Here is a 922,746-nt window from a genome sequence, read left to right as displayed (position 1 = left end):
TCTTTTACAATAGGTATTGTTTCTTACGTCACGAATCGGTTCCCCTACTTTTGGACATCCACGATTCACCTAACCTCTGACTTCCGCTGATGCAACACGTTTGTTCTACCTCTACCGACCTAGTTTTTGCTGGTTTTCATGCCCTCGCTGACCCTCTCCGTACTCACGTTTTAGAGCTACTCCGCCACCGAGAACTCTGTGTGGGTGAGTTATGTGAGTCTCTAGATATCAATCAGTCTAAGCTCTCGTTCCATTTAAAAGTCTTGAAGGATGCTGAATTAGTCCATACCCGTCATGAGGGACGCTGGATCTATTACAGCCTTAATTTGGCTCAGTTTGTTGTTTTAGAGCAATATTTGGCTGAATATCGTCGAAACTCAGAAATCATGCCCCCTCGAATGTACGCCTCTCCCACTAATCCATAGATATTTTCCAGACACAACACTAGTTCTGATGGGAATAGATCAAGCATGACTCAGTCAGCTCACGGTACGTTGCACATAGAGTGGCTGACTACTTCTACTTTTATCGTAATTCTGCGTAATTGACTCTCGAAGTGTTGATCGCCCAGCAAAAACAGTTCGCACCGATCAGGCCGATCCCTTGATTGTTTATGTCTCAGATTCACGACCCATTCAACCGCCAGCGGCAAGCCAAACGGGTCGTGGCACAGCCTTAGGGAGACAGCTGGGCTTTGGTTTTCTCCGTCCTCGCCTTTGCCTGTTGCAGGGTTTGGCTGCGTTCTACCAGTTGCATAAAGGCAGTCCGATAGCCTTGGGAATCCTTCCCTTTGGCTTGCTCTGCTAGATCCAACACCTGGTTAAAGGTTGAGTCTCCTTTATATTCTGAATCCCGCAAGACCATGCCATACATAGCCACGGCGGCTGAAAATTTGAGGTTGTCGGTTGCAGCTTGAATCGAACGAGTCTGATCTGCGATCGCAGTACTGATCAGCTTACTCTTACTGCCCGTGGGCTGCTTGTACCGCAGCTTTAGGTTCATTAGATCTGAACTACTGCTGCTGGAAGTTGGTTTTTGGAACTTCAGCGGATCAATATCAGGCAGTTCGACATTGCTGGTCACCCCTGTAGGTACGACCTCGTAGAGGGCCGTAATGGTGTGACCGGAACCTATCTCACCAGCATCTTTGCGATCGTCGTTGAAATCCTGATCCCGCAGCAGGCGATTTTCATAACCAATCAGGCGATAGGCTTGGACTTTTTCAGGGTTGAATTCCACCTGAATTTTGACGTCCTTGGCAATGGTGAATAGGGTTCCTCGCAGATCGTTGACGAGCACTTTCTGGGCTTCTAGCAGCGTATCGATATAGGCATAGTTACCATTGCCTTTGTTCGCCAGTAACTCCATTTTGTTGTCTTTATAGTTGCCCGTGCCGTAGCCTAAGACCGTCAGAAATACGCCCCGATCTCGCTTTTGCTCAATCAGACGCTCTAGCTCTGCATCGCTGGATTGGCCGACATTAAAGTCACCATCTGTCGCTAGAATCACTCGATTATTGCCGTTTTTCAGGAAGTGGCGTTCGGCCATATCGTAGGCCATCTTAATTCCGGCTGCACCCGCAGTGGAGCCACCTGCCTCTAGGCGATCGATAGCATTCATAATGGTGGCTTTTTGCGTACCTGGTGTGGACGGTAAGACAATGCCAGCCCGTCCGGCATAGACGACTAAACTGACCCGATCTTGGGGCTTGAGTTGATGGACGAGTAAGCAAAGAGATTTTTTAACTAAGGCTAGTTTATTGGGGCGTTTCATAGACCCTGACACATCAATCAAAAACACCAAATTACTGGGTTGTTCTTGTTCTAGTTCCTTGCCTTTGAGGCCAATCTGCACGAGCTTATGCTGGCTATTCCAAGGGGCAGTCGCCACCTCAGTACTCACAGAGAAAGGCTGATCGCCTTTGGGAGACGCGTAGTCGTAATCAAAGTAGTTAATCAGTTCTTCTAGACGCACGGCATCTTTGGGCGGGAGTTGGCCTCGGCTAATAAAGCGTCGTACATTGCTGTAGGAAGCTGTATCTACATCAATAGAGAAAGTGGATAAGGGCGTGCGCTGAGGCAAAAAGAAGGGGTTTTCGTTGATGTGCTTATAGTCTTCGGTGTTGAATGTGCCGGGTAAGTGACGGCGATCTTTATCCTGAAATCGAGGTTTAGGAGCTGGAGCAGCAATGCTGGTGGGCGGTGCAATCGACTTGGCACGTCCGATTTGGTCACGGCTAAGTTTGGATTGGGCAGCGACTTCATTCGCTAGGGCTGGAGCAGGCTGCGCCCCTGTAAGGGCAGGGGGGCGGCCAGTCGGTCGAGGACGTCGGGATGAAAATCCAAACCGTCGATCCCCCGGCTTACGGGGTTGATCCACTTGGCTGAGCTCTGTAGCATAGTCTTGCTGTAAGCGTTTGAGAAGAGTCGCATCTGCGGAACTCAAAGCCTGACCCTGTAAACGCTCTAAGCTACGAGCCAGTTGGATCAGACTTTGGGCAAACTCGGCCCGGGATAGCCCTAACTCAATTTCTACAGGGGTGCGTCCCAGATACTGTTCATAGAGCTTGCGCAATGCCTCGACATCTTTATGGGCTGGCAGCAGCAATGACTCAGCATTGCAACCCTTGATTCTAGTTTGGGGTTGTGATTTTGCTTGGGCAATATTGAGTGGCTGGCATGCACTCATCGTCACCAGTAAGGCGGCGGATAGTGCACCCGACCGCTGCCAATTAAATTGCTTCATTGCATCCTTCTCCTCAATTCCAAGGGGTTCCAGCATAAGTCTGGAGTGATTTCATCCTAGTCGCTGAATTTAGGATGACCCGCCTCGTTTCCAAAATTGAAATGGCTCAGCATGTTACTGTCCAACTTTGAAATGCAAATGAACTCGTCTGGGATACTGCAACCACAAATCCCAGGCCAGCATAGAACTGGACATTTTTATAACGTTGGTCAAAGTCTTAGCAGATGATGCAAGCTGGCCCGATATTCATCGAATTTGGTTTTGAAGGTATTTCGTCACCCTATATCTCTCCAGACCAAATATGGGATCTGTTGGAAACCCTCACAAACTACAAACCGTCAAAAAGGGACCAGGTTTTTAATTCCAACCTTTGCTTGACACCTCTAGTCAGGCCTTAATTCTAGTGAGCACAGGATTAAAAATGAGTGCTTTACTCTGTCGACAAAAGGATATTCATATAGTTCATAAGATGTCAAAAAAGATTGACCAATCATTGAACCAAATCGACACCAAGTCCCAGCAATTAAAGTCGATTACTCTTTAGAGAAGAGCAATCATAATGGATTCATGGTTAAATCTAAACCTGTTAAAAAAAACAAGTGTAGACTCATGATACTTTATAGTACTTTAAAACTTATATTTTTATCTCAACTTAATTCGACTACCAGCCTACAAAAGCCTTTAAGCAATGAATACAAAGAATATTTTAGCTGAGTTATTCTAGAAATAATCACTAATCAAAAAGATACAAGAAAATAATATTAATTATTTAGTTTGACGCAAAAAATAGTGTGTTTAAAAATTAAGCATGTCTTCTATTCACTACATCTTCACATACTAATAATAGCTTATCAATGTTGACTATCTAAACATAACAACATGGCGATCTTAAATCGAGACAAATTTGACCAGAAGATTTTGAGTCTGGTTAATCAGGAACGATCTAAAGCCGGGTTGAATGCCTTAACTTTAAGTCAGAAATTAGATCAAGCAGCGGATGGACACTCCACCCGCATGGCGGCTGGTGATTTTTTCAGCCATACTGATCCGCAAACTGGAACGAGTGCAGGAGATCGGATTGAAGCTGCTGGATACACAGGTTGGTCGACATGGGGTGAAAATATTGCTGCAGGGCAGACTACGCCTGAAGCTGTCTTTCAGGGATGGATGCGCAGTTCAGGACATCGCGCGAATATCCTCAACTCAAGCTTTACCCATATGGGAGTGGGGTACCACTCTTTGAATAATGATACGGGAAGCGTCAATTATTCTCGTTATTGGACTCAAGTATTTGGTGCTGGTGCTGATCCAGGCAACTATGTCGCTCAAACAGATGGTCAAACCAATCCTGTGGCAAACAACCCACCTTCTGCAAACACTGCTACTGCAGGTAATGATCTGCTCAAGGGGACGATCAAACCCGACAAGATAGCGGGTTTGGGAGGAAATGACACGATCAAAGGAGCGAATGGAGCCGATACTTTATCTGGAGGTAGTGGTTTCGATTCTATCTACGGCCAAGCTGGGAATGATCTCCTGAGTGGAGGCGGGGGCAATGATCGGCTGAAGGGAGAATTAGGAAACGATCTGATTAGGGGGGGAAGCGGAAACGATTACCTCGAAGGAGGAGCAGGAAAGGACCGGCTTTTTGGAGAGATTGGCAAGGATCGACTTCGAGGTGGAAGTAACCGGGATACTCTGGATGGCGCTCAAGGTAATGATTCTCTTTATGGCGATGGTGATAATGATCTGTTGCTAGGTAAAGATGGTAATGATCGCCTATATGGGGGCTCAGGACAAGATAAATTAGTCGGTCATAAAGGGAATGACACTATGTTTGGCGGCTTGGGAAATGACTCCCTCTATGGAGGAGATGGTCGGGATGTCTTGACTGGAATTGGTAGCAATTCCAGTGCTTCTAAATCTCAGAAAGATAAACTCAAAGGTGGATCGGGTGGCGATTTGTATATCCTAGGTAACCAATCCCAATCGTTTTATGATGACGGAAGAAATAACACCCTAGGAAAGGGAGATTACGCCCATATCGAAGGATATAAGGTTGCCGAAGGGGATCGCATCCTTTTGCATGGATCTGCCAGTGAGTATAGTTTGGGTTCATCGCCAACAGGCACTCCCTCTGGGCAGGCTATTTTCCTTAAAACACCTGGTATTGATGAACTGGTTGCGGTTGTCAGTGGCTCAAGTAATTTGAATTTGAACGGCTCAGGCTTTAATTACACTGCTTGAGTTTTAGCTCATTTGATAGGGAATACAGCTTGATGACTGACTGAAGTTCAAGCTGTATTCTCCATATCATCTGCATCCCAAGTAGTCTGTCAGATACAGAGGTAGCTCAGCCTATCAGAATCTGCAATATCAACGTTACCTAGTTTTGGCGATAGTTCCAGTTGTCAAAAACGGACACATCCATTGTTTCTGAATCTATTCCGCACAACCCAGATTGATGGTTTTCGTCAAGCTAGGTCCCGTAGTCAGACCAGGCTGAATAAGAGTTGCGGTTAACTGCACTTCGGAATAGCACCGATACTCCGCTAAAAACGGAAACGAATAACTAAACTGATCATTGGCATTGATGGCAATAGATCGTGATTGCACCTGATTCCAAGCTGGGACAGGTCCCGTAGCAGACGTATTATAGCCTTTGGCGTTGATAGCAAGCACTAAATTGGTTCCGGGCTGAGTTTCTTGGGTACCCGGTTTAACTTTGACCGAAATCAGTAAGTCCATTCCTAATCCGTAGGGATTCCAGGGCTGATTCAGGGGAACAAGCTGGTTCTTCAGCCGATTAAAAAGTTGCACATCGATGGCCTGGAGGACTGCATATGCGGAGGTTGGGCCTTGGGGAGTGGGAGCTGCTGAAGTCTGTGCAGGCACATCCGTCGTGGAGGGGGAAGATGCACTGGGAAAGACATCAGAAACCGTGTCTTCTCCCTGTAGGGGGGGGAGTGCATTACTATCGACGGGAGTTCCTGTCGAAGGGCTGGTGGTTGGAGGTGGGGCCACTAAAGGCTTTTCTAGCTCAGAAATGGCGAATTTGCCGACTATTTTATCGATGAGTGTGCCTCTTGAGGCTTCGCCATCGGAAACGAAGTCTCCATCAGTATCAATCAATACTGCGCCGACGGTAAATACACATTGCAGCTCCAGTCGATCGATGTCTTTGCGGGCCCGATATTGAATGTCTCCTCCGAGAGAACCGCATTCATTTTGACTTGTGCGTACGGGATCCGGGAAACGAGTTTTTAAGGGCTCGGTATAGCGAGATCGACGGGGCAGAGGCGGCAAAAACTGAGCTTCATCGCCTGGATACGGGAGAACATCGCGAGATAAACCATAGCGATCGCCTTTTTTGACTTCGGTGTCCCAACAGGCCACATTGACCTGTCGCCCACCCCGAGTGTTTTTGAATACATGAAGAGACAGAATGCGATCGCGGGTGCAATTCAGCTTCGCGGTCGGCCATTGGGTACGGAGAGTTTGCAAAAGCTGATCACAGGTTTGCTCAGTACCGCAATCTCCTTTAACGGTAGAGGATACAGCTGAATCAACGGTAGGTTCTGTAGGAGAGGAAGACTGAGCTAATATGGGTTGCCAAGGTGCCATCGCAAGTCCTAATCCCAACCCCAGCCAATGAAAAGTCTGCATAGTCTGTCCTTCCTGTGAGCAATATGTCCAGATGTGCCCGTATCGTAGATATCGTCTACGAATGACCTATTATTGTTCCGTAATTTACAGGGTTCAGGAACGATTACTCAATAAGTTTTGATAGGGCTAAATAAATTGGGTTAGTGTCCATCCCCTTCATAACGTCATAAACCGAATGGAAGCCACCCGATCCTGACGTGAATGACCTCATCTTCATCCATCAACACCACCTAAAGCGCGACAATATTGACAGCCCCCTCATCGATCACCCGAAAGACTACCCCTGATGATTTCATCGAGATAGCACAAAAAACACCTTCAGAGTTCTGTGCGTGAGTCCAGATACTTCCACCTAACTACTCTCATTAGAGTGCTACCGACTAGGATTCAATCGGTAATCTTTCAACTGTTTGAGATATTGTTCCGCTTTTTTGCTTTCAGTAATGTCACGGCAAACAGCCACCATACTCCCATAGTCTGTAAGCGTTAAAGAAATCTCCTGAGCAAAAGTAGACCCGTCTTTTCTAGTAGCCGTTGCTTCTCCAAACCATGAACCTATTTGCTTCATCTGGGGGAATATCTCGCCCTCAAAACGTTGGTTCTCCTGAGTGGAATATAAATTGGTCCAAGGTTGACCCACTAGCTCGACCGGATCTACATAACCAAATAATGTGAGGTAGCCTTGATTGACATAGAGATAGGCCCCTTCTTGCACAATCGCAATACCATCGATGACGGCCTCTATTGCAGCCAGTTGCTGATTGATAATAACTTCAGCATCCCGGCGTTCTTTGCGATTATGGGCTTCTCTAACCTCACGCTGAACCGCCTCTGACAATCGGACGAGATTATCTTTCATCAAATAATCGTGGGCACCCGCTTTCATCATCTCCACAGCGAATTCTTCACCGATGGCTCCTGAGACCACAATGAACGGTATGTCCAGCTCTGATTGTTGAACCATTTCCAGAGCTGCTGGTGCATCAAAGCCTGGCAAATGGTAATCCGCAATGATCACGTCCCAAGCGTGTTCCCTAAGCAAAGTCCGAAGAGACTCCGCAGACTGCACTCGTTGCCAATGAAGGCGAAGACCACCAGATTTTAATGTGCGAATAACCAATAGCGCATCATCTTCAGAATCTTCAATAAGAAGAACATTAAGCGGTTCATTCCTAGTCATAGACCTTCTGTTTTCAATAATGTCTCGTTGTTTCGAACCCGATACTACATCAACTGGAATCCTGCATTCATCAGTTGATGAACGAATAGCTATTAGCCTTAGAGTGATTGTTTTGAATGCCCACATCTTTGCTAGATGAACTTAGGCATTTTGCAGACAACCATCCAGTTTGTTTATCCACTCGGATAGAGTTCAATATCTTTAATCTAAGAACCTTAAAGTACAACAGCATAAAGCTGTCCAGTGGATCAGAGATACATAAAACATTCCATTTTTCTGTATCATTTTGCGTAATCAGCATAGAGGCGGCTAAACTACTCTGTTTCCATGTTCGTATCATGAAGATCATTATTCACTAACTAAATCAGACCAATCACGACTGTTATTCTATAACATCTTCTTAACGCTTGACATAGGAGAAAAGCAGCAAAAAATATTTACATTTTCTAATAGCAGCTTGATATCATAAATATTCCTTTATCAGATAGATCTTTTTAAGCTATTTTATCTCTAGCAAGAGAAATCAATCCAGCCTCTGATTGCGTAGGATAAATACAAGAAAGCAATATGATTAAAGACATTTAATAATTAAACTTTGTGCCATAACAAGCCGAAAATTCTTAACGGCTGATACCTATCGCTATTTCTAAGAGATGGACAAGTGATTAAGCTTAAATCTACCAATAAAGATAGATATAATTAGAATAAATCAGAAAATCAATAGTATATAGCGACTAAAGAGTAAATATACCTAAAAAATTTACTTAATAAAGATTATAAAGCTGGATTTAGTTTACTTACTATTGTCAAAATCAAACAAAATGAGGTATTTACCTATGGAGATCCATCAATAACTAGACTTAGAATTCAATCTATCGAATAAGTATTCTAGTAATATCTTCATACTCATTTAGCAAGAATATTGAAAATCTTTAAAAGATAAAATATATATACAATCTTGTTGACTACCCTCTCTTGTAAATATACTAAAATGGCTTTTCAGTACATAGTCTTAAGCACATCAATATCAATATTATTGGCTTACTGACTTGAGTTGCATTTGGGGGATATAAACGCTCAATCATGGAAAAACAGACTGCTAAAAGATCTGGATTTCAGGAAGAGCAAACCTGGCAAAAAGCCATCCTAGATAGTGCTGACTTCACGATCATTGCAACAGATACCCAAGGTATTATCCAAACCTGTAATGCCGGAGCACTCAAGCAACTGGGCTATACTGCCGAAGAGATCATCGGCAAAGTCACCCCAGCCATCATTCATGATCCTCAGGAAATTGAACAAAGAGCCCAGCAGCTCTCTCAGGAACTAGGCTACGTCATCCAACCTGGTTTTGAAGTTTTCACGACCAAAGCCCGATTAGGCATGCCTGATGAAAACCTTTGGACCTATATCCGCAAGGATCAAAGCCGCTTTCCTGCTCGCTTATCTGTGACTGCCTTATATGATGAGGCCGGAAATTTGACGGGCTTTTTGGGTATGGCCAAGGACATCACAGAACAACAGCAAGTTGAACAATCTCTCCGAGCAAGTGAAGCCCGATTTGCTAAAGCTTTTGAGCATGCAGCGATTGGGATGGCCCTCGTCTCACCAGAAGGTCGTTGGCTAAAAGTCAATGCGTCGGTTTGCAATATCACAGGCTACTCTGAATCAGAATTACTGGCCCTCACCTTCCAGAACATCACCCATCCCGAGGACCTAGACGTTGACTTGGAGACGATAAACCAACTGCTAGCCGGTGAGATTGACCACTGCCACTTAGAAAAACGATATATCCACAAACAAGGCCATGAGGTATGGATCTCCCTCAGTGTTTCGCTGGTGTCTCAGGAGGATGGTAGTCCTCTCCATTTCGTTGCTCAGATCCAAGACATCAGTCAGCGGAAACAAGCTGAGGCAGACCTAAAGCACTTAAATCTTGGCCTAGAGCAACTCGTTCATGAACGGACAAATCAACTGGAAAAAGCATTCGCAAAATTGAAAATTTCGGAAGCGAGCTACCAGGATCTTTATGAAAATGCTCCAGATATGTATGTATCTGTAGACGCCCACACTAGTAAGATTTTGCAATGCAATCAAACCTTATGTGATGTATTAGATTTAGGTAAAAATGAACTGATAGATCGGTCAATATTTGATGTTTATCATCCAGATTGTCACTCCCAAGTAGAATTCGCATTTCAGACTTTTGTCGCCACAGGGGAGGTTCAGGATGCTCAGCTACAACTCCAACGCAAAGATGGCAGCAAGTTAGACGTTAGCCTCAATGTCCGAGCCGTCCGAGATGAGGCTGGGAATGTCTTATATAGCCGTTCGAGCTGGCGAGATATTACCGATCGAAAACGGCTGGAAGCCCAGTTGCAGCAGGTCAATACAGAGTTAGAACAGCGTGTTCAAAAACGGACTAAAGAACTACGGATTACCAATCAATCCCTCAGGCAGAGTCAGGAACAACTAGAGTTCGCATTAGAGGCTTCTGGAGACGGTTGGTGGGATTGGCGGATCCTCTCGGGAGATATGTATTGGAGCCCACTCTTTTATCAGATGTTGGGGTTTGAGGATGGAGAAATGCCAGCCTCGTATGAAACTTGGGAGCGCTTGGTCCATCCTGAAGATCTGCCTTGGGTGATCGATCTGCTCAAAGCCCATTTGCAAGATCGTTCAGTGCCCTATGTCTTTGATTACCGAGTGCTCGCTAAATCAGGACAATGGAAATGGATTGCCGCGATGGGAAAGGTTGTGGAATGGGATGCCCAGGGCCAACCTCTGCGCATGGCTGGGATGCACCATGATATTAGTGAGCGCAAACAAGCTGAAGCTGAACGACTGCAAGCAGAGAACATTCGCAAAGAACTCACGTTATTAGAGCAGATTCTCGATGATGTTCTTGCAGGATATTGGGATTGGGATATTCCGAGGCATCATGAATACCTCAGCCCTGGATTTAAACGAATGTTGGGCTATCAGGATCACGAATTGCCAAATACCCCTGAAAGCAGGCAGAGCCTAATCTTTTCAGAAGACTTGCCGGTGATGTTGGAGTGTCTGGACAACCATTTCCAGAGTCGAGGTGAAACGCCTTTCTATCATGAAGGTCGATACCGTCATAAAGATGGTTCAACGGTATGGATCATTAGTTCTGGGCAAGTGATCGAGTGGAATGCAGTCGGACAGCCCCTGAGGATGATTGGCTGTCATGTAGACCTCAGTGATCGCATACTAGCTGAAGAACAAAGCAGGCAGTATGCAGCCCAACTAGAAGCTTCTAACCGAGAATTGGAAGCGTTTGCCTATTCTGTTTCTCATGACTTACGAGCCCCCCTCCGAGCCATTGATGGCTTTAGTCGCGCGCTCCTCGAAGATTATGAGGATCTCTTTAATGATGAAGCGAATGACTACTTCGATCGCATTCGGAATAATGTGACTCGCATGAGTCAACTAATCGATGGCTTACTCGATTTATCACGGGTCTCCCGCTCACAAATTCACTATACTTCCGTCAACCTCAGTACTTTGGCGCAAGAGGTAATAGACCAACTGCAAGCAGCAGAACCAGAACGGCAAGTGAATGTTCAGATTATGCCGGATGAGGCTATCTCTGCTGATGCCACATTGATGCGAGTTATCCTCACAAATCTACTCCAGAATGCCTGGAAGTTTACCCATCACCATGCCACTGCTCATATTGAGTTTGGCTTGGGTAATCACAAGGGTGAACTGACCTACTTTGTCCGAGATGATGGAGCAGGATTTGATATGACTTATGCTCAGAAGCTTTTTGGTGTTTTCCAGCGGTTACATAGTACCCATGAATTCCCAGGAACTGGGATTGGACTCGCCTCGGTGCAACGGGCTGTTCATCGTCATGGCGGAACCGTTTGGGCAGAAGCCGCTCCAGAGCAAGGTGCTACTTTTTACTTCACCGTTCCCAGTTCACATTCTCACTATAGGAATAAAGATCATGGTCCTACCTCGTCCCATCTTGTTAGTGGAGGATAATCCAGATGACGAGCAGCTTACGCTACGGGCTTTGAAACGGAGCAAGGTAACCAATCCAATTATCATTGCCCGAGATGGCGCAGAAGCTTTGGAGGTCCTCTTTGCGGCGGATCCGCTGCCAAGTCTAATATTGCTGGATTTAAAGTTACCCAAAATTGATGGGTTAGAGGTATTGCAACGCATTCGTTCCGACCAGCGTATGGAACTTTTACCTGTGGTAATTCTTACCTCTTCTAGCGAACAACGGGACATTATTGAAAGCTATCAACTCAAGGCCAATAGCTATGTGCGCAAGCCTGTAGACTTTGAGCAATTTACCGATGCTGTATCCCAGTTAGGGTTGTATTGGTTGCTAATCAATGAGACGTTACCGAAAGATTTATGACGGTGGGTGAGTCTCTCCAGGTTCTTCTCATTGAAGATTCAGAAGATGATGCGCTCTTAGCCATTCGCGCCTTAAAATCCAGTCATCTTCGTCTCGATTGGCAACGAGTGCAAACGGTTGAGTCTTTTTGTGCTCTGCTAAAGGATCAGACTTGGGATGTGATCATTGCGGATTATCATTTGCCAGGCTTTGATGCGCCTGCAGCCCTGGAAATGGTTCAAAAATCTGATCTTGATATTCCTTTTATTGTTATTTCGGGAGCTATCGGTGAAGCGGCAGCCGTAGAAATGATGAAAGCGGGGGCCCACGATTACTTCATGAAGGATAATCTGACCCGATTGGCTGAGGCCATTCGGCGTGAAGTTCGAGATGCCAAAGTTCGTCAGGAGCATCGCGATGCTGAGGTTATTTTAAAGCAACAACAGGCTGCAATAGAAGCCGTCATTGATGGCATTGCAATTGTGAAAGCGGGCACCTATCTCTATCTGAATCATGCTTACCTTGAGCTATTTGGCTATGAAGATTCGACTGAACTAGTGGGTAAATCCTGGCACTCTTTATATATTGCTGAAGACGTAAAGCGGCTTGAGAACGAGATATTTCCCTTATTAGCCCAGGAACAGTCATGGCGAGGAGAGGCGATAGCCATTCGAAAAGATGGGTCTACCTTTGCTCAAGAAATTTCTTTGACCCTCACAGAGGATGGGACGATAGTTTCTGTTTGCCGCGATATCACTCAGCGCAAACAGACGGAACAGCAACTGAAGCAGTTAAATGCTGATCTCCTTTTTTCGAATCAAGAACTGGGACAATTTGCCTATGTCGCCTCCCACGACTTACAAGAGCCATTGCGCAAGATTAGGAGTTTTGCTGAATTACTCTCCGAACGATATCAAGATCAATTGGATGATGTAGCCGATCGATATATCAGCTACATCACCAATGGGGCCATCCGCTTGCAAGGGTTGATTGATGATCTATTGAGCTATTCTCGGGTCAGTCAAGCTGAGTTTAATGTCCAGGAAACCAATCTTGAGGTCCTCTTACAGCAAGTGACATCGGATTTAGAAACGCTGATAGAGACCAGAGGTGTGATTATTTCAATGGATCCTTTGCCTACTGTTTTGGCGAATCCCATACAAATACAACAGCTCTTTCAGAACCTGCTTTCTAACGCTATTAAATATTGCCAAGCTGAGGTTCCTAAAATTCATATTGGCATCACTCAAGCACATGGGACTTGGACAATCGCCATTAAAGACAATGGCATTGGCATTGATCCTCAATTTTCTGAGCGGATTTTTGTGATTTTCCAGCGTTTACACAATCGAAATACGTACACGGGCACAGGGATTGGTTTGGCTATTTGCAAGAAAATTATTGAACGACATGGGGGACAAATTTGGGTGGACTCACAAGAAGGTCAAGGGTCAACCTTTTTCTTTTCTTTGCCTAGTAGTTGTGATATTTGACCCCATCAATGCCATCGAAACGGCCATTTCCCATGATCTAATTCAGTACTGATGTCATCGCCTTTTGGATGCTTACTGAGCATGGCGTTGGAAATAAGAATGGGGTTTGAAATCCATATTCTTGGCCACGAGTATGGTGGGAAATGCTTGCAATGACTGGTTGTAGGCTTGGACGGCTTGGTTGTAGCGCATACGTTCGGTGGCGATGCGATTTTCAGTCCCAGCAATTTCGTACTGGAGGTTGATAAATAATTCGCTGGACTGGAGAGAGGGATTGCGAGTGGCGATGGTTTGGAAGTTTGCGATGGCCGCAGGCCGGTCGGAGACTATCGCATCCTGCATCGCCCCATTTGCCGCTTGTTGCTGCGCCATCGTCTCTGCCTGGGAAAGCCCAGCTCCTGTATCATTTCCTTCTCAGTGCTGGCGTAGGACTGGGCCATCTGGGTGAGTTGGGGAATGAGATCGGCACGGCGCTGGAGTTGGTTTTCGACCTGTGCCCATTTGCCCTCAACCGTGGACTTAGCAGCGTTGAGATGGTTGTAGGTCCCTCCGAACCACAGTGTTCCGAGTAGGGTTACGGTAGTTGCGATCGCACCTCCCAACTTCAGTTGTTGCCGCCGCTTTACCTGGAGTTGTTTGGCTTCTGCTTCCTCCTGCTGTAGTTGCTGATACGCCTTCTGAATCAGCTCGGGCGGGATGTTGGCTTCAGAACCTGCATCCATCATCTGTTCGAGAGAAAAATCATCTGCCCCGGTTTCTTGGAGATAGAGCTGGCCTGCTTTTTCTCAAACAATCAGCACCCAGTCTTCAAGAATGATGTTGTTGGAATTCATAATCACTCAAGGTAAGGCTTTTCAGCAAAATCTAGATAAAAGATGGTCACTATAACTGATTCATTAATTGAGTGAACTCAGAGGGAGTATTCGTGTGGGATTCAGAGGTCTGATCACAGCAAACACATCGACTTGTAATTAGCGTTTCCCCATCAGTGAACCATCTTGGACGTCGAAGAACCTGAATCGTTTGACGCACAACATAGGCCTCACATTCACTACAATGTCCAAACTTTTCGGATTTCACAACTTCGTGAAATAGACGAATGTTGAAGTCGCTCTCTGGGTGAACAAAGCTATAGCAAGCGCCATTTTATTCAGGACATAATAAACTAGAGATACTGTTATGTCTTTCAATGGATGCCTAAAATCTACAGCTACGATTTACGTTGCAAAGTGATCGATGCTATTGAACTTGATGGCATGCCTCCCTCAGAAGCGAGTGACACCTTTCATATCAGTCGTAACACCATTAATCTATGGCAACGTCTCAAAGCAGAAACAGGTGATCTTCATCCCATCCCTAGACAACACCTTGGCCATAGCCACAAAATCACAGACTGGGACAAGTTTCGAGCTTTTGCTCAAGAACATCGCTATAAAACCCAAGCTCAGATGGCCGAGTTGTGGGAGGGGCAAATCAGTGAGCGTACTATTTCAAGAGCGCTGAAGAATATTGGATTTACTCGAAAAAAAAGACCTATGGCTACCGCCAACGTGATGAGCACAAACGGGCTGAGTTCGTCCAAAAGTTAACAACAGTAGACCCAGACGATATTGTCTATGCTGACGAGTCAGGGATGGACAATCGAGATGAGTATGACTATGGCTATGGTCCCAAAGGTGAGCGGGTCTATGCTTTAAAGTCTGGTAGCAGAAGTGGACGAGTCAATATGATTGCAGCTTTGAGAGGAAAGCAGCTCATGGCCCCGTTCACGATTGAAGGGGCTTGCAATCGCACCGTATTTGAAATTTGGCTTGAGACTTGTTTGATACCGATGCTCAAACCGGGGCAGAAGTTAGTCATTGATAATGCCACCTTCCATAAGGGAGGGCGAATTGAGCAACTGGTAGAAGCCGCAGGATGTGAAGTGTGGTACTTGCCACCCTATTCTCCTGATTTGAATAAGATTGAACGGTCGTGGGCTTGGATTAAAAGTCGAATTAGACACCAATTAGAGCACTTCGGTTCACTTAGAGAAGCAATGGAACATGTGTTGTACCTAGCGTCCTAATTAGAGTGGCGAATGCTATACACGTTGGACATTCCCAACCCACATAGCGAGTACTTTTAAGCATTTTGGCTGCTGTTTCTGCTGGTTTTAGATAGCTATCTACGGTTTTAGAATCTAGACATTGCATCAAACCATGGCAGGACTGGCACCGTACCTCCGTGTAACGAGTAAGCGATCGCAACAGGAGTAACGTCCCCGCCCAAGCACCACCAAAAGCAGTGATGAGGTAGAAAATTAATTCAGTCTCAAAACCAGGAACTTTGAAGACCCGTGCCACAATCAGCACTAAAGTAAAAGCGACCAAACTACTGCGAAACAGCCCACGAAAAAGAAGCATAGCTTCGCTTCCCCTGGGGGCTTTGTGTTTCATGCAGTACCAAAGTTCATACCCCAACCAAACCCCAAGCCAGCACAGCAAAAATCCTTGGAATTGAATCATTTGGACTGGATGGACAAAAGACCACGTCACCCCTACCGCTGAATATAGACCCAAAAAAATCCACCAACTTTGAATGAGTGGGTTAGTAAAGTGCATTCCCTTGTAGATGGAGGTCGGTTGTTCTGGATAAACTGATGCATAGCCTGTAAGTAACCAATACGTTATCGATCCCCACATCAGCCACAATCTACTACCTTGCTTGAATAAGGTTGTCCGACCCACTGGAGACAGCTGTAGAACTTGACTTTTACGGAATAGACTTATCAACACAACCGCTGAAGTCATGACCAATACAGCAATAGCAATACTCGACAGAACTGCAGTGATCAAGAACCAAGCCATATCCCGTATCGCTATCTCCATCTCCAGCATGGAAGGATCGGGTAGGTACGATAGGGGTGTTCCGTAGTCTTCTAATGTCGTTTCTTGCGGATGTTTTTGGATCTCGTTTTCAAGAATCTGAAGTACTATCTCGGTGCCATTGACAATACCCTCATCAAATTCACGCTGCTCTAAGTAGGGATTGATCTGGGTCTGAATAATGTTGTCCACCCTTGCATCAGGGAGGATGAACTGTACCCCTTCTCCTCTTTTAATTTCTGCACGAAGATCATCCTTAGATATCAGCAATAAAACGCCGTTGTTGAACCTATGCTTACCAATTTCCCACGTTTCAAAAAGCGATGCTGCAAACTCCTCTAACGAAGCTGAGGGCTTTATATCCGGCACTGTTACCACTATCACTTCAAAGCTGTGCTTGGCCTTGGCAACAATGATTTGGTTCAGCTTTGCTTCACTCTCCTGACTGAGGATATCCGCACTATCCATAACCCAATGGTTGTCCTGGCGTGGATTAGGTACTTCAGATACGGAAATGGCCCGACTCGGTGTTAGGGAAGATATCGAAAGAAATAGGCTGAAACTCAACGCCAAGATGAATGTCAGCGGCGAACGTTCTCGCTTTTTTAGTCTGGTGAGAAACATATTTAGATTCAGCTTAGGTTTGGACTAAGGCTTTGGTACAGTCATCACTAGAGATATCTAGTGTTCCCAAAAGGACACTTGGCAGGATGAACAGTTATCCTTTTGCGCCATAACCCACCACAATTCATCCCCAAAAGTGATAGGGAATGTGTAGTCAGTCTGAGGGGGCGACATGAAGGCTACAACCCAGCACAGACAAGCTCCATCGCTCTCATCCCCCGTTGATACTCAGGTAGCTTATTGGGAGAGAGTTTCATTAGCTCATCCACCAATCGAGCCAGAACTCCATCCCCGTTATGGCCCACAGATGAGCAGATAGTCCGACTCGGAATGCACTATGACGCTTGTTCGGTGAAGTGGTGGATTCGGGTCTAGTAATATAGCGCTGTAGTCCTTTTTGCTTGAGATTTTGCCCTTGCAGTGCCGCACTGGTATAGGCAATGGCAATCACAATAACGATAGCCACCAACCGTTCTTGCATGGCTTGAGAGCCTTCGAGACAATAGCCTCCTTGCTTGAAGTCCCGAAACATTTCTTCGATAGAGAAGCGTTTTTGGTAGCTGACGATAGCACTATTGAGGTCACAGAAGTTGGTGAGAATAAACCATGCTTCATCAGGTGCAAAGCCCTGATACCGTCGTTTCCACTTGGCTGCTACATTGAAAGTTCCAAAGCCTTTAGCCTGAGTGACGCGCACATCATTGAGAAATAGCTTTTGACCTGGGACAAGGCCAAACTGTTGGAGTTGTTGAGTAAACTGCTGGGCCAGAGCCACTTCGGTATTGCGCTTGAGTCGCAGACAAAAGTAGACCTTCTGTTGGCCTAACCACTGCCCCAGCTTGACGGAACAAAACTCTCGGTCACCGAGGATGACCAGACGATAGGCTGATAAATGGCGGATAACTTTGCTTAAAACAGCGGTTTGCTCGTCATAATTGCTGCTGCCCTTTTTGCAGAGGGCTTCACACCATACGGGAATAGCGCGATGTTGCCAGACCACGCTGACCATCAATAGATTAATCACTCCCCAACTCGTACGGTCGATGACGACATAAAGCTGGGAGCCTTGAGGATACTGCTGGCTCAGCCACAGCTTAACCAGCGGTAGCCAAAGCGTTTCAAGCTCAAGGGTCGGTAAGGATAAGAACCGTTGGATTTTTTTCGGCGACTGTCAAAAAGAATCGGCAGTGGCAGCCCTTCTGCTAGCGTCTCGATTTTGACGCAGCGAAGTGTTTGTAATAGATGAACGAGGATCTCTAGGAGAAGATACTGGGCAGGAGACAGTTGACGGCGTAAATGAGGTTGGTATAGTGGCAATATCATTGTCAATAAGGTGAGCTGGAGATACATCATTTGCAGCCCATCTTTTTTCTTATCTATCGGGTTATTGCACGAATAGCAAGAGGTTTACGGCGCATGTCGCCCCTTCAGGTAGTCAGTGCAAACAGCAGAGAATGCTAACGTGAACTTCAAAAGTCGAAACTGATTCAGAAGAGGACAGTTACCAGCTCTCTCCAGCTCCTCCGCCACCACTGCTGCCCCCACCAAAGTCACTCCCTCCGCTACTACCACCATAGTCGCTGCTGCTATAGCTACTGCCACTGCTGTAGCTACTGCTACTATGAGAGTGAGATGAACGATAACCGATCTTGCTCCATTTATCGCTATACCGGTGAGTGATCAATGGGAAATGTTCTGAAAACATATGCACAGTTGATGGACCACAGGTGAGACATTGCCAGCCTTCATGGCATTCGAATCGGTTCGAAAACAAGGATGCTTCCAGATTGTGTCGAAGACAGTCTTCATCAATCCATTGCATCGCATCACCACAAGACTGACACTGGCATATCGTCTTCTTTTGGGATAACAATCTCATTGACCGTAGTGCACCCGCACAAGCATATAGAAACGGCAGTATCAGCAAGATAGAAAGAAAAGGATAAATAAAGAGAATCCCACCTATCATCATCAAAAGCCACGCATTGATGAACACCGTGCCACTTGGAGGCAGCAATCTCATGCCCCGGAGTACACAGGGAAAAAAGCTTAGGAACGGTAGCATAAGAACTCTAGGAATAGAAGGATTGATTAAGCCTATAAAAAAGAAGCCCCCACCTATAAATAGGAAAATAAACACATTCAACATGAATAAGTCATAGCTAGCTTTTGTGCTGCTTACATCACGCCTAAAACAGCACCACAGCTCATACATTAACCAACCCCATGTAAAGAATGCGAAGATGAGCCACCAAACTACTTCGAAAGCCATGGAATCAGCCATTAGCAGCAGTCCAGCTGATACGCCATAGCAAGCCCACCAAGTTTTAAATACCGTGATTGAATTCAGGGCAACACCATGCTGGATGGGGCGTTGTCTACAGTCGTCTAAGGATAATTTCCGAAGATTTTTAATCCAGAGAGACACCCATATATGAGAGGCCAAAGTGGTACGCCCCCTAGGAGAAATCCGATAGACTTGCGTCTTTCTTTGATTCACATATTTCAATATCCCCATCACAGTAACGACCACAACTGTAATAACAGCCAAATAGCCTACTCTCTTTGTTAGCGATGTTGATGGTTGCAAGCTCTCTTCTGGCAAGGGCGCTTGAGATGCAATCGTTCCACCTTCTAGAAGCTGGATAATCGCCTGAGTTCCATTAACGATACCTGCATCAAAATTGCCTTGCTTAAAGCGAGGAGTGACCTGGGTACGGAGAATGTTGCCCACCTTCGCATCAGGAAGAATGGATTCTAGGCCGTACCCTGTCTCGATTTCTGTACGACGTTCATACTTCGAGACCAGAAATAAGATACCGTTGTCTACGCCTTTTTTCCCAATCCCCCAAGTGTTAAATAGCTCTGTCGCAAACGCTTTGGGGGATGCGGAAGGTTTAGTATCGGGAACCGTCACCACTGCAATTTCAGCACCATTCTTTTTTTCCAATGCCGTAATCATCTGATTGAGCTTTGCTTCGCTGTCAGGACTAAGCAAATCGGCCATATCCGTCACCCAATTGTTGTCCTGGCGAGGATTAGGGACTTCAGATACGGGAATGGCCCGACTTGGAGCCAGTGAGGATAAAAATAGTAGCAGGCCGCATACCAAAGTAAAAAGGGATATCAGCAGTTGATGTCTACGACGTTTTATACGATTGAGCAGCATATTTCTCTCAAAATAGAGTCTTGATCAGACCTTTAAACAGTTATGTCTGGATATTCCTATCACTCCCCAAACGAGCCCCGTCATTCTGAACATCTACTCACCCTTACCCAACATCTCTAGCCTCTCTTCAAAACCTTCCGTTGTTCGCACCGCCCCAACTTCCAATACAACTGGACAGAATTTTTGTATCAAGGTGGCTATTCAAGGGATTACCTAAAGACTTTCCATAGGATTTTAGCGATATAGGCCCAAATTACAGCCCCTAACATCAGCAGCACGATCTGGAAAAAAGAAATCGAGTCTTCGCTTTTATTCTCAAGAATTTGGATCATGGCCTGAGCGCCATTGACAACACCGGCATCAAAATTATCTTGCTCTAACTGAGGAGTGATCTGAGTCTGAATAATGTTATCTACCTGTTCATAAGTCAGGTCAGACCGTAAACCAGATCCCTTTTCTATGGCTACACGACCTTCCTTTTTAGAGGCCAATAACATAACGCCGTTATTTTGCCCTCTCTTACCCAATTTCCAAGTGGTGAAAAGCGCCTGAGCCAACTCTTCGGTGGCCCCCAAAGGATGTACCTCCGGCACAGTCACCACTACCATCTCGATCCCGTTCTTGGCTTCCAAGGCCGAGATCATCTGATTGAGCTTAGTTTCACTCTCAAGGCTGAGGATGTCCCCTTTATCCATAACCCAATTATTGTCTTGACGTGGATTAGGGATATCAGCCCAATGAATGGCCTGACTCGGAGCCAGGAACGCTAGCGATAGCAACAGGCTGAATCCCACACCCAAAAGAAAAGTCAGTGGAGAACGGCAGCAATATTCTCGTCTTTCTACCATAGAGATTGAGTTTTTAAGGAATTGCAGAAGAAGCATCTGATCACTAATGCTCGAATACCCCTAGAGTTCCCCAGACTCAATCCATCATTCGGCAAAATTAGGTGGGAATTGTCAGATTAGTCGCCCCACTTTAGCCAAAACCCTTCGGCAGTATCAACAAGGTGGGATTGAAGGGCTGAAACCCCTTGAATACAAAGGCCAACCGAGTCGGTAAACCTAGTATGTAGCAATGTTCCTGCAGTAGTCTAACTCTTGTTTACTGAGTGATGAACAACCTAAAAAGGTGGTCAAGGCATCGACCTCAATAAACACCCCCCGATCAAGCCCCACAACCGTTTGAATGAAGGTCATCGAGAATATGGTTAATCATGTCGATAAAAATCTGGGGTACTGTGTTGCCCGATGTTTTGGATATGCGATCGCAAGTCTATATTTAACCGCCATCCCCATAGGTGAGCCATCTGCAGCAGCCACCCCTAAATTGGTTCAGCAGAATGTTTCCCTGGCCCAACCCTTTCAAGATCTAAAGGTCAATGGCTCAATTCTGATTTACGACCTCAAACAGAATCGCACCTATCAGCACAATCCGACTCGCAATACTCAGCCGTTTTTGCCTGCGTCTACCTTTAAAATCCTCAACTCCCTGATTGCGTTAGAGACAGGGGTGATTGCCAATGAGCTGGCGATTTTGACCTGGGATGGGGTGGAACGCAGTATCCCCACCTGGAATCGAGATCTCAACCTGCACACGGCTTTTAAAGTGTCGGGGGTCTGGTTTTATCAGGTGTTAGCTCGCCGTATTGGCTTTCAGCGGATGCAGCAGTGGGTGACTAAAGTCGGCTATGGTAACCAATCCATTGGAAAGGCCGATGAGATTGATGCCTTTTGGCTGACGGGAGATTTACGGATTTCACCGGCCGAACAGATTCAGTTTCTCCAGCGTTTGTATCGCAATGAACTGCCCTTTTCAGAATCTGCGATCGCAACGGTGAAAGAGATCATGGTTGTGGAGCAAACCCCTGAGTACACCATCCGGGCGAAGACGGGTTGGGCTCTCAAACCCAGCATTGGCTGGTATGTCGGTTATGTAGAACAGAATGACAATGTCTATTTCTTTGCCACCAATGTAGACATCGGTGATCAAAAAGATTTACCCGCTCGGGCAGAAGTAACCCGTCGCAGTTTGAAAGCTTTAAATCTGCTGTAGCTTTTTATCCTCGCCCAGTCTCGAACACATGTCAGCCCTTTCCCCAAAGCTTTACTTGGAAAAGTGAAATCGCCTCTGAATGGGTTTTCGGTAGACCGCAAATAGCAGCAGTGAACTTATAACCAATAAGTGAATCTGGAAGGCGGCATTAGCGATGTTCCACACGGGAATTGAGGGCAGAACCAATAACACGCTGAGGAGACTGGCAAAAAACATAGCGCCTGTCTCGGTGTTTGGATATTTCCAGGTTTTAATTAACGTCGGGAAAGAGGCAAAAATATCCCCGACAATGGCACAAAGAATCGCGAGTTGCGGAGATGCGATCGCAGCCCATACAATCACCGCTAACAGTGAGAACACGCCACAGCTCAAGTCAAAGACCCCCATTTTCCAGTAGCTGCGTTTATTGGCAAATGAGGCGAAAAAGATCAGGAGTGGCAGTAAACCAGCTATAAAAATGCGAAGGGTTGCCCAACTGTTAGCTCCTGCTGAGAGTGCGGCTGCAGTACTAATCAGGGGGGACAAGGCCCACATGGACCAAGACACCCGGTTCGGCTTGGTTTTACCAGACAAAGTGTCGCGAACATAGGCGAAGGCACCAGCTGTACTAATCAGTACACTGAGGATAACGAGCCAATGGATCAGCGGCAAACCTAGCATTCAGCAATGCTAGCTTAACCCGTTAAATTCTTTCAAACTGCATGATGAGTCAACGCAACGATTGGTGTGGAGTTCCACTGGACTACCTACAGGAATGGGATCGAATATTCATAGCGTCAAAAGATAGTCTGAACCTGTCAGCGCCATGTCCTATTTGTAAAGCCGTTGCCCTGCATCGTTGGTATCAAGTTGGGCAACCCAAGCTCCAAACGGTTGGAGGTAATACCTTTGTTGCTACGGGAGGATTATGGGAGTGGTGTAGTAGCTGTCGCAGTTTTGAACACTTATCTGCTTTAGTCCCAGAGTGGTGGGCCTGTGATTTAAAGGTTGATGAAGCAGCACTAACCGCTAAACCCACAGCAATTGAAGAAGCGATGAAAGCCCAAGGGTATCGTTTGGATTCTGAGTAGAGTCTGGTGAAGTGTCGATCCCCCACACGGAAGATAGAACCTTTAGTGCAGGCCACGCTCATTGGAGTTTGACGATAGGAGAGTGTAGGTCTTAGCCTACACAGTGAGCGTTAGCTTATTTTGAACTCCGATGAGATGCTATGGGTGAATAACATTCACCTGCTCTCACATTGAGACAGAAGCAATTGATCAAAGATTACCCAGGCATTGCAAAAAATGTTAAGCAACCGCCGACAGGGTCAGTCACCACAAATTCTTTTGGTCCCCAGGGTTTGACGGCCAGTTTTTCTTGGACAATGCTTTCGTCTTTAGCTTCATATTCAGCAAACAGTTGGTCAATATCGTTGACCTGAATGCGTAAGCTAGTGGGACTACCCAAATTTTGGTAGCTGTTTTTGCATAGATAGATAACCGACATATCCCGTTGGACCACAGCGAGTCTGAGGGGATCTCCTTCTCGGTGGATGACCTTGAATCCGAGCTTTTGTTCGTAGAATGCGATCGCAGGCTCCAAATCCTCTCCAGCGGGAACCAGGGGATGGATTGGGCCTAAGGTTGGGGACGAACTCATCAGGGATTACCTCACCGAAATCTAGGACTATGGAAATCAACGCAGATTAAGTATTATTGCTTAGCTTTTGCAATTCGCAGCATCGATCTCTTAAACATGATAGAACGATGAACATGCTTAGTTTTAACGCTCTTCTTGACTTCTCCCGATGCAACTGTGTTGGCATTTGTGCATCCCTAGTCCCCATCAATATTTTGTCCACAGCCTTAAGCGTTTATAAGGTGAGCCGAGGCCATTCGCCTCGATCCATTCACATCAGTATTGGATTCTCTAGCTTGGCAGCAGTCTTGTTAGCGCTTCACGATCTGTCTTGGCTCATCATCGGTGTGATTATGGCTCCCACCTATATTCTGTTCACCATCGCCATGGTGTGCCTAGGCTTTAATGCTTGGGCAGGCTGCCATCCTCGCAGCATGAGACAGACCGTCTTGACCATCCTTGGATACGGTCAGCGAGGGTTGGCGATGCTGTGGCCTCGGTCTCAAGCAGACTACTGAAGCTCGATCCCATCCCCCTCAATTCCACTGTAGATATCCGGTGATACCAATCCCAACCAGGGATCAGAACTCGGTGTTAGAAATAACTCGGCATAGACCTTTTCATTCAGTTGTGAAATCGATTCTGTTTGGTTTCTCTCCACAAACCATTGATGCAGGCGCGAATGCAGTAGATACTCGTTGCGGACCGTATCGATAGCCATCGCTTGCTCAAAGCTTTGTACCGTTTTGGCCAACTGCTCAGGGGAACGGTAGGCGTTGTTCTTGCTCTGCATTAGCACTTTGCTATTCTGATCCAGCCGTGCTCGATCGGCCTGGAAGGCCGCCAATTTCCCCCAGGTCTGAGGTTGAGTGGCTTCGCTGAGTTGGGTGCGATTTTGGTTTGCCAAAATAGAGAGATTCATAGACGAAGACACTAAGGGAATCTCCACCAGGGACTTGGTGATGGCGATGGGGGCAGCATCCACTGCCGTCGGTGTCGTGCCATCTGGCAGCTTTCTCAGGACCGGAACATCTTTGATTCCCGCTGTTTGTAGATCTTGAACCCAATCGGCTTGAATCGTTTCCAGTCGCTGTTGATGATAGGTTTGCAGGGCCTGTTGGCGGTCTTGCCCTGTCAGGGTTGCAGTTTGCTGCCATAGAGTGTCAGCTTGCTGTAATTGCTGCAGGAAGGCTTGGGGACCATAGAGGCCAGGTAAGGCTTCTAGGGGGCGACCTTCGGCATCCAGCACATAGTGGATGCTGTTGCCCGTGACGGTGCGCTTGAGTTGGCGACCATCTCCAAAATCGATGGTCATAACCGGGGCAGGGCGGACAGACTCCCAATGCAGCACAAACCGTTCGCGCAAATATTGGGAAACCTCGGCATTGGGATACAGCGCCACCCGGAAGAATCGGCTATTGGCACAGCTCAGTTCTTCATCCAAATTTCCCAATAACCGCAAGGACAATATGGGTTTGTTGCTGGTCTTGGCTTCTGCTTGAGCTTTGGCAAAATTCCTATGCCAATAGAGCTGGGATGCATGGCAGTCTCGCTGCTGGCAGAGGGCATCGAGCTGTTTCCTTAGGGATGGAGCAGGCAGTTCAGCCGTAGATTTCAATTCCTGGGCATGGTCTTTTAAAAAACGGTGTAGTCCGGCCGGACCTTGCGCCCTCAGTTTGGCAACACCAGGATGTTTAGGAGCGTTTGCAGTCTCGTCCTGCTGCAAAACCGATACAGAACTATTGGGGGATAGCAGACTGGGCAGATGCTGATTGTACCCCTAGCAAGATCCCAATACAGACCCATACACCCTGAACTTGTAGACGCATAAATGGTGGACTCCAATGCCCGACTCTCAGCCCTATCTTGGCATGTTCGTTCTCAGACGTCATGAGTGGGATCACTTCAACAGTGGAGATGGTCTGATCTGGGTTTGCGATCGCAAACCCGTATCAGACCCTAAGCCGCCTCAAAAAACATCAGATGTTGTTGGGGCAATAGATTCTTAGTTTCTTGCCACACTAAGCCCACGTTTAGCATCTCTTTGCGGACCTGCTTTTGCGTCATTTTGTGCAACGGCTTGATCATTACCAGCGGGTTTTCAGCTCGATACTCCGCTAATACCACTCTGCCTCCTGGCTTCAGGGCTTTAACAATGCCGGTCATCATTTCATTGGGAAAGGCAAACTCGTGATAGGCATCCACCATCAGTACTAAATCGACACTCTTTTCAGGTAGGTTAGGGTTCTGTTCGGCCCCTAAAACTGCCTCTAAATTATCAATTTGGCGTTCTTCCTTGAAATAGTTGAGGATTTCCACCATTTCTGGCTGGAGATCTACAGCTAGGACCTTGCCTTCCGGGAGTAGGGGCGTCATCCGAAAACTCATGTAACCTGTCCCAGCCCCAATATCAGCCACCACATCTGTAGAGCTTAAGTTGAGGGCTTCCACTAAGCGTCGAGGCTGTTCACTGCTGGCCCGCCCCGATCGCTCTAGCCATCCAGCTCCTTGATGGCCCATGACTTGGGCAATTTCTCGCCCCATATAGACTTTATTAATTCCATCTAGGCTATATCCCGACTTCTCTTGGTAAATGGCGGGATCAGTATAAGCAACGCCTGCTAGAGCCTCTGCATAGTGGCTCGTTGGACTCCACAGGACACTACCGATTACCCATAGCCCTGCCAACACTGTTACGAGGCGAGAGATGCGATATCGCCTTGTAGAAGGTGAAAGGACGTGAGAAAAAACGCTAGTTTTCACTGCCATATGGTCTCCCAAATATCTGGTGCGGATACTGTCTCTAGCCTAGCGTGGCGAAGATAAAGCTGTCTGTGAGTCTCGATTATGATCAAATTCTTACTACAAGAGTAAATTGCGATCTTCAAGTATTTTAATTTCTAGACAGAAAGAAAGGGATATATTTATTCGCTAATTTCTCTGTTTGATGGGGCATTTGGGCGAATCGGTCTTTATAATTAATGGGTATTAACAGGTGAGCTTTATATCTAACCATTGAGGAACTGTTTGATACCTAGTCTGGGTGTTATTCCACTATTTTTAGTCAGTAACAGCCAAGACTACAGACATCTTGAAGACGTCTAATCTAGCAGTAAACGATTGGTTATACTCTGCATTATTTTCCCTTAAGTGATTGCTGTGAATCGGAAAAGTTCGGTGTCATCACTAAGTTGAGGTTTGTCTTTGCTATCTCTGCAGGCTGAACTTTTGGGGGCTTGTCTAATTTGCAGCGGTTTCGGAAGCTAACACTCTGGTTGTATCAACGGATAGCGCTAATCCTAGTGCTACTGCTCTGCATTGGGACGGGGGTTGCCCTCTCTGGCACCTTTGAATTGTCGGCAGATTTAGTGGATGCCCAAGCGCTTCAACATGCACGGGTCTCTGTGAATACGGTCAAGGAAGCGTGGCTCCTTTACAGCCAGTCTGTGGTGGGGCGTTTGGACGATGTAGACAGTGTGACGGCAAGTCCTGAGTACCATCAAATAACGGGTGGCATCCCAGTACCCGCAACTTTTACGATTGAATTAGGAGAGCGGGTCAGCCAATCGGAAAGCGGTCTATCCTTTCGCTTATTTAGTGACTATCCTTTTCCCAATCGTCAAGGATCAGGGGGGCCCCAAAATGTCTTTGAACAGAAGGCTCTGAAGTATTTACAGCAAGATCCGACTGGCTTCTACTACCAAAAAGCGAAGGAGAAGGATCACCTCTTGTTTCGCTATGCCGAAGCGGTCCAAATGGAACCGAGCTGTGTGAAATGTCATAACACTTGGCCGGGTAGTCCTAAAACGGATTGGCAGGTGGGTGATGTGCGCGGGGTTATAGAAATCACGCAGCCCATTGATGCCTTTGTTGCCCAGGCTCAAGAAGGATTAAAGAGTATCTGGACCACGTTGATTGTAATTGGTTGTCTGGCAGTCACAAGTCTCATCCTGGTGATTAGTTATTTACAAAATAGCAATCAAATTTTGCAATCTAAGGTCGAGGCCAAGACCGCTGCCTTGAATCGCCTTGCCCATCTGGATGGCTTGACTGAACTAGCTAATCGGCGGTGTTTTGATCAGGTGTTGGAGCAAGAATGGCGGCGGATGCAGCGCCAACAGAGACCTTTGGCCCTAATTATGTGTGATGCCGATTATTTCAAGCTTTTTAATGATGCCTATGGCCATCAAGCGGGGGATCACTGCCTCCAAAAAATTGCCCGTGCGATTAATGCCAATGTCAGGCGGACGGGGGACTTAGCGACTCGGTATGGGGGAGAAGAGTTTGCGGTCATCATGCCCAATACCGATCATAAGCAGGCTTGTCTGGTGGCGGAGAAAATCCAGCGGGCCATGGTCGATCTGCAGATTGAGCATTTGCAGTCGGAGGTGGCCGATCACGTCACCTTGAGTATTGGCGTTGCTAGTACCGTTCCCCAACCGATTTATCACCCGACTAACTTGGTGGCGGTTGCGGATGCAGCTCTCTATGAGGCCAAGGTCAATGGCCGCAATCAAATTATTGTGAAACTCCCTGAGACAGTAGAAAGTCGGCGAGCTTAGCTCCTGAGACTCACCTTGAACTGTTTTTCTAGAGCGTCACGTACCTTTTGGTGGATGGGGTTGACCTCTTCGTCTGTGAGGGTGCGATCGCAGGCCTGATACAGCAATCGAAATGCCAAACTCCGCTGCCCTTCCGGCACATGTTCACCCTGATATTCATCAAACAGCTCAATGGCTGTCAACAGAGACTGCTTCCGGCCACCTGCGGCCTTGCGAATGACTTTTTCAATCTCCGCAACGGTGACATCCGTAGGAATAAAGAATGCCAAATCGCGATCGGCAGCTGGATAGGTGGAATAGGTGGAGAACAGGGTTGACTTGGTTTGTAGTCGGGCCAGCTGTTCTAGCAGCAGATCTAAATTCAGTTCAAACACATAGACTGTTGGCAAATCCCGGTCCTGCTGCACCTGAGGATGAATTTGGCCAAAATAGCCTAACTTCGCTCCCTGGGAGAGCAGGGCGGCCGTTCGCCCAGGATGTAACCGTTCATCAGGGCAATCTGACTGAAATGTCACAGACAATCCCAACTGGTTCAGCACTCGCTCCAGTAAGCCCTTGGCTTCGAACCAAGTCATGGCATAGTCCTGATTTGCGGTGCGCATCCATTTGCCTTGGGCAGGGTCGCCCCCTAGGATGCCTGCAATGGCCCGAGCTTCTTTCAGCTTTTCACCGTCTTTCCAGAACACTTGACCGACTTCAAAGCCATTTAAGGCTCCATTACCCTGTTCCCAATTCCGCTGGCAGGCATTGAGCAGGCTAGTGAGCATTTCTGTGCGCAGAGCGGAGAACTCTACTAGCAATGGATTTACTACCACCACCTGCTCGTCACCTTCAGGCTTTACCCAGGAATAATGGATCAACTCCGTGAGACCCACCGCTCGGAAGGCTTCTCTAAGTTTACGGGCCAAAGTATCCTGGCTGGATAGGCTTCCTAACTCGGTTTTAGCAGGTAAGGTTTCACAGAAATTGTCGTAGCCATACAGTCGAGCAATTTCCTCCACCAAGTCGATTTCCCGTTCGATATCACTATGGCGATGAGGCGGCACTGTGACAGTCCAAGTCTCAGATCGATCGGTCGGGGTGGTATCAAAACTAAGGGATTTGAGGATTGGTAAAATGTCTGTGTCAGTTAAGTCAGTAGGCTCACCTTGCTTGCCTTTGACTTTACCCAACACATGATTGACTCGATCCAGACGCAGCTCAATCGACCGTTCTAGGGATTTGCGATGGTCGGCTCGCTGTTGGGCCACCACCTTGGCTCCTGTCAGATCTACCAATAATTGCAGGGCATGTAAGCAGGCGGTTTCTAGCTGAGATTCATTCACCCCACGTTCATAGCGGGCAGAGGCTTCACTTCGCAAGCCTTGACTACGGGCTGAGCGCCGAATAACCAGAGAGTTGAATAGGGCAGCTTCAAGAACCAAGCGGGTGCTAGTGTCTTTAACTTCCGTATCTTCTCCTCCCATAACGCCCCCTAAGGCCACAGGCTGATCATTAGCGGTAATCACCAGGGTTTGTTCTTGCAGCTCACGCTTTTGGCTATCCAGGGTCGTAAGCGTTTCACCTGCTTTAGCTAGACGGACACTCAAAGTTAGGGGCTGTTTCTTCCCTAAAGCGTCGAGGGCATCAGCATCAAAGGCATGGAGGGGCTGTCCCCACTCCAGCAAAATATAGTTGGTAATATCCACCACGTTATTAATCGGGCGAGTGCCAGCGGCAATCAGTCTCTGCTGCAGCCAGTCTGGAGAAGGGGCGATGGTGACGCCTTCTAGAACAGTGGCGATATAGGCAGGGCAGGCTTCAGAGTCAGGCAATTCCACTGTGACATCGTTGCCCGACGGAATATCTAGTTTGGGCGTGGTCGGCAGTTTTAGGTTTGCCCCCGTCAGCGCCGTAACTTCACGGGCGACCCCGACCATGCTCAGGGCATCAGCACGGTTAGCAGTGGAGGTCAGATCTAAGATGACGTCATCCAGTCCCAAGAGGGGACGGACATCCCCTCCAACTGCCACGCCATCCGCGTCAAAGCTATGGATGCCGTCAATCTCGCTTTCTAAACCCAGTTCGGTAAGGGAGCAAATCATGCCCGCAGAGGGCACGCCTCGGAGTTTGGCTTTTTTGATTTTTAAATCGGGTGTGGGTAAGTAGGTGCCCAAGGTAGCGACGGGCACAAATAACCCTGCTTTGACATTGGGGGCACCGCAGACAATTTGAGATGGTTCTGCTTCACCAATATCAACGGTGCAAACCCGCAGTTTATCGGCATTGGGATGGGACTCACAGGTTAGAACTTTTCCCACCACAACGCCATCCGCCCAAGTGCGTAAATCTTCAATATCCTCGACTTCAAAACCAGCTAGAGTCAGTTGTTCTGCCAGGTCTTCGGGTGACAGATCGATATCGACTAGGTCCTTAAGCCAATTGAGAGAGATACGCATAGATTTGGTGCTATTTGGATAAGATTGAGGTAGTTCAGATCAAGGCCCAGTCAAGTGTATGAACTGTGATGATCGACTGCGAAGCAAAAAAATAAGCTGATTGAAATCAACATCGTAGAGATTTCATCAGCATGACGTTTTGTCACAGTCTCTATTGTGCGGTAATCGAATCACAGAGTGCAAACATTCTTCTATCTCAGGGCATAGTTCTTGGTAAGGAGTACCTTGTGATGCTGACTCTCTAACTTCCGATGATAAGGCGAAGCCGATGTTGCGAAGGTTAATGGGCTAACCTCTGTTGAGATGTGATTCTTGTCTCAATTTATCTGAATGAGAAAACCTCAACTTCTAAATTTATAGGTGTAAGAAGCAGAATTTATAGGTATGAAGAATCAGCAATAGATGCAGCTTCAATTCATCATGTTGAAGCCCCATCTCTGCAAGAGAGAGCACCTATGCGGGCAACCTGATGTTATGTCAGCTAACAACGTTATGTTTGAGCATTCCCATCGCCAGGCCGGAGATCTAATCGCGGAACGATACCGTCTCCTTTCCGTGCTCGGCAAGGGAGGGGCTGGCATTACTTATGCCGCAGAAGACATCTATTCTCACCAAGAATTTGCCCTCAAAGAACTATCCCTAAAGGGAATGGGAGATTGGAAGCAGCTCGAACTGTTTGAGCGAGAAGCCAAAGTTTTATCCCAACTGGATCATCCAGCCATCCCCAACTACATCGACTATTTTCAAACCGATACTGAAGAAGATCGGTGGTTCTATATTGTTCAGGAATTAGCACCCGGAAAATCCCTGGCAGACTTGGTAAAAGATGGGTGGCGGGCTAGCCCAGCTGAAGTGCGTCAGCTGGCCTTACAGATTTTGGATATTCTGAAGTACTTGCATGAGCTAACGCCACCGATTATTCATCGAGATATTAAGCCGCAAAATATTATCCGCAGCGAAGACGGTCAGATTTACCTGGTAGACTTCGGCGCAGTCCAAAATGTTTATCAAAATACGATGGTGGGTAGTACTGTCGTCGGTACCTATGGCTATATGGCCCCCGAACATTTCCGGGGAAAAGCGGTTCCTGCTACGGACTTATATTCTCTTGGAGCAACATTGCTATTTCTGCTTACCCACAGCTCCCCTGCGGATTTGCCCCAAAAGCGGCTGAAGATTGACTTTCGCTCTGCTGTCCAGCTCAAACCGGACTTTGCCGATTGGCTCGATCAAATGCTGGAACCTGCCGTGGAAGATCGGTTGGCCTCCGCCCAGGATGCGATTGATATGCTTACAGCTCCTCCCCGCCGTTCGCCCCCCTCAGCGATAGCCCAACCCAGCTCCAAAGACCTGCGTCGGCAACCGATGGGTAGTAAAGTCACCCTAAAACGTACCAGGACTGACCTAAAAGTTGATATTCCCCCCATCGGATTGCGAGGAGAAACGGCTGGGATTGGGTGTTTTGCAGTATTTTGGAACGGGTTTATTTTTGTGTGGACTGCAGGAGCAATTGCGGCTGGCGCTCCTTTTATATTTCCCTTATTTTCTATTCCGTTTTGGATTGTCGGTCTCGGTATGGCAGGAGCGACTATCTTTGGCATGGCAGGACGCACCCATTTGGAGATTAATCCTCAAACCTTTGAATTAATCTGGCAAGTAAAGTCTTTGGGATTTCGATACCGTCGTAGTGGCCGTACTGAAGATATTGAAGGGATTAAGCTAACGGTTGCCTATACCAGTAATGATCGCCCTGTGAAAGGTTGCACCCTTTTGGAAGGCGTCAACACTCACAAATTTGGGACTATGCTTAGCCCCAGTGAAAAAGGGTGGTTGGTGGAGGAAATTGGTGACTTTTTGATGTCGCAGCAACGCTGAACGGTTGATTGAATCACAGCCGATTGCTCTAGATCCCCCTTCTATTGTTGGGAACAAGACACAATAGAAGCATTACGTTCCCAACTTAGCGCTTCATGATCACACAGAACTCACACCAGATTGGCGACCTTATCGCTGCACGATATCGGGTGCGTTCCGTTTTAGGGCAAGGCAGCACTGGCTGTACTTTTGCCGTGGAAGATGTTCATACTCATCAGAAGTATGCGGTTAAGGCATTATCGCTCAAGGGAATGCAAGATTGGAAGCAGCTAGAACTATTTGAGCGAGAAGCAAAGGTTCTATCGCAACTCGATCATCCAAACATCCCCAACTACATTGACTACTTCCAAACCGATAGCGAGGTAGATCGGTGTTTCTATATCGTTCAAGAGCTGGTATCAGGTAAATCCCTGGCAGATTGGGTGGAACACGGACGAAGTTTTAGTCAAGCTAAAGTCCGAAGATTAGCTTTGAAAGTTTTGGATATTTTAAAGTACTTACACGAGTTAACACCACCAATTATTCACCGTGATATAAAGCCGCAAAACATTATCCTCAGTAACAATGGCCAAATTTACTTGGTGGATTTTGGGGCAGTCCAAAATGTATATCGGAATACAATGTTGGGTAGTACGGTTGTCGGTACTTATGGTTATATGGCACCAGAGCAGTTCCAAGGAAAAGTTGTGCCTGCTACCGACTTATATTCTTTGGGAGCAACACTTCTGTTTCTGCTTGCCTACTGTTCCCCTGTTGACATACCTCGGAAACGACTGAAGATTGATTTTCGTTCTGTGATTCAGCTTGATTCTAAGTTTGCAGATTGGCTTGATCTGATGTTAGAGCCCAATTTAGAAGATCGATTTGACTCTGCTCAAGCGGCACTTGACACTTGGGCAGAGTCAAATCGACGAGCACAATTATTATCTGCTCCAGCAGCGATTGATAATCTTTTTGAACCCCCACAACGAACACAACCATTACTAACGCAAGCTTCCATCCCTCGTCAGCAGCCAATGCACAGTAAGGTTAAGCTACAACTTACAGCAACCCACCTTGCTGTTGAAATTCCTCCCCCAGGTTTGAATCCAGATACCATTAGCTTGGGCTGTTTGTCTCTATTGTTGAATGGATTGAGTCTTGGCTGGGCGGTAGGTGCTATAGCTATGGGTGGTTCTTTCATACTTCCCTTATTGTCAATCCCATTTGTGACAATGGGCATCGTGATGCTAGGAACCACAATCTATAGGGCAACGGGATACACTCATTTGGTTATGAATCCCCAATCCTTTGAATTAGTTTGGCATGTGAAGTTATTAGGACTTCGATATCGTCGTATCGGCCGAACAAAAGATATCAAAACCATTAAACTGACAACAGCTTATACCAGTAATAATCGTCCTATTAAATGCTGCACTTTGCTGGAATACGCCAACTCACACAAATTTGGCACTATGCTCAGTCCCCGAGAAAAATCATGGCTTGTTGCAGAAATTGGTGACTTCTTAACATCACAGCAACAGTATACTGCAGACGACTTGTGACTTAACATAGTAGCGGAGAGATTTGGCACACTGGGAGTATCCCCCCACCTACTCTCTTACTTGCATGATTAAAATTGATTTCACCGCAGAGGAAATCCAACACCTCAACTACGAACGCTATCATCATCCTCACCCACGGGTGCAGCGACGGATGGAAGTGCTCTACTTGAAAAGTCAGGGTCTTCCCCATGCCCAGATTTGTCAGCTTTGTCAGATTAGTCGTCCGACCTTAGCTAAAACCCTTCGTCAGTATCAACAAGGCGGAATTGAAGGACTGAAGACCCTGGAATACAAAGGTCAACCTAGTTCACTCAATGCTCATAGCGATAGTGTGAGAGCCTACTTTGAGCACCACCCGCCCCGCACCAGTGCAGAAGCCCAAGCAGTCATTGAACAATTGACAGGCATTAAGCGTTCTCCAACCCAGATCAAAGCCTTCCTCAAGCGCATTGGTTGTCGCTATCGAAAAGTGGGGTATGTGCCGGGAAAGTCGAGTCTGCCCGAGAAAATTGAGGAGCAAGAGCAGTTTCGACAAACTCGCCTTGAACCCTTATTAGAGGAAGCTCAACGCCAAGAGCGTCTTGTCTTTTTTGTGGATGCTGCTCATTTTGTTCACCGGGCTTATCTGGGGTTTCTCTGGTGCCTTCGTCGGATCTTCATCCCGTCTCCTTCTGGCCGTCAACGATTCAATGTTCTGGGTGCACTCAACGCTGTCACCAAAGAAGTCACCAGTATCACCAACCACACCTACATCAACTCTCATAGCATGTGTCTGTTGCTAGCCAAGCTGGCACTACTCGACCCAGTCATACCCATCAGCGTCATTTTAGACAATGCCCGATATCAAAAATGCCAGCTGGTGACTGACTTTGCTGAGATCGTCGATATTGAGTTAGTCTATTTGCCCTCCTATTCACCCCATTTGAATTTGATTGAGCGGCTTTGGCGCTTTGTGCGCAAGGAATGTCTCTACTCGAAGTATTATGCCGATTTTCACTCTTTCAAAGGGGCCATTCAACATTGCATTGATCAATGCAATGGAGAGCACAAGGCGAAACTAACAAGCCTTCTATCACTCAAGTTTCAGTCTTTTAAAGAAGTTAATATCTTAGCCGTCTAGAGTATAAATTTGAAACTTATGCTGGCTCTAGTTTAATAATTTTCATCAGTGACGATGGATATGAGTCAGCCAGAATAATAAGAAACTTCTTAATCTATTTCATGTTTGAGTATCTACCTCACCAAGCTGGGGATCTAATCGCAGAACGATTTTGTCTAATCTCTGTGTTGGGCCAAGGTGGTTCTGCCATCACTTACACCGCTAAGGATCTTGATACTCATCAACTGGTTGCAATAAAACAAATGTCTTTAATGGGCATGGAGAACTGGAAGCAATTGGAATTATTTGAGCGGGAGGCAAAAGTCTTATCTCAACTGGATCACCCGGCTATTCCTAATTACATTGATTACTGTCAAACAGATACAGCAGGGGATCAATATTTTTATATTATCCAAGAGCTAGCGCCAGGCAAATCCTTGGCCAAATGGATCGACCAAGGCTGGCAAGCTAGCCCAGATGAAGTAAAAAAGATAGCTTTGCAAGTCCTCGATATATTGAATTACATACACGCATCAACACCTCCAATCATTCATCGAGATATTAAACCCCAAAATATTATTCGGAATGATGATGGTCAGGTTTATCTAGTTGATTTTGGGGCTGTTCAAAATGTCTATCACAATTCGATGATGGGTAGCACTTTTGTAGGCACCTATGGTTATATGGCTCCTGAACATTTTCTAGGGAAGGCTGTCCCGGCAACCGACCTCTATTCTTTGGGGGCAACATTGCTGTTTCTGCTTACACATTGCTCTCCTGTTGATTTACCTAGAAACGGCCTGAAAATTGGGTTTCGCTCAGTGATAAAGCTCGAACCCGCCTTTGCCAATTGGTTGACTTTAATGCTAGAGCCAGCATTAGAGGATCGTTTTTCGTCAGCTCAGGATGCGATTTCAGTACTATTTCCGATAAAAGTTATACGACGACCGTCTCGGGCTGGTGTTGAACCACAAAGAATTTATCAACCACCTGGCAGCAGGATCCAATTGCATAAGACGAGTACCTCAGTAACAGTTCATATGCCACCCTTTGACTGGAACTGGGAAGCTATTGCACGAAAGTGTCTAAAACTGTGGTTCAACTTATTAATCCTACTTTGCTTATTAGCAGGAGTTGAACTGATGATGTCTCCGCTTATCTTGGGGATTGTATCCATCATTGGCGGGATGGTGTGGACGGGGATGTTAACTTCTACGGTTTTTTCGATTACTGGACATACTCACCTCGAGATTGACTCTAAGAGTTTTCGAGTCATCTGGCAAATAAAGCATCCAAGTGTAAAACATGTTCGTAAAGGGTTTACAGCAGATTTGATAGCGATTACGTGGCCAACCACCTCAAGAGGTAAAGCTAAATACTGCATGCTTGTCACAAAAGATTATCAATATAACTTTGGGATGCAGCTTACTCCTACTGAAAGGGCCTGGTTAGTTGAAGAAATAGGGGCTTTCTTAAATTTGCAGCAACAGTAAACAGTGCGTCAAGAAACTGCCAATTGCTCTAGATCACCCACCTATTGTTTGGGGCAAGCCAGAATGGAATTATGACATTTCCGCCCCATCCATTTATGCTGGAGCAGTCTTTTTATCAGATAGGTGACCGGATTGCAGAACGGTACCATGTACAATCCGTTCTAGGCCAAGGGGGATCGTGTGTAACCTATGCTGTGGAGGATATCCACACGCAGCAGCAGTTTGCCCTCAAGGCTCTGTCTCTCAAGGGCATTCACGACTGGAAACAGCTAGAACTATTCGAGCGGGAAGCTAAAGTTCTCTCGCAACTTGATCATCCAGCCATCCCTCAGTACATCGACTACTTCCAAACAGATACAGAGGGAAATCGGTGGTTTTACATTGTTCAAGCATTGGCTCCAGGCCAATCCCTAGCCGACCTGGTGAGAGAAGGATGGCGGGCCAGTCCCACAGAAGTCCGTCAGATGGCCTTGCAGATTCTAGATATTTTGAAGTATTTGCATGGCTTAACCCCGCCGATTATTCACCGCGATATTAAACCGCAAAATATTATCCGTAATGGCGACGGCCAGTTCTATTTAGTCGATTTTGGGGCAGTGCAAAATGTCTACTACAACACGATGATGGGCAGTACTGTTGTGGGCACCTATGGCTATATGGCTCCTGAACATTTCCAAGGTAAGGCTGTCCCTGCGACGGATCTCTATTCTCTGGGGGCAACGCTACTGGCGCTGCTCACCCATTGTTCTCCTGCTGAATTGCCCCGGAAACGTCTGAAAATTGATTTTCGTGCAGCCGTGAGGCTTGACCCTGCTTTTGCCGACTGGCTAGATCATATGCTGGAGCCTGCGGTAGAGGATCGGTTTGTTTCGGCTCAGGCTGCGATCGCAGCCCTAATACGGCCAAGCATGACCCAAAAATACTCGCTCGCTAGTGGTACAGCACAGGCTATTGCTCAGCCTATGGACAGCACTATTAAATGGCATCAAACAGAGGCTTCCCTGACCGTTCATATCCCACCCGTTGGCTGGCACTGGGAAACGCTGAAACAAGAGTGTCTTCAACTTTGGGTTAATGTCTGCATTCTTGTGGTTTTTTTAGTGGCTTTCAAAGCTGCCATGCCCCCCCTGATCTTTGGAGTGGCCGCCTGTCTCGGCGGGATGATTGGGATTGGACTACTCAATTCTGTGTTCTTCGCTATTGCGGGGCATACTCGTCTCAAAATCGATCCTAAGCAGTTTCGTTTATCCTGGCAGGTCTATTTGCCTGGCCTACAATGGTCTCGCAGAGGCCGGACTGCCGATTTGATCGGAATCAAGTTAACCACGACTTCTAAGAGTAAAGTCAAATATTGCACGCTCTTTACTCAAGATCATCAATATAGGTTTGGCACACATCTCAGTTCCCATGATCAAGCCTGGTTAGTCGAGGCAGTGGGGCATTTTTTGAGGCCATAACTATCCTGAGCTGGCTCTTTATGAACAGCAGATTGTCCTAGATCACCCACTGCGTATTTGGGGCAAGACACGATGAAGACAGCACGTATTCTTCAAGGCAACTCATGCATCACCGAAACTCACACCCTATTGGCGATCTGATTGCAGAACGGTATTTTGGGCAATCTGTGTTGGGGAAGGGGAGCAGTGGTATTGCCGTTGAAGATGTTCATACTCGTCAGCAGTATGCCCTGAGAGGTATTCAGGACTGGAAACAGCTTGAACTTTTTGAAAGGAAAGCCCAGGTCTTATCGCAGCTCGATCATCCCGCATGGCAAGTTCCGCATTCCTGCTGATGCAGATCTTCTAGATAACGCTACCCTAGAGATCACGCGAGGAGCATTTCTGCTATTCATTCTTTATGACCTCCGGTTTTCCCAATCCTTACGCCTTTGAGCATTCTGATCCAGAGACCTTAGAAGCTGAGCTGGACCAGACCATCCAAGATTTTGAGCAAATGCAGGCAGAACTGGGGTATCAGCAGGCCCATTCCGCCCTAGAAACCTTAGTGGAGAAACTCGATCTCTCTCCCCGAGAACGAGCAGGCTTGGAAACCGAAATTAACTCCCTGCAATCCATGCTCGACAAGCTGGAAAAACAGGTGGTGCACATCGCCGTGTTTGGCATGGTCAGTCGAGGGAAATCGTCTCTCTTGAATGCTTTGTTGGGACAGTCCATTTTTGCTACCGGGCCGGTGCATGGAGTCACCCAACAGAGTCAGCAGGCTAGCTGGTTTGTGGATCAAAAATCCGGTGAAGATGCGATTCGGGTGTCGTTGCAAGGGGTGGGGCAGTCCCGGATTGAGCTGATTGATACCCCCGGCATCGATGAAGTCGATGGTGAGGTGCGGGAACGACTGGCCCGCCAAATTGCCCAGCAGGCGGATTTGATTTTGTTTGTGATTGCTGGGGATATGACCAAGGTCGAGTTTGAGGCTCTATCGGAGCTGCGGCAGGCCAGTAAACCGATCCTACTGGTGTTCAATAAAGTGGACCAATATCCCGAAGCCGATCGCAACGCTATTTACGAAAAAATTCGAGACGAGCGGGTGAGGGAGCTGCTGTCCGCCGATGAGATTGTCATGGCCTCGGCGGCCCCACTGATGGCCCAAGCGATTCAATATCCTGATGGTCGCTTGGGGGCAGAACTCGTCCCAGGACCGCCCCAAGTTCAGGATCTGAAGTTAAAAATATTGGAAGTGCTAGAGCGGGAAGGTAAATCCCTGGTGGCTCTGAACACCATGCTCTATGCCGATGATATTAATGAGCAGCTGATTGAGCGGAAGATGCGGATCCGCGATCGCAGTGCGAATCAGATCATTTGGCGCGGGGTAATGGCTAAAGCAATCGCCATTGCCCTCAATCCCGTCACCGTTGTGGATGTGATCAGCAGTGCCGCCATCGACATTGCCATGATCCTGACCCTCTCTAAGCTTTACGGCATTTCCATGACCCAAAAAGGGGCCGTGGATTTACTGCGCAAAATTGCCTTAACCATGGGCGGCGTTGGGGCTACGGAACTCCTCACCACCCTGGGACTAAGTTCCCTCAAAGGGCTACTCAGTCTAGCGGCTCCGGCAACGGGGGGAGCCTCCCTGTTGCCCTATGTTTCTGTTGCCATCTCCCAAGCAGCTGTAGCGGGCGTCTCTTCCTATGGGATTGGTGAAGTTACCAAACGGTACCTGATCAATGGGGCATCCTGGGGACCCAATGGCCCCAAAACCGTGGTCAACGAGATTCTCTCTTCTCTAGATCAGGCCACTATTTTGAACCGCATCAAAACCGAGCTGCAGGAAAAATTAGATCCTACCGATGACGGTACTGCAGTGGAAGAGAGCTAACACTTATTCTGGGGTGGTGGCAGTATCTGCTCCCGTGATATCGATGGTGTCATTGACTTGGAGTTTGCCCTGGTCATCAATACTCCAAATGTCATAACTCCCGGTGACATCGCCCTGAGGGTTCAGATCGACCGTGCCACTGGCTCCCTGGTAGTTGATGGCTTTACCGTCCCGTAACAGGGCCAAGGCTTCACAGACATCTGTTACTTCTTCCCCAGGTGCATTGGCGACCTCGGGTAACTGCTCTCGAATCCCCGTTCCTGTGGTCTCCTTAGCGGCCTCAGCAGCCAGAACCAGTAGGGCTGTCGCATCCCAAGTATTAGGGTCAAAGACGCCGGGCTCGCGCTTAAAAGCCTCTTGATAGCGTTTCTGGAAGGCAGCTAATGCCGGGCCACCTGCACTGGGAGCCGTTCCCAACATCCCGGCCACTAGATATTTCCCTTGGTCATTTTTCCCCACTAAATCGGCAAGGCTAGCCTCTTTCATGCCGTCAGTGGTAATCAATGCCGTTTTCCCCTCTAGAAACCCGAGTTCTTGGGCAGACTTGAGGATTAAACTGCCTGTCTCGGGATAGGACACTAGTAGTACCGCATCGGGCTGCCCTTTAAATACCTGATTTACTTCTGTATCAAAGGTGGAGGTATTCGGATCGTAGAAAGTGGGCCGAGCTTCATTGACCACCGTCCCCCCTACTGCTTTAAAGGCGGGGATAAAGGCAGAAACTAAGCCATTCCCATAGTCATTATTGATGGCCAAAATAGCGATGGACTTAAACCCTTTTTGTTTCGCTAGTTGGGCGAGAGCCTGACTTTGAAAGGTGTCAGGGGGTGCCGTTCGGGCCCAAAATCCTTTGAATTCGCCTTTTTCAGCCCGTTCAGTAAAAAACAGGGCTTGTACTAGCGGGAGAGATTTGCACCACTTGACGCCGTACTGCAATAGGAATCGCGGCGCTGGATGAGGCGCTAGAGGCAGCTCCCACTACCCCCACCACTCCATCGGCTTCAACGAGTTTGGTCATGGCTTGGGTACCTTGGGCCGGATCCGTTTGGGTGTCCGCACTGATTAAGGTAACGGGTTTGCCCAATACCCCATCACAGGCATTCACCGTCTTCACTAGTAGATCAGCCGTGTCTTGCATGGGAGTGCCATATTGCGCCAAGTCGCCGGTAATGGGGAGTAGCGTTCCTAGTTTGAGGCCGTCTCCTGTTGAGGTCGGGGAGGAGAGTTGACACCCTGCAATGACATAGCAAAGACCTAAAGCCGCCCCAGAAACTAGACGTTGACGAAGCATAACCAATCTCCCTAATACCGAATATCAGCAATGAATTGATGGGACCCGAAAAATCCAATAACCAGCTTAGTAGACTCACTTCCGCTTCTTCTAGTCCTGCTACAAAGCTTTAATTTACCCAGGCGGGACGAGAGCTTTTGGGAGCCCTCTCGGTGCAAATTTGATCCCATTCACCATATATTCACTGGGACTTTGTATCGTGATACACAGTTTTTTACTGGGATATCCCACGGAGGATCAGCATGAAAATGAAAGCGATTGCCGCTATTAGTCTGGGCATGTGTTTGCTTTTACCCACCGCCTCGACCTTGGCTCAATCTGAGTCTGATTCTATGCCCATCAGTCCGACCCCTGATGGTTCGATGACACCGGAAGCGCCCCCCGAGGCAGCGCCCCCTATCGAGACCGAAGCCGCTCCTCCCGAAGAAAGCATCACTCCTGAGAGTGCTTCTCCCTCTGAAGGTGCCGAGCCAGATGCCAATATTGGGGGTGCTGAAGATGGCGCTAAGTTGGTGACCTGTGGCCCCAATGGTGCAGCGAGTGTTGCCATGTCTGTTCGCCCAGGTTGTCATCAGTTGAAGGTCAATTCTCCTCCTGGAGTCAAGTAAGCCCTCATGATTATCAGAGTCAAGCCGATTGTTTGAGACTCTGATAATCTTTGCCTATCATTCACGTTTTCTTCACAAAGTTAGAGAACTCTCTCTGGCCTTTGAGTGCAAACCGATAGCATGATTGTTTTCAAGGCTCTGGTGTTTATGTGAGCTATCTTTACTGAACAAAGGTCTAATCTTTCGGCCACGAGACTATACCTTTGTTCAGTAAAGAAAAAACTTATTCTTTGATTTTTAATGATTACTTTTTTTTACTGCTAAAAAAGCGACGGACTTTGATCGAATGGGTTTAAGTAGCTTGGTAGACTCAGCATTCGAGCAAAGCATCATTCAATATATCAATCTCGCTACAGCAGATTTCATTTACAAAAATAAATAATTTGCAGTCCTTATTCTTGCATAATGCAAATTGATGAGTGGTTTCTGAGTTTTCTAAGAAAACTCTAATTTTTTTCCCTTAGAAATTTTTGCTAGGCTAGGAAAAGTGAATCAAAGGTTTGAGTAATAACCAGGCCATCGCTTATCCCCATGTCGATCTGTGAAGAGGCGATGCCTAAATTCATTTTATAAAGACCAAGGGGTATGACTATGAACGTCCAAGACATCCACCAGTATTTCAAAAATCCGCCACCCGTCTACATTACTAAGGAAGTAGCTGTCTGCTATATCCTGACGGTTCTGCTGGAAGAAGGAGATTCCTATGGCACGGCTCTCCTGAAGCATATTCGAGCAAATCACCCTCCGTATCGAATTTCTGACACGGTGCTGTATGCTGCCCTTAATTTCCTCATTGATGAGGAGATGTTGAGTGGGTACTGGCAAAATGAGTCTGGCCGAGGTCGACCTCGACGGATGTACCAAGTGGCCGAGGGACGAGAAAAGGATGCTCAGAACCTGTCCCAACTGTGGCTAAAGTTTTTGGGTAAGGATCCCGCCTTGACGGAGTCTTTAGTGTTGACTTAAACGTCTTTAGACCTTTAATTGAATGACCTTACGGCTGGAACTATACCTTGGTTCCAGCCGTCTTAATATCAACGTGGGATTTGAAGATTTCATTCGCCCGAGACATAACTTGACAGACGAGTGATCGGTGTTAAGGTTTAACTCTGCTATGTGCATACTCATGGCATAAGAGCATGGGTTTGAGGTCACGAATATCGGGTTTGTTTGAACTCACGCACATCTAAATTTTGAGCAATTAGAGAGGAGCTATGAAAGGATTAATTCGCTGGGGTCTGATAGTTAGCCTGGCCGGAGGTGGCTTTGTCGGTACCTCTCTAGTGCAGCAAGAAGCTGCGATCGCAATTCCCGAAGCGGAAGCGGTTAAGCGCCTTGAAACGGTTCCTACTTTTGCAGTAACAGACGCAAAAGGGTCACCTGTTCTTGCAGCTGTCCCGAACCCGAAAGATAAGACCAAAAAGATCCAAGTGGCGACCTTTTTTATGAGCCAAACGGATGCTCAAAATTTGGTCAACAACTTAAAGGCTAACAAGCCAGAAATTGGTAAGTCCGCCCGCGTGACTCTGATTTCTCTGCGAGATGCCTACGAAATCACGAAGAAGAATAAGGATAAGCAGGATGAATTGGTGTTCCAATTTATCCCGAATAAAGAGCAAGTCGATCTTGCCAAGGCCATCCTGAAGCAGGAAGGCCAGGATGTGAAGCAGTTTCAGGGCGTCCCCATGTTCTTCGCCATTGGCGGCAAAGAAAAGGGATTATTGACGATTGAGCAGGGTAAAGAGAAGATCATCCCCTTCTATTTTCGCAAGCAAGATTTGCAGGGCATGATCGACCAGCTCAAGAAGCAAAATAACCCCCTAAGTGGCACCACCAAAATTCAGGTGACGTCCTTGGATCGCCTGGTAGGCTCTTTGTTCAAGTCTGAAGATGCTACCGCCAAACAAATTGTGCTGATTCCGTCCCGAGATGCCTTAGAGTATGCTGTTCAGCAGCAGAAGAAAAATGGCGCTCAGCCCCAGAAGCCTAGTGCAACCCCAGCGGCAACCCCTAAAAAGTAACGCCTTCCAGGTCTCGGGTCAGAGACTTTGGCAATGGTATCAACACGCGATCGCAGATCTGTCTCCAGGGCAGGGGCGATCGCGTGTTGATTTAAAGCAGGAACTGGACTGGCTTTTGTTAGAAGTCTCGGATCTAGAACCTATCGATTTGAAGCTAGCACCATCAGAGACCCGGATCATGCAGGTGTCTTTGGCAGAATTACAGCAGCTTTGGCAGCAGCGACTAGCAGAAAATATTCCTGTCCAACATCTAACGGGAACCTCCCATTGGCGGCAGTTTCATCTGCAGGTATCAAAGGATGTCCTGATTCCTCGCCCAGAAACGGAATTGCTGATTGACTTGGCTGTAGATGCAGCTCAAAACTCTGCTCGTCTAGAACAGACCCATTTATGGGCCGATCTGGGTACCGGAAGTGGGGCCATTTCATTAGGGTTGGCGACGGCTTTTTCCCAAGGGACAGTGCATGCCGTGGACTGTAGTCAGGCAGCCCTAGCGGTTGCCCAAGGCAATAGCCAGACCTATGGCTTAGACCAGCAAATTCACTTTCATTTAGGCCAGTGGTTTGAACCTTTAGGAGGGCTTGAAGGTCAGTTTTCTGGGATTGTCAGTAATCCACCCTATATCCCGACGGACGTTTTACCGACCCTGCAGCCTGAAGTGTTTGACCATGAGCCCCATCTAGCTTTGGATGGAGGCAGGGATGGATTAGATGCAGTGCGGGAGATAGTTGCGATCGCACCCCAATACCTACAGCCCGGTGGCGTCTTACTCCTGGAGATGATGTGTGGCCAAGATGAAGCTGTCAAAACACTCCTCACGACGCAAGGCCAGTACGAACAGATCCAAATTCATCCAGATTTAGCGGGTATTCCTCGATTTGCCCAAGCCTATCGAATATAAGTTACGGTTCGAATACAGATATTTGTGACAACCATGACCATTCTGGAGCGCCTTCAATCAGACTACGACCGCTTCCCCGAGAACCAGTCTTTTGACTTATATGCAGAGGATGTTTACTTCAAAGATCCCCTCAACCAGTTTCGCGGCGTTGCCAAGTATCAGGAAATGATTGGCTTTATTCAGAAGTGGTTTATCAATACCCGCATGGAAGTTCATGGCATTGACCAGCAGGACAATGAAATACTCACCCGCTGGACCTTATATTGGCAAGCTCCCTTTCCCTGGAAACCCCAGATGGCCATTACAGGCCGCAGCGAACTGAAGCTCAACGAAGCCGGTTTAGTCTGTAGCCATATTGACTATTGGGATTGTTCGCGTTTCTCGGTGTTTAAACAACTGTTTTTCCCAGTTGCATCGTCTACCGTGTAAATAGGCGGTTAGCGAGGTGGGGTATGGAAGTCGGTTTACCGAAGGAAATTAAGGATCAAGAATTTCGCGTTGGTTTGAGTCCTGCTAGTGTTCAATCTTTAGGACAGCAAGGTCACTCAGTCTTTGTCGAAACGCAGGCTGGCATAGGTGCTGGCTTTCCAGATAGTGACTATCTGCAGGCTGGGGCCAAAATAGTGGCCACAGCCGATCAGGCTTGGAACCGTGAGTTAGTGGTCAAGGTAAAAGAACCCTTACCCGCAGAGTATGGCTTACTGCAGTCGGGACAACTTCTGTTTACCTATCTGCATTTGGCCGCGAATCGCACATTAACCGAGCAGTTAATGAAGGCCAACGTGAGTGCCATCGCCTATGAAACCGTAGAAGTGACCTTGCCAGATCGCATTTCTTTGCCCTTACTGACGCCCATGAGTGTGATCGCGGGTCGCCTCTCCATCCAGTTTGGGGCTCACTTTCTTGAGCGGCAGCAAGGGGGACGAGGCGTTTTGCTAGGGGGAATTCCAGGAGTTAAACCCGGCCAAGTGGTTATTCTTGGTGGAGGGGTTGTGGGCACAGAAGCGGCTCGCATCGCCGTTGGCATGGGGGCTCAAGTGACGATTTTAGATATTAATGTAGAGCGGCTTTCTTATCTTGAAACTCTCTTTGGCTCTCGGGTAGAGTTGCTGTACAGCAGTTCCCGGCATCTAGAGCAGGTATTACCCACTGCTGATCTATTGGTCGGTGCGGTTCTTGTACCCGGCAAACGGGCTCCTATCTTGGTGTCTCGTGGATTAGTTCAGAAAATGGTTGCAGGTTCGGTAATTGTGGATGTAGCGGTGGATCAGGGGGGCTGCATCGAAACCCTACACACCACTTCCCATACCGATCCAGTCTATGAAGCCGAAGGGGTACTTCATTATGGGGTTCCCAATATGCCGGGGGCAGTGCCATGGACGGCGACCCAAGCCTTGAATCATAGTACGTTCCCATTTGTGGCCAAACTTGCCAACCAGGGCTTAAAGGCCCTAGAACAAGACGTAGCCTTGCAGAAGGGATTGAATGTATACCAACACCGTTTGGTTCACCCTGCAGTCCAGCAAGTGTTCCCGGACTTGGTCGCCTAAATCAGCTCTGGGAGAGCAGCTCAAGGGTATGCTGAAGGGGACGTCTTGAGTGGTTGGGCGCGAACCTATGTCCCATTCTGGTGAATTAAATCCTGAGTCTGATCTGGTCTTAGTGGTAGGAGCCACAGGAGGTGTGGGGCAGTTGACGGTGGGAGAACTCCTGGCCCAAAACATCAAGGTGCGCATTCTTGCCCGCAATGCCGACAAAGCCCGACAGATGTTTGCCGATCAAGTTGAGATTGTGGTGGGCGATACCCGAAAGGCCGACACATTACCAGCAGCGATGCCCGGTGTGACCCATATTATTTCCTGCACTGGCAGCACTGCCTTTCCCTCAGCCCGGTGGGAATTTCGAGAAGTTTCAACTCGGTGGGAATGGTTTAAGCGATATGCCAAGCCGAGCTATTGTCGAGCGCAAGCGGATAACAGCCCTGAAAAGGTGGATGCCGTGGGGGGGCAAAATCTGGTGGATGCTGCTCCCCAGGATTTAAAGCGGTTTCTGCTCGTCTCTGCTTGTGGCATTGAGCGCAAAGATAAACTGCCTTTCAGTATTCTCAATACCTTTGGCGTGTTGGATGCCAAGCTGGTGGGCGAAACAGCACTCCGTCAGTCAGGCTTGCCCTATACGATTGTGCGTCCGGGTCGACTAATCGATGGTCCCTATACCTCCTACGATTTGAATACGCTGCTGAAAGCCAAAACGGAAAGTCAGTTAGGTATTGTCGTTGGCACGGGAGATCAGCTCTCAGGAGAAACCAGTCGGATTGATTTGGCGACTGCCTGTGTCGCCTGTTTACAGAATTCCCACACAGTTGGCAAGGTTTTTGAAATAATGAGTGAGGGGGCTCGACCTAGCACCATTGATTGGAACACTCTATTTTCGGAACTGATCTAGCCCCAACAATGCAGCGTTTCGCTCAATTCTTTTCGAGGCAACCTCCTCTCACCCATAACATCTTGAGTATCGGGTTTCGAGGAGCTGGGAAAACCGTTTTTCTAGCAGGGAGCTATACCTCTCTCCACTTCAATCGTAAAAAAGCCCGATTACATCAAGAATGGCTGGACTGCCAAGACGCTGAGTCTCACGAGAAGATGAATCAGCTTTTGAACTTCATCACCCAGTCACGTCAGTATCCACCGCCAACGTTAAAAGCGACTGATTTTAACTTCAGCGTTAAGACTCGAACCCTATGCGGTGTCAAAACGCGCTGCCATTTGCACTGGTGGGATATACCAGGGGAATTTTGCCAGCCCAATAATACCGATTTCCAATTGTTGCTCTTTAGTTCCCATGCCTGCTGCTTGCTGATTGATGCCCCGGCTTTCGTCAATGATCGTCCCTACCAACAGAAAGTGAAATCGGTGCTTCACCAATTGGCGCAATTCCTTCCTCAATCCCAAGCGAATCGTCCCAATTATCCGTTGGCAGTCATTCTGACTAAGTTTGATTTGTTGCAAACGGAGCTGAGTCGGGGACAGCTTAAGCAGCAGCTTCAACCGTTCGTCCAGGATTTACGCAGTCATCAGATTAACTCTCATGGGTTCACCTCTGCGATTCCGCTGATTTCTTTCGGAGCCAGTGTGACCTTGCATCCCCAAGGTACGGGTGCTCCTTTCCGCTGGCTGATTTCAGAATTGAAAAAAACTGAACAGTCATGATGGTGGGGCATATTGAAAATGAGGCTCAATTCGCGTCAGCTAAATCTCCAGGACTGAATACGGGTATTTGGAGAGGTCTGGGCACTGGACCTGTTCTGAGCTATGGAGGAATGCTGAGTTTCTGGTTTACCCAGTCGCTTCCATCTCCATAATGCAATCTTGAATTTGCGGATGCATGTCTTTCAAACTGGCATGATATCGACGCCCATGGCCCGGTAAAATCCACTCGAAATTGTAATTTAAAAGTTTTTTTCATGGATTGAATTTGCTCATCCCAGGAATACCAACAGTAGCGTCGGAACCCCACCAAACGATTGGCCCCTGCCGACCAAGCCAAATGGTCCCCTGTAAACAAAAAATTCTTGTGCAGCAACACGGTATGGCCTTGACTATGGCCTGGCACCGGAATAATCAGTAGGTCTGGGGCCAAGGTATAAGGGGCGGTTCCCTCAAGTGTTAATTCCACATCTTGGGTTTCTGTGGAAATATCATCCTGGTGCAAGATTCTAGTGCAGCCAAAATGCGATTGAAACTGAGCATGGTCCGCTACATCATCCTGATGGGTGAGATACATATACTTGATGCCCCCCATCGCTTCTAGTTGTTTCACCAGGGGCGGTGTAAATTGGGGCGAGTCAACCAAGACATTGCCGTCATCCCGCTGAATAAAATAGCTGGTGGCCCCAAAGGATTTCTCAGAATGGTAGCCACAGTGGTAGACATTCTCAGTGACTAAGATAGGTAGGCTTTGTTGCACCTGGCGAATCTCAGTGGGTTTCTCAACGGTACCAATTGAGGCTGTCGGACAAGATAATAAAGCTTGCAAGGCATGGAGCCGTTCTTTTTCTTGAGTGGGCTGGGCAAACACGGCTGACTGACTGCCGTCCCGATGAAAAATTTCGGGAGCCATCCATCGGCAAGTATCACAGTCAATACAGGTACTATCGACGTACACATCTCCCGTAACATTTTGCGATCGCATCTTCTGTATCTGAGCCATGATTAAAACCTCTGGAAACGCCGCCTGCCTCTAGCCTAGCGTGAGCCTCAGGTCTTCAGCTGCAGTGGTAGGCTGTAACCGTCCGTGACTTCCCCTCTCCTCCTATGCGCACCATTGCCGATATCAACGACAAAATCGAAGAGGGTAAAGCCGTTGTCTGGACGGTAGAAGAACTGAAAGCCAAAGTGGCTGACCTGGGGATTACCCAAGCGGCGAAAGCCGTGGATGTAATTACCACGGGCACCTTTGAACCGATGGAATCCTCTGGGGCCATTCTCAACCTGGGACATACAGATCCACCGATCAAAATTCGCCAATGTTGGCTGGATGGGGTGGCGGCCTATTCTGGATTTGGGGGCGGTGGACCTGTACTTAGGCGCTTCCCAAGCCCCAGATCGCAAGCAGCCTTCAGAATTAATGGAAGGGGAAGATATTCAAATGCAAGGGGGCGGTCATGTCATCGAAGACTTGATCGCGGGCAAAGCGGTTCATCTACGGGCACTAGGGCAAATGACCGATTGCTATCCCCGGGCCACTCTAGACACGATGATTACTAAGGAGACCATTAATCAGTTTTATCTGTTCAATCCCCGCAATCTCTACCAAAATTTTATTGTGGGGGTGAATGGTGGCGATCATCTGCTTTATACCTATCTGGGGCCTCTACAACCGCGCCTGGGGAATGCCATCTACTCCAATCCAGGGGCCTTATCTCCTTTACTGAATGATCCGAACTTGCGGCTCATCGGCGTCGGGACTCGAATTTTCTTAGGTGGGGGAGTGGGCTATGTCACTTGGGAAGGAACCCAGCATTTTCCATTACAAAAGCGATTGCCAAATGATACGCCCATTGGGCCAGCGGCGACCCTGGCACTGATTGGAGACGCCAAACAGATGGAGTCGCGATGGGTGCGGGGCTGTTATTTCAAGCAGTATGGTCCGTCTTTGATGTTGGGGGTCGGCATTCCCTTACCCGTGATTGATGAAGAAGTGGTCCGCCGTTGTGCGGTCACGGATGAGGACTTAGTCGCCCCCATTATCGATTTTTCGATTCCTCGTCGCGTGCGGCCGACCTTTGGTTTAGTCAGCTATGCTCAGCTGAAATCTGGAACTATTAAAGTCGAGAGCACCAAGGTTCGTTCGGCCCCGTTAGCCAGTATGGCCCTGGCTCGTCAGGTGGCGCTGGAACTGAAGCAGTGGATAGAGTTGGGGACGTTTACTTTGACTGAACCAGTGGCGTCTATTGCTTGCGATCGCACCTTCGTTCCCCAGGATGCTTGGGGGTCACAAATTAGCCTGGAATAACCTCATGCCCTTTGATCTCGCTAGAAGTTTTAGTCAGTAACCTGGCCAAAATTAGGAATACTTTTATTGTTCAAACAACGAATACTTGTTGTTTGCAGTTTGTGCAACTTTTAGCCAATATTTTCTTCAGCAAGTTAAAAAAAACAGGGTATTCACAACAACTGAATTCAGCAAAATTTAGCATAAATAACATCTCAAGCTTTGGTCATAAATAAGGCAATAGGGTTGAATGATTGACTCGAATTGCCAGCGTCAACAACCTATCGGTGCAAGGGAATAACACAGTGAGCGGACCTTCAACAGAATCTCAAACCTGGCCATCTTTTCCCAAAGCGATCTTATCGGTCAGTCGTAAAGAGCATTATCACCAGCCCCTGGGTTTAACGATTTTGTCTAGGAAGGATGAAGGAGTACAAGTAGACCCCAGCAGTTCAGCCTTTCTGGAACCTCAATATTGGCAAAGCCATTCCCCCCAGTCTGACGTTCCTGGGCCTCTCCCCACAACCTTGAAGGGCCATGTGTTTGTGATTGGCACGGCTGCCTCCTTTGATTCCCACAAAATTAAAGATACTGAAATTTATTTACCCACCCAAGGTGGTTGGCAACATATCTATTCTGGCGATGGCATGATCTATCGCTTAGATTTTCATAGCTCAGTTCATTCAACCATCACATCAGAGAACCCCCACCCCGAGCAGCCTTGTGCCACCACTCAGCAACCGGGATGGGCCCATTTAGCGACTCGCCTGATCAAAACCCCTGATTACTACGCAGACTGGGCTTTGGAGTCCAACCCCAAATATCTAGAGCAGTGGTCAGACTATCAGCAGCTTACGTTCCGGGATGCAGCCCTAACGCGTCTATCGATGGGATTGGGAGGCCGCAATTATCTCAATACTGCCTGGTTACCCTTAAAGCCAAAACAGAATGATAGCGAGCGATTGCTGGTGACTTGGGATGCCGGACGGCCCTACGAAGTCGACCCCTGTTCCTTAGGATTGGTTGCTCCCGTCGGCCTCAATAAAGATTGGAAGCCAATTTTTGATATGCCAGCGGTTTCAAGGCCCCTGCAAAAGGTTTTTGGGTTTCCGATTTTGTCCCAGGTGTTTCCCATGATTCTGTCATCGGCTCATCCCGTGTATGACGACCATGAAGATGCCGTTTATATGGTCAACGGCACTAAATCCATGGGCAGCATGATGCAAGTCACGAAACTGCAGCCCTATTTCCTCAAAGGGCTTTTGGAATTCTTAAATAAGCTAGAGGGGGAAGATCCCAATACCCCGCGAACGTCTTTCTTTGACTATGTTGTGCTGGCGTTAGTCAATGTCATGCTTTGGCTCCTAGGGATTCTGCTGGCTATTTTAAGTTTCTGGGAGGTTGGAGGAACCGATCGGCTCTTCCTCTATCGATGGCAGGGGGAGCAAACAGAGATTGATAAATCAGATCAATGGGAAGTGGTGACGGAAAAGGGGCATTCAATTCCCATCTATCAGTCCGTTCATCAAATGTCTTTGACGAAAGACTACATCGTTATTTCCGATTCCAGCTTTAAATTTGTGGTGGCCGATGTACTGCCCAGCCTTATTAATCCCCAAAATTTTGCGAAAAACCTACGCAGGGTTGTGAGCTTCGTTGCCCGTCCCAGACAAACAGTGACCGAAAACCCTGAGTCCAATTCTACCTCGACTGACTCACCCGATCAAAGTCCAGATCAGATCAAAAAAGGAATAAAAAGGGACTTACGCCAGGATTTTCAAGATTTATTTTCATTCCTCAACTATGCCCAAACTCCTTATACCGATGTGTACGTTATTGCCCGGACTGACCTAGAGTCTACTGATTCCAGCCCAGGGGGCAACAAAGTGAAGGCCAAGCATTTTCGTCTTCAACCAGAAACCGCCCATTTTCTGGCGAGTTATGAAAATCCAGCTAACCAAGTGGTTCTCCATGTAGGCCATATTAAAGGTCTCGATCCAGCCGAATTTGTCAACAAAATTGACGAGGCGGTGTGTCACTATTCTCAAACAGCCAACTCAGGGCAACCTTGCCCGGAAGATATCAATCAAATCCTGCAGCAGCGATCCGGTGTTTTAGCCAACAGTATGGCTCCGAATCAGTTAGGAACTTGGACCTTAGATATGGCAACGGGACAATCCGAAAAAGCCATTATTGAAGACGACGATAAGTTTCAGCTGCTGGCCTTCTTTGCCTTCAATGAAAAGACAGCCAACCACTTGACAGATGTATATTGGAATTGCGGCGGTGCCTGGCCCAACCACCACACCCTTAACCATCTCGATCTATACAAAGACCAAATAGACCCTCAGGTACTCGATCAACAAATTAACCGGATTGCTAAGGAAGGTAGACCGGCCAATCTACTGCGAGTCAGTCAAACTTCCCCTCTAGACGGACAGGCCTCTACTCCTCCTCAACTCAAGGTTGAAGACTATTACGCCTTTCCGCCAGGCTACTATGCCAGCTCTCCTCAGTTTGTGCCCAGAGAGGATGGTCTGCCTAGTTCTACCCACGGTTACATTGTCTGCGTGGTGGTTGCAACGGATTATTTGCAAACAGACCATGCCACTCATGCCAAGCTAAGTGAGCTATGGATCTTTGATGCTGCCCATCTGAGTCAAGGGCCGCTGTATCGACTGAATCACCCGGAGTTAAATATTGGGCCAACCCTACATACGGCCTGGCTGAGTAAGCTTGAATCCCCCCCCTCGCGGACGGACTATGACGTTCGGGAAGATTACAAAGGGGTACTCGATCAAATGGAACCTGAAAACCTAAAAACTCGCATCCAGGATCTATTTGAACAGGAGGTGTTCCCTCAGGTTATGCATGACAGTGCAGATGCGAGTGCGAAGCAAACCTTTAAGATGAGAATCTTTGATACCACCGAAGTATCTACGGCTGTCTATCACGGCGTGGAACAATATGCGACTGCCTGTGGATATCATGATCCGATTGTGATCCGAGCCGAGGAAAATACTTTGGTTCAGGATGTTCAATATCAAGATACGGATCAACTCTCCTCCCTACAGTTCGCTGAAATCATGCAAGCGGGTGTTGATTTGTATCGCGGTCACCGGCCCCATCAGCAGGGCGATGAAACAACACCACTACTCCACCAAAGTGCAAAGGCCCTTGCGGCTTTGTTAAAAATCATTGCTGCTGTAGAAAATGGGGTTCTTTTGCTGGGCCAACTGATCATTATCAAATCTAGCAATCTAGAAAGTCCCCCCCAGACCTATATAAAAGTGGTGTCGGAAGAGTTGAAACAGACTCTGGCGAAGACCCCTGAGCTTTTGGATAGTTCTCAAGCGATGGTCAACTTTCTCTATAATCGAGCAGAATTACCCGATGCCATTGCTTAGGCTGGGTCAAATTAGTGGGCCACCTGTAAGAGGATCACACTGGTGACACCTTCAATCTCTTGATAAGTTAGTGGGTGACTTAATTTCTTACCTGCTCCATTTAATACACGTTTTTCTTGTTAACTCTGGCTCGAACTAATCACAATCAAGCTTTGCTGTGGGCATGTACCAGTGTTCTCGGGTGGATGGGCCTAATGTCTTCTGCCTCAGCCCAAATTCGCCCTGATGCAACTTTGCCGATCAATTCAGAAGTTCGCTCAGAGGGAGCAATACAGCGAATCCTGGGAGGGACTCAGGCGGGACAGAACTTATTTCATAGTTTTCGGCAGTTTGATCTTCCTACTGGCACGACAGCTTATTTTGATCAGAATCCTGCTCTGACTAATATCTTTGCCCGGATTACGGGAGGACAGGCATCGACGTTAGATGGTGTGCTTCGAGCCAATGGAGCCACTAATTTATTCTTGATTAACCCTAGGGGGATCTTGTTTGGCCCCAATGCTCAACTGAATGTGGGGGGCTCTTTTTTAGCCACGACGGCCAATAGTGTCCTGTTCTCGAATGGCAATATTTTTAGCGCAACCCCCACAGCCCAGTCTGCACCGTTGCTATCCATTAACCGGCCCCTTGGACTAGCATTCAATCAACAGCCGGGGACGATTACGGTTCAGTCTGACCTCAACGTTCAGCCGGGGCAGACCTTGAGCCTGTTAGGGGGCGATGTCAATGTCAGGGGCAATCTAACTGCTCCAGGGGGGCGGATTGACTTGGGTGCCGTTGATGCGAATCAACAGGTGCAGTTGAACCCTTCATCTAGGGGATTAAACTACAGCGGTGTCCAACGCTTTCAAGATATTCGCGTTGACAATTTAGCCACGGTCGACACGAGTGGTCCTGGGGGTGGCGTGATTAATGTTCAAGGCGATCGCATCACCCTGGCTGAGGGAGGACGATTGCAATCCGTTACCTTGGGGGAGATTGATGGTGGTGGTATTACAGTTAATGCTGCAACTTCTTTAGAGGTCTTGGGAAATCTTTCACTGAATAGTCCGATCGATCCCCTTATTGCCCAAAGAGGCTTTTTTCTACCCCAAACAACGACTATTCTCTCAACCACAATAGGGACGGGTCAGGCCAGTGCGATTGAAATTAATACTGGCACGTTACGGGTTACTGATGGCGCTAAGATCACCGCCGCCACCGATGGATTAGGCCCCGGTGGGAACCTTACCATTACTGCAGCTCGTTCTATTGATGTCGGAGGGGAAACGATCCTCTTGGGATTCCTTCCGGAAGTGGTTCCCTTTACTGAACCTGTGACTCGAAATTTCCTCATTGACCAGACCAGTACCAGTCAAATTAATGCTCGGAGTGCATTTATTCCCAACAGTGGCCCCAGTGGCAATATCACCATTAATACGGGCGATCTAACCTTACGGGATGGCGCAAATCTGACGGCGGGATCAAACTTTGGACCCGGCGGTATGATTACCCTCAATGCAACCAGCACCGTTGAAATTGTAGGGTCTAGTAAAAGCGGATTTTCAACGAGTAATGTGTCTACAGCATCTATTAGCTCGAACAATGCTTTAGATACCATTATTCGAGCTAATAAACTGATTATCCGTGATGGCGGTGTGATTACGGCCAGTACTTTTGGCTTAGGGCAAGCGGGAGATATCCAAATTAGCACGACTCACTCCGTTGAAGTTCTGGGGATAAGTCGATCGGGTCTGATTGCTAGTCAAATTAATGCGGGTACCTTCGGCGCTGGTGATTCTGGTGATATCACAATTGATACAGGTAAGTTAAGGATTAAGGATGGGGGGAATCATTCAACTAAGTAGTGTGGCTCAGGGCCAGACCGGCTCCTTGAAAGTAACAGCTAACTCAGTTTTTCTAGAGAATCAAAGTCAGATTAGTAGTAATGCGGTGGCGAGTCCCGCAGGCAATCTCAATATCGATACCAATCTATTGCTCCTAAACAATGGCAGTAACATTACTACCAATGCTTTTGGGCTGGATGCCGGTGGCAATATCAGCCTCAATGCTGATGTTATTGTGGCGCTCCCTTTAGACGGCGACAGCAATATTACTGCAAATGCATTCAATGGACCGGGAGGGCAAATCACCATTACGACTCAGGGTCTTTTTGGGATTGCGGTGAGTGAAAGCAATACTGATCTCAATGAGATTACGGCGATTTCTCAAAACAATCCTCAGCTCAATGGCATAGTGGATCTCAACACCCCGGATGCCGATCCCAGTGAAAACCTGGCGGAACAACCCGATGATGTCGAGTCTCCTCAACCCATTGCTCGAGGATGTCAAACTCGGCAATTTGCGAATCAAAGTCGCTTTAAACGCTTAGGGCGGGGTGGTTTACCCATTAGCCCCCATAGCTCTCTCTCTTCCTTAGCGGTATGGCAAGACCTGCGGACAGATCCAGAGCCTTTATCTCAAGTCATTCCCCCCTCCGAACTAACCGCGACTTTACCCACCGATACTCCAGTACAGGAGATTACGGAAGCTCAAGGTTGGCAGCAGGATGACCAGGGACGCACCGTGTTAACAACGCAGCGCCAAGGCCCATCACATTATGCGTTCCAACCCTCTGCTCCCAATTGCTAACTTCGGACAGCATCCACGGGGCCAGCGGAAACGATGACCACTCGGTCAGGATGGATAAACGCTTCAATGGCCTGATTGATCTCAGCCATGGTTACAGCGCCTATTCTTTGGGGCAGGTGACGGATGTCTTCGATGGGTAAGCCCAGGACTTCATTCATCAAAAACCGTTGGGCCAAAATATCGGGATCAGACAGATCAACAGGGTAACTGTTGAGGATAGATCGCTGGGCCGTTTCTAACTCGGACTGAGTAATCCCTTCTGCTTTCACTTGTTTGAGTAAGGCTAGGGTACTGGAAATAGCCGTTTGGGTATCTTCGGGTGATGTTTGCATCTGTACGGCAAAGGGACCTGCATGGAGACCGGCGGCAAAGTAGCTATAGATGCCGTAGGTGAGTCCTTGGCGATCGCGAATTTCAGTCCCTAAACGACTCGATAGGGTATCGCCCCCAATAATCTGGTTCAGCAGCATGGCTGCATAGTAGAGGGAATGGTGGCGTTCAATACCGGGATAGCCCATATAGGTCACCACTTGAGTCTTGCCCGGTAGAGGAGCGTTGACCCGCTGAATCGTTTGAGGTAGCTGGGGTTCGGGGAAGTCTAGCTGGGTGGAGTCCTGGGACTGTTGCCATTGGCCTAGGGTGTGGTTGAGTTGCGATCGCAACTCCGCTACCTCAAAATCTCCCACCAAAGTCAAAATCATATTGTCGGGGTGATAATGCTGTTCATAGAACCGCAAAATTCCTTCTCGACTGATGTTCTTCAGACTATTGGCCGTGGGGAACCCATGAAAGGGGTGGTCTTGGGTATAGATTTTTTGTTGAAAGGTCCGTCGAGCTAACGCTCCCGGATCATCTAGTTCGAGCTGCAAGTGGGTGAGCATCCGCTGACGAGATAATTCCAACTGCTGCTGGGGGAAGGTCGCGTTCTGCAAGACATCCCCTAAAGTCTCTAACACCACGAGAAGATCAGGAGACAAGGCATATCCAGACACATCGACGCCTTCTCGCAGGGAGAGAAAATCTAAACTTGCCCCACGATCTTCCAAGACTTTGGCAATGGCTAGATCATCTTTGCTAGTGGTGCCGCTCATCAAATTATCTGCCGTCATGGTGGCAACTCCACCTAATGTCAGATAATCCCACTCATTACCCGCCCGAATATGCCCACTGAGTGTAACTGTGGGCGTACTGTGGTCCTCCAGCAACAGCACCGTCAAACCATTGTCTAAAACCCACCGCTCGGGTAAAGATTGGGTATCTGAGCCAGCGGAGGTCGCCAAGTCAGGCAGATATTTTGCCACCTGAGCCGGATCGACCGGTTCGCTAGGGGTAAAGTTTTCGGCCGTTTGGGTTGCAGGGATGCCTGCCGTCATGGGCTGCTCTTCCAATTGCGTGGGCTCAAATAAGCCGACGGTTCTTTGGATGGGGGTGAGATAGGTTTGAGCGACTCGCTGCACATCTGCAGGCGTCACCGCTTCAATCCCACTCAGGTAGCGATCGCTAAAGCAGTGATCGTTGGTGACAACTTGGTTATAGGCCAACTGGCTAGCCTGATTCTCGATTTCGCGATTACTAAGAATAAAGCCGGCCTTGACTTGAGTTTTGGCCCGTTCCAGCTCCTCAGTCGTAATGGGCTGGCTACGCAGCTGCTCCAGGGTTGCCTCTACCACCTGATCAATTTCTGATAGCTCACCTACCGCTGCGGTCACCGAAATGTTGTACCACCCCCCATCCATTAGGGAGGCAACATAGGCATGGGCATTGGTGGCTAAGCCAGATTCAATTAAAGCTGGATAAAACCGTGAATTGCGCCCAGCCGACAGGATCGAATCCAAAATCTCTAAGGCCGGAATATCAGGATGCTGGGCATCAGGAATAGGATAGACCGCATCCAGCAGAGGGGCACTGCCGGGTTCTTTCAGCACAATCGGCGCTGAGGGGGCAGCTTGAGTGACCACTGGCATCGGTGCAGGTGCCGTTGCGACAGGACTGCTTGGAATCTGACCAAAGTAGGTCTGAATTTGCTCTAGAACAGTGCCTTCGTCAAAATCCCCCCGTGATCACCAACGTGGCATTACTCGGCTGATAATAGGTCTGGTAATACTCCTGCACTTGGGCCAGGGTAAACTTCTCAACATCGGACTTGTTGCCCCCGACCGATAATCCATAATTAGAATCTGGAAAAGCCTGCTGCATCACGGCCTTACTAAGGCGATAGTCGGGACTGTTCTCGTAGCCTTGCAACTCTGAAATGACCACTCGTTTTTCACTGGCTAGATGCTCGGCGGTTAGGGCCACGTTCTGCATCCGATCGGCTTCCAGGATCAGCAACGTTTCTAATTTGTCGCTACCCACGGTGCCGTAATAGGCGGTCATATCATAGCTGGTAAAAGCATTGGAGGCACTCCCCAGGGCACTAAAGAGCTTGCCAAATTGGACTGGGCGGGATTGAGTCCCCTTAAACATCAGATGTTCTAACTGGTGGGTAATGCCATTGAGTCCTGAGGCTTCGTTGCGTGAACCGACCCGATACCACACTTGCACACTGACAACCGGTGCAGTATGCACTTCCTTCAGTAAGATTGTTAAGCCATTTTCGAAGATTATTTTGTTGACGTCTTTAGTCAACACATTTCGTAAATCGGGGGTACTAGAAATAGTCACGTTGGTAGATATCAAATGGGTCAACAGAGGATAAGCCGCATATTCCTCAGATCTTAGTATCGCTCAGATCTTAGTATCGCTCACCTCCTACCCCTGTGGTTGAAGGGAAAAATCTGAGGTCTTGGTCTATGCCCTGACAGCACATAATGGCCATCACACTTTCGCCAGACTCGTCAGACCACCTCATCCCAAAGGGAATTATCATGACAAGAACATCAGGTTGTTTCGCTAAGAGCCATACATGACCATTAACCCAAGGCCTGAGGAGCAGTAATGGACTTCAATCAACTGTTGCTGTGGATGGTTTATGTATCCTGCATTAGCTTATTAATTGTTGGCTTTAAACGAGGTAAGGCTGCTAGAGGTTGGCTCCTGGTCGCTATATTTCTCCTGGGATTAACGGTCTTACTCCAGCAAGTCTTACCGAATTATGTTGGGTTCATCAGTGGTGCCATCTGGTTCCTCATGATATTGATCCCTCAACGAGGATCAGTCCGGATCAATCAACTCACCTGGCAGCATCGATTTCGATCCGCACGTCGATGGGCTCAAGTCCTCCGACTGTTGCATCCTATGGATAGTTTTTGGCAATGGCCCCGCTATCTCTATGCCATGGAGCTCGCTCAAGCAGGTCAACTCCCTGAGGCTGAAGCCAAACTGCTCCCGTTCAGCCAATCCAAGTCACTGATGAGTATGGTTGCTCGCTGCCAAATTTCTCGCTTTCATGGAGATTGGCAGGAAATCCTGGACTGGATGACCCAGGAGACTCCCAAAGCTACGGTCATGAGCAGCACTTCCCTGATGGCGACCTACCTGATGGCCCTAGGAGAAACGAATCGCCTCAATGAGATGATCCTAGAGCTAGAGCGGTTTCAGCCTCAACTTGCTAATGCTGCCAGCAAATATTACTGGGATTTCAGTCGCCTGATTGTGTTTGCCTTCTGTGGGCAGCCAGAGCTGGTGGTGCGTTTGTTCAAGGGTCCCCTGGCTAACATCGCGAACTCTGCACAACAATTTTGGTCGGCAACCGCAGTAATGGCAGCCGGTGAACCAGAGGTTGCTAAACCAGAGTTCGATCAACTCATTGCCAGTGGCAATTGTCTATATGCCAACACGTTACTCAAGCGTAGTCCCCAGGCCAACGTTGATCATGACTTAGATGATCATTCACGCCATCAGTTAAAGGCGTGGGGAGATGCCTTATTCGTAGAATTACCAGATCGGGAACGACAAAAAATCCAGTTCTGGCGATCGCCGATCACTCAAGGTTTGATTACCATTAATCTCGCCTTTTTTATGGCCGAGATCGTTGTAGGAAGTAGTGCAAATGGTCTCAATTTTGGTACAGATACCGTTGCTTTGTATACCTTAGGGGCACTTATCCCAACAGAAGTGGTCGCAGGGGACTGGTGGCGACTTTTGGCGGCAGCTTTTCTGCACTTTGGCATTGAACATCTGAGCCTCAATATGTTTGGGTTAGCGCTGCTTGGTCCGTTTGTGGAGAAAATGTTGGGAACGTGGCGCTTTTTAGTCTCATATTTGATTACAGCCATTGGCTCAATGCTGGCATTAACCCTGTTGACGGTTACTGGTATTTTTGTCACCCCGGCAGCAGTGGGGGCATCTGGAGCAATTATGGGATTAATTGGGACTGAAGCTGCGATTCAGATGCGCATCATCCGACAACAATCTTCTAAAGTGGCAGCGACTCGCTTAAGGTTGATTGGTCTATTTGTAGTGATACAAATGATCTTTGATGCAATAACCCCTCAAGTGAGTTTTATCGGCCATGCTTCTGGTTTAGTGATTGGATTTGGGGTGGGATGCTTACTGAAGCTGAAATACCAGACATCTGTTGTTAAGCCAACAGCACTGAAATCTTCATAAACCTAGTGGTTCCTCAATAGCAATGCCAGTTTTCAGAAAGGGATCTCTATTGTTTTGGTGCTGATTATCATGTTTTGCTGCATGGACTTGCCGTTTAGCCTTATCAGTGTCTAGATTCAGAGCACTAGGGTATGACGAGGTCACTTATGCGGAAACTGAAGTACTATATTGCATCCACGATTGACGGCTTTATTGCCCATGAAGATGGCTCCTTTGATGGCTTTTTGATGGAAGGAGACCATGTCTCAGATTATTTAACGGCCTTACAGCAGTTTGATGCCGTGTTGATGGGACGAAAAACTTATGACGTGGGGGTCAAAGAGGGAGTAACCAATCCCTACCCGCACATGCAGCAGTTTGTGATTTCTCGAACGTTACAAACGAGTCCCGACGAAGCCGTGACCGTTGTCGCTGATGAACTGAATGACTTAGTTCGTAATCTTAAAGCCGAATCCGGTCAAGACATCTATCTCTGTGGGGGTGGAGAGTTGGCAACAACGCTTTTAGCAGCCAAGCAAATCGATGAAATTATTCTCAAAGTTAATCCGGTACTGTTTGGCACCGGAATTCCTTTATTTGCAGGGGGACAAAACCCTGTCCCTACCACTCGTCTACAACTATCGGATCACAATATCTATAGCAATGGTCTAGTGTTGTTGTTCTACACCGTCCTTTACGAACCAGCGAGTTGAGAGACGGCTGCTTAGCATAGAGGATCACGCGGTGAAATCCTGGTCTAAGTTTCCTTCGTACTGCACGGTGTTAAGACCCAGATTTCTCATGAGTGCGTGCCAAAGGGACCAATTTGTATTAAGTTTTGTCAAAGGGGCTCTTGGCTCTCGCTTTACTCTAGAAATTTTATTTAGAAACTGAGAAGATATGTTCCGGATTCGCACCGCCATTTTATGTACGCTTTTAGCATTGTTTTTATTACTGCCTTTACCTGCTCATGCCGCCAGTTCTGCAGCCACTCGTGCGATTGATGATGCAGACATTGTCACGCAAGATTTTTCGGGGCAAGACTTACGAGAGGCTGAATTCAGTAATAATCAATTGGCGGGTGCTAATTTTAGCGAGACCGACCTCACAGCTGTCGTTTTCAATGGGGTTGACTTGACGGGTGCCAATCTAAAGAACGCTGATATGACGGGTGGTATGGCCTATCTGAGCAGTTTTGCAGAAGCTGATCTTAGCGGAGCTATCTTGACGGAAGCCATGCTATTGCAGTCTAGTCTTCGCGATGCCACCGTCACCGGTGCTGACTTTAGTTTTGCCATCGTTGACAAGGACCAAGTCAAAATCCTCTGCGAGACTGCTAGTGGCGTTAATCCTGTTACAGGTATTGATACTCGCGATTCTTTGGGTTGTCCCTAACGGAAGTAGAGAATGTCTATTCCTTGCTGACTCAGGTCTTGATAAAGATTAAAACCTGAGTCAGCAAGGAATTATGTCTGTAGCCTCTCTCTTCTTCAAAATGGCTGCAGATATTTTTGGATGTAAAGGTTTCCTCATCATGGCAAGAGGTTATTCTGGAAATTTTTTGTCTAGGTCATAGCGTAGGGTTAACGGATCAACCATGAAGGTCGTTCACCATCGCCTCAAGAAATAACTCGCTACAATATTTGTCTCAACAAGCCTATTCCGCAATTTTTGTTCGGACTGAACTTGATCCCAGACAGTAACTGATTCATTACTTGAACCCATTCCTAGCGCTAGAACTGTTAAATGATGGGCATTTAGTTTGAACTGGCAGCATAGGCCAGTTGAGAAAATTGGCATAGAAGTGTCAACTACCATTTACACAACAATCTACAAAGCAGAACAAAGAATTTATAAGACAAGTTAAAGAATGTCGCCCAATTTTGGGGATCAAGCTTAGGATCCGATCAGATTAGTATGTCCTCTTATAGGTGAACCCATCCAATTGTTAGTGTTAGGTCCATTTAGTAGAGCTTTGCGCTGATTACGCTTCAATTCCTTGGCACAATTTCCAAAATTCGTTGTTCACGCCTCACTCTCGTTTCATATTTCGATCACTCTCGTAGCTGCAGTTTTTTGCTGTGGCGATGTAGCTAAACCGCTCTCAGGATAATTATTGGAGGGCATTGATCATCTCCGTGAGCCGTTGAATTTCTCCTCAAGTTTTGAAAACTTCATATCCCTCACCTCTGTTTTTAAGGAGGTCAGGAACACCTTAATTTCTAGTTTCCGTTGAAGACTTACCACCGCAAGGAGCATTCATGACTGTTGCCGACAAGAAATTAGCGAACGCTGATAATACCCAAGAACCAAAAACAGGCCTAAAAATCGGCATCCCGAAAGAAGTCTTTTCAGGCGAGCGCAGAGTAGCAGCGACCCCTGATACTGCAAAAACTCTGCAAAAAATGGGTTTTGAGGTCTTAATTGAATCTAAAGCAGGCGCTGATGCCACATTTTCCGATCAGGTTTATGAAAAGGCTGGCTGCCAAGTCATAGCAGATGCAGCTCAACTGTGGGAAACAGCCGATATCATTCTCAAGGTGCGGGCACCGCAGATGCACCCCACTCTCAACTGCCATGAATCAGAACTACTCCATGAAGGCAAAACCTTAATCAGTTTTATTTGGCCTGCTCAAAACGAAGACTTGTTGAAGCAGCTGGCTGAGCGCAAGGCCAATGTCTTGGCGATGGATGCGATCCCTCGGATTAGCCGCGCCCAGAAAATGGATGCCCTTAGCTCTATGGCCAATATTGCGGGCTATCGAGCTGTGGTGGAATCGGCCAACAACTTTGGTCGCTTTTTTACCGGACAAATCACTGCTGCCGGTAAAGTTCCTCCTGCAAAAGTCATGGTGATTGGAGCTGGCGTTGCCGGTCTTGCTGCCATTGGTGCAGCCCGAGGTTTGGGTGCTATTGTTCGAGCCTTTGATACTCGCCCTGTCGTGAAAGAGCAGGTGCAAAGCATGGGTGCTGAATTCCTAGAGCTGGAGTTCGAAGAAGATGGGGCCGGAGCCGGAGGCTACGCCAAAACCATGAGCCCTGAGTTTATTGCGGCTGAAATGGCTCTGTTTTCTGAGCAGGCCCAAGAGGTCGATATTATTATCACCACTGCCTTGATCCCAGGCAAAAAAGCTCCCTTGCTAATCACCAAGGATATGGTGGAGAGCATGAAGGAAGGTTCTGTGGTTGTCGATATGGCAGCAGAGCAGGGCGGTAACTGCGAAGTGACCCGACCGAATGAAGTTTATCAACATCATGGCGTTACGATTGTTGGCTTGACGGACTTACCCAGCCGCATGGCCAACCAATCCAGTCAGCTCTATGGCAACAACCTTTGCCATCTGCTCAAGGATATGGGCGGTGCAGAAGACTACAAAATTGACTTTGAAGATGAAGTGGTCCGGGGCGCTACAGTCTTGCAAGAGGGCAAAATTACTTGGCCTCCTCCACAAGTCAGCCAGCCTTCTCCCAAGCCTGCAGCTGAGACTAAGCAGCCTGCAATGCCTACTGAGCCTGAAGTAAAGGAGAAATCCGTTATTGGTCAGTGGTTACCGTTAATTGCGGTCGGTGCGGCTTTGTTCGGAATTGGTTTCACGGCTCCTCCTTCCTTTTTGACTCACTTTACGGTCTTTGTATTGGCTTGCTTTGTGGGTTGGCAGGTGATTTGGAATGTGGCTCCCGCCTTGCATACCCCTTTGATGAGTGTCACTAACGCCATTAGCGGCATCATTATTCTGGGCGGTATGCTGCAAATCTCGGGTCCTTTGGGATCACCGACCACAATACTGGGTGCGATCGCAATCCTAGTTGGCACCATCAACATCGCCGGGGGCTTCCTTGTTTCCCAGCGCATGCTGCAAATGTTCCGTAAATAATCTCTTGTCTTTTAAGTCAATCAATACCCTGCCGTCCTCAACTGGATAGGGCTGCAGGGATCTATCTTTTTAGGAGTCAACTATGACCAATAGCCTTGTCACCGTGGCTTACATCGCGGCAAGTGCATTATTCATCCTTAGCTTGGCAGGCCTGTCGAATCAGGAAACCGCACGCAAAGGAAACATTTACGGCATTTTGGGCATGGTAATTGCCCTCGGAGCTACGGCCCTTGGAGCCGAAGTCACTAACTACGCCACTTTAGCGGCAGTGATTGTTCCCGGTGCCATTATTGGAGCTATTGTGGCTTCTCGGGTGGCTATGACCTCCATGCCAGAATTGGTCGCGATTTTGCATAGTTTTGTGGGATTGGCTGCTGTTCTGGTCGGTATTGCCAACTACCTCCAACCGGAGTCTGGTTTAACCGGATCCGAAGAAGCCATCCACAGCATCGAAATTTATTTAGGAGTATTCATTGGTGCGATTACCTTTACCGGGTCGATTGTTGCCTTTGCTAAACTTCGAGCCATTATTGGCAGCAAGCCTTTGATGTTGCCTGCCCGCCATTTTCTCAACATTGGCATGCTAGTGGGATCGGTAATTTTGGGTGCTCAATTTATGGGTGCACCTGGCACGGCTGGTTTACAGCCATTGCTGATCATGACTGGGATCGCCAGTTTACTGGGTATTCATTTAGTTGCTGCCATTGGTGGTGCCGACATGCCTGTGGTTATCTCTATGCTCAATAGCTATTCTGGCTGGGCTGCTGCTGCCGCTGGCTTTATGCTCGGCAACGACCTGTTGATTATCACCGGTGCTCTAGTGGGCAGTAGTGGTGCCATCCTCAGCTACATCATGTGTAAAGCCATGAACCGAGGATTCTTCAGCGTTATTCTGGGTGGTTTTGGTGCAGCTCCTAAAAGCGGCGGCTCCAAGTCAGCAGATGGTCCCGTGGGTGAAGCGACCTCAACCACTGTTGATGACACCGTAGAATTGCTCAAAAATGCCAAGAACGTGATTATTGCTCCAGGCTATGGCATGGCCGTGGCTCAGGCTCAACATCCCGTTGCCCAAATCACTAAGATCCTGCGAGATCGGGGTACGAATGTCCGATTTGGTATTCATCCTGTTGCAGGTCGGTTACCTGGACATATGAATGTCCTATTGGCAGAAGCCAACGTTCCCTACGATATCGTTCTGGAAATGGACGAAATCAATGATGACTTTGCCGAAACGGATCTCGTGCTGGTGATTGGTGCTAACGATACGGTGAATCCCAGCGCTCTCAGTGATCCTGAGAGTCCCATTGCAGGCATGCCAGTGCTAGAAGTCTGGAATGCCGAGAACGTCGTGGTGATGAAGCGGGGCATGTCCAGTGGTTATGCAGGGGTCGATAATCCCTTGTTCTACAATGACAACACCGAAATGTTGTTTGGAGATGCTCGTCAAAACGTCGATGCCATCTTAGGGCAGCTCGCAGCTGCAAAGACTAAGACAGCTGTCGCCGCATAATTGCTCTGACTCATTATTCTGCGTAAAGTAGAGAATGCCTGTTTTTATTAGGTGTTCTCTACTTTTTTTATGGATAAATTCCTACTTTTGGCCCAAAATCCCAAAGCAAAGAAGGTGAACTTTCTGGATAAAAATACCGTCTACACTGTTAACTAATATCCTCTGAATCTCTCACTAGTCCTATGCTTCCCAGCCTCCTCAAGGACCGTTGGTTCTTCAATCGACGTAGGTTTGTTCCTTCATTCCTACTTTCACTCAGTTTAGCAATGGGACTAGGGTTGATGGCGTCTAAGCCCGCTACTAGCCAAACTCTACGTCAGAAAGTCAATTTTGCGAATTCAGATATTAATGCTTTCTGGAAAGAAGCGTTTCGGCAAATGGGTCGCAAATGGTATCGTCCCAAATCTTACACCTACTACCGAGCGGTACGAACGGCCTGTGGGGTCTCTGGCGCCTTTAATGCCCTCTACTGTCCCCGAGATCATGGCATTTATCTCAACATTCCGTTTCTCGTGCGTGCCGACAAGCGCTGGGGAGATTTTGCTGCCATTACGATCATGGCCCATGAATATGGTCATGCGGTTCAGCGTCAACTAGGCCTGAGTCGGCTCAATCGCTACCTATATCAAGAGGAGCTTCAGGCAGACTGCTTTGCAGGGGTCTATGCTCAATATGCCAATCGCAAAGGCTTGCTCGATGCCAACGATGCCGAGGAAGGATATTATCAGTCCTACTCCAGTGGCCATACCCAATTTAATCCCAATACCCATGGGACTCGGGCTCAGCGGGCTCAAGCTTTTCGCACGGGGTATAGAAACGGGTTCAGGAGTTGCTTAAGATATACCGTGGTGAAGTTTAGACGTTAGTCTATTCTTTTCCTCCATTCCTTACCTACTTCCTGCTCTTGTGACGCAACCTGATACCCTTGCTCAACTGCTAACAGCTGTTTCAACAGGTGAGGTCAGCCCAGAGCTGGCCTTGCAAAAGCTGAAATATCTGGCCTACGAACCCGTGGGTGATTTTGCCAAAATCGATCATCACCGAACGCTGCGAACAGGTTTCCCTGAGGTGATTTGGGGGCCAGGCAAAACCCCTGAGCAAATTATCGAAATTTTCAAAACTATGCAGGCCCAGGCCGACTGTGTAATCGCCACACGGATTGAATCTGAGGTCTTTGCCCAGTTGCAGCCAGCATTGCCCCAGCTGCAGTATTTTGATAAAGCCAGAATTTGTTCCACAACCCTACTACCAGAAACCTCGAAACATCCGGGTCGGATTGGGATTGTATCCGCAGGAACCTCTGATCAATCCGTTGCCGAAGAAGCGGCTGTAGTCGCCTCTCTTTGGGGATTTGCGGTTACCCGATTTTGGGATGTGGGGGTGGCTGGGATTCATCGGTTGCTGAGTTGCCGAGATGCGATCGCATCTATGGATGTCCTGATCGTGGTGGCAGGTATGGAAGGGGCTTTAGCCAGTGTGGTGGCGGGTTTAGTAGATTGTCCTGTTATTGCGGTTCCCACTAGCATTGGTTATGGGGCTAGTTTTAATGGCCTTGCCCCCCTACTGACCATGCTGAATTCCTGTGCCCCTGGAATTGGTGTGGTCAATATTGATAATGGATTTGGTGCTGCAATGTTAGCAGGCCAGATTCTGAGGACAGCTGTCAAAATGCAGGTATCAGAGTCTGAACAGACTGATGCCAAGTGACCTGACTGATTGGCTGAGGCTATCGGTCCGTGACTCTAATCCACTATTTTTGATGTTTTACTTCAATTACAGTGTGGACGTTCCCTCGGGGTAGAAAGTCACCCTTCACCCTGATCTCTAGGGGATCGCAGGCATTCACAATATCATCCAAGATTTGGTTCACTGATTCCTCATGGGAAATATAGCGATCGCGATAGCTATTGATATAGAGCTTCAACGCTTTTAGCTCTACGACGCGTTGATCTGGAACATAGGTGAGATGAATAGTGGCGAAGTCAGGATATCCAGAAAAAGGACATTTGCAGGTAAATTCTGGCAGCGTAATGTGAATGTCATAACGACGCCCTATACGAGGGTTAGGAAACGTAATTAGGGCTCCTTCTGCAATTTGGCGTTCCCCATATTTGGATTCTGAAGTCTCTTGTACAGACTGTGGGCTGGGGTCAGAAGTAGGATTTCGGGAGGGAGATTGGCTCATGAGATTCGGTAGCAAGTGTGGGTCACCCCAATGCTATTTAAGAAGGTTACAGTTAGAAACGACTAAACTTGTTATAGCGTAGACGGTGGCAGCAAAGCAGCAAGAAACCCATGAATATGCTTTTCTCAAAGTTCTTTCAAGTATTATGCGCCTTTCCTAGGCCAATACAGCGGTCTGATTGGCTTAAAAGAATCCTATCGACTGTGTTGGTTGTGGGCTTAACCCTAGGGTCCATACTGCCCGCCCAGGCGGAAGTGGCTCCTGCTAGCCCTGCTGCCAAAATTCTCACCAGTGCAACCACCGGAGCCCCCCATAACTTCATTTCAGATGTAGTGCAGAAGGTGGGGGATACAGTCGTCAGAATTGATACGGAACGCACCGTAGTTCGTCCTGCCTCCGATCCCTTTTTCGATGATCCCTTTTTACGAGATTTCTTTGGCCCCGAAGGTTATCCCCGCAGTCCCCGAGAAGATCGGCTCCGGGGGCAAGGATCAGGATTTATTATTGAGAGTTCCGGCATTATCCTCACCAATGCTCATGTGGTCAGCAAAGCTGATACCGTTTCCGTCACCCTCAAGGATGGCCGAATTTTCGAAGGCGATGTCCGTGGCGTTGATGAGGTCTCTGACTTAGCGGTCGTCAAGCTAAAAGGAGTCAAAGATCCTTTACCGGTGGCGCCTTTAGGGAATTCAGATCAATCCCAAGTTGGAGATTGGGCCATTGCTGTAGGAAACCCTGTTGGCTTGGACAACACCGTTACCCTAGGCATTATCAGCACCTTACACCGCACTAGTGCAGAGGTAGGTATTCCTGGTAAGCGACTAGACTTTATCCAAACTGATGCCGCCATTAATCCAGGCAACTCCGGTGGTCCTTTGCTGAGCGATGCCGGTGAAGTGATTGGTATCAATACCGCCATTCGTGCCGATGCCATGGGTATTGGGTTTGCGATTCCCATCAATAAAGCCAAAAGCCTCAAAGACCAGCTCGTTCGGGGTGAGAAAATTGCTTATCCCTACGTCGGTGTCCAAATGACGACCCTTACCCCTGAGCAGGCCCAGGAAAACAATAAAGATCCCAACTCTCCCTTTATCTTGCCTGAAATTGATGGTGCCCTGGTGATGAAAGTCTTCCCTGATACACCGGCTGCGAAAGCTGGAATTCGCTGGGGTGATGTGATTGTGTCTGTAGATGGTCAGTCCATTAAAAGTGCTAACGATATGCAGTCATTTGTTGAAAATACGAAGGTGGGACAAAACCTGCAGCTCATCCTCAAGCGCGGTGAACGGACTCAGCAGATTGCTGTGCAGACGGCAGCCCTGGAAAATGCGGCTTAGATGAGAGTCTCTTCATCTCGCCCTCCCCTTTGGTTTTGGATAGGAATTAGTTGCGTTTGGGTCTTTGCCTTAGCCTTTCGGTTTTGGGGATTAGAACGGTTTAATACCCTTGTGTTTGATGAGGTCTACTTTGCCAAGTTTGGCCATAACTACCTCACCCAAACGGAATTTTTTGATGCTCATCCTCCCTTAGGTAAATATTTAATTGCCCTGGGCATTGCCCTCAAGGGATTTAACACCTGGGGATTTCGATGGATGAATGCCCTGATTGGGGCGACGATCCCATTGATTCTGTCGGGGATTGCCTATCAACTCTGCAAACGGCCGAGCTATGCCTTGATCACGGCAGCATTAGCTAGTCTAGATGGCCTGCTCTTGGTGGAATCCCGATATGCCCTGCTCAATGTCCACATCCTATTTTTTGGCTTGTTGGCCCACTGGTTGGTCTTAATCTCTCTCAACCATCAGGGGCATCAGCGTAATGGGTGGTTGGCAGCGGCGGGCGCTAGTTTTGGGGCAACGATCGCCGTTAAATGGAATGGATTAGGGTTTCTACTCGGTCTTTATCTACTGTGGTTAGTCGCGAAAGCCGGTCAGGCATGGTTTGGATCTTCGGATAGCCCAAAGCGACGGTTACCGATTCAAAGATTGTCAGAGTTATCCTGGCTGCAGTTGTTTGTATATCTACCTGGGATCGCACTATTCGTCTACAGTATTTTCTGGATTCCCCATTTAGCTCAAAACCCTGACTTTAACCTTTGGCAGGTTCACAAAGAAATCTTTGGCTACCATCGGCAGGTTGGGGGTGACGAGGTTCATCCCTATTGCTCAGCTTGGTACACCTGGCCTTTACTGCTCAAGCCGATTAGTTATTTTTATCAAGTCACCCAGAGTACTCTGGAACCCTTGCCGGTGACGGGGCCTCCCTTGCCTCAGAACGCAGTTAAATGGATTTATAGTGTGTATGCGATTGGCAATCCCCTGCTCTGGTGGGCGAGCACTATCGCTATCTTGGCCCTCTTGGTTTGGGGCGGATGGCAAATTTGGAATAGCATAGCTCAACGCCATCCAGAAGATCATGATGCGGCTAACCTTTCCGGGGAACAGGTCTGGCTACCTTGCTACGTTGGCGTGAATTATTTGGCTAATTTTTTGCCCTGGGTAGGGGTCAGTCGCTGTACGTTTTTGTACCACTATATGCCCGCATCAATGTTTACCAGTCTCGCTCTGGCATGGTATATAGATGGTTGGCTGCGGGCATCAGACAGGTGGATGCGACAGCTAGCAGTAGCTTTACTAGTGCTTAGCCTAGTCAGCTTTATAATCTGTTTACCTATTTTCTTAGGACTACCCATATCGCCAATGATATGGCGGATTTTGAGAGTTAGAGGTTAAGTCGATTGACTCGTTAGGGCTTCCGGCTCCAATTTGACTTCTTCAATGGCTCCGGGCTCTCCCATGAATTGGGCTGGCTTTTTATTGACTGCCATCATAACGCCGCCTGCATTACCGGCCTTAATCACCAGCTGTTTTTTGGCGACAACGGTTTTATTGGTCCCTGGAGATAGGATGCCCTCGTAACTGACTTCGCCATCGACAATAATCTCCATCCAGGAAGCCTCTTTGATAGTGAGGTCAACTCGAACGGTCTCAGGATTGGTGGCGGTGGGATCAGCAACGGGTTTTGCCGAGGTATCCTTAGGTGCTTGTGATTCATCCTTGGACTGTGCCGATTCCGATTCGGCGTTGATGGCACCTGCAGTATCCGGTGAATCGCCAGCCGAGGTGATCGCTGAAGGATTGGTGAGGTAGGACAACCCGACCCCTGCGGACATAATCAGGGCGATATAAAGGACGTATAAGTGAACAGGGCGTAAGCCACCTCTCAGTCCACCAATTCGTCTTTTTCGCTTCTTAGTCTTTGTTTCTGTTTCTAGCTGATCGTGACTTAAGTTGCCAGTATAGACGTCAGCTAAATTGGACCCATTTAAGCCCACGCTATCCCCGAAACGACGAATAAACCCACGGGTATAAATGGCTTCCGGTAGACTATCCACCCGGCCTTCTTCAATGGCGGATAGCAGACGTGTCGGAATCATTGTTTTTCCAGAAATCTCTTCTAAGGAGGTGTCCTGGGCCTGGCGGGCTTCACGCAATCGATTGCCTATCTCTGACAGCTTTTGCGTCAAATCTGGCTCAACTTCGAGCGGATTCATAGGGAGAACTCCTTCTTGGGCTTATACTGCTCCTAACTTTGATCAAACGCCGCAAATTCTTCATTTCTGAAGCTGTTAGCGACCGATGGCGTCCCTGGGGTAATAGTTTACCTGATGGTGAGCGCAAGGATATTGAACCAATCTGGCTTCGATGCAATGCACGCACCGGATAGCCCAGTAGTTCAGCAATTCGTCGAATTTGGCGATTCCTCCCTTCCTGTAGAATAACCTCTATACAAATGGAATTGGTATGGCTTTGGTAAGGTTTTAGGATTTCAACTTGTGCAGGTAAGGTTTTTCTGTCATCTAGCTGAATCCCTTGACGCCATCGAGCAAGGATTTCAGGGGGTGGACATCCCTCTAACCAAACTTGATATGTTTTAGCAATGTGGAATCGCGGGTGAGTGAGGGCAAAGGTGAGTTGTCCGTCATTGGTTAAAAGCAACGCCCCTGTAGATGCAACATCCAATCGTCCGACGGGATGCAGACCTTGACCCTGTTGATAGGTTTTAGGCAGCAGGTCCAACACCGTGGGCCGATTTTGAGGATCTTTACAGGTGGACACAACTCCTTTGGGTTTATTCACCAGTAAATAGAGCTGTTGAGGGCGATTGGTGGGATTGAGGATCTTGCCGTTGAGGGAAATTTGGTCTTGGTCAGGATCGGCTTTTTGACCTAATTCTGCTGTGTGTCCGTTGAGCTGAACCTGCCCCGCTGAGATTAATTGTTCTGCCTGACGGCGTGAGGCAACGCCCCATTGAGATAACAATTTTTGTAGCCGGACTTCCATAAATTGCTGAGGATTGACACCCCAATTCTAACGACTAGAAATGGAGGTAGCCATATTGTGAGACATAAAGACAGAATCATATCTTTATTTATTATTTTAGAAAATATAATTAGCTTCATCCTTACTATTGAGCGTGGATCTGCTCATTTTTTTCTCTAGCAATAAGTTATGAGGATGGCGATTCTGAATGAGCTGAGCAATGGCTTGGACAATAATGCGGTGCTCTTGAATCTGAATGCGACGATGCAAACAAGCAGGGGTGTCCTCTGCATAGACCGGAACGGCGGCTTGGATCAGAATGGGACCACTATCCACTTCTAATCGGACGATATGAACGGTGCAACCTGAAATTTTGACCTGATGCTCAATGGCCTGCTCAATGGCCCGTATCCCTGGAAAACTCGGTAAGAGGCTGGGGTGAATATTGATGATGCGATCAGGGAAGGCATCAATCAGTACTGAGGTGACTCGGCGCATCCACCCTACCATCACTACCCATTCCACCTCTGCTTCTCGCAGATGGTCAACGATCTGTTGGTCAAAGACTTCCCGCTCGGGGAAATGGCGATGATTGATGAGATGGGTCGATATCTGGTGTTCTTGGGCCCGCTGGGCAACTGGGGCCTCGGGATTGTTATAAATGACGACCTGGATTTGGGCTGCAAGATGATGTTGAGCAATGGCATCTGCGATCGCAACAAAGTTACTCCCGGTTCCCGAGGCCATAATCCCTAGTTTTAGGGGTGGGGGCGAAGATATGTTCTTTAGCGATACCTCACCAGGAGAGACCAGAGCCGGAGACACAGATTCTGAAGCAGAAAAACTCATAGGGTTGGAGAAGCCAGGGTCAGTGCCTGTCTGGAATACTGCGGGAATGCCCTGAACATTGTAGGCAAAATCGGTTCAGAATCAAGTTTTGGTGTGACGCCATCGGTGTAACAAGGCAGGCAAATCAAGCTTGAGGTTTTTGCGAGAATGAGTGGCTGTATCCTCAGATAAATAGCTTTGAGACAGAGCTGCGATCGCATCATCTAATTTTGCAGGCAGGGGTAGGTCAGGACCTTTGCGATCCGCCAACAAATGTTCAAGAAGTTGCTTCATCTGAGCAACGGTTTGCTCTGCGGTAAAGGAGCGATCTTTCCAGTGCTGGACGGCCGTTTCATACTCACTGGCCTGCTGGGCCTGGTGCAAAATTTGCTCCTGCATTTCCGCCACTTGCTGCTCTAATTCCTCAGAGCGCTTTTGGAAAGATTGGGCCTGTTCTGCAAATTCCTGGGTGGAATGTTGGAACTGGGCTTGCACAATCGATTGATTAGACAGCTGGGTCTCCAAGTCAGCGATTGTATTTTGGGCTTTTAAGAGGCTAGAACTTAAGCTTTGAATCGCTTGATTTTTATGGGAATCAGACTTACCCGCATTTTGCAAAGACTTAATAATATCTTGCTGAGTGGTATGGCTTTCCCGGGCTTGCTGCAGCTGCACTTCTAAGGTTTGGATATCCGCTTCACATTCCCGCAGCTGCGTCCGCAGCCGCTCCGCCGTGGTTTGGGCAATGATCCGCTGTTGGGTTTCATGCACCGCTGTTTTTTGGGAAGACTGGATTTGCAATGACAGCCGTTCGGCTTGATCTTGTAACCGTTCTAATGCAGTCCGTTCTTCCGCAAACTGGTCTTGGAGTTTAGACCGTTCTGCTTCTTGGAAGCGAAGGCTAGTATCTTTATCCGACAAACGATTGGTTAAGTCGATCTTGGCTTGCCGTAAGTTTTCCAGCTCTTGCTGGATTTGCTCACGGTTTGTGAGCTGATCTTGCAGGGTGATGACCGCCTGTTGCTGAATATGAGAGAACTCTTCCGTCGTGGCCAATTGCTCTTCCAAAAACGCTTGATCCATTAATTTGGACTTCAGTTCGTCAATATATAGCTGGCACTGTTCTAGGGCTTGTTCTAAAAGCTGAATTCTTTGCTGAGGACTAGTGGCGTCTTGTTCGTGATCAGTAGAGGATGTAGTGGTATTATCCTCCAATTCAGCCGGGGAAATCTCAAGGGACATCTCTGACAGCTCCTGCGGCATAACGATGGACTCTTCTACTCCCACAGCAGTTTGGGACTGTGAGTCACCTTCAGTTGCACCCTGATTCCCCCAATTGATTTCCAGTTGCTCTGCCAACGTCAGGCTCCCACAAGTTGACCATTGCTTGGTGCAATTCAATGTGGTTCAGTTTAACAGGCGACCTGTAAAGCTTTCGATAAGCTCAGCCTTTTTTAAAAATACTGAGGCGTCATCCCTTTGAAGGTTAGAGAGCTTTCTGTTCATTGAGGGACCAGCGATGTTCTACGGTCCGGTCAGACTGGTTACATCGATCCTCTAAGGTTTTTTGATAAGCCAAGGCTTTGCGCAGGGAGACAACCACTTGTTTCGCCTGATTATATTCTCCAGATGCCGGGTTTAAAGACGGCAAGGTCTGCCGCTCTAGAATCTGGAGCAAAAGCTCATAATGAATATGTGAAGGCAGTGGAACTATCCCCATAACCGACCTGTATTATTGATTAGGTAAAACGGGTAACTGTTAAATAGTGATGCTAGCCAGCAGCTCACGATGATCAAATCATCTCCAGCGGACCAAATTGTCTGAATAGATTTAGGAAAAAAGAGCAGAAATTTTAGCTTGCATTTGTTCTGTTTCACTATGGGTAAGGACATCGCCCGTTTCTTTTACTAAGGATTCCCCAATTAAGACCGCACCTGCCCCTGCCTGCTTGACTTGGGCCAGATCTGCTGAGGTATGTAACCCTGATTCACTCACCACTAGAATATTTTGGTTTTGAAGTGCAGCTCTCTGCTGGGCTAATAATTGGCAGGTGACCTGTAAATCCACCGTAAACGTTTCTAAATCCCGGTTATTAATACCGATCAGCTCAACTCCAGGAACCTTCATAACTCGCTCTAGCTCTGGGAGGGTATGTACCTCAACTAAGGCCGTCATCCCCAGCGATTTAATGATTTTCAGAAAATAAGTGAGGTCTTGATCGCTCAAAATTGCGGCAATCAGTAAGACTGCATCGGCTCCCCGAGACCGAGCTAAATAAATTTGATAGGGATAGATCACAAATTCTTTGCAAAGCAAGGGAATGCCGACTGTTTCGCGAATTTGCTGCAAATAATCAAAGCTGCCTTGAAAAAATTCGGAATCTGTTAAGACGGATAGACAAGAGGCTCCTGCCGCTTCATAGGCCTGAGCAATGGCGACTGGATCGAAGTTTTCTCGCAGGACGCCTTTGCTAGGCGATGCTTTTTTGACTTCAGCAATCAGAGCGGGTTGAGTCTTGCCGTCTTTTAGCGCTTCAATGAAAGATAGAGGTGGTTCACAGGTGGCAACTTGCTTGCGCAAATCTAGGAGAGAGACAGATTCTCGCATCTGCTCCACCTCCGTTTCTTTGAACCAAACAATCTTCTCTAAGATATTGCGAGGTTCATTTTCGGGGGTTTTAACTTTGTATTGCAGCTCTTGAATACTAATGGCCACACTGGGGGGACGACGGCGAATTTGCATGGAGACCAAAAACAGCTAGGGTCCAACAATTATAACGATTTAAGCGCCCCCTTATTGTTCAAGAGCTTCCAGTGGAACAGATTGTGATCAAGGAGCGAAGCCTGAAGCTGCTCGCTTGAACGCCTCATCTATCACTTCCGAAATGGTGGGATGCGTATGCACCAAATGGGCTAAGCTCTGGACCGGCTGTCCTTGAGCAACCGCATTAGAGACTTCATGAATCAGATCAGCGGCATGGAGGCCAATGATATGCCCCCCCAAAATCTCCCCTGTATCTTCTCGGTAGATTAATTTTGCGAGGCCATCCGCCTCACTTTCGGCGAGAGCTTTGGAATTAGCTTTGAAATAGGATCGCACCGTTTTAATTTTGAAGCCTTCAGTTTTGGCCAACTCTTTGGCTTGGGGTTCTGTTAAACCCACAAAACTGATTTCTGGGTGAGTGAAAGCAGCGGCCGGAATACTGCGATAATCGACATCCCGAGGGCGATCGCATATATTCTCGACGACCACAATTCCTTGGGCAGATGCGGCATGGGCGAGCATCATTTTGCCTGTTGCATCACCAATGGCATAGACATGGGGCACCACTTCCCCTTGGCTCAATACCTGCATCTGATCGTTCACCGGGATAAAGCCCCGTCGATCCGTATCCACACTGATGGCCTCTAAACCCAGATTCTTGGTGGCTGGGATCCGCCCAGTTGCAACCAAGCAAGCATCCACTTCCAAGACCTCTACCACTTCTTTGGTCTTGACGTCCGCCAGCTCAATCACCACAGGGGAGCCGGGCGTCACTTTCTTGGCCAGTCGACCGGCATGGGTTTCAATATCGCGCGGATCAATTAAAACGCGTTTAGCAATCTTGGCAATGTCGGGGTCAAAGGTGGGCATTAACGTATCGAGGGCTTCGATAATCGTTACTTCACTGCCCAGGGCGGTATAGACATCGGAAAATTCTAAGCCGATATAGCCACTGCCAATAATAGCCACCCAATCCGGGAGCCAGGACAAGCGAATGGCATCGTCACTGGTAAAGACAGTTCGGCCATCAATTTCAATTCCTGGGGGAACCCAAGGCACGGAACCACTGGCAACGATAATGTCACGAGCGGTAATGGTCTGTTCGCCTGCATCCGACTTGACGACCACTTTTTGGTTGCCCATGACTTTGCCCCAGCCCTGAATAATCTCGACTTTGAGGCGAGTGAGGCTATTGGTGAGGTTGCCCCGAATGGTATCCACGAGGTTATCGGCATGGGCCGCAATTTGGCCGCGGTCAAAGTTGACCTGACCTAGCTGAATTCCTAAGGATTGCAGATGATGTTGATCGCGCAGCTCACGCACACGCCCAGAAGCTGCCAACAAGGCTTTGGAGGGAATGCAGCCCCGATTCACACAGGTGCCTCCCATATCTGCAGCTTCAATAATGGCGGTTTTGAGGCCACAGTCTACCGCATGCAAAGCCGCACCATGACCGCCAACACCAGCGCCAATAATTACCAGGTCATAGTCAAATTGTTGGGTCACGTTGCTCTCCAGCTCAGGAATCAATTAGACGGGTTAGATGCAGAATCATCTAATCTTCTCTATTGTTCACTGGAGCCGGGGCTTTAAGCAAGCAGGTGGGCTAGGGCTTATGGGGTTAAAATCTGCAAACGTCGGTCAATTTTACAGGTGCGGGTTTGATCCGCAATGGCGGCAAACAGGGCATGTGCTTTCTTGAAATCCGCAATTGCAGACTGGCGATTGCCATTCAGGACTTGGGCACTGGCCCGATTGAAATAAGCCCGAGCATGGTCAGGATCTTGTTTCAGAATTTCGGAGTATTCCATAATCGCCCCCTGAAAATCACCCAGGGCAAAGTGGGCATTGCCTTTACCCAAATAGATTTCTAGAACATCTGTTTTTAAATGTAGGGCAGCCTGAAAATCGCTCAGGGCAGCTTGCTTGTCCCCCAATTGCAGGTAAGCATTGCCTCGATTGTGAAGGGCAGAGGCATTATTGGGAGTGTCTTCCAGGATGGCATTGAAGGATGCGATCGCATTTTGTAACCGCATTTCCTGGGTGGAGTCCAAACCTTGCTGGAATTGTTGATTCGGTTCGGTCACCGACAAAAATTCCGCATTCAAATAACTGAAGTCTAGGGGTCGGATAGCGGGCTTTGTGGCCGTTGATCGGATGGGTGCTGAGGGAGAACGAGGTGCCGTTGCCTGGATATTAGCCGTGGCAGTCGCCAATGGTCGAGTAGACCGTTGTTCCATGGCTAGGGGCAAAAACTCACCCTCAAAGAGTAGGTACCTTAGGCAAGTCATGAGTCCCAAATACAGCATCCATACCCCTAAAAAAGGCTGGTTGCTATACCAGATCAGACCTAAAGCAATCGCACCACCACCGGCAATATAAGCTCCATAGACATCATGGCCTGCCAGGGGATGTTGCTTTCTGGTCCACTCCCACTGCAGTCCCCTAAAAATATAGCCACCATTGAGAGGTACGAGAGGGACCAGGGAAAACATTGCCAGGACAAAGTTAAATTCCTTGACGTGATTCAAGGAAATGATCGCCGTCCCCCCCCAGTTAAGGGATAAATTGCCGAGCAAATTGAGGCATGCATACAAAATAAAGTTCACCAGGGTTCCAGCGAAGTAAACCTCCAGCATTTGCAGGGGATGGGCAAAGGTTTGCTCGGTTTTGGCCACAGCACCCAGCCCCCGAATATAAACCCCTTGGACCGGGATTTGATAATGCTTCGCTGCCAAAGCTCGACTCATCTCATGGATAAAGATAGAGATAGGGAGGGCAAAGCCAACGATGATACCAATGGCTTGGCCTAGTTCGGGGTGAAAGGCTTGACTCATCCGAGCCAAATAAATCGACCCCATAGCAATCGAGATCAAGCAGGTGAAATCTGCATAAAGGGGGATACCTGCAATTGCTCCAATTCGCCAGGGGTGAATGAAGATTTGCAGGATTTTTGGCATGTTCACACTGAGATAGACAAGTCAATAAAGCAGCGATACGCTAGATGCGATCGCTGAAGGGTATGTATAGATATCATGGGCTCAAGCTAAGGTAATCGATCGCTTGATTCAGAACCAGACTGACCTAATTGGCCGTAACCGCAAACTTTTGTTCAAATTCTTGGCGGTCAGCACAAATCTTGAAGATTTGGTCCATTTTGGTCAATTCAAAAATAATGCGCACCTGATCATTCAGGGAGCATAGAAACATTTCGCCACCTCCAGCTCGAACCGCTTTGAGCGTTGCGACTAAAGCGCCAATCGCCGAGCTGTTCATGAAGGTAACGTCCTGCAAATCTACGAGGATGGTTTTCACGCCTTCGGCCATCACATCCGTGATTTCGCGGCGCAATTGATTTGCACTGATTCCATCTAGTAGTTCTGTGGGTTGGACAACTTTATGGCTCATCTCTTATGAACTCCTCGTTCAGTTCTGTGTGGATTTGGTTAGGGATTGGGCAAACTGGATAGACCGACCAGTCGCCCGAAATCAGGCGTTGTATACTCAGAATTCCCCATTCTTGAACCAAGGAAACATCCTGGTCCTAAATTTCAAAGCCCTGGGCCGATATTGTGGCAATGCTAATGATTGAAAGCTAGGCTTGAGACTGATTTGAGTCGGTAATTCGCAAGCGATATATTGCCGAAAATGACTCGTAATATCTTTTCTAAAAGAATGAAGAGTTGCTGAGTAAATGATTTGTAAACTAGGCTTGAAGAGACAGAATTCATTTACCTACTCTGAAGGTAAATCAAGTGCCCCCCACAAATGCTAAAAGATACGCCAGCATGAACCAACAATTAGGCCAACGCAGATGGGTCAGACAGCTCTCCGCACTAGTGGTGGGTGTTGTACTGTCCCAGTCTCTACCGGTATTGGCTGAGTCTAAAGACGAAAACGTATCCTACAGCGATTTTATTGAGCATGTCGAGGCTCGTAGGATAAAGACTGCCAAGATCTACGAAAAACAACGGATCGCCGAATTCAAGCTCAAAGACCAACCCGAAGATGCTGAGTTTTCTAAAGTCCTTCTGTTTGATAAGGATCCAGAGTTATTCAGCGTCCTCCGTGAGAATAAGGTTGACTTTGAACAAGTTCCTGATCCAGGGGAAAACCCCCTGTTGGGCATCTTGTCTCAATTTCTCCTCTTTATCTTCATTATTTTTCTGTTTCTTGTTTTTTTACGGCGAACAGCAGGATCTAGCAGTGGTCCAGGCCAGATTCTTAACTTTGGTAAGTCCAAAGCGCGTTTTCAGATGGAATCTGAAACCGGCGTTACCTTTGTGGATGTAGCAGGGATTGAGGAAGCCAAAGAAGAACTCCAGGAAGTTGTGACCTTCTTGAAACAGCCCGAACGATTTACGGCTGTGGGGGCTCGCATTCCTAGGGGCGTGCTGCTGATTGGCCCTCCTGGAACTGGTAAAACATTGTTAGCCAAGGCGATTTCTGGAGAAGCAGGTGTGCCTTTCTTCAGTATTTCTGGCTCCGAGTTTGTGGAGATGTTTGTTGGGGTAGGCGCTTCTCGGGTGCGCGACCTGTTCAAAAAAGCGAAAGAGAATGCTCCCTGTTTAGTCTTTATCGATGAAATTGATGCGGTCGGTCGACAGCGAGGCGCTGGTATCGGTGGTGGCAATGATGAACGGGAACAGACCCTCAACCAGCTGCTTACAGAAATGGATGGTTTTGAAGGGAATACTGGCATTATTGTTATTGCTGCCACGAACCGTCCAGATATTCTCGATACCGCTCTTCTACGTCCCGGTCGCTTTGATCGTCAAGTCACCGTGGATTTGCCGGCGTTTAAGGGCCGACTCGGCATTTTAGAAGTCCATAGCCGGGAGAAGAAAATGTCTCCTCAGGTTTCCCTAGAAGCGATTGCTCGCCGTACCCCTGGTTTCTCAGGGGCGGCGTTGGCGAACCTCCTTAATGAAGCTGCTATCTTAACGGCTCGGCGTCGGAAGGATGCCATCACAGAGTTGGAAGTGGATGATGCCATCGATCGGATCACCATTGGTTTGAAAATGGCTCCCCATTTAGACGGTAAAAAGAAATGGCTGATTGCCTATCATGAAGTAGGTCATGCCTTATTAGAAACCCTCTTAAAAGATGCCGATCCACTGAATAAAGTGACGATCTTGCCTCGCTCAGGGGGAATAGGTGGCTTCTCCCAACCGATTTATAACGAAGAAAGGATCGATAGTGGTCTATATACCCGGGCATGGCTCCTCGATCAAATCACCATTTTGCTGGGGGGGCGTGCCTCTGAGGTAGAAGTATTTGGCGAAGCCGAAGTCACCATCGGTGCCAGTAGCGATATTAAGCAAGTGGCGAGTTTGACCCGGGAAATGGTCACTCAGCTGGGGATGTCTGACCTGGGCTATGTGGCCCTTGAAAGCGGCGGTGGTGGAGAGGTCTTTTTAGGTGGGGACTGGGGCAATCGCGCTGAGTATTCCCAGGAGATGGCGGTACAAATTGACCGACAAGTACGGGACATTGTTATGTACTGCTATGAAAAATCTCGACGAATGCTACGGGAAAATCGTAGTTTAGTCGACAAGCTAGTGGAAGTGTTGCTGGAACGAGAAACCCTCGAAGGAGATGAATTCCGACAAATCGTAGTGGATTATGGTCAGTCGGTGGATAAGAAGCCTATTCTGCCAGAGCCATTGCCGTCATTACCCATCTTGTCCTAACCGATACCGGGATGTTAAGGAGTGTGAGTTCTCGCTCTGCTTATCTGTTGGTGGCTCATGGAAGTCGCGATCCACGATCGCAAGCTTCGCTGCATCAATTGGGTGAAGGAGTAAAACAAGCCCTGCAGTTGCAGTGTGATCAGCCTCCATGGGTGAAGACAGCCACCTTGGAATTTGGCTCTGTCCCCCTGAAACAGCAAATTTGTAATTGGGGACAACAGCTGCAGCAGATTGACCAAATCGTGATTTTGCCGCTATTTCTGTTGCCAGGTACCCATGTCAGAGTGGATATTCCTGATGTGGTGACCACAGTGCGACAGTTTTTGCCTAAGTCTCTAGGGATTGAGGTGCGATCGCACCTGGGTAGCCACCCAAAACTCTTCCAAATCCTACGGGCAACTATGTCTGCTACCGACGTAGATCGCTGGATTTTGCTCTCCCATGGCAGCCGATATCCAGGGGGTAACCAACCGATTGAGGCCTTGGCAGAACAACTGAATGCTGCCCCCGCCTACTGGTCAGTGCCCCCCAGTTTGCGACAAACAGTAACTCAATTGGCGACTCAACCAGGGTTAAAAGTGGCCATCAAACCCTATTTTTTGTTTACAGGCAGTATCATAGACACCATTTCCCAGGAAGTGAATCAGCTAAAATGTGATTTTAAGCACATTAACTTAACTTTTTCTTCACCTTTAGAGCCCAGTGCTCATCTCGTTCATTTAATTCAAGATTTGATCACTGCCTGATGGTTTTGCCATCTTTTTCAGGTTGTCTATGACCGTTGATTTTTCCCCGTCGCCAGTCCATTTTTCTGGGAAAGTATACCTTGTCGGAGCAGGTCCCGGTGACCCCGGTCTACTGACTCTCAAAGGTAAGACGCTTCTAGAATGTGCTGATGTGGTGATCTATGACGCCCTTGTTAGCCCAGAAATTCTGGCGATGATTGGTGAGCAAGCCGAGAAGATTCATGCTGGCAAACGTCGTGGACAACATTCTCTTTTGCAAGCTGAAACCACCCAGTTATTGATTGACAAGGCCCAGACTCATGCCGTAGTCGTGCGACTCAAGGGTGGGGACCCCTTTGTCTTTGGCCGAGGGGGAGAAGAAATGGAAGATTTAATCCAGGCAGGGGTTTCTGTGGAAATCATTCCCGGAATTACGGCTGGTATTGCAGCGCCTGCCTATGCAGGTATTCCGGTCACCCATCGAAACTATAGTTCCTCCGTCACCTTTGTGACCGGCCATGAACCGATCGACAAATATCGGCCTCGGGTCAATTGGCGAGCCATGGCTGAGGCGTCCGAAACCCTGGTGATTTATATGGGCGTGCATAACCTGCCCCATATTTTGTCTGAACTTGAACTCGCTGGAAAAGATCCCGATACCCCCATTGCCTTAGTTCGTTGGGGGACTCGCCCCGATCAAGAGGAATTAGTGGGAACCTTAGCAACCATCGTCAGCCAAATGGAAGCGACGCAATTTGAAGCCCCTGCCGTGGCAGTGATCGGAAATGTGGTGAATCTTCACCCCTTACTGGCAGAGAGTCGTCCAAAGGTAATTCCTAGGCAGTAGAGTATTAAACGACCGCTATGTTAAGGCTGCTGTCGTGACTACTGATATTGCTCAACGGATTATTGTGCCTTTGGATGTGCCTTCAGAGGCAGATGCGATCGCATTGATCGATCAAATTCCCCAGGTGCAATTTTGGAAAGTGGGCTTAGAGCTGTTTGTTAGTTGTGGCCCCAGTATCCTAGAGCAGCTTAAACAGCGCCAGAAACGGATTTTCCTCGATCTTAAATTCCACGATATTCCCAATACGGTGGCCGGTGCTTGTCGAGCGGCGGCGGCCTATGGGGTGGATCTACTCACGATTCATGCCACGGCGGGTCGTCCTGCCCTATCGGCTGCGCAACAGGCTCTACAAGAAGGAGTCCAAGCTGCCCAAACGCCTCCCCCTAAATTGATTGCCATTACAGTTTTGACTAGTCTCTCGCTGCGAGAGTTAGCCTTAGACTTAAAAATACCTCTAGAACTGCCAGAGTATGCCTTGCAAATGGGGCTGCTGGCTCAAGAGTCAGGACTGAATGGGATCGTCTGTTCTCCCCATGAAGCGGAGCAAATGCGACAGGTCTGTGGGGATGAATTTCTGATTGTTTGCCCAGGCGTGCGTCCCCAGGGATCAGCAACAGGCGATCAAAAACGGGCCATGACGCCAACAGCAGCCATCCAAGCAGGGGCCAACTATTTGGTCATTGGGCGCCCGATCACGACGGCTGCTGATCCTCAACAAGCTTTTCAAACGATCTGCGCTGATTTAGCTGACGCTTGACAGTGGAGACAGTTGGCTTCTGTGTTTTCTGACTGCCAATAGTCGTCATTGCCAATAAGGGTTTCCAACTTACGCTGGATGTTCTGTCTGAGTGCAGTACGAAAGTGGGTGTACTAAACATGAGTGCGAGTGTCGATGCCCATGTCTTGTGATTTAGGGAGCCCGTAATTTCACAACGATGACCTACAGCTTAAGGATTTTAGACTTACCCGAAAGTGATCGCCCTCGTGAACGTCTTATTGCCCAAGGTGCTAAATATTTAACCCATGCCGAGTTACTCGCCATACTACTAGGGACAGGCCAAGGACCTGGCAAACTGTCTGCGGTAGGCTTGGGACAACATGTTCTGCATCATTTCAGCGAACATCAGCAAGATCCACTGACGGTTCTGCGAGATGTGAATGCGTCTGAACTCACCCATATTGAAGGGATTGGTCCAGCGAAAGCGACTACTATTTTAGCCGCAATCGAGTTGGGGAGAAGGATTTGCCAAGCTCGTCCTCCGGAATTAACCGTGATTGATGATCCGGCAGTGGCTGCTGCAGCCTTAGCCGGTGAGTTAATGTGGCAATCTCAAGAACGATTTGCGGTGCTTCTATTAGATGTCAAGCATCGATTACTGGGGACACAAGTAGTGAGTATTGGCACTGCGACGGAAACCCTAGCCCATCCTCGGGATATCTTTCGAGAAATTATTCGGAAGGGAGCAACCCGAGCCATTGTGGCCCATAACCATCCTTCTGGTCAGACCGATCCCAGCCCTGAAGATCTCGAACTGACGCAGCAGTTACTCTCAGGCGCACAAATTTTAGGCTTACCTCTATTGGATCATCTCATTCTGGGTAATGGTGACTTTACCAGCCTTCGCCAAACGACATCTCTCTGGAACGATTGTCCTCAAGAGCTATAGTTCTATTTTCTGCTCAAGTCATAGACTTAAATACCCTCAATTCTCAAGGCACAAAGTCTTTAGAGAATAGGGCAGCCTTGTACGATATGATGATTGAGGGTCACTACTGGCTTGACTATAGACTATTAATTGAACAGAAGGATAAGACGCAGTGATTAGAGTAGCGATCAACGGGTTCGGGAGAATTGGACGAAATTTTATGCGTTGCTGGCTTTTACGGCCTAACAGCAACATCGAGATTGTCGGATTAAATGATACTTCTGACCCCAAAACAAATGCCCACCTGTTGACCTATGACTCCATGCTGGGTCGTTTAGACGCAGACATTAAAGCCGTCGACAACACGATTGTTGCGAATGGCAATGTCATCAAATGTGTTTCTGATCGTAACCCTGCTAACTTGCCTTGGAAAGAGTGGGGCATCGATCTTGTTATTGAATCTACGGGTGTGTTTGTCACCAAAGAAGGGGCTGGCAAGCATATTGAAGCGGGTGCTAAAAAAGTACTGATTACAGCACCTGGTAAAGGTGGTGTTGGCATGTATGTGGTTGGAGTGAACCACGAAGATTATGATCCCAGCGAGCCAATTCTCAGTAATGCTAGCTGTACAACCAACTGTTTGGCTCCTATTGTAAAAGTCTTGCATGAGCAGTTTGGTATTGTTCATGGCTTGATGACCACCACTCACAGCTATACCGGAGACCAGCGTATCCTTGACGCAAGCCACCGGGATCTCCGCCGTGCTCGTGCTGCTGCAGTCAATATTGTTCCGACTTCTACAGGTGCTGCTAAAGCGGTAGGAACTGTTATTCCTGCTCTTGCAGGCAAGCTTAACGGTATTGCGTTGCGAGTCCCCACTCCTAACGTTTCAGTCTGTGACTTCGTCGCACAGACTGAAAAGCCAGCAATTGCCGAATCGGTAAACGAAGTGATTAAGCAGGCTTCTGAAGGCGCTATGAAAGGTATCATTGCCTTCAACGAAGAACCCTTAGTATCTGGTGACTTCAAAGGACATGATTGCTCCTCTATCGTGGATGCTTCCCTCACTATGGGAATGGGTGGCAACATGATTAAGGTTGTGGCCTGGTACGACAACGAGTGGGGTTACAGTCAGCGTGTGCTCGACTTAGCTGAGTATGTTGCCCAGAAGTGGTAAATTTTTCTCTAGCTTCTTAACGCCAGAGTAAAGTGATTCAAATTAAAACCCCTCACCGCTTGATAAGGTGAGGGGTTTTTCTCTGCTACAGATCTAGAACATTTTGCTGTGAAACATAAGCCTATGATGATTTCTTATGAGCCCATCCGGCTAGCTGTTGTCAGTGACCGCTTTTTGGGCTCAATGGTGGCTGTCAACGCTTCATTTAAGGGGGCACAACCAAAACGCTGTTCCAAAATGTTCATCACTTCCCGCCCAAAATCGTTGGGATTTTGCTTCCAAGCTTCTAGACAAACTTCTCCAAACACCGATCCCATGGGCTCAGGGTTCCAAAGTAACTTCTTGGCTGTCCAAGGCATTAAGCTCATAGGGTTATAGCCAGGCTTCAAAATATTATTATCGAAGGCATATTCTTCTAAATGGGTATGAGGTTGCAGGCCGATAAAGAAAATGGCTGGTTCTACCTTATCTGTGCCAAAAATCTTTTCTAATTCTCGATGATAGGCAATGGTCTGGCGAATGGTTTCTGGACGCTCATCGATGACATTGAAGGAGTAGTTGACAGAGACTAAATCGTTGAAGCCAGCAGTTCTCAGATCTCGACAGTTTTGCAGCACTGTTCGTAAGTTATATCCCATTCGCATCTTGCGAACGAGTTCTTGGGATCCACTAGTGATCCCAATCTCAAAATAATTCATCCCTGTTTTGACCATCAGATCACAGAGTTCTGGAGTGAGATTGTCAGCACGAATATAGGCAGCCCAATGAATATCCGTTAAACCTGCATCTAGGATTTTTTGCAGCAACTCAATGGCATCAGGAATATAGCGGCGGGCTGGGATAAATTGAGCGTCGGTAAACCAGAAGTTACGAATGCCACGATTGTAGAGCTGCTGCATTTCAGCAACGACTTCTTCAGCAGGATTGACTCGGACTCGCTTGCCTTCAATGACGGTGTAGACGCAATAGCAACAGTTGTGGGGGCATCCTCGCTTGGTCTGAACCCCCACGTAGAAGTCTTGAGACTCAAAATAATATTCAAAATCAGGCCAAATGTTAGCAATGTAAGGGTAATCGCAGGCCGTTTTATCGATCTCGGTGGGCCATTCATGGATCATGCGATCCCTAGGTGCTTTCTCTCCGACTACATAGCACCGTTCATCTCGAAATTCTTGCCCCGTCAGTAGCTTCTCTAATAGAACCTCTCCCTCGCCCACGGATACAATGCTCCCTTCCGGCAGCTGAGTTCCTAACTGTTCATAAAAAACGCTGACTGCACCACCTCCAACCACGGTTTGAGCCCCAGAATGATATCGCTGTGCTCGCTTGAGTCCCCGTTTAATGAGGCCTGAATTTCTCCATAGCTCTGCATAGTAAGCAATGAATACCCTTAATCCACCAAAAGCACCTTTTAACTTTGTCCAAGAGTTTTTGCCGTAGTAAAGCTCAAAGGCGTGTTGTAACGGATTGCCACCTCTGCCACCTACAGGAGCATAAATTTGGATGTCTCGCCAGGAAAAAACAAGAAGATCAGGCTGGAAGTCATCAATGCAGCTATCCAATGCTGGCTTAAAGTCGAGGGGGGGCACGGTGCCCAAATCAAAGATGCGTTGCTCGACATGAGGCAAGCACTTGTGAATATGGTCGGCAAGGTAAACAACCCCAATTGGGAAAATGGGATTACAAGGTAGGCGAATGTAAAGGATGCGGGGATTGTTCATCACGCCTTGCAAGAACGGTAAGGTATGAGGTGGTTAACACCTGAGTCATATATCTTAATCATAGTACTGAGTTGTCCTTGAGTGTTTATCTAGGCCGATGCCTTTTCATGGACTCACTCACCGATCCCAAGATTTTTCGTTAGGATAGTTTGGATTGATCCCAACTTAACTGGCAGTCATCAATTCTAAAGAAAAAAGTAAAGATAATAGCTTTTTTTGAAGAAGTTAATCAATTAAGTAACGATATTTACAGCGACTTGGGATCGATGAATGTTAGCTTAGGATTGCGTTAAATACCCCATAAAAAAATACCCATAAAATTACCCTTTTCCGTGAGTTGCCATGCCACAAGTCATCGATCCCGTCCCTCCAAACGATTCAGATCTCATTGTTTGTTGCTACATTAATTCAACTAATAAGATCCAAGTTGCTCGGATCACGAATATCCCTAACTGGTATTTTGAGCGTGTTGTGTTTCCTGGGCAGCGATTAATGTTTGAGTCTGTACCTGAGGCTCACCTGGAGATTCATACTGGGATGATGGCAAGTGCGATCTTGTCAGATACCATTCCTTGTTATCGGCTTCGTTTACACCAAAGCGTGAGTGCTTCTAAACAGTTTTTACAGAGTGGAGATGAAGCGGTTGAAACTTCCGCACCTTCTAGCATGCGTGGCGTTCCTGAAGCAGCTAAGGTGTCCTAACTTTATTCCAGCCTAATTCAGTGGCTACAACGCTACTCAATTGCATAAATAGACTTTAGGGGGTGAGTTGAGCTCACCCCTTTCTGCTGTCTATAATTTTGTGCGGTCTAAATTATTGAGGCAAATGACTCTATTTATTGTCGATGTTCATTTCCTCAAGAACCTATTCATTGTTGTGGGGATCTTGGGAGGAGCTGCGATCTCAGATTGGTTGATAGGCCGCTGGATGCAGGGGCGTTTGAGAATTTCCCCCAAGAAAGGTCGATCGATTTACCCTCTTTTGCAACGGTGTTTGCTGTTTAGCTTAAGACTCGGGATTTGGTTAGTCGCCTTCTATAATATCTTGACGCTCATCCCTGCCCTCCAAACAATCAGGCAGTTGTTTGTGAGTGGTCTGGCAGCTTTTCCTGATAAGTTCTGGGGAGCGTTGAACACCCCTTTTACTGATGTAGGTGACCGAAAAAATCCAATTTCTTTGTTGACCCTCATAATCTTTGTCTCCATAACCGTTTTGGTCTTTGTTGGAGCTAGGTTATGTGGTCAGTGGCTTAAGAAGAGCATTCTTCCCCAGACTCGCATGGAGCGGGGAGCACAAGCAGCAATTTCTACCATCATCAGCTATACCTTTGGGTTGATTGGTTTTATCATTCTTCTCCAATCTGTAGGAATAGATTTGAGTTCATTAGCTGTTATTGCTGGTGTTTTGGGTCTAGGTTTAGGTTTTGGCTTGCAGGAGTTGGCCAGTAACTTCGTGAGTGGTTTGACCCTATTACTGGAGCAGCAAATACGGGTTGGAGATTTTGTAGAAGTGGATGGTTTGTTAGGAACGATTGAACGGATTTCTATTCGCTCGACGATTGTTCGGACTCAAGATCGGCTGTTTGTTGTGGTTCCAAATCAACGGTTTTTCGCGAAGAACGTCATCAACTGGACCTACCAAACTCCCGAAAGTCGCTTACATATTCCTGTGAGTGTTGCCTATGGTACCGATACCGTTTTAGTTACGGAAGCTTTATTGATTGCGGCACGGTCAGAGTCACGGGTCTTAAAGTACCCTCCCCGCAGGTATGGTTCAAATCTTTTGGAGATGATGCATATAAGTTTGAATTATTAGCGTGGATTAACCAGCCCTGTGATTTTGAACCCATCAAGAGTTCTCTAAATTTTTTGATTGAACAAGAGTTAAATCGGAAGAACATCCAAATCCCTTTCCCCCAAAGAGAGCTGTGGTTGAAGAATCCTGAAGTGTTGGCTCAGGCATTACAACCTAATCTGGAGTCTGCTGCTCCGCTACCAACGGTTGTTGCTAGCGGGGAGGGTCTCAAACCAAAGACGGGGATTAAAGTCACTAAGAACAGCACATTACGCGTCTTACTCCGCAAGGTCAGCTATTTTGAAAATTGTACGAATGCCCAATTGAGAGTGTTAATTGAACAAGGGTATCGACAGTTCTATGGGCCTGATCAAATTATTTTTCGGGAAAATGAATCAGGAGAATCTTTCTACGTTATCTTGTCAGGCCAAGTTGAAGTCTTTTCTCAAAAACTCAACCGCCAAATTGCCACCTTAGGAGTTGGCGACTTTTTTGGTGAGATTTCTTTGTTGACCGGAGCGCCACGAACGGCAACTATGCGGGTCCTTGAGGCGACTACATTGTTTGTGGTGGATCGGCAGGCGTTACAAAAACTCCTACAGAATTACAAAGCCTTAGCTGAAGAGATTGCGAAGTCTCTTTCTCAGAGACAGCAAGTGCTAGAGGAATTAGGCTTGGCGCAGATTAGTCCGTCAGACATGATAGAGGATGATCCCTTTATCTGGATTCGTCGCCGTATTCAGACCTTGTTTGGGATCTAAACATACATCTAATGGGAGAAATCGTCTGTTGGTTATGGTCGATTAGGTTGGAATCAGGCATTGAGAGGCTTGTAAGTCTGCGATCGTTTCATTCCCGGTACAAAAGAGTACTGTTTCTAGTTCAGCGATGAGCATTTCCATGAGAGTGTGTAACGCCGCTTCTGATTCATGGGCAGCTTGCAAGAAAGGGTAAGCCATTCCTGCTATATCAGCTCCTAAAGCTAGTGCTTTGGCGGCATCTAGGCCATTACGTAGTCCGCCAGAGGCAATCAGTGGGATCTTAGAATTGGCTTGATGAATGGATGCAACACATTCTGCGGTGGGTAAACCCCAATCTGAGAAGGTTTGGCCGAGTCGGCGCTGACGGTTATCTTCCGCTCGTTCACCCTCGACTTTGGCCCAAGAAGTCCCGCCAGCACCGGCTACATCAATAGCGGCTACACCGACTTCTATTAACTGCATGGCCAACGGTGCGGAAATACCATTGCCGACTTCTTTGACGATGACAGGAACGGGGAGTTGTTTGCAGAGTTCACCAATTTGGGTGAAGAGGTCGCGAAAGTTGGTATCGCCTCGACTTTGGATGCATTCTTGTAAGGGGTTGAGGTGCAGGATCAGGGCATCGGCTTCTAATAGATCAATGCTGCGGCGGCAGGCATCTAGGTTGTAGCCATAGTTCAGTTGGACTGCCCCTAGGTTGGCAAATAGAGGAATGTCTGGTGCATAGGATCGAACGGCAAATGTGTCTGCAACTTGTGGATGTTCGACTGCAACCCGCTGTGAACCGACACCCATGGCAATCTTGAATTCCTGAGCAACGATGGCTAAGCGCTGATTAATAGTTTTGGCTAGATCAGTCCCCCCGGTCATGGACGAGATGAGCAGCGGTGCTCCCAGAGACTTACTTAAAAATGTCGTGGATAACTGAATATCTTCCAGCGCTAACTCTGGTAAACAGCAATGCTGGAAGCGGTACCGTTCAAAGCCAGTGGTGATTGATTTGCACTGGACCTTGTCATCTAAACAGATGCGGAGATGGTCGGCCTTGCGGGTTTTGATGGCCTCATCAGAATTGGGAGAAGTAGAAGTCACTCGCATGGAAAAGAGATAAGACATCAACCGGGCAGAACCAATCGTTGGCTTTGTGACCGGAAGCTCTCTTAATTATGCAAAATTCTGTTGGCTTGGCTGGGATTTCAATCGTTTGGAATTTTGTCTGCGTACCGTTAGCTGTTGGCAGAGTATGGTTCAGGGCTGCTTGAAAACAGTGATTTGGCAGTACTATTTTGAATCCGAGAAAGCTATTGGGAACGGATGAATAGCATTTGGTTACCTCCTTTCTGTAGTTCATAACCAACCGTTTCAATAGAAGCGACATATCCCCAATCCTGACAAGCTTGAATAACAGGTTGGATGTACGGAGAGGGTTCCAGCATTAGAGTTAGCAAAGGGAAAATGCGCACTTCAGTGCTGATTCTCAACAGCTCTCGAATTGAAGCTAGATGAAAAGCGACATCATATTGCTTGGAATACAAGAAGAGAAAATGGGAGCACAGTGCTAGTTCAAAGGTTTGATCGGGAAATGGCAGGGTGGGTAATGCTGCGGTCTGATACCGACCTTGTTGTTTGCCTGACTCATAATCTTTCAGGAAGAGTTGCATGGCTTGAATGCGATTGTAACGAAGGTCTTCGGGAGACGAATGATAGGACCACACCCAATCTTGAGGCGTTGCCTTGACCTGATCAATGATGTCATCTAGGACGGTTTCAAACCTTTGCTGAATGTCTGCACCACTCAATTCATAAATGGGATCAACAGACGTAATTTGGCTTCCCAAGGGAGTGGATTCAGCATTAAAACTCGCAGGACCATCTCCAGCTCCCAGAATTGAACAGTCTAAATCAATTGCCGTGAGATTAAACATTTTGATGTATTCATCCTGAGATCGCCCAAAGGGAACCACAGAATCTAGCTGCATTGCCATAAAGATGAACCTACTGACAGATATTGAAGGGTGATAGTGTAGTCATAATACTTCAACATATTACAAAGTAGTACACTGAGAAGCCTATCTTCATTTCCAATGCCTGTAGAATCAGCAACAGCATTTATGCCCCTCTATAGATAAAGTTGGCAAGAATAAGTTGAGTTCAAACCCTAGACGGCATCGGAGAGGAGCTGGTATTTTGACCGTGTAAGAACTGGGCTTGTAAAGGTTTCAGGACAGGGCAAGGAGGCTGATTATCCAATTTGGTTTGGCGCTGCCAGTCAAACCAGTTCCAATTGTAGGGGGCTTGTTTGGCCGCAGACATCCACAACAATCGCTTGGCCCGGGTCATGGCGACATAAAGTAGACGAAATTCTTCTGCACTTTTAAGATCACTGGCTCGTTGCCAAGCCTTTTCCATATTCGGTAGCGGAAACTGCTGGTGGACGTGAGCTCGGATTTGAGCCCGGGCTACTTCTGCCAAACTAAAAGGTCCAAGGAATTGGCTAGCGGCGGGAATTCTCAATTCTCCTGGAATAATGCGGGCATGTAGAAACGGCAGAAACACAAAATCCCAATCCAGCCCCTTGGCTTTGTGCATGGTAATGATTGTGAGTTGGTGTGGCCGTAGATATTGGGATTCAATATCCTCAACATCCACGGGATCGAATCGCTCGGCACTGATCAGTTCTTGCAAAATGGGCAAGGTTGTTGTCATTGAGGGTGCCCCTGGCGTTTGCTGAGCTAGCCGTGCTGCTAATTTATCGGCAGTGGCTAGCTCGGCAGGGTTATATTTTAGGGATAGGGCTAGAAAAGAAATCAGTCGATAATGGGGCAATTCCCACCGCGATCGCAATAACTTACAGCAAAAACTACGGGCTTCCTGTATCTTCTCCGACCGGGGTGGATCAAGGGGACCTGGATAGAGAAAGGTCTCGGGCTGACTGGCTAAAAGATGGACTTCTTGGGCCGGTATCAGTTGCCGATCAACAAAAATTTGCAGGGCTGCTTTGAGGGTGTTGGGAGAATGGGGACGGGCCAAAAACTGCAAAATGGTCAGCATCTCAAAGGGGACTTGAGTCTGCCGGCTACCGCCTCCAACATCGAGGATGTCAATACCATGGGCAGCTAGAGTCACCGTTTGATCCGGGTGGTTGAGACACTCGGCTAAAAAGTTCCCTTGTTTGTTCTCTCTGACGAGGATGGCTGCATTGGCTTCTGGATGATCGGTCAGGAGTTGGCATACGCGCTGACCCATTAAATCAGCAGTTTGGTAAACATCTTCAGGTGTGTATATCTCTAGTCCTCGTCCTTCGTGAGCTGGATTGGCGTTCGCTTGAGGATCGTGGTTGGCAACTGTTTGAATGGCTTGGGGTTGAAAAGGCTGCTCTTGTCCTGCTAGCTGAGACTGATTAATCCAGTCCAGCATAAAGTTTGCGGCTTCAATAATAATGGCAGAACTGCGTCCGGCTTGAGTCATCGTTGCTAATCGATTTTGTACCTGACTTTGCCGACAAAAATCGCGAAAGAAAATCGGGTCAGCTGGGGTAAAAGTGGAGTTGATGGCTTGGTTAGGATCGCCAACGCGGACTAAATTAGGGGCTGCTTTGGAAGCCTCTTGGCTGGCTAATCCGTCCAGTAAACGGAACTGTAATGGGGTTGAATCCTGGGCTTCGTCCTCGAAGACAGCAAAGACTTGTTTTTGCCAGACTTGGCGAGCGCTCGGATTATCGAGTACCTGCAGAGCGGCCAGGATCATGTCGTCATAATCAATCAGCTGATGAGATTGGAGCAGTCGTTGGTATCGCTCGTAGAGACCGGCTGCGATCGCAAGTACCGATATCTCATCTTGTACCTGTTCTGCTAAGGCGTAGAGCTGTTGGGGGCTAAGTCCAGAACTTTTGGCTTCGCGAATTGCGATCGCAGCCAGCTCCGGCAAACAATCGGATCGCAATACCGATTGCCGACGTAACCGCTCCGTTTCTTCTCCATCGAAGGCCCCTCGAACTAGCAACTCTTGGTATATCTGGGGATAATCCGCCACCCATTGTTCAACGCATTGTCTCAACAAGCGATGGTGGCGGTTAGGGGTAATCAGGGTGACTTGTTCTAAATGAATGCCTGACAGTTGGGGATGACGTGAAGCAATATTGAGGGCTAAACCATGCAAGGTTTGCACAGTAAATCCACCTAGGGGCAGCTGCAATGCGCGTAGATGTTTACGGACCTGTTGTTTGAGGTGTGCCGCTGCTGAGCGGGTGAAGGTGACAATCACGAGCTGTTGCGCTCGATTAAGGTTTTGACGTGCCAGGGTAATGGCTGCAGCCACAGCCATGCCATAGGATTTGCCGGCTCCCGGCACAGCAGAAATGGCAAGGGGCCCTGCTTGCCAATCTGCTAATTCTTGCTGACCCGGCCTCAAAGATGCTCGTAATTCTGCGATTCGCTGTTCTAAATCTGTTGCCAAGAGGGTATGAACTACTGTACTTGAGGGTAGTATATCAACCGACGATTTCTTAACCCGCAAGATTATGGCGACAAAGGAGGCGATATGCCGTTTTGACGAAGGGTCTATCCTGCGTTCTGATCAGCTTTTGCCAATTCCAACAATTGAGGGATGGTCACAAGTTTATACCCCTGCTGTCTGAGACGAGTAATGATATGGGGCAGGGCTTGGATCATCAGCTGGCGATTATCGCCACCATCATGCATCAATACAATCCCTCCAGGTGAAGCATTATTGAGGACGTTGTTGATGGCTTTATCAACCGTGCCTTTATAGGTATCGTCCACCGTCCACATCAAAGTGACATGTTTTTGGGAACGGGCATGGGCGACTAGACCGTTGCGGAGATACCCCCCGGGTGGCCGAAACAGTTTGGTTTTAAAGCCGATTTGCTTTTCTATCTCTGCAGCCGTCCGCTTAATTTCCTGTTGGGCTAAAGCGGGGGAGTGGTAATGATATCCATGGCTCCAGCTATGGTTGCCAATGGCATGGCCTTCCTTCGCGACTCGCTTAAGTAAGTGCGGAAATCGGGTGATATTGCTGCCAACCACAAAAAATGTGGCTTCTACCTGATGCTCTTTCAGAATATCTAGCATTTTGGCCGTTGTTTTGGGCCAAGGGCCGTCATCGAAGGTGAGGGCGATCACTTTTTGGTCCGAGGGCAGTTTGACCTCATCAATTGTCAGTCCTTGAAACTGAGTTGGGGGCTGATAATGGCGACGTTGTTTACGATCCAGGTCATCTACCGTTTTTAAGGCGAGATGAAATCCTGACTCAGAATCAGCGATTAACGTATTTCCTTCCAAGGCATTGATATCTTCCGGTATGCCACCAATGGAAACCTGATTCAACGTTGCTTGAAGGACGAATGAACTCACCCCCAAGCATAGGCAAGCCGACGCCAACCATACATACTGCCGGTTGACGACACGGGCTCTTAAATTTTTCCCAAACATTACTTAATTAACCGCAAACCCTTAGATAAAGCCAAACCATAGGTAAATCGTCAGTTAGAACTCGACCGGTAACGACTGGAAGTTCAATGGGGCTGGCGTTCCACCCTCAAATCCATGTTTCCCTAAACCGCTCCGTAAATGACGTCCCTATTTTTTTCTTGATATAAAAAATTGGAAAACCTCGCATCCATCCTAGCGAGTCACATTTAGGGCCGCTAGCACTGGTCTAAGATCTTCACTGTTCCTTAAGAATGAACAGCACAGCAGAATAGTTCTAGAATGTGGAGCTGGAATCCTTAAAGAATGTAACTCTCTTTGTTTAGAGCGGGAACGAATACCAGTAGGATGTCTCTCAACGTGTAAATATTGACCCTACTGCTAGGCCACTTGGCATACAGGCTGATGCTACTAGACGATCTATGACCTATTCTTCTTCCTTGTCACGCTTTAGTTCCTTGGATGTGTTTCGAGGGATCGCCATTGCCGGCATGCTTTTGGTCAATCAGTCAGGTTTAGTCAAAGACGCTTATCCTCAACTCCTCCATGCAGATTGGCATGGTTGGACCCTGGCAGATTTGGTGTTTCCTTTTTTCTTATTTGTCTTGGGTGCGTCGATGGCTTTTTCCATGGCCAGACACACGGCTTCTTTGACTCAACCCAAACGGGCTGTCTACCTCAAAATCCTGCGCCGCAGTGCGATTCTGTTCGGTTTGGGGCTATTTCTCAACGGATTTTGGTCCTATAACTTCAGTACGTTGCGGGTGATGGGGATTCTGCAGCGGATTAGTCTGACCTATTTAGCCTCGGCATTCGTGATCTTAAAGCTGCCCCGTAAGAGCCAATGGGTCATGACTGGACTGCTGTTAGTGGGGTATTGGCTGGCACTCTCGTTTATCCCGGTGCCAGAATTTGGGGCGGGCAACCTGACTCGCACGGGTAATTTTGGGGCCTATATTGACCGCTTGATTATTGGGACGTCTCACTTATATGTGGGAGATCAGTTTAATTCCATGGGTGATCCAGAAGGATTATTCAGTACGTTGCCTGCGATCGCAACTGTGCTACTCGGCTATTTCGCTGGAGACTGGATTCGTAAACGGGGCAGTGGCCTCAAAATTAAAACTAGTCGTCAAAGCCTGGCCCTCGCCTCCTATGGCTTGATCAGTACTGGCTTGGGATTGTTATGGAGTCTTTGGTTCCCCATCAACAAAAAGCTGTGGACGAGCTCCTATGTGCTATTCACCGTCGGAATTTCGCTTATTCTGCTAGCGGTTTGCTATGAACTGATCGAAGTCCGACGGATTCGTCTTTGGAGTAAGCCTTTTGAGGTGTTAGGTCTCAATTCCTTGGCGGTGTTTGTTGCTTCAGTGTTGATGATTAAAGTCTTAGTCCTCACCAAATTGGGGTCCGGGGATGATGCCGTCAATGCCTTTACATGGTTATTTCAAAATCTATTCTTGACTTGGACCAGTCCGGACTTTGGGTCTTTCTTATTTGCTTTTCTCACCCTCTGTTTCTGGTGGATCGTGGCTTATGTCCTTTATCGACAACAGTGGTTCTTCAAGATCTAAACACAGAATCCATTGTCTCAGAAGTTAATCCCTGAGAGCAATTCATCTGCTTGTTGTATCAGCGTCCTTCCCTCTGCAACTGAATGGGGAGTGACAGGATTTGAACGTCAAAAACTTGAATTATGACCCCTTATAAAGCCCTCATATGGGGGTTGTCAGATTTGCTCATATAGATGGGTACGCTTTGTCAGAACTCTGACTAGGATCGCCGTTAACACTAGAAAAACGGTGAATGGTCGGGGCAAGCGGCGTTCGCTAGCTTGCAAAAGATTTCTAGCTACTGACAAGTTCTTCTGATACTTATGACCGGATTCAATCCATCTCACTCCATCGACAGTGCGCCTGTTGCGGCGCCAGAGACGTCCAGGCAGGTCACCCTGTTTACCGCGACTTGTTTGGTGATTGCCAACATGATTGGGATTGGGGTTTTCACCAGTCTCGGATTTCAAGTCGCAGGTATTCAATCAGGATTTTCATTGCTGCTTCTGTGGTTAGCAGGGGGCGTCTATGCCCTTTGTGGTGCCCTTGCTTATGGGGAACTGGGTGCATCCATGCCTCGCTCTGGCGGTGAATACCATTTCCTCTCTCAGATTTACCATCCGGTCATCGGTTTCTTGTCCGGTTGGGTCTCCGTCACTGTTGGATTTGCTGCGCCTATTGCCCTGATGGCTATTGCTCTAGGCACCTATTTTGCCAAAGTATTTCCTTCGGCAGATCCCACCATTATTGGCTTGGTTGTTGTTCTCCTCGTGACCTTGATTCACTCCCAGAATCTCAAGCTAGGTAGCTCTTTTCAGCAGATTTTTACCCTGCTCAAAATCCTCCTGATTTTGTTTCTGGTCGTGGCCGGTTTTACTTTAGGAACTGGCCAAGAGATTAGCTTTGCTCCCACCAATGCCGATTTCTCCCAAATTATGAGTGCCCCCTTTGCCATTTCCTTGGTATATGTCACCTATTCTTACTCAGGCTGGAATTCAGCGGTTTACTTAGCTAGCGAAGTCAAATCCCCAGAGAAGAATCTACCTCGCTCTCTTTTGCTGGGGACCGCCATCGTTATGGTTTTATATCTGCTGATCAACTTTATTTTTCTCTATACCACTCCCATCGATTTGATGGCTGGGAAGCTAGAAGTCGGCTATATCGCTGCCGATCAAATCTTTAAGGGCAATCCCATTTTGGGGTTTCCAGGAGCCGAGTTGATGGCACTGTTTATCTCTTTGGGGCTAGTTTCATCCATTAGCTCAATGGTTTGGGCTGGTCCGAGGGTGACTCAATCTATTGGCGAAGATATTCCTTTCTTCCAGATCTTGGCCAAGAAAAACCGCAGTGGCGTTCCCTACTATGCCCTCTTACTCCAACTGGCGATCGTGATTGCCTTGGTGATTATGAAGCAGTTTGAAACGGTATTGGCCTACTTGGAATTTACGCTGATCCTGTCTTCTTTTTTGACCGTGTTAGGTGTGTTTGTGTCTCGCTTCCGATTCCCAGACTTACCCCGCCCTTACAAAACCTGGGGCTATCCCATTACTCCTTTAATTTTCCTCGCTATGAGTGTATGGGTTCTGGTGTTTTTACTTCAACAAAAACCGATGGAATCCTTGGCAGGCCTAGGAACGATTCTTTTAGGTCTCCCGCTCTATTTCATTGCCTCTAAGCAGAAACTTGCATAGACATCTAACCATTATGAAAAATATGCGCTTATCTCTACTCTTAACGGCAGCTCTCCTGTTGGGCGGAGGACTCCAATCCTGCGATTCCTCTAATCAGTCCACTACTTCGGCGAAAACAGAGACCGCCTCAGCCCCTTCCTCCTCCCCCCGAAGGCTCCCCCGAAGGCTCCCCCGGTTCCACGCCTACTACGCCTCAAATTGATGAAGTCAAAGCAGCCCGTTGGACAGATATCTCTAAGCTATTAGCCGGGATGAAGGTGGGTGAGGACAGTGAATTTAGTGAGGTACAAAAACGACCGACTTGGGTAAGTCACCATAGTTTTTTAGAAGATGCCTTTGGCAAGCTAGAAGATCAACAGTTGTCTAAGGTCCGTCAATGGGCGGCCACCGAAATTGCTGATTTGCATCGCTCCACCCAACCCTTGTTTTATCCCTTTAGTGGGCCAGATATTCTCTACGCCAACACATTTTTCCCCAAGGCCGAAGAATATGTTTTGATTGCCCTAGAACCCGTGGGGCCGCTACCTGATTTTTCCCAGCTATCCCCAGAACAGCAAAATTTGAAGCTTTTAGAAGCGAAGAATTCGTTATTTGCCATCCTGCAATATAGTTTCTTCCGCACCAACGATATGAAGGTGGATCTGCAGAAGCAAGGGGTGCTGCCAGTTCTATTGGTATTTCTCGCTCGGACCAATAACCGAGTGTTGGATGTGGAATACATCGGCATTGATAGCAGTGGGACGGTTCAATCCACGAATGAGAAGGCTAAGGGGATGGTTCCCGGAGTGAAGGTGACGTTCACCGCTGCTGATGAGGATAAGCCTCGGACCCTGTACTATTTTTCGACGGATCTCTCGGATGATGGTCTCAAGAAAACCCCTCAGTTGGCCCAGTTTGTCGATAATCTAGATCAGCCCAATACTTATCTGAAAGCAGCCTCTTATTTGATGCACTATGACTCAACCTTCAAACAAATTCGAGAGTTAACCTTGGCGAAGGCCACGAATTTGTTACAGGACGATTCAGGAATGCCAGTGCGAGTGTTTGATGACAACCAATGGAATCTAACCTTTTACGGTAATTACACCGCACCCCGGGCACCCTTTACAGCGGAAGAATACCAAACGGATCTCAATCAGATTTATCAGAAAAATGCCAAGATTCAGCGGCTCAATTTTGGTATCGGCTATAACTTTGGGCCGAATGAATCCAACTTGATGTTGGCTAAAGTGAAACGCTAATCCGGTTCAAATTACCTCTGTTTAAAGTTATCCCTGATGCTTGGCTGAAACACTAGGTACTCAGGGATAAGCTGTTCAGCAGATGCCAATGACTCAGCGGGTCTTTAGCCTATTTCCCAGAATACTGATATATCCCATGATGATGGGCATATAGCTTGTTCTCTCTCCCTATCATGAGTGTTTGCTTGATGGATGCAGGTCAACTCTATCCTTCAGTCTTCAATACTCCCTGCAATCCACTCTCTTTGAGGATCGCTGTTGTAGCCGCAATTCCTTGAGGACAAAGACTGATTCAGTCATCGATAAAATTGCTATCGTAGATATTCACCACATTTCATTCCTGCACCTATGAGCCTTAACTTTGCATACCTTGCAGGTGGTAAATTACACCTCAAATTAGGCGAGAGCCCCGTCCGTACAATTGATAGCCAATTTGGGCTAGATGTACAAGACCGGACCCTAAAAAGTCAGCGGCGAAATGCTTGGAAGGATAAAAATCCCATGGCAGGAATGATCCCCCAAGCCTTCTTGCAACAAATGGAAGCAATGGGTGAAGCCAAACTTCCCGTCGCCATTCGATCCGTGAGTCCCTGCAGTCCAGGTCAACTGCTCTATACCCTGGCCGTGGGAGATGTGACCGGCGTGTTTACCCTAGATGCTACGGAAGATAAAGAACAGCGTTTGTTTCATAATTCCGATTTTGCAGTTCAGCATTTGAACGTTCATCCCCAAAAAAGTGAGTTTGCCTGTACCGTCATGCATAAAGATGGTTCAGCGAATATCGCAGTGATGCCAATTGATGGAGCCAGACCCAAAGAGATAACGGTAGGAGATTCGATTGATCTAGCACCGCAATGGCTGCCCGGGGATCAAAAAGTACTGGTCTTTCAATCTGCCGGTATTGCCCGAAACTCAGAGGGGTTTGTCTTAGAGCAAAGCCCTTTTACGATTGAAAAATTAGATTTTCAGTCAGGAGAAATGACGACAGTCGCAGAGAGTGACAAATTTGACCTGCTAGCTCCCAAAATGGCTGCGGATAGCTCGCTGTACTATATTCGACGTCCGTATCAAACCCGTCAACGTCGATTGAATATCTTGACACTACTCAAAGATATTCTCCTGATGCCCTTTCGATTAATTCAGGCAATTTATGAATGGCTGAATGTATTTACCCAAGCCTATACGGGGAAACCATTAGTAAAACCTGGTCAACCCAAAATACAAGCTAAGCAAGACTTGTTAATCTGGGGCAATGTCATCAATACAGAAGCCGAAGCAGAGAAAAATCGCCGGTTTGGCGATGAAGACTCACCGGCTCTAGTGCCCCGATCTTGGCAGCTCGTATGTCAGCGCCCAGATGGCGAGGTCCAGGTCATAGGAGATGGGGTCATCTCCTATGACCTTGATGCTAACGGTGGTGTTGTTTATACCAATGGCAGTGCTATTTACGCGACCCAGCCCGGAGGGGTACCAAAACGGCTATTGCGAGATCGCCCCATTGAACAAGTGGTGCTGGTTGCAGATCAGTAGGGGCTATGCCAACTGGAATTCTTTTAAAGCGGGCACAAAGTTGTTGTTTTCATGGCTGGGGCGACTGAGCTTGATCAAGGCGAATCGTTGCAGGGGACTTAAGCTTTTCCACTGTTTGAGGCTAATAGTGGCCTTGAAAGACTTGGCTTTTTCCACTAAATCAGATGGGATCTTAGTCTCATCTAGCCAAGGCGGATTTTCATCAACAGGCACCTCACCAGCTTCTGTTTCTGAATACATAAAGATCAAATCTTGGAGAAATTCTCGATAGTCTTCGATTTCATCTTCTGAGGAACAAGGCTGGAAGGCGAATTGTTCTCGCTCATCTTCGCTAAACTGATTCCATTGGGCGAGCTTCAGCTTGATTCCACAGGTGTCAAGCTTGAAACGGACAATCATGGGAATACAGCGTAAATCGTCTATAAATTCCTGTTCAAACTGGAAAAAGAGGCTATCTTCGGCTGGAAAATCTGGTGGAGTGGACATGGTACTAAACCTCAGGTGGGATTAAATCGTTGGGAGCGTTGCAATTCCATAACATTGTTTGGGATTGGGCATTTGTTGTAATCTTCTGGGCTGGAAGACTGGATAACCAATGCTGAAAAGATTGCCCCCCTTGCTGGATGAAGGATTGCAATGATGAACGGCTTTGATGATGGTAGAAACCGCAAAGGGGTTCCCATTGATCAGGCTGATGGGGCACTAGGGCTAAGGCTTGGGTATTCGGCAATAAGGTTAACCATTCCCTGAGAATATCTGAACGGAGGAGCGGCAAGTCACATGCTAGCAGAAGTACCCAAGTCGTTTGGAGTTGATTCAATCCTGCTAATAATGCAACTAAGGGACCTCTATCGGGCTGGTGTTCCTGCAAGACGATACAGGATGATGGTATGACGTGCTGATAGCGTTCAGGCCAGGGTGTTAGTACATAAACGAGATCGCAGCACTGTAGGGCAGCTTGACAGGCCCGCTGGAGCATAGGTATGCCTTGCCAGCAGAGCAATGCTTTATCAGTCCCCATGCGTCTACTTCGTCCCCCTGCCAAGACTAAGCCGGCAACATAACTGTTTTGAGTGAGTGACGTTGGCTGATTCATGGGAGCTTGAGTAAGGCGGAGGAAAATCGATGATGAACGGGAGAAATATTTCTCCAGGCGTTATTAACTTACAGGTCTGCTAGAAACGTTTGGACTTGTTCAAGGGTTTGTTTTGCTGTTCCATTCACTAATAAATTCTCGGCTGCTTGCAGCCCTTCATTCAAGGTGGAGCTGATCCCCACATGCCAAAGATAGAAGCCCGCATTCCACAAGACGGCAGACATCAGTTCGCAGGCTTGACCATTTAAGACGGCATGGAGTTGTTCTAGCAATTCCTCGGTGGAGGTGTAGGGAATTTCAGGACCCCCGAGGTCATACTCTCGAGCCGAGAGGATTAAGCGCTGCCAGGTCGGCTCTGATGCCGGCTGATTGAGACCCAGTATTGCTTTGCGATCGCGGGGCAAATCACAACTCCCTTCCAACCCTTTCACCGTTGTGAAATGGTCCGTTCCTCTCAGGGCCAACGCCTCTCGCATCATATTTTCCGTGGGGGGATGGACAAATCCTGCAATCAGATGGTGTTTCCCTAGGTAGGGCTGCCAGAGCAACTCTGTGGTAGCCAGAGGAGGACGCTTCCCGACTTGATCCCTAAACTCTACTAGGCCTTGGGCTAAAGGAAACTGCTCCGGTAAATAGACAAATCCGAGGCCACATTCCGATAGAACCTGATGGATTTGAGCGAGGGAGCGATGGGACCAATCCACCCCTAATCCCTGCCAAAGATCAACCAACGGCACCCCATATTTTGTGGGCATCCGATCGCCGCCATGAAGCAGCACAGGACAGCCGGATGCGGCCAAGATCAAGGCAGTAATGGGTAAGACGGGAGCCGTGCGCGAGCGCCCATCATAGGGAACGCTAAACACAATGACTGGAGAGGGCGCAGATACAGCTGACAGCTCTGGACCTAGATGTTCATAGGCATCCAAAAAACCAGCCAACTCAATTCCCGTGGGTCGTTTAATCCGGTGAGCAATTAAAAAAGCCCCAATTTGAGCAGGAGTGGCTTCTTGCCGCAACATCATTTCCAGGGCGGTTTGGGCTTCGACTCTGCTTAAATCTTTACTGGTATGCCTCCCACTACCTACTTTCTTTAAAAGTTCTCGAAAAATCTGACTCATGGCTATTTACTTTGCCAACTCTAGAATCAAGGGGTTCCTTGATACTGTGTAGCAATTAACCCACATCTCCTCTGATGGGCCTTATGGAATATTGGAGATGAATGAATCATGAACCAAACGTCGAAAATTAGCAATAGGTGGAATTAACAAGCGGTCCTGAGTGGTCACCATCACGACTTCGCGGGTCAGATTTAATTGTGGATTCATATCCTTGGCTTCTGGTGCTGCCAAGTCTCGAATCGCTAGGGAGGGATCATGGAGAGAATCCACTAAGGCCCCCCTAGGCAATAGGGAAATCATTTCTCCTTGGCGGATGACACCTCGAAATGCATCTAGGGTATTGAGTTCAAGGACTGCTTTCAGATCCAATCCTTGACTTTTGAACTGATCCTGGACCAGACGTTGCATCCCATACCCATCTTTGAACATGACTTGAGGGAACTTGGCCAACTCAGGCCAAGGCACAACGGCATGGAAGGCCAAAGGATGTTCTGAAGACATCAGCACTTGAATGGGCTCGTTGTACAGCCAGTCCACCACATTTTCGGATCGACTGGTGAGTAGAGGATTATTCATCACAATAGCCAAGTCGACCAAACCATCTTGAAGTACTTTTAAGGATCGATCACTTCCCAAGGATGTGACCCGCAATTGAACTTCTGGGTAAAGCTGACAAAACTTCTGGAGAACCGGTGGTAAATAATGGGCGCAGACAGAATGAATCGCTGCAACGCATAGTTCAGGCTGCTTACCAGCGCGGAGGTCATTGATCTCCTGGGTGGCATCTTGCCATTCGGTCAAAATTTTACGGACATGAGGGAGTAGCTGATCCCCTGCCAAGGTGAGTTTGCTTTGAGCACCTCGATGCAATAGGGGTAACCCTAATTCAGATTCCAGTCCTTGAATTTGCCGACTCACGGTTGATTGGGTTACCCCACATTTTTTGGCCGCTTGTTGGAAACTCCCAGTTTGGGCTACGGATAAGAATGATTGCAGTTGCTCGAGCCGCATGAAGTGTAGCCTAGATTACAGTCATGAAAGCACAGTAACGAATTTGGTCCGGCTATTCGGTAAGAAGCGATACAACTTCGTTATTGTTTTTAGCGAAAGTGAATTCCCACAGGGCCTCAGACATCCTTAATAAGCGAACGGATACAGTCATCGAGGCTTGCCACGGGGGCATCGTGGTAGGTGTTGTTGATTGGAGCAGTAACCTGTGCCAACTGCTGTTGAAGATATAGACTGAACGTATTTGTTTCATGCCGTGAGAATGATGGCTAAAGATATTAGATAGCGCAATCGTCCACAATCAGCCGGGCAAGGGTTCTATTTCTCAGTCCTAGTAATGCGTCACCCAAGCCCTTACACTTAATAGTGCATTAACTTTAATCGGAACTTAGATAAAACTACCGTGCGAAAAATTGCGATCGCAGGCAACTGGAAAATGCACAAAACCCAGGCAGAAGCCCTGGAGTTTTTGCAAGCCTTTCTTCCCCTGCTACAAGATACCCCTGAAGATCGAGATGTGATTCTCTGTGCACCTTTCACCACACTGACAGCCCTCTCCAAAAACTTACATGGCAGTCGGGTGCAAGTCGGGGCGCAAAATATCCACTGGGAAGACACAGGCGCTTTTACCGGCGAAATCTCCGGGCCAATGCTGCTAGAAACTGGGGTGCGATATGTCGTCGTTGGCCACAGTGAACGTCGCCAGTTCTTTGGTGAAACGGATGCCACCGTTAATCAGCGACTCAAGGCTGCTCAAGGTCATCGTCTCACTCCCATTCTATGTGTGGGTGAATCAAAGGCTCAGCGAGATGCCAATGAGACGGAAGCCGTTATCTTTGAACAGCTTGAAAAAGGTCTGGTGGGTGTCGATCAAAAGAACTTGATTATTGCCTACGAACCCATTTGGGCCATTGGTACAGGGGATACCTGTGAAAGTAGTGAAGCGAATCGGGTGATTGGTTTGATCCGCTCTCGTTTAACAAACCCCGATGTCACCATTCAATATGGTGGGTCTGTTAAGCCAGATAATGTGGATGAAATTATGGCCCAGCCAGAGATAGACGGTGCCCTAGTTGGTGGTGCTAGTCTAGCGGGAGACGGTTTCGCACGAGTCGTTAATTATCAGTCATGATTAAGTTTTGGAGGGCAATTCCATGCCCTCCAACTCCGCTTGTAGATATCTAAAAAAACGTGCTGCCTGAGCATCTAAGATACCAACAATTTGAGACTAAATCGCTAGACTAAGGGTATGGCTAAGAAAACCATCCGAGCGACTCTTCTCAAGCTGGGAGCAGGGCTAGTTGTGATCACTGTCCTGACTACTATTGTTGTGGGGCCTTCCCTGACGGTTCAGGGAGTTCCTGTTGGGATTATTCTCAAGTTCTTGCAGGATGGGCAAGCTCGGGAGGCTTATTTTTCTGACGATAAGCAGGGTTTACATACTCGTCTACAAGAACTGGACGTTGAAGAAGAAATTAAAGCGTTCTACCGACCGCAAATTCCAAATGAAGTCAAGCTAGATCAACATATCCATCAGATCTTTTATGACACCGCAGGGTATGTGGGGAAAGCCTATCGAGTGAATGCTCAAAACACCCTGGTATTAATTGACCGCCAGTTTGAGCAATGGTATCCCTTGGCGTATCAAGCCGGTGTGGTGGTTGATAGTGTCTATGAAGATAATATCCACTATGTTGTGGGGCCAGATGGCATCACGGCTCCTTATAAACAAGTGGCGCAGCTATTTCCCATTCCCACCCTTAAGCAATTAATCAAATTGAAATCAGAACAATCTCTGTCGAAGGGGAAAGCGCGTTAACCCTGATTACCTTGGTTTATCTGGCATGAGCCCAGCGTCTGCTCAAAAAACCTACTACAGTTGTTCTTCTAGTTTTTGCTTATTCCATAGGGTTTGGTAGAGCCCTGGCTTTTGGACGAGATGAGTGTGAGTTCCTATTTGGACAATTTCGCCTTGATCCATCACAAAGATCTGATCTGCGATCGCAGCTGCTGATAATTGATGAGAAATAAACACAACGGTCTTTCGCTGAGTGTCGCTTGATAAGTTATTCAGGATTTCAGTGGCCGTTTGATTATCCACACTGGACAAGGCATCATCCAAAATGAGGATAGGGGCATCCACTAATAACGCTCGCGATAGTGCTGTACGCTGACGTTGCCCTCCAGATAGCGTAATACCCCGCTCTCCCACAATAGTTTTATATCGCTGGGGGAAGTTCAACACCTCATCATGGATTTGAGCTTGCTTGGCCACATATTCCACGTCTGATGCATCGCTGAGGGGATTGCCATAGCGAATATTATTTTTGAGACTCGTACTGAATAGGAAACTATCTTGGGGCACATAGGCAATAGCATTTCTAAGGTCGCGCAGATGCACTTGGGTCACATCATGGCCATCAACGAAGAGTTGCCCTGACGAAATGTCTAATAAACGGGGTAAAGCGTTAGCCAGTGTTGATTTTCCCGAGCCAACGGGGCCCACAATCGCAACTGTTTCTCCTGGTTGAATTTGGAAACAGACCTGTTTTAACGAAGGGACGGCAGCACCTGGGTAGGTAAAAGTGAGATTTTCTGCAATTAATTTGCCTTGAACTTTCTCTTGCTCTAATCGTTGGGATTGGTCTGTATTTTGAATGTGAGGTTCTACCCCCAGAATGGTTTCAATGCGATCAATACTGACTTCACCCCGTTGATAGGCAGTAATGGTGAACCCTAAAAGGGCTGTGGGGAAAATGAGTTGCTCAACATATAGCAGCAAGGCTACAAAATCACCGACACTAATACCACCGGACGGAATTGAACGACTCCCAAAAGCCAGCAGCACTAGTAGGCTAATACTCGCCATTCCCCCCAAAACAGGGAACAGAATATTCCGGGTCTTGGCTAGCTTCAGATTGGCAGTTAATAACGCTTGATTCAGATGTTGAAATTCTGACTGTTCATTGGTTTCTTGGGCATAAATTTTAATTAAAGAGATGCCACTCATATCTTCCTGGACCAGCTCACTCATATTGGAGAGAGCCTGTTGCACGGCTAATTGCTCACTGCGTAGACGATGGCTAAAAAATTGAACTAACAGCATTATGAGGGGATACACTGCGATAGCAGTTAGACTCAATACCGGATCGATGGCCAGCATGACTGGCAATCGTAGGGCATAGGCGAATAAGGTGTTGGCCAAGCTAAGGACCGCAAAGCCTACTAAACGACGAATATTATCCACATCGCTAGTGGCACGATTAATCAGGTCACCTGCGGTATTCTCGGCGAAGTAAGAAGGCTCTAAAGACAGTAGGTGCTCAAAAATTCGCTGTTTGAGATCGAATTCGACTTGTCGGCCTGTCCCAAATAACAAAATCCGAGAGGCCATGCGGAAACACCACATGATTGAGGCTAGGCCAGCAATGACTAAAATGTTGTGGAGGATAGGACCAAAACTAAAGGCGATCTCTAAGTCATCAATGGCATTGCGGATGAGCAGCGGTAAGTAGGTTCCTAAACTGTTGACAATGAACAGCGCCAAAATGCCCAAAAAGACGCTGCGCCAATGGGGTTGAAGATATTGAACTAACTTGTGTAGTCGAGAATACTTACCGGTTGTCTTAGCCATTGCTTCAGTCTAACCTTGCCCGTCTTTTCCTTCACAAAAGGCCTGCTATTTCACAGCCTTAAGACTTCTATAAGATTGAATCAGTAGGGTTGCAATATTCTCCAAGAAGAAGTGTATCCTGAGTCAATCTTGAGATTAGACGGAACTGGGCACTTACTGGAGTAGTCATTAGATCGAAGGTCGGACTCAAAGTCATCCAAAAAGGGTTGTAATTGTGTCATTTGGTCAGCAGTTTGGCCCAAAGACATTGACAGACGCTAGGCATGACGCTATAAGGGAGTTCATGTTTTCTTTATTGTTATTCGTGATTAGACCGTTGCCGGTTGGGCAAGTTGGGGTCATTTGCAAAGGAGTTCCGCAATGAAACGCAACCGCTGGTTATCTGCCGTTGGTGCAAGTGTCGTTGGATTAAATGTGGTAGCAGCTATAGGGCCAAAGGCTATAGGTAATCAGCCGCCTCAAGTTGCAGTAGGTACCTCTATCTGGCGCAATGGCTCCTTCCCGGTGGAGAATTTTCAGGGATATACCTCTCCGTTTGGCTATCGTTCGTCTCCGACAGGAGGCTATTCAACCGAATTTCATACAGGCCTCGATTTTGCAGCTCCCAATGGGAGCTACATTCGCAACTGGTGGTCTGGGCGAGTGATCAGAGTTTCAGGCAAGACAGCTTGTGGCACTTCTGTTCGCGTCCAGTCTGGGTCTTGGATTCATGTCTATTGCCACATGAAAGGCTATGTTGCCAGAGATAGCAGAGGGCCATATATCGTCGATGGTGGATTGCGTATTCGACAAGGACAAACCGTAAAAGCTGGCCAACGCATTGGTCGGGTTGGAATGACCGGACGTACTACGGGCCCCCACCTTCACTGGACCCTTAAATATCAAGGCAAGCTGGTCGATCCAGCCGCAGTACTACGGGCGATGCACCGTGCTCAGCGCGGTTCAATTAGCCAAAAATTATAGTGAATATCATCTCAAATTAATCAGTTCAGAATGACCACTTAATTCGAACTGCTTAAACAAATTGTCGAGCAGAAATACGTATTTCTGCTCGACAATTTGTTTACTTTTCTAGGCGCACAACATACCATTGCAAAAATTCACCAGGTCCCAGATCTAGCTCACAAGCAGTTGAGGCCAGATGTTTGGCTTGTTCTGGAATGGTTGACATCCCTTGAAGATCTGGAGGAAGGTCGTCCTGCTGTGTCGATAAAACAGACTCTAGTTTGACGATCAGTTCTGCTGCCGTTAGAAATTTTTCTGGCTGGTTGGTTTCCAGCACAACGTACATATCATCATCGCCATACATTAGGGAATCTGGCATTTGACTTACCCTGAAACCGTAACTTGCTTGCGGAGCGATCTAGATCGGCGCTTAGCTGTATCGTTCTTTGGATCTCGGGATAATACCTCATCATAGGTGTCTAACGCCTGGCGCATAAGCTTTTTCCGCTCATAGGCATGGGCCAGATTGTTCATTGCCACTAGGTAATCAGTTTTACACTTCAGGGCTTCTTTATAATTCCGAATGGCTAAATCAAATTGTTCTTGGCCGAAGTAGGCATAGCCTAGAGCGTTATATAACGGAGCTAAGGGTTCGATGGTCGGATTGCTTTCTGAAACCTCAGCATCGTCTTCTTCTGAAGGAAGGGTGCCAACCTCATCTTCAGCGGCCTTCAGCGCCTTTTTGAGTTGGGTCACAGCTTGGACGAAAAGCTTTTTCTGCAAATAGATACTACCTAGCTCGAAATATTCTTCGACCGTACCGATATCTTTTTTGAATTTGCTTTCTAGCTTGGAAATGGTGAGTTCATTCTTGCGTGTTCTTAAAACTTGGCGAAACACAAACCACCCTGCGAAGCAGAGTAAGACCAAGAAAAGTGTCAAATAGAGGGTTGCTAAAGAATTATCCATTGTCGTTTGCTTTCAACAGTTCCTTGATACATTCTTGATATTCTTACAGCCTATCAAACTCACTAATCATCTTGTACCAGTGAAGAGGTGTGGGTTACCGAGTGATTGATACGTTGAGTTTTTCTGATCTAAGACAGACCTGATGAGGTCTTGATTCGCAGTAGTTTTCCTCGGCTGGATATAGCCATGAGAATATCGATGCCAAATTTTGTAACATTGGCATTTGAAGAAGGTTGTAATAAAGAGCAATCTGAGTCTACAAACCCAATTGAGTTAAGTGAGGCAGAAAGTCTTCCCATGAAAGCCCCTGCTGTAAATATTGTGGATGGGCTGGATCGTAAGGGCCTTGTAACCGGTCAATGGAGAGAATGGTGGCATCCTCAGGCAAGATAGGAGTATCGACATCAAAAGCTGTCGGTCGCATCAGTGAACTAGAAAAACCCCTAAAAATAGCGATCTCATCCGGTTCACCTGCAACCTCCGCTTTAACAATCAATACTTCTTGAGGACATTGAAGGGTATATTGCTCTAACCTATCCCCGATTGCCATGGCTCAACGTGCTTAAGAATGTAATGAATCGATTAGTAACCTGTGGCTGAACGGCCTTGCTTCGATAAGCGGAATAGCAAAAAATAGCCGAAGTAAAATCCATAGAGAATCAATGAGAGGGTGGCTAAGATGTTAATCCGACTGACACCAGAGCTAGCATGAACCATCGATGCAACCCCATAGGCAGGTTCTAACCAAACCTGACATTGATCCGCTGCGATCGCAGTTTTAGACCCCGCACACCCTAGAGAGGGGACTAATGCTGCAGCAGAAATAAGGCAAAAAAGAGACGTAGCCCATCGCCACGAGGTCAAGGCTAGTTTTAACTTGCCACGACGATCATCGATTTCTTCATTAAGATCCACCCAAAACCAGAGACTGACTGGAACCAGAAGCAGAGCGAGAAAGAGTGTCACAAAGCTGAGGGGGACTTGGGCCATCATCAAATACATGGTGATGAGCAATAAACTGGCGACTCGCCAGTAGATGACCAAAAGCCGGCTAATGGGTTGGGCATTTTCAATAATGGCCCACACCAATAAACCTAAGGGGAAAAACACTAAAAAGACGAGCGCCAGTCGGCAATCTGTCCATACTAGCGTTCGTAACATTTCAATGGACATAAAGTTCTCAAACGTTGGTTCAGCATATCTACTCTACCCAGAATTGGCCCCTTAAAAGTCAATCTGCAGTGGGGGCTAGGATGAGGTAACGGGTTGGTAGGTCCACAGTTCTTCAATTTGCTCTTCGATTTCAGTGGTTAGGGATGTAAAAAATACACCTTCTTCGGCATCAGGATGGTGGGTCAACCAAACCCCGCGCATAATAACTTCAATATCGTGGCTGATGAAGTCTGACGGTACTACCGATTCTGGAGATGAGTCTGAGAGAGACTCCTGGGTGCTTAAAGAGACGGCATCACAATGCCCTTGAGTAAGTTCAAAGGCCAAAGCTCTGACTTCAGGAATCTCAGAAGGCACAATCAGGGATACAAAGCTAGGTTCCATATGGATAGGTTGGGCAGATCGCATGGCTAAGACAACACGCCGATTGATAACGTCTTCAATCGGATCAGCGACGGATTCTAAAATAGTGCCTTGCTTGCCATAGTTAAATTTCAACATGTCCCACAGCCCCCGCTAAATTGATGACCTAACTCCCTGAAAACTGACTATTATTAAGAACTAGTTCTAAAATCTTGACTGGATTAAACTCAGCATATAGACGCTTTTGACATTCACTTGTAGCCTAATGCGGTAATCAGGTCAAATATACTACAATCGTAGTACAATTTGTCTACGTTGTTTAGTTTATTTAGAGGAACTGTAAATGTCTATCACTCATTCCGTCCCTACCACTGAGATGCAAGTCACCAGTATTCGGTTGGAGCGAGAATTGAAGGATAAACTTAAAAACCTCTCTGGCCATCAGGGCTATCAAGCGCTAATTCGCGATATTCTTTGGAACTATGTTCAGCAAAAATCGGGGGACTTTACCCCTACCGTTGAACTGTCACAAATCTCTGCATCATTTCCCGCTATCGCTCAGGCAGACACCCGTTGTGCTTTAACGGGCAGAGCGATTCGCTCTCAAGAGTCTATCCAACTGGGATTAACAACAGAAGGGGTACTGATTCCCCTCAGTTCAGGTAGCCTGTCAGCATAAGGTTTTGCGTAATGATTGCGTTCAGAATGGGATTGAGTTAGACCTTGCGATCACTCTAAAAAAAGTCTGGAGATTCTGACGATTTATAAACTTAACGCACAGAATAAGGGGGCTATCTGGGCACGCTTGAGATAGAGAGCAACTTTTCCAAAGTGTGCACGTCTACCCAACTCAAATGACGCCCTTGATGTGGGCGTTGAGGTGCAAGTTATGAATAATCGTAGAAAAGGGTGGGACCGATGGCAGATTCCCATGACAGCGTTGCTGCTGATGGTGGGGATGGGCGGTAAGGGGCCTGCTGTGAATGCCAATCCGGCTAATTTTGCCAGTCTCAGTTTATCGCCTGGATTCAGTTCCAAAACTGTAAAAGGCTATGCAAAAGGAGCCATTGCGCTTCATCGAGTTGTGGGGGAGCGAGATATGCAGAGAAATATGTGCTTGGGGTATGGCTCTCCTAGTCCAGATCATGTGCTGGTTTTGACGAAAAAGGTGAACAAGCTACGTTTGCAAGTCAATAGCAGACGAGACACAACCCTACTGATTAAAGGACCCAAAAATCGCCTCTATTGCCTGGATGACTCGGCTCAAGGGAAAGATGCGGGTTGGATTGCGGATCAACTTCCTGCAGGAAAGTATTCAATTTGGGTGGGTGCTTTTGAAAGAGGGCAACAATTTCGCTATACCGTTACTGTGGATGAGCCCTAAGCTACGTTAACTTTCTCCACTCCAAGGTTTTCTAAATTTACGTTCATTCGGTTGTGGTCAGGATCAGCCGATAGGGACAATCCATCTTTTTGAGGGGCAGAGATGCATTTTATTCATGCCGTAAATGCAATTAACGCATTTATGACCCTTGTCGATCGATAACTTTGATAGATTCACTACAATTTAGGCCAGTCGATTCAGACTAAATAGGGTCAGGTTCCCTATTGGCTGAAGTTTGCATGGTCTCAAAATTTATCCGCTTTTTGGGTTCAATTAAGTTAGCTGTACCCGTATTAGTTGCGATCGCAAGTATCTTGGTTTGGGCCACGTTCTATGAGAGCAAAGTTGGCTCCCTTGTGGTTCAACAGCAAATTTATAAAAGTCCCTGGTTTGGAGCCTTGATGTTCCTGCTGGCAGTCAATTTGGGCATCTCTACCCTGTCCCGCTATCCCTGGCGAGGAGCCCGGAAAGTCGGTTTTGCCCTCACCCACTTAGGGCTGATTGTGCTGATTGCGGGATCTGCGGCAGTGATTCATCTCGGTGTGGAAGGACTATTACTAGTCCGCACGGATCAGCCTGCTAACCATCTGGTGCGGGTTGAGGGTGAGTTACTGGAAGTGATGGATGACCAAGGTCAAGTGCAACAGGCGGCGGTGATGGTAACGCCTGAGCGAGTTATTTCTCCCACTCAATTTGTTGGGCTGACGTTGTTGGACTACAACGAGAATTCGATCGAAACAGTTGAGTACCGAGAAGGTGATGCCCAGGATGAGCCAGCAATACGCTTGGTATTGAGTAGCGATCGCATGGGCCAAACCTTCGAACAATGGCTATCCCCCGCTGCTGACAGAATTGATTTGGGGCCTGCCCAACTGGAGCTTTGGCAAGCTGCAGATAAGAGCAACCTCCAACAGCTTTTGGCAGATCCCACTCAAGCTCAATCCAGGCCATCTGGAACCCTACAGATACAGTTGGGAAAAATAAATACCACTTTTGCCATTGATGAGTTGCGTCGTCATGATGGGAGTTTAGATGATGCAACGATACATCTAGTCAATGCCTGGCCAGACTTTCGGTTGGATGATCACAATCAGCCCATCACTGCGTCCCAGGACTGGCGTAATCCAGCCGTTGAAGTGGAACTAGTCCAGGCGGATCACCGAGAACACTGGTATGTGTTTGCCCAAACGGGATTAGACCCCATCTTAGTGGGAGATGCTGAGCAATTTGATCTGAGCTTGAGCTATCAAGTGCCACCTCCCTCTGCCACGGACTATTTTCGGGTCGTTGTGGCTAATCAACAGCTCTATTATGCAGCTCGGTCTTCCCAAGAATTTTCCTCAGGCCCCTTGGCCATGGATCAAATCATTCAACCCGGCTGGGCAGATTTTCAAATCGCCCTGGCAGACTGGCTTCCCCATGCTGAGATAATTCAAGAGCGTTTCTCGGCTCCACCTGGAGTAGAGGGGGTTCCGGCGTTGCAGGTTGCGACTGCAGATGGGCATCGGCAGTGGCTGCCCTGGGGAGAATCAGCGCTGATTACAGATGGTTCCCATGCATTGATGACAGCGTTTGGTCCCCGGATGATGGCTTTACCCTTCGGGATTGGTTTGGATGACTTTATCGTTGAGCGGAATGAAGGCAGCGAATCGGTGGCCATGTGGACCAGTCAGATTCGCCTCGAAAATTTAGAGGGGGGAGAAACCCAACAACGCTCGGTCTGGATGAACCACCCCACCTGGTACCAAGGGTGGAAAATTGCTCAAGCCTCATGGAATCCTGGGGATTTGAACCAGTCCACTCTGCAAATTAAACGCGAACCGATATGGGTGACCGCGTTGACTTGGAGTGGTGCCTTATTAACGGTAGTGGGCATTGGCGTCATGTTTTATGGCCCCACCCTGTGGAAAAAGCGGGCAAAACCCGTCCCTACAGCCATACCGGAAGACTCTGCTCAGCCAGTTGTGGCTGATCCAGCACCCATTTCACTTGCGACTCAGGATGGATAATGAATCAATTGAAATTTTTATGGGGACTTTGTCTCGCTTGTGCGTTGATGGTCACCCCTATTAGTCAATGGCAGCCGACTACCCAAACGGCGGTTGATACGATGGCTGTTCAGCTGGATGGGCGAAAGAAGCCGTTAGATACAGTGGCCAGAGAAACAGTAGCGACGCTTCATGGTTCAGAGCGCTATCAGCTATTGAGTGGTGAGGTTTTAGATGCCCCTCAAATCTATTGGTCTCTCTGGCAGAACAGTCGGGATTGGAATGATGAACCCTTTATTTTAGTCAACTATCGTCCCCTCAAAGCCGAAATAGGGTTGCCCGTAGAGCAAAAGCATTTTAGTTTCTCTACCCTAGTCAATTCTGATTTGGCCCGTATCTTGCAACAAGCGCATACCAAGCAGCTGCAAGAACAGCCACTGACAAGGGATGAACGTGAAGCTTTCACCCTCGAAGATCGACTGAATTTAATGTTGGATACGGTGGGTAATCAAACGTTGCCCCTCGTTCCCCATCCGCGAGATATCAAAGGCACTTGGGTAGGGGTTGCGGAGGCGCAGCAGCTGTATTCTTCTGAGATAGCGACCCACATTCAAGCCCAGTTTGAGCAACTCAACCAGCAATATCAAGGCAATGGTGATGATTTAAGTGCTTTGGGGGAGCCTGCAGCTTCATTGCAACGGTCCTTAGCAGACTTGAGTTCTGGGATTTACCCAGATCAAGCAACCCTGCACCGGGAAGTGTTTTTCAATCACTTCCATCCCTTTGGTAAAGCTTGGAAACTATATGGGATAGCATTTCTCATACTCCTCATCAGCCAACTCATTCCGAACTTCGATTTCTATTGGAGCGGTATGGGAACGTTTCTTGGAGGCATCTTGGTTCAGGCCTTTGGTTTCGGTCTGCGCATGCAAATTGCGGGCCGTCCTCCCGTCACCAATATGTATGAGTCAGTGGTGTGGGTTGGATTTGGAATTGCTGCCTTAGCCTTTTGTTTTGAACTACAGACCCGAGCCCGCTCCTACTTATTGGCGGCAGCTCCCCTGGCAGTCGTTTGTCTATTGCTGGCGGATAGTTTACCTGCGGTGCTAGATCCCAGTATTGCCCCCTTAGTGCCTGTCCTCCGAGATAACTTCTGGTTGAGTATCCATGTGCCCACAATTACCCTCAGCTATGCCAGCTTCGCTTTGGCAATGGGACTGGGGCATCTAACGCTCATTCAGTATTGGCGGCGACCTGAAGGCACGACCATGGCAATCTCCTTATCTCGCCTCAATACCCGGGTGATTCAAGTGGGTATTTTGCTGCTCACCACGGGCATTATTTTGGGCGGTATCTGGGCCCATTTTTCCTGGGGACGGTTTTGGGGCTGGGATCCGAAAGAGACTTGGGCTTTAATTGCTTTGCTCTGCTATTTAGCTCCTGTGCATGGCCGGTTGGCCGGTTGGTTAGGTTATTTTGGCATGAGTGTTGCGAGTGTCTTGGCCTTTAATGCTGTGCTGATGGCTTGGTATGGGGTCAATTTTGTCTTGGGAACCGGACTACATAGCTATGGGTTTGTCACAGGTGGCTCTGAACTGCTGATTGCCAGCATTGTTGGCTTAGATACCTTGTTCGTTCTAGCAACGATTCTTCGCTATCGTTCTCAACATCATACTGATGCCTCTATTCCAGTACCTGAGGTGCAGACGGTTGATGCATAGCTGGATTGGGCAGCCCCACTTATACATACCTATGGGGAAATAAAGCGATGGCCGTTCTCACACCTGAAGAGGTACAAACAAAAGTCCAACAAGGTATTTCTTTGCAAGGGGCAGAGCTCAGTAATATCAATTTACAAGGGTGCTGCCTGGATGAAGGCCACTTTCCGCAAGCCTATTTGCGCGTGGCTAATTTATCCGGAGCGTCCTGTAATCGAGCCGATTTTACTGAAGCCATCCTGATCTTTTCGATCCTTACAGGAATTAGCTTACAAGACGCCCTACTCACCGAGGCCCAACTCACATCCGCCCGGCTGGACTCGGCTAATTTGATGGGAATTCATGGGGTGAAGTTAAAGCTCCATGGTGCTTGTTTGGATCAGGCGAATGTAGCTACAGCCATATTAGAGGCAGTCGATTTGGCAGAGGCAAAAGGCCACTATGCCTCTTTTCGAGATGCCATTTTGATCAAGGCGGATTTATCCCAGAGTGACTTTAAGGGTGCTAACTTCAGTCGGGCTAAGCTCAATGATGCCAATCTGAGTCAGGCCCAGTTTCCAGAAGCCATCTTTGCCCATGCCCGCTTGGAGCGTTCTCAGTTTGTGAAATCCGATTTGCAACAGGCTGATTTTAAGGGGGCTGATCTAATCGGTAGCAACTTTGATCAAGCCAATCTCAAGGAAGCACAATTGCAGGAGGCCAGTTTAGATCATGTGTCCTTGATCCGGGGCTGTATGAGTGCAACCCATCTTGAGCAGGCCTCCCTGTATAGCGCTAATTTGGAACAGGCTGATTTAACCGGTGCCATCGTCACCAATACAGATTTTCGGGATGCCAATCTAGAAAAGACTCAACTGCACAAGGTAGATTTCTCTAACAGCATTGTGTCAGGTGCTATCTTCACCGATGCCCACGGTTTAACAAGTGAGCAAAAGCAACTACTTCGAAAACGAGGTGCGTTAAATATCCCTAGTTAATGTAGCTTTTTATACGATTAACAGAAACCATCTGTGAAGTTCTTGAAATGTGCACTTTGGTATGCATTAAATGCATTGATTCAATGCGTATTTTAGCTGTTAAAAAGCTTTAATTGTATTAATTGATACGACCTAAGGAATCATTATTTTTTTAACTTAGAATGCATATTTTGCAATAGCAGGTAAATTTTGTTTATGACTGCCTGAAAGTTAATGTTATAGCCTGAGACTCATTATTCTTGAAGATCACAGATAAAGCGATATTGATAGTTTTTGAGCATAAATTGAGATAGCGACCGTAGGAAGCTAATATCATCTTTAATTCATGATGTCTTTAGGGTGATAAGACCTCTGATTGAGTTAATTCACACTTGCAAACTATGATCAAGAGTCTTTGTTTGGCTTAGAGCTTCTATGTTGAACTTCTTCTTTTTTGTGAGAATGTTCGCTTCAGATTATTCAGTTTCTAAGTGCTCAACTGAGGGCCCAAAATAAATCTAGAAGACAATTTTTTGTATTTTCCTCTAGTGCCTGAACTTTACATTTTTGATAGGTACATCTATGGCCTTACAAGTCGAACTGCTTGAAAGCAGCTTTGAGAAAGTTAAACCTCAAGCTAATGAATTTGTTTCAAGCTTTTATCACAATTTATTCACAGACTATCCAGCGGCTCAACCCCTCTTTGAGGGGACCGATATGGAGAAACAAGGCGGTAAGCTCTTGCAATCCTTGGTGTTGGTTATTGAAAATCTACGTAAACCGGATGCTTTGAGTAACGCCCTCCAAGGTCTGGGAGCCCGACATGTGAAATATGGGGCCTTACCTGAGCATTACCCATTGGTGGGGTCAACCTTGCTCAAGACCTTTGAACAATATCTGGGGGACGCATGGACTGAGGAGGTTCAATCCGCCTGGGTAGATGCCTATGGTGCTATCACCACGATCATGCTGGACGGTGCAGATTATTCAGAAGCAGAAGTGCAACTCGATCCAGAAGCTGCCACGCCACCTGCTGATTCAGGCTCTCCGTTGCAAGTTGAGCTATTGGAAAATAGCTTTGCCCAAGTGAAGCCAGTCGCTACTGAGTTTGCCGATCGCTTCTACGACAACTTATTCACGGATTATCCCGCTGCCAAACCTTTATTTGCGAACACGGACATCAAACAACAAAGCAAAAAGCTCCTACAATCCCTGGTTTTGGTTGTGGAAAACCTGCGCAAGCCAGAGGTGTTGGGAGATGCCCTGCAAGGGCTAGGGGCCCGACATGTCCAATATGGGGCCTTGCCCGAGCATTATCCGTTGGTCGGCAATACCCTCCTCAAAACCTTTGAACAATTTCTCGGATCTGCCTGGACGGATGACATCAAACAGGCTTGGATTGATGCCTATGGAGCCATCTCCACGATTATGTTGGATGGTGCTGATTACTCGGAAACAGCGTTAGATCTCAATTCTGCTCAACCTGCACAGCCCAGCCTTATTTCTAGTGAAGTCAGTGAAGTTGTGGAGAGTGATCGCCCAACAGGATTGCTATTAGGTCTGGCGGGCGGCGGCATTATTGCGGTCATTATTGCCATTCTGTTGGTCTAAATTCTCTAGGGCAGTTGTAGTGGCCAAGACGCAAAAATCTTTTTTCAGCTTTTCGACTCTATTCAATGTCAGAAATACCGTAATTTTGCTGTGTTTAATCTTAATGGGGTGGTTAGGGGCAGCTTTTGCCCTAGACCACAAGACAATCTTTTTACCGGGTGTAACCTCTAATGGCCACATCCTGTTTGAAGCCTCTTGTGCTTCATGCCATGAAGGTTTTAAACCCGTGACGAATGAAACCTGTATGCGCTGTCATGAGGCGGAAATGGCAACGGATGCCCATGGACCCAAGAAGTTCCGTGATCTGCGCTGGGCTGCTGAATTAGAGAAATTAGAGGTTCTAACCTGCACAACTTGCCATAACGAACATGTGCATATGTTTGATCGGGGGGTACATCTGAAGCCTGATCTTTGCATGATTTGCCATGAAGGCATTATCCAAGGGGAACTGGCGAGTCACAAAGACTTCTCTCCTGATGGATGCTGGACAGCCGGTTGCCACAATTACCATGACCACCGCACCATCTCAACGGGGTTCTTGCGCCAAAATATGGGCCAGGCGGACATGTTGCCCAAACCTGCGTTACCCGAACGTAGCTTTAAGCCTGAACTTAAAACCCCTCCTCAACCGGATTTGGGGAAAGAGTTTGTGGGAGGGCGAGCATGAAGCAGGTCGTCCTAGGAGGGTTGCTAGCGCTACTGCTATGGAGTGGCTTGACGGCCCCCGTTGCTGCAGTTGACAACGCTCAGCTCCAAGCCATTAATCAAAGCTGGTCAAAAAGTGCCCATGCCTTAGCTGAGGTGAACTGTTCGAGCTGTCACCAACCTCAGTCCGCTAAGCAGGTGATTCAGCAACCGACCTATGAAAGCTGTCGCTCCTGCCATGAGGGACAGGTGGATACCTTTTTGCTCGGTAAGCATGGCATTCGTCTACTGGAAGGGCAACCTGCCCTAACACCAGCTTTGGCTCACCTGCCGATGCAGGCGGCTGTCCATGATAAGCAAATGAACTGTAACGCTTGCCATGATGCTCATTCTGTCAAAACTCTACCGGCCTCGGTCGATTCTTGTCTGACGTGCCATAAAGACAACCACTCGCTGAATTACAAAAACTCCCGGCATGCTCAGTTGCTGCAAGAAGAGGGGGTACTCCCCCGTCCTTCAACGGTTTCAACCACTTGTGCCACATGCCATCTGCCGCGACAAACATCGGAGTCGGGGACGGTGATGGTCAACCACAACAATACCTATACGTTACTGCCCCGCGATCGCATGGTGAAGGAAGTCTGTATGAATTGCCACGGCATGGAATTTGCCTACAACAGCATGTTTGACGATGACTTAGTGGAATCGAATTTTGCCCGACCGCCTACCTTATCCCTGGACACCCTGAAGATGGTGCGTACTCTAGAAACCCAACGGTCGGGTAATGCCACTTCGAAGTAATCCAGTCCCTATCTAACGAATCAGATTTATGTCATTGAGAGGAGACACAAGATGAACTTGACCCGAAAATGGGTGCGCCAATTGCGCACAAGAACCTTTGCTTTCTTTGCCCTAGCTGCAGCGATTTGTTTCACTGCTGTGGCCTGTAGTGGAGGTGCGGAATCCCAGGCAACTGGCGGGGTAAAACCCGAATTGGTTGCCGATTATATCCATACGGCTTTAGCCTCTGACCGGACAGCCTATACCAAGCATGTCGTTAACCGAGCCAAGAAATTGGAGGGGAATGCGAAGGATAAAGGCGTTCTGGATATAGAAGCTACCGAAGGTTGGGAAACCAGTAATGGTATTCCCTTGCCTGCTCAAATGTTTCGTCTCGGGTCTGAAATTGCATCCGAATCAGATACTGCTTTTACCTACAACCTAATTTCAACTTGGTATATTAACGACGCTCAAGGTCCTAAAAATGACTTTGAGAAAAAAGCAATCCAGGAAGTTGAGAAAACTGGAGAACCTTTCAAGGAGTTCCAAGAAGTGGGAGGTAAGAAATATTTCTCTGCCCTCTATCCAGACAAGGCAGTAGCTGAAGCGTGTGTCACTTGTCATAACACCCATCCCATCCACAAAGAACGGTATCCCGATAAGGTCTTCAAGATGGATGACGTCATGGGTGGCATCATGATCAACATTCCCTTGGATGGTGCCTAGATTTTGGCTCTAAGCCAATGTAATTGTTTATAACACTCTGTGGGGGAAGGGGATTGCGCCATCAGTCAATCCCCTAGAGCATTTTTTCAAAAGTCGTGGGACGAACTGATGGTTCGAATTCCTATCATCTTTTTTGAGCTATGAAGCCCAAATTTTCCACTCTGATTATTCTGACATTGGTTGTAGCAGCCATTTTGACCCCTTTTGCCTTGAGTGGGGTGTATATTCCGTTGCTGCGCGATCGCAACTTCAATACCCTGATCATTCTGCAAACCGATCTGTATAAGCTGATCACCGGGTTTATTGTTCTAGCTCTAGTCTTCTTTGAACTGATGCTAGCGTTGCGCAAGCGAGGGCGGCGGTGGAAAATTGCGGTACCGGGCTCTATTCTGTTGTGGCGCAGCTTGCATATTTTTGTCGGTGTAGCCCTAGTCGCCACCGTTTTACTCCATACGGGTGGAGCGATTGGCGATAATTTTAATGCAATATTTCTCTGGGTTTTCTTTGGAGTAGCCCTATCTGCCTTAATGGGCGTGGTTGCAGAAACGGGGATTCTAGAGTCCTCACAGAAATATTTCGGGTTGGTCCCTCAAAGCTGGCAGGGTTTGGCCAAGCGCTTGCCAACAGTCTCCAAGGGGCCCCTCATTCGCAAATTGCGTTCGATCTGGTTATCAACCCACATCATCCTGGTCAGCATGTTTACTGTCATGCTTGGGTTTCACATTTTTTTGGCCTTTTACTTTCAATAACTCAACCAGTAGTCAAGATCAAAAAAGAGGGCTTTACCGCCCTCTTTTTTGATCTATTAGGCTTGGACCTTAGTAGTCAAAGTCTCCGCCCATGCCAGCGCCAGCGGGAGCATTGTCCTTCGGCTCAGGCTTATCAGAAATAATGCACTCAGTAGTGAGAACCATACCAGCAATAGAAGCGGCATTTTGCAGTGCTGACCGGGTCACCTTTGCAGGGTCGACAATGCCAGCGGCAAACATATCTGTGAACTCATTTACTGAAGCGTCGAAGCCGACATTGAACTCTTTCTCGCGAACTCGCTCAGCGATAACGGCACCATTTTGACCTGCATTTTCAGCAATGCGCTTTAAAGGGGCTGTTAAGGCACGCTCTACGATAGTGGCTCCAATCAGCTCTTCACCAGTCAGGTTATCCGCTGCCCAACTTGCGAGCTGAGGACCTAGGTGAGCCAAGGTGGTACCGCCACCGGGCACAATCCCTTCTTCAACAGCTGCTTTAGTAGAGTTGATGGCATCTTCTAGGCGAAGCTTCCGATCCTTCATTTCAGTTTCGGTTGCAGCACCCACTTTAATGACAGCAACACCACCGGCTAATTTAGCCAAGCGCTCTTGTAGCTTCTCTTTATCGTAGGAAGACTCAGTCTCATCCATTTGACGACGAATCTGCTCACAGCGAGCTTGAACGTCGGTTTCATTCCCTTCAGCCACTAAAGTTGTAGTGTCCTTAGTGATGGTGATTCGACGAGCTTGTCCCATCATTTCTAGCTTGGCAGCTTCTAGTTTGAGGCCAGCATCTTCAGTAATCACTTGACCACCGGTCAAGACAGCAATGTCTTCCAGCATGGCTTTACGGCGATCGCCGAAACCCGGTGCTTTCACAGCTGCTACATTCAAAACGCCGCGTAAACGGTTGACGACGAGGGTAGCTAAGGCTTCTTTCTCAATATCCTCAGCAATTACCAACAAAGGCTTACCCGCCCGAGCTGCTTGCTCAAGCACAGGCACTAAATCCTGCACAAGGGTAATTTTCTTGTCGGTCAGTAGAATATAAGGCTCGTCAAGAACGGCCTCCATTCGTTCTGTATCAGTAGCAAAGTAAGGAGAAATATAGCCTTTCTCAAAGCGCATCCCTTCGGTGACCTCCAGTTCGGTGGTCATGGATTTGCCTTCTTCCAAAGAAATGACGCCTTCCTTGCCCACTTTATCCATGGCGCTAGAAATCATTTCACCGACTTCATCGTCGTTGCCAGCGGAAATAGTAGCGACTTGTGCAATTGCCTTGGAATCTTCAACAGGGCGAGCGTTCTCAGCGATTTTCTCCACGAGAAAGCCAGACGCTTTTTCAATTCCGCGCTTAAGAGAAATAGCGTTAGCGCCAGCTACGACGTTACGCATCCCTTCTTTAACCATGGCATGAGCTAGAACAGTAGCTGTTGTTGTGCCATCTCCAGCTGCATCGTTGGTTTTGGACGCAGCCTGACGAATCAGGGCAACACCTGTGTTCTCAATGTTGTCTTCAAGCTCAATTTCTTTCGCGATGGTGACGCCGTCATTGACGATCTGGGGGGCACCAAATTTCTTCTCTAGAACAACATTGCGACCTTTTGGGCCTAATGTCACCGCTACAGATTCACATAGAATGTCCATCCCTTTTTCAAGGGCGCGACGGGCATTCTCGTTATAAATAATGCGTTTAGCCATGGAAGCTCAACCTCAAACTTAAAGGAGTAACAGCGAAGTTCGATAAAATAAAATTGCCCATTTAATATGGGCAGAACGAGTCAAGTGACGGGGTTACGTTTAGTTGACAATCGCCAAAATATCTTTCTCAGAGAGCAATACAAACTCTTCACCGCCGAGCTTGACGTCTGTACCGGCATACTTGGAATACAGAACTTTGTCGCCTTCTTTTACATCCAAGGCTTGGCGAGAACCGTCATCACCCCGCTTGCCTGGGCCAACAGCAGTGATTTCGCCGACTTGAGGCTTCTCTTTAGCCGCATCGGGCAAGATAATGCCACCCGCAGTCTGCTCTTCTGCAGCACTGACTTTAACGAATACGCGATCGCCTAAAGGCTTAACTGTAGAGACGCTTAAGGAAATAGCTGCCATACTGGCTCCTCCAAACTGGATAATGATTACTGGGATTTAGCACTCTCGACTCCCGAGTGCTAATCTATCTGAGGTGATTGGCCAAATTCAATCTTTTAGCTGTACGGGTTCCCGAACTTAAGGGTGCGAGTCGCTGCAGAACCCATACCAAGAGGCGTTCAAGATTAATGATCTCGGGTAACTAATTCAACGCCATCACGCTGATCCGTAACATCTAGATAGACGTTGACCAGTTCTTCTCGTGCAGTGGGCAATACCTTGCCTGTAAAGTCAGGGTGAATCGGCAGCTCTCGATGGCCCCGATCAATCAGTACAAGCAATTGAGTCAGGGTGGGTCGGCCATAGTCATGAACGGCATTGAGGGCGGCTCGTATCGTTCGACCACTGTAAATGACATCATCAACCAGTAGAACGGTTTTCTGAGAGAGGTCTGTGGGTAAGTCAGTTTTCCCAGGAGTTCTGACAGTAATTTGGTCTAAATCATCGCGGTAAAAGGTAATATCTAGGCTACCAACCGGGACTTTGATATTCTCTAATAGCTCTATTTGCTGGGCTAAGGCACTGGCTAAAGGAACCCCCCGTGTGGGGATGCCAAGCAGTACTAGCTGATCGAGAGTGCCTACCCGTTCAATCACTTCTGATGCTAATCGCGTAATTGTACGGCGCAATTCTTGAGCAGACAGAATTTTAACAATATTAGAGGACATGGATATAGAATCCGCGCAGTATCATCACGTTGAGGGCCTCATTGTGATGGAGAATAGTTATAGTACTGCGTTGATTTTACGCATTTTTGCGGAAGCGAACATGCCTAAAACTTGATATTCCTAGATTAAGTGCACAAACTTGTTGTCCTTTACCCTTTGAGTTGCTATGGTACCCAGCTATGACATAGCCAATAGCTACAAAAACATTATGGAAATTCTGGTTGATGAAGCAATCGATCAGCAAACTTGTGATTGGTCCTTAGAAGAGGCTCAACAGATCAACCGGATTGAGGTGGCAGCCCATGCCCTCAATCACTTGCCTCCTCTCTATGCGTCTAGTCAAGAAGGGGTGGCTCTCCAGTATGAGCGAGCTCAACGGGATCATCAGGATGAAATTACAGCAGCGGTTAGCGATGCTTTGGCAGCAATTAAGCAAATTCCTTGGAAAGGGTCTACCCCTTTTGATGTTCGCTAAAGAGAGTGATTTCTGATAGTGGCTCGTGGCTAAAAACTGAGCTTTGCGATTAGATCAAGACTGCTTTGGTACTTGTAGAAGAGATTGGGCATGTTCTAATGCGTGTTGCACCTGAGTAAATCCTGTGCCACCAAAGCTATTTCGAACTGCAACGACTTGTCGCGGTGAAATCGCTGCATAAATATCGTTTGCGAATTGAGGGTGAAACTGCTGCCATTCCTCTATTGTTAAGTCTTTCAGTAGTTTTCCTTGGGAGAGGCAAGCTTTCACCACAGCGCCAACGATATTGTAAGCTTCCCGAAAAGGCACCCCTTTTTTTGACAAATAGTCTGCGACATCTGTAGCATTGGAAAAATCTTCACCCACCGCAGATTCCAGGCGTGGGGTTTGAAATTCTAGTCCTTCAGCCACCAAAATAGTCATGGCTTCTAAACAAGCCTTAATGGTGGTTACACCATCAAAAATGGCTTCTTTATCTTCTTGCAAATCCTTGTTGTAGGCCAAGGGCAGTCCTTTCATCACAACCAGTAAGCTCTGCAAATGCCCAAAGACACGCCCTGATTTACCCCGAACTAATTCGGGAACATCAGGATTCTTCTTTTGGGGCATAATGCTGGAGCCTGTGGCACAGCTATCCTTTAGTTTTATGAATCCAAACTCTTCCGAGGCCCAAAAGATAACTTCTTCGGATAAGCGGCTGAGATGCACCATGATTAGGCTGGCAGCGCAGAGAAACTCAATGGCAAAATCGCGATCGCTGACGCCATCCAAACTATTTCGATAGAGATCGACAAACCCTAGCTTGTCGGCGGTGTATTGGCGGTCGATGGGGAAAGGGGTTCCGGCTAGGGCCCCTGAACCTAAAGGAGAAACATTCACTCGCTGATCAATTTCACTGAGACGCTGCCAATCTCGTTCAGCCATCTCAAAGTAGGCCAGCAAGTGATGGGCTAGGCTGACGGGTTGAGCCCGTTGTAAATGGGTATATCCAGGAATGAGCGTTTGTACATGATCTGCGGCTAAGCTAACGAGTGCTTGTTGCCAGGTCCGAATCAACGTCTGAATTTGCAGAATTTGATCATGCAGATAGAGGCGAATATCGGTGCCAACTTGGTCATTTCGAGAACGCCCCGTATGGAGTTTTTTGCCAGTGTCTCCAATCAGTTCAATTAAGCGGTTTTCGACAGCAAAGTGGACATCTTCGGCATCAATGCCTGGTCGAAATTGGCCTTGACGATATTCTTGGCGAATGGCCTCTAACCCTTGATCAATGGCATCGGCTTCCCCTTGGGAAATAATGTCTGTGTGAGCCAACATTTGAACATGAGCTTGTGACCCGGTTAGATCATATTCAACTAAGGCAATATCGAAATGAATGCTGGCATTAAAAGCTGCAATCACAGGATTTAAGGCAGATTCAAACCGTTGACTCCAAACTTTGGAGTCAGGGGAGTCGGAACCATTCGCGGGAGGTGTGGAAGAGGATGCCAATGTATGAAGTCCGAAGTAACAGAGGTTCAGTGGGCTTTAGTAGGATGTAATGCTGCGAAACACGTAGCCAACAATAAAACCGATGATCAGAGCCCACACCTGTCCCGATTGGATAAAGTTATCCCACATAGATTGGAAAGAAGAACCGAGATTATCTTCAAATTGTTGAGCAATCCAGAGGTTGTGGTTGAACAAATTCAGGCTGGACTGAAGGAGAGAGAGGTTCATCTGCGTTGATCCTTCAAGGAATATCTTCATCTGTTATGAAAGCATGCCCAGAGGGTAACAGGAACTGTAGATGTTATGAAGATTTCTGCAAAGCAGAAGTATGAAAGAGGGATGGGTTGGCGCTACCCCTTCAAGCCGCTCCCAGCTTCAGAAGGGACGATATACCGTTGCATAATCAGGAAAAACAATAAGACTGGGGCAACTGAAATAACTGAGCCAGCGGCGATTAGTCGCCAATTCAGCCCAAATGCACTAAAAAGATTGGAGACTGCGAGGGGAAGGGTGTAATACTCGGGCTGATCCAGAATGATCAATGGCCATAGGAATTCTCCCCAAGAGCCAATAAAAACAAAGATCGCCAGGGTAACCAGGGCTGGTCTGACCGATGGCAGCATAATATGCCACCAAATTCCTAGCTCTGTACAGCCATCGATGCGGGCAGCTTCTTCTAATTCTTTGGGGACGCCTTGGAAGGCCTGCCGGAGCAGAAAGATGCCAAACGCAGATGCGATCGCAGGAAAGATCACACCCAGATAGGTATTTTTGAGCCCTAACTCAACGGCTAAGACGTAAAGCGGGATCATCACAATTTGAAAAGGAATCATAATTGTGGAGACAACCACCGCAAAAATCAAATCCTTACCCTTAAAATCCAGTCTAGCCAGGGGGTAAGCGGCAAGAGAGCTGAACAAAACGTTGAGGGTAACGGTGAGAGATGAAACGAATAGGCTATTGAGAAAATACTGACCAAAGGGCTGTTGTTGCCAAACAGAGACAAAATTATGCCACGTGGGGTGGACTGGGAATAACTGCTTTAAGAAGAAAGCAATATTCTCCAGGGGAGATAGAGATACATCTCTTGACGCTGCAACAGGGAAAATATTGTCTTCCTGACCTTTGAATGCCGTACTGACCAGCCATAACAGAGGTAGTAACATGGCCAAGGCAATGACACCAAGGAGTACATAGGTGACTCCTCGTGATAACCATTTCCAATATCGATCTTGCTTTAGCACCATTGGGCTATTGGCTTAATTAATCCCATTATCCTACCAGCGTCTCTTAAGCGGTCGCTGATCTCGAAGTAAAAGACGCCTTAATAAAGATAAATAGCTAAGCGCACATCAATGGTGCTGGTGCAGTCTTGAAAATAAGTACAAGTCTAATTGCCGTAACTCTGAAATAGATTTGAGCAATTAGGTCCTATTCTTCATCTTCAGTAATCTGTTTTAAATGGATATGCTTTCGTCCAAGAGAAATTTCAAACTCATCGCCAGGAGCCAATTCCATCTGTTTGGTATAGGCAGCCCCAATCAGCAAATTTCCATTGGATTGAACGCTGATTCGGTAGCTGGCGTTGCGACCGCCTCGACCATTGCCATTTTGGCTTTTGCCATCTAATTCTACGCCTTCAGCATCGATCAAAGCATTGAGGAATTTCATCATGCTAATGCGTTCTGACCCATCCTCATTCAGGGTAAAGTAACCGCATTCTTTCGCTTTTTCTTCACGACTTAGGTCTTCAAGTTGTTTGACCTTCTCAACCAAGGCTTGTCCGCTTAAAGGCGTCTTACCTTGTTTTTGCTTTTTAGCCATGAGTTTATCAATCCTATTCTGCAATATCACCTGTTGAGACAAGCATAATATATGCTGCTTCTTGTCATCAATAAAGCATAGAGGGAATCGCAAAAGGTTGTTTAGACCCAATCCACAGTTTTCCCATTTACTTGAATGAGATGCAGTAATGAGTACTAAAAAATTTAGGAAGAGTGTGAGAATAGCAGTCTTGGTGAGTTTTATGAGGAAAATAAATGATATTTTGGATGGAAAATCAGGAAAACTCTATTCTTCGGATGACATAGGATTTTATCAATCTCTAAGTCTGTGATCCTTTGCCTCTATAAGCTTAAAATCTCACTATTGAAGAATGAAGAGTGAAATTTCTGTATTAACAAAATAGTAATAAACTCTATAGTCTGTCACGTACATCGACCTAATCTGAATGGATAAGTGTTGACGGGTATTTGATTATTTAGGAGTATGTCGAGGTGCGATATACTGTCCATCGTGGAACTAATGATTATCTGTAGTTCAGATGCTACCGACTATTATGTATAGTTCCAAGAAAGCCGATTAAAACTGCTGTCGTAAATCTCAGCTCATCCACTGCCCAAAATAGGTGAGATGTCTAGCCCATAAACTGAGATTGAGTATTGGGTTTAGAGCTTTTGCCATTAGTCAAAACGATAGGTAAATCTGAAGGGTAATTTTCTGGGGATAAATAAAAATATCTGCAGGAATAAAAAATGCTCTTGAGCAAAAGTGTATCCAATATCCAAGGGTAGAGCGGAACTTGAGCAGGCGATTATTGAACGCTAAAGCTGGGTGTTGATCAGCGGCTACAGCCTTATAACCATTGACCCCCACGGAAACGCCAACGGGGGAAAATGAGGCGCATCAAACTTTGTGAGGTAATAAAGACGGCTATCCAGACAAAGCTGTAGTGAACAATAAACCAGCCCAAGTGCCAGACATCTGTGCCTGGTAATTTAATTTCAGCAACATCGCTGAGCAAAATAATAAACAGTCCTTCCCATAACGCTGCTATCCATTGCAGTGCTGCTGGCCAATCTTGGTCCCAGCGGAAGTTCTGGATCTGGATGTAAAGGTAGTCCCAGCCTAAACCAAAGATAACTATATATTGTAGCAACCAAAAATAACCAGAGCCTTCAGGATTGCCGAAAAAACCGCTGCAAAATAAAAGGGTAATGACAAGGCCCACGGTTTCCATGAGTAGAATACGGGTTTGCCAGCGTCCGAGCAGAGTGGGGGTCATGGTTGGAAATCGTTAAGGAGTTTTGTTCTGAGCCCATTTCAGCCATTGTAAAAATGAGCTGATACCATTGAGCCGACGGAGATTGGGGGCACGGGCTGCAACTAAGCCATCAAGGGCTTGTAGGGCGGTGTACTGTAATCCTAAAAAGCTGTCCACTGCAGCATAGGGTCCCCCGAATGTAATGGCACCTGCCCCATACATGCGACCATTTTGGTTGCGCATTTCTAGGAGTTCAAAGTCATTGGTGACAGCCAAGCGTCCTGCTGGGTTCAAGGGTAAATTATAGTGGGTGACCAAATCATTGAGTAGCGGACTGGCTTTGACTTTGCTATCTAGACCTGTGGCATCAATGATGAAGTCAGCCTCCAGCTGGATTTCACCCCGGGGTCCTTTTTCTTGGATATAGGTCGTGGGGCGAGATTGGGCATTGGGCACGACTCGGGTGACTTCACCAAAGGTGATTTGATACCATCCCTGATCGAGTCCTGTCTGGACCAAGTCTTTCCAGTCCTGGCGATCTGCCGTGGTGGTGCCCCCCCAATCCGCTAGGAAATTGGTGCGTTGGTCAGGGGTGGCTTGTTCTAGCTCTTCTCGCAACGTACCTCCCCAACAGGCTTTAGGCCAATTAAAGGGCTGGAATTCAAAATGATTGTCAACGGATCTTTGAGCTTTACGAAATCGGTTGCCTTTGGGTTTAGGGGATCGCATTAAGTGCAAAATCGAAATATTGGCATTGCGCTGACGAGCCTCGTGGAGCCTTTGAATAATGCGAGAGGCGACAATTCCCCGCCCCCGCAGAACGACCGTTCCTCCCTGGCGTTCTAGGGTTTCATAAACATGGTTATGGTCTTCGTAGGCATTGACAACGGATTTAAAGTCTCGGGTTTGTTCTCGATAGGCTTTGAGATCGGGTAAAAATTGTAAAACGGGATAACCGGTGGCCAGATGGACATGACGAGCAACAACAAAGGCTGTTTGTTTGCGACCAGGAGAATAGGCAATGGCATAGCGGCCATCGTTGGTCTTCCGAATGGCTCGGACTCGCCCAAACCGATACATTTGGGGCCAGCCAATCCGAACTGCTTCCCGATCAATGGAGGCGAATACATTGCCTGCCCTGGGGGTATAGGTTTGGATAAAAGTGGGTTCAGCAAAGACCTGCCACAAGTATTGCAATGCAGGATTGAGTTTACCTTTATTAAACTCATGCCAAGCTTCTCGTAAGGCATAGCCCGGCCATCCCCAGATGTTGTCAGGACAGGAATCCGAGTTGGACCTTAGACGTTCATGGGGGGGGATTTGGGAGTTGAGGCAGAGCCGTTGGTAACGAGCATAGGGGCGCTCTTCGATGCCGAGGGCCCGAATTTGCTGGGGCGCTGCACCCGAAATTCGCAGAAAATTTACCCAGATGAAGCTGCCTAACCCTGCGCCCACGGCTAAGTAGTCGATCTCTTCTACGAGGAGCTGGGTGGCATATAGATCTTGAACGACAACCTGATTGGCTTGGAAGGCAGGGGGTAAAACGTTGACCGGCGTAGCTGCAACAGGCGCAGCCGGAACAGGAGAATCTGGCTCGGGGACCTGGATAATGGATTGCTCGCTGGCTTCGGCGGTGGGTAAACCTGTGCCGTCCAGGGTAAACATCAAGGTGATTTCGTAGGGACCAATTTTGAGTAGGTCGCCATTGCTGACATTGCAGCTCGGTTGGAGGACGCCGTTGACCCAGGTGCCGTTACTACTGTTTTGGTCGGTGACGCGAATATGGCCTTGGACCCATTCAATGACGGTGTGATAACGAGAGACTTGGCTGCTATTGAGGACGATTCGAGCCACCCGCTGATGGTTGAGTTCTGCGGGCATTTGAGCGAATTCGCGACCAAAGGCAATCGGACAGGTTAACAGTGGGGTTCGTTGTTCACCTGTAACTGGATCTTGCCAGTTCAACCGTACTTGTCCAGGAATGGTGCTCATTCTTCACCGCCCCTATGGTTTGCCAATAAAAACGGTGTTGGATGTGGCCATGGAATGGCCACACATGGGACAGTCCTGTTTGATCGCATCATTACTATAGGCAGCGACGTGGTGACATTGGGGACATTGCAACCCATAAGCTGCCGTTGAAGGGGGACCACTTTTGGGGAAAGCGGGTGGCGCTGCAGGAGGCGTAATGGTCATAGCTGTGATTTGAAGCTCTACCCGCCCTAGCTTGATCCGACTCCCGGCTCGCACGGGTAAGTCTCCTTGTTTAAGCAAGGTGCCATCTACCAGGGGGGGATTTTGTTGGCGCAGGTTGCGAATAAAAAACTGTTGAGCTTGGGGTTGAAAGAAAATTTCTACATGTAGCCCAGAAACGGAACGCTCTTGAAAAACGATGTCGCACAGGGCGGGGTCACGACCTAGGCGAATTTTGCCCAGCTGTTTGCTGGGTTGTTGATCCCGTAAAACTTGGATTTTGGTTTGGCCGAATTCTGACCATTGGAGTGTTAATTCACTCATGGATGCCGCCAGCTCGTAAAGTCTGAATCAAATGCAGAAGCAATCTTCCCTATTAATAGTCAGGATCTTGCCTACAGCAGGAGAAGGTACCAATTGTTTTAAGGACTCTGTCAATCCTTACCTTCCCCTCAGCATACCCGTGCTGCCGTGACAATCATCACCGCGATCGCAGTCTGCTACAGGCTATAGATGGCTGAATAGAGGGCATTCTTAGGATTGCAGCAATATCCTAATCCTGCTAAGAAATAAGACAGGCTCCTAGTCCAAGACAGCAATACCTTAAGCGCCAACATGAGAATTAATCAGCAGTGGACCAATCTATGGTGAATGATCGGCAGAGTGGTTTACTCAGACTTATTTCGGCTCAGTCTAATGCTGACGTAGCTCAGTCCTGTTATTCCCTATCTGAAACGGGGGAAACGGCGATCGGGCGAACGGCAGACTGCCAAGTGATCATTGATTCCAATCTTTTTGGTGGAGTTTCACGCCGTCATGCGATCGTTAAACCGACGGGCTCTCGGACGCCTCAAGGTGCTCCGATTTGGCAAGTTTGCGATCTCAATAGTGCGAATGGCACCTATGTGAATGGTCAACGAATTCAGGGGTGTCAAACCTTGAATGTGGGTGATCGGGTGATGTTGAGCCACAACGGCCCTGAATTCCTATTTGAGCATCGAGCCACCCAGCTCTTGGATCAGTTCGCCGCAACGGGCTCTCCTGCTCCTATATCTACACAGCCGTCTTATCCCCCCTTCTAAGCCACCCCAGCCGTCTTATCCCCCCTCAACCACCGGTATATCCCCCCTCAGCCAACACCGGGGGGCTGTCTCTAACCAGGTGACCGTAAGTCAGCTGTTTCCCATCGTTTCAGCGCGCAAAGATCTCTTGGGTAAGGGGTATTTAATCCCTGGCATTCTCACTGTAATGATGGTGGTGTTGCTATTTATCTTTGCGAGCAACCCACCTATCTTTAATTTGCTCTTGGCCTTGTATCTAGGGGGTGGCGGGTTTTATTTCATTTATCGATTGTGCGGTAAAGCCAAGCCCTGGTGGGTGTTGTTCCTCAGTACCCTGTTCACAATGGTGATCCTGGTAACGCCGATCTTGAGTCTGTTTATTCTGGTCTTTCGGGGAATTTTGCCCGGAAATGTTCAAGATGCGTCTCCTGATTTTATTTCCCAACTGATTAGTCACTTCTTTGGCGCAGGTTTAATGGAGGAGTTGCTCAAGGCCCTGCCTATTTTTGGATTCTTCTATTTGGGATCGCAATTACGCCCCCCGAGTCGCCAAAAAGTTGGGGTTTGGGAGCCCTTGGATGGCATTTTGATTGGTGCAGCGTCGGCCCTTGGATTTACATTGCTGGAGACCTTAGGACAATATGTTCCTGGTATTGCCCAGCAGGTTGCGCAATCGTCTTCGAATGAGTTTGCTGGGGCCTTAGCTGCAGTTCAGCTTTTGATTCCCAGAATCTTAGGATCGGTGGCTGGTCATATGGCCTACAGCGGTATTTTTGGCTATTTTATTGGGCTAAGTATTCTCAAGCCAGCCCAGCGATGGCAGATCCTAGGAATTGGCTATCTGGTGTCTTCTGGGATTCATGCCTTTTGGAATGCCTCAGGGAGTTTGGCTCGGAACTTTGGAGAATTGGCGGCTGTTTTAGCACTGATGACGGTGGGGGTTCTAGCCTATGTCTTTTTGACCGCAGCGATTTTGAAGGCACGCCAGTTATCACCAACGCGATCGCAAAATTTTGCCACCCGTATCGCTCCACCGAATTAATAGGTATGAAAACCTCACAATTAACAGGTGTGATGTCCTTAAACTAGGCCGATTTCCCGTAGTCGTTCTTGCAGGTACTGTCGGGCTGTTTTGTCTTCTGCAAGTACCACCTCGGGTCGAGGATGGAGAAACAGGGGCATGGATAATCGGGACTGGTGCCGTGCTGGACCGTCAGGGTTAACGACGCGATGAGTAGTGGAGCGGTAAAAGCCTTGGCTCGCCAGCTGCAGCATATCGCCAACATTGACGACGATATCGCCGCGATCGCACACTACGGATTGCCACTGACCCTCTGCATCCAACAGCTCTAAACCCATCGCCGTTGCAGCTGGCAGCAGCGTGATCAGGTTGATATCTTCATGGGCAGCAGCGCGAACAGCTCCTGGAGGAATGTCATCGGGTAAAGGTGGATAGTGCAGCAGGCGAAACAGTGTTTCCTTACTCTCAGTGATCATGGCACTTAAGGGTTCTGTAAAGCCAGAGCGAATGTTGGGTGGAGCCTGGATTTCTACCCACTCCAGTAGCTTTGTTGCCAAGTGCCGGAGTTGGTTAAATAAGTCCCAAGTGGCATCACTCATGCCCTGGGGGAGAGGATGGCTTTCATAGATATGAAAGAACTCTTTCAGGTCTGGGGTGGTATGGCCCTTGGCTTGCTCCGTCTGAAATGGAAAGTAGCCCGATTGGATTTTCGGGTCAAAGGTATATTGAGCTTTCTCTTCATGATTGAAAAAAGTCTGCCAATCTTGATACGTGCGCTCTACTAAGGAATCAGCAATTGGACTATGGCGGAGAACGGCAAACCCAGATTGTTGCAGAGACTGGGCAAACTGTTGTGGCGCATCAGCAGATTGATAGTCCAGGGTGGGCAAAGGGGAAATCATAGGGGCGATCCATGGGCAGCAAGCAAGGCAGTGCCATAGGCGGCTTGTTGATGCTGAGCGGCATAACAAGGGACCTGAAGATGGCGTTGACGAATAGTTTGCCAGACCGTGTTTTGGGCACCCCCGCCAGCAGTATAAACTGCCTTCAAGGGAGGCGCACCATGAGTTTCTAATAGATGATATCCTTGGGCTTCGATGCGAGCCATGCTGTCTAGTAAACCCTGCAAAAACTCCACAGGATCCTCTGGGCGAGGGGTGAGCTGTGGCTCCAGAAGGGGATCATTAATGGGAAATCGTTCTCCAGGCTTAAGCAGTGGGTAGTAGTTCAAGGGACTAGGCTGGCTGGGGTCAATGTGCTGGCTGAGTTCAATGAGTTCTGGGGTGGAGAAAAAAGATTGAAGTACAGCTCCACCCGTATTGGATGCACCGCCCACCAGCCAGTAATCTCCGAGGCGATGACTATAGATGCCGTAGTTGGCCAGATCGATCCGGGTAGGACTCAATAGCTTGAGGACAAGGGTAGAGCCAAGGGACGTGACGGCCATCCCTGGTTGAGTCGCTCCGCTGGCAATAAAGGCGGCAACGCTATCTGTGGTGCCTGCACAAATTTGACACTCCGAGGGGATGCCAAACTGACGGGCAAGACGAGGTTGAATGGGGCCAATGGGTGCGCCGGGTCTGATGACTTGAGGCAGCAAAGGCAGAAGCTGGCTGAGGGGTGGCTGGTGGAACCAGTCGGGATACGCTGCGATGCGGCCTATGTCCTGCGGACAGCAAGCAACGGTCATCGCAGGATCGTATCCTAGTTTCAAACTATTGTGATCATCACTGAGTCCTGGGCGGCCATGCAATAAGAAGGCTAACCAATCAGCCTGATGCATCAGATAGCGAACTGAGGTCATATCCACGGTGCGGCTCATACCCAGCAGTTTTGCCAAGCTAGAACTAGCACTGAGTACAGGATGACCCGCAGGAGCCAAGCTGGTGAGCAGTTCTAAACTAGCTGGATCGCAGGTGTCGTTATACATCTGCGGTGGATAGAGAGGGATGCCGTTCTCATCGCAGAGCAAAATGGTGGAGGAAGTACCGTTAATGGCGATGGCTTGTAGATGCGATCGCACGTCTGCCGGGATCTCACCGATTAATTCCCATAGGGCATGTTGCCAGCAGTCTATACGCTCCTTTGGGGATAGCCCCGGAAACGTACAACTAGCTTCTGCCAGGACTTGGTTCTGTTGATCAATGACAATTGCTCGGGTCCCTGATGTGCCAAAGTCAATCCCTAAGGAATATTCCATTACTTCCCCGTTGTCTGGATTAACATCTAGCCCTCTTGACTAGCATCCGGTTCGTTCGTATCGATTGTGGGATCAGACTTTTGTGAGGTGGAGATCGCTTCTGTCAACTGTCTGGTTTGCCGATGGGATAACATTCCGAGCAAAACCGGAGATTGTTTACCTTCCCCTTTTTTATTTTCAGAATACCGTTGAACCTCAAGTACAACTTCTCCCTGGTGGCACCCAGGACATTGGCGTTGATCCACTTCTAAATAGGGAATGGTTGCTGCTCTAGGTTGAATATGAGTTGCAGCTTGGACGATCTGATCGGCCTCTAAAACTTTGAGGAAAACCTCGGACTGTTCATCTGCAACCGTGCCCATCCTTTGGCCCTGGCCGTACCACTGATCGCAGGTTTCGCAAAAAGGATCTTTAGCGGCAGACTTTGCCATGATCACACTAATGGCTTCAATAATCGCTAACTCAATCAGCCAATAGATCCAGGTAAATGTTTCATTCAGAGGAATGCCATCACTACTGCTACCTGCACGACCGATGCTGAGACCCTGTTTGGCTGAAAATTTGAGATACCCCACAAAGCCAGATGATCCGGTTTCTTCCTGAAAAAAAGTGTCCATCAGAGCGTTCATATCCGCTGAGTCAAGATCTTGACCCAGCTCAGCCTCAATCTCTTTAGCAAAGGACTGTCGAGTCAAGAAATATTCACCCCCGTGATAGGCCCCATAGGTGATTAAGCCGGTCAGGACCCCGAAGAAGAGACCGACTAGGGGACTGCGAACTTTGCCTTTCTTAATGGCGACAGTCGTGGCACTGCCACTGGTAAACCCCATCAGGGCTGGGAAGATCAACAACAAATAAATCCAACGAGCGATCAATGCGATCCCACCGCCTACGACTGCGCCTCCCAGAGTTGATAAGGCCAGTAACCATATCCATCCTGTCCCAGGCACTTTGTTGCTAGGTCGATATGGTTTCATAAGTGCGCCCCTTGCCCGATGGCTGATGAATGGGTCGATTGTACTGCTGTGCACCTCAAGTTGGGGATTTTTGGGTAGCCAGGACTGTATCGTGCGGCTATGGATAGTAATGCGGAAGGAAAACCATAGAAAAATGGATGAATTAGACAGAGTGATCCATAATGTGTTCGAAAGTGAGAGGTTTATCACTTCTCCTTAGATGGCTGAGCCTCAGCGTTCTGCGCCGGGAAAAGCCACGTTTTCCATTCTATTCGTGAACCCAGTGCTGTGAAATTCAACAATCGCCCCAATCGTTGTATTGAAGTTTCAGGTAAGACCTGTTGGATTAGTCGAGATGTGACGGTGTTAGGCGTTATCTTTTTTGTGATTGGAGAGACGGCGTATATCCCTTTGGGATTAAGAGGGGACCAAATGCCGACAGAGCCGGGAAAATGGGGACTGCCGGGTGGTTATCTTGACTATGATGAAACCGCAGGAGAAGCGATTGTTCGGGAAATATGGGAAGAAATCGGACTCAATATCCCCCAGCTTCAGAGCCAATACTCTTTTCAGGGGTCTTTGGATCAGCCCTACTATGTGGGGTCTCGTCCCTTACGGCTGCAAAATGTGTCCCTGCGGTTTCCGATGATGTTTTTCTTGGAAAATACGACTCAACTGCCGTCGTTACAACCTCAAGTTGCCGTCGATGAAGTGGCTGAAACTCGTTGGTATGAATTGGAAGAGGCCATCAATATGCAGTTGGCGTTTAACCATAACGGCATTATGAAGCACTGCTTAGAAAGCTACTACAAAGATATTTGGTCTCCTGCCCTTCTCTCTTCCTGATGGGACAGTCCCCTAGCCACGGCTTTCTGCTAAAGCATAGAGGCGGAATACAGACTGAAAGAGGGCCCAAACGGTTAAATGTTCAGGGACTTTTTGTTCCGTCCATTGGTTGGGTTGGCAGTAGAGAAATGGAATTAGCGATCGCAACTGCACTACATCACATTCAATAAATCGCAATCCCACAAAAAACGGTCCAGAATCGCTATTTTGTTTCCAACGAATTTCAACTTTTAACTCCGTTTTTAAGCCCGGAATCCTCAGTAGACCTAATTTATCGGCGGGCGGTTGTTTCCATTTCCGGTTCAAGCGAACGGCAGCTCCTCCTTCCGAAATATTGATGCTCCGTCCTAACAACCATTCCCCATTGATTTGGAGTTCGCAGGGAGACTGACGGTCAAACCGAGAATGCTGCCGCTGAGGCACATCGATATTAACCAGAACGCAAATGTACAGGAGGATGAGGTTATAGGTGGTCCAAACAATGTTGATTTTGAGGCTATCTGGATTGGCCGTACTCCAAGGGGCATAAAAAATGCGCATGCCCAAACCGAATAAGGACAGCACAATCAGGACCACTAGGGGCAATAGCAAATGCCAATTGATATGTAAACGATTAGCCGCAATGCCCTTAGGGGTCACTTTAAAAGCTTTGCCAAAGGGATTTCTCAGGGTTTGAATGACCGTCAGCATCATGGGAATGCAGAGGATGGTTTCATAAACATCGGACCAAAATGCCGACCGCCGTCCCTCTGTCATCCAAGAGAAAGAGATGGCATTACAGACAAAATAGGGCAGGTAGAAAAAGAGGACCCCATCAATCGTTGCTCGCAGAGGAGCTAGCTCAAACAGTAGGTAGGACAGGGGCATCACCAAAAAGATGAACCGGGGGACAGAAAGGCACCAGTACAGTAATCCCAGGGAATGGGAGACTCGCTGCAATAGGTTCAATCCGGGAATGGTGAAGACATTGGCGGGGCAAAACATGGATTGTAAGGTTCCCTGGCCCCACCGTAAACGCTGGTCAATATAAGCCCCCATATTTTCAGGCGACATGCCAGCTGAAAGGGCTTCATTGAGATATTTAATCTTGTAGCCCAAGGACTGCAACTTCAAAGAGGTAAAGAAGTCTTCCGTGATACTTTCTGTGGGAATACCGCCAATCTCAGCGAGTGCCGTCCGCCGGATCACAAAGGAAGACCCGCAGCAAATAACGGAGTTGGTGACATCCCGACTGGGTTGGATATAGCGAAAGAACAGGGCTTGCTCGTTAGTGAGCACCTCTTGTAGTCCCAAATTAACCCCAATGGGGTCTTCGTTATAAAAGTTCTGGGGGGTTTGTAATAACGCGACTTTCTCATCTTGGAAGAATCCGACTGTGCGGGTCAAGAAGTTGGTGGTGGGGATAAAATCAGCATCAAAAACAACGATTAAATCGCCGTCTGTTTTTGCGATCGCATGATTGAGATTCCCTGCCTTTGCATGGTCATTATTGGGACGGATAACGTAGTTGCAGTCCAGCTCTTGAGCCAGTTCGCGAATATGGGGACGTCGCAGATCATCCAAAAGATAGACCCGCTTGTGGTCATACTTCATGGCCTGACAGCCAATAATGGTGCGTCGGAGGACGTCAGGTGGCTCATTATAGGTGGGAATTAAAACGTCTACCCAGGGCTGATACGCGCCGCTGATGACAGCTTGGGACAGGCGATCGGCTTCAGGACTGCGATCAATGCTGGGAATAGTTTGCAGCATAAAGGCTGCCGTGTTAGTGAAAGCCATTAACTCCATGACAAACAGCAAAATGCTGAGGGTGCCATTGAGGGGATCGGACAAATTTAAGGTGTTAAATAGCCGCCACAGCTCATACCGTACACCTAGTCCCACTAACAAAATGGAAATGGTGGCACGGCTCCACAACAGAGGTTGGGGACTAATGGTTTTGAGACAAAAAACAAAGGTGCCGCCGATAGCCGTTGGCAATAGTAACCGATCCAGACGATTGGCTTCAGGGGTAAACACTGCCTGCATCTGTCGCCAAAATGTAGCTAAGTCAGCTAGGATCAACCGTTCTTGAAACTGGCTCCACAGCCAAAAGCCTCCTAGGATAATTACTAAGCACCAGACAATCCGTTCCAGCCAATCGATATCAGTCCGTTTAAGCATGGATGGCCTTAGCGAGAGACGACAACTTCGACACTGCGGCCGACACTACAGAACCGTTCAGGCTTCAGGTCCTCAGAAGCCAGCATGATTCGCACAGCAACGGCGCGTTTAACTAATTCTGGAGGCGGCAGAGCAACGTCTTGTCCGGTGACCACTCGACCTACCCCGGAGCGAATAGATTGGATGCGACCTTCAATTTGATCTTGCTGGCCATCGGTGAGTAGCCGGACATTCACCGCAGAGCCTATTTGCAGGCTTCGGACATCTTCTTCAGCCATAAAGGCATCAACCCAGACCTGTTTGCAATCCAGTAGCTTAATGAGGGCGTCACCACTATCTACATGTTGTCCTAGAGCGCCACTGCGCCGTTCTACGGACCACACCACGCTATCCGTGGGGACCGTAATAGGTGCATTTTGCTTGAGGGTGAGCTGTTGGGAAATATGAGCGATTTTAAGATTATCTTGTTCAATTTGGGTGCGTAGGACCTGGACTTGTTCTTCTAAATCAGCAATCTCGGTCCGCAGTTCTCGGTCCCGAATATCGGGCAAACTAAAAGTCTGGGAGCCACTTAGTTGTAAACCGTTTGAACTGGCAGCCTGCTCTGCGCGAGATTGACTCAGATCGGCTTGGCGATTCCGCACCACCTCATTGGCCCGTTGGGCTGCAGTAATGGCTTGGTCTGCTCGATCTCGGGATACCGCCCCTGCTTTGACTAAGGAGCCGTACCGCTCAGCTTGTACATTCGCCAGCTTGGCTGCATGTTGGGCATCCCGTAGCTGGGCTTCTTGTAGTCTGATTTGCTGAGTATGAAAGGTGGCTTGGTAGTTCTGCTGTAACACTAACTTTTGTGAGAATTCAGCTAGGAGTTGTCGTCGGTTGGCAATTTTTTGTTGTAGGAGTCGCAGTTGAGATTGGTTTAATCGCAACTGCGACTGAAGTTGTTGACGATTGACTTCTATTTCGGGAGTACGCACATTTTGGACTTGTCCAATTTGAGTGCCAGCAGTTAAGGTTTCCCCTGGCATTAAATTGTTGAGGGTTAACTGACCTTGCATCGGAGAATGCAGGGACAAGATAGGGGCATTGATATAGGCTTGGTGGCTAACCACTGAGGTTTGGCTACGCCACAGGTAAGACCCTAAAATTGCCAGAACCCCAATCCCAGTCCCTAGGCGCAAGAATTTAAAGACGGTTTGCCTAGAAGGCAAAGATAAAGGCTTAGATGGTGTGGGAGCTTCTTTCTCTTTGTCTAATTGGTAAGTTGGATCATTATTGGGGAAATTCTCGATACCAGAAGTCATTACTAGCGAACTCTAAGCCATCAGTCTTACAACTATCTTGGCTTGTAATTTTTATGTTTTCTTCAGTAATCGCACTGAATATTTTAGTGTCTTAATGTTCGATTTTGTGAATGTATTTAAGGTGAATTACCTCAGTTATATAATGGTATTTCAGTGCAAATACTTATGGTGGTTTTTCACTAGATATGTTTATTTTTGCAAGTAGATTTATATTTAAAAGTGTATATACTCTAGACGGCTAAGATATTAACTTCTTTAAAAGACTAAAACTTGAGTGATAGAAGGCTTGTTAGTTTCGCCTTGTGCTCTCCATTGCATTGATCAATGCAATGTTGAATGGCCCCTTTGAAAGAGTGAAAATCGGCATAATACTTCGAGTAGAGACATTCCTTGCGCACAAAGCGCCAAAGCCGCTCAATCAAATTCAAATGGGGTGAATAGGAGGGCAAATAGACTAACTCAATATCGACGATCTCAGCAAAGTCAGTCACCAGCTGGCATTTTTTGATATCGGGCATTGTCTAAAATGACGCTGATGGGTATGACTGGGTCGAGTAGTGCCAGCTTGGCTAGCAACAGACACATGCTATGAGAGTTGATGTAGGTGTGGTTGGTGATACTGGTGACTTCTTTGGTGACAGCGTTGAGTGCACCCAGAACATTGAATCGTTGACGGCCAGAAGGAGACGGGATGAAGATCCGACGAAGGCACCAGAGAAACCCCAGATAAGCCCGGTGAACAAAATGAGCAGCATCCACAAAAAAGACAAGACGCTCTTGGCGTTGAGCTTCCTCTAATAAGGGTTCAAGGCGAGTTTGTCGAAACTGCTCTTGCTCCTCAATTTTCTCGGGCAGACTCGACTTTCCCGGCACATACCCCACTTTTCGATAGCGACAACCAATGCGCTTGAGGAAGGCTTTGATCTGGGTTGGAGAACGCTTAATGCCTGTCAATTGTTCAATGACTGCTTGGGCTTCTGCACTGGTGCGGGGCGGGTGGTGCTCAAAGTAGGCTCTCACACTATCGCTATGAGCATTGAGTGAACTAGGTTGACCTTTGTATTCCAGGGTCTTCAGTCCTTCAATTCCGCCTTGTTGATACTGACGAAGGGTTTTAGCTAAGGTCGGACGACTAATCTGACAAAGCTGACAAATCTGGGCATGGGGAAGACCCTGACTTTTCAAGTAGAGCACTTCCATCCGTCGCTGCACCCGTGGGTGAGGATGATGATAGCGTTCGTAGTTGAGGTGTTGGATTTCCTCTGCGGTGAAATCAATTTTAATCATGCAAGTAAGAGAGTAGGTGGGGGATACTCCCAGTGTGCCAAATCTCTCCGCTACTATGTTAAGTCACAAGTCGTCTGCAGTATATGAAGTTTTTATGTAAGCCAATATACATATTTTTTGAATTAATAAATTAACTTAAATTCTTATCAATTGCAAACTTCAATCCATGCGCTGCAATACATATGATTATTTTTCTTGGTATTTATTAAATTGTTCAACTATTTTTTGGGATTCATTTAATATAGTTTATTTTGCTATTTTAATTAATCTACAAATAATCTACATCAAATAATTGTAGTTAGTTTATTATGCTGCTTATGATAATTTTCTAGATAGCCTATGTATGCTCAATATTTGATTTAGGGTTGTAGAACAACGGTAATGTGTTCAAGATGTCTAACTTAATGATTTTCTAGAAATTGGGTGAATTCACTCAGAAAAAGTTATCTTGTTTAAGTTTTGGTAGCCAAGATTCATCTGTCAGTCTGAACGAATAAAACCTCTCAAAACCCATTAGATATTGCGCAGTGATTCCTCAATGCATAATGATTCTTTGATATGGGAATGCTGAACTGACTTACCCACAAAATCTTTGGATTAACCAGCTAAATCAGACTCAGAGTTTGGACTAGAAACAGAGAGATAAAGTGTGTAAGCTTGGCACCAGTTGTAATCTGTGGGAAAAGCTATGTCGGCACCAACCGCGACGCTCCTCATTTCCTGTCCTGATCAAAAGGGGTTAGTGGCGAAAATCGCCCACTTTATTGCAATTCACCACGGCAACATCATCCATGCCGATCACCATACGGATTTCACCCATCAGTTGTTTCTCAGTCGCTTGGAGTGGAGTTTAGAGGGGTTTCAGTTATCGCGATCGCAAATCGGTACCCAATTCTCTGAACTGGCAGAATCCTTACAGGCCAACTGGCAGCTACACTTTTCCGACCGTAAGCCTCGCATGTCTATTTGGGTCAGCAAGCAGGATCATTGCCTATTGGATTTACTGTGGCGACAGCAGGCTGGCGATCTCCCCGTCGAGATTCCCCTAATCATCAGCAACCATGACACCCTGCAACCGATTGCCGAACAATTCAACATCGACTTTTACCACTTACCCATCAACAAAGAGAGTAAAGCTCGGCAGGAGAAACAGCAGCTCGCCTTACTCAAGCAATACAAAATTGACTTGGTGGTCCTGGCCAAGTACATGCAAATCCTTAGCCCTCAATTTATCGCCGCCTTCTCTGCCACCATCAATATCCACCACTCCTTCCTGCCTGCCTTTCCAGGGGCCAACCCCTACCAGAGAGCCTATAAGCGGGGTGTCAAAATTATTGGTGCCACAGCCCACTACGTCACTGAAGATTTGGACGAAGGCCCCATCATTGAACAAGAAGTGGTGCGGGTTAGCCACCGGGATTCTAGTGACGAATTTATCCGTAAGGGTAAAGATGTAGAACGTTCAGTGTTGGCCAGAGCAGTTCGTCTTCACCTGCAGAACCGGGTCTTGGTCTATAACCATCGCACCGTCGTTTTTGATTGAGCCCGTTTTCTTCGGTTAGGATTGAGTTCGGTTGATACCGAATTGCCTTGTCTTTGGATCTTATCGCGGCTGTTACTGCTGATAAACCAGAGAATAATGATGAATACCCAACGCGATCTCGCTTGGAGACGACGACAGCGAGCCGTCAAGATTCGGCATCGCCAAACCCGTCATCTGAGTGGTCAAACTGTGAATCGCGGCCGTTTTGCAAAAGTCAAAGGCTACCCATCCTATGGAGAGCCTACCCAGGCAAGACCTAGCAAAGCCTGGAGGCTACTATATTGGCGTTCCAGAAAGCTAAAACGAGCAGCGCAACTTGGGTTTGACTATCCCCGTAAACCCTGGCGAGACTTGCTTTTAGAGATAGAAGACGTTTGATAACATCACAAAGATGCTGAAGATATTGTTTGTCTGTAGTCGTAACCAGTGGCGCAGCCCAACCGCAGAGCAAGTCTGGAAAAATCATTCAGGCTTGCAGGTGCGATCCGCAGGTACCAGTCCCAAGGCTAAACGGACCCTTTCGATGGCCGATATTCGTTGGGCCGATGTGATCTTAGTGATGGAGAAGAAGCATAAAAATCGAATTCTGGCTCAATATAAGCAATGGGCTGACCATACCCCCATTCATATTCTGGATATCCCAGATGATTATCAGTACATGGACCCAGACTTAGTCGAGCATCTCCAAGATGTAGTGCCTGGGTATGTAGAGGAGGGACTTAGGGCGAACTCCAGTGATGCTCAGTTTACATAAACTCTCTACGTGTGATAATTTTAATGTCTACGGACGCATAGCTCAGTTGGTTAGAGCACCACGTTGACATCGTGGGGGTCTCCCGTTCGAGTCGGGATGTGTCCATTCGTTACCATTTTCTGGTCAGGGTGGTTGGGGGGCTCAATGGTTTCTGCGAAAGAAGAAGATTCACTGACCGCACGAATCATTGAATTAATTTCCCACAAGCCCCAGACCTTAGTCTCTTTAATTGGCCAAACCCATTCAACCTCTGGGAAGGTGAGTTGGATTTGTCAGAACTTGCGGGGCAAAGGCATTATCGATTTGGATCGAGACGGGGTTTTTTATCTATCTGAAGTGAGTCCCGATGCTTCTGGGCAAAATGGAGTTCCTCAAGTTTCTGCTGACAATGCCCAGCACCTTTCATAGGTGATTATTTGCTATCACTAAGGCGAGGCACACTGCGTTTATAAGTCCTGTGCGCTGAAATCTCTAATCCTCATTACTTTGATGAAAATCACCCAAATTCAAACTCTGCCTGACGAAATTGTTCGCCATAATGCTGCCATCTCTAAAAAGGTGATGTTGAGATCGGGGGATATTCCTCAACTGACTCAATTTTCGCAAGCTCGTTTCCCTGCAGGTCAAATGGCCAAAGCGCATTCCCATCCAGATATGTATGAAGTGTTTTTTGTGGAAGCCGGAACGGGGCAGATGCAGATTGAAGGAATGGCTCATCCCTTAACACCGGGTATTTGTATCACGGTAGAACCCCATGAAGTACATGAGGTGGTGAATACAGGGCAAGAAGACCTGGTATTAACCTATTTTGGTCTGCAGGCAGCTGGAGTTTAATGGCATGGGGGCGTTGATTTATCGGGTTTGAGCATGTCCTCAAGGTCTCTAACGCCCTGGCCCAGGGAAAGTGTTGGCCCATAATGGGTGGCTAGCATTTAGACTAGTGAAACCTATTCATTCATTGGAATACATCCGAAATGCAAGAAGAAACTGAACGCGAACGTCTGGCCAAACGCCAAAGAAATCGGAGTAAAAGAGTGATGGCTTTAAGCTCTGTGGAATTTAAGCCTGTGGAGCGAGACCTAGATCGCAAACGCTTAGAGCAACAAGACAATGCTCGTGAAATGCGTCGTTTAGATGCGTTAGAACGAAATCAGGACTAGATGTCTTTTGGGGTGCCTATTTCCCTGTCATCCACCGACGTCTGAAACCTAGCTTTAGCCACCCACAAATTTAACTGGATAACCCTGTTTTTTTGAGGTAGTCTGCGAGCTTTTGGCGATGATCGCCTTGGACCTCAATTTCTTTGTCTTTGAGGGTGCCACCTGCACCGCATTGGGCTTTGAGCTTTTTGGTTAAATCTGCAAGCGTTGCTGATTGGCTTTGAAATCCACTGATAATCGTTACGGTTTTGCCTTTACGACCCTTGCGGGAAACCTGGATTTTTAATGTCTGTTGAGCGGGGGGGTGGGTCGGGACGCGACGTTGGGTCGGGCGCTTGAGCATTGCCAAATTCACTGTACACTTGGCGATCGGATTGAGGACGCTGTTTCTTACCCATAGAACCTGTCTTTCCACATTGAACCTTCACTACCCCTCGGAATCTGCCCTAACCCCTTTCCATAATTAAGATAAAATTGGAGTCCGATGATACCATTATTGACTTCGATTTATGAGCCAGGGCACCCTATTTGATAAAGTTTGGGATTTACATACCGTAGATGTACTCCCCTCTGGCCAGACCCAGTTATTTATTGGCCTCCATCTTATCCATGAAGTGACGAGTCCTCAAGCCTTTACGATGCTGCAAGATCGGGGGCTAAAGGTGTTGTACCCACAGCGAACGGTGGCAACGGTCGATCACATTGTACCGACGGAAAATCAGGCGCGTCCCTTTGCCGATGTGCTGGCAGAAGAAATGATGCAGGCCTTGGAGCAGAGCTGCCAAGACCATGGTATTACCTTTCATAATATTGGTTCTGGCAAACAGGGCATTGTGCATGTCATTGCGCCAGAGCAAGGTTTAACGCAACCGGGTATGACGATTGCCTGTGGTGATAGCCATACTTCGACCCATGGGGCTTTTGGTGCGATCGCATTTGGTATTGGAACGAGTCAGGTGCGAGATGTGCTCGCTTCCCAGACCCTCGCCCTCGCCAAGCTCAAGGTGCGCAAAGTGGAAGTCAACGGTACTTTGCCGCCTGGCGTGTATGCCAAAGATGTGATTTTGCACATCATTCGGACCCTTGGCGTGAAAGGGGGCGTGGGCTATGCCTATGAATTTGCCGGAACCACGTTTGAGCAAATGAGTATGGATGAGCGGATGACCGTCTGCAATATGTCCATCGAAGGGGGAGCGCGCTGTGGCTATATCAATCCTGACGCCATTACCTTTGAGTATCTCAAGGGGCGGGAAGCCTCCCCTAAAGGTGCAGATTGGGACCGAGCGGTGGAGTGGTGGCAGAGTATTCGCAGTGATACAGATGCAGTGTATGACGATGTGATCGTTTTTGATGCCCAGGATATCTCACCCACTGTCACCTGGGGTATTACGCCGGGTCAGGGCATTGGCATTGATGAGTCGATTCCTGGTCTCGACCACTTTACGGATACCGATCAGCCCATTGCCTCTGAAGCCTACAAATATATGGATTTGCAGCCGGGGCAACCGATTCAAGGGACTAAGGTGGATGTTTGTTTTATTGGCAGTTGTACCAATGGCAGAATCAGTGACCTTCGCGAGGCTGCCCAGTTTGCCCAAGGCCACCAGGTTGCAACAGGGGTAAAAGCATTTGTGGTGCCAGGGTCAGAGCAAGTCAAACAGCAGGCCGAATCTGAAGGGTTACATCATATTTTTGAAAAAGCTGGATTTGAATGGCGAGAGCCGGGATGTTCCATGTGTTTGGCCATGAATCCCGATAAGCTTCAAGGGCGCCAGCTGAGTGCTTCTTCCTCTAATCGGAATTTCAAAGGACGGCAGGGGTCAGCCTCTGGACGAACCTTGCTGATGAGTCCGGCCATGGTAGTGGCCGCTGCCATCAAAGGAGAGGTTGCGGATGTCCGCCAAATCTCTAAGGCTAGCTCATAATCTGGTCTGATCAGAATCCTGCCTTTGAATTTTAGAGCGGTGTGATTGCGCGAGACATTTTGAGATAAAACACCCACGACTCAGAAGCTGATCAGACGTCTGGTTCATGGGTGTTGAGCGAGAATCAAAGGTGCAGAGTATTTTGGGTGTGCCGATCGCTTAGAAATGTTAGCGACGACGGCGACTGCGCTTCTGGGCTTTTCTTTGAGCTTTGAGTTCTTCTAATTTCTGTGCTTGCTCGGGTGTCAGCTCAGCTTTGATATCGTTGTACATTTGCTGACGCAATTCTTTTCGTTGCTGGCGAAGGGCTTGGAGTTGGTCTTTATTGGCACCACCGTCACGCAGTGTTTTCGCCTCTTGGCGTAAGGTTTTCATCTTGGGGCGATAGGAGTCACGAATAGATTTGATTTGAGTGACTTGGATATCCGTTAAGCCTAGGGTCTGCTTAAATTGTGCAGCCCGCTTTTCCCGCTTGGCAGCCCGTTCTTCTGGACTCAGCTTTTGGCGTTGTGCCAGCACAGTGGATGGGTTTTGGTCGGGCTGGGCTTGAGAGGGTTGCCCCATGTTGACTAGGCCAACTGTTGGTAAAAGAACTGCTGCGATTAAAAGTGAAGAACGGAACTTCATAAGATGGTGTGGCTCCTGACTGGATGAGGTTTGTTTCTTGTTTCCAGCCTATTCAATCCCTTGGGGGTGATACCAGGATCTAAAGACTTAACTCTTGCGAGATAGGGTACTAATTTTGCTTGGGTATAAAGGACTATTCCCCTGTACTCAAGCTAATCCTTAAAGCTAACTTGAGGGTCAAGATTAAACGGCATAAGAAGACCTGATGAGTTCAACAACCCACTTATAGCATTCGCCACTCTAATTAGGACGCTAGGTACAACACATGTTCCATTGCTTCTCTAAGTGAACCGAAGTGCTCTAATTGGTGTCTAATTCGACTTTTAATCCAAGCCCACGACCGTTCAATCTTATTCAAATCAGGAGAATAGGGTGGCAAGTACCACACTTCACATCCTGCGGCTTCTACCAGTTGCTCAATTCGCCCTCCCTTATGGAAGGTGGCATTATCAATGACTAACTTCTGCCCCGGTTTGAGCATCGGTATCAAACAAGTCTCAAGCCAAATTTCAAATACGGTGCGATTGCAAGCCCCTTCAATCGTGAACGGGGCCATGAGCTGCTTTCCTCTCAAAGCTGCAATCATATTGACTCGTCCACTTCTGCTACCAGACTTTAAAGCATAGACCCGCTCACCTTTGGGACCATAGCCATAGTCATACTCATCTCGATTGTCCATCCCTGACTCGTCAGCATAGACGATATCGTCTGGGTCTACTGTTGTTAACTTTTGGACGAACTCAGCCCGTTTGTGCTCATCACGTTGGCGGTAGCCATAGGTCTTTTTTTTCGAGTAAATCCAATATTCTTCAGCGCTCTTGAAATAGTACGCTCACTGATTTGCCCCTCCCACAACTCGGCCATCTGAGCTTGGGTTTTATAGCGATGTTCTTGAGCAAAAGCTCGAAACTTGTCCCAGTCTGTGATTTTGTGGCTATGGCCAAGGTGTTGTCTAGGGATGGGATGAAGATCACCTGTTTCTGCTTTGAGACGTTGCCATAGATTAATGGTGTTACGACTGATATGAAAGGTGTCACTCGCTTCTGAGGGAGGCATGCCATCAAGTTCAATAGCATCGATCACTTTGCAACGTAAATCGTAGCTGTAGATTTTAGGCATCCATTGAAAGACATAACAGTATCTCTAGTTTATTATGTCCTGAATAAAATGGCGCTTGCTATAGTTATCGAGGAGGATGACCCTCAATATGAGGTGACTGCCATGCCATTGTTCATTGGGGTCTGTTATCCCCACAGGTGAGGAGGATTACAAGCATTGGCATCAGAAGCAATCCACTTTCCAGGACTAGCAGAATCCACTACAGTGAAGGTCATTGGCCGAATTGATAGTGGATTAATTGACCGTGTTTGCATTGCCAAGCCCACCTAGTTCCATTACCGCTCAACTCTTGCTGGTGGGAATATGGCTAGGAATTGTGATCGGAAGTGCTGAACTCCTGAAGCGACTGATCACTACTGATCCTGAAATCACCCGTAAAGTAGTGCATATTGGCACAGGCAATGTCATTTTGTTGGCTTGGTGGCTGGATGTGCCCACTTGGGTTGGTATTGCAGCTTCGGTCATTTTTAGCATTGTTACTCTGCTCTCCTACCGTTACCCCATTTTGTCTAGTGTGAGTGGCGTAGGGCGAAAAAGTTTAGGGACCTTTTTCTATGCCTTGAGCATCGGCATCCTGATTGCTTGGTTTTGGCCCTTAAAGCTGCCTCAATATGCTGCCATTGGTATTTTGACTATGACTTGGGGTGATGGCTTGGCGGCTCTAATTGGCCAGCGATTTGGCCGACATCCCTACCAAGTCTGGGGAATGAAAAAGAGTTGGGAAGGCTCTTTGAGTATGGCAGTCGTCAGCTGTCTGATCATCTATGGGATTTTGTGGATCACCCAGGGCAATATTATGGCAACTTGGGTGAGTGCTGTTGCTATTTCCGTGATTGTTTCTACCCTAGAAGCCTTTTCCAAATGGGGAGTTGACAACCTGACAGTGCCTATTGCCAGTGCGGCCTTGGGCTTTGTTTTTAATGAGTTTTGGCTAACATAGACCTAGCAACAGAGGACAAAGCATGGGACAGTTTGCACAATCATGGGCCGCGAAGTGGTTCTTCTTCTTTCTCTCTGGTGCCATTGCGGTCTATATCCTCCGCGGTCTAGAAGTAATAACCTTTTTCCCTGGCTTTGTGATTTGGGGCTTGGTTCTGCTAGCTATCCTTGCTGGTCTCCTAGCTGCTTTAGAGAACCTGCGCTGAGTTCTTCCTCCATCTCCTTTGCTAGGTTGATGGAGGAAAGCAAGTCCAGCGCCGTTGTAGAAGGCTAGAGGTATCGCAGGGACTCTCTAAATATCGAGTTCAGTCAGATTGAGCCGGGGACCATGAGTTTCAATGAACTCTCGGCGAGGAGCGACGCGATCCCCCATCAGGATGGTGAAAATCCGATCGGCTTCAGCGGCATCCTCAATGTCAATTTGCTTGAGAGTGCGGGTTTCGGGATTCATGGTGGTATCCCAGAGCTGGGTTGGCATCATTTCCCCTAAGCCCTTAAACCGCTGAATGGTGTAGTTGGCATTGGCCGGAAACTCAGTCCGAATCAGGTTCTGAAGTTCGCGTTCGCTATAGCAGTAGTAGTGAGATCGTCCTCGCTCAACCTTATAGAGCGGTGGACAGGCAATATAGATATAGCCTTGGTCAATTAGATCTCGCTGATAGCGGTAGAAAAAGGTGAGTAGCAAGGTCCGAATGTGGGCCCCATCTACGTCTGCGTCAGTCATCAGAATAATTCGATGATACCGGAGTTGGGAGACATCAAATTCTTCGCCTTTAATACCGAGCCCAAGGGCCGTAATCAAAGACTGAATCTCATTATTTTTATAGATCTTGGCATCATCAGTTTTTTCGATGTTGAGGATCTTACCCCGTAGCGGCAAGATGGCCTGGAATCCGCGATCTCGTCCTTGCTTCGCACTCCCTCCCGCAGAATCCCCTCCACAATGTAGATCTCGGATGTACTGGGGTCACGGGAACTACAGTCTGCTAGCTTGCCCGGCAACGTCGAGGATTCCAATACCGACTTGCGGCGCACCAGTTCTCTAGCCCGTCGAGCAGCCTCAGCAGCATTAAAGGCTTGGAGGGCCTTTTCGATCACCGCATCAGCCACAGTGGGATGAAAGTCTAAATATTCAGTGAGAACTTCACCCACTAAAGAATCAACAATCCCTCGGACTTCTGTGTTGCCCAGCTTGGTTTTCGTTTGACCTTCAAATTCTGGGTCAGGGACTTTGACCGAGATAACGGCGGTTAGCCCCTCGCGAATATGCTCACCGCCCAGATTGGAATCCCCATCTTTGAGCTTGCCTCGCTTACGGGATAAAGAATTCATGGTCCGCGTGAGCACTGTTTTTAGGCCTTCTAAGTGGGTGCCCCCATCCACGGTCCGGATATTATTAGCAAATCCGAGAAGGTTGTCAGAATAGGCATCTCGGCACCATTGCAGGGCAACTTCTACCGTGACATTATTGCGCTCACCTTCAACATAGATACATTCTTCATGAATGGGCTCTTTTTCCCGGTTCATGTAATCAACATATTCTTTAATACCGCCATCGTAGCGATAGGCCTCTACCTTGGGTTCGTCTGTGCCCAAGAGTTCTAAGCGATTGTCTTGAAAGGTAATTTCTACCCCTGCATTCAGGTAGGCCAATTCCCGCAGACGACTGGCGACGGTTTTGTAGTCAAATTCGGTGGTAACGGTGAAAATCTGAGTATCTGGTAAAAAGGTAATCGCGGTCCCGGACTGTTTCCGATCCGTGTCTTCAACGACCAACTCTGTCTTCGGAATGCCACGCTCAAACCGTTGGGTATGAACTTTGCCGTTGCGCCATACTTTCGCTTCTACCCATTCTGATAGGGCATTAACGACAGAGATACCAACCCCATGTAATCCTCCTGAGACTTTATAACTGTCGCTATCAAATTTACCCCCAGCATGGAGGATGGTCATCACCGTTTCTAGGGCTGTTTTGCCAGTGGTGGGATGCAAATCTGTGGGGATGCCCCGACCATCGTCGGTCACTCTGACAGAGCCATCTGCATTGAGATAGATATGAATATGCTTACAGTGTCCAGCAAGAGCTTCATCGACAGAGTTGTCCACCACCTCGTACACTAAGTGATGCAATCCCCTGGGGCCAGTGCTGCCGATATACATCCCAGGGCGTTTCCGAACGGGTTCCAACCCTTCCAGGACTTGAATCTGATCTGCACTATAGTTTGTGGCCATTTAATGAAGCGCTCCTATAAGCGACTTAAAGCTATGTTGGTTTGGGTAAATACAAAAAACCCCCCAAATTCTATCACAAATGCCTTTTAAGCGATTTTAGACCTGTCTTAAGGGCTATTTACATTGGGGTTGCATTATTAATTCTTTAGGATTCAGTGGCAATGACGCCAGGGTTAATTGTAGTTTGTGGGCCAACGGCCACGGGAAAATCCTCTCTGGCACTGGCTTTGGCTCAACGTTTAGGTGCACCCATTCTAAGTGCTGACTCCCGGCAAGTCTATCGAGGGTTTGATATTGGTACCGCCAAACCTTCTGTAACAGATCAAGAACAAGTCCCTCACTATCTGATCGATATCTGTGATCCCACCGAGACTTTGACGGTTGCCGACTATCAACAACAGGCCCAAGCTTTAATTTCTAAATTTCATGCTCAAGGCCAAACGCCGCTGATGGTGGGAGGAACTGGACTCTATATTCGAGCCATTGTCGATGGGCTAAAAATGCCGCGAGTGCCGCCGCAATTGGAGTTGCGATCGCAACTCCAATCCCAAGGCCAATCCCAGATCTACCAATGGCTCCAGCAAGTTGATCCGCAAGCTGCCCAAAAAATCCATGCCCATGACCAAGTCCGCACCTTAAGGGCATTGGAAGTTTTTTACACCACAGGTACCCCCCTATCCGCCCAGCAAGGCAAAAATCCGCCGTCCTATCCCATTTTGCAGATTGGTTTGGATATTAGTGATCTGGATCAGCACACCGCCATCATTCAGCAGCGTACTGCCGCTATGTTGGAACAGGGCTGGCTGGCTGAAGTACAGGAACTCATTGAACACTATGGGGCCAAACTCCCCCTCTTAGAAACCTTGGGATATCAAGAAATGAAGGCCTATCTGCACCAGCAAACTTCCCTAGAAGAGGCAACAACCCAAACTATTCTTCATACTCGTCAGTTCGCCAAGCGTCAACGTACCTGGTTTCGGGCGAATTCTGCCATTCATTGGTTTGATGCTACGAATTCTGACCTACTTTCTCTAATTTGGGATAATATTCAAGGTCAATCTTGGCTGTAGCGAATAAACTCCAGCCATCACCCCCAAAATTTGACTGACCTTTGTTAAAATAGCTGGGTTGTTTTGGCACAGTACCTCTTTGAGCCAGTCTCTCGATTTACCTCAGGTTGGCGACCCCAAAGCTGACGAGTTTCTACAAGAACTAGCAGCGATTCAACAGACCAGTTCCAAGCGCATTGCTATTTTGGGTTCTCGCCACGTTCCCCTCATGCATCAGCACATCATTGAAATGATGAGCTATGCATTAGCCCTTTCTGGAAACCGCCTCCTCACATCGGGTGCGATTGGCACCAATGCTGCTGCGATTCGAGGTGCTATGCGAGCAGATCCAAAGCTATTGACGGTTGTTTTGCCCCAAAGCATGACGGAGCAGCCCCCTGAGTCCCAACGGTTGTTGGAGAAGGTGATGCACCTGGTGGAAAAGCCAGAACATGACAACCTGTCTCTGGCAGAAGCCAGCGCCATCTGTAACCAGGAAATCGTGGCTCGATGTGATCAGCTTATTTGCTTCGCCTTTCATGACAGCCACACCTTACTGAAGACCTGTCAGGAAGCTGAAGAGCTACGTAAGCTAGTAACTCTATTCTATTTTGATTAGTGCTATGCCTGGGAGGTCGAAGGCCGCTCAGGTAAATCGAGAGAGCTAATATCCTCTCCAGTCCCCTCTCTCTCATTGGCCGCAAACATGCGCTCTCGCTTTTGCCGCATCTTTTCCAGGTTGGCAATGCTTTCTGCTCGTTTCTGTCTTAGACGTTCCAAATTGGCAACGCTTTCTGCCCGTTTTTGTCGCAGTTCCTCTAAGTTGGCAGTCGTCTGCACCCGCTTTTCCGCTGTCGGCTCTAGGTTAATCGAGTCATTTGTGTTGGATGGGACTGATTCTGGAGGAGTAGCTAGCTCTGGAGCGGTATCTGTGAAAGATTGTGGCAGGGGGAAGATCAGCCGCCTTGGGTAGCTGAACGACAGGCTCAGCTTGAGCGTTAGCTGAGACCGGTGCAATGGGCTCTGAGGCGAGGGGTTGGGCTGCTGCAGGAGCTGTCTCTATTTTAAGGGTGGCCTGGGGGGGGGGTAGTGGCTGCTGTTGGGGTTGCCGGGGATTCTGCTGATGCTGTTTGCGATTGATTGGGCTCTTCTGCTTCAGCTATGACTTGCCAACCCGAATGCTGATTGATGGCTTGACTGAACTGATCAAAAATTTGAAAACAATGATTATTACTTTGTAGTGGTAATTCTTCATTCTTAACCACAACATCCATATTTGTGACGTTGCTGGTAGCCCTGGTGCTGTCGACTAAAACTTCAATGGTAACGAGTTTGGCAAAGGGGACCTTGCCCGGTTTCTCGCGGGCAATGATGCAGTCCTCTTTAGAGAAAAGCGCTTCTAAATCACAACTCTCCAACACAGCCTTCAATTGTGTAAGACAGTTGCTCAAAGATAATGCAACTGATAGGGAACGAGTATATCGAGCCATGGCAATTCGAAGGATGGGACACTAATGAAAGAAGTTCACACTATAATACCCAATCTGCCTCAGGATTGTGGGAAAAGCACACTCATCAGTATCAGATCTAGAGGTCAAGCCTCAAACCAAAATACTGGCATCCTTCTGTATTTAGGAGAATGGGCTTCTAAGACATGTAAACACGGCAATAAGGGCAATAAACTCACACCAACAACTAATAATCTATCGATAGAGATAAGGATTAAGTCTATGGGTAGAGTATCTGCTATTTTGGGACGAATATTGTATTTTTCATCTGTATTTTTTATTTCTTTGCGGCAAAATTAAAAGCCAGCCTATTTCTGAAGGCTATTCTAGCTAAGCATTGCTAGATTTATTAAGTTCTATAAATAGAGAAAGAAAACCGATATGTCTAGCCAATTTCACTAACCGCACTCGTATCAGAACCTGCTCTCTAGTGAAGTGGATAATTGTTAAGGTAGCCTCTCTTCTTCTAGTAATAAGTGCTGATTGTCCCATTCTCAACATTTGTAACACCCAAAGTGGGTATTATCGAACATTAATCTTGAAATCTTAGGGAGACTGACTCAAAATCGGGACGTAGCTGTCAATAATCTCTTGGCGGCGGAAACATTCGACACTATGGTCATTCACCATGCCCGTGGCCTGCATGTGGGCATAACAGATCGTTGAGCCAAAAAACTTAAAGCCTCGTTTGCGAAGGTCCTTGCTCATGGCGTCGGATTCTGGACTAGTGGTGGGCCAGGTATCGGATGCACTAAAGGTATTGACGATGGGCTGTCCGCCCACAAAACGCCAGCTATAGCTAGCAAAGCTACCAAACTCTGCCTGAATCTGTAAAAAGACGCGAGCGTTGCCAATAATGGCCTCTATCTTTTTGCGGTTGCGAATAATGCCCGCATTGCCCATTAGGGTCTCTATTTTGGCTGCATCGTAGTGGGCAATCTGTTGGGGATTGAACTGATCAAAGGCAGCTCGGTAATTTTCGCGTTTACGAAGGACGGTATACCAGCTCAAGCCTGCTTGAGAAGACTCCAGGATTAGATGCTCAAACAAATGCGGATCGTCATAGACGGGAATGCCCCACTCCTGATCGTGATACTGGACATAATCGGGTTTGCCCAGGTCGACCCAGGAACAGCGGCATATCTGATCGGCAGGAGTCACTGGCATTACCTCATGGTCAGGATGCTACGGATTATGGCATAGGTAGCCAAAGCGCTGTCATGTCTCAATCACGGTGTTTTCTCTAGGATGGTATCGAGGGGGGGAATCACAGGCCGTCGACTGTATCTTTTCAGGGTGAGTTCACAACATTCTCATGTTTGCAGCTCAGTATTATTCTGAGGGCATGTTTCGTCTGCTTGTTGTAATTCGTTATGAGGTTGGTCTATGAATTTTAAATTTGCACTCTGGCCAGCAGTGTTAGTGCTGGGAATGAGTTTAAGTATCGGCTGTACAGATCCTTCGACCTCTAGCTCTGAATCTGGGGCTGAACAGAGCCAAACCAACACTAAGCCTGCCGTTTTTTCTGCGGATGGTGCGGCAATTCGAGGATATGATCCGGTGGCTTACTTTACGGATGGCGCTCCAGTAAAAGGAAAAGGAGAATTCTCCCATGACTGGCAGGGGGCCACTTGGCAGTTTGCCAGTGCTGAAAATCGGGATTCTTTTGCCAGCAATCCTGAAAAGTATGCGCCCCAGTATGGGGGCTATTGTGCTTGGGCTGTGAAGAAAGGCACCACTGCCTCTATCGATCCTCAGGCCTGGAAAATTGTAGATGGCAAACTGTATCTTAATTACAGTCTTGATGTTCAGAAGCAGTGGGAAGGGGATATTCCAGGGAATATTGCTGAAGCTGACAAAAATTGGCCGGATGTCTTGGCACGATAAATGGGCTGGTGGTTTAGGAGAGAGCTGATCTCTAGGTTCTGCCTTCACCAAACTTGGGGAGAAAGTGGGCTTCTTTGGGCTGTATTGGTTCTAGGCTAACGGTGGAAAGCGAGGTTGCCACCATTGATGCCAGTCTTCCCATGGGTTTGTTAATGCCTTAGATGGATCAACTGAGGGGGCATCTCCTGAGGTTGAGAAGGTCATTCGGGTCCATAGACAGCGATTGTCATGGAGGGGGGCTTGGCCCAGAATCCAGCCCAGGAAACGCCCGGATCGCCAATCGTAAAGGGTGCGATTGCGCTTGAATTGATCGCTAGTGACGGTACTGGTTCCCCGAGGATTGATGCAGGCATTCAGCTGGCTTTCGGGGCCTTGAGTGAAGAGGCTGAATGCCCCCACGCCTTCTGCTGATTGAAGTACCGTGCCTAAACTGCCTGTCTGATGTTTAATCAGGGCTTTCAGATCACCATTGGTCTGGGCGAGATAACGCATTTCAACTTGGAGATCGGCGTTGTCTTGACGATAGTGATACCGTTGTCCAGACAATATCTCTCCAGGGATGTCTTGGGAGTCAGGGGTTTGATCCGGGGTGAGGGGCTGACTATCAGCGAAGGTCCAATCTGCGAGGGGTATCACCTGGGGAAACGGATAGGGAGCGACTTGGGGGATTTGGGGTTGGAAGGATGAGATCGCAACCCCCAATACCAAAACCGTTATCCCCCAAACGACCCCCAGTGGGTTTCGCTTAAACCATCTGATCACGATAAAGACCTCCCGTGGCGAGTGGGCAAACTGAGGAGCAGCAGCCCAAGCAGCAATACGGCCAACAGGGAAAATAGGAGCGACCCATCGCCTTGATGCCAGTAGTGCAATGTGTCCGGTTGACTAGAGAGAATTGCCAGCAGGGCAACGCGGCAACCATTGGCAAAGAAGCCAATCATAATTGCCCCCAGCAAGATCAGATATTTCTGGCGGCCCTGCACCGCAGACAGAATCACATATATCCAGGCCAAGCCCAGAAGCTGGGTAATCGACCGTACCCCAGAACAACCGTTATAGACTTCAATGGCACCCCCCGGCAGGGCAATGGTAAAGCCCTGTTGATGGACGGCAAAGCCCATCAGTCGCAGCAGCGTTGTGGACAACTGCGTGGTCCAGGTGGTGAAATCGAGCAGGTAGAGCAGCTCCCAAGGCATAGCAAAGAAGCCTAAGAGATAGAGTGCCCCTTGGTATTGAGCCAATCCCTGGAGACCGGAAGCCAAGAGGCTCAGACTCACCAGCACTAGCAGGGGATAGAGTCGCAGGAAGTAGTCGGATTCAAAGGTATGGAGCCCTCGATAGACCACGGCTGCCAGCAACAGCAGCCCACCCCCGGTGGATCGATGTTCGTGCAGCGATAAAGTATGGCGCTGCGTGTAAAGCTGCATGGCAGTGGCGGCCCAAAAAATACTGCTGGCCGGTAAGAGATAGGGATATTGACTTCGACGGACTAAGAGAAGATGGAGCAAGATTTGGGTTATACCCATAGCGATCAGCCAAGTCTTGGTCCCTTTGTGGGGCTGAGCCAGGATCATGACTGCCTCCGGGTAGGCAACCATTTCAAGCCATGCTTTTTGGCCATAACCAGGAAGATGCCGAATAGGGCAATCAGATAACCGAGAATTTCACTGGGTTCCGGGGTGGCATGGGCCGCCGGATTGGTCAGTTTCATGCCTTCCGGTAGATCGACGGGCACCCGCTGTTTGAGGTTGGGGTTGTTGGGGTCAACGCGAATCTCTTCCGTGACGGCGACAAAGGCGGTGTATTTGGAGAGCAGGCGATAGGCAAGGGCGGTATGGGTGACCTGCTTAACCGCTGGGTCCGTTTCTCGGCCATACATCTGATTCATTAGGCTTTTGATCCGGTTCCGGCCCCAGAGTTGGGCAATCGCCTCATTACCCGAGGCATCAAACTTCACATCTAATAGCTGCTCATAGGATTTCCCTCCTGCCATTCGGCCCGTAATTTTTAGCTTGCCAGACTGGCTATCCTGCTTGCGTCCGTGGAGGACGAGGGGCTGATTGGCAAACAGATCAGGGACTCGCTGGGGATAAATATCTGGACCTTTGCCAGGCCCCACCCAGGAGACTTCGATATCCGTTAAGACGGGCTTGTTAATGGTTTTGACGAACTTAGCAGCCACCTTCTCTGCTGAGTCTTTGGGGGCGACGACTTCGACCGATCCTCGACCGACTTCTGCCAGCCGATCCAGCAAGAACCGATTGGTAGAATAACCCACGCCAAAGGGATAAATTCGATTCCCCGGCTTCAGGCGATCGCGGACGGCAGCAATGATGGTTTCATCATCGCCAATCAGGCCATCCGTAAGCAGAACCACACTGCGCAAGCGGCCATCTGGGGCAGGGGGAAAGGCGGCAACGGTATTGATGCCATTCATCAGCTCTGTGCCCCCATCGGCATTTAGCTTCTTAATGTATTCCAGAGCTTTTTTACGATTGGCTGGCGTATTGGCTAGGGGCTTTTGAGACAGTTTGGAGGTGGTATTGGAGAAGTTGATGATGCTGAAGGTATCGTTGGGATTGAGCTTGTCCAAGAACTGGGTCATCAGCTTTTTGGATTGGACAATGGGTGGCCCACTCTGAGACCCGGAGGTATCCATTAGGAACACCACATCCTTGGGGACAATCTCATTCGACTTATATTTGAGGGCTGGAATTAAATAGGTGGCAAAGTGACCGCCTCGTTGATCAGACTGAGTCAGGAGGGTGGCCTGGGTCTGCTTGTTGGCAACCTGATAACGCAGAATCAGGTCTTTGTTGGGGATGGTGGTTTGATTCGCTAACTTAACCTGGGTTTGTTGGCCTTTTTGGCTAGTGAGAATGGGATGGGAGGGCGATCGTAAATTCCGTATTGGAACCCCCGCATCTAAATTGACGGTGATACTGATATCGTTGCCAGACCGCTGCTTCGGAGGCAGCACGGGAGGCGTAATCTTGGCGGCATCGGCGACCCGAGTGGTATTGCCTGCTGCATCAATCTGAGCCCCAGGAATATAGCGAGGCCCAACCACGGTAGGAAAGACAAACTCGTAATCGCCCCCCTCGAACTCCAGGCTGTTGGTGTAGCGAATCACCACTTCAATGGTTTCCCCTGGCACGATATTGGCGAGGGATTGGGAAAATAAATTGGCCCGCTCTTGCTCCAGTAGGGCAGCGGTTTTGCCTTCTTGCTTGGCTGTTTCATAGATTTGCTTGGCTTCTTGCCGCTCTTTGATGACGCCGCGAATAATCCGATTGCCAATCCGAATTTCCATATCGTCAACGGCAGCATCTTCGGGGAGTGGAAACTGATAGATTGCTTCCAAAGGCCGGTCATAGGGATTAGTAAAGGTTTGCTTGACCTCTACCCGTGATAGGTTGCCGGAGATATCGGCTTCTACATCCGTTCGTTTGAGGGGAAAGGATAGTTTCTTGCCATCCACTTCGGCAAAAAGCCCCCCGGTGGGACTATCCGCTTTGCGGTCTATCTCTTGTTGGGGTTGAGACAGCTTGGGAGACTGGGCGTGGGATTTAGATTCGAACCGCAGCACATTCGAACTGACAAATACGGTTCCTGCGACCATGCCGGAGAGCAATAGCAGGGTAGAAATGGGTTGATGCCAAGAACCCGGTTGTTGACTGGGATGGGACATGTGAGACTCCTTACACCAAATGCAATTGACCCCATTCTGGTCAAGGTACAAGGAAGAACCAAGGGGAATTAATTGGGTGTTGTAGCGGAGTGCGATCGCAAATTATTGGAATTTATAGGTTTTAATTGGGAAGTGGGTTCCGTCATCAACAACATCGCCAAAAATTGGGTATGGAGAACGACGCAGACTTCAGTTGGCTAGTGGCTCGGGACTTTGCCAATCAACTGATATTTACAGCGACCGCCAAACACCTCAGCGATTTGGAAGTTCAGGTATTGCAAGGTTCTTGGAACCATCAAACCTACGAGCAAATGGCGGAGCAGCTTCACTATGGGTCTGCTTATCTCAACCGGGATATTGGTAATCCTTTGTGGAAGCACTTGGGAAAAGCACTAAACGAGAAGGTCAGTAAAACCAATTTCAAAGAGGCATTGCGACGGGCTTGGGAACAGCAGGCCCACTCTCCACCTGCCGTAACTTCGAGTCCAGCTCCAAACATTGAAGGTCCTATTTCGCCAGATTCTCCCTTTTATTTGGAGCGGGCGGGCGTCGAACAGCTAGGCTGCCAGACTTTGCTCAAACCAGGTGCGTTGCTGCGAATTAAAGCGCCTCAACTGATGGGTAAAACCTCGTTGCTCTATCACTTGATGGACTTTGCCCAACAGCAAGCCTATCCCACGGTTTATATCGATATGGGGAGTGTCGATAAGTCTGTTTTGGCGAGTTTAGAGAAGCTACTCAAGTGGCTCTGCGCTATGACTAGTCGCCAACTCCATCTGCCCAATCAACTTGCGGAACTCTGGGACTCAGAGATTTTTGGCAGTAATGATAATTGCACGGCCTATTTTGAAGATCATGTATTCCCAGAAGTGCAAGGGCCGTTTGTCTTGGGGCTAGATAATGTCGATCGTCTGTTCCCCTTTCAAGACATCATTGAAGACTTTTTTGGTATGTTGCGGAGCTGGCATGAGAAGGGACGCATTTCTCATCAATGGCAACAATTACGGCTAATTTTGGTCCATTCGACGGAAGCGTATATCCCACTGGATTATCATCAATCTCCTTTTAATACGGGTGTTCCTATTGGTCTCTCGGAGTTTACTGCCAACCAAATCCAACATCTGGCTCAACTCCATCAGGTGTCTCTAGCTGAGCATGAACTATCAAAACTAATGGCAATGATTGGGGGGCACCCCTATTTGGTTCGGGTGGCGTTATCTGCCCTTAGTACGCGGGAACTTACGTTTGAACAGCTTGTGCAAACGGCTGCTAGTGATGAGGGGATTTATAGTGCTCATCTATTACACCACTGGGTAACGTTGCAACAAACGCCTGATCTGATGCAGGCTTTTCAAGGTGTGCTAACGGCTACGGCATCCCTTAATCCCGTGCAAGCCTATAAGCTCCACAGTATGGGATTAACCAAACGAGAGAATAATCAAATTATTCCCCGTAATGACCTTTATGAGTCTTATTTTCAAAGAATATATCCGAGATAAAATTCCTACCAAGAATTGTTTGGAACTTGTGTGGAAACAGGGTTGACTTTGTATACGGTTCTAGCTGCCATGCTCAAACGAATATGGACTGGACGACCTCAATCGTAATTTAGGGACACTCCAAACTTTCGCGAGTGGAGACACCTGTCACAGGATTAACACCATCGGCATATTCGCACATCATCGAGACCTGATCTCGGTCTAAAAAAGCATAAGAAAAATCAGCCCCAGTAATGGTGGCTTCATAAAAACGACTGCTGGTGAGCATGGCATCCGTAAAGATGGCATTTGTTAAATCCGCTTCATTAAAGAGAACGCGATCTGCGAAAGCCTCTGTTAAGTCCGCACCCGCTAAGTTAGATCGCTGAAAGGTCGCCATCGTCAAGATAGTACCTTTAAGATTGGCACCTTCTAAGTTCGCTTTCAGCAAAATAGCACCAGCTAAAGAAGCCCCTTCAAAATTTTTATTCGCGAAATCTTCATAACGCAGGTCCGCAAAGGTAAAGTTTTGGGCACCGTTCTCTGCCCAAGTGGGTTGGCTATTGAGTACAAAGGAGGAGCCAACGATCCAAATAACTGCGAAAACAACTGAAATAGCGCGTAACCAAGGCTTGATTCTTGGATTCATCAATTTATATCAGACCAAATTTTTCCGTTCACTCCTTATTTTCGCATTTGTTCGGAGTAGTGGTTAGGTAGAACAGTCGATATCGTATCTAACAGTGCAGTATCGTGAGGGATTACGCAGACTGATGGCATATGGTTTCAAGCATAGTGCAGCCGCTTTCCTATCAATCATTCAATGATTGAGGGCAAGGTCATTTCAGTATTCACGGCAGATCATACATACCTCTATGGTGGAATCGCTCTCATTTAGATGCTAAGACAATAACTATGGAATGGACAGCAGGCTTTTATGATTGGCTCCTTGTATGAATACCAAGTGGGAGGGAGTCTGCCTGCTGATGCACCTTCCTATGTGACTCGATCTGCTGATCAGGAATTATATGAACAATTAAGGGCAGGAGAGTTCTGCTATGTCCTCAATTCCCGGCAGATGGGGAAATCCAGTCTGCGGGTGCAGGTGATGCAGCAGCTTCAAGCTGAAGGTATTGCCTGTGCTGCCATTGAACTCACCCAAATTGGTAGCCAGCAAATTACGCCAGACCAGTGGTATGCCGGACTCATTCGCAGTTTAGTTAGCAGCTTTCAGTTAAGCGATCGCTTTAATTTACGGCAGTGGTGGCGAGACCAAGCGCTGCTATCTCCAGTGCAGCGTTTCCATACGTTTATCGAAACCATCCTATTGGTGGAATGTACGGGCAAGCTAGTCATTTTTATCGATGAAATTGATAGCGTTCTGCGGTTGCCCTTTAAAGATGATTTTTTTGCGGTGCTGCGGGCCTGCTACAACCATCGCACGGATAATGGGGCTTATCAGCGGTTAGCGTTTGTCTTGTTGGGAGTTGCCACCCCTTCGCGGTTAATACAGGACAAGCAGCGTACCCCCTTCAATTTGGGACATGCCATTGAGTTAAAGGGCTTTCAAGTAGCAGAAGCCCAGCCTTTAGTAGCAGGACTCACTTCCCAGACACCGCAGGCCCAAGCTGTTTTACAAGCTGTACTGTCTTGGACGGGAGGACAGCCGTTTCTGACGCAAAAAATCTGTCAGATGATTGCCCAGTCAGCGGCTCAACTGCCGACTCAGTCTGCAGAGATAGAGCAGTGGGTAACGCAGTTTATTCAGGACAAACTGCTCGCCAATTGGGAGGCTCAGGATGAACCTGAGCATTTGAGAACGATCCGCGATCGCATCCTCAGTAACGAACAATACGCCAGCAAAGTGCTCGATCTCTATCAGCGAATTTTGCAGCAAGGCTCCATTAAGGCAGATGCCAGCCCAGCCCAAGTCGAGCTGCGTTTGTCGGGGCTGGTTGTCAATCGATTAGAGAAACTGGTTGTCGCCAATCGAATCTATGCCCAGATTTTTGATTCAGACTGGGTGGAGGATGTGGTGGCTAGTTTGCGGCCATCCTTCTATGCCTCCGCCCTCCGCCAGTGGCAACAAAGCCAAGCCAAATTTCTATCAGGTGAACAATTACAGGCTGCACAGCAATGGTCGATTGGGAAACAGCTTAGTGATGAAGACTATCGTTATTTAGCGGCCTGTCAGCAAGCAGAAGCCGATGCCATCCTAGCTCAGGCCCAGCGACGGGCCAGACGAACGGTGTTGACGGGGTTGATTGCTTTGGTGGGAATTGCCGTATCAGCAGTTGCGATCGCATTCTGGGCCAGCACCTCCATTCGCAAAGCCCAAGAAGTCACCGCCATCGAGCGAGATGCTCGACAAGCCTTGCAGCAAGCCGAATTCAAGCAACTAGAAGCTCTGCTCTTAGCCTTAAAAACAGCCCGCAAAATGCAGGACTGGGGCGATCGATCAGAGGCCTCCACCTTTCCCACCCTGACTCCACTCCTAGCTCTGCAGCAGATCTTGGAAGATATGCGGGAGCAAAATCAGATTCGAGGGCATCAGCGGGGGGTGACCAGAGTGCGTTTTACCCCGGATGGCCAACGCTTAATCACCGCTTCCCAAGACCAGGAAGTACGGCTCTGGGATTTGGAAGGCAACTTGCTGGCAAAAATGGTGGGGCATCGCTCAGGGGTAACGGATGCTTGTCAGAGCGGCACAACCCTAGTCACAACGGCAGCAGATCGTACCGCTCGGTTATGGGATTTACAGGGTAAACCCCTGGCAACGTTACCTCACCCCCAGCCCGTTAACGCTGTTAGCTGTCCACCCACCACAGAGGGAGTGATTGCCACCGCCACTAATGACGGCCAGGTTTGGCTATGGGACTCCAACGGTCAGTCCCTAGCCAATTTTCGTCCTCACCCTTCTGCCATTACGGCTCTTCAGTTCAGTCCTGATGGTCAATCCCTAGCCTCTGCTTCCTTTGATCAGACCGTCGAAATTTCCAATCTCCAAGGCCAGCGAATTTTAAAGATTCCTGTAGGGCATGGACCGGTTCGCAGTCTCCACTGGCGGCCTGATGGTCAAGCTCTAGCCACTGGCTCCTATGATGGCTACCTGCATCTGTGGAGTCGCCAAGGCAAATTAATCCGCAGTTGGAATGGCCATCGTACCCAGGTGTTTAGCGTCGTTTTCAGTGCCGATGGCAAACAACTGGCCTCCGCCGCCGCGGATCGCCTGATCCACATTTGGGACTCGGAAGGGGAGCGATTAGAAACCCTAAAAGGTCACCAAGACTGGGTGAGAAGCGTGCAGTTTAGTCCCGATGGCAAATGGCTAGTCTCTGGTTCCGAAGACTACACCACCCGTTTATGGAATTTGCGCCAGAAAGGTCCTGTACAGATCCTCAAACATGCTCGCCCCGTTCTCAGCCTCAGTTTTATGTCCCCAGATCCAGCCATGGTGACGGCTGGCGGCGATCAGTTTATTCGCATATGGGATAAGTCAGGGGAAGAACGGCTGCGCATAGATGCCCATGCCGGCCGAATTTGGGATATTACTCAAAAGGGAGAGTATTTGGCCACTGCATCTGGTGATCGCACGGCTCGTGTCTGGTCGAAGACTGGAGACTTAATCACTGAATTGCGAGGGCATCAGTCGGAAGTATTTGGCGTCAGTATTGATCCAACTGCCCAGCGCATCGCCACAGCTTCTAAAGATGGTACCGCCCGACTGTGGGATTGGCAGGGGCAGCCTTTAGCGATCTTGCGTGGTCACCGCAGTCCCGTTTGGAGCGTTACCTTTAGTCCTACGGATCCGATTGTAGCGACGGCCTCTGCGGACCAAACGGTCCGTCTCTGGTCGCTAGCGGGCCAGACCACTGCCATCTTAGAAGGACATCAAGGCCGAGTATGGACGGTGCAGTTTAGTCCCGACGGGAAATCCTTGGCCACAGCGTCTGATGATGGCACGGCAAGGCTATGGGATTTGGAGGGGCAATCTCTCGCCAAGTTTGAAGGGCATCGAGGGGCGGTTCGTGGCGTCCGTTTTAGTCCTGATGGTCAATCTTTAGCGACAGTTTCCGAAGATGGCACCTTACGATTATGGGAATTACAGGGCCGTCAACTGGCGGAATTTAAGCATGGCAACAGCCGTTTGTTTGACCTCAGCTTTAGTGCCGATGGCCAGTTTGTGGCCACGGCATCAGAGAATCGAGGCGTAAAGGTTTGGGCAATTGAAGCCTTGAGTTTAGACAAACTGTTGACCAGAAGTTGTGAGTGGTTGCAGCTCTATCTCAATAACCCCACAGCCAATTTGCTCGATCAAGAACGTCAGCTATGCACGCCCAGCGAATCTGTCAGGAATGATTAACCCAATCTCTTGAAATGGCCACTCTTCCTTGCTGTTTCTGATTTTTGTTGCTTTGCACAACAAGTCCAGCTATTTTGAGAAGACATCATTTGTGAGCTGATAACACGAACAGCAAGCAGCTAACCCCCCATTACATCCGTTGAAGATGACTCAGGACAACTCATTCTCCTTAGCTGCTCTAGACATAATGAGTACGCAGTCCATCATCTTAATCGCAGAGCATGATCGGGCAACCAGCGATACTATGGCCCAATGTCTAGAGAAGGATGGTCATCTAGTGATTACAGCCTCTAATGGGGAAGAGTGTCTAGACGCTTATAAAAACATGATGCCTAATCTTGTGCTGCTAGATGCCATGATGCCCAAAATGAACGGGTTTGAATGTTGCCAACAACTTCTAAAATTAGCGGGTAGTGCTAATACCCTCATCCTAATGATCACGGGATTGGATGAGGAAGCATCTGTGAATTTGGCTTTTGAGAGTGGCGCATCTGACTTCATTACTAAACCTATTCGCTGGCCTATTCTGAAGCAGAGTGTGCGTATCCATCTTGAAAATAACCAACTGAAGACACAACTAAAAGAGGCGCATCAAAAACTGATCCAACTTTCCTCGGCAGATGAATTAAGGCAGCTGACCAAGCGGCAATTTTTTCTAAAGCAAATCCAAGTTGAATGGCTACGGATGGTAAGAGAGGAATCTCATTTATCATTGATGATTTGTGATATCGATGGCTTCGAAACTTACAATGATACCGATGGCCATATACAAGGCGATCAGTGCCTATCCCAAGTCGCTAGTGCCATCAGTCAATGTCTAAAGCGTCCGGCTGATCTTACGGCCCGATATGGTGGAGGGAAAATTGCAGTCCTTCTCCCTAGTACGTCTTTAGAGGGTGCTATTCATATAGCTGAGAAAATTCGAGGGTCTGTCGCCGCTCTGGCTATTCCCCATCAATCTACTTCCTTCTCTGATATCGTCACCATCAGCTTGGGAATTGCTAGTGTGCTTCCTTGTACTCAATTGATAGGGGCTGGAAGCTTTTACCAGTCCGCAGATAAAGCCTTGTATCGAGCCAAGGCTGAAGGTGGTGATCGGGTGGTGGTGGGTACTCCACTAGATTGATGCTGCTATATCTTGCCGATCTTCTCCAACACCCCCTTCACTATCCCGTCATACCAATTTGTATAGCTCCTCGACTCCAGGTGGAAGACCGAATGGAAGATGACGGGTTGGGTGTTCAAAATCAGTGCCCTATTTTTAATCGACTGGCAACGATCAATCTTGCAGGGAAAGGACGACAATACCTAGCCTTTGCTCGGTTTCGACTCTTCGATGTGTTTCAGTTGCTTGCTCCATCGAGTAGAACATCAGGTGTCCCATATCGTTCGTACACAATGGCTTTCATGGGTTTCATCTGATTACTATGATCAGAGGTAAAAGTCAGCTTTTTTCTTGACAATAGACTTTCAATATATGAAAAGAAATCTTGGAAGATGACATGGAAAAGCTCTAGATTTATGTTTCATATTATTAACCTCTTTATTTTTATTTAAGGAGTTTAAGAGGCTTATGAATAAAGGGTTTGAAAGGCTGAGTTTTTTTGCCTGATCAAAATGATCCTTATTTGGGAATAACTGAGATTGGAAATACACCCTCTTTGGGCTATACCAAACGGTTACAAAAGCTTTCACTCCCCTGCAAGAAATTGCAGGGGATTTTTATCTTTTCATTGATTGCAAGGGTGTTAATTAAACACAGTGAGGCCAAGGCTTTTAGGCGTAGATCTACTCATTCATGTTGCGGTAGGTAGCAACGGCGGAAGGAGAGATTTGGTTCAGATAGCGGAAAATCCAATACTTGAACACTGTATCCAGCATGACCGGAAAAGTGGCAATAAACATATTGATGAAATTGCGATCCTGGGGCAGGCCAAAATGACCCAGAACACTTTCAACAATCACTTCCCAGCCGTGAGGAGAGTGAAATCCGACGAATACATCTGTAAATAGAATGATGATAAAGGCTTTAGCACTGTCACTCAGCCCATAAATAATCTCATCGAAAAAAGATTTGAGAATCGCAATCTTTTGACGATTGAGCAAAAAGTAGATCGCTAAAGCAATCAGCGAAAATAAATCTGAGATGGCATTTTTTAAAGGTTGCCGTAAATCCCACTGATATTCTTCTTTAAGATCGGCCGCTTTGGCTTTGAGTTGGGATTGAATCTCGGCAGGGGAAAGAGAGATGGGACTGGTTAAACTTTCAAATTTGAGTCGTTCTTCAAAACGGGATAACTCAGTCAGGACCTCATTTTCAATTTCAGGATTAATCCGAATTTCAATTTGTTCTGGGCCTTTTAATTTATCTACAAAGGGACCAATGACCAAGTTTTTGGACACTTGCTGGGTGAGCAAGGGGACAATCATTAACCCTAAGACAAAGCTGACAGCGGCCCTGGTCCGCACCCTAGAATTGCGAAAGTCATTGAGGATGTCGTCTTCAGTCCCTGGATCCGGGTTTAATTCTTTGCGGAAGCGGGTGGCTGTACGCAGAATTGACCGGGGAATAAAGCTACTGCTGTCTAACTTGGAAGGGTCATCGGAAATGTCATCTGAGGTGAATTCCGATTCATACAGAGAGTTCTGAACCGACTGAATGGGAAGTGGCTGAGGAGCATTTTTCTTACTCTCTGAGCCAGGTTTCTGGGTAGAAGGTTTAGACCCTTTAGTGGCTGCAGCCGCTGCTTCTCGTTGAATGGAAGCCGACCGGTACCGTTTCAGCACGGCATCGATAAACGCTAATTTGTCTAATGTGCCTTGAGCATCGACGGAGGGCGAGACGAGTTCTGAACTGTACTCCTCAGAGGCGACATCGTACTCATCGGTGAAATCAGTGGTGTCTGGAGTGTCTACAGGGGTGGGAGCTGGGGGGGGGGATGCTGGGGGGGCTTGAGCTTGTCGGCGACTTCGACCACTAGGGAGCTGGACTTGAACTCTCGTAAGCGGGTTTGGATAAATTGGAGATTCTTTTGGACTTCTGTCTGAAAATAGTTGGTCATCACACTTTCCGTTCGGATGCGGAGCGGAACGGGCTGACCTTTAAAATGCTTTTTCTCGATTTCTTCGATGGCGCGAGCTGCTTCATAGGCACCGTCTAAAGCTCGCTGGGGAGTCTCCCGATACCATTGCTCAACAAATTTAAGCGAACGCCTAAATGGGTTTGGTGAAGAAGAACTCATGATTGCCCTACTCGATGCTGCAATCTGGGGGTATGGGTCATGGGGGCATGATGTCCTGAGACGTTATGTAAGCAAAACCTACCAGAATTAAGACATAACCTCATAATAGGTATGTCGTATAGTAGCAAATTTGTTTCTCGCTGACTTCTGTTCCTATTTGGATATCGGGTCCGGTTCGTAGCGGTAAGACCACCGCGCTGATTCAGCATCTAGTGGACTGGTCTAATCAGTCTCCTGCAATCGGAGGAGAGACCGCTCAGCCTGCAGTAAAAACGGCCCTAGTTTTTGCCGTGAATGCCGATAATCGCCAGGTATTGATGCCTGGGATTGCCCAAGCCACTACGGGCAAAATCATCGTCCAATCCACGACCCCCCTGGGCTTCTTCGAAAATGAGGTCATGCTGTTTTGGCCTCTGGTGATCAAAGCTTTGGGATTACAGGCCCAATTCCCGCTCCGCCTGCGCCCGGAAACAGAACAAGAGCTAGCCGCCCAGTTTTGGCACACAGCGCCTTGGGAGGAACTGCAAGAGCTAGAAAATATGTCTCCGGATCGGTGGGTACGACGAATCTTGGATTTACTCCAGCTTGCCGCTTTTGGCGGTATTGCCTTAGAGGACTTACCTCGCCGCTTGGAGGATGGCTTAGGGGAGCTGAAGTGTGACAGGGCTTTAACTGAAACCATTGCCCAAATGTTGATGGATTGGCGGGATTGGTGTTTGCAGCAGGGCTTGCTTACCTATGGCATTCTCACGGCTTTGTATTGGCGCTATTTGTTACCCGATCCGGCCTATCAAGACCATTTGTTACAGCGATATCAAGGCGTGTTTGCGGATGATGTGGATAGCTATCCTGCCATTGCCCGAGACATCTTTCAGGTATGGCTGAATCATGGAGAGCTGGGCGTCTTTAGTTTTAATCCCAATGGTTCGATTCGTTTGGGGTTAGGGGCCGATCCTGAATGTTTAGCCGGGCTAAAGGATGTCTGCCAACTGCAAACTTTACATCAGGATTTTACGCTTTCTTTAGGAGCTGTTCTAGGCCATAACATCGTCGCCTTTGTGAGTGGAGAAACCTTTGAGTTACCGGAACCGCTGACTTGTTTGCAGACGAGTTCCCGCGCTCAGCTTTTACGTCAAACTGCCGATCAAATTATTGAAGCGATTGAGTCTGGGCAGACTCAGCCAGAAGAGATTGCTGTGATTGGTCCCGGTCTCGATACGATTGCCCGCTACACCCTGATTGAAATTCTGACGGCCAAAGGGATTCCCGTTGAATCCCTCAAGGATCAGCGCCCCCTCAATAGCTCTGCTATTATCCGGGCCTTGTTGACCCTTTTAACCCTGGTCTATCCTGGTTTGGGCCGCCTTGTCGATGCAGAGCAGATTGCCGAAATGCTGGTTGTACTCACCCATCAGCGGTCTCCTTCCCTAGCTAGTGCGGCTGGCATTATCGATCCTGTGCGTGCCGGGTTATTAGCTGATTATTGCTTTCAACCTCATCCCGATCATCCACAACTGCTGCCCATCCAGACCTTCCCCCGGTGGGACCGTTTGGGACATCAGGCCACCACAGCCTACAACAACCTGCTGAGTTGGCTTGATCAACAACAAAAAGGCTCAACGACGCCACAGCCCTATCTCACCCTAAATCCCGTGTTTATTTTGGATCGCGCCATCCAGGAATTTTTGGCCCCCCATGCCCTCAGTTACGATCAGCTCTCGGTGTTGCGGGAGCTGATGGAGACGGCTCAGCATTATTGGCAGGTGGACAAGCGCTTGCGGCAGACCCAAACTCGCCATCCTCCTCTGCCAGAAACCGTCGGTCAGTTTATTCAGCTCCTGCGGCAAGGCACCCTAACGGCCAATCCCTTTCCAGTGAATCCCAATGGCCAACCCCGACGGGCCGTGATGCTGGCAACGACATTTCAGTATCGGATGGCGCGGCAGGTCCATCGCTGGCATTTTTGGTTAGATGCGGGTTCGGCCCTGTGGCATGGCGGTGGAGCCGTGATTCTTTGGGGTGCGCCTTTTTGTCTGCGTGACTGGTCTGGGGAACCTCTAACGGTCGAAGAGGAAATGAATAATGACCAGGCTCAGTTGCGGCGACTGTTGTTAGATTTATTGAGCCGAGTCACGGAAAAGGTGTTTCTCTGTCATAGTGACTTATCTGTTAGTGGACAAGAACAGGTGGGGCCCTTGTTACCTTTGGTTGATGCGTCCACTCCCCTAGTGGATAATGACTCACAAGTTCAGAGGGAACAGGTGGATGAAGCCAATCCTGACGTTGTTAAGGTCTAAAAGTCTCCGGTCTTCGGTGCAGCTATGCTTGGCTGCCCTTGGTTTCATGGGGTGGGTAGAACCTGCAAAAAGTGAGTTCCACAAGATACCCGTGACGTCAGTAGAGTCCTGTTCTGTGCCCTTGGCAGGAGCAGAGGATATCTCCTATTCCTGTCGCCTGTACCGCGATGCCAATGCTAAACTGCCGGTGTGGGAAACGGCCTTGGGATTTGAGTTTGGTCGTTTAAATTATCGGCAATGGCAGCAGTTGGTAACCACCTACGCGACTTGGCATAATCGGCGAAATTTAGCGTATTACGATCGCGATCGCAACTACAATCTCATGGACTTCATGCCCCCGGCCATACAGGCTTGGAACCGACACCGGTTTCACGAACAAGACCTTACGCCTGCCAGCCCCCCGACAAAACTCGCTGCCAACTGTTGGGGCACCCTCTACGAAATCTTGCGGTTGGCAAAGCAAGACAATCCACCCGCCCCCCACCCTATTTGTGACCGATAGGCACCCCATGTTGCAAACATTGCGGCAGGGGTCCATGAAGATCCAGGCCACCCCTCAACCAGGAGACATTGTGTTGGTGTACCACCAGCATGGCAACCGCACCTATCTAGACCATGTTGCCCTAGCGATAGATCAGCAGCTTTATTTTGAAAAAGCAGGAGCTGGTAATGATGTTCCCTATCGTTTGATTGATCGTCAGGCCCTTGAACAGATATGGAACCCAGATATTTACACGTTTGAGTACCGCCGCCCTTACGCACATCAACAATGGCACTCCCCAGAGCAAATCTTCGGGAAGGAAGGAAATCAATTTATCGTCCATGGAGACTCCTTAGCCCAGTCGAGTCCTAGGGAGAACCTCTCTCAGTCTTTGCCGGGGCCCATGACCTATTTTGCGATGAAGCAACTTCCTGCCTTGGTCAAAGTACAGGGACGATTTCGCTTGTCACCAACAGCCTATGATCCTCAAGGGCTGGCGGCAGATGACAACACCAGTGAGTTCTGAATTAGATCTGTTGATTATAAAAAGAGCAACAACAACAGAAAAATACAGACGAATGCCCATAGCATCTCAGGTTCAAGTTTAAATCCATGAGGCGATGAGGATTGGCTAGGGGGAAGAGTAAATCTAAGGGAGGATGAGGTCACGGATTTTTTCATAAACAAACAAGGTACCGAAACGCCCAGTGCATCAATCTTGGTCTTTTGGACTGAGACATAGCCTTGGCTTTGATAGAGCGCGACAGCGGTTAGGGAAGAGAAGACTTCAATAGTCGGCCGCTGTTCAGCCAGAGCTCGACGTTCAAAATACTGCAGTAACTGCGTGGCAATTCCTTGACGAGTGTGATCTGGATGCACATAAATCCCTAAAATTTTGGTGCTACAGAGGCTAAAGGCAATGAAACCAACCAGATAATGATCTTTCTGTGCCATATAGATCAGCTCCTGTTGGCCTCGCCATTCATGTTGAGATTGGACAATGGCATCTACTTGGGCAGGGCTGTAATCTCTGCTGCATAGCCTTTGGATTGCTTGTTGCTGGATATCGAGAACCTGCTCCATGTCTGCAGGGCGAGCCAACCGAATATTGAGATTCATCAAAATGGACGGGAGAAAAGTCGGTCTCCTTCTAGAATTCCCGCATTGAGGCAATTCTAGGTCAACAATTGACCGATCTGAAGTCTGATGGAACCTGTAGGCTGATTCTTGGAAATAGGGAATATTACAGTATGGAGAATGGTGTTGAGCATTCAACACCATTCTTTGATGATTTCGTTGCCGCGAGATTGACCTAACATCCTCTAAGAGAGTGAGATGCATGCCCCGTTCAAAAGACCAATTTTTGGTATTTGGTTCTCCCGCCATTGAAGAGGCAGAGATGCAAGAAGTCATGGCCAGCATGAAAACGGGTTGGTTAGGTACCGGCCCTAAGGTGATGCGGTTTGAACAAGATTTTTGCACCTATAAAAGTAGCAAACATGCGATCGCAGTCAACTCTTGCACCGCTGCCCTGCACCTCAGTATGTTGGCAGCCTGTCTTCAACCTGGCGATGAAGTGATCACCACGCCGTTAACCTTCTGTGCCACGGCGAATGCCATTATTCATGCGGGGGGTGTCCCGGTCTTGGCAGATGTCGATCCGGTCACCCTGAATATCGATCCGGTTCAGGTCGAAGCCAAAATTACCGATCGAACCAAAGCCATTATTCCCGTCCATTTTGCGGGTCGTCCCTGCAATATGACTGCCCTCTGCGAGTTAGCCCAGCGATATAGCCTGGTGCTGATTGAAGACTGTGCCCATGCCATCGAAACGGAATATCAAGGGCGCAAAGCTGGTACCTTTGGTAGCTTTGGCTGCTTTAGTTTCTATGTCACAAAAAACATCACCACGGGGGAAGGGGGCATGATTCTCACCCAAACCCAGGAAGATGCGGATCGAATTAAAGTGTTGGCCCTCCATGGCATGAGCCAGGATGCTTGGAAGCGCTTTAGTGATGATGGCTATAACCATTACCAAGTGGTGGAAGCGGGGTTTAAGTACAACATGATGGATATTCAGGCCGCCATTGGCATCCATCAGCTGCAGCGGGTGACTCCTTATTGGCATAGACGGCAGCAAATCTGGCGGCAGTACAATCATGCCTTTGCCGATCTGCCCCTGACCCTTCCTGCGTCTCCAGAGCCCAATACTATTCATGGGTATCACCTCTACACCCTCCTCATTGATGAAAGCCAGACGGGGATTAGCCGTGACCAGTTCTTGGTCGCCATGCATCGTCAACATATTGGCACTGGCGTTCACTATTTGAGTCTGCCGGAGCATCCCTACTATCAACAACGGTTTGGCTGGCAACCTCAGGATTATCCCCATGCCACCCGCATTGGTCGGCAAACCGTTAGCATTCCGTTGTCCGCTAAATTGCTAGACCAAGACGTTGAGGATGTTGTGGCAGCAGTCCATCAAAGTCTAGATGCCTCTGCCATCGCGGCCTGATTCTGCTCTTTTTACAGCGTTCTGTCTGTCATGCGTATCGTCTTTTTAATTCCAGATTTAAAGCAAGGGTGGTTCTGGGAAACCCTGGAAGCGACCCTATCGCGAAAGCCTAGGTTAGCCAATTGGTCCCTACGGCGATGGTTATATGTGACTGAAGTCTATGGCGGCACGATGAATATCATGCGGCATTGTTGGGTGGCCCGCCAATGTGGCGCTGATGCAGTTCTGGCGACCATGAGTGGCCAAAATAACTATGGGGATGTATTTGGGGTGAAGCGCCCATTGCCCTTTATGGCCTGGAAGGATCGACAGCCTGATGATATTTGCCTAGTGCCCGATTACGCCACCCAGTTGATTAAGGATGTAGACGGAGTTGCGATCGCATATGAACAATCTCCCCTCCAAACCAAAACCGATTTCGACTATCGCAGCGATCGCGTCCTACTCTGGACCGACTCAGACTTAATGCAGGGGGTTTGCGCTCAGACCTATCCAGGCAAACCGGCAGAAATCGTTCCCAATATTGTAGATAAAGAACTGTTTCCCTTTATTCCCCAAGCCCAGCGAGAAGAGGGCTTGATCTTCGCCTTTCCCCGTAAAGGTAAGGCGTTTATCCTAGAAACCCAAGCCCTTTATCAGCAGCAAGGTGGGAGTTTTTGGCGATTTGAACTGATTGATGGCATCTCCCTGCAGGCCCTAACTCAGCAGTTCCGACGTCCCCAAGCCTTCCTAGCCTCGGCTAATTTTGAGGGCTGTGCCTTACCACCTCAAGAGGCCATGGCAGCGGGAATCGTTGTGGTCGGTAAAACGGCACGGGGGGCCAACTTCTGTATGGAACAGGGCAAAACCGCCCTCACCGGAGAAACCCCTGAAGAAGTGGTGCAGTGCCTCTTCCAGCTGGAAGAGGAGACCTTAAGAAATACCCTGGCCCACAATGGCTATGACTATATCAGCCAATATTTCCCAGAAGGGAAACCCGCCCAATTCTGGCAGCAGAAGCTAGAACACTTTGCCGCTCATCTTGAAACCTAGCATCGCTACTTTAGGGAATGGGTCTGAGGGGGCGACATGAAGGCTACAACCCAGCACAGACAAGCTCCATCGCTCTCATCCCCCGTTGATACTCAGGTAGCTTATTGGGAGAGAGTTTCATTAGCTCATCCACCAATCGAGCCAGAACTCCATCCCCCGTTATGGCCCACAGATGAGCAGATAGTCCGACTCGGAATGCACTATGACGCTTGTTCGGTGAAGTGGTGGATTCGGGTCTAGTAATATAGCGCTGTAGTCCTTTTTGCTTGAGATTTTGCCCTTGTAGTGCCGCACTGGTATAGGCAATGGCAATCACAATAACGATAGCCACCAACCGTTCTTGCATGGCTTGAGAGCCTTCGAGACAATAGCCTCCTTGCTTGAAGTCCCGAAACATTTCTTCGATAGAGAAGCGTTTTTGGTAGCTGACGATAGCACTATTGAGGTCACAGAAGTTGGTGAGAATAAACCATGCTTCATCAGGTGCAAAGCCCTGATACCGTCGTTTCCACTTGGCTGCCACATTGAAAGTTCCAAAGCCTTTAGCCTGAGTGACGCGCACATCATTGAGAAATAGCTTTTGACCTGGGACAAGGCCAAACTGTTGGAGTTGTTGAGTAAACTGCTGGGCCAGAGCCACTTCGGTATTGCGCTTGAGTCGCAGACAAAAGTAGACCTTCTGTTGGCCTAACCACTGCCCCAGCTTGACGGAACAAAACTCTCGGTCACCGAGGATGACCAGACGATAGGCTGATAAATGGCGGATAACTGTGCTTAAAACAGCGGTTTGCTCGTCATAGTTGCTGCTGCCCTTTTTGCAGAGGGCTTCACACCATACGGGAATAGCGCGATGTTGCCAGACCACGCTGACCATCAATAGATTAATCACTCCCCAACTCGTACGGTCGATGACGACATAAAGCTGGGAGCCTTGAGGATACTGCTGGCTCAGCCACAGCTTAACCAGCGGTAGCCAAAGCGTTTCAAGCTCAAGGGTCGGTAAGGATAAGAACCGTTGGATTTTTTTCGGCGACTGTCAAAAAGAATCGGCAGTGGCAGCCCTTCTGCTAGCGTCTCGATTTTGACGCAGCGAAGTGTTTGTAATAGATGAACGAGGATCTCTAGGAGAAGATACTGGGCAGGAGACAGTTGACGGCGTAAATGAGGTTGGTATAGTGGCAATATCATTGTCAATAAGGTGAGCTGGAGATACATCATTTGCAGCCCATCTTTTTTCTTGTCTATCGGGTTATTGCACGAATAGCAAGAGGTTTACGGCGCATGTCGCCCCTTCAGGGAATGGGTAACATAGCGTTTTGTGCCATTGATGCATGGAAAATTTTTTCACTTTCCGTAGAGTAAACTCCGAGACACATTCCTTATAAAAAGCCCATAAAGCCAAAGTTCTCGTTTATAGTGCCAAGAGCAACCTGTGTTCTCCCATGTCACCCTTTCCCCTCGACCGTTTTGATCTGAATGCTCAGGATATTCAAGACTGGTATGTCAACAAGACCCTTAATGATCCCCATCGACTAGCGATTCAGGCGCTACAGTCTCAACGCATTTGCGTCATGGGTGGCTGTGGGCAAGTGGGTTCCCATCTGGTGACCAAGCTCTATGAATTTGGCTATCCCTTGGATCGTTTGACCATCAACGATAACCTACGTCTGGGTAAACGGGAAAATTTACCGGCCATCCTCAGGGACCAAGTCGATACCCGCTGCCACAAAGACTATGCCCTGAATCCCATTACTCAGCCAGACATTGTCATCTTTGTGGGAGGACGGTCCAGTGTGCCTCACTTTCATACGTTGGAAGAGGTCTTGGATGAAGTTGATAGCTGGAAAACGATCCTGGAATGGTGTGTTGCAGAAAACATCCGTCTGATTTTTGCCTCGACGAGCAGTCTATGTAAAAAACGTCCGTCCCTGGAAGACCAACGGGTGTGGCCGGCCTCTCTCTATGAAACCGCCAAGCTGATGATGGAAGATATGGCCATCCAGCAAGCCCTATGCAACAACCTAGTCGTTCAAATCTGTCGATTCTTCTCCATCTATGGGGTAACAGAGCAGCATAAAGGAAATTTTGGCAATCTGTATACGCAGATTTTGTGGCATAGCTTAGAACAGACCCCCTTTGAACTCTGGGGGCGTCAAGGTCAGTTTTCCCCTGGGGAACAGACCCGAGATACTATTTTTGCTGCGGAAGTGTCCCGCGCCTTACTGTATTTACTGACACTGCCCCAGCCTCGTCCCCAGATCAATAACATCTCAGAATTGGTCTACAACATTGGCCAAGGACAACCTACTGCTATTCGCACCATGATTGGCCAAATCGAGGCCTTGTTACCCTCAGACTGCCAGCCGATCATCGTTGAATCCGAGGTGCCGGCAGAGATTCAAAACTATGTTGTCCATACCTGGGGCAACCCTCATAAACTCTTAGGGACCGATTTTAGTCCTCAATTTACCGAACATCCCGATAACCTCAAATTCATTACCTATGCGCTGTTGAGTAATATGGATTGGTATTGGTCCATTGTCGAGCAGCTACGGAAACGGTCCTTAGCGAGCGTGGTCTAGCCCTACCTGCTGCAAGACAAGAGACATCAAAGGGGAATGCTGAAAGGGAGCTGACCACCGCTGAGGAAATATGACACACTCAGAACAGTGGACTCAAGCCAGATGTTACTGAGGCTTTGACGATGAACGTGTTTGATGATGTAAGCCGCTTTCTTGAAAAACAGCTCGAAGAGTTTCTCCGAGCCCATCCACACCTGGAATTACAGGTTCTTGCCGACAATATCCGAGAACAAGAAGTCAAAACAGCTAAATTGCTGACTGACCTGCAAGCAGAAGAAAAACGCCAACAGGACGCTATTTTAGCCACTGCCAACGAGATTCAGCGCTGGCATGAGCGCGTTAAAAAAGCCGAGCGGGCTGGACGACAGGATCTTGCCACTGCCGCCAAAGAGCGAGAAGCCTCATTGCTCAGTCAAGGAAACCAGCAGTGGGGCCAAATGGAGGTGACCAAAACTCGTCTCCAGCAAACCCAGACGTTGCTAGAAAAAATTCAGATTCGCCAAAAAGAGGTGAAGGAAAAAATTAAGCAAATGCCTCGGAAGCCTCAACCCAGCCCATCGTCAAAACAACCGCCCGATCCCTCAAAAGGCTGGTATAAGCGGGTCTCCTTGAGCGATCCTGATCCCTTAGAAGAGCAATTTAAGAACTGGGAACGGGATGCCGAATTTGAAGAATTAAAGCGGGATATGGGACGCTAAGGAGATAAGAGCCGCTAGGTATACACTGCTTAAAGAATATAGCTATTTTGAGGATTGGATATGTTGCCTAGACTGTTATTGCTGATGAGTTGTACCTGCTGTTTGTCTTTAGGAGCGGTTCCCCATCTAGCCATGGCGGAATCTGACTCTGAGAATTCGACTGAACAGGCTGACGAACAAGGGCTAGTTCAGGTCGAAAGCCAGCATTCAGTGGCCGCCACTGCCGATCGGCTGGTTCAGGTTTTAAAGAACAAAGGCATGACAGTCTTTACCCGGATTGATCATGCTGCGGGGGCTCAATCTGTAGGGCAATCCCTGCCACCTACGGAAGTAGTGGTGTTTGGTAATCCTAAGGTGGGCACGCCGCTGATGCAATGTAGTCCCACCGTGGCCATTGATTTACCCCAAAAGGCTCTGATTCGAGAAGATAAAACGGGCAAAGTCTGGCTGTCCTATAACAACCCCCAATATTTGGCACAGCGTCATCAGGTAGAGGGCTGTGATGCAGTGTTGACCAAAATTGAGCAAGCGCTGGCTAAGTTTGCCCAGGCGGCAACCCAGGAGTGATATGTACCAAAAATCCTGAACACAAGAATTGCCCGTAGCAGTCAAATCAGCGCTACGGGCAATGGGTCGTTCAAGATAGAGGCAGTTGCCTTAACCGAACAGATTCTCGAGCAAGAACTGTTCCGTTTCTTCTTCTGGGGAGGGAGACCCGGCAATGAGGTCGTGAATCTCTTGGCTCAACTCTCGGGCTTTTTCGTACTGAGTCAAGTCTCCTTGATCAAAGTAGAACTTAGCAGCTGTACGCAAATCATCTACAGCATGCTGCTTATGACCAAATTCAGATTTCAACAGTCCACGTTCGTAGTAGGCATTCGCGAAGGTCGGCTCTAAGCGGATGGCCTGGGAGAAATCTTCCATGGCTACGCGCTGATCCTCCAGTCGCTGGAGACGCTTACGGGTCAGACCTCGCTCAAAGAAATGAGTCGCAACGTTCGGATTGGCTGAAATGGTTTGAGTTAGGGCATCAATCTCTCGCAGGATATCGACGAGTTCTTCAACCCCTTCTGTCTGGGCCGCTAGATATTGGGCACTGCTCTTTTGATCTTCTACCTGACTTCCTAAGTCTGTGGCCGAAGATTGCAACTTTGCGATCGCAGCTTGCATCGCCTGAAACTGAGTCGATAGCTCATCCATTTGGGTTTGAGTGGCTTGGCTTTGCTCGCTCAAGGTGATGACCGTTGATTCCCCTTGCTTATGGTTGTTTTGTAGGGATGCAATAGTCGACTCTAGTTTCTCAGTCTGAGTATTGAGGGTGGCAATGGTTTGTACCGTTTGAGTATCCTGCTTGGTGAGATGCTCAATCTGAGACTGTACCCCTTCACTCGCCTGCTTCATCGGGTCCAGTTGAGCCTGGAAATCAGCTTGGTTTTGTTGGAGCAGATGGGCCATTTCCATACGTTGTTGATCTTGGAACGCGCCCATTTGACGTCGGCGATTAGCCAGACCTAGAGTGGCTGATAGGGCCAATGGGATAGAAGCTGCAGAAGCTACGGCGATTTGTTGAAGCATGATAGCGAGAACTGAACCACCGATGGCGGTTACAACCGCAACTGGTTCAGCAAGATCAAGCCAATTGGAGTCACTGTTACTCCCAGGTGTATTTTGTGAGGCTGACATAATTTCTAGAAATCCTAAAAACTCTCAATAATGGTTCCGTAATGATTAATTCAATAAGGCCTGATTGAGGCGGAGCGCAGGCATCATTAACTCTGCTTCTTCTTCCGATAAATGGTCTTTTAAGACCCCCGGCATCTCTTGCCAAGTTAGGGTAGAGGCCTGCTCATCCTTGACGGCATGCACAATGGTTCTCTGCCAGAGTAGGAGATCATCTCGCAGCCAATCCAAATCGTTAAACAGCATGGCCGAGGCGGCATGACGCAATGTATTTCTGCGATCGCGTCGGCAAGTGTCGGAATAATCTTGAGACCCTTTATGGAAAACCTGTGGATCCGCAGCCGTTAACACCTCGTCCGCTTGATCCATAATGGCGTCTTCGTCATCCCTAATCTTTTCATAGGCGCTAATGCGGTCGCGCACGGATTGAAAATAGGATTTCAGAAAGGCTAGATCTGCCTCGGTGGCATACCGGCCATCTGCTTCAATGTTCAGTCGCTTCAATTGTGACAGCATATTATTTCCCCCAGATAAAATCTGTTGTTATACAAGTTGTGAATTGGCTAAGTGAGTGGATACATCACTACGAGTTTCTTCCAGCTGACTGATCATGGACCGGGTAATCAGCTTTCCAGCTTCGACTAAGACACGACCATCAATAGGATGAAGGATATTTTCTTCCGTTCGACGTCCGATCAGGCTATCGATGTCACTGACATCACTGAGATACATACCGGTAGGGAGTTCGACAACCACCCCTTCTCCCATGACCTTACTTTGGCAAGCGAGGCGAGAATTCAGTTTGCAGGTGGTGATTGCCCCCAATGTTCGCTGTTCGCGGCGACTCAAGGGAGATAAATGCTCCATGCCGTCTTTAATGAAAATATGGCAGGTTGCACACATCCCCCGTCCTCCACATTCATGGAGGACTTTCAACTCGTTCTTAAGCAATGCTGACAGCAAGTTATCGTTGGTCGGCACGCTTGTTTCTTGACCAATCGGATCCAACCTAACTATTTTGGCCATTGCTCACTTCTCCAAAATGGAATATTCATCAACTGCATCAACATGGCCCTACCCTGCAGCTTGGCTATCACATAACCGAGCCAGGATGGTGTCATGGTCCTGTGCTTCCTTGACCCAATCTTCAGCGACTTTCATGCGCTCAGGCAATCCAAAGATGAAATGATTGCAGTCGGCTTGCATCGACTCACAGGATGTTTGCACTCCGTCCAACTCTCGCCCGGTTAGTTGGCTAAAAAAAGTACTGAGCAACCCCATTTCTACAAAGCAAGAGGGTTTATCTCCTGTTTCTCGTGCTTGAGCGAAAGCAGAATTCTGGGTGGTGATCACCAAAAAACCTTGGTGATGGTGGCTAAAATCAAAATCGATTAGGCCCCAGCCGTAGGTTTTCCAACATTCCTTGAAGGACTGTAAGAATTCCACCATTTCCATCTCAGCCAGGGTTTTGCCGTAGTAGTCGCTGACTTCTGAGGCAAAACGGCGGTAAAAATTCTTGCCCCACCAACGACCACATTGCTTCAGAACTAAATCAGCAGCGGGACCGACCTCATGCTCTAAGCTACTGTATAAAGATCTGAGTAGGGTATCAGGCAGGGCAATGAGCCGAGATCCTTCTCGGTTCTCGATCAGCCCTAGTTCGGTATCTCCTTGCACATAGACCTCTGGTGCAAAGAAATTACCGGGGATGTGGTTTTGACCAATTAATTCTTCAACAGCAATCATATTTTTTCCTCTGGTCATTAACTCAACATTGCTAATTCGGGGCTGCTTTGGCCTACCAGAGTGTTATTTGCCTCTTGGAGGAAAGGCTCTAGTAGTGCAAGTTGATCCTGGGATAAAACGGCATCTAAACTCAGGTGCAACAGCTCACTCATCTTCTGGTGAAGGGGGGTAAATTCACTTCCACCCACCACATCCTTGAGCCAGCTCAGTTGGCTGGTGAGGGTTTGGGGCTGATCCGTGAGCATGGCCATGGCGCTATAGCGTAACAGCGACATCCAGTGGGTAAACACTTTCTCTTGATCAGATTGGGAATTGGAGAAGGTCTCATTGTTTAACTGATCGGCAATGGCCTGAAAAATAATCAGTTCCTGATCTCGTAGGGTTTCATAAAGGGCTAGTCGATCTTGCAGGGCATCGACCTGCTGTTTGAAACCGTTCATTTCTGGGGTTTGTAAATAATGATCCTCTGCGGCTCGCAGATAATCTTCAAAGTTTGATTGCATGGTAATCCTCAAAACATATCCGAGAAGTCATTTAGATTCAGATCATCCTCAATCGTGATCGAGGATGATGGGGGAATGCTGGGCATCGCCGCAATATTAGGTTGCCCCTCCCAGGTGAAATGCTGAAAAAACGCCTGCACACTTAAACGAGTAGAGAAGGATGGAGCGGCCGCTACAATCGCTGGTTTCTCTACCGGGCGTCCTGTCCAATTGAATTGACTAAAAAATGTCTGTACCGTCTGACGTTGCCATGCAATAGACTCACTTGCTTCAGGGATAGGGTCAGCTTGGGGAATCGGTTGTCCTGACCAGTTATATCCTTCTAGAAATTCACGAACCGTTAGATATTTCCAACTAGTCACGATAGGTATTCCCCACCATGAAGCTTGGTTTCAATATCTCGGGCTGTAGCGCCTTCGTTTTGCCAAAATGTGGCAGCATCAATACGATCTTTTTTGCCCAGCAAGAATTTGCAGTAGGTTTCACCCATGGCATAGCATTGGGTTTCGATACAGCTGAGTTCTTTATTCACCAGGTGAGAGAAGAAGCCAGCGAATAAGCCTGCATAAATATGGCAGACAGGCTTGCCGACATCTCCCAGGGTGCGGGCAACGGCAGAATCGAAAATATTGATAAACATGAAACCGTTTTGCTGATTGTCTAGATCAACTTCCCAATTCCCCCAGCCCTGGCTAGTAAAGGGCCACCACCAAGCTTCTAAGGCAAGAGAGGGACGGCATTTACGTAGAGATTGTTGGAACTGAGCTTCAAACCAATTTTGGAAAAAGACTGCATCTTGCTTGCCCCACTCTTGGCCGATGTTGTACATCACAACCGTTGAAGCGCTACCGACTTCCTGTTCTAAACCTTCGATCAAGGCCACAATAAAATCTTCACTCGCCAGAATATTGCGAGATTCATGCCAATCGTCGATTGTGCCTTTTGCATGATTAAAGGTAAAGAAATCCTCAAAGCGATAGTGATTTAGCTTGTGAGGGTACGATTGCTTGAATGAACGACCAGTGTTACCTACAGGCATACTGGCAGCGGTTTCAGCTGGTGTAAAAACCATTGAGACTAACCCTTTTTTATGTAATTTCAATGACGAATGGGCATTCGTTACTTAGCAAAGGCTCAAATGGACCTAAGACTGATAAGCCAACAAATGTCCTCTGGAATCGCGAATCGCGAACCGTGCAGAGAACTTTGTCTATCTAAAGAATGCCCTTTTTGAAGTGCGATTCTACTAATCAGGCAGATTTAATGATGAAGATATTGTCTGTAAAAAATAAGAGTTTGTCAGAATACTCATGAGCAGTGGATGCAAAGCATCACTCACTGAATCTGGAAGGTACTTTAAGACAAAATTTATAGTCTAAGAACTCTTTAATATAAACAGTAAAACAATATTTTGCTTAAGAATAATATTTATTAGGATTACATATCTTCTGATGAGACTAAATCGGTGAAATTACGGATTTGCAGTCTTTTTATTCTATTTCAGTAGGAATTTTAACTTCGTAAATCAGCGAAATAATCCTGCTTTTAAGCATTTTGACCTTAAAGCAATTTTTTCTTCTGCTAAAGGTTGTTTGAGTGTCTGATCAATCTCAGAGAATGTGTAACCTAAATATAGGAGCTTCACCTTAGAATCAACTTCTTTGACCTTATTTGCGCAGTAAAGGTTCGATTGTGCCTACCAAGATCTCACCCATGACCAATTACTATATACGGAAGCTCTATCGTCAGAAAGATCCGTATTTGTCCCAAGTAGAGGATATGGGCGATGATTTTTCCACCTTTATGGATCTCGAGCAGGTTCTAAAGAGCCTTTATAGTGGCGGTGAAATTGATCTGATGATCCGGCAGTTAGATACCCTCGTTCAGTATCATCAGGGGTTGACTGCACAATCGTTTACTCCCGAACCTCAACTAAAAGAAGTTGAACAGCGCATTTTTGCCATTTTGGGAGAATCCCAAACTCCGAACCAGACGGCGAGTGTCCCGTTACCTGAGCCTGCCGTTAGTCCGCCTCAACCCACCGTTACTGCCGATGCGTTGCTGCAAATCTTGAATCAACTACAAGAAAGTAGCACCACCTTTTTAGGTGCGGCCATCACGACTAATTATTTGCAAGCGGCACGTCCCCAAAATGACTGGTTTGAACAGTTTCAAATTCAGCGATCGCAACCCGTTACCTTCTCTGCAGATTCGTCCGAGTCTCTCGATGACCAGCAGAAAGAGCTGGCCCAGAAGTGGGTCAAAGGGTTTGTCAAATCCTGTTCTCAAGTGATCACCAAATTCCCTGAGATTGTCGATCTGTCCCAATTATTAGGGCAGCTCTAACCTATCCTCGGCATCTACCCGAGCTTGAGGCTCGTCTTTCGGTTGTAAGAAAGCGTAAAGTAGAGTTAATTCTTTCGCTTTTGAAACCGGCAAGGACGCCCTGTGAGTCATCCAGATTATCTTGAACGCATCCTGACAGCGCGGGTCTACGATGTGGCACAGGAAAGTCCACTGGAATTGGCTCCCCGCCTTTCTGACCGCTTGCAGAACCGTATTCTCCTGAAACGAGAAGATATGCAGTCGGTATTTTCTTTTAAGTTGCGGGGGGCCTATAACAAAATGGCCCAACTCCCCTCCGATCAGCTTCACCAAGGGGTAATTGCTGCTTCTGCGGGCAACCATGCCCAGGGGGTAGCGTTAGGAGCACGACAATTAGGCACAACGGCTCTGATTGTGATGCCAGTAACCACGCCCAATGTCAAAGTTGACGCCGTGAAAGCACGGGGCGGCCAGGTGGTGCTCTATGGGGATACCTACGACGATGCCTATGTCCATGCCCGCCAGCTCTCAGAAGAAAAGGGGCTAACGTTTATCCATCCCTTTGATGACCCGGATGTGATTGCGGGCCAAGGCACCATCGGCATGGAAATTTTGCGCCAATACCAAAAGCCGATCCATGCCATTTTTATTGCCATTGGGGGAGGGGGGTTAATTTCGGGGATTGCGGCCTATATCAAGCGGTTGCGTCCCGAGATTCGGATTATTGGGGTAGAACCGGTGGATGCGGCGGCTATGCATCAATCGTTACAGGTAGGTAAGCGAGTGCGCCTCTCCCATGTGGGGTTATTTGCCGATGGCGTGGCGGTCCGCGAAGTAGGCAAAGAAACGTTCCGTCTCTGCCAAGAGTATGTAGATGAGGTCGTCTTAGTAAATACAGACGATACCTGTGCCGCCATTAAGGATGTCTTTGAAGACACCCGCTCTATCCTGGAACCTGCAGGCGCTTTAGCACTGGCAGGAGCAAAAGCCTATATTGAGCGGGAGCAACTCCAGGACCAAACCCTGGTGGCCTTAGCCTGCGGCGCTAATATGAACTTTGATCGGCTGCGATTTGTAGCAGAACGGGCCGAGTTAGGAGAACGGCGAGAAGCTATTTTTGCAGTCACAATTCCGGAGGAGCGGGGTAGCTTTCGCAAGTTTTGTGCCTGTCTAGGCAACCATAATTTGACAGAGTTCAATTACCGAATTGCCGATCGCCAGGAAGCCCATATTTTTATTGGTGTGCAAATTCAGAACCGAGCTGATGCGGCTCAGATCGCTCAAGCTTTGGAAGCACAAGGGTTTAAAACCTTGGACCTCACCGATGACGAATTAGCAAAGCTACACCTGCGACATATGGTGGGGGGCCGTTCGCCCATGGCTGGCAATGAACTGCTCTATCGATTTGAATTTCCGGAACGCCCTGGTGCCCTCACCAAGTTTTTAGGCTGCATGAGTCCTGATTGGAATATTAGCCTGTTTCACTATCGGAATAATGGTGCGGATTATGGGCGCATTGTGGTGGGAACCCAGGTGCCCCCTGATGAAATGAATGAATGGCAATCCTTCTTGGATACCTTGGGCTATCCCTATTCTGATGAAAGTCAAAACCCTGCCTACCAGCTTTTTCTGGGATAAATTATGATTACAGGCTTCATGGTGCTACTTCTCTACGAGCTTTTGGGAGAAGTGATGGTTCTGCTGCTTAATTTACCGACGCCAGGGCCGGTTGTGGGGATGTTCTTGCTGTTGCTGACGTTGATCCTGCTGGGCAAAATTCCGGAAGATGTGGAGAACGCAGCAACGACCTTATTGAGCCATTTGTCGTTGCTATTTGTGCCTGCAGGGGTGGGAGTGATGGTTCACTTTCAGCGCATTCGCAGTGAAGGATGGGCCATTCTGGCAGCACTATTGGTGAGTACGGTGGTGACGTTAATGGTCTCGGCCTTGACGATGCAGATCACGAGTAAGGTGTTGACTCTGAGGAGACGCTCCGATGCCTAAGTCAAACTTGACGGAAATATGGGTGTACTTAGCCGCCTCACCCTTGTTGGGATTGAGTATTACCCTGGCGGCCTATCAACTGGCCTATGGGATCTATCGGTGGGGAAAAGGGCATCCGTTGTTGAACCCGGTGGCCATTGCGGTGGGATTGCTAATTGGGTTGTTATCCCTAACGAAGACGTCTTACTTCACCTATTTTGAGGGGGCTCAGTTTGTTCACTTTTTGCTGGGGCCAGCGACGGTATCCCTAGCCATTCCCCTATACAAACAATTGGCAAAATTACGACGACTATGGTTGCCAGTAACTTTGACCTTAGTAGTGGGGATTAGTGCCGCAGCGCTGAGTGCGATCGCAACTGCCGCATTGCTAGGTGCAACCCCGCAAACTCTTCTGTCCCTAGCACCCAAATCCGTTACGGCCCCCGTGGCCATGGGCATTACCGAAAAAGTCGGGGGCCTTCCGTCTTTAACAGCCGTGTTGGTGGTGATGACGGGCATTATTGGCGCAACTTTGGGCACTCCTATCTTTCGCTGGTTGGGGATCCGGGATGATAGCGTCCGGGGGGATTGCCATGGGGATCACATCCCACGGCATTGGCACAGCTCGGGCTTTTCAGATTAGTGGGGAAATGGGAGCATTTTCGGGGTTAGGGATGGCCTTGTCGGCCTTTGTGTCTGCTGCCCTATTACCCTGGCTGTTACGAATGTTAAATCTGGGAGCTTAAAACGATGCAAAATTTACACCTCTACTTTTTACACCTCTGACAATTCCCTAGATTTCACGCCATCTTTACCCTGAAGCGGTTGTTTTGGGCGATTATCCATATTACTCATAAACAAAATTTATGCAGTATCCGCCTCAGAACGTAAAGGTTTATGTATCAACTTTTGTGTTTGTTGTTACATTACGATAGAAAATGTGAGGAATGTTACATTTGCCTGCTGCACAACTGGGAACGCGCAGTTTGGTTTCCTCGAAATGAGATACAACGTGACTGATTCTGTTGAAGCTAGCGATTTGCTAGCTTTTTTTATTGCTGACGCTATTTCAGCTTTCTAGTTAAAACCTTGAGTCCCCGAGCATATTGAGAATCGGATTGTGGAGGTAAAACTTGACCCGGCTCTGGCTTGAAAGGCTTGCCGTCCTCACTTTTGACAAAGACATTAGGTTTGATGCCAAGCTGGTTAATGTTTTTGCCATTGGGCGTATAGTATTTGGCGACCGTGACCACCAATCCAGACCCATCTTCTAGACTTTTCAACACTTGAACAACCCCTTTACCAAAGGTGGGGGTGCCCACGAGCTGAGCCCGCTTGTGATCTTGGAGGGCGGCAGCCAACACTTCACTGGCGCTGGCAGATTTTTCATCTACCAAAATTACTAGGGGCTTGTTAGTAAGGACTGGTCCATAAGCGATAAAATTTTGTTTCTTGCCCTTTTCATCCACACTGGAAATTAAGCGGTCTTTCCCCATCCACATGCGGGCAATGTCGATACTGGCATCAAAGACGCCGCCAGGATTTTGACGCAGATCGAGGACATACCCTTTGACGTTTCGCTTTTCTAAATCCGTCAGAGCTGTTTTCATGGCTTTGGCTGATTGGGTAGTGAAAACAGGCATCCGAATATAGCCGACCTTCCCCTTTGGTGTTTCTTGCACTTCGTAGACTAATGGATTGACGTCAATTTTTTCCCGCACCAGCTGATGGCGAGAAAACTCTTTGCCTCTGCGAATCTGAACGGTAACCTTACTTCCCACGGCTCCAATGATGTATTCGCTGGCCTGACGAGGATTAATCTCTGAGGTCGGGGTGCCATTAATACTGACCACAATATCTTGGGGCTGAATGCCAGCCACAGCGGCAGGAGAGTCAGCGACGGTCTCGATCACCTGCCATTCTCGCGTTAAGGGATCAAGGGAAACCGTGACGCCAACGCCAATAAACCCGCCTGAGACATTGTCGACGAGATCCTTGATGCCATCCGGGGTGAGGAAGCGGGTGTAAGGATCTTGCAGCTTCCGCACCATTTTGCTGACGGCGACGTAGGCGTCCTGTTTGGAGGTGTAGGAGCGACTTAAATAGTCTTGGCGCACTTCCTGCCAGTCCTGCTGATTGAAGGTGCGGTCAACATATTCTTCCTGAACGATTTGCCAGGCTTGATCCACCAGCGCTTTGTGGCTGTTTTCTAGCTTGGCTTCGGCGGTGGATAGAGTCAGGATTGGAGTTGCGATCGCAACTCCTACCATCCGCAACACTTGCACATGAACCTTAGACATAGGAGACCTTTCACTGGGGGACTCGATGGCACCTTTGTACATGGGACCATGCACAAAGATCCAGTTGACGATCATTAGGGGGCTAAAGGTCCCTTGCGCCAGCGGGTTTTTTCATACCAGGCAGCCACTTCCGGCATCCACTGCTGAAATTGGGTAAACATCAACTCCGTCATGACCCGGGTTTCCATTTGGACATCGTACTTACCGCGAATATCTAATAGGTGCATGAGGGATCGGGCATTGGCACTCATCACCCAATGCTGGCGAACATCAAAAGGAATCAGTCCCCGGGCATGCTCTTCTGCCAATCCCTGCTCAATCCGCTCGGCATAGCGCTGACAGGCTTGGCGACACCAGTCCAAATCTTGTTGTCGTTGCTCCAGGGTATAGTCATACTTTTTACCTTGGCGATTCGTATAGGTGTCCACGGGGCGCAAGTAGAAAACATCTTCTAGTTCTTGCTTGTCTGCAATCACATCTAAAATTCGCTGTCCCGTGTACCGAAAGGACTGAACATCGAAAGAAACATTCCGATGGGTCCGCATTTGCTGCATGGTGCTGTGGGGGAAATAGCCAAAGTTGAGCACGATTTGAGGATGCTCAAGGGGGCCATAATGACCGCGATTGCCCTGGAGAAGATTTCTAATCACTAACTCTCCGCATTTCGCTTCTTCTGGCCATTGCTCCCGATCAGTCGCGACCAACTGTTCGGCATAGTCCTGATGCATGGCAGCATAGGTAATCTGTTGGGGATTGGGGGTTTGGGAAATGACCTCAACCGTAAACCGTTCGTCCATAATGTGATGCTACTTCCAGTAAACTCACCCAAAAGTGGATTGCTAAATCCTTTTGGTTAGATGTTGGTGCAGTGTCATCTTAAGTCCAGAAAATAGAGACATTTCCTTGATCCGTTTTTCTTAAGGAAAGCATCATCATTGAAGTTCTTGGAGACCTTGAGTATGATTCTCCTAAGGTAAGTGGGCAAAAACGATGCGCTTTAACAATAATCCAAGGGTAGTTTTGGGTGGAATGCTGACAGCAAGCGTCGTTTGTCTACAAACACAGGTTGCTTTTAGTTTGCCATCTAGCCAAATTGGCAAAAGTGCTAAGAATTTTACGGTTCTAATTGCTAGCGATTATCCAGGGTCTGGGGTAATCATCAACAAGAAGGATAAAACCTATACGGTTTTGACGGCTGAGCATGTCGTTAGACATTCGGACTTTGAATATCATATTGTCACCCAGGATGGGAAAAAACATCCGGTGAAATATCAAACCGTTAAGAAGTTTCCTGGGGTTGATTTGGCGGTGGTGACCTTTACCAGTGACAAAGACTATAACAGTGCCAAGCTAGCTAAGGCCGAGGAAGCGGGAATTGGCTCAATTGTCTATACCGCTGGCTATCCTGATCCAGGCCAAGCCATTGAAAATCGTATTTTTCAATTTACCGACGGAAAAGTGTCCGGCGTCAATCCTAAAGCGAAAGATGGATATTCCCTGATTTATACCAACATTACCCGTAAAGGGATGAGTGGTGGTCCTGTCCTCAATACCAACGGAGAATTAGTGGGGATTCATGGCCGAGCAGAAACGGATGTCCAAGGTGACGTTCAGGTTAAAGCAGGGCTAAACCTAGGAATCCCCATCAAAACTTTCTTATCCATAGCCCCCAAAGTTGGGATAAAACTGGATTTTAAGACTCCACCCAATTCAACAGCTAAGTCACCGTCACCAGTTGTTAATCCTGCTATCCCACCAGTTTCTCCACCTGGCTTTCAGCCAACGTCTAGTCCCACACCTGCGACCCCTAGACGTCCTAGGCGACCCAAACCCATTCGTCCCAAGGCCAATGATGGGTCCTCTCCTGTATGTGCGGGTAGTTCCTGTTAATCCCTTCTAAACAATTGACTAAGTCTTTTTGATTTCGCTTTATACATTTGATAGTTCTGAGAATAATGACCTACAAAAAGAATTTATTTATTGGTTTCACTTCAATTAGTTTGGTGTTTGCAGGTAACTCATTAATTCTTGAACCAGCATTAGCTGATAAAGATGATGCCATCTTTGAAGATAATCTCACTACAACTCAGGGGGGTGCAGTGGGGGTGGCAAGAAACTCCCTATCAAAAAAAACAGTGGATATTAGAGAGAGTTTAGTGGACACGCAACTGGGTAAAGTTACTGCGGATCGCCACATTGATGGCTCAGATTTGGATGGAAAAATCTTTGGACGTTCAAGTCGTCCTGCGCCTGGACGGAGTGCGTTTATCTCTTTATGGGGCAGTAAGATTGAAGGCTGTTTTGTTGAGATGATTATTCAACATGCTCCTGCCCAAGGCCGCGTGGATCCAACTGCAATCATCCCGACACTGTTAGAAGTAGGAGTTGGGGGGCAGTTGCTACAGTTACCACCCCAATCATCAGCAAAGCCTGAAGTCTATTCCCAAGATTATAGTTACACCAGTTTTTTTGGTAAAAACACCACCAGTGGGACTTGGTATATGACACGGAATCTATTTAGCGTTGACTCAGGAATTGCTAGCATTTTGTCTCAAGCCCCCATTAAAGAAACTCGGGTTCGGCTTACCCTTTCCAATGGAGCCAAAGTTCTGATTCCTCTGGATAAGAAGACGGTCAAAAATTGGAAAACAGCCTATAGCTATAATCCAACTTGCAAAAATCTTGATGCCGATCCAGCTCCTGCTGCAACTAAAGAACCCACCTCTGCTCAATAATCAGACTTCCCTGCCAAAATATTCAATTTCATCCTGATGTTTTCTAATGCTTGTCTTAGTTAGGCAGTTTCTCTGATTCAACCTGCATAATCACATGAGCATAAGACTTCCTTTCTTATTCGCTGAATAATAATGAAAACTAAAGCCTCTTATTCTCTAACGCCTATTGTATTTAGTGCTATTGCAACAGTCGTTATGATGCCCTTTCAAAGGGCACAGGCATTACAAGCTACAGAAGTCAGTGCTATTGCCGAATCTATCACTGTTCGTATAGATGGCCAGAATCCAGGGTCAGGCGTGATTATCAAGCATCAAGGCGATGTCTATACTGTTTTGACAGCAGCTCATGTTGTGGAAACTGAGGATGAATATGACGTAGTTACCCCGGATGGGCAACTGCATCCATTGGAATATGGTCGAGTTAAAAAATTGGCCGATGTAGATTTAGCACTTGTAGAATTTACAAGTACTAAATCTTATAAAACTGTTGAGTTGGGTGATTCCGCCAAGATTAAGTCTGGAGAATTAATCTATGTATCCGGCTTTCCCCATCCCACTATCGCAATTACAGAATCTATTTGGACGTTTTCTGAAGGTAAAGTTACGGCAAATGCCAAACGACCTTTAGCCGATGGCTATGCTTTGGTCTATAGCAATGACACATTGCCTGGCATGAGTGGGGGTGCCGTCTTGGATACAGAAGGCCATTTAATCGGTATTCATGGACGCGCTGACTCTGAGCAACAAGTCAAACGAACAGAAACGGTGCATGTAAAAACGGGATTTAATTTAGGGATTCCAGTCAACACTTTTCTGAGTTTAGCTGAAATAAGTAGTCCCGATCTGGGGTTTGTAGGCAAGCCACCTGAACCAGCAAGTGCTGCATTAACAGTGGATGATTTGTTTTTATTAGCAAGTAACAAGTCCAAAAAAGGCGATTACCAAGGCGCAATTTCAGATTACGATAAAGCTATTTCTCTAGATCCCAAACTTTCAGATGCTTACGTCAATAGGGGGAATGCTTATTATTCTTTAAAGCAATATTCCCAAGCGATTTCAGATTACGATAAAGCTATTTCTCTAGATCCTAAAGATGTAGTTGCACGTGGTAATCGAGGGCGTGCTTATACTGATTTAAAGCAATATTCCCAAGCGATTTTAGATTACGATAAAGCTATTTCTCTAGATCCTCAGGATGCAATGGCATACAAGAATCGAGGAGATACCTATACTGCATTGCATCAATATTCCCAAGCAATTTTAGATTACGATAAATCTATTTCTCTTGATCCTAACTATATTACTAATGCTTACTACCATCGAGGAATTGTCTACAATATTTTAAAACAATATCCTCAAGCAATTTCAGATTTCAATAACGCTATTGCAAGTAATCCTGACTTAACTAAAGAGCCATTCTTTTATTTCGATCGAGGAGTTGCCTATTTGGGTGAAAAAAAATATCTTCAAGCAGTTACAGATTGGGATGAATCCATTTCCCTAGATCCCAAATTTGTAGACGCATATAACAACCGAGGATATGCTTACTCCTTATTAAAGAAATATTCTCAAGCAATTTCAGATTATGACAAAGCTATTTCCCTATCGCCTCAGAAGCCATTAGTTTATATCAATAGAGGAAATGCTTACTACGCAATAGGGAATAAAGAACTCACTAGAGAGAATTACCTGAAAGCGGCTCAACTTTATAAACAACAGAACAAGCTTGAGTTATACCAAAAAACCATGCAAGACCTGCAGAAAATCTGATTCTAAGAGGACGTTATTTCTGAGTTAATCACCTCCGGTTTTACTGGAGGCTTGGAAGAATCCTTGAAAGGAAATTTTCATCACTGCTCATAAACTCTCACGGTTGTAGTTGACGGTATCACATCCCTACAACACGCTGTTTTTAACCTGAAGTTGAATAGTTTGACAAAGAATTGTGGGATTGAAATCACCTGAATTTATTGGATGAGGCTGTGATCACGGTAAAGGTTGAAACCAACAAGCCCTCCGGTTTTACCGAAGGGCTTGAAGAGGATAGTTATTCAATTCGTTAGATTTAGCTAATTGATCCCAATCCCATATGTTCTATCTTCAGACGAGTCAATGCAGATAAAGAGTGAAGGATCAATTCCTCAAACTCACATAAAATTTCCCAATACCTCAGCAATCGCACTTTGGACGAAAACCTCTGGTTCTTCCTTTGAAAGTAACTGTAGGTATTCCTTAATCTCTTGATCTCGATTCTGGTCGTGTATGAAGGTAGCAAAATGGCTAAGCTGTCGAACAGCAATAAGGCGTGTTAAAGGGTCGAGAGCCGTTAGACTTTTTATCCAATAATCAATTTGGCTCGGGGTTAGCTGCCGCTTGTCTTGCTTTAATATCTGCATGAGGAATAACCCCAATATAGTCAGCAGTATCAAGACTTGTAGAAGGATGGTAAATGCCAGCCCAAAGCTCTTCGTATCTCGCCATATCAGTAACGTTGAATAACTAAATACTAGGGAAAGTAGGCCACATCCAATCGAAAGTATGGTGGAGGAATGATGTCCTGAGAGCCATTGAAAAATCCCTGGCCAGATTCTTTGATCTGAATGAAATTTCTGGATAAGCAGTGCTGTCCCTAAACCAACGGATAGGGCAACCAGTAGCATCCCATTCCACACCATGAGGCAGAATGCACCAGTTAAGGCAATAAACCAAACGCCTAATCTCTGCCGATCAGCTCCTTGAGACCAACGATGACCAAACTGTTTCAATCGAGCCAACACACTCGCCGTCACATCTGACCAGAATGTGTGTCGAACCGGTGAAATCACATGGTCGGCAAACCAATGCCAAATATTTTGAGGGAGAGATGAAACCTTGGTCATGGATTTGACCTAATTCAGTCGTTACAAAATGGTAGTGGGATGCTGAGGAGCTTAAATAACCCAACACAAGTCCCAACATGAGTTTAACCTACCATTTCCCATAACTTCGACGCAGTTCCTGATTATCAAAACTGTATCGACCAGGGCCGTTCTGAGCTAGGAGCAAAAGTCCACCGATTAAACTCACATTTTTCAAAAACTGGATTTGTTCCATTTGCTCGGCAAAGTTGATATGAAACATCAGAGTGGCGGGCACTAAAAAGACAATCAATGCGATCGCACCCCAGCGCGCCTTAAAACCAAATAAAACCGAAAGCCCACCACCAAGCAGTAATAGAATTGCTCCAATGGCCATAACTAGGGCTAAACCAGAGGGCAGGCCTTTACTAGAGATTGCCTGTTGGGTTCCTGCAAAATTGAAGCAGTGAGCAAGGCCGGAACGGATAAAAACTGCCGATAGAAAACCTCTAGCAACTAGAGGCAATAGCCGATCAATCATGGCTGATTTCTCACTACTGAGTGACTCACTTTAACCTTATGCAAATTTGGGTATTCGTCAACTGCAGAATTAACCGAAGCGTTTCCATTCACAAAACTATAATGGGGAATGAATTAATCGCTTGAGCTTGCCTGTGACTCCTTCTGACCTAGAAACAGCACCCTCCAAAGCCCCAACGGATGCCGACATCCAGCCAGATGCGAATCTGAATGACGTGGAAATGTCATTGTTTGAGCATTTAGAGGAGCTACGTTTTCGAATTTTTTATGCGCTGATCGCAGTTGCGATTGGAATTGTCGGTTGCTTCTTCAAGGTCAACTTAATCGTCAAGGTATTAGAGCGTCCAGCTCAAGGGGTTAAATTTTTACAACTTGCCCCTGGAGAATACTTCTTTGTCTCCCTCAAGGTCGCTGCCTATAGTGGCATCCTGGTGGCTAGCCCGTTCATCCTGTATCAAATTATTCAGTTTGTGTTGCCAGGATTAACTCGCTCGGAGAGACGACTACTCGGACCGATTGTCCTCGGCTCCTCCGTTCTCTTTTTTGTGGGAATTTTCTTTGCCTATGTGGCTCTCATCCCAGCAGCCCTCAATTTCTTCATCCAATATGGTGCGGACGTAGTTGAGCAGCTTTGGTCGATTGATCGCTACTTTGAATTCGTCTTGCTGCTGCTGTTCAGTACAGGGATTGCTTTCCAGATTCCCGTTATCCAGCTTTTATTAGGCCTAACGGGGATTGTTTCCAGCCGCCAGATGTTGTCGGGATGGCGATACGTTATTCTCGGCGCTGCCATTCTGGGTGCCGTACTGACCCCATCGACGGATCCCCTGACCCAAAGCTTGCTGGGAGGCGCTGTTGTGGGCCTCTATTTTGGCGGTATTGGTTTGGTCATACTAACGGGCCATTAGCCTGACCTAAAACTTTTCTAGCAGCCACTCAGAGGTTCTCCCACCCAGTTCTAGGGGGATGCTAACAGCTTTCCCTAGACGAGGACGTTGTTTAGTGGCTTGAATATATTCTTCGACTTGCTGGACTGCATCCCACCCGCGGATGTAGGTTGCGATCGCACCTAAATGTTCAAAATATTCTGGTTCCGACATGGGAAATGAGGCTTGCTCTAGATAGCGCCACATGACCTGGACAAAGATTTTCCCTTGGGTGCGGCGCAATTGAATATCGTAGGACCGCCCCCACTTATTGATCAGGAGTTGATGCAGTTCTTCGCCGGTCATTCGCCTTTATCCCATGTGTGTGAAGTCTCTATTCTGTCGTGTCCTGTTCAGGAGAAGCAAGCTTACAAAGAAGGTAGATTCTGGGATTAGCCGCAACGAATTTACATTTCGTATGAAATACGGGCTCATCAAGTGTGATAATAATGTCAAGAAATGTTATGACACCTGATGGTGATTTGCAACATGTCTTTAACTCAGCCATTCATCGCAGATGCACGTTGAGTAAGGAATACACCATTCCGAGCATGAGCAATTCCATAGGGTCAGGCTCTAATGCTGTCCATTACATCCGTAACATCACCGTAAATCATGGCTCAAGTCTCTGGATCTTCTGACGTCCCCGATATGGGACGGCGTCAATTTATGAATTTGCTGACCTTTGGTGCAATTACCGGCACCGCCTTAGGTGGGTTATATCCTGTCGTCAGGTACTTTATTCCTCCTGCTAGTGGAGGAACTGGGGGCGGGCTTACTGCCAAAGACGCCCTAGGTAACGATGTCGTGGTCAGTGAGTTTTTGGCAGAACATAGCCCAGGTGACCGCACCTTAACCCAAGGTTTCAAGGGAGATCCAACCTACGTTGTTGTCACAGATAGCAATGAGATCGCAGACTATGGTTTGAATGCGGTCTGCACTCACTTGGGTTGTGTTGTTCCCTGGAATGCAGGCCAGAATAAATATATTTGCCCTTGTCATGGGTCCCAATATGACTCGACCGGCAAGGTGGTTCGGGGTCCTGCACCGCTCTCTTTGGCCCTCGTTCATGCGGATGATGTAGATGGCAAGTTGGTATTTACGACTTGGACAGAAACGGATTTCCGCACAGACAAAGATCCTTGGTGGACCTAAGTCTCGTCGAACGTCCAAGCTTAATGCATCCCTTCTACCCCTCCACATCTTGTCAGGTTTATATCAATAGACTAATGAAGCAAAGCCTTTTATCTGTCTTAACGAAAAAGAGCCTCCGCCTCTTGGCTGCGCTCTTCCTTGTCGTCACTAGCGCCTTTTCTCTGCCTCAAGCTGCTCAGGCTTTCCCGATCTATGCTCAACAGGCCTACGATAGCCCTAGAGAAGCAAATGGTCGCATTGTCTGTGCTAACTGCCACCTTGCATCCAAGCCCACACAAGTGGAAGTTCCTCAGGCTGTGTTACCCAACACAGTATTTGAAGCCGTTGTCAAAATCCCCTATAACACTGATGCCCAGCAAGTCCTAGGTAGCGGTGATCTAGGACCTTTGAATGTTGGTGCAGTGCTGATGCTGCCTGATGGGTTCCAAATTGCCCCCGATGATCGTATTCCTGAAAAGATGAAGGAAGAGATCGCCGGTGTCAGTTTCCAGAAGTACAAGCCTGATACCGATAACGTGATCGTTGTGGGTCCCATATCAGGGGCTGATCATCAGGAAATTATCTTCCCTGTTCTTTCCCCTGACCCTGCAACGGATCCCGATATTCACTTTGGTAAGTACTCTGTTTATGCTGCGGGTAACCGTGGACGTGGTCAGATTTATCCTACAGGTGACAAGACTAACGTCAATGCGGTCGCTGCTTCCACTGCCGGTATTGTTAGCAGTGTGAGCGAGGATTCCGTTACTATCACCACTAATGATGGTCAGACTGTGACTGAGGCGATTCCCGCCGGTTTAGAAGTTGTGGTAGCTGAAGGGCAAGCCGTTGCTGATGGTGCTCCCCTAAGTTCTGACCCCAACGTGGGTGGCTTTGGTCAAAAAGACACTGAAATTGTACTGCAGAGCGGCACTCGGATTAAGTGGCTAATGGCCTTCTTCTCTGCCATTATGCTGTCCCAGACACTGCTCGTTCTGAAGAAGAAGCAGGTCGAGAAAGTACAAGCTGCCGAAATGAATTTCTAGCACATTGCTCAATTCGTTTCTTTGAAAAAAGCAGGATTTCCTTTTATAGGGAATCCTGCTTTTTTAGTGCTTGCAATGGGAGCATCCCTGGTAAAAAGCAGCCCACTCCCCTGATAATCGCTGCTCGCGAGCTGATGTCTCCTATTCTGTGTTGAGCTGGACTCAACTTCACTAGATCAGTACAAGCCCTTCGACTTAAGTAGAATTCCTCTTGCTCATACTTAGTGGCACGATTCTACTGAACTTGAACGGTTGCAAGTGATGAACACAAAACGGTGGTGGTGGATTTCTTCAGGAACTTCAATCTTCTTTATTTTTCTGATTGCCTTGATGTGGTTTCGGATTGATCATTCGTATCAGCCCAACTTAGAGCAGCTTGCAAAGGAAGCGGAGATCATCCCTCACCTAAAAAAACGTGGGTTATCTCTGAAGAAATCTGAGGCGATTCCCACGGGGATCTTTTTGCAATCACTTAAGTTTAACAATGCCACTGAAGTAAATATTACGGGCTATATTTGGCAGAAATATAATAAGTCGGTCTTTGCTGATATTCCTGCAGGTCAGAATATACCCGTGGGATTTATCTTGCCAGAAGCTGTTGATTCGGGTGAGAATCTGGGACCCCAACAAGCCTATCGGCGTTCCATTAACGATAAGGAGGAAGTGATTGGTTGGTATTTTGAATCCACCCTGAAACAGCGATTTAATTATCAAAAAATATCCGTTAGACCATAAAACAGTCTGGCTTCGCATTTGGGGTAAAGACTTTGGCCGGAGTAATGTTTTGGTCCCCGACCTCCAGGCTTATGAGTCCACTCAACCGGGCGATGCCTTTGGGTTTGATAAAAGTATTGTTTTGGGTGATTGGAAAGTCGAAGAGACGTTTTTTGATTTCAAAAAACCACGATATGACATGAATTTTGGCTTGGGTAAACCCCTGTCAGAAACCCCAGAGCTCTATTTCAATATTGTACTTAGACGAGAATTTCTGGGAGCCTTCATTGTCAACCTAGTCCCACTGCTCATTTCAGCTATTTTGCTGTTTGCTACGTTGCTTACCATCACCGCAAGGGAAGGACAAGCAGATATTTTTGGCTTCAATACCTCTGGCGTGTTGGGGGTCTGTTCAGCACTATTTTTCGTTGTACTGATTGCCCATATTCAGATCCGGCAGGAGTTCCCAGGCTCTGGGATCATTTACATAGAGTATTTCTATCTAGCCATGTATACCGCTTTACTCGGGGTAGCAGTGGATGCCTACTTATTTACTCATGATAAGTATTCCAGTCAATTCAAGTTCATTTCCTATGAAGACAACATCATTCCCAAACTGATTTTTTGGCCGACATTATTGGGGGCTTCAACTTTTTATTCATTTCTGATTCTGAAGCCCTTTCATCCCTACGAGACCTACGTGCCTGAGTCTGAAACAACCCATATTCTACCTCCGTCAGAGCGGCCTTTGGTTACATTAGATGCTGAAGTTGTGGAGTTTACGCCTGAACACATCTCAAAGGTAATGTTGACTGATTCTAGCCCTCAACCGCAAGGGCAGAGTTTTTACTCGTTTTCTAGAGACTGACCCTCAAGCTGTTCTTGGGCATAGACATTAAGAAGTGGCTCTCTTTCCCTTGTTTGGAGAAGAGAGCCACTTAGGAAGAGCCTTGACTATACCCGTAGTTCTCCCGTTTCTTGTAGGGTATGGAGTCGATGGTAAATGCCACCCTGGTGCAGAAGCTGATCATGGTTCCCCACCTCTGCGATCTGGCCTTGATCCAGGACAACAATTTGATCTGCCTCCCGGACGGTGCTGAGGCGGTGAGCAATAATGAGCAGCGTTCGTGTTCCGAGAAGAGACCGCATGGCAAGCTGAATCGTGCGTTCTGATTCGTAGTCCAGGCTGGAGGTCGCTTCGTCAAAGATGAGGACATCTGGATCGACAATCAAGGCCCGAGCGATACCCAGTCGCTGGCGTTGCCCGCCTGATAGTCTTACCCCTCGCTCTCCCACAACGGTGGCATAGCCTTGGGGAAGCTGATGGACAAATTCCCCGACCTTGGCAATGGCACAGGCGGATTGAACTTGCTCAAAACTGACGGTGGGATTCCCATAGGTGAGATTTTCGAGAATGGTGCCGTTAAAAATATCGACATCTTGATGAACAATGGCTAATCGGCGGCGATATCGAGTCACATCCAGCGATCGGATATCTTGACCATCCATGAGGATCTGCCCAGCATGGGGTTCGAAATAGCGAAAGAGGAGTTTGACTAAGGTGGATTTCCCTGACCCTGATCGGCCTACAAGGGCAACGGTCTGGCACGGCTTGATGGTCAGATTGATATCTTGTAGTACGGGTTGATTCGGATCGTAGCCAAAGCTGAGGTGTTGCAACTCTAGGTTGCCAGAGAACCGATAAGGATTTTGGTGGACTGGCTCTAAACTGAGACTTGATGCATCTGCACCATCAGGTTGCTGCATAAATTCGTGCAACCGCAACATGGAAGCATAGCGACGAGCAAAGATTTCAGCCACCATACTTAGGGGCTCGATTTCGGCATAGGCCATGCTGGATACAGTCAGAGTGGTGACAAAGTGACCCAGGGAAATATCGCCCCGTACCGTTGCCATCAGGGTGAGGGTAAGGACACCGAACACACAGGCTTGAACGATGGTTCGTTGCCAAGTTGCCAGCTTTACATAGCCCTTATGAATTCGAAAGAGGACCACCTGCATTTCTCGATCGAGCCGCTGCTGTTGACGCTCTAATTCGGCAGCTTCGGTGGCAAATGCTTTGACAGTTTTGATATTGGTGATGATCTCGGAGGTGCGACTCTCGGTATTTTCGATATAGCGATCGAGAATCTCTTCCCGCTTAATCAGCAAGCGTAAGTCCCAAAGGCTAAAGGTGAAAATGACGATAAAGGAGATTAGGAAAATAATGGCGATGGGCCATGCAATCAAACCAATGATGATAAAAATCCCCAGCACTCGCATGAGCTTGGGAATAAACTGTCCAGCAATTTCGGGATAGGTCCAGGTGTGGTTCGTTACACCCCTAGCAACCCGACCTGCAATCCGACCTGGATTATTTTCATCGTAGAAATCCAGGGGGAGGGTAAGGATTTTTTTGAGGACTTGCCGAGTGCGATCGCGTTTTGCCCTCAACGGTATCGCCCAGTGAAACCAGCTCCCAATCCAGGGCTGAATCGGTGCTCGAACGACAGTCACCAGAAAGATCATGCCCAGCAAAGTCCACAGAGACAAGGAACGGCCTAGGGGTATGCGGGTTATTGCAGAGATCTGACTAATGAAGGCTTGCAAAGGAGCATCTAAAGGTTCCCGAGACAGAACGTTGAGAATTTGACCAATGGCATAGGGGACTACCAGGTCAATAATTTCAAACAGGCTAGCTGCTGCAATGCTGAGCAGAGAGATTCCCCAGTATTGCCGATAGTATCGAACAATATCTTTATAAGTAGCCATGAGTTGGAAACTAATCCTGCTGTGTAGATATCTTTAGGCAGGCTCTCATTGTATGCTACAACATAATACAAAAATCTGTATAGCCATTTCCATGATCGCAAGTTTGCGATCAGTCCTAAACTGAGGGGGTGATGAATCATCAGAATTATGACCTGCAAATATCACTTCAATTAGTCATTCCCTGTTTGCTGAATGATGAAAGTCAAACTTAATTGAGTATTTGCGTCTGCCATGATCGGATTAGGTTGGATAATTTGAGTAACTATAAGCGAGAGAGAAGGCATTTCTCCAAAACTTTCTTCCCTATTCTAATTATCTGCAAAGGTAGATAACAATAATCGAGAATTCTTTATTGCACTCTAAATCTCTAAATTTATTTTATTCTAGTTAAAGAATTATAGATTAATCTCTCAACTTTAATTGCCTACCCTTTTTTTAAGAGTTTGTTAGAAGTTTGGATCAGAACAAAACCACGAATTTGGATCATTGTAGTAATGATAACCAGCTTTAATTAGATTTTCTTTCTGAAATTTACTTTTGCAATAATCATCCAATGTTAGGCCCAGATATTCTGGTGGAACTTGCAATCCAGGCTTATTTAATTCTTCTTCTTTTTTTTGGCATAAGCTTGTATTTACATTTCCATCGATATACAGGATAGACATTAGTTTCAGTGCTATCTTGAAACACAAGTCCGTGTGATTTAATTAGATGTACTTTGGGATCATATTTCCCTGTCCTTTCAAATTCTGGTACATATACTTTAGAGTCATTACATATAGATTCCAATGCACCTCTATCTATAGATTTCTCATTAATAGATTCCACAAAACTATTATTTACTACTTGATATGTAATGTTATATTTTCGATGTATTAGATCATTTTCTGAAGTCTTTGGATTTGCATCTTTCATGAAATATTTACATAAGAACAAGTCTCTTTTAACTGGATCAAACCCTTTCTCTGAAGTAAATTCCGGAATGTCTGTTGAGTCAATTTTATTCTGAGAGGCCACTACTTTTTTGGATTTTTCACAAAGAGTATCGGCATCAATAACTTTTGAGTTAGACTTATCTAAAACCGAGAGCCCAGTAGCAGTAGCGAGGGATGCAACAAGCATGTTTCCCAATATAGGTTTTATTCTTAAAAAATCAAGAACTTTAGTGCTGCTAATAAATTTAAAAAATAATCTTCCTATTATTATATAGAGTTGTTTTGTGTCATCTAAGCTATTATTGATCTTATTTTGTTTTTTTTGTTTCTGGAGACATAATAGGATTACCTTGGATTTATCTACAGTGATTTTATGACATAGACATTATTTTACTGTCACAAATAAATAGATTAAAACAGAACAATTTAGCAAGGAAGAGCGAGCGATCATTGACACAGGTATTCCAGAGGTCTTTCTTCTCGTCAACATGCGCTATTAAAAATGGACTGGGATGTTGATACTATTTTTATGATCAAGCTAAAATACGAGCCTTATCAATTATTCGTCTATTCCTCACTCTCCATTTTTTCCTTAATTCACAAGATTAGTGAAGTGTATGTTACCTTCCCAGATGTATGGATTTTGAACTTAAATAATCAATGCATAAGTAAGTTTCTTTTCACTTCTCTAGCAATCACCTGAAATTCCTTCAGAAGGAAATAGGGTTATCTAAGAATTTTCTAAGATACGATAGCCGTGCCTTCAGTCCTTCTAGCCTTAATCCCTTGAGGTGGAAGTGTCTCTAAAGTTATTTGAGAGTTTCCAGACCAGGAGTACATAGATTTCGTTTATCCTGAACAATAGGTCGAGCCGTTGTTGTGAGACGAGCTGCGACCCATCAATCCAGAGATCGAATTATGAAAAGAAGAGCCTTACTGAAGGTAGGAACAGTAGTTATGGGAACAACAGGGTTTTCGAGTCTTTTACCCAAGTGGTTATCTGGCAAGGCAATGGCTGCCGAAGTATTTGAAGTCACTAAAACGGAAGAAGAGTGGCGTCAGGCTCTCACTCCTGAGCAGTTCCATGTTCTGCGAGAAAAAGGAACGGAACGTCCTCGTAGCAGCCCTTTAGATAAGGAATATGGCAAGGGTATCTTTAACTGCGCAGGGTGTGATTTACCGCTGTTTACATCTGAGACTAAGTTTGACAGTGGAACCGGCTGGCCCAGCTTTTATGCACCTATTAAAGAAGCGGTAGACACTTCAACGGATTATCTTCTGGTTCTTCCCCGAACTGAAGTGCATTGTCATCGTTGTGGTGGACATCTAGGTCATGTTTTTAATGATGGTCCTAGGCCGACTGGAAAACGCTACTGTATGAACGGCGTATCGCTAAAGTTTGTTCCTGGAGAATCGATTTAAATCTCAGATACTTTCAAATTTCTGAGACAAAATTTGGAGTTACCATTCTTGCGTACGTCGATCCTCATAAATACTTTGTACGACTAACAAGTTTTCAGCACTTTTGAATCGAGGTGGGGTACATTCTCCGTTGCTTGCAACGAAGAACAGGAATCACAACCCAACTCTACGGATTAGGAGTGAAACATCTTCCATACCCCGTCTGCTTGCAGCGGGGTAGTTGATTTAGGCATTATTTAGTTAGCCCCTGCACAAAGCACTCAGGACAGGGCATGATTGATATACGTATCAATCAAGTTGTTCCTTTAGATCTATGGTTGCGTCTCTTAGCGGTGCTCAAATCCGGCAAACCTTCCTCGACTTCTATGCCGCCAAAGGCCACAAAATCTTACCCAGTGCCTCCTTGGTGCCCGAAGATCCGACCGTTCTGCTCACCATTGCCGGAATGTTGCCCTTCAAACCCATCTTCTTAGGACAACGAGAAGCTGAAGTACCCAGAGCTACCACCTCCCAGAAATGTATTCGCACCAACGACATTGAGAATGTCGGCAAAACTGCCCGCCACCATACCTACTTTGAAATGCTGGGCAACTTCAGCTTTGGGGATTACTTCAAAGAACAAGCCATTGCTTGGGCTTGGGAACTGTCCACAGAAGTTTATAAACTTCCCCCCGAGCGCATCGTGCCTAGTGTGTTTGAGGAAGATGATGAAGCCTTTGCGATCTGGCGGGACAAGATTGGTATTCCCGAACATCGGATTCAGCGTATGGGAGCTGACGATAACTTCTGGGCTTCGGGGTCAACTGGGCCTTGTGGTCCCTGTTCGGAGTTGTACTATGACTTTCACCCAGAGAAAGGGGATGAGAACATCGATCTAGAGGATGACACCCGGTTTATTGAGTACTACAACCTGGTGTTTATGGAGTACAACCGGGATAGTGACGGCAAACTCACCTCCCTCAAAAATAAGAACATTGATACGGGCATGGGTCTAGAGCGGATGGCCCAGATTTTGCAAGGAGTGCCGAATAATTACGAGACGGATTTGATCTTTCCGATTATTGAAACCGCTGCCAAAATTCCTGGCATTCAATATAAAAAGACCAACGCTAAAAACAAGACTTCATTAAAGGTGATTGGCGATCATGTGCGGTCCGTGGTCCAGATGATTGCGGATGGAATTACTGCCTCTAATGTCGGGCGAGGATATATATTACGAAGACTGATTCGCCGAGTGGTTCGCCATGGGCAACTGATTGGCATTGACGGAGCATTTATTACCCAAGTGGCTGAAACGGCGATTGCTTCTCTGGAAGTTGCCTATCCTGAAGTCCGAGAACGGGAAAAAATTATCAAGCCAGAGTTAGAGCGGGAAGAAGCCCAATTCCTGAAGACCCTGAATCGGGGTGAGAAACTCTTGGCTGAAATGATGGCTAAAAAGCCCAAGCAAATTTCAGGTAAAGATGCCTTTGACCTTTATGACACCTACGGTTTTCCCCTGGAGCTAACTCAAGAAATTGCAGCAGAGCAGGGACTGACGGTAGACGAAAAAGGCTTTGCCAAAGCGATGAAAGAACAACAAGATCGCGGTCGCAGTGCCCATAAAACCATCGACTTAACAGTACAAAGCGCCCTGGAACAACTCGCCACCACCGTTCACCCCACAGACTTCTTGGGCTATACCGATTTCTCGGCTCCGGCTAAAGTCGTAGCCCTGCTCGTCAATGGAGAATCTGTTAAACAGGCTAAAGCCGGGACTGAGGTCCAAATTGCCCTTGACCAAACCCCCTTCTATGCTGAATCTGGGGGACAGATTGGCGATCGTGGCTACCTCAACGGCAAAGATGTCGTGGTGCGGATTGAAGATGTTCAGAAAGAGTCGAATATTTTCATTCACTATGGCCGCATTGAGCGGGGCACCTTGAAAACCGGAGCCTCCCTCACCGCCCAAATTGACTTGGCCTGCCGTCGCCAAGTTCAAGCCCATCACACCGCTACCCATTTGCTGCAAGCTGCCCTCAAGACTATTGTCGATGAGTCCATTGGCCAAGCCGGATCATTAGTCTCCTTTGATCGGTTGCGTTTTGACTTTAACTACACTCAGCCCGTTACGTCTGCCCAGATTCAAGAAATCGAAACCCAAATCAATACTTGGATTGCGGAAGCCCATGGTACGGAAACAGAGGTGATGCCTATTGCCGATGCTAAGGCCAAGGGAGCTGTGGCCATGTTTGGGGAAAAGTATGGAGCCGAAGTGCGGGTTATGGATGTTCCTGGTGTCTCCATGGAACTCTGCGGAGGTACCCATGTGGGCAATACCTCTGAAATTGGCCTGTTCAAAATTGTGACGGAGGCCGGGGTGGCCTCAGGCGTGCGCCGAATTGAGGCCATTGCTGGACCTGCGGTTCTAGAGTATTTGAATATCCGAGATGCCGTGGTCCGGGATTTGAGCGATCGGTTTAAGGCGAAGCCAGAAGAGCTGCCTGAAAGAATTACCACTCTCCAATCAGACCTCAAAACCACCCAGAAACAGCTCGATGCCTTGAAAGCTGAATTAGCCTTGGCGAAGTCAGAGCAGCTTCTGGATCAGGCACAACCCGCAGGTGCAGTGAAAGTCATTGTTTCCCAACTAGAAGGGGTTGATCCAGAATCCTTAAAAACCGCAGCAGAACGGCTACTCCAAAAACTAGGTGAAGGGGCTGTTGTTTTAGGGTCTGTGCCTGCTGAAGGCAAAGTGAGTTTAGTGGCTGCCTTTAGTCCCAAGGTGATTGAACAGGGGTTGCAGGCAGGGAAGTTTGTGGGTGCGATCGCAAAACAATGCGGTGGTGGCGGCGGCGGTCGCCCCAACCTGGCCCAGGCGGGCGGACGGGATCCAAGCAAGTTAGCGGATGCTTTGAATGATGCTCAAAAGCAGCTTATGGCTCAGTTGAAATAAGTGTAAAGCTGATCATTCCATCAGTTTGTTGTTTCAGATGACCGATTCCCATGTCCCCCTGAACAGGGAGACGGGGCCTGAGATTGCTCCTGTGGCTTATCTATCACTGCTCGTGTGCCTGAACAGAGAGAGGCTCTCAGAGCTGTGTTGCTCTGATTTGCAAACACCTGATAGCGCTCTCCCTTTTGAAAATTAACACCGCAAGCTGCACTATTAGACGCACTCTCAACCGTCATTTGCTTAGAGACAGATCCCTTGTGATCTGCTTCCACTTCAAAGGTCCATTGCACCCAGGTGCGACCGCCAAAAGGCTGAGTCTTGACGGTCTTCATTTTTTGATCAATAACCCGTCCTGTAAATACAACATCCGCTCGTTCCATCTGTTCTGCTGGTGTGCTTTGGATACAGCTACAGGCCCAAGCTACTTGAGGTTGTAGAAATGGAATGAGGCCGATGGGTGTGAATAAACAGGCCAGCAGTGTTTTTCTGAACATGGGGTTAAACGTCCTGGGCTCTATCAGTTAACCGGGATGCTCGCCAACAGATCTATAGCAGAGAGTCCCTACTCTTTTTGACCCGAATGAGTGACCGGTGTTCCATGGACAAGCTTGAGAGACTGAGGAATTTGGAGCCCTAAGAAAATGGCCCGACTTCCCATAAAGAGGGCTAGCGCTAACCAGAGCAGGTGAACTTGCTGCCAATACCAAGCGGCTATCGCTAAAGGAAGGAACCCAAACAACGTGGCGATTAATACGGAATGGCGGAGATGTCTACCCGCTGTTAGACCCAGAAAATAACCATCTAACAAATATGCGATCGCACCGAAACCCAATACGGGCAGCAGCCAAATCACATACTGCTTGACCTGGGTCAAAACCTCTTGATGATTTGTGAGCAAACTAAATAATGGTTGAGGAAACAGATAGAACGCTAAGGCAAAACTAACTCCTAAGCCTACGCTCGTATAACCGGATAAGGTCAGTAGTTGCTGTAAACGTTGAGGCTGATTTTGTTGGCTGAGGACTCCCGTTACACTTTCCATCGCAAACGCGATGCCATCAATAAAGTAAGACGCAAGGGTGACCACCTGTAATAGCAAGGTATTAGTAGACAAGATCTCTGTGCCTAGGTCAGAGCTTAAGTTGGTAAATACGGCAAAAGTAGAAATCAGGGCAAAGGTCCGCACCAAGATGTCACGATTGAAGGTCAAGGTTTGCCGGAGGGCTTTCCCTTGACTCATCTGGGGCCAAACCGTTTGCAGTTGATTAGTAGAGATATCTCTACTAATCAAGGCTAATCCTACCCCTAGCATCAGATATTGGCTCAGGGCTGTAGCGGCACCTGCTCCAGTACTTTGCCACCCCCACTGGACGATGAAGAGGTAATTGAGCAAGACATTGGTACAGTTGTTGACCCCAGAGAGGAGTAGCACCTTCTGACTTTGAGCACGCCCTAAATACCATCCCACCACGACAAAATTGAGCAATGTTGCGGGTGCTCCCCAGATCAAGGCATCAAAGTAGGCAATACCGGCAGCTTTTACCGCCGGTATTGCGCTCAGCAGGCTAAATCCCAACACTTTGATCGGCCATTGCAACAGTAGAATGCCCAGCCCTAGCCCTAAAGCCACTGCACAATGGCGAAGTCCGACTAGCAGCATTGCTTCGGAGTCGTTTCTACCCAGGGCCTGAGCGGTCATACCCGTAGTCCCCATTCTTAGGAAGCCAAAGGTCCAATAGAGATAGTTAAACAACACCGTGGCCAGGGCAACGCCAGCCAAATACCACAACTGATCGAGATGACCTAAGAACGCAACATCAAACAGTCCAGCCAGGGGCACCATTAAGTTGGACAGAACATTAATACCTGCGAGCCGAAAAAAAGACTTGAGATCATGATCAATGGGAGTGGGAGATGCCATAGCAAGGGAGAAAGGGGTTGAACCAATGACCTATCTTGTGGAGTTTCTGCTGACTGGCAAATTCGGCTTTGTAAACCACCAAGCCCATGCAATTAAGACTCCTTGAAGTGGAAGTCTTAACCAATAGGCCACCAAATTATGAGGCAGTCCATCAATGACAAGGTCGTTGACTGCCATATTGATATTGGCTGGAAATACGGCAATAAAAAGGATAATGAGCCCCCAAGCAGCGGCTCGACTGACTCGGGGAATCAGCAATCCGACGCCGCCTAGAATTTCAAAGAAACCGCTAATGTAGACTAGCTCCAAAGGGTAAGGCAGAAAGGTGGATATCATTTGGACAAAAGGATGGGGCGTCAGCCAGTGTAAGGTTCCTACTGTGATCATCCCTAAGGCTAGAAGCCAGCGAGCTATCGTTTTTTTGTTCATGCTATGGTTCATCTGAGATTTTGAGCTTGCTCTTCAACCCTATACCCATCTTTTCGGAGAAAGCACGTTGCCATGCCTAAATCTTCTACATTTGTCAGTTCAGTTTTAGAGCGTCTCAACTATTTAGCGCCTGTGTCTGCCCGATCTATGTTTGGGGGACATGGCCTATACGTGGAGGGGGTAATGTTTGCCTTGATCGCAGATGAACGGATTTATCTAAAAGCGGACGGGCAAAATCAACCGTTTTTTATTGAGGCTGGTAGTCGTCCGTTTGTCTATGATCGTAAAAATAAGCCCATTACGATGTCTTACTATCTTCTGCCGATAGACGTTTACGAGAATTTGGATGAACTGAAGGTGTGGTTGGATTCAGCGATAGACGCTGCTCGTCGCAATCAAGCTAAGAAGAAATCTAAAGCGCCTAGGTAATGCTGTCAGGACATCGGCTTGAGGCGCTACTCAGATCCCTGTATTTATTAGTGATATTCGGCATACCAGAAGGTTGATATGGTCCATAGCCATAGAAGTGAGTGGAAGTATCGTCGACTTCTACCTGTTATGGAGCTGGATTTTAGTGATCTAAGCTACAAATGAGAAATATTGAAAAGGCCAGATCTCCTGAGGCTCAGGCAAATTCTTGAGGAATTGTAGTGTGGCTAAATTGAATTGTCTTACAGATTATCTCGCGATTTCATATCTAAGATTCTGATCTTGATAGCTGAATTTTCTGTTAGGAATCAAATTGAGCTAATTTATAACGTTGTAATGAAAATACTTTGATTGCAGTATAACTTTTATTATTAAGTTATACAAAACGATGACGAAACTTATACCGATCGTTGCTGTTCTCAAACGCGATCGCAAACCAAGTATTGCCATACTGAGTGCCAGGAGAAAGCTTACTCCCATCCCAGCATAAGATTGGGTATTCAGATTCTTGATAAATAAGAATTTCAATGATATTTAGATGCACGATCTTATGGCGGGAAGGGAGTAACTTGTCCTGCTCTATATTTCAGGAGCTAAGAGCCCTGGCTTTTTATTCTCTAGGTAGGCAGCTATCTATATCTAAAGCAACTGTTTTACCAAGATTATAGAGAAAATAAATCGTGACAATTTTGCGATTTTGTGGTTGCTCAATTAACGATAAATCATCTCCAATATTCTCGGAAAATTCATCCTTTCTATGTAAAATAATCGAGTTTGGGGGATCTATAGCTAGGCCCATTAACTCATGATTAAGCTTACTTTTCCTTGACATTTGGCAATAGAGCAGTGCATTCAAAAAGTCAGCTTTCTTCTTCTGAGTAAGACCCATGAAACTCTAAACGATAAGACACAATATGGCTGGCAATCACAACTCAAATCCCCTGCCCAAAAACCTTTTAGGTACTTCTTCTCAAGTTGATAGTAATGCAGGGGTGATCGGGCTTTCAGGTACAGGGACGCCTTCTACACCACAATCACAGTCCACAACCCAACCTCAAGCCTTAATGGCTAGTTCCTCTACAGTCCCCAGTGCGACTGCAGCTCCCGCAATGCCTCAAATGGCCATGGCCTCAGCGAATCATGGTGCCCCGCATTCAGGTATGGCCATGGCTTCAGGATCTGGCCATGGTGCTCATCCCCATGATCCAGGCAAGCAAACGACTCATAGCGCCTTACTAGATTTGGTGCCGCATTCTCAAGCCACCCACATTGCTGTTAACAATGGGGCTTGGTCTGATCCTGCCACCTGGCAAGGGCTCCAAGTTCCAACCGATGGTGCCCATGTTTTGATTAAAGAAGGCATCTCAGTTACCTACAACAGTGTGAGTGATGCTCGCCTAGAGACCTTGCGGGTCGATGGGGCTTTGAAATTTGCCCATAATATAGATACCAAAATGTTGGTGGATACCTTTGTGGTTGCACCGTCTGGTGAGCTGATGATTGGCTCAGAAAGTAATCCAGTTCAAGCCGGCGTTAAGACTCAAATTATCTTCACTGCAGATGGTGCTATCAATCAGTCATGGGATTCAAGCCTGCTGAGTCGAGGACTGATCAGTCATGGTAAAGCTCGGATCTATGGTGCTGATAAGACTGACTTCTTGGCACTTCAAGGTGAAGCGAGTGCAGGAGCTAATGTTCTTGTGCTCAAGAGTGCGCCGAAAGGCTGGCAGATTGGCGATCAGATTGTGTTAGGGGGCACTAATTATCGCTATGGCCAGTCGGATGCAGATAATTCTCGGTTTCAGGATGAAGAACTAACCATTACTCGTATTGATGGGAATCGAGTTTATTTCACCAATAACGACATCACGACTGGCGATAACACCGTGCTTCGGTTTGATCACCAGTTTCCTGATATTGCTGAACAGGGGCAGCTCAAACTTTATGTTGCCAACACAACTCGGAATGTTACGTTCGAGACTGAGAATGCGGCTACCGTGCCTACCCAGCAACGAGCCCACGTTATGTTTATGCATAATCCTGACGTTGTGGTTTCCAATGCTGGTTTCTATAACTTAGGTCGTTCGGATAAAAGCAAAATTGTTGATGATCCAGGGACGAATGTCGATGGTTCATCGGGGGGGGGAAATAATCGTCGTGGACGATATGGACTGCACTTTCATCGAACAGGTGCAGAAGATATCAACGGTCTTCCTGCCATCGCTCGTGGCAATGCTGTTGTCGGCACCCCAGGCTGGGGAATTGTCCACCATGATAGCCATGCAGTGCTTGAAGACAATGTGGTGTTTGATGTCGTGGGTGCTGGTATTGTTGCCGAATCTGGCAATGAAATTGGAGCCTGGCGCAATAATCTCACCATCAAAACCACTGGAGTGGACTGGAATAATATCAGTCAAACTAAAAAGACACGGGACCGACTCTTTGATCTTGGGTTTAGGGGGGAAGGCTATTGGGTTCAAGGCGCGGCCCAAGTTGCCATGACCGGCAATATTGCAATTAGTGCTAATGATGCTGGGATTTCAGTCTTTGGTGACACTCTTCATCCCCAAACAGATTTTCGGGATAAAGGCACCATCTCTGTAGATTTGTTGCCTCCGGCGATTCGCGCGTTAGTTGCCCCAACGGGACAAACTGAAGTTGATGTCACTGATATTCCTCTGCGACAACTGACCGGATTTCAGAGCTATAACACCCGAGATGGCATTAATCTATGGGCTCATAAAACTAATTTTGATGGACAGCTCTCTTTAGATAGTCCGACCCCTCGAACCGCTCATAATTTACGCTCAATCATTGATGACTTTAAAGTGTGGGGCGTTCGGGGCACGGGGGTGAAAGTCCAATACAGCTCCTACACGGATATCAAAAATGGCTTGATTATCGGTAATCCTGATCAACCTCGCGGTAGAGGGATTTTTGAGAATCATGCCTCTTTTAATATCAACTTCAATCAGCTGCGGGTAAAGGGGTTTAATGAGGGATTCAAAACGGAATTTCTCAATCATGATCAGGACTTTATTGCTTCTTCCCTCAACAATAGCTATTTCAGCCAGAATAAGTACAACATCTCAGCTATTGGTGGAGCGCCCCTGGATAATGGTAAGCGCCCAGATGATTTTTCCAAAAATCTGAAAATAAACAATACGCGTTTTATTGATGCAGGTAATAATGCTTTGCCTGTGGCTCTATTTAATAGCAAGAAGATGGGTGGTTTGGCAGTATCGTTTGATGCCGGTACATCCTACGATACTGATCCCTTAAAGCCGGACGGCCAGGTACTTACCAGGGACTTAGGGAGTAATGCGATTGCAGCCTATGGTTGGGATTTCAATAATGATGGCAAAATCGATAAATTTGGTCGGCAAGTCAGCCATCATTTTGGCCAGGCTGGCACTCAAGACGTTACCCTGACGGTTTGGGACAACCAAGGGGCAACCCAAACCCTAACGAAGTCCTTCAATGTTCAGGGGGCTAACTACCTAAACCCTTTTACAAATAATGATTTCAGTTCTGGAGCTGCTTTCGGTGCTGCTTATAGAGGGAATAGTTCTGGTGCTGGTTTAGGCTGGTTAGCGACGAATGGGATTCGACGCGATGCCTCGATTGGTAATGGTGCAGCGGTGCTATCAACTCCCAACCACTATGGAACAGGCCTCGCTCAAGTGGTCTATGACCAACGCATCCGTCGAGGTAAGCAGACCCTAGGACTCAGGCTCAAGAATACCGAAGGAGCAGGGAAACTCAACAATGATATTGACATTACCCTCTGGGGGGTTAACGGTCAGTTTGAAAATAATCTTTATCTAACCTCAGGACCGCAACAAGTGGGGACTTTGCCCATGCAACGGGTCAAGCTGGCAGATGTCACCCTCGGTGGTACTACTTTTGATTGGCAATCGCTTCGCTGGAATGTTGATCTCAAGCAGGGGTATGACTTTCTACTGTTCCAAGTTAATACCCGAGGGACGAAAGATCAGGGAGACTTTGTCGGGATAGATGATGTGAGGGTGTTTGGTAACGGCATATCAACACCAACGTCCTCTCCCATTCCCAGTGGAGATAACCGCTTTTTCCTTGAAGGGACGGATGCCAATAATGTGATGCGTGGCAGCGATCGCAACCAGTATCTAGAAGGACGGGGTGGTAATGACACGCTCAGTGGGGCCGGTGGCGATGATAGCCTCAATGGTGGAATTGGCGATGATAACTTGCAGGGTGATGCCGGTATCGATGATCTGTATGGGGGAGAGGGCAACGACTTGCTCGACGGCGGCACTGACGATGACAAGCTCAATGGCGGCAAAGATAATGACACTCTCCGAGGACGAGATGGCAATGACAATCTCTATGGAGATATGGGGCTTGACATCTTGTACGGTGGCAATGGCGATGACAGCCTCAATGGTGGAGCAGGGAATGATACGCTCTGGGGAAATGCAGGGAATGACAGATTGTATGGTTCAGAGGGAGATGATCTCCTAGAAGGAGCCATAGGGGAAGATAACCTAAATGGCGGAGCAGGTAACGATACCCTCAATGGTGGAGCAGGTAACGATACCCTCTATGGAGATGTTGGCCAAGATTGGCTGCTCGGTGGCGACGGTAACGACACCCTCAATGGTGCCGCAGGAGATGATGAGCTGCGAGGAGAAGGGGGGAACGATAATCTCTATGGAGATGTTGGCAATGATACCCTGTATGGCGGTTCCGGGAGTGACACCCTGAATGGGGGCAATGATACTGACTCGTTGATGGGGGGAGATGGCAATGATCGCCTCAATGGTGGTGATGGCCAAGATCAACTCTTTGGTAATAGCGGTGACGATAATTTATTCGGTGGGCTGGGTAATGATCAACTGCTCGGTTCCTGGGGCAATGATACGCTTTACGGCGCTTTAGGGAATGACACTCTCGAAGGCGACCAGGGTGAGGATAATCTATATGGTAATGACGGAGATGACCTGATTCGAGGAGGAATAGATCGAGACCGCCTCCATGGTGAGGCTGGGAATGATGCTCTTTGGGGAGGCAGTGGGGATGACTACCTGGGTGGTGGCCTCGGCAATGATAGCCATTGGGGTGAAGATGGCAATGATCAAATTTGGGGGGCTGCTGGTAACGATCTTATCTATGGTGGAAAGGGGAAAGATTCCCTTGGCGGTGGCGCTGGGAGTGATTCCATCCATGGTGGAGATGGCAATGATCTGCTCTCGTCCCAAGACGGGAATGACTGGCTAGCCGGTGATGCTGGCAACGATACTCTCTATGGTGAGGGCGGCCAAGATACCCTGATTGGAGGCCGAGGCAATGATTCAGTTTATGGGGGTAATGGGAATGACTGGTTGATGGGTGTCGATGCCACGACAGCCCAAGCAGGTCGAGGCGAGCAGGACATCCTCATGGATTGGACTGGCGTTAATACCTTTGTGTTGGGAGATGCCAATCAGGCGTTCTATAACGATGGTCAAAATAATACCTTAGGCGCTGGAGATTACGCTCTGGTAAAAGGGTTCAATCAATCCCGTGGAGATAAAATTCAGCTTCACGGACAAGCCACTGACTATCTATTAGGTGCAGCTCCTGCAGGAATGCAATCCGGAACAGCCATTTTCTTAAATACCTCTGGGACGACTGATGAACTAGTTGCTGTTGTGGCCTATAACAATAGCTTGACCTTAAACAGCAGTGCCTTCACCTTTGTCTAGAGCCTCTAAAGAACCTTAAGTCTTCCTGGGCGGTACTAAGAGGAAGGATAATTCTGGGGCAATGACTTGTTCTCGATGACGCCTTCCGCTTGGTTGACTAGGGATCGCAACTCCGATATTGTCTCCTGCTCCGCCTGCTGCCAAAGCCCTCGTTGATGGGCTTCCAGCAGGCGCTCTGCCATATCTCGCAAAGCCCAGGGATTTTTATCTTGAATAAATTCTTGCACTTGGGGATTAAATAGGTAGGACGTCGCCACCCCTTGATACATATGGTCGGCCACACAATGGGTAGTGGCATCGTAGGCAAAGAGGTAATCCACCGTTGCCGTCATTTCAAATGCGCCTTTATAACCGTGGCGCATCACCCCAGCAATCCATTTGGGATTGATCACCCGCGACCGATAAACCCGAGCAATCTCTTCCTGGAGTTTTCGAACTTTAGGATTGCTAGGAACTGCATGGTCACCAAAGTAGAGTTCTGGGTTTTGCCCTTGGACGGCCCTCACGGCTGTCGCTAAGCCCCCCTGAAACTGATAATAGTCATCAGAATCCAGCAAATCATGCTCGCGATTATCTTGGTTGTGGAGAACGATCTGCATTTGGCTGAGACGTTGGCTAAAGGCTTCCGGGGCAAATTGCTCAGAGGCATCGGCAGATGAGCTGGAGGATTGAGCCGTATAGGCATAGCTGCTCCAGTTCATATAGGCCCGAGCCAAGTCCTGGTCGTCAGTCCAGTTTTGGGATTCGATCAGACCCTGTAATCCAGCTCCATATGCACCGGGTTTAGACCCAAAGATTCGGTAGCGAGATCGCACGTCTGCTACCTCAGCACTCATCCCTTCATCCAGCCAATATTGCTGCTCTCGCTGCACTTGGGAGATCAGGGGATTGTCGTAATCAGGTTCATCCAAGTTAGCTACGGCATTCACTGCTCGATCGAATAAATCAATCAAATTGGGAAAAGCATCCCGAAAGAACCCTGAAATCCGTAAGGTGACATCCACCCGCGGACGGCCCAGAAGGGAGAGGGGCAGCACTTCAAAATCGATCACCCGCCGTGATAGTCCTTCCCAAACAGGCTGTACACCTAATAGGGCCAGGGCTTGGGCTAAGTCATCTCCACCTGTCCGCATCGTAGCGGTGCCCCACATGGATAGTCCGAGGGTGCGGGGATACTCACCGTGATCTTGGGTGTAGCGCTCTACTAAAACTTCAGCAGCTTTCCGGCCTACATCCCAGGCACTTTCTGTGGGTAAGGCCCGAATATCGACGGAGTAGAAGTTGCGCCCAGTGGGTAAAACATCCGGGCGTCCCCGAGTCGGTGCACCGGACGCTCCGCTGGGAACATATCGTCCATCTAGTCCGCGCAGAAGATGGGTAATTTCCTGATCAGTTTGGTAAAGCCGGGGCAGTAGACTCTCGCGAATCCATGTCAGCTCTGCTTGTAGCTCCTCGGCATGTTGGGAGAGGTCAACGGGGGCTGGGGTTAGAAGCTGTTCGACTAATGCTGCTGCTTCAGTTTCTAAAAGTGCGATCGCATCTCCGATTATGTGTAGCGAATCTGATTTTTTGCCCAAAACGCTTTTTTGGTCAGGGGTGAGGGGTTGGGCTGGATCGGCAGTTAAGGGATCCAATACTAGCTGCCAAGCCTGGGCCAAAGTGCGGGTGAGGCCCTGATGATGAGGACTGGGTTGACGGGCTAATGACACCACTAAATCCCGTAACTGAGTCTGCTCTGGGCAAGACCCAAAAATATGGAGGCCATCGCGAATTTGCGCTTCTTTCAACTCACATAGATAGCCATCGGCTTGGGTGAGTAAGGCTTCTAATTCAGTGGGGTCATCTTGAGAGAGAGCAATTCCCAGATCTTGATCTAACTGTTCAGTTTGAACGAGAGCCAGAATGCGATCGCGGATGATGGGCAGCCGTCTTGGATCTAAACTCTGGGCGTCGTAATACTCATCAATTAAGGCTTCCAGCTTTTGCAATGGCCCATACAGTTCGGCACGGGTGAGGGGTGGCGTCAGGTGATCCAGAATGACGGCCTGGCCTCGACGTTTGGCCTGGGCCCCTTCGCCCGGATCATTAACGATAAAGGGATAGAGATGAGGCAAGGGACCGAGGGCAATTTCGGGATAGCAGGTATTGGACAAGGCAATGCTTTTACCCGGTAGCCATTCCAAGTTGCCATGCTTGCCGACATGAATCACAGCATGGGTTTGGAATTGCTGTCGCAACCAGATATAGAAGGCTAAATACCCATGGGTGGGTTCTAAATCTGGGGCATGGTAGTTCAAGCTCGGATCGAGATCGTAGCCTCGGGCGGGCTGGATGCCGATAAACACGTTGTTGAGCTGGATGCCAGCAATGGCAAAGAATTCACCGGAGGCAGCTTGGCTGGGAGCCCCCCAGCGATCGCACATCTGTTGCTGCACCGCTAAAGGAAGTTGAGTGAATACTGCTTCATAATCTGCCAAGGAAAGCTGTTGATAGACCTCCCGCAGGGGCCAGCCTTCTGGATCATTGGTCACCCCAGTGGTGAGCCACTCAATCAGCTGATCGCCGTCAGTCGGGAGTCCTTCTAAGGTATAGCCAGCCGTCTGTAGGGCTGCCAAAATAGCAATACAGCTGGCGGGGGTATCCAATCCTACGCCATTGGCAAGGCGACCATCTCGGGTGGGATAATTGGCCAAAATTAAGGCAATGTGTCGGTCAGATGGATCACAGTGCCTCAGCTTCACCCAGTTTGCCGCCAATGCTGCCACAAATTGGATCCGATCCTCTACCGGCTGATAGCTGACCACATCGGTTTCAAGTTGGGAGTTGTAGGTCTGGACTGCCTTAAAGGAGACAGCCCGACTGATAATCCGGCCATCTACTTCTGGCAAGGCTACGTTCATGGCCATATCCCGAGGGGCTAAGCCCTGGAGTTGCGTTTGCCAGCGCTCGACGGTTCCCCCGCTGCAAATCACCTGGAGGACAGGAACATCCAACTGTTCCCACAATTCTAAATTCAGGGTTTCTGCGGCCAGTTTAGCCAGGGAAAAGCTAGTGGTATTCAGCAGGAGACTAATACCGGGTCGATCGGGTGGGTTGAGCAATTCCACCAGTTCGGCCTGCACGGCTGGATCCTGGAGGGATTGGACAAAAATCGGAACAGGGGTGAGATTGTGCTGGGTTAAGGCTTGGGATAGGGATGCGATCGCATCCACGTTACCGGCTAAATAGTGGGCCCGATAAAAGAGCAGGCCCACCCGAGGCTGAGACTCAAGACATGGTGCGGGCAGACGGATCGGGAAAAGACCAATTCGGGGGACAGGTTGAGGGGGTAAGGGGTCCAGTCCTAAGTCGAAATGATGACGGGCAATAAACTGTAATCCTTGGCCACAATTATCAATTCCCCCTTCCGTGAAGTATTGCCAAAGCTGATGGACGGCTGATAGGCCAACATTTGAGTGGCTGATCAAATCAGGATCGGGGCGATCGTCTCCCGGTAAGACGTATAGATGGGCACCCGTTTCCGCGACGGTTTCTTTAACCCGTTCCAACCCATAGGACCAATAAGCTCGTCCTCCCAGCAGTCGGACAATGATCACCTTGGCCTGGCTTAAAACCGACTCCACATAGTGATCGATACTGAGCTGCTGTTGGAGCTGCAATAAGTTGGCGACCCGAATAGCAGGAGCTTGATCGGGTAATCGAGCTTGAGCCTGGGCCAACACCTGAATATCCGTATCCGCTGCAGTGAGCACCACAATGGGCGCTGGGGTTTGCTCAACAAAGATGACCCCATCCGTTGAACCTGCCTCCCACCCCCCAGGCATTGCGGCCAGACGATGCATAACGTTTCTCCTTCCATCAATGAACTTTGACTCTGATTCGTAAACTTGATGACGAAGGACTCTACGCAAATATTGCGAATAATTGAAAGCCTTAAAGAAATCAGTTGAACTTCCTCAATCTAGGCTAGTTCACGATAGAAACAGATTAGTCATGGCATTAAACCGTCATGATCTTATCTCTACTCGGTAGATTTAGGTTGGTGAATGTCGATAGCCGCTTTAAGTCGTTCATGTCATAGAAAAGGTATCCACTGATTTGAAGAGCCATCAGGCTTCTCTGGGGGAAGCTGGATACAAGTGCAGGAGACTGGATAATGCCTGTTTCAGCACCCGAAATATTTGAGCATACATTGCCGCAGCACGTCTATCCGCAACTGGGCTCGTCTCTAGTCGATATGGTGCGGTCCATTCCTGGTGTTGCCAAACTCCTCACCAGTATTGATGTCGGAGTGCTTGTTCCGGAGACCCAACGGTTTACTGTTCTCACCTCAAAGAGCTTTAGTGCCTTGGTCTATGAAGCGGGGGAGACTCAACTCAAACTGACCTTTGAACCCCTAGCCATTACGACATTCCTGCAGCGCCTCTACCAGCGTTGTCCAGTAGATACCCCGCTCCAACAGCGTATTACTGAAGTGATAGAGCGTCAGTCTCGCAAAAATAATGATGCCAAACTTCAGGGACAATTTACGCTGCTTTCCCTCGCGGCGATGTCTCCAGGCCCTAGGTCTGATGCAGTTCCCTTATCCCATGAGGTTACCCTCCATCAACCCGCCATTCAGGAACGCCTCTGCCACCAAATCATCTCTCAACTGAGCCAAGGTGTAGAATTATCGCCTCTCTTGGCAATGGTGGTGAGAGAGACCCGTCATCTTCTCCAGGCAGATCGCCTCCTAATTTATCAACTGCCACCGACTGACCTCTCCGGTACAGAGCCTCATCAACAGGTTCCTGCTCAATCAGGCTCAGTTATCCATGAAGCCTTGGCCTCTTCTGAGCTACGCTCCGTGTTGTCTGATCAGGAACAGCTATGGGGTATTGCTTCCCCTGAGTCTTTGCTCAAATATCAGCAGGGTTATACCTTAGCGATACATGATGTTCTGCAAAATGATGCTGTCTCTGAGAGCTTAGCTACTGTTCTAGACTCTATTCAAGTCAGAGCATTGTTAGTTACCCCGATCTTGGTCAAATCTGGACTCTGGGGATTGTGCATTGCTCACCAATGTCTGCAGCCTCGGCAATGGCATGCTCAGGAACAAGATTTACTCAAGCGCATTGCTGCCCATATATCGATTGCCATCCATCAGGCTGCTTTGCATGATCAAGTTCAGCAACATAAGAAAACCTTAGACGAGCAGGTGGAACACCGCACCCAAGAACTCCAGGCCGCACTGCTCGCAGCCCAATCTTCCAATCAGGCCAAAACTGACTTCCTGGCGACCATGAACCATGAGTTACGCACGCCGCTAACCTGTGTAATTGGGATGTCAGCCACCCTGCTGCGCTGGTCTTTAGGGCCATTGACGGATAAACAACGGAGTTGCTTGCAAACGATTCATGACAGCGGTGAACATCTGCTGGAGCTGATCAATGACATCCTTGACTTCTCCCATGTGCAATCAGGTAAAGCCACTCTCAACATCAGTGATTTTTCCCTCACCACCCTGATTCAACAGCTCTTGCAAGTCATGCGAGATAAGGCGGATGCCCATCAAGTGCAGCTCAAAGCTAATTTGAAGATTCCCCCAGAGCGGGATCGATTTATTGCTGACTTGCGTCGAGTCCAGCAGATCCTGATCAGTCTGATTGATAACGCCATTAAATTTACGCCGATGGGGGGGAAGGTGAAGTTGCGCGTATGGGTAGAAACCAATACCGTTGTGTTTCAGGTAGAAGACACGGGCATTGGTATTTCTCCCAGTCAGCTTCCTCATCTGTTTGAAAAGTTTCAGCAGTTAGATGCGTCCTATCATCGCACCTATGAAGGGGCTGGATTGGGACTGGCCTTAGCCCAGCAATGTGTGACCCTGCATCAAGGCTGGATTGATGTGAGTTCAGAGGAGGGGCAAGGGTCGATCTTTACGGTGCAGTTACCGAATCAATCGGCATTATTTCAGCAAGAAGCCTCTTCCCAACCCTTATCAGCAGGACGCATTGTGCTGATAGAAGGCCATGAAGAGGATGCGACGCTGCTGTGCGATATGTTGACGGCAGCGAACTATCAGGTGATTTGGATGGTTGAAGCCTCAGCTGCCATTGACCAAATCCGCTTGTTACAGCCGATTGCCGTCATTGTGGATGCCCAGTTACCAGCTCAAGGCTGTCTGAGTTTAATTCGTCGCTTGAGGGAGCTGCCTGGCACGGATAAGACCAAAATCATCGTCCTGACCCAGGAAGGGATTTCCAAAGATCATCAGCGGTATTTGAGTCTGGGTGCAGATGCTTATTTACTTAAGTCTCTGCAACCAGAGGATCTATTGCGCAAAGTGAACGTTTTATTGAAGTCAGCATCCGTGCTTTAGTTGCTCTAGTAGAGAAGCCATAACAACTCACTACTCCAGGTCTTGAGTCGCTTCCTCCGCATAAAGATTTGCCATCAGGGATTTTAAGCGCATCCGAGGAATATAAGGCCATCCTCCCTTGGCTTCTATTTCCCGGAGCAACTTATGTAGCGCTTGTCGATTGGTGGGTAAGGTCTTGATAAATAAGTCTTCCCTAATGCGTTGATGCATCGCTTCTAGCAAGCGCAGCAACTGTAGTAACTCAGCAGAATCTCCTTCGGATTGCTGGGCCTGCGCATAAACGATGCGTTGTATCTCGTCTAAGGAATCACTCGATTGAGTTGTGGTTTCACCACTAGCCATGTTCTAACGTGTCATTGTACTGAATAGCACTATTATCGGCCCTTGTGGACAGGCTTGACGAAACACAGTAAAAATAGCTAGATTCTCTATTCCCATTCGATGGTGCCAGGGGGTTTGGAGGTGATATCGTAGGCGACTCGATTCACACCCTTCACCTCATTGACAATGCGGTTGGAAATCGTTTCTAGGAGTTCGTAGGGGGCACGAGACCAGTCTGCGGTCATGCCATCTTCACTGGAGACAAACCGCAGCACGACTGGGTAGGCATAGGTGCGCTGATCCCCCATTACCCCGACGCTACGGACGGGCAATAAAACCGCAAAGGCTTGCCAAAATTCACTATAGTTTCCAGACCGATTGACTTCTTGGCGCACAATTAAATCAGCATCCCGGAGAATATTGAGACGCTCTGCTGTGACTTCCCCAATAATTCGAATGGCTAAGCCGGGGCCAGGAAACGGATGGCGATTGACAATCTCTTCCGGTAACCCCAGGGAGCGGCCTACCTTACGAACTTCGTCTTTAAATAGCTTCCGCAGAGGCTCGACCAACTTAAATCGCAGATCTTTCGGTAGCCCACCGACGTTGTGATGACTCTTAATTTTGACGGCCACTCGTTCGCCTGTAGCTGGGTCTACATTGGTATCTGCAGATTCAATCACATCAGGATAGAGGGTGCCCTGGGCCAGATAGTCGAAGGGTCCTAGACGCCTTGATTCTTCTTCAAAGACTTGGATGAATTCGTGGCCAATCCGTTTGCGTTTTACCTCAGGATCGGTGATGTCATTGAGCCGTTCTAAAAACCGTTCGCGAGCCATCACATATTCCACAGGGATATGAAATTGATCGCGGAATAGCTTCACTAGCCGTTCAGGTTCAAGCTTGCGCATAAACCCTTGGTCAATAAACATGCAGGTTAAATTATCGCCAATTGCCTTATGGAGAAGAAAGGCTAGGGTTGAAGAGTCGACGCCACCGGAGAGGGCAAGTAATACTTTCTTATCCCCAACTTTGGCCCGAACTTCGCGAATGGCTTCTTCCACAAAGGCTTCTGTGGTCCAAGTCGGTTCACATTCACAAATGTGATAGACAAAGTTACAAATGAGGGCCTGTCCCCCTTGAGAGTGCACCACCTCTGGATGGAACTGCACACCGTAGAGCTGGCGGTCATGGTTGGCAACGGCAGCTTGGGGGGTGTTGGTGGTGTGAGCTAGGACCTTAAACCCTTCCGGTAGAGCAGTCACGGAATCTCCATGACTCATCCACATGATGGTTTGATCGTCGACGTTGGTCAGCAAGTCCGTGGGGTCATCAATAACCAGGGAGGCTTTTCCATATTCGGCTGCATCGGAGGCTTCTACCTGGCCACCGAGCTGTTGCACCATCAGCTGCATGCCATAGCAAACCCCTAAAACGGGAATACCCAGGTTCCAAATCTCAGGATCACAAGCAGGGGCATGCTGGGCATAGACAGAATTAGGACCACCAGACAGGATAATGCCCTTGGGATTAAGCTGTTGCAACTGCTCAATGGATGTGCGATAAGACAATACTTCTGAGTAGACTTGAGTCTCTCGAATGCGACGAGCGATCAGTTCAGAGTACTGGGAGCCAAAATCAAGAATGACAATCATTTGCCGATCGACGGGGGTCTGGGCAAAGGTGGAGTCCTCGGGATGAGCAGAAAGAGGTTGCTGGGTCTGAGAAGGCACGGAAGATATCCCTTTGAATGATGAGGGGGCAGGGTTTGGATAGAACAGTTAAACCAAAAAAATTAGAAAACCCTAGAACCCGAAGTATGGATAACTAGCGATGGAAGAGTATATGTGGAGGCTATTAAAAAATAGGTATAAATATTCTTACAAGTTTAAGTCAATCTGGGGGGTTGCTGACAAAACGCTTCAGTAAAGAGGTACCGAAAGCACTGACCGCAAACAGTTGGCGGCTACGGTTAAAGAGTGCAGAACCCACCTGGACGGTACGATCACAATGGGTATGGATGTAGGTTTGCGATCGCACATCGATTCCCTGCGTAATCGCCCCATAGACTGCCTCTACCCAACGACTCTGGGTTTGATGATCTAAGTTCATTAAGAATTGCAGCGCTGCCTCGGCGGTGGGACTAGAAAATAAGGATTGAATTTGGGGAGAGGGGAGTCCTAAATTGGCGGCATGGGCCGTCAGAATCTCCAAGCGAGCATCGGCCAAATGGTGGTGAGTCTGAAAAATCCCTCCCGCCAGCTTTAGCAGCTTGCCGTGATACCCCAGTAATAGAACAGAAGAGACGCCTTGCAGCCCAGCTTCCACTAACAGTGGTCCCAACCAGTTAGCAGTTTTGATCTGGACTTCAGGAGGAATTCCTAAGGTGCGGGCAATATCTAGGCCATTCTCACCCACACAAAACACCAGACTGTTCTGATCCATCGCTTTCTGTTGGAGCTCGATCCGAAATTGCTCCAGCTGCTGGGGGGCACTCAAGGGCTGAGAGATACCTGACGTTCCCAAAAGAGACAATCCTTCAACCACCCCAAATGCTTCATTTGAGGTGCGTTTAGCTAAGGCCCGTCCCTCGGGCAGGATGAGGGTGACCCGAATTCGATCCCCCGGCTGCAGATGTTGTCCTAAGTTTCTGTGCAGGAGCTGTTGGGCATAGCTGTAAATGGCCGCTTGATCGCCTTGGTTTTGGTTAATGCCAATGCCTTCTCCCCCGATGAGAACAATCGATTCAGCTTGGTCCGATGGGGCCCATTCCACCAGGGCCCAAATCGGGGTATATCGAGTTAAATCTAAATTGTCGCCGGGATCGCTACGGGTAATGGCTAGGGCTTGATCAGGTCCTAATCTTGAGACCTGTTCAATGGGGATCTCTACGGATTGCTGAGGATTGACTAAGTCCAGGGTTACCTGGGATCGCGAGGTGGAGTCGTAGAGGTGATGCAAAGCTGCGATCGCAGCAGCGCAAGCAAAGACGGGTAAAGTATAGCCAGAACGGGGGGGAGGAGTTGTCATGAAGAAATGCTCCATTTGTCAGAGCATTCAGAACAGTAATGTTTTATCCTTTAAAACTGTGGACTTTTGACAGGCCGGAGTCAATCAAGATCCCACGTCATTATTTTGTTATACGAGATTCCATAATCATTATGAAGCGCTTTGTCTCCCGTCTACTCAGCTTAATGCTTGTAGCCTCGATGTTCTTAACTGGTTGCTCGCTTCTCTCTCCGGAGACCCTCCTATCGGGTGACTACCAGCAAGACACCATCTACGTTATTGATAACCTCAGTAGTGCGATTACCTTGCCTGATGATGATCCCAATAAAGCAGACAACCAAGCAGACGCAGGCGCTCTCATCAGTGAATATGTGTCTCGATATCGTCGTAAGCCCCAGTTAGCAGGGTCTGCGTCCTTTATGACAATGGCAACGGCATTGAACGGTTTAGCTGGACACTACAACTCCTATCCCAACCGTCCTTTACCTCAGAAACTAAAGGATCGTTTGGAGCAAGAGTTTAAACAAGCTAAGATTGCCCTCAAACGTGAATCCGCTGCTTAACACTTACTTCTTGGAAGGAATCTACGCATGTTTGGTCTAGGTTGGTTAGAAGTCGGACTCATTGCTTTAGCGGCAGTCATCCTGTTTGGTCCCAAGAAGTTGCCTGAACTGGGAGCATCCTTAGGCAAGTCCCTGAGGGGTTTTAAAGACGAATTACAGGGCGACTCAGAAGAAGATCCCACCGAAGACTAGATCAGCGCAACAATAATTCTTTCTGTGTTTAATCCAATCCCCCCCTTTTCTCTACCCGAGAGGAGGGGGGGATTGAGCTTTGTCATGATTCAACTAGCATGAAGGTGGACTCGCGGCTAGGGAGCCATAGTAGGGCAGAATGTCTTGCCAGGTGGGTTGCTGCCCAGCCTGCCATTGTTGATGGGCTAAGGCAATCATGGCTTGGCAAATGCCCTTTGGCTCTACAGTGTCAGGGGAAAGGTGGTGGTGAATCTCTTCGGTGGATAAGAGTTGTTGCCATCCTTTTAGATCGATGTACTGGAGCGGTTTATAGGTTGATAACGTCTGATTGGATGCATCCCAAGTAAACAGGCTGCCATAGACGGATCCACGCTGGCCCGGATATTCCACCGCTATCAGCTCCCCCTCATTTACCTTTGATAAGCTACAAGCATAGGCATAAGCTTGAGCCGTGAGAGTGGAAATCCCGTAAAGCGGAATGTGTAATTGTTGGGCTAAGGTGCGGGCCGTCACCACGCCAATGCGGGTGCCGGTAAAGCTACCTGGGCCTTGAGCAACCACCAGCCATTCCAACTCAGACCAGGAGAGGGGCGCTAGAAAGGCCTCTAAATATTGATGAAGGTAGATAGAGATATCTCGGCCTAAATCCCAGGTTTGGTAACGGTTGATTTGGTCAAAGTTGGAGATCCCTAAAGTTAGGGCTGAGCTAGTCGTATCGAGGCCAAGAGCATACATATGGAACTTCGTGATAACGATCACCTTCTCATTCTAGTAAGGCAGGGGATGATGGTTGCACAACCTTGCAGTCAGCAGTAGACAGGACAATCACGATAGGACTATGGAACGCATTCTAGGCGAATATTTAGGAGAATTTAACGGATATAGCGGTTGGATTGTCTGGAATCTCTTTCTGGCCTTTATTCCCATGACGTTGAGCTTTTGGCTGTTTCGGTGGCCCCATCAATCGCGAACCCTGGTTTGGTGGATTGCGTTAGTCTCATTTATTGCCTTTTTACCAAATGCGCCCTATCTCCTGACAGACATTATTCACTTAGTGGGTGCGGCTCGAAGCACAGATTCCATCTGGATTGTCACCTTATTTTTTATTCCGCTCCATACGTTTGCGATTTTGGCAGGGTTTGAAGCTTATGTGATCTCTTTGATTAATCAGGGACATTACCTCCAAAAACAGGGAGCAGGCCAGTTTGCGAAGTGGGCTGAGATCCTGGTGCATATTCTCTGTGCGATTGGTATTTATCTGGGGCGGTTTATCCGCTTTAATAGCTGGGATCTGATCACCAATCCCAAAAACGTCCTGCTGGTCAGTATGAATGAACTAACGTCAAAGTTTCCTTTTGTCGTTGTTTTGATTACTGTGTTGGTGCTGATTCTGTTCTATTGGATTATGAAGCAAATTACCTTGGGCCTGGTGCTGAGGTTTCAGCATGTCCGCAAGGCTAGCCAAGGTCTAGTTTCTGATCAAGATCTGTACTGAACCCTGGTTGGGGCATGCCAGAATAGGGGCATGAACCCCATGTGGAGAATCAGTAATGCCCTTAGAACGTCGGTTGTCTCGTGATGCATTTTTGCAAAATGAGATTGTGATTCTGAAACAGCTTTGTCTAACGCCAAGTCGGATGTTTCAACCGGGACGCTACAAGGTCAGTGAGCTACCAGATGAAGCCTTCACAATGGGATTAGTGGAACGGGCTCCGATTCCATCCGACGAGAGTCCAGATAGCGATTAATAGGGAATAGTCTCCTTCCACCACTTTCAATGGTTTCAATCTGGATTGGCCTAGCGCTTGAAATAAATCCAGTTGGGACTATTAGCATCCCGCTTATCTAAAGATCACTGGCCCTCTTGATGGATGTGGATATTGATTGCATCCTAGATCTACATCCAAGGTTAATAGCTGCGATAATATGTGAGTTTGCCAACGTGCAATGATAATTTCCCCCTCAGTTGGGGAATCTTGTTGTTTTAAGAGGGAGCTGGATCAATCAGGTATGCGAACCCACTATTGCAGTGAATTACGAAATGATCATGTGGGTGAACGGGTTACCCTCTGTGGTTGGGTAGACCGCCGTCGCGATCATGGGGGCGTAATTTTTTTGGACGTGCGCGATCGCACCGGTCTGATCCAAATTGTCAGTGACCCAGAACGAACCCCTGCAGCCTATCCCCAAGCCGATGCCCTCCGAAATGAGTATGTGGTTCGGATTCACGGTGAGGTGAGTCGTCGTCCGGATGATTCCCTCAATCCTCGCCTTCCCACGGGAGACGTTGAGATCTATGCTGATCAAATTGAGCTGCTGAATGCGGTGCATCAACAGTTGCCGTTTCAGGTCTCGACTGCTGATGTGGAATCTGTAAAAGAGGAGCTGCGACTCAAGTATCGGTATTTGGATTTGCGACGCGATCGCATGCATCAAAACATCATGATGCGGCATCGCTTAATTCAATCCATTCGTCGCTACTTAGAAGATCAGCAAGGCTTTGTTGATATTGAAACTCCCGTCTTAACTCGCTCCACGCCTGAAGGTGCACGCGACTATTTGGTGCCCAGTCGGGCCAATCCAGGAGAATGGTTTGCCCTGCCTCAGTCGCCCCAGATTTTCAAGCAACTGCTGATGGTGTCTGGATTCGACCGTTATTACCAAATCGCCCGCTGTTTCCGGGATGAGGACTTGCGAGCCGATCGCCAACCAGAATTTACACAACTGGACATGGAGATGAGCTTCATGTCCCAAGCTGAAATCATTCAGCTCAACGAAGACTTAATGGGGCATGTCTTCAAAACCATCAAAAATGTCGACTTGCCCAAGACCTTCCCGCAGATGACCTATGCCGAAGCAATGGAACGCTACGGCACGGATCGTCCTGACACCCGATTTGGTCTGGAGTTAGTGAATGTCTCTGACTTACTCAAAGACTCGGGATTTAAGGTATTTTCGGGAGCTATTAAAAAAGGTGGACAAGTCAAAGTCTTGCCCATCCCCAATGGCAACACCAATATTTCCAACGTCCGTATCAAGCCTGGTGGTGACTTATTCTCGGAAGCTTGTGCGGGGGGTGCCAAAGGTTTGGCCTATATCCGTGTCAAAGAAGATGGGGCTATTGAAACGATTGGGGCCATTAAAGACAACCTATCACCAGAGCAAACGGCAGAATTATTAGAACGCACGGGGGCCAAAGCTGGCCACTTACTCCTATTCGGAGCCGGTCCAACAGAGATCGTCAATGCTTCACTCTCTCGGGTACGCCTGGCGTTGGGTGCGGAAATGAAGTTGATTGATCCGGACCAAATCGATTTATTGTGGATTACTGAGTTCCCCATGTTTGAGTGGAACGCTGGCGAAAAACGTCTGGAAGCCCTCCACCATCCTTTTACGGCTCCTTATTCTGAAGATGAAGCTGATCTCAAAACGGCCCGTGCCCAGGCCTATGACTTGGTTTATAACGGCCTAGAAATTGGCGGAGGTAGCCTGAGGATTTATCAAGCTGACTTGCAACGGCGAGTGTTTGATGCCATTGGCTTATCAGAGGAAGAAGCTCAGGATAAATTTGGGTTTTTGCTCAATGCCTTTAACTTTGGCGCTCCTCCCCATGGCGGTATTGCCTTTGGCATTGATCGTCTAGCGATGCTCCTCAGTGGTGAAGAGTCCATTCGTGATACGATTGCTTTCCCCAAAACCCAACAAGCTCGCTGTTTACTTACTCAAGCGCCTTCAAGTGTGGATCAGAAACAGCTTAAGGAACTGCAAATCAAATCTACGGCTGAGCCTAACAAATAGCTCCTATTCTTTCCCTTTATTTATAGGGGAGCGGCATCAAGGAATATCTGATATTTCCATATAGGGTGTTCTACGTCTGGCTGATGTATGTCCATAGTTGTCTAACAAAAATCTTTGTATGACTACTCTTGATGGTTTTACATGCCAAAGCTGTGGTGAGTTCCATGAAGGGCTTGCTAGATGTCTGCCAACCAAGTGCCCGACGTATTATCAGATGGTGCCAGAATCAGAACGTAGTGAACGTTGTTGGCTTAGTAACGACTTGTGTGTCATTGATGATAGAGATTTTTTCATCTACGGCTCACTTGAAATTCCGATACATGATCATCCTGATCCGTTTATCTGGGGCGTCTGGGTTTCAATAAGCAAAACTGACTTTATGCGTTCGCAGGATTTGTTCGGTGTTGTGGGTCGCGAGACCGAACGACCCTACCCAGGCTGGTTATCAACTGACATTCCTCTCTATCCATCCTGCCTCGAATTGGTGGCAACGGTTCACACGCAACGAGCCGGAATCCGTCCACTTATTGAATTACAAACTTTGGATCACCCTTTGGTTTGTGAACATAAGGATGGGATAACACCAAGACGTGTGCAAGAAATTGTGGAGTGGTTCCTGCATGGACGATTTGAACAATGATACTCGCGATCATACTCTCACTTCATTGTGAATAGAGGGAGATATTAATGGCCAACGTATCGTATAGCTATCTAGATAAGGTGTATTTTTGGAACTTGACTGCTAATCCCTTGAAAGAGGATGTTATTTGACAATTGGCAGGTGATACGACACCTGATGTATCACCATAGTTATGCGTCTAGTCCCAGTATGAGCATCACTGATGAGCCACAGTTTCATCTTCATCCCGTTTCGCAATGGCGAACTCGGTAGCGTTCAAACGCAATCCGTTCTGCGAATTCTTGAAACACATCAGTTTTCCGATTGCGATATCTCTAACGGCTCAAATGAATTGCCAATGCCGCTCGATAATGAAGGTCACACAACAATAGGCGACCATGTATTTGTAAACTGCAGCGATGGAGCCGTAACGGAAATCGTGATTGATCGACCGCTATACGACGTCAATTATCGCCGATTGGCATTCGGAGACTGATCACCGAGTTGAAACTTGCTATGATGTCATCCGGTGGTGAAACGCTACGTTCAGCACCCGTGATGCAAAGCCACATCCCAGACGATGTGATTAACCAATTTGGTGATGTTGATACGAATGTGCAGTCCCCTGATCAACTTCCTTGATTGGGCATTCAGCGCCGCAATCATCGCATTCTGCAATCAACGCATAACATCGCCGCCAAGTTACACAGGTCTGTTATGCCGCCTCAAATCTTAGTGAAGATATACTTATGAACTTTCTGTAGAGTCATATGAGTATTTCTGAGATCCTTAGTGAGATTTCTCAAATCAGCTTTGAGTACGGTGAGGCTGATATACAAAAAATGTATGAAATTTGTAATCGCATAGAAATACTTCATAACCCAAGGGCAATACTTCCTCATCTATTTTCCTGGTTTGAAAAGTTCTCTGCTTACGATGTGGGTAGCCCAGGCCCATTTGTACATTTCATTGAAGGAAGTAACGATTATCATGAATTATTACTGGAATCTATTTCGAAAAAGCCCACTGTTATTACACTCTGGATGGTAAACAGATTGGTTAACAGTGCTGTAAACAGCAGCGACAGAGACAAATGGTTGCAAGTGCTTAAAGCATCTTTTGATAATCCTTTGGCTGACGAGGATGCACGACAATCAGCTATTGATTTTCTAACCTATCAAAATACAAAATAAGTCATTGAGATTCACTGGTGTTACCTTTGTAATACTCCTGTGAGTGCCTGTTTTGAGATTGGGCAATCTTAAATATAGGCTCTATTTAGTTGTCTAACCAAGGCATGCAAACAGTCGGTCAAAACACTCTACTGGTCGGCACTTTTTAGTATTTCTCGCACCTCTAATGCCAATCCGTTATGCCCCACCCCGCAATGATTGCTTCACTAATCGTTGATGAGCTACGCAAAACTAACCTCACGTACCGTTGTGAGGAACCGTACGCTTTTTCGCTCATTCAGGGACAACAGTGCAACTACCTTGGTTATGCAGTAGCGACTTCTTTGGCATTGGCGAAAACGATTGAGAAATACATTGAATTGGGGTACCGCTATCGCGGGGTACAAGCTCTATCTGACGCAGAAGCGATACGAATCTGGATGAAGTGGGCCCCTGATGATGGTTGGCACTACGGTAATTTCAACGACTATGCAGCGGTACAAAAATACTTAGAAATGCACAATGGCGATGATCTTGCGTTGCGAAATGGATGTCTTAAGCAACTTAAGACTGTGATTGCTCAACATGACATTAATGACGTCACTCTTGGTGTGACATACGGTGAGAATCCGGGAGATTTTCGCGATTCCGTTATCCAGATCTACGGCAAAGCTGGGCATAAAAACTTTGTCGAAGAATATGAGGCCATGTTCAGACTAAATGCTGACATACGAAAGGTCTAACAAAAGGTTCAATTGTAGCCTTGGTCCGGCTCATTAGGGCGTTATGCGATACCAATTCTGGTAAAGAGTCATTTAACTCTGGAATATACACTAAGCTTTTGTAAAGCGGGTGGGGGGAATCGAACCCCCATCATTAGCTTGGAAGGCTAAGGTTTTACCACTAAACTACACCCGCGTGGTGCTGGATATTCAGCACAATTTAGGCTAACACAAATTGGCTAACTTTCTGCAAGCCCATCCAACCTTCTCGGCTGAATTTTGCGTCTTAGCCCGCTGCAAAAAGTTTTTTTAGAAAAACAAGCCACCGAAAAAAGAGAATTTGCCTCCTATACTCTGGCGGGGGCAACAGAATTAGGGCTACGATGGTGCTAATTCAAGACCGACCATGCTGATTTACTACCTCCTAGCGCTTCTACCTGCGATCGCAGCTTTTGCTACAGGCAGTATTGCTATCTATGTATGGCAACGACGGTCTGTGACGGGCGCAAAATCCTTCTTTGGATGTATGCTCAGCCTCTTCATCTGGTGCTTTTTTGCGGTTCTAGAATATCTCAGTATTGAAGCCACCCCCCGCATCGTTTTTGGCAAACTGCAATATCTAGGTATTCCATTTTTTGCGGTCTTTTGGTTGGTTTTTACCCTGCAATACACCCATCATGACTCTCGTCTGACCCCTAAGAAGGTGAGAGGCATGATGGTGGTGCCCGTGCTCAGCATGATCTTTGCGTTTACGGATCCCTGGCATGGTCTGATTTGGGCTGCTGTGGAATTAGGGCACACCCCTGCCCCCCAGCTCATGATTGAGCATGGCTGGTGGTTTAGCTATGTGATGATGCCCTATAACTATTTGCTGCTGTTGGGAGGCGTCGGCATACTCCTCAATGCCTATTTTGCCAGCTCCCAAATTTATCGCCAACAGATTTTGGTGCTCCTGTTGGCCTCGATCATTCCCTTCTTTTCTAGCCTGATGTATTTGTTGGCGGGGGTACATTTCAATGGCTTAGATCTGACCCCGATTAGCTTTGCCCTCAGTGGCTTGATCATGGTTGTGGGACTGTTCCGCGGCAAACTGTTTGAGGTTTCGCCCATTTCCTACCGCACCGTATTTTTGAATACCGAAGATGCCGTTATTTTTCTGGACACCCAAAATCATATTGTTGACTTGAATCCCAGTGCTTATCAAGAAAGTCTGTTTGACAATATTTTGGGGCAACCGTTTAATGTCGGTTTTCCAGCCTATCAGCATTTGCTGACGACTCCCCCGACCCAAGAAGTGACAGAAACCATTAAGCTGCTGCAATTTTCCCAAACCCTATTAAAGGAAGTCAAAATTCGGACGTTGCAAAGTCCAGGTCACCACCATGTGGGATCTTTGGTGATTATTCGTGATGTTACCGTCGAACATCAAAAACAGGCACAACTCAAGCATTTTGCTTACTTTGATAGCCTTACTGGGCTTTGTAATCGCCGCCAATTAGAAATCTCGGGACAATTGGCCCTTAGCAGTGCCGGCAAAGGGCTGTGGCCAGTCGCCTTGTTATACGTGGATTTAAATGACTTCAAGCTCATCAATGATACCTATGGTCATCATATTGGCGATGCAGTGCTGATTTATGTGGCCAAGTGCTTAAAAACTTGTGTCCGCCAGGGAGATATCGTTGCTCGCCTGGGCGGGGATGAGTTTGTTGCCTTGCTGTTTAAGGCGAATCACAGTGCTGCCAGCAACACCCGCGAACGGCTCTTACTCCGGCTCCGACAACCCCTTAAACTTGAGGACTTGACTCTTAAAATTACAGCTAGTATTGGTGTCGCTAGTCATCCCCAGGATGGATGCACCTTATCTGAACTGCTGCATTGTGCCGATCAAGCCATGTATCAAGAAAAGGAAAACTATCGTGACCGTGAGTCTGGCCGCCGTTCTCTAACGGATCAAACTCAGGGAACGATGGGGTCGCCCAAGTGAAGGGCTCACATCATCAGGACTACTACTTTGCCTACGGCTCCAATTTATATCAGTCCCGATTACAAGAGCGTGTCCCTTCAGCTTGTTTCGTTCGTTTGGGCCAGCTCCACGGATATCAACTCCAATTCAACAAGGTGGGTTTGGATCAGTCGGGTAAAGGCAATATTGAAGCAACCGGACGATCTGCAGATATGGTTTGGGGAGCGGTTTTTCAGATGGACTTATCGGAGCTTTCCCACTTGGATCAGGCCGAAAGCTTGGGGGTGGGTTATGAGCGTCAATCTCTAAGTGTTCTGACTACTAAGGGGTATCTGGAAGCGTTTACCTACCTGGCTTTGCTTAAGGATAATGCATTGAGTCCGTTTCATTGGTATAAGGCATATGTTGTTCAAGGAGCCCTGGAATTGAGCATCCCAGCAGCCTATATACAGCAAATTCAGGCTGTCCCATCCATCTCAGATCCTGATGCTGAACGTCGCCAGCATCACATGACACTGCTAAGGTGAGCTTCAACTTTATTCATATCCTGGCGTTGGTTTTATAACGATTAATCGCAAAGGCTTCAAAAGTAGCCTCGGTCTTGGCATGCTTAGGGAATATCACAGAATCATCTCTCCTTCGCTTACTCAGAGACCATCATGGATTCTTTCACTTCCCGACTCTGCTCCAAGACAAGCTTCGCGATTGGTCTGTATATCAGCGCCATGGTCAGTTTAGGCTTCTTAGCCCATGCTCAACTGAATGCAATGCAGTTAATGCAGTCAGAACGACCTGTGAGCGTATCGCCTTAAGATCCTAAGCTGCTTAAGCAATCGCAGCAGACTGAGGCATCAACCGGTGCAGCAGTTGATTTAAGGCTGTAATGGTCCAATCGATATCTTCGAGGGTGGTTTGCTTGCCTAAGGTCAAGCGAATGCCAGATAGAGCTTGCTGATCCGAGTATCCCATAGCTTTTAAAATGGGGCTGGGTGCTAGCTTGCCACTATGGCAAGCTGACCCAGCGCTAATAGCAATGCCTGCCAAATTCATCTGCCTCACTAAGGTCTTTCCGGTTATATCCGCGAGAGGGTGGAGGCAAAAGCTGACGTGATGGGGTAATCGTTGGCTCAGGTCTCCAGTCGGCAGTAGATAGGGAGAATTGCTGAGTTGAGAGAACATGCGATCGCGCATCCGTATCAGTCGCAAACCCTCTGTTTCCATTTCTTCAGCCGCAATTTCTGCTGCCAGACCAAACCCCGCAAGGATGGGCACAGCAGGGGTACCCGACCGCATCCCCTGTTCTTGTCCGCCCCCCGCTAACAAGGGAACCAGGTGAGTCCCAGGACGCACATATAAAGCGCCTGCTCCTTGGGGACCATAGAGTTTATGGCTAGAGAGGGAGAGTAAATCAACGGGCATGGTTTGCGCATCAATGGGGAGGCGACCCGCAACCTGCACCGCATCGGTATGAAAGAGCACTCCATGATCCCGAGCGATTTGGCCTAAAGTTTGGATCGATTGTAGAGTACCGATCTCGCTCTGACCATAAATCACTGAGACCAAAACAGTATTGCTTTGAATTGAGTTTTTAAGAGCGTCTGGCGAGATATGACCTTGGGCGTCTACGGGCAAACGAGTGATCTGCCATCCCTGTTGCTCTAATAGGCGAGCAGGCTCAGTAATCGCAGAATGCTCAATGCTGGAGATGATTAAATGCTGGGGTTGGATAAAGGTTCGAGCAATCCCCATTAACGCTAAGTTATTGGCTTCAGTGCCACCAGAAGTAAAAATAATCGACTCGGCGGGAGCATGAATCAAGTCTGCGACCTGCATGCGGGCTTGTTCTAGAACAGTTGCAGACCGCTGCCCCCACTCATGCAAACTAGAAGGATTTCCCCATTGTTCTGCCCAGATTGTGCCCATGGCAGTAATCACGTCTGGGTGGCAAGGAGTGGTTGCACTGTAATCTAAGTAGATTTGCATGGGGCTGTTCGTTTGACAGGCAACTTCAATACTTCTAGATCAGGGGGAGGTCTGCTTCACAGTCTAGCGGGATTCAACACTCTAGATATATTTTGATTTACCCATCCTTATTCCGGTACGAATTGAAATTCATCTTTCAAAGCTGCACGTGTGGCTGCTGCAAATTCGCCACGGTCGGAAATGGCATCCATGAGAGTCTGTTGAGCGTCCACTGCCAAATTTTGTAGTTCTTGATTTTGCGATCCTGTGCTTACCTTAATAAACTTATGGAGGTTTTTAAGCACTTGCAGATGCTTCAGTCTGGCCTCATTCAATATACTGCGATTAAGATTCAGACTCTCAATTGTAGGTTTACCTTTAATACTTCCATTAATCGGATAAGGGACTTCCCCCCTGAAATCGATATGCTGACTTGGTTCATCTATTCCAGGATTAACAAAAAGTGGATCTTCAAGATTGATGTCATCAGTATGTGAGTGAGCACGGGTCGTTGGATCGACGAGGGGGAACAAGTTTCTTTTCTGTCGCTGGTTACAAGCACTGCAACTCAGATACAGGTTATCCCACTCATAAGCTAGCCAGTAATAGCCAGGGCGATTAAGCTTTTCCCCTTTTTTTTGAATATAAGCACTCTTAGGGCGAAAATGCTCTACATCGCCATCATCTCCAACGAGGCGCTCGCAAAAGCAACATTTTTTATGTTGAGCACGTATCAGAGCCTCCTTGACACTTTTATGCCCATAAATCTTGTTAGAGAAGCTAAATGTCTTTGTACCCGACTGATAATCCCCTGAAGCCTTTTTATAGTCGTTAATATGGGATTTTGATTTAGTTTCCCCATCTGTGGTTAGTTTTTGGGGCGCAGTCTTGGGTTTGTCGATGCGAATCACAGTTTATATACGAAAAGACTAATTTTGCTCTAAGAGCTGAGCAGCTTTGCGAATAATATCCATCGCTCGAATATCTTCCGGAGATTCAGCGGTGGGCAACCTGCCAATTTTCTCTTCTAATTTCTTAAGTTCTCGTTTATCTTTTGCTGTCAACTTGGATTTTCCCAAAAGTTTTCTTCTTTGCTCAATCAGTGGCTCTATTTCAGCAGCATGGGGAGTTGATAGCTCAAAAACGCTCGTCAGCACTTGATCAACTCGCCAATTATCAATAACTTCAGGATCATTATCAATAACAACATGATCTTCTTCACGACGGAGCAATACTAGATTTGCGTTTTTAGCTGCCTGCACAACGAGTGGACTATGAGCTGTCACAATGAATTGCGTATTAGGCAAGCGCTCTGTTAAAAAGCTCATGATGGTGCGTTGCCATTTTGGATGAAGATGGAGATCAATTTCATCGACTAAAACAATAGCAGGCTCCGCTAATGGATCTTCGCTCTGCGGGTAACACTCTATTAATCTTGCAGCTAAATCCACAGTCCAGGCAATTACGGTAGTGTAACCCAAACTAAGTTTTTGTAATGGCACCCATCCATAAGGGGTAAGAAATTCTGCCGATGGACTAGGCACATTCTCAGAAACTGATGTAATTCGTATATCAGAAACATCAGGTAAAAGTTTCTTCAGTATTTCTTTGATAATAGAAAATCGCCTTTTGAATTTATGTCTATTAGTAGGCGTAGATCGAGCAACTGCATAATCAGCCTGAAGAAGCCATTCTTCAGCATTTACTAATTCTGAATTCGGTGTTAGTAAGCTTTCAGAACTGCCAGAGCCTAAAGTCTTCGATAAAGAAGTCCCACTCATTTTCCGGGTTGCCCCATAACCGTAACAGTTGAGTCCAGGCAACTCTTCTGATAGTACTTCGTGTGAGTGTGAAACCCTTAGATATTTTTGAAAGTGGTTGATATTCCTAGAATTATCGGGTTGCACTGAAAATATTACAGATTTTTGTTCAGGATTAGTAGGCTGACTTAGAGAAGAGCCAGATGCGAAAATAGCATGGATTTCTATTTGTTTATCGTGCTGTACAAGAGACTCTGCGAACTCTAGATCTATATTACGAACAGGAGCAGGAACAGATGTTTCTGCCATACCTGCCAAACATTGCAAGAGAGTAGTTTTACCTGCCCCATTATCACCAAGGATAACGGTCCATTGAGCAGGAAATCCTTTACTATCACTTAGACTAAGCTTCTGACGAAACTTAAAACACAGCACATTCTCTATCTCTAAAGATAAGAAATAAACAGGTGGGGGGAGCTGAGACTGCCTTTGTCTTTTCTGTTGCTCTTGAGGTACTTCAGCCATAAATTGACCATGTCTGTTCTGACACTTTCAACTTACTACAACTGAATATGTATTTTATGTGTCTTGAACAAGTCAACACTCTCAATGCTCTTAGCATATTTCGATCTTCTCTGGGGTGATAGGCAACCTAAATTATTTTCTGCAGCGAAATATGAGGGTTTTATATCAATCACTCAGCCTCAATAAAATCTATGATTAAAAGAAAATAAATATGTATCGCTACAGCTTTACTTTGAAAAAAATTGATATTTCCCCAACGTTTTAACATATTGATTACAAATCGCAGGCTTCAGGCTTTAATTCTCGATCCATCAGGCTTTCTAAGGCTTCCTGGGGGGGGGGTAATTCGTCCCTTTAGAAGTCGATGAACTTGGCGAGCAATGGGAATCGGGATGCCTTCTCGGTTGGCCAAATCGACCAGGACATTGGTGGTATTTACCCCTTCTGCAGTTCCTTGGAGTTGATCTAAAATTTGGGTGAGGGAGTTGCCTTGGGCTAGTTGATACCCCACTTGATAGTTACGGCTGAGGGGACTCGTACAGGTGGCTAACAAATCTCCTAAGCCGGATAGTCCAAAAAAGGTTTCTGCCTGTCCTCCCAAATGGGTGCCGACTCGAATCATCTCTGGGAGTGCCCGCGTGATCAACGCAGCCCGGGCATTGGTGCCGAGTTTGAGGCCTTCGCAAACCCCGACTGCGATCGCAATCACGTTTTTCAGGGTCCCACCCAGTTCCGTACCCAGTAGATCAGGATTGGTATAGACTCGCAAACAGTCCGAAGAAAAAAGCTGTTGCACCGTTTCTACGGCCGCTTGATTAAGGCCTGCAACCACCGTGGCAGCAGGCAAACCCTGCTCAATCTCTTTCGATAAATTGGGGCCAGAGAGAACCAAAACAGGGTTGTTTGGAAAAGTGGCCTGCCAAATTTGGGAGGGAGTGCGGAGCGTCGTCTGATCTAGCCCTTTAGTGGCACTGACGATGATGGTTGAGTGGGGTAGCTCTAGCTGCTGGAGCTGAGCGGCAATACCGGGGATGCCTTTCATGGAGATGGCAACCACAATCACCTGAGCTTGAGCTAGGCTTTCTGCTAACGTTAACGGTCCACGGCGGGACCAAACCGTCACTTCATGGTGATTGACTTGGGCTAGGGTCCCTAAAGCTGACCCCCAAACCCCTGTGCCCAAGATAGTGATGGCTGTTGTGGACATGAAAGCAAGATCCTAACGAGAACATCAACTGACAGGCGCTGTTGTCTGAGCCATCATAAAATCAGGCAAACTATTGGCTTCCATAAAGCGGTGATAATTTTGAACTTGGCGATCGCAATCCGCGTCACTCCAGTTGCAGTATTGCTTCAAAATCGCTGTCACTGCCGGAAGCACATCAAAACCGTAATTCGTTTGCATCGCCAAAATTGTGCGCCGCACACAAATATCGACGAGGGTGTAGGCTTGTTCGACTTGGACGGCATAGACCACTTGGGCTTTAATATCGGGCAGTGATGGGATAATCGGCTCGGCCAGTTCCGGGGTTTCATCGACTAGGGCCAAAATCTTCACTGCAAAACTGCCATAGATGGAGAACAGATGAAAGATTGCTTCTCGGCTAACAAGGGCCTGGTATTTGCTGATCATGGTTTCGATCAAGGTATCGTCGAGTGCGATCGCACCCGGAAACAGCTCTTGCTTAGTTGCACAAGGAATAAGGGCACGACCTTGCTTTTTCAATACAGCATCCACCATCTCTTCAGCTACCTGCCGATAGGTGGTGAGTTTACCGCCAATTAAAGAGATCAAGTTGGTAATACCGTCTTTGCCGTGATCGTAGAGAACATGACTGCGGGTAATACTGCTGGTCTTTTTGCCTTTGCTGTAGGGTAAAGGTCTGACGCCTGCGTAGGTAAAGCGAATATCTGCCCGAGAGAGCTGAGCACAGGGAATGACTCGATTGGTTTCATTTAGTAAATAATCAATTTCATCATCACTGGCTTTAACCCGATCCAAATCGTCCCCATACCGAATATCAGTCGTCCCAATCAGATACTGATTCGCCCAGGGCAGAATGAAAAACGGACGGTTATCAACCGCGGCTTCTGCGTAGAGGGCGGCATCAGGTGCTCCTGGGAACGGATCTACAATAATGTGGCTGCCTTTAGTGCCACCGATTTTTCGGTCTTGTTTCAGGGTCGAGGACTGTATCCCTTGTAAGACCTGATCGACCCAGGGACCTGCCGTATTAATCACCACGGCTTGGGGTGACAGTTGGACGGTATGGGATGTCTCTGAGATCAAATCTTCAACGGTGATCCCTTGGACGCGGTCCCCCTCAACCTGCAGCTGGGACACTTTTGCATAGTTGAGCGCCGTAGCCCCTGCTGCTTGGGCCGACAACACTAACTCCAAACAGAGGCGTTCAGCATGGACGACTTGGGCATCAAAATATTGAGCTGCCCCTTTCAGCCCTTTAGGATTCAGGTGCCGAAATAGCTGTAAACACTTTTGCAGCGGGAGAATCCGGTGATTGGGTAGAGATTTATCAAAACTGAGGACATCATAGAGCAGCATTCCGGCCTGAATTTCCCAGAACGCCCGCGAACCGCTGGCATAGACGGGGATTGACATCTGCAGAGGCCGGACTAAATGGGGGGCCACCCGTAATAGCACTTCCCGCTCTCGTAAGGATTCCCGGACCAGATTGAACTCGAAGTATTCCAGGTATCGCAGGCCGCCATGAATCAGTCGACTAGACCAGCCTGTTGTGCCGCTGCCAAAATCATCTTTATCGATCAGCAGGGTTTTGAGTCCCCGCAGGGCAGCATCACGGGCAACCCCTGCCCCCATTACTCCCTCCCCCCAATCACGATGAGGTCAAAGGCCGTGTTCTCAATCGTTTGCCAATTTCTCATGTGTGAGCACATTATGTGGTGATTTACATTTGAACCCAGGATTGCGTGCTGTGGCACTGCCAACAAGATGACATAGATCTTTTATTTAAGGCGTTTTCTTCATCTCTTTCACCAATTCTGTTAGCTTTGGGGTGAAAAGATAATCGTTGCCTCGTTGTATCCGTCTGGAATGGATGAACGGGTGCAGGTTAAGAATGACAGCTTGGTGTACTGAGCTGGACCACGGCAGAATAAAGTAAGTGTGCTAATTGCTTAAGGGTAGAAATTATGGTGTTAACCGCTTCTACAATGTTGGACTTGGGAACACCCGCCCCCAACTTTCAGCTACCTGATGTGGTCAGTGGGCAAACCATTTCCTTAGATACATTTGCCCACCGCAAGGTTCTGTTGGTGATGTTTATTTGCCAGCATTGTCCGTTTGTGAAGCATGTCCAATCGGAACTCGCTCAGATTGGTCAAGATTATTCTGCTCAAAGTTTGGGAATGGTTGCGATTAGCTCTAATGATATCCAGAGCCACCCCTTGGATGATCCAGAGCACTTAACAGCAATGGCCACCAGCCTCGGTTATAACTTTCCCATCTGTTTTGATGAATGCCAAGATGTTGCCAAGCAATATACGGCGGCCTGTACGCCAGACTTTTTTGTTTTTGATGCCCACCGTAAACTTGTCTACCGGGGACAGCTAGATGATAGCCGTCCCAGCAATAACCTGATGGTGACTGGGGAAGATTTACGGGGGGCTTTGGATGCTGCCCTGGCAGAACAGCCAATTGCCGCGCAGCAAAAACCGAGTATCGGTTGCAATATTAAATGGAAACTGGGGAATGAACCCCCTTACTATGGCTGAAATAACCGCTTGTTTGAGTAGAGCGCTTCATGGATCGAACTTTGGATGCGACCACCTCTGCTTCTGATGCCTGTTGGCAATGATCATGGAATCTAGAGGCTAATGAAGAAGATGGAATGTTTTGGCTTAAGGCTGCAACGAATTCCTGAGGTTTCAGGGTGTCCATGTCGAGGCCAGCCAGGGTCTGTTGAAAAACTAAGTCTGCAATTGGACCAATACAGTTTGCTAGCTCTTGCTTACAACGATCAATAAAGTGGGGAGAGAGGGAGTGCTCTCGGGAGACATTTACTTGATGACTAGGGAGTAGTGCCGTTGATTGTCTAGCTAGTTTTTTGACCCGTTTCCAGACCACCCAATGAGATCCATCGTCTTGCAACAGGCAAGCTTGACCCGATTTGCAGGAAATTTGGCAATATTCCAATACTGCTTTCTCTAGCTTCTTGGAGATTTTAGGCCCCAATTGAAATAATTGACCGTGAAATAGGAGCTGATGGTCGTTAATACTTTGTATATCTTGTGCTTGCAGATCTTGAACTTGAATGACTTTCAAGAGAATCCTCCTGCTGAAGTAGTAGCAAGCAAATTCCCCCTTAAACCACTCTGTTAGCAGAGCTAATTACTGTTGAGTATAGAACGTCAACTCGGCAAGTGTAAACTTATCTTGAGACAAGCGGCTATAGCTTTAATAATCACTTACTTGCCCATTAATCATGGGCAAAACCTATGGGAGTTTCTGTTCGTGACTAACAGTATTTTCCAGGATAGTGATATCAGAAAACAAAAATATTTATTTGCAATTGCGGAATAATGACCTTACTCCAATGATTGGCGAAAAGCCAGAGCTGCTTTGGTGTCAGGTATTTGCAGGGCGAGAGCCTCAATAAGCTGTTGGGGCGATAGATGAGGAGACTGTTTTAGAGTTTGTTCCGTTAAGAAATCGGCCATGGGCCCAACATGAACTGCCAGTTCCGTTTTACACCGGTTAATAAAGATTCGATTAACACTAGCAAGGGTTGCTTTAGTGGATAGATCCGGTGGCTCTACTGCAGGTGTGTTGGGCTGGGCTGTCTGCTTAGGTGGGGGGAGGCGGTGGTGTTTGAGTGGGAAGGGTTGGTTTGGCAGTAGAGGGCTTCTGAGAGGGGGGATGGGGATGTTTTGGGTCGAATTCGCTGCCAAGCCATGAAATAGGTAGGGAATTCAATGAGTAAATACTGTCGTCCATGCTCCCGGGCATCCTTACAGAAGTCTAAGGCGGTTTGCAGTAAGGATTTTGTAAATGCAGGGCCAGGCTTAAACCATTTGCCCTGGATCTGCAATGCTGACGATTGATCGTTGAGCAGTCCTCGCGCTTCAAGGTCTGTCGATTGAATAATGGACATGCGATTCCCCCAATAAATGCCGACCTCATATCCATGTCCCATATTGGGATAGCCTGGGTTGGTGCAAGATCTCCTATGGATAAGGCGGTTAACTCAGTTTACCCAGAGGGAGATGACAGTTTTCCACATCCTTGCATGATGCAATCCTTTTCAACACCCAGGTAAAATTGGCAAGCAGGATCTATCTACTCACTATTGATGGAATTCGTGACCATACATTCTTGCTTTTTAAGATATCCACTATTTCAGGGTTAGTCCCATGAGCTTTAGTCATGAGTTTGAGTTACTCCTCAGAGCCCGATATCCATTAATTTATATCCCTACGCAGGAGGAAGAACGCGTTGAATCGGTGATTGCGGATTCGGCCCAACGTCAGGGAAATCGAGCGGTCTATACTTGGGACTTTGTGGATGGCTATCAAGGGAACCCCACGGATGCAGGGTTTGGTCAGCGCAATCCGTTGCAGGCCCTAGAACTGATTGAGCAGCTACCCCCGTCTGCCCCTGCTATTTTTATCCTTCGAGATTTCAATCGGTTTCTGGAAGATGTGGCGATTGCGCGGAAGCTTCGCAATTTATCTCGACTGTTGAAGTCTCAGCCCAAGAATATTGTTCTGCTGGCCAGTGAGGTGGCGATTCCTCGTGATTTAGGTGAAGTGGTCCATGTGATTGATTTCCCCCTGCCTGATGTAGGAGAGATTCGGTCTGAGGTTGAACGTTTACTGACTGCCACCTCTCATCCCCTGACGGGTAAGGATTTGGATGATTTGGCCCGTTCCTGTCAAGGGTTAACGATGGATCGAATTCGGCGGGTATTGTCCCGTGCGATCGCAACCCACGGCCAACTCAGTGCAGATGATGTTGAGCTGATTCTAGAGGAAAAACGACAAACCATTCGCCAGACTCAGATTCTGGATTTTTATCCTGCCCAGGAAAATATTTCTGATATTGGTGGCCTTGATAATCTCAAGGATTGGCTGTTCCGACGAGGCGGATCATTCTCTGAGAAAGCTCGACAATACGGTTTACCCCATCCTCGCGGCCTCTTGTTAGTGGGAATTCAAGGGACGGGTAAATCCCTGACGGCAAAGGCGATTGCTCATCATTGGCATCTGCCCCTGTTGCGCCTGGATGTGGGACGTCTATTTGCCGGACTAGTGGGGGAGTCAGAGTCCCGAACCCGGCAAATGATTCAGCTTTCTGAGGCTTTAGCCCCTTGCATTCTCTGGATTGATGAAATTGATAAAGCCTTTGCGGGCATCGATGGCCGGGGAGATTCGGGGACGACCAGCCGGGTGTTTGGTACCTTTATTACCTGGCTGGCGGAGAAAACCTCTCCAGTCTTTGTGGTGGCAACGGCCAATAATATCCAGTCTTTACCCCCGGAGATGCTGCGCAAAGGGCGGTTTGATGAGATCTTTTTTGTGGGCTTGCCAACTAAAGAAGAACGGGAAGCGATCTTTTCGGTGCATTTATCCCGGCTACGGCCCCACAACCTCAACCAATATGATTTGCAGCGATTAGCTTATGAAACCCCAGATTTCTCTGGAGCTGAGCTGGAACAGAGCATTATTGAAGCGATGCATTTGGGATTTAGCCAGAACCGAGACTTTACGACGGACGATATCTTAGAAGCCGCCAGCCAAATCATTCCTTTAGCTCGTACTGCTCAAGAACAGGTAGAATTTCTGCAAGATTGGGCAGCATCAGGGAAAGCACGATTAGCGTCCAAGCATAGTACACTAAGCTTGCGCATTCAGCGGCAACTTCAACAGCCGGATTAATATGACTGTGCTGACCATGATTTTTATTTGAATAACCCTTACTTGTTCTCTACCCTTAGAATTTGACTAACTTTGTCATCTTGATGCCTGTATGAAACCGTCTCAGATCGCTCAAATCATCATTGGTGTCATCTTGGGTTTAGCAATTGTTGGGGGAGCAGTGGGCGGTGCTGGCTATTTGTACCTAAACCGATTTTCTCAAATCCCCCAAAAACCTAAGTTTCCGAACGACGCTAAACCCGCAGTGCCTGCTAAACCCAAGCCCTATCCGGCAGTCGTTATTTACCCTGACGGTTTATTCCTCAGAAAAGAAAGATCCTCGGATGCGGATGTCATTAAAGTCCTAGAATACGAAGAGCCCGTCACTGTGATTGAAGCATCACCGGACCAAAAATGGCAGAAGATTAAAGCTGACCTGGAAGGCGAGGATGTGGAAGGTTGGGTGTCCATGGGCAATACCGAACGGGTTCAAGAAGATGTAGCTGCGGAAACTCCCCCGGAAGCCGAGCCTGAACCTGCCTTTTAAGAACAATTGGTTTTATGTCTGATTTTGCGATCGCAACCCCGTCCGCCGCTACGTCACCCCAAGGGCCCATTCACACCGTTGGTATTTTGGGCGGTGGCCAACTAGCTTGGATGTTGAATCAAGCTGCCCCATCCTTAGACCTCAACCTCGTTTTTCAAACGCCGAACCCTTCTGACTCAGCCCTACAAAGTGTAGTTGATCTAGACCAGCAGGCCATTCTCGCTCCTATTACGGATGTCGCGGCTACAGCTCACCTCGCTCAACACTGCCAAATCATTACCTTCGAAAATGAGTTTGTTGATTTAGATGCCTTAGGGAAATTGGCAGCTCAAGGCGTTTGCTTTCGCCCTAGCTTAGCCAGCCTAGCTCCCTTACTCGATAAGTATGAGCAACGCACCTTTTTCGCTTCCCTTGGGATAGCCGTCCCCCAGTTTGCACCCCTGACATCTGGCTCACTGCCCCCATCTTTTGAGTTCCCTGTCGTCATCAAGGCTCGACGCAATGGCTATGACGGTCAGGGTACTTTTGTTTGTCATACCTCGGCAGACCTCGCCCAATGTTGGCAACAAGCCCAGCAAGATCCGTCTGTGTTGATGGTGGAAGCTTATGTTCCCTTTCAGCGGGAATTGGCGGTCATGGCAGCTCGCTCTACGACGGGAGAGATTTCCCAGTTCCCAGTGGTGGAAACCCATCAGCAAGATCAGGTTTGCCATTGGGCTATTGCTCCAGTTCAGTTGTCATCCACGACCCAGGCGCAGATTGATCACATCACATCCCAGATACTAGAGCATCTTAATATGGTGGGAATTGTGGGGATTGAGTTATTCCAAACCGCTGACGACCAAGTGTGGGTCAATGAAATTGCCCCCCGCACCCATAACTCTGGCCATCTCACCATCGATGCCTGTGCAACCTCCCAATTTGAACAGCATTTACGGGCGATTAGTGGTCAGCCTTTAGGCCCAACTCACCTCACGACCTCCGCTGCCGTCATGGTAAACCTGCTGGGATTTGAAACCAGCCACAATGATTATTTACAAAAACGACAGGCTATTGCTGCCCTCCCCCAGACGTCCGTCCATTGGTATGGCAAGACAGAAAATCGGCCTGGGCGGAAGTTAGGGCATGCAACAATGTTATTATCCTCTGGTGATCCGGCTATAGCCGTAGATATGGCCCATAAAATTGAAACCCTTTGGTATACGGGCTGAGGGATAGAGAACGTTATGAGCAGTAAGGCTGCCCGCACCTATATTCTGTTATCGATTGCTGCTTCTTTGGTAACAATGGGGCTCAAATTTGGTGCCTATCAGCTCACCTCTTCCGTTGGCTTATTCTCGGATATGGCTGAGTCTAGTGTGAACTTAATTGCCGCATTAGCAGCATTTTGGGCGCTCACAGTTGCTGCCCAGCCTCCCGATAAAGAACATACATTTGGTCATTCTAAAGCCGAATATTTTTCCAGCGGTTTAGAGGGACTCCTGATTTTGGTAGCCGCGATTACCATTGCGATTACTGCTATTCCCCGAATACTGGATCCTCAACCCATCGCAGAGTTAGAACTAGGCTTAGGCTTATCCATCCTTTCATCCCTCGTCAATGCTGGTGTGGCTTGGGTTTTACTACGAGCTGGGAAACGGCTACGCTCTATCACCCTCCGAGCTGATGCCCATCACCTATTAACCGATGTTTGGACGTCGGTGGGGGTGGTGGCCGGTTTGGTGATTGTTAAGCTGACGGGGTGGCTGATTCTCGATCCCATCATGGCCTTATTGGTTGCCATTAATATTGTTTGGGTATCCATCAAACTCATTCGGGAAACTATGTCTGGGCTGATGGACAGTGCATTGCCTGAATCCGACCAAGCCGTTATTCGCGCAACCTTAACGGCCTACCAAGCCCAGGGGATTCAGTTTCACGCTCTCCGTACCCGTGTAGCTGGGGCTCGTAATTTTGTCTCCTTTCATGTTCTGGTGCCCGGAAATTGGTCTGTCCAAAAAGGCCATGAATTATGCGATGTGTTGGAACAAGCGATTATGACGGCTTTACCCGGCACCCATGTAATGACACATTTAGAGCCCATTGAGGATCCTGTGTCCTGGGAAGATGCTGTACTCGATCGGTCTCACCATCCCTAAATAATTAACTACAAGGCTGGTTGGTCCATTCTTCTGGCCCTCGTCCGGGCCAACAGATTTGCTGTCGCCCCATCCACACTAGCTGCCATTTTTCCTCGTTATCTATCATGCCCTGGGGTTCAAATTCAAAGCGGTATCGGATGCCTTGCACCGAATCATCTGCCAAACCGACATTAGACAGCATCACTACGGCAGACTGACCTTGCTGAATGGAAACGGAGGTCTGTTTTTGGGAGTTCCCTGCTGTTTCTGGTAAATCGACAAGGGATAGGGCAATGGACTTAGGAGCCGTGCCCGTTAAAGAGGTATCACTGGGTAAGGTGCTGAGGCGAATGGGCGTATAGCGGTTGCGATCGCTATCCCGCATCTCAGGTCGGGCAACCTTAGGCCAAGGCTCAGAGTGAGGACCAAAGCGATCACACCAAGCCCGTTTAGCCGGACTCCAAACCTCACGGGTCAAGCAATTATAGGGAGGTCTAGCTAGGAGAGAAGGGACCGAATGAGGGGTGGAAATGGGCGGTTTATTGGCCATTAAACTCATACCTAAACTGAGCCCTGCCATCATCAAAATTGCTTGACCGATCATCCTTCCCTCTGGTTGATATTCCCTAAGTGCTGCTCCTATTAATGTATAAAGACTCTGTTCAAAATTTAAAAGTTTCAAGGGGCTGGACGATCGTCCAGCCCCTTGAAACTAAAGCACTCTCTGCCGAAATGTTTAGTCTCTACTATTGATTGCAATTAAGAATCTGAGAATAAAGATAAACAGATTGACGTAGGTCAAATACATGGATAAAGCAGCAGATAAGTATTGTTCATCTTCATAGGTTCTAGGTAGAACAAAGAAGTCAACAACAGCTGCCCCAACAAACAATAAGACACCAAGGCCGGAAATTCCAATTTCCATCCAGCTAGGGGAAATAATGCCAAACCACATGCATATGACTTGGGCAAACATTACCACTAGTAAGGCAATCACCCCTAGTTGAATTGTTTTGGTGAGGGCAAACCCATCTTCATCTGATAGATTCGCTCCAATAGGGCGAGCGGCAATAAAGGTAATGCCACAACTCAATGCAGCAATAGCTAAACCTGTTTCACCCACTCCTGATGTTTTTAGAGCGATGTCAACAAGTAAGGATAGGGTATAGCCAGTAACTAAGCTGAATGTTGCCAAAAGAGGCAAAGCAACGTTGTTATTGACTTTAGTGGCTGCTCTTTGTGACACGAAGAAGAGTACAAAGAACAGAATCATTGCTGGCAGACTAGTGGCTCTGTAAGTTTGGGGGCCAAAGCTAGAAATAACTCCTAGACCACCCCATGCGCCGACAGCAGTTAAAACTAAGCCTGCGCCCAGGAAAGGCAGGGCATTTGGAATAACATTGGGGCCAACGAGGGCGTTTTGTTTGGCCTCTTGAATGGCGTTACGAAAATTACTTGTATTACTCACGGACTTCCTCTTTTAAACAAACTCTGTTATTGGTCTGCTACCTCTTATTTTGCCTTATCTCCCTAAAAAGTAGGAGGCAGCAAGTTTAGGGTTATCCGTAACCCTTAAAGGCAAGGAGTTATTTATACAGGGTGAACTCTGCAGGCTTTTTGGGTATGCTGCAAGGGGATGAACGCCTAGACCTATAGCGCTACATATAGTCTAGGTAATGTATATATACGGAGTTATTTCTCCGGTAAAGCGTTACTGCTCCGTGTTAATACTGATATCTCCCGAATTATTACCGAATGTAAATGGACTGTCCGGGAATCTACTTACGTAATAACGCGTAGGCTTCTTCCATTTATTTTTAGAAAGTCCCGTATATTAACGATGGTTTTTCAAGTTCAGTATCTCGATAATGATTTCCAGGTACAGGACATCAGGACGATTAAACTATGGCTTATCAAACTTCCTTACAGTCCCAAACAATGGAGATGCTGGTTGCTTATCGCCAGAAACCTTCTGTTCAGCTCCGAAACCGCTTGGTCCGCTTGAATATGGGATTAGTCCGCAAGGTAGCTCACCGCCTCGCTCACCAATGTGCAGAGCCTTACGAAGATTTAGAGCAATGTGGTTTCCTAGGATTAATTACTGCCATCGAGCGATTTGATCCCACCCAAGGTTATGCATTCAGCTCCTTTGCTGTTCCTTATATCAGAGGCGAAATTCTTCACTTCTTACGGGATCGTGCCAATACTGTTCGCATCCCTCGTCGATGGCAGCAGCTGAGCCGCGATGGTGCAAAAGTTCGCCAGGCATTGACGATGGAACTCGGACGTCATCCCAGCGATCAAGAAATTGCCGACGAACTCGATCTGTCAATGCAGGAATGGCGAGCGGTTAAGTTAGCCGCCTCTAATCGCGTCCCTCTCAGCTTGAATGCTCGTGTCTCTTCCGGCCATCATCAACAGTCCGACTCCATGATGACCCTAGGGGATACTCTGATGGATGCTCGGTGCCAAATTATGCAAACCAACCAAGAAGATCGGTTGGAACTTCAGCAAGCACTAGATCAGCTAGAAGATCGCACCCGAGAAATGATCGAGTCAGTGTTTGTCCATCAACTCTCTCGACAAGAAGTGGCTCAGCGTATTGGCGTTAGCCCCGTTACGGTTACTCGCCGAATTAAGAAAGGCATTGATGAGTTAGTCGGTCTTTTGCAAAAGTCTGCTGCAATGCAAATGGAAGTCTAGTTACGTGTGTAAGTTTTAGACCTAACGGGTCTTTGAGATCAACCAGGGTTTATTCCATCTCAGGATAGATGTGCACTGAGAGGATGAGTCGCGAGTTGCAGTCAGTGATCATACGCTAATCGTCTGTTTCATACTCCTAATAAGATTCCGGCTATGGATAGCAGACGTATTCATGATATTCACCACCGCAGGTGCCCATGGACCTCGGGTTCTCGCTGACATATCTACTGTGATCACTCCTATCTTTTATAGCCAATCCCCACAATGGTTTAGGGGAAATGAATTCAGCAACATTTACCAGCCTCTGTGATCATTTTGAATAAGAACAATACTCTTTCAATATGGGACCCCAAAGTTTCACTTTGATCGGCTGATAATGTGCAACGTTTGCCCAATAAGACGATCTAAATTTAGCCAGAGGTGTTTAAAGATCGCAGTATGAATTGAATCCCCCTTCAACGGTAGTCCTGCTGATGCGGATGATGCGATCGCAAATTGGTATAGATGTGTTCGAACATCAGACTCTGTTGCTACTTCTGAAATGCGAGTAGGGGGTCGTCACTGATATAGGAACGCTTTGTGCACCCACTTCAGCATTTTTAGTGATAGGAGTTTTTAGATCAATCACCAGGGTCTGTGCTCTGGAATAGCTGAGAATTGAAAGGACCGACGATTAGCCCAGAATAAGACACCCATTGGTTTAATGAAGGGATCGTGCCAACGCTAAATGTTGAGGCTAAGCAATGAACAGCTCGTTCATTGCTGCACGACAACTGGCACTTGTTGAAGGGTTTGAAGATAAGCGAATGTGATTTATATCACTTTTTAGGTCTGGCAGAATAATCAAGCATCCTGTAATGTGAGAACTGATTTTGTAAGGGAATGTTAATCTACTGTAATCCTTTCCCATAAGTCTTTTCACGCTTTTTTATTCATTTCTATAGGGCAAATTAAATAGAAATTTAATGGCTATTTGTAGTCATGGAGAATAAATCGGTTTATACTCGTATACAGATGGGCTATCGATCCCCCCGTATAGCTCAGTTAAGTCCTCGAAACGGCAACTTGTCTCGAAAGAGCAAGACGCAAATTAGCGAGTCTACCCCTTTACAGGCATGATGGTCGTTAATACCGAAGGGACTTTATTTTTATGGTGGGTACTTTTCCCTACAATTTAGTACGCCCCATAGCCAAACAACACTATTCTTGCCGTTTCCACCAATATCTCAAGGTCCAGGTTTAGGGACCAGTTATCGATGTAATACAGGTCTAGGCGGGCCGCCTCATTGAAGTTGCCAACTTTTGAGCGACCTGAAATCTGCCATAGTCCCGTCATGCCAGGGACAACATGGTGGCGAATATGATGCCAGGAGTCGAACCGTTCTACATCTCTAATGGGCAATGGACGAGGCCCCACAAGGCTCATTTGTCCTAACAGGACGTTGATAAGTTGCGGTAGCTCATCTAGACTAGTACGACGTAAAAATTTGCCCAGCTGAGTCAGGCGTGGGTCATCTTTGACCTTGAAGAGAATGCCATCTTTATTTTGATTTTGGGATTCTAGCTTGGCTTGTAAGGCCTCTGCATTGACCACCATTGTCCGAAACTTCCACATTTGGAATATCTGCCCCCCCCAGCCCTACCCGCTCTTGGCAAAAGAAAACTGGCCCAGGAGAGGTGAGTTTTGTGGAAAGGGCAATGCCTACAAATACAGGAACTAATAGTATGAGGAGTCCTAGAGCAGCACCCATATCAATGAGACGCTTGACTTGATAATCGAGTCCACCTAATAGCGGTGCTTCCGTGCGTAACGTGGGAATATGGGCAAACATTTCAGGAATACCCCGCCGATGGAGCATTTCCACGCTAGATGGCAGCAGGCGGAGAGTAATGCCTTCTCGCCTGAGTTGCCAATACAGCATGGAAGCTAAATCGGTTTGGGGCAGACCTTCTGCAAGCACTTCGACGGCAGAGGTCTTGCAGATCAACTGCATCATGCTATTGGCATTGGCGGTAGCAGAGAGGGCAGCGCCGACGATTCGATATTGTGACTGCTGCTGGATCACTTGGGCAAGGATGGGTAAGCGGTCGGCAGGTGCAATGATAAAGACAGGAATTTTACTGCGGTGGAATAGGCCGATTTGTTCTAAGACAAGGGTAGTAATGAGTCGTAAACCAATCACCATCACCACACTGCTGAACCAAGCAGTAAAAAACAGTGATCGTGGGGCATCCAGCTTGGGGTCATAAAAATAGCTGATCACCAATGACCATAGATAGGTCAAACTGACTAACTGGCCTGCCCGAACATAGTGTTTCCAGGCTCCCGAGGTGTTGTAAAGTCCTCCACAGGCAAGAACGATGACCATCATGCTGGAAAACGCCCAAAATAGACTGGGAAGTCCTAGCCAAGACCACCCAATGAGTTGGGGGGGGATGGGAGCGTAAAACTGATTAAACTTAGCGGCAATTTCCCAAGCAATACCTAGTGCTACGAAATCACTCACTAAAAGAGCGCTAATTCTTGGCCAGCGACCCATCAAGCCTTTGGCAAATCTGAGTTTTTGAGGGGCTCGAATATCGCCAGTGGAGGGTTCTATAGAGTGAGGTAATTTAACCACAACACTTGAATGGGACAACGCCATAACTTATAGACTTCAACCTAGCAGCTAAATGCTGCCCACATATACCTTGTCTGGCCATACTTCAGAAATATTGCTGTAACCATTCCCCTGGGGTGATCGTTCCCTTCTGTAGGCGGTAATTCAACATACTCCAGTGATGGTGCGTTGAAATGGGTGATTGGGCTGAGGTACTAACTGAGGGAAAGAAAAGTTGCCGAATATCAAAATATTATGTAGTATATATACTACAACATTTCCTGCGATCAGTCACAGGATGGTCTGGGAAATGTTGCTATTAATCTTTTATATCTCCGAATGGGGGTGCAACCATGTCTTACCAACCACTTAAGTTGTCAGCACCAAAGTCTGTTCTGTCCTGGGCCAATCATGATCTGGGACCTGCAGAAACCAAAATGGCGAAGAATGTTGCTTCCCTGCCGTTTGTCTATAAGCATGTAGCCTTGATGCCGGATGTACATCTCGGTAAAGGGGCTCTCGTGGGATCTGTGGTTGCCACAAAGGATGCGGTCATTCCTGCGGCTGTAGGGGTGGATATTGGCTGTGGCATGGGAGCAGTGCAAACCTCTTTCAACGCCAATCAACTGGATAGCAAAGTCCTCAAGCAAATCCGGCTGGATATTGAGGCAACGATTCCAGTTGGTTTCAATCAAAATGATGAGGCAGATAAGTCGGTCTACAATTGGCAGCGTTGGCAGGACTTTAAGCATCTCCATTCCGGAGTACAGCACCTGGAGAAAAAAGCCCTACGGCAGATGGGCTCCTTGGGAGGGGGTAACCATTTTATTGAAGTCTGTGTGGATACGGACGATCAGGTGTGGCTGATGCTGCATTCGGGATCTCGCAATATTGGCAATATGCTGGCCCAAAACCATATCAGAACGGCGAAAGAGCTAGCCAAACTGGCTGAGATGAAATTGCCGGATCTAGATTTGGCCTACTTTGTGGCTGGTACCTCTGAGTTTGCTGCCTATTGGCGGGATTTACAGTGGGCTCAAGACTATGCTCGCTATAACCGTGAGGTGATGATGGCTCGCTTTAAGCGAATTGTGGAGAAGCATTTGGCTGGGGGCAAGCCTACCAAGCCGGTGTTATCCGTCAACTGCCATCACAATTATGCGGAGCAAGAAATGCACTATGGAGAGCAGGTGTATGTCACTCGTAAAGGGGCCGTTCGCGCTCGTCAAGAAGACTATGGGATTATCCCTGGTTCCATGGGAGCGAAGTCCTACATCGTCAAAGGTAAAGGGAATCTGGAAAGCTATTGCTCTTGTAGTCACGGTGCGGGACGGACCATGTCTCGGACGAAGGCGAAAAAGCACTTTACCCTGGATGATTTGATTGAGCAGACTCAAGGGGTGGAGTGCCGCAAGGACAAGGGGATTCTGGATGAAATTCCAGGAGCCTACAAGCCGATTGAAGAGGTGATGGCAAATCAGGCTGACTTGGTAGAGGTGGTTGCAACCTTGAAGCAAGTGGTCTGTGTAAAAGGGTAGTGGGGGATGTGGGGGGATGTCCCACCCACTGCCTTCGCCCGCTATGATGGAGGCTATTATGGCCATTGTCTCCTCTAAGCAATCTCCACAACCCGATGAGCCGAAAAAGCCATCTCAGGCGAAGTCTGCCAAACGGTCTAAGCCTGAGCAGACGGATGCTTTATTGCAGCCTGAAGCGGTAAACGAAGAATCTGTGGGCAAGCAGGATGATAAGCTGCGGCCCCAAAAATTTGATGAATATATTGGTCAGCGGGAACTGAAAGAGGTTCTGGATATTGCCATCCAGGCCACTAAGTCGCGACAAGAAGCCCTAGATCATCTATTGCTCTATGGGCCGCCGGGACTTGGGAAAACAACGATTTCGCTGATCTTGGCGTCTGAGTTAGGGGTGAATTGTAAAGTCACGAGTGCACCTGCCCTAGAACGGCCCCGTGACATTGTCGGTTTGCTGGTCAACCTGCAGCCCCGTGATATTTTGTTTATCGATGAAATCCATCGGCTGTCGAGGATGACGGAAGAGCTGCTCTACCCAGCCATGGAAGATTTTCGGCTAGATATCACGATTGGCAAGGGCCAGTCAGCACGAATTCGCAGTTTGCCCTTAAAGCCTTTTACTTTAGTCGGGGCCACCACTCGGGTGGGGGCGCTGACGTCACCCCTGCGAGACCGATTTGGCTTTGTTCAACGGTTGCGCTTTTATGAAGCCGATGAGCTGGAGCAAATCGTGTTGCGGACGGCGGATATTCTCAAGGTCTCCATTACCCCAGATGCGGCAGCAGAAGTCGCTCGACGATCCAGAGGCACGCCTCGTATTGCTAACCGCTTACTGAAACGGGTGCGAGATTATGCGGAGGTGAAGTATTCGGGGGACATTACCCCAACTATTGCCAAGGAAGCGTTAGAGCTGTTTAATGTCGATCCTTGCGGATTGGACTGGACGGATCGTCGGCTACTGACGGTGATGATTGAGCAGTATAACGGTGGCCCAGTGGGGGTAGATACTCTAGCTGCGGCGACGGGGGAAGATTCCCAGACGATTGAAGAGGTCTATGAGCCATATCTGATGCAGATCGGCTATCTGAATCGTACGCCTAGAGGCCGAGTGGCTACTCCTGCGGCTTGGACCCATTTGGGTTATCAACCGCCCGATGAACAAATGCGATTAATCTCCTAAGTCTTTAGGGGCTGGTAGTGAATGTGCTACAGCAGGATGTCTGTGATCGAGTCCACTTGTGAGAGTGATATCTCTCATATTTTGTGGTGAGGGAAACTCCTATGATTTCAGATGTATCTGCATAACCTCATTCAGGTTGACCTAATAAATAGACATGGGGGCAGACAGGCTTTTTCCTGATTTTCATCAATGCTGTTGCTTCTTAATTACTGGCTTTTTACACGACGGAAGGATGATTAACGCATGCGTCGATTTACGCTGCCCCTTGCATTAGTCTTGGCTTTATCGGCAATGCCCAGTCGGGCTCAGTTAAAACTACAACTTGCGTTTCCACCGTTTCCACCACCGACGGAAGCAGAATGTGCCCAGGACTGGACTGGGATGCAGGCAGATCTGGAAAAGGCTTTAGCCAAAACCCCCAAGCATGAAATTGCGGGGGGATATCACGCTCTGGGGCAGGCATTCGAAAACTGTCAAAAATTTGATGAAGCGATTGCTGCTTTTGAACGGGGGAAGACCTTGCAAAGCTGGCATGCCCAGTACCAGTTCGATATTGCTAGAGTCCGAGTTAGACAGAAAAAACTCACCCAAGCCCTCAATATTTACCGTCAATATCATCGCTCTGAATCGAAGCAGCGCTCTGCTCAGGAAATTGATGGGCTTGCTTACAATGATCTAGGTAAAAATTTGGTTGTGGTGGGCGAATTGGATCGTGCGATCGCAACCTTCGATCACGCGACCCGGCTTACGCCTAAGAATGCTGCAATTTGGAACAACTTGGGCCAAACTCAAGTGAAAGCCCAAAAACTTGAACTGGCCCTGAAGTCTTTTCGCCAGGCAGTTCTATTAAAAGAATCAACATCATTGTCCCCTAGGCAACTCAACGCTCGATCCTATCTTCAGGTGGGTAAGTTCTTAACTACGACTAAGCAGTTAAAAGAGGGGGTGCCGTTTTTAGAAAATGCTATAGCTCTCGATCCACAATACTCAGATGCCTATTTAGTCTTGGGTCAAAACTATGCACAGCAGAGACTTTGGGACGACGCTATTATCAATTACACTCAACAGATAAAACTGTCTCCTAAAAATAAGTTTACTCATACCCTCATGGGTGATGCACTGATCCGGAAGGAAGATTTGGAGGGGGCTTTTTCCCAATATCGGCAATTTTTAGGTGCGAATTCTTCATCTATAGAAAACGATCCCCAATTGGATGCTGAGGCGTACCAGTGGTTAGCAAAAACACTCAAAATACTCAATCGGTTAGAACCTGCGGTTGAGGCTTATCAAAGCGTTGTAGCGTTAAAACCCAAAAGTGCCTTGACTTTAAATGAATTGGGAGTTGTGCTGACTCAACTAGAACGTTGGGAAGAGGCTGTTGTTGTCTTGAAGAAAGCCCAAGATGTCTTGAAAGCGAGTCAAATGGATCAATCTCTCTCATTTGGTTCTGAGATCATTGCTGTCAACCTTGGTAGAGCTTTAGCAGGCAATGGTCAAGTAGAGGAGGCTCTGATGGTTCTCCGTCAAGCTGCTCAAGACTCAACAGAGAATCCCTTTATAGTGACGACCCTCAGTCGAGTGCTACTGCAAGCAGGTCAAACGCAAGAAGCTCGCCAAATGTTGAAAGCAGGATTAAAACAGGGTGGTTTTCCTTTGACTTTTATGGGTTCTGATCCAACTCCCAACGCGAAATTGGAAACGTTACTCGGACAGCTCTACTTTGATCTCAAACAATATGACTCGGCCTTAAAGCATTATCAAAAAGCGATTCAGATCGATCCAGAGTTTGCGGTAGGCCACTCTGTAGTGGGGACGATTCTGCGTAGACAGGGCAAACCTGATCAGGCCATTCCAGCCTATGAGAAAGCCCTTAAACTGCAGCCTCGTAACTTATTTTTTACTCACCAATTCCTCAGCGGGCGGGGGTTGGCGTTGCTGGCACAAGGAAAGGTGGATGCGGCTATTGCCGATTTAGAACAGGCAACTCGACTTAATGCCAACAACGTTGAGGCATTGCATGGGTTAGGAAAAGCGTTGCTTCAGCAAAATAAACCATCGGCCGCGATTCCCCATCTGGAAGCGGCTTATGATCTGAACCCTCGCTATCCCCAAGTTGCTGAAGATCTACAGCTTGCAAAGAGTCAAACTTCTACAGAGTCTGCTCCCATCCAAGAACCACAATAATCTGATCTAAATAACCAATGGCAACAGCTCTAGGTATCATCGGTTATTGGACAGTATGAGATCCAAAAGGATTGATGGGTGGTGTGCAACCGTTATCCAAGCCCGTTTACCCTACTCGTTGGAGCCCTATGCACGACGTTCTAGACTATTGGCAAAGAGTAATGGTCTTTGTTCCTTACAAAGTTTGATCAATTGTAAGGATGGCTCTTAACTCTTCTAACGATGACGTTTCAACGGATGAGAAATCAAAGCGGCACAAATTTTTGGTTTGCAGTTGCTTTCCCTGCTTAACCCCGGTATCAAAGATTTGGCAATGGTGCTGAGTGAATCGATAGTCCTGGGGATAGAGAAACCGAGAGACAAACTTAAATATCCCCAGATGAATCGGATGAAGGGAGCTATCATTGCCCATCGTGAAGCCAATAATAAAGGCTTCATCCTCTGGAGACTTCCCACGATTGAGCAACAGATGTAGATAATCATGCTCCTTTAGGGGAATCGCTCCCGCCAGAGCGAGGGGACTATCTGGATTTTCCAAGAGCCAGATGATCCAAGGCACCTCAGACTGCTGGATACCGCCAAAGTGCTGGTAGGCTTGGCGCAAAGACTCCGCCATCCCCCTATCCTCCTACCCGTCTGAGCTGGATCTCTGTACGTTGTTGGGCCGGACTCGTTGGGTTAATTCCGGGGAGTTGTTCAGAGAAGCCCTTGCCTTCTGCTACTAGAGTTGGCTGAACCCCTTGGGACCGGAGGAAATTTGCCACGACCTTGGCTCGCTGTTGACTCAAGGATTGATTCGTGACTGCAGACCCTGTTTTCGAAGTGTGTCCCACCACGTTAATGGCAATGGTACTGGGGTTGAATTCGTTGATCTCTTGAGCGAGGGCCTTCAGGGTGGATTGGCTGTCCCCGGATAACACCGCCGAACCTGTGGCAAATTTAACTTCGCCTCTGACCTTGAAATTGCCCACTTTTGGAGCTGCTTGAATCTGCTGTGGAGTGACCTTAGCTTTGGGGGTAGAAGACTTCTGGCCCCGTAGTACTTTTGCCAACTCAGGATCTGTGGCGGCAATAGATGCCACCACTTGTTCCGAATTGGTTACGGCCTGGGAAATAAAGTCTTGGGTATAGAGGTTACGAGGATTCTTGACCAACCCTGCCGTCTCTCCGGTAAGTGAAAGGACTGCCGAAGTTGCCTCAATTCGCTTGGCTAAGGTGCCAGACTTCATCCATTGATTGGTTTCTAGAGTAGTGAAAAAGTCGATACCCTTCGACACTGAAGTGGCATCCTGAGTGGATAGATTGCTATCTTTGCCAATTTGTTGGCTAAGGGCACCTGAATCACGAATGAGCTGATCCGTATGTTGGTAGTAGAGAGTTAGAAACTGACTCAGATCTTCGGGACGTTTTTGAATCAGCTGATTGCTGGCAACAATGACGTCAATAATGGCATCGGGAACGTCGCTACTGGAGAGAACTACTGTGTTGCCCTCTTTGCGGGCTTTGGAAACGAAGGGTTCCCAGAGAATTGCGATCGCAACCTGCGAATCAGACTTCAACAACTCATAGGCCTGGGTGGATTCTTCCACTTCCACCACTTCAAAATCCGACAAGCTTAACCCTTCAAACTTCAAATCCAGCAGCTTGGCCAGATATTCACTCGGGGTGCCTGCAGAGTAAACCAACTTCAGGGGAGCCGAGGCGGAGGCGCGCACCTTGGCAATATCATTCAAACCTTTCAGTTGAGGATATTGCTGGGTATTGAGGACCACGGCATCCGCGCCCACAGTTTTATCAATGAGGCCGACGATACGGCCTTCAGGTTGATGCTTCAGATACTGATCCAGCGTGGTGACAATAATGTCAGCTTCACGACCGAGGGCTTTTGCTCTAGCGGCTTGATCGAATTCATCCTGATACCGAATGCCAAGGTCAGCCTGGGTGATTTTGGCAGCGAAGGGATCGGCTCGCAAGGTGCTGTAGCCGGAGAAGGTGTCACCCAGTACAGTCAGCTGTCTGGCTTCATTGCCATAGGCGAGTTGAGTTAGGGGAGAATTTTTTCCCAATTTGATGGCGTTAAAGCTCATATATCCACCCCCACATATGAGTAATGCGGCACCGATATAGGCGATGGGGGGTAAACCTTTTCTTTTAACTGTCATTCTTATTGGTCCTTGCTTTCTGCAGTGTTGGTGGCTTGTTTCGCCTTCAGTTGGGCGAGGCGATCTTGGGCATGGAGGGATTTAATCGCTCTGGATGTTCCCTTAAGCTCTCCCTGTACTTCTGAGGTGGCCTGGGCTTGGATATTGCGCCGCTTGATAGCTTCTTGGGATTTTTCAAACCGTCGCATCGCTGATTGGTTATCGATGCCAGCTGCTTGGTTAGCCCGCTCTAAGGCTTGGGTGACCCGCATGGTCGAAGCCCCCATTTTTTGCTGGGCCTGCATCTTTCTCAGCTCCAACTGGGCCTCTTTCATACGGGTTGTTCCTTCCGCTAAGGTTTGTTTGGCAAATAACACCTGTTCTTCTAGCTGTGGACGATACTCTTCTAGAACATCCAGTTCGGCTAATACGGCCAGGGCGGCATCATCTTCACCGGCAGCCACTAGCTGCTCCGCTTGGTCACTGAGGGATTTCACCTGTTGCTCGGTCTCATCATGTAATCGAAGTGCCTCAGCTAATGCGCCCTTTTGTAGCCCCACCGAATCTACGAGGGTTTGAAAAGCCTGGGTGAGATCGTCAATGCTGTCTTCACTGACTTGGGCTGCGATTTCGCCCCCTGCCTCGATTGGCTTCCCCCATAGCCAATTCCAGGTGGCTCTGACGACTGTTTTTGTGCGATTCATATTTTTTTACGTAATCCTCTAGATAAAACTGTGAAATCTCTTAGCTTTTCTTGTTGAGAAAATAATGGTGAATTATTTTAATTACTCCTAGAAATCGATGATATTTTTTTATATCTTAAAAAAGAAGGAACTCTTGCTTTTGCGACTTTCACTTTATGGGTTTTTCCTTCGTTTGTGTGGTCATGAATATTAGAAGCATTGAATTTGATTAATGCTATAGAATCTGTGTTTTCAAACGTTTCTCTGCAGTGAAAATAAGATATCGAGAAGATGTTCTATTAATGACCCGCTCTGCTTTTCTAACGATGAACATGACATGATCGTGGATCATTTAGTGAAAAACTGGATAAGCAATTAGTAGGATTGCAATGAATGAAACTGTAGCTAATGATTGCTAAGTTCATTCTAGATTTGTGTATTGAATTGCTTTGTTTCTTGAGCCTTGGATTTTGATTTGTAATCTTGACTTACTGCTTTCTCCAAAGTTAAAAAGCCATTTATTAATCTCTCTAATTCAGTTGTTGCTCTCATTATCTGTAATATTTTTGTGATCAACAATGAGGTTTTTTCTGCTATTTCAGGAGTTGGAATCAGCTTTTTCTGGTTTTTTCAGGTTGCAATTTTAAGAGCGATATAATTCTTCTGTGCTGAAGTTCATGCTGTTGAGGGTCTTGTGCGTCGAACGATTGTGATCTGTCTATTGCTGGTGATGATGGTTGCTTGCCGGCTGTCGCCCTCGACAACAGCACCTTTAGACAATCCAACCCTGGTGCAGACTGAAGCTAAGACTCTAAATCTGACTTTGATTCAGCATGCGTCCTGTCCCTGGGCCTATTTTTGGTGTGTGGTAGAAACGGGTATCCATGATGCCGCCCAGGATCTAGGCGTTGAGGTGACGATTCGCCGTCCCCATACCTTTGACCCTGATGCGGTAACGCGATTAATTGAAGCAGCAGTCGAGACCCGGCCCGATGCTATTGGGGTGGCCGTAATTGATCCAGATCAGTTCCGAGCGCCCCTAACTAAGGCTGTGCAGAAGTTTAATATCCCGGTGATTGCCTACAATGCGGGTTCAGGACCAGAACAAGACAATATTCCCTACCGAGCCTATATCGGACCAGATGAACGGCAAGGTGGATACGAAGCCGGAAAGCGCTTATTGGCCGAGTCTCCGCCTGGTATTAAGGGAGCCTGTATTAACCACCAGCCCGGTGCTTTAAATTTGGAGGCTCGCTGCCAAGGTTTTTTCGATGCATTGAGCGAATCTGATATTGAAGCGGAGAGGGTCAACATTACGCCCAATCCAGCGGAATCAAAAAAAATTTTGCAGCGTTATCTATCAAAGAACCCCGAGACCGATCTCTTTTTGACTCTAGGTCCAGAAGCAGCAGTTCCCTTTTATGAGGTTATCCGCAATCGAAAAGGTGCCTATAGCCACGGCACCTTTGATCTTAGTCGTACTATCCTCACCGCAATTGAGCAGGGAACTACACTATTTGCCATCGACCAGCAGCCTTATTTGGAAGGGTATTTAACGGTGCAATGGCTCACCTGGATTCAACGCCATGGGTTTAGCCCCCCCAGTCCGATTATTTCCACTGGGCCTAGTTTTATCGATCGCAGTAATGTCAATCTGATTCAAGAGCAGGTAGGGCAGTTTCGGTGATGGGTATTTACAACATCTGCTAGGAACACACTTTGTTGGCCTGGGTGGCGTTAAGTGTTTTGAGGGTTTGACATCCTTCCTTGAGAAGCTGATCGAGAGAGTTAATGGGCCATTGATGGACATCCCCCATAACGGTTCCCACCAAAAGCATTTGTTGATCGGGGGTAAAGCTCAGGCTCGTGACTGGGCGACGGCTTTGCCATTGAGAAAAAATTCTGCCGTTGCGATCGCGGATCTGTACCGTTCCATCCCAGCCGCTAATCGCTAACCACTGGCCATCGGGGCTAAAGCGAATTTGAGTGATGCGTCCTTGTCCGTATCGCCATCGTTGAGGTGGGGTATTGGGGTGATCGAGATCCCAAAATCGAACAATGCCATCTTCGCCAGCAGAAACCAAGATTTTGCTATCAGGGCTGATATCCAGACTCCAAACCCAACCGCTATGTCCTTTCCATATTTTGTGAAGGTCCAGGGATTGAGCGTCATCCGATTTTGAGCAGTTAGCCCCTAAGCACAGTTGCCAGAGACGGATGGTGCCATCTTCCCCTGCGGTGGTCAACCATTTGCCATCGGGGCTAAAGCGAATATCCTTAACGGGGCCTTGGTGTTTTTGTGAAGTCTGAAACCGCTGCGTTCCCTCTAAATCCCAGAGGCGAACGGTGCCATCCCATCCTGCTGTGGCGAGGTACTGGCCGTTGGGACTAAAGCGAGTACTCCAAATGGCATCTTGTTGGGTGTTCCAATGTTGGAGGGCTTGCCCAGACGTGAACCAGAGGCGAACATTGCCATTGAGAGAGGCGGTGACGACCTGATCCTTTTTGGGATTAAAGTCCGTGCTGATCACCATCTCTGAATCGGGATGGGTGAGTTCCTGTTGGCGACTGTTTTGTAAGAGGCGGACCGAACTGCCCCAACCGGAGACGGCAATGGTTTTTCCATCCGGGCTAATATCTAAATCCCAGATCGCCTCTTCTTGCAGAGTCTCTAGATTCCAGCGGTCTTCTTTTTTCTGCTTGGAGTCTGGCCGTTCTTGGTCTTTCAAGAGTTGTTGCAGATCCAGTAGGGGTGTGGTGGTGGGATAGCTAGCAATTGGTTGCTCCTGAACTAGGTTGCGGAGTTTTTGCCCTGCTTGAATGGCGAGAAAGAGAGCTTCCGTTTGATTTTGATTTCGCTTGGCCCGAGCGACTTGTTTATGGAGTGTCGTTATCGTTGTTAGGGCTTGCTGGTTTTGATCCGCTAGCCAGCGATCGCTACCCCAGATAAGACCTCCAATCAATAATCCTCCCAAGCCCACAGCCGTCAGCAAGTTCCGCAGGAAAATGTTGCGCTGTAGTTTTTCTCGCTCTGCTTTGACCTGGCTCAGGCGAATAAAGTCATAGTCTTGATCGCTGAGGCTTTTGCCCACGGCCCAGTTGAGAGCTTGTTTTAGGGCCTTGCCCTCCAGGAGCTTATCTGCCTGGGAGTGAGATTGTTCCCAAGCATTAAATGCAGAGGCATAGGGGCGTAAATCTAGGAGGGTTGCCTCAATCCAGTGTTGATTAAAGATCTGACCATAGATGCGGTTATAGACCTGTAGGGTTCCAGCTTGGTCTTTCACCAGACCTGATAGGCGCAGCTCAATTTGCTCAGGGCTGCTTTTAGTGGTGACCTTGCTGTTCGTAATCTTTTGGTAAAGCCCCAAGAGCTGTACCGATTTATGATCGTTACAGAGGATGCGATCGCAAATCGTTCTCAAATGCACTGGCTCATCATGAGCTTCCCAGTTCTCCAGAATCTGAGTTTGAACCACCTGCTCTACTGTGATTTCAGGATTTGACCGAATGGATGACTCCATAAGCTGACAGAGCTTTTGGGTCAGAAAGGGCTGTCCTCCAGTCCAGTCCAGGATTTCATGGAGCACCTGGTCGGGGTCTTGAACCTTACCTCTAAAGCCCTGAGAGAGGGGGAGAGCTTCTTGAAACTGAAACCCTTCTAGATAGATGGCTTGGCCAATATTGAAGGGCGTCCGCTCATGGTCTTTCATCAGGGCAGAAGGCGTAGCTACCCCTAGCAGAGCAAAGGTGAGGCGTCGATAGGCGGGTCGATCCACCCGCTGATTGTAGAAGAACCGTATCAATGCCAGAAAATCATCAGCGGATACGTTCTGGCTAAGAATCAGATCGATTTCATCGATAAAAATGACGATGCTTTGCGGAATCCCTGGGAGTAAAACCTGCTCGATAAATGTATGCAGCCGCTGTACCGGAGTCGCCGGATCTTGCTGTTTCCACCAGGCTCGCCAGTTGAGGTCTAGTTGGCAGTCACTGACGAGGGCTTTGATAAAACCGCCATACCATTTTTCTGGGGTGATGCCCTGGGTGCCAAACCCAGTCAAGTCAATAGCTGCACAGACAACCCCCTCTTCCCGTAGCTTGTGCATGGTCTGTACTCGCAGACTGGATTTACCCATCTGGCGAGAATTAAGCACATAGCAGAACTCGCCGTTTTGCAGATGGTCATAGAAGGTGTTGTCGCTCTTTCGGGTGACATAGCTGGGGGCCGAAGCGGGCAGGCTGCCTCCTACCTGATACCGATAGTTCGGTTCCGCTACATTATGCGATCGCATCACGGTTTAGCTCTCGCTGGAAGTATTGCTGATAGAGGCTGCAGGAGGGCAACACGAGATTGCCCTTGAGCTGCACTAAGCCCAGACTTTGCAGGTGATAAATTTGCAGGGAGTTGAGTTCGATACCGGTGGGTGAATTTGCGATCTCAAGATAGGCAGCCGTTAAATCCTGGGATTGGATCAATTCTTCCCTCAACCGCAGCAGGTGGTTAAAGTAAATGCCGATTTCTTGATTGGAGGTCTCCAGAATCTCTTGGCAAGACTTGCCTTCAACGGCCCCTTTATAGAGGGCTAAATGAATCAGATAGGGATGCCCACCCACCCTATTCTGCAGACGCTCCACTTCTGATTGCTGCCACTGCAGTTCATAACGTGCTGCTAATGCCTGAACTTGTTCGACTGTAAATGGGGACAAGGTAATGGGTTCTCCCACATTCGTTAGGGGTGAATGGTTGATATCGAGAGAAACGTAGTCTTCCGTGGCATGGGTGATCACCAGCCGCACTCTTTCCCAGGTTGCCGAACTTTTAGACTTCTCATGCCAGCTTCTCAGCATCCTTAAGACGTCCCCCGCTACCTCTGGGTAAGGGAAAATTTGCTCAACGCTATCGAGGGCCAATACGAGGGACGCTTTCACATTGGGGAGCAGATAGTCTTCAAAATATTGGCTGCAGTTATCAATACTGGTGAGTAGCTCCGTGTCCCAATAGTCATCGAGCTGATTGTCTAGCCCTAGCTGACGCCCCATCTGGAAGCAGAACCAGCGTAGAAATCTTTCCAAGTCGTTGATGGAGGCTTGACTTGCCCACCGAAAGTCCAGGTAGAGGGTCTGGAGTGGATGGGCCTCCGCCGTTTTCAAGATCCGATTGACTAAGGAGGTTTTGCCCATGCCTTTGGCCGCCTTAATGCGGATTAAAGTCCCCGGATTCGTAATGATTTGGCTGCAGCGATGTTCAACCTCTGATCGGTGGATGTAGAACGAAGACTTTAGAGGGACTGGCCCCTCTGGATAGGGGCAATAGGAGGCTCGTTTTTCCTGGGATGGCTGGCGTTGATGCAGACGTTCCAGGGCGACTCGCAAATTAGACTTACTGACTTTTTCGTCCAAAGCCCGAGTGAGTTTCGCCCAAAGGGCGGGTGCAATATCACCGGCAATATAGCGATTGGAGTAGTCGAGTTTCTCAGCCATCTCTTCGTAGGTGAGACCTGCAAGACAGGCTTCTAGTACATCCACTTCGATGGTTCTTAGATACTCGTTATCGCACTTAAAAATGGCCTTGGTTGCAGCGTCGATAAGCTGTTCATGCTGTGACACAGCGCTTCCACTCCTATGGACCTCGTACTGGTAGCGGGCTAAGTCAATATGGGATTGGCTTGCTCTTAGCTGCTTTAAGTGTGGATGACAAGTGCCGCAACTGCAATCGGTTTTTTTCAGTATTTTTTAGGAGGAATCGCACCATACAACCTACATTCAGCAGGCTAGCTAGCAGAGCAGATAATATTTTTCACAGCCCTTCCCAAGGAACAGCAAGATAAGTTGCTGCCTGCTGTTGAGCTTGATGAATGTAGGTTCCGGCATACTTGAATCACATTTTTAGCGGCAAGGCCCATGAGTCCCATGACGATGAGAGAACCAATCACCACCATCGAATTAAAATGCTCTTCAACTCGCTTGTCAGGCTGATTGAAGGATGATGAGGCTGGATTCTTTAGGACTCTAATGATGGTTTGAGTGCCCTGCAGTATACCGCCATCAAAGTTGCCTTGCTTGAACTGAGGGGTCACCTGAGTTTGAATAATATTGCCAACTTGGGCATCCGGCAAGATAGACTCTAGGCCATAACCCGTTTCAATTTCGACCCGTCGGTCTTCCTTAGAGACCATAAACAACACGCCGTTATCTAACCCTTTCTTGCCGATGCCCCAAGTGTTAAATAACTTTGTCGTATATGCTTCGGGCGATGCGGACGGCTTGGTATTGGGGACGGTCACCACTGCAATTTCTGCCCCATTGGTTTCTTCTAATGCCGTGATCATCTGATTCAGCTTTGCTTCGCTATCAGGACTCAGCAAATCAGCCATATCCATCACCCAACCATTGTCTTGGCGAGGGTTGGGAACATCAGACGGTGCAATGGCTCGACTAGGAGTAGCCCAGGATAGCGATAGCATCAGGCTGAAGCCTAAACCAATGACTAAAGCCAGTAGAAAGTCGTTTAAGCAACATAATTTAAGAGACGCAGCATACAGGCGCGAAACCGACGAAAGTCATGGAAGTTCTAACATTCCCTACAATAATTACCTACAACACTTCTTGCTTCCCTCAAGATCCCTGAAATGGTAATTGATAGACTCTTGCAGCCTGTATATTTCTCGCTTGCTAAGGACAAGTCTGATACACAACTCTGCCCCATTTATTCGTGCAAAGACCGTAGATTTCATGTCATGGTAAATACGGTAATCGGTTACTAATCATTCAATCTCTAGACGCTATGACCTCAGACTCCAAAAAACGTGTTGTCGTCGTGGGTGCTGGCTGGGCTGGCCTCGGTGCTACCTATCATCTCGTTTCCCAAGGGTATGATGTCACCCTCTTAGAAGCAGGCTCCTATCCTGGTGGTCTCGTGGCAGGCTGGAAAACGGCTGGAGGTCGGCCCGTAGAAGCTGGGATTCACGGATTTTGGTACCCTTATAAAAATATTTTTTGGTCTAGTCGATGAGTTAGGACTCGATCCATTTACAAACTGGACGAAATCTTCTCAATATTCTCCTGCTGGACTGGAAGCGGTGTCGCCTATTTTTCAGAATGAACAGCGCTTACCCATGCCTTTGGGAACCTTTGCTTACCCTCAGTTTCCCCGCTTACCGCTGGTTGATCGGCTGTCCGCTTTTACGATGATGTATCCAATCATCGACTTTGATAATTCCGATGAGGCTTGGCGACGTTACGACTCTGTGACCGCCCGAGAAATGTTCAAGAGCTATGGCGTTTCAGCACGACTCTACAGAGATGCCTTTGAACCCATGCTGTTGGTGGGATTGTTTGCTCCGGGTGAGCAGTGTTCTGCTGCCGCAGCTTTAGGAATGCTCTACTATTTTATCCTCGCCCATCAGGCTGATTTTGATGTGGTTTGGTGTCGGGGCACAGTGGGAGAAAAGATTTTTAAACCCTGGTGCGATCGCATCACCAATGCAGGGGGCAAAATCCTCACCCAACGTCGAGTTACAGATGTGCGACTCAATGATCAAGGCCAAGCGGATGCCGTGATTTGTGGAGATGAAATATTTGAAGCCGATGCCGTGATCTTCTCTGTGGGGGTTTCCGGGATGAAAAACATCGTTCGCGGCAGTTCTACACTACAAAAACATCCTCAGTTCCGAGACATCATGAACCTGGGTGCAGTGGATATATTAGCCACTCGTCTCTGGTTCGACCGCAAAGTCGATGTTCCCCAACCGTCGAATGCTTGTTTTGGCTTCCATCCCACCACAGGTTCTACCTTCTTTGATCTCAATGCCCTCCATGATGACTATCGCGATCAGCCTGAAACGGTGATTGAGGCAGACTTCTACCATGCCAATCAATTCCTGACTATGGAAGACGATGAGATTATTTCCATGGTCCAAAAGGATCTCACCACCTGTTTACCCGATTTTCGAGAGGCGAAAGTGGTAGATTCCAGCGTGATTCGCTTACCCCGAGCGGTAACTCACTTTGCACCGGGGAGCTATCGGTATTTGTTACCCGCTCAAACACCCATTAACAACTTATATATGAGTGGTGACTGGGTGGTGACTCGCCACGGATCTTGGTCCCAAGAAAAAGCCTATGTTACGGGTCTGGAAGCGGCCAATCACGTGATTAGCCAATTGGGGCAGGGGGCTCCTGCAGTAATTGCCCCGATTGAACCCGATGAACCTCATATTCAAATGGCGCGTTCAGTGAATAAAACGCTGCGAGAATTTCAGAAGACCTTATTGCCCGAGTTCTTGCTGCCATAGATGCAAAATCTTACAAGAATGACCAATTAATCAAGTCTCGGTTAATCTAAGACTCGGAACGATGTATGCGATCGCATCTTGATACACGAGAAACTCTATGATCGTGACACAGGCGTTCAAACCTTGCTCAATGCCTTTGATCGAGTGGCTAAGGGTACCTCAGAATTGATGGTGATCGCGGGTGCTTCGGATATTGGCAAAACAGCCCTCGTGATGGGTAGATTGATTGAGTATCCCCGATCGCCATACCCGAGATCTCAAAACGTCTTGATGTCACTCAACTGTGGGCTAGGTCTATAACCCTAAAATGAACAGTGCCAGTCATTCTTAGTCGACGCCACTATAGGGACCAAGAAATAGGTTCAATACCGTTTTTTTGCAAATATGCATTGGCTTTGGAAAAATGCTGGTTGCCAAAGAAACCCCGATGGGCAGATAGCGGTGATGGATGGGGCGAGGTCAGGACTAGATGGCGCCTGCGATCAATAATTTTCCCTTTTTGTTGCGCATAGCTGCCCCACAGCAGAAAGACGAGATTTTCGCGTTGCTGGTTTAAGGCGCTGATAATAGCATCGGTAAATTGCTCCCAGCCTTTACCCCTATGTGAAGCAGCCTTATGCTGTTCCACGGTTAGGACGCTATTGAGTAGTAGTACGCCTTGGTCTGCCCAGCTTTGCAGGCAGCCATGTCTGGGTGGTTTAGTGCCTAGATCTTGTTCAATTTCTTTGAAAATATTGACTAGAGAAGGGGGTGGGGCAACGCCCTCTGGGACGGAAAAGCATAAACCGTGGGCTTGCCTGGGGCCGTGATAGGGGTCTTGTCCAAGAATCACAACTTTGACTTGCTCAAAGGGGGTGCTGTCCATGGCATTAAACATCAGCGAGCCACGGGGATAAATCGTTTTGCCAGCAGCCTTTTCTGCTTTGAGAAATTGTTTCAGCTCCTGCATATAGGGCGTGGCAAATACGTCTTCCAGCACTGCTTTCCAGCTCGGCTCAAGTTTAATCGAGCTGTTAGAAGTGGGGGTAGCTTCTGTCGTCATAAGAGGATTCGTATTTTAATGAAGGAGAAAACTCGCTGAATTGGTTTTGTTGTTAAAGGTACAAACGCGCAAAGGCTATTGAGCATCAGTCAGCTGGGCTGAAACTAAAGGGAGGATTTGACTATGCATCACACCTATAAACCTACCTACATCATTAAAATTATCAGCTCTTGTCTGCGTATGGTTCCAAAAAATACTCATAACAACCAAAATCAAATATGACTTGATTCAGTAGCAAACGACTCAAATACCTAACGTGCTCTTCTTTTAGCGGATAGACAAAAATCATCTCTGGATCGTCAGAAATATCAAGGCCAAATTCTATACTGAAGTTTCTGGGGTCAAAGTCTATGAGCTTGTGCTCTTCAATAAAGCTGTCTCCTTGGCGTTCATAGACAGATAAGTAGTGACAAGATTTATGGGCTTGAGACTTTAGCATCTGTGAACAATATGCCTGATAACAACTGATACCAATTAGCACCTAAGAGTGTAATTTTGATTATTTCCTAAGCCAACTTAGTATTGGGTTTCACAAGTTGGAGAGTTACACCTTCAGGCACAGCTTGGTATGACATTAGAATTCAGCGAAGCTGCTGGACAGGCTCAGTCAGTGGTTGTGAATTTAATCTTTGTACCGTCTGGCAAGTCTTTTATCTTTTTTGCAAGATCGCCTGAGAATTCGATGACTTCTGCACGAGTTATAGTGCCGATATTTTCTCGATTGTATGATCCACCCAAAATACTAGGAACTTTCAGGCAGTAACAGCACTCAGGTGGAAGCTTGCCATAGAGTTCTTGCCCTATTTCAATCAGTCTAGACATCTCCCAATCGGTATGAAACTCTTCATCCTTAGACAGGTCGTCCATCTCTTCAGCATTTGCAGCGATGATTTCACAGTACATATCTTCAGGACAAATTCGCCAATATGCACCTATATCATCTAGAACAAGCAAATTTCCAAAGTCATTTTGCGCGATAATCTTTACCGCTTGAATCCCACACCAACTCCAAGATGTCTGAACTGTGAAAAGTAAATCCATATCCCGAACTCAGGTTACTTCGGTTTGAGGCTTCTCCAAGATTGCTAGAGCAATTCCTCCAAGAATGGTACAGGAAGAAACGAACAGGCGCAGGGTCAGGTGTTCACCGAGGAAAAGCATCCCTCCTGCAGCAGCAATGACAGGCACACTGAGTTGGACCGTCGCCGCAGATGTTGCGGTCAAATCTTTTAGGGCCGTGTACCAAATGGTATATCCCAGACCTGAGGTGACTGCGCCCGCCGCGACTGCGTATAAACAGCCTGTAATGGTTAACGTAGCGTCAGAAAACATCGACAGACTTAGCCCCACAGTAAACGGGACTGCTCTTAAAAAGTTGCCAGCCGTCATGCCCATGGGATTGCTAGCAGTTTTACCTCGTAAGGAATAAATTCCCCAGGCCACACCCGCAGCCATCATTAGTCCAGAACTCAGTAGTGGGGGAGCAGAGAGACCTGGCAACAAAAAAATCACCAGCCCCACCAGCGCCAAGATAAAACCAGCAATTTGCTGTTTCTTTAAGCGTTCTCCCGTCCAAAATCCATATCCCATCATGGTGACCTGTACTGCCCCAAAGAGTAGTAAAGCCCCCGTACCTGCAGATAGCTGGATGTAAGCAAATGAAAAGCCCGCCGCATAAATAAAAAGTGCCAAAGCAGAGGGCCAATTACCTTCAGCTTTAAGGCCTCCACCCTTTATTTGCGTGATCAATCCCAACATAATCGCACCGGAGACGATCCGAATCGAGGTGAATGTTGCTGCATCGATAGGAGTGGCTCTAAGCGCTAACCTACACAGGATAGAATTTCCGGCAAAGGCAAGCATGGCTAGTAAAGTCAGGGGAAAGACCCGTGGATGAGACATCCAATCAGCAACCCATTATTTTAAAACGCGACTTCACTCAATCTTATAGGAGCTTCTCCATTGGGTTGGTGGGTAGCGATTGGAGACTCTGCTGCGATTGATGCCAATTTCTGAAGACAGGGGTGATTAGGAAGCTCCCATCAAACCTTGTGATTTAATGAATCACTCGAAACGTTAGATTAATCCTCGGATCAACTGGTCTTTTAGTTTTGGGCACATAATGTTGCCAGAAATGCTGCGTTGGGCCTTGCATTAGGAGCAAGCTACCGTTGGTTAAATGGAGTTCAACTTTAGAGATTGATTTATCCATTTTATGTCTTAGCAAAAATCGTCGGCAGCCCCCCAAACTCACTGAACCGATGACCGGATTAGGTCCCAACTCCGGTTCATCGTCACTATGCCAGCCCATGCTGTCCTGTCCGTGACGGTAGAAATTCAACAACACACTATTAAATTCAACTTGGGCAATAGGCTCAATTGCTGCCTTGATCTGGCGCAACGTCGATGTCCAGGGCAAAGGCTCCATGCGAATACCGGAATAGCTATAGGTTTTACCTGGATCGCCATGCCAGGCCGTTAATCTAGGCAAAAAGTGATGACGGCCAAAGATGGTGGCTGAGTCTTGTCGCCATGCAATTTCTGCTTCCAGGGCTGCAAACATTTGCTCACAGCCTGCAGCGTTGAACAGACAGGGGTAAAACAAAACCTCTGCATCAGGCATCTGTAGCTGTTGAGCCTGACTGTCAGAGGTTAATAGAGAAAGCTGATGGGGTGGGGGATTGGGTTGATGGGGTTTTTGCATTCAGCTCAGCACCCTAATCTCTGTACTCATGATCTTAGGGTGTCTGAACGAGTGTTTACGATTTGGGAACAACGATTTTAAATTCGTACCCTTCGAACTTATTGATGCTGTTGGTAAATTGGGCGGTGGCAAATTTAGGCCCCACCCAAGTCACAATTTTCTTTTCAATTTTCTCAGGCTCGACTTCGCCATACTTTTCAGCAAAAGCTAAAGCAACTTTGTCATAGGGATGGTCTTTTTTGATAGACGGATCGAATAAGAGTGAAACACTGTATAAAGTGCGCTTTCCATCTGGATCTTTTTTGTCTTTGAGGAAGCTGAATTTGTACTTATCAACACCTGGAACATCATTGGCAGGGACTTCGCTAAAACCAAACTTGGAGATCTTTTCAGCTCCAGGCACAATCTTGCCCACTTCTTCGGGACTCATTCCCCGCTTGAAATCATATTCCGAGAGGGTTTTGGGGAGCCATCCATCATCTTCAGTGCCAATGATGGCCGCCAGATCGACTTTTCCTGAACTGGCTGAAGAGGCTAGGGTTTCGGTGCCGGAGCTGTCCGCACTTTCCTCCGTTGTAGCGCTGGGATCAGCAACCGAGCGATCTAGAGACTCTGTCGAGGTGTCGGACGCTGGCGATTCAGTGTCTGAGGGGGCTTCTGTAGTGCTGCAGCTGATCAATAACCCAAGACTAAGGGGAAGTAGGGCTAAAGCAATCGATTTTCGTTTAGGAGTCTGAGTAAAGCGATGCATATTGTACCGTTCATTCCTACGGTTCTAATTCTGGCAACCTTGAGGCAATTTGCCAAATCTAGACGAGTAGTTTACCGATGGCTAAATGGGCTGGTATTCTCATACCTAATAGGACTGCCCTTTATGAATTCTAGAAGGTAGACGACGTATGGATAGCACTGCTATTGCTGTGGTTGAGTGGGTGATTAATCTGGTGCGAGCTTATGCGATCGCAGGTTTGATCTTCGCTTTTTTGTTCGTCACCTTTTTGGTCAAGCGGGTCGATTCTGGCGCTCAAGGTTGGGCCCTTGGATTTCGAGTTTTAATTATTCCTGGCGTGGTAGCATTTTGGCCGATGTTCGCGATTCGGCTGTTGCGAGGCAAAGGTCATCCCACCGAAAAAAATGCCCATCGACTAGCCGCTAAGCAAAGTGCAGGAGCCCAATAATGGTCATTTCTCGCCGGCAGGTTCACCTCTATTCCTTTGTAGTTTTGGCGATTGTGCTGCCCCTCTGTTTTATTGCGGGTTTAGTCTGGCGACCGACCTTCGCTCCAGTGGACTCCTCCGCGGACGCCTTATTTCAACGAGCAGGATTTGTCCCGTACTTTGCTTGGGAAAATCAGGGGTCGAAGCGCAAACCCACTTTGCTCAAACAAGAGAACATTCAACTCCGGGTTGAAACATTGTTTGCTCAAGATGGCAGCGATGTCTTTATCAATATTCAGCCCCAGTCTGATCTCCAATTGCCGGATGTGTTGGTGTATTGGCAGCAGGGGAAGCCACCGGAGGAACTGAGTCAGGATTCTATCTTGTTAGGGGGCGTTGTCAGGAGCATCTAATCGTCAATTTCGGGTTCCAGACGCGATGCAGGGCCAAACGGGACACCTACTGTTGTTCAGCCAAGCGACTAAAGAAATCATTTCTACATTTCCCCTAGATCCTTTTTGGACCCAATCTTAAGCGCTAATTCATTCTGAGAGGAAGTTATCTGTGGGCGTTGCATATAAAGCGGTTCAGTGGAATCGGCAAAAGTTTGTTTACGACATTATTTTGCTGTCCACGGTCGTTTTCTATCTTTTTTGCTTTGAAGGCATTAGCCTTCAGTTCAGTAGCGATCTAGATCTAAAAGGTATTTGGATCCGGGCCTTTGGCTCTGCGGCTTTTATCCTGCTCCATGTCATTCTTTCCATTGGTCCCCTGAGTCGTCTTAGCGCTAAGTTTTTGCCGCTTCTCTACAATCGGCGGCACATGGGCGTCACCATGTTTATTCTGGCCCTGCTCCATGCCCGGGATGCTTTGGCCTGGTATCACGACTTTGGCAATCTAGAGCCGATTGTCAGCTTGTTTGTTAGCAATACTCACTATGCTGATTTTGTCCGCTTTCCCTTTGAAGCATTGGGAGGCGTAGCCCTTGTTATCTTGTTTTTGATGGCGGCAACCAGCCATGATTTTTGGCTAACCAACCTCACGGCTCCGGTGTGGAAAGCTCTGCATATGGGGGTTTACTTAGCCTATGGCTTGTTGGTCGGGCATGTGGTTCTAGGGGCTTTGGAAACCAATACCCATCCTTTCCTTACCCTGGCAGTTGGCGTGGGGTTTGTGTGGATTGTAGGTATTCACTTGATGACTTCCCTGCGAGAAGCCCAAAAAGATGGTGCACCGCTGTTTGGAAAACCGGCCAAAGCCCAAGTGGATGCTGATGGCTTTGTGCATGTTGGCAGTGTGCAAGACATTCCTGAGAATCGAGCCAAAATTGCAGTGATTGCGGGGGAGCGCGTGGCCATCTTTAAGTATGACGGCCAAATCTCGGCGATTTCCAATGTTTGTCAGCATCAAAATGGCCCCTTGGGAGAAGGCAAGATTGTCGATGGCTGCATCACTTGCCCTTGGCATGGTTACCAATATCTGCCGGAGAGCGGCATCTCACCGCCGCCGTTTACAGAAAAAATTCCCACCTTTAATGTCAAACTCCAGGGCGATCAGATTCTAGTCAGTGCCAAGCCTAATCTTCCTGGAACGCCTGTTGTCCCTGCTGTTATCGGCCAAGTGTAGCGATGAGTAGCCTTGATCCTCAAGATGAATTTTTTATTGGCTATCTAGGGGTGCCACCCAAATTAAAACGATTTTTAATGGGGTTTATTCCTGTTTTAGTCTTGGCTGTTTTAGCCTTTGCCTTCATTCTGCCGCCCTTACATTTTGATCACTTCAATTTGGGTAAACGCACCAAAGTTCCTGAATTTGAAGGACTACTGGTAGGAGAGCCGTCTCCTCACCTATTGGTACCGAGAACTGGAGAAGTAGGCACTGCCAGTGATTTCTCCCTATATTTGCTGTCAGGAACGGGCAAAACATCCCCAAAGCCGAAGGTGCTGGAGCATGTCAACCAATGGGTCAAACTCAAAGGTACCCCCTTCCATCGCAACCACTTAACGGTGATTGCCACGAAATCAGCGGAACCGATGGAGCCCCCAACGTCAGCATCGATACAACCTGCTAAAAGTAGCTCTTTAGGAGAGTTTTCACTAACGGGAGAAATCGTTGATGGCAAATGCTATCCCGGTGTGATGAAACCTGGACGGACCAAAACCCATCGCTCTTGTGCTATCCGCTGCCTGAGTGGTGGGGTGCCCCCAGTATTTGTGGTTCACAATCAGGTGGGGGATAAGCTGTATTTTCTACTATCAGATTTGGATGGGAAGGCTGTAAATGATAAGGTTCTAGACCTGGTTGCAGATCCTGTGCAAATTACGGGTGAAGTAATTCAATATGCGGATGCGTTTGTTCTTAAAGCGGATCCGGCCACCTATAAACTGCTGTAGATGCCCCAACTGTCCTTCTCTGCAATTGACCCCAAAATTGCTTTAGTCATATCCAGAGCCTTGGCGGCGTTACGGCCTTCTCTGATTGCTTTTTTGGTGGCCAATGCCATGTTGCTGAGTGGGGGGACCCAAACTCCTATCTCTTTTTGCAATGTCTTATTTGTGGGCAATTTATGTGCTGCCCTAGCGGTGGGGACCTGGTTTGGTTGGCGTTCCCTGATTCAAGATTGGCTGAGTTTGGAGCGACGAATTAAGGTTGGACTGTTCTTGAACGGTTGTTTAGCCGCCCTCCTTTCTTCTTTAATCTTTGTGGGATTGGCTTATACCTCTGTTACGAATGCGGTGCTGTTGGGACGTCTTGGCCCAGTCATCTATGCCTTGGTCGGCACCCTGATTTTAGGACGCAAAATTAAGCGATTTGAATGGATCGGGTTTTCCTTGATTATTGCCGGTGTGTTGGCGATTGTGCTGAAGACCAGCAATTTTCAGATCAATCAGGGAGACCTCTTGATTTTGCTGTCGGCGGTGGTGTATGCGGCCAGCTCTACCTTGGGAAAGCTGATGTTGTCTCAACAAACGAATCTGCGCATTGTGGTGTTTAGCCGTAATTTGATTTCGTCCATCATCTTTTTTATCATTGCTAATCTGGTATTTGGCCCGGAACATTTTACAGATGTGCTGGCGGGGCAACTCTGGATGGTGATGGTGGTCTATGCCCTGATCATTATTGTTCTGGCCCAGTTTCTTTGGTATTCAGCTCTTGAGCAGTTGAATTCACAAACGGTAGGGAAATGGACGTCTTTGTCCCCCGTGTTTGGGGTGACCTATGCCTTTTTGCTCAACGGTGAACGACCTTCGATGGCTCAATTTTTGGCATTTCTGGTGATCATGGCAGGGATTTGCGTGACGAGCTTTAATCGGCAGTCATCTCGACCGATGGAAACGAACGAGATGGCAGATGGGGCTGAAAGCTGTGTGTCTACGTCTTAAGATTTAGAAACGGGGATTGCTCCAGCCTCTATTGCTGTTGGAGTCGAGATATGGGGATGGTGTAGTTGTCTTTGATCTTCTTCAAGGGGAATTGCACAAAGGATGCTGTATCTTGCACCTGCCATTCAAACTGGCGCAACAGATGGCTAGCAAAAATTTTGGCTACTGCCATCGCGAGCTGAGCGCCTAAACAAGCATGAACCCCACCCCCAAAGGGGATATAAGCATATTTCTCTCTGGAGTTGGCATCCTCCATAAACCGATGGGGCTGATAGGCATCGGGTTGGGAAAAATGCTCTGGCAGGATATGGGCAATCCTGGGCTCTGCAATTAAGGTCCACCCTTTTTCATAGAGTACGCCGTCTAAAATGACGGATTGGGTAAGACGACGGTTAGCGGTAGATGAAGGGGGGAGAGTGCGCAGTGTTTCTTGAATAGTGGCTTCCAGAAATGAGGCCATTTTGAGTTGCTCACTCGTGATTGGGGTAGACGCTTCGTCTTGTATCGTTTTTTGTTCAGCTTGGAGGTCGGGAAAATGCTCAGGATGAAGGCCCAGTTGATATATCCAGGATGAGACTAAGCCACTGATTTCATAGTGGGATGCCCATAACTGCAATAAGCATTGATTCTCGATGAAGGTGTCACTAAATACACTGTCTGGATCTGCTGATTGACTCACCAACATCATGGACAGGAAATCTGAGGCAGGATCCAAGTTAGCCTCAGATTTCCGTCTTCGAATCACGGCCTGCATAAATTCGATCAGACGAGCGCGTGCTTGGAGACCCCGACCAAACGTGGTTAGAGGTGAACGCCAGGGGACTAAACCATAGAAGCCATCAAAAAAGGTTTTGTAGACTTGTTTGAGTTCTGTTTTGGAAGAAATGGGGAGTCCTTGAAAGTAAGCATCCTTTAGCTCTACGCCCAGCAATAGGGGGACTAAAGCATCAAAACAGATCTGCTCTACGGCTGGGAATAGGGCAATGTCTCCTGAGTCTGGCCAAGCTTGGAGTCCTTGAACAATCACATCATTGATTTGAGGAATATAGCCCTGGATGGCTTGCCCTGCTAAGCCTGCTCGTAAGGAACTTTTGCGTTGTCGATGTAAATCTGGACGTTGAAACAGACTATATTCTCCAAACATGGTCATGGTGGTTTGGGGAAGACCCATTTCCGTATAGCGGAGGTCACCATTCAGGGCCATTTTCACTGCCTGAGCTGAGCCGACAAAAATGGTGGTGCCTCCAAACACGCTCGTCCTAAAAATAGGACCATGCTCCTTCAGGTTGTGGCGACAAAATTGATCGGGATTGGCGATGTAAGCGAGGGTATCGGTCCACTTCGGTTTGCGAGGGGGGGACTGGGTTCCAGTAGGGGGAGTTTGCTCTGTCTCTAGAACCAATACTTCACTCATCTATCACATCCTCAGGCTTCATCACTGATCCACACATTTATTGTGACGGTTTATTTGACTGTAGGGGACAGAAGTGAAATTTAGGGTCTCCCTGGCTCAGAGCATGAGGTTAGGGCAACCGTTGAATCACGTCGGTGATTTTGTCTGCACCGTATTCTTGTGCGATCGCATCCTCATACACTCCCCCCTATCGAATTAACACCACAATTTACATAACCAAAGCAATATTAAATCTCTGGAGTTATAAGTTTTTCTTTTAGTTGAGATTTAAGATTGCTTCGCTAATTCGTGGTGGAAGCCAAAAAAATGGCGCACTTTTCAATATAGACTTAAGTATATAAAGATTCTTTTCTTAATAGATTTTACTCTATTAATAATACTGTTCTGCAGCATCGCCCTCCAACATCGTTTAGAGAACGGCCATCTCTGGATACCCTGGCAACAGGTTTTCTGATAACACCTGTGCAATAGGAGATGAAGCGCTTCGTCTTCTACTTTCTTCAACCTTTAAAAAAGCTTACTTATCACAATCACAACTCCTCGCTAGAGGAGAAAGAAGGAGGAATTACAAAGTGGATTTTTTGTCCGATTTCATGACGCTCTTCCTGGCGAAGTTGCAGTCTCCAACCCTTGGCTTTCTGATTGGTGGGATGGTCGTTGCCGCCGTCAATAGCCGCCTGCAAATTCCAGATGCGATCTATAAGTTCATCGTCTTTATGCTGCTGATAAAAGTCGGCCTGAGCGGTGGCATTGCGATCCGCAACGCTAATCTAGCGGAGATGCTGTTGCCCGCGGTATTCGCCATGGTCGTGGGGATCCTAATCGTGTTCATCGGACGCTACACCTTGGCCAAGATGCCGAACGTTAAGACCGTGGATGCGATCGCGACCGCGGGCTTGTTTGGTGCTGTGAGTGGCTCTACCCTCGCCGCGGCCCTGACCCTAATGGAAACGGAAGGTATCCAATATGAACCCTGGGCCGCTGCCCTCTATCCCTTTATGGATATTCCAGCCCTTGTGACTGCGATTGTCTTGGCTAGCGTTTATATCAGCAAGCAGTACGATACCGCAGACGAAGCTCTCAGTAAGCAGGAGTCTCTCGGCAGCCCAGTTAAGTATCGCCGCAAGAGCAAACGGGTCAAGATATGGCCCATCGTCAAGGAAAGCTTGCAGGGCTCGGCCCTATCGGCCCTGCTACTCGGTCTGGCCCTAGGCATACTAACCCGGCCAGAAAGTGTCTATGAGAGCTTCTTCAATCCCCTCTTCCGCGGCCTGCTTTCGATCCTGATGCTGGTTATGGGGATGGAGGCCACGGCAAGGATTGGCGAGCTGCGCAAGGTAGGCCAGTGGTACGCTCTCTATGCTGCAATCGCGCCACTACTGCATGGGCTTATCGCCTTCGGTTTCGGTATGATTGCCCACTACACGACAGGATTTAGCCCTGGCGGCTGTGTGATTCTGGCCGTCATCGCCTCCTCTAGTTCAGACATCTCAGGGCCACCCACTTTACGAGCTGGCATCCCGTCGGCTAATCCCTCTGCCTACATCGGCTCGTCTACAGCCGTCGGCACGCCGGTTGCCCTTGCGATAGGAATACCGCTCTTTATCGGACTTGCCCAGACACTGATGGGTAGCTGATCCACAGGTTACTGAGCCAGTACTCCGCTGGCCTGGTAACCAACACGACGGATAGATCAGCGCGATAACGCGCTGCTGCCGCTTTTCTGAGTTTCTATGTCGTTCAATGAGTACATACATCAAGAGGTAACCCCCATGGCCAAGCCAGCCAAGAAGCTCGTCATCGTCACGGAAAAGTTGTTGTTGAAAAAGATCGCCAAGATCATCGACGAAGCCGGTGCGACCGGTTATACGGTGGTGGATGCGGGTGGTAAAGGCAGTCGCAACGTGCGCTCGTCGGGACAACCCAGCATTTCTGACACCTACTCGAATATCAAGATTGAGGTGCTCACCGAAACTCGGGAGATAGCCCTGAAGATTTCGGATGAGGTGGCAGCACAGTTTTTCGATAATTATTCGGGCATCGCCTATCTCTGCGATGCGGAGGTACTGAGTGCCCATAAGTTCTGTGGGCCAGACGGCTGTTGAATCCAGGTGACGCATCCCCCAACAGCTGGAGCATCCCCCCGGCTGTTGGGTGGCCGCAGGACGACAAGTTTCTGATGTTTTCGATCTGTTGTGACGGTTGATTTGGCCCCAGGGAACAGTATTGAAATTTGTATCCAGTAAAAGAGCTGCAAGGTGCTAAGACTTCGCGAAGCGTTGAATGATGCCAGTCATGTTGTCTGCACTGTATCCTGGTGCGATCGCATCCTGATACACACCCTGAACGGCAGAAACTGTGGGCATCGAAACCTCAATAAAGTTTGCTGGTTGCAGCATATATCAGAAATCTTTTTCTACTAAATGAATTGGGAGCATCGGTGAATGAGTAGACCTCTTGCATAATTCAGCTACCGATATGATAGAGAACTAAAAATTCAAGTCAGATCGCGACTCTATAGGAATTTCTGGGAGGTTTGAGTTCAAAATAGATCTAGACACTTTGACAGCAGGCTTTTCAGGCCCCTATATCCTAATCTCGTCGATTGGTTGGCTCCCTCTATGGCAAAACATTTCGGCTCCGTATTTTGACTCAATTCCCATCTAGGAAATTCTTAATCGCTGACATCATCTCTGTAAATCGGGGATTTGCGTTCTTTGAGATCTGCCCCTCTGTATTCATAATGGGATCTTTAAGGACGACGCTAGCATGGGAAATTTCCCATGCCTTGGGGAAAATATAGGGGTGGAATAGAGCCGGATCTGACACAGATTGCAGTTCCCGAATCCCCTCTAAGCCAGCTGTAGTGTCAGACTCAGAATGAGCAGCAAATACTCGCTTGGCAAACGGTGCCTTAGAACTGAATCCCTTGAGTAGACTATCGGTTTCCTTAATCAGCCTCGCTAGTTCTTGAGCCCCATCCAGATCAACATGGGTATAACCATAAGGATTGTCATCACTCACTAAAGAGGGGGATATTCTCTCTAGGATAGGGTCCACCAGATCAGGCCAAAAGGTTCTCAGTATTCGCTCCTTCAATTCGCCCAAAGACCCAAAGTGGCCATCTGCTAAATCAAGGGTGGCAGAAAATAGGTATAGTGCGCCGTCAATCCTAGGGCTATTTGCTGCCATATAAAAGCTCAGGGCTCCGCCCATCGATAAGCCTCCGATGGAAACTGTTTTGGCCTTGCTTTCAGCCACATTGATGGCAAATCTAACATTCGCTTTCCACTCTTCTAGCTCTACGCCTTCCATCCCCTTGGGATCTTTTAAACCATGAAAGTGTAGAAGCGGTAAGTAGACGTTATACCCCAGTTCTTGATAGAAATACTCCCCAATTGCGCTCATAAAATAAGGGGAGTCAGACAAACCGTGAACCAACACGATTGCTTTGTCAGTGGGGTCAGCCTGCTCAAAGATCAAAGGATGACAGCCATCCCTGACTAGATCACGGCTAAAGTAATCTTTAAATTCTGCATAATACTCATCCCAGATCTGACCAGATATACCTGCAATGCTCTGTGTCATCTTAGTTCCTTAGTTGTTAGAGAATAATAAATTTAGGTCTGGGAGGTTGGAGATCAAAAATGCTTGAAATCCTTTTTAGTAGTGATTTTTAGCCGGGGAGGTGCAGATCAACTCAAGCACTCATCCCCCCATACATTACTGCCTCTGATTCGGACAGACCTCCCTGAAACAGCGATTGAACCCTATACCCATTCGATTCTGGGGAAGTAAGCCACCATCACCCAATGAAGCTTTCCCCTGCCATCCCCCAAAGCATGTCCCTACTGATAGACACTGACAAAAAGGGTGGCACCGGGCTGATCATACAAGGGCACAACTTTGTCTCGTAGATCTTGGTTATGCATTCTGATACAGCCTAGGGTTGCGAACATAGGTTGCTTCGGTTTCCATGCACCTGGCCATCCGCATCCACTGCCGCCGCCATGGATCATAATCCCTGCCCGACCCAGATTAGCTTCTTGGTTTTCTAGTTCAACCAGATCAAAACTAAACCAGCCATAGGACATGCGATCTCGGGTATAGCCAGCATGGTCACCCGCTTGCTCATAGTCCCGATAGATTTGCCCACATTTGTAGAGACCTGCCGGGGTATCTCCATGTTTGCCAAAGTAATTGTCCTCAAACTGACCGCGACAGAGACATGATAATTCCCACATCAAAGTACCGTCATAGTCATAGCACTTGATCTTCCCTACGGCATCATTGGCCACTAGATGATAGTCTCCGGGTTTAAAGCCATGGGCATCTGGATGAGACTTTGGGCCTTTCATCCCTGCTATAACATGGAGCTGCCGAGGACCAGAAGGTTGGATTGGTGTTGAGATGGTCACCATAGATTCAAAACCTGCCACCGCCGGTGGGTTGGTTTTGAGCCGCTGTTCAATGGGTTCGCAGTCCTGGGCAGTCTGAATTTCCTGGGCAGCGGCGGCACAAGCGGTCGTTGGCACTTCACCACACCAGACTTTAGCTTCGGCATATCGGCGGCGACCTAACCCCACTTCCACATTTTCGCCGGGGTTACGGTACATCATCAGGGTGCCAGGGACCGCCTGCCAATCTTTTTCTTTTAAGTTGCGTGTGATGGTTCTATGGTTGGGGGAACCGTAAAAATCAGCGCCATTGTTATAGGCAAAGCTGGTTAAAGCGGCCCGCTGTTGATGGGTCATGTCGTCCCAGTAAGGGATGGTCGATTGCAACTTGATCCAAAAATCCTTGTGGCAAATGTAATCGTATAATTCATCTGCTTCGGTTTGGGTAATGATGTCTCCCATCTGGATGGCAGAACCATCTTTGTAATAGGTACTGCCCCAGCCAATCGTTACGGGTAGCCCACCACTTCCGGCTCTGGGATCGGGATAAGCTTGAATTCGCCCATCCGCTAATTTCCTTTGACAGCCTTCGTAGAAGTGGTTGAGTTGGGCGACCTCTGGTGGTAGCAAGGGAATCCCTGGAGTCTCTGGTTGGGAGAGGTTAGAAGTGGGGGCGGGCAAGGCAGGGACTTCTGGTTTCTCCCAGGCATCCTCTGGAATATGCCACGATACTGGATTGATATATCGTGTGACACCTGTTTCAATCGTTGGGTAATGGTCATGCCAGGTATAGGGTCCTGCTAAGGTAATCTCCGCCAACTGTGAATTTACGGCAGACACTTTAATGATGCCTAGGATTCCTCCTTCATACACTTTTGCTAATCGATTTAAGGGCTGAAGGTGGGGTTGGTTGGGTAAGGGGGCTAGGAGAGTATTCTTTTTCGCTGTAATAAATGGCATTACCAGCCCTCCTGTAAAACGGCGGTTAATTCTTTTTCAGGGGTTTGAATCTTGATGACTTTAGAGGAAGTGGAAACCACCTCGGTAGATGGCACAGCTACGATTTGAGGGGCTGCTACTTTTGTGGGTGGTGCAGCGGATTGAGGCTGTTTGTCATGCTCTGAAAATTTTTGTAAGCCCTTCATGCCTGCGCCGCCAATCGTCAAGGCCCCAGTTAGGATATATAGGTTTTCTGAAAAAGCTTTTCCTCGCCATTCTCCAGCAGCCAGGGTAATGGCGAGGCCAAGTCCCACCAATACCGATGCGGTGGTCTGCAGCCTTCCTGAGGATTGCTTGCCTTTACTATCTTGGAATATCCCGGACATACCTAATCTCCTTGAAATATTGATCAATTGAGTGCTTTGCTGCCTGTTGAAGCAACCTTCTGATTGGTGCAGATATCCTGGGTAAAACTCAAGACAAGTATCGTTAACTCATTGGGTTAAGTCTGATACTTCTCAGTCTTCTATCTAATGCAATAAATTCTTTTTAGAAGATAAATAGTGAATTATGACTAAAGAGTGGTGTGAACTGATTTCTATCTGAATTAGAACACTCGTTTTAGAGATATTCAGTGATATATGACCATTTTTAAAGTGATTGTGAACACATTTTGTGTGTGTAGTTGTGTTGGCGCGGTTCAACGTCGGGTAACAGTATCATGAGCAATCAGAGTAATCTGAAGGCTTATTGTTTCTCCTCTGGCTTGATCGCCCAAGATGGCTTGGAGGCGTAATCAGATTACAGCTATGTTCACGAAGCCCTTGAAATAAATGATTTTGAGAATGCAATACCTTCAACCATGGCCAAAGGGAGACCTACCTGTTAGTCCAGGTAAGCGACCAGGGTGATGCCCCGTTCACTGGCCGGACTTTATATTTTGGCCCCCAAAGCCTTGAGTGTTTCTATCTGAACGATGTTTCAGCCCGTTGAATCCATAATATTTAAGTCTTCATAGAATCTTGGGGGCCATAGCATATTGCTGCACTGTCTCGCTTCGATATTCCATTGCTGCGTCGTGCCATCTTGTGAACCGCTATACAGTATTTTGCTATCACGACTAAATGTAATGGACCAGATACATGCTGTATGCCCAAGCAGAGGTAACTCCCAGCGTTGCTATATATTGTTCCAGAGCTAGATCTGTCCATCGTCCCCTCCCGGATACCAAGATAGGCAGATGGGGATGGAAAGCAACTGATGAAATTAGACTATGGTGCCCTTCCAAAGTGGCATAGCATACGCCAGTCTCTGCGTTCCAAAGTTTCACCGTGCGATCGCTACTCCCGCTGGCAACCCACTGACCATCAGGACTAAAGCTCACGGACCAGATCTGGCGGTGATATCCGTTCAATGTATGCTGGAAATTCCCAGAGCTTGCATCCCAAATCTTGAGAGTGCGATCGCTGCTATCGTTGCGCCATCAGGAGGCATAGATCCAATCACAGGTGAAACATTGTCTACAGTTGATAAAGTGCTGACTGATGACGGTAAAGATCATTAATCGGTGGGGATGGAAACGATACATCTGTCTTCAATACTTTGTTAACGAGCCTTGATATCATCGAAAATTTCACAGTGCGAGTTGATGAAATTCGAATTAACGCAGCCGAATTTGGTGCAACGAGTAACGATCTATTTTCCTTTGACAATACCAACGGTGCCTTATCTTTTAATTCTCAGCAGTTTGCAACACTAGATACAGAAAACCCTGGAGCCAATCTAGACGGTTTTAACGTTAACAACTAAATCGTGCTTGTGTAACTGTTCATCTATTCCGTCTCGCTAGTGCAATGGGTTCCCGCTAGGATAATCCTAGCGGGAACCCATTGCGCCTGAGCCTAGGACCGCAATTGTTTTCATTTTGAGTTGTTCTCAATTTGCTAGCCGATTGCTTCGAAGTCGTCTTCTCGTAGCTTGGCAGTACCGTCCGCTTGCAAAACCCAAAGCTCTTTATGGATCACCCCCTTGGCATTATTCATTTGCCAGCCAGAGGTGAGGACCGCACGGGTCTGATCCATCACCTCAATCTTGGGGTCTAAATATTCAACCTCAGAGAACCCATCGGCCATCAGCTTTTCCCAAAAGCCTTGAATTTCAGCCGTACCCGTAAAGGTGCCAAAGGGTCTAGCATGCATAATCGCAGTGGGTTCATATTGAGCTGCACAAAGGGCTGCATTGCCAGCATTAAAAGCGGACTGCCATTGGTTACTTGCTGCTGTAGTTGCTGCTAGAACGGTATTTTTTTGATCGTCACTCAACATATCTAAGGAAATCTCGGTGTATAAGGATGAGCGTTGTGGTAGAGAAGATCCTGCCACAACGCGGATATTTACTGAGCTGCTTGTAGCCAAGTCAAAGCAGTTTCTGGGGCTAACCGCTCGCGATAGTCAACATCAATAAAGCGATTCAGAACTATACCGTCAGCAGCGACAAGATAAGTGGCTGGGATAGGTAATTCAAAGCTCTGATCGCCATTATGAGTGGGGACATCAATCCCAAAGCTTTCATAAATCGGTCGTAAGCTTTCGTCGAGGGTAAACACTAGCCCGAACTGCCGAGCGACTTTGTTGCCTATATCGGTGAGCACTGGAAACTTCAGATCAAACTTTTCTTGAGTGGTCAGGGATTGATCCGGGACTTCAGGAGAAATAGCTACGAGGGTGGCCCCTTGGGCAGTGATTTTGTCCAAGTGAGCTTGTAGGGCTTGCAACTCAAGATTGCAGTAGGGACACCAGTTGCCCCGATAGAAGGAAATTAGCAGCAGACCTTGGGTACGTAATTCGCTGCTGCTCACCAGCTTCCCAGTGGCATCGGGCAACTCAAAATCTGGCATGGTTTGGCCGGGTTGTAAAGCTTGGTCTGTAATCCCGGTTGCAGCTAGTTTGGCAGTTGCGGCTTCCATGGTGGCAAAGACGTTTTCTGGAGCCTTTTGACGGACGTTTTCGGTAACGGCTTGTAATTCTGTGGCGAGGGACATGGCAACCTCCGGTGACTGCAGATCGTGATTCAAACTGATTTGTCTCCACTGTACTCACGAAAAATTGAACAATAAAGACGGATTGATGCATGAGACTCATGCATGATGTTCATGAATCAAAAAATAATTCATGCAAAAATGTCTTTAAGGTTAGCCTGCATGGACCGATTATTGCGAGTGCAATGGATATATCAGTACTGAAGCTGTTTGTGGATGTCGTTAGGCAGGGCAGTTTTGCGGGAGTGGCTCGCGATCGCAATATTGATCCGTCGTCGGTATCGCGGGCAATCGCAGGTCTGGAGAAGGAACTGGACCTCCGACTCTTGCAGCGGACGACTCGCCAACTCTCGCTGACGGAAGCCGGAAAAACTTACTTTGATCGCATTGAGCTTTTAGTCGAAGAACTGCAACAAGCGTCTGATATCGCAGCAGATGTGGTGGGGCAACCCAAGGGTCAGTTGCGGGTGACGGTCTCGGCCTCATTTGGACTGAAGTGTATTGTGCCCCTCTTGCCTCAGTTTGAGCAACTGTATCCGGACCTGACGGTCAATTTATTATTTTCAGATGCTGTTGAGGATTTGTTAATGAACCGGATTGATGTGGCGATCCGCCTGGGACTGCTCCAGGATTCCACCCTGATTGCTCAGCAGTTGATGCGCACCCAATATCGGGTTTGTGCCAGTCCAGACTATTTGAAGCAGTCGCCCCGGATCACTATTCCCCAGGATGTTGCGGATCATAATTGTCTACGGTTTCCTTTGGCGGGGTTTCAGACCCAATGGCTGTTTAAAGATGCCCAGGGAACCTTAACGGAAGTACCCATTCATGGCAACACGGTGATTTCCAATGGTATTGCCTTGCAACAATGTGCGATCGCAAATATGGGATTGGCCTTACTCCCCAACTGGCTGATCAATGAAGATTTACGCACAGGAACCTTGGTGGATGTCTTACCAGACTATGAGGTCACAGGTACAGACTTTAGTACTGCAGCGTGGTTCGTCTATCCTTCTAGATGCTATGTGCCCCTCAAGCTCAGGGTCTTTATTGACTTCTTTAAGCAGAACGTTCCTCGTCTAGTCATGCCTTGAATCTCATCGCGGCTGTCTTCAGGAAAGGATATCGCCTACCGTTCTAGAAGCGTGCGCTCTGCTGTCACTTCATGAGAGAGAACGACCGCCTGCTCAATCAGTGCCGAACCTAGGATTGTGGAGAATTCTTCATCGGGGATTTGAAGATGTTCCTGGAGGGATGTGATGTCAGTCCATTTTTCAGTGAGAATGATCTCTGTTGGATCTTCGAGATTCTGCGAGAAGATATATTCGATATTGCCTTTGTCTGTGCGGCTTTTCTGGGCACGACGTATCAGTGCGTCTTTGACCCTAGCCAACTCTTCAGAAGATTGAACTTTTATCTTTCCAGTAATGATTATCATGGCTTTTCTCTAGAGTTTTCAGCCTGTCAAACGGCTGCTGGCATACAAAACTCAGACTTCAAACATTGTGTTGAGAATGCAAGCATGACTCCATCTGCAGCCATGTTTTAAGCCTGAATCGTAACTTTTTAATTTTGGGAAAAGGGTTAGCTTTCACCATACGACATGGCATGGTTAGAGCAATGAATATTATCTCCTACGCTCACACACCCATCTTCTAGAACCTTGGCATAAAGACGACTCATCCCTGGATTCCGTTTTTGACTAATACGACCATAGCGACGAAGTTTAAAATAGCGGGCAATCGTGCGGCAAGGCTGAGCATAGTCCGTGATTTCTACAAGCACCTTCTCTCCTAACTGCAGCTGAATTCCGGGGATTAACTGCTGCCAATCTAAACCTGCCACCGTTATATTTTCCCCCGCAGCACCCGGTTCAATAGGATGCCCCTCCGCTTGCAGCATGTCGATGATTTCTGTTGACCATAAACAGACAGCTCGATCTGGACCACCGTGATGTTTGAGATTCTTCTGACGATCGCCTACCAAGCCTTCTTGGTTAATCTGAACGCTAGGCACCGACTGTTTAGGCACACCTCCATCGGACACATTAATCTGAACAATCCGTCCCTGCAGGTTTGTAAGCGGGGATTGAGTGGAGTGTGATTGAGGCATAAGTCTAGTTGCATCAAAGATGACCTATTCAAAGCATAGTGCCATTTTGAGGAGGACATCATCCGTGTCAAAATTACACTTCGCTGGGCTACCCAGTAGTGCGAACTAGGATACTGGAGAGGCTTTATGCCATTCCCATATCGAGTTTTAGTTTTGCCAGATCATCATCCATCTCCAAATCTCGGTAGATCAGCTCCTTTTCATCCAAACCGTAGGAGTCCATTAACGCCTGAATTTGATCTGCCCCTTCGACCTTGTCACTACCCGAAAGGATACCGATCACCCGCTTTAGACAGTTCACCTTGCCGACAATTTTCAGTACCGGTGCCGCCGTCGCAAACGCAGCTCCTGCCGGAGGAAACACAATAGAAATTGCCACAATACCGCCGGTAACAACAGTTGTGGTTGCCGCAGCCGTCGCAGAAGCTTTCAACGTATCAACCAGCGCATCTTCCACTGATTTCTGACCTTGCTGCACCGCTACAAAATTATTCAAACCACTAAAAGCTAATTCAAATCCAAATGCTGACTTTCCAGCTTTGGTAGCCTGCTGTGCCACCACCTTTGTGCCAGCCTGAAAGTTAATCTCTGCTTTGGCTTTGGCAATAGTCTGTTTTTCGGTGGGAGTAATATTCTTTTTACCCCGCGCTCGATTCACGGTTGGCGCTTCCCAGCCTCCATTACTAGCCTTACTAGATCCCCCATGGACGTGGGATTTTTTATGACTCCAATCATGATTTTGTTTATATTGACGAATGCCCTTAGCCCCTAGACGACAGACATTCTTAGGGATTTTGTTGTACATTTTCTCGGCTTCTTGCCAGGAACGAGTTTCTCCTGCCCTCAAGCCTGCTGACTTAATGCTTTGCTTTAAGTTTTGAGGTAATTCCTCAAAGCTGACTGGATTGGGTATTGGACCATTGCTAGAGGCGGAGACTGTATCCCAAGTGTTGCTGTTATCCTGTGACTGATCCTCGACAGACTCTCTAAAAGGGATATCCCTGGATGTAGCACCATCTTGATTCGCGTTTGAACTAGCTACCGGGTTAGCGTCTCTTTCTGAGTGAGGGGCAAAATTGGAGGACGGAATATTCTCATCAAGATTCTGAGATGAATGTACATCAGCTTTTTTAGGATCTAATGATGCCATAGAAAACTGGCTAAACCATTCTAAAGAGTGAGAGGTTGTATCCTTAGCATAAATTTCAGCCTGGCTAATAAAAGGAATTTGAAGATAGATTAGGAAGTTTTTAATATATTTCTCAACAAGAGTTTGAGGTGGAATACCGTCTGGCTTGGTGACAATAAAAAACAATTTTCTCTGATTCAATAATTGCCCGACCCGTCACAGTTAAGGTCTGCAGGACATGATTGAGGGCATCGGTGATGGCCTCTACCTGGCCTTGACGGGCAAGTACTAAGATATTGGATTGCAACATAAATACTTTTTATAACAAGAAGAAAAGATATTGGCTTTTTACTTGGTAAACGTATAAATACTGGTTGATTTAAAAACAAAAAAATATACGTTTGTTCTTTGACATGGCACGGACTTAATGTTTTTTTATCTCGCATAAAATTATGGAAAAATTGAGTGAGTAATTTATTCTATAATTCCCAGTTTTTTTGATTGAAATTCTGTTGATCTATAAACGTAATTTTTTTGCAAGGTTGATGCTTGATGGACAGACCCGATCCGTCCCATCGTTCTCGGCAACTATCACAGCCAGTTCTAGTGCGTTGGCATCGCCGGTAAGACCGAGCTAGCCAAGCTCAACCCCTTATTGCCAAAGGAATGACTGAACTTGAGATGGGCTGATCGGTTGAATCCCGATCCTCATATATGGGTTCTATTGGAGCAGAATTGAGAATTCTCTAGATAAATCAGTCTTATCTGGAAAGGAGTTGCTAAAAAGAGCCTTTTCTAAGATATGTAGTCTCTTTTGTCGGCTCTATTCCTTTCGTAACAAATTATTAAAGCCTGGGGTAATCAATTTAGCCTTAAAAGCTTTAGGAGTATGGGATATAGCCGGAGAAAAGGATATTGCAATAGTACGCCTGTACTGATACACTTGTACTATGCGAGAGAGGGAAACATCTCCTTCCGTCGGGTGTTATTTCTCAACTGGTCTTGCCCAATCTTGGCAACCGCCAACGCATAATCACTCCCTCACTTTTTTTGGATGCAGGTGTTCATATGTCTCACTTTCAAATCATTTTTCTAGATGCTCAATGCCAGAGTGCCTATTGCCAAGGGCTTGAAGATGCATTGAAATCCCTGCCTCCTCGGTACGCCAGGAATCCAGAGTATATGCAGGGATATAACAGCCTGGAGTCTCACACCTCTCAATGGGCTGCCTAACAACCGCTTTCCTCACCTTCAACTAACGATCAAGGAGATTTCAATAATGATGTCCGCAACCCTCACTCAACCTGCTCAGATTGACGAATTTGCAGGGGATGAATATGGTCCTGCCTATCAGCCCCTGCCGTATTTACAAATACTCAATCACGAAGATCCGCAGCAGGCTGGATTCTTTATCTCTGCTGATAATGCTGCTGCTGTCGGCTTTCAACCAACGCCGGAGTGGCAGTCCCATGATGCCTACTTCATGTCGGGGGGAGTGGCCGTGGGCTATCGTAGCCTCACCGCCCGTTTAGCCGTGTTGCGACGGTCTCCCTTGCTGATGTTTTCGCGTAAAGACCGTGCCTTCCTGGGCTCTTTTGATCGCGATAATTATAATCCTGAAGAGGTCATCCTCAAGACCCGCTACTTGGTGTATTTGGTCAGTCGACAAAAGCAACTTCTCCATCAATCTCCCTTGCAATTCACCGCTAAGGGCTCCCTCTGTGGGTCGTTTGGCGAGCATTTTAATCAGTTCCACTCCCAAATGAACTGGGCCTATGGCAAACCTCGGGGCGATCGCTTTTTTGCTTTATCGATTCTTGCGGTTAAGCTGCAGCCGATCCTCAAAGGACAAGAAAAGAAATCCTGGGTCTGTTCAATTGTGGAGCATGGTCAACCGACTAACGAAAACTGGCGCAACTTTTTCTTGGGATATGACCCTAGCATTAAGCAAAAACTAATCGCTGATTTTGAGGCCCATGAGAATTTTGCCCAGGGCGATCGTGTCCAAAGCGATCTGGATAAAGGAATGTCTGAGCGTTATGACCCAGTCGTTGATGATCTAGCTTTCTAGAACCGGGTTGGCGTGCGGGTAGAACTATACTGCCCGCACGCAGTTGAGCATCCGTAAGGTCGCTGCAGCACCATAGTTGCGACGAGCCGGCCGGGTCGGAAAAAATGCCCTCCCTCTTTCGTTTAAGGGGGAGGCCACCCCACAATAGCCAGACATTTGCTCAATCACGGCTTCTGCCCAGTGATTCCGAATGTCGTTGAAGGCGAAAGGTGTTTGGATTGCAGGTACCTGGGGGGTGAAACCCCGACGCGATCGCACAAATTCAGCGGTGCGTCGCAGGATCGCCATCATCTCTGCTCGGGTCACGGTTACGGTAGGCCGAAACGTATCATCTCGATAGCCTGCCACGATTTGATTTGCACTAGCAAAACTGATTTTAGCGGCACTCCAGCGAGAGGCATTCACATCTGGGAATGGACTGGTACTGACTTGGCTGGGGAGCTGTAGATTCAAGTCAGGAATATTTTTTAAGGCTTCTAAACTCATGGACACGAGCTGTTCCCGAGTCAGAAAAGCCAAAGGCTGAAAGGTGTTGTTATTAAATCCAGCAATAAAGTTCAGGTCAACGGCTGCCAGGATTTCTGAACGATAGATATCGTTGGTAATATCCGCAAATCGGTTGTTGTTCACATCTCCATACAGAGACTGAATCCCGTTGATATCGTCTGGGCTGAGAAACCGTTGGGGACCTCTGTAGGTGGGGGCCATCAATGCTCCTTGAACTTGGGAGTGGGATAAGCCCAATGCATGACCAAATTCATGGGCAGCAACGGTGGCCAGATCTCGACCGGATGTGGGTAATGTCACACTCCAGGTTTCGGCATCATCAAAATGGGTATCGCCTGCTAGATTGCCGCCATTCGGGGGAGGGAAAAAAGCATGGGCGAGAACGTTACCGACGCCATCAAAGGGAAAGTCATCGTTATGGTCGCCGGTGGTAAACCGAATCACAATATCGGGATTGCTGCTAAAACTGACCTCTCTAAAGGTAAGCGGAGTGACTCGACTCCAGAGCTGAAACGCAGATGCGATCGCACCCCGGATTTGTGCAGGGGTGAGGTCAGACGTAAACTCCTGAAACCCATAGGTCAGATCTGTTTTAGACCATTTATTGCCCTGAGCGACAAACTCTCCTACCGGGGCATCTGGGACACCACAGCGAGGCAAACTCATTTGGCCGATGGTCGCTTCATCTAACTGATCGGAAAGAGGCAGTCCTTGAAATTGTTGGTAGTGATGTAAGGCCGTCAGGGTGGCTTCATCAAACCTATCGGGTGTCGCCGTGGATAGAGGGGTAGAGTCTTGGAGAAACGCGTAGGGATGGTCTGATTGGGTAGAGCGAAGATAGCCAAAATGTTCTAGAAAATCCTGTAATTCCCGAACGTCTGGACCGCTAGCTCCAAGGGATAAATGAACAGCCGTAGGAATTTTGAAAGACTTAGATGAAGACAAGATGGTTTTCCTGAAACGAAACAACTGTCCCCCGTTGTATTGACGTTGATTCTCCCTTACCCATGAACCGAACGCAAATCCATTCTGATTCAAGGTGTCGTTATCAGACGTTAGCGTTAGAACATAGAGGTTTGAAGAGAGGGTGAAGTCTGAAATCAGCTCTGAGTAACGGTGAGTCAACAGCTTGAATCATGGATATCAATCATGTATCAGAACAAAGTCCTCTGCAGGTATTGGCCCTGAGGTTATCACCCGGTACAGATGTGCGCCCAGCCATCGAAGCAATCGCCAAACGTGAGCAGATTAATGCGGGCAGTATTTTGAGTGCCGTGGGTAGCTTGAGCAGCGTGCAGTTGCGGTTTGCCAATGCTGAAATACCAACAGCCCTAGCTGGAAAACATGAAATCCTAACTTTGTCCGGCACCATCAGCTCAGCAGGTGTTCACTTACATATGACCGTTGCGAACGAATTAGGAGAGTGTAGAGGCGGCCATTTGGTGTCAGGGTGCCCTGTTCATACCACTCTAGAACTGGTAATTGCAACCTTCAAAGACTTGCAATTCACGCGCGAACTAGATGTCTTGACTGGATATCCTGAGTTGGTGATTCGCCCAATTTCTCAATCTTCGACGAAGGTATAAAAATCAGGAAATAAAGTGCAGGTTCTTAGCCTTGGCTTAACCTGATTGCGTCAGAATCGAAACGCATTATCGAGCAATTTTTGCATGACTTGGATTGATTTCAGCTTACGGCTGACCGTTGCTCTGATTTTGGGAAGTGCGATCGGCATCGAACGGCAGTGGCGACAGACTCGTGCTGTGCTTAAAACCAATGTTTTGGTTTGTATCGGCTCATCCATGTTTGTGATGATGTCGTTGATGCATGCCCAAGATGCCAGCCCAACTCGGGTCGCTGCTCAGATTGTGTCGGGGGTGGGCTTTTTGGGGGGGTGGTGTCATCTTAAGGGAAGGCACCAGTGTGCGAGGGCTGAATACAGCTGCTACCTTATGGTGCTCTGCATCAGTCGGAACCCTGGTGGGGGGAGGCTTTCTCTTTCCAGCCTATCTGGGAGCAGCTGCAGTAGTGTTCTCTAACTTAGTCATGCGACCTTTGGTGGAGCAGTTGAAGTTCCGTCCCCATAAGCCGGGAAAATCCACGAGTATTTATCGGTTTGTCTTGATCTGTGAGCATTATGAAGAGAAAAAAATTCGAAATGTCTTCCTAGGTTCCATCAATACAGCAGACATGATGATTAGCGCCTGGCGAAGTGAAAGCTTAGAGTCCTTAGGTAAACCCAAGCAAGTGGTGCTGGAAATTGAACTGATGACGATTCAGCGAGACGATAAGCTGCTCAATGAATTAGCTGAAGAGCTGCAAGAACAGGCCAATACCCAGCAAATTCGATGGGAATTGGTGTCGGATAAGATCAAAGGCCTGGCTATTTCCAGGAAATAATTTCAAGCCCATGGACAGGAAGCATTGCAGCGTGTCGTTTCTCTAGATGGGATTGGGCATATTGTCGGTATTCATGGGGGGGGCTAGCACGGCTATCCATACTTGAATAGTCGCAATATATTCTTTTAGATAAAGGATATTGTTGACCACTACCTCTTAAAAGCGTCATTTACTTAATTTTTTCAGTAAATATTAAAATAAAATGACAAATATGATAAAATCTGACCTTTATGATTTCATTGGTTAAGTAAAGAATAATAAATCGTTAAAGTTCGATGGGGGGTATAACAAATATGAATGCAAGCTCTAAAAAGGTTATCCTTGCTTCTTCGTTTGTAATTTTTGGTTTAGTGGGACCCATCACCTTTTGGCTAGGTGAGCGCAGCAGTCAAGCTTCATCAAGCTGCTCTCCTCAACAACTTGCTGATAGTCCAGTTGTAATTCCTAACCAACACCCTTAGGGACCTGCAGATGGCAATGGTAGCGTCACCTCAAATTCAAAGTCTTCTGGATGAGTACATACCGACCTTAAGCGATGATGTATTGCTTTTTGCGATCGCATAATCACATCCCCATCTCCATACAGTTGATACGCCCAATTTGTCCCGAATAGCAGCATATCTAGCTCGTAAGCTAGCTGATCAGGATCAACACTATTATGAATATCTCCAGCCTGTTGTGCTCTCGTAATCAGACGGGCATAAGTTTGTTGGCGCTCAGCCATAATTTCGGCTAAGCGATCGCGAATGGGGCCAGGGCGACTATTAAATTCAGTAGAGGTGGCGGCAAAAAAACATCCCCCTCGAAACAGTTTCTGCTCCGTATAATGCAGCCAGGCTTCGCAGAGAGACCATAAACGCGGTAAACCTTTGGGAGCGCGTAGGGCAGGCCGGACAACTTCTCGTAACACTAAATTACGAGCCCCTTCAATGACTGCTAGTTGCAGCGCTTCTTTGGACCCAAAATGGGCAAACAAGCCACTTTTGCTCATCTGCAATTCTTTAGCGAGACCGCCAATGGAGAGTCCGGTCAGGCCATCGACCGAAGCCAAATTCATGGCACATTGCAAAATGGCTCTACGGGTTTGCTCGCCTTGGGCTTTGCGGTGGTGAACGGAGGAACTCAAAATTTAGGTGAGATGATGTTGGGCTTGATTATAACTTGAAAATTTTGTCCGTTGGCATGGAGGGTTGGGCATCTGACTGGCCCTATCAATGCTAATTTCGGGGTAATTATGTGCACTATGGCCCATCATCTCTTCTAAGGTTGTTTCAGGAAGCGGCGTAGTCGGAGTGAGCAAAATATCAATTCCTAATATTGGCAGCAAACAACTCTTGGTCCGATTGCCATTAGTGGATATTCCACAAGTACTAGAAATGTTAGGGGTTTACCTTAACTGACATCCCCTAAAGATAAGTCATAAGAATCTGTACCACAGCAAATCATCGAGCACGGCCTGCCTGACCTTGCTATCCTATGGTGTGATGAAGCGTTGAAAAAAAGGGTGCTGCAGACGATCGCAGCAGGGAAATAAGCAATCATGAGTTTTTCTGCCATAGTGCAAGCATTAGGGCGTTCCCGCCTGTCGGAAGAGTTGCTGCTGAAATTGAAAGAGCAGCGGTTCTTGGATTTATGTGGTGTGCCTCGCTTGCCGAAGGGACTGGTCGCCTCTGCCCTAGCCCAACAGCAACAGCAGCATCTGTTTGTAGTCACCGCCACCCTAGAAGAAGCCGGACGCTGGGCCACTCAGCTAGAAGCCATGGGCTGGCAGACCGTTTATTTTTACCCCACCTCAGAAGCTTCCCCCTATGAATCCTTAGATCGAGAATCCGAGATGATCTGGGGACAATTGCAGGTTTTGGCCGAGACCCTAAAACTGAATGCCAATCCAGAGGCTAAGCCCTTAGCGATTGTGACCACGGAACGGGCCTTACAACCCCACTTGCCGCCCGTGCAGGTCTTCGAACCCTATTGCTTAAGTTTGGAATCCGGGATTGAGCTAGACCTAAAAACCCTGAGCGATAAGTTAGCTCGACTCGGCTATGAACGGGTATCCCTGGTGGAAACCGAAGGCCAATGGAGTCGGCGGGGGGACATTGTCGATATCTTTCCCGTGGCCTCCGAGCTGCCCATTCGTTTGGAGTGGTTCGGGGACGAGCTGGACAAAATGCGGGAGTTTGACCCCACTAGTCAGCGCTCCTTAGATAGTAGTGAAAAGCTCACCCTGACCCCCACTAGCTTTGCGCCAATCACCTTAGCTAACCTAAGTGAGGCCCAGCAAACCCAAGTCAAAACCTACTTAACCGAAGAAGAACTGGCTCTATTAGAAACCGGGACCTTAGAAGGCAGTCAGCGTTTTCTAGGCATGGCCTTTGAGACACCTGCTTCTCTATTGGATTACCTGCCAGAGAATACATTGGTGGTGGTCGATGAGCCCAATCAATGTCTGCCCCACAGCAACCGCTGGGTGGAACATGCCCAAGAGCAATGGGAGTCCGTCAGTCTACCAGACACTCCATTGCCCAAGGTGCACCAGAATTTTGAGGCCGCACTAGAACAAATTGAAGTGTTTGAGCGGATATTTCTGTCGGAGTTGGCAGAGGAGAAAGGGGGCTTAAACCTGTCCAGTCGGACGGTACCTGCGGTGCCTCACCAGTTTGGCAAGTTGGCGGAGACGATTAGGGGGGAGCGCGATCGCAAATTCAGTATCTGGCTAATCTCGGCTCAGCCCTCTCGTTCCGTGGCCCTGTTGCAGGAGCATGACTGCCCCGCCCAGTTTGTCCCTAACCCCAAAGATTTCCTTGCCATCGACAAACTGCAGGAGCAGCGCACCCCCGTTGCCCTCAAGTATTCCGGGTTAGCTGAACTAGAAGGCTTTGTGCTGCCCACCTTCCGCACGGTGGTAATTACAGACCGGGAATTTTTCGGTCAGCATACCCTAGCGACTCCCACCTATATTCGCAAGCGACGGCGGGCAACATCTAAACAGGTCGACCCCAATAAACTCCAGCCTGGGGATTTTGTCGTCCATCGCAATCACGGGATTGGCAAGTTCCTCAAGTTAGAGAGCCTGACTCTAAATCACGAAACCCGTGAATATTTGGTATTGCAATACGCCGATGGCACTTTGCGAGTCGCGGCGGATCAGTTGGGCACCTTATCTCGATTCCGCAATACCGGAGAAGGTCGTCCCCAGCTCAATAAAATGTCTGGGAAAGCCTGGGAGAAAACCAAGAATAAGGTTCGCAAGGCCATTAAAAAGCTGGCGGTAGATCTGCTGAAACTCTATGCCCAGCGAGCCCAACAGGAGGGATTTACTTTTCCCCTCGATCAGCCCTGGCAAGAAGAGATGGAAGACTCATTCCCTTATCAGCCCACTGCGGATCAGCTCAAAGCCGCCCAAGACGTAAAGCGGGATATGGAAAATCCCCGGCCAATGGATCGACTCGTTTGTGGTGATGTTGGGTTTGGCAAAACCGAAGTGGCCACCCGCGCTGTATTCAAAGCGGTGACTGCAGGCAAACAGGTAGCTTTCCTCGCACCGACGACCATTCTGACCCAGCAGCATTACCACACTCTAAAAGAACGATTTGCTCCCTACCCGATTCAAATTGGCCTTCTCAACCGATTTCGCAGTGCCGAAGAACGGAAAGACGTCCAAAATCGTCTCAAAACTGGAGAGCTAGATATTGTCGTTGGCACCCATCAACTGCTGGGCAAGAGTGTGAATTTCCGAGACCTGGGCCTACTCGTCATCGACGAAGAGCAGCGGTTTGGGGTCAACCAAAAAGAAAAAATCAAAACTCTGAAAACCCAAGTGGATGTGCTTACCCTCAGCGCCACGCCCATCCCTCGAACCCTCTATATGGCCCTATCTGGCGTCCGGGAAATGAGCCTAATTACCACCCCTCCCCCTTCTCGCCGTCCGATCAAAACCCATCTTTCTCCCTACGATTCAGAATCGATTCGCAGTGCCGTGCGCCAAGAACTAGACCGAGGGGGACAGATCTTCTATGTCGTCCCCCGAGTGGAAGGCATCGAAGAAGTGGCGGGTAAACTGCGGGAAATGGTGCCCAGTGCCCGGATTGCCATTGCCCACGGCCAAATGGTGGAAGGAGAGCTGGAAGCAACCATGCTCACCTTTAGTAATGGCGATGCTGAGATCCTAGTCTGTACCACCATTATTGAATCAGGCCTAGATATTCCCCGCGTCAATACGATTTTGATTGAAGATGCCCAAAAGTTTGGCCTCTCCCAGCTCTATCAGCTTCGAGGACGCGTCGGTCGCGCTGGGATTCAAGCCCATGCCTGGTTGTTTTATCCTAATCAAAGCTCTCTAACGGAGAAGGCTCGCAAGCGACTCCGGGCTTTGCAAGAATTTAGCCAGCTCGGGTCCGGCTACCAGTTAGCGGTTCGGGATATGGAAATTCGCGGGGTCGGTAATTTGCTAGGGGCGGAACAGTCCGGGCAAATGGAGGCCATCGGCTTTGACCTGTACATGGAAATGCTGGACGAGTCCATCAACGAAATTCGCGGCCAAGAAATTCCGCAGGTGGACGAAGCCCAGGTGGATCTCAATCTAACCGCCTTTATCCCTGCCGATTACATCACCGATTTAGATCAAAAGATGAGTGCCTATCGAGCGGTGGCCTCGGCAGAGACAAAAGCCGACCTTACCCAAACCGCTGTGGACTGGAACGATCGCTATGGTCCGATTCCCGATTCGGCCCAACAGCTTTTGCGGATTATGGAGCTGAAACAGGTGGCGAAATCATTAGGGTTCTCGCGCATCAAACCAGAGGATAAACAACATGTAATGCTGGAAACGCCGATGGAAGAACCTGCCTTTAAACTTTTGAAGGAAAACTTACCTGAACATTTGCGATCTCGTTTCGTATACTTCCCCGGAAAAGTGACGGTACGGGGCCTCGGCGTCATGAAAGCCGACCGCCAATTGGAAAGCCTGATTGACTGGCTCGGCAAGATGAAGGGGGCCTTACCTGAAGTCGAGAAAGCTTTAGTGGAAGCGGGTTAGAGTCAAGCGACTTACCTTGAGCAAAAGGTTGATTGCTTGAGATCTATAGCTGAAAAAAGATTATTCAGATTTCTCTAGCCCCAACTAATTAGATAGGTTTCCTTGTTCATTTTTAGAGACTAACGTCGGCCAATTTTGATTCGCTTGGGAAATATAACTGGGAATATCCTCTTGCCACAGCTGCTGCACATCAGCACTAACGTTCAGGTACAGCTTGCCATCCACAATAGCCCAAGCTTCCGGCACAATTGAAACTAACGCTCCTTGGCTCACCCCATAGGCGCAAAATCCACCATATTGAGGAGCATAAGCTTTTGGATTATTGGCAAATAAGTCTCGATGCTTGGCATTGGCAAATAACCAGGTTCCCCCTTGCCACTCGTAGGCATAGTCTTGAATCCCTGGGATAGGGCGTCCTTCTGTGAAGTATGCCACTGGATCTGTTCCACGAATCGCGATTCCGTCTTCCGCAAAAACTGCTGCAGCAGGGGAAGTGGATTCAGACACTGGATTAGCAACCGCTATTCCTCCGGTGCGAGTAATGGAAGACACTCTAGAAACAGTACTCAAAAGTACGACAAAAGATAAGACAAAATTAGCCAGAGTCTTTGGATTCACAGATTTTTCTCCAACACAATATATCAGCCACAACTGAATATTAAAAATAGCTGTGACTGACAACTCAAACACTTGAGGGTGTTCATACAAACGAGGGATAACTCTGCACTTGCAGCTCCCTCATTACTGCAGATTAATTAATAGCGTTTCCAAGTTTTTTTAGAAGCACAGGGATTCTTGGCAGCACAGGGGTCTTTAGCAGCACAGGGATCTTTAGCGGCACAAGGATTCTTGGCAGCACAGGGGTCTTTGGCGGCACAAGGATTCTTAGCCGCACAGGGATCTTTAGCGGCGCAAGGATTCTTGGCGGCACAGGGATTGTCTACGGCAGCAGCACAGGGATTAGCATGGGTTGGGGAAGAAATTAGAGTCGTTGTGGCGACCCCAAGTGTCAACATAGAGGTAGAGGCCAGTAATGCTAAATATTTGACTTTCATACTCAGAACTCCAGAGATCAATGGGTCGGTCAAAACCCTACACTTATACAGTTAAGAGAAGTTGGATAAGGATAGCCTGAAGACTAAATGAGTTTTTCTGAGGGATTTATGAGTTTTTCTAGAGACATACAGTTCTCAAAAGTTACTGTTTAGTCTCACAGCATTATTTCGGGCTCTCATCTTACCTAAAAATCTTCGTTAGGATCACCTTCTCACAAAAAATTCATAGGTTTATTTTCTATTTGTTATACCTATAAAACTATCAGAATAATATCCAAAAAAACCTTCTGACTAAAGTATTCTCAAGAATACAATTTGATTACCCATTTCATAACCACATTGATTGTTTGCACAAAATGCAGGATGCCTCGCCTAAAATCAATAAGACCTTAGTAAAAGCAAGTTTATGAGTTATCCCAGATTATGATTGGTTTTCTGATCGTGTTACTGGGCGCAGTCTTCTTTTGTTTTCAGAACGTTATCGTCCGCATTCTATTTAACGAATATACCGTTGCTGGCCTGCTACAAACAGGAGGATTCGTTGTCCCTTCTCTCCCCAACTCTTTTTTGTTAATGGCAATGCGGATGGTCCTGGTGGTGCCGTTGGTATCGGCCATGACCCCACTGTTTTATCCGGCGCTTTGGTGGGATTTAAAAAAGCTGGGTCAACAGCAGCATCGTCCTGACCTCATACGATCGCTGTTAGGGGGAGTGTTTATGTATCTCTACCTAGCACTCCTCTATTTCTCTGTGGGCTTGATTCCCACTGGAATTGCCTTAACCTTATTTTTCACCTTTCCCGTTTTTACGGCTCTCCTCTCCTGGTACTTCTTTGGCGATGCACCTTCCCGATTTCGCTGGATGGTGATGGGATTAGTCCTGTTCGGCAGTGCTCTGACGGTTCCTCAAACTGGATTAACGGCTAATGCGTTGGGGGTTGGCTTAGGAGTTGGGTCAGGGGTTGCCTATGCCATCTATACGGTTCTCGCTCAAAAAAGCTTTGAGCAGGTCCATCCTGTTCCCTATACCTGGATTAGCTTCGCGGTTACGCTGGTCTTGTCCTGTATCAGCTTGTTGTTCTGGACACAGCCTGAGGCCATTGAGTGGGGGCCATTATGGATTGGGGGCTTGTTATCTGCCATTGCCACGTCCAGTGGTCACCTGCTCAACAATATGGGCATTCGCCTGATTGGAGCTACTACAGCATCCATCATTGGGGCGACCAATCCCGCGTTGACGGTTGTCTTGGCCTGGTTCGCTATTCAAGAAACCCTCAATCCACTCCAAATTTTCGGCGTTATTTTAGTCACTTTTAGTGTGGCGTTGCTCAGTCGAGAAAAGAGGAAGTAGACTCAGACATAGTAAAGCCAGCGTATCGCCTGATATGCCTGATAGCCTTTCTGAAAATAGGATTGAGCGACTGTTGCTCAGTTTTATTTAGTTGCGATCGCAACCCCAATACCTGTCCCCTCAGCAGGAGTCATCAATGGAAAAGCATACATCTGATTGCAGGGATGAACGGCTTCAAACTGGTGCACAATCGACAGAGCTTCTATGACCAACTGCTTTGCTAGTTTGGTAATCAGTTCTTTCTTCTGAACAGATGGATGCATCAGTCTCAATCGCTATAAGAGATGCCCCTAAGGAGAAAAGCCAAACGCAGAATTATAGCCAATCAGGCACACTTCAGGTTGACCAGGTTTTGAATGGGTGCTGACCATACCACTCACTAAAGTGGTATGTCCTGGCTCAACAGCGTAAACGGTATAAACGCATTCACAGGGACCATCTCCATACCCTCTTTCTTCCCCACCAACGGCAATTTGAGTTGCCAAAGATTCATGCTTCTCCTGATGGGTTTTCTTGAAATACAAGAAATCCTGGGAGGAAGGAAGAGACGAGCTAAGGTGCAAGGCACGAAGTTGATAGGCGTCCTCATAACGCCGCTCTCGCAATGCATAGAAATAGTCAAAAATAGCCTTCTCTCTTGGATTACGTGGAACAGTTGAACCGCTAGATCTCATCCGCTTTTCCACGCTTGGTCGGCACCCAGCCAATACGAAAAGACACACTATCAATATCTTCTTCATTTTGATGTTAGCCCTGATGGTCTAACTCCTAAGGTGATCCCAAATCAGAGTGAGGCCGGAAAACCCGTATCACTATGCGCTTTGCCTCACAAGCCTTGACTTGGGCAACACTTTCTACCGCGGGCCAAAGATGCATCATCCCAATATTTTCCTCTTCTCGCACAATCCGTAAGGCATCTTCAAGGGTCTGCCCTAAATCAATCAAAGCTCGAAGCCTATTCTCAACCCGTACCTGATCTAATTTTCCCCATAACCTTGACATCCTAGGGATCAAGCGTCAAAGGACAGGTCATAGACTCTTCACCGGACCAAGTAGTAAAAGTCTTTTCATCTTCGTAATGTCTAGGTGTTTCCAACATTAATTTCCACACTTGACCCGCAGGAAGTAAATGAAAGCGCTCAGGATAGAGCTTCAGTAGCAACTCCTGCACAAGCGGGTAATAATCAGAATTCATTCCGGGAAAAAGATGGTGCTCCGTATGGTACGAAAAATTGAAATGCAGCACATCAAATATCTTAGGAACCTTCAATGAAACACTATTAACTAGCGGATCATTAATTGCCGTCATGGGTGACAGCATATGGTTCGTGTAGATATAAAATATCACTCCTGCATAGCCAATCCAAATGGGTAGAAAATAACTGAATACCAATTTAACCGGATCAAAATTCAGACTAGCCACGATACCTAAATGGACAAGGCAAATGAGAATAACTTCTCTGGCAATCGCCCATCGCTCTTGACGGCTGACCGTAAAGGCTGCTGGAACATAATCCACTTCTTTACGATTAAATAACACCACGGACGTCATGTTCCTGAAGGCATGAAACCCCCAAGCATGAGACATGCCAATGATTAATCCGACTGGACTAACTTTGACAGAGGGAACAAGCTGATCCTGAATCCATTTCCCCCATGTGTTGGGTTGTTGATAAAGATAGTTGCGATCTGGATCAATCTCAGAATTGGTATTGCGGTGATGTTCACGGTTATGGACTGCCCGCCAGAGCGTGGGCGGCATCCACCCCACAGCCAATCCTAAGAAACTCACTAGTTGGAATAGTCTTGAATGTCTGACACCACCACCATGCATTAAGTCATGACAGCTAAAGAGCAACACAATAACGCTATTACCCATCACTAGGGAAATAGGTAAATATAGCCATAACCAATACCATTGCCATTGATCTATATAGCTGGCAATGGCCCAACCAACCGCTAGCATGGCTAAATTGATCAAAATAAACCAAATTTTGTTCAGATCGGGAGCAAATGCTTCATCAGGCAATAAAGGGCGTAACTGTTTAACATAGTCAGCATGCGATATTAACGCATCAGGTTGATTCTGCTTTACATCAGAAGCAGCAGATGAGAGGGGAACTGAAGTCATGCAATTCTACAGTAATGAATGGGAAACATTTCACCTGTCACTAGATGCAGGTGAAGGAGTGCTGTCAGAAATTTTTTGCACTCATACCTAATGCTGAAAGTCAGCGGCACAAAAAATCTGCGAAAACCTTAAGGTGAAGAATTTCTAGAGATTGGTGAGCAACAATTCAAGCACGCTGTCTATTCTAATAGATAGTCCTGAAATTTGTCAGAAATAGGGGCCAGGTCGGGGATTGGCAGAACGGTTGAATCACAAAATAAACTGAGTCCCACAGTCATCCCACCCAATAGAAGGCTTAAGTAGGTTCAGCACATCAATGACTAACTATTCCAAATTCCGAGAATTATCGCCTACCGCCTATGCTGATGCGTTAAGCCGCGAACAGTTTATGGATATTGGCATCACAGAAATCTGGCCTCAAATTCCGAGAATTGCAGGACCCGCCTATACAGTCCGCTGTCCACCCGGCGACAATCTGATGCTTCATGCAGCGATTTACCGCGCCCCACCCGGAAGTGTCATTGTCGTCGAAACAGGTAACGTAGACTATGCCGTTTCAGGCGGCAATGTCTGTGCCATTGCCCAAAAAAGACAAATTGCAGGTTTTGTCGTCGATGGTGTGATCAGAGATGTTGCCGAAGTTCGAGCAGCCCAATTCCCCGTTTTTGCTAGAGGGGTGATTCCTATCCCTGGGGTCAAAAAAACCTTGGGAACCCTAGGTGGACCTATTCATTGTGGTGGAGTCCACATTCATCCCCAGGATATTGTGGTGGCAGATGAAGAAGGAATTGCCGTTATTCCAGTGGCTGACCAAGCCTCTGTCTATGAGATCGCCTACCAAAGAACCGTCAAAGACGCATCTCAATCCATAGAAGAATGGGAAACAACTCACCAAGCTAAAATTGCTAGAATCCTCTTAGAGAAAGGCTTTACCGAAAACTAATCTGGGTTGCTACTCATGAATATCGTGTTGGCCAATATAGACCATCTTGCTGACGTGGCCATGCTATTTGACCACTACCGAGTGTTCTACCACCAGCTCTCCAACTTCCACGGGGCCGAACAGTTTATAGCTAACCGATTTCGCAATCAGGACTCCACCATTTTTCTAGCCTTGGATAATGGCAGTGGCGTGGGGTTCACCCAGCTCTACCCCAGTTTTTCTTCCGCTTCTATGGGGCGAGTGTGGATTTTGAATGATTTATTCGTGCTTCCCTCCCATCGCCAACAAGGCATTGCTACGCAACTGATGCAGGCAGCCGCAGATTATGGCCGAGAAACAGGAGCCATACGATTAGCATTGGCCACTGAAAAGACCAATACTGAAGCCCAAGCCCTGTATGAATCCTTGGGCTATCAGCTAGATCAGACCTTCAACCACTTTGCGTTAACCCTGTAAATATCCAAAAGACCAAACCAAACCTCTACCAGGGCATTTGGGCGATGTTAGTAGTTGACGCGGACTTGCGATCGCAAGCCTGCATTGCATCCCCTACAAATCACCAAACCCTTTTTTCTTTTTATTCTTCTTCTTCTTACCCATACCGCCACGCCAACCGCCTGGGCTAGGGCGACCACCCCCCATCATCGGATTCCCACCACCCGCAGGAGACATACCGGGCATTTGTCCTTGCCCCATCTGCTGCATCATGGATCGCATGCGCTGGAACTCAGTTACTAACTTGCCGACATCGTTTTGCGTATAGCCAGAGCCCTTGGCAATCCGGCGACGACGACTCGGAGAGTTAGAGAGTAACTGGGGATTTTTGCGTTCCTCCTTGGTCATGGAGTTGATCATCGCTTCCGTCTGCTGCAGCTTGGTTTCACCTTCCTGGAGCTGAGAGTTGGAGATTTTATTCATGCCGGGGATGAGCTTCATCACCCCACCCAGAGATCCCATATTTTTGAGCAAGCGCATTTGCTTGAGAAAATCAGTGAAGTCAAACTGAGCCTCCATGATCTTCTTCTGCATCTTCTCCGCATCGGCGATGTCAAACTCTTCTTGAGCTTTCTCCACCAGGGTGAGGACATCTCCCATCCCCAAAATGCGAGATGCCATTCGATCAGGATAGAAGGGCTGCAACGCCTCAACTTTTTCCCCAACCCCGACAAATTTGATCGGCTTACCGGAAATTTGGCGAATCGAGAGGGCCGCCCCCCCGCGAGTATCACCATCCATCTTGGTCAGGATGGCGCCGGTAATGCCAATCTGGTCATGGAAGGTCTGGGTCAGATTGGCCGCTTCCTGACCGGTCATGGCATCGACGACCAGCAAGGTCTCGTCCGGCTTGATGGCTTTTTTAATGTCCGCCAGCTCAGACATCATTTCTGGGTCAATTTGCAGACGACCGGCCGTATCCACAATCACCGTATCTACCTTTTGCTCACGAGCCGCTGCTAGGCCTTGGCGAGCAATTTCAACGGGGTTAGCATCTGTTCCCAGCTGAAAGACCGGTACATCAATCTGCTCACCCAGGGTCACCAACTGGTCGATGGCTGCTGGTCGATAGATATCCGTTGCCACCAGCAAGGAAGTCTGCTCTTGTTTGCGTAAATGCAGGGCGAGTTTGGCCGTTGCCGTGGTTTTACCGGTCCCCTGTAAACCCGCCATTAAAATCACGGTAGGCGGCTTATTGGACTCTGCTAAGGGCTCATTCGTCGCCCCCCATAATCTCGACCAGCTGATCATGGACAATTTTGATAAATTGCTGATCCGGCTGCACCCCCCGTGATCACCTCGGCCCCTAAGGCCGCTTCCCGCACCTCTTCAATAAAATCTTTAACGACTTGTAAATTAACATCCGCTTCCAAGAGCGCTCGCCGAACTTCTTTTAGGGCGTCTTGAATGTTCGACTCCGAAATTTTAGCCTGACCCCGAAGGGTTTTCCAGGCGGATTCAAGCCGATCTGATAGGGCTTCAAACATAGCGGGTTACCTATTTGCAGATAATTATTTTGACATAGGAGCGGTAGACGCCGCTACTTAGACGAGACAGTGGCAGAAGAAGGGGGGGCCTCGTCACGCTAGATGTGGACTGTTTCTCTAGGACTGCCTGGTAGTAGCCTTCCAGTTGCCGAGTTGCTGCGGCCCAGCCCCATCGCTCTGCTTCTGCTCGGGCATTGTGGCGAATGGTTTCCCGCTCATCCGAATTATTGAGTAAGCGTTGGGTCACTTGAACAAAATCTTGGTCACTGTTGGGGTCAAACAGATATCCGTTTACCTCATCTTCGACGATATCGGTAATTCCGCCGGATCGAGCGGCCACCACAGGACATCCTGCTGCCATTGCTTCCAGGAGCACCAACCCTAAGGTTTCAGTTCGAGAGGGGAACATAAAGCAATCTGCTGAGGCAAAGGCCGAGGCCAAGGTTTTGCCAGACATATACCCAGCAAAATAGGTTTTTGTGCCCGCGAAATGCTTCTCCAGATCTTGCCGATAGGGACCATCCCCCACCAAAGCGAGGCGAGCGTTCGGCATGGCATCCAAAATCAACTTGATGCGGTCAATTTCTTTCTCTGCGGAGAGTCGGCCCACATAGAGTAGCAAGGGCGCTTCTGGATTCCCTTGGCTGAGCAGCATCCGCATATCTGCCGAGGCTAATTCAGGTTGAAACGTGTCAATATCAACCCCTCGCTGCCACAGGGCCAGACGTTCAATTCCCTGTTCACCCAGCTCTTCCACCATGGCATTAGAAGTACAGAGGTTTAAGAGAGCCTGATTATGCCCTGCTTTGAGCATTTCCCACAACACCCCTTCAAACATACCTAAGCCGTAGTACTTCAAATAGTGGGGTAAGTGGGTATGGTAAGACGCCACTAAAGGGATGCGGTTCATCTTACTGAAAAATAATCCAGCCACCCCCAGAACCGCCGGATTGACCACATGAACCAGATCAGGCTGAAACCGAGTTAGGGCATCTCCAATGGAGGGGCGAGGTAACGCTAATTTGAGTTCAGGATAGAGGGGGAGCGGAAAGGCAGAAACGCCATGAACTTGGGCTCCCTTATATTCTGTAATGCCACCATCGGGTGAAAAGACTAAAACTTGATGACCGTCTTGTTGTAAATGGGCAACCGTATGACAGAGGCGGGTGACGATTCCATCTACCTTAGGCAGGAAGGTTTCAGTAAAAAAGGCAATTCGCATGGATACAGTTGCATCGAAAGGAGCAAAGGAACATCACAGAAGATGGTCTGGTGTTCCAGAATACGGTTTGGCCCTTAGGCCTTCTTCTCAAAGTACCAGGAAGTCGGAATGTTTAGAACTGCTTTCTAGGAGAACCCATACCCCGGCTGTAAGTGAATGGAGGGTAAAGTCTTATCGATTAAGACGTTGAGCCTTGCACACAGGCTTCCACTTCAGCCCCTTGAGTGGGTAAAGCGGACGTTAAGACCTGACAGCCTTCTGCCGTGACTAGCACATCATCTTCAATCCGAATCCCCCGAACATCCTCAAAGTGGGCCAAACGATCCCAATCAACGCAATCGCGATACTGCTGGCGTAGGTCCGGGTGATTGAGGAGGGCCGGAATTTGGTAAAAGCCCGGTTCAATGGTGACCAGCATCTGAGGACGTAAGGGTCGATCTAGCCGGAGGTAGCGTAGCCCCATGCGATCGCATCTCTGTCTCTCAGCCCCATAGCCCGCCAGATCTCCTAGATCTTCCATATCGTGAACATCCAGCCCCAGTAAGTGACCAATTCCATGGGGGAAGAACAGAGCATGGGCATCCCGCTCCACCAGCACTTCAGGCTGGCCCTTGAGAATACCGATATCGACGAGGCCCGAGGCAATGGTCTGGGCCGCCAACAGATGCAGATCGCGGAATTCGACCCCAGGTCTGATGGCAGTAATACAAGCATCATGAGCCGCAAGGACAAGGTCATACACATCGCGCTGGGTAGACGAGAAATGCCCCGATACCGGCCAAGTGCGGGTGACATCTGCAGCCCAGCCTAAGGGCGTTTCTGCCCCAGCATCCACTAGCAGTAGATCACCGGGTGCCAAGGCATGGGGATAGGCGTCATTATGGAGAATTTCCCCTTGAACTGTGACGATACTGGCATAGGCCGTCGGGCATTGATGCGCCATCATCACCGCTTCAATTTCAGCCCGAATAGCTGCTTCTGAAGCGTGGTTCAGGGTAGACCTCATCCCTTGCAAATGGGCCGCAACCGTAATGTCGGCAGCTTGCTGCAGCTGGTCAAGGGCAAATCCATCCTGCTGTAAGCGCAATTGAATCACAGCAGCAGCGAGTTGACGATCTCGATTGCCTCCCTCATCCTGACTCCCTTGAGAGGTGATGGCAGGGACTGGACGCCCCAACCCCTCTATTTGTTGTTGACGGGTATCGGCAGAGAGCGCAGGTAAGGTTGCTGCCTGTTGCGCCCAAGTAGGGACTGCAGATAGAGGCAAGTGAGTTTCAGCCCCGATCTGATCCGCCATTTCGCCTCGACTCAGACTCGGACCATGCCAGAGGGCGGCATCAGGGTGGGGCTCATCCCAAAACAAGGTGAGCTGGCCTCCCTCTAAACCAATCACTGCATTGTGTAGGGGCAATCCAGCAAAGTACAAAAAAATGACTGCTGGCTCGAAAGGGGAAATGATTGGCGGCAAAATTTCGAGAGGGAGCAACCCCGGACCAGAGCAGGGCCTGCCCCTCGAACTGCTGTCCTAGCTGATGGCGTCTATGGCGTAAACAAGACTGTTCTATGGGGGTTAACACCCTTACCTCGTTCTCACATTCGGAAATTTACGGGTCGTATTGCCAATATAGAGAAAAGACAGCCCCGCAATCAAAGCACCAACTAACCACTTGATCGTCTGCTTGCGGAGTTGGGTGGGTTGCCCAGAAGCTCGATTGATCTGGGCCTGCAAGCTAATCAAATTCGATTTGAGCTGCCCTAAGACTCCGGCCTTAACCGTTTCTTGATCCCGCCCTTCCGCCAGCTGCGGCTGAAACTTTTGCGCCCATTCTGCCACTTCCGCTGCCGGGGCAGCACTCAACCGCTGCTCCAAACTTTTAATATCCGCCGCTTGTTTCACCAAGGTTGCACTCGTGGTCTGGTTTTGCTTTCCTAAACGGAGGCTATCGGAAATCCCTAAAGGAATCATCAGGCAATAAATCAGGCCAATGATAATCGCTAAAGTAGGGATCCCCTGAAAGCAAAAACCGATCCAGGGACTGGCGAAACCGACGCCCCCCGGAGGCAACCAAGGCAAACCCAATCAGGGGAACGGGAGAACGCTCCACCAAGCTGCCAATGGTTTCTAATTCCCAGGCTGGATCGAGCAACTGGGGTGGAATGAGAATGGCCAGGGTATCCACTAAGGTCAATAGCAGCAGAGCATAGCCTGCGATCCGCAATACAAAGGTAGACAGCCACTGATTCTTACTGGGCGGTGCAGACGTCGATGATGGGGATGCAGCAGGTTGTTGTTTTGCCATGGATAGTCAGTTCTCGTACAGTACAGGGCAGATAGGCCGCCTCACTTGCTAAAGACTCAGGTTAGGAATGCGATTGCGCCACCATTCCTGCCAGGATAACCAATTCGATTCCAAAATAGAGAAGGCTTGTTGAGGGGGCTGTTGATTCAAGGGCACCGACAGATGAGTCCACAGACAGCGATCATCAATATAGTCTCGACCTAACAAATACCAATGGCTATTCCAATTGTGAATAAAATGCCCTTCTTCCACCGTCGCTAATCCTCCTGGATCCAAACAGGCACTTAAGTAAGCTCGGTCACCATGGGTATAGACGGCGTAGTAGTTGGCGCCTTGCTGACGCACTTGCGGCTTAGGCAGAGGCTGCAGCGCTTGATCGGCGATGGGATAATTCTCTAGGAATCGAAGCAAATCCCCCGTGGTGCCCGTCACATAGCTCATGTCAATTCGAAGATCCTGGCCTTGGAATTGATATTGATATTGATGCTGAGCCAGGATTTCGGAATAGGCATGTCCTTTTTGTCCCGGACGAGCCTGGCTGCGATTCAGGGTTGCCTGTTTCAGAGGCACCTGTTGGGGAAACCGAAAGGATTGACGATCCAGGGTCATGGCCTGCCACAGCGTTCCGGCTTGGACCACTAACGTTCCCGCCAGCACTGAGGCAAAGGTCAGTAACCGCCATCGAGGCAGGGTCCCTGGGGGATACGGAGGGCTACTCGTCTTTGGCGTCTCTTTGCGATGTAAAAGGAAGACACAAAAGCCAGCAAAGATCAGCATAGCCAGTATAGGAAAGATATTTGAGCCTTCCCCTTCATGCCAATAGTGAAAGGCATCTTGATAGTCGGACGCGGCCAAGAGGGTCATGATGCCTAAGCGAATCACATTCACTCCATAGGCCAGGCCGACCCCCACACAAGGCACGATCAGCTTCTCCCATCCACGGGTGGGCACCATCACCAGGAAGATCAGGGATAGTCTCAGGAGCTCTAGCATGGCCTTGAGTCCCGAGCAGCCTCGATAGACCTCAATACCGCCTCCAGGGAGGAGAACAAACACCCCTTGGCGCTTCACCTCAATCCCTAAATACCAGAGCATCGCCGTGGTGGATTGAGCCGCCACTTCGCTGATGTTAATCACTTGCTCGGTCCATTGGGCCAAAATCCCTTCGGGTAAGGCTAAGACCAACAAAACACTTAGCTCTCTGCGGTAGGTGCCCAACTGTTTGGCCCTGGACGCCAATAGACCCCAACCCAAACAAAAGAGAAAGGGCTGAATCCGAATAAACGAATCGTAGTCGGGCATCACCCAGCTTTTATACCCGGCCCAGGCCAACAGTAGGCAGCCGGCAGCCGTTGAATAGGGTTCACTGCCTAGGGGCAAAGTCTGGCGTCGTGTCCAAATTGAATAGGCGACAATACCCCAGCAGAGACTCATAATGGCGACCAGATCCGCATTCCGGGTATGAATCCAAGCCAAGCTCAAGTTGAGAAGGGCCAAACTCACAGCAATGACTCCCAGCCACAGTTCAAGACGTTGGGCCAGTTTGTACCGTTGCCAAAGACTAAAGGGATTCATAAGGACAGTGACAGACTGGGGGATGAGTCATTCCCACTTAATTCAGAGTCAATGATAAACACATCTGCCCCAACTGGGGAGATTTCCCTATAAATCCAACTATTTTGCCGTCCGGGCAAGTTGGTTATTATGACAAGCCCCTGAAATTTTAAAGGGTACAGTTTTCGTAAACTTACGTTTCTTATGGGGCTTCTGCACTTCTACATGGAGGTGCGGTCCAGTGCTCCAGCCCGAATTACCGCTATAGCCAATCAACTGCCCCGCCTTGACGCGGTCTCCAGATTTGATCGAGACTTTGCGGCGGAATCCCTGCTGCAAATGCACATAGACGGAACGATACCCTTCATCATGCTCAATCCAAACATAATTGAAGCGAGAAATATTTTCCTTGCCCCCGCCGATATCGGGGTATTTATCCTGAACGGCAATCACTTTTCCTGCCCGCATAGCATACACAGGCGTGCCAATGCTGGTGGCTAAATCATAGGCATATTCCATCCGGCCTCGGTGGGTTCTGCCCCGAATGCCTTGACTCAACCAGCCTTGACCATTGAGAGGATGACAAAAGCCTTTGAGGGGTGAGTCCACTGAAGCTCGCTTAGCCAAAGGCACTTCCACAAAGGCTGGATAGTAAATCTCTGAGGATGCAGGGGAAGCAGTAGTGCCTCCCGTGGCGGGCTCGCCCCCGCCGATATCATTTTGGGAAAGCAGGGGACCCTGGTGGCGACGCTGATCGGCCACTTCTGGTAATTGAGCGGCTACTTTGGGCAAGTTAGGAAGAAGCGTACTAGCGGTTAACACGCATGTGGCAATCACATTGCGCCAGAGCTGCTCATTCAGAGCTTGACGGACTTGCTTGGGAGTGACAACCCCCTGTTGAACTAAAATTTCCCCCAGCTTTTGATGACTGGTTCGTTGGGTGGCTAACGCATCGTGCAATTGGGCTGAATTGATCAGCCCTTTTTGCAGTAGGACTTCACCCACTCTAATTTTGTCTTGATGGCGCCGCATGATCACTAATTGCTCCTAGGGGGGAATTCTTGCAGAAAGAGGACGAAATGGCTGATGAAATGGCGTAAACGAGTTCATTCCCGGCATTCAACCGAGTCCTTAACAATCTGAAGCCGTCATCGGGTTAAGGGAACAGGGGTATGATCGAAATTTTTCGTCGACAGAATAAAGCTAAAACCCTGAAATCATCCCTATACCTAGTTTTCCCCGATTTAGGTAAAAAGCGATCTCTTGCCCCGAAGAACTTTGACTCAGGGAGCTATGACCAGTAATGTTTTGACTGCAAGGGTATCTCAACATTGAAAGTGAAAGTTGGTCATACACGGGTGATTTGTACAAAAGAGACATGATTCATCAATCGAGGGTTAGGCTAAACGCATTGGCGAACCATGGGTTACCTACACTGCCTAGAGTGGGGCAATGTTGCCAAATCGGAATCCTGAGTCTACTGACCTTGGGACTATCACCGGTCCAGGCTTGTACCCATGCCTGGCAAGGGAAAGAATATACAGAACTTCCTGACGAATTTTGCCAAGGCTATGCCGATGCCCTGTTAGGGAAGCAGGGACGATACGAATATGGCAGCGTGGTTTGCGATCGCAAAGATGGATCGTACTTTTTCCTCCAACGGCTCGTCCGCTACACCAAAACACAGAAGGCCGTTTGGAAAATTGTCCAAGTTAAGCCCTTATCAAAACTGCACCAGGATGAACTCGCCCTTAGTCAAGGCTGCCATCAGACCGATGAAGACCGACAGGCTATCTTTGCCATCGTCCGGGAAGACTCACAAGCATTAACCACCACACGGGCCTGGGCCATCGACTTTTCTAGGGAAGCCCTGATTAACCTCGATCCCACCACGGTAACTTGTCAAAATAGCGACCCGCGCTTTGTCCCCTAGTCAGTCCTGGGACGACTCAAGGGTTTTACTGGTCACATCCACCGCCTGAACATCAATCGTTCCTGGCTCGGATGAACGTTGAAAGTTAGCGTTTTCGACGGCTACAGATTGGGCACAGAAGGGGCAAGTGGTCTGGGTATTTTTTAGCCCAGTCAGGGGATTGCCACAGGAGGGACAGGTGCCCTGAATTAAGTTGCGACTCAACCACCAGCGCAGCCCCACAAATAGGACCACAGGCGTCACCAAGATCAAGCCAAATAAGACCAATAACGATTTCAGCACCCAGCCTAGGCCAATCGAGCCTAACAAGACCACGATGATCAAAAAGGTCAACCAAGACCGAATCGCAGATAAGCCAGCGGAAAAACGCTGGGATTGATTCAGATTCACTAGGGGGCTCCTCAGCTTAAACTAGAGCTGCATTCATTTACATAGTAGTCGGTTAACTCTCAGCCTTGAAGGATGAGTCATTAAACGCAACGGACCCATTACAGGTTCTCGAATTATTTTCTAGAATGCAATGAGCTTTCCTATTTTTTAACCTTTTTCATACCCATGGGCAGTTCTCCCAATTTTTTGAAACGCTTAGCTCCCTGGATTATCTCCATGGGGCTCAGCAGTGCCCTTGTCTTGGGGTTGGCCTGGCTGTTTCTCAAACCAAAGCTGGAATCTACGGATCAGCCCCTGGGATCGCAACAGGTTTCCCCCGCCAATTCCGCCCTAGTGGTGTTACGGCCCCCTCCCCGCCCAGCAGCGTTTAGATCCCCTTAAGCAGCTAGCTCAACAGGGCACAGCCCAAGAACAGAATCAGGCCCGGTATGTTTTAGCTGCGGACTTAATTGACCTGCAGCAAGGAGCAGAAGCCCTGCGCTGGTTAGAGGGATTGGAAGAGCGTTACCCCCTATTGGCTAGCCATATCGCCGTCCTTCAGGCTGAGGCTCAAACCCTAGCGGGACAAACTGAGGAAGCCACAGGGACATGGCAGCGAATTATTGCCGATTATGCAAAAGAGCCTGCAGCAGCAGAAGCTTTATTTGCACTGGGCAAGCAAAAGCCGGAGCTGTGGCAGCAAGCCATCACCAACTTCCCGGGCCATCCCCAGACGGTGAAGATTGCCGTGGAGCAGTTAAAGCAAAAGCCCAAGCAGTTGAAGCTGCTAATGCTGATTGCGGAGCATGGCTTGTTTTTAACTAACTACGGGGATTACTTAACCCAGCTGACGAAGGAGTTCAAAGGCCAGCTCAAGCCTGCTGACTGGCAAATCATCGCCTTTGGGTACTGGGAAAAACAAATTTATAAGGAAGGAGCCCTGGCCTATGCCCAAGCTCCCCAAACCTCCCAAACGGCCTATCGAGGCGCACGAGGCTTGCAGTTAGGGGGGGAAAAGAAAAAAGCGATTGCCGCCTATCAAAAAATGATTGCCGCCTACCCCGAGGCCAAGGAAACGCCCCTAGCCTTGAGCAAGCTCGCCAGTCTAGAGACAGATCTGGGCGCAGCAGCCCAGCACTATGACCGCGCCTTGCAGCTCAGCCAAGAGCAGCAGCCCAACTTAGCCGCCCAAATCCTCGGGGAGCGCATTCAGCGGTTAGAGAAGGCAAAGCAGCCCTCTCAATCCCTGCAGCAAACCTTGCTGCAACAGTTTTCCTCTTCAAACCATGCGGCAGCCCTGCGGTGGCAACAGGCAGAGCGACAGCGAAAAGCGGAGAATCTAGCCGGTGCCCGGAAGTTGGCCCTGGAAATCCAAGATCAAAATCCCAACAGTCCCCAGGCTGCAATCGCCGTGTTCTGGGCCGGGAAATGGGCCTCCACGGCTGAGGAGCGGCAAACAGCCTTTCAAACCCTCTGGAAAACCTATCCTGACTCCTACTATGCCTGGCGAGCAGCAGTGCTGTCTGGCTGGAACGTTGGTGATTTTACGTCCATCCGCTCGTTCCAACCCCAAATTCGGTTTCCCAGTACGCAACTGCCCTTGGCTGCTGGGTCTCCAGCCCTGAAAGAACTGTACCAGCTGGGACAAAACAAAACGGCTTGGGAACGCTGGCAATGGGAGTTTCGCAATCGCCAGCAGCCCAGCTTATCGGAGCAGCTCACGGATGGCTTGCTGCGTCTGGGGGTCGAGGAATATCTAGACGGCATTTATATGCTGGCCAATCTGGAAACTCGGGCGCGGGAGGAAAAAGATCCGGAAAAACTAGTCGAACAATGGCAAGACCATCCGGGCTTTGAACAGGCATTATTTCCTTTGGCCTATTTCACTCCCATTCGTAAATGGTCCAACCAGCGCAATCTTAATCCGTTCCTGGTGCTTAGCTTAATGCGGCAGGAATCCCGATTCCAACCCAAAATCCGCTCGGTGGCGGGGGCTGTCGGCCTGATGCAGGTACTGCCAGAAACGGCAGACTGGGTGAGTGGCAAAGCGGGTTTGAAAACCTATGAGATCGATGGGATTGATGACAATATCAATCTCGGCACCTGGTACCTGGACTATACCCATCGCAACTATAACGACAATTCCATGCTTGCGATCGCAAGCTACAATGCCGGCCCGGGCAACGTGGATCGATGGGTTAAGCAAAACTCGGTCACTGATGTCGACGTCTTTATCGAAGACATTCCATTCCCGGAGACGAAGAACTATGTCAAATCCGTCTCTGAGAACTATTGGAATTATCTCAGGCTCTACAATCCCCAGATTCAAGAGTTGATGCAAGGACAGGCTAAATAGGTCAGCCTTTACAGGCTAAAGTTGAAGATGCCGTTACCAGATCAGTCAGACCTTGTAATCCGATCAGTTGTTCAAACGGAGATAGCCCCGCATACCTGATCTCAAGGGACTCTGACCATCGCGCTCTTGCCGATTCACAGAAGATAAGCGGGTACTGGCGTTTTTACGGGCCCAGACCACGAGGTCTTGGCCATCCACTCGGATGGTGCCCCCTAGAATCTTGATGGCTAATTGGCCATTCTCACATTCCATATTGCGAAGGGCATGCCATTTTTCTCGATGACTGGTAGGGCCATGACCCCAGACCATCAAATCCAAAGGAATACCAGACCGGACGCTATAGCCACGTCCCCAGCACACCCGCCACAGTTCTCGGGCAGTGGTGCAGTGCATTTCATAATCGTTGGAAGGCGCACAGTAGCGATAAATGTAGCAATCGCTCATATCGCTCTTGGCGAGGGGATAAAAGCTTTGCTCCATCATGGCATCATGAAGCACGCCCCAATAAGCTGATACGGGACGGATCTTAGCCGAGATGGGCGCTTGGCTGAGGTTCGCCGTCGAGATCACACCTTCTTTATTGTCGATCAGCTGCATACTGTCGAACAACGGCTCAGTGCGCAGATTGGCGTTGGACAGTAAGACAGGACGGCCTTGTACAAACCCTTCTACAAAGGTTTGAATAAGTTCACTATCTGAAAGTGAGTCATCAGAGTTGTGAGAGGGCATGGCTAGATTCGGTTGGGTAAGGACCATGATTGATGTTGCACCTGCTGTTGAGTCGGTCGTAGCGAAAAAGTATGAACAATACGTTCAAATAAAACCACTGTCATCAGTGAATACCCCCCAGCAGAGATTTAAATATAACATCGGCATCTTAGGACCCGCACTAATAATCTTTACCTTTGTCAAAAAAATATTCAAAAAAAATTGGTAGTGTTATGCAGCAAAAAGGCTTGTTCCATCGGCAACAGCCCCATGATCGCCGACCACAATCTCTAACATCTATTAGGATTGAAAATGATGTATCTATTGCCGAAAGTTAGGCATTCAGTCCTACAAGATCGGTCTTGATGGTCCGAAGCCTCAACCTCTATCGATACCAGGTAAGCGTTAAACCTATGTAACGATAGCTGCAACGGAGTGATCCGGCTTAACGTATTTTTTACCTATAACCCGCAAAATCAAACCCTAAGCGATTCTGCTCCAGCCACCAGATTCCCTGACTTAGACCACTCCAGATAACTACACACCCATGGGTTCAGATAGCATTCGAATTTATACCTTGGCACGGGAGCTGCAGCGAAGCTCCAAAGAAGTGCTCGCCCTCAGTCACACCTTACAAATCGAGGCCACCACTCCCAGCAGCTCTATCAGTCAGGCTGATGCAGACCGGATTATGGCAGCGATTCAAGCCAATGGTGTAGATCCTGCTCCGCCTCCTAAGCCCCCCAGCAGCCCCCTCCGCCAGAGATTAATCTTCGCGACCCAGCCTATTACCTCAATCGTGAGATCAGCTGGCTGAAGTTTAATCAACGGGTTTTGCATGAAGCCTTTGATGAGCGCACGTTGCTGCTAGAACGGCTCAAGTTTATGGCCATTTACAGCTCCAACTTAGATGAGTACTTTATGGTGCGGGTCTCGGGCTTAAAGCAACAAATTGCCGCTCAGGTCACCCAGCGCTCCTTAGATGGACTAACAGCTCAAGCTCAACTCGACGCCATTCATAAGGAGTTGAAACCTGAAATTCAGCAACAACATCAGTACTTCACTGAATTTCTCAAGCCTGAACTGGCGAAAGAGAATATTTGCTTGCTCGACTATGACAATCTCAATCCGCAGCAAGTTGCCTTTCTCCATCAATATTTTCTAGATCAGATTTTTCCCGTCTTAACCCCATTGGCCGTGGACCCTGGCCATCCCTTTCCCTATATTTCCAATCTCAGTCTGAATTTAGCGGTTTTGGTCAAAGACACCCAAACCGGCGATGGGCATTTTGCCCGAGTCAAAGTGCCAAGTATGCTGCCTCGGTTTATTGAGTTACCGGAGAACAGCTGTGATTGCTCAACCTGCCGCTGGAGTGGAGTGCCCATTGAGCAGGTGATTGCCCAAAATCTAGAGTTTCTATTTCCAGGCATGACCATTCAGGCCTGTTACCCGTTTCGGATTACCCGAAATGCCGATCTGGAGTTGGAAGAAGATGAAGCGGATGATTTACTCCTAGCCATTGAAGAAGAACTGCGCAAGCGTCGCTTTGGATCTGTGGTGCGGATGGAAATCCAAACGGGAACCCCAGACTTTATCTGTCAGACTCTGATGCGAGAGCTGGAGCTAGATGAGAGCGATGTGTATCACATCGAGGGCCTACTGAGCTTAAGCGATCTGATGGGGCTGGGCTTTCTGCCCTTCCCCCAATTGCAGCAAGCCCCTTGGACCCCCATTGTGCCAACGCGCTTACGGAAGGTGGAACAGCTAGAGATGCCGGTGGTCGCGGCCAATGGGCAACCCGATAAAAGCATCAAGGAACCACCCACGGATATTTTCTCGGTGATTCGGGGTGGCGATCTGCTGGCCCACCATCCCTATGATTCGTTTACGGCGACGGTGCAAAAATTTATTACCCAAGCCGCCCATGACCCCAATGTGCTGACGATTAAAATGACCCTCTACCGGACAGCAGCGGACGGGGGGCTTACCAGTTCCCCCATTGTCAGTAGTCTGATTGCGGCGGCGGAGAATGGCAAGCAGGTGGTGGCTCTGGTGGAGCTAAAAGCTCGGTTTGATGAAGAGAATAATATTGTCTGGGCTCGGAAGCTAGAGAAAGTCGGCGTTCATGTGGTCTATGGATTGGTGGGCCTGAAAACCCACACCAAAATTGCCCTGGTGGTACGGCGAGAAAGCAAGAAAATTCGCCGCTATGTCCATATCGGTACTGGTAACTACAACCCGAAAACGGCTCGACTCTATACGGATTTAGGGTTACTGAGCTGTCGAGATGACTTGGGGGCGGATCTGACGGATTTGTTTAACTATCTGACGGGGTTTTCCCGGCACCAAAGCTATCGGAAGCTGTTGGTGGCTCCGGTCAATTTACGCGATCGCATCTTGGAATTGATTGATCGCGAAATCGATCATCAACGACAGGGAAATTCGGGTCGGATCACCGCCAAGATGAATTCCCTTGTGGATGCAAAAATTATTAGGGCTTTGTATCGGGCGTCTCAGGCAGGGGTGAAGATTGATCTGATTGTGCGGGGGATTTGTAGCCTCAAACCTGGACTGAAGGGGATCAGCGAGACGATCAATGTGATCAGCATTATCGGTCGCTTTCTGGAGCATGACCGCATCTTCTATTTCCATAACCAAGGGCAGCCTACGGTGCTGATCGGTAGTGCGGATTGGCGTCAACGCAATCTAGATCGTCGAGTGGAGGCAGTGGTTCCCATCGAGGATCCGGCTTTAGTGGCAGAACTGCGGGAGTTATTGGAAATTATGCTTTCGGATAATCGCCAAGCTTGGGATTTGCAACCCGATGGTACGTTTGTTCAACGGCGTCCGGGACCAGATGAGCCCGAACGATCGACCCATGAATTGTTGATGCAACGGGCAACTCAGTATGCCCACTGTCTCTTGCATTAGTTAAAAAGGCAGATATTTAAGCACTGTCATAAGAGTTTTCACACATAATTAAATTCGTTGAATTCTTTTTTCTATTTAGTTCACTCAAAGGTAACAACAAAGTAGACTCAATCTCTTGCCTCGTTTTTTTAGTGATATAACAATCACTATTAAGACAGTCGACTAGCAATTGATTAGCATCATAATACTGCCTTAGCTTCTCTTCTTGAGTACAGGTAAATTGCCAATCATGACCTAGATTACAATATGTAATCATGGCTTCACGCAAATTTTCCGTCCATAATTCTCCTTCATTTCTCCACCAATTCTTGAAAGTTTGAATATCTTGTAAATCAGGTATTTGAGCTTTTAGTTTTTTTTAATTTATTTCTAATTTCAGAATTGCTATACTCTAGACGGCTAAGATATTAACTTCTTTAAAAGACTGAAACTTGAGTGATAGAAGGCTTGTTAGTTTCGCCTTGTGCTCTCCATTGCATTGATCAATGCAATGTTGAATGGCCCCTTTGAAAGAGTGAAAATCGGCATAATACTTCGAGTAGAGACATTCCTTGCGCACAAAGCGCCAAAGCCGCTCAATCAAATTCAAATGGGGTGAATAGGAGGGCAAATAGACTAACTCAATATCGACGATCTCAGCAAAGTCAGTCACCAGCTGGCATTTTTGATATCGGGCATTGTCTAAAATGACGCTGATGGGTATGACTGGGTCGAGTAGTGCCAGCTTGGCTAGCAACAGACACATGCTATGAGAGTTGATGTAGGTGTGGTTGGTGATACTGGTGACTTCTTTGGTGACAGCGTTGAGTGCACCCAGAACATTGAATCGTTGACGGCCAGAAGGAGACGGGATGAAGATCCGACGAAGGCACCAGAGAAACCCCAGATAAGCCCGGTGAACAAAATGAGCAGCATCCACAAAAAAGACAAGACGCTCTTGGCGTTGAGCTTCCTCTAATAAGGGTTCAAGGCGAGTTTGTCGAAACTGCTCTTGCTCCTCAATTTTCTCGGGCAGACTCGACTTTCCCGGCACATACCCCACTTTTCGATAGCGACAACCAATGCGCTTGAGGAAGGCTTTGATCTGGGTTGGAGAACGCTTAATGCCTGTCAATTGTTCAATGACTGCTTGGGCTTCTGCACTGGTGCGGGGCGGGTGGTGCTCAAAGTAGGCTCTCACACTATCGCTATGAGCATTGAGTGAACTAGGTTGACCTTTGTATTCCAGGGTCTTCAGTCCTTCAATTCCGCCTTGTTGATACTGACGAAGGGTTTTAGCTAAGGTCGGACGACTAATCTGACAAAGCTGACAAATCTGGGCATGGGGAAGACCCTGACTTTTCAAGTAGAGCACTTCCATCCGTCGCTGCACCCGTGGGTGAGGATGATGATAGCGTTCGTAGTTGAGGTGTTGGATTTCCTCTGCGGTGAAATCAATTTTAATCATGCAAGTAAGAGAGTAGGTGGGGGATACTCCCAGTGTGCCAAATCTCTCCGCTACTATGTTAAGTCACAAGTCGTCTGCAGTATAGCATTTTTTAACTCAAGAACAGTTTTGTGATCAAAGCTAAGATCGAGCACAAGAGCTAAATCAAGAGCAAGAACAAGGGCTAGGTCAAGATCTAGTGCCCGATCAAGAGCCAGAACGAGAGCTAGGTCAAAAGCAAGGGTACTATCACGAGAAAGGTCTAATGCACGAGTAACAGCCAAATCAATAGCACGGGCAAGGGCAAGATCTCGATCAAGGGCAACAACACGTCCACTATCAAGTTCGAGGTCAACAACACGGGTAATAGCTATGTCCCAAGCTTGTTGACGCTCTACATCTAGGTCAAATGCAATAACAAAATCACTATCAATAGTGCGGGCAAGGGCTAAAGCAAGATAAAAAGCACGAATCGCTTCAGGTTTATAGTCAACGTTGATCATCTTCGATTTTATTGAGACCCAAGACAAGAAATCTTGCAATCTAGGATCATCTGTAAGAATCTGATCAACTTGTTGTTTGATCAGTTTTATAAAATCATCTGCCTCTGGTAATATCCCCAATACTAATAGAAAGACTTCTCTATAACGTTTATCTAAACAATGGCTTGCAAGATCCTCCAAATCTACTCGAAACGGGGAAGTAGGACTAGTGATATATTTCGCAGCGAAATACTCTTGTAAAGTTAAGTGTGAAAATGAATAAATTCCTTTAGCCCGGGCGCTTTCGGCAGTCGTGGGAGACCTGAATTTACCTCGTTGGGACATGGGGGAATAAGGTATCAAAGCGTTGATTCACCCAATCCAATCTCAGGTGAAGGAGATGATTGAATCCATCCTCACTCCATCGCATCCCCACTCCCTTAAAGCGCTGTTGAATCAGCCACTTGCAAGCACTCTCAATCATGCCACTGCCAAGTGGACATTGGTCCTTCTCAAAATCCTGATAGCGGATATGTCGATGATGGGTTTGGAAATAAGTGTGCACCTGGATAAGTGTCTCTAAATCTTTGCCCTGCGGAATATCTGTAGTGACCAGGGCAGTCAAGGATTTAAGTACAGCGTGATGTTGCCCATGTCTGAGTAGAGACCGCCAGTTCTTGAACCAATTTTTTAGCCTCAGGGGACCGACAATCGAATAAGGCTACAGTCGCTCGCCACAGATGTCCAGCGGCATGATAGAAATCGAGAATACCCATCGCACAATGGGCAAAGCACTGACGGTAGACCCGCCAGAATCCCCGTCCGCCATCACTCAACCAAATGACTTGGGGAGCAGTGTCAATGGATTGTCGTTGAGCCTCCATCTGCATGAGAGGAATAAAGGTATCAATATCCCCCAAAACAGCTACTAATCGACGATGACATAATCGAGTCACTTGTTTTCCAGACCGGGTTAGATGCTGTCCTAAGCGAGCAAATAGACCGACCTTCACTTCCCGCCATCGAGTTTTACCTTTAGCGGTTTTAGGCTTCGGTCGAAAAGGCACCATCACCCCATCAGCAGCAATAGCAAGACGGAGCATGGCGGTCATCTCCTCCAAGGTGTCTGGTGACAGACATACTCCTCGGAGGAACTGCTCTAGTTGTTGTTTTAATCGGGATTGAGACTGTTGTCCATAATGCGCAACCCAAGACCACAAGGTACTCGCACTCACCGCTATTCCGGTACATTGATGCAGCATCCAACTCGATAGTTCATAGGGCATGACAATACTCATCAAGCATCCCAAACGTATCAGTTCTTCACTACTCGATTGATAAGGAGCAATACCCAACGCTTGATCTAAGGGCACACTGAGACTCACCTTACAGGTTTGATTGGGGCAACGCCCGACTCTTCGCTTTCAGGCGATCTGACCCACCAGCGTCTTCATCTGGCGAGACCGAAATCCTTTGGAGCGAATATGTCGTCCACAGACTGAACAATCTGGCCAAATCGTGGGAAATTGCGCACGAGTATTGAGTGCTTTCTCTAAGGTCAGGCGGGCAAACAGGAGTCCTAATTGCAGAGCAATGAGAACCATCGCAGACAGATTACTGGCTTGGTGCAATTGCTGGCAGTAGGATGACCAGTCTGCATGTTCGAGAGTGTTTAGATTTTTGTGTAAGCCGTAACGTATTCAATAGTTGAATCGTGTTGGGAACAGAATAGCAAAATGGGACAGCGCCGCCTTCCAATTCAAAATCGGTCTGGTCCATCTCTTCGAGATATTCCTCATCGCCAGAAACATCAATTTGTAGACAGACTCTTCATTCGGGAAGACAGCTTTGGTCTTAATCACCTTTCGCAGTGAGCGATTGAGCGACTCAATGGCATTAGTGGTGTAGATAACCTTTCGGATGGCCATTGGGTACTTAAACAACGGAGCAATATTATCCCAATGCCGTATCCAGATTTGGCTGATGCCAGGATACGTCTGGTCCCATTTGTTGGCAAACGCATCCAAGGCAGCCTCAGATTCCTCCAAAGTGGCCGCTTGATAAATGGGCTTGAGGTCTGCAGCTACGGCTCGACTTTCCTTCCAAGGCACATGGCGCAAACTATTGCGAATGAGATGAACGATACAAACTTGAACTTGAGTATCGGGATAGACCGATTCAATCGCCTGGGGAAAGCCTTTGAGACCATCACAGCAAGCAATCAAGATATCCTGAGCGCCTCGGTTTTTAAGGTCTGTGAGCACTGAAAGCCAGAATTTTGCTCCCTCCCGCTCGGCAGCCCCTATCCATAATCCCAACAGCTCTTTGTTTCCCTCCACAGTTACCGCTAGCGCGACATAGACGGCTCGCTTGCTGACTTGGCCATTGACTTTGATGTTCACATACAGGGCATCGAGATAGACAATCGGATACACCTCATCCAATGGTCTTGAGCGCCAGTCTTTAACCTCCTCCATGACACTATTGGTGACGTCACTAATCAGACCCTCAGAGATATTGGCCCCATACAGCTCCACCAATTGAGCTCGAATATCACGAGTGGTCATGCCACGAGCATATAAGGCGATGATTTTCTCGTCGAGTCCCGCGATACGTCGCTGGCCTTTGGGCACGAGGACAGGCTCAAACTCACTGCAACGGTCGCGAGGAATCGATAGGTCCATCTCTCCTTGTTCAGTCTGGACGGTCTTTTTCGAGTAACCATTGCGACTGTTTCTAGGGCCATGAGAACGCTCATCGACGGAGGATTGATGCAGGTGATGAGTCAATTCACCTGCCAAGGCTCGTTCCACTAGGCGTTTGCTGAGTTGTTTGAGCAGTCCTGATTCGCCCAGAATATCCTCTGGCTGTGGATTCTCTCCAATGAGTTCATCCAATAGCTCATCAACTCGATTGGGTACTTGTTTCTTTCTAGACATGATGCGGTCTCCTGGTGTGTTTGGATTCTAGACCGCTTACACAAAACTCTGATCAGTCTCCATGTTCTGGATATAGAGCCTCTAATTGGGGTAAAGTCATGGTGCTTTTTTGAATGGGGTCGGGATCATTATCTCGTCCCTTTTTCTTGAAGAGTACCCCTCCTACATCCTTCAAAAGCGCCCCTTTAGCCCGTTCTACAAGTAAGCCATGCTGTGCTTCGATAGACTTAAGAACCGCTTCACTATCAAGCTGTAAGACAGGGGAGCATGTCACCTTTGCATGCCAATTAAACCATTGAGATAAGCACACCGATGTGCAAGCACTTGCGGAACATTGCTTTCATTCCACTGCGCCCCTGAAATTTTGACTCTGCGACTAATCTGTTTGATAGCAGATTCAACAGCTCCAGACCCAATAGAACAAATTTGCTCACTCTGGTAATAGTCATAATTGACGATCCGATGCCGATGTTTGCGGATATAGTTGCAAAAGACTTGGGCTTGCTTTTTCTTCAACGATTCAAACAGAGTCAAGGTTTCATCCACCTTCCCCTGCCATAAGAGTTGTTCAGCCTGGTGCAGACGCTTGAGAGATCCACCGACCTTATAAAGATTTTCCACCAGATGGTACCAGTCCAGAATCTCCCGTCGTTGCTCAGGTATGCTCAGCTGACGAATGATGTTCCAAATGCCATCATGACCATCCCCTAAGCAGGTCACTGGAGAGGCTAACGGTTGCTGGTGAGTCCAGCCAATGAGCCGGGCATTATTGTGATAATCCGCAATGAGTCCCACGTCTGTTGCTAAGGTTTTATAGTCTTTCCACTGACAAGGTTGGCCTGCAGGTGTGCGGATGCGTACTTTGCCACCATCGACACTCACTTCAGTTAAAGCTTCGTGGGCCTGGGGGCGTAGGAAACCGTTGCTGATGGACCAAGCGTTGCTGGGTTTTGGCTGCAACCTGAATACCCGTTAAATAAGCCACATCTTTAGCAGCTTGGGCGTAGGAGACATTGGCACTGATGCGCAAGCAACAATTCTCTAAATGAGGACTGATTTGACGGTAGGAGGAAACGGCTAGACGACTTGCCTGTTGAGTTGTAACCCTTAGAGCGCCCAAGGTGCTTTTCAGTTGTCGGTTGCGCCCTGCTGCTGTGCCAGTAACTGTGCGGATAAAAAATGACCGAGTTCAGGACTGACATGGGTCTGGATTTGCTGACGCACCGTCATCTCAATGCCTTCTAGCGTCTTCATGTTTTCTGGGTCGCTCTCCTCATAGAGTAATTGTGCTATCGCATCGAGATGGATTTTGAGTTGAGCGGTTTTATCTGAGTTCATTGCTGAAGATTGCTGGGCAACACTTCATATCCTGAACGGTTTCAGATAAATCTGCAAAGGTGACATGCTCCCGTAAGACAGTCTCATCTTCAGTTGCACTAGGCAAATTAGAGATATACTCAATAATCTGTCGTTCAATGATATTTTGTTTAATAAAGTAATCCCCTCTCTTAAAGGTTTGATAAGCCAGTTGGCTCAGCAAATCCTCTTTTCGTTTCAGGGAGAGCTTTTTATATACTTGATCACGTTCAATATTGCGCTTGGCATCCCATTTCTTCAACAGGATATCAAGCCCTTCTTTATATAGTTCTGAACGATTGCAAGGGAAGTTATTAGCTTCACCAAATACTAAGCAAAGAAGCGTTAGCAATAATGGGTTGGTTGCTAATTCTTGAATAGGTTGATTATCTTTTAACTGTTGGATGAAGTTATTTACCTTCTCAGAATCTTCCTTGGCTATAAACCACTTAACAGCAAATTCTTCTATCTGTTTTTCATTAAAATCAGCAATTTCCACTTCTGTAAATTGTTCAAATGTATATTCACGAGCAGCAATCCGACAAGTTACGACAAACTGACAGTTGCGAAACTGCTGGGTAAAAACTTTAATTGATTGCACAGTCTGACATCGATCTAATTCCTGAACTTCATCTAAACCATCCAGCAAAATCAAGGCATTTCCTTGACTAATTACTCTTGCAAGATCGCTTTCATGCAAACCACAAATTTGCCACTGCTTTGCAATATAGTCATATAAGTTAGGGTGCCCGTTGACTTCAGAGAATTCTTTCAGTGTCACGAAAATAGGGACACAATCGACTTTGAATTTGCCCTTGTTACATAATGTGGCAAGACGCTTCAGAAAGGTTGTTTTTCCTGACCCTGGCTTTCCAAAAATCATTAGTTTTTTGAAGCGATTGACTACCTCTAACCCTGGAACATGCTCATAGCGAACCTGGCCTAGTGCAAAACGATGGCAGTTTTCGGTATTGTAATTTTGTCCTAGCTCAGTAATGCTTAAACGTTGTCTGCCTGAGAGTTTCTCTAAAATATTGACATTGGTATAAAGTTCATCAATCCCAATCGGCTGCTCCATATCCAGCACTCGCATCATGCCACAACGATGTTCAATATCAGATTCTATCTGTTGGCAGATGTTTGAAAGGAGGGCATTCATATCGGCCTCGATAAGAGCAGAATTAGAATTCACTTCATCTTTTTTAATACCAGCAATTACTTCCCAGTCCAGATCTAACGCCTTGCAAAAGCTAACGAATAGTTTATTGCTAACATTCTTACCAGAACAGAACTTCACAGATGGTTGGCGGCTACAGTCACAATGCTTAGCTAAATCTTCTCGGCTCCATCCTTTCTCTGTGATAGCGAGATTAATTAATTCGATACCGTCTAAAGTTGCCGATCGGGATCTCAATACCATGCTTTATTGCCCATCACTTGCTGATATTTACTTATCAGCACAAATACAGCTTCTTTACGAATGTGATAACTAGCGATAACGGCCTTTTTTTGGACTTCATACAACTTAATTGTTGCTAGCAGAAGCTAAGCATACCGAACTCATCCTAAAGTCAAACCTTTCATAACCTTTGCAGGGACCTTAACGGATGACAAGGTAATCCAAGGCTATGCGTAGCAATGAATTGAGAAAATAGTAGGGCAAAAAAATAGGGAGTACGATTGTACTCCCATCTCAAAAAATGTTCCCTGCATCATACCAAACTACTCTCCGTGCTCATCTGAGTGAAAGTCAGTATCTAACCCTCCAACTTCTGTTGTTACTGATACAGGCTCATCGCCAGGTAAAACTCTCCATATTGGCCAGTGTCTTTCCTCAACCGATTCAATATCCCAGTCGAAAACGTAACTTGCAACGCTTTTTAGTATTGCCACAACTGAGCATCAAAGTTTTGTGGTTCCCCCTGATTAAATATTGGATTCGACAAGAGCAAACAGGACGAGGATTAAATCGGGAGCATCGTGGTCGGCTGAAGAAATTCAAACATCGAAAATATGGCTATTGGATCATAGCGATAGATAGAACCCAATGGAAAGGTCGAAATATATTCATGGTGAGTATCATTTGGGGAACCCATGCTCTTCCCCTGTATTGGGAAGTTTTAGAGCATGTGGGTAATAGTAATCTAGCCACTCAACAACGGCTCTTAAAAACAGTGCTACATCTGTTTAAGAATTATCCGGTTCTTGTCCTGGGAGATCGAGAGTTCCATAGCCCTAAACTAGCTGACTGGCTTGAGTCTGAGGGTGTATCTTTTGCTTTAAGACAGAAGAAAGACGGTCATTTTCAAGAGGAAGTCCATCAAGAGTATCAGGTGCTCAAACAGCTGGGCTTTAAACCTGGAATGTCCAAATTCTATACAGGTGTTTTGTGCAACAAAGGAGATGGCTTAGGGCCATTTAATCTGGCTGTCTATTGGAAACGCAAATATAGAAATAAGGGGCCGAAAGAGCCTTGGTATATCTTGACCAATCTGCCGAGTCTCAAACAAGCACTGGACATTTATTCTTGTCGCTGGGGAATTGAACAACTTTTCAAGGATTGTAAGACAGGAGGTTATAACTTAGAAGATACGAAAGTGGACACCGAGACTGATCAGAGTTTTGTGTAAGCGGTCTAGAATCCAAACACACCAGGAGACCGCATCATGTCTAGAAAGAAACAAGTACCCAATCGAGTTGATGAGCTATTGGATGAACTCATTGGAGAGAATCCACAGCCAGAGGATATTCTGGGCGAATCAGGACTGCTCAAACAACTCAGCAAACGCCTAGTGGAACGAGCCTTGGCAGGTGAATTGACTCATCACCTGCATCAATCCTCCGTCGATGAGCGTTCTCATGGCCCTAGAAACAGTCGCAATGGTTACTCGAAAAAGACCGTCCAGACTGAACAAGGAGAGATGGACCTATCGATTCCTCGCGACCGTTGCAGTGAGTTTGAGCCTGTCCTCGTGCCCAAAGGCCAGCGACGTATCGCGGGACTCGACGAGAAAATCATCGCCTTATATGCTCGTGGCATGACCACTCGTGATATTCGAGGGTCTCAATTGGTGGAGCTGTATGGGGCCAATATCTCTGAGGGTCTGATTAGTGACGTCACCAATAGTGTCATGGAGGAGGTTAAAGACTGGCGCTCAAGACCATTGGATGAGGTGTATCCGATTGTCTATCTCGATGCCCTGTATGTGAACATCAAAGTCAATGGCCAAGTCAGCAAGCGAGCCGTCTATGTCGCGCTAGCGGTAACTGTGGAGGGAAACAAAGAGCTGTTGGGATTATGGATAGGGGCTGCCGAGCGGGAGGGAGCAAAATTCTGGCTTTCAGTGCTCACAGACCTTAAAAACCGAGGCGCTCAGGATATCTTGATTGCTTGCTGTGATGGTCTCAAAGGCTTTCCCCAGGCGATTGAATCGGTCTATCCCGATACTCAAGTTCAAGTTTGTATCGTTCATCTCATTCGCAATAGTTTGCGCCATGTGCCTTGGAAGGAAAGTCGAGCCGTAGCTGCAGACCTCAAGCCCATTTATCAAGCGGCCACTTTGGAGGAATCTGAGGCTGCCTTGGATGCGTTTGCCAACAAATGGGACCAGACGTATCCTGGCATCAGCCAAATCTGGATACGGCATTGGGATAATATTGCTCCGTTGTTTAAGTACCCAATGGCCATCCGAAAGGTTATCTACACCACTAATGCCATTGAGTCGCTCAATCGCTCACTGCGAAAGGTGATTAAGACCAAAGCTGTCTTCCCGAATGAAGAGTCTGTCTACAAATTGATGTTTCTGGCGATGAGGAATATCTCGAAGAGATGGACCAGACCGATTTTGAATTGGAAGGCGGCGCTGTCCCATTTTGCTATTCTGTTCCCAACACGATTCAACTATTGAATACGTTACGGCTTACACAAAAATCTAAACACTCTCTGACACCCGATTTCTGGCCTTAGTTTTGTTGATTGCCATGGCTTATACCTTGGCTACGCTGCATGGGCAATGGATGAAAAAATTAGGAGTGGATATTTACGCGATTAAAGAGCACCAAGATAAGACTCAACGGCAGAGTGAATTTAGTCTTGGATTATATGGGCAACGATGGATTTATGGCATGGAATTGTGGGCTGATTGGGTGCAAAGTCTGATAGCGCTTAAACCCCATAAACGCCTCTATTTTCAGAGAGGGTTCTCTGCTCTATCCCTTATAAAACAGGCTTTGTAGCTTCGTTGTCATCCGCTAAGTGCAGGGACTGATCCCCAGAGATTTTCTCAACATAATGAACTCATAAAAACAAATCGTGGAGTTCATGATGCGACAACACAAATCAACTACTCTCTCGAAGCTCATCGTCACCACTCTATTAGTCCTTACCCTTAGCACAGGTAGTAAAGCCGTTCAGTTAGCCAATGAACCAACCCTTTCAGAACAACAAGATCGTATTTTTAGCCTCGTTCTAGTTGCATCCTCATTGGGAGGCAAAGCCCTTATCACTTGGCTAAATCACCGCCAGAATAAGTCAGATAAGGCCAATGGCGAAGATGAATAAGCTTAAAACAACCTGGTATAGACATACCTGGCCCCAATCCCCTTTTACAAATCCTGACCTGCTTGAACGATTAGCTCTGGCTAACCAAAAAAGCAGCGAACGCTATGTTCTGTTAGAGGTAGAACGCATCGATAGACCAATACGTTTGAGTTTTTGGTTCACCTCTAGCACTCGCACCTTCACCACTTGCCCAACCTTCACGATCTGCTTAGGATCTTTTACAAACTGGTCCGCCATTTGCGAAATATGGACCAAACCATCTTGATGCACCCCAACATCCACAAAAGCTCCAAAGTTGGTGACATTCGTGACAATTCCTTCTAACTGCATCTCAGGCTTGAGATCCGTTAACTCAGTAATACCTTCCTTGAAAGTGGCATATTTAAATTCAGCCCGTGGATCACGACCAGGTTTTTCCAACTCCGCCATGATGTCCTTGAGGGTAGGCTCACCAATCGTTTCAGTCGCATAGGTTTTGAGATCACCCGGTCTAAGATGCGCTGGAATCTCCGCAATTTGGCTCAGGGGTAGCTCTAGATCTGCACTAATCGTCTTGACCACACCGTAGCTTTCAGGGTGCACAGCAGTATTGTCCAAAGGATTATCGCCCGTCCGAATCCTCAAGAATCCAGCGGCTTGCTCAAAAGCTTTGGGACCTAGCTTGGCAACTTTCAGGATCTGCTTACGGTTTTTAAAGGCTCCATTTTGGTTGCGATAGGTGATGATGTTGTTGGCGATCGCCCCCGTAATCCCCGACACAAACGTCAGCAGTTCCTTAGAAGCCGTATTCAAATCGACCCCCACATAGTTCACACAGCTTTCCACCGTTTCTTCCAGCTTCTGCTTTAACATCTTTTGATCCACATCATGCTGATACTGGCCCACTCCAATGGACTTGGGATCGAGTTTCACCAACTCTGCCAACGGATCTTGGAGGCGGCGGGCAATACTGATCGCCCCTCTCACCGTGATATCTAAATCAGGAAATTCAGCAATGGCAATCTCACTGGCCGAATAAATCGAAGCGCCCGACTCGTTCACCATTACCTTGATGGGCTTGCGGTCCAAGGTTTTTAAGACATCAGCCACAAAGGCATCCGTTTCTCGGCCCGCTGTCCCATTGCCGATGGCAATGAGGTCAATACTATAGGTCCGAATTAAGCGAGCAACGGTTTTAGCTGCTTGGTCTCGCTGTCCCGCTGCCTGGTGAGGGAAAATCGCCTGGTATTCCAAAAATTTTCCCGTATTATCTAGAGCAACCACTTTGCAGCCTGTGCGAAAACCTGGATCAATCCCCAAGGTGGGTTTCATTCCCGCAGGACTGGAGAGCAGTAGTTCTCGTAAATTGGTGGCAAAGGTTTGGATCGACTCGCGATCCGCCTCGGCTTTGCAGGTGGCTCGAACTTCCTTGATCACTGAAGGCTTAATCAAGCGAGCATAGGCATCCTTCACCACATCTCGAAAAAAGTCTCGCACTGCTCGAATTTTAGAGCGAATGACTCGCTCTTCGATATCGCCCAAGATGCGCTCTTCATCAATGACCAACTCCACTTTGAGAATGCCTTCTGCCTCGCCCCGATAAAGGGCCAACAAGTTATGGGCAGGAATGCTCTTGGCTCGGGCTTGGTAGCTCCGGTACATCTCAAACTTGGTACTCCCTTCCGGGTATTTGGCTTTCACCTGAGACACAAATTCACCGACTTGGAAGAAGCGATTTTTCAGATGGGAGCGGATTTCAGCCTGATCGGCAATCCCTTCTGCCAAAATATCAGAGGCACCCTGCAAAGCATCCTCGGCAGTAGCAACGTCTTGATTGATGTAGCGGGCGGCTTCTGTTGCCAAATCTTGATTCAGGGTTGCGGTGGGTTTATTGAGAGCTTGAAGCCATTGGGCTAAGGGTTCTAATCCTTTTTCTTTAGCAATGGTGGCTCGGGTTCGTCGTTTAGGACGATAGGGCAAGTACAAATCTTCAAGTTCAGTTTTGAGTAAACAGGCTTCAATTTTGACTTTGAGGGGCTCCGTCAGCTTATTCTGTTGAGCAATAGATTCCAGAATCGTCTTTTTGCGCTCTTCCAGTTCCGTTAGATAGGTAAACCGTTCCGAGAGTTGCCGTAGTTGAATCTCGTCCATTTGCCCGGTCCGCTCTTTTCGATACCGGGCTACAAAAGGAATCGTCGCCCCTTCAGCAAACAACTCCAAAGCATTTTGCAGGCGCTGAGGAGAAATCGATAGCTCTTGAGAGAGTATTTGAACAATATTCAACATGGGCAGAAAAACGTCAGATCCTAGGTCTCCCCATAGTTTAAGGCGTAAGCTAGCTATAGCTACTTTTCAAGATTATTCTCTAGTTCATGCAGCCCAACCATCGTCGATGTATCAGTTGTCGTCACATTGCCCCCAAATCTGAGTTTTGGCGGATTGTCCGGGTTTATCCCGATCATCAAATCCAGCTCGATCAAGGCATGGGACGCTCTGCCTATCTCTGTCCCCAGGAAGATTGCCTCAAAGCTGCCCAAAAGAAAAATCGGTTAGCGAAAGTGCTCCGAGCTAAGGTGCCCGACAGTCTCTATCAGTCCTTATGGGATCGGCTAGAGGTTAAGTCCTAGCGCGTTGTCTCCACTGACTGGTTGGCAACCGTGGGCAGATAGTTGGTCGGTAACCCGTTAGCTAAGGCAATTTCTTCCGCCAGCATTCGTTCGTAGATATGCATGAGGTGGGGCGTCACCTTATTACTCTCAATCCCATAGCCCAGACTAGTCCAAGTTCCCGAAAGCTCCTGAAACACGGTTTGCACCTGGCCATCTTTTAACAGCTGGGAAATATCAGTTCCCCAATAATTGATGTCATCTAACCAAGCATGCACCACACGGTCCTGGTATTCAGGGGCAAAACTATAACGTCGCCACATCCATTCTCCAGTCGGGGCAGGATGGTACTTCTCTGCGGTTTCAAACCAAGTGGTCGTAATGAATTGATAGCGCCCGGCTGCCGTGGTACACAGCCCTTGGTTCGGTCCCCACCGAATAGGAATGCAGCGATCGGGATGTTCCCGTAAATGTTCGATATGGCTACCGCCGTACAGCAGGGTATAGGGACTGGCATCATTCGATTCGCTGGCAGAAATCGTCCGCATTAAGGCCCGTAAATGGGGATCGCCGCCAGACATGGCAAGCGGTGCGATTCTCCCCGGTTCCGTTGTCGGCCAGGTTAAACTCTTGGGGTCAAATTTAGGCAACACAAACAATGCCCCTAGGCCCAAAAGCAAGATCAGTGAAACACCGAAACGCCAAGCCATTCGATGGAGAGGTTTAGCCTGTTTAGGTGGTGAACTAGAGGTCAACGATGAACTCCCTAAGCAATAAAGCCGCTTAGATAGGTAGATGAATTCAATATTGCTTAGATCTAAATAGTTTCCAATCGAAACTAGACTAAGTCAATATGCTTATTTAAACCCTAGCAAATAAGTCAGGGATTGGCTGATCTAAGGCTTCCGGTGGCGCTACTATTTCAACAATCTTATTGTGAGAGGACGAAGCCGCCAGTGCTTCAATACAAACCTCGGCCACTTTAGTCCGAGGAATGCTGCCTTCAAATAAAGTATCCGGGGCAGACATAACGACAGAGTTGTCGTTATCTTCATTTTTTAGTCCACCAGGACGGACGATGGTGTAGGTAAGCCCGCTATTTTGAATATACTGTTCAGCTTGCTTCTTCCAAACCAACACCAAGAAAAATAGATTCAGCGGATGCAGCAACTTGGAGGTACAAAGGGACGAGACCAGAACAAAATGCTCCAGTTTTTTGGCCTTGGCAACATCTACTAGATTTTTGGTCCCTAAGTAATCAATCTGGAGAGGTGCAAAAGGGTTAAATCCTGGGGCTGCTCCGGTGGCACAAAGAAGGACGTTACAATCTGCGATCGCACCCTCTAACGAACTCGCATCCAACACATCTCCCACCACTAACTCAGCAGCTTCTGGTAAAAGTTCTTTAGCTCTATCAATATCTCGAACTAAAGCTCGTACAGGAATGCCCCGTTCTACCAATTGAGAAACAATGCGGCGACCCGTTTGACCCGTTGCTCCAGCCACAAATGCTTTCATATGCGTATGATCCTTGCGTCGTCACAATCAAACTATGGCATTAATTTGAGATAGATAATGCCTCCTTCCTTAGTGTAACGATCAGAGGATTGGGTTGCTCCATACAAGAAAAAACATTCCCTTCATTGCCTGCCGTGTGCGAGCACTTAAAATTGGTGATAATTCAGTAATCGATTGAATAAGCCTTGTGGTATCACAGGTTATGCTCTACAAATTATCCGATCAAACAACCTACTGAGTATCGTTATTGCGGAGAGATTGTGTAGAACCCTGTGCCGCTGATTACCTGTGAGGTAGAACTTGTGCCGTTACTAAATGAATGAAACATGGTGGGGCCAATATTCTGCGATAAACCCGTTACTTGGTCGTCATAGGAATGGAGAGTGATATCACCTATTCGCCGTGATGAACCACTGAGGCTGCTGTTATTTGCACTATGAAACGTAGTGTCGCCAACAGTCTGTGATGAAACAGACGAACCATCACTAAAGCGCGTAAAAGTGATGTTACCGATGGTGTGGGATGAACCAGAAATGTTGTTGGAGCAGTTGTAAAATGTAGTACTGCCTAGAGTCGTGGCTGTGCAATTCGCAGTCGCAGATCCACTAGAAAGCGAGCCAAGAACGATTATTGAAGCAACTAAGATACGGTTCATGGCAAATTCTCCAATCGTTGGCTAGAGCCAATATTATACCACCAAAGCAATATCTGACTCTGGTTACACAACTGATAGGGGAAAGGAGTATCTACCCAATATCGATCATCTGTATATGGGGATATTTCCCTGTATTAGCTCTTTGAAGCCGTAGATTCTTGATTTTCAACCTTGGAAGTTGTTGAATCAGCAGAGGTGGAGGAGTTTAGTAAATCAGACGCACTATAGCTACTGGGCTTGAGAGCAGAAGCAGAAGGTTCTGATTGAGCTGATGATGAAAGATTTTCTTCAAGTTTAGGTGATGACGAACTACTTTGCGGGGCTGGAGTCTGGGCTGAAGGATTAGGGCTGCGACGACGAACCTTTATCGCGGAACAGCTAGAGGATAACGTAGGGAATTTTTCAAGGGTTACGGCAATGCCAGCATCGATCAATTCACGACAAGCGAAGGCGATATCTCGTTCAAAAAAAACTGCGTTTCTAGCCATTTCCATTTCTGATGATTTTGCCATTGTTTTGGCTAGACTGGTACAGCTTTTACCGACGCTGCCGCCAATGGGAACGACAATCGCAGCACTAGCAGTAATAGCGTTTGAATCGGAACCATTAATGTTGGCGTTGAAATCAGAACTGGCTCGATCATACCCAGCGGATAGAATAAAGGCAGGGCGTGGACATACAACGCCTTTGAAACCATAGGTTGCGGCTTGTCCCACTGCGTAATGGGCACTTTGGTTAACAACAGAGGTCGCACCCAATTGGTTATTGTTATTGTTGGTCTGATCCTGGTTGGTGGTGGATGCAGTTTGGGCTTGAACAGAAGATGTAAAACCCACAATTCCTAACGCTATAGCCCAGCCTATTTTTTTAGAAACCTGTCTGTATTTCACGTTGTCTCCTTGTGGTGGTTGTAATTTGGATTTTGGTTCCCTGTTCGTGAGTTTCGTAAGTGCGATCAATCATTGCGCCCGATTCAGAAAACCTGCGTTCTAATAAGTAGTTATCGGCGACAATTCCGTTGTCCAAAATCTCCAGGGTGCCTGATTCTTGAATATCGAAAGAGGACTCTCTAACAACGGTTTGTGTCGCCCCTTTTCTTGTTTGATCAATTTCCCAAAAATGAGGGGTTATATTGGTCGATTGCGTTTGCCTAAAGGTAACGGAAGGCTGACCCAGCAATGGTTGTAAGTTGCTGCCTGAGTAAATAGAATCAAATGGATCATAGATACCAGAATAGATATCATTCCCATAGGCAGGCAACGCAGTCAGCATACTGAGAACTGTCGCCCAAACATAAATTTTCATAGCTTAAAAAGGGGACTTTCGCCCCCTTATAGACTTAGTTAACGGACGCCAGAAGCTGATTCGTGAGATTCCGTATCGCTCCAAGAATTAGTAACGATGGTTCCATGAGTATGAGAGTTAATGGTTTGCACCTTATCACCCCACTCCAAAGCACCTGCTTTGTGGACCGTAAACTGATCGAATGCAACTGTCTCTTTCTCTTCTCCACTAAAGATAGCTACCCCTGATGCTTTAGCATCAGTTATGTCAAGCTCAGCTTCACCCCAAGCATTTCCTTTAACATCTGTCTTGACGTCACCGCCAGTAACAAAATAGTCTTTATAGGAATGATTGTGATCACCAGAAGTCTTAGTAGATCTATAACTGGAAAAGTTGCGATAATTGTTCGTATCTTGATCAAAATAAGCATGTTGATGGGCACCGTCGTTAGATGTAGTGCCTTTCCTGTAAGCATAATCTGGATCTACTAGTTCACCTTTGCCTTTTCCTGTGACTTTTAAGTCAATATTTCCTTTAGCTTTTCCAGTCAAATCAAGATCAAGAAACCCTACAGCATATTTGTCAGTTGTTTTGGTGTAGGAACCATCTAAGTAAATCTTATCTGCGTAATTCACAAACCAAGAGTTAATGGTGGTGTTATCCCATACATCAGTATCCAAATCTACTGTTGTATCAGAGTTAGAAGTTGTATGGGTGTTTCTGACATAAGTTTCAGCAACAGCTTGAGTTGCAGTTGAAGCAGCAACAACAGCTCCAAGAGCAAGCGTACCAAGGACTTTTTTCATGATGATGTTCCTTAATAGATAGGTTAAGTTAATGAAAATTTGAGTGCAGCACAGTCTTCAACCCATGCGAAACACATAATTTTGAATGGGTTGAAAAAGAGAATGTACTTATAAAACTCAAAGTAAGGATTATGAGGGAGTTGCTTAATTAGCTTGAAGCAATATATGCTCTATAAATCAATGCAACTCTTCAGATTTCTAGATATCAGCACTGAAAAAATCAGGAAGATAAAATACCTCTAAAATATCTAGTACTGGCTCCATGTAAACTAGGTGGCTCTCTAAATAGACTCCCAATAACAGAGTCAAAAAAATACTGTGGGTGGTGATCTACTTAGATAGTTTTTGCTGATGAACATATTTATCTCCTTAAAAGAGATGGCATAGGAATAAATCTTGAGCGACATGCATAAATGCATATCTATTGAGATCAAATCATGGCTATTCGTATTGCAATTGAATAACTTTAAATACCTTGCCTGATTAGCAGATATTCTGAAAGCATGAGCTATGACTCTAGAAACCACACTTCGGCAGAATCTCTTATAGACTGGATATTCTACAGAATGTAAGTCATCTAGTTTTTGGCTAAATTGGATTGAAACTCTTTTTCAGATCAGTGTAAAAAAATAGACAGAAAAGTTTAATTTGAGACAATAAATTATTGTTCAAATTGGTGCCGCTATATTTCATTGACTAATTTAAATAAAGTCTCTAAATCTCTGCTCAGATACTTTATTTTTTATAAAACTTACAGATCAAGATCTATAATGATCTATTCAAGATAGTTTGCCACAACTATTCTCTAAATTGATTTAGCAATTTCATCATTACGGGTTGACCGAAGGTATATTTTTGAAGCGCACAAAGGACGTGCCCCCATATATTGATCATATCAATTCTCATTGAAATAATCAGAATGTGGTGAATTAGAAAAGGATGGGAAACACAGTTGAGTTTTGAGCAAAAATATTAGATCGAATACACAAACACTTTGAGAAGTAACTATGACTCACTCATTGGCCTATTCAATCAGTAGATTAAGCCCGCAACTACTAAACACTGTATTTACAATAACCACTCTGAGAAGATTCTCAGGATTCTCTAACCATTCCTTAAGTGAATAAAAAAAGATAATTATATTTTATTGTTTTCAGAAATAATAATGATATATTAATAAGTTTCATCTTAAATATATTAAAGTAAAAAATACTTTTAATGACCTAATTATAACCATATTTGATCATGTAATACAACTTACAAAATACGACTTCCATTCATTGAAATTGATAGTCTATTTCAGGCTTGTGATTCCTGAAATACCTGCAACAGCTATGGGAAGACGTTGATTATCAAATAGAAGATTGTATAAAGAAAGTTAAAATAGAGAGTATAAAAAGACCTATCACCTCACTATACCTGACATAATCAGACGAGGAAATCATGTTTTATTCTCTAAAAGTAATTATTCGTAGCCTGATACTTTTTAGTCGTTCAACTAACCTGAAAAGTTCATGACTTAAGCCGAGTGTTGATATCACTCTTTCCTTATCAGTAGCGGCCAAACGGGCTGTTGGAATTGATGGCATGACCTGCTTACGGTCAACTACCATAACGAGCTAAACTGCTGTCTATGGGCAAGCCGTTACTGTTCAATGGTTTGCGCTTTGTTCTCTTTGCCACCCAACCGCATGTTTAACGCTAGCGATCGCGTCCAAGTATTAAGTGAAGCTCTTCCCTACATCCAATCCTTCGCTGGGCGTACGGTCGTTGTTAAATATGGTGGAGCGGCAATGAAAGATAGCACCCTCAAAACCACGGTGATTCGGGATGTGGTGTTTATGGCCTGTGTTGGTCTACGTCCTGTCTTAGTCCATGGTGGGGGACCTGAAATCAACCTATGGCTAGAAAAACTAGGGATTGAGCCTCAGTTTATGAATGGTTTACGAGTCACCGATGCTCCGACAATGGATGTTGTGGAGATGGTACTCGTGGGACGAGTCAATAAAGAGCTAGTTTCCCTAATTAATCAAGCTGGAGGGTCGGCTGTTGGAGTCTGCGGCAAGGATGGAAAGTTACTGACGGCTCGTCCTCAAGGGGAGTCTGGAATCGGTTTTGTCGGAGAGGTGGCTACGGTGAATCCCCAACTGATCAATACCCTCTTAGATGGAGGCCATATTCCTATTGTGTCCAGTGTGGCGACGGACGAAGAGGGACAAGTCTATAACATTAATGCTGATACGGTGGCTGGAGAACTCGCCGCTGCTCTAGATGCAGAGAAACTCATTCTGCTGACGGATACCCCCGGCATTCTCCAAGACTATCAAGATGCTACTTCCCTCATTCATCAACTGGATATTCGCCAGGCTCGTCAACTCATCGAAGAGGATGTTGTGGCAGGGGGCATGATTCCTAAAGTGACCTGCTGTATTCGCTCTTTAGCCCAAGGGATTCAAGCGGCCCATATTATTGATGGTCGTGCCCCCCATGCCTTACTTCTAGAGATTTTCACCGATGCTGGGATTGGAACCATGATCACCGCTTAGTCCATCCTCTCCATTTCATACCTAAAAATTATCTCTATCCATACCTATATATCTCTATCCATACCTATAAATTGATGTTTTGGTCCCATTGATGGGGTCGATGGCGATATTCTTTTCAGTGCCATAACTTCAGCGAATCAGGAACTTCCTAACGTGCGTTTCGATATTCTCACTTTATTTCCAGAGTTTTTTACCTCGCCTCTAAAAACTAGCTTGTTGGGGAAAGCTCTTGCCAATGAGGTTGCAGAGGTCCATCTCACCAATCCCCGCGATTTCACCACGGATAAACATCATCGGGTTGATGATGAGGTGTATGGGGGGCGGAGTCGGTATGTTGATGAAACCAGACCCTATTTTTGCGGCGGTGGAGTCTTTGCCTTGTTTGCCCCGCCGCCAAATTATCTTGTTCACCCCTCAGGGGCAATGCATGGATCAACCTTTATTTCATGAACTGGCGAAGAACTATGACCAGCTGGTGATGATTTGCGGTCATTACGAAGGGGTTGATGAACGAGTCGCTGAACATTTAGTCACCCAAGAGCTGTCTCTAGGAGATTTTGTTCTCACCTGTGGTGAGATTCCGGCGTTAACCCTTTTAAATGGGGTAATTCGTTTGCGGCCCGGCACGGTCGGTAAAGTTGAGTCTTTAAAGAAAGAAAGTTTTGAAGCCGAGTTGCTAGATTATCCACAATATACTCGACCGGCTGAGTTTAGGGGGTGGCAGGTCCCTCCTGTACTCCGGTCTGGGAATCATGCTCTGATTGAGCAGTGGCGACAAGAACAGCAGATCCAACGAACATGCGATCGCAGACCTGATCTCTACCAAAAATGGCTTAAAAAAACAGAGAACTCTTAATCTGAAAGTAAACTGGCCTGGCAAGGCGCAAAAGACAATCGATGTTGGTGAGTTGGTCTTAGTTCTTGTAAGGCTTGCCGATGTTTGGCGCTGCCATAGCCCTTATTAGACGCCAAATCATATCCAGGGTAACGCTGATCTAGACGCACGATGAGTTGATCACGCCAGACTTTGGCCAGGATACTGGCAGCTGCGATCGCAGGTTCAGATTGATCGCCCTTAATGACTGTTCTTTGCTGAACAAGCAAATTAGGAATCCGTTGATTCCCATCCACTAAACAAAACTGAGGAGTAGATGGCAGACCCAGCACAGCACGCCGCATCGCGAGTAAGCTAGCCTGCAGAATGTTGAGGCGATCAATCTCATACACTGAAGCCATCCCCACCCTAAACCCTATTGCCAGCTCTCGGATTTGCTTCATCAATAACAATCGACGCCGTGGCGATAGTTTCTTGCTATCCGTCATCCCTTGGGCAACTAACTGTTCTATCGCCTCATCAGAGAGAATGACAGCAGCAGCCACAACAGGGCCAAACAAGGCCCCCCTCCCCACTTCATCAACACCTGCAATCTGCTCAGAGGCATAATCCATACTTCAAATGCGTACGAGTATAACCCCACTATAGGGCCAAAGCTTAGCTGCTTCTCAGCTCTAGGACCAGGGTTGAGGCAATACAAAGACCCCATGATTTACAGAGGGTGTTGAGGATTTAATATTGTTCAGGGAATGGATGGACATAACTCCAACAAACTGCTTTTCTAAAACTAAGCCTTCTTCATTACGATCTATCAGTGAGGACTTCACCCATGACTCAACCTGCAAAAGTTGTCAAACTCCTAAAGATCTTAATTGGTGTCGCCTGGCTAGATGGCACGGTACAACAAGCAGAACAAGTCTATCTGCGCAAAATTGCCCATGATAAAGGAGTGGAAGAAGATCCAGAACTACGTCCTTGGCTCTATGGATTACGGTCTGTTTCCAAAGAAGAATGCTATGCCTGGGTAGAAGATTATTTAGGGAAGAAACCCAAATCATCTGCGTATCAACAGCTTTTAGAAGATTTAAGCGGCCTGATCTATAGCGATGGCGAAGTGGCCCAAGAAGAAGCAAAATTTTTAACCCAATTGCAACAACTCGATCCGAGCAATACCCCCCAATTTCGAGAATCAGTCACCCGAGCTGTCCAAAAGCTTTATCAACGATGGATTAGTAACTAATCACTGTTGTGTCTGCTCAAGAGCATCTGGGGATTGGCTGATAGTTCTGAGTTAGCCATCCCCAAAACTCTGCACTGAACAGATGCCATCAAGCATGTTGTACTCTGAGCAACCTCACCTTCAATATTTCACCACAGAAAAATAGTTACACCCATTTTTTTTGTATCAAAAATCACAAATTCAATTTATTCTCTGATGAATTCCAATAGATCAGCTTAAAACCTATGCTGCTCATAATTTAATTGTATTTATCTCTAGAAAAGTCTTAGCTATTGCTAAAATTTTTTCTAAGTCAAGTTATCAATACCAACGACTAACTTCCCAAAGATATACCTATAAAGCATTGCAAGCACTAGCTTTGACCCATCGCGCTGCAAACGCAGCAATCATGTGACATAGATCACATAATTAACTCTTTTCTCGCGGTTAAATTTAAAATCAGATGTAAATTTCTTCGATATCTGCAAACAAATTTAAGAACATTTACTTCAATTCTTATCATTATTTTCAATAATTACTTCTTCTTTGGCTTGTCAATCTTAAATTACTTTAATGGAGCGCAAATAGCGTAAAGTCATGGTTCTGAGTGCAGTATCTTACTCCCCAACACTTCCTTTTTCTAGTGCTCATGCAGCCATTACTAAGAACAGTGATGGAATTTGGGTCGCTCCGATTGAAGCCAGTCCTGCGATACAAGCAAACAGTGTTTATTTCAGTCACCCAGAATGGGCAAAGAGCTATTTCGATGCCTGCCACCGCGATCCGGTCTTTCGGGATCGATGGTTATCAGTCATGGGCAGCTGGGACAATAAAGTTGTCGTAGATATTGGGTGTGGACCTGGCAACTTATATGCCTCGATCGGAGGTTCTCCTCGCACCATGATTGGGGTAGATGTTGCTGAAGGTGCCCTCAAGATGGCGGCTCAGATCGGCTATACCCCCGTTTTAGCCGATGCTCACGATCTTCCCTTCGTGTCCGGATTTGCAGATATCGTTGCTTTGAATGCGGCCCTGCATCATTGTGAAGATATGCCGACCGTATTGGCTGAAGCGGCTCGTCTGGTTAAACCAGGTGGGCTTCTGATCGTAGACCATGATCCACAACGCTCAGCTTGGAACTATCAAGGTCTTGCCCTCATGTTTTACAAAATGCGGCTGCCTATTTATCGGTTCTTTCTTAGAAGTCTGCATATTGACTCAGAAGAAAGACTGACTGCCTTGAAAACTGAAATTCATCATCATCCCGGTGACGGTGTGACAGCTGAACTCTTTACACAGACGCTTCAATCAAAAGGGTTTCAGATCCGTTTATTCCCTCATAACCAAACAGTGGGTGCAGAAATTCAACAAGGTGTACTAGGAAAGTCTCCCCACTGGCGCTATGGCTTAGGGCAACGCTTATCGGGCATTGATCCACTCTCTCCCGATGCAGCATTATCTTTAATGTGCGTTGCTCAAAAATCCCAGCAAGATTAGCAGTCGAGCTAAAAATCTGCTGACGAGCATTATGAGGTTATTTTTTAGTCTCATAATGCTCATAAGCATCAATAATTTTAGACACTAAGGGGTGGCGAACAATGTCGCCTTTGCCTAAGTGACAAAAACCAATGCCTTCAATTGATTGCAAAATCTTTTGGGCAACAGCCAAGCCTGAAGTCTGGCTAACGGGTAAATCGGATTGGGTAACATCACCCGTAACAACCATCCGTGAATCTTTGCCCAGCCTAGTCAGCATCATTTTCATCTGAGCAGGCGTTGTGTTTTGCGCCTCATCCAAAATGACAAAGGCTCGGTTTAGGGTCCGTCCTCGCATATAGGCAAGGGGGGCAACTTCAATAATGCCTCGCTCCATCAAGCTGGTAATCCGCTCCGCCTCAATCAACTCATAGAGGGCATCATAGAGAGGCCGTAAATAGGGATTCACTTTTTGCTGTAAATCTCCCGGCAAGAATCCTAGCTTTTCTCCTGCTTCTATAGCAGGACGAGTCAGAATTAAACGTTCATATTCATTGGATAGCAGCGCTTGTACAGCTAATACGGCAGCCAAATAGGTTTTCCCGGTCCCTGCAGGACCAATCCCAAACGTCAATGTGTATTTACGAATGAATTGAATATACTGTCGCTGGCGTAGCGTTTTAGCACGAATCTGTTCCCCTCGACGGGTCGTCGCTAAAATATCTTGCTGGAGATCTTGCCATTCTTCTTGGCGCTTGGTGTTGAGGACCTGGCGAGCAGCCATAATATCTACCGGCGAGATCGATTGCCCGGCCTGCCAAGCATCTTCTAATAAATAGATGAGCTGCTGACACAGTTTTATTTGCTTATCCGTTCCAGAAATGAGGAGTTCTTGTCCTCGCAAAACCAGCTGGGCCCCAGTTTGTTGGGCAAACAGCTTTAAATTTCCTTGCTGCTCTCCGGCTAGGGCAATTGCACTTTCTGGGCTGGGTAACTGAAGCGTCAGTCCCATAATGGCTTGGAATGAATAGGGAGAAATAAACCCATCAGAATGTCTGATAGCAGAAACATCAGTAGCTCTTAAGTCAGGCTACTGATAAAAACAGATTTTTGGATGAGTAACACTTTTACTCAACGGCGTCGTTTCTGAGGAGGCTTCTTGGGACGAGAAGGCTGTTTATCCGCCCCTCCTTCATTGAACACTTCTAGGTACACTGTTTGGTTGGCTGCTTTGCCAGCCATCTCCAACACTGTGCGCATCGCCTGGATGGTCCGCCCACCCCCGACCAAAAACCCGCCCTTTATCTGTTCCTGAAAATGCCAGACGGATCCAAACTCTACCACTGGCATTCGTCTCGCAATCTATACTCAAAGTCTCAGAGGCTTCAAGAAAAGGTTCTACGAGAAAACGAACAAGAACTGAGTAATCAGTCTTAGCAGTAGAAGTTGAAGGCATAAGTTAAAAATTAGGCTTTGGCCTTGGCAGGTTCTAAAAGGCTGGCTTTTTCCAAAATGCGACGTACGGTGTCTGTAGGCTGCGCACCTTCTTTGAGACGCTTTGCGATCGCATCTACATGCAGACGGGTTTCATCGGTAATGGGGTTATAGTAGCCCAATTCTTCCAAGGGACGACCATCTCTGCGATCGCGGCTATTCATGGCCACGATCCGGTAGCTAGCAGCTCTCTTTTTGCCGTATCGCTTAAGTCTGAGTTTGATCATATTGAGGTCGAAAATGCTCCGGTTGTTTGAGTAAAGTTTGTGGATTCTGATGAAGGAATCAAGATAAATTTACTCAGATTCCCCATCATACCACTGAACAGATGGATATCAAGCTTCTGTCTTGAGTCAAGAGTGAACAGCCCTCCCTGGGGGAAAGTGGTTCAACTTTTATGACAAATCACACAGGTTGCAACGGCGTTCTGCACTGAGTTTGGAAGAAACGGGTATAGTAATGAGTATCATTCTCATATTGCATGTATGCTCAAGGTCCAACAGCTCGCCGTCGATTACCGAGGGGTACGAGGGCTAGATGGTATCAGCTTCCAAATTGAGCCCGGCCAACTCGTAGGGATTGTCGGTCCCAATGGTGCGGGTAAAAGCACCATGATGAAAGCGATGTTAGGACTCATACCCACGGTGAGTGGCCAAGTGAGTTTCTGTACCTGTCCCCTGTGCAATCAGCTAGAGCGGGTGGCCTATGTCCCCCAGCGATCACAAATTGATTGGGACTATCCGGTTACAGTGTGGAACGTGGTGATGATGGCCCGGACCCGTAAGTTGGGCTGGTTTCGCAGTCCAGGTCGAGCCACTAAAGAAATTGTCAAAACGGCCCTTGAACAAGTTGAAATGCTAGATCTGCGGCATCGTCGCATTGGTGAATTGTCTGGCGGGCAGCAACAGCGGGTCTTTTTGGCTCGGGCCTTAGCCCAAGAGGCCGATATTTTTCTGTTTGACGAACCCTTTAATGGGGTGGATCAACCGACGGAAACCATCATGTTCCAGGTCTTTGCCAACCTCAAAGCCCAAGGCAAAATTCTGTTGGTCAGTAGCCATGACTGGGGAGAGTCCATGTCGCAACTCGATCGGCTATTACTGCTGAATCGGCAGCTGATTGCAGATGGTCTACCAGCCAAGGTGATGACCCCTGAGAATTTGCAGCAGGCTTATCGGGGTGTGTTGGGGCATTCGCATCCCAATGATCAATCTTTTGTCTGCTAGATCAAAACATGTTTGAGTGGTTCCTCGAACCGTTAGGGTATGAATTTATCCGCCATGCCTTGGCCATCGGAATTCTGGTGGGTATTTTATGCCCTGTCGTGGGCAGTTATTTGATCATTCGGCGCATGGCATTATTGGGCGATGTGATTGCTCACTGTGTACTGCCAGGGCTGTCCATTGCCGCATTTACGGGCATTGACCTGATGATTGGGGCTTTTAGTTCTGGTATCGCTGGGGCTTTGTTTATTACCTGGATTCGATCTCAATCCCGTATCAAAGCTGATTCAGCCATGGCCCTAACGTTTTCTACGTTTTTCGCCCTCGGCATTACGCTGCTATCGACCCTGAAAAACAAGTTTGACTTAGACAGTTTGCTATTTGGCGATATCCTGGCTACGACACCTTCAGATATTCTGCGCACGCTAAGCATCACCGTGCTGGTTTTGGCGGTGATCAAATTGACTTATAAAGAGCTGCTGCTCTATACCTTTGACTCCACGGGTGCCCAAGCCATGGGATTACCTGTTCATGCGCTCTATGTGGGCCTGATGGCTGTGACAACGCTGACCATTATTGCCAGCATGCAGGCAGTGGGGGTAGTTCTGGTGATTGCTATGCTAGTAGGGCCAGCCTTGTCGGCTTATCTACTGGTGCGTGAATTACACCAGATGATGATGTTAGGGGCTGTACTTGGGGCTGTGGTGAGTACTATAGGGGTTTACTTTAGCTACTATACGGAGCTTCCTTCTGGCCCATCGATTGTGTTGGTGTCTTCGTCTCTATTTATTTTGGTGCTGCTTTTCAGTCCGTCTCAAGGAATTTTGACCCGACCAGAGTTGCTGGCTCAGATCCAGCGGTTCGGCCAATCCAAAAAAATAGATCATCACCATCATGAGTGATGCCCCCACATCCGTCGGATTTTGACGACTTTCTGTTGCTCAACGATCTGAATAAATCAACTGATGCTCAATATTGCTTCTTCAGGAGTCATTGCTCTGCATATCACCGATTAGTTTTCCATAGGGGGGCTTTTAGGGATTAGTCTGAAAATGTTAACCGATCTTGGTACATCAGTTTTAATCCCTATAAGTTGCAAATTTCTTCGTATCTTGGGCAGCTGACTTTGAGAACTCAACTTTCTTTATCATCCATTCCAATTCTCAATGTTCTAGAGAGTGCAAGGTTAACTATTCGAGACAGATGACTAGTAAGGCAGTGAAAGATTTGGCTATCGTCACTTCAAGGAATCATCAATCCAGTGTTGGCAGTAAAAGTTGTTGTGACCTATGACAAACATAGATAGTCCTATTGTTTGGATCATGATTGGAGTTGCGGGTTCAGGTAAAACCACCATAGGCCGCTTATTGGCTAATCGGTTAGAGTGTGATTTTTTAGAAGGCGATCGTCGCCATACCGCCGCTAATATCAAAAAAATGGTTGCTCAAGCCCCCCTGAATGACGGTGATCGCCGGGAGTGGCTAGATGCGATCGCAAATGATATACGCCGGGCTATCGATCTGAAACGCGAAACCGTCATCACCTGTTCAGCCCTTAAGCAAGCCCATCGCCAGCGATTGATGGCTTTGGGAGCTGTGCAGCTTGTGTGGTTAGAGCTGTCGGAATCCCATCTACGCCAACGTTTGACTCAGCGAGACAATCACTACATGCAGGCTGAGCTCCTAGCTAGCCAGCTCAATACCTATGAAGCCATTCAGACAACAGAATCAGACATTTTGACGGTTGATGCGACTCAGCCTCCGGCTTGGGTCGTTGAGCAAATATGGCGGCAAGCCCTTGCCTGCTATCCCCATTTAAAACAGGTTTGGTGGCAGCGCTAGTTGATTGTAGACCAGGCGAACAGGGATACTGCTGATAGGGACATCCCCTCAATTCGCTTATTCTCAAAGGACAATGCCCGTGACTCTGCCTCAACCTCTTCAACTTTTGGCCCCACTTTTGAGTCCTGAGCATTTAGCTCCTTTATTAGCCCTCCAACAGCATTATCCAGAGGGACTGATGCATACTCACTGGCCGACCTATGCTCAAGGATCTGATCCCCTGGCTTTCTTGCTACAGGTTTGGCGGGAGCAGCGCCCGGAAAATGAACCTCCGGCCCCGATCTGGAAATGTGATACCTCGGCGATCGAAGCCTGCCCCCATATTTCTACCTTGGTGAATAGTATCCATGGCTTTCAGAGTATCGAAGGTGACCCAGGGCAATGGCTGGTCGCTGCCTGGTGGTGGGGAACAGCGGCGATTGTCTGTCGGACGACTGCGGATAAGTTAGAGAATGCGATCGCAGGCTGGTATCAGCGGTATCGCTGTTCTGTTCTATATTTGCAATCCCCGGAAATGGAGCAAGACACTCAAATATTGGCAGCCTATGAAGCGGACCTCACCTGTAGCCATTCCTTAGCAGTACCCAAGCAGGTTGATTTATCCTGGGCCATTAAAGATGGGTTTGACTGGGGGCAATGGCAACTCCCTTCAGCGCTGCAACCTTGGGGAAGTCAAGCTGAGTTAGGGCAAACGGTCATTGCCAATAACCCTGCCAAAGTTGTGCCATCTTCACAAAAGCCCAAATAGCCCCGATTGAAAGGCAAGGATAAAATTTACCTCAAAGCAAAAGAGCAGAACACAAATCATTTTACGGATTATCAGCAACGCTGCTCGGTCTTGACCGAGTGGGAAAATTGTCCACCTTTTTTCTAGGCTAGACAAAGCATCTCTCATTTCACGTTTCAGGGTGATGGCATCAACGCTTGAATTGGGTATTGTCTCAGTAGGCATTCACAATCCACAGGCTCGGATTGCCTGACTGCTGGATGTGTTTCATTGTTTATGACTCTCCAAAGCAACCTCAAGCAGTAGTAGAACCTTCAAGGATGATGGTCCAACTCAGACTGAATAGCAGTGAGGCTATATCTTTTATTTCTATCGTGAAGGAATTATAGAGAAGCAGTATGAGTTGAGTTGAGTTGATATCACTTCGAAAGGCATAAAAATATATCTAAAAACCTTAGTGCACCGTCAATGTCTATTATTTTATAACGGTAAAAAAAATAGTTCGGTTTCTAACAGGGATAGCTAAATAAACCAATTATTAAAAAAAATTGGAACTCTAAGTGATATGCTACACATCTGCCAAAAAAAATGAGCTATCTTAGCTTTTTGTGACTGAAGTCACATTTTTTTGGCTGTTCAACTAAAATTAAATTTTTTTTGTGTTTACATCTGTTTTTTATATATGGTTATATATATCTAAGCTTTACTCCTGAGTCATTTTAAGTCTCGATACTATATTAATTGTCGGTGCAGTGTTTAATATCTATATATTTCATGCTGCTGTTCTCACCATCTGATTAAGACATCAGTGATTTGGGTTGGCAATTCAACAATCCAAAGTCTTGCAGATAGTTACTGTGAGTAACTAATAATAATTTCCTCAGAGGTCCGTTCGAGCTTTATTTCAGTAGTTCTGTAGTGGTCATCACCAAAAAACAACATCTCTGTCAGTATTTAATACCTGGCGGGGTGTTATTTCGAGATGGTTAAGAAAAGGCTGTTGCAGAAAACTGATTGCACCTAGCGTCCGTACCACTATTTGTTATGCCAGTTTTTGTTTCCGTAGCCGCAAGTTGTAATACTAACGGCATTCCATTCGCTATAAGCCCAAGCTATATCAGCGTTGGTATACCCCATGCCTATGACTCTCGATAATTGACTTAAGATGAATTACTTGTAGATTCATCATCTTGAAGTTGATGTCTTTTTCTGCAGTCACTGATGTAGAGAAGGCGATAACGGCACCCATATTTCGGTGGCAGCAAGATGCTGCTCTATCCACCGTTCTATCTATTAAAAGCTAAGAAAAATGCAAGGTTTGAGAGTCTTTTTAGAACTCTTACCCCCTGCCTTCTTAGGCACTTCAATGCAGGCTAACTAGGACGATTAATCAGCCTGCAGAGTTTGCTATCCCTTTTAATTTTTGTTTTCTGACTCATTAAGGAGTTCTCTTATGGTTCAAGCGATCAATACTGTCGATACCACTGTTGATATTCCTAGCGCACTCACGAAGCTGCCTCAGGATAATCCTCAAGAAATCCTCGACTTTGCACTCAAAAAGTTCGACAACATTGCCATTGCTTTTAGTGGTGCAGAAGACGTGGTTCTGATTGATATGGCTGCTAAGATTCGGCCAGATGTGAGTGTGTTCTGTCTGGATACTGGACGTTTACACCCTGAGACTTACCGGTTTATTGAGCAGGTCAGAAAGCGCTATAAACTCCATATTGAGCTGCTGTTTCCTGACCCTGCTCAAGTAGAAGCACTCGTTCGTGAAAAAGGGCTGTTTAGCTTCTATAAAGACGGTCATAAGGAGTGCTGCAGTATTCGCAAGGTTCGTCCTTTACGTCGGAAGTTGTCGTCTCTTGATGCTTGGATTACAGGGCAGCGTCAGGATCAAAGTCAGACCCGTTCTAATTTACCGGTCATGCAAGTGGATACCGCCTTCTCCAACGATGACCACACCTTAATTAAGTTCAACCCGCTATCCAACTGGACCTCAAATCAGGTATGGGAATACATCGATAAGAATGAGGTGCCGTTCAATCCCTTGCACTCCCAAGGCTTTGTGAGTATTGGTTGTGCCCCTTGCACCCGCTCCACCTTGCCTCACCAGCATGAACGCCAAGGTCGCTGGTGGTGGGAAAACCCTGATGACAAGGAATGTGGTTTACACGCCAGTAATGCGACCCAAAAGTAAATGTGTTGCTTCCTAGCGAAGTCTTCTGAACTTCGCTAGGAAGTCTGAAATTCGGTATTGCTCAATTTAGGGATGAACTGCTGTTTTGCAACTTCCTGAAATATTTTCGTGCCAATTTTTCAAGGTATCACTCACCCAACAAAGCCTGAACTGCTGCTATCTGTCCCCAATTATCAAAAACGTCTTTTCATGAAAATCACCTTGGTTCAAAAGGTTAAGCACGATGGTCAACCCTGTGCAAAATCCGCCAGAGTACTCTCTGAACTAGAAACTCTTGAGTTGAGATCTCGAATCGATCAAATTGTCACTGCTGATGAACGTAATCCGGACAGTGAGGGCTATGCATTGGCAGCCCAATACAACGTTGATTCCGCACCCTTCTTCATTGTGGAAAATCCTGACGGATCTTCCCGCCTCTACACGGCTTATCAGCGGTTTCTAAAAGAGGTTTTGCAGCAGGAGACCTCTGAAGACGCAGAGATTTCAGAAATTATGGCCCAAAGCCCCGATCTAGATTTTATCTAGGCCCCCTATCTTCAATGTCAAACTCATTCCAGGGTTCCACATGAAACTACCTCGTACCATGCAGCTGGGTTCTGTCGCGACCAAACCCTATAGAGTGCGGCCGTCTGCACCGAATCAAACGGGTTCTATTTTTACAGGTCTATTTCTTACGTTTGGACTTGCTTTAGTAGCAACGTTCCTTCATCTCGTACCGGGCTTGCATTTTCTGAGCTCACTCATTTTGGCTGTGGTTTTGGGTATTGCAGTCCGCAATGTCTTGACGGTACCCGCCTCTTGCCAGCCAGGCATTAAGTTCACTCTCAAACGAATTTTACGACTCGCCATTATGTTGCTGGGACTGAGGCTGAGCGCGTCGCAGATCCTGGAAGTTGGCCCCAAAGGGCTGGGGATTGTAGCTGTTGTCCTAGGCAGCACTTTTATATTCACCTGCTGGCTGGGTCGCCAGCTCGGCGTGAGTCGTCAACTGTCTCAACTGATTGCGTCAGGAACATCTATTTGTGGGGCTTCTGCGGTCGTTGCCACCAATAGCGTGATTGAAGGGTCGGATGAAGATGTTGCCTATGCCGTCACGATTGTGACCGTGTTTGGAACCCTATCGATGCTGCTCTATCCCCTGCTGTTTGGTTGGCTAGCTCTAACGCCAGAAGCCTTTGGAGTATGGACGGGGGCATCGATTCATGAAGTGGCTCAAGTGGTGGCTGCAGCCTTTCAGACCAGTCCAGTCAGCGGTGAACTGGCCACGATTGCGAAGCTATCGCGGGTGATGTTCCTGATTCCGGTGATGTTGACCTTAGGTGTTTTATCTTTTCGACAACGGGTAGGAAATTCTAAATCACTGCCAATTCCTTGGTTTGTACTAGGGTTCGTGGTGCTGATTGGGGTTAGCAGTTTTCAGATTTTACCGATTGCATGGACTGAGTCTATTACTCAAGGCAATAAATTTTTGCTGACCGTGTCGATGGTGGCCATGGGGCTAGAAACTAAGCTCCATAAGTTTAAGGAAATGGGTCTGCGACCGCTCTATTTGGGCGCTGCGGCCTGGTTATTTATTTCTATTTTGAGCCTCACTTTAGTGGAAGCCTTTTATTTATAGAGGTTTCAATCCTTCAGTTCAAGTTGAGTAGGGAACAGGTATAAAGACGACTACCCTAGCCATTGTTGAAAACACATCCCTCTGACGATTGAAGGTTTCGATAGGTAGAATGGACTGTGTGCGACAATGGCTAGGGTTTAGTCGTGGAAAGATGTTCAAAAGTCGGAAAGCTTGGATTCTAGGTGCGATCACATGTCTGTTCGTGCTCTTTGCGGCTTGCCAGTCTCCCCGGCCCGTCGCCCAACCCTCATCTGTCTCTCCATCGCCAGCATCTTCTCCCATTGCTTCGCCTTCAATGACTTCGCCTCCAGTTGAGTCTCCGCTACCTGTAAGCTCTGAACCAACCCCCATCGTGAGTGGCGAGCGGTTAATGGCCGATCTCAAAGCCCTTAATTTTGAGCGCTACACTGGGGCCGAATTGAAAAAAGCGAGAGAGTTGATGACTCAAACCCTCACTGCCTCAGGATGGACAGTCGGGGAACAGCCTTTTGAAACAGGAATAAACGTTGTTGCGGAACGTCCAGGAACAGACCCCAATGCTGGCGCATTGCTAGTGGGAGCCCATTATGATTCGGTTCGCGGTTCTCCAGGGGCGGATGATAATGCCACTGGGGTGGTAGTGGCTTTGGAAGTGGCGAGACTGCTGGGCGATCGCAAAACGATACGTCCCCTCCGCATTGTTCTATTTGATCAAGAAGAAGCCGGACTGGTGGGCAGCTATGCCTATGCCCAACGCCCCGAAAACCTCAAGAACTTAGACGGCGTCGTTATTTTGGAAATGCTGGGTTACACCTGTGCCACTGCCGGCTGCCAGCAGGTGCCTGGAGAATTTAAGGTGGAACTGCCCAGTGATAAGGGAAACTTTCTTGCGATCGCAGGAGATACCGAACATTTACCATTACTGGATGCCTTTAGCGAGAACCATCAGCCGAACCTACCTGCATTAGTCCCAGTCCCCATCCCCTTTAAAGGTCTATTAACCCCTGTAATTCTGCGTAGTGACCACACCCCATTTTGGTTTGAAGGGATTGGGGCGGTGATGGTCAACGATACTGCCCATCTGCGCAATCCCCACTATCATCGGCGGACTGATACGCCTGATTCGCTAGATACTGCATTTCTCGAAGGCAATGCTCAGACCGTTGTCAACGCAGTAACGGCTCTTTTAGACCGTCCGCAAAGTTTCTTGACGACTGAAACCGACAAATCTTAAGCTTTCTCAGAATTCAGGCACTGACTATCATTGCCCGTTTTCGTAGCCTAACAGTCAAACCCTTATATTTTGCTAGACTTTCCAGCTGTAGCTGCAGCACGTTAGACTTCTACATATAATTAGAATATGTGAAATAAATCATAAAGTATCGTGAATTTTTGTTGACTTTACTTTATGGTTAATCATATCTACATCGATTCAGGACCATCTGTTATTATTCCTGCAATCATTTTGCGATTTATAAATAAACTGGAGATCTATCCATGACCATAGCAGTCGGACGCGCCCAGGAGCGAGGATGGTTTGACGTCCTCGACGACTGGCTGAAGCGTGATCGGTTCGTCTTTATTGGTTGGTCAGGTATTCTACTTTTCCCCTGTGCATTTCTATCCGTTGGGGGATGGTTTACCGGCACAACTTTCGTAACTTCCTGGTTCACCCACGGTCTTGCTAGCTCCTACCTAGAAGGTGCTAACTTCTTGACCGTAGCTGTATCCACACCCGCCGACAGCCTCGGCCACTCCCTACTTTTGTTGTGGGGCCCCGAAGCTCAAGGTGACTTCACCCGCTGGTGTCAGCTGGGTGGATTGTGGAACTTCACCACATTACATGGTGTCTTCGGTTTGATCGGCTTCATGCTGCGTCAATTCGAAGTAGCCCGTCTGATCGGCGTGCGTCCTTATAACGCAGTTGCTTTCAGCGGTCCTATTGCCGTGTATGTATCTGTCTTTTTGATGTATCCTCTGGGCCAATCCAGCTGGTTCTTTGCACCTAGCTGGGGTGTAACGAGTATCTTCCGATTCTTGTTATTTGCTCAAGGTTTCCACAACTTAACCCTCAACCCCTTCCATATGATGGGCGTTGCAGGTATTTTGGGTGGTGCGCTGTTGTGCGCCATTCACGGAGCGACTGTTGAGAACACTTTGTTTGAAGACGGTCAAGACGCCAATACATTTGCTGCGTTCTCTCCAACCCAAGCAGAAGAGACCTACTCCATGGTCACTGCAAACCGATTCTGGTCTCAGATTTTCGGGATTGCCTTTTCCAACAAGCGTTGGTTGCACTTTTTCATGTTGTTCGTTCCTGTAACGGGTCTATGGGCATCTGCCATTGGCCTCGTCGGTATCGCTCTCAACATGCGTGCTTATGACTTCGTTAGCCAGGAAATCCGGGCTGCTGAAGACCCTGAGTTCGAAACCTTCTACACCAAGAACATTCTCTTGAATGAAGGTCTTCGTGCTTGGATGGCACCCCAAGACCAAATCCATGAAAACTTCATCTTCCCTGAAGAAGTTCTACCTCGCGGCAACGCTCTGTAGACTCTAACTTCAAACGATAAAGTTTGATTGAAAGCCCCCGGATTACCGGGGGCTTTTTTGGTGTGGTTAGGATTGATCCATTCCCGCAAACTCAAGCTGAAGGGGCTGCGAAAATACCATTGGTCTATGCCTTACATGGATTTAGGTCCGCTTGCCGACCATGAAACATTCACCACAAATCTTCAACCCAACTGGGCAATGCATTGAGTAGGAGATGTTGGCTAAACAAATACCCCCTAACTCATACAGAGATAGGGGGTAGGACTTTTTTGATGATTATTTCTGATTTAAGTCAAGCTAAAACCAGATATTAAAAATTCTAGCAGTAGCTTGATTAGACTCATGTTGCCCAGAAAAAATCGGGATCTAACATCGAGGTGCAAAAAACTTTTCAAGTTATCTTTGTTCAGCCCTCCAGATATTTAATTTTTGCTGGGGAGACATATCCATAGTCCTGAATCGTATGTGCGATCGCAAACGACTAACCACACAAACCCCTCAGAGATATAGCTTACAAGCCCTTCTATCTATTGGACAAAGCCTTAGCTCCAATTTTGTTGTCCTTAAGATTCTCAACAGCACTATCCTTACCTAAAATCATGGCCGCTCTTAGAGTTCTTTATGGGAAAGCAACCACCTAGCAACTTTGGCAGGTGAACTAACATTGACGAACGTCTAGGAACTTGATATGCGCAAAGGCTGGAATCCTACCCGTCGCAATCGCAATATTGGGACTTCAACACAAGGACAGGGACAAAATAATCATCTGGTTATTCCAAAATCATGGTCGGATGATCGGGTGTTTTGGGAAGTGCTGCACCAACCTATAGCTATCCAAAAAACCATTGGAGAATGTGAGCTGACATTTCTCATAGAGCCTCCGCGCCCCGAGTGCTTTTACCCCTGTACTGTCGCGGATGTGATGTCTGTTTTAGAATACGTTCCCCAATCTGATCTGGCGGGCTTGGAGCTGATTATCTTTCGCCAACCGACGCGCAAACAAGATCAACTCAATCCTGTCTGGGGTCGTTTCCTTTACTATGCAACGCCTGGGCCACATTCAGGACCTGCAATCTGTATCGAAGCCCATGATCTCAATAAACCCTTGCGGTGGTCCCTTTCCCTAGGTTCAGACGATCGTGATGAACTGGCTCGACTGGAAGCTGATGGCCATGAGATCGAAAAGGGACGGCGTGATTACACGATCCACCGAACTGATGAGTCGGTTCGTAATACTGTTCTCTTTCGAACTCTATTCCATGAATTTGGGCATTATGTGGATTGGATGCAAAGCGTTGTTCTACCTAGTCTTAATTCCACTAGCGATGCTGAAGATGAGCAGCTGCGCCAAGCGTTTAACTCTAAGCCCTCGCAAGAAAAAGAAGCCTTTGCCCATCGCTATGCCCAGACTCTAGCGACTCAACTGCATCAAGCTGGCCACATCCCTTTTGCACCTCAGCCCAATGTAAAAGCCTTACTGGATCAGGGGCTACAGCTAGGTTGGTTTACGCCCAATTTCTAGCTTCATCTAGCAGCTGATGAAGACATTACGACATATCAAACACTTGTGGAAACAATACTCATACCTTGCCAAGTTCCTTGGTCGATCTCACCTTCAGTGAGTGGGGTTACACTAACCCATCGTGAAACACCTGTTGAGCCAGAATGCCGCGTAGAATTTGGAGGGAACGGATTGAATGAGGATCTTAGCCGTAGTCCACGAAGAATTATGATCACATTTAGTCAGTGCTACTACGCTCGCGTTGGTCAAAATGACGATTCAGTCGGCATAGAATCGATTGGCTACACTATTGAGCAAACTTTTAGGAATGACCTGGAAGATTATGATATTAGGTGGCAAAGAACTGGTAACTGTCCTGATTCAGGCTTCTATGTGGCCAAACAGTCAGAATGGCTTTCTGCACTAGCTCCATTATTCCGAGAAAACTTTCAGCATTATGTAGTTGATGGCCGTGACGGTTATGTTGAACTGATTGCCCACCACTTTGCCTGGAAAGAATGGATTTGGGATCAATCGTGGGAAGAAGCTGCTAATGCCTCTGTTATGAGTAGTGGTGAAGGAGTCAGATAATTTAGGTGTGGTTGGTAAGACTTGGTTTATTTAAGACATTGGCAATGAATAAACGCAATCGTGGTTTGCCATTGAATGGTTTTGTGTAATAACTTTTGAGACAACAGCGCTTGAATCTGTTTGACATCTTTCGCGGAACAGTGCTGCCCTAGACGCTTCCCATAGGAAGGACGATCACCACCCACGGCAAACCACCGTTCGATTAACTTAGGAGTGACATATAGACTCATATGAGTCTGCTCTAGATCTATCGTGATCGGTTGATCAGCAAACGCAGCTTGTAGATCAGATTCATCCCAGGTGAGTTGCGTATCGCCCGTATCACCTTGATATAAGGCAGCTTCAGCCGTTTGCCAACGCTGATATAACGCCTTACCAACATCATCGGCCTTCACCAAATCACAAATTCGTTGCCCATATTTGGGAATCGTTTCCGCTAGAATCATCTGACCCTTTGGCCTCAAAAGACTGAGAAGCTGCTGGACAAGGTTTTCAGCGACAGACCGATCCGTTTGATTCATCTGATTAGCAAAAGTATTCCGACCTAAAATCCAATCAAACTGTAGATCGGGAGTATGGTCATGAATCAGAGTTTTGAGGTCAGCACTCCGTCCTGCTAAAAAGATAGGTCGTTGCAAGGCTGACAGGGCTTTCACCTGAGCTTCCAGAGTCTGAGCGACTTTATCTGAGGGAACATGGGTATAGACACTGCCTTCCGGGGTCTGCCGTAACGCTTCCCAGGTGAGTAGCCCCGTTTGGCTGCAGACCTCCAGAACCACATGATGGCGCTGAATTTGAGTGAAACTGAAAATGCGATCGCGCACCCAAGCCGCATGATCGCCAGTCTGACTCATGGTGCGCTGTAACCACCGTTCCCGCTTCGAGTCTTTTGGACCATAGCTAACCGTCTCTTGGGAACTGGTATCTGAAATTCCCGAGAGTTGAGCTTCCCGCTGACGAGCAATTTGAGTTTGAATCGCAGCTTCAGCCCCTTGATCGGAGGGTTGGTAAAACACCTGTCCTTGGAGACTGTCTGGTAAATATTGTTGAGCGACCCAGTGATCGCGATAAGCATGGGGATATTTATAGTTAGCGCCATGACCAAAAGAATGTTGGTCACGACTCTTATCCCTGAGGGCATTGGGCACGTCCCCTTCCCGTTCTTTCTCTACCGAGGCCAGGGCATCAAAATAGGCCAAAGCACTATTGGACTTGGGAGCGGTCGATAAATAAAGAGCTGCTTGGGCCAAAGGATATTGCCCCTCTGGCAACCCAATTCGATCAAAGGATTGAGCACAGGCCATCACCACAGCGACAGCCTGTGGGTCCGCCAGACCGACATCCTCACTGGCTAAAATGATCATCCGTCGAAAGATAAAGCGGGGATCTTCTCCGGCATAAACCATGCGGGCTAACCAATAGAGTGCCGCATCCGGGTCAGACCCCCGCAAGCTTTTGATAAAAGCGCTGATCGTATCAAAATGGGCATCGCCCTCCTTGTCATAGAGAACAGCCCGCCGCTGGATAGAGGCTTCTGCGACAGCCAAGGTGATGGGAATAACGCCATTGCCGTCTGGCTCTGTGGTTTCAATGGCCAGTTCTAACGCATTCAGCAACGCTCTCGCATCGCCATTCGCCACATTAATCAGGTGATCGGTCGCGGCACCCTCAAGCTCAATAGCCGTATCGCCATAGCCGAAGTATTTATCTTGCAAGGCCCGCTCTACCACCTGGCGCAGGTCGTCTGGCATCAGCGATCGCAACTGAAAAATCCGTGACCGACTAACTAGGGCTTTGTTGACCTCAAAATAGGGGTTTTCGGTGGTTGCTCCGATTAAAATCACCGTGCCATTCTCCACCCAGGGCAGCAATGCATCCTGTTGGGCTTTATTAAACCGATGCACCTCATCCACAAATAGAATCGTGCGTTGACCATATTGGCCTCGTCGGTCCTGGGCTTCATCCACAGAGGAACGAATATCTTTGATGCCCGCTAAGACCGCATTCAGGGCTAGAAAATGAGCTTGAGTGGTGTTAGCAATAATCTGAGCTAGGGTCGTTTTGCCCGTGCCAGGGGGACCATAGAAAATCAGTGAGGAGAGTTGATCGGCCTGAATGGCCCGCCGCAATAGACGTCCTGGGCCGACAATCTCATCTTGGCCTACAAACTCATCTAAGGTACGGGGACGTAAACGCGCGGCTAGAGGCGCTTCCGTTTCTAAAAGCTGTTGACGATGCTGTTCAAATAAATCCATCGCCTCAGTGCTTAAGATCGTCGAGAAAAGGTTTGAGGGTTGAGGGTTCCCACTGTCAGCTGGGCTTGCTGTTTCTTATTTTTGCGCATGATGGTTAATGCCAACTGATCGCCGGGAGTCACAGACTGTAAGAGCTGCTGAAGTTGCTCCGTATTGTCAATTGGGGTTTTACCAATTTGGACAATCACATCACCAGCCTTTAACTGTGCCGCTGAAGCGGGGGAATCAGACAATACATCCACCACCAGTACCCCTTTATCTTGTTGGAGGGGTAAGTCTATCTCATCTTTCAGCAATGTTTTTGTCTCTTCCGAAAGACTCACCATCCGAATCCCCAAGTAGGGATGGGCCACTTTTCCCTCGTTTAATAATTGCTTGCTAATACGGGCGGCAATTTTGACAGGAATGGCAAATCCAAGTCCCTGAGCCGTTACCCCCGACTCTTGAGACTCGCGGATAATCGCCGTATTAATCCCAATCACCTCACCCTTGAGGTTAAGCAACGGTCCTCCAGAATTCCCAGGATTAATCGCAGCATCCGTTTGGATAAAGTTAACCCGCTGGTCTGGGGCTCCTAGTTGAGAGCTAGACCGATCTGTGGCGCTAATAATTCCCATGGTTACCGTGTTGTTCAGCCCCAAGGGATTACCAATGGCAATCGCCCAATCTCCGGGTTGTAACGTATCTGAATCCCCGAGTTCAAGGGCAGGCAAAGACTCCTTGGCCTCTATCTTAATCACGGCAATATCGGTGAGGGGATCAGCCCCTTCCACGGTGCCAGGAAACTGCTGTCCGTCCTTGAGCACCACCGTCACCTCATCGGCATCTTCAACGACATGGGCATTGGTTAAAACCAATCCTTTTTCATCAAAGATAAATCCTGACCCCGTGCCCTGCTCTAGGGAGCGATCAGAGCGCTCAAATAGGCCGAGTGATCCTTTTGAACTCCGGGCCGCATTAATACGCACCACAGAAGGACCGACTTGATCCACCATTTTGACGATCAAATTAGAGCTAATCTGGGAGCGATTGGCAATTTCAGTGACTGGAATTTCGGGGGTACTTTGTGGGCTCTCAGCGGTATCAGACCCTCGATTAAACCAACTTTGACAGCCGGTCTGGAGCAGCGCACTTCCAACTAAAAGAGAAAAAACTAGATGTTTGAGGGATCGCTGCATTATCGTAAAACTAGGGCGCATTCAGCGTTATCGTGATTCTTTACTCCACTCTAACCTGGGAGCAATTGGGTATTATGGCCAAATTCAACTTTCGCCATCTGTTTGCAATCATACCTTGGACCTTAGGCAGCGTGGCGGGCGGTCACCTGATGGCCCATGCCCAGTCGGCCCCCTCCCGACTATGTCCTGCGTCTGTCCTATCTCGGTTAGTGCGACATTCAGTAAAGTCGGGCGAAACCTTGGCCAGCATCGCCCAGCAATATGGCCTGTCCACTGCAACCCTCAAGGGCATGAATCCTAAACTAAGGCAAGGACGAGCCAGGGCAGGCATGAACTTAGTGGTGCCGCCCTATAACGGCATTTTGGTCGCTATTCCGGCTGGCCAAACCTTGCAAGCCGTAGCGAAAGCCTACCGCATCAGCCCAGAGGTCTTGTTTGAAGTGAATGGTTGTCAGACCTCACCTAAGGTCGCGTTTGTGCCGGGTATCACCTGGTCTCCAAGGGTGAACTCCCGCCCCACAGGGATTGCCCCGCTCCAGTCTGTGGGCAACACCTTCCAATCTCCTCGATCGGTAACGGGACGAGATCGCTATCCGTTACCGCAGCCTGCATCGGTGGTGGGAACCTATGGCTGGCGGGTTAATCCAGAGACCCGCAAAATGCAGTTCTACAGCGGGGTCGATTTGCAGGCAACGTCTGGTACCCCTGTCTATGCCGTCAGCTCAGGTACGGTCGTTTTTGCCGGGGAACGAGGGTCTGCTGGCCAAGTGGTGTTTATTCGCCATGCCCAAGGTCGACAAACTCGCTATGGTCGACTCACAGATTTGCAGGTCAAGGTGGGACAACCGGTACAGCCCGGTCATTTGCTGGGTGAGGTGGCCTCTGCCCCCCAGACCGCGCTCAGGTTCGAAGTGCGTTATCGGTCCAGCTTGGGTTGGGTAGCCCATGACCCCCAGTCTTATTTGCAATCCCTGCAAAAGTGATCGCTAATTGCAATAGTTGAGGAGAAATTTCTCCATCCCCGCTGTATCTGTGGGTTCTGAGAATAAATAGCCTTGGGCATATTCACACTTCATTTGGGTGAGTTCCTCGGCTTGCTCCTCTAGCTCGACCCCTTCCGCCACCACGTCCATATGGAGATTGTGAGCGAGGTTGACAATGGTTTTGACAATCTCAAACCCTTCTTCGGAATTCATCCGCTCCACAAAGGAGCGATCAATTTTGAGGGTATCCACTGGGAACGCATTCAGATAGTTTAAGGAAGAATAGCCAGTGCCAAAGTCATCAATCCCCAACTTGATACCTAATGTCTTAATGGCATCTAGCTTATCGGCCACATCTGAAGCATGATCCATCAGTACCCCTTCGGTAATCTCCAGCTTAAGGCGATGGCACGGTAAATTCGTGTCTTCTAAAACAGCATGAATATCGTTGACAAAGTTGGGTTGAGAAAATTGCCGACTCGAAATATTAACATTGAGCTGTAGATCTTGGGCCAAGCTGTAATGCTGTTGCCATAGCTGCATTTGACGGCAGGCTTGGGCCAGTACCCACCAGCCCAACGGAATAATCAGACCTGCTTCTTCCGCCATCGGCACAAATTCCGAAGGCAAGATCAAGCCGCGTTCTGGATGATGCCAACGCACCAAGGCTTCTAACCCCACCAGGCTGTGGGTGCCTAAAGATACAATCGGCTGATAGAACAGTTGAAACTCTTGCCGATCAATCGCTCGCCGCAGATCATTCTCAAGTTGAGAGAGGGCTAGCACTTGCGATCGCATGCTGCTACTAAAGATTTCATACCTATTTTTACCTAGGTTTTTGGCCCGGTACATGGCGGTATCGGCATCTCGCAGCAGCTCTTCCGCATGTTGGTATTCGGGGCTGATCAGGGCAATCCCAATACTGGTGCCCGTAAAAATTTCATGGCCTTCAATGGCAAAAGCCTGCTTTAACTGTTGCTGAATTCGTTCAGCCGTCTGGAGAACCTGATCCATATTCTGGATGGTGTTCAACAAAATCACGAATTCATCGCCGCCGATGCGAGCAACGGTATCTTGGTCTCTCAGACAAGACTGCAGCCGGTTACCAACTTCGATTAGTAGCCGATCGCCAATCATATGACCCAGACTATCGTTAATGATTTTGAACCGATCTAAGTCCAAAAACAAGATGGCAAACTGATCGTCAGGATGGCGCTGATATTGCTTAATGGCCTGGGTGAGACGATCCATGAATAACACCCGGTTGGGTAAGCCGGTTAAGGCATCATGGAGGGCATCATGGACCAGTTGTTCCCGGGCCAAGTGATATTCGGTGATGTCCGTCTGGGAACCAGCAATGCGGTAGGGCTGTTGTTCGGCATCGCGCAAGGCCATCCCCCGGCTGCGAAACCAGCGATACTCCCCATTTTTATGACGCAAGCGAAATTCACTTTGAAAGTGATTGGTTTCACCATTCAGGTGCATCGATAATTCTTGCTTCAGACGATCGCGATCGCTGGGGTGAAGCCGATCAAGCCATTCTTCACAGCGATCGCTAATTTCATCTTCTTCATAGCCAATCATCGATTTCCAGCGGGGCGAAAAATACACCCGATTGGATCGCAAGTGCCAATCCCAGAGACCATCATTGGCCCCCCGAGCCGCAGCAGCATAGCGTTCTTCGCTTTCCCGGAGGACTTGCTCGGCCCGTTTGCGCTGGGTAATATCGACCAGATAACTGCGAATGACCTGACTTTCCGGCATGCAGTGAATGGATTGTTCGAAGACGCGATCGCAAACATGTACTTCCCGAACAAAGTAGGTATTTTGCGCTTTCTTGACTTCAGCTAAGAAACCTTGCAACAGCGGATGCTGGTTGGACTCTAAAATATCGGGGAATTGAGCCACCGCCGCCGGATTGATATACGTGATGCTGCCACTAAAATCCGTTTCAATGATGGGATGAGGCATTAACTCAGGGAACGACGAGAGGCGAACGAGAGCAGCTTCTCCTAAATTTCGTAATTCTGTATCAGAGGGGAAAAAGGTCTGAGTATTCGAAGACGAAGGAGTAGGAGATTCCGAAGAATTGATCGCGAGTAAATCATCTAGTTCATACTCATCTGGAAAACCCGTTACTAGGTGATAAGTGGCTTGAATATCCTCCCCGAAAGAGATGATTTCTTGATCCTTGAGATCATGGGAAAATCGGCGCTTCCCATTGATCCATAGACCATTACGGCTACGCCGACCCTGAATATTGCCATCAATCACTCGAAAGAAATGATTTCCCGTTTTCGGTTCATGAATTCGTAGCAGTAGCGCATGTTGGCGGGAGACGGTGCCCATATTCAACACAATGGAATTGGCGGGATGGCGTCCAATCGAATAGGTTGCAGCTTCTAATACAACGGTTTGCTGATGGTCACCTGTTTTGATCACCAATAGATGATGAGCGCGACTGACTCTTGTCGCGGGCGAACTAGAACCAGACTGTCCGGTTTGTGGAGGATGACTTCGAGTTTCTCTAAGCGTAGGTGATGTGATATCTCCTGGAATCACATTCACGCCGAGCTGAGTGGTATCTTGCACAAGCGTTCTGGCAGGCATCAGTAACAGTGAGAAAACGAGAATTTATGAAATGGGGATAGTCAAGGCAAGACGGTCGCGAACTACGAGAATCTATAAGCGATTTTACGCTTATATTCTTCTATATATGCCTGATTTTACGATTTTTCACTAATCGTGATAATACCGGACTTAACAGCAGTGGCGGATTTTCCAAATTTTCTAGATGAAAATCGGAAAATAAGGACAGTGCCAAAATGTCATCAGGTCAATTTCTTAAAGCTTACAAGAATGATTCTAACCTCATAATTTTGGGAGTGTTGAATCATTCACATTGGGGACACGCTAATACAGAGCATTCCCAGATCATCGTCAAAAAAAATCATTTTTTTCGTTTTAAAAAAAAATATCAGTGATATTCATACATTAACGTCACCTCAGCCCCGTCAAATCAGCACTTTATCCCTGGTATCTGATAAAGAGGGGACGCTCCCCTTTTACAATGAGATTCCAAGCCCTCTGCACTTCTTGATATGACTCTTAAGCTTAAGCCGGACTGGGCCGGAGAAGATTGGCTCTCAAAATTGGTCAATCTCCTGATTCAAACCAAGCCAATTTATGCCGTGATGAAACGGCAAGCCAGACAAGTTCTCATTAAGACTGCCGAGAAAAATGGGGTGCCTTGGCGCCAAAACTACCAAGCTTTAGCAGCCTCACATACCCAAGAGTTCTTTGATCGGACGAACAATCCGAATCTGGTCTATCCCGACTATTATCAAGTCCCTTTTCATGCCTATGAACAAGGTAATTTATGCTGGCCCGCTGCCTTTGAAGCCGAATCAGCAACCTATGCCATGGCATTACGGGTTTGGCCTCAAGAGGATCTGACTTGGGAGCTGGCCCAAGAACGGTTACGGTCTAGTTTTCACCAAGTACTGGCCGACCATGGTCCCGCCCAAGTGACTGATATTTTAGATGTCGGCTGTTCCGTGGGAATTTCATCTTTTGCCCTCCATCACTACTACCAGTCCACTCAAGCTCATGCGGTACACACCACTGGCCTTGATCTCTCCCCCTATATGCTAGCCATCGCCCACAAGCGAGATGTGAACCAAGAGATCAATTGGCACCATGGCAAAGCCGAAGAGACGGGTCTGCCCGATGCCGCGCTAGATCTAGTGACCCTCCAATTTGTGATTCACGAACTGCCTCGGGAGATTACCCAGCAAATTTTTGCAGAGGCGCTGCGAATTCTGCGACCCGGGGGATGCCTAGCACTCATAGACAACGACCCCAAATCCCCCGTGATCCAAAATTTACCGCCTGCACTGTTCACGTTGATGAAAAGCACAGAGCCCTGGAGTGATGACTACTACACCTTTGATGTGGAGTCTGCGTTAGAAGCAGCTGGCTTTAAACAGACCGTCACCACGGCAAGCGATCCACGCCACCGCACCATCATTAGCACTAAGCCCAAGAGATAAGGACCTATTCCCGCAGCCACCGAGTGACCCCGCCGGCCTGATCGATCAAGGTAATGCCCTCTGCTTTAAGCTGATCCCGAATACGATCGCTTTCTGCATAATTCTTGGCTAGGCGAGCCGCTTTTCGTTCCTCAATCAAGGCTTCGATGGCTTGCTCACTAAGGCCACCCTCAAGGCCTGAAGGGTCTGCATCTGAGTCAGGCTGAGCCTCTAGCCCTAATACCTGGGATAAACAGACTAAGGTTTGCCACTGCTCCCTGAGCTGATCACTCGTGGTAGACGTTTCTCCTTGATGGCTGAGAATATTGCCGGCTTTGCGCAAATCCTTGGCGAGTTCGAATAAGACGACTAATCCACTCGGTGAATTAAAGTCGTCATCCATGGCTAATTGAAACCGCTGTACTGCAACGCTGGGATCTGGCATCCGCATATTAGCGGGATTGCCAAAATCTGGATCGTTATAGTCTGACCACTGCAACTGAGCTCCATAGTCATAGCCAAAGAGCAGTCCTTCTTTTAGAGTTTGCCAACTTTGCTGCGCGGCTGCGATCGCATCATCCGTAAAATCTATCGGTTTGCGATACTGGGCCTGCAAGACAAACAGTCTTAAAGCCATCGGATTGAGGGTTTGCCCCGACAAAATAGGCAAGGGGGTGTCCAAGAGCTGACGAATGGTCGTGAAGTTCCCCAGGGACTTAGACATCTTTTCCCCCCCGACATTCACAAACCCGTTATGCATCCAGTAGCGGGCCAGTCGGGACGTCAGGGCTGCTTCCGATTGGGCAATCTCATTCTCATGGTGGGGGAAGACCAAATCTGAGCCACCGGCATGAATGTCAATTTCAGTGCCCAAACATTGATTCACCATGGCCGAGCATTCAATATGCCATCCTGGACGCCCCGCTCCCCAGGGAGAATCCCAACTAGGCTCTCCAGGCTTAACCGCTTTCCACAGAGCGAAATCAAGGGGATGACGTTTCTTTTGTTCAGCTTGCTTGGGTTGTTCAACTCGTCCGCTGGCCCCCGCTTCCATCTGATCTAGCAGTCGTCCAGAGAGTTGGCCATAACCTGGAAACTTTTCGACAGCAAAATAGACATCTCCTTGAGCAGCATAAGCCACCCCCTTGGTTTCGAGTTCTTGGATCAGGTCAACGATCGCCGGTATCGATTCAGTGGCCTTGGGATAAGCATCTGCTGCCAAGATATTGAGGCGAGCCATATCCTCTTCATAAGCTTGAATAAAAGTTTGGGTGACAACCTGCCAATCTTGATCTGTTTGCGCCGCCCGCTTGAGAATTTTGTCGTCAATATCGGTGTAGTTCTGGACATAGGTAACGTCATATCCCCGCCACTGTAGATAGCGCCGAACAATATCCCAGACAATGTAAGACCGAGCATGGCCCAAATGGCAATAGTCATAGACTGTCACACCACAGCAATAGAATTGCACTTTGCCAGATTCGAGGGTTGTAAATGGCTCTTTGGTTCGACTCAGGGTGTTGTAAATTTGCAGGGGCATGATCCAGAAGCTTTCTAACTAAAAAAATAGACTCAAAGAATACGGAGAGAGAATAGCAAGGACTAGAGACCCACAAGTCTCTAGATTAATCAGAAGCAAATGAAAAAAAACATTAGCATCTTTTTTGTTTTTAGGATCTCAAAGTTGGAGAGATTAGACTATAATCGCCTCAACCAAACACCCAAAATATGATTGCAGTCTATCCTGGCAGTTTTGACCCCATTACTTTAGGGCATCTCGACATTATTGAGCGAGGATGCAACTTGTTTGGATCAGTCATTGTTGCCGTAGCTCGCAATCCCAACAAAGCACCTTTGTTTTCGGTTCAACAACGCCTTCAGCAAATTCAAACCTGTACCCAGCACCTTACCAATTTAGAGCTTGACACATTTGATACACTAACAGTGACTTATACGCAGAAGCGGAAAGCTCAGGTGTTATTGCGGGGTCTGAGAGCGTTATCCGATTTCGAGTATGAGCTGCAAATGGCTCATACCAACCACACCTTATCTCCCCATATCGAAACCGTGTTTCTGGCCACCTCCAACGAATATAGTTTTCTCAGCAGTAGCTTAGTCAAAGAGATTGCTAAGTTTGGTGGATCAGTTTCTCATCTTGTTCCTGAAAACGTTGCCATTGAGTTAGAAGAATGCTTCACCAAGACTCCGCCTTCAGTGTCGATACCACCGCCAACAGCACCGATTACACCACCCACGGACTAGCGGCTCATCAATCTCAAGGATTAGAGTTGCAGCAGCAGCTGCAGCGATTAGAAGAAATTATTGTCCTGGACGGCTTAAAAATGCCGTTGACTCGTCGTACGGTGGTGGATGAAGAACAACTCTTGTCACAGCTATTAGCCGTAGAGAGAAGTATCCCGGATACGATTCGATCCGCAGAAAATATCTTGCAAAATAAAGAAGATATTATCAATCGGGCTAACCAATATGCAGAAGAACTGATCCAGTCAGCCGAACAGCGCGCCGCCCAAATTGCGGATGAACTCACGATTATTCAGCAGGCTGAAATGGAAGCTCAACATTTGCGTAAGCAAGTGCAAGGGGAAATTGAGACCATGCGCCAGCGTAATATTTCAGAAGTAGAGCGGGTTAGACGCCAAACTCAACAAGAGATTGAGGCCATGCGCCACGCGGCCCACGCTGAATGTGAGCAAATTCAAATGGAAGCTGATCGATATACAGAGCAGGTTCTCAAAGAATTAGAGGATCGATTAGGACATATGACCCGCGTCGTTCAAAATGGTCGCTCCCATTTGCACACTTCTGCTTCATAGTGGGAAAAATTGCTTATATTAAATACAAGAAGCAATTAGTCAACCATCATGATTGAGCCTATCCCAGCTGTAACCCTACCGCCTTGTAGCAGTCCCGAACAAGAAGCCCAATGGTTACGGCAAGCACTGCATGCATGGCTCGATCGGGAGTTCTTGCCTGAAGTCGTTAACAATAAAATCGCCGAGCGAGCTGCCTCTGTTTACTTACGACAGCGGATGGAAGGCGAAAATGATTTGGGCTCCTTGCTAATCGCGATTTTGACTGAAATGCAAGGATTTGATTTCTCTAAAAGCTTTTATAGCGAATTTGCAGTTGCCAATGCGGTGAGCGACTTGCTACTCAATAGTTTAGGCATTGATACCTGCTGCGGACAATCATAATCGTTAGAGTTCTTTAGTCAGACTAGACGGTATTGCCTGCCATCTATCATCCTAAATTTAGACAAGCGAAAGCAGCTTCTCTTATTAACTTCAGAGAAGCTGTTGCTTAATCGTTACCAATGAAACGCTGGGTAGCGCGTTGCTTTTTACCAGCTGGACTTGGTAACGCCTGGCAATAAACCTTCGTGGGCCATTTCTCGCAATACATGTCGAGATAAGCCGAAATCTCGATAGTAGCCCCGAGAGCGTCCAGTTACCCAGCAACGATTGCGCAAGCGGGTTGGCGCGCTATTCCGAGGTAGACGTTGAAGCTGACGGTGCAAATCCATCCGCTCTTGCTGAGAGGCAGCTTGAGAAATTTGTTCGAGTAGCGCTTGGCGCTTGTGAGCGTATTTAGCGACTAGCTTTTGTCGCTTTTTCTCTCGCTCAACCATGCCTTTTTTAGCCATGAAGTTGTGGGATGTCCAATCAAAAATTTAAACAGTATTTTCTATCTTAACGAATCTTGTCCTTTTTGCCGAAAGATTTCAATTACTTTTTGGAGGAACGGGCTGGGGTGACCTTACCTGCAGACGGACAGAGATCGGTAAAGGAACAGCGATCGCAAGTGGGTTTCCGCGCATTACAAACGGCCCGACCATGATAAATCAGACGAATCGACCAGTTTTCCCAGTCTTCTTGAGGTAAAAGCTTCATCAAATCCTGCTCAATTTTGACGGGATCTTGATGGCGGGTCAGCCCCAAGCGATTGCTTAAGCGCTTGACATGGGTATCTACGGTTACCCCCATATTGATGCCATAACCATGGGCTAAGACGACATTAGCAGTTTTACGGGCAACCCCTGGCAGGGTCAGCAATAGATCCATTTGATTCGGCACTTGGCCATCAAAATCCCTGACAATCTTCTGGCAAGCCCCTTGGATATGCTTGGCTTTGTTGCGGTAAAACCCCGTTGAGCGAATCAGCGCTTCTAATGCTTCCCGATCCGCTTCGGCGAAGGCAGGGGCATCTGGGTAGGCATCAAAGAGTGCTGGGGTAACCTGATTCACCCGCTCATCCGTACACTGAGCCGACAGAATCGTAGCTACCAGTAGTTGAACCGGTGTTTCATAGGTCAAACTACAGGTGGCATCCGGATAGAGTTGTTTGAGGCGATCGAGTAATTCTAATGCCTTTATTTTTTTAGCAGAATTGCGAGGCATAGCCTAAGTCATCAGTTTGGCGGTATCCAGCACAATCATAAACACCCCAAGCCCTAGCAAGAGGAAAAGGCTAACCTGCATAACGCCTTCTTGAATCTTATTGGGTAACGGTTTACCTCGAACCCCTTCCAGCAGTAAGAAAGCCAATTGCCCCCCATCTAAAGCCGGTAGAGGCAGGATATTGATAAAGGCCAAGTTAACGCTGATGACCGCTGCAAATTGAAATAGGCTGCTCATATCGGTACGAGCCATATCGGCACCAATGGCAACAATACCCACAGGACCCGCAACTTGGCTGGCAGACTCTCTAAAATTGCCCACCAGTTCGCCGAGGGTATGAGCCATAAAGCCCACTATTTTCTGAAACTCTTGGGCTGCAGTACCAAATAATTCGCCTACATGTTGGATAGGACGGCGCACTAGACGGCCATTAGGAGCGAGCTGAACTCCAATGCGAGCTAGGCCCTCGTCCGTTCGTTCAGGAATAATGTTGATATCTATCTCTTGATCTTGCCGTTTAATATGCAGTTGAATGGGCTGGCCCTCATTATTTTGGATGGATTTCATCAGGGAATCCCGAGCGGCCTCTGCTTGGCCTAGGGTCTGTCCATCAACCGCAAGGACGATATCTCTCGATTGGATACCTGCATTAGCAGCAGCGGAACTCACATCCGTTGCCACTTGAGCAATCAACACCCCTGGTTGGTACTGAACACCACCGGGAACGCCGACGATGCCAACTTCTGCAACCAGCAACACATAGGCCAAAATCATGTTGGCAATGACCCCAGCACTGATGACAATGGCCCGATCCAAAACAGGCCGATTGCGCATCAAGTCTGGATCGGTCAGGGGGATAGAACTCTCGGGATCTTCATCTGGGAATCCGACATAACCGCCAAGGGGAATACTCCGCAAGGCATACTCGGTTTGCTCACCCTGGTATTTCCATAAAATCGGACCAAAGCCAATAGAAAAGCGGTTTACATGGATTCCTTGCAGTCTCGCAGCAAGGAAGTGACCCAATTCATGGACAGCAATCAGCAGCCCTAGAATACCGATCATGATGAAAATTCCAGCAAAGGGAGGCATGGATGCACCTTAATATCGCGGCTCTAATCCAATCATAGGGGATTAGGTTTAACTATCTTAACGCTATTGATGGCCTCAGGTTGTTGCAGTGAAGGGAGGTCATAATTCCAGTAAAATTCGAAACAAAAGAGCAGGGGCATTTCGCCAAAAACGTTCGGTTCTACACCTGGGGGAGTGGGGGTAGAATCGCTATCTTCAAAGAAGCGTTAGAAATATCTCAGCCAGTGAGCTGATATGGGAGGCAATTCTAAGGGTGAACGCGTGGGTTTTGCCAACAATTAGCGAGGGATTCAGGGAGAGTGAACCGGCATTGGATTGGTGGTCTGAACCTCAATCCAATCAGGGAGAAACTGAATGGCATGCTGCGATTGGCACGCTCTTATCGATGTTGCTGGCAACTCAAGAAAAAAACATCAGCCAATCTAGTACCCATCAGACCGTTCCTGCCAGGATGCGAGGCTTGATCTTAACGGGGCCAACTCCCCTTTTGAGTGATTTAGGCTTATTTGCAAATTTCCATATCTGGGCTTTAATTCCAACGAATGGCACTGCATTACAATTACCCCCCTGTGATCGAACGCATTCTGAAGTGCCCCCTCAGTCTGCTCAGACTATCCCATTACTCCCTGCAGATCCTCAATTAGCAGAGCGATTTTGCTTAGTGCTGACGGCTTCCTTTTGTTGGGTCGCAACTTTGGATTCTACGACTGATCAGGGATCATGCTTCCAATTCTCCTTTATCCCAGAAACAGTACAGCAGGTGCTGCAGAGTGTGCGATCGCGTATCCAACTCACGCGTCCCCATCAATTGGCAGAGTTTGATGGCCTCTTGCAACAATGGCCAGTTGTTGAGCCCCACTATCGAATTCCGCTGCAATTTAGTCGTCAACTGCTGCAAAATTATCGGCAAGTCTCGACGCTCTTGCCTGAACTCTCGCCGCAACGCTCTTCTCACTTATCTGAGATGAAGGCTACCGAACAATCAGATAAGCGTCAGGTGTCTCCGGATCACAAATGCCCAGAAGTCGACTTATTAAAAGCATTAGCCCATGAAGTGCGGACGCCTCTGGCCACCATTCAAACCTTTACACAGCTACTGCTGAAACGCTCCGATTTACCGGCAGAAGTCTTGAAACGATTAGAATCGATCCGGCGGGAATGTCATGAGCAAATTGATCGCTTCAGCTTAATTTTTAGGGCGATGGAGCTTACCACTGCGGAGACAACGCCTACGGTTCAGCTCATGTCTATTTCGGTCCAGGAGGTTTTAACAACGAATGTCCCTCGCTGGCAAAAACAGGCCGATCGGCGCAGTCTCTCTTTTGAGTTGGACATGCCGGCGCAACTGCCTGCGATCGCAATTAGTGATCCCAACATGTTGGAGCAGGTTCTAACGGGCTTAATAGAACAACTCAGTCATCGTTTGCCAATAGGCAGTCAAATGCAGTTGCAAATTGCCTTAGCAGGCGATCAGCTCAAACTAGAGCTGCGCTCTGATCAAACCATGACAAATCCAGGCTCAGGGGCTGATTTGCCCATGCTCAAAGCTATTGGTGATTTATTAATGCTGCAACCCGAAACCGGCAACTTGAGCTTGAGCTTACCCGTCACCAAACAACTCTTCGAAATTTTGGGTGGAAAACTCACCGTCCGTCAAAATCAACAGCAAGGTGAAGTCTTGACAATCTTTTTACCGTTAGGGACGGATAGTACTGCATACTAGGGATGGCTCCAGAACTGGGAGACTTCCCTGAGTTTGGCAGGATATCCCCCCATTGATGGAGTGAGTCTTATCGAAATTTGGTTATGTCTGTAGAGAATCTTGTTACCCCTCTCGCCGACCTGGAAGCGATCCCTTATCTTGATGCCGACGGGATGCTTCCCCAACAATTTTCAGGCAAAATCGGTGTCTATGCCATCTTTGGGGAAGATAAAACCCTCCAATATGTGGGGTATTCACGGGATACCTTTCTCAGTCTCAAACAACATTTAATCCGTCAACCTCGTTTATGCTATTGGCTGAAAGTCCAATCGATTGACCGCCCGAATCGGACCCTACTGGAAGAGATACGGAGTACGTGGATTCAGGGCAATGGTGCACCAGTACCTGGTAACCAAGCCGATCAAAGCAAGTGGGAACAGGCAATTGATGTCAAAGCTGCCATGACCGATGAAGAACAGGCCCAACATCAAGACCCGGCCCTAGACGAGCGCAGCCAACTCAAAGTCCTGAAAAATGCGGCCCGTCGCCTAGAAGCTGAAATCATGGAGATCCTCAACCAGCGTGGCGTACAAGAGCCTCTGCGGTTTAACCCTAAGTTAAAAGAGACGGGGTTATTAGATTTAAAATAGTGTGGGGTCATCCACCCCACCCATGCCTTAATCACAGTCCCAAGTCTCCCCATTTTTTGCAGAGATATCGCCCCTAATATTGAGAGGTTTCATGCCTGACGGAGAACAAATCAGTTTATTTGATTGGCAGGGTGCCGAAACCAAATCAGAAACGGTGACTGTGACCCATGAAGAAATCTCTACTAGTCCACAGGTTCCTATCCCCAAAGGGTTTTATCAAAACCTGCCAGAATTAACGACTCATTGTCAACAGTGCCAACGGTGTGATTTGGCACCCAGCCGTACCCATGTCGTGGTGAGTCGGGGTAATCCACAAGCGCCCATTCTGATCATTGGAGAAGGACCTGGTCAACATGAAGATGAAACTGGATTACCTTTTGTGGGCCGAGCTGGGCAATTATTAGACAAAATCTTGGCCTCAGTCAAACTCGACTCGCAACAAGATGTTTATATTTGCAATATTGTTAAATGCCGACCGCCAGACAATCGAACCCCAACGCCAGATGAGTCAGCCGCTTGTAAACCCTATCTACTAGAGCAGATTCGCCTAGTGAATCCCAAGATCATCTTGCTGACAGGCGCAACTGCAGTCCGGGGGCTTACAGGAGATAAACGGGGCATTACCAAAATCCGTGGGCAATGGTTACCATGGCAAGACTATTTGTGCATGCCCATCTTGCATCCTGCCTACCTCCTTAGAAATCCCTCCCCTGAACCTGGCAGACCCAAGTGGTTAATGTGGCAAGATATCCAGGCCGTTCGGGCGAAACTAGATGAGTTGTTGCAGTCACCTTAAGTATTTAGAGAATTTGCCTAGACGACGGATTAGGAGCCGTACAACAGCATTAGCAGCCACTCTAGCTACCTTGACCAATGGCCATAAAAACTTGCTTCAGTTCATTTAAGGTGGAGAATACTGGGTTGTCTTGCTGCCCTTCTGCTCCTGCTTGACCCTTTAGGCTCTCTACAACATCTTGAATCGGTTGTAATAAGCTCTCAGAAGTTTTGACTTTCCCCCACAACTCGGCCAAGGCCGTTTTTTGGTTTTCTAGCTCGTGTTCTTGTTGTTTCAAAGCATTGCGCTTATTGTCTTGTTCTGTAGACGTCGTCTCTATTGTATTTCGAGTGACTTGCAGAGAAGCCTCTAGGTCACTGAGTTCATGGTTTAATCTCTCTAGCGATTGCTGTTGCTTTTCCTGCTCAGCTTTTGCTAATTCTACGATAGGTGCAAGATCTAACGTAGCTGATTGATGAAATTTGTTCTGTTGCGATCGCTTCCGCTGATACAAAATGTCTTGATGAAAATAGAGAATGGCTTCACGCTCTTTCAGGGTTTTGCGCTGACCTTCTAAGGTCTCATCCAGTAAACGGAAATGCTGTCGCTCATCCTCCACCTCACCGGTCAAGCTTAATTGATCATACTCGCTGGCATTTTGAATTTTTGCTTCCAACTCATCAATCGCTTCTTGTTGGTATTTCAGTTCTTCTTCCTGATCATTAACAAAACTAGAAAGTTTAACCAATTCTGTATTGAGCTTCTCTACCGTGGTTTCCAGCTCCTCTAACGGCATATCCCGGAGCCTTTGGACATCAGCCTGCTCACCAGCAGCCCCCTGCATCTGAGTGAGATTCTCATAGAGATTGCTTTGGACTTGTAGCTGTTCGCTTAACCAACTTTTCTGTTCTTCTTTCAAGGTGAACGACTGCTCTTGCACCTTGAGTTCTAATTTGGTTTGTGCCAAAGAATCTTCGGTTTGCTGCCATTCCTGCCAGACAGATTGCAACTCAGACTGTTGTTGATCAAGCGTCGCTTGTTGTTGTTGAGCATGAGAGCGATCCTGATCAAGGGTTTGCCAAGCTTCCTGTATCTGGGGATGTTGATTGATACTCGCTAAAACATGATCCGGATTGGATGTCCCATTAGCAAGAGATTGATCCAATTGCTCCAACAATTGCTCTATCTGCCGTACTTGTTCATCAGACAGTCCTGCCTGTGCCTCATTTTGAGCATTCTGCAACCGTCCCCAGCCTTCCTCTAACTGCTGGCGATCTAGCTCCATCTGCTCTTTTAGCTGCAGGATTTGGGTGCGAGTAGCTTCAAATTCTTGGCGTTGTTGCTCGATTTTTTGAGATTCAGCATCCCATTCTTGTATTTCCTCAGCTCGGGCTTCCATATCCACTTCACGCCGAGTGAGTTCTTGACTTTGGTAGATTAAGGATTGCTTCCACCCTTCAATCTCTTCTTCCTGGGTTTTGAATTTCTCACGCATGCGAGAAAAGCTTTTTAAGATGCCAACTAGCTGTCTTGTGGCATCTTGAATACTTTTAAGCTGCTGATTGCCATCCATCTCAACCAAGACAAGGACGCCCGCGTTGTAGTCATTCGCAGCATCTGCTTGGAGCAGTTCTTCGCCAGAGATGGGACTCCAGTTATGCTCAGATTGCTTTTGGGCTAAAAGCTTCAGCTCTGTTTTGGCACCCATAAAGCCAGTCTTCTTGTGCACTTCAGCGAGATACAGCACACTTATCACCCTCAATTTCTACTTGCATCTGAGCCCAGTCAATATCCAAAGTTCAGCTTTCTAAATTTAGCGATCGATTGAACTTCATTCAACTCCTATTTAGTACAAAAGCTTCGCTTTTGACCCAATAGGGTTTTTCAAGCATTAAGCTTAACTTCCCCTCAAGATTAGCTAACTTCAAGATTTAAGCCAACACTCTCAGCAAAAGACATGCTCAACTATACAAGGGAACACAGTTCTTCCCAAGTCAATAGTTCCCAAAAGGGCAGCTCTTCTTTGCATGCATAGAGTAAGTCTTTTTACTCCTAAGGAATTGATCCTTTCCCTAGAACAAAACAATTCATAGATTGGCAAATTGTATGTTAGGGGAGGGTATCCTAAGTTCGCAGGGGAAATCACCCTCAATAACTTCGTTCTTGGCTGTTCTGTTTGAAACTAGTCTACTCAGGTAAATGACTAATACTATTTGTCAAATTACTCAGACCACTTTCACCTTTACCGTAGCAGCCAATACTTAAATGTGAGTAGCCCTAGCGAAGATGTCAGGTAGCAATAAATGCAAAAAGTTTTAGTAGTTGATGACAGTATTACACAGCGACAACTCATGAGCAATGCTCTCGAAGACATGGGACTCACGGTTTTGATCGCAACAGACGGAGTAGAAGCGCTTGAGCAAATCCAATCAACGCAACCTGATATTGTGGTCCTAGATATCGTCATGCCTCGAAAAAATGGGTATGAGGTTTGTCGCGAAATAAAGTCTAACCCAACAACTCAAAATGTACCAGTTGTAATTTGTTCCTCAAAAACAGAAGACTTTGATCGGTACTGGGGGATGAAACAAGGGGCAGATGCTTATCTGACCAAGCCGATACAACCGCGAGAATTACTAGTCATAGTTAGGCAATTACTAGAAGGTTAGGTCCTTATGGTCAGTCACCAAGATATTGTTGCAGATACAGATACTAATCAGCTCTCCAATCTGCAGGAATTACAAAATCCTGAAGGAGACTTATTCTTAAGATTCTTCATAGAGTCAGGCCAAGAATTTGCATTACCAGCCCAAGGCATTCGGGAAGTGCTGGCGTTAGCGCCAGATCAGATTACACCGATTCCCAATGTATCTCCTGTGCTGATGGGCGTCTTGAATCTGCGAGGTCAAGTTGTTTGGGTAACAGATATTGGTCAGTTCTTAGGTCATCCTAAACCCTTAGATACAGATTGCCAGGAAATATCGATCATTGCGATCGAATCCCAAGAAATTACCGTTGGTTTGGCTGTTGACAAGGTGATGGATATGGATTGGCTAGATGCTGACAGGCTGAGTCCATCTCTCAGTGCGCCAGACAATATGGCTCCTTTCTTGAAAGGAGAATGGATACTCAATGAGTCCGAACAATATTTACGATTGTTGGATCCAGAAGCAATTTTGAGATCAGCCCGGTGGGCGACTTAACCCCATGAAGATGTAAGGGAAATGACTAAACTTGGCAGGTCTAGAGGATATTCTTCAACATCATTCCTTAGTTTTGTTCAATCTTAGTGGTTTAATTCATCTCAGGTAGTTTTTAAACATTCTCTATCATAAATTTCCGCAGATTATTCGCTTCAGTTAGCATTTCGACTCATCCAGTGGCAGGAGCAGACAGATGTCATTAAGTACTCGATATACTCAGGACTATCAACAAGCAGTAAGTGACTATATGAAAGGTCACTACCAGGAAGCTGCCGAAACGACAGACCAGTTAGTAAAAGAGTATCCTGACGATCCAAATCTGCGATTACTCCGAGGACATATATATAGTTGTCTTCAAAAATACGAAATTGCAAACCAACAATATAAGTCTGTATTAGAGTTGACTCATGATCCAGAGTTGCTTGATTGTGCTCGCAACAGTTTGGCGGATTCAACTCGATACCTTGAATCGGGCTATGGCTATTCTGAGTCGATGCCCTCTATCGATAACAACAGTGCTGCTTTGACCATGACGAATGGAAATGAGTCGCCATTGGGTGAACCAGTAGTTACCCAACCCTCATCCTCACTTCAGACAAATTCTGATGGTGAGTCTTCAACTGCAGATGACAATCCATTTGCAGTCAATTCAAACCCCTTTGATGATTATGTGTCCGCTCCTCTGGTTTCTGGGAACACTAACAGACAGCCGTTGGTTTCGGATAGTTTTGCTGATGGAGAAGACGATACGTTACTCATGAACAAAAACCATTCAACATCCGACTCAGAAAGTTCCGATACTCGGCCGTCCGGTATTTTCAGCGATTCCGAAAGCGATGCTATTCAAAGTGAATTTACTGATATTAGTGGTGTAGACAATACCATACAGTCCTCCCATACTGATGCTGACGCTTGGGATGAGCCCTTTGATTTGGCAGGGGAGAATACAACGCAATCTGCAGACTTAGATTTCTCAGATTCAATCGATCAAACTGAGTTCCCCATGTCTGGGATTGATTTATCTGAAGAACTATCTATGGATGGTTTCGAAGGGAATGCGGAAATCGACACCTTTGATCCAGCAACCGAGTTTGATCTTGATCCCAGTTTGCTGAACTTGGCTGAAGATGAACAGGATTTGATTGGAGATACGGGATTAATCAATGTAGCGGAGAATGCGCAAGCGTTAGCCATTGATGATCTACCTCCTTCGTCCGACTTGGCCGCGTCATCACAGTCAGGATTTTTAGGAGAGTCCCAGGATGGGAGCGCCTTCTTCCCTGATGGCCAAGGGGCTGCCCTGTCCAAAAAGCCTGGGGGAATTTTAGCTCCTTTTTCTAATGCCTCATTGCAGCAAAAGCAAATTATTATGTCGACAACTGCTGGAGTCGTTTCGGCGTTAGCGGTTGTAGGGGCAGGCCAACTCAGCTCTCAATCTATGGCCACGACAGGAGCGGGAGCACTGGCAGCTGGTGTGGCGGGTGGTGTGACAACCCTAGCCCTCGGACAAATTATGACCCGGCAAATCAAGTCTTCAACGAATGATTTGCAAACTCAATTGACTGCCGTTGCCCAAGGCGATTGGAGTGTTCGGGCCACTGAGTTTTCTAAAGATGAATTTGGTCAGTTAGCCACCAGTTTTAACCAAATGACTCGTTTTATTGAGTCAACCACTGCTGAAGTACAGCGCAAAGCAGAAGAACAGGAAAAGGCCAAAGAAGACCTACAGCGACAAGTGATTCGTCTGCTGGATGATGTAGAAGGGGCCGCTCGTGGAGACCTGACGGTTCAAGCAGAAGTAACTGCCGATATTTTAGGAGCGGTTGCTGACTCTTTTAACCTCACCATTTATAACCTGCAAAAGATTGTTAAACAGGTTAAAGTAGCGGCCCAGGAAGTGAATAAAGGGGCAGCTGAAAACGAAGAATTTGCCCGGGGCTTATCTTCTGATGCATTACGGCAAGCTGAAGAGTTGGCAGTCTCGCTAAATTCTGTGCAAATGATGACCTCCTCTATTCAGCAGGTTGCAGAAAGTGCTCGTTCTGCAGACCAGGTGGCTCAAAAGGCGACTGAAGCTGCTCTGAAGGGTGGGGAATCTGTAGAAAGTACAGTGGCTGGTATTCTCCAGATTAGAGAAACAGTGGCTGAAAGTACCCGAAAAGTGAAGCGTCTTGCTGAATCTTCCCAAGAAATTTCTAAAATTGTTGGATTAATTTCACAAATTGCCTCCCGCACGAACCTACTGGCCTTGAACGCTAGTATTGAGGCTGCTCGTGCAGGTGAATCGGGTCGTGGTTTTGCAGTTGTTGCGGATGAAGTCCGTCAACTAGCCGATCGGGCTGCCAAATCATCCAAAGAAATTGAGCAAATTGTTTTGCAAATTCAAGGTGAAACAAGCTCTGTGATGATGGCCATGGAAGAAGGAACCCAACAAGTTATCGAAGGAACCCAACGGGCGGAGCAAGCCAAGCGTTCGTTGGACGACATTATTCAAGTCTCATCACAAATTAATCAGTTGGTGGGTTCGATTACCAAAGCGACTGCTGAGCAAACCGAAACCTCCCGCTATGTATCTCAAGTGATGCAGTCGGTGGAATTAACTGCCCAAGAAACTTCACAAGAAGCTCAACGAGTGTCTGATTCTCTGAGAGGTATGGTGAGTGTTGCTAGTGAACTTCAGTCTTCAGTGGAGCGATTCAGAGTGGAAGGCACTGAATTCTAGGGCTTTGTAGCCTAATTTCTAAATCATCAATTTGACTTATCGTTTTACAGCATCCTAAGGAAGATGGTAATGCAGCCAGAACAACAGCGGATTATGGTCTACTTTATTGAGGAAGCTAAAGAGCACCTCAATACAATCGAGCATGGTTTGCTGAATTTGCAGACCGTTGTTGCCGATCCTGAATCTTTGAATGAAGTATTCCGAGCCGCTCATTCAGTGAAAGGGGGGGCTGCAATGCTGGGTATTTACAGCATGCAGCATATTTCTCACCGGTTGGAAGATTACTTCAAAGTACTGAAAGAGCATGACCTTCCGGTCGATCAGAAACTAGAGTCTTTACTATTTAAAAGTTTTGATGCCCTCCATATTCTGACGGAAGAATTAGAGCAGTCCTTTGGCTTGTCGGATGAGTTGTCAGCCAAGACCATATCGGAAATCGACCCGGTTTTTTCTGAAATCGACAGCCATCTGACCGAGATAGCAGGTCCAGGCGTTGATATCAGCGCTCTATTAAGTGATGCCCCTGCACCTACACCGCAGAAAACAACTGCCGAGCCAGAGGTGTTGGATGCTCAATGTCTTGAACTTTTTCAAACAGATATTTTGCAATATTTGCGAGAGATTCTGGGATTATTCAAACAGCCTGATACACCAGAAAATCGCCAGACATTAACCAAGATCTGTCAGGATCTGGGCCAAGTCGGACAGGAATTTCAGCTAAAAGGTTGGGCTGAACTCTTAGAAGTAGCAGGTGTTGTCGTAGCTGACTCCAGCAACTCCTTTGCGACTCTTGCAGGAGTGATCGTTCCTAATATTAAAGAAGCAAGAGACTTAGTTTTAGCGCAACGTGCAGCAGATGTGAAGCCGATGGCCGCACTGTTAGATTTAATGCCTGCACTAGACTTTGGTGACCTAGGAGTTACGAGTTCAGCCGAGACTGAGACTGAAGATTGGTTAGGCTTATTTGCGGAAGAAGACACGAGTGCTTCGACAAATGCAGATACGGGAGCTTCTTTCCTTGATGACTTGTTCAATGAACCGGCATTAAATTTCGACACATCCACGACTGCTGAAGTTCCTGAGCCCGTTGCTGCTACAGACAATAATTTTTCTAACTTAGACACCTTGTTGGCTGAAACACCAACAAATGGGGCCACTGCTCCCGCTGTGGCCCCATCAAATGATGACTTCAATGATCTTGAAAAACTTCTAGAAGAGCCAAGTCGTCCAACAAAGGCTAAGGAACAGGCCAAAGCGCCACAAAAGCGCACAGGTACTAAGCCATCGCGGCGGGGGAGTGCCATTGCACAAACCATGAAAGTTCCTGTGAAGCAATTGGACAATCTAGGAAACTTAATTGGCGAGTTGGTGGTTAGCCGTAACTCCCTAGAAGATAGCCAAAATCGTTTACGGCAGTTTTTGGATAATTTGTTGTTGCAGGTTCAGCAATTGAATGATCTAGGGCGCAATATGGAAGATCTGTATGAGCGTTCGTTATTGGAAAATTCATTGTTGAGTAGTCGCCAACAGCAGGCGGTTGCCAGTGGAAACGGTGCAAATGGTAATTCTGGCGGTCATTCCACAGGCCAGCAATTTGATGCCCTAGAAATGGATAGTTTCACGGGGTTCCACACCTTATCCCAAGAGATGATTGAACGCATTGTTCGGGTGCGTGAAGCGGCCTCTGATATTGAGTTTATTGTTGGGGGAACCGAACAAGTTACACGGATGTTCCGTCAAATTACAACTCAGGTACAGGAAGGCCTAACCCAGTCGCGGATGGTGCCTTTTTCCCAAGTAGCAGAACGACTCCCTAGAGCCGTCCGTGATATTTCCATGAAGTGTGGTAAAAAAGCTAGGCTGGAATTGGAAGGTCGTGACACTCTAATTGATAAAAGTATTTTGGAGCGGTTATATGATCCGCTGACACATTTGGTGAATAATGCGCTGTTTCATGGCATTGAAGCACCTGACATTCGCCAATCTTTGGGTAAAGCCGAAGAAGGAGTCATCAAACTACGGGCCTTTTATCAGGGTAATCAAGCTGTTATCTCGATCATGGATGATGGTGCTGGAATTGATGTTGAGCGTGTGAAAGCGAAGGCCGTCCAGAAGAACTTACTGACCCAAGATGAGGCCGACACCCTATCTCGCCAAGAAGCCTATGCCTTGCTATTTAAATCGGGTTTCTCGACCCAGGAACAGGCCAATGATTTGGCGGGTCGTGGAGTGGGCATGGATGTTGTCCGCAATAGTATTCATGAAATTCGCGGGGTGATTAATACCGATTCAGGGATTGGCAAGGGCACCACGTTTACAATTCGACTCCCTCTGACCCTCAGTATCACGAAGGCCTTGTGTTGTATCGATAATTCGACTCAAATTGCATTCCCGATTGACGGAGTGCAAGATGTGATTGATATTCCCAAGGAACAGTTGCAGCAAGATGCAGATGGACAAGTGCTGGTAACCTGGCAAGATAAGCAGTTGCCTTGCAAACCATTAGGAGAATTGCTGGCCTATAGTCGTCGATTTAAGCGGAGTTCATCTTATAACGCTAGTAATACGAAGGATGATGGCATGGCATCAGTGGTCATTCTTCGCAGTGCAGATGATCTGGTGGCCATTGAAGTTGAACAGGTTTTGGCCGAACAGGAAATTGTAATTAAACAATTGGCGGGGCCGGTTCCCAAACCCATGGGCATTGCTGGCGTCACTGTGCTGGGTGATGGTGGCATTATGGCCATTGCTGATGTGATGGAACTGGTAGATCTGTGCTTGGATCGCCTAGAGGTGAACAGTAATCTCTGGAAGAGTATTCTGGAAAACACGGAAGTAGAAGAAGCTACCGATCCGATGGTACTCATTGTTGATGATTCGATTACGGTTCGAGAATTGCTGTCCATGACCTTCAATAAGGTGGGCTATCGGGTGGAACAAGCCCGTGATGGCCAGGAAGCATGGGAAAAACTGCGATCTGGATTACCCTGTGATTTGGTTTTCTGTGACGTGGAAATGCCTCGGATGGATGGGTTAGAGTTACTGTCTCGTCTACAGCAAGATGATGATCTGCAGGACTTGCCTGTAGCGATGCTGACATCGAGAGGAGCTGCTCGCCATAAACAAATGGCTACAGAGCTAGGGGCGAAAGGATATTTCACGAAACCTTATTTGGAAGAAGTCTTGCTGGAAGCAGCTCAACGCATGTTGAATGGGGAAGTTTTAGTCAAATAAGACAGTTCCTGACGGGGTAAAAGACTATGCTTAAGCTCAGGGAGTTATCCCTAATGTTGGTCTTAGCGAGTCAGCGGGCATGCCCATTTCAGTACCTGAATTTCAGCAGTTATTCCCGTATCAGCTTGATGAGTTTCAACAGCAAGCAATCGCTGCTTTAGATGCCAATCAATCGGTAGTCGTGTCGGCACCCACAGGGTCAGGCAAGACTATGGTGGGTGAATATGCGATCTATCGAGCATTGCAGAACGGGCAACGCGTTTTTTACACCACACCGCTAAAAGCGCTCTCGAACCAAAAGCTGAGAGACTTTCAGTACATGTTTGGTGACCAGGCGGTTGGGCTCTTGACGGGGGATCTTTCGGTTAATCGAGCGGCCCCCATTTTGGTTATGACAACGGAAATTTTCCGAAATATCCTCTATGGCACGCTGACTGATGTGGTCAATACTTCTTTGGAGGGGGTGACGTCAGTCATCTTGGATGAATGTCACTATATGAACGATCGTCAACGGGGGACTGTTTGGGAAGAGTCTATTATTTATTGCCCTGCCGATATTCAACTGATCGCTTTATCTGCGACGGTTGCCAATGCACAACAACTAGTGGATTGGATGAGCTGGGTGCATGGTCCAACACAACTGATTGAATCGGATTGGCGTCCTGTTCCTTTGGCCTATTTCTTTGCGAATGCGAAGGGACTGTTCCCACTATTGAATCAACAAGACACAGCCCTCAACCCGAGATTAAAGGCCCAGGCAAAAAAACATCATGGCCATCGTCATCAGCGTCGTGCTGATAGTCCTGATGTGATCGCTGTATTGCAGCATTTGCGAGGGCGAGAGATGTTGCCGGCAATTTATTTTATTTTTAGTCGCAAGGGCTGCGATCGCACCGTCGAATCCACGACCCACCTCAATCTTCTGAACCCTGATGAATCAGCACAAATGCAGGCGCAGATGGAGACCTTTAGACAGCAGCATCCCGATGTGGGGCGGCCAGAACAATTTGCTGCGATCGCACATGGTATTGCAGCTCATCATGCGGGCTTGCTTCCCCAGTGGAAAACCTGGGTGGAGGAACTCTTTCAGGCGGGGTTAATCAAAGTGGTATTTGCAACGGAAACCCTAGCTGCAGGGATCAATATGCCTGCTCGCACCACCGTGATTGCCAGTTTATCCAAGCGAACGGATTTAGGCCATCGTTTACTCACCGCTTCTGAAGTCCTGCAAATGGCTGGTCGAGCAGGACGACGAGGCATGGATAATCAAGGCTATGTGATCACGGTACAGACGCCTTTTGAGGGGGCGAAGGAAGCGGCCTACCTGGCTACAATTGGGCCGGATCCATTAGTCAGCCAGTTCACACCTAGCTATGGCATGGTGCTGAACCTGCTGCAAACCCGCACCTTGGATGAGTCCAAAAGATTAATCGATAAAAGCTTCGGTCAATATATTGCCAGCGTGCAACTTTCACCTCAGAAACAAGCGATCACAGATCTGCAACAAGAGTTGACCCTGTTGCGACAAAAGCTCGGAACAATCGATGAGGAGGCTTTAAAGCGTTATCAAAAATTGCAGCAGCGCCTCAAAGAAGAACGCCGGTTGCTGAAGATTTTGGATCAGCAAGCCCAGGAAACTCGTACTAGTGAATTAGCCCTGCTGCTGGACCATATCGAATCGGGGGCACTGTTGAGCTTGGCCCAGCCTAAATCTAGAACGCTTATTGCCAGTGTTTTTGTCGCAACTATTCCCAGCCCTGGCCATTTCCCGTATTTGGTTTGCTTGAGTCAAGACAATCACTGGTCCGTTATTTCTCGGAGTGATGTGATGCATTTGGATGGGCAGTTAGATCACTCCGCAAAAATCCAACAGCTCACGGTCCCTTCATCCCTGACTAAAAAAGGACAGTCTAAACAGGGTGATGCCATTAGCCTTCAAGTTGCAGAACAGATTCCTGACAGCACTTGGCAGCCTGCGCCAGAAGTGACACATCAACAACAGCAGTTACAAGCTGTAAAGTCTCAAATGCACCAACATCCTGCTCATACTTCTCGTCAGGATCATAGTAAGTTTCTACGGTGGCAGCGGCGGGTCACGACCCTAGAAAGACAGCTTCACGATCGAGAAACGAAATTTAATCGCCAATTTCAACATCAATGGCAAGCTTTTATTGCATTGGTAGACATTCTCCAAAAATTCCGTGGGTTGGACGATGTGAACCCTACAGAGCTAGGTCAAATCACCGCAGCTTTTAGAGGGGAGAATGAACTCTGGTTAGGGTTAGCATTCAAATCGCAAGCTCTCAATACTCTCGATCCCCATATTCTTGCTGCCGTTTGTGCTGCCCTAGTGGTGGACAATACACGGCCTGATGTATGGATGAAATTCCATCCTAGCGCTACAGTTCAACAAGCGATCAAACCCTTACGTCCACTACGGCGGCAACTGATTCAAACACAGCATCGCTATGAAGTCCCCTTTCCTGTGTGCTTAGATACTGAATTAGTCGGCTTGGTCGAACAATGGGCATTAGGCCTTAGTTGGAGCGATCTATGCGATGCCACTAGCCTAGATGCAGGTGATTTAGTTCGTATTCTGCGACGTACGGTAGACTTACTCTCGCAAATCCCTTACGTACCCTACCTGTCTCAGGAGCTACAAAAAAATGCCAGACGAGCACAGCAGCTCATGAATCGTTTTCCCATTAGCGATACTAGCTTACTGCCCGAGACAGCAGTTGAAGTAGTCATGTCTGATGAAGACTTGTTACCAGAAGAACCCGTTCGTGAGTCTTCGCCTTAGGTGACAGAGGCCTGGTTTTCCTCATTAGTGGCTTCAGCATTCTCAACTTCTGCCGCGTGAGGAAGCTCTAAGCAATATCCCGCCCCATATACCGTCTTAATATACTGAGGATGTCGGGGATCGGGCTCTAGCTTGGTGCGCAAATGGCGAACATGCACCCGAATTGTTTCAATATCATCGTTAGGATCGTATCCCCAAACTTCCTGGAGAATTTCGCTGGGAGAGACGGTTTGACCATGACGTTGAAGCAGACAGTGCAGCAACTCAAACTCTAAACGAGTCAACTTAATGACTTTATCTACCCACAGAACTTCAAACCGCTCAGGCACAAGAGTAAGCGGGCCATAACTGAGGATTTCGCTATGGCGAGCCGCTTGCGGAATGCGATCAGTTCGTCGCAGTAAGGCGCGAACTCGGGCCAGCATTTCTTCTAGCTCAAAGGGCTTGGTGAGATAGTCATCAGCCCCAGCATTAAATCCTTCGACCTTATCTTGGGTCTGACTAAGGGCCGTTAACATCAGAATTGGGATATCGGCTGTCCTCTGATCACGTCGTAACCGCTGGCAAATGGTAAAACCATCGACCTTGGGAAGCATCAGGTCCAAGATGATCAAATCTGGCAGTAACTGGACGGCCAACGCTTGCCCTTTAATCCCGTCAGTTGCTTGGGCTACATCGTAGCCTGCCATTTCCAGGTTGATCGCAACCAACTCTGCAATCGCAGGATCATCATCAATAACAAGTATCCGGGTTTTCATGCAAACTGCTCAGTGTGGACAATATTAAAGAGGTGCAAGCGCATCAGTTAACAACGATTGGATCAGAAGTGCTTCTTCATGTTTAAAACAGGCTTGTAAAGATTATAAACAAGGATAATTTCATCCTTCCCACCCACTTGTCTGAATCTACAGCCCATTCTAAAAAGAAGTAAAAGCGTTTTGAGTCCACCTCAGCATAATCAAAAAATCGAAGAAATTGTAAATTTTTTTTGTGAAATGATCTTAAATATCTACTTTATCAAAGATTTTTAAATTTCATCTGCATGATAGAAAATGACCTCCAATAATGCAACCTACATCTGTACAAGATTAGGAGAGAACTGATCCTGCCACTTCAACATTTGGTTTTATGCCCATTAGGGATCTGAATTTCCAGTACCTTTCAAACGTTGAGAGGGGGCAAAATAGCTAATATGACCTCTTCCATAGAGTTTTCACCCTAACAAGCTTTTTGGACTACTGGAAATGAGATGGCCAATAATGACCTATCTTCAGTGTAGAGAATTCAGATAAACCATTGTGGACGGAAAAAAGAGTGGAGACCTACCAGCTTTCTTAGGGCACTGAATCTTAAGGGGGCAATCTATATCTCAGAAGCAAGCTATAAAGCGACTCCATAGTTATTTTACTCCACCTTTTGGGACCAGTCCTAAACGAGTACTCCAAGATGGTGGAGACTGACCTCATATCTTAAACCTGGCTCCTATGGCGGCCTTAGCCCTAAGCATCCAAACAAGAGTCAGCTCATTTCATGCAGCTTCAATCTACACAGATGAAAATGCTGTTCTACAATCGTTCGCCACACTTAATGACTCATGTACTTGGTAATTGCTAGCCTTTGGTCTACGAACCAAGATGGTTAAACCTATGGACCAGGGATTCCCCTTGAGTCGAGCTTAGAGAACGTGTAACGTAACATCAATATGCAGCCTGACGCTGAGTATGAAGCCACAGCAGATTCTCACTGAGATTCATCTTTATCATCCGCCTCAATCCTTGGGCCATCTCTATTTAGAAGATAGTCCCCAACCTGGCGCACAACTGGAAGTAGCGGGTCGGCAGTATACGGTCTTAGAACGGCGACATCGCTATCAACTTCAAGCCAATCATTATCAACTCCACCACATTGCGGTGTATGTGCAGCTGGCCATTGGAGCGATGAATACAATGGGTAGCATAGGCGATGAAAATTGCAAGTACAATGCTCATTCAGCTTTATTACGATGTGCGATTAATCCTGATGGCCCTTGCCAAGATTGCGCCTCTTTTCTTCCGAAGACGGATATATCGTAATTCTGAACCTGAGATCTTAAAAAGTCGCTAAACCTAATCAAACAAAGGAGTATTGTTGATGTCACCTTGGCCAGCACTCGTTAGTCTGCTTGCATTATTGCTGTATTTTGTAGTCACTATTAATGTCGGGCGTGCCCGCGCTAAATACGGCATCCCAGCTCCCCAAATGTCTGGCAATCCTGATTTTGAGCGGGTTCTACGAGTCCAGCAAAATATGCTGGAGCAGTTGATTTTCTTCCTGCCAGCTTTGTGGATATTCTGCTTCTATCTCAATCCGTTATGGGGATCGGGGCTAGGAATGCTATGGGTGGGTGGCCGTGCTCTTTATGCTTGGGGGTATTACCAAGCTGCAGAGAAACGAGGTCCTGGCTTTGCCATTGCGTCTTTAAGCAGTCTAGTACTAGTCTTAGCAGGGCTGGTTGGCGTTGTCTTAGCCTTGATACCGGCCTAGAGAGTCCCGCTATTTAACCCAAAATAATTTATACAACCCATTGGGTTAGGGATTGGCAAAACTGCTCTAGGTCTAAGGCATGGATGCGTTGATCTTGGTGGGCACGTTTGCGATCGCACGCCGTATTGTATCCCCACGTCCCTAAAAACAAACCAATCTCTGCCAAATCAGATTGTTCCTTAACCTGCTCCAGTGCGGCTATTCGATCTTCCACAAACCAGATTGGGCCAGCCACTTCTGGGATTAGCAATCTTAAGGTCTCATACTTGGGGCGACGGCAATCTTTGCCATAGATGCGATCTCGGGATAAATCCACCCCCGCGTTTTTGAGCAAGGTATAAATAAATCGGCTTTCCTTAGTGCTGATAATAATGACTTCAATATCCTGACTAAGGGTTTGGAGTGCAGAAACGACCCCAGGGTAGAACTCATGTAAGGCCAACCAATTCTCTAGATCTGAGGCAATCCAGTGATCGCGGACTCCATCGACCTGTTGGACCAAGCTTTTTCGATCCAGGTCTTCCTCGACAACGATCCGATCACGGATCGAGGACCAGTCTGCTAACACCTGAGCTTCGGAAAACCCCTTCAAAATGGCGCGCAGAAGTACAGGCATTTCCCAACCCGTCTCAATCACTGGGCGCAGGTGGTAGAAATGCTCTGCTAATTCTGGAGCAGGCTCTGAAGTTGAGGTAGGCCAAATTCTACTATAGGCCCGCCAAGTAGTGAGAAAATATTCTCGCAAACCATTGCAAAGAACACCATCAAAATCAAGGGCTATGGTTTGGGGTAAGGATAAGCTCATGGCTATAGATTAATCATGCCGCCAGCATTCCCCAGGCAAAGTGCTTACTTTTGCCTCAACTGCTAGCTTTATCAAATAAACTGGGGCGGAAGGATTCGAACCTCCGAATGCCTGGACCAAAACCAGGTGCCTTACCACTTGGCGACGCCCCAATGCGACAGTAATTTTTTCAGGCTCGAATATCTTAACAGTTTGCTTCCCCAAACTGTCAACCTTTATCTCAGACTTTCCTAAAAAAAATGACGGTCTATCGATTGTCCTTGCTAGTATGACCATAGATAAGGCCTAATCTCACAATGACTGCTAATGTTCTAGCTGCCAAAACCCGAGTTTTCGATCAATGGGCTCCCAATTACGATTGGTTGTTCACCACGGTGTTTTACCAAGCAGTCCACCAACGTCTGTTGAGCTATGTAAACTTACCGAACGATTTACCCACTGCTGCTTTGGATATGGGTTGTGGAACAGGTAAGCTCCTCAATCGTTTAGCCTCTCAATATTCACAGTTGCAGGGAACGGGACTGGATTTATCCCCAGAAATGCTGCGGCAAGCCCGTCAGGGTAACTGCCATCGTCCGCGCTTGATTTTTGTCCACGGGGCAAGTGAGGCGATGCCCTTTGCGGATAATCAGTTTCATGCAGCATTCAGCACCATCAGTTTTTTGCATTATCCCGATCCACAACAGGTATTTATGGAAATGGGTCGTGTGCTAAAGCCTGGAGGTCAGTTCTATTTGGTAGATTACACAGCCTTTTTTGGAGTAGGCACACAGCAAAATATTGCTGGATTGGGTGGTCCTATGCATTTTTATAGTCCTCAGCAACGTGAAACGCTAGCAATGAATGCTGGTCTAACTTGTACTGGTCATCATTCGTTGTTAGGCCCTGTGTTACTCTCAGTTATTCAAAAATCCAGTCTGTCTACTTAAATTCAATTTGGATACAGCTAGTGTTGGTATCTCTTTAAAAGTGGAATGCAGGTGTATCCAATACCAGAATTATCAAGAGACCCGAGCGACTGGCTTTGGAGTGAAGATGCACTCTGGTGCCAATGACATGGGTAGAACTAGTCCTAGATCAGACGGCTCTCTTCCAGGGGTATTCTGGGGCAAGGATGGGGAATTGTAAGGACGCTCTCCCTGTCATTGTCAAAATGGCATGAGCGACCCAGAGTCCACGATCTAACGAACTCTAAGTTGGCTCTAATTGGAAAATATTTAGACTATTTTAGTGAAGGCGATGACCACAGTTTGCACAGAATTTGTCTTGCGCAGACACGGCCGTTCCACATTGACTACAAAAATTATTTTGCGTTGTTTGGGTAGCGGTTGCTGTTGTTCTCATGCTGAGGTGCATATTGCCCATACGCATTTGCATCGGCTGCATACTCATGACCATATTACCCATCGTTAGCGGTTGTAACGGTGGCATGGGAGGTATAGGAGATGTGGGGGGATGTACAATCTGCTGCAGTGGAATACTTTCGAGCGTATGCCGAGGGGGCATTGCCTCAATCGGCCGGATTTGATGATTTTGCACTAACAGAACATAATTTCCCTGCGCCGTCTCTAGCCGGATAATATGCCCTTGCAGACTTCGAAAGAGTTCTGGAGAGGTGGTCCAATGCCCAGTAGAAAAACTGTGGCTAGTTTGTTGTTGTTGGCCAGGTGAGGCTGCAATAGCCGTAATAATGGTCTGACTGTCTTGATTCTCGAGATAAATAGTGGAGCCCGTCCCTAATTCACCGACATATGCCATACTGCATGGCTCCTTATTTAGATTGAAATTTTCACTGGTGTTATCTCTATTGTGAAGGATTGGTACTGTACTGTGATTCTTCTATGGGGTTCTTAACACAAGCCAAGATAGAGAGACGACACTCATGAGGTCCTGAACTAACATTCAGAACTATGCACACTATCTTTTGCCTGATCATCTGAAAAAATTTCTTCCCTTTCGTTGGAATAACCCATGGCATAATAGGTCGGCAACGAGGTAACGGTGGTTATGGTCAAACACTCTAAATCAGAGGATGAGCAAGATACATCTGGACAGATCAGTGGTGGAGAATTTACCTTAAAAGTCCCTGATCCAGAAGATGAAGAAATCTCTGAATTTGAGTTTCAACAACAAGTTGGTGCTGCATGGGAGGTCTGTGATCGCTTCGACTTACAGACGGATATTTGGCGGGGGCGAGTTTTGTGCGCCATTCGCGATCGCGAAAAAAATACGGGCGAAGGTCGAGGCAGTGGCTTCCTCAACTGGTTACAAGACAACGAAGTTAGCAAGAGTCAAGCCTATAGCTGGATAGAACTCGCCAATAGTGCTGATACACTTTTAGAGGCCGGACACTTAGAACCTGACTCCATCAATAATTTTAGTAAGCGAGCCTTCGTTAAAACAGCCCAGTCTGCTCCCGAAATTCAAGAATTAGTCAGTGAAACAGCCCGCCAGGGGGAGCGGATCACCACTCGAGAAGTTCAACAGCTCTCGGATGAGTGGACAACAATGACCTCAGATTTGGTTCCTGCTGAAATTAAAACCAAGGCGGCCAACCAAACTATTCCTATTCGCCATGTAGCTCCCCTCGTCAAGGAACTAGAGAAATTACCGGAAGCCCATCAGAATACAATTCAATCTGAGCTTGCCGCTAGCCCTGATCTAGATACCCTCAAACAAGCCACTGCAGAAGCCAAACAATTAGCAAAATATTTAGAGGCTTTTGGCAATGTCCAAGCCCTCACCGAGCAATCTATTGATTTAGAATCCAGCCTAGAGGAAGCACTGCGGCTAGGCTGCCTCAATATCACAGCTGACTTAGTCAACCAGGCCTCGCAACTAGAACATATGGTAGCTAAGCTTTATACCACCTGGCGACGACTGCGTCGCTTAACGGACAAACTACATAATGCATCTGGAGCCAGTACTCCCCATCTACAATCCCTATTACAGGCATTAGAGCGTCTCTATGGCGATGTTCTAGAAGTGGAACTAGGTGCATCTGGCTCTAAGCCTTCTGAGACGATTAGTATCCAGGTCTTATCCGAACCCCATGCCTCTGGCTCAGAATAAGCTGTTTAGGAGACTCAGAAGATTCTGGATCTCTCGTTTAGATATCTTTATTCTGCAAGCTTTCTGGATGCCTTGGGTCTTTGCCTTTGGTGCATTTACAGCCATTAGCTTTAGTATTGGCGCTCTGTTTGATGTCTTGCGGCGATTAACAGAAGGAACCTTATCGAGTGCTGATGCATTACAAGTGTTGGTATTACAGCTCCCTCGCTTTATGGTGCTGGCTTTACCGATGTCCATGCTTCTGGCCCCTTTGCTTACCTATAGCCAATTAGCCCAAAGGAATGAGCTAATGGCTCTTAAAGCTTGTGGGACAAGTGTATATCGCATTGTACGGCCAGTCATTTGTTTTAGCCTGATTGTGGCTGTTTCTACCCTCACCCTTAATGAGTGGATCGTTCCTCCGGCTACTGCAGCAGTCAATCGGTTGCTGGCCCAGCACCCCGCGAGTCAGATTGCAGCGATTCCTAGCCAAAATATTGTTCATAAAACCTATCGGCATCAGCGATTAATCCAGCTGTTCTATGCCCGCACTTTTGATGGTGAGGCACTCCATCAACTGACTATTTTGCAGTTTCAAGATCGTCACTTACATCACATCTGGCTAGCCCAGCAAGCCACCTGGAACACCGCTCAACAACAGTGGACATTATCCCAGGGGACTCGATATACAATCGATCCGATTTCGGGGTTGTACCAACACGTTGTTTCCTTTAAGCAGCAGCCTTTTCAAAGGATCAGTCCGCAGGAATTAGCCGAGATCACAAGCAACCCCATCAACCTGCACGAAACCGAGGTTCTGATGCGACATGTACAACAGTCAGGAAATTTACAAACGATGCAACACCTGCAAGTGCGCTGGCATTCACTGATGGCTTTTCCCTGGATCGGAGTGGGATTTACGCTTATAGGATCAGCACTAGGCTGCCAGTCAACCTCAAAGCAAGGTTCACTGGGCTTTGGGTTAAGTAGCCTGTTGATTTTTGTTTACTATACCTTCTCGTTTATCTGCCAAACCTTAGGAGATACAGGCCTCTGGTTAGCAAGCATAGCTGGCTGGCTGCCGATCGTGGTTTTAATCACCCTAGGCAGCGCCTTACTTCACAACAGCAATATCCGTTCAGCGAGTTACTGAGTAAAGCCAATATCCTTTGCCCTGATTAGTCTCACAGATCTTGGGTCAACCAAACATCTATTTCTATCACTGGCTTAGATAGCGAGTGATAGAGGTTTAAAGCCATGTTTGAGAGATATTTCACCAATTTTTTCCATCTTTGCAACCGTAATTTCGTTGCGTCCCCAAGAAAAATTAGTGTGTAACTGCTCAAATTCTAGGAGCATAGATTCCGCAAAACAGGCAAACAACTGACGATTAGGAATATTCATGTTGACAATATGCATGATCTTCCAATCAATATCCAAAGAATGTTCGACAATACCACCGTTGAGGATATGAACGTCAGGATGCTGAACTTTTGTGCCTAAATTTTTCGGATAGCCACCATCAATCATGAGACAAGGATGCTTCAAATTGTCAGCATCAATCTCGATGCCTTTTGGCATACTAGCAACCCACACAACGATATCTGCTTGGGGTAGGGCTTCTTCAATCGACATGATTTTGCCTCGACCCAGCTCAGACTGCAAGGTTTCCAGACGGCCCTGATGGCGGGCAACCAAGAGTAATTCAGCTGTGTCTGTACGAGCATCTAGCCAGCGACATACAGCACTACCAATATCGCCCGTGGCACCACAAATAGCGACAGTTGCCTTATTCAGGTCAATCCCTAGTTGTTGGGCTCCTTGCTCAACTTGGCGGCAGATAATGTAGGCCGTATGGGTATTACCGGTCGTGAAGCGTTGTAAGTCTAGTTGAATATTTCGAATGCGGGTAATGCGCTGTAAATTGAAATTCTCAAAAATAATGGAAGAGAAACCACCCAAAGCAGTGATATTAATCCCATTCTTCTGAGCATGGGCCATGGCATTAACAATTTTACGAGTCGCCGCCTTGATTCTCTGGGAAGCCAGCATCTCAGGTAGGAAACAAGATTCGACATATTTGCCGTAAATGGTTTGCCCCGTAATACTTGTAACCGTAATGTCATCAACGATTTGAGGTGGGGCCATACACCAAAAATCTAAGCCTTGATCAGCGTACTCTGGATATCCTAATTCTCGGGCAACGGATTGAGCATGCTGCAAGCTGGTTAGATGACCAATTAGACCAAACATATATTTTTAGAAAGGAGCAAGCATTGCTGTTTCAAACAGGCTTACTGCGAATGTGTAAATAAAAGACTGTTGCAATAGTACACAACAATGTTACTTAATATTACAGCAAACCGTTATTTCGAACCAGAAAAAGTGATGGACATGGCGTGAAGTTAGCCAAGACGGGATAGCTGCTACCCCTGCAATAGAAAGAGCCAGGCTAGAAAGCCTGACTCTTTTAGATTTAGAGGATGGCATGGCGCAACATGCCATAGGTGCGACGTTTATGCAGCCACAAGACCGTATGCGGACATTCGCATAATTTCTCCAGTAGAGAACCCAATATTGCTGAGGGCTTCACCATATTGGATCATGAAGTCTTCAACTAGGGCTTCTTTTTCCATTCCTAAGACAGCTGCATCTTTGTCCACTTCGTTCAGCATTCTCCAAACGATGGGAAGGTTTTTGCGATTGGCTTCTTGGATTTCTGCTTTCACATCATCGAAGTGGGCCTTGAGCCACTCTTCACCGTAATTGAGGTGCTGATACTCATCTTTGACCACAGATTCTGTAATCTTGCGGGCAAAATCATCAGCGACGGGAATATAGATGTTGTAGGCTGCGATCGCAAAGCACTCAATAATCAAAGACTGGATCACTAAGCAAGTTGGAACTTTATCCTCAGCCGCAGCCTCTTGGAAATTCTTATGTAAGTCGGAAAAGAAACTGCGAGCAAAGTTTAGATCGCAGGTCACTTCTAAGTTGCGACCACAGGCTTCAAACCCTTTTTTGTGACGAGCTTCCATCTTGGACAGGCGGATAAAGTCGTCTTGGTGATCAGGCAGCATTTCGCCAAGACGAATATAGTTTTCATGAGCTTCTTGCTCACCTTCGATCACAATACCGTCAATCCGACTGTAAGCATCTTTGTAGGTGTCACTATAGAAGTCAATTTCTGAAATAGCCTGAGTTTGGGGCATATCTAACTAATCTCCTGATACATTCCTGTTTATACTGCGTCAACAACGTGACCTTAAAGTCTAATTCTAAAAAATATAGTTCTAATCTTTTTCAGTCTACTTCAAGGAGCAAAAGTCTCATGCTGTCATCCTGATTATACTAATCCTAAGTAAATTTGCTCAGAATTTAATCAGTAAAAGAAGGTAAGTCATTGGCAGTCTACCTTCTAAGGATTATGGATGACTCGTCAAGATAAAGGGGGAACTAAAATGGCAAAATCCTTCCCCAAGGTATTCCTTATACCTGTGAACCATCAGTATCTTTAGGCTTTGCTAGATACCTCTCAATTAAGATAATGGCCACAATGTCATCGATAGGATGATTAATCTTGCGTAAACTTTGGGGAATGAGACGATGGATGCCTTGAGGCGGGTAAAGCTGCCAATATTTGCCTCGGGCTTCTAAGGTGCTATAGCGTTCATCGACCTGAATAATGTCAAGATTAAGTGCATATTTTTCGACCAGAACGTGCAGCCATTCTTTTGAAGTGGTCTGATTCCCCATTACTAATAAGGAGATTGGATAGGTTTGGCGCAAAGTATTAATAGAATCAATTACTTGAGAAGCTGCCACAACCTGATGCCAGTGAATAGTCTGGTCTCCCCCCATGACGGCCAATCCACATTTTTGTCGTCCTGGATCAAATCCCAGAATCATGGACGAATCTACGATGATTGTTGGTTCAGAGGTCGGAGATATATCGTCTATCATTCCGTTATGTTTTGACGATCTTTTGTTGTCTAACTTTAGTGCCAATTGCTATGACAGACGTGAATGAATTGAGCGCTTCACAAAATCTGTCATAGACACCAAAGATCCAGAGCAGCTTAGGTTAAGATGTACAGTGGACTTTGATGTCTATCCAAACAACATAGACTAGGAGAGGTGGCAGAGTTGGTCGATTGCGTCTGACTTGAAATCAGATGAGCCCGTAAGGGTTCCGGAGGTTCGAATCCTCTCCTCTCCGTTTTAATAAAAATAGTTGTAATCGTTGAGATTGAGGTATACAAAACCACCTCAGCGCAACTATTCGCAGAAAATCGGCATTAGATTGTGGTCTAATGCCGATTAGTATTACTTGGATCCAATAATACTCAACCAGATTGAAGCTGCTGAATCCCTGAGACTAGCTGCTCTTCACCGAGGAACTTATGCCACAAGCGCCCCAGTTTCCTGGCTTCATCAGACTTTTCTGTAGCTACTTCATACATGCGACGTGGGCGTCCGCGGCCTTCAACTTTTTGCCAATAACCTCTGATTACACCTTCATCTTCTAAGAATTTGAGGGCACTATACAGTACCGTATCTGACAAACGATACAACGGATGGTTATTCTCTACGAGCTGGATCAAGGCTGTTCCATAGGAGTCACCATGGTCAATCAGCACGGATAATACGTAGCAAACGGCTACTTCTTTACTGAGATAAATAGGTGGTGGTTCTTGAAAATATCGATAAATATCTTGGAATTTCATGTGCTGTCACTTCGTAAATAAGGTGAATAATGATGCGGAAACTAATGACGATGGTTAATCGTCATGTTCCATGAGCCTGTCTAGAGAAGTTGCTCGGAAGACGCCATTAGCCCTTCATACGCCCCCCGTGTCTTTGCCCTATAGACGACAAACACTAAGAGCACAGAAGTTACTGCTCTCCAAGAATGACAGCCCTAAAAGCGTTACGAATTCGTAAGTTCCGCACCAGCTTCGGGAGTCAAAATAAGAGCAGGCTAAAGCTATGCTTCAGAACTTTGCAACTCTAAAACGCCCAATACTGGTGATATTTGTTTTAAAAAATAATGATTTGAAGATAACCCCCCCCGGTTTACCTAATGAACTCGATATTTAGATCAATTGTTCAGTGCATCAGCACAACATAGCTTTATCTATAACGTTGGCATCCTGAGTAGTGACCTAACGATAGACAGTATTCACATAGCTAGGCTGAAGTTACTATTACATTCGAGCTAACACTAGAGATTATAATTCCCAATTTTGTTTCTTAAAATTGAATTTATCTGAATTTTATAGTTCAGATTGTAAAAAACGATAGCATTCATTCCGCTAATTCATCTCTCTGTCCCTGTTTGATGAAAACTGATGGGGGGATGAAGAGGCTGGAAAAATATAAGTTAAGATTGATGTACTTCAATATTCAGTCTACACAGTTATGCTTGAGTTTTCCTGGGGAAAGCCAACAGTATTGTAGAGAATATTCTATTGAGGATTATCAAGTGTTGCAGAAACTGTTCAAATTCTGAACCTTCTGGGAAAACTGTTGAGTGATGACACTTGTTGATAGCATACCGTTGAGAAGAACGCACAACATGAGGACAATCATTACCTTGTTTTGGAGTCAATTCGCTCGGTGTGTGGGAGAACAATCATAAAATGATTGACGACAACACTGATCCAAACCTCGGCCAAGTTCTGATCAACCGATATCGGTTAGCAGAGCTCATTGGTCAAGGCTCGATGGGAAAGGTTTATCGGGCAGAAGATCAGCTCTTGGGTGGTGTCACAGTCGCCGTTAAATTTCTTGCTCAAACGTTACTGAGCGAAAAAATGAAAATGCGGTTTGCCCATGAAGCTCGAACTGGAGCACAACTGGGACAGCGCAGTCTCCATATCGTCCGTGTTTTAGATTACGGTGTGCATCGGAATGAAGCCCCCTTCTATGTCATGGAGTATATGGAAGGGAAAAATTTGAGTGATGTTATTGCAGCCCAGCCCTTAGGAATTAACCAATTTTTGCGGTTAATGCGGCATATGTGTCTGGGATTAGAATGTGCACACCAAGGCATAAAAATTGATGGCAAACACTGTCAAGTCATTCATCGCGATATTAAGCCTAGTAATGCCTTTGTGATTTCTGATCCCAGTTTAGGAACCTTGGCTAAGGTTTTAGATTTTGGCATTGCTCAATTCTTATCAGATACTACTGAATCCAATCAAACAGGCTCGTTTATGGGGACATTGGCTTACTGTTCTCCTGAACAGATTGCCGGCAAGGATTTAGATAATCGCTCCGATATATATAGTCTTGGCATCACTATGTTTGAGGTGCTCACAGGACATATTCCGATTCAGGCCGAAACCAATTCGATTGGCAGTTGGTATCATGCCCATCGCGCTCAAGTGCCTAAAACCTTCACTCAAGTCGCCCCCGGATTACAAATCCCTGCCTCTCTGAATGACTTGATTATGTCTTGTATGGCGAAGTCTCCGGACGCTCGTCCCCAGACCATGGCTGATATCCTGGCGGTCATCCAAACCTTAATAGAGCAAGGTTTAGACGGAGGCAAAGTCGAAATTGATGAGCCAGTCATCGTCGATAAAAAGGCCCATAAAAGCACCGTATCGGATCGACGCCGAACCCTTGGAACGGCCCGCGTTCCCTCTATTCCTAATCCTCAGCAACGATTTTGGTCTATTGAGGATGCAGGCTGGAATGTCTCTTGGCCCAAAAATAAGCCCATTGCAGATATTGTATTTCCACAGTTATTGCAAACTGAAAAGGAAGAAGCGGTGGCCTTATGGGTGATGTTGCCGCGATCTGAAGTTAGCCAGCGGCTGCTGAATACCCGCTATAACCAGTTTTTATGTACAATTCATCCGCATCCCATGGTGCTGTGGATTACGACGATTTATGATCCGATGTCAGGGCCAAAGTGGTTGCCTTGCTATCTAGATTTGAAAGATGCTCGCGGCGAAAAAGCAGTGCAATTGCTCAGTCAGGTGGGATATTATCCACTCATTTTCTTCTCTCGTGAGGATCCTGAACAACCTGCAAACGTTTGTACTGTACCGATTGCCCCTTATCAGAAACAGATCTTTCAAGATTGGATGCGGCTCAGTCGAGGGGCTGTTGTACCGGGTTCGGCAATGACCAGTAAGCAAATGCTGAAAGCTGAGTTGGAAAAAATCAAGCCCAATATTTTAATTAAGCTCGAAAATGCGCAAGGACAAAAATTTCAAACGTAGGTCTGGGTCAAGATAGCCTTAAGCCGGCGGCACAAATAAAATTGGGTGCCAGCTTCGGCGTACCATCTCTCCAGCGAAGCTGGGAATTGACAACTCCCAGAGTCGACCAAAGTGCTTGGAAGAAACGACAATAGCGCTGATATCGAAGTCTAAAGCAACGGTTTGAATTTCTGCGATCGCATTTCCCTGACGCACATCAATATTCACCTGTAACTTCAGATCTTCAAGCCGTTGTTGTAGTGCCTGTAAGGATTTAGTGCAATCCTTGGCTTTCGGGAGTAGGGAGACTTCTTTGCGCCCTGATTTCTCCAAAACCCAACACAGCATGCAGGCGTCCAAAGACTGAGGCGGCCGATTTTCTGCTTTGGCTGCGACATAGTCCACCACATGTTGAGCAGATTGACTGCCATCAAAAGGGATAAGTAAGTATCGCAACAAATGCTGACAGCGCAGCGCCATTTCTTCTTCCGTATAGGCAGACACTAACTGTGGTCGCAGGATCAACAGAGGAACAGCAGTTTTGGGGGCTAATTCACTGGTGGTACTGCCAAACAATTTCTCATTCAGGAGGCTATGAATCGAGGTCCCTACCATGACCAACTCTGATTGATACTTTTCTACGGCAGCCAAGATAGCTTTGGCCCTCGCTCCAGCTGAGGATGAGCAGGTGGGCAATTCGATTTGGACTTCAATATTGTCAGGGCAATGTTCCAATGCGGGAGAGAGTTTGGCCTGAGCCATCGCCAATTTTTCTTCGTCAATTTTGGGAATATTTCGATCGTCTTCGAAGGGCACACAGTGTAAAAAGACAATTTGTTGCAACCCAGCTTGCGCGAGTTCAGGAATAAACTTAACGAGACGATGAAGGCCATCGGTAAAATCGGTGGTAATGAGAAGTCGATGGAACATAGATCACATCCCTGAACGCCGAATAATTGACTCTATTATGGTGCCTTGCAGTAATTTCTTCTGGGTCGCTTGAGAGTCTTGATCATTACTAGTGAGTCTACTTAGGCTGCCCTAGGTTAGGCAAGCGGCCACTCAGTCCGGCCATAAAGCGAAGAGCTAGGATCCGCAGAGGAGTAATCCATTGCAGTGTACGCAACCCCAATCGCCGTCCTTGAACGACTAAAAACCACCGATTGGAAAATACTCGGTTCAGAATATCGGTAAAGCCCAACGCTAGCCAATTTTGGCGACGCCGCCACTGCTGATATTGACGCAATACCTGGACATCGCCAATATCTTGACCGGCTTGATGGGCGGTATGCAGAACTTGGGCTAAGGCTGCCGCATCCCGAATGCCCAGATTTAGACCTTGCCCTCCCACCGGATGGCAGGTATGGGCAGCATCACCGACCAGAGCGAGACGATGACCCATATATTGTGTGGAATGCATCCATTTCGCTGGAAAGAGGAAGCGGCGCCCAACCAGAGAGAGTTTGCCCATTTGCGAGCCGTATCGTTGTTGAAGCAAGTCTAGAAATTGGTCTTCTTCTAGCTCCAATAAAGCTTGGGCTTGAGCATGGGGAGCAGTCCACACAATGCGACATTGACGGTTCGCAATCGGCAAAATGGCAAAAGGACCACTGGGCCAAAATCGCTCATAGGCGATATGGTTATGGAATTTCTCGGGAGCAATGGTGGCCACTAGACAGGATTGCCAATAATCCCAGCCTTGAGTGGTGATACCGGCTTGTTGACGAACTTGAGATCGCGACCCATCTGCCGCCACCAGCATTCTGACGTTCAAAGTCTGGGGCAATGACTCAGCATTAGGGCGATGGGCCTCTTCTGCTTCGCAGGAACTGGGTGCCAATTGAACCTCCACCCCATGGGCATGGTAATGAGTAGCTATTACTTGAGCAGGACAGCACCAGTCGACATGCTCACAAGTTTTCAGAAACTGCAGTAGCTCTTTCAGTAACACTCGATGTTCTGCAACATAGCCTAAGATAGACGTCCCTAAATCTCTCGGCTTGAATTTAACAACACTGGGACAATTGCCGTCTGATAGATGAACCTGGGAAAAATATTCGACTTGGGGAGCAATGGCCTCCCAAACACCAATTCCTTGATAAATTCGGCTAGAACTTAGGTGAATCGCATAGGCTTGGCCTTTAGCAATAGCCACCGAGTGGGGTTGCGCTTCAATCACGACCACCCGCAGGTCTGTATCTTTAAGGGCCGCAGCGAGAGTTGCGCCAACAATTCCGCCCCCAACAATAGCGATGTCATAGTCGAAGCTGGTGTGGGACGGGGCATTAACTTCCGCGACAGCAGTATTTTTCGTGGTGTGTTGGGCTGAAGCCATGGAATGTGAAGGATCGTAATACTTCTTTCATTGTTGCCTGTTTTTTGAACAGTAGGCAACTGGAGACCGCTAGGATCGAGCGATCACAAAGCTGCAACAGTAAAGTGAGGTGTCTTTTTGGAATTTTTCTACTCGGAAATATTGCAGTCCATAAACACAAGCCAATAATGGTAGGCTTTAAACCAAAAGAAGCCAATATTCTGTCCCCAAGTTTTTGACCTCAAGGATCCTATGACACAAGCTAGCGGTGCCCAACAAGCTACGGAAAAAAGCCTGGAGGCGATGAGAAAGTTCTCTGAAACCTATGCTCAGCGCACTGGAACTTACTTTTGCTCAGATCTTGGAACAACGGCTGTTGTCATTGAAGGTCTAGCCAAGCATAAGGATGATTTGGGTTCTCCTTTGTGCCCTTGTCGCTATTACGAAGATAAAGAAGCGGAAGTGGCAGCGGCCTATTGGAATTGTCCCTGTGTACCCATGCGGGAGCGTAAAGAATGTCACTGTATGTTGTTCTTGACCTCTGATAATCCCTTTGCTGGGGATCAGCAAGCCATCACTGCTGAACAAATCCGAGCTGAGACAGACAAGTTTTAATGGAAGATCTGCCTCCCGCTTTTTGGCAAGGGGTTGAAGAATTTAATCAAGGCCAATATTATGCGTGTCACGACACGCTTGAGGCCTTATGGATGGAAGCGACTGATCCACCCAAAAGCCTTTACCAAGGTTTTTTACAAGTTTCAGTAGCTTGTTATCATCTTGGCAACAAAAACTGGCAAGGTGCCGTCATCCTCTTAGGTGAAGGTATCGGTCGCCTGCAATCCTATGAGCCAGAGTTTGCGAGACTAGATATTGGAACATTTGTTGATGTCAGTGCAAACCTATTAGAATGCTTGCAGCAACATGGACCGGAGCAAGTGGCGATATTCAGTCAACTCGTTTTACCGGCTCATCAGCAGTCTGAGTCTGCCCCCCAAGATGCTAGCCTTATTACTCATTTAGCTTTATTACCCAAAATCACCACGGTAGAATAAAGCCAAATACAGATAACTAGAGTGGCTGAATGACTAGAAAAAAGAACCATCGAGCTTTAAACAGGTAACCGATGAGCAATTTTCAAATGCGAGCGCCCATTTTTAGACTCAGAGTCAATCTAGTATGCATCATCCTCTTAGGGCTAGGGGCGATTTTCTTTAATCCGATCCAAGCCCAAGATCAGCGCCGATCTTTGACCCTGCGGGCGGATGTTCAAAAAGCCAATGCTAAAACCGGTGTTGTGACAGCAGCAGGTAATGTTCAAATTATTTATCCTCAACATAAGTTGAAAGCGACTGCTGCTAAGGCTCAGTACTTTAGCCGAGAACGCCGCATTCTGATGGAAGGAGATGTGCTCATCGAGCATAAAGGCAATAATATCCAAGCGGATAAGATTACCTATGTGATTGATGAAGGCCGATTTGAGGCTGAGTCTGATCCCTCTGAGGCGGTGGAGACTAAGGTGAATCTATCTAAGTAGCCTGAGCATCTGAGGACTTTTCTGAAGATCTGAGAGGAGGCCGCTTGCGTATTCTCCTACAATCTATTAGCAAATCTTATCGCCGCCGTAGCGTATTGCAGAAGGTCTCGCTGTCTACAGGTCAAGGTGAGATTGTGGGACTATTGGGGCCCAATGGAGCTGGAAAAACCACCACCTTTTATATTGCGGTGGGATTAGAACGACCGACCCAGGGAACCGTTTGGTTGGGCAGTCAAGAGATCACGGCATTACCGTTACATCAGCGAGCCCGGCTAGGAATCGGCTACCTGGCCCAGGAACCAAGTATTTTTCGGCATCTGAGTGTCCGAGATAATTTATTGATGGTGATGGAACAGTCGGGGGTGCCCCGCAAACAATGGTCTACTCGGTTAACCCATTTACTCACAGAATTTCAGCTTGATCATGTGGCCGATACTCTGGGCATGCAAGTGTCTGGAGGTGAGCGACGCCGGACTGAATTGGCACGGGTATTAGCGATGGGTAAAGATGGGCCTCGATTTCTCCTTTTGGATGAACCCTTTGCAGGGATCGATCCCATCGCTGTCGCGGCGATGCAAACTATGATTGCTCGATTGTGCGATCGCAACTTAGGTATCTTAATCACAGACCATAATGTCCGCGAAACCCTAGCGATCACACATCGGGCCTATATCTTAAGGGAAGGGAGTATCTTGGCTGCGGGGACACCTACAGAGCTTTATGATGATCCCCATGTTCGTCAGTATTACTTGGGAGATCAGTTTCAGCGTTGATCGTCACTCTGGACTCATAGCTGGTGTCTAGAGTGAGCAGGGTTTTAGGGCGGCAACGATTGGCTTTGATCGATCGCTATCTGTTTCGACAATTGTTGCCGCCTTTTTTGTGGGGGATGGGAGCTTTTTCGTCCATTGGTGTGTCGGCTGCCGTCTTGTTTGACCTGTTGCGTCAGGTTTCAGAGGCGCGGTTACCCCTTGCGATCGCACTATCGATCCTCGCCCTACAGCTACCTTACTTTGTCAGCCTCGCCATTCCCATGTCAGTACTATTAGCCTGTTTGCTGACCTTATCCCGGTTGCAGGGCAATGGTGAGCTGATGGCACTCCAATCCACAGGGATGGACTTAAATCGATTGATTGGCTCTTGTCTTGGTTTTTCACTATTGGCCTGTCTATTGATGTTGGGACTAACAGAAAGCGTTGTTCCCATGAGTCAAGCTCACTCACAACATCTACTTCTTCAAACCTTGCAAGCAGGGCAATTTTCACTCCAGGACCGCCATATCGTTTATCAAGATATCGGTCCCAATCAAAAACTGCGCCGCCTCTTTTATGCTCAAACGGCCCAGGAAAAAACCTTGTCTGGAATAACCGTTATCGATTGGACGTTGCCCAACCATCAGCAGATCTTAGTTGCTAAATCAGCGACCTGGCATGCAGAACAAAATCTCTGGACTTTTGAGGATGGCTCCATCTATGCCGTCGGGACTGATGGAGCTGAGAAACATATTATTGAGTTTTCAAAACAGGAACTACAACTGCCGCCTCCATTGTCTTTTGCTGATCATGACATCAACCCCAATGGGGTGACCCTCGCCCAGTCAAAACAGCTGCTAGCCAAACTCCGACAAACAGGTAATCCAACTCAAGTCAGGGCCTTAGCGATCCAAATTCATCGCAAAGTTTCGCTCCCATTTACAGTGATCGTCTTTGGATTGGTAGGAAGTTCTTTAGGCATCAGTCAGCATCGATTGGCCGTTAGCAATGGCTTTGGTATAAGTCTGATTGTGGTGTTGGGGCAATATATCCTCATTTTCATCGCTGATGCTTGGGGCCAATTAGGCATCATTTCGCCGTGGCTTGGAGCTTGGTTACCCAATATTATGACTGGATTCATTGGGGTAGTTTTGCTGCTGAGACCAGGAAAAACTCTGCGGTGGCAACAAAAAAGATAAGCTTGCTTAAATTTAGGATTCACAGGAAATAAAACACCCCCTATAATGCCTGAATATTTACATGGGAGCCTTTGATGTCAAATTTGCTAGAAGCGCAAGGAAGTTGCCTCTGTGGAGCAGTTCATGTGGTTGCTAAGGCGGTGAATCCCAACGTGGGTGCTTGCCATTGTTCAACCTGTCGTCAATGGTCTGGAGGACCGTTTTTTGCAACAGAGTGTGGCACAGAAGTGATGTTTGAGAACCAAGAGAAAATTTCGATCTTTAATTCTTCTGATTGGGCTGAACGAGGATTTTGCCAGACCTGCGGCACGCACCTGTTTTACCGCTTAAAAGAAACACAGCAGCACTTTATCCCTGTGGGACTGTTTACTAACAGCGAAGAATTTCTGTTTGATCATCAAGTTTTTATTGAGGAGAAACCTGACTTCTACAGCTTTGCTAATAAAACCCATGACATGACAGGAGCTCAACTCTTTGCTCAGTTTGCGAGTTCTGAAGAATAATTTTTCTTCAATACTTCACTTGTTATTAAGAAAAGTCGGCAATTTCTTTATTGAGTAGAAGGCATGGTTACCCTGGACATAATCCACACAATCCTCTGACTCTGCCTCAGCATTTGTCCAAGGCAATATATTGACAGCCTCTTTCCTTATAGGGCAGATTGAATACCTCATTTATTCAAAAGATTTGTACTTCATATAGAGATTCAAGATTTCAATCATTTTTAATCGAGAATTCTGTAAGCAGGGAGTATTTATCAAATTCAAATTACCCATATAAATCAACCAGAAAACTAGATGATTTATATTGACCATAATGTAATTTAATCTATACCGTACACCATATATTTTTTTGGCGTTTTTTATGGTGAGATTAGCAATTGATTTAATTTCTGCCATAACCTTATAACTCAGTCACCATAATATTTTACGAGATCTATTATAATGCAGACTACGTCGGAATTGGGTGGAGAAGCGGCTGATTCTTCTGGCTTAAGTAACATTACTTTATTAGTAGTATCTACAAGAGAGATAAGCAAACTAATTCCTCTATAGAAATTCACTAGACAAGGCAATTACCTGAGATTAACTTTCTAGATTTCATACTCATTTAACGCGGTTATTTATTTTAATAAAATCGAAGATTATCTATATTAACTAGACAAAATTTAAATTCATTTTAATTGAGCCGAAACATTGAGAAATACTCAAGATAAAACCATATTATTATTACCTTCTTGAATAACTAGAAAAAGCTAACTACATCTAAATCAATGAGGGGTCTGGATTGAGATGTCATTTTAAGTTTTATCGATGGGAACCCTAGATCTGTGTAGATCTGACAACTCATGTGCATCATTAGCACTGACTTTGCAAAACTATATTGTCCCTGAATCCTAATAGACCGGGGAGAGTAAGCTGACTTTCTAATTTCGTTATGAAATGGGGAAAAACGGCACTCTACAACTCAAGTGAAAGGGTCCAGCTTGAACTTGAAGTGATCAATATTGTTTGATTGCGAGTGAATTGTGATTCCTTGCTGCAGATCCTGATTTTCTGTGTTCCCCATTACCAAGAACTCCAAGACGACATGAATGACGATAGAACTCAGTCCTATACTTCTCCACGTAAAGTTGGCCCTCTCGCCATTGCCGCCATTTTGGCCAGTAGTCTTCTTCAGCCCCTTTTCCCTGCCTTTGCTTTAGGAACCGCTGCAGGGGAACAGATCACCAATACCGCCACTGGCACCTATAAGGATGATCCTTCATCCCCAACGACCATTGATACAACATCCAATACGATTACAGTCACTGTTGCTGAAGTTGCAGGTTTATCGGCTGTACCTTCTGGATTTGCTGATGTAAATGGTGGATCCGTTGATGCTGGGGATACTTTAACCTTTACCTTCGATATCACCAATATTGGTAATGCGCCGACTGACTTATTTATCCCTGGTACAAATAATCTGAATGCTGAGAATTTTGTACCCAGTACGGTTCAGATTGTAAATGCAGCAGGTACAGTACTAGCGACGGTACCTGCAGGTGGTTCTAACCTGAGTGCACTGTCGATAACTGGATTAGCAGATCTAGATCCTGATCAGGTCTTAAAGATTCGTGTGACAGGGACTCCAGCCTCGAATATACCCGCTGGTGCCGATGTCGGAGTCACACTAGGTAATACAGGTCCCAATAACAATAGTGCCAGTACTCAAAACCAACCTGATAATGCAGATGGTGCTCGCTCAAATGACCTTCGTACCATTGATGCTGATCCAAGTAATGGTGCACCGGAAAATGGTGAACGGGAAGCCAGTGCGACGAATAGCATTCCTTTTGGTAGCTCCCTCAGACCGATTGCTTTGGCAACGATAGCCAAGACAGCATCTAATCTCAACCCAGGACCGACTCCGGCAGCTAACGATGACTTAATTACCTATGATTTAGAGCTAACCGTTGAGAATACCTCACCGAATGCTGCTTTTGTTCCTACTAATTTAGAGGGAACGCCAATTAATTTGAACGGCACATCGACTCCCCAAATTCTTGTCTCTGATGCTATTCCTGTGGGGACAAAGCTGTCTTCGATTGATAACATTCCAGCCAATTGGCAAGCTGTTTATACCACTACACCAACCAGTACACCAGCAACAGCTGCAGCTTGGGTCACAACGCCACCGCCTCTGACTTCAGTGACACGGCTTGGATTTGTTTTTGTGGGTGGGCCTGTTCTAGGTAGAGGGACAACCGTAACGCCATTTCGCTTTACCGTAATTACATCTGGCTTGCCACCCCTAGGTGGACAGGTGAACAACTTAGCCCAGGTGTTTGGAGAAACGTTTGGCGATCCGTCTAACCAAGTTATTTATGATGAATCGGGTGATTCTCACCCCAATAACTTTAATGACAATCAAACGCCTCCCAGCCCAACTGGAAGTAACTATAACCCGACAACCGATACAGGGGTTGCAAATCCAGTCACGCAAGGTACGGATGCAGGCAACGGCAACAATGGAACGGGTCCTAATGGTGAAGCCAATGTGATCCGCTTAGGAGAAGTGGCAGCTAGTGACGATATTCTCAATGGTCCCGATGGTGTGCCTGGAGCAGGAGGGCCCTCTGATGACGATGATGATTTTACGAATCGATCGACTGATATCCCGCAAAATCTAGGTCCTACTGATACCTTTGACCCGGCTCCATCTACCTTCACCAATTCCGTTCAAAATCCAGCAAGCACCGGGTTTATCGCTGATGTCACGATTCAGCCGATTTCCCCAACTCAGGCTGAGGGAGCTGATGATAGTACATTGACGGGGCAATATGGAACAGATGCTGATATCCCCAACGGTACGGTTGTCACTATTGCTTATGATCCGGATGGTAATCCTGGGAATGGTGATGAGCTAACCGCGACCTATCGATGGGATAGTACCACCAATACCTTTGAGCTGCTTGCTAGTACGACGGGGGGTGTTGCTGATGGTACGCCTAAGCATGTGAATGTTGGTGATTTACCCGGAGGAAGGACCATTAACTATTCGGTGACGGTGGATCTACCGGATGGGGTGGGGCTCAATGATGAGATTCCCATTCCCATCTTGGCTTTTGCGGATGATGATCCCGTCAATAATCCGGGTTTTACGGGAGAAACTACCAATAATGTGACGATTGATCGTCTGTATACTGGCTTTTTACAAGTCATCAAAGAAGTCCAAGTACTGGACGCCAATGGGGAGGTCATTCAGGCCTGGACCTCTGATCAGACTATTTTAGATGGTGTTAATATCCAGCTGGATTATCAGCTGGAGTACCGGGTTACTTACGAGAATATTTCTACTCCTGTCGTGGGGAATGGCAACATCGGTTTGACAATTCCTGACTTGACCTTAGTAGAAGATGGCACTGCGATTGTGGGAGGCACAACTAATAACTGGGCGGGCTTCTCTAACCATCAGCAAAATACGAGCGCAGATCAAGGGACCGTGAGATACTTCACGAACAGTGATGATCCCAATCCTTTGACCACATCGGATCCGGTGGATGATACCAAAATCCAGAAATATGAGAATGAGGTCGGACAAGTTGATCCAGGTCAGCGGGGTCAGTTCTTCTTCCGTCGTCGTATTAAGTAATGGGGGTTAGGATTGAACCCTATCAACAGATCATCTGTTGATAGGGTTCAATCCTTCTCAATCCCTCTACTGTTGCATTTCAAAGGTCTTCAAATAATGAAACGTCGCTTATCAATTGGTCTGGGTATTTTAGCGGTTGCTGTAGCTGTTCCTTTTGCCAGCGGCACTCCGGTCTTTGCTAATTTGCAAAAGGCTGGCGCAGAGCTGGTGCAAAAAATATTACAGCTAGAGGTAAAACTAGCACTATCTGCAGAGAAACAAGTCATTTCTACCAACGCAGAAGGGGAGCAAGAAATCGTCTGGGAAGCTGTAGAGGGTAATGTCACTGTCCGTCCGGGTGATGTCTTGCGCTATACCTTGCTAAGTGAGAATGCTGGGGATAAATCCGCTTCGGAGCTAAAAATCAACCAACCCATTCCCAACAAAACAGCTTACGTATTGGATTCTGCTCGGGCCAACGGTGCCACGCTTACCTACAGTATTGATGATGGTCAGACTTATGCTGAACAACCCATGCTGGAGGTGACTCAGCCGGATGGAACGGTCAAGATGGAGCCTGCACCGGCTGAAGCTTATACCCATGTGCAATGGGATTATAGTGAGTCTTTAAAGCCGATGGCTGCCGTTCAAGCAGTCTATGAAGTTGCGGTGCAGTAGATAGATATAGCGAGAACGCCTCAAGTTGTTTGGGGAATCCTTTGCATATTTACCATCCCCAAGTTCCGGCACCGCCTTTAAAGGGGCCAACAATATCAGGTGTAATCCAACCACCGTAAAAATCACCAGACTGGGCCTGGACCACTTCTCCATCGAGGGTGCAAACGTCCATGCGGCTAGGATAGAAGGCGACGTAATCTTTGAGATCAGCGAAGCGAGGGGTGGGATTGGCGTAAAACCAACCTACGTTTTCTTCGATGCGATCGCACACGGTTACCGTGTAATATCCTGCAGATCCTTTCCACTCACAAAACGTCGATCGCCGCGTTAGCTGTAAATATTCCATTTGAATATCAGTGGGCGGAATATAGTAGACCGGCGGATGACTGGTCTCTAGGACTCGCTTGGCCTGGTGGGTATCAGCTAAGGTAACCCCATTAATAATGATCTGCAGATGTTTAGAAGAGTCTTCTAAACGAGGAGGACGAGGATAATCCCAAACAGATTCTTGACCCGGACCGGGTTCAATACGATTCAGGGGCATTAGAACAAAACTCCTCTCTTGAAAGCGACCCATACACTTTTTAGAGGGTAACGCTGATCGGTTCTAATGTGGTTTTGAAAGAGATATGGAAGGCTTTGACGTGGTGATCTTGGAGGCCAATAAAGCCAGAACCTCTGTGGTTGCTTCTAATTTAGAGGGGCTGCGAGATATGATGCAAGACAGTTGCAATGGATTTAAGGTGGCTCCTCTCAATGCTCACCCATTTGCCCAGGCCATTGATGATGTTCTAGAGAGAAAACTGCCCGGCCTCTCAGATGCGGCCTAGGCCTGGGGGACGGAGCAATATGCCCCAGGGGTTGTGAGCGATATGCTGAGGTTTTGCATCAGGTGACCCAAACCTTGCCTCCAGTGCTCTATCGCGAATGAACTTTCAACACAATTTTGCCAGTTTGCTGATTGGACTCTAAAGCATGGTGGGCAGCAACGACTTCTTCAAAGGGGAAGGTTTCACTGACCATCGGCTGCAAACGGCCATCTGCTAGACGGGGAAGGAGAAATTCACGGGCTGCTACTACCGCTTCTGTTTGTTGAGGCAGACCAAAATTGGGATAGCCCGTATAGGCAAACACGGTATACCCATGCAGACTGATGTTTTTGAGCAGAAATGGCATCACGGGTAAGGTAGGTTCCGTTGAATCGAGGAGACCATACAAAATACAGCAGCCTCCCATGGCTAGGCAGTCAAGAAGGGTGGGAATGGTACGGCCTGCGATCGCATCAAAGATCACTGCGACACCCTGACCCGAAGTAATCGCCTGAATCCGCTCTGCCAGGTCTTCTTCGCTAGTGACCACGACATGATCTGCCCCCGCTTGGCGGAGGGCATCGGCTTTGGCCTGCTTGCGAGTGGTCGCGATAACCGTCGCCCCCATTTGTTTGGCTACAGCAATAGCGGCAAAACCAACGCCCCCCGTAGCTGCAGTGAGTAAAACGGTATCGCCGACCTGTAAATGACCAACCCTTTGCAGGGCAAAGTAGACGGTAGTGTACTGGACACCTACACAAGCAGCCTGCTCAGCGGAAAGAGTATCGGGCCAGGGCCAGAGGGCATTAGCGGGGACAATTGCGGCTTCACCATAAACTCCATAATCGGCTTGAGAGAAGGTTGGGATGGTGAGAATGCGATCGCCCACCGTAACGTTATCCACATCAGGTCCTACGGCCTCTACCGTACCGGCAACGTCATAGCCCAACTTGGATGGAAGCTCCGGCGTTTCAATATATTGATTTTGGCGGAGGAGGCCATCGGCACGATTGAGACCAATCGCCCGTATTGCAATACGCACTTCGCCAGGCCCCGGTTCAGGGAGGTCTAGGTTGTCAATTTTGAGACCTTCAGGACCTCCAAATTCATGAATACGAACAACACGAGTCATCGTTCTACCTCAGATTTTTTGAAAGAGGCCAGAATGACTGACGCTCTATCGGTAGACTAAAAAGGAAAAATAGATTAGTCAAACGAATACTATGCATAGCTGCCATCGATTGCATACATACCAAGGAGCAACCCCATGACCCTTGACTATGCCAATCTGCGCCAACTAGATCTGAATCTACTGCTGGTTTTAGATATTCTGATCGCTGAAGCGAGTGTGACTCAGGCAGCTGAGCGGCTACATATGAGTCAATCGGCCATGAGCCATGCCCTAAAACGGCTCCGCAAGGTCTTGAACGATCCGATCTTGATTCGGGTTTCGCAACGCCAAATGGAAGTGACTCCCTATGCCCGTGAAATCAGTGGGCAAGTGCGGCAGGTATTGACCGATATTCAAGCAACCCTGCTAGTGAAAGAAACCTTTGATCCAGCCACGACGAAGGTAGATTTTCGCATGGCGACGAATGACTATGTAGAAGCAACCATCGGTGGACAAGTGCTCTCTAAGCTAATGGTTGATGCCCCCCAAGTGCAGATTAGGATATGCAGCACCAAGAAAGATGAGGTATTAGCGGCATTGGATGCCAATAGGATAGATCTGTTTATCGGTGCTGAATTAGATCGCAAGCCTTGGCATGACCAACAAGCGCTCTACGAAGAAGAATTTGTGTGTGTAGTGCGTAGTGAAAATCCGCTGACGGAGATGTCTTTCACTGATTATGTCGCCAGATCTCATATTCTGGTCTCGCTTCGGGATGATTTTCTGGGAATTGTGGATCGCCGCTTGGCAGAAAAACAGCAAGCCCGGTCAGTGATTTGGTCTACGCCACATTTTATGTCAGTGCCGTTTTTGCTAGCCCGAACAGATTGTGTGGCGCTATTGCCGAAACGGATGGCAGAACAATGTGCCAAGGCCATGGGGTTAAAATTGTTGCCACCTCCGATGGATATCACAGGGTTTACGGTATCTATGGTTTGGCATCAGCGGCATACCCATAGTCCTCAACATCAGTGGTTGCGACAGCAGATAGCTCAGGCTGTCCAAGCTTTATAAAGCGAAGATGCTCCACCCAGTCGTCCTCACTGAGTCATGTTGATATTCGGCCTTTGGTAAAGCTGCTCCTCAAACGTGGCTAACTTAGAGACGTACTGCCATCCCGCTCACCTCAATTCCACCGCTAGCAGGAATATCCACCACCAATCGACTAGGCCGCCCCATCGCTTCTCCTTGGCGAATCATAATCTGATGGGGAACAGAGATTAACTGAGCATCCCGTAGATACCCGCCTAAAGCCGCTGCAGCAGCCCCCGTGGCCGGGTCTTCCACTACACCACCCACCGGGAAGGGATTACGGGAATGAAAAACGCTAGGACTCTCTCGCCAGATTAACTGTAGCGTTAACAGGCCATCCTGCTGCATCAGGGCTTTGAGTCGGTCAAAATCGTAATCTAAATGAGCCAGCCGCTCTGCCTGAGAAACGGCCAACACCAAATGCCACGCCCCGGCATAGGCCCGAGCCGGTGGGATAGATAGATCTAGCTCATCCAACTGCCAACCCAAGGCAGATAAAATATCCGCTACTAATGCATCCGAAGCTTGGGTATAGGTGGGTTCTACGGACGTCAAAGCAGCTTGCCATTGCCCCTCTTGGACACTAACAGCCACGGGGACTTCTCCTACAGTCGTTGCTAATTTATACGTTCCCTCACCACTTAATTCACCGAGGACCACTCCAGTTGCAACGGTGGCATGTCCACAAAAGGGTACTTCTACTTCTGGACTGTAGTAACGGACCGTTCGCTCAAATCCAGTTTTTGGCACCACAAATGCTGTCTCCGAAAAACCCACTTCAGCCGCGATTCGCTGCATGGTTTCCGGGGTTGGCAGGGTATCGCCAATCCACACTCCAGCAGGGTTCCCCCCTTTTGGATCAGTTGTAAAAGCAGACAGCAGGTGCAGTGAGGAGTCAGTCATGGGTTTGAATTTTAGGGCGGGCAATAGCAGGTAATCGCTCAAGCAAGGACAAAAAAGCAAGGTCTAGTGCTGCGCTAGCCCATGTGAGCAAGCATTTTGACAAATCGGTCGAGAGGCCACATTTTACGTTCTGAGACTTGGCCATCTCCTAACTCTACGATCCGCTCTTGACCTTCTAAAGTTTGGGCGACATCAACGGAGTAGAAAGGGGCATCTATTCGTTGAATTACGGTTTCAATGATGGCTGGTATACCTGAAGTTGGGGAATACGCAGTGCCATTGACGACGAAATATCGCTGTTCAGATTGGGGCTGAAAGTGTTCTACTCTGCGAACCGCAACCCCTCCTTCCAGTTCGCCCCGATACTGTTCGATTAGGTGGATAATGTTGACGGCTTGTTCTGGGGTGTTGGCAACGGACCCTTGGGCATCGGTGTTGGATTTCACAAAGTCTTTGATAAAGTAAGCGTCCCAGTTCAAATTAGAGATTTGTTCCAGATAGTTGGAGCCTGTTCCCAGAAACACGGTTTCTGGAGTGAGGTCAGCACAGGCTGAATACCACTGATTGAGATGGTGGCAATGGGCATAATCTGCGGCTGAGGTCACTGGAATCCCTCCTCTCTTGCCAATCAAAGCGGTAAAGTTCTGATAGGTAGTGAGATTAAACATCCAGCCACGATATAAAACCGCTTCACCGGACTCAATACGGGGCCGAGGCTTAAAATCGCCAAAACTCAAATCATCGTAAGCAAACAGGGAAATGGGGATTCCCAATTGCTGAACTGCCACAAATTCGTCCGTAAACGGTTGATCGGGTTCTTGAGACTCTAGCGGGTTGCAGGGATACAAAATTCTCATAGCAATGTTTGAGAACAAGTTTCTAGTGGTGGTGCTTCAGGGAGTTAGAGAAGCTAGAGGTCCCATCACATTGAATACCTGTTGGTATAAGACTAGATTGCAGGGAATAATCAGCTTATCAGACGCATTAACAGCAGCTTTGGTAACGGCAATTTCTTCATTGCAACTGATGACACTGTAGTGATGCAAAACAATAGATTTATTGATTTACCAAGTATTCGGCAACATTTTCCCTGCTCAATCGCCTTGCCCGAGCGGCTGATAGAGTTGTTGACGCTTCTCCACCAAAAATATCGCTACTACCACTGTGATGAAGAGCCACTCTTAAAAGGAGTATTCTTTGATGACTATTACATCAAGAACGGCAACGACCTAGCTAACCATTTCGGTATTTTTATGCTTAGCAGCGTAGGAGATAGGGTTGGATATTGGTTTTATGAAGATTGTTCTCCTGACAATGCACCTATCGTAATCATTCATGAAAGCGGATGCTTAGTTCTTGCCAACTCACTGGAAGAGTTTTTAGAAAGACTGATACAGGATACTTTTTGGGATTATTGTTGTCGGTCTGACTTTGAGACTGATCCGAATAATGGCTGGATTGATGAAGTCGATATATGGCTACACGAGGTTGTGCAAATCATACCTAGAACTCGTGAAGAACTCCTCTTTGATCCAAGTAAAAATCACCCCGACATCTGGGATTGGCTGGATCAAAAACATATCCAGCAGCGTGAAAAAGTCGCTCCATGGGAAGAAGATCTTATGCACCAGATCGCTGATGTTATGTCACCATACTTCCCCACAGAATCTTCACTCAGCGATTTTGAAATACAAATTGCAGGATCTTGTTTTGAAATACATCGTGGGTGTAGTCAAAGGATGATCAAACATGCTGAGGCATTGGAACCGCTGATTCGTGAATTCAGGGAGCGGCGTAGTCAAACTCACCCAGAGAATAGACGATGGTTTGTGGTCTACCTTGATCTTTTGAGTTCTGGGAGTGTGAATGTGTATGGCAATTTTGATGATGTTCCGTCTTTTCGGCAGGTCAAGCCTACACTGCAAGATTACATCGATGATTTGCGATTAGAGTCACACACAAACCTATGGATTTCCAGAGACCTCAATCTCGAAGTGTTGAGGCTTTCTTTGGTAGAAGACTGTCATGCAACCTTCATTCAGACTTATCCGCACCTAGTTCAGTTTGATCCAGACGATGACCCATCTTGGAGTCAATATGGAGATCTGCTGTTCCAGTTCAAGCACTATAAGGCTGCCATCTCAGCCTATAACCATATTTTAGCGGATGATTCCAATAGGCCAGATATTGTGGAAAAACGAGAACAGGCACAACAAGCTATCCAACACTCGTAGCCCATCGCAGTGCTTATAAATTGGGTGCAGATAGTCCGAGAAGCTGAGCAACCAGAGGTAAAACCTGTTCGGCGCGATCGCAATCCAATACCTCCGATTCCCAACCCTGCAATCCAGTCCCCACACTTCCTTGCGTCACTCGTTCTCCCATTTGTCGCCGTTCTGCTGCCGGAAACGTCGAGAACGTCCGCCGCAACAACGGTAACAGCGTCACAAAGGTCTCCGGTGCCAATTCACAAACCCACTGATCGAGCACCTGCCAAATCTCCTGATCGTGGAGTAACAACAGGCCACTGCCCTTGAGAAAGCCTTCAATCCAGGCTGCTGCTTGAGTCGGTTCCGTCGCCAAGGATAACGCTAACCCCAACCGTTGGGCCGCCCTTGCCGGTTCGAACTGTCCCCCATCGAGCAGTAGCCGACAGCACCGACCGCCGAGCAATCCATGCAAACTCTCTCGATGGGCCAGTTGTTGTAACACCATCCACCACATCTGCTGGTGGTCCTGATTTTGCAGCAAATTAATCGCACTATGGGTTTGCATAATTTGCCGATCCATCATGGCTGCTGCGTCATCATCCAGGGACGCACAAGCCCCCGGTAAACCAATACAGATGCGAGTGACTAAGCCATCCACCACATGGGTCACAACATCCGTATCCGTTTGACGCACATCGCGATATCGCAAGATTTGGGCTAAAGACGGTAAGGCCGACATCAGATGCACCACATCACTGGCGACAGCAGCTTCAGCCTGCAAGCAGAGCATTAGTTGGGCAATGGCCTCGGGAAGATCCGCCAATAGCACTTGGTCTAACAGCTCAGTCAATCTCGGCAAATTGGGAGCCTTTTCGGCCACATCACAGGCATAGGCTATCGTTGCAGCTTCAATCGTATTTCCCCATTGACCTGCTTCAATGAGGGCAATCTCAAACTCAGGCTGCCACTCTAGCATCCAAGCTTCTTTGAAGGTGCCTTTACCACGACTAAAGGTAGGGCGGCCCCAGGGAATTCCCAGCAAATTGAGACGATGCAAGAGTTGCGATCGCAACAAATCATTCGGCTTCCGTAAATCCAGAGCCAGCTCCTTAGACGTCACCTGGGGTTTAAGCCACAGCTTCTTTTGCCAACGCTGCAAATCTACCTGCAAAGGCACCATCGGCGTATCGTCGGGAACTTGGCCCATGCGATCGCTAATAATCAATCGCTCGTGAATCAACCGTAAAGGTAATTCATCTCCAAAACAGAGGACCGTCTGGGCGGCTTCATTTAGCTCTGGCAATCCCGGTGTGGGACAGTCCCGGAGCGCTGCTAAAGAATTCGCCAGCCGCACCGCCTCAATCACGCTAGCCGAGGAAGCATCCACATCTGCCTGACGCAGCAACCGGGCCACATGGGTCAACCAGTGAATAGTGGGCTGATCCGATGCGGTCCATAAATGGTGATACCAGCCGGGAGCAGCAATCCCAGCGCCATAGCCACTGCGATCTGCCAGCCGTTCATAGGTCCAGGGAATCCAGGTGGAGGTCACCTTCAGTTTAGGTAAGCCTTTGAGTAAGGCCGTATCTTGTTTAGCTGGTGGAAAGGGTTCCGCCAAAGCGGGGGTATGCCAAGCTCCACAAACAATCGCAATTTTCTCATGCCCTGCTTTTTTAGCTTTGCGAATCGTTTGCCGCATGTAGGCTTCTCGCAAAGCTTCTCGATAATCTGGATTGCTGTTGAGATCCGGCGGATAGTCCTTTTCCATCTCTGTTCGCAGCGCCGTCATCGCTTCCACAATGGCGGGAAACAGATCGGTGGTTTCAGAGCGCTGCTCAACCATCCGCTCCCACCAGCGCTCACTATCGTTAAATCCAGCCGCTTGGGCGAGCCAAAACAGTGGGTCATGACGAATTTCGGGTAGAGCAGACTCTGGAGACTCATCACCGGCACTACTATCCGCCCCTGGTGGCTCAAACTGTTGATCGAGCTGCTGTCGCAAAGCAAGCTGATGGGTCTGAGGCAAGTCCATCCACTGCACAGGAACTTGCTCTGTGAGGCCATAGTCCATCGCCTGCCATTCTGGCGAAAAGACAGCAAAGGGATAATAAACGGCTTGTTGAGGTTCCTCAGGAGAATAGATCAAAATAGCGACAGGAGGACTCATGTCCGGGTTAACGATCTGCTCAATCACTCCAGCAGCATCCGGTGGCCCCTCCACCAAAATCAAATCAGGCTCTAGGCTTTCTAAACTCTGTCGTAAACTCCGAGCTGAGCCCGGTCCATGATGGCGAATTCCAAACAGGTGCAGTGTAGACATTTAAACGAACAGCTTTAGCAGGGCCACGTTTGGCCAAGGCATAGCCACCTCTATTGGCCTAGTGAAATCATATACTGAGCATCATGTCACCAAAATCTATTTTGCCGTCTGAAGTTGGGGTGTGGATGATTCATGGTAACCTCCAAACCCCCAAAGTATGGCAACCGATCACAACACAACTTCATCAAGCGGTCAGTCCTGAACTCAGCCTGTCCATTTTCTTGGAAGATCTATGGGCTAGCCCAGGAGAGTCTTTAGAGGAATGGGCAGCACTCTTTTGTCAACGCGTTCAACCGCATCCCTTTAAGTCTCGTTTTTTGCTGGGTTATTCCTTGGGGGGACGGTTAGGGTTTCATGCCCTGCTACACCAACCTGAATTATGGCAAGGAGCCATCATTATTAGTGCCGATTCAGGGTTGGCATCAGAGTGCGATCGCAGAAACTGTCTCAAAAAAGATAACGTATGGAGCATCCAATTGCTGCATGATAATTGGGACAACCTAATACAGGAGTGGAATTCGCTACCCGTATTCTGTGGACGCCAGCCCTCCTATTCAGCCTTAGAAAAAGACTATTCTCGGCTCAAAATCTCAAAAGCATTTCAGAATTTCTCCAAAGGACATCAATTCAATCTTCTCTCTAACTTACAAAAATTTAAACATTCCTGTTTTGTATATATCAGGAGTAGAAGACGAGAAATATTGCCAAATCGGGCAAAAGCTAGCTCATCATTGTCCATCAATCACTCATCGCATAATTCTCAATTCTGGACATCGTGTACCTTGGGAAAATCGGAACAATTTCATATCAATCATTACTCATTTTATAGAACAGGTATTAAATCCTAAAATACAAACAGAGCAGTGATCACATAGCTTTCCAATAAAGTTTTCTCAAGCCAAGAATATTATTATTTTTAATCAATAAAATAACTCGGACTTTATAGATACCTACAAAGTCTATTCTTAGTTTCTAATTGACCTTTAAGTATTACAAAAAAATAAAAAGCAAGACTCAATAAACCCATAAACAAGACTATATATAAATCAAATTCAAGCTATTTTTCTCTTAAATTCAAGCATTAAAAATTGCCAAGATTAAAGATTTATATTTTATATAGAAGCCTTATTGAAATAAGCTTCTATATAAAATTTTAGATATTTAGATAGCAATGATTAATCAGCCGTCAACAGTATCTCCCTATCGACTTCATGAAGTACACAACTCATCCATCACCAACAAAGAAACCAAGCATGAGCTAGATAGTATCGACAAAATTTACCATTGAGATTTATTTCTCTTTCAAATTATAGTTTCACTCAAAAATCAACGATCAACCTAATCTGATCAAGCGAATCATCTCATATCACATTATTCTTGTAATTACCTTAAGCATTACATTTTCACACTCTGTCTAAAGAAGCATCAGATTCAGATCAGAACATACCTCATATATAAAATCATTTTTAGATAATGACTCTAACCTCCAATATATAACTAGTATAAAATCTTTTAATTCCTCTAAAGTTCTTGCTATCTATAGGATCTAAGCACTTAAGATAGAATAAGTTACTGTACATAATTAATTTTATTTTACAAAATCTCTATTTTGCAATACGAAAGTAATAAAAACTTTTAATATGCACTGGAAAAGGAATAATAATCTATAGTCATTTAAAGTAATAAAGACATATACGACATCAATAAAACATAAAATTACCTAGATAACTTTTGTAAAGAGAAACTATTCAATTACTCAAACAAAAGGTAAATTCAAAATGTGTTTGGTAAAGCAAAAAAAATATCAATCCTAGCTAGATATGATTCATCTATGGGCTCACAACAGACAGATTAGAAATAATTTTTTTAGTCTACTTGATATATGAACCAAGAATTTTCTAAGTTTGAATATTCTTAAGCCCACAGATTCCCCCTAATCAACTGCTCCCCAAAAAATCTTCCCCAAGTCAAAACTCAAACAATCAAATTTTTTAGCTTTTCACTCAAATAGTGATAAAGAGGCTAAGAGTTATCAAAGCTCTTGATAAATGACTAAAACTAGATTCTATGCCTGTAAAAACTGGGTATAAGTCATTCGCGTTTTTTTGAATGAGATTTAAGCATTTAGAGGATATTATCCATACAAATTATCTAGAGAGTACTAGAGCATGCATTAACTCTAACTAATATAGAGATATCAGCCTCAACATTAAACGTGGCAGTGCTTATAGATTTTCTGAGACTTATACGGAAAAATATAGGATTGTCAGATAGTGCTGTCTAACAATTTATATCCTAAAGCGGATAACAATTTCTCAAACACTAGTGATAAAAGAATAAAGTCTATAAAGGTTTTCTTCTTTAGTCACGATGTGTCTTTAAACAAACACTTAAGGAGTAAGTTAGAAGCAGCAATCTTCTAACTTACTCTACTTAAATTACAGTTTTTAAAATTTTTTTTGAGTGCTATTCTATGAACAAATATCCAACAACAAAGATCCAAAGAAACTGTTAAATTTTTTCATAGATTTAAATCATCTTCAGACTAAAATAAGTACATTTTGATGAAATATCTGCTTGGCAGCAGAGCTATTTTTTCATAAAAAAGGTTTTGGGGGGCAAAGGTTTGACTATTTCTGATCAAGAATTAGGTAACAAAATCGATCAAAGCTCAAGCTTAAATCAGCCTAATATCCACAATTTTGAATACAAAAACAATGACATCATCGATTGGTCTTCATCTCTACAATCACTACTAGACCAGCCTCCAGCAGAGATGCCTCTTCGAATCATTGTGGGCGGCATGGTATTTTTGCTGGCTTTTCTCGGATGGGCTTGGCTGGGAAAAATAGAAGATATAGGTACAGCAAAAGGGAAGCTAGTTCCGAAAGGTGAGACATATAAGGTTGAGTCTATTGCAATAGGTAAAGTCAGTCGAATTGCGGTTAAAGAAGGAGAAATAGTTACCGCTGGACAGATAATCGCTGAACTAGATACTTCTATAGATAAAAAAGAAGTCAGACGATTGGAACAAATGCTATCTGACTACCAACAAGAACTGAAGCAAAAACAATCTCTTCTCAATAAAGTCTACTTAGAAGCTCAAACTCATCAACGAATTGCTACATCAGAGAATTTAGGTCAAGAGTCTGCTATTAAATCAGCTGAAGACAAGGCAGAAACTTTGCTTCAGTTACTAATACAGCAAAAGCAAGAACTCAATGCGTACAATGCCAGGCATAAACGCTTAAAGCTCTTGTCAAACTTATCAAAATCTCGAGTTAAGCAACTAGAGCTAGATCTCAAATCAAATCAAGGTCGCGTGAAGAAGTTAAAATCTTTGGAAAAGCAAGGTGCCATCTCTAGTGAATTGGTCTTCCAAGCAAATCAAAACCTTAGTCAAGTTCAGAATCAGATAACAGAAAGTAAATTACAAGACATTACTAGTGTCAGCCAGCAGATCTTTCAAAATGAGCAATCGATGCGAACGCTCGCGGCAAAAATGACACAAGATCAAGGAGAGATATATTCGGCTTATCAACGGGTTGAGCAACTACAAGCAGATTTAAATCGGAATAAAGCAGAAAGAACGCGATTAAAGCTAGAAGCATACCAAAAAATTGACCAGCTCAAACTAGAAACTACTCAGAATAAAACTAGAGTATCTGAAACAAAAAATCTAATACTCAAAGCCAAAGCTACCCTAGACCAAAAACTTCTTAAAGCACCAATTGATGGCATTGTTTTATCCTTCAATTTAAAGAATAAAGGTAAGGTAGTAAATTCAGGTCAAACCGTAGCTGAAATTGCACCTCACAACACTCCTTTAGTAATTTCTGCAGTATTACCGAATAAAGAAGCAGGATTTATCAAAAAGAATCAACCTGCAAAAGTCAAATTTGATGCCTATTCATATCAAGATTACGGAGTGATTCCAGGCAAGGTAACATCAATTTCGGCAGACTCAAAATCTGATCAGACCCTAGGAAATGTTTATCAAGTTGAAGTTGAATTAGAGCGGAATCACATCGTAGACAACAATAAGAAAATCAAATTCAGACCTGGCCAATCAGCAACAGCCAATATTATTATTCGTCAGCGTCGTGTTATAGACGTTTTATTAGATCCAATAAAACAGTTAAAGAACGGCAATACGAAAAATTAGTATTGCTTAAATCCTTTAGTCTCTATAATAACGAACAAGATAAATCTTCTTTTTCGATCATATCTTGATACTGAATAGATCTCGATTACATTTCGTTTTAATCTATAAAACACAAACAACCAATCTATCAATTAAGGTAAAAACTATTAAAGCGAATCATTCCAACCTACCACAAAAATAAAACTTTTTTTCATTAGCTCAAAATCTACTTTTTCACAAAAAAATAAATACACTTCAAAAAAACCATCGGTTAAGCAGAAAAAATAAGATGAAAGAATCAATACTCTATCAAAAATACATCATAAAATTGAATTACTTCTCTAGGAATAAGTATCTGTAGGATCATAAAATTTCAATTACAAAGCCGATTTATCAACTAATGAGATTTAAAAAATGAACCATAACTTATCAACTCACTCTGGCGCTGATTTTGACAAGCAAATCACTTATGAACAATTCAATCAAGTGATTGAAGCCATACTAATGGGAAAGTATTCCTGGGCCTGCGTCTTAATGCTGCGGTTTGTGGGATATAACCCACTACACTATATTCCTTATCGCACTTACAACAGATTAATCAAAAAAGAAAGCATGCTGGGTTATCAAATATCTCAAGATAAAGCAAGCTGTACAGAATTTGAGCCTAGTTCACTAATATCTCAGTCAAACTCATCGAGATACTTGCAAGACCTCGAATACTTAGAGGATGTTCGAGAAACATCAACACAAGTGACTGGTGGAGGAAGCAATAACTGGCTAGGGAAAAACTATCTTTTCCTATGGAACAAAATGACCAAAAAAACAAAATTATTAGCACAAATAAAACTGAATAATAAAAAATAAGAGCCAAGATGGATAACTTAAGTATCCCAGACAAGAACCATCATTTTCAAGCCTCAGATCAACTGCCTAAGCTACCTAGCTTTTTATCTACAATATGTGACATCTCAGACTCAAATACTGTTATCAGTGAGTTATGCAAAAAAATTCGAAGCAATTGAACTGCAGCTTGGAGATATTATTCATAATATCCACGAAGCCTCAACTCCAGCCAATGATTACCAAGACCTATATATTATAATTCAGGGAAGAATTAGGCTTGTAAGCACTAACTCTGAAGAACATCAAAATTCATCCATTCAATTATTGCAAGAGGGTAGTTTTTTTGGAGGCGACTCTAACTATCGCGAAGCTAGTTTACCTTACCAAGCTTTTGCTGCTAGTGAAGTAAAGATTGCAAAGATCTCCTTTCAAGTACTACACCCTTTTCTAGCGCAGTTGCCAAAATTACAACACCATTTAGCTGAGACTATTCAAGCTCGACAATGCTTAATTTTCTTTAAAACTCTTACAAACTTAAATAGGCTACCTACCCATAAATTAGAGCAATTTTGTTCATATGTGGTTGAGAAGAAAATTCTCCCAGGTAAAGCTGTTGCCAATTTAGCCCCTGCCAAACTGGGTCGTTTTTGGCTACAGCAAGGTCAAATCCAAGATCAAAGCTCCCATCCTGGCTTCACTTGGGGTTATCCAGAAACTACTGAAATCAATAGCTTTAGCAAAACTGAGCTACTCATATATCAACTTCCTCAAGAAGATTGGGAAGCTGCCACAGCCATTGCTCCTCAACTGACATTGCTAGTTCAAGAAAGTCATCAATCACCCACCACAAACTCAAATTCTAATCCTCAAAAAATTTACAACACTGACCGAACTAAATCCTGGAAGCGAAATCTAGTTCGTTCCACCCCACCGAGGAAAATCAAGGATCAGACAAAGCAATTCCCCGCTGCAGAGAATGTAGATAATCTACAACAGGTTGATTTTCCTAAACCGCTAAAACCTCGCCGAACTTTATGGAAAGCTTATCCGTTTATCGAGCAGCAAAGTTCTTCGGACTGTGGGGTTGCTTGTTTGGCGATGATTAGCCAGTACTGGGGCAAGCGTTTTAGTATTAGCTGGTTGAGAGAAATAACTGGTGTATGGCGATCAGGTACTTCTTTAAAGAATTTAGCTAGTACTGCAGAATCCCTTGGTTACCATGCCCGCCCCGTACGGGCAAGTTTAAATCGTTTAGTGGATCAAACCAATCCTTGGATTGCACATTGGGAAGGGGATCACTTTATTGTTGTTTACTGGATTAAAGGAGATCAGGTTCTAGTTGCTGATCCAGCTAAAGGCAAATACCGGATATCACGCCGAAAATTTGTAGCGAGTTGGACAGGTTTTGCGCTTCTCCTTGATCCTACAGAGCAACTATATACAGTCCCCGGGGAAAAGCGATCTTTAGTTAGATTCTTCAATCTACTATTGCCCTATCGCACTTTAGGGCTACAGATTATTCTTGCTTCAATTTTGATTCAGATTTTTGGTATTATTTCACCTCTATTCACCCAAATAATACTGGATCAGATTGTAGTCAGCAAAAGCCAAACGACACTCAATGTCATGATTGTTGGAGCTCTGCTGTTTGGCATTGCAGGGATGGGATTAAGTGCCGTTCGTACATATTTACTAAACTACTTTGCTAATCGACTAGATCTAACATTGATTAGCGGCTTGATTAGGCATACTCTCAATTTACCGATTAAATTTTTTGAATCGCGCAGAGTAGGCGACATCATTACGCGGGTTCAGGAAAATGAAAAGATTCAACAATTTCTAATCGGGCAGGTATTGCTATCTTGGCTAGATTTAGTGACTGGAATTATCTATTTATGTTTGATGCTTTACTATAACTGGCAGCTCACAGTTTTAGTATTAGCAATTATCCCTCCTATTATAATTCTAACCTTGGTTTCAACACCTTTACTTCGTAAGATTTCTCGTGAAGAGTTTAATGCTACAGCGGATGAGAACTCTACGTTAGTCGAAATGCTATCGGGTATATCCACAGTTAAATCTGTCGCTGTAGAACAAGAATTCCGCTGGCGTTGGGAAGATAAATTAACCCATCAGCTCAATATACAATTCAAAGGCCAAAAACTTGCCATTAACTTAGGAGTGCTCAGTGGCTTAATTAATACGATTGGTGGAACAGCTTTACTTTGGTACGGGGCTACTTTAGTCATCCAAGATCAACTAACCATAGGTCAATATGTTGCTTTTAGCATGATGAAAGGCCATGTTATTAGTCCTTTCATTACACTTGTAGGGCTATGGGATGAATTGCAAGAAGTTTTAATTTCCGTCGAAAAGTTAAATGATATCTTTGATTACCAACCTGAGGAGAAATCACAAAAATCTTCTACAGCTCTACCAAATATAGAAGGAAATATTCGATTTGAGAATCTCAGTTTTCGTTACGAATCAGAAGAAGAGAGGAATGCTCTTCAAAACATCTCTTTTGAAGTCAAGAAAGGACAAACTTTGGCAATAGTTGGACGTAGTGGCTCAGGAAAAAGTACTTTAGTCAAATTACTTCAAGGTCTATACCAACCGACCAGTGGTCAAATTTGGATTGATGGACACGATCTCAACCATTTATCACTTAAATCGCTCCGCTCCCAACTAGGAGTAGTACCACAAGAGTGTTTTTTATTCTCGGGAACAATCCTAGAAAATATTACACTCCACCAGCCCAAATTTAGTCTAGAGCAAGCTATTGACACTGCTAAGCTTGCAGAAGCGCATGCTTTTATTCAGGCTTTTCCTCTCGGATATAGTACCAAAGTAGGTGAATGGGGTACTAATCTTTCGGGGGGACAAAGACAAAGAATTGCAATTGCCAGAGCTTTACTTGAGAAGCCACCTATACTAATCTTCGATGAGGCAACCAGCTCTCTTGACACTGAATCAGAACGAAGATTTCAAGAAAATTTAAAGCGTTTAGCACGAGAACGGACAACTTTTATTATTGCCCATCGACTTTCAACAGTACGCAACGCTGACTGTATCATTGTTCTAGATAAAGGGATTCTCGTTGAGAAAGGCACTCATGAAGAGTTAATTCAACAACAAGGACTTTATTTCTACTTAGCTCAGCAACAATTAGAATTATAAAAAATATTTAATGCTCTAGTATTTTAGATTATGTGATTCATTATGTTTTTTATTGTTGCATATTAATAATATAATTTAATTCTTTACTAATCCATTCTTCAAATAAGCTATCGAGAATTTCTTGCCTTACAATAGGCGTTAAATCTGCAGGTATATATTTTTCAATCCTTACCAGATGATGCACTTCTTCTGTTTGAATTGGCCCTAGCAAAACTCCTATTGGTAAAGGATCTTGAAAAATAGCTGCAGCAATATCTGGAGAGAAACTTAAGCGGTTTGTCTCACCTGTATAACCGCAAAGAGAGCGAGGCTCTTTCATCAAGATCATAAAGATGAGCTGCTTCATAAAAACTAATTTCTTCTTCTTCAATTTGATAAAATAATTCTTGAGCAAATTTTTGACAGTCAACACTAATTTGATAAATTACAAAACGATCAAAATTTAGTCGCCTTTCAGCAAAGTAAGATTCTACTTTCTCTTCAAATAGATATGTAGCCAACTTTTTTCGTAAGCAAGTGACCCTGAATTGCAATTTCCCACTCATCTGGAGTAACCATTTGCTCGTTAAGCCAGGCCATCGTATCAGATGCCTTCTCCAAATGCTTATTACGGCGAATTTCATCTACTTCATTTTGAATTTCCTCAGGTGTAATAGTAATATTTTGGGAATCAGCTGTTTGAAGAATGATTTTTTTGTTTAAGAGTTTGCTCGCAGACCTCCACTAGACTCATATTTTGCCTGAGTGTTTCTAGCACCTCAGCTATCTCAATTGAAATCCCGTGAAAGTCTATATTCATCATTCAGTAAGAGATATTAAATAAGAAATTTTTTTCTATTTTTTTTGCAAAATACTAGTATATATCTTCTTTATAAGAATTGTTCATAGCTATCAAACATGCGTAAGGCTAAATTACTCATGGTTATACCATGTACCAATCTATCCAAATATCAGTTTTCTTGAGCTTAAGAATCAGAAGATAGTTCTCTCAGGATTACTGAAAGCATCATCACCTGAAATCTATATTTAGTAACCAGTTTAAGAAATTCATATCAATCAAATAACTCATTATTTGATTGATATGAATTTTTGGAAAGCGTTATTCATCAAACTCCAAAACTAGATTTTAGGGTGCCATTGATAATAGCACCCTAGGATATTCAATGACTAAGTTATCGCCAGTATCAATGGAAGCTCTGCCGTATTTCCATCTGAAAGGAATAGGCAGTTACGCTGAAACCCAATTATCCAAAATAGATTAAAAGATTACTAGCAGAGAATATAAGTAAAAGAGGCTAAGACCTGACTGCCTGACACATCTCTGAAAGCCTTTTCTTCGTAAGGGTTTACACTGTAAGAATAGCAACGCTGCCCCTAAGGCAAGAGAGTTGGTAATACGTTTAGGTTGCGTTTGACGTGTGAACAATGCCAAAAAGCTAGCCTTATACACCCTGCTATTCAGCATCCAAAAGCTACGTATCTAAAGGCTTTGAGGTACTTATGTCAGGCAGTCAGGGCTAAGACATTTCTAACGACATCTTTGGCGTTCTCACTTACTCTATTTAGCTTGAAATATTATGGTAGATTGCTTGCAAGCCCAGCGAGGGTATAAGTTTCGCCAGCTAAAATATATTCTTCAAATCCCGTAGTAACGAGTGTCATACCGTCAAGATTGAATGTAACTTGAGTATTTGCACCAATACTGATATCAGAAAAATCGGCAAGTCTACTCGCAAGACTAAGGGTGTCTTGACCTCTTCCACCTCTTAATGTGGCGTTCCCAAAATCACCAGCACTACCATCAATAAAGTCGTTGCCTCTCCCTGCATTGACAACCACACCGCCACCAAAGGTACCGGTTAATGAATCTTTTCCTGCACCCAAACTTACTCTTCCACCATAAAGACCATAGGCTTCTTCCCCTGTAGCCTGAACAATAATCTGATCAGCCCCTTGTCCAGTACTAATCACACCACCAGTGTTGATAATTCCAAAGGCTTTACCAGTCGCTTCCGCAGTGGCAATAATCGTATCAGCCCCATTCCCTGTGGTAATTTTTCCGCCTGTATTATCGATTGCGATCGCAATATCAGAAGCTTCTGCGACCGCCTCAGCAACGGCTATAGCTAATGCTTGACTATTGGGGGACGCACTAGCAAAAGCAGAACTAGACGTACCGGCAAAAGTACTAGAACTAGTCTTTGCAATAGCGCTAATGGCATCCTTCCCTTTACCAGTTGCAAGTAAGCCTTTCCTATTCTTGATACCCGTGGCAGATATAGAAGCAGTCGTTAAACTAGTAGAGATCGCATTGGCAAAAGCTATCAGTTCATCAGAAAGAGGGGCATCAGCGATCGCTTCTACAATTGCTGATGCATCTACAGAAGCTGTAGCCGAAGCAGCAATACTTCCTTCTGTTTGACCATCTACAGCATCATTTCCACCACCAGTTCGAATTGTTGCCTTAGAGTTATTGATACCAATAACATTAGCCTCAATACCAAGAGATGCCAAAACTTCGGTAATGACGCTTGTATCAACAGATTTAACAACGGCTATCGCCTCTGCTACTGTACCAGTGGCAACGAATAGGTTGGCTGAAGCAGTCCCTTTAACTACATCCCGCCCTCTGTTAGTCTCAATCCTGCCTTTATTGTTAATGCCTTGAGTACGAAGTTTAAAATTAGCCACAAATTCAGTAGAAGTAGCAAGCGAGCCAAAATCCTTCGCTCTTACCCCACCCAAAACCCCAAATCCAAAATCACCATTAAGAGAAGAAGTACCTATAAGTGAATCTCTTCCCTTTAGGGTTTTGACAATAGAGTTTTTAGGGTTAAAAATTGTGATGCCTTGGTCAATTACATCAGCACGATTTGTGAATCTAATTCTTCTTAAGTTCAACCTGTTTAAATTTTGCATGAGTTTCAATGAGATAAATTACTATTTGGAAACACATTTCATAAAAAAATCATTCAATCATAATTTTGAACGACTATAGCTGCTGCCGACATGCACTAAGTTCCTTCAAAAATATAGTGCATGCTAGCTTTTTTAATACTTCATCTCACTCAAAGCTTATAGAGACAAAGATGCTTCATAAATTCATTTTCATCAATTATAATCTTCAAACGTGTGAATATTTCAAAAAATAAAATATTTACAGAATTTTCTATGACATGAATTCCATTAGATAGCTTTAGCTAAACTTATCTCAATAAAATCATAAAACTTTATAAATAGAATTCTTGCAAATAAATATTTATAACCTATGGATATCGAGAGCTATACTCAGCAATAAATATATCAATACAGATGAAAAATATAGATTCAAAGACAAAGAATATTTCTATTGTTAATTGCTCAGATATCCTTCATCGATTCAAAATAAAATAGTATCCAAGACCAAGCTTGATATCTTAAGAGGCTGTTTAAAAAATTAATCTTCTATGAAAAATATTTATTTCAGGTTCTGGCTGCCCTTTTCAGAACTATTTTCTTAAGGTGTGATAAGGATATCAAATCTAAAACTAGAAAGGCTTCTAGGAGTTCTTCCTGAAGATCGCGAGAACAGCTTACTGGTAAGAAATCTCACGTAATTATCACTCCTTAAGAAAGCAATACTACTTTTTTAAACAGCTTCGTAGGCTTCCAGAAATTAGTTTATATTTTCTTAAAAAAAGCAGTATAAATCACTGATCTATATCATTTCAAATACGGTTATTAATCAAGTACTCAGGCTAAATTTTAATGGCCATATAAAATATGATTTTGATCTACATAGATAAAAGAACACAAGAACTTATTCCATGTCTTATCTTATACAAGTAAAAAATAGTGAATTCTTCTAGAGTGCAATCAATTTCTTAAAGATTCTTGAGGTAATTACCTTTAAATTAGTCTATTAAATTATCATTTTTGCTTTCATTTTTTCAGCAATAAATTTAGAAATAATATCGATTTTTAATTTCAATAGCTATATCTAAAAAATATCATATAGATCTATATTTGATACTACAAGATCTTATAGAATAACAATTAATATAAAAAGCCTTCAATCCTCAAGAAAATGTGCAATATAGCTCAATAGAATTATTCACCTTACAATATCAGTTGTAAATATAGGTATTGAGCATCAAACAGAAATGGGAAAATTCTCCAGTCTACATCCTAAGATTATGATGACTGCTAAAGTAGGCAGCACCCAGACTCATTAAACATAGTAGATATAACTAGGAGACTGAAGTATCAGTCTTAGTAAAATTTTTAGGAAAGTAATTTTTTTGATGTGTTAGCAGACGCACTCGCATAGCTAGATTGACCATCCAAGCTAAAGGCTTCAGAAGAACTGATCTCTGTTTCTTCTGAAGATGAAGCAACGGCACTACTACTACTACTAACACCATCAATATTGGCAGATGATGTAGCTGAAGCAGAAGAAATATTAGAGCTACAACCCTCATTATTCGCAATTCTTAGAATTCGTCTGGATCTACTCATAAACTTTTACTCTCAAACTTTAATATTAAAAGTTGTTTAACATCTATCTACAACTAACATCAATTCTCGAATTATAGATAACTAAAGCCAAGCTTGCAAATAGTTATTTTCCTCTAGGATTATGATAATTTATCCATAATTTTGATAATTCACTAGCACTAAAAAAATGATCTTACTAGAGTAACTTCACAATATAGATTTTATGCCAACAAGAAATTTTATTCTTGTTGGCATTAGGTAAAAGAAATAAAGCACAGAATTTAGATTGCCGACAAGATTTCAAGTGCTATAAGCACATATGATATCTTTCATGTAGTCAAAGCCTGCGCAAAATTTCGCTTAGATTCAGCTAGAGGCTGAAGCAGAAGCGCTCCCTGAAGCTTGGGAGAAACCAGCATTGGCATCAGCTACCGCTTCATTGTTAACATACGCACTAGATGTACGCCCATTCCCTAGGGCGAAGCCAGTTGCATTTGCATTAGCTTTGCGGAGAGGGCGGATAATAATAGGACGGACAATAACAATAGGACGGCGACGGGGGTGGCGGCCACCAGAAACTTCATCAAGCTGTTCGGTAACTTCTTCCAAATAATTTAGATCAGAGATAATCATCAATCTATTCCTCTTATTATTTATTGAGCTATTTTTTTATAAAAAAATCTAGAGATATAACCTAGACTTCTATCAGGTCATTCCTAAAGGATTGAAAGAGAAGCTAAAACCTATTCTTACTGCAGACTTCTCTGGTATACAACCGAATAAATCTAAGCAATAGAATCAATGGTTTCAAGCTTACTTACAGCTGAAGGGAAAAAACCTTGTTTAGCTCGTTACTGAAATTACTATAAGAAAGAAGAATAAACTCATGTTGCCAATTTGGCACAAATAATTTTAAAAAGAAATTCTCCATCATGTGTTTGTATCTAGAAGCTCATCTAAAAGCATGCTGGAAGACAACTTAAAGAACCTCAGAGTTCATCAAGACAAACGATACCTCCAGCCCTTCACACACTGCCGCACCATATAACGCTGGTGCCAATCAAAGAAAATCCCATTCCAAGCCTTACTCCATGTCTCAGGGCACAAAGAAAACCACATGCTTCTGCCAGTTTCAAGAGTCTCAGACCATCTCATAGACTGGACTCACAGGCATTCCAGAGAAAATACACGCCCAGGTACCTCCCATGAGTCTTACAGATCTCCCAGATAGAGCTGCTTCAGCTTGGGCAAATCACCTGAAGGGGCGACATGCGCCGTAAACCTCTTGCTATTCGTGCAATAACCCGATAGATAAGAAAAAAGATGGGCTGCAAATGATGTATCTCCAGCTCACCTTATTGACAATGATATTGCCACTATACCAACCTCATTTACGCCGTCAACTGTCTCCTGCCCAGTATCTTCTCCTAGAGATCCTCGTTCATCTATTACAAACACTTCGCTGCGTCAAAATCGAGACGCTAGCAGAAGGGCTGCCACTGCCGATTCTTTTTGACAGTCGCCGAAAAAAATCCAACGGTTCTTATCCTTACCGACCCTTGAGCTTGAAACGCTTTGGCTACCGCTGGTTAAGCTGTGGCTGAGCCAGCAGTATCCTCAAGGCTCCCAGCTTTATGTCGTCATCGACCGTACGAGTTGGGGAGTGATTAATCTATTGATGGTCAGCGTGGTCTGGCAACATCGCGCTATTCCCGTATGGTGTGAAGCCCTCTGCAAAAAGGGCAGCAGCAATTATGACGAGCAAACCGCTGTTTTAAGCAAAGTTATCCGCCATTTATCAGCCTATCGTCTGGTCATCCTCGGTGACCGAGAGTTTTGTTCCGTCAAGCTGGGGCAGTGGTTAGGCCAACAGAAGGTCTACTTTTGTCTGCGACTCAAGCGCAATACCGAAGTGGCTCTGGCCCAGCAGTTTACTCAACAACTCCAACAGTTTGGCCTTGTCCCAGGTCAAAAGCTATTTCTCAATGATGTGCGCGTCACTCAGGCTAAAGGCTTTGGAACTTTCAATGTAGCAGCCAAGTGGAAACGACGGTATCAGGGCTTTGCACCTGATGAAGCATGGTTTATTCTCACCAACTTCTGTGACCTCAATAGTGCTATCGTCAGCTACCAAAAAACGCTTCTCTATCGAAGAAATGTTTCGGGACTTCAAGCAAGGAGGCTATTGTCTCGAAGGCTCTCAAGCCATGCAAGAACGGTTGGTGGCTATCGTTATTGTGATTGCCATTGCCTATACCAGTGCGGCACTGCAAGGGCAAAATCTCAAGCAAAAAGGACTACAGCGCTATATTACTAGACCCGAATCCACCACTTCACCGAACAAGCGTCATAGTGCATTCCGAGTCGGACTATCTGCTCATCTGTGGGCCATAACGGGGGATGGAGTTCTGGCTCGATTGGTGGATGAGCTAATGAAACTCTCTCCCAATAAGCTACCTGAGTATCAACGGGGGATGAGAGCGATGGAGCTTGTCTGTGCTGGGTTGTAGCCTTCATGTCGCCCCCTCAGGCAAATCACCCAATGGTCGAAAGTCAGTAATGGGGTTATCACGCAAATCAAGGGATTTTAAATTCTTAAGAGCCGATAATCTGATTGCCTGACAGAAGTAGGTCAAAGCCTTTATTTACATAGTTTATGAGAAAAGAGTGGAGAGACATGTGAGGCTAGATTTAATCACAAATCAGCGTTATTCAAATGTCAGGCCCCACCCAAATTTATCGTCAACTGTTTTCCTTTTTACGTCAACACAGCCATTATCGAGATTTGCGCCATCTCATTGCTCTGGGCTGGATGGTAAGCGCCTTAATCTGTAGTGAACGCTTAAGCTTATCTGCCTGGGAATCCTATGTTCCCTGCCGAGCCAGAAAAGCCCAAAGTGTCGAGCGTCGGTGGCAACGATTTATAGCCAATCAACGCATTGATATTAACAAGCTATATGTACCTCTAGTCCTGCTAGCCCTTAAGAACTGGCACTCTCATCGTCTATACCTGGCAATGGATACAACGGTGTTATGGAATGAATATTGCATGATTCATCTATCCGTCGTCTGCTGTGGCAGAGCAGTACCATTGTTGTGGAAAGTATTAGAGCACAAGAGTGCAGCTGTCGCTTTTGAGGAATATCAACCGTTATTGCGCCAGGCCCGTTGGTTATTGCGGCAGCATCCAGATGTCATGGTGTTAGCAGATCGTGGGTTTGCGAACCATCAACTGATGAGCTGGTTACAACAGAGCCATTGGCATTACTGTCTGCGTGTCCCTTGTGATGTCCTTCTCCATGGTCCACGTCAATGTCCAAGAGAAGTCCGACAATTGTGGCCATCCAAAGGCGAAGCCCTCCTCTACCGCAATGTCGGTCTTTGGGAAGATGGCATCTATCGGTGCAATCTGGTGTTGGCTAATATCCGAGGAGTGAAAGAACCATGGGCGGTGATTACAGATGAATCACCCACGCTACAGACCTTGTGGCAATACGCTTTGAGGTTTCGGGTCGAAGAATTATTTCTCGATAGTAAGTCTGGAGTGTTTGAGCTAGAAGAGTCGAAAATTCGCTGTGCTGATGCATTAGAGAGGCTTTATCTGGTTGCTGCTGTGGCACTGCTATTCAGCACGACTCAAGGAATGGCTGTTCACATTAAAGGGCTGCGCCAACAGGTTGATCCACATTGGCGGCGAGGCATTAGTTATCTCAAAATTGGATTGCGATGGCTCAAGGGGGTAGTCCATAAAGGACGGGAGTTGTTGATGCCAGTCCCCTTGCTCTGCCATGATCCACAACCGTGTTTTGCGTCTAAAAAAGCTCAAAAGAAACACTACAACAAAATCTGGTTCTCTCGCATCCGCTCTTTACAGTGCAAGGCTTTATGAGCAGGGGAAGGCGAAGATCTGTCAGGCAGTCAGGCCGATAATAGTTCTATATTCGTTATTCCTGTCCCTTGCAAATTGATATAGCCCAAATTCACTAACGAAGCCAGCGGTCGTAAATCTGTCAATTGCTGATGATAAAGGTTCAGACCTTTGAGCTGTGTCAAGGTTGATAACGGCCTTAAATCTGAAATGGGTCCCGCAGTTACTCGATTCGGATCGCTGAGCGGTGTGGCATCAAGGTTGAGATAGGTCATCTGACTTAACCTTTGCTGAGCTAGGGTACAGTCATTAGTCTCAGCCTTCAACAAGAGGGTCTCAATCAGATTGCGGGTGGTTCCTGATAATTTATTTTTATGGATGCACCAGTCGTAAATAGATCTATAGACGGGCTTACAGGCTATAGCCATAGAGAGCCTAGAAGTAAAGACTCCCGTCAAAAGCATCAGGTAGATTGGCTTGAGTAAAACCTTGCGATATGCCATTTTGGCCCTCCTCTACTTAGGAAGTTTTCTATCTATTGCCCATACACCTAGATCAATCCCAGGTCTAAATGCTATATTCAAGTACGCAATGGCGGGTGTAGCCAAGTGGTTACGGCAGTGGATTGTGGTTCCACCATTCGTGGGTTCGATTCCCATCATCCGCCCTGAATATCATATTCGTAATAATTGTGCCGTACTTCCCCTGGTTTGATATCGGCCGGTTTTTGGTGATCAATTCGTTAAGAGATGACCTACCCATTGATGTCTGGGGAGCAAATCTCGATAATGGCAGTGGGCTTGAGCAATCCCCATCGGAGCAAAGCAGATGACAACATGCGATTATGTGCCTGGCTTGGGTGGAATTCCAGCCGCCCAGTCTCGAATTAGCTATGTGGATGGGCAAGCGGGCCAACTCGAATATCGGGGCATTGCTATCACTGAGCTAGCTGAACGCAGCAATTTTCTGGAAACAGCATTCTTGTTAATTTGGGGCCATCTGCCCACACCTGAAGATTTTGACCTATTTCATTATGAGGTCATCCACCATCGCCGCATCAAGTACCGTCTGGTGGATATGATGAAATGCTTTCCTGAACGGGGTCATCCCTTGGATGCCGTACAGGCCACAGTGGCAGCGTTGGGGCTGTACCATTCTCGACGGGCTTTCAATGATCCGGCCTATATTCGGAGGGCGGTGGTGAGGCTCTTGGCAAAGATCCCTACAGCTGTAGCGGCCTTTGAACATATTCGGAAGGGCAATGATCCCCTCCGACCCCGTGATGATCTCAACTATGCAGCGAATTTCTTATACCTACTGAGTGAACAAGAACCCGATGCGCAGAAAGCACATATTTTTGATCAATGTTTGATTCTCCATGCCGAACATACGATGAATGCTTCGACGTTCTCGGCACGGGTCACGGCATCAACGCTAACGGATCCCTATGCAGTTGTAGCCTCAGCCATGGGTACCTTGGGCGGGCGGCTACATGGCGGCGCTAACGAAGAAGTGATGCAGATGCTCACAGATATTGGTTCCGTGGAGAATGTGAAACCCTATCTGGATCAGAAATTAGCCCAAGGTCAGCGGATTATGGGGTTCGGGCATCGCATTTATAAGGTCAAAGATCCGCGTGCCCGAATTATGCAAGGTTTGGCCGAACAGTTGTCGGAGAACTATGGATGTGATCGCTACTACGGTATTGCCCTAACTTTAGAAAAAGCGGTGTTAGAAAGACTGGGCGATCGTCAAATTCATGCCAATGTGGAATTCTATTCTGGGTTAATCTTTAGACAGCTGGGGTTTCCTGCCGATACCTTTACATCTCTTTTTGCCATTGCTCGGGTCGCTGGCTGGCTGGCCCACTGGAAAGAACAACTCGATACCAACCGGATCTACCGTCCCTCCCAAATCTATATGGGACAGCACGATCAACCCTATATTCCTGTGGTAGATCGGTAGCTCCTAACAATAGGAGAGAACGATGAGCCCAAAATCTCAACGACGCACCTTTCTACTCAGTAGCCTTGCGGCTACAGGCGGCTTACTGGGCAGTATATTACTGCATAAAGATCGCCGCTCCGCCTCGGTCACTCCATTATCCTCACCTAAAAATTCATCCCTACCTAAAAAAGTTTTAGGGAAAACAGGTATAAACTTGCCTATTTTAGGTCTAGGAGGAGCAGGCCAAACACCGCTATCTCAAACCGGTGCTGAAAAGGAGTCTGTGGAAATGATTCAGCAGGCTTGGAACTTGGGGATTCGCTATTTTGATACGGCAGCTAGTTACGGTCCTAGTGAGGATTATTTAGGAAAAGTTCTACCGCAATACCGTTCTCAGATTTTTTTAGCGAGTAAGACGGCTAAACGCGATCGTGATGGCGCATGGCGAGAATTAGAACGGTCCCTCAAACGTCTCAACACCGATTACTTAGATCTGTGGCAACTGCACCATGTTTCCTTTACCGACGAGATTGAAACCATATTTAGCTCAAATGGTGCCATCAAGGCAATGGAAGAAGCCAAGGCCCAAGGCATCATCAAGTTTACGGGCATTACAGGCCACCATGAACCCCAAATCATCATCGAAGGTTTAAACCGCTACCCATTTGATACCACCTTAATTCCTATTAACGCCGCCGATGTTCACCATCCACGCCCCTTTATTTCGTCCGTGTTACCCGTCGCTCGTCAGCAGCAGGTGGGGGTGATTGCCATGAAAGTCCCCGCCTACGGCAAGTTATTGCGTCCTGGGGTGCTGTCAGGCATGTCAGAAGCTATGGGTTATTCTTTATCCCAACCCGGCGTGCATACCTGTATCATCGCGGCAGAGACGGTAGAACAACTGACAGCCAATGTACAAACCGCACAAGCATTTCAAGAATTAGATGCTGCCACCCTTGCCAACATTGAAAAACGAACTCAAGCCACTTGGGAAGATCATTCGTTTTTCCGGCAATGGGCTTGAGCAGTTTTTTCTAGACCTATCGCTTGGGCATGCCTTAATCCAGTCAGATGCCATGCTTCTTTAAGTAGTGCGGTAGGGACGGTGGGTATAGTATTTGGGGAAATCATCTAGCCGCAGATGCAGCCAGTAAACACCAAGACCAGACGTACTCACCCATAGAGGAGCGGTACGAGGATTAAGTTCATCACTTATTAGTTTTTGCAGGGTATCCCCTAAAATTTGCCACAAGATATCTACTTGCACTGGTGGAGCCTGACGAACAAAGTTTGCTAAATGTGCATAAGTCGACAAAGGGCCAAGCGCACGGGGTGCAAGCAACATCGCATCCCCTCCTAAGTTGGCAAACACCTGAATAGGCTCATCTCCTCTTTCTAGATACTGGGCAAAAGGTTGGGGGTTAGGCGATACCTTGGCCAAACGTGGAGCATTCACCAAAACAAATTCCCAAGGCCGATGGAGACTATCAGGCATTAGAGGTGGCGTTTCCCAAAAGAAAGCAGCGTAGGGGCTGTCTCGTAAAATCTGAGAGATCAGCGATCGAAATTCGGCATCCTGTTGCCAATGTTCAATAGCCTGATGCCAGTTTAGAGGAGTGGTATTGAGAGAGACTGTAACCCGTTGCGTTTTACCTTGGTCCAGGAGTTGACCATAGGCGATTAGATGCCCAGTTATTGATTGGGCAATCGTTTCAAAAGCTTGATCCATTTAGCTCTATCAATCTATACAAAGTCACGTATCGAAAATATTCAAGATATCAGAGGCAGTTCAAAGACACCAAGGGAAGAAGCCTCGGCTTATCTTTCTGGCGTTTCAATAGCCCAAGCCTAGCACTCCAAACCTTTTCAGGGTTAGTGCCCATGCGGATTGCGATTCGTTGCGATAGTAGTATTGGTTTCGACTTAAACCGTTATTCAAAATGAGATTGTTAGAATGCAGATAGCGATCCATCTAAAAAATTTGGCCTTTCTACTGGTAGTAGTGAAGGGATGACCGAGTTTCTTATCCAATATTGCTTTGGTGAGCATCTGAAGTGGGTAAACTTAGACTGATTCATCCAGGCAAACTCGTTTGGATTTATAACAAGCCTGTTGATTTCGCCTCAATGAACAAGGAAGCCAAGTACCATGTAAAAAGTAGATCGATCCACTCAAACAGGCAACAGTCTTGGGATAGATCTCTTCACTAATCTCAAGCTTCGCTAGTCTAAAACCAAGGATTGTCATAGAAGTTTATTGTTTTAAGGAAAAACCGAGTCATGGGATTATTTGACCGCGTTAGTCGGGTTGTTCGTTCAAACCTCAATGCAGTTGTCAGCTCTGCCGAAGATCCAGAAAAAATTCTGGAACAAACCGTTGAGGATATGCGAGAAGACTTAGTGCAATTGCGCCAAGCTGTTGCCCAGTCCATCGCAGCCCAAAAGCGGGTTGAACAGCAATATAATCAGGCCCAAACTCAGTCTTCCGAATGGTATCGTCGTGCCCAGCTTGCACTCCAAAAAGGCGATGAGAATTTAGCTCGCGAAGCTCTATCTCGCAAGCAATCCTTTACAGACACGGCCAATAGCCTCAAATCCCAGCTTGATCAATCCACCAATCAAGTGGGGACCCTGAAGCGAAACATGACTGCTTTAGAAAGTAAGATTGCTGAAGCAAAAACCAAGAAAGAGATGCTCAAAGCTCGTGCCCGTGCGGCCAAAGCGAGTGAGCAGATCAACAAAGCCATGGGTAGAGTCGATACATCGGGAGCGATTGGTGCTTTTGAGCGTATGGAAGAGAAAGTCATGGAAATGGAAGCCCAGTCTGATGCTATTGCTGAACTAGCAGGAGATACCTTAGATAGTCAGTTTGCCAGTTTAGAAGCGGGTAGCGATGTGGATTCCGAATTGGCGATGTTGAAGGCTCAACTCGCCGAGCCTCCTGCTTTAGAAGGGACGCCTGCTGCACCAGAGGCCTTGCCCGCTGCCACAACTGAGCCAGCGGATACCCCTCAACAGCAAACACCAGTGGATTCAGAACTAGAAGAGCTACGCAACAAGTTGGATCAAATTTAAATCAGGGCTTGTAGACTGGGCTGATACTCAATAGACTGAGCGAATGACGAACGGCTTCTAGTGGGCGCTTAGGTTCTCGTAATCGACTGGATTAGAGAGCTTGCTTCACCTACTAACCGATCACACCAGAAGCTAGTCATCAGTTAACCCCATTCTGGGCAGATCTAAGGTTGTCTTAGATCTGCAATGTTTTAGCGGATGAAATTTGCCGATCGCATTCAACGATTCCAAGCCAATGTCTTTGCGGACATGGATCAGGCCAAGCGCCAAGCCCTTGATGCAGATCAATCTTTGATCGATTTGTCATTAGGGTCTTCAGACTTGCCTGTTACTGCGCCGATTTTGGAGACGATTAGCCAATCTTTACAGGATCCTTCTACCCATGGATATCTGCTCTTTCATGGCACTCGCTCCTTTCGAGAAGCGGTCGCAGCCTGGTACGAGCAGCGATTTGGGCTATCCATCGATCCTGAAACTGAAGTATTGCCCTTAATTGGGTCCCAAGAAGGGACGGCTCATTTACCCCTAGCCATCCTCAATCCCGGCGATATTGCCCTATTACAAGATCCGGGCTATCCCTCTCACTCAGGCGGTGTCTATTTAGCAGGAGGGGAAATATATGGTATGCCTCTGCTGGCTGAAAATCAGTTTCTTCCAGTTTTTAGCGAGATTCCAGCTAAGGTACTGCAGAAAGCGCGGATGATGGTCTTGAGTTATCCTCACAATCCCACCACTGCGATCGCACCCCTGTCTTTCTTCCAAGAGGCCGTCCAATTTTGCCAAGGCCATGACTTAGTTCTGGTTCACGACTTCCCCTACGTTGACTTTGTCTTCTCGGATCAAAAGATGCCGTCGATCCTCCAAGCAGATCTTGATCGGCGTTGTTCTATAGAATTTTTCACCTTTTCCAAGTCTTACAATATGGGCGGATTCCGCATTGGGTTTGCCGTGGGCAATGCTGACCTTATTACGAGCTTGCGCAAAATTAAAGCCATTGTTGATTTCAACCAATATCAGGGCATCTTAAATGGTGCCATTACAGCCTTAAACACCGGTGATTCTGATCTGCAAAAGACCTTGGCTATCTTTCAACAGCGTCGAGATGTTTTCGTCAACGCATTGGGCAAGATGGGTTGGGTCGTTCCCAACCCCACTGCCACTATGTACATTTGGGCACCTTTACCGGAACCTTGGCAGCAGCAATCAGTCGAATTCTGTAAGCAGTTAGTTCTGCAAACGGGGGTCGCCGCGTCACCAGGAGCGGGCTTTGGTCCAGCCGGCGAAGGGTATGTGCGCTTTGCCTTAGTCCAAGATCCTGACACGCTGATCACAGCCGTTGACCGAATCGATTCCTTCCTGCATACTTGACCATGCAGAAAGGGCAGTCCTGGATGAATCCATCGACTGAACGACTTGATTTAGATATACTCCTCTCCCATCAAAGGAAATCAGCCTTTATGAGTTATTCTCGCCGTTTACTCTGTGCCTTCTCTAGCGCTTTGATGCTAGTAGGGGTGAATTGTGCTGCCAGTCGTGCAGCCGAAAAAATTACGGTCAGCTATGGTCCTTTTGGCCGATCCATCGCCGTCTCCGACCTCCGTCAATTATTGGAGACTGGGAGTGCTCCTCCTGATCTTGCCTCTGTGTTGAGTGTTGTGGGTCAACAGGAACAGGCTTCTTTATTAGGTGGCCTCAAGTTTAAAGTGCCTTTAGATGTAGTGGTACTGGATAAGATCTTGCGCTCTCCCCAAGGCGATCAACTGCTCTCCCAAATTGCCGGGGCAACCTCTCTTCCCGGTGGAGTTGAGAAACTGGCCCTTAGAAGTGCTCTGATTGGTGCCGCCTCCTCAAAAGAGGGATTAGGAATTCTCAGTTTTCTAGAGGCTTATCCCACTCAAACCTTGAAAATTGATTTAGCTGCCGTTCAGAAACTGATGAAGTCTGGCTCTCTCTTGGGAGGATTTATGGGCGGACAATTCCCAGGAGGAGAAGCTCCGGCAGGCACTCCCGCAGCACCTGCTGATAGTGCCCCTACCCCTGAATCCGATACTCCCAGCTCTGAAGCTGCAGAAGATTCTGCTGATACTACAGCCCCCAAACAAAGCCCTGACGGAACGTCCAAGTAATAGCCTCATGACTATGGTCCTAAAGGCGCTGTAAAAGCGACAAAAGCATGAATAAAGGGAAAAAGGTATTCGCCAGTCTACTAGTGATGGGGCTGAGCAGCCTATGGGGATGGACAGCTACTGCAAACCCAACCTGGCGGCCTGTTCAACCTGGAAAGCGAAAAGGAATTAGTGGCCTGGCCTTGATCCAACAGCAGGCGCAACTATGTCAGTTTTTGGCTGTTCACGATAACAAGGGAGATAAAGATCAGCCTCGGCTAGCTATCCTAGGCGTTCCCTCCCAAGGTTCTATCACCTATCAGTCTCTGGCATGGCCTACCCAATCGTCCCTTCCCCTTGACCTGGAAGCGTTAACCCTCGTACCTAACACCCAGACCGAATTTTTAGCGGTCACTAGCTTGGGAGTGGTTTACCATCTGCAGCTGGATCTGGAAACCAATGCTGTCAAAGTATTACATACGGCACAAATTCCTCCAGGTACTAAGCTAAGCAATATCGAAGGGTTTGCGCTACAACAGATTGATGATCAGTTGATTGCTGTTTGGGCCCATCGAGGCCAAGACACCGACCCCGCTGTGCTTTTTTGGGGTCAGTATTTTCCTGATCAGGCCAAGATAAAGGTCAATGGGTCAATGGCCTTTCAGGTGCCATGGCCTCAGCAAAACGTGCGCCACATATCTGATTTAAAAATTGCGCCAGATGGATTACTCTACATCACTGCTGCTAGTGATCCAGGTGATAAAGGTCCATTTCAATCTGCTGTCTATGGGATGGGAAGCTTCCCTTTTCATCAAGCCCAGGCAGCATCTCAACAGCGAGACAAATCTACCCTAACCCCGCTCTATCGATTCCCTTTCAATAAAGTAGAGGCGATAGAGCTAGTACCCGGTAAGGCTGGCGGCATCGTCTTAGCATCCGATGACGAGAAGTTTGGCTCATCCCTCGCTGGACAATGCTGGGCTGAGCCAAATTAATCTAGCCCTTGTGATGCGTCCCTAATCTAGGGACGCTGACTATAACTTCCAGTTGACAACAACTTGACCATCATCGCTTTGAACCGCGACGCTAATCGGAATCTTGCGGCCCTTAGAATCGGTTGCTGAACAGCTAAACTTCTCTCCAGAATAGGCAATGATATAGCGTGTTTGAGGCGTTCCACAGTTGGGGGTGACGGTTAAGCTCTCTTGGTTTTGTAGCCCTGTTTTGATTAAGCCTTCAACTTTATCGTAGGAAATCAAACCACTGGTAGCATTCCAAGAAAATCCACCCTGCTCATTGGTTTGGGTTGCTATGGCTTCAATGGTCTTGCCATTAGCAGCCTTGACGGTACAGTTAAATTTACTACCGACCTTAATCGCCACATTTTGAGGACAATCTACCGAGCGGACCGGAATTCCAGCTTGGTCCGCAAACTGCTCTTTGATAGTGCTTTCGACAATGCTGCCATCGATACGAGGTGCATTCGGATCAACCGCTTCGGGGGTAGGCTCTGGCTCTGGTTCAGGACTCGGAGGATCCTCCGTAGGAATCAAATCACCGGGGGAGTCATTGCTGGAACCTGTATTGTCATTATTATTGCTAGCGGTAGACACTGGATTCTGCTTCCAGGTCACATTACCTTCATCATCTTTTTGGGTAACGGTTACGGTAAATTGAGTATCGTCTGATGCCTCTACATCGCAATCGAAGATATCTCCTTCTTCCAGCTCAACGTCTTTGGGACAAGAAATTGACGACACATTGATGTCGGTTTGCTCTTCAATCCCTTTTTGGATCTCATCTTCCAGCTTGCCAGTGTTTAGGGTGGACGAACAAGCAGCCAATAGACTGGCCAGGCTTACGGTAAAGATGACGTTCCAATTGAAGTTTGTGCTGGTTGTATTGCGAAGTTTCATAGCTGTTGAATTAGCGGAGAGAAAATGTATCTAGTAGGCTCTGTGAGCACGGTAACAAAATTGCTTCGAGAGCTAACAAACACCTAGATTCTTTTAATAATGGTGTAGGCTAAATAGTCGATTACGATTCACCCTACTTGGGTATGCTGAGAGCACGTCTGCCAAGCCTATTATCCCAGGCAAAGCTACCGTAACGGCTTTTATCGATCAATGAGTAGAAAAAGGACTAACCGTGACTGAGTTAACGTTGGAGTGGGTCGAGGGAGGCGTCTCTCGTTCGGAACAAATTCAACCAAACCAACCCAGCAAGAATCCTGGCACCGTCCGGATTGGTCGGGATCCTCAAAAAATGCGATGTCGTTCTATCGGATAGCAGCGTGTCGGGACTACAGGCCGAGGTTTATTACCATGCCGGGAGCCAAGTATTCTATTTGCGATCGCTTCGGGATACCAACCCGCCCATCGTCAATGGCCAACCCATCACCACTGGTGAAGTTCCCTTAGGGACCGCCAGCACCGTCTCCTTAGGGCGAGTTGTCCTTAATGCTCGAGTCAGTGGTGATGGCGGCATTCCTCCAACAGAAGTCAATCAACCCGGTAGCGTGCCCCCCGACCACCGTCAGCTCCCCTGCACCGGCAGCCCCACCCCCCTTATCCGTCTCCCAGCCCAACCCCTTACTATCAAGCTCCACCCCCCTGCTGGCGATCAAGGCCCCAAGGTGTGGGTGTGGATTATTGCGGGTGTATTAGTGATTGGGGGTGGAGCGCTGGCTTGGCCCTATGTCAGCAACTTTCTGGGCTTAAGCAAAGAACCGACCGTTTCCCAGAGTGATTCTACTAAATCCAACTCGGATCAGGATAGCACTGACTCCTCCCCTGGCTCACGGGGAGAGTCCTTTGGTGACAAGATGGCCGATTTGGTCACCTACGAGCATTCATCAGGGTTATTTCAGATCAAAACCCCACGCACCTGGCGCCGCAAAGATACCAGTAAAGCAGGGGAAGTCATCCTGCGGTGGACGGATAGCGAGACCGACAGCAGTATTGTGGTCGATCTATTTAAATCCCGACGACTCAGCCAAGAAGAACTGGGGGATTTATCTCGTCGTTTTATTACCAATGCCTTCGGAAAAGAAACTGGTTTCAAGGTAGGACAACCCAAAGTTCAAGACAGTGGTGTTGTGGAGTTGGGGTGGGAGTTCTCAACTCGCAATGATCAGGTATTGGGGGGCAACCTATACAGAACAGAGCGGGGATACCATCTCTGTCGTCAGTATTTTGGTGTTGCAATCCGATTTTGATCAAGTCCGATCCACCTTCCGAGAAATTTTACAAAGCTATCGTTTTGATCCTGCCGTTGCGATTCCTTAAAATGTTAACTTCATTCGCTAGGAAGCGCTAGCCGCAAGGGGCTGGCTGGTTTTAGTGATCTCATCTAGCCAATGCTGGAGATTATACTGATTGAGCCGATAGCTCAAGGGATGGGCAATCAGACGGGCCGTACTTTCATACAAACAGTCCAGCTCAATCAACCCATTCTCTTTCAAGGTTCGTCCGGTAGACACTAGGTCAACAATCGCTTCAGACATCCCTGTAATCGGCCCCAATTCTACAGAACCATAGAGCGGAATAATTTCCACGGGCAAATCGATCTGGCTGAAAAAGTCATGGGCACAGTGGACAAATTTGGACGCCACCCGACAATTCGGGGGGAGTTCCATCGCTGAACGGTAGGAGCTTTGGCTGGGGACGGCCACGGACATCCGGCAATGACCAAATCCTAGGTCTGCAAACTGAGCAACCTGGGGTTTCTTTTCTTGTAAGACATCAAATCCGACAATTCCGATTTGAGCCTGTCCATACTCTACGTACACAGGGACATCTTGGGCCCTGACCAATAACCCTTGAGCCGTTTGCGTTGGGTCCTGAATTTGCAGTTGGCGATTCCCAGAATCCAAGAAGGCACTGAAATCCAAACCAACAGATTTGAGGAGGCGAATACTATCTTTCAGTAACGCTCCTTTAGGTAAGGCAACCGTGAGCATGAAATAAATCTCGATGGAATAACGACTATCGCAATTTTTAAGGGAATTACGCTAGCGATTCAATTGTGACAGACCCTTGGGCATTGACCCAAGCAATTTGCCCAATTCGCTGTTGACGAGCAGTGGTTCGAATGACATCGGGAGACTTTTGGGACAGCTCCACTTCAACTCTAGTGAGTGGGGGTTGGGCATTTTGCTGACGCAGCTGATGGGCATGGTCAAACGCAGCTGCGATCGCAGATTCTGTTTCTGCCACCACCAGCCAATGTGACGCAGGGGTCTGCTTAGGCAACTTGCCAAGGGTCAATAATACCTGATGCAAATGTTCCACATTAAAAGAGAAACCAATCCCAGGGAGCATTTCATTCTGCGGATGGTATAAGCCCAGTAGCGTATCGTATCGTCCACCCTGCCCTAGTAAACGTTGGCCCGATTCTACATCACTGATGATTTCAAACACGATACCCGTGTAGTAATCAAAGGTCTGAATAAGACTCAGATCTAAGGTCAGTGAGGGTTGCTTCGACAATACTTCTACCAACGACTTGAGGTTGGTGACCGCCTCATGCTGGGGTGGTTCAAGGGGTAACTGGGACACCTTTTGCAGCACCTGAGCCGGTTCACCCCGTAAATCCAGTAAAAACAGAGCATGTTCTTTGAGTTCTGAACTCAAGGGTAAATTAGCCAGGCCCACTCGATCGAGTTGGGCAATGGCTCGGCGCACATCTCCCCGCACAGCTTCAGGAAAAGGACGAAGCAGGGATCGGGTTAAATCTGCTTCCCCCAAAAGGACATGCCAGTTCTGAACACCTAGTTCTATGAGGCAGTCAGCGAAGAGCAGAAGAATCTCAGCATCTGCCAATAACCCGCTACTCCCCAGTAGCTCTACTCCTGCTTGGTAAAACTCATGCTGACTACTCGCATGACCCGGCTGTTGCCGAAAAATATTGTCGTTGTAATAGAGTCGCTGAGGATGAGTCTCCCCTTCCATTCGAGTCACAGCGGCACGAGCAATGGAGGCCGTTAACTCGGGCCTAAGCCCTAAGACCCCTTCTTCAGCATCCCAAACTTGGATCACAGTTTGGGGGTCCACTGCTCCCCCAGCTAACAAGGTATCTAGCCGCTCTAAAGTAGGAGTAATAATGCGGTGATATCCCCAACGCTGGAATACTTGCAGCAGACGCTGCTCAATCCAACATTTTTGAGCCACATCTAAGGGCAGTAGGTCTCGGGCACCCGCAGGAGGTTGATACATGGTCACCAACTATTTCTTACCACCGAACAAACCAAACAACCCCTTCTTACGCTCTGGCTGCTTAGCTGCCTGTTTTGTTGTAGCGGGCTGCAATTTCTTTTCTAGCTTCTCCAATTTTTGCTTTCCTTTGATGGCTTCAGCATTCTGCGGATCACTATTTAAAGCTTGGGTAAAATGCACTTTGGCCATTTTGAGAGATTTTTTCTGGAGGTAGATAGAACCCATTAAAGTATGACAGCGACTGTTTTTGGGTTCAAGTTTGAGAGCATCTCGCAGCTCTACAATAGCGTCATTCAAACGGTTTTTCTGAATCAGTTCTTCCGCCCGTCGGCAATAGTCATTAACAAACTGTGAGGTCGCCGCTTCTTGGGGAGGAGATTGCTGCTCTGCAGGCGAAGCAGACACAGATGTTTCTGGTGTTGCCGCCGCTTTCGGCTGTGCCTGAGCCGCTCTAGCCTGCATGGGAGCAGCTCCTGATTGCTGGGTCCCTTCCCGCCGAATTAAATAGGCTAGGTTAAGCTCACTGAGTTGGCTAACAACCGCTAATATCCCCTCCAAAGTCTCAAATTGGTTTTGGGCTAAGTGTTTGACCTGTTCTTGGTAATGTTCCTCAAAAGAATTGGCAGTTAATAGTTCCTGGGCACCCGGTGTTTGCATCGAACTGGGATTCACTTCACGATTAGCCCGCTGCCCGACTAATCGGAGTAACACCTTATATTCTTCAAAGTCTTTGTCTTGGGAGAGGACTTCATAAGCAGGATTCACTAACTTTGAGAGCATGCGACTCGCTTGTGCTTTATCCATTTCAGCTGGACAGCTATCAGGATGCAAGCTGCGAGCAATTTTGAAGTAGCGCTTGCGAATCTCACCTTTAGATGCGCCAATGCTCAGACCCAAGCTGGCATAGTGATCCGGACAATCGAAAATAGCAAGACCATGCTTCATCTCAAATGACATGTAAGTGCTTCCGAAGTTGAGTGTGTTAGGTAATCCCCTAGTGCTAGTCTAGTCGGTTCGGGACAATCCAGCACCTTAATTCAACATAGAAAATTTTATCTAGAAGCAGGGATTGTTGGGGGAGACCAATCCAATGGTTGAATTTTTAAAAGTTCGTGACTGAGGGCAGCATGAATATGACCATTGGTGGCCAGTAAACGCCCTGAGGCTAATTGTTGAGGACTTTGGTCATAGGCAGTGACGGTACCGCCCGCTTCCTGCACCAGGACAATACCCGCTGCAATATCCCAAGGAGACAAACCCCGTTCCCAATATCCATCTAACCGACCGCAGGCAACATAGGCCAAATCAATAGAGGCTGAACCACCCCGACGAACACCCTGGGTGAGATGAGTTAAGTGGCAAAATTCTGCATAGTTATTATCATTCGTTTCTCGACGGTCATAGGCAAACCCTGTGACCAATAGGCTACTAGCCAAGGTTTGCGTAGGAGAGACTTGGATGGGTTGACGATTACGAGTCGCTCCTAAACCCGTTGCAGCTCGAAACAACTCCCGATGGAAGGGATCATACACCACACCCACAGTGGGGACACCCTGAACAATTAAAGCAATGGACGTCGCGGCGAATGGATATTGGTGGGCATAGTTGGTGGTGCCATCTAACGGATCGATCGCCCATAAATAATCACTGTCCTGATTTCCTTGTTGCCCCGACTCTTCTGCAAGGATTTGATGGTCTGGGAAATGGCGGCCAATCACTTCTAAAACAGCTTTCTCAGCCGCTTGGTCAGCCTCTGTTACCAAATCCCCCGGTCGCTTTTCTTGAATATTCTCTAACTTGCCCCAAAATTGCTGTAGGACACCACCACCGGCTAAAGCGGCTTCCGTCGCAATATCTAGATAGACGTTTAAGTCGGTTGTCGTCATCATTTATTCTTCATCTAAGGGCAAGCCAGCACGGACCTTACCTTTACCAAAATACTGACCGAACTGTAGTTCATACACTTCGTCTTCGTCCTGGGTTTCTACCACTAAATCGCTTTGGGGATAGCTCACACATAGTAAGGCATATCCTTGCTTTTGTAGTTCTAGAGACAGCCCCATAGCTTCCGGCTGATAGATGTCGCCAGAGATGACTCTCACTGCACAGGTCGTACAAGCTCCATTCCGACAAGCGAAGGGTAAACGCTGGCCTTGTTGCTCTACACTCTCAAGGATGTAATGGTTGGCAGGAACTAAGACTGAATAGTCGTTTCCGCTATGGCGATCGCGAATATGTATCGTAAATTTTTCCATACCGTTTCATCCGGGTTCAGATTCTGTTAACATAGCTTACTTGTACTGGATAAAACTAATCCACCTGGAGAGGTGGCCGAGTGGTTGAAGGCGCAGCACTGGAAATGCTGTTTAGGGGTAACTTTAACGAGGGTTCGAATCCCTCCCTCTCCGTTTTTAAAATTGAATCGTGCTCATGCAGCGTCTAGCTGACTTCCCAAACCTTTTCAAGAACTTGAATCGGCGGAATATCTGCCACTTTGCTCGTTAAAGACTTGAGGCCAGCAAAATGGGTGGCTGCCGGTAAATGCCGGGTGGGTTCTAGGGCTCCAAATAGGGCAACCAGGCGAGTTTTGACGGCAACACCTAAATGCAGGGGAGCCCGGTCCGCACAAATCATTAAATGCCCTGCATCGATAAAGGCAGCCAGTTGACCCACATGCTGAGGAGTCACAATCTGAAGTTGAGGACAGACGGCAACCAGGGAAGCAACCCAATCTTTATTTTCGGCCGTTTGCACCACAATTAGAGGCGTATCCGGCTGCCGTTCTAAGTAACCTCCAATAACAGATTCCCAACTCCGAATGGGATAAAACTGAGAGGGTTCATCATCAGAGTTCTCGGCTCCAGTCCCACCATGGAGGGTAATGTAAGATTTTCCAGCAATGCCCAATCGTTCTTGCTCAGCTTTTGCCCAGTTCTGATCGTCTAGGGGAATCTGAATTGAGATATCTGGACAAGGCGTATCAATCCCTAATCCCAACAGCAAGTCATGGTAGCGTTGGGCATCATAGGGGCGGGCATTCGGGGGGACAGCGGCAGTTAAACAGGCACCGGATAGATCGGCTACGGTTCCACCGAGGGTGGGAAACCGTTTCCGTGCAAATCGGACCCAAGCAGGCAGCCCCAGATTTTCATAGCCAACTCGCTGGGGAATACCGACTAACCAACAGAGCAGTCCCGCAGTCCACTCGCGACTGATGGTAATGCTGGCATCATAACGACGGTCCCGCATTTGTCCGATTAGATTGCCCCAATCGGCGGCTCCATTCCGATTCTCAAACTGAAAGGTCAAGACATTATCAACCGTTCGACAGAGCCGAAAAGCCTGCTTGGCTCGAGGTTCCACAATGACATCGATCTCAACCTGAGAATAATGGCGGTGAAGCGTTTCTAAGGTTGGGAAGAACAATAGTTGCCGACCAACATCGCCAGGAATTAATGCTAATACGCGGGTCATTATTTAGAACAGCCGTAATGGATGAAGTCTACGTTTACCGCCACCCATTGTAGGGGAATGCTCAACGCTTGTAATCAATCCGCCTTAGAACTCAATAAGTCTTCTAAATTACAGTCTCAGGTCAAGATAGGATAGGGGACGGTGGCAGTTTATGGTTATCAATGCATTTACTAATTCCAGCAGCAGGCATGGGACGGCGCATGGGCAGCGATCGCAATAAGTTGCGGTTGATGTTGCTGGGTAAGCCCCTGTTAGCTTGGACACTGCTTGCTGCTGAGTCTGCCTCTTCCATTACCTGGATTGGCATTGTCGGTCAATTAGACGATGAACCGACCTGGACAGAACTTTTACAGTCCCTGCAGTTGAGTAAACCCACTGTATTTATTGAAGGCGGCAAGACTCGTCAAGAATCAGTCTATAACGGTCTCCAGGCACTCCCTCCTGAAGCAGAGCAGGTGCTCATCCACGATGGTGCCCGTTGCCTGGCCACACCAGAGTTGCTCGACCGTTGCTCTCAATCCCTCCAAAAATATCAAGGCTTTGTTGCCGCTGTCCCTGTCAAGGACACCATTAAAGTGGTGGATGCTACGCATCAAATTCTAGATACCCCTGATCGATCCCAATTGTGGGCAGCCCAAACCCCTCAAGGGTTTCAAGTGGCCCCTCTCAAACAGTGCCATGAACAAGGTCGGCAGCAAGGATGGGAAGTCACGGACGATGCAGCTTTGTTTGAGAAGTTAGCTCTCCCTGTCCATATCGTTTTGGGAGAAGAGACCAACTTAAAAGTGACTACACCAGCCGATCTTGCGATCGCAGAGCTGATCCTTGAAAAACGCCTACAAAAAAAACTCCCAAACTGACGGATTTGGGAGTTAATTCGTAAATTATTGCCACAGTAGAAAAACTGGGAAGGTTGCCGCGAGTTAGCCTTTCCGCGAGTAATATTCCACCACAAGTAGTTCGTTAATTTCTAGCGCAATCCACTCTCGCTCAATGACGCCATTGACTTTACCGGTCAATGTATTTTTATCAAAGTCTAGGTGAGTCGGGATATTGGCTAAGCCTGGGAATTGCATATGGGTTTCAATCAACTTCCGGGAAGCATCTCGATCTCGGGCCTGAATGACATCACCTGGACGACACTGATAACTGGCAATCGAAACCACCCGGCCATTCACCAACAAATGACCATGATTCACCAACTGTCTAGCCGCAGGAATAGTCGGTGCCATCCCTAAGCGAAAGATCGTGTTATCTAAGCGCATTTCCAGCAATTGCAACAGGGTTTGACCTGTAGAACCTCCGGCACGACGAGCCTTGCGCACATAACGCAATAACTGCCGTTCAGAAAGGCCATAATTAAATCGTAATTTTTGCTTTTCTTCAAGCTGGGTTGCATATTCAGAACGCTTCTTGCGTGCTTGGCCATGTTGCCCAGGGGGATAGGCCCGACGAGGAGTCTTACGGGATAAACCCGGTAATTCTCCTAAACGACGCACTACTCTGAGGCGAGGGCCTCGATATCGCGACATATCACTTCCTCTTAGTTTTTATTACGTGAAATTTGTCAGACTTTTCAGTATAAGCTTTTGAAGGGTAACACATCAAGCTTTATATTATATTTTCCATTCTTCCAACTCCTGCTAGTGCCACCCTAACTGGGCATTTTTCACCGTTTTATCTCAGACCTTCAATAACCATCATGCTTGATCAACTTTCTGTAGAATCTATTCCACCCCTTCTAGGTGCTTCTAAAGCGCAGTTAACCGATTGGGCTCAAACCTATCAGCAGCCAGCCTACCGAGGTCAACAAGTACATCAATGGATTTACCAGAAAGGTGTACACTCCCTCAGCGAAATCACTGTTCTACCGAAACAATGGCGGACTGAAATTGCAGATATACCGGTGGGTCGATCTCAGATTCATCATCGCTCTGCAGCACAAGACGGAACCGTTAAGTATTTACTCAAACTCGCAGATGGACAGATTATTGAAACGGTTGGCATCCCCACCCAAAAACGCCTAACAGTATGTGTTTCCTCCCAAGTCGGCTGTCCTATGGGCTGCGACTTTTGTGCCACTGGCAAAGGTCAATATCAACGCAACCTCGCCTGTCATGAAATCGTTGATCAAGTCTTAACCGTCCAGGAAGATTTTCAACAGCGGGTTGGCAATGTTGTGTTTATGGGTATGGGGGAACCGCTGCTTAATCTAGACCAAGTGCTCGCAGCCGTACGATCCCTCAATCAAGATGTGGGGATTGGTCAACGATCCCTAACGGTTTCCACCGTCGGCATTCCGAAGCAAATTCTCAAACTGGGTCAGCAACAGCTTCAGATTACTTTAGCGGTGAGCTTACATGCTTCCAATCAGAGAGTTCGCACACAGCTTGTTCCAAGTGCAAAGAATTATCCCCTGGAGAAGCTTCTGAAAGATTGTCGTACTTACGTTACCCAGACCGGTCGCCGTGTCACCTTTGAGTACATCGTATTAGCAGGTGTGAACGACCAAACTGAGCATGCCCTAGAGTTAGCCGATCATTTACGAGGCTTTCAAAGCCATGTGAACTTAATCCCTTACAACCCTATCTCTGAAGTTGACTATCAACGCCCAACCCAACAGCAACTTCAACAGTTTCTGAACAGCTTACAAAGCCAACATATTACGGCCAGTATTCGACGATCCCGCGGTTTAGACAAAGATGCTGCCTGTGGTCAATTAAGGGCAGCGCAAATGATAGACCAGGCCTCGAACTAACAGGTCAGATAGGCCACTCCGCAGAAGTTCTCTATATTCATCACAGATAAAAAGACAAGAAATAAGGCAGTGTGCATAACACACTGCCTTATTTCAGCCTAGAAAAGGCTTATGTCTAACGAAAGGTTTAGAACGAGAAGGTTGCTCGGATTAAACCTTGGATGATGTCGTTATCGTTGCCAGCACCTGCAGCGGAGAGGCCATTGACAGTACCCAAAGGATTAATGATGTACATCACAGCAGGAGTAATGGTGATGTTGTCATTAACTGGGAACCGGTAGAAGGCTTCCAAGTTGATCTGGTCATTGGATCCAGGAGTACCGGTAACCAAGTAAGGCATACCAGCAGCAACTGCAAACAAGGAGCCAGGAACGAGGGCATCCTTATAGCCAACGCCAGCCATCCAAGTCTGAATGGTGTTAGAACCACCTGCGGTCCCAATTGTGGGTGCAATAGCAGGAGCAGCACCAAACACATCAACACTGGGGTTCACGGTCTGGTTGCTGGGATCAAAGGAGATACCGTAGCGACCAAAGACGCCGATATTACCGAAAGAAGCTTCAGCATTGACACCTAAAACTTTCTGTTCGATGTTGAAAGTCTCAGCGTAGGTACCTTGCAAACGAATTGCAAAGTTGTTTTGATCGTCTGCACCAAAGGTGTTGGCATATTCAAGTTCAACAGTTCCTTGGTGAGGATCGCCACCTAAACCACCATTGGCAGCAGAAGTTGCGACGTTACCAGCAGCAGCAACATACACACCACGAACACTGATTGAACCAGCATTAGGATTCCAATCAAAGGCTGCACCCGCACCACCGTTTAGATCAACTGCGTTGGTGATGATTAAGGGGTTGTTGATGAAGAAGCCAGAGCTGAAGTCTTGAGCGGAGTTGTTGGCGTAGCTGTTGAAGTCAACAAAATCGCTAGGGAAGATGTTGGTACCAACGGTAACAGCTAAGTTTTCGCCGGGCTTGAAGGTGTAAGCTAAACGACGCAATGTGACGGTATTACCTACACCTGCATAGTCAGCAGCACCCAAATCAACTAGAGGTACACCAGAACCTGTCAAAGTTCCCAAGCCGGGACCAGGATCTTGAGCACCCAAAGCGTTACCGAAGAAATCTTGACCATTATTGCCAACTTCTAATTGGGTGGCTAATAAGTCATCTCCAGAGAAGCTAGTGTTGAAGTTCAAGCGTACTCGGGAAATTGCAGAAACGCGGCTATCAGGTCCGCCTGCGTTGATTACGCCATTTGCAGGATCAACAACAGTATCTGTTGGGTTGTTGACGAAGTCGCCAAACTGGGCAGCCATGACCACTTCACCTTGTAGTTTGGTGGTGGTGGAGAACTGCTGGGCTTCAACAGTAGCAACGCGAGCTTCTAAACCGTCAACACGCCCTCTAAGGGTAGCGAGTTCAGCAGCAAATTCATCTTGTAGAGCCTTGAGGGCATCTAAATCTTCTTTAGTGGCGAAGCGGTTGCTGAGGTTATCTAAACAAGCGTTAACCAAAGCAGCGGCTTCACGACGAGACATGGCTCGGCTGGGGCGGAATGTGCCATTAGGGTAACCGGCGACGCAACCATAGCGCTCAACCAAAGATTGAATCGCTTGGAAAGCCCAGTCATCAGGCTGAACATCAGATAGCTGAGAAACTGAAGTCACCTGACCCACAGAGTCTTCTTTAGTCTCGGACATCAAGTCGTTAACAGAAACTGTTTCGCTGAGAGACTGATCAGCAAGCAACAATTCATCTTGCGCAGCAACAGGTGCTACTTCAACAGATTGGGCTTCTACAGGAAGCTGTTCGCTGGTGCTGACAGCCTTTGCAGGTAGGGCAGAAAGACCGAGCAGACTCAGGCTTCCAGCTAATAGATATACTTTTTTCATGGTTTTACTCCTCACTCACATGCGTTTGGATCTAGAAAAAGACCAAACACGATAACGTAATGCTTCACACCAAATACGATGAAAAATTTTTCGTCGCATTATTCTAGAGGGAAATGTTTTTGAAAGTTGAAATAAACTTTACTGTATACATTCCTTCATGTACGAAAGATACTCTACTTTAGAGGGGCAAGCCAAGGGATCGTAGTCGATTTCTGTATTGGCATATACTTCAATTTCCTCTGCTTAACTGGTAATTAAACACACTAAATCTGGTCTCAGGATAAGTGCTTAATCCTCAGGTATCGAGATAGTTCTGGCAATCAAGCAAGCATTTCCCCAATCTGATATCTACCCATTAGGTTTAGAGCCAGCCATTAGATATTTAAAGTCGCTAGGGTTGCAACTTTCGCATACTGCAAACGACGATATCTAAGCTGCGAAAGGATATTAAAGCCCATCGTTCAAAAAATTCAACCCTTATGCAAATGTACTGATCGAAGCGAGAACATCAAGAAGATCGAGAATTGAGTTGAATCAGCTCCACTTTATAGTGGTCGGGATCCTCTACAAAGGCAATCACTGTAGAGCCATGTTTCATAGGGCCAGGTTCTCTAGTCACACTGCCGCCACGAGTCGTGATTTCGTTGCAGGCACCGTAGATGTCATCAACACCAATGGCAATATGGCCATAGGCATCTCCTAAGGTGTATTCAGATACGCCCCAGTTATAAGTAAGTTCCAACACCGTATTATCTGCCTCATCTCCGTACCCCACAAAGGCCAGGGTAAACTCTCCGTTAGGGTAATCTTTCCGGCGAAGTAGCTTCATGCCCAGGACATCACAGTAGAATGCTAGAGAAGCATCAAGGTTTGCCACTCTAAGCATGGTATGGAGAATTCTCATAAGACTATTTATGTAAGAGTTAGTAAATTCGAGCGGTGGTCATCACAGTAGTTACATTCTGACGCGATCGCACCTAGTATGTCTTAAAGAAGACAATCGTTGCATCAACGCCGCTGTTACAGTCAGATGCATTCTATAGCCTTGACGATACGGTCAAGCACACCAGATTATTTTGTAGGTTGTTGGAAACATAACGCATGCACGAAACTGAAATCGCTGCCATTGAGGCGCGTGAAATTCTAGACTCACGCGGTCGCCCGACGGTGGAAGCCGAGGTCATATTAAGTTGTGGGGCTTTTGGGTTAGCCCAAGTGCCAAGTGGTGCTTCCACAGGTAGTTTTGAAGCCCACGAATTGAGAGATGGAGATGCCCAGCGCTATGGCGGCAAAGGGGTACTCACTGCCGTTGCCAACATTAAAGATGAAATTCAGCCAGAGCTCATAGGATTAAATGCGCTTGATCAAGCTGATATCGATCAAACGATGATTGAGCTGGATGGCTCGACTAATAAATCTAAACTCGGTGCCAATGCGCTCTTAGCCGTATCCCTCGCCACAGCTAAAGCAGCTTCTGAGGTGCTGAATTTAGAGCTTTATCGTTACTTGGGTGGCCCTTTAGCAAATCTATTGCCTGTCCCCTTAATGAATGTGATCAACGGTGGGGCTCATGCCAATAACAACGTTGACATTCAAGAATTTATGATTGTCCCCCACGGTGCGGCTTCATTTAAGGAAGCATTGCGCTGGGGTGCAGAAGTCTTTACATCTTTAAGCCAAGTGTTGGCAGCTCAAAACCTCTTAACTGGCGTGGGTGATGAAGGGGGCTATGCGCCCAATCTAGCCTCTAACCAAGCAGCGTTAGAGTTACTGGTAGAAGCCATTGAGAAGGCTGGTTATCAGCCAGGGGATCAAATTAGCTTGGCTTTAGATGTCGCAGCTAGCGAATTCTATAAGGATGGACAGTATACCTATGACGGTGCGGCTCATTCTCCCAAAGAACTAATCGATTATTTAGATGGCTTAGCTAGTAAATATCCGATTGTATCCATTGAAGATCCCCTCCATGAAGAAGATTGGGAGAGTTGGGGAAATTTAACCGCCCAGCTAGGGGATCGAGTACAGCTAGTAGGGGATGACCTATTTGTAACGAACCCCATACGGTTACAAAAAGGAATTGAACAACAATCTGCCAATTCTATTTTGATTAAGCTGAATCAAATCGGTACCTTGACAGAAACCCTAGAAACGATTGATCTAGCCAAACGCAATTCCTTTACTTCCATTATTAGTCATCGATCCGGTGAGACGGAAGATACTACGATTGCAGATCTTGCTGTTGCAACCCGAGCAGGTCAAATTAAAACAGGATCTCTCTGCCGCAGTGAACGAGTAGCGAAGTACAATCGCCTGCTACGTATCGAGGATGCACTTGGGAATCAAGCTTCCTATGCTGGAGCAGTAGGCTTGGGGCCTCAATAAGACATCTCGTCGGAGTGGCAAAGGGTCTAAACCACTCCGATTTGATCTCGGTTAGAAGGGGACTGGTTAACTCAACAAACTGGCCGTTTTGAATTGCTTCATCGCTGGCCTCCACAGACGTGCACGATTAATCCCAGTGTAAAAAGTTCTCGTGGATAGGAATGGGTTGGAAGCCACCCTGATTAGGAAAGGTTTTCCCTCTCAGAGTATGTTTTGGCTCATTAGGATTGACCACTCAGTAGCTCTTGAATCACTCTGGGAAGATCCAGAACCGCTTGGAGAACCTGATCGGGACCAATCCCCACGACCACCTGCAAGCCCAAAACAATCAGAGCCAACAAAAAGGCTGTTTTGAGGGTGGTTTTAACCACCCGTAACAGCCAGGTAAAGACCAACCAAGAAACGAGGATAGCCGCAATCAGAAGAATAGGATTCACGATGTAAGGGGTGGTTAGGGGTATAAAGGTTGGTTCATGGGGAAGAAACGCAGATACTGCCGCTTTCTATCAACAGGCACTAAGGCAGGATGACCTGATTCTAGCAATTGCCAATCCCAATTCTCTGATGAAGATAAATAAGGGTGAAGGTATATTAAACATGGAGGTTATCGCACTATCAACTCTGAAGACTTCGTTAAGAGATCTACGTTTAATGAATAGTGTCGCTAACTTGTAAGGCAAGATACCTCCTAACTGCGTCTACGGCCCTACTGCTGACCTGAAAACGGATTTAAATCAGCACGAGGGCTTCTTTTTTGAGATTGTCATGAAGCAGTGGTCTTATCTTGTTCCCAACTGAATTCAGTCTTTGAGCCAACTATTCTTGTCTTGCATCGCCCCATTACGGTTTGGCAAGATCAGTCTTCTGAAGCATAAGTGAGGTGGCATGGCCTCAAAATCTATCGCCCTCAGACGACTATGGCTGCCTAGTGTTTGTTTGTTGCTCATGGTTGGGAGTGGGCTGGCTATCTTTACGAGCCAACTATGGAACCTGAATGGTTGGCCCCAGTTTCTAGAGTTTTGGCAAGCTAGCCTCCATCCTGATCTAACAGCTACGTTGATGGAAACCGCCTGGCAAGGACTGCTAACAACGTTGGCCTATGCCATTTGCGGCACAGTATTCAGTATCTGCCTCGGTTTTGTCGGCAGTATCCTCATTTCAGACGTGGGAGGGCAAGTCTTAGACATTGCTCCCAGTTTACGCCGGGGCTTAAGAAGCCTACTGGTAGTCCCTCGTGCCATTCACGAAATGTTGTGGGGACTCTTACTAATTAATCTGTGGGGACTGGATCCGCTGACTGCGATCGCAGCCATTACCATTCCCTTTAGCGCTATCGTAGCGAAAGTCTTTGGTGACATTCTTGACGATACGCCCCATCCATCATTTGAGGCTATCCTTCAAAGTGGCGGACGTCCCTTTAATGCCTTCCTATATGGATTATTGCCCTCTGCCAGCAAGAATCTACTGTCCTATAGTTTCTATCGCTTTGAATGCTCCCTACGATCAGCTGCAACCTTAGGCATTATTGGGGTTGGAGGGTTGGGCCATGAAATCTTTTTGAGTTTGCAGTCCTTACAATACCAGCAAGTATGGACCTTTATCTATGCTTTAGTCATTTTGAATGGCGTGATTGATTGGAGTAGTGCTCGGTGTCGCCAGCGGCTGGGCTGCCAAAACCGGATTAGTTTGCACCTAAAATATGTGCCCAAGAATAAACAGGTGCATTATAAACATCTCTATCCTGAACGTTCAGCCTCCAATAACCTGTTCTCCTGCATACTGATGGTCGTTGGCCTAGTTGGGGCAGTAGCTTGGAGTTGGTTTTATATTGACCCTGATCTATATGCCTTGGTTGCCCCCCAAACTTGGCACAATAGCCAGCAAATATTCGTAGGATTATGGCCGTTACAACCTAGCCTACCCCTATTGGAAACCTTTGATGCTTCGCTCCAAACCCTGGGCATGGCTTTGATCGCCATTCTGGGTGCCGGCTGCGGGGGCATGGTGTTGTCCTTTGGAACGGCTGCCAATTTTTTTCTGCCTGGCGGACTCTTTCTTCCCCCACAAGCGAGTCCGTTACGCCAAGTAATCGGTCGGCTACTCGTAGGCATGACTCGGCTATTTTTGTTGCTCTGCCGCTCTGTACCCGCACCTATTTGGGCTTTGGTGATGTTGTTTATCGTCTTTCCAGGAGTGCTACCGGGTGCGATCGCACTTGGCATCCATAATCTCGGCATTCTGGGACGTCTAATGGCCGAAGTCAATGAAAATTTGGATCAGCAGCCCTTGGTAGCACTGCAAGCCCAAGGAGCCTCTAGCCCCTCTGTTTTCCTCTATGGCGTTTTACCCATGACCCTGCCCCGTTTTTTGGCCTATTCCTGCTACCGCTGGGAGGTAGGCATGCGGGAAACGGTGATTGTGGGGGCTCGTGGGCGCTGGAGGTCTGGGACGCTTACTCAGTGAACAACTGAGTAGTTTCGATAGTTCAGGGGTGTTGTGGACGCTAGGTTGTTTTATCCTTCTCAGCTTGGGTGTTGACTGGCTGAGCCAATATCTCCGGCAACACTTGAAGTCGATCTAAATATTTTGCAATCTCTGGGTTAAGCAAGCTTTAAGTCCCTGACTTCACAACATCTTCACCCCTTTACGTTTTAATGAAATCAACTTAGATAAGCGCAAATTGCGTCTTGTACCACTCCTTACACCAATAGCCCCACTGGGGTTATTTTTTTTGTCTGAAATTATTGAGGGTGCAGGGAAATAAATCTCATCGAGTGAGAGCGCTCAATATTTAATTTCAAAAAAATAAAATATTGTCCAAAGCCTTGAATTTTTAGAATGACATGCTAGGTTTATATTTCTTCCCTAGCAAAATATTTTGCTTTCTCCTGAAATTCAGGAGAAATTTTTTTGTGAGAACCCCTTTGGCATCCTGTTTCTTCACTATTCAAGGTTTCATTCCTATCTATGGTTGCCACTGCTTTGAGGCAAGTCGTGCGACCAAGGGTCTATCGACTGTTTCTAGATAAACTATTTTGCTATGTGTCTCGATCCATAACCTGTTTGGTCTACAACCCCAAGTTATTTCTGATGCGCAAACTGGCTCGCATCGAATTGATTAGACAGGTATGGGGAGCGATGACAGCCAATGGGAAATTTGACGAATCCGCACCGTCTCAAACGTCTTTAGTGACGTTTCCAGATCCTCAAACAATCTCCACCGTTTTACGCCAACAAGGTATTTATGCGGGTCTTCAATTATCAGACATCGTGGTCGATGAATTGGTAGGCTTTGCCCATCAAACTCCCTTTGCAGCAGATCGAGATGCCAATATTCGCTGCCAGTACAAGGATCGAGTGACTCTAGAAACTGCCTTAGGATATTCGTTCCAATTAGGAAGTGTGAGTACCCAAGATTGTGCCGCCGTGCAGAATCTTATTCATGATCCAGGACTGGTTGCGATCGCAACCGAATATTTAGGTGCAAAGCCCACGGCCATTGGCAGTGAGTTGTTGTGGAGTTTTCCTGGAGAATCCACTTGGAAACAGCAGATTAAAGGTGCCCAAGTCTTTCACTACGATATTGATGACTATCGCTCGATAAAATTCTTTTTCTACTTAACAGATGTGGATGAGAGTAACGGTCCCCATGTTTGCATTCAGGGAACTCATTGGGGCAAAAAGCTCAGACATCAATGGATGGGGCAACGATGTGCCAGTCTGAACGATCAAAGCCTAGTGGATACCTATGGAGTCGATCAGGTCTTAACGGTTTGCGGACGGGCAGGATTGGGGATTGCGGAAGATACTTTCTGCTTCCATAAAGGCAAACGCCCCATCTCACGTCCTCGACTCATGCTGCAAATCCAATATGCCCTCAACGATTATGGTGATATTCGAGCCTATATTTAGATCACAGCTGCACCTAAGCAGAATCTAAGAGGGTTTGGAGAATATCCTCATCAATAACAATGGGATCTTCCCCCTCCGTCAGTGGATCATCGCATTGCTCAAAAGCCACTTCATTGATAACTTCTAAAGCCCCATCCAGCATCAGTCCTAGCTGATCTACCAGCGGTTCAAGATCCTGCCGCTGCCATTCAGATTGTTGACCCAAGTGCTGTAATAATTGGGAATGTTGCTGATCCAATCCCGCAATACCTGGAACACAGACAGGTTCAACGACCTCCTCCGGCGGCTCATCTTCAATAAACACATCGGCTAGCAAGGCAGAAACCGTGGCAGACTCCGTCACTTTGGCATCAATTAATGCCCGATCTAATTGCAGTGTCTCCGTCGTACCGGAATCAGAATTGGGAGGCGAAGAAGTTGCCGTTGTGGGTAGAGCCTCTACGGTCATTTCATGAATATGACTGTAGACAGCCTGAGATTCTAGTCCCAACAAGGGATACAGTTTGCTGAGGATAGCGATTTCTGATGGGTTGATCTCACCATCGACTGCCGCTAAGTGAATGAGAAACTTTGCGATCGCAAGCTTGCGATCCGCAGATAACGGCTGCAATTTAACTTTCAGCCCTCGCAACGAGAGCTTATCGACCAGTAAACCGTGCAAATGAGCATGCAACCTAGCCCGTTCGCCATTCTGTAAATGGGGCGTTGAAGCTAAATAGTTCTGTAAGCGCTGGAACTCGGCCCCTGTCAAAGCTCCATCAGCAACCACCACCATTACTGCCAGGTGTAATAACAGCGTCGCTAATTTATATTTCTCGGAAGGTGCAGCGAGGGATGTTTCGGGTAGACGAAAAAGGACATAGAGTTGATTAGCAGTCGGAGGTTTGCCCCCCAATTGGACATCCGGCTCAATCCCAATTCCCACACGAGTCAAGTAGTCCGATAACACCGTTGCCTCTGATTTCGTCAGCTTGTCTGGGGGTGGGTCTTGCCATTGCTGCAATAGGTCTTGTCCCCACACAACAGCGATGTCTCTTTCAGTGAGACTGTTTTCCACCCAAGCCCGAAACGCCTTAACCTGGGAGGACGCACACTCCACCATCAGTTCCGACGGCAGCAATAACAGAGCACTATAGCTGCCTTGCCCGTCTGGATTACGTCCTAACCAACGGCTATAGGAGTCGAGGGTTTGCATCCCTGCTTCTAATAAAGGTAGGAGCCGCTCTAAGATCTTCTCTGAATTCGCCACTTTAGGCAGTTCAGGGATGTCCAGCTTAATTTTCCCCCCAAAGGACACGCTAGTCGGTTGATAGATAACTGTATCGGCAGGAAGAGTTTGTTCTGCATCAGGCTCTAGCAATAACCCATCACCAAAATTCTGATGATATTCATACTTAAACCAAGACCGCCATTCTAGAAAGCAGCGTGATGCAGGGGTTCGCAACTTACTGGGAAAGCTATGCATCACCCAGGACAAAGCCCAATCTGCGGGGAGGGGTGTTTGAGTCGCTGCTAACGTTCCTAAGCCGACCTCTAAACTTAGGGGCCACTCTACAGCTTCAAAAGTCCAGGGGGGCGGTAAAGCCGTAATTTCGTTGAGAATAAGGAAACGGCATATCTCTAAGAATTGACGGGTCTTTTCGCCAAATGTCTCTTGATCACCGTACAGATTTTGGAGGCGTTCCACCTCGACCATGATGGTGCATAGTTCTGTCAGGATAGGCCGTTTAGCCCGTCGAAAATCTCTGAGAACTCGGCGTTCTAGACCATAGAAGAAAAGATAAACATACCCTAATGGAATCTGAGGGTCACAGCGTCCATCCGCCAACCACTCCAAATATGCAGCTCGGCTAGCAGAGGGGATTTCGCTATAGGACGGCCACTCGCTAATCCAATTGCCATTGCGATCGGGCTTCGCTTCATCTAGTTTCAGTTGCGGTCGAATTAAGGCTGGTTCAGTGCTGACATGGGTACTAATTCCTTTGAGGTTGTCCCCCACATAAACGAGACCCGGCAGACAGTAGCTACCCACTTGTACAGTCTTATCTACTGATACCCAGGTAGCTCGGGAGGGAGCAACAGTCTGAATATTGGAGGTTACAACGTCACGAACAGTAGGAGGAGGTTTCGCCAAAACTGCAGTCTGCACTGCAATCGACGGAGCGTCCTCGACTGGCTCCGCTGGACTACTTTGGGGTGGATCAGCAAGACCCGCTGGGGAAGTTGATGTTTCTTCGTCTGAGGCTGTAGTTGAAGGCTGAGAAGGCGAAGAAGGTGTCGATCGAGGACGCTTTGGCTCTAATACTCGCTTTAACCAGTGAACAATCCCCATAGTGATCGTGTGTAAATTTCTGCTGGGGCTGATTCCAGCTCCGCTCTAATTTAGCGCCTTCAAGTATAAACTGCCTATGTCAGCCACAGAACTGAAACATCCTGGGTATACTGCGGGTAAAGCATAAACCAGATCCAGCAATCGGTAAGGAACAAGATTTTGGCTTGGCTATGGTTAGGACTAGGATTAGCGTTTTGTGTATTTGAAGTCATTACACCAACCGCTTTTGTCGAACTGATGATGGGCATCAGTGCCCTTGCTGTTGCGGTTATTTCTTTGGTCATTCCCCAGTTCTATCTTCAGGCTTTGATTTGGTTGCTCTTGTCGGTGCTGTTGATTGGATTAGTCCGCCGGTTTGTGCCCAAAAGAACCGCCAGAATTTTACAAGCCGAGGTGGAAGCCGAGACACTCACTCAGATCCCGGCAGGCCAAACGGGTCGGGTGATCTATGAAGGAAGTTCCTGGCAAGCCCGCTGTGAGGATGAGAATCTGACCATTAAAAGCAAGACCAAAGTTTACGTCGTGGGCCGGAAAGGAACAACCTTATTTATCATCCCTGCCGAATTTGGGGAAGGTCTGACCTTTCATTCAGAATCATAAAAAATATTAAAGATCATTCATACAAATCATTAGGGGTATGACTATGGAGCAATTTTTTATTTTTCGTATGTGTCGCATTAGGGGGGTCAGGCGTTGCTAGCTCTGTCCGTATTATTAATCAGGGAAATGCTGCCCTAGTAGAGAATCTAGGCAGCTATAAAAAAACGATTGGATCCAGGACTGAACTTTATTGTGCCTGTAATCGACAAAGTCGTCTATAAGGACACATTAAGACTAAAAGTATTAGATATTGACCCTCAATCCTGTATTACTTGCGACAATGTCGCCATTACAGTTGATGCCGTGGTTTATTGGCAGATTATCGACATGGAGAAGGCCTATTACAAGGTTGAGAACCTCTCTTCCGCCATGGTCAATCTGGTCCAAACTCAAATTCGGGCTGAGATGGGTAAGCTCGAACTAGATGAAACCTTCACCGCCCGCACTCAAATTAGCGAAATCCTTCTGCAAGAGCTAGATAGCGCGACCGATCCTTGGGGGGTTAAAGTCACACGGGTTGAGCTACGAGATATCACCCCTTCTAAAGCCGTCCAAGATTCCATGGAACTGCAAATGGCTGCTGAACGCCAAAAAAGAGCAGCGATTCTAACGTCCGAAGGTGAAAAAGAAGCTGCTGTCAACTCCGCACGCGGCTCTGCTGAGGCACAAGTCTTAGGGGCTGAAGCCCGTAAAAAATCGGCCATTTTAGAAGCAGAAGCGGAGCAACAGTCTATCGTTCTCAGAGCCCAGGGGGAACGTCAGGATCGAGTGCTGAGAGCTCATGCCACTTCAGAGGCATTGCAAATTGTCAGTCAAGCCCTCAAAACAGATCCCAAAGCTGAGCAGGCCCTACAGTTTCTGTTAGCCCAGAATTATATGGACATGGGGACAACCATCGGGGAAAGCGACAGCAGCAAGGTGATGTTTATGGATCCTCGCTCTGTTCCTGCATCCATTGAAGGGATTCGCTCCATTATTGATGATTCAGGCCAAGCTTAAGGGAGGGGTAGCATTCTAGTTCTAGATTGCTTACCCTAGGTTGAGAACCATGAACACCTGACAGAACAACCGTATGAAGCTGGATCAATTTCTAAAATTTCAAGGGATCACCCTTACTGGCGGACAAGCTAAACATCTGATCCAGTCTGGATTTGTAACAGTCAACGGAGAGCTTGAAGTTCGCCGTGGACGACAGCTCGGTGTGGGTGATATTGTCACCGTCGAAGATGAGTCTTTTGAAGTGCAGTTAGAATCAGACTCAAACTCTCAAACAAACTCCTAGCTTTGGGGCCGCTCTTTTGCCATAACGGACTCAGAAAACTGAGGAGAGAGTGGAAGTTGACGGGTTGAAGAATAGTACGTTGTCACATAGAGCGGCATAGCCAAGGTCAGACATGCGATCGCAGTTCCAGCAATCTTGGAAAGAACATCGGAGCTACGTTCAGGGGGCTCGTCAGCCTGTTCATGCAATTCCATAGGAGTTTTTTAAAAAATAGATGAGAATGTCTAAGCTAGCATTATTAGCCTAGCATTCCCAGCTTAATTCGGTTGTCCGTCAATAACTGTATTTGACAAAACATAATCATGACTATATCCAACCTTGCCAGCAAAAAAATTCTAGTCACTGGAGGCGCAGGTTTTCTGGGCCGTCAAGTCATTGCCCAACTGCAAAAAGCCGGGGCACAACTTGAGAATATTTCCATCCCTCGCTCTTCCACCTGTGATTTGCGATCCCTGAGTGCTTGTCAAGACGCTGTTGCAGGACAGGATATTGTCATCCACTTAGCAGCCCATGTTGGTGGCATTGGTTTAAACCAAATCAAACCTGCTGAATTGTTCTATGACAATTTGATGATGGGCACCCAACTGATTCATGCGGCCTATGAAAAGGACGTTGAGAAATTTGTCTGTGTCGGCACCATTTGCGCCTATCCCAAATTCACTCCCGTCCCCTTCAAAGAAGAAGACATCTGGGATGGCTATCCCGAAGAGACCAATGCACCTTATGGAGTGGCGAAAAAAGCGTTACTCGTCCAGCTCCAAGCCTATCGGCAGCAGTATGGGTTTAACGGGGTCTATCTACTACCCGTGAATTTATATGGCCCAGAAGATAATTTCAATCCTCAAAGCTCCCATGTCATCCCTGCACTGATTCGCAAAGTCTACGAAGCCCAGAAAGCTGAGGCAACTCAACTAGAAGTTTGGGGCGATGGAACACCGACCCGAGAGTTTTTGTACTCTGAGGATGCTGCACGGGGAATAATAATGGCGATGGAGGATTACAACGAATCTGATCCCATTAATTTGGGAACGAATTCTGAAGTCTCCATTCGTGATCTCGTTACCTTAATTTGTCGATTGATGGACTTCAAAGGTGACGTGGTTTGGCTCACGGATAAGCCAAATGGTCAGCCACGTCGTTGTTTGGATACGGCTAAAGCTAAAGCAAAATTCGGCTTTACCGCCAACATCACCTTAGAGCAGGGATTACAGAACACCATTGATTGGTACCGACAGCACCCCGAGTAATTGCGAGCACGAGAGTCATGGCAACGAGGCCACCCATGACTCTCGTAAAACCATATCTATTTCAGAGCCTCCTGAGCTGCTCTCTGTTTTTAATTCCCAAAGCCTTTCAGGTCTTACTCGGGAACAGCTGATTGCCATTGTTCTACAGCAACAGCAACAGGTTATCCAACTGCAGCAGGAACTCAACAGCTCTAGTACCGAGTTTGACAGTTCTACAGAGGTGTTATCTCGTCCACTGTTGCCCCATCCTGATGGCGATGCCCATCATCCTTATCTCAATGTTCACGGTGAATCGGGGAGCTATAAGCTCTCCCTCGTTGGCAATTCCTACTGGACCATTGGCCGAGGGTCTGACAACGCGATTGTGCTACCGGATCAATGGATGTCACGCAACCATGCCATGCTCCAGTCGATGGGCGCAAGAGAACTCTATTTAATTGACTTAGGGAGTCACAACGGCTCATTTGTAAATGGACGGCGAGTCAGTGTCCCCATGTCTTTGAAACATGGCGATAAACTCACCTTCGGCCAAACCAACGTTGAATTCTATAATCCCGATGCGGTTCGCTTATCTACTGCCACTCAGGGATTATCGGAAGCACCGGTCACTGCTTTGCTGCATGTTCGACGGCTGATCTCAGTATTAGTAGTCGATATTCGCAACTTTACTGGCCTCACTCGTAATTTGGATGAACGACTCTTATCCGAAGTCGTAGGCACCTGGTTTCGCAAAGCGGGGGATATTATTCGGGCCAACGGCAGCTGGGTTGATAAATATATCGGTGATGCCGTGATGGCCGTATGGATTCACGGTGGCACCCAAGATGTGAGCCAGCAAGACCTACAGCAGCCCTTCCAGGCCATCCATCAGCTCAATGAAATGACCCAGAAACTCCATTTGGTCTATCCCTTACCCTTTCCCCTAAAAATTGGAGCTGGCCTCAATACGGGCTATGGAATGGTAGGCAATACAGGCAGTAGCGATCGGCCAGACTATACCGCCTTAGGGGATACGGTCAATGCAGCGTTTCGTTTAGAAACTTGCACAAAGCAAATTGGTCTTGATATTGCGGTAGGAGCGACAACTTATCAATATATGCAGGAATGGCAGAGCGAGGATTTGCCATTACGCCAATTTACGGTGCAATTGAAGGGGTACGTGAATCCTAAACCAGCTTATGCTTGCTCTTTTCCCGAACTCAAAACTTTTTTAGAGACCAACCAGTAGTAATATTGGTGTATTGAAAATACAAATTTCAGAAAACAATACCCTAAAAAACTTTTTTTGTGGGTTGGAGTCTGTAGTTGATGATAGGCTCTTTTAAGAGCTGTGTTGAAATCTCTGAGACAGGGAGGTACTTAAGGATATGCATTCGTTTGTCCGTCGTTTTGGTTTGATTGGTCTAGCTCTGGCAACATGCCTTAGCTTCTTTGGTTGGTCCCAACCTGTAAATGCCCTCAATTTACAGTCTGGCCCCAGCATCGTGCTTGCAGAAGCCTACCGTAACCCAATTGACGCAAAACTGGAAACAGACTTTGGTCAAAAGATCGATGTCAATAACACCAATGTTCTTGCATTTATGAAATACAAGGGCCTTTATCCCACTGTTGCTGGTAAAGTCGTGCAGAATGCACCATACAGCAGTGTTGACGAAGTTTTACAAATTGATGGTTTAACTGACCAGCAAAAGAAAACTTTACAAGATAACCTAGGTAACTTTACAATTTCTGACCCTGATCCTTCTTTGGTTGGTGGTCAGGACCGTTATAATCCTGGTTCTTACAAGCCTTTCATGAAGTAATTATCTTTATGTACTGATGGTTTAGAACGTGGCCGAACTTCTATTCCATCAGTTTGTACAATTGCACTCTCTGCCTACGCAGTCGTTGACTTGACCACTGCTTTAAGGTGGAGAGTATTTTTTATGCTGCATTACAGCAATTTTTCTTGAACCTTGTCACAAGATCTCCATACTCAAGTGTCTTCCCACTTTGATGTCCTCGTTGTCGGGGGTGGTGCCGCCGGGCTTTATGCTGCCTTGTCACTCCCCTCACACGTTAGGGTTGGACTGATTACCAAAGATAGTTTGTCGCGATCTGCTAGCGATTGGGCTCAGGGAGGTATCGCAGCCGCCTTTGATAAAGGTGACTCACCGGAACTGCATGCCCAAGATACTGTTAGTGCAGGCGTAGGGCTGTGTGAAACTAAGGCAGTTAATTTTCTTGTGCAGCAAGCACCATCTCAGGTACATGCCTTGTTGGAGATGGGAATTGCCTTTGACCGTCGTCAAGATCAGCAATTGGCTGCGACCTTAGAGGCAGCGCACTCTCGCCCTCGGGTTCTCCATGCCGCGGATACAACGGGAAGAGCCCTGATCAAAACCCTAACCGCCCAAATGTGGCAGCGATCGAATATAGAAGTGCTGGCCGATACGTTCACCCTGGAGCTATGGCAACATGCCGATACAGGACGTTGCCAAGGTATCTGTTTGCTATCGGCAGGTCAGATTTCTTGGGTGTCTGCTGGAGCCGTTATTTTAGCTACAGGGGGTGGCGGACAAGTCTTTTCACAAACGACTAATCCAGCCTTAAGTACAGGCGACGGGGGTGGCGATGGGGTGGCGGGCAGGTGCCCAATTGCGAGATTTGGAGTTTTTTTCAATTCCATCCCACGGCTCTAACCTTACCGGGTGCGCCCAGATTTTTAATTAGTGAAGCAGTGCGCGGTGAAGGGGCTCATCTTTTGGATGCCTCCGGTCATCGATTTATGTTTGACTATCATCCCCAGGGAGAACTGGCACCGAGGGATGTGGTCAGTCGGTCTATTTTTACCCATTTACAGGCCTCTGAGTCCCAAGACCATCAGGTATGGTTGGATTTGAGACCCATCGCCCCTGAGAAAATCCAGCGACGATTTCCCAAGATTATTCAGGTTTGCCAGAAGTGGGGAGTGGATGTTTATCAAAATCCCATTCCGGTATCACCCGCGGCCCATTACTGGATGGGGGGAATTCGGACCGATTTGCAAAGTCAAACCTCCATTCCCGGGCTGTATGCAGTCGGAGAAGTTGCCAGCACGGGGGGTACATGGTGCTAATCGATTGGCCAGTAACTCTCTCTTAGAATGCTTAGTGTTTGCGGCTGAGTTTGCCCATCTTGATATATCGTCTATCCCGATTGCGGATATCCCCCAAACTGAAGCCTTAGGGAGTACCGATCTAAAGATAGAGCCACAAGACGAATCAATGTTGGCTGAGATTCGCGCTCAGCTTCCTGAAGTTTTATGGAATAGTGCTGGTATTGCCCGCTCGGGGGAACAGATGCAACGTGCGATCTCACAAGTGCATCAGTGGCGACAAGCCTTCCTAAGCTCTCCCTTATCCCAGCAACTCAACCACATATCGCCAGGGCAAACGGTGACGGTTAATCCCAATATTCCGGTAAGAGCTTGGGCAGAAACCCAGAATTTGCTGGATATTGGTTACTTAATTCTCAAGAGTGCTCACTTTCGCACCGAAAGTCGGGGCGGCCATTATCGAGCCGACTATCCCGAATCCCAAGAACAATGGCAGGCCCATACAGTTGTGGAACAGGAGACCTGGCAGCAGGTTCCCTTAGACTCTTAGCTAAACCGCTTGAGTTGAATCCGGTAGCGCTCTTTTTTAGTAATTTGCACTTCACCCAATTCCAGACGACCCTTGCCCCGGATCGTGACTAAATCTCCGGTTTTGAGGGTATAGCTGGATTGGGAAATGTCTTTCCAGTTAACCCGGACATCTCCCGTATTGATCAGGTTGACCATTTTGTTGCGGGATAGGCCAAAGCCAGCAGAGGCTACTGCATCAAGACGCATAGAGGCTTCGACAGTCGTCATCTCCTTGCAGCGGGGTTCTCGCACCTTCAATTGCTCAAAGGGAATCGGTTCCACCTGCACCGGCACAGTCCGCACCTGGGTCAGGTGAGTTTCCAGAAATGGCACGAGTTGCGGAGATGCGATCGCTTGAGCGCCTCGTTCCCCCAACACCAAAATATCTCCCACCTGATCGCGAACAATCCCGGTACCCAGAAGGGCTCCTAAAAAGTCACGGTGGGTAGCTGGATCGAATAGGAAATTCCCGGAAATACTGAGGGCAGACAGCTCGACCTGATCTTGCTCTAGGGGAAGATCCGAATGAGCGATCGCAATCCGCTGCCGTTCAGCCTGGGGATAGCCCCCCCAAGCCAGAATCGAGACTTCCGTCAAAGGCGCAAACATTTGTTGGGCTTCTGCCAGCTCTGGCGGAGAGAGAAAGGCAGAGACCACCACCTCCCAAGTTTTCAACGCTTGAGTGGCCTGGTCAAGAAGGCGAGACATACAGTCTGTATGTTCTGCACCTTTTAATAATTGTGCCTTGGGTAGCATGTGCTAATGAAAGTCCCAGAGAGGGACAGAATAAATTTGTCAGGAAAAGGAAACGGTACTGTTATCCTAACAAGCCCGAATTTTAATATTCCTCTAAAGGAAACTGCCTAAATCTCGCGAGACCTGCTAAGCTTTGAAAAAATATCCAAAATTAGCCCTTTTGTAAGCTCAATCTCAATCCATCAAAAGCTTAGTATCGCTGAAATTGCAGAATTATATAACCTTGGGAGTTATCGAATGCGGCAGGTCAACTTTACTCTGATTTTTGTCATTTGTCTGGCTGTTGTCTTATTTGCGATCGAAAATACACAACTTGTCAGTATCAAAGTCGTGAATGGCATCCAAATCACAGCTCCATTGTCGATTGAATTGATTATTACCTTAGGGATTGGCGCTATTCTCGCCTGGGTCTTTAGCGTTTGGACGACGGTGCAAGAGTTATTTGTCACCCGCGAAGCTTTGCAAGCAAGAGAAGTTGAAATTGAATCCTTACAAATAGACCTTGAACGCTACAAAGCCGAACTAGAAGAGCAACGCCTGCTCCTTCCTAGCCAAGCAACGGTCACCAGTGATGCCGTCTCTGTTGCCACCTTATCTGAACCAACGATAAAAACCGTTGTTCCTCGTTCAGAACCTGAATCCACTATCCTTACTCCTCCACCGTCTGAGCTTGTTCCAGACTAAATCTATATGAGCAGTTCCTTTGCCCACAATGCCATCTCTATGCTGATCGACTTAGCCCAACGGGGTGAAATCGATCCATGGGATGTGCAAGTCATTGATGTCTTTGACCGGTTTTTAAGCCACTTATCCTATCAAGACTCCCAGGAACTGTCAGATTCAGGCCAGGCTTTTCTCTATGCATCCATGCTGGTTCTTCTCAAGGCCGAAACCCTAGGTGACTTCATTGAAGAACCGCAAGAGCCAGATGAAATGGAGCTGCTCTTATTTGACGATATGGAAGCCGTATCCAACGGCCTCCCCTCTCCCTTAGAAGGCTGTCTGCAACGTCGTCCTGTGGCTCGTCCTCCCCAACGACGACGGGTAACCCTAACAGAGTTGATCAATCAGTTAGAACTGATGGCCGTTGCCGTTGAGCGCCAAGCCGAGCGCCCCAAAGTCCGCAAAGTCCGGCGCATGTCGAAAGCCAAATCGATGAAAGCGATTACACAACTGGCTCACCAAGAAAATCTTTCAGAAGTTGCAGAGCAATTAGAGGAAATTTTTGCCCGCTTAGATCCCAACCAAATCTGGCTAGACTTTGAAGAGTTACTATCCTTTATGAACGACCGGGTGGGGGTCTTCTGGGCATTGTTATTACTCTGTGCTCAATCCAAAGTGGAGCTAGAGCAAAACGAATTTTACGTGGATTTGAGATTAAAGCCCCTGACACCTGCCCCCGTAAAAGTAGAGCTTTTACCTAATCTTAAGCCCGCTGCGTCTTAGACATTGCTCAATTCAGGGATGATTCCAATCTCATCAATATCCTGAAAGAATTGTAGGGCAAAGTTTTCAAGGTAGGGCGATATTTAGAATCATCCCGTCGTCGAGCAACGCCAAATCTTAAGCTATCCCTGCCAGTCAACTAGCCTGAAAAGCTTTGGAGCACTGTCTTCAAGCGATATTAGACAATGATTTTTTAGTTTTGCCAACGGCTTGCCAATAGATGGTCTATTGGCAAGCTGTTGGCTCTAGGTCGCAGCCTCGCACGACCTAATTCCTAATACTGCAACAATTATTGAAATTCTTTCTCAATATAAATGCCACTTATTGATAAAGTATCTTGTGAGTAATACATTCACAATTGTGCATTCTTCTAGAGTCTTTAAAAAGACTGCATTTGGGTGAATCCAACTCTGTCCATAACAGACCAACAGGATTTCGTTGGAACGCTTACCTCATAGAAAGGTTAGCGTTCTGAGACAGGAGTCCACCCAGCGTATTACGCTGCGAATCCTCTATTGGGAGACATTAACTTAAAGGCGATTTCTGTATGCAACAACCGATTGATGTAAAACCTGTAACCTTTCCGAAAACAAAAGATATTGCCACAATCTGCGTTTACGCATTAGGACTGCTTTCGGCAGGCTTGTTTCTATTTTTGCCCGTTGTCAATGTTTTGAGTCCTAGCCCTTGGCAGCGGTCGATGGGAGCGATTCATGGCGTTGCCGCGCTCTTAGCTACTGTTGTAATTGCCTATGCAGGGCATCTGGCATTTCCCTTATTGCGAGGGTCTCACCGAATATTGCCGCAAGTTCGCACCGTCATTTTTTGGGCCTCGTCTATCGCTTTTTTAGCGATTGCTTCAGGCAATTGGGCCTATATGCGATATCGGGCACCCATAGGAGGTGCTCGTCGCTGGATTTTGGAGAATACACCGTTAGTTCACTACTTATTCATGGAATATCATGAATTTACGGTGTTATTTACTTTGCCGTTAGGGGTGGCCTCAACCTGGGTGTTGTGGCAATACGGCGATCAAATTATGGAGCGTCAGCATCGCGTGGTTCTGTCCGCGACCTGTATCGCCATGATGGCCATGATGTTCTTTGCCATGGGCGGATTTGTTAGTGGGCTCAATGTAGCCCGAATTCACAGTTTGTAGTTTAGCCATCCGTAACCTATGAAATCAATGTCACAACCGCTCTATCTCAGAGTGGGGAATTGGCTCAAGCAATTCCCCCAATCCCTTGCTAAAGGAGCACCCGAGGCTCCCACGGTCTCTGGCCCCGCCGCCGCCGCTCTTCTGAGCGCTGCATTTAGCTGCTTTTTACTGATGGTGAATCAACACTTAACGGTCTTGTTTAAGAGCTGGAATGCCATTGTTTGGTCCTTAGGGGAATGGATTCCAGGCAGCCGCACTGGCGATCAGGTCTATGGAGAAATTGGCAGCTATTCCGGTAAGGAAACCTTAATGCTGGTCAGCTGGCTTTTGAGCTGGGCGATTCTACATCAGCTTTGGAAAACGCGGAATATTCGTGCCAACAGCCTCTATGGCAGCCTGATCTTTTTTCTAGTGGCTGCCACTGTCATGAATTGGCACCCGATTTTTCCATACTTACCTTTAATGCCCCATTAACAATATTCTTTGAGGTCTTATCAACACAATGCAAACTCAGACAAAAACACCCTCAACTAGCTTGACCACTCGCTCTATGCATAAGTATGTAATGTTGGGTGTGGGACTTTGGATGGCTTTTCTCGGTACATTTGCCATCGCATATGTTCGCGTCAGCCATAGTCAACGATTTGCAGGGGAGCCTTTTCAGGCCTTATCCCCCCATGAAACTCAAAAGCCCGAGTCGTCCTACTAAATCCAGGAATCCTGCTTTCCGAGACAGCAGACGTTATGAAGCATCCAGGGAGAAGAGAGATTGCTGTACTCATGCCTGAAGCAGATTAGCTGAGCTAATCTCTATCCATACGGAGATCGGCAAAGTATTAATTGACATTTATTCTCAATTAATACTAAAGTGTTGTTGGATCTGATAGGTTCCAAACTCTTCTAAAACCAATTAGGGTGTCTAGTTTTTTGATTAGACAACCTAACTGGGCATGAAACCTGATTCACTTGAGCCGCGCTAACAAAGGGGGTCATAGATCCTGACTCCCTTTGTTTTTTTGTGACCTAATGTGGGTCATTTCATTTGGCTTGTCCCTTTATTTTTGCCTTTTGTCTCCCATGCACTCTTGGTATCGCCCCACTTTTGCCCCAGAACATGGCGCTTTGCTGGTTTTATTCGGATCGTTACTCTCTGGTGCTGCCTTAGCCCAATCCTGGACCAGCGATACAACTTGGGCCTGTGTTTGTGCAGGTTGTGCGTTGCAAGCCGAGCATCCATTGATTGTCCAAGTCAAACAGCGACGGAGCTGGAAGCCTAGATATTTGGTTTGGGCCAGTATGTACGGCGGTTCTAGTCTCTTAATTGCCTTTTATCTGGCTAGGCACAGTCCAATATTGATGTGGTTGTACTTGTGTGGCGCTATTGCTCTGATTCTAGATGCGATCGCAGTTCTCAAACACCAACAAAAATCCATTGCCAATGAGCTGGTCATGTTTGCCGCCATTTGCCTGTCTACGTTACTGACCTATGGGGCAACAACGAGCAATTTAACCCCACAAGCCTGGGGTTTATGGATGTTGAATACGTTATTTTATGCCAGCGCTATCTTTACGATTAAGCTCCGCAAAACCAAAACCAGCAATCTCAAACCCAGCTTCATTTTCTTGAGCATTGCGATTTTGATTACCTTGGCATTGTTCTATAGCCACTGGCTACTACCGCTCACCGCCCTCACATTTACCATAGCCCTGTTGAAATTTGCAGTCGTCATCTGGCAGCGAGACTGGTACACCCAATGTCGCTTTGAGCATATTGCCCGTTTCGAAACCTATTTCACTGTGGTCTATGTCTGTTTGGTCGCGTTAACGGTTCTCCCCCCCACATTGCCCAGTGCCTGAATAGTTTGAGCTTCAGCTTTTCATGACATACAGCTTTTTCGTTTAGGAGATTTGTGATGACCACCTACTACAAAGTCACTTTGATTAATGAAGAAAAGGGACTTGAAGAAACCATTGACGTTCCAGACGATGAATATATTCTGGATGTTGCTGAAGATAATGGTCTCGATCTACCCTTTTCCTGTCGGGCAGGCGCATGTTCATCTTGTGCAGGCAAACTGATCAAGGGCACCATCGATCAAGCTGACCAATCCTTCTTAGACGATGACCAAATTGGCGAAGGTTATGCCTTGCTATGTGTAACCTATGCTCTATCAGACTGCACCATTGCCACCGATCAAGAAGAAGGCCTGTATTAAAGCCCGCCCTGTCAAACCCATCGCTGACCAAAAGGACAGCCCTAAGACTTACGAATGGTCCATAGGGGAAACTGCTGGGTTTTGGTAATCTGGACACCCTCAATTCCTTTGCCACTAAACGCGTATTCCTTTCGCTGAATGAGGGGGATGTAGGGAATATCTTCAGCTAAGACTTCCTGAATCTGGGTCAAAAAAGTCTGGCGCTCTTGATCATCTTGAGTTTGACGCTGTTGCTTAATTAATCGATTGATCTTGCCGTTGTAGTAAAAAGACCCGAGGGAGCGACTCGCCCCTTCTTCACAGCCATTGCTCTCTGTTCCTTTGCTGCAAGACAGAAACGGTTGAATATAGGTATCCGGGTCAAAAAAGTCTGGATACCAGTTGACTAAATAGGCTGGATAAATCCCTTTGGACAAACTGTTATTGCCAACGGTAGATTCCACACCTTCTAACTTCAGCTTGAGAATCCCTTGAGATCGCTCTTCAACAACAGCTTTCATCAAGTTCGCAATCAGACGTCGTGCCACATAATTGGATGGATACCACAGATCCAGCGTTAGGGGCTTTTGAGCAGAATAGCCTGCAGCCGTTAACAACTGACGGGCTTGAGCTGCATCTCCATCGCCATATTTACTTTGGAATACAGGCCGAGCGGCATCGAACGTACTAGGAATCAGACTATATAGAGGTTCTGCTTGTCCCTGATAAACCCGCTTCTTAATGAGGGGGCGATCCACGAGCAGAGCAATAGCCCGTCGAACAGTCACCTGGTCTAAAGGCTTCTGCTTGACGTTCAACACCATATGGGTAACGGCATTGCCCTTAGCCTCAATCACTTGCCACTCAGCCGAGGATGCCTCTGCCTGTAGACTTTGAATTTGGTCTGTTTCTAACCCTTGATAGCCAACGTCAATGGCACCTGTTTTAAACTGGTTAAAGAGATTGGCAGGTGTCGAAAAAAGCTGCAGATTAATGCCTGAGTTCGCAGGTTTGTCACCCCAATATTGCTCGAAGACATCCAACCGAATATTATCGCTGCGGTAGTCCACCAGTTTATAAGGTCCAGTTCCCACAAAGCTCTTGGGTTTAAATGCACCTGGACCAATGGTGTAGGCTTGCGGCGAAACGGCACAAGCCCCAAAAAAGGTTAACAGGGCCGGTAAGGCTGCAAAAGGCTGGTTGAGGGTAATTTGCAGTTCATAGTCTCCAGACGCTTTGACCTCAGCAATCGGTTCAGCGAGCAAAAAAGACGGTTGGCCGCCATTGTCCATAAACCGCTGCAAGGAAAAGGCCATGGCCTCCGCATTAAAGGGGGTGCCATCGTGAAAGACAACCCCTTGTCGCAAGGGAATCTTGTATATCAGGCCATCTTCACTAACCGTAGGCAAGACGGTTGCTAATTGTGGATTGAGTGTGGTGTTGTCTAAATCATAGGTATAAAGGGTTTCACCCATGTTATAGAGCAACGTCGCGGGGAAGAGTTCATAAGCGTCTGCCGGATCAATCGTCCGAATTTTGGCTGTGCTGCCCAGGGTAATGCGCCCCTCTTCTGAATTGGTAGATAAGTCTGAAGGACGAGGACTACAGCTCAAGACCAGCAATACCACCAGACAAAAAAGTCCAATCCACTTGCGAGAGAGTTTATGGAGCTGGAATCGGGTTGCGATCGCATTCACAATACAGTTCCTAGTAGCCGTTGACCGAAAGGGAAGCTTTTCGCCATGGTGCTCATCAAAATCGGTCTACTCACAATACAAAGTATCCCGAGTGTTCCGTCCTGTCACGGGATTGGTGCCTTGGGCAGCCGCACAGAGCACTTCTAGGGTGTCATCTCGCACATCAACATCGGTAAAATCGGCACCATCGATAATCGCTCGACGAAATTCAGTATTAAAGGCAAAAGCCCCTTCTAGATTGGCATTTGTGAGATTAGCCCGCGCAAATCGAGCACTATCTAAGGTAGCAACGCTAAGATTCGCCCCTTCTAAATTGACGTCTTCTAAATTGGCGGCAAAAAAGCTCACCCCGCGTAAATCACTATTACTAAAATCGCTCCCTCGGAGATCAGCCTTGGTAAAGCTAGCGTCCGTTAAATCACGATTAGAAAAATCGGCGTTTAACAATATCTCTTTGTTATAGACATCTGCCTGAGCCGTGGGCAGCCAACTGGTCAGGCTGAAGCCAACCAAAAACCCGGTCATGACACAAGTCCACACTATGCGTCTGAGCTGTGGAAAAGCTGTGGATAAGTTTAAACCTTTCATTTTCATAATTATTGTCTGTAAGTCAGGGGAGTAACAACGCGATCAAGGATGATGAAGCCGATAGTGTATGTATTGATCCTATCGGACTCTTGGCTGCTTGAAAGAAATATGCCTCCTGCTGCACCTCGCCCCAATCGTCAGTCCCTCAACCTCCAAGTGGGAGAGTGGGGTGAACAACTTGTCTGTCAATGGCTCACCCAACAGCAATGGCATATTCTCGACAGACGCTGGCATTGTCGATGGGGTGAAATCGATATTATCGCCAGATCTAGCGCTTCCACCCCTACCCCTCATATCAATGCCAATCGTCTGGCCTTCGTAGAAGTCAAAACCCGTCAGGCTCAAAATTGGGATGCGGATGGTCTTTTAGCGATTACGCAGTCGAAACAGCAAAAGCTATGGAAAACAGCCCAAATTTATCTAGGGAAGCATCCCGAATTAGCGGAGCTATTCTGTCAATTTGATGTGGCTTTAGTACAGTGCAACTGGATCTCCCAGCCGCCCAACACAGTCGATATTCATGATGAGTTACAAGAGACTGCCATAGATATCAAACAGCCTTTCCATGTTGGGGGCTATCAATTCATATTGCTCGACTATATAGAATCTGCATTCACGCTGTAGCGCTTAAGTACCGGCCCTACGGGCGATATGGGTAGGTTATGGAGTGGGATCGGATCAAAACCACTGCTGTTTTAATCCGATCCCATCGAGGACTGAACACCACTCTGATCCCTCCATAAAAGAGATGATCCCCTCAACACTCTAAAATGTCATGAATTCATGACTATAAGATCCCCAGAAATACCTACTTTCCATAAACAAGCTATTTTTACTAGCTTTTAAGCCTTGACGAACTCTGAGATCTCGTACATATTTGTTAACAAAGCGATCCCCAACTAGTTATATTTACTCAAGGTTAACTATGGTATGGCGCTCTCAAATCGTTCGTTACCCTTAGAGGTCTCTGCTGATATGTCCCCAGAACAATTGCCTTTAGACCAGATGACTTTGCGTCAACTTCGTCGTGTTGCCAGCCGTTATGGGGTGTCACGTTACAGCCGGATGCGCAAAGACCAGTTGCTCGCATCCATTCGCGTAGCTCAGAAAAATGCATCGGTTCCTGCAACCATGAATCACCAAGCTAGCCCTGAATTTTCCGGGACTGTGACGGATCAAGAGCGGGTAGAAGCTGCAAAATTTGAAGTGGGGCAAGAAGATGCTGTGGAGTTAGCATCGGTTGATGCCGAAATTAACGACTTACCCGAAGGGTACGGTGAGACTCGGATTGTTCTGATGCCGAGAGATCCCCAATGGGCTTACACCTACTGGGATATTCCCCATGATCACAAGGTGATTTTGCGCAATCAGGGAGGACAACAACTCGCATTACGTCTCTACGATGCCACGAATATTGACTTGGCTTACCAGGTCCCCCACAGTGTGCAGGAATATCCTTGTGATGAGCTTGCCCAAGAATGGTACTTACCCCTACCTGTTAGCGATCGCGATTACGTGATTGAAATTGGTTACCGCTGTGCCGATGGTCGCTGGTTAGTCTTGGCTCGCTCTGTTCCAGTGCATGTCCCCCCCACCTATCCTTCCGACTGGGTAGAAGATCAGTTCGTTACCGTCGATTGGGAGATGGACTTACAGGGCCAGCAGATTGCTACCCTAGTGCCCCCAGAGCAGGAGCCACAGGCTTCTGCTTCTGACAACAGCATTTATGAGGAAGTCTTCGGCATGGCCGAAGGCGTCGAAGCGCTACGGGTTGCCGGTTCTCTTTATGGGTCCATGCAGCAAGCTCCCCAAGCTCCCGCTCACGAGTCTACCCTGAGTTCCTATGTCTTTCCTTCTGGAGTCGGTCTTTGGGCCATCCCGACGGCTTCCGGCGTGAACATGTCTGGGGTCGGAATCGGGGCTTCTGCACCGCCCATTCGACCTCGCCAGTTCTGGTTAGTCGCTGATGCTGAGCTGATTGTTTACGGTGCCACCGAGCCAGATGCAACCGTCACCGTTGGGGGTCAACCCATCCAGCTCAATCCCGATGGAACTTTCCGATTCCAAATGTCTTTCCAAGATGGTCTGATTGATTATCCAATCATGGCTGTGGCCGCGGATGGTGAGCAAAATCGCTCTATTCACATGAAGTTTACTCGGGAAACCCCCGAACGCCGCACCAACACCAAAGAAGAAGCTGTTTTAGAGTGGTTGGTCTAAATCATCCCTTTTCTTAAAACTTAACTTCTACTAGTGCGAGGCGAGAAAGGTATCTTTCTCGCCTCGTTTTTATCTCCAACAGACGAATATATCGGCTAGTCCTGGCAAATCCCGTTCATAGGGTAGTGATCCCCGTCTACTTAACTTGTGTGGTCCAGCCTGTTCTCCGGGCAAACTAAGAATAAAGCGATCTAGGTTTTTTCGCAGAACCGGGGATACACCGTCAGTGAAGCTGCTCAACAAATATTTTAAGTTCAATCAATCGTCCGCACCGACAAAAAGCCAAAAATCTAGTATTCAGGTTGGTCAACTCTTAATCGATCGCTACAAGCTGATGGAGTTGGTGGGCAGTGGCGCCATGGGCAGTGTTTATCGAGCCCAAGATCAACTGCTGGGTGACGTGACCGTCGCCGTAAAATTTTTAACCCATACCCTAAACAATGATGCGATCGCATCTCGTTTTGCGAGAGAAGCACGGATTGGTGCCTTACTAGGCCATCAAAGCTTGAATATCGTACGAGTACTAGACTACGGCTTACATGAAGAGCATATTCCGTTCTATGTCATGGAGTTTATGCAAGGGCAAACCTTGGATGACTTGATTGAAGCAGGTCGTTTACCCTTAAATCGCTTCATTCACATCATGACCCAGGTCTGTGCAGGCATGAAGTGTGCCCATCAAGGCATCAATATCGAAGGTGAACTCCATCAAGTCATTCACCGAGATATCAAACCTAGTAATATTTTTCTGATCAAAGATGCCAGCTTAGGCGAACTTACCAAACTTCTAGACTTCGGAATTGCGGACTTTTTAAGTAGCCAGTCTGAGGATCTGCGCTCTCATGCCTTTGTGGGAACTGTTGCCTATGGCTCCCCCGAGCAATTTTCTGGTGCAGTCGTTGATGCTCGTTCTGATATTTACAGTTTGGGAATCACCATGTTTGAAACCCTTACTGGCTATTTCCCAATTATGGCTACAGCCAACACAATTGAAAGTTGGGCCCAGGCACATCAACAATTTCCCCCTCAACGACTCCGAGATGTAGCGCCGACCCTGAAGATCCCTGGAGCCCTCGAAGACTTAGTGATGAGTTGTTTAGCTAAGTCTCCAACCCAAAGACCTCAATCGGTCACAGACATCATCAAGACATTAAAGGGCATTTCTCACCCAGGACCAGGGGTCGCTCCATCTTTGATCAACAACTCATCTATCGACTTAGCCTCAATCCCCCCCCAACAGCAGACTCAGCGTGCCAACTTAACCGTTGCCGAGCAAACACAAGTTGTCTTTTGGTCCACCGAAGATTTGGCATGGCGAGCCTCCTGGCCTGAGAATAAACCCATCGCCAACATTGTATTTGCACAAACCATTCAATCCTCGGATCAAGAAGCCGTAGGCTTATGGGTAATGCTGACCAAACAAGAAATTGAGCAACGATCTCTCAGCAAGCGTCATAGTAATTTCCTATGTACCTTTACCCCTCACCCAGCCATTCTTTGGATCACCACTTTATTTGATCGCCAACAAGGTCCGCGATGGCTCCCATGCTATGTCGATCTAAAAGATACTGGCGGTCAGCATATCACCAAATTACTGAGTGAAATGGGGTATTACCTACTCATGTTGTTTGATGCATCCAATCCGGGGCAACCCGTGAGCGTTGTCACCATTAAAATTCCAGAGCGGCAGTGCCAATTGCTCAAAGACTGTTTATCGACAGCAAAGCAAACCACTACCACCGGCACATTAATCGATAGTAAACAGCTTCTTAAACAAAAATATCAAGCCGTTAAGCAAAAAATTCTCGCAAAACTCTAGCAGTGTGTCGTGACTTCCACCAAATAGGTCTCACGTGGCATTTCGAAAAAACGCTTGATAACCTCAGACAATTCAGATTCTTGCATCAACAATCATGCAAAGGCGTTGAAGATTCAGACAAAAACGAAGCAAGCTTGAGAATCTGTATACGCAATTATCAAAATTGCTCATGCCCTTACTAGAGATGAGTAACATTCCCAGACCCACCTCAAACATAGTGTGGGAATCATCCCAATCCTAACCGTTGGAAGATATACAGATTAGTTGTACTCACTCTAAAAGTAAAGACTGATACCCAGACACCAGAAGGGTCCTCGTCAATTAACTTATTGCCGAGGACCCTATAAGCGGCGATCGAGGAATGCTCCTAAGCTCTACCTAATTTGTTGGATGCTTGAATATATTCTTTGAGAAGCTGGGGTACGCTAATACGACCGTTTTGCTTCCAGATAAAAGAACGGCGATGTAAAGACTCCAATGCATCTAGTAATAAATCACTTTCCTCTAAGGAAATATCCTGAGCAATATCTGCTAAAGATCCAGGAGTATCCAGGCTTGCTAGACTTTTCATAATGGACATCTCTAATTTAGAAAGACGCCCAAATTGCTGTAACAATAGCCGTCTGATATCCCCATAAATCAACTCATCTCTATCCAAGAATTGAGGGACATTCCCAGCAAAAAAGTCAACGATGGTTTTCACCGCAATGCGCAACGCTAAAGGATTGCCGGTATAACGCTCTAGTAAAACATCAGAACAGTCATCAGAAGCCTCTAGACCAAAAGCTTTCAAGGCTTCTTGACCTGATTCTTGGTCTAATCCATCTAGATAAAGTGTTCGGCTCGGGAAGGCTTCATTATCAGTAAACGCCAAGCCAGAAGGTTGTTCTCGGCTAGTAATTAAGACACAGCTATTATGTCGACTTTCACTAATCCGCCTTAGGAGTAAACCATAGGTCTCACAGCCTTCTTGATAGCTACCCGCTAACTCATGCCCCTGCAATACAGAAAACCAATCATCTAACACCAGAAGGCAACGGTGCTCGTTCAAGTACGCAAGCAAAAGCGTTACTTTATCTTGAGCAGTATCCGGTAACTCAAGATCTTCTTGGCCAGTGATGGACTGCAGTAAATCCATCATCAGAGCGTCAAAATCTGGTTGATCTCTTAAAGACCGCCAAATAACGCAGTCAAAAAGACTTTGAACCTGTTCAACACATTTCACTGCGAGAGCCGTTTTACCTACACCACCCAACCCGAAGATACCAATGAGGCGATTGTGATCTTCAATAATCCATCGCTTCAGCTGAGTGAGTACAAACTGCCGCCCCACAAACACAGGCACTGCCGCAGCCTCTCCCCAATCACACATGGGTAATGAACGTCCTGATTCTCTTTTCGACTTGTGAGATTGCATCGTCCTCACTCCGCCAGTATGAGACACCTGAGCCAGTTCAGTATCTTCCAACTGCTGGTATCGACGCCTGAGAATTGAGCAAAAATTATGCTTAGATAAAGACTCTCCCAAAAGTTCTGACAATTTTCGCCACAATTTATGACCAACATCTTTGATGTAGTCAGCATCATAGCCCGTACTTTGAGCGATTTGTTGATAGGTTTTTCCCTGCCAAGCCTGCAGAAAAACAGTGGTTTGGATATTACTCAGTTCCGCATTTGGAAAAAGGCGCTGCAGAATTAAGTAGGCTTGCTTAGACTCCGGTTGTCCTTGTGGGAGAGAAGGCACTAGATAAAGGGGATCAGCTACTTTTGCTGGAGTTGGAGTTGTGTCATTGATAAAGTTGCGAGCGCCGTTATACATAATATTTTGACTATTCTGAATAGCCTATTGTTGGAGATAAAAAATGATTGGCCGGGTACTTGCTAACCCAACCTTTACTGAGACCGAACATAGATGGTCTATCCCCCCTTATTAGTTTTCCCAAGTTAGCCATTCAAAATTACGTCAGCGAATAATAAATATTGATGCTACTTATTTTTTTCTAATTCATCAACTCTAATCAGGCTATTTTTTTCTCAATCAACAGTCATTCCTTCGTATCTCCAGAATCTAGGATCTAAAGATGCAGCATCCTGAAAAATCAGCTATGGTTTCTAGCACATGTATTCAGAGAGAACAAGCCATTACTTGAGAATCATCAATCCTAACGAAGCTAACAAACTTCCCCATTTTTTCCAAAGGTATAAATAGAGAATCGATCCTTTTCTATTAATTCATAGATGATGAAAAGAACCGGAAAACCACATAAGTACTAAGTGCACAGACTTATAAAGTAATCTGCATTGCATTAGTAATTTATGCAATATTTTACTTTATTTACTTTTTTTTAACAATTCTACACTAGATTTGCTGGCAGCACTCTTTGTTGAAGAAGATTACTAACAGTTGATAAGTGGCAAAACGACTCTTAATTGATCCAAAAACAATATCGTTTGGCTTTATAAGGCCAAACTTTTGGTTATTTGACTCTACAACGACTAAGTTCATGAGTTTGTGATGCTAATCACAGTCCCCCCGGAACAGTCAAGCGATCAATTAGCTGTGTATTCCCACAAGTTTTAGATAAGGTTACCCGTGAAATTGTTCCCCTACTCAAGTTAGGCAACCCACAATACCCTCAGTAGGGGTTGTAATTGCTGGTATTGCACCTTAACAGTTGCTGCGTTCCGTAAAGTCATATTATTCATAAAGTCATATTAAGTCATGATTTTTAGTCAGAATCTGACTAAAAATATAGGTCTGAGACAGACAAAATGAAGTAAATACTACTAGGATCAGGTTTTTAAATAGAGTTCTCTAACTACTGCTGAGTCTTGATTCAAATGCATTTAGGTCGCTAACAGGATTGTTACAACCGTTTCTCAAGCACAGCATGTTCATTGAGGTGTTAGGTCAAGTAAGACAGACTATTTATCATAAAATCATCTGACAAGTATGATAATGTAAGTCATATTGAACCGATTTAGGTTTTCGGGGGATCTTTGCCATTATGGTGTTTACACAATTCCATCAGCCCATCTCATCTCCACGCTGGAATGTACCAGTTCGCTCGCGCAAGAGCAGAGTTCATCGCTACGAACACTCTGCCTTGTCTAGCGATTTTTGCATCGAAGCGGCCCCCGATCAATCTGGTTTTTTCATGACCTCTTGTAAGGCCAATGTTCGTAAAGGAGATGTGATTCACATCTGCGACACTGGTCAGCAGTCAGAGTATCGAATTGATGAAATCGACTATTATAGTGATCCATCAGATATGTGGATTGCCAAACTCCGGATGGTGTCATAATCCTTTTCTGGCTTAAGACGCACTTATATGTCCAATACTTCAAAAATATTTTCGCCATACTCCGATTAAGGAGCCTTGAATTTCTACCTGTGTCGCTAATACTTTGATCGGCTGATATTTGAAGTTGGCAGCTTCAAGGGTGACTTCATTCCTCTCTAAATGAAATCGCTTTAGAGTTGTTCCTTCTCCCTCGACTCTAGCGGCAACAATCGTTCCATTTTTTATGGTCTTCGGTTCTTGAACAGGGCGCATAATCACGATATCTCCATCCGTAATATGCGCATCAATCATGCTGTCTCCATTCACCCTAAGAGCGTAGGATTTGGGTGGCAATTGTTTAGGGCTGAATTCTAAGGAATCCACCACTTCAACAAATGGCTCAATCAGTCCACCTGCTGCGATCGCACCCAGGATCGGAATCTGATCCATATCGGACTGTAAGTGCTCCGGGTGAACAATCCGCAACGTCCGGGCTTGCCCAATTTCCCAATCTACATAGCCTTTCTTGCGCAAATGATCCAAGCGGCTCTGAACTGGGGCCGGTGATTTGAGCTTCATGGCCTGCATCATCTGCCGAATAGATGGAGCATGTTGATGTTGATCAATGAATTGAACCAACCAATCAAATAATTCTTGTTGAGCTTTTGATAAAGGTTCCACGATTGATCCAGCCCTAACGCACATCAAGTCAAAATTTTCTGATACAGAGTTCTATATTCTTTATGCCCATCAGCATAAAGAAGAATTAATAAAACACCTGTACTACTTGAGTATACAGACAAGTCGGATGAGTCGACAAATTTAGGTCGGAACTAGGAACCGTTACCTTATTCCTCGCTGATCATGAGTGAGGGGCTTGAACTTTCCCTGACAAAGATAAATTCAACCTTGATTTCCCTATGATCCTGCACTCTATGGTTTAGGTTACATCTATCTTTAATACCAATCCTCTGGGTCATAGTGAGTAAATATGGGTGATACAAAACGGGTCGGTATTCTGACCAGTGGTGGTGATTGTGCGGGGCTCAACCCAACCATTCGAGCAGTGGTGCTTCGAGCTGTTGAACATTATGGTTGGGAGGTGATCGGGATTCAACAAGCCACTCATGGTTTATTGAAAGATCCACCCGCAGCAGTGACGCTTCAACCTCAACAGATGAGTCCTTTGCTCACAGCAGGAGGGACCATGTTAGGCACCACAAATAAGGGAAATCCTTTTGCTTTCCCAATGCCAGATGGCACGTTGATCGATCGCTCTGAAGATATGATTGCGGGATATCGCAAGCTTGGATTGGACGCTCTGATAGGTATTGGGGGAGACGGCAGCATTGCCATCTTACGAAAACTAGCCCAACAGGGTAACTGGAACTTGGTGGGCATCCCCAAAACCATTGACAATGATGTGGGGGTTACAGAACGCTCTGTGGGGTTTGATACGGCCGTAAATATTGCCACAGAAGCCTTAGACCGCTTGCAGTTTACTGCAGCCAGCCATAGCCGTGTCATTATCCTGGAGGTGATGGGTCGAGATGCAGGACATATTGCCATCAGTGCTGGTATTGCTGGAGGCGCTGATATCATCTTGATTCCTGAAATTCCCTACACCATTGAGAATGTCTGCGCCAAAATCAAAGAACGTCAGAGTAAGGGGAAAAACTATTCTCTGATTATCGTAGCTGAGGCGGTGCGGACTGAGGGCGGAGACCCATTAACCCATACGGATGGATTAGGCGAATGCCGTCTGGGTGGCATCGGCCAGTATTTATCCGAACAAATTTGCAGTCGTCATGTGGCCGAAACCCGGGTGACGGTTTTGGGGCATGTCCAGCGAGGCGGCATGCCGTCACCTTCTGATCGACTAATTGGGGCGGCTTTTGGGGTCGCGGCCGTCGATCTGATTGCTGAAAGCCAGTTTGATCAAATGGTGACTTGGCAAAACCGTCAGGTTATGAGCGTTCCGATTGTGGATGCGATCGCACATTACCGAGCCGTTGATCCCACTGGGACACTCGTAAAAACGGCCAGAGGACTAGGCATCTATCTAGGGGACTAGAGTGACTCGCTCTTCACACCTAAAAATTGATGATATGACACCTCAATTTTTAGGTGTGAAGTAGCTGTATATAATCAAGTCACTGCTGCCAAGATTTGATCGTCTAACGAGAAATCAATATCCGCTTGATCCCGCTTGCTAGTCAGATAATCGTTTTGAAAAGAATCTTGTAGGCCACTTACCAGATCATATTGAGGGTGCCAGTCGAGATCTGCACATACCTTATGAATATCAGCAAAGAAGTTCTGTAAACGCATGGGAAAGGCTTTCCGTTTGCCAAAGTCAAACTGGGCAGGATCATAATGCACCAGTTTCAAGTCATCAGGAGACTGGCCAACGGCTAAGGCACAAGCTTTAGCAATACCGTCAAAAGTGACATAGCGATCACCACTGACGTTATAAATCTGGCCAATCGCTTGAGTATTGCCTAGGACCGCAGCCATCGCTAGGGCTAAGTCTTGGACATGCCCTAGCTGGGTAATATGTTGGCCGTTGCCAGGAATCGGAATCGGGCGCTGGCGAACAAGCCGGTCAAAAAACCAAGCTTCTACATCGTTGTAGTTTTGGGGACCATAGATATAGGTAGGGCGAATCGATGTGAAGGGCAAACCTTGAGCAGCTAAATCGGTCTCTGCTTCTGCTTTACCTAAATGGCGACTTTTCGGATCGGTCGGATCGTCTTCCCGATGGGGCATTTGATCCGATTTGAGATAGACTCCCGCCGAACTCATATAAATAAAGTGTTGAACCTGATCCTTAAAGAGCGCAGCTAAGGGCTGAGTATCTGATAATTTCCGACCATTGTTATCAAAAATGGCATCAAATTTCTCATGGGCTAGCTTGGCTTGTAGTTGGTCAGCATCCGTGCGATCACCCTGAATTTGGGTTAAGCCTGCCACTGCAGGCGAGTGGTTCCCACGATTGAATAACACAACTTCATGCCCCTGCTCCACCAAGGTCCGGCTGAGATAAACGCCGATAAACCGGGTTCCGCCCATCATTAATATGCGCATTGCTTGCAAATCCCTTTGGTGATGTGGTGCTCTATTTTGAACCATATCAGCATGTGCTAACCAGCCCCAAAGAACAGCCACCCTTGGCCTTGAAACCCATGCTTAATGAATTGTTTCAATTGATTCCCCTGAACACTCTACAGTCTCATGGACCTCATTTGAGACGAAAAAAAGACTTCCTCATGTAATTTCACTCAGATATCGCTATAGTAGGGCCAGAATATTCGCTGGCTAGTTTATTTTTAGAGCAATGGCACGTCATTCTATCTTTACTCCAACCCTTCTGAAGAAACAGTTTTTAGGCCCAACCTTACTGCTCTGGGGGTTGGCAATAGTAAGCGGAGTGACTCTCGATAGAGTCCAGGCACAAGCCCCATCCACTTCAACACCGTCTTCAGCCCCCACAAAAACTCAGCCGCCCGCTTCAAAGACTCCGGCCAAGCCCTCTTCTTTAGAGCCATTGCCCAACGAATTTATTGAGAAGGCTCCTGGGCCAATTCGCACCCCAGATCCCCGAAAAGTTACTGGGCCACCCGTAACGTCTCCAACACCTTCGACTTCAGCAGAAAAAACAGAAGTAAAGCCAGCAGAAACTAAGCCAACTCAAGCTAAGCCGCCAACGGGTCAAACCGCCCCCCACCAAACCGGCATCGCAACCCACAGCACCCAAAGCGCCTACGGCAAAGCCACCCACAAAAGCTAAGCCCGTTGCCCAACCCACCCCAAAGGCTGCACCGAAAGCTGTCAAGAAAACTCAGCCAACTAAGCCCAAGGCAACTGCCAAACAAGGCAGTCAGCAGGCACTTGTCCATTTACGCCAAGGGGTTGAGAAGTATGGCAAAGGCAATTTCAAAGGGGCGATTCAGGACTACAACAAAGCGATTCAGGTGAATAAAAACTATGCCCTAGCCTATGTAAATCGGGGGTATGCCCATACGGTCTTGGGGAATAATCAGTCTGCGATCGCAGACTATACCAAGGTCATCCAACTCAACCCTAAAAAAGTTGAGTTAACCAAAATCTATTTAAATCGGGGCTTAGCGTTTGCTGCGGCCCAAAATTACCAAGCTGCTCTCAATGACTACAATCAGGTATTGCAGCGAGATGCCAAGAATCCGGAAGCCTATCTCAACCGGGGGCGCGCTCATGCCGCCAATGGCAATCACCTGGCAGCCATCCAAGATTATGGGCAGGTGATTAAATTCCAGCCCAAGTCAGCTTTGGCCTACTTTAATCGCGGCGTGGCTTATACCAATTCTGGGGATAATGCCACAGCCCTAGCAGACTATTCTAAAGCCATTGAATTAGATCCCAAATATGCCGCAGCCTTATATAACCGGGGCCTAGCCCAGTTAAACCAGGGGAACTCCCAAGACGCCATTGCAGATTTTACGGCATCCATTCAAATGGATGCGAAATATGCAGCCGCCTATAAGAATCGAGGCACTGCTCATTTAAAGGCGGGGGGATACTGAAGCTGCAATCCAAGATTTCACCCAAGCCATTACCTTCAATGCTGAAGATACCTTGGCCTACTACAATCGAGGCATTGCCCACAGCACAGCAGGACAAAACGAATCTGCGATCGCAGATTACTCACAAGTGCTAAAACTCGATCCAAAATTTGCAGCGGCCTATACCAACCGAGGCAATCTCCATGCCTCTCAAGGCGATCGAGAAGCCGCCTTAAAGGATTACTCTCAAGCCATCGCCACGAATCCCGAGAATGCAACCGCCTATAATAATCGGGGCCTCATCCATTCAGCACTCCGACAATACGAAGAAGCCTTATCGGACTATCAGCAAGCCGCTAAAATCTACCAAGGTCAAGGATCGACTCAAGAATATGAGCGAGTTCAACCCCTGATTCAAGAGCTAAAAAAGCGAGTTGACCGAAAAAAGAATAAATCTTAGAGGCTTCTTACCGCTGCCTACCAAAAATCACGACTGTTTTGCGTTCAAAGCAAGCAGTTCTCTTTCGAGTACTCCCGCAATTCTGTAAGCTGTTGAGGTACGCTCATCTTTACCGCTGCAATTAACAGCGAATTGATTCTATGTCTGCCTCCAGCCCTACCCGTGTGATACGGATTGGTTCCCGTAAAAGTCAACTGGCTCTCGTGCAGACGCACTGGGTCCAAGGAGAATTGCAAAAACATTTTCCTGACTACGAATTTGAAGTTTGCACCATGTCCACACAAGGGGACAATATCCTCGATGTTGCTCTGGCCAAAATTGGAGACAAGGGATTATTTACTAAAGAGCTAGAAGTGTCTATGCTCCGCAAAGAGACCGATTTAGCGGTGCATTCTCTCAAAGATTTACCGACCAACTTACCGAAAGGCCTGTGCCTCGGCGTTGTGACGGAACGGGTTGATCCTGCAGATGCCCTAGTCGTCCATGAAAATTTTAAAGACTATCAGCTCGATACCTTACCCAAAGGAGCTGTAATTGGCACATCCTCTCTACGGCGACTAGCCCAACTCCGTTACCACTATCCCCACTTAGAATTCAAAGATATTCGTGGCAACTTAAATACCCGCCTTCAGAAGCTAGATTCGGGTGAATATGATGGAATTATCCTAGCAGTGGCTGGATTGCAACGGCTAGGCTTTGGCGACCGCATCCATCAGGTTATTCCTGCAGAAATCTCATTACATGCCGTCGGCCAAGGGGCCTTAGGGATTGAATGCCGGGAAGGGGATGAAGAAATCATGGCCTTTATTCAGGCATTAGAGCATGAACCCTCTGCCCATCGTTGTACAGCTGAACGTTCCTTTCTCCATGAATTAGAGGGCGGCTGTCAAGTTCCCATTGGCGTCAATACCACCCTTACCGAAGGACAGCTAACCCTCGTGGGCATGGTGGCCAGTTTAGATGGCAAACGCTTGATTAAAGACACCGTTTCAGGCCCTATTGCTAGCGCAAAACAATTAGGGGTTGATCTTGCACAAAAAGTGCGAGATCAAGGTGCCCAAGAGATTCTAGAGGAAATATTTGCCGCTGCCCGTCCCTCAGATCTTTGATAGTCTGATAGCACCCACTTTTCCGTCAAGCTAGTCTTTGAGACCGCTGGCAATAGTCATGATGTGCAAGAGGATCTCTTTGCTTCAGGGTAGTGGAGTCAGGCTGTTCTGAGAGGAGTTGCAGGATGTCTAATCCTCAAGTGTTATGTCTGGGAGAAGTTCTGTTTGACTGTCTGGCGGATCAGCCCGGTCGAGCCTTAGAATCCGTTACCTCTTGGACCCCTTATCCGGGTGGGGCACCGGCTAATGTGGCCTGTGCATTGGTTAAATTAGGTACATCCGCTGGCTTTATCGGCTGTATCGGCGACGATGCACCCGGCAGGCAACTCACTGAGCTGTTGCAGCAAACGACCGTTAATACTCAAGGCATTCAAACGACCCAAGCCCCCACTCGACAGGTATATGTCACCCGAACGGTAGAGGGAGATCGCACGTTTGCGGGGTTTGGCACCTATGACACTGCTGCGTTTGCCGATACCCAATTGCAGGCCGCTCACCTGCCAGTGGACCTGTTTAACAGCACCGACTATTTAATCCTGGGCACCTTAGAACTCGCCTATCCTCAATCAGCAGCGGCTGTCCATCAATCCATCCATCTAGCCCAACAGCATCAGGTGCAAATCTTAATTGATGTGAATTGGCGCCCTGTATTTTGGGCCGACCCAGATGAAGCCCGCCAAATTATTTTGCAGCTCTTGCCCGATGCAAATTATTTAAAACTGGCTGAAGAAGAAGCACTGTGGTTATGGAACACCACGAATCCAACAGCAATTATGAAGAGGTTACCCACTGTTCAGGGCATTATTATTACGGCGGGGGCAGAGGGATGTGCTTACTCCTTCCAAAATATAGATGGAACTTGTCCGGGCTTCACTGTTGAGGTACAAGATACCACTGGCGCAGGAGATGCCTTTGTAGCTGGATTTATCCACCAGCTGCTCACTCAAGGTCATCCTGCAGATGTACAGGCTGCTCAGGCTATGATGACCTATGCCAGTGCGGTGGGTGCTCTAACAACCACTAAAGCAGGAGCAATCGCAGCCCAGCCCACTGCTCATGAAGTTGCCACTTTTCTGCAAGCTCAACCCTAGCGCCATCCAAACGGGGACTTTTTCATGTCAACCACTGGGACTATGCCTCCATCGCCACCATCTGCCCAGATCACTGGCATCTCACTCAATCATCCTTGGCCCACGGGATATATTTTTCAAAGTCCTGGTAATCAGTTTAGCTATCGCGTGATCGGTCCCTGTTGTCGACTATTTGATCGAGACAAGCTGCCTTGGCCCTGCTGCCGATTACAATGGCGAGGCAAGGAACCCAGTTGGCGTCGCATTGGGCGGCGCTTGATTGCTGATTTATCGGCGAAACGCTACCCATCATACTGTGTCGAACTGGTGGGCTATCAGGGCGCCGCCCCCTTAGTCACGACGCTCTACACCTATCGACTACCGTCTCCATTACAACAATGGTGGTACGCAAAACATCTTGCCACTCAAACGGTTGATCCGCCCACTACTTAGCTTGAGCCGATTTAGCTTGTTTGAGTTTTTTCTGCACTTGGCTGACTTTGCGAAATTTCTCTTCTTTTTCGTATAGCTTTTCTGCTTGCTCTAAATCTTGAATGGCTGCGGTTGCATTGTCGTTCGCTAAATGGCTTTCCCCCCGTTTTTGAAAGGCGAGGGCATGCTTAGGGTTGAGCTCAATGACTTTAGAAAAATCAGCAATGGCGGCTTCTGGCTGCTTTTGCTCATATAAAGCCATGCCTCGGTAAAGGTAGGCAAACAGGTTGTCAGGGGCAATTTGTAAAGCCGTAGTGTAATCTGCGATCGCAGCCTCATACTCTTCTAACTGCCGATAGGCATTCGCCCGATTATAGAGTGCATAGGCATTAAGCTTATAGGCTTGTAAGGCCTGGCTGTAAGCCTCTACGGCTCCTTTATAATCGGCTTGAGCATAGCGATCATCTCCCAATCGCACCGTCTCAGGCACTGATGGTATAGGCGCTTGGGCCTCAGGACTGGAGGAATTTTCCGTGTTGGATGGTGCTTGCTTGCCAGCAGGGGACGACGTCTCTGGCAAAGACTGTGCGCGTAAGGTTTCTGAACCGATGGAAACACTTCCGAATACTAGTAGAGAAAAAGATGCAACTCGTAGATATTGCTTGTATTGAGCGATGCAGTTAGAAAAAATTTTCATAGATACTCCTGAAATACCACACAAACTTTTGCCTGACACTCCCAGACTCCATCCCCCGAATGGCAGCTATCCTAAGCAAGAACCCTAACTCCCCTCGATAGGAATCAGCACCGCTTTGTTCCAATCACTAGCGCATTCATAAATCCGCCATGAATACACAAAAGGCCTATAAGGAATATCTACACATCCTTATAAACCTCAGATACTCTGCATTATTAACAGACACAAGAGCCCCTAATAGCCCCAACCATTCATATATTCGGGGCTATTAGGAATACTAGTCTTAAAAGACTTAGTACTTGTAACTCTCAGATTTAAAGGGTCCCTGAACCGGAACGTTGATGTACTGAGCTTGTTCAGAAGTTAGCTGTGTAATCACACCGCCAAAACCTTCCACCATATACCGGGCAACTTCTTCATCTAACTGCTTAGGTAGCAACTCTACAGTGATGGCTGAAGCTTTCTGATCTGCAGGCAAGTTAGCGAACTTACGTTCAAACAAAAGCATTTGCGCTAAAACTTGGTTAGCAAAAGATCCATCCATAATTCGGGAGGGGTGCCCCGTTGCATTTCCTAAGTTCACTAAGCGACCCTCCGAAAGCAAGATTAAAAAGTCTAGCGGATCATCACTTCGATACACCTGATGAACTTGAGGTTTGACCTCTTCCCAACGCCAGGTTTTGCGCATATAGGCCGTATCAATTTCATTATCGAAATGACCAATATTGCAAACTACGGCCCCTTGCTTGAGGGAAGCCAGCATATTGGCATCACAAACATTAAAGTTACCTGTGGTGGTTACCACTAGATCCGTATGGGCTAAAAGGTCCTTGTTGATGGAGTTGAGAGTACCGTCATTCTGACCATTCTTGAAGGGAGAGACCACTTCAAAGCCATCCATACAGGCCTGCATCGCGCAGATGGGATCTGCTTCAGTGACTTTGACAATCATGCCTTCTTGTCGCAGAGAAGCAGCAGACCCCTTGCCCACATCACCATAGCCAATCACTAAGGCCTTCTTACCAGACATGAGGTGATCTGTGCCACGCTTAATCGCATCATTCAGACTATGGCGACAACCATACTTGTTGTCATTTTTGGACTTTGTCACCGCATCATTAACATTGATAGCAGGAACTTTTAGTTCCCCCTTCTCCAACATTTCTAGTAAGCGATGCACCCCTGTGGTGGTTTCTTCCGTTACGCCATGAATATGGTTAAGCATATCGGGATATTTCTCATGGATATGACCTGTTAGGTCACCACCATCATCCAAAATCATGTTTGCATCCCAAAGTGCACCTTCGGGCGTGCGGCAAGTCTGCTCAATGCACCACATGTATTCGTCTTCGGTTTCACCCTTCCAGGCAAATACAGGAATCTCTGCTGCGGCAATCGCTGCTGCTGCATGATCTTGAGTGGAAAAAATATTACAGGAAGACCAACGAACTTCTGCTCCTAACTCACAGAGCGTCTCAATCAAGACTGCCGTCTGAATGGTCATATGAATACAACCAATAATTTTGGCCCCTTGCAAAGGCTTACTATCACGGTATTTCGCACGGATCGCCATCAATGCAGGCATTTCACCCTCAGCAATGGCCATCTCTTTGCGTCCCCATTCTGCTAGGGAAATATCCGCAACTTTATAATCTCGCGTCAAAACTTGTGGGCTCATATGATCCTTCTCAACAATGGGTGTACTTATTTGATCCTCTGTTAATTATAGTGAGGCATTTTATATATATTTGGCGGGGAATAATGAATGATTGCTGTATTAGCTATCTTGAATAATTTATCAGTGAATTCTGGCAAACTTCATAGATTCAGTCTCCAAAGATATCATTGAGCGTCCATAGTCTCTGACAATTGTTCCTCCTGAGCAGGTCTTTTTGCTGTATTCTTTGCGTAATCGCCTACCATGCATGAGGTTGCTCTCAATTTTTTATGGCACGCCTGTCATCAGAACTCCAGCGCACATTCATAGACAACGAACATCCTCCTCATGTAACTTTGCAAGAATTGCTGGCTCTAGCAGAAGAAAGAGTTTTTGGGGTCTTATTTGTTTTGTTAGCGCTTCCTTCAGCGCTCCCAGTCCCTGCCCCCGGATACTCAATTCCCTTTGGAATTATGATTTTCCTGCTGGCAGTTCAGCTGATTACTGGCTCTAAGCAACCCTGGTTTCCTCAAAAATTTGCAACTCATCCGATTGCCCTCTCGACAGTACAGGGCATATTAAAAAAGGCTTTACCTTGGCTCAAACGCATTGAAGCCATCACTCGACCTCGCTTCTTACCGATTTGCACCAGCATACCGGGCCGCATAGTAGTGGGCTGTATATTGGCGCTGATGGGCATTTCGATGATGATACCTATCCCAGGGACCAATACAGTGCCAGCCATTGGCATTTTCGTCACTGGCTTTGGTTTATTAGAAGATGATGGAGCAATTAGTTTGGGTGGCTTAGTCATCAGTTTATTTGGCGCAGCAATAACCATCTCAATTCTAGTAGCTTTTATTTGGGGAGGAAGCAGCTTACTAGAGTTAATAAAAGGATGGTTAGAGAGTCTATAGTCTTAAAGCCAATTTCCACTCATAAATGCATCACTTAGCTTTATTTAGAGTTTCTCTATAATTACCCAGCTTCTTAACTCACTATTTCTTCTAGTAATAGCCAGAAATATGGAAAATGGAAGGCTAAACTAATACTGCACCCTTTAATTTGGGGTTGATGTTTTGGCAGTCCCTCTCTATCACTTCTTAATGCAAGGAGTAGTATAAGCTATCCAGTTTATGGGCATTCTAGATAAAGTCCCCTCTTACCATCAAGGCCCAAATCTAGCTCCATCTCACCAAAAGGTTCCACCGGGTAAAAGTCATTTGTGAATCTCTCTATTCACCTTGAGCAATGCCCTATTGAGCCTCTCCATAAGAGATTTGTGATTTTCACAGCATATTGTCACCATGTCCAAAGTTCTTGTCATTGAAGATCAAGATGACATTCGCAGTATTATTTGCGAAATATTAATGGCTGAAAACTTTAATGTGATTGATGCAGAAGATGGTCACATCGGCGTTTTGCTGGCCCAGGAAGAAATGCCAGATTTAGTGATTTGTGACATCATGATGCCTGAATTTGATGGCTATAGCGTCATGACCCAACTGCGTCAAAATCCTTATTTACAATCCGTTCCTTTTATCTTTTTAACGGCAAAAGCCAGTAAAACTGATCTGAGGCTAGGGATGGAGTTAGGAGCAAACGATTATTTAACCAAGCCCTTTACACGAGACGAGCTATTAGGAGCAGTAAATGCTCAAATAGAGACCTTATCAATTCATAACTCTGATGATCGGCCAACTTGGAGTGATCACTGCTGCGATCTCATTCAATCTCTTCCCTTAGAAATACATCAGCCACTAGAACACATTCTTAATCTCGCACAGTCTTCTCAAGAGAATGAGGCCCCTAAGAATACTACCCCTGCAAAGGATCTCTTGAATGAGATCAAGAGTACGGGAGATCTATTATACGAACGGCTCCAAAATATTTTTATTTATCAAGAGTTAGCTAGCATAGAGCAAAATCCTCAACGCCTACGGATATTTAGGAAAAATACAGGCATTTGTGCCACTAAAGCGGTAATTACTAATATTGCCCGTACCCAAGCGCAATACTACAGCCGAATATCTGATTTACAACTGGAATTAAAAGACGCCACCATACTTCTAGCACAGCCAAAACTACAAAAAAATAATAGAAGAAATTGTTGATAATGCATTCAAATATTCAGCTGTAGGAACCCCCCGTTAGCCTCAAGAGTTCAGTACATGGCCAAACATTCTTCTGCCAAATTACGAACGAAGGACAGGGACCCAGTCCAGAGCAGCTGACAAAACTGGGATCTCACATGCAATTTGACCATCCTTCTTATCTACATAAGTGCGTTGGCTTGGGGTTGATTATTGCCAAGCTAATTGCAGAGCTGCATGGTGGTGAGTTGCAAGTCAAATGTGAGCTAAGCCAACATACAAAAGTATCAGTCTTCTTACCATTAGCCTAAAGACCAAACCTATCTTAAATCATTGACAAACATCAATACACTTAATGTAATTTGCCAACCAAATTATGCTACTCCTTCAATAGATTCACGATAATACTCAGAAGGCTCTAGTATTTCTTATGTCCTGGGAAAAGTACCAGATTAAGAAGGATCTGTTTCAAGATTAGGGAACTATAGAAATAGGGTAGAAGGCGCAGATTATAAGTTGGGTAATTCCGTGGGGAAGCATATCAAGAAAGGGAGTGAGCTATTTGAAGCTTATGAGTTAAATACTCATGAGTTATTAGAGAAAGTTGTATGCGACGCCAATACAGCCATCTTAATCATTGAGGCTGCGGTTAATGAAGCCAAGGGGCCAAAGGTTCTGTACGCTAATGACGCATACAATCAACTGGTTTTCAATTCAGGGGACGAGCAAAATCAATGTCCCCACTTTCTATATGACTATTTAGTACCTGAAGATATCGGTAATCTAGCGACCATTATCTCTAACTTACCGATTCAGGAAGAAGCTTCAGCCAACTTTTTGGCCAAGGCAGATAACCATCAGCAGCTTGTACCGTTTCACATTGTCCCCTTATCCGACATCAATCACTGTTTCAAAGCAGTACTGCTAACACAGCAAAGTGAGCCATCTGGCAGTTCAATGCAACAGCATGGTTCTACAACTGTCGCAGCCACGGCACAAACCCAAAAAACTAAAGAGGCGACTAGGGACAATCCAGAGAAAAATCATCTCGATTTCCCAGGCCATAACTTACAATCTTTACTCGATTCTTTGCCAGGAATTGTTTTTACCTGCAATAGTGACTTGGGATGGTCTCGGCGATCATTAAGTCAGGGCTGCCTAAAGCTCACAGGATATGCACCTGAAGAATTACTAGGGACTTTCAATCTTACTTACAATACTCTGATCGATCCAGACAATCTACCTCAGCTAACGGCTGCCATTGCCACAGCAATCGCAACACAGCAGGTTTATACGGTGGAGTATCGTATTCGCACAAAGTCTGGTCAGTTGAAGTGGTTTCTAGAACAAGGAAATGGCATTTTCAACAAACAAGGTCAAGCATTAGGGCTAGAAGGATTTATCACAGATATTTCTCAGCTCAAACAAGCTGAAACACAGTTAAGACATGATGCGTTCTATGACAAGCTAACCGGATTACCTAATCGATCCCTATTTATGGATCGCCTTGAGTATTGCATTAAGCGAGTAAAGCGGCACCCCGATCAAATTTTCGCTGTGCTGTTCCTTGATCTAGATCGATTTAAAGTCGTGAATGACAGCCTAGGGCATGCAGCAGGTGATCAGCTCCTGGTAGAAATCGCAGAAAGATTGACGGCTTGCGTACGTGAAACCGATACCTTGGCACGATTAGGGGGTGACGAATTTACCGTTCTCCTAGAAGGAATTAAAGATCTGAGTGATGCCCTAATCGTTTGCGGGCGCATTCAGGAGTCATTAAACTGTCCATTTAAATTAAATGGACGCGAGGTCTTGATTACAGTGAGCACGGGCGTTGCCTTAAGTACGATGGGCTATGACGATCCTGAGCAACTTCTCCACAATGCTGATGCGGCTATGTATCGGGCCAAGGCATTAGGCAAAGCACAGTGGGAAGTGTTTACAGCTGACATGCATAGTAATGCGTCTGCCCAGTTACAGTTAGAAGTCGATCTACGACGGGCGATTGAGCGTCAAGAATTTCAACTCCATTACCAACCTATTTTTCATTTAGAAACGGCAGCAATTGTCGGCTTTGAGGCACTTTTGCGCTGGCATCATCCTTTGCGAGGGTTAATTTCGCCTGTGGAGTTTATTCCAGTTGCAGAGGAAACAGGGTTAATTTTACCGATTAGCTGGTGGGTCTTGCAGGAAGCTTGTCGACAGCTCAGCCACTGGCAAACGCAATTCCCATTAGATGTTCCCTTGTTTATCAGTGTTAATTTCTCTAGCAAGCAATTTTCCGAAGTCGGGCTAATTTCTCAAATTGAGGCAATCCTTCAAACCACAGGTTTGGCCCCCCAGAGTTTGAAATTGGAAATTACTGAAAGCGCCATTATGGAGAATGCTGAAGCAACAGCTGCACAATTGCTAGAAATTAAGGCCCTAGGCATTCAACTGGGTATTGATGATTTTGGGACGGGTTATTCGTCTTTGAGCTATTTGCATCGTTTTCCCGTCGATATTCTCAAAATTGATCGCTCTTTTGTCAGTGCGATGGATAGCCATGAGAATTTACAGATCGTTCATACCATCACAATGCTCTCTCAGAATCTGGGCATGAGGGCTGTGGCAGAAGGGGTGGAGACGGCTGAGCAAGCTGCTCAATTGAGAGCTATGAATTGTCAATATGCTCAAGGGTATTTTTTCTCAAAGCCGATTGATGCCAGTTCAATGGAACACTTACTCGCCCATCATTATCAATCGTCATCCGAGGATACTTCTTCTCTACCACTGGCACGTTTAAAGTTGCGAGTGAATGCAGCCTACTCTTATCGGCCTTTAGTTGGCAAAACATCTTGGATGATTGGCACGAGCCAAAGTTGCGATATCTTGCTGGCTGAGCCGAATGTTGCCCCCAAACATGCCATGTTTCAGTTGATGGGGACAGGTAATTATTACTTGGTCAACCTTGCAACTCACGTTGGTGTAGTTGTGAATGGTCAACTCATTACCCGTCCTACTCTGTTACAAGAGGGAGATCGCATCACGATCGGGACAACAACGCTCACCTTTGAATCTGAAGATTTATCCTTGGGGCATCTTGGAACCTCAAAGTCGGAGAAGACGGTGATGATGTCCCAATCCTTACAATTTCAAGGAGAAATCTGGCAAGCAGCCCTCACATCTCAAGGCGTATCCGTGACGTGGCAGACAGCAGAACAAGATGTCAGGCAAACCCTAACACAGATGCAAAAGATGGGTTATGCAATACCCGATTTGCTTTTAATTGATAAACACCTTGTATTAGCAGAGCTAGAAGATTTCTGCCTCTGGTGCGCAGAGTATCATCCACACCTAAAGTTGATTTTTACTAATGGCGAACAACCCCAAGTTGCCCCTTCTGAACACCAAAGAGTAATAGACCATGGTGCTGTGGACTTATTGCCAGGCTTTTCTGAGCATAATGTGTTGTTGAATCTAGTCGATACCTTGACCAAAATTAATATTGTGCTGCAATCAATAGAGTCGCAACCCTTAGACCGCAAAGCATTGATTGCCGGGCTAATGCCGTTGCAGAACATTGTTAAACAAGGGGTTTTTCAGTAGCCAGATAGATTCTATTGAGGCTTCAAGACTGGGGATATCCTGATCTATTTGGACAATAAACCGTCCTTCAAGGTCAATCCCAGTCCAGTTTTGCCTTGTTATTTCAGAGCGAGGGAGAACTAGACGTCCAGACAGCCCCCCTGGACGGTAAAATGAATTGCCGATTGTTCTTCCCATGCCGAAAATCGATGATTTCCAGTAATGACTTTCGCACAGGTGTGTCAATTGAGCTTGATGGCTCAGTATGGCGAGTTGTAGAGTTTCTCCATGTCAAACCTGGTAAAGGCTCTGCATTTGTGCGAACAAAATTAAAGAATGTCCAAAGTGGCAGTGTCGTAGAACGGACATTCCGCGCGGGAGAAACAGTCCCCCAAGCCAATTTGGAAAAGCGGGTCATGCAACACACCTATAAAGATGGTGATCAATTTGTGTTCATGGATATGGAAACCTACGAAGAAGCTAGCTTAAGCCAAGACCAAATTGGCACTCGCGTGAAATACTTAAAAGAAGGTATGGAAGTCAATGTCATCCAATGGGGAGAGCGAGTTTTAGAAGTAGAGTTGTCCACATCAGTCGTTTTGGAAGTCACCCAAACCGATCCAGGTGTGAAAGGTGACACAGCGACTGGGGGGAGCAAGCCAGCTATTGTAGAAACAGGAGCGCAGGTGATGGTTCCTTTATTTATTTCTGAAGGAGAAAGAATTAAAGTGGATACCCGCAACGACTCCTATCTAGGCAGAGAGTAAGGAGTAACATTAACGGTGGAATTTGATCTCAACCAACTCCGTGAACTATTAGCGATTCTCAATCAAACAGATATTGATGAGCTAAGTCTTAAAAGCAACGATTTTGAGCTGACTATCCATAAGGCAAACCAAACGACAGCAACGGTCTCCTCTTCGACCGCGCAACCAATGGTTGTAGATGGTGCTGCTCTGGAAGCTTCTATTCCAGACTCTTCTCCCCCTTCGGCACCAGACAAAAAATGGGTCGATGTGATCTCTCCGATGGTAGGTACGTTTTACCGTTCCCCCGCACCGGATGAGTCTCCTTTTGTAGAAGTAGGGGATACCGCCCGACGCGGGCAAACCATCTGCATTATCGAAGCCATGAAGTTAATGAATGAGCTGGAAGCTGAGGTTAACGGCGAAATCGTTGAGATTCTCGTGGAAAATGGGGAGCCTATTGAGTTCGGTCAAACCCTAATGCGCATTAACCCCTCTAGTTAGACGTTACCTTCATACCCAAGCGCTGAAGATGCGATACTGCCATCCGGCATAATCGTATCTTGCAGAATGGCATCTGTGAGATCGATTTGCTCTAAATTAGCACCTAAAAAGTCAGCACCACTGAGGTTCGCGCCTTTGAAATTGGCGTTCTGTAGATCTGCATCTCGGAAATTGACGCCACTCAGATCGCTGTAATTTAAGGAGGCTCGTTGTAAGTTGGCCTTCGATAAACAGGCTCCCACTAGGATGGCGCCACTCAATAGCGAATTACTCAAGTTACTTTTGGTTAGATCTGCCCCTGTGAGATTAGCTCCGATCAGCTTGGCGGCGGATAAGTTGGCAGCGGATAAGTTTGCACACAGTAGATCAATACCATGAAGTGCCGAATGGCTTAAATTGGTATCTCGCAAAACAATATGATCGAGCCGAGCTAGGCTCAAATCCTGCTTAGATAGATCCGATTTACTAAAGTCTCGTTCGCCATTGGCATAGCGCTTTAAAAGTTCTTCAATGGTCATAGCCTAATTGTCGTCTTCCCACCAATATTTTTATTGTGCCAGGGGTTGGGACTAACCGAATGAGTTTATGCTGATTTTGGATGGAATGGGTGCGATCGCAAACAACAATACCCAAATACGCACTCCATATTCCCTGGCGATGCCTTTGGCCCTCTTTCCAACACTCACCTGCAATACACACAGTTTGGATGATTGATTCAAATAACACTCAGCGGATCGAGCCAGCGCAAGATCGCTTTTTCAAGGTGATTGACATCTTTATATAACTCTTGACGAAACCATTGCCCCACAGCATCCAGGGGGGTAAACGTATCTCCTGGTTGCCAACGGACATCTTGTCCTAAGGGCGTCAGATGATTGCCTGCTAAGCGCTGAATGGAAATCATGCCCGGAAAACGCTGTTCTAACAACCCTGACAACCTTAAGGTCTGATCTAGGGTGTCATTGGAAAACTTGACCATTAAATTCCTAGGAATTTGGTAGTGTCGTTCCACTAAGCGGTTGGTTTGAGCAGGATTAGGCGAAAATTCAATCGGAACCGCAGGAGTAATCAAGTCAGCGAAGGGAATTGCCTTATCAATCGGGGCGTTATTAAAGGAAATCAAGATATTTCCAGCTCGCTTGACCTCAAACAAACTGCCAATTAGTAGGTGGAGTTTGCACCCCATACTATGACCAATGCCATAAATGGGCAGGAACTGGGGCAATCGTGCTGTTCTTTGTAAGCAATCGACTGTATCTTCAAATTGATGGAGCGCTTCTTCCGCAATACCTGCATGATCGACTGAGGTGAGAAAAGGAGTAGCAATGACGGCATACCCTTGATTAGCGAGTCCTTCCAGGAGCCTTCGATAGGTTGCTTGTGGGGCAGCAGCAACGAAAGCACCACCCAGAAAATGAATTAAGGCAATGGGTTGGGGAGGAATAAGGATTGAGTTATTTTCTATTTCTTGCCAGTTCATTCTGGATGTTCTTTTGAATATAAATCTGAAGGTGGACGATCGCTACTCCAAGCCCACCAAGCCTGTCCACACTGGCATTGGTAAAACTCTTGCCACTTACGCAGATAGGTTTCGGTAATGACCGGAGCCCGACGATTGATCCACACTGCCTGTGCTTCTGAACAGGTCGCCCGGCAACTTGGACAATAAAAATGATGGGCATGGGTAGCTGAATTGGTCCAGTTGGGTGGGGTTGGATCAAACGCGTTCATAACCGTATTGTAAGAGGTTCAAGATTAGATGTGTGCAGAGTCAACAGCATTGGAGAAGGTAAGCGTATAACACTATTGCATGAGTCTTCAGAGAATAACAGACAGCCATAACACCCATGAAGCGTAAACCTTCTAGCACTCAGTAATAACGCCATACCCAGTGATTACGAGAGAAGAAGGCAAACAAAACAAGTCATGTTCAATTGTTTACAGTAGCTTACGCCTTTATTATGTCAATCCAATGAGAGCTTACCGTTAGATCAGAGAAGGCGACCCAGAGTACCTAGGTCGCCTCAAACATCACGCTTGAAATTGGGTACCACCATTGCCCCTAACTTTATAGCAATATAGATGTACCGCCAAACACAAAAGGTGGTCCCAACTAGTTCGAAAACAGAAGACTACACACCACCCTGAATATTAAAAGCGGGTTTTGTCAGACGCACTTTATAACTTCCGTTAGGAGGCACTGTTAGTAGTTGAGCTTTGAAGGTGACAGACTGGCCTGAAGATAAGTTAGATGGTCTGGGCACGGCACTTCCAGTCTGTATCAGCTTGCCGCTACCATCGACCACTTCGAAATTCACGCCCGATACGGTTACAGATTTCTTGTTGCCGTTTGTTAGGGTTCCTTGAACTTCAGACGAACCATTCAAACGAATAATAGGAGCAAGACGAAGATTCGATACTCGTAGGTTCTTGCTGAGTTTTTGCGCTAAGGCTTGGGGATCCACATCACTTTCTTCAAAAGAAGAACTTGCAGAAGCTTCCTCAGTCTCTGGTGGGCCATTGAGGTTCATCAATTGCTGCCAATAGTTTTGGAAGCGGGACTGCTCTGAAGCACTACCCCCAATTTGAATTACGTCTCCTGCTGATTGTGTATGCCCCGGCAGAGTGGCTACCAACGCTGTAGACGCCATAACAGAACCAACCAGAAGGCGCGTTAACCAGCGCCGAGAAGATGTCAACATTATTTATTTCACTCTCTCAACCAACTTCTAGAAATAATTCGTCAATGCTTGATTCAGATCCTATCTCAGGAATATTTGAGAATCTGTCTGGGGTTAGTATGCCCTGCTCTGCATCAGAAGTAGACAGGGACTTCAGCCGCCGTATTGCCAGGGCGTATCTTTCATCCATAGGGGCTGTCCCTCACGATGCTGCCCAGCAGCGATGACTTCTCCCATAAAAATAGAATGATCGCCTTCTTCTAAGCTGCCTTTGACCTGACATTCTACGAAGCCTAAAGCACTAGCAATAATCGGACAGCCAGTCTCTTCACCTAAGTAGAACTCTACATCGCCAAATTTATCGCCTGTTCTTTGTTGGGGCTTAAAAAAGGTTTCTGCTAAATCTTGTTGCGACACCTCTAGAAAGCTAACAGCGAAGACTTGACTCGCCTTGATCATGGCGTGGGAACGAGAATCTTGGCGCACGCCAATGACAATCATCGGGGGCTTAAAAGACGCTTGGGTCATCCAGCTAAGGGTGAATCCATTGACTTCATCCCCTTCTTTAACACCACAGATGTTGAGGGGATGGGGAATGTTGCGAAGCAAGGTGCGTTTGGCTTTTTCGTCTAACAAGGTTGCGGTATCCTTATACATCTCTCAAACTATGTCTCTCACTTTAGCAAGGGATGTAGACACGACTCCGCCAAGGGTCAAACTGCGGTAATGCGAGCATAGAAACCATCAATATGTCCAATTGGCAATGGATTCCCACTGGTAAAGTGATCTCGATCGTCCCCCAGGCACTACATATCTGGCGACTCTCACTACAAGCGAGGGGTGAAATAGACCCTTCTTTATGGGATTTATTGTCTAGAGATGAGCAACAGAGAGCCCAGCGGTTTGTGAGATCGCAAGATCAGGGCAAATATGTGCAGGTTCGAGGAACACTGCGATGCTTGTTGGGACAGTATTTACAGACGTCGGGTAAAGTCTTGTACTTTGATTATGGAGACTATGGCAAACCTCAACTCATAGCGTCTTGCAATCCCTTGAATTTGCAATTCAACGTTTCTCATTCCCATGAATTAGCTGTTATTGCCATTACTCAGACGACTGCAGTGGGTGTTGATATTGAGCAGGTGAACCCACAGGCTAAGTATATAAATATAAGCCAGCGCTTCTTTTCAGCAGCAGAACATGAGATTCTACTGCAACAGCCTGTAGAAAAACAATGCCGTACTTTTTTTCAACTGTGGACCCGGAAAGAAGCTTGTGTTAAGGCAATGGGCGGCAGCATTGCCCATGCCCTCAATCAAATCAATGTAGCCCAGGGATTAAATCAAGCCAGCACCACTATCAATGTGATGGAGCAATCGCAGTCTCATCAACTATTTCTGCACAACCTATTTCCAGATCCTAACTTTGCCGGGGCCGTTGCAACCCAAAAACCCTGGCAACGTCTACATTTGTGGGAGTATGCCAGTTCCGATCAATAATTTGTCTGGAACATTAATTGGAATCTCTGACAAGCAAAGACAAAGATAAATTAAAGATATGTTACGATTTTTAATATAAAAGGTACAATTCAAGTCTGATGAGCCCTATATACAGACATCTAAGTTTACAGAGCGTAATCTTTTTGACTGTTGTAAGTGTTTGGATACGGTATTGTACGTTTGACTTGCTGAACGGGATTGCCTTTGTAGTGAGATAGATGAGAATTCATTTCTTACAAGTCCACACGCCATCCTAGATGCCTTTGTCTAAACTTGAGAGACGCCCCATGAGAACCAAAGAAATTGCTAAAGATTCTGTGCGCTCTTACTTGCGAGAGATTGGGCGTGTCCCCCTCTTGACCCATGAAGAAGAGGTAACGTTTGGCAAGCAAGTCCAACACCTGATTAAGCTGCAGACTATTCACGAAGAATTGGCGGGGCAATTAGAACGTCAACCGAACCAGACGGAGTGGTCGATGGCCGCTAAGCTCTCGGAAGCTGAGCTGCAAAAAGCTCTAAATGCAGGAGAAGCGGCCAAGCGAAAGATGGTGGAAGCCAACCTGCGCTTGGTCGTTTCCGTGGCTAAAAAATATATCAAGCGCAATGTAGACCTGTTGGATCTGATCCAAGAGGGCACCATTGGTATGCAGCGAGGCGTCGAGAAGTTCGATCCAACGAAAGGCTATCGATTCTCGACCTATGCTTACTGGTGGATTCGGCAGGCGATCACTCGTGCGATCGCAGAAAAAGGACGGACGATTCGACTCCCCATCCACATCACAGAAAAGCTCAACAAAATTAAGAAGACGCAACGGCAGCTCTCCCAAAAGTTGGGCCGAGCAGCAACAATCAGCGAGTTAGCGACCGAATTAGATTTAACGGGTAAGCAAGTCCGTGAATATTTGGAACGTGCTCGCCAGCCGCTATCCCTTGATGTAAAGGTTGGAGATAACCAAGATACTGAGCTGGGTGAGCTGATTGAAGATCCTTCAGAATCTCCTGAGAACTTTACTCTGCAAGCTTCTTTGCGACGAGACCTTGAGCGGCTAATGTCAGATTTGACAGACCAGCAGCAGCAGGTTCTCCATCTCCGCTTTGGTTTAGATGATGGTCAACCGCTGACTTTGGCCAAGATTGGCGATCGCTTAAGCATTAGTCGGGAGCGGGTTCGACAAATTGAGCGAGAAGCTTTGAGCAAGCTGCGAAAGCGCAAAGCAGATATTTCTGAGTATCTAGCCAGCTAAAATTTTACACCTACCTATTTTATGGGTACAGACTTGATTAGGTGTGATAAAGACTTTAGGATTGCCCTTCTTTATTGACCTAACACCAAGCAAGGAAAAGGTTTTCAATTTGGAATGCCTCTTTGCATTGCAGTGCCCCTTATTAAAAAGAAACTGTCCAATCTTCAATAATTAACCCTGAAACCTTACTAAAATCTCGAGAATTACGAGTTAGCAGAACCAGTTGACGAGACAAAGCAATTGCGGCAATCCGCGCATCCATTGTTGCTAATTGAATTCGTTGGGATGCTAATCCAGCATATTCCGTAGATGCATTCATATCGAATCCAATAGTAGGAAGTACTTTAAAATCACTCAAAATTCTCCCCATGATCTCGTATCCCTTTATAACCTCATGCTGGTTACGAGCACGAGATATATAAGTGTGACTACCAAGTATCTGCTCATGTAATGTCACGATTGATATTACAAAGTCTGATGGTAAGTGAGGAGCCATTCGTCTAGAAAGATTTCTGTAATCCTCTCCTTTTTGTCGTTGAAGAATACTCAAGTGATCTGTATCTAGCAGATATCTCATCACTCATTCTCTGCTGGCAGCAAAGACTCACTCCCTTTGCGAATTTCTTGTCCATAAGTAAGGATTTCTTCAAAGGCAGGTTCATCTTTGAAAGACCCTGTGATCTGTTCCAGCCAATTCGACTGTGGAGAAATTGCGATGTGCTCCTGCAACTCAGTAATAGCAATTTCTAACGCTGCTAGCCGTTCTTCTAAAGAAACATTAGTTGCCATTTCAGTTTCTCTCAATGGATATCCCTATAAATTGAACTAATGTACTCATCATTTTAATACTACTCAACACCCAACATTCCTTTATCCTGATCAAGGAAATCTAGAGTCAATCGGAGTTGATGGCAGAATCGAAACTGAAGCAGTTGCCAGTCGCAAAATTAAGAACTGCCTTGCGATCTTGGTATCAAGAATCAGGGCGAGATCTTCCTTGGAGGCAAACACGCGATCCCTATGCCATATGGGTGTCGGAGATCATGCTCCAGCAAACCCAGGTTAAAACTGTCATTCCTTATTATCAACGTTGGCTAGCCCAATTCCCCACCATTGCCAGCCTAGCAGCCGCTCCCCAACAGGATGTTCTGAAAGTCTGGCAAGGGCTAGGCTACTATGCTCGGGCACGGAACTTACATCAAGCCGCCCAACAAGTCGTAACTGACTGGGATGGAACCTTCCCAGAGCAATTTGACCAAGTGATGAGTTTACCCGGCATCGGTCGAACCACTGCCGGAGGTATTCTTAGCGCTGCCTTTAACCAGCCCACCCCCATTTTGGATGGCAATGTCAAGCGAATCTTAGTCCGGCTGCTTGCCATCAAGGTACCCCCCAAAAAAGTGTTGGCCGATCTGTGGGAAGCCTCCACAGCGCTCCTCGATCCAGAGTATCCTAGGGAATTCAACCAGGCATTTATGGACCTCGGGGCAACCCTATGTACCCCCAAGCAACCCCAGTGCCATCGCTGCCCCTGGATGTCCGATTGCCAAGCCTACCGCCATCAACTGCAAACCACCTTACCCATGACCGAACAGAAAGCCCCAGTGCCCCATAAACAAATTGGCGTTGCCGTGATCTGGAATGACCAAAACCAGGTGCTGATCGATAAACGCCCTCAGAAAGGATTACTGGGTGGCCTATGGGAATTTCCAGGGGGGAAAGTGGAACCCCAAGAATCCGTGGAAGACTGTATTCGCCGCGAGATTAAAGAAGAACTGGGTATTGAAATTGGCGTTGACGATCATTTGATAACAGTGAATCACGCCTACACCCACTTCAAAGTCACCCTCATGGTTCATCATTGCCACCATATCCAAGGTGAACCCCAGACTATTGAATGTGATGAAATTCGTTGGGTCACCTTAGCAGAGCTGGATGAATATCCCTTTCCCAAAGCCAACCAAGAAATCATTGCCGCCTTACGGGCTTCTAAGCAACCGGAAACCAAAGGCTAAAATAATGACCTCAGCTCCATCCCTACCGAGAGGCACCCGACTGTGAGTACGGTTTATACCCGGCCCTTAGCCCGACTGGTTGAGCAACTACAGCGACTCCCTGGCATTGGCCCTAAAAGTGCTCAGCGATTAGCCCTGCATCTGCTGAAACGACCGACTGCCGAAGTCGAAGCCCTCGCCAATGCCTTAATCGAGGCCAAACAACAGGTCGGTTTTTGTTCTGTTTGCTTTCATTTGTCCGCTGACCCCGTTTGCGATATTTGTCGTGCCCCGAGTCGCGATAAGACGGTGATTTGCGTGGTTGCCGATTCCAGAGACGTGATTGCCCTAGAAAAAACGCGGGAATTCAAGGGTCAATATCATGTGCTGGGCGGTTTGATTTCCCCCATGGATGGCATCGGCCCTGATCAGCTCAATGTCCAACCCCTGATCCGCCGGGTTCACCAAGCGAAGACCCAAGAGGTGATTCTGGCCATTAACCCCAGTGTGGAAGGCGAAACTACCACACTATATGTCGGTCAATTGCTCAAACCCTTTACGCGCGTGACGCGCATTGCCTTTGGTCTACCCATGGGGGGTGACTTAGAATATGCAGACGAAGTCACCCTTGCTAGAGCACTAGAAGGGCGACGAGATCTGGATTAAATGATGTCTAGATAAATCCCTAAAGCTTTTGCTTTACGAAGTTCACGAGTTGAGTCAATGCCCGCTTCAAGTTAGCAATCTCAGTTTCCATCGACTCTACTCTCTGGCGTAGTTCAATCACCTCAGTATTGTCAACGGCAGGAGCAGCCTCTGCAGGCTTACTGGCTTCCGTACGGAGTCGAGGTAATCGAGACTTAGTAAAGGCACCTTTAATCGCCTTTTGCAATTGATGCTTCTCAAAAGGCTTTTCAATAAATTCAAAAAATTCGAAGGGTTCTGTCAGCTTATCGGTGACTTCTTCCTTTCGACCTGACATGATGACCAAGGGAATGGACTGCAGATCGTTCTCATTTTGCAGTTCTTGATAGACTTCCCAACCACTAACTCGGGGTAACAGAAAGTCCAACATGATTAAAGTAGGGCGTTCTTGCCGAATCAAGTTTAAGCCTTCTGCACCATCCTTAGCTTCTAAAACCTGAAAGTCACCTTCCGGCAGCATATCCCGGACACGCATACGAATGACCTTGCTGTCATCAATCACTAAGATTTTGTGACCTGCCACGCTTAACTCCTACATCCACTAATGAGTAAGGGCTGAAAAATACCAGTCTAGTTCTAAACAATCTCTTGATAATGCATCAGATTGAACAAGAATCTTGCCTAATAGAATTAGACCCTCTTCTAGAGTTTGCCCTGATTTGACCCTAGAAATGTCACTTCACCTTAAGAAATAATTCAACAATAGAGGAAAAAAGAGAATTTAGGAATCTTATCGCCTTCAATCTAGACATTTTCGCCAGATTTTTTTGGCCTGTTAGGGAGTCGAAAATGGTGTTAGTCTGCTGTTGATAAAGCTTGCCCTTTGCCCAAATTCTTACTGAACCATGCCGTTTTTTCAATCAGATGATCAGCTCCAATCTCAAGGCCAATCCATTGTGGAAGAGGTCTGGACTAAATTTCCTTGGTTAGCTCAAAATCAGCTGGCTATAACTTGGCTTGTGTATGACCCGCCTTTCATCACGAATACAGGGGGCAGCATCAGTCCCCAGGAATTTTGGCAATATCCGGTGCGGGGGTATAGCTATCGCGGGGTGGAATGTATTTATCCAGCCAGTGTGGTCAAACTGTTTTATCTCGTCGCTGCCCATGAATGGTTAGAAACGGGAATGATGCAGCCCTCCCCCGAATTAGAACGGGCGATGCGGGACATGATTGTTGACTCTAGTAACGATGGCACGGGTCTGGTGGTGGATATGCTGACCGGCACCACCAGCGGTCCTGAGTTATCCCCTGAACCCTTTAAGACCTGGCAGTACCAGCGCAATATCGTCAATCGATATTTTCAATCCTTGGGCTGGCCGGAACTGGGCACCATCAATGCCAATCAAAAAACCTGGGGAGATGGCCCCTACGGACGAGAACAGGCATTTGTAAGAGAAACCCGAGCCAATCGCAATAGGTTGACCACAGAAGCCTTAGCCCGTCTGCTGCACAGTATTGTCGGTGGGGTATCGGTATCGGCGGTGCGATCGCAAGCCATGCTAAACCTAATGCTGCGGGATCTCAGCCCAGACGTGCTGGCCGCAGATCCAGAAAATCAAGTGACCGGATTTATCGGCAGCGGCGTTCCTTTAGATACAAAAGTATGGTCCAAAGCTGGCTGGACCAGCACCGTCCGCCATGATGCCGCCTATATTGAATTGCCTAATCGCTCTCCTTATTTATTAGTGGTGTTTACCGAGGGCAAACAGGCAAGCGATAACGAAGAAGTTATTCCCTTTATTTCCGCCAAAGTGGCTGAGGTTATCCCCACCCACTCTTCTTAATCACCAGGTGGGGTCTGAGAATAAATTGATCGTCAGTTGACCATAGCCAGGGGGAACAGAAGAGATACAAGAACACATCTCTCCAATCTCTTCAACATCCACCTCACAAGCGTGACAGGATCCCATTAAGCAACCGGTGGGAATCTCAATTCCAGCGCGCTCAGCAACCGTCAACAATGGCTCACCAATTTCAGCCTCGATGGTGACATCGTCAGGCATAAATTTCACAGAGACAGACAAAGCTAAACCTCACAAGCAAGTTGAGAAGAGGGCGTGTCAATAATCTTAATGAATTTCATCCCCAAGTGGCTAGGAGCCGTGTCTAATCGTTGTTGTCCTTTTTAGATGGGGATTCACTCTTGATATCTGCGTAACGCAGCCCATCACCCCAGATAAATGAGTGTAGTAAAACTCACATTTCTTTAGCTCAATGTCTAGACAATTGATATAAATCACTGTACCTACCCCCAGGGACAGTTAGACTTTCAGACAAGTGGCGATGATCCTAAACAGACGCTTCAATCTGTCTTTTAACCAGTGGGATGCGGGATATCTGGTTCAAGACTGAAAGCCTCTGGGAAAGAGCATGCAGCCCATCAGATCGATCACTTCAGGTCTATCAGAGCAGGATGTGAACGAAATGATCCAGAGTCATACCCATTTAAATACTTGTAATTTTTGGTATTCCTATCGGTCGACTCTCTTAAAATATTGGTTGGAATGAGCGTTTGGGTTGATGGTTGAGATGTCCGGACAAGTCATAGCCTCTCGGTATCATGTGCTAAAAACCTTAGCGCAAGGGTCTTTTGGTACTACTTTTCTAGCCCGAGATACCTATTTAACAGATTATCCAAAGTGCGTAATTAAGCAGCTCCAGCCAGATTCTAATGATCCTAAATTTCTGGAGATTGCCCGCCGACTCTTTGAACAGGAAGCCAGTATTTTAGGCAACTTAGGAAATCATCCTCGGATTCCCAAGCTGTTATCTTATTTTGAGTCCGAACAAGATTTCTTCCTGGTCCAAGAGTTTATTGATGGCATTTCAATTGCCCAAGAATTGAGTGGAGATAAACGGTGGCCAGAAGCCAAGGTTAAAGCCTTCTTGGTCGAATGCTTAGAAATCCTCAAATATGTCCATGATCTAGGGGTTATTCACCGAGATATTAAACCGGATAACTTAATTCGACGGTTATCGGATCAAGCCGTTTTTTTGCTGGACTTTGGGGCCGTCAAACAAATTAACCGCGGTCAAAGTCAGGTGGTCGAGACCACCATTGCCGTCGGCACCCCTGGCTATATGCCAGACGAACAAATTCGAGGCAAACCCCATATCAGTAGCGACATTTACGCTTTAGGCACCATTGGTATTTATGGCCTAACGGGCGTTCGTCCCGTCGAATTTGAGCGCAGTGAAGAAGACGAAATTCTCTGGCAGAATGAGGCCGACGTCAGTCCAGAGATGGCTGACCTTTTGCGCAAGATGGTTCGTCGAGACTATCGCAAGCGCTATCAGTCCGTCACCGAAGTATTAGCAGATCTCGACCAGGTACCTGATGTTGTGGGTAGCATGACCCTGGCAGCCGCCAAAACGGAAGCCATGCCTCTACCCGACCAGTTGGAGGAAGGACACGACCCTGCAGAGCCACCTTCAACGCTTTATCAACCTCAAACCACAGTCACCGCAGACCATAAGACGAACCAGGTCACCAATCAAGCCACCAACATTCAGGCACCACTGGTGCAACCAGAGAAAGGGACAGCCCCCATCTATGAAACCAGTGGAACGAACGCTAAATCCCGCAAACTCCTCCAGGTACTCGTGCCCTCTACGGTTTTAGTCGGGGCAGGCATTGGTGGGTTTCTGTTGTGGGGCCCTAAAACCCTCAGCCAAACGGCGGCTCACCTAGGCCAACTGCATGGGCAAGCCAAATATTCTGAATGTATTGACCTGGGCGAAACAGCCATGACCCAGCAGTCTGAAGCGGTCAACCAATTGCTGAATCCATTGTCGAAGTGCTATCTGGGCCAGGCCAAACAACTGGCTGAGGAAACGAAGTTTGGGGAAGCTGTGCAGCTGATCACGAAGGTGTCGGATCAGAGTACCTATCATTTTCAAGCCACCCAGAAATTAGATGATTGGTCCGCCCGCATCCTGCAGGACGCTCGCCAGAACTATGAAGTCAAGGGAGATTTAAAACTGGCTTTATCGGGGATTGAACAAATTCCCACCACCAGCGTCGTCAAGACAAAGGCCCAGCGAGAATCCAAGCAGTGGCAAGACAAACATAGTGCCAATGAGAAAAAGATCACGGCAGCTAAAAAAGCCTTAAAGGAAGGGCGTGAGGAAGATGCGATCGCAACCGCCAAACAAATCAAAGCTCCAGAATACTGGAAGAAAATCGCCGATCAAATCCAGAAGGATGCCAAAACTGCGATCGCCAATCGGCCAGCCCCTGAAACCGTTTGGCAGCCCCCTGCACAAACGGCCACCCGGTCGGCTCCTCCGGTCTACCAACCCCCCGTTCGGTCAGCCCCGGTTTACCAACCTCCAGTCCGTTCAGCTCCTCCCCCGGTCTATCGCCCCCCTGCCCGATCGGCTCCCCCGCCTGTCTATCAGCCTCCTGCACAGCCTGCCCCCCAGAAAGAAGTGGTGAATATCTGCCCTGGTCCTTTGTGTTCAGAATGAGGTTCTTTGCCTATGTCATCAACAACTTAGCTATCAGGCCTCTTGCTGATTCCTCAGCCAGCCAAAATTTATGCGGGTGATTTATGCCAGTGACAACGACTTCAAGGTATTAAAATGACTTATTTTTCTAGAGTTCTCCTCACATCTTCTCTCCTCTTAACGGCCATTGCCAGCCCCTTAGCAGTCTCTGCCGACCCTGGTTTATCGACACCCGGCATCCCTGCTGTCCCCACGGTCTCAGAAGGAGAAAATGCCACCTCTCCCCAAATCAAACCGGGTATTTCACCAGACCAACCGGTAAAATCCAGAATTCGCTATGAATGTAAAAATGAGGCGGATAAATTATCGACCGTAGCCCACACTGAGCGAGGCATGATTGAGCTCATTGTCTGGGAAAGTAATTTTTTTGGCACAACTTGGACTCCTGCCAAAAGATGTGAAGCAGTAACCCAAAGATTTCAGCAATTCTCTGACCAGCGATTACTGCGATTTGTCTCTACTGGAAGTATGAATAACTACAAAGTTATTTGTATCTCTGAGAAAGCAGGGCAATGCCTAGATCAAGGATTGTTAATTACCCTTGAGCCGAAAGATAAACCCACACGGGTACTGCGCCAACTGTTCAACTATCGAACTAGTATTCGCCGGGGAGGTCCTAAAAAAGAGGTCATTGACTTTGAGCGATTGTTAAACGAGAGAACGCCCATCGCTGAGCCGGAAAGTGCCATTGGCGGGACCACGGAAGACCCTGTCAGCCCTAATACTGGCTTAAACAACTAATCTATAAGCCCCTCATGAATTTACTGGTTTTTTTAGAGACCTCAGCTTTATAGCTATCAGTATTTAAGGCTTTTAGGCCTGAACTATTCATTTTTGATCCAGAGAGTATTTATCCTTTTTACTCTCTGGATTTTTTTATGGCGCATCATCAAGATTCGGTCACTCCATCCATCTTATAGATATTTATATTTTCTGAATTTCAGCTCCCATTCCTTGACAGTATGGTTCAATCTAGGGTGACTAATTTCCTGAGTCTGCACAAGAGGACTGTTATTTATTGCGCTTAATTTGTGGATAAATTTATGCCGTTAAAGCCATTATCTATTTGCCATCTGAGTCTCCTCTCGATTTCTGTTTGTCTCTCTTTTCCTAGCCAGGTGGGAGCAACGGAACTCTCTCTGAAAAATACTTACCCTTTTAGCCAACAGGATTTAGCCCTTCAAGAGAGTCTGATGGGACGGACGCCAGCCCCTCTCGGCGTTGTGCTGGCCCCAGACTCGGCAGCAACCAGCCCTCCGGCACCAACAGGATTGAATTCGCCTCTACCCTCTGTCGCCAACACTACAGCCTCCCAACAGGAAGTCCTGGCTATCACTCAGGGTTCAGATGAGGCTGCGACTAACCGCCTGCCTGAATTCACACCTCCATTGACTGCAGTTACAACGTCTACCCCCAATGAGACACTGCAAGAAAATCCCACTTTCTCTGAGGGTGAGTTCACCTCCAGGCTTCTACCCACAGCTGCAGCAGTTCAACCTTTATTAACCCTCGATCAAATTGCTCAGATTCCAGAAGGACCCAACCCTGAAGATGCAGCGGGTCGTCGGCCCAGTATTCGCACCCAACCCTCTAGCCCTGATGAAGTCCCGTTGGATCTGCGAGAAGAGTTGCTAACGCCCAAGGTGATTTATAGTCCTAGCACCACGATTCTGACGCCTTCTGCCTATGGCAAATCCTGGCGTCAAGCTTCCGTTGGCATTGGCTTTCAACATCGCACTCGGTTTACAAATAGTTCTGATGGAGCGATTGGGGTTGGCTTTGGCTTAGGCGATGCCCGCAAGTATGTGGGTCTGGATGTGGGACTCACCCTAACAGATTTAGATAATTTTGAGCGGGGCATCATTAGCTTCAAACTGCATCGACGGTTACCTGATTTATTTGCCGTCGCAGTCGGCGTCAACGATGCCATTAGCTGGGGACCAGGAGATATCGACGGTCCCAGTCCTTATGGTGTGGTGTCAAAGACATTTATTCTCAAGGAAAATACGAAGGATCTGTTTAGTCGAATGTATGTCTCCGCTGGATTGGGGACAGGACGCTATCGAACGGAGAATAATGTGTTCACGGATGATGATACTCCGGGCATTTTTGGCAGTGTTGCCCTGCGGATTGCTGATCCGGTAAATGCGATCGCAGAATGGTCTGGCCAAGATTTATCCCTAGGCTTTTCTCTTCGGCCCTTTCGTGAAATTCCACTTATTATTACCCCAGCACTCACGGATGTTACTGGCACCGCCGGAGATGGTGTGCGCTTTATTTTTGGCATCGGTTACGCCATCACGTTTTAGAGCAGTCCGTTTATTGACCTGATCGATAGCCAACTTGAATAGAAAAATCTATTGTGACCATGATCAAGATATTTAAAACCCCTTTTCGCCTCATTAATCTAGGGTTGCTGACGGTAGCGATGACCTTGAGCGTTGCTGATCGGAATATGGCCCAAACTCCGCTAGATCCACCGATTACACCAGGCACACCTCCCACCAGTCAATCCGATATCAATATGACAGGCCAATCGGATGGAAATACGGACGTCAACCCGGGGTTTGAGGATCCGCCTGCAGATACTCCTTTTATTGATGGTGTACCCACGGAAATCGCCACGATTGAAACCAGCTTTGCAGGGGTTTATGCCTCTAAGTTTGGTCCGTTCTTTGGCGAGGCAGCTTCTGCCGATGTGATTTCCCAGGAGTTAAAGAAACTCGCTAAAGCCACCGGCACCAATCCAGCATTGCTCTATGTCCTGAAAACGAGAGAGGGACTGCAGCTTGTTTTGGTCACCGCAGACCTTAGTGACCCTGAGTTGAGTCGTATTGATCGAGCTATCCAAGTAGCCTCCAGCCAACCGATCCAACTGGGACAAGCGGCTCCGTCCACAGATGATCTCAATAATCCCAACGTGACGTTTGTAAAAGTACCAGAGGCTACCCTAGGTCAAGTTTCCAAGGTATCTAAAGACTTTCGACAGCAGATCAGTGACCCAGTTGATTTCAAATCCAAAAGCTACTTGGACTCGGCCCAAAAGCTTCATCAATGGATGGTTCAGCCACTAGTCGCAGAGCTAGAAAAGAAAAAGATCGATACCATCATCTTTTCCATGGATACGGGGTTGCGATCGCTCCCCTTAGCCGCCCTCCACGACGGTCAACAGTTTCTGGTGGAACAGTACAACCTGGCATTGATTCCCAGTTTTAGCCTGACGGATACCCGCTTTTCTCCTATTCAAGGCAAGCAGGTTTTGGGCATGGGAATTACCAAAGAAGTCGAGGGCCAATCGCCATTACCCTCTGTTGCAGTGGAGATTCCAGCCCTCACTGAAAATATTTGGCAAGGATCGGCCTATTTAGACCCCGATGTCACCCTCGCCAATCTCCAGAAATTTACCCAACAGCAACAGTTCGACATTATCCACTTGGCGACCCATGCCGAGTTTAATCCTGGCAAGATCGATAAGTCTTTTATCCAGCTTTGGGATGGCAAACTGACCCTCAAGGATTTACGAGAGGTGGCCACCCAATCTAAATGGAGTGATACCCCCACCGTAGAGCTATTGGTGTTAAGTGCTTGTCAAACCGCCCTAGGCAATACAGATGCGGAACTGGGATTCACCGGATTAGCGATTCAATCCGGCGTAAAGTCGGCCCTGGGTAGTCTCTGGTTTGTCAGCGATGAAGGCACGCTGGGCTTAATGACAGGGTTTTATCAAAACTTGAAAACGGCTCCCATTAAGTCGGCAGCATTGCGGCAGGCCCAAATGGCTATGCTCAATGGTCAAGTTCGATTGACCGATGATGCTCAACTCGTCTTAGCAGATGGCTCTCAAATTGCCCTGCCTGCTATTTTTGCTGAACGCGGCGAAGTGGACTTTACCCATCCCTACTACTGGTCTTCGTTCACCATGGTGGGCAACTGGAATTAATCTGACCAAACAACCCATTACCCCAGCAGCCTGAATCATTTCCTCTATAGTTTTTCACCAGAATTGAGAGGAAGAGAACAGCTATGGCCAAATTTGCTATGCTCTTGAACGGATTGAGGAACGGTTTAAAGGGTAAGCATCTCATATGTTCAAGAGAGTCGTAAAACTAGGCGTATTGGTTAGCTCAGCATTTTGGTTGTCTATCAGTTGTCAGACTAAACCAGCCAGGAGTGCAGAGCGAATTTTTGCCTCGTTTCTCTCCTTTGAGCAATCCGTCTCAGTCAAATCCTTGGAGACCTTTGCCGAAACGGGGCGAATCACAGGTGATTTTATTCCCTATGCTCGCTATATCAGCCCTGAGCAGCGCCCATTTCTCCAAAATGCCCTACAACAAAAGCTAGCCATCTCTCCAGTCGCCCTATCCCAATTTCTCTATTCAGATATTGGCGAGTTGATGGTCCAACGGGTTGCCCGAGTCATTCGACCCAAATCTAATCACGGTGGATTCTATGCTCTGAGAGGCGCATTGATCGTGGCAGCGGCGGATCCAGAAGGTCTCACAGTTTTGAATTTTCTCAAGCACTATCCCATCCAAGGGCTGAAGATTGACCTCAGTGAAGGATTAGCTGTCTTCTCTCAAATCCGGGGACTCATTCGGCAAACAAACACATTAATTCAGGTGTTGGAGAACCAGTCCCCTGCTAGCCCCATAGCCAGTTCCACAGGGTCTGCCTTGACTCAGCAAGGGCAATATTCTTGGCAAAAAACGACCCTCACCCTATCCGATCAAAGTGCCACACGGCAAGGGCTAACGGGGCAATCCCGGCAGTTCCCCGTTGATATCTATCTACCTCAAACGGCCGCTCCCAAGCCTATTGTTGTGATTTCTCATGGCCTCAATTCCAATCGCAACTCTTATGCATATTTAGCAGAACATCTTGCCTCTCATGGATTTGTGGTGGTCATGCCTGAACATATAGGCAGCAATACCAATCAGCTCCAGGCATTGATGTTAGGACGAGTGAAAGACGTAACCCAGCCCATCGAGTTTCTGGATCGTCCACTGGATGTGCGGTTTATCTTGGATGAATTGGAACGATTAGCAACCGCCGATCCAATGTTTCAGGGGCAGCTAAATCTGGAGCAAGTAGGGGTCATTGGCCAATCTTTTGGGGGATATACCGCCCTAGCCGTAGCGGGCGCAACGATCAACTTTGGGCAACTTCAGCAAGATTGTGGATCGCGGCTTAAAGACACCATCAATATCTCCTTAATTCTTCAGTGCCAAGCGTTAAAGTTGCCTCAACAACGCTATGAGCTGGCAGATCCCCGAGTTAAAGGGGTCATCGCCATCAACCCAGTCGATAGTAGTGTGCTGGGCGAGACCCTCAGCCAAATTCAAACCCCGGTGATGTTGGTATCAGGCAGTGCGGACAAAGTGTCTCCATCGCTCCTTGAACAAGCCACACCCTTTACTTGGCTCACCACAGCAGATAAATATTTTGTTTTGATGCAGGGGGGAACGCATTTTTCCACGATCGCAGTCGATCCATCCAGTGAGTCTGAAGCACAGCCTGAGTCCCAAAAACTGTCAGGACCATCTCCTGATGCGGCTAAATCATACCTATCCGTATTGAGCCTGGCCTTTATGAAACAGCATATTGCAGAAGAGATGGAATATCAGTCTTATTTGTCTCCTGAGTTTGTGGCGACTTTGAGACAAGGTAAACTCAAGCTCAACTTAACCCAGACTCTCTCTACCCATGAGATCTTAAACCCCAGGTAATCGAGCATTGCCAAAATCCAAGTCTTGAGAGAAAGGTCAGATCTACAAGACTATAGTTGAGATCTAGTTGATAACACCTGCAGGCTTGTTGATGTTCTCTGCTGTATTGGCTAGAAAGGTTATGGAAAGAACCTCAAGTCATGAAAGAGAAACATCCCGTCGAAATTCTTGAAGACTTTTTGTGGAAGATGCTTCCAGGGAACTATCAGCCATACGGATATACATTTGACTGGAAAGTTTCAAAACTGTTCTTTGATGATGATTTTTCAAATTTAGAAAATATTGAAGCTGATTTTCAACATGAATATGAGGTGGTGGTTGCCAAAATTCAAGAGGTTTGGGGCCCCGCTGACTTTCAGGGGAACGCCAACACTGGCTCTCCAGATTGGTATTGGAACAGCATTATCGAAATGAGTTGCTGGGACAAAGAAGAAGGAATAGCTTATGTTGCTTATCATAGAGATGATAAAGAACTACCCTATGAAATAACGCTGGGAACAATATTCGAAGAGGCACTTGAAGAGGAATGGTGAGTGCTGGGGTTGCTGAGTTGGAACGATTCGTTCCGCGCGGTGAATTTATTTTGCAGTCAACTGATGTATTTCTCGTTGAGCTAACGATCAGATGGTACAAACTCCTGTTCAACGATTGACGTTAGAAAAGTTTCTAGCATTACCGGAGACAAAACCTGCTAGCGAGTATATAGACGGGCAAATTATTCAAAAACCGCTACCACAAGGAAAGCACCGCTCGATCCAGACAGAATTATCGACTGCGATCAATGCTCGGTTAAGACCTCAAAAAATTGCCAGGGCCTTCTCAGAATTACGCTGTACTTTTGGTGATCGATCCACTATTCCAGATATTTCCGTCTTCAGTTGGGGCAGAATTGTGCGTGATCATCATGGAGAGATTGCTAATATTTTTCAGCTGGCACCTAATTAGGCCATTGAAATTCTGTCTCCCGATCAGAGTCATACTAAGGTGACTAAAAATATCCTACATTGCCTCGATCAGGGGGCTAAGATGAGTTGGCTAATTGATCCAAGTGAAAAAGCAATCTTGGTTTATCGGCCACAGCAACAGACTTTAGTGTTTGACCTACCAACGCAGCAACTTCCTGTCCCGCTATTTGCAAACACTTTACAACTGACCACTGAAGAAATTTTCAATTGGCTACTGGAGTAGTCATGCACTACAGAATCATTCATAGTGACTCCACATGCGCAAAATCTTGATCACTTTTTGCTCATCAAAGATTTGGTAAACGAGTCGGTGCTGGATGTTGATCCTTCGGGAATAATACCCCTGCATATCACCCACTAACTTTTCGTAGGGCAGAGTATAAGGATCACTCTGTAATACTGCTATCAGTTTTTGAACTTTTGGCTTGAGATCAGATGCTGAGACTTTTTTCGCATCTTTAGCAGCTTGCTTGGAAAGAACAACAGTCCACATTACCAATCCAGATTTTCAACGGCAATACATTCTTCCACAGGTTCTGCGGCTGCCGTCCGAATGGAGTCAGTCATCCCCGGAATACTGCTTAAATAAATTGTTTCCTGGATAGCATCCCAATCTTCTTTAGAAATCAAGATCGCATCGTTGCGTTTACCAGAGATCACGATGGGTTTGTGATGTTCAGCGATCTCATCAATCAGGTGATATAAATTATCTCTGGCTTCTCGAACGGTCAACAAATCCATGAGCTTCCCTGATTGGTACCATTTTCGGTACCAATCTAACATGTGTGTCTTGAGGATTTCAGGTTTCTGGCGGAAAGCTGGAAGCACAGTTTAGATCTCGTGACTCATATACAGGTCATCGTTGCCCATATACAGGTTACTCGTTGATAATGTCTGAATGACTTGTTGATGTTCTCTGCTGTGTTGGCTAGAAATTGTGACAGAACCCGGACGCTATAAAAAGACCGTAAATCTTCCCAAGACCAAGTTCGATATGCGCGCCAATGCGGTAAAGCGCGAACCTGAGCTACAAAAGTTTTGGGCAGACCAAAATATTTACGAAGACCTGTCCCAGAATAATCCGGGCGAGGTGTTTGTGCTCCATGATGGACCTCCCTATGCCAACGGGGATTTGCATATTGGTCACGCTCTCAACAAAATTCTTAAAGACACCATCAACAAGTTTCAACTTTTGCAGGGGCGCAAAGTTCGTTATGTACCGGGTTGGGACTGCCACGGCTTACCGATTGAGCTGAAGGTGCTGCAAAATATCCAGCCCGAAAATCGGGCCAAGCTAACGCCGCTAAAACTACGGTGGAAGGCTCGTGACTTTGCCCTAAAGACCGTTGAGAAGCAAAGCAAGAGCTTTCAGCGTTATGGCATCTGGGGGAATTGGGAGAATCCTTACCTCACCCTGAAACCCGAATATGAGGCGGCTCAGATTGGTGTCTTTGGCAAAATGGCCCTCAAAGGATATATCTATCGAGGCTTTAAGCCTGTTTACTGGAGTCCTAGTTCCCAAACGGCTCTAGCAGAAGCAGAACTGGAATATCCTGAAGGCCATACCTCCCGCAGTATCTATGTCACCTTTGATGTGAAGTCACTGTCGGAAACGGCACAGCCACTGTTAGCTGAGTATTTGCCGACACTGAAAGTGGCTATCTGGACTACGACGCCTTGGACTATTCCTGGTAATTTGGCCGTGAGTCTAAATCCCGATCTCACCTATGCCGTGGTGAAGTCTGGGGACGATTATCTGATCGTGGCGGAAGACTTGATCGAGCAGTTGACGGAGACTTTGGAGTCTTCATTTAAGGTCATCACAACTCTACCGGGTAAAGCCTTAGAGCATTCGACTTACCAGCATCCCCTGTTTGAACGCCAGGGACCGTTGGTATTAGGAGATTACGTAACGACGGAGTCGGGGACGGGTTTGGTGCATACCGCACCAGGGCATGGACAAGAAGACTATCAGGTTGGTCAGCAATATGGCCTAGATTTGTTGTCGCCTGTGGATGGCGAGGGCATTTTTACCAAGGATGCAGGTCCATTTGCCGGGTTGAATGTCTTGAATGGCGGCAATGAGGCCGTAATTGAGGCGTTGCAGTCAGCGGGTGCTTTGTTAAAAGAAGAAAGCTATGCCCACAAATATCCTTATGATTGGCGGACTAAAAAGCCGGTAATTTTGCGAGCGACGGAGCAGTGGTTTGCATCGGTTGATGGGTTTAGAGAAGCAGTACTAGATGCGATCGCAACCGTTAATTGGATTCCCGCTCAAGGCCAAAACCGCATCACCTCAATGGTGTCAGAGCGATCGGACTGGTGTATCTCCCGCCAGCGCAATTGGGGTGTGCCTATTCCCGTGTTTTACAACGACGCCACGGGAGAGCCTCTCCTGAATGAAGCCACCGTCAATCATATCCAAGCAATTGTGGCGGAGAAGGGCTCCGATGCTTGGTGGGAACTCGACAACGATGAACTTTTGCCCGAACCCTATCGCAGCGATGGCAATACCTACCGCAAAGGCACGGACACCATGGATGTCTGGTTCGATTCTGGTTCGTCCTGGGCGGCGGTCTGCGATCAGCGTGAATCGTTGAAATATCCAGCTGAGATGTATTTAGAAGGATCAGACCAACATCGGGGGTGGTTCCAGTCCAGCATTCTCACCAGCGTGGCCACTAACGGTCATGCTCCCTACAAAACCGTCTTGACCCACGGCTTTGTTCTAGATGAACAGGGTCGCAAGATGAGTAAGTCCATCGGCAATGTCGTAGACCCTGCCATCGTCATTTCTGGGGGTAAAAACCAGAAGCAAGATCCGCCCTATGGTGCTGATGTATTGCGCCTTTGGGTCTCGTCTGTAGACTATGCCTCGGATGTGCCCTTGGGCAAAAACATCCTCAAACAAATGGCGGATGTCTATCGCAAGATCCGCAATACATCTCGATTCTTGCTGGGTAACCTCCATGACTTTAATCCGGCTCAGGATGCGGTGGCTTATAAAGATCTGCCCCAGCTTGATCGCTATATGCTGCATCGAATCACAGAAGTATTTACTGACGTGACAGAAGCTTTTGAGAGCTTTCAGTTCTTCCGATTCTTCCAGACAGTCCAAAATTTCTGTGTGGTGGATCTGTCCAACTTTTACCTAGACACAGCCAAGGATCGTCTCTATATCAGTGAGCCTGATGCTCTGCGACGAAGAAGTTGTCAGACGGTGTTGGTGATTGCCCTAGAGAACCTAGCCCGCGCCATTGCCCCAGTGCTGTCCCATATGGCAGAAGATATCTGGCAATCCTTGCCCTATGCAACATCCCACTCTTCAGTCTTTGCAGCGGGATGGATGCAGCTAGAGGATCAGTGGCATAATCCTGACCTCGCAAGTCAATGGGTAACTCTGCGAGATATTCGCCAAGAGGTGAATAAGGTGATGGAGAAGGCTCGTGTGGAAAAAGAGATTGGGTCTTCTTTGGAATCGAAGGTATTGCTGTATGTGAGCGATACGGACTTGCGTCAGCAGCTAGAAACAATGAATCCTTCTACTGGCAAGGGTTCTAACGACGTGGATGAGTTAAGATACCTATTTTTAGCTTCCCAGGTGGAATTGCTGGATACACCTAAAAGTTTAGGTGAGTTAAAGTACCAGTTTCAGTCTGAAACCCTGGGTGTGGGAGTGGTGAAGGCAGATGGTGAGAAATGCGATCGCTGTTGGAATTACTCGACTTATGTCGGTCAGTCTGAAAAACATCCTTTGCTGTGCAATCGCTGCGACTCCATTATTGAGAACTTAATTGCACAAGGCCAAGTCAGCCAAACTGAAGAGGGTGTCTATCAATCAGTGTCATAGTAGGGGGCGCTCATTAGCCAATACTGTAGGTGAATTATGTAACAAGTAACATAGACTTAGCCCTACCTATGTAGTTTCTTGATCATGACTCCAAAAGAGCGACTTATTTGTGAAATTGAGAAATCTCCTGATTCAGTTATTGAAGAAATGTTGGATTTTCTACTCCTGGCAAGGATGAAACACCACCGCCAACAGGAGCAAGCACAGCCGTTTGCAAATTTCATCGAAGAGCTGGTCGCAGATATTCCTCCTCAAGTACTGGATACACTACCGGCTGATGGTGCGGCTGAGCATGATCACTACATCTATGGCACGCCAAAGAAATCATCCCCTAAAGCATGACGCCAATCTTTGCAGATACCTTTTATTGGCTAGCTTTACTCAACCCTTCGGATGATTGGCATCAATCGGCTCTAGACTATGCCCGGCGAAATCTCAATAGTGATCTGGTAGTCTCGGACGGCGTCTTGGATGAAGTACTCAACTACGCTTCTACCAGAGGCACCTTCATGCGCCAAAAGGCTTTAACTCTATGCTCCAAAATTATCAGAGAGCCTACAATCACTGTGGTTGCCTATACACCTGAGCTACGAGAAGTAGGCTTTTCACTTTATGCTCAACGATCAGATAAAGCCTATAGTTTGACTGACTGCATTTCTATGGTTGTTATGAAACAGATGGATATCAGCACAGTTTTGACTCACGACAAGCACTTTACCCAAGAAGGATTTGTGATTTTGTTTCAGGAGCAAGACAAGATTTCTTAGAAAGATCGTGCTGTATGAAAGTGATACGAATTTTCAACGGCAATGAATCTATCTGTAAGGGGTCTAATGATGTGGATGAGTTACGATACCCATTTTTGGCTCAAAACCCACATCAATGAGTTGGGAATCTGGTCATTGTCGTGAACTGATACCAAGCTGTGCCTGAAGGTGTAACTCTCCAACTTGTGAAACCCAATACTAAGTTGGCTTAGGAAATAATCAAAATTACACTCTTAGGTGCTAATTGGTATGACTGTGGCTAAAGCCTTGATCACAGAGCTGCCAAAGCTCAGATTGTCTAAATTGCTTATGGCAGTCTGAGCTTTGGCGTCATATCCCTGAATTTCCTTTGCAAAAAAACTTGCTCTTTGTAGTTCCACAACAGCATGATGGAGCTAGGAAACCGATACAAAATATTAGATCCTTGATGTCAGCAAGATTTTTTATCTTTTTTAAAAATGTTGTCTTCAGATAAAAAAATATCTTTCATTTTTTACTATCACTTTATTTCTTGCCAATACTGTTCTTATTCTCGCTGGTATTTGCAAGTCTAAAATTTGATATTCCAATCACAACCTTTATGCGTGATCCGGCAGTCATTGGCAATATTAACCCACTTGCGGGTATCGCTTCACATCTTGGGGTCCTTGTATTAACTGCATCTGGCGCAATCTGCATGTTTAGCTGGGCTATCCTGCAGTCAACTCGAAGTACCAAGAAATTTTCCATTTTTTTACTATGTTTAGGTATTTTTAGCCTAGTTCTTGGGCTAGATGACTTATTTATGCTGCATGAGTCAGTTTATCCAAGAATTTTCAATATTAAAGAAGAATTTACTCTCCTAATTTACTGCATGTTGGTGGTAAGTGGAGGCGTAAAATTTTGGAGAACTATCTTAAAAACGGACTATTTTATTTTGCTGGTTGCACTTGTTTTTTTTGCACTATCACTTTTTGTTGATGCATTTTCAGCCTCGATTGAGGAAGTCACCGGACAATGGCGCATCCTTTTTGAAGATGGATTCAAATTGCTGGGCATTATTGGATGGTTCGGCTATTCTTTGAGATGTTCTATGCAAGCACTGAGAAAAACATAGACTATTCCTCAACAACAAAACCCAATGTTCTAGCCCCGTCCGTCTCAAGAGTGGAAACTGGCTGAGGCATGATCACTCTATTGAAGTTAAATCTAGCAACACCTCTGGCGTAGAGGGTAGGCATTTGCAGTTGACTCCCCTCGCTCTGGGACAAAAATCTAGCAATGGCTAATCCCTTCTTGGCGAGCTGCTTGTTCTACTGCCGAAGCAACCGCTGTTGCAACCCGCTCATCAAACACAGACGGAATAATGTGATCGTGGTGGAGTTCATCACTGCCAACTAAAGCTGCGATCGCATAAGCAGCTTGTAGGTGCATTGTCGTTGTAATAGCGGCAGCGCGGCAGTTCAGGGCACCTCGAAAAATACCGGGAAACGCCAATACGTTATTAATTTGATTCGGATAATCACTGCGTCCCGTAGCAATCACAGCGACATCACCTTGGATTAACTCAGGTTGAATTTCAGGAATGGGATTAGCCATCGCAAACACAATTCGATCTGAAGCCATCGTTTTGACCATTTCTGGCGTTAGAACACCTGGCGCACTCACCCCAAGAAACACATCCGCCCCTTTGAGGGCATCGGCTAAGGTTCCTGGCTGTTCTACCGCAAAGGACTTCTTGGTTTCATTTAGGTCCGTGCGATCTTGACTGATAATGCCGTTGCGATCGCACAGTCGAATCGTTTTCACACCTGCTTTTTGCAATAACTTAGCAATGGCCACACCTGCAGCTCCAGCTCCATTGATGACAATGGAAATATCCTCAAAGGTTTTATCCACTAACTTCAGAGCATTGATGAGCGCTGCCAACACCACAATCGCAGTTCCATGCTGATCGTCATGAAAGACCGGAATATCTAGTTCTCGGCGCAGCCGTTCTTCCACTTCAAAGCAACGAGGTGCACTAATATCTTCTAGGTTGACCCCACCAAAGACCGGGGCCATTCGCTTCACCGTCTCCACAATCTCATCCACATCCTGAGTAGCTAGACACACAGGAAAAGCATTAATCTTGCCAAATTCCTGAAACAGCAGAGCCTTCCCTTCCATTACGGGTAAAGCGGCTTCGGGGCCAATATTTCCTAATCCCAACACTGCACTACCATCGGTAACGACAGCCACGGTATTGCTTTTGATGGTATAGCGATACACCTGATCTTTCTCTTGGGCAATGGCCGTACAAATCCTTCCTACGCCAGGGGTATAGGCCATGGATAAATCATCCTGGCTATGAAGAGGGAGCTTACTTTGAACGGTGATTTTTCCGCCCCGGTGGCAATCAAAGGTGCGATCAGAAACATCCAGCAAGGTAATGTGCGGCAGTGCTTTTAAAGCATCCACAATAGTATCCGCATGTTCCGTACTGGAGGCATTGACAGTAATTTCGCGAGTCAGCGAGGTATGAGTGCGTTCCAAAAGGTCAATATGTCCCAGACTTCCCCCAGCAGACCCAATGGCTTGTAATACCTGGGCCAGCATCCCCGTCTGATTAGGTAACTTCAAACGAATGGTCAGGCTAAAGCTAGAGTTAGGTGTCAGTTGAACCATATTGATTGCTACCGTACGTCAAAATTATTGCAAGCTACAGCTCCCAATTGTAATGGCATATAGCAAACTCGATGGTGTTCTCCTCTTCTGCATAGAAGGGAATGGATCACCATCAAAGCAATAGCACAGCATCTGTATGAAACCCCATTTCTTTTTTTCTTCTGATAACAACAATAATTGAGGGATTCAAGGAGTAACCTTTCTAATTTCAGATCATCTTTCTGAAGCGCTAATAGATGTAAATGAATATCAAGATTTACCAATCAGAAAGCATTAACTATCTAAATTTAACCTTCTCCCGAAGAAGCTTTCAGGAATTGCAAAGACTAGTGACTCACAGAACACAAGTCTTTGCAATTCGCATAAAATCCTGCGCTATATCTGATGATTCTAATAGCCTCAGAACATCACTTAAGTTCTGTTGAAATCGATCCTCAATTGGGAGCTACTATGACGCAAGAATATGAATATCGATACGATGCCCTTAAAGATGTTTCCTCTGAACTGAAATATCCAATGGCTAAGGAAGTTTTTCCAGCAGATCAGTCGTTGACAAAGTGGCCTTGGACCAGAGATATCGTTTCCGTTGTACTCAGAATTATTGCCAATCAGGCAATGCAGGATATAGCCGTCCGCAAAGGGTCTGCCTGTCGTCTGATTACTTTTCTGCGCTTGTCTAGAATTCTCGAGAATCCCCTCAATCAATCATGGCTGGAGCGACTCTTTAATGCTGTGAGTGATCTTGTCAGAGGTCTCTCCAATATTTTTGGCAACCAATCCCAATCTCAAAACATCAGGCATGATGTTAAAGATAAGCAAAATCCTGATAAGGTCTCAGCCCGGATTTCATCCATGGCCAAGGATATTCAAGAAAAAGCTGAACTCAGGGATGCAGGAGAGAAACCTTCCTTAGCAAACTATCGTGATCTCTTTCAGATCATTTACCTACCAGATATTAGTAATCATTTTCTGGAAGATCGGGCATTTGCTGCTCAACGGGTTGCCGGAGCCAACCCCCTTGTGATTAACCGCATTTCCGAACTCCCAGACCATTTCAAAGTCACAGAACAACAATTCCAGACTGTCATGGGAGAGGGCGAGTCTCTCCAGACAGCCCTAAATGATGGACGCGTCTATCTAGCGGACTACCAGATCCTAGAAGAAATCGTTCCTGGCACCGTGAATACCAAGATAAAAGGTCGTCAAGAAACACTTCAGAAGTATAGCTATGCACCTTTAGCATTATTTGCGATTGGATCAGGTCATTGTCCAGGTCGTCTCCTCACACCGATTGCTATCCAATGCCACCAAGATGCAGACAGCCCTATCTTTACACCGCCAAGCCTTGAGGCTGGTGAAGAGGAGCGGCTAGCTTGGCGTATGGCCAAGACAGTGGTTCAAATCGCTGATGGTAATTATCATGAACTGATTTCTCATTTAGGGCGCACCCATCTCTGGATTGAGCCGATTGCTTTAGGTACTTATCGACGCTTAGGAACAGAACATCCCCTGGGTAAACTGCTCCTCCCTCACTTTGAGGGCACCTTATTTATCAACAATGCCGCAGCGAGTAGCTTAATTGCACCTGATGGCACCGTAGATAAACTCTTGTTCGGAACAATACTGTCCTCCGTGCAGCTTAGTGTCAAAGGGGCCAAGGGCTATCCCTTCTCTTTTAATGACTCCATGCTGCCCCAAACCTTTGCATCCCGAGGCGTGGATGATCTGCAAAAGCTACCTGACTACCCTTATCGTGACGATGCATTGCTCCTTTGGCATGCAATTCATGACTGGGTTGAGGCCTATCTGCAAATCTTCTACAAAGATGATGCTGCAGTCCTCAACGATGAAACATTGCAAGCTTGGTTGAAAGAGCTTAGAGCTGAAGATGGGGGTCAGATGACCGAAATTGGTGAAGCGACACCGGAAGAACCCGAGCCTAAGATTCGAACCTTGGATTACCTCATTAATGCGACAACACTCATTATTTTCACCTGTAGTGCCCAACATGCATCTGTGAATTTCCCCCAAGCTTCGTTGATGACGTTTGTCCCCAATATGCCTCTCGCAGGTTTCAGTGAAGCTCCAAATGCAAAGACAGCCAGTGAAGCGGACTATTTCTCCCTACTGCCTCCCCTCAGCTTGGCGGAACAACAGTTGGATCTAGGTTATACCTTGGGTTCGGTCTACTATACTCAGCTGGGTTACTACAAAGCCAATGATGTGGATCTAGATGATATTAACGAACATACTTACTTCAACGACCCCCATGTTAAACAGCCTCTTCTAGACTTCCAACAAAGGTTAAAAGAGATCGAATTGATTATTCAAGAACGGAACGAAACCCGACCCACCTATTACGACATCTTGCTCCCGTCCAAGATTCCACAAAGTACCAATATTTAAGTTACGTCACCCTAGTTCGGGTTAAGTCCATTTTTACAATCCTTCTACGGCAGAACACAGCTTGCAGCTCCCGTAGGAATAAGGGTTTTAGCTTATCCCGAACTCAGGTTCAGAAAAGCTATGGCAGTATCGAATTGGATCATGTCATGGCATTGATCTCGCTAACCTGAATTCGGGTTAAGCACATTTTCCAACCACTTTTACGGAAGAATGTAGGTTTTAGCCGATGCAAGAATAAGCGATCAAAATACGCCAGCCCCTAAGGCAAACGTTTTAGTAAATTCAATCGTTTGGTTACCTCTTTGTAAACTTCAGTACGACCTTTTTGTTGTGCCAAACTGGCGCTTTTCTCCAGATCGGCCCGTCCCTCATTTCTTTTACCGCTAAGGGCCAGCACCGTTCCTCTATTCATATAGAACAACGCATTGCTAGGAGACAGGCTGATGGCCTGGGTCAAATCCTGCAGTCCTCCAGAAATATCTCTAGTACTGGCCCGTGCTAGACCTCGGGCATTATAGGCAAACGCCGCATAGGGGGAATTAGCATCCAGTTTCAATGCAGCATTGGCATCCGCAATGGCATTCTGCCACTGCTGCTTTTCGGTCAATAGATTTGCACGCAGAATATAAGGCATCGCAGCTTGAGAATCTAACCTCAGGGCCTGGTTAATATCCGATGTTGCACCCGATCCATCTTTCAAAACAAACTTTAGATAAGCTCTGATGGTATAAGCATCACTCAAATCAGGGTTTAGGCGAATCGCCTCATTGATATCTTGTTGTGCAGCCAAGACAATATCGCGATTCTTTCTAGACCGACCCTCCAAAAAACTCCAGCCGATCGAAGACATACGAGCATCCGCCCTTAAACGGTAAGCATCCGCTGCATTAGGATCCGTTTCAATCGCTTGATTTAGAGCCCCTAAAGCGGCCTCATTATTGCCTTGATAGAGTTGATTGCCACTTTGGGCAATCAAGTCATCCACCTTTGAGGGCTTTGCAGTCGCACTCGGATCGGGCGCTTGAGCAGTAGCAACCTGTAAGTCTAGATCTATTCCAGATTGAGGCGCTAAGGACAAAAACGTACTAATCGGAATTCCCAGGTTATAGCCCACCTTCACCACTACATCTGGATTACGGGTGCTTGCCTGGCGATCCGTTTCTCCCCGGCCATGAATACCAACTAACGTTCCTTCTTCACTCAGCACTGGCCCCCCAGACATACCTGGCAAGGTGTTGTTGGTATAAATTAAGCCGTAACCGTCATCTTGCTTCACCTGAGAATTAGCAGAGACAATACCCTGCTGAAACAACAGGGTAGGTTGAGTAATCGCTGTTCCTGTTAACGGCCACCCAGCAACATAAGTGGTCATTCCTCGTTGCGATTGACTGGAATTACCCAAATTAGCCACTTGATAGGGCTTTTCACTACTGAACTGCACCACGGCAAGGTCAACACCAGGCAATTTTTTAACCTGGGCATAGCTCAAAGAGTGGCGCTGATTATCTGGCGTAATCACGTCATACTCATCGTCTGTTGCCACTACATGGGCTGCTGTCAGCACAAAATAAGTCTTGTCTTGCTTGGCAATCATTACCCCTGAGCCAGGTGCTTGCCCATCAATCTTCACGCTGATTTGCTCAGCAATATTAGCCACCTGTGAAGCAGTGAGAGCTAGAACAGCTTGCCCTTGCACCACAACAACAGTTACTACCCCAACCAGTACAGATGGAATTCCATAACCAAATTTCATTTACCAGTTCCTCATGCTCAATATGCTTACCCAATCAACCTTCACTTCAAGTTCATGCCCAGAAAACACAGCACTGGAACTCACCCCCGTGAGCTACCAAACATCGTCTGGCTGAGGTTGAGACGGTGTCGAATTTTCAGATGGCTGAGGTTGAGACGGCGTTGAGGTTTCAGACGGAGCCGAATCGGTGGAATTAATAGTTGGTCTGGAGTTCAAGAACTCATCCATCTCGATGTAGATACGTCGATTCGTTTCATTGAGTGGATCATGGGAAGCTCGTACCCGCAAATCCATCAACTTCTGAAGTGTTTTACCTGGATTACTTCCTGGTTTTAGGGTAAATAAAATACCTGTACACTTTTGCTTCGGAGCAGGCGCAACACAGACAACATTTTGTTCAGTCTCTACATCTCGACCAGTGGTTACATAATTGAGTGACCCATCTCGATAGTATTGCTCAAACAATCCCGATACTTTTTGGCAACGGGCTTCGGGAGTCCAGCCTGAACCTGCAAAGTGCTCTGATGTCCACCGGATCACTGCAACAAAACCTTGTTTCGTTTTAGCCAACGTTGTTGGCGTATTGTTGCTTTGGCCACAGCTAAATCTTGGTTCGCTCGCTTGCGCTGGGGAACGACTCAGCCACAAGGTCGCACCAGCAACTAATGGCAATGTAATCAAAGATATAATTGGGTAGCACTTCATAGTCAAGTCCGAGCTTAAATTACATCAAAAGCTATATACATAAAAGAGCAATAAACTTGGATATAGCAATCTTCTTCTTAGAGATAGCAGTCCATCAACCACGACTCAATTCCAACTTTATGAGTTTATAAAGTCTGGACAAGAAAATCAATCTATTTCTCTTTCTGGCCCTTTACTTAATAATTTAGACTCTTTCGATCTAGCCTCTCTAATAAGGGAAAAATCATTATTTTATTAATTTCAGCACAAAAGCACTCATTTTTTGCATCAAATCAATGACTTGAAGCTTTCTACCTCTATTTATCCTATATTGATCCATAATTTTAGCTTCACCTTACTGTGCCCATAAGTCTCAGGATGAATGAGGTTAGACTATTACTTCGCACAAATTCCGTTTATCTTAAGATTTTTTAGTGCGTTCAAGCAGAGTTACTACTAGCATAATAGCCATACAAAACAAGACTTATAGATCTAAATACACATAGAAAAAACCACATGCCATGCATGTCAAAACCAGTAGAGTTCAAGCCCAAAAACAACCGATTTTATGTTTTCTCTTCCAAAGCCTTAAATTGAAATTTAGTTCATGCTGATTAGCATGAACTAGGATAAATCTCTATCTGGAAGCAACAGAGTTTTTGTGATCGCAAAGCATGATCGTGCAAGCTACAAGTACTGCATCGACGATGCTTACAGGAGCCTATCAGACTAGAGACCTGTTTCTATCAGGGGTGAGGTTATGGGTTAAATCTTTAAAACCTTGGCAAAGCGATGGACATCGTAATATTGTCCATCCTTAAACACTTCTCGTTTAAGAACCCCTTCTAGCTCATATTCACATTTCTCGACTACTCTCATGGACACTGTATTAGGAGCCAGAATAAGAGCATAGAGCTTCTGCAGTTTTAGGTCTGAGAAAGCATAGTCAGTCATCTGTTGAACTGCTTGGGTCGCTATTCCATTACCCCAATAAGGTTCTCCCAGCCAGTACCCAATTTCAGCCAGGTGATCGCGCCAACCTGTTTTACGAGCTATGCCGACACTACCTGCAAACTGACCATTATATTCGATGACTTTCGTCACATCTCCTTCAGCCTTTACCCCTGCAGATATCCACCATTCTGCATCGGCTCTTGTGTAGGGATAAGGAAAGGTATAGACCAAAAAACGCGATACTAACTTGTTGTTAGCCAGAGCTAACAAAGCTTCAATATCTGAATTGTCGTAATCTCTGAGGGTCAGCATGGGGGGTGAGATCGCAAGCCGCTACATCCTCAAATTATAGTCGCTGCTAGATGAACACTATTCAGTAGCAGTCAACACTGGATTGTTTTCTAGAACATTTATGTGGCGATGGTTCCAGTCCACATCCTTTAAAATAACCTGACTCAAATCTACTTGCCTAAGAATGGTACCTGTCAAGATTGCTCCACTCAAATCTGCGCCCGTTAAATCTGCACCCGTTAAATCTGCACCCGTTAAATTTGCACCTTTGAGGTTAATGCCAGTGAGATCGGAATAGCGAAGGTCTGCCCCTGCCAGATTTGCCCCTGGACAACTTGCTGCGCGTAAATTTGCCACCCTTAGATCTGCTTTTGCCAGTTGGGCTTGCTTTAAGTTAGCTCGTGTTAGAGTTGCCCGAATCAGTTTGGATTGACTTAAGTTGGCAACTTCCAAACAAGCATCCATAAAGTCCGTTCGCCACAGTAATCCTTGGGATAAATTAGCACCTCTGAGGTTGCTACCTCGAAACTGTGTCAGGCTCATATTGACCCGAGCTAGATTTGCCTGCTCAAAATTAATGCCATTTAGCAACAGTTCACAGAGACTATCACCCATCAGAATTGTAGAGCTAAAGTCTCGAATACCGTTCGTATATTGTTCAATAAGAGAGTCGGAGTGAAGGTCAACTAACATAGCTTTTAGGTCTAACAGCGAGGCTTGGATAGAATCCCCCCATCCAAAGCAGACCCTCAGCTATCTCAAGTGAGGGTCAAACGAATTGGGTCAGTTGTTAGACACCAGTCACAATTTGAATGAAGTTGACGTTAGTGGCTAGTTCTAAAAGAAGAATAGACATAAAGCCGACCATGGCTAGGCGTCCACTGATTCTTTCGGCATTCTTGTTAAAACCAAATACGGGCTCTTCTTGAACAGAGGTCTTAGGCTCAACAGCAAAACTGTTAACGTAACCGCGGTCGTCTGAAGTGAATCCTTTAGTCATTGGAAGTGCTCCGTAAATGCTTTATTTGCTTATGTAAATAAATGTAACACAAGCATTATGAAATGTAAAGAAATTGACGTCACCAATCGACAAAGACGAAAGCTTTATCAGCTCAAGTCTTTTGCCTATAAAGCTTTTTGGCGATCCAAGAATTAAATCATTTTTGTAACGAGTTCTTGCAAGCAACCTTACTTAAATCGGCAATGAGTCCATTGCAACTTCTTCGCTTGATGGCCAGACCAGTTGAGAAGAGCAAACAGCCACCCAAGCCAGACTGCACTTTACAGAGCAACACCTACATTCTGTAAGACGGTCATTGGCCCAACCTGCTTCAAATGCTCTAACTCCTGTGGGTTACGTACCAGTAAAGATCCGGCAAACCCCAAAGCATTAATGGCAACATCTTCAAAGCTGGGTTGCGAACGTAGTACCATCAACATCCAATCTCTGGTGACCAGAAGATTATAGGCACCTGTCGCTTCAGGAGTATCAGGTTGCCATGGTAAACCAATAGCCCCTAAGAGTTGGTAATAGGTGTCTAGCAATAACGAAGCTAGGGTCTGAGGAGAATCTGTCCAGTCTAAAGACAGAGGTGCGATCCCATGCACAAACGGCAAAGCTGGACTCTGACCAATACCTTGTAAAGCAGCTGCAGATATTAATGGTGAAATCGGTAAATCAGGGCGATCAGGAAAAAACGGTAAGGGCACCATCTGCAAATGCTTATGGGGCTGACTCGCACCCGCCGCCCACCCGCCGTTATAGAAAGCCAGCCCTTTCATTTCACTTAAGACAATGGCTAACGCCAAACAATCGGCAGCATCGAGCCACGTTTTTTGACTGACAAAGTCCCGCGTCACCATCAGCAAATGATGATCTACCACATTGAATTTATTCAACAAGACGAGATGCTGATCCGACAGATCAGATACAAACAGATCTTCTTCGTAAGGGAGAAAGGGATTAAAGTCTTTGGGTTTAGGTGTTTTGAGCACTGTCGCTTTGCGCGCCAAATTAGAGACAATCCGCACCATAAACTCCAGTTCTCCATCGGTCAATGGCTCATAATGTGTGGCAATCGAGTGCAAAGCACCACAATGCTTCGCCTGTTGGGTTCGATGAATCAGTTGTGCTTGCAGAGTACCGGGAATGAGTCGCTGGGCATGGGTCATGGGCGTCAAGTTGTCAACAGAGTAGTCGAAAAAAACAGACCTACTCCTTAAGAATATTCGGTTTAGGCTAGAGATATAGCGGCTTAGGAAATTGGGCATAGGCAACTTAATATCAACAAGCTAAACTAATGTAAACTAATTAATTCCTTACCTTTAATAATTAAGCTCATGCTTAAGCTTTCTGAGCTAGATAGTCCATGCATGGCGATAACCGCAGTGCAAACGCCTGTTACCCGCCCTGAAGACAAACAGGCACAAAAGACGGTTCGGAAACCCTATCCGAATTTCAAGGTGATTGTGGTCAATGATGATGTCAATACATTTGAGCACGTAGCCAAGACATTAATGACCTATGTTCCCCATATGACGTCTGATAAGGCTTGGGAATTAACCAATCAAATTCATTTCGAAGGACAGGCCATCGTTTGGGTGGGCCCTCAAGAACAAGCAGAACTCTACCATATGCAGCTCCAGCGAGCGGGCTTAACCATGGCACCATTGGAGGCCGACTGAAGTATGTCTGCGAGTAAAGGCCGATTAGTGCTCAACCACTCCACCCATATTCCCGGCTTACTCGCGATTTTAGGAAAATTGATTCACTATCCAGGCATTAAAACCGTTACGCCTGGTGTGATTAGCCGGGTAAAGGGCCATACTCCCCACTTAAAACTTCGAATTTCAGTCCCCATTCGGGGCGGATTTAAAGTTCTGGCCCGCTCAGGCAAAACGGTACAAGAAGTCTTTATCGTCACGACCCTCACCCAAGAATCGGTGACACAACTCATTACCGAGTTGTGTTAAAGAGCCCAAACCTTGAAGGCAAAGCTCTATTTAGCGTGGGGCCAGCATTTTTTCGCCCGAGCAGTCGCCCCGCCCGGGATTTAGGCATATTAGCAGCCGCTGTCTATCGCCAACAAATGGGCCACCTCCGCCTATTAGATGTCATGACTGGATGCGGGGTGCGATCGCAACGCTATACCCTGGAAAGTAATGCAGATTGGATCTGGGCCAACGATGCCAATCCTGACATGGCAAAGGTTCTAACCGATAACTTGAGCCAACTGCCCCCGGAGCGGTATCAGCTTTCGTATCACTCAGCAGCACAGCTACTCCATGAGTGCCACCATCACGAGAGTTTTGATTTTATCGACTTGGATAGTTTTGGCTTGCCCACCCCTTTCCTGCAAGGCTGTCTGCAAACCGTCAAATTAGGCGGATTACTTTACATCACGGGCACCGATAGCCGCACCTTAGCCGGACATAATCCCAAACATAGTCAACGATTACTGGGAGCATGGGTGCGATCTCATCCTGCTGCCCATGAGCAAGGACTACGGCTATTATTAGGCATTTGCTGGCAACAAGCCCAAGCCCTAGGACGGGATATTCAGCCCATTTTCTCGTACTTTCAAGGTCAAATCTATCGAGTGCTCGTCCAGGTAACCTCCCCCCAACCTCAGAATGGTCTGGGATTTATCGGCTATTGTCACCACTGCGGTCACTATCAAACGGTCTCTTGGGAAAAGCTCAGTCGAGCCACCTGCCCAAACCAAGGCCCACCCTTAACCCTTAGCGGTCCCATGTGGTTAGGGCCATTGCATGATCCAACTTGGGTAGCATCTATGGAGCAACTGGCTGAAGATTGGGGTTGGTCAGACCGGGTTCAACTCCTACAGATTATGCAAGCAGAAGCACTAATGCCGCCTTATTTCTACTCCGTTGCAGACATTGGACGGCGAGGAAAAATGGATATACCCAAACGCGATCGCATGATTGCACAACTCCAAGGGCAAGGCTATCAGGCTAGCCTCACCCACATTAATCCTCAAGCCTTTAAAACCGACGCGCTATTCCATGACTGTCTGGCTATTGCAGCAAATCTATGAACAGCAATAGTGTCAATGCTTATCGGCTCAGTCGAGCGGGAGAAACCCACTCATTCCAAGAACTGCTATAGCCATCGTAAGTAATAAAGTAACGGTTACCGCTGACATCCAGAACCTTTCCGGGGTACCACTTTCCTTTCCACAAAATCTGTACCGATTGTCCCGCTCGATAGGCAGAATTAGAGGAGGCAGGAGCATAGGGACGAAAACGATTGGGGCCTACCCACTCATCCCAAGAACTGCTATAGCCGTCATAGGTGATATAGCATTGTCGACCATTAGCATCAAGAACCTGAGCTGGATACCATTTCCCTTTCCATAAAACTTCACCTCTCTGTCCAACAGCGCAAGTAGATCTGGCCTCAGCATTTAGCGCCAAGCCACCAAACCAAGTTGCCGTTAGCAGCAGTAAAAAATGAAATAGATTTTTTCATAGTAATAATATTGATGGTCATACCTATCCCTAGTATTCCCATTGAGGCTGATGATTAAGCGAATCTTGCGATTTACCATATTGATGGGGCAAGCGCATCTCAACTCCCTAATCTGCAGTCACATAGCCCCTACCAAGGGAGTGGTTGACCATCTCGGAAAAATCCACCTGTAGGACCATCATCCGGTAACATTGCAGCCCAAACAATTCCAGATGCCCCCTCAGGAACGGGTCTCGCACCCATCTTTTCTGTGCCGGGATAAGTTGCAGTAAAATTCGGACATACCGCATTCACCAAAATACCTGTCTCTAGCAGCGATCGACTCAGCTTGACAGTTAGAGCATTCAAGGCCGTCTTAGATATTCCATAAGCTGGCAATCCCCCGCTTTGTTCCTGCAGACCTCTGGGACCGGCAAACGACCCCGCACCACTAGAAACATTTACAATCCGCCCATGCTGACTCTTCTCCAGCAGCGGCAAGCACGCCTGAGTCATGCGCCAGGCTCCAAACAGGTTCGTATTCAAAGTATTCTGGACATCATCCAAATCAGCCGCTAGAGTTTGCTGCTGAAAGTCAAAATTTATGCCTGCATTGTTAATCAAAATATCTAAGTGCTGGAGATCGCTTTCTAGTTCGCTTACTAACTGGGCCACACTCTGATTATCTGAAACATCTAAAGGCTTGACAATCACTTCAAGCCCTTCTTCCAGCAGTTGTTGCGCTGCTTGTTCACCCTTTTGGCGATCACGAGCAGTGAGGATGACGCTAACACCTTGCTGGGCCAATTGTCGACAGACCTCTAACCCCAGTCCACGGTTCGCCCCCGTCACTAGGGCAATTTTGCTGTTCTTTTCTAGCATGGGGTTCTCCTATGAGGTACGAAAGAGTTGATGACGTCAAAACGACCGGATGTCGATCGCTCTCGGTCAGACCTGGGGGGCCACTTTTGATCAAAGCTGTGTTTATCAAAGTGCAGCTGCATAAGAATCCACAGTCAGGAATGAACCCTAGCGATGGTGTAGCGTGGTCTTCCACCATTGATACTAGGGAGATTGACAAAGCCCTGTCCATGATCCTCTAAGGTTTGCCAGTGAGCTAACAACAAATAACGTGATTGTTATTCAAGACAACACTGCAGCTCATGCTCCAGATAGCCTGGCATGACAGAGAGAAAGTCTGACTGAACCTGAGCTTCTTTTCCTGAAATCACATCGAGGATGGCAACTTCTAGAATCATACGTTGAGATCTTGGATTATTCCGATCCAGGCTGAGTCCAAAAATAATTAGCAGCGGGAGGATTCGCTATCTTACGAGCATCATCCGTAGGATTGAGATAAACAGAAGACTGGCGAAACGGCTGGTCTTTCCCAGAAGACTGGCTGAGACGTCGTGCCACCCGATCGGGGATACCATAGCCTTGCTCAATATGGCCTTTTCCGGCTAAGACAACGACAATCCGATCAGGCTGTTGGCGAACAGTCTGGGCTATTTTTTCAGCCATCGTCTCATCCCAAAGAACTTGCGCGGCAAAAAAGCGCTCAAACCCTTCTTCAGAAGCAGGGCCGGGATGAAATTGTTCATAAATGGTCTTAAGTTTTTGACGATAAGCAGTATTGCTAACGTCGATCTCTGCTAAAGGAGGGATAAAGGTGTAGTCTTCTGAGGTGAGGCTTTCCAACCCTTGCCGACCCACTTTTTTGGTGATCTCCCTAGGGGTATTAAGAGCAATAACCGGCAGTTGATGCTGTTTAGCAAAGCGCAAAACGGGGGCGTAGAATTCCCAGTCAAATCCCCAGCGTTGACGATACTCCGTTTCTTTTTGCAACTGTGCCTCTGTAATCTCTCCGGCCAGATAGCGATCGATGGGATCTTGAAAGGGACGCTGAAACATCTCCATGGCGATCGCAAGTTTGGGTTCTCGTTCAAATAACCCTCGGATAATCGCTAATTGAGCTTTGTGGTCAGCCACACTGTTATGGGTTTCCCCCAAATAGACCACTTGGGCATCGGCTAACTGGTCTAAAAGAGTCTTTTGCTCAACACTAACCGCCGATGAAGCACTGATGACTTGCCAGCCAATCGTAGGGAGTGCACAGGCCAAAAACAGTCCTAATCCTAAAGACCACAAATAAGACGGACGGGGTCGGCGCATGGGGAAACCTCGACAGGTACTAGGTACAAGATGACATAAACCCACCCAACTATGGTGAGCAACAGATCGGAAGCTAGGAATAGTCCAACAAAACAAAACCCCCTCTTTATTTAAAGAGGGGGAAAACTATGAACTAGTTATTTCAGTAGACTTACCACTTATCAGCTTGATCTAAAACGTATGCAGCAACGTTCTCGATATCGCCAGAGGAAAGGCTAGCACCAAATGCAGGCATGCCACCTTTACCATTGGTGACCTGATTGATAATGGCATCAGCAGAGTCCATGCCATTAGCAGATAAAGCATCTGCTTTCAGAGTTTTATCTGCTTGGACAACATTGTTGCCGCCTGCATGGCAAGCAGCACAGTTAGCATTAAAGACACCCGCACCCGCACCCGCATCAGCGGCTAAAACAGGGCTGCTGATTGCAAAAGCTAGGACAGCAAGTGCAGTCAAAGCAATAGATAGAAGTTTTTTCAATGTGTTTCTCCTCTCAATTCATATTGACAGCTGTGCTGCCAAATTTATTAACGCCAGACACCAAATGATGAATATATACGGTGCTTAGTTATGGCAAATGCGATAAACTCGCATAACTATTTTAGGATCGTCTCTGCAACTTTAGAACCCTAAACTTAGAGTTCGTAGGATTACAGAGGTTACCTTAAAGGCATCGACGTTGCTCTAATCAACTGAATCAGGGCAGTTTAAGGATAATAACCTTAAGTAAAATCTATGCCATCAGCAACATCTTCAGTGCCCCAACCCCTAGCTACTTCAGCAGCTCTGAGAATAAAGGCTTCCAGATTTGCCAGTTCTTGATCGGGCAACCAAGTATCAGGGACCTGGCGGCACCAAAAGCTAACATCGCTACCATCGTAAATAGTTGGCTCTCGTTGGAATTCAATGAGATTGGCAACGTTATCCCGAGAAGGGGTTGCCCCTTGCAAATTCTTCATTGACAAAGATTGCACGGGATTTGGCAACGTCGCCCCACCTACATGGCAATTCTTACAGTTATCGTCAAACAACCGTTTCCCATCTGACAGCTCTTCGGGAGAAAACAACTGAGTCTCTCCCGAAGCATCTATTGCAATAGGAACGGGTTCTGTCACCTTAAGATACCGAACAATATAATCGTCAATATCTCCAGCTTGGGCTATTGAACTGTTTGGGAGACTTCCCAAACAAACCCAAAGAACGGCAAGAAAACAACATTTGAGCCACGATTTCAGCATTTGATGCGCGCCTTAAATATGAACTTTATAAAGATAACGTCGTTCATACTGGTCAACAACCAATGGACACTTAGCGGTTAGCTTTACCGCCACCCCACTGATCGCCAATCACTGAAGGCTGAATGAGAATATGACCTGCAATGTCGAATAGGTCGTCATCAGACAGGTTTCTCATTAGAGGGAAAACATCAGTACTTTGAGTACTAGGATGCACTTCAGAAATGGTGTCAAAACCATCGTAAGTAGTGGGCTCGTTCATGTAATCCACAAGACTTTCAACGTTGTCACGTCTGGGATTGGCGCCAGCCAAACTAGAGGCGGACAGGTTGATGCTGGGATTAGTTTTGGTATCTCCACCAATATGGCAGTTTGCACAGGCAAAGTTGAATAAGCGCTGGCCCTCTTTCGCTTGCTGCGTGGATAGAGTAACGGTACTCCCCTCATTTAACGCAACTGTTCGAGTCGCATCATCTAATTCAGCAGCAGTTGCAGTACTGGTGAATGCTTGAAAAGCAAAAAATACTGTAGCCACCGCCAGCAACATGTATCTTTTCAGCATAGTTCTCCTTTCAATTTCGTTTAATTATCAGGCTCTCAACACAGTTAAATCCACTCTACAGAACCGGGTACTCTATCTAAACCTGCCCGTTGCTGGTGACAGTGATGGAGTCCGCAGAAATGAGAAGAGGAAAAGGCATGAATAAAGCAGTAAAAGAGTTTTAGGCTTAATTGAATTAAAACCCGAGTCATGACCTATTGGCTTGACCTTAGGTGTTTTCTTTGTTAGCCAAAATTTCTAAAATAAGTGCTTTGACATCCTCCAGGGCTAAACGGGTGTCGGGCGCTTTATAAGCAACACCCAGACGATCGCATAATGTACAAACCTCTTCAATAGAGAGATGATAGTCCTCTGCTATTTCTGAGATCGATAGGTCTGCAAACCCCATAATCATTAACGTACTGATTTTATTAAGGTTGACCCATCTAATATCATGCCATTGAGGCGTCCCTTTCCCAAATCCAGATTCTATAAATTGGTCAAATCTGGAATGGAAGGGGATCAAGGTTTAGGCCACTACCCTCTATTCAATGGCAGCAGCAACTGGAACCGCTGCGGGTGAAATATCTGAGGCCATCGGCATTTGAGCATGAATTCGAATCAGCCGGGCTAAGGTTCCTTTTAACTCCGGCCTAGGAACAATGGCATCCACAAACCCATGACTAAGCAAATATTCTGCTGTCTGGAAGTCGTCTGGCAGCTTTTCTCGCAAAGTCTGTTCGACGACCCGGCGACCTGCAAAGCCAATGGTCGCTTTGGGCTCAGCCAAAATCATATCCCCAAGCATCGCAAAACTAGCTGTTACGCCACCGGTTGTGGGGTGGGTGAGCAATGGAATGTAGAGTAAGCGGTTCGTTCGGTGCTGATCTAGGGCCGCAGAGGTTTTAGCCATCTGCATTAGGCTAAGCATCCCTTCTTGCATCCGGGCGCCACCTGAGGCGCAAACAATCACCAATGGCAGACGATTCTGGGTGGCATGCTCAATCAAGCGGGTCAGTTTCTCGCCCACGACAGATCCCATGCTTCCTCCCATAAACCGGAAGTCCATGACGCCAAGGGCTAGGGGTAGGCCGTCGAGTTCGCCTATGCCAGTTTGGACGGCATCTTGTAGACCTGTTTTGCTCTGGTATTCCAGAATGCGATCGCAATAGGCTTTGCGATCGTGAAATTGAAGCGGATCACAAGCGACTAAGTCATTGTCCATTGCCACCCAAGTCTCCGCATCAATCAGCTGTGAGATCCGCTCATCACTGGTGACACGAGTATGATGTCCACATTCTAAGCACACCATTTGATTGGCCCGTAAATCTTTGGTGTAAGTCAGGGCACCACACGACTCACACTTCGACCATAAGCCATCAGAAATCTCTCGTTCTGGCTGTGCTTTGGTCACAGGATGAGATTTTCGTCGATTTGCAAACCAATCAAATAAAGACATGGAAACGCTCGATTCCTCTTAAAAATGAATTCAGCATCTGCAAGACCGCAGCAATGGGGGCATTCGGTTACCGTTCTCCTCTCCCATTCGAGACATCCAACGACAAAGTCTCCCCCGGTTTGCCTAGGAACGAATACAGTTTGGCCTTACCCGTTATTCACAGGATTGGCTGTGAGGAAATAACCCATCCTCCACTATGGCCGAATCGCTTGTGGACTTTGTAATGAAATTATTAATTAATCATAAACTTTGTCGCTGGTACTTGGCGTCTTAAATATTTTGTCGTTTGTAAAGTTTTTCAGAATCGCAGAAATTCAGTGACAAATGTTACGACATTTATGGGCACTCTAAGCGTATACGGAGCGCGTCTTTTATTCCAAATCACGATCAGCTGGACAAGCACCTTTGCCATCTGCTTGGGCTGGATTTTACATAACTTCTGGGGATCCCTATGAGATCTCTTCATTCTTCATGAAAGTTATTAAGATTGGGCTTTTTAAGGATATGGAACCTGTACAAGGGCTTCCCGATGCTGCGCCTGCCTGGATTAAACGCTTGAGTCACCCAACACCCTAAACTGTCATGATTTCTAAGTCTCATCAAAATTGGTTTCCCGTTTGGCAATATCTCAATCAGCCCTTATTCCATTCGGATATTAAACTGGTTCTCAATCCAGGCCGTTTTTGGCAACATCATCGCATTGATTATTTAAACCGGTGTTGGATGAGACAGTGTTTGCCCAATCACGATCCCCAACGCTAGCACCACCATCGGCTAATCTTTGGGACATTATTAGACGGGTCTTCTATATAAGCATTTTTGAGTTTTAGATGAAGTTAATGCACACTAGCGACGCTAGTGTGCATTAATCCTGGGAAGAGCTGGGCTAGTAAAAAAGCTTAAGCAGCAGTGTTGATGATGGGGAATCACTTATGGCATTGTTAGTGTCTGTCACGGTTTGCTCAAAAGAAGCAGTGATAAGATAAGAGATGATTCATCGATATCCCGACCGACTTACCGGGCATTAAATATCTCCGCGTTGGAATTGCTCGGATATATTTACGTCAGCCTAGCGTTTTTTCAAGGGTAGAAATCGTTCGATTCGCTACCTAATCACTGTCATCAACTGCCTATTTCCTCATGGTCAATGCTCCCCCTAAACAACCGACTCCACCTAAACTTTCCAAATTGGAAGGGATTAAAGAGCGAAGTCATCATCTGCGCCATCCGTTAATTGCAGAACTCCAGACGGATGCGAGAAATTTGCCAGAAGAAGCCATTCAGATCCTTAAATTTCATGGCTCATATCAGCAAGACAATCGCGACAATCGAAAAAAAGGGCAGGAAAAAGACTATCAGTTTATGCTGCGAACCCGAAGTCCGGGTGGATTCATTCCAGCTGAACTATATAACACCCTAGAAGAATTGAGTGAGACCTACGGAAATCACACGCTGCGGGCAACGACACGGCAGGGATTTCAGATTCATGGCATCATCAAGCAAAATCTGAAAACGGTCATGGCCGCCATCATTCGAAGTATGGGCTCAACCCTAGGGGCCTGCGGGGATTTGAACCGTAATGTGATGGCTCCCCCGGCTCCCTATACAAACCGACCGGCCTATACCTATGCCCAAGAGTATGCTGACCGGATCGCAGACCTACTGACGCCCCAAACCGGAGCCTACTATGAGATCTGGTTGGATGGGGAAAAGTTTGTATCGGCTGAAGAACATCCTGATGTTAAAGCCGCTCGACAGCGCAATACCAACGGCACCAATTTAGACGACAAAGAAGAGCCCATTTACGGGGAGCATTACATGCCCCGGAAGTTCAAAATTGCCGTTACCGTGCCGGGAGACAACTCTATCGACCTCTATACCCAGGATGTGGGTTTAGTCGTCATATTGGATGACCAAGAGCAACTCCAGGGATTTAATGTGTTCGTGGGTGGCGGTATGGGCCGCACTCACAATAAGGAAGAGACCTTTGCTCGGATTGCCGAGCCTTTGGGCTATGTTGCCAAAGCGGATGTCTACGATTTAGTCAAAGCGATCGTAGCGACTCAACGCGATTATGGTGATCGTCAACAGCGTCGCCATGCCCGCATGAAATACCTCATCAATGATTGGGGGATTGATAAGTTTCGCAGTATTGTTGAACAGTATTTTGGTAAATCCGTCGCTCCTAGCCAACCCCTGCCTGAATTTAAGTATGAAGATTACTTAGGTTGGCATGAACAGGGGGATGGCCAGCTCTTTTTGGGCATTTCGATTGAAAATGGCCGGGTCTTTGATAATGGCAAGCTACAGCTGAAGTCAGCGCTGCGTCAAATTACCCAGCAGTACAATCTGCCCATGCGGCTGACGGCCAATCACAATCTGATTATTTACAATATTCAGCCCAATAACAAAGCGGCCATTCAAGGCATTTTGAAAAATGCAGGCGTGCTGGCAGAGACGGAAATTGATCCGCTGGTTCGCTATGCCATGGCTTGTCCAGCTTTGCCTACCTGCGGATTGGCGATCGCAGAATCGGAACGCGCCATCCCCGGTATTATTGATCGCATCCGAATCCTACTGAATAAGCTAGAGCTCAATGAACAGCATTTTGTCATTCGGATGACGGGTTGCCCGAATGGTTGTGCTCGTCCCTATATGGCCGAGCTAGGATTTGTGGGGATTAAGCCGACAGCTTATCAGCTCTGGTTAGGGGGAAGTCCGAATCAGACTCGGTTAGCGAGAACTTTCCTCGAAGTCATGCCGATAGACGAGCTGGAGACGACTCTAGAACCGCTCTTAGTTTTCTTTAAGCAAAAGAGCAAAACCACGGAAAGCTTTGGTGATTTTTGCGATCGCATCGGGTTTGATGCCCTACGCCAGTTCATGGATACCTATGATCCGGCGACGCAAACAGGCAAAATTCCTAGCAGCAACGCTCGAGTCCGCCATCGGGTCAACCTTCGGGAAGATGTCTATGATCGTCTGAAGACAACGGCCAGTGAGCAAGGCAAAACCTTAACTGAAGTTGCATCAGACGCCATAGATGCCTATTTGCAGAACCCATCTCAGACCTAAATTTCACCTAATTTTAGGTGTAAAGACGTGGTGAATATTGTCGTCATTGGCGGGGGAGCTGCCGGATTCTGGGGGGCCATTGCCTGTGCAGAAGCCCATCCCCAAGCCCGAGTTATGATTTTGGAAGCTAGTGGGCAATTGCTCTCTAAGGTCCGGATCTCAGGGGGCGGGCGCTGCAATGTCACCCATGCTTGCTTTGAACCCACTCAACTCGTGGGCAACTATCCCCGTGGATCTAAGGCCCTGAGAGGCGCGTTTAGTCGGTTTCAGCCTCAAGATACGGTACGTTGGTTTCAATCCCACGGCGTCTCCTTAAAAACAGAAGCCGATGGCCGCATGTTTCCCAAAACGAATGATTCGGAAACGATTATTGCCTGCCTGCAACGGACAGCCAAGACCTTGGGAATTCAGGTGCGAACAGGGGTGTCGGTGACCCATATCCACCACGAGGCTCAGTTCACAATTCAGTGCAAATCTGGGGAGAAACTTCGGTGCGATCGCATTCTCCTGGCCACGGGCAGTCATCCCCTCGGTTATCGCCTCGCCCAGCAACTCGGCCATACCCTCGTATCACCCGTGCCGTCCTTATTTACCTTCAAAATCAAGGATTCCAGATTGCAAGACTTAGCCGGTATCGCTGTTGCTCCAGTGCAGTTACGGTTAACCGTGGGAGATCAAAAGTTTGATCAGCGGGGGCCGCTCTTAGTCACCCATTGGGGGTTGAGTGGTCCTGCAGTCCTAAAACTCTCCGCTTGGGGGGCTCGGGCCTTTCATCAAAGTCGATACCAGGGGGAATTGACGGTGAACTGGGTGCCCCATCACTCCTATGAGGACCTGCGCCAGCTATTGGGGAAAACTCGAACGGCCGTTGCCAAACGTGCGATCGCAAATCACTGCCCAGTCAAATTGCCCCAACGCCTCTGGCAAAAACTGATCACTGCTGCTGGGATTGCTCCGCAACAGCGCTGGGCTGATGTATCGAAACAGCAATTGCGATCGCTACTGCAAGAGCTGACCCAAGGAAAGTTTCAGGTCCTGGGTAAAGGAGTATTCAAAGACGAGTTTGTCACCTGTGGTGGGGTCGACCTCAAACAGATCAACTTCAAAACCATGGAAAGCCGCTGTTGTCCAGGACTCCATTTTGCCGGCGAAGTCATCGATATTGATGGCATCACCGGTGGATTTAACTTTCAAAATGCCTGGACCACTGCCTGGCTAGCTGCCCAAGCGATAGGGCACCAGGATTAATCCCCCTGCCACCAGAGGAAAAACCCACTCAAAGGACGGTTCTGTGGTTTCATACATCAATGGAGACTCTCTCTAACACCTCGTGCAGATGTGGTCGCCCTTGGCGATCCGTCGGGACTTATTTTTCATCGACAGGAGATTTTTATTTTGGGTGTTGAATTACGCAGCTATGTTTACTTAGATAGCCTCCAAGCTCAGCATGCTGCCTATATGGGCAAGGTCGCGGTAGGTTTTTTACCTTTACCCGGCGACACCTCCCTGTGGTTAGAGATTTCCCCTGGGATTGAAATCAATCGGATCATGGATGTTGCCCTTAAAGCGGCTGTGGTCCGACCCGGTGTACAAATGGTGGAACGCTTATATGGGGTTCTGGAAGTGCATGCCAGTAGCCAAGCCGAGACCCAAACCGCAGGTCGAGCCATGCTAGAAGCACTAGGGGTCAAACAAAATGAACGATTAAGCCCCCAAATAATCTCTAGCCAGATCATTCGCAATATAGATCCCCACCATGCCCAACTGATTAATCGTAATAGCCGAGGCAACATGCTGCTATCAGGTCAGGCCCTCTATGTTATGGAGGTTCAGCCCGCGGCCTATGCCTCTCTTGCCGCTAATGAAGCTGAAAAAGCAGCATTGATCAACATTTTACAAATCACCTCTGTGGGTAGTTTTGGCCGACTATACTTGGGAGGAGCTGAACGAGATATCAAAACGGCAGCGGTGGCTGTAGTGGATGCCCTTGAGCATGTCCCTGGACGCGAGCCTCTAGGCGGTAATCGCAATGAATAGCTGAGATGAGCAAATACAAGATTGCTATGGCAGGGGAACATCTAGCCCTTTTATATCGTGGCCCCGACGTTTGGAATCGGTGGCGACAGGACCATAGCCAGAAGTCTCCTAATCTTGCAGGCTGTAACCTAGGGCAAATGGATTTACAGGCATTCGACCTGAGCCATACAGACTTGACATCCACTAATTTACGCGGAGCCAACTTAACAGGCGTCAACTTAAGCAACAGTCTTTTATGTGGTGCCAACTTAATCGAAGCCCAGCTCACAGGAATTGAAGGCGTTGCCATCAACCTCCACCATGCTCAGTTGCAAGGGGCCGATCTTAGAGATGCAAATTTAATTGGCGGTGATTTAGACGAAGCAGTCTTGCTAGAAGCTGAACTGAGTCGAGCCAACTTAGTCGGTTGTAGTTTAAAGCATGCAGATATTCGGCGAGCAGAACTAGAAGCAGCCCAGCTCCACAGAGCAGATTTAAGATTTGCAGAACTAGCAGCAGCCAACCTGATTCAGGCCGGCTTAAGTCAGGCGAACTTAAGCTATGCGACCTTAACAGGAGCTTATTTGTATGGGGCAGATTTCAGTCGTGCCAACCTGCGGGCAGCCCACTGTAGTCAAGCCTATCTAGTTCGGGCTAACTTCACAGATATCAATGCCGAAGAGATAGACCTAGCTTGGAGTAATTTGAGTAAGGTGAACTTCACCGGAGCAAATTTGCGGCGAGCCAGTTTACGGGGAGCCCGGCTCCATCGGGCCCAGTTCAACCAAACCTGCCTGGAGGAAGCCGACTGGGAATTAGCGAGTTTAGCGCAAGCCAGGGGATTGCCCAGCTTAAGCTGTTAGCGACCTTGATCCTGCAGCAAATGGAGCAACTGTTTTGCTTCTTCTTGCTGAAAATGACCTTGGGACTTGCAGGGAATAGACAGCAAAATCCGATCAAAGGCATGGACCGAATCACAAGGAACTGAAAGAATCACCTCTGCAGGCTGATTACAGATATCTAAAACAAAAGGCCCACTATGGAAAGTTTGGTGCCCCGCAGCTTTGGGTGCTACTGCTTCAAAAGAGTAGTGATTGAGAATATAGGCAGCATCGCTAAAGGTTAACCAAGGACAAGCCATAGCATGGCGCTTTTTCGGTGTTTTGGATCGCGCAGGTGGAGCAGTCTTCGGTTGATGGGGCGCAGCTTTACGAGACCGAGATTGATGAGATTTTAAGTAGGAGTAGGCTTGGTTAAATTCTTTTAGTTTGGCTTCCGCTTTTTTATAGAGGCGAGGATTATGCAAAAACCGATCGGGATGCCAAACCATTACCAGATCCTGATAGGCTTCCCGCACTTCATCAAAGGTCGCGTTTTTATTGAGGGATAAGGTTTGCAGATATGCCTCGCCAACATGCATGGCAGACTCACTTTCACTCGAAAGTTTAAAAACATCTTAATGATGCTCAAACCTAGAATGCAAGACGCTAGCCGTTACTTTCTGCTACGGAATACAAAGAAGTCATAAGGAATATTTCAGAAGCGGTGTGTCCCACCGCTCACCTTCAATGATCTTAAGCAGACAAGCGCTCGGTATAAGCGGTCGTTTGCCAAGTCGCGAGGGTGTCAACTAAAGGTCGGGCAGGTCCAAAGAAATAACCCTGGGCGAAGTCAATATGAAAGTCATTGAGCAGATCTAGAATGGCACGCGATTCTACATACTCCGCAATGGTCTGCAGACCCATAATTTTCGAAACATGATGAATCGCTTCCACCACGCCCTTAGACATATCATCGTCAACCACTCCTCGAATAAAAGAGCCATCGATTTTGACAAAGTCAGCAGGGATCTTTTTCAAATGGGTAAACGAAGACAAGCCACTGCCAAAATCATCTAAGGCAACTTTACACCCCATATCCTTGAGGGCTCTTGTCAGTTGAGCAGCAGCTTCAATATTTTTCAGGGCAACTGTTTCTGAGACTTCAAAGCAGAATTGCTCTGGTCTTAAATTGTGCCGGGCGAGCTGTTCTGCAATAAAAGAGGCAATTTCCATGTTTTTAAACGTTGCCCCGGACAAATTAACGAAAAAGATCGCTTCTTGCAACATTAAGGAATTAATTTCTCCTAAGTCTGCAAACAAATGCTTGATCACCCAGCGATCAATACGGGGCATAAAATCATACTGCTCGGCAACGGGAAAAAACATGCCGGGAGAACAGACAATACCTGGCTGATCGCATAAGCGCAGCAAAATTTCAAAGCAAGGCTCAGCCGATTCTGCTTGTAAAGCCTGAATCGGCTGGGCATATAATTCAAAGTGATTGTGCTCAAGGGCATCCCGTAATCGACTCACCCACTGCAAGGTTTGTCGAGACTGAAGATTAACGGCGCAATCAGCATAGTGCACCTGGATGCGATCCCGGCCACCTCCTTTTGCCGTATACATGGCTCGATCAGCAGCTTCAATCAACAAAGAGGGAGCAATCGCCTCATCCGGCACTTGACATGCTACTCCCAAACTCAGGGTGATGCGGTTACTAACCGGAGAGGTGGAATGCGGTAGGTTGAGATTATGGATGCCCCCCCCGGATGGATTCTGCGACATGGTTGGCCCCGCTGATGTCCGTATTGGGAAGTACAACGACAAACTCTTCCCCGCCATATCGAGCAACACAGTCTGCCGGACGTTTGGCAACTTTAGCAATTGTTTGGGCGATTTTCTCTAAACATAAATCACCGGCTTGATGACCATAGGTATCGTTGTAAGCTTTGAAATGATCAACATCACACATGATCAAAGACAAAGGTTTCTCCTCGCGGAGTAAGCGATTCCACTCCGTTAGAAACACCTCATCAAACCGTCGCCGATTGAAGACACGAGTCAAACTATCTACGGCAGCCAGCCTCTCCAGCTCTAGGTTAGCCACTGCCAGCTGATCCGATAGTGCTTTTAAAGCCAAATTCTTGTATTCAAGCTCCAGACGCTGATGCTGACGCTCCATTGCATATTGAATCGCGCGGGTCAGAACTGTACTGTCAAATCGTCCTTTGACGAGAAAATCCTGTGCACCTTGTTGCATTGCTTCTAAGGCAAGCCGCTCATCACTATTACCACTCAGAATAATCAAAGGGATATTCGGAAAAGCATCATGGATTTTGCGAAATGTCTCCAGTCCTTGAGCATCAGATAGAGATAAATCCAGCAAAATCAGATCAATTGTGGATTGATCTCTTAGGGTATTCAAACCAGCATGCAACGTTGGGCAATGATTGAGCATGATGGAACTTTGTTTTTCCTTCCCCAATAACCGCGTCACTATTTCGACATCTTGAATATCATCTTCAATGATCAAGATTTCGGTATTACTGACTGGAATAATTTGTGAGCCAAATGCGTGCATGTACCTGGAATCCCCTCGTATGAGCCTAGAGGCTGAGCCTCTCTATCAGCAACAGCAAAGATAAGGTGCTATGACTGATGATTTGTATACTGGTCCCCCCCCATAAATAACCAGCCCTTGTTATAGGTCAAATCAATGATGTAAACATCATTTTTATATTCAGAAAAAAAATCATTCTTGTATCTCCCCAATATTGCCCAGTTCTTGTCCGAACTTGGTCATTCTTTCTTTGGATGTTGAGCCATATGAATGGCTCTTCGATCCCCCCATATCAACCCAGCAATAGGTCTCAGAATCTATGAACTTAGATAAAGAATCCGCGTTTCTGCGGATGTAGACGACCAATACCGTACCTCTCTTATACCCGTTTAATTCTTCAGAATGCTTCAGTGAACATACGGAATTCATTAAATATTTCAAAAAAATATTATCTCGGTATTAATACGGATATAGCTTATCTCTATATACAGTGAAAACTGAATGCTACAACAGGATAGAAACTAGCTTTAGCGACAAGACAAAAACCTTTTTCCGTATCTGTCATGTATTGCATAATACGGGTTCTGCAGGAAGATCCAGCGCCGAAAATTGATTTTGCAATATGCTGATAATTATTATTATCTTATAGATAATAAATAGAATAACTTAATCTTCGTTGCCCTTTAGAAATCTAAATTTTTTTTCTATTTTCGGAGAAAAGAGATCCTATCTTTTGAGGAGATTCAAAAACTATATATTCCCTTCTATTAATGTGTTCCTAATATTGTCGACTTAGCATAGATTGTTGTATATTGAATTGTCGATTCATAAAGACTCCATTAAGATTGATATCAATCAATCATGGACATAGTGCTACAGCCTAGAACAAAGCTTTAGCGGTTGACTATCTTCTGTAAGCGTTACCAAGTGAGAGTTTTAGTGGTATCAATTTAGGCGGAATAAGAGTATGAAACTTTTACTAGTTGAAGATGATCTTGCGGATATCGAATTAACCCAAAATGGTGTCCAGCGCTCTCATGCTGCTATTGATTTAGATTGGGTTGTGGATGGACAAAGTGCTCTATCCTATTTATTCCGGGAAGGAGAATACCAGGAAAAAAGTCTACCCAGCATGATTCTCCTAGACCTCAATCTGCCGGGTATTCATGGGTTACAGGTGTTGGAGACCATCAAGAAAAATGACGCTTTTTGCATGATCCCAGTCATCATTTTTACGACCTCAGATGCAGATAAAGATATCCAAAAAGCCTACGAGCTAGGGGCCAACTGTTTTATTCAAAAGCCAGCCAGCCTATCTCAATACATCAGTACTATTTCAAGCATTAGTACATATTGGACGGAAATTGCCAAATTGCCTTCCAAAAGCTAGATTTTAGTAAAATAGCGCCAATTTTAGCTATATATACCACTTTATAGATGAATACAGATGTGTCTCAGAGCTGGAGAAGACTGTTAAAGTCTGAGCATGGATAGACGTCACTTATTCATGATGTTGGCCTTGGGAGGAAGTAGTCTTCTAGCTTCCGTACCTGCAGCTATCGTGATTCGGCAGGCTGAATTAAATGGAATAGAGCAAGAATTTCGCCAAGAGGTCGATGAGATTTCTATCGCTTTAGATCAAGAATTGCAGCTCAACTTTACACCCCTCAATGGTCTCAATATTCTGTTTACGGGGTCAGAAGAAGTTACATCTCAAGAGTTTCGTTTAGTCACGCAACAATACCTGGCAAAGCATCCAGACATTCAAGCCTTGGAATGGGTTCCCTACATCTCGCACCCCCAACGACAACCCTTGGAGATTAAGCGTCAAACAGAATATTCGAACTTCAAGCTCACGCAGGGAAGGGAACCCAAGACAAGACAAGTCGCTGAAAAGCGAAATACATATTTCCCCGTCGCTTTTGTAGAACCCTATCAAGGGAATGAACACAATTTAGGGTTTGATCGGGCTTCAGATGCTTTGCAGCGTCAAACCTTAGAAAAATCACGAGATTCTGGCCAAGATCGGATAACACCAATCCTGTCACCGGCTCAGAATACTCCCAATCTGTTTTTCAAGGTTTCTCCTGTCTACCGCAATCAGCCGCAAACGCCTCAGGAGAGGCGATTAATGTTGCGAGGATTTGTGGTGGGGAGCTATCGGCTGGATGCTTTACTGGCAAATGTTGGGGAGCGGGCTACTCAGGCAGGGCTTTCCGTGCAGTTGATCGATCAGACCAATCCTCAGGCCTCTCAACTGCTCTATGCAGGTTCTCATGGGACAGTCCAAGCAAACCCCTCAGATTTGACCCGCAATGTTGCCTTGTCTACTGTGCCAGGGAGAACTTGGGTCATGGTCGCCCAGGCCACACCTGATTTTATTCATCAACACAACAGCGGGTTATTTTTACTCCTACCCTTTTTGGGAGTAGTTTTGTTGTGGGCCGGGGGAAGTTGCTTCGTTTGGAGATTGCAGCAATCCGCGAACCGTGAACAAGACCGATATTTTCAAAGGATGGCCCATCAGTCCCCCGCCTTAATGTGGGTCACGGATGCGGACATGATGTTTTCATTTTTTAACCAGACTTGGTTAACCGTTACAGGGTGTACAACCGATGCCGAGATCGGTGACGGATGGATGTCAGGTATTCATCCTAATGATCGACAGCAGTGGCAGAAAACCTATGAGTCGAGCTTTAGCCAACAGCAAGAATTTTCGATCGAGCATCGACTTCGCCAGAACGATGGCAGCTACGCCTGGATGCTTTCCATGGGTAAACCCAGATATACCCTGGATGAAAAATTTTGTGGATACATTGGCACCACAATGGATATCACCGCTATGAAACAAGCGGAAGCTCAATGTCAAATGGTCAATACAGAGCTATTACGATCCAACCAAGAATTAGAACAGATGGCTTCGGCTCTCTCCCATGATATGCGCGAGCCCTTGCGTAAGATCAAATCCTTCGCAGAGTTGGTACAAGCAGACTATGTAGATGACATCGATGAAAAGGGGCAACGGTATTTCGATTATGTGATTGACGGATCGGAGCGAATGCAGGCGATGATTGCTGATCTGCTAGCCTATGCTCGGTTGTCCTCCGAAGCACGAGAGGTAGCTTTAACAGATTTGGGACAGGTGGTAAAGCAAGTCCAGCAAGACTTAAGCCTGACCATTGCTGAGAGTGAGGCTGTGATTGAAGTAGGCGACTTACCTGAAATTATGATCAATCCGACGGATATTCAGCGGGTCTTTCAGAATCTATTGTCGAATGCCTTAAAGTTTCGAGGAGATGCGGTTCCCCATATTCAGATTGCAGCCCGTCAACTCCAAAAGCATTGGTTAATCACCGTTGAAGACAACGGCATCGGCATCTTAGAGGATGCTGTAGAAGATATTTTTGTAATGTTTAAGCGATTGCACAAGCGAACAGACTACGACGGCACGGGTATCGGATTGGCTATTTGCAAGAAAATTATTGACCACTATGATGGCTCAATCTGGGCTGAGTCGAAGCCAGGGGAGGGGACCACATTCCATGTCAAACTCCCTAGCCATTTTCAAGACCATTGGACAACGGACCGCCCCTTTGTCAGTGTGTTTGATTTCTAATGTCATCTCTACCCATGGGTTAATGCTAGAGCGGCAGACTGTTCGAAACTATCACAAATTATCAAGAGGGCGTGAGGGATGACCGCAGTTTGGGCATACTGCCGTCAAAAGGCTACTTACTCACATTTTGCTCATTTTTGAACTGTATGAATCTGTCAGTCTGGATGAGACTACGCTATTTATGCCAAGCACCCTGACTATTGAGCATATGCTGGATTGTCATCCCCCTGTGGTGTCCCCTGAGGTGACATTACTGGAGGTTGTCCAGATGATGCAGGCGGGAACAGTCCCCCAGTGGCATCAACCGCAATCCGGGGCGGTGAACAATCCGCAAAGTTATGTTGTCGTTCTTGAACAGGACCAGATCAAAGGTCTATTTACGAATCAGGATATTATGCGGCTCGTAGCTGAGCAATATGATTTTGCCAGCACTCCGCTTACGGAGGTAATCACCACTGCTAAGCACTATCCCCAAATTTCTGAGGTAAGAACTTGGGAACAGGCAATGGGTTGTTTCCAGGTTGGTGAACTGTCATATTTGCCCGTTCTGGAGGGTCGACAACTCGTCGGAACTTTAAGCCTAGAAACGTTACAGACCTGGAAACTGACCTCCATATCCCCACCCTCCATTGTGGCTGCCCAGCCTATCGAAGCAGCATCCATAGACGATGTGAAACACAAGCTTGCTGAGATGACGCAACATCAATCTCAGCAACAACGTTTTTACACGGCCTTACAAAGTGCGATGGAAGGGATTTCACAACTCGATCCCCAGGGATGTTTTGTGGAAGTTAACCATACTTATGCACAACATTTTGGATATAGCCCCGAAGAATTGGTGGGATTGCCTTGGCAAACCACGGTATTTGTCAGCGATCTTCCCATTTTGGAATCGGCTTACAACATCATGTTAGACACCGGCAAAATCACCTTAGAAACGCGCGGGATCACCAAGCAAGGTGCCATCTTCTATCAGCAACTCACCATGGTGGCGAATCGGGATGAGCAAGGCGAGTTCCTGGGGCATTTCTGTTTTATGCAGAATATTAGCGCTCGCAAGCTAGCCGAAGTCAAACGAATTGAGAGTGAACAACGATTTCAGGCCATGGCTGACTGTTCATCAGCTCTGATCTGGGTGGCGGATGAACACAATCGACGCACCTATTTCAACGCAGAATGGCTGAAATTTACAGGCAGAACGTTAAAACAAGAAATCCAAAAGGGTTGGGCGACTGGCATCCATCCTGCAGATATTCATGATTGTCTGACTACATTGACCTTGGCGTTTGAAGAACGACGATCGCTGCAACTTGAATATCGTTATCTGAATCATGCGGGTGACTATCGCTGGCTCATCGATTCTGGGCAGCCTCGTTTTTTACCCAACGGAAAATTTGTGGGCTATGTCGGATCGTGCATTGACATCACTCCCTTTAAAAAGGTGGCTGACTCTTTAGAACAAGCTAACTACCAGTTACAGGAAAATATCAACCAAAATATTGACGCTTTGGTGGGTGCAAATGCCCAGTTAGAGGAAAGTGAGTCTCGATTTCGATCTTTGGCGGATTCTTTACCTGCACTGATTTGGGTTTGCGATACGAATCAACGCTGTACTTACGTCAATCAGACATGGCAAACCTTTACGGGCCGATCTCTTGAGCAAGAAATTAATTGGGGTTGGCTGGATACTATTCATCCTGATGATCATGCCAGTTTCGTGAGCCAGCTCAAAACTAGTTTTGTGGAAGAAACATCTTTGCAACTGGAGTATCAGCGATGCGATCGCAACGGTACCTACCGCTGGATTCTCAATACCGTTATTCCTCGATATATCGACAACCAGTTTGCAGGCATGATTGGCTGTGGCTTAGATATTACGGAGTCGAAGCAGAGTCAGGTGGACTTAGAGCAAGCCGTCTTAGAGCTGAAGCGCTCGAACCGAGATTTAGAAGAATTTGCCTATGTTGCTTCCCATGATCTGAGGGAACCCTTACGCAAAATCAGAAGCTTTTCTGAATTACTGCTGGAAGATTATGCCGACCAAATCGATGACAATGGCCGTCGCTACTTTGATTACATTATTGATGGGGCCAAGCGGATGGATGCCCTCGTGCAATCTGTTCTCCAATATTCTCGGGTGGGTCGTCAGCAGCAGTCCCCTGAACCCATTGATCTCAATACGATTGTTCAGCAGATCGCCAGTGACTATAGCCTGCAAATTGAACAAAAAAAAGGATGGATTGTTTATGATGAGTTGCCCACCTTAATCCTCGGCAAAGTGGAAAGCGTGCAGCTTTTCCAGAATTTGATCGGCAATGCCCTCAAGTTTCATGGTGATCAACCGCCCCACATTACGGTTAAGGCCCAACGCCAAGGCTCTCATTGGCAGATCTCAGTCAGCGATACGGGAATTGGTATCGCTCCAGAATTTTGCGATCGCGTTTTCACCATGTTTGCCCGTCAACACCAGCGCGACCAGTATCCAGGCACAGGCATTGGCCTCTCCATTTGCCGAAAAATTGTCGAGAGCTATGGTGGCCAGATTCATTTTGAAACAGAAGTCGGCAAAGGCACCACCTTTATTTTCACCCTGCCAGCAATCGACTAAGCTCTTAGCAATGTTCATTGCCGAGTCTGCAACGTGACTGTTCCTGCCACCTCCAACTTTTATCGCCTCCACCCCCGCGTGCAACAGTGGATTGCCAGCAAAAAATGGCCCGCCCTGCGAGAAATCCAGGAGCTAGCCATCCCCCCCATTCTGGCCGGGGATAAGGATGTGATCATTACTGCGGCCACCGCCCAAGGCAAAACAGAAGCCGCTTTTCTACCAATTTTTTCACAACTGGTCGATCAACCTGCCCAAGGCATTCAGGTGATTGGACTGGGGCCACTCAAAGCCTTGATCAATGACCAGCATCGCCGTCTATCCGCCATTGGCGATTGCCTTAATATCCCCGTTTGTCCCTGGCATGGGGATATCGGCTCCGGTCCGAAAAAACGTTTGCTCAAGCAGCCCGCAGGCATGCTGCTCATTACCCCCGAATCCCTAGAAGCTCTATTTGTCTTGCGGGGCCAGGAACTGAGTCGACTCTTCGCTTCCCTGTCTTACATCGTTATTGACGAAATGCATTCCTTTATCAGCATTGAGCGGGGTCGACAGCTCCAATCCCTGATGCAGCGAGTTGAACAAGTGGTCGGTCGTCCCGTCCCCCGCATTGGCTTAAGTGCCACTCTGGGGGATATGTCTTTAGCAGCAGAATTCCTGCGTCCGGGACAGCAAGAGCGGGTCCAACTTGTCCAGTCCTTTGCTAAGGGAGATGAACTCAAGCTGCAGCTCCGAGGCTATCGGTCGGCACCCCCAGACCCCGAGGAGGAAGAGGACGAAACCATGCCGCCCCCAGATGCAGTAGAAATTGCTCAGCACCTCTTCCAGTCTTTGCGAGGAGAAAAGAATCTAATTTTTATCAACAGCCGCCGCCAGGTGGAGCGGTACGCCGATATTTTGCGCAATTTCTCCGCAGAATACCGGGTGCCCAATGAGTTTATGCCCCATCATGGCAGCCTGTCGAAGGAACTGCGAGCCGAGGCAGAAGAAGCCCTCAAGCGAGATCATCCCGTCAACGTCATTTGTACGATGACCTTAGAAATGGGGATTGATGTGGGAGCCGTCCAGTCCATTGCCCAGATTGGTCCCCCTAGCTCTGTGGCGAGCACTCGCCAGCGATTAGGGCGTTCAGGCCGACGGGCAGGCGATCCGGCGATTATGCGGGTCTATGTATCGGTCCCTCAACTGAGTGCCTACACCTCTCCAGAACAGGCTCTATATCCTGATTTAGTGCAAGGGATTGCCATTATCAATTTGCTGCTAAAGGGCTGGTATGAACCGCCGATCGCCGGACGCTTGCATATCTCCACCCTAATTCAACAGATGCTATCTAGCATTGCTCAACAGGGGGGTATTCGTGCCGATCAGGCTTGGCATGACTTCTGTGAACAAGGTCCTTTTCAAGAAATGGAGCAGGATCTGTTTATCAAGCTCTTGCGATGTTTGGGGGAACGCGATCTGATCCAGCAAAGCCAGGATGGCTTGTTACTGCTGGGTCTCAAAGGTGAACGGTTGGTCAATCACTACACGTTTTACACAGCTTTTTCCACAACCGAAGAGTATCGGATTAGCACCCCAGATCGATTTTTAGGCACGCTACCCACTGCAATGCCCATTGTGGAAGAAATGATCTTGCTATTTGCAGGGCAACGCTGGGAGGTACAGTCCGTGGATGAAGAGAAACAGATGGTGATGGTGATGCCATCAGAAGGGGAAGGACAAGCCCCAGCTTTTGGTGGCAGTAGCGGGTTTGTCCATGACCGAGTGCGGCAAACCATGCGAGATATTTATCGCTCCACAGACGTTCCGGTTTACTTAGATGCAACTGCCAAAAAGCTATTAAAAGAAGCTCGGCAAAGTTTCAGTGACTGTGGCCTCGATCAGGAATCTATTGTCGGAGAGGATGAACAAGTGCTGCTGTTCCCGTGGCGAGGCAGTTTGATCATGAATACATTGCACATGCTGCTCTTAGATAGTGGCCTCAAGGCTAGCCAAGAGGGACTGGCAATTAAGGTCAAAGGGGTGGAACCGGATGAGCTGATGCCGTATTTACAGTCTTTGGTGAATTTAGGTCCTGCCAACCCACTACGACTGGCAGATGTGGTTCGAAATAAGCGTAGCGAGAAGTATGACTGGGTTTTGACGGATGAGTTATTAAATCACAACTATGTGGCCCGGTTTTTCGATCCACAAGGCACCTGGGAAACAGTTTCAGAAATTTGTGGTGGCTCAAGTTTTTAAACTTCGGCAATCTCACTCATTGAATTACTTGCTAGAAATCTGGTTGAGCAAACGCTTCCGATAGGTATAAATTTTGCGTTCAAACTCATCTAAGAAGGTTTGGTAAATAAATTCGCAATCTAAAACTCTGGTCTTTTCAACTGCTTGCAAAATTTCCTCACACTCCTCCACAAAAGCACCATCATGACCATACAAAATCCCCACAAGCCATTCATGCTGGTAATAATTGCACCAACCCATATATTGACCGATCAGTGTTTGTCTCAGTAGTTCATCATTGGGAGCTAAGGCTTGAGCTTCCTCAAGCAACGTCCAATCTGTCTTGCCATAAACTTACTCCCACAGGTGGCGTGCTTGAACCATAGTTAATAGCTGAAAGGTGGTCGCTATGCCTCTTATGTCCTACAGAACTGAGCATAGTCGGCCACTGGCATTGCCGACCACTGCCATACAGCTCAGCCATCCTCTCTGAACCATGTAGCCTACTCCATCAATGAGGACAATAACCACATCCCTGTATAGGTCACCCCTGAATCATCGGGCTGTACCAGCAAAAAATGTAACCCTTGGCTCCCTTGCTTTCCCTGTTCAAACCCCTGGGCCGCTGAGACAATATCAGCATCATCATAGGTCACCAACACATAGCGCTCATTCAAACCTGCAGCCATAATCAACCCACTTAACTCTGCCCGCATGGCTTGAATCGAAGCAGGCTGCCGTTGCTGCAACCATTGAGCCAGCTGCATCGACCGTCGTCCCCCATTAATCAACACCCCCGGTATTTTGGCGTCTGCGGCCAGGCCCAAGTGGCTAGGCCATAACATCTCAGGTACGGTCCGCAGGGGAATAGGCCGTTGCAGCAGCACAGACTCTAGCTCCGATGCGGCTAAGGTCACAAACTGCCATTGGTCTCCCCAAAGATGTTCAGGCATGGGCTGGGGGGGCAACGGTTCTATAGCCAATGGGTCATAGGATTGCCCTGTATACTCCGGCAGTTGAGCATAGGCTTGGGTTCTTACCTGCAAGACCCGCTTCAATCCGGGTGTTTGTCGGGTGGCCACGACAGAAATATTGAGGGTTTTCCCAACTTCTTCCATAAAAGTCAGACTGCGGGGTCTAAAGACTTGGAATTGCGTGGGAGTTGGCCCCATTAAGGTAAATAGTTCTTGTAGCTCTCCCATCAGCCAATCAGGACTAACGTTCGGTTCAGGACATAGCCGATGACACGCCATTTGGGTTTGCGGATCATAAACCGTGAGTTCCCAGAGGGGATAGTCCTCAGTATTCTTAAGAGGACGGCGATCAAAGTCTACTTGCCAGATCGTCATCGTTTTTGCGTTCTCCATCGGTCAACTGTTGCCCCCCATGAGCCCAACTCCTCTATCCTCTGATATTCAAGACATCTTTAACCGCATTGCCCCTGTTTATGATGACCTTAATCAATGGTTGAGCTTGGGCCAACACCGTATTTGGAAAATGATGGCCGTCAAATGGGCCAACCCCAAACCGGGCGATCAAGGATTAGATATTTGCTGTGGCAGTGGAGACTTAGCCAGATTGTTAGCTCAAAAAGTATCCCCTGGAAAAGTAACCGGAGTGGATTTTTCCTCAGAGCAACTCGTGGTTGCCGAGCAGCGCAGCAAGACTCAATACCCCCATTTATCCTTGGAATGGGTAGAAGGAGATGCCTTGGCATTGCCCTTCGCCACCAACCAGTTTGACTGCATCACGATGGGATATGGTCTTCGCAACGTCACCGATATTCCTCGGTGTTTGGGGGAAATTCATCGGGTGCTTAAGCCCGGTGCCCATGTGGCGATTCTAGACTTTCATCAACCCCAACAGGCTTGGATACAGCAGTTTCAAGATTGGTATTTGCAATCGGTCGTAGTGCCTGTAGCTCAACGCTATGGCCTGACAGATGAATATGCCTATATCACCCCCAGCCTAGAGCGATTCCCCCCCGGACCGGAGCAGAAAAGGCTAGCGAAAGATGCTGGTTTGACTGAGGTAACCCACTACCCGATTGCTGGGGGCTTAATGGGAGTTTTAGTAGCAATGAAACCCAGTAACCACGATTGATAGTTAAACATCTATCCAAGGGCTTATACCAAGCTGTGCCTGAAGGTGTAACTCTCAAACTCGTGAAACCCAATACTGAGTTGGCTTAGCAAATAATTAGAATTACACTCTTAGGTGGTAATTGGTATTAGATCACGTTTGAGGGACCTCGCTATATCTCTTTTTGGTGAAGTTTTGGACAGTCATAGAGACTGGATGCTATCTTGTGAATGTACGCGATTTAGGTACAGGTGTGCTAATCAGCAAAACAGAATCTGCAACCAATGCTCGCAAAGAGTTTTTCAAAATTCTAGATGAAGTAGCCAATGATAGTTCAGTGGTCATCGTTAAGCGCAAGGATGCACCTAACGTTGCCATGATTGCTGAGTCTGAGTTGAGTAGCTTGGTGGAAACAGTACACCTGTTGCGATCGCAAAAAAATGCCGAACGGTTGTTTTCTGCTTTGGGAAAATCCCAGACAAGGGATCTGGATACCCCAGAAGAGATCAATACTCACCAAACTTTAGAGGAATTACGGCAATACTGTGAGCAAACGGAAGCAGCGGATACCATCACAGTCACAGCCAGCGAAGAACCCTCAACGGTGTCCCATCTTTGAGACGGAGTTTCGAGAAGATCTAAAAGACTTAGCTCGCATCAACCCCACAGCCTATGACAAGGTCTGGAAATTGGTAGATGAGTGCTTAGCCCATCCCTTTACTGGAACGGGTAAGCCAGAGCCTCTCAAACACCTTGGGGCAAATCTTTGGAGCCGAAGAGTCACGATAGCCGATCGACTCGTTTATCGGGTTGGACATGCGAAAATTGACTTTTTAACTTGCCGATATCATTACGACTAATCTCTTGTTTAGCATCACAAAGTTTCGGCTTTACCGTTCACGCAATCGAGGCATGAGTTCCGCCAAATTACAGGGAGAGTGGCGGACATCCAATTGATCTTGGATCAGAGCATCCCAACCTGTTCGGCAAGCACCGGATGAGCCGGGTAGACAAAACAAGTAGGTGCCATTGGCCACTCCCGATAACGCCCGAGACTGAATCGTTGAGGTCTTAATCTCGTCGTAGGAGATCATGCGAAAGATTTCGCCAAATCCCTGAATTTCCTTATCCAATAGAGGTTGAATGGCTTCAGGAGTGCCGTCTCGTCCAGTCACCCCCGTGCCCCCAGTGGTGATGATGGCCTGGATGGATTCATTGGCGATCCAACGAGACACAACAGCACGAATTTGGTAGATGTCGTCAGGAACGATGACTTTCTCACCTAGGGTATGTCCGGCTGCTTGGATGCGATCGCACAACAGTTTCCCAGAGGTATCCGTTGCTTCCGTACGCGTATCAGACACCGTCATCACCCCAATATTAATGGGAATAAATTGCTTTGCCATCCTGATGCTTCCACTCATTCTTATCCAACGAAGCTAGGGTACAGACATCTGTTATTCTCTGAACTCACACTTCACTCATGCTAATACAACCAATGTTGTGTTTGTACTATGAGCGCTTTGCTTGAGCCTGTGACTCAGATAAGATACCACTCTGGTACCTTGCCTCTAACATATTTGAAAACAGCTGAAAATCATGAGCCTCTTCTGAGGCGACATACGCAAGATCGCTGAAATGATCGATGTAATCTTGAAGATAAAGACCCTCTTTTCCATAATATTTTTCAGCGAATACATTACCTTCTTCGTTCAAATCTTCATCTGTAAGTTTCTCATCACAATATTTGAGAAAGTACTCCGTTGCTGGCATGGCTCCTTGGATCACTCTTTCCATGTCCTCTGGTTCCTCTTCCAGATGAATCTCACCGGCCCAACCTTTCATAAAACACCACTTTAAGAACAAGGCAATATGGGTTGCCCCATATTCTGAGGGAGATTCGACTGGGAACTCCCCCTTGTAGTGCCAACTCGCATCGTCATATTTCACAAGCTGCTCCGCTGGCCACTAACCATCTTTTTCAATCCCCTCAAAATCTTGTCCCACAACGCTCTACTTTTTAGATTGCAAATCACGAATTAAAGTATTGGGAATCACGGCATCATCCCAGGTTTCGGGTTTTTCTCCCACCCGGACCACCACCAACTTCTGAGACGGCATAACGTAAACCCGCTGTTGTCCCCATCCATCTAGATAAAACATATCCTCCGCTAAGAATGGCTGTGAGGCTCTTTGTTTGTACCCTAGCCCATCTGTAGTCCGGGCCTTCAGCCAGATGTGGTAGCCATAGGCAGGTTCTGAACCACTAGAAACCAACATCTTTTTAATCCAGTCTGCAGGAACCACCTGTTTTTGATTCGCCTTGCCCTCATTGAGTAGGAGTTGACCCACCCGTAGCCAATCTTGCGATCGCGCGAACAAACAGCAAAACGGTTTAGCATTGCCATCCGGTCGATCTAACCACAACTGCGCGTCTTGGGCACCAATGGGCTGCCAGAGCTGGGTGGACAAGTATTGACCAAAACCCTGGCCCGTCGCTCGCTCCAAAAGCAGACCTAAAATTTGGCTATTGGCATTGATATAGGCAAACTCCTGGCCGGAGGGGCGTTCCGCAGGGACGTTTAAAGCCGCCGATTTAGCATCTGTACCTAAATAAATCTGGATAATATCGGAAAACGGATCGTTAGCGATCTCATAATCCCGGAGACCAGACTGCATTCTCAGCAAATCTTCAATCGTGATTTTGGCTCGGTCATCGTTGGCCCATTCAGGAATATATTGAGCAACCGGGTCCAGTTCTGAACCGATGCTACCGTCTGCGATCGCAATGCCAATCAGCAACGACAGCACCGTTTTGGCCATGGACATGGAATTGGTATAGGCCGCCTGGTCATGCCCCCGCCAGTACTTTTCCAGCACCAGTTGACCTTGATGCATCACCAGGAGCGACGAGGAACGATGGTCTTGGGCATACTGTTCAATTTGCTCCAAGGCAGCCTGGGATAACTGGGGTTGAGCGGTAGGAACGGGTAGGCTATCCCTTCCAGAAACCGTCGCCATGGGAGCGTACCAATCCACCCCTGTAATGGGATTCTCTGGATAAGTCAGCATTCGTTGGATAAAGGTCCATTGCCAAGCAACGACTCCCCCCACTCCGATCGCCATCAAAGCGAGTATCCCTGCCAGTATCTTTAGTGCTTTTTTCAATCTGTTTATCACTAGGGTCACCAGACTTATTTTAGGGGTTGAGGCAGACTGCCAAGGGTATCCCGTAAACAACATAAATGCCCCATCCACTAGGGATAAATATCGACAAGCACAAAATCCTTGAAATCCATTCACAGAAAGATTTTCAGCGCAATACACTGCAGTGACTACGGTCACGTGAGCCTTGGATCAACATCACTGAATCCAAGGGGCACTCCCCAGAGAATCAGGTTAACGCCCTAGACCCACTCAGGCTTATCAACACCCTGGAGAACAGCAGCTATGCCACTCAAATACCGCAATACCCCCTACACCTCTTTCATCAATACCGAACCCAACACACCCGAAGGATATACAGGCAGATATCGTGGGCTATCCACTACTATTCCTACGGCTCAGCCTACCGTCGCACCTCAGCAAGAGCAGGTGATCAAATATCGAGGGGTCACCACAATCCTCCATCTTGCTTAATGGCTTGGAATCTGAATCAACAACCAGGAAAGAACATCATGCAACTGAAATATCGGAATAACTTTTATACCGTTACAACGAACCCAACCGTTGTTTCCTCCGAAGTATTGCAAGGTACCTATCGGGGGCTATCAATGGCAATTAATGTTACGCAGCCCGTCTCTACGGTGCAAGAGCGAGAGCCCAGACAACAACCTCAGCAACTGATTCAATATCGAGGCATTAAAACTCACCTCAGGTTTGCCTAATGATTGGGAGCAACCCCCCAGTTGCAGCATGTGCAGCACTGGGTTCATTCCGCTTAAACGTTCCTGACAACACCTCTCTCAAAACGCCAGCCTGCATCAAATCCTAGTCCTCCCACCAGCAGCGCTTCAGTGAGTCAGATTAAGGTGAGTTTTTGGCAGGAGAGAGAAGAGGAACTTTGGCGGCATATTCTCTCTCGTCGTATTATATTAATTAGCCACAGCGATCAATGTCACACTTAAGTTGATCTATTCTAGGTATTCTGAAAAAGAATTCCTCCATCCTCACTCATCCCCATCCGTTAATGCCTACCTCTAAATTTCTGCTAACAGCTCTAGCTGGCACTGCTTTTCTTGCCCTTGCCCCTCAAACTGCCCAAGCCGCTCCTTCTGGGACCTGGCTCTCTCAGCCCCAAATTCGCTACCACGTATCGTCGAATACCCTGAACCAGGCGATGGCGAAAATTAAGCAGCAGCAGTACAAGGTGGTGTTTCTCGATTTTCGCAATGTTTCCGATCAGGTTCAGCAAAAAGTCAGCGCAGCGGCCCGTCAGCATCAGCTCAAGCCAGTGGTATGGATTCAGTCCCCCCAGTTGCGCTCCCTAACGGTACCCCAGCTTGTCCATGAGGCCCGCCACACCGATGGCCTGCAAGTGGATGATCACTACTTTACCCACTACTCTCAAAAAGACTTTTTCAAACTCCGCCAGGCGTACACAAAGACGATTTACTGCAGTATTCAGCCGTTTCAAGCCAAGCAATTACCGTCCGGTGGCTGCAATCAAGTGGACGTGCAATGTTACACCCCCAGTAGCCTTGCCAACTGTATGAAGTTAGCCGACCGCCTAAACGCAGTCACGAGCCTCTCTGCCCAAAACACCTATCAACATCGGCAAACACTGGCGGGTCGCCGATTTAATGTATTTTTGTGGCCCTACAGCAACAAATTCTTCAAAACCGCAATCCAGCCCTAATCAGCTCTAATCTCGCCAGAGAGCAATCCCACCAAGAATCCCCGCTCGATTGCTGACAATTTCAACATTGTCGGGTAGTTCAATCTGGACGCGCTTGGTTTCGCCTCCTCCCATATACAGCCTGTCGTAGTTAAACAGATGTTCTAGGTTCTTGATCGCTTGGGCTAAATGACGGTTCCAGGCTTTCTTGCCCTTTTTCTTCATGGCTTTACGACCTAGCTGCTGTTCGTAGGTTTTGTCTTTGATAAAAGGGTGATGGGCAATTTCTAAATTGGGTACGAGGTGGCCATTGACAAAGAGTGCCGACCCAAAGCCAGTTCCTAGGGTAACGACTAGCTCAACGCCTTGACCTGAAATCGCCCCATACCCTTGAATATCAGCATCATTAGCCACACGAACGGGAGTATCCAAACGGTCTCCCAGATTTTTCGCCAGGTCGTAGTCAATCCATTCTTTATTGAGGTTCACGGCTGTTTTGATCACACCATTTTGAACCACCCCCGGAAATCCCACAGAGACCCGGTTGAAGTTGCCTTGCTCTTTGGCAAGTTCTGCAATCACATCTAAAACCGCAGGTGGATTGGGATAGGAAGGGGTTTCAAGACGCTGCCGCTCTGTGACAGGTTGACCGCTTTCGTCTAGCACCATGGCTTTAATGCCACTACCGCCAATATCGACGGATAAGACTAAAAGAGATTCATCAGCAGGAGTACCCATCTGTTTTTCCTAGCGCATGTGACAACCTATGACTCCGCTAGTCTAGACCAAAGTGCTCCTGAATTTGACATCTACTTGTAATCTTTACCAGAGCTAGGTTTGATCGCTACTGTCACCCATGATTGTCTCTATCTCATTGCTCAGTCTATTCTCAGTATTGGTCAGTAGAATAAGCCCTAGCTATTCTGAAACTTGAGCGATTATTATGAGCTTCTTTCAACCTCAGCGGCGTAAACTGTTATCCCTCTTTGGGTTAGGGGCAGCATCTGCTGTTGGGGCTGCATTGTTGCCGCGATCGCAAAATCGTTCTGTAGCCGCCTTAGATGCCTCTCCCAAGTCATCCCTATGGGCCAAGCGAGATGATGTGAATTTAGGACAAGCCCTGCATCCGTTTCAAGGCATTTCCCAATGGCTCAATTCCGATCCCCTCAGGGTTGCTGACCTGCAAGGGAAAGTCGTTCTTGTGCAGTTTTGGACCTTTGGCTGCATCAATAGCCAGCGCACCCTACCCTATGTCACCCGCTGGCACCAGCAATATGCTGATCAGGGTCTACAAGTGATTGGTGTGCATACCCCTGAATTTAAGTATGAACATAATGCCAGCAATGTCCAAAAGGCCCTAGAAGAATACCAAATTGCCTATCCCGTGCCATTGGATAACAACTATCAAACTTGGAAGGCCTACCGTAATCGCTATTGGCCCCATCTGTTTTTGACCTCGCGCGAAGGCGTGATTACCTATCACCACATTGGTGAAGGAGCCTATCAAGCAACCGAGCAGACCATCCAAGCATTGTTAGGTTGATGTGCCTTTCATGGTGATGACCGGTTTCAATCCGTATCTATGAGGAAGACTTGAATCCCTTATTAGACTTTTTAGACTTCCCCTTCTTCCCTTTAGATGATAATTTAGCCGCTTCTTGTAAAGGAGATTTGCGAGGTTTAGGAGGTTCCCAGATAGGTTGTGGCGGCTGAGTAGATTTTGTTGCTTGAGAAGTGTTTTGGCCCCCAGAAGAGGATGACTCAGCTTTCCCAAAGACTTCCTGCTTAGGCGTTTTATGGAGAAAACTAAAATCAGAGCGCTCTTGAGGCTCTTCACTTAACGGTTCAACTTGCTCAGCACTCTTTACAAACTGTTCAGTTTCTGCAGCAAATTCTTCTGCCGAAACTTGAGCAGGTCGTTGCCAGACATGTACAAAATTGTATTGCCACAAGGATTGCTGAAATCCTTTGATTAAGAATCCCTTCAATGCAGTAGTTGCCTTAAATGCCTGATGATAAGTCTCCTCTCGGATGATTTGTTTGTCTAGCAAAAACTTATACACATAAGGTATGCCCCATAAAACTGCAAATCCCTGAGCTTGTCGCATTGATAATAGACCACCCACCAATTGGCCTACATATTTATCAAGCGCCTGTTGTGAAATGGAGAAATAACTATCAGGTTGGGTGAGTTGTTTTTTGGGACGATCTTGATGATTGCAGCAGTCAAGGACCGTACTCCAAATCAACTCACTGCAGACAAAACTCATTTGCTGTTGGCAATACATGTATCGACAAAACTCTAATAGCAAATGGCGCAGAATAAGACCTCGATCTTGTTTAAACGCTTTGTTTACGTCTGGGCTAACCTGCCAATCTTCGGTCAAGTGTTTTTCAACTTCTTGGCATTTTTTAGGGGTATTCTCAAAGCCAAATTTAGCTGCATCAGCCCCCACCTTACTCCAGTCAACAGTTTCTCCTTGCTGCAGTTGATGGTGGGCCTGTTCGAATAAATCCATAATGACAACAACGCCCAGGTCCCATTCAGCCCCACTTATTAATTGGGAGGAAGTCGCAACCGTTTTGTAAGTGGCTCTGCACAAATTTACAGCTAAATCTGTAGCACCATGCAGCCTTAAATTATCGAGAACTGAAATGAGTTGATCAATACTCTGGACCGGATGATCTCGAAAACGCGAGAGATACTCTTGGACTTGTTGCCAAGCTTGGTGGAATAGAGAATATTGAAGCAGTTGACCGTCAAAATATTGAAACTCACGCTGGTAAATCTCAGAATGATGTTTTTGCAAAAGAGTGGTCAACTGAATTGCTTGATCCGTTAAGTTTTGGCGGATCAGCATATCGAACACATCGAGAACACTAGCAATTAGATCAATCTCTTCGGCATAGTCCGATGGAATAGGTTCTGAAAGCGCATCTACCAACAATTCATGCTGTTGTTTAGGAGAAGCAGTTACAAACTGGTCATACCACTGGTCAAAATCAGTTAAAAGCAGTGACATAGGACTAATCCGATGATGTAATGAATGTACAAAGATCCTACATTTCTTCAGCGCTGGGGGGCAGCAGCGACTCCTAAAACAGCAAAAAATCCTTCCGATTAAACCCTTACACTTTCAGTATTCTTAGCAACTGCATGACCCTCTTGAGCCATTAAGTGCAAAAACTCACCCCATAAAAATCGCGTTATTTTTCCAGGACATTGGGGGAGTTGATACTGATTAATTTGATTCACGGGCATCATTAAACGCACAGAAGAGCTCAAAAAGGCTTCTTCCACTGACCATAAGTCCTCTGGCTTGAGAATGACTTCCTCACAGGGAATGTCATGGGTTTGCAGAATCTGCCACAAAAAATGACGGGTAATGCCCTTCAAAATTCCCACTTCCGGAGGTGGAGTTTGAACCACCCCCTCTCGAACAACCCAGAGGTTACTAGTGGTAGCTTCGGTGATTTCGCCCTGCTGATTGAGCATGAGCGCATCTTCAGCCCCCTGCTGCTGAGCTTCCAGTAACGCCAAAATATTGTTGAGATAATTGCCTGTTTTAGCGGCTGGAGAGAGAGCTTGGCGATCATTACGACGCCGCTTGCCAATCACCAAATGTATTCCTTTCTCTGACAAAACTGGTTCTGGTGAGATTTCGGAAGCAACAATGAGTAAACTAGGCTGCAGCCCAGGACTGGGTTGGAGGCTGATTTTAGTTTCAGTCCCTCGACTGACCACAATGCGAATATAGGACTCTTGCCAGGTCGCTTGTTGGAGAGTGCGCTCCACTTCTGCTTGAATATGCTGATCGCTCCACGGCACATCGATGTATAGATAAGCCGCAGACTGTCGTAGACGATCCAGATGTTCTTGCAATCCGAAATGGCGACCCTGAAACGTTCGCACCACTTCGTAGATGTTATCTCCATACAAAAAACCGCGATCTAAAACGGAAACCGTCGCCGATGCAGCGATTACACCGTTGAGATTTGTCAGTAGACTCATGGCCCGTCCATCCAAAGTACTACAGACAATCTACCCGAACAGGCCCCTCTCCCTTATATGGGCAAAGAATCCTGAGATCAATTCATATTTATTTACCCATAGGGATTGGATTCAACATCTTGCCTCATCCGTTCTAAGGTCCGATTCATATTGTCAAACATTTGCTGGGGAGTCATACCAAACTGCCCTAGCTGAGTTTGGAGTTGCTCGACCGTCATGCGGGCCATAAAGTCATCGGACAGCTCAAAGCGCTTCATAAAAACGCGATAACGATCCATCATTTCTTCCATGCGCTCGATATAGAGCACTTTGCCATCCCGATCAAACTTGCCGTAGCTGCCCCCTAACTGCATGAGGGATTGATAATCCTCAAACAGTTGCTTTGCCTCCTGCTGCACAATATCAGAATCAAAAAATCCCATGATTAAATGTGATGTCCTTCGAAAGGTAACGGGTAGCGGTATATGTACTAATGTTACCGCTTTCTCCTCGATGCACCTAGGGGAGAGCATTAGGGGAAACCGTAATCTTCCCTTTGGATAAAGTTATTTTATCGTCGACTGAGATTAGGGAGCAAATCGGGCAGTAGGACAATACCCAGCAATCTCGAAAGGGACGGTCTTGGAAAACTTCTTAGCAAACGGTTTAGCCCGTTCAGGTTTTTGAACTTCGACATGTAAGTGAGGACCAGAACTCCAGCCTGAATTACCACTGAAGCCAATCAATTGTTGGGCGTCTACCCACTGTCCGATTTTGAGATTAACGTTCCGATTAAATTTCTTTTGCAAATGGATATAGGCAGAACGGTAGCCATTATCATGCTCGAGCCAAACATAGTTAAAACGAGAAGATTTAGACTGACTACCGCCATTATCGGGATAGTAATCACGAATCGCGATCACTTTACCGGACCGCATTGCATAGACAGGAGTGCCGATATTCACCGCTAAATCATAGGCATATTCCATTCGTCCTCGATGGGTTTGGCCCCTAATTCCCTGGCTTAGATGGCCTTGTCCCTTCAATGGATGGCAAAAACCCCGTAGGGGAGATGTTACCGTCGCATAGGCTTGCAAGGGTGCCTGATAGCGCTTATGACTCGGCTGCTTGGGTAACCGTGCTCCCCCCATTGCCTTGGGAGAATTTCCTGCACTCACAGAATCAGGAGTGATCACCGTCGAATTGGATCGGTGGTAAGGAATCGGTTGGCTATAGACAAGACGGGGCAAATCAGCGACCAATGCACTCACGGAGAGTAATACAGCCGTAACGACGTTACGCCACCGCTGTTCATTGAGCACTTGTTGCAGCTGCTGATGGCTAATTAATCCCTGCTGAATCAGGATTTCACCAAGCTTTAGATGAGTCTGTCGCTGTTCAGTTAGGGCGTGAGCTAATTCAGCTGGACTGATCAATCCTTTCTGAACCAGTAGTTCACCAAGCCAAACTTTCTTTTTCCGTTTGCGCTGAGTTAAGAGCATGGGCAAATCCTTTCAAACTGTATGTTCCCTGAGCTCTGAGTGTTCAGTCACGCCAAGACCAGCAACACAACCATCCATGGTTTGCCATTACTGACTAGTTCAACCCTGAGAGCCCATCATCAATCCTTCGCCCATAGGTTGCCCACCCTCTCCATGGGAGAGAACTTTCAGCTACAAGAGAATATAAATTAGCCTTCGTTTAAGGCCAAAGGGTATCAGAGATAACCGTTCAGTCGTCCCTAGGGTTATTGCCCAAGGATCATCACGGCAAGGGCAATGCCACCCAGCCCCACCATCAATCCAGCAGGCATCACTTTACGAGTTTTCAGCCACCGAACAATAAATACAATAATTAAAAGAGCAGTAACCACCATCGCCAGGGTCAGTCCCCAAGCATTTCCTTTTAAGGCAGCTAAGGCCCCCGATAACAGCAACATGCCCGAAAAACAACCCGAAATCAACGAGATCTGACTCCGACTCTTGGCATATCCCATAATTCCGCCAAGCAGAGTAAAAATACCATAGATAAATGCGGCAAGAATGCTAGAAGTCATGACGGTTCTTGGGTAGGAGATCTTGCAACTACTGTCCCATAGTGTGTTCTTAATCGGTATTCCCCCTAGTCGGGAGTTCTATCTCAGGGATAGACTAACAGTATGCGATCGCAACCCTGCAACCATGATTGACCGATCTAGCTCCAATGCGACCTCTTACGAAATTGTCTGCTTAGAGCACCAAGGCAGCTACTTGTACGCTGAGGTCATCCAGACCATTGAAGCTCGGCAACGATCGTGGGTGCGGCCCTTATTTTTACAACTCACCACCCAGAGTTCAGAACCCGCTCATCCAGCTCAGGGCCTGTTTTCTTTTCGCCTCCAGAACTGCGCAGATTTAGTATGGCCTTCCCGGTTCTTCCGGCCCGCAATGGACGATGAAGTCCTCCCGTTTCTACTCCAAATGCATACGGAAAAACCTCAGGATCAAGAAGATCCTAAGGTCGTTTCAGAACGCGATCGCAAAGCCCACCAAGCCCTGCGTCAGATGATTCAGCAGGTATGGCAAGCCTTTCCTGATGCGTTTGCTGGCTAGCGAGGGAACTTAGGAATAGAGATCTAAGCTTTCTTCAGCTTTTTTTGGATGGATTTAACGCGAGATTTGTTAGCTCCTAAATCTGACTTACCCAAACGAGATGCAGAACGGACTTGAATCACTTTTTCCCGGCTATCCAGGTAAAATTCCACATCATCCACAAATCCCAGCAAGCCGCTAGTGAATTCGGCATAGATGTAGTTCCGGGTTTCCTGAATAATTTCTGCATTCCCCGTGTCAGCCAAGATGGTTTTGAGCTTGGTAAATGCGTCTTTGGGAGCACCTTCAAAGGTGAGGGGGTCGATCTGATGCCCCGGATCGGGATCTTGGCTACACACACAGTTCGGTGTGTTCGGACAAGGCGTAAGTTGATTCTTCTTGAGACCTAAAGAGGTGGGCCGTTGCCCAGAAAGTGAAAGCAGGGGGCATGATGACGAGAACAATAGGGTTACCGCTTGTATTGTAAAGAATTATTTAGTTTTATGTAGGTTCACCTTCTCAGATATAGGCTCAAATCCTTGAAAGCCCTGGCTTTCAAGGAGATACAAAGGAGAGGGTTATTCCCCAGATAGATGCACGATCACTTCCCGGTTGGAGCCATGTTGACGATGCTCCCAGACATAGATGCCCTGCCAAATTCCTGTGGCTAAACGACCTTGACGAATCGGAATATATTCCGAGGTATGGGTCAAAGCCGTACGGATGTGAGCTGGCATGTCATCCGGGCCTTCGGTACTGTGGCGATAGTGAGGGCCTTCCGGCACAATGCGCGCTAAAAACGTTTCTAAATCCCGTAGGACATCTGGATCCGCATTCTCTTGAATCACCAAGCTGGCTGAAGTGTGGCGAAGAAACAAGGTGCAAAGTCCCATGGACATCCCGGATTCAGCCACCACAGACTGCACTTGCCGAGTGATGTTATGGAAAGATTTCCCTTGGGTAGGGATTTTGAGTAGATGTTGGGAATGGGCCATAGCGATTCCTAGGGGGACCACACAGATACTACCTCAATGGTCTTCTCTGGTTCATCTCCATGAATATGACGTTAATTCATTAAGAGATTGCCTACATCAGAGAGAGAAACATTGGAGCTTACAATAAGTGGGCAACCCTCCCTGGCGAGAGTAAGGATTTCACTGAAATTATGACAGCGGAAAGCCGTTACCAGAGTCGATTATTTAATCTCATCCTCCAACAGTCCCGCGAGTTGACGGAGCAATGGCAACGGAATTTACGCCAGGCTAAAGTCACAAGCCTATGGGGGATGCAGATGGGGTTGTACCCTATCTATTTATTATTTCAAGTTTCCCGCTTTACCCAACAAGCCCTCCGTCAGGGAGATGTACAGGGCCAGCGACTGTTGAAGGCTGTTACCGATCCGAGTCAAGATAGCCTTGCGAGCAATGCAGATGGCCCCATTCGCAATGTACTAGCTGCCATTCAGATTGATACCCTCGATCCTGAAATAGGGGAAAACGCAGAAAACGACGAATGGGCTGAAGAACCTCAATTCTCGGTCCAGATTGAAGGCCTCTCTCACCGACGTCCGACGATTCGAGTCCGGTATCAGAAGTGGATACAGCGCTGGGCAGAGCGAAATCCTCTCCACAACAAAGCCACTCGTTGGTTAGGTATTACCTCAGAACCAGCGGTCAAAATTCAGGGGATTGCCTGTGATTTGCAATCGACCCATGTATCTCTGGTGACGCCTGACAATGAGGCCATCGATGTTCTTACCCCTGCCCAGCAACGGGAATTGCACAAGCTGATGACGTGGGAGTTAGCCAATTATCGACGACAAGAGCGACTCAGCAAAGATTTCCAGCACCTAGTGAAAACAGACTTCCGGCAATTGCCGATGCCAAAAACGCGATCGCAAATGCTGCCCCCCGTTAGAGCCTTCCGCAAAGCTATGGCCTGGATGCAAACAGGGCCCATGGCAGCCAAAGCCAATTTATTTCAGGAAGCCTTGGCCTTGCCAGGAGATGAAGCATCTTATCCCCTACCGTTAGCCTTACCCCAAGGATTGGCGGCTACATTAGATCAGCTGACCCCGAAACTGACCCAAGATGCCATTGAGATGTTAGACGGTGCGATCGCATCTTGGGAGACCACCTCTTGGGAAGTCATGGGACCCACCGCCACGGACCTATCAGACTATGTCGTTCAACATTGGAAACAGCAGCAGTCTCAACTTCAGCCTAGCCTTAGCATTCTCAGTCAAGACCCAACTTTAGGCGGACAGCCCCCTGAACATCCAGTCCGGTATGCTGCAACCTGGATTCCTAGTACCTTACGATCAGCAATGGCGGCCTTATTGGGACGACCTCAACCCACCCAAGGCCAGCCCGCAGCTCAAGCCCCACAACAGTCTGCCCCCTCACCCAACCAAGCGTTCTCAACGCTATCCTGGGCTGACCTGTATAGCGAAAAAATACCTACAGCTTCGCCAGCAAATACAACAGCATCAATCCCTGGGTCTCCGATCTTGGCTACTGAAGTATCCCAGCAGTTAGAAACGACTGCCTCTCCAGCAACAATCTATACCCAAGATGGCTCCATCGAAATTGAAGTAGATGCCGTGATGGTGGGCTATGAAAAACACCCTTTAGAACGAATTCTAGCTGGGTTAGATCGCATCACTGCCTGGCTTGAAAGCGCCTTGGGGTGGGCATGGAAGCGGCTGCAGCCTTCTATTCAGTCTTATTTTCAAAAAGTTTTGACTCGATTAGATGGCAGGAATTCGATATGATAATAAAGATTAAGTTTTAATTGCTGTCTATTCTACCGGTAATATAGGTTCCTATGGCAATCCTCAAATTCGTTACCTACGCTTGGATTATTTTCGTTATTTCCCTGTTCTTCTTTGGTTTCATTTCGAGTGACACCACTCGTAATCCTTCCAGCAAGTAGAATCGTTATATTCCAGCCAATATTGGCTTTTCTTTTAAGATTATCTTTTGTGTGATGTCGGTGGGTGAGTTTTCTTACCCACTGTTTTTTGTGCCCATATCCCTTGAAGTTTGACTCTTAGGTCCAGGACAAGCATTTAGGTTGCAAGGAATGTCTTGAACATCAATTCTGGCTTTATTCCTTGATTAACATAATTAAAGTTCATAGTTTAAGTGCCTTCTACACTAGATCCTACGGCTGACAGGTCCATCTCCCTTACGGTAATATCAAGGCGAGTGAAGTAGACCCACAGCAGACCACCATCCAATAAATTTGGCATTACTTAAGCCCGTCTGCAAACACCATTTTTTTACCGAAACGCTACCCTGTATTCAACCAGTGATTTCAATGAATGCAGTTTGCTTTTCTTCTACAAGTGTCATTAAAGTTTCTATAGACTTTGCTCAACTTATTAGGTTGACGAACACCCCTTTCTAATTCTGCGAAGAGACTCACCCATGACTTCCCCTAAGGTTACGATTGCACCGGTTACGGCAGTAGATCAGCCCTATGCACTCAAGTTAGGCACCAAGCTACTGATCACCATCACCGTAGAAAATATTGCAAGTCAGGGGCGAGACTATCAGCTTAAGGGAAGTCAATTATCCTCAGACTGCTACACCCTAGGTGCACCCGCCATGAGTGCCGAACAGGGCCATCACAATCAAATCGAGGTGTTAATTCACCCCACTGAAGTTGCCGCCATTGGCCAGCATCAGCTTAAGCTGCAACTAGTCTCTTCAGAGGGGGAGATTCTCTGGGAAGACCAAGTGTATCTGCAATTTCTAGTGGCAGATGATATTGACATCATGCTCACGCCAGATCTGACCTTTATTAAGGATGGCGTTGGTGTATACCAACTATTGATTACCAATACGTCTCGATTTGAAAGAGTTTTGACGGTGCAGCCTAAAGGATTGCCTGCTCGGAATGGCCTGACCTTCAAGGCCGAGCCTCTCCAACTCGATCTGGGTCCTGATCAGACAGGCAAGGTGGACCTCATAGTTCAGCCTCGACGGTGGTGGCTCAGACCATGGCTCGGGAAGGGCCGCAAATTCCAATTCCAAGTGGATTTGCAAGATACCAATGGCATCCCGCTACCGCAATTACTAGCCCAAGCAGGGGTAGTATGGCAGCCATATCCTCGCTCCCACGGCCTCAAACTTCTCGGGCTGTTACTCTTGGCTTTAGGCACATCTTCTGCTCTGTTGTGGCAGTTCCTCTGGCGTCAACCCACTGACCCTGCCATCGCAGCCCTCCGCTCCAGTCAAACGGTTGTCCCCCAAACCGGACAAAAAGATATTCAGCTCAGCTGGACCATCAAGAATAGCCAGAAGCTTGCAAAGTTAGTGATTCTTCGGGAATACCAAGGCCAATCTGAAGTGGCCAAGACTTTCCGATTTGATGAGGGGATTCCGAAAGAATTACAGCGGAGCACCCCCAGTCAAAACTCCAATTTCTGTCAATCTGATCAGCCCGAAACTGGCGCTTTAAAATGTACTGGCATTACAACAGGGACGACCAATCCAGGCCAATACCAGTTCAAGGTACAGGCTTTTTCGAGTGACAATGCCAGCGAGCCGATGGCAACCCAAATCACTAGTCTAATTGCCTTCAAACCCAATGCTGTACCGCTTATTACCCGCTTTTATGCACCAGCCTCTAGGGCCAACACATCGACTTCAGGTCCCGTGGCCTCCGCTCCATCTGGCCCGATTCAGCTGAACTGGGAAATTGCCAACCCTAGCCAACTGACAGAGTTACAGATTATGACCGTCGACGCTAACAATGCCGAGGCGGCTTTGTTACAACGGTATCAATTAGTCAATGGCAAGCTTCCTGATACCCTGACCAAATATTGTCGCTTTACGCCTACGTTGACCTGTCAAAAGGTACCAACGGCTGCTCGCAAACCCGGACAATATTTTTTCAAGATCACCGCGTCTTACCAACAAGAGCAGCAACCTTTCACCCTGTCCAAAACTATTGGGCCGATGAACGTACAGGCTAAAAATCTAAGAATTGCCAGCTTTCTAATCAATGGTCAAAAAGCACCTGCACAATTTGTTTTAAAGCCAGGCCAAGATCATGTGAAGTTAACTTGGAAAGTAGAGGGTGGCAATAATCCCAGCGTTGCAATTTTGCCTAGCCCCGGCAAAATACCCGCATCAGGCTCGATGAAGTACCAGCTCAACCCCCAACAGCCAGGGGCAATTACCCTGCAAGCCACCGACCTGAATGGCAAACAAGTGCTACAAACCGTGGCGATTGGGGGCACGGTTGCCAAAGCGCCGACCAACAGACCCAAACCGCCCGTTGCCCAGGTTAAGCCCAAACAAGCCGCAAAAGTCAAACCGGCACCACCCTTGCCTTTTATCGCTGCATACCCTCCCCCCATTCTCTCCCGAACCTGCAGTGCTACGGCAAAATCCTCTGCCTCCGCTACCCGCCCGACAAACCCCACCTAGGGCGACTCGTCCCCGTCGACCTGTAAGCAAGCCTGTGGTCAGTCGTCCTTCTCAACCTCGTCCTCCCGTAGCGGTCAGGAGTAGTGCTAAGCCAAAATATTCCCAGGCTGCCCTGAAGGAAGCTCAGTTGGTCACCCGTGGGTTAGTGGTGGCCCGCCAAAACCGTAAGATTGTGCTCAATGGGTCAACCTGGAATAAAACTCAAGACGCGATTAAACTACTCCGTCGAGGGTATAGTCGTGAAGCCGCCGCCCAGAGAGCAGGGGTTCCCTTATGGAAGCTGAATGTCTTAGTCTCCCTTGGCCAAAGAACGCGGTGATATTTACTCGTGCACTCCTGCTAATCGTTTTCTATTCAGTCTTCACCTGCAAGAGCTGGCCCTTCCCCTCGTGACCAACCGATAGCTCAGCAAGTCAGCGTGACCTATCGACGCTGGGTTGCCAGAAGACCTTGCGCTTTCTGAATAAAATCTTCTGCATACTCCCGTTCAGATGGGGAGGGGTTTAGAGCCAAAGCTTGATGGGCAAAATCAATGGCTTGAGGAATATCTTTGTAGATATTCCCATAAATTCCAGCTAAAAATAGATATCCTGGGGCTTGAGGCCATAATTCAATCGCTTTCAAGACCATTTTCTCAGATTCAGCGCCTAGCTCTTGCTCCTTGCTTTCATTCCCCTGATAATGTTGCTGAGTCGCTAGCTTATACAGTTGAACCGCCTCTTTGAAGTAGACATAGACACGAGAACGGTGGAATTCATTGAGATCGTCCCAAAGGGTATTTGTCGTCCACCGATCGCCAATGATTTCAAATTGCTGGATCGCTACATCGAATTTTTCTCTCTCTAATGCATCATGGGCATAGTAATACCTCATGCGGAGGTAATCAGGATATTGGGCAAAAATATCTTGATAGACCGTTTGTATTTCTGACCAGGTGATCGGATGAACAGCATCATCCCGATCTATTTCTCGGGCTGCCAAAAGCAGAACATTGCCCAGCATTGGCTTTTGGGTAGCTTGTCCCTTCTTCTGCGCCGCTCTAGCAAACGCCAACATCTTTTGCTGGCTCCCACCCCATTGGGGATATAGAGTTTGCAGATAGGTCGTGTGCAGTCCTAAGTGGGAGGGATTTGCGTTCAGGCCTTGTTCAAAGAAATACTCTGGGGTGTAGGGATCTAGGTTTGTTCTAGCAGCCAGGTGCAGGAGTTCGTTCCAAATATTCGGATCATTCGGATTGAGTTGACTAGCGACGCTAAAATCACCGGCTGCTTCTTGGAGGTAGTAGTGAAATAACTGCCATCCTTCTTCCGTGACCTTACGAGCGACTTGCCCCGTTCGGAATTTCCAGGCGTAGTTTACATGCAATTCTCCCTGGATCAGATAAGGAATATGGGAGGTCGGGTAAGCGGCCATCCATTCCTGCAAAACAGCTGTTTGATGGAGATAGTCGTGCTTGTCTTGGGACGTATATTCATTTTTGGGATTGGGAAATTTGCCAAGGGTCCTATACAGACGTATCAAAAAGCCAGACTTATGCTCGTCCTGTCTTTCGGCCCGTAAATACTCGTTGACCCGTGTTTCAATCTTGGCAAAATCTTTTCGTTCGTAGAGATCTTGCCGCCATGCCTCTGCATCAGGAATATGTTGATACCGCTGCAAATACTGCTCTGGAACCAATACAGAATCTTGGGCAATGGACGCGGCCAAAGAAGGCTGAGAAAAAGCAGGGCTTTCGAGCAGATTCGGTGAGGTTTGGGGTGTAGATTGACAGCTGACCAGTAAAGCCGCCATCCCCACAGCCACACAGTGATTGAGGGTCTGAGAATGACAACGGTTATCTAGAGAGTTCAAATCATTTTGATCGCGCACTAATCCTAGGATGCCCAGTTATATGGGGTCCAGAGGCGGTTGGGGGATAATACTTCCAAGATGGATGTAGAGACCAACCCTAACTTCAGACCATCTATGCACCCCGTAAATGATGCTACAGGGACTTTTATGGAGCCTTCAACCCTTAAGTTCCTGATAAAGCGCTACGCTGGATCGAGAGCCAATCATTGCTGGCAATTCTCTTCAGCTAGCACCGTCCTCAGCAGGTAATGTGATGTCCCATCTTTTCTTTGATTCTGAAACTAAGAAGCACAAGTCCTTTGAAACGGCAGGGGCACGGCCTCACTACAATCCCGATCGCCCCGGCCAAGTCGAGCATATTTTTCTGGATCTAGCCCTAGACATTCCTGCACAATCCTTTAGCGGCACCTGTCAGATTCGATTAAACCCGGTGCGCAGTGGGGTTGAGACCTTGGTGTTGGATGCGGTCGATTTGCAGATCGAAGGCGTCAAGGTTGGCCGCACCAAACAGCTCTTTGACTATGACGGTGAACAGTTACAGATTCATTTGAAACAGCCAACCACAGTGGGGAAAGTATTTACGGTTGCGATCGCATACACCGTACACCAGCCCCAACGCGGTCTTTACTTTGTCCAGCCCGATGAGCATTATCCTGACAAACCCACCCAGGTTTGGACCCAAGGGGAAGATGAAGACTCTCGGTTTTGGTTTCCCTGCTTTGACTACCCCGGTCAGCTTGCCACTTCAGAAATTCGGGTGCGGGTGCCCAAAGCCTTTATGGCCATCTCCAATGGAGAGCTGATTGAAACCGAAGTGGATGGCAAACAGAAAATCTACCATTGGCTCCAGCGGCAGGTACATCCCACCTATTTAATGACCTTAGCGGTCGGCGAGTTTGCAGAAATCATTGATGACTGGCAAGGCAAACCCGTGACCTATTATGTGGAGAAAGGGCGAGAAGATCAGGCCCAGCTCACCATGGGCAAAACGCCCCGCATGATTGAGTTTTTTAGCGAATACTACGGCTATCCCTACGCTTATCCCAAGTACGCCCAGGTCTGCGTCGATGACTTTATCTTCGGCGGCATGGAAAATACCTCCACCACCCTGCTGACGGATCGCTGCTTATTGGATGAGCGAGCTGCCCTTGATAACCGTTCTGCAGAAAGTCTGGTGGCCCATGAATTAGCCCATCAGTGGTTTGGGGATTTAGTGGTGATCAAGCATTGGTCCCATGCCTGGATCAAGGAAGGCATGGCCTCCTATTCCGAAGTGATGTGGACCAACCATGAATATGGGGCTGAGGATGCTGCCTATTATCGACTGAACGAGGCCCGTAACTATTTCAACGAGGATAGCAATCGCTATCGTCGCCCCGTGGTCACCCATGTCTACCGGGAAGCCATTGAGCTATATGACCGCCATCTCTACGAAAAAGGGGCCTGTATCTACCATATGATTCGGGCAGAGTTAGGGGATGAGCTGTTTTGGCGAGCCATCCATACCTTTGTTCAGGACAATGCCCACAAAACCGTTGAGACCATTGACTTACTGCGGGCAATTGAAAAAGCCACCGGTCGCAATCTGCTCTTCTTGTTTGATCAATATGTCTATCGGGGCGGCCATCCCGAATATAAATTGGGCTATAGCTGGGATGCCGATCATAAGATGGCCAAGGTAACAGTGACCCAAGCCCAGGTGGATCCAAAAGACAAGAATAGTGCAAAAGAACTATTTGATTTGAATCTGCCCATTGCCTTTGGATTTGACCGAGGCAAGCAACCCATAGAGTTTCAAGCCTTTACGGTTCGTGTCCATGAGCAGGAGCAGAGCTTTTACTTTGGCCTCCCTGAAAAACCACTTCTGATCAGCTTCGATCAAGGCAATCACTATCTCAAGCAGGTCACCCTCGAATACCCGGTGCCTGAGCTGAAGGCTCAGCTTAAACAGGACCCCGATCCCCTCTCTCGAATTTATGCGGCCCAGGCCTTGGCGAAAAAAGGCGGCTTAGAAGTCATTAAAAGTTTAGGGGAAGCCCTGACTAGTGATGGGTTCTGGGGCATGCGGGTCGAAGTGGCAAAGCAGCTCGCTCAGATTAAGCTCGATCAGGTACTGACCGCCCTCAAGCCAGGTCTTAAGGACAAGGATGCCAGAGTCCGACGGGCGGTGGTAGAAGCCATGGCGACCTTTAAAACGGACGAGAGCTACAAAGCCATCAAGCCTTTAGCGGAAAAGGGTGACCCCAGTTATTACGTGGAAGCTAGTGCATTACGAGCCGTGGGTGCGATCGCATCCTCCACCCTAATCACTAAACCCAAAGAGACCAAGGTCATCAAGCTCTTTAAATCGGTTCTCAAAGACCGGGCAGGCTGGAATGAGGTGGTGCGCTCTGGAGCCATTGGTGCCCTGAGCCAAATGAAAACCTCCACTGCAGCCCTCGATTTAATTTTGACCTATACCGAAGCAGGAACCCCACAACCGCTCCGTCTCGCTGCCATTCGAGCCTTAGGAAGTATTTCCACCGGACAACCCCCTGAACAGCTGCAGCGCATTTTGGATCGGCTATCGGTGCTCGTGGGTGAGAGTTTCTTTTTAACCCAAGTGTCGGTATCCGCATCCCTGGGACAGATGGAAACCCCCAAAGCGATCTCACTCCTGAAAACCTTAGCCAACCAAACCCCTGATGGTCGGGTGCGACGAATGGCCGAAGAATCAGTTAAAAGAGTGCAGGCCCGAGTGAAATCAAATCAAGCCCTAAGCACATTACAAGAGGAAGTTCAGCAACTCCAACAAGCCAATCAGGAGCTGAAAAGTCGGCTAGCCGATCTAGAGGCTAAATCCAAGTCCTCAGGGACCTAGGCGTTAATTGAAACCAATGCAAAGGACGGAGACTGATCTTGAGAGGTAGAGACAGGTCAAAAAATACAAACCTTTACAATCAATAGCCCGAAAGCAGGGCTTTACAGGTGATTAGCTTTACAAAGGCCCCTGAAAATTCGACAATAAATCTTGGCAAACCCATTTCTGATGCGCAGAGGACTGTGAATCAATGATCTTAAATTTTAAACGATTTTGTAAATCCCTATTGGCCGTTGCCTTTGCAACCGCCCTTGTTTTGACAAGTTTTAGCACAATTGCCCCTACTGCTTTGGCTGGGTCTGATACTGGAATTGTTATTGCTCAAGCTTCTAAATATACAGAAGGGCTACAACCTTTGTATGGACGTTTGTCTGAGCTAGATGGCTACATTGCTGAAGGTGACTGGAATAATGTTCGCACCTTTATCCGTGGTCCTTTAGGCGAACTTGGCCCCCTCTCTCGTCGTTTGGGTGATTCTTTACCCGCTGCAACTCAAAAAAGTGGCCGTCGCACTATCAAGTTGTTAGCCGATCACCTCAACAAGCTAGATGCTGCTGCTGCTAAGCGTAATCCCACTTCTGCTGCCAAAGAATATGACGCCGTTGTGTCTACCTTTGATGCTGTCCTAGGTTTATCTTAAATCTGACAATCAATATCTTTGAGCCAATTGTTAAAGGGTGTCACGCAGCGACTCGCCAAGATCCTAAAGCGTATCAATTGCAAGTTACATGCTGAATGATGCGATCGCTGCGATTCACTCTTTTTTTCTACCTAAAATTTCCGCTTAGGTGCGATTTAATTTTTAGGTGTAATAAGTCGAAGCTAGATCAGCGGGAAGTCCCAGGCAATTAAGCCAGTCCCAGACAACATCCGCATACTAATCACCAGTAATAATCCGGCAAAGATCGTTCGCAGCTTTTCAGGAGCAACGATACCGGCAAATTTAGCTCCCACAGGTGCCCCCAGTATCGTAAACGGGGCCACTAGCAATACTGCAGGCCAATAGACATAACCCGTTGACCAGGGAATATCAGTTTGAGTCCCGCTCAAAAGCAAAAACGAGAGGGTCCCAACAATGGCGATAGGTAATGTGAAGGAGGCAGAGGTCCCACTGGCTTTTTTCATGGGGAGGCCACAATAGAGGAGAAACGGCACACTTAGGGCTCCACCTCCAATCCCCAACACACCCGACTTAAACCCAATCACCATACCCACAGCACTCGTAGCGACGATGCCGGGAGCCCCCACCGTTGGTTCTTCTTCCTCAGACTTTTTCTCCAGGAATATCTTGGTAGAAACGACCAATAAAAAAAATGCCAAAAATCAATTCTAAAATTTGGGTTGGCATCCGATTGGCTAAAAGATTGCCACTCACTACACCCACGGCAATGCCAGCAATGATAGAGCGAAAAATAGACCATTGAATATGCTCTTGTCGATGATGGGCCCAGGTCGAAGATGCGGCGGTACAAATCATAATGCACATAGAGCTACCCGCTGCCATATGCATCAGGGAGTCTTGAGGGAGTTGAATCAGATCAAAGAGGTAAAACAACCCAGGCACAATCAACATGCCACCGCCAATCCCTAAGAGTCCAGCTAAGGTTCCCGCCGCAATACCCAAGACTGCAAATAGCCCTAAACTGAATGGATCCATGGTGATGCTTTACCTGAACAATGGTGGTACAAACCCGAAAACACTAGAGTAAGGGTGTTCTCCCTTAAACCATTCCTGAGGTGTACCCGTTCACTATAAATCTTTCGTGAGTCAGACCCAAGCCAGAGGAATTTGGCCTGAAGATGCTGACTGCGACGATCGTGTGGGAACTCTACAGCTATAGTCCTCATGGTCTAGACGCATTCGTTTGGCCAAACGACTATCAAATATTCCATCTACAACAGAAATGGGGGAAATATGTTCCATTCGAAAATATCTCAAGTGCTGATTGCAACGATGTTTAGTGTGCCAGCCGTGGGATTAGTTGGGACTCAAAACGCTCTAGCTAACGCGAACTATGGTGCGATGGCCTATTCTGTTTCCACCGGTAGCCATGGTTATTCCTATGACTACACGACTCCGCAGGAAGCAACCAATGTAGCCATTCGTTTTTGTGAAAAATATGCCAAGACTGGGGATTGTAAGTCATTAGTTGTGTTTAAAAATGGCTGTGGTGCCCTAGCTCGCGCCTCTGATTACTCAGCAGGATCTGGTTGGGGAGTCGATCGAGCAACAGCCGAATCTTATGCCCTGCAATCCTGCCAAAAATACGGCCCCAACTGTAAGGTTGTGAGTTGGGTTTGCACAAGTCGGTAATCAGATAACTTATCGGACATACACCGGATCACCCACTACTACAAATTTATATAGCTCTTTAGCGTGGTGGGTATGCATTCGATTACATCCGGCAGACACCGCTTGACCAATCAAATTGGGTGTATTGGTTCCATGCAACCCTAGGGGAACACCATCCGCAATCACATAGCCCATCCAAATTCCTGCCATCGGATTACGAGGACTGTTATAAGGAATCACCTCCCCTGAAGGAGACTGCCAGTCCACCATCGTCCCTTTTTCATAAATCCAGAAATTTCCGGCAGGTGTGTCCAGTCCTGGCCGGCCAATGGAAATCGGCCAGGATTTTTGGCTTTTTCCTTGCTGATAGTATGTGACGGTCCGCTTGGCTTTAGAAATTTGCAAGCAACCTCCCTGCACTTGGCGACAATGCAGCGATAAGTCATCTGCTTGAGCCATTGGAGACCATAGGAGTCCCACTAAACTCGTCAAAACGCCTAATGCTAGTCCTTTCATCGTCCACATTCTCCACAAATATTGCTAGGACTAACGGCCCTGAACAGGATAGTTATTGTCCAAGATGATGGTTTGAGCTTCAGCTTTCGGCTCAACATTAATCACCATCACATCCTGTTGGGAGCTTACTCTAGGCACTGCCTGGAATACAGGAGCTGGGTTTCCATAAACTGGCACAGTAGGTGCATAAACAGACTGAGGATAAGCCGTCGGGTAACCATAGCCCCAAGGATTCGCGTTGGGGGCTACTGGGTAACTGCCCACTGGATAAACCGTCGGCTGAGTTTGAGGATAGGTAAGAGGTTGAACAGGTTGATAAGGCACAGGTTGAGGGTAGGTTGTGACGCTGGTGCCTCCTGTAGGAACGTTGTAAACAGCTTGTCCATTATTCAAGGGCAGGGTTTGCTGCAACATCCCCCCTTCATATACACCAACACTACGCGTAGCATGTGAAACTTCTAAGCAATGTTGTTGAACTTGGGCACAGTGAACCTGCTGAGTATTCGGACTTGGAACAGCCGATGTTGTTTTCGTTGCTTTCGGAGTGAGCAGTTCATTCTGCTCGCTATTAGATGTTCCAGTTACTGGTGCTTTTGAGTCTAGTTTCGGGGCAGCAGTATTCGTTGTTGACGGTTCAGTCGTCGCAGCTGAATGGGTTTCTTCTGTTTCTGATGTCTCCGACGTTGATTTGTCTGAGGTTAGAGCATCAATCCCCATCTCAATGAGTTTAATTTTGGTGGAATCATCAAAATCAATTGGTAGGGCCACCGCAGATGCTGGAATGGTGGAGAGTACGACGAAGCTAATTAGGGTGGTCAGGTGGAAGTTTTTCATGGGTCTATATCCAAAGTAATGATCGACGGGAACGATACCAGATCGGATTTAACCGCCACTACTGCGGGTAATGCTGCGAGGTAAATCAGGGACTTGACGAGATCCCGGTAAAACTTGGGACTGGGGTAAAGGCTGTGCCTGGGGTGGAACATTGATAATGACCTGCTGCGGTCGGGTCACCATGGGGCCTAAATCCTGACAAGATTGGACAGTCTCCCGGACACTAGCGTCTGTAATCGTGGCCACATCAATGGTCATCAAGTTGGGGTAGTGCTTCAGAAAATCAGTGCAGTAGACAATCATATTCTGGGCAAACTTCATCTCAGCACGATCTGCGGCATCGCGACGGGCAGCTGTTTGGAAGACCTTAAATACTCCAACTTCGACTTCTGCAGCTGTGCTACTAAAGTCATTTCCATAAGCTGAACTGTTCTGAGTAGATGCATTGGCTCGGGCATAGAATCCACCGGAAACTCTGCCACTAAATGAATTGTCGTTGAACACTGAATTGCGGTTAAAAGAACTTTGATTGCTTATGTTGACGTGGTTGTTAGTGACTGCGGAGTTATCCACGGAACTGTCTCTCGTATCAATGGTGATGGGGGCCACACTGACATTACCGCTATTGGTCAAGGCCTCACCGCTATTCGTGGCAGCATTTTGGTCTTGAGTCGCTGATCCACCATTGGTGACCGCATTCTGATCGGCGGATCCACCCGTCGTATTGACATTGCCGCCTAGCGTATTAGCCGATCCACCCGTAGAGTTGGCAGAGCCACCGGTGACATTTCCACCATTGGTATTAGCAGATTGGTCTTGATTGGCAGAGCCACCGGTAACATTCCCGCCATTGGTGTTAGCAGATTGGTCTTGATTAGCTGAACCACCTGTCGTCGCAGCATTAAAATCGTTATTCCCTAACGTAGTATCCCCTCTGCTGACATCACCCAAAGCAGTATTGCCACGAGTCGTATTGCCTAGCGTTGTATCGCCACGAGTCGTATTGCCTAGCGTTGTATCGCCACGAGTCGTATTGCCTAGCGTTGTATCTCCGCGAGATACATTTCCTAAATCAGCCTGGGAGGTGGAGCTGCCACCCGTTGCACCTTCAGCAAAAGAGTTGGAGTCGCCGCCACTGACGTTAGATTGGGATTGTGAGTAGCCTCCTTCAACACTCGATGTAGCCGCTCCAGAGGTTATCGCTTCAGAGGTGGACGTATTGTCTGGGCTGGCATTGATGGTGGTGGTGTTGGTGTTATCTGAAGAGTTACCGACTGATGATGAACTGGCGTTAGCACAGCCAGTTCCAATGCCTTCTAAAGCATCTTCACCGGCTTGAATATCAATATTATTAGAAGTCCCATCCGTACCGTCATCATCGCGCTGGTCAAAGTTGGTGCCGCAATCGTTATCCAACGTTTCGATATCGACGGCATTTTCGTTGCCATCTAAGGTGATATCTCCAGTGTAAATCGCGCCTTCTTCTACTTCAGTCGTTTGCGCCAATCCTGACTGCCCAAAAGCCGAGAAAACCAGCATTAAGCCAAGAGTGCTACCGGCAATCGTTTTTAATCCAAAATGCGTCTTCATGGTTTTTTCTCGCTAATGAGCAACACTGGGTTGCTGAGGAACATATGCATAACTTGTATATTTTTTATCTTTCCTTGATCTGAGATAGAAATCCTCAATAGGAATACCTAAAAAATCTTTTTTCTTAAATAAATTAAAAATGTTTATTTATTCTTAAAGCTGCAAGATTTATCCGTATTTCTCTCAGTTTTTTGTGTGAAATATAGAGTCATGCCAAATCATGATTTAATCTCTCAGTATTTATACTGATCAAATACTGGCAGGTTGCCATCTCAATCCAAAGCCCAGACCATTCAATCTTCTCAATCTAATCAGGCAAAAAATAGTATGTATTAAATAAGTAAATGTTTAGAGGTGCGTTATAAGTAGAGCAATATTTGATAATCTCAATTTAGACAAGAAATCCCCAAAAAAACTGCGCTAGAAAAAACTAGCGCAGTATCATGAGTCTATTAGCGAGATTCCATCTCTATCCACACAAGTTACACACTTAGACTCAAGGATTAACAGTGTTCACGTTGGAGCTATTGACGACAGCACTGTTGACGTAGCTGTTCGTAACACTACTGTTATCGACTGAAGAATCAGTCGTGTTCACTGTAATAGGGGCAATGGTCAGGTCACCACTGTTGGTAGTAGCTGGTCCACTGATGGTTTCAGCAAACTGACTTTGGTCAGCTGTTCCACCTGTAACAGAGCCAGTTTGATTGGAAGAACCACCTGTTGTGGTCACATCACCACCCACCAGATTGGCGGTCCCACCCATCATATCGGCAGTCCCACCGGTGATATCTCCGCCTATTGTATCCAAAGCTTGGGTCTGATCTGTGTTGCCAGCAACGACATCTCCACCGGTAGTATCAAGCATCTGTTCTTGGTCAGCCGAGCCACTGATGACTTCTGCGTCAAAGGTGTTGCCTCCTAGATCGGTATCACCTGTAGTGACATCACCGAAGGTTGTATTCCCTTGGGTCACTTCGCCAAAAATAGTGTTGCCACGAGAAACATCGCCAAAAACGGTGTTGCCACGGGAGACATCACCAAAAGTTGTATTGCCCTCGGTCACATCTCCTTGAGTTGCATTGGAAGTTGAGCTACCACCCGTTGCAGCTTCGGCTTCGCTAAAAGAATTCCCACCACTGACATCAGAATCAGACTCTGAAAAACCTCCATCTACAGCAGAAGTCGCATCACCAGAAGTGATGGCTTCCGTGGTGGAAGTATTGTCAGGGCTGGCAGTGATATTCTCCGTATTAGTATTGGTTACAGATTCTCCAGTCACGCTAGAAGTGGATTCTGCACAACCTGTGCCAATCCCAGAAAATGCATCTTCTTGGGCTGTGACTTCGATGTTGTTGTCAACATCATTGGGTGTGCCGTCATCTGACCGTTGGCTAATGGTTGTGCCACAATCGTTATCCAAGGTTTGAATTTCTGTGGGACCACCGGTAATATTTCCCGTAAAAATTGCACCTTCTTCGACTTCAACTTGGGCTATGGCAGGTGCTCCTGACACAGTCATCAAAAAGGCTAGGCCTAGGGTATTGGCAGTGAGAACATTTAATCTGGAATAGAGTTTCATCTTGAATAACCTCGTATATTTAGTGGCGATGTAGAGCGTAAAGGCAGTTGCTTAGTAAAGGCAGGTGCTTAACCGCCACTGCTACGGGTAATCCGACGAGGCTCTGAAGGAAGATCTCTTGAACCTGGGAGGTTCAAGACTTCCGGTGATGGCTGGGCTTGAGGCGGGACGTTAATGATCACTTGTCGAGGCTGCTGTTGCGCAACAAGGGGACCTAGCTCTTGACAAGCCTGTACCGTCTTTTTGAGATGGCTGTTGTGAATGGTGGCTACGTCAATCGCCATCAGATTGGGATAGTGCTTGAGGAAATCGACACAGTAGACAATCATGTCTTGGCCAAATTTGACCCGCTTTCGACGAGCAGAATTTTTGGATGCCACTGTTTGAAACGCTTTGAAAATCCCAACTTCGACTTCCGCTCGATTATGGCTAAAGCTATTGTTATAAGCGCTCGAAGATTTGGAAGAGGCATTCAGGCGAGCATACATTCCACCGGATACGCTGCCATTGAAGGCATTTTTGCCGAAGACTGAATTATTGGCGAAGGCGCTCGTATTGGAGAAATTGGCCGTATTGTTGGTAATTTGGCGATTATTGACACTATTATCACCAGTCTGGACAGTGATGGGGGCAAGGCTAAGGTCACCACTGTTGGTACTTGCCGGACCACTGCCCGTATTGGCGATTTGGGATTGGTTGGCGGTCCCTCCTGTGGTGCTAGCGCTTTGGTTGGCTGAGCCACCATTGGTGGTGACCGTGCCACCGGTTGTGTCGGATGATCCACCGTTGGTATTGGCTGCCCCTCCTGTCACATCTCCCCCCGTGGTATTGGCGGATTGATTCTGAGTGGCGGATCCTGCGGTAACGTTTCCACCTGTGGTATTGGCCGACTGGCTTTGGTTCGCAGTACCACCGGAAGTGCTGGTGTTAAATTGATTATCGCCAAGCGCTGTGTTTCCTCGATTGACATTACCTAAGGAAGTATCGCCACGGGTTGCATCTCCCAGAGAAGTCTCACCGCGAGTCGCATCTCCCAGAGAAGTCTCACCGCGAATCGCATCTCCTAAAGAAGTCTCACCTCTACTGACATCACCTAAATTCGCTCCGGAGGTTGAGCTACCCCCCGTTGCCCCTTCTGCTTGAGACGTAGAGTTGCCACCGTTGACGTCAGAAGAGGACTGGGAATATCCCCCATCTACTGAGGAGGTTGCATCTCCAGATGTAATCGCTCCCGACTCAGAAATATTCGTAGGATTGGCATTGATGGTTTGGCTATTTTGGTTGTTGGAGGAATTACCTACGGAAGAGGATGAGGAATTTGCACAACCTGTGCCGTTGCCTTCAAAGGCATCCTCACCCGCATTTACAACGAGGTTATTATCTGGACCAGGGGTACCATCATCGTTATCATCCCGTTGACGAATGACTGTTCCACAATCATTATCTAGGGTTTCTAAATTAACCCCATTTTCATCACCTGAAATATCAATATCGCCGGTATAAACGGCCCCTTCTTCAACTTCTATTTGAGCTAAAGCAGGTGAACCTAATGCAGCAAAGAGTAATGTACAACTCAGTGTCAGCTTAGTCAGTGGAATCAGGCGTTTCATGGGTATAACCTCGTGGAGCACATCTCTGAGAATGTAGGTGATTGTGTGGATGTATATGATGTGTATATCTACAGCATGCCCTTAGAGAAAAAGGTCCCACTCGCGACAATTACCTATTTCTTCTAATTTTTAATCTCATATTGTCTTTTCTTTTATTTATTCTGTTTGACTGGTGTCCTAGGTAGTTTCACTTATTTTTTATTTAAAAGAACAAAAACATTTTGAGTCTAGAACATTGAATTCAGTGATACTACTGAATATAAGTACTTATCCCCGAGCTGATGGAATCAGAGATCAGTACTTTACTCGACTGACATCCTTAAAGTCTTAAAATTTTTAGGCGGCTCCTCTATTTCTATAGATTGGCCTTCACAGGTGACCATGCACTTCAATACCTCCATATTGGTCATCCTGTACTCAAAAATTTTGAGACGCTGGTGCTCTTAGCTGCCCTCTACCGTTATCTATCAAGCAATCTCTGGACGATATACTGCACAATAATGGGTAGAGAAAATTGTCATCTTGATTAAAGATCCTATGCAAGCAGAATATCGCCAGCGTCGTCAAAAACTGATGAAAGCCATGGGTTCGGGGACGGGAATTTTTCGGAGTGCCCCAATGGCCGTGATGCATAGTGATGTGGAATATAACTTTCGGCAAGAGAGTGACTTTTTCTACTTGACGGGGTTTAACGAACCCAATGCGGTGGCTGTGCTGGCTCCCCATCATGAAGAGCATCAGTTTGTGCTGTTTGTGCAACCCAAAGATCCGTTGATGGAGACTTGGACAGGGTATCGAGTCGGTGTCGAGCTGGCAAAAGAAGAATATGGGGCCGATGAAGTCTATCCGATTGCGGAGCTGGATGAACATCTGCCCCAATATTTAGCGGGTGCTGATCGGATTTACTACCACCTCGGGCTGGATCAACCCTTTAATCAAACCATTCTGAAGCATTGGCAACGATCACTGATCATGGTCCGAAAGAATGGCATTGGTCCGGTTGCTTTGGAAGATCCCATGACGGTGCTGCATCCCCAGCGGCTGACCAAAAGTGAGGCTGAACTGGATTTGATGCGTAAAGCCATCGATATTTCTGCCGAGGCTCACAACTTGGCCCGAGAGATAGCCCAGCCTGGTCGCTATGAATATGAAATCCAGGCAGAGATGGAACGGCTATTTCGCTTGCGAGGTGGCTTAGGCCCCGCCTATCCCTCCATTGTGGCTGCGGGGGTGAATGGCTGCATTTTGCACTATACCGAAAATACCTGCCAGCTTCAGGATCAGGATTTGCTGTTGATTGACGCGGGCTGTAGTTATCAATATTACAACGCCGATATTACCCGTACTTTTCCCGTGAGCGGAACGTTTACAGCAGAGCAAAAAGCTCTGTATGAGCTGGTTTTAGCGGCACAAGAAGCTGCGATCGCACAGGTACAACCGGGCAACCCCTACAACGCCTTCCATGAAGCAGCAGTCCAAGTGCTGACCCAAGGTTTAGTCGATCTGGGCTTACTGCAAGGGGATGTCGATAAACTCATCGAAGAAGAAACATATAAGCCCTTTTATATGCACCGTACGGGTCATTGGCTAGGGCTGGATGTCCATGATGTGGGCGTCTACAAAAAGGATAAAGACACCTGGCAACCCCTTGAAGCCGGGCATGTGGTTACCGTTGAACCCGGAATTTATATTGGTCCTGACATTCAACTAGTCGAAGATCAGCCAGAAGTACCGGAGCGGTGGCGAGGAATTGGGATTCGCATTGAAGATGATGTGCTGCTTACGGGAACAGGCCATGAAGTGCTCACGGCAGCTGTTCCTAAATCCATCGCCTCCATTACCCACTGATGGACTTGTGATCGGAGGCCGTCGCGGTGTTGCTCCGACGCTGCATCAACCGTCTGACGACAAATTGCACCAAGACCAGACCAATGATGTAAGGCAAAAAGACCACAAACCAAACCAGAATGCCCAGTAAGCCAAATGTGAGATTGACAACCGCATGGGTTGACTGGGACCAAGCTTCTTGTAGGCGATCACCAAGGGAAGATTGGGGTGGCGTGGTTGCGATCGCAGATTCCAAACTGAGGTTAACCGTTGAAAAAGCCACCTGGGCTTGTAACCGTTTCACCTGAGCATCAATTTGTTCAATCTGTTGACGAATCGTCTTTAGCTCTTGAGAAACTTTGAGGACATCAGCCACAGATCCCGATCGATCCATAATCTTCAACACCACTTCTTCCGACTTGCGGAGATTTTTAAGGCGGGCTTGAAAATCTACCAGCTGAGTGGACACATCTTCCGCTTCGATCGAGCGGTTTTGAACGGTGCCTAACTGGGCTAATTGCTCCAGGGTGGCCTCCAATTTGGCTTGGGGGATACTTAGCTCCATGGAAGCCTGATGACGCACTGCCCCGTCAGGAGGCACTTGATCCTGAAGGCCAACCACGTCACCTTGCTGAGTTTTGACAAGCTTAGCGACAGCTTGTAACGTGGGCGCTATTTTTTCGACCCGAAGGGTCATATTGGCACGCTTGATCAGCTGGGGCTTGGCCTTGGGGGGAGCGGCATCAGTCGGTGACGACACATCATTTTGGAGGGCGGCTAGCTCCGACTGAGCGGCTTGGGGTGCCTCACCTGAATCTGACATCGATTCAGTGAGAGGGGATGAACAACTCGCTAAGAGAACGGCTCCGACAACTGTGCCCCAAACGGGTGCAGTAAGGCGTTTATGTTCTGGCGTCATAACCCTGACAAATGCTACATTGCCCTGATTATGGTGGTTTTAAGCACTATTATTAAGCCAGTTACCATTTATGCAACCAATCCTGACATTCCTAAAAGGGATGTTAAAACTTGAACGCCAGTTTAGAAGGTCAGCAACATGGGCGTGATTTGCATGACGATCAGAGTCACATCATCACCGCTTTGATTCCGTTCTCCCATAAAGGCTTGCAAACGCTCAAACAGGTAATCTAGAATCTCTTGCGGGCCGTGGCAAGTATGGCAGGCTTCTTGAAAGACAGTCAGTAAGTTTTCTTCATCGAAGCGATCACCATTAGGACCAGCCGCATCGGTAAAGCCATCGGTATAGTAAATAATCGTATCGCCAGGCGCTAGGGTGACTTTATCTTCCTGATACTCAGTATTGGCATCCAGACCAATCAACATACCGTCCGTATCTAGGCGCTCAATCGCATCTTCACGGGCACGCCAGAGCAATGGCGGATTATGAGCCGCGTTGCTGAAGCTAAGCTGACGAGTTTTGGGGTCATACTCTGAATAAAACAGAGTCACAAACCGATTAGAATTTTCTAAATCGGCATACATGACCTGATTGAGATTTTTTAAGATCTCTGCTGGAGAATGATGGTGTAACGCATCAGCTCGCAGAATCCCGCGAGTCATGGTCATGATCAGACCAGCAGGAACCCCTTTACCCATGACGTCTCCAATCACGAGTCCCCAGCGATCGGCCTGATTTAGGCGATATTGACGGGAGGTTGGAAGCTGTCGATAAATCGGAATAAAGTCGTAATAATCTCCACCCACTTGATTGGCCGTTTGACAGGTAGCTGCTAGGGCCACCCCGTCAATCGTGGGGGAATAGTTGGGCAACAAACGAGCTTGAATTTCTGCCCCAATCTCCAACTCACGGGTGATCCGTTCTTGCTTTCGAAGTTGGGTGGTCAACGTGTCGTTTTCAATGGCTACAGCGGTTTGGTCAGCCACTAATTGGGCTAGCTTTTGCCGGGTTTCTGTCCATTCATATTCAGGATTACTGCTAAACAGATATAGGCGGCCCCGTTCATGGAGTTCAAAATTCCGCACTAAAATAGCGGTACTGAACCACTGATAGTTTTCTCCCAACAGCTGACCTAACTGTTGTTCTAGAACTAGGTTCGGTTGTTTAGCAGGAGAACCATTAATCGGAAACTGACGGGTGACACTCTCTAGGGCTAAGCGAATATTTCGGCATTGCTGCCCTTCATGACAATACAACTGCTCTAAAGACACTTGCCCGTTGGGGCGAAACAAAATTAAAGCAGCGGCATCCGCATCGGTAACACGACTAACAATCAGAGGAATTAAGGCGAGGAACTGATTGAGATTGTTAAAGCTCCTTAACGAAAAGCTTAAGGAACTCAATAAGTCTTGCGCTTTTGCTTGTTCTCGTCGGAGATGGGAAACAAGCTCTTGGAGTGCTGTCAAAGTTGCCACGTTTGTCGCCACCCCTGGATAGTCAAAATCCAAAGATTGGGACGGTTGGTTTGGAAGTGGAACTCGAGACATAAAGGCAAATACAAGCCAGTATTGTAGAGAAAACGAGTGTTGTGTTACTAGTTGACAGTTATGCCCAGTAAGCTTAGCACTCTTGTCAACTCTTTGGGCAGCTGAACTCTAACTAAAGAAAAATAAAGAAGTACGAGGAATGCAACAGTATCCTCTGATACATTTTTTCTTAGGAAGAATACTCTAGATAGAGTGCCAAATCATCACGAAATTGCTGTTAACTGCAGCAAATATCAGAGACTGACCAAGAACGACTTAAAAAATTGTGAAACCACTCCTAAAAGGGAAACAATATGACAAATATCAATTGTTTCCTTCAATCTGGTATAGCGCACTTCTGATAAGATTGCCACAATTTATTTCCTGATCTCTGCAGTCTGATAAGGCAAAGAATCGATTGATCATGTTAGTTCTAGATCAGAAAAATACTAGGTGCTCAGGAGTGCTTCTACAAATTCATAGCTAGAGAAGGGGCGCAAGTCAGTAATCCCTTCACCGGCTCCAATAAATCGAATAGGCAGACCTAACTCCTGAACCACGGCTAGGGCGACCCCACCTTTGGCAGAGCCATCCAGTTTAGTGAGTACCACTCCGGTTAGTTCGGCAGCTTCTGAAAAGACCTGAGCTTGTCGCAAGCCATTTTGCCCCAAAGTGGCATCCAGTACCAACAAGGATTCAATATGGGCATCCGGTGCTTTCTTGCTGACAATCCGCCGAACTTTGTTGAGTTCATCCATCAGGTTCTTCTTATTCTGCAAGCGCCCTGCTGTGTCCACCAGCAATAGATCAATGTTTCGCTTTTGGGCAGCAGTAATGGCATCGAAGACAACGGCAGCGGGGTCTGTATTCTGGCCAGGATTGGCAATCACATCGACATTGCTGCGCTGTCCCCACACTCTCACTTGTTCAACAGCTGCAGCTCTAAAAGTGTCGGCAGCAGCAATCAGACAGGCATAGCCCGACTCTTGAGAAATATGGGCTAGTTTGCCGATGGTGGTGGTTTTACCTGCTCCATTGACCCCTGTCATCAGCCAGATATTCATCCCCTCTCGCTTGGGGGCAAAGTTAGGGTTGTAGTTCTTTTGGATAGGAGCATCGAGAATCTTTTGCATTATCTCTTTGAGATATGCGATCGCAGCATCGGGGGGTAGGGTTTCTTCTCTAACCTTGATCTGCAAGGCTTCGATCAATTTATCCGTCGCCGAAATACCCACATCGGCCTGCAGCAGTAATGACTCAATTTCCATCACTGCATCGGCATTCAATGGGCCTTGACCCACTACCGACTTGAGTTGGTTGGCTAAGCCTCGCCGGGTTTTCCCCAATCCTTGGCGCAGCTTCTGCAGCCAAGAAATTTCTTCAACGGAGACATCTTCAGGGCGGCGACCCTGGGCTGCTAATACTTCTGCAGACCACAAAAACCCTTCATCAAATGTCAGATCAGATGGGGTCGGCTTGGCGGGGGGTGAAGTCGGGCTTGGCGTTGCCGCAACAGGCGCAGGGGTTTCTGCTTTTGCGACCGGTGCAGGAGTTTCTACAGGCGTCGGTTCGGGAGGGGGAGCAGCCTCTGGTTCTGCTGCCTCAATTTCCTCTACTTCAGCAGTGGTGGGAGTGACCTCAGGGGGAGCAGACTCAGCTTCTGGTGTTACTGCATCTATTGAGAGGCTCTCTGCTTCGACGTCTGGAGCAGGGGTTACCTCATCGGTTGAGGGACTCTCTTCGACGTCTGGGGCAGCAGTCTCTGAGGTGGTTGCTTGCTGTCGCTCTTGGATTTTTTGAAAGGCTGTCTCCGCCCAACTGAGAGAGTCTTCAGCTTCACTCGTTTCATCAGCATCGTCGCTATCATCGCTGTCGTCACTAGGGGCATCTTGCTCCGCTTCAACGACAGACGTTGTTTCTTGCTCCTCAGCTTCTTCTTTATTAAATTGGCGACGAAACCAATTGAAAACCATGACCTTTTCCTAAGCGAAACGATGGGGGCGGATCTGATTTCAACCTACCGCATATTAAGGTACCGCGATGTGGCGGGTTACCCGTCGCAAAACACCATTAATAAAGCGATGACCCTCTTCAGCACTATATTTCTTAGCCAGCTCTACGGATTCGTTAATCGCTACTTGATTGGGAATATCTAAATACTTCATTTCGGCAACGGCTAACCGCAACAAATTGGCATCGATATGGGCCAACCGATGGAGCTGCCAATCCACCAAGGATTTCTCGAGGATTTGATCAATGTCCTCGCGATGGTGATGAACGGCTGCAATTAAGTCGAGGGTGTAGTCTCGAACGGACTGTTGGTTGGCCAGCTGAATAAATTCAGGGAAGTCAATGGCTAATCCCAAACGGTTGACTGCCGTTTTGGTGAGGTCAATGGCTTCAGTAACCATGGCCCGCGAACTCTGCACATCAATGGCTTTGAGTTCGCTATCGAGGATGCGATCGCTTCCCCGTTTCAGTTCGGCACTGGCTGTTTCCAATGCCTCCTGGACTTCAGCGACGAGGGTTCGCACCGCTGTAATCATCACAGCTTGCAAATCTTGGTTGGCGAGACGATCGGAATTGCTAGGCAATTGACCAATACTTAAAAGTGCCAATTCACGGGCAATTCGGCGAGGTTGCATGGGAAGATACGGGCTTGGTGCAGAACTCTCTAATCTTAGTATCCAACGTTCAAGTTCAGCATTGGCGGCTTACACTATATCTCTAGTCAATGGGCGCGAGGTATGCGGAAGTTATATTTCTTGGTTCCGGGGTTAGGGGGTAAATACGCCTGTGGTGGACTCTGGGCAGAACTGAAAACCTTAAAATTGGCTCAGCAGATCTGCTCCGCTGAAGTGGTGACCTACAAACAACGGGAACCAGACACCCTCTTCTTAACGGATCTGTTGACTCAGCCCCATCTAGATCAGGTCATTTTCGTCATTAGTTGGGGATTTGATGTCGGCAAGTTGGCTCAACAATTGCAGGCTTATAACGTGGTCTACCACGCCCATAGTTCAGGCTATGGGTTTGACCTGCCAGCACGAGTGCCGATTATTACAGTGAGCCGAAATACCCTAGGCTATTGGGGCCAGCGATCGCCTCATTCCCTGCTTTACTATTTACCCAACCAAATTTCAGACAATTTCAGCAATGTGAATATAGACCGAGATATAGATGTCTTAGTCCAGGCTCGGAAATCTTCTGCTTATTTAATGCAAGATTTGATTCCAGCGTTGCAGCAAGTCTGTACAGTCGAGGTCGTAGATAGCTATGTTGAAGATCTATCCCAACTCTTTAACCGAGCCAAAGTCTATCTCTACGATTCTGCGGAATATTGGGCACAGCAAAAAGTGAGCGAAGGCTTTGGACTGCAACCCATGGAGGCAATGGCTTGTGGGTGCCAAGTGTTTTCCAGCATTAATGGTGGACTTTCTGACTACTTGGATCCTGGTTTTAACTGTCACAAAATTGCGGGTTATTCCCTCACATTTGATGTCCAGCGTATTCAGCAAGTTCTGCAATCGGGTCAAGTCGGCAATCTCCCAGAATCAGTGTTGGCAGAATACCGGACGGCCAATATTCTCCAGCGGCTGCAGGTGATTTTGACTGAGGTCAATGCATTTTTTGATTCCCAACCCCAGCAACAAGAAGCCATTACACCCTTAACTCAGCTGCGAATCACGCAGCTCCGCTGGCAGAATCGCTGGCGAAAAGTGAAACAAAGGCTATCTTAAGACACTGCTTTAGGGCTGGCAGGAGAAGGACTTAAGGCTTGTTTCTGGTTGTGACAAATATCACCAGCAATCTAGTATGACATCACTGCAGAGACCGACAAGGATATCAATAATAGAGATATCGTTGGGTGCAAGTGACATCCCCCCAGGAAACTTTGCCCATCCTAGGTCTGGCTGCAATTGGGAGCGCTGTCAGACCTCTTCTCAAATTTTGGCAACTTATGACAACGATATTCTCTCTCACTTTGATTGGGCTTAATGTTCTAGCCATCAATCTTCCAGGACCTACATCTGCTCAGCCTGGTGTTGCAGATCCAACCGTAGAGATTCAAGTCGCTCAAGCTCAGCAGTCTGCTCAACAGCTTGATCTGCAAGGAGATCGGCTAGTTAAAAAGGGGCGCTTAGCAGCAGCGGTGGTTGCCTATCGTCAATCCTTAAGGTTGGATGCGAAAAACGCTTCGGTCCACCAAAAATTGGCTGAAGCGCTCGTCCAGCTTCAACGGATAGATGAGGCATTAGAAGCCTATCGCCAAAGCATCGTTCTCCAGAATCAGTCTTCCCCCTCCGCTTGGCATCCCCCTAGAAGCTCAGCTTGGTACGATGCTCAAGCCCATACAGAGCTGGCCAATGCTCTAACCCAGAATCAGCAAGTTGACCTAGCATTGCAATATAGGAAGCAAGCGATTGACCACTACCCAGGCAATGAACAGCTTTATTTTCAGTTAGGCAAAACGTGGGTCGCTAAAGGTGAAGCTGAAGCGGCGATGGCGGCCTATGTTCAAGGTTATAAACAGCAAATTGCGGCCAACCAGATGTCGAACGGTTTCAAGGATCTTGAAGCTGCATTCACAGATAAGAAGGCTCTAGCCTGGCGAGATGTAGGACGTAATTTTGTCGCCCTTGAGCAGTACCAGCAAGCTATCAAAGCTTACCGAGCAGCACTTGCCATCGATCTGACGGGTAGCATCTACTATTCTTTGGCGTCTGCTCAGGAAAAAGCAGGTCAGTTAGCGGCGGCGGCTCAGTCTTATGCTCAGGCTGGAGATAACATGCTCTATCAACACCTGCATATCGGCATAGAGGCCTATCACGACGCCATTCGCTTAAACCCCGATAATGCTAAATTCCATAACGGTTTAGGTAAAGTTTTACTGGAGCATGGAGAGATACGAGATGCGATCGCATCTTTCCAACAAGCGCTCTCCCTCAATCCCAATTTGACAGAAGCTCAATCCAACCTTGCCAAAGCCCAAGCGCGCTTATAGCCTAAACCGGCTAATCCTGACCAAACCAATATCACGAAGAGCCGTCTGAAACTCTTTCCTATTTCACCCCTGAGTTGCAATGAAAACTAAGACAACACTGTCCCTGCTTTGCTTGTGTGTATTGTCCATTGGTTTAATTCACCGCCTAAATCTTTTTTCGGCTAATTCCTCATCGTCTCAGCAAGTTTCGGCAACTGCAAAAAAGTCTACCGAGCAAAACAGCTCTGTGGAGCAACTATTAGCCAAAACTCAACAAGCCAAGGTGTGGCAACAGGCCATCCAACTGAATCCCCAAGATGCGGAAGCTCACCATCAGCTGGGACTCGTTTTAGTGGCCGAAAATCAGGTCGATAAAGCCATTAGTCACTATCAAAAAGCCATTGCCCTCAAGCCACCCAATATTTCGCGGATCTATCAAAATTGGGGCAAAGCCTTAGTCAAGCAGAGCAAGACTGACGATGCGATCGCAACCTTCCGCCAAGGCATCATTCAAGACTATCCTGATGCCCCCAAAGCAATGCAGGAAGCGGAAGTCCATTTTCGGTTAGGGCAGTCTTTGAATCATGAAGGCCGTTTACCTGAAGCGATCAAAGCCTATCGCCAAGCTATTACAGCAAAACCAGATCGATTGATTTATGAACACCTAGGGAATGCATTAGCGAAACAGAATCAGTTAGATGAGGCTGTGATTGCCTTTAAGCAAGCTCGCCCCAAAGCCTCTCCAGGTTACCCTTACCGATTAGTGGGAGATGTTCTAGTTCGTGAGAATCGCTTAGATAATGCGTTAGCCGCCTATCATCAATGGCTTGATATCGATAGTAAACACCCCAAACAAGGTGTTAAGGATGACTATGCCCATCATGCCTTAGCAGTCAGGCTCAACTCCTTGAATCGTATCGAACCCGCACAGTCAGCATTTCGCAAGGCGCTTAAGCTGACAGACCCTATGGGCCAACCACTGATTGCCCAAGACTTGATCCATTTATTAGTTACTCAAAACCTCTCGAACGAAGCCCAGGAAGTATCGCAGCAGTATTTTCGATCAGACCAACCATTCCAGAAGGCAAATGTCCAGCATTTGATCGAACAGTCAAAGGATTTAGTCAAGGCCAATCAATTGACTCAGGCTGAAAAAAATTGCCGTCAAGCTGAAACAATCCTGAACAAGACCCAATTCCTGGCCCATCATCTCAATAAGGCTGAGGTGAATCGGAAGCGGGTAGATGTATGGTCTTGCTTAGGCCAGGTTCAAGCCAGACAGGGCCAACTAGAAACAGCCTTAACCAGTTTTCGGCAAGAATATCAACTCAACAAATATGCCTACATTGACATTGCAGAAACACTAGTCAAACTGCAACGGCCCCAAGAAGCCTTGAACATTTTGCGGAAAGAGTCTCACCAAGAGGTCCAGGCTTATAGCCGTTTGGGAAATCTACTGATCGCTAATCAGCAAACAGAGGCTGCCGCTCAGTACTGCCAAAAAGCTTTAGCCGTTGATGCTCAGAATCTTGCGGCTCATCGTTGCTGGGCGACAGCGGCTGGTGAGTCTAAACCAGTTATGGTCGATACTCAACTATTTAAAAAGAGAATCAAAGACATCTCCCCCAAAGTCATCCAAAAGGCCTATCGAGCTAATCGTTTAGGAAATAATACTATCGGCTATACCCTTCATCAGGATGCCATCGGTGTCAGTCACGACGAGGTTACACGGACACAGACCGTTATGCCCCATCTCGCTGAACTAAATATCTATCAGACCTGGGGAGATGTCCTGGCTCAGCAAGGCAAAAGGCAGGAGGCAGTTGCCGCGTATCACCAAACATTACGGCTCTTGCCAGAAACTGCGCAAACCTATACCAGTCTAGGTAAAGTACTGATGCAACAGCAGCAATACGGGGGTGCGATCGCAGCCTATCGTCGCGCTATCCAGCTTTCTCCCTATGCAGCTCAATCCTATGTGAATCTCAGCAAAGCCTTACAAGCAGTAGACCAGACAGAAACAGCGAATCTAGCGTTACAGCAAGCTGTGCAATTAGGGTGGCAAGAAACTGCGTCAGATCAATAAGGGGCCTCACCCAGGTGCATCAAGGCATTTGTAAACCCTTCAATACCTGACTTTGTTCCTTCTCATTTAACCCTTTCCCTTGGATCAGGACTTGAAAACCACCCAGTCCCAGAGGGTTGATTAGAGACTGCAGGGTTTCACGCCGACGAATCACCTCATTCAGCTGAGTGATATCACGGGTGTTGTTATTGGCGACTAAGCGATCGCCCAAGCCCAACGCCATTAAAAACAATCCTTGTTGGATATAGCCCATTGAAGTTAACCCTTGGGCCAACCCCTGCTTTTCTAAAGCCGTAAAGTTAACGTGAGCCGTAATATCTTGATGTCCCAGATAGGCATAGGGATCTTGATGAGCACCATGCCGACGAAAGCATTGCAAAGTGCCCTGGTGCCGCTGGGGGCTGTAATATTGCGGTGCTAAATATCCATAATCAATCGTCAGCACATACCCTCGTTCCAGTTTTTGTGAGACGGTCTCCAGCCAATTCAGAGCCGCTAAATTAATCTCACTCCGATATCCATCTTCATATCCCGCACCAATATCGATGCCTTGCCCAGCTAAATACTCTACTAAATGATCTGTTGAAGGGGTTGATAAGACCTCCATAAAAGACTGTGAATCACCATCAATCATCACAAACACTTCTTGCACAGCACCATCTTGCACAACAAATTGGTGCACCGGTAGAGCATCGACTAGCTCATTAGAGAAGAAGCAGCCCACCGTACCCGCCTCGGGAAGCTGTTCAAACCTCAGCCACTGCACTTTGTCAGGTGCGAACTGAAACGGCTGTAGCAATCGCTGTTGAGCCGCTATTAAGCCCTCTGCTTTTTCTACAATCATGTAACGCAAAGCGGCCCAAAAGGCTGCATAGCCAGCCGATGAATCAGCAGATTGTTTTCGGATCGCCAAATATTTAAGGACATCAGCCGCTACTAAGCCTTGACCAGCCCCCATCTCGACCAATGTAAATGACTTCGGCTGCCCCATCACCCTCCACATATCCAGAAATTGTTCAGCGAGTAATTCACCAAAATCAGGACATAAATGAGGAGACGTAAAGAAATCCCCTGCCACTCCGATTTGAACTTGGTTCGTCGCATAGTACCCCTGCTCAGGGTCATACAAAGCCAGTTCCATAAACTCAGCAAAGGTCATTCTCTGCTGAGGAGCAGTATTCATGCAGTCTACAATTCGCTGAAAGAGAACCGGGTTAAATGAATCAGGATGGGTCAAAGTGTCTGTCCTGGTAGCTTAGATATCACTGATATGGGTGAGAGTGATCACGCTCAAAAAAGTATTTTAGGGATAAAACGGTGGGAGAGGTTTGATCGTTGGTTTCAAGGACCAAGTCCAGATTGATTCGCTTATCCTTGAGGCCAGAATCACAACATTAAACTCTTGTTCCATCGTATTCCGTTGAAGCTTATCTCCCCATGAAGATCGTTGCCAAGAAACCTGCATTCCGTTCCTTATTAAGTCTTTCCCTACTGAGTGGATGGCTATTGATAGGTGGATGTAACCAGGCCAACCAAGAATCCACCCAATCTGCAGATGAAGTCGCTGAGTTAAAGTCCAAATTACAAGACCTTGAGGCCGAAAATAAAGATCTCAAAGAACAACAGGATGAAATCGGCCTCGGCTCAGATCCCCTCAAAGAGGCTAAGCCCGTTTCAGAGATAGTAGCCAAAACATCAGAAGACAACCCAGAGAGTGCCTCTCCTATACAGTCAGAGACGAACCGGCCCGCTGCCGTCGCCTTTAACGATATCGCCGATTTACCCACCCAGCCGCTCCTGGCTGATTTAATCAAACTAGAGATATTGTCAGCGACCGACGATCAAAACTTTCAGCCCTACGACCCCATTTCTCGGGGTGAATATATGATCTGGCTGTTCAAGGCCCACAACACCATCAGTCGCCCAGCCCAAAAGATCCGTTTGGCCCCTACTTTTGACCCAGAGTTTACAGATATTGATGCCAAACATCCCGCATTTAAAGTTGTTCAAGCTTTAGCCAATGCAGGCTATTCAGTGGGCTATGACGATAAAACCTTCAAACCCGATCAGCCCATTACCCGCGAAGAGATGATCAGCATTAAAGTTGGCTTGGATAAGGGTAAAAGCATTAAACCCGTGAGAATCTCCCTGTTGCGCAGTGCCTGGAAATTTAGCGATCTGGCTGACATTGATAAGCGGCACTCGGGGTACATATACAACGATCTCTTCGCGAAGGGACCCAAGGGAAGTAACATCGAACGCGCCTTCGGCAAAATTGGGACTTTCAAGCCCAAACAAGCAGCCAAACGCCATGAAGCCGCGGCTACCCTCTGGCAAATTGGGAGAGAAACCGCCCCCAAAGCCTTGGAACGACAAGAGAAAGAACTCAGTTAGTGTTCTCTGACATTTAGAGCTTGGCTAGCCAAGCTCTAAAGCTGATTAATCATCAGCAGCCAAGACCACCTCTTCATAGGTTCCAGATTGGATAATTTGACCATTCTTCATGAGATGAATGCAATTACAATGCTCCACCGTTGTTAAACGATGGGCAATGATAATCATCGTCTTCGAGTCACTCAGGGAGCGAATCGCTTCTGACACTAAGGCTTCTGTCTCATTGTCGAGGGCAGAGGTCGCTTCATCCAACACTAAAATTTCCCGCTCATGATACAAGGCCCGGGCAATACCAACCCGTTGTCGTTGTCCTCCGGATAAATTGGCTCCACGCTCTCCTAGATTGGTTTTGACACCATCAGGAAGCTCCTGCACTAGCTCCGACAACTGTGCTAACTCAATGGCCCGGTTTAATCGAGTCTCATCAATCAGGTGATCGGGAACGCCAAGGGCAATATTTCGTTCTAAGGTGTCATCAATTAAAAAGATAGATTGGGGAATATATCCCAATAAATTTTGCCAAGCTCTCAAATCGTGGTAAACCGATTGGCCATCGACTTTAATATCTCCACCAGTGGGTGTCAGCAGCCCTAAAAGCACATCGACCAGGGTCGTTTTTCCTGCGCCCGATTTACCAATCAGGGCGATGGATTCTCCTTTCTTGATGCGAAGTTGAATCTGATTTAGAGAAGGGTTTTTAGCACCTTCATACTGGAAGGAAATTTTATCAAATAAAATCTCCTTCTCAAACTCCAACTGAGGCAGCTCAAGACTACCATTCAATTCTGCCGACTTGAGTTGAGCGACAACATCAGTAGAAGGGGCAGTAAGTGCCTGGTAATTTTCAAGTTCTTTGAGATCGTGATATAGCTTTTCCAATACAAATGTTGAACTTCTTAAAACGCTTAAGCCCTTGCTGAGTTGTGTTGCTAAAGGCATCAGTCGTATTGATACGACCGCAAAGATACCTAATGTGGAAATTAATCCTTGAAAATCTTGATTCGTTAAGATCGAAAAAGAGATAAAACCTAAGATAAAGGTCATAATCATGGCTTCAATCGTAATGCGTGGAATTTGATTGAAGGACATGAAATCGCTAAGGGAAGTGGAATAGAGCTGGGCTTGAGTATCAAGTTGATCTAAAAAGAAGGACTCGCACCCAATCACTTTCGTCTCTTTCACAGACCCCAAGCTATGGTTAACCACTCGAATCATCTCTGCCTGAGACTGAGCAATCGTTTTACCCCATCGAGCAAGGGTGTTTTTCAATCGTAAGATAATGGCAAAAACGACGAATAAAATCAGTCCAATTACGATTGTCGCAATGGGGCTGGTATAAATCAGCAATATACTCAGAAAGGTAATAATGGTTAAGCTGACAAAGAATTCAGCATCTCTAGCAAGATGCCATTACAAAAACTAACCGTATGATTCATAATGCTTTGAATCATAAAAGCAGAATTATTTTTTTAAGTGAAATGTATATGGCATTTGCATATACGCACTTAATAATCGAATCCGAAGCTTACCTTGGTATTGATAAACAAAGTTAAAAAATATAGCGCCGAATAACGAAATTAAGAAAAGACTTGATATAAAAAAACAATAATAATAAATAAGGCCAGAACCGCAATAAACCTTTCCCTAGATTCAAAGTTCAACCAGTCATAGATTTGGCCAATAACGATGGTTTTCTCTACTAACTCTGGATCACTCGCAAAAGCAATAAAAGGGCCAATCAGGCCAATACCTAAGGTTTCTATTACAGCATTTCCTAAAACAGCCGCCAGCAAGACAAATAACATTGCTTTCTGGTCAGCTAAAATATATAGAAATTGCTTCAAGAACTTTTTTCATTTCAGGATTATCTGTTTAAATTTAACGGTGCATATTGCTGTATAAATGCATAATTCTCAGTAACTCTTACCACCTTCTAGCCCTGAGTGAGCATGGCATTATCCAGCTCTAGAATCAACAAGAATCGCCAGATTTGTACCGTCGCGAATAGATTACCTTCACGTTCCAATACATCTTTGATTTTGAGAACTATGGTCATATGATTCTAGATTTCTCTATCGCTATTTAAATTATCGGGATTCTCAAACAACAATACGTTGAAGCAGTACTTCTCTTACTTCATTACATACTGTCACATAATTACACTTCATCTGTGGAGAGAGGTGAGGCGCTACAGGTCTATATTGATCAGGCTGATCGACGATATTCTCTGCTGTGGGACTGCCATTATCAACGGCATAAAATATCTACTCAAAAATCTTAAGGTTGCGACTCTATTTTTCAACTAAAGCCTGCATCTCATATCGTTCGAGGTCCGAGCCGTCTGCTTCTATAATTTGCTACAGCATTCTGAGCAGCTCATCGCGGTTAGGGTCTTCAGAAAATATGATTCAGATATAAAGCTTATCTAGATTAGAGAGACCTACCATTCAACAACGGTCAGTATTCATAGCGCTTCCATAGGATAGGAAAGGCTAGGGTTACCCCAATGGATCAGGGGGTTGAGGTAGATTCGGAGTAGCATCTTGTCCTTCTGGAGACAAGTCAGAGATGACTTGGTCCAGCTCAGCCGCTAGTTCAGATTTGTTGGCATCGGGTTCTACAGTTATTGGGGCTTCTGAAACAACCTCTACCTGAGCAGCAGGCTCTGCCTCCTCTTCTGACTGGGCTGAACGCTCTGTCGGGGCGTCAGGGATAGGCGATTCTATTTCTGGTGTCGCAGGTGTTTCAACCATCACGGGTGTCGCAGCAACTCGTTCTTCAAGTTGGGAATCCTTAACCGCAGGCTCTGCAACGGGTGGAGTGGACTCAGTCACTGGAGCAGGTGGTGATGTTACTTCTGATATAGATTCAGCCGTAGCTGCATCCGGTTGTGACGTTACTTCTGGTATGGTCTCAGCTATTGTTGCAGCAGGAGCCTCTACTGTAGGTGTACTCATCTCAGTAGGCTGGACCGTCTCAGTGGGTGTATCAGCAGTCTGCTTGCCACTGATCATACCTTTAAGTTTTTCTCCTAGACCTGATAGGTCTAAACGCTGTTTGATGGCAGGGGGCAAAATTGACTTTTCAGATGTCCCGTCATCCGCTTGCATGCCCATCTTTTCCCATAATCCTTGCCAATCCACGCTAGTAATCTTGGCAAGGGCCTGATCGGATAGCTTTCTGGCTTTAGCGCCCCACGTTCCATCGTCTGGCTGCGCTGGATTCGCCTCTACCATGGCCCATCGACGCTGTAATGCTTGGTAGCTAAGCCAAACCAACAAGACGACACTCGCCGTATGCCCCAGCAACAGGCCGACAGGACGGCGATAGATCAACAGGATTAAAGCATAAAAAAGCCCCGTACCGCTCCACCAGACATCGGTTTTGCGGTGAATTTCTGGATAGACGTAGGCTGTTAAATACAGCCCAACACTGCCTAAACCCACGATCAACACTAAGGCTAAGGAAAGCATGGCCCAGATTCTCCGTTCAGCATAAACAGGATTCCCCATTCATACCACCCTGGAGTCATTTTCCTATGAGTCTAGTTAGAAAAATCAAAGAGGCATGCCTTTTGCAGACATACCTCTTCAAATTACACGGGCTTTGATCTTCGCTAGCGGAGACAAAGTGTATTAAATTCTGACTTCTAGCATAGAAAATTGGCTGGGCCTGGCCTTTGCCAGAAGGTGACACTTTCTAGAGTGTCACTCTACTCAAGGTTTAGAACGAGGATATTTTTCCATTAAGGCTTGGACCTGCTCAGCATGATACGAACTGCGGGTAAGGGGAGAGGAAACAATCTGCAAAAAGCCCATCTCTTCACCCAGAGCTTGCCATTTAGCAAATTGATCGGGATGGACGAAGTCCTGTACGCCTAAATGTTTAGCCGTGGGCTGCAAATATTGACCGATGGTGAGGATATCGCAATCGACTTGGCGTAAATCAGCCATGACCTCCTGAACTTCAGCATCTGTTTCGCCTAGACCCACCATGATGCCGGATTTTGTATAAACCCAAGGGGCGAGCTGGCGCGATCTCATCAGCAATTCCAAGGTCCGCTGATATTCCCCTTGGGGTCGAACCCGTTTATACAGGCGCGGTATGGTTTCCGTATTGTGGTTGATCACCTCAGGCGCTGCTTGCAGGATGGCCTCTAGGGCGTCCCAGTTGCCACATAAGTCAGGAATCAACACTTCAATGGTGGTCTGGGGCGACAGGACTCGAATCTGCTCAATGCAGCGAATAAACTGTGAGGCCCCGCCATCGGGCAAATCATCGCGATTCACAGAGGTAATCACCACATGATTGAGATCCATCCGACGCACAGCTTCTGCCAAGCGTTGTGGCTCTGTGGGGTCAAGGGCCACAGGCTTTTTCTCAAAATCGATATCGCAGTAAGGGCAAGCCCGAGTACAGGCTGGTCCCATAATTAAGAATGTGGCCGTGCCGTGGTGGAAACACTCGCCAATATTGGGGCAAGAGGCTTCTTCACAAACCGTATTCAGGTTCAGATCCCGCAAAATATCTTTGACACTGCCCACGCGCTCCCATTGCGGGGCTTTCACTCGTAACCAATTGGGCTTAACAACCACTACTCTGACCTGAACTGTTCTGTCTCTACTGTAAGGGATGTTGTCTCCTACAGTATGAGTCAGCTATGTCCTCATAGACGCCTCAAGAGCGGGCCACAGGAACCATTGAATCGTTCAGTTCAGAAGCACAAACACAAGCTGAATTGATCATGATTGAGATGGGTATTAATTTGCCGCTTTCAACACACTGCATAATGGTATGGTCTCAAATCCCTCCACTGCAGCTTTATCGTGAAAGACAGTCGAGTTTCTGGCACGGTTTTGCGATCGCATCTCCTGATACCCTTGGTAGCACTCTCCTGCAAATGAATCGATTCAGCACACTGTTTTGGGTATTGCTCCTTGGGCTGGGAGGATGTTGGGATCCGTTAGGCAGCACAGTGCCTTGTGACACCTTTGCCACCAACATAAAAATCACTGACTGGCCCGCTAGTACCCGTATTCTGCAAGAAAAATGCATTTCAGGGTTCAATCCGACCTATCAGGTAGAGTTAACCATTCAGCCCCAGGACTTGTTGGCACTGCAGCAGCAAACCCCTCTCAACAAAATTCAGCAATGGCGGAGTCAGACGGATAGTCAGATTTTTGCAGACTCACCCCTGCAACAAAAAGGCAAGCAGATGCAATCGCTCCTATATGCCGATTTTTCTGATGGTGCTTACCTCATGGAGGTGCTGATCGATACTAGTGATGCTCAACAGTATGTGGTTTACGCCTCAAACTCTTTTGTGGACTGATATTCAGTCTGTGATAAATGTCCCTTCATAAAATGCAACATCTAAAGGCTGCCGTTTGATGGCGTCTTGGCTAGAATTGATGAATCTTATTCTTCCCTCACTCTTCAAAAGCGTTTCCAATTGCGATGTTCGAGCCTCTCTTGGCCATCGTGACTTCCTTGAGTAGGAGTGAATATCTACTATGCTTTGTCATACTTGCCAGCGTCAATCTAATTGCTTAACCCACCAACTGGCCAAACAAGACCAAAATTTGCACCGGATGTTAGAGCACTTACAAGGGTGTCAACAGCGTCAGCCTTACAGCGTTAAGTCCTCTCCAAGTCAGACTTGGCAACGAGCAGTCCGGTGGATAGAGAAACTCGTCCACCGCTTGTCTCCCTAAGCTCAGCAGACCATCTATTGACACAAGATACTCATCGCAATCTTTCCTTGCGCGGAAGGGTTAGCAATGTGCTAGAACTAATCCATTCAACTAGCCATTGTGGTTTCTCTTGACTGATGACTCTTGACTCGACTCCATCGGGTCTCGCCTTACCGAGACCAAAGAATCGTATCGTTGCCATTGTCCTAGCCCTTGCAGGGTTACTCTTGCCAGGTCTGCATAAGCTCTATTTAGGCCAAACTCGCTGGGGCTTGGTGTATCTGCTGCCTGGTATCTTTTGGGCCACCTTACCGATTGCCACCCTGACTCGGGTAGCCAGTCTATGTGATGCCGTGATTTATTTAACCCAAGGGGATGATCGGTTTCACCAAGCCTTTAATCCGGCCTGGCCTCAACCCACTCAACCGACCCTGGAACCGGCACAGATGAATGCGATCGCAGAGTCGTTACGCCAGCTCGAAAGCCTTCGCCAAGAGGGATTAGTGACAGACTACGAATTTGAGCAACAGCGACGACAGCTCTTAGGTTAGTGCACCTATAAATAGCCATGCTCAACCGCCTCGTGCAGTGGACTCAACAGCAAGGACCGCTACGGGCTCAGATTTTGGCTGACCCCTATTATCGGTTTCAGTCCTTGGCGGAAGTTGCCTTGGCTGCTGAGCTGGGCGTCAGCATTGACGTTAATCAAGCTAGTGTCGACGATTGGCTGCGCTTGCCAGGGCTGTCCATTCACCAGGCCCGCCAACTCGTGCAATTAACCCAGCATGGCGTGCAATTTTACGCCATTGAAGATGTGGCAGCTGCCCTATCCCAGCCCGTCCAGCGGATGCAGCCTTTAGCAGCGGTGATGCAGTTTTGCTACTACGACCAGGAGAGCCTTGCCTTAGCCCCCGCCTTTAATTTAAATGCGGCTTCTGTCGAACAGCTGATGGCGATACCAGAGATGATACCGAGCTTGGCACGCAACATCATTCGCAATCGCATTGCCCACGGTCCCTTTCACAACCTGGCGGATCTACAACGACGCCTGAATTTATCGGGGGAGACCACTCAAATATTACTGCCCTATCTGAGATGTTAGGCATTTTCTACATCGGCATATTCTCTCAAGCCATCCACAAAAAAACCGATGGTTCTAGATCTGACCGTCATCATCAGTTTGCAGAATAGTTTAAAGATCGAAGCAGGGGCTAACTAATGCTAGCCCCTGCTTCATGTACTAAGTTAGGAGTACCTTGAACAATTACGTTCCAGTTACTTGTTCATGCCTTGCCATTGCTCGATAGCAGCGGGGAAAATTCTAAATAAAGCCCAACCACCAGCAACAGCGACAGGAGCTAAAACAATTAATAAACGAACATCCATGCTCAATCTCCTCTCAGAATTATTTTAAAAGCACTTTTTACCCATTGTCCTACAAGTAGTCAGATTTTTCTAATCAAAATCCCTTAGACTTAGCTTTTAATCGTTTTGAAACCCAAATCAGTCCCTCGATTGGCATGGACTAAAGCCAGTTTTTGATAGTGGCGAGCATGATCCATCAAATCCTCGGATTCCGCTTCACTCATCTCCCGCAAAGGCTTTGCAGGCACTCCCACCCATAGGGAACGAGGGGGAACCGACTTAGACACCACTGCCCCAGCCCCAATAATGCTGCCAGTGCCAATGTGTACTCCATTGAGAATAATGGCCCCAATACCAATCAATGTGCCTCGCTCAATATGCGCTGAGTGAATCACGGCTCGATGCCCCACGGTCACATAATCTTCTAAAATCGTCGGCTGTCCCGGATCACCATGAAGAATGGCACCATCCTGAATGTTGGTATATTCGCCAATTTCAATGCGCTCGACATCCCCCCGCAGCACCGCACCATACCAAATGCTGGCCTCTCGATGAAGGTGAATATTGCCGATCACCGTGGCATTATCTGCCACAAACGCCGCTAAGGAAAGATCCGGGGGTGGCCAATATTGGGGACTGGATACATCCAAGATCATAGGGTTAAAACACCGTCTCGATCCTACCCTGAAAAGAGACGGTCTCCAGACCATTCAGAACAGCCACGCTAAACGATTCACGGTTATAATGAAGCCACCTTAGCGGCAACCAGAGTTCTTCGGCTCTCTCTGACTTCATGACACATGTCAGCATGCACTATCCGATTTTTGGGCCTGAGACACTCTGTCCCCATTGCCGGAAAATGATGACCGCATTGACCTTAACGGATACCTATCTTTGCCAACGTCACGGGGCATTTGAAGCTGATCCCAAGACTGAAGATTTAGTCCACCTCCAATCTGGACGTCATTGGCGATTATGGGATGGGCAATGGTACCGCCAACATACCCATCCTGATGGCATCCGCTTCGAAATTCATGAAGCGCTAGATCGCCTCTATACCGAAGGGTATCGCGCGACCAAAGTGATTATTGCCCAACGCTATCAGATCTTGATCAACACTTATTTAGAACATTCTCCCTGGTCAGACAAACCCCAGTCAGGGCGTCCACGCTTATATGGGCTACCCGTAGAATTCAGCCCTGACTCTGAGGATGATCCTCGCTGGCAAGTGATTAATTTCGATCTCGATAAGGAACCTGGAATCCCCAGCAATTCTCCTCATTTTCGCCTATTTGATTAAGCCTTCTGAATCTATGGCTCAACGACGAGGAGGCTGTGGTATATCTGATGGTCAGCATATCGGGGTATCGCCATGAAGGGGCATCATCTGTCGATTCGGACCGGGGATATCCACCGGGCGATCTCGTTCTACCAGACCCTAGACTTTGACGTTATCGAACGCTTTACAACTGGGTATACTCTGGGATGTTGGTTGGAGGGTCCTATCGGCAGACTAGAACTAATTCAAATCCCAGATCCTAAACCGCCAGCGGATGCCTTTGGCGACGAGGGTTACGTAGGCTATTATCATTTATCGATAGATGTCACAGATGACCTGTCGGCAGACCAAACCTTATCGACCTGGCTTGAACAATGGCGAGAACGGCTCAAAGCAGTCTCAATCACCTTAAAAGTATTGCTTTATCCCATGCCACAAACGATTGGCAAGCAGACCTATCATGTGGCCTTTGCCGCGGATGCGGATGGCTTACCGTTAGAAATTCTCCATAATCTCGGTTCAACATCTGCACTAGAGAGCTTGACTTAACGTGTTATCTTCGTTCGCGCATCCCTGTCTTAGGAGACTTTGACTATGCTGGAAACCTGTCCCCGTTGCTCCAATCGCTTAGGACCCCCTCTCAAATCCGGGCGTCAAGTCTGTGCCAATTGCGGCTGGTCCAGTGCCGCCATTGCCTCTCAGGGCAGCCCGTCCAGTCAAGCCGGGGCTGGCAGCATCCTTCAAGTCTGTGGGCGAATTCTCAAGCGAATTTTCCAGTATTTCAGCTCTCTGATCCAAGTGTGGATAGGGAAACTGCAGAAATCAAAGCAAAATTCAAATATGAAGCCCGGCAATATGGTCAAGGGATTGGCCGATAAGCTGAGCAGTTTAGAGCAAGCGATTCCCACGGAAGTGAGCGATTCTAAGCGCCCCTGGATGACGGTAGAAGAAGCCTTTGTCCATTTGGGAGGAGATGTTCGTGTTCCTACGTCTATTGTTCACTCTCTAGATGGTCGGTCTCGCGTTCCCTTGGCTCGGTTTCGGGAATATTACAGTGAACAAGAATTTAAAGCCTATGGCTTTGAAATGAGTTTAGAGCGCCGCCGAGCCCAAAAGCCCTGGCTGCGAGTTTTATCCCAGAAATAGAGGTTCAGCGAGTCATTAAATTGAGGACAAATTCCCTGTAGTCTTCTTTCATGGGCAAGTTGACCTCAATGCTGATTTTCGTGCGGGTCCCTTGAGAGACTTCCCCTGACATAGGGTTGATGCCTGCCGTTGGATACGACTGCCAAGCGCAACCCACTCCCCGCTTTTGCCAGTGGGGTAAGTCATTAAAGTTGATTTGCCCCAGTTGAAACAGCAATTCATTCTTATCGCCTACAGATAATCCCTCTAACTTCTGAGTTGCCATGCTCGCGGAGTCACCCGATTTACGCAACATCCAGTAGCAATGGGCATTGAGGGCATTGCGGTGGGCATCTTCCTGTCGCCATCGAAAATAGTCAACGACTAAATCAACCGTGGGCAGTTGGGAGATGCGACCGTCAAAGACAGCCATACTGCCCAAGATCAATGACAATTTAGCACTGGCTTCCGCTGCCAGCAAAGAGTTGAGCTTGCGCAGCTTACGAGCAAAGGTCTGCTCTTCTAGGTGCAGCAGTAAAGAGATTTCGTCGCTTTGGGTATAGCCATACATCACTCGAAATCCGCAGTTCATCAAATGCTGAACCGTTGCCACCATGGCATCCCGAAAGCCTGAATCAAAGGGGGCTTCTAAGTCCAAGGTTTCTTTGGTTAAGCGGGTAAAATTCCGTCCATCCAAACGAGCCACCATGTATAACCCAGGCAAAACGCATAAATCATGAGCAGTTTCAAAGACTCTCAGTTTTTGATCGAGTTCAGTAAATTTCATGGTTGCCAGTCCTCAACCGCAAAGTGTTGATGGGGGAGAATATGAACATAGAACAGTTGGTCAAACCCCTCCTCATAGGAGGGCAAGACTAATCGTGCGGCGGTCCCTCGGATTCCTTTGTCTGGGATTTGTTGGTCGAGATTGCGATCGCAGTTTCGTATCAATGCATCTGCCAACTTCGATTCAAAGTAATACCCTGTAATCGAGAAGCCCTGTGCTTGGGCAGGCTGGATATACCGCTGGCGATCAGCAGGAGTGGGATTGGTGTTGTCCACCACAAAGCGTTGACGGGTATCTAGGCAGGTGGACAAAAACTGTTGCTCACGATGCCGCGTTTTCAGCATATCCAGATTGATCCGCAGATGGGTCCGACCAAACCGATGGTGATAAAACGTCGATTTGCCTGTGGCCTGAATGCCCACAAAGATGACCGCTTCCATATCTTGCCTTTAGGAGCCGATACACAATCAGCTCCTATTCCTCTACTCTCTAGACCCGTTGATGCGGATCATCTCGGTCAAGATGCTATCGAGACCGCCATTGACATGAATATGCTCAATTTTGTCCGCAATCCGCTCCAGCACCTCCAGCTCTTTCAAGCGCAGGGCCACGGGATTGCTCTCCATCACCTTGGCGGTGTTGAGCATACTGCGGGTCGCAGCCGTCTCCTCCCGACGACGAATAACGTTGGCCTGGGCGGATTTCTCTGCTTCAACCACCTGACAGAGAATGGCCTTCATTTCTCCGGGCAGGATGATGTCTTTAACCCCTACGGAAGCAATGACAACCCCATACATCTCCATCTTCTCGCGGATATAGTCAGAGACGCTAGCATCAATCGCCCCCTTATCTTCTAGGAGTTGATCCAGAGACTTGGTGCCCACTGCTGAACGGAGGGAAAATTGAAGCTCTTTATAGAGATAATCCTCAATATTGCTCAAGCCAGTTTTGGCCTGCACGGGATCCGTGATCCGATATCCCGCCGTCAGGTTAAGGCGAAGAGACACCTTATCCTTAGACAAGATTTCCTGACCCGATACCTCTAGGGTTTGCAAACGCAAATCCACCACTTCGGTTTTCCAAGCCCGGCCAAAGGTCCACCAGACATGCCAACCCGGTGTCAGAGTATCCACAAAAGCACTAGCTTCATACAGCATCCCTAAGTGCTGGGCCGGAACTTCCAAAATATGCAAGACTTCGTAGGCCAACTCTAGAACTTCCGGTAAACCAGCCACCAGTTCGGCTACTAGTGCCGGAGATAGCTTGGCATCTTCACTGATATCAATCACCTCGACGGCCACCCCTTGCCAAAAGAGTTTGCGGCTACAGGGGGGCAAAATCGTAATCACTTTGCCCTGATGGCGAACAATGGCAACTTCTTGATTGCCCAACTGTACCGATTCACAGTAGCTGGCAACAAAATCGGGATGCTGTTCAATCAGAATCTCTTCAAAAGAGAAATCGGGTTCAGGACGGGTGCGATTATAGCGGGTGATACTGATTTTGCGATCGCAGGTCCAAAACCCATACTCTCCAGAAGCCAGAGGTCGAACAAAATTATCCTGCTCATAGAGCATCCCCAACTGGGATTCAGGAATTGAGACCCGATTCAAATCTGGTAGCGATACGTCTCGCAATCGCTGGACAAACTGAGACGGCAGTTCAAGCCCCTCATCTAGGTTAAATAGGTGCACTTCTACCTCAATAAACCCCCGCCAAAACGCTTGCAGTTGATTCGGGCCAATCGTGCACCATTGTTGTCCTAACCGGACTAAGGCAGCCTGGTTATAAGCCGTGCGCACCACCGTAAAATACTCATCCATACTGTGGGCATGGGTTTGCAGCAACAGCTCCAAATGGTCAATCTGGACTTGGGGCTGATTTAAATCAAAAGTCTTCACCTGCCAATGCCACCCCATGCGGCGATGGGTACCCGGCAGCAAAAACATCTCAAACTTGCTGCGATAAAACAACATACCCCGTTCATGGGGCTTGATATAAAACGACTTAAACATTGTTATTTCCTTCTTCTTCTCGCATAGATGTGGGGGCCACATCTAAAAGCACCCAAGGCTGTTGGTCTCCACAGTTACAGTGCGGGCAATCACCCATGATCAGCTGGATTAAGTTGAAGGTGAACCGCAGCCCCACCCGCAGGTTAAGCCTGGGTTCTGTCTTCAACCGATAGGCCGTTCGCAGCAGCAACCCCTGGAATTTCCTCCCAGCGGTTGCCCTTCAAAGGAACCTACTCAAACCGATCATCCAATGCGATTGCGCTGGCCTTTGGCTGTTGCAGTGACGGCCACCGAGTGACACTCACCGCGAGACACCAACAACCGGATGCTTATCAAGTGGATTTGAACCACCTTGGGATTGCTCCCGTACCGATGACATAACTCGTCCTAAACGAGGTGCCCATACCCAGGGCGGGGTGGTGGAAAGTACAGGATTTGAACCTGTGACAGTCAGATTATGAGTCTGATGCTCTACCAACTGAGCTAGCTTTCGGTTCGCTCGATGTAGGATTTGAACCTACGCCCCCCGGATAAGCCCGGTGCTCTCCCGCTGAGCTAATCGAGGAATGGTGAATCAACCTTGTGTGCTTGGCGGTACACTTATCCGCAATTTTCAGCTTCAAAGTACCAGTCAGATATTCAGAACCTGAACCGCTACCTCACAGCACGCCATTGACTCAGTGGCCAAACCTAACACACTGAATTGAGAACCGCCATGATCCTCAGGCAACATCTCCAGTCACTTTCGACTCAAACTGATCATTCAAGGTTGCTGAGCAGCAGTCGGGACCTGCCCAGGGGCTGCGGGTTGGGGAGCAGGCGCTAACGGCGCAGGAAGGCTGGGAAAGGGCTGTCCGGGCGCTGGGCTAGGAACCGATAGCAAAGGATTATTGGTCCCATTCGGTAGAGATGGAACAGGATCTGCCAAAGAATGGACCGCAAGGGCTAGTTCTACCGTCGTCCCATTTTTTTCCCTTCTTTTGCCAATCGACCTTTTGCACAATCGCATCATGGGGAGACAGAATATCTTGAAAAGCCTGTAATTGGGCCTCAATAGTTTTCAACTCATTGAGAAGTTGATTCTTCTTACTAGACGCTACAGCTTGCCCCTGTTGCCGAGCTTGTTGAGAAGATTGTAAAGACTTACGCTGGGCAATGGCCTGTTCTAGCTGGGCTTGAGCAGAGGTTTTAGCGAATTGCAACTGAGCTAACTGTTTCTCCTCCGATGGCAGAGGCAGGGTTTGACGAGCAAGATCAGTGTAAGGAGATTTAGCCAGATAATCCTGCATTGCAGCATCCGCTAAACGAACCCGTTCTCGGGCTTGCTGCACCTGAGCTTCTGCCGCAGTTGTATTCGTTGGGGCAGTTGGAATCTGTTCCGTCGCCGTTAAAAGCGCAACTTCCTGTTGCACCTTTTGACGGCGAGCCATAATGGTCTGACGGGCAGCGGTCCGATCGACCAAAATTTGCCCCTTAACGATTAAATCTCCCTGCTTAACGCGCAGTGACTCGGGAGATACAACCGTTAACTTTAATTTTGTCGGCGTTGAATTGAGAGGCTCTGGAGTACTGGCTGCCGGGTCTCCTGATTGCGCCTGAGATTTAGATTTAGAACTAGAGTTTTCCGAGCTGCATCCACTGATTAGGACCAGAAGAACACTGCTCACACTCAAGAATTTTAAGCAGTTGTTCTTAAACTGATGGTTTTTCTTACAAAGATTTTGATGAGTAATCATGGCAGAAGATATGTTCTGAAGTAACGTCAGAGGATTGGTTCGGGAACCGCTAGTTCAGCGGAGCTTGATGTAATCAGCGGGTCCAATACTGCAGAGCAAGAAAAATATAGCTCACTAGAGCTTAGTAGTCTCAATCCTTTATATAGATTGACCGCGATCACCCCCCCCAAGAGTTAACCCAGATAGATATAAGGAAATTCAGTTCTGAAGTTAATACTATTTCAATTTGTAAACTTTCATGGGAGTCATTGCTTAACTTTGATTACGACTTGTTAAGAGATAGAATGAGACTCGGTCACTACAGCGTAAGGAAGCAGTATTTTTTCGTGCAAAACTCTACTGGTGTTGAAACCAAAGGCCCCGCCGTCTCTAGGTCTAGAGAATTACCCTTTACCCTTCAAGAGGTAAAGGCAGCCATTCCCCCTCATTGCTTTGAGCCTTCAGCCTGGCAATCTCTTTCATATTTCTTTTTAGATATCGGTATTATCGCTGGTTTATACGCCATTGCCCATCAAATTAATGCCCTATGGTTCTGGCCCATCTTTTGGTTAGCTCAAGGCACAATGTTTTGGGCGTTATTTGTTGTGGGACACGACTGTGGTCATCGTTCTTTTTCCAAACACAGGCGGCTGAACGATTTGATCGGACATCTCAGCCATACGCCAATTTTGGTGCCTTTTCATGGTTGGCGCATTAGTCACCGTACCCACCATGCCAATACAGGCAATATCGAAACGGATGAAAGTTGGTACCCTCCCACGGAAACCCAATATCGAGAGATGCCGAAGGATGTCAAATTTGTCCGTTACTATTTGACCCTACTGGCCTATCCCATCTATCTATTCAAGCGGTCACCTGGACGCAAGGGATCTCATTTCCTGCCTAGTAGCCCCTTATTCAAGCCTTCCGAGAAATGGGATGTCATCACCAGTACGGTCTTATGGGGAGCAATGATCGCTTTTTTAGCAGTTCTCACTTACACCAATGGCTGGTTATTCCTAGTCAAGTATTATCTCGTTCCCTATATTGTCTTCATTGTTTGGCTAGACGTCGTTACTTTGTTGCACCATACCGTCCCGAGTGTACCTTGGTACCCCAATGACAATTGGTATTTTCTCAAGGGTGCACTCTCTACCATCGACCATGACTATGGGTTTATCAATCCCATCCATCACAATATTGGCACTCATGTCGCCCACCATATTTTCTTAGGCATGCCTCACTATCATTTGCTGACGGCAACCAAAGCCATTAAGCCGCTCTTAGGTGAGTACTATCAGAAGTCTCCAGATCCCATTTGGAAGAGTTTATGGATTGCCTTGAGAGATTGCCGATACGTTCCTGATCATGGAGAGAAAGTTTACTACCAATCTGACTCCAAATCCTAAGTTTCACTCCTTTCTTTCGCCTCTCTTAAGGCAGCATTCGTTCAAAAAATAAAATGAGGGAATAAGACTGAGGTAAATTACATCCGTCAACAGCGCACTTCGAAATTAATATACGCTTCTTAGTTACTTGTAAGTGACACAAAAGAGAGAGGATTGGTTATCAGTCCTCTCTCTTTGATTTTTTATTCAAGATGTATCGTCTTGCTTTCGATACCAATAGAAAAGATTTCTATTCGTTACACTGAAACTGCTGAATTCTCACCCTTGCCGCCCGCTCTTTTTGCAATTCTTCATAGGGGAGATTCAGAAGATATTTAGTCACCTCCTTTCCTTGATCAACAACGCGAGTCGCTGCAACCAACTTGCTAGTAATCAAGCGCTGCAGAGATGCAAAGACCCGATTGATTTTGCCATATTTGGTATCTGCCATTAACCACGTCATTCGTTCTGCAATTTCATCTCGACTGAGAGGGTATAGGCTTTCAAACAACACTCCTTTGACAGCTAAATCTAGTTGGGCTTTATAAGAAGATTCCAGAAGGCTACTCCTCGTCGTGAAAGAAGGCTGAAGCTTTGAATGTCTCTGTTCTGCTATCCGTCTGGTTTGACAGCCCTTTGTAGATCGCTTGTATTGAATTGTGTCCATTGCTATGTCTAACAACAACTAGATAATGTTTTCTTTAATGTATGTCTTTTTCTAGCCCTGAGATAGCATAAACGCTCGCAAAAGCTAAGCGAATGATTTGCTAAATCCTAAAGATTAGAGTGTTCTCCCAAACAGGGGCTAAAGACTTCTCTATGTCATAGATGATCGCGTCCTGTGCAATCACCACCTATGCCATTTGATAACTGTTCTTTCTATTGTATCCGTGAATATACGGAGTGGCACCCCTAGCAGTAGGCAATATGACTCAATAATCATGCACCATTTCCGAAAAATTCAGTGTTTTCACGGAGACGCTTTCTCCATTTAAAGTGCCTGTGATTGCAAAAGAATCCGTATTCCTACATAGAACTCGTTAGAGGATTACGTCTAAAATATGTTTGTTGAAAAATATTTAGACAATCTTTTGTCATCTAATTATCTTTTTTTTCTATCACCTTTTAGATTAGATGACTATAATTTTAGTCCTTTTCAATATCTCTAATAACATAAAAACTAATCTGCCACTCTGCTATGCCTCGCAAGCAACTCGGGAAAAAAAGATCAGCTAATAATTCATATTGCAGCCCAGAAAATTGGCAGACGAATGAAGCAGCTACGTGCTCATCTGGGGTTATCCCAAGTTCAAATTGCCAAAAATCTTTCTATCTCGGTCAGACAGTGGTCAGGCTGTGAGTGTGGTGATTATTTACTCAATATTGATTTTCTAATTTTGCTCAATACCTATTATCAGGTATCTATCGATTGGCTATTGACAGGCAAAGGCAATATGTTTATGGATGATACTAGTGAAACTGAGCAAAAGATTACTAGTCAAGAATTAGCTGAAGAGCTAAAAGTTTTGATCACTCGCTTAGAAGAGTAAACGGCTCCTGCATACACTCCTAGACTTACTGCCCAAACCCATGAGCGAAGTATCCTGGTTTGAGTATTCTTCTCACTCTTGTAGCAGAGGCTTCAAGATTTCAAGTTTCACAGATGCCCAGCACAAAATCAGAAACTTTCATCCAACTGCTGCATCAATACTGTTTTGGAGGACAACAGTTATGTCAAGTGGCTATGACAATATCCATGGATCAGCTGTGATGACCTTTCCAGCACTACTCTCTTAAAAAGTGATAGGGATATCAAACCTAAATCCAGAAAAACTTCTAGGAGTTTTTGTAGGAGAACAGCTAGCATATCCTACTGGAAAGAAGCCTAATGGATTTATTACTTCTTAAGAGAGCAGTACCTCCATCAGATATCGAACTATGTTCTTTTAATCCTAAATACGAGGAAATAATCTCTACAGTAGAAATAGAGCATTAACTATAATATTGCTAGTCTTTTTGATCTCCTGAGTCTTTAATGATCGAGAATCTGAGATTTAAACATGAAGAACTCAAAGTTTTTGACAATAGCAGCCTGTGCATATGCCTCATGCACCTTGGTTCTGAGCTTTACATCCCCAGCAACAGCAGCCTCCCTAACCTATAACTTCAGACAAGATGGTTTTGATGAAGGCGCTTATGCTGAAGGTTTTTTCATCGCTGATGACCTTGATAGCGATGGTCAAATTGCGTATTTCAGAGGATCTCAAGACTTCCGTGAAATTTCGGACTTCAGGGTCACTTTTTCTGGGAATCGGTTAACGCCACCGACAACTTATGGATTTGGAGACTTATTTGGTCTTGTCTATGACTTAGATGGTGGTCCTTTGGGCGATGGCAATACTAGGTTCAGGGAAGGAATTAGTACTTTAAGGCCCACTACCGGCTTATTTGGCCCGCGTTACGTTACGGGTCCTGGTGCCTTCAGCAACATTCAACTTCGCGGAGGCGTACGAGTCTGTGATGGTTCTCCTGGTTCACTGTGCGGATTGTTTAACGGTTCTAGTTCTCCTGAGTTCGTGACTGTTCCTGAGCCTAGTACTTTCTTGGGCAGCATCATGACCATCGGTCTTGGTATCTTCGCCAAAAGAAAATGGTCACATCTTGTCCGTCAGAATAAACCCAAATGCACTTTGTAGCCTTAAGTAGCAACGGAAGCATAATAGATCCCTAGCCTATGCAGATGAATGATCTGTTTTCTGGTAGATTTCCGTCGTGTTTTGAATAAATAATCTTAGACCAGGGATCTATTACGCTTCCGTTGGAGATTGTGAAGGGGGGACCAGTCCCTTGCTTTTCTGTAGAAAGGTAAAGATTGCGATTCTGCTGCAATTCCTCATTAGCTAGAATTGAAGAATAGTGTTCGAGACAGCAAAGGTCGTAACACCCCAATGGCTAATAATGGTACCGCCTATCTCCTTTGGTTTTTCTCTACCTTTGGCATCTGTGGGATTCACCGATTCTACCTAGGCAAACCCGTTAGCGGCATTCTCTACTTTTGTACCTTCGGATTTCTCGGCATTGGCCAAGTGGTCGATCTCTTCTTAATTCCAGAGATGGTTGACCATAAAAATCTGAAGCAGAGACTACTCTATAGTTCAGCTGATGCCACGACACAACCCACCATTGTGAGAGATGTCAGTACTTATGGGCAAACGAGTCCACCTCTGGATGTGCAAATTCTAAAGATTTGTCGAGATCAGAGGGGGGCCACCCTGAGTGATTGCGTAATTGCGACCGAAACAAGTCCTGAAACGGTCAAATCCAAAGTCCAAGAGCTGTGTTTGGCCGAACTATTGGTTGTTGGGAATCGCGAGTCCGATGGTGCCGTCATTTATAAGGCGGTCTAATCGCACTGTAGAATAAGACCGCCCTGCACGAATTGTCCATGAGCCACTCCATCACACCATTTGCAGATCTTCCTGCACAGCAGCTCAATGCCATCAAACTGATTGCAACCGATATGGATGGCACCTTAACTGTAGACGGTAAATTCCCAGCTATCTTTGGTCAAGCATTGTGGGACTTACAAAATAGCGGGTTTGCTGTTGTGATTGTGACGGGTCGATCGGCGGGTTGGGTCAGCGGACTCGCCCATTATTTGCCGATACAAGGTGCGATCGCAGAAAATGGCGGCCTTTTCTTTCACCAACCCGATACCCCCGGGAAAGTACTTTCAGACATTCCTGGCCTCAAAGATCACCGGGCTCACTTAGCCAATACCTTTCGTCTGCTTCAAACTCATTTCCCGCATCTACGGACTACAGCTGACAACGCTTTCAGGATCACAGATTGGACCTTTGATAATCCTGATTTCGATCCGGTCGATTTAGATCAGATGGCGAATCTCTGCGCCACTGAAGGATTTGATTTTACCTATAGTACAGTGCAGTGCCACATCAAACCCCAAGACCAGAACAAGCAAGCAGGGCTACTAACCGTACTCGAGCATCACTTGCCTGAGCAATATGAGTTAGACCAAATCTTGACGATTGGCGATAGCCCCAATGATCAAGATCTCTTTGACCCTCAAGTTTTTCCTCTGTCAGTCGGCGTTGCCAATTTGTCTCACTATCTGGAACAGATTGACCACCATCCCCAAGCGATAACCCAAGCAGCGGAGGGGTTAGGATTTATCGAAATTACTCAACGGCTACTCACACATTAATTCAAGCTTTATTCGAGCATGACAAACACCTCTAAAACGGCTAAAGGGTTTGGCTTATTGCAACCAAACCCTTAATCCTATAGAAACCGAGAATGTATGTTTGCTCAGAGTTGAAAAAATAGATAGAGTGTACAAGAAAAAAACAACTAAAGTGGACATTAACAACAGCAACAGTTCTAAGAGGTAAGTCTTACATATCTTTACTAGATAAGTGTTCTGGTCTTCAGCTTTTTCGTATAGAAAAGGATGGCCACAAATCGTAAGTTCTCAGGAAGAAGGTTGCTCTTCAGAACAGAGGTAGGAGGTACTGACGTGCTCTGGGGTTACTTGTTAACTTTGACTTTTTGTACCTGGGTTTAATCTAACATTAACCCCCAGGACTGACTCAGTTATTTTACTAAAGTTCACTCTTATTTGCGGGGGTTAACAGAGTGAAACATATCAATAAAATTAGATGGGTTAACGCCAGAATTTGCGTCTCCTAACTCCTACTAATGAGCCTGAAGTACTTTTCTAAGCTGGGATTGGTCGATTTTACCTTGAGGATTGCGGGGCAGTCTGGGTAGTACATGCCATTGCTTAGGTTGTTTAAAGGGGCTGAGTTGAGTCTTCAGCAAAACTTGCAATGCGGCTAGGGAAAAGGAGTCTACTGCAGGGACCACGACTGCTGTAATACTTTGACCCCAATCTGGATGGGGTTGGCCAAAAATGGTTGCATCTTTCACCATGCCTGTACCCAGAATTAACCGTTCTATTTCTTCAGGAAAAACATTCTCACCCCCAGAGATAATCTTGCGACTTAAACGACCAACAATATGCAACTCTCTTTGGTCATTGAAATACCCCAAATCATCCGTAAAAAATTTGTGATCAGAGACAAATAGTTGAGGGTAATATCCCTTACAAAGAGAGGTACTTTCAATGACCACCTGTCCAGTTTGATGGGCCAGCACGCCCTGATGTTGCTCATCCTCAATGGCAATCTGAGCGTGGGGCAAAACGTGGCCATTATGTGCCGCACCTAGAAGGAATTGATCTGGATCTAAGGTGGCGACTTGAGCCGCCGTTTCCGTCATTCCATAGGTTAAGGCCAGACGTAAATGATGCTGACGCGCCTCCTGTAGTAAAGCGGGCCATGCAGGACCTCCCCCCACCAGAATGGTGCGAAATCGAGCCAGCCACTGTATGCGAGAGTCGCTCTGTTGCAAAAGTCGTTGGAGTTGGGTGGGAACGAGAGAGAGAAAATACGGATAGGGCTGCTCAGATTGAGAATCCAGAAAAGCTGCAACGTCTGGAGTTAAGGAGAGAGTGGGGGAAAAACAATGGCGAGGGAGGAGGATTAGCTTGCCGTATGAGAGTAGCGATCGCATAAACTGCATCAACCCACTGACGTGATACAGCGGTAGCCAACAGCAGGAATGGATGGCACCCCATTCATCACCAAAAAAATGACGTTGGCAGCCTTCAACCGAAGCGGCTAGAGTAGCCCAAGCATGAATCGCAAATCGAACTTGTCCCGATGAGCCCCCTGTAGGAACCAAAATCCATCCCTTTTCTTCCGGCTTAGCTGGGGTTGGTTCGGGGATATCCAGCTGTGGCAGCTGAGAGGAGTCCCAAATGACATGGGGTTTGACCAAATGCAACACCTGCCGCCATTCAGAGCGTTGCCAATGGGGATTCCCGAGAAACACAGGACAATCACATAAACAAGCCGCCATCAAGCCAGCCAAGAACTCTAGGGGATCAGACTGGACTAACAGGACTCTGGGATATCTATCCCGCTCAATAACGTCTTGTAGCTCCTGTTGCCTTTGCTGAATTCGCTCTAACAAAATCTGATTATTGAGGCCAATAATCCAGTCCTGCCTTTGCCATATCTCTTGGGGAGAACCCAACACGTGAGCATTAGTAGGCTTAACTGAATCCACCGGGAACGATGTATTACTCATCCGGTGACAACCAATGACGAACACCAAATCCAATGGCCCGCTGGGGATTCGAGAGTTCTGCCGCTAATCTTAGACAGGCTTGCCGCCCAACCTCTGATTCAAATACAGAAGAGAACACCGCATCAATGGGATGGGATTGGCAAAACTGGCGCAAGCGATGAGGATAACCACAGATGGCAGGTTTAATGACGAAAATGCCGTTCCAGCCTTGTTGAACACACTGGTGTAGCTGAGATAGCGTTGCCACCGACTCATCTAAGGCCAAGGGGGTTTGAAACTGCTGACTTAAGGACAACATGGCAGAAAATTGCTCAGGGGATAGCGGTTGCTCCAGATATTCAATGGTAATTTGGCCTGCAACTTGATCACACAGGTGTAGCCAACTACAAGCAGACTCATCGGTTAAACCGCCATTGGCATCTAAGCGGAGCAAGGCTTGCTGAGGCAAAGATCCAATCAACTGCTGAAAAATTGCCTGTTCTTGTTCGGGAGCCTCCACCCCAATTTTCCACTTTAGGGTTCGATAGCCCTGCTCCCATAACTTTGAAACTGCAGACAAGGCTTGCCTCCCGGTTGGCAATAGTCCACAGATATTAGGCTGGACAGAGGCTGATACTGAATTTTGAGTTAACGCTTCCCAAGCTGAACCCAATCCAAACTGGCAAGCCGGATAGTGATCTGGAATAGACAATATTTGAGTATCTGTTAACTGGGGTGGCAGTTGCTGGCAATAGTCCTGAGCCTGTTCCCAAGTCTCAGACCCAAACCACGATAGGGGAGCAATTTCACCTTGGCCGATATTGCCAGCATCATCCTCTAAAGTGACGATCAAACCCCGACGAACAGACCACCGACCATAACGCGTTTGTAAGGGCTGCTGGAACGATCGTTGATAGGTTTGATAGGAAAATTGCATAGTCTTGACTTTGATAGCTGATCGACTCGCCTCGGCATTGTTTTAAATCACATGACAGATCGAAGCCGATCACTGCACATTCTAGAGGTAGCCTCTATTGTGGGATGAAGGCTTCCTCATATAATTTCTCGACAGCCAGGTGGATGCATGACGAATTCCGGCACCAATACTCCCAATGTGCAAACCCCTCAAACCCCAACCTTACTCAATAACCGCTACCGGGTCATTAAAGTCCTTGGTGATGGTGGATTTGGCACCACCTTTTTGGCAGAAGACACTCAAATGCCCTCCCGCCGACAATGCGTGATCAAGCAGTTGAAGCCCATTGATAATAATCCTCAGATTTACCAATTGGTGAAGGATCGATTTCAGAGGGAGGCTGCCATCCTAGAGCGTTTAGGAGAAAGCCATGACCAAATTCCGATGCTTTACGCTTTTTTAGAAGAAGCCGGCCAGTTTTACCTGGTGGAAGAGTGGGTGGCGGGTCAAACCCTGACCCAGAAAATGCAGCATGGCCCCCTCAGTGAGGCAGAAGTGCGAGATATCTTGATCAAGCTCTTGCCGGTCATCGACTATATTCACCAACAGCGGATTGTTCATCGAGATATTAAACCCGACAACATTATCTTGCGCCAAAAGGACGGAATACCCAACCTAATCGACTTTGGGGCCGTTAAAGAGACCATGAGCACGGTAGTGAATTCCCAAGGACAAACGAATCGCTCCATTGTGGTGGGAACCCCCGGATATATGCCTATGGAGCAACTGGCAGGACGTCCGGTCTACAGCAGTGATCTATATAGCTTGGGTCTCACAGCCATCTATCTCCTCACCCTTAAAATCCCTCAAGAACTCGAAACCGATCCGCAAACGGGGATGCTTCTTTGGCAGCATTTAGTGCCTAATCTCACCTCAGAATTTTCTGCCACCCTGAGTCAGGCCATTCACCCTCAGCCCAATGAACGGTTTCTCAGTGCGGTAGCCATGATGAATCATTTGGTGCTCCCGGCAACCCATGTGGTGGATGTCGCCCAGGACGCAAGTGCCCAGAATCTAGAGATTCTCGCTAATCAAGCCACCACTCCAGTGGGTGTAGAAGCCACAGATATCGTCTCTCATACCCTCCAACAGCCCTCCATTCCTACCGCCGAAACTCCTGTTTCAGCTTCCTCTGAAGCAGCTGTATCTGAGCCGACTCAAGCCGTTGTTCCGCAACACCCATCCGTACCCCCCACCGTCAACCCAGCTCGATTTCCAGAATGGCAAAAAGCCATCCTTACAGGAAGTGTGATTGGGGTATTTGTATTGGTGAGTGCAGTCCTCTTGCGAGGTCAGGTTTCGGATCTACTGACTCGCAATTCACCTTCACCCCCTGTGGAGACAGACCGTTCTACGTCCGATACAGCCGTGAGTACGTCCTCGTCCAATCCCACCAATGACAGTACAAGCCAGGTGACTCGACCCATCCCACCTCCTCCGGTTGAGATCGCATTACCCCCTAATGCTGATCAAACGAATGCCCGGATTACGGGAGACCCTGGTTCCAAAAATATTCGGTCTGGTCCCGGGACAAACTATGCTCAAACCCATCTGGCTTACCCAGGCGATCGGATCACGATTGTTACGAGCGATCGCGATCAGGGTGGCTTCCTCTGGCATAACGTCTACTTCCCTGAATCCCAGGCACAGGGGTGGATTGCAGCGCAGTTAGTTAAAGCTGATCAAGCCGCGCAACCCTCTCCAAAACCAACGCCCACGCCCACGCCTTCGAACACCAATGCGGCGATAGTAGGAAGCCCGGAAAGTAAAAATATTCGGACAGGGCCGGGGACAAAATTCTCTACTAAACATATGGCTTACCCTGGCGATCGCGTTCGCATTGTCGGTCAACGTAAGGATGGCGGTGGCTACCTCTGGTATGAGGTATTGTTTCCTCAGTCAGGGGTACGGGGCTGGATTGCGGCCCAACTTATTCAACGAGATTAGACCCTAACGCTTCTATTCTCAATTATTGTGGTTACTGTCTATCAATGGGGCAGCAAATAGACTTATGAAAGGGTTTCAAAAATTTTTTCGGCCAGTTCCAGTTTGTGGTGATCAGCATTTTGACCACAGCGGTTATTGTCTGGCTAGCGGCTAGCCTCCAACTGGTCCCTGCTGATCCACCCGTATCACAAGAGCAATCACCGCCACCGCCAGCTCCCCCCCCTGTCGAAGTACCCCAAGCATCGTCCCCTCCGACGAGCAATCCCACATCACCACTGTATGAGAACTTGCCCTCCATCTCTAACGCTCCCCCCCCAGCGAACGCTCCAGCAGCACCGGTCACTTCAGCACCTAACAACTACTATGGTCATCTTCCCTATGCAGAAAATGCAGGTAACCGACTGATTAATGTTGGGGATTTTGTGCGGGGAACGTATCGTCGTAGTGAGTCTTTGGATCAAGAAGCGGCAACAGCCTTTACCAAATTAGTTAATGCTGCTGCTGATGCAAGTCTCACACTTCAGCCGATTTCGGGGTTTCGTTCCGTTAACGACCAAAAAGAATTGTTCGATAAACAAGTACAAAAACTAGGAAGCGAAGAAAAAGCCGCCAAACTCAGCGCCCCTCCTGGATTTAGTGAGCATCACACCGGATATGCAATCGACATTGGCGATCGCAACCAGCCGGAAAAAGATCTCAAGGTGGCCTTTGAAAGCACGACAGCTTATGACTGGTTAACTAACAATGCCAGAAACTATGGATTTGAACTTTCATTTCCTCGTAACAACGCCCAAGGGGTTAATTTTGAGCCTTGGCATTGGCGATATATCGGCACGTCTCGGGCAGCAGTACAGTTTGCTAGTGCCCGTAATCTCTAATCGTTTCTTTAACCGGTTAGGGTAGCTCCCGACAAACTCCCGAAACCGTCAGGAGTAATTCTCCACATGGATATAATGTTGCCCTCACCTCTGAATAGCTAGAGTTGAGTTGATGCTCCAGTGGGAGTGAGAGACACTTATGAGATGCCAGTAGGAAGTGTTGAGGGTATGGGACTGGCATTGGTTCCTCAATTTTGGCTACTCCAACCTGACAGATTTCGTTGCAGGAAGTCGTTCAGGACTTTACCCCAGTTCCGTTGAGAGTTACGGATGCTTATTGATCAATGGCTAGGATGCAATATACGGGATGGTTCTCGTATTACTAAATTGACGTTTGAATACCCGCACCTTCATTAATCTCGACATATCGATATAGGCGATCAAGTAGATGATCAATGCTTTACTGCTCGTCTTTTAGCAACAAAAAAGCTAGTCGAGAATAACCCGACTAGCTCTCATCAAAATCAGACTATGACTCTTATGATTTGGGCTTCAGTGCTAAGAGGACATCGCCTGTATAGGTAGACTTATCCATTTGGGTGCTGGCAACACCAATGCCCCGAATGGATTTGAGAACCGCTTCGACTTCAGGCGTAATCAGACCTTGGCTGGTAATGGCCGGATTAGTCAAAATGACTTTGTTCGCTTCATCCATATTGACGAAGAAGTAACCTGAATTCGATTCGGGTAAGGTTCGCGTGACGGACTTAAATGTCTCGCTCTGATCCAGTGTTTTTTCGGGTTTAGCCATGACCTTGATGATGGGGTCACCAATGGCGAAGAACACTGTTTCCTCATCAATCCAGCCATGGCCGGCTAGGGTTTCTTTAGTCGGCGGAAACTGCCACTGAGTCACATCAACATTGCCAATTTTGCTCTTGTTGACAGGGACATTGCTTTGTTTGACTAGGTCATCCAGTTTGGCAAAGGTTGCCTCAGCTTTGGCGCGATCGCTTGTTTTGAAGATCAAGGTTCCACCAAAGCCCACGGATTGTAAGAGACCTTGATTTCCTGGAATGAGCGCTAGGCCCACTTCTTTATCCATCCAGCCAATAATGTCTTTATCCAAATCAAGCTGGGTGGTTTGACGAATCTGCTGCCGGACTTCATCTAAGCCTTCTTTAAATTCAGGCACGCTCTCTAACTGTTCGAGGGCGTAATTCCACTGGCTGCTCAGGTCTCCTGCATTAGCTGATAACAGGGTATTGGCCGGAAACTGGGAAATAATTTTGCCGGGAACTGGCTTGAATTCCCATTTAAAGGAATCGGGATTGACTTTGGTCACGGCTCGGAACCGAACGCCTTCATTGTCAATGCCCATGCCGACCGACACAGATTTAATTTGATTCAGTTGATCCTTTAGCTGAGGAGGAAGCGGATTACTGGGATTGAACGCTGCCGCCTGCGTAATCAGTTTCCCGTAGTCGGGGATGAAGATTTGAGCAACGGGGTTGTCCATCTTCATGCTTTCTTCCAGGATCTTCCGGGTCTCACCATCAGAGGCCAAGGACGGATCACCTTTCGATGAATCAATGGCTTTTTTGACAACATCTTGATTGTCAGACATGGCTAGGTGATTATCGAGAATCGCCACAAAGCTAGGAGAGCCTGAATTATCAATTTCTAAAATCTTGACGCCTTTATGGTCAGTCTCTTTGACGTCTAGATCTTCCTTGTCTTTCATCTTATTGGCAAAGTTTAAGACTTCTACTTTGTCTTTAATGCCAATGACCATCAACATACTGGGAGTGGGTTGGTCTTCGCTCGCAGGAACCGCTGCAAACATGACGCTGCCTAGCCAAGGCTTGATGTCCTTATCGTAATCCAGCTTATCTTTTGCTAACTCTTTTTTGATGTCAGCAGTCATCGTGTCGAAACCACCGAACACAATATCTTGGGCTTCTGGCGTACCAAAATCTTTCAGCTTATCCCAAGAGTCAGACGTAATATCAACATAGCCTGCCATCCAGGCTTCATCGGGCACAATTTTTGCACTGGCGACTGGACTGGTTCCTTCTTGGGCAGGAATGACTTTCAGGTAAAAATATGCAGCAATTCCCCCAATCGCGACTGCACCCGCGATAATTCCAGGAACAATCAGTTTCCATTTGGTTGCCATTAAATATCTCCTCAAAAAAGAAAATTAGATCGCGTGGGTGAAACAGAAAAAACCGATTATCTGAAGCCGAAAAAAAGATTTGAATCGAACCTTTTGATGATTGATGAAAAGCTCAATTGTAAGCGCATCATGGGTTGTTTAGTCAATGAACGCCAACATGGGTATTTATGGACTAAATTATTGAAGAGGATTCTATGCCTGCGTTTGAAACGCTGGCTGATTCACTGAAACCAAGTTCGCATCTAATATTCCCTGAATTGGGCCACAACTAGCACTTATCAGAAAAAATGGCCGCAAAATTCCTATATTCAAGACGGTTGAGATCGTCTCCTCATTCACCAATTGAGACGCTCACAATGTGCTTAATCTTCGTCTTCGTTAAAACTAGCGATTTTCTCTGATTAATCTACTGGGTAATGTCAAATAATCATTGGCACCATTTCGAATGTTTGCACGATCCTACCCCCACCAGCAGTCCTAGCAGGTGATCCTAAGCAGAGTTCTACAGTGATAGGGATCATTGGCAATCCCACGGCCTGAAATGCTTTTAGAGGTAATCTGCGCTTTATTCAGAAGAAATGCCATAAAAAATACCCTCGCATCTTGTCGAGGGTATGGCACCAGAAGAGGAACTCTAGCCTAACGATGGAACATACGTTGGGCAGAATTAGAGTTGAGAAAAAGCTTAGCGTTTTGCCAACTCTCCATGAACAGGGCGTCCATTCTCTTTTAAAGTTTCGAGCCACGCATCGGCATCATCCAGCTTGTAGCCGGGAAAGCGAATTGTAGTTTGTTGATCTGTGATGGTGCGCACTGTCATGAAAATAACTCCTAAGGGTATCGGCCAGAAAATCCGAATACGATTTTCCCATACCTACTTAGGGTTCAGCAGGTTTGCTAACTCTAGAGAAATGGAATTCTATATTTCTTTGAGGACTGCAAAATTTTGCAACAAAGTGTTCGGAAGCCACTGGATTAATTAGGTAGTGAGATCTAACCCCAACAGTTCCATTAGCTGCTGCTCTGATAATTGCGGAATGCTATATTTCTCAGCCTTTTTCAGCTTGTTGCCAGGGTCTTTACCCACGACGACATAGCTGGTTTTAGAACTGGGGTGGGTATTGATGGTGCCGCCTGCTTCCTGAATGATTGTTTTCACTTGTTCATAACTAAGCTGGGCCAGCTTGCCTGTGATGACAAAACTTTGCCCTGAGAGGGGGAGACCCAGTTGAGATTCAGGTACGACTTCTGGTGACGCCGATGCAGAATCGGCTGGGGCAGACGACTGAAATTGCTGTTCTAACTGTTGCTTCTCTTGGGTGAGGGTATCAACTTGTTGCTCAAAATGAGAGACGACGTCCCTGGCCATTCTCATCGCTTTTTCCAGCTCTGCCTTGTCTTTCTTCAGGGTTTTGACTTGGGTTTCCAGGGTGGTGATATGTTGGTCCGCCTCTTTCATTGCTGCCATCATCTGTTCAGGTAAGGCATCACCCAAGTCGGGCAGCTCTGCAGCCTGTTGTTCTAAGGTTTGGATTTGCTGCTGTAGAGTCGTGATTTCGGCAGTCGCAGTGTCGTAGTTTTGCTGCAGCTGATCGCGTGCTGCCTTCAGCTCCTGCTGTTCTCGGTTCACGGATGATGTCGAAGATTGCAGATCTACTATCTGCTGTTCCAAGGTTTGGAGTTGCGATCGCAACTCTCGTTTCTCCCCTTCAGTTTGCGATAGCTCTGCCTGCAACTCTCGTTTCTCCCCTTCAGTTTGCGATAGCTCTGCCTGCAACTCTCGTTTCTCCCCTTCAGTTTGCGATAGCTCTGCCTGCAACTCCCGTTTCTCCCCTTCGGTTTGTGATAGCTCTGCCCGCAGGTCCTGCTGAGCCTGAGTTAATTGGTCTACTTCTGCCGTCAAGGTTGTAGCCTGTTGCAGATCGGCTTCGAGTCGAGCGTTGGCTTGGGTCAGGGTTTGAATGGTGGTGTCTGCTGTTTGTTGGGATTGGGAGATGCGATCGCATTCTGCTTGCACTTCAGCTAACTCTGCGTCCAAAGCTGAGGTATCAGCGGCTTGGCCTAAAGAAACTTGCAGATCCTGATTTTGCTTGGTTAATACTATTAGCTGTTGTTCTAGTCGGACCTGTTCAGCTTCGGCAACCTGTAATGCTTCTTGCAAAGGCAGTGGGGCGGCTTCAGCAGTTTGCAAAGCCGCAGTTAATTGCATCTTCTCTGCTTGCACCTCCGCTAACTCCGCATCCAAAACTGACGTATCAGAGGCCTGCTCCAAAGAGACTTGCAAATCCTGATTTTGCTGGGTCAAGGTTGTGAGCTGTTGCTCTAGTTGGGCCTGTTCAGCTTGAGCAACCTGTAAGGCTTCCTGCAATGGAATCGGGGCGGCTTCAGCTGCTGTGAGGGCAGACGTTAATTGAATTTTCTCCGCTTCCAGGGTCTGCACCTGTTGTCCGAGGGTGATGACCTGTTGTTGCTGGTCCTGTAAGTCTTGTTGGGTTTGGTTCTGTCCTTGATTAAGCGTATTAAGCTGTCGCTCCAGCTGTTGGGCTTGAGCCTCAGCACTTTGTAATGCCGACTCTAGGGTTTGTCGCTGTTGTTCTAAATCCGTAATCTGCTGTTGCAAAGGCGGGAGATGGTCTTGATATTCCGCAACCTGCTGATTGAGAACCTCCCGTTCTTGTTGCAGGGTGTGCAGCTGGGATTCTAGGGTGGCGATAGTTGTGGACTGGCCCTTAGTGACCTCATCTTGTTCAGTCTCTAGGCTTTGTTGTTGCTGCTCTAGAGTCTGTAGTTGCTGCCTCAGGGTCGCCAATGCCGTTTGTGATTCTGTCAGTTCTGCAGATAGGGTTTGGTTGGTTTGAGTCAGGGCTTCAATATCTGTGTGAGTGGGTTGAGCCTCTTGGGTTGTTTCCAGATCCAAAATTTGCTGGCGCAGGTGGGTCACCAGATCTTGAGCCTCGGCCAGCTCGATGGTGAGCTGTTGCTGATTGGTGGTGAGTTCGGTGATCAAGCTGGAATCTGCCGTTTGGGTCTGCTCCAGACTGGCCTCCAACTCCTGCTGCTGTCGGGTTAAGGATTCAATCTGTTGCTGTAACTCAGTCATGTCGGATTGAGTCCCTTGCAGCGTAGCGGTGAGGGTCTCTTTTTCTTGGACTAGGTCTTGCAACTGTTGCTGTTGTTGTTGGTCCCTAGATTGAGCTGATTGCAGGGCCTGTTCTAGTTCTTGTAGGGCTTGAGGTTGCTCAGATGGAACGGAGGCGGCCTGGTTGAGCAGATCTTGATTGTTTTGGGTCAGGGCCTCTAGGTTTTGCTGAAGGGTCTTGATTTGGGCATGGGCATCTTGGAGATCTACGGCCAATTCAGTGTTGAAGTCTGTGTCTTGGGTTTCTAAGGCAGACAAGGAGGTCTGGGCCGTTTCATAATCTTCTGCCAACTGCCGTTGCAGATCTTTGGCCGTGGTCAGTCGGCTGGTTAAAGCATCAATTTCTTGCTTTTGCTCTGCAACCAGGGACTCCAGAGTTTGCTTTTCTTGGCGAAGGTTCGGGAGAGTCGTTTGAGCATGATGCAGCCCTTCTAGCTCGGCCGTGAGCTGAGCATGAGCTTGCTCCAGATTCTGATGAGTTTGAGTGAGAGCAGAGAGCTGCTGGACCGTTTCAGTTTGGGTGGTGGCTAACTGGGCATTGGTGACCGTTAAGGTCTCTAGGTGCTGGGTCAGACTGTCCTTCTCCAGATGGGCAGCGGCTCGATCCTCATCTAAGCTCTGGTTTTGGGTCGTGAGAGCCACGATTTGATCCTGAAGCCCTGCCACTTCCGTCGCTAAGTTCTGACGCTGAAGATCCCGTTGGGTCTGCAGTTCCAGTTGGCTTTCTAATGTCTCTTGCGTCGCGGTCAAGATGGCAACCTGCTGTTCAAGGGTTTGAATCGTTGCCTGGGCTTGCGTCGCCTGAGACTGGTCTTGCTGTTGCGTCTGGGTCAGGTTGCTGAGCTGCTGTTCGAGGGCTTGAATCGTTGCCTGGGCTTGCATCACCTGAGATTGGTCTTGCTGCCGCGCCTGGGTTAGTTTGCTGAGCTGCTGTTCGAGGGTTTGAATCGTTGCTTGGGCTTGCGTTGCCTGAGATTGGTCTTGTTGCTGCGCCTGGGTCAGTTTTTTGAGCTGCTGTTCCAGTTGGGCATTGGCTTGGGTTAAGGAATTGGCAGTCTGCTCTGCTGCCGTCACCTTAGCCTGTAATGGCTGTTGCGATTGAGTCAGGGTATCGACTTGGAGCTGTAAGCCCCGCATTTTGGATTGGGTTTGGCGAAGATCAACCTCGGCTTGGGTTTTAGCTGCGGCGAGGGATTCCAGCTCTGTACTAATGGCCCTGCGCTGATCCAATTCAGCTTGAAGCTGTTGGCATTGAGCCTTTTGAGTGTCGAGTTCGGTTTGTAAGGCAGTCTGTTGGGCCTGTTTCTCGTCTGTCCAAGCCTGTTGCTGCTGTTGCTGCTGGCTGAACCGCTGCTCTAACTCAGCAACGCTCTGTTCCTGAGACTCCACTACCTTTTTAGCCTGATCGAGGGCCGTGGTTAACGTCTCGTTATCTGTGGCAAGGGTTTGTAGCTTTGCCTGCAAACGGGTTTGGTCATCGGCAATAGACCGTTGTTGTTCCTCAGATGCAGATGAGATCTGCATCTGCCGCTGACGTTGCCGCAGCGTATCGACCGTAGCGGTCCCCAACAGGAGCGCACCTACACTTTCTAAAACCAAACGAAGATCGAGAACACTGAGCAATTCAGGCATGGAAGTAACTATGACTTTGGGGATGACAATAAGGAAACCAGTTCCTTCTCTTTATCCTGACGTTCTCTGCAGAGAAATGCTAGGGCCTGGGCTACAAAAGATCAGAGTTTTACATTGATCGAAGAAAGCATCCCCTCGGTCTCAGATATTTTGATCAGTAAAGAATAGTCGTCCGTTGATTGCTCAAACCAGATGGGCATTCTACGGACACTAGCACGCTGCTCAGATGAGATATCGTGCTGACGATGGTGCATTATTCCACAGGGTACTTGTGTGTTTAAGCTACTTCGCTACTACTCCGTCACCAGTTTCATCGCTTTTGTGGTGGCCATTCTGGCACTGAATCAATACACCCGAGATCGCGCTATCCAAAGCCTCGTGAAGGTTAGTGAAACCAAGAATATTGCCCTAACCCAGTCTTTTGCCAATACCTTATGGAAGACCTATGGGCCTTTTTTAGGCAATACCCAGTCTTTGAGTACAAAAGAGCTGAAATCCCATCCCCAAACTTTAAAGCTGACGGAAGAGATCGAGACCTGGGCCCAGGCATTACCCATCTTGAAAATTAAGGTCTTTGATACAGAGGGCCGCACTGTTTTTTCCACTAGTACGAAGCAAATTGGCCAAGATAAACGTCAATCCAAAGGGTTTCAGATTGCGATTAAGGGCCAAGCCCGCTCTTTGCTCAACCATCGAGATACGTTTACGGGCATGCAGGGTCGAGTGAGCGATCGCAACCTCCTCTCCAGCTATCTTCCCCTGCGTCCATCTGGGCCGAAGGGCAAGATCGAAGGGGTATTTGAGCTATATACCGATGTCACGCCTTTAATGGCTCAGGTGGAAACGACCCAGCGGAATATTTTGTGGGGTACCAGTGGGGTATTGGCTATCCTGTACGGCGTATTGTTTGCCATTGTGTATCGAGGCGATCGCATTATCCAAGAAAAGCATGCCGCAGCCACCGCAGCCGCCCGTGCAAAAGATGATTTTCTGGCCATGATGAGTCACGAAATTCGCACTCCCATGAATGGGGTGATTGGGATGACGGGATTGCTGCTAGATACAACGTTAACCACCCAACAGCAGGAGTTTACGGAAACCATCCGCAAAAGTGGGGATAGCCTCCTCACGCTGATCAATGACATTCTGGATTTCTCCAAAATTGAAGCAGGCAAACTGGACTTAGAAAACCAGGCTTTTAATCTCCGCGTCTGTGTCGAGGATGCATTGGAGCTAGTGGCCTCACGGGTGGGTCCTAAAAAGATTGAGTTGGCAGGGGTGATTCAGCCCGATGTGCCCCAAGCCATTTTGGGAGATGTGACCCGCCTACGTCAGATTCTGGTTAACCTCCTGGGCAATGCCATCAAGTTCACCTCATCGGGGGAAGTGGTGGTCACCGTTACAGCCCAATCCGTTGCGGCAGATCCACCCAAATATGAGCTGTGTTTTGCCGTCCGGGATACGGGCATGGGTATTCCCCTAGAACGCCAAGACCGCCTGTTTAAATCCTTTAGTCAGGTGGATTCTTCTACGACTCGCGAATTTGGAGGGACCGGACTGGGACTAGCCATCTGTAAGCGGTTAAGCGAACTTATGGGGGGACGAATTTGGGTCGAAAGTGAGAAAGGTCAAGGGTCTACCTTTGCCTTTACCATTCAGGCCGCCGAAACAGAAGACACAACGGAGTTGATCCAAACCTTACCCACGGCCACCTTAATCGATAAACGGGTGCTGATTGTGGATGACAATGATACGAATCGGCGGGTTCTCACCCTCCAAACAGAAGCCTGGAAAATGCGGCCCCAAGTGGCAGCCTCTGGATACGAAGCGTTAGGGCTACTGGAACATGCAGGTCCCTTTGATCTGGCCATTTTGGATATGCAAATGCCCGAAATGGATGGTCTGACCTTGGCTCAGAAAATCCGCAGTCATGATCGAGGAAAAGACTTTCCCTTAGTGATGTTAACGTCGATTGGTCAGTCGCCGAATTTAGCCAGCCACAAGGCACTATTTTCAGCTTGGCTCAACAAGCCTGTGAAGCAATCCCAGCTCTATAATGCCCTGGTAAAATCTTTGACCGGCAACGAGGTCCAACCGCAAAAATCCACAACACCACAGCTAGATACCGAGATGGCGGTTCGACATCCCTTGAGGCTTTTGCTAGCGGAAGATAACCCTGTCAATCAGAAACTGGCGGTCTTGATTTTAGGCAAAATGGGATATCGCCCTGATGTAGTAGGAAACGGATTGGAGGTGTTGCAGGCCCTGAAACGCCAGCCCTATGACGCCATTCTGATGGATGTGCATATGCCTGAGATGGATGGCTTAGAAGCGACTGCTCATATTTGCCAGTCTGGGGCGCCAACAGAGCGACCTCGAATTATTGCCATGACCGCCAATGCCATGCAGGGCGATCGCGAAACATGTTTGCAGGCTGGCATGGATGACTATGTCACCAAACCCATTAATATCAAGGAATTGATCGCTGCCTTAGAAAAATGTGAACCCCAGCCGATGGCCGAAACCTCCGTATAATTGCGCCCACTTCAATACATCACACCTATAAAAACTAGATTTAATAGGTGTGATGTCATCCATCTATCCCTGTAAGCGCTTGGTGAATAATGGCAACGCCCGCAGCAACAACGGCTTGACGCCATTCAGTATTCGCAGGTGCATTAGCTTCTAGCAGCAAAGACTTGGCCCATGTATAGGTGGGAGAACCCGGCTCATCCCACCCATGGGCCTGATTCTCAGCCCGAATCGCCTTGAGAACCGGAAGCATGGGATAGGTACCAAACTCCACCGTGGCAAATCGGTAGTCACGGTCTGCCATCAACGCCTGACACCAGGGACCGATATCCCCTTGGCAAACATAGGCAGCCCCTTGTTGTCCCAGGATTTGCAGTTCTGCAGCCGTAAAGGTCTGTTGAAACCAGGGCAGATCGTTCTGGTAGGCTTGGGGCTTGACTAAAAATGTAGGAGTCGCCCAGCGTCCTAGACCCGTATGTAGGTCTAGATGGATGATGCGCTGGGATTGGCCCAACCAGATGGGGAGTTGAGCCACCAAAATTTGCTGGGTCTGGCCAGGGGCTTGACCGCCAAAAAAGATGCCCTGGGGAAAGTCATACTGGCCGACGGGCAGGGTTTTCTTAAGGGATGAAACGCCATATCGCAGCGCGTAACCCAGCAGCTTGAGAGTATAAGGATCTCGTGGGGTCGGGGGTTGACGGGGGTTCAGAAAAGAATCCAGTTGACCATAGGCCGCTGGGCTGCCAGAAAAAAGATTGTCCGGGTAGTAAAAAATTGCGATTGAGATCAATATTGTCTTCGTTGCAGCGACGATTCCACGCAAATCCATAGGGATTGAGGGCATGAATCAACAGCACCGCCATCCCTTTCGGCAAGGTGAGCTGGGGCAGCAAATCGGTCAAGGTTGCCATCTGAATTGCCGATCCGCAATAGCCTTCCACTCCATGTAAACCACTGGAGAGAATCAGGGTGGTGTGGGGAGATTTAGACCCATACCGAGCAATATCAATACTCAAGGATCGGCCTTGAGGACCGAGGGCTTTGATGGGATGAGTTTCGAGAACACAGTTTAGGGATTGGGCCGCTTGGCGAAAGCGATCGCGTGCTTGCCAGTAGTCAGAAGAAAACACAGACGTTGATTGGCCAAGAGAGAACGGGTCAAAATTGATCTGCTGTGAGTTTAGCGGATCCAGACGATTGCAACCCTCAACATTTCTTTTAGTTGCTGAATCCTCAGAAAAATGAATTGGGATCAGACGATGAACGCTGCAAATATCCGCAGAATCACGGATCTAAGTCCCAGAAAAGATTGGGTAAACTAATGTAGATTGTTTTTTGTTGAAAAATATTTATTTTTGTAACAAAATTATAAAAAAATAGCTGTAGAATATTAATTGTTTGACAGTCAATATTTCTCATATTTCAGACATAAAAATAGATCTATCTCTTCCCTTCAAAAAAGCTTATGGAAACCACAAAGTTTGATCCGTATCAGCTGCTTACTGAGTTATCAAGCTCTCAAGCTAGTGGTGTTCTCAAAGCCAGTAATGGTAAATCTATTTGGCATATTTACTTGAAGGAAGGTGAGCTGCAGTATGTAGATTGCTCCGTCCAAACCCTTGCCCAACTGAGCTACTTTCTGTGCCGCCAAGGATTAGAGCCCGCCTTTAATGCCCTCAAAGAGATGCCTCCTCAGCAGAAGATAGATGGGGACAGTACAGCAATCAAAGCTCAAGGACTGATTCAGCGTTCAATGTTGTGGCTGCAAGAGCAACAGATGTTGAATGAGATCCAAGCTCGACAGATTATTGAAGATATTACCCAAGACGCCCTAGAAACCTTTTTATGGCTCAGGCAAGCCAAAGCGGTTTGGGAGAATGGCGTCACGTCTCCAGAGTGGGTGACCCAGGTCTTAGGGGCAACCCCACTGATGGAATTGGTCGATACAGTCCGGTTCCTCAAGCATCGAATGAAGAGCTGGCAAAGTTGCTGTAAGGATATTTGTTCTCCCTATCAACGCCCTTATCTTTTAGATTTCCAACACATTAGCAAGCCCGTTGCGGGTGGCAAGCTATCCCCAGAAGCCCTGACCAAACTCGCTCAGTTGATGAGTCGAGGGTTTAGTATCCGTCAGCTATCCGTTTTGTTGAAACAGGACGAGCTACATATCGCCCAACTCTTTGGTCCTTATGTGGAGCAACAGGTGATTTTTCTGCGGAATCCACAACCGCCTTTTGACCAATTACCTCGGGTTCCGGCTATTCCCAAAATACCCTCGGTCGCCCAAGCGGCTCAAGCCGCCCAGGACGCGAATAGAACCTTCAAAATTGTTTGCATTGATGATAGTCCCACGATCTTGAGTGAGATTGAGCGATGTTTGGGGAACACTCGTTACGAGGTCACAACGGTAGACGATCCAATCCAGGCATCCTCTGTGATCTTCCGGATTAAGCCCGATCTCATTTTGTTAGACATCACCATGCCCAAGATCAATGGCTATCGCCTATGCAGCTTGCTGAGAAGCAGTGCTGTGTTTGATGAGACTCCGATCATTATGGTGACGGGCAATACCGGACTGATTGACAAGGCTCGGGCCAAATTAGCAGGTGCCACAGATTACTTCACCAAACCTTTTACCCAGAAAGGGCTAATGGACATGGTAGAGAAGTATCTGACTCAATTTACGCCAGCTTAGCGGTCTCGGCACTGCCCCATGTTGCGGGTTTAGGTAGCCTATTCCTCCTGTACCGAATGGATTCCAGTTTCTCCAGATTACTTTCTCGTTTACGCTTACCTAGCCATTCAAGGACACACCATGAGCAGCAAAATCTTAGTCGTTGATGACCTGCAATCTGAACTCGACTTAATCTGTCAATACCTCACAGAAGAAGGTTATACCATCGTCACGGCCACGAATGGCGCAGAAGCCTTAGAGAAGGTCAACCAGAACAAGCCAGATGCTATTGTCACCGACTGGATGATGCCAGAGATGGGAGGCTTGGACCTGGCCCGTAAGCTGCGCAAGAATCCTGAAACCGCTGATATCCCAGTCGTAGCCTGTACTGCTAAAGATCGGGATGTGGACCGGATGTGGGCAGCCAAGCAGGGCATTGAAGCCTATGTCACCAAACCCTGCACCAAGCAAGAACTGGTAAGTGCCCTGAGAGCGGCCATGAAATAAATGACGACTCAAAAACCCACTGCTTCGACAACATCTCTAGCGAGACTGCAAGAGCTTCTACCCCAGCTATTTCAGGCTACCCAACTATCGGGACAACCCTATTTACGGTTTTTATTGACTAAGGGCATGGGTGCCTTACTCTCGATGGAGCATGTTCATGAATCCCTGATTGTGGCAGCAGAACAGATTACGGCTATGCCGAATATGGCCAGACCCGTCCTAGGTCTAATCAATTCCCGGGAGCAGGTGTTCTGTGTGGTCAACCTGCCTCAGATATTGGGCTATCCAGATGTGACGGGCACTCAACGGCAATACCGTGTGATTGTGGTGCGGGTGCCTCGCTCTGAGTATCAGGCGGCGGGGGATGGTGATGCCCTGTTGGGGTTAGCGGTTCCCCAAATTCAAGGGGTCACCCGTCTAAGTGAAGAACAATTACAAACGGATCCCACCTTTTGTCCGGCAAACCTAGCTCCCTACATTACAGGTGCTTGCCAACAGGGAGATCAGCTCATGTATATCTTTTATCCTCCAGCCTTAGCAAAATCGCCGGCATTGTACTCGGCATAGTGTGAGCCGCGTTTGATGTTTAATCTGTCAACCTCGTGCTGGCAGTTGAGAGTACTTATTCTTTTACCGATTTAACCAGGACCATGACTACCCAAAAGGACACTTCCCCTGCTGACGCTTCTACCAACGGCAACAGCATAGAAGACCAACTGAATGGTACTAACGAGGCCACTTCTGTTGAGATGGAAACAGCTAAGCCCGCAGCAACCCTACGCCAACGATTGTTGACCACAGTTCTGCCCGTTGCCTTGGTGCCCCTGGCGGTCGCTAGTGCGATTGGTTACACCCGAACAGAGGCAGAATTGAAAGCAAAAGCGTTGCTGCAGTTAGAGGAAGTCAGTCTCCTGACCAGTGAGGCCAGCACCCTCTTCTTGCTAGACACCCTGAAGTTCCCGGATCTGATCGGTAGTGACCCCTTGTTGCTAGAGGCGGTCAAGGCTGGAGCCCAACAGGCGGAAACCCAGGGACTGACTCAAAAGCCGATTGAGGCAGTCGAAGCTCAGTTTGCTAGCACCAAGCTGCTAAAGCCCAATGCCAAACTGAATGCATACCTGCAGCGGGTCGTTAAGAACGTTGACCTGGCCGAAGTCTTTGTGACAGATAAAAATGGCTTTAATGTTGCCTATAGTGCTCCCACCTCTGACTTTGTTCAGAACGATGAAAACTGGTGGCAGCAGGCCAAAGAAAAGGGGCAATTTATTGAAGAGCCTGAATTTGACGACTCTTCTCAGACCTTTGTGCTTGCCCTGTCCAAGCAGATTACGGATGACTCAGGCAATTTTATTGGGGTGACCAAAATTGGCCTCCCCACAAAGGCACTGGATGAGGCTATTAGTACACTGATTACTCCCAACCTAACGGAGTCTGAGATTGTGCAGCTGGTTGACCCGAAGCTGGAAACCAGGCCAGTGGTGAATACCATCACCAAAACGGGTAGTGATACGACCAACCAAGAGGTGACCGGAGGCGAGGACGTTCTAGCTACCGCCAAGCTGATCGAAGATTACTTGGCAGCTGAGTCGGGTGATCTGAATGCCACTAAAGCTCAGATTGAGAATATTCCTGGGATTAAAGAGGTAGAAATCAAAGAAAAAGATGCGGGTAAATTTAAGCTACTAACTGCTTCCTTTACTTACAAAGACCGATTCTTTACCCTATCGATTGTTCCGTTCACGAAACTGGTTGCGATCGCATCCGTTGAAACCGCTGAAGAAGCGGCAGCAGCCCGAGAGCAGTTAATCGTATTTGCCTTAACGGGCTTACTCATGGCGGGTATTGTCACCGCCTTGATCTACTGGCTCTCCACTAGCTTGTCCAATCCTCTAACTAAGCTAACGGGCACCGCCGACGAAGCGGCAGAAGGAAACTTAAATGTCCGAGCTGATATTGAAGGAACCCGCGAAACCCGAATCCTAGCCCGGACCTTCAACAACCTAGTGTCCGAGGTCCAGACCCTCTTAACCAAAACGGAACAAGCCGCTCAAGAACAAAAAGAATCCCGCGACAAACTAGAAATGGAAATCTACCAGCTCCTCGACGAAGTGGGAGAAGCGGTAGATGGCGACTTAACCGTACGCGCCAGCTTAAACTCGATGGAAATGAGTACCGTTGCTGACTTGTTCAACGCCATTATCGACAACCTCAACGAGATTGCGGGTCAGGTAAAAGAGTCCTCTGTACAGGTGAGTTCCTCCCTCGGTGCAAACGGAACCGAGATTCAGACCCTAGCGGAGCAAGCCGTCCAAGAAACTGAGCAAGCCCGAACCACCCTCGATTCGATTGAGAAAATGTCCGTCTCCATTGAGGATGTAGCCAGCAACGCCGGTCGAGCCGCTGTGATTTCCGATGAAGCCTACACGACGGTCCAAGAAGGCAGTAATGCCATGGATCAGACAGTAGACAGTATCCTCGGCCTGCGAAATACGGTCGGTGAGACCTCCAAGAAAATTAAGCGACTGGGTGAATCCTCCCAAAAGATTTCTCAGGTGGTGTCCTTGATTGAAGAAATCGCTCTCAAAACCAACCTACTCGCCATTAACGCCAGTGTTGAGGCCAGTCGTGCCGGTGAACAGGGTCAAGGTTTCACCGTGGTTGCAGAACAGGTGGGTGCCCTAGCGGAACAGTCCACTGCGGCGACGAAAGAAATCGCTCAAATTGTGGCTGGAATTCAAGCCGAGACCAAGGAAGTGACGGAGGCGATGGAAGTAGGGACCACCCAGGTGGTGGATAGTACTCGCCTGGTGGAAACGACCAAAGAGAAGCTGACCCAAGTACTGACTCGGTCCCAAGAGATCAACGACCTCATGCGGTCCATTTCTGACGCAACTGAGACCCAGACTGAAACCTCAAAAGCAGTGACCACTTTGATGTCTCAGATGGCGGAATTGTCCGAACAGCGGTCAGAATCTTCTAACAAAATGGCCCAGTCCATGCAAGACACGGCTGCCGTTGCCCAGAAGCTGGAAGCCGCTGTGGCCCAGTTTAAAGTCGAAGAATCTAGCTAACAGGTCTAGGATCGTGCTTCTATCGATCCCCCTGACTTGAGATTAGTAGCCGGATGAACCCCATCGATATTAGCGACTCAATATCACCTGAGCACCATGGATAAAGAACAACAAGTCCAGTTCAAATTTCTCGAAGAAGCAGAAGATTGTTACGACAGGATTGAACGGGCTTTGCTGGGTCTAGCAGCAAACGTTGCTGAACCAGAGCAACTGGACGAAGCCCTCAGAGCCTCCCACACCGTTAAGGGGGGAGCGGCCATGATGGGGCTGATGGATCTGAGTAAAGTGGCCCACCGTCTAGAAGACTTCTTCAAAATCTTGCGGGTGCATCACGCCTCCAAAACCATCGAAACGGAGGTAGAGACCCTACTATTGCAGGGTTTAGATTGCTTGCGACAGGTGGGTGATCGCTATCGGCAAGGAGCCGAAATTGATGCAGCCTGGCTAGCAGAGCAAATTTATCCCGTCTTTGACCAACTGCAAGTTCATTTAGGGGATGTCACGGACGAGGACGAGACGGCGCTGCTCAACGGCGACGAGGATGAAACGGATCCGGCACTACTGATGTTTGAGGATGGTGTGGAAGCCGTTCTCGATCGGATTGAAGGCTATTTTGAGACCTTGCCTACCCCTCAGCTCGCTGCAGAGCTGGCCATGACGGCAGAAGAACTGGTGGCTTTTGGTCATATGGCGAATTTAGAGCCTTTTATTCAGCTCTGCCAATCCATCCAGGAACTGGCACCCCAAGTTATCCCCGAGCAAATTCCAGAGCTATCCACTGCCGCCCTCAAAACCTGGCGACGGTCCCATGCCTTGGTGCTGCGACGCAGCTTTGAGAAGCTGCCCCACCAGCTTCCGGACTTTACGCCCAATATCGCTTCCAGTCCTGAAATTGACTTTGAAAATGCCCTAGACTTAGTAGACTTGTCGGCTCTACAAGCAGACTTTGGCGCTATTGACATGCCCCCAGAGCTACCGACCATCCCCTTTGCGGAAGATCCAGCCGTGGCTGATTTAGCCGAAGCTCTAGCCATGGATCTGCCTAACCCCGAACTGCTAGAACCGGTCAATCTGGACGAGCTTTCTCTCAATGATCCGGCCATCGCCAACTTAGCCGATGCCTTATCCATTGAGTTACCCGCTGCTGACTTTGACATCCCGACAGAGATCCCTACAGATGACTTATTCAATACAACTGACTTTGACATCCCAGCGGAGATCCCTGCAGATGACCTATTAAATGCAGAGGCTCTCGTCAGTTTGCAAGACTCGATGGAGCTTGCAGATCTACAGGACGCATTTTCTATTGACACGGATCTCGGGGTTCCCCTACCTGATCCGGTCGAGAGTCCTGAGAATCCTGTTCCCACCATTAATCCGGCTGCAGAGAGTCCTATCCCTTCTGAACTGCCATTAACCCTTGAGAGTGCCGCTCAAATTCTGGAACAAGCCACGGCAAACCAGCCTGCCGCTGCACCGGCAGCAAAGCCGTTAAGTGGTAAAACCGTGCGGGTTCCGGTGGAACAACTGGAGCAATTTAATGCCCTGTTTGGAAAACTGATTCTAGAACGGAATACCGTCAATTTACGCTTTGAGCAGTTGCAAACCTATACCCAACTGATTCGACAGCGGATTCAACAATTAGAAGCATCCAATACCCAATTGCAGCAATGGTATGACCGAGCCTCCCTGGAAGGGATTGTCCCGGCAGAAGCAGCTGCCCCCGCTCAGCCCGAACAAATTGCCGAACCCCGGCCAGGACAATTTGATGCCCTAGAAATGGACCAATATACCGACTTACACCTGATTGCCCAAGACCAAATTGAAACGATTGTCCAACTGCAAGAGGTGGGCTCAGATATTAACTTGACCCTGCAAGACATGGGTCAGGCCGTTCGAGACATTAACCAAACCACCCGCTCGTTGCAGACCAATGTCACCCGCACCCAGATGGTGCCCTTTAGAGAGATCGTCAAGCGATTCCCACGGGTGATTCGGGATTTGAGCGTTCAGTTCAATAAGCCCGTGAACTTGGTCATGGAAGGGGATGCCACCCTGATTGATCGGTCCGTGCTTGAATCCCTAGGGGATGCCCTCAACCACCTGTTGCGGAATGCCTTTGACCATGGGATTGGCAGTCAAGAGCGTCGGCTGTCCATTGGCAAAGCACCCGAAGGCAAGATTACGATTAAAGCCCGGAACCGAGGAGCCCAAACCGTCATCACCATTAGCGATGATGGAGCTGGCATCCGATTGGATAAGGTGCGCAATCGCCTGCAATCCATGGGACTCACCGAATCAGAAGTCTTGCAGATGTCGGATCAGGACTTACTGGACTGTATCTTTGAACCCGGCTTTAGTACTGCTGACCAAGTGACTGAGATTTCAGGTCGAGGTGTGGGCATGGATGTGGTGCGAACCAACCTCCGGGACATCCGAGGCGATATTTATGTAAACACCGAACGCAGTGTCGGCACCACCTTTACGATTACGGTCCCCTATACCCTTTCGATTCTGCGAGTCATGCTCTTGGAGCATTCTGGCTTAATTTTTGCAGTGCCCGTAGACAACATCCGCGAACTGCTGCGCATAGAGGCAGACCAACTCCACACGATTGAACAGACTCAAAAATTGACCTGGCAGGATCAGTCCATTCCAGTGATGAATTTGGCGAGGCACTGGGCATTTAGCCAAACCCGCAAATTCTCCGAAATGTTGGGAACACCCGTTATTAATCAACCCACGGTTCTAGTGGTTGGCGAAGAATCCACTGTGGGCGGCCTGGAAATTGAGCGATTCTGGGGGGAACAAGAAGTCACGATTCGCAACATCGACAGCCCCTTACCCATGCCGCCTGGATTCGTTAGCTCTACGGTATTAGGGGATGGCCGGGTCGTCCCGATTATTGATCCATTGCCTGTGCTCAAATGGTGCCTAGAGCGCGAACAATCCGGTCTAATCGCAGCATCGGTGGAACCAGTGTCCCAAGCCAGCCAAGGCAATACGGTCCTCGTGGTGGATGACTCGGTTAATGTTCGTCGCTTCCTAGCCATGACCCTGGAAAAAGCAGGCTATCTAGTTGAGCAGGCCAGGGATGGTCAAGAAGCCGTTGATAAGCTGGAAAGTGGCTTAACGGTGCAGGCAGTCGTCTGTGACATTGAAATGCCGAGGCTGGATGGCTACGGTGTCCTCGAAGAAGTCAAAGGCCAGCGCCGATTTGAAGATTTACCCATTGTCATGCTCACCTCCCGTAGTCATGAGAAACACCGCAAAGTCGCCATGAACTTAGGGGCGTCAGCCTATTTCTCTAAACCGTTTAACGAGCAGGAATTACTAGATACCCTAGCCGGATTTATCGACCAGAAGACACCGGAATTAGTCGGTTAACTGGGTCTCAAATCGGCCCCTAAATATCCTTTAAGTCTTGGCACACCACTCTCAGGCCATAGGAGTTCTGGAAATTGCTGGGCAATGAGCGATAGCGAAACGCTGACCGGCAGGCATGGGGGCCATCGTACCAAGATCCCCCGCGTCGAACCCGGTGAGATCGCAGATCATCTTGCTTCACCCAAGCCGATCCATCCGTGGGTGCTCCTTTATAGGTGTCATGCCAATGATCTTGGCACCATTCCCAGACTTGACCATGCATGTCGTAGAGGCCCAATGTATTAGGGGCAAACTGGCCTACAGGAGTGGTGGCCTTTCTAAAGGTGCCACGAGGGCCGCGACCATAGGTATAGTTGCCGTCGTAGTTGGCTATCTCTGTGGTTAAGGTTGCACCGACGCAAAACGGAGAACTCGTCCCGGCGCGGGCGGCAAATTCCCATTCGGCCTCGCTGGGTAAGCGATATTCCTGCCCCGTGAGTTCCGAAAGTTTCTGGCAAAATTCCGTGGCGGCTTCCCAGCTCACTCGTTCGACAGGACGATTCGCCCCCTGAAACTTCGATGGATTCTCACCCATTACCGCTTGCCACTGGGCTTGGGTAATGGGGTATTTGCCCATAAAAAAGGTGGGCACTATCACCTGATGTTGGGGGCCTTCGCTTTTTTGGCGATTGGCTTCCGCCGCCGGAGAGCCCATGCTAAACCGTCCCCCAGGGATATAGACCATATCCAGGGACTGATCTTCTTTCAGATCTTGGCGATAATACTGGGCAGACTGACGGCTTCGTTTTTGGATCTGGCCTGTTGCATTGACGCCAACCACTTCAAAGGCAAACCGGGACAGTCCGGGCAGGGTCTTCTGTTCGGGTGGCTCCTCCGTGGTCTCTTTTTCCGTGGGTTCAGAAGGAGGTTGTTCAGGGTTTTCAGGTTGCTCCGCAGTGAGGGGCCTGTACTTATTACCCAGGCCAAAAGCTGCGATCGCAGTATTGATCGGTATCCCCAAATTCAGACCATCCTTAATCCGCACTTGCTGTAAGCGCTGCCCCGCCGCCCGACCATGGATACCAATGAGGCGACCTTCACGATCCAATACGGGGCCGCCGCTCATGCCTGCTTTGGTAACGGCGGTATAGGAGAACCCATAGCCATCCTCAAATTCACCAATGGAGGCCACTTCTCCCCGAGTCAGGGTCATGGTGGAAACGGAAATGGCCTGATCGGCTAGGGGATAGCCCCCGACGTAGATGTCATCCAAAATGCCCAGGTCTTTAAACTTGCCGATGTCTGTGACTCGATAGTTGTTGTTGGTCGTGAAGGTTGCGATCGCAATATCCGCTTTGGCATCCACCTGCATCAACTGGGTGTTGAGGAGATGGGTTTCACCGTCATAGGTTTCCACATAAGCTTCCTCGCCCCGGTTGGAGTTTTTGATCACATGGGCCGCCGTCAGCACGGTGTAGATATTGTCATTCCGCTTGATTAACACTCCTGACCCCGAAGGCCCTTGGGTCATAATGCGAACGGTAATGCGGCGGGCAATTTGGCGAATATCCCGCACCGACTTCGCTAAAGACCATGGGGAAGAAGCCAAACTAAGAACAGCAGTCCCCCCGAACCACAAAAACTGACGTCGCTTAATGCCCATTCCAACCTATATCAATACTCTGCAAAACCCTTATTCCTACTGTATCCGCTCTATTTGGGAATGTCTCGGATTAGGAGGGTTATACAAGCTATTTAATAGTAGTCAGAAGTAATCGCTCAGTCCTCTAAGCCCCTGGCTTCAAAGCTGGTAAGACAACTCGTAAACCAAAGGACCCCGTGTAGGCGTAGGGATAGGAACGGTAGCGAAACGCAGATCGGCAGGCATGGGGGCTGTCATACCAAGATCCCCCTCGCCGCACTCGGCGCATTTTCGGATCACCCTTTTCCAGCCAAGCCGTGCCATCCGTAGGCGCACCTTCATAGGTTTCATGCCAATGGTCTAGACACCATTCCCACACCTGACCATGCATATTGAACAGCCCAAAGGCATTCCCGGCCAATTGATCTACGGCAACAGTCTTCTTTCTGAAGGTGCCCTTGGGACCTTTGTCATAGGCGTAATTGCCGTCGTAATTGGCCAGATCGGTGGTGATGGTCTTGCCAAAGTGAAACGGGGTATTGGTGCCCGCTCGGGCAGCATATTCCCATTCCGCTTCGCTGGGTAAGCGATATTCCTGCCCTGTCGCCAAAGATAACTTTTGGCAGAACTCTTCCGCTAAAAACCAACTCACTTGATCGACGGGATGATTAGCGCCCTGAAATTTAGAGGGATTGTCCCCCATCATGGCCTGCCATTGGGTTTGGGTAATAGGATATTTCCCCATAAAAAACCCAGGGACATCCACGATATGTTTTGGGTCTTCGTTTTTCCCGCGATGGGTCTCGGTCACGGGGGAGCCCATCGTAAACTGTCCCCCGGGAATAGACACCATCTCCAGGGCCACTCCCTCCACCAAGGGTTGGCGATAGTATTGGGCCGACTGTTGGGTCCGTTTACGCACCTGGCCTTTGTCATTCACCCCCAACACTTCAAAGGTGAAGCTCACCAAAGGAGATTCTTCCTCTGGCGGTTCAGTCTCAGGGGGTTGAGGCTCTGGTTCAGACTCCGGTTCAGGCGGTGGAGCCACCGTTGGGGCAAGCTTCTCCAAACCAAATACCTCGATGGCCGTATCGATGGGAATCCCCAGATTTAAACCATCCTTGAGCCGAAACTGTTTTAACCGCTGTCCTGCAGCTCGGCCATGAATCCCCACGAGTTGGCCTGCCTGATTTAAGATGGGGCCGCCGCTCATCCCCGCCTTGGTCACCGCCGTATAGGAAAACCCATAGCCATCCTCAAACGGGCCAATAGAAGCCACTTCTCCCCGAGTCAGGGTAATCGTAGAAATGGATATACCCTGATCGGCAAAGGGATACCCGCCCACATAAATCTCATCCAAAATATCGAGGGCTTTAAATTGACCAATATCCGTCACACCATAGGTTTTGTTGCTATAGAACGTTGCGATCGCAAGATCTAAATTAGAGCCAGTTCGCATCGATTGAGTATCCAGCAAGTGATTCTCACCATCATTCGTCATGGCATAGGCTTCTTCCCCGCGATTGGAATTTTTAATCACATGGGCCGCCGTCAGTACCGTATAGACTGGCCCTTTCTTTTGAATCAAAATCCCCGAGCCAGACGGCCCTTGAGTCAGCACCTTAACGGTGATCTGACGGGCAATTTTGCGGATATCATCAACGGATTTAGCGGAGGATTTGGAGGAGACCACGAGGCTGAGAAAAACGGTGCCCCCAAGAAGTAAAAACTGTCTGCGCTGCATTCCCATACCGATTGCTAGATGCCTGTTTCTCGATCACTTCTGTAAGGGCAAGCACCCTAAGCGGCTTGATAGATTCACCCTTGCGGAACACTCACCCTGCAAGTATCTTTCGTGACTCATCCTGCAAATATCTCCCCCCGCAACCAAGACTGAGTCGTCTTTTTTTAGATGAGTCAAATAGGTTGACTTCAAGAAAAAATCTTACTCAATAAATATTACATAAATAAAATAATCAAATACTCCTCTACTAAACCATTCAGCTTTTTACTGAATAACTGGCTTCGATACTAAAAGCCAAAGATATTATCATCACTTGAGAGTAGTGATCAAAAGCTATTAAGAAACGGCTCAATATAAATCAAAGATAGAAGAGAGTATATAACTAAATTTTTTTCTAATGTCGTTACTTATTTATCAGCCTATTTTAAGATTTTTATGCATTCACCATTTTTCGAATCTTTCCTAAAGCCTAAGCGTTGAACTTTTTACCATAGAAGAGGAGACCTGCTATGGTTTGTCTTATCAGGGCCGTTGGAGCGACGTGAATGACGGAAGTTATGAAGACAGAAGCCACAAATGTATTGGGAGATCCCTTACAGATTTGCTGTACTTCACCCATGACAGGATTTTATCGGGATGGTAAGTGCAATACCGGTGCAGGAGATATGGGGGGCCCATATTGTCTGTGCCCAAGTCACCCCAGAGTTTTTGGCCTATACCAAGGCCCAAGGCAATGATTTAAGTAGCCCTGCTCCCATCTATGGATTTCCTGGGCTCAAACCAGGTGACTGTTGGTGTTTATGTGCGGCACGCTGGCAGCAGGCCCTAGAAGCAGGAGTGGCGCCGCCTGTGAAGTTAGCCGCCACCCATGTCATGGCCTTGGAGCATGTCTCCCTCAAGGATCTAAAACAACATGCCGTTGATACTGAAGACGGCTAAGGTGATTTCTTGAGAAGAAGTTCCGTACTAAATTGGGCACGGTTCAACTTTTACGCGATCAGGGCAACAATTTTAAAATTAAGTAAGTCCCTAAAATCTATGCCTGATAAGAGTTCCATTTTATTTCATTAATTTGGCAGTGTTGCCCTGGCTTGGATAATGCCGACTGTTCTGCCAAAAACAAGATCAAAATGATGTGTGGGTTTGTGTCAGTAGAACCTTTACCATCAGCGTGACTGTATGAGATTTTTTGAAATAGCTCTACTTGTTTGCTTGCTTCTCACCATCTTGAGCCGTTTCTGGTTGATGCGACAGGGCTTCCGTCAAGTTCAGGGTGAGCCTCAGGATTTATCAAGAACCAAGCATGGTCATGGGCAGAAGTACCTGCTACTCATTACACTCGTCGTACTAGCACTGCATCTATCCATTGAAGGGTATCGCTGGCAAATGGTCCCTTCGTACTTGTTCACGGTATTTTTTTTGATATCGAGATTGAGAAGCACATCGGTATCTAAGCGTGATGGAAGACAGCCTCAAGCCAGAAACACGAAAAAAATCGAGACTGATCAGAGTTTTGTGTAAGCGGTCTAGAATCCAAACACACCAGGAGACCGCATCATGTCTAGAAAGAAACAAGTACCCAATCGAGTTGATGAGCTATTGGATGAACTCATTGGAGAGAATCCACAGCCAGAGGATATTCTGGGCGAATCAGGACTGCTCAAACAACTCAGCAAACGCCTAGTGGAACGAGCCTTGGCAGGTGAATTGACTCATCACCTGCATCAATCCTCCGTCGATGAGCGTTCTCATGGCCCTAGAAACAGTCGCAATGGTTACTCGAAAAAGACCGTCCAGACTGAACAAGGAGAGATGGACCTATCGATTCCTCGCGACCGTTGCAGTGAGTTTGAGCCTGTCCTCGTGCCCAAAGGCCAGCGACGTATCGCGGGACTCGACGAGAAAATCATCGCCTTATATGCTCGTGGCATGACCACTCGTGATATTCGAGCTCAATTGGTGGAGCTGTATGGGGCCAATATCTCTGAGGGTCTGATTAGTGACGTCACCAATAGTGTCATGGAGGAGGTTAAAGACTGGCGCTCAAGACCATTGGATGAGGTGTATCCGATTGTCTATCTCGATGCCCTGTATGTGAACATCAAAGTCAATGGCCAAGTCAGCAAGCGAGCCGTCTATGTCGCGCTAGCGGTAACTGTGGAGGGAAACAAAGAGCTGTTGGGATTATGGATAGGGGCTGCCGAGCGGGAGGGAGCAAAATTCTGGCTTTCAGTGCTCACAGACCTTAAAAACCGAGGCGCTCAGGATATCTTGATTGCTTGCTGTGATGGTCTCAAAGGCTTTCCCCAGGCGATTGAATCGGTCTATCCCGATACTCAAGTTCAAGTTTGTATCGTTCATCTCATTCGCAATAGTTTGCGCCATGTGCCTTGGAAGGAAAGTCGAGCCGTAGCTGCAGACCTCAAGCCCATTTATCAAGCGGCCACTTTGGAGGAATCTGAGGCTGCCTTGGATGCGTTTGCCAACAAATGGGACCAGACGTATCCTGGCATCAGCCAAATCTGGATACGGCATTGGGATAATATTGCTCCGTTGTTTAAGTACCCAATGGCCATCCGAAAGGTTATCTACACCACTAATGCCATTGAGTCGCTCAATCGCTCACTGCGAAAGGTGATTAAGACCAAAGCTGTCTTCCCGAATGAAGAGTCTGTCTACAAATTGATGTTTCTGGCGATGAGGAATATCTCGAAGAGATGGACCAGACCGATTTTGAATTGGAAGGCGGCGCTGTCCCATTTTGCTATTCTGTTCCCAACACGATTCAACTATTGAATACGTTACGGCTTACACAAAAATCTAAACACTCTCAAAAAATCCTGTACTATCTTGGAATCATCTTCAGCGCCCTGTTCCTAGCCATTGCCGCGCTTCTACCTGCCATCCTCCCCGTGTTCACTCTGCCTCAGCCCAGCGGTCAGTATAAGGTTGGCATCACAGAATACAGTTGGCTCGATTCATCTAGACCTGAAACGTTCACCCAGACACCTGAGGATAAACGCAACCTTCAATTGCAAGTTTGGTATCCAGCCGCAGAAACAAACCACGGACGCACAAAGCCCTACTGGAGGGATTCGCAGATCAAAGGGCCGTTGCTGAGTGGTGCACTAGGGTTACCTCCCTTTTTGTTCAATCACCTCAATCGCGTTAAGACATACTCTTACCCGGATGCAACCCTCGCTGAGCGCACAACGCCATATCCAGTTATTTTGTTCTCCCACGGCTACAACGGCTTTGTTGATCAAAATACGGTGCAGATGGAAACTTTAGCCAGCCACGGTTATGTGGTTGCCTCCATTGCCCATCCCTACGAAACATTGGCAACGATTTATCCCAATCGTGATGTGGTGACCTTTAACAAAAAATGGAATCAACGGATGATGGCAGAAATGTTGTCTGCCTTACCCTTGTTTGACAAGATACTTGCTGCTGAGGACAAGGGAGAGCAAGCGCGTTTAACCCGTGACATCTTAGATGAAATGCCCCTATGGCAGCAAAGTCTAGATTTATGGACCGCTGACACTCGATTTGTCTTGGATGAGCTACCTCTTCTTAACGCAACCGATCCACGTTTTGCGCACAAACTTGATTTAGATCGCATTGGCGTAATGGGTATGTCCTTTGGTGGGGCGACGGCAGGGCAGGTCTGCCAACTTGATGCCCGTTGCAAGGCAGGGGTAAATCTGGATGGTTTGCAATTTGGCAAGTTACTAGGGGGTGAGCCATTGGCTCAGCCGTTTATGGTCATGGAGAGTGCTTCTAGCAGTGGATTGAATGACTTTATGCTGAGCCGTCTAGGCAATGTTCATTACCGCGTTAAGGTCAGGCAATCAACACATACCAACTTCAGTGACTTTAGCTTGAGTGCGCCGATTTTTAGCAGTGATTTGTTGCAGGGCCTCGGGCTTCTGGGAACGATTGACGGGCAGCAAATGACGACCTTAATCAGTGATTACTTGGTTGCCTTTTTTAATAGGCATTTGCAGGGAAAAGAGGCCCCGTTGTTAGAGGAGGTTGCGGTCAAATCCCCCCAAACAACGCTAACGATGTATACGCCTTGAGCCATTGGGAGCTGGTGGTTACGGAGAACTGTCGCTCCGACTTTTCAGCAAAACAGGAACGGTACACTATCTGTGAAGACATCCTCATTCATCCAATTTAGTACGGAACTTCTGTTCAAGAAATCACCTAAAGGGAGCACCCTTTCATAAACATCCATTAAACCGACGTTAAGGTATATAACGTACAGTTGATCTTGTAGGCTGTATTCCTTTTGTCTGCTACATTGACGTCGTTTTAATCTCTTTATGTTGAAATCGTGGCAGTGGTTGATTCAACTAGGCCAATCGTTCCGTTCGCCCTGGCAGCGCTTGGGAATGGTAGCGACGGCATTAGCCTTGGGTATTTTTGTTGCGATCGCAACCCTGCTCCCCCAAATAGAAGCCCTAGACACCCAGATTTTGCTAGCCATTCACAACCTCCATACGCCGATATTGGATCGGTTAATGGTGCTAGTGACCTATCTAGGTGAGCCCCTGATTCTATTCCCGTTTACCTTGGGCATGGGAGGGATATTGCTGTGGCAAAAACGACGCCAGGAAGCCTTAGGCTTCGTAATCGCGATTGGGGGCTCTTTGGGATTGAATATTTGGCTCAAAGAGCTATTTGCCCGTCATCGTCCTGCCCTCTGGGACCAAATTTTGCACGTGCCCTTCTATAGTTTTCCCAGCGGCCATGCCATGGTCTCCTTAGTCTTCTATGCCGTACTGATCTATGGACTCATTCGCCAGTTTCGCTCCTTCCATCTGCTGATGGTGGCCGTGGGCACGAGCCTGATTGCCACCATTGGGTTTAGTCGGCTTTATATTGGCGTTCATTGGCCCACAGACGTGGTAGCTGGATATGCCGCAGGCTTAGTCTGGTTAGCCATCTGCTTCATCTCCCAATCCTTACTATTGGCTAGGCAGAGGGAGGCCATAACCGATTGACCGCGAGCATCATTGAGGCGATATCCTTTGATGAGGGTTTCCCTACCTTTACAAATGCCGCATCTTTTCTGAGCATAGATAAGGATGTAAACCCTGAAGGGAGTCTTAATTCTGTGGAACGAACATTTTTGGCTGTAAAACCAGACGGCGTCCAGCGAGGTCTGGTGGGGGAAATTATTGGCCGTTACGAAGCCAAAGGGTTTACGTTAGTGGGTCTAAAGCTGATGGTCGTCAGCCGGGAGTTAGCCGAACAACATTACGGCGAGCATAAAGAAAAGCCCTTCTTTGGTGGCTTAGTTGACTTCATTACCTCTGGCCCCGTTGTGGCAATGGTCTGGGAAGGCAAAGGCGTTGTTGCTGCGGCCCGCAAAGTCATCGGCGCAACCAATCCCCTCAGCTCTGAACCAGGAACCATTCGCGGCGATTTTGGTATCGATATTGGCCGCAATATCATTCACGGTTCTGACGCAGTCGAAACAGCTCAGCGCGAAATCAGCCTGTGGTTTAAGCCCGAAGAATTAGCAGATTGGTCTCCCACATTAACCTCCTGGATTTACGAATAACTCCGCCTTGCACTCATCTCATCTAGAGGTGAGTGCTCGGTCTAGCTCACAAACTGTGGTATGTGAATGGCAACCCTTGCAGATGTTTTAATTCGTCTATTTAAAGCCCAAGATATTCCCTGTGCCGTGGTCGAGGGTTGGGTGTTGCCCAATGGTCAAGCGCCTGCCATTCGGGGGGATTTGGCATCCTCCCAGAGCCAGGGCCAGTATAACTGCCAGACTGCGTTTTCCATAGTCAATTCTTTCATGATTCAAACAGAAACTCATGTTATCAGCCACATTGATCAGGAGGAGCCGCAAGTGTGCTGGTTCCTTGGTATTATTTATTTGTTTGAAAGCGTCTGGACTCCAATCTTGCCATTCCTTGTTCCCGCCAGCTGGAGTGGTTTTCTACTCAGATGAAAACGCTCATGGTGGGCTCCCAGACATTGCGTGTGAGTTCCTGAATAAGGCCTTTACCATATCAGATTGTATGTTTGATTCCTTTTATACTGTTGCGTTTAGTTTCAGATTTGTTTCAACATAACATCAAAAATAAACTTCATTCTTCAATTTCTGCAACTGAATATTACATTTGGTGGAGATATCTGAAGAACATCCTGGAGCGACAGATAATATTAGTGTTTTTGCTGGTCACACGAGGTTTCTATTACCCAGACGCAGGCATCTTCTTTGGCAACTTGGTTGTGTGTGTGCATTCAGCGGGGTCTAATAAGTTGATGCGTAGATCATTTGAGCTATCTGTGAGCTTTAAACTTAGGAAAAACATAAAGTGTATTTCAGACCACAAGCTCCTCAGGGCAGAGCGCCAGGTGCTGAGCTGGGCAGCTTTGTGTTTTTCTGAGATAGAGAGGGCTGAAACTGGGACTCAGCCTTTTTACAAATAAATCATTGGCAAATCAAAAGATCAGATCCTTTTCCATGGACATTTGGATATATGGCATTTTGTTTACTATATGTTTTAAAGGACTTTGAGAACAATATGGAAGCATTCCATTTTTTATTGCACAGCTGATGTAACTTTCTGGACTCACTGGTTAGTTTGTATCCTTTTCATATTCATAAACCTCTTTTTTTGTAGGGCAGTGCCAAACCCTTTGGGTGACCTTGAGAAAAAGCATCAGGGTGTAATGACAGTGAAGGGATGAACCCCTGACAACGTGATATTCCAGACTTTGTTTGGGACTGCTTTCCACATCAGCGATTGTTTTCTTCCAGCATGGTGATTCAAATCTGCTTACATGTCATTATATATGGTGACTCTCAAGATTCCGGACAAGCCTGAAGCGAAATACCTGAAGCGAAGGTTATCAGAGATGCTAATGTAGAGATAGCTTGGCTTTGAGACATAAACTACTTCTCAATTTATTTCATGTCAGGAGGAAATTTGCCTCCTAAATATAGTTAGATGGCAAGAGCATTTTATGTAGGTAATGTGCCATCAATTTTGATTGGTGCCCTAAAATACTAACAAATCAGTATTGTATAAGAAGCTTTAATGAGCAACCCACTTACAATTAGGAAATTAATAGAGAGAGTCTGCTCTGGGGATATTCGAATTCCTGCATTTCAGAGAGATTACGTTTGGGAACATGATCAAGTCGCATTTCTAATTGATAGTATTTATAAAGGATTTCCCATAGGAACAATATTTCTATGGAAAACAGATAACAGGCTTAAATTTGAGAAAAAGTTAGGTCAATTTTCTCTTCCAGAGCCAAGAAGAGATTATCCAGTTAACTATGTTCTTGATGGACAACAAAGAATCACATCAATATTTACAGTATTTCAAAATGAATTACAAGAAGTAGACACTAGCTTAGTAAATATATATTTTGATATGGAGGCAGATGAATCCAATCAGGAATCTTGTTTTTTTAGCATTAGAAAATCCTGAAAAACTTGAAGGCCGCCATTTCCCCATAAATACTCTATTTGATCCTGTGCAGTATAGAAAATGTACAAGTGATTTAAATGATGAAAAAAATCAAAAAAGTTGATGAACTTCAAACTAGATTTAAAGAATATATTCTATCTAATGAGGTTTTTTGAGTCAGATGATAGAAATGCTGTAGCAATCGTGTTTGAAAGAATTAATAGAGCAGGTACTGAGTTAAATAAGTTTGATCTTTTATCTGCTTGGAGTTGGTCGGAAGAGTTTAACCTTAAAGAAAAATTTGAAAGTCTAGATCTAGAGCTAGAAAGTTATGGCTATGCAAATTTGTCAAGCGATAAAGATTTGCAACTAAAGATATGTTCAGCAATTATAAATGGAGAAACAACACCTGCAGCAATTTTACATTTATCTGGAAATGAGGTTAGAGGAAGGTTCAAAGAAGTTATCAGTGGAATCAAAGGAGCAATTGATTTTTTAAGAAACGAACTTTTAGTCTATTCATTTGAAATACTTCCTTACCCTGCCTTACTTATACCTCTTGCAACATATTTTGCAACAACCAAAACTGATGGTGAAAAATATACTGATCGTCAACGAGAAAAGATAACACAATGGTTTTGGATCTCAGTATTTAGCAAAAGATACTCTTCTGATGTTAATAATCGACAGAGGAAAGATATTTTAGACTTATTAGCAATAAAAAAATGATGAAAACCATATTTTAACCGTTTCACCTCAAGAGCTTAGGATCAATTTTAATGTCGATAAATTTTCAAAGTCAATACATACAAAAGCACTCATTTTACTATTGGCTCAAAATAATCCAATCTCTCTAGTCAGTGGTACTACTGTTAATTTAGATAAAGTTCTAAAATCTGTAAATAAAAATGAATTTCACCATATATTTCCAAAAAAAATATCTAGAGAATAATGGCTATGAAAGTAGTTTTATTAACGTCCTCTCAAATTTCTGTTTCTTATCGAAAGGAGATAATATTAAAATTTTAGCTAAGGCACCGGGTGAATATTCTAACTTAATTTCACAACAACGCAGAGATGAAATTCTTAGAAAATCCTATATTCCAGTTGATTTCAATAAATTGTCTTATGAGAATTTTATTGAGACCAGGACTAAAATGTTAACTGCTGCTGCACACCGTCTTATGAGACTTGAATAAGTAAATTAATAGGGCACTTCACGTCCTGATCTGTAGTCTAACCCAACAATGGAGCGGACGGAATCAATCTTCTAGTTTCTCTTTTTATATTATCGCTAACGCCGCTCATCGTCTGCTGTTAGGCAGCAGTAACGAAAGGGTGCGATGCAAGTTTTCCGCGACCAAGTCGCTTCATTTAGAGCTGTTGAGCTTGCCGGAAACTGATATGAGACGCTTCAGTCAAACATCTAAACAGCAGCCCTTCTATCTAAAGGTGATGTGGGTGTGTAGTTGGGGGGTTGATCGGCCTGATGGCGTTTTGTATCACCCAAGGGATTCTGATTCAGCACATACCCCTCACTCAGCCTGCTCCGTTGGTGGGAGCATCTGCGATCGCACTCCACAATGCCGACGACCAAAAGCAGCTGTATGTGTTCTCTCAGATGTTAGGGCGCATCCAAGTTTTCGATACCAATGGCACGTTTCAAACCAGCATTGCCACCCCCACCATTAAGGGAGGGCTGACGCTTTGTGGTGGGGGAGAGCATCCAATGCTTTTAGTCACGCCCTATTTCAAAAAGCCGTTCTACAAACTGCAACAAGGGAAATTCATCTGGATTGACGATCAACCACTCCCCAGGTTTTGCCAGACATCTAAACCCCAAACCACTGCCATTGGCCCATATCGCTACAGACTAAAAGAGTGGCCGAGGCGCATCACCTATCGTCAGATTAACCAACGCCAAGAGGATGTCTTAATTTCAGACGGTTGGTGGCTGACCCTCTCCAGCTCATTTCCCGTCATTCTGGGGGTTGGCCTGACTGGAGGCGGCTTACAAATCTTGGGATATCTGCTCGTCTACTCTCGCTATCAGCCAAGGAAGCACTGACTATTTACAGTCAAAGTCTAAGGGCTGTAATAGATCGAAGCAGGCGACAAACCTAAATCTGCTCATTCGCAGCTTGAGGCTTAGGATCCGGTTGAGATAGATCCCGGACTTCTTGAATAAAATCGCTAACTTCATTGGCCAATTCAGGTCGATCCGCATCCACCTCTAATGGGTTGTGAAATTCTGGATCGTCGGGGTTGCGTTTTTTGGAAAATCCCCAAGCAAAGATCAAAGCAATCGCCAGAATCATCGACCATTGGGGGGGCACAAAATCATCATTAATAACTTTGAGCAGTAGCCGGAATCCCACCAATACAACCGTTAAATATCCAGCATCCTGCAGATGGACATACTCTTCCAGCCACTTAATAAAGAGCCCCGCCATAAATCGGAGGGTGATAATACCAAAAATACCGCCCGTCAGCACCAACCAGCGCTCATCCGATAGGGCAATCGCAGTGGTGACGCTATCGAGGGAAAAAGCCAGGTCTGTGACGGCAATTACTGGAATGGCCTGCCAGAGAGAGGCAAACTTAGGGCCATGATGATGATTCTCATCATCTTCTCTGAAGAAATACTGAAACGCCAGCCATAACAAGTAGCAAGCGCCCAAAAGCTCAAATTGCCAAAACCGAATCACCCAGGTTGCCGTAAAAATCAGCAGCATCCGCATGGCGAAGGCTGCCAACAAGCCAATATTTAAAGCACGGCTCTGAAGCTCTTCATCCTCCAGTCCTTTGACCAATGCCGCTAATGCGATCGCATTATCAGCTGACAGCACGGCCTCTAAGGCAATCAAAATAAAAATAATGAGTGCGGTGTCGAGACTGACCTGGGGAGAGAGTTCAAACAACGGGTCTAGCATCTGGCAATCAATGAGGGACTGGGTTTAGGGAGCGGGATTTAGTAGCAAATCCTACAGTCTCTATGGTATTCAACGTAACGCTAAAGTGAACGTTTCTGCACACTATATTAAGCATTGCGATCCAGACCTAAGACCGATTTTCACGGATATTAGATATGACCTTTGTCAGGGCTCGAACCTCGCGAGAAGCGGCTTCCTTCTATCATTGGGGCCAATGATGAATGTTGAGTGATGTAACAATCTATTTTCCTGATGCATGAAGGAGCAGACATTGTAGACTAATAAAAATGGGAATAATGGAGTTTGATATTCATGGAACTATCAGATCTACAAATTGTGATCGCCCTTGTTGTGGCATTGCTACCTGCATTGCTAGCACTCAATCTTGGCACTGCCCTTTCCAAGTAAGCATGCCAATCACAGGTCTGGCTTCCTTATGATGTGGTCTTAGCCACTGATCAAATAAGGCATCCAGTATCATTAAAATCAACATACAAAGCAAGTGCTTTACCTTGAGTAAGGCACTATTTTTTTGTTTAATCGTCTAATAGCTGATGGCAATTTTGCTGGAGGTTTTCCGTATCCCATTCATCGACTTACATAACCAGTCGCGGGAGAAAATTTACCCCAACAGCCGAATTCTACAAAAAACTAAAGATTTCTATCCAATTGATTTACATTTTTTCGTTTTATTCGCTACACTAGCCACACACTGAGCCAATTTTGCGTGCATCACGTTATTTTTGGAGCTGGCAAAACCAACGAGTCCCCACCTAAGGGAAAGTCCGGTTTTTGATTTTGGTGTTCCCTGTTTTAGAAGGCAAACGTTAACCTAACAGCCTATTTAGGTTGTTTCTTCTGTCTTTGCCGTTTTTAAAACGCCGCTAATTGATTGGCATTGGTGTAAATCAGTTCGTCATACTGCCTTATAAAGGCCAACAAAATATGAGTGCATTATCCCAGCCAAAACCTGACCCCCGCCCCACCCGCAAAATGAAGCAGAGATCGGCAAGAAAACGCCATCCTCGCAAAAGTTCTAAATTTGCTGCTCGGACCACCGAAACCGCAACAATCTTGGGGGTCAACGTTCTTTTGATTGGGACCTGTCTCTACACCCTCAGTAACATGCTGCCTCACCAGCTCACCCAAGAAGCCAAATTACAGGAAATCAAAGGGGAAGTGAGCCGGACCTCTGCACAGGTTGAAGCCCTCAAGCACTCCCATGAGCAGAGCCTAGTTCCGGAAGTGTCCCGGCGCATGTCAGAAGAACATGGCCATCTCATTCGTAAGAACAAGCGCAATCTGGTGTGGATTAAACCCACTAAGAACCAGCCCTAACCCCTCTCTTACCCTTAATCGATTCAAGCATTCAAGCAGGCCCAATCTTTGGTGGACCTGCTTTTTTATGGGTCAGAATTGCATTGTGCGGAATGTTCGTAACTACAGTTACCAAAACCTTAAAATTTATCTGCTAACGTTGGGGTAACAAAATGCAGGACCCTAAATTCCGTGGACTCACTCCACATCTTAATAGTTGAGGCTAATCCTCACTTGCGATCTCTTCTGGGTTGGCATCTACAGCAAGTAGGCTACTTTATTCATCTCAGCGCTAGTATTAAGCAGGCCCAGGCTGCCTATCAACAGCATCAACCTGATCTGGTTATTGTTGACTCTGAATTACCAGATGGTTTGGGTCAGGAACTCTGTCGATGGCTACAGCGCCAGAAGCATCCTCTGATTTTGATGTTGTCGGCTCAAACAACTGAAGCCGATGTGGTATCTGGATTAAAGGCAGGCGCAGATGATTATGTGGGTAAGCCTTTTGGCATGCAAGAGTTTTTGGCTCGAATTTCGGCATTGAGCCGCCGCAGCCGTCTCAGCCTGCCCACACAAATTTCTTTTGGAGCGTTGAGGATTGATTTGATCCAGCGGCGCGTTCACTACCATAACGAGCTAGTGGATCTCACTCCCCAGGAATTTAGCTTGCTCTATGTCTTAGTCCAAGCAGAAGGGGCCGCCCTCAGCCGAGTCGAACTCTTGCAAAGAGCCTGGCCAGAAAGTATCGACAATCCACGGACAGTAGATACTCATATTTTGTCCCTCCGCAAAAAGATTGAACAAGACCCCCAACAACCTCAGCTCATTCAAACTGTACGGAATGTGGGTTACCGCCTCAATCTAAGCTATCTGATGGATGCAAATCCATCGCGTCGCTCTGATGCCTCTCAGATTCCCCCTTCATCCAATCGTTTTGTGGCAGATGGAGCCACTACTAGCCACATGCCTATCCCCAGAGCCCAATCGGGTTAAGGAGAGTGGCAGGCTGCCCAATCTGCTGTTCTTCGGGTGAATAGAACATAAAGGATACAGCGGTGGGCTCTCAAACCTTGTCCCTCACAATCACTCCCTCGCGCTGCCCTCAACTCAGTCGTCAAGATTACAATCCCAGCAGAAGCCAACTTTGCCTTTCTTGCCACTCACCGTCAGGCTAGTGGCACTGGTTTGAACTTTAACCGCTGGCACACCATCGATCGCCACTTTTGGCTCAGTCGTAATGGTGGTAGAGATGCCATCAGACCATCGAATTTGATAGGTGCCCGCTTTGTTATCCGCAATCGTACATGGGTCGTTGACAATATGTTTCCGATCATTAGCCAGGAAGGTGCAATAGCCCCGGCGTGAGCGTCGAAACACAGGCAGTTTTCGATATTGTGGCCGCTTGTATAGAGGCAGTTTGAAGATTGGCCTTGGCCGCACGGAGCGCACCTTTTTGAGCGTATTCACGCCAGCATCAACATCAACCAAATGAGACGCAATCCAACCTTCCGTAGTCGTCTTGGGGGCAAAGATCTGGTACCACAGATATCCATCTGCGTTGTAGGCACTTTTGAGTACCTGAACCCGATCTCCAGGTCGGGCTTTCCCCACGACTCCCTGCTGAGTCCCGACACCCAAGCGAATGTTTTTGGCCCCCGGTCGACCCATGACAGTGGCATTAGTTGGCATAGATACGGCGGGCTGACGGAGAGGATCTTCTGGGATAGGGGGGCTGGGCGATAGAAGGACTGAGAGTCTGAGGTGGCGAAGAAACCATAGGGTCACTCTCCTCAGGGGTATCTTGATAGGCTGCTAAAAACTGAGGTAAATGTTGAGCGGCCAAGGTAGAAGTGCCCAAAACGGTCAAGCCAATTAATCCCCCTGTGACAATGGGTTTATACCATTCTTTGGGCTTAGGTACAGGAGATGCAGGTTGACTGATTTGAGTCGCATATTGGCCGGCAAGCTGAGATGCCTGAACCGCATCAGTCGGCAGAGTCGAAATGGCCGTCGGAATCGGCTGAAAGCTAGCGACTGAGGCATCAGAAGAGGCATGGAATTGCAACGCTTGTAGCATCTCCTCAGCCGTTGGGAAGCGGTCATGGGCATGGGTCTGCGTGGCTTGATCGATCACTGCCATAAACCCAGGACTGAGTCCAGGAACCAAATGGTGCCAAAGATATTGCCCCGTTGCCAGATCAGTATCCAGTTCCTGGGGCATATGGCCCGTCAGTAAATAAATCGCCGTCACCCCTAAACTGTAGAGATCACTGGCATCCACAGGCTGTCCAGTGATTTGCTCTGCAGGCATAAAGCCAGGTGTTCCCACAACCACAGAAACGCTAGACATTTCAGCCTGATCTGCCCCCATCGTTTCTTTCACCGCACCAAAGTCGATTAAGACCGGCTTTCCATCTTGCCAGCGCAGAATAATATTGTCTGGTTTAATATCGCGATGCAAAAGGTTGGCGGCATGAATATCACTCAAGACCTTGAGGAGGCTGATCAAGATCTTCTGCACCGCATTTTCACTGAGTAACCCTTCTTTTTGGATTTTGGCGATGAGGGTATCTCCTTCAATCCATTCCTCCACCAGGTAAAAAACGTTCTTTTCTACAAATTGTGCATAGAGGGTAGGAATTTGATCACTTCTGCCACCGAGTGATTCTAAAATGACCGCTTCACGCTCAAACCGTTCTTGCACTAGTGTATTAATGTGGGCATCTTCCTCGATGGGCTTGAGCTGTTTTACGACACATTTTCGCTGGGAAGGAAGTAGGGTATCAATGGCTAAATAGGTTGTTCCAAAACCACCCTCACTCAGAATTCTAGTAATGCGATAACGGTCTCCTAGAAGTGATAATGGTTGGTCAGGAGAGTCAAGCATAAGGATCCCACCAATAGCTTAGTCTTTGTATAAACACATCAAAATAGCAGTTCGAACTTGATAGTTTAGGGGTCCAAACTATCGACCTATCTCAGACGTTAACCTCTTTCAAACATATTAATTTACTGAGATAATTTTCAATTTTTTTCGAGTGGATAATAGCTATTATTACGATTTGAACTAGTTTGCGATAGATTCTGAAGATTTTCTTCAAGAAGTGATATTTTTTGATGAAAAATGAGTCTCCATTAATCGTTATTTAAAATGACAGATCTTCAGCAGTCCTTTGTTGAACTTAAGAGTCGAGGTCAGGTTAAACGTTTCTTATTAAATCAAGAAGAACATCGATTAGGTCGAGATCCCCAGTGGGCCGATTTTGTCTTGCCCAATGAGGGGTGGGAGGCATTATCCAGTCGTCATGCTGTATTCCGTCGCCAGGGTACTCACTATCGAATTTATGATGGTGACGGATTGACCAAAGCCAGTACCAATGGGATTTTTACCGAGCATAGACGCATCACCACCCAAACAGGGTATTTGCTCGATCAACCCAAGCAGTTCCAAATTGGCCTAGATCCGCGCAATCTCATTGTCCTGACCTATCTAGAGCCGGGTCAGGACAGGGGCAGTGCCATCTTCAGCAAATTAAAGCTGAATTTACTCAACTTACAAGAATGGCCAGTGGAACTGGGAAGTGATGTGGGCCAACGCTACGCAGCCATGGCGTTACCGTCTCCTACAGTTTCCCGCCATCATGCCTCCATTAGCCATGAAGCCAATCAGTTTGTCCTCCGAGACCACAGCACCAATGGGACGTTCGTTAATCATCAGCGCTTGGACGCAGCCTATACCCTCAAAGAGCGTGACACCATCCAAATCGGCCCCTACACGTTGTTATGGCATCAGGGAGTCCTGGAGTTAGTCGATAGCGGAGATCAAATCCGGATTGACGCCCATCAGCTCTTGCGCAAAGTCCCCACAGGTAAAGGGGAGAAAGTGATTCTCAATCAGGTGTCCTTGGCCATTGAGCCTAAACAGCTGGTGGCTTTTGTGGGGGGCAGTGGCGCTGGCAAATCTACGTTAATGAAAACGCTACTGGGCATTGAACCGCTCACCTCCGGGCAAGTCTTGCTGAATGGAGATGATATCCGGCAACACTTTGACCGATATCGTTCAGAAATCGGCTATGTGCCTCAAGATGATATTGTCCATCAGAATTTGACCGTCATGGAGGTGTTGACCTATGCCTGTCAATTACGATTACCGCCCCACACCGATAGTGCCAAAACTGTGGCTCAAGCCCTGCAGCAGGTACAGCTCAGCCATGTGAGCCAGGAGCTAGTGCAAAATTTGAGTGGAGGTCAACGGAAACGGGTCAGTATTGCAGTTGAGTTATTGGCCAATCCGAAACTCTTTTTTCTGGATGAGCCCACCTCTGGACTAGATCCAGGGTTGGACAAGACCATGATGAATTTGCTGAGGGAACTATCGGATCAAGGGCGCACCATTATCTTGGTCACCCATGCCACTTCTAACCTAGAGGTTTGTGACCATATTGCCTTTATGGGGCAAGGGGGGCATTTATGTTTCTTTGGGCCTCCCAAGGAAGCTTTGACGTTTTTCCAGATGCCCTCTGCAGATTTCAAATACTTTTCTGATATTTACATCGAGCTGGGTAAGGGAGACGTCGGCTCCCATCAGAATCAGGCGGTTGAATTTTGGTCTGGTAAATTTCTGCAATCTGACACCTATCAAAAATATGTGCAGAGGGTACTCAGTGGTGGAGAACCGAGTGGGATGGGTTTGATGAAAAGCTCTCTCCGACAAGGCGCAGACCCCTGGTGGCAAGGGTGGGTATTGAGTCAACGGTATCTCACACTGGTCTTGCGGGAGCACTATAGTTTGATCCTGCTGTTATTCACAGCGCCCGTGGGAATTGGGTTGATTACCTTTGCTTTGCAAGATCGTAATTCCTTGGTGGTCTTAGCCAATGCCAATGATCCGATGCAGGCCCCTCTCGCTTTACGAGTGTTGTTTATTTTTACTTGTGCAGCCATGTGGGTTGGCTTTTCTAGTACGTCTCAGACCATTGTTCAAGAGGCCCAAATCTACGCCCGTGAACGATTGGTCAATTTAAGATTATGGTCTTACCTAGGCTCTAAGGTGCTGATTCATGCAGCTCTGGCTATCGTCCAAGTCATCCTGGTGTTGGGAGTAATTCAGTTAAGTTTTAACGCTCCTGAACCCTCCTTAATTGGCTGGGGCCTGGGATGTGGCATCACAACTTATCTCACCTTGTTTGCCAGCTTGAGCTTTGGACTGATGGTTTCAGCATTTGTGAATACCTCTATTCAGGCAGCTAGTGCCTTGCCCCTGATCCTGATTCCCCAAATTGTGTTCTCAGGGGTGTTGTTTGACTTGGAGGGGATCGCCCGGTTTCTGTCTTGGCTTATGATTAGTCGCTGGTCCGTGGGGGCTTACGGCGCTTTGGTGGATGTGAATGCCATGGTCCCTAAAGGTTTGTCTACATCCCTCTTCCAAGTCTCCAAAGTTTACGATCCCACTTGGGCAAATCTCAGTTTGAACTGGGAAATGCTCTGCTTGTTGAGCGTGGTGTATCTCAGCATCACCATCTGGAAGCAACAGTCCAAAGACCGACAGTAAAGGGGCAATAGGAAATGGGCGGCACTGCCCTATGTTCAAATTTAATCTTGGGGAAATTGGGCTACTCCCAATCATCCTGTTCCGCTTGAGCAGTCAATTCAGCTTTGATGTCTGCCCAATCTATCTCACTCATGGGGGCATCTAAAATGAGTTTGCCTTGGTGCAGCCAGAGGATGCGATCGCAGATCTGATTCAGAAATTCATATTGGTGACTCGCAATCACTAAAGTCATCGTACTGGCTGTTAAAGCTTTGATCACACGATCGATGGTGCCTGGATCCAGCGCTGAGGTAGGTTCATCCAATAGGCAAAGTTTGGGTTCCGTCACACAGGCACGGGCCAAGCTCACTAGCTGTCGTTGTCCAACTGACAACTGAAGTTCTGTCGAGGTTAGCCAGGCTTCAGGAATGCCCAGCCGCTGCCGCCAAGTCTGCACTCGGCTAGCGATGTCCTGATCTGGCAGGTCTTGCAATTGCAAAGGATAGGCGAGCGCCTCTTGAACGGTCATGCCTAGAAGCTTAGGCTCTTGAGGCACCAGCATTAGCTGCTGCCGTAAAGACAAGACGGGCCAATCGGGTAACGGCTGTTGTTCAAATAGGATCTGACCAGCCGTCGGACTACTGAGGCGATTAAGCAGACGCAATAGCGTTGTTTTACCGGAGCCAGAAGCCCCAATAATGCCAATGCGTTCACCGGTGAAAACGTCCAAAGCAATATTTTGGAGTAAATATTGATTACCCAACTCAGTCACGACATCAATCTGTTGAAGCTGGAGTTGAGGCTGTCTAGATTTAGATAGGCTATCGTCTGGGGTCACAAGCAGTCCTATCTTGCTAATGTACTTTCCTTATTTTGAACGGCAATGCTCGCCAATACGTAGCGTCAATACATTTATTCAGTACTGAGTAGTCATAACCACATTGATCATGGCACTGATTTAGTTACTATTTTCAAGGGTGGAAGTCGCACCTCAATTCAAATTGCCGCCTCTGCATAGCCAGCCAAGATGCCCCTAAATCGTCGAAGATTTCTCACATTAGCCAGTCTGTCTACCTTAGGGGTGGGTTTAGGCCACAAAAGAAGCCTAGCCCAGTCTTTACAGATCCAGGTACCCCATTCTGGCCCGTTGTTAGCCCAAGCACCTCGATGGCAATTTATCGCCGTGGGTGATGTAGGGACGGGAGAACAGGCTCAGTATGATGTTGCACACGCTATGGTGCAATTCCACCGGCGACATCCGTTCTCTTTAGCACTCTTAGCTGGAGACAACATCTACGATGGAGGAGAAATGGAGCGTATCGGCCCCGTCTTCGAGCAACCCTATGCACCGTTGCTGCAGCAAGCCGTCAAATTCCATGCGGTGTTAGGCAATCATGACGTGATGTCCCAAGGAGGCGAGGGGCAGATTCGCTACCCCAGTTTCAATATGGCGGGTCGCTACTATACCTTTACCCGAGAGTCGGTACAGTTTTTTGCCCTAGATACCAATCCAGGTCACCACTGGCCTGCCCAATTGCGATGGCTGGAATCCGAGCTGGCTCAATCTATGGCCCAATGGAAGATTGTTCTGGGGCATCATCCCATCTTTGCATCGGGACTACATAGTATTAAATGGCAGCTAGCTACGCGCTTAGGGCCATTACTAGGCACCCCCAAACTTTATCCAGGCCTGGGGGAGCAGTTAACGCCCCTGTTTGCTAAATACCAGGTCCAGCTCTATGTCAACGGCCATGAACACCATTACGAACGGACCCAGCCCATTGCTGGCACCACCTACCTGACCTGCGGAGTGGGAGCGCGATTACGGCCCACAGGCTCGTCGGATTGGACCGCTTTTTCCAGTTCACAGCTCGGTTTTGCCGCAATTGCGGTCTATGACCATCAGCTCGTGATCCATGGAATGGGGGTCAACGGTCAGCCCTTTGACCAGGGTGTGATTAAACCTACCTTTATAGCCCAGCCTTTCTTCCAGAAGAATGGGGCATAAGTGGTGCGGAAACTCACCGCTCCCTGAGTTATCTGCACGTCGCGATTCTATCCACCTAAATAGCTGATACCCGTCCATAGAATCCAAACATCAGCTAGGGCTAATAGGAGTCCGAAACCCATTAACATGCCGTACATCCAGACTTGGGCGAGGGGTTTAACAGTCACCATTTTTAAGCCAGTTTGGTCTTCAATGGTGCGGGTCATTTGGGCAAATCCAGCCACCCGCATGGGCAAGAGTTGGGCTGAACCGCTGGGAGTAATCAGATAATAGACCAGACCACCTTGTCCTGTACGCCGAGGCTTAATGGCCGTTATTTCTGGCCAGGTCAGAGCCCAGCCCTGTCGAAACCAAGTTGGAACCCACTGGGGATAGCGAATCTCCATCCTTGTGGCGGAAAGATAGACTTGCTCACTTAAGGCTGCAGCTAACGCCACCACCCCCAGTCCTAAACCCACGTAAAGACTGCCTTGGGTAATAGCTCCTACCTGATTCACTTTTGCCAAGATCGGCAGGGGAACCACGAGGGCAAAGTACAGCAGCCAAAGACTATACCGAATCAGCGGTGAAATTCGATACACGGCTTCTGTGACGGTGGGGGCAGAGGGAGCGGAAAGGGACGACATGGCGACAAGGATTGAGGGGCCGATCTTGATTGTACTGACCTAGCCAGAAGGTGGGTTGTCGAGCTGATAGAGATGACGGAGCTGGTCGGGGGTGACGTCCTGGGCGGGCAGATCAAACTGGATTTGGCCTTGCTTGAGACCGATGATGCGATCGCAATATCGCTGCGCATAGTCCACCCCATGCAAGCTCACCACCAGGGTCTTGCCCCGCTCCCGCACTAGGCGACTGAGCAGCCGCATAATGTCATGGCTGCGTTCTGGATCGAGACTGGCAATGGGTTCGTCAGCCAGCATAATCGCTGGATCTTGCACTAAGACTCTGGCAAGGGCCACCCGCTGCTGCTGCCCCCCCCAGAAAGACGATCCGTGCGGGCATAGAGCTTATCGGGAATGCCCACCTGGGCTAGGGCTGCTTGGGCGGTCTCCACTTCTAGCGGCCACACCAAGGATGCCGCCGCCTTCCAAAAAGGCCAACGCCCTAGGTGCCCCGCATTGACGTTATGGATCACTCGTAATGAGGGCACCAAATGGAGTTGCTGGTAAATGGTGCCAATTTGTCGTTGAATCCGCCGGGCCGAGCGGGCTTGCCAAGGCTGTCCCATGGCCCAAACCTCACCTGCGGTGGGCTGAAGGGTGCCATTGAGTAACTGCAACAGCGTGCTTTTGCCAGCACCGCTAGAACCAATTAAAGCGATAATTTGGCCGGGATAGATAGCAAAACTGACATCGGCTAGAGCAGACACATCACCAAACCGATGACTCACCTGTTGCAGCGACAGAATACCGCTATTTGATCTTGCCGATTTGGCGGCCAATCGCTTCAATTTGAGCATAGTTACTATTATCGGTCTTGATAAACGAACTCCCCCCAAAGAGATCCAAAATTTCTGCCTGCTCCGGGACAGCGGGGTCGAGCTTAAGTAGGGCCGCCTGAACTTTAGGAATAAAGTCGGGACCGTAGCGTTCGCTCACCTGGGGATTGATCACCCAATGATAGTCAAAATAAGAGGGGGTTGCCCAAATCACCTGGACTTTCTCTAAATCCACCTTGCCTTCAGCCACCCGATCCTTCCAGACTTGGGAGTTTAAGGCTCCCACTTCATAGGTTCCAGCTTCTACCACTTTAATCGTCGTATCGTGGGACCCTGAGAATCCCACATTACCCTTGAGATCTTTGAGGGTGAGGTTGGCCTCCTGCATAAAGTATTGGGGCATTAGCCGTCCCGAGGTGGAGGATTCACTCCCAAAGGTAAGGGTCCGACCTTTGAGTGTTTGCAATCCCTCAACTGCTTCAAAAGGTTGAATCCCACTCGATTTATTAGCAATAAAGACACTGGTAAACTTGGCATCAATTTCTCGCTGGGCAATGGCCTGGGCCTTAGGAACCTGTAAACGCGCCTGCACCCCTGTCAGGCCACCAAACCAAACCATGTCTAGATCCCCCACTCGAAAAGCAGTGACCGCAGCCGCGTAGTTATTGACGGGTTTATAGGTAACGGGAACCTCTAACTCGGCTTCTAAGTAAGTGGCTAACTTGCTGTAAAGACGCTGGAGCTTTTCAGGGTCCTGATCAGGAATAGCACCAGCAACAAAAGGCTGTTGTTTCGGTGGGGTACTTTCTGGCACTGAACACGCAACCAGCAATAACCCTAACAAGCTAGGGAGTAAAAATCGTTTCATACCGCTGAAGTCCCAGAACAGGAGTCAATAACCAACATTTGTTAAGGGTACAGCAGGAAGGCAATCGCCATACCGTTACGCTAAATGGTTTCTCCCCACCCAAGACGCCGCCACGCGATCATTGCCTTCTCTTTTTTGTCCCCCCTAGACACTGCCACCGATTTGTCTTTAGATAGGCATATATTAAAAAAATTATTAAGCAAATCTACTCGCAAACGATGGTGCTCTTTCTCAATTCCCAAGAACATCGGCCAGCAGCTAGGTCGCTTCAATATAGGGAAGGCATCACAGGAACGCTGGGCAACTCAAGCAATGGGGATTTGTGAGGACCACTCGGAGTCAATGAGCTGATGCGGCACTGCCCCCCAATCAGCCCACTACACCTCACTCACCCCATATAACTCCGTTGTAAAGGTTTCATCTAGCGTCCCACTGACAACCGAGACTGACCAATTTCTCCCCCACTCACCAAGATTTACGTTTTCAGGCTTAAGGAGACCCCTTGAACATTCCCAATCTCAACGTCCACTCTCTCAATTTGCGCGCTCTTAAACGGGAGTGGTTGGTTAATCCCAAGGCCGACCTGCTATCCGGGGCCGTGGTCGGCCTAGCCCTGATTCCGGAAGCCATCGCCTTTTCGATCATTGCTGGGGTGGATCCTAAGGTCGGGCTCTATGCCTCCTTTATTATTGCCGTGATTACCTCTTTCCTCGGGGGACGTCCCGGTTCTATCTCGGCAGCCACCGGAGCCATGGCTCTGCTGATGGTGGATTTAGTCAAAGAGCATGGATTGCAATATCTGCTGGCGGCCACCTTTTTGACCGGCATTTTTCAGGTGATCTTTGGGGTGCTCCAACTGGGTCGCCAAATGAAATTTGTGCCCCGAGCCGTGATGATTGGCTATATCAATGCCCTGGCCGTCCTCATCTTTATGGCACAGCTGCCCCAGCTCACAAACGTGCCCCCCATGGTTTATGTACTTACCGTGCTTTCCCTGGGGATTATCTATATCTTGCCTCGCTTTACTAAGGCGGTACCTTCGCCTCTAGTCGCCTTGGCAGTCATGACCATTGCGGCCATTGCCCTGCGTCTGGATGTGCCCACCGTAGGCGATATGGGGGGAGCTGCCCACGACACCGCCTTTATTTGCCCTACCTCAAGTTCCCTTCAATCTAGAGACCTTAAACATTATCCTGCCTTATTCCCTAACTCTGGCGATTGTCGGGCTGTTGGCCTCTTTCCTAACCGCCTCTCTAGTGGACGATTTGACTGATACCCCTAGCGACAAGAACCAAGAAGCCAAAGGCCAGGGCATCGCCAATATGGTCACGGCCTTCTTTGGCGGTATGGCAGGGTGCGGCATGATTGGTCAGTCCGTGATCAATGTCCAGTCTGGAGGCCGAGGTCGTCTATCTAGTCTGGCGGCTGGCATCTTTTTATTGGGGGGCGATTCTGTTCCTGCAAGACTGGGTGAGACAGATGCCCATGGCTGCCCTGGTGGCAGTGATGATCATGGTGTCCATTGGTACCTTCCGCTGGTCATCCTTCACCAATATTCCTCGGGTTCCCCGCAGTGAAGTCGTGGTCATGCTGACGACGATGTTTGTGATTATCTTTACCCGCAACTTTGCCCTCGGTGTGGCCACGGGTATCGTTATGAGTACCGTGTTTTTCTCCCGTAAAATCGCCGAGCTGGTGCTGGTGGATCGGGTGATGCTGGAAGAGGGAACCCATCGCGTCTATAAGGTGTCTGGACAGATTTTCTTTCTGTCTCGGGATGAATTTATGGCCTTCTTTAACTTTGCTGAACTCGTCGAGCAGGTGACCATTGACCTCAGCCATGCCCATCTATGGGACCAAGGGGCGGTGGAAATGCTCGACAAAGCCGTACAGAAGTTTCGCCGTCAAGGGATCGAAGTGAATGTGGTGGGTCTGAATGAAGCCAGCACCACCCTGCTGAATCGCCTTGCCACGGATGAGGAACTGATCTCCAACGACCCGTCTTAGTCCTACACTTGCCCGCCATCCTTTAGGGAAACCACCCGTATGAAAACCATTCTTCTCTGCTCTGATGGGTCTGCCTTTGCAGACGGCATTTATAAATATGGAGCCTGGTTTGCTCACCAACTTCAGGCTCAGATGAAGGTTCTGTTTGTCAGTGATATTCGCCAAAAGGTCGTTTCCACCGGCAATCTCAGCGGCAGTATTGGTCTTGGGGCATCCGAGCAGCTGTTAAACGAATTGGTGAACCTGGAGCATGAAAAAGCCAAGCTCAACAAACAACGGGCAAAGTTGATTCTGCACAATGCGGAGCAAGTCCTCAAGGCAGAAGGACTCAGTAATCTAGAACTGCTCAACCCCACGGGCTTCCTTGTAGACTGCTTCCATGATTTTGAGGCCGAATCCGACCTGATCGTGCTGGGCAAGCGGGGGGAGGCAGCGGAGTTTGCCTCAGGGCATTTGGGGGCCAACGTGGATCGAATTGTGCGCAGCAGTGCCAAGCCCTGCCTGGTCACTCCCCAAACCTTTGCCCCGATTGAGAGTCTACTGGTGGCTTATGACGGTAGCCCCACGGGCAAGCGGGTCTTGAACTTCCTAGTGGACAGTGCTCCAGGCTTCAAGGATATTGAGATTCATCTGCTGACAGTGGCAAAAAAAGAGTCGGATGCAGTGAAATCCCAGGAGTTAGCCAATGCCGAAGATACTCTGCAACAGGCAGGACTCACCGTGACCACAACCCTGTCCACAGGAGCCCCTGAGAAAGTGATTGCCGACTATATTGAGCAAAACAAAATGAGCCTGTTACTGATGGGGGCCTATGGTCACCGACGCATACGCCACCTTGTGATTGGTAGTACCACGGTTCAGCTCCTGAGAAGTGTGCAAGTGCCAGTGCTTCTGTTCCGTTAGGCTGATTTTTGATAAGACGTTTGGTGATCGAATAGCTCAAGCAGCAGACATATGAATAGCTGATGCAGAAGTTGCGATCGCAACCTGCTTTACCACAAGAAATCTGGGGTGTGCTTCAACTACAGAAAGCCATTGTTTGCTGGATAGTCGGCTACATTGAAACCTGATTCATTCGCTGTATGTTCAAGACTCTCTAAACGCTCTAGGTGTCATACCCACAGATTTGCGAAAGTGTTTGGTTAGGTGACTCTGATCGGCAAATCCACAGATTAAAGCCACATCAATAATCGGGCGATCGCTTTGCCTGAGATAGCGTTTCGCTCGCTCAAGGCGTTGGAGTAGAACATACCGATAGGGAGGAACACCAAGGGATTTTTTAAACATCTCAGAGAAGTGGCATTGGCTGAGGCCCGCAACGGTAGCTAATTTCTGTAAGCCAATATTTTCGGCTAAATGTTGTTCAATATAAGCTAAGACTCGCTTCAATCGTTTATCCCCTAAGCCTTTGTCATATTGGCGGAACTTAGGGCGTTGATAACAGTAATTTCTGAGTATATGTAGCAGAAAAAGATTGCCCAAGGCTTCACTGTAGAGTCGTCCCCCTAAGCCTCCTTGCTGAATTTCGCGATGGTACTGCTGAGCCAGCATCTCTAGCTGAGGATCGTGACTAAAAGAAATAGATTTCAATTCCAGTCGTTCGGGGGCATGATAGCCGTTTTCCATTGCAAATGTCTGCAAATAGAGCGGATCAATATCGAACACCATGGTTTCGTCAACACTCTCCCAGCGCCAACGACACGGCATATCATTCGCTACCGCTAGCCAGAATGATCCTGACGGTTGGGGGCCACTATACTTCTGTTTCCCAATTTGGGTAAATTGTTGAGTATTGTCGTGACTGAGAGTAACGTTCAATACATGCTGACTCAGGGCAGAGATCACAAGATCTGAGGGTGGCTCAACATGATGCGAGATGGTCAAGCCTCCAGCCTTAATGATTTGCTGAGAAACGATCCACTCTTGGGGAACAGCCTCCAATAACTGAGGAGATTGAGAGTTCATGCTGTTGGTAGCAAATAGCTTTGGCTCATTTTTGCTGATCCCTACAAACTTTTGCAAGTAAGTTCAATACACCCACTAGATTTACCTAAACAGAGCACATTAAAATACCGTGCTGAAGATTGGACTGAAGTGCTCTGCAATCCCACTTCATACAAAGTCTTTGGACCATAAATTCTGACATTAAATTCGATCCACCCAAAGATCTGAACACTTTGCCAAAGAATGTTCAATACACTGCCTAGTCGTGGATCTAGCGTAGTGGTGTTCTGATTTGAATGCGAGGCCATAGATGGGGCATGAAATCAGTGGCCAATACTATCTCAACCTGGGCTGGCTGTTGCAGCCCAGCGTTGGCGCAATCTTGAAGTGAGAGAACAGAGTGGCAGCCTAGGCGTCCAACACTCAACGGGGCAAGCTTGCTAAGCAAATGCGCTGAACAAGACATACAGGGGCAGATACGTTATGAAAATTGGCTTCATTGGTACTGGGAATATGTCGAGATCCCTCGGCATCCTGTGGGCTGAGCGGGGGCACAACGTCTTTTGGGGGTCACGCGATCCGAACAAAGCAAAATCTGTGGCTGAGCTGGCAGGCCATAAGACCCAAGGTGGCACCAATGATGAGGCGGCTGAGTTTGGGGATGTGATCTTTTATTCAGTGCGGGGCATCAAGCCGTCGGTTGTTTTATCATCCATTGATCACCTCACAGGCAAGGTCATCCTCGACTGCAACAATCGCGATATTCCTGAAGGGTTCACCTACGGTCCTCTGATGGCGGAATCTTTAGCTGAGAAACTGGCGGCGGATATCCCCAAAGCCCATGTGGTCAAAGCGTTCAATACCATGGCCCAAGAAGTGTTTGAGCTATCGCCTCAGCCCCTCACAGAGCATCAGGTTTCGGTTTATATCTGTAGTGACCACCCTGGGGCCAAACAAACAGCAATGGTATTGGCTGGCGAAATTGGGTTTAACCCTGTTGACTGTGGTCCACTCCGTAGTGCTCGCCTGTTGGAATCGCTGGGTGACTTTATCCGCTTCATGATCGGCGGGATGAACCTAGGCCCCTATGCAACCATTTCGGTCAAAATACTGCCGGATGCGTTGCAGCAGCGGTTGGGCGGACGACAACCGAGTTCTTAGAGCTATATCCGTCTTGCCAGGTCCAGGATCAACCTGGCCCAATGATCACGAATACCAGTCATGGCATTGAAGCAACGTTAGAGCAGTCTCAATGAATGAGAAACAAGGAAAAAGAATAATTACAGATAAATTGAAGCTAAAAGATAAAGTTGCGTTGGTTACCGGCGGGTCTAGAGGCATTGGCAAAGCCATTGTTAAAGACCTCATAGACCAAGGAGTGTCCGTGGCCTTCACTTACGTGACTAATGCGGAGAAAGCAAACGCTTTAGTCGATGAATTATCCAGTTTAGGCAAAATTAAAGGCTATCAGTCTAATATCTCAAATCTAGGGGATATCAACCAGCTCACTCAAACCATGGAAACAGAGTTTGGCAAGGTCGATATTCTGATCAACAATGCCGGACGGTTCATCAGTAAACCCTTTGAAGAAGTGACAGAAGATGAGTTTGAGCAGCTCTTCTCGACTAATGTCAAAGGTCCTTTTTTTCTGGTGCAAAAGATGGTGAAGCTGATACCCGATGGCGGCAGAATCATTAATCTTTCATCTGGTTCGACCCGGCATTATGTGCCTCTGTCGAGTATTTATGCAGCTTCCAAAGGTGCTCTGGAGCAATTTACAAGAGCTTGGGCGAGGGAACTCAGCTCTAGGAAAATTACGGTCAACAGCCTACTACCGGGTTACACCGCCACGGATTGGGTCGCTGACACTCCAGAGGAACAGACAAAATGGATGGCCAGCCAAGCCGCTTTGGGTGAACTGGGAACCGCTACAGACATTTCACGAGCGGTCCTCTTTCTTGCCTCTGATTTAGGCCGATGGGTGACTGGACAGCAAATTTGTGTGGATGGTGGTCTTTAGCTAGCACAACCATTTGAATGCGTTACTGGGGTTTGTGATCAGAATCATGAGGAGATAGAGATGTCTATTAATCAGTACTACACCTTGGGCTGTAGTGGCCTCCGGGTCAGTCGTCTTGCCCTGGGCACGATGACTTTTGGCACAGAGTGGGGATGGGGTGCCGACCGAGACACTGCCAGTCAGCTCTTCAATACCTATGTGGATGCTGGGGGCAATTTTATTGATACCGCCGACATGTATACCAACGGCACCAGCGAGACTTGGATCGGGGAATTGATCCGAGAGCGGGGTTTGCGAGACAGAGTTGCGATCGCAACCAAGTTCTCCTACAACGCCGACCCTGGTAACCCCAACGCTGGCGGCAACGGTCGCAAAAATATTCTTAGAGCCGTAGATGGATCGCTACAGCGCCTAGACACGGACTATATCGATCTCTATATCCTCCACACCTGGGACAGTCTTACCCCAGCAGAAGAAGTCATGCGCACATTAGACGATCTCGTTCGAGCTGGAAAAGTTCGCTATGTGGGTCTATCAGATATTCCAGCTTGGTATGCATCCCGTGCTCAAACCATTGCCGAACTCCGAGGATACGAACCCCTTGCTTCCCTGCAGCTGGAATACTCCCTCGTTGAACGCAATATTGAGAGTGAATTTATTCCCCTCGGTACACAGCACGGGATGGGCGTTATGGCCTGGAGTCCTTTAGCCAGTGGTCTGTTGAGCGGGAAATACAAACCCAGTGAACAGGGCAATGAAGGTGCAGGACGCTTAGGGACGTTGGCAGGGGCCGATAACCCAGTCTTCAACAAATTCACGGACCGCAACTGGAAAATTGTGGCTGAGCTAGAATCCGTGGCCAAAGAAGTGGGGCGTAGTATGGCTCAAGTTGCCGTTAATTGGGCTGCTAACCAACCGGGGATTGCATCCGTCATTGTTGGAGCAACCAAACTGCATCAACTTGAAGATAATCTCAAGGCCCTTGATTTTGATCTGCCAGTGAAACTACGAGATCGTCTGACTCAAACCAGTCAACATCATCTCAGCTTTCCTTACTCCTTCTTTACCCCCGGAATGCAAGCCATGTTGACCGGAGGGGCAACGGTTGGAGATAAACCAGAGAGCTACTATTCCCGAGTCAAAATTGAGGGAAAACCCGTTGGAGTGGAATAACACATGCATGAAATTAATGTCTAATATCAATTTCATGCGTTTGACTAATTCATGGAAGCTCTTTAGTCTACCGATAGAACATCAACCTATTTATTCATAACGGCTGCAGCGATATTGATCCAGTAGCAGCTATGACACATCACGAATCAGCGATCAGAGCAAGCATCAACGGGAGAAAAAGCAATGACGTGCATTGTCCAATTCCATAAGTTGGGTGGCCTATCTAGCCAGTCTTTTTGCAGATTTCATTAGTGGTACCAACCACCGCGTTGATGGCGGAAATATTACCTCGATCAACTCATACACCGATTGGAGCAGAGGATTTGTTGCTTACCAGAAGTCTAGTCAGTAGACACACGAGTTAATCCGTGTGAACCCATGATTGATCAGGATCTGAGAGAAACGTCATGAAAATTGGATTGATTGGGACCGGCAACATGTCGAGATCCCTCGGTATTCTCTGGGCGGAGCAGGGACACGAAGTCTTTTGGGGGTCACGGGATCCGAACAGAGCAAAATCCGTGGCTGAATTTGCAGGCCACAACACTCAGAGTGGCACCAATGATGAGGCGGCTGAATTTGGTGAGGTGATCTTTTACTCAGTACGAGGTGTGATGCCATCCGCCATTTTGTCGTCGACCGAGAGCTTATCTGGCAAAGTGATCCTCGACTGCAACAATCGCGATATTCCTGAAGGGTTTGCCTACGGTCCTTTGATGGCGGAATCTTTAGCCGAAGAGTTAGCGGCAGACATTCCCAATGCCCATGTCATCAAAGCCTTCAATACCATGGCCCAAGAAGTCTTTGAGCTATCACCTCAACCACTCAAAGAGCATCAGGTTTCGGCCTATGTCTGCGGTGACCATCCTGCGGCACGGCAAACTGCAATGACGTTAGCTAGCGAGATTGGGTTTAATCCCATTGACTGTGGTCCACTGCGTAGTGCCCGCTTGTTGGAATCCCTGGGCGACTTTATCCGCTTCATGATAGGTGGTATGAAACTGGGTCCCTATGCAACCCTTTCCGTCAATGTACTACCGAGCGCATCAGAGCGGCGCCTGGGTGGACGACAACCAAGTTCTTAGATTTTTAAGAGTGAGGCAAGAATATGACCATCCAGTATCCATTTGTGCGTAAGCTATACGACGCCTTTCAATCCGGAGAGGTTGATCGCTGGGATGCGCTCGTGGCAGAGGAAGTGTTAGTCAATTCAACAATGGGCCGTAATATCCACGGTCGTGACGCCCTCAAAAGCTGGGCCACACAATTTATTGAAGCGCTACAGTCTCGCATTGATTTAGTCGATGAATTTGAGGCCATTGATGAAACAGGCAATGGTCGAGGCTTCTTTACCGTGTGCCTGCATTGGAAGCATGCCCAAGAATTTATGGGAATGCAGCCAACGGGGCGAGAAGGCACGTCTATTGAAACGATGATTTTGACTATCCAAGACGGCAAAGTTAGGCGCTGGGATGTTGCCGATAACACCGTTGAAATCAACATTTACTTCTGGGAGCGGGGATGGCCTATTCCTCACAATGTCCATCCAGAAATTATCGCGAAAGGTATTGAACGCCACCCTCAGAGAAGTTGATCCGCCCACCCTTGAGCTGGAAAAATTCGTCATTTCACAAGGACAAACAATGAATACAGACAAATTGAAGCTACAAGATAAAGTTGCGTTGGTTACCGGAGGGTCTAGGGGAATTGGCAAAGCAATTGTCAAAGACTTCATGAGCCAAGGAGTGTCAGTGGCCTTCACGTACGTGAGCAGTGCTGAAAAAGCAAAAGCTTTAGAAGATGAATTATCAAGTTTAGGAAAGATTAAAGGCTATCAATCCAATGTCTCAAACCTAGAGGATATCAACCAGCTCACCCAAACCTTGGAAACAGAGTTTGGCAAGGTCGATATTCTGATCAACAATGCCGGTAGGTTTGTGAGCAAGCCCTTTGGAGAAGTGACAGAAGATGAGTTTGAGCAGCTCTTCTCTACTAACGTCAAAGGCCCCTTTTTTCTGGTGCAAAAGATGGTGAAGCTAATACCCGATGGCGGCAGAATTATTAATCTTTCATCTGGTTCGACCCAGCATTATGTACCCATGTCGAGTATTTATGCAGCGTCCAAAGGAGCTCTAGAGCAATTTACAAGAACTTGGGCGAGAGAACTTAGCCCTAAGAAAATTACCGTCAACAGCCTACTACCGGGCTACACCGCTACGGATTGGGTGGCTGACACGCCAGAGGAGCAGACGCAATGGATGGCAAGTCAAGCTGCGTTTGGTGAACTGGGAACCGCTGAAGATATTTCACGAGCGGTCCTCTTCCTTGCCTCTGATTTAGGTCGATGGGTGACTGGACAGCAAATTTGTGTGGATGGTGGTCTTTAGAACCAGGAGAATGACATGAGATTCAAAAATAAAACTGTTGTCATCACAGGGGGTGGCAGTGGAATGGGACTTGCAGCAGCAAAGGCGTTCCTAGCAGAAGGAGCCAATGTTGCCATCTGTGGACGCACGCAGGAAAAACTGATTAAAACGGCTCAGAATCTGAATGCCGGAGATCGGCTCCTCACAGTCGCTGTGGATGTTTCAAAGATATCTGACCTAGATCAGCTCTATACACAGGTAAGGGATCGTTTCGGCAAAATAGATATCGTTTTCGCTAATGCTGGAATTGGGACGCCTACAGGGTTCGGTGATGTGGATGAAAAGACGTTTGATCAAATTGTCAGCGTCAACTTCAAGGGAGTCTTCTTTACTGCTCAGCAGGCCTTGCCACATATGAACGATGGGGGTGCTATTGTACTCAATGCATCCCTGACCCAGCACCAGGGGTTAGCTAATTTGACGGTGTATGCCGCCACTAAGGCAGCAGTGAGCCAGTTGGCACGATCGCTAGCCAGTTCACTGATATCACGCAATATCCGCGTCAACGCCATTAGTCCGGGTGTGATTGATACCGAGATGACGGGGGAATTCGATCAGGAGATGATCTCAGCACTCCAGAACGAAATTCCCATGCAGCGATTGGGGCAGCCAGAAGAAATTGCCAAGGTGGTCCTATTTCTCGCCAGTGAGGATGCTTCATACATTATGGGAGAAGACTTGCTTGTTGATGGTGGCCGGATTCGTCTAAGTCCATGGCAAGGCCTGTAGATCTCACTGGCATGCTCAACGAAGTTTTGAGCTTGCTATCTCAGCGATATATAGCAAATACACCAGAGCATCTATACATGTAGTAGCCCTGCAGGCCGGGAGAAATCTACAGGACTACCAAATCGAAATCGCGGTATTTAAGCCGAGACTAAGCTAGATCGAAGCGATCGAGATTCATCACCTTATCCCAGGCCGCCACAAAGTCATGGACAAATCGCTTCTGGGAGTCCGCACATCCATAGACTTCCGCCAGGGCACGGAGTTGGGAGTTGGAACCGAAGATTAGGTCTACACGAGTTCCCGTCCACTTGAGTGCACCGGTATTGCGATCGCATCCTTCAAACACCTCTTCAGCATCAGAGGCGGCTTTCCAAGTCACGCCCATATCCAGCAGGTTCAAGAAAAAGTCATTGGTGAGACTTTCAGGCCGTTGGGTAAAGACACCATGCTGAGCCTGGCCCACATTGGCATTCAACACCCGCAGACCACCGACGAGCACCGTCATTTCAGGGACCGTCAAGGCCAATAACTGGGCCTTATCCACCAACAGCTCTTCTGCAGAAACAGAATAGTGCCCTTTTAGGTAATTGCGAAAACCATCTGCTCTCGGCTCTAGGACAGCAAAGGAGTCAACATCTGTTTGGGCTTGGGTTGCATCCGTTCGTCCAGGCTTAAAGGGAACTTTGATATCGTACCAACCAGCATTTTTCGCGGCTTGCTCAACCCCCGCACAGCCCCCGAGAACGATCAGGTCTGCCAGGGAAATTCGCTTGCCGCCAACCTGCGAATGGTTAAAGGTGGTTTGGATAGCTTCCAAGGTCTGGAGCACCGTTGCCAATTGGGTGGGCTGGTTCGCTTCCCAATCTTTCTGGGGGGCTAGACGAATGCGAGCACCATTGGCCCCACCGCGCTTATCCGAGTCACGGTAAGTCGAAGCCGAGGCCCAGGCCGTTGACACCAATTGGGACACCGTGAGATGCGTCGCTAGGATCTGGCTCTTTAGGGTGGCGATATCCTGCTCATTAATCAGCTCATGATCGACGGCAGGAACGGGATCTTGCCAGATCAATTCCTCCTCAGGCACCTCCGGTCCCAGATAGCGCGAGCGAGGTCCCATATCTCGATGGGTCAACTTAAACCAAGCTCTAGCGAACGCATCCGCAAACTGGTTTGGGTTATCCAGAAATTGCCGAGAAATGGTTCCATAGCTGGAGTCCATGCGCATAGCCATATCGGCTGTGGTCATAATGGGCGCATGACGCTGGGATGGATCATGGGCGTCAGGCACTGTATTGGCCCCCGCCCCTCCCTGGGGAACCCACTGATTGGCACCAGCGGGACTTTTGGTCAGCTCCCACTCATAACCAAACAGGTTCTCGAAATAGTTGTTGTCCCACTGCACTGGATTGGTGGTCCAGGCCCCTTCAATACCGCTAGTAATCGTATGGACGCCTTTACCCGTACCGAAGCTATTCTTCCAGCCTAGGCATTGGTCTTCAATGTTGGCCCCCTCCGGTTCAGGCCCCACATGGGCATCATCTCCCGCACCGTGACATTTACCGAAGGTATGTCCCCCTGCAGTGAGGGCAACCGTCTCTTCATCATTCATGGCCATTCGCCCAAAGGTTTCGCGAATGTCTCGGCCTGAAGCCACCGGATCAGGATGGCCATTGGGGCCTTCGGGATTGACATAGATCAGGCCCATTTGCACCGCACCTAGGGGATTTTCCAGCTCACGGTCGCCGGTATAGCGCTGGTCCCCCAGCCATTCATGCTCAGCCCCCCAGTAAATGTCTTCTTCCGGCTCCCAAATATCTTCGCGCCCCCCTGCGAAACCGAAGGTTTTAAACCCCATCGACTCCAGAGCGCAGTTACCCGCCAGAATGATCAGGTCAGCCCAAGAGATTTTTGTGCCGTATTTCTGCTTAATCGGCCACAGCAACATGCGGGCTTTATCGAGGTTGGCATTGTCAGGCCAGCTATTGATGGGGGCAAATCGTTGGTTACCGGTCCCTGCACCCCCTCGGCCATCACTGATGCGGTATGTTCCAGCACTATGCCAAGACATGCGGATGAAGAGCGGTCCATAGTGACCATAGTCGGCGGGCCACCAGTCCTGAGAACTGTTCATCAGGTCGAAGATATCTTGCTTGACGGCCGCTAAGTCGAGACTCTTAAAGGCTTCAGCGTAGTTAAACCCTTTGCCCATGGGATTAGATTTGGGGGAATGCTGCCTCAGGATTTGTAGGTTTAACTGATTCGGCCACCAATCACGATTTGATGTGCCACTACCAGCGGTAAATTTTAAAGCTCCGCCTGAAAATGGGCACCCGGTTGCACTATTCATAGGGTCTCCTCTCATAGATTGCGATGTGGATTTTTGCATGGATTGCAGGTCTTGCAAACTAATAGCACCGTCCTCAGATGGATAGGTTTCACCAGTGCTGAGGGTCCCCCCTAGGGCTTGACTCATCACGGACTTGAGTCTTGAAAGCCGTATTAGCACGCGTTTAATACTAGCCATACTGACCTCTCTATTGGCTTGCAAATTTTTGCAGCAGTGTCGATCATTCTCCGAACTTATCTCAGAGTAATTCTTAATTAAGAAGAACACAATAAGAATAATTACTTAGTTATAAAAGTAGATTCTAAATATGGACGATTAGCGAATAGGAATGCTAGGTTTATTATTAAAGCCCCTGAGAACCAGATGTCCCGGGCTGTAGGGAGCTGGCCCATTGCTGGAGGAGGTATTGATGCAACAACAGGCAGATAAAATTATCCAAACCCTGAAGTCGAAAGGGGTAAGAGTAACCCCCCAGCGCTTTGCCGTCTATGCCGATTTACTAGCACGGTCTGACCATCCGACTGCAGAGCAAATTTCGAGCCATCTTAACCAAGATGTACCGACCTCGTCTCAGGCCACGATCTATAAAACACTTCAGGCCCTTAGAGATGTGGGACTAGTGCGGGAGGTCCTCTTGGAGGAAGGCGTCTGTCGTTATGATGCCAATATTGATCCCCACCACCATTTTCGATGCCAGTCCTGCGGTGAAGTTGAGGATATTGCCTGGGAACAGTTCCAAACACCCAATTTTCAGGGCTTACGCCCAGGGCTTCAGGTGAATCACTATGAGCTGACGGTGCATGGATATTGCGATCGCTGCCAATCTGCATAGAATCCAACATTGGTGACGAATCCCTTAGGCCCTAAAGCCGGATCCATTAACGGAAAAAATGACAGCAAGGCCAATCTCAATAAACTTCACCCCTATCAATCCTTAGGCAAACCGATAGTCATGCCAATCACAAACGGGTTTATAGCCAATGGTTTGATAGATATGGTTAGATGTGGGATTGGTGATATCGGTAAATAGGCAACAGCACTGAGCCCCTCGATCCAACAGCATCTGGCTCACTGCAGACACACAGGCTGTCGCATACCCCCGCTGCCGACATTCTGGAGGGGTATAGACGGGACCGATACGGCCGCCTCCGGGTTGAGACAGGCGTCCAGCCACCATCGAGACAATCTTGCGATCGCACCAAACATACAGATCCTGACGCTTGATCTGCAGGTCTAGAATGCGTTCAATATCCGCTTCCAGATCCCCAAAGGTCTCTAGAGAAAACGCCTCTGACCATTGCAGCAGCTGTTTGCGATCTCGCTTCGTCGCTATCCGCAAATAGCCCTGGACATCTGCTTGGGGGTGCACTTGGATCAACTGGTGAATCCGCAGGTGCATTTTTAAGGTGCTCGCTTGTCCAGTCACGGTTTGCCAGACATGAGCAAAGGCTTGAGCCTCCCTCACAAAGCTATTGACCCCGGATAAAGATGTCGAAGCCTGGTGGAAGTAGTCTGCCATCAGATCTAAAGCGCCTAAATCCTGGACCTTCGACAGCACAAAATTATAAGGGGGAGTTCGAGTACCCACGGCCTGAATCTCCCCCGCCGACTCAACGACCAGCAAATCAGGAGGAGTGGGGAAAGCGCCTGAGCCCCGAAGTAAAGCACTCTGAATACCAAGCAGCAGATTATGTTCTGCAGGATGATGCAAGAGGTGAGACTGGGTGCGATCGCAAAATGCTACAGCGTCTTCAAACAGAATTAATTTCATGGATGTTATCAACCTAGAGCTAGTTGCTATCGCCCAATTGCAATGTGTCTCGCACTTCCATCAAAATCTTCCCTAACTTATTTTGGCCAGTACCATCCTGTCCACTGCCCCAGTAATAATCTCCAGGGGCATTTTCCACTAAGTCTTGGTTTCCCGTAGATAACAAAACGGCTCGGATATCGGCATGGGTTTCAAATTTACAGAGCACCGCCTTACGCATAACATCATCTTTAACCTGTTCCCAGTCGTAGGGGCCGTGTGCGTTGTCGTCCTAGACGCGCCGCATCCTTCGGCAATTTCACCTGGCGTATCTGGTCGGCATGGGGAGTACCGACAAATTTTTGCGCTTGGAAATAATGTTCACTCGTAGGCCACCAAATACCATCCAACATCACCCCATGGGCTGAAAAGTTAGAAAAACAGCCATAGGGTTTTTCTCTATTTGAATAGAAGTAAATTGCCATCTTTTTCTACTTATTGAGTCTTCTATTTCCTGCGAACTCAGGCTAATGATTGAAATGGATGCGTCTTGAGCTGAAAATATTGAGAATTTTCTATATTAAAGGCATTTTATTAGCTTTATAGGTTGAGAGCCACCACAGCTATCCATGTAATAAATGCATATCTATGCAGTCTCTGGATCAGTGACCCAAATCTGATGAGCTAGCTATCTTTAACTAGTAATACCAGAAGGCCTCGAATAGCCATTAACCCTGAATATTAGGATTTTTCAGCCTATTCCTATCCTCTTGCTTAATTTTTGAGAATGATATGGGCATATTGGTAAATAACGAAGCTGAATTTCCAAAGATTAAGACAATCATAATTAATTGTAGTACAAAATACTTCAAGACGAAATCAAAGGGATTCAATCCTCCTAAGACCCGTGTTTTTTTACTAAAATGAACAAGATTCGCCATCAAAAACTTTTGTCACAGGAATTATCAAACTTCACTCATTGTTGCGCTAAGATAGATTTGCATTTTCAGTCATAATAGTGTGTTCCTAGCTTCAAAATAGCCATTGTCTATAGCTTTTGGACCGCTTAGAGTCGGTTCTTCCTCAATCTGTAAGTGCAAGTTGATATTGCAAACTGCAAGTCAACTGACGATATGACCTTAGGGGAGAGGGGTCATAGATACTAGGCTTTCCTTGCAAAAAGATGCCTGGTTATCCTTATATCCAGATGGTGAGGAAGTTGACGATTCAGCTTCGATCAGATTTACGGAGTACCAGTGTGTCTTTTCAACCTCCTTTTTATTCAGGTGATTTGTCAGAACCAGCAGATTCATTTGAACCCTTAAAAAAGCCCAAATCTTTGCAATTAAAAGCGTTTACCCTGAGATTTTGGCAGAGACTTCAGCCCACCGGTCTGTACCGGCAAATAAAACAGCGATGGACTCGCAAAAGTGCTGTACAAGTCTCACTTCGTTCTCATTTTGATACCCGCATAGATAGCGTTTGGCAGCGCTTGGAGCAAGAACGTCAACCTTTATCACTGTTTCTATGTGAAGTAGATGACTTTGATCGCTTGCACCGACAATATGGTGACTCAGCCTGCAACACCTATATTGGACAAGTGATTAAAGTCATTCAAGCCAATATTGAGCGTTCTACAGATATGTTGGCCCGCTACCATGGCGATACCTTTGCGGTCTTACTCCCCCAAACCTCTATTGATGAAGCAGCCTGTATCGCCAAGAAAATTCGACTCCGGGTCAAAGCTTTAAAAGAGAATCCGGCTTCTCCCATACCAGATCAAGCCATTACCTTAAGTTTGGGAATTGCGACGATTGTGCCAACTCCTAAATTATCCCCAGTCAATTTCATCGCTGCCGCTGAGCAATCCCTCCGCCAGGCCCAAAGAGCAGGTGGCAACCGCGTCATCCTCCAAGAAGGAGGCCGCTAGTAAGGCACCGTTCATAACTTCTACTTAAATTGGCTACTAGTCGGATTAATTGAACGGGTGGGTCCCATAAAAAGAAGACCTTGTCCATATGGCTTAACCATGATTGCTTGTACTTCCCCAGATGCTCTTCGGTTATCTCTGGGTCGCATTTGACGTTAGCTCTGCGAAGATATATACGACAACATTTGGGACACAGCTGAACTAAACAGATCTTAACTTGCTCCACCAATTAGTACATGTATACTACAAAATGTACTTCAACTTCCGTAGGAGCATTACAGTATGGCTAATCCTTGGGAACAACATGGTGCCTTTAGTTGGTGCGAGCTGATGACAACGGATACGGATGCAGCTAAGACCTTTTATGCTCAACTGTTTGGTTGGGAAATGCAGGACCAACCTATGCCCGAAATGATGTATACGGTGCTTAAGTCTGGCGGGGAAGAAGTGGGGGGGAGGACTGATGCCCATACCGAACGAAGCTGCTGGCTGTCCACCCACCTGGGGCATTTATGTCACTGTCGATGATGTGGATGCAACTGCCAAGACCACAACAGAACTTGGGGGGACGGTGATGAGACCTCCAACTGACATTCCAAATGTGGGTCGCTTTGCCATTATTCAAGATCCACAAGGCGCCATGCTATCGATTATTAGCTATTTCCCTAAACCCGCCTAACTTCAGTGCTGGAGAAACTGCTATCCGATCCATGCACCTCTCTAGGCGGAGAGCACCCCTAGGATTATGAGCAGTCCTCCCACAACCAGAGTAGAAATCATGCCATAGAAAGCATAGGTAACCGATGTTTGTGTAGTGTGGGCTAAGGCTTCCTCTGACTTCAGGGAAATAACAAATCGCTGTCCTTTAGTCGTTGGATTTTCTAGAACTAGGCTTTGATTGAAATCGCTGACCTGGGCCACCACAAACACTTGCCGCTGAACCGGTAATACAGACTCTTGATAGCGATAGCCAATGGTCTGGCGACCGGTCTCTACACTGCTGAGTGCCAGGGAAAAGCCTCCAAAAGAAAGCTGGCCCCCTGAAGGCTGTTCTGGACTAAATTCATCCAACACCCGCACCGTTTCAATTTGGGCTCCTTCAGGCTCTACCCAAATTTCACCGGTATCATCTTGCAAGAAAAACGGTACGGACTGGCGATTTTGAGAGAGTGTTTCAGATCCACGTTGGGTCTTGGTGACCTCATTGTCATCACTGTCTCGTTCAGTGACCTGTTCTTCATACTCCCGAACAACCGTCATTTGGTAATGCACACAAGGTGCTTGCTTCAGTTCAGATACGAGAGGCTGGTCACATTGGATCGTGCCCCTCAATTTGACATAATCTCGCCAACTACCCGAACCCATCTCTAGGGCAATCTCGCTAGCCAAATGATTTAGCTCAGCAACGCTAGCAGGTCGAGCTTGGCGCAGACTGGCTAGTTTGCGCTTGAGATTGGAGTAGACGAAAAACAGAATAATACTGATAACAATCAGAATGATGCCAATGATTTTCATGGAGACTTGAACTCCTGATGACAAGGCAATGCAATGGTTATGGCTATCATCAATTGAGACATAGGGCTGGCGCTCCTACAAAGAGACCGAAGCTTTAACCATCATGTCTTAAACGTACTGTGCTGCCAAGGTAGTGGAAGGATCCATCATGGATCAGCTGGGTCTCTGTAATGCCGAGCTTCCGGTTAATGTCGGGATGAATCCACTACAATCGTGAATGTATTTTGATTACAACTTGGCTATGGAAGTGTTAGAGCTAAAGCGAGAAGTCGAACAGTTATCTGAGCGCCTGGGTAAAACTCAGGAGTATCTTTGACCTGCCTGCCCTCAATGCTCAAATCAACGATCTTGAACAACTCGCGGCTCAGCCGGAGTTCTGGGATGAACAGGAGAAAGCCCAGAAGGTTTTGCAAGATCTCAATGATCTCAAAGCCCACCTGACCCAACTTCAAGACTGGCAAGGCACCCTAGAAGATGCCGAAGCTTTAGTCGAATTGCTGCAGCTCGAAGAAGACACGGCCCTTTTAAAAGAAGCTGAAGGGAATCTGCAGCAGCTCACGCAACAGCTCGATCAATGGGAATTGCAGCAGCTCCTATCGGGTCCCTATGACAAGGTGGGGGCTGTCCTGACGATCAATACTGGGGCCGGTGGGACGGATGCCCAAGATTGGGCTGAAATGCTGCTGCGCATGTATACCCGCTGGTCAGAACGTCAAGGCTATAAGGTGCGCCTGGCGGAACTCTCGGAAGGGGATGAAGCGGGTATTAAATCAGCAACCCTGGAAGTGGAAGGGCGCTATGCCTATGGCTACTTAAAAGCAGAGAAGGGCACTCACCGATTAGTCCGCATTTCTCCGTTTAATGCCAATGGCAAACGCCAAACCAGTTTTGCCGGGGTAGAAATAATGCCCCAACTCGATCATGAAGTGGAACTCGATATTCCCGATACCGATTTGGAAATTTCCACCTCTCGGTCTGGGGGCAAGGGAGGCCAAAACGTCAACAAAGTGGAAACGGCGGTGCGGATTGTTCATGTGCCAACGGGATTAGCGGTGCGCTGTACCCAAGAGCGATCGCAACTGCAAAACAAGGAAAAAGCGATGGCATTGCTGAAAGCCAAGCTGTTGGTAATTGCCCAAGAACAAAAGGCAAAAGAGATTGCCGATATTCGGGGCGATATAGTGGAAGCAGCCTGGGGCAACCAGATTCGTAACTATGTGTTTCATCCCTACCAAATGGTGAAGGACTTAAGAACCAACCAAGAAACCACTGCCATTGAGAATGTTATGGATGGTGCCCTGGATAACTTTATTGAGGCGTACTTGCGTCAGGAGAATCAAATCGCCTCATGATCTTGACGATTGACGAGGTGCTGACCGCCGAAGCATTAGCCGAAATAACGGATTTGCTGACAACGGCAGAATTCGTAGATGGTAAAACCACGGCGGGTTGGCATGCCAAATTGGTCAAAAATAATACCCAACTCGCGGGTAAAGCGGATTGCACCGTGGATCTGAAAGAGCGGGTGAAGTCAGCCCTCCTACGTCATCCCTTATTTAAGGTGGCGATCCAACCTCGGTCCCTGCATACCCTGCTGTTTAGTCGCTACCAAGAAGGCATGTCCTACGGGGACCATGTGGATAATGCCTTTATGGGCGGGGCTCGCTCCGATGTTTCTTTTACCCTTTTTCTCAATTCTCCCGATGACTATGAAGGGGGAGAACTTTGCGTGGAATTAGCCGATGGGGTTCACACCTATAAATTGGCAGCTGGATCTGCGATCGCATATCCTTCTTCCACCATTCACCGGGTCGAAACGGTCACCTCTGGGACCCGCTTAGTGGCAGTGGGATGGGTACAGAGTCTGGTTCGCAATGCCCAACAACGAGAGCTATTATTTGATTTGGATACGGCTCGACGCTCTCTGTTCGCCACCCACGGTAAAACCCCGGAATTTGACCTGATTTCTAAAAGCCATGCCAACCTACTTCGCCAATGGGCAGGGTAAATGGCGTGATTTTTTTGAAGTTCTAGCCTTTTTTACAAATATTAGAAAACTTATACCCCAGGTTATACAAGGCAAACGCTAGCATCATCGCGTTCTCAAACTTGAGGCTGGAATACTAATAAATAAGGAGATGTCTCCAGCCATTACTCTTTCGGTATCAATCACCAAGAGGGTTCGGCTGATTGCCATTCCCTTCATCCCCATGTTGTCGACTGCTTCTCCGCTTACGCCAACCAGCACGGAGAACTGGACCGAATATCTACTCAAGCTGGATCCTTGAGCAGTGTGGGCCACAGCCTCACCCGCATGCCCGGAATTAAGGCATGCGGGTGAATCCCAAGACAGGCAAAGCCAGTCGCTCGATTGATGTTGAGTCAAGATGTTCATACCTAACTGAATCTAAAGTCATTCCCTCGTTTTTTCACAGCAGATACCATTTCCCCACCGGTTTTTAGCCATAGTACCGGTGGGGTTTTTCCTATCTATCCCCGGTTAGGGCTGGGCTAGACTAGAGGTCAAGGAACAACCTTTTGCTCAAGCATGGATGCAGATCAGGCCCTGAGACAGATTGAACAGCTTGTGATTGCCCAAACGGGTGAAGGGCTGAGCGAATTACAGCAAACGATTCTGAAACAGGTTTGGCTGGGACAAAAATATTTCGACATCGCTGATACCTATGGCTGTACGGAAGGCCATGCCAAAGATGTGGGGTCAGATTTGTGGAAACTCTTGTCCCAGGTCATGGGCAAGAAAATCACGAAAAAGAATCTGCGCCATGTTTTGACAAACCATAGGAGTGAGGCTTCCTCTTCCCCTCCTATAGAGACTTATCGACCCGACTTCGTGGGGCGACATCAGGCGATCAGCCACCTCAACCACCTCAACCAGCAAGGGGCAACGGCCATTGCCATCCAAGGGGAAGGAGGGCTGGGTAAAACGACATTGGCCCAACAATATCTCCAGAGCCAGGGTTTTGAAATCGTCCTAGAGTTGTTGATGGCGAAAGAACCCGACACTATCACCTCAGCCCAGCGGGTGGTGGAAGAATGGTTAACGCGAGATTTACAAGAAGATCCAGGACTAGAATTTGGCATTAGTCTGGATCGCTTAAAACGCCATCTCCATCAGCGCCCCATTGGGGTTCTGGTGGATAATCTGGAGCCCGCTTTAGATCAGCAAGGCTTGCTCATTGCTGAGCATCGCCGGTATGTGGAGCTATTTCGAGTCCTCACGGACCCTCGCAATCTGGGACTGACTTTGGTTACGAGCCGCGATCGCATCTGTGAAGCCAGCCTCAACCTGCAGCATTATCGGCTCTCGGGCTTAGACAAAGAGGCTTGGCAGGAGTATTTCCAACTCCAGGAGCTAACCCTCGATCTGAAGCTACTGGAGAAAATGCATCGGGCCTATGGCGGCAACGCTAAGGCCATGACCCTGCTCTGCGGGTCGATCCGGTCCGACTTTGGTGGAGATGCGGCAGCCTTTTGGCAAGATCAACAGCAGGATTTACTGGTAGCGGCAGATTTACACAACCTCATCAATAACCAAATTGACCGTCTCCAAAACCTGGACCCCCAGGCCTATCGGTTATTTTGTCGGTTGGGCTGTTATCGGTATCAGACCCTAGCGACCCTCTCCAAAGCAGGCGTCCTGGCCTTGCTCTGGGAAGTACCAGAGACGAAACGGCGGGCCAGTCTGATGTCTCTACAAAACCGGTCTTTAGTGGAATGCCGTCAAGGTCGATATTGGCTGCATCCCGTCACCCGAGCCGCCGCTATTGGGCGGCTGCAATCTAGTCCTGACTGGCAACAAGCCCACTACCATGCCGCCCAATACTGGTCCGAAAGCGTCCACACCCTGACAACCACCCAAGAGGCCTTGCAGGCCCTAGAAGCTTTTTATCACTACAAAGCGATTCAAGACTATCCCCAGGCGGCAGCCGTTTTACTCCAGGTGCGCCAAAATCAATGGCAACAATATTTGTCCCTGGGCAGCAGCCTCTATCGGATGGGGTTGCACCAGTCCCTGCTGGGAGAGTTACCGTCATTGATGACGTATCTGCCCTGCGATCGCAGCTATTGCGAACTCCAAAATATTCTGGCGGACTACTATTGGAGCACGGGACAGATTCGCCAAGGGATAGCCCTGCAAAAGGACTCCCTCAGCCTGTCTACCCAGGCCCTGGCAGCACCAGACTTAGACCCTCGTCACCACCGTCATTTTCAAATTCAAGTCCTCGATTCTCGCTTAAGTTTAGGGTTGTACTACCTAGATTTATGGGAATTAGAGCAGTCCGCCCAATGCTTTCAGCAGGTGATCGAGCTAGCCACCCACACCGATCAGGATCGTTGGGTGCCGAAGGCCTCCATTTGTTTAGCCCTCGTGCTGACTCACCTCGGCAAGACAGATCAGGCTCAACAGCTAGCCACCCAAACCTGGGGAGAACGCCTACCAGAAACAGAGCAAGCCGCCCGACTGGCCTACTTTATGCAGCTACTCGGCCAAACCTATACCGCCCTTGAAGACCTGTCCTCAGCCCATGCCTTGTTTGACCAGGCCCTGACCGTGGCAGAAGCCAGCCATTATCCCCATATCCAAGCCCGAACCTTAACGGGACGGGCTGTAATTCACCGGCTTCAAGGTAAATTTACCCCTGCAGTGGCGGATCATGACCAAGCGATTTTGCTGCTCAAACCCCTCAATGCCACCTGTGACTTGGCAGAAGCTTATTTTCAGTTGGGGTTGACGTATCAGACCATGAATCAAATGGGCGATCGCGACCCAATGTTCCACCAAGCCACCCAGCTATTTACGACGATGGATGCGCCTTGCCAAATTCAACGGGTGTTGGCTTCCACCACTCAACCTTAACCCCGGTGGCGAATTCGCCGCTGCCGCCGACGGCGCTGGGCTGCGAAGGATGCCCATAGTAAGAGGAGTGAACAGCATAAGCCCGTCAACATCGGCACTGCCACTGCGGCGGTAAAACAGAGTTGATAGGCTCGTTCGGCCCATCCATTGGCTTGAAATGCCCGCCCAAAATAAGTTGTGAGATAGCCAAACGGAAGCAGGGCTAGCACAACCATCAAGGCCGCACCCACAAACCCCGACCTAGGTCCTTGGCGGCGAACCATCCGTCCCCCGAACCATGTCAAACCGATAAACAAGCCAGATAAAATCAGACCCGCTCCAAGCATGTACAGCGCTAGCATATAAGTTTATTTGAGCGGTTATAGACTCAGTATTCTTCCAATAAGCAGCATACTGAAGGACGGGTGTAGGAATGAAATTAACAACAAAACCTTAATATCCCTTGGCAGAAAAATCTAATGTTTGAGAAAACATAACGCGGTGAATTTCGGTTTCAAAGGAGCCATCACCCTGTAACTGAAAAAGTCTAAATCCTGGCTGTGCTTGATCTAGGGCAAAGGTTTTACTGTGAGGTGCAAATTGAATACAGGTCGATGGCGTGCTGAGGTAATGGATATTATGGCGCTGATGTTCAAACTGCTGATGAATATGACCAAATACCACAAGTTTGACGTGGGGATGTCTATCGAGGATGACAAATAAATCGCCAGAGTTTTGGAGACCAATTTGATCCAGCCAATCCGATTTAATTGAAAAAGGTGGATGATGAAGGGCAATCAGCGTGGGATGGGGATCGCACTGCTCTAGTTCTTGATTGAGCCAATTTAAACTCTCTACTGACAACTCTCCATAGACTTTCCCAGGAACGCTGGAGTCTAAGAGCAAAAAGTGCCAATTTCCCATTTGATAGGATTTGTGGGCCTGAAAAATAGGCTCCGTAAAGGTAGCCTTCATGGTGGGCAGATGGTCGTGATTCCCTGGCAGCCAGTAGGTCGGAATCTGCAAGGGGGCAATTAAGGCTTGGATCTGTTGATAGGCGACATGGGTTTCATCCTGTGCTAAATCTCCCGTCAGCAAGAGCTGATCCGGGAGTACAGGAAGTCGTTTTAATTTCTGTAAGACCGCTTCTAAAGAAGAAAAAGTATTCAACCCCAATAGATCACGATCGGGATTTGCAAATAAATGCAAGTCCGACAATTGAGCAATCAATAGAGGTGAAGTTTTTTCCATTCCGTTACTAGTAGTTAGAAGCCAAAAAAGATCCTTGCTAGCTATACCTAAAGGATAACTGATTAGATAGTGACAAATCAGCTAGATCGAAAAACTCCTGCCCCCATGATTGTTGCTTTCTCTTACTCATGAGCATGCCCAATCTTGATAGGATATTCCTCAGGTTATGTTCTCCAGCCTATCTAGGCATGAGCCCGATCGTAATGTTCTAATCCAGTGATTGGCGTGATATAAATCACAGCCCTCTAACCCTCTTCAGCACCAGCTTATATCCTTACCTCTTCTTTCCTTCCCCTAGAGTTTATTTACGTCTCATTTTGGTGCTATTTCAAAATGATATGAAAAATAGATATCTTGGGGACATTGCTTTAATTTTGACTATCAGGAATCAGAAAAGTCTGGCTAGCCTTAGACCATTGCCTTGGCTGACGGCTCCTGTTGATGATTCCTCTCATGCTGGAGGGAATTCACCAACCATCTGAACCGAATAGGTGGGGATGTCGGGTGCTATCCATATATCTCGTTCAGGAGCTGACTATGCCCTTTCATGAGGGAGAACTGGCCGTTCAAAAGCAAGCAGGGGTTGAGGCCGCCGCTCAACGAGTATCCGGTGCTCTCAAACAAGGATTTGAACCGGCATCAACTGAATTTTTGCAGCCTAGACCGTTTGCGATCGCAAGTTCGATTGACCCCAGTGGTAACCTATGGGCATCTCTGATCACAGGTCCACCCGGCTTTCTAACCGTGACCAGTGACCAGACTCTCAACGTGAATCCTATCTCCACAATGGATTCACAACTCATCCAAAATCTGCACACCAATCCCACTATGGGTCTACTGACCCTAGATTTAGCGGCTCGCCGTCGTCTACGGGTCAATGGCTACGCTCAACAAGTGAGTGAACAAGGAATACAACTTCAGGCCCAGCAAGTCTTTTTCAACTGCCCGAAATACATCCAAACCCGCTATTTGGTTTCTGCCCCCAGTAACAGGCCACCCTCTACCCCTGCAGCATCTACATCAAACCTATCCTCCGATCAACAAGATTGGATCGCCCATACAGATACGTTTTTTATTGCTACGGCCCACCCAGAGAAAGGAGCTGATATCTCCCATCGAGGAGGTTTACCAGGGGTCTTGCAGGTAGTGAATGCGAATCACCTCCTGTTCCCCGATTTCAAAGGCAATAATATGTTTCAGTCTTTCGGGAATATTGCTGTCAACCCTCAAGTCGGACTGCTGATCTTAGATTTTGAGCAAGGTCATACGCTGCAATTGACCGGCAAGGCGGAGCTGTTGTGGGACGACCCTCGTCAGCAGCCCTTCAATGGAGCCCAGTGCCTCGTCAGTTTCACGATTGAGCAGGTGAGGATGATTCGCCATGCCTGTTCTCTGCAATGGAAGTTTGGAGAATTTTCCCCTGTCATACCACCGCAACATTCCACACCGGAATTTCCCTGATCTCTCACAGATTTGCCTTATAAACTTTTTGAGGTATTTGGCAAAACTGGGAAAAACTGAGACAAAAGTGAGGCAATTTTTCCTGTCAGCCTCGGTATTCTAAAAATTGTGATATCTGCATTTAATACTGCACTCTCTCAGAATTAGCTATTTCTGCATTGACCGGGAACCAGCTATGTCTAGCGTTCAATCCCCCCCACCCAATTCTCCTCCTAGCGCTGATCTATCCCTAACTGCATCAACCCTAGTGATTATTGATGCTGCTGTTCAGAATTATCAATATTTGCTAGCCAGTCCCCTTCTAGGGATGGAAGTGCATGTGTTGAATAAACAAACCAATGGCATTGCTCAAATCAAATCCGTATTGAGTCAATCTCCAGATTGGGCCAGCCTACATTTGATTTGCAACGGAGAGTCAGGACGATTACAAATCGGCAGCACCTGCTTGGGTGAAGATAACCTTTGGGCATACGCCGATCAAGTTCGGCAATGGCGCTCCTATTTGACCAACACCACCGAAATTATGATTTACGGTTGTGAATTAACAACAGATCGAGCAGGGCAAGCTCTCGTCTCATGGTTGAGTTTACTAACCGGGGCACAGGTCAAAGCCCTATCTTGACCGCAACTATTGGAGCCCCACCCTCAGAGATGAGATTATCCGGCTGATGGGAACTGACCATCAATCGCCCCCAAAGTTTGCAAGGTAATCCGCTGGGCAGTGGTTAACCCTTGGGCACCAGTAATATCCATGCCTTCATAGAGCCGAGCCGTCAATACCGTCAAACAGTCTCCAGTCTGGATATCCCACACCCGCACAGACTGATCTTGAGAACCACTGACAAGATATTGACCATCAGGGCTGAAGGCCACTGAACAGACCAACTGAGTATGGCCACATAAGGTTCTCAGGCATTCCCCTGTTTGGATATCCCACAGCTTAATCGTGTGATCGTGCGAACCAGAGGCCAAAATAGAGGGCTGGCCAGCACCACTCGGACCAAAGACAACGGCAAAAATCCAGCTCTCATGGTCTGTCAAGGTTTGCAGGCATTCTCCGGTATCGACTTGCCAAAGTTTGACGGTATGGTCTTGGGAGCCGCTGGCTAGGATCTGACCATCAGGATGATAGGCGATGGAGTAGATGCGATCGCCATGTCCCTCCAACACCTTGAGACACTCACCCGTTTGCACATCCCAGAGCCGCACCGTTTTATCAGTACTGCCGCTGGCTAAAGATTGACGATCTGGACTAAAGGCCACCGACCAGACCTGCCCCCTGTGCCCTTGCAGCACCTGCTGACATTGCCCCGTTTCCACAGACCATAGGCGCACATCTGGATCACCACCGCCACTGGCAAACCAGCCCTCTTGTCCCGAGATAGAAGACCAAGCAACGGCAAATACCCAATCTGGGTGATCATAAAAGGTTTGCTCACACCGTCCCGTTTGACAGTTCCAGATACGAACCGTCTGATCCGTGCCGCCACTAATCAGATACTGGCCATCATCGCTAAAGGCAAGGGACCGAACGACGGCACGATGATCACGCAGGGTCACAGTAGTGGTTTGCTGCTGCCAGTCCCATAGGTGAATGACGGAATCGCCGCTGCTGCTAGCAATCAGTTTTCCCTGGGGATGAAAAGCCACGGGCAAAGCCCAATCCGTATGGCCTTCCCAGGTTCTCAAGCACTGGGTGGTTTGCCAATTCCACAGCCGTACGGTTTGGTCGAGGGTAACACAGGCCAGAGTTTGTCCATCGGGATGGAAGGCCAGGGAGAAAATCTGGTTGGTATGCCCCTGTAGGGTGCGCAAGCACTGATCGGCTTGGCAATCCCACAGCTTTACAGTTTGATCACCGCTACCGCTGGCCAAAATAGGAGCCGTCGGACTAAACGCCACCGAATAGACTCCACTCCGATGTCCTTCGTAGGTTTGCAAACAGAGGGCGGTTTGGAGGTCCCACAGCTTAACTGTGCCGTCATCGCTGCCGCTCGCCAGATAGTCTCCGGCATGGCTAAAGGCGACAGAACGAACCCGTCCATGATGGCCTTTCCCCGTTTGCAGACATGCACCGGTCGCCAGATCCCAAATTTTAATGGTCTGATCTTCACTGCCGGTCACCATTACAGCGGGAGGGAGCTGCTCCGATTGAGACCCACGTTGGTGGGGCATTGCTACAGCTCGAATCCAGCCTTGATGACCTTCACAGGTCAGCAGACATTGTCCTGAATGGGTTTGCCAGAGTTTGGCGGTACCATCCCCACTGCCACTGGCGAGGAGGGTACCATCATGATTAAAGGCCACAGAAAAGACCTCATGGGTATGGTCCACCAGAGTCCGTAAGCATCTACCCGTGGACACCTGCCAGAGCTTAACGGTGTGATCGGCGCAGGCACTAGCCAATAAATATCCTTCACCTTGAATCTCCGACGGTTGGGGCGAGAAGGCAATGGCCCGAATCCAATTTTGATGGCCTTGGCAAAGGGTGACTTGCTGCCCCGTTTTGACTGTCCAGAGCCGGATATTGTAGTTATTGTCGCAGGTGGCCAATAGCTTGCCATCAGGACTGAAGGTCGCCGCCAGAATATTGCCCAGAATCTCTGTAAAGACCGTTCGACTTAAATCGGCATTCTTAAAATTGACTTGAGCAAGATTCTCACCCTGCAAATTGGCCTGCCAAACCGTTAGGGACGAAAAATCATAGCCGCTTAAATCCATCTCTAGCCGCTGCAGTACATGCAAAATATTACCGGCGATGTAGGCCGTATCCTGGCAGGGCTGTCCATGTAAAGGCGCTAATAGTTGCTGGCAATGGGATTCAATAGTCGCTCTTGTCCCCAGTGAATCCAGCAGTTTATTTGTAATCGGCTGGAGAATCAGGAACTCTTGGGCGTGGCGAATATAGTCCTGGGCTTGAGCTTGGACCAATGCATGAGTCCTGAGCAAATTAGGAGCCCCATCGACCATCTCTTGGGTGACCCATTCAATCAGCTCCCGGGTCACAAACTCCATGACAACGGGCTGTTGAGTAAAGCCAGTTCTCGTTTTTTCGATCAAGGAGCGACGCTGCAAAGACACCAGTACAGGCATCAGGTCATTGAGGGCTACATTTTTAACCAGATTCGCTTTGAGATCGGCAAAGGAGAGGGGCTCTCGATTAATGGCCAGCCAATACATCACCTCTTGCTCACAGGCCGTCAGCCGTCCAAACTGGCGAGCCAGCAGATCGCGAATATCGTCAAAAATAAATGGGCCTTGCTGAACAAAGGCTAAAAACTGGCCAATATCGCTGTCAAAATAGTCTCTGATAGCCGAAGCAACGATTTTAATGGCAAGGGGATTGCCCGCATAGCGCTGGATAACGACGTGCCAATCCTGTTCCTGAGCTACATATTGGCCTTTGGTCTGAAACAGCTCTCGTCCTTCCCCTAAAGGCAAGCCTTCTAAACGCAAGCATCGAACCGGAAGGTTTAAGCCTTCTTGGGCAATCAGTCCTTGAGGTTGCTCTCGGGAGGTTAATAGTAAACAGCTTGGATGGGCCGTTTCTCCGATCCACCGAAAGAATTCTCCATAGCCTTCATACCCGGCTAAATATCGACTCTGGTGATCGCCCCCCTGCAAAATGGATTCGGCATTATCCAGGACAATCAAACAGCGTGCATTGCGTAGATAGGTCATCAAATGCCGCAGGCGCTGCTCGTTGTCGGGAAATTGCGCCGTTTCTTGCTGACAGCTAAAAAACTGAATCAGTTCCGTCAGCAGCTGCTCCAAAGACGGGGCATTACGAAGACTACGCCAGATTACCCACTCAAACTCTTGGGTCAGGCTATAGGACAGGTTGGCGGCTAAAGCCGTTTTACCCATTCCCCCCATCCCCAACACCATAATCAAGCGACAGTGATCCTGGAGCATCCAGTCACTCATCAATTGCAGCTCAGGCAAGCGACCATAAAAGTCGTTGATGGCGGGGGCATCTCCCCAATCTTGCCGGGTCAGGCTGGGCGGTTTGGCCGGGGTTAGAGAAGGCGCAGATGCTGCTTCATCTGTAGGGTTGTCTTCCGGCTCAGCCACGTCTTGCCAAGGGACTCCTACCGCCTCGCAGATGGCAACAAAGGCTTCGCTGCGGATCGCCGCCCCGGACCAAAAGCGATTGAGAGTAGATCGGGACGTATAGGAGACGCGGCACCAAGCCGATGAGGTTTTATTCCATCGCTTAATCCGTCGGGCCCGATCAATGAGCGTTAGTCCCCACTCAGAGGCTTTAAGGGAATCGGCCATCCTTAGCTTCCCTGGTTAGAACCCTGCCGACTTTTGAAGTGAAATACAGACTGTCTCATCAAACGACCCTCGTCTCACCTGCACCATGGCTATGCTAAACCGAAAGGTGGAAGTCTTTGGCTATCTTCCTCAGAAGTCTTTATACTGCGGACGACTTGCGGCTTAACATTGTAGTGGAGAGATTTGGCAGACTGGGAGTATCCCTCAACCGACTCCCCTAGTTGCATGATTAAAATTGATTTCACCGCAGAGGAAATCCAACACCTCAATTACGAACGCTATCATCACCCTCACCCACGGGTGCAGCGACGGATGGAAGTGCTCTACTTGAAAAGTCAGGGTCTTCCTCATGCCCAGATTTGTCAGCTTTGTCAGATTAGTCGTCCGACCTTAGCTAAAACCCTTCGTCTGTATCAACAAGGCGGAATTGAAGGGTTGAAAACCCTGGAATACAAAGGTCAATCCAGTTCACTCAACGCTCATAGCGATAGTGTGAGAGCCTATTTTGAGCAACACCCGCCCCGCACCAGTGCAGAAGCCCAAGCAGTCATTGAACAATTGACAGGCATTAAGCGTTCTCCAACCCAGATCAAAGCCTTCCTCAAACGCATTGGTTGTCGCTATCGAAAAGTGGGGTATGTGCCGGGAAAGTCGAGTCTGCCCGAGAAAATTGAGGAGCAAGAGCAGTTTCGACAAACTCGCCTTGAACCCTTGTTAGAGGAAGCTCAACGCCAAGAGTGTCTTGTCTTTTTTGTGGATGCTGCTCATTTTGTTCACCGGGCTTATCTGGGGTTTCTCTGGTGCCTTCGTCGGATCTTCATCCCGTCTCCTTCTGGCCGTCAACGATTCAATGTTCTGGGTGCACTCAACGCTGTCACCAAAGAAGTCACCAGTATCACCAACCACACCTACATCAACTCTCATAGCATGTGTCTGTTGCTAGCCAAGCTGGCACTACTCGACCCAGTCATACCCATCAGCGTCATTTTAGACAATGCCCGATATCAAAAATGCCAGCTGGTGACTGACTTTGCTGAGATCGTCGATATTGAGTTAGTCTATTTGCCCTCCTATTCACCCCATTTGAATTTGATTGAACGGCTTTGGCGCTTTGTGCGCAAGGAATGTCTCTACTCGAAGTATTATTCGGATTTTCACTCTTTCAAAGGGGCCATTCAACAGTGCATTGACCAATGCAATACAGAGCATAAGGCGAAACTAACCAGTCTGCTCTCACTCAAGTTTCAGTCTTTCCAGAAAGTTAATATCTTAGCCGTCTAGAGTATAGATGCCAGGGCTACCATGTCCACATCACTGGGTTGTTATCTAGATGATCCGTCACAGTACGGCCAATCTGATCCATTGCTGTCAAATCCTCGGCGGATAAGGTCTGATAACCTGCCTGGGCATTTTCTTGGGCTTGCTCAGGATGTCTAGCCCCAGCGATCGCAACGGTCTGGGGCTGAGCTATCAGCCATGCCAGGGCCAGTTGGCCTAAGGTCATCTGATTCCGCACAGCGATAGGTCGTAGCTGATCCAAAGCCTGTTGAGCCCGATCATAATGCTCTCCGTGAAACAGCTTATTGGCCCCTCGATTATCCCCTTCAGGGAACTGGTGTCCTGGACCAAAACGACCTGTGAGCAATCCCTGAGCCATGGATGAGTAAGCCAAAATTGAAATCTTATGCTCCACACAATAGGCTTGAAGCTCGGCTTCTGCCCATCGCCAAAACAGGGAATAGGGAGGTTGGATGCTGTCGATGCGGCCATATTGAGCCGTTTCCATCAGCTGGGCTTTGGAAAAATTAGACACTCCAATTGCTCAAATTTTGCCTAATTCCTGGAGGTGGTTGAGGGCCGCCATCGTATCGAAAATGGGCACCACTTCCGTGTCAGGTTAGCAAAGACCTTGGAAGCGTATACGAGTTGCGATCGCTGCCCCGAGACCGCCTTGGCAATCATTTGCTCAGAATGCCCATCCCCATAAATCTCCGCCGTATCAAGGGTCGTAATACCAGCATCCACCGCTGCTTGAATCGTGCGGATGGTTTCGGCATTATCAATGTCGACCCACCATCGTTTGCCCGCTTGCCAGGTCCCCATAATGATTGGGGTAACCTGAATAGTAGTACTTCCCAACCATCGAGTTTCCATTTCTGCCCTCTCTCAACGCTGCCACTCCCCCATTTATGAAGGTTTCTATCCCGGTTCTCTGTTTCAGTCTGCTTTTTACCCTAACGCCATTCTCAGCCAAGGCTCAATCCAGTGTTGCGGGTCTTAATCAACAATTACAAGATTCAGTCAATCGTCAAAACTGGTCTCAAGCGATTCAGGTGATCGACCAGCTGATTCCCCTGGCACCGGGGCAAGCCCCTCAACTCAAGCAGTACCGCAGTCAGCTCAAGCAGCTCCAGCAGACAGGTTTTAAGGGCAGCTCCCCTCAGCCTGCATCGGCCAAAAAAGCCACGAGCAAGGTAGGACTCGTCCCCATCAAGCGACGGTCCGGAGGCGTAGCGATTGTAGATGTGAAATTTAATAGTCGCCGTTCCTTTGAAATGTTGGTGGACTCTGGCGCTAGCAGAACCGTCATTACTCGCCCCATGGCCAAAGCCCTTGGGATTGGCACCTCCGATGTTGTGGGTACCTTCGGAGCTTCTACGGCTAATGGCTATGCTGAATTTCCGATTGTTTATGTCAAGGCTATGGAAGTGGGAGGCTTAAAAAGCTACCAAGTGCCAGTCGCCGTGGCTGGGCCTGACATGGACATGGGTTTACTGGGCCAAGATTTTCTCCAAAAGTATGATTTCACCTTTCGCGGAAATCAGATCGAATTTCACAAGCGGTAGGCAATGCTTAAATGGGTGTGCCAGGATTGAAGGTGCATTGTTTACCCTTTTTCTAGCCTTATGGCAGATGTCCTTAGCATTACCCAGCATTACCATCAACGGACAAAATATGATCCAGAGACCCTCTCCAAACAGGGACGCTCACTGGATTTCAGCCAACAGCCTAGTCCGTTCAAGGACTATAAGTTGGGCACCACCATTGGGCTCAAAAAATATTTAGAGCAAGGGGTCGACGCCTCCCAAATCCAGTGGCAGCGGCTCTCTCGCCTGCTGTACTGTAGCTACGGCATCACCGCCGTTATCCCCTACCCCGACCACCCCCTCTACTTGAGGACAGCCCCATCCGCAGGGGGCTTATATCCAGCGGAACTCTATGTGATTGCGGGAGAAGGAACTATCCTGCCTGCTGGCCTCTATAACTACCAGGTTCGCACCCATTCCTTATTACGGTTCTGGGACAGCCATGTGTGGTCGGCCCTAGAATCGGCTTGTCTTTGGCATCCTGCCTTGGCTAAAACCCAATTGGCTGTAGTGGTAACCGCTGTTTTTCAGCGGTCTGCCTGGCGGTATGAAGATCGCGCCTATCGGCGGATCTGCCTGGATAGTGGTCATTTACTGGGCAATATTGAGTTAGCCGCTTCAATTTGTGATTATAAAGCCCACTTGATTGGCGGCTTTGTCGATCAGCCCTTCAATCAGCTCCTGTATCTCGACTCAGATCAAGAAGGTGTGGTCGCAGCTTTCGCCTTAGCAGATTTACTGGAGGCCGACCAAAACTTACCCCCCTTCACCCACCCTTTTGCCCTCTCCCACAGTGGAAGATTTTCCCAAGTTACCGGATGGCGAGCTACTCTCTTATACCCATACAGCCACCAGTATTGCTGCCGATGACATTACCTATAACAACCTACTACCTGCCACGACCAAAGAAGATAAATACAATTTCCCCTTTTGTTTGAAAGTGCCCCTATCGAATACTCCCGTAGACTGGGGGGCAGACTTAATTGACTTAAAGGAAAGCATTCTCAAGCGCCGATCCACCCGCAAATTTACGGGGGATCCTCTGAGTTTAGACACCTTAAGTGGCCTGCTCAGTTTTACCTATTGTCCAGAGAACTACCAAGAGCAAGGATTGGATGGCGATCCAGGCTTTTTCGATTTAGGACTGATCCAAACCTTTATCGCTGTTTTAGATATCACCAATTTAGATACGGGCTGTTACTACTATGCAGTGCAGGCCCAAGAGTTGCGCCAAATTCGGTTTAAGAACTTCCGACGAGAATCCCACTATCTGTGTTTAGGCCAGGATTTAGGCCGAGATGCTGCCGCCATTGTGTTTCATACCGCCGATTTGCAAAGTGCGATCGCACGCTACGGTGATCGAGCCTATCGCTATCTCCATATGGATGCGGGGCATCTTGGGCAGCGTTTAAATCTCGCCGCAACTCACCTAGGAGTGGGGGTCAGCGGTATCGGCGGCTTCTTTGACGATCAGGTGAACGAGGTCTTAGGCATTCCCGAGGAAGAAGCCGTCCTCTACATTACGACCCTAGGAAAACCACCCCCTCCCCCTCAGGAGTAATCGAGGGTTTCGACTGCCCTCAGGCCAGGGAGCTTAACGGGCAAAAATAGTCTGGATTCGGTCTAGCTCAATTTGGTGCAGATAATCAACACACCAATTCGCCTGACGTTGCAGCATGTGGAACGGCAAGGTATGAGCCACTCCCACAACGGGAATTTGGGCCTGTTTTGCCGCCTGAATGCCTGCAAAGCTATCCTCAATCGCCAAGCAGTCACAAGGGTCTAAATCCAAGGTGGGGAACTTGCGATTGAGCCGCTTAATCGCCAATTGATAGCCAGCTGGATCGGGCTTACTTTTTTTGACATCTTCCGAGGTGACGGTAATCGGAAATGCATCCTCCAGGGACATGTGCTTTAAAACCATCTGCACCTCCGCCCGTAGCGCTCCACTGACAATCGCCAGGGTCAGTCCCGCGTCTAGAAATTCTCCAATCAGCTCTATTACGCCTTCAAAAATCGGTAGGTTTTCCAAGGACTCTACATATTGACGGTAAGCCTTCGCTTTAAAAGACAACAGCCGCCGCAGCTGAAACTGATTGAGGGGCTGCTCCATACTGGCAAATAGATCTTGAAAGCAGGCCCGATCCGTTCGTCCCAAGCAGTGCAGTTGCAGCTCTTCTTGGGTGAGGGGTAGATCTTCTTGCTCCATCATCTCCCAAATAATCTGCTGATGAATGCGCTCGTCATCTAGCACAACACCATTGAAATCAAATAAAACTGCCTTTAGGGGCATGGAAGCCTATCAAAATTACAATAACCAAACCGCAGCAATTGCTGCTAAACTCGTTTCAATTTCGCGGTACTAGCAAACCGATTCAGGCAATGGGATCGCAAGCTTGTTTCTTAAATGCCTACTCAGGCGTGATCCGAGTTAATAGACTACACTGGATTGAACAGTAACGCAAAGTCGGATATGGAGGAAACGGAGTCAAATTTATGACTCGGCTGCTTACTATCTTTGATCCTCTAATATGTCCGCTGTTTGAACGTTGTTTTGGAGAGGCTACTTATGCTAGACCGCAAGATCTACCAACTCTACAATAACGGTCAAGAAGTCTGGCTCTACTTACGGGACCAGCAGCGCTGGTTGGATCGTGCCCGCATTACCGGTCTAGATGGCGATATCGTCACTATTCGCTATGAGACCGAAGAAGATGATGAAATTTGTGCCTGGGAAGACATGGTCCGCATCGAAAGTATTGGTGCCGTAACAACCCGCCTGGCAGCGGTTCCCAAACATAATGTTGAACCGATGGTCTCGGATGACTGTCCCGAAGCCGAACAACTGCCCAACCCACACCCCGACAATAATTCAGACTAGAAATCCATCACTTCGTCTTCAAGGTCTTCTGTCAGCACGGGATCTGACCTATCACCCATAGGAGCATAGACCGGACAGGTTCCCTGGGGAGAAACCTTAAAACCATACAGAGCGGATTCTGTCTGCCAACAGCGTTGGTTTCGATAGTAATGGCAGTTGGCACAGCAATTGCGATCCGTAGGGTGTTGGCTGGCACTACTGCGTAATGTTTCTGCCTGGGACAAGCCCCGAATGACGAGTTGATGCCCCTGCCAAACCGCCTCAATTAATCCAGTATCCGCAAAGGTCTGCCAGCGCGGGTCTTCGAGAATATCAGCGCCTAAGCTAAGGGTGGCCGATAACGCTGACTCTACGAGTTCACCTCCATAAGTTTGCAGGGGCGGAGCAAAGGTCTCTTGGGGTAGAGGGACATTATCCTCTACCCCCACTTCCAGTCGTTCTCCTGGTATCAGGGGATGGAGCTGATAGCGATTCTGTAGATCTGGGACCTGAGTTAAATCTTCAACCACTAAAGGTGAGCGGTGATAGAACGCCACATGGTGAGGACGACTGTTATGAATCAACTGAGTAGTACTAGAACCATCACAGGCTTGGGCCAGCAGAAAGGTCTGTGTCTGCCAAGAAGCCGGGAGGCTTACCTCGTCCCACCGGATCTCAGCGTGTTCTCGCAATGCTTGGGGAGATTCAGGGGGAATGGGGTCTAGGACCAGCACTCGATCTCCCAGCACCTGGGCATATTGCCCTAGGTTTGTTTGATGGTGCACGAGGAGAATACAAGGTAATTGAGCAATCGCTCCTAGCGGTTGGACCTGCAGCCGCCCAGTGGCTTGCCAAAACAAAGACTGTTGCCGGGCAAAATTCTGAATACTGGCAGGTAGCACAGGCAGAATCTGGCTATAGGCATCACATCCTTGCGCCACCGTCTCATCGACCCAAATCGTAACTTTCTGGCGGATGAACTCTGCATTCGTCCGTAATAACATCAAAATCTCTTGTCCCAGCCCCAATTGAGGCACAGGTATGACGACGGATTGTTGGGCCGTTAACGCCTGGAGCAAGGTTTGAACCAACTCACTTTCTTGCTGTTTTCGGGGGGGATGTTGCAGGGTGCCATAGCCCCCCTTGAGGATTAACCAATCAATCGTGCGGCCTTTGAGATTGGAAGTCGACAAAGCAGGAGCAAACCGAGTATGGGTTAAATAAAAATCCCCGGTATAGGCAACGGTATAGGATTCCGCTATCTCGGCATCAGCCTTCGCAGTATAGGTGAGTAGGCAGATTGCTGCTCCGGGCATTTGACCGGCAAGAACCAGCTCTAAGGTCAAGTCTGGAGCCAAGTCAAACGGCGTATTCCAAGCAATAATGTCACACTCGGATACCCATTGATCAGAATAAAGGTGACTCAATATCTGCTGAGTTTCGATGCTCGTATAGATCGGCATCTCGGGAAAGCTTTGGCGCAACTCTCCTAACCCACGCATGTGATCAGCATGAGCTTGTGAACATAAGACAAAATCTGCAGGTTGCTGCGGAGAAGCAGGTTGTTCTACAACGGCATCGGGCTGCCCTTCATCTGCCTGTAAGCCAGATATATCTGTTAATCCACAGTCCAACAAAATTCGATAGGGTCCGAGCTTGAGTCCTAGGCAAACACCGGTCTGTGGATCCACACCATAGGGAAAACATTCAACTGGCACTGGAGACATAAGTTTCGAAGCTTGCACTGCTTATCAATCAAGGCTTTCCAGCCATAGACAAAAGACTCAGACCCCATTTTCTTAATGGCCCCTGCATATCGCTCCCAAAACACAAATTGGTATCACTTGGACCTCTTTACAAATTTTTGCTCTTGCCCCAACTAGTCCACGGGATACTCAAAATATACTGTTTAAGCTTTAACTTATTTCTCTCACGGTTAGCCAATTCGTGATTTATCCACTGATATGAAACAAGTCACCATACAATTCCCTAGTTATATAGACAGGTGTGTGGGGTTTACAGTGCCAGAAAATGGTCAGTTTTACGTGGTTTCATTTAATGCTCTTGTTTATTATCAACTGGATAATGGCGTTATGAGAGAAATTGATCAAGCATGGGACTTGCAAGAGAAGGCAAATATTATTCTCTTAGAAGGACATAAGATTCCATTCATCGGCTTATGGGGTGGTTCTCCAATTCATAAACGAGAAGGTATTGGAGAATTACGGTTACACAATAGTATTGCCTCACTCATCCATGAGCATGGAGAAGTGGGCATATGGAAGTTTGAGAATTTCTCTGGTGATTGGGAGCAAATCACATTTGATCGCTATCGCAATGCTTTCCTCTTCGGTGCTCCCTATGATTTTGACTATCGATACGTATCTATCACCTAATTCCATCGTACAAACACATACTGGAGTCGCACTCTCCAATGCAGCAACTCAAGCTGCCTGAGCATTCAAACAATGGACCAGTAAAGTCTTCGCAGGTTTTAACAATATGCGCATGAGGCAAAATATTGATCCAAATCGTGCACGGTAATTTTACGACATGAGATAAGAATGCTTGGGGTGCAAATCAAGTAGGGAAAGGTTTCTCACCCCATCTAGCTACAGTCTGTCCTTCGGTAATGAGTCCTTAAAAATCCAACCATTCAGCGAGGTTCACATGGGGAATCATCTTGTTCACCCCTATTCATCGCCATTCACAAAAAATCGATGGTTTGCCATATCCTCCATGCTCCACGGATTCACGAAAACTCCACTTAATTAAAAGACGGAGGCGATAGCATCCTGCTAGGTGGACTATATGGACTAGGCCACAACACTAAACGGCACCAGACATTCCGTTCTGGATCCTGTATACGCGGACCTAAATCTTCCAGGTCATCTTCATCCTCTAGTTCATCTTCATCTTCTGCTATTGACCAATGCGTTAGGGTATAGCTCTCATCAAGAGTGTCTAGAAATCCCAAATAAAACCGCAAACGATAGATATCTGGCGCAATATAGATCGGTTTGGCAACATCGTGATCCATCAGTCCATGAAGATAAAGTTCTCCATTCGATAAATCAAAACTCACTTCGGCAATATAAAACCAGTTTGATAAATTCTGCTCGTCTAGATCCTCAGGTGGTGCATCCCACAGTTCTAGGCGTAGAGGAAAGTCAATCTCATCACAGGCGACATAAAGACAAATCGCTTGACTCGCAATCGTCATTCCTTTCAGACGTTCATAAGCAATCTTCTGGGGAGGGATTAGCTCTTGAAACTCTTCAACAACTGAGTTTGAACCTCTGCTTTGTTGGGGAATATCGTAAAAGCTGGGCAGCGGTGGTAGTTCTGCAGTTCGATGATTGGAAAGATAGATAGTATAAAGCTCAGAGTCAATATTAAAAAATTCTTCTCTAAGTTGCACCATACTTCATAGATTTAAACGCCGAAGTTTCTCACAATGAATGATGAGATTTTTCCGAACATTGAATTTAATGTCGTAAATATTACAATTTTGTATACATCGTTTTAGAATAGCCCATTTTTTTTCCCCCCATTCTGTGGAAATTTATGGGTCTTGTAAATACATTATTTTTCGAAAAACAATCTGGATTGCGAACTTTCTACTAGAACCTTTTAAAAATAGAAGACGGCGATATTAGGTAGAGGTTGTTGAAGGACCATAACCACCACCTCCTGGGGTGAAGATTGCGATCGCATCCCCCGTATCCACTTCTACCGTATCTGTTGCTGCGAGTTCTGCGGTGCTCCCATCTACTCGGATCATTTGATTCAGGCCTGTTTGGCCCGACTCCCCCCCAGCTAAACCAAAGGGTTCCACCTGTCGGCGACCGGACAAAATATTGGCTGTCATTGCCTCTCGAAACTGAATCCGCCGGATCACGCCATTACCCCCACCATACTGCCCCTTCCCGCCACTCTCAGGACGAATCGAAAATTCCTCGACCAACACTGGAAAGCGAAGTTCTAGAACTTCTGGATCCGTCAGGCGAGAGTTGGTCATATGGGTTTGCACCGCATCAGTACCAGCAAAGCCAGGACCCGCCCCCGACCCACCGCAAATGGTTTCGTAGTACTGATATTGCTGATTACCAAAAGTGAAATTGTTCATGGTGCCCTGGGACGCAGCCAGAACGTTCAGGGCCGCATACAATGCATCCGTCACGGCTTGAGACGTTTCCACATTACCGGCCACCACGGCAGCTGGGTAGGTGGGATTGAGTAAACAGCCTGGGGGAACACGGATATCTAAAGGCTTTAGGCAACCTGCATTCAGGGGAATAGGGGTATTAACCAAGGTGCGAAAGACATAGAGAACCGCCGCCTTGCAAACGGCTAGAGGAGCATTGAAATTACTGGGTTGTTGAGGAGAGGTCCCCGCAAAGTCAATAACGGCACTGCGGTCATCAAGATCGAGGGTGACTTGAACCTGAATGATTGCGCCACAATCCATCGGCACCTGATAGGTAGACACAAGACTTTCACCAGCAGCACGCTGGTCACAAAGTTGGGCGATCACTCGACGGACGGCTTGTTCAGCATTGTCTTGGACATGTTGCATATAGGCTTGGACCGTACCAAGGCCAAACTGATCCACCATCCGGTATAGCTCCTGTGCCCCCTTGGTATTGGCGGCAATTTGGGCTTGCAAGTCCGCCAGATTTTGGTCAGGGTTGCGAGCGGGATTTGGGGATTCGGAGATGCGATCGCGCAACCAATCCGCCTGCAATACTCCCTGCTCTACCAGCTTAAAATTGTCCAACAACACTCCCTCTTGGTCTAGGTGGATGCTATGGGGTGGCATCGATCCAGGGGTAATACCGCCAATATCCGCATGATGCCCCCGTGAAGCCACAAAGAAGAGGGGCTGTCCCTCCACAAAAACAGGGGTTATCACTGTAATATCGGGCAGATGGGTACCGCCGTTATAGGGATTATTAGACACAAAAACATCCCCAGGCTGAAAGGGTTCCATCTGATCGGCAATCAGTGCCTGAATGCTCTCTCCCATCGACCCCAAATGCACAGGGATATGGGGGGCATTAGCGACAAGATAACCTTGGCTATCAAAGATAGCGCAAGAGAAATCAAGACGTTCCTTGATATTCACAGACGAGCTAGTATTTTGCAGCGTAAATCCCATCTGTTCCGCGATGGATTGGAACAAGTTATTGAAAATCTCTAGGCGTACCGGATCAGGAGCGGCAGAAGCTGACGGGTCTAAAACATCAACCTGAATTTCCGGTTGTTGGGACTGCTTAGACTGATATTTCAAAACCAATACCCCAGTCTCGGCGATACTGGCAGACCACCCTGGCTCAATCACATTGGTTCCGGTTTGCTCCAAGATCACAGCAGGGCCATCAATCATCGTTCCTGCAGATAAATCCTGGCGCTGAAAAACAGGCGTATCCCACCACTGGTCCTCTGAAAAGAGTGAGATGTTAGGGATCTGCATGGGCAGGGTTGCTTGAGGTTGAGAAGCGGCAACTTTTTCAAAGGCCGCTGTTTTACCCACAGCCTCAGCAGTCATCGTCGCCACCACCAGTCCTTTATTAGTTTGAATCAGACCAAAGCGCTGTTGATACTGCCCCTCGAACTGGGCCTGCATCTCTGCTAAGGAACCGAAGTTGACGATCAGAGAAGAATCAGTGCCTTCATAGCGGAGATGAACTTGTTTCACCACGTCAAAGGTATGGATATCACGAGCCCCCTGCTCTTGTAGCTCGGTTAGTACTGAGTCCCCTAAGCCCTGAATCTCTTCAGTCAACCTTGTCATGCCTTCTGCAGTCAAAGCAATTTCTAGAGATTGCTCCTTCAACACCCGCCGATCTGCCAACCCCATTCCATAGGCCGATAGGACACCTGCATAGGGATGAATCACAATTGTTTTCATGCCCAAGGCTTCTGCTAGCCGACAGGCATGTTGTCCCCCAGCCGCACCAAAACAGCACAGAGCATAGTCACCCACGTCATAGCCCCGCTGCACCGAAATCTTTTTAATGGCATTGGCCATATTATCGATGGCAATCGCCAAAAACCCTGCTGCGACTTGAGCGGCACTGCGTTGGTCCCCTGTCGCAACAGTAATATCTTCTGAGAGGGTAGAAAATCCCTGTTGAACTATCTCTACATCAAGGGGTTGGTTCCCCTCAGTCCCAAAGACCTGGGGGAAAAACTGGGGTTGAATTTTACCCACCATAACGTTGCAGTCCGTCACAGTTAAGGGACCGCCATGACGATAACAGGCCGGCCCTGGATAGGCCCCCGCTGATTCAGGACCGACTTGGTATCGAGCCCCATCAAAATTGAGAATCGAACCACCACCCGCCGCCACCGTATGAATGGCCATCATCGGTGCTCGTAAACGCACTCCGGCTACTTCAGTTTCTAACACCCGTTCATAGGTGCCTTCTCCTTCGCCATTAAAGTGGGCTACATCGGTAGAAGTCCCTCCCATATCGAAGGTAATCAGCTTTTGAAAGCCTGCAGTCAGACAGGTTTGGACCGCTCCAACAATCCCCCCCGCTGGCCCCGACAAAATACTGTCTTTGCCTTGGAAAAACTGAGCAGGAGTTAGTCCCCCACTCGATTGCATAAATAAAAGCTGGGGTTGGGATTCAACCGCAGAGTTCGCAGGTCTAAGCTCCTGCTCAATCCGCTCCACATATCGCCGCAGAATGGGGGATAAATAGGCATCAACAACGGTGGTATCACCTCTACTGACCCATTTGATTAGGGGACTAACCGCGTGGGACATGGAGATTTGGGTAAATCCCACCTGATGTGCCAAGGCTGCTACCTGCTGCTCATGGGCGGGATATCGGTAGCCATGCAGAAATGAGATCGCACAACTCCGAACCCCCAAGTCATAAGCTGTTTGCAAACCTTCTCGGACTTGACTTTCAATCGTTGGGGTAATGGCTGTCAACACCTCCCCCGCCGCCGTAACCCGCTCATCCACTTCCAGAACCTGCTCGTACAGCATTTCTGGTAGCTGAATCTGGCGCGCGAAAATATCGGGACGATTCTGATAGCCAATCCGTAGGCCATCTCGGAATCCCTTAGTGGTGATTAGGAGCGTGCGATCGCCTTTTCGTTCCAATAGAGCATTGGTAGCCACTGTCGTTCCCATCTTGACCACGGCAATTTGGTCTGCAGGAATGGGTTGATCCACAGCAATACCCATCAGCTCTCGAATCCCTTGCAATGGAGCATCAGGATACCAGCCTGGGTTTTCTGATAGTAGTTTATGGAGAACGATGCAGCCGTCAGGCCTTTGGGCCACAATATCCGTAAAGGTTCCTCCCCGATCAATCCAGAATTGCCATGTGCTTAATTCTGTATTGCTCATCTAGCCTGTCTCACCAATGCCTATTTTTTTGACTGCCGACTCGATTGCAGTATCACAATTCCAGCTTAAATAAAGTCGGAGCTCCCTGAGGTGCCCCATCATAAACAATCATGGCAGTCACTTTTTTGCCCTTATTTTCAAGAACAGTAATGCCTTCTGCTTTGGCTTCTGGATATTTTTTTAGGCAAGGGGATCTCACCAATGAGTTGGCAATAATCAGATGTATCTGGCCTGTCTTCTCCAGGAATAGTATCTTCGCCATTCCAAAAATACAGTTGATAAGCCCCCCGACCATCGCCTACCGGGCCTGCAATCAAGAGAAAACCATCCTGTACTCTAGTGATATCCCGAATACCATTCCCATCTAATTGGACATACCGCAATTCATAATCCAGCAAATCATCAAACTCAGTGACCATTACGGGAACATAGTTGCCTCGTAGAACCGGTCCTCGGAAACCCAAATAGAGCTTTTCTTGGTAAATGGCTAATCCTTCTATATCAATTCCGTTCTCTTTACTGGGGATATTGAGAAAGCGATTGAGAATAATATTTTTCTCTAAGACTGTCTTGAGTTGAGTATTCGCGTCTCGCTTTAAAACCTGACCTGTCTTTGGATCTAACTTCAATTTAAAGATTGTATTTTTTCTCGTTTCCGCTATCACCGTTGCCAATCGTTGATGGTTAGCTAAATAGGTTTTTGATGCCTTGATTGTTTTTCGCTTCGATGAATGAGACCCAATCACATATAGTGTCCCATCTTCATCAATAGACATTCCCTCGATATCTATTTCTCCATCTTCCGCATGATCAAGAGATAAAGGAATATCCAACACTAAGCTAAAGTCTTGATCTTCTCTCTTCAGCAGGTTAATGATATTTTGACTTTCATCAGACCCGACCAGCATATAATCTTCAAAATATGCAATAGCACTAACATCTTCTTTCTGATGTATTTCGCCTAAGAATTTTACTTTTTCTATTTTCTTTAAAGTCGCCATAATCCTCCCCAAAAATATACTGTTCAAGATTTACATTCACAGCTATCGCATTACGCGAAGATTATAGGAAATCCAACTGTATCGTATCTGTTGAAATATCGATGCAAGTGCAAGCACACCGATGCATTGAAGAGTAGTGATAAATCATGCAGCTAATGGCCCGGTATTTACCTATATCGACCTATAAATTCGTAGATCATGAATAAAAATACTAATCAGATTCGATGGGAATATGGCAGCGAACTACATTGGCAATCAACCTTAGAGTTACAGTCTCTAGGTGGGGCAGGCACCATACAGGAAATTTTCCCACACTCAAGGCTACATGGTACGGGCTGCTCCGCGATTCGAACAATTCTAAATTACGGCCAAGACACACGCAGTTGGCAAAAGATATGGGTCCCCACCTATTTAATTACTGACGTTATTGCTGCCATCGCAGATAGTGGTCTGGCGATTGAGTATTACCAGGATAATCCTCTGCTCAATTCTCCCGGTTTACCTGAGGGTACTCTTTCTTCTTCTGACGTACTCTTCAGGTTAAATTACTTTGGCTGGAGGGGAACTGAAGCCATTCTTTCCCCCGCTGACACCGGTTGCGACATTATCGAAGATCATTGTCATGATCCAATCGGGCCATGGGCACAAAACAGTCAAGCGACCTATTGCTTAACCACTTTAAGGAAAGTATATCCTCTCCCGGATGGGGCAATTTTATGGTCACCAATGGGCGAAGAGCTACCCAAAGAACCTGAACTGACCGTCAGTCATCTCTCAGCGGTTCAAAATAAGTTGAGTGGCATGTTCTTAAAACAGATTTATTTAAACGGTGGCCCTATCAACAAGGCCGAATTTAGAGAGAAAGCCATTGCTGGAGAGGAAGAGATTGGTGGTGCATGCGGCATTTCAGGGATTTCAGAACTCTCTCGATATTTTTTATCCGTTCTCTCTGTTACTCAACTCAGTCAACGTCGTTTGGATAATTTTCAGACCTTCAATGAACTAGCTACCAATTCGGTTAAGGCCTATATCGAGCAAGGGCAGTTAAAACAGGGCTGCTATCCCTTTTCAATTGTTTTGCGATTTAACAATAGGACGCAACGAGATGATGTTCGCAGTGGTTTGATCCAAGAACACGTTTACCCAGCTATTTTTTGGGATCTCCCGACCGATCTCAATGATGATCAAGGACTCGAATTCTCCTCTACAATGCTGTCCATTCCCTGTGATTTTAGGTATATAGCGGAGGATATTCAGCGATTGGCCAATATTTTAGATAGCGTAATTTCCGCCTGTGGCGATTTCGCCTAACCTTTTATGAAGGGACCTGCATGGTTTCATTCGGGATAGAGAGTCCGAATTTGGGTTTGGGGATGTGAAGACCGTAGGTGATGCGATCGCAAGGTTGCCACTCTTCATCCGCCTTCGCAATACGCAGTTGGTCTTGGCGCTGAACCAGCAGCGGAATAACCGTTCCAGCATTAATTAAAGCCTGCAAATGATCTCGCTGCCGCTTGAACTTTTGCTCATCCATATCCAAGACCGTATCGGTAATTTTGACCTCATTGGTGCTCAGGTACTGATTCCATTCTTTAATGGAGAGCTGAGAAGAAAAGGCACGCTTCACCTCTGGACTCGCCAATTTTTCTGCAGGTTCAGCCACTTCCGTTTCTGGAGACTGATCGGGATAGACCGCCAATACCCGAGGCGGCCGAAATTCTTCCATCACCCGCTGGGCCAATACCGAGTTGACCTCAGAATTACTGGTGGCTGTTAAAAATGTGCCGATGGAGGCCAGACCCAGATTATCCAGAGCATCCATATTGAGGGCACTGGTTCGATAAACCGTAAGATTCTCGGCCTTAGCCTGCTTACAATATTCAGGGTTAGCATCAATCATCACCACATCTTCGCCCCGACTCTTAATCAGATGCGCGACCGTCCTGCCAAAGGGACTGCAGCCGACAATCATGGCACCTCTCGCTTCATCCGACCGGACCTTTAACCAGCCAGCAACCCATCTAGCAGACAGTCCCTGCACACAGACCGTCAAAATAATCGTTAAGAAGACGAGGGCTTTAATGGCGTCGCCACCATTGATACCTTGCTTAGTCAGGGAAATAGCAAACAATGAGGCTACCGATGCCGCCACAATTCCTCGAGGAGCAACCCAAGATAAAAACGCTTTTTGCCGCCAATTCAGATCGCTTGACCAAGTCGAAACCAAAATGTTCAAAGGGCGAACAATCAGCATTAACGCAGCGACCGTAAACGTTCCCCCCCAGCCCAAAGCAAAAATACTAGCAATAGACAAATCAGCAGACAACAGAATAAATAAAACTGAAATCGCCAGAATACTCAGCTGATTCTTAAATCGAAGCAGCAAGCGCTCTTCAGGCAAATCAGCAATCTTGAGCATGATGCCTGCTGCCACTGCCGTCATTAATCCCGACTCACTGATCAAGGCTTGGGATAGCCCAAATAATCCCCACAGACCCGCTAGAACCGACAGATTTTTCAAGTCTTCCGATAGAAAGCGAGCCCGCTTCAAGAACAGGCCCAACAGCCAACCGCCACCAATACCGATAATGCCGCCAATCCCCAGGCGCAATAACAACCCACTCACGATAGTGAACGGATCAGCATTCCCTTGCAGGACAATATTAAGTACGACAACCGCTAAAATTGCTCCGACGGGATCGATTAAGACCCCTTCCCCTTCCAAAAGGGTAGACACCTGGCGGTCGGCATTCACCTGTTTGAGCAAGGGAGCCACCACTGTTGGCCCCGTAACCACCACTAAGGAGGCATAGAGAAAAGCAATTTGCCAGGGAAATTCACTCAGCCAATGGGCTGCCAGTCCACCGCCAAACAACGTAACCAGCGCTCCCACCGTCACCAAGTTACGTAAGCTAGTGGAAACTTCTTCCACCTCCCTCAGCTGTAAATTCAGCCCCCCTTCAAACAGAATGAGAGCCACGCAGAGAGAGACCATCACCTCTAAGCCATTTCCTAGCAGACTGGGATGAAGAACCCCAAAGCCGCTGGGTCCCATGGCAATGCCAAACAGCAGCAGAAATACAATACTGGGAACTTTGAGAAAATCAGCAATCACCTGGGCTGAAATCCCTGCCACAACAGTGATCACCATTAACAGGGTAATTTCTAAATTTCCTTCCATGTCCTATCGTCTTGAGGCCCGTTGGGCCATTGCTGGAGCGGTTATTGAGCTGACTAATCTTAACAAAATCACTAAGTTTCTCGACCCGTTATATTATCCTGATGGTCCATCTCCGTATCGCCAAATCTTGAGTGGAAATACTCATCAAAGTATAAAGGGTATTCTCCTTAACTCGAACATTACGGGTTGGCACTCAGTTGTTCAAACTGTTGCCAACAAAGATAGAGTGCCCTCGGCACATGGAAGCAACCCTTCCACTTGCCGCCTTTGAGCTGTAAATGCACTTGCCCTGCTCGATTTAAATACCCAAACCATTCTCGACCAGAATCGGCAAAATGTGACCAGCTATAGTCATGCACCTTTTGATACCATTGCCAGCACTCATCTCGCCCGGTCAAGCGGTACCCCATCACCAAGGCCACTAAAGTTTCCAGATGAACCCACCACAGTTTTTGGTCCCATTCCAGTTGCTGGGGAGGATATCCTTCGGCATCTAAGAAGTAATACAAGCCACCATAGTCCTTGTCCCAGCTAAAGTCCAAGATATTGAGCACCACATCAACCGCTCGTTCAATTAATGCAGTATCTCCTCGGCGTTGACCAATCTCCATCAGAAACCACATGGCCTCAATACCATGGCCAGGATTAATCAGGCGGCCCTCAAAGCAATCAACATGGGTGCCATCTGGGGCCACAGATTCGAACAATAATCCCCGCTCAGCATCGAGAAAATCTGTCATCACCTCTTGCACCGTCTGATCTAACACCTGCTCAAGCTGGGTGGCATCGAGTAGAGGTGCCATTTCCAAGGTTAAGTTGGCCAAAATCATAGGAACGGCTAGAGATTTTAAGGAACGGGTCCCGGGATAGAGCTTGTTGTACCGTCCTTTGGGATCTTGTTGTCGTCGCAGAACATTGTTATAGGCTTGGAGAGCCACAACTTTAGCTGCATCTTCCTGAGAGGCAAGCGCAAATTGGCTAAAGGCCATCGCCGCAAAGCAGTCAGAGAAAATATTGTAGGGCTGCACCAAGGGTTCCCCTGCCCGATTCAAGGCAAAATACCAGTTGCCTTCCTGATCACGCCCTTTGTTAGCCAGGAAATCAGCACCAAGCCTAGCTACCTCCAGCCAATCAGATTCTGGCGAAAGCTGATTGTAAAGCATAGAGAAGGTCCAGACTTGGCGGTTTTGCAACCAAATAAATTTATCCGTATCGTAGACCGTGCCTTGGGCATCCAAGCAGGTGAAGTAGCCCCCTTCCTGACGATCTAAAGAGTGGTTCTGCCAAAAAGGGAGGACATCTTCCAACAGCGCTTGTTTGTACTGTGAGGCCAGTTCTGCAAACGTCAGGTTCATCCCTTCTCCTGGATCAATGAGTTGTTATAAATGGAGCTGCTACTTCTCGCTCAAGACCAATGGATTAGGTTGAGCTGGAAGTCGATTCTGCATCAGACCGAGCAATCCAGTCACCATAACGCTGGGCATAAAAGCCAAGAATTTGATCAATTCGCGCTTGGTCAGTGCCAGGCAAGTCCTGGGGATAGCGAAGTCTTAACCAACCAATTTGGCTGAGGGAATAATCAAAATGTTTGGCTTCTTGGGACAACAGCTCAGTTTCAACACCATCCACTTGCAGCAAATGGGCAGCAATCTCACGATAAATCGCTAAGGGTAAACCGGGACATTGAATATCGTATTCTTTGTGGGTCACTATAATGCTGTCTTTAGAAACAAACAGGGTAGGGCCAAAATCTTTTAGGGCTCAGCCTGAGGTAGGGTGCAACAATTCACATCATCGAGACATACTTTACCCCACTGCAAAGCCCAGCGAACTAAAGCAACCCGATTGTCAGTATCGGTTTTAGTGAGGATATTGCTGATGTGATTGTCTACTGTTCGCTTGCTGATATCTAATCGCTGAGAAATTTCTTCATTTTTGAGGCCAGAAGCCACCAGTTCAATGACTTGCAACTCTCGTTCAGACAACTGATGATTTCCTTGCAGCTCGCCACTACTCATTCTCTGTCGTGTACCCCTGCATAAATGCTCATTGTCACATTGTAGGGATTAACCTCACAATCTGCATGTTTGGAACACATTGTCATATTTAACAACAACTTTATTAAAAGTTTTAGAGGAATAGAACAAATGCCGGATAGATTTTGGTAGAAATGCACTCCTTAGCTAACCATCGTTTGATCAATGGCCAAAGGTGCGATCGCACTCAGTTCCAAATCAGGATGATCGCCATGCATTTGATGCAAATTCCATTCATTCTTAAACAATAAAACAGGGCGCCCCCCAGCTATCTTTAACGGTGATGGCATTAAAGATTCGCCCCACCGACTCTAAGGCAGGCCATCCCCCCTTTCACCCACCGAGCAACGGAATAGGGCAATAGTTCTAAGCGAGTTTCAACGCCATATTCACTTTGGAGTCGGAATTGAACCACTTCAAATTGCAGTTGTCCCACCGCTGCTAGGATCGGATCTCGTTTAATTTCATCTTCGGAGTACATAATTTGTACAGCGCCTTCTTCCCGCAGTTCTGAAACTCCTTTTTGGAACTGCTTGAACTTAGAAGGATTAGGATTTTTTAGGTAGGCAAACAATTCTGGCGAGAAGCAGGGAATCCCTTCATAAGCTAATTTTTTGCCTTGATAAATAGTGTCGCCAATTGCAAAAACACCAGGATTATTTAATCCAATAATATCCCCTGGATAAGCTTCTTCCAAGGAGTGACGGCCTTGGGCAAATAGCTTTTGGGGGCGGGAAAGCCGAATGTTTTTGCCCGTACGGGTATGACTCACCGTCATATCTTTTTCGAATTTGCCTGAACAGACCCGAATAAAAGCGACTCGATCGCGGTGTTTCGGATCCATATTGGCCTGGAGCTTAAACACAAACCCAGAGAAATCCTCATGGGTCGGCTCAATCGTGCCCTGGGTACTCTCATAGGCCCCTGGTTTCAAGGCGTAGTCGAGAAAGGCTTCCAGAAACAGCTCTACCCCGAAGTTGGTCATGGCACTGCCAAAAAAGATGGGGGTCATCTGGCCGTTATGGACCTGCTCAAGATCTAAGGGAGACCCTAATTCTTCAATGAGTTCCAGCTCTTCTTTGAGTTGGGAATAGAGTTCCTTATCTAGCAAAGATTCAATTTGTGGATCGCCCCAATCCAGTTGGGTGTCGATGGCTTCTCGTTTGCCATGATCACTCCGCTGAAACAGGTGAATTTTTCGACTGCGTCGATCAAACACTCCTTGGAAGAGATCGCCCATGCCAATCGGCCAATTGACAGCATAGGTCTGCAGTCCCAACTCTTGCTCAATTTCGTCCAGCAGTTCTAAGGGCTCTCTCCCAGGTCGGTCTAGTTTGTTGATAAAGGTAAAAATGGGCAGTGATCGCAACTTACAAACCTCGAATAACTTTCGGGTTTGGGGCTCTAAGCCTTTGGCTGCATCCACCAACATCACCGCATTATCGGCAGCGGCTAAAGTGCGGTAGGTATCTTCACTAAAATCCTGGTGACCCGGTGTATCTAGTAAATTAATTTGGCAATTTTGATAGGCAAACTGCAATACCGTTGAGGTAATCGAAATCCCCCGCTGTTGCTCCATTTCCATCCAGTCAGACGTGGCATGGCGTTGGGCTCGTCTGGCCTTTACTGCCCCTGCTTCATGAATAGCGCCTCCATAAAGCAGCAGTTTCTCCGTCAAGGTGGTTTTACCAGCATCAGGGTGAGAAATAATCGCAAAATTGCGACGAGCTTCTACCGCATCAGCCAACTCAGTTTGCAATTCAGTGGGCATACAGATGACCAAATCGAGGAGTTTTTAGACACTTTATTATAGGTCAGGAGGCTGTTTGTCCTTGCCGATTGCTACAAGGTAGAAGTATTTACAACTCCAACTAGACTTTGATCAGTGCTTTGGAGTCTGATTGGGCCTCTAATACCGGCAAAGAGTGTAACTGTTGTTGCTGGTCTACGGGTAAAGCTGCCGCTGCTTTCTGCACTAATGCCAATAACTCTTGATGGTGAAACGGTTTCCCTAAACAAGCCATCGCCCCCGAGAGTCGTGAGCGAATTAAGTCACACATACCTCGTTGAGGAGCCATGATAATCACCGGCAATTCCCGTAGGGCGTCACGCCGATGAACCATCCGACAAAGCTGATAGCCATCTAGATGAGGGAGTTCTGCATCGACTAGGGCGAGGACTGGCGGACGCTTGAGCAAGGCAGGCAATGCCCGAATCGAATCACTCAAACGCATCACATCATAGCCCGATGGCTCTAAGACCTGAGTTACATAGCGCTGAGTCAATTTGCTTTGATTGATACAGGCCACCCGAGGTCGAGTCAATACCTCACCCATATGGTAGGGGTTCACCCCTAATGCCCCTAATTTGATCAAAGGATGGAGTGAAATGGCCAAATCGCCAACTTTGACACTCAGGTTATGGGCCAACTGATACAAGCACTGTTCTTGTTCTAGAGCATGGGTTAAATGGTCCAGATGAGGGAGGCTTTCGCTAACATAGTCTGCATATTCAGCAAACTTATCGGCATCGGTAATATAGGGTCGCGAAAACGGAGATTGAATCTCAGCGCTGAGCAATGTCCATTGATTAATCGTCTGCTCAACGGGTAAGACCAGATCCCACAAAGACATGCATAACAAAATAGGGTCAATCTGAATATTGGCCTCAAATTGATACTGAGCATGGGGGATAGCCAAAGCATGAATCAGAGCTTCTTGGGTGATGGCCGTCAGCAAATCCCGGAGCTGATCATGGGAAATATAATCGGCTTGCCACAGGTGGCAGAGAAAAGAATAATCAGAAACGGATTCTTGAGGGTGAGACCCCTCGAACTGAGGCATGCAGCGCTGTAGTAAGTAAGATAAGCGCTCTTGGTTACCCACAATGCTTTCGGCAAAATTGACCCGCCCCTGACTGAAAGAGACTCGCCATCCAATCGATAGATCACTTGGATCTCGAATCAAAACCCGGCCAGAAGGATATGCATGAATCAGATCCCTCAGGGTTTCAGCTGTAGATTTTTTAACTCCAGTATCAAAAGCGGTCATTGCTTCTTGTTTGCCTAAGTGAAGACAATTTGTTTGAAGCATCTTTCATTCCCCCCGATAACTAAGTCTTGCTTGATAGTCAAACAAGTTGAAGATGCTGCTATAGGCCGAAGACCCAAGCTTTAGGCTTATGTACAGCACTAGATTGGTGGTCATATGCTGCTGACGGCTAAAGAATTTCTTAATGCCCTCAAACATAGTAAGCCCCGAGACGGCTTCAGTATTATCACTGATCATACTTCAATGTTAAAAAGAGCAACTTTGAGACCCTTACCAAAGTGGTTACAACTCTTGCCGTGTATAAATCATAAGTAATATAAGAAATCTTTAATTAATTTTTCTAGAAAGAATATAGTTGATCGATGAATTACTTATTCTCCGTAGAAATACGGGATTTTATCCAGCCTGAAAAAAGGGTAGCCACAATTAAGCTTTGCCAGAGCACTAACAACATTCACGCGCTACTGTAGCGATAAAATCCTCCACCGAACTGTGCTTTAAGCAACAAACTGTGTGAAACGTCGAAGCAATCTCTAGTAGTAGTAAGGATTATCCGGCTCAGGAATAGATTTGAGAGTCTGGGCTTGAATAACAAGCTGGCGCTGGCCATTCAAGGTCTCCGTCACCATTTCGCCTTGAATGGCCAGCCAGGAATCCACTGCATAGGTTTTGCGACTTTGCTTTAACTTCACTGGCAAACCCACAGGATAAGCATCTGCAGCACAACAACTAATCACAAAGCGCGTCAATGTGAAGTAATTATCTGACAAGTCTTCTGGGTAGACGACAAAACCATCAACATTCACCTTTTGACCGGCATAGGCATCGGGTTCTGGATAAACATCCAGGGTGCGAATCCACTCCAACAGCGTCCGATTTTCGGGTTGACTCGTGGTTCGGAACGCTTGAGGGCTCGCCCGAGTAACCATGGTTTTATCTTGTAATCCCCGTTGAATCGCTGTTTGACTCGTAAAAGGCCGGGGAGTAACCAGTAATCCAATCAAGGCAGCGGTCAGCATAATACCGCTCATCACAGGTGGCGATAGTAAAGATAGGTGCTGAGAACGCATGGGAACTCGCCGTCGCCAGAGTTTTAGGATCTGAAGACTCGTCAACATCAGTAGAAAACAGCCTGCGGCGAGGGTCAAGCCATAGTAGTTGGGATGAATCAGCAGCCCCAGTTTGCCAGACCGCCAATATTGCAGGATCAAAATCCCCCACAGGCAGAGGGCCAACGTCGCCAACCCTTCTGACAGGTAAGGGAGCAGTTTAGTTCGCATACGTTTTGCTGTCATAGGGCCTGTCTTTAACTAATCCATAGATTAATGATCAGGGTAAAAACCAAGGTCAGTTGAAAGATCATGGCAAAGATGTAAAAAACAGCCCGTGGTTTAAAGACCATTAATAGTAAGCCCATACTTTTAAGGTCAAACATGGGGCCAAAGACCAGAAAGGCAAGGAGGGCGCCACTGGTAAAAGTGGAGGCGAAAGAAAGGGCAAAAAACGCATCTACTGTCGAACAGATAGAAATAATGCCCCCTAAAATCACCATGGCAAATACCGAAGTCACTGGGCCTTGACCGATGGCAAGGATGATATTGCGGGGAACTGATACTTGAATGATGGTTGCAAATAAGCTGCCCAGCACTAAGACACCACCCATCTCTCGTAATTCTTGGATGGTGTTGTCTAGCAAAAGTGGGAGCTTATCCCATAGGGATTTAGGTTGTGGAGAAGCGATGGCCATAACGGCGTCCAAGTTGGCGGCCTCAAGAGGAATCGGTTTACCGGTTTGATTTAAGATGTAAGTCCCCGATTTTAATAGCCCTGGAACCTCCGTCGATTCTGCCGATGAGGAGCTAACAGGCATTAGCGCCGCGATGTTGGGTTGCAAAAAGGGTTTGAGATCGGATTGCCAGCTAAATACCCAACCGATAATAGTTGCGATCGCAAAGGAAAACACCACTCGCAAAATCACAATCTCGGGCTGATCGGGAAATGCCGTCCAAGTTGCCCAAATCACTACAGGATTAATGGTTGGTGCTGCTAGCAAAAAGCCAATGGCCACCGGCGCAGACGCCCCCTGAATCAACAAGCGTCGAGCAACAGGGACATTCCCACATTCACACACCGGAAATAGAAAGCCAAACAGACTGCCAGAGAGGGCTCCCAAAAGTGGATTTTTGGGAAACATGGCAACTAACCGCTTCTCATCGATAAATATCAGCAGCACGCCTGAGACCAACACGCCAAAAATCAAAAATGGCATGGCCTCAACCATAAGGCTTAGAAATAGGGTTAATCCACTACCCAATTGGGACATCCAAAGTCTTCCTAAAAAGTTAGTGTCTGAGCGGGTGAACGGCTAGAAGTAAGGGTTGAAGTATGAACGGCTAACGTTTGCATCTCAACATCAGTATCTACCCTAGACGATGAGCACAGGGTTTGTCTTTGAATATAGCGTGTGACATGGAGATAACCCCAGAGTCACCTTCTATGGCTACCCTTACCCAAACAGTTTTAGGGTAGATCTCCGCTTTGAAGGACAGAGGAGACGGGTAGCGTTCAGTAAGTTTGATATATTTTAGGTTGGGCAAATTGCCTTTGAACCCAAGAACCTATAGCCTAAAGCTCAGATTCCGATCGGTTCAGGCTTGCCATCTTTAGTGATCTTGAGAATCAGTAGAAAGTGGCTATTACAGCACCCTTCTATCTTCTTAAGCACAGCCCTTTGGGATCTTTAACCAATGGATGCTCCCTCGCGTAATCTCATAGGAGGAACTATGACCTGGATTACTCAAAATACATATGCTTTCAAACAAAGCATCCTGGATCAGTTCGAGCAGCTCGATACTGATATCAGAGATCTGAATGACCATGTCTCGCAGCAAAGTCAAGGGTTAGAGCTGTTTACCTCTAACTTAATGATGGGTTTGTTTATCGTGTCCGTATCCGCTAGCCTGTTGCTGCTCACCCGCCATGCTTTAGAGCTCTGGCTGGTTTACCATCCAACAGGTGTTCTTCTCTACTGAAGCCACTTCTAGCAGTCTCTAAGCACGCTGCTAATGAACATAGCTGTTGTTTCAATACCAACTGCTAAACAAATTCTATTTCAAGTTATATTCGCCGACTTTCTTCTCTAGCAAGAGCGTCGGTGTTTTTTTGTCTTAACGTTCTGGGCATTCAGGATAAACCTGATATTTTGACAGAGGCCATCGCGATATTGAGGTTGTTTTGAGCAATCAGTTTCAGTTTGAATGTCATAAACACTGCTCCCAAACCCAGGCCCGTGTCGGGACCTTTCATACCCCTCATGGTCCTGTAGAGACACCCCGATTTATGCCGGTGGGAACGTTAGCCAATGTAAAAACCTTGACCCCAGCTCAACTGCAAGAGACGGGAGCTCAGATGGTTTTGGCCAATACCTATCATTTGCATTTGCAGCCCGGTGAACACATCGTTGAGAAAGCGGGTGGCCTACATCAATTTATGAACTGGTCAGGGCCAATTTTGACCGACTCAGGGGGGTTTCAAGTCTTTAGCCTCAGCGACATGCGTTCCATCGCCGAAGAGGGGGTGAGTTTCCGATCTCCCCGGGATGGTCAAATGATCCATCTCTCTCCAGAAATCTCCATGGCAATTCAAAATGCCCTGGGGGCTGATGTGATTATGGCCTTTGATGAATGTCCTCCCTATCCTGCCAGTCGAGATGCCATTCAAGCTGCCACGGAACGAACCCAGCGCTGGCTAGCCCGTTGCGTTAAGGCACATCAACGACCGGATCAGGCTCTATTTGGCATCGTCCAGGGGGGGACTTTTGCCGACTTGCGTCAAGCTGCAGCCCGATCCGTGGTGGAATTTGATTTGCCAGGTTATGCCATTGGCGGCGTTAGCGTGGGGGAGCCCCCGGAACTGATTGAAAAAATCGTCAAAGTAACAACGCCGCTATTACCCATCAATAAACCCCGTTATCTCATGGGGGTGGGTACCTACCGAGAGATGGTGCAAGCTATTGCTGCCGGGATTGATTTGTTTGACTGTGTGATTCCGACTCGATTAGCCCGCCATGGGAATGCCTTAGTCGCCGGAGAACGGTGGAATCTCAAGAACAATCGATTCCGGGAAGACTTTACTCCTCTAGACTCTGCCTGTCCTTGCTATACCTGCCAGAATTTTACGCGGGCCTATGTGAGTCATTTGCTTCGATCACGCGAACTCCTCGCCTATACCCTCTTGAGTATTCACAATATTACGGAGCTAATTGGCTTTACCCAGCGTATTCGGCAGGCAATCCTTGATAATCAGTTTCAGCAAGTCTTTGGAACATGGCTGTCTTCTTCCGATACACAGCTAGATTAATCGTTTCTCCAGCATCTAATGAGAGTCATTTACAGGGACTCATGGGAACGGCGAGTATAGAGACTATACGGGTAGATCCCTTACATGCCCTTCCATCCCTAGGTCAAGGATTGATTTTTTGGCAGCAGGTTTCATGTTAAGATACTTATTGATTCAAAAAGCTATGTTGGAAGGAACATTTATTCATGGAAGCAGTTCTGCTGTTGGCGAAACTACCTGAAGCCTTCTCCGTTTTTGCCCCGATTGTGGATGTTATGCCTGCTATTCCACTCTTCTTTTTGGCGCTTGCTTTCGTTTGGCAAGCAGCGGTTGGTTTTAAGTAAACAACACCCATTTTAATAAGCCGTTGATTTATTAATAAACCGTTAACAGGTCTTAGTTATAAATCAACCTCAGGAACCATTCCTGAGGTTGTAAAGGGGAGTAATTTATTGCTTCCCTTTTTTATTGGCAATAGATGATCGTTGTAGATTTTATTGCCCAGACATCAGAAAAGAGGTCAGCCAATATTTACTACTCGGGTAATCAATACCCGCTATCCAGCCAGCGCTGAGGGTGCTAATAGACAAAACAACCATCAGCAAAAGGGTGAGCCGGCGACTGAGACCCGCCGATTGTAATTCGAGCCGTGCCAGGGTTTGGGAAGCTAACAGCACCACAATCATGCCAAACAGAGTGGAAGCTGCAACTGCCATCGTGATGATGCCACTCAGAATCAGCATAGAGACAACTCCTCTAGGTCCCAAACGGAACATCCGCTTGGTCACTTCTTCCCCCCAAAACAGCAAGATGGTGAGGGAAATCGCGACGAACCAAGACCCCATCGCCCAGCCAATATGGTAGGCCGAGAGGTGCCAACCGAGGAGTCCATAGGATACCCCGACACAGAGCAATGAAAGGATTGGGGTAATCATAGGTCGTTTAGTCCTGATTCACGCTTTCTAGTGTACTCACGGATGGCTAGGCCGTCCGGGGCAATCTATTGCGATTATCGGAGAAAGGGGTTTGATTGATATCGCCTCAGCACCATTCCACGTTACGCTCAACTAGAGTAAGGATATGCCTGCCCTTTTGTAGCCCTATATAAGTGAATAGCCGTAATGGAGATTCATCCTTTGTCAGACCAGTCCACTCCTTCAACAAATGGCGTGAACAGTAATCCCCATCACCAACAAATGATGCAGCGCTGTTTACAGCTCGCTCAGCAGGCCGCTGGTTTTACGAGTCCTAATCCCCTAGTGGGATGTGTGATTGAGCGGGATGGAGAAATTGTGGGTGAAGGCTATCATCCCAAGGCTGGAGAACCCCATGCCGAAGTATTTGCCCTTAGAGCTGCAGGGGATAAAGCCAAGGGAGCTACAGCCTATGTCAGTTTAGAACCGTGTAATCACTTTGGTCGCACCCCGCCCTGTTCAGAAGCCCTGGTGAAAGCGGGGGTGGCCACGGTGGTAGTGGGGATGGTCGATCCAGATCCACGGGTATCGGGCAAGGGGATTGAGCGACTTCGGGCTGCAGGGATTCAGGTGATCACAGGGGTGGAAGAAGCTGACTGCCAACGGGTGAATGAGGCTTTTGTCCATCGCGTCCTCCATCAGCGCCCGTTTGGCATCCTTAAATATGCCATGACCTTAGATGGCAAAATTGCCACGACAGCTGGCCATAGCACTTGGATTACCCAAGAAATCGCCCGCTCCCATGTGCATCGACTACGGGCAACCTGTGATGCCGTCATTGTCGGTGGCAATACGGTCCGCAGGGATAACCCTCATTTAACAACTCATCACCAGACCGATTCGCACCAGCCCCCCAATAATCCTCTGCGGGTGGTGTTGAGCCGGACCCTTGATTTGCCGCAAACGGCACATTTATGGGAAACAGACGTCGCTCCTACGATGGTGTTAACCCAAGGTCATCCTAATTCTGATGGACAGGCCTATCTGGAACAGCAGGGCGTAGAAGTCGTGAACTTAGATGAGCTCACCCCACAAACGGTGATGAGCTATCTAGGCCAGAAGGAGCTGCTGTCAGTCTTATGGGAATGTGGAGGGACTTTGTCTGCCCGTGCGATCGCAGATGGTTCCGTCCAGAAAGTCTTGGCCTTTATTGCGCCCAAAATTGTGGGGGGCCAAAATGCTCCTTCCCCTGTGGGAGATTTGGGATTCAATAAAATGACCGAAGCCCTTCAACTAGAACGGGTGCGCTGGCATATTGTCGGTGAAGATTGCCTAGTCGAAGGATATTTGCCAAAGTAATCTTTACTCAACCAACCAACCCCTTGAGCATTGTGAACTCTGCATCATGGGTTGAATATGAGTAAAAAGTCAGAATAAGGCCGTATTGGTTTCTTGCAGATCACCGACTTCACATAAGTATCCAGCCGGAAGCAGTGATAAAACCGTCGATTTATCTTGCTTATTACATTCCAACTTGATGAGTTCCGGTAAATTCTGAATGAGAACCGATACTCGTTTTAAAAACGCATTAAACCAGAGTTTGAAGCCCAGATGGATAATAGCAGTAATTTTTCGATTGCCATCTCCTCGAAATTGAAACTGTGCATTTCGATCAATTTCAAAGTCAGCCAAATAGGCAAACTCCGGCTTAGTCTCCCTCAAATAGTTAGCGGTTACATTTGCACCCAAAAAGACTTTGACCACACCACTGAAGCAATTCACTAAGTTGAGAAAATCGTAAATTGATATGTCTTCAGTCATGGTGGCTGAAGGATGCACAATAGCATTGTTGAAATAGTGCATGGTCACAGTTTTTTCAATCATTACTATATTTTGATGTCGGTTCTAAAGGGCAGACGGTATATTTTGTGAAACACACATCTTCAACACATCGTTCTCTATACAATGCAAAGAACAAGGCAATTTTTATCTGCAACAGCAGATCTTGCTCTAGATGCGAGATAGAAGTTTAGTCTTGGAAGAATTTATACACTGTATATTTAGTGCTTTATTTTGACTGTATTTAATTTAGGTGAAGAAAAGCAGTCAAAATTCGGGAAGAAATCGGGAAGTTTGAGTCATAAAACCTATGGAGTAGCCATTGCCAGGATTGGCTGCGCTAGCTATCGTTCCCCTCAGGGTGATCGAAATGCGTAATTCCCTTGGTGTTTATCTGCCCGAGGTCGGGTGATCAAACTTCTATGAATCGTTGGTTGGCTACCATCAGTACAAAACGTCTGTTGGTATGCTGATGAGACAGAGTTGCGATCGCAAACAACCGAAAATCCAAAAATATCTTTGGTGCGAAGGAATCACCAGCACTCAGTATCTACTGGCATCCAGATTCAAACCCACTGGCGTTCAGGATGAGCTGATCCAAGGCATCTTGCATGGTACTAACCACCAGGTCATAGCAGTCTTGAACATAGGCCTTATCCTTCGCTGCCTGTCTGCCATATCGCTCAAAGTGAATGGGTGGACAAATCCGTGTGTGAATTTGCATGGGTAACGGAAAGTTGGGCAAAGGTCCGATGCTCAGTCCCCAGGGTAAACCCAGATAAATGGGGAAAATAGTCGGGTCAGTCTCTAACAGCCAGGGTAGCCCAAGATCATGCAGCTGTTTCATCAAGTCATAACAGTCGGCTAACACCACTAAGGTGTCATGGGCTCCCCAGGAAATGAAGGGAATAATGGGAACGGCTTCTTGTAAGGCTAACTTGATAAACCCTTTGCGATCGCAAAAATAAATCCGGTCCCGCAGTCGATGGGGCCGAAACACATCCTGGGCACCCCCTGGAAACACCGCAACGCTAGCTCCACTCTGCAAGGCAGTCCTAGCTACCGTCGGATAGGCACGAATCGCTCCCCCCAGAGTGGCAAATTCTGCCACCCTAGGATTAACCCGCCACATGCCTTTATGCATCAAGCCATAAATCGGTCGTTCAGCCCCAAAACGACAAAACCAGTCATACATAAACATATGTAGGTCGGGCGCTGCAAAGCCGCCATTATGGGAGCCAACGAATAGGGCTTTCTCTGCAGGCACATGGTGCCAGCCACTAGTTTGAACCCGAAAATAATAATCGTAAAACCACTTCCAGCGTGGTATTAAAGCTGCGATCGCAGCTGGATCTCGATCGTCTAGGGACCAACCCTGTCGGGGCTTGGAAGAGGCAGTGGACTTCACCAAAAGTTTTTACAATCCCATTGCAATACAAATCATCAACCCACTGCTTATCTAAGCATGGACTAGGGTTCATCTACTCACCTGGGTGCACCAATTCTGAGGCTAGAGCGAAAGGGATTGTGACCTTTAAGATCCCAGAAATATTAAAGTCTCCAACCAAGATCTCGTCTTCTCTCAAAGTTCTATGTCGCTATGCTCAGGGTTAAGTCTTTTTTATCCAATAAGTCAGACCCTTTCAGTCCCAAAGAGCTGACTGCCTGGCAATACCTATGTGAACTTAATGCTAGAGATCGATCGTTCTTCTGAACAGAGGAATCGCTTTTAAGACTTGAACAGCTAATAATGTGACTGCTACAACGCAAAAGCTGTACAGCAGATTTGGCACCAAGTTAGTAGAAAATGGAATATTTTGAAAATATTTAATAGATACAGCACCGACAAATCGATGGAGCAGATAGATCCCAAACGTACTGGTCCCCACCACCACAAAGACAGAATTTAATATCTTATTGCCATAAGACAAACTAGACAGAAAATAAAAGCAGGCGGCTGACATGACCAATGTCATCATGGAATAGTATCCATTCCAAACAGTATCGTAAAAAAGATTGGCTAGAAACGGTTGTCATCACCCCATACAAGAACAAAGACATCCAGGCCAACAAGAATGAGAATAAGCTAATTCGCCTTAGAGATATCGTCCTTTCAGGCCCTATCTTATCGGGTGAAAACTGATCAGCCAGGACACCGCCCAAAATAAAATAGATATATGCATAGGAGTACTGATTAAAGGGGTTGATGCCAGGGAAGAAATTAAAACTGTTGGAGTTGATATAGTTAAAACCCAAGACGGTTTCAGCTACATTCAATACAGTATGGAGAAATAAGCTACCAAATGAAAATATAAAAACCACAAAGCACAATATTTTCAAAGTTAATTTATTGTCTTCCAAGTCATATACAGCCTTAATCACAGGAAACAATAAATAGACAGACACCAAGGCTTGCAGAAACCATAGATGATTACTCACATGCACTTTCAGAAGAAACCATGAGCTCAGAAATTCCTTAATGGAATAGGTCATTCCTTCAATGGGAATAAATAGAGTGAGAGAAATTAAGCTCCATAGATTCAACAATACGTATAGATAAATAGTCTTTCTAATATGCTTTTTTTAACTGATAAGGCCTATTTAATAGCAAAGCTCCATTAACCATAAAAAAACAATGGAACTGCCATACTGGAAAGGCCATAAAACAAGTAGTTTATATACACTCCCAAGCCAGGGTTATTAATGATGTCAAGATTTAAGGCATTGTAGTGATAGACGCAAACTAAACAAATAGAGATCGTTTTTAAAGCATCAAAGTAATAGACTCGTGTTTTGGGTTTTGCTTGCAAAGTTTGCATTTCAAATTCACCTTGAATCGTCAAGTGACATCCGTTATGAGATGTACAGGGGATGCAAAATTATTATTTCACTAGGGAGTATCCTTGTGGGCACATGGCATCGCTACGATTGAGGCCTTGGTTTTTCAATCTAGGGGGCAAAGGGACTTGAGCGAATTGGTTAGAGCCACACACTATGGATAGAGAGAAGGGTTGTGCTGTCCGGTCCTGCCTCAAGCTGAATGTCGGACCTTGTAAGCCCAGCCAGACTAAACCGATATAGCTTTGCCACTGTGGTTTACGAGGACGTGCCACAATCCATACGGCTCGGTTTTTCTCTGAAGGGAATGCATCTGATACGGGAGCTTGAAGGGCAAATAGCTCAAATATATATTTTTCTGAAAGTTGGCTAACATCAACCTGCAGTTCATCTAATTCAAGCGCAAACCGCTCATGATTAAGATGAAAAGCCTGCTGACTCCGAATGATGATGCCAATCGTAGTGCGAGCATTCAGCTCAATCGCACGCTTGGCTTGGGCTAGCCATACCTGAATCATCTTATTGAGGCTGTTTTGCAAATATTGTCTAACAACAGCGATATCAACATAATTACTATTTAAACGATCAACCTTTATATTCCCCAGTGAAGTTGCAAAAAAGAGGGAATTGCTCAAGTTGGCATTGCTCAGATTAGCTCGATCTAATTGGGCTAACCGAAAATCTGCTCCTTGTAAACGAGCATCCTCTAAATTGGCATTTTGAAGATTCGCTTTATAAAAGCTTGTTCGCTCGCGTTCTAACGCTACACCCATTGTTCTGAACTGAACAGCCATGAATTGAAAGCTAATCGGAATATCCTTATATTCCGATGACACTGTGTGTAAAACGCCCGCGATGCGTGCCAAATCGATCAGTTCCGTCATAGAACAGGCAAAAGCATGATCAGATTGACGGGATTGGTTCCAAACTGCAAATGCACCCAACTGAGCTAAATCTGCAAATACATCATCACATCGACTTTGATTGAATGCTCCTTTAAGATTTGCCCTGGCTAGATTCGCCGCCGTCAAATTTGCCGCCGTTAAATTTGCCCCGCTAAGGTTGGCATGGTCCAAGTTCATACCACTCAAATTTGCGTTACTCAAATTGGCATAACTGAGGTCAGCCTTTTCAAGATCTAAGGCCCGTAAATCAGCATGACTCAGATCGCAATTTTCACAGGAGTGAGTCTGCTTTAACTGTTGTAAGTGCTCTAGATTTTCTGCCTCGGCGGTAGCCGGAAGCATGAGGATTGTCGCAGCGACTAGCCCCAGTTTCTCAACAACCGTGCCCATCTATGAGTGATGTTGAATGGCATACTCTCGAAAACGCTGTAAATCACTTCTTAGATTAGATTCCACCACATTTCCTAGAAACAGGTTGTCCATGAATTGTCCTACGACACCAGGAATCTTATAGGCAACCGTTAGCTTCACAACGCTAGTATCTTGTTTGCGATCATAAAAGCGAATCGCCCCTCGATTGGGTAGGCCATCCACAGATTCCCATTGAATAATTTGATTGGGAATTTCTTTCAGGATGCGAGACAACCAGGTAAAGGTTAGGCCACCCCCCGAAAGGGTCCACTGGGATAACTCGGGTTTGTCTTTGAGGATCTCAACGGAATCGATCCAATTCATCCACTGGGGCATCAGTTCTAAATTAGACCAGAGATCCCATGCTGCCTCAATGCTGACGGGGACCTCAACTTGTTCACTATGTTCTAGCCAATCTGACATGGATATTTCTCACTCAGTTGCTGAATCGTAGTCGCGCTTTCTAAGATGGCTTGGGCAGCCTGGTGGCCGGAAATTGTAGCCCCTTCCATACTATCGATATAGTCTTGATTGGTGTAGCTCCCCGCCAGGAAAAAGTTAGGGATGGGGGTTTTTTGATGGGGTCGGTAAGGCTCCATGCCAGGGGCTTCCCGATAGAGAGACTGGGCCAGCTTGACCACACTGTACCAAGTCATATTCAAGTCGCGGGCTGAGGGGAACAGCTCTTGGACTTGCTGAAGGACATGGTTGGCAATTTCTTCGTTGCTCTTTTTGATAAAGGGATCGCCTGGGGTGAGTACCAGCTGCATCAATGAGCCTTCCCCTTCCTTGTAGTAATCGCTGGGGCTAGTGAGAGCGAGGTCGGCAAAGCAAGAGAAGTCGGCATCGGCGGTATAGAGGAGGTTATCCAAGCCTGTTGCTTTTTCCACCTGTTTACGAGCCTGGGGGTCGTTCATTTCGGTAACCCAGCCATCAAAGCGCAGCTGCACCGTGGCAACGGGGACTGCATCGAGTTTATAGATATTGTCAAATTCAGACCAATGCCGCCAATCATCAGGAATCAGCCGTTTAATCCCCGGGACATCACAGGCACAAACATAGGCATCTGCCGTAATGATTTCATCCCCGTCTTCTTTGGCAACTCGGAGGCCGGTAATATGGGTTTCATCGTCCTTGTTGTCGTACAGCACTTCTAAGGTGCGCCGACGGAGGTGGAATTTAACGCCCCGCTCTTCTAAATAGTTGATGATCGGTTGATGCAGATATTCTTGAGGCGAGCCTTCTAGCATCCGCAGCATCGAGTTTTCTCGGCGGACAGCAAACATCTGAAAGATGGTGAGCATGCAGCGGGCAGAAATATTTTCGCAGTCGATAAACCCAAGGGCATAGGCAATGGGGTTCCACATGCGTTTGATGCTGCCGTCACTGCCGCCATGACGGCGAAACCAATCGGCAAAGCTGACATTATCCAGGGCGCGAATGTTGCGCATGGCCCCTTCATAATCGACCAAGCCGCGCACGATGGGGCTGGTACCGAGTGCGATCGCATTCTGGATCTTGTCTCGCAACGACAGCTGAGAAGTCGTGAAAAAGGCTTTCAAACCATTGAAAGGAGCCCCAATCAGAAAGCGAAAATCTAAGGCCCCTAAACGCCCCCCTTTATTGACAAAGTTATGGACATGCTCTTTCAGGAGGAAGTGATCTAAAGCCCCCACCTTTGCCATGAGTGCAAACAAGCGACGGTAGTTGCCGAAGAAGACATGCAGGCCCATTTCAATATGATTGCCTTGGTCATCGATCCAGCTGCTGACTTTACCGCCGACAAAGGGACGAGCTTCATATAGTTCTACTTCGTGACCCGCATCAACTAAGTCAACTGCGGTGGCCATCCCTGCCAGACCCGCACCTACAATTGCAACACGCATGCTTTTTCTTCTCTAACAATGGTTTGGAACTGCCTCTTGAACAGTCCAGATCTTGAATGTAACAAATTATTGCATATCTTTTAACCCAGTCATTTGAGTTGCTGGTCAAATTCTCCCTGAAGCCCTCTTCTGAGTTAGAAGGGTCTAGATACTAATGTGATTGAGGTTTTATATCGCTGCAGTACAACGAATTGAAACTAGATCAGGCATAATAACCAGCGAAGTCCGTATCTCAGATACAGGAGAACACTGAATGGATCGTCGTACATTTCTTTCTTGGGTAGGGGTTGGCACATTAGCCAGCAGCTTACCCGTGGTGCTCGCAGCTTGCACCTCGAGTGACACACCAGAAGCATCTTCTTCACCCGAATCCACTGATACTGCCGAAGCCCCCTGCCCCAGTCACCACGGCGGATGGGTTTACCGAAGTCGGTAAGCTGGCAGACCTAGAAAGCAGTGGGTCTGTAGTCATGGAAGACTTTGGTGGTGCCCCCCTACTCGTCATTCTCAGTCCTGATGACAAAACAAAGGTCGTTGCTTTCAAAAATCAATGTACCCATAGTCAATGTCCCGTGGACTGGAATGCTGAAGGAGGAACCTTAGACTGTGGATGTCATGGATCCAAATTTAAGGCAGATGGAACCGTTGCCAATGGTCCCGCCAAAGATCCACTTCCCACCTATGAAGCGAAACTAGAGGGAGATACCGTCTTGGTGAAAGCGGGCTAAAAATCGCTAGATTCCAATAAAGAAACCCCTGACATAAAGTCAGGGGTCAAATCCTCTGAGGAGGAATCTCTCGATACCAGATTCCTGAGCTTAAAGTGCCCCCTCAATTCTAAAAAGTGACATTTTGCTTAGCGCATTGTTACAAATTCTTCGGCAGAACTCGGGTGAATGCCGACAGTAGCGTCAAACTGGGCTTTTGTGGCTCCCATCTTGACTGCGATCGCGACCCCTTGAATAATTTCTCCCGCATGGTCACCTACCATATGTGCCCCCAGAACCTGATCGGTTTCGGTATTAACAATCAGTTTCATCAGCGTTTTCTCATCATGGTTGGGGAGGGTGTAATACATGGGGCGGAAGCGACTCCGATACACCTTGATATTGTCCTCACCATATTTTTCTTGGGCCTCTGTTTCCGTGAGTCCAACGGTGGCTGCTTCTGGGGTGGTGAAGATGGCCGTCGCCACATTGTCATAGCTCATCTGGCGAGAATTTCCGCCAAAATGGGTATCCGCAAAGGCACGTCCTTCATTAATTGCAACGGGCGTTAAATTGATTCGATCTGTACAATCACCGACAGCATAAATATTGGGTTCCGCTGTTTGGCTATAGTCATCCACTGAGATCGCACCACCGTCTACTTCTATCGCCGTGTTTTCAATCCCCAATCCCTCTAAGCTAGGGATACGGCCTGTTGCTGCTAGGCTTACAGCATCCGCCAGGATGGTTTCTTCGGCATTGTCCGCCTGCTTAACGGTGATTTGGAGACCCGTATCAGATTTGGCAATGGCAAGATCCGTCATATTATTCAGCACTCGGATGCCATGCTTCTGCATCGCCTCTTGAATTTCTGAGCGGATATCGTCGTCAAAGCCGCGCAAAATTTTGTCAGCCCGAATCATCAACGTCACGTCCGACCCTAATCCCTTGAGAATGCAGGCAAACTCAATACCGATATAGCCACCACCGAGGACAACTAGATGTTTAGGCTGCTCTTTCAGGTTGAAAATATCGTCTGACGTGATGGCATGTTCGATGCCGGGAATACTGTCCGGCTTGACGGGCTTACCCCCCACCGCTACTAAAATTTTATCGGCGGTTACCTTTTGATCACCAATGGTCACCGTATGGGCATCCACTAACGCCGCTCGACCACGATAAACCTCGACTTTAGAGTTATCCAGCATCTTCTGATAGATGCCATTGAGTCGAGTTACTTCATCATTCACTGCCGTGATCATTTTGAGCCAGTCCAATTTACTCTCGACTGGGCTCCAGCCATACCCCGTGGCAGCATCAAACTGAGAAGGGAAGTGAGAAGCATAGACCATCAGCTTTTTCGGTACACAGCCTCGATTGACGCAGGTGCCACCCAAACGGTCATATTCTGCAATGCCTACTTTGGCACCATATTGAGCTGCTCGCCGGGCCGTTGCAATACCACCCGAGCCCGCACCAATCACAAACAAATCATAGTCATAACTCATCGTCTTCCCTCCTTTGCAGATTTAATTGCGTTTCACTTTAGCCTAATCAATCCAAGACACAACAGAGCGGGTCAGCCGACCCACTCCATCGTTGGACGTTGGCCCAAGATATTTAGCCAACCGCAGCAGCCGTAGTTGCTGCATTGGCATGGACACCCTTGAGATAGGCCAACATCGTATCGGCATCAGATACTTCAAAGGGGTCTGTAGGGCAGTTATCGCCATAATCAGCTTCGATAAACATTTTTTCGATTTTGCCATCATTGACAACCATCGAATAGCGCCAAGAGCGCATGCCGAAGCCTAGGTTAGATTTGTCCACCAACATGCCCATCTTGCGAGTAAACTCACCATTGCCGTCGGGAAGTAAGAAAACATTCTTAGCACCTTGATGCTTGCCCCATTGGAACATCACAAATGCATCATTAACCGAAAGGCAGATGACACCATCAACCCCTTGGGCTTTAATTTCTTCGTATAGTTCCTCATAGCGAGGTAAGTGTGTCGATGAGCAAGTGGGGGGTAAATGCACCGGGTAGGGAGAACACAACCACTCGCTTACCACCAAAAATATCCTGGGTGGTTTTGTCTTCCCAACGATAGGGGTTGGGACCGGAAACGGACTCATCCCGAACTCGGGTCTTAAAGACGACGTCAGGTACTCGCTCAGTTGCAAATACAGCCATGTTATTCCTCATGTGTTGGGGTGAACAGGTGTCGGCAATCGCCTCCACATATCTAAGAATAATTCTTATTTACGAATAATTCAATAGTAATATATACTTATTTTTTAAGAAATACTATATTTTATAGAAGCAATGCAAGTTTTGCCTCTATAATTGGTGAATAAATTGCCGCAATAGTATTTGCTGTTTTACAAAAAAAATAATGAAGCAGTCTGCCGACACCATCGTGCAAGTTTTAAAGGAGAAAGGTCTCCGAGTAACACCCCAACGTTATGCGGTGTATGCCAATTTGCTGTCTCGGACCGATCATCCAACCGTAGAACATCTACTACAGGATCTAAATCAGGATTTTCCCATTTCTTCTCAAGCGACGGTGTATAGCTCGTTGCAAGCCCTACGAGATGTAGGACTAGTACGAGAAGTCTTATTAGAAGAGGGCGTGTCCCGATATGACGCCAACGTCGATCCTCACCATCATTTCCGCTGTCGCCAATGTGGCGAAATTGAAGACATCTCTTGGAATTGTTTCCAAGAAATTAGTCTTAACAACCTTCGGCCTGGCTTAGAAGCCCAAACCTATGAGGTTACCGTGAGTGGCTTGTGCGATCGCTGCCAGTCCTAGGCGGTCGAGCTTGAATTTATTGTGACTCCTACACCCCAATTGATGTTGGGTCAAGGATGCCCCAATTGCAATCCGTTCTAACCGGTTACAAGTCTATTGCCCATGGCTCAGCCCCTCTCGTCTGACTTAGAGAAGCAAATTATTGAGGTTGAAGAACAGCTTCGCTTAGCCATGCTGACCTCTGATGTCGCAACCCTAGATCAACTGATTGCTGATGATTTAGTGTTTACCAACCATTTGGGCCAGGTCATCAGCAAACAAGATGATCTGGCCTTTCATCAATCCGGTCTCTGTCAATTTCAGACCATTGAGTATGCAGACCGACGCCTTCAACCCCTGGAAAACGGGGTGGCTGTCTTCGTGCGGGTGCAGTGGGCAGGTCTCTATGGCGAAATTTCTTTCCAGGACAATCTGCAATTTACCCGTCTATGGCAGCGTTCCCCTCAAGGCTTGTGGCAGGTGATCGTCGGCCATAGTAGCGTGATTCAGAGCAATATACATTAACCTTCTGGACAAAAAGATTGACCTAAAATTCCGGGATGTGCCGCCATGCCAGAAGCCTCTCTTACTATCCGCTCCGCAACTCCCACAGATGATGAACTGATTGCCCAGCATTTTTACCAAATGTGGCGGGATAACCAGGTGCCTACAGAGCAGATTCGACCGGACTGGCAAACCGTCACCCTAGAGTTCTTAGCAACGGCCCGTGATCAATTAGGTTATCAAGGATATATCGCCTCTCTTGATGCAGCAATGGTCGGGTCGGTGGGCTGTCAATTATTTTCTGGGTTATATCCATCCCTGATCAGGCCAGATCAACGTCACTATGGCTACATTTGGGGTGTCTATGTGGAAGCGGCTTATCGTCGCCAAGGGATTGGTCGCCAACTGACTGAGGTGGCTGTGGAGTATTTGCGATCGCAACACTGTACCCACGCCATCCTCCATGCCTCTCCTTGGGGCAAACCCGTCTACGAGCAGATCGGATTTATCCCCTCTAACGAAATGCGCTTGGAGCTTTAGCTGATGACTCACGTTCCCTCCAGCTGAAATCAAAGTCAGGTTTAGTTTGACGGTGGACCCGGCTGCCAATCCCCTAATCCAAATTTCCGCATCAAAATTCGATCCAATAGTCGAGTTGGTAGCCACCGTTTTAATAATGGCAAGGTGCGACTTTTGTTGCCAATGGCAATTTCAGGAGGCAGCCGATCCGAGTGCTGAATACGATGTACCAACTTTTGGGCCAAGACAGCCGCAGGAGTCGCCTGGTTCTGAGACGCTAGCGCCCGTGCCTGAATTTGAGGTGCGAGCTGCTGATAGCGAGAGTTGGCAGAGAACAACCGTTCAGCCATCTGGGATGCCGTTTGCCCAAACTGGGATTGAATCGCCCCGGCTCGAACCGTCACGACCTGAATCTTAAAAGGGGCCAGTTCCATTCGCAATGCATCGGATAACGCATGCAGGGCCGCTTTGGAAGCACAGTAAGAACCCGCAAAAGGCGTACTCATTACCCCTGACACACTTCCCAAATTGAGGACCAGTCCCCCATGCCCCATCAAAGGCACCACCTGCTGGATGAGATGGATCGGTGCAAACACATTGGTTTGAAATTGGTTCACCAACTCGCCATTGGGAATATCTAGCAACGGCCCCATCACCCCATAGCCCGCATTATTCACGAGAATATCGATTCCCTGGGTCTCGGCAACCAGGGTATCGATGGCAGTGGCTATCTCTGCAGGACAGGTGACATCTAACTTCAATGTGGCAATCCCTGGTTGGGCAAGTGCCTCTATATCGGCCAGGTTCCGAGCAGTTGCGTAGACTTGATAGCCTTGTTGCCGAAACTCAAGGGCTAGAGCTTTGCCAATTCCAGAGGAACATCCCGTAATCAACACCACTTTAGCCGACGAACTCGATGGGTTTTGAGGTGGGGGGACGACCATAAGACCGATGCAGTAATCATAAATTGACCGTCAATCGTTGAAAAATATTGAGCGTAGGTTTAGGTTAAGCCAATCTGGGTATGGACTGTGATACAAGTCAAGATATACATCAATACTTCTGTTGAGTTTTTGCTGATGACCTCACAATTCTCGTTGCCACAGATACCCCTTCCAGCCCTACCGTTGAAGGCGCTGCTTCGCAAGAGCTTACTCTTTGTCTTAGTGGGAGGGATGGTGCTGTTTAGTCTACCGGCTCCTGCCCATGCAGCGATCTGTCGGAATATTAAAGGTCGCCGCATTTGTGAAGCGTCCTTGAACCGCACCGCCAAAAATTATTGGGAATATCGGGCCATCGTCACCATTGATGGAGCCAGACAACCTCGAGAGACCTATGACTGTCGCGATCGCATTCGCATCACAGCCGATGGTACGGCCATTCCATTTACCGATGATGATCCACATCCATTAGTCTGTCGACTCTATAACAAAAGATATAAAACAAGGCGCTAAACGCCTGGATTAGGAGCCTACTCTAATATCCACGGTGTTGTACCCCAAACTCTACTGACCAAGGTGACAACTCGCGAATCATCCTAAAACGTCTGTCTTAATCCTCCCCAAAGAGAAAGGCGCATGCTCCTTTCCTTTTAAGGATGGTTCAATATTGGGTGGTGCAAAAAATCCCTGATTGTCCAATTTTCTGCAACCATAGAGGATTGAGACCTGTGTCAGTAATATACCCATGCCTACCACCAACGATAAAGCCGTTGTCCAAGATTATTTCAATACCGTTGGTTTCGACCGTTGGCGGCGGATTTATGGCGACGGTGATGTGAATAAAGTCCAAAAAGACATTCGCGTCGGTCATCAACAAACCGTCGATACGGTTCTCTCCTGGCTAAAGGCCGATGGAGATTTATCAGGACAATCCTTTTGCGATGCGGGCTGTGGCGTGGGGAGCTTGAGCATCCCCCTCGCAGAGAAGGGTATTCAGGTCTCGGCTAGCGATATTTCCAAAAAAATGGTGGAAGAGGCCCAGACTAGAGCACAACAAATATTAGGCCAAGGTCAAAACCCCAACTTCAGCGTTCAGGATTTAGAGACCTTATCTGGTAGTTATGACACGGTTATTTGTCTCGATGTATTGATTCACTATCCCGACCAAAAAGTACCGGAAATGATCAATCATTTAGCATCCTTAGCCAACTCTCGGCTCATCCTGAGCTTTGCCCCCTGGACCATTGGGTATATGTTGCTAAAGAAAATTGGCAGCTTCTTCCCAGGTCCGAGCAAAACCACTCGGGCTTATCTACACCGAGATTTTGATATTTGCGACATTTTGCGATCCCAAGGGTGGACCATCGAGCGCAAAGCTATGACTAAAACCAGCTTTTATTTCTCCCGCCTGATTGAAGCCAAGCGCCCAGAAGCATAGCAGATTCAACATGCGAGCACGGCTCGACCAAGATCTGATCATCCTCCACAACGAGGACCTACCCAAGTTTAAGAAAGGTGGGTCCGTAGTTCGCAACAGCTATTTTTGGGCGATGCGAGCAATTGCCGGCCATGCCCCACGGCATGGAGATTGGGAATATGAAGCAGAAGTCTGGCTAGCCCTGCAGCGGGTCTTATTAGCGTTTCAAGAATCTGGCTACCTCGGATTGCGAGAAACCCAATTAGAGTTTCCACCGGACTTTTACGACATTCCCCCCTTATTGAAAAGCGTCTCCACCTGGGCCGAACCTCTGTCTTCAGATTGACTGGTTTCACCCTTTCGAATCAGCTATGGTAGACATTGCCCTGTTGACGCTACGTGATTATGCCCTACGAATCTGAGAAACAAATCGCTATCCAAGCTGTACAAGCGGCAGCCCAACTTTGCGAACAAGTTCGGCGCGAAATTGTCCCAGAAGCCATTGAGAAGAAAGATAAAAGCCCGGTAACCGTGGCTGACTTTGGCGCTCAAGCGCTCATTTGTCGGGCCCTCTCCACTGCCTTCCCCCAAGATGCCGTGGTGGGTGAAGAGGATGCTGCAGAATTGCGGACCCCTGAGATGGCCGAGCGCTTGGCCCAGGTCACCCAATATGTTCAGGCCATTGTCCCCGATGCCACTGCCGAACAAGTGACAGACTGGATTGACCATGGCAATGGTCAAGTCGCCTCACGTTACTGGACCTTGGACCCCATTGACGGCACCAAAGGTTTTTTGCGGGGAGACCAATATGCGATCGCATTAGCCTTAATCGAAGATGGCGAAATTAAAGTGGGCGTTTTGGGCTGTCCGGCTCTCTCTTTTACAGAGGGTCAAACCGGATTAATGGGCGTTGCCGTGCGCGGAGCAGGTGCAACCCTATCTCCTTTAGCAGGTGGCACCCCTCAATCGATCCAAGTAGTCTCTGCGGAGCAATCTGACAATCTCCGCTTTGTGGAAAGCGTGGAATCCGGTCATGGCGATCAGTCTCGCCAAGCCGCCGTTGCTAAAGCTGCAGGTATCACCCAAGACTCCTTACGCATGGATAGTCAAGCCAAATATATGGCGGTTGCCGCTGGGGAAGCAGCCCTCTATTTGCGACTGCCCTCTCCGAAAACTCCTGACTATCGCGAGAAAATCTGGGATCACGCTGCAGGGGTGATTTTAGTGGAAGAATCAGGCGGTCGAGTGACGGATATCGCCGGTAAGTCCCTCGATTTCTCCTTAGGGGCAAAACTGGTAAATAACCAAGGGGTCGTCGTCAGCAATGGCAGCATCCACGATCCGGTGCTGGCTGCTCTCTAAGCCTCAATCCAGCATTCAGGGCTTAAAAATCTCAGTTGTAACTTTCTCCAATTGTTTAAGCCCTTTGAGAGATCCTCGAATCAGACGCAGGGCGGGCAAGGGCTGGCGCAGCATTCCCATCGCTAAGGGAAACGTTTGCAGGTGCCCTTCCGGGCTAATCGCTCCATTCAAATCCGGTAAATCATGGTGGATATCATCGCTGATCACCCGCACAATGCCCAGAGCAATCTGCGTAGACTTTAAACCCGACAACAACGCAAACCCCTCCATATCCACGACATCCGCTTGATGAGTCTGGGCTAGCTGTCGTTTTTCGGCGGTGGTATTAATGATGCGATCGCAACTCACTCCCGTGACCGGTATCACGGTCCCCGAGAACCGTTGGGATAGACTCAGGAAAATCTGTGGATCACAAGTCATTGGAACGTCCATCGCCTGGGTACCGTCAATACAAGTCTGGCAGGTAGTCACATCACCCACTGAAAGCTGATGGGTCAAACTTCCGCCTAAGCCCATTAAGAGAGCATTAGGAGAGGTCGTCCCAAGAGACTTCTGGAGCCATTGCTGGAGAAACTGGGTTACCCCCTGGGGACCCACGGGAATGGGCACAACAGTTGTAGAGTTAACCCCTGCAGCTTTTAACCCCTTACAGACCGACCGATACTCTGCTCCTTGGGGCACAAACACAAGATCAATCTGAGATGGCATGAGAATTAGTCTCCAGCGATGGAATAAAAAAAGCCTGAACAGGCCATGCTTTCAGCCGTTCACAATTAAAAGGACAGATATAAAACTCTCACACTACTTCTGTAATTTGAGAGGTCCGTATGCTATGTTCACTCGGAGACAGGTATACATACTCATTAGGCGATGAGTGGTTCTGTCCCTAAAGACCTCTGTGGCCGTGGTGTGATTTGCATTTTGAGTTTTGGTTTAAAGCAGGAGTGAACGATTATGGTACAAATGGCCCTGGAGTCTCCCACCGATCATCGGCAAGTTGAACGCTTTTGCCAAGAGATCTTGCCACAAGTCTCTCGCACCTTTGCCTTAAGTATTCGGTTTTTACCCGGCAACTTAGGACGTGCCGTCCTCTGTGGCTACCTACTGGCTAGAATTGCTGACACCATCGAAGATGATCCCATCGCCACCATAGAATCCAAAATCAGACTCTTGGACAAATTTTTAGTCTGCTTCGATGATCCAGCCCGGGCAGATGTTTTTCCCCAAGCGGTCGGAACCCTCGAAGGGGAAGCGGCCCATCTACATCTCGTCGAAAATACCCACCTTGTTTTTGCACTGTTTCGCAGCTTACCCGCCAAATCACAACAGACCCTACAACATTGGATTACAGAAATGGTGCAGGGGATGCAAAAGTTCGTCAAACTGCATGCCCAAGGCATCCGGATTAAAACCCTGGAAGAATATCAAGAATATTGCTACTACGTCGCGGGTACCGTCGGCTATCTGCTCACGGATTTATGGTTTGAGCATTCTCCCAGCGTCGATTTTGCCACTTACCATACCCTGCGGCAGACCTGTGCAGCCTTTGGTGAAGGGCTACAAACCGTCAATATTCTCAAGGATATTGCTTGGGATGCCGAACATGAAAATTCCATCTATGTCCCCCAAGATGCTTTAGAGGCCCATGGCAGCAGTCATGCAAAACTGTTGGATCCTGAGTTTCTGACCCAGAATCATGCAGCCATCAAATCTTTGGTAGAACTGGCTTGGTCCGACTTGGATAAAGCAGCCCAATATTTGATGGAGATCCCCCGGTCTGCCATCCCTATTCGACTATTCTGCATCTTGCCCCTGGTGTTTGCCTATGCAACCCTGCGGGATATCACCGGGTCAACCGCAATGCTCAAATCAGGTGGGAATATCAAAATTTCCAGAGCTGAGGTCAAGTCTTTAATCATGGTGGGTCCCTTCACGGTCTTGAGTAACTTCACCATCCGCCGACTCATTGACCAAGTCCGCCAGCAACCTTTCCTCTGGGGCAATAAGAACACCTCGTTCAAGAAAGTGGCTTAGCATCTCAGGACATTTCAGACATTGAAACACGCTTGAGTTAAGACCTATGGTTAGATCAAGCATCCGTAACCAGTAAACATTTTCTAGCTGCGATACGGCCACACCTCCTATCTCCACCTCAAGATAGACCGAGAAGACTGGGGATGAGTGATAGGATAATTTGGCGATCTTTGAGAGAACACAGGCTATACAGCTGTTACAACCGTATAGCCAAACCGCATTAGGGTCGTTTCATGATCGCCATGGTCATGAAAAGGCCCACTGAACATATTTTCAAGAGAGGATGAACTGCATGGTTTACCAACTACCTGATCTGCCCTACGATTACAGCGCTTTAGAACCCCATATTTCTGCCCGAACCCTAGAATTTCACCATGACAAACACCATGCAGCTTATGTGACCAAGTGTAATGGCATGACCAAGGATACTCCGATGGATGATATGTCCATTGAGGAAGTCATCCAGTCTGCCTACAAGGATTCTGCCAAAGCTGGCCTTTTTAACAATGCGGCCCAAGCTTGGAATCACAGCTTTTATTGGAACTCCATGAAGCCCGGCGGCGGTGGTTTGCCCGGTGGCGCATTAGCGGCCCAAATTAATACCGATTTTGGCAACTACGATAACTTTAAGGCTGCTTTTAAGGAAGCTGGTGGAACTCAGTTTGGCAGCGGTTGGGCTTGGCTCGTCCTAGAAAATGGCAAGCTAAAAATCACCAAAACCCCCAATGCTGAGAATCCTTTGGTCCATGGGCAAACCCCTTTGCTCACCATGGATGTTTGGGAACATGCCTATTATCTAGATTTCCAAAACAGCCGTCCTGGCTATATTGATACCTTTCTATCTAGCTTGGTCAACTGGGACTTTGCCGCCCAGAATTTTGCTGCAGCCTAATCGAATAACTCGATAGGCTACCTTATCTAGAGTTAAAAGAGGCGCTTTAAGGCGCCTCTTTTGATTACCGCAATCCCACCCAAGTAAAGAAGTCTTGGCGGGTAATTAGTTCTAGTAAAAGTAGAGCCATAAACCCCACCATGGCAAAGCGGCCATTAATCCGCTCTGCATAACCTGTCCACCCAAACCCAGGTTCAGGGGCGGTCTCTAGCTCTGTTGAGGGGGTTTGATCCGGCTCCGGGACGTTTGAAGAACTCATAAACAAAGCAGAAAAGGACTTCAGGATCTTAACGGAATTTTCTTGCGATCGCACCGCGGATACCTTGGCAATCTGCTTTATTTTCCAAACTTCTGTTCCGACTCATTGCGATCGGCTGAATCATTCTGAGACTGAGCTACCTTAGATTGCCGCTTCTTAACCGCATCAATCAGCCCTCTCACTTCAGCCGTCCCGGTTGAAGCATCAAACTTAATCGGCAGTTTTTGACGCCGGAGCATCTGTCCAGCTAAAGGTATAAGGCTGAAAAGACCTGGAAGATCCTTAAAGTTATTGCCCACCACTTTTAGCCCAAATTTCCGCTCATCGATCCAGCCCCCTTCTTGGACTAAATCCACTAAGACACGCCGATGGCGAAGGGGACGACTATCAGGAAGCGTCGGGTTAGCCAGCACCTGAGATTTGATTTTACTAATCTGATCAAGGGGGGCAACTCCCATAGGGCAAACCGTATTGCAATTGAAACAACGGGTACAGCCCCAGACCCCTTGGATATCCTGATTATATTGTTCCAGGCGCTGCTCCGTCGCTTGATCACGAGTATCAGCTAACAATCGATGGGCTTTCGCCAAAGCATGGGGCCCCACAAAAGAAGCATTATCTGGAAGCGCATTACAGTCGGAATAACAGGCTCCACATAAAATACAATTACCCATTTGATCGAGTTTGCTGCGATCTTCTGGAGACTGGAGAAACTCCCGTTCCGGCACTTGTCGGCTCGCAGAACTTACATAAGGTTCAACCTGTTCCAGATTTTGCCAAAACTGATCCATGTCTACGACTAAGTCTTTAATGACTGGCATATTCCCCATGGGAGCAATTTCAATCACAGGAATTGAATCTGAATTCTCAAGGTCTGAGTCCGCTGGATTCTGTTCACTTGCGACTGAATGAGAATGGGCTAATTCTGCTTTCACATTCTGTTGACAAGCCAATGCCGCCCGATGATTAATCCGCATACTGCAGCTACCACAAATGGTATTTCGACAGTTTTTTCGAAAAGCAAGAGACCCATCCTGCTGCCATTTAATCAAATTCAAACAGTCCAGAATGGTGGTACTCGGGTCTACGTCTAACTGATAGGTCTGGACTTTGACTTCACCTTGTCGCTGTTGACGAGTTATTTTGAACAGAACTTGCATGATTTCATGCCTAAGAACTTTGAGTGATTATCAATTTTTCTGTTATATTTGTCGAGTTTTCTGAAAAGTCTAAAGAAAGATTGCCTTTAGTAAAGGTATACGGACATCCCTACAGGCATATTATTATTACGATCAATGTATCACAGGTAAATAATCTCTATGGAAGTCTCCATATTATTGTTCTACCTTTGTACAAGTTCGAAGAAGTTTAGTATGTCTTAGAGAGACACCGACTTTCTCTAACCTAAAAAATTAGGTTTGGCAAAACCTTTTGCTAAATAAGAGCAGCAAAATCTTTCCTCTCTAGATGGAAGACGATATATCATCGACCTATCTTTCATCGATAAAAAATTAGTTGCTAATTAAAAAGAAACCGTTAGAATAATATTTAGAAAGCAATTCGTTTTCTTTTTGCTACAATTGCAATAGTTTAAAATAAGGTCTAGTTGTTGGAATTTATCATCCAGCTTTAAAGATCTACCCCCAAGCAGAAACGCTTCTGTTTCTCTACACGTTGATTGCAAGGATATTTTTGTAGATGGCAACCGATACCGAAACGACGCCTTTGACTGGCAAAGCACTCTTGCAAAAAGTTAAAGAACTTCAGCACTTGTCTCGCCGTGAAAAGGCTAAACGATGCGGATATTATTCGATTACAAAGAATAAGCAAACCCGCGTTAATCTCGGCGAATTTCTCAATGCCGTTATTGAAGCAAGAGGGATTGATCTCAATCCTGATGGCTCCAAAGATGGGCGTGGACGGGAACCGACATATCGGGTCAGTGTGCATAAGAATGGCCAAATTGTAATTGGCTCTACCTATACTCAAGCAATGGGATTAAAACCAGGCGATGAGTTTTCAATTAAGTTGGGATATAAGCATATTCATCTTATTCAAGTCGATGAAGATGAAGACATATAAGGCCCGCTACTAAGTCTTAGGGTTTGCTTCTGTTCTCTTTTACCTAAAATTTGGCATAAACAGCAGATTAATTCAGAGTCTCATGCATTGCTCATAAATGCGTTATTTAACAGGAGCTCTATCTAACCTCTAGTTAGGGTTTCTGCTGGCTCTGATCAACATGACTGGGTTTAATGGGGTTAATCGAGTCATTGATGCAATAGGGACAGAACGTGATAGCTGAATTTGCAGATGTTCTACTACCCAATGAGACGTATCAAACCACTTGCTAGCAGTATAAAAATTTTCTAAGGTCGCCAAACTTAAAACGATCACACCTGATGGGTCAAGTCTCGTTTGGCAGTAATTCAAGATCTCCTGAAGATGCCCTCCACTTCCTCCAATAAATATTCGGTGAGGGTCAGGCAAATTATTTAATACAGCGGGTGCTTCACCCAAAACGATATGAACATTGTTCACCTGAAAATGTTGACAATTTTGGTGGATAAGCTGGGTTCCTAAAGCTGTTTTTTCAACGGCATAAACTTGGGAGCTTGGAACCATTCGAGCGGCTTCTATCGCAACTGAGCCTGTGCCCGATCCAATATCCCAAATTATTTGATGTTCTTGCAGCTGTAATTCCGCCAATGCCAGAACTCGAATTTCTCGCTTGGTCATTAACCCAGGTCGATCGACAAAGCTATAAAAAGCCTGATCCGGCAGTCCAAGGATGGGTAAAGAGGCTAGATCAGATATATCCTGCTTTTCTCGGTTATGGCGTAGTAAAACGACCACATTTAGGGCTGAGAATTGTAGATTGATCAGGTTCTGGGGTTCAAATTTTTGAATGCATTCGTCTGCACCTTCTAGATTTTCACACACCCAAAATTCGTAGTGGATGGGTAGGTTTAAACCCAGGAATAATTTTGCGATCGCAGCAGGCGTATTATTATGATCCGTCAACACCGCAATTTTACTCACTCCCTTTTGCCAGGCTGTGACCAGCGGAGCCAGGGAACGCCCATGCACACTAATCACTTCAGCATCTTGCCACGGCACCTTGAGGCGGTTGAAGGCAATTTGGACAGAACTGAGGTAAGGATGAAAACACAATAAATCAGCCGCAAAGGTTTGCAGCAACAGACGGCCAAACCCAAAAAAGAGCGGATCTCCAGACGTTAGCACCACCACAAGTGGGTTTAGAGCCTGATCTAAATGCTGTTGAATGGCCTCCAACCCTTGAGCAAAGTGAGTAAGAGCAATGCGTTTCCCGGGGTGCAACGGAAAGTAGTGGAGATGTCGTTCACTGCCGACTAGAACAGTGGCTTGATCAATCAAAGTATGCAAATGGGGTTGCAACCCTTGTCCACCAGCCAGCCCAATCCCAATAACGTGAATGGGAGTCATCAGAGGGTATTCCTTTGTTGCCATGCCAGGGTTAACAGTGCATTCGTAATTGCCGCGGCAACAGGCGATCCCCCTTTTCGACCTTCCGTCCGAATATGGGGAATCCCAGACTGAGCTAATGTTGATTTGGCTTCAATCACACCAATAAAACCCACCGGTACACCAATAATCAGAGGTGGCAGTTCCGATGCGGTAGCAAGCTGTTGGCAGAGGGCCAATAAGGCTGTTGGCGCATTGCCAATCACATAAATAGCCTGGGGATGAGCTTGCAGACATTGAAGCATGCCAGTTTCTGTCCGAGTTTGTCCCAAAGGAGGAGATTGGCAGGCATCTACTGCAGTGACAATCGGATTTTGAAAGGTTTGTTGAACGACCGTTTGAATCCCAATGGAAACCATATTCACATCGGTGACAATGGGGGTGCCGGAGGCTAATGCCGCGGTGGCAACTGCAACCACATCGGGGCTAAACCGCAACAGCTCTCGAAACTCAAAATCCGCTGTACTGTGAATGACACGGCGCAAGACAGCATATTGCTCATCAGAAAAATTATGGGGGCCAATTTCCCGATCGATTGTGGCAAAGCTCTGCTGCAAAATCGGATGAAGGATAAGCGTCATGTCACAACGACATCAAAGACCAACACCTTACTCTACTGCCATTCCTCCGCCATTCTTCACTCGTCCATCTGCAAAGATTGTTAGGGATACTCCAGTCAGCCGCTGCCCCATATGCCTGCCTGCACCCCAGAAAAGGGCATCCTAACCCATAGACAGGATCGCTTTGTCCCTCCACACTATTCATAATGTTGGTAGTCACACCACATTGCTATGCCAGTTTATTTATTTTGGGGAGAAGATACTTATCGCTTGTCCAAAGCGGTTCAAGACCTGCATCAAGCGGTCTTAGATCCCGATTGGCAAAGTTTCAACCTGGATAAAATAGATGTTTCTTCTGGATCCGATGGCACAGCATCGGTGATTCAAGGTCTGAACCAAGCCATGACGCCACCGTTTGGTTTCGGACAACGCCTTGTCTGGTTAACCAATCCTTTAGTGGGAGCAACAGCCGATCTACTCCCCGAATTTGAACGCACGCTCCCCGCACTCCCCCCCCACCTCCCACTTGCTATTGACTCAAACCACTAAACCCGACGGTCGCAGCAAGTTGACGAAATTATTACAAAAACAGGCTCAAGTCACTGAGTTTGCCCTGATTCCTCCTTGGAAAACGGCTCAGATTTTGCAAATGGTCAAACGGGCAGTCCATGATTTGGATGTGCCGTTAACCCAAGCTGCTGGAGAACAACTCGCCGAGGCAGTAGGCAATGATACCCGTCGTCTCTACGGAGAGCTAGAGAAATTAAAGCTGTATTCATTATCCTCGTCTGCCCAAAATAAACGGATCGGTTTAGAGATCGTTCAGCATTTGGTCTCTTCCACCACTCAGAACAGTTTGCAGTTAGCTGAAACCATTCGCCAAGGACAAACAGATCAGGCATTGGGATTAGTGGCTGAGCTCCTAAATCTGAATGAACCAGGTTTGAAAATTGTAGCGACCCTGACACGGCAATTTCGGACTTGGTTATGGGTCAAACTGATGGTGGTCTCAGGAGAGCAGGATGAACGGATCATTGCTCGATCCGCTGAAGTCGGTAATCCCAAACGAATCTATTTTCTCAAGCAAGCCGTCCAAACCGTGACATGTCAGCAACTTCGTCACTCTCTATCCTGTCTCCTAGATTTGGAAGTTGCCCTAAAGCAAGGTGAAGAAACCCGCTCAACTTTAATCACAACCGTCGTGAAAATGAGTCAAATTTGCCAATCGACTCCAGTTGTGCCTGAAGACCGTCAGGGTCAGAGGAATCGGAACCTTTGAGATTACTTCTATCGATCCGTAATTCAACGAACGCTGGAACTTCCCCAGAAAAAATGATTCAAGATAGTTATACCGATACTACTCCAAGTTTGTTGGGATTATTAGGGTTCATGTCAACATTTACACGGCAAACATACATGTTCAAACCTCTTATCAACACCCGTTTGGGGTGGGTGTTGCTTTTAGCATCTTGCAGTTGGTTGAGTGGTTTGGCACCCGGTCTCTCAGGGAATCTATCGACCTTCACATGGTCATCTAATGCGGCCGCCCAAAGTCAGCCCAAATACGAGAAGCTATTAGGGAAATATGCAGAGGCTATTTTACAAATGGAACCTCTGCGGTTGCAATCTTACCAACAAGTGCAACAACTCATGGGCGGGGCTCTGCCCAAAAACATTTGTAAGCAATCTGATTTAGTGGCACCGGTCAACAATATTTGCGATCGCTTTTTCAACGAATCTGCAGAAATTATCCGTAGCCATGGTCTATCTTTGACAGACTTCAATGCCATTACAGAAGAAGTCCGTAAGAATAAGTCCCTCAAGAATCAACTGGATGACGAGCTCATCCGCCGCAAAGGAAATTAATTGACTTCAGTCTTCACTATCAATCGATCCCAGCCTTGATCTTGCCTCGGTCTCGGAAGGTGGAATAATAGCAACACATGTTGGTTGAAGGTAAAGGGTAATCTCGCAGTTGGCTAAATTTTCTCAGACACCTTGGGGACGGTTCGTATCCTTAGTTGCGATCGCATTCCTCACTGGCTTCACTATCGTGGCTTGCCAGGTCGGCAGTGGCGACCAAGCCACCGATAATGTCATTCGGGTGGGGTCTAAAGACTTTACAGAGCAGTTCATTTTAGGTGAACTCTATGCCCAACTGCTGGAGGACCAGGACTTAGCAGTAGAACGGAAATTCAACTTAGGGGGTGCCCCCATTGCCCAAGCAGGATTGATCAAGGGCGATATTGACCTCTATCCGGAGTATACGGGCACAGCCTTATTGACCATCTTAAAAGAACCCAGTAACACCAACCCCAAACAGGTTTTTGATACAGTTGCTAAAGCCTATGAAAAAGACTTCAACTTAGTGTGGCTCAATCCGGCTCCGATGAACAACACTCAGGCTTTGGTGGTGACCGCCGCAACCGCAAAAAAGTATCAACTAGAAACCATTTCTGACTTTGCCAAGCAGGCGAAGAAGCTGCGAATGATTGGCCCACCGGAATTTGAAGCTCGGGCAGACGGACTACCAGGACTCCAAGCCACTTACGGAGCCTTCAAACTCAAAGACTATATCGCCACAGATCCAGGCTTACGCTATCAGACATTGCAGTCTGGTCAGGCAGACATTGCCGTTGGTTTTGGCACCGATGGAGAGATTGACGCCCTAGGCTTAGTGGTTTTAAAAGATGATCGAGATTTGTTTCCCCCTTATCAAGTGGCACCTGTCGTTCGGCAACCAGTCTTAAAAGCCTATGCTAAAGTCAAAGGTACCCTCAACGCCCTCGCCCCCAAGTTAACGGACGAAACCATGCGCCGTCTAAACTATGAGGTCAGTGGCAACCGCCAAGAACCCCGAGCAGTGGCCCAACAGTTCCTCCAAGAAACAGGACTCATCTCTCCTGCCTAAGCTGGTTTAGGCCCTGTGTTAGACATGGACATTTCCCTTCACAACCCAGCATCAGATCAGGGCAAGCTTGTCTCTTTCCCCCTCACAGAAACTGCCCAACCCAATCGGTCGCAACTTGACAATATTAAAGCCCAGTTGGATCTGGTACTGCTAGCCCTAGAAGCGTTAGTAGGCATTGGTTCTGAAGCAGTTCTTCAAGCTGCTGCCGATCTCAATCTCCAGGATGTCGTCAGCGATCGCGTATCCCTGTGGCGCCTAAGACAATCGAATCCGCTTCGCCGAGGCACAGGTGGACGCAAAAAACTGGATATAGAAGAAGCCCGGTCCCTCGTAATGATCAGCTGTCACCTCGCCCACCAACATCAAAGCTTAATCCGAGAAGCCGTAGAATTATTAGAGTCTGTTGCAGAAACGGAGCAACCCTTTCATCAAGTCGCTTTATTGGGAGATTACTTAGATAACTTCACCAACACCTATCAAGACCGGATGACGGAGGACACCTTATCCATGGGTGCCCTGACAGATCTGGCCTTAAAGTTACTAATAGATTTGTTATTCTATAGCAACAACCAAGGTCCACGGCGATTGTGGATGGCCCTTCTCGATCGGGCAAATCATGTAGAAGGATAAACTCTGCAGTTGCTTTCTATCAATCAACCCAGATTGGCCACCCGTGTTTACGCAAAGCGATGCCTTCTATCTCTCGGCAATATCACCCTCAAAGTTGCAGCTTAGAAATTACGGCTCAAACCTCACCCCTGTCTCGGTGGGCAAAACGGCCGATCTTGAAATCTGTCAATTTCTTGCTGAGTTTTCGAGGGCTCTCTGGACAAAATCATGAGCCCTTAGAAGTTAGGGGCAACCATGAACAGCTACAACTCCTCTCGGAAACCGTGACTCATTATGTCCAGAATAGGCTTGGACAGTCCTTAGCCACATCTCCTGCCCATATTGCTGGACCAGAGCCAGAGGCAGAGACTCAATCCAACACTGCCTCGCAACTATCTTTATATCCTCGCAGCTTGGTCACCCACGATCTGGTTCTAGGACCACTTGCAACCAATGCGAACCATCAAACGATTTCCCTGAAAGCCTCACAACTGTTTGATTTAGTCTCTGCCTTAGATGACTGTACAGCCGAATTAGAAGTCCTCCCTGCCTCAGCACCTAGTCAACGACCTGCCATACCCGTATGGGCAAGCAGTGCAGCCGTTATCGTTTTAATGTTGGGAGTCTCTACTGCGACTTTACAACTGACCCAGCAGCAGCCCGAATCCAAACGAGATTGGGTGACTGCATCAGACAAACCAGACGACAATAGCCCCACAAAATCTGCGGATAAAGCTGAGGGGATTGCCGCTATTCCCAAGGACAGCACGACGGAAACATCCCAACCCCCACCTATTGTTCCGTCACCACCGTCTAGCATTCCTTTACCGGAGACCTCCCCTTCTACAGGTGTAGACCCAAGTAACCTTGAAAGTCCAGCACAACGACCACAACCTTCGCCTTCTATCATCGCCAGTGCACCTCGACCAAGGCCCTTTTCTCCACCTACCCCTGCAAAACCCAAAGCACTCAATCCACCACCCATATCTACCCAAAAAAAGCAGTTACCTAATCAGTCTCCACCGCCCCAGCAAGAAGTCTTAGGCGATCAAAAGACGAATAAACGGTTACGAGAATCAGTAGCGGTCTCCCCAGCCGATTCAAAATCTGTGCGGCCTCAGGCCAAACTCTCTGTTCCTCCTCCTGCTTCAGCACCAGCCCCTGCAGCCGAACCAGAACCCGCAAGCACCGCTGATACAATCGCCGCAGGATCAGATTTACATCAAGCTGACAATCTCAATGGCAACCGTCGAGCACCGGATCGTGCCCTCAATCGCTTAGGTCGGCAAGCTCCCACAAATGCTGAAGCTGCATACATTCCCCCTACATCGGTTCCTGCCCAAAATATTCGCCAATATTTCAAGCAGCGTTGGCAAGTTCCCTCAGGCCTAACGCAGCCCTTGCGATATCAGCTCACCTTGAATACCAATGGCTCTCTCAAACAAGTGACCCCCTTAGACAACATCGCCACTCAATATTTAGACAAAGTTCCTTTACCTAGGGTGAACCAGCCATTTATTGCTCCCCTAAAGCCGTCCCAATCACTCCAAGTTGAGCTGATCCTCAAGCCCGATGGCACGATGCAAATATTGGAGGGTATGGCTGACAACAAAGCCCCCTAATACGGATCAATATGGCCTTCTTATCCCCTTCTGAACGTCACTATCCCGTCAGTGTAGCGCCCATGATGGACCGCACCGATCGGCATTTTCGCTACTTTATGCGGCAAATCACCCAACGGACCTTACTTTATACAGAGATGGTGACGAGTGCCGCGATTTTAAATGGCGATCGCCATCATTTACTCGATTTTTCTCCCATTGAAAAACCCTTGGTCTTGCAAGTGGGCGGAGATAACCCCCAAGATTTAGCTGAATGTGCACGTATTGCAACAGACTGGGGATATGACGAAATCAATTTAAACGTAGGCTGTCCCAGTAGCCGAGTCCAAAATGGCCATTTTGGAGCTTGTTTGATGGCCCAGCCCGAGAAGGTTGCAGCCTGCCTGGAAGCCATGATGCAGGCCACCCACCTACCCGTATCCGTAAAGCATCGAATTGGTATTGATGAATGCGATCGCTATGAAGATATGGTCCACTTTGTCCAGACTGTGACTGCATCAGGCTGTCAAATTTTCAGTGTTCATGCCCGTAAAGCCTGGCTGCAAGGCTTAAGTCCCAAGGAAAACCGAGATATTCCACCTTTACGCTACGAAGATGTTTATCGATTAAAACAAGAACTTTCCCATCTCTGGATTGAAATCAACGGCGGGTTTACCCAGTTAGTTCAGGTGCAAAATCAATTACCCAAAGTAGACGCAGTCATGATTGGTCGAGCTGCCTATGATAATCCCTACCTCTTTACTACGGTTGATAGCGACTTTTACCACGAAAAGATTGCTGCTCCTTCTAGGCTAAAAGTTGCACAAGCCATGATGAACTACCTAGAGGAATGGAAGACGAAAGGGTTATTGAAACCCCACTCCATTACCCGCCATATGCTGCAATTGTTTTCAGGTCAACCTGGTAGCCGAGCTTGGAAGCGGCTATTGACTGAGCAAGGGTGTCGTCCGGATGCAGGCCCAGAAATCATCTATCAGGCATTAGACAAAGTTTTGACTATGCCAGGATTGACCTAGTAAACCACACTCTTAGCTGGTAATTTACTTTTCTTTTTTGTTGGGGACACGCTCATACCCAGGCTTAGTCTTCGTCATTTTGCCCCATAGCCCCTTCACATCCTTAAGCAGTGCTTCCCCCTTCTCTGCTATTTCTTTGGTATCAACCTTGGGTTTACCTGCATCTGACACTTTCTCTGCTGCTTTAGGTGCTGCCTTCTCTACCTTCGGCTCAGACTTTGCTGCTGGTGCATCAGCTTGGGGTGCAGATGAAGACTGCTCCTGCGGCTTATCCGCACTACTCTTCGGCTCTACCTTAGCCACAGAAGTCGACTTCTCGCTCTCATCCTTCGTAGCTACTTTCGGTGCCGTTGATACTGATGAGGACGCAACTTTAGGAGCGGGAGCAGTAGTATCTTTAGCCTCTGTCTTGGCCTTAGGAGCGGCTGCCATGGGTGTAGATTTAGTCTCTGCTTTGGGCTTCTCTTCTGTCTTGGCCTTAGGCTTAGCTTCTGCCTTAGGCTTAGCTTCTGCCTTAGGCTTAGTCTCTGTCTTAGACTTCACTTCCGCTTTCGCCTTAGGTTTTGCAGCTACCTTGGGTGCCCCATCTGTTAGAGATTTCGCTGCAGGCCCCTTCGATTTGGGCTTCGTCTCGACTTTAGAGGCTGGCTTATCTTTGCCCTTGGATTTGACGTCTGCTTTGGGCTTCCCGTCTTTCTCGTCTACTTTGGAAGCTGCTTTCTTCGATTTAGATGGCTTCTGCTCTTCTTCTTTGGCCTCAGGCGCTGGAGCTTCTATTTCTGGATTGGCGACTGCTGGCACGTTGACGGGCTTACGACCCACTAAGCGACCTAAGAATTCACAGGTCTTTTCAACAACACCTGCTTTACGCTGAACAAATATGCCCAGGCCTTTTTGAATCGGCAAGGTATCCAATACGTCTAACTGGGAGCAATAAGCGACATCGGCTTTACCCCGCATCTTTAATAGACGCTGACCATGACTGGCACTGGCTAATAATTCGGGTAGCTGGTCTTTCCACTGCCGAAATAATGAGACGGCGGCAATGGCTTCGTCATTTCCCGCTAGTTTACTGAGGGGGGTTTTGCCTACGGCTAAGATGCCGTCAATAATCGCACCGGCACATACGGTATCTTCGAGAGAATAACTGCCTTCCCAACCGGAAGCTACTAGCCAAACAGTCCCGGGACGCTTGGTGGCGAGATAGTTAACGACGGCCTGGCGGTTGGTCAAGGAGGCCATCAGGACTTTGGAGGCGTTCCGCACGCTTTCGGAACAGCGGGTCCCATTTGTTGTACTTAAAAATAATCGACGGCCTTCGGTATTCTCAGGGGTAAAGGCTAAGGGGGAGTTCCCAAATTCACAGGATTTGACTTTTCGACCGCCTCGTTCACCTGCCCGAATTCGCTTGTCTTCCTCTACTGTTTCGCTGGCTTCTAATAATGGTTCAATATCACTAAAAACTTGGACGGCGGATGCTCCGGCATTAATTGCTGCAGCGATGGTGCTGCTGGCTCTCAATACGTCGATAACAACGGCACAGCCGGGTAGACGATTATTGGGAATCTCTTCGGGGGTATGGTAAACGAATAATTTCACGGGATAAAGATGACCTATATCGTTATTTTCTATCGAGTTCTATTTTATGGGGCTTTGTTGCCACTTCTGCACGGTTTTTACCTTTTCATGCAAAAGGGCAAGCAGGATGTCCTGCTTGCCCTTGATAACTGATTTAAGGGTCTCTAGTTTAGGTTAACCAGAAACTATCAGGGGGCTTTATTTGGTAAGGGCGTGTAGTTTCTCTCCACGCAGGCCATGCCAAAGGCCACCGCCAACCATCCAAAGAAGTCCAAGAATGAGTTGAAGGGCGGCTGCGCCTCCACGGTCTACTCCATGAAAGATGGGGGGGTAGGCTACATCACAATATTTGATGAAGATGGAGGAGCTAATGCCCATGAATCCAACTGCAGCGACGCTCCAGGAAAGAATGACCTCGCCATTGAGGATTCCTTCGGAGGTGGTCCAACCACCATTTGCGGGTGAGAAGACGGGACGCTTGTTGAAGATGGGGGTAGCTTGACGATAGACGATGTGGAAAATTGCACCGGCTACGTCTAGAGCGCCAACGAGGAAGTGTCCACCAATGACGTCTTCCATGTTGTCGACTGCGGCCATGCCGGCTCCGCTCCAGCCGTTGGGGGTGAATCCGAACAGATAGCCAATCAGGCGAGCAGGATTCAGGTTTGGGCTAATTTGATGAACGGTTTCAGTGTTGATGTCATACATTCCGGTGCCGTAGGCGGCGTTGCCGGCGAAGATTAAGCACGCAACTCCGATGAAGAGTAGGTGATAACCCAGAATGTAGGAGGTGCTCTCAAAGTCTTCCCACTCGTAGTGGAAGCCAGCGGAGGTACTGCCTTCGGGACAGTCACTCAGACGAGCTTCTCCTCGGAAGGTGTGATACAAACCGGCTGCACAACATACGGCGGCGATGAAAAAGTGCAGGACCCCAATTACGAAGAAGGGGTAGGTGTCGACGATCTCTCCACCGGCACCCACGCCAACCCCAAGGGCGGCGAGGTGGGGCATGAATACCATGCTCTGCTCTGATAGGGGAATGCCGGGCTGATAGCGGGCGACTTCTTGAACGATGAAGGCGCCTGGGACAACACTCATCAAGGCTGCGTGGCATTGATGGGCTCCCAAAAGCATCCCTGACAGGTCGGTCATCCGGACGTTGCCGGCCCACCATTGGTTCTCAAAGTTGCTTAATACGGATGTCGGTAATTCGTTCTGGACGGCGGCTACCTTACCGCCTCTTCTTCCTCGTACAGATGCTGTCACAACTGTTTTCCTCTTTTATTTCGGTTAGCTGACAAAAGAACTGTCGGTAACGACAAAATTTTTTATGTGAAGGACTCAACGCTTAGTGATTAGGTTGAGCTAGACATATTAATGTATTCGAATGCTTCTTAATGGAAGAAGAAGTATATACACCGCTAAATATAACGATGCAAAACTCCCGCTCCATCAAAAGTTCAAAAACGCTACATAAAATTTGAGCGCTTTCAAACTTTTGATTAAAGTGAATGTCGTCTTACACTTCAGCCTCGATTTCGATCGGGGTAGTTGTAAAGAATCGAGTCAAAACACGGAAGTCAAAGCCTGAAGACCGCAAACAATGGAATAGGTGTCCTTGTAAGCAGTAGAAAGCCCAGAAATAATGGAAGTTAGAAATCCAGAATCGAGTGGTATGTCCACTAGCAGCAACATCTAAGGTGTCAGCGAAGTTAGGCAAGAAACCTAGATTGGGTTGCAGAACAGGACCAAAGAACTCAACTGGGAAAACAACATCATTGACAGAGCAGAAGTAAGCGGCGTTGAAGCCAGCAAAAGCTAAACCACCTAGCGCATAAGCTAGTAAGGCTTCTGCATTCTTGATGTAGATACGATCGGTATAAGGCCAAGGCTTAACAAGAATGTGGAAAATGCCACCAAAGGTGTACAGTGAACCCACAAACAAGTGACCACCAATTACATCTTCAAGATTGTCAACAAAGTAAGGGTTAAAGCCAGGTGTAGCCCAACCATACTTGAAGAATCTGACGACGTTTAGAGTCGGAGAAATGGCTCTAACTTCGCCAACGTTGGGATCATAGACACCATGAGTCATGGCCCATCCTGCAAAGAGGAAAGTGGCTAAGCCTAAAAAGATTAGGTGGTGACCCAGGATTCGTCCTTGAGTTTCAAAATCGTCCCATTCGAAGTGGAAGCGTTGACCGGCATTGGAGTCACTATCAGAAAAGCTCTTGGGGCCTGTCAAAATGTGAAACAAAGCACCAGAGGCAAAAATTGCTGCAGCAACTAAGTGGATCATTCCAACTGCGAAAGCAGGATAAGTATCAAGAATGACGCCACCTTCGCCAACCCCAAACCCTTCACGGGCTAGTTGAGGTAAGCAAACGAAGTTTTGAGCGTAAACAGGAATATCAGGGTTGTATCTAGATAATTCAAATAATGTAAAAGAACCGGCAAAAAAGCACATGGAGGCAATTTGACCGATGTGAGCTGCTAAAAACTGAGCACTATAGTCTGTATAGCGTGAGTTACCAGCCCACCATTTATATTCAATGTCGCTTTGACCATAAGTTTGCATTGTTAAGCTATCTCCTCCTCTGTTATCGGTGCCACCGTAACTTTATTATCAAACTTAATACAAAATACTATCAGACCTCGCCCGCTAAGTAATGTTAATTTGACTGCAGAGCAGATATACTTAGTGGCTTAATTATGAAGTATCGTTTTCTTACATCCTAACACTGGCAAGTCTTTCATCCAATAAAAGTTCTATAATGCCAACCCATACGTAGGTCTAGAGATGCTAGGTGCTTGTCTATCAGCATCCAATACTCCAAAACGTTGGGCTTACAACGCCAGTGGTTAAGGCAGAATAAAGCCAGTGGATATATATTGAAAGATTGCGAAAGAGAGCAAGATTCAATCCATTAGCCATGAGATAAACAAAGCCATCTCATCCAAAAATTTCCAGGGTTTTAGGGTTTATAAATCGATATAGAATAGCCCTATTGTGATCATCTCAGCTTTTGAAAATTGAGCGAAAGAGAGTCACTGACATTGAATTCCTAGCGATTCAGAATATAAAGAAAGCGTGGTGGTCTTCCTTACGCATAATTGCTTAGCGACAAAAATTTGTACTAGATTGTCCACCACTCCCCTACTCTGTTTCTAATGGATGATCGCATTGCATCTGTGAACTACGATTCCAAATACTCTCTATTGCGTTCCAATCCCGTGCTGACCACTTTTGATGAACTTCTATGGGCAATTATCGGACTCTTGTTAACCATCAATGGAGTTTTCATCGAGGTTGCAGTTCCTGTCCCGTCGACATGGCCCATTGATTGGAATCAGATCGATCTTTATTCCTTAGGCGCAACATTACAAATAGGGGCTGTCTTATTAGTAGGGTGTTTAGGGGGTAAAAATGCAGGAGCACTCTCCCAAATTGCCTATTTAGTCTTGGGGCTGAGTGGTGTTCAAGTTTTCTCTCAAGGAGGTGGCCTAGGTTATATACAAGAACCTACTTTCGGCTATCTACTCGGCTTTTTGCCAGGGGCATGGATGTGTGGATATTTAGCCTTTCGCAGCAAAAAGAGTCGCATCGAGACCTTATTACTGAGTTGTCTGTGTGGACTGCTAACGATTCACTTATTTGGAATTATTTATCTGACTGGCTTATCCCTGTTACAGTTGTCCTCTTTTAGTTGGGGGGCCTCGATCTGGCAGTTTTCGATTTTGCCATTTCCTGGGCAGTTGATTGTAATGTGTGCCTCTGCTCTGATCGCATTTCTGCTTCGACGAATCTTGTTCTATTGACCTATGCGCTGGAAAAAATGGTTGTTTTGGGTATCTGCCCTGTTGAGTGTGGGGGCTGATCAGCTCACTAAGTTTTGGGTCACTCAGAACTTCGAACTACGTAGGCCGCCTGAGTCATGGCCTCTGATTCAGAACGTGTTTCATTTCACTTACGTGACCAATGATGGGGCAGCTTTTAGCCTGTTCAAAGATAGTCCGCTTTTACCTTGGCTATCGTTACTTGTTTGTCTTGGATTAATTGGACTGGGCTTATTTGGACCTCGCTTACCCCAATGGGAACAAGCAGGTTACGGTTTTTTACTAGGTGGAGCTGCGGGGAACGGGATTGATCGAATCTTTTTGGGTGAGGTGATTGACTTTTTAGACTTCCGCCTCATTCAGTTCCCTGTGTTCAACATTGCAGATATTTCGATCAATATAGGCCTAGCATGCCTCTTATTTGCAACTTGGCAAAGTAGTCGTAAAGACTCACGCAAAACACCTACGCCGTAAGTGCTTCATAGCCCTAACATTATGCTGGCTCAATTTTGACAAGTGTGTTGAGACGATCACCTGTGAGACGAATTAAAACGATAGGAAGAACAATGATGCTCATCAAGAGCAGGCCAGTGAGTCCTAGCATCTGAGACGGATCAGCGATACCGCCCATGTAGGTCAGAAGTAACGTGGATGGAATCATGCCCACCAAGGTCGCAGCAGCATAAAGGGGGAATGACAAACCCGCCATTCCAGCACCATAACTGACTAAATCGAAAGAGAGTACAGGAAGTAGGCGGCTGACAAAGATAAACCAGCCCATCAGATTCGTTGCCAAATCAGGAGAAATGGTAATCCTTTTACCCGTTAGGGTTTGGAAGAAGGGTTGTCCGAGATACTTGCCCAAACCATAAGCGAGTAATGCGCCTAAAAATCCGCCGATGATTGTGTATAACCCTGCGGTCAGTGGTCCCCACAATGCGCCCGCTGCGATCGCAAGAGGTGCACCCGGAATTTGACTCGCCACCACCGAAACAATCAGCAACCCGATGTAAGCCACAGGCCCCCAGGGTCCTAAGCGATTTACCAAATCCTGAAATCCCTCCACAGTGAATACCTGCCAATTCAGGGTAGGTAAGTGATCGGTCATGGCTAGGGCACCCAAGCTGATGAGCATCACCATCCCCCCCCAGAACCAGGGAGATAAGTAGCTGCGTTTCACATTAGATTTCAGGGCCAAGGAGCATCCGTTCATGATGATAGGCAGGAAATGAACTAACAGTCATTAGCTTCGCTAAAGTGACTGAGGCTATCCCAACCCTTATCTGAGGAAACGATAAGAACTCCGTGAAAGGCTCTCAGAAATAGCAAGGATGTCAGATCAAAGACATCCCAAATTCCTATGACCAATACTGATCACGCACCTGTGACATCGCCATAGCCCAACCCTGAGCACCTGTAGCCGGTGCGATCTGCCAACCTTGATGGGCTAAACCTGGATGAGGGCCTTCTGCCCCTGGAATCACAATCGGAATATCAACGGCTTCTAACATCGCTAAATCATTGGGACTATTGCCCAGCCCCACGGTCTTAATGGGGGCCTGAAACCCTTGATAGCACTGCACCAATAGCTTTACCGCTTTACCCTTGCCCGCCCCTAAGCCAATCAGGTGACAGAAGCGATCGCCCACCAAGACCTGGAACCCAATCTCAGCAACATGCTGCTCCAAATCAGTAGCGGCTAACCCTGGATTTACAAAAGGCTCTGTAAACTCGCGAGCTTGAGCTTTGAGTACCTCTTCTGAGCGGAGCCCGGTTAATGCGACTAACTCCTCTATACTCATATCTCCAAAGCCCCTGAGAGGCTGGTTGAGCTTTTGGGCCAGGGCTTTTAGCCCTTGTCTAGCCTGATCATAGGTACAGCCTAAATAGAGGCACTGATGCTGTTCCCATAACTGATGAGGGATATCCATTTTGGCAGGATCAAAGCGCTGATCCGTGAGAGGGATAAACACCCCACTCCCGTTTTCAACCACAAAAGGTTCTTCAAAAGAGAGGGATTGAAGCAGATCCTCCACCTCAACCCGCGTTTTACTGGTCACGGCAATGACTGGGATCTGATGCTCTTTCAACCAGGCCAGCATCGGCAAGGCTGCATCATATCGATAATCATCGTGGTTTAAGAGAGTGCCATCTAAATCCGTAAAGACCAAATAAGAGGCAGAGTTAGCCATTATCTGTCTCGACTCCTAAAGTGCAAGTTTGCCCATCCGCTTCAAGCCCCTCAAACTTATTGGTAATCCACAGAGACTGATAGGGCTCCAAGAGCAAAGTGTCATAAATCCCTCGAATACAAGACCCACTAATGAGGTCATACCATGGATCAATAGTGACCAGGTTAAGGTCTGAGAGCTTCAGTTTCTGCTGGCAATCGCTGAGATTATGAATGGAGAAAATGCTCTGATCGCGGGCCATACTCTGCCGCCAAAATGCAAATAACGCTTGATTAGGCAAATGCAGGGTGTATTGAGTGGCGTTGGGATGGAAAGCATCTTGTTGGCGACGAATCTTAATCAGCCGGGTGAGCCCTTTCAAGACAATGGCATGGGGAGACGTTTCATCTGCTAACTGCTGTTCTAAGGCTGGAAGAGACCACTGATGACGATTAATGGACCGCTTGCGCTCCGTACGATGAACATTCTCCCAATCATTATGAGTAGCGAGCAAACTGTGAATATAAAAGGCTGGGATTCCTTCCAAGGACATCATGATCGTTTGGGAACAGATAAAGCGCTCGATCTGCCACTGGTCTTTGCCTTTCGCTGTGCCTCGGAGGGCATCAAAAAAGGAAATATTGATTTCATAGGGTGAATCAATTCCCTCAGCATTGGTGCGCATACTCAGGGTGCCACCAAAGTCTTCCATACAGTGAAGTAAGGTTTGGTACTCTGCTTCGGTCAAGAGACCTTCTGTCGGTCGTAAGCCAATGCCATCATGGGAGGCCGTAAAGTTGAAGTAAGCACATCCCAAAGGGGCTGGGGGCATACTCATCATCCAAGTTTTTAAATGTTCAGCCTTGCCCTGGAGCAACGCATTCAAAATCAAGGGCGGCAGGCTGAAGTTGTAGATCAAATGCGCTTCGTTCCGATTGCCAAAGTAGCTGAGGTTTTCGCGATTCGGCACATTGGTCTCGGTGATCAATGCCACCGACGGATCGACCATTTCCAGGATTTCCCGCAACAAGCGGACCATGGCATGGGTTTCCGGTAGATGAATACAGGAGGTTTCTAACCGTTTCCATAGGTAACCAATGGCGTCCAAGCGGATATACTTAGCGCCCATTTGCACATAAAACAGCAGAATTTTGGCAAATTCGAGCAGCACCTCTGGATTAGCAAAATTCAGGTCAATTTGATCGGCACTAAAGGTAGCCCACACATGCTTGGGACCCGCTAAGGTCTCGACTTCTACCAACAAGGGAGAACTTCGAGGGCGAACAACCTGAGAGACATCCGCACCGGGATCTACTTCGACAAAATAGTCCTGCCCCGGATCAGCACCTTGCAAATAATTCTGAAACCATTGGCTTTGGCTAGAGACATGGTTGAGAACCAGGTCAGCCATCAGTTCAAAGGACTGAGCAATCTGCTGGATATCTTCCCAAGTGCCCAGTTCATGATTGACGGCTTTGTAGTCGATAACCGAAAAACCATCATCAGAACTGAAGGGACAAAACGGTAAGATATGGACCCCAGTGACCACATCTTGCAAATGGGCTTTGAGAAAGTGATCTAATGTCGCTAAGGGAGGGCTACCATTCTGCGGGCGAATGGTATCTCCATAGGTGATTAACAGAATGTTGTCTTGACTCCATTTGTGCAAGTTCTCAGAAATGGAGTCTGCAAAATGGGGTTGTAACAGTTCGAAGAGCTGTTCAAGTATTTGTTCTAGGGAATCTGGACCATAAATTCTTTCCAGCAGGGCTTTCACTTTGATGGTGAAGGCTTGATGCTGTTGAGCTCGATCAATCATGGGTATCCCAAAATAGGCAAATTTTAACGGCTGGGAACTATGGAGCTAGCCTTATCCAAATGAGAAGCGATAATTGTATCGTATGAATCAATTTTTAACTCTACCTCTCTGTTGAGCTTGGTTTGAAGACACCAGTATCTTTGAATACACCTGGCATCAGTTATGTACGCTATTTTGCAGAGATGGATATCAAAAATTTTGTCGTGAAGGTAACATTGGCATACCCCAAAGAATTTAACAATTTATCTAGAAGTACAACCGCTCAAGGATTTAGGTCATTGCATGGACTATAAGCAGGACTTAATCACTACCATTCACGATTTTGATTGTGATTTGGAGTTTTTAGAAACCCGACTCACCGAACTGACTCAGTCAAACCCTACAGCGGTCTTGATTCCTGCCCTCTACTCGGAATTAGAACGACCCGCTTTGGGGCAGATTTGCAATCACCTCAAGGACTGCGCATTTGTCCAAACGGTTGTTATTTGCCTCTACGCCGATAGTCTGCAGCAATATGCCCAGGCTGTTCAATTTTTTAGTGTCCTCCCGCAAAAGACTTATATCATTTGGGAGAATGGCCCCACCATCAGCCAAACCTTAGAGAATCTCAAAGAAAAAGGCTTAGATTTACTCAAATATAAAGGCAAAGGCCGAGCTGTATGGTTGGGTTTAGGGGTCGCTTCTTTGGAAGCCCATGCGATCGCACTTCACGATGCCGACATTACCACCTACGATCGGTCCTACCCTCTTAAGCTGCTCTATCCCCTTCTAGAGAAGGAATTTGGTATTGCCTTTAACAAGGCTTACTACGCCCGCTTAGGTCACTATCCCCGCAGCTTATATGGCCGCGTCACCCGTCTTTTTGTGGCACCACTGCTGACTTCGCTCACAGATTTACTAGGGAATCGGGATTATTTACGATACCTTCATGCCTTTCGCTATCCCTTGTCTGGGGAGTTTGCTTTAACCCATGATTTGGCTTTACAAACCCGCATTCCTGGCAATTGGGGTTTAGAAATTGGCCTGTTGTCGGAAGTCTATCGAAATCTGGCCCACCGTCGTATTTCTCAAATTGATTTAGGGGTGTTTGAACATAAGCATCAACAGCTGGGGACATCCGATCAGTCGGGTCTGCAAAAAATGTGCCGCGACATCTTGGGGTCAGTGCTTCGTACTCTGACGGAAACAGAGCAGGTGGTGCTGACCAAGGATCACATCCATGCTCTACAGGTCAAATTCCGTCGTTCGGCCCAAGATTATGCCCATCAATATTTCATTGATGCCAGCGTCAACAATTTGCACTTTGATCGCCACCAAGAAGAAGTCACCATCGAAACCTTCGAAAAAATTATCTTGGACGGTGGCGAAGCGTACGTTACGGATCCCAGAAGCTCGCAAATCCCTGCTTGGACTAGAGCTTTAGCAGTCATGCCAGACCTGCGAGAACAGCTCCGTGAGGCAGCCATACTAGATGCCGCTGAAGTCAAAGCTCTCCCTCTGCCTGTCACAGCTCCCCAGGCCGTTCATCACAAATAAGGTGGGTTAGTCTCAGAATCTGCCAGAAGTGAAGTGCTGTTAGCTTCTATAGGAGTGTCAGCCTATCGATGTTAGTCTCAATTAGGATGGCGGCAGTTCCATTCCCCAATGGTGGAGGGAAGAATGGATGCTGTCCCACCTAAATTGTTGAAGCATTGATCTGGGTTATGCATAATTTTTTGCCGACTGCCTACTTTGAACATCAGTTTGTCCCCTTCAAAGACGCGAATCTTTCCATTGCTACCCATGCCCTGCACTATGGAACGGGTGCCTTTGGCGGGTTGCGAGGCATCCCTGATCCACAAAACCCCAATCAAATTCTGCTCTTTCGTCTAGATCGCCATTGCCAGCGTCTCAGTCAGAGCGCTCGTTTACTTCACTTCGATTTACCTGCCGACAAAATTGAGCAAATTATCAAAGACTTTGTTCAAAAAAACCGTCCTCAAACCTCTTTCTATATCCGCCCATTTGTCTATACCTCCGACCTGGGGATTGCCCCACGACTCCACAACATCGAAAAGAACTTTTTCGTCTACGGCATTGAGCTCGGTGACTATCTCTCTCCCGATGGTGTAAGCTGCCGCATTAGTTCTTGGTGTCGACAAGAAGACCACAGCTTACCGTTGCGAGGCAAAATTAGCGGGGCCTATATCACGTCATCCCTGGCCAAGACAGAAGCTGTAGAATCCGGGTTTGACGAAGCAATTTTGATGAATGCCCAAGGCAAGGTAAGTGAAGCGTCGGGCATGAATATTTTTATCGTCCGCCATGGCAAAATTATTACCCCCGGCTTTGAACAAGACATTCTGGAAGGAATTACCCGCGATAGTGTCTTGCAATTGGCGCGGGACTTAGGCATTCCCGTGGTCGAGCGTCCGGTAGACAAGTCCGAATTATTGATTGCGGATGAAGTCTTTTTGAGCGGAACAGCTGCCAAAATCACGCCGGTCAAACGGATAGAGAATTACACGACACCCAGTGACCGACCGATTACTGAAAAGCTCAGGGATAAGCTCACAGCCATTACCGAAAACCGCGACTCCCAATATCAGCAATGGGTCTTTCCCATTCCTCTCAATTAGTCTGCCAAAAGTAATAAACAGGTTGAAAGAGTCCATCCTGACTTTACACCTATTAATTTTAGGTGCATAAACTATTGGCCTCTGTGAGTAAACAGTTCCTACTCATAAGTGGCAAGGGTATGCCTTAAATGATCGATTGCCTGAATCCAGGCTGTCATCAAACTAATCCTGAATCTGCAACGGTGTGTAAGCACTGTCAGGCTTCGTTACGATTGTGCGATCGCTACCGTCCCACTTGCCTCCTCGGTCAAGGAGGATTGGGCCGTACCTTTCTCTCCGTCGATGAAAACCAAGCAAATCACCAAACTTGGAAATCATGGCCTCCAAGTATCCGGTACGCCAACAATAGATAAGCTGCGAAGTTTTATCATTCTGGCCTGGGGTGGACCTTACACCGCTTCTGATATCAAAGCCACTCCTGCAAAAACACAACCCAGCAGCAACCCACTAGATGATTTGGGTTTATCCCATATACCCAATCAGTTGCCAAACGTCAAAGTTGCACCGCATATCGTCGTCACAAACTATTGCGAAAGCTTACAACCCAGTCAGAAGCTACCCCCAAAAGCTGATTTACCTCAACAACAACCCCATACCTACAAAGACTGGCCTTGTCCAGAGGGCTATACCTTTGCCTTCACCGCTTTAGAAGTCATCAGCAAGTTAGCAGCAACCCAAAGCCCTAGCGTACTTTTTCAATTGCCACCATCAGATTAGCGTCCCCCAAATTTATTCACTCATGAAGCATTCAGAGTGGAGTTCATCTAGCAAAAAGCCAGTCCAGAATAGCTTTTGGGAACTATAACAATAGGCTAATTCTGAACAGTCAACGGGACTAATTGCGTTTCTCGCTCTGATTAGCTTCATTCCTGCTCCATATTCAAAACCAATACGCCTACTCTTATGCCAGCCACTTTACGCATAGATCACCAATTCTGGGTGCAATGGATTCTGTGCAATTGTTTGGTATATGGCCTAGGTGCGGGCATACCAATATTACTCACGGAAGTTCAATCTACACCAAATTATGCGAGCAATATTGGCTATGCCGTAATACTCACGGAGTTATGGGTTGGAGTGACACAATGGCTGATGCTACGTCAAAAGTTTGCCATACCTGCAAAGTGGATTTGGTTGAGCTTTGTAGCATCTGTCGTCTCTTTTCAACCATACATTCACGCTGCAGGCCAATTCTCTCCCTCACGTGCCATACCTCTCCTTTGCCTTTACCCAATCTTCATCAGCCTTAGTCAGTGGTATGTTCTGCGTCAAAGGTTTCAGCCTGCATGGAGTTGGGTGCCAACAAGCTGTTTTGGATTAATATTTGGAGGATTACTAGGGTTTTTTCTGGGCACTTATATCCATGTGTGGTGGAATATCACGTTTGGTTTATCTGCTCTAGTAGGTGGTTTGGCCTGTGGCTTAGTTTATGGAATCATTACAGCCTTTGATCTTCGCCATATCACTCAGCAAAAATACACTTCTCCAAAACCATCAGAGCCAGCGTCCAAGTATGACAATCCGCCAAATCACAAAACGTGGGTCGACTCTGTCATTATCTCCTTACCGCTGCTAGTCATTATGGGCGGGTGGTGGTGGTTATTACCGCCTGTACCTTCAACTGAACTCCCTTCCATTGTTAAACTATTCATTTTTCTAGGAATTTTCTATCTCTACCAATATTTCGCAATCTTCATCCATGAACTGGGCCATTACTTATTTGCATGGGCAAATGGTTCTAAACTCTACCGTTTCGCCATTGGACGGTTGATCCTTATTCAGACAGATCAGGGTCTAAAATTACGTCGATGCCGTCGACAACTTGCAGGAGGTTTTGCTGAGCCTATCCCGACATCACTACATCGATTAGACAGACAACTCTTTCTCCTGATTATGGGTGGACCTGCTGCCTCATTCTTATTATTTTGTTTCGGCACCCTTCCCTTACTATCACCCACTTTAATCCGTCACTCTCCTATCGTTTGGTGTTTGACCTTTATGTCTGGCATCAGCTTACACATGGCTATTTTCAACACTATTCCAATTAAAATCGGTTACTTTTCAACCGATGGTCGTCGGATGCTCGACTTGGCAAAAAAAAATATCCCTGGTCAAAGGTTCTTGGCTGACTATCAATTCAACGCTTATCTGCTCCAAGGCATTCGCCCAAAAGATATCGATCCAGACCTAAAAACTCGATTATTGGCACTGCCCGAAAACTCTATGGATCATATTTCGGGCCTGATCATGGCCTATTACATGGCCTTAGATCAAGGTCAAATCCAACAGGCAGGAGATTATCTCGATCAGGCATTGAAAATCAATGCCTACTATCCTGAGCTCTTTCGTGCCTCTTTACTGCTGGAAGGGGCTTACTATGAAGCACATATTCGTCAGCATCCTGATGCAGCAAACCAATGGCTAGACCAAATCCAAGAAAAAATTTTGATTGCTCCTTCAACACTCCTCAGAACTGAAGCCGCGATACATCTAGCTGAAGGAGACAAAATATCTGCTCAGACCAAAGCTGAAGACAGTCTGGCCATCTTGCAAAAGCCTCAATTCTTGCCTGGCTTTACAGTGTTTGAACAAGATCGGCTTCAGATGCTCCTCCAAGACCTAGCCACCTCATAACCCCTAGACCAAACGTTAAACCGGAGCTGAATTTAAATCATTCAAAATAGTTCTAATGCCAATGGGACATTCATCCGAATCCTTCAAGCAAGGGCGCAGCAGTCCATATTCAATGCCTTCTGCCACAGCTTGATAGGAAGCCCCAATAATATTGGTGGACACCCCTACCGTAGTCCAACGATTCTGACCATCCGTCGATTCCACCAGTACACGGGTCTTTGCCGAAGTCCCTCGTTTACCATCCAAAATTCGGACTTTATAGTCCGTGAGCTGAAACTGAGCAATGCTGGGATAAACATCCACTAGAGCCTTCCTCAAGGCCGCATCTAAAGCGGATACCGGTCCATTCCCTTCTGCAGCCGTTAAAATTTCTTGAACACCGACCACCACTTTTACCGTTGCTAATGCAGTGCTGCTAAAGCCGCCTTGTTGACGAGATTCGAGAGAACCACAGTAGCAATGCACATCAAAGCCATGGAGTTCGAACAAGCTAGGTCGTTGTTCCAGCGCTTGTCTGAGCAGCAATTCAAAACTCGCTTCTGCCGCTTCAAATTGATACCCTTCATGCTCCAGCTCCTTAAGCTGTTGAAGGAGCTGTCGACTCACCGGATTTTGCTTATCCAGGGCAATACCACAATGATTGGCCTTCTCCAGAACATTACTCAGGCCAGACTGCTCAGAAATCACAATCCGTCGCTGATTCCCCACCGTCTGGGGCTCAATATGTTCATAGGTTTGGGGATCTCGCTGTACTGCACTCACATGAATGCCCCCTTTATGAGCAAAGGCAGACAAACCCACAAACGGTGCATGATCATCAGGGGCAAGGTTGACTAGCTCACTAATCAAGCGGCTACTCGGCGTCAGTTCAGCTAACTGCTCCGGCTCCACACAGCCATAGCCCAATTTCAATTGCAAGTTGGGTATTAGAGTACAAAGATTGGCATTTCCACAGCGTTCTCCATAGCCATTAATTGTCCCTTGGACCATTTCAGCCCCTTGCTGAACCGCAGCTATTGCATTCGCGACAGCCGTACCCGAATCATTATGAGTATGAATCCCAATTTGGGTCGCACCCTGCAAGTCTTGAATCACCTGCCTGACTGCTTGGACACTTTCAGCAACCTCATGGGGCAGTGTGCCACCATTGGTATCACAAAGTACAACCCACTTGGCCCCTGCCTGAACCGCTGCTTGAATCGTTTCTAGAGCATATTCCGGGTTGTGCTTATATCCGTCAAACCAATGCTCTGCATCATAAATAACCTGTCGATCCTGCTGGCACAGATAGTTAATAGAATCAGCAATCATCGCTAGGTTTTCACCCAGGGTGGTTTTGAGGCCCGCCGTAACGTGAAAATCCCAAGATTTACCAAATAGGGTTATCCACCGCGTTTCTGCCGCTAAAATCGGTCGCAGGATTGGATCTTCAGCAGCCTGGCTTCCTGGACGACGGGTCGAACAAAACGCAACGACCTCGGCCTGGCGAAGGGGCAAAGTCTTTAATTTCTGAAAAAACTGTTCATCTTTCGGATTTGCCCCCGGCCATCCCCCTTCAATAAAAGGGATGCCTAGCTTATCCAGCTGCTGAGCAATCGTTAATTTATCTTCAACGGATAGAGAAATACCTTCTCTTTGAGCACCGTCCCGCAGCGTTGTGTCGTAAATCCATAGGGGAGAACGGTGTTGAATATTCATGGGCAGAAATAGGCCAAAACTTCTGATTCAAAGCTCAAGCTAGAATTAGATTGATTAATTCTAGAGCCTCAGCGTATCAGGGAAAGGCCGCATAATCCTGAAAGCAATCTTTATTTAGCTTTTGACAGGCTGCTCATAATCAGGGGCATAAGCTTGCAGCAAAGAGCTGACTTGACCCAGTAAATCTTTTTGATGATCGGACTCTAGCGCATGGCGATCAGGATAGAAGTCAGGCTGATCGAGGTTGCGGGAAATAGCTGTTTCCACCTGCTGAATGATCAGATCCAGAAGCTCTTGTCTCGCCCGTTGGCGCTGATAGTTCGCCCCTTCTTCCGTTGTGGCATAGAGGGGCGGCAGACGGTTGAGAGCATAAGCCGCAATATCGCCCAAGTCCAAGGTGTGATCGCTAGTCGCTTCAATCTTGGACACACGGGTTATCGCTTCAGTCAGCACCAGTTCTTCCATGACATTGATGAACTGTTTACGAGGTACCGCCACCACTTGACCAGTGAGCAGAGCCCCCATCAAGCGATCAAGGGATTGATATTCTTCAACAGCTAGCTCGGAGGCATTATCACAGATCCGGCCAACCTCTGCTTCCATGGTGGGAGTCAGATAGCCGTTTCTCATTGCCTGTTCAACAATTTCACCAATAGTCATCGTTGCAGTCATCTTCTGTGCAATTTCTAGTTGAAGTCTTGCTCTTAGTCTGCCCAGATTTTTACACAAACACAAAGCAATGTTTAAATCTAAGAGACGATTCTTGAGAGAAAAAGTCTATGTTTAACATTACGTAACTACGAGCCACTCCAAAGAGGCCAATTGTTAATCTCTTAAGCCACTCGTTCTTAGGATATTCGTCTCCCCATCAGAGAGCATGTATGACTGATATGAAATTACTCATTCTAGGTTGTGGCTATACAGGGCTGCGATTAGCAGACCGACTGACTCAAGACAATATTAGAGTACATGTCACCAATCGGAAGGGGGATCTTGCCGGGCAATATGCTTTTCTTTTTGCCCATTCCCCAGATACCGGTCCTGTCTTACCCCCTGCTGCTGCCTATGAGGGCATTACACATGTCCTAAGTAGCATCCCTCCTGATAAACAAGGCCATGATCCCGTCGCGATGCATCTGCTATCAATGCTAGAAAAGCTACCCTTACAGTGGTTTGGTTACCTTTCTACTACTGGTGTCTACGGCGATTCCCAAGGAGCATGGGTGGATGAAGCGAGTCCCGTCAATCCTAAGTCGGTGCGATCGCAAAACCGTGTCAACGCCGAAACCCAATTTTTACAGTCTTCACTCCCCACCCACATTTTCCGTCTACCAGGGATTTACGGCCCAGGTCGAAGTATCCTAGATCGCCTTAGAAATGGCACAGCTCGCAATATCTCCAAACCCGGACATGTTTTCAGCCGTATTCATGTGGATGACATCGTTCAGACCGTCTTTAAATCAATGCAGCATCCCCAACCCGACTCCATCTATAACGTGGCGGATGATCTCCCTTCAGAACCCATTACTTTAATTGAAGAGGGCAGCCGATTACTCGGCATTACGCCCCCACCTGCTTTAGCCTATGGCGATGTCCAGATGAGTCCAATGGCTCAGTCTTTTTGGCAAGAATGCCGACGTGTCAGCAATGCCAAAATCAAAACAGACTTAGGGATACAGTTACTCCACCCCTCCTACCGAGAAGGATTGCAGTCCATACGACTGCTGGAAGCGCTCTAAGATTCAACCTATGTCTTTTATGTAGGATTTAACGACTTCTCAGCCTATCGTGCAATAGTTGAGTAGATCGTCCTGCTGTTCTCTATGCCTGCTCCCTATCGCAAATACTTTTTGAATCGCTTAACGAACTCTGTTCTAGTTCGTTTTTTGCTCTTATTTGCTGCAAGCTGGGCCACATTGCAAGTCTTTGCCTATTTTCAGGGCATTCTACTGATTTTTATCTTTGCCGCAATCCTGGCATTTCTGCTCAACTATCCAACCCAATGGTTACGAAGATTTCTACCTCATGGAGTCGCCGCCACTGTTGTATTTATGGTGGGATTGCTACTGCTGTTTGGGCTCTTGATTACTGTCCTATTTGCGGTTCTATCCCAGGGTCAAGAGCTCGTCAATAGCGTCACTGAATTCTTGAACGCAATGGAACAGTTAAGTCGTGAAGCCGAACAAATATTGGCCGCTCGCGATGTCCAGATTGATTTTGGCGCGATTGAAGCTAAGTTCCGAGACCAGGTCATCGAAAGCATTGGCTCTAGTGTCGGGGTGATTCAAGGCATCGTTAACAACTTAATCGACCTCATCCTGATCGCAGTCGTTAGCTTTTTTATGCTGCTAGATGGCGGTCGCATTTGGAAATGGTTGCTCAGAGGGCTCCCAAAAGCCTCCCGTGCCCGATTCACGCTAGCCATGAAACGCAATTTTCTAGGTTTCTTCTGGGGACGCTTTTTATTGGCGTTATTTTTCGCAGTATCCAGCTTTTTTTGTCTTTTTTGAGTCTGGGCGTCCCAGTCCCCCTAATTTTGGCGGTCGTTGCTGGCGTCTTTGATATGATTCCAGGCATTGGGGCAACGATAGGGATTGGGGCAATTTCCCTAGTTCTCTTACCTCAAGGGTTATGGAGGGCCATGCAGATCCTGATCGCTTGCATTGTCCTGCAACAAATCGAAGAGAATATTTTGATGCCCCGAGTCATGCAGAACTCACTACAGATGAACCCGGTTGTCCTATTTTTTGCTTTGTTAATCGGGAGCCGATTAGCAGGACTAGTGGGTTTATTTTTGTCGATCCCCATCGCTGGGGTTCTACTGAGTCTCTTGGAAGGTGAAGAGGATGATGATAAAGACTTTTTTGGTGAAATTTCTTAAGTTCTCAGAACTATACAGATTCCACTAACTGGAGTTCTGATTCTGTCTGTGTAGCGTCAACCATTCCTTCCAATGCTTCAGTCGAAACCGTATGTTCAAATCGAACCCCTAAGAAGAAGTCATAAACAAATCCTAGAAATCCTTTGCGCTGGAAAATGCCAATTCGTTGATGGCAGTTTTTCTCGTCCAGTAGGGGCCTGACTGCATGATAAGCAGGTTCACACTTATACCAGGGAATAGAAGGCCATAGGTGATGGATTAGATGGTAGTTTTGCCCCAGAATCAACACGTTCAAGACGGGGTTGGCATAAACTCGGGCATTGCGCCATCGATTACGTTCATGAAATGGGCGATGGGGGAAATAGTCAAAAAAGAATCCTAGAGTCGTTCCCACAATGAGTGCTGGCACAAACCAGAAATTCAGCACGTAGTGTATAAAGCCAAATTTACAAGCACAGACAATCAAGGTAACAAGATATAGGCGGCTTAAGAACCATTCTAGAAGCTCAAACTTACGCCATAGGCGACGTTTAAAGAAAAAGACCTCATGGTAGAAAAAGCGGGGCGCAATCAGCCACAGGGGGCCACCTGTTGACACGTAGTGATCGGGATCGTTATCAGGATCGTTGACAGCAGCATGGTGCTGAAGATGGACTCGCGTAAATACCGGAAACGCAAACCCTAAGATCAATGCACTGCCATGACCTAAAGCAGCATTAACAATGCGATTGTGGTGAGCCACTTTATGACAGGCATCATGAATGACTGTGCCGGCAAAATGCAGGGCTAAGGTATTTGCCACAAAAGTGCACCAACCTGGCAAAGACAGCTGGTAGTGAGCGTAGGTCGACCCTAGCAAAAGTGCTAATGCACCAAAGAACAACAGCAGGGTTGGATTGAATGATCCGGGCGGGCCAAGAAAATGGAATGGGACCGACTTGGGCGTTACCTTTGCTGTCATGTAAGGGCTATCCTTGCTCCGGTGGAATCGATCGTTAGAAGTATACGACAATTACAATAATTAATAAAGTTTTGTGACATTCCCTGATGCTGGGTGGAACATTGTCACCATCCAATGGTCATTACGGGATATATCAAGTTTTACATCAAAAATCTGAAGCAATGTTGTCATCGCTATTGATTCAGATTACCCACGTTCGTGTTTTTGGGCTCCAGAAGATCTGGATGTCCTTGTTTTAAGGAATTTTGAGGTGCACTCCTATGGCGACTTTGAGGGTTGATCAACGCGCAATTCGCATCGCAGCCCACTCTAGTTTGGGGATTGCGATCGCACTCCTCAGTACCGGGTTAAATCCCAGTCTGGCTCAAGACAGCTCAGTCGACGATATCCCTGAAGTTGATCCCGATACCAGCGGGCGAGTCGATCCCGACAACTCAGACGCAGATATCCCGACTGACACTCCAGATATTACCTCTAGCACTCGCTTTTTCTGCCAATATACCGGCGGTGACTATACCGTCATGTACAACCCCAAAAGCCGTCCTAATGAAGCATTTGCTTGGGCAGTGCCGGCTGAAATGGGAGGAGGTTGGACCCCCGAACTTCGTTGCCAAGAAATTGCCCGACGATTAGAAGAATATCGTCCTGACGGTTTGCTGGAGCTACAAACGGGAACAGAGAATGGCTATAACACCGTTTGTGCCACATCCGAAGCAGATCAAAGCTGCCGCATCGTATTCACTGTTCCTCGGGGGCAAGATGCAACCACAACTCGCAATGCCGTGTTTGATAATCTAACCGTTGCCAACAGTGGCGAAGCCACTCAAGGGGTCAATACTTTCGCTGGCAATGGCGGCAATGATTCCTTAGGACAAATTGTTAATATTGGTCGCTCACTCTTTGGCAAACGGAATCGTCCCCAAAGTGGCGCACAGTTTAGGGCAGGGATGAATCTCAGACCTCATCTTGACCCCACAGATGGGGGCACCGGCAAAGCCTTCCGTAAAGGAGTACCCATCACAAAACAGCAGAATCGCACCCGAAACAACAGCAAAGGATTGAAATTACAGCCCGATCAATTCCGCTAAGCCACACAATGACTTGAGTTTGAGAGTGCATCAACCTCTCTAGACAAATATTTGACGAGCCTTGGTATAACTACCAAGGCTTTTTCGCTACAGCCCCACTCTCCAATTAGGATTGAAATGAGGTGAATTTTCTATAGGTTCAATATGATTGGGTCCGTCAGGACTATGATCCTGAATCAAGTTTGATATAAGCCATTGATCTGAAACCATGACATCTGCGAAACCTCATCTTGCTCCTTGGGACAGAAATAATGTTCTCCAATGGCTCAGGAAGAATGTCCCAGAGATCCGAATTCAACATATTCTGAGAGTCGAAACCATGGCCCGAGACTTGGCTCAGCGACATCAGCTGGATCAAGAGCAAGCTGCAAAGGCAGGTCTAATGCATGATTTAGCAAAGTATTTCCCTCCAAAGCAACTCTTGGAGCTTGCCCGAAAACACCAGCTTCCCATTGATTCTATTGACAAAGCCAATCCTCACTTGTTACATGCCCAAGTCAGTGCTGTAGTAGCCCAAGAAACCTTTGGTATTAAAGATTCTGACATTCTAGCTGCCATCAGCAACCATACCCTGGGTCAGCCCCAGATGAGCGATTTGAGCTGCGTTGTCTTTCTCGCCGATAGTTTAGAACCAGGGCGAGGCGATCGGCCCAAAGTACAGGTCGCCCGCGAGATGAGTTACCAGAACCTTCACCATGCCGTAGCACTAGTCTGTGATCTAACCCTGAAACACTTAGTGAAAACCCAACGCCTAATTCACCCTCGCATGGTGCTCACTCGAAATTGGGCTTGGCTGGAAATTCAATCCTAAAGACACATCATCTTGAGGTTCAGCAATCTTGACATTCAACTCAAATTTCCTAAGTTAAGGTGTAGAAGATAGCTCTATAACTTTTCAATCTTTTGGTTTCTCATTCTTCTGGACAACCAACCCTGAATACTCCCTTATCCAATTCGCAAGACCTAGCCCAAACCTTAGCTTTATGTTTGGCTGAATCAGCTGATGACCGCAAAGGTGGCGATATTGTGGTGTTGCAGGTTGCGGATGTCTCTTTTATTGCCGATTATTTTGTGATCGTCACGGGCTTTTCTCGCACCCAGGTCAGAGCGATTACTGACTCCATGGAGAAATCTGCGGAAGACAGTTGCAATAGGCTCCCCATTCGTCAAGAAGGGAAAGCTGAAGGTACATGGGTCTTGCTAGACTATGGCGACGTGATTTCGCATGTACTCATGCCAGAACAGCGGGAATACTATGATTTAGAGGCATTTTGGGGACATGCAGAACGCCTGCCCTTATCCTTTCACCCCCCTTCTGAGTAACTAAGGTTGTCTTTGTGATTAGCAGTTGACAATCTACCCTAAAATTTTGAATACTAGATATTCGGCATACTTTTGTTCAGCTCGGATCAGGTCCATGCCCTAAACGCTGATGCTCAAGCACAGAAAGAGGATCAGATACCTGTACGGCTTATTGAGGCTCAAATCAAATGACTTTTGCAATTATCGAAGCGGGTGGAAAACAGTTAAAAGTTGAACCCGGTCGATTTTATGACGTTGATCGTTTAGCAAACGATACAGATACAAAGCTATCCCTTGATCAAGTGTTACTCGTCCATGATGGAAACGAGGTCACAGTTGGTCAACCCTTAGTCAAAGGGGCCACCGTTGAAGTGACGGTGATGCAGCATCGCCGAGATCGCAAGATTATCGTTTACAAGATGCAGCCTAAGAAGAAAACGCGAAAGAAGCGTGGGCATCGTCAAGAATTGACCCGATTAATGGTGGATGCAATTCACCTAGATGGCAAAGCCATTGGCGAAACAAAAGCCAAGAAATCTAAAACTAGTGAAGAAGCAGTGGCTGTTGAAGCAGAAGTCGTTGCAGACTAGTCATTCCCAATAATCTCAAATCTTACCCTGAAGCATTCACGAGGAAATTATGGCTCATAAGAAAGGAACTGGTAGTACCCGTAACGGACGGGACTCTAACTCTCAGCGTTTAGGAGTTAAGCGCTACGGCGGTGAAGTGGTCCGTGCAGGCAACATCATTATTCGCCAACGAGGCACCAAGGTTCATCCTGGCAACAATGTGGGTCGCGGTAGTGACGACACTTTATTTGCCACAGTTGATGGCGTTGTGACCTTTGAGCGCAAAGGTAAATCCCGCAAAAAAGTCAGCGTCTATCCCGCATAGAGCTGCACTCTCTAACACACTTGTAGAATTTAATAAACGAGCTGTTCACTTTTCTGTAGCAGCTCGTTTTTGTATATATCCAAGGCTCTCCTATCCTTATCCAGGGAAATGTTATATCCACCTCGCCAGCCAATTTCGTCGTCAACACCAATAATCACTCTCCTCACAGACTTTGGCCTAGAAGACGTCTATGTCGGCATTATGAAAGGCGTTATCACTGGCATTCATCCTCAGGCTCATATCATTGATTTAACCCATCAAGTCCCCCCTCACAATATTGCTTTTGGCAGTTTCCAGCTCGGCAATGCCTATCAACATTTCCCACCAGGCACAATCCATGTTGCAGTCGTTGACCCAGGCGTAGGTAGCCATCGACGAGCCATTGCTATCCAAATGCCCTCAAGCATACTCATTGGCCCGGACAATGGCTTATTTAGCCATGTACTGATGTATGACGATGCGATCGCAGTCGTTGAACTGACGAACAGCCAATATTGGTACTCAAAACAACCTAGCAACACCTTCCATGGCAGAGATATTTTTGCTCCAGCCGCTGCTTATGTAGCTCAAGGTCTATCCCTTCAAGCCCTGGGCCCCACGCTATCCGTTTCGTCACTGGCAACTCTACCTAATCTTTATGCCTGGGAACCCACTCACAATGGGGGCACAGGCAATATTCAAGCTATTGACTATTTCGGCAATATAATTACCAACATTCCGGCAAGCGAGATTCAAAACTCCTCTTGGAGCCTACAGATTGGTCAGCATCGCATTCACAATGCAACCTCTTACACTACGGCTGCAGATCATCCAACCTTAAAAGCACTGATTGGTAGCCATGGATGGCTTGAAATAGCTCTCCCCAAGGGATCCGCGCATCAAATCTTGAATAGCAAGGTAGGGGATCGGGTACAGCTCCACCTCAATCAGTAATTCTTGCCACCGACAGTTCCCTAAGTTGAACTCAAAAGCCCCAATAACAGACACCCGCTACAATGATCGATTAAGTCATCCAAACGTACTGATAAAAAACTTTGAATACTAACCTCAGTAGTCGGGAGTTAACATATGTTTTCTGTCCTTGAAGCCACCTCAGACATTTATCAAGGCCACTTTGGGGAATTTACGATTTCTAAAGACGATCGGACAGAAGTCGTAATTTATCGTGGAGCACTGCTAATTGCAGCTTCTAGCTTTGCCCTCGGCTCTATCCTGTTTCTACTTTTAGGCCCTCAACCTTATGTGTTGTCATGGCTAACGAGTTTATTTATGTGCTTTGCGATGGCAATCGGGGTTAGTTTAGCCACCATTCACATCTACATGAGTGTCTTACATCGAACCCTACAGATTTTTTGGGCTATTGGCTTTTCAGTTGCAATCTATATTGCCATCACACAAGCCTCTCCCCTCATCTCTAGCATTTATACTCAGCCACTCCATCTCTTTGGTGTAGGCTGGCTATTTGTTGCACTCACTGGAGTGTTCTTTAAAGAAGCCTTTTGCTTCAATCATGGAGAGACCAAACTGCTGACCGGTGTTGTTCCTATATTGCTATTGGGACATTGGCTCAACTGGCTACCTCTCATGGGTGAAAAAGTACTGTTAGGTTCTTGGGCAGTACTTTTTATGATTTTTGCATCCAGGAAAATTGTGAAGCCCATTCCTCCAGATATTGGTGACAAAAGCGTATTTGAGTACTTACATAACAAACAAAGGTCTATTCAACTAGAAACTAACAGCGACTAAGAATGCTGTTAATCAATCAACAAACCGGACATATCACTAAATGTCAATATAGTCAAAAACATAAAGATAGATTGACAGATTTTGAAGAAACCTGGACAATCTATCTTTATCACTCAAATCCAGCATCTGACGCATACTACTATGTTTCTATGATCCTGCTTTGAACTGCACAAGTTGCAAATTCAACGTAGTCTTGATACAAGTAAGTGGCTCTTTTTTATCAATTCCACTGTGAGGAGTTAAGAAACAAATGAAAATCAAACTAACCGCTTTAGCCGTTCTACTTGGCTTTTCAACCCTTTTGGGTGCCTGCTCAGATAGCGCATCTGAGTCTCCTAGCCCCGAGGCTTCTCCCGAAGCTGAAGCTTCCCCTGAAGCTTCACCTGCTGAGTAAGATCTAGCAGTTTGCAAGTCAGCATTGTCCTGTAATCTGGTTATCACTTACCGGATCTAAGTGTTCCTCGCAGGCAAGTCGGCTCAAACAGCTTGGCAGTAAATTTTGATCGAAAGTCCAACAGTTGGACAGCTCTAAAATCCTACTTAAAAATTTGAGTGTTTATTCTTCTCAAATTGACTATGGATCCCTACACTGTCCAACTAATACTCTTTCAAATTTGATGAAGAGGCGCTAGTATCGACAAATACTAGCGCCTCTTTGGCTGTCAATACGTGCCTACCCTTCTGAGAAGGCTTGATTACTGACCCCAGGCTGGCATTCTGACAAGCTTTTTGATAGATATTTGCCCAGCTAACTGTTAATCTCTAGCTCTTGCACATCTTTATAGATATCATTTTCACTAGCTCAAGCATTGTGAAAGCCAGAATATCTCTAAGACCAAGAAATCAACAAATCATAGTGTCAGACTTCCCTTCCAGGCAAATGCAGCAGATTTAGATTCGAGGATGAGTTGGGATCTTCTAAGTAGAGGTAGATCATCCGATATAGATATAATCCCTCCAAAATTGCAAGACGAAATCTTCTTGCTTCATCAACACCCAACTATTCATCAGCAAGATGAGTCGTGGCTTGGAGATTAACTAATAGGCCAAAGTTGAGAGATTCCTGCTTACTCCCTTTCCGTTTCAAGATTGTATATGACTAGCAGCTCAAAAACATTCATCATGCAAAGATTATGCAAGTTGGCCACCCTATTCATTCTTTTGTCGGGATAGGAGTAAGTGCAATTAAAATAACATTAAAAAATGATTTGGTATTTTCAATAGACTGAGACACGTATTTGGGGGTGAGATAAAACCATGCAGGATAATGTAGCTATAGCTCAAAATATATTTTTTAATACGCTAGCTATTCATTTTATTCTCAACTTAACTCTGGCAAACCATAAATAACCATCATGCGATTATGATTATCTCGGGAAATTAATTCTGATTAAATATATGAGTGTTATAGGTAACCCGTATTGCACTGCAGTAGTTGCAAGCCCTTCAACTCTTAAATCAATCTAGTTTCTGAGGTACTCTTTTATATCAACAAGCTGATACTCATTGGTGGGCTTATGTTCTCATATATGATTGACCATTCTCAAGTGGTTTCGTTGAAAAAAATATTCTCTATATATTTCTAAATCTAATTGCATTGATAGAGTCATTTTATGCATTTAGTTTCATCTAGATTTACTTATCTACCTCCTTCAATCACAGCTTCAGTTTAGTCAGCCGAGCCATTGTATTGTCCTGAGAAAAAATAATTAAGAATCCAGTATAATCTTTGTGAACTTTTATATTCAGGAGAGAATAGCTCTTTGCCCAAAGTAGCCTCGAAAATGCACTATAAGAAACCCATCGCCTTAATATTCAGTCTACTGAAGTAGCACCGAGACTTTCCCTCTTAAGGTTTACCTCAATGATCGATAGGTTAGGAAATTACTGCCTGCATCTCAGAAATCGCCACTTTTTGCTTGTTGATGTCATTGCCTTTTCATTTATCCCACTTTTTGCCTTGAGCTTGCGCTTAGATAGCGCACTGGGATTTATCCTGACTTTTGAACGATACCAAGCCGATTTACTACTGGTCACCTTGTTATTTATGGTGATTAAGCTAACTGTTTTTTTATCGGGTGGTTTTTACAAACATTACTGGCGTTATGCAAGCATTGATGAGCTGAGTAATGTTGCTGTACTTACAGGCTCATCGGTTATTTTGCAGACTTTAGCGTTTGCAGTTCTAAAATCGCTTTCCATTTTATCTTTGCCACGATCTTTGCCATTTCTTGACGGTCTGCTCACCCTATTGATCATTGGCGGTATAAGGTTTAGTGTCCGGGCTATAGAACGGAGAAAGCGCCAAAATGAAACATCTGAACGCAGAGACTTGAGGAAGCGAGCATTAGTTGTAGGAGCGGGCAATGCAGGAGTTGCGCTCGTCCAGGAGCTGGAACGAAGCCCCCATATTGGATTACTGCCTATCGCTTTTGTCGATGACAACCCTGCCAAATTAAATTTGAGGATCCGAGGATTACCAGTCGTTGGGAATCGGAATGTTATCCCAGATACTATTAAATCTTGGCATATTCAGACTGTGATTATTGCCATGCCCTCTCTATCAGGCCAAAACCTACGAGATATCGTTGCATTGTGTCAGATGACTGGGGTTGAGACTTTAACCTTACCCGCGTTACAAGATGTGTTAGTAGGTCAGCACGACTTACAAAATAGCATTCGAGAAGTGCAGATTGAAGATCTTCTCCGTCGTGCCCCTATCCAGACAGATATACAAGGAGTTCGCCAGCTCCTTAGGGGTCGACGAGTATTAGTGACTGGAGCCGGCGGATCTATTGGCAGCGAACTCTGTCGACAAATTTTGCGCTGTGCACCGTCAGAACTTATTTTGCTGGGACATGGAGAAAACTCTGTGTTTCAGATACAGCAAGAACTTCTTCAATATCAGGCTGCATACCAAAATCATCAAGGCATTGCAGAAACTGATGTATCAATGCCTAAGCTTAGACCTTTTATTGCAGATCTGAGACACCCTTCTCGCTTACGATTTGCCTTTGAAGAGTATCAGCCAGAAGTCGTATTTCATGCGGCAGCCCACAAGCATGTGCCTCTGATGGAAAATAATGCGCCTGAAGCTATCACCAATAATGTCTTAGGGACCAAAGCATTAACTGATTTGGCAGTTGAATTTGGTGTGCAGCATTTTGTCATGATTTCTACGGACAAAGCCGTCAATCCTACCAATGTGATGGGAGCTAGCAAGCGTATTGCTGAGATGATCGTGCTAAAAGCAGCCCAAACTAGCGGACTTCCCTTTGTCGTAGTTCGATTTGGTAATGTTCTGGGAAGCAGAGGGAGTGTGATTCCCACATTCAAACGACAGATTGCGGCTGGTGGACCTGTCACAGTCACTCACCCAGACATCTGTCGATATTTTATGACTATCCCAGAAGCAGTTCAATTAGTCCTCCAAGCAGTGGTTATGAGCCCTGGTGGGGAGATATTGATGCTGAATATGGGTGAACCTGTAAAAATCGTAGATTTAGCGAAGGATCTTATTTGCCTATCGGGTTACCAGGTCGGAAAGGATATAGAAATCTCTTACACAGGTTTGCGGCCAGGCGAAAAACTTTTTGAAGAGTTATTTCTGCCCGATGAAGAGTATCGAAAGACTGGACATGAAAAGTTGCTAGTGGTCAAAAACGCTAGCAAAAATATTCCCAGCCACCTATTGCAAAGTGTTGCTGATCTACTACAATCTGCATCTATTAACGATTCAATGGAAATTCGGTCTTTACTCCAGAAGTTAGTACCTGGATATCAAACCAAAATGCCTGTTTCTCCTCGTTAGTATTATTTCTGTAGATGTCGACGGATCAACTGGAAAGTAATTAATGGTTCAGGGCCCATAAGCCACAGGGAACTTATAAGGTCATTAGGCGTTCATCACGATATGAAAACGTTGTAGACCATGCCCTCTACTTTGAGCTCTTTGAAATCATGTGGTTCTTAGCTATCAAGTAAGCTAAAACCTCACTAATGTGATGTCTAGAGGACTTACCACAGAGAATGTATCAATATCGTTATGTGATATAAACACTTGAATGAGCATCTGCCTAGAATTTTAAAATGAGTTCCTTCTAGAGTCTTTTCCCCATTGTGTCTGATAATTTATTTAATCACTTAAAAACAAAAATTCTTGACCGTACAGCAGTTGTTGGAGTAATAGGTCTGGGGTATGTAGGGTTACCATTTGCTGTCGAAAAGGCCAAAGTAGGATTTCATGTGATTGGGATAGAACAGAATCCTGATCGTGCCGATGCTGTGAATGCAGCTAAGAATTACATTAATGATGTTGATTCTGATGAGTTAGCAGCAGTAGTTGCCAGCGGTAAGCTCAAGGCCATCTGTGGCTTTGATAAGGTTTCGCACATGGATGTATTAGTAATTTGTGTGCCAACACCGTTATCAAAAAATATGACTCCAAACCTCTCCTATATCGAGAGTGTGACCCAGGGAATAGCGCCAGAGTTGCGCTCAGGTCAATTAATTACCCTAGAATCAACGACTTACCCTGGAACGACAGATGAAGTTATTAAACCTGTATTGGAGTCTAGCGGTTTAAAGCAGGGTCAAGATTTTTTCTTAGGCCACTCGCCTGAACGTGTTGATCCAGGCAACCAACGTTATACCACTAAGAATACCAATAAGGTTGTTGGTGCATCTGACCCTGTTTCTCTAGAAATCGCCACCCTTTTTTATCAGCAAACCATTGATCACGTAGTTCCCGTTAGTAGTGCGAAAGCTGCTGAGCTAGTCAAGGTTTTTGAGAATACCTTTAGGGCGGTCAATATTGCCCTAGTCAATGAATTGGCTATGCTATGTGATCGCATGGATCTAAATGTTTGGGAAGTACTGGATGCCGCTAACACCAAGCCTTTTGGAATTATGCCCTTCTATCCCGGGCCAGGCGTTGGTGGGCACTGTATTCCCATTGATCCACATTATCTTGAGTGGAAGGCAAAGGAGTTTAATTTTGAAACTCACTTCATTGCTTTAGCTGGAGAAATCAATCGGCGGATGCCCGAATTTGTCAGAGAAAAAACCCTACGCACCTTAAATCATATAGGAATAGCCCCATCAAAAGCGAAGGTGCTAGTTATGGGAGTTTCGTATAAAAAAGACTTAGGAGATTGGCGTGAATCTCCTTCTATTGACATCGTTAAACTCCTTATACGGGATCACGTGAACTTGGATTATCATGATCCCTTTGTGCCAGTGATCACTATTGAAGGGCATCAGATGCAATCTATTGATCTAGAAAACACAACCTTGAGTCAGTATGATCTAGTGATTATTGCTACAGACCATTCAGCTGTTGACTATGCTCAGTTAGTAGATCAATCAACGGCAATACTAGATACTCGTGGAATTACCCGCAAATTACCGGACGCACAATCTGCTTCATATCAGTCTAAAATCACACTGCTCTAGATCCATTTAGAATTCGTCAATCTCTCTATGAACAAAGTTGTTGTCGTCGGTGCAGGAAACTGGGGTAAAAACCTGGTGAAGAATTTTCATGAGCTCAATGCCTTAGCCGGAGTGGCTGAGATGAGTTCAGATTTGCGTCAGGCGATAGCAGATAGCTATCCGGATCTTCAGGTATATACTGACTATCGCGACGTTTTAGATACTGATATTTCAGCCATTGTCTTTGCAACACCAGCCCCTACCCATTATTCGTTGGCAAAAGCGGCTTTAGCTGCCGGTAAAGATGTATTTATCGAAAAACCAATGACCCTGAATACGCAAGATGCGATTGAGTTGGCTAAATATGCCGATCAACATGATCGCATTTTAATGGTGGGACATTTATTGCTGTATCAACCTGCGATCTCATGGATGCGAGACTATATATCCAGCGGTAAAGCAGGTAAAGTACTCCATGTCATGGCTCAACGGGCCAAACTGGGCAGAGCCCGCTCTGAAGAGAACGTTTGGTGGTCCTTTGCTCCCCATGATGTCTCTGTTGTGCTGGATTTACTGGGTAATCCTAAACTCCAATCCATACAAGCGAGTGGTCATGCTATGGTGCAATCCCATGTTGAGGATAATGTTCATGTCGATTTGGTCTTTGAGAATGGCCAAACTGCTCATATTCATGCCTCTTGGTATCATCCGTTATTACAGCGATGCACCACCATCCTCGCCGAACGACAAATGCTGGTCTATGACGAAGTTACACAGCAAGTCACCGTTTACGAAAAATCTATTGGCTCAAATCTTCAAAACGTAGATACAGGATCTTGGATCGCCGATGTCGCCACAACTCAGCCTCTCAAGTTAGAATGCGAGCATTTTCTTGACTGTCTGGACACACGCCAGCAACCGAGATCAAATGGTTGGAATGGTGTTGCAGTAGTAGAGATTTTAGAAAAGGCTCAGGAGGCAATGCGTGGCTGAGCCAACTCTGGAGAAACGTGACTTTTTCGCTCATGAATCTTCCTATATCGATGAAGGTGCACAGATTGGTACCAACACTAAAATTTGGCACTTTTGTCATGTCTATGGCAAAACCAAAATTGGCCAAAACTGTGTATTAGGTCAAAATGTGACGGTAGCAAACCATGTCATCGTCGGTGATCAATGCAAAATTCAGAACAATGTCTCTCTATATGAAGGTGTCATCTTAGAAGACTATGTGTTTTGTGGGCCCAGCATGGTGTTTACCAACGTTAAAACACCCCGTTGTGAGTTTCCTCGTAATACCAGTGCTGACTACCACAAAACGTTAGTTAAACGAGGAGTCAGTATTGGTGCCAATGCCACTATTGTCTGTGGTGTGACCTTACACGAAGGGGCGTTCGTTGCCGCTGGAGCAGTGGTAACCAAAGATATTCCTGCCTACGGCATGGTTGCTGGCATTCCAGCTCGCCTTATCGGTTGGATGAGTGCCTATGGAGATGTTTTAGAATTCGACGACAATGGCTATGCTGTAGACTCAGCAGGTACCCGATATCAAAAAGTCTCTGAAATAGAAGTCCGCAAACTCTAGTGCCCAGGTATGAAAATTCCTATTCTTGATCTTAAACCCCAATATGCCAGCATCAAAGCTGATATCCATACTGCCCTTGATCGGGTCCTGGAATCAGGCGCTTTCATTATGGGGCCGGAGGTCAAACAATTCGAACAAGAAGTTGCCACTTACCTTGGTGTCAAACATGCAATCGGTGTCAACTCGGGAACTGATGCTTTAGTCATTGGTCTCAAAGCTTCTGGCATAGGAGTAGAAGATGAAGTTATCACTACCCCTTTTTCGTTTTTTGCCACCGCCGAATCAATTAGCAATGTGGGCGCCAAACCCATCTTCGTTGATATTGATCCCCACACTTTTAATTTGAATGCTCATCAAATCGAAGCTAAAGTAACCCCAAAGACTAAGGCAATTTTGCCAGTGCATCTGTACGGCCATCCAGCAGCTATGGCAACCATTATGGAAGTTGCCAAGAAATATCAGCTGAAAGTAATAGAGGATTGTGCACAGGCATTTGGAGCCCACTATTGGGGAAGTGAAGTTAGGAATGAGCCATCAGGTGTCCCAACGAAGATTGACCACCTTCGCGATAAAGCAGTAGGAACAATTGGGGATGTTGGGGCATATTCATTTTTCCCATCCAAAAATTTAGGAGCTTATGGTGACGGAGGTCTCATTACCACTAATGATGATGCCATTGCTGAAAAAGCTAGGATGCTACGAGTCCATGGTGCATTGAAGAAGTACCACAATGAGGTCTTGGGATATAACTCTCGCCTTGATTCTATCCAGGCTGCCATTCTACGGGTTAAATTGCCCCATATAGACAACTGGAATCAAGGGCGTCGTCAAGTTGCTCAAACTTACAATGATGGCTTAGCGAATTTACCTGCAATTATTACACCACAGATTGTTGAAGGTCATGTTTTCCATCAATATACAATTCGTGTCTTAGATCAAAAGCGTGATGCACTCAAGCAGTATTTAGCTGACCATGAGATTGGGTCGATGGTATATTACCCCGTACCTCAAGATCAGCTACCTGTTTATCTAGGCCAGTACGATGTGTTTGAAGTGAGTAGTCAATATACGCAAGAAGTCCTAAGTTTACCCATTTGGCCAGAGCTACAACCTGACACTCAAAGCTTAATTATCAAAACTATCCAAAACTTTTATTTAGGGTAGGCAATCCAGAACCAGGCGAGAATTTTGCTGAAGCGTAGTCAGAAACTCACGAACATACCCTTCCTGCGTAATGTTTTCACATTAATGACAGGCACTGCTTTAGCACAAGCCATTCCAGTGGTTTTGTCTCCAGTTCTGACCCGAGTTTATTCTCCAGAGACATTTGGTGGGCTGGCCCTCTTCATGTCTCTCTCAATTATCATGGCCATCCCTGCGACTGGGCGTTATGAGCAGTCCATCATCTTACCTGAAGATGATAACGACGCTCTAAATATTGTTGTACTATGCATTAGTCTTTCTGCCATTTTTTGCTCATTACTTTGGATATTTTTTTATTGGTTCAGCGCTCCAATCTCAAGCATTATTACCCTAAAAAACTTAAGTGTTTACTTACGCCTATTACCAATTTCAATATTTTTACTAGCTGCTTATCAATCGACATACTATTGGTTTAATCGCGTCAAATTATATAAAACTATCACCTTCAACAAGGTGGCATTATCTCTATCTGTAGTCACGACTCAACTCGCTTTATATCAAGTGTCCGATTTTGGTTTAGTGATGGGCTATGTATTTGGACAGCTTATAGGGGTTGTATATGCTGTCTATCAAATGCTCACCTTCTTGCATAAGCATTCAGAGGGAGTTGATATCAACCTTGATCGCATCAAGCAACAAGCTCGGCGGCATATTAAATTCCCAAAATTCTTATTATTAGGGCATATGATGAATGCAATATCTGGGAATATGCCAATCATGCTATTTCAAAGTTTGTATGGCCCTGCATTTTCTGGTTTTTACTCACTAACATTTCGCGTAATTGCTCTACCAATGTCATTAATTGGCAATGCGATTAGTGATGTTTTTCGCGAGGCAGCTTCTAAGCAATACATCAATGAAGGCGAGTGCAGTCAACTTTTTTTAAAGACATTTAAGTACCTTCTTCTAATCGCTGTTATCCCTTTTGCTGTTTTTCTAATTGCTAGTCCTTACTTGTTTACCTTATTTTTTGGCAAAGCGTGGGTTCAAGCTGGTATTTATGCTCGTCTGCTATCACCAATGCTTTTTTGCCAATTTATTACTATCCCTCTTTGTTCAATGTTTATTATTGCAGAGAAGCAAGAATTGGATCTGCTATGGCAGGTCGTCAGATTTATTCTTTCTATTGGCTCAATCTGGATAGGATATACCATTTTTAAGAGTGATGAGTCATCAGTTTTACTATTTTCTATAGCGTTTTGTATTTTATATTTGGTCAGTGGCATCATGAGCTATTCCTTTAGCTGTGCAAATCACAAGACTCTGGATGCAGGTTAATGTAGGTAAAACAGGGTAGTGTGATGAGCTATATACAAGCATTAGCCCGAAGATTTTCTAAGCAATCGATCGCAAAATTCCGCCTGAGATTTCTTCGTCCTTTTTTAGCTAAGAAATATACTAACTATAACTCGGGTGATTTTTTAAAAAAGTTTGGAGAGGATTGGTATTAATCCTGGAGATTCTCTATTCTTGATGTACTCTCAAGACCAAATCTATCTAAAGACTGGCAAGTTAGTTCCTATTAAATCTCTGCTCAAAGATCTCATAACTTATCTAGGAGAAAACAGCACATTAATGACGCTATGCTTTCCTATTGATCGCGATCAAATATCAGAAAAAAACCAAGGTTTTTAATATTAAAAAAAACAGCTACTGAGTCCGGCATGATGGCTGAAATACTTCGAAGAAAAAAAAAGGCTCCGTGCGCAGTCTAAATCCTATATTTAGTACTATTTCATATGGCCAGAAAGCTCAGCTATTCTCTGGCAATCACCATCAATCTCCTTACCCCTTTGGTCCTCTGTCTCCTTACTATCAGATCATGGGGGGATGGAGCAAAATATTTAGGAATTGGCGTTGGATTTGAAGCATTTACGCCATGTCATATGATTGAAGACCACTTCAAAGATAAATTTAAGCATAAAATCTATTACGAAGATCCAGAAGAATTCACAGTGAAGTTATCTGATGGGTGTGAGCAGTTAGTCAGTACATATATGCGAAACCCTGCAACTTTTCCCAAAGGAGGTTATGACCCTATCTATTATTTCAGCTTACTAGACATCTCCAACTCACAAGCATTTACTCAATCAGGAATCAAGTTATTCACATTTAAAATGCAAGACTTCTTCGATGCTGCAGTTAATATCTATGCAGCTAAAGGAATTACCGTTTGGGATACAGGTTCATTAACATTTAACATATCAAAAGCGATCAAGAAGCTATTGCGAAAAACCATAAAACCCAGACAGGCTGAATAAAAGCGCATGGATCTTAATGAAGCATTTATAGCTTTGACAAATTAAACCAAAGATTCTGTTATTCGAATATCTATTGCCCATTATAAAAGCAATAAAAAAGGAATTTTATATGCATTCAACAAAACGTTTATCAGCTCCCTTGATTGATGAGCTTATTCAAGAAATATTGAGGATTAACAAACTCCAAAGCAATTTCTTAGCAGATTCAGTGAAAGCTCTTTCACAAAGCGACACTCAGGTTTTCATTCAATACCTCAATTATTGTCTGGATCAACAGTTAACATTAGGGTACTTAGCTGAATGTTATGACTTAATTGTTAAAGATACTTTTACACAGCAGCTCTACTTTAAGCGCCATGGTCATTACAAGTATTCGTCTTATGCTGAAGTTGAATCTTTAGTGTATCGAAATGAAGAGTACATGAGCATGTATATGTATGGCTTGGCTATAACAACTTTTTTATGGCCCAATCATGCTCAAATGAAACATTTTTTCAAGGAGATGCTGCCAAAAACACAGTCTGGGCGATATTTGGAAATTGGTCCAGGACATGGATTTCACATGATGGAGGCCATGCAAAGTTCTCAGTATGAAGAGTTCTTAGGCGTTGATATTAGTCCTACAAGTGTGTTTCTTACTCAAAAAATTCTTTCTAGCCGTTATTTTGGTCAGTTTGAAAACTACAGTATCAAAGAATGCGATTTTCTAGCTTGGGAACCCAATGATCAATATGATGCAGTGGTCATGGGTGAAGTACTAGAGCATGTGGAGCAACCGCAAAAATTCTTGAAAAAGATTGCTGCGTTGACCCACAACACCTCACATATCCATGTCACGACCTGTATTAATTCTCCTGCCATTGACCATATCTATTTATTTGGGCATGCGCAACAAATTGCAGACATAGTTCAAGCCAGTGGTTTATATATCAAGCACCAATTGTTGATTCCTTACCAATCAACGACCTTAGCTCAATCTGAACAGGACAAGCTGCCTATTAATATCGCTCTTATCCTTGGCAAAGTCGATGATTAGTTCTAACCCATTTGGCTTGGAGTTCCACCATTTTGGTCTGGCCGTCCGTAAGCCTCAAAAAGCCATTCGCTTCTTGAGAGATTTAGATTATCAAATTGGTCCTGAAACTTATGATGAGTTGCAGAATGTCAATTTGAGGATGGGTGAGCATTCATCAATGCCTGATATAGAGTTGATCTATCCCACCGATTCTCCGGGTCCCTTAGATGAGTGGTTAACAGATTATGCTCAGATCATTTACCACCTCTGCTATGTCAGTGAGAACGTGGAACAAACGATTGATAAGCTTCGTCAAGAACACCGCATAATTACGATCTCACCCCCCAAACCTGCCATTTTATTCAATTTTCAGAATGTGTCTTTTTATCAGATACACGGATTTGGCCTGGTTGAAATTCTAGAATGTACGGCTTAAAGATGATGTTGACGTTTGCTGAGATTCAGAATTTTCTAAATCAGGTATCGGTGGAAAATCAGCCTGAGCTGAATATCTCTGTTGTTCGGAACATCACTGTTGAGCCCATCGAACCGTATCTTGCCTACTGGGCTTATCAAATGGGCTTCGCTGCCCAGGTGCAGTGGGGGGGATATGACAGCAGTATCCAAGATGCGATCGCAAATAATTCCCAACTCTTCAATAGTCAAACAGATTGTGTTCTCGTTTTTCTCAAATTGGAAGTTTTATCCGCCCATTTGGCCCAATGTTTCCCCACATTGACCGCTAAAGAGATTGATTCAGAATGCGAACGAATTCTGGAGTATGCGCAAACTATTATCCAAGGACTTCGTCGTCAAACCACAGCCATGATCTTATGGATGGGTTTTGAACGTCCACTTTATCCAAGCTGGGGAATCCTAGACCTGCAAAGACAGACGGGGCAAACCGCTACTATACAACGATTAAATGCTGCTATTCACAGCCTCTTGCTTGGGCAAGAGAATAGTTATTTCGTTGATTTAGATTTATCCCTTGCTCGGCTAGGTAGTCATCATTACTTTGACTATCGCTACTGGCATATCGGCAGATCGCCCTATACGAGACAGGCACTAGGCGAGATAGCGACTGAAGTATTTAAGTATATTCGGGCCTTAAAAGGACAAAACAAAAAATGTCTGGTCCTGGACTGTGATAACACCCTATGGGGCGGTGTGATTGGTGAAGATGGTTTAGCTGGCATAAAATTAAGCGCCAATTCTTATCCTGGATCTTGCTTCTACGAATTTCAGCAAGCAATTCTCAACCTCTACCATCGAGGTATTTTGATTGCCTTGTGTAGTAAGAATAACGAAGCCGAGGTATGGGATGTATTTCATAATCACCCTGACATGGTCTTGCAAGAATCTCATATTGCCTGTGCCCAAATTAATTGGGATGACAAAGCCCACAATCTCCACCAAATCGTGCAGGAATTAAACATAGGACTTGATAGCTTAGTATTTGTAGACGATAGCGAATTTGAAGTGAATCTTGTTCGACAACTGCTTCCCGAAGTAGAAACCATCCACTTACCTCGTAAACGGTCTACAGAATACCGTCAGATGTTATCGAGCTGTGGTTGGTTTGATACGCTAGCCCTAACTCAAGAAGACTTAGACCGTGGAGCCATGTACTCTGCTGCCCAGCAGCGAGCCCAAGCTCAAAAACAGTTCATGAGCATCACCCAATACCATGAATCTTTAGAAATGGTTGCTGAGATCTCTTTCGCAGATGAGTTCTCTATGCCACGGGTTGCACAGTTGACTCAAAAAACAAATCAATTCAACTTGACTACCCAACGGTATTCTGAAGCAGATATTGCAGGTTTCATCAGTTGCTCAACATCTGATGTTTTGTACCTACAGTTGAAAGATAAGTTTGGCGTCTACGGTATTGTAGGAGTCTGCATTGTTATCTATCAAGATGCTCACGCAGTAATTGATTCGCTGTTGTTGTCTTGCCGAGTGTTAGGCAGACATGTCGAAGATGCATTTTTGCATGAGATCCTCAAACTCGTAACACATCGAGAGTGCCAGACCATTGAAGGACAGTATCAGCCCACACAAAAGAACATGCAGGTCCAATCATTTTATTGCGATCGCAGTTTCACTGAACAGTCTGCTGGACGGTATCATTTAGACCTTATCCATTGTCAAGACGTGCCTGCAAGCCGTTTTGTTGGTGAAATCATCTCTCAGGTAGCTAAAGGAGGCTAACGTCAATGCCTGGAACAACAACACAAGTTCGGGTTATTCAAGTCATCTCAACCATCCTCAATGTTCCAACCGATAAGCTCAACATAGACTCTTCACCAGAATCCGTTGAACAATGGGAATCCATGAAACATATCAACTTAGTTCTAGCGATTGAAGAAGAATTTGATGTTCAGTTTGATGATGAACAAATCGCTGAGTTACAGTCTGTAAAATCAATTATTGAAGCAGTTGACAATACTGATGCATAAATTGCTATACCTAACTCAGTCATATCCTTAAAGTCAATCGTGTCCAAGCCAACTCTGCAAATTAAGATGCCTGATTCCTATTGGGCAGAGCGAACATATATAGTTCGAGTCATTTTTGAAGAGTTTCTAGGGATTCCAGCCCACATACAAAAGACCTCGCACTCAGATGTGATCATTACGGCTGGGGATCATCGGAAGTTAGTGATAGCAGATACGCTTTTCTCTACACCAAAACTCTTGTGGTTAGAGCCAACTTCCCTACCGATGCAGCCTCTCAAAGTATGGGACCTTAGCACCACTAACTTACATCCACAGTTAGTTCACACGGATATACCTATCATTTTTGGGGATGATCCGCATACTCTAAACTTTTTGCACCAATCAAAAGATCAGATTCATATAGGATTGGATATATTTGGTTCAGCATTTTTTATGCTGACACGCTATGAAGAAGTTGTTAAAACTGAACGAGATTCGCTAGATCGGTTTCCAGCCTCAGCATCTTTGGCCTATCAAGAGAACTTTCTCATGCGGCCAATTGTTAATGAATATGTCGAAATCCTCTGGACTTGTATGTTGTTGTTGTGGCCAAGGCTTTCGAGACGACAGCATTATTTTCAAACTTACGTCAGTCATGACGTGGATGAGCCTTTTCGATATGTCTTCTCTGGGCCAAAGCGATTGTTCAGGCGCTGTATAGGGGACGTAGTCCGCCGGAAAAGTCTGATGGCGGCAGCAAGGAGTGTAGAATCTTGGCTTGAAGTAAAGCAGGGGAATCTGATTGCTGATCCCTGCAACACTTTTGATTTTATTATGCATATCAGTGAGAAACAAGGCCTTCAAAGCGCTTTCTACTTTATTGCAGATCACACCTGTTACCCCATTGATGGAGATTACGACTTGTCTCATCCATTGATGAGAGCGCTACTGTCCAAAATTTATCAGCGTGACCATGAAATCGGTTTACATTCTAGTTTCAACACCTATAAGGATAAAGTTCAAACTCAAAAAGAAATTGATATTTTAAAGTCTGCATGCCTTGAGGTGGATATTTGTCAACAAGATTGGGGTGGGCGGCAACATTGTTTGCGGTGGGAAACACCTACGACTTGGCAAAATCTTAATGATGTGGGATTAACTTATGATACAACCCTATGTTTTTCTGAGCATGTAGGTTTTCGATGTGGAACCTGTTTTGAATATCCTGTATTCAACCTATTAACAAGTGAATGCTTAGGGCTATATGAACGCCCTTTAATTGTAATGGATGCGACAGTTTTAGAAAAAAAATTATATGAATCTGGATATATTAAAAGGAGAAGCTTTCAAGACAATCAAATCAATGAAATCAGTCTGTCAGCAGTTTTCAGGCAACTTTACTCTTCTCTGGCATAATAGCCGTTTAACCACAGATAAGGAGCGTGAACTGTATCAGCAGATTTTACAAACTTAAGCTATCACTAAAAAAAAGTAGATCAACATTCTAGGCTCTTATGTATTGCATTAAAAAAATAAATATGAATATAGGTTTTTTTAATAAGCTGGTATCTATTCTTGCTTGTGATTGGATACTTGTTAGAAAAGCTGACTAGCTGTTTCTCTCGACTAAGTATTTTTACTATCTTCTTCTATGTTTTCTTCCTAAAACATGGTGTGATGATTCCTTTTAATGTTGATATTAATTATCAACAGATGGGACTCCAGCTTTCTGATATAGTTATACTCCGCTGGATTACATCTGTGATATTGATGTATATCAGTTTTATTATCGGATTATTGATCGCACGCCTTTTTTTTGGGAAAAAGAAGCTAAGCAGAAAAGAGTATAAGCAAGATGCTCTAAAGTTGATTACTCAGAGACGAAACGATCTAAGAGATGTTTTTCCACTTTTTGCGATTTTCGTTGCTATTCTAACTTTTTGGGTATTATGGAATCCTTCATTTCTACAAATTTTATTATCTGGTGACATTACTGCAGAGTCTTATAAAGCTGCACGAATTGACTATGGACAAAGTGCGAGTAGTGCAAATAGTCTGTTATTAAGAGTTGCTAATACTCTGAAATTTACGGCGTTACCTCTTTGCCTATATATCTTATTTTTTTATTCGGAAAACCAACAAAAAAATACACGGTACTTTTTTATGCTGTTTTTTCTGCGGCATTCTTGCTAAATTTAATTACGGGACAAAAAAGGTGGTGTTGCCTTAATTCTATTGGGACTATTTTTTTTGCTGGCTTTTTCTCAACTGGAAATATAAGAATCTCATTAGTCAGTAAGACAGGAAAAAGATTGGCTTTTATTTCATTTATTTTATTATTTATTTTAATTCCTTTTCAATATATGATTCAGTACCCTGGAATTAGTTATCAAGATGGGTTAATAGCAGTAGCTAATAGACTTGGTGGAGAGGTAACGAGAACTTTACAGCTGCATTTTCATATCTATCCAGATATTTTTCCTCATCTATATGGTGCTAGTTCTTCCTTCACCAATATCTTCACTGGAAAAGATGTAATACTCGACCCAGGTCGTGTAATTCGAGGCTATATAGCATTTGGAGACATCACTGATGGAACTGGATCGTGGAATGCAGCATTTATTGGAACCGCATGGGCAGATTTTGGCTACTTTGGGGTTGTAGTTCAATCAATCATGGTTGTTTTTTTACTGTCTTATTATCATCAGTGGTTTGTGAAATCGCGTAAAACACCTAGTGTCTTAGGTACTTATATTGCTTTGTCTATGTCTACTTTTTTCTTGTCAGAAGGAAATTTTCTGACGACCTTGTTCTCTTTTGGGTTAGGTTTAAATTTTCTTTTTTATCTTATGCTACGGAAATCTCACTCGATTAAGCGAAAGCAGCGTTTAGTTGAATCAATCGCTAAGTAAGCAAGGTAGATTTGGCTACCAATGAACACCTTTAGATTATGAGACTTACACTCTTTTGGAGTTACTATCAAGGCTATATTCAATCTATATATAGTGCTTATTCTGGGTTGGAACAGAAATCATATCAAGATCAGTTAAGTGTTTTCTTATCTGACCATTTTGGCTGGCTCCCAGCATTGGCTAAAAGATTGGAATCCTTGGGACATGAGGTTCAAATATTAATTGTCAATTCCAAGCCATTGCAACGTAGATGGGCAGAGGAAAATGGTGTTGATTTTAAGCAAAAGAATTGGCAATATGAAATTGCTTATGAGCAAGTGAAGGATTTCCAGCCAGACATTCTGTGGATAGGTTCAATGTTTACTTATTTTGGCGAGTATCTGCAGCGGCTAAAGCCATTATGTCGAAAAATATTTGCCTGGATTGCTTGCCCTTCACCTAATTCATTGAATTTAAGTGGTGTAGACTGCGTTTTAACATCACATGCAAATTTTCAAAACAGTTTTCAGCGTCAGGGGCAGGCAAGTGAGCGTGTCCTCCCTGCATTTGAGCCTAACATTCTGGATCGATCAAACAATAATGTGCAGAAAAATGTAGCCTGTAGCTTTGTTGGCAATTTATCTTGGGCACATCTCAAACGAATTCAGGTGATCAGAGAGTTAACAGAATATACTCCATTACAAATTTGGGGCGATCTACCTCGCCTTCGATCACGAGGGCTTCTGTCTAAAGGTTTTATCTCTGCTTACTTCACAGCACGTTCAGTTAAATCAAGAGTCAGTGCCAGTGTTTGGGGTATGAACATGTATGACGTCTTGGCACAATCAGCAATGACAGTCAATGTTCATGGAGAAATTGCTGAGGGTATTGCTGGCAATATGCGAATGTTTGAGGCAACTGGCATAGGTGTATTACTCTTAACTGAAGATGCTCCCAATATTAAAGAGTTATTCGAACCTAATGTAGAAATAGTCACTTACACTAGCACTAGTCATCTAATAGATAAGATTACTTACTATATAAAACATCCTAAAGAGTGCTCAGAAATTGCTCAGGCTGGTCAACAGAAGACTTTATCTGCCCACAATACAGTTTGTCGAGCTCATGAAGTATTAGCTATTTTTGATAAATATCTAAACTCAAGTAGCTGAGACTTTAATTAGATTGATTTTCTTAAGAGGTTCAAGAGACTTGCCATGACATTACAAGACTTCATGTCCAGAAAATCAGGTATGTCGGATATACGAATCTCATTCTACCAAGAGACTATTGGTAAGTGGATCGGTAACTTAGATGCCTCTATCTTAGTAGTGGGTGGTGGGGAAACAGATCGCGATGTTTTTCACCGGCTAGGATTCACAAATATTGAAATTTCTAACTTGGATTCGCGACTTAGTAGTGATGAATTTGCTCCTTTTTCTTGGAGTTACCAAAAAGCAGAAGAGCTTTCCTTTGAATCAAATCAATTTGACTATGTTGTTGTTCATGCTGCATTACATCATTGTGAATCGCCACACCGAGCATTACTGGAGATGTACCGAGTAGCACGTAAAGGTGCGATTGCTTTTGAGTCGCGTGATAGTCTATTGATGAAAATCCTAGAAAAGACCAGACTTAGCCCTACTTTTGAACATTTAGCTGTTTATTACAACGATGGTAAGTTTGGAGGTGTTAATAATACAGAAGTACCAAACTATATTTACCGCTGGACTGAACGTGAAATTGAAAAGACCATTAATTCTTATGCCCCTTATGCTAAACACAAATTCTTTTATGAGTATGGGAGTGATGAACCTTTTAGCACTAGTGTCGAGAAAAAAAGTCTCTTTCAAAAAAATTAATAATCTCAATAGCAAAACCAATTTATCGTGTCTTTATAAAGTTCTTTCCTCAACAACAAAATTTATTTGCTTTTTACATAAACAAACCTGAGACAGGACAAGACATCCATCCATGGCTAACGTTTTCTGGAGGTAAGATTTCTTTTAATTTAGACTGGGCGAAGAAAGTCTATCGATGACATTTAATTCAGCAAACCCTTGAGAAAACGGGGGGCACGGTTCTAGAACAACTCCAGCGGCTTACCTTGCGGTGGATCATGCAGAAGTTCCAGGGCGTACATTTAGTGTTACTCAACGGCATTGAGCAAATCACGAATCTTACGGACGACTGATACCACATCATACAGTTATTGAGACCACCAGCTTGTCGCTATTACCTCATTTCATAACCTGCGAAATGTAGGTTAAAAGAAACAGCAAAAGTTTTCTTGAGATCTATTACACTATTTGGATGATCAAGGTTAGACACAAACATGATGAACTAGATATTTGCCTTTCGGAGTAGAATTATTTCTACATAATTCGGAGTCACGTATGTCTTGTTATGCCACTATTCAAATTTCTAAATATACCACTTAGACTTTATTTGAGACATAAATTCTCGAACTTCAATATCAGCCGATTTTCTAGTGTAAAGCTTTTGAAGGTTAGAGGTGGGAAAGACTGTATTTTTCATGTTGCTGATAAGTCAATAGTTTTAGGACATGTATTTTTTGAGCGGCCTGGCGCTAGAGTTCTTATTGGTCAGCAAACATTTATTGGTAAATCTCATGTAGTTGCTTCTAAATGCATCTCGATTGGCAATAATGTATTAATTTCCTGGGGAGTGACAATTGCTGACCATAATTCCCACAGCATCATTTATTCAGAGCGAGCACTAGATATAATTGATTGGCAAAATGGCAAGAAAGACTGGTCAAATGTTGTCTGTGAAACAGTCACTATATGTGATAGAGCATGGATAGGTTTCAATGCGTCTATCCTCAAGGGTGTAACGGTAGGAGAAGGCGCTATTATAGCTGCTGGAGCAGTTGTAACAAGAGATGTTCCTCCATGGACAATCGTTGGGGGTAATCCAGCCAAAGTTATTCGTGAGATTCCTGAACATGAGCGTTAGCCATTTTTCAACTTGGGAAGAGGCTGTGGGTTGGCTAATTAGTCAGCCAGAGAAAAAAGAGATCGTTAAGGCTTGTTATTATGATGCTCCACTTGAAAAAGCTGCTGACCGTTATTGGCAAAGTGCTGAATGGTCTGAGATTCGAGCTTTTTGTCCAGATCTTGTGGAAAAGGCTTTAGATATTGGTGCTGGTAACGGGATAGCAAGTTATGCTTTAGCCCGTGATGGTTGGCTTGTTGAGGCATTAGAACCAGATATTAGTGATCTTGTGGGAATTGGTGCAATCCGACGATTGTCCCAAACAGCGGATTTACCAATCAATGTTGTTCAGGAATTTGGCGAAAAACTACCTTTCCCAGATACTCACTTTCAACTTGTTTTTGCACGGCAAGTTTTACACCATGCTCAAGATTTGCCACAGCTCTGTCGAGAAGTATACAGAGTCCTCAAGCCTGGCGGTGTTTTTATTGCTGTACGAGACCATGTCATTTCATCTAAAGACGATTTGCCACAGTTCCTGGCCTCACATCCGCTACATAAGATTTACGGTGGTGAAAATGCCTTTCTGCTTCGGGAATATATAGAAGCTATAGAGGATGCCAGCTTAGATATCGATCAAATTCTCAAGCCTTTAGACAGCGTAATCAACTACGCTCCTCATACTATTGATACGATTAAGGAAGAGCTGACGCAAAAAATCAGTCGTTTACCAGGCGGTACTTTTTTGAAGGTCCCGTTACTATCTCAGCCAGTCTTCCCAATACTCATGAAACTTCTCGCGATTTTAGATAATCGACCTGGTAGAGCATTTAGCTTTATTGCTCATAAAGCAGTAGAGGTCCCGACATGACTGTTGTATGGGTCACGGGGGCAAAAGGTTTTATTGGCCAGAACTTAATTCGTTACTTAGTTCATCATGATCAGACAGTTTCCGGCTTGGGGCATGGTGCTCTTCCGCCAGAAACTGCAAAGATAGAGGGAATATCTCATTGGATTAATGGTGATATTGATGCTTATAACTTGCAGCAATTATTAAAGCAAGCAGGCAAACCTGATTGCATTTATCATCTGGCAGGCGGTAGCTCAGTTGGCATGTCCTTGCAAGTACCTGCCGAGGATTTTCGGCGCTCAGTGATTGCCACATCTAACTTACTTGAGTGGGCAAGAATACAGATCCCTAATGTCCGCATCGTCATCACTTCTAGCGCAGCGGTATACGGCAATAACGATCAAGAGAAGATTCCAGAGTTCGGATGCTATACCCCTTTTTCACCCTACGGATTTCATAAACGTGCGACTGAATTATTATGTGAGTCTTATGCACAGGCTTTTAGCCTAAAAATTGCAATTGTGCGTCTTTTCTCAGTGTATGGCCCAGGTTTACGTAAGCAACTGTTATGGGAATTATGTTGTCGTTTGCAGTTGTCACCTGAAGTTTTACAATTACATGGAACAGGTGATGAATTACGAGATTGGCTTTACATTGATGATGCTGCCAAAATTCTAGTTCAAGCCGGTCAGCTTTCCTCAGCTTCCCCTTTTATCGTAAATGGTGCTACTGGTAAAGGGATATGCGTGAGAGATGTCGCTAAGTTACTCTGTAAAATCTGGGGATCAAGATCAGAAATTACATTTTCTGGTAAGCAACATGCTGGCAATCCATTTTCCCTTGTTGCTGATACTCGTTATGCTCAGGAAATGGGTATTGAAGCACAATGTGAACTATCAGATGGTTTAGAAAAGTACGTAGATTGGTTTCGACATTCTCAAAAAGTATAATTTTAATTTATCTTGATCTCCCAAAAAGTAGTTGTTGTCAACTTGTCGTCATCTGGTAGCCGCATCGGTGGGGCTGCGATCGCGGCCGAATTCCACAGCCGTTATATGGCAATGGATTACCCCGTTGAACTCTGGAGAATGTGGGATAAAGATGAATATGTTGACCTTCAAGGACTCAAAGTTCGCAATTATTTAACAACATCTAAATTGCGCAGACTCAAGACATTTTTTCCCCATCAATTAGGAGCTTGTTTTCTAACTAGCAAGATACTTGATGATATTCGGAAGGAACAGCCTGATATCATTCATTTACAGAACCCCTTACCAGCTTTGGTGTTTGAGGAGATTGCATATACAGCATCTTGTTTAGGAATCAAAACAGTTGCCTCAACCCATGGTTTTTTTGAGATTTTAAATCCAAACTACGGGTTTAAAAAGCATGAAAAAATTGCCTGGAAGTACTTAATTACACAACCTATACTTCGAGCTCTAAATTACATCGATACAATTTTATCTGGATATCCTCAAGAACGAGAAATGTTGATCTCTTGCGGTATACCTCAAGAGAAAATTAGTTTGGTTCCCAATGGTGTTAATCCCTTCTTTCTTGCCTCTCCTAGCGAATCTGACTATTTGCATATTTTCAAAAAGTTTCATTTAAAGGAAGATCGCCCGATCCTCTTATTTATTGGCAATCATACGGCTAATAAAGGTTTAGACACAATCATGAAAGTTGCTGGCCAATTATCTCAGCCCGCAACACTTGTGGTTGGCGGCAAGCTGCTCTCGCCAGATGAACCCCGCCAGTGGCAAGTCAAGCTCCCCACAAACAGCAAAGTCAACTTGATATTCACAGATTTTTTATCTCTTGAAGAGCAAAGAGCCTTATATTACCTATCTACTCTACTGCTGTTTCCTAGTGTCTCTGATACTTTACCGTTAACCATTATTGAAGCGATGGCTAGTGGTTTACCCGTTGTAGCTTATGACGTTGGTGGTATTTCTTATCAGCTAGCTAATAACTCGGGGAGTGTAATTCGGAAAGGTGAGTTTGCCAATTATTTGCAATCCGTCGAATCCTTATTATCAGATCAAGATCAGCGGAGTTTAATCGCTAAGAATGCAAAAGCTCGTCAACAAAAAATCTTTTCTTGGGCGTCAGCAGCTCAAAAGACCATCAGCGTTTATCAAACCCTACTCGATTAAGCCTCATTGATGAAACGCATTATTGTATTAACCGAACTCTACTACCCAGAAACCACCTCCACCGCCTACTTCTTAACTGAAATTGCTCAAGGATTGGCAGCAGAGCATGAGGTTACAGTGCTGACTGGAGCATCTATGTACGAATCTCGGTCTGCATCTTTACCCCAATACGAAGTTGTGAAGGGTGTTGAGGTTCAGCGATGTCGTGGTACTGCTTTTGATAAAAATTGGTTACCAGGACGAGTGCTCAATGGTTGCACACGTGCGATCTCAATATTTTTCAAGACGTTATGGCAGTGTCATTCTACAGATATCATTTTAGTGGTGACCAATCCTCCCCTATTGCCCCTTATGGCATGGCTATTGAAGGGATTGAAAAGGTGTGATTATGTACTGTTGGTTCATGATGTTTATCCTGAAGTCTTATCTGCATCTGGATTAGCCCGTCCAACCTCTGGCGTTTATCGAATTGTCCAAGCCATCAATACTAGGGTTTATCAACAAGCCTGTCGAATCATTACTCTGGGTCGAGATATGAAGCAATTAGTCAAGAATAAATTGCCCCAGTCTACTGCTGAGAAAGTTGTATGCATTCCCAATTGGGCAGAACCTGACATAATTTATGCCATCCAGAAATCTGATAGCCCTCTGTTGAAGCATTTAATGTGGGTTGATAACTTTGTGGTTCTATATGCTGGAAATATGGGGCGTACTCACGATTTAGAGATCCTGCTGGCAGCAGCCGAAGTCCTTGCTATCAAGCAACCTCAAATTCGTTTTTTGTTGATTGGTGCTGGGGCCCGTCAGTTAGAAGTGGAAACCACGGTACAGCAAAAACATTTAGATAATGTGACTGTGATGTCTTACTTACCCAATGATCAAAAAAATGTGGTGCTTAACTCTTGTGATGTTGGTATCATTTCCTTCTTGCCGGGTATGACTGGAGTGTCCGTTCCAAGCCGGATGTACAACCAAATGGCTGCGGGCAAGCCATTGATTGCGATCGCAGATAACGAATCAGAATTAGCACAGGTCATTCAAGAAGAAGGGATTGGCTGGCTAGTGTCACCTCAAGATGATGATCAATTGGTTAAGCTCTTAACCCAGATCATGAATGATTCAGAATTATGTAATGACATGGGACACAAAGCAGCACAAGCTGTTCTATGTAAATATCAGCTCAAACATGCTGTAAGCAAGTATCAATCACTTTTTCGAGAATTAATTCCACACAACAACATCTCTAGCCCAGTAGACACTAAGCAACTGAATTAGGCATTGACTCAAACTCTACTGAAGGCTCATAGCTGCAGGGCTATATCAAATTCATGAAAGGAACTGTGGAGCTATCACTTTTGAATGGGCGCTTTTGAAGGATGTAGGAGGGGTACTCTTCAAGAAAAAGGGACGAGATAATGATCCCGACCCCATTCAAAAAAGCACCATGACTTTACCCAATTAGAGGCTCTATATCCAGAACATGCAGACTGGTCATCCTACTGCCAGCAATTGCACCAAGCCAGTAATCTGTCTGCGATGGTTCTCATTGCTCTGCAATTAGGACTCCTGTTTGCCCGCCTGACCTTAGAGAAAGCACTCAATACTCGTGCGCAATTTCCCACGATTTGGCCAGATTGTTCAGTCTGTGGACGACATATTCGCTCCAAAGGATTTCGGTCTCGCCAGATGAAGACGCTGGTGGGTCAGATCGCCTGAAAGCGAAGAGTCGGGCGTTGCCCCAATCAAACCTGTAAGGTGAGTCTCAGTGTGCCCTTAGATCAAGCGTTGGGTATTGCTCCTTATCAATCGAGTAGTGAAGAACTGATACGTTTGGGATGCTTGATGAGTATTGTCATGCCCTATGAACTATCGAGTTGGATGCTGCATCAATGTACCGGAATAGCGGTGAGTGCGAGTACCTTGTGGTCTTGGGTTGCGCATTATGGACAACAGTCTCAATCCCGATTAAAACAACAACTAGAGCAGTTCCTCCGAGGAGTATGTCTGTCACCAGACACCTTGGAGGAGATGACCGCCATGCTCCGTCTTGCTATTGCTGCTGATGGGGTGATGGTGCCTTTTCGACCGAAGCCTAAAACCGCTAAAGGTAAAACTCGATGGCGGGAAGTGAAGGTCGGTCTATTTGCTCGCTTAGGACAGCATCTAACCCGGTCTGGAAAACAAGTGACTCGATTATGTCATCGTCGATTAGTAGCTGTTTTGGGGGATATTGATACCTTTATTCCTCTCATGCAGATGGAGGCTCAACGACAATCCATTGACACTGCTCCCCAAGTCATTTGGTTGAGTGATGGCGGACGGGGATTCTGGCGGGTCTACCGTCAGTGCTTTGCCCATTGTGCGATGGGTATTCTCGATTTCTATCATGCCGCTGGACATCTGTGGCGAGCGACTGCAGCCTTATTCGATTGTCGGTCCCCTGAGGCTAAAAATTGGTTCAAGAACTGGCGGTCTCTACTCAGACATGGGCAACATCACGCTGTACTTAAATCCTTGACTGCCCTGGTCACTACAGATATTCCGCAGGGCAAAGATTTAGAGACACTTATCCAGGTGCACACTTATTTCCAAACCCATCATCGACATATCCGCTATCAGGATTTTGAGAAGGACCAATGTCCACTTGGCAGTGGCATGATTGAGAGTGCTTGCAAGTGGCTGATTCAACAGCGCTTTAAGGGAGTGGGGATGCGATGGAGTGAGGATGGATTCAATCATCTCCTTCACCTGAGATTGGATTGGGTGAATCAACGCTTTGATACCTTATTCCCCCATGTCCCAACGAGGTAAATTCAGGTCTCCCACGACTGCCGAAAGCGCCCCTTTTGAATATATCAATCCTCACCCGTACTTTTACAACTAGCAGATTTTCAGCGCTTTTGACTTAGCCTCTAGCAAACTTGAACCAACTTTAGCTTTTTAAATATGTGAGCATATATTGATAGGTTTTTAGGTGCTCAAAGATATCGACTTGCAAACTTGTCATAATCCCGTGCTATTGTAGTCCAAGCAATAAGGGGGCGTGGCGGAATGGTAGACGCTACGGACTTAGAAAGCTGAGCCTTACAGGAGAAATCTTGTAAGTGAATGCTCTCAAATTCAGGGAAACCTAAATCTGAACTTTCAGACAAGGCAATCCTGAGCCAAGCCTAGTAGTCCGCTGGATTGCTTTGAAGGTGCAGAGACTCGACGGGAGCTACCCTCACGCTCTTTCAAGTTTTAACTTGGAACATAGCACGGGTAAAGGGAGAGTCCAATTCTCAAAACCAGATCTGGTAGCTGCGAAAGCAGTAGGAGAATGAAAATCCGTTGACCGGTAAGGTCGTGAGGGTTCAAGTCCCTCCGCCCCCATTACTAAAGAAGGACAGAACCCCAGACGATCGTCTGGGGTTCTGTCCTTTAAAAAATTGAGGTGCTATTCCCGCAACGCCGTCTTACCTCAGTTTTTGACCTGGAATCATCCAGGTGGGAGTTGAAAACATCGATTTAAAGTTTCCAAGTACAAGCTTGGTATACTGCCATCGAGCAAATGGCTCCCTATCGTTAAAGTTATAGATCAAAAAACAATATTGGCAGTCACCAACGTCGCAGGAATCGCTAGTGGGCATTGTAACAGGGATTTCTGTATCAGCCCAGTGAAAGTCAGGATTTCGGTAAATACCTGAGCCTGACACAATTAGGATACCCCCGTTACAATCAGCTTCAAGCACATTAGGAAACCAATATGTCATCCCACCCCCCTACTCAGACTTCTGAGCCATCCACCTCACCAGAAGTCACCCGCGAAACAGCCCGCAAACTCGTAGAACAATTAACCATTACTTCTGGAGACTGGCACCGCCTCAAAGCCAACCGTCGAGCTAGAGCATTAGAACAGGCCGCTACAGCGATTGTATTTCTACTTAATGATCAATCCGAAGAAGGACTGCTTCGCTTACAGCAAGCCGTGGGTTGGCTGGATCGATCCATTAGTGCGCCGCCTTGCCCCACCCACGGACATAACTCACAGGGCAACCCCAAAGCCCCCCAATCTTAGGCATTAGCATTGATTTGACTCCTAAGCGACGGTCAAAGGCCTTAAGTCTTTCTAAGCTGATACCAATAATGGATGAAGGCGTCTAGAATTCAAGCAAAGATAGCCTAGCTCTTGAGTATGAAACTCGGAAAAGTTGTTAAGTCCGATTCGCACTGCGACTACGTCATTCAAGTGGATGATGACATGGAAGTATTGACCCCTCCTCGACCGGATGACTATGGGTTTGGCTGCTTCGTCAAACTAGAAACTGAAGAACGACATTGGGCTGTAGGACTAGTCTACAACTCTCAATTATTTAATCCCGCCTATCTAAGTTCAGGGCCACGCTTGGTCAGTCAGCCTGATCCCTTCTTTACGCCAGATTTAATTCGAGAAACTCGGACCTTGCTCTGGTGTGTTCTGATTGGTGTACTGGTAAACGATCAGTCAGAAACGTACGGCGATCAAGGGATTCCCAGCTTGGTGGTCCCTGTCAATACACCCGTTTGGACAATGGCCTCTGAAGATATCCATGCCTTCCATTTAGACCGCAAACATCAACCCCAATTTGGCTACTACAGTCATCTATTACGGTCTGGGGGAGCTTTTGCCTCACAGCTTGTCGAACAAGTTCTTGGGCAAATTAGTCCCTTATTTGATGGCAGCGACCGTAGAGCTCTCGATATCCTGCGCAAGGAATTGTCTTGGAAACATACGATGGGCCTGATGAAATAGGTTCGTTATCCCAGACAAGCCGCTCTAAAAATAAGCCATAAAAAACCGACAAACTGAACCAAGTCTGCCGGCGTACTGTGTGTTCCCCATTGACGACTCAGATAGCACCGAGTCTCTTGTAGTATGGCAATTGAAGATAGGTCCAGACAGGATGTAGATCACGCAGACTTCGTGATCCTTATCACCATCGATACTATTGGTAATACGCAGTTTATTTGTCTATGCTGAGCGAACCGCAACAAGACGGTCATTTACTGGTTTATCCACCTGCACAACCCATTGGTCGTGCCAAACGCCTACTCCACGTTAACGGTGTGACTAGTTCAGCTGAAAGACAGCTACAAGACTTAGAAACCTTGGTCTGGTTGACCCTAGATCGCCCTCTTGACATTGTCGGCATCCATAACAGTACCTCTGGTTATCGAGGTGACTTACTGGAATCCATGATGGGCAAGGCTGAACTCGCCCAATTTTGGCCGGAGCGGCTCTCTGCAGATAATGACAAACGACTGCAAAAGTATGCCGACATGCTGAAGCTTCTGTGCGATCGCACCCTCCCCCCAGAAGCCGACATCCTCGCAGAGCTGCAGCAACAGCGTCAAGACCTAGCCATTACCCTAGGAGAAGCAGCTCAAAAGTTGCCCTTTGACCTAGATATTATGCGGCGACTCCCCTTTATTCAAAACATGAATTGGGATGATTTCGAGGCATATTTATACGGCAGTTACCCAGCCGGAGCCCCACGATCGATCCTGCGTCTGGCCTATGAAGTTGTTCAAAGTATTCGGTCAGGGTCAGAGGTGATCATTTTGGCCCATAGTCAGGGCAGTATTATTGCCGCTCAAGCCCTCCATATCCTGCAGCGATTCTTCCGACCCTATACCAAGTGGATTGAAGCCCTACACTGCATTTTCTATGGCCCTGCCGTCATGGTGGATGATTTACCGCCCTTACTCAGACCTCAAACCATTCTGATTCAGCATCGCCAAGACCTAGTGGCCGAAGCCTTTAGTAATCTCAGACATGTATACTGCCAACGGCTGAGGGTTTAACATTTTAGATTGAGCTACAACTCTTTCTAACAAGGGATTTGAAGCTCATGAAAAAAGTAAACTTTCAACTCGTTCGGAGTATAGATTTGTGGACAAACCTACAAAATCAAGTCAAATCCTTAATGGAACGAGCCGATAGTATTTTTGAGTTGGGTCAAGACGATTCTTTCCACAGTGCTCGGCACTACCTCGGCCAGCTAGAGACACCAGACAGCAAGCAGGCAGAGCAGTTACTGCAACGCTTACTCATTGAAGATTGGCAAACCAACCCGGTTTTAAAAGCCCTGGGATCGACTCGCATCATCCTAGAATCTCAGGCTCTATAAACATCGTAATTTGTCGTTTTATTGCAATAGACTTGCGTTTTGTTTCGAGGACCTGAGAATTCTAAAAGTTCTCGTTAGGCTAGCAGTACGAAGGTTATACGACCTTCACTAGACGGAACTTGGATCGCAAGATTATGACCATCGCTGCAAACAATCAACCCAATTCTCTAGCCCAGACTAGTCCACTCAATCCGTCCGTCGTTCAAACAACCATGATTGTGACGGTAATGGCCTGGATCGGGGCCAGCGTCTTGATGGACTTTATTATCATGCCAGGGCTCTATTTTTCTGGCATGATGTCAGACCCTGGATTTGCATCAGCCGGGGATATGATTTTCTCCATGTTTAATCGCGTTGAATTAGTGGCCGGAGCTGTGGTGCTATCGGGCACGTTATTTTGGCGAGCCACCACTCCTCAGTTGCCTTTGAGTAGAGCAGCCATTCTTCTCGCAACCATTCTTCTCGCCATCCCATTTATCTATACCTATGGCCTCACCCCACAAATGAGTGGTTTAGGAATTCAACTGTCCTTATTTGAATCGGTTGTTGTCCCCGACACCATGGATCAACTGCACTATGTGTACTGGAGTTTTGAAGTTCTCAAGCTAGCAGCCAGTGGAGTGCTTTTATCTTGGGTATGGAAGCAGTCTCAACAGGCCTAGTCTCATCATTTCCATTTCTTGCTCCCATGCTTTTCAATCTTTGGCATGATTAGTAATGGAATTCACGATGAAACAGCATGGCCCGCCTTCAGTCCAAACCGTCTACTCCCACTTGGTTCGCAATTATCAAACTATTGCGATGGGATAAGCCCGAAGGCCGCTTAATCCTGATGATTCCAGCCTTATGGGCTATTGTCCTGGCGGCCCAAGGTAAACCCTCTTTGGGACTTCTAACTATCATTATTACCGGCAGCCTAGCGACTAGTGCTGCCGGTTGTGTTGTTAACGATTTGTGGGATCGGAATATTGATCCCCAAGTTCAACGTACTCAGAAGCGACCTTTAGCCGATCGGTCTTTGACCATTCGGGTGGGTTTAGCTGTTGCCTTTATTGCATTTGCCTGTGCTTTTGGACTATCTCGGTTCCTCAACCCCTTAAGTTTTGGGTTGTGTGTCGCTGCGGTTCCCGTGATCATTTGCTATCCATTAGCCAAACGAGTGTTTCCAGTCCCACAATTGGTTTTGGCGATTGCATGGGGCTTTTCAGTGCTGATCAGCTGGAGTGCCGCCGTTGGTAATCTCAGTATGGGAGCCTGGCTATTATGGGCCGCGACAGTACTGTGGACCTTGGGGTTTGACACCATCTATGCCATGCCTGACCGCCCCGATGATCGGCGGCTGGGCATTAATTCCAGTGCGTTATTCTTTGGCAACTATGCTGAAGCAGCCATTGCCTTCTTTTTAGTGGGTACGGTCGTCTGCTTAGGCGTGCTTGGGTACAGCCTCAATCTTCACTTTGGGTATTGGACATCCCTAGGGCTCAGTACCTATCTCTGGTGGCGTCAAATTTACCGACTTAGACGCAAGAACTTAATTCCTAGCGCCTATGGTCAGCTGTTTCGCCAAAACGTTTGGATAGGATTACTCCTATTGGTTGGAATGATTACCGGATCTTTACTGCGCTAATAGCTACCGAGCATCTGTATCCGAGACGTTAATCGCCACTGGAATATCTACCGGAGATTGCTCAATGGCAATCAGTAAATCCGAAGGCTTCAAGTTGTCTGATGGCGAATTAATAGCCACAGTGGAACTCTCTGGGCGATCAGGATTTTGAGCGGTTTGAGGGACCAAAGACCCGCCTCCAGAGAAGATACTTGAGATGGCCGCGACTGCCACAGCCGCTGCAGCCCCTACCGTTGCCCACAGGGCTAATTTTGGCTTGCGCTCTACTTGAGCAAACACCGCTTCTACCGTTTCTTCAACTGATGTAGAGGCAGGCACGGGGGTAGCCTGAAAGCCACGCTGGAGTTGCAGAAGTTGCTGATAGCACTGATTAAATTCAGGGTCCGTAGCTAACCAAGCTTCTACTTGCTTCCGCTCAGCAGCAGAGGCTTCTTCGTCCAGATAGGCACTCAGTAGCTCAAACCGATCAAATTCTATTGTTTTAATGTCATCCATAGCAGTATCTCACTTGCCCGATTGGGAGGTTTAGATGAAATAAATTAATGTCTCACCTTGATTTAGTACAGAAGGTGATCAGTACGGTCATCTACCTGAGACAAAAAGCTGATACCAGGTCGGTATCTCAAGCAAGCGTTTCATGAATGAAAGCCTAGTTTAAATCTAACGTATGTTTAGGGGACCAACAAAGAAGTGTTAAAGGTTTTACTTCTATATTCTTAGAATGATCAACTTTGATGAAGAATTTAACGTCAACCTTTAAGATAATTTTGCAATTGCCCTTGCAGCCGCAAACGAGCTCGAGCAATCCGAGATTTGACGGTTCCTAAGGAAACCCCCGTAATTTCAGCAATTTCTTCGTAGGCTAAGCCTTCAATTTCTCGCAAGACAATTGTGGTACGAAACGCTTCTGGGAGTTCTGCGATCGCATCATTGAGTTGCCCGTAAAACTCATGGGTAGCTAAGCTTTCATTAGGACCGGGTTCCCCCGAAGCAATCTCCCAGGCAATATCACCATCTGCCATAGTCAGCCGCGCATCCAAAGACAGGGGACTACGGTGGCGCTTGCGCTTGCGAAGTTCGTCGTAGAACAAATTGGTGGTAATCCGACTCAACCATCCTCGGAACTTAGGGGGCTCCTTAAGGCGGCTGATATTTCGATAGACCCGGATCCACACTTCCTGGGCCAAATCAGCACGATCATCCCAATCGGGAGCGAGATGATAGAGCACCCGATCAACATGAGACTGATAGCGTCTAAGGAGTTCTGTAAAAGCAACACGATCGGGGCGCAACCCAGCTTGACAAAGTTGCACCAGCTCAGAGTTACCAAGTTTTGCTGCTGGTATTTGCACGTGAGGTTCTGAATCCTCAACCCTAACCCTTGACCAAGATACCTGAAGACTGGCTGTCATGAATGGAATTGACCATAATTACACCTGCCTCTTTTGACGCAGGAGATAAATGGGGGGTTCCCATGACCGCAAGTTGGTTTCTTATAATGTGAGATACTTCACTAGCCTAGCGGCAGTTTCCCTTCATTGCTGAACTTTTCTTGGACTTTCATCCTTGGCTATGCAAACCATTGATTCTTCCTCCTCGGCTGCGGCAACTGAACCCCTACAAATCGGTCATCGACAGTTCCAGTCAAGGTTAATGACCGGCACGGGTAAATATGACGATTTTGAAATGATGCGGCAAAGTATTGCTGCCAGTGGCTGCGAGATTTTGACAGTTGCCGTCCGTCGGGTGCAAAGCAATGCCCCTGGACATCAAGGCTTAGCCGAAGCCGTGGATTGGCATAAGGTATGGATGCTTCCCAATACCGCTGGGTGTCAAACGGCAGAGGAGGCTATCCGGGTCGCCCGATTAGGACGAGAAATGGCCAAGCTGTTGGGGCAAGAAGACAATAACTTTATCAAACTAGAGGTGATCCCAGACTCTAAGTATTTGCTACCCGATCCCATTGGCACCTTGGAGGCTGCTGAGCAACTGGTCAAAGAAGGGTTCGCGGTCCTTCCCTATATCAATGCCGATCCCTTGTTAGCCAAACGTTTAGAAGAAGTCGGCTGTGCTACCGTCATGCCTTTGGGATCTCCCATTGGATCAGGGCAAGGGATCAACAATGCCGCCAATATTCAGATCATTATTGAGAATGCAACCGTGCCCGTTGTGGTAGACGCCGGGCTTGGTTCCCCCAGCGAAGCAGCCCAAGCCATGGAGATGGGGGCTGATGCGGTGCTGATCAATACTGCAATCGCAAAAGCTCAAGATCCAGTGATGATGGCCACTGCCATGGGAATGGCCACCCAAGCTGGGCGATTGGCCTATCAGTCTGGACGTATTCCGATCAAAGCTTATGCTAGTGCCAGTTCTCCTTTGATGGGGCGAGTCTCTAGCTAAGGTACGAGCCTATTAGCGGCTAGTCCACTAAGAATATCTAAAGTCCCCTCTCACATCGTGGAATTGCTCCGGGGATCATACAGCTCTTGTTACAGTCAATTTCGTGATCAGAACGAATGAAAATGCTGTCACCATAAACATTTGGTGTTAGAGGCGGTCTGTTATAATTCGTGAAACTTAATGAATTTTCTTTAACTATGCCCTACACCACTGAAGATCGAGGTCTCGTCAATAATTTCGCTGTCGAGCCCAAATCCTACGCAGCCGAGCCTGCATCCGATCAGAAGAAAACCATGAATATGGCGTTGACCGTCGGTGGTGTTCTACTAGTAGTCGGTCTTTGCGCTTTTGCTGCCACCTTGTCTTAGGCACAGCTTAAGTCCAACAAACTAGAATCCTTTTTTCTTCGGCTCTGGGTATAGCTCATTCATTCGTTATTCGTTACTTGAATGCGGCACTTGGCATCCCGATTTGATGATAGATTAGGGCTGAGCAGCGGTAGCCTGCTTACGTTTTGAGAATCAGCCCAGTTCTGTTTTTTGTTCTAAACCTATGTCAGCAGAGCAACCCACCCCCTCGGAATCAGAAGCAGATATCAAGGAACCCAAAGCTAACCTTGAAACACCCAACGCTCCTGATTCTGATAAATCCCCGACCATTGATGTTCCTGCTAAGGCAGAGTCAACCGCTACAGTTCCTGACTCGTCTGCAAAAGCGGAGCCCATTGATACCCCCTCAGATTCACCTAAAGCGGCTCCAAAGCCTCCCCCCCAGGCTGAAGAACCTGAATCAGCCTCTTCTACGCCAGATCAGGCTGAAAAGCCTAATGCTGAAAAGCCTAATGACGTAAAACCCAAATCAGCAAGACCTAAATCTGGGAAAGGGCCAAAATCTACACCTAAAAAAGGGCCTAAGTCTAAAGCTGACTCTGCTCAGAATTCAACAATCGGCGATTCCAAGATTGAAGTTGTTTTAACCCAATTAGTAGGGGGGGGTGGGTAAAGTCCTAGGCTCAATCCTCTCTACCATCGGCAATCAGGTAAAGAAGGCATCCTTTTACAGCAAGGTAGAACCCGTTGTTAAAGCCATTAGTTGGCTATGGAATAATGTCATTGTTCTCATTGGCAATGTGGTGATTAAGCCAATCTGGGGCTTGGGACTGAAGATTCTGCGAGGTCGCTTTCCAGAAGGTTTAAAGTCATTCTCTGATCGGTTTTTAACCATTGTTATTCTCAGCTTCGCAACCTTAATCTACTGGTTATTTTCCTCCCTGATCCTGCCTAGTCAACCAGCAGTTCAGCAACAGCCCGCCCCGGTCGCTAAATCTCCGGCAACCGCCCCCGTTGCTCAACCCACTCCTGTCTCGCCACCCTCGACACCTGTCGCTGAGGCTCCAGCAGAAGAGCCACTGCCTCCTCCAGAGCCAGAGCGGAAGCAGATTATCGAGGTGCAGTCTCAGGTCGCCCAAGTTTTTGATCAGTATTCTCAGGATATTGTCCAGTCCGTTCAAGCCAATTTCCAGGCTGAGCGGCTAGTGATTAAGGTAAGCGATCGCTGGTTTGACTTGTCCCGATCTGAACAAAATCAATTAGGAACGGACGCTCTTGAACGAAGCCGTAAACTGAACTTTCCCAAGCTAGAAATGCGGGACCAGACCGACCAGCTCCTAGCGCGAGAGCCCGTGGTTGGATCAAACATCATTGTGCTGCAGCGGCGTACAGCATCACCGGAGCTAACAACAGACAGCCCTGCCTAAAAGTAGTCCGTTCATACCTATACATTGATTAACGCACCTATTAATTAATAGGTGCGTTAATCAATATGCAGTAGATATCGGTTGCATTTCCCGTGCGATTAGTGGTCAAAATGCTTTAAGATTTGTAAAGAAATGCAACGGTGTTGAGTAAAATTTGACCCAAAACTGGGCATTGTTGAGTCTAAACACCCCACCCTACTCCCCCTAAAAACTGTGAGACAGCGATTAACAGAAGGCAATGTTAGTGCCCAATTGATCAAACTTACCTTGCCGCTGGTGTGGGGAATTTTTGCGATTGTTGCCTTTAATTTGGCAGACACCTATTTTGTCGGCCAGCTCGGCACGAAAGAACTAGCAGCCATGAGTTTTACTTTTCCGGTGGTCAGCACGTTTGGCAGCTTAGCCATGGGATTGGGAACAGGCGCTGCTTCAATCATTGCCCGAGCGATCGGTGAAGGGGATCAAACCAGAGTAAAGCGCTTTACCACCAATAGTTTGACCCTAGCGCTGGCCATCGTTGGGGTCTTTATCGTAGTGGGACTATTAACGATTGATCCACTCTTCACGGCCCTGGGAGCAACGCCAGATGTTCTCCCTTTGGTTCGGGACTATATGCAGATCTGGTATCTAGGCATGATTTTCTTGGTGGTACCAATGGTGGGGAACAGCGCTATCCGGGCAGCCGGAAATACTGCAACCCCCAGCGTTATTATGACCGTCGCAGCTGGAATTAATATTGCCCTAGATCCGCTGTTTATATTGGGTCTAGGGGGATTACCGCGTTTAGAATTACAGGGCGCAGCCATAGCAACGGTGATTGCACGAGCCCTTACTTTTGCTGCCTCCCTGATCGTTCTGCACTTTAAAGAACACCTGCTCTGCTTCCAACGCCCTAAGCTGTCCGAGATGCTGCGATGTTGGCTGGATATCCTCCGCATTGGTCTCCCAGCGGCGATGACCAGCATGATTACGCCGATTTCTGTGGGGATGATTACGAGTCTCCTCGCCTTCTATGGTGAAGAAGCCGTAGCAGCCTTTGGAGTGGCGTCGCGAGTGGAGTCCTTTGCCTTAATCACGCTATTTGCTCTGGCGGCTAGCATGGGTCCTTTTGTCGGCCAGAATTGGGGAGCGAAAGCTTACACGAGGGTGCAGCGATCTCTCAAGATCAGCTTTCAATTTTGTTTGTTTTGGGGCATGTTGATGGCTGTGTTACTCGCAGCGACTGGCAGACAATTGGTCAGTTCGTTTAATGGCAATCCTGAGGTGGTTGCGATCTCAGCTCTATATCTCCTCATCGTCCCTATTACCTACGCTCCAGCAGGGATTATCCAAGTTTCTAGCGCCACGTTTAATGCGTTGGGCAAACCCATCCCCTCCGTTGTGATGACAGCCATCAGAATGTTTGTCCTTTATATTCCTTTGGCTTATTTTGGGTCTCACTTTTTTGGTATTCAAGGCATTTTTGTAGCAACGGGATTGTCTAACCTTCTAACCGGGGTTGGAGCCTATCTTTGGAATCAAAGAACATGCAATCTTCGACAGACCGTACCTCTAGAGTCTGCATTATGATTCCAATTCTCATGTTTAAAGGCTCAGCAGCAACCCAATACGCTGCATTTATTGCATAAAATTTGAAACCAATTCCAGCAATATCTTTGGTGCATCAGCTCGAATCGAATGACCAGAGTTGGGCACGATTTCTAATCTGGCATTTGGAATCGCCTGAGCAATCTCTCTCGAAAATTGGGGTGGACAAATCCAATCTTTTTCAGCCCCGATAACCAGCGTTGGCACACTGATTTGAGGCAGTGCCGCTCGAATATCATAGGTTCTTAAGAATCCACCAAAGGCTTGGTTGATCGCCTCAGGATTAAAAATTACTCGACGCCAAGCATCCATCGATTTGTCTAGATCGAACGTTAAAGAATAGAGAGGGCCTAAAAGCTGAAAATACTCTTGCAACTGCTGTTCAGATGCGAACTGGCCATCCCACAGCAATTGAGCAATGACTTGCTGTTCGGGTGTTCCTTCCCTGGCAAGCTTCGCTTGGGCTAAGGTTAAAAATCGAGAATCCGCAGCCGTGACCACGGGAATTAACTGAGAAACATGGTTGGGGTAGCGGCTGGCATAGGTAAGTGCGACCATTCATAGGAAAACCCAAGTAAACCTATACGCTCTAGCCCCAAATACTGGCGTAGAGCCTCCATATCTTCAACATTGTTATCCAGGGTATAGGTCTCAGAATTACCTCGTGCTGAGCGACCATGACCCCGATGATCAAAATAGACGAGTTGAGCGATTTCACTCAATGGCGATAAGACGGGGCGGCAGGTCGTATGGTCTACCCCTGGTCCACCATGGATGACGAAAAATACGGGTTTTTGCTGGATATGGGAGGTTGCGATCGCAAGTTCACAGCCTTCAACATCAAAGTAAAGTTCAGTATCCCGAATTCTAGCCCGCATGGTGACGACCTCATGCCTTTTCAACTCCCAGAAGATAGGCACAAAAGTTGGGTATACTCCGAACGAGTTGAAAGTTTACTTTTTTCATGAGCTTCAAATCCCTTGCTAGAGAGAGTTTTAGCTTAATCTAAAATGTTAAGCCCTCAGCCGTTGGCAGTATACCTAAAATCTAAAAGCCAACCTCAAAAAGCAGGGACTCGATTTGAGCCCCTACTTTCACCGATTACTGATTCCCTTCCAGATTGGCATTCAGCTTCTCAGCCACTTGATCGTCAATCAGGGTATCATCCCCTACTGCCGCAGGATCAATACCTAGCATGGACCGTTGTTGCTCACCAGGCTTGTTGGGATCATAAGCAGGCCGCTCGCCGCCAGAGAAAGGTTTGACATCATTGATGTTGTAATTCCGAGCGGTGCGATCGTCAATCACATCGTCAGAATCCGTAAAAGGCATTCCTTCAAATGAGGGATCAGGTTCTCCTAAACCACCATCATCATAGGAATTAAAGCCTGTACCCGCAGGAATGAGGCGTCCAATGATCACATTCTCTTTCAAGCCTCGCAGCCAATCAGATTTACCCTGAATCGCAGCTTCCGTCAGAACTCGAGTCGTTTCTTGGAAACTAGCAGCCGAAATAAAGCTATCGGTATTCAAGGATGCCTTGGTAATCCCCAATAACACGGGCGTATATTCCGCCGGGGCTCCACCCGTAATCGACATAGCCGCATTCACCTGTTCCACTTGATACAGATCAATTAGCTCTCCTGGCAGCATCGTGGTATCACCCCCATCGTCAATTCGGACCTTAGAACTCATCTGCCGAACCACTACTTCGATATGCTTATCTGAAATATCAATCCCTTGAGACTGATACACCGACTGCACACCATTCACGAGAAACTTCTGGACTTTCTGCAAGCTAAGCAATGCAGATTCATAAACCCCCTTCGTCTCCCGGTGGAACCGGAAATAAATTTCCAGAATGTCATGGGGGTTCAGCGGACCATCTGTAACCGCTTCGCCCGCCTCGACTGTCTGACCGTCTAGGACAATGGGGTTTTGTCCAGGTCCGATAGGATAATCGGTAATCGTCCCATCCTGTTCAACAATTTTGACTTCAATACTGTCATCATCGTTGTAAATAACTTGGCAAGTTCCAGAGCGTTGTGCGAGAGTGCACATCTCCTTGGGTTTACGGGCTTCTAGCAACTCTTCAATTCGAGGTAGGCCCTGAATAATATCTCCCGTCTTGGTGCGCTCAAACACCAGCAGTGCTAAGTTGTCGCCCCGTTGGACCAGATCCTGGTCATCAATTTGTAAGACCGCTCCTGGAGAAACCAAGTAAGGACGGGCAATGCGCAAAGTAACCTTGCCATCTTCAACTTTCATGACTTGGCAAGACTCTTCAACTGTCACGCCAGCAGCTACTTCATCTCCTGCCCTGAGGAGTTCTCCCTCAGAGGCAGAAGTCGTTTTCCCTGAAGTCTCAATCGTGATGAGATCATCATTCGTCATCAGCAGAATTCGGCGAGTTGCCTCATTCCCACTCCGGATACCTCGAATCTTACCGCCTTGCTTAGCCTTGATCTCGGTACGAGCCACCACAGCCCCCGGATCAATTTGCTGTCCTTCTTCAACTAACAGCCGTGTTTTGGTACTTCCTTGGGTTTGATCCGCAGAAACATCCCGGCGAATGACTAAAGTTTCTAAAATCACCAGCTGTAGACGAGAGATTTCCTCATCCTTGTCATCTGACAAAATTTCAATATCAGCAGCAATTTGCGGCGCATCGGTATCAATTTCCAGTACCAATTGAGTCCGCAGTAAATCAACTCCTTCAACTGACTTCACCCGCTCGCCATCTTTATAAGGAAGACGCTGCACTGCCTTTAGACAAATTGAGCGCCCAGCCTCATTAATCGATTCTTGAGACGGAACAGCAGGTTTATCCGGTACAGGAAACTCAGTAACGGGCCGGAGGAGAACCGCATCCCCTTCTGGGGTCGTGACACATTCGATGTATCGCAGTTCATCTGTCCCTAATCCAGGTAAAAGTTCTTCTCCTGGATTTAATAGGGTCTGATCCTTACTCTTGACTGCTTCTGGGTCATCGACTAAATGCAGATCCCCAGGTTTGACCAACACCTCTCGTAAGATGTCGTTTTTCTGGGTAACTTCGACCACTCCATTACTTTGACAAAAGATATCTTTGACCACTTCTGTGCCAGCTTCAACATATTGGCCATCTTCGACCAACAGTAAAGAAATATCTTTATTAACCTCATGGGATTCTTCCGCAATCCAGAGCAACGTTCCACCCTGGGTCACTTCGAACCCTTGCTTCGCCTTACCTTTTTTAGTAACTTCAACGCCAGCATATTTGAGGATGCCACCAGTTTTGGTGCGGTAGTGATCATCGATGAGTTCAGCAACCACTTGACCATTGATGACCTTAGTCCCTGGAGCCGCTTTCAGCAGAAAACGCTGCTTCTTCTGGGCTTCAATTACATACTGGTCTCGGCCTTGCAGACTCTCCAGACAGACTTTAGCTTGGTCCAGCAAAACAGAAGCCGTAATAATTTCAACTTCTCGGCCCCCTTTGCCTTCTTCCTGTACCGGAAGACGAACGACACCTCCATGCTCAGTGACAAGCTTGGTCTCTGCTAAAACATCTTCACCGTTGATGTAGTCTTCGTTTTTAACGATAGGCTCAGCACCAGGCGGTAAGTTATATACTTCACCAGAAAGAACCCAAATCAAGCCGCCACGAGGGGCAATGCGCGTCGTATTGCCTTGTCGATCATGCTTTTCTTCAGGGACGAGATTCGAAAATTGCACCTCTCCAGCCAGATCAGAGGCCACATCCTTCGTCGCTTTTTCAGTGGTTTTGCGAACATTTCGTCCGGCAGCTGCCACTTCTGCTAACATCTGCCCCACTTTCACAGCTTGGCCATCTTTGACTAAAAGCGTTGAGTTTTGGGTAATTTCAAAGGTTTCGTTTTTCCCTTCCCCTTCTAAGGTCAAACTGGTGCTCACTTCAGCGGTCAGGGCATCTTCCCCATGACGAGTTCTGAAGGGACGGCTCCGCATCTTTTTGGGGAACTTGATTTTGCCGTTGAAAGGTGCCCGGATTTGGCGAGCCACTTCACCGGTAAACACTCCACCTGTGTGAAAGGTCCGCATGGTGAGCTGTGTTCCTGGTTCACCAATAGATTGGGCTGCAATAATACCAACCGCTTCCCCAGTATCTACGAGGTGAGCATGGGCCAGGCTCCAGCCATAACAATGCTGACAAACGGAGCGAGCTGCTTCACAAGTTAGGGGAGAGCGAACAATAACTTCTTCCACTCCAGCCTTAGCAATCTCTTTCGCAATGGATTCTGAAACAGCCTCATTCTTGGGCAGAACCACTTCTCCCGTTTCGGGGTGAACGACTTCTTCCAGAACAACACGCCCTAACAATCGATTGGCTAAGGGAATCAAAACGCGATCGCCATCGGTCATACTACGGACCGGAATTCCGCGTTTGGTCCCACAATCTAGCTCTCGGATGATCACATCTTGGGAAACATCCACCAAACGACGGGTCAAATACCCCGAGTCAGCTGTTCTCAGAGCGGTGTCCACCAGTCCTTTACGAGCACCGTAAGAAGAAATAATATATTCCGTAACCGTTAAGCCTTCACGGAAGTTGGTCTTAATCGGTAAGTCGATGATCTCTCCTTGAGGATCTGCCATCAAACCCCGCATACCCACCAATTGGCGGACCTGGGATAGGTTACCCCTTGCTCCTGAGAACGCCATCATGTAGACCGAGTTCAGGGGGTTATTGGAGCGAAAGTTGCGAACCACCTCATCTTTGAGTTCTTCACTCGTGCCGTTCCAGGTATCAATTACCTTCTGAAACCGCTCAACTTCAGTAATTTCACCACGAGTGTAACGATCCTCTGTTACTCGAATTTCTTCTTCAGCAGTTTCTAAGAGTTGGCGTTTACGGGGAGGGACTTGAAGGTCATCGACACTAATGGAGACCCCGGCCTTAGTGGCGTATTTAAATCCTAAATCCTTCAAATGATCCGCCATCTCGGCGGTGCGGGCGGTTCCATAATGGGTAAAAGCCCAATGCACTAGCGACTTTAACTGCCCTTTGTTGACGATTTTATTACAAAAGGCTGGTGGAGTCGCCTCGCGAGGGGAATGGGTTGAACGCTCTGCCATAATCTGCTTCTCCAACTTAGCTAGCCAATGAATCTTGGATGGTTTTGTTGTAAATCATTCGACCAGGGGTCGTGCGAATATATTGCGAAATCAAGTTCCCGTCTGCATCCTTACGAATTCGGCGAGAGGGGTAAGTTTGGATAACCGTCCCGTCAGCAGAGGTTTCTACTTCAGGTTCAACGTCATCCTCTCCGTCATCGACAGAACCATCAAATCGAACCCAAACGTACGCATGCAAGTCAATTTGCTGCTGCTCATAGGCCATAATGGCGTCGTCCAAATGGGCGAAATACTTACCCGCCCCGTTTTGCCGATCCGGATTCTCTGCGGTCAGGTAGTAAGCACCCAACACCATGTCCTGACTAGGGGTAACAATGGGACGTCCTGTTGCTGGAGACAGAATATTATTCGATGCCAACATTAGAAGACGGGCTTCCGACTGGGCTTCAATCGAGAGGGGAACGTGAACAGCCATTTGGTCCCCATCAAAGTCAGCGTTAAAGGCCGGACAGACCAGAGGATGGAGCTGAATTGCTCGACCATCCACCAGGATGGGTTCAAAAGCTTGAATTCCTAATCGGTGAAGGGTCGGTGCCCGGTTTAGCATCACCGGATGCCCCTCGATGACTTCTTCCAATACATCCCAAATGACGGGATCATTCCGTTGGATCAAACGCTTAGCAGCCTTGATATTGTTCACCAAGCCTTGGCCGATCAAGCGATGGATAACAAAAGGCTGAAAGAGTTCAATCGCCATCTCTTTCGGCAATCCGCACTGGTGCATTTTCAGCTTGGGACCCACCACAATGACAGAACGACCGGAATAGTCAACCCGCTTACCCAGTAAGTTCTGGCGGAAACGGCCTTGCTTTCCTTCAATGATGTCAGAGAGAGATTTCAGGGGACGATTATTGGCTCCTACCACGGTGCGGCCCCGACGGCCATTGTCGATCAAGGCATCAACCGCCTCTTGCAACATCCGTTTTTCATTACGGACAATAATCTCTGGGGCTAAAATCTCTTGTAATCGAGCCAGCCGATTATTGCGGTTAATCACCCGGCGGTACAAATCGTTGAGGTCAGATGTAGCAAATCGTCCACCATCCAATTGCACCATCGGCCTCAAATCCGGTGGAATAACAGGAATGACGCTCAGAACCATCCAGTCTGTTTGGGAGCCTGTGCCGACAAAGTTGTCGATCACTCGCAAACGCTTAATGAGCTTTGCTCTTTTCTGGCCCTTAGCAGTGCCAATGGTTTCTCTTAAAGTCTCCGCTTCTGTTTCTAGCTGGATATCTTGCAATAACCGTTGCACAGCCTCAGCACCAATTCCTACCTCAATTCCTTCCAGTTGGGAATCTTCGCTGTAGATTTGATCTTCAATTTCGATCCACTGATCTTCTGTTAATAGTTGCTTATAAGAAAGCGTATCGGCATTGCCTGGATCCAAAACCACATAGGCATTGAAATAAACAATCTGTTCAACATCCCGCAGGGGCATGTCTAACAGGGTGGCCATATAGCTAGGAATGCCTTTCAAGTACCAAACATGGGTCACAGGAGCAGCTAATTTGATATAGCCCATGCGATGACGACGGACTCGCGATTCTGTAACCTCCACACCACATCGCTCACACACGATTCCCCGGTGCCGCACTCGCTTATATTTGCCACAGTGACATTCCCAATCCTTGGCGGGGCCGAAGATTCGCTCACAGAACAAACCATCCATCTCCGGTTTTAAGGTCCGGTAGTTGATGGTTTCTGGTTTGGTGACTTCACCCACCACTTGGTTATTGGGTAAGGTGCGCTCCCCCCACTGCCGGATCCGTTCCGGAGAGGCTAGCCCAATTTTGACGTAGTCAAATCGTTGTTCGAGCTTTGGCATCGCGATTAGCTTCCTCTGTTTCCTTGCTAAATATGCTTCGAGATTAATTAGGTTGAAGGAGTCATCCGTTCAACACCTTTGTCCAGGAGACAATTAACTTTCCCCTTCTTCCATATCAATGCGGGAGAATGACTCATAGGTTGGACGAGAAGGGGTGCGTTTGTGGCCAACATCAGCCATCAAATCAACTTCCATATCTCGACTGCCGCCATCATCTTCTGTTTCAATTTTGTGAACAGCAATATCCAAACACAGGGATTGCAGCTCTCGCATCAACACCTTGAAGGACTCAGGCGTACCTGGCCGAGGAATGGCTTGACCTTTCACAATGGCATTCAGGGCTTCATTACGCCCTTGCATATCGTCGGACTTTACAGTGAGGAGTTCTTGCAAGGTATAGGCTGCCCCAAAGGCTTCCAATGCCCACACTTCCATTTCTCCAAATCGCTGTCCACCCTGCTGGGCTTTACCCCCCAAAGGCTGTTGAGTCACCAAGGAGTAAGGACCGGTAGACCGAGCGTGAATCTTGTCATCCACCAAGTGAACCAGCTTCAGCATATAGGCTTTACCTACCGTGACCGGCTGGTCAAAGGGTTCCCCTGTTCGCCCATCAAATATCTGGAGTTTGCCTGGCTTTTCCGGGTCATAGAGCCAATCTTTACCCGTTTTTTGTTGAGCTTCCTCTAGCTTGCCGTGAACGGTACTTCGGGAAGCTTCCTCTCCATGCATTTCATCAAAGGGAGTGAGTTTGAAGCGGGTATTCAGATTTTGCCCTGCCCAACCGAGGAGACACTCAAAGACCTGCCCCACATTCATCCGGGAGGGTACACCCAAAGGATTCAAAACCAGATCGACTGGGGTACCGTCTGCGAGGTAAGGCATATCTTCAATCGGCAAGATACGGGAGATGATCCCTTTATTGCCGTGACGCCCCGCCATCTTGTCACCCACCTGTAGCTTGCGTTTTTGGGCAACATAAACCCGAACCACCATATTGGCACCCGGAGGAAGTTCGTCTCCTTGCTCCCGGGTAAACACCCGCACATCGACTACCCGGCCTTTTTCACCATTGGGGACTCTCAAGGAGTTGTCTCGCACATCTCTAGCTTTTTCGCCGAAGATGGCCCGCAGTAATTTTTCTTCTGGGGGCTGATCAGACTCTCCCTTAGGAGTGACTTTACCCACCAAAATATCGCCTGCTACTACCCAAGCACCGATGCGAATGATGCCATTCTCATCCAGCTGACGCAGAGAATCTTCACCCACGTTAGGAATCTCTCGGGTAATTTCTTCTGGGCCTAATTTGGTTTGTCGAGCTTCAATTTCAAATTTCTCAATGTGAATCGAGGTATACACATCATCTCGAACCAACCGCTCACTGACTAGTATGGCGTCTTCGTAGTTATAACCTTCCCAAGGCATATAGACTACAAGAATATTTTGGCCCAGAGCCAGCTCTCCACCTTCCGTTGCCGAGCCATCGGCAATGATTTGACCTTCCCGAACCTGATCGCCCACAAATACGATAGGGCGTTGGTTTAAGCAGGTATCTTGGTTAGAGCGTTGATATTTTTGGATTAGGTACTCATGTTCATCGCCTTCATTGTCCCGAATGCGAATGGAATCTGCTGAGACATAGGTGACTTCCCCATCGGTACGGTTGATAATCACCATCCCAGAGTCGCGAGCTGCCTGAGCTTCTAACCCTGTTCCCACTAAGGGGCGCTCCGGTTGTAACAAAGGAACCGCTTGTCGTTGCATGTTCGATCCCATCAAAGCCCGGTTAGCATCATCATGCTCCAGGAATGGGATCAAAGAGGTAGCCACAGAAATGATCTGAACTGGCGATACAGCCACATAGTCCACTTCTTCAGGAGATGTGGTGGTGAAGTCCTGACGATAACGCACAGGCACAATCTCACCTTGGATATATCCTTCTGCATCCATGGGAATATCCCCTGGTGCAACCCGCAGATCATCTTCTTCATCGGCGGTCATATATTGCGGAGACTTTTCTTTGAGAACCCGCCCATGCTCAACCTGGTAGAAGGGGGTTTCAATAAATCCATAGGGATTCACTCGAGCATGAGTCGCCAACGAACCAATCAAGCCTGCATTCGGACCTTCTGGTGTTTCAATGGGGCAAATACGACCGTAGTGACTGGGGTGAATATCACGAACCGCAAAGCCTGCGCGCTCCCGAGTTAAACCACCTGGGCCAAGTGCACTAAGACGGCGTTTGTGGGTTAGCTCTGCTAGAGGGTTGGTCTGGTCCATGAACTGAGACAATTGGCTGGACCCAAAGAACTCTTTAATCGCAGCGACCAAAGGTTTCGGATTGACTAAAGAAGCAGGGGTCAAAGATTCCACATCAGAGACCGTCATCCGCTCTTTGATAATGCGCTCTAGGCGGTTGAGACCGACTCGAACTTGGTTTTGCAACAGTTCGCCCACAGAGCGGACCCGACGATTGCCCAAGTGGTCGATGTCATCCACAGAACCGATATCAAATTCCAAATTGATTAAATAATCAATGGCGGCCAAGATATCATCTGGCGTTAGTACCCGTGTCGGCTCAGGGGTATTCAGACGAAGTTTCTTATTTAATTTGTAGCGACCGACTCGACCTAAGTCGTACCGTTTAGGATCAAAGAACCGAGACTCTAGCAGCTGGGTACCTCCACTGACGGTGGGAGGTTCACCCGGACGTAGTTTGCGGTAGAGTTCTAAGAGAGCTTCTTCTTCTCCAAACTGGCCTTCCTTATCAATGGTCTTTTGATAATATTCAGGGTGACGGAGGCGGTCAAAAATTTCACCATCGCTGAGACCTAACGCTTTGAGTAAAACTTGAGCCGATAGCTTACGAGTTTTATCAATTCGGACCCAAACCAGACTATTTTTATCCGTCTCAAATTTTAACCAGGCACCCCGGTTAGGAATCAGGCTAGCATTGTAAGTCCGGCGGCCATTTTTATCGGTTTCAGACTTGTAGTAAACCCCAGGACTCCGAACGATCTGGTTAACAATAACCCGCTCAGCACCATTAATAATAAAGGTGCCCCGCTCTGTCATTAGGGGCAGGTCACCAATAAAGACCTCTTGTTCTTTAATTTCACCCGTTTCTTTGTTGATTAAACGAGTAGGGACATACATCTGCACACCGTAGGTGCTATCCCGGCGTTTGGCTTCATCAACATCATATTTCGGGCGTTTGAGCTTGTAGTTTTTGGCTAAAAAGTGGAGCTCTATTTTGCCGGTATAGTCCGATATGGGGGAGAAACTTTCTAGTTCCTCGATCAATCCTTCTCTCAAAAATGAACGAAAACTTTCCCGCTGAATTTCAACTAAGTCAGGTAAAGTGAAGGCAGGTTGAGTGTAGATCGAGTTAGTCATACAGCTCCTCTAAGAATCACGCCCAGCGCGAATAGAATCAACAATTTTAAGTTACGTTTGTATCGAAAATCAATCTTCTTAAGATTGAACGGGTAAGGACAACTGAAACAATTGGCAGGCATTTTGAGTGGTTATAGCTGCTAATTCCTCTAAAGCAACGCCTCGCAAATCCGCTACCTTTTGGGCTACATATCTCACGTTTGCAGGCTCGTTGCGACGTTCACCCCGCACAGGGACAGGAGCCAGAAAAGGACAATCGGTCTCCACGAGAATGCGATCGCAAGGCACAAGACGGGCTGACTCATGGACTTGGGCCGCATTTTTAAAAGTGACGATACCGCTGAAACTGACATAGAATCCCAGCTCTAGAAACTGTTGCGTCTCTTCTGGGGTGCCACTCCAACAATGCATAACGCCACTCACTGGCCCGTGCATTTCCCAGAATTTTTCGAGCAGCTGCACCATCGCCGATGCCGCTTCTCGACAATGAATAATCACAGGGAGCTGCAGTTGTTGAGCAATCTGAAGATGGGCCCAAAAGACCTGCTCTTGCCGATCACCGTTGTCGGCTTTGAAAAAATCTAAACCAGTTTCACCGATAGCCACTACTTTAGAGTCAGATGCCGCCATCGACCGCATCTGAACCTCCGCTTCTGCAGTCCATTTATCAACATCCAAAGGATGGACACCTACTGCATAGTAGAGTTCAGAAAATCGCTGGGACAGGCTTTGGATTTGTTCAAATTCAGATGGCTCAACGCAGGAATGGACTAACCTCACAATGTGATGATCACGCCAACGCCGAGCAATCTGGTCGAGATCAGGCTGAAAAACATCAAAGTTCAAATGAACATGAGTGTCTATGAGTTGCATGAAGAAGCAATGTCCAAAGCGGTGGAGAAGGAATCTAGATAAATTCAATCTAGATTTCAGAAATAACAGTGCCCAACCTCAAGTCGCTGCTTTAAGGATCCGAGCTAAACCTGCTTTCTTCCGAGCGCCTGTGTTTCGATGAAAGACTCCCACCTTAACAGCTTTATCAATTTTGCTGTAGGTTACGGACATCTCTTTCTGTATCGCAGCAAGCTGATCGTCAGAGGGACTACTTTTATAGTCGTCCACTGCTGATTGAAACCGCTTAGTAAAAGTTTTAATCGCTGATTTGTAAGCTTTGTTTTGCAAACGATTCCGTTCAGCGATCAGGATTCGTTTTTTTGCAGATTTGATATTGGCCACGTTTAATTGCTCAGCAGACTTCCAAGATGGACCGATGAATTACCCAAAGGGATATTGTAGCACCAATTGTTAATCGGCCCTTTATAAATTTTCGAGTTAAGCTGAGGGCAGGAGTGAAGCATGCCGTTAGCCAACTCCTAGGGCGACTTCAACCCGATTGTATGGGCAACAAATCTTCCCCCGCCTCCTCAGTAAATGCGTTACATTTGCAGGGAATGGCATCTTTTCTCTGGCGGTTGCAGATAGGCATTTCAGAGTCATGCTCCGAACCATTACCCAGCAAGCGGAGACACTTACAGAACTGCGACGGATTTGCGATCGCACTCAGGATAACTCTCTTCTTCACAAAGAATCGACCGTTCGAGAAATACTGGCATCGGTCCAACGCCAAGGTGACTTAGCCCTGGTTCAATATACAACTGAGTTCGACCAACACCCCCTAAGCCTAGAACAGCTCAAAGTGAGTGGCGCTGAACTAGATGCTGCATATCAGCAGATTTCTCAGGATATGTTGACCGCCATTCGGTCTTGTTATCAGCGAGTTGAAGCCTTTCACCTACGGCAACGTCGTCAGAGCCAAGTTCACTTTGGCGATTATCAAGAGGTGGTGGGTAAACGTTATACCCCCGTCGATCGGGTTGGCCTCTATATTCGAGGGACCCAAAAAGTTTCTCCTAGCCAAGTCTTAATGAATGCGATTCCTGCAGTGGTCGCCGGCGTACCAGAAATTGTCATGGTGACCCCACCTGGCCCTGAACTACAGATACATCCTGCCGTATTAGTCGCGGCTCAAGAAGCCGGCGTCGAAGCGATTTATCGCGTGGGGGGAGCTCAAGCGATTGCAGCCTTGGCCTATGGAACTGCAACCATTCCTGCTGTAGATGTCATTGCCGGTAGTGGCAATATCTATGTCACCCTAGCTAAAAAATTAGTCTATGGCTTCGTCGGCATTGATGCCTTAACTGGCCCCTCAGAACTGGTCATTCTTGCGGATCACACCGCCAATCCCTCGTATATTGCCGCTGACTTATTGGCTCAAGCCGAATCCGACCCCCTAGCAGCAGCCATCTTAATGACATCGGATACCACCCTGGCCACCAAGGTCGTCTTGGAAGTGAATCAGGAATTGTCCAGCTACGGGATATTGACGGAAAAAGCGATGGCCCATTATGGCCTAGTCGTGATTGTGGACGACTTACAAAACGCCACTGCCCTAGTCAATACCATGGCACCGGCTCAAGTCTCCCTAGCCATTCATGATCCTTGGAGCTTGGTGGAACATATTCGCCATGCTGGCTCCATTCTCATGGGTTCTCACACCGTCCCCTCAGTGGGTCAGATCATCGCAGGTGCCAACCCCAATCTGCCGACAGAAGGAACGGCCCGTTTTAGTTCTGGTCCTGGAGTTGAGACTTTTATGAAGCAAACTCATTTAATCCAGTATTCTGCACAAGCCTTATCCCACTCTGCTCAGCAATTAGATACCCTCGTTCAGCTAGAAGGGGGAGCAGCACAATCCCTATCCCTTCGAATCCAATCCACAAAACCTGAATCAGGGGTTATCAATGATCTAGACGGATGAGGGTCATTCTGTCGGAGGAGATTTAGGGGCTGCCGACCAGACCCCTCCCTTAAAGCGAGTTTTGGCTTCTTGAAACGATTGCTGCATCGTCTGCTGGATTTTCTCAGGATCAGGCGTTTTACCCCCCAGTAGATCACCAAAATAGACACACGCCCCTTCTCCCAAAGCCCAGGTATAAGCAGCGGCCCAAGTCGCAGCGACCACACTACCAAAGCCCGGCACAAACTTGATGAGTTCCCGGCCTACGACTTGAGCAATAAAGCCACCGGCGATCGCACTAATTACACCACCGGCCTGGGAAAGGCTGAGGGATTGGCCATATAACCGACCTAGGAGACTCACTAATGTGACTTGAAGGGCCGTTAAGGCCGGCATGGTTGCAAACGGTAGAGGGACTGCCGCTAAGGTCGCTGCCATTGCGGAAAAGGTTGTCAAGTATCGTCGGCTAGTTTCCCGATAAAGGGAGCCAATTTCAGTTCCTATACCCGCATCATCCAGGAGTTGGTGAAGGAGTCTCGATTCTGCCTCCGGAAGTAGCTCCGCCAATTGGTCTACAAAGGTATCCAAACCATAGAACAGGGGGGTAAACCCGTCTTCTTCTAGGGTGAAGTCAATCAAGACGCTGCGATCGCAGATCCCTTCGAACTGAGTTTGGATGGCAGTAAACGCCCGCAATACTTCTGCCTCAGCAGGGGGATAAACAGGATGATTCTCTATCTGAGATGTATAGAGGTCATGCACACAAGTGATCGCTAGCAAGCAGGGAACTTCAGGATGTTGCTCCCGAAGGAGTGAAATCACATTTTGCAAAAAATCCGTCGCAAAGTCATTCAGCTTAACGGTGAGAATGATGACCTTTGCTGACGGTGTATTGGCAGTCAGACGATGGGGAGGGGTGAGGAGCTGCGATAGCTCCGTCATTGGATCGGGGGTATCTTGCTGGGCTTCTCCCAATCCCATCGTGTCGGTGAAATAGAGAAGCGGTAAATCTTCAGTAGGATACGCATACTGCTGGGTGTGAGCCGTATGGGGACGAAACCCTTGGCCAATAATATCTTGAGTTGCCCCGGTTAGACTCCGAATAATGGAGCTTTTTCCAGACTGGGGTTTACCAATCAAAATGACTTCTGTGGTCGGCAAGGTTGCTTTGACCCGCTCTAAAATGGCCGCAACCTCTTGCTCATCGATCTGGAAGTAACGCTTTAAGGATTGGCTACCTTGCCGGATCGGTTGCAATAAATGTCGAGCAGTTTTGAAGAATCTCTTGGCTTGTACTGAAGGTTGCCAAAACTTCAGAGGGTTCGACTTAGGGGAATAGGAGGGCTCTGGCGGTGTAGGATTTTCCACCATTGAACATCGATGGTTACAAAGAAATAGTAATAAACGGCCGTCACCCAAAAATAGTCATCATGGGCAAGCCGGAAGTAGGGCTCGGCAGTCTAAACGTCTTCTTTAGAGCCCGGAGATTGGTTATAAAGAGCATCTAACTGCTCGCGGGCGTCCTCCACGCTCATGGAACGCATGACCAGTAGCGGCTCATCAATCACATTTCCAGACTCATCCAAAAGCTCTGGGTGAGGAACAAGTTGAGGCGTGTCCTCCGAATAAGCAGGGGGAGGAAGAGGCAAGTGGTAGTCGCGCTGGGATAGAAAGCCCACCGAATACACATTACGGATTAAGTTGCCTACTGCCAATACCGCTAACACGATAAAGGCAATCATATATAGAATCTGAAGCATCATCCATAGCCCTCCCAAGCCAAGATTATTTCAGGGATCACCTGTAGCCTGACATTTTGTGCAAGCTGAAATTATCTTTAATATTGATCTAGTCTCCTTTGAAATTTAAACCATTTTGCTCATTTTGACTGCCCTAGACGAAGCTGGATCATGATCTGCCAACACTCAGACACCAGATCATGCCAGGCTTCCAGCAAATTTATCTCAATCCCAATTTGTCCATATGTTGCTTTGAATAGACTGCGAGCGGCAATCACTTCTGACAAGGTTTGGTGAACCCGTCCTAGTAAATCAGATTGCTGTTGAGTATCTAGAAAATCAATTTCTTCGAACTCTAATAGGGAGCGAGAGCGGCTGAGCCAATAGTGATAGTCTCCCAATAATGGCCCTAAGCGGACCGAGAACAGATCTGGTTCAGGCAAGTATGGATTTATCATCGAACTATATTTTTTTATTGATTAAAAAATAAATATTTGATTCTTTTTTAAAAACATATTACCAATGTTTTTTTAACTTTATTTAATCTTTTCTCAATCGAAGACTCTCTCCAGACCGTCATTTACTGACCTACCAAATAACATCCTAGTCAGAAGCAACCATGAAAACCTCACTCCTTCGAGAGGAGTGGAAGAATTAGTCCCGTTTTACTACATTTTGAATGGGGACTGTCACTAGGATGAAAGCATGAAGTTAAGTTCTTGATTATTTCCTAATGTTTATGCTGTTTTTTGATCAATACTCAAGTTATGTAGCAGACAGATAGCGAGCAAGTCCGTTATCTATAGCCCAATAGACTCACATTCTTTAGGCCTATTCTCTATACACCTGATCAATTCCATGAGCATTTGCAGGCCTAACATATACAGCTAAGCAATAGCTCTCTCAACTGGGTCCACATTGGCTACAGTTCGAGCTATACCCTCTTCCAAGACAGCCCGTTAAGGCTAGTCATATTCACGCCTCTTTTATAAAAAAAGAGAAGGTTCAATCAGCAAAAAAATAATCTGAAGCTGAGCCCTAGCTCAAAATTGTACAGATACATCCCTTGGATGGGTTCTATATTGAAGTGACTCGATCTGCGGGCCTACAAAAATCTACTAAAAGACTGGCATAACATCCCAACAATATTGCGATATATCCAATAGAATAAAGCACTCACTGACCCATCACAATCGGTGATTAATTTATGTGGTCTCCTTATTTTTCTCCATCTGTACGTAATTAAGCATGAAGCTCTAGAACCAAGGTTCCATAAATATACGGAGGCTTCAAAGCTATCTGCGAACATCTACGCAATTCATGGCAAAAAAATACTGTTTATTTCCTTGAAAGTTCCGTGATTATCCTCAAGGATTTTCGAGGCAAGTTGAACATAATAACAGTATCGAAAGAGTCCAACCGCTAATTCCCCAAGCAGTTCGTATCCATCTTTTACCACTACTGCCCAGAGCAAGGAGTCCGTTCTGATGTTAGAAGCTATCATTACTCAAATTTTAAGCATCTGGGTTATTTTTTGCGCCTTCGGCTGCTATTTCACTATTGAAGCTCAAAACAACAACTATTAAGTCTTTTATTTCACCCGTCCTAGACATATCTATCTTATTAAAATCGGATAAAACGATGCAATCCTCCGCCCTGAATGCTCCACCTAGCCCTTCACCGATTAATCCTATTCAAGCTATCTGCAAGAAGGTCGTCCGTTGGTATTTTTCTACCTTAGACCTTAAAAATCCTCAAGTCGCCCATAGAATTTGTCACCTGATTCCTGCTCAATGTCCCTTTGAACGAGATGTCGTTTTTTTTGGGCATCAATTGTTTCATATTCCCCCGATGTGTAAGCTAAACCCTGCCTACGATGAGTTTGTTGAACTGCGGTTTCGGGCTTTAGTATTTTTGGCAGACGAATGTGGTGAAGATGTCACTCAATACTGCTAATAGATCACTGCTAATAGATACAAGTGCTGACTAGTGGACAGTCGCAAAGCTTTAACGAGCACTACTGCCTAGAATCAGTAAACTCAAGAACGAACCACTATTCCATAAGCTGTGCAGTAACATCGAAGCCAGCAAGTTCCGAGACCGAGAATATACAAACCCCAAAACACAGCCCAATACAGACAGCGGCAGGATATCAGCCAAGTTGAGATGGGCGATCGCAAATACAATCCCACTTACGCCAATTGCCCCCCACATGGGAAGATATCGGGTCAAAGACGTTAGGAAAAACCCGCGAAATAGAATCTCTTCAAAGAAAGGAGCCAGTCCTGCCACCATGATGAATAGGAGACTGGCAGTCAAGGGATCATGACTTTGGATAATCAGCTCTAACAAGGGGTTTCCACCACCTTGATCACCTAATACTTTTTGATTCAACAGGGCAATTAAAATTACGAGGGGTAGGGCAGCAAAATAGCCGCTCATTCCCCAGACCAGCCAATTTCCCTGCCAACGAATCCTAAACCATTTGAAAGGAGTTGAGAGAAACCCTTTCAAAGACCAGATCAAGATAGTCAGACCCACCACCACGAGAATGGCATAGTTGGAAAAGGCTAAATACACTTGGGGGCGAGCACCCAAAGCCGTGGGTTGAATACCTAACACATAGATCAGTAAAGGAATCGATAAGCTAACGCCAAAGAAGGCGATAAACCATAGCACCATTACTTGCCAGATCAGATCGGGAGGCCACAGGACCGAATTAGCCAGACTAGTTTGAGCTAAGTAGGCTTTTGATTCATCGATGGCTGGGGTATCAGAGGTGGGTTCACCCTCTGCATCAGCAGGTGGCGTTTGAAAATCCTGTAAGGGATGTGGGGAGGGAGGCGCACTAGAATTCCCGGCTCGCTGCCGCCAAGAACGGACGAGCCAAACCAGCAAAATAATCACCCCTACACCGTTCCCCACCAATGTGAGGCCGTTGATGGTTACGACCCGAGCAAGTGCATTGCTGGCAGTGACCTGCTGGTCAATCTGTAAAGTGGTGAGATCGTCTTGACGTTGGGATAGGGTAAACAGGCGTTCTAATGCTTGGCCTTCAAACCAGCCTGATAGCTGAGATTTAAGAGATTGTTGAGCATTGGGTAAGAGTTGAGGGGGATCACTCCATAGGCCGATTAGAATGGAGGCTGCGGCGGACTCATTACTCACTAAAGTTGGGGAAGTGGTCAGGGGAGACCAGGTTGCGATCGCATCTTCCACCTGATCCGACTGAGCCAGCAGTAAACCAATCCTGAGATCCAAGTTATCCCTGAACTGACTACGATTTTGCTGTTGAGCCAGAGTTGCAGGGTCATCCGAGGCATTCGCCATCGTTTGTTCTATTCGCTCCAAGTCCGTTTGAACCGACGTGCGGACTTGGCGGTAGGTTTTCAGGGCAGAGGTAACGGGATCAGCGTCTAGCAGAGGATTAGAGAGGGATTTAGCCTGATCTTCTTCCAGCACAGGCTGCCATTCTGAGGCTTGCAACAACAAATCACTTTGATAGAGATTGAGCTGACTTTGGGCTTTAGGCTGACTCCAGCTGCTAATCAGTTCCACGCTAATTAGAAAGGTCACAATCGCAGTCAAAATAATTAAGACTAAGCGATAGCGTTGCTGCTGGATTTTTTGATCGTTTGCCATATTTAAGTCTTTGCCCTCGCCAGTCTGGATATGGAGTCTCTGCAATCGACAGCTTTATTATCCTAATCTTTGTTGTCTCTTTGATCTGTACCACCGATAAAGAACCCTAATTGAGGATTCACTAACCAACAACCCTCACCACAGGTTAAAATCTTTCTGGCCTCAGCTTAGACCACTCTGAATATCAAGTGGGCGCCATCCTAATTCAGCCGTTATCCCTTTGGAGGTCAAGTCCCTGGCTACTCGCGTAATATTAGTTCGGCATGGTGAAAGCACCTTTAATGTAGAAGGCCGAGTTCAAGGTCATCTCGATGAATCATCCTTAACCGAACAAGGATTAGCCGATGCCCATCGAGTGGGTGAGGCTTTAAACGGAATTGCTTTTGATGCCATCTATTGCAGCCCGTTGCAGCGAGCGGGGCAAACGGCTGGCACGATTCATAACGCCTTGGCTGCAGCCCCTGCCATTCAGGTAGAAGAGGGGCTGATTGAGATTGGCCTGCCCCTTTGGGAAGGGATGCTGTTTGACCAGGTCAAAACAGAGTTTCCTGAACAATATCAATGTTGGAATTCGGCCCCGGAAAAACTCTGTATGGAGCTATCTGGCCCAGATGGTTCTCAATCTTTTTATCCAGTCCCCGCCCTCTACGAACAGGCAACAGCCCTTTGGCAAAAGCTCCTTCCCCAACATGAGGGTCAGACGATTTTGCTGGTGGGCCATAGCGGCATTAATCGGGCCTTACTCAGCACCGCCCTCGGATTAACGCCAGATCGCTATCAGCGGCTCCAGCAAGCCAACTGCAATATTAGTGTCCTCAATTTCCCCGATGGCTTGAACCAGAAGCCTCAGCTAGAAGCCCTAAATTTAACTAATCATTTGGGATTACCGTTGCCCAAACCATGGCGACATTATCGAGGATTGCGGCTTATTCTAGTTCGTCACGGCGAAACAGAGTGGAATCGTCGTGGCCAATTCCAGGGACAAATTGATGTTCCCTTAAATGACAATGGTCGTGTACAAGGTCAGCAGGCCGCCGACTTCCTCAAAGAGATTCCCATTGACTTTGCCATCAGCAGCTCCCTTGCCCGTCCCAAAGAGACTGCAGAATTGATTCTCCAGAATCATGATCAGGTGCAGCTCGATCTCTCAGAACCCCTGTGGGAAATCAGCCACGGGACCTGGGAAGGGTGCTTAGAATCTGAGATTGAGGAACGCTATCCGGGTGAACTCGATCGGTGGCGCACCGCCCCAGAAGCGGTGCAAATGCCGGAAGGCGAGAACTTACAACAGGTTTGGGATCGAGCCATTGCCGCTTGGGATGATATTGTTGCTCAGGCCTTAGCCACAGGCAAGACAGAACAAACGGGCTTAGTCGTGGCCCATGATGCCATTAACAAAGTGGTGCTTTGCCATGTCGCCGGATTGGGACCGGAACACTTTTGGTGTTTCAAACAGGGCAATGGAGCTGTGAGCGTCATCGATTATGATGCAGACGGTCACCCCATTTTGCAGGCTATGAATATCACCACCCATTTAGCAGGTGGGGTACTAGACCAAACAGCAGCAGGGGCGTTATAACCTGCATCAATCTTGGTCTTGATCAAGGAGGATATACGACGGATTGGGTATGACACAAGAACAGCTCAAACAGGTGCGAGTGTTAGATCCACCGTCGCAAGTTGATCGGGTGGCTGATGTCCTGATTGACGATGGCAAAATTATAGACATCACAGAGCCAGGGGTCAGCGCTGGGGGTGAAGAACGGGATTGTTCAGGGCTGGTTTTGGCTCCAGGCCTGGTCGATTTATATAGTCACTCAGATGATCCAGGGTTTGAAACTCGAGAGACCTTGGCTTCTTTGACCGCATCTGCGATCGCAGGGGGTTTCACCCGTCTGACCCTTCTCCCCGATACCCATCCGCCGTTAGATAACGCCGATGGCCTAGCCCGAATCAAAGCCCAGCTTCCCCCTGATTTACCTCTGCAAGTCCAGGCTTGGGGTGCCATGACCCAAAAACTGGAAGGCAAACAGCTGGTGGAATATGCAGATTTGATTCAAGCTGGGGTCGTCGGATTTAGTGATGGCCAATCTATTCAAAATTCCATCTTGCTACGACGACTCTGTGAGTATCTAGAAGCTGAGTCCTATCCCATTGCTCTTTGGCCTTGCGATCCAGCCTTAGCCGGCAGTGGTGTCATTCGCGAAGGTATAGATGCCTTGCGATTAGGACTGTCAGAGTCGCCGACCACAGCTGAAACATCAGTCTTGGCAGCCCTGCTGGAAATCGTCTCTGAGACGCAGGTTCCTGTCCACATCATGCGGGTGTCCACCGCTCGCAGTGTAGAACTGATTCAAGGGGCTAAAGCACGTGGGTTACCGATCACGGCCAGTACCACCTGGATGCATGTGTTGGGCAATAGCCAGTCTTTGTATACCTATGATGTCAATTGGCGGTTGGACCCACCCGTTGGCAATATCGAAGACCAGGAAGCCCTGATTCAGGGGTTAGAAACGGGAGTCATCGATGCGATCGCAATTGATCACCATGCCTATACCTATGAAGAGAAAACCGTTGCCTTTAGTGCGGCACCACCTGGGGCGATTGGCTTAGAACTCGCATTACCCTTACTATGGCAAGCCTTTGTGACAACTGAGCGCTGGTCACCCCTCACCCTATGGCAACGGTTAAGTACCTCTCCTAGCCACTGCTTAGGGCAAACACCTCCTAGGGTGCAAGTGGATCAGCCAGCAGAAATGATACTCTTTGATCCTCAACAGTCCTGGTCCGCTAACGCCCAAACCCTAAAATCCCTCAGCCAGAATACGCCTTGGTATGGGCAGTCCTTAACAGGCAGGGTGATACAGACCTGGCATCCCCAATCTTAGGCAAATCCGCTAGAGTGTCTGTAAGGGGCTTGGAGATTGTCTTGTCGCTTCGGGCCTTTGGCATTCGAGGAGGACGAAGAACATGTGTATTTGTATCAATTGCCAATTCGTTGATCAATGCATCACCTATCATGCCGTAGAAACACAGCATCAGCAGCCTCACCTGACCGATCACCCTACCTTTGAACCCGAGCAACCGACGATTAACGTCAATATTCGGAGTAGTACAGAAGAGATTGAAATGGAATGGGATGTCGTAGGATGTGCCAGCTTTTCAGAAGAAGCAGGTAAATGGGCGCGTCTCAGGCCGGGAGAATTAGTACCGACCTAACGCCAAAAACCGCTCAAAGGGAATCAATTCCTTGCCCCAGAAGTTGATCAGGTACTCCTAATTAGATTCCACCTGATATCCCAGCTCCGCCAACTGCATTCTGGATTGACGCCATTTGGGTTGCACTTTAACGAACAGCTCCAAATAAACTTTGCCAGCAATCAGTTTTTGAATTTGTTGGCGGGCTTCGGTCCCAATCGCTTTGAGCATACTGCCTTTTTTACCAATCAGAATTTGTTTCTGAGAGGGCCGTTCCACATGAACAGTGGCTAAAATTCGGGTGATTTTAGGCGATTCATCTACGCGTTCGATCACAATTGCCACAGAATGGGGAACTTCTTGCCGGGTCAATAGCAAAACTTGTTCTCGAATTAACTCTCCCATAATGAACCGTTCCGGTTGATCAGTGACCAGGTCGGGAGGGTAATAGTACGGCCCAGGGGCCAGCTGATCAATAAGCTGGCGTTGCAACGACTTTAATTTGGCGGTGGTCAATGCCGAAAACTTGCAAACAGGCCAATGGTGTTCTTTTGCCAGGGCTTTATAGGTTTGGTCTAAGGTCAAAGATTGCTGTGCTGTTTTTCGCTGTAAATCAAGCTTATTCAGTCCCAAAATAACGGGGGTGTTGGTTTGGGTCAACAGCTGAGCAATGAACCGGTCTCCCCCCCCTAAAGGTTCTGAGCAGTCCACCACAAACAACACGACATCCACCGCATGAATGGCCATGCGCGCATTCTTGACTAAGATTTCGCCCAATTGGTGGTGGGGTTTATGGATACCCGGAGTATCCACAAAAATCATTTGGGCGGTGGGGGTGGTTAAAATACCCCGAAGACGATTGCGGGTCGTTTGGGCAACCGGAGAGGTAATCGCGATTTTTTGCCCAATCAACTGATTCATCAACGTGGACTTGCCCACGTTAGGCCGACCGACAATCGCGACAAAGCCTGACTTGAACTCAGGAGGAGCCTGGGGAATGGAGGTTAAAGACTGGAGATCGGACAAGGTTACAATACGTTCCTCAAGCTGCAGGCTATTAACATTATCACCTGTTAGAGAGGAAGCTCATCAATCGCTTTAGTTTCCCCAATCACCACCATCACCGATCCTTTTTGCAAATTGAGGTCGGGACTGGGGTTGATATTAAATTTCTGATCGCGACAAATCGCTAGAACATTTAGACCATAACGGCTACGGAGCTGCAGTTCACCAATCGATTTATTGTGAAACTCTTCAGGCACCACAATTTCAACGATGCTATGTTGAGGATCCAGCTCAAAGTGGTCCAGGATAGAAGGCTTGGTAAGGGTCCGAGCCAAGGCATATCCCGCTTCATTTTCAGGAAAGACCACTTGGTCAGCACCGACTCGTTTGAGCAGCTTGCCATGAATTTCTGAGGAGGCTTTAGCCACCACCTTGGCGACACCTGCTTCTTTGACATTGAGGGTCGTAATAATACTTTCTTGCAGATAGTTACCAATGGCAATAATGACCGTATCAAACTCGTAAATCCCTGCTTCCTTAAGAGCTAAGGGATCGGTGGAATCGAGCTGCAGGGCATGGGCGGCCCATTGGTTATTCACCACCTCCGCCACTCGTTTTTCATCAATATCTGTTCCTAATACTTCCTGGCCAGCTTGGTGTAATGCCTGACAAGCAGCTCGACCAAAACGACCTAAGCCAATCACAGCAAATTGCTGCTTTTTTTTGTTCAGGCCAGGGAATAAGCTCAAGGATGATAAGTTCACGGGTATAAGTCCATAATGCTAGTATTTTTCCCAAAATCGGATCATCCGACCAATAAAGACTCTTCTGGATACCGAACGGTACTGGGACGAGGATCGCCCAGTAAGGCCGCCATCAAGAGTAAGACACCGACTCGACCCATATACATGGTGGCAGCCAAAATGAGTTTCGAACTCCCGGTTAACGCAGCTGTAATCCCAGTCGATAAACCAACCGTGGCGTAAGCAGACACCACTTCAAACAAAATATTGATGAACTCAACCCCTGGATCGGCGATCGACATTAGGGTTGTGGCCGACACAATCGTAGTAATTGAACCCACCACTACCCCTATCGCTTTCAAAATCAAGGATACGGGGATTTGGCGTTCATACATCGTGACGGATTCCTTGCCCCGGAGAATCGCTTGGGTACAGCTACTCAAGACTCTGATGGTGGTGGTTTTCACCCCACCCCCCGTTCCGCCAGGACTGCCTCCCACATACATAAAGGCAATAGTAAGGAATAGCCCCGCATTGGTCATACTGCCAATATCGATGGTGTTAAACCCAGCGGTACGCGTCGTCATGGACTGAAACCAAGCCGATATCAACTGATTATTCCAACTGAGAGGCTGTAAGGTGTCTGGATTGCGAGATTCTGTCAGATAAAAGGCAATGGTACCTAGGATTAATAGCATCACCGTAGTGCTGGTCACCACTCGAAAATTGAGGGAGAATAGGGTTCTTTTTTGCTTCCCTGCTAGGCGGTCACGCAGCCATAGATACACTTCAAAAATCGCTTCATACCCAATGCCACCAACAACGACAAGACCAGAGATAGTGAGGTTGACGATCCAGGAAAACTGATAGCTGCTCAGGCTATCAGGGAATAAGCTAAACCCCGCATTATTCCAGGCACTGACGCTGTGAAACACGGCATACCAGAGGGCAAGAGGGGTAGCATACTGCTGGCTGAACACTCCAAACAACAAGATAATACCCATCAATTCAAATACCAGGATGGTGGCAATAATAGACACCACCACCTGATTTGATCCTTGTAATTTAGAGCGATCTAAAGCTTGTTGCAGGGCAATCTTATCCCTCAGGCCAAATTTACGCCCCAGTAACACCAGCAACAAAGTGGTGGAGACCATGTAGCCTAAGCCACCCAACTGGATCAGAGTGAGAATAAAGACCTGTCCCACCGGGGAAAAATAGGAGCCCGTATCCACCACTACATGCCCCGTGACACAGACGGCAGATGTGGCGGTAAAGAGGGCCACGACAGGACTATTCCAGTCTCCACTCGCCGTTGAGATGGGCAACAGAAGCAAGCCTGCTCCGACTAAGATGGCGACTAAAAATCCTAAACAAATGCTTCTAGAAACGGTCATAGCTCCTCCCAAATAGCAGGGGGAAGCCGCTCTGACTTGAGAAACAACAAATGATCACAGATGTTAGAAACCTTCCCTTCATGATGGGCTGATAACGTTGCTGGTAGGCGTACCACAAATCTGAGATTGACGAATACGATGAATCGCTTCACCGAGGCGATCGCATTCTGCGATCAAGCTAATCCGCAAATACCCTTCGCCATGATGACCAAAGGCACTCCCTGGAGTCATCACAATTCCGGTTTCTTGGATCAGCTTTAAGGCAAAGTCTGCGGAAGACATCTCTACAGGACAGGGTGCCCATAAATACATGGTTGCTTTCGTTTTGGGGATCTGCCAGCCCAGATCGCCCAGTCCTGAAATCACAAAATCTCGTCGCTCTCGGTAGCGCTGCTGAACCACTTGCAAATGGCTATCGGGAAGTTGCAGAGCGGTTTGAGCAGCAGCCTGCACCACAGCAAAGATGCCATAGTCTAAGTTGGTTTTAAGGGTTCGCAGTCCCTGAATAATTTGGGGATTCCCCACCACAAAGCCAACCCGCCAACCCGCCATATTGTAGGTTTTGGACAGGGTATGAAATTCAACCCCAATCTCTTTCGCCCCTGGGATTTCCAGCAGGCTCACGGGCTGATAGCCATCAAAAGCGAGCTCGGCATAGCAGAGATCATGGACCAGCAAGATTTGATGCTTACGAGCAAAGGCGACAATTTCCGTAAACAGCTCTCGGGGGGCAACGGCAGTCGTCGGATTACTGGGGTAATTGAAGTAAAGGATTTTGGCTCGTTCCGCTACATGATCAGGAATGCTCCCCAAATCAATCAGCCAGTCATTCTCTGCTTTTAAGGGCAAGCCATAGATTTCAGCTCCTGCCAAGGCTGGTCCTCGGAAGTGAGGGGGATAGGCCGGATTAGGGACTAACACTACATCCCCAGGGTTGATATAGGCCAAGGCTAAGTGGGTTAAGCCTTCTTTCGAGCCGAGTAACGGCAGAGCCTCAATTTCAGGATCGAGCAATACGTCGTATCGGCGGTGATACCAATCGGTGATGGTATGGCGAAAGTCCGCATGACCTTCAAAAGGAGGATAGCCATGATTATTAGGGGATTTGAGGGCTGCGATCGCAGCTGCAATCACAGGCTCTGGCGGCGGACCATCCGGATTCCCCATGCCCAGATCAATCAGATCTAGACCTTGCTGGCGAGCCGAGGTTTTAAGTTCATCTAAACGGGCAAACACATAAGGCGGCAGGGCACTCAGTCGTTCAGCCGGTTTGATCCAATCCAAACTCATGGGCAAACCTCTGCCGATGGAGACCCTGAATGTATGCCACTTTCAGCAATGGGACTGGCAGTAGAGACCATCGCGGCCATCAACTGATCCGGCATCACCATAAAAGGCAAATGGTGGAGATCCGACTCTGGCTGGCAAGCCACTTGCGCTGCGGTTTGTAAGTCTTTCAGAGACACATCCTCCATCCCTAAATCGGCAAGAGTCATGGGTAAACCAATCTCTCCATAGAACTTGAGCAGCTGGTGACGAGCCGTTGTCGCTAAGTGGTTATGCTGAATCAGTTCTTCGAGACGCAACTGCACCAAAATGCCATAGGCCACTTTTTCCCCATGTAAGCTAGCGCGGGTCGGAGAGAGATGGGTCAAACCATTATGAACCGCATGGGCAGCAACAGTCCGGCATTGGGCTCCACCCAAACCACCCACAACCCCGGCCATTAACACCGTGGCATCAACGACTTGTCGCCATTCGTCACTGTCGGGTTGGGCGATCGCCGTCCCTGACTTCTGAAACAGAATATCTCTGAGCACCCGGGCCTGTTGCACCGCAGCGATCGTTAAAGTTTCTTGGGAATGACCGCTACTCACTGAGGCCTCGTACCACTTGGCTAAAGCATCGCCAACCCCAGCAACTAAGGTTCGTTGGGGAGCTGTTCTGATGACTTCATAATCAAGGATGAGTAAATCAGGGCATCGGGGTAGACCGACATCATACTGAAACGCCCCGCCCTCCGAGTACAAATTAGATAAAGCTGTCCAAGCAGCACACGTCGCCCCAGAGGTGGGAATGGTGATCACAGGACAGCAAGTTTGATGGGCCAAGAGTTTGGCTGCATCTAATGCTTTTCCACCGCCCACGCCGACAATGACATCCGCGCGATGACGGGCCACCCTCTCTCCTAATGCCTTTAAGCTAGCTTCACTGCAATCTTGGCCATAGTTGGCAGTTGCCAACTGTACTGTTGAGAACGTAGCAACATAAGGCTGCAAGACCTCTAAACTCTGCTCTCCCCCCACCATTAGAGGCCGTTGGCCATAGGGCTGAATCAAGGATTCTAATTGAGCCAGACTTTGCTCAGCTCGAATGACACATTGGGGTGCAATGGCTTGACTGGAGCACTCAACAGATGAGGATACAGAGGGTGATGAGAACGTAGACATAGGCGGGACGGTACGTAGCAATGAGTCAGTCCTCCCATGATCCCCAGTGGGCTAGGGAAGCTGACTTCCAATATTGATTTTAACTAGAGGAGGGATCAAAAGTCGTGGTCGCGAGAGCTGCTAAATTATCCTGATTTAAAGTGATTTTAGCGTTAGGGTCATCGCGAACGGTCAATGAGCGCTGAATTTGGCCCAGGGGAATGAGTTGGGACATCCCTGACTTCTGATGCAGAATGGTGCGGACTTTGATGGTCAGATCAGCCGTCCCTCGGCCTACTCGCCCCGGCGAAAACAGATTCTCTGAGGCTTGTAGTAGAGTAGCTTCTAGTTCTGTAGAGGTAATCATCGGGGAGACTGAAATCACGACCTCAGGACCTGCTAAATCGTAAACCAGGTTGTACTTGGCAGCTCCTGGAATCACGGCTTTAGTCAAAGGGAAAAAGCTTAGGGCCAGTAAACTGCCCGTCAGCACCCCTAATAGGCTGGTGATACCGACAAAGCGGAAGCGGATGCCCCACTTAAAAATAAAAGCTAGTCCTGTAAACGCACCGCTCACCAGCATGAAAATTGCGCACCACTGACAAGCTTGCTGAAAAAATTCAGGGGTAGGAGTGGGCATTAATTATTCTCCTCATTGCTGATAAACTCATCCGCTGATTCTACACTCTGATGTTCTAAGGCGGCCTTGAGGGTGTGCCAAGTCAAGGTGGCACATTTAATTCGTACGGGGAATTGAGCGACCCCCTGCATCACATTGAGCTTACGATGCTCTCGGGGAAATTCCCCTTCACCTTTCATCATATTTTGGAAAGATTGGACCATTTGCAACGCTTCAGGTATTGTTTTGCCCCGCATCGCATCCGCCATTAAGTCGGCAGACGCCATTGCGATCGCACATCCCTCTCCTTCAAATTTGACGGCAGCAATCTGTCTTTCCGACTCTTCCAACTGAACCGTCAGTTCAATCGTATCGCCACAGGAAGGATTATGTCCCCTTTGGTGACGATGGACTGGATCCGTTATCCCACGATGACGCGGCTTTTTGTAATGTTCTAAGATAACTTGTTGATACAGTTTTCGTAAATTGTCCAGGGCCATAATCTTAAGACAGTGAGGAGAGACTCCTCACACTAGAGGATGAATCGAAGGAATGTATCTAGGATACTGGCTGTTGCCCCTTCGATCTTAACGAAAGGCAGCTATCCCTAGTGGATCACTGTCAAAGCATCAACAGACATATTAGAGTGTTCTTGGGATTACTCCTTTCGGGGTTACCGCTCTTCCGTCGATCAGGCCAGTCAATGTTCTGGAATAAAGCAGACATGATGTCAGGGAACCCTCCTAAGGAGAAAAGATGAAGTGGGCTAGTGCACTATCGACACAACCCTCTCTAGAAGCTGCACTGGATGAAGTGATTGCAAAGGCATTGCAATCCTTAGATGCCCCTGCAGATTTGGCCATTCTGTTCATCTCGACTACCTTTGCTAGCGAATTCCCTCGGTTACAGCCCCTGCTGGAAGATAAATTGCCCGTTCAGCATTTTATTGGCTGTGGAGGGAATGGTGTGATCGGCCCGACCCCAGGCGGGTCTACAGCAGAAATTGAAGAAGAACCTGGTATCACCCTTACCCTGGCCTCCTTACCCGGTGTCGAGATTCAGACCTTTCATATTTATGAGGATGAGCTGCCCGATCCGGATAGTGCGCCTTTGACCTGGACCGAGTTACTAGAAGTGGATCCTGCCCATCAGCCCCATTTCATTCTGTTTGCCGATCCCTCTAGCTCAAAAATCAGTGATCTGCTGCAAGGGCTAGATTATGCCTATCCGGGTGCAGTCAAAATTGGCGGTCTCGCCAGTGGCCGATCTTCATGGAGCGGCAGTGGTTTGTTCTGCGACGATCAGCTTTATCGCGAGGGTACGGTAGGCGTTGCCCTGAGTGGGAATATCATGGTCGAAACGATTGTGGCCCAAGGCTGTCGGCCCATTGGTCAACCCTATCGGGTCGCTGAAGCTGAGCGTAATGTCGTGCTGCAGGTAGAAGAGCAAACCGTCCCGGTGGAGGCCACGTTTAATACGGATGAGGTGGAGTTGCAAACTCCCTTGGAAGCCCTGCAAACTTTGGTGCAGGATTTGGACGAGGACGAACGAGAATTAGCCCAGCATTCCCTCTCTGTCGGCATTGTCTGTAATGAGTTTAAGCAAAACCTGGAACCGGGCGATTTTTTGATTCGCAACTTGATTGGGGTGGACCCTCGGATTGGTGCCATTGCCATTGGCGATCGCATCCGCCCTGGACAACGAATTCAATTCCACCTACGAGATGCCCAAGCCTCTGCCGATGAACTGGAAGAACTGCTCCAAAACTATTTTCAGAAATCTCCTCAAGATCAGTCTCAACCGACAGCAGCCTTGATGTTTGATTGCTTAGGACGGGGAGAGCGGTTCTATGGGGAGTCGGACTTCGACTCTCAACTGTTTAGACGCTATTTTCAAGACATTCCTATCAGCGGTTTTTTCTGTAATGGTGAAATTGGTCCCATTGCGGGCACGACGTTTCTCCATGGCTACACCGCCGCCTTTGGCATCTTTCGCAGCCAGGACGACTAAATCACACCTAAAATAAACGGATCAATTTTTAGGTGTGCAATTGCGATGCGCTGTAGACAGCAGCTTAATAAGAGGAGGAGCCTCATTGTTAAGCTGCCGTCTATTGCCTACAGAGTCAGAGATTGAGGATTAGTTTCAATCAACTCAGCTAAATCTTTTAAGAAGGCCGCTGCATCAGCACCATAGATCACCCGGTGATCGCAGGTGATGTTGACATTCATCAATCGCTTCACACCCATCATGCCCTGAGCATCCGCCACCACTTGAGGCTTAGACCCACCAATCGCCAGAATCGATCCTTGTCCTGGAGGCAAAATGGCATCAAAGCTATTTACCCCAAACATGCCTAGATTAGAGAGGGTAAAAGTGCCGGTACTATACTCATCCGGCTGTAGCTGTTTGCTGCGAGCGCGAGCCACCAAATCTTTCCAAGTCCGAGAGAGAGAATATAAATCCATCTGATCGGCCTGCTGCAAAACTGGCGTAATCAAACCGCCACCCGGCATCGCCACCGCCACGGCAATATTGATAGCACTGCTGTACTGGATTCCTTGAGGGGCACAGCTGGCATTCACGAGGGGATGTTGGCGCAGGGTCACGGCTACGGCTTTGGCTAATAGTGCCGTCATAGTGACGCCTTTGCTCTTCACCTGCTTATAAAGCTGGTCTAGAGCATCTGTAACGATGGAATATTCCACATGGAATGTGGGCACGGCCAGACTCGCCACCATATTGTTGACGACAGCCTGCTGCAAGGTATTGAAAGGAATCACTTCGCCTGCTGCCGCTGCTGCAGGTAAAGGCGCAGGGGCAGGTAGCGATGGTTGAGGCGCGGCCGCTGGGGCCGTAGTTGTGGCGGTCGTCGTTTGGCCTGAGGCTGCTTCTATATCTGCAGCCACAATGCGACCATGAGGACCACTGCCCGTTAGGGTATTGAGATCTACTTTAAATTGTTTGGCGAGCTTCCGGGCCCGAGGTGAAACCACAACTCTACCGTTGGCAGGAGCAGCGGGTGCACTTCCCCCCATTCAGGGTTGCTGCTGGGGGCCACTGGAGCAGTAGCGATGGGAGCTGGGGCCGGGGCAGCTACTGGAGCGGCGGGAGCTGGAGCCGGGGCCGGGGCAGCTACTGGAGCGGCGGGAGCTGGAGCCGGGGCCGGGGCAACTGCTGGAGCCGGGGCAGCAGACTCAGCCGCAGCCGCTTTCTTTTGCGCTTCAGAAATTTCTGCTTCCGTTTCAGCAACATAGCCAATGGCCGCACCCACTTTAGCAACACCACCTGCAGGCACTGCAATGGCTGCTAGATATCCCCCATAGAAGGATTCCACATCCATATCTGCCTTGTCAGATTCAACAACCAGAACCGTTTCACCCTTTTCTACCTTGTCACCGGGCTCCTTAGACCAAGAGACAATTTTTCCCTCCTCCATCGTGGAGCTGAGGGCAGGCATAAACACTTCATGAATCATGGGTTAGTTTTCCGAAACGAATAGCAAGATAAACCAAAGCCTATCCAGTTTGAATTTTATCCTGTTCAGGGCTATCCATACTATCTCCTTTCTCGAGAAAATAACGGCATCCATAAAGTTGGCGAACCAAAATGCTTCAATAGGCAAAGCGATGTCGTGGCTGGGGATTATCCCGCCCACTCTAGAGAGGTCCCTGTGATGCCCAGACAATATTTTGCAACCGTTGCCCGAGGATTAGAGTCCTTAGCAGCTGAAGAACTGGCAGAACTAGGGGCGGAATCCGTTGAGCCTGGATTCTGCGGGGTGGCTTTTCAGGGCGATCGCAAATTGCTATACCACGTGAATCTCTGGGCCAGACTGCCGTTTCGGATTCTCTTGCGCCTAGACACATTCCCTTGCCAAGATGCGGAGGATCTCTATCAAGGTATTCAAACGTTGCCTTGGCAGGAGTATTTGACCCCAGACTACACATTGGCTGTCGATGCTACCGGAAAAACGCCGCAGCTCAACCATAGTCACTTCACAGCCCTACAGGTCAAAAATGCCATTGTCGATCAACAGCGGCAGCAATTCGGGGCGCGATCGCACATCGATACCCAAACTCCAGACGTGCGAATCAACGTCCACCTCCATCAGGATGGCTGTGTCGTCAGTTTGGATAGTTCTGGCAGCAGTCTCCATCGACGGGGCTATCGTCTGGCTGTCGGGGCCGCTCCCTTGAAAGAGTCTTTGGCCGCTGCTCTGATCCGCCTGTCAGGCTGGCAATCCGATTTAGCGTTTATGGACCCCCTCTGTGGATCCGGCACCTTGCCCTTGGAAGCCTGCTTACAGGGTCTACAAATTGCACCAGGCGTATTTCGACAGCAGTTTGGCTTTCAAACCTGGCCAGATTTTGATGAATCGCTGTGGCACTCGTTGCAAGCTGAGGCGAGAGAGCAGCAGCTCTCACGACTACCCATGCCCATTTGGGGCAGTGATCAGGATGCAGAGGTGATTGAACAAGCCCACCTCAACGCCCAGAATTGCAACGTCGTAGACCATATCTGGTTTGAATCCATCGACTTACAGAATGTTGAACCTCCCACCGATAGCGGCATCCTGATCTGCAACCCGCCCTATGGCGAGCGTTTGGGAGATCCTCGGGAGCTGGGGGATTTCTATCGTCAATTGGGGCAAATTTTCAAACAACGCTTCAAAGGCTGGACAGCATTTATCTTAAGTGGGAACAAAGCCTTGTCCCAATCGATTGGCCTCAAATCTTGCCAACGCACAGCAGTCAACAATGGATCGATTCCCTGTCAGTTCTTGAAGTACGAGCTGTATTGAGCGCAGTGCACTGCGCTCCTAGTAGTTAACCTCGACTAAAATCGACAGGCTGCATCAGTCAGGGGTTATCTAGGAACCGGTTGCAAGCTAAGAGGTTAAACTTCCTCTGGGCAAGGGATCGCAGATCCTGTATTTCGTAAGGTATGGTCGACCTGGACGCGATCGCGTCCTTCTGACTTCGCTTGATACAAAACCTTATCAGCTGCCAAAATCAAGAGGGTTTCAGATCCCATGGATTGTAAATCAGGGACCACACTAGCAACCCCCATGCTGAGGGTGACATGAGGACTGGCAACAGAATTTTTATGGGGAATCGCGAGGGCCCTTACGGCTTGACCAATTTCTTCTGCCACATGGGCCGCTCCTTCAAGGGGTGTATTCGGGAGAATAACGGCAAATTCTTCTCCGCCATAACGGGCTGGGATATCCCCCGGCCGTTTGACACATTGGCCAATGACACTCGCCACTTGGAACAAGCAGTTATCTCCAAACAGATGGCCATAGGTATCGTTATAGGCCTTAAAACAATCAATATCCCCCAAAATCAAAGAAAGATGACATTTCTCACGAGCCATGCGTCGCCATTCTCGTTGCAGGGTTTCGGAAAAGACTCGGCGATTCGGGAGCTGGGTGAGTTCATCAATAGAGGCTAAATGGGTCAGTTTTCGATTGGCTTCTTCCAGTTGCTTATAGAGTTGGGTTCTCTCTAACTGAATCCGCACTCGCTGCCGCAACACTGGCCAATGAATGGGTTTCGTAATATAGTCTGAGGCCCCCACATCGAAGGCCCAGTCTACGGAGGTCTGGTCTTCTAATCCCGTAATCATCAAAATGGGGGTGTAAGCACTCTCAGGCAGCTTCATAATTTCGCCACAGCATTCAAAGCCATTCATTCCCGGCATCATGGCGTCTAGCAATACTAGGTTAGGCGGGCTCTTTTGGTAAGCAGCCAAACAGGTTTCACCATCCTCTGCTTCCACAACTCGATACCCATCATTAGCCAGGATATGACTGATCATGGCTCGCGTCATCCGATCATCTTCCGCAATCAGAATGACGGGTCGGTCCTGATCAGCTCCCCGATGGGTTGATGTCCTGGGAGCCTCCATAAAGGGGAATGAGGGAGCATTGACGTCTTGCATGGCCGTTCAGCTGATCTCGCACATTACATCCAGTGTTCCCAGGCTGTCTATAAATCACACTCTGCTAAATCTGAAAGACCTACCCTGTTAAAGATAGAGCGATCACCTGGTCCCGCCCAGATTGTTTCGCCTGGTAGAGGGCCTGATCTGCTCGGCTGATTAAGCTTGAAACCGAGGTATGGATGTGCGATCGCACCGTCGCTACCCCAATGCTAACGGTCACAAATTCGCTCACCGAGGATCCACGATGGGGAAGTTGAGACTTATGGATGATCGTCCTCAGTCGTTCGGCCACAACCTGACCGCCTTCTAGGTCGGTACTGGGCAAAACAATCGCAAACTCCTCACCCCCAAAGCGGGCCACCAAATCCAGGGGGCGAACAATGGTTTGATGAATTTTTTGGGCCACGGTTCGGAGGCAAATATCTCCTTCTAAATGACCATAGGTATCGTTATACTGCTTGAAAAAATCAATATCGCAAATCAAGAGACTTAAAGGCTGTTGTTCGCGCTGAGTCTGTTTCCAAATTTGCTGTAAATACTCATCAAAACGACGACGGTTCGCCAATCCTGTGAGGGCATCATGATTGGCAATCAGAGACAGCTGCTTATTGGCTTCATCCAGCTTTTTATTGGTCGCTTCTAAAGCTTGCTGGGCATAGAGCTTGGCTTGAATCTCTTCTTCCAGCTGCTTGTTTTTGGCTGCCAAGGCTAAAGTTTGCTGCTGTAGGGCCTGGGTACGTTCTTTGACCTTGTTCTCCAAACTGAGTTTGGCGTCTTCTAACTGTTGGTTTAAGGACGCAATCTGTTGACGACTTTCTTCAACCGTCAGTAAATCTCGGTAAGACCGAATGGCAGTGATTAAAGTGGAAAAGAGTTTTTGTTGGGTGAGTTCGGTTTTGGTTTTGTAGTCATTGATGTCATACCCTTCAATCACCGCTTTTTCTGGAGCGCTGCCCGGCTGACCGGTGCGTAAAATAATCCGTACAAAGATGTTGTGCAAATGATCACGAATATGCTTGACCAGCTCTAGGCCAGCCTTATCCGTCTCCATCACCACATCTAACAGCAATACGGCTGTATCTGGGTTTTGGTCCAACAACTGTTGGGCTTCTTCACTGGAATAAGCAGAGATAATTTCCAGAGGCTTATCGGCAAACTTGAAGTTTTTCAGGGCGAGACGAGTCACCTCATGCACCTGTTCTTCATCATCCACCACAATGACTTTCCACCCCCCTGGCATAGCCTCCTTCGGGGGAATGATAGGATAACTCCTCTAAAAATTGGAGTCTCATCATCGGCTTCTAAGGTTCCGGTCAAGGGCTTATCCTCGGGCATGAGACCCCCCTTTTGCTAAGGTCAAGGGTAACTGCAGCTTAAACTGGGTTCCCACGGCAACCTCACTCTGACAAGATACGGTTCCTCCTAGGGTTTGGGTGACTAGATTATGAACAATATGTAAACCTAAGCCACTTCCCCCGCGATCTCGTCCCGTTGTAAAGAATGGCTCAAAAATCTTAGGCTGATCTTCTGCAGGAATGCCGCAACCATCATCGGTATATTCCAGAATGATCTGATCCTGTTGTTGAGTCACATTAAATTTTAATTGCCCTGCCTCTCCAGGTTGGTAGGCATGCAAAAGGGAATTCATGACAAAATTGGTCGCCACTTGCGACAGTGCTCCTGGATAACTAGTAGTTTTTAGAGCAGCATCCCCTGAGACCGTCACCCTATGGCGAGTCTGTTTTAATTTCGGCTCCAAATTAGTCAATACACTCTCAATATACGGGATGATCTGAAACTCTCGTTGTTCATGACTGGTTTGATCGACTGCAACTTGCTTGAAGTTTTGAATGAGGGCCGCCGCCCCATGGAGATTTTGCAAGATCAGACCACTACTCTCTTGGGCTGTCTGTAAATAGCTGACCAAAGCAGACCGTTTTAGCCCCCCCTGGTCGAAGGCTTGTGTTAAGGAACCGGTCTCGTTGTTCAGAACAGAGGCAGCTAATAGGGCATTTCCCACTGGCGTGTTAATTTCATGGGCCACACCAGCCACTAACTGGCCTAGGGCAGCCATTTTTTCCGCCTGAATCAGTTCGGCTTGGGTGGTTTGAAGGGTATGCAGAATTGCGGATAATTCCTGAGTGCGCTCTTCAACTTTGCGTTCTAGAGTTTGCTGATAGTCTTTAATTTTTTTAGCGAGCTGGTAGCTATTGAGGGCTTCTCGCACCGTTAACTGTAAATTTTCGGGTTGCCAGGGCTTGGCAATATAGTGATATAGCTGGGCGGTATTAATCGCATTAGAAATGCCATCCACATTAGCCTGCCCCGTCAACATGATTTTTAAGGTTTGGGGGGAGAGCTGATGGACTTGTTGTAAAACCTCATCCCCTTTGATATCCGGCATCAGATAATCGGCAATGATCACCGATAAATCGCATTCATCCTCGATCAGGTCATGCACCAGGGCAATGGCATCCTTGCCCCCCATAGCGGTTTCTATTTCGCAGCTATCTTCAAAGACTTCAGATAGCTCACGCCGGAGGCTATCTAATACTGCGACTTCATCATCTACACAAACAATTACGGGTTTAGGCATCGTCCTGATTAGTCTTTACACCGTCCCTAAGGCTGATTGAATACATTGAATGAGATCACTCTCACTCCAAGGTTTACGTAAACAGTTAAACAGATTGGCCTGGGATTGTGCTCTTTCTACCGCCGCTTCATCGGCTTGACCGGTCAGCAAAATCTTGACCACCCCGGGGAACTTCTGATGGACTTGAATCAGAAATTCATCTCCTTTAGCCCCAGGCATTAACCAATCAGACACGATCACTAACAGATCTGTATTTTCTTCCTGCAATTCTTCAATCAGCTCCAAGGCTTCGCTAGCATTTTCGGCAGTTTCATAGATGTAGTTATCGTCAAACGCAGTTTGCAGCTGTCGCAGGAGGCTATTGAGAATAATGACTTCGTCATCAACACAAAGAATGGCCAGTTTTGTCATAGGGCAGGAGTCGGTTGAGGGGTTGGAATGACAGATATGGGCAAGGTCACACTAAAGGTTGTACGGCCAGGAACGGAGTCCAAGCTTAGGGTACCCTGATGCTTGTCAATTATTTTGTGGACAATGTCAAGACCTAAACCACTGCCTTCACCGGGGGGTTTGGTGGTGAAAAAGGGCTCAAAAATTTTGCCTTGCAGCTCAGGGGGAACGCCAGGACCGTTGTCGGTAATCTTGACGCAGACTTGATCCGCCTGTTGGCTGACATCAATGTCAAGGGTGCCTTGATGGTCCATGGCCTGCAGAGCATTGTGTAGCAGGTTGGTCCACACCTGATTAAGTTCATCAAAATAGCAGGCGATAGGGGGGAGTTCGGCGAAGGAGCGATGAACCGTCACCCCATGTTTGATTTGGTTGTGATACAGGGTTAATACGGCCTCGATGCCGTCCGTGATATTGGCTTCAATCTTTTCACCGCTATGGTCGTAGCGAGCATAGGTTTTCAGGGCAAACACAATTTTGGCAGAACGATCGCTCGCGGTAGAAATATCCCGCGTACTTTCTCGCACCCGCGTAAACTGGCGCACCATCTTTAATAAGGGTTCGCTCTCGGGTTCAGATAGAAGGGGAAGGAGGTCATGGATGCCATCACAAATCCCTAGATCCAGCAATAAACTGGCCAGGGACTCCGCTGAGGCAATTCCTTGTTCAGATAGTTGCTTGGCCAAAGCCTTACGGGTATGGCGTCGTTCGCGCCCCGACAAAGTCGGTGAAGGGGTTAAGGCACGCAGGAGTAACGATTTAAACTGCTCTGCCTGCTGGGGGGTTAGCTCCCGAAAGAATTGTGGCAGGGTCGTCAGATGCTGATCGAGGAAATTAGCAATATATTCAATCGAAGATCGAATCGCACCCAAGGGGGTATTAATTTCATGGGCGACGCCAGCGATCAGTTGGCCCAAGGCCGCCATTTTTTCTGACTGAATCAGGCCGTCTTGGGCCAACTGCAGGTCTTCTAGGGCTTGGGAGAGTTCCTGGGTCCGTTCATCGACTTTCTCTTCCAGGTTGGTATAAAGGCGCGCATTGTCGATTGCGATCGCAGCCTGTCCCGACAGCAGCTGCAAAATCTCTAAACGGTCTGCCGTAAAGGCCCCCGTCGTCAGGTTGTTTTCTAAATAGAGAATCCCGCTCAATTGTCCTTGATTCATCAGCGGAGCACAGAGAATCGATTTCGGCTGATGGGTCGTGATATAAGCGTCCAGACCAAAGTTACTGTCTTGGGTAGCCTGCTGAAGAACAACACTCTCCTGAGTACGGAGCACGTAGTTGACGATACTGTCGGGAAGCTGTCCAGCAAACGATTGAGACTGCAACACCTGGCTCTGGCCAGACTGGGAGTTAAAAGATGCCTCAATCACTAGCCGACCTTCCACATTCAGGATTAAATGACCCACTTGGGCACCCGCATTGCGGACCAGAATTTTGATCAGGGTCATCAACAGCTTATCGAGGACAATTTCCCCCGCAATCGCTTGTGATGCCTGCAAGACCGTGGAGAGATCCAGCGCTTGACCAGTGCGAATAGTACTCGTCGCTGCTGCTGCCACCAAGGGGGTAGTCGGGATGGTGCCCTGTTGGGAATGGATCACTTGCTGGGCCAGCAGATAAGGATAGGACGCTTCCAGTTGTCGTAATTTAGCCGTTGCCCCCCAACAGTAGTACCCGTAATAGGCTTCATTCAGATACACCCGGGCAAAATTATCCCGTTCTTGCTGCAGAAAACACTTCGCCGCCAGCTCATTAGCTAAGGCTGCTTCATTCGGATAATGATGAGACTGGGCCAGGGCAATCGCCCGATCATAGGCCTCCCCCGCCTGTTGAAGTTGTCTCAATACCCGAAAACGCTCCGCTTCTACCAGACAATATTTATGCTGGTGGTTGGCCGGGGCATGGACAGCCCATTTCTGCAGCTGGTCTTGATTGGTCGCCACCCTTGCTAGCATCTGCTCTTGCTCAACAGGAGGCAGAGCCTCGTAAAGGGCCAGGCGAGCAAGAGAATCGTAAAAATTGAGGCTCGCCACCGTCGCCGCAGCCGTCATGCCATCCACATAATCAACCGCTTTTTGGGTACTCTCTAAGGCCGTCGCCGGCTGTCCCAACAGGTAAGCCACCTGAGCTTTGAGGGTATAAAAGAAGGCCAGAGCTAACTTATTATCCGCACTGTCCACAATGACCTGTCGTTCTTGCAGGTAAGTCCCGGATAAGCAGGTCGGATCCAAGTTGGGCTCCGTTAAGTGGGACGTCACCTGTTGAAAAATTTGCAAATAGAGCAGGCAAGCCGCCTGTTGAAACCCAGCAATGGCTTGCTGAAACTCCAGCATGCGCAATGCTAAATCTGGCAGTTTCTCCCCCGTCAGCAAAGAATGCATCGCCTCCCAACAAAGGGAATAGCTGGCATATTCTAAATCCCCGGTTTCTAACCCAATCTGATACCCTTCATGCAAATCAGGAATCGTCAAATTCAGGGGGTCAGTCCAGTGGCGCACAAACGCATTGAACACAAAGACCACCCGACTCTTGGTCTTTTTCGCCTGAAACTGATCGACCACCGCTAGGGCTAACCGTCCAAACTGGTAGCCTGCTTCAATATCTCCCACCACCCCACAGAGGGTAATGCCATAACAATCGTAAGCAAACGCGGAGGGAGCCGTATTGCCATAGGTAAGGGATAAGTGAATTTGCTTCAGATTACTGAGAATAAAGCGTTCAAAAGAAGCTTGATACCCAGAGGACAAAATATCCGAGAGGATCTGCATCGCGGCGAGTTTATCCTCAGCCGCCATAGGAGACAACCGGATCAAATCTTGAATCGAGCGATCCGCACAGAGCTGCTTGGTTTGATCCAATTCCTGCTGTAAATTCTCGGGGGTGGGGTCTACAAACGTGATTCCCAGGCGCTCCAAAATCTCAAAGCCAATATCTGTTGCTTCTAGATGACGATTCTGAGCAGAGCGAGCCAAAATCTTGACCCGGTAGACTTTCACCATATCCAACACGGTTCTGGCCTGCTGCTGCACCACGGTTGTCAGCTGTTCTTGCTGGGGATAATCTTGGTGGAGATAAGCAGCTTCAACTGCTTCTTGGTGAAGCCAAAGAGTTAGGGGATAGGCTTTTTGCCATCCCGTCTCCCCCACCAAACTCAATCCTGTTTGTAGATACCGCACAGCAGCACTATAAGCCGTAGCTGATTTCGCTTTCTGGCCGGCTTTGAGGTTGAGTTGGGCGACCTGATCTTGTTCTTCTAGATCCGTAATCAGGGGGAGCGCCTGATTGAGATGATCCACCACCTCAAAAATACGCTCTGCCAGTTGATCCGGTTCCACGTTATGCCACAGCAACCGGCCAATGCTCAAGTGCACTGTAGAGCGCCTGTCAGGATCGATTAGGGCATAAGCGGCTTGTTGAATCCGGTCATGACCAAAGCGAAAATCTGTAATCACTAATGCATCATTCAGCTCAGACTGGGGAAAGATCAACCCGAGCTGAATCGCGACTTTCAAATCTGCAAACACCTCCGTGTGGGATTGCTGACGAATCAAGCTGAGGGTATGCAGATCAAATTCAGCTCCCACACAAGCAGCCAGCCGCAGGGCATCTTGGGTAGCAGAGGGTAATTTTTTCAGCTTACTAATCAGTAGTTCGATCACGTTATCCGTGAGATCTTGAGACTGAATTTGGGCGATATCCCATTCCCACTGTTGAGCACGAGAATTAAACTGCAACAGCGCTTCCGTATAAAGATTTTTCAGAAATTCATTGACAAAAAAAGGATTCCCTTCGGTTTTATTCAGGACCAGCTCTGCCAAGGACAGGGTAGTCTCTAAATTATGGTGAACCGTATCCGCAATCAGCTGACACAGATGCAGTTGAGAGAGGGGCTGGAGAGTAATCGTATGGATGTTGACTTTTTCTTGCCAAAGCTGCTTCACCAAGGTCATCAACGGATGGGTGGCATCGACTTCGTTGTCACGGTAAGCGCCGATTAACAGCAGCGATCGCATTTGCCGATCCATCATCATCAGCTTGATCAACTTCAAGCTGGCGGAATCCGCCCATTGCAAATCATCTAAAAACACCACCAAGGGGTGAGCTGGGGTGCAAAACACCCGAATAAAATTTTGAAATGCCAGATTGAACCGATTCAAGGCTTCTGCAGGCCCTAGTTCAGGCACCGGAGGCTGAGGCCCCGTAATCAGCTCAATTTCAGGGATGACGTCAATGATAACCTGACCATTAGGTCCCAAGGCCGCCAGTAATCTTTGTCGCCATTGGTCTAGCTGGGTTTCACTTTCAGTCAAAAGTTGCTTGACTAAATCTTGAAACGCACTGATGACAGCCGAGTAGGGCACATCTCGCTGAAATTGGTCATACTTCCCAGAGATAAAGTACCCTTGCTTTTCGGTAATCGGCTTATGGACTTCTGCAACTAAAGCCGATTTACCAATTCCGGAGTAACCTGCCACCAGCATCATTTCACTACTCTTGGTCGGATCTTGAGGGTGATTGACCCGCTCAAATGCTGTTAATAAGGCTGCAATTTCTTGGGACCGCCCATAGAGCTTTTGGGGAATATGAAACTTATCTGAATGATCCTGAGTACGGAGCGGAAAGGCGCGAATTTCCCCAGTTTGCTTAAGTTGTTGCCAACAGGCAGCCAAATCAGCTTGAATTCCAAAGGCACTCTGATATCGTTCCTCGGCGGTTTTCGCCATTAAGATCATCACCAAGTCAGACATCACCCCAGGAATATCGAAATTGACTTGACTGGGAGGGATGGGCTGTTGGGCGAGGTGGCAATGGACTAATTTCAGCGGATCCTTGGCGATAAAGGGTAACTGTCCTGTTAGCAGCTCATAAAACATCACCCCCAAGGCATAGAAGTCTGTCCGATAATCCAAGGAACGATTCATGCGCCCCGTTTGTTCAGGAGCGATATAGGGCAGCGTTCCTTCGAGGATGCGAGGGTTTTTGAGAATCGTTGTTTCTCGGCTCAGCTGAGTAGAAATGCCAAAATCGATGATCCGTAATTGATGGGTATCTGGATTAAAAATGATGTTGCTAGGATTCAGATCCTTATGGATGACATTTTGGCTGTGGATCCGGCCTAATACCTCGGTAATACTGATGGCTAGGGGTAAAAACTCAACCAGCGGAACGGCCTTTCCCTGGTAATAAGTCTTGAGGGACACTCCTTCCACATCTTCCAAAATAATGGCTAGGGTTCGTTGATAGGGTTCTAACCCCAGCACTTTGATCACCCCTTCAAGTTCTAGGCTGCGGGTAATCTCATATTCTTGGCGATACCGAGTCAGTTCCGAGGCAGTTGGGTAATCCTCTTTCAGAACTTTCAGAATGACCTGATACGGCTCAGCCTGTCGTTGACCCCGATAAACAATGGAATTCTCACTCTCATATAGATGCTCAACCAGACGACAGTCCGCGATTGTCCCCAACATCAATTATTTCTCCAAGCCAGAAAATAGGAGCACTAACTTTTCCAAAAAGAAAAATACTAGCAATTACCTCAATCTAGATGTTCCCCAAACTTACATAAAACTTGCAAGATCTAAGTAATTTATTTGTTATGGTCTCAAGACTATTACTCAAACAAGGATTACTCCTAATTTATTCCAAATCAATTGGGCATAATTGTGACTGCAATATTCGTATGAGCCTGCCCAAGAATTATTTTAAATAGATTCGACATAACCCTGAAAAACCTTATAAATAACCATAAACTAGATATTTTGCTTTTTATTGCTTACTCATTTGCATCCCTCTAGGTTGACGAATCAATATCAGCATTAAACAATAAAAACGTCCTAACACCAAGGTTAACAACATGTCAGAAGCTCTGATTAGCCTCACCTTCAGCTAATCAGTCTTAATGATTATCTGCCTCGATTTACCGTACTTAAATCAACGCTAGTTTTAACTACAGAATCTTTCATTTACATACTCAATAGTTTTCAATCCAGATAGTACCAGCTTACCCAAACTCAAGGCTATTTAAAAAGTAAAGTCCAAATCCGTCTTGGGAACACTAGGACTGAATCGGTAGCTGCTACGGACTCTCTCTACACCCTTGATCACAGGCAGTTGCCATTTACGTCAGAACACCCATAAACCGGATCAACAATGACGCATCAGTACTCTCTCACTGGCCTGCCTACCCAACTCGCACCTGTTGAAATTCAACAAGAAGAACATCCACAAAGTTTGGCTCTAGCTCGTCCGACACAGCCTGAGCCTATCCCTACCGCGCTAAAAGCAGCTCGGCGCAAATATCAATACAACTACAGTCACCTTGCACCCGTGGCAATGGTGGATCGCTTACCCAAAGAAGAGCTCCCATCCGGAGATTGGTGGTCAAAGTTGATCCGCGCCATGTTCAAGATCCTTACTAATGCAATTGTGGGAGCCCACAATCATCACCATGAGCATGAAGCGGAGCAACATGCTTCACGCCTGATTCGAAAAACCTTGGTGGATATCTTGACTCAACGGCCAGAGGTGCGGTGGCGTCTAATCTGGCATCTGCTGACAACGGTGCCAACCACTTTTTTGAACGGCCTACGGTTATCTTTTGCTGATTCAGAAAGCTTTCTGCACAGCCTTGCCTCCAATTTAGAGCATGATCTATTACGGATTCTGCACTTGAACTTAAAAGAACATCTTGCCCATGAATGCGCTCAAGATCGCCCCACCTCTATAGAAGACTTTAATCAGCAATTTGTAACTATCCCTTTGCCGGAATGTGCCCAATACTTTCAGGAAGATGAGTTCTTTGCTTATCTGCGAGTAGCAGGTCCTAATCCTGTTTTGCTACAACAAGTGCGCCATTTGTCTAGAGACACTGTTCGCTCTAATTTCCCCGTCACAAATGGGCACTATCAGGCAGTGATGGGAGAGGACGATTCCCTCCAAACTGCCGTTACCGAAGGGCGTTTATACATCGCCGATTACGCTATCTTGGCCGGGGCGATTAATGGTAACTACCCAGACCAGCAAAAATATATCTCAGCCCCCATCGCTCTGTTTGCAGTCCCTCCTGATGATGCGCCCTCCCGCAATCTCCAGCCCGTTGCCATTCAATGCCGTCAATCTCCGGGGCCTGAAACACCGATTCTGACGCCACCTACGGGTGAGGCTACCAAACAACAACATGCCTGGGAAATGGCAAAGACCTGCGTGCAAATTGCAGATAGCAACTACCACGAGGCTGTAACCCATTTGGGTCGAACCCATCTGTTTATTAGCCCGTTTGTGATTGCCACCCATCGCCAGCTACTCCCGACTCATCCCGTGAGTATTCTCTTGCGGCCTCACTTTGAAGGCACCTTAAGTATCAACAACGGGGCTCAAAGTATGTTGATGGCTCCAGAAGGTGGAGTGGATACGGTCTTAGCCGCCACCATTGACTGTGCCAGGGTCTTAGCGGTAACGGGATTACAAAGCTATTCCTTTAATCAGGCCATGCTGCCCCAACAATTGCAGCAACAGGGTCTGGATAATGCTGAGGCGTTACCTATTAATCCCTATCGGGACGATGCATTATTGATTTGGCAGGCGATCGAAACTTGGGTCACTGATTATGTGAACTTGTACTACCCCACCGATGACTCAGTACAAAAGGATGCGGCCCTCCAGGCTTGGGCCAAGGAGCTACAGGCTGAAGATGGCGGTCGAGTTCCAGACTTTGGCGAGGAGGGACAATTGCGGACCCAGGCCTATTTGATTCAAGCGATCACGCTCATCATTTTTACGGCCAGTGCTCAACATGCCGCCGTGAATTTTCCCCAGGGCGACATCATGGTCTATACCCCAGGGATGCCGTTAGCAGGCTATCGGCCAGCTCCCACTGCTACAGCCCTATCTTCCCAGGATCGGCTAGACCAGCTGCCCCCCTTACATCAAGCCTTGAATCAGATGGAGTTAACGTATTTGCTGGGGCAGATTTACCATACACAACTCGGCCAGTACGAAAAATCCTGGTTTTCTGATGAGCGGGTGCAAGCCCCTCTGCATCGTTTTCAAGCCAACTTATCGGATATCGAAGATGCGATCGCAGAACGAAACCGTCATCGTCCCTACCCCTACCGCTACCTACAGCCCTCTAACATTCCCCAGAGCATCAATATCTAACGTTTATTAGAACTCATTTGCCCATGCCATGGGCATTGGCAGGGTATCACTCACCACACTTCAGCATCAGAGGACATACAGCTATGACAGGACGATCAGCCGGATCACTCACCACAGGACTACACAATACCCTCAAACAGATGGAGGCCAAACCACGACAGTGGGTGGAGTCAAAAGTACAGTCCTCTTCACAGATGCTTTTTCAGCTGATCTTTCGCAAACAAACCCAAGCGTTCGGCAGAATTCCAGGTCCTCAACCGCTTTTTCCCATCGGTAATATCTGGGCCCTGCAGCAAGGGAAACCCATTTGGCAGGTGCTCGGGGAACAGGGACAGCACTATGGTGGCTTATCCTTATTCTGGATTTTGGCTCGGCCATCCTTGGTTCTCAACGACCCTGATTTAATCCAGCAAGTCTTGCTCACCGCCCAGCAGCAAACCGGCCACCCTTCCCATGGACATCGGGCCACCCAAGCTGATTTTTATAAAGATATCCCCCGCAAAGCCCTCCGCCCGATTCTGACAGAGAGTCATCCTTTTGTTGCCAAAAATGCTGGACCGAAATGGCAGCACCTGGTTCAAAATAATCCCTTCAATATGACTTACTTCCACGAGTGGATGGAGACTCAAGTCCAGCCCTTGCAAGCCTTTATCGAAGGTCGGGCGGAGGAACTGGTCCAGCAGTCAGAGACCGACATGCTCCCGGCTTATGATGCCATTCAAAAGCTAGTCTTCGATGGTTTTTCCCTGGCTACAGTCGGCCAAGTGTTCCCCGATCAGGTGTTCGAACAGTTCAATACCCTCTGTGCAACGGGGACCGATCGCATGAACCGATCGTCCATCGCCAGCTGGATGATTCCGGAAGAACCCAAAGGTAAACATTACAAAGAAGCGAGTCGCCAATGGTTTCAACGCTTTGGCGAAGTGATGGAAACCACTCAAGCTAATCCTGCCGGTGGATCGCTACTGGACTGGGTTCTGCAACGAGGGGGGTCTGCCTTTACCCCTGAACAAATGCGGAACTTCTGTGCTGGAGTCTACCCAGGCGGAGCGGTGTCGGCTCCCAGTGGTATTACGTCTACGCTTCATTTGCTGTTTCAGCATCCTCAAGCCTTATCTGCTCTTCACCAAGATCTGGCAGGGTTATTCCGTGAACCCCTCACCTTGGAACGACTGGAAAACTGTGTCCCAGTGGAGCAAGTATTGCGAGAGTCTCTACGGTTATGGCCCCCCGTGCCCTTTTTTACGCGCAATACGGTTCGCACCATCAGTCTTGCAGGCCACGACATCCCCGCCAAAACCCAAATCTTCATCAACAACTGGTTTCTCCAGCGTCTCTCTCCCCATTGGCAAGATTCAGAATCTTTTAAGCCAGAACGCTGGGATGCAAAAACTTTGGCAGAAAATGACTATGGCAGCGATTACTTTTTCCCATTTGGTCGAGGCGATCGGGCTTGCATTGGTCAAGATTTTGCTAAGTTCTTTATGCGCTTAACGATAGCCACCCTGCTGGCAAAAGTAGAGATCCAATTTGGCGATCAGCCCCATGATCAAGAATTTTACTTTGGGGTCTCTGTGCCCAGACAGTTAAAAGCGAGATTTGTCTTGCGATCATAAAACCCCCATTGCTCACAGTGCAGATTGACTAGAGCCCACTGCTACGCTAGAAAGAAGTGAAGCTGAGACGGCCTCCACATTAATACTATGAGCAATTTAAGAAAACCGAATCTATTTATTATTGGGGCGATGAAATCTGGCACCTCATCCTTGCACCAATATCTCAATAATCACCCGTCTATCTTCATGTGTGAGCCCAAAGAGCCTTGCTACTTTGTGCATCCCCAACAGTTGAACTGGCCCAATATCAAAAAGCTCGGCCTTTGGGAAAATGAAGAGAAATATCTCAGCCTCTTTCAGGATGCCGGTGATGCAACCATTTTGGGTGAATCCAGTACGCTTTATGCCAAAGAACCCCATGTTACGGATGTTGCTGAACGACTAGCCCAGTTCAACCCTGAAGCCCGTTTCATTTATATTATGAGGGACCCCATTGAACGCACGGTGAGTCACTATTGGCATGAGACTCGTCAAGGGAACGAAAACCAAAGTTTGCTAACAGCAGTGCAGAAAAATCCTCTTTATCAAGATGTTAGTAATTATCCCCAACAGCTCAAACATTACTTCCAGTATTTTTCGCCCGATCAATTTTTATTTTTAACCTTTGAACAACTCTGTAATGATGCTGAAGCGTGTATGATCAAAACGTTTGACTGGCTGGGTGTCGATGCATCTTTTGCCCCTGCTAATCTTACGGAAAAATTTCATGCAACCCCAAAGCAGTTCTACCAAAAGAGCGCGTTATTTCGCTTGAGATATACCTGGCCTTTTAACCAGCTAGCCTCTTTACTCCCAAAAAAGATTCGCTCTTCTGGACTCAAATTAGCGATTCGAGAAGTGGATCGAGATAAGGATGCCGAAGACCTACAGGAAGCAACTCAATTCCTCCGGCCCATCCTACTCAAGCAAACTGAAGAGCTTAGCAATTTACTGGGCATGACCTTTCCAGAATGGAAGACCCTGTACGATACAAAAAATTGATATCAAAGCACTCATCCAGGCAAACATAGCTAGCTCAAGTTAAGCAACACCTCTAGCGGCAGAAAATTTACCACAAGGCTGTTGCAAAAGATCCGAATATTTAACGAGCCAGTCTACTCCAACAAAACATATTAGCTAGCGTAGATTTCCGCATTCTTACTGTACTTTCTGAGAGACATTCTGCTTAGACTAGATATAGCTAGCCCCATAAATGTTGTGTTGTCGTTTGATCACAACACTCATCCCCGAGCATCACTCCTACCGAGCTTGATCATGATTGCTGATGACATCACAGACTATTATTTAGAGAATTCTCAGCCCACTTTAACTACATCCAATACCGCAACTCTCAGCTTACCGATTATCGAATCTTGGCTTTGCGTTAACATCGGCGATCAAGTGGTTATTCAGGGGCAAATATTTAACCATTCCAAGTATCCTGCTGGAAAAAAGCTGAAATCTTCGCCCATTAAGGGGTGTCTAACTAAAGCAGGACGGGTGTATGTAACCACCAAAAATTCCATCTACGAACTGGGCACCCCCCATCCAGATTTTGCTGGGGATGCTCTACAGCTATTTACAAACAATGATCATCAACAGTGGGCAAAGCTCACTATCGTTGGGGAATAGAAACGCTGCAATGTTAAGGTCGGCACTCACATCGCAGGGAGTGCAATGATAGCCCTGCTGAGGGAACTCATCTAGACTCGATAGTTGCATTAAACACTTGGCTGAGCATTGGGCAATGCGTTTTGGGGCTAGGAGTAGGGCATTTTACCTTAAACGGAATTCTCAAAATTATAGTTCCGAAAGAATTGTTCGGTTTTAGTGTCAGTGGGATAGAAGGTTTCAATCCGGAGTTCATCCGTCGTGATGTCCTGGGGCGTACCAAAGGTGGCAATAATTGAGAATAGACTCAGTTCTAAACCCTTAATATTCAGTTCTAAGGGCAAAACAGGCAGCAAACTGGCACTATCTGGCTCGCTATAACCTTCTGGGGCAGCTAATTCGATATATTGGGCGAATTGATCCTGAATGGCTCGATTGCCCGATGCCAGAGATTCACTCCTAAGACGACGGATGATAGACGGTAAGATCTGCGCCCAATTGGTAATATATTGCCTGAGCCCCTCGGGATGAACGGTCAGCAAGGCTAAATTAAGTCCCCCATCCGTCCCCATTGTTTCCTGAAGCGCTTGGGGGTTTCCCCCTATATTGAGCAATAGTTCTGCTGCCTGATTGGCCTTTTTCACATTCCAGTAGCGATCCACAATGAAGGCAGGCAACGGGGCATGGTGTTGCAATATATGATTCAGCGCATCAAGCACTGGGGCCATTATGGGCGCATCCAATTGCGTTTCACGATAGTCTGCGGCATAGCCAGCAGCTTGTAACAAGATATTCCTTTCCCGTAAGGGAATATTCATGGCATCAGAGAGACGCCCAATCATTTCTCGGCTGGGATGACTACGCCCAGTCTCTAGCCAACTGACATGGCGCTGCGACACATTAGCCGCCAAAGCTAAATCCAGTTGCGATAGCTTTCTGAACTTACGCCAATGGCGGCAAATATGTTGAAAGTTTAGCGTGCTGGGAGAGGCCATACATTTCTCCACTCTGCCCTCTATTCTCAACCAAGACCCATCATGAATTCAATGACCTGTGAGGTTATTGCTGCCATTCAAAAGAGAGGTGAGGATGGATGCAAATCACATGCAAGGAGTTTGTTATGGTCAACAAGCAAATAGCACTCATCATTCTGATGCCTTTTACTCTTCTGTCAGGGTATGCCATGACCCAGGTGGGCTATCTCGGCATTTTAGATTATCACCGCTATAGCCCAGCCGGTTGGCAAGTCTTCACTGATTTAGGGATCGCTCTGGTCCTGGTATTGAGCTGGCTCATTCCAGAGGCGAGGAAAAGTAATCGGAATCCTTGGCCTTGGGTATTAGTCACGGTGTTCACGGGCTCGTTCGGCCCCTTACTGTATTTGATAACCGCGAAAACAACATCCCCTCAAGAGTAACGATGAATATTGGCAACCCAAAATGCTGGAATCGAGGTGCTTCTGGGAGGAATTCAAATCCCAGCAATAGGCAATGGCTGAAGATTTTGTTGTGACCAGGCTATCGTTTCTTGGGCAGTGAGCATTCTGAGAATGGCTTGTTGTGGATTGCATTCCATCAGTACACATGGAATTATGTTGGCTTCAGCCTTCAACTCACACCGATACCCTTGAGACCAATCACACATCACAGCTTTGAAATCCAGATCCTGGGTCGCCTGAAAAATCTCATTTAGAGTCACCAGACTCGATTGGATGGGTGAAATTTTCCCCATGAGATACCACATATCTGATTCTTCATTCTCAAACTGCGCCAACGGCACACCATCAGATGTCAGGATGTAGATCTCAGCCATGGTAAAAGTGCATTTTGTTCGAAGTGCTGCGGTTAGATCGATTCTAGATTTTCAACGCGGTCAGTCTTCTCACAGGTGAAATCCATATTATCAAACCCATCCTGCCAGGTTTAGGTTGAAATCCCTGTATGGGGTTGCGATTTAAACCCTATACACCCTTAGAAACTTGCTACAGCAGCCGCTCAATGAATGCGCTACTCTACGGGATAACGGTGTTCCGCCTAATCCTGCAGCAATAGGGAAGTAGCATGTCCAACCCCACCTACGATACCTCAGCCCCCGTGCTCGTCACTGGAGCCACAGGTTACGTCGCCGGATGGCTCGTCAAGCGTTTACTCGAAGAAGGCTTTACCGTTCACGCCGCCGTTCGTGATCCTAGCAATACCGAAAAGCTTAAATATCTCAATGCTTTAGCGGAGAACGCGTCAGGCCAACTCCAATATTTCCAGTCAGACTTATTGGCCCCCGGTTCCTATGCCGAGGCCATGGAGGGATGTACAGTGGTGTTTCATACCGCCTCTCCCTTCACCATTGCCGTCGATGATCCACAAACAGATCTGATTGAACCGGCCCAACTCGGCACCCGCAATGTTCTAGAACAAGCCAACCAAACTGAATCGGTGCAGCGGGTTGTGGTAACCAGCAGTTGTGCAGCTATTTATGGAGACAGCGCTGACCTAGAGCAAGTCGAGGGCGAACTATTTACCGAAGCAGACTGGAATACTACCTCTACCCTCACCCACCAGCCCTATTGTTATTCCAAAACTTTAGCTGAGAAAGAAGCATGGGACATTGCCCAGGCTCAAGACCGCTGGGACTTAGTCACCATCAATCCGTCCCTCGTCTTGGGACCGGGGATAAACCCCTTTGCCACATCCGAGTCTTTCGCCCTGATCAAACAGCTGGGGGATGGCACCATGAAAATGGGGGTACCAGACTATCAGATTGGGGCTGTGGACGTGCGGGATGTGGCAGAAGCTCATATGGCGGCAGGATTTACCTCCTCTGCCCAAGGTCGCCATATCACCTCTGGGTACAACACAAATTTCCCTCAGCTGGCCGACATCCTACGCGCCCACTTTGGCGATACCTATCCATTTCCCAAAAGTATTCTGCCCAAAGCACTCATTTGGCTGGTGGGGCCTTTGTTGGATAGCAGTATGACGCGGAAAATCATTGCTAGAAATGTCGGCGTCCCCTTTGGCGTAGACAACAGCAAGAGCATTCGCGAGTTAGGCCTCACCTATCGTTCCCTTGCTACTTCTCTCTCAGATATGTTTCAGCAATTGATTGACTATGGCGTAGTCACCTCTTGATCTCTAGCAATTGCAAACCTACATTCCGTTAACTGTTCGGAGACCTGCCAGAGCTTTTCTGCAGCAGCTTGATTTTGAGCATAGTCAGACTGGGTTGCTCGTCCAGGTTTCCCTTTCATTTCCAAAAACCCTTGAGGACCAAAATATTCTCCTCCTTGGGCATCTGGGGCCAGAGCAGCCATCACCGTCGGCATGGCAGCCTTATCTGGAGCATGACAGAGCAGCGGACCAATCGTATATTGAACCAGTGCAATCTGATACTGGGGCATATGTCTGGCTAAGTCCGTGTTGGAGACGCCAGGATGAGCAGTGACAGACAAGATTTTTTTGCCTGCTTGCTCTAACAGCCGTTGTAATTCATTCCCAAACATCAAACAGGCCAACTTGCTCTGGGAATAGGCCCCTGTTTTGGAATAGTTCTGTTCCGATTGCAGATCGCCAAAATTGATTTCTCCGGATCCCAGCCGATGAGCATTACTACTCAGGGACACCACACGAGAGTCTGACGTATTCGGCATCAGATCCAACAGCAATGCGGTCAGGAGAAAATGGCCCAAGTAGTTAGTCCCCATCTGGCTCTCAAACCCATCCACCGTCAGGGAATAGGGTGGCCACATAATGCCAGCATTGTTAATGAGAAGGTCGAGTCTGTCGTATTGCTGTCGAAAGGCTTGGGCAAAGGCTCTCACAGACGATAAATCAGATAAATCGATCAGGAGAATCTCTAAATCCGCGACCGGCACTTTAGCCTCGATTTCAGCTTTAGCTTGAGCAGCTTTATCAGCGTTACGGCAAGCCATAATCACCTTGCACTTCTTTCGAGCTAGATAACTCACCGTTTCATAGCCCAAGCCCGTGTTGGCCCCAGTCACAATGGCAACTTTGCCTTGCTGAGAAGGGATATTTTCCAAATCAAACGCCATTGTATTGATACCTAAAATGTGTGGATTGTAGTGTTGAACTCCATGCTGGGCCAAGCAGATAGAATGCGTAGATGAAGACCAATCATCCTTTCATACTCAACCATGCTGAATGATGTCAGCGAACGGGCACTGAGAATATCAGCGATTCCCTCAACTCTATGCTCTATTCCGATAGTTGAATGACCGTTTTCCACAACTACCAGGGAACAGCCCCATCCAGCATGTCCCTTAAGGGCACTTCACTTATTGTGACTAATTTGCTTTGGATCGTGGTGTTAAAACAACAGTGGTCAACAGAATTGAGAATAGCAGCCTTGCTCTAAAGTGTCTCACCTTCTAAATCTTCACCACCAAACCAGTCTAGGTATGGATTGTACCGTTGGGCATAATCGCTCCAGATAGACGAGCACCCGTTAGCTTTACCATCACCTTTTTGCCAATACCCATACTGGCCCCTGTAAAATCTGCGCCTCGCAGATCAGCACCACTCAAATCCGCCCCCGTTAGATTCGCAGCTCGCAAGTTTGCCTGGGTGAGATTGGCCTGCAGCAGATTCGCTCGGGTCAAGTTAGCATTCGTCAAATTAGCACCTGACAAATTCACCTTATGGAGAAAAGCATCCTTGAGATTGGTATTCGCTAAATTGGCCTGACTCAAATTCCGTCCCGAAAAATCCCGCTCTTGTAAATCAGCACCCTGCCAATCAACGCCACTATGGTCTGGAGTGAGGGGGCGAGAGGAAGACTTGGTTGCTGCAGGAGCTGTTTTGGCAGGAGCTGTACCTCGACCTGTTCGCCATCGTTTGGCAGCTCGTTTAGCAGCAGAATCGGGAGGAGAAGAAGTCGCAGCAGGGGGTTGAGAAGGCTTAGGCTGTGCCGGAGCAGCCTTTGGAGCTTTAGGAACAGAACTTGCGGGGGGTTGAGTTGCTTTGGTTCGCTGCCGAAACTTTTTGGCCGCTGGAGATTGGCGTTCTTGAGACGGTTGGGATGTGCGGGGTGGCGCCGTGCGTCTTGTCGTTTTTGCAGGGGCAGGCGAACTCGCTGCTCGGGCCTGGCCTGCTGCAGCCGCAGGTGAACTCGCTGCTCGAGCCTGGCCTGCTGCAGCCGCTTTCTGGGCAGGACGACGGGCTGAACGCAAATTTTGACGTCGCTGTAGATAGGATTGCAGATAGTCACGAGCTTCGTTGAGGTCTTGAAGCTTAGCGATGGCTTTTTGCTGCAAACGCTCGCGGCTTTGAGGAATTCGATCAGGATGCCAGATAAAAACTAAATCTTTATAGGCTTGACTGACCTCTTCTAAAGACGCGCCAGTCCTCAACTCTAAGGTGCGATAGCATTCATTGAGGTTTGGCATACTCAATTACAGAAAGATGGGCTTAGGCAATACTTTGATTTAGACAAAGTTTAAGCGGAAGTCACCTTACTTTATTTTGCCAGGTCTTTTTTGAAAAGGGTATAGGACAGAACAGGACAAGGAATACTCCCCTGCCCTAGACGATTGCACTCATTATTAAGGTTAATGAACGATTAGTCGATATAGCCCATCAAATCAGCTGGATCGTAGATGGGTTCAGTTGCGACGGGACGATTATTGGGGAGATTAGGGGAGGGAACCAAGGGTAAGCCCATATTGACAATAGGGCGATGACCGACAAGACTTTCTTCATCCACAATATCTAACCCAGAACGGATAATGGGACGATGGTTAGGCAAGGTGTCAGTATCGACCACTTCTAGATGAACCGCAGTGATGGGACGGTTGCCAGGCAAGCTCGAGGTATCTACCACTTCTAATGTTCTTGCCGCAATCGGACGATTTTGGGGTAGAGGAGGGGTTTGATAGAGTTCAATTGCACCTTCTGCAGGTTTTTTCTCGGATGTAGCCATGAGTTGACTCCCTAGACAACGGTATAAAAATGTTTCTTAAAGGGGTGATCTAAAGATTTGATTAAGAACAGTAACTCCTTTGATCATAATTGAGAACGTTCGATTCGGAATATTAATTCGTGTTTAGGTTGTCATAACGTTTAGTTATGAATTCTGGAAATCACGATCAAGGCTATCTTTCACGATGTACAGGAACGCAGACATCGCCCAATTTTTCGTGCAGGACAGACGCTATCTAACTGAATTGCAATGGGTATACGCCGTAATGTCATGATTCTCTCTGAACCAGAAATTGGTACTGACTTCAATACAGCTAGAATCCGAACCATCAGCCTGCTGCATGTCTCTCACCACCTTGTTTCAGCTCCACCCTTTGGCCACCTCAACCTATTGAAGTTAAACAACTCTGGATCCGAAGCGGCTAGCCTTGGGGAGGGTTTCCTGATGCAACATCAATTGCCGATCTATCAAGATGAATCTCCATCAGAATAGTGATTGCATTACAGGTGACAACTTCAATCCAAGCAACCTCAGCCTCAAATTTGCATCAAAGTATTGATAGCCAAATTTTGCACTTTTAGAGACGTAAGCATGTTCAACCGTAGGCAATTTTTGTTGACTGCTGGTGGTGCCATGGGATGGGTCCTCTGGTCTGACCAACGGCTACCTCTGCTAGCACAGCCCAAGTTTTCGGCTTATCCCTTTAGCTTAGGGGTGGCTTCGGGTGACCCAGAGTCGAATAGTGTCGTGTTATGGACTCGGCTAGCCCCCAATCCGTTATCTGGGCAACCCATACCTGCCGTTGCAATTCCCGTTCAATGGAAAATTGCGACGGATGCCCAGATGACGCAGGTCATTCAACAGGGAACAGTCCAAGCCGTGCCACAGTGGGGGCATTCGGTTCATGTAGTGGTGGAGAATTTATCTCCAGGTCAGTGGTATTGGTATCAGTTCCAAGCAGGAGATGAAATCAGTCCCATTGGTCGGACCCGTACCATGCCAGCCCTAGAGTCTCAGGCCAAACAACTCAAGTTTGCCTACGTTTCTTGTCAGCACTATGAATATGGCCATTACACGGCCTATCAGCACTTGGCCCAAGAGGAGTTGGATTTAGTGCTGCATTTGGGGGACTACATCTATGAAGGGAAGCCACGATCTGGTCGTCCCCGCCAACATGTCGGTCCCAATCCAGTCGATCTCAAGAGCTATCGTTGGCGCTATGCCCTATATAAAAGTGATCCGCACTTACAAGCGGCCCATGCAGCATTCCCTTTTATCTGCATTTGGGATGATCATGAAGTTGAAAATGATTATGCCAATAACGAGTCTCAGGACTTTGCAGATCCAGCTGTTTTTCGACGTCGTCGGCAAGCAGCATATCAAGCTTATTATGAACATCTACCCTTACGCCCCACCGCCCAACCCCAAAGCAATCACTTACAGCTCTATCGACGCTTTCGCTTTGGTGATTTAGCTGAATTCCACTGCCTAGACACTCGCCAATATCGTGATGATCAAGCCTGTGATCAGAACGGAAAAGGAGGGGGGCAGGTCGTTTTCAATTGTGCCGAGCGCTTGGATCCAAAGCGCTCATTATTAGGGTTTGAGCAAGAAGACTGGCTGTTGGATGGGTTAAAAAATTCGTCTACGGGTTGGACAGTCATTGCTCAGCAAATGTTGATGGCTGAATTGAACCAAGGGATAGGCCCACTGGCTGGGCATTGGACCGATGGCTGGGATGGCTATGCTGCTACCCGCGATCGCATCTTCAAGGGCATCACCCAATATCAACCCAAAAACCCTGTGGTCATTGGTGGCGATATCCACTCATTTTGGGTCACCGACTTGAAATCAGATTTTCAAGATCCGCAATCCCCCGTGGTTGCAACGGAGATTGTGGGCACGTCGATCAGCTCCCGTGGCCCCAACCCTGACTTATTTACCTTGGCCTTAAAAGTGAACCCCCACATTAAGTTCTTTGAGAGCCGGTATCGAGGCTATGTAGTGTGTGAGGTAACCCCCGAACAGTGGACCGCACAGTTGCGAGTGGTGGATCAGGTGGAAAAGCCAGGAGCACCCGTGCGCACATTGGCGTCCTTTCAAATCAAGAATGGTCAGCCGGGCGCACAGAAGATTGACGGATAATGTCAGAAAGTCAAGGCGTTGCCTGGGAACGGATAGAACCTGGCCTACTCGGATTTCGCTTTTTTGCCTTTTTTGGTGGAGGCAACGGTATTCGCTGAGACTTCTGCCCCTGTGTCTAGTTTGGCTCTCACCTGCTGCGTTAAAGATTCTGTGAACTCGGGATTATCTTGCATATAACGAACGGTATTGTCTCGACCTTGGCCAATATTTTCGCCGTTATAGCTATACCAAGCCCCTTTGCGAATCAGGATCTCAGTTTCTTCAGCCATATCTAATAGGCAACCGAGGGTAGAAATGCCTTGACCAAAAATAATGTCAAACTCTCCAATCCGAAAAGGAGGAGCCACCTTATTTTTAACCACTTTGACCTTGGCTCGAATCCCAAACTCTTCTGTTCCTTTTTTCAAGGTCTGGATGCGGCGAATATCTAGACGTACGGAAGCATAGAACTTAAGGGCATTACCCCCCGTGGTGACTTCAGGGTTGCCATAGGTGACACCAATTTTTTGGCGAAGCTGGTTGAGAAATACCACTGTACAACCAGTACGACCAATGTTGCCGGTAATTTTTCGTAGGGCCTGGCTCATCAGGCGGGCCTGCAGTCCCATGTGGGAATCGCCCATATCCCCCTCAATTTCAGCTCGGGGAACTAGGGCCGCTACAGAGTCAATGACGACAATATCCACTGCTGTAGAGCGAACCAGCTGATCGACAATTTCTAAAGCAGATTCTCCAGTATCAGGTTGGGCGACGAGTAAGTTCTCTGTATCTACCCCAAGAGCTGAGGCATAGGTGGGATCAAGGGCATGCTCAGCATCGACGAACGCGGCAATACCGCCGGATCGCTGCACTTCTGCGATCGCATGCAAAGCCAAGGTCGTTTTACCGGAACTTTCAGGGCCATAAATCTCAATCACTCGGCCTTTGGGCAGGCCGCCGCCTAAAGCTAAATCAAGGGTTAAGGCACCACTAGAAATCGTCTCCACTTTCATCTGGGCGGCATCTCCCAGGCGCATGATCGATCCCTTACCAAAGGTGCGCTCGATTTGATTCAGCACGACGCCTAGGGCTTTGTCTTTCTCAGAGTTAGTGGGATTATCAGTGGCCATGAACACCTCAAATGAAAGTAAATTGGGCAAGCATCACTTTATTGTGCACCATACCAAAGTGCAGTTTGACCCCAGTCGTCACTTTAAAAATCCCGCAGAAACGGTAGCGGTGCAGCTCACCCTAAACGGCTTTTTGATAGAGACCCCAAAAGATATCGCCGCCTATATAGGGGGTTTTTATTTGGTCAGGCATCAAATTCAAGCCTTGGGCAACGGCCTTTCCCCAAGCCTTATCCATCAGTTGGTATCGCAATACCGATTTCCGATACTGACCATTCATCCACTTGCTAGGGCTGCCCCGCGCCACTTCCCGAAACCCATATTGGGCAACGAGGCGTTCTAACTCGGGGGGCGAAAACCAATGGGAACGACTCGGGGGCGTATAGGCGTGCCAATTTTGGCCTCGCATCCGAGCCAGTAGACTGGAGCGATCCCACGTTTCAATCAGCCAGTACCCTCCGGGCTTGGTGACCATACTGGCGGTATGCAGTGCTAGTTTCAAATTGTAGAAATGTTGGATCACTTGCACCATCATCACCAGCTCAAACCGATCGGATGTGGGATAGTTTTCGAGGGTGCCCACGGTCATTTTTAATCCCAACTGCTGCTGACCAAATTCAGCAATGCGGGGATTCGGCTCTAGCCCTTCTCCCCGCCATCCCGAATCCATCAGCCCTTTGAGAATAAATCCAGCAGCAGCCCCCACATCCAAAACGGTGCCAGGCAACACATAATACGCCAATCTATCTGCGTAATATTGGCCGAGTTGTTGCAATAATTCGGCTTCTGCTAAGTAATCGATATAGCCGGGGCCATCCCCCTGAAAATACTGGCCGTCATATATTTGACTAACACCTTTGGCAGTGGGTTGTTCTTCTGCAAATTGGTGATGACAGCGATCGCATTCCCGTATCCAATAGCTATTCTTGCGAAATAAGCGCACACTGCTTTGGTCGCAAATAGGGCAGGTCAGTTGTAGCGAAGAAAGATTGGTTTCTGAATCCATGCAGTCAATGGGACTAGGGCAAAACAAGAAGCGTTAATGCATCTCGTCATCTCAAACTTAGGCGCATAAAGTGAGTAGTTATACAGACTTATTGGTATCCATACCTTAGAGATAACATCAGCTGTTTATAACTATTTAAAACATAAGGCTCTGGTAACCATGGTGATCGATATCAAGACAGCTAGGCCACAGATATAAAGCTGTTCTACTTTCAGATCCAAAAGACATGCTTTTCGCATAATCTTGACCCAATATTGCCGAATTTTGACACTCGATGTGATCTTTTTTTCTTCACCAGTTTATATTTATTCAGCCAAATTGTTTTGATCACATCCAAAGTTTTAAATCTAAGCCTGAGCAAAAGGTCCCCAAATAGCAAAGGTTATCCCAGGGGTCTGGATATTCACAAATAGCGTCAAGGGATTAGTTGAAAAACAGGCGCCTGCTAGCTCTTTATCATTTAAGGCATTCCGGGCAAATGAATAGAGTTGTCCCTGTTGATTGATACCTCGAATAAATTGTTCACCTCGCCCATCCTCACACAGGAACAGATCGCCAAAAGGAGCCATCGTTAAGTTATCAGGATAGTCCAAGACTCCTGGATTATTGGGCTCAACAAATAAGGTCAAGGTACCCCCGTCGGCATCTGGGGTATACCGCCAGATTTGGCCGAGGCTAGCAACACCCCCCGCTCGTACAACAGAACAACACCTCGCCTTTACCCAGACAAATGCCTTCCCCACGGCTAAACAGAGCAGCACCTTTGGCATATCCCTCCGCTCGCACGGTATCGGTTAATGGATCAGGATTTTCAATTCGCACCCATTCCACAGGCAGCGGTTGACCAACAGGAATATCCTGTTGGGTATTGAGTTGAGGTTGCCCTTTAATTTTCAAAGCTTCGAGCACTCCCCCAGCCTGCAAATTTTGCGGTTTCTGGGGACGAAAACGATAGAACAGCCCATCTCCACGATCTTCTGTTTGGTAGACAATATTGCTATCAGGGTCGACGGCAACCGCTTCATGATTAAAGCGCCCCATTGCCACTAGTGGTTTGGGTTCAACTGGTCCCGTGGCTTGAATCGGCACTTCGAAGTTATAGCCATGCCGCTTGCTAACCGCCGGGTCGCTCTCTGGCGTGGACGTATTCTCTTCGCAACTAATCCACGATCCCCAAGGGGTGGGTCCACCGGCACAGTTGCGATAGGTACCGGTCAGAGAGGCATAGTGCCGGATTAACTGACGCTGGGCATTCAGCACCAGGGTGGTTGTCCCTCCAGTACATTGCGAATCATAAGCATTGCCCCCCTGTACAGATGGGGTCTGGTTCGGACTTAATTCATGATTACGAATCAGAATAGTCGTATTGTTGGGGCCAGGAAAGGCTGCCATTCCATCATGTTTCGCAGGCACTGGAAAACCATCGCTCATCCGTTCTCCAGTATGGGAAAACGCTCGATATTGAAAGCCACGAGGTAAATCTAGGAGTCTGTTGGGGTCGGGAATCAGCGGACCATATCCTTCAGTGTGAATGGATAAACCGTTTGCTACTCGGGTAAATAGGCGCGATAGGGGAGCACTGATGAGAGTTCCCGTTAAGCTTGCTCCCGCAATAGAGAGGAAATGGCGTCGTGAAAAATTCAAAACTGTCTCCTATGGTGAATCGCTATTCCACGGCTGAACGATAGTTTGGATGATTATGGCAAATCTACAGCCAATGTGTCGGCAATCATTCTTGATCTGAAGACCTCAGATTCATCGAACCCAAGAGAATTCAGTACCCAAGCGCCCCTACATACCCTAAAGTAAGATTGCCAAGGCTATTGCACGATGCAGCGCCGCACAACGTTTGCTTGTTTTAACATCGTGTTTGATTCAGCAATTGCCAACCGTTTTTCTACTGAATATGGCAGACACAACCACATTTGAACAATCTGTCTACATCGATGCCCCGATTGCCATCGTCGATCAAACGATTACCGACCAAGAGCTGATGCATCGTTGGCTCAACCCTCTTCTAAAGTGTGAACCGGTAGGGGAATGGAGTTCACAGCTAGATAGCCAGACCCGCTTTATGATTCGCATCCCGCTGCTCAATCCTACATTACAGAGTCGTGTGATTGAACGGCAGGAGGGGCTTGTGGTTTGGGCTTTTGACGGTTTTTTCCAAGGACGGGATCGCTGGCAATGCCAACCCGAGATTGGGGGCACTCGTTTGATTAATCGGTTTGAGTTTCGGATGGAGAATCCGATTGTTGCCTTCGGTTTTCAGACCTTTGCGGCGAAACTGACTCGTCGAGACATGCAGAGTCAGTTACAGCGGCTTAAACAGGTAGCAGAGCAGTATTATGTCCAGTCAGAGTCATCGTAATTCGCCTTAACCGTCAGGAACATTCCTCGTCAACTCTTTGTCTTCAAAGTATGCAAGGACAAAGTGCAACGTATTTCATGCGAGGACAATCCCATGACTATTCATCGACCAACTTCTCAAGCCGGGTTAGCAGCGCTATTGGCGTTGGGGATTTGTAGTGCTGGTGTTGCACCTCTGATGGAAGCTCTGCCAGTCCAAGCCCAAAGCTTTCCCCGGTCCAACCGAGTGGCCCTAAGCTCCGGCACGGTGATTCCTGCTGCCTACCAAGGCGCTGAGCGAATCATTCTCAAGCCCGATGAAACGTTGCCTGTGACGTTGACGGTGGTCGAGAATGTCCGTAACTCCAGAGGCACGATCTTGATTCCCCGAGGCAGTCGCATTGCGGGTCAACTGGAGCCCAGTGGAGAGGGGACTCAGTTTATTGCCAATACCTTAATCTTGACTAACCGCGATCGGCAGGATATCGATGCCACTTCTGATGTGATCACTCGCAAAGAAGAAATTCGTAAAGGCAATAACGATCGCATTTGGCAGGGCGCACTAGTGGGTGGTGCAGCGGCGGGGGTCTTGTCTGAGATCTTTGGCGATGTCGGCGTTCTAGAAGTTCTAGGTGGAGCAGGTGCCGGTGCTTTAGGAGGCTGGTTGCTCGGTCGACGCGAAAAAGTGGAAGTGGTTGTCATCGATGCCAAACAAGATCTCGATTTAACCTTAGATGCAACTTTAGCGCTGCGTTAGTCCCTTATGGTTCTTGGGCAGTATGGCCGGAGTGAACCGCACAAACATCAAGAATGCGCATGTCGTTATTGTTGATCTGCTGGATGGCATAGTACTGATTTAAGTTGACACTATGCTCATAGGTCTGCTGCTCATAACTTTCTAAAATCGATAGGGTCAACTGCCCACCCTGCAAATTACCCGCAAAGCAATCAAAGGAAGAAGACGGCATAAAAAAGGCTCCAATGACCCGATTACGCTTCGTCTTAAAGATCAAGTACTCAGTTTGAAACTTTCCAGGTTCCCGCGCTTGTCCAAATAGGTGAACGCCATCTTTGAGGGGAGATTGAGGAAGTGAAACAGCGACAGCATTATTGGAATTCTGCTTCACGCCCTTGAACGTTGATTGAGCCTGGGCACAGAGGGATGTAACAACTCCAACCTTGACAAAAGCCAAGACACTCAGTAGATAAATCGGTAACCTTTTATACCGTTTTCCCCTCTGAGATGAGGATCTAGAGATATTAAACCAATACTTATTCATGAGGCTTAATCGAAAAACACACAGGGGATCAGTTAAAAACTGAGCTAAAACACAAAGGAATTTAACTAAAAGTCTTTTATTACTCTCATTGTCCTCTTGTAAGTCTCATTTTTGGTGCGTTTCTTAACAATTGATGAGATCTCTATATAAAGCTTTGCAGATTGATGCTGTATAACGCTTTTCCTCTGTTTTTTGAAGAAAATATCTTGCAATATATACTTATTTTTTTTAATATTTGCATCCAAGAAATAATGAACTTGTATTTCGATACATCGAGTGGATGCGATTGACCTGTTCTTGAATATGACCGGGCACTTTAGGAATAAGTCTATACCTCTTCTTTTTCTAATTCTCCGTATAAAATCATGATAAAGGCTTCAAACGATAGAATAAAGAAGATAAAAGACTTATTTTGAATATCTTTAATCTCTATTGATATGATTTGCTCTCAATTTAAGATTTTTGGGTTCAGCTCTGTTCCCAGTGCTGTTCTATTGCTGACCATCAGTCTTGGAGGGCTCATCGCGGGTAGCTGTGATCGTCAAACTACAGTCCGATCAACATCAAGCGTTCAACCCGTCAGACCTTCAGCACCAGTCATTCCAACACCAGAGTTAACCACTTTGGTGCCGACGCAACCGCCTCCAAGTGCAGCGATAAAGAGCCCTGTTTCCGCACCTCCTACGAAGACCAAGCCAGCTGCGCCTTTCCCAAAATCTACGAGCAAGGCCTCTTCATATCAGGCCAATCAGGTGAAGGTGCTGGCGTTACCTCCAAAACCCACTCAAGCGTCCCCCCCCGAGTTCCGATTCGAGTTGCGATCGCACAGCAATCCCCCCTACTTAGTCATTGGCTCTTCCACCCCCCGCTGCAGTGGTTGATCAGCAAGGTCAGGCCGTCAAAAAACTAGTACCTGCCGCTGCCGAAAACTTTATGGCTCAAGGTGGGCAGCTTCAGATTGGTACTCAGAGTGCCCCCAATGTGGTGTGGATTAAACCTGAATCGGCAACGGGTTTGGTCTATGTATCAGGCCGTTGGTATCGAGGAGCTGTCCAGGTGATTGCCAATAACGGCAAACTCACAGGCGTCAACCATCTCGATATGGAGTCCTACCTCTATAGTGTTGTAGGTTCGGAAATGCCTGCGTCATGGCCTCTTGAAGCTCTTAAATCCCAAGCGATTGCCGCCCGTTCCTACGCTCTCGCCCATATTGCACGTCCGGCTAACCCATTGTTTGATCTGGGGGGATACTCCGCGATGGCAAGCCTATAAAGGCATAGAGACTGAAACGGGTTCTACCTTAGCAGCGGTCGAAGAAACCGCAGGCATTGTCCTCTCCCACAACGGCGCAGTGGTGGAATCTCTCTACGCAGCCTCGGATCAAATTGTGAGAGAAGTTCATAAAGGGTTTGGTATGAGCCAAAATGGAGCTAATCAGTTGGCCCAACAACAATATAATTACCAGCAAATTCTGGCTCACTTTTATCCCGGCACTCGCTTAGCTTGGCTGCAGTTTTCTTCCTAGAGGATCTTCAGTCTTACATCTGTGAACTGAGAAATTGATCTACTAAACTACTCATGAGCATCTTCAATGAGTGATGAGGTTTGATTCTGACATTGAGAAGGTTTCTGATTCATTTCAGAATGAAAATTTATGCGAGACATTTGGGATCGAATTCACCAAGGTTTATTAGTTCATGCTCCTGAAATCGTGTCTCTTTTACAACCAGGTGCGTTAGTAGAAGAGATTCGAAATACAGAAGCGATCTTAGGCGTCGCTTTTCCTCAAGATGTACGGGAATCCTACCAAATTCACAATGGGATGAGCCGCTTGCAAAGCTTTAGGTATGACTGGCCTGAATTCTATTCTTTGAGGGAAATAGTTATCCAGTGGGATTGCTGGAAGAATCTACTTGAGTCAGGCGAGTTTTTTGAAGAGGAAAGTACGCCAAAGGGTCCCATTAAAACAGATTGGTGGAATATCAAATGGATTCCACTGTGGGGCAATAGAGGTGGAGATCACTGCTGTCTCGATCTTGATCCGCCACCAGAAGGTCAGTTGGGGCAGATGATTACGATGTGGCACGAGATCGGTGCTGAAGAGGTTCTTGCTCCCTCATTCAAAGATTTATTAGCTAGCTTTGCAGATCAGTTAAATGCAGGTGCTTATACATTCTCCACCGAGTATGGCTTGATTACTCTTTCTGAGCTTGAGGAACTTCAGAGCCCAGACAAAGAGAATGAACGTCAGCTTGCTAGGTTCATCACACGGTATGCGGATAATCCCGCAGAAATGCAAGCTAAATTAAAACAGCAATTGCTATCAACGAGTCATGATGGGTCATTATCAGATCTGGAAGAGTCGATGCTGAAAGCGCTAGAAGATTCAATCCCGCAGGCATTTAATAAAGACGAGCTGATAGAGCCAAATGAATGATTTAAGCCATTCTCTAGTTTGATGTCTTCCTCACTCCCATCCAGGCATTCCCGCTTGGAATTCTGTAGCCATTCTGATACCTAGATGTATCTTAAGCTTTCACAGTTGCACCCACAGCCAGATGTGCTATCTTAAAACCATTCCACACTTGATGTGTTTAAGAATAAACCGTCCAGGGATTAAGGAGGTGATGCCCATGCAAGATAGTAGTATAATGCAGGGTCATCAAGTTAAGCTAGGTCGGCTGTGCGCCGAGACTGTTCTCTGATCAACTACCTAGTAGTTAATGTCGGAGTTCTTTCGGCAGTCAGACTTTAACTTGAATGATCCGCTAGACCGCTCCCAATTTTTCAGACTGCCCTAGCTTTGCTAAACAGTTTGTTCCGATTGGGAGCGGATAGTCGTTTAAAGGAGACTCCGCTGACCCGTGGATCTACAAATCCTTTATCTGCTGCATCGAATCATTGCCCTCGGTTCTAAGCACCGTTCCCTATTGTCTTTTCTAACGGTGCTGGCGGGATTTATCTCCATCGATATCATTTGCACCCGCCTATTTGCTATTTCAACGCAAACCCTTACGCAAATCTGGCTGGTTTATCCGAATTTTTTAGAGACGCTTGATATTGGCTTTGCCCCTGAAGTGTGGCTATCTCTGATCGCCCTGACCCTAGGGACATTGGTGATTGCCATCTCCGTCGCCGCCCAAACCATTCCCAAAATTGCAGAACTCTACATGCGGGATTGGGTGAGCTTGACCTACATTTGGTTCCTGATGATCGGGGGGAGTCATGCTCTCTTGATCAAGTATTACCAAGACACAGCCAGCATCAGACCTGCCAGCCTGATGCTAAACCTCTATATCTTTTTGCCAGCGTCGATCATCATTGCTTTTCCCTATATTTTCTATGTCCTGAAAAGCATTCAGCCGATTACGGTGATTCGCAAGATTGTAGATACCCATATTGCCAATATCCACAAACTGAGGCGGTCTTCCGTCAACCGACTCCTTCACAACAATGCCTATCGAGAAGAATGCCAGCGCCGCCTGCTAGAGTCTTTGAATCAATTAGGCAATTTGCTGGAATATCTGACCTTTAAGGAGCCCAAAGCCCAAGCCATTCAAAATATTAGTCTGATGATTCAGACGTTCATCACCACAAAGCCCAACATTAACCCCAAGTTTTTCCAGGTGGGGCATACGGTTTGCTCTGATATTTCCTTCAAAACTCTGATTGATCAATTCGAGGATGTAGAACGGAGCAAAACGTTTTATGAGCAGAAATGCTTTCGCCTCCTGGGGAATATCTATGTCCATCTCTTGGATGATTCAGAGTTTGATTTAGCCTCGCTCTGTGCCTCGGAAATGAGCAATATTGGCCTGAAAGCGATTGAACTGAAAGATGACCAGCTCTTAGAGGTGATTATTGTTCGCTTTAACACCATGTTCCGGTTTGCCCTTAAACATGGGGTCAAACATAATGAAGCTCGCAATCTCTATAATTTGGCCTTTCACTATCGGGCTTTTATTGAAAACCTAGTCACCCACCATCGCCTCCATCATTCCTGGCAGAGCTTCTATTACCTGCGTCTCTATGGCAATGAAGCCTATGGCTATGGTCGGACCAGTTCTGCCATGTATTTCATTGTGGATGTGGTGGCAGCCGAGATGAAAAAAATTTTGGTGCTAGTCCATCAACAACAATGGTCTGAAGAGATTCAAAAACAGCTGCTGGGAGAGATGCTACTCGTCGATCGGCCACCAGCGATTGAAACAGATAGCCTCAACCACCCCCACCTCAATAGTGGCGTCCGCACGCTGCAAATTTGTTTAGCTCTGTTTTATCTCAAAGAGCAAAAGTATGATTTTGTGGACTGTATCATCGCCGACATCCTGGATGATATAGCCGTTCTGGGGGACAAGGCCTTTCGAAAGCGGATTAAGAAAACCTGCGATCGCTTACGGGCATCCCAACCTAAATTTTGGGAGGATACGGACCGGGGCAATGCCAACCTCTACTACACCCCCGATCAAGATCACATTAAACCCTTTTTGATGCTGCTCGATAAGCGGCTAGCGGAATTGGGCAAGTGACTTAGACAGCCAATATAAGCCCATTTCATACCTATCATTTCAGCTAAGACACCTAATAAAACCGCACTTTATACCTAAAATTAAATTTCCTGTTGTTATCGTGGAGAGAACAGGATGAGTGATGGGTTGTGCTGAGCTGGCCAAATACCCCGTGACTCAATCCAGCCAGGAGAACAGGATGGATGTGGCAAAAAATACTAACGATTTTAGGCTCTATTCTAATCACAGCCTGCCAGCCGGGGTTATCCACAAAGTCTGCTCCTGTCACAGTTAGCGAAATAGAAGGTCCAAAATCTGAACGGATTGCAACCGTCACTAAGCTGTTAGTCACGCAAGAGCCGCTCCCCAGCCCATTGCAAAATGCCTACTTTCTTGAAGAACAAATTGGGGACAACCAGTTAGGACCCAGCGATTATGTGTCATTTGGCATGTTGGAGATCAAACCCGACGATTTGTCTGCTTGGCGAGGTAAGCTGTTGCCCCTTAAAGTTCAGCCTGACTATGTTGCCCCCCAAGCGTCACCAGATTGGTGGGTAAATGTTGCTGAATATTCTTCCTTGGAATTATTTAAGCTGCGTCCTTACACCCAACGGATTCACGGCTGGATTGGTATCGATGCTAAAACGAACAAAATATATATCTATACTTTCACCACCTAACCATAAGCATCAAATGTCCGTCTAAGAACCGACAAATTCTGACTTCAAAAACAGCCTACAAATATCGCTGTCCCCCTAATTCATCAAGCACGGCTAGCGGATTCAAGATTTCTCAGCCAACAGATTGGTAGGGACAGAGATGCCTTCTATACAGCTAAGGCAAAATCTCAATCCAAGTCCCTTTGCTCACAACTCCATATAGCTCATCCACATCTTGATTTTTGAGAGAAATACAGCCCCAAGTCCAGTTCTGACGCTGATCCACTAAATGATTCGATCCGACTGGCACCCCATGAATACCAATTTCGCTACCAACGGTATCGCTAACCTTGATTTTGCCCTGACGTTTGGCGTCCAGGTGTTTGCGCCAAGAGTCGGCGGTTGGATAATTAATCCAGAGAAATTTTGACCAGCTGGGATGGGGATATTTGTCTTGGATTTGAAACAGACCTTCGGGTGTTTTGCGATCTCCTTCTCGTAACTTGTCTCCTGTCGGTGCACTACCCAACACCACAGGATAGGACTTGAGGGGTTTTTGATCGTAGTAAACGGTCAGTCTAAATTTAGATTTTTCGATCAGAAGGGTGATTTTTTCAGAGTCTAGGGTAGAGAGATTCATGAGGGTTGCGATGGCCTGATCTCCATTGATCAGGCCATCGCCCACGGGAGGCTGATGTAATCCCTTAGGAGCACACTTTTCACCACATAAAACCTCAGGAAAATGAGTGAGGGAAAAAACTAATCCCAGCTTGCTAAACACACCATATAAGCCCACACAAGCTAGCAAGAAAATCCCAGCGAATAGGAGTCTCTTAGTGGATAGCTTCATGTTCCAATTCCATCAATATTAGTGTTTTCGGCCAATGTCTGGCTCCTTCACGCCGTTAGACACTGGCCGAACAGTCTTTGTGAGCCATCTTCAAGGATTCCGGTCCAAAGCTCGCTCCCCGCCCCAACGCTCAACAATCTGATCATCGTAATTATCGGCAGCAGCCAAGACCGCATGCACAGAGGCTTCTAACTCATTGGGGTCACAAGTTGAACCCACAATCGTATGCTCAAACAGGATGTCACCTGCATCATTCACAGAAAAAGCACCAAACCGCATTGCTGCGTTTTCACGCAATAGATGAGCCTGCAAATCAGCAGCCATCTTCGCACCTGAGACAACGGTAGAGCGAATATTGATGACACTATCTTCTTGCCAGGGATAAACGCGCACCTCCACCCATGCTGAGCCCATAAACAGGCCAAAACCAGGCTCATCTAGTTTCTCCCAAGGGATTTGCTCAAAGAGTTTGTCCATCCAACCGGCAACTTTGGTGTGGCACTCTTGCTGAGCTTGCGTTTGAAATTCCATTCCAGTCCTTAACTATTCCAGCGATTTCTCTATAACAATAGTAAGGCGTGCTGCGAAAACACCCACGACTCCCAACACGGTCAATAAGGGAGCGGTGATGATGCCGACAGCGCCAACCCCCATGCCTACGGAAAGGGGAATCTCCATTAAGGAACGTCCGGCATCGGTTTTAATGATAATTTTGCGGACATTACCTTTTTTGACAAGCTCTTTTACCTTATCCATCACTGAGCCACTGCTGAGTTTGAATTCTTCAACCCGATTAGGATCGCTAGGGGTGGCATCTTTCATAGGGACCTGATCGCTGGGTTCACTCATGGGGTTATTCTCCGAAGAATAGCGCAATTAAAAATTAGGTTTACAGATTGCAACAGAGGATGAGATGGTTCTAATCCATTGCACCACTTTGAATCAGCGATGAGGTCAGCATAGCATTCTCTGATATGGCTTCAACCTCTGACAACAAAGCATTACGGCGCTCTTGCAAGGCCCGATCTAAATCAGGGAAATATTCAGGCACAGGCATCATGTCATTAAAAATTTCGGTCATAACTACATTATCAATGACCAGAAAAAAGTCTGTCGGATTAGGACCATCAGTATGACGACTCAAAACCCCAAAACCAGATCGTTGTCGATGGTATTTGCGCACGATGGGATAGTCTTGTAACCATTCTTGGAAGATTCGAGCCTTCTGCATACTGTCTAAAGTAATTTGCACTAGTTGCTTCGTCTCTTTCGTACCAGTTCCCCTCTGCCAGGCCTGAGTCAACAATGATGCTCGTTGATCCGGCGTGGCCCAAGCTTGGATGATATTGCGAGAGGCCTTCGATAATTCTGGAGAAATCTCAATGGGATCCCCTGACTTACTCTGAGCCACCTCTACCAAAGCTCGACTGAGGGGACTACCATAGGTGTCGAGATCGGCCTGAGCCCCCTCGAAGTCGCCGCTCCACCACTGCAAACTGCCTCGACCTTTATGGAGATGGGTATTCAAATCATCCAAATGCTGATGCCCTTGGAGCAATTGGTCATAGCTCTGCTCTAAGTTAGCAAGGACCGGAGCATAAATAGACTGCAAGGGGGGTGACTTCCAAGCGGGACTCGTGATCCAAATGGGATTGCGCAGGCATTCTAAGGTCATGGCTTGCACGGCGAGATCCGTTTGGCCCTGACCTAATAAACTCAGACCCAAACCAAAAAAGACCCCTCGTTTTGCAGGCACTAATTCTGCAGACTGGGCAAATTCTTGGGTCGCTTTCTGTGGATCAATCTGTAGGTAAAGCCACCCTAAATTGGTATGGCCAAATTCTTGATCAGGAGTCGCCTGATTGCCTTGGATAAAATGCTGAGTAGCCGTTTGAATCAGATAATTTCGTAACTTGGGATCCTTTGTTTTAAATCCCATTTCTCCCAAGTTCCATCCTAACTGGTAGGAATAATAAGGATCCCATGAGACCTTAGCTTGGGCATCTCCCAGGCGCTGGCGAAATTGGTCGATCTCTTGCTGATCTAAAGCGGCAAATCCTTGGTTAGACAACTGCCAAGCAGCATGGATGGGCATGACCGATATTCCAAAGGCCAAGACAATCCCTAGAAGAACACCTGCCATTGATCTTATAGGCCTACCAGACGCATTGGTTTGAGCAGGACTTATCTCGCTAGTAGTACCTATAAAGCCAGCGAGGCAACCCAGACTAATGATAATGAAACCACTAATGCCAATATTGTCTAACTGGTAGTCCGTGAGGGAAACAAAACTGTAGCCTAAAAGCCCAGCGAGCAAACTTTGGGGCAATAAATTAGATTGATGTGTTGCTGCTCGGGTAATGTATCGCCCACCTTGCCAAACCAGCCACGCCACCAAGAGAACAAAAGGGACAATCCCCCCTAAACCTAGCTCGGCCCAGAGTTGCGGCAAAGTTCCATGGAGCTGATAGACATGTTCTGCTTCTAAGCCCGCCCAATAAGGTCGATAGGCCTGATAGGCCAAGGGCACACTTCCTGGTCCCATACCCGTCACAGGTTGTTGCAGCCCCATCTTCCAACCTGCCACATGGGTAATCAGTCGATAGGCCATATCTCCACCGGAACGGCCTTGCAAGAAATTGCTGATTTGACTGCTGAGGCGATTGTTAGCAAGGACTAAAACGAAAACAATTCCCAGGCTGGCAAAGGTTCCACCCATTAACCAGCGACGGTTCAGTCCCTGTTGGCGAAAGAGTGCAAGTCCCAAATAGACACCGGCCACCAAAAGCCCTAACCAACCTCCTCTAGAACTAGTGGTGTAGAGATCGATCAGGCCTAACCCAAAGCTGCCAAACCACCACCATCGCCAACGAGGATGGGTCCACCCCAGTCCAAATAAAAGTGGCAGGGCCAGAACTAAATAGCCAGCCACATAGTTTTGATGACCAAAGGGAGCCCAATTGCGCAGTTCTAAGGTTGAGAAGTTATAGCTGGCTTGCACTCCTACTTGTTGAAGAGATTGGAGTCGATTCAACTCTGGCAATAATGTCTGGCTCACCCACAGAAACAGACTAGTGACAATGAAACCAACACTCACTATCCCTTGGGTCACCAGCAATCGCTGACGGCGCAAGGGTGTTTGTGCCCAGGCATTGATGCAGTAAAGGGCAGCTATCCCACCCAGGGCAGCTCCCGTGTACCAACGCGCTTGGTTGGGAAATACGGCCAAAATTGTCGATAGAAGCAGGCCAATCACGGCCAAAGCAGCGAGCCAATCTAGCCCTTGCTGTAAACGAGGGATGGGGGAACGTTGCCAGAGCTGTCCCACTAACCAAAGGACGGGACAAAGCCAGGCCAATTGCCATACAAACACCCAGGGCCACGCCACCATAATGCTGTGGCTGTCCGGCATGAGGGTGAATAGAAAATACAACCCTAGACAGAGAATACCGAGGAGCGATCGCGACTGGGTAGCCGCTTCTGTATCCGCAGAAGAGGGGATCAGATCATCAAATTGTGAGTCTGAGGATATGGCCATTACAAATATTGGGTACCTTGCAGTCAGATTACCCGGATCGCTAACTTTAGCTGACAACTCACAATGGGGGGCAATAAATGACAGCAATCGATCGACGGCAGTTTTTAACGTTAACAGGAGGAACGGCAGCACTACTCGCCCTGGGCTCTTCGCGACCCGATACCTCTAGAGCAGAGGTCCCTACCGGTACTGATCAAATCAAGCTGCAGGCTTGGACATCTGCGGGTAAACCCATGCCTGCAAAGGTCTTCAACCAAACGTTTTTCCTCACCTTAGAGGATGAACCCATGCCCAATCCTCCCCGTCAAGTGAACTCAGGTGTTCTGTGGACCACACCCCCATCTGTTCCGTTTGCAATTGTTTTTTATCTGGCGGTGAAAGGGTTTGGTAATGTTGCCCTCTATGCCGATAACAAAGGTCGAGGCTATACTCCAGCGGATTTTCCCCTGAACTTAAATTTGGCTTGTGCCGAGTCGCGGATACATCGGGTTCGGACTGCGATCGCAGCGTGGCAACAACAAGGCTTTCAATGTCCCCCTGCCATCACAGAGCAGCTTCAGCAAGCCGAGGCTTACCTCCAGCAAGCCCAAGCCGCTGACAGCCCCAAAGCCATGGCTGCCTTGGCTAATGAGTCTCTACGAGAAGGTTTATGGGCAGGAGAATCGGCCGTCTTTGCCCACGCCCAGCATCAAATTAATCAGCGAGGTCATCGACCTGATTTTCTGTTTGGCTGCAATTTCTTTCGCCACCCTACAGCGGGGGCCGATTATGATCGCCGATTCAAACAGCTGTTTAACTTTGCCACCCTGCCCTTTTACTGGCGTTTCTTTGAGCCAGAAGCTGGAAAACCCAATTTTGCTAAAACCGATGAGATGGTGAATTGGCTGGAATCCGAAGGCATTACCCCTAAAGGGCACCCCCTGGTCTGGTTTCATGAGGCTGGACTCCCTGTCTGGGCCAAAGACAAACCCTATGCAGAACTCCAAGATTTGCTGCGTCAGCGCGTGGGGGAGATTACGGGACGATATTGCGATCGTATTCCCTACTACGACATCATCAACGAGGCCCACGATATTGACTGGGCCAACACCCTCAATTTCTCAGCCGAACAGCAGCGAGAGATGACTCAGCTTGCAGCGCTTGCCACAATCGAAGGCCATCCCAATGCACAACGCATCATCAATACCTGCTGCCAGTGGGCTGAGTATATTGCCAGGGGGCCTCACCAACCCCCGTTACAGAGTGCCTACCAATACCTCCAAACCTGTCTTAAAACCAATATTCCCTTCGAAATTATCGGTATGCAGCTGTATTACCCCAATCAAGACATGTTTGAGATTAACCGACTCTTAGAGCGGTTTAGCCAGCTTGGCAAACCCATTCACATCACAGAGCTAGGGGTCTCCTCTAACACCACTCGGGCTGAGAATACCCCCTTTCCCGATCCTCCTGGACTCTGGCATGGACCTTGGAATGAAAATATCCAAGCTGATTGGGTAGAACAGTTTTATACCTTGTGCTACAGCAAATCCTACATCCAAGCCATAACTTGGTGGGATCTCGCAGATGGCGGTTTCTGGCCCCATGGTGGGCTACTCAAATCAGATTTTTCGGCCAAGCTAGCGTATCTTCGCCTGAACACCCTGCAGAAACGTTGGTTAGCCCTAGGTGCCTAAAGCGCAACTTTAGAAATTCCTGCATCTTTGGCAACACCAGGGGAAAACACGTTATTAAGCAGCCGTCATTTCTTGCATTAACCAGAACCCAGCAAATTGCTCAGAATCAGGAGAAGATTGCACTGCCACAAAATGAACCTGTTGAGCCGCCTGCTTCGTCTTTTCAAATCCCTGAATTTCGGCCACTAATTTGTCGTCATTCAGATAGGCAATCACCCAGCGATCGCTGAGTCCTGTTTCTAAAAGCAACTGAGGTTTAGGATCCATTTCCAGCTTCAGGCAGGACAGTTCTAAACCAGACATCCAGCCAGAAAGTGGGGTAGAGCGTTCCGAGAAAATCAGCAGTCCAGGAATTTCGGTCTCTGGTGGTAGATTCAACTGTGCCAAAGGAATTTTATCCCCAAAAGCAATATCCCACTCGTCCATGTCGGCAAAGGCACTGAGTTGAAGCGTTACTAGACGCCACCCCTCTCCTTGTAAAGCATCCGGTAAAGGCTTAGGCAAAGTGGGCTCAAATACCATGGGCGCAGCCATCATCGGTTGATATCCTGGATGCTGAGGGTAGACGGTCTGCTCCCGTTCGCAAAGCCACTGATACACGGCAAAAGTTCTCCGACTCGGCTGAGCCGGAATTTCCAAGGCTTCACAGGCCCGCGGAATAATACTCTTCATCGAACGCCGAAAAAAGCGGATTCTTTCTGGAAAGTCTTGCTCACCATAATTCCCTTGTTGCCGCCATAGGGGTAAAGCTTCGGCTAATGATTCTTGTAACCAGCGAGCATTAGCCTGGGAACCAGAGCAGACTTTGGTGAATTCAAAGTTTCGTTGAGAATCACAAACCAGTAGTTCCCAAATTTTTTTTTGTTGCTCGTCTAAAATAGGGCGCGAATAAAAATCGATTTCCCAAACCTTACTCATATTAATGTCAAACCCTAGATGCTTTATCAGTGTAAAGTTTTGGGGAATTAGGTGAGAAACCCCAAGATGTTATTGATCAACTTCTTTCAGGTTACTCTGTTCTCTACCCAGAAAGAAATGTATCACTCTATACAGAACTGCGACCTCTACCACTGTTGAATCGATTAAATCAGTGGGTTGGGTGAACCCCTATCCAATTTGCTTTACCGATCGGGCTTATCTTCTTTAGATCGTTTAATTGCTTTAGTATCCAACGTTTAGGAATGGCTGAAGTCTCTACATCTAAATCAACTACTAGAGCAATTGGTTGTCCATCGTTTATCTAGGAAACGTATTGTGGTGATGTCTAAGCCTATTAAATCGAGGTCAAAAAACCTCAAGCGCAAAAAAACGCTTATCTCCTGCTTGGCAAGTATGCTTGCCAATGACAGCAATAGTTTTATTATTCTGGTCCGTGGCGGCCGTTGCTCAAGAAGCAACACCCCCTGCCCCCCACAGCAACCCTCACCGTTGGCTTGGACACGGTCTGGGTTCTGCTCTGTGCCTTTCTCGTCTTTTTCATGAATGCTGGATTCGGCATGCTTGAAACTGGATTCTGTCGGCAAAAAAATGCCGTCAACATCCTAGCGAAGAACTTAGTTGTATTTGCCCTAGCCACCATTGCTTACTGGGCCATTGGCTTTGGCTTAATGTTTGGTGACGGCAATCCTATCTTAGGAACGACAGGTTGGTTTGTCAGTGGGGCTGATAATAGCCCAGCTATCGACAATTATGAAGGTGTGTTTAGCGCCTTGAACTGGACAGGGGTTCCCCTCTTTGCTAAGTTCCTCTTTCAACTCGTGTTTGCCGGTACAGCGGCCACGATTGTTTCTGGTGCTGTAGCTGAGCGAATCAAGTTTGTTTCTTTCTTGATCTTTAGCTTGGTCCTCACTGGGGTGCTTTATCCCATCACTGGTCACTGGATCTGGGGGTGGCGGTTGGTTAGCTGGCATGGGCTTTTGGGACTTTGCCGGTTCTACTGTGGTTCACTCGGTCGGCGGCTGGGCAGCTTTTGTCGGCGCAGCTTTCCTCGGACCTCGGTTAGGCCGCTATTCCCAAACTGGGGCAACTGCCATGCCTGGTCACAATATGAGTATTGCGACTTTGGGTTGTTTGATTCTCTGGTTGGGCTGGTTTGGCTTTAATCCAGGATCCACTATGGGTGTCGGTGATGGTTCTGCCATTGCTCATGTGGCGTTGACGACTAATATTGCGGCTGCTTTTGGTGGCGTTGCTGCGACGTTCACTGCTTGGTTCTACCTGGGAAAGCCTGATTTATCGATGATCATCAACGGTATCTTGGCTGGTCTGGTTGGTATTACAGCTCCTTGTGCTTGGGTGACTGTGCCTTGGGCGGCAGTGATTGGTCTGATTGCTGGGGTGATTGTTGTGTTTGCAGTCACTATCATTGATGGCTTGAAGATTGATGACCCGGTTGGTGCTATCTCTGTTCACTGCGTTTGCGGTGTTTGGGGTACTTTGGCAGTCGGCCTCTTCTCCCAAGGACCGGATGGTCTCATCTATGGCGAAGGCGGCGGTCCTGCGAAGGGGTTAATCCTCGGGGGTGGGTTTGAGCAAGTGATTCCTCAAATCGTTGGCATCTTTGCGGTCGGTGCGTTCACTTTGGTCACTGCAGCGGTTACTTGGGCCATCATCAAGGCGGTTGCTGGCCTGCGCGTTCCTGAAGAAGAAGAAATCAAGGGTCTCGATATCAGCGAACATGGCATGGAAGCCTACAGTGGATTCCTCAAAGATGCTCAGGTTCAAGGTAGCCGCGCTCCCTCAATGATGCGTTAACGATTCTCTAAGACCTATTTAGTGCATTTCTGACATTAGAGGTTGAAAAGCATATATTCACAAAAGGCCCTGGTATTAACCAGGGCCTTTTGTGAATATATCCAAACTATAAATGCCCACTTTTGCATCTAAGGCTAGGGTAGAGAATATTTTATGATTGAGGCTTCAATGGACTGGCCTAGCTAAGCCATAAGTTCTCTCACGGAAGAAAAAATGTATCCAAAAATACAGAACTACATTACCTAGCACTGTTGAATCGATTAGATTAGAACCCCGAAGAGAGTTCGGTCCATTCAAGCCCCAACTATCACTTAAGTAATCATTCAAAGATGGCCCTTAATTTGTTATTTAGTCATGGTTTCGATGTCCCCATCTAAATCAACTACTAGAGCAATTGGTTGTCCATCGTTTATCTAGGAAACGTATTGTGGTGATGTCTAAGCCTATTAAATCGAGGTCAAAAAACCTCAAGCGCAAAAAACGCTTATCTCCTGCTTGGCAAGTATGCTTGCCAATGACAGCAATAGTTTTATTATTCTGGTCCGTGGCGGCCGTTGCTCAAGAAGCAACACCCCCTGACCCCACAGCAACCCTCACCGTTGGCTTGGACACGGTCTGGGTTCTGCTCTGTGCCTTTCTCGTCTTTTTCATGAATGCTGGATTCGGCATGCTTGAAACTGGATTCTGTCGGCAAAAAAATGCCGTCAACATCCTAGCGAAGAACTTAGTTGTATTTGCCCTAGCCACCATTGCTTACTGGGCCATTGGCTTTGGCTTAATGTTTGGTGACGGCAATCCTATCTTAGGAACGACAGGTTGGTTTGTCAGTGGGGCTGATAATAGCCCAGCTATCGACAATTATGAAGGTGTGTTTAGCGCCTTGAACTGGACAGGGGTTCCCCTCTTTGCTAAGTTCCTCTTTCAACTCGTGTTTGCCGGTACAGCGGCCACGATTGTTTCTGGTGCTGTAGCTGAGCGAATCAAGTTTGTTTCTTTCTTGATCTTTAGCTTGGTCCTCACTGGGGTGCTTTATCCTATCACTGGTCACTGGATCTGGGGTGGCGGTTGGTTAGCTGGCATGGGCTTTTGGGACTTTGCCGGTTCTACTGTGGTTCACTCGGTCGGCGGCTGGGCAGCTTTTGTCGGCGCAGCTTTCCTCGGACCTCGGTTAGGCCGCTATTCCCAAACTGGGGCAACTGCCATGCCTGGTCACAATATGAGTATTGCGACTTTGGGTTGTTTGATTCTCTGGTTGGGCTGGTTTGGCTTTAATCCAGGATCCACTATGGGTGTCGGTGATGGTTCTGCCATTGCTCATGTGGCGTTGACGACTAATATTGCGGCTGCTTTTGGTGGCGTTGCTGCGACGTTCACTGCTTGGTTCTACCTGGGAAAGCCTGATTTATCGATGATCATCAACGGTATCTTGGCTGGTCTGGTTGGTATTACAGCTCCTTGTGCTTGGGTGACTGTGCCTTGGGCGGCAGTGATTGGTCTGATTGCTGGGGTGATTGTTGTGTTTGCAGTCACTATCATTGATGGCTTGAAGATTGATGACCCGGTTGGTGCTATCTCTGTTCACTGCGTTTGCGGTGTTTGGGGTACTCTGGCAGTCGGCCTCTTCTCCCAAGGACCGGATGGTCTCATCTATGGCGAAGGCGGCGGTCCTGCGAAGGGGTTAATCCTCGGGGGTGGGTTTGAGCAAGTGATTCCTCAAATCGTTGGCATCTTTGCAGTCGGTGCGTTCACTTTGGTCACTGCAGCGGTTACTTGGGCCATCATCAAGGCGGTTGCTGGCCTACGCGTTCCTGAAGAAGAAGAAATCAAGGGTCTCGATATCAGCGAACATGGCATGGAAGCCTACAGTGGATTCCTCAAAGAGTCATAAAACTCTCTTGTGCTAAACCTATAAACTGGGTTTACTGAATCTGATCATTCATCATGAAAAGCCCCCAGCACTGAAACAGTGCTGGGGGCTTTTCAATCTGCTGTGCTAGAAGCTTAGCCAGCCCTTAGGGCACCTGTAGTGGCACCAACATGTTCTCAGGGAGGTGCTCCACAAACTCACCCTGCTTGGATAAAACCACAACCAGCTCTACAGGCCAATCAGGCTCTAGATGTAAATCGCTCCAAGGCACTGCAATTTCTAGACATTGATCGAGGCCAAGTTGTACATGATGGGACCGACCGTGCCACTGGTCATGGTCAGCGGCTTCTTCTAGCCAAATATCATGATTGGTGAGATTAATGCCCAGATGATGATGATATCGGTAGTTGAGAGGGCTTTGATCGGGAACTTGGCCTAGAGGAATCAGGCTATTATTCATGGTTTGTCCCGGATAGAACCACAACAAGTGTAGTTCTGGGGGAGAATCAACCCCCGGTTTTTTACCCACCTGAAAATCAAATCGCATATAGAAATTCAGGTGATCCAGCCCATACCAAAGGCGTTGGATGGTGCTGCTACGATGCATCGTCCCCCTAGAACCAGCGATGGTAATTCGCCCCGCATGGTCCCAATCTTGTTCATCCACAACCCCGTTGATCACTGGATGGATAAAGCTTTGGGGACGATGATCTGCCGTTGATTGATGTTCTTCCAGGGGATACTGAAGGACTTCAGGAACGGGCTCCTCTAAGGCTTGATAGAGGGCGACTAAATGCTCCCGAAAAAGCTGATCAAAAATCTCATCTTGATTCGAGGAATGTCCTTCACCAAACCACCAAAACCAATCGGAGCCTTCTGCTGCATATAAAGCTTCCCAGGCATCTGGGTTTTGCTCTTCGGTGGCTTCGGGATGCTTTTCTAAAGTTTTTCTGGCCTCTGTCAATAAATCCCAGGCTCGATTTTTGACAGGATCACCAATCCAAGTGGTGAAACTGCCATCTACCCAAGATCCACTATGGAGCTTAGTCGTCGGTAGGGTCTCTTGGGGCGGAAACTGTTCTAGGTATTCAGAGACGGTGACGAGTTTGAGGTCATCAATCTCACTGAGCTTTTGATAGAGGCTTTCTAGAAAAGGGATGCCGTCTCGTTCGTAGTACTCCCAGCAGTTTTCGCCATCAAGGGCAATAGTCACCAGCCAGGGCTTGGCCAGAGCGGTTCCTTCTTCGGGTTGGCGGTCGATGAGGGTGTTTGCGATCGCATGCAGATGCCCCACTAAATCCGAGGCCGCTTCTTCCGGCTGCATGGCGCTGTAGGTGAAGCCCACCAGATCGGACAATCGGTGATCCCGGAAGACAATCGACAGATCGCCTTCATAGGTACTTAAGCGATAAGGCTGATATAGAATCTCGGGTTCATAGACATTGCCCTGTTCATCCCGATGGAAGAAATGATGAGTGGTCCATCCCAAAACAGCCTCATCAGAACAAAGCCAGTTGAAGCCCTGCTTAGCGACATGGGGCAAAATACTAGGACTCACGGACTGCTCAGAGGGCCACAGTCCTCGGGGAGATCGTCCGAATCGTTCCTCATACATCTCCCATCCCTTTTTCAAGTGGCGAGGGATATCGTCTGGCCATTGGAATTGGGCTTCCGGTAAATCCATATGAGGAACTGCCACGCGTCCCGCATCGGTATCAGCTAACAGGGGCAAAATGGGGTGGGTGTAAGGAGTCGTCATCACCTCTAGCTGGCCGTCGTCTTGCATCTGCCGATGTTGGGGCACAATGCGACTCAGGATCTGGCGCTGCTTTTCGATAATATCTTTGCGATCTTGCAGGCTAAAATTGCGATCTTGTTTCAACCATCGGGCAATATCCGGGTCATCCCAAAAGAGAGGATCAATCCAGGCTAGATTATGCCAGGCCAATAAATCCCCATAGTCTTGGGCCGTCCAGTTTTCTAGACACCAGGCTTCCCCTTTGTCCTGCTTTTGACCAAACAGTTCTGCATAGCGAGGATGGGGATCAACCAAGGTTTGGTGATGGGCATCAAAGAAATGCTGGGCAATAAATTGATGTTGCTCTGGCGTCAGCTGTTCTGTGGGAAGAGTCGCCACTTCTAAATAAGGGTCAACGGCGGTCCCCGCCACATAATCTTCGATCTGCATGAGCAGCGATGGCACCAAGTTAACGGTTTGGTGCAATTTGGGATAGCGACTCAGCAACAGAACTAAATCTAAATAATCCTTAGTCCCATGCAACCGAACCCAAGGAAGTCGGTATTTGCCGGTGACTCGGCTTTTATAGAGAGGCTGATGCTGATGCCAAATAAAGGCGATATAAAGCGGGTGAGTCATAGGTCACCGTATACTGAGGACTGGCACATTTTGAACAAAAGGATTTGCTGCATGGCATCCATCCGAGCGTTGCATCAAGAGTTGATCGCTAAAGAACGATCAGCCCACGAAATTACCGAAGCAGCCCTGGAAACCATTCATCAATTAGAACCCAAACTCCATAGTTTTTTGGCCATTACTGCTGACCAAGCACTCGCCCAAGCTAAACAGGTCGATGCTAAGTTAGCTGCGGGGGAAGAGATTGGTTTACTAGCGGGAATTCCCATTGGTATCAAAGATAATATGTGTACCAAAGGAATTGCTACCACTTGTGGATCAAAAATCCTTCAAAACTTTATCCCCCCTTACGAGTCTACAGTAACCCAAAAGTTGGCGGCTGCGGGGGCAGTCATGGTGGGTAAAACCAACCTGGATGAATTCGCCATGGGCAGCTCGACGGAAAACTCTGCCTACCAAGTCACTGGCAATCCTTGGGATGTGTCCCGAGTGCCTGGTGGTTCCTCGGGTGGTTCCGCTGCAGCAGTGGCTGCTTCTGAATGTGTAGTGTCTATCGGATCAGATACGGGCGGCTCTATTCGACAGCCCGCAGCCCTCTGTGGAGTAGTCGGCCTAAAGCCCACCTATGGATTAGTATCTCGTTTTGGCCTCGTAGCTTATGCGTCGTCCTTAGATCAAATTGGCCCTTTTGGTCGCACCGTCGAAGATGCGGCTATTCTCTTACAAGAAATCGCGGGCTATGACTCCCAAGACTCGACCAGTCTTAAGGTAGAAGTCCCCGATTATTCCAAGTCTTTGATTCCTGACCTGAAAGGGAAAAAAGTAGGTGTCATTACTGAAACCTTTGGGGAAGGACTCGATCCGGTGGTCGAAGAGGCCGTTCGCAAGGCGGTAGAGCAGTTAGCTGAATTGGGTGCTGAGGTACAAGAAATTTCTTGTCCGCGCTTCCGCTATGGGTTGCCCACTTACTATGTGATTGCTCCTTCGGAAGCCTCTGCTAACCTAGCCCGCTACGATGGCGTTAAATACGGCTACCGCACCGAAGATCCAGAGGATCTGATGTCCATGTACACCCATACTCGGGCAGAAGGATTTGGGGCTGAGGTGAAGCGTCGAATTATGATCGGCACCTACGCCCTATCTGCAGGATATTACGATGCTTACTACTTAAAAGCTCAAAAGGTCCGCACGTTAATCAAGGAAGACTTTGAGAAGGCGTTTGAGAGCGTGGATGTTTTGGTCTGTCCTACAACCCCAACAACAGCATTTAAAGCAGGAGAGAAAACGGCTGATCCTTTAAGCATGTATCTCTCTGACTTAATGACCATTCCAGTGAATCTGGCAGGCTTACCGGGTCTAAGTCTTCCCTGTGGCTTTGATGACCAAGGATTACCAATCGGATTACAAATTGTTGGTAATGTCTTACGGGAAGATCAGGTGCTACAAGCTGCCTATGCTTATGAGCAATCGACAGAATGGCATAAGGAAGCTCCCAAACTCTAGACAACAGATCTACTGTCAGAACTCCTGATTTAATTCTGTTAACGTAAATTTCTGGACGTTAGATATAGATTGAAAGGGGTTGAAAGTAGCTGGGTTTAGATCGGTGCGATAGACACCTGCGATCGCACCTTCGCTACCTTCCAGACACACCTGACTTTCAAAAGTTCGCCATAGTTGAGGAATAACCTTAAAAGTCGCAGGCCCCAACTGCGGTGCAACCATCACGATACGCTTATTTACAGAAGTATTGATCACCTCAAAAACTTGTTCTACCTCTATTGCCGTGGTGTAACAGGTATCGTCATAGCGTAACCCTACGGATTGAAGCTGTTTTCGTAAGGGAGAATTGTGATGACGGGCTTCGGCGTAGCCAATCGTAAAAACATCATGGGCAATGGCTTCTAAGAGGAGCTGACGCTGGATGGTGGGACGTTGGGCATAGTGTAGTAGTTTTGCGATCGCAAGGGTTTGAGCACAGGAATTGGTAAAGGTTCCCCAAGAGCCAAACGCCAGAAAATCAGCAGAGGGCGGAATACACTGGGTATCCCATGCGCCATTGGGAATTCTGGCATCAATAATCAGGGTCTTGGAGTACAGATCGGTGGGTACATTCTGGAGTCGCTGGGCAAATTGTTGATCCAAGGCTTGTTGTTGTTCATCATTGGGCTGATAGGCAAAGGCCGATGCTTGTGGATGACGACCAAAGATTAAGGCTTGGATATCAAAAGAGTCGTCCTCAGTTGCGGTCAGGCCTACTTCCGTCATAGCTAACTGCAAAATGGCTGCCGTGGTTGCTTGGCCATCATAATGGTGCCGCGCATTTGGGCTGGCTATATGGGCTTTGAGTCTGAGCGGTGGTAAACGTCGAGCAAAGGCTTTCAGCATCACCTCATCTGCGCCCCATGCCAAGGGTCGCTGTAGCTGTTTCAGCTCTTTACTGTCCAAAATCCTATGAAGTTTGGCTTCCATCTGTTGTCGAAAGGTAGGAGCAAACTCAGAGGGAGAATCTCCCAGAGCATAGACAATATCGACAATGGGTTTACCCAAGCTATGGATCAAATCAATGCAGATTTCTACTTGCAATAGTTCCAGGTGATGTAGCTGAATGAGCCACTGAGGAAACTCTGCAACACTGCGAGCATTATCGATACCCACAAAACTGCCGACTAAAACAACCTGCTGTTTTTGTTGAAGATAGGGAAGATAATCCTCGGGATATTGCACCAGGCGATCTGTCAGCACAAAGGCAGTTTGGCGACGTATGGTTTCTGGCAGTAGGTGATAGGCTTGTCGGACCATCATGTCTGTCTGACGACGAGGAGCCATCACAAAGGGAAGATAAATCTTCTCAGACCGCTGATCCTCTTCTTGGCAATCTTTAATAGGGCCTTTGCAAGTTCGACAAGGCCAAATCCCCATCCCGGTTCGATCCTGGTCATTGGCAGCATGATAAATCTTCCCCAAGGTCGAAAATCGAATATTTTGGATTCGAGAAATGACAGTTTGAGTTTGGTTAGAAAGAGGAGGTGCAGCAGGGGTTTGACTTAAAGTTTTGGAAGGGTCTGCTAGCAGAGCTGTCCCAGTTACAAGTAGAAATTGGCGACGATTCAATCGAGTCATGGAAGATTGCAATATTTGAAACCACCTGTCTTTTTGACTATGGAAACAAGCGAAGGTTTCAAGATTGAGATAGCCCCATCAAATTACAGAGCTTGTAGAGAATTCGCGCTCCTACATTGCCATCCCACACCCCATCACCCACTTCACAGATATCACAGCCAATCAGCGATCGCCCACTGTGAACAATCGTTCGACACAAATGAAAAGCTGCTTCTAACTCCAAACCACCAGGTACTGGCGTACCCGTGTGTGGGCATAACTTAGGATCTAAACCATCGACATCAAAGCTAATGTAGACCTGCTGCGGGAGATGCTTCACCATCTTTTGGCAGAGGGAATGCCACGTCTCACCTTGATAAAGTTGTGTCTTCAGGTCTGAATCGTAGTAGGTCACAATTCGTCCCTGGGACTGGGCTACGGTTTCGACTTCAGCAGCACAAACATCTCGAACGCCAACCTGAACCAGCTTCGTGGCCTGGGGCAGTTTCAACACATTGGTCATGATTGACGCATGGGAAAATTCAAACCCTTGATAGGCTTGGCGTAAGTCAGAATGGGCATCGATTTGGAGAATGCCAAATTCGTCATAGTGCTCAGCCAAAGCCTGCAAGTAGCCCAAGGGAATACTATGGTCCCCGCCCAATAGCACCAGCTGTTTTCCTTGGGCCAAAACCGTTTGGGCTTGCTTATAAATCCACTGATTAAGATGGCGACATTCCTGATTCACTTCCGTGAGCGCTGCCATCAAGGTTGGTGAGTCTGCGACAGAATGGCCTTGACTGGTGTGCTCAATAATGGCTTGAGCCGTGTCTTTTAGTTCATCATTTTTGGTTTGGATAAATTCGGGAATGCCTGCCAGGTAAATACCTTGCTGCCAGCCGCCAGGATTGTCAAAATCGTACAAATCCAATTGAGGAGATTCTCGCAGAATCGCTGCTGGCCCTTGAGCCGTTCCAGCACCGTAGGAGACAGTCACTTCCCAGGGAATGCCCCAGACAATAATTTGGGCACTGTCAAAATCGAAGGGGAGGCCAAACAGATTGCCATTCTCTAGGCCCACACCATTGGGGTCAAAAGTCATCATGATTAGACCAGTGTCGGCTGCTCCACCGTAATCATGTCTTTGACGAAGGTCGGTAAGCAGAAAGCGGCTTGGTGGATTCCGGGATTGTAGTAGGCCAATTGATAGTCTTGGGAAAACTGCTGTGCTTTTTGTGGGTCGAAGTCCTGAATCGGATGCGGCCCATTTTTAGAGCAGTAGGCAAAACTCCACATCCCTGTGGGATAGGTGGAGATAAAGGCTAGATAACAGTGCACTTGAGCAGCCCCAAAAATTGCACCTAAGTCTTGATAGAGTTCTACAAATTTGGGCTGATTAAACCGGGGAGACTCGCTTTGGGCCACCAAGACACCCCCTGATCTTAAAACCCGGTGTACCTGCAGATAAAACTCCTTGGTGAATAGGGGCGCAGAGCATCCGACTGGGTCGGAGGAATCAATAATAATCAGGTCATAGGATTCATCGGCTGCCGCTGCTAGATACTCGATACCATCGCCAATCAGCAGGTTCAGTTTGGGATGATCTAAGGCTGAAGACAGGGTGGGGAGATGCTCTCTGGCAGCTTTAATCACCACCTGATCAATCTCAACTAGGGTGACTTCTTCTACTTGGGGATGGCGAAGAATTTCTCGCACACTACCGCCATCGCCACCGCCAATCACCAGCACTTTTCGAGCGGGATGAGTGAGCATCGGCACATGGACAATCATCTCGTGATAGGCTTTTTCATCGCCTTCACTGCACATGACCATATTGTCGATCACCAGCATTTTGCCGTATTCAAAGGTGTCGAGAACTTCTACAGTTTGGTAAGGAGACTTTTCCCGGAAGATCCAGCCGCCTCGATGTCGAATGGATAAAGCAATATTGTCATTGCGATCTGTGAACCAAACGGTGCGTTTTTCCTGTGGATCAGAATATTCGTAGGCAGCCACCTCTTCGGGACGCTTAAAATCTACATTTTCTGTTTCCAGTAAATGGAGTTGGCCTCGGTTCAACTCTAAAGCAGACCCATGATCGGCTTGAAAGGCTTCTTTGAGGATTTCATAGGCGATCCAAGGGTTAACGGACATGCCACAGGTAAATAAGTCCAGGGCAGCGTAGCCATACTCCGGCCAGGTATGAATGGCAAAATGGCTTTCTTGGAGGACGATAAACCCAGACACTCCAATGGGCGGAAACCGATGAAATTGGGAGGTAATAATCGTGGCTCCCGACTCCTTGGCCGCGCTCAACATGTTGGTTTCGATCAGGAGAACATCGTTTAGGACTTCGGCAGAACCCCCGTAAAACTCAACTAAGATATGTCTTCCAAGTGAATTCATAAGGTTTGAAGAGAGTGGAGAGAATATTTAAGCATCAGTGGACAGCGAACAAACGCTCCCTGGGCCTCAACGGGCAGCAATCTCCCATCAAAAGCATTTCCATCACAGTCTTAGAGCATACTTTGAGCACTAGGATTGCTCAAAGTATGCCCATGCTCTCTTCAATTGAATCCTGAACAAAAATAGCTGGACTGTCGTATCACCGAATTTAGCTCCTCCCCATCTGTGGCAGGGCTGCTTCCCTGATCAGCACTGAAGCATTGCCATGCTCCTGCTTTAGAAAACATCCTGATTCTGCTCCATTTTGTCATGAAGGGGAGACAGAGCTTTGGGTAGAGATGGCAATTTGTCTGGTGGCCTAATCTTCTAGACTAAGGTCACGCCAACGGTTCAGGGCTGCGGCCAGTTCAAACCTGCGAAACGCGACAAAATCTCCTTCTGGAAAGGAACTGAGGGTAGATAAACCTTCTGTAGAGAGTTGTGACAAGATTGCTTGGATCGCAGCCGCAAAATTTAGATCAGTCGGTGGAGAGTCATGCAAATACAGAATAGCGGCTGCGATCCCACGCAGTTGCCCGGACTCCACAAGCTGTTCAACTTGGCTCAGATCAATGGCTTCGCGACCTACAATAATTTCCCGTAATTCATGGACTTTAACCTTGGCGGGTCGGCCTTTCCACTCTAGGGAGCTAGGTTTGAGCTGCAGCCTTCGAGGCTGGCGATTACCGATAAGTTGGGCCGCTTCGCAGATGCGATCGCTTGGATACTGAGCTGCGATCGCAAGCGCTTGCTCCGTCACGTTTTCAGGGCGATACGCAGATAGGGCAATCACCGTATCAGCCACTTCAAAGTAATCTCCACTGCCCCCCATCACCAAAATACTGGAAACCCCGTGATCCTCATATAGGGGGCGAATTTGATCGATTAACGGGGTGATCGGTTCTTGGTCTTTGGCAATTAGGGATTGCATTCTGCGATCGCGAATCATCAAATTGGTAGCGGTAGTATCTTCGTCAATCAATAAGACTTGGGCCTCTAGCTCCAAAGCTTCGATGATATTGGCTGCCTGAGAGGTACTGCCACTGGCATTCGTCGTATAAAACTGCGTCGTGGTCTGTTGATGGGGCAGATGGTTAATAAACGGAGACAGATCTAATCCCGTCACCGGACGTCCCTCTTCCGCTCGAATTTTGACCGCATCCACATCGGTCACCACATACTCGCGACCATCTCCCGGAATATGGTTGTAAATTCCTAGCTCTAACGCTTTCAGCAGCGTCGACTTGCCATGATAGCCCCCACCAACAATCAGTGTAATCCCTGCAGGAATCCCCATGCCCGTGATCAAACCACGATGGGGACAGTGAAATTCAACCCGTAAGGATGCCGGTGATTGAAAGGGGGTGGCGGATTCTAAAGGCCGGATATCAATCCCACTGCCACGGGGCAAAATGGCCCCATCAGCGACAAAAGCCACTAATTTTTGAGTAGACAGTTGCTGTCTCAACCAGTCGGCATCTTCATGGGTATCAATGTGGTGCTGGAGATTTTGAGTGGGCAATTGAGGATACAGCATGCCCTCAACCAGCTCAGAAATCTGTTCACAGAGCAAATCAGCAGCCTGCCAACCATCAATGCGGCGTCCCTGAGCCGGTAAACCAACCCAAAAACGTAGTTCTACCTGCTCGTCATCAATAACAGCTGTCGTACGCTCTAGAATTTCTGGCCCCGGCGGAGTAATGGCAAGCAATCCGCTATTTCCGGTTCCCGAACGACGCTGTCTCTGCTGGGTCAGCTGGTGAAACTGTCGCGTTAAGAAATCCCGTAGTCCCACTTCTCGACTGTGATTAGCGTATGACTCTGGTGGAAAGCCTGCAATTTGCTGTGGAATCAGGACTCGGCACTGGCTGGGCTTGGCGAAGGGATCGCCCTGTACCCGATCAATTTTGAGCGTGAATTGGGGAAAATAGTACTCACCTCGGATGGATTTGTAGGCTTTATAGCCTTTGCCATCCAGTTGCCATAACTGCTCTGCTAGACGGGTATGATCGGTCATAGCCACTCCTGCCAAAAAGGGTCGGCCTCGCCTAGAGATATCATGCTCTCTGCCGAGACTTCACCATTAAAAAGGGAGCTGCAGGCAAGACGCAACAACCCTAATGCAAGACGTTTCACTCTGGCTCGTTCCCACACCCAAAGATTCTGCCTATCTGCAAGCAATCATCGATCCGCTTGCCGACAAATACCAAGCCCCTAGATTTAGCCCCCATGTAACCGTTGCAGGTCGTCTCCAAGTCTCTGATCACTATCAATCTTCACTAGCGGCTCTGGCAGCGGCTACACCTGTCTTGCAACTGGATAATCAAGGGTTAGACCATAGCGCAGCATTATTTCGCACCGTTTATATCCGTACCTCTTTAGCCGATCCTCTGGTGGCCTTGCGGCAAAGGGTTTATGAATTGTGGCTTGAGAATGCAATCAAGCCTTTTATGCCCCATATCAGTTTGATCTACAAAGAATTAGCCCCCCTCGAACGCCAGATCATTATTCAAGCATTGCGGATCAAGGAAACGTTTATTTTCGATACCCTGGCAGTCGTCTGTCCACAACAACCCGGAGAGTGGACCGCAGTAGAAACTTGGCAAACCCTGGAACGCTGGAATCTCAATGATCTAGCTGCTTTTGAAATCAACCCCTAGTTCTCAACCATTATGGATCAATCAGAAACTTTTCAAGACTATGTAGGCGATTTTGGCAATTATTCATGGGTTGTATTGTTTGTGAACGCTCCCATAGATGTGGTTTCCAAAGTCTATGGTGAGACCTTACAGCGTGAAATGGGTCACCATTTACCCATCACGACATCCTTCCCCAAACAAGCGGATCAATATGGCCCTACGGGTGCGGTTGTCCAAGTCATAGATAGTGACTGGGTGATTATCTTCCATCATGTCGGCAGATATATACCGCTGGATTCGGCATCAGACTTCTCTCAAAAACTGAAGGCCAAAGTACTCGTATTTTCAGGAGAAGATACCTCAGGCACTGTAGATTGCGAACTATTTTCACCCGAAAATACCAAAACCCGCTACCAAACCACCGAAGACTTTGAAGAGGAAGCAGAAATTTATGAGGAAATGGCTGAAGAATTAGAAGCAGCAGGTGTATCTCCTCAACCCAGCACCATTATTGATAGCTACGAGAAATTTTTTCAATCCTTAGGGATCCAAACGGTTGAGCTGACCCTAGACGAGAGTCGATCCAAGGCATTCGTCTCCGAAGACTATCAGCACCAAATTCAAAGAGTAGATCTGATCATCCAGCCTTTATAAGTCAGTGACAATCAGCCTCTTAGAAGGAGCCATTGAAACCGAGCAGGGTCCAGTCTTAACGCAACCCTTTCATCTGCTGGGCAGTACTGGACTGATTCTGCAGCGTAAAGGGGCTGCTTAACGGCTGCCCACGACCTGCCGATAGCGGCTTTGATTTAGACCACAACTTTGCAGATCGGGGTTGCTATCGCATTCATTTTGAGAGCCTGATTGAATCTCACTCTCCAGGCGAACCACTCGATCTGGAGCGGCTGGGTGGGTACTTAAAAAGGTGGGGGTTGATCGACTCGAAACGAGTTTGCGCATAAATTCAGGCATCGCTGAGGTGGCATACCCTGCTGCTCTCAACATGCGGAGTCCTTCTCGATCGGCATCATATTCGTCACTGCGGCTTTGGGGACGACTGACTAATAAGTTGACCCCAATATTGGCGACTTGACTGCGATTGGAGCCCGTAATAGCGGTTGTTAGTCCTTGAGCCACCATCGTCTTGCGAATTTGCTTGACTAGGTGTTTGCGGTCAATATGGCCAATTTCATGGCCAATGACGCTAGCGAGCTGGGCTTCGTTATCTGCGGTATTAATCAGACCTGTAGTGACATAAACCCGCCCTCCCATCGTGGCAAAGGCATTTACCCGCTTATCATCGACGACCTGAAAACGGTAGGCTACTTTCCGGCGTCTCGCCCCGGCATCTACTAAACGCTGACCAATGCGGCTCACATAGCGATTGAGGGACCGCCCTTGATGCAAGCGCATTCCTTGGCTTTGGAGGTTGCGATGAATTTGCTCGCCTAGCTCTCGTTCCTGCTTATTAGAAAGATTGGAGAGTTGGATGACTTGAATCCCCCGAAAGATCAAGTCTCTCAAAGGAATAGCTTGGGCAGGATTTGGGGTTGCGATCGCAAGACTCGTTGCTAAAGCAGTTGCCGCAACAACACGCTTAGAAATGGGCAGCTGAGAGACTGCATCCTTCATAAAGTCACCAGACGATGAAACAGCATCATAGGTCTATCTCGTTGCTCGCTTAATCTTGCTAGTTAATCAAGGCGTCCCAACCCATATTGAACATGGATGGACTGACACCGACATCATCAACCAGTTTTGAGCAAGGAGATATACGACTCCTATGTGCTAATTATGACGCTGAATGCCCCTAGGAGTTTCCCAAAAACAACCGAATCTAGCGGGCTAGGCTACGCTTAATAAGCATTTTGGTCTTTGAGGAAAACAAAAGCTGTCTTCAAAAGAATTTGAATATCTAGACTGAGAGACCAGTTTTTGAGGTATTCCAAATCATAATCAATGCGTCGCTTCATCTTGTCCAAGGTTTCCGTTTCACCCCGGCAACCATTCACCTGAGCCCACCCGGTAATGCCAGGCTTAACCTTATGGCGAAGCATATAGCCACTGATTAGCTTGCGGTACATTTCATTGTGAGCCACCGCATGGGGACGAGGTCCGACCAGACTCATGCGACCTTGCCACACATTCAAAAATTGAGGGAGTTCATCCAAAGACGTTTTGCGTAAGAAGCCACCCAAAGGGGTAATACGACGATCACCGCGAGTCGCCTGAATCACTGCTCCACCATCTTCCATTACCGTCATGGAACGAAACTTGTAAACAATGATTTCTTGGCCATTTAAGCCATACCGACGCTGCTTAAACAAAATAGGACCGGGTGAAGATAGCTTCACGGCCATGGCAATCACCGTCATCACTGGAGACAGCACCACCAGGGCTAACCCAGATAACACCACATCAATGGCCCGCTTAAAGACATACTGCAAGTCAGAAAAAGGAATCTCCCAGATCGAAATCAAAGGTACACCATTGATTTCGTAAGACCGACCATGCATCAGGCTGTACATCAACAGACTAGGCACGAAATAAACACAGGCAGTCGTATCTTGTAGTGCCTCAATCAGTTCTGCAAATCGCGGTTCATCATCCGCGGCACAGGCCAGATACACCACATCAATATGATGTTGACGAACATAGTCGGGAACTTCAGATAACTTACCCACCATCGGAACATCTGGTAATTCCGATGGCGACTGATCATCAAAAAAGCCACTGAGCCGAATCCCTAAGTCCTTACACTCCCGAATCTGCTCTGCTAGATCCAGGCTGACTTGATTCACCCCAGCAATCACAGCAGACTTAGAATTGCGTCCAGAGATGCGAATTTGGCGGAGCATTGCCCAAACCAAAAAGTGAACCACGAGCAACACCATCGGCACACTGCAAGACCAGGTCAAGATCAGCGCTCTCGAAAAAATCATCGAGGTCTTGGTCGCAAAGCCGATGAAAAGCATCAGCCCCATTACAATTGACCATCCCAGAACAAACCTAATGGCTAGCAATCTTGCAGCCAGACTGCGGTAGGGACGATACATACCGGTTGCCTTAAAGACAGGCAAAATTAGTAGAAAGACTGTCAGGGCAAAGAGTTGCAGACTGGTGGTAAAAGGAATGGCATAAAAATGAGCCAAAATCACTAGTAACAAGACTGCCAATGTAGGATCCAGAAGGCGCTGCACCAATGTCACGATTGACGTATTGGCTCGGAGTGTCCAGTGGGAGTTATGGCTCATAAATCATCTTGGGGAGAACAAATACTTGTTAACTTGGCCAAATATGGCCTAATTCTAAAAGCTCAGCGCGATGAATGCTGCTATTAAAACTACACTTGTAGCTTTGTCAACTTCATTGTTGATTTTTCCTGACAAAAGAGAAGTGATAGTGATCACCCTGGATATTGCGAGTTACAAATCACTCGATCAAAGCGCTTAATCCAGCAGTGCTATGCTTCAAAATTGAAGAGAATTCCAGGAAAAACAAAGATTGGACGAGTATAGCGTATGG

General features: G+C 47.3%; 830 protein-coding genes, 8 tRNA genes, 1 other RNA gene, 38 pseudogenes and 1 riboswitch. Of the genes and pseudogenes, 474 read left to right on the top strand and 403 right to left on the bottom strand.

All coding sequences use genetic code 11. The features are described from left to right. Nucleotides 1–89 precede the first annotated feature (89 nt). The gene (locus tag HRE53_RS19025; RefSeq protein WP_212664833.1) at nucleotides 90–425 is read left to right on the top strand and encodes a helix-turn-helix transcriptional regulator; all 336 of its coding nucleotides are present in this window, start codon (nucleotides 90–92) and stop codon (nucleotides 423–425) included. Between the two features lie 250 nt (nucleotides 426–675). On the opposite strand, the gene HRE53_RS19020 is transcribed toward HRE53_RS19025, so the two are convergent. Then, a complete protein-coding gene (locus HRE53_RS19020; RefSeq protein ID WP_235107561.1) occupies nucleotides 676–2,745 on the bottom strand; it encodes a VWA domain-containing protein in 2,070 nt (689 codons plus the stop codon). 879 nt (nucleotides 2,746–3,624) lie between these two features. Here HRE53_RS19020 and HRE53_RS19015 point away from each other — a divergent pair. Further along, nucleotides 3,625–4,992: a CAP domain-containing protein gene (locus HRE53_RS19015; RefSeq protein ID WP_235107560.1), complete on the top strand. Its 1,368-nt coding sequence runs from the start codon at nucleotides 3,625–3,627 to the stop codon at nucleotides 4,990–4,992. A gap of 195 nt (nucleotides 4,993–5,187) precedes the next feature. On the opposite strand, the gene HRE53_RS19010 is transcribed toward HRE53_RS19015, so the two are convergent. Both HRE53_RS19010 and HRE53_RS19005 read right to left on the bottom strand, forming a co-directional pair. Further along, a complete protein-coding gene (locus HRE53_RS19010) occupies nucleotides 5,188–6,411 on the bottom strand; it encodes a hypothetical protein (RefSeq protein WP_235107559.1) in 1,224 nt (407 codons plus the stop codon). Nucleotides 6,412–6,784: 373 nt separating this feature from the next. After that, on the bottom strand, nucleotides 6,785–7,591 hold the full coding sequence (locus HRE53_RS19005; protein ID WP_235107558.1) for a response regulator: 807 nt from the start codon (nucleotides 7,589–7,591) through the stop codon (nucleotides 6,785–6,787). A 1,083-nt stretch (nucleotides 7,592–8,674) separates the two neighbouring features. Here HRE53_RS19005 and HRE53_RS19000 point away from each other — a divergent pair. The 3 genes from HRE53_RS19000 to HRE53_RS18990 are packed head-to-tail and all read left to right on the top strand — an operon-like array spanning nucleotide 8,675 to nucleotide 13,465. Further along, nucleotides 8,675–11,608, top strand: coding sequence for a PAS domain S-box protein (locus tag HRE53_RS19000; protein ID WP_235107557.1), 2,934 nt, complete (start codon nucleotides 8,675–8,677; stop codon nucleotides 11,606–11,608). Then, nucleotides 11,571–11,993 (top strand): response regulator, encoded by a 423-nt coding sequence (locus HRE53_RS18995; protein ID WP_212664826.1) that lies wholly within the window; start codon nucleotides 11,571–11,573, stop codon nucleotides 11,991–11,993. The genes HRE53_RS19000 and HRE53_RS18995 overlap by 38 nt, the downstream gene beginning before the upstream one ends. Nucleotides 11,994–11,995: 2 nt before the next feature. Further along, nucleotides 11,996–13,465: an ATP-binding protein gene (locus HRE53_RS18990; protein ID WP_235107556.1), complete on the top strand. Its 1,470-nt coding sequence runs from the start codon at nucleotides 11,996–11,998 to the stop codon at nucleotides 13,463–13,465. Between the two features lie 72 nt (nucleotides 13,466–13,537). Here HRE53_RS18990 and HRE53_RS18985 read toward each other — a convergent pair. Then, a pseudogene (locus HRE53_RS18985) lies at nucleotides 13,538–14,187 on the bottom strand (LemA family protein). Between the two features lie 471 nt (nucleotides 14,188–14,658). Between HRE53_RS18985 and HRE53_RS18980 the strand changes: the two are divergent. Then, nucleotides 14,659–15,533, top strand: a protein-coding gene (locus HRE53_RS18980; protein WP_212662369.1) for an IS630 family transposase whose coding sequence is annotated in 2 segments (ribosomal slippage) — nucleotides 14,659–14,988 and nucleotides 14,991–15,533 — 873 coding nt in all. Because the reading frame shifts where the segments join, the coding sequence is not laid out codon by codon here. Here HRE53_RS18980 and HRE53_RS18975 read toward each other — a convergent pair. From HRE53_RS18975 to HRE53_RS34485, 6 genes are all read right to left on the bottom strand, one after another. Further along, nucleotides 15,493–16,956 (bottom strand): YgcG family protein, encoded by a 1,464-nt coding sequence (locus HRE53_RS18975; protein ID WP_235107555.1) that lies wholly within the window; start codon nucleotides 16,954–16,956, stop codon nucleotides 15,493–15,495. The genes HRE53_RS18980 and HRE53_RS18975 overlap by 41 nt on opposite strands. A 256-nt stretch (nucleotides 16,957–17,212) precedes the next feature. Then, entirely contained in the window at nucleotides 17,213–18,058 is an 846-nt protein-coding gene (locus HRE53_RS18970) for an IS4 family transposase (protein WP_235111169.1), read from the bottom strand. Next, complete coding sequence (locus tag HRE53_RS18965; protein ID WP_235107289.1) at nucleotides 18,040–18,279, bottom strand: transposase; 240 nt, start codon at nucleotides 18,277–18,279, stop codon at nucleotides 18,040–18,042. The genes HRE53_RS18970 and HRE53_RS18965 overlap by 19 nt, the downstream gene beginning before the upstream one ends. Nucleotides 18,280–18,457: 178 nt before the next feature. Beyond that, the gene (locus tag HRE53_RS18960) at nucleotides 18,458–20,125 is read right to left on the bottom strand and encodes a YgcG family protein (protein WP_235107554.1); all 1,668 of its coding nucleotides are present in this window, start codon (nucleotides 20,123–20,125) and stop codon (nucleotides 18,458–18,460) included. Nucleotides 20,126–20,334: 209 nt separating this feature from the next. Beyond that, nucleotides 20,335–20,973, bottom strand: a complete 639-nt coding sequence (locus HRE53_RS18955) for a YgcG family protein (protein WP_235107553.1) — start codon at nucleotides 20,971–20,973, stop codon at nucleotides 20,335–20,337. A 216-nt stretch (nucleotides 20,974–21,189) separates the two neighbouring features. Then, nucleotides 21,190–21,324, bottom strand: coding sequence for a hypothetical protein (locus HRE53_RS34485; protein WP_255800783.1), 135 nt, complete (start codon nucleotides 21,322–21,324; stop codon nucleotides 21,190–21,192). A gap of 7 nt (nucleotides 21,325–21,331) precedes the next feature. On the opposite strand from HRE53_RS34485, the gene blaOXA reads away from it, so the two are divergent. Continuing rightward, nucleotides 21,332–22,180, top strand: coding sequence for a class D beta-lactamase (gene blaOXA, locus HRE53_RS18950; RefSeq protein ID WP_235107552.1), 849 nt, complete (start codon nucleotides 21,332–21,334; stop codon nucleotides 22,178–22,180). Nucleotides 22,181–22,231: 51 nt separating this feature from the next. On the opposite strand, the gene HRE53_RS18945 is transcribed toward blaOXA, so the two are convergent. Next, nucleotides 22,232–22,840 carry a hypothetical protein gene (locus HRE53_RS18945; protein WP_235107551.1) on the bottom strand — a complete coding sequence of 203 codons (609 nt, stop codon included), beginning with the start codon at nucleotides 22,838–22,840 and terminating at the stop codon, nucleotides 22,232–22,234. A 41-nt stretch (nucleotides 22,841–22,881) separates the two neighbouring features. Here HRE53_RS18945 and HRE53_RS18940 point away from each other — a divergent pair, with 41 nt between their 5' ends. Then, complete coding sequence (locus HRE53_RS18940) at nucleotides 22,882–23,250, top strand: hypothetical protein (RefSeq protein WP_235107550.1); 369 nt, start codon at nucleotides 22,882–22,884, stop codon at nucleotides 23,248–23,250. 196 nt (nucleotides 23,251–23,446) lie between these two features. On the opposite strand, the gene HRE53_RS18935 is transcribed toward HRE53_RS18940, so the two are convergent. Further along, nucleotides 23,447–23,821 (bottom strand): VOC family protein, encoded by a 375-nt coding sequence (locus tag HRE53_RS18935; protein ID WP_235107549.1) that lies wholly within the window; start codon nucleotides 23,819–23,821, stop codon nucleotides 23,447–23,449. 107 nt (nucleotides 23,822–23,928) lie between these two features. On the opposite strand from HRE53_RS18935, the gene HRE53_RS18930 reads away from it, so the two are divergent. Further along, nucleotides 23,929–24,318, top strand: coding sequence for a hypothetical protein (locus HRE53_RS18930; RefSeq protein WP_235107548.1), 390 nt, complete (start codon nucleotides 23,929–23,931; stop codon nucleotides 24,316–24,318). On the opposite strand, the gene HRE53_RS18925 is transcribed toward HRE53_RS18930, so the two are convergent. From HRE53_RS18925 to HRE53_RS18915, 3 genes are all read right to left on the bottom strand, one after another. Next, on the bottom strand, nucleotides 24,312–25,526 hold the full coding sequence (locus tag HRE53_RS18925) for a hypothetical protein (RefSeq protein ID WP_235107547.1): 1,215 nt from the start codon (nucleotides 25,524–25,526) through the stop codon (nucleotides 24,312–24,314). The two genes, HRE53_RS18930 and HRE53_RS18925, sit on opposite strands and share 7 nt — an antisense overlap. A gap of 13 nt (nucleotides 25,527–25,539) precedes the next feature. Beyond that, the gene (locus HRE53_RS18920) at nucleotides 25,540–25,692 is read right to left on the bottom strand and encodes a hypothetical protein (RefSeq protein ID WP_235107546.1); all 153 of its coding nucleotides are present in this window, start codon (nucleotides 25,690–25,692) and stop codon (nucleotides 25,540–25,542) included. 67 nt (nucleotides 25,693–25,759) lie between these two features. Further along, nucleotides 25,760–26,569 (bottom strand): class I SAM-dependent methyltransferase, encoded by an 810-nt coding sequence (locus tag HRE53_RS18915; protein ID WP_235107545.1) that lies wholly within the window; start codon nucleotides 26,567–26,569, stop codon nucleotides 25,760–25,762. A 467-nt stretch (nucleotides 26,570–27,036) separates the two neighbouring features. On the opposite strand from HRE53_RS18915, the gene HRE53_RS18910 reads away from it, so the two are divergent. Next, nucleotides 27,037–28,362 carry a diguanylate cyclase domain-containing protein gene (locus tag HRE53_RS18910; protein ID WP_235107544.1) on the top strand — a complete coding sequence of 442 codons (1,326 nt, stop codon included), beginning with the start codon at nucleotides 27,037–27,039 and terminating at the stop codon, nucleotides 28,360–28,362. On the opposite strand, the gene pheT is transcribed toward HRE53_RS18910, so the two are convergent. Beyond that, entirely contained in the window at nucleotides 28,359–30,800 is a 2,442-nt protein-coding gene (pheT, locus tag HRE53_RS18905; protein ID WP_235107543.1) for a phenylalanine--tRNA ligase subunit beta, read from the bottom strand. The two genes, HRE53_RS18910 and pheT, sit on opposite strands and share 4 nt — an antisense overlap. Nucleotides 30,801–31,292: 492 nt before the next feature. On the opposite strand from pheT, the gene HRE53_RS18900 reads away from it, so the two are divergent. The 7 genes from HRE53_RS18900 to HRE53_RS18870 all read left to right on the top strand — a co-directional run bounded on the left by HRE53_RS18900 (nucleotide 31,293) and on the right by HRE53_RS18870 (nucleotide 40,147). Continuing rightward, nucleotides 31,293–32,675: a serine/threonine-protein kinase gene (locus tag HRE53_RS18900; RefSeq protein WP_235111168.1), complete on the top strand. Its 1,383-nt coding sequence runs from the start codon at nucleotides 31,293–31,295 to the stop codon at nucleotides 32,673–32,675. A 95-nt stretch (nucleotides 32,676–32,770) separates the two neighbouring features. Beyond that, nucleotides 32,771–34,219, top strand: coding sequence for a serine/threonine-protein kinase (locus HRE53_RS18895; RefSeq protein ID WP_235107542.1), 1,449 nt, complete (start codon nucleotides 32,771–32,773; stop codon nucleotides 34,217–34,219). Between the two features lie 22 nt (nucleotides 34,220–34,241). Then, nucleotides 34,242–35,339: an IS630 family transposase gene (locus HRE53_RS18890; RefSeq protein ID WP_235107541.1), complete on the top strand. Its 1,098-nt coding sequence runs from the start codon at nucleotides 34,242–34,244 to the stop codon at nucleotides 35,337–35,339. Nucleotides 35,340–35,503: 164 nt separating this feature from the next. Beyond that, on the top strand, nucleotides 35,504–36,811 hold the full coding sequence (locus HRE53_RS18885) for a serine/threonine-protein kinase (protein WP_315875748.1): 1,308 nt from the start codon (nucleotides 35,504–35,506) through the stop codon (nucleotides 36,809–36,811). Between the two features lie 95 nt (nucleotides 36,812–36,906). Further along, nucleotides 36,907–38,268: a serine/threonine-protein kinase gene (locus HRE53_RS18880; protein WP_235111167.1), complete on the top strand. Its 1,362-nt coding sequence runs from the start codon at nucleotides 36,907–36,909 to the stop codon at nucleotides 38,266–38,268. Nucleotides 38,269–38,372: 104 nt separating this feature from the next. Continuing rightward, a complete protein-coding gene (locus HRE53_RS18875; RefSeq protein ID WP_396133393.1) occupies nucleotides 38,373–38,603 on the top strand; it encodes a hypothetical protein in 231 nt (76 codons plus the stop codon). 65 nt (nucleotides 38,604–38,668) lie between these two features. After that, a complete protein-coding gene (locus HRE53_RS18870; RefSeq protein WP_235107539.1) occupies nucleotides 38,669–40,147 on the top strand; it encodes a DUF697 domain-containing protein in 1,479 nt (492 codons plus the stop codon). 3 nt (nucleotides 40,148–40,150) lie between these two features. On the opposite strand, the gene HRE53_RS18865 is transcribed toward HRE53_RS18870, so the two are convergent. Together HRE53_RS18865 and HRE53_RS34480 are read right to left on the bottom strand one after the other, a co-directional pair. Continuing rightward, on the bottom strand, nucleotides 40,151–41,083 hold the full coding sequence (locus HRE53_RS18865; protein WP_255800778.1) for an ABC transporter substrate-binding protein: 933 nt from the start codon (nucleotides 41,081–41,083) through the stop codon (nucleotides 40,151–40,153). Then, the gene (locus HRE53_RS34480) at nucleotides 41,022–41,438 is read right to left on the bottom strand and encodes an ABC transporter substrate-binding protein (RefSeq protein ID WP_255800776.1); all 417 of its coding nucleotides are present in this window, start codon (nucleotides 41,436–41,438) and stop codon (nucleotides 41,022–41,024) included. Before HRE53_RS34480 ends, HRE53_RS18865 begins: the two co-directional genes overlap by 62 nt. Before the next feature lie 242 nt (nucleotides 41,439–41,680). Here HRE53_RS34480 and HRE53_RS18860 point away from each other — a divergent pair, with 242 nt between their 5' ends. From HRE53_RS18860 to HRE53_RS18825, 8 genes are all read left to right on the top strand, one after another. Continuing rightward, complete coding sequence (locus HRE53_RS18860) at nucleotides 41,681–42,046, top strand: hypothetical protein (RefSeq protein ID WP_212664807.1); 366 nt, start codon at nucleotides 41,681–41,683, stop codon at nucleotides 42,044–42,046. Nucleotides 42,047–42,637: 591 nt separating this feature from the next. Then, complete coding sequence (locus tag HRE53_RS18855) at nucleotides 42,638–43,012, top strand: PadR family transcriptional regulator (RefSeq protein ID WP_212664806.1); 375 nt, start codon at nucleotides 42,638–42,640, stop codon at nucleotides 43,010–43,012. Between the two features lie 248 nt (nucleotides 43,013–43,260). Beyond that, nucleotides 43,261–44,067 carry a Tic22 family protein gene (locus HRE53_RS18850; protein WP_212664805.1) on the top strand — a complete coding sequence of 269 codons (807 nt, stop codon included), beginning with the start codon at nucleotides 43,261–43,263 and terminating at the stop codon, nucleotides 44,065–44,067. After that, entirely contained in the window at nucleotides 44,036–44,968 is a 933-nt protein-coding gene (gene prmC, locus HRE53_RS18845; protein ID WP_315876621.1) for a peptide chain release factor N(5)-glutamine methyltransferase, read from the top strand. The genes HRE53_RS18850 and prmC overlap by 32 nt, the downstream gene beginning before the upstream one ends. Nucleotides 44,969–45,001: 33 nt before the next feature. Continuing rightward, entirely contained in the window at nucleotides 45,002–45,397 is a 396-nt protein-coding gene (locus tag HRE53_RS18840; RefSeq protein ID WP_212664804.1) for a DUF2358 domain-containing protein, read from the top strand. A gap of 23 nt (nucleotides 45,398–45,420) precedes the next feature. Next, nucleotides 45,421–46,518, top strand: coding sequence for an alanine dehydrogenase (gene ald, locus HRE53_RS18835; RefSeq protein WP_235107537.1), 1,098 nt, complete (start codon nucleotides 45,421–45,423; stop codon nucleotides 46,516–46,518). A gap of 67 nt (nucleotides 46,519–46,585) precedes the next feature. Beyond that, a complete protein-coding gene (locus tag HRE53_RS18830) occupies nucleotides 46,586–47,413 on the top strand; it encodes an SDR family oxidoreductase (RefSeq protein WP_212664802.1) in 828 nt (275 codons plus the stop codon). A gap of 8 nt (nucleotides 47,414–47,421) precedes the next feature. Next, a complete protein-coding gene (locus HRE53_RS18825; RefSeq protein ID WP_235107536.1) occupies nucleotides 47,422–48,177 on the top strand; it encodes a TRAFAC clade GTPase domain-containing protein in 756 nt (251 codons plus the stop codon). Nucleotides 48,178–48,303: 126 nt separating this feature from the next. Here the strand turns inward: HRE53_RS18825 and HRE53_RS18820 are convergent. Continuing rightward, nucleotides 48,304–49,177 (bottom strand): annotated as a pseudogene (locus HRE53_RS18820) (MBL fold metallo-hydrolase). A gap of 104 nt (nucleotides 49,178–49,281) precedes the next feature. Between HRE53_RS18820 and HRE53_RS18815 the strand changes: the two are divergent. The 4 genes and pseudogenes from HRE53_RS18815 to HRE53_RS18800 all read left to right on the top strand — a co-directional run bounded on the left by HRE53_RS18815 (nucleotide 49,282) and on the right by HRE53_RS18800 (nucleotide 56,499). Continuing rightward, a pseudogene (locus tag HRE53_RS18815) lies at nucleotides 49,282–50,482 on the top strand (homocysteine biosynthesis protein). Nucleotides 50,483–50,715: 233 nt separating this feature from the next. Then, nucleotides 50,716–53,868 carry a carotenoid oxygenase family protein gene (locus HRE53_RS18810; RefSeq protein WP_235107535.1) on the top strand — a complete coding sequence of 1,051 codons (3,153 nt, stop codon included), beginning with the start codon at nucleotides 50,716–50,718 and terminating at the stop codon, nucleotides 53,866–53,868. Between the two features lie 194 nt (nucleotides 53,869–54,062). Further along, nucleotides 54,063–55,715: a filamentous hemagglutinin N-terminal domain-containing protein gene (locus HRE53_RS18805; RefSeq protein WP_235107534.1), complete on the top strand. Its 1,653-nt coding sequence runs from the start codon at nucleotides 54,063–54,065 to the stop codon at nucleotides 55,713–55,715. Further along, entirely contained in the window at nucleotides 55,690–56,499 is an 810-nt protein-coding gene (locus HRE53_RS18800) for a hypothetical protein (protein ID WP_235107533.1), read from the top strand. The genes HRE53_RS18805 and HRE53_RS18800 overlap by 26 nt, the downstream gene beginning before the upstream one ends. On the opposite strand, the gene HRE53_RS34475 is transcribed toward HRE53_RS18800, so the two are convergent. Both HRE53_RS34475 and HRE53_RS34470 read right to left on the bottom strand, forming a co-directional pair. Next, nucleotides 56,496–58,499 (bottom strand): pitrilysin family protein, encoded by a 2,004-nt coding sequence (locus HRE53_RS34475; RefSeq protein WP_255801488.1) that lies wholly within the window; start codon nucleotides 58,497–58,499, stop codon nucleotides 56,496–56,498. The genes HRE53_RS18800 and HRE53_RS34475 overlap by 4 nt on opposite strands. A 43-nt stretch (nucleotides 58,500–58,542) precedes the next feature. Then, nucleotides 58,543–59,163 (bottom strand): pitrilysin family protein, encoded by a 621-nt coding sequence (locus HRE53_RS34470; RefSeq protein ID WP_255800771.1) that lies wholly within the window; start codon nucleotides 59,161–59,163, stop codon nucleotides 58,543–58,545. A gap of 273 nt (nucleotides 59,164–59,436) precedes the next feature. On the opposite strand from HRE53_RS34470, the gene HRE53_RS18785 reads away from it, so the two are divergent. From HRE53_RS18785 to larB, 7 genes are all read left to right on the top strand, one after another. Continuing rightward, the gene (locus HRE53_RS18785) at nucleotides 59,437–61,050 is read left to right on the top strand and encodes a rhomboid family intramembrane serine protease (RefSeq protein ID WP_235107532.1); all 1,614 of its coding nucleotides are present in this window, start codon (nucleotides 59,437–59,439) and stop codon (nucleotides 61,048–61,050) included. A gap of 146 nt (nucleotides 61,051–61,196) precedes the next feature. Next, entirely contained in the window at nucleotides 61,197–61,742 is a 546-nt protein-coding gene (locus HRE53_RS18780) for a dihydrofolate reductase family protein (RefSeq protein ID WP_315876618.1), read from the top strand. 187 nt (nucleotides 61,743–61,929) lie between these two features. Further along, the gene (locus HRE53_RS18775; RefSeq protein WP_212664797.1) at nucleotides 61,930–62,424 is read left to right on the top strand and encodes a pentapeptide repeat-containing protein; all 495 of its coding nucleotides are present in this window, start codon (nucleotides 61,930–61,932) and stop codon (nucleotides 62,422–62,424) included. An 866-nt stretch (nucleotides 62,425–63,290) separates the two neighbouring features. Further along, nucleotides 63,291–64,904, top strand: coding sequence for a Re/Si-specific NAD(P)(+) transhydrogenase subunit alpha (gene pntA / locus HRE53_RS18770; protein ID WP_212664796.1), 1,614 nt, complete (start codon nucleotides 63,291–63,293; stop codon nucleotides 64,902–64,904). Nucleotides 64,905–64,986: 82 nt separating this feature from the next. Continuing rightward, nucleotides 64,987–66,414 (top strand): Re/Si-specific NAD(P)(+) transhydrogenase subunit beta, encoded by a 1,428-nt coding sequence (gene pntB / locus HRE53_RS18765; protein ID WP_212664795.1) that lies wholly within the window; start codon nucleotides 64,987–64,989, stop codon nucleotides 66,412–66,414. 182 nt (nucleotides 66,415–66,596) lie between these two features. Further along, the gene (locus tag HRE53_RS18760; RefSeq protein ID WP_235107530.1) at nucleotides 66,597–67,280 is read left to right on the top strand and encodes a neutral zinc metallopeptidase; all 684 of its coding nucleotides are present in this window, start codon (nucleotides 66,597–66,599) and stop codon (nucleotides 67,278–67,280) included. A gap of 40 nt (nucleotides 67,281–67,320) precedes the next feature. Continuing rightward, nucleotides 67,321–68,121, top strand: coding sequence for a nickel pincer cofactor biosynthesis protein LarB (gene larB / locus HRE53_RS18755; protein WP_212664794.1), 801 nt, complete (start codon nucleotides 67,321–67,323; stop codon nucleotides 68,119–68,121). A 43-nt stretch (nucleotides 68,122–68,164) separates the two neighbouring features. Here larB and queF read toward each other — a convergent pair whose 3' ends face one another. Beyond that, a complete protein-coding gene (gene queF / locus HRE53_RS18750; protein ID WP_235107529.1) occupies nucleotides 68,165–68,599 on the bottom strand; it encodes a preQ(1) synthase in 435 nt (144 codons plus the stop codon). 116 nt (nucleotides 68,600–68,715) lie between these two features. On the opposite strand from queF, the gene HRE53_RS18745 reads away from it, so the two are divergent. Continuing rightward, nucleotides 68,716–69,936 (top strand): HhoA/HhoB/HtrA family serine endopeptidase, encoded by a 1,221-nt coding sequence (locus tag HRE53_RS18745; protein WP_235111163.1) that lies wholly within the window; start codon nucleotides 68,716–68,718, stop codon nucleotides 69,934–69,936. Next, on the top strand, nucleotides 69,937–71,331 hold the full coding sequence (locus tag HRE53_RS18740; protein ID WP_235107528.1) for a phospholipid carrier-dependent glycosyltransferase: 1,395 nt from the start codon (nucleotides 69,937–69,939) through the stop codon (nucleotides 71,329–71,331). Here the strand turns inward: HRE53_RS18740 and HRE53_RS18735 are convergent. From HRE53_RS18735 to HRE53_RS18695, 9 genes are all read right to left on the bottom strand, one after another. Beyond that, a complete protein-coding gene (locus tag HRE53_RS18735; protein WP_235107527.1) occupies nucleotides 71,328–72,152 on the bottom strand; it encodes a RodZ domain-containing protein in 825 nt (274 codons plus the stop codon). The two genes, HRE53_RS18740 and HRE53_RS18735, sit on opposite strands and share 4 nt — an antisense overlap. Beyond that, nucleotides 72,133–72,942, bottom strand: a complete 810-nt coding sequence (locus tag HRE53_RS18730; RefSeq protein ID WP_235107526.1) for a pseudouridine synthase — start codon at nucleotides 72,940–72,942, stop codon at nucleotides 72,133–72,135. Before HRE53_RS18730 ends, HRE53_RS18735 begins: the two co-directional genes overlap by 20 nt. 96 nt (nucleotides 72,943–73,038) lie before the next feature. After that, complete coding sequence (gene purN, locus HRE53_RS18725) at nucleotides 73,039–73,770, bottom strand: phosphoribosylglycinamide formyltransferase (RefSeq protein ID WP_235107525.1); 732 nt, start codon at nucleotides 73,768–73,770, stop codon at nucleotides 73,039–73,041. Nucleotides 73,771–73,851: 81 nt separating this feature from the next. Then, nucleotides 73,852–75,108 (bottom strand): hypothetical protein, encoded by a 1,257-nt coding sequence (locus tag HRE53_RS18720; protein ID WP_235107524.1) that lies wholly within the window; start codon nucleotides 75,106–75,108, stop codon nucleotides 73,852–73,854. A gap of 127 nt (nucleotides 75,109–75,235) precedes the next feature. Further along, complete coding sequence (locus tag HRE53_RS18715; protein WP_212664786.1) at nucleotides 75,236–75,469, bottom strand: DUF5340 domain-containing protein; 234 nt, start codon at nucleotides 75,467–75,469, stop codon at nucleotides 75,236–75,238. A gap of 111 nt (nucleotides 75,470–75,580) precedes the next feature. Beyond that, nucleotides 75,581–76,492 carry an indole-3-glycerol phosphate synthase TrpC gene (gene trpC, locus HRE53_RS18710; protein WP_235111162.1) on the bottom strand — a complete coding sequence of 304 codons (912 nt, stop codon included), beginning with the start codon at nucleotides 76,490–76,492 and terminating at the stop codon, nucleotides 75,581–75,583. A gap of 87 nt (nucleotides 76,493–76,579) precedes the next feature. Further along, nucleotides 76,580–78,019, bottom strand: coding sequence for a dihydrolipoyl dehydrogenase (gene lpdA / locus HRE53_RS18705; RefSeq protein WP_235107523.1), 1,440 nt, complete (start codon nucleotides 78,017–78,019; stop codon nucleotides 76,580–76,582). A gap of 107 nt (nucleotides 78,020–78,126) precedes the next feature. Continuing rightward, a complete protein-coding gene (locus HRE53_RS18700; RefSeq protein ID WP_235107522.1) occupies nucleotides 78,127–79,473 on the bottom strand; it encodes a tetratricopeptide repeat protein in 1,347 nt (448 codons plus the stop codon). Nucleotides 79,474–79,597: 124 nt separating this feature from the next. After that, entirely contained in the window at nucleotides 79,598–79,921 is a 324-nt protein-coding gene (locus HRE53_RS18695; protein ID WP_010475362.1) for an STAS domain-containing protein, read from the bottom strand. Between the two features lie 380 nt (nucleotides 79,922–80,301). Between HRE53_RS18695 and ftsH the strand changes: the two genes are divergently transcribed. The 6 genes from ftsH (at nucleotide 80,302) to HRE53_RS18665 (ending at nucleotide 86,601) form a co-directional block, all read left to right on the top strand. Beyond that, on the top strand, nucleotides 80,302–82,206 hold the full coding sequence (ftsH, locus tag HRE53_RS18690) for an ATP-dependent zinc metalloprotease FtsH (RefSeq protein WP_235107521.1): 1,905 nt from the start codon (nucleotides 80,302–80,304) through the stop codon (nucleotides 82,204–82,206). Between the two features lie 23 nt (nucleotides 82,207–82,229). After that, nucleotides 82,230–82,952: a sirohydrochlorin chelatase gene (locus HRE53_RS18685; RefSeq protein WP_212664782.1), complete on the top strand. Its 723-nt coding sequence runs from the start codon at nucleotides 82,230–82,232 to the stop codon at nucleotides 82,950–82,952. 28 nt (nucleotides 82,953–82,980) lie between these two features. After that, nucleotides 82,981–83,778, top strand: a complete 798-nt coding sequence (gene cobA, locus HRE53_RS18680; protein ID WP_235107520.1) for a uroporphyrinogen-III C-methyltransferase — start codon at nucleotides 82,981–82,983, stop codon at nucleotides 83,776–83,778. 34 nt (nucleotides 83,779–83,812) lie between these two features. Then, the gene (gene pyrF, locus HRE53_RS18675; protein ID WP_235107519.1) at nucleotides 83,813–84,535 is read left to right on the top strand and encodes an orotidine-5'-phosphate decarboxylase; all 723 of its coding nucleotides are present in this window, start codon (nucleotides 83,813–83,815) and stop codon (nucleotides 84,533–84,535) included. Nucleotides 84,536–84,713: 178 nt separating this feature from the next. Beyond that, nucleotides 84,714–85,445, top strand: a complete 732-nt coding sequence (radC, locus tag HRE53_RS18670; protein ID WP_212664779.1) for a DNA repair protein RadC — start codon at nucleotides 84,714–84,716, stop codon at nucleotides 85,443–85,445. 151 nt (nucleotides 85,446–85,596) lie between these two features. Further along, a complete protein-coding gene (locus HRE53_RS18665) occupies nucleotides 85,597–86,601 on the top strand; it encodes a type I glyceraldehyde-3-phosphate dehydrogenase (protein WP_212664778.1) in 1,005 nt (334 codons plus the stop codon). A 134-nt stretch (nucleotides 86,602–86,735) separates the two neighbouring features. On the opposite strand, the gene HRE53_RS18660 is transcribed toward HRE53_RS18665, so the two are convergent. After that, the gene (locus HRE53_RS18660) at nucleotides 86,736–88,322 is read right to left on the bottom strand and encodes a photosystem II high light acclimation radical SAM protein (RefSeq protein WP_235107518.1); all 1,587 of its coding nucleotides are present in this window, start codon (nucleotides 88,320–88,322) and stop codon (nucleotides 86,736–86,738) included. A 342-nt stretch (nucleotides 88,323–88,664) separates the two neighbouring features. Here HRE53_RS18660 and HRE53_RS18655 point away from each other — a divergent pair, with 342 nt between their 5' ends. The 3 genes from HRE53_RS18655 to HRE53_RS18640 all read left to right on the top strand — a co-directional run bounded on the left by HRE53_RS18655 (nucleotide 88,665) and on the right by HRE53_RS18640 (nucleotide 90,878). Further along, nucleotides 88,665–89,024, top strand: coding sequence for a DUF1830 domain-containing protein (locus HRE53_RS18655; protein WP_212664776.1), 360 nt, complete (start codon nucleotides 88,665–88,667; stop codon nucleotides 89,022–89,024). 124 nt (nucleotides 89,025–89,148) lie between these two features. Next, on the top strand, nucleotides 89,149–90,138 hold the full coding sequence (locus HRE53_RS18650; RefSeq protein ID WP_235107517.1) for a mechanosensitive ion channel family protein: 990 nt from the start codon (nucleotides 89,149–89,151) through the stop codon (nucleotides 90,136–90,138). Nucleotides 90,139–90,191: 53 nt separating this feature from the next. Next, a complete protein-coding gene (locus HRE53_RS18640) occupies nucleotides 90,192–90,878 on the top strand; it encodes a cyclic nucleotide-binding domain-containing protein (RefSeq protein WP_235107516.1) in 687 nt (228 codons plus the stop codon). Nucleotides 90,879–90,920: 42 nt separating this feature from the next. On the opposite strand, the gene fni is transcribed toward HRE53_RS18640, so the two are convergent. From fni to HRE53_RS18620, 4 genes are all read right to left on the bottom strand, one after another. Then, nucleotides 90,921–91,994 carry a type 2 isopentenyl-diphosphate Delta-isomerase gene (gene fni / locus HRE53_RS18635; RefSeq protein WP_235107515.1) on the bottom strand — a complete coding sequence of 358 codons (1,074 nt, stop codon included), beginning with the start codon at nucleotides 91,992–91,994 and terminating at the stop codon, nucleotides 90,921–90,923. A 185-nt stretch (nucleotides 91,995–92,179) separates the two neighbouring features. Further along, nucleotides 92,180–92,863, bottom strand: a complete 684-nt coding sequence (locus HRE53_RS18630) for an SAM-dependent methyltransferase (RefSeq protein WP_235107514.1) — start codon at nucleotides 92,861–92,863, stop codon at nucleotides 92,180–92,182. Between the two features lie 166 nt (nucleotides 92,864–93,029). Beyond that, nucleotides 93,030–95,333, bottom strand: coding sequence for an ATP-dependent helicase (locus HRE53_RS18625; protein ID WP_235107513.1), 2,304 nt, complete (start codon nucleotides 95,331–95,333; stop codon nucleotides 93,030–93,032). Nucleotides 95,334–95,437: 104 nt separating this feature from the next. Further along, entirely contained in the window at nucleotides 95,438–96,328 is an 891-nt protein-coding gene (locus HRE53_RS18620) for a polysaccharide deacetylase family protein (RefSeq protein ID WP_235107512.1), read from the bottom strand. A gap of 419 nt (nucleotides 96,329–96,747) precedes the next feature. On the opposite strand from HRE53_RS18620, the gene HRE53_RS18615 reads away from it, so the two are divergent. From HRE53_RS18615 to HRE53_RS18600, 4 genes are all read left to right on the top strand, one after another. Further along, nucleotides 96,748–97,899, top strand: a complete 1,152-nt coding sequence (locus HRE53_RS18615; protein ID WP_235107511.1) for an acyltransferase family protein — start codon at nucleotides 96,748–96,750, stop codon at nucleotides 97,897–97,899. 302 nt (nucleotides 97,900–98,201) lie between these two features. Next, the gene (locus HRE53_RS18610; protein ID WP_235107510.1) at nucleotides 98,202–99,569 is read left to right on the top strand and encodes an APC family permease; all 1,368 of its coding nucleotides are present in this window, start codon (nucleotides 98,202–98,204) and stop codon (nucleotides 99,567–99,569) included. Between the two features lie 257 nt (nucleotides 99,570–99,826). Further along, nucleotides 99,827–100,810, top strand: coding sequence for a hypothetical protein (locus HRE53_RS18605; RefSeq protein ID WP_235107509.1), 984 nt, complete (start codon nucleotides 99,827–99,829; stop codon nucleotides 100,808–100,810). 348 nt (nucleotides 100,811–101,158) lie between these two features. Continuing rightward, a complete protein-coding gene (locus HRE53_RS18600; protein WP_235107508.1) occupies nucleotides 101,159–102,340 on the top strand; it encodes a hypothetical protein in 1,182 nt (393 codons plus the stop codon). Between the two features lie 3 nt (nucleotides 102,341–102,343). Here HRE53_RS18600 and HRE53_RS18595 read toward each other — a convergent pair whose 3' ends face one another. The 4 genes from HRE53_RS18595 to HRE53_RS18580 form a co-directional block, all read right to left on the bottom strand. Then, nucleotides 102,344–102,826 carry a nitrate reductase associated protein gene (locus tag HRE53_RS18595; RefSeq protein ID WP_212664766.1) on the bottom strand — a complete coding sequence of 161 codons (483 nt, stop codon included), beginning with the start codon at nucleotides 102,824–102,826 and terminating at the stop codon, nucleotides 102,344–102,346. A 4-nt stretch (nucleotides 102,827–102,830) separates the two neighbouring features. Next, a complete protein-coding gene (locus HRE53_RS18590; RefSeq protein WP_212664765.1) occupies nucleotides 102,831–103,436 on the bottom strand; it encodes a molybdenum cofactor guanylyltransferase in 606 nt (201 codons plus the stop codon). A 68-nt stretch (nucleotides 103,437–103,504) separates the two neighbouring features. Further along, nucleotides 103,505–104,557 carry an anthranilate phosphoribosyltransferase family protein gene (locus HRE53_RS18585; protein WP_235107507.1) on the bottom strand — a complete coding sequence of 351 codons (1,053 nt, stop codon included), beginning with the start codon at nucleotides 104,555–104,557 and terminating at the stop codon, nucleotides 103,505–103,507. Nucleotides 104,558–104,638: 81 nt separating this feature from the next. Beyond that, complete coding sequence (locus HRE53_RS18580; protein ID WP_212664763.1) at nucleotides 104,639–105,568, bottom strand: LysR family transcriptional regulator; 930 nt, start codon at nucleotides 105,566–105,568, stop codon at nucleotides 104,639–104,641. 400 nt (nucleotides 105,569–105,968) lie between these two features. Here HRE53_RS18580 and tpiA point away from each other — a divergent pair, with 400 nt between their 5' ends. Next, nucleotides 105,969–106,697 carry a triose-phosphate isomerase gene (gene tpiA, locus HRE53_RS18575; RefSeq protein WP_212664762.1) on the top strand — a complete coding sequence of 243 codons (729 nt, stop codon included), beginning with the start codon at nucleotides 105,969–105,971 and terminating at the stop codon, nucleotides 106,695–106,697. A gap of 117 nt (nucleotides 106,698–106,814) precedes the next feature. After that, nucleotides 106,815–107,384: a hypothetical protein gene (locus HRE53_RS18570; protein WP_235107506.1), complete on the top strand. Its 570-nt coding sequence runs from the start codon at nucleotides 106,815–106,817 to the stop codon at nucleotides 107,382–107,384. A gap of 54 nt (nucleotides 107,385–107,438) precedes the next feature. On the opposite strand, the gene HRE53_RS18565 is transcribed toward HRE53_RS18570, so the two are convergent. Then, nucleotides 107,439–109,199 carry an ABC transporter ATP-binding protein gene (locus tag HRE53_RS18565; RefSeq protein ID WP_212664760.1) on the bottom strand — a complete coding sequence of 587 codons (1,761 nt, stop codon included), beginning with the start codon at nucleotides 109,197–109,199 and terminating at the stop codon, nucleotides 107,439–107,441. A gap of 360 nt (nucleotides 109,200–109,559) precedes the next feature. On the opposite strand from HRE53_RS18565, the gene HRE53_RS18560 reads away from it, so the two are divergent. Continuing rightward, entirely contained in the window at nucleotides 109,560–110,162 is a 603-nt protein-coding gene (locus HRE53_RS18560; protein ID WP_212664759.1) for a M23 family metallopeptidase, read from the top strand. 100 nt (nucleotides 110,163–110,262) lie between these two features. Here the strand turns inward: HRE53_RS18560 and HRE53_RS18555 are convergent, their stop codons facing one another. From HRE53_RS18555 to HRE53_RS18535, 5 genes are all read right to left on the bottom strand, one after another. After that, nucleotides 110,263–110,523, bottom strand: coding sequence for a chlororespiratory reduction protein 7 (locus tag HRE53_RS18555; protein ID WP_235107505.1), 261 nt, complete (start codon nucleotides 110,521–110,523; stop codon nucleotides 110,263–110,265). Nucleotides 110,524–110,528: 5 nt separating this feature from the next. Next, nucleotides 110,529–111,113: a tetratricopeptide repeat protein gene (locus tag HRE53_RS18550; RefSeq protein WP_235107504.1), complete on the bottom strand. Its 585-nt coding sequence runs from the start codon at nucleotides 111,111–111,113 to the stop codon at nucleotides 110,529–110,531. A gap of 256 nt (nucleotides 111,114–111,369) precedes the next feature. Beyond that, a complete protein-coding gene (locus HRE53_RS18545) occupies nucleotides 111,370–111,663 on the bottom strand; it encodes a hypothetical protein (RefSeq protein ID WP_212664756.1) in 294 nt (97 codons plus the stop codon). Nucleotides 111,664–111,695: 32 nt separating this feature from the next. Further along, nucleotides 111,696–112,286: a DUF3177 family protein gene (locus HRE53_RS18540; RefSeq protein WP_212664755.1), complete on the bottom strand. Its 591-nt coding sequence runs from the start codon at nucleotides 112,284–112,286 to the stop codon at nucleotides 111,696–111,698. A gap of 75 nt (nucleotides 112,287–112,361) precedes the next feature. After that, the gene (locus tag HRE53_RS18535) at nucleotides 112,362–112,787 is read right to left on the bottom strand and encodes an alr0857 family protein (RefSeq protein ID WP_235107503.1); all 426 of its coding nucleotides are present in this window, start codon (nucleotides 112,785–112,787) and stop codon (nucleotides 112,362–112,364) included. A gap of 205 nt (nucleotides 112,788–112,992) precedes the next feature. On the opposite strand from HRE53_RS18535, the gene HRE53_RS18530 reads away from it, so the two are divergent. The 10 genes from HRE53_RS18530 (at nucleotide 112,993) to HRE53_RS18485 (ending at nucleotide 123,206) form a co-directional block, all read left to right on the top strand. Continuing rightward, on the top strand, nucleotides 112,993–113,328 hold the full coding sequence (locus HRE53_RS18530) for a hypothetical protein (protein WP_212664753.1): 336 nt from the start codon (nucleotides 112,993–112,995) through the stop codon (nucleotides 113,326–113,328). Between the two features lie 210 nt (nucleotides 113,329–113,538). Next, nucleotides 113,539–114,033, top strand: a complete 495-nt coding sequence (locus tag HRE53_RS18525; RefSeq protein WP_235107502.1) for a hypothetical protein — start codon at nucleotides 113,539–113,541, stop codon at nucleotides 114,031–114,033. Nucleotides 114,034–114,272: 239 nt separating this feature from the next. After that, a complete protein-coding gene (locus HRE53_RS18520) occupies nucleotides 114,273–116,042 on the top strand; it encodes a cytochrome c biogenesis protein ResB (protein WP_235107501.1) in 1,770 nt (589 codons plus the stop codon). After that, nucleotides 116,042–117,742 carry a cytochrome c biogenesis protein CcsA gene (gene ccsA, locus HRE53_RS18515; protein ID WP_235107500.1) on the top strand — a complete coding sequence of 567 codons (1,701 nt, stop codon included), beginning with the start codon at nucleotides 116,042–116,044 and terminating at the stop codon, nucleotides 117,740–117,742. The genes HRE53_RS18520 and ccsA overlap by 1 nt, the downstream gene beginning before the upstream one ends. 47 nt (nucleotides 117,743–117,789) lie before the next feature. After that, nucleotides 117,790–118,716 (top strand): pentapeptide repeat-containing protein, encoded by a 927-nt coding sequence (locus HRE53_RS18510; RefSeq protein WP_235107499.1) that lies wholly within the window; start codon nucleotides 117,790–117,792, stop codon nucleotides 118,714–118,716. Nucleotides 118,717–119,277: 561 nt separating this feature from the next. Beyond that, a complete protein-coding gene (locus HRE53_RS18505; protein WP_235107498.1) occupies nucleotides 119,278–120,306 on the top strand; it encodes a globin family protein in 1,029 nt (342 codons plus the stop codon). Between the two features lie 19 nt (nucleotides 120,307–120,325). Then, on the top strand, nucleotides 120,326–120,973 hold the full coding sequence (locus tag HRE53_RS18500) for a cytochrome c3 family protein (protein ID WP_235107497.1): 648 nt from the start codon (nucleotides 120,326–120,328) through the stop codon (nucleotides 120,971–120,973). Further along, entirely contained in the window at nucleotides 120,970–121,752 is a 783-nt protein-coding gene (locus tag HRE53_RS18495) for a cytochrome c3 family protein (protein WP_235107496.1), read from the top strand. The genes HRE53_RS18500 and HRE53_RS18495 overlap by 4 nt, the downstream gene beginning before the upstream one ends. 51 nt (nucleotides 121,753–121,803) lie before the next feature. Continuing rightward, on the top strand, nucleotides 121,804–122,457 hold the full coding sequence (locus HRE53_RS18490) for a DUF3365 domain-containing protein (RefSeq protein WP_212664746.1): 654 nt from the start codon (nucleotides 121,804–121,806) through the stop codon (nucleotides 122,455–122,457). 140 nt (nucleotides 122,458–122,597) lie between these two features. After that, the gene (locus HRE53_RS18485) at nucleotides 122,598–123,206 is read left to right on the top strand and encodes a hypothetical protein (RefSeq protein ID WP_212664745.1); all 609 of its coding nucleotides are present in this window, start codon (nucleotides 122,598–122,600) and stop codon (nucleotides 123,204–123,206) included. Nucleotides 123,207–123,275: 69 nt separating this feature from the next. Here HRE53_RS18485 and groL read toward each other — a convergent pair whose 3' ends face one another. From groL to pyrR, 3 genes are all read right to left on the bottom strand, one after another. Further along, a complete protein-coding gene (gene groL, locus HRE53_RS18480) occupies nucleotides 123,276–124,907 on the bottom strand; it encodes a chaperonin GroEL (RefSeq protein WP_212664744.1) in 1,632 nt (543 codons plus the stop codon). Nucleotides 124,908–125,006: 99 nt separating this feature from the next. Continuing rightward, complete coding sequence (groES, locus tag HRE53_RS18475) at nucleotides 125,007–125,318, bottom strand: co-chaperone GroES (protein ID WP_212664743.1); 312 nt, start codon at nucleotides 125,316–125,318, stop codon at nucleotides 125,007–125,009. 164 nt (nucleotides 125,319–125,482) lie between these two features. Beyond that, nucleotides 125,483–126,025 (bottom strand): bifunctional pyr operon transcriptional regulator/uracil phosphoribosyltransferase PyrR, encoded by a 543-nt coding sequence (gene pyrR, locus HRE53_RS18470; RefSeq protein WP_212664742.1) that lies wholly within the window; start codon nucleotides 126,023–126,025, stop codon nucleotides 125,483–125,485. Between the two features lie 166 nt (nucleotides 126,026–126,191). Between pyrR and HRE53_RS18465 the strand changes: the two genes are divergently transcribed. Continuing rightward, a complete protein-coding gene (locus tag HRE53_RS18465) occupies nucleotides 126,192–126,500 on the top strand; it encodes a late competence development ComFB family protein (protein WP_212664741.1) in 309 nt (102 codons plus the stop codon). A 54-nt stretch (nucleotides 126,501–126,554) separates the two neighbouring features. Here HRE53_RS18465 and argH read toward each other — a convergent pair whose 3' ends face one another. The 7 genes from argH to HRE53_RS18430 form a co-directional block, all read right to left on the bottom strand. Then, complete coding sequence (argH, locus tag HRE53_RS18460; RefSeq protein WP_235107495.1) at nucleotides 126,555–127,991, bottom strand: argininosuccinate lyase; 1,437 nt, start codon at nucleotides 127,989–127,991, stop codon at nucleotides 126,555–126,557. A 36-nt stretch (nucleotides 127,992–128,027) separates the two neighbouring features. Beyond that, nucleotides 128,028–128,219 carry a hypothetical protein gene (locus HRE53_RS18455; RefSeq protein WP_235107494.1) on the bottom strand — a complete coding sequence of 64 codons (192 nt, stop codon included), beginning with the start codon at nucleotides 128,217–128,219 and terminating at the stop codon, nucleotides 128,028–128,030. 122 nt (nucleotides 128,220–128,341) lie between these two features. Next, nucleotides 128,342–129,238, bottom strand: a complete 897-nt coding sequence (locus tag HRE53_RS18450; RefSeq protein WP_235107493.1) for a carbohydrate ABC transporter permease — start codon at nucleotides 129,236–129,238, stop codon at nucleotides 128,342–128,344. Between the two features lie 184 nt (nucleotides 129,239–129,422). Next, entirely contained in the window at nucleotides 129,423–129,815 is a 393-nt protein-coding gene (locus HRE53_RS18445) for an AbrB family transcriptional regulator (protein WP_212664737.1), read from the bottom strand. A gap of 811 nt (nucleotides 129,816–130,626) precedes the next feature. Further along, a complete protein-coding gene (locus HRE53_RS18440; RefSeq protein ID WP_212664736.1) occupies nucleotides 130,627–131,055 on the bottom strand; it encodes a hypothetical protein in 429 nt (142 codons plus the stop codon). A gap of 12 nt (nucleotides 131,056–131,067) precedes the next feature. After that, nucleotides 131,068–133,026, bottom strand: coding sequence for an FHA domain-containing protein (locus HRE53_RS18435; RefSeq protein WP_235107492.1), 1,959 nt, complete (start codon nucleotides 133,024–133,026; stop codon nucleotides 131,068–131,070). A gap of 12 nt (nucleotides 133,027–133,038) precedes the next feature. Beyond that, nucleotides 133,039–133,551 carry an FHA domain-containing protein gene (locus tag HRE53_RS18430; protein ID WP_212664734.1) on the bottom strand — a complete coding sequence of 171 codons (513 nt, stop codon included), beginning with the start codon at nucleotides 133,549–133,551 and terminating at the stop codon, nucleotides 133,039–133,041. A gap of 308 nt (nucleotides 133,552–133,859) precedes the next feature. Here HRE53_RS18430 and HRE53_RS35220 point away from each other — a divergent pair, with 308 nt between their 5' ends. After that, nucleotides 133,860–134,309 (top strand): FHA domain-containing protein, encoded by a 450-nt coding sequence (locus tag HRE53_RS35220; protein WP_235107491.1) that lies wholly within the window; start codon nucleotides 133,860–133,862, stop codon nucleotides 134,307–134,309. Between the two features lie 79 nt (nucleotides 134,310–134,388). Next, the gene (locus tag HRE53_RS35215) at nucleotides 134,389–135,330 is read left to right on the top strand and encodes a PrsW family intramembrane metalloprotease (protein WP_235107490.1); all 942 of its coding nucleotides are present in this window, start codon (nucleotides 134,389–134,391) and stop codon (nucleotides 135,328–135,330) included. A 38-nt stretch (nucleotides 135,331–135,368) separates the two neighbouring features. Here the strand turns inward: HRE53_RS35215 and HRE53_RS18415 are convergent, their stop codons facing one another. The 3 genes from HRE53_RS18415 to HRE53_RS18405 are packed head-to-tail and all read right to left on the bottom strand — an operon-like array spanning nucleotide 135,369 to nucleotide 138,486. Further along, a complete protein-coding gene (locus tag HRE53_RS18415) occupies nucleotides 135,369–136,211 on the bottom strand; it encodes an isopenicillin N synthase family oxygenase (RefSeq protein WP_235107489.1) in 843 nt (280 codons plus the stop codon). After that, nucleotides 136,208–137,509 (bottom strand): FGGY-family carbohydrate kinase, encoded by a 1,302-nt coding sequence (locus tag HRE53_RS18410; protein WP_235107488.1) that lies wholly within the window; start codon nucleotides 137,507–137,509, stop codon nucleotides 136,208–136,210. The genes HRE53_RS18415 and HRE53_RS18410 overlap by 4 nt, the downstream gene beginning before the upstream one ends. A 26-nt stretch (nucleotides 137,510–137,535) precedes the next feature. After that, nucleotides 137,536–138,486 carry a hypothetical protein gene (locus tag HRE53_RS18405; RefSeq protein WP_235107487.1) on the bottom strand — a complete coding sequence of 317 codons (951 nt, stop codon included), beginning with the start codon at nucleotides 138,484–138,486 and terminating at the stop codon, nucleotides 137,536–137,538. A 267-nt stretch (nucleotides 138,487–138,753) separates the two neighbouring features. Between HRE53_RS18405 and HRE53_RS18400 the strand changes: the two genes are divergently transcribed. After that, nucleotides 138,754–139,311: an NUDIX domain-containing protein gene (locus HRE53_RS18400; protein ID WP_235107486.1), complete on the top strand. Its 558-nt coding sequence runs from the start codon at nucleotides 138,754–138,756 to the stop codon at nucleotides 139,309–139,311. A gap of 12 nt (nucleotides 139,312–139,323) precedes the next feature. Here HRE53_RS18400 and HRE53_RS18395 read toward each other — a convergent pair whose 3' ends face one another. The 3 genes and pseudogenes from HRE53_RS18395 to HRE53_RS18385 form a co-directional block, all read right to left on the bottom strand. Further along, nucleotides 139,324–141,474 carry a glycosyltransferase family 2 protein gene (locus HRE53_RS18395; RefSeq protein ID WP_235107485.1) on the bottom strand — a complete coding sequence of 717 codons (2,151 nt, stop codon included), beginning with the start codon at nucleotides 141,472–141,474 and terminating at the stop codon, nucleotides 139,324–139,326. A gap of 8 nt (nucleotides 141,475–141,482) precedes the next feature. Then, a complete protein-coding gene (locus HRE53_RS18390) occupies nucleotides 141,483–142,778 on the bottom strand; it encodes an HlyD family secretion protein (protein WP_235107484.1) in 1,296 nt (431 codons plus the stop codon). Nucleotides 142,779–143,041: 263 nt separating this feature from the next. Then, nucleotides 143,042–144,065: pseudogene (locus HRE53_RS18385) on the bottom strand (IS630 family transposase). Between the two features lie 688 nt (nucleotides 144,066–144,753). On the opposite strand from HRE53_RS18385, the gene purU reads away from it, so the two are divergent. The 7 genes from purU to HRE53_RS18350 all read left to right on the top strand — a co-directional run bounded on the left by purU (nucleotide 144,754) and on the right by HRE53_RS18350 (nucleotide 147,522). Next, the gene (gene purU, locus HRE53_RS18380; protein ID WP_235107483.1) at nucleotides 144,754–145,608 is read left to right on the top strand and encodes a formyltetrahydrofolate deformylase; all 855 of its coding nucleotides are present in this window, start codon (nucleotides 144,754–144,756) and stop codon (nucleotides 145,606–145,608) included. Between the two features lie 96 nt (nucleotides 145,609–145,704). Then, on the top strand, nucleotides 145,705–145,986 hold the full coding sequence (locus HRE53_RS18375) for a hypothetical protein (protein ID WP_235107482.1): 282 nt from the start codon (nucleotides 145,705–145,707) through the stop codon (nucleotides 145,984–145,986). Nucleotides 145,987–145,999: 13 nt separating this feature from the next. Then, the gene (locus HRE53_RS18370) at nucleotides 146,000–146,362 is read left to right on the top strand and encodes a low molecular weight protein tyrosine phosphatase family protein (RefSeq protein ID WP_235107481.1); all 363 of its coding nucleotides are present in this window, start codon (nucleotides 146,000–146,002) and stop codon (nucleotides 146,360–146,362) included. A 31-nt stretch (nucleotides 146,363–146,393) separates the two neighbouring features. Next, nucleotides 146,394–146,467, top strand: a tRNA-Val gene (locus HRE53_RS18365). A gap of 39 nt (nucleotides 146,468–146,506) precedes the next feature. Beyond that, on the top strand, nucleotides 146,507–146,770 hold the full coding sequence (locus tag HRE53_RS18360; RefSeq protein ID WP_212664723.1) for a hypothetical protein: 264 nt from the start codon (nucleotides 146,507–146,509) through the stop codon (nucleotides 146,768–146,770). 81 nt (nucleotides 146,771–146,851) lie between these two features. Beyond that, on the top strand, nucleotides 146,852–147,196 hold the full coding sequence (locus HRE53_RS18355; RefSeq protein ID WP_212664722.1) for a cupin domain-containing protein: 345 nt from the start codon (nucleotides 146,852–146,854) through the stop codon (nucleotides 147,194–147,196). Nucleotides 147,197–147,336: 140 nt separating this feature from the next. Beyond that, the gene (locus tag HRE53_RS18350; protein ID WP_212664721.1) at nucleotides 147,337–147,522 is read left to right on the top strand and encodes a hypothetical protein; all 186 of its coding nucleotides are present in this window, start codon (nucleotides 147,337–147,339) and stop codon (nucleotides 147,520–147,522) included. A 70-nt stretch (nucleotides 147,523–147,592) separates the two neighbouring features. Here the strand turns inward: HRE53_RS18350 and HRE53_RS18345 are convergent, their stop codons facing one another. Continuing rightward, on the bottom strand, nucleotides 147,593–147,937 hold the full coding sequence (locus HRE53_RS18345; RefSeq protein ID WP_235107480.1) for a translation initiation factor: 345 nt from the start codon (nucleotides 147,935–147,937) through the stop codon (nucleotides 147,593–147,595). Nucleotides 147,938–148,031: 94 nt separating this feature from the next. On the opposite strand from HRE53_RS18345, the gene leuC reads away from it, so the two are divergent. Further along, the gene (leuC, locus tag HRE53_RS18340) at nucleotides 148,032–149,447 is read left to right on the top strand and encodes a 3-isopropylmalate dehydratase large subunit (protein ID WP_235107479.1); all 1,416 of its coding nucleotides are present in this window, start codon (nucleotides 148,032–148,034) and stop codon (nucleotides 149,445–149,447) included. A gap of 168 nt (nucleotides 149,448–149,615) precedes the next feature. Here leuC and HRE53_RS18335 read toward each other — a convergent pair whose 3' ends face one another. Both HRE53_RS18335 and HRE53_RS18330 read right to left on the bottom strand, forming a co-directional pair. Then, nucleotides 149,616–150,074: a Spy/CpxP family protein refolding chaperone gene (locus tag HRE53_RS18335; RefSeq protein WP_235107478.1), complete on the bottom strand. Its 459-nt coding sequence runs from the start codon at nucleotides 150,072–150,074 to the stop codon at nucleotides 149,616–149,618. Nucleotides 150,075–150,318: 244 nt separating this feature from the next. Beyond that, nucleotides 150,319–151,193 (bottom strand): IS630 family transposase gene (locus HRE53_RS18330; RefSeq protein ID WP_212662369.1). Its coding sequence is split into 2 segments (ribosomal slippage): nucleotides 150,319–150,861 and nucleotides 150,864–151,193, totalling 873 coding nucleotides; the frame shifts between segments, so codons are not numbered across the junction. A gap of 238 nt (nucleotides 151,194–151,431) precedes the next feature. On the opposite strand from HRE53_RS18330, the gene HRE53_RS18325 reads away from it, so the two are divergent. Continuing rightward, nucleotides 151,432–152,133, top strand: a complete 702-nt coding sequence (locus HRE53_RS18325) for a diacylglycerol/polyprenol kinase family protein (protein ID WP_235107477.1) — start codon at nucleotides 151,432–151,434, stop codon at nucleotides 152,131–152,133. Nucleotides 152,134–152,155: 22 nt separating this feature from the next. Continuing rightward, nucleotides 152,156–152,338 (top strand): hypothetical protein, encoded by a 183-nt coding sequence (locus tag HRE53_RS18320; protein ID WP_212664715.1) that lies wholly within the window; start codon nucleotides 152,156–152,158, stop codon nucleotides 152,336–152,338. Nucleotides 152,339–152,424: 86 nt separating this feature from the next. On the opposite strand, the pseudogene gyrB reads toward HRE53_RS18320, so the two are convergent. Beyond that, nucleotides 152,425–154,364: pseudogene (gene gyrB / locus HRE53_RS18315) on the bottom strand (DNA topoisomerase (ATP-hydrolyzing) subunit B). Between the two features lie 161 nt (nucleotides 154,365–154,525). Here gyrB and miaA point away from each other — a divergent pair. Continuing rightward, the gene (gene miaA / locus HRE53_RS18310) at nucleotides 154,526–155,434 is read left to right on the top strand and encodes a tRNA (adenosine(37)-N6)-dimethylallyltransferase MiaA (protein WP_235107476.1); all 909 of its coding nucleotides are present in this window, start codon (nucleotides 154,526–154,528) and stop codon (nucleotides 155,432–155,434) included. Nucleotides 155,435–155,513: 79 nt separating this feature from the next. After that, a complete protein-coding gene (locus HRE53_RS18305) occupies nucleotides 155,514–156,032 on the top strand; it encodes a DNA-processing protein DprA (protein WP_212666151.1) in 519 nt (172 codons plus the stop codon). 2 nt (nucleotides 156,033–156,034) lie between these two features. Here the strand turns inward: HRE53_RS18305 and HRE53_RS18300 are convergent, their stop codons facing one another. The 3 genes from HRE53_RS18300 to HRE53_RS18290 form a co-directional block, all read right to left on the bottom strand. After that, nucleotides 156,035–156,430, bottom strand: coding sequence for a hypothetical protein (locus tag HRE53_RS18300; protein ID WP_235107475.1), 396 nt, complete (start codon nucleotides 156,428–156,430; stop codon nucleotides 156,035–156,037). A 47-nt stretch (nucleotides 156,431–156,477) separates the two neighbouring features. Then, nucleotides 156,478–156,903 (bottom strand): hypothetical protein, encoded by a 426-nt coding sequence (locus HRE53_RS18295; RefSeq protein ID WP_235107474.1) that lies wholly within the window; start codon nucleotides 156,901–156,903, stop codon nucleotides 156,478–156,480. Between the two features lie 564 nt (nucleotides 156,904–157,467). Next, complete coding sequence (locus tag HRE53_RS18290) at nucleotides 157,468–158,082, bottom strand: DNA-3-methyladenine glycosylase I (protein WP_235107473.1); 615 nt, start codon at nucleotides 158,080–158,082, stop codon at nucleotides 157,468–157,470. A 225-nt stretch (nucleotides 158,083–158,307) separates the two neighbouring features. On the opposite strand from HRE53_RS18290, the gene HRE53_RS18285 reads away from it, so the two are divergent. After that, nucleotides 158,308–158,808: a YHS domain-containing (seleno)protein gene (locus tag HRE53_RS18285; RefSeq protein WP_235107472.1), complete on the top strand. Its 501-nt coding sequence runs from the start codon at nucleotides 158,308–158,310 to the stop codon at nucleotides 158,806–158,808. Between the two features lie 90 nt (nucleotides 158,809–158,898). Here the strand turns inward: HRE53_RS18285 and HRE53_RS18280 are convergent, their stop codons facing one another. Genes HRE53_RS18280 through HRE53_RS18270 form a run of 3 tightly spaced genes read right to left on the bottom strand, consistent with a single transcriptional unit; the run spans nucleotide 158,899 to nucleotide 162,499 of the window. Further along, on the bottom strand, nucleotides 158,899–159,570 hold the full coding sequence (locus HRE53_RS18280) for a cyanoexosortase A system-associated protein (protein ID WP_235107471.1): 672 nt from the start codon (nucleotides 159,568–159,570) through the stop codon (nucleotides 158,899–158,901). Continuing rightward, nucleotides 159,567–160,382: a cyanoexosortase A gene (crtA, locus tag HRE53_RS18275; RefSeq protein ID WP_235107470.1), complete on the bottom strand. Its 816-nt coding sequence runs from the start codon at nucleotides 160,380–160,382 to the stop codon at nucleotides 159,567–159,569. Before crtA (HRE53_RS18275) ends, HRE53_RS18280 begins: the two co-directional genes overlap by 4 nt. After that, entirely contained in the window at nucleotides 160,379–162,499 is a 2,121-nt protein-coding gene (locus HRE53_RS18270; RefSeq protein WP_235107469.1) for a VIT and VWA domain-containing protein, read from the bottom strand. Before HRE53_RS18270 ends, crtA (HRE53_RS18275) begins: the two co-directional genes overlap by 4 nt. A gap of 170 nt (nucleotides 162,500–162,669) precedes the next feature. Between HRE53_RS18270 and HRE53_RS18265 the strand changes: the two genes are divergently transcribed. Next, nucleotides 162,670–163,998: an AAA-like domain-containing protein gene (locus HRE53_RS18265; protein ID WP_235107468.1), complete on the top strand. Its 1,329-nt coding sequence runs from the start codon at nucleotides 162,670–162,672 to the stop codon at nucleotides 163,996–163,998. 109 nt (nucleotides 163,999–164,107) lie between these two features. On the opposite strand, the gene HRE53_RS18260 is transcribed toward HRE53_RS18265, so the two are convergent. Then, a complete protein-coding gene (locus tag HRE53_RS18260; RefSeq protein ID WP_235107467.1) occupies nucleotides 164,108–164,626 on the bottom strand; it encodes a pentapeptide repeat-containing protein in 519 nt (172 codons plus the stop codon). A gap of 288 nt (nucleotides 164,627–164,914) precedes the next feature. On the opposite strand from HRE53_RS18260, the gene HRE53_RS18255 reads away from it, so the two are divergent. The 3 genes from HRE53_RS18255 to HRE53_RS18245 all read left to right on the top strand — a co-directional run bounded on the left by HRE53_RS18255 (nucleotide 164,915) and on the right by HRE53_RS18245 (nucleotide 169,762). Beyond that, the gene (locus HRE53_RS18255; protein WP_235107466.1) at nucleotides 164,915–168,340 is read left to right on the top strand and encodes an AAA-like domain-containing protein; all 3,426 of its coding nucleotides are present in this window, start codon (nucleotides 164,915–164,917) and stop codon (nucleotides 168,338–168,340) included. 187 nt (nucleotides 168,341–168,527) lie between these two features. Then, the gene (locus HRE53_RS18250; RefSeq protein WP_235107465.1) at nucleotides 168,528–169,466 is read left to right on the top strand and encodes a diguanylate cyclase domain-containing protein; all 939 of its coding nucleotides are present in this window, start codon (nucleotides 168,528–168,530) and stop codon (nucleotides 169,464–169,466) included. Next, on the top strand, nucleotides 169,466–169,762 hold the full coding sequence (locus HRE53_RS18245; RefSeq protein WP_235107464.1) for a hypothetical protein: 297 nt from the start codon (nucleotides 169,466–169,468) through the stop codon (nucleotides 169,760–169,762). Before HRE53_RS18250 ends, HRE53_RS18245 begins: the two co-directional genes overlap by 1 nt. Nucleotides 169,763–170,128: 366 nt before the next feature. Here HRE53_RS18245 and pxcA read toward each other — a convergent pair. After that, a pseudogene (pxcA, locus tag HRE53_RS18240) lies at nucleotides 170,129–171,582 on the bottom strand (proton extrusion protein PcxA). A 212-nt stretch (nucleotides 171,583–171,794) separates the two neighbouring features. Between pxcA and HRE53_RS18235 the strand changes: the two are divergent. Genes HRE53_RS18235 through HRE53_RS18225 form a run of 3 tightly spaced genes read left to right on the top strand, consistent with a single transcriptional unit; the run spans nucleotide 171,795 to nucleotide 174,886 of the window. Beyond that, a complete protein-coding gene (locus HRE53_RS18235) occupies nucleotides 171,795–173,879 on the top strand; it encodes a recombinase family protein (RefSeq protein WP_235107463.1) in 2,085 nt (694 codons plus the stop codon). Next, the gene (locus tag HRE53_RS18230) at nucleotides 173,848–174,381 is read left to right on the top strand and encodes a hypothetical protein (RefSeq protein WP_235107462.1); all 534 of its coding nucleotides are present in this window, start codon (nucleotides 173,848–173,850) and stop codon (nucleotides 174,379–174,381) included. Before HRE53_RS18235 ends, HRE53_RS18230 begins: the two co-directional genes overlap by 32 nt. Beyond that, nucleotides 174,371–174,886: a hypothetical protein gene (locus HRE53_RS18225; protein ID WP_235107461.1), complete on the top strand. Its 516-nt coding sequence runs from the start codon at nucleotides 174,371–174,373 to the stop codon at nucleotides 174,884–174,886. Before HRE53_RS18230 ends, HRE53_RS18225 begins: the two co-directional genes overlap by 11 nt. 14 nt (nucleotides 174,887–174,900) lie before the next feature. On the opposite strand, the gene HRE53_RS18220 is transcribed toward HRE53_RS18225, so the two are convergent. Beyond that, nucleotides 174,901–175,479 (bottom strand): GNAT family N-acetyltransferase, encoded by a 579-nt coding sequence (locus HRE53_RS18220; protein ID WP_235107460.1) that lies wholly within the window; start codon nucleotides 175,477–175,479, stop codon nucleotides 174,901–174,903. Nucleotides 175,480–175,699: 220 nt separating this feature from the next. Between HRE53_RS18220 and HRE53_RS18215 the strand changes: the two genes are divergently transcribed. Together HRE53_RS18215 and HRE53_RS18210 are read left to right on the top strand one after the other, a co-directional pair. Then, nucleotides 175,700–176,875 carry a DegT/DnrJ/EryC1/StrS aminotransferase family protein gene (locus HRE53_RS18215; protein WP_235107459.1) on the top strand — a complete coding sequence of 392 codons (1,176 nt, stop codon included), beginning with the start codon at nucleotides 175,700–175,702 and terminating at the stop codon, nucleotides 176,873–176,875. Between the two features lie 30 nt (nucleotides 176,876–176,905). Then, nucleotides 176,906–177,907, top strand: a complete 1,002-nt coding sequence (locus HRE53_RS18210; RefSeq protein WP_235107458.1) for a glycosyltransferase family 1 protein — start codon at nucleotides 176,906–176,908, stop codon at nucleotides 177,905–177,907. A gap of 43 nt (nucleotides 177,908–177,950) precedes the next feature. On the opposite strand, the gene HRE53_RS18205 is transcribed toward HRE53_RS18210, so the two are convergent. Together HRE53_RS18205 and HRE53_RS18200 are read right to left on the bottom strand one after the other, a co-directional pair. Beyond that, on the bottom strand, nucleotides 177,951–178,874 hold the full coding sequence (locus tag HRE53_RS18205; protein WP_235111161.1) for an IS4 family transposase: 924 nt from the start codon (nucleotides 178,872–178,874) through the stop codon (nucleotides 177,951–177,953). Then, the gene (locus tag HRE53_RS18200; protein WP_235107289.1) at nucleotides 178,856–179,095 is read right to left on the bottom strand and encodes a transposase; all 240 of its coding nucleotides are present in this window, start codon (nucleotides 179,093–179,095) and stop codon (nucleotides 178,856–178,858) included. Before HRE53_RS18200 ends, HRE53_RS18205 begins: the two co-directional genes overlap by 19 nt. Before the next feature lie 254 nt (nucleotides 179,096–179,349). Here HRE53_RS18200 and HRE53_RS18195 point away from each other — a divergent pair, with 254 nt between their 5' ends. From HRE53_RS18195 to HRE53_RS18185, 3 genes are all read left to right on the top strand, one after another. After that, on the top strand, nucleotides 179,350–180,489 hold the full coding sequence (locus tag HRE53_RS18195; protein ID WP_235107457.1) for an NAD(P)-dependent oxidoreductase: 1,140 nt from the start codon (nucleotides 179,350–179,352) through the stop codon (nucleotides 180,487–180,489). Between the two features lie 122 nt (nucleotides 180,490–180,611). Continuing rightward, complete coding sequence (locus HRE53_RS18190; protein ID WP_212664693.1) at nucleotides 180,612–181,187, top strand: TIGR04376 family protein; 576 nt, start codon at nucleotides 180,612–180,614, stop codon at nucleotides 181,185–181,187. 60 nt (nucleotides 181,188–181,247) lie between these two features. Continuing rightward, nucleotides 181,248–181,754, top strand: coding sequence for a DUF302 domain-containing protein (locus HRE53_RS18185; RefSeq protein ID WP_212664692.1), 507 nt, complete (start codon nucleotides 181,248–181,250; stop codon nucleotides 181,752–181,754). 90 nt (nucleotides 181,755–181,844) lie between these two features. Here the strand turns inward: HRE53_RS18185 and HRE53_RS18180 are convergent, their stop codons facing one another. The 7 genes from HRE53_RS18180 to HRE53_RS18150 are packed head-to-tail and all read right to left on the bottom strand — an operon-like array spanning nucleotide 181,845 to nucleotide 186,188. Continuing rightward, nucleotides 181,845–182,870 carry a hypothetical protein gene (locus HRE53_RS18180; protein WP_212664691.1) on the bottom strand — a complete coding sequence of 342 codons (1,026 nt, stop codon included), beginning with the start codon at nucleotides 182,868–182,870 and terminating at the stop codon, nucleotides 181,845–181,847. A 45-nt stretch (nucleotides 182,871–182,915) separates the two neighbouring features. Then, on the bottom strand, nucleotides 182,916–183,383 hold the full coding sequence (locus tag HRE53_RS18175; protein WP_212664690.1) for an allophycocyanin: 468 nt from the start codon (nucleotides 183,381–183,383) through the stop codon (nucleotides 182,916–182,918). Between the two features lie 27 nt (nucleotides 183,384–183,410). Then, entirely contained in the window at nucleotides 183,411–183,893 is a 483-nt protein-coding gene (locus HRE53_RS18170; protein ID WP_212664689.1) for a 2Fe-2S iron-sulfur cluster-binding protein, read from the bottom strand. A gap of 48 nt (nucleotides 183,894–183,941) precedes the next feature. Next, on the bottom strand, nucleotides 183,942–184,613 hold the full coding sequence (locus HRE53_RS18165) for a V4R domain-containing protein (RefSeq protein ID WP_235107456.1): 672 nt from the start codon (nucleotides 184,611–184,613) through the stop codon (nucleotides 183,942–183,944). Between the two features lie 17 nt (nucleotides 184,614–184,630). Further along, entirely contained in the window at nucleotides 184,631–185,116 is a 486-nt protein-coding gene (locus tag HRE53_RS18160) for a hypothetical protein (protein WP_212664687.1), read from the bottom strand. An 8-nt stretch (nucleotides 185,117–185,124) separates the two neighbouring features. Continuing rightward, complete coding sequence (locus tag HRE53_RS18155; protein ID WP_235107455.1) at nucleotides 185,125–185,478, bottom strand: hypothetical protein; 354 nt, start codon at nucleotides 185,476–185,478, stop codon at nucleotides 185,125–185,127. Next, nucleotides 185,475–186,188 carry a V4R domain-containing protein gene (locus HRE53_RS18150; protein ID WP_212664685.1) on the bottom strand — a complete coding sequence of 238 codons (714 nt, stop codon included), beginning with the start codon at nucleotides 186,186–186,188 and terminating at the stop codon, nucleotides 185,475–185,477. The genes HRE53_RS18155 and HRE53_RS18150 overlap by 4 nt, the downstream gene beginning before the upstream one ends. A gap of 620 nt (nucleotides 186,189–186,808) precedes the next feature. Between HRE53_RS18150 and HRE53_RS18145 the strand changes: the two genes are divergently transcribed. From HRE53_RS18145 to HRE53_RS18130, 4 genes and pseudogenes are all read left to right on the top strand, one after another. Then, entirely contained in the window at nucleotides 186,809–187,462 is a 654-nt protein-coding gene (locus HRE53_RS18145; protein WP_235107454.1) for a hypothetical protein, read from the top strand. 102 nt (nucleotides 187,463–187,564) lie between these two features. Next, a complete protein-coding gene (gene ilvA / locus HRE53_RS18140; RefSeq protein ID WP_235107453.1) occupies nucleotides 187,565–189,079 on the top strand; it encodes a threonine ammonia-lyase, biosynthetic in 1,515 nt (504 codons plus the stop codon). A 3-nt stretch (nucleotides 189,080–189,082) separates the two neighbouring features. Next, nucleotides 189,083–189,445 carry a CidA/LrgA family protein gene (locus HRE53_RS18135; RefSeq protein ID WP_212664682.1) on the top strand — a complete coding sequence of 121 codons (363 nt, stop codon included), beginning with the start codon at nucleotides 189,083–189,085 and terminating at the stop codon, nucleotides 189,443–189,445. After that, nucleotides 189,438–190,170: pseudogene (locus HRE53_RS18130) on the top strand (LrgB family protein). Before HRE53_RS18135 ends, HRE53_RS18130 begins: the two are co-directional and overlap by 8 nt. A gap of 318 nt (nucleotides 190,171–190,488) precedes the next feature. Here HRE53_RS18130 and HRE53_RS18120 read toward each other — a convergent pair. After that, nucleotides 190,489–191,724: a S41 family peptidase gene (locus HRE53_RS18120; RefSeq protein WP_235107450.1), complete on the bottom strand. Its 1,236-nt coding sequence runs from the start codon at nucleotides 191,722–191,724 to the stop codon at nucleotides 190,489–190,491. A 74-nt stretch (nucleotides 191,725–191,798) separates the two neighbouring features. Beyond that, on the bottom strand, nucleotides 191,799–192,521 hold the full coding sequence (gene thyX / locus HRE53_RS18115) for an FAD-dependent thymidylate synthase (protein WP_235107449.1): 723 nt from the start codon (nucleotides 192,519–192,521) through the stop codon (nucleotides 191,799–191,801). A gap of 193 nt (nucleotides 192,522–192,714) precedes the next feature. On the opposite strand from thyX, the gene HRE53_RS18110 reads away from it, so the two are divergent. From HRE53_RS18110 to HRE53_RS18100, 3 genes are all read left to right on the top strand, one after another. Continuing rightward, nucleotides 192,715–193,614, top strand: coding sequence for a serine protease (locus HRE53_RS18110; protein ID WP_235107448.1), 900 nt, complete (start codon nucleotides 192,715–192,717; stop codon nucleotides 193,612–193,614). Between the two features lie 65 nt (nucleotides 193,615–193,679). Further along, nucleotides 193,680–194,459, top strand: coding sequence for a hypothetical protein (locus HRE53_RS18105; RefSeq protein WP_235107447.1), 780 nt, complete (start codon nucleotides 193,680–193,682; stop codon nucleotides 194,457–194,459). Nucleotides 194,460–194,591: 132 nt separating this feature from the next. Next, entirely contained in the window at nucleotides 194,592–196,229 is a 1,638-nt protein-coding gene (locus HRE53_RS18100; RefSeq protein WP_235107446.1) for a tetratricopeptide repeat-containing serine protease family protein, read from the top strand. 377 nt (nucleotides 196,230–196,606) lie between these two features. On the opposite strand, the gene HRE53_RS18095 is transcribed toward HRE53_RS18100, so the two are convergent. Both HRE53_RS18095 and HRE53_RS18090 read right to left on the bottom strand, forming a co-directional pair. Then, on the bottom strand, nucleotides 196,607–197,338 hold the full coding sequence (locus HRE53_RS18095) for a hypothetical protein (RefSeq protein WP_235107445.1): 732 nt from the start codon (nucleotides 197,336–197,338) through the stop codon (nucleotides 196,607–196,609). 88 nt (nucleotides 197,339–197,426) lie between these two features. Next, nucleotides 197,427–197,837, bottom strand: coding sequence for a DoxX family protein (locus HRE53_RS18090; RefSeq protein ID WP_212664675.1), 411 nt, complete (start codon nucleotides 197,835–197,837; stop codon nucleotides 197,427–197,429). A 133-nt stretch (nucleotides 197,838–197,970) separates the two neighbouring features. On the opposite strand from HRE53_RS18090, the gene tatC reads away from it, so the two are divergent. Next, nucleotides 197,971–198,744, top strand: a complete 774-nt coding sequence (gene tatC, locus HRE53_RS18085) for a twin-arginine translocase subunit TatC (protein WP_212664674.1) — start codon at nucleotides 197,971–197,973, stop codon at nucleotides 198,742–198,744. A 6-nt stretch (nucleotides 198,745–198,750) separates the two neighbouring features. On the opposite strand, the gene HRE53_RS18080 is transcribed toward tatC, so the two are convergent. Further along, nucleotides 198,751–199,068 (bottom strand): DUF3067 family protein, encoded by a 318-nt coding sequence (locus HRE53_RS18080; RefSeq protein ID WP_235107444.1) that lies wholly within the window; start codon nucleotides 199,066–199,068, stop codon nucleotides 198,751–198,753. A gap of 309 nt (nucleotides 199,069–199,377) precedes the next feature. On the opposite strand from HRE53_RS18080, the gene petC reads away from it, so the two are divergent. The 4 genes from petC (at nucleotide 199,378) to HRE53_RS18060 (ending at nucleotide 202,521) form a co-directional block, all read left to right on the top strand. Beyond that, the gene (gene petC, locus HRE53_RS18075) at nucleotides 199,378–199,917 is read left to right on the top strand and encodes a cytochrome b6-f complex iron-sulfur subunit (protein WP_212664672.1); all 540 of its coding nucleotides are present in this window, start codon (nucleotides 199,378–199,380) and stop codon (nucleotides 199,915–199,917) included. Between the two features lie 74 nt (nucleotides 199,918–199,991). Then, complete coding sequence (locus tag HRE53_RS18070; RefSeq protein ID WP_212664671.1) at nucleotides 199,992–200,939, top strand: apocytochrome f; 948 nt, start codon at nucleotides 199,992–199,994, stop codon at nucleotides 200,937–200,939. A 261-nt stretch (nucleotides 200,940–201,200) separates the two neighbouring features. Then, nucleotides 201,201–201,674, top strand: coding sequence for a hypothetical protein (locus HRE53_RS18065; protein ID WP_235107443.1), 474 nt, complete (start codon nucleotides 201,201–201,203; stop codon nucleotides 201,672–201,674). Nucleotides 201,675–201,723: 49 nt separating this feature from the next. Continuing rightward, complete coding sequence (locus tag HRE53_RS18060) at nucleotides 201,724–202,521, top strand: hypothetical protein (protein ID WP_235107442.1); 798 nt, start codon at nucleotides 201,724–201,726, stop codon at nucleotides 202,519–202,521. Between the two features lie 86 nt (nucleotides 202,522–202,607). On the opposite strand, the gene HRE53_RS18055 is transcribed toward HRE53_RS18060, so the two are convergent. Further along, entirely contained in the window at nucleotides 202,608–204,425 is a 1,818-nt protein-coding gene (locus tag HRE53_RS18055; RefSeq protein WP_235107441.1) for an ABC transporter ATP-binding protein, read from the bottom strand. Nucleotides 204,426–205,019: 594 nt separating this feature from the next. After that, complete coding sequence (locus HRE53_RS18050; RefSeq protein ID WP_235107440.1) at nucleotides 205,020–205,547, bottom strand: hypothetical protein; 528 nt, start codon at nucleotides 205,545–205,547, stop codon at nucleotides 205,020–205,022. A 731-nt stretch (nucleotides 205,548–206,278) separates the two neighbouring features. Here HRE53_RS18050 and msrB point away from each other — a divergent pair. Continuing rightward, complete coding sequence (gene msrB / locus HRE53_RS18045; protein ID WP_235107439.1) at nucleotides 206,279–206,782, top strand: peptide-methionine (R)-S-oxide reductase MsrB; 504 nt, start codon at nucleotides 206,279–206,281, stop codon at nucleotides 206,780–206,782. A 313-nt stretch (nucleotides 206,783–207,095) separates the two neighbouring features. Then, nucleotides 207,096–209,717 (top strand): alanine--tRNA ligase, encoded by a 2,622-nt coding sequence (alaS, locus tag HRE53_RS18040; RefSeq protein ID WP_235107438.1) that lies wholly within the window; start codon nucleotides 207,096–207,098, stop codon nucleotides 209,715–209,717. Nucleotides 209,718–209,737: 20 nt separating this feature from the next. On the opposite strand, the gene HRE53_RS18035 is transcribed toward alaS, so the two are convergent. From HRE53_RS18035 to HRE53_RS18025, 3 genes are all read right to left on the bottom strand, one after another. Then, on the bottom strand, nucleotides 209,738–210,211 hold the full coding sequence (locus tag HRE53_RS18035) for a hypothetical protein (protein ID WP_235107437.1): 474 nt from the start codon (nucleotides 210,209–210,211) through the stop codon (nucleotides 209,738–209,740). 68 nt (nucleotides 210,212–210,279) lie between these two features. Continuing rightward, on the bottom strand, nucleotides 210,280–211,638 hold the full coding sequence (gntT, locus tag HRE53_RS18030; protein ID WP_235107436.1) for a guanitoxin biosynthesis MATE family efflux transporter GntT: 1,359 nt from the start codon (nucleotides 211,636–211,638) through the stop codon (nucleotides 210,280–210,282). Between the two features lie 30 nt (nucleotides 211,639–211,668). Continuing rightward, nucleotides 211,669–212,067 carry a DoxX family protein gene (locus HRE53_RS18025; RefSeq protein WP_235107435.1) on the bottom strand — a complete coding sequence of 133 codons (399 nt, stop codon included), beginning with the start codon at nucleotides 212,065–212,067 and terminating at the stop codon, nucleotides 211,669–211,671. A gap of 72 nt (nucleotides 212,068–212,139) precedes the next feature. Here HRE53_RS18025 and HRE53_RS18020 point away from each other — a divergent pair, with 72 nt between their 5' ends. Beyond that, nucleotides 212,140–212,496, top strand: a complete 357-nt coding sequence (locus HRE53_RS18020; protein ID WP_235107434.1) for a TfoX/Sxy family protein — start codon at nucleotides 212,140–212,142, stop codon at nucleotides 212,494–212,496. 610 nt (nucleotides 212,497–213,106) lie between these two features. Here HRE53_RS18020 and HRE53_RS18015 read toward each other — a convergent pair. Further along, the gene (locus HRE53_RS18015) at nucleotides 213,107–213,385 is read right to left on the bottom strand and encodes a hypothetical protein (RefSeq protein WP_235107433.1); all 279 of its coding nucleotides are present in this window, start codon (nucleotides 213,383–213,385) and stop codon (nucleotides 213,107–213,109) included. Nucleotides 213,386–213,410: 25 nt separating this feature from the next. Between HRE53_RS18015 and HRE53_RS18010 the strand changes: the two genes are divergently transcribed. After that, entirely contained in the window at nucleotides 213,411–218,222 is a 4,812-nt protein-coding gene (locus HRE53_RS18010) for a G8 domain-containing protein (RefSeq protein ID WP_304518394.1), read from the top strand. A 35-nt stretch (nucleotides 218,223–218,257) separates the two neighbouring features. On the opposite strand, the gene cobN is transcribed toward HRE53_RS18010, so the two are convergent. Next, the gene (gene cobN, locus HRE53_RS18005) at nucleotides 218,258–222,064 is read right to left on the bottom strand and encodes a cobaltochelatase subunit CobN (protein ID WP_235107432.1); all 3,807 of its coding nucleotides are present in this window, start codon (nucleotides 222,062–222,064) and stop codon (nucleotides 218,258–218,260) included. Between the two features lie 314 nt (nucleotides 222,065–222,378). On the opposite strand from cobN, the gene HRE53_RS18000 reads away from it, so the two are divergent. After that, nucleotides 222,379–224,583, top strand: a complete 2,205-nt coding sequence (locus HRE53_RS18000; protein ID WP_235107431.1) for an ATP-binding protein — start codon at nucleotides 222,379–222,381, stop codon at nucleotides 224,581–224,583. A gap of 30 nt (nucleotides 224,584–224,613) precedes the next feature. Here the strand turns inward: HRE53_RS18000 and HRE53_RS17995 are convergent, their stop codons facing one another. From HRE53_RS17995 to cbiD, 3 genes are all read right to left on the bottom strand, one after another. Continuing rightward, entirely contained in the window at nucleotides 224,614–224,925 is a 312-nt protein-coding gene (locus tag HRE53_RS17995; RefSeq protein WP_212664652.1) for a hypothetical protein, read from the bottom strand. 86 nt (nucleotides 224,926–225,011) lie between these two features. Next, entirely contained in the window at nucleotides 225,012–226,637 is a 1,626-nt protein-coding gene (gene guaA, locus HRE53_RS17990; protein ID WP_396133388.1) for a glutamine-hydrolyzing GMP synthase, read from the bottom strand. 160 nt (nucleotides 226,638–226,797) lie between these two features. Then, entirely contained in the window at nucleotides 226,798–227,934 is a 1,137-nt protein-coding gene (cbiD, locus tag HRE53_RS17985; protein ID WP_235107430.1) for a cobalt-precorrin-5B (C(1))-methyltransferase CbiD, read from the bottom strand. A gap of 131 nt (nucleotides 227,935–228,065) precedes the next feature. Here cbiD and psb27 point away from each other — a divergent pair, with 131 nt between their 5' ends. Both psb27 and HRE53_RS17975 read left to right on the top strand, forming a co-directional pair. Next, the gene (gene psb27, locus HRE53_RS17980) at nucleotides 228,066–228,476 is read left to right on the top strand and encodes a photosystem II protein Psb27 (protein WP_212664650.1); all 411 of its coding nucleotides are present in this window, start codon (nucleotides 228,066–228,068) and stop codon (nucleotides 228,474–228,476) included. Nucleotides 228,477–228,503: 27 nt separating this feature from the next. After that, nucleotides 228,504–228,668: a twin-arginine translocase TatA/TatE family subunit gene (locus HRE53_RS17975; protein WP_212664649.1), complete on the top strand. Its 165-nt coding sequence runs from the start codon at nucleotides 228,504–228,506 to the stop codon at nucleotides 228,666–228,668. 93 nt (nucleotides 228,669–228,761) lie between these two features. Here HRE53_RS17975 and tsaB read toward each other — a convergent pair whose 3' ends face one another. After that, a complete protein-coding gene (tsaB, locus tag HRE53_RS17970) occupies nucleotides 228,762–229,403 on the bottom strand; it encodes a tRNA (adenosine(37)-N6)-threonylcarbamoyltransferase complex dimerization subunit type 1 TsaB (protein ID WP_235107429.1) in 642 nt (213 codons plus the stop codon). 103 nt (nucleotides 229,404–229,506) lie between these two features. On the opposite strand from tsaB, the gene HRE53_RS17965 reads away from it, so the two are divergent. The 7 genes from HRE53_RS17965 (at nucleotide 229,507) to HRE53_RS17940 (ending at nucleotide 235,000) form a co-directional block, all read left to right on the top strand. Continuing rightward, on the top strand, nucleotides 229,507–230,163 hold the full coding sequence (locus tag HRE53_RS17965) for a DUF1361 domain-containing protein (protein WP_235107428.1): 657 nt from the start codon (nucleotides 229,507–229,509) through the stop codon (nucleotides 230,161–230,163). A 55-nt stretch (nucleotides 230,164–230,218) separates the two neighbouring features. Beyond that, nucleotides 230,219–230,416 (top strand): hypothetical protein, encoded by a 198-nt coding sequence (locus HRE53_RS17960; RefSeq protein ID WP_235107427.1) that lies wholly within the window; start codon nucleotides 230,219–230,221, stop codon nucleotides 230,414–230,416. Between the two features lie 262 nt (nucleotides 230,417–230,678). After that, entirely contained in the window at nucleotides 230,679–232,466 is a 1,788-nt protein-coding gene (aspS, locus tag HRE53_RS17955) for an aspartate--tRNA ligase (RefSeq protein WP_235107426.1), read from the top strand. Between the two features lie 118 nt (nucleotides 232,467–232,584). Continuing rightward, entirely contained in the window at nucleotides 232,585–233,106 is a 522-nt protein-coding gene (locus tag HRE53_RS17950) for a DUF2199 domain-containing protein (RefSeq protein WP_235107425.1), read from the top strand. Nucleotides 233,107–233,601: 495 nt separating this feature from the next. After that, the gene (locus tag HRE53_RS34465) at nucleotides 233,602–233,727 is read left to right on the top strand and encodes a hypothetical protein (protein ID WP_255800740.1); all 126 of its coding nucleotides are present in this window, start codon (nucleotides 233,602–233,604) and stop codon (nucleotides 233,725–233,727) included. Nucleotides 233,728–233,855: 128 nt separating this feature from the next. Beyond that, nucleotides 233,856–234,278 (top strand): hypothetical protein, encoded by a 423-nt coding sequence (locus HRE53_RS17945; protein WP_235107424.1) that lies wholly within the window; start codon nucleotides 233,856–233,858, stop codon nucleotides 234,276–234,278. Nucleotides 234,279–234,472: 194 nt separating this feature from the next. After that, nucleotides 234,473–235,000, top strand: a complete 528-nt coding sequence (locus HRE53_RS17940; RefSeq protein WP_235107423.1) for a hypothetical protein — start codon at nucleotides 234,473–234,475, stop codon at nucleotides 234,998–235,000. A 104-nt stretch (nucleotides 235,001–235,104) separates the two neighbouring features. Here the strand turns inward: HRE53_RS17940 and HRE53_RS17935 are convergent. Then, nucleotides 235,105–235,175, bottom strand: a tRNA-Gly gene (locus tag HRE53_RS17935). 210 nt (nucleotides 235,176–235,385) lie between these two features. Between HRE53_RS17935 and HRE53_RS17930 the strand changes: the two genes are divergently transcribed. The 3 genes from HRE53_RS17930 (at nucleotide 235,386) to HRE53_RS17920 (ending at nucleotide 237,754) form a co-directional block, all read left to right on the top strand. Beyond that, the gene (locus tag HRE53_RS17930) at nucleotides 235,386–236,963 is read left to right on the top strand and encodes a histidine kinase N-terminal 7TM domain-containing protein (protein WP_235107422.1); all 1,578 of its coding nucleotides are present in this window, start codon (nucleotides 235,386–235,388) and stop codon (nucleotides 236,961–236,963) included. Further along, the gene (locus HRE53_RS17925; RefSeq protein WP_235107421.1) at nucleotides 236,960–237,469 is read left to right on the top strand and encodes a gamma-glutamylcyclotransferase family protein; all 510 of its coding nucleotides are present in this window, start codon (nucleotides 236,960–236,962) and stop codon (nucleotides 237,467–237,469) included. Before HRE53_RS17930 ends, HRE53_RS17925 begins: the two co-directional genes overlap by 4 nt. Nucleotides 237,470–237,601: 132 nt before the next feature. Further along, nucleotides 237,602–237,754 carry a hypothetical protein gene (locus HRE53_RS17920; protein WP_235107420.1) on the top strand — a complete coding sequence of 51 codons (153 nt, stop codon included), beginning with the start codon at nucleotides 237,602–237,604 and terminating at the stop codon, nucleotides 237,752–237,754. A gap of 13 nt (nucleotides 237,755–237,767) precedes the next feature. Here the strand turns inward: HRE53_RS17920 and HRE53_RS17915 are convergent, their stop codons facing one another. The 5 genes and pseudogenes from HRE53_RS17915 to glpD form a co-directional block, all read right to left on the bottom strand. Beyond that, nucleotides 237,768–238,925 (bottom strand): cysteine desulfurase family protein, encoded by a 1,158-nt coding sequence (locus HRE53_RS17915; protein ID WP_235107419.1) that lies wholly within the window; start codon nucleotides 238,923–238,925, stop codon nucleotides 237,768–237,770. Between the two features lie 107 nt (nucleotides 238,926–239,032). Further along, on the bottom strand, nucleotides 239,033–239,815 hold the full coding sequence (locus tag HRE53_RS17910) for a hypothetical protein (RefSeq protein ID WP_235107418.1): 783 nt from the start codon (nucleotides 239,813–239,815) through the stop codon (nucleotides 239,033–239,035). Between the two features lie 18 nt (nucleotides 239,816–239,833). Then, nucleotides 239,834–241,189: an AAA family ATPase gene (locus tag HRE53_RS17905; protein ID WP_235107417.1), complete on the bottom strand. Its 1,356-nt coding sequence runs from the start codon at nucleotides 241,187–241,189 to the stop codon at nucleotides 239,834–239,836. 273 nt (nucleotides 241,190–241,462) lie between these two features. Beyond that, nucleotides 241,463–242,396: pseudogene (locus tag HRE53_RS17900) on the bottom strand (NAD(P)H-dependent glycerol-3-phosphate dehydrogenase). Between the two features lie 24 nt (nucleotides 242,397–242,420). After that, nucleotides 242,421–244,093, bottom strand: a pseudogene (gene glpD, locus HRE53_RS17895) (glycerol-3-phosphate dehydrogenase). A gap of 267 nt (nucleotides 244,094–244,360) precedes the next feature. On the opposite strand from glpD, the gene HRE53_RS17890 reads away from it, so the two are divergent. Next, the gene (locus tag HRE53_RS17890; protein ID WP_235107416.1) at nucleotides 244,361–244,942 is read left to right on the top strand and encodes a thioredoxin family protein; all 582 of its coding nucleotides are present in this window, start codon (nucleotides 244,361–244,363) and stop codon (nucleotides 244,940–244,942) included. Here HRE53_RS17890 and HRE53_RS17885 read toward each other — a convergent pair. The 3 genes from HRE53_RS17885 to HRE53_RS17880 form a co-directional block, all read right to left on the bottom strand. Beyond that, on the bottom strand, nucleotides 244,902–245,492 hold the full coding sequence (locus HRE53_RS17885; protein ID WP_235107415.1) for a hypothetical protein: 591 nt from the start codon (nucleotides 245,490–245,492) through the stop codon (nucleotides 244,902–244,904). The genes HRE53_RS17890 and HRE53_RS17885 overlap by 41 nt on opposite strands. Before the next feature lie 263 nt (nucleotides 245,493–245,755). After that, nucleotides 245,756–245,887 (bottom strand): hypothetical protein, encoded by a 132-nt coding sequence (locus HRE53_RS34460; protein ID WP_255800739.1) that lies wholly within the window; start codon nucleotides 245,885–245,887, stop codon nucleotides 245,756–245,758. Between the two features lie 95 nt (nucleotides 245,888–245,982). Next, nucleotides 245,983–246,363, bottom strand: a complete 381-nt coding sequence (locus HRE53_RS17880) for a hypothetical protein (protein ID WP_235107414.1) — start codon at nucleotides 246,361–246,363, stop codon at nucleotides 245,983–245,985. Between the two features lie 217 nt (nucleotides 246,364–246,580). Between HRE53_RS17880 and HRE53_RS17875 the strand changes: the two genes are divergently transcribed. From HRE53_RS17875 to HRE53_RS17860, 4 genes are all read left to right on the top strand, one after another. After that, nucleotides 246,581–248,104 (top strand): AAA family ATPase, encoded by a 1,524-nt coding sequence (locus HRE53_RS17875; protein WP_212664633.1) that lies wholly within the window; start codon nucleotides 246,581–246,583, stop codon nucleotides 248,102–248,104. Between the two features lie 91 nt (nucleotides 248,105–248,195). Next, nucleotides 248,196–248,630: an SH3 domain-containing protein gene (locus HRE53_RS17870; RefSeq protein ID WP_235107413.1), complete on the top strand. Its 435-nt coding sequence runs from the start codon at nucleotides 248,196–248,198 to the stop codon at nucleotides 248,628–248,630. Between the two features lie 14 nt (nucleotides 248,631–248,644). Then, nucleotides 248,645–249,841, top strand: a complete 1,197-nt coding sequence (locus HRE53_RS17865) for a 5-(carboxyamino)imidazole ribonucleotide synthase (protein WP_235107412.1) — start codon at nucleotides 248,645–248,647, stop codon at nucleotides 249,839–249,841. A gap of 15 nt (nucleotides 249,842–249,856) precedes the next feature. Next, nucleotides 249,857–250,768: a cation diffusion facilitator family transporter gene (locus HRE53_RS17860; RefSeq protein WP_212664630.1), complete on the top strand. Its 912-nt coding sequence runs from the start codon at nucleotides 249,857–249,859 to the stop codon at nucleotides 250,766–250,768. 4 nt (nucleotides 250,769–250,772) lie between these two features. Here HRE53_RS17860 and HRE53_RS17855 read toward each other — a convergent pair whose 3' ends face one another. Together HRE53_RS17855 and HRE53_RS17850 are read right to left on the bottom strand one after the other, a co-directional pair. Next, nucleotides 250,773–251,354 carry a hypothetical protein gene (locus HRE53_RS17855; RefSeq protein WP_235107411.1) on the bottom strand — a complete coding sequence of 194 codons (582 nt, stop codon included), beginning with the start codon at nucleotides 251,352–251,354 and terminating at the stop codon, nucleotides 250,773–250,775. Between the two features lie 132 nt (nucleotides 251,355–251,486). Then, entirely contained in the window at nucleotides 251,487–252,218 is a 732-nt protein-coding gene (locus HRE53_RS17850) for a Bax inhibitor-1 family protein (protein WP_235107410.1), read from the bottom strand. Between the two features lie 437 nt (nucleotides 252,219–252,655). On the opposite strand from HRE53_RS17850, the gene HRE53_RS17845 reads away from it, so the two are divergent. Next, nucleotides 252,656–253,453, top strand: coding sequence for an RNA polymerase sigma factor SigF (locus tag HRE53_RS17845; protein ID WP_212664627.1), 798 nt, complete (start codon nucleotides 252,656–252,658; stop codon nucleotides 253,451–253,453). 1,049 nt (nucleotides 253,454–254,502) lie between these two features. Then, a riboswitch (cyclic di-GMP riboswitch) is annotated at nucleotides 254,503–254,589 on the top strand. A 38-nt stretch (nucleotides 254,590–254,627) separates the two neighbouring features. On the opposite strand, the pseudogene HRE53_RS34455 reads toward HRE53_RS17845, so the two are convergent. Next, nucleotides 254,628–256,098, bottom strand: a pseudogene (locus HRE53_RS34455) (sugar transferase). 308 nt (nucleotides 256,099–256,406) lie between these two features. Between HRE53_RS34455 and HRE53_RS17835 the strand changes: the two are divergent. The 3 genes from HRE53_RS17835 to HRE53_RS17825 all read left to right on the top strand — a co-directional run bounded on the left by HRE53_RS17835 (nucleotide 256,407) and on the right by HRE53_RS17825 (nucleotide 260,949). Beyond that, nucleotides 256,407–257,591 carry an RtcB family protein gene (locus tag HRE53_RS17835; protein WP_212664625.1) on the top strand — a complete coding sequence of 395 codons (1,185 nt, stop codon included), beginning with the start codon at nucleotides 256,407–256,409 and terminating at the stop codon, nucleotides 257,589–257,591. Nucleotides 257,592–257,649: 58 nt separating this feature from the next. Beyond that, nucleotides 257,650–258,765: a Holliday junction branch migration DNA helicase RuvB gene (gene ruvB, locus HRE53_RS17830; RefSeq protein WP_235111155.1), complete on the top strand. Its 1,116-nt coding sequence runs from the start codon at nucleotides 257,650–257,652 to the stop codon at nucleotides 258,763–258,765. A 243-nt stretch (nucleotides 258,766–259,008) separates the two neighbouring features. Further along, a complete protein-coding gene (locus HRE53_RS17825) occupies nucleotides 259,009–260,949 on the top strand; it encodes a tetratricopeptide repeat protein (RefSeq protein ID WP_235107409.1) in 1,941 nt (646 codons plus the stop codon). Between the two features lie 175 nt (nucleotides 260,950–261,124). Here HRE53_RS17825 and HRE53_RS17820 read toward each other — a convergent pair whose 3' ends face one another. Genes HRE53_RS17820 through HRE53_RS17810 form a run of 3 tightly spaced genes read right to left on the bottom strand, consistent with a single transcriptional unit; the run spans nucleotide 261,125 to nucleotide 263,794 of the window. After that, entirely contained in the window at nucleotides 261,125–261,565 is a 441-nt protein-coding gene (locus HRE53_RS17820) for a hypothetical protein (protein WP_235107408.1), read from the bottom strand. A 4-nt stretch (nucleotides 261,566–261,569) separates the two neighbouring features. After that, nucleotides 261,570–263,111, bottom strand: coding sequence for a phosphate ABC transporter substrate-binding/OmpA family protein (locus HRE53_RS17815; RefSeq protein WP_235107407.1), 1,542 nt, complete (start codon nucleotides 263,109–263,111; stop codon nucleotides 261,570–261,572). A 2-nt stretch (nucleotides 263,112–263,113) separates the two neighbouring features. Further along, entirely contained in the window at nucleotides 263,114–263,794 is a 681-nt protein-coding gene (locus tag HRE53_RS17810) for a PspA/IM30 family protein (protein ID WP_212664619.1), read from the bottom strand. Between the two features lie 673 nt (nucleotides 263,795–264,467). Between HRE53_RS17810 and HRE53_RS17805 the strand changes: the two genes are divergently transcribed. After that, nucleotides 264,468–265,460: a sugar ABC transporter substrate-binding protein gene (locus HRE53_RS17805; RefSeq protein WP_235107406.1), complete on the top strand. Its 993-nt coding sequence runs from the start codon at nucleotides 264,468–264,470 to the stop codon at nucleotides 265,458–265,460. A 19-nt stretch (nucleotides 265,461–265,479) separates the two neighbouring features. On the opposite strand, the gene HRE53_RS17800 is transcribed toward HRE53_RS17805, so the two are convergent. From HRE53_RS17800 to HRE53_RS17790, 3 genes are all read right to left on the bottom strand, one after another. After that, nucleotides 265,480–268,065 carry an AAA-like domain-containing protein gene (locus HRE53_RS17800; RefSeq protein WP_235107405.1) on the bottom strand — a complete coding sequence of 862 codons (2,586 nt, stop codon included), beginning with the start codon at nucleotides 268,063–268,065 and terminating at the stop codon, nucleotides 265,480–265,482. Next, nucleotides 268,052–269,380 carry an AAA-like domain-containing protein gene (locus HRE53_RS17795; RefSeq protein ID WP_235107404.1) on the bottom strand — a complete coding sequence of 443 codons (1,329 nt, stop codon included), beginning with the start codon at nucleotides 269,378–269,380 and terminating at the stop codon, nucleotides 268,052–268,054. Before HRE53_RS17795 ends, HRE53_RS17800 begins: the two co-directional genes overlap by 14 nt. A 164-nt stretch (nucleotides 269,381–269,544) precedes the next feature. After that, nucleotides 269,545–270,237: a YgcG family protein gene (locus HRE53_RS17790; RefSeq protein ID WP_235107403.1), complete on the bottom strand. Its 693-nt coding sequence runs from the start codon at nucleotides 270,235–270,237 to the stop codon at nucleotides 269,545–269,547. Nucleotides 270,238–270,557: 320 nt separating this feature from the next. Between HRE53_RS17790 and HRE53_RS17780 the strand changes: the two are divergent. Continuing rightward, nucleotides 270,558–272,067, top strand: a pseudogene (locus HRE53_RS17780) (FAD-dependent oxidoreductase). A 78-nt stretch (nucleotides 272,068–272,145) separates the two neighbouring features. Further along, complete coding sequence (locus HRE53_RS17775; protein ID WP_235107400.1) at nucleotides 272,146–272,367, top strand: hypothetical protein; 222 nt, start codon at nucleotides 272,146–272,148, stop codon at nucleotides 272,365–272,367. 40 nt (nucleotides 272,368–272,407) lie between these two features. Here the strand turns inward: HRE53_RS17775 and ung are convergent, their stop codons facing one another. From ung to HRE53_RS17745, 6 genes are all read right to left on the bottom strand, one after another. Further along, nucleotides 272,408–273,109 (bottom strand): uracil-DNA glycosylase, encoded by a 702-nt coding sequence (gene ung / locus HRE53_RS17770; protein ID WP_235107399.1) that lies wholly within the window; start codon nucleotides 273,107–273,109, stop codon nucleotides 272,408–272,410. A 163-nt stretch (nucleotides 273,110–273,272) separates the two neighbouring features. Continuing rightward, nucleotides 273,273–273,548, bottom strand: a complete 276-nt coding sequence (locus HRE53_RS17765; protein WP_235107398.1) for a hypothetical protein — start codon at nucleotides 273,546–273,548, stop codon at nucleotides 273,273–273,275. A 164-nt stretch (nucleotides 273,549–273,712) separates the two neighbouring features. After that, nucleotides 273,713–274,150, bottom strand: coding sequence for a T6SS immunity protein Tdi1 domain-containing protein (locus HRE53_RS17760; RefSeq protein WP_235107397.1), 438 nt, complete (start codon nucleotides 274,148–274,150; stop codon nucleotides 273,713–273,715). Nucleotides 274,151–274,159: 9 nt separating this feature from the next. Next, nucleotides 274,160–275,011, bottom strand: coding sequence for a DMT family transporter (locus HRE53_RS17755; RefSeq protein ID WP_235107396.1), 852 nt, complete (start codon nucleotides 275,009–275,011; stop codon nucleotides 274,160–274,162). Nucleotides 275,012–275,165: 154 nt separating this feature from the next. Next, a complete protein-coding gene (locus HRE53_RS17750; RefSeq protein ID WP_235107395.1) occupies nucleotides 275,166–275,813 on the bottom strand; it encodes an alpha-ketoglutarate-dependent dioxygenase AlkB in 648 nt (215 codons plus the stop codon). 55 nt (nucleotides 275,814–275,868) lie between these two features. After that, nucleotides 275,869–276,564, bottom strand: a complete 696-nt coding sequence (locus HRE53_RS17745; protein ID WP_235107394.1) for a hypothetical protein — start codon at nucleotides 276,562–276,564, stop codon at nucleotides 275,869–275,871. A 148-nt stretch (nucleotides 276,565–276,712) separates the two neighbouring features. On the opposite strand from HRE53_RS17745, the gene HRE53_RS17740 reads away from it, so the two are divergent. The 5 genes from HRE53_RS17740 to HRE53_RS17720 all read left to right on the top strand — a co-directional run bounded on the left by HRE53_RS17740 (nucleotide 276,713) and on the right by HRE53_RS17720 (nucleotide 280,353). Then, entirely contained in the window at nucleotides 276,713–276,991 is a 279-nt protein-coding gene (locus HRE53_RS17740; protein ID WP_212664608.1) for a hypothetical protein, read from the top strand. Then, nucleotides 276,991–277,383: a hypothetical protein gene (locus HRE53_RS17735; protein ID WP_235107393.1), complete on the top strand. Its 393-nt coding sequence runs from the start codon at nucleotides 276,991–276,993 to the stop codon at nucleotides 277,381–277,383. Before HRE53_RS17740 ends, HRE53_RS17735 begins: the two co-directional genes overlap by 1 nt. Nucleotides 277,384–277,534: 151 nt before the next feature. Continuing rightward, nucleotides 277,535–278,596 (top strand): Rieske 2Fe-2S domain-containing protein, encoded by a 1,062-nt coding sequence (locus HRE53_RS17730; protein ID WP_235107392.1) that lies wholly within the window; start codon nucleotides 277,535–277,537, stop codon nucleotides 278,594–278,596. A gap of 2 nt (nucleotides 278,597–278,598) precedes the next feature. Further along, nucleotides 278,599–279,363, top strand: coding sequence for a hypothetical protein (locus HRE53_RS17725; RefSeq protein ID WP_235107391.1), 765 nt, complete (start codon nucleotides 278,599–278,601; stop codon nucleotides 279,361–279,363). After that, nucleotides 279,364–280,353 (top strand): DMT family transporter, encoded by a 990-nt coding sequence (locus HRE53_RS17720; RefSeq protein WP_212664604.1) that lies wholly within the window; start codon nucleotides 279,364–279,366, stop codon nucleotides 280,351–280,353. Nucleotides 280,354–280,381: 28 nt separating this feature from the next. Here HRE53_RS17720 and HRE53_RS17715 read toward each other — a convergent pair whose 3' ends face one another. Beyond that, complete coding sequence (locus HRE53_RS17715) at nucleotides 280,382–281,767, bottom strand: cytochrome P450 (protein ID WP_235107390.1); 1,386 nt, start codon at nucleotides 281,765–281,767, stop codon at nucleotides 280,382–280,384. 572 nt (nucleotides 281,768–282,339) lie between these two features. Between HRE53_RS17715 and HRE53_RS17710 the strand changes: the two genes are divergently transcribed. Both HRE53_RS17710 and HRE53_RS17705 read left to right on the top strand, forming a co-directional pair. Then, on the top strand, nucleotides 282,340–283,404 hold the full coding sequence (locus HRE53_RS17710; protein WP_235107389.1) for a sodium-dependent bicarbonate transport family permease: 1,065 nt from the start codon (nucleotides 282,340–282,342) through the stop codon (nucleotides 283,402–283,404). 135 nt (nucleotides 283,405–283,539) lie between these two features. Then, nucleotides 283,540–283,872: a P-II family nitrogen regulator gene (locus tag HRE53_RS17705; protein WP_212664601.1), complete on the top strand. Its 333-nt coding sequence runs from the start codon at nucleotides 283,540–283,542 to the stop codon at nucleotides 283,870–283,872. Nucleotides 283,873–284,419: 547 nt separating this feature from the next. On the opposite strand, the gene HRE53_RS17700 is transcribed toward HRE53_RS17705, so the two are convergent. Then, nucleotides 284,420–285,355: a carboxylesterase gene (locus HRE53_RS17700; protein ID WP_235107388.1), complete on the bottom strand. Its 936-nt coding sequence runs from the start codon at nucleotides 285,353–285,355 to the stop codon at nucleotides 284,420–284,422. Between the two features lie 63 nt (nucleotides 285,356–285,418). On the opposite strand from HRE53_RS17700, the gene HRE53_RS17695 reads away from it, so the two are divergent. Beyond that, nucleotides 285,419–285,565, top strand: coding sequence for a hypothetical protein (locus tag HRE53_RS17695; RefSeq protein ID WP_235107387.1), 147 nt, complete (start codon nucleotides 285,419–285,421; stop codon nucleotides 285,563–285,565). A 50-nt stretch (nucleotides 285,566–285,615) separates the two neighbouring features. Here HRE53_RS17695 and HRE53_RS17690 read toward each other — a convergent pair whose 3' ends face one another. The 4 genes from HRE53_RS17690 to HRE53_RS35205 all read right to left on the bottom strand — a co-directional run bounded on the left by HRE53_RS17690 (nucleotide 285,616) and on the right by HRE53_RS35205 (nucleotide 288,487). After that, entirely contained in the window at nucleotides 285,616–287,124 is a 1,509-nt protein-coding gene (locus tag HRE53_RS17690; RefSeq protein ID WP_235107386.1) for a glycoside hydrolase family protein, read from the bottom strand. Beyond that, entirely contained in the window at nucleotides 287,124–287,489 is a 366-nt protein-coding gene (locus HRE53_RS17685) for a hypothetical protein (protein WP_212664598.1), read from the bottom strand. The genes HRE53_RS17690 and HRE53_RS17685 overlap by 1 nt, the downstream gene beginning before the upstream one ends. Nucleotides 287,490–288,084: 595 nt before the next feature. Continuing rightward, complete coding sequence (locus HRE53_RS35210; RefSeq protein ID WP_396133455.1) at nucleotides 288,085–288,264, bottom strand: hypothetical protein; 180 nt, start codon at nucleotides 288,262–288,264, stop codon at nucleotides 288,085–288,087. Beyond that, nucleotides 288,224–288,487 carry a WD40 repeat domain-containing protein gene (locus tag HRE53_RS35205; protein ID WP_212664597.1) on the bottom strand — a complete coding sequence of 88 codons (264 nt, stop codon included), beginning with the start codon at nucleotides 288,485–288,487 and terminating at the stop codon, nucleotides 288,224–288,226. The genes HRE53_RS35210 and HRE53_RS35205 overlap by 41 nt, the downstream gene beginning before the upstream one ends. On the opposite strand from HRE53_RS35205, the gene HRE53_RS17680 reads away from it, so the two are divergent. Beyond that, complete coding sequence (locus HRE53_RS17680; protein WP_235107385.1) at nucleotides 288,377–288,667, top strand: hypothetical protein; 291 nt, start codon at nucleotides 288,377–288,379, stop codon at nucleotides 288,665–288,667. The genes HRE53_RS35205 and HRE53_RS17680 overlap by 111 nt on opposite strands. Nucleotides 288,668–288,705: 38 nt before the next feature. Next, nucleotides 288,706–288,912: a hypothetical protein gene (locus tag HRE53_RS17675; protein WP_212664596.1), complete on the top strand. Its 207-nt coding sequence runs from the start codon at nucleotides 288,706–288,708 to the stop codon at nucleotides 288,910–288,912. Between the two features lie 134 nt (nucleotides 288,913–289,046). Here the strand turns inward: HRE53_RS17675 and HRE53_RS17670 are convergent, their stop codons facing one another. Next, nucleotides 289,047–289,427: a DUF4440 domain-containing protein gene (locus HRE53_RS17670; RefSeq protein ID WP_212666143.1), complete on the bottom strand. Its 381-nt coding sequence runs from the start codon at nucleotides 289,425–289,427 to the stop codon at nucleotides 289,047–289,049. 68 nt (nucleotides 289,428–289,495) lie between these two features. Further along, complete coding sequence (locus HRE53_RS17665; protein ID WP_396133454.1) at nucleotides 289,496–290,143, bottom strand: peroxiredoxin-like family protein; 648 nt, start codon at nucleotides 290,141–290,143, stop codon at nucleotides 289,496–289,498. A gap of 182 nt (nucleotides 290,144–290,325) precedes the next feature. On the opposite strand from HRE53_RS17665, the gene HRE53_RS17660 reads away from it, so the two are divergent. After that, nucleotides 290,326–291,234: a LysR family transcriptional regulator gene (locus HRE53_RS17660; RefSeq protein WP_235107382.1), complete on the top strand. Its 909-nt coding sequence runs from the start codon at nucleotides 290,326–290,328 to the stop codon at nucleotides 291,232–291,234. 35 nt (nucleotides 291,235–291,269) lie between these two features. On the opposite strand, the gene HRE53_RS17655 is transcribed toward HRE53_RS17660, so the two are convergent. From HRE53_RS17655 to HRE53_RS17640, 4 genes are all read right to left on the bottom strand, one after another. Further along, nucleotides 291,270–291,578, bottom strand: coding sequence for a putative quinol monooxygenase (locus tag HRE53_RS17655; RefSeq protein ID WP_235107381.1), 309 nt, complete (start codon nucleotides 291,576–291,578; stop codon nucleotides 291,270–291,272). A gap of 146 nt (nucleotides 291,579–291,724) precedes the next feature. Beyond that, nucleotides 291,725–292,252, bottom strand: coding sequence for an MOSC domain-containing protein (locus tag HRE53_RS17650; RefSeq protein WP_235107380.1), 528 nt, complete (start codon nucleotides 292,250–292,252; stop codon nucleotides 291,725–291,727). A gap of 124 nt (nucleotides 292,253–292,376) precedes the next feature. After that, entirely contained in the window at nucleotides 292,377–293,402 is a 1,026-nt protein-coding gene (locus tag HRE53_RS17645; protein ID WP_235107379.1) for a hypothetical protein, read from the bottom strand. A gap of 112 nt (nucleotides 293,403–293,514) precedes the next feature. Beyond that, nucleotides 293,515–293,691, bottom strand: coding sequence for a hypothetical protein (locus tag HRE53_RS17640; protein ID WP_235107378.1), 177 nt, complete (start codon nucleotides 293,689–293,691; stop codon nucleotides 293,515–293,517). A gap of 758 nt (nucleotides 293,692–294,449) precedes the next feature. On the opposite strand from HRE53_RS17640, the gene HRE53_RS17635 reads away from it, so the two are divergent. Further along, complete coding sequence (locus HRE53_RS17635; protein ID WP_010480747.1) at nucleotides 294,450–294,614, top strand: hypothetical protein; 165 nt, start codon at nucleotides 294,450–294,452, stop codon at nucleotides 294,612–294,614. A 46-nt stretch (nucleotides 294,615–294,660) separates the two neighbouring features. Beyond that, nucleotides 294,661–295,452 carry a DUF5895 domain-containing protein gene (locus HRE53_RS17630; protein ID WP_212664591.1) on the top strand — a complete coding sequence of 264 codons (792 nt, stop codon included), beginning with the start codon at nucleotides 294,661–294,663 and terminating at the stop codon, nucleotides 295,450–295,452. A 24-nt stretch (nucleotides 295,453–295,476) separates the two neighbouring features. Here HRE53_RS17630 and HRE53_RS17625 read toward each other — a convergent pair whose 3' ends face one another. Further along, entirely contained in the window at nucleotides 295,477–296,904 is a 1,428-nt protein-coding gene (locus HRE53_RS17625) for a matrixin family metalloprotease (RefSeq protein ID WP_235107377.1), read from the bottom strand. A 191-nt stretch (nucleotides 296,905–297,095) separates the two neighbouring features. Between HRE53_RS17625 and HRE53_RS17620 the strand changes: the two genes are divergently transcribed. The 3 genes from HRE53_RS17620 to HRE53_RS17610 all read left to right on the top strand — a co-directional run bounded on the left by HRE53_RS17620 (nucleotide 297,096) and on the right by HRE53_RS17610 (nucleotide 298,359). After that, nucleotides 297,096–297,545 carry a PPC domain-containing DNA-binding protein gene (locus tag HRE53_RS17620; RefSeq protein WP_212664589.1) on the top strand — a complete coding sequence of 150 codons (450 nt, stop codon included), beginning with the start codon at nucleotides 297,096–297,098 and terminating at the stop codon, nucleotides 297,543–297,545. 84 nt (nucleotides 297,546–297,629) lie between these two features. After that, nucleotides 297,630–297,998: an MgtC/SapB family protein gene (locus HRE53_RS17615; RefSeq protein ID WP_235107376.1), complete on the top strand. Its 369-nt coding sequence runs from the start codon at nucleotides 297,630–297,632 to the stop codon at nucleotides 297,996–297,998. Next, the gene (locus tag HRE53_RS17610; protein ID WP_235107375.1) at nucleotides 297,883–298,359 is read left to right on the top strand and encodes an MgtC/SapB family protein; all 477 of its coding nucleotides are present in this window, start codon (nucleotides 297,883–297,885) and stop codon (nucleotides 298,357–298,359) included. Before HRE53_RS17615 ends, HRE53_RS17610 begins: the two co-directional genes overlap by 116 nt. 457 nt (nucleotides 298,360–298,816) lie before the next feature. On the opposite strand, the gene HRE53_RS17605 is transcribed toward HRE53_RS17610, so the two are convergent. Continuing rightward, complete coding sequence (locus tag HRE53_RS17605; protein ID WP_212664587.1) at nucleotides 298,817–299,485, bottom strand: TetR/AcrR family transcriptional regulator; 669 nt, start codon at nucleotides 299,483–299,485, stop codon at nucleotides 298,817–298,819. 414 nt (nucleotides 299,486–299,899) lie between these two features. On the opposite strand from HRE53_RS17605, the gene mfd reads away from it, so the two are divergent. Further along, nucleotides 299,900–303,394, top strand: coding sequence for a transcription-repair coupling factor (gene mfd, locus HRE53_RS17600; RefSeq protein WP_235107374.1), 3,495 nt, complete (start codon nucleotides 299,900–299,902; stop codon nucleotides 303,392–303,394). 84 nt (nucleotides 303,395–303,478) lie between these two features. On the opposite strand, the gene HRE53_RS17595 is transcribed toward mfd, so the two are convergent. Next, nucleotides 303,479–304,012 (bottom strand): YHS domain-containing (seleno)protein, encoded by a 534-nt coding sequence (locus tag HRE53_RS17595; RefSeq protein WP_235107373.1) that lies wholly within the window; start codon nucleotides 304,010–304,012, stop codon nucleotides 303,479–303,481. A 137-nt stretch (nucleotides 304,013–304,149) separates the two neighbouring features. Continuing rightward, complete coding sequence (locus tag HRE53_RS17590) at nucleotides 304,150–304,449, bottom strand: hypothetical protein (RefSeq protein ID WP_235107372.1); 300 nt, start codon at nucleotides 304,447–304,449, stop codon at nucleotides 304,150–304,152. Nucleotides 304,450–304,872: 423 nt separating this feature from the next. On the opposite strand from HRE53_RS17590, the gene HRE53_RS17585 reads away from it, so the two are divergent. Next, a complete protein-coding gene (locus tag HRE53_RS17585) occupies nucleotides 304,873–305,799 on the top strand; it encodes a DMT family transporter (protein WP_235107371.1) in 927 nt (308 codons plus the stop codon). Nucleotides 305,800–305,882: 83 nt separating this feature from the next. Here HRE53_RS17585 and HRE53_RS17580 read toward each other — a convergent pair whose 3' ends face one another. From HRE53_RS17580 to HRE53_RS17565, 4 genes are all read right to left on the bottom strand, one after another. Beyond that, the gene (locus tag HRE53_RS17580; RefSeq protein WP_235107370.1) at nucleotides 305,883–306,062 is read right to left on the bottom strand and encodes a hypothetical protein; all 180 of its coding nucleotides are present in this window, start codon (nucleotides 306,060–306,062) and stop codon (nucleotides 305,883–305,885) included. 27 nt (nucleotides 306,063–306,089) lie between these two features. Beyond that, complete coding sequence (locus HRE53_RS17575) at nucleotides 306,090–306,473, bottom strand: hypothetical protein (RefSeq protein WP_235107369.1); 384 nt, start codon at nucleotides 306,471–306,473, stop codon at nucleotides 306,090–306,092. 94 nt (nucleotides 306,474–306,567) lie between these two features. Beyond that, nucleotides 306,568–306,801, bottom strand: a complete 234-nt coding sequence (locus tag HRE53_RS17570; RefSeq protein WP_235107368.1) for a hypothetical protein — start codon at nucleotides 306,799–306,801, stop codon at nucleotides 306,568–306,570. Between the two features lies 1 nt (nucleotide 306,802). Next, nucleotides 306,803–307,930, bottom strand: coding sequence for a fatty acid desaturase (locus HRE53_RS17565; protein ID WP_235107367.1), 1,128 nt, complete (start codon nucleotides 307,928–307,930; stop codon nucleotides 306,803–306,805). Between the two features lie 316 nt (nucleotides 307,931–308,246). Here HRE53_RS17565 and HRE53_RS17560 point away from each other — a divergent pair, with 316 nt between their 5' ends. Both HRE53_RS17560 and HRE53_RS17555 read left to right on the top strand, forming a co-directional pair. Further along, nucleotides 308,247–308,873, top strand: a complete 627-nt coding sequence (locus HRE53_RS17560; RefSeq protein WP_212664578.1) for an RraA family protein — start codon at nucleotides 308,247–308,249, stop codon at nucleotides 308,871–308,873. 15 nt (nucleotides 308,874–308,888) lie between these two features. Beyond that, nucleotides 308,889–309,329 carry a GNAT family N-acetyltransferase gene (locus HRE53_RS17555; RefSeq protein WP_212664577.1) on the top strand — a complete coding sequence of 147 codons (441 nt, stop codon included), beginning with the start codon at nucleotides 308,889–308,891 and terminating at the stop codon, nucleotides 309,327–309,329. A 93-nt stretch (nucleotides 309,330–309,422) separates the two neighbouring features. Here HRE53_RS17555 and ffh read toward each other — a convergent pair. From ffh to HRE53_RS17520, 7 genes and pseudogenes are all read right to left on the bottom strand, one after another. Further along, nucleotides 309,423–310,855, bottom strand: a pseudogene (gene ffh / locus HRE53_RS17550) (signal recognition particle protein). Nucleotides 310,856–310,865: 10 nt separating this feature from the next. Continuing rightward, nucleotides 310,866–312,077 (bottom strand): glycosyltransferase family 1 protein, encoded by a 1,212-nt coding sequence (locus HRE53_RS17545; RefSeq protein ID WP_235107366.1) that lies wholly within the window; start codon nucleotides 312,075–312,077, stop codon nucleotides 310,866–310,868. Nucleotides 312,078–312,255: 178 nt separating this feature from the next. Beyond that, nucleotides 312,256–313,654, bottom strand: a pseudogene (locus HRE53_RS17540) (aminopeptidase P N-terminal domain-containing protein). A gap of 2 nt (nucleotides 313,655–313,656) precedes the next feature. Beyond that, nucleotides 313,657–314,043, bottom strand: a complete 387-nt coding sequence (locus HRE53_RS17535) for a hypothetical protein (RefSeq protein ID WP_235107364.1) — start codon at nucleotides 314,041–314,043, stop codon at nucleotides 313,657–313,659. Further along, nucleotides 314,018–314,377 (bottom strand): HpsJ family protein, encoded by a 360-nt coding sequence (locus tag HRE53_RS17530; RefSeq protein WP_235107363.1) that lies wholly within the window; start codon nucleotides 314,375–314,377, stop codon nucleotides 314,018–314,020. The genes HRE53_RS17535 and HRE53_RS17530 overlap by 26 nt, the downstream gene beginning before the upstream one ends. Nucleotides 314,378–314,425: 48 nt before the next feature. Further along, nucleotides 314,426–315,952 carry a cyanoexosortase A gene (gene crtA, locus HRE53_RS17525; protein WP_235107362.1) on the bottom strand — a complete coding sequence of 509 codons (1,527 nt, stop codon included), beginning with the start codon at nucleotides 315,950–315,952 and terminating at the stop codon, nucleotides 314,426–314,428. Nucleotides 315,953–316,051: 99 nt separating this feature from the next. Continuing rightward, the gene (locus HRE53_RS17520) at nucleotides 316,052–316,963 is read right to left on the bottom strand and encodes a M23 family metallopeptidase (RefSeq protein ID WP_235107361.1); all 912 of its coding nucleotides are present in this window, start codon (nucleotides 316,961–316,963) and stop codon (nucleotides 316,052–316,054) included. A 140-nt stretch (nucleotides 316,964–317,103) separates the two neighbouring features. Between HRE53_RS17520 and HRE53_RS34450 the strand changes: the two genes are divergently transcribed. Beyond that, nucleotides 317,104–317,235 carry a hypothetical protein gene (locus HRE53_RS34450; protein ID WP_255800735.1) on the top strand — a complete coding sequence of 44 codons (132 nt, stop codon included), beginning with the start codon at nucleotides 317,104–317,106 and terminating at the stop codon, nucleotides 317,233–317,235. Between the two features lie 182 nt (nucleotides 317,236–317,417). Next, the gene (locus HRE53_RS17515; RefSeq protein WP_235107360.1) at nucleotides 317,418–317,864 is read left to right on the top strand and encodes a hypothetical protein; all 447 of its coding nucleotides are present in this window, start codon (nucleotides 317,418–317,420) and stop codon (nucleotides 317,862–317,864) included. Here HRE53_RS17515 and HRE53_RS17510 read toward each other — a convergent pair whose 3' ends face one another. Then, nucleotides 317,865–318,254: a hypothetical protein gene (locus tag HRE53_RS17510; protein WP_235107359.1), complete on the bottom strand. Its 390-nt coding sequence runs from the start codon at nucleotides 318,252–318,254 to the stop codon at nucleotides 317,865–317,867. A 165-nt stretch (nucleotides 318,255–318,419) separates the two neighbouring features. Between HRE53_RS17510 and HRE53_RS17505 the strand changes: the two genes are divergently transcribed. Together HRE53_RS17505 and HRE53_RS17500 are read left to right on the top strand one after the other, a co-directional pair. Then, nucleotides 318,420–318,635 carry a hypothetical protein gene (locus HRE53_RS17505; protein ID WP_235107358.1) on the top strand — a complete coding sequence of 72 codons (216 nt, stop codon included), beginning with the start codon at nucleotides 318,420–318,422 and terminating at the stop codon, nucleotides 318,633–318,635. Between the two features lie 112 nt (nucleotides 318,636–318,747). Further along, on the top strand, nucleotides 318,748–320,589 hold the full coding sequence (locus tag HRE53_RS17500) for a lytic transglycosylase domain-containing protein (RefSeq protein ID WP_235107357.1): 1,842 nt from the start codon (nucleotides 318,748–318,750) through the stop codon (nucleotides 320,587–320,589). Nucleotides 320,590–320,652: 63 nt separating this feature from the next. Here the strand turns inward: HRE53_RS17500 and HRE53_RS17495 are convergent, their stop codons facing one another. Further along, nucleotides 320,653–321,345, bottom strand: coding sequence for a hypothetical protein (locus tag HRE53_RS17495; RefSeq protein WP_235107356.1), 693 nt, complete (start codon nucleotides 321,343–321,345; stop codon nucleotides 320,653–320,655). Nucleotides 321,346–321,844: 499 nt separating this feature from the next. Between HRE53_RS17495 and HRE53_RS17490 the strand changes: the two genes are divergently transcribed. Beyond that, a complete protein-coding gene (locus HRE53_RS17490) occupies nucleotides 321,845–322,114 on the top strand; it encodes a translation initiation factor IF-2 N-terminal domain-containing protein (protein WP_235107355.1) in 270 nt (89 codons plus the stop codon). Continuing rightward, nucleotides 322,063–324,228, top strand: a complete 2,166-nt coding sequence (ppk1, locus tag HRE53_RS17485; protein WP_235111154.1) for a polyphosphate kinase 1 — start codon at nucleotides 322,063–322,065, stop codon at nucleotides 324,226–324,228. Before HRE53_RS17490 ends, ppk1 begins: the two co-directional genes overlap by 52 nt. Before the next feature lie 16 nt (nucleotides 324,229–324,244). Here the strand turns inward: ppk1 and HRE53_RS35200 are convergent. The 8 genes and pseudogenes from HRE53_RS35200 to HRE53_RS17450 all read right to left on the bottom strand — a co-directional run. Further along, a pseudogene (locus HRE53_RS35200) lies at nucleotides 324,245–324,574 on the bottom strand (hypothetical protein); the annotation flags it as partial. A gap of 45 nt (nucleotides 324,575–324,619) precedes the next feature. Beyond that, nucleotides 324,620–325,675 (bottom strand): IS630 family transposase, encoded by a 1,056-nt coding sequence (locus tag HRE53_RS17480; RefSeq protein WP_235107354.1) that lies wholly within the window; start codon nucleotides 325,673–325,675, stop codon nucleotides 324,620–324,622. A 53-nt stretch (nucleotides 325,676–325,728) separates the two neighbouring features. Then, nucleotides 325,729–326,481, bottom strand: a complete 753-nt coding sequence (locus HRE53_RS17475) for a hypothetical protein (RefSeq protein WP_235107353.1) — start codon at nucleotides 326,479–326,481, stop codon at nucleotides 325,729–325,731. Then, nucleotides 326,465–327,836 (bottom strand): annotated as a pseudogene (locus tag HRE53_RS17470) (ISKra4 family transposase). The gene HRE53_RS17475 and the pseudogene HRE53_RS17470 overlap by 17 nt, the downstream one beginning before the upstream one ends. Beyond that, entirely contained in the window at nucleotides 327,837–329,075 is a 1,239-nt protein-coding gene (locus tag HRE53_RS17465; RefSeq protein ID WP_235106803.1) for an IS256 family transposase, read from the bottom strand. Between the two features lie 52 nt (nucleotides 329,076–329,127). Beyond that, complete coding sequence (locus tag HRE53_RS17460) at nucleotides 329,128–329,349, bottom strand: hypothetical protein (RefSeq protein WP_235107352.1); 222 nt, start codon at nucleotides 329,347–329,349, stop codon at nucleotides 329,128–329,130. Continuing rightward, nucleotides 329,346–330,413, bottom strand: a pseudogene (locus HRE53_RS17455) (ISKra4 family transposase). The gene HRE53_RS17460 and the pseudogene HRE53_RS17455 overlap by 4 nt, the downstream one beginning before the upstream one ends. After that, complete coding sequence (locus tag HRE53_RS17450; RefSeq protein ID WP_235107351.1) at nucleotides 330,400–331,851, bottom strand: NACHT domain-containing NTPase; 1,452 nt, start codon at nucleotides 331,849–331,851, stop codon at nucleotides 330,400–330,402. The pseudogene HRE53_RS17455 and the gene HRE53_RS17450 overlap by 14 nt, the downstream one beginning before the upstream one ends. A gap of 280 nt (nucleotides 331,852–332,131) precedes the next feature. Here HRE53_RS17450 and HRE53_RS17445 point away from each other — a divergent pair. From HRE53_RS17445 to HRE53_RS17430, 4 genes and pseudogenes are all read left to right on the top strand, one after another. After that, nucleotides 332,132–333,034: pseudogene (locus HRE53_RS17445) on the top strand (IS4 family transposase); the annotation flags it as partial. Nucleotides 333,035–333,097: 63 nt separating this feature from the next. Continuing rightward, complete coding sequence (locus HRE53_RS17440; RefSeq protein WP_235107350.1) at nucleotides 333,098–334,339, top strand: IS256 family transposase; 1,242 nt, start codon at nucleotides 333,098–333,100, stop codon at nucleotides 334,337–334,339. A gap of 31 nt (nucleotides 334,340–334,370) precedes the next feature. Next, nucleotides 334,371–334,667, top strand: a pseudogene (locus HRE53_RS17435) (IS4 family transposase); the annotation flags it as partial. An 85-nt stretch (nucleotides 334,668–334,752) separates the two neighbouring features. Beyond that, on the top strand, nucleotides 334,753–334,992 hold the full coding sequence (locus HRE53_RS17430; protein ID WP_235107349.1) for a hypothetical protein: 240 nt from the start codon (nucleotides 334,753–334,755) through the stop codon (nucleotides 334,990–334,992). Nucleotides 334,993–335,094: 102 nt separating this feature from the next. Here HRE53_RS17430 and HRE53_RS17425 read toward each other — a convergent pair whose 3' ends face one another. Further along, the gene (locus tag HRE53_RS17425; protein ID WP_235107348.1) at nucleotides 335,095–337,257 is read right to left on the bottom strand and encodes a Tex family protein; all 2,163 of its coding nucleotides are present in this window, start codon (nucleotides 337,255–337,257) and stop codon (nucleotides 335,095–335,097) included. Nucleotides 337,258–337,343: 86 nt separating this feature from the next. On the opposite strand from HRE53_RS17425, the gene HRE53_RS17420 reads away from it, so the two are divergent. Next, nucleotides 337,344–337,598 carry a YlxR family protein gene (locus HRE53_RS17420; RefSeq protein WP_212664564.1) on the top strand — a complete coding sequence of 85 codons (255 nt, stop codon included), beginning with the start codon at nucleotides 337,344–337,346 and terminating at the stop codon, nucleotides 337,596–337,598. Here HRE53_RS17420 and HRE53_RS17415 read toward each other — a convergent pair. From HRE53_RS17415 to HRE53_RS17395, 5 genes are all read right to left on the bottom strand, one after another. Next, entirely contained in the window at nucleotides 337,595–338,287 is a 693-nt protein-coding gene (locus HRE53_RS17415; RefSeq protein ID WP_212666140.1) for a glycoside hydrolase family protein, read from the bottom strand. The two genes, HRE53_RS17420 and HRE53_RS17415, sit on opposite strands and share 4 nt — an antisense overlap. Before the next feature lie 151 nt (nucleotides 338,288–338,438). Continuing rightward, nucleotides 338,439–339,095: an SDR family oxidoreductase gene (locus HRE53_RS17410; RefSeq protein WP_212664563.1), complete on the bottom strand. Its 657-nt coding sequence runs from the start codon at nucleotides 339,093–339,095 to the stop codon at nucleotides 338,439–338,441. Nucleotides 339,096–339,884: 789 nt separating this feature from the next. Then, on the bottom strand, nucleotides 339,885–340,640 hold the full coding sequence (locus tag HRE53_RS17405) for a hypothetical protein (protein WP_235107346.1): 756 nt from the start codon (nucleotides 340,638–340,640) through the stop codon (nucleotides 339,885–339,887). After that, complete coding sequence (locus HRE53_RS17400; RefSeq protein ID WP_235107345.1) at nucleotides 340,618–341,055, bottom strand: hypothetical protein; 438 nt, start codon at nucleotides 341,053–341,055, stop codon at nucleotides 340,618–340,620. The genes HRE53_RS17405 and HRE53_RS17400 overlap by 23 nt, the downstream gene beginning before the upstream one ends. A 38-nt stretch (nucleotides 341,056–341,093) precedes the next feature. Next, nucleotides 341,094–341,840, bottom strand: coding sequence for a hypothetical protein (locus HRE53_RS17395; RefSeq protein ID WP_235107344.1), 747 nt, complete (start codon nucleotides 341,838–341,840; stop codon nucleotides 341,094–341,096). 1,655 nt (nucleotides 341,841–343,495) lie between these two features. Between HRE53_RS17395 and argB the strand changes: the two genes are divergently transcribed. Beyond that, nucleotides 343,496–344,386, top strand: a complete 891-nt coding sequence (gene argB, locus HRE53_RS17390; protein WP_315875747.1) for an acetylglutamate kinase — start codon at nucleotides 343,496–343,498, stop codon at nucleotides 344,384–344,386. A 153-nt stretch (nucleotides 344,387–344,539) separates the two neighbouring features. Then, nucleotides 344,540–345,242, top strand: a pseudogene (trmD, locus tag HRE53_RS17385) (tRNA (guanosine(37)-N1)-methyltransferase TrmD). On the opposite strand, the gene HRE53_RS17380 reads toward trmD, so the two are convergent. Continuing rightward, nucleotides 345,239–345,835 carry a ribonuclease HII gene (locus HRE53_RS17380; protein WP_235107343.1) on the bottom strand — a complete coding sequence of 199 codons (597 nt, stop codon included), beginning with the start codon at nucleotides 345,833–345,835 and terminating at the stop codon, nucleotides 345,239–345,241. The pseudogene trmD and the gene HRE53_RS17380 sit on opposite strands and share 4 nt — an antisense overlap. Before the next feature lie 215 nt (nucleotides 345,836–346,050). Here HRE53_RS17380 and HRE53_RS17375 point away from each other — a divergent pair, with 215 nt between their 5' ends. Continuing rightward, complete coding sequence (locus HRE53_RS17375) at nucleotides 346,051–346,461, top strand: TerB family tellurite resistance protein (protein ID WP_212664555.1); 411 nt, start codon at nucleotides 346,051–346,053, stop codon at nucleotides 346,459–346,461. A 576-nt stretch (nucleotides 346,462–347,037) separates the two neighbouring features. Then, nucleotides 347,038–347,937, top strand: coding sequence for a class I SAM-dependent methyltransferase (locus HRE53_RS17370; RefSeq protein WP_235107342.1), 900 nt, complete (start codon nucleotides 347,038–347,040; stop codon nucleotides 347,935–347,937). 37 nt (nucleotides 347,938–347,974) lie between these two features. Here the strand turns inward: HRE53_RS17370 and HRE53_RS17365 are convergent, their stop codons facing one another. From HRE53_RS17365 to rpsP, 3 genes are all read right to left on the bottom strand, one after another. Continuing rightward, nucleotides 347,975–348,928 (bottom strand): PhoH family protein, encoded by a 954-nt coding sequence (locus HRE53_RS17365; RefSeq protein WP_212664553.1) that lies wholly within the window; start codon nucleotides 348,926–348,928, stop codon nucleotides 347,975–347,977. Between the two features lie 119 nt (nucleotides 348,929–349,047). Next, nucleotides 349,048–349,260 (bottom strand): hypothetical protein, encoded by a 213-nt coding sequence (locus tag HRE53_RS17360; protein WP_235107341.1) that lies wholly within the window; start codon nucleotides 349,258–349,260, stop codon nucleotides 349,048–349,050. Nucleotides 349,261–349,382: 122 nt separating this feature from the next. Beyond that, nucleotides 349,383–349,637 (bottom strand): 30S ribosomal protein S16, encoded by a 255-nt coding sequence (rpsP, locus tag HRE53_RS17355; RefSeq protein ID WP_212664551.1) that lies wholly within the window; start codon nucleotides 349,635–349,637, stop codon nucleotides 349,383–349,385. Nucleotides 349,638–349,895: 258 nt separating this feature from the next. Here rpsP and HRE53_RS17350 point away from each other — a divergent pair, with 258 nt between their 5' ends. From HRE53_RS17350 to HRE53_RS17300, 11 genes are all read left to right on the top strand, one after another. Continuing rightward, complete coding sequence (locus HRE53_RS17350) at nucleotides 349,896–350,636, top strand: metal ABC transporter ATP-binding protein (RefSeq protein WP_235107340.1); 741 nt, start codon at nucleotides 349,896–349,898, stop codon at nucleotides 350,634–350,636. An 8-nt stretch (nucleotides 350,637–350,644) separates the two neighbouring features. Next, nucleotides 350,645–351,535, top strand: coding sequence for a metal ABC transporter permease (locus HRE53_RS17345; RefSeq protein ID WP_235107339.1), 891 nt, complete (start codon nucleotides 350,645–350,647; stop codon nucleotides 351,533–351,535). A gap of 387 nt (nucleotides 351,536–351,922) precedes the next feature. Further along, nucleotides 351,923–352,474 carry a gluconokinase gene (locus tag HRE53_RS17340; RefSeq protein WP_235107338.1) on the top strand — a complete coding sequence of 184 codons (552 nt, stop codon included), beginning with the start codon at nucleotides 351,923–351,925 and terminating at the stop codon, nucleotides 352,472–352,474. 79 nt (nucleotides 352,475–352,553) lie between these two features. After that, complete coding sequence (locus HRE53_RS17335) at nucleotides 352,554–353,222, top strand: hypothetical protein (protein ID WP_235107337.1); 669 nt, start codon at nucleotides 352,554–352,556, stop codon at nucleotides 353,220–353,222. Between the two features lie 1,432 nt (nucleotides 353,223–354,654). After that, a complete protein-coding gene (locus HRE53_RS17330; protein WP_235107336.1) occupies nucleotides 354,655–355,401 on the top strand; it encodes a phosphoadenylyl-sulfate reductase in 747 nt (248 codons plus the stop codon). Between the two features lie 189 nt (nucleotides 355,402–355,590). Continuing rightward, nucleotides 355,591–355,926, top strand: coding sequence for a hypothetical protein (locus tag HRE53_RS17325; RefSeq protein ID WP_235107335.1), 336 nt, complete (start codon nucleotides 355,591–355,593; stop codon nucleotides 355,924–355,926). Between the two features lie 40 nt (nucleotides 355,927–355,966). Beyond that, a complete protein-coding gene (locus HRE53_RS17320; RefSeq protein ID WP_235107334.1) occupies nucleotides 355,967–357,019 on the top strand; it encodes a YeiH family protein in 1,053 nt (350 codons plus the stop codon). 151 nt (nucleotides 357,020–357,170) lie between these two features. Continuing rightward, nucleotides 357,171–358,232, top strand: a complete 1,062-nt coding sequence (locus HRE53_RS17315; RefSeq protein ID WP_235107333.1) for a M28 family peptidase — start codon at nucleotides 357,171–357,173, stop codon at nucleotides 358,230–358,232. A 263-nt stretch (nucleotides 358,233–358,495) separates the two neighbouring features. Then, nucleotides 358,496–359,551 (top strand): photosystem II D2 protein (photosystem q(a) protein), encoded by a 1,056-nt coding sequence (gene psbD, locus HRE53_RS17310; protein WP_212662221.1) that lies wholly within the window; start codon nucleotides 358,496–358,498, stop codon nucleotides 359,549–359,551. Nucleotides 359,552–360,239: 688 nt separating this feature from the next. After that, on the top strand, nucleotides 360,240–361,073 hold the full coding sequence (locus HRE53_RS17305; protein WP_235107332.1) for an ImmA/IrrE family metallo-endopeptidase: 834 nt from the start codon (nucleotides 360,240–360,242) through the stop codon (nucleotides 361,071–361,073). 207 nt (nucleotides 361,074–361,280) lie between these two features. Beyond that, entirely contained in the window at nucleotides 361,281–361,643 is a 363-nt protein-coding gene (locus HRE53_RS17300; protein WP_235107331.1) for a hypothetical protein, read from the top strand. Between the two features lie 26 nt (nucleotides 361,644–361,669). Here HRE53_RS17300 and HRE53_RS17295 read toward each other — a convergent pair whose 3' ends face one another. Together HRE53_RS17295 and HRE53_RS17290 are read right to left on the bottom strand one after the other, a co-directional pair. Continuing rightward, nucleotides 361,670–363,898 carry an AAA family ATPase gene (locus HRE53_RS17295; protein ID WP_235107330.1) on the bottom strand — a complete coding sequence of 743 codons (2,229 nt, stop codon included), beginning with the start codon at nucleotides 363,896–363,898 and terminating at the stop codon, nucleotides 361,670–361,672. Nucleotides 363,899–363,909: 11 nt separating this feature from the next. Then, nucleotides 363,910–365,097 carry a trypsin-like peptidase domain-containing protein gene (locus tag HRE53_RS17290; protein WP_235107329.1) on the bottom strand — a complete coding sequence of 396 codons (1,188 nt, stop codon included), beginning with the start codon at nucleotides 365,095–365,097 and terminating at the stop codon, nucleotides 363,910–363,912. A 53-nt stretch (nucleotides 365,098–365,150) separates the two neighbouring features. Between HRE53_RS17290 and HRE53_RS17285 the strand changes: the two genes are divergently transcribed. Beyond that, nucleotides 365,151–366,059 carry a M23 family metallopeptidase gene (locus HRE53_RS17285; protein WP_235107328.1) on the top strand — a complete coding sequence of 303 codons (909 nt, stop codon included), beginning with the start codon at nucleotides 365,151–365,153 and terminating at the stop codon, nucleotides 366,057–366,059. Between the two features lie 3 nt (nucleotides 366,060–366,062). On the opposite strand, the gene HRE53_RS17280 is transcribed toward HRE53_RS17285, so the two are convergent. Beyond that, a complete protein-coding gene (locus tag HRE53_RS17280) occupies nucleotides 366,063–368,669 on the bottom strand; it encodes an EAL domain-containing protein (RefSeq protein WP_235107327.1) in 2,607 nt (868 codons plus the stop codon). Nucleotides 368,670–369,160: 491 nt separating this feature from the next. On the opposite strand from HRE53_RS17280, the gene HRE53_RS17275 reads away from it, so the two are divergent. Continuing rightward, nucleotides 369,161–370,111: a class I SAM-dependent methyltransferase gene (locus HRE53_RS17275; RefSeq protein ID WP_235107326.1), complete on the top strand. Its 951-nt coding sequence runs from the start codon at nucleotides 369,161–369,163 to the stop codon at nucleotides 370,109–370,111. 4 nt (nucleotides 370,112–370,115) lie between these two features. On the opposite strand, the gene cysS is transcribed toward HRE53_RS17275, so the two are convergent. Next, nucleotides 370,116–371,630, bottom strand: coding sequence for a cysteine--tRNA ligase (cysS, locus tag HRE53_RS17270; protein WP_235107325.1), 1,515 nt, complete (start codon nucleotides 371,628–371,630; stop codon nucleotides 370,116–370,118). 188 nt (nucleotides 371,631–371,818) lie between these two features. Here cysS and coaD point away from each other — a divergent pair, with 188 nt between their 5' ends. The 3 genes from coaD to HRE53_RS17255 are packed head-to-tail and all read left to right on the top strand — an operon-like array spanning nucleotide 371,819 to nucleotide 373,305. Beyond that, entirely contained in the window at nucleotides 371,819–372,352 is a 534-nt protein-coding gene (gene coaD / locus HRE53_RS17265) for a pantetheine-phosphate adenylyltransferase (protein ID WP_235107324.1), read from the top strand. Then, nucleotides 372,280–372,924 (top strand): hypothetical protein, encoded by a 645-nt coding sequence (locus HRE53_RS17260; protein WP_235107323.1) that lies wholly within the window; start codon nucleotides 372,280–372,282, stop codon nucleotides 372,922–372,924. The genes coaD and HRE53_RS17260 overlap by 73 nt, the downstream gene beginning before the upstream one ends. A 48-nt stretch (nucleotides 372,925–372,972) precedes the next feature. Next, nucleotides 372,973–373,305 carry a hypothetical protein gene (locus HRE53_RS17255; protein ID WP_212664534.1) on the top strand — a complete coding sequence of 111 codons (333 nt, stop codon included), beginning with the start codon at nucleotides 372,973–372,975 and terminating at the stop codon, nucleotides 373,303–373,305. A 146-nt stretch (nucleotides 373,306–373,451) separates the two neighbouring features. Here the strand turns inward: HRE53_RS17255 and rpsN are convergent, their stop codons facing one another. The 3 genes from rpsN to rseP all read right to left on the bottom strand — a co-directional run bounded on the left by rpsN (nucleotide 373,452) and on the right by rseP (nucleotide 375,600). Further along, nucleotides 373,452–373,754: a 30S ribosomal protein S14 gene (gene rpsN, locus HRE53_RS17250; RefSeq protein WP_212664533.1), complete on the bottom strand. Its 303-nt coding sequence runs from the start codon at nucleotides 373,752–373,754 to the stop codon at nucleotides 373,452–373,454. 82 nt (nucleotides 373,755–373,836) lie between these two features. Continuing rightward, nucleotides 373,837–374,508 carry an endonuclease III gene (gene nth / locus HRE53_RS17245; RefSeq protein ID WP_212664532.1) on the bottom strand — a complete coding sequence of 224 codons (672 nt, stop codon included), beginning with the start codon at nucleotides 374,506–374,508 and terminating at the stop codon, nucleotides 373,837–373,839. 3 nt (nucleotides 374,509–374,511) lie between these two features. Then, nucleotides 374,512–375,600, bottom strand: coding sequence for an RIP metalloprotease RseP (gene rseP, locus HRE53_RS17240; protein ID WP_212664531.1), 1,089 nt, complete (start codon nucleotides 375,598–375,600; stop codon nucleotides 374,512–374,514). 253 nt (nucleotides 375,601–375,853) lie between these two features. Here rseP and HRE53_RS17235 point away from each other — a divergent pair, with 253 nt between their 5' ends. The 3 genes from HRE53_RS17235 (at nucleotide 375,854) to HRE53_RS17225 (ending at nucleotide 378,748) form a co-directional block, all read left to right on the top strand. Further along, nucleotides 375,854–377,323 (top strand): sensor histidine kinase KdpD, encoded by a 1,470-nt coding sequence (locus HRE53_RS17235; RefSeq protein ID WP_235107322.1) that lies wholly within the window; start codon nucleotides 375,854–375,856, stop codon nucleotides 377,321–377,323. 83 nt (nucleotides 377,324–377,406) lie between these two features. Next, the gene (locus HRE53_RS17230) at nucleotides 377,407–377,952 is read left to right on the top strand and encodes a GIY-YIG nuclease family protein (RefSeq protein WP_235107321.1); all 546 of its coding nucleotides are present in this window, start codon (nucleotides 377,407–377,409) and stop codon (nucleotides 377,950–377,952) included. 91 nt (nucleotides 377,953–378,043) lie between these two features. Beyond that, nucleotides 378,044–378,748, top strand: coding sequence for a uracil-DNA glycosylase family protein (locus HRE53_RS17225; protein ID WP_235107320.1), 705 nt, complete (start codon nucleotides 378,044–378,046; stop codon nucleotides 378,746–378,748). Between the two features lie 61 nt (nucleotides 378,749–378,809). On the opposite strand, the gene hmpF is transcribed toward HRE53_RS17225, so the two are convergent. Then, a complete protein-coding gene (hmpF, locus tag HRE53_RS17220) occupies nucleotides 378,810–380,474 on the bottom strand; it encodes a pilus motility taxis protein HmpF (protein ID WP_235107319.1) in 1,665 nt (554 codons plus the stop codon). A 556-nt stretch (nucleotides 380,475–381,030) separates the two neighbouring features. On the opposite strand from hmpF, the gene HRE53_RS17215 reads away from it, so the two are divergent. From HRE53_RS17215 to HRE53_RS17195, 5 genes are all read left to right on the top strand, one after another. Further along, nucleotides 381,031–381,396: a PleD family two-component system response regulator gene (locus tag HRE53_RS17215; RefSeq protein WP_010472888.1), complete on the top strand. Its 366-nt coding sequence runs from the start codon at nucleotides 381,031–381,033 to the stop codon at nucleotides 381,394–381,396. A 6-nt stretch (nucleotides 381,397–381,402) separates the two neighbouring features. After that, nucleotides 381,403–381,930, top strand: a complete 528-nt coding sequence (locus tag HRE53_RS17210; RefSeq protein WP_212664526.1) for a chemotaxis protein CheW — start codon at nucleotides 381,403–381,405, stop codon at nucleotides 381,928–381,930. 193 nt (nucleotides 381,931–382,123) lie between these two features. Continuing rightward, on the top strand, nucleotides 382,124–384,652 hold the full coding sequence (locus tag HRE53_RS17205) for a HAMP domain-containing methyl-accepting chemotaxis protein (RefSeq protein ID WP_212664525.1): 2,529 nt from the start codon (nucleotides 382,124–382,126) through the stop codon (nucleotides 384,650–384,652). Between the two features lie 69 nt (nucleotides 384,653–384,721). After that, on the top strand, nucleotides 384,722–387,886 hold the full coding sequence (locus tag HRE53_RS17200; RefSeq protein WP_235107318.1) for a hybrid sensor histidine kinase/response regulator: 3,165 nt from the start codon (nucleotides 384,722–384,724) through the stop codon (nucleotides 387,884–387,886). Between the two features lie 79 nt (nucleotides 387,887–387,965). Further along, nucleotides 387,966–390,689 carry an RNA helicase gene (locus tag HRE53_RS17195; RefSeq protein WP_235107317.1) on the top strand — a complete coding sequence of 908 codons (2,724 nt, stop codon included), beginning with the start codon at nucleotides 387,966–387,968 and terminating at the stop codon, nucleotides 390,687–390,689. Here HRE53_RS17195 and HRE53_RS17190 read toward each other — a convergent pair. Continuing rightward, nucleotides 390,686–391,447, bottom strand: coding sequence for a response regulator transcription factor (locus HRE53_RS17190; RefSeq protein ID WP_212664522.1), 762 nt, complete (start codon nucleotides 391,445–391,447; stop codon nucleotides 390,686–390,688). The two genes, HRE53_RS17195 and HRE53_RS17190, sit on opposite strands and share 4 nt — an antisense overlap. Before the next feature lie 963 nt (nucleotides 391,448–392,410). Here HRE53_RS17190 and HRE53_RS17185 point away from each other — a divergent pair. Both HRE53_RS17185 and HRE53_RS17180 read left to right on the top strand, forming a co-directional pair. Further along, nucleotides 392,411–392,761: a DUF6464 family protein gene (locus tag HRE53_RS17185; protein WP_212664521.1), complete on the top strand. Its 351-nt coding sequence runs from the start codon at nucleotides 392,411–392,413 to the stop codon at nucleotides 392,759–392,761. 58 nt (nucleotides 392,762–392,819) lie between these two features. After that, entirely contained in the window at nucleotides 392,820–393,212 is a 393-nt protein-coding gene (locus HRE53_RS17180; RefSeq protein ID WP_212664520.1) for an MAPEG family protein, read from the top strand. A 28-nt stretch (nucleotides 393,213–393,240) separates the two neighbouring features. Here HRE53_RS17180 and HRE53_RS17175 read toward each other — a convergent pair whose 3' ends face one another. Together HRE53_RS17175 and HRE53_RS17170 are read right to left on the bottom strand one after the other, a co-directional pair. Continuing rightward, on the bottom strand, nucleotides 393,241–394,017 hold the full coding sequence (locus HRE53_RS17175) for an HAD family hydrolase (protein WP_212664519.1): 777 nt from the start codon (nucleotides 394,015–394,017) through the stop codon (nucleotides 393,241–393,243). Between the two features lie 80 nt (nucleotides 394,018–394,097). Then, nucleotides 394,098–394,169 (bottom strand) — tRNA-Gln (locus HRE53_RS17170). Between the two features lie 144 nt (nucleotides 394,170–394,313). Between HRE53_RS17170 and HRE53_RS17165 the strand changes: the two genes are divergently transcribed. Continuing rightward, on the top strand, nucleotides 394,314–394,946 hold the full coding sequence (locus HRE53_RS17165; RefSeq protein ID WP_235107316.1) for a class I SAM-dependent methyltransferase: 633 nt from the start codon (nucleotides 394,314–394,316) through the stop codon (nucleotides 394,944–394,946). A 298-nt stretch (nucleotides 394,947–395,244) separates the two neighbouring features. Here the strand turns inward: HRE53_RS17165 and HRE53_RS17160 are convergent, their stop codons facing one another. Then, nucleotides 395,245–395,775, bottom strand: a complete 531-nt coding sequence (locus HRE53_RS17160; RefSeq protein ID WP_235107315.1) for a zinc ribbon domain-containing protein — start codon at nucleotides 395,773–395,775, stop codon at nucleotides 395,245–395,247. A gap of 249 nt (nucleotides 395,776–396,024) precedes the next feature. Between HRE53_RS17160 and HRE53_RS17155 the strand changes: the two genes are divergently transcribed. Together HRE53_RS17155 and HRE53_RS17150 are read left to right on the top strand one after the other, a co-directional pair. After that, on the top strand, nucleotides 396,025–397,089 hold the full coding sequence (locus HRE53_RS17155) for a hypothetical protein (protein WP_212664516.1): 1,065 nt from the start codon (nucleotides 396,025–396,027) through the stop codon (nucleotides 397,087–397,089). Beyond that, nucleotides 397,070–398,221, top strand: a complete 1,152-nt coding sequence (locus HRE53_RS17150; protein ID WP_235107314.1) for an LptF/LptG family permease — start codon at nucleotides 397,070–397,072, stop codon at nucleotides 398,219–398,221. The genes HRE53_RS17155 and HRE53_RS17150 overlap by 20 nt, the downstream gene beginning before the upstream one ends. 74 nt (nucleotides 398,222–398,295) lie before the next feature. Here HRE53_RS17150 and HRE53_RS17145 read toward each other — a convergent pair whose 3' ends face one another. From HRE53_RS17145 to ruvX, 3 genes are all read right to left on the bottom strand, one after another. Further along, nucleotides 398,296–399,321 (bottom strand): long-chain acyl-[acyl-carrier-protein] reductase, encoded by a 1,026-nt coding sequence (locus tag HRE53_RS17145; RefSeq protein ID WP_212664514.1) that lies wholly within the window; start codon nucleotides 399,319–399,321, stop codon nucleotides 398,296–398,298. Nucleotides 399,322–399,584: 263 nt separating this feature from the next. Continuing rightward, complete coding sequence (locus HRE53_RS17140; protein WP_212664513.1) at nucleotides 399,585–400,280, bottom strand: aldehyde oxygenase (deformylating); 696 nt, start codon at nucleotides 400,278–400,280, stop codon at nucleotides 399,585–399,587. Nucleotides 400,281–400,557: 277 nt separating this feature from the next. Beyond that, on the bottom strand, nucleotides 400,558–400,977 hold the full coding sequence (gene ruvX, locus HRE53_RS17135; RefSeq protein ID WP_235107313.1) for a Holliday junction resolvase RuvX: 420 nt from the start codon (nucleotides 400,975–400,977) through the stop codon (nucleotides 400,558–400,560). 222 nt (nucleotides 400,978–401,199) lie between these two features. Here ruvX and HRE53_RS17130 point away from each other — a divergent pair. Then, nucleotides 401,200–401,287, top strand: a tRNA-Ser gene (locus HRE53_RS17130). Nucleotides 401,288–401,414: 127 nt separating this feature from the next. Here HRE53_RS17130 and HRE53_RS17125 read toward each other — a convergent pair. Then, nucleotides 401,415–401,795 carry a PadR family transcriptional regulator gene (locus HRE53_RS17125; protein ID WP_212664512.1) on the bottom strand — a complete coding sequence of 127 codons (381 nt, stop codon included), beginning with the start codon at nucleotides 401,793–401,795 and terminating at the stop codon, nucleotides 401,415–401,417. Nucleotides 401,796–402,710: 915 nt separating this feature from the next. On the opposite strand from HRE53_RS17125, the gene HRE53_RS17120 reads away from it, so the two are divergent. Continuing rightward, entirely contained in the window at nucleotides 402,711–404,303 is a 1,593-nt protein-coding gene (locus HRE53_RS17120) for a serine/threonine-protein kinase (protein WP_235107312.1), read from the top strand. An 18-nt stretch (nucleotides 404,304–404,321) separates the two neighbouring features. Here HRE53_RS17120 and HRE53_RS17115 read toward each other — a convergent pair whose 3' ends face one another. Both HRE53_RS17115 and HRE53_RS17110 read right to left on the bottom strand, forming a co-directional pair. Further along, entirely contained in the window at nucleotides 404,322–405,212 is an 891-nt protein-coding gene (locus HRE53_RS17115; RefSeq protein ID WP_212664510.1) for a universal stress protein, read from the bottom strand. A 97-nt stretch (nucleotides 405,213–405,309) separates the two neighbouring features. Further along, nucleotides 405,310–406,617, bottom strand: coding sequence for an FAD-dependent hydroxylase (locus HRE53_RS17110; protein ID WP_235107311.1), 1,308 nt, complete (start codon nucleotides 406,615–406,617; stop codon nucleotides 405,310–405,312). Nucleotides 406,618–406,848: 231 nt separating this feature from the next. Here HRE53_RS17110 and HRE53_RS17105 point away from each other — a divergent pair, with 231 nt between their 5' ends. The 8 genes from HRE53_RS17105 (at nucleotide 406,849) to HRE53_RS17070 (ending at nucleotide 414,872) form a co-directional block, all read left to right on the top strand. Further along, nucleotides 406,849–407,211, top strand: coding sequence for a ferredoxin-thioredoxin reductase catalytic domain-containing protein (locus tag HRE53_RS17105; RefSeq protein WP_235107310.1), 363 nt, complete (start codon nucleotides 406,849–406,851; stop codon nucleotides 407,209–407,211). Beyond that, nucleotides 407,211–407,648 carry a DUF309 domain-containing protein gene (locus tag HRE53_RS17100; protein ID WP_212664507.1) on the top strand — a complete coding sequence of 146 codons (438 nt, stop codon included), beginning with the start codon at nucleotides 407,211–407,213 and terminating at the stop codon, nucleotides 407,646–407,648. Before HRE53_RS17105 ends, HRE53_RS17100 begins: the two co-directional genes overlap by 1 nt. Before the next feature lie 71 nt (nucleotides 407,649–407,719). Next, entirely contained in the window at nucleotides 407,720–408,130 is a 411-nt protein-coding gene (locus HRE53_RS17095) for an LptA/OstA family protein (protein WP_235107309.1), read from the top strand. Nucleotides 408,131–408,174: 44 nt separating this feature from the next. Continuing rightward, nucleotides 408,175–408,903 carry an LPS export ABC transporter ATP-binding protein gene (gene lptB, locus HRE53_RS17090; RefSeq protein WP_212664505.1) on the top strand — a complete coding sequence of 243 codons (729 nt, stop codon included), beginning with the start codon at nucleotides 408,175–408,177 and terminating at the stop codon, nucleotides 408,901–408,903. A gap of 32 nt (nucleotides 408,904–408,935) precedes the next feature. Further along, complete coding sequence (locus HRE53_RS17085; protein ID WP_235107308.1) at nucleotides 408,936–410,081, top strand: LptF/LptG family permease; 1,146 nt, start codon at nucleotides 408,936–408,938, stop codon at nucleotides 410,079–410,081. Between the two features lie 74 nt (nucleotides 410,082–410,155). After that, on the top strand, nucleotides 410,156–410,584 hold the full coding sequence (locus HRE53_RS17080) for a GFA family protein (protein ID WP_212664503.1): 429 nt from the start codon (nucleotides 410,156–410,158) through the stop codon (nucleotides 410,582–410,584). Between the two features lie 1,033 nt (nucleotides 410,585–411,617). Then, a complete protein-coding gene (locus tag HRE53_RS17075; protein WP_235107307.1) occupies nucleotides 411,618–414,215 on the top strand; it encodes a hypothetical protein in 2,598 nt (865 codons plus the stop codon). A gap of 96 nt (nucleotides 414,216–414,311) precedes the next feature. Further along, entirely contained in the window at nucleotides 414,312–414,872 is a 561-nt protein-coding gene (locus HRE53_RS17070) for a hypothetical protein (RefSeq protein WP_235107306.1), read from the top strand. A gap of 49 nt (nucleotides 414,873–414,921) precedes the next feature. Here HRE53_RS17070 and HRE53_RS17065 read toward each other — a convergent pair whose 3' ends face one another. Next, nucleotides 414,922–415,416: a DUF427 domain-containing protein gene (locus HRE53_RS17065; RefSeq protein WP_212664500.1), complete on the bottom strand. Its 495-nt coding sequence runs from the start codon at nucleotides 415,414–415,416 to the stop codon at nucleotides 414,922–414,924. A gap of 85 nt (nucleotides 415,417–415,501) precedes the next feature. Here HRE53_RS17065 and HRE53_RS17060 point away from each other — a divergent pair, with 85 nt between their 5' ends. After that, nucleotides 415,502–415,702 carry a glycosyltransferase gene (locus HRE53_RS17060; protein ID WP_235107305.1) on the top strand — a complete coding sequence of 67 codons (201 nt, stop codon included), beginning with the start codon at nucleotides 415,502–415,504 and terminating at the stop codon, nucleotides 415,700–415,702. 88 nt (nucleotides 415,703–415,790) lie between these two features. Here HRE53_RS17060 and HRE53_RS17055 read toward each other — a convergent pair whose 3' ends face one another. Then, nucleotides 415,791–416,813, bottom strand: a complete 1,023-nt coding sequence (locus HRE53_RS17055) for a zinc-dependent alcohol dehydrogenase family protein (RefSeq protein WP_235107304.1) — start codon at nucleotides 416,811–416,813, stop codon at nucleotides 415,791–415,793. Nucleotides 416,814–416,948: 135 nt separating this feature from the next. On the opposite strand from HRE53_RS17055, the gene HRE53_RS17050 reads away from it, so the two are divergent. Continuing rightward, nucleotides 416,949–417,866, top strand: a complete 918-nt coding sequence (locus tag HRE53_RS17050) for a LysR family transcriptional regulator (protein ID WP_235107303.1) — start codon at nucleotides 416,949–416,951, stop codon at nucleotides 417,864–417,866. Nucleotides 417,867–417,950: 84 nt separating this feature from the next. On the opposite strand, the gene HRE53_RS17045 is transcribed toward HRE53_RS17050, so the two are convergent. Together HRE53_RS17045 and HRE53_RS17040 are read right to left on the bottom strand one after the other, a co-directional pair. Continuing rightward, nucleotides 417,951–418,787 carry a PhzF family phenazine biosynthesis protein gene (locus tag HRE53_RS17045; protein ID WP_235107302.1) on the bottom strand — a complete coding sequence of 279 codons (837 nt, stop codon included), beginning with the start codon at nucleotides 418,785–418,787 and terminating at the stop codon, nucleotides 417,951–417,953. Between the two features lie 74 nt (nucleotides 418,788–418,861). Then, nucleotides 418,862–419,644 carry an ATP-grasp domain-containing protein gene (locus HRE53_RS17040; protein ID WP_235107301.1) on the bottom strand — a complete coding sequence of 261 codons (783 nt, stop codon included), beginning with the start codon at nucleotides 419,642–419,644 and terminating at the stop codon, nucleotides 418,862–418,864. A 183-nt stretch (nucleotides 419,645–419,827) separates the two neighbouring features. Here HRE53_RS17040 and HRE53_RS17035 point away from each other — a divergent pair, with 183 nt between their 5' ends. After that, nucleotides 419,828–421,021, top strand: a complete 1,194-nt coding sequence (locus HRE53_RS17035; RefSeq protein WP_235107300.1) for a M48 family metallopeptidase — start codon at nucleotides 419,828–419,830, stop codon at nucleotides 421,019–421,021. Nucleotides 421,022–421,034: 13 nt separating this feature from the next. On the opposite strand, the gene HRE53_RS17030 is transcribed toward HRE53_RS17035, so the two are convergent. Next, on the bottom strand, nucleotides 421,035–423,317 hold the full coding sequence (locus tag HRE53_RS17030; protein WP_235107299.1) for a DUF5682 family protein: 2,283 nt from the start codon (nucleotides 423,315–423,317) through the stop codon (nucleotides 421,035–421,037). Between the two features lie 83 nt (nucleotides 423,318–423,400). Here HRE53_RS17030 and HRE53_RS17025 point away from each other — a divergent pair, with 83 nt between their 5' ends. From HRE53_RS17025 to HRE53_RS17010, 4 genes are all read left to right on the top strand, one after another. Continuing rightward, nucleotides 423,401–424,165: a hypothetical protein gene (locus HRE53_RS17025; protein ID WP_235107298.1), complete on the top strand. Its 765-nt coding sequence runs from the start codon at nucleotides 423,401–423,403 to the stop codon at nucleotides 424,163–424,165. 1,778 nt (nucleotides 424,166–425,943) lie between these two features. Continuing rightward, on the top strand, nucleotides 425,944–427,482 hold the full coding sequence (locus HRE53_RS17020; RefSeq protein WP_235107297.1) for an HlyD family efflux transporter periplasmic adaptor subunit: 1,539 nt from the start codon (nucleotides 425,944–425,946) through the stop codon (nucleotides 427,480–427,482). A gap of 393 nt (nucleotides 427,483–427,875) precedes the next feature. Then, complete coding sequence (locus tag HRE53_RS17015; protein WP_235107296.1) at nucleotides 427,876–428,325, top strand: HetP family heterocyst commitment protein; 450 nt, start codon at nucleotides 427,876–427,878, stop codon at nucleotides 428,323–428,325. Nucleotides 428,326–428,451: 126 nt separating this feature from the next. Then, nucleotides 428,452–431,484 (top strand): ABC transporter transmembrane domain-containing protein, encoded by a 3,033-nt coding sequence (locus HRE53_RS17010; protein WP_235107295.1) that lies wholly within the window; start codon nucleotides 428,452–428,454, stop codon nucleotides 431,482–431,484. Between the two features lie 49 nt (nucleotides 431,485–431,533). Here the strand turns inward: HRE53_RS17010 and HRE53_RS17005 are convergent, their stop codons facing one another. The 5 genes from HRE53_RS17005 to HRE53_RS16985 all read right to left on the bottom strand — a co-directional run bounded on the left by HRE53_RS17005 (nucleotide 431,534) and on the right by HRE53_RS16985 (nucleotide 436,569). After that, complete coding sequence (locus tag HRE53_RS17005; RefSeq protein ID WP_235107294.1) at nucleotides 431,534–431,803, bottom strand: peptidylprolyl isomerase; 270 nt, start codon at nucleotides 431,801–431,803, stop codon at nucleotides 431,534–431,536. Next, on the bottom strand, nucleotides 431,766–431,984 hold the full coding sequence (locus HRE53_RS17000) for a hypothetical protein (RefSeq protein ID WP_235107293.1): 219 nt from the start codon (nucleotides 431,982–431,984) through the stop codon (nucleotides 431,766–431,768). The genes HRE53_RS17005 and HRE53_RS17000 overlap by 38 nt, the downstream gene beginning before the upstream one ends. Before the next feature lie 1,075 nt (nucleotides 431,985–433,059). Next, nucleotides 433,060–434,403 (bottom strand): hypothetical protein, encoded by a 1,344-nt coding sequence (locus HRE53_RS16995; protein ID WP_235107292.1) that lies wholly within the window; start codon nucleotides 434,401–434,403, stop codon nucleotides 433,060–433,062. A 1,344-nt stretch (nucleotides 434,404–435,747) separates the two neighbouring features. Then, the gene (locus HRE53_RS16990; protein ID WP_235107291.1) at nucleotides 435,748–435,981 is read right to left on the bottom strand and encodes a hypothetical protein; all 234 of its coding nucleotides are present in this window, start codon (nucleotides 435,979–435,981) and stop codon (nucleotides 435,748–435,750) included. Between the two features lie 345 nt (nucleotides 435,982–436,326). Then, the gene (locus tag HRE53_RS16985) at nucleotides 436,327–436,569 is read right to left on the bottom strand and encodes a hypothetical protein (RefSeq protein WP_235107290.1); all 243 of its coding nucleotides are present in this window, start codon (nucleotides 436,567–436,569) and stop codon (nucleotides 436,327–436,329) included. Between the two features lie 755 nt (nucleotides 436,570–437,324). On the opposite strand from HRE53_RS16985, the gene HRE53_RS16980 reads away from it, so the two are divergent. From HRE53_RS16980 to HRE53_RS16965, 4 genes are all read left to right on the top strand, one after another. Next, nucleotides 437,325–437,564 (top strand): transposase, encoded by a 240-nt coding sequence (locus tag HRE53_RS16980; RefSeq protein ID WP_235107289.1) that lies wholly within the window; start codon nucleotides 437,325–437,327, stop codon nucleotides 437,562–437,564. A gap of 59 nt (nucleotides 437,565–437,623) precedes the next feature. Then, nucleotides 437,624–438,277, top strand: coding sequence for a hypothetical protein (locus HRE53_RS16975; protein ID WP_235107288.1), 654 nt, complete (start codon nucleotides 437,624–437,626; stop codon nucleotides 438,275–438,277). Beyond that, nucleotides 438,183–438,470, top strand: a complete 288-nt coding sequence (locus HRE53_RS16970) for a hypothetical protein (RefSeq protein ID WP_235107287.1) — start codon at nucleotides 438,183–438,185, stop codon at nucleotides 438,468–438,470. The genes HRE53_RS16975 and HRE53_RS16970 overlap by 95 nt, the downstream gene beginning before the upstream one ends. Nucleotides 438,471–438,676: 206 nt before the next feature. Further along, entirely contained in the window at nucleotides 438,677–439,849 is a 1,173-nt protein-coding gene (locus tag HRE53_RS16965) for a transposase (protein ID WP_235107286.1), read from the top strand. Nucleotides 439,850–439,878: 29 nt separating this feature from the next. Here HRE53_RS16965 and HRE53_RS16960 read toward each other — a convergent pair whose 3' ends face one another. Beyond that, entirely contained in the window at nucleotides 439,879–440,331 is a 453-nt protein-coding gene (locus HRE53_RS16960; protein WP_235107285.1) for a hypothetical protein, read from the bottom strand. A 91-nt stretch (nucleotides 440,332–440,422) separates the two neighbouring features. Here HRE53_RS16960 and HRE53_RS16955 point away from each other — a divergent pair. The 3 genes from HRE53_RS16955 (at nucleotide 440,423) to HRE53_RS16945 (ending at nucleotide 442,799) form a co-directional block, all read left to right on the top strand. Further along, a tRNA-His gene (locus tag HRE53_RS16955) sits at nucleotides 440,423–440,495 on the top strand. A gap of 161 nt (nucleotides 440,496–440,656) precedes the next feature. Then, nucleotides 440,657–441,793, top strand: a complete 1,137-nt coding sequence (locus tag HRE53_RS16950) for a citrate synthase (RefSeq protein ID WP_212664485.1) — start codon at nucleotides 440,657–440,659, stop codon at nucleotides 441,791–441,793. A 22-nt stretch (nucleotides 441,794–441,815) separates the two neighbouring features. Further along, nucleotides 441,816–442,799 (top strand): aldo/keto reductase, encoded by a 984-nt coding sequence (locus HRE53_RS16945; RefSeq protein WP_212664484.1) that lies wholly within the window; start codon nucleotides 441,816–441,818, stop codon nucleotides 442,797–442,799. A gap of 60 nt (nucleotides 442,800–442,859) precedes the next feature. Here HRE53_RS16945 and HRE53_RS16940 read toward each other — a convergent pair whose 3' ends face one another. After that, complete coding sequence (locus tag HRE53_RS16940; RefSeq protein WP_235107284.1) at nucleotides 442,860–443,504, bottom strand: DUF6940 family protein; 645 nt, start codon at nucleotides 443,502–443,504, stop codon at nucleotides 442,860–442,862. 550 nt (nucleotides 443,505–444,054) lie between these two features. Between HRE53_RS16940 and HRE53_RS16935 the strand changes: the two genes are divergently transcribed. From HRE53_RS16935 to HRE53_RS16920, 4 genes are all read left to right on the top strand, one after another. Beyond that, nucleotides 444,055–444,849, top strand: a complete 795-nt coding sequence (locus HRE53_RS16935; RefSeq protein WP_235107283.1) for a PspA/IM30 family protein — start codon at nucleotides 444,055–444,057, stop codon at nucleotides 444,847–444,849. A gap of 198 nt (nucleotides 444,850–445,047) precedes the next feature. After that, a complete protein-coding gene (locus HRE53_RS16930; RefSeq protein WP_235107282.1) occupies nucleotides 445,048–446,217 on the top strand; it encodes an LL-diaminopimelate aminotransferase in 1,170 nt (389 codons plus the stop codon). A gap of 89 nt (nucleotides 446,218–446,306) precedes the next feature. After that, entirely contained in the window at nucleotides 446,307–446,975 is a 669-nt protein-coding gene (locus tag HRE53_RS16925; RefSeq protein WP_235107281.1) for an alpha/beta hydrolase, read from the top strand. 47 nt (nucleotides 446,976–447,022) lie between these two features. Next, nucleotides 447,023–447,949 carry a hypothetical protein gene (locus tag HRE53_RS16920; RefSeq protein ID WP_235107280.1) on the top strand — a complete coding sequence of 309 codons (927 nt, stop codon included), beginning with the start codon at nucleotides 447,023–447,025 and terminating at the stop codon, nucleotides 447,947–447,949. A 39-nt stretch (nucleotides 447,950–447,988) separates the two neighbouring features. Here HRE53_RS16920 and HRE53_RS16915 read toward each other — a convergent pair whose 3' ends face one another. After that, a complete protein-coding gene (locus tag HRE53_RS16915; RefSeq protein WP_235107279.1) occupies nucleotides 447,989–448,870 on the bottom strand; it encodes a DUF4333 domain-containing protein in 882 nt (293 codons plus the stop codon). Nucleotides 448,871–449,102: 232 nt separating this feature from the next. On the opposite strand from HRE53_RS16915, the gene HRE53_RS16910 reads away from it, so the two are divergent. Continuing rightward, nucleotides 449,103–449,243 carry a hypothetical protein gene (locus HRE53_RS16910; RefSeq protein WP_235107278.1) on the top strand — a complete coding sequence of 47 codons (141 nt, stop codon included), beginning with the start codon at nucleotides 449,103–449,105 and terminating at the stop codon, nucleotides 449,241–449,243. Between the two features lie 4 nt (nucleotides 449,244–449,247). Beyond that, nucleotides 449,248–450,171, top strand: coding sequence for an FHA domain-containing protein (locus HRE53_RS16905; protein ID WP_235107277.1), 924 nt, complete (start codon nucleotides 449,248–449,250; stop codon nucleotides 450,169–450,171). 87 nt (nucleotides 450,172–450,258) lie between these two features. Here the strand turns inward: HRE53_RS16905 and hisG are convergent, their stop codons facing one another. From hisG to HRE53_RS16880, 5 genes are all read right to left on the bottom strand, one after another. Next, nucleotides 450,259–450,915 (bottom strand): ATP phosphoribosyltransferase, encoded by a 657-nt coding sequence (gene hisG / locus HRE53_RS16900; protein ID WP_212664476.1) that lies wholly within the window; start codon nucleotides 450,913–450,915, stop codon nucleotides 450,259–450,261. 46 nt (nucleotides 450,916–450,961) lie between these two features. Beyond that, nucleotides 450,962–452,170, bottom strand: a complete 1,209-nt coding sequence (locus HRE53_RS16895; RefSeq protein WP_235107276.1) for an ATP phosphoribosyltransferase regulatory subunit — start codon at nucleotides 452,168–452,170, stop codon at nucleotides 450,962–450,964. Between the two features lie 9 nt (nucleotides 452,171–452,179). Then, nucleotides 452,180–453,127 carry a DnaJ domain-containing protein gene (locus HRE53_RS16890; RefSeq protein WP_212664474.1) on the bottom strand — a complete coding sequence of 316 codons (948 nt, stop codon included), beginning with the start codon at nucleotides 453,125–453,127 and terminating at the stop codon, nucleotides 452,180–452,182. Nucleotides 453,128–453,222: 95 nt separating this feature from the next. After that, nucleotides 453,223–454,056 (bottom strand): inositol monophosphatase family protein, encoded by an 834-nt coding sequence (locus HRE53_RS16885; RefSeq protein WP_235111153.1) that lies wholly within the window; start codon nucleotides 454,054–454,056, stop codon nucleotides 453,223–453,225. Nucleotides 454,057–454,059: 3 nt separating this feature from the next. Beyond that, the gene (locus tag HRE53_RS16880; RefSeq protein WP_212664473.1) at nucleotides 454,060–454,425 is read right to left on the bottom strand and encodes a 2Fe-2S iron-sulfur cluster-binding protein; all 366 of its coding nucleotides are present in this window, start codon (nucleotides 454,423–454,425) and stop codon (nucleotides 454,060–454,062) included. 66 nt (nucleotides 454,426–454,491) lie between these two features. On the opposite strand from HRE53_RS16880, the gene HRE53_RS16875 reads away from it, so the two are divergent. After that, nucleotides 454,492–454,578, top strand: a tRNA-Ser gene (locus tag HRE53_RS16875). Between the two features lie 31 nt (nucleotides 454,579–454,609). On the opposite strand, the gene HRE53_RS16870 is transcribed toward HRE53_RS16875, so the two are convergent. Beyond that, nucleotides 454,610–455,644, bottom strand: coding sequence for a glycosyltransferase family 9 protein (locus HRE53_RS16870; RefSeq protein WP_235107275.1), 1,035 nt, complete (start codon nucleotides 455,642–455,644; stop codon nucleotides 454,610–454,612). A 161-nt stretch (nucleotides 455,645–455,805) separates the two neighbouring features. Here HRE53_RS16870 and ispD point away from each other — a divergent pair, with 161 nt between their 5' ends. Continuing rightward, a complete protein-coding gene (ispD, locus tag HRE53_RS16865; RefSeq protein ID WP_212664471.1) occupies nucleotides 455,806–456,504 on the top strand; it encodes a 2-C-methyl-D-erythritol 4-phosphate cytidylyltransferase in 699 nt (232 codons plus the stop codon). A gap of 63 nt (nucleotides 456,505–456,567) precedes the next feature. Here the strand turns inward: ispD and rpsD are convergent, their stop codons facing one another. After that, the gene (gene rpsD / locus HRE53_RS16860) at nucleotides 456,568–457,176 is read right to left on the bottom strand and encodes a 30S ribosomal protein S4 (RefSeq protein WP_212664470.1); all 609 of its coding nucleotides are present in this window, start codon (nucleotides 457,174–457,176) and stop codon (nucleotides 456,568–456,570) included. A gap of 170 nt (nucleotides 457,177–457,346) precedes the next feature. On the opposite strand from rpsD, the gene rlmN reads away from it, so the two are divergent. Beyond that, a complete protein-coding gene (rlmN, locus tag HRE53_RS16855; RefSeq protein WP_235107274.1) occupies nucleotides 457,347–458,402 on the top strand; it encodes a 23S rRNA (adenine(2503)-C(2))-methyltransferase RlmN in 1,056 nt (351 codons plus the stop codon). A 127-nt stretch (nucleotides 458,403–458,529) separates the two neighbouring features. On the opposite strand, the gene HRE53_RS16850 is transcribed toward rlmN, so the two are convergent. Next, a complete protein-coding gene (locus HRE53_RS16850) occupies nucleotides 458,530–460,296 on the bottom strand; it encodes an iron uptake porin (RefSeq protein ID WP_212664468.1) in 1,767 nt (588 codons plus the stop codon). 508 nt (nucleotides 460,297–460,804) lie between these two features. Further along, nucleotides 460,805–461,200 (bottom strand): lactoylglutathione lyase, encoded by a 396-nt coding sequence (gene gloA, locus HRE53_RS16845; RefSeq protein WP_212664467.1) that lies wholly within the window; start codon nucleotides 461,198–461,200, stop codon nucleotides 460,805–460,807. A 197-nt stretch (nucleotides 461,201–461,397) separates the two neighbouring features. On the opposite strand from gloA, the gene eno reads away from it, so the two are divergent. Further along, nucleotides 461,398–462,678 carry a phosphopyruvate hydratase gene (eno, locus tag HRE53_RS16840; RefSeq protein ID WP_212664466.1) on the top strand — a complete coding sequence of 427 codons (1,281 nt, stop codon included), beginning with the start codon at nucleotides 461,398–461,400 and terminating at the stop codon, nucleotides 462,676–462,678. A 221-nt stretch (nucleotides 462,679–462,899) separates the two neighbouring features. On the opposite strand, the gene HRE53_RS16835 is transcribed toward eno, so the two are convergent. Continuing rightward, nucleotides 462,900–463,115 (bottom strand): hypothetical protein, encoded by a 216-nt coding sequence (locus HRE53_RS16835; protein ID WP_212664465.1) that lies wholly within the window; start codon nucleotides 463,113–463,115, stop codon nucleotides 462,900–462,902. Nucleotides 463,116–463,563: 448 nt separating this feature from the next. Here HRE53_RS16835 and HRE53_RS16830 point away from each other — a divergent pair, with 448 nt between their 5' ends. Further along, the gene (locus HRE53_RS16830; protein WP_235107273.1) at nucleotides 463,564–465,141 is read left to right on the top strand and encodes an ABC transporter permease; all 1,578 of its coding nucleotides are present in this window, start codon (nucleotides 463,564–463,566) and stop codon (nucleotides 465,139–465,141) included. 504 nt (nucleotides 465,142–465,645) lie between these two features. Then, entirely contained in the window at nucleotides 465,646–466,590 is a 945-nt protein-coding gene (locus tag HRE53_RS16825; protein ID WP_235107272.1) for a hypothetical protein, read from the top strand. Nucleotides 466,591–466,603: 13 nt separating this feature from the next. Here HRE53_RS16825 and HRE53_RS16820 read toward each other — a convergent pair whose 3' ends face one another. Next, on the bottom strand, nucleotides 466,604–468,922 hold the full coding sequence (locus HRE53_RS16820) for a TerB N-terminal domain-containing protein (protein ID WP_235107271.1): 2,319 nt from the start codon (nucleotides 468,920–468,922) through the stop codon (nucleotides 466,604–466,606). A 159-nt stretch (nucleotides 468,923–469,081) separates the two neighbouring features. On the opposite strand from HRE53_RS16820, the gene HRE53_RS16815 reads away from it, so the two are divergent. The 3 genes and pseudogenes from HRE53_RS16815 (at nucleotide 469,082) to HRE53_RS16805 (ending at nucleotide 470,804) form a co-directional block, all read left to right on the top strand. Then, complete coding sequence (locus HRE53_RS16815) at nucleotides 469,082–469,522, top strand: NfeD family protein (protein WP_235107270.1); 441 nt, start codon at nucleotides 469,082–469,084, stop codon at nucleotides 469,520–469,522. 71 nt (nucleotides 469,523–469,593) lie between these two features. Further along, nucleotides 469,594–470,521 (top strand): annotated as a pseudogene (locus HRE53_RS16810) (SPFH domain-containing protein); the annotation flags it as partial. Nucleotides 470,522–470,594: 73 nt separating this feature from the next. After that, a complete protein-coding gene (locus tag HRE53_RS16805) occupies nucleotides 470,595–470,804 on the top strand; it encodes an RNA-binding S4 domain-containing protein (RefSeq protein WP_235107269.1) in 210 nt (69 codons plus the stop codon). On the opposite strand, the gene HRE53_RS16800 is transcribed toward HRE53_RS16805, so the two are convergent. After that, nucleotides 470,801–470,998, bottom strand: a complete 198-nt coding sequence (locus tag HRE53_RS16800; protein WP_212664458.1) for a hypothetical protein — start codon at nucleotides 470,996–470,998, stop codon at nucleotides 470,801–470,803. The genes HRE53_RS16805 and HRE53_RS16800 overlap by 4 nt on opposite strands. A gap of 108 nt (nucleotides 470,999–471,106) precedes the next feature. On the opposite strand from HRE53_RS16800, the gene HRE53_RS16795 reads away from it, so the two are divergent. The 6 genes from HRE53_RS16795 (at nucleotide 471,107) to HRE53_RS16775 (ending at nucleotide 475,677) form a co-directional block, all read left to right on the top strand. Beyond that, a complete protein-coding gene (locus HRE53_RS16795; protein ID WP_212664457.1) occupies nucleotides 471,107–472,051 on the top strand; it encodes a GDP-L-fucose synthase in 945 nt (314 codons plus the stop codon). Between the two features lie 58 nt (nucleotides 472,052–472,109). Next, complete coding sequence (locus HRE53_RS16790; RefSeq protein WP_396133453.1) at nucleotides 472,110–473,279, top strand: adenylate/guanylate cyclase domain-containing protein; 1,170 nt, start codon at nucleotides 472,110–472,112, stop codon at nucleotides 473,277–473,279. A 139-nt stretch (nucleotides 473,280–473,418) separates the two neighbouring features. After that, complete coding sequence (gene psbU / locus HRE53_RS16785) at nucleotides 473,419–473,853, top strand: photosystem II complex extrinsic protein PsbU (protein WP_212664456.1); 435 nt, start codon at nucleotides 473,419–473,421, stop codon at nucleotides 473,851–473,853. A gap of 153 nt (nucleotides 473,854–474,006) precedes the next feature. Then, complete coding sequence (locus HRE53_RS34445) at nucleotides 474,007–474,732, top strand: FAD-dependent oxidoreductase (RefSeq protein ID WP_255800731.1); 726 nt, start codon at nucleotides 474,007–474,009, stop codon at nucleotides 474,730–474,732. After that, nucleotides 474,681–475,148, top strand: a complete 468-nt coding sequence (locus HRE53_RS34440) for an FAD-binding protein (protein WP_255800730.1) — start codon at nucleotides 474,681–474,683, stop codon at nucleotides 475,146–475,148. Before HRE53_RS34445 ends, HRE53_RS34440 begins: the two co-directional genes overlap by 52 nt. Continuing rightward, on the top strand, nucleotides 475,105–475,677 hold the full coding sequence (locus HRE53_RS16775) for a hypothetical protein (RefSeq protein ID WP_235107267.1): 573 nt from the start codon (nucleotides 475,105–475,107) through the stop codon (nucleotides 475,675–475,677). Before HRE53_RS34440 ends, HRE53_RS16775 begins: the two co-directional genes overlap by 44 nt. Here HRE53_RS16775 and HRE53_RS16770 read toward each other — a convergent pair. Continuing rightward, on the bottom strand, nucleotides 475,674–476,453 hold the full coding sequence (locus tag HRE53_RS16770) for a photosystem II S4 domain protein (protein ID WP_235107266.1): 780 nt from the start codon (nucleotides 476,451–476,453) through the stop codon (nucleotides 475,674–475,676). The genes HRE53_RS16775 and HRE53_RS16770 overlap by 4 nt on opposite strands. A gap of 237 nt (nucleotides 476,454–476,690) precedes the next feature. Between HRE53_RS16770 and HRE53_RS16765 the strand changes: the two genes are divergently transcribed. From HRE53_RS16765 to HRE53_RS16735, 7 genes are all read left to right on the top strand, one after another. Continuing rightward, on the top strand, nucleotides 476,691–477,137 hold the full coding sequence (locus tag HRE53_RS16765; RefSeq protein WP_212664453.1) for a lipopolysaccharide assembly protein LapA domain-containing protein: 447 nt from the start codon (nucleotides 476,691–476,693) through the stop codon (nucleotides 477,135–477,137). A 6-nt stretch (nucleotides 477,138–477,143) separates the two neighbouring features. Then, nucleotides 477,144–477,899 carry a segregation/condensation protein A gene (locus HRE53_RS16760; RefSeq protein ID WP_212664452.1) on the top strand — a complete coding sequence of 252 codons (756 nt, stop codon included), beginning with the start codon at nucleotides 477,144–477,146 and terminating at the stop codon, nucleotides 477,897–477,899. Between the two features lie 547 nt (nucleotides 477,900–478,446). After that, nucleotides 478,447–479,058: a hypothetical protein gene (locus HRE53_RS16755; RefSeq protein WP_212664451.1), complete on the top strand. Its 612-nt coding sequence runs from the start codon at nucleotides 478,447–478,449 to the stop codon at nucleotides 479,056–479,058. Nucleotides 479,059–479,085: 27 nt separating this feature from the next. Beyond that, the gene (locus HRE53_RS16750) at nucleotides 479,086–479,532 is read left to right on the top strand and encodes a hypothetical protein (protein WP_315876614.1); all 447 of its coding nucleotides are present in this window, start codon (nucleotides 479,086–479,088) and stop codon (nucleotides 479,530–479,532) included. Between the two features lie 28 nt (nucleotides 479,533–479,560). Beyond that, a complete protein-coding gene (locus HRE53_RS16745; RefSeq protein WP_212664450.1) occupies nucleotides 479,561–479,767 on the top strand; it encodes a hypothetical protein in 207 nt (68 codons plus the stop codon). Nucleotides 479,768–480,135: 368 nt separating this feature from the next. Next, the gene (locus HRE53_RS16740) at nucleotides 480,136–480,915 is read left to right on the top strand and encodes a YwiC-like family protein (RefSeq protein ID WP_235107264.1); all 780 of its coding nucleotides are present in this window, start codon (nucleotides 480,136–480,138) and stop codon (nucleotides 480,913–480,915) included. Between the two features lie 56 nt (nucleotides 480,916–480,971). Continuing rightward, nucleotides 480,972–481,274: a 2Fe-2S iron-sulfur cluster-binding protein gene (locus HRE53_RS16735; protein WP_212664448.1), complete on the top strand. Its 303-nt coding sequence runs from the start codon at nucleotides 480,972–480,974 to the stop codon at nucleotides 481,272–481,274. A 41-nt stretch (nucleotides 481,275–481,315) separates the two neighbouring features. On the opposite strand, the gene HRE53_RS16730 is transcribed toward HRE53_RS16735, so the two are convergent. Beyond that, nucleotides 481,316–482,953 carry an ABC transporter substrate-binding protein gene (locus tag HRE53_RS16730; protein WP_235111152.1) on the bottom strand — a complete coding sequence of 546 codons (1,638 nt, stop codon included), beginning with the start codon at nucleotides 482,951–482,953 and terminating at the stop codon, nucleotides 481,316–481,318. A gap of 63 nt (nucleotides 482,954–483,016) precedes the next feature. Next, on the bottom strand, nucleotides 483,017–483,544 hold the full coding sequence (locus tag HRE53_RS16725) for a pentapeptide repeat-containing protein (protein WP_212664447.1): 528 nt from the start codon (nucleotides 483,542–483,544) through the stop codon (nucleotides 483,017–483,019). 102 nt (nucleotides 483,545–483,646) lie between these two features. Between HRE53_RS16725 and HRE53_RS16720 the strand changes: the two genes are divergently transcribed. The 3 genes from HRE53_RS16720 to HRE53_RS16710 all read left to right on the top strand — a co-directional run bounded on the left by HRE53_RS16720 (nucleotide 483,647) and on the right by HRE53_RS16710 (nucleotide 487,577). After that, nucleotides 483,647–484,162 (top strand): YraN family protein, encoded by a 516-nt coding sequence (locus HRE53_RS16720; RefSeq protein WP_235107263.1) that lies wholly within the window; start codon nucleotides 483,647–483,649, stop codon nucleotides 484,160–484,162. Between the two features lie 351 nt (nucleotides 484,163–484,513). Next, entirely contained in the window at nucleotides 484,514–485,758 is a 1,245-nt protein-coding gene (locus HRE53_RS16715; RefSeq protein WP_235111151.1) for a DUF4912 domain-containing protein, read from the top strand. A 226-nt stretch (nucleotides 485,759–485,984) separates the two neighbouring features. Continuing rightward, on the top strand, nucleotides 485,985–487,577 hold the full coding sequence (locus HRE53_RS16710) for a serine/threonine-protein kinase (RefSeq protein ID WP_235107262.1): 1,593 nt from the start codon (nucleotides 485,985–485,987) through the stop codon (nucleotides 487,575–487,577). A gap of 367 nt (nucleotides 487,578–487,944) precedes the next feature. Here HRE53_RS16710 and HRE53_RS16705 read toward each other — a convergent pair whose 3' ends face one another. Then, on the bottom strand, nucleotides 487,945–489,396 hold the full coding sequence (locus tag HRE53_RS16705) for an NB-ARC domain-containing protein (protein WP_235107261.1): 1,452 nt from the start codon (nucleotides 489,394–489,396) through the stop codon (nucleotides 487,945–487,947). 1,189 nt (nucleotides 489,397–490,585) lie between these two features. Between HRE53_RS16705 and HRE53_RS16700 the strand changes: the two genes are divergently transcribed. Continuing rightward, nucleotides 490,586–490,882, top strand: coding sequence for a hypothetical protein (locus HRE53_RS16700; RefSeq protein ID WP_235107260.1), 297 nt, complete (start codon nucleotides 490,586–490,588; stop codon nucleotides 490,880–490,882). A gap of 39 nt (nucleotides 490,883–490,921) precedes the next feature. Here HRE53_RS16700 and lexA read toward each other — a convergent pair whose 3' ends face one another. Beyond that, the gene (gene lexA, locus HRE53_RS16695; RefSeq protein ID WP_212664444.1) at nucleotides 490,922–491,542 is read right to left on the bottom strand and encodes a transcriptional repressor LexA; all 621 of its coding nucleotides are present in this window, start codon (nucleotides 491,540–491,542) and stop codon (nucleotides 490,922–490,924) included. A 310-nt stretch (nucleotides 491,543–491,852) separates the two neighbouring features. Here lexA and HRE53_RS16690 point away from each other — a divergent pair, with 310 nt between their 5' ends. Next, nucleotides 491,853–492,935, top strand: a complete 1,083-nt coding sequence (locus HRE53_RS16690; RefSeq protein WP_235107259.1) for an ATP-dependent 6-phosphofructokinase — start codon at nucleotides 491,853–491,855, stop codon at nucleotides 492,933–492,935. A 74-nt stretch (nucleotides 492,936–493,009) separates the two neighbouring features. Here the strand turns inward: HRE53_RS16690 and HRE53_RS16685 are convergent, their stop codons facing one another. Next, nucleotides 493,010–493,948: an NAD-dependent epimerase/dehydratase family protein gene (locus HRE53_RS16685; protein ID WP_235107258.1), complete on the bottom strand. Its 939-nt coding sequence runs from the start codon at nucleotides 493,946–493,948 to the stop codon at nucleotides 493,010–493,012. A gap of 250 nt (nucleotides 493,949–494,198) precedes the next feature. Here HRE53_RS16685 and HRE53_RS16680 point away from each other — a divergent pair, with 250 nt between their 5' ends. From HRE53_RS16680 to HRE53_RS16655, 6 genes are all read left to right on the top strand, one after another. Next, on the top strand, nucleotides 494,199–494,651 hold the full coding sequence (locus tag HRE53_RS16680; protein WP_235107257.1) for a hypothetical protein: 453 nt from the start codon (nucleotides 494,199–494,201) through the stop codon (nucleotides 494,649–494,651). A gap of 157 nt (nucleotides 494,652–494,808) precedes the next feature. After that, the gene (locus HRE53_RS16675; protein ID WP_235111150.1) at nucleotides 494,809–495,423 is read left to right on the top strand and encodes a tetratricopeptide repeat protein; all 615 of its coding nucleotides are present in this window, start codon (nucleotides 494,809–494,811) and stop codon (nucleotides 495,421–495,423) included. A gap of 7 nt (nucleotides 495,424–495,430) precedes the next feature. Further along, entirely contained in the window at nucleotides 495,431–495,862 is a 432-nt protein-coding gene (locus HRE53_RS16670; protein WP_315876612.1) for a tetratricopeptide repeat protein, read from the top strand. A gap of 140 nt (nucleotides 495,863–496,002) precedes the next feature. Beyond that, complete coding sequence (gene hemC / locus HRE53_RS16665) at nucleotides 496,003–496,971, top strand: hydroxymethylbilane synthase (protein ID WP_235107256.1); 969 nt, start codon at nucleotides 496,003–496,005, stop codon at nucleotides 496,969–496,971. Nucleotides 496,972–497,096: 125 nt separating this feature from the next. Next, nucleotides 497,097–498,062 carry a carbohydrate kinase gene (locus HRE53_RS16660; RefSeq protein ID WP_235107255.1) on the top strand — a complete coding sequence of 322 codons (966 nt, stop codon included), beginning with the start codon at nucleotides 497,097–497,099 and terminating at the stop codon, nucleotides 498,060–498,062. A 42-nt stretch (nucleotides 498,063–498,104) separates the two neighbouring features. Further along, nucleotides 498,105–498,494 (top strand): hypothetical protein, encoded by a 390-nt coding sequence (locus HRE53_RS16655; RefSeq protein WP_235107254.1) that lies wholly within the window; start codon nucleotides 498,105–498,107, stop codon nucleotides 498,492–498,494. Here HRE53_RS16655 and HRE53_RS16650 read toward each other — a convergent pair. Further along, nucleotides 498,487–499,170: a tetratricopeptide repeat protein gene (locus HRE53_RS16650; protein ID WP_235107253.1), complete on the bottom strand. Its 684-nt coding sequence runs from the start codon at nucleotides 499,168–499,170 to the stop codon at nucleotides 498,487–498,489. The genes HRE53_RS16655 and HRE53_RS16650 overlap by 8 nt on opposite strands. 292 nt (nucleotides 499,171–499,462) lie before the next feature. Further along, nucleotides 499,463–500,848, bottom strand: coding sequence for an adenosylhomocysteinase (ahcY, locus tag HRE53_RS16645; protein ID WP_235107252.1), 1,386 nt, complete (start codon nucleotides 500,846–500,848; stop codon nucleotides 499,463–499,465). 269 nt (nucleotides 500,849–501,117) lie between these two features. Here ahcY and HRE53_RS16640 point away from each other — a divergent pair, with 269 nt between their 5' ends. The 6 genes from HRE53_RS16640 to accB all read left to right on the top strand — a co-directional run bounded on the left by HRE53_RS16640 (nucleotide 501,118) and on the right by accB (nucleotide 507,737). Further along, nucleotides 501,118–501,744 carry an exopolysaccharide biosynthesis protein gene (locus HRE53_RS16640; RefSeq protein WP_212664435.1) on the top strand — a complete coding sequence of 209 codons (627 nt, stop codon included), beginning with the start codon at nucleotides 501,118–501,120 and terminating at the stop codon, nucleotides 501,742–501,744. Nucleotides 501,745–502,197: 453 nt separating this feature from the next. After that, complete coding sequence (locus HRE53_RS16635) at nucleotides 502,198–502,941, top strand: response regulator (protein ID WP_235107251.1); 744 nt, start codon at nucleotides 502,198–502,200, stop codon at nucleotides 502,939–502,941. 80 nt (nucleotides 502,942–503,021) lie between these two features. Then, a complete protein-coding gene (locus tag HRE53_RS16630) occupies nucleotides 503,022–503,231 on the top strand; it encodes an ATP-binding protein (RefSeq protein WP_315876610.1) in 210 nt (69 codons plus the stop codon). A gap of 217 nt (nucleotides 503,232–503,448) precedes the next feature. Further along, nucleotides 503,449–506,508, top strand: a complete 3,060-nt coding sequence (locus tag HRE53_RS16625; RefSeq protein ID WP_235107250.1) for an EAL domain-containing protein — start codon at nucleotides 503,449–503,451, stop codon at nucleotides 506,506–506,508. A gap of 188 nt (nucleotides 506,509–506,696) precedes the next feature. Continuing rightward, complete coding sequence (efp, locus tag HRE53_RS16620) at nucleotides 506,697–507,254, top strand: elongation factor P (RefSeq protein WP_212664432.1); 558 nt, start codon at nucleotides 506,697–506,699, stop codon at nucleotides 507,252–507,254. Nucleotides 507,255–507,269: 15 nt separating this feature from the next. After that, complete coding sequence (gene accB, locus HRE53_RS16615) at nucleotides 507,270–507,737, top strand: acetyl-CoA carboxylase biotin carboxyl carrier protein (RefSeq protein ID WP_235107249.1); 468 nt, start codon at nucleotides 507,270–507,272, stop codon at nucleotides 507,735–507,737. On the opposite strand, the gene HRE53_RS16610 is transcribed toward accB, so the two are convergent. The 6 genes from HRE53_RS16610 to HRE53_RS16590 form a co-directional block, all read right to left on the bottom strand. Continuing rightward, the gene (locus tag HRE53_RS16610) at nucleotides 507,734–508,255 is read right to left on the bottom strand and encodes a pentapeptide repeat-containing protein (protein ID WP_235107248.1); all 522 of its coding nucleotides are present in this window, start codon (nucleotides 508,253–508,255) and stop codon (nucleotides 507,734–507,736) included. The genes accB and HRE53_RS16610 overlap by 4 nt on opposite strands. Further along, entirely contained in the window at nucleotides 508,245–508,370 is a 126-nt protein-coding gene (locus HRE53_RS34435; protein ID WP_255800729.1) for a hypothetical protein, read from the bottom strand. The genes HRE53_RS16610 and HRE53_RS34435 overlap by 11 nt, the downstream gene beginning before the upstream one ends. An 82-nt stretch (nucleotides 508,371–508,452) precedes the next feature. Next, nucleotides 508,453–509,217: a DUF1350 family protein gene (locus tag HRE53_RS16605; RefSeq protein ID WP_212664429.1), complete on the bottom strand. Its 765-nt coding sequence runs from the start codon at nucleotides 509,215–509,217 to the stop codon at nucleotides 508,453–508,455. Next, nucleotides 509,214–509,468, bottom strand: a complete 255-nt coding sequence (locus tag HRE53_RS16600) for a hypothetical protein (protein WP_235107247.1) — start codon at nucleotides 509,466–509,468, stop codon at nucleotides 509,214–509,216. Before HRE53_RS16600 ends, HRE53_RS16605 begins: the two co-directional genes overlap by 4 nt. 401 nt (nucleotides 509,469–509,869) lie before the next feature. Continuing rightward, on the bottom strand, nucleotides 509,870–510,439 hold the full coding sequence (locus tag HRE53_RS16595; RefSeq protein WP_212664427.1) for an FxLYD domain-containing protein: 570 nt from the start codon (nucleotides 510,437–510,439) through the stop codon (nucleotides 509,870–509,872). 132 nt (nucleotides 510,440–510,571) lie between these two features. Then, nucleotides 510,572–511,054, bottom strand: coding sequence for a flavin reductase family protein (locus HRE53_RS16590; RefSeq protein WP_212666127.1), 483 nt, complete (start codon nucleotides 511,052–511,054; stop codon nucleotides 510,572–510,574). Nucleotides 511,055–511,167: 113 nt separating this feature from the next. Here HRE53_RS16590 and HRE53_RS16585 point away from each other — a divergent pair, with 113 nt between their 5' ends. Together HRE53_RS16585 and HRE53_RS16580 are read left to right on the top strand one after the other, a co-directional pair. Continuing rightward, nucleotides 511,168–511,917: a 4'-phosphopantetheinyl transferase superfamily protein gene (locus HRE53_RS16585; protein ID WP_235107246.1), complete on the top strand. Its 750-nt coding sequence runs from the start codon at nucleotides 511,168–511,170 to the stop codon at nucleotides 511,915–511,917. Nucleotides 511,918–512,204: 287 nt separating this feature from the next. Then, nucleotides 512,205–513,161, top strand: a complete 957-nt coding sequence (locus HRE53_RS16580) for an RNA polymerase sigma factor, RpoD/SigA family (protein WP_212664425.1) — start codon at nucleotides 512,205–512,207, stop codon at nucleotides 513,159–513,161. Between the two features lie 142 nt (nucleotides 513,162–513,303). Here the strand turns inward: HRE53_RS16580 and HRE53_RS16575 are convergent, their stop codons facing one another. Both HRE53_RS16575 and HRE53_RS16570 read right to left on the bottom strand, forming a co-directional pair. Continuing rightward, a complete protein-coding gene (locus tag HRE53_RS16575) occupies nucleotides 513,304–513,738 on the bottom strand; it encodes a type II toxin-antitoxin system VapC family toxin (protein WP_235107245.1) in 435 nt (144 codons plus the stop codon). After that, nucleotides 513,738–513,950, bottom strand: a complete 213-nt coding sequence (locus HRE53_RS16570) for a hypothetical protein (RefSeq protein WP_235107244.1) — start codon at nucleotides 513,948–513,950, stop codon at nucleotides 513,738–513,740. The genes HRE53_RS16575 and HRE53_RS16570 overlap by 1 nt, the downstream gene beginning before the upstream one ends. Nucleotides 513,951–514,069: 119 nt before the next feature. On the opposite strand from HRE53_RS16570, the gene mutY reads away from it, so the two are divergent. Next, nucleotides 514,070–515,176 carry an A/G-specific adenine glycosylase gene (gene mutY, locus HRE53_RS16565; RefSeq protein ID WP_235107243.1) on the top strand — a complete coding sequence of 369 codons (1,107 nt, stop codon included), beginning with the start codon at nucleotides 514,070–514,072 and terminating at the stop codon, nucleotides 515,174–515,176. Between the two features lie 42 nt (nucleotides 515,177–515,218). Then, nucleotides 515,219–515,821, top strand: coding sequence for a recombination mediator RecR (gene recR / locus HRE53_RS16560; protein ID WP_212664421.1), 603 nt, complete (start codon nucleotides 515,219–515,221; stop codon nucleotides 515,819–515,821). A gap of 19 nt (nucleotides 515,822–515,840) precedes the next feature. On the opposite strand, the gene HRE53_RS16555 is transcribed toward recR, so the two are convergent. Beyond that, the gene (locus HRE53_RS16555) at nucleotides 515,841–516,383 is read right to left on the bottom strand and encodes a PleD family two-component system response regulator (RefSeq protein WP_212664420.1); all 543 of its coding nucleotides are present in this window, start codon (nucleotides 516,381–516,383) and stop codon (nucleotides 515,841–515,843) included. A gap of 322 nt (nucleotides 516,384–516,705) precedes the next feature. Between HRE53_RS16555 and HRE53_RS16550 the strand changes: the two genes are divergently transcribed. Continuing rightward, the gene (locus HRE53_RS16550) at nucleotides 516,706–517,647 is read left to right on the top strand and encodes a serine hydrolase (protein WP_235107242.1); all 942 of its coding nucleotides are present in this window, start codon (nucleotides 516,706–516,708) and stop codon (nucleotides 517,645–517,647) included. Here HRE53_RS16550 and HRE53_RS16545 read toward each other — a convergent pair whose 3' ends face one another. Next, nucleotides 517,648–517,887: a 2Fe-2S iron-sulfur cluster-binding protein gene (locus HRE53_RS16545; protein ID WP_212664418.1), complete on the bottom strand. Its 240-nt coding sequence runs from the start codon at nucleotides 517,885–517,887 to the stop codon at nucleotides 517,648–517,650. It lies immediately after the preceding gene. Between the two features lie 496 nt (nucleotides 517,888–518,383). On the opposite strand from HRE53_RS16545, the gene HRE53_RS16540 reads away from it, so the two are divergent. The 7 genes and pseudogenes from HRE53_RS16540 to HRE53_RS16510 all read left to right on the top strand — a co-directional run bounded on the left by HRE53_RS16540 (nucleotide 518,384) and on the right by HRE53_RS16510 (nucleotide 527,286). Beyond that, the gene (locus HRE53_RS16540) at nucleotides 518,384–520,333 is read left to right on the top strand and encodes a serine/threonine-protein kinase (protein ID WP_235107241.1); all 1,950 of its coding nucleotides are present in this window, start codon (nucleotides 518,384–518,386) and stop codon (nucleotides 520,331–520,333) included. 114 nt (nucleotides 520,334–520,447) lie between these two features. Next, nucleotides 520,448–521,113 carry a COP23 domain-containing protein gene (locus HRE53_RS16535; RefSeq protein ID WP_235107240.1) on the top strand — a complete coding sequence of 222 codons (666 nt, stop codon included), beginning with the start codon at nucleotides 520,448–520,450 and terminating at the stop codon, nucleotides 521,111–521,113. A gap of 302 nt (nucleotides 521,114–521,415) precedes the next feature. Beyond that, a complete protein-coding gene (locus HRE53_RS16530; RefSeq protein ID WP_235107239.1) occupies nucleotides 521,416–522,681 on the top strand; it encodes a hypothetical protein in 1,266 nt (421 codons plus the stop codon). A 59-nt stretch (nucleotides 522,682–522,740) separates the two neighbouring features. Then, entirely contained in the window at nucleotides 522,741–524,312 is a 1,572-nt protein-coding gene (locus tag HRE53_RS16525) for a CHAT domain-containing protein (RefSeq protein ID WP_235107238.1), read from the top strand. Nucleotides 524,313–524,457: 145 nt separating this feature from the next. Further along, a complete protein-coding gene (locus HRE53_RS16520) occupies nucleotides 524,458–526,098 on the top strand; it encodes an alpha/beta hydrolase (RefSeq protein WP_235107237.1) in 1,641 nt (546 codons plus the stop codon). Between the two features lie 140 nt (nucleotides 526,099–526,238). Then, complete coding sequence (locus tag HRE53_RS16515; RefSeq protein WP_235107236.1) at nucleotides 526,239–526,631, top strand: hypothetical protein; 393 nt, start codon at nucleotides 526,239–526,241, stop codon at nucleotides 526,629–526,631. 91 nt (nucleotides 526,632–526,722) lie between these two features. Beyond that, nucleotides 526,723–527,286: pseudogene (locus HRE53_RS16510) on the top strand (Uma2 family endonuclease). A gap of 15 nt (nucleotides 527,287–527,301) precedes the next feature. Here HRE53_RS16510 and HRE53_RS16505 read toward each other — a convergent pair. Both HRE53_RS16505 and HRE53_RS16500 read right to left on the bottom strand, forming a co-directional pair. Then, nucleotides 527,302–527,556: a Txe/YoeB family addiction module toxin gene (locus tag HRE53_RS16505; protein WP_235107235.1), complete on the bottom strand. Its 255-nt coding sequence runs from the start codon at nucleotides 527,554–527,556 to the stop codon at nucleotides 527,302–527,304. Continuing rightward, a complete protein-coding gene (locus HRE53_RS16500) occupies nucleotides 527,556–527,804 on the bottom strand; it encodes a type II toxin-antitoxin system Phd/YefM family antitoxin (RefSeq protein WP_212666126.1) in 249 nt (82 codons plus the stop codon). The genes HRE53_RS16505 and HRE53_RS16500 overlap by 1 nt, the downstream gene beginning before the upstream one ends. Before the next feature lie 196 nt (nucleotides 527,805–528,000). Between HRE53_RS16500 and ileS the strand changes: the two genes are divergently transcribed. The 4 genes from ileS (at nucleotide 528,001) to HRE53_RS16480 (ending at nucleotide 532,776) form a co-directional block, all read left to right on the top strand. Beyond that, the gene (gene ileS / locus HRE53_RS16495) at nucleotides 528,001–530,913 is read left to right on the top strand and encodes an isoleucine--tRNA ligase (protein WP_315875746.1); all 2,913 of its coding nucleotides are present in this window, start codon (nucleotides 528,001–528,003) and stop codon (nucleotides 530,911–530,913) included. 84 nt (nucleotides 530,914–530,997) lie between these two features. Continuing rightward, nucleotides 530,998–531,255, top strand: coding sequence for a hypothetical protein (locus HRE53_RS16490; protein ID WP_235107234.1), 258 nt, complete (start codon nucleotides 530,998–531,000; stop codon nucleotides 531,253–531,255). Next, the gene (locus HRE53_RS16485) at nucleotides 531,252–531,680 is read left to right on the top strand and encodes a type II toxin-antitoxin system VapC family toxin (protein ID WP_235107233.1); all 429 of its coding nucleotides are present in this window, start codon (nucleotides 531,252–531,254) and stop codon (nucleotides 531,678–531,680) included. The genes HRE53_RS16490 and HRE53_RS16485 overlap by 4 nt, the downstream gene beginning before the upstream one ends. Nucleotides 531,681–532,260: 580 nt before the next feature. Then, entirely contained in the window at nucleotides 532,261–532,776 is a 516-nt protein-coding gene (locus HRE53_RS16480) for a hypothetical protein (protein ID WP_235107232.1), read from the top strand. A gap of 158 nt (nucleotides 532,777–532,934) precedes the next feature. Here the strand turns inward: HRE53_RS16480 and HRE53_RS16475 are convergent, their stop codons facing one another. Then, a complete protein-coding gene (locus HRE53_RS16475; RefSeq protein ID WP_212664405.1) occupies nucleotides 532,935–534,326 on the bottom strand; it encodes an NAD-dependent malic enzyme in 1,392 nt (463 codons plus the stop codon). A gap of 450 nt (nucleotides 534,327–534,776) precedes the next feature. Here HRE53_RS16475 and HRE53_RS16470 point away from each other — a divergent pair, with 450 nt between their 5' ends. Continuing rightward, nucleotides 534,777–536,732 carry a lipoxygenase family protein gene (locus HRE53_RS16470; RefSeq protein ID WP_235107231.1) on the top strand — a complete coding sequence of 652 codons (1,956 nt, stop codon included), beginning with the start codon at nucleotides 534,777–534,779 and terminating at the stop codon, nucleotides 536,730–536,732. Between the two features lie 259 nt (nucleotides 536,733–536,991). On the opposite strand, the gene HRE53_RS16465 is transcribed toward HRE53_RS16470, so the two are convergent. From HRE53_RS16465 to HRE53_RS16440, 6 genes are all read right to left on the bottom strand, one after another. Next, a complete protein-coding gene (locus tag HRE53_RS16465) occupies nucleotides 536,992–538,485 on the bottom strand; it encodes a serine protease (protein ID WP_212664403.1) in 1,494 nt (497 codons plus the stop codon). A 93-nt stretch (nucleotides 538,486–538,578) separates the two neighbouring features. Continuing rightward, a complete protein-coding gene (locus HRE53_RS16460) occupies nucleotides 538,579–539,166 on the bottom strand; it encodes a COP23 domain-containing protein (RefSeq protein ID WP_235107230.1) in 588 nt (195 codons plus the stop codon). A gap of 768 nt (nucleotides 539,167–539,934) precedes the next feature. Then, nucleotides 539,935–540,435 carry a GNAT family N-acetyltransferase gene (locus tag HRE53_RS16455; protein ID WP_235107229.1) on the bottom strand — a complete coding sequence of 167 codons (501 nt, stop codon included), beginning with the start codon at nucleotides 540,433–540,435 and terminating at the stop codon, nucleotides 539,935–539,937. Between the two features lie 57 nt (nucleotides 540,436–540,492). After that, nucleotides 540,493–541,107, bottom strand: coding sequence for a pentapeptide repeat-containing protein (locus HRE53_RS16450; RefSeq protein WP_235107228.1), 615 nt, complete (start codon nucleotides 541,105–541,107; stop codon nucleotides 540,493–540,495). A gap of 97 nt (nucleotides 541,108–541,204) precedes the next feature. Continuing rightward, a complete protein-coding gene (locus HRE53_RS16445) occupies nucleotides 541,205–541,414 on the bottom strand; it encodes a chlorophyll a/b-binding protein (RefSeq protein ID WP_212664399.1) in 210 nt (69 codons plus the stop codon). Nucleotides 541,415–541,695: 281 nt separating this feature from the next. Then, nucleotides 541,696–542,586 carry a DUF4922 domain-containing protein gene (locus HRE53_RS16440; RefSeq protein ID WP_212664398.1) on the bottom strand — a complete coding sequence of 297 codons (891 nt, stop codon included), beginning with the start codon at nucleotides 542,584–542,586 and terminating at the stop codon, nucleotides 541,696–541,698. Between the two features lie 201 nt (nucleotides 542,587–542,787). Between HRE53_RS16440 and clpS the strand changes: the two genes are divergently transcribed. Genes clpS through HRE53_RS16425 form a run of 3 tightly spaced genes read left to right on the top strand, consistent with a single transcriptional unit; the run spans nucleotide 542,788 to nucleotide 544,472 of the window. Beyond that, nucleotides 542,788–543,099 (top strand): ATP-dependent Clp protease adapter ClpS, encoded by a 312-nt coding sequence (clpS, locus tag HRE53_RS16435; protein ID WP_212666125.1) that lies wholly within the window; start codon nucleotides 542,788–542,790, stop codon nucleotides 543,097–543,099. A 3-nt stretch (nucleotides 543,100–543,102) separates the two neighbouring features. Continuing rightward, nucleotides 543,103–543,387 carry a DUF2103 domain-containing protein gene (locus HRE53_RS16430; RefSeq protein ID WP_212664397.1) on the top strand — a complete coding sequence of 95 codons (285 nt, stop codon included), beginning with the start codon at nucleotides 543,103–543,105 and terminating at the stop codon, nucleotides 543,385–543,387. Beyond that, nucleotides 543,381–544,472 carry a tRNA (guanine-N1)-methyltransferase gene (locus HRE53_RS16425; protein WP_235107227.1) on the top strand — a complete coding sequence of 364 codons (1,092 nt, stop codon included), beginning with the start codon at nucleotides 543,381–543,383 and terminating at the stop codon, nucleotides 544,470–544,472. The genes HRE53_RS16430 and HRE53_RS16425 overlap by 7 nt, the downstream gene beginning before the upstream one ends. Nucleotides 544,473–544,491: 19 nt before the next feature. Here the strand turns inward: HRE53_RS16425 and HRE53_RS16420 are convergent, their stop codons facing one another. Together HRE53_RS16420 and HRE53_RS16415 are read right to left on the bottom strand one after the other, a co-directional pair. Then, nucleotides 544,492–544,851 carry an agenet domain-containing protein gene (locus tag HRE53_RS16420; RefSeq protein WP_235107226.1) on the bottom strand — a complete coding sequence of 120 codons (360 nt, stop codon included), beginning with the start codon at nucleotides 544,849–544,851 and terminating at the stop codon, nucleotides 544,492–544,494. A gap of 184 nt (nucleotides 544,852–545,035) precedes the next feature. After that, entirely contained in the window at nucleotides 545,036–545,767 is a 732-nt protein-coding gene (locus HRE53_RS16415) for an SDR family oxidoreductase (RefSeq protein WP_235107225.1), read from the bottom strand. A gap of 11 nt (nucleotides 545,768–545,778) precedes the next feature. On the opposite strand from HRE53_RS16415, the gene HRE53_RS35195 reads away from it, so the two are divergent. Beyond that, on the top strand, nucleotides 545,779–545,988 hold the full coding sequence (locus tag HRE53_RS35195) for a hypothetical protein (RefSeq protein WP_235107224.1): 210 nt from the start codon (nucleotides 545,779–545,781) through the stop codon (nucleotides 545,986–545,988). A gap of 172 nt (nucleotides 545,989–546,160) precedes the next feature. On the opposite strand, the gene HRE53_RS16405 is transcribed toward HRE53_RS35195, so the two are convergent. From HRE53_RS16405 to accD, 6 genes are all read right to left on the bottom strand, one after another. Then, on the bottom strand, nucleotides 546,161–547,060 hold the full coding sequence (locus HRE53_RS16405; protein ID WP_212664392.1) for a ChaN family lipoprotein: 900 nt from the start codon (nucleotides 547,058–547,060) through the stop codon (nucleotides 546,161–546,163). Between the two features lie 151 nt (nucleotides 547,061–547,211). Next, complete coding sequence (gene petJ / locus HRE53_RS16400) at nucleotides 547,212–547,541, bottom strand: cytochrome c6 PetJ (protein WP_212664391.1); 330 nt, start codon at nucleotides 547,539–547,541, stop codon at nucleotides 547,212–547,214. A gap of 242 nt (nucleotides 547,542–547,783) precedes the next feature. Further along, complete coding sequence (gene psbV2, locus HRE53_RS16395; RefSeq protein WP_212664390.1) at nucleotides 547,784–548,299, bottom strand: photosystem II cytochrome PsbV2; 516 nt, start codon at nucleotides 548,297–548,299, stop codon at nucleotides 547,784–547,786. A gap of 70 nt (nucleotides 548,300–548,369) precedes the next feature. Continuing rightward, nucleotides 548,370–548,858 (bottom strand): photosystem II cytochrome c-550, encoded by a 489-nt coding sequence (gene psbV / locus HRE53_RS16390; protein ID WP_212664389.1) that lies wholly within the window; start codon nucleotides 548,856–548,858, stop codon nucleotides 548,370–548,372. Nucleotides 548,859–549,066: 208 nt separating this feature from the next. After that, complete coding sequence (locus tag HRE53_RS16385) at nucleotides 549,067–549,246, bottom strand: translation initiation factor IF-2 (RefSeq protein WP_212664388.1); 180 nt, start codon at nucleotides 549,244–549,246, stop codon at nucleotides 549,067–549,069. A 135-nt stretch (nucleotides 549,247–549,381) separates the two neighbouring features. Next, nucleotides 549,382–550,296 carry an acetyl-CoA carboxylase, carboxyltransferase subunit beta gene (gene accD, locus HRE53_RS16380; protein WP_212664387.1) on the bottom strand — a complete coding sequence of 305 codons (915 nt, stop codon included), beginning with the start codon at nucleotides 550,294–550,296 and terminating at the stop codon, nucleotides 549,382–549,384. Nucleotides 550,297–550,878: 582 nt separating this feature from the next. On the opposite strand from accD, the gene HRE53_RS16375 reads away from it, so the two are divergent. The 5 genes from HRE53_RS16375 to HRE53_RS16355 all read left to right on the top strand — a co-directional run bounded on the left by HRE53_RS16375 (nucleotide 550,879) and on the right by HRE53_RS16355 (nucleotide 556,250). After that, on the top strand, nucleotides 550,879–551,058 hold the full coding sequence (locus HRE53_RS16375) for a hypothetical protein (RefSeq protein ID WP_212664386.1): 180 nt from the start codon (nucleotides 550,879–550,881) through the stop codon (nucleotides 551,056–551,058). A gap of 378 nt (nucleotides 551,059–551,436) precedes the next feature. Further along, entirely contained in the window at nucleotides 551,437–553,371 is a 1,935-nt protein-coding gene (gene sir, locus HRE53_RS16370; protein WP_212664385.1) for a sulfite reductase, ferredoxin dependent, read from the top strand. A 27-nt stretch (nucleotides 553,372–553,398) separates the two neighbouring features. Then, nucleotides 553,399–554,619, top strand: a complete 1,221-nt coding sequence (locus tag HRE53_RS16365; protein WP_212664384.1) for an NAD(P)/FAD-dependent oxidoreductase — start codon at nucleotides 553,399–553,401, stop codon at nucleotides 554,617–554,619. A gap of 147 nt (nucleotides 554,620–554,766) precedes the next feature. Beyond that, nucleotides 554,767–555,408 (top strand): hypothetical protein, encoded by a 642-nt coding sequence (locus HRE53_RS16360; RefSeq protein ID WP_212666124.1) that lies wholly within the window; start codon nucleotides 554,767–554,769, stop codon nucleotides 555,406–555,408. Nucleotides 555,409–555,413: 5 nt separating this feature from the next. Further along, nucleotides 555,414–556,250, top strand: coding sequence for a pentapeptide repeat-containing protein (locus HRE53_RS16355; RefSeq protein ID WP_235107223.1), 837 nt, complete (start codon nucleotides 555,414–555,416; stop codon nucleotides 556,248–556,250). Here HRE53_RS16355 and HRE53_RS16350 read toward each other — a convergent pair. The 3 genes from HRE53_RS16350 to HRE53_RS16340 form a co-directional block, all read right to left on the bottom strand. Next, nucleotides 556,247–556,807, bottom strand: coding sequence for a DnaJ domain-containing protein (locus HRE53_RS16350; RefSeq protein ID WP_235107222.1), 561 nt, complete (start codon nucleotides 556,805–556,807; stop codon nucleotides 556,247–556,249). The two genes, HRE53_RS16355 and HRE53_RS16350, sit on opposite strands and share 4 nt — an antisense overlap. Before the next feature lie 154 nt (nucleotides 556,808–556,961). Then, complete coding sequence (locus HRE53_RS16345) at nucleotides 556,962–557,993, bottom strand: EAL domain-containing protein (protein WP_255800728.1); 1,032 nt, start codon at nucleotides 557,991–557,993, stop codon at nucleotides 556,962–556,964. Beyond that, nucleotides 557,959–558,789 carry a diguanylate cyclase gene (locus tag HRE53_RS16340; protein WP_255800726.1) on the bottom strand — a complete coding sequence of 277 codons (831 nt, stop codon included), beginning with the start codon at nucleotides 558,787–558,789 and terminating at the stop codon, nucleotides 557,959–557,961. Before HRE53_RS16340 ends, HRE53_RS16345 begins: the two co-directional genes overlap by 35 nt. A gap of 946 nt (nucleotides 558,790–559,735) precedes the next feature. Between HRE53_RS16340 and HRE53_RS16335 the strand changes: the two genes are divergently transcribed. From HRE53_RS16335 to HRE53_RS16320, 4 genes are all read left to right on the top strand, one after another. After that, nucleotides 559,736–560,158 (top strand): response regulator, encoded by a 423-nt coding sequence (locus tag HRE53_RS16335; protein ID WP_212664380.1) that lies wholly within the window; start codon nucleotides 559,736–559,738, stop codon nucleotides 560,156–560,158. 96 nt (nucleotides 560,159–560,254) lie between these two features. Then, entirely contained in the window at nucleotides 560,255–562,384 is a 2,130-nt protein-coding gene (locus HRE53_RS16330; protein WP_235107221.1) for a CHASE domain-containing protein, read from the top strand. A 181-nt stretch (nucleotides 562,385–562,565) separates the two neighbouring features. After that, entirely contained in the window at nucleotides 562,566–564,992 is a 2,427-nt protein-coding gene (locus HRE53_RS16325; RefSeq protein WP_235107220.1) for a PAS domain S-box protein, read from the top strand. A 33-nt stretch (nucleotides 564,993–565,025) separates the two neighbouring features. Continuing rightward, nucleotides 565,026–567,230 (top strand): DEAD/DEAH box helicase, encoded by a 2,205-nt coding sequence (locus HRE53_RS16320; protein WP_235107219.1) that lies wholly within the window; start codon nucleotides 565,026–565,028, stop codon nucleotides 567,228–567,230. A 24-nt stretch (nucleotides 567,231–567,254) separates the two neighbouring features. Here HRE53_RS16320 and HRE53_RS16315 read toward each other — a convergent pair whose 3' ends face one another. Then, on the bottom strand, nucleotides 567,255–567,539 hold the full coding sequence (locus HRE53_RS16315; protein ID WP_235107218.1) for a hypothetical protein: 285 nt from the start codon (nucleotides 567,537–567,539) through the stop codon (nucleotides 567,255–567,257). 173 nt (nucleotides 567,540–567,712) lie between these two features. Continuing rightward, complete coding sequence (locus HRE53_RS16310; protein ID WP_235107217.1) at nucleotides 567,713–568,558, bottom strand: Tab2/Atab2 family RNA-binding protein; 846 nt, start codon at nucleotides 568,556–568,558, stop codon at nucleotides 567,713–567,715. A gap of 37 nt (nucleotides 568,559–568,595) precedes the next feature. Here HRE53_RS16310 and ubiE point away from each other — a divergent pair, with 37 nt between their 5' ends. The 3 genes from ubiE to HRE53_RS16295 all read left to right on the top strand — a co-directional run bounded on the left by ubiE (nucleotide 568,596) and on the right by HRE53_RS16295 (nucleotide 570,151). Then, complete coding sequence (gene ubiE / locus HRE53_RS16305) at nucleotides 568,596–569,312, top strand: bifunctional demethylmenaquinone methyltransferase/2-methoxy-6-polyprenyl-1,4-benzoquinol methylase UbiE (protein WP_235107216.1); 717 nt, start codon at nucleotides 568,596–568,598, stop codon at nucleotides 569,310–569,312. A gap of 205 nt (nucleotides 569,313–569,517) precedes the next feature. After that, nucleotides 569,518–569,910 carry a type II toxin-antitoxin system Phd/YefM family antitoxin gene (locus HRE53_RS16300; RefSeq protein ID WP_235107215.1) on the top strand — a complete coding sequence of 131 codons (393 nt, stop codon included), beginning with the start codon at nucleotides 569,518–569,520 and terminating at the stop codon, nucleotides 569,908–569,910. Next, nucleotides 569,837–570,151, top strand: coding sequence for a Txe/YoeB family addiction module toxin (locus HRE53_RS16295; RefSeq protein ID WP_235107214.1), 315 nt, complete (start codon nucleotides 569,837–569,839; stop codon nucleotides 570,149–570,151). Before HRE53_RS16300 ends, HRE53_RS16295 begins: the two co-directional genes overlap by 74 nt. A gap of 30 nt (nucleotides 570,152–570,181) precedes the next feature. On the opposite strand, the gene moaB is transcribed toward HRE53_RS16295, so the two are convergent. From moaB to HRE53_RS16280, 3 genes are all read right to left on the bottom strand, one after another. Beyond that, nucleotides 570,182–570,697, bottom strand: a complete 516-nt coding sequence (gene moaB, locus HRE53_RS16290; RefSeq protein WP_235107213.1) for a molybdenum cofactor biosynthesis protein B — start codon at nucleotides 570,695–570,697, stop codon at nucleotides 570,182–570,184. A gap of 106 nt (nucleotides 570,698–570,803) precedes the next feature. Further along, nucleotides 570,804–571,241 carry a hypothetical protein gene (locus tag HRE53_RS16285; RefSeq protein ID WP_235107212.1) on the bottom strand — a complete coding sequence of 146 codons (438 nt, stop codon included), beginning with the start codon at nucleotides 571,239–571,241 and terminating at the stop codon, nucleotides 570,804–570,806. A 63-nt stretch (nucleotides 571,242–571,304) separates the two neighbouring features. After that, entirely contained in the window at nucleotides 571,305–572,636 is a 1,332-nt protein-coding gene (locus tag HRE53_RS16280; RefSeq protein WP_235107211.1) for a serine hydrolase, read from the bottom strand. 105 nt (nucleotides 572,637–572,741) lie between these two features. Here HRE53_RS16280 and HRE53_RS16275 point away from each other — a divergent pair, with 105 nt between their 5' ends. The 3 genes from HRE53_RS16275 to HRE53_RS16265 all read left to right on the top strand — a co-directional run bounded on the left by HRE53_RS16275 (nucleotide 572,742) and on the right by HRE53_RS16265 (nucleotide 574,149). Then, on the top strand, nucleotides 572,742–572,930 hold the full coding sequence (locus HRE53_RS16275; RefSeq protein WP_235107210.1) for a DUF4278 domain-containing protein: 189 nt from the start codon (nucleotides 572,742–572,744) through the stop codon (nucleotides 572,928–572,930). Nucleotides 572,931–572,968: 38 nt separating this feature from the next. Next, nucleotides 572,969–573,178, top strand: a complete 210-nt coding sequence (locus HRE53_RS16270) for a DUF4278 domain-containing protein (RefSeq protein ID WP_235107209.1) — start codon at nucleotides 572,969–572,971, stop codon at nucleotides 573,176–573,178. Nucleotides 573,179–573,480: 302 nt separating this feature from the next. Continuing rightward, nucleotides 573,481–574,149: a hypothetical protein gene (locus HRE53_RS16265; RefSeq protein WP_212664367.1), complete on the top strand. Its 669-nt coding sequence runs from the start codon at nucleotides 573,481–573,483 to the stop codon at nucleotides 574,147–574,149. Nucleotides 574,150–574,155: 6 nt separating this feature from the next. On the opposite strand, the gene HRE53_RS16260 is transcribed toward HRE53_RS16265, so the two are convergent. Next, nucleotides 574,156–574,866, bottom strand: coding sequence for an ROK family protein (locus tag HRE53_RS16260; RefSeq protein ID WP_235107208.1), 711 nt, complete (start codon nucleotides 574,864–574,866; stop codon nucleotides 574,156–574,158). 205 nt (nucleotides 574,867–575,071) lie between these two features. Here HRE53_RS16260 and HRE53_RS16255 point away from each other — a divergent pair, with 205 nt between their 5' ends. Then, on the top strand, nucleotides 575,072–575,671 hold the full coding sequence (locus tag HRE53_RS16255; protein ID WP_235107207.1) for a thioredoxin family protein: 600 nt from the start codon (nucleotides 575,072–575,074) through the stop codon (nucleotides 575,669–575,671). A gap of 37 nt (nucleotides 575,672–575,708) precedes the next feature. On the opposite strand, the gene HRE53_RS16250 is transcribed toward HRE53_RS16255, so the two are convergent. The 5 genes from HRE53_RS16250 to HRE53_RS16230 form a co-directional block, all read right to left on the bottom strand. Beyond that, nucleotides 575,709–577,151: a hypothetical protein gene (locus HRE53_RS16250; RefSeq protein WP_235107206.1), complete on the bottom strand. Its 1,443-nt coding sequence runs from the start codon at nucleotides 577,149–577,151 to the stop codon at nucleotides 575,709–575,711. A gap of 98 nt (nucleotides 577,152–577,249) precedes the next feature. Then, nucleotides 577,250–578,140: an aminotransferase class IV gene (locus tag HRE53_RS16245; RefSeq protein WP_235107205.1), complete on the bottom strand. Its 891-nt coding sequence runs from the start codon at nucleotides 578,138–578,140 to the stop codon at nucleotides 577,250–577,252. Nucleotides 578,141–578,232: 92 nt separating this feature from the next. After that, nucleotides 578,233–578,562, bottom strand: coding sequence for a DUF1825 family protein (locus tag HRE53_RS16240; RefSeq protein ID WP_212664362.1), 330 nt, complete (start codon nucleotides 578,560–578,562; stop codon nucleotides 578,233–578,235). A gap of 144 nt (nucleotides 578,563–578,706) precedes the next feature. Next, a complete protein-coding gene (locus tag HRE53_RS16235) occupies nucleotides 578,707–579,621 on the bottom strand; it encodes a M23 family metallopeptidase (RefSeq protein WP_235107204.1) in 915 nt (304 codons plus the stop codon). Nucleotides 579,622–579,866: 245 nt separating this feature from the next. Then, complete coding sequence (locus HRE53_RS16230; protein ID WP_235107203.1) at nucleotides 579,867–580,175, bottom strand: TMEM14 family protein; 309 nt, start codon at nucleotides 580,173–580,175, stop codon at nucleotides 579,867–579,869. A gap of 22 nt (nucleotides 580,176–580,197) precedes the next feature. Here HRE53_RS16230 and HRE53_RS16225 point away from each other — a divergent pair, with 22 nt between their 5' ends. Further along, nucleotides 580,198–580,710: a hypothetical protein gene (locus HRE53_RS16225; protein WP_235107202.1), complete on the top strand. Its 513-nt coding sequence runs from the start codon at nucleotides 580,198–580,200 to the stop codon at nucleotides 580,708–580,710. A gap of 23 nt (nucleotides 580,711–580,733) precedes the next feature. On the opposite strand, the gene HRE53_RS16220 is transcribed toward HRE53_RS16225, so the two are convergent. Both HRE53_RS16220 and HRE53_RS16215 read right to left on the bottom strand, forming a co-directional pair. Continuing rightward, complete coding sequence (locus HRE53_RS16220) at nucleotides 580,734–581,153, bottom strand: DUF1499 domain-containing protein (protein ID WP_255800725.1); 420 nt, start codon at nucleotides 581,151–581,153, stop codon at nucleotides 580,734–580,736. A gap of 114 nt (nucleotides 581,154–581,267) precedes the next feature. Next, entirely contained in the window at nucleotides 581,268–581,684 is a 417-nt protein-coding gene (locus HRE53_RS16215) for a secondary thiamine-phosphate synthase enzyme YjbQ (protein ID WP_235107200.1), read from the bottom strand. Between the two features lie 170 nt (nucleotides 581,685–581,854). On the opposite strand from HRE53_RS16215, the gene HRE53_RS16210 reads away from it, so the two are divergent. The 4 genes from HRE53_RS16210 (at nucleotide 581,855) to HRE53_RS16195 (ending at nucleotide 586,449) form a co-directional block, all read left to right on the top strand. Next, nucleotides 581,855–583,462: a hypothetical protein gene (locus HRE53_RS16210; RefSeq protein ID WP_235107199.1), complete on the top strand. Its 1,608-nt coding sequence runs from the start codon at nucleotides 581,855–581,857 to the stop codon at nucleotides 583,460–583,462. Nucleotides 583,463–583,515: 53 nt separating this feature from the next. After that, nucleotides 583,516–583,623 carry a photosystem II reaction center protein I gene (locus HRE53_RS16205; RefSeq protein ID WP_212664356.1) on the top strand — a complete coding sequence of 36 codons (108 nt, stop codon included), beginning with the start codon at nucleotides 583,516–583,518 and terminating at the stop codon, nucleotides 583,621–583,623. 497 nt (nucleotides 583,624–584,120) lie between these two features. Further along, on the top strand, nucleotides 584,121–586,130 hold the full coding sequence (locus HRE53_RS16200; RefSeq protein WP_235107198.1) for a hypothetical protein: 2,010 nt from the start codon (nucleotides 584,121–584,123) through the stop codon (nucleotides 586,128–586,130). After that, the gene (locus HRE53_RS16195; RefSeq protein WP_235107197.1) at nucleotides 586,078–586,449 is read left to right on the top strand and encodes a hypothetical protein; all 372 of its coding nucleotides are present in this window, start codon (nucleotides 586,078–586,080) and stop codon (nucleotides 586,447–586,449) included. The genes HRE53_RS16200 and HRE53_RS16195 overlap by 53 nt, the downstream gene beginning before the upstream one ends. Before the next feature lie 104 nt (nucleotides 586,450–586,553). On the opposite strand, the gene HRE53_RS16190 is transcribed toward HRE53_RS16195, so the two are convergent. After that, a complete protein-coding gene (locus tag HRE53_RS16190; protein WP_235107196.1) occupies nucleotides 586,554–587,999 on the bottom strand; it encodes a DUF4034 domain-containing protein in 1,446 nt (481 codons plus the stop codon). A 235-nt stretch (nucleotides 588,000–588,234) separates the two neighbouring features. Between HRE53_RS16190 and HRE53_RS16185 the strand changes: the two genes are divergently transcribed. Continuing rightward, the gene (locus tag HRE53_RS16185) at nucleotides 588,235–590,841 is read left to right on the top strand and encodes a M1 family metallopeptidase (RefSeq protein ID WP_235107195.1); all 2,607 of its coding nucleotides are present in this window, start codon (nucleotides 588,235–588,237) and stop codon (nucleotides 590,839–590,841) included. Between the two features lie 190 nt (nucleotides 590,842–591,031). After that, nucleotides 591,032–591,481, top strand: coding sequence for a photosystem II protein PsbQ (gene psbQ, locus HRE53_RS16180; RefSeq protein ID WP_212664349.1), 450 nt, complete (start codon nucleotides 591,032–591,034; stop codon nucleotides 591,479–591,481). Between the two features lie 182 nt (nucleotides 591,482–591,663). Here the strand turns inward: psbQ and HRE53_RS34430 are convergent, their stop codons facing one another. Beyond that, nucleotides 591,664–592,146, bottom strand: a complete 483-nt coding sequence (locus tag HRE53_RS34430; RefSeq protein WP_255800724.1) for a sulfite exporter TauE/SafE family protein — start codon at nucleotides 592,144–592,146, stop codon at nucleotides 591,664–591,666. Further along, entirely contained in the window at nucleotides 592,106–592,498 is a 393-nt protein-coding gene (locus tag HRE53_RS34425) for a sulfite exporter TauE/SafE family protein (protein ID WP_255800723.1), read from the bottom strand. The genes HRE53_RS34430 and HRE53_RS34425 overlap by 41 nt, the downstream gene beginning before the upstream one ends. A gap of 258 nt (nucleotides 592,499–592,756) precedes the next feature. On the opposite strand from HRE53_RS34425, the gene HRE53_RS16170 reads away from it, so the two are divergent. After that, nucleotides 592,757–593,155, top strand: coding sequence for a DUF4189 domain-containing protein (locus HRE53_RS16170; RefSeq protein WP_235107194.1), 399 nt, complete (start codon nucleotides 592,757–592,759; stop codon nucleotides 593,153–593,155). Nucleotides 593,156–593,164: 9 nt separating this feature from the next. On the opposite strand, the gene HRE53_RS16165 is transcribed toward HRE53_RS16170, so the two are convergent. The 5 genes from HRE53_RS16165 to HRE53_RS16145 all read right to left on the bottom strand — a co-directional run bounded on the left by HRE53_RS16165 (nucleotide 593,165) and on the right by HRE53_RS16145 (nucleotide 599,266). Further along, nucleotides 593,165–593,650, bottom strand: coding sequence for a L,D-transpeptidase (locus HRE53_RS16165; protein WP_235107193.1), 486 nt, complete (start codon nucleotides 593,648–593,650; stop codon nucleotides 593,165–593,167). Nucleotides 593,651–593,680: 30 nt separating this feature from the next. After that, on the bottom strand, nucleotides 593,681–594,484 hold the full coding sequence (locus HRE53_RS16160; protein ID WP_235107192.1) for a hypothetical protein: 804 nt from the start codon (nucleotides 594,482–594,484) through the stop codon (nucleotides 593,681–593,683). 48 nt (nucleotides 594,485–594,532) lie between these two features. Then, a complete protein-coding gene (locus tag HRE53_RS16155) occupies nucleotides 594,533–596,074 on the bottom strand; it encodes a hypothetical protein (protein ID WP_212664344.1) in 1,542 nt (513 codons plus the stop codon). Nucleotides 596,075–596,570: 496 nt separating this feature from the next. Then, the gene (locus HRE53_RS16150) at nucleotides 596,571–597,656 is read right to left on the bottom strand and encodes a hypothetical protein (protein ID WP_212664343.1); all 1,086 of its coding nucleotides are present in this window, start codon (nucleotides 597,654–597,656) and stop codon (nucleotides 596,571–596,573) included. 68 nt (nucleotides 597,657–597,724) lie between these two features. Next, a complete protein-coding gene (locus tag HRE53_RS16145; RefSeq protein WP_235107191.1) occupies nucleotides 597,725–599,266 on the bottom strand; it encodes a hypothetical protein in 1,542 nt (513 codons plus the stop codon). Nucleotides 599,267–599,803: 537 nt separating this feature from the next. Between HRE53_RS16145 and HRE53_RS16140 the strand changes: the two genes are divergently transcribed. Beyond that, nucleotides 599,804–601,114: an aminopeptidase P N-terminal domain-containing protein gene (locus HRE53_RS16140; RefSeq protein WP_235111143.1), complete on the top strand. Its 1,311-nt coding sequence runs from the start codon at nucleotides 599,804–599,806 to the stop codon at nucleotides 601,112–601,114. Here HRE53_RS16140 and HRE53_RS16135 read toward each other — a convergent pair. From HRE53_RS16135 to nusB, 4 genes are all read right to left on the bottom strand, one after another. Then, complete coding sequence (locus HRE53_RS16135; RefSeq protein ID WP_235107190.1) at nucleotides 601,104–602,012, bottom strand: DUF4349 domain-containing protein; 909 nt, start codon at nucleotides 602,010–602,012, stop codon at nucleotides 601,104–601,106. The two genes, HRE53_RS16140 and HRE53_RS16135, sit on opposite strands and share 11 nt — an antisense overlap. Nucleotides 602,013–602,134: 122 nt before the next feature. Further along, nucleotides 602,135–603,559: a PP2C family protein-serine/threonine phosphatase gene (locus HRE53_RS16130; protein ID WP_212664339.1), complete on the bottom strand. Its 1,425-nt coding sequence runs from the start codon at nucleotides 603,557–603,559 to the stop codon at nucleotides 602,135–602,137. A gap of 428 nt (nucleotides 603,560–603,987) precedes the next feature. After that, on the bottom strand, nucleotides 603,988–605,511 hold the full coding sequence (gene ftsY / locus HRE53_RS16125) for a signal recognition particle-docking protein FtsY (protein ID WP_235107189.1): 1,524 nt from the start codon (nucleotides 605,509–605,511) through the stop codon (nucleotides 603,988–603,990). 54 nt (nucleotides 605,512–605,565) lie between these two features. Next, on the bottom strand, nucleotides 605,566–606,183 hold the full coding sequence (nusB, locus tag HRE53_RS16120) for a transcription antitermination factor NusB (RefSeq protein WP_212664337.1): 618 nt from the start codon (nucleotides 606,181–606,183) through the stop codon (nucleotides 605,566–605,568). A 102-nt stretch (nucleotides 606,184–606,285) separates the two neighbouring features. On the opposite strand from nusB, the gene HRE53_RS16115 reads away from it, so the two are divergent. The 3 genes from HRE53_RS16115 (at nucleotide 606,286) to HRE53_RS16105 (ending at nucleotide 610,608) form a co-directional block, all read left to right on the top strand. Further along, nucleotides 606,286–607,278 carry a glycosyltransferase gene (locus tag HRE53_RS16115; RefSeq protein ID WP_235107188.1) on the top strand — a complete coding sequence of 331 codons (993 nt, stop codon included), beginning with the start codon at nucleotides 606,286–606,288 and terminating at the stop codon, nucleotides 607,276–607,278. Nucleotides 607,279–607,499: 221 nt separating this feature from the next. After that, nucleotides 607,500–608,543: a tetratricopeptide repeat protein gene (locus HRE53_RS16110; protein WP_235107187.1), complete on the top strand. Its 1,044-nt coding sequence runs from the start codon at nucleotides 607,500–607,502 to the stop codon at nucleotides 608,541–608,543. A gap of 79 nt (nucleotides 608,544–608,622) precedes the next feature. Continuing rightward, nucleotides 608,623–610,608, top strand: a complete 1,986-nt coding sequence (locus HRE53_RS16105) for a tetratricopeptide repeat protein (RefSeq protein WP_235107186.1) — start codon at nucleotides 608,623–608,625, stop codon at nucleotides 610,606–610,608. A 19-nt stretch (nucleotides 610,609–610,627) separates the two neighbouring features. On the opposite strand, the gene HRE53_RS16100 is transcribed toward HRE53_RS16105, so the two are convergent. Beyond that, entirely contained in the window at nucleotides 610,628–611,845 is a 1,218-nt protein-coding gene (locus tag HRE53_RS16100) for a class I SAM-dependent methyltransferase (protein ID WP_315875745.1), read from the bottom strand. Between the two features lie 200 nt (nucleotides 611,846–612,045). On the opposite strand from HRE53_RS16100, the gene HRE53_RS16095 reads away from it, so the two are divergent. Beyond that, a complete protein-coding gene (locus tag HRE53_RS16095; protein ID WP_235107184.1) occupies nucleotides 612,046–613,002 on the top strand; it encodes an S-layer homology domain-containing protein in 957 nt (318 codons plus the stop codon). A 45-nt stretch (nucleotides 613,003–613,047) separates the two neighbouring features. On the opposite strand, the pseudogene HRE53_RS16090 reads toward HRE53_RS16095, so the two are convergent. The 4 genes and pseudogenes from HRE53_RS16090 to lipA form a co-directional block, all read right to left on the bottom strand. Next, nucleotides 613,048–614,807 (bottom strand): annotated as a pseudogene (locus HRE53_RS16090) (ABC transporter ATP-binding protein). 128 nt (nucleotides 614,808–614,935) lie between these two features. Beyond that, nucleotides 614,936–615,058 carry a hypothetical protein gene (locus tag HRE53_RS34420; RefSeq protein WP_255800722.1) on the bottom strand — a complete coding sequence of 41 codons (123 nt, stop codon included), beginning with the start codon at nucleotides 615,056–615,058 and terminating at the stop codon, nucleotides 614,936–614,938. A 442-nt stretch (nucleotides 615,059–615,500) separates the two neighbouring features. Further along, nucleotides 615,501–616,514 carry a Ycf66 family protein gene (locus HRE53_RS16080; protein ID WP_235107181.1) on the bottom strand — a complete coding sequence of 338 codons (1,014 nt, stop codon included), beginning with the start codon at nucleotides 616,512–616,514 and terminating at the stop codon, nucleotides 615,501–615,503. 204 nt (nucleotides 616,515–616,718) lie between these two features. Further along, nucleotides 616,719–617,597, bottom strand: a complete 879-nt coding sequence (gene lipA / locus HRE53_RS16075) for a lipoyl synthase (protein WP_212664329.1) — start codon at nucleotides 617,595–617,597, stop codon at nucleotides 616,719–616,721. 194 nt (nucleotides 617,598–617,791) lie between these two features. On the opposite strand from lipA, the gene HRE53_RS16070 reads away from it, so the two are divergent. From HRE53_RS16070 to HRE53_RS16055, 4 genes are all read left to right on the top strand, one after another. Then, a complete protein-coding gene (locus HRE53_RS16070; RefSeq protein WP_235107180.1) occupies nucleotides 617,792–618,334 on the top strand; it encodes a hypothetical protein in 543 nt (180 codons plus the stop codon). A gap of 181 nt (nucleotides 618,335–618,515) precedes the next feature. After that, entirely contained in the window at nucleotides 618,516–618,716 is a 201-nt protein-coding gene (locus HRE53_RS16065; RefSeq protein WP_212664327.1) for a hypothetical protein, read from the top strand. A 116-nt stretch (nucleotides 618,717–618,832) separates the two neighbouring features. Continuing rightward, nucleotides 618,833–619,246 carry an NINE protein gene (locus HRE53_RS16060; protein ID WP_235107179.1) on the top strand — a complete coding sequence of 138 codons (414 nt, stop codon included), beginning with the start codon at nucleotides 618,833–618,835 and terminating at the stop codon, nucleotides 619,244–619,246. A gap of 17 nt (nucleotides 619,247–619,263) precedes the next feature. Continuing rightward, nucleotides 619,264–619,797, top strand: coding sequence for a ComEA family DNA-binding protein (locus tag HRE53_RS16055; RefSeq protein ID WP_235107178.1), 534 nt, complete (start codon nucleotides 619,264–619,266; stop codon nucleotides 619,795–619,797). A 173-nt stretch (nucleotides 619,798–619,970) separates the two neighbouring features. Here HRE53_RS16055 and HRE53_RS16050 read toward each other — a convergent pair whose 3' ends face one another. Further along, complete coding sequence (locus tag HRE53_RS16050; RefSeq protein WP_315874859.1) at nucleotides 619,971–620,087, bottom strand: photosystem II protein Y; 117 nt, start codon at nucleotides 620,085–620,087, stop codon at nucleotides 619,971–619,973. Between the two features lie 83 nt (nucleotides 620,088–620,170). Then, nucleotides 620,171–620,716 (bottom strand): gamma carbonic anhydrase family protein, encoded by a 546-nt coding sequence (locus HRE53_RS16045; RefSeq protein WP_235107177.1) that lies wholly within the window; start codon nucleotides 620,714–620,716, stop codon nucleotides 620,171–620,173. Between the two features lie 137 nt (nucleotides 620,717–620,853). On the opposite strand from HRE53_RS16045, the gene HRE53_RS16040 reads away from it, so the two are divergent. The 3 genes from HRE53_RS16040 to HRE53_RS16030 all read left to right on the top strand — a co-directional run bounded on the left by HRE53_RS16040 (nucleotide 620,854) and on the right by HRE53_RS16030 (nucleotide 622,485). Beyond that, the gene (locus tag HRE53_RS16040; protein WP_235107176.1) at nucleotides 620,854–621,360 is read left to right on the top strand and encodes a TIGR02652 family protein; all 507 of its coding nucleotides are present in this window, start codon (nucleotides 620,854–620,856) and stop codon (nucleotides 621,358–621,360) included. 72 nt (nucleotides 621,361–621,432) lie between these two features. Continuing rightward, complete coding sequence (locus HRE53_RS16035) at nucleotides 621,433–621,888, top strand: VOC family protein (protein WP_235107175.1); 456 nt, start codon at nucleotides 621,433–621,435, stop codon at nucleotides 621,886–621,888. 45 nt (nucleotides 621,889–621,933) lie between these two features. After that, complete coding sequence (locus tag HRE53_RS16030) at nucleotides 621,934–622,485, top strand: hypothetical protein (RefSeq protein WP_212664321.1); 552 nt, start codon at nucleotides 621,934–621,936, stop codon at nucleotides 622,483–622,485. A 4-nt stretch (nucleotides 622,486–622,489) separates the two neighbouring features. Here the strand turns inward: HRE53_RS16030 and HRE53_RS16025 are convergent, their stop codons facing one another. The 7 genes from HRE53_RS16025 to HRE53_RS15995 form a co-directional block, all read right to left on the bottom strand. Further along, complete coding sequence (locus HRE53_RS16025; RefSeq protein WP_235107174.1) at nucleotides 622,490–623,251, bottom strand: tRNA(His) guanylyltransferase Thg1 family protein; 762 nt, start codon at nucleotides 623,249–623,251, stop codon at nucleotides 622,490–622,492. Further along, nucleotides 623,248–623,691: an AAA family ATPase gene (locus HRE53_RS16020; protein WP_235107173.1), complete on the bottom strand. Its 444-nt coding sequence runs from the start codon at nucleotides 623,689–623,691 to the stop codon at nucleotides 623,248–623,250. The genes HRE53_RS16025 and HRE53_RS16020 overlap by 4 nt, the downstream gene beginning before the upstream one ends. A 42-nt stretch (nucleotides 623,692–623,733) precedes the next feature. Next, a complete protein-coding gene (locus HRE53_RS16015; protein WP_235107172.1) occupies nucleotides 623,734–625,266 on the bottom strand; it encodes a slipin family protein in 1,533 nt (510 codons plus the stop codon). Further along, nucleotides 625,259–625,456 (bottom strand): hypothetical protein, encoded by a 198-nt coding sequence (locus HRE53_RS16010; protein WP_235107171.1) that lies wholly within the window; start codon nucleotides 625,454–625,456, stop codon nucleotides 625,259–625,261. The genes HRE53_RS16015 and HRE53_RS16010 overlap by 8 nt, the downstream gene beginning before the upstream one ends. A gap of 227 nt (nucleotides 625,457–625,683) precedes the next feature. Then, nucleotides 625,684–625,759, bottom strand: a tRNA-Ile gene (locus HRE53_RS16005). Between the two features lie 3 nt (nucleotides 625,760–625,762). Continuing rightward, nucleotides 625,763–625,830: transfer RNA gene (locus tag HRE53_RS16000), tRNA-OTHER, on the bottom strand. A 323-nt stretch (nucleotides 625,831–626,153) separates the two neighbouring features. Then, nucleotides 626,154–627,002 carry an HlyD family secretion protein gene (locus tag HRE53_RS15995; protein ID WP_235107170.1) on the bottom strand — a complete coding sequence of 283 codons (849 nt, stop codon included), beginning with the start codon at nucleotides 627,000–627,002 and terminating at the stop codon, nucleotides 626,154–626,156. 326 nt (nucleotides 627,003–627,328) lie between these two features. Between HRE53_RS15995 and HRE53_RS15990 the strand changes: the two genes are divergently transcribed. Continuing rightward, complete coding sequence (locus HRE53_RS15990; protein ID WP_235107169.1) at nucleotides 627,329–628,390, top strand: DUF3474 domain-containing protein; 1,062 nt, start codon at nucleotides 627,329–627,331, stop codon at nucleotides 628,388–628,390. A gap of 229 nt (nucleotides 628,391–628,619) precedes the next feature. Here HRE53_RS15990 and HRE53_RS15985 read toward each other — a convergent pair whose 3' ends face one another. Then, nucleotides 628,620–629,036 carry a hypothetical protein gene (locus tag HRE53_RS15985; RefSeq protein ID WP_212664315.1) on the bottom strand — a complete coding sequence of 139 codons (417 nt, stop codon included), beginning with the start codon at nucleotides 629,034–629,036 and terminating at the stop codon, nucleotides 628,620–628,622. A gap of 604 nt (nucleotides 629,037–629,640) precedes the next feature. Between HRE53_RS15985 and HRE53_RS15980 the strand changes: the two genes are divergently transcribed. The 4 genes from HRE53_RS15980 to HRE53_RS15965 all read left to right on the top strand — a co-directional run bounded on the left by HRE53_RS15980 (nucleotide 629,641) and on the right by HRE53_RS15965 (nucleotide 632,594). Then, a complete protein-coding gene (locus HRE53_RS15980) occupies nucleotides 629,641–629,919 on the top strand; it encodes a helix-turn-helix transcriptional regulator (RefSeq protein ID WP_235107168.1) in 279 nt (92 codons plus the stop codon). A gap of 510 nt (nucleotides 629,920–630,429) precedes the next feature. Continuing rightward, complete coding sequence (locus HRE53_RS15975; RefSeq protein ID WP_235107167.1) at nucleotides 630,430–631,065, top strand: PEP-CTERM sorting domain-containing protein; 636 nt, start codon at nucleotides 630,430–630,432, stop codon at nucleotides 631,063–631,065. A gap of 252 nt (nucleotides 631,066–631,317) precedes the next feature. After that, nucleotides 631,318–631,776 carry a TM2 domain-containing protein gene (locus HRE53_RS15970; protein ID WP_212664312.1) on the top strand — a complete coding sequence of 153 codons (459 nt, stop codon included), beginning with the start codon at nucleotides 631,318–631,320 and terminating at the stop codon, nucleotides 631,774–631,776. Nucleotides 631,777–631,814: 38 nt separating this feature from the next. After that, a complete protein-coding gene (locus HRE53_RS15965) occupies nucleotides 631,815–632,594 on the top strand; it encodes an HAD-IIB family hydrolase (RefSeq protein WP_235107166.1) in 780 nt (259 codons plus the stop codon). A gap of 491 nt (nucleotides 632,595–633,085) precedes the next feature. Here the strand turns inward: HRE53_RS15965 and HRE53_RS15960 are convergent, their stop codons facing one another. Continuing rightward, nucleotides 633,086–634,543 (bottom strand): 2-succinylbenzoate--CoA ligase, encoded by a 1,458-nt coding sequence (locus HRE53_RS15960; RefSeq protein ID WP_235107165.1) that lies wholly within the window; start codon nucleotides 634,541–634,543, stop codon nucleotides 633,086–633,088. Beyond that, nucleotides 634,536–635,459 carry an o-succinylbenzoate synthase gene (locus tag HRE53_RS15955; protein WP_235107164.1) on the bottom strand — a complete coding sequence of 308 codons (924 nt, stop codon included), beginning with the start codon at nucleotides 635,457–635,459 and terminating at the stop codon, nucleotides 634,536–634,538. Before HRE53_RS15955 ends, HRE53_RS15960 begins: the two co-directional genes overlap by 8 nt. Nucleotides 635,460–635,606: 147 nt before the next feature. Between HRE53_RS15955 and HRE53_RS15950 the strand changes: the two genes are divergently transcribed. Together HRE53_RS15950 and HRE53_RS15945 are read left to right on the top strand one after the other, a co-directional pair. Continuing rightward, a complete protein-coding gene (locus HRE53_RS15950) occupies nucleotides 635,607–637,445 on the top strand; it encodes a protein kinase domain-containing protein (RefSeq protein ID WP_235107163.1) in 1,839 nt (612 codons plus the stop codon). 119 nt (nucleotides 637,446–637,564) lie between these two features. Then, nucleotides 637,565–638,323: a D-alanyl-D-alanine carboxypeptidase family protein gene (locus HRE53_RS15945; protein ID WP_235107162.1), complete on the top strand. Its 759-nt coding sequence runs from the start codon at nucleotides 637,565–637,567 to the stop codon at nucleotides 638,321–638,323. A 478-nt stretch (nucleotides 638,324–638,801) separates the two neighbouring features. On the opposite strand, the gene HRE53_RS15940 is transcribed toward HRE53_RS15945, so the two are convergent. From HRE53_RS15940 to HRE53_RS15935, 3 genes are all read right to left on the bottom strand, one after another. Then, nucleotides 638,802–640,442 carry a DUF3352 domain-containing protein gene (locus HRE53_RS15940; protein ID WP_235107161.1) on the bottom strand — a complete coding sequence of 547 codons (1,641 nt, stop codon included), beginning with the start codon at nucleotides 640,440–640,442 and terminating at the stop codon, nucleotides 638,802–638,804. 685 nt (nucleotides 640,443–641,127) lie between these two features. Further along, nucleotides 641,128–641,262: a hypothetical protein gene (locus tag HRE53_RS34415; protein WP_255800721.1), complete on the bottom strand. Its 135-nt coding sequence runs from the start codon at nucleotides 641,260–641,262 to the stop codon at nucleotides 641,128–641,130. A gap of 159 nt (nucleotides 641,263–641,421) precedes the next feature. Beyond that, on the bottom strand, nucleotides 641,422–645,213 hold the full coding sequence (locus HRE53_RS15935; protein ID WP_235107160.1) for a BRCT domain-containing protein: 3,792 nt from the start codon (nucleotides 645,211–645,213) through the stop codon (nucleotides 641,422–641,424). A 273-nt stretch (nucleotides 645,214–645,486) separates the two neighbouring features. Here HRE53_RS15935 and HRE53_RS15930 point away from each other — a divergent pair, with 273 nt between their 5' ends. Next, nucleotides 645,487–647,748 carry a response regulator gene (locus tag HRE53_RS15930; RefSeq protein ID WP_235107159.1) on the top strand — a complete coding sequence of 754 codons (2,262 nt, stop codon included), beginning with the start codon at nucleotides 645,487–645,489 and terminating at the stop codon, nucleotides 647,746–647,748. Nucleotides 647,749–647,803: 55 nt separating this feature from the next. Here the strand turns inward: HRE53_RS15930 and HRE53_RS34410 are convergent, their stop codons facing one another. Together HRE53_RS34410 and HRE53_RS34405 are read right to left on the bottom strand one after the other, a co-directional pair. Next, nucleotides 647,804–648,454 (bottom strand): DUF2817 domain-containing protein, encoded by a 651-nt coding sequence (locus HRE53_RS34410; RefSeq protein WP_255801487.1) that lies wholly within the window; start codon nucleotides 648,452–648,454, stop codon nucleotides 647,804–647,806. Next, the gene (locus HRE53_RS34405; RefSeq protein WP_255800720.1) at nucleotides 648,366–648,875 is read right to left on the bottom strand and encodes a DUF2817 domain-containing protein; all 510 of its coding nucleotides are present in this window, start codon (nucleotides 648,873–648,875) and stop codon (nucleotides 648,366–648,368) included. Before HRE53_RS34405 ends, HRE53_RS34410 begins: the two co-directional genes overlap by 89 nt. Nucleotides 648,876–649,210: 335 nt before the next feature. Here HRE53_RS34405 and HRE53_RS15920 point away from each other — a divergent pair, with 335 nt between their 5' ends. The 5 genes from HRE53_RS15920 (at nucleotide 649,211) to HRE53_RS15900 (ending at nucleotide 657,384) form a co-directional block, all read left to right on the top strand. Further along, a complete protein-coding gene (locus HRE53_RS15920; protein ID WP_235107158.1) occupies nucleotides 649,211–650,440 on the top strand; it encodes a response regulator in 1,230 nt (409 codons plus the stop codon). Nucleotides 650,441–650,560: 120 nt separating this feature from the next. Next, nucleotides 650,561–650,926 (top strand): response regulator transcription factor, encoded by a 366-nt coding sequence (locus HRE53_RS15915; RefSeq protein WP_212664301.1) that lies wholly within the window; start codon nucleotides 650,561–650,563, stop codon nucleotides 650,924–650,926. Continuing rightward, complete coding sequence (locus HRE53_RS15910; protein ID WP_212664300.1) at nucleotides 650,927–651,493, top strand: chemotaxis protein CheW; 567 nt, start codon at nucleotides 650,927–650,929, stop codon at nucleotides 651,491–651,493. 83 nt (nucleotides 651,494–651,576) lie between these two features. Further along, the gene (locus HRE53_RS15905; protein ID WP_235107157.1) at nucleotides 651,577–653,997 is read left to right on the top strand and encodes a methyl-accepting chemotaxis protein; all 2,421 of its coding nucleotides are present in this window, start codon (nucleotides 651,577–651,579) and stop codon (nucleotides 653,995–653,997) included. A 96-nt stretch (nucleotides 653,998–654,093) separates the two neighbouring features. After that, the gene (locus HRE53_RS15900) at nucleotides 654,094–657,384 is read left to right on the top strand and encodes a hybrid sensor histidine kinase/response regulator (RefSeq protein WP_235107156.1); all 3,291 of its coding nucleotides are present in this window, start codon (nucleotides 654,094–654,096) and stop codon (nucleotides 657,382–657,384) included. Nucleotides 657,385–657,403: 19 nt separating this feature from the next. On the opposite strand, the gene HRE53_RS15895 is transcribed toward HRE53_RS15900, so the two are convergent. Together HRE53_RS15895 and HRE53_RS15890 are read right to left on the bottom strand one after the other, a co-directional pair. Further along, complete coding sequence (locus HRE53_RS15895; RefSeq protein WP_235107155.1) at nucleotides 657,404–659,026, bottom strand: SUMF1/EgtB/PvdO family nonheme iron enzyme; 1,623 nt, start codon at nucleotides 659,024–659,026, stop codon at nucleotides 657,404–657,406. A 124-nt stretch (nucleotides 659,027–659,150) separates the two neighbouring features. Beyond that, nucleotides 659,151–660,698, bottom strand: a complete 1,548-nt coding sequence (locus HRE53_RS15890; RefSeq protein WP_235107154.1) for an SUMF1/EgtB/PvdO family nonheme iron enzyme — start codon at nucleotides 660,696–660,698, stop codon at nucleotides 659,151–659,153. A 608-nt stretch (nucleotides 660,699–661,306) separates the two neighbouring features. Between HRE53_RS15890 and HRE53_RS15885 the strand changes: the two are divergent. The 9 genes and pseudogenes from HRE53_RS15885 to HRE53_RS15845 all read left to right on the top strand — a co-directional run bounded on the left by HRE53_RS15885 (nucleotide 661,307) and on the right by HRE53_RS15845 (nucleotide 670,265). After that, nucleotides 661,307–661,688: pseudogene (locus tag HRE53_RS15885) on the top strand (DUF2237 family protein). A 618-nt stretch (nucleotides 661,689–662,306) separates the two neighbouring features. Further along, a complete protein-coding gene (locus HRE53_RS15880) occupies nucleotides 662,307–663,545 on the top strand; it encodes an IS256 family transposase (protein ID WP_235106803.1) in 1,239 nt (412 codons plus the stop codon). Further along, nucleotides 663,467–664,831: a hypothetical protein gene (locus HRE53_RS15875; protein ID WP_235107153.1), complete on the top strand. Its 1,365-nt coding sequence runs from the start codon at nucleotides 663,467–663,469 to the stop codon at nucleotides 664,829–664,831. The genes HRE53_RS15880 and HRE53_RS15875 overlap by 79 nt, the downstream gene beginning before the upstream one ends. A 246-nt stretch (nucleotides 664,832–665,077) precedes the next feature. Then, on the top strand, nucleotides 665,078–665,758 hold the full coding sequence (locus HRE53_RS15870) for a phosphatase PAP2 family protein (protein WP_235107152.1): 681 nt from the start codon (nucleotides 665,078–665,080) through the stop codon (nucleotides 665,756–665,758). Nucleotides 665,759–665,871: 113 nt separating this feature from the next. After that, on the top strand, nucleotides 665,872–666,321 hold the full coding sequence (gene ndk / locus HRE53_RS15865) for a nucleoside-diphosphate kinase (RefSeq protein ID WP_212664291.1): 450 nt from the start codon (nucleotides 665,872–665,874) through the stop codon (nucleotides 666,319–666,321). 66 nt (nucleotides 666,322–666,387) lie between these two features. Next, on the top strand, nucleotides 666,388–666,723 hold the full coding sequence (locus tag HRE53_RS15860; protein ID WP_235107151.1) for a hypothetical protein: 336 nt from the start codon (nucleotides 666,388–666,390) through the stop codon (nucleotides 666,721–666,723). Nucleotides 666,724–667,819: 1,096 nt separating this feature from the next. After that, nucleotides 667,820–668,218, top strand: a complete 399-nt coding sequence (locus HRE53_RS15855; RefSeq protein ID WP_235107150.1) for a DUF262 domain-containing protein — start codon at nucleotides 667,820–667,822, stop codon at nucleotides 668,216–668,218. Between the two features lie 102 nt (nucleotides 668,219–668,320). Next, nucleotides 668,321–668,926: a hypothetical protein gene (locus HRE53_RS15850; RefSeq protein WP_235107149.1), complete on the top strand. Its 606-nt coding sequence runs from the start codon at nucleotides 668,321–668,323 to the stop codon at nucleotides 668,924–668,926. A 760-nt stretch (nucleotides 668,927–669,686) separates the two neighbouring features. Continuing rightward, nucleotides 669,687–670,265: a hypothetical protein gene (locus HRE53_RS15845; RefSeq protein ID WP_235107148.1), complete on the top strand. Its 579-nt coding sequence runs from the start codon at nucleotides 669,687–669,689 to the stop codon at nucleotides 670,263–670,265. Nucleotides 670,266–670,317: 52 nt separating this feature from the next. On the opposite strand, the gene HRE53_RS15840 is transcribed toward HRE53_RS15845, so the two are convergent. Continuing rightward, nucleotides 670,318–671,130: a TerC family protein gene (locus tag HRE53_RS15840; RefSeq protein ID WP_212664282.1), complete on the bottom strand. Its 813-nt coding sequence runs from the start codon at nucleotides 671,128–671,130 to the stop codon at nucleotides 670,318–670,320. Between the two features lie 312 nt (nucleotides 671,131–671,442). Between HRE53_RS15840 and psaM the strand changes: the two genes are divergently transcribed. The 3 genes from psaM to HRE53_RS15825 all read left to right on the top strand — a co-directional run bounded on the left by psaM (nucleotide 671,443) and on the right by HRE53_RS15825 (nucleotide 673,440). Then, entirely contained in the window at nucleotides 671,443–671,538 is a 96-nt protein-coding gene (gene psaM / locus HRE53_RS15835; RefSeq protein WP_212664281.1) for a photosystem I reaction center subunit XII, read from the top strand. A gap of 537 nt (nucleotides 671,539–672,075) precedes the next feature. Continuing rightward, nucleotides 672,076–672,468, top strand: a complete 393-nt coding sequence (locus HRE53_RS15830; RefSeq protein ID WP_235107147.1) for a hypothetical protein — start codon at nucleotides 672,076–672,078, stop codon at nucleotides 672,466–672,468. A gap of 171 nt (nucleotides 672,469–672,639) precedes the next feature. Continuing rightward, nucleotides 672,640–673,440 carry a response regulator transcription factor gene (locus HRE53_RS15825; protein ID WP_235107146.1) on the top strand — a complete coding sequence of 267 codons (801 nt, stop codon included), beginning with the start codon at nucleotides 672,640–672,642 and terminating at the stop codon, nucleotides 673,438–673,440. Nucleotides 673,441–673,554: 114 nt separating this feature from the next. Here the strand turns inward: HRE53_RS15825 and HRE53_RS15820 are convergent, their stop codons facing one another. Further along, nucleotides 673,555–674,136, bottom strand: coding sequence for an SH3 domain-containing protein (locus HRE53_RS15820; protein ID WP_235107145.1), 582 nt, complete (start codon nucleotides 674,134–674,136; stop codon nucleotides 673,555–673,557). After that, nucleotides 674,126–675,334, bottom strand: coding sequence for a serine/threonine-protein kinase (locus HRE53_RS15815; protein WP_235107144.1), 1,209 nt, complete (start codon nucleotides 675,332–675,334; stop codon nucleotides 674,126–674,128). The genes HRE53_RS15820 and HRE53_RS15815 overlap by 11 nt, the downstream gene beginning before the upstream one ends. A gap of 264 nt (nucleotides 675,335–675,598) precedes the next feature. Between HRE53_RS15815 and HRE53_RS15810 the strand changes: the two genes are divergently transcribed. Continuing rightward, the gene (locus HRE53_RS15810) at nucleotides 675,599–677,998 is read left to right on the top strand and encodes an ATP-binding cassette domain-containing protein (RefSeq protein WP_235107143.1); all 2,400 of its coding nucleotides are present in this window, start codon (nucleotides 675,599–675,601) and stop codon (nucleotides 677,996–677,998) included. Between the two features lie 61 nt (nucleotides 677,999–678,059). Here the strand turns inward: HRE53_RS15810 and HRE53_RS15805 are convergent, their stop codons facing one another. Further along, complete coding sequence (locus HRE53_RS15805) at nucleotides 678,060–678,815, bottom strand: ATP-binding cassette domain-containing protein (protein ID WP_235107142.1); 756 nt, start codon at nucleotides 678,813–678,815, stop codon at nucleotides 678,060–678,062. A gap of 189 nt (nucleotides 678,816–679,004) precedes the next feature. On the opposite strand from HRE53_RS15805, the gene HRE53_RS15800 reads away from it, so the two are divergent. After that, nucleotides 679,005–679,985: a metallophosphoesterase gene (locus tag HRE53_RS15800; RefSeq protein WP_235107141.1), complete on the top strand. Its 981-nt coding sequence runs from the start codon at nucleotides 679,005–679,007 to the stop codon at nucleotides 679,983–679,985. A 47-nt stretch (nucleotides 679,986–680,032) separates the two neighbouring features. On the opposite strand, the gene HRE53_RS15795 is transcribed toward HRE53_RS15800, so the two are convergent. The 3 genes and pseudogenes from HRE53_RS15795 to HRE53_RS15785 form a co-directional block, all read right to left on the bottom strand. Continuing rightward, nucleotides 680,033–680,611 carry a hypothetical protein gene (locus HRE53_RS15795; protein WP_235107140.1) on the bottom strand — a complete coding sequence of 193 codons (579 nt, stop codon included), beginning with the start codon at nucleotides 680,609–680,611 and terminating at the stop codon, nucleotides 680,033–680,035. 39 nt (nucleotides 680,612–680,650) lie between these two features. After that, a pseudogene (locus tag HRE53_RS15790) lies at nucleotides 680,651–681,444 on the bottom strand (phosphonate ABC transporter ATP-binding protein). After that, nucleotides 681,398–682,291 (bottom strand): putative selenate ABC transporter substrate-binding protein, encoded by an 894-nt coding sequence (locus HRE53_RS15785; protein ID WP_235107139.1) that lies wholly within the window; start codon nucleotides 682,289–682,291, stop codon nucleotides 681,398–681,400. The pseudogene HRE53_RS15790 and the gene HRE53_RS15785 overlap by 47 nt, the downstream one beginning before the upstream one ends. 502 nt (nucleotides 682,292–682,793) lie before the next feature. Here HRE53_RS15785 and HRE53_RS15780 point away from each other — a divergent pair. Both HRE53_RS15780 and HRE53_RS15775 read left to right on the top strand, forming a co-directional pair. Then, nucleotides 682,794–684,298: pseudogene (locus HRE53_RS15780) on the top strand (SulP family inorganic anion transporter). Nucleotides 684,299–684,337: 39 nt separating this feature from the next. Next, nucleotides 684,338–685,201: a universal stress protein gene (locus HRE53_RS15775; protein WP_235107138.1), complete on the top strand. Its 864-nt coding sequence runs from the start codon at nucleotides 684,338–684,340 to the stop codon at nucleotides 685,199–685,201. Between the two features lie 183 nt (nucleotides 685,202–685,384). Here HRE53_RS15775 and HRE53_RS15770 read toward each other — a convergent pair whose 3' ends face one another. Then, on the bottom strand, nucleotides 685,385–686,263 hold the full coding sequence (locus tag HRE53_RS15770; protein ID WP_235107137.1) for a helix-turn-helix domain-containing protein: 879 nt from the start codon (nucleotides 686,261–686,263) through the stop codon (nucleotides 685,385–685,387). 462 nt (nucleotides 686,264–686,725) lie between these two features. Between HRE53_RS15770 and HRE53_RS15765 the strand changes: the two genes are divergently transcribed. The 7 genes from HRE53_RS15765 to HRE53_RS15735 all read left to right on the top strand — a co-directional run bounded on the left by HRE53_RS15765 (nucleotide 686,726) and on the right by HRE53_RS15735 (nucleotide 692,590). Further along, complete coding sequence (locus tag HRE53_RS15765) at nucleotides 686,726–687,403, top strand: NADPH-dependent F420 reductase (RefSeq protein WP_235107136.1); 678 nt, start codon at nucleotides 686,726–686,728, stop codon at nucleotides 687,401–687,403. 91 nt (nucleotides 687,404–687,494) lie between these two features. Next, entirely contained in the window at nucleotides 687,495–688,262 is a 768-nt protein-coding gene (locus tag HRE53_RS15760) for an SDR family NAD(P)-dependent oxidoreductase (RefSeq protein WP_235107135.1), read from the top strand. Nucleotides 688,263–688,322: 60 nt separating this feature from the next. Further along, on the top strand, nucleotides 688,323–689,435 hold the full coding sequence (locus HRE53_RS15755; RefSeq protein ID WP_235107134.1) for an aldo/keto reductase: 1,113 nt from the start codon (nucleotides 688,323–688,325) through the stop codon (nucleotides 689,433–689,435). Nucleotides 689,436–689,842: 407 nt separating this feature from the next. Continuing rightward, complete coding sequence (locus HRE53_RS15750) at nucleotides 689,843–690,520, top strand: NADPH-dependent F420 reductase (RefSeq protein ID WP_235107133.1); 678 nt, start codon at nucleotides 689,843–689,845, stop codon at nucleotides 690,518–690,520. A gap of 23 nt (nucleotides 690,521–690,543) precedes the next feature. Beyond that, nucleotides 690,544–691,029: an ester cyclase gene (locus HRE53_RS15745; protein ID WP_212664266.1), complete on the top strand. Its 486-nt coding sequence runs from the start codon at nucleotides 690,544–690,546 to the stop codon at nucleotides 691,027–691,029. After that, nucleotides 690,974–691,822, top strand: a complete 849-nt coding sequence (locus HRE53_RS15740; protein WP_235107132.1) for an SDR family NAD(P)-dependent oxidoreductase — start codon at nucleotides 690,974–690,976, stop codon at nucleotides 691,820–691,822. The genes HRE53_RS15745 and HRE53_RS15740 overlap by 56 nt, the downstream gene beginning before the upstream one ends. A 15-nt stretch (nucleotides 691,823–691,837) precedes the next feature. Beyond that, on the top strand, nucleotides 691,838–692,590 hold the full coding sequence (locus tag HRE53_RS15735) for an SDR family NAD(P)-dependent oxidoreductase (RefSeq protein ID WP_235107131.1): 753 nt from the start codon (nucleotides 691,838–691,840) through the stop codon (nucleotides 692,588–692,590). Between the two features lie 148 nt (nucleotides 692,591–692,738). Here HRE53_RS15735 and katG read toward each other — a convergent pair whose 3' ends face one another. Then, nucleotides 692,739–694,937 (bottom strand): catalase/peroxidase HPI, encoded by a 2,199-nt coding sequence (gene katG, locus HRE53_RS15730; RefSeq protein WP_235111141.1) that lies wholly within the window; start codon nucleotides 694,935–694,937, stop codon nucleotides 692,739–692,741. A 409-nt stretch (nucleotides 694,938–695,346) separates the two neighbouring features. Between katG and HRE53_RS15725 the strand changes: the two genes are divergently transcribed. Next, entirely contained in the window at nucleotides 695,347–695,769 is a 423-nt protein-coding gene (locus tag HRE53_RS15725) for a Fur family transcriptional regulator (protein ID WP_235107130.1), read from the top strand. Between the two features lie 102 nt (nucleotides 695,770–695,871). Here HRE53_RS15725 and HRE53_RS15720 read toward each other — a convergent pair whose 3' ends face one another. Both HRE53_RS15720 and HRE53_RS15715 read right to left on the bottom strand, forming a co-directional pair. Beyond that, nucleotides 695,872–696,708, bottom strand: a complete 837-nt coding sequence (locus HRE53_RS15720; RefSeq protein WP_235107129.1) for a GNAT family N-acetyltransferase — start codon at nucleotides 696,706–696,708, stop codon at nucleotides 695,872–695,874. A gap of 19 nt (nucleotides 696,709–696,727) precedes the next feature. Continuing rightward, nucleotides 696,728–697,172, bottom strand: a pseudogene (locus HRE53_RS15715) (NADAR family protein). A gap of 698 nt (nucleotides 697,173–697,870) precedes the next feature. On the opposite strand from HRE53_RS15715, the gene HRE53_RS15710 reads away from it, so the two are divergent. The 3 genes from HRE53_RS15710 to HRE53_RS15700 all read left to right on the top strand — a co-directional run bounded on the left by HRE53_RS15710 (nucleotide 697,871) and on the right by HRE53_RS15700 (nucleotide 699,296). Beyond that, nucleotides 697,871–698,617, top strand: a complete 747-nt coding sequence (locus HRE53_RS15710; protein WP_235107128.1) for a diguanylate cyclase domain-containing protein — start codon at nucleotides 697,871–697,873, stop codon at nucleotides 698,615–698,617. Nucleotides 698,618–698,899: 282 nt separating this feature from the next. Beyond that, nucleotides 698,900–699,145: a VOC family protein gene (locus HRE53_RS15705; protein ID WP_235111303.1), complete on the top strand. Its 246-nt coding sequence runs from the start codon at nucleotides 698,900–698,902 to the stop codon at nucleotides 699,143–699,145. Beyond that, entirely contained in the window at nucleotides 699,081–699,296 is a 216-nt protein-coding gene (locus HRE53_RS15700; protein ID WP_235107127.1) for a VOC family protein, read from the top strand. Before HRE53_RS15705 ends, HRE53_RS15700 begins: the two co-directional genes overlap by 65 nt. A 41-nt stretch (nucleotides 699,297–699,337) precedes the next feature. On the opposite strand, the gene HRE53_RS15695 is transcribed toward HRE53_RS15700, so the two are convergent. After that, on the bottom strand, nucleotides 699,338–700,156 hold the full coding sequence (locus HRE53_RS15695) for an E3 ubiquitin ligase family protein (RefSeq protein WP_235107126.1): 819 nt from the start codon (nucleotides 700,154–700,156) through the stop codon (nucleotides 699,338–699,340). Nucleotides 700,157–700,373: 217 nt separating this feature from the next. Between HRE53_RS15695 and prfB the strand changes: the two genes are divergently transcribed. Then, nucleotides 700,374–701,484 (top strand): peptide chain release factor 2 gene (gene prfB / locus HRE53_RS15690; protein WP_235107125.1). Its coding sequence is split into 2 segments (ribosomal slippage): nucleotides 700,374–700,445 and nucleotides 700,447–701,484, totalling 1,110 coding nucleotides; the frame shifts between segments, so codons are not numbered across the junction. Further along, nucleotides 701,481–702,140: a Fe2+-dependent dioxygenase gene (locus tag HRE53_RS15685; protein WP_235107124.1), complete on the top strand. Its 660-nt coding sequence runs from the start codon at nucleotides 701,481–701,483 to the stop codon at nucleotides 702,138–702,140. Before prfB ends, HRE53_RS15685 begins: the two co-directional genes overlap by 4 nt. Before the next feature lie 84 nt (nucleotides 702,141–702,224). Here HRE53_RS15685 and HRE53_RS15680 read toward each other — a convergent pair whose 3' ends face one another. Continuing rightward, nucleotides 702,225–702,527: a hypothetical protein gene (locus tag HRE53_RS15680; RefSeq protein ID WP_235107123.1), complete on the bottom strand. Its 303-nt coding sequence runs from the start codon at nucleotides 702,525–702,527 to the stop codon at nucleotides 702,225–702,227. 153 nt (nucleotides 702,528–702,680) lie between these two features. Here HRE53_RS15680 and HRE53_RS15675 point away from each other — a divergent pair, with 153 nt between their 5' ends. Further along, a complete protein-coding gene (locus tag HRE53_RS15675) occupies nucleotides 702,681–705,011 on the top strand; it encodes an NB-ARC domain-containing protein (RefSeq protein WP_235107122.1) in 2,331 nt (776 codons plus the stop codon). Here HRE53_RS15675 and HRE53_RS15670 read toward each other — a convergent pair. Both HRE53_RS15670 and cpdA read right to left on the bottom strand, forming a co-directional pair. Then, nucleotides 705,008–705,352, bottom strand: a complete 345-nt coding sequence (locus HRE53_RS15670) for a hypothetical protein (RefSeq protein WP_235107121.1) — start codon at nucleotides 705,350–705,352, stop codon at nucleotides 705,008–705,010. The genes HRE53_RS15675 and HRE53_RS15670 overlap by 4 nt on opposite strands. A gap of 91 nt (nucleotides 705,353–705,443) precedes the next feature. Then, nucleotides 705,444–706,241: a 3',5'-cyclic-AMP phosphodiesterase gene (gene cpdA, locus HRE53_RS15665; RefSeq protein WP_235107120.1), complete on the bottom strand. Its 798-nt coding sequence runs from the start codon at nucleotides 706,239–706,241 to the stop codon at nucleotides 705,444–705,446. A gap of 537 nt (nucleotides 706,242–706,778) precedes the next feature. Between cpdA and HRE53_RS15660 the strand changes: the two genes are divergently transcribed. Continuing rightward, a complete protein-coding gene (locus tag HRE53_RS15660) occupies nucleotides 706,779–707,702 on the top strand; it encodes a pyridoxamine 5'-phosphate oxidase family protein (RefSeq protein WP_235107119.1) in 924 nt (307 codons plus the stop codon). Nucleotides 707,703–707,877: 175 nt separating this feature from the next. Beyond that, nucleotides 707,878–708,324, top strand: a complete 447-nt coding sequence (locus HRE53_RS15655; RefSeq protein ID WP_235107118.1) for a DUF4347 domain-containing protein — start codon at nucleotides 707,878–707,880, stop codon at nucleotides 708,322–708,324. A gap of 35 nt (nucleotides 708,325–708,359) precedes the next feature. Here the strand turns inward: HRE53_RS15655 and HRE53_RS15650 are convergent, their stop codons facing one another. Continuing rightward, entirely contained in the window at nucleotides 708,360–711,983 is a 3,624-nt protein-coding gene (locus HRE53_RS15650) for an NB-ARC domain-containing protein (protein WP_235107117.1), read from the bottom strand. A 183-nt stretch (nucleotides 711,984–712,166) separates the two neighbouring features. Between HRE53_RS15650 and HRE53_RS15645 the strand changes: the two genes are divergently transcribed. Beyond that, nucleotides 712,167–713,264 (top strand): IS630-like element ISAcma41 family transposase, encoded by a 1,098-nt coding sequence (locus HRE53_RS15645; protein WP_235107116.1) that lies wholly within the window; start codon nucleotides 712,167–712,169, stop codon nucleotides 713,262–713,264. Nucleotides 713,265–713,280: 16 nt separating this feature from the next. Here the strand turns inward: HRE53_RS15645 and HRE53_RS34910 are convergent. After that, nucleotides 713,281–714,137 (bottom strand): annotated as a pseudogene (locus HRE53_RS34910) (aldo/keto reductase). A 35-nt stretch (nucleotides 714,138–714,172) separates the two neighbouring features. Here HRE53_RS34910 and HRE53_RS15630 point away from each other — a divergent pair. Then, a complete protein-coding gene (locus tag HRE53_RS15630; RefSeq protein ID WP_212664250.1) occupies nucleotides 714,173–714,829 on the top strand; it encodes a TIGR02281 family clan AA aspartic protease in 657 nt (218 codons plus the stop codon). Between the two features lie 60 nt (nucleotides 714,830–714,889). Beyond that, a pseudogene (locus tag HRE53_RS15625) lies at nucleotides 714,890–716,411 on the top strand (SagB/ThcOx family dehydrogenase). Between the two features lie 33 nt (nucleotides 716,412–716,444). Here HRE53_RS15625 and HRE53_RS15620 read toward each other — a convergent pair. Continuing rightward, nucleotides 716,445–717,143, bottom strand: coding sequence for an HAD family phosphatase (locus HRE53_RS15620; protein WP_212664248.1), 699 nt, complete (start codon nucleotides 717,141–717,143; stop codon nucleotides 716,445–716,447). Nucleotides 717,144–717,419: 276 nt separating this feature from the next. Here HRE53_RS15620 and HRE53_RS15615 point away from each other — a divergent pair, with 276 nt between their 5' ends. Continuing rightward, nucleotides 717,420–717,731, top strand: a complete 312-nt coding sequence (locus HRE53_RS15615) for a DUF6679 family protein (RefSeq protein WP_212664247.1) — start codon at nucleotides 717,420–717,422, stop codon at nucleotides 717,729–717,731. Here HRE53_RS15615 and HRE53_RS15610 read toward each other — a convergent pair. Beyond that, entirely contained in the window at nucleotides 717,728–719,437 is a 1,710-nt protein-coding gene (locus HRE53_RS15610) for an MBL fold metallo-hydrolase (protein ID WP_235107113.1), read from the bottom strand. The two genes, HRE53_RS15615 and HRE53_RS15610, sit on opposite strands and share 4 nt — an antisense overlap. Nucleotides 719,438–719,674: 237 nt before the next feature. Here HRE53_RS15610 and HRE53_RS15605 point away from each other — a divergent pair, with 237 nt between their 5' ends. Beyond that, nucleotides 719,675–720,106 (top strand): hypothetical protein, encoded by a 432-nt coding sequence (locus tag HRE53_RS15605; RefSeq protein WP_212664245.1) that lies wholly within the window; start codon nucleotides 719,675–719,677, stop codon nucleotides 720,104–720,106. 371 nt (nucleotides 720,107–720,477) lie between these two features. On the opposite strand, the gene HRE53_RS15600 is transcribed toward HRE53_RS15605, so the two are convergent. The 3 genes from HRE53_RS15600 to HRE53_RS15590 all read right to left on the bottom strand — a co-directional run bounded on the left by HRE53_RS15600 (nucleotide 720,478) and on the right by HRE53_RS15590 (nucleotide 726,083). Next, nucleotides 720,478–721,134 (bottom strand): hypothetical protein, encoded by a 657-nt coding sequence (locus HRE53_RS15600; protein ID WP_235107112.1) that lies wholly within the window; start codon nucleotides 721,132–721,134, stop codon nucleotides 720,478–720,480. 231 nt (nucleotides 721,135–721,365) lie between these two features. After that, complete coding sequence (locus HRE53_RS15595) at nucleotides 721,366–725,082, bottom strand: hydantoinase B/oxoprolinase family protein (RefSeq protein WP_235107111.1); 3,717 nt, start codon at nucleotides 725,080–725,082, stop codon at nucleotides 721,366–721,368. 137 nt (nucleotides 725,083–725,219) lie between these two features. After that, nucleotides 725,220–726,083 (bottom strand): DUF3616 domain-containing protein, encoded by an 864-nt coding sequence (locus HRE53_RS15590; RefSeq protein ID WP_235107110.1) that lies wholly within the window; start codon nucleotides 726,081–726,083, stop codon nucleotides 725,220–725,222. A gap of 198 nt (nucleotides 726,084–726,281) precedes the next feature. Here HRE53_RS15590 and HRE53_RS15585 point away from each other — a divergent pair, with 198 nt between their 5' ends. Beyond that, nucleotides 726,282–727,394: a hypothetical protein gene (locus tag HRE53_RS15585; RefSeq protein WP_235107109.1), complete on the top strand. Its 1,113-nt coding sequence runs from the start codon at nucleotides 726,282–726,284 to the stop codon at nucleotides 727,392–727,394. Nucleotides 727,395–727,398: 4 nt separating this feature from the next. Here HRE53_RS15585 and HRE53_RS15580 read toward each other — a convergent pair whose 3' ends face one another. From HRE53_RS15580 to HRE53_RS15545, 8 genes and pseudogenes are all read right to left on the bottom strand, one after another. After that, the gene (locus HRE53_RS15580) at nucleotides 727,399–729,264 is read right to left on the bottom strand and encodes a sodium:proton antiporter (RefSeq protein ID WP_235107108.1); all 1,866 of its coding nucleotides are present in this window, start codon (nucleotides 729,262–729,264) and stop codon (nucleotides 727,399–727,401) included. Between the two features lie 179 nt (nucleotides 729,265–729,443). Then, entirely contained in the window at nucleotides 729,444–730,619 is a 1,176-nt protein-coding gene (locus tag HRE53_RS15575; protein WP_235107107.1) for an AGE family epimerase/isomerase, read from the bottom strand. Between the two features lie 64 nt (nucleotides 730,620–730,683). Beyond that, complete coding sequence (locus HRE53_RS15570; RefSeq protein ID WP_235107106.1) at nucleotides 730,684–730,974, bottom strand: hypothetical protein; 291 nt, start codon at nucleotides 730,972–730,974, stop codon at nucleotides 730,684–730,686. Nucleotides 730,975–731,018: 44 nt separating this feature from the next. Beyond that, complete coding sequence (locus tag HRE53_RS15565; RefSeq protein ID WP_010473487.1) at nucleotides 731,019–731,282, bottom strand: helix-turn-helix transcriptional regulator; 264 nt, start codon at nucleotides 731,280–731,282, stop codon at nucleotides 731,019–731,021. Nucleotides 731,283–731,443: 161 nt separating this feature from the next. Beyond that, a pseudogene (prfC, locus tag HRE53_RS15560) lies at nucleotides 731,444–733,071 on the bottom strand (peptide chain release factor 3). A 100-nt stretch (nucleotides 733,072–733,171) separates the two neighbouring features. Then, nucleotides 733,172–734,392 (bottom strand): response regulator, encoded by a 1,221-nt coding sequence (locus HRE53_RS15555; protein ID WP_235107105.1) that lies wholly within the window; start codon nucleotides 734,390–734,392, stop codon nucleotides 733,172–733,174. Nucleotides 734,393–734,883: 491 nt separating this feature from the next. Then, nucleotides 734,884–735,645 carry a TIGR03943 family putative permease subunit gene (locus HRE53_RS15550; RefSeq protein ID WP_235107104.1) on the bottom strand — a complete coding sequence of 254 codons (762 nt, stop codon included), beginning with the start codon at nucleotides 735,643–735,645 and terminating at the stop codon, nucleotides 734,884–734,886. An 11-nt stretch (nucleotides 735,646–735,656) separates the two neighbouring features. Continuing rightward, on the bottom strand, nucleotides 735,657–736,673 hold the full coding sequence (locus HRE53_RS15545; protein ID WP_212664237.1) for a permease: 1,017 nt from the start codon (nucleotides 736,671–736,673) through the stop codon (nucleotides 735,657–735,659). 460 nt (nucleotides 736,674–737,133) lie between these two features. Between HRE53_RS15545 and HRE53_RS15540 the strand changes: the two genes are divergently transcribed. From HRE53_RS15540 to HRE53_RS15530, 3 genes are all read left to right on the top strand, one after another. Further along, a complete protein-coding gene (locus tag HRE53_RS15540; protein ID WP_212664236.1) occupies nucleotides 737,134–737,382 on the top strand; it encodes a hypothetical protein in 249 nt (82 codons plus the stop codon). A 202-nt stretch (nucleotides 737,383–737,584) separates the two neighbouring features. Further along, complete coding sequence (tgt, locus tag HRE53_RS15535; RefSeq protein ID WP_235107103.1) at nucleotides 737,585–738,709, top strand: tRNA guanosine(34) transglycosylase Tgt; 1,125 nt, start codon at nucleotides 737,585–737,587, stop codon at nucleotides 738,707–738,709. 185 nt (nucleotides 738,710–738,894) lie between these two features. Further along, complete coding sequence (locus HRE53_RS15530; RefSeq protein WP_212664234.1) at nucleotides 738,895–739,032, top strand: photosystem II reaction center protein K; 138 nt, start codon at nucleotides 738,895–738,897, stop codon at nucleotides 739,030–739,032. Between the two features lie 150 nt (nucleotides 739,033–739,182). Here the strand turns inward: HRE53_RS15530 and HRE53_RS15525 are convergent, their stop codons facing one another. Next, nucleotides 739,183–739,623: a hypothetical protein gene (locus HRE53_RS15525; RefSeq protein ID WP_212664233.1), complete on the bottom strand. Its 441-nt coding sequence runs from the start codon at nucleotides 739,621–739,623 to the stop codon at nucleotides 739,183–739,185. Between the two features lie 186 nt (nucleotides 739,624–739,809). Between HRE53_RS15525 and ribD the strand changes: the two genes are divergently transcribed. Continuing rightward, nucleotides 739,810–740,961 carry a bifunctional diaminohydroxyphosphoribosylaminopyrimidine deaminase/5-amino-6-(5-phosphoribosylamino)uracil reductase RibD gene (ribD, locus tag HRE53_RS15520; RefSeq protein WP_235107102.1) on the top strand — a complete coding sequence of 384 codons (1,152 nt, stop codon included), beginning with the start codon at nucleotides 739,810–739,812 and terminating at the stop codon, nucleotides 740,959–740,961. 69 nt (nucleotides 740,962–741,030) lie between these two features. Here ribD and HRE53_RS15515 read toward each other — a convergent pair whose 3' ends face one another. The 7 genes and pseudogenes from HRE53_RS15515 to zds form a co-directional block, all read right to left on the bottom strand. Then, the gene (locus HRE53_RS15515; protein ID WP_212664231.1) at nucleotides 741,031–741,486 is read right to left on the bottom strand and encodes a hypothetical protein; all 456 of its coding nucleotides are present in this window, start codon (nucleotides 741,484–741,486) and stop codon (nucleotides 741,031–741,033) included. A gap of 505 nt (nucleotides 741,487–741,991) precedes the next feature. Continuing rightward, on the bottom strand, nucleotides 741,992–742,852 hold the full coding sequence (locus HRE53_RS15510; RefSeq protein WP_235107101.1) for a lysophospholipid acyltransferase family protein: 861 nt from the start codon (nucleotides 742,850–742,852) through the stop codon (nucleotides 741,992–741,994). A gap of 280 nt (nucleotides 742,853–743,132) precedes the next feature. After that, nucleotides 743,133–743,441 (bottom strand): annotated as a pseudogene (locus tag HRE53_RS15505) (acyltransferase); the annotation flags it as partial. Beyond that, complete coding sequence (locus tag HRE53_RS15500; protein ID WP_235111135.1) at nucleotides 743,374–743,985, bottom strand: acyltransferase family protein; 612 nt, start codon at nucleotides 743,983–743,985, stop codon at nucleotides 743,374–743,376. The pseudogene HRE53_RS15505 and the gene HRE53_RS15500, both read right to left, overlap by 68 nt. 338 nt (nucleotides 743,986–744,323) lie before the next feature. Further along, entirely contained in the window at nucleotides 744,324–745,574 is a 1,251-nt protein-coding gene (locus tag HRE53_RS15495) for a pentapeptide repeat-containing protein (protein WP_235107100.1), read from the bottom strand. Next, the gene (locus HRE53_RS15490; protein WP_212664226.1) at nucleotides 745,575–746,018 is read right to left on the bottom strand and encodes an SRPBCC family protein; all 444 of its coding nucleotides are present in this window, start codon (nucleotides 746,016–746,018) and stop codon (nucleotides 745,575–745,577) included. Further along, nucleotides 746,003–747,481: a 9,9'-di-cis-zeta-carotene desaturase gene (gene zds, locus HRE53_RS15485; protein ID WP_235107099.1), complete on the bottom strand. Its 1,479-nt coding sequence runs from the start codon at nucleotides 747,479–747,481 to the stop codon at nucleotides 746,003–746,005. Before zds ends, HRE53_RS15490 begins: the two co-directional genes overlap by 16 nt. 338 nt (nucleotides 747,482–747,819) lie before the next feature. Between zds and HRE53_RS15480 the strand changes: the two genes are divergently transcribed. After that, a complete protein-coding gene (locus HRE53_RS15480; protein WP_235107098.1) occupies nucleotides 747,820–748,209 on the top strand; it encodes a ubiquinol-cytochrome c reductase iron-sulfur subunit in 390 nt (129 codons plus the stop codon). A 128-nt stretch (nucleotides 748,210–748,337) separates the two neighbouring features. On the opposite strand, the gene gor is transcribed toward HRE53_RS15480, so the two are convergent. After that, nucleotides 748,338–749,696 carry a glutathione-disulfide reductase gene (gene gor / locus HRE53_RS15475; RefSeq protein WP_235107097.1) on the bottom strand — a complete coding sequence of 453 codons (1,359 nt, stop codon included), beginning with the start codon at nucleotides 749,694–749,696 and terminating at the stop codon, nucleotides 748,338–748,340. Between the two features lie 112 nt (nucleotides 749,697–749,808). Then, nucleotides 749,809–750,382, bottom strand: a pseudogene (locus HRE53_RS15470) (peroxiredoxin). A gap of 202 nt (nucleotides 750,383–750,584) precedes the next feature. Here HRE53_RS15470 and HRE53_RS15465 point away from each other — a divergent pair. From HRE53_RS15465 to HRE53_RS15455, 3 genes are all read left to right on the top strand, one after another. After that, complete coding sequence (locus tag HRE53_RS15465) at nucleotides 750,585–751,004, top strand: Fur family transcriptional regulator (RefSeq protein ID WP_212664221.1); 420 nt, start codon at nucleotides 750,585–750,587, stop codon at nucleotides 751,002–751,004. Nucleotides 751,005–751,106: 102 nt separating this feature from the next. Then, nucleotides 751,107–751,508: a nuclear transport factor 2 family protein gene (locus HRE53_RS15460; RefSeq protein ID WP_235107096.1), complete on the top strand. Its 402-nt coding sequence runs from the start codon at nucleotides 751,107–751,109 to the stop codon at nucleotides 751,506–751,508. Between the two features lie 45 nt (nucleotides 751,509–751,553). Further along, nucleotides 751,554–752,027, top strand: coding sequence for a GNAT family N-acetyltransferase (locus tag HRE53_RS15455; RefSeq protein ID WP_235107095.1), 474 nt, complete (start codon nucleotides 751,554–751,556; stop codon nucleotides 752,025–752,027). Nucleotides 752,028–752,068: 41 nt separating this feature from the next. On the opposite strand, the gene HRE53_RS15450 is transcribed toward HRE53_RS15455, so the two are convergent. Next, nucleotides 752,069–752,950, bottom strand: a complete 882-nt coding sequence (locus HRE53_RS15450) for an SDR family oxidoreductase (RefSeq protein WP_235107094.1) — start codon at nucleotides 752,948–752,950, stop codon at nucleotides 752,069–752,071. 135 nt (nucleotides 752,951–753,085) lie between these two features. On the opposite strand from HRE53_RS15450, the gene HRE53_RS15445 reads away from it, so the two are divergent. The 4 genes from HRE53_RS15445 (at nucleotide 753,086) to HRE53_RS15430 (ending at nucleotide 755,726) form a co-directional block, all read left to right on the top strand. Beyond that, nucleotides 753,086–753,460 carry a hypothetical protein gene (locus tag HRE53_RS15445; RefSeq protein WP_235107093.1) on the top strand — a complete coding sequence of 125 codons (375 nt, stop codon included), beginning with the start codon at nucleotides 753,086–753,088 and terminating at the stop codon, nucleotides 753,458–753,460. Between the two features lie 232 nt (nucleotides 753,461–753,692). After that, on the top strand, nucleotides 753,693–754,385 hold the full coding sequence (gene bchM / locus HRE53_RS15440; protein ID WP_235107092.1) for a magnesium protoporphyrin IX methyltransferase: 693 nt from the start codon (nucleotides 753,693–753,695) through the stop codon (nucleotides 754,383–754,385). A gap of 10 nt (nucleotides 754,386–754,395) precedes the next feature. Beyond that, nucleotides 754,396–754,710, top strand: coding sequence for a hypothetical protein (locus HRE53_RS15435; RefSeq protein ID WP_235107091.1), 315 nt, complete (start codon nucleotides 754,396–754,398; stop codon nucleotides 754,708–754,710). A gap of 59 nt (nucleotides 754,711–754,769) precedes the next feature. Further along, nucleotides 754,770–755,726 carry a 3'(2'),5'-bisphosphate nucleotidase gene (locus HRE53_RS15430; protein ID WP_235107090.1) on the top strand — a complete coding sequence of 319 codons (957 nt, stop codon included), beginning with the start codon at nucleotides 754,770–754,772 and terminating at the stop codon, nucleotides 755,724–755,726. 15 nt (nucleotides 755,727–755,741) lie between these two features. Here the strand turns inward: HRE53_RS15430 and HRE53_RS15425 are convergent, their stop codons facing one another. Continuing rightward, a complete protein-coding gene (locus tag HRE53_RS15425) occupies nucleotides 755,742–756,434 on the bottom strand; it encodes a hypothetical protein (protein ID WP_235107089.1) in 693 nt (230 codons plus the stop codon). Between the two features lie 246 nt (nucleotides 756,435–756,680). Here HRE53_RS15425 and HRE53_RS15420 point away from each other — a divergent pair, with 246 nt between their 5' ends. Beyond that, entirely contained in the window at nucleotides 756,681–757,760 is a 1,080-nt protein-coding gene (locus HRE53_RS15420; protein WP_212664213.1) for a phytoene/squalene synthase family protein, read from the top strand. A 292-nt stretch (nucleotides 757,761–758,052) separates the two neighbouring features. Then, the gene (locus HRE53_RS15415; RefSeq protein WP_235107088.1) at nucleotides 758,053–758,652 is read left to right on the top strand and encodes a superoxide dismutase; all 600 of its coding nucleotides are present in this window, start codon (nucleotides 758,053–758,055) and stop codon (nucleotides 758,650–758,652) included. A 64-nt stretch (nucleotides 758,653–758,716) separates the two neighbouring features. Here the strand turns inward: HRE53_RS15415 and HRE53_RS15410 are convergent, their stop codons facing one another. Both HRE53_RS15410 and HRE53_RS15405 read right to left on the bottom strand, forming a co-directional pair. Further along, nucleotides 758,717–758,911: a chlorophyll a/b-binding protein gene (locus HRE53_RS15410; protein WP_235107087.1), complete on the bottom strand. Its 195-nt coding sequence runs from the start codon at nucleotides 758,909–758,911 to the stop codon at nucleotides 758,717–758,719. Nucleotides 758,912–758,988: 77 nt separating this feature from the next. After that, nucleotides 758,989–760,071, bottom strand: coding sequence for a succinate dehydrogenase/fumarate reductase iron-sulfur subunit (locus tag HRE53_RS15405; protein ID WP_235107086.1), 1,083 nt, complete (start codon nucleotides 760,069–760,071; stop codon nucleotides 758,989–758,991). 538 nt (nucleotides 760,072–760,609) lie between these two features. On the opposite strand from HRE53_RS15405, the gene HRE53_RS15400 reads away from it, so the two are divergent. Further along, nucleotides 760,610–760,993, top strand: a complete 384-nt coding sequence (locus HRE53_RS15400; RefSeq protein ID WP_212664209.1) for an AbrB family transcriptional regulator — start codon at nucleotides 760,610–760,612, stop codon at nucleotides 760,991–760,993. 129 nt (nucleotides 760,994–761,122) lie between these two features. Here HRE53_RS15400 and cbiE read toward each other — a convergent pair whose 3' ends face one another. Next, nucleotides 761,123–762,379 (bottom strand): precorrin-6y C5,15-methyltransferase (decarboxylating) subunit CbiE, encoded by a 1,257-nt coding sequence (gene cbiE, locus HRE53_RS15395; RefSeq protein WP_235107085.1) that lies wholly within the window; start codon nucleotides 762,377–762,379, stop codon nucleotides 761,123–761,125. Then, complete coding sequence (locus tag HRE53_RS15390; protein ID WP_235107084.1) at nucleotides 762,379–762,999, bottom strand: cobalt-precorrin-8X methylmutase; 621 nt, start codon at nucleotides 762,997–762,999, stop codon at nucleotides 762,379–762,381. The genes cbiE and HRE53_RS15390 overlap by 1 nt, the downstream gene beginning before the upstream one ends. A 210-nt stretch (nucleotides 763,000–763,209) precedes the next feature. Here HRE53_RS15390 and holA point away from each other — a divergent pair. The 6 genes and pseudogenes from holA (at nucleotide 763,210) to dusA (ending at nucleotide 769,136) form a co-directional block, all read left to right on the top strand. Beyond that, nucleotides 763,210–764,257 (top strand): annotated as a pseudogene (holA, locus tag HRE53_RS15380) (DNA polymerase III subunit delta). A 137-nt stretch (nucleotides 764,258–764,394) separates the two neighbouring features. Next, on the top strand, nucleotides 764,395–764,844 hold the full coding sequence (locus HRE53_RS15375) for a DUF4168 domain-containing protein (protein WP_235107081.1): 450 nt from the start codon (nucleotides 764,395–764,397) through the stop codon (nucleotides 764,842–764,844). Nucleotides 764,845–764,953: 109 nt separating this feature from the next. Beyond that, on the top strand, nucleotides 764,954–765,889 hold the full coding sequence (locus HRE53_RS15370) for a glycine betaine ABC transporter substrate-binding protein (protein WP_212664204.1): 936 nt from the start codon (nucleotides 764,954–764,956) through the stop codon (nucleotides 765,887–765,889). 24 nt (nucleotides 765,890–765,913) lie between these two features. Then, nucleotides 765,914–766,519, top strand: a complete 606-nt coding sequence (locus tag HRE53_RS15365) for a DUF3038 domain-containing protein (protein WP_235107080.1) — start codon at nucleotides 765,914–765,916, stop codon at nucleotides 766,517–766,519. A 59-nt stretch (nucleotides 766,520–766,578) separates the two neighbouring features. Beyond that, nucleotides 766,579–768,120, top strand: coding sequence for a DUF4335 domain-containing protein (locus HRE53_RS15360; protein WP_235107079.1), 1,542 nt, complete (start codon nucleotides 766,579–766,581; stop codon nucleotides 768,118–768,120). Between the two features lie 11 nt (nucleotides 768,121–768,131). After that, on the top strand, nucleotides 768,132–769,136 hold the full coding sequence (dusA, locus tag HRE53_RS15355) for a tRNA dihydrouridine(20/20a) synthase DusA (RefSeq protein WP_235107078.1): 1,005 nt from the start codon (nucleotides 768,132–768,134) through the stop codon (nucleotides 769,134–769,136). Nucleotides 769,137–769,160: 24 nt separating this feature from the next. On the opposite strand, the gene HRE53_RS34905 is transcribed toward dusA, so the two are convergent. The 3 genes from HRE53_RS34905 to HRE53_RS15340 all read right to left on the bottom strand — a co-directional run bounded on the left by HRE53_RS34905 (nucleotide 769,161) and on the right by HRE53_RS15340 (nucleotide 773,292). Further along, entirely contained in the window at nucleotides 769,161–770,735 is a 1,575-nt protein-coding gene (locus HRE53_RS34905) for a 2-phosphosulfolactate phosphatase family protein (RefSeq protein ID WP_315875741.1), read from the bottom strand. Nucleotides 770,736–770,912: 177 nt separating this feature from the next. After that, nucleotides 770,913–771,980 carry a high light inducible protein gene (locus tag HRE53_RS15345; protein WP_212664199.1) on the bottom strand — a complete coding sequence of 356 codons (1,068 nt, stop codon included), beginning with the start codon at nucleotides 771,978–771,980 and terminating at the stop codon, nucleotides 770,913–770,915. Between the two features lie 253 nt (nucleotides 771,981–772,233). Further along, nucleotides 772,234–773,292, bottom strand: a complete 1,059-nt coding sequence (locus HRE53_RS15340; RefSeq protein WP_212664198.1) for a chlorophyll a/b binding light-harvesting protein — start codon at nucleotides 773,290–773,292, stop codon at nucleotides 772,234–772,236. A 593-nt stretch (nucleotides 773,293–773,885) separates the two neighbouring features. On the opposite strand from HRE53_RS15340, the gene HRE53_RS15335 reads away from it, so the two are divergent. Together HRE53_RS15335 and lspA are read left to right on the top strand one after the other, a co-directional pair. Then, nucleotides 773,886–774,533 (top strand): biotin transporter BioY, encoded by a 648-nt coding sequence (locus tag HRE53_RS15335; RefSeq protein WP_235107077.1) that lies wholly within the window; start codon nucleotides 773,886–773,888, stop codon nucleotides 774,531–774,533. Between the two features lie 3 nt (nucleotides 774,534–774,536). Further along, complete coding sequence (gene lspA, locus HRE53_RS15330) at nucleotides 774,537–775,025, top strand: signal peptidase II (RefSeq protein WP_212664197.1); 489 nt, start codon at nucleotides 774,537–774,539, stop codon at nucleotides 775,023–775,025. Between the two features lie 19 nt (nucleotides 775,026–775,044). Here lspA and HRE53_RS15325 read toward each other — a convergent pair whose 3' ends face one another. From HRE53_RS15325 to HRE53_RS15315, 3 genes are all read right to left on the bottom strand, one after another. Then, entirely contained in the window at nucleotides 775,045–775,764 is a 720-nt protein-coding gene (locus tag HRE53_RS15325; protein ID WP_235107076.1) for a TVP38/TMEM64 family protein, read from the bottom strand. A 145-nt stretch (nucleotides 775,765–775,909) separates the two neighbouring features. Further along, nucleotides 775,910–776,743 carry a mannosyl-3-phosphoglycerate phosphatase gene (locus HRE53_RS15320; RefSeq protein ID WP_212664196.1) on the bottom strand — a complete coding sequence of 278 codons (834 nt, stop codon included), beginning with the start codon at nucleotides 776,741–776,743 and terminating at the stop codon, nucleotides 775,910–775,912. Beyond that, complete coding sequence (locus HRE53_RS15315; RefSeq protein WP_235107075.1) at nucleotides 776,736–778,541, bottom strand: sugar phosphorylase; 1,806 nt, start codon at nucleotides 778,539–778,541, stop codon at nucleotides 776,736–776,738. Before HRE53_RS15315 ends, HRE53_RS15320 begins: the two co-directional genes overlap by 8 nt. A gap of 282 nt (nucleotides 778,542–778,823) precedes the next feature. On the opposite strand from HRE53_RS15315, the gene HRE53_RS15310 reads away from it, so the two are divergent. From HRE53_RS15310 to HRE53_RS15295, 4 genes are all read left to right on the top strand, one after another. Continuing rightward, a complete protein-coding gene (locus HRE53_RS15310) occupies nucleotides 778,824–780,077 on the top strand; it encodes a glucosyl-3-phosphoglycerate synthase (RefSeq protein WP_235107074.1) in 1,254 nt (417 codons plus the stop codon). 167 nt (nucleotides 780,078–780,244) lie between these two features. Further along, nucleotides 780,245–781,159, top strand: a complete 915-nt coding sequence (locus tag HRE53_RS15305) for a branched-chain amino acid transaminase (RefSeq protein WP_212664193.1) — start codon at nucleotides 780,245–780,247, stop codon at nucleotides 781,157–781,159. A gap of 282 nt (nucleotides 781,160–781,441) precedes the next feature. Further along, the gene (locus tag HRE53_RS15300) at nucleotides 781,442–781,876 is read left to right on the top strand and encodes a hypothetical protein (RefSeq protein WP_235107073.1); all 435 of its coding nucleotides are present in this window, start codon (nucleotides 781,442–781,444) and stop codon (nucleotides 781,874–781,876) included. Nucleotides 781,877–782,062: 186 nt separating this feature from the next. Beyond that, nucleotides 782,063–783,793, top strand: a complete 1,731-nt coding sequence (locus tag HRE53_RS15295) for a M50 family metallopeptidase (protein WP_235107072.1) — start codon at nucleotides 782,063–782,065, stop codon at nucleotides 783,791–783,793. Nucleotides 783,794–783,808: 15 nt separating this feature from the next. On the opposite strand, the gene cimA is transcribed toward HRE53_RS15295, so the two are convergent. Together cimA and HRE53_RS15285 are read right to left on the bottom strand one after the other, a co-directional pair. Further along, nucleotides 783,809–785,491, bottom strand: coding sequence for a citramalate synthase (cimA, locus tag HRE53_RS15290; RefSeq protein WP_235107071.1), 1,683 nt, complete (start codon nucleotides 785,489–785,491; stop codon nucleotides 783,809–783,811). A 114-nt stretch (nucleotides 785,492–785,605) separates the two neighbouring features. After that, nucleotides 785,606–786,151 (bottom strand): late competence development ComFB family protein, encoded by a 546-nt coding sequence (locus HRE53_RS15285; protein ID WP_212666105.1) that lies wholly within the window; start codon nucleotides 786,149–786,151, stop codon nucleotides 785,606–785,608. Between the two features lie 221 nt (nucleotides 786,152–786,372). On the opposite strand from HRE53_RS15285, the gene HRE53_RS15280 reads away from it, so the two are divergent. Next, nucleotides 786,373–787,230 carry an SDR family oxidoreductase gene (locus tag HRE53_RS15280; protein WP_235107070.1) on the top strand — a complete coding sequence of 286 codons (858 nt, stop codon included), beginning with the start codon at nucleotides 786,373–786,375 and terminating at the stop codon, nucleotides 787,228–787,230. 84 nt (nucleotides 787,231–787,314) lie between these two features. Next, nucleotides 787,315–788,372: pseudogene (locus HRE53_RS34900) on the top strand (AI-2E family transporter). Between the two features lie 10 nt (nucleotides 788,373–788,382). Here HRE53_RS34900 and crtR read toward each other — a convergent pair. Continuing rightward, a complete protein-coding gene (gene crtR, locus HRE53_RS15265; protein ID WP_212664187.1) occupies nucleotides 788,383–789,333 on the bottom strand; it encodes a beta-carotene hydroxylase in 951 nt (316 codons plus the stop codon). Nucleotides 789,334–789,593: 260 nt separating this feature from the next. Here crtR and HRE53_RS15260 point away from each other — a divergent pair, with 260 nt between their 5' ends. The 30 genes and pseudogenes from HRE53_RS15260 to HRE53_RS15120 all read left to right on the top strand — a co-directional run. Beyond that, nucleotides 789,594–790,421, top strand: coding sequence for a COP23 domain-containing protein (locus HRE53_RS15260; RefSeq protein WP_212664186.1), 828 nt, complete (start codon nucleotides 789,594–789,596; stop codon nucleotides 790,419–790,421). 208 nt (nucleotides 790,422–790,629) lie between these two features. Further along, nucleotides 790,630–791,232: a bis(5'-nucleosyl)-tetraphosphatase (symmetrical) YqeK gene (yqeK, locus tag HRE53_RS15255; protein WP_235107068.1), complete on the top strand. Its 603-nt coding sequence runs from the start codon at nucleotides 790,630–790,632 to the stop codon at nucleotides 791,230–791,232. A 92-nt stretch (nucleotides 791,233–791,324) separates the two neighbouring features. Beyond that, entirely contained in the window at nucleotides 791,325–791,744 is a 420-nt protein-coding gene (rsfS, locus tag HRE53_RS15250; protein ID WP_315875740.1) for a ribosome silencing factor, read from the top strand. A 167-nt stretch (nucleotides 791,745–791,911) separates the two neighbouring features. Continuing rightward, nucleotides 791,912–792,313, top strand: coding sequence for a 50S ribosomal protein L21 (rplU, locus tag HRE53_RS15245; protein WP_235107067.1), 402 nt, complete (start codon nucleotides 791,912–791,914; stop codon nucleotides 792,311–792,313). Between the two features lie 49 nt (nucleotides 792,314–792,362). After that, nucleotides 792,363–792,617, top strand: a complete 255-nt coding sequence (gene rpmA / locus HRE53_RS15240) for a 50S ribosomal protein L27 (RefSeq protein ID WP_212664182.1) — start codon at nucleotides 792,363–792,365, stop codon at nucleotides 792,615–792,617. A gap of 108 nt (nucleotides 792,618–792,725) precedes the next feature. Next, the gene (locus tag HRE53_RS15235; protein ID WP_235107066.1) at nucleotides 792,726–793,550 is read left to right on the top strand and encodes an S-adenosyl-l-methionine hydroxide adenosyltransferase family protein; all 825 of its coding nucleotides are present in this window, start codon (nucleotides 792,726–792,728) and stop codon (nucleotides 793,548–793,550) included. 135 nt (nucleotides 793,551–793,685) lie between these two features. Continuing rightward, the gene (locus tag HRE53_RS15230; protein WP_235107065.1) at nucleotides 793,686–794,363 is read left to right on the top strand and encodes a DUF2301 domain-containing membrane protein; all 678 of its coding nucleotides are present in this window, start codon (nucleotides 793,686–793,688) and stop codon (nucleotides 794,361–794,363) included. Between the two features lie 250 nt (nucleotides 794,364–794,613). Next, the gene (locus tag HRE53_RS15225) at nucleotides 794,614–794,757 is read left to right on the top strand and encodes a hypothetical protein (RefSeq protein WP_010476813.1); all 144 of its coding nucleotides are present in this window, start codon (nucleotides 794,614–794,616) and stop codon (nucleotides 794,755–794,757) included. A gap of 1,470 nt (nucleotides 794,758–796,227) precedes the next feature. Next, complete coding sequence (locus HRE53_RS15220) at nucleotides 796,228–798,174, top strand: nucleoside-diphosphate sugar epimerase/dehydratase (RefSeq protein WP_235107064.1); 1,947 nt, start codon at nucleotides 796,228–796,230, stop codon at nucleotides 798,172–798,174. Between the two features lie 308 nt (nucleotides 798,175–798,482). Continuing rightward, complete coding sequence (locus HRE53_RS15215) at nucleotides 798,483–799,817, top strand: nucleotide sugar dehydrogenase (protein ID WP_235107063.1); 1,335 nt, start codon at nucleotides 798,483–798,485, stop codon at nucleotides 799,815–799,817. A 27-nt stretch (nucleotides 799,818–799,844) separates the two neighbouring features. Continuing rightward, complete coding sequence (locus HRE53_RS15210; protein WP_235107062.1) at nucleotides 799,845–800,789, top strand: Gfo/Idh/MocA family protein; 945 nt, start codon at nucleotides 799,845–799,847, stop codon at nucleotides 800,787–800,789. Next, nucleotides 800,782–801,381, top strand: a complete 600-nt coding sequence (locus HRE53_RS15205) for an acyltransferase (protein WP_235107061.1) — start codon at nucleotides 800,782–800,784, stop codon at nucleotides 801,379–801,381. The genes HRE53_RS15210 and HRE53_RS15205 overlap by 8 nt, the downstream gene beginning before the upstream one ends. A 9-nt stretch (nucleotides 801,382–801,390) precedes the next feature. Further along, a complete protein-coding gene (locus tag HRE53_RS15200; protein WP_235107060.1) occupies nucleotides 801,391–802,545 on the top strand; it encodes a DegT/DnrJ/EryC1/StrS aminotransferase family protein in 1,155 nt (384 codons plus the stop codon). 24 nt (nucleotides 802,546–802,569) lie between these two features. Continuing rightward, a complete protein-coding gene (locus HRE53_RS15195; protein WP_255800717.1) occupies nucleotides 802,570–803,862 on the top strand; it encodes a lipopolysaccharide biosynthesis protein in 1,293 nt (430 codons plus the stop codon). 424 nt (nucleotides 803,863–804,286) lie between these two features. Then, complete coding sequence (locus HRE53_RS35190; protein WP_396133386.1) at nucleotides 804,287–804,451, top strand: hypothetical protein; 165 nt, start codon at nucleotides 804,287–804,289, stop codon at nucleotides 804,449–804,451. A gap of 19 nt (nucleotides 804,452–804,470) precedes the next feature. After that, on the top strand, nucleotides 804,471–804,845 hold the full coding sequence (locus HRE53_RS15190; RefSeq protein WP_396133385.1) for a hypothetical protein: 375 nt from the start codon (nucleotides 804,471–804,473) through the stop codon (nucleotides 804,843–804,845). 109 nt (nucleotides 804,846–804,954) lie between these two features. Beyond that, nucleotides 804,955–805,881 carry a class I SAM-dependent methyltransferase gene (locus HRE53_RS15185; RefSeq protein ID WP_235107057.1) on the top strand — a complete coding sequence of 309 codons (927 nt, stop codon included), beginning with the start codon at nucleotides 804,955–804,957 and terminating at the stop codon, nucleotides 805,879–805,881. After that, complete coding sequence (locus HRE53_RS15180; protein WP_235107056.1) at nucleotides 805,874–806,296, top strand: VOC family protein; 423 nt, start codon at nucleotides 805,874–805,876, stop codon at nucleotides 806,294–806,296. Before HRE53_RS15185 ends, HRE53_RS15180 begins: the two co-directional genes overlap by 8 nt. A gap of 2 nt (nucleotides 806,297–806,298) precedes the next feature. Further along, nucleotides 806,299–808,074 carry an HAD family hydrolase gene (locus HRE53_RS15175; RefSeq protein ID WP_235107055.1) on the top strand — a complete coding sequence of 592 codons (1,776 nt, stop codon included), beginning with the start codon at nucleotides 806,299–806,301 and terminating at the stop codon, nucleotides 808,072–808,074. A gap of 5 nt (nucleotides 808,075–808,079) precedes the next feature. Continuing rightward, nucleotides 808,080–808,322, top strand: coding sequence for an acyl carrier protein (locus HRE53_RS15170; protein ID WP_235107054.1), 243 nt, complete (start codon nucleotides 808,080–808,082; stop codon nucleotides 808,320–808,322). 66 nt (nucleotides 808,323–808,388) lie between these two features. After that, nucleotides 808,389–809,717 (top strand): polysaccharide deacetylase family protein, encoded by a 1,329-nt coding sequence (locus tag HRE53_RS15165; RefSeq protein WP_235107053.1) that lies wholly within the window; start codon nucleotides 808,389–808,391, stop codon nucleotides 809,715–809,717. A gap of 686 nt (nucleotides 809,718–810,403) precedes the next feature. Next, nucleotides 810,404–811,213 (top strand): hypothetical protein, encoded by an 810-nt coding sequence (locus tag HRE53_RS15160; protein ID WP_235107052.1) that lies wholly within the window; start codon nucleotides 810,404–810,406, stop codon nucleotides 811,211–811,213. Nucleotides 811,214–811,251: 38 nt separating this feature from the next. Next, nucleotides 811,252–812,364 carry a glycosyltransferase gene (locus tag HRE53_RS15155; RefSeq protein WP_235107051.1) on the top strand — a complete coding sequence of 371 codons (1,113 nt, stop codon included), beginning with the start codon at nucleotides 811,252–811,254 and terminating at the stop codon, nucleotides 812,362–812,364. A gap of 45 nt (nucleotides 812,365–812,409) precedes the next feature. Then, on the top strand, nucleotides 812,410–813,054 hold the full coding sequence (locus HRE53_RS15150) for a class I SAM-dependent methyltransferase (protein WP_235107050.1): 645 nt from the start codon (nucleotides 812,410–812,412) through the stop codon (nucleotides 813,052–813,054). 544 nt (nucleotides 813,055–813,598) lie between these two features. Further along, a complete protein-coding gene (locus HRE53_RS34800) occupies nucleotides 813,599–814,171 on the top strand; it encodes a DapH/DapD/GlmU-related protein (protein ID WP_304518388.1) in 573 nt (190 codons plus the stop codon). After that, on the top strand, nucleotides 814,161–815,021 hold the full coding sequence (locus HRE53_RS15140; protein ID WP_235107049.1) for a class I SAM-dependent methyltransferase: 861 nt from the start codon (nucleotides 814,161–814,163) through the stop codon (nucleotides 815,019–815,021). The genes HRE53_RS34800 and HRE53_RS15140 overlap by 11 nt, the downstream gene beginning before the upstream one ends. Beyond that, nucleotides 815,018–815,950, top strand: a complete 933-nt coding sequence (locus HRE53_RS15135; protein ID WP_235107048.1) for an NAD(P)-dependent oxidoreductase — start codon at nucleotides 815,018–815,020, stop codon at nucleotides 815,948–815,950. The genes HRE53_RS15140 and HRE53_RS15135 overlap by 4 nt, the downstream gene beginning before the upstream one ends. 12 nt (nucleotides 815,951–815,962) lie before the next feature. Next, on the top strand, nucleotides 815,963–817,156 hold the full coding sequence (locus tag HRE53_RS15130) for a glycosyltransferase family 4 protein (protein WP_235107047.1): 1,194 nt from the start codon (nucleotides 815,963–815,965) through the stop codon (nucleotides 817,154–817,156). A 9-nt stretch (nucleotides 817,157–817,165) separates the two neighbouring features. Beyond that, nucleotides 817,166–818,431 (top strand): glycosyltransferase family 4 protein, encoded by a 1,266-nt coding sequence (locus HRE53_RS15125; RefSeq protein WP_235107046.1) that lies wholly within the window; start codon nucleotides 817,166–817,168, stop codon nucleotides 818,429–818,431. A 183-nt stretch (nucleotides 818,432–818,614) separates the two neighbouring features. After that, a pseudogene (locus HRE53_RS15120) lies at nucleotides 818,615–819,967 on the top strand (ISKra4 family transposase); the annotation flags it as partial. A 624-nt stretch (nucleotides 819,968–820,591) separates the two neighbouring features. Here HRE53_RS15120 and ssrS read toward each other — a convergent pair. Beyond that, nucleotides 820,592–820,774, bottom strand: a non-coding RNA gene (gene ssrS, locus HRE53_RS15115) — 6S RNA. A gap of 127 nt (nucleotides 820,775–820,901) precedes the next feature. Here ssrS and HRE53_RS15110 point away from each other — a divergent pair. The 6 genes from HRE53_RS15110 to HRE53_RS15085 all read left to right on the top strand — a co-directional run bounded on the left by HRE53_RS15110 (nucleotide 820,902) and on the right by HRE53_RS15085 (nucleotide 824,932). Further along, on the top strand, nucleotides 820,902–821,213 hold the full coding sequence (locus HRE53_RS15110; RefSeq protein WP_235107045.1) for a DUF6439 family protein: 312 nt from the start codon (nucleotides 820,902–820,904) through the stop codon (nucleotides 821,211–821,213). A gap of 117 nt (nucleotides 821,214–821,330) precedes the next feature. Further along, nucleotides 821,331–821,927 carry a hypothetical protein gene (locus HRE53_RS15105; RefSeq protein ID WP_235107044.1) on the top strand — a complete coding sequence of 199 codons (597 nt, stop codon included), beginning with the start codon at nucleotides 821,331–821,333 and terminating at the stop codon, nucleotides 821,925–821,927. A 221-nt stretch (nucleotides 821,928–822,148) separates the two neighbouring features. Next, on the top strand, nucleotides 822,149–822,979 hold the full coding sequence (locus HRE53_RS15100; protein WP_235107043.1) for a putative lipase: 831 nt from the start codon (nucleotides 822,149–822,151) through the stop codon (nucleotides 822,977–822,979). A gap of 47 nt (nucleotides 822,980–823,026) precedes the next feature. After that, the gene (locus HRE53_RS15095; protein ID WP_235107042.1) at nucleotides 823,027–823,305 is read left to right on the top strand and encodes a hypothetical protein; all 279 of its coding nucleotides are present in this window, start codon (nucleotides 823,027–823,029) and stop codon (nucleotides 823,303–823,305) included. Nucleotides 823,306–823,439: 134 nt separating this feature from the next. After that, nucleotides 823,440–823,967, top strand: a complete 528-nt coding sequence (locus HRE53_RS15090) for a DUF4149 domain-containing protein (protein WP_235107041.1) — start codon at nucleotides 823,440–823,442, stop codon at nucleotides 823,965–823,967. 77 nt (nucleotides 823,968–824,044) lie between these two features. Further along, the gene (locus HRE53_RS15085) at nucleotides 824,045–824,932 is read left to right on the top strand and encodes a 4-hydroxybenzoate solanesyltransferase (protein WP_235107040.1); all 888 of its coding nucleotides are present in this window, start codon (nucleotides 824,045–824,047) and stop codon (nucleotides 824,930–824,932) included. Nucleotides 824,933–824,935: 3 nt separating this feature from the next. Here the strand turns inward: HRE53_RS15085 and HRE53_RS15080 are convergent, their stop codons facing one another. Continuing rightward, nucleotides 824,936–825,427 (bottom strand): anti-sigma factor, encoded by a 492-nt coding sequence (locus HRE53_RS15080; RefSeq protein ID WP_235107039.1) that lies wholly within the window; start codon nucleotides 825,425–825,427, stop codon nucleotides 824,936–824,938. A gap of 254 nt (nucleotides 825,428–825,681) precedes the next feature. Next, nucleotides 825,682–826,344 (bottom strand): sigma-70 family RNA polymerase sigma factor, encoded by a 663-nt coding sequence (locus HRE53_RS15075; RefSeq protein ID WP_235107038.1) that lies wholly within the window; start codon nucleotides 826,342–826,344, stop codon nucleotides 825,682–825,684. A 160-nt stretch (nucleotides 826,345–826,504) separates the two neighbouring features. Between HRE53_RS15075 and HRE53_RS15070 the strand changes: the two genes are divergently transcribed. The 5 genes from HRE53_RS15070 to HRE53_RS15050 all read left to right on the top strand — a co-directional run bounded on the left by HRE53_RS15070 (nucleotide 826,505) and on the right by HRE53_RS15050 (nucleotide 830,657). Continuing rightward, nucleotides 826,505–827,332, top strand: a complete 828-nt coding sequence (locus HRE53_RS15070; RefSeq protein ID WP_235107037.1) for a thiazole synthase — start codon at nucleotides 826,505–826,507, stop codon at nucleotides 827,330–827,332. A 197-nt stretch (nucleotides 827,333–827,529) separates the two neighbouring features. Next, nucleotides 827,530–827,700 (top strand): photosystem II assembly protein Psb34, encoded by a 171-nt coding sequence (gene psb34 / locus HRE53_RS15065; protein WP_212664155.1) that lies wholly within the window; start codon nucleotides 827,530–827,532, stop codon nucleotides 827,698–827,700. Nucleotides 827,701–827,884: 184 nt separating this feature from the next. Beyond that, nucleotides 827,885–828,334, top strand: a complete 450-nt coding sequence (locus HRE53_RS15060; RefSeq protein ID WP_235107036.1) for a hypothetical protein — start codon at nucleotides 827,885–827,887, stop codon at nucleotides 828,332–828,334. Then, complete coding sequence (locus tag HRE53_RS15055) at nucleotides 828,327–829,088, top strand: hypothetical protein (RefSeq protein WP_235107035.1); 762 nt, start codon at nucleotides 828,327–828,329, stop codon at nucleotides 829,086–829,088. The genes HRE53_RS15060 and HRE53_RS15055 overlap by 8 nt, the downstream gene beginning before the upstream one ends. Before the next feature lie 213 nt (nucleotides 829,089–829,301). After that, complete coding sequence (locus HRE53_RS15050) at nucleotides 829,302–830,657, top strand: MATE family efflux transporter (protein ID WP_235107034.1); 1,356 nt, start codon at nucleotides 829,302–829,304, stop codon at nucleotides 830,655–830,657. Nucleotides 830,658–830,705: 48 nt separating this feature from the next. Here the strand turns inward: HRE53_RS15050 and HRE53_RS34895 are convergent. The 6 genes and pseudogenes from HRE53_RS34895 to rpsT form a co-directional block, all read right to left on the bottom strand. Next, a pseudogene (locus HRE53_RS34895) lies at nucleotides 830,706–831,553 on the bottom strand (alpha/beta fold hydrolase). A 223-nt stretch (nucleotides 831,554–831,776) separates the two neighbouring features. Then, nucleotides 831,777–835,772, bottom strand: a complete 3,996-nt coding sequence (locus HRE53_RS15040; protein WP_212664152.1) for a DNA-directed RNA polymerase subunit beta' — start codon at nucleotides 835,770–835,772, stop codon at nucleotides 831,777–831,779. Nucleotides 835,773–835,788: 16 nt separating this feature from the next. Further along, nucleotides 835,789–837,660: a DNA-directed RNA polymerase subunit gamma gene (locus HRE53_RS34385; protein WP_212664151.1), complete on the bottom strand. Its 1,872-nt coding sequence runs from the start codon at nucleotides 837,658–837,660 to the stop codon at nucleotides 835,789–835,791. A gap of 93 nt (nucleotides 837,661–837,753) precedes the next feature. After that, entirely contained in the window at nucleotides 837,754–841,053 is a 3,300-nt protein-coding gene (rpoB, locus tag HRE53_RS15035; protein ID WP_212664150.1) for a DNA-directed RNA polymerase subunit beta, read from the bottom strand. Nucleotides 841,054–841,131: 78 nt separating this feature from the next. Next, nucleotides 841,132–841,926 carry a TatD family hydrolase gene (locus HRE53_RS15030; protein WP_235107033.1) on the bottom strand — a complete coding sequence of 265 codons (795 nt, stop codon included), beginning with the start codon at nucleotides 841,924–841,926 and terminating at the stop codon, nucleotides 841,132–841,134. Nucleotides 841,927–842,004: 78 nt separating this feature from the next. Continuing rightward, nucleotides 842,005–842,289: a 30S ribosomal protein S20 gene (rpsT, locus tag HRE53_RS15025; protein WP_212664148.1), complete on the bottom strand. Its 285-nt coding sequence runs from the start codon at nucleotides 842,287–842,289 to the stop codon at nucleotides 842,005–842,007. A 259-nt stretch (nucleotides 842,290–842,548) separates the two neighbouring features. Between rpsT and hisD the strand changes: the two genes are divergently transcribed. After that, nucleotides 842,549–843,871: a histidinol dehydrogenase gene (gene hisD / locus HRE53_RS15020; protein ID WP_235107032.1), complete on the top strand. Its 1,323-nt coding sequence runs from the start codon at nucleotides 842,549–842,551 to the stop codon at nucleotides 843,869–843,871. A 3-nt stretch (nucleotides 843,872–843,874) separates the two neighbouring features. Here hisD and HRE53_RS15015 read toward each other — a convergent pair whose 3' ends face one another. The 3 genes from HRE53_RS15015 to HRE53_RS15005 form a co-directional block, all read right to left on the bottom strand. Then, nucleotides 843,875–845,221, bottom strand: a complete 1,347-nt coding sequence (locus HRE53_RS15015; protein ID WP_235107031.1) for a GTPase family protein — start codon at nucleotides 845,219–845,221, stop codon at nucleotides 843,875–843,877. Between the two features lie 89 nt (nucleotides 845,222–845,310). Continuing rightward, a complete protein-coding gene (locus HRE53_RS15010) occupies nucleotides 845,311–845,610 on the bottom strand; it encodes a DUF2973 domain-containing protein (RefSeq protein WP_235111123.1) in 300 nt (99 codons plus the stop codon). Nucleotides 845,611–845,729: 119 nt separating this feature from the next. Next, nucleotides 845,730–846,032 carry a DUF2605 domain-containing protein gene (locus HRE53_RS15005; protein WP_235107030.1) on the bottom strand — a complete coding sequence of 101 codons (303 nt, stop codon included), beginning with the start codon at nucleotides 846,030–846,032 and terminating at the stop codon, nucleotides 845,730–845,732. 1,198 nt (nucleotides 846,033–847,230) lie between these two features. Here HRE53_RS15005 and HRE53_RS15000 point away from each other — a divergent pair. Beyond that, nucleotides 847,231–847,545 (top strand): Mo-dependent nitrogenase C-terminal domain-containing protein, encoded by a 315-nt coding sequence (locus tag HRE53_RS15000; protein WP_212664143.1) that lies wholly within the window; start codon nucleotides 847,231–847,233, stop codon nucleotides 847,543–847,545. 51 nt (nucleotides 847,546–847,596) lie between these two features. Here HRE53_RS15000 and HRE53_RS14995 read toward each other — a convergent pair whose 3' ends face one another. Then, nucleotides 847,597–849,231, bottom strand: a complete 1,635-nt coding sequence (locus HRE53_RS14995; protein WP_235107029.1) for a CPBP family intramembrane glutamic endopeptidase — start codon at nucleotides 849,229–849,231, stop codon at nucleotides 847,597–847,599. A gap of 220 nt (nucleotides 849,232–849,451) precedes the next feature. Between HRE53_RS14995 and HRE53_RS14990 the strand changes: the two genes are divergently transcribed. The 3 genes from HRE53_RS14990 (at nucleotide 849,452) to HRE53_RS14980 (ending at nucleotide 852,450) form a co-directional block, all read left to right on the top strand. Beyond that, nucleotides 849,452–850,810 carry a histidine phosphatase family protein gene (locus tag HRE53_RS14990; protein ID WP_315875725.1) on the top strand — a complete coding sequence of 453 codons (1,359 nt, stop codon included), beginning with the start codon at nucleotides 849,452–849,454 and terminating at the stop codon, nucleotides 850,808–850,810. A 49-nt stretch (nucleotides 850,811–850,859) separates the two neighbouring features. Beyond that, a complete protein-coding gene (locus HRE53_RS14985) occupies nucleotides 850,860–852,119 on the top strand; it encodes a dihydroorotase (protein WP_235107028.1) in 1,260 nt (419 codons plus the stop codon). A gap of 82 nt (nucleotides 852,120–852,201) precedes the next feature. Continuing rightward, nucleotides 852,202–852,450: a Ycf34 family protein gene (locus HRE53_RS14980; protein WP_235107027.1), complete on the top strand. Its 249-nt coding sequence runs from the start codon at nucleotides 852,202–852,204 to the stop codon at nucleotides 852,448–852,450. A 57-nt stretch (nucleotides 852,451–852,507) separates the two neighbouring features. On the opposite strand, the gene era is transcribed toward HRE53_RS14980, so the two are convergent. From era to sufU, 7 genes are all read right to left on the bottom strand, one after another. Continuing rightward, a complete protein-coding gene (gene era, locus HRE53_RS14975; RefSeq protein WP_212664139.1) occupies nucleotides 852,508–853,455 on the bottom strand; it encodes a GTPase Era in 948 nt (315 codons plus the stop codon). 47 nt (nucleotides 853,456–853,502) lie between these two features. Beyond that, on the bottom strand, nucleotides 853,503–854,198 hold the full coding sequence (locus HRE53_RS14970) for a TrkA family potassium uptake protein (RefSeq protein ID WP_235107026.1): 696 nt from the start codon (nucleotides 854,196–854,198) through the stop codon (nucleotides 853,503–853,505). 41 nt (nucleotides 854,199–854,239) lie between these two features. Beyond that, nucleotides 854,240–855,574: a TrkH family potassium uptake protein gene (locus tag HRE53_RS14965; protein WP_212664137.1), complete on the bottom strand. Its 1,335-nt coding sequence runs from the start codon at nucleotides 855,572–855,574 to the stop codon at nucleotides 854,240–854,242. Nucleotides 855,575–855,652: 78 nt separating this feature from the next. After that, nucleotides 855,653–856,864 (bottom strand): aspartate aminotransferase, encoded by a 1,212-nt coding sequence (locus HRE53_RS14960; protein WP_235107025.1) that lies wholly within the window; start codon nucleotides 856,862–856,864, stop codon nucleotides 855,653–855,655. Further along, on the bottom strand, nucleotides 856,861–858,024 hold the full coding sequence (locus HRE53_RS14955) for an iron-containing alcohol dehydrogenase family protein (RefSeq protein WP_235107024.1): 1,164 nt from the start codon (nucleotides 858,022–858,024) through the stop codon (nucleotides 856,861–856,863). Before HRE53_RS14955 ends, HRE53_RS14960 begins: the two co-directional genes overlap by 4 nt. 79 nt (nucleotides 858,025–858,103) lie before the next feature. Further along, nucleotides 858,104–858,643 (bottom strand): Ycf51 family protein, encoded by a 540-nt coding sequence (locus tag HRE53_RS14950; protein WP_212664134.1) that lies wholly within the window; start codon nucleotides 858,641–858,643, stop codon nucleotides 858,104–858,106. Beyond that, nucleotides 858,643–859,122, bottom strand: a complete 480-nt coding sequence (sufU, locus tag HRE53_RS14945; RefSeq protein ID WP_235107023.1) for a Fe-S cluster assembly sulfur transfer protein SufU — start codon at nucleotides 859,120–859,122, stop codon at nucleotides 858,643–858,645. Before sufU ends, HRE53_RS14950 begins: the two co-directional genes overlap by 1 nt. Before the next feature lie 256 nt (nucleotides 859,123–859,378). Between sufU and HRE53_RS14940 the strand changes: the two genes are divergently transcribed. After that, nucleotides 859,379–860,632 carry an FIST N-terminal domain-containing protein gene (locus HRE53_RS14940; protein WP_235107022.1) on the top strand — a complete coding sequence of 418 codons (1,254 nt, stop codon included), beginning with the start codon at nucleotides 859,379–859,381 and terminating at the stop codon, nucleotides 860,630–860,632. Nucleotides 860,633–860,739: 107 nt separating this feature from the next. On the opposite strand, the pseudogene HRE53_RS14935 reads toward HRE53_RS14940, so the two are convergent. After that, nucleotides 860,740–862,100: pseudogene (locus tag HRE53_RS14935) on the bottom strand (dihydrolipoamide acetyltransferase family protein). A gap of 198 nt (nucleotides 862,101–862,298) precedes the next feature. On the opposite strand from HRE53_RS14935, the gene HRE53_RS14930 reads away from it, so the two are divergent. Then, nucleotides 862,299–863,426 (top strand): class I SAM-dependent RNA methyltransferase, encoded by a 1,128-nt coding sequence (locus HRE53_RS14930; RefSeq protein ID WP_235107021.1) that lies wholly within the window; start codon nucleotides 862,299–862,301, stop codon nucleotides 863,424–863,426. 95 nt (nucleotides 863,427–863,521) lie between these two features. Here HRE53_RS14930 and HRE53_RS14925 read toward each other — a convergent pair whose 3' ends face one another. From HRE53_RS14925 to HRE53_RS14905, 5 genes are all read right to left on the bottom strand, one after another. Next, nucleotides 863,522–864,568, bottom strand: coding sequence for a PleD family two-component system response regulator (locus HRE53_RS14925; protein WP_235107020.1), 1,047 nt, complete (start codon nucleotides 864,566–864,568; stop codon nucleotides 863,522–863,524). Nucleotides 864,569–864,647: 79 nt separating this feature from the next. Beyond that, entirely contained in the window at nucleotides 864,648–865,811 is a 1,164-nt protein-coding gene (locus tag HRE53_RS14920; RefSeq protein ID WP_235107019.1) for a diguanylate cyclase domain-containing protein, read from the bottom strand. An 81-nt stretch (nucleotides 865,812–865,892) separates the two neighbouring features. Beyond that, nucleotides 865,893–867,167 carry a hybrid sensor histidine kinase/response regulator gene (locus tag HRE53_RS14915; RefSeq protein WP_235107018.1) on the bottom strand — a complete coding sequence of 425 codons (1,275 nt, stop codon included), beginning with the start codon at nucleotides 867,165–867,167 and terminating at the stop codon, nucleotides 865,893–865,895. Between the two features lie 15 nt (nucleotides 867,168–867,182). Next, on the bottom strand, nucleotides 867,183–867,578 hold the full coding sequence (locus tag HRE53_RS14910) for a response regulator (RefSeq protein ID WP_212664127.1): 396 nt from the start codon (nucleotides 867,576–867,578) through the stop codon (nucleotides 867,183–867,185). Next, entirely contained in the window at nucleotides 867,575–873,088 is a 5,514-nt protein-coding gene (locus HRE53_RS14905) for a trifunctional serine/threonine-protein kinase/ATP-binding protein/sensor histidine kinase (RefSeq protein ID WP_235107017.1), read from the bottom strand. Before HRE53_RS14905 ends, HRE53_RS14910 begins: the two co-directional genes overlap by 4 nt. 682 nt (nucleotides 873,089–873,770) lie before the next feature. Between HRE53_RS14905 and HRE53_RS14900 the strand changes: the two genes are divergently transcribed. The 4 genes from HRE53_RS14900 to HRE53_RS14885 all read left to right on the top strand — a co-directional run bounded on the left by HRE53_RS14900 (nucleotide 873,771) and on the right by HRE53_RS14885 (nucleotide 879,004). Continuing rightward, the gene (locus HRE53_RS14900; protein WP_235107016.1) at nucleotides 873,771–875,777 is read left to right on the top strand and encodes a lipoxygenase family protein; all 2,007 of its coding nucleotides are present in this window, start codon (nucleotides 873,771–873,773) and stop codon (nucleotides 875,775–875,777) included. Nucleotides 875,778–875,860: 83 nt separating this feature from the next. Beyond that, nucleotides 875,861–877,393: a cytochrome P450 gene (locus HRE53_RS14895; RefSeq protein WP_235107015.1), complete on the top strand. Its 1,533-nt coding sequence runs from the start codon at nucleotides 875,861–875,863 to the stop codon at nucleotides 877,391–877,393. Between the two features lie 87 nt (nucleotides 877,394–877,480). Further along, entirely contained in the window at nucleotides 877,481–878,374 is an 894-nt protein-coding gene (locus tag HRE53_RS14890) for a sulfotransferase (RefSeq protein WP_235107014.1), read from the top strand. Nucleotides 878,375–878,590: 216 nt separating this feature from the next. Further along, entirely contained in the window at nucleotides 878,591–879,004 is a 414-nt protein-coding gene (locus tag HRE53_RS14885; protein ID WP_235107013.1) for a hypothetical protein, read from the top strand. A gap of 149 nt (nucleotides 879,005–879,153) precedes the next feature. On the opposite strand, the gene HRE53_RS14880 is transcribed toward HRE53_RS14885, so the two are convergent. Next, nucleotides 879,154–879,978 carry a helix-turn-helix domain-containing protein gene (locus HRE53_RS14880; protein ID WP_235107012.1) on the bottom strand — a complete coding sequence of 275 codons (825 nt, stop codon included), beginning with the start codon at nucleotides 879,976–879,978 and terminating at the stop codon, nucleotides 879,154–879,156. A gap of 125 nt (nucleotides 879,979–880,103) precedes the next feature. Here HRE53_RS14880 and HRE53_RS14875 point away from each other — a divergent pair, with 125 nt between their 5' ends. Continuing rightward, entirely contained in the window at nucleotides 880,104–880,400 is a 297-nt protein-coding gene (locus HRE53_RS14875; RefSeq protein ID WP_212664120.1) for a hypothetical protein, read from the top strand. 53 nt (nucleotides 880,401–880,453) lie between these two features. Here HRE53_RS14875 and HRE53_RS14870 read toward each other — a convergent pair whose 3' ends face one another. Then, nucleotides 880,454–880,795: a hypothetical protein gene (locus HRE53_RS14870; protein ID WP_235107011.1), complete on the bottom strand. Its 342-nt coding sequence runs from the start codon at nucleotides 880,793–880,795 to the stop codon at nucleotides 880,454–880,456. A 248-nt stretch (nucleotides 880,796–881,043) separates the two neighbouring features. Between HRE53_RS14870 and HRE53_RS14865 the strand changes: the two genes are divergently transcribed. Then, a complete protein-coding gene (locus HRE53_RS14865; RefSeq protein WP_235107010.1) occupies nucleotides 881,044–882,111 on the top strand; it encodes an NAD-dependent epimerase/dehydratase family protein in 1,068 nt (355 codons plus the stop codon). On the opposite strand, the gene HRE53_RS14860 is transcribed toward HRE53_RS14865, so the two are convergent. The 3 genes from HRE53_RS14860 to HRE53_RS14850 form a co-directional block, all read right to left on the bottom strand. Beyond that, nucleotides 882,090–883,034: an oxidoreductase gene (locus HRE53_RS14860; RefSeq protein WP_315876606.1), complete on the bottom strand. Its 945-nt coding sequence runs from the start codon at nucleotides 883,032–883,034 to the stop codon at nucleotides 882,090–882,092. The two genes, HRE53_RS14865 and HRE53_RS14860, sit on opposite strands and share 22 nt — an antisense overlap. Before the next feature lie 360 nt (nucleotides 883,035–883,394). Beyond that, nucleotides 883,395–884,387, bottom strand: coding sequence for a pentapeptide repeat-containing protein (locus HRE53_RS14855; protein ID WP_235107008.1), 993 nt, complete (start codon nucleotides 884,385–884,387; stop codon nucleotides 883,395–883,397). A gap of 173 nt (nucleotides 884,388–884,560) precedes the next feature. Further along, complete coding sequence (locus HRE53_RS14850; RefSeq protein ID WP_212664116.1) at nucleotides 884,561–884,920, bottom strand: hypothetical protein; 360 nt, start codon at nucleotides 884,918–884,920, stop codon at nucleotides 884,561–884,563. 249 nt (nucleotides 884,921–885,169) lie between these two features. On the opposite strand from HRE53_RS14850, the gene HRE53_RS14845 reads away from it, so the two are divergent. Further along, the gene (locus HRE53_RS14845; RefSeq protein ID WP_235107007.1) at nucleotides 885,170–885,412 is read left to right on the top strand and encodes a hypothetical protein; all 243 of its coding nucleotides are present in this window, start codon (nucleotides 885,170–885,172) and stop codon (nucleotides 885,410–885,412) included. A 99-nt stretch (nucleotides 885,413–885,511) separates the two neighbouring features. Further along, a complete protein-coding gene (locus HRE53_RS14840) occupies nucleotides 885,512–887,065 on the top strand; it encodes an alkaline phosphatase (protein WP_235107006.1) in 1,554 nt (517 codons plus the stop codon). A gap of 44 nt (nucleotides 887,066–887,109) precedes the next feature. On the opposite strand, the gene recA is transcribed toward HRE53_RS14840, so the two are convergent. From recA to HRE53_RS14825, 3 genes and pseudogenes are all read right to left on the bottom strand, one after another. Beyond that, entirely contained in the window at nucleotides 887,110–888,174 is a 1,065-nt protein-coding gene (recA, locus tag HRE53_RS14835; protein WP_212664113.1) for a recombinase RecA, read from the bottom strand. A gap of 121 nt (nucleotides 888,175–888,295) precedes the next feature. Beyond that, a complete protein-coding gene (locus HRE53_RS14830; protein ID WP_235107005.1) occupies nucleotides 888,296–889,180 on the bottom strand; it encodes a class I SAM-dependent methyltransferase in 885 nt (294 codons plus the stop codon). 347 nt (nucleotides 889,181–889,527) lie between these two features. Continuing rightward, nucleotides 889,528–890,824, bottom strand: a pseudogene (locus HRE53_RS14825) (alkaline phosphatase PhoX). Nucleotides 890,825–891,086: 262 nt separating this feature from the next. Between HRE53_RS14825 and HRE53_RS14820 the strand changes: the two are divergent. Together HRE53_RS14820 and HRE53_RS14815 are read left to right on the top strand one after the other, a co-directional pair. Next, complete coding sequence (locus HRE53_RS14820) at nucleotides 891,087–891,551, top strand: SRPBCC family protein (RefSeq protein WP_212664110.1); 465 nt, start codon at nucleotides 891,087–891,089, stop codon at nucleotides 891,549–891,551. A gap of 93 nt (nucleotides 891,552–891,644) precedes the next feature. Next, the gene (locus tag HRE53_RS14815) at nucleotides 891,645–892,286 is read left to right on the top strand and encodes a hypothetical protein (RefSeq protein ID WP_212664109.1); all 642 of its coding nucleotides are present in this window, start codon (nucleotides 891,645–891,647) and stop codon (nucleotides 892,284–892,286) included. Between the two features lie 4 nt (nucleotides 892,287–892,290). Here the strand turns inward: HRE53_RS14815 and HRE53_RS14810 are convergent, their stop codons facing one another. Beyond that, nucleotides 892,291–892,809: a hypothetical protein gene (locus HRE53_RS14810; RefSeq protein WP_235107004.1), complete on the bottom strand. Its 519-nt coding sequence runs from the start codon at nucleotides 892,807–892,809 to the stop codon at nucleotides 892,291–892,293. Nucleotides 892,810–893,246: 437 nt separating this feature from the next. On the opposite strand from HRE53_RS14810, the gene HRE53_RS14805 reads away from it, so the two are divergent. From HRE53_RS14805 to HRE53_RS14780, 6 genes are all read left to right on the top strand, one after another. Then, the gene (locus tag HRE53_RS14805) at nucleotides 893,247–893,690 is read left to right on the top strand and encodes a hypothetical protein (protein ID WP_235107003.1); all 444 of its coding nucleotides are present in this window, start codon (nucleotides 893,247–893,249) and stop codon (nucleotides 893,688–893,690) included. Next, the gene (locus HRE53_RS14800) at nucleotides 893,683–894,081 is read left to right on the top strand and encodes a SpoIID/LytB domain-containing protein (RefSeq protein WP_235107002.1); all 399 of its coding nucleotides are present in this window, start codon (nucleotides 893,683–893,685) and stop codon (nucleotides 894,079–894,081) included. The genes HRE53_RS14805 and HRE53_RS14800 overlap by 8 nt, the downstream gene beginning before the upstream one ends. After that, a complete protein-coding gene (locus HRE53_RS14795; RefSeq protein WP_235107001.1) occupies nucleotides 894,044–894,334 on the top strand; it encodes a hypothetical protein in 291 nt (96 codons plus the stop codon). Before HRE53_RS14800 ends, HRE53_RS14795 begins: the two co-directional genes overlap by 38 nt. Before the next feature lie 129 nt (nucleotides 894,335–894,463). Further along, the gene (locus tag HRE53_RS14790; RefSeq protein ID WP_235107000.1) at nucleotides 894,464–895,246 is read left to right on the top strand and encodes an SMI1/KNR4 family protein; all 783 of its coding nucleotides are present in this window, start codon (nucleotides 894,464–894,466) and stop codon (nucleotides 895,244–895,246) included. A 427-nt stretch (nucleotides 895,247–895,673) separates the two neighbouring features. Further along, nucleotides 895,674–897,338 (top strand): hypothetical protein, encoded by a 1,665-nt coding sequence (locus HRE53_RS14785; protein WP_235106999.1) that lies wholly within the window; start codon nucleotides 895,674–895,676, stop codon nucleotides 897,336–897,338. Nucleotides 897,339–897,520: 182 nt separating this feature from the next. After that, the gene (locus HRE53_RS14780) at nucleotides 897,521–897,997 is read left to right on the top strand and encodes a hypothetical protein (RefSeq protein WP_235106998.1); all 477 of its coding nucleotides are present in this window, start codon (nucleotides 897,521–897,523) and stop codon (nucleotides 897,995–897,997) included. Nucleotides 897,998–898,151: 154 nt separating this feature from the next. On the opposite strand, the gene HRE53_RS14775 is transcribed toward HRE53_RS14780, so the two are convergent. The 4 genes from HRE53_RS14775 to HRE53_RS14760 form a co-directional block, all read right to left on the bottom strand. Next, nucleotides 898,152–898,826, bottom strand: coding sequence for a murein L,D-transpeptidase family protein (locus tag HRE53_RS14775; protein ID WP_235106997.1), 675 nt, complete (start codon nucleotides 898,824–898,826; stop codon nucleotides 898,152–898,154). 90 nt (nucleotides 898,827–898,916) lie between these two features. Then, the gene (locus HRE53_RS14770; RefSeq protein WP_212664104.1) at nucleotides 898,917–899,357 is read right to left on the bottom strand and encodes a T3SS (YopN, CesT) and YbjN peptide-binding chaperone 1; all 441 of its coding nucleotides are present in this window, start codon (nucleotides 899,355–899,357) and stop codon (nucleotides 898,917–898,919) included. Between the two features lie 12 nt (nucleotides 899,358–899,369). Further along, on the bottom strand, nucleotides 899,370–899,675 hold the full coding sequence (locus HRE53_RS14765) for a DUF4342 domain-containing protein (RefSeq protein ID WP_212664103.1): 306 nt from the start codon (nucleotides 899,673–899,675) through the stop codon (nucleotides 899,370–899,372). 70 nt (nucleotides 899,676–899,745) lie between these two features. Continuing rightward, complete coding sequence (locus HRE53_RS14760; protein WP_235106996.1) at nucleotides 899,746–902,364, bottom strand: O-antigen ligase; 2,619 nt, start codon at nucleotides 902,362–902,364, stop codon at nucleotides 899,746–899,748. Nucleotides 902,365–902,441: 77 nt separating this feature from the next. Here HRE53_RS14760 and HRE53_RS14755 point away from each other — a divergent pair, with 77 nt between their 5' ends. Further along, a complete protein-coding gene (locus HRE53_RS14755; RefSeq protein WP_235106995.1) occupies nucleotides 902,442–904,040 on the top strand; it encodes an endo-1,4-beta-xylanase in 1,599 nt (532 codons plus the stop codon). Between the two features lie 54 nt (nucleotides 904,041–904,094). Here the strand turns inward: HRE53_RS14755 and HRE53_RS14750 are convergent, their stop codons facing one another. Then, entirely contained in the window at nucleotides 904,095–904,958 is an 864-nt protein-coding gene (locus HRE53_RS14750; protein WP_212664100.1) for a Tab2/Atab2 family RNA-binding protein, read from the bottom strand. Nucleotides 904,959–905,340: 382 nt separating this feature from the next. Between HRE53_RS14750 and HRE53_RS14745 the strand changes: the two are divergent. Both HRE53_RS14745 and HRE53_RS14740 read left to right on the top strand, forming a co-directional pair. After that, nucleotides 905,341–906,794: pseudogene (locus HRE53_RS14745) on the top strand (ammonium transporter); the annotation flags it as partial. 433 nt (nucleotides 906,795–907,227) lie between these two features. Then, nucleotides 907,228–908,682 (top strand): ammonium transporter, encoded by a 1,455-nt coding sequence (locus HRE53_RS14740; protein WP_235111118.1) that lies wholly within the window; start codon nucleotides 907,228–907,230, stop codon nucleotides 908,680–908,682. Nucleotides 908,683–908,806: 124 nt separating this feature from the next. Here the strand turns inward: HRE53_RS14740 and HRE53_RS14735 are convergent, their stop codons facing one another. Beyond that, nucleotides 908,807–911,038 carry a glycoside hydrolase gene (locus HRE53_RS14735; protein ID WP_235106994.1) on the bottom strand — a complete coding sequence of 744 codons (2,232 nt, stop codon included), beginning with the start codon at nucleotides 911,036–911,038 and terminating at the stop codon, nucleotides 908,807–908,809. Nucleotides 911,039–911,089: 51 nt separating this feature from the next. Between HRE53_RS14735 and gatA the strand changes: the two genes are divergently transcribed. Then, complete coding sequence (gene gatA, locus HRE53_RS14730; protein ID WP_235106993.1) at nucleotides 911,090–912,538, top strand: Asp-tRNA(Asn)/Glu-tRNA(Gln) amidotransferase subunit GatA; 1,449 nt, start codon at nucleotides 911,090–911,092, stop codon at nucleotides 912,536–912,538. 15 nt (nucleotides 912,539–912,553) lie between these two features. Here gatA and HRE53_RS14725 read toward each other — a convergent pair whose 3' ends face one another. From HRE53_RS14725 to HRE53_RS14710, 4 genes are all read right to left on the bottom strand, one after another. Further along, nucleotides 912,554–914,158 (bottom strand): hypothetical protein, encoded by a 1,605-nt coding sequence (locus HRE53_RS14725; protein ID WP_235106992.1) that lies wholly within the window; start codon nucleotides 914,156–914,158, stop codon nucleotides 912,554–912,556. Nucleotides 914,159–914,216: 58 nt separating this feature from the next. Then, complete coding sequence (locus HRE53_RS14720) at nucleotides 914,217–915,242, bottom strand: agmatinase family protein (RefSeq protein WP_235106991.1); 1,026 nt, start codon at nucleotides 915,240–915,242, stop codon at nucleotides 914,217–914,219. A gap of 2 nt (nucleotides 915,243–915,244) precedes the next feature. Further along, complete coding sequence (gene speE / locus HRE53_RS14715; RefSeq protein ID WP_235106990.1) at nucleotides 915,245–916,543, bottom strand: polyamine aminopropyltransferase; 1,299 nt, start codon at nucleotides 916,541–916,543, stop codon at nucleotides 915,245–915,247. Between the two features lie 358 nt (nucleotides 916,544–916,901). Beyond that, the gene (locus HRE53_RS14710; protein WP_235106989.1) at nucleotides 916,902–918,599 is read right to left on the bottom strand and encodes an ABC-ATPase domain-containing protein; all 1,698 of its coding nucleotides are present in this window, start codon (nucleotides 918,597–918,599) and stop codon (nucleotides 916,902–916,904) included. A 103-nt stretch (nucleotides 918,600–918,702) separates the two neighbouring features. Between HRE53_RS14710 and HRE53_RS14705 the strand changes: the two genes are divergently transcribed. Both HRE53_RS14705 and HRE53_RS14700 read left to right on the top strand, forming a co-directional pair. After that, nucleotides 918,703–919,242 (top strand): 2'-5' RNA ligase family protein, encoded by a 540-nt coding sequence (locus tag HRE53_RS14705; RefSeq protein ID WP_235106988.1) that lies wholly within the window; start codon nucleotides 918,703–918,705, stop codon nucleotides 919,240–919,242. 12 nt (nucleotides 919,243–919,254) lie between these two features. After that, on the top strand, nucleotides 919,255–919,875 hold the full coding sequence (locus tag HRE53_RS14700; RefSeq protein WP_235106987.1) for a hypothetical protein: 621 nt from the start codon (nucleotides 919,255–919,257) through the stop codon (nucleotides 919,873–919,875). 117 nt (nucleotides 919,876–919,992) lie between these two features. Here HRE53_RS14700 and HRE53_RS14695 read toward each other — a convergent pair whose 3' ends face one another. Together HRE53_RS14695 and HRE53_RS14690 are read right to left on the bottom strand one after the other, a co-directional pair. After that, nucleotides 919,993–920,853 (bottom strand): M48 family metallopeptidase, encoded by an 861-nt coding sequence (locus tag HRE53_RS14695; protein ID WP_212664089.1) that lies wholly within the window; start codon nucleotides 920,851–920,853, stop codon nucleotides 919,993–919,995. Nucleotides 920,854–921,077: 224 nt separating this feature from the next. After that, nucleotides 921,078–922,475 (bottom strand): undecaprenyl-phosphate glucose phosphotransferase, encoded by a 1,398-nt coding sequence (locus tag HRE53_RS14690; protein WP_235106986.1) that lies wholly within the window; start codon nucleotides 922,473–922,475, stop codon nucleotides 921,078–921,080. Between the last annotated feature and the right edge of the window lie 271 nt (nucleotides 922,476–922,746).

The organism is Acaryochloris sp. 'Moss Beach', from assembly GCF_021497025.1.
GTDB classification, from domain to species: domain Bacteria; phylum Cyanobacteriota; class Cyanobacteriia; order Thermosynechococcales; family Thermosynechococcaceae; genus Acaryochloris; species Acaryochloris marina_A.
This window is presented reverse-complemented; position numbering and strand designations above follow the sequence as displayed.

Bases quoted from the DNA above. Each gene is read 5' to 3' on its own strand.
- HRE53_RS18395 (WP_235107485.1), bottom strand. From the start codon at position 141,474: ATGCTTAAACGGACTGATATCGATTGGCTGGAACGGATTGTCTGGTGC.
- HRE53_RS17535 (WP_235107364.1), bottom strand. From the start codon at position 314,043: ATGATTCCTTTAGGGATTTCCGATAGCCTCCGTTTAGGAAAGCAAAAC.
- HRE53_RS18210 (WP_235107458.1), top strand. From the start codon at position 176,906: ATGCGTATCGTCTTTTTAATTCCAGATTTAAAGCAAGGGTGGTTCTGG.
- HRE53_RS14725 (WP_235106992.1), bottom strand. From the start codon at position 914,158: ATGACTCGATTGAATCGTCGCCAATTTCTACTTGTAACTGGGACAGCT.
- HRE53_RS17640 (WP_235107378.1), bottom strand. From the start codon at position 293,691: ATGTTGCAATCCAATATCTTAGTACTTGCCCGTCAAGGCCAGGTAGAG.
- HRE53_RS34420 (WP_255800722.1), bottom strand. From the start codon at position 615,058: ATGACCATAGTTCTCAAAATCAAAGATGTATTGGAACGTGAAGGTAAT.
- rpsN (WP_212664533.1), bottom strand. From the start codon at position 373,754: ATGGCTAAAAAAGGCATGGTTGAGCGAGAGAAAAAGCGACAAAAGCTA.
- HRE53_RS16245 (WP_235107205.1), bottom strand. From the start codon at position 578,140: ATGAGTCTACTGACAAATCTCAACGGTGTAATCGCTGCATCGGCGACG.
- HRE53_RS18830 (WP_212664802.1), top strand. From the start codon at position 46,586: ATGTCCCATTCTGGTGAATTAAATCCTGAGTCTGATCTGGTCTTAGTG.
- groL (WP_212664744.1), bottom strand. From the start codon at position 124,907: ATGGCTAAACGCATTATTTATAACGAGAATGCCCGTCGCGCCCTTGAA.
- ribD (WP_235107102.1), top strand. From the start codon at position 739,810: ATGGAGATTCATCCTTTGTCAGACCAGTCCACTCCTTCAACAAATGGC.
- HRE53_RS16595 (WP_212664427.1), bottom strand. From the start codon at position 510,439: ATGTTGACATCTTCTCGGCGCTGGTTAACGCGCCTTCTGGTTGGTTCT.
- HRE53_RS15980 (WP_235107168.1), top strand. From the start codon at position 629,641: ATGAAGCAGCTACGTGCTCATCTGGGGTTATCCCAAGTTCAAATTGCC.
- HRE53_RS18410 (WP_235107488.1), bottom strand. From the start codon at position 137,509: ATGGAATATTCCTTAGGGATTGACTTTGGCACATCAGGGACCCGAGCA.
- HRE53_RS34450 (WP_255800735.1), top strand. From the start codon at position 317,104: ATGATCGAAATTTTTCGTCGACAGAATAAAGCTAAAACCCTGAAATCA.
- psbV2 (WP_212664390.1), bottom strand. From the start codon at position 548,299: ATGCTGAAATCGTGGCTCAAATGTTGTTTTCTTGCCGTTCTTTGGGTT.
- HRE53_RS18715 (WP_212664786.1), bottom strand. From the start codon at position 75,469: ATGGGGATAGTTCCACTGCCTTCACATATTCATTATGAGCTTTTGCTC.
- HRE53_RS14930 (WP_235107021.1), top strand. From the start codon at position 862,299: ATGCCCAGACAATATTTTGCAACCGTTGCCCGAGGATTAGAGTCCTTA.
- HRE53_RS15230 (WP_235107065.1), top strand. From the start codon at position 793,686: ATGTTTTCTGTCCTTGAAGCCACCTCAGACATTTATCAAGGCCACTTT.
- HRE53_RS17340 (WP_235107338.1), top strand. From the start codon at position 351,923: ATGACAAACATAGATAGTCCTATTGTTTGGATCATGATTGGAGTTGCG.
- HRE53_RS15960 (WP_235107165.1), bottom strand. From the start codon at position 634,543: ATGAGTAATACATCGTTCCCGGTGGATTCAGTTAAGCCTACTAATGCT.
- HRE53_RS18875 (WP_396133393.1), top strand. From the start codon at position 38,373: ATGCATCACCGAAACTCACACCCTATTGGCGATCTGATTGCAGAACGG.
- HRE53_RS14875 (WP_212664120.1), top strand. From the start codon at position 880,104: ATGGTCAACAAGCAAATAGCACTCATCATTCTGATGCCTTTTACTCTT.
- HRE53_RS18200 (WP_235107289.1), bottom strand. From the start codon at position 179,095: ATGATATTGCCACTATACCAACCTCATTTACGCCGTCAACTGTCTCCT.
- HRE53_RS16930 (WP_235107282.1), top strand. From the start codon at position 445,048: ATGAAATTTGCCGATCGCATTCAACGATTCCAAGCCAATGTCTTTGCG.
- HRE53_RS17050 (WP_235107303.1), top strand. From the start codon at position 416,949: ATGACCCTTGACTATGCCAATCTGCGCCAACTAGATCTGAATCTACTG.
- HRE53_RS15880 (WP_235106803.1), top strand. From the start codon at position 662,307: ATGTCTAGAAAGAAACAAGTACCCAATCGAGTTGATGAGCTATTGGAT.
- HRE53_RS16795 (WP_212664457.1), top strand. From the start codon at position 471,107: ATGACTATATCCAACCTTGCCAGCAAAAAAATTCTAGTCACTGGAGGC.
- HRE53_RS18975 (WP_235107555.1), bottom strand. From the start codon at position 16,956: ATGTTTCTCACCAGACTAAAAAAGCGAGAACGTTCGCCGCTGACATTC.
- HRE53_RS14960 (WP_235107025.1), bottom strand. From the start codon at position 856,864: ATGAGTTTGGATTGGATCAAACCGGCTGAACGACTGAGTGCCCTGCCG.
- HRE53_RS16025 (WP_235107174.1), bottom strand. From the start codon at position 623,251: ATGAAATTTACTGAACTCGATCAAAAACTGAGAGTCTTTGAAACTGCT.
- HRE53_RS17690 (WP_235107386.1), bottom strand. From the start codon at position 287,124: ATGCCATTTATTACAGCGAAAAAGAATACTCTCCTAGCCCCCTTACCC.
- cobN (WP_235107432.1), bottom strand. From the start codon at position 222,064: ATGCATCGTCTGGCCGCAATGCCTGGGGGGTGGGAGGCAGGTTCAACG.
- HRE53_RS19010 (WP_235107559.1), bottom strand. From the start codon at position 6,411: ATGCAGACTTTTCATTGGCTGGGGTTGGGATTAGGACTTGCGATGGCA.
- HRE53_RS17620 (WP_212664589.1), top strand. From the start codon at position 297,096: ATGGATATCAATCATGTATCAGAACAAAGTCCTCTGCAGGTATTGGCC.
- blaOXA (WP_235107552.1), top strand. From the start codon at position 21,332: ATGGTTAATCATGTCGATAAAAATCTGGGGTACTGTGTTGCCCGATGT.
- HRE53_RS18020 (WP_235107434.1), top strand. From the start codon at position 212,140: ATGCCTAAATCTTCTACATTTGTCAGTTCAGTTTTAGAGCGTCTCAAC.
- cbiE (WP_235107085.1), bottom strand. From the start codon at position 762,379: ATGACTCCCATTCACGTTATTGGGATTGGGCTGGCTGGTGGACAAGGG.
- ahcY (WP_235107252.1), bottom strand. From the start codon at position 500,848: ATGAGCCCACAAGTTTTGACGCGAGATTATAAAGTTGCGGATATTTCC.
- HRE53_RS16825 (WP_235107272.1), top strand. From the start codon at position 465,646: ATGGTTGCCACTGCTTTGAGGCAAGTCGTGCGACCAAGGGTCTATCGA.
- HRE53_RS18195 (WP_235107457.1), top strand. From the start codon at position 179,350: ATGTCACCCTTTCCCCTCGACCGTTTTGATCTGAATGCTCAGGATATT.
- HRE53_RS16690 (WP_235107259.1), top strand. From the start codon at position 491,853: ATGGGTGATACAAAACGGGTCGGTATTCTGACCAGTGGTGGTGATTGT.
- HRE53_RS19000 (WP_235107557.1), top strand. From the start codon at position 8,675: ATGGAAAAACAGACTGCTAAAAGATCTGGATTTCAGGAAGAGCAAACC.
- mutY (WP_235107243.1), top strand. From the start codon at position 514,070: ATGGCAGAATCGAAACTGAAGCAGTTGCCAGTCGCAAAATTAAGAACT.
- HRE53_RS18900 (WP_235111168.1), top strand. From the start codon at position 31,293: ATGTTTGAGCATTCCCATCGCCAGGCCGGAGATCTAATCGCGGAACGA.
- HRE53_RS16275 (WP_235107210.1), top strand. From the start codon at position 572,742: ATGCCACTCAAATACCGCAATACCCCCTACACCTCTTTCATCAATACC.
- HRE53_RS18035 (WP_235107437.1), bottom strand. From the start codon at position 210,211: ATGTTCAGAAAAACACTGCTGGCCTGTTTATTCACACCCATCGGCCTC.
- HRE53_RS16355 (WP_235107223.1), top strand. From the start codon at position 555,414: ATGAGCAAATACAAGATTGCTATGGCAGGGGAACATCTAGCCCTTTTA.
- HRE53_RS18120 (WP_235107450.1), bottom strand. From the start codon at position 191,724: ATGTCTAAGGTTCATGTGCAAGTGTTGCGGATGGTAGGAGTTGCGATC.
- HRE53_RS16755 (WP_212664451.1), top strand. From the start codon at position 478,447: ATGCAACAACCGATTGATGTAAAACCTGTAACCTTTCCGAAAACAAAA.
- HRE53_RS15795 (WP_235107140.1), bottom strand. From the start codon at position 680,611: ATGTCGTCCCTTTCCGCTCCCTCTGCCCCCACCGTCACAGAAGCCGTG.
- HRE53_RS15155 (WP_235107051.1), top strand. From the start codon at position 811,252: ATGAGACTTACACTCTTTTGGAGTTACTATCAAGGCTATATTCAATCT.
- HRE53_RS15735 (WP_235107131.1), top strand. From the start codon at position 691,838: ATGAGATTCAAAAATAAAACTGTTGTCATCACAGGGGGTGGCAGTGGA.
- HRE53_RS14720 (WP_235106991.1), bottom strand. From the start codon at position 915,242: ATGATGACTTTTGACCCCAATGGTGTGGGCCTAGAGAATGGCAATCTG.
- HRE53_RS17025 (WP_235107298.1), top strand. From the start codon at position 423,401: ATGTCACCAAAATCTATTTTGCCGTCTGAAGTTGGGGTGTGGATGATT.
- HRE53_RS17035 (WP_235107300.1), top strand. From the start codon at position 419,828: ATGCAAAACAATAGATTTATTGATTTACCAAGTATTCGGCAACATTTT.
- HRE53_RS17145 (WP_212664514.1), bottom strand. From the start codon at position 399,321: ATGTTTGGTCTAATTGGTCATCTAACCAGCTTGCAGCATGCTCAATCC.
- HRE53_RS18545 (WP_212664756.1), bottom strand. From the start codon at position 111,663: ATGGCAATCGGGGATAGGTTAGAGCAATATACCCTTCAATGTCCTCAA.
- HRE53_RS17920 (WP_235107420.1), top strand. From the start codon at position 237,602: ATGGATTCTTTCACTTCCCGACTCTGCTCCAAGACAAGCTTCGCGATT.
- HRE53_RS14855 (WP_235107008.1), bottom strand. From the start codon at position 884,387: ATGCCAAACCTCAATGAATGCTATCGCACCTTAGAGTTGAGGACTGGC.
- HRE53_RS14900 (WP_235107016.1), top strand. From the start codon at position 873,771: ATGACGCATCAGTACTCTCTCACTGGCCTGCCTACCCAACTCGCACCT.
- HRE53_RS15650 (WP_235107117.1), bottom strand. From the start codon at position 711,983: ATGGCCGATTCCCTTAAAGCCTCTGAGTGGGGACTAACGCTCATTGAT.
- HRE53_RS17870 (WP_235107413.1), top strand. From the start codon at position 248,196: ATGAAACCGTCTCAGATCGCTCAAATCATCATTGGTGTCATCTTGGGT.
- rpsD (WP_212664470.1), bottom strand. From the start codon at position 457,176: ATGTCGCGATATCGAGGCCCTCGCCTCAGAGTAGTGCGTCGTTTAGGA.
- HRE53_RS18230 (WP_235107462.1), top strand. From the start codon at position 173,848: ATGAAGCCAATCCTGACGTTGTTAAGGTCTAAAAGTCTCCGGTCTTCG.
- HRE53_RS16925 (WP_235107281.1), top strand. From the start codon at position 446,307: ATGAGTTATTCTCGCCGTTTACTCTGTGCCTTCTCTAGCGCTTTGATG.
- HRE53_RS15125 (WP_235107046.1), top strand. From the start codon at position 817,166: ATGAAACGCATTATTGTATTAACCGAACTCTACTACCCAGAAACCACC.
- HRE53_RS18620 (WP_235107512.1), bottom strand. From the start codon at position 96,328: ATGTTTGGGAAAAATTTAAGAGCCCGTGTCGTCAACCGGCAGTATGTA.
- HRE53_RS15135 (WP_235107048.1), top strand. From the start codon at position 815,018: ATGACTGTTGTATGGGTCACGGGGGCAAAAGGTTTTATTGGCCAGAAC.
- HRE53_RS18555 (WP_235107505.1), bottom strand. From the start codon at position 110,523: ATGCCAGATTCCCTAATGTATGGCGATGATGATATGTACGTTGTGCTG.
- HRE53_RS16500 (WP_212666126.1), bottom strand. From the start codon at position 527,804: ATGGATTTGTTGACCGTTCGAGAAGCCAGAGATAATTTATATCACCTG.
- HRE53_RS18350 (WP_212664721.1), top strand. From the start codon at position 147,337: ATGCAAGAAGAAACTGAACGCGAACGTCTGGCCAAACGCCAAAGAAAT.
- HRE53_RS15235 (WP_235107066.1), top strand. From the start codon at position 792,726: ATGTTATATCCACCTCGCCAGCCAATTTCGTCGTCAACACCAATAATC.
- moaB (WP_235107213.1), bottom strand. From the start codon at position 570,697: ATGGCAAAGCAATTTATTCCCATTAATATTGGGGTGATGACGGTGTCT.
- HRE53_RS17650 (WP_235107380.1), bottom strand. From the start codon at position 292,252: ATGCCTCAATCACACTCCACTCAATCCCCGCTTACAAACCTGCAGGGA.
- HRE53_RS15810 (WP_235107143.1), top strand. From the start codon at position 675,599: ATGACAGATCTTCAGCAGTCCTTTGTTGAACTTAAGAGTCGAGGTCAG.
- HRE53_RS17180 (WP_212664520.1), top strand. From the start codon at position 392,820: ATGTCACCTTGGCCAGCACTCGTTAGTCTGCTTGCATTATTGCTGTAT.
- HRE53_RS17880 (WP_235107414.1), bottom strand. From the start codon at position 246,363: ATGGGACATGGATATGAGGTCGGCATTTATTGGGGGAATCGCATGTCC.
- HRE53_RS16980 (WP_235107289.1), top strand. From the start codon at position 437,325: ATGATATTGCCACTATACCAACCTCATTTACGCCGTCAACTGTCTCCT.
- HRE53_RS16405 (WP_212664392.1), bottom strand. From the start codon at position 547,060: ATGCGCCGACCCCGTCCGTCTTATTTGTGGTCTTTAGGATTAGGACTG.
- HRE53_RS18840 (WP_212664804.1), top strand. From the start codon at position 45,002: ATGACCATTCTGGAGCGCCTTCAATCAGACTACGACCGCTTCCCCGAG.
- HRE53_RS16535 (WP_235107240.1), top strand. From the start codon at position 520,448: ATGACTTATTTTTCTAGAGTTCTCCTCACATCTTCTCTCCTCTTAACG.
- HRE53_RS17530 (WP_235107363.1), bottom strand. From the start codon at position 314,377: ATGGCAAAACAACAACCTGCTGCATCCCCATCATCGACGTCTGCACCG.
- HRE53_RS17160 (WP_235107315.1), bottom strand. From the start codon at position 395,775: ATGGCATATGTCGGTGAATTAGGGACGGGCTCCACTATTTATCTCGAG.
- HRE53_RS16680 (WP_235107257.1), top strand. From the start codon at position 494,199: ATGGCACGTCATTCTATCTTTACTCCAACCCTTCTGAAGAAACAGTTT.
- HRE53_RS16440 (WP_212664398.1), bottom strand. From the start codon at position 542,586: ATGACCCATGCCCAGCGACTCATTCCCGGTACTCTGCAAGCACAACTG.
- HRE53_RS17745 (WP_235107394.1), bottom strand. From the start codon at position 276,564: ATGCATCGCTTTACTCAGACTCCTAAACGAAAATCGATTGCTTTAGCC.
- HRE53_RS16015 (WP_235107172.1), bottom strand. From the start codon at position 625,266: ATGTTTAAGTCGTTTTATATCAAGCCCCATGAACGGGGTATGTTGTTT.
- hisG (WP_212664476.1), bottom strand. From the start codon at position 450,915: ATGCTCACGGTTGCCTTACCTAAAGGAGCGTTACTGAAAGATAGTATT.
- HRE53_RS17825 (WP_235107409.1), top strand. From the start codon at position 259,009: ATGCGTCGATTTACGCTGCCCCTTGCATTAGTCTTGGCTTTATCGGCA.
- purN (WP_235107525.1), bottom strand. From the start codon at position 73,770: ATGAGTTTTTCTGCTTCAGAATCTGTGTCTCCGGCTCTGGTCTCTCCT.
- HRE53_RS17635 (WP_010480747.1), top strand. From the start codon at position 294,450: ATGTCTCACTTTCAAATCATTTTTCTAGATGCTCAATGCCAGAGTGCC.
- HRE53_RS18610 (WP_235107510.1), top strand. From the start codon at position 98,202: ATGACCGGATTCAATCCATCTCACTCCATCGACAGTGCGCCTGTTGCG.
- HRE53_RS15765 (WP_235107136.1), top strand. From the start codon at position 686,726: ATGAAAATTGGCTTCATTGGTACTGGGAATATGTCGAGATCCCTCGGC.
- HRE53_RS17350 (WP_235107340.1), top strand. From the start codon at position 349,896: ATGCTCAAGGTCCAACAGCTCGCCGTCGATTACCGAGGGGTACGAGGG.
- HRE53_RS14830 (WP_235107005.1), bottom strand. From the start codon at position 889,180: ATGGATTCAGAAACCAATCTTTCTTCGCTACAACTGACCTGCCCTATT.
- HRE53_RS16110 (WP_235107187.1), top strand. From the start codon at position 607,500: ATGACAACGATATTCTCTCTCACTTTGATTGGGCTTAATGTTCTAGCC.
- HRE53_RS17415 (WP_212666140.1), bottom strand. From the start codon at position 338,287: ATGGCTTGGCGTTTCGGTGTTTCACTGATCTTGCTTTTGGGCCTAGGG.
- HRE53_RS16265 (WP_212664367.1), top strand. From the start codon at position 573,481: ATGCCTACCTCTAAATTTCTGCTAACAGCTCTAGCTGGCACTGCTTTT.
- HRE53_RS18540 (WP_212664755.1), bottom strand. From the start codon at position 112,286: ATGTCCATTGAAATGTTACGAACGCTAGTATGGACAGATTGCCGACTG.
- HRE53_RS16685 (WP_235107258.1), bottom strand. From the start codon at position 493,948: ATGCGCATATTAATGATGGGCGGAACCCGGTTTATCGGCGTTTATCTC.
- HRE53_RS14845 (WP_235107007.1), top strand. From the start codon at position 885,170: ATGGGTATACGCCGTAATGTCATGATTCTCTCTGAACCAGAAATTGGT.
- HRE53_RS16080 (WP_235107181.1), bottom strand. From the start codon at position 616,514: ATGGGGAATCCTGTTTATGCTGAACGGAGAATCTGGGCCATGCTTTCC.
- HRE53_RS16470 (WP_235107231.1), top strand. From the start codon at position 534,777: ATGACGCAAGAATATGAATATCGATACGATGCCCTTAAAGATGTTTCC.
- HRE53_RS18000 (WP_235107431.1), top strand. From the start codon at position 222,379: ATGCCTGTTTCAGCACCCGAAATATTTGAGCATACATTGCCGCAGCAC.
- HRE53_RS17345 (WP_235107339.1), top strand. From the start codon at position 350,645: ATGTTTGAGTGGTTCCTCGAACCGTTAGGGTATGAATTTATCCGCCAT.
- HRE53_RS17940 (WP_235107423.1), top strand. From the start codon at position 234,473: ATGATTGCTTCACTAATCGTTGATGAGCTACGCAAAACTAACCTCACG.
- HRE53_RS16205 (WP_212664356.1), top strand. From the start codon at position 583,516: ATGGCAATCCTCAAATTCGTTACCTACGCTTGGATTATTTTCGTTATT.
- HRE53_RS18165 (WP_235107456.1), bottom strand. From the start codon at position 184,613: ATGATTGCTGTTGAAGAATTAATTGGTCAAAACCACATCCCCGGTAAT.
- gor (WP_235107097.1), bottom strand. From the start codon at position 749,696: ATGAGTTATGACTATGATTTGTTTGTGATTGGTGCGGGCTCGGGTGGT.
- HRE53_RS16045 (WP_235107177.1), bottom strand. From the start codon at position 620,716: ATGATCTTGGATGTATCCAGTCCCCAATATTGGCCACCCCCGGATCTT.
- HRE53_RS18945 (WP_235107551.1), bottom strand. From the start codon at position 22,840: ATGCTAGGTTTGCCGCTGATCCATTGGCTCGTTATCCTCAGTGTACTG.
- HRE53_RS16040 (WP_235107176.1), top strand. From the start codon at position 620,854: ATGACACATGTCAGCATGCACTATCCGATTTTTGGGCCTGAGACACTC.
- HRE53_RS14840 (WP_235107006.1), top strand. From the start codon at position 885,512: ATGTTCAACCGTAGGCAATTTTTGTTGACTGCTGGTGGTGCCATGGGA.
- HRE53_RS15090 (WP_235107041.1), top strand. From the start codon at position 823,440: ATGACCATCGCTGCAAACAATCAACCCAATTCTCTAGCCCAGACTAGT.
- HRE53_RS15220 (WP_235107064.1), top strand. From the start codon at position 796,228: ATGATCGATAGGTTAGGAAATTACTGCCTGCATCTCAGAAATCGCCAC.
- HRE53_RS19005 (WP_235107558.1), bottom strand. From the start codon at position 7,591: ATGACTAGGAATGAACCGCTTAATGTTCTTCTTATTGAAGATTCTGAA.
- HRE53_RS17580 (WP_235107370.1), bottom strand. From the start codon at position 306,062: ATGCATCCATCTGTTCAGAAGAAAGAACTGATTACCAAACTAGCAAAG.
- HRE53_RS14760 (WP_235106996.1), bottom strand. From the start codon at position 902,364: ATGGCCATATCCTCAGACTCACAATTTGATGATCTGATCCCCTCTTCT.
- recA (WP_212664113.1), bottom strand. From the start codon at position 888,174: ATGGCCACTGATAATCCCACTAACTCTGAGAAAGACAAAGCCCTAGGC.
- ung (WP_235107399.1), bottom strand. From the start codon at position 273,109: ATGACGACAGAAGCTACCCCCACTTCTAACAGCTCGATTAAACTTGAG.
- HRE53_RS17740 (WP_212664608.1), top strand. From the start codon at position 276,713: ATGGATAGCACTGCTATTGCTGTGGTTGAGTGGGTGATTAATCTGGTG.
- HRE53_RS16745 (WP_212664450.1), top strand. From the start codon at position 479,561: ATGCAAACTCAGACAAAAACACCCTCAACTAGCTTGACCACTCGCTCT.
- HRE53_RS18775 (WP_212664797.1), top strand. From the start codon at position 61,930: ATGTTCCGGATTCGCACCGCCATTTTATGTACGCTTTTAGCATTGTTT.
- HRE53_RS16945 (WP_212664484.1), top strand. From the start codon at position 441,816: ATGAGCCCAAAATCTCAACGACGCACCTTTCTACTCAGTAGCCTTGCG.
- HRE53_RS15630 (WP_212664250.1), top strand. From the start codon at position 714,173: ATGAAGGTTTCTATCCCGGTTCTCTGTTTCAGTCTGCTTTTTACCCTA.
- cysS (WP_235107325.1), bottom strand. From the start codon at position 371,630: ATGCCCCTGCAAATTTACAACACCCTGAGTCGAACCAAAGAGCCATTT.
- HRE53_RS34425 (WP_255800723.1), bottom strand. From the start codon at position 592,498: ATGGATCCATTCAGTTTAGGGCTATTTGCAGTCTTGGGTATTGCGGCG.
- HRE53_RS15110 (WP_235107045.1), top strand. From the start codon at position 820,902: ATGTCATCCCACCCCCCTACTCAGACTTCTGAGCCATCCACCTCACCA.
- HRE53_RS15465 (WP_212664221.1), top strand. From the start codon at position 750,585: ATGAAGCAGTCTGCCGACACCATCGTGCAAGTTTTAAAGGAGAAAGGT.
- HRE53_RS17975 (WP_212664649.1), top strand. From the start codon at position 228,504: ATGTTTGGTCTAGGTTGGTTAGAAGTCGGACTCATTGCTTTAGCGGCA.
- dusA (WP_235107078.1), top strand. From the start codon at position 768,132: ATGGCCTTCTTATCCCCTTCTGAACGTCACTATCCCGTCAGTGTAGCG.
- HRE53_RS16505 (WP_235107235.1), bottom strand. From the start codon at position 527,556: ATGTGGACTGTTGTTCTTTCCAAGCAAGCTGCTAAAGATGCGAAAAAA.
- HRE53_RS17465 (WP_235106803.1), bottom strand. From the start codon at position 329,075: ATGTCTAGAAAGAAACAAGTACCCAATCGAGTTGATGAGCTATTGGAT.
- petC (WP_212664672.1), top strand. From the start codon at position 199,378: ATGGCTCAAGTCTCTGGATCTTCTGACGTCCCCGATATGGGACGGCGT.
- HRE53_RS15415 (WP_235107088.1), top strand. From the start codon at position 758,053: ATGGTTTACCAACTACCTGATCTGCCCTACGATTACAGCGCTTTAGAA.
- HRE53_RS16185 (WP_235107195.1), top strand. From the start codon at position 588,235: ATGTCCCATCTTTTCTTTGATTCTGAAACTAAGAAGCACAAGTCCTTT.
- cbiD (WP_235107430.1), bottom strand. From the start codon at position 227,934: ATGACAACTCCTCCCCCCCGTTCTGGCTATACTTTACCCGTCTTTGCT.
- HRE53_RS15085 (WP_235107040.1), top strand. From the start codon at position 824,045: ATGGCCCGCCTTCAGTCCAAACCGTCTACTCCCACTTGGTTCGCAATT.
- purU (WP_235107483.1), top strand. From the start codon at position 144,754: ATGTCGGCACCAACCGCGACGCTCCTCATTTCCTGTCCTGATCAAAAG.
- HRE53_RS17715 (WP_235107390.1), bottom strand. From the start codon at position 281,767: ATGAGTGAAGTATTGGTTCTAGAGACAGAGCAAACTCCCCCTACTGGA.
- HRE53_RS15540 (WP_212664236.1), top strand. From the start codon at position 737,134: ATGACCTGGATTACTCAAAATACATATGCTTTCAAACAAAGCATCCTG.
- HRE53_RS15725 (WP_235107130.1), top strand. From the start codon at position 695,347: ATGCAACAACAGGCAGATAAAATTATCCAAACCCTGAAGTCGAAAGGG.
- HRE53_RS17260 (WP_235107323.1), top strand. From the start codon at position 372,280: ATGCTTCACCAAGACTCCGCCTTCAGTGTCGATACCACCGCCAACAGC.
- HRE53_RS16160 (WP_235107192.1), bottom strand. From the start codon at position 594,484: ATGAAAAACTTCCACCTGACCACCCTAATTAGCTTCGTCGTACTCTCC.
- HRE53_RS15360 (WP_235107079.1), top strand. From the start codon at position 766,579: ATGCCTTCTATCTCTCGGCAATATCACCCTCAAAGTTGCAGCTTAGAA.
- HRE53_RS17495 (WP_235107356.1), bottom strand. From the start codon at position 321,345: ATGGTCCTTACCCAACCGAATCTAGCCATGCCCTCTCACAACTCTGAT.
- HRE53_RS18585 (WP_235107507.1), bottom strand. From the start codon at position 104,557: ATGAGTCAGATTTTTCGAGAACTTTTAAAGAAAGTAGGTAGTGGGAGG.
- eno (WP_212664466.1), top strand. From the start codon at position 461,398: ATGCACGAAACTGAAATCGCTGCCATTGAGGCGCGTGAAATTCTAGAC.
- HRE53_RS17575 (WP_235107369.1), bottom strand. From the start codon at position 306,473: ATGAGATCTAGCGGTTCAACTGTTCCACGTAATCCAAGAGAGAAGGCT.
- HRE53_RS14770 (WP_212664104.1), bottom strand. From the start codon at position 899,357: ATGGAATTTCAAACGCAAGCTCAGCAAGAGTGCCACACCAAAGTTGCC.
- HRE53_RS15405 (WP_235107086.1), bottom strand. From the start codon at position 760,071: ATGCAAGTTCTGTTCAAAATAACTCGTCAACAGCGACAAGGTGAAGTC.
- HRE53_RS16060 (WP_235107179.1), top strand. From the start codon at position 618,833: ATGACTCTTGACTCGACTCCATCGGGTCTCGCCTTACCGAGACCAAAG.
- HRE53_RS15100 (WP_235107043.1), top strand. From the start codon at position 822,149: ATGCTGAGCGAACCGCAACAAGACGGTCATTTACTGGTTTATCCACCT.
- HRE53_RS15935 (WP_235107160.1), bottom strand. From the start codon at position 645,213: ATGCCTGAATTGCTCAGTGTTCTCGATCTTCGTTTGGTTTTAGAAAGT.
- HRE53_RS16585 (WP_235107246.1), top strand. From the start codon at position 511,168: ATGTCCAATTGGCAATGGATTCCCACTGGTAAAGTGATCTCGATCGTC.
- HRE53_RS15365 (WP_235107080.1), top strand. From the start codon at position 765,914: ATGGACATTTCCCTTCACAACCCAGCATCAGATCAGGGCAAGCTTGTC.
- psaM (WP_212664281.1), top strand. From the start codon at position 671,443: ATGGAACTATCAGATCTACAAATTGTGATCGCCCTTGTTGTGGCATTG.
- HRE53_RS14920 (WP_235107019.1), bottom strand. From the start codon at position 865,811: ATGCCAGGGGGGTGGAAAGTCATTGTGGTGGATGATGAAGAACAGGTG.
- HRE53_RS17320 (WP_235107334.1), top strand. From the start codon at position 355,967: ATGAAACTACCTCGTACCATGCAGCTGGGTTCTGTCGCGACCAAACCC.
- HRE53_RS15390 (WP_235107084.1), bottom strand. From the start codon at position 762,999: ATGACGCTTATCCTTCATCCGATTTTGCAGCAGAGCTTTGCCACAATC.
- HRE53_RS18090 (WP_212664675.1), bottom strand. From the start codon at position 197,837: ATGATTGATCGGCTATTGCCTCTAGTTGCTAGAGGTTTTCTATCGGCA.
- HRE53_RS17275 (WP_235107326.1), top strand. From the start codon at position 369,161: ATGACTCTTAAGCTTAAGCCGGACTGGGCCGGAGAAGATTGGCTCTCA.
- rpmA (WP_212664182.1), top strand. From the start codon at position 792,363: ATGGCTCATAAGAAAGGAACTGGTAGTACCCGTAACGGACGGGACTCT.
- HRE53_RS17860 (WP_212664630.1), top strand. From the start codon at position 249,857: ATGAGCAGTAAGGCTGCCCGCACCTATATTCTGTTATCGATTGCTGCT.
- ispD (WP_212664471.1), top strand. From the start codon at position 455,806: ATGCATTTACTAATTCCAGCAGCAGGCATGGGACGGCGCATGGGCAGC.
- HRE53_RS15210 (WP_235107062.1), top strand. From the start codon at position 799,845: ATGAACAAAGTTGTTGTCGTCGGTGCAGGAAACTGGGGTAAAAACCTG.
- HRE53_RS15325 (WP_235107076.1), bottom strand. From the start codon at position 775,764: ATGAACGGATGCTCCTTGGCCCTGAAATCTAATGTGAAACGCAGCTAC.
- HRE53_RS16655 (WP_235107254.1), top strand. From the start codon at position 498,105: ATGCCTCCATCGCCACCATCTGCCCAGATCACTGGCATCTCACTCAAT.
- HRE53_RS17015 (WP_235107296.1), top strand. From the start codon at position 427,876: ATGAACCATAACTTATCAACTCACTCTGGCGCTGATTTTGACAAGCAA.
- HRE53_RS17725 (WP_235107391.1), top strand. From the start codon at position 278,599: ATGAGTAGCCTTGATCCTCAAGATGAATTTTTTATTGGCTATCTAGGG.
- pheT (WP_235107543.1), bottom strand. From the start codon at position 30,800: ATGCGTATCTCTCTCAATTGGCTTAAGGACCTAGTCGATATCGATCTG.
- HRE53_RS14810 (WP_235107004.1), bottom strand. From the start codon at position 892,809: ATGAATAAGTATTGGTTTAATATCTCTAGATCCTCATCTCAGAGGGGA.
- HRE53_RS17815 (WP_235107407.1), bottom strand. From the start codon at position 263,111: ATGACAGTTAAAAGAAAAGGTTTACCCCCCATCGCCTATATCGGTGCC.
- HRE53_RS17230 (WP_235107321.1), top strand. From the start codon at position 377,407: ATGTCTGTAGAGAATCTTGTTACCCCTCTCGCCGACCTGGAAGCGATC.
- HRE53_RS17370 (WP_235107342.1), top strand. From the start codon at position 347,038: ATGGTTCTGAGTGCAGTATCTTACTCCCCAACACTTCCTTTTTCTAGT.
- HRE53_RS16255 (WP_235107207.1), top strand. From the start codon at position 575,072: ATGAGCTTCTTTCAACCTCAGCGGCGTAAACTGTTATCCCTCTTTGGG.
- HRE53_RS16525 (WP_235107238.1), top strand. From the start codon at position 522,741: ATGATCAAGATATTTAAAACCCCTTTTCGCCTCATTAATCTAGGGTTG.
- HRE53_RS18850 (WP_212664805.1), top strand. From the start codon at position 43,261: ATGAAAGGATTAATTCGCTGGGGTCTGATAGTTAGCCTGGCCGGAGGT.
- ald (WP_235107537.1), top strand. From the start codon at position 45,421: ATGGAAGTCGGTTTACCGAAGGAAATTAAGGATCAAGAATTTCGCGTT.
- HRE53_RS16230 (WP_235107203.1), bottom strand. From the start codon at position 580,175: ATGACTTCTAGCATTCTTGCCGCATTTATCTATGGTATTTTTACTCTG.
- HRE53_RS15335 (WP_235107077.1), top strand. From the start codon at position 773,886: ATGGATGATCGCATTGCATCTGTGAACTACGATTCCAAATACTCTCTA.
- HRE53_RS15985 (WP_212664315.1), bottom strand. From the start codon at position 629,036: ATGGACACAATTCAATACAAGCGATCTACAAAGGGCTGTCAAACCAGA.
- HRE53_RS17995 (WP_212664652.1), bottom strand. From the start codon at position 224,925: ATGGCTAGTGGTGAAACCACAACTCAATCGAGTGATTCCTTAGACGAG.
- HRE53_RS16580 (WP_212664425.1), top strand. From the start codon at position 512,205: ATGAGAACCAAAGAAATTGCTAAAGATTCTGTGCGCTCTTACTTGCGA.
- HRE53_RS14910 (WP_212664127.1), bottom strand. From the start codon at position 867,578: ATGACAAAACTGGCCATTCTTTGTGTTGATGACGAAGTCATTATTCTC.
- HRE53_RS16430 (WP_212664397.1), top strand. From the start codon at position 543,103: ATGTCTGCGAGTAAAGGCCGATTAGTGCTCAACCACTCCACCCATATT.
- HRE53_RS17735 (WP_235107393.1), top strand. From the start codon at position 276,991: ATGGTCATTTCTCGCCGGCAGGTTCACCTCTATTCCTTTGTAGTTTTG.
- HRE53_RS18935 (WP_235107549.1), bottom strand. From the start codon at position 23,821: ATGAGTTCGTCCCCAACCTTAGGCCCAATCCATCCCCTGGTTCCCGCT.
- msrB (WP_235107439.1), top strand. From the start codon at position 206,279: ATGAAAAGAAGAGCCTTACTGAAGGTAGGAACAGTAGTTATGGGAACA.
- crtA (WP_235107362.1), bottom strand. From the start codon at position 315,952: ATGAATCCCTTTAGTCTTTGGCAACGGTACAAACTGGCCCAACGTCTT.
- HRE53_RS15595 (WP_235107111.1), bottom strand. From the start codon at position 725,082: ATGAGCAATACAGAATTAAGCACATGGCAATTCTGGATTGATCGGGGA.
- HRE53_RS18375 (WP_235107482.1), top strand. From the start codon at position 145,705: ATGATGAATACCCAACGCGATCTCGCTTGGAGACGACGACAGCGAGCC.
- HRE53_RS15745 (WP_212664266.1), top strand. From the start codon at position 690,544: ATGACCATCCAGTATCCATTTGTGCGTAAGCTATACGACGCCTTTCAA.
- HRE53_RS15615 (WP_212664247.1), top strand. From the start codon at position 717,420: ATGCTAGACCGCAAGATCTACCAACTCTACAATAACGGTCAAGAAGTC.
- HRE53_RS16260 (WP_235107208.1), bottom strand. From the start codon at position 574,866: ATGGGTACTCCTGCTGATGAATCTCTTTTAGTCTTATCCGTCGATATT.
- ruvX (WP_235107313.1), bottom strand. From the start codon at position 400,977: ATGATTCTGGGATTTGATCCAGGACGACAAAAATGTGGATTGGCCGTC.
- HRE53_RS17755 (WP_235107396.1), bottom strand. From the start codon at position 275,011: ATGTCTCATCCACGGGTCTTTCCCCTGACTTTACTAGCCATGCTTGCC.
- thyX (WP_235107449.1), bottom strand. From the start codon at position 192,521: ATGGACGAACGGTTTACGGTTGAGGTCATTTCCCAAACCCCCAATCCC.
- HRE53_RS34485 (WP_255800783.1), bottom strand. From the start codon at position 21,324: ATGACCTTCATTCAAACGGTTGTGGGGCTTGATCGGGGGGTGTTTATT.
- HRE53_RS15165 (WP_235107053.1), top strand. From the start codon at position 808,389: ATGCCTGATTCCTATTGGGCAGAGCGAACATATATAGTTCGAGTCATT.
- cpdA (WP_235107120.1), bottom strand. From the start codon at position 706,241: ATGGAAAAAACTTCACCTCTATTGATTGCTCAATTGTCGGACTTGCAT.
- HRE53_RS17520 (WP_235107361.1), bottom strand. From the start codon at position 316,963: ATGCGGCGCCATCAAGACAAAATTAGAGTGGGTGAAGTCCTACTGCAA.
- HRE53_RS17890 (WP_235107416.1), top strand. From the start codon at position 244,361: ATGGTGTTAACCGCTTCTACAATGTTGGACTTGGGAACACCCGCCCCC.
- HRE53_RS17150 (WP_235107314.1), top strand. From the start codon at position 397,070: ATGCCTCTGGCTCAGAATAAGCTGTTTAGGAGACTCAGAAGATTCTGG.
- HRE53_RS18185 (WP_212664692.1), top strand. From the start codon at position 181,248: ATGTTGCCTAGACTGTTATTGCTGATGAGTTGTACCTGCTGTTTGTCT.
- HRE53_RS15105 (WP_235107044.1), top strand. From the start codon at position 821,331: ATGAAACTCGGAAAAGTTGTTAAGTCCGATTCGCACTGCGACTACGTC.
- HRE53_RS15685 (WP_235107124.1), top strand. From the start codon at position 701,481: ATGATCTTGACGATTGACGAGGTGCTGACCGCCGAAGCATTAGCCGAA.
- HRE53_RS15060 (WP_235107036.1), top strand. From the start codon at position 827,885: ATGTCAGCAGAGCAACCCACCCCCTCGGAATCAGAAGCAGATATCAAG.
- HRE53_RS15815 (WP_235107144.1), bottom strand. From the start codon at position 675,334: ATGCTTGACTCTCCTGACCAACCATTATCACTTCTAGGAGACCGTTAT.
- HRE53_RS16715 (WP_235111151.1), top strand. From the start codon at position 484,514: ATGTCCCCAGAACAATTGCCTTTAGACCAGATGACTTTGCGTCAACTT.
- HRE53_RS17505 (WP_235107358.1), top strand. From the start codon at position 318,420: ATGGGCAGTTCTCCCAATTTTTTGAAACGCTTAGCTCCCTGGATTATC.
- HRE53_RS18025 (WP_235107435.1), bottom strand. From the start codon at position 212,067: ATGAACAAAAAAACGATAGCTCGCTGGCTTCTAGCCTTAGGGATGATC.
- HRE53_RS17105 (WP_235107310.1), top strand. From the start codon at position 406,849: ATGACACAAGCTAGCGGTGCCCAACAAGCTACGGAAAAAAGCCTGGAG.
- HRE53_RS15420 (WP_212664213.1), top strand. From the start codon at position 756,681: ATGGTACAAATGGCCCTGGAGTCTCCCACCGATCATCGGCAAGTTGAA.
- HRE53_RS16600 (WP_235107247.1), bottom strand. From the start codon at position 509,468: ATGAACGCGTTTGATCCAACCCCACCCAACTGGACCAATTCAGCTACC.
- HRE53_RS17115 (WP_212664510.1), bottom strand. From the start codon at position 405,212: ATGTTCCATCGACTTCTCATTACCACCGATTTTACCGATGGCCTTCAT.
- HRE53_RS18730 (WP_235107526.1), bottom strand. From the start codon at position 72,942: ATGGAAGTCCGGCTACAAAAATTGTTATCTCAATGGGGCGTTGCCTCA.
- HRE53_RS16850 (WP_212664468.1), bottom strand. From the start codon at position 460,296: ATGAAAAAAGTATATCTATTAGCTGGAAGCCTGAGTCTGCTCGGTCTT.
- HRE53_RS17325 (WP_235107335.1), top strand. From the start codon at position 355,591: ATGAAAATCACCTTGGTTCAAAAGGTTAAGCACGATGGTCAACCCTGT.
- HRE53_RS18800 (WP_235107533.1), top strand. From the start codon at position 55,690: ATGGGGGGAATCATTCAACTAAGTAGTGTGGCTCAGGGCCAGACCGGC.
- HRE53_RS15900 (WP_235107156.1), top strand. From the start codon at position 654,094: ATGGATAAAGAACAACAAGTCCAGTTCAAATTTCTCGAAGAAGCAGAA.
- HRE53_RS15445 (WP_235107093.1), top strand. From the start codon at position 753,086: ATGACCTCACAATTCTCGTTGCCACAGATACCCCTTCCAGCCCTACCG.
- HRE53_RS15950 (WP_235107163.1), top strand. From the start codon at position 635,607: ATGACGAATTCCGGCACCAATACTCCCAATGTGCAAACCCCTCAAACC.
- HRE53_RS17040 (WP_235107301.1), bottom strand. From the start codon at position 419,644: ATGAGAATTTTGTATCCCTGCAACCCGCTAGAGTCTCAAGAACCCGAT.
- HRE53_RS17845 (WP_212664627.1), top strand. From the start codon at position 252,656: ATGGCTTATCAAACTTCCTTACAGTCCCAAACAATGGAGATGCTGGTT.
- HRE53_RS18190 (WP_212664693.1), top strand. From the start codon at position 180,612: ATGAACGTGTTTGATGATGTAAGCCGCTTTCTTGAAAAACAGCTCGAA.
- HRE53_RS15975 (WP_235107167.1), top strand. From the start codon at position 630,430: ATGAAGAACTCAAAGTTTTTGACAATAGCAGCCTGTGCATATGCCTCA.
- HRE53_RS18825 (WP_235107536.1), top strand. From the start codon at position 47,422: ATGCAGCGTTTCGCTCAATTCTTTTCGAGGCAACCTCCTCTCACCCAT.
- HRE53_RS15200 (WP_235107060.1), top strand. From the start codon at position 801,391: ATGAAAATTCCTATTCTTGATCTTAAACCCCAATATGCCAGCATCAAA.
- HRE53_RS16335 (WP_212664380.1), top strand. From the start codon at position 559,736: ATGAAACTTTTACTAGTTGAAGATGATCTTGCGGATATCGAATTAACC.
- mfd (WP_235107374.1), top strand. From the start codon at position 299,900: ATGAGTTTTTCTGCCATAGTGCAAGCATTAGGGCGTTCCCGCCTGTCG.
- HRE53_RS14805 (WP_235107003.1), top strand. From the start codon at position 893,247: ATGATTTGCTCTCAATTTAAGATTTTTGGGTTCAGCTCTGTTCCCAGT.
- HRE53_RS18335 (WP_235107478.1), bottom strand. From the start codon at position 150,074: ATGAAGTTCCGTTCTTCACTTTTAATCGCAGCAGTTCTTTTACCAACA.
- HRE53_RS16095 (WP_235107184.1), top strand. From the start codon at position 612,046: ATGAAGATCGTTGCCAAGAAACCTGCATTCCGTTCCTTATTAAGTCTT.
- HRE53_RS15545 (WP_212664237.1), bottom strand. From the start codon at position 736,673: ATGTCCCAATTGGGTAGTGGATTAACCCTATTTCTAAGCCTTATGGTT.
- HRE53_RS17490 (WP_235107355.1), top strand. From the start codon at position 321,845: ATGGGTTCAGATAGCATTCGAATTTATACCTTGGCACGGGAGCTGCAG.
- HRE53_RS17205 (WP_212664525.1), top strand. From the start codon at position 382,124: ATGTCATTAAGTACTCGATATACTCAGGACTATCAACAAGCAGTAAGT.
- HRE53_RS18295 (WP_235107474.1), bottom strand. From the start codon at position 156,903: ATGGCTCGATATACTCGTTCCCTATCAGTTGCATTATCTTTGAGCAAC.
- HRE53_RS16465 (WP_212664403.1), bottom strand. From the start codon at position 538,485: ATGAAATTTGGTTATGGAATTCCATCTGTACTGGTTGGGGTAGTAACT.
- HRE53_RS15720 (WP_235107129.1), bottom strand. From the start codon at position 696,708: ATGAAATTAATTCTGTTTGAAGACGCTGTAGCATTTTGCGATCGCACC.
- HRE53_RS14690 (WP_235106986.1), bottom strand. From the start codon at position 922,475: ATGAGCCATAACTCCCACTGGACACTCCGAGCCAATACGTCAATCGTG.
- HRE53_RS17790 (WP_235107403.1), bottom strand. From the start codon at position 270,237: ATGCTATCGCTATCCTGGGCTACTCCTAGTCGAGCCATTGCACCGTCT.
- HRE53_RS17070 (WP_235107306.1), top strand. From the start codon at position 414,312: ATGAAACGTCGCTTATCAATTGGTCTGGGTATTTTAGCGGTTGCTGTA.
- fni (WP_235107515.1), bottom strand. From the start codon at position 91,994: ATGTCTTATCTCTTTTCCATGCGAGTGACTTCTACTTCTCCCAATTCT.
- HRE53_RS18270 (WP_235107469.1), bottom strand. From the start codon at position 162,499: ATGTCCCATCCCAGTCAACAACCGGGTTCTTGGCATCAACCCATTTCT.
- HRE53_RS16215 (WP_235107200.1), bottom strand. From the start codon at position 581,684: ATGGCCCATTCCCAACATCTACTCAAAATCCCTACCCAAGGGAAATCT.
- crtR (WP_212664187.1), bottom strand. From the start codon at position 789,333: ATGACAGCAAAGGTAACGCCCAAGTCGGTCCCATTCCATTTTCTTGGC.
- HRE53_RS18170 (WP_212664689.1), bottom strand. From the start codon at position 183,893: ATGGCCAAAATAGTTAGGTTGGATCCGATTGGTCAAGAAACAAGCGTG.
- HRE53_RS14740 (WP_235111118.1), top strand. From the start codon at position 907,228: ATGTCTAAGCCTATTAAATCGAGGTCAAAAAACCTCAAGCGCAAAAAA.
- HRE53_RS18630 (WP_235107514.1), bottom strand. From the start codon at position 92,863: ATGGCAATGCAGCTAGATTCTGTGGTTCCCTTTGGGCGATCTCAGGAT.
- HRE53_RS18805 (WP_235107534.1), top strand. From the start codon at position 54,063: ATGTCTTCTGCCTCAGCCCAAATTCGCCCTGATGCAACTTTGCCGATC.
- HRE53_RS15580 (WP_235107108.1), bottom strand. From the start codon at position 729,264: ATGGAAGGAAATTTAGAAATTACCCTGTTAATGGTGATCACTGTTGTG.
- HRE53_RS18455 (WP_235107494.1), bottom strand. From the start codon at position 128,219: ATGAACCTCTCTCTCCTTCAGTCCAGCCTGAATTTGTTCAACCACAAC.
- ubiE (WP_235107216.1), top strand. From the start codon at position 568,596: ATGAGCCCAACTCCTCTATCCTCTGATATTCAAGACATCTTTAACCGC.
- HRE53_RS16210 (WP_235107199.1), top strand. From the start codon at position 581,855: ATGACAGCGGAAAGCCGTTACCAGAGTCGATTATTTAATCTCATCCTC.
- HRE53_RS18530 (WP_212664753.1), top strand. From the start codon at position 112,993: ATGTCTATCACTCATTCCGTCCCTACCACTGAGATGCAAGTCACCAGT.
- HRE53_RS18215 (WP_235107459.1), top strand. From the start codon at position 175,700: ATGCCCCGTTCAAAAGACCAATTTTTGGTATTTGGTTCTCCCGCCATT.
- HRE53_RS15940 (WP_235107161.1), bottom strand. From the start codon at position 640,442: ATGGCAACCAAATGGAAACTGATTGTTCCTGGAATTATCGCGGGTGCA.
- HRE53_RS14940 (WP_235107022.1), top strand. From the start codon at position 859,379: ATGAAGTGGGCTAGTGCACTATCGACACAACCCTCTCTAGAAGCTGCA.
- HRE53_RS14755 (WP_235106995.1), top strand. From the start codon at position 902,442: ATGACAGCAATCGATCGACGGCAGTTTTTAACGTTAACAGGAGGAACG.
- HRE53_RS34460 (WP_255800739.1), bottom strand. From the start codon at position 245,887: ATGGCCGATTTCTTAACGGAACAAACTCTAAAACAGTCTCCTCATCTA.
- HRE53_RS16515 (WP_235107236.1), top strand. From the start codon at position 526,239: ATGAAAGAGAAACATCCCGTCGAAATTCTTGAAGACTTTTTGTGGAAG.
- HRE53_RS16765 (WP_212664453.1), top strand. From the start codon at position 476,691: ATGCGGCAGGTCAACTTTACTCTGATTTTTGTCATTTGTCTGGCTGTT.
- HRE53_RS17255 (WP_212664534.1), top strand. From the start codon at position 372,973: ATGATTGAGCCTATCCCAGCTGTAACCCTACCGCCTTGTAGCAGTCCC.
- HRE53_RS15495 (WP_235107100.1), bottom strand. From the start codon at position 745,574: ATGGGCACGGTTGTTGAGAAACTGGGGCTAGTCGCTGCGACAATCCTC.
- HRE53_RS18930 (WP_235107548.1), top strand. From the start codon at position 23,929: ATGAACATGCTTAGTTTTAACGCTCTTCTTGACTTCTCCCGATGCAAC.
- HRE53_RS18940 (WP_235107550.1), top strand. From the start codon at position 22,882: ATGATGAGTCAACGCAACGATTGGTGTGGAGTTCCACTGGACTACCTA.
- HRE53_RS18435 (WP_235107492.1), bottom strand. From the start codon at position 133,026: ATGAGCACCATTCCTGGACAAGTACGGTTGAACTGGCAAGATCCAGTT.
- HRE53_RS17030 (WP_235107299.1), bottom strand. From the start codon at position 423,317: ATGTCTACACTGCACCTGTTTGGAATTCGCCATCATGGACCGGGCTCA.
- HRE53_RS18360 (WP_212664723.1), top strand. From the start codon at position 146,507: ATGGTTTCTGCGAAAGAAGAAGATTCACTGACCGCACGAATCATTGAA.
- HRE53_RS16660 (WP_235107255.1), top strand. From the start codon at position 497,097: ATGTCTAATCCTCAAGTGTTATGTCTGGGAGAAGTTCTGTTTGACTGT.
- HRE53_RS16155 (WP_212664344.1), bottom strand. From the start codon at position 596,074: ATGAAGACGCATTTTGGATTAAAAACGATTGCCGGTAGCACTCTTGGC.
- psbD (WP_212662221.1), top strand. From the start codon at position 358,496: ATGACCATAGCAGTCGGACGCGCCCAGGAGCGAGGATGGTTTGACGTC.
- HRE53_RS18465 (WP_212664741.1), top strand. From the start codon at position 126,192: ATGGTACCCAGCTATGACATAGCCAATAGCTACAAAAACATTATGGAA.
- HRE53_RS17055 (WP_235107304.1), bottom strand. From the start codon at position 416,813: ATGACTCGTGTTGTTCGTATTCATGAATTTGGAGGTCCTGAAGGTCTC.
- HRE53_RS16735 (WP_212664448.1), top strand. From the start codon at position 480,972: ATGACCACCTACTACAAAGTCACTTTGATTAATGAAGAAAAGGGACTT.
- HRE53_RS16870 (WP_235107275.1), bottom strand. From the start codon at position 455,644: ATGACCCGCGTATTAGCATTAATTCCTGGCGATGTTGGTCGGCAACTA.
- HRE53_RS17225 (WP_235107320.1), top strand. From the start codon at position 378,044: ATGCCTGACGGAGAACAAATCAGTTTATTTGATTGGCAGGGTGCCGAA.
- HRE53_RS18565 (WP_212664760.1), bottom strand. From the start codon at position 109,199: ATGGCTAAGACAACCGGTAAGTATTCTCGACTACACAAGTTAGTTCAA.
- HRE53_RS16890 (WP_212664474.1), bottom strand. From the start codon at position 453,127: ATGTCATTTGAGATGAAGCATGGTCTTGCTATTTTCGATTGTCCGGAT.
- HRE53_RS17280 (WP_235107327.1), bottom strand. From the start codon at position 368,669: ATGCCTGCCAGAACGCTTGTGCAAGATACCACTCAGCTCGGCGTGAAT.
- HRE53_RS16350 (WP_235107222.1), bottom strand. From the start codon at position 556,807: ATGCATGTTGGCGAGGCATATCTGCAAACCTTATCCCTCAATAAAAAC.
- HRE53_RS17800 (WP_235107405.1), bottom strand. From the start codon at position 268,065: ATGCGATCGCATAATGTAGCGGAACCGAACTATCGGTATCAGGTAGGA.
- HRE53_RS18220 (WP_235107460.1), bottom strand. From the start codon at position 175,479: ATGAATCTCAATATTCGGTTGGCTCGCCCTGCAGACATGGAGCAGGTT.
- HRE53_RS17400 (WP_235107345.1), bottom strand. From the start codon at position 341,055: ATGAAAATTTATGTTTGGGCGACAGTTCTCAGTATGCTGACTGCGTTG.
- HRE53_RS18485 (WP_212664745.1), top strand. From the start codon at position 122,598: ATGAAGCCCAAATTTTCCACTCTGATTATTCTGACATTGGTTGTAGCA.
- HRE53_RS15670 (WP_235107121.1), bottom strand. From the start codon at position 705,352: ATGCTAGCGCTGTACATGCTTGGAGCGGGTCTGATTTTATCTGGCTTG.
- HRE53_RS15585 (WP_235107109.1), top strand. From the start codon at position 726,282: ATGAATAAAAATACTAATCAGATTCGATGGGAATATGGCAGCGAACTA.
- HRE53_RS15750 (WP_235107133.1), top strand. From the start codon at position 689,843: ATGAAAATTGGATTGATTGGGACCGGCAACATGTCGAGATCCCTCGGT.
- HRE53_RS17195 (WP_235107317.1), top strand. From the start codon at position 387,966: ATGCCCATTTCAGTACCTGAATTTCAGCAGTTATTCCCGTATCAGCTT.
- HRE53_RS15070 (WP_235107037.1), top strand. From the start codon at position 826,505: ATGCAAACCATTGATTCTTCCTCCTCGGCTGCGGCAACTGAACCCCTA.
- HRE53_RS17295 (WP_235107330.1), bottom strand. From the start codon at position 363,898: ATGGATTTATTTGAACAGCATCGTCAACAGCTTTTAGAAACGGAAGCG.
- HRE53_RS18700 (WP_235107522.1), bottom strand. From the start codon at position 79,473: ATGCCAAAAATCCTGCAAATCTTCATTCACCCCTGGCGAATTGGAGCA.
- HRE53_RS15830 (WP_235107147.1), top strand. From the start codon at position 672,076: ATGAGTGCATTATCCCAGCCAAAACCTGACCCCCGCCCCACCCGCAAA.
- HRE53_RS17450 (WP_235107351.1), bottom strand. From the start codon at position 331,851: ATGGTATTGAGATCCCGATCGGCAACTTTAGACGGTATCGAATTAATT.
- HRE53_RS16570 (WP_235107244.1), bottom strand. From the start codon at position 513,950: ATGGCAACTAATGTTTCTTTAGAAGAACGGCTAGCAGCGTTAGAAATT.
- HRE53_RS15855 (WP_235107150.1), top strand. From the start codon at position 667,820: ATGAGCAACCCACTTACAATTAGGAAATTAATAGAGAGAGTCTGCTCT.
- HRE53_RS17190 (WP_212664522.1), bottom strand. From the start codon at position 391,447: ATGAAAACCCGGATACTTGTTATTGATGATGATCCTGCGATTGCAGAG.
- HRE53_RS15820 (WP_235107145.1), bottom strand. From the start codon at position 674,136: ATGCCAACTAATGCCACTGTCATGGGTCGACCGGGGGCCAAAAACATT.
- HRE53_RS17645 (WP_235107379.1), bottom strand. From the start codon at position 293,402: ATGGCATCATTAGATCCTAAAAAAGCTGATGTACATTCATCTCAGAAT.
- HRE53_RS16965 (WP_235107286.1), top strand. From the start codon at position 438,677: ATGTCAGGCCCCACCCAAATTTATCGTCAACTGTTTTCCTTTTTACGT.
- HRE53_RS15515 (WP_212664231.1), bottom strand. From the start codon at position 741,486: ATGATTGAAAAAACTGTGACCATGCACTATTTCAACAATGCTATTGTG.
- HRE53_RS18445 (WP_212664737.1), bottom strand. From the start codon at position 129,815: ATGGCTAAAAAGCAAAAACAAGGTAAGACGCCTTTAAGCGGACAAGCC.
- HRE53_RS16235 (WP_235107204.1), bottom strand. From the start codon at position 579,621: ATGCTCTTAACTCAGCGCAAACGGAAAAAGAAAGTTTGGCTTGGTGAA.
- HRE53_RS17080 (WP_212664503.1), top strand. From the start codon at position 410,156: ATGTCAAATTTGCTAGAAGCGCAAGGAAGTTGCCTCTGTGGAGCAGTT.
- HRE53_RS18860 (WP_212664807.1), top strand. From the start codon at position 41,681: ATGAAAATGAAAGCGATTGCCGCTATTAGTCTGGGCATGTGTTTGCTT.
- HRE53_RS15655 (WP_235107118.1), top strand. From the start codon at position 707,878: ATGTCTAGCGTTCAATCCCCCCCACCCAATTCTCCTCCTAGCGCTGAT.
- HRE53_RS15660 (WP_235107119.1), top strand. From the start codon at position 706,779: ATGCCCTTTCATGAGGGAGAACTGGCCGTTCAAAAGCAAGCAGGGGTT.
- leuC (WP_235107479.1), top strand. From the start codon at position 148,032: ATGAGCCAGGGCACCCTATTTGATAAAGTTTGGGATTTACATACCGTA.
- HRE53_RS34465 (WP_255800740.1), top strand. From the start codon at position 233,602: ATGATGTCATCCGGTGGTGAAACGCTACGTTCAGCACCCGTGATGCAA.
- HRE53_RS16650 (WP_235107253.1), bottom strand. From the start codon at position 499,170: ATGAAAATTTTTTCTAACTGCATCGCTCAATACAAGCAATATCTACGA.
- rplU (WP_235107067.1), top strand. From the start codon at position 791,912: ATGACTTTTGCAATTATCGAAGCGGGTGGAAAACAGTTAAAAGTTGAA.
- HRE53_RS14985 (WP_235107028.1), top strand. From the start codon at position 850,860: ATGACACAAGAACAGCTCAAACAGGTGCGAGTGTTAGATCCACCGTCG.
- gntT (WP_235107436.1), bottom strand. From the start codon at position 211,638: ATGGCATCTCCCACTCCCATTGATCATGATCTCAAGTCTTTTTTTCGG.
- HRE53_RS16880 (WP_212664473.1), bottom strand. From the start codon at position 454,425: ATGGAAAAATTTACGATACATATTCGCGATCGCCATAGCGGAAACGAC.
- HRE53_RS16030 (WP_212664321.1), top strand. From the start codon at position 621,934: ATGCTGGAAACCTGTCCCCGTTGCTCCAATCGCTTAGGACCCCCTCTC.
- HRE53_RS16750 (WP_315876614.1), top strand. From the start codon at position 479,086: ATGTCACAACCGCTCTATCTCAGAGTGGGGAATTGGCTCAAGCAATTC.
- HRE53_RS18995 (WP_212664826.1), top strand. From the start codon at position 11,571: ATGGTCCTACCTCGTCCCATCTTGTTAGTGGAGGATAATCCAGATGAC.
- HRE53_RS17875 (WP_212664633.1), top strand. From the start codon at position 246,581: ATGAGCTTTAGTCATGAGTTTGAGTTACTCCTCAGAGCCCGATATCCA.
- HRE53_RS34385 (WP_212664151.1), bottom strand. From the start codon at position 837,660: ATGCCAAAGCTCGAACAACGATTTGACTACGTCAAAATTGGGCTAGCC.
- crtA (WP_235107470.1), bottom strand. From the start codon at position 160,382: ATGATCCTGGCTCAGCCCCACAAAGGGACCAAGACTTGGCTGATCGCT.
- HRE53_RS18180 (WP_212664691.1), bottom strand. From the start codon at position 182,870: ATGTCAGCCTCACAAAATACACCTGGGAGTAACAGTGACTCCAATTGG.
- HRE53_RS19015 (WP_235107560.1), top strand. From the start codon at position 3,625: ATGGCGATCTTAAATCGAGACAAATTTGACCAGAAGATTTTGAGTCTG.
- HRE53_RS16240 (WP_212664362.1), bottom strand. From the start codon at position 578,562: ATGGGATTTTTTGATTCTGATATTGTGCAGCAGGAGGCAAAGCAACTG.
- HRE53_RS18740 (WP_235107528.1), top strand. From the start codon at position 69,937: ATGAGAGTCTCTTCATCTCGCCCTCCCCTTTGGTTTTGGATAGGAATT.
- HRE53_RS17330 (WP_235107336.1), top strand. From the start codon at position 354,655: ATGGTTCAAGCGATCAATACTGTCGATACCACTGTTGATATTCCTAGC.
- HRE53_RS17425 (WP_235107348.1), bottom strand. From the start codon at position 337,257: ATGTTGAATATTGTTCAAATACTCTCTCAAGAGCTATCGATTTCTCCT.
- HRE53_RS16915 (WP_235107279.1), bottom strand. From the start codon at position 448,870: ATGAAACTTCGCAATACAACCAGCACAAACTTCAATTGGAACGTCATC.
- HRE53_RS16445 (WP_212664399.1), bottom strand. From the start codon at position 541,414: ATGACTAAAGGATTCACTTCAGACGACCGCGGTTACGTTAACAGTTTT.
- HRE53_RS14815 (WP_212664109.1), top strand. From the start codon at position 891,645: ATGACTATTCATCGACCAACTTCTCAAGCCGGGTTAGCAGCGCTATTG.
- HRE53_RS18510 (WP_235107499.1), top strand. From the start codon at position 117,790: ATGGCCGTTCTCACACCTGAAGAGGTACAAACAAAAGTCCAACAAGGT.
- HRE53_RS35195 (WP_235107224.1), top strand. From the start codon at position 545,779: ATGAGGTACGAAAGAGTTGATGACGTCAAAACGACCGGATGTCGATCG.
- HRE53_RS17285 (WP_235107328.1), top strand. From the start codon at position 365,151: ATGGCCAAATTCAACTTTCGCCATCTGTTTGCAATCATACCTTGGACC.
- HRE53_RS17065 (WP_212664500.1), bottom strand. From the start codon at position 415,416: ATGCCCCTGAATCGTATTGAACCCGGTCCGGGTCAAGAATCTGTTTGG.
- HRE53_RS18065 (WP_235107443.1), top strand. From the start codon at position 201,201: ATGAACACAAAACGGTGGTGGTGGATTTCTTCAGGAACTTCAATCTTC.
- HRE53_RS18600 (WP_235107508.1), top strand. From the start codon at position 101,159: ATGAGCCTTAACTTTGCATACCTTGCAGGTGGTAAATTACACCTCAAA.
- psbQ (WP_212664349.1), top strand. From the start codon at position 591,032: ATGATCTTAAATTTTAAACGATTTTGTAAATCCCTATTGGCCGTTGCC.
- HRE53_RS17095 (WP_235107309.1), top strand. From the start codon at position 407,720: ATGAGCAATTTTCAAATGCGAGCGCCCATTTTTAGACTCAGAGTCAAT.
- HRE53_RS17100 (WP_212664507.1), top strand. From the start codon at position 407,211: ATGGAAGATCTGCCTCCCGCTTTTTGGCAAGGGGTTGAAGAATTTAAT.
- HRE53_RS17480 (WP_235107354.1), bottom strand. From the start codon at position 325,675: ATGATTAAAATTGATTTCACCGCAGAGGAAATCCAACACCTCAACTAC.
- HRE53_RS18525 (WP_235107502.1), top strand. From the start codon at position 113,539: ATGAATAATCGTAGAAAAGGGTGGGACCGATGGCAGATTCCCATGACA.
- gloA (WP_212664467.1), bottom strand. From the start codon at position 461,200: ATGAGAATTCTCCATACCATGCTTAGAGTGGCAAACCTTGATGCTTCT.
- nth (WP_212664532.1), bottom strand. From the start codon at position 374,508: ATGCCTCGCAATTCTGCTAAAAAAATAAAGGCATTAGAATTACTCGAT.
- HRE53_RS18010 (WP_304518394.1), top strand. From the start codon at position 213,411: ATGGCTGGCAATCACAACTCAAATCCCCTGCCCAAAAACCTTTTAGGT.
- HRE53_RS18135 (WP_212664682.1), top strand. From the start codon at position 189,083: ATGATTACAGGCTTCATGGTGCTACTTCTCTACGAGCTTTTGGGAGAA.
- HRE53_RS15910 (WP_212664300.1), top strand. From the start codon at position 650,927: ATGACGACTCAAAAACCCACTGCTTCGACAACATCTCTAGCGAGACTG.
- HRE53_RS17410 (WP_212664563.1), bottom strand. From the start codon at position 339,095: ATGAAAGCATTTGTGGCTGGAGCAACGGGTCAAACGGGTCGCCGCATT.
- HRE53_RS16770 (WP_235107266.1), bottom strand. From the start codon at position 476,453: ATGCTACCCAAGGCACAATTATTAAAAGGTGCAGAACATACAGACTGT.
- HRE53_RS15700 (WP_235107127.1), top strand. From the start codon at position 699,081: ATGCCCATACCGAACGAAGCTGCTGGCTGTCCACCCACCTGGGGCATT.
- HRE53_RS16775 (WP_235107267.1), top strand. From the start codon at position 475,105: ATGCAGTCGGAGAAGTTGCCAGCACGGGGGGTACATGGTGCTAATCGA.
- HRE53_RS18430 (WP_212664734.1), bottom strand. From the start codon at position 133,551: ATGAGTGAATTAACACTCCAATGGTCAGAATTCGGCCAAACCAAAATC.
- queF (WP_235107529.1), bottom strand. From the start codon at position 68,599: ATGAGCCAATCTCCCTCCCGAAATCCTACTTCTGACCCCAGCCCACAG.
- HRE53_RS17300 (WP_235107331.1), top strand. From the start codon at position 361,281: ATGATCACATTTAGTCAGTGCTACTACGCTCGCGTTGGTCAAAATGAC.
- HRE53_RS14705 (WP_235106988.1), top strand. From the start codon at position 918,703: ATGCAAGACGTTTCACTCTGGCTCGTTCCCACACCCAAAGATTCTGCC.
- HRE53_RS14780 (WP_235106998.1), top strand. From the start codon at position 897,521: ATGTGGCAAAAAATACTAACGATTTTAGGCTCTATTCTAATCACAGCC.
- HRE53_RS17820 (WP_235107408.1), bottom strand. From the start codon at position 261,565: ATGGCGGAGTCTTTGCGCCAAGCCTACCAGCACTTTGGCGGTATCCAG.
- HRE53_RS18080 (WP_235107444.1), bottom strand. From the start codon at position 199,068: ATGACCGGCGAAGAACTGCATCAACTCCTGATCAATAAGTGGGGGCGG.
- HRE53_RS14895 (WP_235107015.1), top strand. From the start codon at position 875,861: ATGACAGGACGATCAGCCGGATCACTCACCACAGGACTACACAATACC.
- clpS (WP_212666125.1), top strand. From the start codon at position 542,788: ATGGCGATAACCGCAGTGCAAACGCCTGTTACCCGCCCTGAAGACAAA.
- HRE53_RS17430 (WP_235107349.1), top strand. From the start codon at position 334,753: ATGATGCGACAACACAAATCAACTACTCTCTCGAAGCTCATCGTCACC.
- HRE53_RS15000 (WP_212664143.1), top strand. From the start codon at position 847,231: ATGCAATCCTCCGCCCTGAATGCTCCACCTAGCCCTTCACCGATTAAT.
- alaS (WP_235107438.1), top strand. From the start codon at position 207,096: ATGGTTGCGTCTCTTAGCGGTGCTCAAATCCGGCAAACCTTCCTCGAC.
- HRE53_RS15180 (WP_235107056.1), top strand. From the start codon at position 805,874: ATGATTAGTTCTAACCCATTTGGCTTGGAGTTCCACCATTTTGGTCTG.
- HRE53_RS19020 (WP_235107561.1), bottom strand. From the start codon at position 2,745: ATGAAGCAATTTAATTGGCAGCGGTCGGGTGCACTATCCGCCGCCTTA.
- HRE53_RS16270 (WP_235107209.1), top strand. From the start codon at position 572,969: ATGCAACTGAAATATCGGAATAACTTTTATACCGTTACAACGAACCCA.
- HRE53_RS18370 (WP_235107481.1), top strand. From the start codon at position 146,000: ATGCTGAAGATATTGTTTGTCTGTAGTCGTAACCAGTGGCGCAGCCCA.
- HRE53_RS16055 (WP_235107178.1), top strand. From the start codon at position 619,264: ATGCTCAACCGCCTCGTGCAGTGGACTCAACAGCAAGGACCGCTACGG.
- HRE53_RS15770 (WP_235107137.1), bottom strand. From the start codon at position 686,263: ATGAACTCTCAATCTCCTCAGTTATTGGAGGCTGTTCCCCAAGAGTGG.
- HRE53_RS16740 (WP_235107264.1), top strand. From the start codon at position 480,136: ATGCACTCTTGGTATCGCCCCACTTTTGCCCCAGAACATGGCGCTTTG.
- HRE53_RS18960 (WP_235107554.1), bottom strand. From the start codon at position 20,125: ATGCTGCTCAATCGTATAAAACGTCGTAGACATCAACTGCTGATATCC.
- HRE53_RS15175 (WP_235107055.1), top strand. From the start codon at position 806,299: ATGATGTTGACGTTTGCTGAGATTCAGAATTTTCTAAATCAGGTATCG.
- HRE53_RS15590 (WP_235107110.1), bottom strand. From the start codon at position 726,083: ATGGCGACTTTAAAGAAAATAGAAAAAGTAAAATTCTTAGGCGAAATA.
- HRE53_RS18570 (WP_235107506.1), top strand. From the start codon at position 106,815: ATGGCTAAGAAAACCATCCGAGCGACTCTTCTCAAGCTGGGAGCAGGG.
- HRE53_RS16805 (WP_235107269.1), top strand. From the start codon at position 470,595: ATGAAGCTGGATCAATTTCTAAAATTTCAAGGGATCACCCTTACTGGC.
- HRE53_RS17420 (WP_212664564.1), top strand. From the start codon at position 337,344: ATGCAGCCCAACCATCGTCGATGTATCAGTTGTCGTCACATTGCCCCC.
- HRE53_RS14820 (WP_212664110.1), top strand. From the start codon at position 891,087: ATGGCAGACACAACCACATTTGAACAATCTGTCTACATCGATGCCCCG.
- HRE53_RS14965 (WP_212664137.1), bottom strand. From the start codon at position 855,574: ATGACCGTTTCTAGAAGCATTTGTTTAGGATTTTTAGTCGCCATCTTA.
- HRE53_RS15915 (WP_212664301.1), top strand. From the start codon at position 650,561: ATGAGCAGCAAAATCTTAGTCGTTGATGACCTGCAATCTGAACTCGAC.
- HRE53_RS17930 (WP_235107422.1), top strand. From the start codon at position 235,386: ATGCTGATTTACTACCTCCTAGCGCTTCTACCTGCGATCGCAGCTTTT.
- HRE53_RS15430 (WP_235107090.1), top strand. From the start codon at position 754,770: ATGCCCTACGAATCTGAGAAACAAATCGCTATCCAAGCTGTACAAGCG.
- HRE53_RS15565 (WP_010473487.1), bottom strand. From the start codon at position 731,282: ATGAGTAGTGGCGAGCTGCAAGGAAATCATCAGTTGTCTGAACGAGAG.
- HRE53_RS14850 (WP_212664116.1), bottom strand. From the start codon at position 884,920: ATGGCTACATCCGAGAAAAAACCTGCAGAAGGTGCAATTGAACTCTAT.
- HRE53_RS17945 (WP_235107424.1), top strand. From the start codon at position 233,856: ATGAGTATTTCTGAGATCCTTAGTGAGATTTCTCAAATCAGCTTTGAG.
- HRE53_RS16105 (WP_235107186.1), top strand. From the start codon at position 608,623: ATGAAAACTAAGACAACACTGTCCCTGCTTTGCTTGTGTGTATTGTCC.
- HRE53_RS18855 (WP_212664806.1), top strand. From the start codon at position 42,638: ATGAACGTCCAAGACATCCACCAGTATTTCAAAAATCCGCCACCCGTC.
- HRE53_RS15760 (WP_235107135.1), top strand. From the start codon at position 687,495: ATGAATGAGAAACAAGGAAAAAGAATAATTACAGATAAATTGAAGCTA.
- HRE53_RS15140 (WP_235107049.1), top strand. From the start codon at position 814,161: ATGAGCGTTAGCCATTTTTCAACTTGGGAAGAGGCTGTGGGTTGGCTA.
- HRE53_RS16115 (WP_235107188.1), top strand. From the start codon at position 606,286: ATGCGGAAGTTATATTTCTTGGTTCCGGGGTTAGGGGGTAAATACGCC.
- HRE53_RS18895 (WP_235107542.1), top strand. From the start codon at position 32,771: ATGATCACACAGAACTCACACCAGATTGGCGACCTTATCGCTGCACGA.
- HRE53_RS15840 (WP_212664282.1), bottom strand. From the start codon at position 671,130: ATGCTAGACCCGTTGTTTGAACTCTCTCCCCAGGTCAGTCTCGACACC.
- pyrR (WP_212664742.1), bottom strand. From the start codon at position 126,025: ATGTCCTCTAATATTGTTAAAATTCTGTCTGCTCAAGAATTGCGCCGT.
- HRE53_RS18320 (WP_212664715.1), top strand. From the start codon at position 152,156: ATGGGACAGTTTGCACAATCATGGGCCGCGAAGTGGTTCTTCTTCTTT.
- bchM (WP_235107092.1), top strand. From the start codon at position 753,693: ATGCCTACCACCAACGATAAAGCCGTTGTCCAAGATTATTTCAATACC.
- HRE53_RS34800 (WP_304518388.1), top strand. From the start codon at position 813,599: ATGCCACTATTCAAATTTCTAAATATACCACTTAGACTTTATTTGAGA.
- groES (WP_212664743.1), bottom strand. From the start codon at position 125,318: ATGGCAGCTATTTCCTTAAGCGTCTCTACAGTTAAGCCTTTAGGCGAT.
- pntA (WP_212664796.1), top strand. From the start codon at position 63,291: ATGACTGTTGCCGACAAGAAATTAGCGAACGCTGATAATACCCAAGAA.
- sufU (WP_235107023.1), bottom strand. From the start codon at position 859,122: ATGGCCCTGGACAATTTACGAAAACTGTATCAACAAGTTATCTTAGAA.
- zds (WP_235107099.1), bottom strand. From the start codon at position 747,481: ATGCGTGTTGCAATTGTAGGTGCGGGTCTGGCAGGGATGGCCACCGCA.
- HRE53_RS14870 (WP_235107011.1), bottom strand. From the start codon at position 880,795: ATGGCTGAGATCTACATCCTGACATCTGATGGTGTGCCGTTGGCGCAG.
- HRE53_RS15705 (WP_235111303.1), top strand. From the start codon at position 698,900: ATGGCTAATCCTTGGGAACAACATGGTGCCTTTAGTTGGTGCGAGCTG.
- HRE53_RS16540 (WP_235107241.1), top strand. From the start codon at position 518,384: ATGGTTGAGATGTCCGGACAAGTCATAGCCTCTCGGTATCATGTGCTA.
- HRE53_RS14790 (WP_235107000.1), top strand. From the start codon at position 894,464: ATGCGAGACATTTGGGATCGAATTCACCAAGGTTTATTAGTTCATGCT.
- HRE53_RS18150 (WP_212664685.1), bottom strand. From the start codon at position 186,188: ATGGTTTTTACACCAGCTGAAACCGCTGCCAGTATGCCTGTAGGTAAC.
- HRE53_RS16725 (WP_212664447.1), bottom strand. From the start codon at position 483,544: ATGAAAATGAAAGGTTTAAACTTATCCACAGCTTTTCCACAGCTCAGA.
- HRE53_RS17555 (WP_212664577.1), top strand. From the start codon at position 308,889: ATGAATATCGTGTTGGCCAATATAGACCATCTTGCTGACGTGGCCATG.
- HRE53_RS17165 (WP_235107316.1), top strand. From the start codon at position 394,314: ATGACTGCTAATGTTCTAGCTGCCAAAACCCGAGTTTTCGATCAATGG.
- HRE53_RS17615 (WP_235107376.1), top strand. From the start codon at position 297,630: ATGACTTGGATTGATTTCAGCTTACGGCTGACCGTTGCTCTGATTTTG.
- HRE53_RS17005 (WP_235107294.1), bottom strand. From the start codon at position 431,803: ATGAAAGAGCCTCGCTCTCTTTGCGGTTATACAGGTGAGACAAACCGC.
- HRE53_RS17155 (WP_212664516.1), top strand. From the start codon at position 396,025: ATGGTCAAACACTCTAAATCAGAGGATGAGCAAGATACATCTGGACAG.
- HRE53_RS14735 (WP_235106994.1), bottom strand. From the start codon at position 911,038: ATGACTCACCCGCTTTATATCGCCTTTATTTGGCATCAGCATCAGCCT.
- HRE53_RS17380 (WP_235107343.1), bottom strand. From the start codon at position 345,835: ATGGATTATGCCTCTGAGCAGATTGCAGGTGTTGATGAAGTGGGGAGG.
- gatA (WP_235106993.1), top strand. From the start codon at position 911,090: ATGGCATCCATCCGAGCGTTGCATCAAGAGTTGATCGCTAAAGAACGA.
- HRE53_RS16065 (WP_212664327.1), top strand. From the start codon at position 618,516: ATGCTTTGTCATACTTGCCAGCGTCAATCTAATTGCTTAACCCACCAA.
- HRE53_RS15030 (WP_235107033.1), bottom strand. From the start codon at position 841,926: ATGCAACTCATAGACACTCATGTTCATTTGAACTTTGATGTTTTTCAG.
- HRE53_RS17965 (WP_235107428.1), top strand. From the start codon at position 229,507: ATGGAACGCATTCTAGGCGAATATTTAGGAGAATTTAACGGATATAGC.
- HRE53_RS14950 (WP_212664134.1), bottom strand. From the start codon at position 858,643: ATGCCCACTCCTACCCCTGAATTTTTTCAGCAAGCTTGTCAGTGGTGC.
- HRE53_RS15680 (WP_235107123.1), bottom strand. From the start codon at position 702,527: ATGAACATCTTGACTCAACATCAATCGAGCGACTGGCTTTGCCTGTCT.
- HRE53_RS15525 (WP_212664233.1), bottom strand. From the start codon at position 739,623: ATGATTACCCCAATCCTTTCATTGCTCTGTGTCGGGGTATCCTATGGA.
- trpC (WP_235111162.1), bottom strand. From the start codon at position 76,492: ATGCAAATTCGCCGTCGTCCCCCCAGTGTGGCCATTAGTATTCAAGAG.
- HRE53_RS17865 (WP_235107412.1), top strand. From the start codon at position 248,645: ATGTCTGATTTTGCGATCGCAACCCCGTCCGCCGCTACGTCACCCCAA.
- HRE53_RS18915 (WP_235107545.1), bottom strand. From the start codon at position 26,569: ATGGCAGTGAAAACTAGCGTTTTTTCTCACGTCCTTTCACCTTCTACA.
- HRE53_RS16640 (WP_212664435.1), top strand. From the start codon at position 501,118: ATGGCACGCCTGTCATCAGAACTCCAGCGCACATTCATAGACAACGAA.
- HRE53_RS17685 (WP_212664598.1), bottom strand. From the start codon at position 287,489: ATGTCCGGGATATTCCAAGATAGTAAAGGCAAGCAATCCTCAGGAAGG.
- HRE53_RS15305 (WP_212664193.1), top strand. From the start codon at position 780,245: ATGCATAATTTTTTGCCGACTGCCTACTTTGAACATCAGTTTGTCCCC.
- HRE53_RS16530 (WP_235107239.1), top strand. From the start codon at position 521,416: ATGCCGTTAAAGCCATTATCTATTTGCCATCTGAGTCTCCTCTCGATT.
- HRE53_RS15150 (WP_235107050.1), top strand. From the start codon at position 812,410: ATGACATTACAAGACTTCATGTCCAGAAAATCAGGTATGTCGGATATA.
- psb34 (WP_212664155.1), top strand. From the start codon at position 827,530: ATGCCCTACACCACTGAAGATCGAGGTCTCGTCAATAATTTCGCTGTC.
- HRE53_RS17565 (WP_235107367.1), bottom strand. From the start codon at position 307,930: ATGACTTCAGTTCCCCTCTCATCTGCTGCTTCTGATGTAAAGCAGAAT.
- HRE53_RS14710 (WP_235106989.1), bottom strand. From the start codon at position 918,599: ATGACCGATCATACCCGTCTAGCAGAGCAGTTATGGCAACTGGATGGC.
- rlmN (WP_235107274.1), top strand. From the start codon at position 457,347: ATGCTTGATCAACTTTCTGTAGAATCTATTCCACCCCTTCTAGGTGCT.
- HRE53_RS16330 (WP_235107221.1), top strand. From the start codon at position 560,255: ATGGATAGACGTCACTTATTCATGATGTTGGCCTTGGGAGGAAGTAGT.
- HRE53_RS16035 (WP_235107175.1), top strand. From the start codon at position 621,433: ATGAAGGGGCATCATCTGTCGATTCGGACCGGGGATATCCACCGGGCG.
- HRE53_RS17140 (WP_212664513.1), bottom strand. From the start codon at position 400,280: ATGCCCCAAACTCAGGCTATTTCAGAAATTGACTTCTATAGTGACACC.
- HRE53_RS17305 (WP_235107332.1), top strand. From the start codon at position 360,240: ATGCGCAAAGGCTGGAATCCTACCCGTCGCAATCGCAATATTGGGACT.
- HRE53_RS14700 (WP_235106987.1), top strand. From the start codon at position 919,255: ATGGATCAATCAGAAACTTTTCAAGACTATGTAGGCGATTTTGGCAAT.
- HRE53_RS15965 (WP_235107166.1), top strand. From the start codon at position 631,815: ATGAGCCACTCCATCACACCATTTGCAGATCTTCCTGCACAGCAGCTC.
- speE (WP_235106990.1), bottom strand. From the start codon at position 916,543: ATGAATTCACTTGGAAGACATATCTTAGTTGAGTTTTACGGGGGTTCT.
- psbU (WP_212664456.1), top strand. From the start codon at position 473,419: ATGCATTCGTTTGTCCGTCGTTTTGGTTTGATTGGTCTAGCTCTGGCA.
- ftsY (WP_235107189.1), bottom strand. From the start codon at position 605,511: ATGGTTTTCAATTGGTTTCGTCGCCAATTTAATAAAGAAGAAGCTGAG.
- HRE53_RS18550 (WP_235107504.1), bottom strand. From the start codon at position 111,113: ATGGATAATTCTTTAGCAACCCTCTATTTGACACTTTTCTTGGTCTTA.
- HRE53_RS16960 (WP_235107285.1), bottom strand. From the start codon at position 440,331: ATGGCATATCGCAAGGTTTTACTCAAGCCAATCTACCTGATGCTTTTG.
- HRE53_RS14865 (WP_235107010.1), top strand. From the start codon at position 881,044: ATGTCCAACCCCACCTACGATACCTCAGCCCCCGTGCTCGTCACTGGA.
- HRE53_RS18660 (WP_235107518.1), bottom strand. From the start codon at position 88,322: ATGAACAATCCCCGCATCCTTTACATTCGCCTACCTTGTAATCCCATT.
- HRE53_RS15575 (WP_235107107.1), bottom strand. From the start codon at position 730,619: ATGAACCTGACGTTTGCAGAACTGGCCTCACAGTACAAACAAGCGCTG.
- HRE53_RS18505 (WP_235107498.1), top strand. From the start codon at position 119,278: ATGGCCTTACAAGTCGAACTGCTTGAAAGCAGCTTTGAGAAAGTTAAA.
- HRE53_RS15010 (WP_235111123.1), bottom strand. From the start codon at position 845,610: ATGCTTCAGATTCTATATATGATTGCCTTTATCGTGTTAGCGGTATTG.
- HRE53_RS18870 (WP_235107539.1), top strand. From the start codon at position 38,669: ATGACCTCCGGTTTTCCCAATCCTTACGCCTTTGAGCATTCTGATCCA.
- HRE53_RS17905 (WP_235107417.1), bottom strand. From the start codon at position 241,189: ATGGCTGAAGTACCTCAAGAGCAACAGAAAAGACAAAGGCAGTCTCAG.
- HRE53_RS15610 (WP_235107113.1), bottom strand. From the start codon at position 719,437: ATGTCTCCAGTGCCAGTTGAATGTTTTCCCTATGGTGTGGATCCACAG.
- HRE53_RS15870 (WP_235107152.1), top strand. From the start codon at position 665,078: ATGTTGAAATCGTGGCAGTGGTTGATTCAACTAGGCCAATCGTTCCGT.
- rseP (WP_212664531.1), bottom strand. From the start codon at position 375,600: ATGCCTCCCTTTGCTGGAATTTTCATCATGATCGGTATTCTAGGGCTG.
- HRE53_RS15995 (WP_235107170.1), bottom strand. From the start codon at position 627,002: ATGATTACTCATCAAAATCTTTGTAAGAAAAACCATCAGTTTAAGAAC.
- HRE53_RS15605 (WP_212664245.1), top strand. From the start codon at position 719,675: ATGAAACAAGTCACCATACAATTCCCTAGTTATATAGACAGGTGTGTG.
- lspA (WP_212664197.1), top strand. From the start codon at position 774,537: ATGCGCTGGAAAAAATGGTTGTTTTGGGTATCTGCCCTGTTGAGTGTG.
- HRE53_RS15755 (WP_235107134.1), top strand. From the start codon at position 688,323: ATGTCTATTAATCAGTACTACACCTTGGGCTGTAGTGGCCTCCGGGTC.
- HRE53_RS16720 (WP_235107263.1), top strand. From the start codon at position 483,647: ATGCCTCCTGCTGCACCTCGCCCCAATCGTCAGTCCCTCAACCTCCAA.
- HRE53_RS17210 (WP_212664526.1), top strand. From the start codon at position 381,403: ATGGTCAGTCACCAAGATATTGTTGCAGATACAGATACTAATCAGCTC.
- HRE53_RS16375 (WP_212664386.1), top strand. From the start codon at position 550,879: ATGATTTCTAAGTCTCATCAAAATTGGTTTCCCGTTTGGCAATATCTC.
- HRE53_RS18100 (WP_235107446.1), top strand. From the start codon at position 194,592: ATGAAAACTAAAGCCTCTTATTCTCTAACGCCTATTGTATTTAGTGCT.
- HRE53_RS16990 (WP_235107291.1), bottom strand. From the start codon at position 435,981: ATGAGTAGATCCAGACGAATTCTAAGAATTGCGAATAATGAGGGTTGT.
- HRE53_RS14980 (WP_235107027.1), top strand. From the start codon at position 852,202: ATGTGTATTTGTATCAATTGCCAATTCGTTGATCAATGCATCACCTAT.
- HRE53_RS16170 (WP_235107194.1), top strand. From the start codon at position 592,757: ATGTTCCATTCGAAAATATCTCAAGTGCTGATTGCAACGATGTTTAGT.
- HRE53_RS18390 (WP_235107484.1), bottom strand. From the start codon at position 142,778: ATGACTTCTGGTATCGAGAATTTCCCCAATAATGATCCAACTTACCAA.
- HRE53_RS18440 (WP_212664736.1), bottom strand. From the start codon at position 131,055: ATGACCCCCACTCTGCTCGGACGCTGGCAAACCCGTATTCTACTCATG.
- HRE53_RS18105 (WP_235107447.1), top strand. From the start codon at position 193,680: ATGACCTACAAAAAGAATTTATTTATTGGTTTCACTTCAATTAGTTTG.
- rpsP (WP_212664551.1), bottom strand. From the start codon at position 349,637: ATGATCAAACTCAGACTTAAGCGATACGGCAAAAAGAGAGCTGCTAGC.
- HRE53_RS16165 (WP_235107193.1), bottom strand. From the start codon at position 593,650: ATGAAAGGACTAGCATTAGGCGTTTTGACGAGTTTAGTGGGACTCCTA.
- HRE53_RS18785 (WP_235107532.1), top strand. From the start codon at position 59,437: ATGGACTTCAATCAACTGTTGCTGTGGATGGTTTATGTATCCTGCATT.
- HRE53_RS18490 (WP_212664746.1), top strand. From the start codon at position 121,804: ATGAACTTGACCCGAAAATGGGTGCGCCAATTGCGCACAAGAACCTTT.
- HRE53_RS18415 (WP_235107489.1), bottom strand. From the start codon at position 136,211: ATGATTTCCCCTTTGCCCACCCTGGACTATCAATCTGCTGATGCGCCA.
- psb27 (WP_212664650.1), top strand. From the start codon at position 228,066: ATGAAGCGCTTTGTCTCCCGTCTACTCAGCTTAATGCTTGTAGCCTCG.
- HRE53_RS18260 (WP_235107467.1), bottom strand. From the start codon at position 164,626: ATGAATCCAAGAATCAAGCCTTGGTTACGCGCTATTTCAGTTGTTTTC.
- HRE53_RS17475 (WP_235107353.1), bottom strand. From the start codon at position 326,481: ATGTCCCAACGAGGTAAATTCAGGTCTCCCACGACTGCCGAAAGCGCC.
- HRE53_RS15740 (WP_235107132.1), top strand. From the start codon at position 690,974: ATGTCCATCCAGAAATTATCGCGAAAGGTATTGAACGCCACCCTCAGA.
- cobA (WP_235107520.1), top strand. From the start codon at position 82,981: ATGACCGTTGATTTTTCCCCGTCGCCAGTCCATTTTTCTGGGAAAGTA.
- hemC (WP_235107256.1), top strand. From the start codon at position 496,003: ATGTCTGCCTCCAGCCCTACCCGTGTGATACGGATTGGTTCCCGTAAA.
- HRE53_RS15970 (WP_212664312.1), top strand. From the start codon at position 631,318: ATGGCTAATAATGGTACCGCCTATCTCCTTTGGTTTTTCTCTACCTTT.
- argB (WP_315875747.1), top strand. From the start codon at position 343,496: ATGGTTTGCGCTTTGTTCTCTTTGCCACCCAACCGCATGTTTAACGCT.
- HRE53_RS17570 (WP_235107368.1), bottom strand. From the start codon at position 306,801: ATGTCAAGGTTATGGGGAAAATTAGATCAGGTACGGGTTGAGAATAGG.
- HRE53_RS17660 (WP_235107382.1), top strand. From the start codon at position 290,326: ATGGATATATCAGTACTGAAGCTGTTTGTGGATGTCGTTAGGCAGGGC.
- HRE53_RS17765 (WP_235107398.1), bottom strand. From the start codon at position 273,548: ATGCTAAAGTCTCAAGCCCATAAATCTTGTCACTACTTATCTGTCTAT.
- psbV (WP_212664389.1), bottom strand. From the start codon at position 548,858: ATGCTGAAAAGATACATGTTGCTGGCGGTGGCTACAGTATTTTTTGCT.
- aspS (WP_235107426.1), top strand. From the start codon at position 230,679: ATGCGAACCCACTATTGCAGTGAATTACGAAATGATCATGTGGGTGAA.
- HRE53_RS17855 (WP_235107411.1), bottom strand. From the start codon at position 251,354: ATGATCGGTCAAGCAATTTTGATGATGGCAGGGCTCAGTTTAGGTATG.
- ruvB (WP_235111155.1), top strand. From the start codon at position 257,650: ATGGCCATTGTCTCCTCTAAGCAATCTCCACAACCCGATGAGCCGAAA.
- HRE53_RS14860 (WP_315876606.1), bottom strand. From the start codon at position 883,034: ATGGCGTTTGATTTGGAAAATATCCCTTCTCAGCAAGGCAAAGTTGCC.
- katG (WP_235111141.1), bottom strand. From the start codon at position 694,937: ATGAATAGTGCAACCGGGTGCCCATTTTCAGGCGGAGCTTTAAAATTT.
- HRE53_RS15315 (WP_235107075.1), bottom strand. From the start codon at position 778,541: ATGATTGATCGAGCTCAACAGCATCAAGCCTTCACCATCAAAGTGAAA.
- HRE53_RS17670 (WP_212666143.1), bottom strand. From the start codon at position 289,427: ATGTTGAGTGACGATCAAAAAAATACCGTTCTAGCAGCAACTACAGCA.
- radC (WP_212664779.1), top strand. From the start codon at position 84,714: ATGACCTACAGCTTAAGGATTTTAGACTTACCCGAAAGTGATCGCCCT.
- HRE53_RS18255 (WP_235107466.1), top strand. From the start codon at position 164,915: ATGATTGGCTCCTTGTATGAATACCAAGTGGGAGGGAGTCTGCCTGCT.
- sir (WP_212664385.1), top strand. From the start codon at position 551,437: ATGGTCAATGCTCCCCCTAAACAACCGACTCCACCTAAACTTTCCAAA.
- HRE53_RS14925 (WP_235107020.1), bottom strand. From the start codon at position 864,568: ATGCAAGACGTCAATGCTCCCTCATTCCCCTTTATGGAGGCTCCCAGG.
- HRE53_RS15455 (WP_235107095.1), top strand. From the start codon at position 751,554: ATGCCAGAAGCCTCTCTTACTATCCGCTCCGCAACTCCCACAGATGAT.
- HRE53_RS17750 (WP_235107395.1), bottom strand. From the start codon at position 275,813: ATGCAAAAACCCCATCAACCCAATCCCCCACCCCATCAGCTTTCTCTA.
- HRE53_RS18655 (WP_212664776.1), top strand. From the start codon at position 88,665: ATGCCACAAGTCATCGATCCCGTCCCTCCAAACGATTCAGATCTCATT.
- HRE53_RS15460 (WP_235107096.1), top strand. From the start codon at position 751,107: ATGGCTCAGCCCCTCTCGTCTGACTTAGAGAAGCAAATTATTGAGGTT.
- HRE53_RS18880 (WP_235111167.1), top strand. From the start codon at position 36,907: ATGCTGGAGCAGTCTTTTTATCAGATAGGTGACCGGATTGCAGAACGG.
- HRE53_RS16140 (WP_235111143.1), top strand. From the start codon at position 599,804: ATGCAAGCAGAATATCGCCAGCGTCGTCAAAAACTGATGAAAGCCATG.
- HRE53_RS16820 (WP_235107271.1), bottom strand. From the start codon at position 468,922: ATGGGGATTGTTCACTGGTTAAAGCGAGTATTAGAGCCAAAGCGTCCT.
- HRE53_RS17835 (WP_212664625.1), top strand. From the start codon at position 256,407: ATGTCTTACCAACCACTTAAGTTGTCAGCACCAAAGTCTGTTCTGTCC.
- HRE53_RS16145 (WP_235107191.1), bottom strand. From the start codon at position 599,266: ATGAAACGCCTGATTCCACTGACTAAGCTGACACTGAGTTGTACATTA.
- HRE53_RS17810 (WP_212664619.1), bottom strand. From the start codon at position 263,794: ATGAATCGCACAAAAACAGTCGTCAGAGCCACCTGGAATTGGCTATGG.
- HRE53_RS15170 (WP_235107054.1), top strand. From the start codon at position 808,080: ATGCCTGGAACAACAACACAAGTTCGGGTTATTCAAGTCATCTCAACC.
- HRE53_RS15310 (WP_235107074.1), top strand. From the start codon at position 778,824: ATGGACTATAAGCAGGACTTAATCACTACCATTCACGATTTTGATTGT.
- HRE53_RS14750 (WP_212664100.1), bottom strand. From the start codon at position 904,958: ATGAGTAAGGTTTGGGAAATCGATTTTTATTCGCGCCCTATTTTAGAC.
- yqeK (WP_235107068.1), top strand. From the start codon at position 790,630: ATGACATCTGCGAAACCTCATCTTGCTCCTTGGGACAGAAATAATGTT.
- coaD (WP_235107324.1), top strand. From the start codon at position 371,819: ATGATTGCAGTCTATCCTGGCAGTTTTGACCCCATTACTTTAGGGCAT.
- HRE53_RS15895 (WP_235107155.1), bottom strand. From the start codon at position 659,026: ATGGGCATTAAGCGACGTCAGTTTTTGTGGTTCGGGGGGACTGCTGTT.
- HRE53_RS17365 (WP_212664553.1), bottom strand. From the start codon at position 348,928: ATGGGACTGACGCTTCAGTTACCCAGCCCAGAAAGTGCAATTGCCCTA.
- HRE53_RS18175 (WP_212664690.1), bottom strand. From the start codon at position 183,383: ATGCTGTCACAATTGAAGCGACTGAACATTGAAGCAGATGGCCGGTAT.
- HRE53_RS18095 (WP_235107445.1), bottom strand. From the start codon at position 197,338: ATGACCAAGGTTTCATCTCTCCCTCAAAATATTTGGCATTGGTTTGCC.
- HRE53_RS15425 (WP_235107089.1), bottom strand. From the start codon at position 756,434: ATGCCATCTCAGATTGATCTTGTGTTTGTGCCCCAAGGAGCAGAGTAT.
- HRE53_RS17655 (WP_235107381.1), bottom strand. From the start codon at position 291,578: ATGATAATCATTACTGGAAAGATAAAAGTTCAATCTTCTGAAGAGTTG.
- HRE53_RS15550 (WP_235107104.1), bottom strand. From the start codon at position 735,645: ATGACAGCAAAACGTATGCGAACTAAACTGCTCCCTTACCTGTCAGAA.
- HRE53_RS18250 (WP_235107465.1), top strand. From the start codon at position 168,528: ATGAGTACGCAGTCCATCATCTTAATCGCAGAGCATGATCGGGCAACC.
- HRE53_RS17200 (WP_235107318.1), top strand. From the start codon at position 384,722: ATGCAGCCAGAACAACAGCGGATTATGGTCTACTTTATTGAGGAAGCT.
- HRE53_RS18535 (WP_235107503.1), bottom strand. From the start codon at position 112,787: ATGTTGAAATTTAACTATGGCAAGCAAGGCACTATTTTAGAATCCGTC.
- HRE53_RS16345 (WP_255800728.1), bottom strand. From the start codon at position 557,993: ATGTCGCAGAATCCATCCGGGGGGGGCATCCATAATCTCAACCTACCG.
- HRE53_RS16200 (WP_235107198.1), top strand. From the start codon at position 584,121: ATGACTTCCCCTAAGGTTACGATTGCACCGGTTACGGCAGTAGATCAG.
- HRE53_RS17760 (WP_235107397.1), bottom strand. From the start codon at position 274,150: ATGGATTTACTTTTCACAGTTCAGACATCTTGGAGTTGGTGTGGGATT.
- HRE53_RS18695 (WP_010475362.1), bottom strand. From the start codon at position 79,921: ATGAGCCATAAAGTTGTCCAACCCACAGAACTACTAGATGGAATCAGT.
- HRE53_RS17110 (WP_235107311.1), bottom strand. From the start codon at position 406,617: ATGGCTTCAGCCCAACACACCACGAAAAATACTGCTGTCGCGGAAGTT.
- HRE53_RS18265 (WP_235107468.1), top strand. From the start codon at position 162,670: ATGGAGAACGACGCAGACTTCAGTTGGCTAGTGGCTCGGGACTTTGCC.
- HRE53_RS15530 (WP_212664234.1), top strand. From the start codon at position 738,895: ATGGAAGCAGTTCTGCTGTTGGCGAAACTACCTGAAGCCTTCTCCGTT.
- ftsH (WP_235107521.1), top strand. From the start codon at position 80,302: ATGAACCAACAATTAGGCCAACGCAGATGGGTCAGACAGCTCTCCGCA.
- HRE53_RS17045 (WP_235107302.1), bottom strand. From the start codon at position 418,787: ATGACTGACTCCTCACTGCACCTGCTGTCTGCTTTTACAACTGATCCA.
- HRE53_RS17560 (WP_212664578.1), top strand. From the start codon at position 308,247: ATGACTAACTATTCCAAATTCCGAGAATTATCGCCTACCGCCTATGCT.
- HRE53_RS18405 (WP_235107487.1), bottom strand. From the start codon at position 138,486: ATGAAACCATATCGACCTAGCAACAAAGTGCCTGGGACAGGATGGATA.
- HRE53_RS17950 (WP_235107425.1), top strand. From the start codon at position 232,585: ATGACTACTCTTGATGGTTTTACATGCCAAAGCTGTGGTGAGTTCCAT.
- HRE53_RS15860 (WP_235107151.1), top strand. From the start codon at position 666,388: ATGGCAACCCTTGCAGATGTTTTAATTCGTCTATTTAAAGCCCAAGAT.
- HRE53_RS17680 (WP_235107385.1), top strand. From the start codon at position 288,377: ATGGTGCCCTTCCAAAGTGGCATAGCATACGCCAGTCTCTGCGTTCCA.
- HRE53_RS15075 (WP_235107038.1), bottom strand. From the start codon at position 826,344: ATGACAGCCAGTCTTCAGGTATCTTGGTCAAGGGTTAGGGTTGAGGAT.
- accD (WP_212664387.1), bottom strand. From the start codon at position 550,296: ATGTCTTTATTTGATTGGTTTGCAAATCGACGAAAATCTCATCCTGTG.
- HRE53_RS16635 (WP_235107251.1), top strand. From the start codon at position 502,198: ATGGCTGAAAACTTTAATGTGATTGATGCAGAAGATGGTCACATCGGC.
- HRE53_RS15710 (WP_235107128.1), top strand. From the start codon at position 697,871: ATGCCTGGTTATCCTTATATCCAGATGGTGAGGAAGTTGACGATTCAG.
- HRE53_RS15785 (WP_235107139.1), bottom strand. From the start codon at position 682,291: ATGAAACGATTTTTACTCCCTAGCTTGTTAGGGTTATTGCTGGTTGCG.
- HRE53_RS16950 (WP_212664485.1), top strand. From the start codon at position 440,657: ATGACAACATGCGATTATGTGCCTGGCTTGGGTGGAATTCCAGCCGCC.
- HRE53_RS18070 (WP_212664671.1), top strand. From the start codon at position 199,992: ATGAAGCAAAGCCTTTTATCTGTCTTAACGAAAAAGAGCCTCCGCCTC.
- HRE53_RS18450 (WP_235107493.1), bottom strand. From the start codon at position 129,238: ATGGTGCTAAAGCAAGATCGATATTGGAAATGGTTATCACGAGGAGTC.
- HRE53_RS16700 (WP_235107260.1), top strand. From the start codon at position 490,586: ATGGTGTTTACACAATTCCATCAGCCCATCTCATCTCCACGCTGGAAT.
- pntB (WP_212664795.1), top strand. From the start codon at position 64,987: ATGACCAATAGCCTTGTCACCGTGGCTTACATCGCGGCAAGTGCATTA.
- HRE53_RS16760 (WP_212664452.1), top strand. From the start codon at position 477,144: ATGAGCAGTTCCTTTGCCCACAATGCCATCTCTATGCTGATCGACTTA.
- efp (WP_212664432.1), top strand. From the start codon at position 506,697: ATGATTTCCAGTAATGACTTTCGCACAGGTGTGTCAATTGAGCTTGAT.
- HRE53_RS15435 (WP_235107091.1), top strand. From the start codon at position 754,396: ATGCGAGCACGGCTCGACCAAGATCTGATCATCCTCCACAACGAGGAC.
- HRE53_RS17060 (WP_235107305.1), top strand. From the start codon at position 415,502: ATGGAAGGCTTTGACGTGGTGATCTTGGAGGCCAATAAAGCCAGAACC.
- HRE53_RS15295 (WP_235107072.1), top strand. From the start codon at position 782,063: ATGCCAGCCACTTTACGCATAGATCACCAATTCTGGGTGCAATGGATT.
- HRE53_RS15675 (WP_235107122.1), top strand. From the start codon at position 702,681: ATGGATGCAGATCAGGCCCTGAGACAGATTGAACAGCTTGTGATTGCC.
- HRE53_RS15225 (WP_010476813.1), top strand. From the start codon at position 794,614: ATGAAAATCAAACTAACCGCTTTAGCCGTTCTACTTGGCTTTTCAACC.
- HRE53_RS18590 (WP_212664765.1), bottom strand. From the start codon at position 103,436: ATGAATCAGCCAACGTCACTCACTCAAAACAGTTATGTTGCCGGCTTA.
- HRE53_RS18495 (WP_235107496.1), top strand. From the start codon at position 120,970: ATGAAGCAGGTCGTCCTAGGAGGGTTGCTAGCGCTACTGCTATGGAGT.
- HRE53_RS15190 (WP_396133385.1), top strand. From the start codon at position 804,471: ATGATTGAAGACCACTTCAAAGATAAATTTAAGCATAAAATCTATTAC.
- HRE53_RS18520 (WP_235107501.1), top strand. From the start codon at position 114,273: ATGGTCTCAAAATTTATCCGCTTTTTGGGTTCAATTAAGTTAGCTGTA.
- HRE53_RS15850 (WP_235107149.1), top strand. From the start codon at position 668,321: ATGAACTTCAAACTAGATTTAAAGAATATATTCTATCTAATGAGGTTT.
- HRE53_RS17665 (WP_396133454.1), bottom strand. From the start codon at position 290,143: ATGTCCCTCGCCACAGAATTACAAGCCGTTACCGAAAACGTCCGTCAA.
- HRE53_RS18955 (WP_235107553.1), bottom strand. From the start codon at position 20,973: ATGGTAGAAAGACGAGAATATTGCTGCCGTTCTCCACTGACTTTTCTT.
- HRE53_RS16940 (WP_235107284.1), bottom strand. From the start codon at position 443,504: ATGGATCAAGCTTTTGAAACGATTGCCCAATCAATAACTGGGCATCTA.
- miaA (WP_235107476.1), top strand. From the start codon at position 154,526: ATGACGCCAGGGTTAATTGTAGTTTGTGGGCCAACGGCCACGGGAAAA.
- HRE53_RS15375 (WP_235107081.1), top strand. From the start codon at position 764,395: ATGTTCAAACCTCTTATCAACACCCGTTTGGGGTGGGTGTTGCTTTTA.
- HRE53_RS34415 (WP_255800721.1), bottom strand. From the start codon at position 641,262: ATGACAGTGCGCACCATCACAGATCAACAAACTACAATTCGCTTTCCC.
- HRE53_RS18560 (WP_212664759.1), top strand. From the start codon at position 109,560: ATGAAACGCAACCGCTGGTTATCTGCCGTTGGTGCAAGTGTCGTTGGA.
- HRE53_RS15920 (WP_235107158.1), top strand. From the start codon at position 649,211: ATGGAAACCACAAAGTTTGATCCGTATCAGCTGCTTACTGAGTTATCA.
- HRE53_RS15555 (WP_235107105.1), bottom strand. From the start codon at position 734,392: ATGCTTCAAACAAATTGTCTTCACTTAGGCAAACAAGAAGCAATGACC.
- HRE53_RS15260 (WP_212664186.1), top strand. From the start codon at position 789,594: ATGGCGACTTTGAGGGTTGATCAACGCGCAATTCGCATCGCAGCCCAC.
- HRE53_RS18285 (WP_235107472.1), top strand. From the start codon at position 158,308: ATGAATTTTAAATTTGCACTCTGGCCAGCAGTGTTAGTGCTGGGAATG.
- HRE53_RS15015 (WP_235107031.1), bottom strand. From the start codon at position 845,221: ATGGTGGAAAATCCTACACCGCCAGAGCCCTCCTATTCCCCTAAGTCG.
- HRE53_RS16020 (WP_235107173.1), bottom strand. From the start codon at position 623,691: ATGGAAGCGGTCATCTTTGTGGGCATTCAGGCCACAGGCAAATCGACG.
- HRE53_RS14955 (WP_235107024.1), bottom strand. From the start codon at position 858,024: ATGTCTACGTTCTCATCACCCTCTGTATCCTCATCTGTTGAGTGCTCC.
- HRE53_RS17960 (WP_235107427.1), top strand. From the start codon at position 230,219: ATGCCCTTAGAACGTCGGTTGTCTCGTGATGCATTTTTGCAAAATGAG.
- HRE53_RS17590 (WP_235107372.1), bottom strand. From the start codon at position 304,449: ATGAAAGTCAAATATTTAGCATTACTGGCCTCTACCTCTATGTTGACA.
- HRE53_RS15400 (WP_212664209.1), top strand. From the start codon at position 760,610: ATGGCAACCGATACCGAAACGACGCCTTTGACTGGCAAAGCACTCTTG.
- HRE53_RS16130 (WP_212664339.1), bottom strand. From the start codon at position 603,559: ATGTCTCGAGTTCCACTTCCAAACCAACCGTCCCAATCTTTGGATTTT.
- HRE53_RS16830 (WP_235107273.1), top strand. From the start codon at position 463,564: ATGGCCTCAAAATCTATCGCCCTCAGACGACTATGGCTGCCTAGTGTT.
- HRE53_RS16070 (WP_235107180.1), top strand. From the start codon at position 617,792: ATGGTATGGTCTCAAATCCCTCCACTGCAGCTTTATCGTGAAAGACAG.
- HRE53_RS18920 (WP_235107546.1), bottom strand. From the start codon at position 25,692: ATGACGTCTGAGAACGAACATGCCAAGATAGGGCTGAGAGTCGGGCAT.
- HRE53_RS15040 (WP_212664152.1), bottom strand. From the start codon at position 835,772: ATGGCAGAGCGTTCAACCCATTCCCCTCGCGAGGCGACTCCACCAGCC.
- HRE53_RS17545 (WP_235107366.1), bottom strand. From the start codon at position 312,077: ATGCGAATTGCCTTTTTTACTGAAACCTTCCTGCCTAAGGTAGATGGA.
- HRE53_RS18965 (WP_235107289.1), bottom strand. From the start codon at position 18,279: ATGATATTGCCACTATACCAACCTCATTTACGCCGTCAACTGTCTCCT.
- HRE53_RS15955 (WP_235107164.1), bottom strand. From the start codon at position 635,459: ATGCAATTTTCCTATCAAACCTATCAACGATCGTTCCAGCAGCCCTTA.
- HRE53_RS16455 (WP_235107229.1), bottom strand. From the start codon at position 540,435: ATGCTGACCCTCAGAGATTACGACAATTCAGATATTGAAGCTTTGTTA.
- ccsA (WP_235107500.1), top strand. From the start codon at position 116,042: ATGAATCAATTGAAATTTTTATGGGGACTTTGTCTCGCTTGTGCGTTG.
- HRE53_RS16480 (WP_235107232.1), top strand. From the start codon at position 532,261: ATGCGTGATCCGGCAGTCATTGGCAATATTAACCCACTTGCGGGTATC.
- HRE53_RS16340 (WP_255800726.1), bottom strand. From the start codon at position 558,789: ATGCACGCATTTGGCTCACAAATTATTCCAGTCAGTAATACCGAAATC.
- HRE53_RS16415 (WP_235107225.1), bottom strand. From the start codon at position 545,767: ATGCTAGAAAAGAACAGCAAAATTGCCCTAGTGACGGGGGCGAACCGT.
- HRE53_RS14995 (WP_235107029.1), bottom strand. From the start codon at position 849,231: ATGGCAAACGATCAAAAAATCCAGCAGCAACGCTATCGCTTAGTCTTA.
- HRE53_RS16800 (WP_212664458.1), bottom strand. From the start codon at position 470,998: ATGGAATTGCATGAACAGGCTGACGAGCCCCCTGAACGTAGCTCCGAT.
- HRE53_RS17290 (WP_235107329.1), bottom strand. From the start codon at position 365,097: ATGCGCCCTAGTTTTACGATAATGCAGCGATCCCTCAAACATCTAGTT.
- HRE53_RS15620 (WP_212664248.1), bottom strand. From the start codon at position 717,143: ATGCCCCTAAAGGCAGTTTTATTTGATTTCAATGGTGTTGTGCTAGAT.
- HRE53_RS17315 (WP_235107333.1), top strand. From the start codon at position 357,171: ATGTTCAAAAGTCGGAAAGCTTGGATTCTAGGTGCGATCACATGTCTG.
- HRE53_RS14765 (WP_212664103.1), bottom strand. From the start codon at position 899,675: ATGAGTGAACCCAGCGATCAGGTCCCTATGAAAGATGCCACCCCTAGC.
- HRE53_RS16385 (WP_212664388.1), bottom strand. From the start codon at position 549,246: ATGGGGTTTGCAGACCTATCGATCTCAGAAATAGCAGAGGACTATCAT.
- rpoB (WP_212664150.1), bottom strand. From the start codon at position 841,053: ATGACTAACTCGATCTACACTCAACCTGCCTTCACTTTACCTGACTTA.
- HRE53_RS18780 (WP_315876618.1), top strand. From the start codon at position 61,197: ATGCGGAAACTGAAGTACTATATTGCATCCACGATTGACGGCTTTATT.
- HRE53_RS16885 (WP_235111153.1), bottom strand. From the start codon at position 454,056: ATGACGACAACCGACTTAAACGTCTATCTAGATATTGCGACGGAAGCC.
- HRE53_RS18735 (WP_235107527.1), bottom strand. From the start codon at position 72,152: ATGAATCCGCTCGAAGTTGAGCCAGATTTGACGCAAAAGCTGTCAGAG.
- HRE53_RS18355 (WP_212664722.1), top strand. From the start codon at position 146,852: ATGAAAATCACCCAAATTCAAACTCTGCCTGACGAAATTGTTCGCCAT.
- hisD (WP_235107032.1), top strand. From the start codon at position 842,549: ATGCTCCGAACCATTACCCAGCAAGCGGAGACACTTACAGAACTGCGA.
- HRE53_RS14905 (WP_235107017.1), bottom strand. From the start codon at position 873,088: ATGTTGGGGACAATCGCGGACTGTCGTCTGGTTGAGCATCTATATGAG.
- HRE53_RS18160 (WP_212664687.1), bottom strand. From the start codon at position 185,116: ATGCAATCAAACTTTGAAGATTATCTGCGAGCCGCAGAGGATCATTAT.
- HRE53_RS16250 (WP_235107206.1), bottom strand. From the start codon at position 577,151: ATGTCACTGCTTTTAACTGATTTTGACCAGTGGTATGACCAGTTTGTA.
- HRE53_RS16895 (WP_235107276.1), bottom strand. From the start codon at position 452,170: ATGTATCAACCTCCTGCGGGTGCCCGAGACCTACTGCCCTTAGATGTG.
- HRE53_RS16150 (WP_212664343.1), bottom strand. From the start codon at position 597,656: ATGAAACTCTATTCCAGATTAAATGTTCTCACTGCCAATACCCTAGGC.
- HRE53_RS15320 (WP_212664196.1), bottom strand. From the start codon at position 776,743: ATGGCTAACTCTGCCTCTTATTTGGTCTTTACGGATTTAGATGGCACT.
- HRE53_RS16935 (WP_235107283.1), top strand. From the start codon at position 444,055: ATGGGATTATTTGACCGCGTTAGTCGGGTTGTTCGTTCAAACCTCAAT.
- HRE53_RS18760 (WP_235107530.1), top strand. From the start codon at position 66,597: ATGCTTCCCAGCCTCCTCAAGGACCGTTGGTTCTTCAATCGACGTAGG.
- HRE53_RS16995 (WP_235107292.1), bottom strand. From the start codon at position 434,403: ATGCAAAATTTAAACAGGTTGAACTTAAGAAGAATTAGATTCACAAAT.
- HRE53_RS18055 (WP_235107441.1), bottom strand. From the start codon at position 204,425: ATGGCTACTTATAAAGATATTGTTCGATACTATCGGCAATACTGGGGA.
- HRE53_RS16310 (WP_235107217.1), bottom strand. From the start codon at position 568,558: ATGACGATCTGGCAAGTAGACTTTGATCGCCGTCCTCTTAAGAATACT.
- HRE53_RS19025 (WP_212664833.1), top strand. From the start codon at position 90: ATGCAACACGTTTGTTCTACCTCTACCGACCTAGTTTTTGCTGGTTTT.
- HRE53_RS15410 (WP_235107087.1), bottom strand. From the start codon at position 758,911: ATGAGTTCTTCAAACGTCCCGGAGCCGGATCAAACCCCCTCAACAGAG.
- HRE53_RS18015 (WP_235107433.1), bottom strand. From the start codon at position 213,385: ATGGGTCTTACTCAGAAGAAGAAAGCTGACTTTTTGAATGCACTGCTC.
- HRE53_RS15775 (WP_235107138.1), top strand. From the start codon at position 684,338: ATGAAAACCATTCTTCTCTGCTCTGATGGGTCTGCCTTTGCAGACGGC.
- HRE53_RS17720 (WP_212664604.1), top strand. From the start codon at position 279,364: ATGCCCCAACTGTCCTTCTCTGCAATTGACCCCAAAATTGCTTTAGTC.
- HRE53_RS18745 (WP_235111163.1), top strand. From the start codon at position 68,716: ATGCTTTTCTCAAAGTTCTTTCAAGTATTATGCGCCTTTCCTAGGCCA.
- HRE53_RS15285 (WP_212666105.1), bottom strand. From the start codon at position 786,151: ATGACTATTGGTGAAATTGTTGAACAGGCAATGAGAAACGGCTATCTG.
- HRE53_RS17440 (WP_235107350.1), top strand. From the start codon at position 333,098: ATGTCTAGAAAGAAACAAGTACCCAATCGAGTTGATGAGCTATTGGAT.
- HRE53_RS15450 (WP_235107094.1), bottom strand. From the start codon at position 752,950: ATGGTCGTCCCCCCACCTCAAAACCCATCGAGTTCGTCGGCTAAAGTG.
- HRE53_RS17120 (WP_235107312.1), top strand. From the start codon at position 402,711: ATGATTGACGACAACACTGATCCAAACCTCGGCCAAGTTCTGATCAAC.
- HRE53_RS17700 (WP_235107388.1), bottom strand. From the start codon at position 285,355: ATGACACAGAGCATTGCAGGTATATCTGGTCAGATCTGGGATGAGTAT.
- HRE53_RS17185 (WP_212664521.1), top strand. From the start codon at position 392,411: ATGAAGCCACAGCAGATTCTCACTGAGATTCATCTTTATCATCCGCCT.
- HRE53_RS17375 (WP_212664555.1), top strand. From the start codon at position 346,051: ATGACTCAACCTGCAAAAGTTGTCAAACTCCTAAAGATCTTAATTGGT.
- HRE53_RS18595 (WP_212664766.1), bottom strand. From the start codon at position 102,826: ATGTCCACTCCACCAGATTTTCCAGCCGAAGATAGCCTCTTTTTCCAG.
- HRE53_RS16450 (WP_235107228.1), bottom strand. From the start codon at position 541,107: ATGTTAGTTGACCTTCACTCCGACTCTCTTATTGAACAATATACGAAC.
- HRE53_RS16475 (WP_212664405.1), bottom strand. From the start codon at position 534,326: ATGGTTCAACTGACACCTAACTCTAGCTTTAGCCTGACCATTCGTTTG.
- HRE53_RS16705 (WP_235107261.1), bottom strand. From the start codon at position 489,396: ATGTATAACGGCGCTCGCAACTTTATCAATGACACAACTCCAACTCCA.
- HRE53_RS14890 (WP_235107014.1), top strand. From the start codon at position 877,481: ATGAGCAATTTAAGAAAACCGAATCTATTTATTATTGGGGCGATGAAA.
- HRE53_RS15875 (WP_235107153.1), top strand. From the start codon at position 663,467: ATGGACCAGACCGATTTTGAATTGGAAGGCGGCGCTGTCCCATTTTGC.
- HRE53_RS18580 (WP_212664763.1), bottom strand. From the start codon at position 105,568: ATGCGGCTCGAGCAACTGCAATCATTCTTATCCGTAGCCCAAACTGGG.
- HRE53_RS16135 (WP_235107190.1), bottom strand. From the start codon at position 602,012: ATGACGCCAGAACATAAACGCCTTACTGCACCCGTTTGGGGCACAGTT.
- HRE53_RS15905 (WP_235107157.1), top strand. From the start codon at position 651,577: ATGACTACCCAAAAGGACACTTCCCCTGCTGACGCTTCTACCAACGGC.
- HRE53_RS16920 (WP_235107280.1), top strand. From the start codon at position 447,023: ATGAATAAAGGGAAAAAGGTATTCGCCAGTCTACTAGTGATGGGGCTG.
- HRE53_RS16575 (WP_235107245.1), bottom strand. From the start codon at position 513,738: ATGAGATATCTGCTAGATACAGATCACTTGAGTATTCTTCAACGACAA.
- nusB (WP_212664337.1), bottom strand. From the start codon at position 606,183: ATGCAACCTCGCCGAATTGCCCGTGAATTGGCACTTTTAAGTATTGGT.
- HRE53_RS17705 (WP_212664601.1), top strand. From the start codon at position 283,540: ATGGCCAAGCCAGCCAAGAAGCTCGTCATCGTCACGGAAAAGTTGTTG.
- HRE53_RS18650 (WP_235107517.1), top strand. From the start codon at position 89,149: ATGACTCTATTTATTGTCGATGTTCATTTCCTCAAGAACCTATTCATT.
- HRE53_RS17585 (WP_235107371.1), top strand. From the start codon at position 304,873: ATGATTGGTTTTCTGATCGTGTTACTGGGCGCAGTCTTCTTTTGTTTT.
- tsaB (WP_235107429.1), bottom strand. From the start codon at position 229,403: ATGTATGCTCTTGGCCTCGATACGACTAGCTCAGCCCTAACTTTAGGG.
- HRE53_RS15185 (WP_235107057.1), top strand. From the start codon at position 804,955: ATGCATTCAACAAAACGTTTATCAGCTCCCTTGATTGATGAGCTTATT.
- HRE53_RS18245 (WP_235107464.1), top strand. From the start codon at position 169,466: ATGCTGCTATATCTTGCCGATCTTCTCCAACACCCCCTTCACTATCCC.
- HRE53_RS18615 (WP_235107511.1), top strand. From the start codon at position 96,748: ATGACCTATTCTTCTTCCTTGTCACGCTTTAGTTCCTTGGATGTGTTT.
- HRE53_RS17125 (WP_212664512.1), bottom strand. From the start codon at position 401,795: ATGAAATTCCAAGATATTTATCGATATTTTCAAGAACCACCACCTATT.
- HRE53_RS18110 (WP_235107448.1), top strand. From the start codon at position 192,715: ATGCGCTTTAACAATAATCCAAGGGTAGTTTTGGGTGGAATGCTGACA.
- HRE53_RS18050 (WP_235107440.1), bottom strand. From the start codon at position 205,547: ATGCTTGTTGCATCCCTCGCTACTGCTACTGGGCTCTCGGTTTTAGAT.
- HRE53_RS17395 (WP_235107344.1), bottom strand. From the start codon at position 341,840: ATGAAAAAAGTCCTTGGTACGCTTGCTCTTGGAGCTGTTGTTGCTGCT.
- HRE53_RS15490 (WP_212664226.1), bottom strand. From the start codon at position 746,018: ATGTCAGATTGGCTAGAACATAGTGAACAAGTTGAGGTCCCCGTCAGC.
- HRE53_RS17915 (WP_235107419.1), bottom strand. From the start codon at position 238,925: ATGCAAATCTACTTAGATTACAGTGCAACCACTCCTTGCCACCCAGAC.
- HRE53_RS16520 (WP_235107237.1), top strand. From the start codon at position 524,458: ATGTTCAAGAGAGTCGTAAAACTAGGCGTATTGGTTAGCTCAGCATTT.
- HRE53_RS14695 (WP_212664089.1), bottom strand. From the start codon at position 920,853: ATGAAGGATGCAGTCTCTCAGCTGCCCATTTCTAAGCGTGTTGTTGCG.
- HRE53_RS15095 (WP_235107042.1), top strand. From the start codon at position 823,027: ATGAAAAAAGTAAACTTTCAACTCGTTCGGAGTATAGATTTGTGGACA.
- HRE53_RS15080 (WP_235107039.1), bottom strand. From the start codon at position 825,427: ATGGATGACATTAAAACAATAGAATTTGATCGGTTTGAGCTACTGAGT.
- HRE53_RS17175 (WP_212664519.1), bottom strand. From the start codon at position 394,017: ATGAGCTTATCCTTACCCCAAACCATAGCCCTTGATTTTGATGGTGTT.
- HRE53_RS15300 (WP_235107073.1), top strand. From the start codon at position 781,442: ATGAAAACCAAGCAAATCACCAAACTTGGAAATCATGGCCTCCAAGTA.
- HRE53_RS16605 (WP_212664429.1), bottom strand. From the start codon at position 509,217: ATGAACTGGCAAGAAATAGAAAATAACTCAATCCTTATTCCTCCCCAA.
- HRE53_RS14915 (WP_235107018.1), bottom strand. From the start codon at position 867,167: ATGCCTAAACCCGTAATTGTTTGTGTAGATGATGAAGTCGCAGTATTA.
- HRE53_RS16490 (WP_235107234.1), top strand. From the start codon at position 530,998: ATGACTCCAAAAGAGCGACTTATTTGTGAAATTGAGAAATCTCCTGAT.
- HRE53_RS14775 (WP_235106997.1), bottom strand. From the start codon at position 898,826: ATGAAGCTATCCACTAAGAGACTCCTATTCGCTGGGATTTTCTTGCTA.
- HRE53_RS16485 (WP_235107233.1), top strand. From the start codon at position 531,252: ATGACGCCAATCTTTGCAGATACCTTTTATTGGCTAGCTTTACTCAAC.
- HRE53_RS17215 (WP_010472888.1), top strand. From the start codon at position 381,031: ATGCAAAAAGTTTTAGTAGTTGATGACAGTATTACACAGCGACAACTC.
- HRE53_RS34480 (WP_255800776.1), bottom strand. From the start codon at position 41,438: ATGCTTCGTCAACGTCTAGTTTCTGGGGCGGCTTTAGGTCTTTGCTAT.
- HRE53_RS16325 (WP_235107220.1), top strand. From the start codon at position 562,566: ATGCCAAGCACCCTGACTATTGAGCATATGCTGGATTGTCATCCCCCT.
- cimA (WP_235107071.1), bottom strand. From the start codon at position 785,491: ATGAATATTCAACACCGTTCTCCCCTATGGATTTACGACACAACGCTG.
- HRE53_RS16550 (WP_235107242.1), top strand. From the start codon at position 516,706: ATGCCGTTTTTTCAATCAGATGATCAGCTCCAATCTCAAGGCCAATCC.
- HRE53_RS15340 (WP_212664198.1), bottom strand. From the start codon at position 773,292: ATGCAAACTTATGGTCAAAGCGACATTGAATATAAATGGTGGGCTGGT.
- HRE53_RS15280 (WP_235107070.1), top strand. From the start codon at position 786,373: ATGACTGATATGAAATTACTCATTCTAGGTTGTGGCTATACAGGGCTG.
- HRE53_RS15845 (WP_235107148.1), top strand. From the start codon at position 669,687: ATGGCGTTTTGTATCACCCAAGGGATTCTGATTCAGCACATACCCCTC.
- HRE53_RS15600 (WP_235107112.1), bottom strand. From the start codon at position 721,134: ATGGTGCAACTTAGAGAAGAATTTTTTAATATTGACTCTGAGCTTTAT.
- HRE53_RS16610 (WP_235107248.1), bottom strand. From the start codon at position 508,255: ATGACCATTGAAGAACTTTTAAAGCGCTATGCCAATGGCGAACGAGAC.
- HRE53_RS14880 (WP_235107012.1), bottom strand. From the start codon at position 879,978: ATGGCCTCTCCCAGCACGCTAAACTTTCAACATATTTGCCGCCATTGG.
- HRE53_RS17630 (WP_212664591.1), top strand. From the start codon at position 294,661: ATGATGTCCGCAACCCTCACTCAACCTGCTCAGATTGACGAATTTGCA.
- HRE53_RS15800 (WP_235107141.1), top strand. From the start codon at position 679,005: ATGCCCCTAAATCGTCGAAGATTTCTCACATTAGCCAGTCTGTCTACC.